At 63.2% G+C, this 895720-nt stretch carries 858 protein-coding genes, 22 tRNA genes, 1 other RNA gene and 5 pseudogenes (2 of these 886 cut by a window edge); 327 read left to right on the top strand and 559 right to left on the bottom strand.

Annotation, left to right across the window (positions count from 1 at the left end):
- From dnaQ to N5B55_RS08875, 5 genes are all read left to right on the top strand, one after another.
- On the top strand, nt 1-626 hold the 3' portion of the coding sequence (dnaQ, locus tag N5B55_RS08895; RefSeq protein ID WP_012762207.1) for a DNA polymerase III subunit epsilon. The gene continues 103 nt to the left of window position 1, outside the view; only the last 626 of its 729 coding nucleotides appear in the window; its start codon lies off the left edge, out of view; its stop codon occupies nt 624-626.
- A gap of 71 nt (nt 627-697) precedes the next feature.
- Nucleotides 698-772: transfer RNA gene (locus N5B55_RS08890), tRNA-Val, on the top strand.
- 672 nt (nt 773-1444) lie between these two features.
- Nucleotides 1445-3367 carry a PrkA family serine protein kinase gene (locus N5B55_RS08885; protein ID WP_065856558.1) on the top strand — a complete coding sequence of 641 codons (1923 nt, stop codon included), beginning with the start codon at nt 1445-1447 and terminating at the stop codon, nt 3365-3367.
- A 57-nt stretch (nt 3368-3424) separates the two neighbouring features.
- Entirely contained in the window at nt 3425-4687 is a 1263-nt protein-coding gene (locus tag N5B55_RS08880) for a YeaH/YhbH family protein (RefSeq protein ID WP_304537934.1), read from the top strand.
- 117 nt (nt 4688-4804) lie between these two features.
- Nucleotides 4805-6313, top strand: a complete 1509-nt coding sequence (locus N5B55_RS08875) for a SpoVR family protein (RefSeq protein WP_116576070.1) — start codon at nt 4805-4807, stop codon at nt 6311-6313.
- 90 nt (nt 6314-6403) lie between these two features.
- On the opposite strand, the gene N5B55_RS08870 is transcribed toward N5B55_RS08875, so the two are convergent.
- The gene (locus N5B55_RS08870; RefSeq protein ID WP_065856552.1) at nt 6404-6682 is read right to left on the bottom strand and encodes a DUF1488 domain-containing protein; all 279 of its coding nucleotides are present in this window, start codon (nt 6680-6682) and stop codon (nt 6404-6406) included.
- A 173-nt stretch (nt 6683-6855) separates the two neighbouring features.
- Nucleotides 6856-7515, bottom strand: coding sequence for a response regulator transcription factor (locus tag N5B55_RS08865; protein ID WP_304537933.1), 660 nt, complete (start codon nt 7513-7515; stop codon nt 6856-6858).
- 248 nt (nt 7516-7763) lie between these two features.
- Here N5B55_RS08865 and N5B55_RS08860 point away from each other — a divergent pair, with 248 nt between their 5' ends.
- The 4 genes from N5B55_RS08860 (at nt 7764) to N5B55_RS08845 (ending at nt 10287) form a co-directional block, all read left to right on the top strand.
- Nucleotides 7764-8432: a DUF2589 domain-containing protein gene (locus N5B55_RS08860; protein ID WP_304537932.1), complete on the top strand. Its 669-nt coding sequence runs from the start codon at nt 7764-7766 to the stop codon at nt 8430-8432.
- Between the two features lie 109 nt (nt 8433-8541).
- Nucleotides 8542-9300: a DUF2589 domain-containing protein gene (locus N5B55_RS08855; RefSeq protein ID WP_304537931.1), complete on the top strand. Its 759-nt coding sequence runs from the start codon at nt 8542-8544 to the stop codon at nt 9298-9300.
- On the top strand, nt 9290-9742 hold the full coding sequence (locus tag N5B55_RS08850) for a lysozyme (RefSeq protein WP_065856544.1): 453 nt from the start codon (nt 9290-9292) through the stop codon (nt 9740-9742). The genes N5B55_RS08855 and N5B55_RS08850 overlap by 11 nt, the downstream gene beginning before the upstream one ends.
- Nucleotides 9743-9777: 35 nt before the next feature.
- Complete coding sequence (locus N5B55_RS08845; protein WP_304537930.1) at nt 9778-10287, top strand: hypothetical protein; 510 nt, start codon at nt 9778-9780, stop codon at nt 10285-10287.
- A 20-nt stretch (nt 10288-10307) separates the two neighbouring features.
- Here the strand turns inward: N5B55_RS08845 and rnhA are convergent, their stop codons facing one another.
- On the bottom strand, nt 10308-10754 hold the full coding sequence (gene rnhA, locus N5B55_RS08840) for a ribonuclease HI (protein ID WP_009240904.1): 447 nt from the start codon (nt 10752-10754) through the stop codon (nt 10308-10310).
- A 39-nt stretch (nt 10755-10793) separates the two neighbouring features.
- Nucleotides 10794-11699, bottom strand: coding sequence for a class I SAM-dependent methyltransferase (locus N5B55_RS08835; RefSeq protein ID WP_178960277.1), 906 nt, complete (start codon nt 11697-11699; stop codon nt 10794-10796).
- On the opposite strand from N5B55_RS08835, the gene gloB reads away from it, so the two are divergent.
- The 8 genes from gloB to N5B55_RS08795 all read left to right on the top strand — a co-directional run bounded on the left by gloB (nt 11698) and on the right by N5B55_RS08795 (nt 22873).
- Complete coding sequence (gene gloB / locus N5B55_RS08830) at nt 11698-12537, top strand: hydroxyacylglutathione hydrolase (protein ID WP_178960276.1); 840 nt, start codon at nt 11698-11700, stop codon at nt 12535-12537. The two genes, N5B55_RS08835 and gloB, sit on opposite strands and share 2 nt — an antisense overlap.
- 138 nt (nt 12538-12675) lie before the next feature.
- The gene (locus N5B55_RS08825; protein ID WP_304537929.1) at nt 12676-14226 is read left to right on the top strand and encodes a transglycosylase SLT domain-containing protein; all 1551 of its coding nucleotides are present in this window, start codon (nt 12676-12678) and stop codon (nt 14224-14226) included.
- Between the two features lie 144 nt (nt 14227-14370).
- Nucleotides 14371-16272, top strand: a complete 1902-nt coding sequence (prpE, locus tag N5B55_RS08820) for a propionate--CoA ligase (RefSeq protein ID WP_304537928.1) — start codon at nt 14371-14373, stop codon at nt 16270-16272.
- Nucleotides 16273-16618: 346 nt separating this feature from the next.
- The gene (gene carA / locus N5B55_RS08815; RefSeq protein ID WP_304537927.1) at nt 16619-17755 is read left to right on the top strand and encodes a glutamine-hydrolyzing carbamoyl-phosphate synthase small subunit; all 1137 of its coding nucleotides are present in this window, start codon (nt 16619-16621) and stop codon (nt 17753-17755) included.
- Nucleotides 17756-17776: 21 nt separating this feature from the next.
- Nucleotides 17777-18451, top strand: a complete 675-nt coding sequence (gene leuE / locus N5B55_RS08810; RefSeq protein WP_206275251.1) for a leucine efflux protein LeuE — start codon at nt 17777-17779, stop codon at nt 18449-18451.
- Between the two features lie 16 nt (nt 18452-18467).
- Nucleotides 18468-21713 carry a carbamoyl-phosphate synthase large subunit gene (gene carB, locus N5B55_RS08805; RefSeq protein ID WP_304537926.1) on the top strand — a complete coding sequence of 1082 codons (3246 nt, stop codon included), beginning with the start codon at nt 18468-18470 and terminating at the stop codon, nt 21711-21713.
- A 195-nt stretch (nt 21714-21908) separates the two neighbouring features.
- The gene (greA, locus tag N5B55_RS08800) at nt 21909-22385 is read left to right on the top strand and encodes a transcription elongation factor GreA (protein WP_009240897.1); all 477 of its coding nucleotides are present in this window, start codon (nt 21909-21911) and stop codon (nt 22383-22385) included.
- A 20-nt stretch (nt 22386-22405) separates the two neighbouring features.
- Nucleotides 22406-22873 (top strand): DUF4149 domain-containing protein, encoded by a 468-nt coding sequence (locus N5B55_RS08795; RefSeq protein ID WP_304537925.1) that lies wholly within the window; start codon nt 22406-22408, stop codon nt 22871-22873.
- A 61-nt stretch (nt 22874-22934) separates the two neighbouring features.
- On the opposite strand, the gene N5B55_RS08790 is transcribed toward N5B55_RS08795, so the two are convergent.
- Nucleotides 22935-23435 carry a YhbY family RNA-binding protein gene (locus N5B55_RS08790; RefSeq protein ID WP_304537924.1) on the bottom strand — a complete coding sequence of 167 codons (501 nt, stop codon included), beginning with the start codon at nt 23433-23435 and terminating at the stop codon, nt 22935-22937.
- A gap of 108 nt (nt 23436-23543) precedes the next feature.
- Here N5B55_RS08790 and N5B55_RS08785 point away from each other — a divergent pair, with 108 nt between their 5' ends.
- The 11 genes from N5B55_RS08785 to phoR all read left to right on the top strand — a co-directional run bounded on the left by N5B55_RS08785 (nt 23544) and on the right by phoR (nt 35627).
- The gene (locus N5B55_RS08785; RefSeq protein WP_009240895.1) at nt 23544-24209 is read left to right on the top strand and encodes an RlmE family RNA methyltransferase; all 666 of its coding nucleotides are present in this window, start codon (nt 23544-23546) and stop codon (nt 24207-24209) included.
- 130 nt (nt 24210-24339) lie between these two features.
- Nucleotides 24340-26226 carry an ATP-dependent zinc metalloprotease FtsH gene (gene ftsH / locus N5B55_RS08780; RefSeq protein ID WP_065856525.1) on the top strand — a complete coding sequence of 629 codons (1887 nt, stop codon included), beginning with the start codon at nt 24340-24342 and terminating at the stop codon, nt 26224-26226.
- A gap of 133 nt (nt 26227-26359) precedes the next feature.
- On the top strand, nt 26360-27235 hold the full coding sequence (folP, locus tag N5B55_RS08775) for a dihydropteroate synthase (RefSeq protein WP_139111015.1): 876 nt from the start codon (nt 26360-26362) through the stop codon (nt 27233-27235).
- 107 nt (nt 27236-27342) lie between these two features.
- Nucleotides 27343-28686 carry a phosphoglucosamine mutase gene (gene glmM / locus N5B55_RS08770; protein ID WP_304537923.1) on the top strand — a complete coding sequence of 448 codons (1344 nt, stop codon included), beginning with the start codon at nt 27343-27345 and terminating at the stop codon, nt 28684-28686.
- A 191-nt stretch (nt 28687-28877) separates the two neighbouring features.
- Nucleotides 28878-29912: a phosphate ABC transporter substrate-binding protein PstS gene (gene pstS, locus N5B55_RS08765; protein WP_065856520.1), complete on the top strand. Its 1035-nt coding sequence runs from the start codon at nt 28878-28880 to the stop codon at nt 29910-29912.
- Between the two features lie 123 nt (nt 29913-30035).
- Nucleotides 30036-31010, top strand: coding sequence for a phosphate ABC transporter permease PstC (gene pstC / locus N5B55_RS08760; protein ID WP_065856518.1), 975 nt, complete (start codon nt 30036-30038; stop codon nt 31008-31010).
- A 38-nt stretch (nt 31011-31048) separates the two neighbouring features.
- Entirely contained in the window at nt 31049-31933 is an 885-nt protein-coding gene (gene pstA / locus N5B55_RS08755; RefSeq protein WP_065856516.1) for a phosphate ABC transporter permease PstA, read from the top strand.
- The gene (pstB, locus tag N5B55_RS08750; protein ID WP_004634243.1) at nt 31930-32721 is read left to right on the top strand and encodes a phosphate ABC transporter ATP-binding protein PstB; all 792 of its coding nucleotides are present in this window, start codon (nt 31930-31932) and stop codon (nt 32719-32721) included. Before pstA ends, pstB begins: the two co-directional genes overlap by 4 nt.
- A gap of 40 nt (nt 32722-32761) precedes the next feature.
- Entirely contained in the window at nt 32762-33475 is a 714-nt protein-coding gene (gene phoU / locus N5B55_RS08745; RefSeq protein ID WP_154206972.1) for a phosphate signaling complex protein PhoU, read from the top strand.
- A gap of 23 nt (nt 33476-33498) precedes the next feature.
- The gene (gene phoB / locus N5B55_RS08740; protein ID WP_004634238.1) at nt 33499-34212 is read left to right on the top strand and encodes a phosphate regulon transcriptional regulator PhoB; all 714 of its coding nucleotides are present in this window, start codon (nt 33499-33501) and stop codon (nt 34210-34212) included.
- Between the two features lie 86 nt (nt 34213-34298).
- Nucleotides 34299-35627 carry a phosphate regulon sensor histidine kinase PhoR gene (phoR, locus tag N5B55_RS08735; protein ID WP_304537922.1) on the top strand — a complete coding sequence of 443 codons (1329 nt, stop codon included), beginning with the start codon at nt 34299-34301 and terminating at the stop codon, nt 35625-35627.
- 78 nt (nt 35628-35705) lie between these two features.
- Here the strand turns inward: phoR and ppk1 are convergent, their stop codons facing one another.
- Nucleotides 35706-37877: a polyphosphate kinase 1 gene (ppk1, locus tag N5B55_RS08730; protein ID WP_065856509.1), complete on the bottom strand. Its 2172-nt coding sequence runs from the start codon at nt 37875-37877 to the stop codon at nt 35706-35708.
- A gap of 169 nt (nt 37878-38046) precedes the next feature.
- On the opposite strand from ppk1, the gene ppx reads away from it, so the two are divergent.
- Nucleotides 38047-39585, top strand: a complete 1539-nt coding sequence (ppx, locus tag N5B55_RS08725; protein ID WP_065856507.1) for an exopolyphosphatase — start codon at nt 38047-38049, stop codon at nt 39583-39585.
- A gap of 80 nt (nt 39586-39665) precedes the next feature.
- On the opposite strand, the gene N5B55_RS08720 is transcribed toward ppx, so the two are convergent.
- The 5 genes from N5B55_RS08720 to N5B55_RS08700 form a co-directional block, all read right to left on the bottom strand.
- Nucleotides 39666-40499, bottom strand: a complete 834-nt coding sequence (locus N5B55_RS08720) for a GNAT family N-acetyltransferase (protein WP_027681170.1) — start codon at nt 40497-40499, stop codon at nt 39666-39668.
- A gap of 128 nt (nt 40500-40627) precedes the next feature.
- Nucleotides 40628-41101, bottom strand: coding sequence for a phosphohistidine phosphatase SixA (gene sixA / locus N5B55_RS08715; protein ID WP_065856661.1), 474 nt, complete (start codon nt 41099-41101; stop codon nt 40628-40630).
- 139 nt (nt 41102-41240) lie between these two features.
- Nucleotides 41241-41317: transfer RNA gene (locus tag N5B55_RS08710), tRNA-Pro, on the bottom strand.
- Nucleotides 41318-41352: 35 nt separating this feature from the next.
- Complete coding sequence (locus N5B55_RS08705) at nt 41353-42174, bottom strand: sulfite exporter TauE/SafE family protein (protein ID WP_304537921.1); 822 nt, start codon at nt 42172-42174, stop codon at nt 41353-41355.
- A gap of 2 nt (nt 42175-42176) precedes the next feature.
- Nucleotides 42177-42542: an ArsR/SmtB family transcription factor gene (locus N5B55_RS08700; RefSeq protein WP_178960267.1), complete on the bottom strand. Its 366-nt coding sequence runs from the start codon at nt 42540-42542 to the stop codon at nt 42177-42179.
- 100 nt (nt 42543-42642) lie between these two features.
- On the opposite strand from N5B55_RS08700, the gene N5B55_RS08695 reads away from it, so the two are divergent.
- Nucleotides 42643-43503 (top strand): MBL fold metallo-hydrolase, encoded by an 861-nt coding sequence (locus tag N5B55_RS08695; protein ID WP_178960266.1) that lies wholly within the window; start codon nt 42643-42645, stop codon nt 43501-43503.
- Between the two features lie 4 nt (nt 43504-43507).
- On the opposite strand, the gene N5B55_RS08690 is transcribed toward N5B55_RS08695, so the two are convergent.
- A complete protein-coding gene (locus tag N5B55_RS08690) occupies nt 43508-44404 on the bottom strand; it encodes a LysR family transcriptional regulator ArgP (protein ID WP_304537920.1) in 897 nt (298 codons plus the stop codon).
- Between the two features lie 74 nt (nt 44405-44478).
- Between N5B55_RS08690 and N5B55_RS08685 the strand changes: the two genes are divergently transcribed.
- Nucleotides 44479-45129 (top strand): LysE/ArgO family amino acid transporter, encoded by a 651-nt coding sequence (locus tag N5B55_RS08685; RefSeq protein WP_304537919.1) that lies wholly within the window; start codon nt 44479-44481, stop codon nt 45127-45129.
- Nucleotides 45130-45149: 20 nt separating this feature from the next.
- Here the strand turns inward: N5B55_RS08685 and N5B55_RS08680 are convergent, their stop codons facing one another.
- Nucleotides 45150-45608, bottom strand: coding sequence for a MerR family transcriptional regulator (locus N5B55_RS08680; protein ID WP_154206968.1), 459 nt, complete (start codon nt 45606-45608; stop codon nt 45150-45152).
- Nucleotides 45609-45699: 91 nt separating this feature from the next.
- On the opposite strand from N5B55_RS08680, the gene N5B55_RS08675 reads away from it, so the two are divergent.
- On the top strand, nt 45700-46935 hold the full coding sequence (locus N5B55_RS08675; protein WP_304537918.1) for an NADH:flavin oxidoreductase/NADH oxidase family protein: 1236 nt from the start codon (nt 45700-45702) through the stop codon (nt 46933-46935).
- An 89-nt stretch (nt 46936-47024) separates the two neighbouring features.
- The gene (locus tag N5B55_RS08670) at nt 47025-47858 is read left to right on the top strand and encodes an aldo/keto reductase (RefSeq protein ID WP_304537917.1); all 834 of its coding nucleotides are present in this window, start codon (nt 47025-47027) and stop codon (nt 47856-47858) included.
- 22 nt (nt 47859-47880) lie between these two features.
- On the opposite strand, the gene N5B55_RS08665 is transcribed toward N5B55_RS08670, so the two are convergent.
- Nucleotides 47881-48300, bottom strand: coding sequence for a hypothetical protein (locus tag N5B55_RS08665; protein WP_304537916.1), 420 nt, complete (start codon nt 48298-48300; stop codon nt 47881-47883).
- Between the two features lie 304 nt (nt 48301-48604).
- Nucleotides 48605-49621: a 1-aminocyclopropane-1-carboxylate deaminase gene (locus N5B55_RS08660; protein ID WP_304537915.1), complete on the bottom strand. Its 1017-nt coding sequence runs from the start codon at nt 49619-49621 to the stop codon at nt 48605-48607.
- A gap of 145 nt (nt 49622-49766) precedes the next feature.
- Here N5B55_RS08660 and N5B55_RS08655 point away from each other — a divergent pair, with 145 nt between their 5' ends.
- On the top strand, nt 49767-50288 hold the full coding sequence (locus tag N5B55_RS08655) for an Lrp/AsnC family transcriptional regulator (RefSeq protein WP_116576083.1): 522 nt from the start codon (nt 49767-49769) through the stop codon (nt 50286-50288).
- Between the two features lie 17 nt (nt 50289-50305).
- On the opposite strand, the gene N5B55_RS08650 is transcribed toward N5B55_RS08655, so the two are convergent.
- Nucleotides 50306-51784, bottom strand: a complete 1479-nt coding sequence (locus N5B55_RS08650; protein WP_304537914.1) for an aminotransferase class V-fold PLP-dependent enzyme — start codon at nt 51782-51784, stop codon at nt 50306-50308.
- Between the two features lie 144 nt (nt 51785-51928).
- Between N5B55_RS08650 and N5B55_RS08645 the strand changes: the two genes are divergently transcribed.
- Nucleotides 51929-52399 (top strand): Lrp/AsnC family transcriptional regulator, encoded by a 471-nt coding sequence (locus tag N5B55_RS08645; RefSeq protein WP_147214506.1) that lies wholly within the window; start codon nt 51929-51931, stop codon nt 52397-52399.
- 55 nt (nt 52400-52454) lie between these two features.
- Here N5B55_RS08645 and N5B55_RS08640 read toward each other — a convergent pair whose 3' ends face one another.
- On the bottom strand, nt 52455-53498 hold the full coding sequence (locus N5B55_RS08640; RefSeq protein ID WP_304537913.1) for an ImpA family type VI secretion system protein: 1044 nt from the start codon (nt 53496-53498) through the stop codon (nt 52455-52457).
- Here N5B55_RS08640 and tssM point away from each other — a divergent pair.
- Both tssM and N5B55_RS08630 read left to right on the top strand, forming a co-directional pair.
- Nucleotides 53424-56210, top strand: coding sequence for a type VI secretion system membrane subunit TssM (tssM, locus tag N5B55_RS08635; protein ID WP_304537912.1), 2787 nt, complete (start codon nt 53424-53426; stop codon nt 56208-56210). The two genes, N5B55_RS08640 and tssM, sit on opposite strands and share 75 nt — an antisense overlap.
- A complete protein-coding gene (locus N5B55_RS08630) occupies nt 56159-57421 on the top strand; it encodes a DotU family type IV/VI secretion system protein (protein ID WP_304537911.1) in 1263 nt (420 codons plus the stop codon). Before tssM ends, N5B55_RS08630 begins: the two co-directional genes overlap by 52 nt.
- Nucleotides 57422-57592: 171 nt before the next feature.
- Here the strand turns inward: N5B55_RS08630 and N5B55_RS08625 are convergent.
- Nucleotides 57593-57669, bottom strand: a tRNA-Arg gene (locus N5B55_RS08625).
- 663 nt (nt 57670-58332) lie between these two features.
- On the opposite strand from N5B55_RS08625, the gene N5B55_RS08620 reads away from it, so the two are divergent.
- The gene (locus tag N5B55_RS08620) at nt 58333-58536 is read left to right on the top strand and encodes a hypothetical protein (RefSeq protein ID WP_012762140.1); all 204 of its coding nucleotides are present in this window, start codon (nt 58333-58335) and stop codon (nt 58534-58536) included.
- Between the two features lie 16 nt (nt 58537-58552).
- Here N5B55_RS08620 and N5B55_RS08615 read toward each other — a convergent pair whose 3' ends face one another.
- Genes N5B55_RS08615 through wrbA form a run of 3 tightly spaced genes read right to left on the bottom strand, consistent with a single transcriptional unit; the run spans nt 58553 to nt 60954 of the window.
- On the bottom strand, nt 58553-59965 hold the full coding sequence (locus N5B55_RS08615; RefSeq protein ID WP_304537910.1) for an FAD-binding oxidoreductase: 1413 nt from the start codon (nt 59963-59965) through the stop codon (nt 58553-58555).
- A 6-nt stretch (nt 59966-59971) separates the two neighbouring features.
- Nucleotides 59972-60364, bottom strand: a complete 393-nt coding sequence (locus N5B55_RS08610) for a DUF2069 domain-containing protein (RefSeq protein WP_304537909.1) — start codon at nt 60362-60364, stop codon at nt 59972-59974.
- A complete protein-coding gene (wrbA, locus tag N5B55_RS08605; RefSeq protein ID WP_304537908.1) occupies nt 60361-60954 on the bottom strand; it encodes an NAD(P)H:quinone oxidoreductase in 594 nt (197 codons plus the stop codon). Before wrbA ends, N5B55_RS08610 begins: the two co-directional genes overlap by 4 nt.
- 68 nt (nt 60955-61022) lie before the next feature.
- Here wrbA and N5B55_RS08600 point away from each other — a divergent pair, with 68 nt between their 5' ends.
- A complete protein-coding gene (locus tag N5B55_RS08600) occupies nt 61023-62354 on the top strand; it encodes a YihY family inner membrane protein (protein WP_304537907.1) in 1332 nt (443 codons plus the stop codon).
- Nucleotides 62355-62358: 4 nt separating this feature from the next.
- On the opposite strand, the gene N5B55_RS08595 is transcribed toward N5B55_RS08600, so the two are convergent.
- The 3 genes from N5B55_RS08595 to N5B55_RS08585 are packed head-to-tail and all read right to left on the bottom strand — an operon-like array spanning nt 62359 to nt 64856.
- Nucleotides 62359-62676: an Mpo1-like protein gene (locus tag N5B55_RS08595; RefSeq protein ID WP_065856465.1), complete on the bottom strand. Its 318-nt coding sequence runs from the start codon at nt 62674-62676 to the stop codon at nt 62359-62361.
- A gap of 21 nt (nt 62677-62697) precedes the next feature.
- On the bottom strand, nt 62698-63522 hold the full coding sequence (locus tag N5B55_RS08590) for an alpha/beta fold hydrolase (RefSeq protein WP_304537906.1): 825 nt from the start codon (nt 63520-63522) through the stop codon (nt 62698-62700).
- Complete coding sequence (locus N5B55_RS08585; protein WP_304537905.1) at nt 63522-64856, bottom strand: O-acetylhomoserine aminocarboxypropyltransferase; 1335 nt, start codon at nt 64854-64856, stop codon at nt 63522-63524. Before N5B55_RS08585 ends, N5B55_RS08590 begins: the two co-directional genes overlap by 1 nt.
- A gap of 239 nt (nt 64857-65095) precedes the next feature.
- Between N5B55_RS08585 and N5B55_RS08580 the strand changes: the two genes are divergently transcribed.
- The 4 genes from N5B55_RS08580 to aroC all read left to right on the top strand — a co-directional run bounded on the left by N5B55_RS08580 (nt 65096) and on the right by aroC (nt 69236).
- A complete protein-coding gene (locus tag N5B55_RS08580) occupies nt 65096-65551 on the top strand; it encodes a CBS domain-containing protein (protein WP_009240853.1) in 456 nt (151 codons plus the stop codon).
- An 82-nt stretch (nt 65552-65633) separates the two neighbouring features.
- Complete coding sequence (locus N5B55_RS08575) at nt 65634-67541, top strand: MFS transporter (RefSeq protein ID WP_304537904.1); 1908 nt, start codon at nt 65634-65636, stop codon at nt 67539-67541.
- A 95-nt stretch (nt 67542-67636) separates the two neighbouring features.
- Nucleotides 67637-68050, top strand: a complete 414-nt coding sequence (locus N5B55_RS08570; RefSeq protein ID WP_154206932.1) for an FKBP-type peptidyl-prolyl cis-trans isomerase — start codon at nt 67637-67639, stop codon at nt 68048-68050.
- An 85-nt stretch (nt 68051-68135) separates the two neighbouring features.
- A complete protein-coding gene (gene aroC / locus N5B55_RS08565) occupies nt 68136-69236 on the top strand; it encodes a chorismate synthase (RefSeq protein WP_304537903.1) in 1101 nt (366 codons plus the stop codon).
- 68 nt (nt 69237-69304) lie between these two features.
- Here aroC and N5B55_RS08560 read toward each other — a convergent pair whose 3' ends face one another.
- Nucleotides 69305-70990, bottom strand: coding sequence for an electron transfer flavoprotein-ubiquinone oxidoreductase (locus tag N5B55_RS08560; protein ID WP_065856454.1), 1686 nt, complete (start codon nt 70988-70990; stop codon nt 69305-69307).
- Between the two features lie 223 nt (nt 70991-71213).
- Between N5B55_RS08560 and N5B55_RS08555 the strand changes: the two genes are divergently transcribed.
- Nucleotides 71214-71999, top strand: coding sequence for an SDR family oxidoreductase (locus N5B55_RS08555; protein WP_012762130.1), 786 nt, complete (start codon nt 71214-71216; stop codon nt 71997-71999).
- Between the two features lie 13 nt (nt 72000-72012).
- On the opposite strand, the gene N5B55_RS08550 is transcribed toward N5B55_RS08555, so the two are convergent.
- Nucleotides 72013-72558 (bottom strand): LuxR C-terminal-related transcriptional regulator, encoded by a 546-nt coding sequence (locus tag N5B55_RS08550; RefSeq protein ID WP_304537902.1) that lies wholly within the window; start codon nt 72556-72558, stop codon nt 72013-72015.
- 152 nt (nt 72559-72710) lie between these two features.
- On the opposite strand from N5B55_RS08550, the gene N5B55_RS08545 reads away from it, so the two are divergent.
- The 15 genes from N5B55_RS08545 (at nt 72711) to N5B55_RS08475 (ending at nt 86902) form a co-directional block, all read left to right on the top strand.
- Nucleotides 72711-73412 carry a CoA transferase subunit A gene (locus N5B55_RS08545; protein WP_304537901.1) on the top strand — a complete coding sequence of 234 codons (702 nt, stop codon included), beginning with the start codon at nt 72711-72713 and terminating at the stop codon, nt 73410-73412.
- A 10-nt stretch (nt 73413-73422) separates the two neighbouring features.
- Nucleotides 73423-74058, top strand: a complete 636-nt coding sequence (locus tag N5B55_RS08540) for a 3-oxoacid CoA-transferase subunit B (RefSeq protein ID WP_304537900.1) — start codon at nt 73423-73425, stop codon at nt 74056-74058.
- 22 nt (nt 74059-74080) lie between these two features.
- A complete protein-coding gene (locus tag N5B55_RS08535; protein WP_065856452.1) occupies nt 74081-74860 on the top strand; it encodes a 3-hydroxybutyrate dehydrogenase in 780 nt (259 codons plus the stop codon).
- A gap of 144 nt (nt 74861-75004) precedes the next feature.
- Nucleotides 75005-75874, top strand: a complete 870-nt coding sequence (locus N5B55_RS08530) for an alpha/beta fold hydrolase (RefSeq protein ID WP_304537899.1) — start codon at nt 75005-75007, stop codon at nt 75872-75874.
- 30 nt (nt 75875-75904) lie between these two features.
- Nucleotides 75905-76273 carry a RidA family protein gene (locus N5B55_RS08525; protein ID WP_065856448.1) on the top strand — a complete coding sequence of 123 codons (369 nt, stop codon included), beginning with the start codon at nt 75905-75907 and terminating at the stop codon, nt 76271-76273.
- A gap of 38 nt (nt 76274-76311) precedes the next feature.
- Nucleotides 76312-78537, top strand: coding sequence for a RelA/SpoT family protein (locus N5B55_RS08520; protein ID WP_178960213.1), 2226 nt, complete (start codon nt 76312-76314; stop codon nt 78535-78537).
- 22 nt (nt 78538-78559) lie between these two features.
- A tRNA-Val gene (locus N5B55_RS08515) sits at nt 78560-78636 on the top strand.
- 373 nt (nt 78637-79009) lie between these two features.
- Nucleotides 79010-80917, top strand: coding sequence for a threonine--tRNA ligase (thrS, locus tag N5B55_RS08510; protein ID WP_154206925.1), 1908 nt, complete (start codon nt 79010-79012; stop codon nt 80915-80917).
- Nucleotides 80918-80959: 42 nt separating this feature from the next.
- Entirely contained in the window at nt 80960-81484 is a 525-nt protein-coding gene (gene infC / locus N5B55_RS08505; protein WP_369812430.1) for a translation initiation factor IF-3, read from the top strand.
- Between the two features lie 167 nt (nt 81485-81651).
- Nucleotides 81652-81849, top strand: coding sequence for a 50S ribosomal protein L35 (rpmI, locus tag N5B55_RS08500; RefSeq protein ID WP_004636003.1), 198 nt, complete (start codon nt 81652-81654; stop codon nt 81847-81849).
- A gap of 28 nt (nt 81850-81877) precedes the next feature.
- On the top strand, nt 81878-82234 hold the full coding sequence (gene rplT / locus N5B55_RS08495) for a 50S ribosomal protein L20 (protein ID WP_012762124.1): 357 nt from the start codon (nt 81878-81880) through the stop codon (nt 82232-82234).
- Nucleotides 82235-82376: 142 nt separating this feature from the next.
- Nucleotides 82377-83411, top strand: a complete 1035-nt coding sequence (gene pheS, locus N5B55_RS08490; RefSeq protein ID WP_065856437.1) for a phenylalanine--tRNA ligase subunit alpha — start codon at nt 82377-82379, stop codon at nt 83409-83411.
- A gap of 63 nt (nt 83412-83474) precedes the next feature.
- Nucleotides 83475-85904, top strand: a complete 2430-nt coding sequence (gene pheT, locus N5B55_RS08485) for a phenylalanine--tRNA ligase subunit beta (protein WP_304537898.1) — start codon at nt 83475-83477, stop codon at nt 85902-85904.
- A 78-nt stretch (nt 85905-85982) separates the two neighbouring features.
- Nucleotides 85983-86399: an integration host factor subunit alpha gene (locus N5B55_RS08480; protein WP_012762121.1), complete on the top strand. Its 417-nt coding sequence runs from the start codon at nt 85983-85985 to the stop codon at nt 86397-86399.
- A 71-nt stretch (nt 86400-86470) separates the two neighbouring features.
- Nucleotides 86471-86902, top strand: a complete 432-nt coding sequence (locus N5B55_RS08475; RefSeq protein ID WP_154206923.1) for a MerR family transcriptional regulator — start codon at nt 86471-86473, stop codon at nt 86900-86902.
- Between the two features lie 85 nt (nt 86903-86987).
- Here the strand turns inward: N5B55_RS08475 and N5B55_RS08470 are convergent.
- Nucleotides 86988-87064: transfer RNA gene (locus N5B55_RS08470), tRNA-Pro, on the bottom strand.
- A gap of 170 nt (nt 87065-87234) precedes the next feature.
- Between N5B55_RS08470 and N5B55_RS08465 the strand changes: the two genes are divergently transcribed.
- Nucleotides 87235-87405 (top strand): hypothetical protein, encoded by a 171-nt coding sequence (locus N5B55_RS08465; RefSeq protein ID WP_304537897.1) that lies wholly within the window; start codon nt 87235-87237, stop codon nt 87403-87405.
- Here N5B55_RS08465 and N5B55_RS08460 read toward each other — a convergent pair whose 3' ends face one another.
- The gene (locus N5B55_RS08460; RefSeq protein ID WP_304537896.1) at nt 87406-88320 is read right to left on the bottom strand and encodes an AraC family transcriptional regulator; all 915 of its coding nucleotides are present in this window, start codon (nt 88318-88320) and stop codon (nt 87406-87408) included.
- 114 nt (nt 88321-88434) lie between these two features.
- Between N5B55_RS08460 and N5B55_RS08455 the strand changes: the two genes are divergently transcribed.
- Nucleotides 88435-88770 (top strand): carboxymuconolactone decarboxylase family protein, encoded by a 336-nt coding sequence (locus N5B55_RS08455; RefSeq protein WP_178960210.1) that lies wholly within the window; start codon nt 88435-88437, stop codon nt 88768-88770.
- A gap of 9 nt (nt 88771-88779) precedes the next feature.
- Here the strand turns inward: N5B55_RS08455 and N5B55_RS08450 are convergent, their stop codons facing one another.
- Nucleotides 88780-89718 carry an aldose epimerase family protein gene (locus N5B55_RS08450; RefSeq protein WP_304539777.1) on the bottom strand — a complete coding sequence of 313 codons (939 nt, stop codon included), beginning with the start codon at nt 89716-89718 and terminating at the stop codon, nt 88780-88782.
- 315 nt (nt 89719-90033) lie between these two features.
- Between N5B55_RS08450 and N5B55_RS08445 the strand changes: the two genes are divergently transcribed.
- From N5B55_RS08445 to hpaI, 11 genes are all read left to right on the top strand, one after another.
- Nucleotides 90034-90411 carry a hypothetical protein gene (locus tag N5B55_RS08445; protein ID WP_009240813.1) on the top strand — a complete coding sequence of 126 codons (378 nt, stop codon included), beginning with the start codon at nt 90034-90036 and terminating at the stop codon, nt 90409-90411.
- Between the two features lie 174 nt (nt 90412-90585).
- Entirely contained in the window at nt 90586-91659 is a 1074-nt protein-coding gene (dinB, locus tag N5B55_RS08440) for a DNA polymerase IV (protein WP_304537895.1), read from the top strand.
- A 191-nt stretch (nt 91660-91850) separates the two neighbouring features.
- Entirely contained in the window at nt 91851-93281 is a 1431-nt protein-coding gene (locus N5B55_RS08435) for an amino acid permease (protein WP_304537894.1), read from the top strand.
- Nucleotides 93282-93812: 531 nt separating this feature from the next.
- Nucleotides 93813-94103 (top strand): DUF1488 family protein, encoded by a 291-nt coding sequence (locus N5B55_RS08430; protein ID WP_009240810.1) that lies wholly within the window; start codon nt 93813-93815, stop codon nt 94101-94103.
- Between the two features lie 189 nt (nt 94104-94292).
- On the top strand, nt 94293-95045 hold the full coding sequence (locus N5B55_RS08425; protein ID WP_154206918.1) for a fumarylacetoacetate hydrolase family protein: 753 nt from the start codon (nt 94293-94295) through the stop codon (nt 95043-95045).
- A complete protein-coding gene (locus N5B55_RS08420) occupies nt 95042-95812 on the top strand; it encodes a fumarylacetoacetate hydrolase family protein (protein WP_304537893.1) in 771 nt (256 codons plus the stop codon). Before N5B55_RS08425 ends, N5B55_RS08420 begins: the two co-directional genes overlap by 4 nt.
- A complete protein-coding gene (hpaE, locus tag N5B55_RS08415; protein WP_304537892.1) occupies nt 95809-97290 on the top strand; it encodes a 5-carboxymethyl-2-hydroxymuconate semialdehyde dehydrogenase in 1482 nt (493 codons plus the stop codon). Before N5B55_RS08420 ends, hpaE begins: the two co-directional genes overlap by 4 nt.
- A gap of 42 nt (nt 97291-97332) precedes the next feature.
- A complete protein-coding gene (hpaD, locus tag N5B55_RS08410) occupies nt 97333-98202 on the top strand; it encodes a 3,4-dihydroxyphenylacetate 2,3-dioxygenase (RefSeq protein ID WP_009240806.1) in 870 nt (289 codons plus the stop codon).
- Between the two features lie 10 nt (nt 98203-98212).
- Nucleotides 98213-98602 carry a 5-carboxymethyl-2-hydroxymuconate Delta-isomerase gene (locus tag N5B55_RS08405; protein WP_009240805.1) on the top strand — a complete coding sequence of 130 codons (390 nt, stop codon included), beginning with the start codon at nt 98213-98215 and terminating at the stop codon, nt 98600-98602.
- A 3-nt stretch (nt 98603-98605) separates the two neighbouring features.
- Nucleotides 98606-99409 (top strand): 2-oxo-hept-4-ene-1,7-dioate hydratase, encoded by an 804-nt coding sequence (gene hpaH, locus N5B55_RS08400; RefSeq protein ID WP_304537891.1) that lies wholly within the window; start codon nt 98606-98608, stop codon nt 99407-99409.
- 29 nt (nt 99410-99438) lie between these two features.
- The gene (gene hpaI / locus N5B55_RS08395) at nt 99439-100245 is read left to right on the top strand and encodes a 4-hydroxy-2-oxoheptanedioate aldolase (protein ID WP_304537890.1); all 807 of its coding nucleotides are present in this window, start codon (nt 99439-99441) and stop codon (nt 100243-100245) included.
- 6 nt (nt 100246-100251) lie between these two features.
- Here the strand turns inward: hpaI and hpaR are convergent, their stop codons facing one another.
- The 6 genes from hpaR to N5B55_RS08365 form a co-directional block, all read right to left on the bottom strand.
- Nucleotides 100252-100716: a homoprotocatechuate degradation operon regulator HpaR gene (hpaR, locus tag N5B55_RS08390; protein WP_009240802.1), complete on the bottom strand. Its 465-nt coding sequence runs from the start codon at nt 100714-100716 to the stop codon at nt 100252-100254.
- Nucleotides 100717-100728: 12 nt separating this feature from the next.
- Nucleotides 100729-101538, bottom strand: a complete 810-nt coding sequence (gene xth / locus N5B55_RS08385; protein WP_012762108.1) for an exodeoxyribonuclease III — start codon at nt 101536-101538, stop codon at nt 100729-100731.
- Between the two features lie 150 nt (nt 101539-101688).
- Complete coding sequence (locus tag N5B55_RS08380) at nt 101689-103803, bottom strand: M3 family metallopeptidase (RefSeq protein ID WP_304537889.1); 2115 nt, start codon at nt 103801-103803, stop codon at nt 101689-101691.
- 93 nt (nt 103804-103896) lie between these two features.
- The gene (gene folD / locus N5B55_RS08375; RefSeq protein WP_304537888.1) at nt 103897-104766 is read right to left on the bottom strand and encodes a bifunctional methylenetetrahydrofolate dehydrogenase/methenyltetrahydrofolate cyclohydrolase FolD; all 870 of its coding nucleotides are present in this window, start codon (nt 104764-104766) and stop codon (nt 103897-103899) included.
- A 95-nt stretch (nt 104767-104861) separates the two neighbouring features.
- Nucleotides 104862-105497, bottom strand: a complete 636-nt coding sequence (locus tag N5B55_RS08370) for a response regulator transcription factor (RefSeq protein ID WP_065856415.1) — start codon at nt 105495-105497, stop codon at nt 104862-104864.
- Between the two features lie 40 nt (nt 105498-105537).
- On the bottom strand, nt 105538-108066 hold the full coding sequence (locus N5B55_RS08365) for a PAS domain S-box protein (RefSeq protein ID WP_065856413.1): 2529 nt from the start codon (nt 108064-108066) through the stop codon (nt 105538-105540).
- 360 nt (nt 108067-108426) lie between these two features.
- Here N5B55_RS08365 and aceE point away from each other — a divergent pair, with 360 nt between their 5' ends.
- The 4 genes from aceE to lpdA (N5B55_RS08345) all read left to right on the top strand — a co-directional run bounded on the left by aceE (nt 108427) and on the right by lpdA (N5B55_RS08345) (nt 115473).
- A complete protein-coding gene (gene aceE, locus N5B55_RS08360; protein WP_012762105.1) occupies nt 108427-111117 on the top strand; it encodes a pyruvate dehydrogenase (acetyl-transferring), homodimeric type in 2691 nt (896 codons plus the stop codon).
- Nucleotides 111118-111269: 152 nt separating this feature from the next.
- Nucleotides 111270-112955, top strand: a complete 1686-nt coding sequence (gene aceF / locus N5B55_RS08355; RefSeq protein ID WP_304537887.1) for a dihydrolipoyllysine-residue acetyltransferase — start codon at nt 111270-111272, stop codon at nt 112953-112955.
- 105 nt (nt 112956-113060) lie between these two features.
- Nucleotides 113061-113633 (top strand): MFS transporter, encoded by a 573-nt coding sequence (locus tag N5B55_RS08350; RefSeq protein WP_027681272.1) that lies wholly within the window; start codon nt 113061-113063, stop codon nt 113631-113633.
- Nucleotides 113634-113691: 58 nt separating this feature from the next.
- Nucleotides 113692-115473: a dihydrolipoyl dehydrogenase gene (gene lpdA, locus N5B55_RS08345; protein WP_304539741.1), complete on the top strand. Its 1782-nt coding sequence runs from the start codon at nt 113692-113694 to the stop codon at nt 115471-115473.
- A gap of 104 nt (nt 115474-115577) precedes the next feature.
- Here lpdA (N5B55_RS08345) and N5B55_RS08340 read toward each other — a convergent pair whose 3' ends face one another.
- Together N5B55_RS08340 and N5B55_RS08335 are read right to left on the bottom strand one after the other, a co-directional pair.
- Nucleotides 115578-116138, bottom strand: coding sequence for a hypothetical protein (locus N5B55_RS08340; RefSeq protein ID WP_065856407.1), 561 nt, complete (start codon nt 116136-116138; stop codon nt 115578-115580).
- Nucleotides 116139-116479: 341 nt separating this feature from the next.
- Nucleotides 116480-117061 (bottom strand): phasin family protein, encoded by a 582-nt coding sequence (locus tag N5B55_RS08335; protein ID WP_004635938.1) that lies wholly within the window; start codon nt 117059-117061, stop codon nt 116480-116482.
- Nucleotides 117062-117418: 357 nt separating this feature from the next.
- Between N5B55_RS08335 and N5B55_RS08330 the strand changes: the two genes are divergently transcribed.
- The 5 genes from N5B55_RS08330 to pbpG all read left to right on the top strand — a co-directional run bounded on the left by N5B55_RS08330 (nt 117419) and on the right by pbpG (nt 122194).
- Complete coding sequence (locus N5B55_RS08330) at nt 117419-118426, top strand: histone deacetylase family protein (RefSeq protein ID WP_304539740.1); 1008 nt, start codon at nt 117419-117421, stop codon at nt 118424-118426.
- Nucleotides 118423-119340 carry a DMT family transporter gene (locus N5B55_RS08325; RefSeq protein WP_178960196.1) on the top strand — a complete coding sequence of 306 codons (918 nt, stop codon included), beginning with the start codon at nt 118423-118425 and terminating at the stop codon, nt 119338-119340. The genes N5B55_RS08330 and N5B55_RS08325 overlap by 4 nt, the downstream gene beginning before the upstream one ends.
- A gap of 58 nt (nt 119341-119398) precedes the next feature.
- Nucleotides 119399-119842, top strand: a complete 444-nt coding sequence (locus N5B55_RS08320) for an acyl-CoA thioesterase (protein WP_304539739.1) — start codon at nt 119399-119401, stop codon at nt 119840-119842.
- Between the two features lie 16 nt (nt 119843-119858).
- Nucleotides 119859-120566, top strand: a complete 708-nt coding sequence (locus N5B55_RS08315) for a nitroreductase (RefSeq protein ID WP_304539738.1) — start codon at nt 119859-119861, stop codon at nt 120564-120566.
- A 437-nt stretch (nt 120567-121003) separates the two neighbouring features.
- Complete coding sequence (gene pbpG / locus N5B55_RS08310) at nt 121004-122194, top strand: D-alanyl-D-alanine endopeptidase (RefSeq protein WP_154206900.1); 1191 nt, start codon at nt 121004-121006, stop codon at nt 122192-122194.
- Nucleotides 122195-122261: 67 nt separating this feature from the next.
- On the opposite strand, the gene N5B55_RS08305 is transcribed toward pbpG, so the two are convergent.
- A complete protein-coding gene (locus N5B55_RS08305; protein ID WP_065856395.1) occupies nt 122262-123059 on the bottom strand; it encodes an IclR family transcriptional regulator in 798 nt (265 codons plus the stop codon).
- A gap of 239 nt (nt 123060-123298) precedes the next feature.
- Between N5B55_RS08305 and N5B55_RS08300 the strand changes: the two genes are divergently transcribed.
- The 5 genes from N5B55_RS08300 (at nt 123299) to N5B55_RS08280 (ending at nt 126314) form a co-directional block, all read left to right on the top strand.
- Nucleotides 123299-124024 carry a (Fe-S)-binding protein gene (locus N5B55_RS08300; RefSeq protein WP_154206899.1) on the top strand — a complete coding sequence of 242 codons (726 nt, stop codon included), beginning with the start codon at nt 123299-123301 and terminating at the stop codon, nt 124022-124024.
- A 36-nt stretch (nt 124025-124060) separates the two neighbouring features.
- Nucleotides 124061-125470, top strand: a complete 1410-nt coding sequence (locus N5B55_RS08295) for a LutB/LldF family L-lactate oxidation iron-sulfur protein (RefSeq protein WP_304539737.1) — start codon at nt 124061-124063, stop codon at nt 125468-125470.
- Nucleotides 125467-125748, top strand: coding sequence for a hypothetical protein (locus tag N5B55_RS08290; RefSeq protein WP_304539736.1), 282 nt, complete (start codon nt 125467-125469; stop codon nt 125746-125748). Before N5B55_RS08295 ends, N5B55_RS08290 begins: the two co-directional genes overlap by 4 nt.
- Before the next feature lie 69 nt (nt 125749-125817).
- The gene (locus N5B55_RS08285) at nt 125818-126132 is read left to right on the top strand and encodes a TM2 domain-containing protein (RefSeq protein WP_009240776.1); all 315 of its coding nucleotides are present in this window, start codon (nt 125818-125820) and stop codon (nt 126130-126132) included.
- 14 nt (nt 126133-126146) lie between these two features.
- Complete coding sequence (locus N5B55_RS08280; RefSeq protein ID WP_173004184.1) at nt 126147-126314, top strand: hypothetical protein; 168 nt, start codon at nt 126147-126149, stop codon at nt 126312-126314.
- Here the strand turns inward: N5B55_RS08280 and N5B55_RS08275 are convergent, their stop codons facing one another.
- From N5B55_RS08275 to N5B55_RS08255, 5 genes are all read right to left on the bottom strand, one after another.
- A complete protein-coding gene (locus N5B55_RS08275) occupies nt 126315-127079 on the bottom strand; it encodes an arginyltransferase (RefSeq protein ID WP_304539735.1) in 765 nt (254 codons plus the stop codon). It abuts the gene before it with no gap.
- The gene (gene aat / locus N5B55_RS08270) at nt 127066-127812 is read right to left on the bottom strand and encodes a leucyl/phenylalanyl-tRNA--protein transferase (protein WP_304539734.1); all 747 of its coding nucleotides are present in this window, start codon (nt 127810-127812) and stop codon (nt 127066-127068) included. The genes N5B55_RS08275 and aat overlap by 14 nt, the downstream gene beginning before the upstream one ends.
- 24 nt (nt 127813-127836) lie before the next feature.
- The gene (locus tag N5B55_RS08265; protein ID WP_009240772.1) at nt 127837-128424 is read right to left on the bottom strand and encodes an NUDIX hydrolase; all 588 of its coding nucleotides are present in this window, start codon (nt 128422-128424) and stop codon (nt 127837-127839) included.
- A 191-nt stretch (nt 128425-128615) separates the two neighbouring features.
- Nucleotides 128616-128692: transfer RNA gene (locus N5B55_RS08260), tRNA-Met, on the bottom strand.
- Nucleotides 128693-128720: 28 nt separating this feature from the next.
- Nucleotides 128721-128797 (bottom strand) — tRNA-Met (locus N5B55_RS08255).
- 226 nt (nt 128798-129023) lie between these two features.
- Here N5B55_RS08255 and N5B55_RS08250 point away from each other — a divergent pair.
- Nucleotides 129024-130058, top strand: coding sequence for a quinone-dependent dihydroorotate dehydrogenase (locus N5B55_RS08250; protein ID WP_178960192.1), 1035 nt, complete (start codon nt 129024-129026; stop codon nt 130056-130058).
- A gap of 25 nt (nt 130059-130083) precedes the next feature.
- Here N5B55_RS08250 and N5B55_RS08245 read toward each other — a convergent pair whose 3' ends face one another.
- Nucleotides 130084-130323 carry a hypothetical protein gene (locus N5B55_RS08245; RefSeq protein WP_009240770.1) on the bottom strand — a complete coding sequence of 80 codons (240 nt, stop codon included), beginning with the start codon at nt 130321-130323 and terminating at the stop codon, nt 130084-130086.
- Nucleotides 130324-130713: 390 nt separating this feature from the next.
- On the opposite strand from N5B55_RS08245, the gene N5B55_RS08240 reads away from it, so the two are divergent.
- Nucleotides 130714-132615, top strand: a complete 1902-nt coding sequence (locus N5B55_RS08240) for a potassium transporter Kup (protein ID WP_065856381.1) — start codon at nt 130714-130716, stop codon at nt 132613-132615.
- 80 nt (nt 132616-132695) lie between these two features.
- Here N5B55_RS08240 and N5B55_RS08235 read toward each other — a convergent pair whose 3' ends face one another.
- Both N5B55_RS08235 and N5B55_RS08230 read right to left on the bottom strand, forming a co-directional pair.
- Nucleotides 132696-133136, bottom strand: coding sequence for a hypothetical protein (locus N5B55_RS08235; protein ID WP_065856379.1), 441 nt, complete (start codon nt 133134-133136; stop codon nt 132696-132698).
- 185 nt (nt 133137-133321) lie between these two features.
- Nucleotides 133322-135655 (bottom strand): Tex family protein, encoded by a 2334-nt coding sequence (locus tag N5B55_RS08230; RefSeq protein WP_304539732.1) that lies wholly within the window; start codon nt 135653-135655, stop codon nt 133322-133324.
- Nucleotides 135656-135765: 110 nt separating this feature from the next.
- Here N5B55_RS08230 and N5B55_RS08225 point away from each other — a divergent pair, with 110 nt between their 5' ends.
- The 3 genes from N5B55_RS08225 to N5B55_RS08215 all read left to right on the top strand — a co-directional run bounded on the left by N5B55_RS08225 (nt 135766) and on the right by N5B55_RS08215 (nt 138994).
- Entirely contained in the window at nt 135766-136530 is a 765-nt protein-coding gene (locus N5B55_RS08225) for a hypothetical protein (protein WP_304539731.1), read from the top strand.
- Nucleotides 136531-136565: 35 nt separating this feature from the next.
- Nucleotides 136566-136769, top strand: coding sequence for a DUF465 domain-containing protein (locus N5B55_RS08220; RefSeq protein ID WP_004627116.1), 204 nt, complete (start codon nt 136566-136568; stop codon nt 136767-136769).
- Between the two features lie 83 nt (nt 136770-136852).
- Complete coding sequence (locus N5B55_RS08215; RefSeq protein WP_304539730.1) at nt 136853-138994, top strand: ATP-dependent DNA helicase; 2142 nt, start codon at nt 136853-136855, stop codon at nt 138992-138994.
- A 68-nt stretch (nt 138995-139062) separates the two neighbouring features.
- Here N5B55_RS08215 and N5B55_RS08210 read toward each other — a convergent pair whose 3' ends face one another.
- On the bottom strand, nt 139063-139920 hold the full coding sequence (locus tag N5B55_RS08210; RefSeq protein ID WP_012762087.1) for an outer membrane protein assembly factor BamD: 858 nt from the start codon (nt 139918-139920) through the stop codon (nt 139063-139065).
- A 15-nt stretch (nt 139921-139935) separates the two neighbouring features.
- On the opposite strand from N5B55_RS08210, the gene N5B55_RS08205 reads away from it, so the two are divergent.
- Both N5B55_RS08205 and pgeF read left to right on the top strand, forming a co-directional pair.
- The gene (locus N5B55_RS08205) at nt 139936-141048 is read left to right on the top strand and encodes an RluA family pseudouridine synthase (protein ID WP_304539729.1); all 1113 of its coding nucleotides are present in this window, start codon (nt 139936-139938) and stop codon (nt 141046-141048) included.
- On the top strand, nt 141032-141841 hold the full coding sequence (pgeF, locus tag N5B55_RS08200) for a peptidoglycan editing factor PgeF (RefSeq protein ID WP_304539728.1): 810 nt from the start codon (nt 141032-141034) through the stop codon (nt 141839-141841). The genes N5B55_RS08205 and pgeF overlap by 17 nt, the downstream gene beginning before the upstream one ends.
- A 4-nt stretch (nt 141842-141845) precedes the next feature.
- Here pgeF and N5B55_RS08195 read toward each other — a convergent pair whose 3' ends face one another.
- Complete coding sequence (locus N5B55_RS08195) at nt 141846-142082, bottom strand: hypothetical protein (RefSeq protein WP_154206886.1); 237 nt, start codon at nt 142080-142082, stop codon at nt 141846-141848.
- 270 nt (nt 142083-142352) lie between these two features.
- Between N5B55_RS08195 and phaC the strand changes: the two genes are divergently transcribed.
- From phaC to N5B55_RS08150, 9 genes are all read left to right on the top strand, one after another.
- On the top strand, nt 142353-144146 hold the full coding sequence (phaC, locus tag N5B55_RS08190) for a class I poly(R)-hydroxyalkanoic acid synthase (RefSeq protein ID WP_304539727.1): 1794 nt from the start codon (nt 142353-142355) through the stop codon (nt 144144-144146).
- A gap of 88 nt (nt 144147-144234) precedes the next feature.
- Nucleotides 144235-145416 (top strand): acetyl-CoA C-acetyltransferase, encoded by a 1182-nt coding sequence (locus N5B55_RS08185; RefSeq protein WP_178960183.1) that lies wholly within the window; start codon nt 144235-144237, stop codon nt 145414-145416.
- Between the two features lie 120 nt (nt 145417-145536).
- The gene (locus N5B55_RS08180) at nt 145537-146277 is read left to right on the top strand and encodes a 3-ketoacyl-ACP reductase (RefSeq protein ID WP_009240759.1); all 741 of its coding nucleotides are present in this window, start codon (nt 145537-145539) and stop codon (nt 146275-146277) included.
- Nucleotides 146278-146681: 404 nt separating this feature from the next.
- Nucleotides 146682-147236 (top strand): polyhydroxyalkanoate synthesis repressor PhaR, encoded by a 555-nt coding sequence (gene phaR, locus N5B55_RS08175; RefSeq protein ID WP_004627096.1) that lies wholly within the window; start codon nt 146682-146684, stop codon nt 147234-147236.
- Nucleotides 147237-147434: 198 nt separating this feature from the next.
- Nucleotides 147435-148415, top strand: coding sequence for a tRNA dihydrouridine synthase (locus tag N5B55_RS08170; RefSeq protein ID WP_304539726.1), 981 nt, complete (start codon nt 147435-147437; stop codon nt 148413-148415).
- 66 nt (nt 148416-148481) lie between these two features.
- Nucleotides 148482-149843, top strand: coding sequence for a 30S ribosomal protein S12 methylthiotransferase RimO (gene rimO, locus N5B55_RS08165; RefSeq protein ID WP_012762080.1), 1362 nt, complete (start codon nt 148482-148484; stop codon nt 149841-149843).
- 87 nt (nt 149844-149930) lie between these two features.
- Nucleotides 149931-151115, top strand: a complete 1185-nt coding sequence (gene bktB, locus N5B55_RS08160; RefSeq protein WP_065856356.1) for a beta-ketothiolase BktB — start codon at nt 149931-149933, stop codon at nt 151113-151115.
- The gene (locus tag N5B55_RS08155) at nt 151090-151833 is read left to right on the top strand and encodes a hypothetical protein (protein ID WP_065856354.1); all 744 of its coding nucleotides are present in this window, start codon (nt 151090-151092) and stop codon (nt 151831-151833) included. Before bktB ends, N5B55_RS08155 begins: the two co-directional genes overlap by 26 nt.
- Nucleotides 151834-151874: 41 nt before the next feature.
- Nucleotides 151875-153086, top strand: coding sequence for a cystathionine beta-lyase (locus N5B55_RS08150; protein ID WP_304539725.1), 1212 nt, complete (start codon nt 151875-151877; stop codon nt 153084-153086).
- A gap of 73 nt (nt 153087-153159) precedes the next feature.
- Here N5B55_RS08150 and N5B55_RS08145 read toward each other — a convergent pair whose 3' ends face one another.
- The 4 genes from N5B55_RS08145 to mfd all read right to left on the bottom strand — a co-directional run bounded on the left by N5B55_RS08145 (nt 153160) and on the right by mfd (nt 159861).
- Nucleotides 153160-154221, bottom strand: coding sequence for a PDDEXK nuclease domain-containing protein (locus N5B55_RS08145; protein WP_304539724.1), 1062 nt, complete (start codon nt 154219-154221; stop codon nt 153160-153162).
- A gap of 6 nt (nt 154222-154227) precedes the next feature.
- Nucleotides 154228-155085, bottom strand: coding sequence for a phosphoserine phosphatase SerB (gene serB / locus N5B55_RS08140; protein WP_065856350.1), 858 nt, complete (start codon nt 155083-155085; stop codon nt 154228-154230).
- Between the two features lie 113 nt (nt 155086-155198).
- Nucleotides 155199-156392 carry an acetylornithine deacetylase gene (gene argE, locus N5B55_RS08135; RefSeq protein WP_304539723.1) on the bottom strand — a complete coding sequence of 398 codons (1194 nt, stop codon included), beginning with the start codon at nt 156390-156392 and terminating at the stop codon, nt 155199-155201.
- 37 nt (nt 156393-156429) lie between these two features.
- A complete protein-coding gene (mfd, locus tag N5B55_RS08130) occupies nt 156430-159861 on the bottom strand; it encodes a transcription-repair coupling factor (RefSeq protein WP_304539722.1) in 3432 nt (1143 codons plus the stop codon).
- A 172-nt stretch (nt 159862-160033) separates the two neighbouring features.
- Between mfd and ispD the strand changes: the two genes are divergently transcribed.
- Nucleotides 160034-160792, top strand: coding sequence for a 2-C-methyl-D-erythritol 4-phosphate cytidylyltransferase (gene ispD, locus N5B55_RS08125; protein ID WP_304539721.1), 759 nt, complete (start codon nt 160034-160036; stop codon nt 160790-160792).
- Nucleotides 160789-161295, top strand: a complete 507-nt coding sequence (ispF, locus tag N5B55_RS08120) for a 2-C-methyl-D-erythritol 2,4-cyclodiphosphate synthase (RefSeq protein ID WP_012762071.1) — start codon at nt 160789-160791, stop codon at nt 161293-161295. The genes ispD and ispF overlap by 4 nt, the downstream gene beginning before the upstream one ends.
- Before the next feature lie 82 nt (nt 161296-161377).
- On the opposite strand, the gene N5B55_RS08115 is transcribed toward ispF, so the two are convergent.
- From N5B55_RS08115 to ompR, 4 genes are all read right to left on the bottom strand, one after another.
- Nucleotides 161378-161899 (bottom strand): carboxymuconolactone decarboxylase family protein, encoded by a 522-nt coding sequence (locus tag N5B55_RS08115; RefSeq protein ID WP_154206875.1) that lies wholly within the window; start codon nt 161897-161899, stop codon nt 161378-161380.
- Nucleotides 161900-161978: 79 nt separating this feature from the next.
- Nucleotides 161979-162527: a peroxiredoxin gene (locus tag N5B55_RS08110; protein ID WP_027681312.1), complete on the bottom strand. Its 549-nt coding sequence runs from the start codon at nt 162525-162527 to the stop codon at nt 161979-161981.
- Nucleotides 162528-162811: 284 nt separating this feature from the next.
- Nucleotides 162812-164173, bottom strand: coding sequence for an ATP-binding protein (locus tag N5B55_RS08105; RefSeq protein WP_304539720.1), 1362 nt, complete (start codon nt 164171-164173; stop codon nt 162812-162814).
- Between the two features lie 33 nt (nt 164174-164206).
- A complete protein-coding gene (gene ompR / locus N5B55_RS08100) occupies nt 164207-164929 on the bottom strand; it encodes an osmolarity response regulator transcription factor OmpR (protein ID WP_004627064.1) in 723 nt (240 codons plus the stop codon).
- 190 nt (nt 164930-165119) lie between these two features.
- On the opposite strand from ompR, the gene N5B55_RS08095 reads away from it, so the two are divergent.
- From N5B55_RS08095 to N5B55_RS08085, 3 genes are all read left to right on the top strand, one after another.
- Nucleotides 165120-165566, top strand: coding sequence for a hypothetical protein (locus N5B55_RS08095; RefSeq protein ID WP_065856337.1), 447 nt, complete (start codon nt 165120-165122; stop codon nt 165564-165566).
- A 69-nt stretch (nt 165567-165635) separates the two neighbouring features.
- Nucleotides 165636-167273: a DUF1800 domain-containing protein gene (locus tag N5B55_RS08090; protein ID WP_304539719.1), complete on the top strand. Its 1638-nt coding sequence runs from the start codon at nt 165636-165638 to the stop codon at nt 167271-167273.
- A 25-nt stretch (nt 167274-167298) separates the two neighbouring features.
- Nucleotides 167299-168483 carry a DUF1501 domain-containing protein gene (locus N5B55_RS08085; RefSeq protein ID WP_304539718.1) on the top strand — a complete coding sequence of 395 codons (1185 nt, stop codon included), beginning with the start codon at nt 167299-167301 and terminating at the stop codon, nt 168481-168483.
- Here the strand turns inward: N5B55_RS08085 and hpnD are convergent, their stop codons facing one another.
- The gene (gene hpnD, locus N5B55_RS08080) at nt 168484-169317 is read right to left on the bottom strand and encodes a presqualene diphosphate synthase HpnD (protein WP_116576591.1); all 834 of its coding nucleotides are present in this window, start codon (nt 169315-169317) and stop codon (nt 168484-168486) included.
- 185 nt (nt 169318-169502) lie between these two features.
- Here hpnD and N5B55_RS08075 point away from each other — a divergent pair, with 185 nt between their 5' ends.
- From N5B55_RS08075 to N5B55_RS08065, 3 genes are all read left to right on the top strand, one after another.
- Nucleotides 169503-170711, top strand: a complete 1209-nt coding sequence (locus N5B55_RS08075; RefSeq protein WP_065856328.1) for an efflux RND transporter periplasmic adaptor subunit — start codon at nt 169503-169505, stop codon at nt 170709-170711.
- Between the two features lie 42 nt (nt 170712-170753).
- Complete coding sequence (locus tag N5B55_RS08070; RefSeq protein WP_065856326.1) at nt 170754-173873, top strand: efflux RND transporter permease subunit; 3120 nt, start codon at nt 170754-170756, stop codon at nt 173871-173873.
- 150 nt (nt 173874-174023) lie between these two features.
- Nucleotides 174024-174110 (top strand) — tRNA-Leu (locus tag N5B55_RS08065).
- A 319-nt stretch (nt 174111-174429) separates the two neighbouring features.
- Here N5B55_RS08065 and N5B55_RS08060 read toward each other — a convergent pair.
- Together N5B55_RS08060 and N5B55_RS08055 are read right to left on the bottom strand one after the other, a co-directional pair.
- A complete protein-coding gene (locus tag N5B55_RS08060; protein WP_154206870.1) occupies nt 174430-174618 on the bottom strand; it encodes a CsbD family protein in 189 nt (62 codons plus the stop codon).
- Nucleotides 174619-174771: 153 nt separating this feature from the next.
- Nucleotides 174772-176091 (bottom strand): MFS transporter, encoded by a 1320-nt coding sequence (locus N5B55_RS08055; protein ID WP_065856322.1) that lies wholly within the window; start codon nt 176089-176091, stop codon nt 174772-174774.
- Nucleotides 176092-176247: 156 nt separating this feature from the next.
- Between N5B55_RS08055 and cyoA the strand changes: the two genes are divergently transcribed.
- From cyoA to N5B55_RS07980, 15 genes are all read left to right on the top strand, one after another.
- On the top strand, nt 176248-177300 hold the full coding sequence (gene cyoA / locus N5B55_RS08050; RefSeq protein WP_304539717.1) for a ubiquinol oxidase subunit II: 1053 nt from the start codon (nt 176248-176250) through the stop codon (nt 177298-177300).
- Nucleotides 177301-177400: 100 nt separating this feature from the next.
- Nucleotides 177401-179404 (top strand): cytochrome o ubiquinol oxidase subunit I, encoded by a 2004-nt coding sequence (cyoB, locus tag N5B55_RS08045; RefSeq protein ID WP_304539716.1) that lies wholly within the window; start codon nt 177401-177403, stop codon nt 179402-179404.
- Nucleotides 179397-180062: a cytochrome o ubiquinol oxidase subunit III gene (gene cyoC, locus N5B55_RS08040; RefSeq protein ID WP_304539715.1), complete on the top strand. Its 666-nt coding sequence runs from the start codon at nt 179397-179399 to the stop codon at nt 180060-180062. The genes cyoB and cyoC overlap by 8 nt, the downstream gene beginning before the upstream one ends.
- Nucleotides 180059-180484 carry a cytochrome o ubiquinol oxidase subunit IV gene (cyoD, locus tag N5B55_RS08035; RefSeq protein WP_304539714.1) on the top strand — a complete coding sequence of 142 codons (426 nt, stop codon included), beginning with the start codon at nt 180059-180061 and terminating at the stop codon, nt 180482-180484. Before cyoC ends, cyoD begins: the two co-directional genes overlap by 4 nt.
- Before the next feature lie 15 nt (nt 180485-180499).
- Complete coding sequence (locus N5B55_RS08030; RefSeq protein WP_304539713.1) at nt 180500-180925, top strand: GNAT family N-acetyltransferase; 426 nt, start codon at nt 180500-180502, stop codon at nt 180923-180925.
- 217 nt (nt 180926-181142) lie between these two features.
- Complete coding sequence (locus N5B55_RS08025) at nt 181143-181337, top strand: hypothetical protein (protein WP_304539712.1); 195 nt, start codon at nt 181143-181145, stop codon at nt 181335-181337.
- Nucleotides 181338-181465: 128 nt separating this feature from the next.
- Nucleotides 181466-183484, top strand: a complete 2019-nt coding sequence (gene mnmC, locus N5B55_RS08020; RefSeq protein WP_304539711.1) for a bifunctional tRNA (5-methylaminomethyl-2-thiouridine)(34)-methyltransferase MnmD/FAD-dependent 5-carboxymethylaminomethyl-2-thiouridine(34) oxidoreductase MnmC — start codon at nt 181466-181468, stop codon at nt 183482-183484.
- A 244-nt stretch (nt 183485-183728) separates the two neighbouring features.
- Complete coding sequence (tig, locus tag N5B55_RS08015; protein ID WP_009238058.1) at nt 183729-185072, top strand: trigger factor; 1344 nt, start codon at nt 183729-183731, stop codon at nt 185070-185072.
- Nucleotides 185073-185113: 41 nt separating this feature from the next.
- A complete protein-coding gene (gene clpP / locus N5B55_RS08010; RefSeq protein WP_004627017.1) occupies nt 185114-185761 on the top strand; it encodes an ATP-dependent Clp endopeptidase proteolytic subunit ClpP in 648 nt (215 codons plus the stop codon).
- Nucleotides 185762-185957: 196 nt separating this feature from the next.
- Nucleotides 185958-187232, top strand: a complete 1275-nt coding sequence (clpX, locus tag N5B55_RS08005; RefSeq protein ID WP_065856307.1) for an ATP-dependent Clp protease ATP-binding subunit ClpX — start codon at nt 185958-185960, stop codon at nt 187230-187232.
- 169 nt (nt 187233-187401) lie between these two features.
- A complete protein-coding gene (lon, locus tag N5B55_RS08000; RefSeq protein ID WP_065856305.1) occupies nt 187402-189816 on the top strand; it encodes an endopeptidase La in 2415 nt (804 codons plus the stop codon).
- Between the two features lie 156 nt (nt 189817-189972).
- Nucleotides 189973-190245, top strand: coding sequence for an HU family DNA-binding protein (locus tag N5B55_RS07995; RefSeq protein WP_009238061.1), 273 nt, complete (start codon nt 189973-189975; stop codon nt 190243-190245).
- Between the two features lie 67 nt (nt 190246-190312).
- Nucleotides 190313-190388: transfer RNA gene (locus tag N5B55_RS07990), tRNA-Val, on the top strand.
- Nucleotides 190389-190432: 44 nt separating this feature from the next.
- A tRNA-Asp gene (locus tag N5B55_RS07985) sits at nt 190433-190509 on the top strand.
- A 157-nt stretch (nt 190510-190666) separates the two neighbouring features.
- A complete protein-coding gene (locus tag N5B55_RS07980) occupies nt 190667-192607 on the top strand; it encodes a SurA N-terminal domain-containing protein (RefSeq protein WP_304539710.1) in 1941 nt (646 codons plus the stop codon).
- 84 nt (nt 192608-192691) lie between these two features.
- Here N5B55_RS07980 and lepB (N5B55_RS07975) read toward each other — a convergent pair whose 3' ends face one another.
- A complete protein-coding gene (gene lepB, locus N5B55_RS07975; protein ID WP_154206860.1) occupies nt 192692-193384 on the bottom strand; it encodes a signal peptidase I in 693 nt (230 codons plus the stop codon).
- Between the two features lie 84 nt (nt 193385-193468).
- On the bottom strand, nt 193469-194077 hold the full coding sequence (locus tag N5B55_RS07970) for an arylesterase (RefSeq protein WP_304539776.1): 609 nt from the start codon (nt 194075-194077) through the stop codon (nt 193469-193471).
- A 73-nt stretch (nt 194078-194150) separates the two neighbouring features.
- Here N5B55_RS07970 and N5B55_RS07965 point away from each other — a divergent pair, with 73 nt between their 5' ends.
- A complete protein-coding gene (locus N5B55_RS07965) occupies nt 194151-194861 on the top strand; it encodes an ABC transporter ATP-binding protein (protein ID WP_012762046.1) in 711 nt (236 codons plus the stop codon).
- 9 nt (nt 194862-194870) lie between these two features.
- On the opposite strand, the gene pgi is transcribed toward N5B55_RS07965, so the two are convergent.
- On the bottom strand, nt 194871-196490 hold the full coding sequence (gene pgi, locus N5B55_RS07960; RefSeq protein ID WP_304539709.1) for a glucose-6-phosphate isomerase: 1620 nt from the start codon (nt 196488-196490) through the stop codon (nt 194871-194873).
- Nucleotides 196491-196561: 71 nt separating this feature from the next.
- Entirely contained in the window at nt 196562-198157 is a 1596-nt protein-coding gene (locus tag N5B55_RS07955) for an NAD(P)H-hydrate dehydratase (protein ID WP_304539708.1), read from the bottom strand.
- 86 nt (nt 198158-198243) lie between these two features.
- Here N5B55_RS07955 and N5B55_RS07950 point away from each other — a divergent pair, with 86 nt between their 5' ends.
- The 3 genes from N5B55_RS07950 to N5B55_RS07940 all read left to right on the top strand — a co-directional run bounded on the left by N5B55_RS07950 (nt 198244) and on the right by N5B55_RS07940 (nt 207746).
- Nucleotides 198244-198813 (top strand): winged helix DNA-binding protein, encoded by a 570-nt coding sequence (locus tag N5B55_RS07950; protein ID WP_154209361.1) that lies wholly within the window; start codon nt 198244-198246, stop codon nt 198811-198813.
- A 148-nt stretch (nt 198814-198961) separates the two neighbouring features.
- Complete coding sequence (purL, locus tag N5B55_RS07945; RefSeq protein ID WP_304539707.1) at nt 198962-203068, top strand: phosphoribosylformylglycinamidine synthase; 4107 nt, start codon at nt 198962-198964, stop codon at nt 203066-203068.
- A 295-nt stretch (nt 203069-203363) separates the two neighbouring features.
- Nucleotides 203364-207746, top strand: coding sequence for an autotransporter-associated beta strand repeat-containing protein (locus tag N5B55_RS07940; RefSeq protein ID WP_304539706.1), 4383 nt, complete (start codon nt 203364-203366; stop codon nt 207744-207746).
- A 77-nt stretch (nt 207747-207823) separates the two neighbouring features.
- Here N5B55_RS07940 and N5B55_RS07935 read toward each other — a convergent pair whose 3' ends face one another.
- Nucleotides 207824-209062 (bottom strand): serine hydrolase domain-containing protein, encoded by a 1239-nt coding sequence (locus N5B55_RS07935; protein ID WP_304539705.1) that lies wholly within the window; start codon nt 209060-209062, stop codon nt 207824-207826.
- A gap of 70 nt (nt 209063-209132) precedes the next feature.
- A complete protein-coding gene (locus N5B55_RS07930) occupies nt 209133-210059 on the bottom strand; it encodes a LysR family transcriptional regulator (protein WP_304539704.1) in 927 nt (308 codons plus the stop codon).
- A 131-nt stretch (nt 210060-210190) separates the two neighbouring features.
- Between N5B55_RS07930 and N5B55_RS07925 the strand changes: the two genes are divergently transcribed.
- The gene (locus tag N5B55_RS07925) at nt 210191-210955 is read left to right on the top strand and encodes an SDR family NAD(P)-dependent oxidoreductase (RefSeq protein ID WP_304539703.1); all 765 of its coding nucleotides are present in this window, start codon (nt 210191-210193) and stop codon (nt 210953-210955) included.
- A 1104-nt stretch (nt 210956-212059) separates the two neighbouring features.
- Here the strand turns inward: N5B55_RS07925 and N5B55_RS07920 are convergent.
- From N5B55_RS07920 to N5B55_RS07895, 6 genes are all read right to left on the bottom strand, one after another.
- On the bottom strand, nt 212060-212896 hold the full coding sequence (locus tag N5B55_RS07920) for an ABC transporter permease (protein ID WP_012762038.1): 837 nt from the start codon (nt 212894-212896) through the stop codon (nt 212060-212062).
- A 15-nt stretch (nt 212897-212911) separates the two neighbouring features.
- Nucleotides 212912-214180, bottom strand: coding sequence for an ABC transporter permease (locus N5B55_RS07915; protein ID WP_304539702.1), 1269 nt, complete (start codon nt 214178-214180; stop codon nt 212912-212914).
- 103 nt (nt 214181-214283) lie between these two features.
- The gene (locus N5B55_RS07910; RefSeq protein WP_304539701.1) at nt 214284-215324 is read right to left on the bottom strand and encodes an ABC transporter substrate-binding protein; all 1041 of its coding nucleotides are present in this window, start codon (nt 215322-215324) and stop codon (nt 214284-214286) included.
- A 71-nt stretch (nt 215325-215395) separates the two neighbouring features.
- On the bottom strand, nt 215396-216484 hold the full coding sequence (locus N5B55_RS07905; protein ID WP_065855118.1) for an ABC transporter ATP-binding protein: 1089 nt from the start codon (nt 216482-216484) through the stop codon (nt 215396-215398).
- Between the two features lie 520 nt (nt 216485-217004).
- Nucleotides 217005-218423: a sensor histidine kinase gene (locus N5B55_RS07900; protein WP_304539700.1), complete on the bottom strand. Its 1419-nt coding sequence runs from the start codon at nt 218421-218423 to the stop codon at nt 217005-217007.
- Nucleotides 218420-219100 (bottom strand): response regulator, encoded by a 681-nt coding sequence (locus N5B55_RS07895; RefSeq protein WP_304539699.1) that lies wholly within the window; start codon nt 219098-219100, stop codon nt 218420-218422. Before N5B55_RS07895 ends, N5B55_RS07900 begins: the two co-directional genes overlap by 4 nt.
- 208 nt (nt 219101-219308) lie before the next feature.
- Here N5B55_RS07895 and N5B55_RS07890 point away from each other — a divergent pair, with 208 nt between their 5' ends.
- Nucleotides 219309-220382, top strand: a complete 1074-nt coding sequence (locus N5B55_RS07890; RefSeq protein WP_304539698.1) for a porin — start codon at nt 219309-219311, stop codon at nt 220380-220382.
- Between the two features lie 71 nt (nt 220383-220453).
- On the opposite strand, the gene N5B55_RS07885 is transcribed toward N5B55_RS07890, so the two are convergent.
- The 9 genes from N5B55_RS07885 to N5B55_RS07845 all read right to left on the bottom strand — a co-directional run bounded on the left by N5B55_RS07885 (nt 220454) and on the right by N5B55_RS07845 (nt 228590).
- A complete protein-coding gene (locus N5B55_RS07885) occupies nt 220454-221554 on the bottom strand; it encodes a J domain-containing protein (protein ID WP_304539697.1) in 1101 nt (366 codons plus the stop codon).
- Nucleotides 221555-221615: 61 nt separating this feature from the next.
- Nucleotides 221616-222410: an ABC transporter ATP-binding protein gene (locus tag N5B55_RS07880; RefSeq protein ID WP_304539696.1), complete on the bottom strand. Its 795-nt coding sequence runs from the start codon at nt 222408-222410 to the stop codon at nt 221616-221618.
- A gap of 1 nt (nt 222411) precedes the next feature.
- Nucleotides 222412-223320 carry an ABC transporter permease gene (locus N5B55_RS07875; protein ID WP_065855104.1) on the bottom strand — a complete coding sequence of 303 codons (909 nt, stop codon included), beginning with the start codon at nt 223318-223320 and terminating at the stop codon, nt 222412-222414.
- Nucleotides 223321-223495: 175 nt separating this feature from the next.
- Nucleotides 223496-224476, bottom strand: a complete 981-nt coding sequence (locus tag N5B55_RS07870) for an ABC transporter substrate-binding protein (RefSeq protein WP_304539695.1) — start codon at nt 224474-224476, stop codon at nt 223496-223498.
- A gap of 290 nt (nt 224477-224766) precedes the next feature.
- Nucleotides 224767-225564 carry a peptidylprolyl isomerase gene (locus N5B55_RS07865; RefSeq protein WP_012762019.1) on the bottom strand — a complete coding sequence of 266 codons (798 nt, stop codon included), beginning with the start codon at nt 225562-225564 and terminating at the stop codon, nt 224767-224769.
- A 42-nt stretch (nt 225565-225606) separates the two neighbouring features.
- The gene (locus N5B55_RS07860; protein ID WP_065855099.1) at nt 225607-225879 is read right to left on the bottom strand and encodes a BolA family protein; all 273 of its coding nucleotides are present in this window, start codon (nt 225877-225879) and stop codon (nt 225607-225609) included.
- Nucleotides 225879-226451 carry a septation protein A gene (locus N5B55_RS07855; RefSeq protein ID WP_065855097.1) on the bottom strand — a complete coding sequence of 191 codons (573 nt, stop codon included), beginning with the start codon at nt 226449-226451 and terminating at the stop codon, nt 225879-225881. Before N5B55_RS07855 ends, N5B55_RS07860 begins: the two co-directional genes overlap by 1 nt.
- A gap of 34 nt (nt 226452-226485) precedes the next feature.
- Nucleotides 226486-226872, bottom strand: coding sequence for a peptide-methionine (R)-S-oxide reductase MsrB (msrB, locus tag N5B55_RS07850; protein ID WP_304539694.1), 387 nt, complete (start codon nt 226870-226872; stop codon nt 226486-226488).
- Between the two features lie 128 nt (nt 226873-227000).
- Entirely contained in the window at nt 227001-228590 is a 1590-nt protein-coding gene (locus tag N5B55_RS07845) for a protein adenylyltransferase SelO (protein WP_304539693.1), read from the bottom strand.
- A 343-nt stretch (nt 228591-228933) separates the two neighbouring features.
- Between N5B55_RS07845 and N5B55_RS07840 the strand changes: the two genes are divergently transcribed.
- The 6 genes from N5B55_RS07840 to N5B55_RS07815 all read left to right on the top strand — a co-directional run bounded on the left by N5B55_RS07840 (nt 228934) and on the right by N5B55_RS07815 (nt 235956).
- Nucleotides 228934-230562, top strand: a complete 1629-nt coding sequence (locus N5B55_RS07840; protein ID WP_304539692.1) for a 3-(methylthio)propionyl-CoA ligase — start codon at nt 228934-228936, stop codon at nt 230560-230562.
- Between the two features lie 223 nt (nt 230563-230785).
- Nucleotides 230786-232042, top strand: coding sequence for a branched-chain amino acid ABC transporter substrate-binding protein (locus tag N5B55_RS07835; RefSeq protein WP_065855089.1), 1257 nt, complete (start codon nt 230786-230788; stop codon nt 232040-232042).
- Nucleotides 232043-232169: 127 nt separating this feature from the next.
- On the top strand, nt 232170-233117 hold the full coding sequence (locus tag N5B55_RS07830) for a branched-chain amino acid ABC transporter permease (protein WP_065855141.1): 948 nt from the start codon (nt 232170-232172) through the stop codon (nt 233115-233117).
- Entirely contained in the window at nt 233118-234452 is a 1335-nt protein-coding gene (locus N5B55_RS07825; RefSeq protein WP_304539691.1) for a branched-chain amino acid ABC transporter permease, read from the top strand.
- Complete coding sequence (locus N5B55_RS07820) at nt 234449-235237, top strand: ABC transporter ATP-binding protein (RefSeq protein ID WP_065855085.1); 789 nt, start codon at nt 234449-234451, stop codon at nt 235235-235237. Before N5B55_RS07825 ends, N5B55_RS07820 begins: the two co-directional genes overlap by 4 nt.
- Nucleotides 235237-235956 carry an ABC transporter ATP-binding protein gene (locus N5B55_RS07815; RefSeq protein ID WP_009238104.1) on the top strand — a complete coding sequence of 240 codons (720 nt, stop codon included), beginning with the start codon at nt 235237-235239 and terminating at the stop codon, nt 235954-235956. The genes N5B55_RS07820 and N5B55_RS07815 overlap by 1 nt, the downstream gene beginning before the upstream one ends.
- A gap of 70 nt (nt 235957-236026) precedes the next feature.
- On the opposite strand, the gene N5B55_RS07810 is transcribed toward N5B55_RS07815, so the two are convergent.
- Both N5B55_RS07810 and N5B55_RS07805 read right to left on the bottom strand, forming a co-directional pair.
- The gene (locus N5B55_RS07810; protein WP_304539690.1) at nt 236027-237550 is read right to left on the bottom strand and encodes an amino acid permease; all 1524 of its coding nucleotides are present in this window, start codon (nt 237548-237550) and stop codon (nt 236027-236029) included.
- A gap of 79 nt (nt 237551-237629) precedes the next feature.
- Nucleotides 237630-239165, bottom strand: a complete 1536-nt coding sequence (locus N5B55_RS07805) for an amino acid permease (RefSeq protein ID WP_304539688.1) — start codon at nt 239163-239165, stop codon at nt 237630-237632.
- A gap of 357 nt (nt 239166-239522) precedes the next feature.
- Between N5B55_RS07805 and N5B55_RS07800 the strand changes: the two genes are divergently transcribed.
- The 12 genes from N5B55_RS07800 (at nt 239523) to N5B55_RS07745 (ending at nt 253274) form a co-directional block, all read left to right on the top strand.
- Entirely contained in the window at nt 239523-241604 is a 2082-nt protein-coding gene (locus tag N5B55_RS07800; RefSeq protein WP_304539687.1) for a 3-hydroxyacyl-CoA dehydrogenase NAD-binding domain-containing protein, read from the top strand.
- 39 nt (nt 241605-241643) lie between these two features.
- On the top strand, nt 241644-242276 hold the full coding sequence (pncA, locus tag N5B55_RS07795; RefSeq protein ID WP_304539686.1) for a bifunctional nicotinamidase/pyrazinamidase: 633 nt from the start codon (nt 241644-241646) through the stop codon (nt 242274-242276).
- Between the two features lie 60 nt (nt 242277-242336).
- Complete coding sequence (locus tag N5B55_RS07790) at nt 242337-243515, top strand: acetyl-CoA C-acyltransferase (RefSeq protein WP_065855074.1); 1179 nt, start codon at nt 242337-242339, stop codon at nt 243513-243515.
- Nucleotides 243516-243718: 203 nt separating this feature from the next.
- Entirely contained in the window at nt 243719-245587 is a 1869-nt protein-coding gene (locus tag N5B55_RS07785) for an acyl-CoA dehydrogenase (protein WP_304539685.1), read from the top strand.
- Between the two features lie 37 nt (nt 245588-245624).
- Nucleotides 245625-246407, top strand: a complete 783-nt coding sequence (locus N5B55_RS07780; RefSeq protein ID WP_065855069.1) for an SDR family oxidoreductase — start codon at nt 245625-245627, stop codon at nt 246405-246407.
- A gap of 32 nt (nt 246408-246439) precedes the next feature.
- Nucleotides 246440-246874: a PaaI family thioesterase gene (locus N5B55_RS07775; protein ID WP_304539684.1), complete on the top strand. Its 435-nt coding sequence runs from the start codon at nt 246440-246442 to the stop codon at nt 246872-246874.
- Between the two features lie 89 nt (nt 246875-246963).
- A complete protein-coding gene (locus N5B55_RS07770; RefSeq protein ID WP_304539683.1) occupies nt 246964-248367 on the top strand; it encodes a serine hydrolase domain-containing protein in 1404 nt (467 codons plus the stop codon).
- Between the two features lie 44 nt (nt 248368-248411).
- The gene (locus N5B55_RS07765) at nt 248412-249422 is read left to right on the top strand and encodes an NADP-dependent oxidoreductase (protein WP_009238113.1); all 1011 of its coding nucleotides are present in this window, start codon (nt 248412-248414) and stop codon (nt 249420-249422) included.
- 97 nt (nt 249423-249519) lie between these two features.
- Complete coding sequence (locus N5B55_RS07760) at nt 249520-250368, top strand: class II aldolase/adducin family protein (RefSeq protein WP_154208568.1); 849 nt, start codon at nt 249520-249522, stop codon at nt 250366-250368.
- Nucleotides 250369-250395: 27 nt separating this feature from the next.
- A complete protein-coding gene (locus tag N5B55_RS07755; RefSeq protein ID WP_304539682.1) occupies nt 250396-251352 on the top strand; it encodes a glutathione S-transferase family protein in 957 nt (318 codons plus the stop codon).
- A 56-nt stretch (nt 251353-251408) separates the two neighbouring features.
- Entirely contained in the window at nt 251409-252311 is a 903-nt protein-coding gene (locus N5B55_RS07750; RefSeq protein WP_304539681.1) for an SDR family oxidoreductase, read from the top strand.
- A gap of 36 nt (nt 252312-252347) precedes the next feature.
- The gene (locus tag N5B55_RS07745; protein WP_304539680.1) at nt 252348-253274 is read left to right on the top strand and encodes an alpha/beta fold hydrolase; all 927 of its coding nucleotides are present in this window, start codon (nt 252348-252350) and stop codon (nt 253272-253274) included.
- 9 nt (nt 253275-253283) lie between these two features.
- On the opposite strand, the gene N5B55_RS07740 is transcribed toward N5B55_RS07745, so the two are convergent.
- Nucleotides 253284-254432 (bottom strand): iron-containing alcohol dehydrogenase, encoded by a 1149-nt coding sequence (locus tag N5B55_RS07740; RefSeq protein ID WP_304539678.1) that lies wholly within the window; start codon nt 254430-254432, stop codon nt 253284-253286.
- A 109-nt stretch (nt 254433-254541) separates the two neighbouring features.
- On the opposite strand from N5B55_RS07740, the gene N5B55_RS07735 reads away from it, so the two are divergent.
- Genes N5B55_RS07735 through N5B55_RS07725 form a run of 3 tightly spaced genes read left to right on the top strand, consistent with a single transcriptional unit; the run spans nt 254542 to nt 256456 of the window.
- Nucleotides 254542-255522: an alpha/beta hydrolase gene (locus tag N5B55_RS07735; protein WP_304539677.1), complete on the top strand. Its 981-nt coding sequence runs from the start codon at nt 254542-254544 to the stop codon at nt 255520-255522.
- 22 nt (nt 255523-255544) lie between these two features.
- Nucleotides 255545-255994, top strand: a complete 450-nt coding sequence (locus N5B55_RS07730) for an acyl-CoA thioesterase (protein ID WP_178960016.1) — start codon at nt 255545-255547, stop codon at nt 255992-255994.
- A 9-nt stretch (nt 255995-256003) separates the two neighbouring features.
- Nucleotides 256004-256456: a GNAT family N-acetyltransferase gene (locus tag N5B55_RS07725; RefSeq protein ID WP_304539676.1), complete on the top strand. Its 453-nt coding sequence runs from the start codon at nt 256004-256006 to the stop codon at nt 256454-256456.
- Here the strand turns inward: N5B55_RS07725 and N5B55_RS07720 are convergent.
- Complete coding sequence (locus N5B55_RS07720; RefSeq protein WP_154208552.1) at nt 256446-257351, bottom strand: LysR family transcriptional regulator; 906 nt, start codon at nt 257349-257351, stop codon at nt 256446-256448. The genes N5B55_RS07725 and N5B55_RS07720 overlap by 11 nt on opposite strands.
- A gap of 100 nt (nt 257352-257451) precedes the next feature.
- Here N5B55_RS07720 and N5B55_RS07715 point away from each other — a divergent pair, with 100 nt between their 5' ends.
- Nucleotides 257452-258354, top strand: coding sequence for a sterol desaturase family protein (locus N5B55_RS07715; protein ID WP_304539675.1), 903 nt, complete (start codon nt 257452-257454; stop codon nt 258352-258354).
- A gap of 11 nt (nt 258355-258365) precedes the next feature.
- On the opposite strand, the gene N5B55_RS07710 is transcribed toward N5B55_RS07715, so the two are convergent.
- The 3 genes from N5B55_RS07710 to ygfZ all read right to left on the bottom strand — a co-directional run bounded on the left by N5B55_RS07710 (nt 258366) and on the right by ygfZ (nt 260654).
- Complete coding sequence (locus tag N5B55_RS07710; protein ID WP_304539674.1) at nt 258366-259181, bottom strand: NRDE family protein; 816 nt, start codon at nt 259179-259181, stop codon at nt 258366-258368.
- Nucleotides 259182-259309: 128 nt separating this feature from the next.
- Nucleotides 259310-259600, bottom strand: a complete 291-nt coding sequence (locus tag N5B55_RS07705) for a DUF4936 family protein (RefSeq protein ID WP_012761993.1) — start codon at nt 259598-259600, stop codon at nt 259310-259312.
- A gap of 13 nt (nt 259601-259613) precedes the next feature.
- A complete protein-coding gene (ygfZ, locus tag N5B55_RS07700; RefSeq protein ID WP_178960011.1) occupies nt 259614-260654 on the bottom strand; it encodes a CAF17-like 4Fe-4S cluster assembly/insertion protein YgfZ in 1041 nt (346 codons plus the stop codon).
- A 132-nt stretch (nt 260655-260786) separates the two neighbouring features.
- Here ygfZ and mltG point away from each other — a divergent pair, with 132 nt between their 5' ends.
- From mltG to N5B55_RS07670, 6 genes are all read left to right on the top strand, one after another.
- The gene (gene mltG / locus N5B55_RS07695; RefSeq protein ID WP_304539673.1) at nt 260787-261785 is read left to right on the top strand and encodes an endolytic transglycosylase MltG; all 999 of its coding nucleotides are present in this window, start codon (nt 260787-260789) and stop codon (nt 261783-261785) included.
- The gene (tmk, locus tag N5B55_RS07690; RefSeq protein ID WP_065855037.1) at nt 261782-262399 is read left to right on the top strand and encodes a dTMP kinase; all 618 of its coding nucleotides are present in this window, start codon (nt 261782-261784) and stop codon (nt 262397-262399) included. The genes mltG and tmk overlap by 4 nt, the downstream gene beginning before the upstream one ends.
- Before the next feature lie 81 nt (nt 262400-262480).
- Nucleotides 262481-263491 (top strand): DNA polymerase III subunit delta', encoded by a 1011-nt coding sequence (locus N5B55_RS07685; RefSeq protein WP_304539672.1) that lies wholly within the window; start codon nt 262481-262483, stop codon nt 263489-263491.
- Nucleotides 263492-263533: 42 nt separating this feature from the next.
- Nucleotides 263534-263953 carry a PilZ domain-containing protein gene (locus N5B55_RS07680; RefSeq protein WP_012761988.1) on the top strand — a complete coding sequence of 140 codons (420 nt, stop codon included), beginning with the start codon at nt 263534-263536 and terminating at the stop codon, nt 263951-263953.
- A gap of 52 nt (nt 263954-264005) precedes the next feature.
- On the top strand, nt 264006-264809 hold the full coding sequence (locus N5B55_RS07675; protein WP_304539671.1) for a TatD family hydrolase: 804 nt from the start codon (nt 264006-264008) through the stop codon (nt 264807-264809).
- Complete coding sequence (locus N5B55_RS07670) at nt 264793-265647, top strand: ankyrin repeat domain-containing protein (RefSeq protein ID WP_304539670.1); 855 nt, start codon at nt 264793-264795, stop codon at nt 265645-265647. The genes N5B55_RS07675 and N5B55_RS07670 overlap by 17 nt, the downstream gene beginning before the upstream one ends.
- A gap of 51 nt (nt 265648-265698) precedes the next feature.
- On the opposite strand, the gene egtB is transcribed toward N5B55_RS07670, so the two are convergent.
- Entirely contained in the window at nt 265699-267003 is a 1305-nt protein-coding gene (egtB, locus tag N5B55_RS07665; protein WP_304539669.1) for an ergothioneine biosynthesis protein EgtB, read from the bottom strand.
- 240 nt (nt 267004-267243) lie between these two features.
- Here egtB and N5B55_RS07660 point away from each other — a divergent pair, with 240 nt between their 5' ends.
- The 6 genes from N5B55_RS07660 to N5B55_RS07635 are packed head-to-tail and all read left to right on the top strand — an operon-like array spanning nt 267244 to nt 272902.
- The gene (locus N5B55_RS07660; RefSeq protein WP_012761984.1) at nt 267244-268314 is read left to right on the top strand and encodes a LacI family DNA-binding transcriptional regulator; all 1071 of its coding nucleotides are present in this window, start codon (nt 267244-267246) and stop codon (nt 268312-268314) included.
- On the top strand, nt 268311-269342 hold the full coding sequence (locus tag N5B55_RS07655) for an ABC transporter substrate-binding protein (RefSeq protein ID WP_154208530.1): 1032 nt from the start codon (nt 268311-268313) through the stop codon (nt 269340-269342). Before N5B55_RS07660 ends, N5B55_RS07655 begins: the two co-directional genes overlap by 4 nt.
- A 2-nt stretch (nt 269343-269344) precedes the next feature.
- Nucleotides 269345-270196 (top strand): ABC transporter permease, encoded by an 852-nt coding sequence (locus tag N5B55_RS07650; RefSeq protein WP_304539668.1) that lies wholly within the window; start codon nt 269345-269347, stop codon nt 270194-270196.
- Complete coding sequence (locus N5B55_RS07645; protein WP_304539667.1) at nt 270193-270990, top strand: ABC transporter permease; 798 nt, start codon at nt 270193-270195, stop codon at nt 270988-270990. The genes N5B55_RS07650 and N5B55_RS07645 overlap by 4 nt, the downstream gene beginning before the upstream one ends.
- Nucleotides 270987-272048, top strand: a complete 1062-nt coding sequence (locus tag N5B55_RS07640; protein ID WP_304539666.1) for an ABC transporter ATP-binding protein — start codon at nt 270987-270989, stop codon at nt 272046-272048. Before N5B55_RS07645 ends, N5B55_RS07640 begins: the two co-directional genes overlap by 4 nt.
- A gap of 5 nt (nt 272049-272053) precedes the next feature.
- A complete protein-coding gene (locus N5B55_RS07635; RefSeq protein ID WP_304539775.1) occupies nt 272054-272902 on the top strand; it encodes a phosphodiesterase in 849 nt (282 codons plus the stop codon).
- 103 nt (nt 272903-273005) lie between these two features.
- Here the strand turns inward: N5B55_RS07635 and N5B55_RS07630 are convergent, their stop codons facing one another.
- A complete protein-coding gene (locus N5B55_RS07630; RefSeq protein WP_304539665.1) occupies nt 273006-273980 on the bottom strand; it encodes an AraC family transcriptional regulator in 975 nt (324 codons plus the stop codon).
- Nucleotides 273981-274098: 118 nt separating this feature from the next.
- On the opposite strand from N5B55_RS07630, the gene N5B55_RS07625 reads away from it, so the two are divergent.
- The 4 genes from N5B55_RS07625 to N5B55_RS07610 all read left to right on the top strand — a co-directional run bounded on the left by N5B55_RS07625 (nt 274099) and on the right by N5B55_RS07610 (nt 276795).
- Entirely contained in the window at nt 274099-275310 is a 1212-nt protein-coding gene (locus tag N5B55_RS07625; protein WP_304539664.1) for an MFS transporter, read from the top strand.
- 435 nt (nt 275311-275745) lie between these two features.
- Nucleotides 275746-276150: an SRPBCC family protein gene (locus tag N5B55_RS07620; protein ID WP_304539663.1), complete on the top strand. Its 405-nt coding sequence runs from the start codon at nt 275746-275748 to the stop codon at nt 276148-276150.
- 80 nt (nt 276151-276230) lie between these two features.
- On the top strand, nt 276231-276578 hold the full coding sequence (locus tag N5B55_RS07615; protein WP_027681460.1) for a hypothetical protein: 348 nt from the start codon (nt 276231-276233) through the stop codon (nt 276576-276578).
- Between the two features lie 7 nt (nt 276579-276585).
- On the top strand, nt 276586-276795 hold the full coding sequence (locus tag N5B55_RS07610) for a DUF1653 domain-containing protein (protein WP_304539662.1): 210 nt from the start codon (nt 276586-276588) through the stop codon (nt 276793-276795).
- 83 nt (nt 276796-276878) lie between these two features.
- On the opposite strand, the gene N5B55_RS07605 is transcribed toward N5B55_RS07610, so the two are convergent.
- The 5 genes from N5B55_RS07605 to bioA form a co-directional block, all read right to left on the bottom strand.
- A complete protein-coding gene (locus N5B55_RS07605) occupies nt 276879-277403 on the bottom strand; it encodes a hypothetical protein (RefSeq protein WP_065855012.1) in 525 nt (174 codons plus the stop codon).
- A 176-nt stretch (nt 277404-277579) separates the two neighbouring features.
- Nucleotides 277580-278098, bottom strand: coding sequence for a hypothetical protein (locus tag N5B55_RS07600; protein WP_304539661.1), 519 nt, complete (start codon nt 278096-278098; stop codon nt 277580-277582).
- 55 nt (nt 278099-278153) lie between these two features.
- A complete protein-coding gene (gene bioD, locus N5B55_RS07595) occupies nt 278154-278843 on the bottom strand; it encodes a dethiobiotin synthase (protein WP_304539660.1) in 690 nt (229 codons plus the stop codon).
- Nucleotide 278844: 1 nt separating this feature from the next.
- A complete protein-coding gene (gene bioF, locus N5B55_RS07590; protein ID WP_304539659.1) occupies nt 278845-280092 on the bottom strand; it encodes an 8-amino-7-oxononanoate synthase in 1248 nt (415 codons plus the stop codon).
- Nucleotides 280079-281485, bottom strand: a complete 1407-nt coding sequence (gene bioA / locus N5B55_RS07585; protein WP_304539658.1) for an adenosylmethionine--8-amino-7-oxononanoate transaminase — start codon at nt 281483-281485, stop codon at nt 280079-280081. The genes bioF and bioA overlap by 14 nt, the downstream gene beginning before the upstream one ends.
- Before the next feature lie 390 nt (nt 281486-281875).
- Here bioA and N5B55_RS07580 point away from each other — a divergent pair, with 390 nt between their 5' ends.
- Complete coding sequence (locus N5B55_RS07580; protein ID WP_173004233.1) at nt 281876-282043, top strand: hypothetical protein; 168 nt, start codon at nt 281876-281878, stop codon at nt 282041-282043.
- Nucleotides 282044-282129: 86 nt separating this feature from the next.
- Here N5B55_RS07580 and N5B55_RS07575 read toward each other — a convergent pair whose 3' ends face one another.
- From N5B55_RS07575 to N5B55_RS07525, 11 genes and pseudogenes are all read right to left on the bottom strand, one after another.
- Entirely contained in the window at nt 282130-282819 is a 690-nt protein-coding gene (locus N5B55_RS07575; protein ID WP_304539657.1) for an OmpA family protein, read from the bottom strand.
- Between the two features lie 40 nt (nt 282820-282859).
- Nucleotides 282860-287599 (bottom strand): annotated as a pseudogene (locus N5B55_RS07570) (beta strand repeat-containing protein); the annotation flags it as partial.
- A 345-nt stretch (nt 287600-287944) separates the two neighbouring features.
- Nucleotides 287945-288412: a DUF4019 domain-containing protein gene (locus tag N5B55_RS07565; protein WP_304539655.1), complete on the bottom strand. Its 468-nt coding sequence runs from the start codon at nt 288410-288412 to the stop codon at nt 287945-287947.
- A gap of 38 nt (nt 288413-288450) precedes the next feature.
- Nucleotides 288451-289131 (bottom strand): response regulator transcription factor, encoded by a 681-nt coding sequence (locus tag N5B55_RS07560; protein WP_304539654.1) that lies wholly within the window; start codon nt 289129-289131, stop codon nt 288451-288453.
- 672 nt (nt 289132-289803) lie between these two features.
- A complete protein-coding gene (locus N5B55_RS07555; RefSeq protein WP_304539653.1) occupies nt 289804-290586 on the bottom strand; it encodes a 1,6-dihydroxycyclohexa-2,4-diene-1-carboxylate dehydrogenase in 783 nt (260 codons plus the stop codon).
- Nucleotides 290583-291611, bottom strand: a complete 1029-nt coding sequence (benC, locus tag N5B55_RS07550) for a benzoate 1,2-dioxygenase electron transfer component BenC (protein WP_304539652.1) — start codon at nt 291609-291611, stop codon at nt 290583-290585. The genes N5B55_RS07555 and benC overlap by 4 nt, the downstream gene beginning before the upstream one ends.
- A 36-nt stretch (nt 291612-291647) precedes the next feature.
- On the bottom strand, nt 291648-292136 hold the full coding sequence (benB, locus tag N5B55_RS07545) for a benzoate 1,2-dioxygenase small subunit (RefSeq protein ID WP_304539651.1): 489 nt from the start codon (nt 292134-292136) through the stop codon (nt 291648-291650).
- The gene (locus N5B55_RS07540; RefSeq protein ID WP_304539650.1) at nt 292133-293491 is read right to left on the bottom strand and encodes a Rieske 2Fe-2S domain-containing protein; all 1359 of its coding nucleotides are present in this window, start codon (nt 293489-293491) and stop codon (nt 292133-292135) included. The genes benB and N5B55_RS07540 overlap by 4 nt, the downstream gene beginning before the upstream one ends.
- Before the next feature lie 28 nt (nt 293492-293519).
- Complete coding sequence (gene catA, locus N5B55_RS07535; protein ID WP_304539649.1) at nt 293520-294455, bottom strand: catechol 1,2-dioxygenase; 936 nt, start codon at nt 294453-294455, stop codon at nt 293520-293522.
- Between the two features lie 43 nt (nt 294456-294498).
- A complete protein-coding gene (gene catC, locus N5B55_RS07530; protein ID WP_304539648.1) occupies nt 294499-294789 on the bottom strand; it encodes a muconolactone Delta-isomerase in 291 nt (96 codons plus the stop codon).
- Between the two features lie 35 nt (nt 294790-294824).
- Nucleotides 294825-295934, bottom strand: coding sequence for a muconate/chloromuconate family cycloisomerase (locus N5B55_RS07525; protein WP_304539647.1), 1110 nt, complete (start codon nt 295932-295934; stop codon nt 294825-294827).
- A 111-nt stretch (nt 295935-296045) separates the two neighbouring features.
- Here N5B55_RS07525 and N5B55_RS07520 point away from each other — a divergent pair, with 111 nt between their 5' ends.
- Both N5B55_RS07520 and N5B55_RS07515 read left to right on the top strand, forming a co-directional pair.
- On the top strand, nt 296046-296957 hold the full coding sequence (locus N5B55_RS07520) for a LysR family transcriptional regulator (RefSeq protein WP_065854978.1): 912 nt from the start codon (nt 296046-296048) through the stop codon (nt 296955-296957).
- A 103-nt stretch (nt 296958-297060) separates the two neighbouring features.
- On the top strand, nt 297061-300096 hold the full coding sequence (locus N5B55_RS07515) for a transglycosylase domain-containing protein (RefSeq protein ID WP_304539646.1): 3036 nt from the start codon (nt 297061-297063) through the stop codon (nt 300094-300096).
- Between the two features lie 271 nt (nt 300097-300367).
- Here N5B55_RS07515 and N5B55_RS07510 read toward each other — a convergent pair whose 3' ends face one another.
- Entirely contained in the window at nt 300368-301921 is a 1554-nt protein-coding gene (locus N5B55_RS07510; RefSeq protein WP_304539645.1) for an MFS transporter, read from the bottom strand.
- Nucleotides 301922-301985: 64 nt separating this feature from the next.
- On the opposite strand from N5B55_RS07510, the gene N5B55_RS07505 reads away from it, so the two are divergent.
- From N5B55_RS07505 to N5B55_RS07450, 12 genes are all read left to right on the top strand, one after another.
- Nucleotides 301986-302951 (top strand): LysR family transcriptional regulator, encoded by a 966-nt coding sequence (locus N5B55_RS07505; protein ID WP_154208433.1) that lies wholly within the window; start codon nt 301986-301988, stop codon nt 302949-302951.
- A 33-nt stretch (nt 302952-302984) separates the two neighbouring features.
- Nucleotides 302985-303464 carry a CreA family protein gene (locus N5B55_RS07500; RefSeq protein ID WP_065854969.1) on the top strand — a complete coding sequence of 160 codons (480 nt, stop codon included), beginning with the start codon at nt 302985-302987 and terminating at the stop codon, nt 303462-303464.
- 183 nt (nt 303465-303647) lie between these two features.
- The gene (locus tag N5B55_RS07495; protein WP_173004231.1) at nt 303648-303824 is read left to right on the top strand and encodes a hypothetical protein; all 177 of its coding nucleotides are present in this window, start codon (nt 303648-303650) and stop codon (nt 303822-303824) included.
- A gap of 369 nt (nt 303825-304193) precedes the next feature.
- Nucleotides 304194-304721 (top strand): (2Fe-2S)-binding protein, encoded by a 528-nt coding sequence (locus N5B55_RS07490; protein ID WP_012761956.1) that lies wholly within the window; start codon nt 304194-304196, stop codon nt 304719-304721.
- A gap of 19 nt (nt 304722-304740) precedes the next feature.
- Nucleotides 304741-307119 carry a xanthine dehydrogenase family protein molybdopterin-binding subunit gene (locus N5B55_RS07485; RefSeq protein ID WP_304539644.1) on the top strand — a complete coding sequence of 793 codons (2379 nt, stop codon included), beginning with the start codon at nt 304741-304743 and terminating at the stop codon, nt 307117-307119.
- Between the two features lie 15 nt (nt 307120-307134).
- A complete protein-coding gene (locus tag N5B55_RS07480) occupies nt 307135-307941 on the top strand; it encodes an FAD binding domain-containing protein (RefSeq protein WP_304539643.1) in 807 nt (268 codons plus the stop codon).
- A gap of 20 nt (nt 307942-307961) precedes the next feature.
- Nucleotides 307962-308858, top strand: coding sequence for an AAA family ATPase (locus tag N5B55_RS07475; RefSeq protein WP_304539642.1), 897 nt, complete (start codon nt 307962-307964; stop codon nt 308856-308858).
- A 3-nt stretch (nt 308859-308861) separates the two neighbouring features.
- Nucleotides 308862-310103, top strand: a complete 1242-nt coding sequence (locus N5B55_RS07470; RefSeq protein WP_304539641.1) for a vWA domain-containing protein — start codon at nt 308862-308864, stop codon at nt 310101-310103.
- Complete coding sequence (locus N5B55_RS07465; protein ID WP_154208419.1) at nt 310094-310768, top strand: SRPBCC family protein; 675 nt, start codon at nt 310094-310096, stop codon at nt 310766-310768. Before N5B55_RS07470 ends, N5B55_RS07465 begins: the two co-directional genes overlap by 10 nt.
- 56 nt (nt 310769-310824) lie before the next feature.
- Nucleotides 310825-311856: an XdhC family protein gene (locus tag N5B55_RS07460; protein WP_178961001.1), complete on the top strand. Its 1032-nt coding sequence runs from the start codon at nt 310825-310827 to the stop codon at nt 311854-311856.
- Nucleotides 311857-312106: 250 nt separating this feature from the next.
- Entirely contained in the window at nt 312107-313210 is a 1104-nt protein-coding gene (locus N5B55_RS07455; protein ID WP_304539640.1) for an SDR family oxidoreductase, read from the top strand.
- A 99-nt stretch (nt 313211-313309) separates the two neighbouring features.
- A complete protein-coding gene (locus N5B55_RS07450; protein ID WP_304539639.1) occupies nt 313310-314032 on the top strand; it encodes an MgtC/SapB family protein in 723 nt (240 codons plus the stop codon).
- Nucleotides 314033-314053: 21 nt separating this feature from the next.
- On the opposite strand, the gene N5B55_RS07445 is transcribed toward N5B55_RS07450, so the two are convergent.
- The 5 genes from N5B55_RS07445 to N5B55_RS07425 all read right to left on the bottom strand — a co-directional run bounded on the left by N5B55_RS07445 (nt 314054) and on the right by N5B55_RS07425 (nt 320131).
- Entirely contained in the window at nt 314054-314521 is a 468-nt protein-coding gene (locus tag N5B55_RS07445) for a hypothetical protein (protein WP_304539638.1), read from the bottom strand.
- 97 nt (nt 314522-314618) lie between these two features.
- Entirely contained in the window at nt 314619-316160 is a 1542-nt protein-coding gene (locus tag N5B55_RS07440) for a methyl-accepting chemotaxis protein (RefSeq protein ID WP_304539637.1), read from the bottom strand.
- Nucleotides 316161-316299: 139 nt separating this feature from the next.
- Nucleotides 316300-317241 (bottom strand): fimbrial protein, encoded by a 942-nt coding sequence (locus tag N5B55_RS07435; RefSeq protein WP_304539636.1) that lies wholly within the window; start codon nt 317239-317241, stop codon nt 316300-316302.
- Nucleotides 317242-317696: 455 nt separating this feature from the next.
- A complete protein-coding gene (locus N5B55_RS07430) occupies nt 317697-318827 on the bottom strand; it encodes a 3-deoxy-7-phosphoheptulonate synthase (RefSeq protein WP_012435495.1) in 1131 nt (376 codons plus the stop codon).
- Nucleotides 318828-318904: 77 nt separating this feature from the next.
- A complete protein-coding gene (locus N5B55_RS07425; protein ID WP_304539635.1) occupies nt 318905-320131 on the bottom strand; it encodes a DUF2252 family protein in 1227 nt (408 codons plus the stop codon).
- Nucleotides 320132-320166: 35 nt separating this feature from the next.
- Between N5B55_RS07425 and N5B55_RS07420 the strand changes: the two genes are divergently transcribed.
- Nucleotides 320167-322038, top strand: coding sequence for a glycoside hydrolase family 15 protein (locus N5B55_RS07420; protein ID WP_304539634.1), 1872 nt, complete (start codon nt 320167-320169; stop codon nt 322036-322038).
- Nucleotides 322039-322068: 30 nt separating this feature from the next.
- Nucleotides 322069-322329, top strand: coding sequence for a DUF1289 domain-containing protein (locus N5B55_RS07415; protein ID WP_004626784.1), 261 nt, complete (start codon nt 322069-322071; stop codon nt 322327-322329).
- A 69-nt stretch (nt 322330-322398) separates the two neighbouring features.
- Here the strand turns inward: N5B55_RS07415 and N5B55_RS07410 are convergent, their stop codons facing one another.
- A complete protein-coding gene (locus tag N5B55_RS07410) occupies nt 322399-323835 on the bottom strand; it encodes an aldehyde dehydrogenase family protein (RefSeq protein ID WP_304539633.1) in 1437 nt (478 codons plus the stop codon).
- A gap of 152 nt (nt 323836-323987) precedes the next feature.
- Here N5B55_RS07410 and N5B55_RS07405 point away from each other — a divergent pair, with 152 nt between their 5' ends.
- A complete protein-coding gene (locus tag N5B55_RS07405) occupies nt 323988-324518 on the top strand; it encodes a hypothetical protein (RefSeq protein WP_065854941.1) in 531 nt (176 codons plus the stop codon).
- A gap of 79 nt (nt 324519-324597) precedes the next feature.
- On the opposite strand, the gene N5B55_RS07400 is transcribed toward N5B55_RS07405, so the two are convergent.
- The 6 genes from N5B55_RS07400 to N5B55_RS07375 form a co-directional block, all read right to left on the bottom strand.
- Entirely contained in the window at nt 324598-326220 is a 1623-nt protein-coding gene (locus tag N5B55_RS07400) for an ABC-F family ATPase (protein ID WP_065855133.1), read from the bottom strand.
- Between the two features lie 111 nt (nt 326221-326331).
- Nucleotides 326332-327258 (bottom strand): muramoyltetrapeptide carboxypeptidase, encoded by a 927-nt coding sequence (gene ldcA / locus N5B55_RS07395; RefSeq protein ID WP_304539632.1) that lies wholly within the window; start codon nt 327256-327258, stop codon nt 326332-326334.
- Nucleotides 327255-327803, bottom strand: a complete 549-nt coding sequence (tadA, locus tag N5B55_RS07390; protein WP_304539631.1) for a tRNA adenosine(34) deaminase TadA — start codon at nt 327801-327803, stop codon at nt 327255-327257. The genes ldcA and tadA overlap by 4 nt, the downstream gene beginning before the upstream one ends.
- Before the next feature lie 19 nt (nt 327804-327822).
- A complete protein-coding gene (gene queD / locus N5B55_RS07385; protein WP_304539630.1) occupies nt 327823-328299 on the bottom strand; it encodes a 6-carboxytetrahydropterin synthase QueD in 477 nt (158 codons plus the stop codon).
- 78 nt (nt 328300-328377) lie between these two features.
- Nucleotides 328378-329016: a 7-carboxy-7-deazaguanine synthase gene (gene queE, locus N5B55_RS07380; RefSeq protein ID WP_024972929.1), complete on the bottom strand. Its 639-nt coding sequence runs from the start codon at nt 329014-329016 to the stop codon at nt 328378-328380.
- A gap of 246 nt (nt 329017-329262) precedes the next feature.
- A complete protein-coding gene (locus tag N5B55_RS07375) occupies nt 329263-330480 on the bottom strand; it encodes an MFS transporter (protein ID WP_304539629.1) in 1218 nt (405 codons plus the stop codon).
- Nucleotides 330481-330629: 149 nt separating this feature from the next.
- Here N5B55_RS07375 and N5B55_RS07370 point away from each other — a divergent pair, with 149 nt between their 5' ends.
- From N5B55_RS07370 to N5B55_RS07355, 4 genes are all read left to right on the top strand, one after another.
- Nucleotides 330630-331574, top strand: coding sequence for a LysR substrate-binding domain-containing protein (locus N5B55_RS07370; protein WP_304539628.1), 945 nt, complete (start codon nt 330630-330632; stop codon nt 331572-331574).
- Between the two features lie 65 nt (nt 331575-331639).
- Entirely contained in the window at nt 331640-332338 is a 699-nt protein-coding gene (locus N5B55_RS07365) for a 2-hydroxychromene-2-carboxylate isomerase (RefSeq protein WP_304539627.1), read from the top strand.
- 3 nt (nt 332339-332341) lie between these two features.
- Nucleotides 332342-333169, top strand: coding sequence for an isocitrate lyase/PEP mutase family protein (locus tag N5B55_RS07360; protein WP_304539626.1), 828 nt, complete (start codon nt 332342-332344; stop codon nt 333167-333169).
- A 77-nt stretch (nt 333170-333246) separates the two neighbouring features.
- A complete protein-coding gene (locus N5B55_RS07355) occupies nt 333247-334410 on the top strand; it encodes an MFS transporter (RefSeq protein ID WP_304539774.1) in 1164 nt (387 codons plus the stop codon).
- On the opposite strand, the gene N5B55_RS07350 is transcribed toward N5B55_RS07355, so the two are convergent.
- Nucleotides 334403-335305, bottom strand: coding sequence for a LysR family transcriptional regulator (locus N5B55_RS07350; RefSeq protein ID WP_304539625.1), 903 nt, complete (start codon nt 335303-335305; stop codon nt 334403-334405). The genes N5B55_RS07355 and N5B55_RS07350 overlap by 8 nt on opposite strands.
- A gap of 109 nt (nt 335306-335414) precedes the next feature.
- Here N5B55_RS07350 and N5B55_RS07345 point away from each other — a divergent pair, with 109 nt between their 5' ends.
- Both N5B55_RS07345 and N5B55_RS07340 read left to right on the top strand, forming a co-directional pair.
- Nucleotides 335415-336296 (top strand): MBL fold metallo-hydrolase, encoded by an 882-nt coding sequence (locus N5B55_RS07345; RefSeq protein ID WP_304539624.1) that lies wholly within the window; start codon nt 335415-335417, stop codon nt 336294-336296.
- A gap of 25 nt (nt 336297-336321) precedes the next feature.
- Complete coding sequence (locus N5B55_RS07340) at nt 336322-337017, top strand: DsbA family protein (RefSeq protein WP_304539623.1); 696 nt, start codon at nt 336322-336324, stop codon at nt 337015-337017.
- Nucleotides 337018-337028: 11 nt separating this feature from the next.
- Here the strand turns inward: N5B55_RS07340 and thpR are convergent, their stop codons facing one another.
- The 3 genes from thpR to pcaH form a co-directional block, all read right to left on the bottom strand.
- A complete protein-coding gene (thpR, locus tag N5B55_RS07335; RefSeq protein WP_304539622.1) occupies nt 337029-337613 on the bottom strand; it encodes an RNA 2',3'-cyclic phosphodiesterase in 585 nt (194 codons plus the stop codon).
- Nucleotides 337614-337758: 145 nt separating this feature from the next.
- On the bottom strand, nt 337759-338454 hold the full coding sequence (gene pcaG, locus N5B55_RS07330) for a protocatechuate 3,4-dioxygenase subunit alpha (RefSeq protein ID WP_304539621.1): 696 nt from the start codon (nt 338452-338454) through the stop codon (nt 337759-337761).
- Nucleotides 338454-339203: a protocatechuate 3,4-dioxygenase subunit beta gene (gene pcaH, locus N5B55_RS07325; RefSeq protein WP_004626742.1), complete on the bottom strand. Its 750-nt coding sequence runs from the start codon at nt 339201-339203 to the stop codon at nt 338454-338456. Before pcaH ends, pcaG begins: the two co-directional genes overlap by 1 nt.
- 93 nt (nt 339204-339296) lie before the next feature.
- Between pcaH and pcaQ the strand changes: the two genes are divergently transcribed.
- Complete coding sequence (gene pcaQ, locus N5B55_RS07320; RefSeq protein ID WP_304539620.1) at nt 339297-340241, top strand: pca operon transcription factor PcaQ; 945 nt, start codon at nt 339297-339299, stop codon at nt 340239-340241.
- A 65-nt stretch (nt 340242-340306) separates the two neighbouring features.
- Here the strand turns inward: pcaQ and N5B55_RS07315 are convergent, their stop codons facing one another.
- The 11 genes from N5B55_RS07315 to N5B55_RS07265 all read right to left on the bottom strand — a co-directional run bounded on the left by N5B55_RS07315 (nt 340307) and on the right by N5B55_RS07265 (nt 351678).
- The gene (locus N5B55_RS07315) at nt 340307-341695 is read right to left on the bottom strand and encodes an L-cystine transporter (RefSeq protein ID WP_154208381.1); all 1389 of its coding nucleotides are present in this window, start codon (nt 341693-341695) and stop codon (nt 340307-340309) included.
- 236 nt (nt 341696-341931) lie between these two features.
- Nucleotides 341932-342987, bottom strand: coding sequence for a porin (locus tag N5B55_RS07310; RefSeq protein WP_178960682.1), 1056 nt, complete (start codon nt 342985-342987; stop codon nt 341932-341934).
- Between the two features lie 55 nt (nt 342988-343042).
- Complete coding sequence (locus N5B55_RS07305) at nt 343043-343378, bottom strand: L-rhamnose mutarotase (RefSeq protein WP_304539619.1); 336 nt, start codon at nt 343376-343378, stop codon at nt 343043-343045.
- Between the two features lie 7 nt (nt 343379-343385).
- Complete coding sequence (locus tag N5B55_RS07300; RefSeq protein ID WP_304539618.1) at nt 343386-344162, bottom strand: SDR family oxidoreductase; 777 nt, start codon at nt 344160-344162, stop codon at nt 343386-343388.
- A 3-nt stretch (nt 344163-344165) separates the two neighbouring features.
- Complete coding sequence (locus tag N5B55_RS07295) at nt 344166-345047, bottom strand: amidohydrolase family protein (protein ID WP_304539773.1); 882 nt, start codon at nt 345045-345047, stop codon at nt 344166-344168.
- Nucleotides 345048-345066: 19 nt separating this feature from the next.
- Nucleotides 345067-346344, bottom strand: coding sequence for an L-fuconate dehydratase (locus N5B55_RS07290; RefSeq protein WP_304539617.1), 1278 nt, complete (start codon nt 346342-346344; stop codon nt 345067-345069).
- Between the two features lie 33 nt (nt 346345-346377).
- A complete protein-coding gene (locus tag N5B55_RS07285) occupies nt 346378-347238 on the bottom strand; it encodes a fumarylacetoacetate hydrolase family protein (protein WP_304539616.1) in 861 nt (286 codons plus the stop codon).
- Nucleotides 347239-347275: 37 nt separating this feature from the next.
- Nucleotides 347276-348025, bottom strand: a complete 750-nt coding sequence (locus N5B55_RS07280) for an SDR family oxidoreductase (protein WP_304539615.1) — start codon at nt 348023-348025, stop codon at nt 347276-347278.
- A gap of 140 nt (nt 348026-348165) precedes the next feature.
- Nucleotides 348166-349113 carry an ABC transporter substrate-binding protein gene (locus N5B55_RS07275; protein ID WP_304539614.1) on the bottom strand — a complete coding sequence of 316 codons (948 nt, stop codon included), beginning with the start codon at nt 349111-349113 and terminating at the stop codon, nt 348166-348168.
- 35 nt (nt 349114-349148) lie between these two features.
- Nucleotides 349149-350180, bottom strand: a complete 1032-nt coding sequence (locus N5B55_RS07270; protein ID WP_027677438.1) for an ABC transporter permease — start codon at nt 350178-350180, stop codon at nt 349149-349151.
- Nucleotides 350173-351678 (bottom strand): sugar ABC transporter ATP-binding protein, encoded by a 1506-nt coding sequence (locus N5B55_RS07265; protein ID WP_369812429.1) that lies wholly within the window; start codon nt 351676-351678, stop codon nt 350173-350175. Before N5B55_RS07265 ends, N5B55_RS07270 begins: the two co-directional genes overlap by 8 nt.
- 297 nt (nt 351679-351975) lie before the next feature.
- Between N5B55_RS07265 and N5B55_RS07260 the strand changes: the two genes are divergently transcribed.
- The 4 genes from N5B55_RS07260 to N5B55_RS07245 all read left to right on the top strand — a co-directional run bounded on the left by N5B55_RS07260 (nt 351976) and on the right by N5B55_RS07245 (nt 356759).
- A complete protein-coding gene (locus N5B55_RS07260) occupies nt 351976-352683 on the top strand; it encodes a FadR/GntR family transcriptional regulator (protein WP_065854900.1) in 708 nt (235 codons plus the stop codon).
- A 410-nt stretch (nt 352684-353093) separates the two neighbouring features.
- Entirely contained in the window at nt 353094-354101 is a 1008-nt protein-coding gene (locus N5B55_RS07255; RefSeq protein WP_304539612.1) for a zinc-binding alcohol dehydrogenase family protein, read from the top strand.
- 4 nt (nt 354102-354105) lie between these two features.
- Entirely contained in the window at nt 354106-355233 is a 1128-nt protein-coding gene (locus N5B55_RS07250) for a mannitol dehydrogenase family protein (RefSeq protein WP_304539611.1), read from the top strand.
- A 14-nt stretch (nt 355234-355247) separates the two neighbouring features.
- Nucleotides 355248-356759: a UxaA family hydrolase gene (locus N5B55_RS07245; RefSeq protein ID WP_304539610.1), complete on the top strand. Its 1512-nt coding sequence runs from the start codon at nt 355248-355250 to the stop codon at nt 356757-356759.
- Between the two features lie 19 nt (nt 356760-356778).
- Here the strand turns inward: N5B55_RS07245 and N5B55_RS07240 are convergent, their stop codons facing one another.
- Complete coding sequence (locus tag N5B55_RS07240; protein WP_304539609.1) at nt 356779-357549, bottom strand: DUF2182 domain-containing protein; 771 nt, start codon at nt 357547-357549, stop codon at nt 356779-356781.
- On the bottom strand, nt 357524-358294 hold the full coding sequence (locus N5B55_RS07235; protein WP_304539608.1) for a DUF899 domain-containing protein: 771 nt from the start codon (nt 358292-358294) through the stop codon (nt 357524-357526). The genes N5B55_RS07240 and N5B55_RS07235 overlap by 26 nt, the downstream gene beginning before the upstream one ends.
- An 87-nt stretch (nt 358295-358381) precedes the next feature.
- Here N5B55_RS07235 and N5B55_RS07230 point away from each other — a divergent pair, with 87 nt between their 5' ends.
- Nucleotides 358382-359602: a helix-turn-helix domain-containing protein gene (locus tag N5B55_RS07230; protein WP_304539607.1), complete on the top strand. Its 1221-nt coding sequence runs from the start codon at nt 358382-358384 to the stop codon at nt 359600-359602.
- A gap of 36 nt (nt 359603-359638) precedes the next feature.
- The gene (locus N5B55_RS07225; RefSeq protein WP_154208888.1) at nt 359639-360283 is read left to right on the top strand and encodes a Vgb family protein; all 645 of its coding nucleotides are present in this window, start codon (nt 359639-359641) and stop codon (nt 360281-360283) included.
- Between the two features lie 89 nt (nt 360284-360372).
- On the opposite strand, the gene N5B55_RS07220 is transcribed toward N5B55_RS07225, so the two are convergent.
- From N5B55_RS07220 to guaB, 4 genes are all read right to left on the bottom strand, one after another.
- Nucleotides 360373-360576 carry a cold-shock protein gene (locus tag N5B55_RS07220; protein WP_027677448.1) on the bottom strand — a complete coding sequence of 68 codons (204 nt, stop codon included), beginning with the start codon at nt 360574-360576 and terminating at the stop codon, nt 360373-360375.
- Nucleotides 360577-360848: 272 nt separating this feature from the next.
- The gene (guaA, locus tag N5B55_RS07215) at nt 360849-362468 is read right to left on the bottom strand and encodes a glutamine-hydrolyzing GMP synthase (protein ID WP_304539606.1); all 1620 of its coding nucleotides are present in this window, start codon (nt 362466-362468) and stop codon (nt 360849-360851) included.
- Nucleotides 362443-363021, bottom strand: coding sequence for a hypothetical protein (locus N5B55_RS07210; RefSeq protein ID WP_065854881.1), 579 nt, complete (start codon nt 363019-363021; stop codon nt 362443-362445). Before N5B55_RS07210 ends, guaA begins: the two co-directional genes overlap by 26 nt.
- Before the next feature lie 123 nt (nt 363022-363144).
- Nucleotides 363145-364608, bottom strand: a complete 1464-nt coding sequence (guaB, locus tag N5B55_RS07205; protein WP_009238214.1) for an IMP dehydrogenase — start codon at nt 364606-364608, stop codon at nt 363145-363147.
- 154 nt (nt 364609-364762) lie between these two features.
- Between guaB and N5B55_RS07200 the strand changes: the two genes are divergently transcribed.
- Together N5B55_RS07200 and N5B55_RS07195 are read left to right on the top strand one after the other, a co-directional pair.
- Nucleotides 364763-365707 (top strand): DMT family transporter, encoded by a 945-nt coding sequence (locus N5B55_RS07200; protein WP_304539605.1) that lies wholly within the window; start codon nt 364763-364765, stop codon nt 365705-365707.
- Nucleotides 365708-365861: 154 nt separating this feature from the next.
- Nucleotides 365862-366401: a DUF4124 domain-containing protein gene (locus tag N5B55_RS07195; RefSeq protein WP_304539604.1), complete on the top strand. Its 540-nt coding sequence runs from the start codon at nt 365862-365864 to the stop codon at nt 366399-366401.
- A 7-nt stretch (nt 366402-366408) separates the two neighbouring features.
- Here the strand turns inward: N5B55_RS07195 and N5B55_RS07190 are convergent, their stop codons facing one another.
- Nucleotides 366409-366774 carry an RnfH family protein gene (locus N5B55_RS07190; protein ID WP_154208876.1) on the bottom strand — a complete coding sequence of 122 codons (366 nt, stop codon included), beginning with the start codon at nt 366772-366774 and terminating at the stop codon, nt 366409-366411.
- Nucleotides 366761-367198, bottom strand: a complete 438-nt coding sequence (locus tag N5B55_RS07185) for a type II toxin-antitoxin system RatA family toxin (RefSeq protein WP_009238217.1) — start codon at nt 367196-367198, stop codon at nt 366761-366763. Before N5B55_RS07185 ends, N5B55_RS07190 begins: the two co-directional genes overlap by 14 nt.
- 125 nt (nt 367199-367323) lie before the next feature.
- Here N5B55_RS07185 and smpB point away from each other — a divergent pair, with 125 nt between their 5' ends.
- Entirely contained in the window at nt 367324-367770 is a 447-nt protein-coding gene (gene smpB / locus N5B55_RS07180) for an SsrA-binding protein SmpB (RefSeq protein ID WP_009238218.1), read from the top strand.
- A 20-nt stretch (nt 367771-367790) separates the two neighbouring features.
- Here the strand turns inward: smpB and N5B55_RS07175 are convergent, their stop codons facing one another.
- The 3 genes from N5B55_RS07175 to ppsA all read right to left on the bottom strand — a co-directional run bounded on the left by N5B55_RS07175 (nt 367791) and on the right by ppsA (nt 371757).
- Nucleotides 367791-368717, bottom strand: coding sequence for an SPFH domain-containing protein (locus N5B55_RS07175; RefSeq protein ID WP_065854868.1), 927 nt, complete (start codon nt 368715-368717; stop codon nt 367791-367793).
- Nucleotides 368718-368766: 49 nt separating this feature from the next.
- Entirely contained in the window at nt 368767-369192 is a 426-nt protein-coding gene (locus N5B55_RS07170) for an NfeD family protein (protein ID WP_304539603.1), read from the bottom strand.
- Between the two features lie 177 nt (nt 369193-369369).
- Nucleotides 369370-371757, bottom strand: coding sequence for a phosphoenolpyruvate synthase (gene ppsA, locus N5B55_RS07165; RefSeq protein ID WP_304539602.1), 2388 nt, complete (start codon nt 371755-371757; stop codon nt 369370-369372).
- Between the two features lie 230 nt (nt 371758-371987).
- Between ppsA and ppsR the strand changes: the two genes are divergently transcribed.
- Nucleotides 371988-372839 carry a posphoenolpyruvate synthetase regulatory kinase/phosphorylase PpsR gene (gene ppsR / locus N5B55_RS07160; RefSeq protein ID WP_027677457.1) on the top strand — a complete coding sequence of 284 codons (852 nt, stop codon included), beginning with the start codon at nt 371988-371990 and terminating at the stop codon, nt 372837-372839.
- 88 nt (nt 372840-372927) lie between these two features.
- On the opposite strand, the gene N5B55_RS07155 is transcribed toward ppsR, so the two are convergent.
- The 19 genes from N5B55_RS07155 to rpsB all read right to left on the bottom strand — a co-directional run bounded on the left by N5B55_RS07155 (nt 372928) and on the right by rpsB (nt 392699).
- On the bottom strand, nt 372928-373824 hold the full coding sequence (locus N5B55_RS07155; RefSeq protein WP_304539601.1) for a metal-dependent hydrolase: 897 nt from the start codon (nt 373822-373824) through the stop codon (nt 372928-372930).
- Between the two features lie 32 nt (nt 373825-373856).
- Nucleotides 373857-375665: an SDR family oxidoreductase gene (locus N5B55_RS07150; RefSeq protein WP_304539600.1), complete on the bottom strand. Its 1809-nt coding sequence runs from the start codon at nt 375663-375665 to the stop codon at nt 373857-373859.
- Between the two features lie 17 nt (nt 375666-375682).
- Entirely contained in the window at nt 375683-376558 is an 876-nt protein-coding gene (locus tag N5B55_RS07145; protein WP_304539599.1) for a M24 family metallopeptidase, read from the bottom strand.
- A gap of 142 nt (nt 376559-376700) precedes the next feature.
- Nucleotides 376701-377483 (bottom strand): TrmH family RNA methyltransferase, encoded by a 783-nt coding sequence (locus N5B55_RS07140; RefSeq protein ID WP_304539598.1) that lies wholly within the window; start codon nt 377481-377483, stop codon nt 376701-376703.
- A gap of 22 nt (nt 377484-377505) precedes the next feature.
- Nucleotides 377506-378204 carry a ribonuclease HII gene (rnhB, locus tag N5B55_RS07135; protein ID WP_009238227.1) on the bottom strand — a complete coding sequence of 233 codons (699 nt, stop codon included), beginning with the start codon at nt 378202-378204 and terminating at the stop codon, nt 377506-377508.
- 4 nt (nt 378205-378208) lie between these two features.
- Complete coding sequence (gene lpxB, locus N5B55_RS07130; protein WP_304539772.1) at nt 378209-379342, bottom strand: lipid-A-disaccharide synthase; 1134 nt, start codon at nt 379340-379342, stop codon at nt 378209-378211.
- A 41-nt stretch (nt 379343-379383) separates the two neighbouring features.
- Entirely contained in the window at nt 379384-380199 is an 816-nt protein-coding gene (gene lpxA, locus N5B55_RS07125) for an acyl-ACP--UDP-N-acetylglucosamine O-acyltransferase (protein ID WP_304539597.1), read from the bottom strand.
- Nucleotides 380196-380699, bottom strand: coding sequence for a 3-hydroxyacyl-ACP dehydratase FabZ (gene fabZ / locus N5B55_RS07120; RefSeq protein ID WP_065854843.1), 504 nt, complete (start codon nt 380697-380699; stop codon nt 380196-380198). The genes lpxA and fabZ overlap by 4 nt, the downstream gene beginning before the upstream one ends.
- A 5-nt stretch (nt 380700-380704) precedes the next feature.
- Nucleotides 380705-381769 carry a UDP-3-O-(3-hydroxymyristoyl)glucosamine N-acyltransferase gene (lpxD, locus tag N5B55_RS07115; protein WP_304539596.1) on the bottom strand — a complete coding sequence of 355 codons (1065 nt, stop codon included), beginning with the start codon at nt 381767-381769 and terminating at the stop codon, nt 380705-380707.
- A gap of 10 nt (nt 381770-381779) precedes the next feature.
- A complete protein-coding gene (locus N5B55_RS07110) occupies nt 381780-382331 on the bottom strand; it encodes an OmpH family outer membrane protein (protein WP_065854839.1) in 552 nt (183 codons plus the stop codon).
- Nucleotides 382331-384628 (bottom strand): outer membrane protein assembly factor BamA, encoded by a 2298-nt coding sequence (gene bamA / locus N5B55_RS07105; protein ID WP_304539595.1) that lies wholly within the window; start codon nt 384626-384628, stop codon nt 382331-382333. The genes N5B55_RS07110 and bamA overlap by 1 nt, the downstream gene beginning before the upstream one ends.
- A gap of 115 nt (nt 384629-384743) precedes the next feature.
- Entirely contained in the window at nt 384744-386132 is a 1389-nt protein-coding gene (gene rseP / locus N5B55_RS07100; protein WP_304539771.1) for an RIP metalloprotease RseP, read from the bottom strand.
- An 86-nt stretch (nt 386133-386218) separates the two neighbouring features.
- Nucleotides 386219-387409: a 1-deoxy-D-xylulose-5-phosphate reductoisomerase gene (ispC, locus tag N5B55_RS07095; protein ID WP_304539594.1), complete on the bottom strand. Its 1191-nt coding sequence runs from the start codon at nt 387407-387409 to the stop codon at nt 386219-386221.
- An 11-nt stretch (nt 387410-387420) separates the two neighbouring features.
- Nucleotides 387421-388239 carry a phosphatidate cytidylyltransferase gene (locus N5B55_RS07090; RefSeq protein WP_304539593.1) on the bottom strand — a complete coding sequence of 273 codons (819 nt, stop codon included), beginning with the start codon at nt 388237-388239 and terminating at the stop codon, nt 387421-387423.
- 3 nt (nt 388240-388242) lie between these two features.
- The gene (gene uppS, locus N5B55_RS07085; protein ID WP_009238236.1) at nt 388243-389019 is read right to left on the bottom strand and encodes a polyprenyl diphosphate synthase; all 777 of its coding nucleotides are present in this window, start codon (nt 389017-389019) and stop codon (nt 388243-388245) included.
- A gap of 52 nt (nt 389020-389071) precedes the next feature.
- Complete coding sequence (frr, locus tag N5B55_RS07080; RefSeq protein ID WP_009238237.1) at nt 389072-389632, bottom strand: ribosome recycling factor; 561 nt, start codon at nt 389630-389632, stop codon at nt 389072-389074.
- A 177-nt stretch (nt 389633-389809) separates the two neighbouring features.
- Nucleotides 389810-390520: a UMP kinase gene (gene pyrH / locus N5B55_RS07075; protein ID WP_009238238.1), complete on the bottom strand. Its 711-nt coding sequence runs from the start codon at nt 390518-390520 to the stop codon at nt 389810-389812.
- Nucleotides 390521-390811: 291 nt separating this feature from the next.
- Nucleotides 390812-391702 (bottom strand): translation elongation factor Ts, encoded by an 891-nt coding sequence (gene tsf / locus N5B55_RS07070; RefSeq protein WP_304539592.1) that lies wholly within the window; start codon nt 391700-391702, stop codon nt 390812-390814.
- Nucleotides 391703-391955: 253 nt separating this feature from the next.
- A complete protein-coding gene (gene rpsB, locus N5B55_RS07065; protein WP_009238240.1) occupies nt 391956-392699 on the bottom strand; it encodes a 30S ribosomal protein S2 in 744 nt (247 codons plus the stop codon).
- A gap of 304 nt (nt 392700-393003) precedes the next feature.
- Between rpsB and map the strand changes: the two genes are divergently transcribed.
- The 3 genes from map (at nt 393004) to N5B55_RS07050 (ending at nt 398513) form a co-directional block, all read left to right on the top strand.
- Nucleotides 393004-393828: a type I methionyl aminopeptidase gene (gene map, locus N5B55_RS07060; RefSeq protein ID WP_009238241.1), complete on the top strand. Its 825-nt coding sequence runs from the start codon at nt 393004-393006 to the stop codon at nt 393826-393828.
- Between the two features lie 118 nt (nt 393829-393946).
- Nucleotides 393947-396535 carry a [protein-PII] uridylyltransferase gene (locus N5B55_RS07055; protein WP_304539591.1) on the top strand — a complete coding sequence of 863 codons (2589 nt, stop codon included), beginning with the start codon at nt 393947-393949 and terminating at the stop codon, nt 396533-396535.
- Complete coding sequence (locus N5B55_RS07050; protein WP_304539590.1) at nt 396519-398513, top strand: pseudouridine synthase; 1995 nt, start codon at nt 396519-396521, stop codon at nt 398511-398513. The genes N5B55_RS07055 and N5B55_RS07050 overlap by 17 nt, the downstream gene beginning before the upstream one ends.
- 73 nt (nt 398514-398586) lie before the next feature.
- Here N5B55_RS07050 and N5B55_RS07045 read toward each other — a convergent pair whose 3' ends face one another.
- From N5B55_RS07045 to N5B55_RS07015, 7 genes are all read right to left on the bottom strand, one after another.
- On the bottom strand, nt 398587-399708 hold the full coding sequence (locus N5B55_RS07045) for an alpha/beta fold hydrolase (protein WP_154207439.1): 1122 nt from the start codon (nt 399706-399708) through the stop codon (nt 398587-398589).
- A gap of 68 nt (nt 399709-399776) precedes the next feature.
- On the bottom strand, nt 399777-400310 hold the full coding sequence (def, locus tag N5B55_RS07040; protein ID WP_012761892.1) for a peptide deformylase: 534 nt from the start codon (nt 400308-400310) through the stop codon (nt 399777-399779).
- Nucleotides 400307-402748, bottom strand: coding sequence for an NAD-dependent DNA ligase LigA (gene ligA / locus N5B55_RS07035; RefSeq protein ID WP_304539589.1), 2442 nt, complete (start codon nt 402746-402748; stop codon nt 400307-400309). Before ligA ends, def begins: the two co-directional genes overlap by 4 nt.
- Nucleotides 402749-402758: 10 nt before the next feature.
- Nucleotides 402759-403973 carry a cell division protein ZipA C-terminal FtsZ-binding domain-containing protein gene (locus N5B55_RS07030; protein WP_304539588.1) on the bottom strand — a complete coding sequence of 405 codons (1215 nt, stop codon included), beginning with the start codon at nt 403971-403973 and terminating at the stop codon, nt 402759-402761.
- Complete coding sequence (gene smc, locus N5B55_RS07025) at nt 403974-407489, bottom strand: chromosome segregation protein SMC (protein ID WP_304539587.1); 3516 nt, start codon at nt 407487-407489, stop codon at nt 403974-403976.
- Nucleotides 407490-407740: 251 nt separating this feature from the next.
- Nucleotides 407741-408787, bottom strand: coding sequence for an alpha/beta fold hydrolase (locus tag N5B55_RS07020; protein ID WP_304539586.1), 1047 nt, complete (start codon nt 408785-408787; stop codon nt 407741-407743).
- 33 nt (nt 408788-408820) lie between these two features.
- Complete coding sequence (locus N5B55_RS07015; RefSeq protein WP_304539585.1) at nt 408821-409741, bottom strand: DMT family transporter; 921 nt, start codon at nt 409739-409741, stop codon at nt 408821-408823.
- Between the two features lie 141 nt (nt 409742-409882).
- Here N5B55_RS07015 and dapC point away from each other — a divergent pair, with 141 nt between their 5' ends.
- From dapC to prmB, 7 genes are read left to right on the top strand one after another with little or no spacing between them, the layout of a single operon-like run.
- On the top strand, nt 409883-411082 hold the full coding sequence (gene dapC, locus N5B55_RS07010; RefSeq protein WP_037043432.1) for a succinyldiaminopimelate transaminase: 1200 nt from the start codon (nt 409883-409885) through the stop codon (nt 411080-411082).
- A 45-nt stretch (nt 411083-411127) separates the two neighbouring features.
- Entirely contained in the window at nt 411128-411955 is an 828-nt protein-coding gene (gene dapD / locus N5B55_RS07005; RefSeq protein ID WP_012761885.1) for a 2,3,4,5-tetrahydropyridine-2,6-dicarboxylate N-succinyltransferase, read from the top strand.
- 60 nt (nt 411956-412015) lie between these two features.
- Nucleotides 412016-412429: a hypothetical protein gene (locus tag N5B55_RS07000; protein ID WP_009238253.1), complete on the top strand. Its 414-nt coding sequence runs from the start codon at nt 412016-412018 to the stop codon at nt 412427-412429.
- Between the two features lie 14 nt (nt 412430-412443).
- Nucleotides 412444-412788 carry an arsenate reductase gene (locus tag N5B55_RS06995; RefSeq protein WP_012761883.1) on the top strand — a complete coding sequence of 115 codons (345 nt, stop codon included), beginning with the start codon at nt 412444-412446 and terminating at the stop codon, nt 412786-412788.
- Nucleotides 412789-412813: 25 nt separating this feature from the next.
- Nucleotides 412814-413965 (top strand): succinyl-diaminopimelate desuccinylase, encoded by a 1152-nt coding sequence (dapE, locus tag N5B55_RS06990; protein ID WP_304539584.1) that lies wholly within the window; start codon nt 412814-412816, stop codon nt 413963-413965.
- A 10-nt stretch (nt 413966-413975) separates the two neighbouring features.
- Entirely contained in the window at nt 413976-414494 is a 519-nt protein-coding gene (locus N5B55_RS06985) for a class IV adenylate cyclase (protein WP_304539583.1), read from the top strand.
- Nucleotides 414495-414501: 7 nt separating this feature from the next.
- Nucleotides 414502-415404, top strand: a complete 903-nt coding sequence (gene prmB, locus N5B55_RS06980) for a 50S ribosomal protein L3 N(5)-glutamine methyltransferase (protein ID WP_012761880.1) — start codon at nt 414502-414504, stop codon at nt 415402-415404.
- 320 nt (nt 415405-415724) lie between these two features.
- Here the strand turns inward: prmB and N5B55_RS06975 are convergent, their stop codons facing one another.
- The 9 genes from N5B55_RS06975 to N5B55_RS06935 form a co-directional block, all read right to left on the bottom strand.
- Nucleotides 415725-416093 (bottom strand): chitin-binding domain-containing protein, encoded by a 369-nt coding sequence (locus N5B55_RS06975; RefSeq protein WP_154207429.1) that lies wholly within the window; start codon nt 416091-416093, stop codon nt 415725-415727.
- A 326-nt stretch (nt 416094-416419) separates the two neighbouring features.
- Nucleotides 416420-417235, bottom strand: a complete 816-nt coding sequence (locus N5B55_RS06970) for a M55 family metallopeptidase (RefSeq protein ID WP_009238259.1) — start codon at nt 417233-417235, stop codon at nt 416420-416422.
- A gap of 8 nt (nt 417236-417243) precedes the next feature.
- A complete protein-coding gene (locus N5B55_RS06965; protein WP_304539582.1) occupies nt 417244-418269 on the bottom strand; it encodes a DmpA family aminopeptidase in 1026 nt (341 codons plus the stop codon).
- Nucleotides 418270-418278: 9 nt separating this feature from the next.
- The gene (gsiD, locus tag N5B55_RS06960) at nt 418279-419178 is read right to left on the bottom strand and encodes a glutathione ABC transporter permease GsiD (RefSeq protein ID WP_304539581.1); all 900 of its coding nucleotides are present in this window, start codon (nt 419176-419178) and stop codon (nt 418279-418281) included.
- A 9-nt stretch (nt 419179-419187) separates the two neighbouring features.
- Nucleotides 419188-420111, bottom strand: coding sequence for a glutathione ABC transporter permease GsiC (gene gsiC / locus N5B55_RS06955; protein WP_178960723.1), 924 nt, complete (start codon nt 420109-420111; stop codon nt 419188-419190).
- 70 nt (nt 420112-420181) lie between these two features.
- Nucleotides 420182-421747, bottom strand: coding sequence for a glutathione ABC transporter substrate-binding protein GsiB (gene gsiB, locus N5B55_RS06950; protein ID WP_304539580.1), 1566 nt, complete (start codon nt 421745-421747; stop codon nt 420182-420184).
- 49 nt (nt 421748-421796) lie between these two features.
- Nucleotides 421797-423644, bottom strand: coding sequence for a dipeptide ABC transporter ATP-binding protein (locus N5B55_RS06945; RefSeq protein WP_369812428.1), 1848 nt, complete (start codon nt 423642-423644; stop codon nt 421797-421799).
- Between the two features lie 75 nt (nt 423645-423719).
- The gene (locus N5B55_RS06940) at nt 423720-424682 is read right to left on the bottom strand and encodes an isoaspartyl peptidase/L-asparaginase family protein (RefSeq protein WP_304539578.1); all 963 of its coding nucleotides are present in this window, start codon (nt 424680-424682) and stop codon (nt 423720-423722) included.
- 17 nt (nt 424683-424699) lie between these two features.
- On the bottom strand, nt 424700-425689 hold the full coding sequence (locus N5B55_RS06935; protein ID WP_304539577.1) for a MurR/RpiR family transcriptional regulator: 990 nt from the start codon (nt 425687-425689) through the stop codon (nt 424700-424702).
- Nucleotides 425690-425929: 240 nt separating this feature from the next.
- Here N5B55_RS06935 and N5B55_RS06930 point away from each other — a divergent pair, with 240 nt between their 5' ends.
- Together N5B55_RS06930 and N5B55_RS06925 are read left to right on the top strand one after the other, a co-directional pair.
- A complete protein-coding gene (locus N5B55_RS06930) occupies nt 425930-427867 on the top strand; it encodes an ATP-binding cassette domain-containing protein (RefSeq protein ID WP_304539576.1) in 1938 nt (645 codons plus the stop codon).
- 31 nt (nt 427868-427898) lie between these two features.
- Entirely contained in the window at nt 427899-429005 is a 1107-nt protein-coding gene (locus tag N5B55_RS06925) for a CaiB/BaiF CoA transferase family protein (protein WP_304539575.1), read from the top strand.
- Here the strand turns inward: N5B55_RS06925 and N5B55_RS06920 are convergent.
- The 4 genes from N5B55_RS06920 to alr all read right to left on the bottom strand — a co-directional run bounded on the left by N5B55_RS06920 (nt 428988) and on the right by alr (nt 432685).
- Complete coding sequence (locus tag N5B55_RS06920) at nt 428988-429515, bottom strand: DUF523 domain-containing protein (RefSeq protein WP_178960729.1); 528 nt, start codon at nt 429513-429515, stop codon at nt 428988-428990. The genes N5B55_RS06925 and N5B55_RS06920 overlap by 18 nt on opposite strands.
- A gap of 16 nt (nt 429516-429531) precedes the next feature.
- The gene (locus tag N5B55_RS06915; protein WP_012761867.1) at nt 429532-430011 is read right to left on the bottom strand and encodes a disulfide bond formation protein B; all 480 of its coding nucleotides are present in this window, start codon (nt 430009-430011) and stop codon (nt 429532-429534) included.
- Between the two features lie 110 nt (nt 430012-430121).
- Nucleotides 430122-431492 (bottom strand): DNA repair protein RadA, encoded by a 1371-nt coding sequence (gene radA / locus N5B55_RS06910; protein ID WP_012761866.1) that lies wholly within the window; start codon nt 431490-431492, stop codon nt 430122-430124.
- A gap of 68 nt (nt 431493-431560) precedes the next feature.
- Nucleotides 431561-432685, bottom strand: coding sequence for an alanine racemase (alr, locus tag N5B55_RS06905; RefSeq protein ID WP_304539574.1), 1125 nt, complete (start codon nt 432683-432685; stop codon nt 431561-431563).
- 644 nt (nt 432686-433329) lie between these two features.
- On the opposite strand from alr, the gene lplT reads away from it, so the two are divergent.
- Complete coding sequence (gene lplT, locus N5B55_RS06900; protein WP_154207467.1) at nt 433330-434646, top strand: lysophospholipid transporter LplT; 1317 nt, start codon at nt 433330-433332, stop codon at nt 434644-434646.
- 31 nt (nt 434647-434677) lie between these two features.
- Here lplT and N5B55_RS06895 read toward each other — a convergent pair whose 3' ends face one another.
- Genes N5B55_RS06895 through tsaB form a run of 3 tightly spaced genes read right to left on the bottom strand, consistent with a single transcriptional unit; the run spans nt 434678 to nt 436733 of the window.
- A complete protein-coding gene (locus N5B55_RS06895; RefSeq protein ID WP_304539573.1) occupies nt 434678-435472 on the bottom strand; it encodes a uracil-DNA glycosylase in 795 nt (264 codons plus the stop codon).
- Nucleotides 435469-435996, bottom strand: a complete 528-nt coding sequence (gene rimI / locus N5B55_RS06890) for a ribosomal protein S18-alanine N-acetyltransferase (RefSeq protein ID WP_304539572.1) — start codon at nt 435994-435996, stop codon at nt 435469-435471. The genes N5B55_RS06895 and rimI overlap by 4 nt, the downstream gene beginning before the upstream one ends.
- Entirely contained in the window at nt 435993-436733 is a 741-nt protein-coding gene (gene tsaB, locus N5B55_RS06885; RefSeq protein ID WP_304539571.1) for a tRNA (adenosine(37)-N6)-threonylcarbamoyltransferase complex dimerization subunit type 1 TsaB, read from the bottom strand. Before tsaB ends, rimI begins: the two co-directional genes overlap by 4 nt.
- A gap of 173 nt (nt 436734-436906) precedes the next feature.
- Here tsaB and N5B55_RS06880 point away from each other — a divergent pair, with 173 nt between their 5' ends.
- Entirely contained in the window at nt 436907-437176 is a 270-nt protein-coding gene (locus tag N5B55_RS06880; protein ID WP_004626591.1) for an acyl-CoA-binding protein, read from the top strand.
- A gap of 44 nt (nt 437177-437220) precedes the next feature.
- Here N5B55_RS06880 and N5B55_RS06875 read toward each other — a convergent pair whose 3' ends face one another.
- The 4 genes from N5B55_RS06875 to N5B55_RS06860 all read right to left on the bottom strand — a co-directional run bounded on the left by N5B55_RS06875 (nt 437221) and on the right by N5B55_RS06860 (nt 441830).
- Nucleotides 437221-438678 (bottom strand): DHA2 family efflux MFS transporter permease subunit, encoded by a 1458-nt coding sequence (locus tag N5B55_RS06875; RefSeq protein WP_304539570.1) that lies wholly within the window; start codon nt 438676-438678, stop codon nt 437221-437223.
- A gap of 90 nt (nt 438679-438768) precedes the next feature.
- Nucleotides 438769-439239: an SRPBCC family protein gene (locus N5B55_RS06870; RefSeq protein WP_009238279.1), complete on the bottom strand. Its 471-nt coding sequence runs from the start codon at nt 439237-439239 to the stop codon at nt 438769-438771.
- Between the two features lie 241 nt (nt 439240-439480).
- Entirely contained in the window at nt 439481-441061 is a 1581-nt protein-coding gene (gene aceB / locus N5B55_RS06865; RefSeq protein WP_304539569.1) for a malate synthase A, read from the bottom strand.
- 70 nt (nt 441062-441131) lie between these two features.
- Complete coding sequence (locus tag N5B55_RS06860) at nt 441132-441830, bottom strand: haloacid dehalogenase type II (protein ID WP_304539568.1); 699 nt, start codon at nt 441828-441830, stop codon at nt 441132-441134.
- 218 nt (nt 441831-442048) lie between these two features.
- Here N5B55_RS06860 and N5B55_RS06855 point away from each other — a divergent pair, with 218 nt between their 5' ends.
- Nucleotides 442049-442978 carry a LysR family transcriptional regulator gene (locus N5B55_RS06855; protein ID WP_004626580.1) on the top strand — a complete coding sequence of 310 codons (930 nt, stop codon included), beginning with the start codon at nt 442049-442051 and terminating at the stop codon, nt 442976-442978.
- Between the two features lie 84 nt (nt 442979-443062).
- A complete protein-coding gene (locus tag N5B55_RS06850) occupies nt 443063-443497 on the top strand; it encodes a universal stress protein (RefSeq protein WP_004626578.1) in 435 nt (144 codons plus the stop codon).
- 167 nt (nt 443498-443664) lie between these two features.
- Here N5B55_RS06850 and aceA read toward each other — a convergent pair whose 3' ends face one another.
- From aceA to N5B55_RS06685, 33 genes and pseudogenes are all read right to left on the bottom strand, one after another.
- Entirely contained in the window at nt 443665-444969 is a 1305-nt protein-coding gene (gene aceA, locus N5B55_RS06845) for an isocitrate lyase (protein WP_004626576.1), read from the bottom strand.
- A 394-nt stretch (nt 444970-445363) separates the two neighbouring features.
- Nucleotides 445364-445627, bottom strand: a complete 264-nt coding sequence (locus tag N5B55_RS06840; RefSeq protein ID WP_004626574.1) for a hypothetical protein — start codon at nt 445625-445627, stop codon at nt 445364-445366.
- A gap of 344 nt (nt 445628-445971) precedes the next feature.
- Nucleotides 445972-446391 carry a gamma-glutamylcyclotransferase family protein gene (locus tag N5B55_RS06835; RefSeq protein ID WP_304539567.1) on the bottom strand — a complete coding sequence of 140 codons (420 nt, stop codon included), beginning with the start codon at nt 446389-446391 and terminating at the stop codon, nt 445972-445974.
- The gene (gene rraA / locus N5B55_RS06830; protein ID WP_009277530.1) at nt 446388-446879 is read right to left on the bottom strand and encodes a ribonuclease E activity regulator RraA; all 492 of its coding nucleotides are present in this window, start codon (nt 446877-446879) and stop codon (nt 446388-446390) included. The genes N5B55_RS06835 and rraA overlap by 4 nt, the downstream gene beginning before the upstream one ends.
- A gap of 65 nt (nt 446880-446944) precedes the next feature.
- A complete protein-coding gene (locus tag N5B55_RS06825) occupies nt 446945-448672 on the bottom strand; it encodes a thiamine pyrophosphate-binding protein (RefSeq protein WP_304539566.1) in 1728 nt (575 codons plus the stop codon).
- 68 nt (nt 448673-448740) lie between these two features.
- Nucleotides 448741-449574 carry a LytR/AlgR family response regulator transcription factor gene (locus N5B55_RS06820; protein ID WP_304539565.1) on the bottom strand — a complete coding sequence of 278 codons (834 nt, stop codon included), beginning with the start codon at nt 449572-449574 and terminating at the stop codon, nt 448741-448743.
- A gap of 3 nt (nt 449575-449577) precedes the next feature.
- On the bottom strand, nt 449578-450840 hold the full coding sequence (locus N5B55_RS06815) for a sensor histidine kinase (RefSeq protein ID WP_304539564.1): 1263 nt from the start codon (nt 450838-450840) through the stop codon (nt 449578-449580).
- The gene (locus N5B55_RS06810) at nt 450840-451151 is read right to left on the bottom strand and encodes a 2TM domain-containing protein (protein WP_304539563.1); all 312 of its coding nucleotides are present in this window, start codon (nt 451149-451151) and stop codon (nt 450840-450842) included. The genes N5B55_RS06815 and N5B55_RS06810 overlap by 1 nt, the downstream gene beginning before the upstream one ends.
- Nucleotides 451152-451279: 128 nt before the next feature.
- On the bottom strand, nt 451280-452239 hold the full coding sequence (locus tag N5B55_RS06805) for a CysB family HTH-type transcriptional regulator (protein WP_009238290.1): 960 nt from the start codon (nt 452237-452239) through the stop codon (nt 451280-451282).
- A gap of 41 nt (nt 452240-452280) precedes the next feature.
- On the bottom strand, nt 452281-453390 hold the full coding sequence (locus tag N5B55_RS06800; protein WP_304539562.1) for a sulfate/molybdate ABC transporter ATP-binding protein: 1110 nt from the start codon (nt 453388-453390) through the stop codon (nt 452281-452283).
- The gene (cysW, locus tag N5B55_RS06795) at nt 453387-454373 is read right to left on the bottom strand and encodes a sulfate ABC transporter permease subunit CysW (protein WP_304539561.1); all 987 of its coding nucleotides are present in this window, start codon (nt 454371-454373) and stop codon (nt 453387-453389) included. Before cysW ends, N5B55_RS06800 begins: the two co-directional genes overlap by 4 nt.
- Before the next feature lies 1 nt (nt 454374).
- Nucleotides 454375-455289: a sulfate ABC transporter permease subunit CysT gene (gene cysT, locus N5B55_RS06790; RefSeq protein WP_304539560.1), complete on the bottom strand. Its 915-nt coding sequence runs from the start codon at nt 455287-455289 to the stop codon at nt 454375-454377.
- 117 nt (nt 455290-455406) lie between these two features.
- Entirely contained in the window at nt 455407-456081 is a 675-nt protein-coding gene (locus N5B55_RS06785; protein WP_304539559.1) for an RBBP9/YdeN family alpha/beta hydrolase, read from the bottom strand.
- Nucleotides 456082-456091: 10 nt separating this feature from the next.
- Entirely contained in the window at nt 456092-456976 is an 885-nt protein-coding gene (locus N5B55_RS06780; RefSeq protein ID WP_154207406.1) for an EAL domain-containing protein, read from the bottom strand.
- Between the two features lie 40 nt (nt 456977-457016).
- The gene (locus tag N5B55_RS06775; RefSeq protein WP_004626558.1) at nt 457017-457232 is read right to left on the bottom strand and encodes a TOBE domain-containing protein; all 216 of its coding nucleotides are present in this window, start codon (nt 457230-457232) and stop codon (nt 457017-457019) included.
- Nucleotides 457233-457302: 70 nt separating this feature from the next.
- The gene (locus N5B55_RS06770) at nt 457303-458142 is read right to left on the bottom strand and encodes an ATP-binding cassette domain-containing protein (RefSeq protein WP_304539558.1); all 840 of its coding nucleotides are present in this window, start codon (nt 458140-458142) and stop codon (nt 457303-457305) included.
- 19 nt (nt 458143-458161) lie between these two features.
- Nucleotides 458162-458980 (bottom strand): aliphatic sulfonate ABC transporter permease SsuC, encoded by an 819-nt coding sequence (gene ssuC, locus N5B55_RS06765; RefSeq protein ID WP_154207405.1) that lies wholly within the window; start codon nt 458978-458980, stop codon nt 458162-458164.
- Between the two features lie 18 nt (nt 458981-458998).
- Nucleotides 458999-460162, bottom strand: coding sequence for an FMNH2-dependent alkanesulfonate monooxygenase (gene ssuD / locus N5B55_RS06760; RefSeq protein ID WP_065857808.1), 1164 nt, complete (start codon nt 460160-460162; stop codon nt 458999-459001).
- Between the two features lie 43 nt (nt 460163-460205).
- Nucleotides 460206-461237: a sulfonate ABC transporter substrate-binding protein gene (locus tag N5B55_RS06755; RefSeq protein WP_065857984.1), complete on the bottom strand. Its 1032-nt coding sequence runs from the start codon at nt 461235-461237 to the stop codon at nt 460206-460208.
- Between the two features lie 5 nt (nt 461238-461242).
- The gene (locus N5B55_RS06750; RefSeq protein ID WP_304539557.1) at nt 461243-462235 is read right to left on the bottom strand and encodes a sulfonate ABC transporter substrate-binding protein; all 993 of its coding nucleotides are present in this window, start codon (nt 462233-462235) and stop codon (nt 461243-461245) included.
- Between the two features lie 117 nt (nt 462236-462352).
- The gene (gene ssuE / locus N5B55_RS06745) at nt 462353-462976 is read right to left on the bottom strand and encodes an NADPH-dependent FMN reductase (RefSeq protein WP_009238301.1); all 624 of its coding nucleotides are present in this window, start codon (nt 462974-462976) and stop codon (nt 462353-462355) included.
- A 38-nt stretch (nt 462977-463014) separates the two neighbouring features.
- Complete coding sequence (locus tag N5B55_RS06740; RefSeq protein ID WP_009238302.1) at nt 463015-464034, bottom strand: sulfate ABC transporter substrate-binding protein; 1020 nt, start codon at nt 464032-464034, stop codon at nt 463015-463017.
- A gap of 183 nt (nt 464035-464217) precedes the next feature.
- Nucleotides 464218-464565: pseudogene (locus N5B55_RS25310) on the bottom strand (hypothetical protein); the annotation flags it as partial.
- Nucleotides 464566-465416: 851 nt separating this feature from the next.
- Complete coding sequence (gene clpB, locus N5B55_RS06730) at nt 465417-468005, bottom strand: ATP-dependent chaperone ClpB (protein ID WP_012761839.1); 2589 nt, start codon at nt 468003-468005, stop codon at nt 465417-465419.
- Nucleotides 468006-468175: 170 nt separating this feature from the next.
- A complete protein-coding gene (locus N5B55_RS06725; protein ID WP_304539555.1) occupies nt 468176-470353 on the bottom strand; it encodes a 3-hydroxybutyrate oligomer hydrolase family protein in 2178 nt (725 codons plus the stop codon).
- 167 nt (nt 470354-470520) lie between these two features.
- Nucleotides 470521-470901 (bottom strand): fluoride efflux transporter CrcB, encoded by a 381-nt coding sequence (gene crcB / locus N5B55_RS06720; RefSeq protein ID WP_009238306.1) that lies wholly within the window; start codon nt 470899-470901, stop codon nt 470521-470523.
- Nucleotides 470902-470916: 15 nt separating this feature from the next.
- Nucleotides 470917-471438 carry a molybdenum cofactor biosynthesis protein MoaE gene (locus N5B55_RS06715; protein ID WP_065857800.1) on the bottom strand — a complete coding sequence of 174 codons (522 nt, stop codon included), beginning with the start codon at nt 471436-471438 and terminating at the stop codon, nt 470917-470919.
- A gap of 16 nt (nt 471439-471454) precedes the next feature.
- Nucleotides 471455-471712, bottom strand: coding sequence for a molybdopterin converting factor subunit 1 (gene moaD, locus N5B55_RS06710; protein WP_009238308.1), 258 nt, complete (start codon nt 471710-471712; stop codon nt 471455-471457).
- A gap of 12 nt (nt 471713-471724) precedes the next feature.
- Nucleotides 471725-472984 carry a molybdopterin molybdotransferase MoeA gene (locus N5B55_RS06705; RefSeq protein WP_304539554.1) on the bottom strand — a complete coding sequence of 420 codons (1260 nt, stop codon included), beginning with the start codon at nt 472982-472984 and terminating at the stop codon, nt 471725-471727.
- Nucleotides 472985-473065: 81 nt separating this feature from the next.
- Nucleotides 473066-473686: a uracil-DNA glycosylase family protein gene (locus N5B55_RS06700; protein WP_304539553.1), complete on the bottom strand. Its 621-nt coding sequence runs from the start codon at nt 473684-473686 to the stop codon at nt 473066-473068.
- A 4-nt stretch (nt 473687-473690) separates the two neighbouring features.
- Nucleotides 473691-475136, bottom strand: a complete 1446-nt coding sequence (gene thrC, locus N5B55_RS06695; RefSeq protein ID WP_009238311.1) for a threonine synthase — start codon at nt 475134-475136, stop codon at nt 473691-473693.
- Between the two features lie 15 nt (nt 475137-475151).
- Nucleotides 475152-476471 (bottom strand): homoserine dehydrogenase, encoded by a 1320-nt coding sequence (locus N5B55_RS06690; protein ID WP_065857794.1) that lies wholly within the window; start codon nt 476469-476471, stop codon nt 475152-475154.
- 100 nt (nt 476472-476571) lie between these two features.
- Nucleotides 476572-478010 (bottom strand): annotated as a pseudogene (locus N5B55_RS06685) (pyridoxal phosphate-dependent aminotransferase).
- A 103-nt stretch (nt 478011-478113) separates the two neighbouring features.
- On the opposite strand from N5B55_RS06685, the gene N5B55_RS06680 reads away from it, so the two are divergent.
- The 9 genes from N5B55_RS06680 to N5B55_RS06640 all read left to right on the top strand — a co-directional run bounded on the left by N5B55_RS06680 (nt 478114) and on the right by N5B55_RS06640 (nt 486371).
- Entirely contained in the window at nt 478114-478494 is a 381-nt protein-coding gene (locus N5B55_RS06680) for an Mth938-like domain-containing protein (RefSeq protein WP_037028697.1), read from the top strand.
- A 4-nt stretch (nt 478495-478498) separates the two neighbouring features.
- Nucleotides 478499-480169, top strand: coding sequence for a glycosyltransferase family 39 protein (locus N5B55_RS06675; protein WP_304539770.1), 1671 nt, complete (start codon nt 478499-478501; stop codon nt 480167-480169).
- A 126-nt stretch (nt 480170-480295) separates the two neighbouring features.
- Nucleotides 480296-480667, top strand: a complete 372-nt coding sequence (locus N5B55_RS06670) for an SMR family transporter (RefSeq protein WP_004626520.1) — start codon at nt 480296-480298, stop codon at nt 480665-480667.
- A gap of 38 nt (nt 480668-480705) precedes the next feature.
- The gene (locus N5B55_RS06665; RefSeq protein WP_304539552.1) at nt 480706-481866 is read left to right on the top strand and encodes a DegT/DnrJ/EryC1/StrS family aminotransferase; all 1161 of its coding nucleotides are present in this window, start codon (nt 480706-480708) and stop codon (nt 481864-481866) included.
- 7 nt (nt 481867-481873) lie between these two features.
- Nucleotides 481874-482869, top strand: a complete 996-nt coding sequence (locus N5B55_RS06660; RefSeq protein ID WP_065857787.1) for a glycosyltransferase — start codon at nt 481874-481876, stop codon at nt 482867-482869.
- The gene (locus N5B55_RS06655) at nt 482866-483807 is read left to right on the top strand and encodes a formyltransferase (protein WP_304539551.1); all 942 of its coding nucleotides are present in this window, start codon (nt 482866-482868) and stop codon (nt 483805-483807) included. Before N5B55_RS06660 ends, N5B55_RS06655 begins: the two co-directional genes overlap by 4 nt.
- Before the next feature lie 16 nt (nt 483808-483823).
- Nucleotides 483824-484882 (top strand): bifunctional UDP-4-keto-pentose/UDP-xylose synthase, encoded by a 1059-nt coding sequence (locus N5B55_RS06650; protein ID WP_304539550.1) that lies wholly within the window; start codon nt 483824-483826, stop codon nt 484880-484882.
- Nucleotides 484883-484915: 33 nt separating this feature from the next.
- On the top strand, nt 484916-485809 hold the full coding sequence (locus tag N5B55_RS06645) for a 4-deoxy-4-formamido-L-arabinose-phosphoundecaprenol deformylase (protein WP_304539549.1): 894 nt from the start codon (nt 484916-484918) through the stop codon (nt 485807-485809).
- Between the two features lie 97 nt (nt 485810-485906).
- On the top strand, nt 485907-486371 hold the full coding sequence (locus tag N5B55_RS06640; RefSeq protein WP_065857779.1) for a peroxiredoxin: 465 nt from the start codon (nt 485907-485909) through the stop codon (nt 486369-486371).
- 68 nt (nt 486372-486439) lie between these two features.
- Here N5B55_RS06640 and N5B55_RS06635 read toward each other — a convergent pair whose 3' ends face one another.
- Nucleotides 486440-486724: a hypothetical protein gene (locus tag N5B55_RS06635; RefSeq protein ID WP_304539548.1), complete on the bottom strand. Its 285-nt coding sequence runs from the start codon at nt 486722-486724 to the stop codon at nt 486440-486442.
- A 113-nt stretch (nt 486725-486837) separates the two neighbouring features.
- On the opposite strand from N5B55_RS06635, the gene N5B55_RS06630 reads away from it, so the two are divergent.
- The 3 genes from N5B55_RS06630 (at nt 486838) to N5B55_RS06620 (ending at nt 490001) form a co-directional block, all read left to right on the top strand.
- Nucleotides 486838-488565, top strand: coding sequence for a PhoH family protein (locus N5B55_RS06630; protein WP_304539547.1), 1728 nt, complete (start codon nt 486838-486840; stop codon nt 488563-488565).
- Nucleotides 488566-488687: 122 nt separating this feature from the next.
- Entirely contained in the window at nt 488688-489113 is a 426-nt protein-coding gene (locus N5B55_RS06625) for a hypothetical protein (RefSeq protein WP_369812427.1), read from the top strand.
- 141 nt (nt 489114-489254) lie between these two features.
- Nucleotides 489255-490001, top strand: a complete 747-nt coding sequence (locus N5B55_RS06620) for a C40 family peptidase (protein ID WP_304539545.1) — start codon at nt 489255-489257, stop codon at nt 489999-490001.
- 87 nt (nt 490002-490088) lie between these two features.
- Here N5B55_RS06620 and N5B55_RS06615 read toward each other — a convergent pair whose 3' ends face one another.
- The 9 genes from N5B55_RS06615 to N5B55_RS06575 all read right to left on the bottom strand — a co-directional run bounded on the left by N5B55_RS06615 (nt 490089) and on the right by N5B55_RS06575 (nt 496924).
- Nucleotides 490089-491099: an inorganic phosphate transporter gene (locus tag N5B55_RS06615; protein ID WP_004626498.1), complete on the bottom strand. Its 1011-nt coding sequence runs from the start codon at nt 491097-491099 to the stop codon at nt 490089-490091.
- Between the two features lie 14 nt (nt 491100-491113).
- Nucleotides 491114-491740, bottom strand: coding sequence for a DUF47 domain-containing protein (locus tag N5B55_RS06610; RefSeq protein WP_027677549.1), 627 nt, complete (start codon nt 491738-491740; stop codon nt 491114-491116).
- Between the two features lie 148 nt (nt 491741-491888).
- Nucleotides 491889-493277, bottom strand: a complete 1389-nt coding sequence (locus N5B55_RS06605; RefSeq protein WP_027677550.1) for a replicative DNA helicase — start codon at nt 493275-493277, stop codon at nt 491889-491891.
- A gap of 142 nt (nt 493278-493419) precedes the next feature.
- A complete protein-coding gene (gene rplI / locus N5B55_RS06600) occupies nt 493420-493872 on the bottom strand; it encodes a 50S ribosomal protein L9 (protein ID WP_024975887.1) in 453 nt (150 codons plus the stop codon).
- Between the two features lie 24 nt (nt 493873-493896).
- Nucleotides 493897-494175 (bottom strand): 30S ribosomal protein S18, encoded by a 279-nt coding sequence (rpsR, locus tag N5B55_RS06595; RefSeq protein ID WP_037022304.1) that lies wholly within the window; start codon nt 494173-494175, stop codon nt 493897-493899.
- 12 nt (nt 494176-494187) lie between these two features.
- Nucleotides 494188-494514, bottom strand: coding sequence for a primosomal replication protein N (gene priB, locus N5B55_RS06590; RefSeq protein WP_065857768.1), 327 nt, complete (start codon nt 494512-494514; stop codon nt 494188-494190).
- 41 nt (nt 494515-494555) lie between these two features.
- Complete coding sequence (rpsF, locus tag N5B55_RS06585; RefSeq protein ID WP_003265889.1) at nt 494556-494924, bottom strand: 30S ribosomal protein S6; 369 nt, start codon at nt 494922-494924, stop codon at nt 494556-494558.
- A gap of 93 nt (nt 494925-495017) precedes the next feature.
- Complete coding sequence (locus N5B55_RS06580) at nt 495018-496010, bottom strand: asparaginase (protein WP_304539544.1); 993 nt, start codon at nt 496008-496010, stop codon at nt 495018-495020.
- Between the two features lie 137 nt (nt 496011-496147).
- Entirely contained in the window at nt 496148-496924 is a 777-nt protein-coding gene (locus tag N5B55_RS06575; protein ID WP_027677555.1) for a ferredoxin--NADP reductase, read from the bottom strand.
- A 253-nt stretch (nt 496925-497177) separates the two neighbouring features.
- On the opposite strand from N5B55_RS06575, the gene lexA reads away from it, so the two are divergent.
- Nucleotides 497178-497828, top strand: a complete 651-nt coding sequence (lexA, locus tag N5B55_RS06570) for a transcriptional repressor LexA (RefSeq protein ID WP_304539543.1) — start codon at nt 497178-497180, stop codon at nt 497826-497828.
- A 117-nt stretch (nt 497829-497945) separates the two neighbouring features.
- Nucleotides 497946-498131: a hypothetical protein gene (locus N5B55_RS06565; protein WP_009238330.1), complete on the top strand. Its 186-nt coding sequence runs from the start codon at nt 497946-497948 to the stop codon at nt 498129-498131.
- 341 nt (nt 498132-498472) lie between these two features.
- On the opposite strand, the gene N5B55_RS06560 is transcribed toward N5B55_RS06565, so the two are convergent.
- Together N5B55_RS06560 and N5B55_RS06555 are read right to left on the bottom strand one after the other, a co-directional pair.
- Nucleotides 498473-498784, bottom strand: a complete 312-nt coding sequence (locus tag N5B55_RS06560; RefSeq protein ID WP_178959974.1) for a cupin domain-containing protein — start codon at nt 498782-498784, stop codon at nt 498473-498475.
- 22 nt (nt 498785-498806) lie between these two features.
- Nucleotides 498807-500537, bottom strand: a complete 1731-nt coding sequence (locus tag N5B55_RS06555) for a dipeptidase (RefSeq protein ID WP_304539542.1) — start codon at nt 500535-500537, stop codon at nt 498807-498809.
- A gap of 132 nt (nt 500538-500669) precedes the next feature.
- On the opposite strand from N5B55_RS06555, the gene N5B55_RS06550 reads away from it, so the two are divergent.
- Nucleotides 500670-501062 (top strand): nuclear transport factor 2 family protein, encoded by a 393-nt coding sequence (locus N5B55_RS06550; protein ID WP_304539541.1) that lies wholly within the window; start codon nt 500670-500672, stop codon nt 501060-501062.
- 55 nt (nt 501063-501117) lie between these two features.
- On the opposite strand, the gene N5B55_RS06545 is transcribed toward N5B55_RS06550, so the two are convergent.
- The 3 genes from N5B55_RS06545 to N5B55_RS06535 all read right to left on the bottom strand — a co-directional run bounded on the left by N5B55_RS06545 (nt 501118) and on the right by N5B55_RS06535 (nt 503469).
- Nucleotides 501118-501193 (bottom strand) — tRNA-His (locus tag N5B55_RS06545).
- An 88-nt stretch (nt 501194-501281) separates the two neighbouring features.
- Nucleotides 501282-502316: a tRNA dihydrouridine(20/20a) synthase DusA gene (gene dusA / locus N5B55_RS06540; protein WP_304539540.1), complete on the bottom strand. Its 1035-nt coding sequence runs from the start codon at nt 502314-502316 to the stop codon at nt 501282-501284.
- Between the two features lie 43 nt (nt 502317-502359).
- Complete coding sequence (locus tag N5B55_RS06535; protein WP_304539539.1) at nt 502360-503469, bottom strand: enoyl-CoA hydratase/isomerase family protein; 1110 nt, start codon at nt 503467-503469, stop codon at nt 502360-502362.
- A 146-nt stretch (nt 503470-503615) separates the two neighbouring features.
- Between N5B55_RS06535 and N5B55_RS06530 the strand changes: the two genes are divergently transcribed.
- A complete protein-coding gene (locus tag N5B55_RS06530; RefSeq protein ID WP_304539538.1) occupies nt 503616-504521 on the top strand; it encodes a sterol desaturase family protein in 906 nt (301 codons plus the stop codon).
- Here the strand turns inward: N5B55_RS06530 and N5B55_RS06525 are convergent.
- Nucleotides 504514-505383 carry a LysR substrate-binding domain-containing protein gene (locus N5B55_RS06525; RefSeq protein WP_304539537.1) on the bottom strand — a complete coding sequence of 290 codons (870 nt, stop codon included), beginning with the start codon at nt 505381-505383 and terminating at the stop codon, nt 504514-504516. The two genes, N5B55_RS06530 and N5B55_RS06525, sit on opposite strands and share 8 nt — an antisense overlap.
- 255 nt (nt 505384-505638) lie before the next feature.
- Here N5B55_RS06525 and N5B55_RS06520 point away from each other — a divergent pair, with 255 nt between their 5' ends.
- Entirely contained in the window at nt 505639-507228 is a 1590-nt protein-coding gene (locus N5B55_RS06520) for a rhodanese-like domain-containing protein (RefSeq protein ID WP_304539536.1), read from the top strand.
- 313 nt (nt 507229-507541) lie between these two features.
- Here N5B55_RS06520 and typA read toward each other — a convergent pair whose 3' ends face one another.
- Nucleotides 507542-509362 carry a translational GTPase TypA gene (gene typA / locus N5B55_RS06515; protein ID WP_027677570.1) on the bottom strand — a complete coding sequence of 607 codons (1821 nt, stop codon included), beginning with the start codon at nt 509360-509362 and terminating at the stop codon, nt 507542-507544.
- A 250-nt stretch (nt 509363-509612) separates the two neighbouring features.
- Between typA and N5B55_RS06510 the strand changes: the two genes are divergently transcribed.
- The 4 genes from N5B55_RS06510 to N5B55_RS06495 all read left to right on the top strand — a co-directional run bounded on the left by N5B55_RS06510 (nt 509613) and on the right by N5B55_RS06495 (nt 514643).
- Nucleotides 509613-510134: a MarR family winged helix-turn-helix transcriptional regulator gene (locus N5B55_RS06510; protein WP_369812423.1), complete on the top strand. Its 522-nt coding sequence runs from the start codon at nt 509613-509615 to the stop codon at nt 510132-510134.
- A gap of 68 nt (nt 510135-510202) precedes the next feature.
- Nucleotides 510203-511732 carry an AdeC/AdeK/OprM family multidrug efflux complex outer membrane factor gene (locus N5B55_RS06505; RefSeq protein WP_304539535.1) on the top strand — a complete coding sequence of 510 codons (1530 nt, stop codon included), beginning with the start codon at nt 510203-510205 and terminating at the stop codon, nt 511730-511732.
- Nucleotides 511733-511793: 61 nt separating this feature from the next.
- The gene (locus N5B55_RS06500; protein ID WP_304539534.1) at nt 511794-513083 is read left to right on the top strand and encodes an HlyD family secretion protein; all 1290 of its coding nucleotides are present in this window, start codon (nt 511794-511796) and stop codon (nt 513081-513083) included.
- A gap of 3 nt (nt 513084-513086) precedes the next feature.
- Nucleotides 513087-514643 carry a DHA2 family efflux MFS transporter permease subunit gene (locus N5B55_RS06495; protein ID WP_304539533.1) on the top strand — a complete coding sequence of 519 codons (1557 nt, stop codon included), beginning with the start codon at nt 513087-513089 and terminating at the stop codon, nt 514641-514643.
- A gap of 64 nt (nt 514644-514707) precedes the next feature.
- Here the strand turns inward: N5B55_RS06495 and truB are convergent, their stop codons facing one another.
- From truB to N5B55_RS06455, 8 genes are all read right to left on the bottom strand, one after another.
- Nucleotides 514708-515664, bottom strand: a complete 957-nt coding sequence (truB, locus tag N5B55_RS06490; protein WP_304539532.1) for a tRNA pseudouridine(55) synthase TruB — start codon at nt 515662-515664, stop codon at nt 514708-514710.
- A 2-nt stretch (nt 515665-515666) separates the two neighbouring features.
- Nucleotides 515667-516038 (bottom strand): 30S ribosome-binding factor RbfA, encoded by a 372-nt coding sequence (gene rbfA / locus N5B55_RS06485; protein ID WP_304539531.1) that lies wholly within the window; start codon nt 516036-516038, stop codon nt 515667-515669.
- Between the two features lie 129 nt (nt 516039-516167).
- Nucleotides 516168-519062, bottom strand: coding sequence for a translation initiation factor IF-2 (infB, locus tag N5B55_RS06480; RefSeq protein ID WP_065857737.1), 2895 nt, complete (start codon nt 519060-519062; stop codon nt 516168-516170).
- Between the two features lie 62 nt (nt 519063-519124).
- Nucleotides 519125-520600, bottom strand: coding sequence for a transcription termination factor NusA (gene nusA / locus N5B55_RS06475; protein ID WP_027677577.1), 1476 nt, complete (start codon nt 520598-520600; stop codon nt 519125-519127).
- Nucleotides 520597-521085, bottom strand: a complete 489-nt coding sequence (rimP, locus tag N5B55_RS06470) for a ribosome maturation factor RimP (RefSeq protein WP_304539530.1) — start codon at nt 521083-521085, stop codon at nt 520597-520599. Before rimP ends, nusA begins: the two co-directional genes overlap by 4 nt.
- Before the next feature lie 207 nt (nt 521086-521292).
- Nucleotides 521293-523089: a pseudouridine synthase gene (locus N5B55_RS06465; protein ID WP_304539768.1), complete on the bottom strand. Its 1797-nt coding sequence runs from the start codon at nt 523087-523089 to the stop codon at nt 521293-521295.
- Nucleotides 523090-523179: 90 nt separating this feature from the next.
- Nucleotides 523180-524025 carry an SMC-Scp complex subunit ScpB gene (gene scpB / locus N5B55_RS06460; protein ID WP_304539529.1) on the bottom strand — a complete coding sequence of 282 codons (846 nt, stop codon included), beginning with the start codon at nt 524023-524025 and terminating at the stop codon, nt 523180-523182.
- 487 nt (nt 524026-524512) lie between these two features.
- Nucleotides 524513-525256, bottom strand: a complete 744-nt coding sequence (locus N5B55_RS06455) for a sulfite exporter TauE/SafE family protein (RefSeq protein WP_178960000.1) — start codon at nt 525254-525256, stop codon at nt 524513-524515.
- A gap of 179 nt (nt 525257-525435) precedes the next feature.
- Between N5B55_RS06455 and fnr the strand changes: the two genes are divergently transcribed.
- Nucleotides 525436-526164: a fumarate/nitrate reduction transcriptional regulator Fnr gene (gene fnr, locus N5B55_RS06450; protein ID WP_081311291.1), complete on the top strand. Its 729-nt coding sequence runs from the start codon at nt 525436-525438 to the stop codon at nt 526162-526164.
- Nucleotides 526165-526185: 21 nt separating this feature from the next.
- Here fnr and N5B55_RS06445 read toward each other — a convergent pair whose 3' ends face one another.
- The 9 genes from N5B55_RS06445 to N5B55_RS06405 form a co-directional block, all read right to left on the bottom strand.
- Nucleotides 526186-526440 (bottom strand): hypothetical protein, encoded by a 255-nt coding sequence (locus N5B55_RS06445; protein ID WP_065857726.1) that lies wholly within the window; start codon nt 526438-526440, stop codon nt 526186-526188.
- Complete coding sequence (locus N5B55_RS06440; RefSeq protein WP_256731046.1) at nt 526437-526664, bottom strand: FixH family protein; 228 nt, start codon at nt 526662-526664, stop codon at nt 526437-526439. The genes N5B55_RS06445 and N5B55_RS06440 overlap by 4 nt, the downstream gene beginning before the upstream one ends.
- A 35-nt stretch (nt 526665-526699) precedes the next feature.
- Entirely contained in the window at nt 526700-528163 is a 1464-nt protein-coding gene (gene ccoG, locus N5B55_RS06435; protein ID WP_178959963.1) for a cytochrome c oxidase accessory protein CcoG, read from the bottom strand.
- Nucleotides 528160-529083, bottom strand: coding sequence for a cytochrome-c oxidase, cbb3-type subunit III (gene ccoP / locus N5B55_RS06430; protein WP_065857719.1), 924 nt, complete (start codon nt 529081-529083; stop codon nt 528160-528162). The genes ccoG and ccoP overlap by 4 nt, the downstream gene beginning before the upstream one ends.
- 12 nt (nt 529084-529095) lie before the next feature.
- Nucleotides 529096-529278, bottom strand: coding sequence for a cbb3-type cytochrome oxidase subunit 3 (locus N5B55_RS06425; protein WP_065857717.1), 183 nt, complete (start codon nt 529276-529278; stop codon nt 529096-529098).
- Nucleotides 529279-529281: 3 nt separating this feature from the next.
- A complete protein-coding gene (ccoO, locus tag N5B55_RS06420; RefSeq protein ID WP_304539528.1) occupies nt 529282-529965 on the bottom strand; it encodes a cytochrome-c oxidase, cbb3-type subunit II in 684 nt (227 codons plus the stop codon).
- 10 nt (nt 529966-529975) lie between these two features.
- Nucleotides 529976-531433: a cytochrome-c oxidase, cbb3-type subunit I gene (gene ccoN, locus N5B55_RS06415; RefSeq protein ID WP_154207376.1), complete on the bottom strand. Its 1458-nt coding sequence runs from the start codon at nt 531431-531433 to the stop codon at nt 529976-529978.
- A 95-nt stretch (nt 531434-531528) separates the two neighbouring features.
- Entirely contained in the window at nt 531529-531708 is a 180-nt protein-coding gene (gene ccoS, locus N5B55_RS06410) for a cbb3-type cytochrome oxidase assembly protein CcoS (protein WP_009238367.1), read from the bottom strand.
- 11 nt (nt 531709-531719) lie between these two features.
- Nucleotides 531720-534263: a heavy metal translocating P-type ATPase gene (locus N5B55_RS06405; RefSeq protein ID WP_304539527.1), complete on the bottom strand. Its 2544-nt coding sequence runs from the start codon at nt 534261-534263 to the stop codon at nt 531720-531722.
- 175 nt (nt 534264-534438) lie between these two features.
- Between N5B55_RS06405 and N5B55_RS06400 the strand changes: the two genes are divergently transcribed.
- Nucleotides 534439-535281, top strand: a complete 843-nt coding sequence (locus N5B55_RS06400) for a 2-phosphosulfolactate phosphatase (protein ID WP_009238369.1) — start codon at nt 534439-534441, stop codon at nt 535279-535281.
- 20 nt (nt 535282-535301) lie between these two features.
- Here N5B55_RS06400 and zapE read toward each other — a convergent pair whose 3' ends face one another.
- From zapE to ugpB, 9 genes are all read right to left on the bottom strand, one after another.
- Nucleotides 535302-536399 carry a cell division protein ZapE gene (gene zapE, locus N5B55_RS06395; RefSeq protein WP_065857710.1) on the bottom strand — a complete coding sequence of 366 codons (1098 nt, stop codon included), beginning with the start codon at nt 536397-536399 and terminating at the stop codon, nt 535302-535304.
- A gap of 101 nt (nt 536400-536500) precedes the next feature.
- Nucleotides 536501-537937: a dihydrolipoyl dehydrogenase gene (gene lpdA / locus N5B55_RS06390; protein WP_304539526.1), complete on the bottom strand. Its 1437-nt coding sequence runs from the start codon at nt 537935-537937 to the stop codon at nt 536501-536503.
- A gap of 67 nt (nt 537938-538004) precedes the next feature.
- Nucleotides 538005-539264, bottom strand: coding sequence for a 2-oxoglutarate dehydrogenase complex dihydrolipoyllysine-residue succinyltransferase (gene odhB / locus N5B55_RS06385; protein ID WP_065857706.1), 1260 nt, complete (start codon nt 539262-539264; stop codon nt 538005-538007).
- Nucleotides 539265-539398: 134 nt separating this feature from the next.
- Entirely contained in the window at nt 539399-542263 is a 2865-nt protein-coding gene (locus N5B55_RS06380) for a 2-oxoglutarate dehydrogenase E1 component (RefSeq protein ID WP_012761793.1), read from the bottom strand.
- A 292-nt stretch (nt 542264-542555) separates the two neighbouring features.
- Entirely contained in the window at nt 542556-543308 is a 753-nt protein-coding gene (ugpQ, locus tag N5B55_RS06375; RefSeq protein ID WP_304539525.1) for a glycerophosphodiester phosphodiesterase, read from the bottom strand.
- Nucleotides 543305-544402, bottom strand: a complete 1098-nt coding sequence (locus N5B55_RS06370; RefSeq protein WP_154207371.1) for a sn-glycerol-3-phosphate import ATP-binding protein UgpC — start codon at nt 544400-544402, stop codon at nt 543305-543307. The genes ugpQ and N5B55_RS06370 overlap by 4 nt, the downstream gene beginning before the upstream one ends.
- A gap of 10 nt (nt 544403-544412) precedes the next feature.
- Nucleotides 544413-545261 (bottom strand): sn-glycerol-3-phosphate ABC transporter permease UgpE, encoded by an 849-nt coding sequence (gene ugpE / locus N5B55_RS06365; RefSeq protein WP_178959957.1) that lies wholly within the window; start codon nt 545259-545261, stop codon nt 544413-544415.
- 18 nt (nt 545262-545279) lie between these two features.
- Nucleotides 545280-546161, bottom strand: a complete 882-nt coding sequence (gene ugpA, locus N5B55_RS06360) for a sn-glycerol-3-phosphate ABC transporter permease UgpA (protein ID WP_065857699.1) — start codon at nt 546159-546161, stop codon at nt 545280-545282.
- Between the two features lie 76 nt (nt 546162-546237).
- Entirely contained in the window at nt 546238-547554 is a 1317-nt protein-coding gene (ugpB, locus tag N5B55_RS06355) for a sn-glycerol-3-phosphate ABC transporter substrate-binding protein UgpB (RefSeq protein ID WP_304539767.1), read from the bottom strand.
- 198 nt (nt 547555-547752) lie between these two features.
- Here ugpB and N5B55_RS06350 point away from each other — a divergent pair, with 198 nt between their 5' ends.
- Nucleotides 547753-548646: an HAD family hydrolase gene (locus N5B55_RS06350; RefSeq protein WP_304539524.1), complete on the top strand. Its 894-nt coding sequence runs from the start codon at nt 547753-547755 to the stop codon at nt 548644-548646.
- 608 nt (nt 548647-549254) lie between these two features.
- On the opposite strand, the gene ntrC is transcribed toward N5B55_RS06350, so the two are convergent.
- The 4 genes from ntrC to N5B55_RS06330 form a co-directional block, all read right to left on the bottom strand.
- Nucleotides 549255-550763: a nitrogen regulation protein NR(I) gene (ntrC, locus tag N5B55_RS06345; RefSeq protein ID WP_065857695.1), complete on the bottom strand. Its 1509-nt coding sequence runs from the start codon at nt 550761-550763 to the stop codon at nt 549255-549257.
- 70 nt (nt 550764-550833) lie between these two features.
- The gene (glnL, locus tag N5B55_RS06340; RefSeq protein ID WP_304539523.1) at nt 550834-552033 is read right to left on the bottom strand and encodes a nitrogen regulation protein NR(II); all 1200 of its coding nucleotides are present in this window, start codon (nt 552031-552033) and stop codon (nt 550834-550836) included.
- 7 nt (nt 552034-552040) lie between these two features.
- Nucleotides 552041-552565 carry a DUF4124 domain-containing protein gene (locus tag N5B55_RS06335; RefSeq protein ID WP_154207366.1) on the bottom strand — a complete coding sequence of 175 codons (525 nt, stop codon included), beginning with the start codon at nt 552563-552565 and terminating at the stop codon, nt 552041-552043.
- A gap of 157 nt (nt 552566-552722) precedes the next feature.
- The gene (locus N5B55_RS06330; protein WP_027677605.1) at nt 552723-554138 is read right to left on the bottom strand and encodes a 3-hydroxylaminophenol mutase; all 1416 of its coding nucleotides are present in this window, start codon (nt 554136-554138) and stop codon (nt 552723-552725) included.
- A 467-nt stretch (nt 554139-554605) separates the two neighbouring features.
- Between N5B55_RS06330 and N5B55_RS06325 the strand changes: the two genes are divergently transcribed.
- Complete coding sequence (locus N5B55_RS06325) at nt 554606-555082, top strand: rhodanese-like domain-containing protein (RefSeq protein ID WP_304539522.1); 477 nt, start codon at nt 554606-554608, stop codon at nt 555080-555082.
- A 12-nt stretch (nt 555083-555094) separates the two neighbouring features.
- Here N5B55_RS06325 and N5B55_RS06320 read toward each other — a convergent pair whose 3' ends face one another.
- The 6 genes from N5B55_RS06320 to hrpA form a co-directional block, all read right to left on the bottom strand.
- Complete coding sequence (locus N5B55_RS06320; protein ID WP_304539521.1) at nt 555095-555913, bottom strand: competence/damage-inducible protein A; 819 nt, start codon at nt 555911-555913, stop codon at nt 555095-555097.
- A 21-nt stretch (nt 555914-555934) separates the two neighbouring features.
- Complete coding sequence (locus N5B55_RS06315; protein ID WP_009238384.1) at nt 555935-556792, bottom strand: EI24 domain-containing protein; 858 nt, start codon at nt 556790-556792, stop codon at nt 555935-555937.
- Nucleotides 556793-556869: 77 nt separating this feature from the next.
- Nucleotides 556870-557844: a sterol desaturase family protein gene (locus N5B55_RS06310; protein WP_304539520.1), complete on the bottom strand. Its 975-nt coding sequence runs from the start codon at nt 557842-557844 to the stop codon at nt 556870-556872.
- 1 nt (nt 557845) lies between these two features.
- The gene (locus N5B55_RS06305; protein ID WP_304539519.1) at nt 557846-558673 is read right to left on the bottom strand and encodes a polysaccharide deacetylase family protein; all 828 of its coding nucleotides are present in this window, start codon (nt 558671-558673) and stop codon (nt 557846-557848) included.
- Nucleotides 558674-558684: 11 nt separating this feature from the next.
- A complete protein-coding gene (locus tag N5B55_RS06300; protein ID WP_065857681.1) occupies nt 558685-559680 on the bottom strand; it encodes a YVTN family beta-propeller repeat protein in 996 nt (331 codons plus the stop codon).
- A gap of 117 nt (nt 559681-559797) precedes the next feature.
- On the bottom strand, nt 559798-563799 hold the full coding sequence (gene hrpA, locus N5B55_RS06295) for an ATP-dependent RNA helicase HrpA (RefSeq protein ID WP_304539518.1): 4002 nt from the start codon (nt 563797-563799) through the stop codon (nt 559798-559800).
- 71 nt (nt 563800-563870) lie between these two features.
- Here hrpA and argA point away from each other — a divergent pair, with 71 nt between their 5' ends.
- Both argA and N5B55_RS06285 read left to right on the top strand, forming a co-directional pair.
- On the top strand, nt 563871-565268 hold the full coding sequence (gene argA, locus N5B55_RS06290) for an amino-acid N-acetyltransferase (RefSeq protein ID WP_304539517.1): 1398 nt from the start codon (nt 563871-563873) through the stop codon (nt 565266-565268).
- A gap of 107 nt (nt 565269-565375) precedes the next feature.
- Nucleotides 565376-565651, top strand: a complete 276-nt coding sequence (locus N5B55_RS06285) for an oxidative damage protection protein (RefSeq protein WP_004626344.1) — start codon at nt 565376-565378, stop codon at nt 565649-565651.
- Between the two features lie 72 nt (nt 565652-565723).
- Here the strand turns inward: N5B55_RS06285 and N5B55_RS06280 are convergent, their stop codons facing one another.
- Complete coding sequence (locus tag N5B55_RS06280; protein WP_304539516.1) at nt 565724-567268, bottom strand: methyl-accepting chemotaxis protein; 1545 nt, start codon at nt 567266-567268, stop codon at nt 565724-565726.
- Nucleotides 567269-567495: 227 nt separating this feature from the next.
- Nucleotides 567496-568182 (bottom strand): ribose-5-phosphate isomerase RpiA, encoded by a 687-nt coding sequence (gene rpiA / locus N5B55_RS06275; protein ID WP_178959946.1) that lies wholly within the window; start codon nt 568180-568182, stop codon nt 567496-567498.
- Nucleotides 568183-568332: 150 nt separating this feature from the next.
- Between rpiA and tal the strand changes: the two genes are divergently transcribed.
- Nucleotides 568333-569292, top strand: a complete 960-nt coding sequence (tal, locus tag N5B55_RS06270) for a transaldolase (RefSeq protein WP_012761783.1) — start codon at nt 568333-568335, stop codon at nt 569290-569292.
- Between the two features lie 12 nt (nt 569293-569304).
- Here the strand turns inward: tal and N5B55_RS06265 are convergent, their stop codons facing one another.
- The 3 genes from N5B55_RS06265 to rnr are packed head-to-tail and all read right to left on the bottom strand — an operon-like array spanning nt 569305 to nt 573458.
- Nucleotides 569305-570054 carry an SIR2 family NAD-dependent protein deacylase gene (locus N5B55_RS06265; protein WP_304539515.1) on the bottom strand — a complete coding sequence of 250 codons (750 nt, stop codon included), beginning with the start codon at nt 570052-570054 and terminating at the stop codon, nt 569305-569307.
- The gene (rlmB, locus tag N5B55_RS06260; RefSeq protein ID WP_012761781.1) at nt 570054-570806 is read right to left on the bottom strand and encodes a 23S rRNA (guanosine(2251)-2'-O)-methyltransferase RlmB; all 753 of its coding nucleotides are present in this window, start codon (nt 570804-570806) and stop codon (nt 570054-570056) included. Before rlmB ends, N5B55_RS06265 begins: the two co-directional genes overlap by 1 nt.
- 57 nt (nt 570807-570863) lie before the next feature.
- A complete protein-coding gene (gene rnr / locus N5B55_RS06255) occupies nt 570864-573458 on the bottom strand; it encodes a ribonuclease R (RefSeq protein WP_304539514.1) in 2595 nt (864 codons plus the stop codon).
- Nucleotides 573459-573528: 70 nt separating this feature from the next.
- On the opposite strand from rnr, the gene N5B55_RS06250 reads away from it, so the two are divergent.
- A tRNA-Leu gene (locus N5B55_RS06250) sits at nt 573529-573613 on the top strand.
- A 374-nt stretch (nt 573614-573987) separates the two neighbouring features.
- On the opposite strand, the gene N5B55_RS06245 is transcribed toward N5B55_RS06250, so the two are convergent.
- The 17 genes from N5B55_RS06245 to ndk all read right to left on the bottom strand — a co-directional run bounded on the left by N5B55_RS06245 (nt 573988) and on the right by ndk (nt 591559).
- The gene (locus tag N5B55_RS06245; RefSeq protein ID WP_065857669.1) at nt 573988-574560 is read right to left on the bottom strand and encodes a phosphoribosyltransferase; all 573 of its coding nucleotides are present in this window, start codon (nt 574558-574560) and stop codon (nt 573988-573990) included.
- A 117-nt stretch (nt 574561-574677) separates the two neighbouring features.
- Nucleotides 574678-576018, bottom strand: coding sequence for an adenylosuccinate synthase (locus tag N5B55_RS06240; RefSeq protein WP_304539513.1), 1341 nt, complete (start codon nt 576016-576018; stop codon nt 574678-574680).
- 95 nt (nt 576019-576113) lie between these two features.
- On the bottom strand, nt 576114-577277 hold the full coding sequence (locus tag N5B55_RS06235) for an ATP phosphoribosyltransferase regulatory subunit (RefSeq protein ID WP_304539512.1): 1164 nt from the start codon (nt 577275-577277) through the stop codon (nt 576114-576116).
- Between the two features lie 59 nt (nt 577278-577336).
- A complete protein-coding gene (locus tag N5B55_RS06230) occupies nt 577337-577537 on the bottom strand; it encodes a DUF2065 domain-containing protein (protein WP_178959942.1) in 201 nt (66 codons plus the stop codon).
- 75 nt (nt 577538-577612) lie between these two features.
- The gene (gene hflC / locus N5B55_RS06225; protein ID WP_012761776.1) at nt 577613-578527 is read right to left on the bottom strand and encodes a protease modulator HflC; all 915 of its coding nucleotides are present in this window, start codon (nt 578525-578527) and stop codon (nt 577613-577615) included.
- Between the two features lie 12 nt (nt 578528-578539).
- Complete coding sequence (gene hflK, locus N5B55_RS06220) at nt 578540-579916, bottom strand: FtsH protease activity modulator HflK (protein ID WP_304539511.1); 1377 nt, start codon at nt 579914-579916, stop codon at nt 578540-578542.
- 55 nt (nt 579917-579971) lie between these two features.
- Entirely contained in the window at nt 579972-581225 is a 1254-nt protein-coding gene (hflX, locus tag N5B55_RS06215) for a GTPase HflX (protein ID WP_065857659.1), read from the bottom strand.
- A 73-nt stretch (nt 581226-581298) separates the two neighbouring features.
- On the bottom strand, nt 581299-581538 hold the full coding sequence (gene hfq / locus N5B55_RS06210) for an RNA chaperone Hfq (RefSeq protein WP_065857657.1): 240 nt from the start codon (nt 581536-581538) through the stop codon (nt 581299-581301).
- 299 nt (nt 581539-581837) lie between these two features.
- Entirely contained in the window at nt 581838-583181 is a 1344-nt protein-coding gene (gene der / locus N5B55_RS06205) for a ribosome biogenesis GTPase Der (RefSeq protein ID WP_065857654.1), read from the bottom strand.
- A gap of 195 nt (nt 583182-583376) precedes the next feature.
- Complete coding sequence (gene bamB, locus N5B55_RS06200) at nt 583377-584555, bottom strand: outer membrane protein assembly factor BamB (protein ID WP_178959939.1); 1179 nt, start codon at nt 584553-584555, stop codon at nt 583377-583379.
- Nucleotides 584556-584604: 49 nt separating this feature from the next.
- Nucleotides 584605-585240, bottom strand: coding sequence for a YfgM family protein (locus N5B55_RS06195; RefSeq protein WP_304539766.1), 636 nt, complete (start codon nt 585238-585240; stop codon nt 584605-584607).
- A 64-nt stretch (nt 585241-585304) separates the two neighbouring features.
- Entirely contained in the window at nt 585305-586627 is a 1323-nt protein-coding gene (gene hisS, locus N5B55_RS06190; protein WP_178959938.1) for a histidine--tRNA ligase, read from the bottom strand.
- 95 nt (nt 586628-586722) lie between these two features.
- Nucleotides 586723-588009 (bottom strand): flavodoxin-dependent (E)-4-hydroxy-3-methylbut-2-enyl-diphosphate synthase, encoded by a 1287-nt coding sequence (gene ispG, locus N5B55_RS06185; RefSeq protein ID WP_304539510.1) that lies wholly within the window; start codon nt 588007-588009, stop codon nt 586723-586725.
- Nucleotides 588010-588058: 49 nt separating this feature from the next.
- A complete protein-coding gene (locus tag N5B55_RS06180) occupies nt 588059-589153 on the bottom strand; it encodes a RodZ domain-containing protein (protein WP_304539509.1) in 1095 nt (364 codons plus the stop codon).
- On the bottom strand, nt 589146-589943 hold the full coding sequence (pilW, locus tag N5B55_RS06175) for a type IV pilus biogenesis/stability protein PilW (protein ID WP_065857646.1): 798 nt from the start codon (nt 589941-589943) through the stop codon (nt 589146-589148). The genes N5B55_RS06180 and pilW overlap by 8 nt, the downstream gene beginning before the upstream one ends.
- Nucleotides 589940-591091, bottom strand: a complete 1152-nt coding sequence (rlmN, locus tag N5B55_RS06170) for a 23S rRNA (adenine(2503)-C(2))-methyltransferase RlmN (RefSeq protein WP_065857644.1) — start codon at nt 591089-591091, stop codon at nt 589940-589942. Before rlmN ends, pilW begins: the two co-directional genes overlap by 4 nt.
- 42 nt (nt 591092-591133) lie before the next feature.
- Nucleotides 591134-591559 (bottom strand): nucleoside-diphosphate kinase, encoded by a 426-nt coding sequence (ndk, locus tag N5B55_RS06165; protein WP_065857642.1) that lies wholly within the window; start codon nt 591557-591559, stop codon nt 591134-591136.
- A gap of 368 nt (nt 591560-591927) precedes the next feature.
- Here ndk and N5B55_RS06160 point away from each other — a divergent pair, with 368 nt between their 5' ends.
- Entirely contained in the window at nt 591928-592629 is a 702-nt protein-coding gene (locus N5B55_RS06160; RefSeq protein ID WP_252692736.1) for a Bax inhibitor-1/YccA family protein, read from the top strand.
- A 99-nt stretch (nt 592630-592728) separates the two neighbouring features.
- Here N5B55_RS06160 and rlmD read toward each other — a convergent pair whose 3' ends face one another.
- Nucleotides 592729-594081, bottom strand: a complete 1353-nt coding sequence (gene rlmD, locus N5B55_RS06155; RefSeq protein ID WP_304539508.1) for a 23S rRNA (uracil(1939)-C(5))-methyltransferase RlmD — start codon at nt 594079-594081, stop codon at nt 592729-592731.
- Nucleotides 594082-594241: 160 nt separating this feature from the next.
- Between rlmD and N5B55_RS06150 the strand changes: the two genes are divergently transcribed.
- Entirely contained in the window at nt 594242-595105 is an 864-nt protein-coding gene (locus tag N5B55_RS06150) for an endonuclease/exonuclease/phosphatase family protein (RefSeq protein WP_304539507.1), read from the top strand.
- Between the two features lie 37 nt (nt 595106-595142).
- Here the strand turns inward: N5B55_RS06150 and rpoS are convergent, their stop codons facing one another.
- Genes rpoS through surE form a run of 4 tightly spaced genes read right to left on the bottom strand, consistent with a single transcriptional unit; the run spans nt 595143 to nt 598832 of the window.
- A complete protein-coding gene (gene rpoS / locus N5B55_RS06145; RefSeq protein WP_304539506.1) occupies nt 595143-596279 on the bottom strand; it encodes an RNA polymerase sigma factor RpoS in 1137 nt (378 codons plus the stop codon).
- A gap of 8 nt (nt 596280-596287) precedes the next feature.
- A complete protein-coding gene (locus tag N5B55_RS06140) occupies nt 596288-597115 on the bottom strand; it encodes a peptidoglycan DD-metalloendopeptidase family protein (protein WP_304539505.1) in 828 nt (275 codons plus the stop codon).
- Nucleotide 597116: 1 nt separating this feature from the next.
- Nucleotides 597117-598061: a protein-L-isoaspartate(D-aspartate) O-methyltransferase gene (locus N5B55_RS06135; RefSeq protein ID WP_154207344.1), complete on the bottom strand. Its 945-nt coding sequence runs from the start codon at nt 598059-598061 to the stop codon at nt 597117-597119.
- Between the two features lie 15 nt (nt 598062-598076).
- Entirely contained in the window at nt 598077-598832 is a 756-nt protein-coding gene (gene surE, locus N5B55_RS06130; protein WP_065857629.1) for a 5'/3'-nucleotidase SurE, read from the bottom strand.
- 211 nt (nt 598833-599043) lie between these two features.
- Between surE and N5B55_RS06125 the strand changes: the two genes are divergently transcribed.
- Entirely contained in the window at nt 599044-600018 is a 975-nt protein-coding gene (locus N5B55_RS06125; protein WP_009238416.1) for an NADPH:quinone oxidoreductase family protein, read from the top strand.
- Between the two features lie 76 nt (nt 600019-600094).
- On the opposite strand, the gene N5B55_RS06120 is transcribed toward N5B55_RS06125, so the two are convergent.
- From N5B55_RS06120 to N5B55_RS06090, 7 genes are all read right to left on the bottom strand, one after another.
- Entirely contained in the window at nt 600095-601201 is a 1107-nt protein-coding gene (locus tag N5B55_RS06120; protein WP_304539504.1) for an alkene reductase, read from the bottom strand.
- A gap of 96 nt (nt 601202-601297) precedes the next feature.
- The gene (locus tag N5B55_RS06115) at nt 601298-601927 is read right to left on the bottom strand and encodes a TetR/AcrR family transcriptional regulator (protein WP_304539503.1); all 630 of its coding nucleotides are present in this window, start codon (nt 601925-601927) and stop codon (nt 601298-601300) included.
- 91 nt (nt 601928-602018) lie between these two features.
- A complete protein-coding gene (locus N5B55_RS06110) occupies nt 602019-602810 on the bottom strand; it encodes an ABC transporter permease (protein WP_304539502.1) in 792 nt (263 codons plus the stop codon).
- Nucleotides 602811-602833: 23 nt separating this feature from the next.
- The gene (locus tag N5B55_RS06105; protein ID WP_065857623.1) at nt 602834-603646 is read right to left on the bottom strand and encodes an ABC transporter ATP-binding protein; all 813 of its coding nucleotides are present in this window, start codon (nt 603644-603646) and stop codon (nt 602834-602836) included.
- 64 nt (nt 603647-603710) lie between these two features.
- A complete protein-coding gene (locus N5B55_RS06100) occupies nt 603711-604760 on the bottom strand; it encodes an ABC transporter substrate-binding protein (RefSeq protein WP_154207341.1) in 1050 nt (349 codons plus the stop codon).
- Nucleotides 604761-604849: 89 nt separating this feature from the next.
- Complete coding sequence (locus N5B55_RS06095; protein WP_304539501.1) at nt 604850-606058, bottom strand: CaiB/BaiF CoA transferase family protein; 1209 nt, start codon at nt 606056-606058, stop codon at nt 604850-604852.
- A 28-nt stretch (nt 606059-606086) separates the two neighbouring features.
- On the bottom strand, nt 606087-607001 hold the full coding sequence (locus tag N5B55_RS06090) for a LysR substrate-binding domain-containing protein (RefSeq protein WP_304539500.1): 915 nt from the start codon (nt 606999-607001) through the stop codon (nt 606087-606089).
- A gap of 217 nt (nt 607002-607218) precedes the next feature.
- On the opposite strand from N5B55_RS06090, the gene N5B55_RS06085 reads away from it, so the two are divergent.
- Nucleotides 607219-608559, top strand: coding sequence for a carbohydrate porin (locus N5B55_RS06085; RefSeq protein WP_304539499.1), 1341 nt, complete (start codon nt 607219-607221; stop codon nt 608557-608559).
- Between the two features lie 14 nt (nt 608560-608573).
- On the opposite strand, the gene recR is transcribed toward N5B55_RS06085, so the two are convergent.
- From recR to N5B55_RS06065, 4 genes are all read right to left on the bottom strand, one after another.
- Nucleotides 608574-609194, bottom strand: a complete 621-nt coding sequence (recR, locus tag N5B55_RS06080; RefSeq protein ID WP_065857966.1) for a recombination mediator RecR — start codon at nt 609192-609194, stop codon at nt 608574-608576.
- On the bottom strand, nt 609194-609493 hold the full coding sequence (locus N5B55_RS06075; RefSeq protein ID WP_009238426.1) for an antibiotic biosynthesis monooxygenase family protein: 300 nt from the start codon (nt 609491-609493) through the stop codon (nt 609194-609196). Before N5B55_RS06075 ends, recR begins: the two co-directional genes overlap by 1 nt.
- Before the next feature lie 23 nt (nt 609494-609516).
- Nucleotides 609517-609864 (bottom strand): YbaB/EbfC family nucleoid-associated protein, encoded by a 348-nt coding sequence (locus tag N5B55_RS06070; RefSeq protein WP_009238427.1) that lies wholly within the window; start codon nt 609862-609864, stop codon nt 609517-609519.
- Between the two features lie 85 nt (nt 609865-609949).
- The gene (locus N5B55_RS06065) at nt 609950-612148 is read right to left on the bottom strand and encodes a DNA polymerase III subunit gamma/tau (RefSeq protein ID WP_304539498.1); all 2199 of its coding nucleotides are present in this window, start codon (nt 612146-612148) and stop codon (nt 609950-609952) included.
- Nucleotides 612149-612274: 126 nt separating this feature from the next.
- Between N5B55_RS06065 and ffs the strand changes: the two genes are divergently transcribed.
- Nucleotides 612275-612373: signal recognition particle sRNA small type (gene ffs / locus N5B55_RS06060), an RNA gene on the top strand.
- A 52-nt stretch (nt 612374-612425) separates the two neighbouring features.
- Here ffs and N5B55_RS06055 read toward each other — a convergent pair.
- Nucleotides 612426-615947, bottom strand: coding sequence for a UvrD-helicase domain-containing protein (locus N5B55_RS06055; RefSeq protein WP_304539497.1), 3522 nt, complete (start codon nt 615945-615947; stop codon nt 612426-612428).
- Nucleotides 615944-618799, bottom strand: coding sequence for a PD-(D/E)XK nuclease family protein (locus tag N5B55_RS06050; protein WP_304539496.1), 2856 nt, complete (start codon nt 618797-618799; stop codon nt 615944-615946). The genes N5B55_RS06055 and N5B55_RS06050 overlap by 4 nt, the downstream gene beginning before the upstream one ends.
- A gap of 216 nt (nt 618800-619015) precedes the next feature.
- Between N5B55_RS06050 and trxA the strand changes: the two genes are divergently transcribed.
- From trxA to N5B55_RS06035, 3 genes are all read left to right on the top strand, one after another.
- Nucleotides 619016-619342 carry a thioredoxin TrxA gene (gene trxA, locus N5B55_RS06045; RefSeq protein WP_004626253.1) on the top strand — a complete coding sequence of 109 codons (327 nt, stop codon included), beginning with the start codon at nt 619016-619018 and terminating at the stop codon, nt 619340-619342.
- Nucleotides 619343-619529: 187 nt separating this feature from the next.
- The gene (gene rho / locus N5B55_RS06040) at nt 619530-620792 is read left to right on the top strand and encodes a transcription termination factor Rho (RefSeq protein ID WP_027677655.1); all 1263 of its coding nucleotides are present in this window, start codon (nt 619530-619532) and stop codon (nt 620790-620792) included.
- Nucleotides 620793-621060: 268 nt separating this feature from the next.
- Nucleotides 621061-622434, top strand: coding sequence for a sigma-54 dependent transcriptional regulator (locus N5B55_RS06035; RefSeq protein ID WP_065857609.1), 1374 nt, complete (start codon nt 621061-621063; stop codon nt 622432-622434).
- Nucleotides 622435-622520: 86 nt separating this feature from the next.
- Here N5B55_RS06035 and N5B55_RS06030 read toward each other — a convergent pair whose 3' ends face one another.
- Entirely contained in the window at nt 622521-623144 is a 624-nt protein-coding gene (locus N5B55_RS06030; protein ID WP_304539495.1) for a hypothetical protein, read from the bottom strand.
- Nucleotides 623145-623520: 376 nt separating this feature from the next.
- Between N5B55_RS06030 and N5B55_RS06025 the strand changes: the two genes are divergently transcribed.
- The 6 genes from N5B55_RS06025 (at nt 623521) to N5B55_RS06000 (ending at nt 629462) form a co-directional block, all read left to right on the top strand.
- Complete coding sequence (locus N5B55_RS06025) at nt 623521-624189, top strand: LuxR C-terminal-related transcriptional regulator (RefSeq protein WP_009238433.1); 669 nt, start codon at nt 623521-623523, stop codon at nt 624187-624189.
- Nucleotides 624190-624250: 61 nt separating this feature from the next.
- Nucleotides 624251-625117 carry a zinc-dependent peptidase gene (locus N5B55_RS06020; RefSeq protein WP_304539494.1) on the top strand — a complete coding sequence of 289 codons (867 nt, stop codon included), beginning with the start codon at nt 624251-624253 and terminating at the stop codon, nt 625115-625117.
- On the top strand, nt 625114-625671 hold the full coding sequence (locus N5B55_RS06015; RefSeq protein ID WP_304539493.1) for a hypothetical protein: 558 nt from the start codon (nt 625114-625116) through the stop codon (nt 625669-625671). Before N5B55_RS06020 ends, N5B55_RS06015 begins: the two co-directional genes overlap by 4 nt.
- Before the next feature lie 203 nt (nt 625672-625874).
- Nucleotides 625875-626135 (top strand): type B 50S ribosomal protein L31, encoded by a 261-nt coding sequence (locus N5B55_RS06010; protein WP_004626237.1) that lies wholly within the window; start codon nt 625875-625877, stop codon nt 626133-626135.
- Between the two features lie 170 nt (nt 626136-626305).
- Nucleotides 626306-628096: an ArnT family glycosyltransferase gene (locus tag N5B55_RS06005; protein WP_154207330.1), complete on the top strand. Its 1791-nt coding sequence runs from the start codon at nt 626306-626308 to the stop codon at nt 628094-628096.
- Between the two features lie 19 nt (nt 628097-628115).
- Nucleotides 628116-629462: an MATE family efflux transporter gene (locus tag N5B55_RS06000; protein WP_304539492.1), complete on the top strand. Its 1347-nt coding sequence runs from the start codon at nt 628116-628118 to the stop codon at nt 629460-629462.
- A gap of 104 nt (nt 629463-629566) precedes the next feature.
- On the opposite strand, the gene N5B55_RS05995 is transcribed toward N5B55_RS06000, so the two are convergent.
- From N5B55_RS05995 to gltX, 4 genes are all read right to left on the bottom strand, one after another.
- Nucleotides 629567-629643 (bottom strand) — tRNA-Asp (locus tag N5B55_RS05995).
- A gap of 63 nt (nt 629644-629706) precedes the next feature.
- Nucleotides 629707-629782 (bottom strand) — tRNA-Glu (locus N5B55_RS05990).
- A gap of 118 nt (nt 629783-629900) precedes the next feature.
- A tRNA-Ala gene (locus N5B55_RS05985) sits at nt 629901-629976 on the bottom strand.
- A gap of 126 nt (nt 629977-630102) precedes the next feature.
- Nucleotides 630103-631500 (bottom strand): glutamate--tRNA ligase, encoded by a 1398-nt coding sequence (gene gltX / locus N5B55_RS05980; RefSeq protein WP_304539491.1) that lies wholly within the window; start codon nt 631498-631500, stop codon nt 630103-630105.
- Nucleotides 631501-631705: 205 nt separating this feature from the next.
- Between gltX and N5B55_RS05975 the strand changes: the two genes are divergently transcribed.
- Complete coding sequence (locus N5B55_RS05975; RefSeq protein WP_012761744.1) at nt 631706-632662, top strand: patatin-like phospholipase family protein; 957 nt, start codon at nt 631706-631708, stop codon at nt 632660-632662.
- Between the two features lie 75 nt (nt 632663-632737).
- Here N5B55_RS05975 and N5B55_RS05970 read toward each other — a convergent pair whose 3' ends face one another.
- The 5 genes from N5B55_RS05970 to N5B55_RS05950 all read right to left on the bottom strand — a co-directional run bounded on the left by N5B55_RS05970 (nt 632738) and on the right by N5B55_RS05950 (nt 639373).
- Complete coding sequence (locus N5B55_RS05970; protein WP_009238440.1) at nt 632738-633385, bottom strand: C40 family peptidase; 648 nt, start codon at nt 633383-633385, stop codon at nt 632738-632740.
- A 241-nt stretch (nt 633386-633626) separates the two neighbouring features.
- Nucleotides 633627-635282, bottom strand: coding sequence for an ABC transporter ATP-binding protein (locus tag N5B55_RS05965; protein ID WP_304539490.1), 1656 nt, complete (start codon nt 635280-635282; stop codon nt 633627-633629).
- Complete coding sequence (locus tag N5B55_RS05960; RefSeq protein WP_304539489.1) at nt 635279-636403, bottom strand: ABC transporter permease; 1125 nt, start codon at nt 636401-636403, stop codon at nt 635279-635281. The genes N5B55_RS05965 and N5B55_RS05960 overlap by 4 nt, the downstream gene beginning before the upstream one ends.
- A 14-nt stretch (nt 636404-636417) precedes the next feature.
- Nucleotides 636418-637470, bottom strand: a complete 1053-nt coding sequence (locus N5B55_RS05955; protein ID WP_116574839.1) for a microcin C ABC transporter permease YejB — start codon at nt 637468-637470, stop codon at nt 636418-636420.
- A gap of 16 nt (nt 637471-637486) precedes the next feature.
- Nucleotides 637487-639373 carry an extracellular solute-binding protein gene (locus tag N5B55_RS05950; RefSeq protein ID WP_304539488.1) on the bottom strand — a complete coding sequence of 629 codons (1887 nt, stop codon included), beginning with the start codon at nt 639371-639373 and terminating at the stop codon, nt 637487-637489.
- A 309-nt stretch (nt 639374-639682) separates the two neighbouring features.
- Between N5B55_RS05950 and fabI the strand changes: the two genes are divergently transcribed.
- The gene (gene fabI, locus N5B55_RS05945) at nt 639683-640477 is read left to right on the top strand and encodes an enoyl-ACP reductase FabI (protein ID WP_154207323.1); all 795 of its coding nucleotides are present in this window, start codon (nt 639683-639685) and stop codon (nt 640475-640477) included.
- A gap of 386 nt (nt 640478-640863) precedes the next feature.
- On the top strand, nt 640864-642030 hold the full coding sequence (locus N5B55_RS05940; RefSeq protein ID WP_304539487.1) for a tyrosine-type recombinase/integrase: 1167 nt from the start codon (nt 640864-640866) through the stop codon (nt 642028-642030).
- Here N5B55_RS05940 and N5B55_RS05935 read toward each other — a convergent pair.
- Complete coding sequence (locus N5B55_RS05935) at nt 642027-642842, bottom strand: hypothetical protein (protein ID WP_304539486.1); 816 nt, start codon at nt 642840-642842, stop codon at nt 642027-642029. The two genes, N5B55_RS05940 and N5B55_RS05935, sit on opposite strands and share 4 nt — an antisense overlap.
- Before the next feature lie 60 nt (nt 642843-642902).
- Between N5B55_RS05935 and N5B55_RS05930 the strand changes: the two genes are divergently transcribed.
- The 3 genes from N5B55_RS05930 (at nt 642903) to N5B55_RS05920 (ending at nt 646810) form a co-directional block, all read left to right on the top strand.
- Nucleotides 642903-643133, top strand: coding sequence for a helix-turn-helix transcriptional regulator (locus tag N5B55_RS05930; RefSeq protein ID WP_304539485.1), 231 nt, complete (start codon nt 642903-642905; stop codon nt 643131-643133).
- Nucleotides 643134-643837: 704 nt separating this feature from the next.
- Nucleotides 643838-644983, top strand: a complete 1146-nt coding sequence (locus N5B55_RS05925) for a hypothetical protein (protein ID WP_304539484.1) — start codon at nt 643838-643840, stop codon at nt 644981-644983.
- Nucleotides 644984-646297: 1314 nt separating this feature from the next.
- The gene (locus tag N5B55_RS05920) at nt 646298-646810 is read left to right on the top strand and encodes a PDC sensor domain-containing protein (protein WP_304539483.1); all 513 of its coding nucleotides are present in this window, start codon (nt 646298-646300) and stop codon (nt 646808-646810) included.
- Nucleotides 646811-646865: 55 nt separating this feature from the next.
- Here the strand turns inward: N5B55_RS05920 and N5B55_RS05915 are convergent, their stop codons facing one another.
- The 4 genes from N5B55_RS05915 to N5B55_RS05900 form a co-directional block, all read right to left on the bottom strand.
- Nucleotides 646866-647684, bottom strand: a complete 819-nt coding sequence (locus N5B55_RS05915; RefSeq protein WP_231879207.1) for an IS3 family transposase — start codon at nt 647682-647684, stop codon at nt 646866-646868.
- On the bottom strand, nt 647663-648025 hold the full coding sequence (locus tag N5B55_RS05910) for a transposase (protein ID WP_004630237.1): 363 nt from the start codon (nt 648023-648025) through the stop codon (nt 647663-647665). Before N5B55_RS05910 ends, N5B55_RS05915 begins: the two co-directional genes overlap by 22 nt.
- A 103-nt stretch (nt 648026-648128) precedes the next feature.
- Nucleotides 648129-648263 carry a Tar ligand binding domain-containing protein gene (locus N5B55_RS05905; RefSeq protein ID WP_304539482.1) on the bottom strand — a complete coding sequence of 45 codons (135 nt, stop codon included), beginning with the start codon at nt 648261-648263 and terminating at the stop codon, nt 648129-648131.
- A gap of 1124 nt (nt 648264-649387) precedes the next feature.
- A complete protein-coding gene (locus tag N5B55_RS05900) occupies nt 649388-650890 on the bottom strand; it encodes a sensor domain-containing diguanylate cyclase (RefSeq protein ID WP_304539481.1) in 1503 nt (500 codons plus the stop codon).
- A gap of 186 nt (nt 650891-651076) precedes the next feature.
- Here N5B55_RS05900 and N5B55_RS05895 point away from each other — a divergent pair, with 186 nt between their 5' ends.
- Together N5B55_RS05895 and N5B55_RS05890 are read left to right on the top strand one after the other, a co-directional pair.
- Nucleotides 651077-652096, top strand: coding sequence for a sensor domain-containing diguanylate cyclase (locus N5B55_RS05895; protein WP_304539480.1), 1020 nt, complete (start codon nt 651077-651079; stop codon nt 652094-652096).
- Nucleotides 652097-652228: 132 nt separating this feature from the next.
- The gene (locus tag N5B55_RS05890) at nt 652229-652507 is read left to right on the top strand and encodes a hypothetical protein (protein WP_304539479.1); all 279 of its coding nucleotides are present in this window, start codon (nt 652229-652231) and stop codon (nt 652505-652507) included.
- 70 nt (nt 652508-652577) lie between these two features.
- Here the strand turns inward: N5B55_RS05890 and N5B55_RS05885 are convergent, their stop codons facing one another.
- The gene (locus N5B55_RS05885) at nt 652578-653957 is read right to left on the bottom strand and encodes a chitinase (protein ID WP_304539765.1); all 1380 of its coding nucleotides are present in this window, start codon (nt 653955-653957) and stop codon (nt 652578-652580) included.
- A gap of 246 nt (nt 653958-654203) precedes the next feature.
- Between N5B55_RS05885 and N5B55_RS05880 the strand changes: the two genes are divergently transcribed.
- From N5B55_RS05880 to N5B55_RS05845, 8 genes are all read left to right on the top strand, one after another.
- Nucleotides 654204-656096: a potassium transporter Kup gene (locus N5B55_RS05880; protein WP_304539478.1), complete on the top strand. Its 1893-nt coding sequence runs from the start codon at nt 654204-654206 to the stop codon at nt 656094-656096.
- A 155-nt stretch (nt 656097-656251) separates the two neighbouring features.
- A complete protein-coding gene (locus N5B55_RS05875) occupies nt 656252-656809 on the top strand; it encodes a lipocalin family protein (protein WP_304539477.1) in 558 nt (185 codons plus the stop codon).
- A gap of 106 nt (nt 656810-656915) precedes the next feature.
- Nucleotides 656916-657386 (top strand): hemerythrin domain-containing protein, encoded by a 471-nt coding sequence (locus tag N5B55_RS05870; RefSeq protein ID WP_304539476.1) that lies wholly within the window; start codon nt 656916-656918, stop codon nt 657384-657386.
- Nucleotides 657387-657475: 89 nt separating this feature from the next.
- On the top strand, nt 657476-657991 hold the full coding sequence (locus N5B55_RS05865) for a low affinity iron permease family protein (RefSeq protein WP_304539475.1): 516 nt from the start codon (nt 657476-657478) through the stop codon (nt 657989-657991).
- Nucleotide 657992: 1 nt separating this feature from the next.
- A complete protein-coding gene (gene rpoN, locus N5B55_RS05860; protein WP_304539474.1) occupies nt 657993-659438 on the top strand; it encodes an RNA polymerase factor sigma-54 in 1446 nt (481 codons plus the stop codon).
- 224 nt (nt 659439-659662) lie between these two features.
- On the top strand, nt 659663-660055 hold the full coding sequence (locus N5B55_RS05855; RefSeq protein WP_304539764.1) for a PRC-barrel domain-containing protein: 393 nt from the start codon (nt 659663-659665) through the stop codon (nt 660053-660055).
- A gap of 119 nt (nt 660056-660174) precedes the next feature.
- Nucleotides 660175-661395: a DUF2252 family protein gene (locus N5B55_RS05850; RefSeq protein ID WP_304539473.1), complete on the top strand. Its 1221-nt coding sequence runs from the start codon at nt 660175-660177 to the stop codon at nt 661393-661395.
- 64 nt (nt 661396-661459) lie between these two features.
- The gene (locus N5B55_RS05845) at nt 661460-662191 is read left to right on the top strand and encodes a PIG-L deacetylase family protein (RefSeq protein WP_304539472.1); all 732 of its coding nucleotides are present in this window, start codon (nt 661460-661462) and stop codon (nt 662189-662191) included.
- On the opposite strand, the gene N5B55_RS05840 is transcribed toward N5B55_RS05845, so the two are convergent.
- The 4 genes from N5B55_RS05840 to N5B55_RS05825 all read right to left on the bottom strand — a co-directional run bounded on the left by N5B55_RS05840 (nt 662135) and on the right by N5B55_RS05825 (nt 665076).
- Nucleotides 662135-662878: a glycosyltransferase gene (locus N5B55_RS05840; RefSeq protein ID WP_304539471.1), complete on the bottom strand. Its 744-nt coding sequence runs from the start codon at nt 662876-662878 to the stop codon at nt 662135-662137. The genes N5B55_RS05845 and N5B55_RS05840 overlap by 57 nt on opposite strands.
- Before the next feature lie 7 nt (nt 662879-662885).
- Entirely contained in the window at nt 662886-663473 is a 588-nt protein-coding gene (locus tag N5B55_RS05835; RefSeq protein WP_304539470.1) for a class I SAM-dependent methyltransferase, read from the bottom strand.
- Complete coding sequence (locus N5B55_RS05830) at nt 663470-664453, bottom strand: acyl-CoA dehydrogenase (RefSeq protein ID WP_304539469.1); 984 nt, start codon at nt 664451-664453, stop codon at nt 663470-663472. Before N5B55_RS05830 ends, N5B55_RS05835 begins: the two co-directional genes overlap by 4 nt.
- Before the next feature lie 74 nt (nt 664454-664527).
- Nucleotides 664528-665076, bottom strand: coding sequence for a hypothetical protein (locus N5B55_RS05825; protein ID WP_304539468.1), 549 nt, complete (start codon nt 665074-665076; stop codon nt 664528-664530).
- Nucleotides 665077-665367: 291 nt separating this feature from the next.
- Between N5B55_RS05825 and N5B55_RS05820 the strand changes: the two genes are divergently transcribed.
- The 5 genes from N5B55_RS05820 (at nt 665368) to N5B55_RS05800 (ending at nt 671982) form a co-directional block, all read left to right on the top strand.
- Nucleotides 665368-665694 (top strand): hypothetical protein, encoded by a 327-nt coding sequence (locus N5B55_RS05820; protein ID WP_304539467.1) that lies wholly within the window; start codon nt 665368-665370, stop codon nt 665692-665694.
- A 216-nt stretch (nt 665695-665910) separates the two neighbouring features.
- Nucleotides 665911-669390, top strand: coding sequence for a response regulator (locus N5B55_RS05815; RefSeq protein WP_304539466.1), 3480 nt, complete (start codon nt 665911-665913; stop codon nt 669388-669390).
- A gap of 9 nt (nt 669391-669399) precedes the next feature.
- Nucleotides 669400-670245, top strand: a complete 846-nt coding sequence (locus N5B55_RS05810) for a CheR family methyltransferase (protein ID WP_304539465.1) — start codon at nt 669400-669402, stop codon at nt 670243-670245.
- Nucleotides 670245-670841 carry a chemotaxis protein CheB gene (locus N5B55_RS05805; RefSeq protein ID WP_304539763.1) on the top strand — a complete coding sequence of 199 codons (597 nt, stop codon included), beginning with the start codon at nt 670245-670247 and terminating at the stop codon, nt 670839-670841. The genes N5B55_RS05810 and N5B55_RS05805 overlap by 1 nt, the downstream gene beginning before the upstream one ends.
- Before the next feature lie 13 nt (nt 670842-670854).
- A complete protein-coding gene (locus N5B55_RS05800) occupies nt 670855-671982 on the top strand; it encodes a hybrid sensor histidine kinase/response regulator (protein ID WP_304539762.1) in 1128 nt (375 codons plus the stop codon).
- Nucleotides 671983-672079: 97 nt separating this feature from the next.
- Here the strand turns inward: N5B55_RS05800 and N5B55_RS05795 are convergent, their stop codons facing one another.
- From N5B55_RS05795 to istA, 3 genes and pseudogenes are all read right to left on the bottom strand, one after another.
- Entirely contained in the window at nt 672080-673561 is a 1482-nt protein-coding gene (locus tag N5B55_RS05795; RefSeq protein ID WP_304539464.1) for a sensor histidine kinase, read from the bottom strand.
- A 379-nt stretch (nt 673562-673940) separates the two neighbouring features.
- Nucleotides 673941-674114 (bottom strand): annotated as a pseudogene (locus tag N5B55_RS05790) (transposase); the annotation flags it as partial.
- Between the two features lie 10 nt (nt 674115-674124).
- Nucleotides 674125-674646: pseudogene (gene istA / locus N5B55_RS05785) on the bottom strand (IS21 family transposase); the annotation flags it as partial.
- A 262-nt stretch (nt 674647-674908) separates the two neighbouring features.
- On the opposite strand from istA, the gene N5B55_RS05780 reads away from it, so the two are divergent.
- Nucleotides 674909-675112, top strand: a complete 204-nt coding sequence (locus tag N5B55_RS05780; RefSeq protein ID WP_304539761.1) for an SAVED domain-containing protein — start codon at nt 674909-674911, stop codon at nt 675110-675112.
- A 60-nt stretch (nt 675113-675172) separates the two neighbouring features.
- Here N5B55_RS05780 and N5B55_RS05775 read toward each other — a convergent pair whose 3' ends face one another.
- Nucleotides 675173-675886, bottom strand: a complete 714-nt coding sequence (locus tag N5B55_RS05775) for a hypothetical protein (protein ID WP_304539463.1) — start codon at nt 675884-675886, stop codon at nt 675173-675175.
- A gap of 64 nt (nt 675887-675950) precedes the next feature.
- Entirely contained in the window at nt 675951-676829 is an 879-nt protein-coding gene (locus N5B55_RS05770; RefSeq protein ID WP_304539462.1) for a hypothetical protein, read from the bottom strand.
- 117 nt (nt 676830-676946) lie between these two features.
- On the opposite strand from N5B55_RS05770, the gene N5B55_RS05765 reads away from it, so the two are divergent.
- The gene (locus tag N5B55_RS05765; RefSeq protein ID WP_304539461.1) at nt 676947-677261 is read left to right on the top strand and encodes a helix-turn-helix transcriptional regulator; all 315 of its coding nucleotides are present in this window, start codon (nt 676947-676949) and stop codon (nt 677259-677261) included.
- Here the strand turns inward: N5B55_RS05765 and N5B55_RS05760 are convergent, their stop codons facing one another.
- The 8 genes from N5B55_RS05760 to cysS form a co-directional block, all read right to left on the bottom strand.
- Complete coding sequence (locus N5B55_RS05760; protein ID WP_304539460.1) at nt 677262-677942, bottom strand: hypothetical protein; 681 nt, start codon at nt 677940-677942, stop codon at nt 677262-677264.
- Nucleotides 677942-678247, bottom strand: a complete 306-nt coding sequence (locus N5B55_RS05755) for a hypothetical protein (protein ID WP_304539459.1) — start codon at nt 678245-678247, stop codon at nt 677942-677944. Before N5B55_RS05755 ends, N5B55_RS05760 begins: the two co-directional genes overlap by 1 nt.
- Before the next feature lie 553 nt (nt 678248-678800).
- Nucleotides 678801-678894, bottom strand: a tRNA-Ser gene (locus N5B55_RS05750).
- A 146-nt stretch (nt 678895-679040) separates the two neighbouring features.
- Nucleotides 679041-680291, bottom strand: a complete 1251-nt coding sequence (locus tag N5B55_RS05745; protein WP_009238446.1) for an aspartate kinase — start codon at nt 680289-680291, stop codon at nt 679041-679043.
- 96 nt (nt 680292-680387) lie between these two features.
- The gene (tilS, locus tag N5B55_RS05740) at nt 680388-681806 is read right to left on the bottom strand and encodes a tRNA lysidine(34) synthetase TilS (RefSeq protein WP_304539458.1); all 1419 of its coding nucleotides are present in this window, start codon (nt 681804-681806) and stop codon (nt 680388-680390) included.
- Nucleotides 681775-682743, bottom strand: a complete 969-nt coding sequence (locus N5B55_RS05735) for an acetyl-CoA carboxylase carboxyltransferase subunit alpha (protein WP_012761739.1) — start codon at nt 682741-682743, stop codon at nt 681775-681777. The genes tilS and N5B55_RS05735 overlap by 32 nt, the downstream gene beginning before the upstream one ends.
- 86 nt (nt 682744-682829) lie before the next feature.
- Complete coding sequence (locus N5B55_RS05730) at nt 682830-683714, bottom strand: DNA-3-methyladenine glycosylase family protein (RefSeq protein WP_041668053.1); 885 nt, start codon at nt 683712-683714, stop codon at nt 682830-682832.
- Nucleotides 683699-685090, bottom strand: coding sequence for a cysteine--tRNA ligase (cysS, locus tag N5B55_RS05725; RefSeq protein ID WP_065857581.1), 1392 nt, complete (start codon nt 685088-685090; stop codon nt 683699-683701). The genes N5B55_RS05730 and cysS overlap by 16 nt, the downstream gene beginning before the upstream one ends.
- A gap of 253 nt (nt 685091-685343) precedes the next feature.
- Here cysS and N5B55_RS05720 point away from each other — a divergent pair, with 253 nt between their 5' ends.
- From N5B55_RS05720 to N5B55_RS05705, 4 genes are read left to right on the top strand one after another with little or no spacing between them, the layout of a single operon-like run.
- Entirely contained in the window at nt 685344-685994 is a 651-nt protein-coding gene (locus N5B55_RS05720; protein WP_009238451.1) for a hypothetical protein, read from the top strand.
- Nucleotides 685995-686046: 52 nt separating this feature from the next.
- Nucleotides 686047-686628: a peptidylprolyl isomerase gene (locus N5B55_RS05715; protein ID WP_304539457.1), complete on the top strand. Its 582-nt coding sequence runs from the start codon at nt 686047-686049 to the stop codon at nt 686626-686628.
- A gap of 30 nt (nt 686629-686658) precedes the next feature.
- Nucleotides 686659-687165: a peptidylprolyl isomerase gene (locus N5B55_RS05710; RefSeq protein ID WP_009238453.1), complete on the top strand. Its 507-nt coding sequence runs from the start codon at nt 686659-686661 to the stop codon at nt 687163-687165.
- Nucleotides 687162-687980: a UDP-2,3-diacylglucosamine diphosphatase gene (locus N5B55_RS05705; protein ID WP_304539456.1), complete on the top strand. Its 819-nt coding sequence runs from the start codon at nt 687162-687164 to the stop codon at nt 687978-687980. The genes N5B55_RS05710 and N5B55_RS05705 overlap by 4 nt, the downstream gene beginning before the upstream one ends.
- Nucleotides 687981-688002: 22 nt before the next feature.
- Here the strand turns inward: N5B55_RS05705 and cysE are convergent, their stop codons facing one another.
- Both cysE and N5B55_RS05695 read right to left on the bottom strand, forming a co-directional pair.
- Complete coding sequence (cysE, locus tag N5B55_RS05700; RefSeq protein WP_009238455.1) at nt 688003-688749, bottom strand: serine O-acetyltransferase; 747 nt, start codon at nt 688747-688749, stop codon at nt 688003-688005.
- Nucleotides 688750-688896: 147 nt separating this feature from the next.
- Entirely contained in the window at nt 688897-689781 is an 885-nt protein-coding gene (locus tag N5B55_RS05695; RefSeq protein WP_304539455.1) for an RNA methyltransferase, read from the bottom strand.
- A 133-nt stretch (nt 689782-689914) separates the two neighbouring features.
- Here N5B55_RS05695 and N5B55_RS05690 point away from each other — a divergent pair, with 133 nt between their 5' ends.
- The 3 genes from N5B55_RS05690 (at nt 689915) to N5B55_RS05680 (ending at nt 692336) form a co-directional block, all read left to right on the top strand.
- Nucleotides 689915-690727 carry an inositol monophosphatase family protein gene (locus N5B55_RS05690; protein WP_178959909.1) on the top strand — a complete coding sequence of 271 codons (813 nt, stop codon included), beginning with the start codon at nt 689915-689917 and terminating at the stop codon, nt 690725-690727.
- A 203-nt stretch (nt 690728-690930) separates the two neighbouring features.
- Nucleotides 690931-691635: a glutamine amidotransferase gene (locus N5B55_RS05685; protein WP_304539454.1), complete on the top strand. Its 705-nt coding sequence runs from the start codon at nt 690931-690933 to the stop codon at nt 691633-691635.
- Nucleotides 691632-692336 (top strand): MOSC domain-containing protein, encoded by a 705-nt coding sequence (locus N5B55_RS05680; protein ID WP_304539453.1) that lies wholly within the window; start codon nt 691632-691634, stop codon nt 692334-692336. Before N5B55_RS05685 ends, N5B55_RS05680 begins: the two co-directional genes overlap by 4 nt.
- Nucleotides 692337-692348: 12 nt before the next feature.
- Here the strand turns inward: N5B55_RS05680 and N5B55_RS05675 are convergent, their stop codons facing one another.
- Both N5B55_RS05675 and N5B55_RS05670 read right to left on the bottom strand, forming a co-directional pair.
- On the bottom strand, nt 692349-694160 hold the full coding sequence (locus N5B55_RS05675) for a methyl-accepting chemotaxis protein (RefSeq protein WP_304539452.1): 1812 nt from the start codon (nt 694158-694160) through the stop codon (nt 692349-692351).
- Between the two features lie 75 nt (nt 694161-694235).
- On the bottom strand, nt 694236-696092 hold the full coding sequence (locus N5B55_RS05670; RefSeq protein WP_304539451.1) for a methyl-accepting chemotaxis protein: 1857 nt from the start codon (nt 696090-696092) through the stop codon (nt 694236-694238).
- A gap of 238 nt (nt 696093-696330) precedes the next feature.
- Between N5B55_RS05670 and N5B55_RS05665 the strand changes: the two genes are divergently transcribed.
- The 3 genes from N5B55_RS05665 (at nt 696331) to N5B55_RS05655 (ending at nt 701052) form a co-directional block, all read left to right on the top strand.
- Entirely contained in the window at nt 696331-697227 is an 897-nt protein-coding gene (locus N5B55_RS05665; protein ID WP_304539450.1) for a LysR family transcriptional regulator, read from the top strand.
- Between the two features lie 97 nt (nt 697228-697324).
- Entirely contained in the window at nt 697325-699970 is a 2646-nt protein-coding gene (gene mutS / locus N5B55_RS05660; protein ID WP_304539449.1) for a DNA mismatch repair protein MutS, read from the top strand.
- A 5-nt stretch (nt 699971-699975) separates the two neighbouring features.
- Nucleotides 699976-701052: a metallophosphoesterase gene (locus N5B55_RS05655; RefSeq protein WP_304539448.1), complete on the top strand. Its 1077-nt coding sequence runs from the start codon at nt 699976-699978 to the stop codon at nt 701050-701052.
- A 47-nt stretch (nt 701053-701099) separates the two neighbouring features.
- On the opposite strand, the gene N5B55_RS05650 is transcribed toward N5B55_RS05655, so the two are convergent.
- On the bottom strand, nt 701100-701627 hold the full coding sequence (locus tag N5B55_RS05650) for an FKBP-type peptidyl-prolyl cis-trans isomerase (RefSeq protein WP_065857537.1): 528 nt from the start codon (nt 701625-701627) through the stop codon (nt 701100-701102).
- A gap of 11 nt (nt 701628-701638) precedes the next feature.
- Between N5B55_RS05650 and N5B55_RS05645 the strand changes: the two genes are divergently transcribed.
- Together N5B55_RS05645 and N5B55_RS05640 are read left to right on the top strand one after the other, a co-directional pair.
- Nucleotides 701639-702868, top strand: a complete 1230-nt coding sequence (locus N5B55_RS05645) for a ribosomal protein uL16 3-hydroxylase (protein ID WP_304539447.1) — start codon at nt 701639-701641, stop codon at nt 702866-702868.
- A gap of 239 nt (nt 702869-703107) precedes the next feature.
- A complete protein-coding gene (locus tag N5B55_RS05640) occupies nt 703108-703356 on the top strand; it encodes a hypothetical protein (RefSeq protein ID WP_081311287.1) in 249 nt (82 codons plus the stop codon).
- A 150-nt stretch (nt 703357-703506) separates the two neighbouring features.
- Here the strand turns inward: N5B55_RS05640 and N5B55_RS05635 are convergent, their stop codons facing one another.
- From N5B55_RS05635 to N5B55_RS05600, 8 genes are all read right to left on the bottom strand, one after another.
- Nucleotides 703507-704292, bottom strand: coding sequence for an MBL fold metallo-hydrolase (locus tag N5B55_RS05635; RefSeq protein WP_178959900.1), 786 nt, complete (start codon nt 704290-704292; stop codon nt 703507-703509).
- 34 nt (nt 704293-704326) lie between these two features.
- Nucleotides 704327-705523: an outer membrane protein assembly factor BamC gene (gene bamC, locus N5B55_RS05630; protein ID WP_065857531.1), complete on the bottom strand. Its 1197-nt coding sequence runs from the start codon at nt 705521-705523 to the stop codon at nt 704327-704329.
- Between the two features lie 61 nt (nt 705524-705584).
- Nucleotides 705585-706469 carry a 4-hydroxy-tetrahydrodipicolinate synthase gene (gene dapA / locus N5B55_RS05625; protein WP_304539446.1) on the bottom strand — a complete coding sequence of 295 codons (885 nt, stop codon included), beginning with the start codon at nt 706467-706469 and terminating at the stop codon, nt 705585-705587.
- Between the two features lie 118 nt (nt 706470-706587).
- Nucleotides 706588-707154: a class I SAM-dependent methyltransferase gene (locus N5B55_RS05620; RefSeq protein ID WP_304539445.1), complete on the bottom strand. Its 567-nt coding sequence runs from the start codon at nt 707152-707154 to the stop codon at nt 706588-706590.
- Between the two features lie 10 nt (nt 707155-707164).
- Nucleotides 707165-708367, bottom strand: coding sequence for a tryptophan--tRNA ligase (locus tag N5B55_RS05615; RefSeq protein WP_304539444.1), 1203 nt, complete (start codon nt 708365-708367; stop codon nt 707165-707167).
- 21 nt (nt 708368-708388) lie between these two features.
- Nucleotides 708389-709054: a site-2 protease family protein gene (locus N5B55_RS05610; protein WP_304539443.1), complete on the bottom strand. Its 666-nt coding sequence runs from the start codon at nt 709052-709054 to the stop codon at nt 708389-708391.
- Between the two features lie 66 nt (nt 709055-709120).
- Nucleotides 709121-709744, bottom strand: coding sequence for an L-threonylcarbamoyladenylate synthase (locus tag N5B55_RS05605; RefSeq protein WP_154207302.1), 624 nt, complete (start codon nt 709742-709744; stop codon nt 709121-709123).
- A gap of 13 nt (nt 709745-709757) precedes the next feature.
- Nucleotides 709758-710618, bottom strand: coding sequence for a 3',5'-nucleoside bisphosphate phosphatase (locus tag N5B55_RS05600; RefSeq protein ID WP_154207301.1), 861 nt, complete (start codon nt 710616-710618; stop codon nt 709758-709760).
- A gap of 150 nt (nt 710619-710768) precedes the next feature.
- Between N5B55_RS05600 and N5B55_RS05595 the strand changes: the two genes are divergently transcribed.
- From N5B55_RS05595 to N5B55_RS05585, 3 genes are read left to right on the top strand one after another with little or no spacing between them, the layout of a single operon-like run.
- A complete protein-coding gene (locus tag N5B55_RS05595) occupies nt 710769-711848 on the top strand; it encodes an NAD(P)/FAD-dependent oxidoreductase (RefSeq protein WP_304539442.1) in 1080 nt (359 codons plus the stop codon).
- A gap of 7 nt (nt 711849-711855) precedes the next feature.
- Nucleotides 711856-712401, top strand: a complete 546-nt coding sequence (locus tag N5B55_RS05590; RefSeq protein ID WP_304539441.1) for a DUF4166 domain-containing protein — start codon at nt 711856-711858, stop codon at nt 712399-712401.
- Entirely contained in the window at nt 712398-712787 is a 390-nt protein-coding gene (locus N5B55_RS05585; RefSeq protein ID WP_304539440.1) for a thiol-disulfide oxidoreductase DCC family protein, read from the top strand. Before N5B55_RS05590 ends, N5B55_RS05585 begins: the two co-directional genes overlap by 4 nt.
- Nucleotides 712788-712795: 8 nt before the next feature.
- On the opposite strand, the gene N5B55_RS05580 is transcribed toward N5B55_RS05585, so the two are convergent.
- Nucleotides 712796-713713 (bottom strand): alpha/beta fold hydrolase, encoded by a 918-nt coding sequence (locus N5B55_RS05580; RefSeq protein ID WP_065857519.1) that lies wholly within the window; start codon nt 713711-713713, stop codon nt 712796-712798.
- 79 nt (nt 713714-713792) lie between these two features.
- Nucleotides 713793-714635: a ferritin-like domain-containing protein gene (locus N5B55_RS05575; RefSeq protein ID WP_304539439.1), complete on the bottom strand. Its 843-nt coding sequence runs from the start codon at nt 714633-714635 to the stop codon at nt 713793-713795.
- Nucleotides 714636-714750: 115 nt separating this feature from the next.
- Here N5B55_RS05575 and N5B55_RS05570 point away from each other — a divergent pair, with 115 nt between their 5' ends.
- From N5B55_RS05570 to N5B55_RS05560, 3 genes are all read left to right on the top strand, one after another.
- On the top strand, nt 714751-715278 hold the full coding sequence (locus N5B55_RS05570) for a gamma carbonic anhydrase family protein (protein WP_009238479.1): 528 nt from the start codon (nt 714751-714753) through the stop codon (nt 715276-715278).
- Nucleotides 715275-716288 carry an Hsp33 family molecular chaperone HslO gene (hslO, locus tag N5B55_RS05565; RefSeq protein ID WP_304539438.1) on the top strand — a complete coding sequence of 338 codons (1014 nt, stop codon included), beginning with the start codon at nt 715275-715277 and terminating at the stop codon, nt 716286-716288. The genes N5B55_RS05570 and hslO overlap by 4 nt, the downstream gene beginning before the upstream one ends.
- Nucleotides 716289-716393: 105 nt before the next feature.
- Nucleotides 716394-716807 (top strand): hypothetical protein, encoded by a 414-nt coding sequence (locus N5B55_RS05560; RefSeq protein WP_178959890.1) that lies wholly within the window; start codon nt 716394-716396, stop codon nt 716805-716807.
- A 57-nt stretch (nt 716808-716864) separates the two neighbouring features.
- On the opposite strand, the gene ftsB is transcribed toward N5B55_RS05560, so the two are convergent.
- The 14 genes from ftsB to N5B55_RS05490 all read right to left on the bottom strand — a co-directional run bounded on the left by ftsB (nt 716865) and on the right by N5B55_RS05490 (nt 732391).
- Nucleotides 716865-717200, bottom strand: a complete 336-nt coding sequence (ftsB, locus tag N5B55_RS05555) for a cell division protein FtsB (RefSeq protein ID WP_154207294.1) — start codon at nt 717198-717200, stop codon at nt 716865-716867.
- 91 nt (nt 717201-717291) lie between these two features.
- Nucleotides 717292-718575, bottom strand: a complete 1284-nt coding sequence (eno, locus tag N5B55_RS05550; protein WP_009238483.1) for a phosphopyruvate hydratase — start codon at nt 718573-718575, stop codon at nt 717292-717294.
- Nucleotides 718576-718629: 54 nt separating this feature from the next.
- The gene (locus tag N5B55_RS05545; protein WP_065857508.1) at nt 718630-718920 is read right to left on the bottom strand and encodes a DUF1330 domain-containing protein; all 291 of its coding nucleotides are present in this window, start codon (nt 718918-718920) and stop codon (nt 718630-718632) included.
- A 91-nt stretch (nt 718921-719011) separates the two neighbouring features.
- Nucleotides 719012-719866: a 3-deoxy-8-phosphooctulonate synthase gene (kdsA, locus tag N5B55_RS05540; RefSeq protein WP_154207293.1), complete on the bottom strand. Its 855-nt coding sequence runs from the start codon at nt 719864-719866 to the stop codon at nt 719012-719014.
- A gap of 23 nt (nt 719867-719889) precedes the next feature.
- The gene (locus N5B55_RS05535; RefSeq protein ID WP_065857504.1) at nt 719890-721554 is read right to left on the bottom strand and encodes a CTP synthase; all 1665 of its coding nucleotides are present in this window, start codon (nt 721552-721554) and stop codon (nt 719890-719892) included.
- Between the two features lie 90 nt (nt 721555-721644).
- Nucleotides 721645-722466: an alpha/beta fold hydrolase gene (locus tag N5B55_RS05530; RefSeq protein WP_178959888.1), complete on the bottom strand. Its 822-nt coding sequence runs from the start codon at nt 722464-722466 to the stop codon at nt 721645-721647.
- 17 nt (nt 722467-722483) lie between these two features.
- Entirely contained in the window at nt 722484-723386 is a 903-nt protein-coding gene (locus N5B55_RS05525) for a hypothetical protein (RefSeq protein WP_012761708.1), read from the bottom strand.
- 87 nt (nt 723387-723473) lie between these two features.
- Complete coding sequence (locus tag N5B55_RS05520; RefSeq protein WP_065857501.1) at nt 723474-724319, bottom strand: transglutaminase family protein; 846 nt, start codon at nt 724317-724319, stop codon at nt 723474-723476.
- Nucleotides 724320-724376: 57 nt separating this feature from the next.
- Complete coding sequence (locus tag N5B55_RS05515; RefSeq protein ID WP_012761706.1) at nt 724377-725327, bottom strand: alpha-E domain-containing protein; 951 nt, start codon at nt 725325-725327, stop codon at nt 724377-724379.
- A 74-nt stretch (nt 725328-725401) separates the two neighbouring features.
- Nucleotides 725402-726886, bottom strand: a complete 1485-nt coding sequence (locus N5B55_RS05510; RefSeq protein ID WP_012761705.1) for a circularly permuted type 2 ATP-grasp protein — start codon at nt 726884-726886, stop codon at nt 725402-725404.
- Between the two features lie 104 nt (nt 726887-726990).
- Entirely contained in the window at nt 726991-729513 is a 2523-nt protein-coding gene (locus N5B55_RS05505) for a DNA internalization-related competence protein ComEC/Rec2 (protein WP_304539437.1), read from the bottom strand.
- A 9-nt stretch (nt 729514-729522) separates the two neighbouring features.
- Nucleotides 729523-730335: a TatD family hydrolase gene (locus tag N5B55_RS05500; RefSeq protein ID WP_304539436.1), complete on the bottom strand. Its 813-nt coding sequence runs from the start codon at nt 730333-730335 to the stop codon at nt 729523-729525.
- Nucleotides 730336-730419: 84 nt separating this feature from the next.
- Nucleotides 730420-731148 (bottom strand): lipoprotein-releasing ABC transporter ATP-binding protein LolD, encoded by a 729-nt coding sequence (gene lolD, locus N5B55_RS05495; protein WP_009238494.1) that lies wholly within the window; start codon nt 731146-731148, stop codon nt 730420-730422.
- Nucleotides 731141-732391 (bottom strand): lipoprotein-releasing ABC transporter permease subunit, encoded by a 1251-nt coding sequence (locus tag N5B55_RS05490; RefSeq protein ID WP_012761702.1) that lies wholly within the window; start codon nt 732389-732391, stop codon nt 731141-731143. The genes lolD and N5B55_RS05490 overlap by 8 nt, the downstream gene beginning before the upstream one ends.
- A 71-nt stretch (nt 732392-732462) precedes the next feature.
- Here N5B55_RS05490 and N5B55_RS05485 point away from each other — a divergent pair, with 71 nt between their 5' ends.
- The 5 genes from N5B55_RS05485 to N5B55_RS05465 all read left to right on the top strand — a co-directional run bounded on the left by N5B55_RS05485 (nt 732463) and on the right by N5B55_RS05465 (nt 736112).
- Complete coding sequence (locus tag N5B55_RS05485; RefSeq protein WP_304539435.1) at nt 732463-733542, top strand: hypothetical protein; 1080 nt, start codon at nt 732463-732465, stop codon at nt 733540-733542.
- A 12-nt stretch (nt 733543-733554) separates the two neighbouring features.
- Nucleotides 733555-735249: a single-stranded-DNA-specific exonuclease RecJ gene (recJ, locus tag N5B55_RS05480; protein ID WP_304539434.1), complete on the top strand. Its 1695-nt coding sequence runs from the start codon at nt 733555-733557 to the stop codon at nt 735247-735249.
- 178 nt (nt 735250-735427) lie between these two features.
- Nucleotides 735428-735757 carry a ferredoxin FdxA gene (fdxA, locus tag N5B55_RS05475; protein ID WP_009238498.1) on the top strand — a complete coding sequence of 110 codons (330 nt, stop codon included), beginning with the start codon at nt 735428-735430 and terminating at the stop codon, nt 735755-735757.
- A 109-nt stretch (nt 735758-735866) separates the two neighbouring features.
- Nucleotides 735867-735942: transfer RNA gene (locus N5B55_RS05470), tRNA-Asn, on the top strand.
- A gap of 79 nt (nt 735943-736021) precedes the next feature.
- A tRNA-Leu gene (locus N5B55_RS05465) sits at nt 736022-736112 on the top strand.
- A gap of 39 nt (nt 736113-736151) precedes the next feature.
- Here the strand turns inward: N5B55_RS05465 and N5B55_RS05460 are convergent.
- On the bottom strand, nt 736152-736886 hold the full coding sequence (locus N5B55_RS05460) for a DUF899 domain-containing protein (protein ID WP_304539433.1): 735 nt from the start codon (nt 736884-736886) through the stop codon (nt 736152-736154).
- A 147-nt stretch (nt 736887-737033) separates the two neighbouring features.
- Nucleotides 737034-738137: a YeiH family protein gene (locus tag N5B55_RS05455; protein WP_304539432.1), complete on the bottom strand. Its 1104-nt coding sequence runs from the start codon at nt 738135-738137 to the stop codon at nt 737034-737036.
- Between the two features lie 91 nt (nt 738138-738228).
- Between N5B55_RS05455 and N5B55_RS05450 the strand changes: the two genes are divergently transcribed.
- The gene (locus tag N5B55_RS05450; RefSeq protein WP_304539431.1) at nt 738229-739155 is read left to right on the top strand and encodes a LysR family transcriptional regulator; all 927 of its coding nucleotides are present in this window, start codon (nt 738229-738231) and stop codon (nt 739153-739155) included.
- 39 nt (nt 739156-739194) lie between these two features.
- Nucleotides 739195-739270 (top strand) — tRNA-Lys (locus tag N5B55_RS05445).
- 146 nt (nt 739271-739416) lie between these two features.
- On the opposite strand, the gene N5B55_RS05440 is transcribed toward N5B55_RS05445, so the two are convergent.
- The 3 genes from N5B55_RS05440 to leuC form a co-directional block, all read right to left on the bottom strand.
- On the bottom strand, nt 739417-740739 hold the full coding sequence (locus N5B55_RS05440) for a 2-hydroxycarboxylate transporter family protein (protein WP_304539430.1): 1323 nt from the start codon (nt 740737-740739) through the stop codon (nt 739417-739419).
- Between the two features lie 97 nt (nt 740740-740836).
- Entirely contained in the window at nt 740837-741499 is a 663-nt protein-coding gene (leuD, locus tag N5B55_RS05435) for a 3-isopropylmalate dehydratase small subunit (RefSeq protein ID WP_304539429.1), read from the bottom strand.
- Nucleotides 741492-742928: a 3-isopropylmalate dehydratase large subunit gene (gene leuC, locus N5B55_RS05430; protein WP_304539428.1), complete on the bottom strand. Its 1437-nt coding sequence runs from the start codon at nt 742926-742928 to the stop codon at nt 741492-741494. Before leuC ends, leuD begins: the two co-directional genes overlap by 8 nt.
- A gap of 130 nt (nt 742929-743058) precedes the next feature.
- Between leuC and N5B55_RS05425 the strand changes: the two genes are divergently transcribed.
- Nucleotides 743059-743973, top strand: a complete 915-nt coding sequence (locus tag N5B55_RS05425) for a LysR family transcriptional regulator (protein WP_178959875.1) — start codon at nt 743059-743061, stop codon at nt 743971-743973.
- Nucleotides 743974-743987: 14 nt separating this feature from the next.
- On the opposite strand, the gene N5B55_RS05420 is transcribed toward N5B55_RS05425, so the two are convergent.
- From N5B55_RS05420 to gudD, 5 genes are all read right to left on the bottom strand, one after another.
- On the bottom strand, nt 743988-744923 hold the full coding sequence (locus N5B55_RS05420) for an aldose 1-epimerase (protein ID WP_304539427.1): 936 nt from the start codon (nt 744921-744923) through the stop codon (nt 743988-743990).
- Nucleotides 744923-746131, bottom strand: coding sequence for a porin (locus N5B55_RS05415; protein ID WP_009277361.1), 1209 nt, complete (start codon nt 746129-746131; stop codon nt 744923-744925). The genes N5B55_RS05420 and N5B55_RS05415 overlap by 1 nt, the downstream gene beginning before the upstream one ends.
- A gap of 93 nt (nt 746132-746224) precedes the next feature.
- Entirely contained in the window at nt 746225-748636 is a 2412-nt protein-coding gene (locus N5B55_RS05410) for a glycoside hydrolase family 31 protein (protein ID WP_304539426.1), read from the bottom strand.
- 10 nt (nt 748637-748646) lie between these two features.
- Entirely contained in the window at nt 748647-749939 is a 1293-nt protein-coding gene (locus N5B55_RS05405; protein WP_065857469.1) for an MFS transporter, read from the bottom strand.
- Nucleotides 749940-750026: 87 nt separating this feature from the next.
- Nucleotides 750027-751397 carry a glucarate dehydratase gene (gudD, locus tag N5B55_RS05400; protein ID WP_304539425.1) on the bottom strand — a complete coding sequence of 457 codons (1371 nt, stop codon included), beginning with the start codon at nt 751395-751397 and terminating at the stop codon, nt 750027-750029.
- An 86-nt stretch (nt 751398-751483) separates the two neighbouring features.
- Here gudD and N5B55_RS05395 point away from each other — a divergent pair, with 86 nt between their 5' ends.
- Nucleotides 751484-752239: a FadR/GntR family transcriptional regulator gene (locus N5B55_RS05395; protein ID WP_009238507.1), complete on the top strand. Its 756-nt coding sequence runs from the start codon at nt 751484-751486 to the stop codon at nt 752237-752239.
- Nucleotides 752240-752545: 306 nt separating this feature from the next.
- Here the strand turns inward: N5B55_RS05395 and N5B55_RS05390 are convergent, their stop codons facing one another.
- From N5B55_RS05390 to N5B55_RS05035, 72 genes are all read right to left on the bottom strand, one after another.
- Nucleotides 752546-752797 carry a GlsB/YeaQ/YmgE family stress response membrane protein gene (locus tag N5B55_RS05390; RefSeq protein WP_012761665.1) on the bottom strand — a complete coding sequence of 84 codons (252 nt, stop codon included), beginning with the start codon at nt 752795-752797 and terminating at the stop codon, nt 752546-752548.
- A 27-nt stretch (nt 752798-752824) separates the two neighbouring features.
- Complete coding sequence (locus N5B55_RS05385) at nt 752825-753532, bottom strand: response regulator transcription factor (protein ID WP_154207277.1); 708 nt, start codon at nt 753530-753532, stop codon at nt 752825-752827.
- Nucleotides 753533-753945: 413 nt separating this feature from the next.
- Complete coding sequence (locus N5B55_RS05380) at nt 753946-756279, bottom strand: CHASE2 domain-containing protein (RefSeq protein ID WP_304539424.1); 2334 nt, start codon at nt 756277-756279, stop codon at nt 753946-753948.
- Entirely contained in the window at nt 756272-757951 is a 1680-nt protein-coding gene (locus N5B55_RS05375) for a FecR domain-containing protein (protein ID WP_304539423.1), read from the bottom strand. The genes N5B55_RS05380 and N5B55_RS05375 overlap by 8 nt, the downstream gene beginning before the upstream one ends.
- On the bottom strand, nt 757935-758648 hold the full coding sequence (locus tag N5B55_RS05370; RefSeq protein WP_304539422.1) for a response regulator transcription factor: 714 nt from the start codon (nt 758646-758648) through the stop codon (nt 757935-757937). Before N5B55_RS05370 ends, N5B55_RS05375 begins: the two co-directional genes overlap by 17 nt.
- 822 nt (nt 758649-759470) lie before the next feature.
- On the bottom strand, nt 759471-760094 hold the full coding sequence (locus tag N5B55_RS05365; protein ID WP_304539421.1) for a hypothetical protein: 624 nt from the start codon (nt 760092-760094) through the stop codon (nt 759471-759473).
- Between the two features lie 38 nt (nt 760095-760132).
- A complete protein-coding gene (locus tag N5B55_RS05360) occupies nt 760133-760417 on the bottom strand; it encodes a hypothetical protein (protein WP_304539420.1) in 285 nt (94 codons plus the stop codon).
- Complete coding sequence (locus N5B55_RS05355) at nt 760414-761061, bottom strand: guanylate kinase (RefSeq protein WP_304539419.1); 648 nt, start codon at nt 761059-761061, stop codon at nt 760414-760416. Before N5B55_RS05355 ends, N5B55_RS05360 begins: the two co-directional genes overlap by 4 nt.
- On the bottom strand, nt 761051-761491 hold the full coding sequence (locus tag N5B55_RS05350; protein ID WP_304539418.1) for a hypothetical protein: 441 nt from the start codon (nt 761489-761491) through the stop codon (nt 761051-761053). Before N5B55_RS05350 ends, N5B55_RS05355 begins: the two co-directional genes overlap by 11 nt.
- On the bottom strand, nt 761488-761685 hold the full coding sequence (locus N5B55_RS05345) for a hypothetical protein (protein ID WP_304539417.1): 198 nt from the start codon (nt 761683-761685) through the stop codon (nt 761488-761490). The genes N5B55_RS05350 and N5B55_RS05345 overlap by 4 nt, the downstream gene beginning before the upstream one ends.
- A gap of 7 nt (nt 761686-761692) precedes the next feature.
- The gene (locus tag N5B55_RS05340) at nt 761693-762094 is read right to left on the bottom strand and encodes a hypothetical protein (protein ID WP_304539416.1); all 402 of its coding nucleotides are present in this window, start codon (nt 762092-762094) and stop codon (nt 761693-761695) included.
- A complete protein-coding gene (locus N5B55_RS05335; RefSeq protein WP_304539415.1) occupies nt 762091-763491 on the bottom strand; it encodes an ATP-dependent DNA ligase in 1401 nt (466 codons plus the stop codon). Before N5B55_RS05335 ends, N5B55_RS05340 begins: the two co-directional genes overlap by 4 nt.
- Nucleotides 763488-763817: a hypothetical protein gene (locus N5B55_RS05330; protein WP_304539414.1), complete on the bottom strand. Its 330-nt coding sequence runs from the start codon at nt 763815-763817 to the stop codon at nt 763488-763490. Before N5B55_RS05330 ends, N5B55_RS05335 begins: the two co-directional genes overlap by 4 nt.
- Nucleotides 763818-763843: 26 nt before the next feature.
- Nucleotides 763844-764446, bottom strand: a complete 603-nt coding sequence (locus N5B55_RS05325) for a hypothetical protein (protein ID WP_304539413.1) — start codon at nt 764444-764446, stop codon at nt 763844-763846.
- A gap of 12 nt (nt 764447-764458) precedes the next feature.
- Entirely contained in the window at nt 764459-764671 is a 213-nt protein-coding gene (locus N5B55_RS05320) for a hypothetical protein (protein ID WP_304539412.1), read from the bottom strand.
- Complete coding sequence (locus N5B55_RS05315) at nt 764668-765147, bottom strand: WGR domain-containing protein (protein ID WP_304539411.1); 480 nt, start codon at nt 765145-765147, stop codon at nt 764668-764670. The genes N5B55_RS05320 and N5B55_RS05315 overlap by 4 nt, the downstream gene beginning before the upstream one ends.
- Before the next feature lie 83 nt (nt 765148-765230).
- Nucleotides 765231-766325 carry a hypothetical protein gene (locus N5B55_RS05310; protein WP_304539410.1) on the bottom strand — a complete coding sequence of 365 codons (1095 nt, stop codon included), beginning with the start codon at nt 766323-766325 and terminating at the stop codon, nt 765231-765233.
- An 81-nt stretch (nt 766326-766406) separates the two neighbouring features.
- On the bottom strand, nt 766407-767840 hold the full coding sequence (locus N5B55_RS05305) for a DnaB-like helicase C-terminal domain-containing protein (RefSeq protein WP_304539409.1): 1434 nt from the start codon (nt 767838-767840) through the stop codon (nt 766407-766409).
- Nucleotides 767840-768280 (bottom strand): RNA chaperone Hfq, encoded by a 441-nt coding sequence (locus tag N5B55_RS05300; protein ID WP_304539408.1) that lies wholly within the window; start codon nt 768278-768280, stop codon nt 767840-767842. The genes N5B55_RS05305 and N5B55_RS05300 overlap by 1 nt, the downstream gene beginning before the upstream one ends.
- Nucleotides 768281-768351: 71 nt before the next feature.
- Nucleotides 768352-769071 (bottom strand): hypothetical protein, encoded by a 720-nt coding sequence (locus N5B55_RS05295; RefSeq protein ID WP_304539407.1) that lies wholly within the window; start codon nt 769069-769071, stop codon nt 768352-768354.
- A 144-nt stretch (nt 769072-769215) separates the two neighbouring features.
- Nucleotides 769216-769443, bottom strand: coding sequence for an Acb2/Tad1 domain-containing protein (locus tag N5B55_RS05290; RefSeq protein ID WP_304539406.1), 228 nt, complete (start codon nt 769441-769443; stop codon nt 769216-769218).
- An 8-nt stretch (nt 769444-769451) separates the two neighbouring features.
- Nucleotides 769452-770234 carry a PhoH family protein gene (locus N5B55_RS05285; protein WP_304539405.1) on the bottom strand — a complete coding sequence of 261 codons (783 nt, stop codon included), beginning with the start codon at nt 770232-770234 and terminating at the stop codon, nt 769452-769454.
- Nucleotides 770235-770307: 73 nt separating this feature from the next.
- Nucleotides 770308-771645, bottom strand: a complete 1338-nt coding sequence (locus N5B55_RS05280) for a metallophosphoesterase (protein ID WP_304539404.1) — start codon at nt 771643-771645, stop codon at nt 770308-770310.
- A gap of 39 nt (nt 771646-771684) precedes the next feature.
- Entirely contained in the window at nt 771685-772218 is a 534-nt protein-coding gene (locus N5B55_RS05275; protein ID WP_304539403.1) for a hypothetical protein, read from the bottom strand.
- Nucleotides 772215-772838, bottom strand: a complete 624-nt coding sequence (locus tag N5B55_RS05270; protein ID WP_304539402.1) for a hypothetical protein — start codon at nt 772836-772838, stop codon at nt 772215-772217. The genes N5B55_RS05275 and N5B55_RS05270 overlap by 4 nt, the downstream gene beginning before the upstream one ends.
- Complete coding sequence (locus N5B55_RS05265; RefSeq protein ID WP_304539401.1) at nt 772838-773146, bottom strand: hypothetical protein; 309 nt, start codon at nt 773144-773146, stop codon at nt 772838-772840. Before N5B55_RS05265 ends, N5B55_RS05270 begins: the two co-directional genes overlap by 1 nt.
- A 12-nt stretch (nt 773147-773158) precedes the next feature.
- Nucleotides 773159-773512 carry a hypothetical protein gene (locus N5B55_RS05260; RefSeq protein ID WP_304539400.1) on the bottom strand — a complete coding sequence of 118 codons (354 nt, stop codon included), beginning with the start codon at nt 773510-773512 and terminating at the stop codon, nt 773159-773161.
- An 88-nt stretch (nt 773513-773600) separates the two neighbouring features.
- Nucleotides 773601-773828 (bottom strand): hypothetical protein, encoded by a 228-nt coding sequence (locus N5B55_RS05255; RefSeq protein ID WP_304539399.1) that lies wholly within the window; start codon nt 773826-773828, stop codon nt 773601-773603.
- Complete coding sequence (locus tag N5B55_RS05250; protein ID WP_304539398.1) at nt 773829-775928, bottom strand: hypothetical protein; 2100 nt, start codon at nt 775926-775928, stop codon at nt 773829-773831.
- A gap of 8 nt (nt 775929-775936) precedes the next feature.
- The gene (locus N5B55_RS05245) at nt 775937-776323 is read right to left on the bottom strand and encodes a hypothetical protein (protein ID WP_304539397.1); all 387 of its coding nucleotides are present in this window, start codon (nt 776321-776323) and stop codon (nt 775937-775939) included.
- Between the two features lie 12 nt (nt 776324-776335).
- Nucleotides 776336-776920 (bottom strand): hypothetical protein, encoded by a 585-nt coding sequence (locus N5B55_RS05240; protein ID WP_304539396.1) that lies wholly within the window; start codon nt 776918-776920, stop codon nt 776336-776338.
- A 3-nt stretch (nt 776921-776923) separates the two neighbouring features.
- A complete protein-coding gene (locus N5B55_RS05235) occupies nt 776924-777424 on the bottom strand; it encodes a capsid cement protein (RefSeq protein WP_304539395.1) in 501 nt (166 codons plus the stop codon).
- Nucleotides 777421-777771 (bottom strand): hypothetical protein, encoded by a 351-nt coding sequence (locus N5B55_RS05230; RefSeq protein ID WP_304539394.1) that lies wholly within the window; start codon nt 777769-777771, stop codon nt 777421-777423. The genes N5B55_RS05235 and N5B55_RS05230 overlap by 4 nt, the downstream gene beginning before the upstream one ends.
- Before the next feature lie 67 nt (nt 777772-777838).
- Nucleotides 777839-779209, bottom strand: coding sequence for a radical SAM/SPASM domain-containing protein (locus N5B55_RS05225; RefSeq protein WP_304539393.1), 1371 nt, complete (start codon nt 779207-779209; stop codon nt 777839-777841).
- Nucleotides 779194-780201 (bottom strand): radical SAM/SPASM domain-containing protein, encoded by a 1008-nt coding sequence (locus N5B55_RS05220; RefSeq protein ID WP_304539392.1) that lies wholly within the window; start codon nt 780199-780201, stop codon nt 779194-779196. Before N5B55_RS05220 ends, N5B55_RS05225 begins: the two co-directional genes overlap by 16 nt.
- The gene (locus N5B55_RS05215) at nt 780201-781076 is read right to left on the bottom strand and encodes a hypothetical protein (protein WP_304539391.1); all 876 of its coding nucleotides are present in this window, start codon (nt 781074-781076) and stop codon (nt 780201-780203) included. Before N5B55_RS05215 ends, N5B55_RS05220 begins: the two co-directional genes overlap by 1 nt.
- A 3-nt stretch (nt 781077-781079) precedes the next feature.
- Entirely contained in the window at nt 781080-782207 is a 1128-nt protein-coding gene (gene pilV, locus N5B55_RS05210; protein WP_304539390.1) for a shufflon system plasmid conjugative transfer pilus tip adhesin PilV, read from the bottom strand.
- A gap of 57 nt (nt 782208-782264) precedes the next feature.
- A complete protein-coding gene (locus N5B55_RS05205; protein WP_304539389.1) occupies nt 782265-782780 on the bottom strand; it encodes a hypothetical protein in 516 nt (171 codons plus the stop codon).
- Nucleotides 782780-783022 carry a hypothetical protein gene (locus N5B55_RS05200; protein WP_304539388.1) on the bottom strand — a complete coding sequence of 81 codons (243 nt, stop codon included), beginning with the start codon at nt 783020-783022 and terminating at the stop codon, nt 782780-782782. The genes N5B55_RS05205 and N5B55_RS05200 overlap by 1 nt, the downstream gene beginning before the upstream one ends.
- Nucleotides 783019-785919 carry a hypothetical protein gene (locus tag N5B55_RS05195; RefSeq protein WP_304539387.1) on the bottom strand — a complete coding sequence of 967 codons (2901 nt, stop codon included), beginning with the start codon at nt 785917-785919 and terminating at the stop codon, nt 783019-783021. Before N5B55_RS05195 ends, N5B55_RS05200 begins: the two co-directional genes overlap by 4 nt.
- Nucleotides 785920-785922: 3 nt before the next feature.
- A complete protein-coding gene (locus tag N5B55_RS05190) occupies nt 785923-787419 on the bottom strand; it encodes a hypothetical protein (protein ID WP_304539386.1) in 1497 nt (498 codons plus the stop codon).
- Nucleotides 787420-787471: 52 nt separating this feature from the next.
- Nucleotides 787472-791803, bottom strand: a complete 4332-nt coding sequence (locus N5B55_RS05185; protein WP_304539385.1) for a host specificity factor TipJ family phage tail protein — start codon at nt 791801-791803, stop codon at nt 787472-787474.
- A complete protein-coding gene (locus N5B55_RS05180; RefSeq protein WP_304539384.1) occupies nt 791787-792182 on the bottom strand; it encodes a C40 family peptidase in 396 nt (131 codons plus the stop codon). The genes N5B55_RS05185 and N5B55_RS05180 overlap by 17 nt, the downstream gene beginning before the upstream one ends.
- Entirely contained in the window at nt 792175-792810 is a 636-nt protein-coding gene (locus N5B55_RS05175) for a hypothetical protein (RefSeq protein WP_304539383.1), read from the bottom strand. The genes N5B55_RS05180 and N5B55_RS05175 overlap by 8 nt, the downstream gene beginning before the upstream one ends.
- Before the next feature lie 52 nt (nt 792811-792862).
- Nucleotides 792863-793222 carry a hypothetical protein gene (locus tag N5B55_RS05170; protein ID WP_304539382.1) on the bottom strand — a complete coding sequence of 120 codons (360 nt, stop codon included), beginning with the start codon at nt 793220-793222 and terminating at the stop codon, nt 792863-792865.
- Entirely contained in the window at nt 793219-797547 is a 4329-nt protein-coding gene (locus N5B55_RS05165; RefSeq protein WP_304539381.1) for a tape measure protein, read from the bottom strand. Before N5B55_RS05165 ends, N5B55_RS05170 begins: the two co-directional genes overlap by 4 nt.
- 28 nt (nt 797548-797575) lie before the next feature.
- Nucleotides 797576-797818, bottom strand: a complete 243-nt coding sequence (locus N5B55_RS05160) for a hypothetical protein (RefSeq protein WP_304539380.1) — start codon at nt 797816-797818, stop codon at nt 797576-797578.
- 92 nt (nt 797819-797910) lie between these two features.
- Nucleotides 797911-798234, bottom strand: a complete 324-nt coding sequence (locus N5B55_RS05155) for a hypothetical protein (RefSeq protein ID WP_304539379.1) — start codon at nt 798232-798234, stop codon at nt 797911-797913.
- A gap of 80 nt (nt 798235-798314) precedes the next feature.
- Nucleotides 798315-799187 carry a hypothetical protein gene (locus tag N5B55_RS05150; protein ID WP_304539378.1) on the bottom strand — a complete coding sequence of 291 codons (873 nt, stop codon included), beginning with the start codon at nt 799185-799187 and terminating at the stop codon, nt 798315-798317.
- An 87-nt stretch (nt 799188-799274) separates the two neighbouring features.
- A complete protein-coding gene (locus N5B55_RS05145) occupies nt 799275-799739 on the bottom strand; it encodes a hypothetical protein (RefSeq protein WP_304539377.1) in 465 nt (154 codons plus the stop codon).
- Entirely contained in the window at nt 799739-800128 is a 390-nt protein-coding gene (locus N5B55_RS05140; protein WP_304539376.1) for a minor capsid protein, read from the bottom strand. The genes N5B55_RS05145 and N5B55_RS05140 overlap by 1 nt, the downstream gene beginning before the upstream one ends.
- A complete protein-coding gene (locus N5B55_RS05135) occupies nt 800125-800478 on the bottom strand; it encodes a hypothetical protein (protein WP_304539375.1) in 354 nt (117 codons plus the stop codon). Before N5B55_RS05135 ends, N5B55_RS05140 begins: the two co-directional genes overlap by 4 nt.
- Nucleotides 800462-801133 (bottom strand): hypothetical protein, encoded by a 672-nt coding sequence (locus N5B55_RS05130; protein WP_304539374.1) that lies wholly within the window; start codon nt 801131-801133, stop codon nt 800462-800464. Before N5B55_RS05130 ends, N5B55_RS05135 begins: the two co-directional genes overlap by 17 nt.
- Complete coding sequence (locus tag N5B55_RS05125; RefSeq protein ID WP_304539373.1) at nt 801133-801978, bottom strand: hypothetical protein; 846 nt, start codon at nt 801976-801978, stop codon at nt 801133-801135. Before N5B55_RS05125 ends, N5B55_RS05130 begins: the two co-directional genes overlap by 1 nt.
- The gene (locus N5B55_RS05120; RefSeq protein ID WP_304539372.1) at nt 801978-802433 is read right to left on the bottom strand and encodes a hypothetical protein; all 456 of its coding nucleotides are present in this window, start codon (nt 802431-802433) and stop codon (nt 801978-801980) included. Before N5B55_RS05120 ends, N5B55_RS05125 begins: the two co-directional genes overlap by 1 nt.
- A 78-nt stretch (nt 802434-802511) precedes the next feature.
- On the bottom strand, nt 802512-803423 hold the full coding sequence (locus tag N5B55_RS05115) for a major capsid protein (RefSeq protein WP_102064968.1): 912 nt from the start codon (nt 803421-803423) through the stop codon (nt 802512-802514).
- A 160-nt stretch (nt 803424-803583) separates the two neighbouring features.
- On the bottom strand, nt 803584-804465 hold the full coding sequence (locus N5B55_RS05110) for a DUF6651 domain-containing protein (RefSeq protein WP_304539371.1): 882 nt from the start codon (nt 804463-804465) through the stop codon (nt 803584-803586).
- A gap of 71 nt (nt 804466-804536) precedes the next feature.
- On the bottom strand, nt 804537-806165 hold the full coding sequence (locus N5B55_RS05105; protein WP_304539370.1) for a hypothetical protein: 1629 nt from the start codon (nt 806163-806165) through the stop codon (nt 804537-804539).
- A gap of 38 nt (nt 806166-806203) precedes the next feature.
- Complete coding sequence (locus N5B55_RS05100) at nt 806204-807472, bottom strand: phage terminase large subunit (RefSeq protein WP_304539369.1); 1269 nt, start codon at nt 807470-807472, stop codon at nt 806204-806206.
- A complete protein-coding gene (locus tag N5B55_RS05095) occupies nt 807472-808119 on the bottom strand; it encodes a hypothetical protein (protein WP_304539368.1) in 648 nt (215 codons plus the stop codon). The genes N5B55_RS05100 and N5B55_RS05095 overlap by 1 nt, the downstream gene beginning before the upstream one ends.
- A 131-nt stretch (nt 808120-808250) precedes the next feature.
- On the bottom strand, nt 808251-808631 hold the full coding sequence (locus N5B55_RS05090) for a hypothetical protein (RefSeq protein WP_304539367.1): 381 nt from the start codon (nt 808629-808631) through the stop codon (nt 808251-808253).
- 70 nt (nt 808632-808701) lie between these two features.
- Nucleotides 808702-809073, bottom strand: coding sequence for a hypothetical protein (locus N5B55_RS05085; protein WP_304539366.1), 372 nt, complete (start codon nt 809071-809073; stop codon nt 808702-808704).
- A 1-nt stretch (nt 809074) separates the two neighbouring features.
- Complete coding sequence (locus tag N5B55_RS05080; RefSeq protein WP_304539365.1) at nt 809075-809986, bottom strand: hypothetical protein; 912 nt, start codon at nt 809984-809986, stop codon at nt 809075-809077.
- A complete protein-coding gene (locus N5B55_RS05075) occupies nt 809973-810401 on the bottom strand; it encodes a hypothetical protein (protein ID WP_304539364.1) in 429 nt (142 codons plus the stop codon). Before N5B55_RS05075 ends, N5B55_RS05080 begins: the two co-directional genes overlap by 14 nt.
- A gap of 1 nt (nt 810402) precedes the next feature.
- Nucleotides 810403-810663 carry a DUF2829 domain-containing protein gene (locus N5B55_RS05070; protein WP_304539363.1) on the bottom strand — a complete coding sequence of 87 codons (261 nt, stop codon included), beginning with the start codon at nt 810661-810663 and terminating at the stop codon, nt 810403-810405.
- Nucleotides 810663-810821 carry a hypothetical protein gene (locus N5B55_RS05065; RefSeq protein WP_304539362.1) on the bottom strand — a complete coding sequence of 53 codons (159 nt, stop codon included), beginning with the start codon at nt 810819-810821 and terminating at the stop codon, nt 810663-810665. Before N5B55_RS05065 ends, N5B55_RS05070 begins: the two co-directional genes overlap by 1 nt.
- Nucleotides 810811-811080, bottom strand: a complete 270-nt coding sequence (locus N5B55_RS05060) for a hypothetical protein (protein WP_304539361.1) — start codon at nt 811078-811080, stop codon at nt 810811-810813. Before N5B55_RS05060 ends, N5B55_RS05065 begins: the two co-directional genes overlap by 11 nt.
- Nucleotides 811081-811194: 114 nt before the next feature.
- Nucleotides 811195-811539, bottom strand: a complete 345-nt coding sequence (locus N5B55_RS05055) for a thioredoxin family protein (protein WP_304539360.1) — start codon at nt 811537-811539, stop codon at nt 811195-811197.
- Nucleotides 811536-812186 carry an ABC transporter gene (locus N5B55_RS05050; RefSeq protein WP_304539359.1) on the bottom strand — a complete coding sequence of 217 codons (651 nt, stop codon included), beginning with the start codon at nt 812184-812186 and terminating at the stop codon, nt 811536-811538. The genes N5B55_RS05055 and N5B55_RS05050 overlap by 4 nt, the downstream gene beginning before the upstream one ends.
- Nucleotides 812187-812322: 136 nt before the next feature.
- The gene (locus N5B55_RS05045) at nt 812323-812970 is read right to left on the bottom strand and encodes a ParB/Srx family N-terminal domain-containing protein (protein WP_304539358.1); all 648 of its coding nucleotides are present in this window, start codon (nt 812968-812970) and stop codon (nt 812323-812325) included.
- The gene (locus tag N5B55_RS05040; protein ID WP_304539357.1) at nt 812967-813140 is read right to left on the bottom strand and encodes a hypothetical protein; all 174 of its coding nucleotides are present in this window, start codon (nt 813138-813140) and stop codon (nt 812967-812969) included. Before N5B55_RS05040 ends, N5B55_RS05045 begins: the two co-directional genes overlap by 4 nt.
- A gap of 1 nt (nt 813141) precedes the next feature.
- A complete protein-coding gene (locus N5B55_RS05035) occupies nt 813142-813783 on the bottom strand; it encodes a ParB/RepB/Spo0J family partition protein (protein WP_304539356.1) in 642 nt (213 codons plus the stop codon).
- A gap of 74 nt (nt 813784-813857) precedes the next feature.
- On the opposite strand from N5B55_RS05035, the gene N5B55_RS05030 reads away from it, so the two are divergent.
- From N5B55_RS05030 to N5B55_RS05015, 4 genes are all read left to right on the top strand, one after another.
- On the top strand, nt 813858-815417 hold the full coding sequence (locus N5B55_RS05030) for a DEAD/DEAH box helicase (protein WP_304539355.1): 1560 nt from the start codon (nt 813858-813860) through the stop codon (nt 815415-815417).
- A gap of 63 nt (nt 815418-815480) precedes the next feature.
- The gene (locus N5B55_RS05025; RefSeq protein WP_304539354.1) at nt 815481-815660 is read left to right on the top strand and encodes a hypothetical protein; all 180 of its coding nucleotides are present in this window, start codon (nt 815481-815483) and stop codon (nt 815658-815660) included.
- A 68-nt stretch (nt 815661-815728) separates the two neighbouring features.
- The gene (locus N5B55_RS05020) at nt 815729-816130 is read left to right on the top strand and encodes a hypothetical protein (protein ID WP_304539353.1); all 402 of its coding nucleotides are present in this window, start codon (nt 815729-815731) and stop codon (nt 816128-816130) included.
- Nucleotides 816131-816215: 85 nt separating this feature from the next.
- Nucleotides 816216-816497 (top strand): hypothetical protein, encoded by a 282-nt coding sequence (locus N5B55_RS05015; RefSeq protein WP_304539352.1) that lies wholly within the window; start codon nt 816216-816218, stop codon nt 816495-816497.
- Nucleotides 816498-816499: 2 nt separating this feature from the next.
- Here N5B55_RS05015 and N5B55_RS05010 read toward each other — a convergent pair whose 3' ends face one another.
- The 8 genes from N5B55_RS05010 to N5B55_RS04975 form a co-directional block, all read right to left on the bottom strand.
- Entirely contained in the window at nt 816500-816943 is a 444-nt protein-coding gene (locus tag N5B55_RS05010) for a hypothetical protein (RefSeq protein ID WP_304539351.1), read from the bottom strand.
- 80 nt (nt 816944-817023) lie between these two features.
- Nucleotides 817024-817224: a hypothetical protein gene (locus N5B55_RS05005; protein ID WP_304539350.1), complete on the bottom strand. Its 201-nt coding sequence runs from the start codon at nt 817222-817224 to the stop codon at nt 817024-817026.
- 283 nt (nt 817225-817507) lie between these two features.
- The gene (locus tag N5B55_RS05000) at nt 817508-818110 is read right to left on the bottom strand and encodes a hypothetical protein (protein WP_304539349.1); all 603 of its coding nucleotides are present in this window, start codon (nt 818108-818110) and stop codon (nt 817508-817510) included.
- Between the two features lie 469 nt (nt 818111-818579).
- A complete protein-coding gene (locus tag N5B55_RS04995; RefSeq protein ID WP_304539348.1) occupies nt 818580-818825 on the bottom strand; it encodes a hypothetical protein in 246 nt (81 codons plus the stop codon).
- A gap of 323 nt (nt 818826-819148) precedes the next feature.
- Entirely contained in the window at nt 819149-819316 is a 168-nt protein-coding gene (locus tag N5B55_RS04990; protein WP_304539347.1) for a hypothetical protein, read from the bottom strand.
- Nucleotide 819317: 1 nt separating this feature from the next.
- Nucleotides 819318-819491: a hypothetical protein gene (locus tag N5B55_RS04985; RefSeq protein WP_304539346.1), complete on the bottom strand. Its 174-nt coding sequence runs from the start codon at nt 819489-819491 to the stop codon at nt 819318-819320.
- 11 nt (nt 819492-819502) lie between these two features.
- Nucleotides 819503-819646, bottom strand: a complete 144-nt coding sequence (locus tag N5B55_RS04980) for a hypothetical protein (protein WP_304539345.1) — start codon at nt 819644-819646, stop codon at nt 819503-819505.
- A 10-nt stretch (nt 819647-819656) separates the two neighbouring features.
- Entirely contained in the window at nt 819657-819782 is a 126-nt protein-coding gene (locus N5B55_RS04975) for a hypothetical protein (protein ID WP_304539344.1), read from the bottom strand.
- 900 nt (nt 819783-820682) lie between these two features.
- On the opposite strand from N5B55_RS04975, the gene N5B55_RS04970 reads away from it, so the two are divergent.
- The gene (locus N5B55_RS04970; RefSeq protein WP_304539343.1) at nt 820683-821285 is read left to right on the top strand and encodes a DUF4145 domain-containing protein; all 603 of its coding nucleotides are present in this window, start codon (nt 820683-820685) and stop codon (nt 821283-821285) included.
- A gap of 286 nt (nt 821286-821571) precedes the next feature.
- On the opposite strand, the gene N5B55_RS04965 is transcribed toward N5B55_RS04970, so the two are convergent.
- The 6 genes from N5B55_RS04965 to N5B55_RS04940 all read right to left on the bottom strand — a co-directional run bounded on the left by N5B55_RS04965 (nt 821572) and on the right by N5B55_RS04940 (nt 823729).
- The gene (locus N5B55_RS04965; RefSeq protein WP_304539342.1) at nt 821572-821934 is read right to left on the bottom strand and encodes a type II toxin-antitoxin system PemK/MazF family toxin; all 363 of its coding nucleotides are present in this window, start codon (nt 821932-821934) and stop codon (nt 821572-821574) included.
- 25 nt (nt 821935-821959) lie between these two features.
- Nucleotides 821960-822211 (bottom strand): AbrB/MazE/SpoVT family DNA-binding domain-containing protein, encoded by a 252-nt coding sequence (locus N5B55_RS04960; RefSeq protein WP_304539341.1) that lies wholly within the window; start codon nt 822209-822211, stop codon nt 821960-821962.
- 254 nt (nt 822212-822465) lie between these two features.
- The gene (locus N5B55_RS04955; RefSeq protein ID WP_304539340.1) at nt 822466-822807 is read right to left on the bottom strand and encodes a hypothetical protein; all 342 of its coding nucleotides are present in this window, start codon (nt 822805-822807) and stop codon (nt 822466-822468) included.
- 24 nt (nt 822808-822831) lie between these two features.
- Nucleotides 822832-823248: a hypothetical protein gene (locus N5B55_RS04950; RefSeq protein WP_304539339.1), complete on the bottom strand. Its 417-nt coding sequence runs from the start codon at nt 823246-823248 to the stop codon at nt 822832-822834.
- Nucleotides 823245-823451: a hypothetical protein gene (locus N5B55_RS04945; protein WP_304539338.1), complete on the bottom strand. Its 207-nt coding sequence runs from the start codon at nt 823449-823451 to the stop codon at nt 823245-823247. The genes N5B55_RS04950 and N5B55_RS04945 overlap by 4 nt, the downstream gene beginning before the upstream one ends.
- 89 nt (nt 823452-823540) lie before the next feature.
- The gene (locus N5B55_RS04940) at nt 823541-823729 is read right to left on the bottom strand and encodes a hypothetical protein (RefSeq protein ID WP_304539337.1); all 189 of its coding nucleotides are present in this window, start codon (nt 823727-823729) and stop codon (nt 823541-823543) included.
- Between the two features lie 43 nt (nt 823730-823772).
- Here N5B55_RS04940 and N5B55_RS04935 point away from each other — a divergent pair, with 43 nt between their 5' ends.
- The gene (locus tag N5B55_RS04935; protein ID WP_304539336.1) at nt 823773-824231 is read left to right on the top strand and encodes a winged helix-turn-helix transcriptional regulator; all 459 of its coding nucleotides are present in this window, start codon (nt 823773-823775) and stop codon (nt 824229-824231) included.
- Nucleotides 824232-824612: 381 nt separating this feature from the next.
- On the opposite strand, the gene N5B55_RS04930 is transcribed toward N5B55_RS04935, so the two are convergent.
- Nucleotides 824613-824942: a hypothetical protein gene (locus N5B55_RS04930; protein WP_304539335.1), complete on the bottom strand. Its 330-nt coding sequence runs from the start codon at nt 824940-824942 to the stop codon at nt 824613-824615.
- A gap of 84 nt (nt 824943-825026) precedes the next feature.
- Entirely contained in the window at nt 825027-825962 is a 936-nt protein-coding gene (locus N5B55_RS04925; RefSeq protein WP_304539334.1) for a hypothetical protein, read from the bottom strand.
- A gap of 336 nt (nt 825963-826298) precedes the next feature.
- On the opposite strand from N5B55_RS04925, the gene N5B55_RS04920 reads away from it, so the two are divergent.
- Nucleotides 826299-826583, top strand: a complete 285-nt coding sequence (locus N5B55_RS04920) for a hypothetical protein (RefSeq protein ID WP_304539333.1) — start codon at nt 826299-826301, stop codon at nt 826581-826583.
- A gap of 46 nt (nt 826584-826629) precedes the next feature.
- Here N5B55_RS04920 and N5B55_RS04915 read toward each other — a convergent pair whose 3' ends face one another.
- The 52 genes from N5B55_RS04915 to N5B55_RS04660 all read right to left on the bottom strand — a co-directional run bounded on the left by N5B55_RS04915 (nt 826630) and on the right by N5B55_RS04660 (nt 864181).
- On the bottom strand, nt 826630-827601 hold the full coding sequence (locus tag N5B55_RS04915; RefSeq protein WP_304539332.1) for a hypothetical protein: 972 nt from the start codon (nt 827599-827601) through the stop codon (nt 826630-826632).
- A gap of 109 nt (nt 827602-827710) precedes the next feature.
- Nucleotides 827711-828175, bottom strand: a complete 465-nt coding sequence (locus tag N5B55_RS04910; protein ID WP_304539331.1) for a hypothetical protein — start codon at nt 828173-828175, stop codon at nt 827711-827713.
- A complete protein-coding gene (locus N5B55_RS04905; RefSeq protein WP_304539330.1) occupies nt 828172-828426 on the bottom strand; it encodes a hypothetical protein in 255 nt (84 codons plus the stop codon). The genes N5B55_RS04910 and N5B55_RS04905 overlap by 4 nt, the downstream gene beginning before the upstream one ends.
- Nucleotide 828427: 1 nt before the next feature.
- On the bottom strand, nt 828428-828829 hold the full coding sequence (locus tag N5B55_RS04900; RefSeq protein ID WP_304539329.1) for a DUF6573 family protein: 402 nt from the start codon (nt 828827-828829) through the stop codon (nt 828428-828430).
- A gap of 73 nt (nt 828830-828902) precedes the next feature.
- On the bottom strand, nt 828903-829532 hold the full coding sequence (locus N5B55_RS04895; protein WP_304539328.1) for a hypothetical protein: 630 nt from the start codon (nt 829530-829532) through the stop codon (nt 828903-828905).
- Nucleotides 829533-830162: 630 nt separating this feature from the next.
- Nucleotides 830163-830444: a hypothetical protein gene (locus N5B55_RS04890; RefSeq protein ID WP_304539327.1), complete on the bottom strand. Its 282-nt coding sequence runs from the start codon at nt 830442-830444 to the stop codon at nt 830163-830165.
- A complete protein-coding gene (locus N5B55_RS04885) occupies nt 830441-831055 on the bottom strand; it encodes a hypothetical protein (protein WP_304539326.1) in 615 nt (204 codons plus the stop codon). Before N5B55_RS04885 ends, N5B55_RS04890 begins: the two co-directional genes overlap by 4 nt.
- A gap of 32 nt (nt 831056-831087) precedes the next feature.
- Complete coding sequence (locus N5B55_RS04880) at nt 831088-831528, bottom strand: hypothetical protein (protein ID WP_304539325.1); 441 nt, start codon at nt 831526-831528, stop codon at nt 831088-831090.
- Complete coding sequence (locus N5B55_RS04875) at nt 831525-831791, bottom strand: hypothetical protein (RefSeq protein ID WP_304539324.1); 267 nt, start codon at nt 831789-831791, stop codon at nt 831525-831527. The genes N5B55_RS04880 and N5B55_RS04875 overlap by 4 nt, the downstream gene beginning before the upstream one ends.
- On the bottom strand, nt 831791-832357 hold the full coding sequence (locus N5B55_RS04870; protein WP_304539323.1) for a hypothetical protein: 567 nt from the start codon (nt 832355-832357) through the stop codon (nt 831791-831793). Before N5B55_RS04870 ends, N5B55_RS04875 begins: the two co-directional genes overlap by 1 nt.
- On the bottom strand, nt 832354-832557 hold the full coding sequence (locus N5B55_RS04865) for a hypothetical protein (protein WP_304539322.1): 204 nt from the start codon (nt 832555-832557) through the stop codon (nt 832354-832356). The genes N5B55_RS04870 and N5B55_RS04865 overlap by 4 nt, the downstream gene beginning before the upstream one ends.
- The gene (locus N5B55_RS04860; protein WP_304539321.1) at nt 832554-833129 is read right to left on the bottom strand and encodes a 3'-5' exonuclease; all 576 of its coding nucleotides are present in this window, start codon (nt 833127-833129) and stop codon (nt 832554-832556) included. The genes N5B55_RS04865 and N5B55_RS04860 overlap by 4 nt, the downstream gene beginning before the upstream one ends.
- A gap of 101 nt (nt 833130-833230) precedes the next feature.
- Entirely contained in the window at nt 833231-834055 is an 825-nt protein-coding gene (locus N5B55_RS04855; RefSeq protein WP_304539320.1) for an SPFH domain-containing protein, read from the bottom strand.
- Nucleotides 834056-834065: 10 nt separating this feature from the next.
- On the bottom strand, nt 834066-834266 hold the full coding sequence (locus N5B55_RS04850; RefSeq protein WP_304539319.1) for a hypothetical protein: 201 nt from the start codon (nt 834264-834266) through the stop codon (nt 834066-834068).
- Nucleotides 834267-834268: 2 nt separating this feature from the next.
- On the bottom strand, nt 834269-834580 hold the full coding sequence (locus tag N5B55_RS04845) for a hypothetical protein (protein ID WP_304539318.1): 312 nt from the start codon (nt 834578-834580) through the stop codon (nt 834269-834271).
- 60 nt (nt 834581-834640) lie between these two features.
- Nucleotides 834641-834976, bottom strand: coding sequence for a hypothetical protein (locus tag N5B55_RS04840; RefSeq protein WP_304539317.1), 336 nt, complete (start codon nt 834974-834976; stop codon nt 834641-834643).
- Entirely contained in the window at nt 834976-835281 is a 306-nt protein-coding gene (locus N5B55_RS04835) for a hypothetical protein (protein WP_304539316.1), read from the bottom strand. Before N5B55_RS04835 ends, N5B55_RS04840 begins: the two co-directional genes overlap by 1 nt.
- Nucleotides 835282-835306: 25 nt before the next feature.
- A complete protein-coding gene (locus N5B55_RS04830) occupies nt 835307-835810 on the bottom strand; it encodes a hypothetical protein (protein ID WP_304539315.1) in 504 nt (167 codons plus the stop codon).
- A 19-nt stretch (nt 835811-835829) separates the two neighbouring features.
- Nucleotides 835830-836003 (bottom strand): hypothetical protein, encoded by a 174-nt coding sequence (locus N5B55_RS04825; RefSeq protein WP_304539314.1) that lies wholly within the window; start codon nt 836001-836003, stop codon nt 835830-835832.
- 4 nt (nt 836004-836007) lie between these two features.
- Entirely contained in the window at nt 836008-836415 is a 408-nt protein-coding gene (locus N5B55_RS04820; RefSeq protein ID WP_304539313.1) for a hypothetical protein, read from the bottom strand.
- Nucleotides 836416-836564: 149 nt separating this feature from the next.
- Complete coding sequence (locus N5B55_RS04815; protein ID WP_304539312.1) at nt 836565-837197, bottom strand: AAA family ATPase; 633 nt, start codon at nt 837195-837197, stop codon at nt 836565-836567.
- Nucleotides 837197-837871: a hypothetical protein gene (locus tag N5B55_RS04810; RefSeq protein ID WP_304539311.1), complete on the bottom strand. Its 675-nt coding sequence runs from the start codon at nt 837869-837871 to the stop codon at nt 837197-837199. The genes N5B55_RS04815 and N5B55_RS04810 overlap by 1 nt, the downstream gene beginning before the upstream one ends.
- 32 nt (nt 837872-837903) lie before the next feature.
- Nucleotides 837904-838170, bottom strand: a complete 267-nt coding sequence (locus tag N5B55_RS04805) for a hypothetical protein (protein WP_304539310.1) — start codon at nt 838168-838170, stop codon at nt 837904-837906.
- Nucleotides 838171-838217: 47 nt separating this feature from the next.
- Complete coding sequence (locus N5B55_RS04800) at nt 838218-839054, bottom strand: FAD-dependent thymidylate synthase (RefSeq protein ID WP_304539309.1); 837 nt, start codon at nt 839052-839054, stop codon at nt 838218-838220.
- Between the two features lie 206 nt (nt 839055-839260).
- Complete coding sequence (locus tag N5B55_RS04795; RefSeq protein ID WP_304539308.1) at nt 839261-839860, bottom strand: hypothetical protein; 600 nt, start codon at nt 839858-839860, stop codon at nt 839261-839263.
- A 102-nt stretch (nt 839861-839962) separates the two neighbouring features.
- Nucleotides 839963-840970 (bottom strand): ribonucleotide-diphosphate reductase subunit beta, encoded by a 1008-nt coding sequence (locus N5B55_RS04790; RefSeq protein ID WP_304539307.1) that lies wholly within the window; start codon nt 840968-840970, stop codon nt 839963-839965.
- Nucleotides 840967-841230: a hypothetical protein gene (locus tag N5B55_RS04785; RefSeq protein ID WP_304539306.1), complete on the bottom strand. Its 264-nt coding sequence runs from the start codon at nt 841228-841230 to the stop codon at nt 840967-840969. The genes N5B55_RS04790 and N5B55_RS04785 overlap by 4 nt, the downstream gene beginning before the upstream one ends.
- A gap of 56 nt (nt 841231-841286) precedes the next feature.
- Nucleotides 841287-843611 (bottom strand): ribonucleoside-diphosphate reductase subunit alpha, encoded by a 2325-nt coding sequence (locus N5B55_RS04780; RefSeq protein ID WP_304539305.1) that lies wholly within the window; start codon nt 843609-843611, stop codon nt 841287-841289.
- A 76-nt stretch (nt 843612-843687) separates the two neighbouring features.
- Nucleotides 843688-844161, bottom strand: coding sequence for a hypothetical protein (locus N5B55_RS04775; RefSeq protein WP_304539304.1), 474 nt, complete (start codon nt 844159-844161; stop codon nt 843688-843690).
- 80 nt (nt 844162-844241) lie between these two features.
- Nucleotides 844242-844820 (bottom strand): hypothetical protein, encoded by a 579-nt coding sequence (locus N5B55_RS04770; RefSeq protein WP_304539303.1) that lies wholly within the window; start codon nt 844818-844820, stop codon nt 844242-844244.
- A 10-nt stretch (nt 844821-844830) separates the two neighbouring features.
- On the bottom strand, nt 844831-845022 hold the full coding sequence (locus tag N5B55_RS04765) for a hypothetical protein (RefSeq protein ID WP_304539302.1): 192 nt from the start codon (nt 845020-845022) through the stop codon (nt 844831-844833).
- Entirely contained in the window at nt 845022-845669 is a 648-nt protein-coding gene (locus N5B55_RS04760; protein WP_304539301.1) for a hypothetical protein, read from the bottom strand. The genes N5B55_RS04765 and N5B55_RS04760 overlap by 1 nt, the downstream gene beginning before the upstream one ends.
- Before the next feature lie 34 nt (nt 845670-845703).
- Nucleotides 845704-847647, bottom strand: coding sequence for an AAA family ATPase (locus tag N5B55_RS04755; RefSeq protein WP_304539300.1), 1944 nt, complete (start codon nt 847645-847647; stop codon nt 845704-845706).
- Nucleotides 847647-848024 carry a hypothetical protein gene (locus N5B55_RS04750; protein WP_304539299.1) on the bottom strand — a complete coding sequence of 126 codons (378 nt, stop codon included), beginning with the start codon at nt 848022-848024 and terminating at the stop codon, nt 847647-847649. The genes N5B55_RS04755 and N5B55_RS04750 overlap by 1 nt, the downstream gene beginning before the upstream one ends.
- 8 nt (nt 848025-848032) lie before the next feature.
- The gene (locus N5B55_RS04745) at nt 848033-849088 is read right to left on the bottom strand and encodes a metallophosphoesterase family protein (RefSeq protein ID WP_304539298.1); all 1056 of its coding nucleotides are present in this window, start codon (nt 849086-849088) and stop codon (nt 848033-848035) included.
- 29 nt (nt 849089-849117) lie between these two features.
- Nucleotides 849118-849498, bottom strand: a complete 381-nt coding sequence (locus tag N5B55_RS04740) for a cell wall hydrolase (protein ID WP_304539297.1) — start codon at nt 849496-849498, stop codon at nt 849118-849120.
- A gap of 38 nt (nt 849499-849536) precedes the next feature.
- Nucleotides 849537-849761, bottom strand: coding sequence for a type II toxin-antitoxin system HicA family toxin (locus N5B55_RS04735; protein WP_304539296.1), 225 nt, complete (start codon nt 849759-849761; stop codon nt 849537-849539).
- 70 nt (nt 849762-849831) lie between these two features.
- Entirely contained in the window at nt 849832-850194 is a 363-nt protein-coding gene (locus N5B55_RS04730; RefSeq protein WP_304539295.1) for a hypothetical protein, read from the bottom strand.
- Entirely contained in the window at nt 850194-850499 is a 306-nt protein-coding gene (locus N5B55_RS04725; protein ID WP_304539294.1) for a hypothetical protein, read from the bottom strand. Before N5B55_RS04725 ends, N5B55_RS04730 begins: the two co-directional genes overlap by 1 nt.
- A complete protein-coding gene (locus tag N5B55_RS04720) occupies nt 850493-850888 on the bottom strand; it encodes an exodeoxyribonuclease X C-terminal domain-containing protein (protein ID WP_304539293.1) in 396 nt (131 codons plus the stop codon). The genes N5B55_RS04725 and N5B55_RS04720 overlap by 7 nt, the downstream gene beginning before the upstream one ends.
- Nucleotides 850885-851238 carry a hypothetical protein gene (locus tag N5B55_RS04715; RefSeq protein WP_304539292.1) on the bottom strand — a complete coding sequence of 118 codons (354 nt, stop codon included), beginning with the start codon at nt 851236-851238 and terminating at the stop codon, nt 850885-850887. Before N5B55_RS04715 ends, N5B55_RS04720 begins: the two co-directional genes overlap by 4 nt.
- A 52-nt stretch (nt 851239-851290) precedes the next feature.
- The gene (locus N5B55_RS04710; RefSeq protein ID WP_304539291.1) at nt 851291-852328 is read right to left on the bottom strand and encodes a hypothetical protein; all 1038 of its coding nucleotides are present in this window, start codon (nt 852326-852328) and stop codon (nt 851291-851293) included.
- 14 nt (nt 852329-852342) lie between these two features.
- Nucleotides 852343-853242: a 5'-3' exonuclease family protein gene (locus N5B55_RS04705; protein WP_304539290.1), complete on the bottom strand. Its 900-nt coding sequence runs from the start codon at nt 853240-853242 to the stop codon at nt 852343-852345.
- A 76-nt stretch (nt 853243-853318) separates the two neighbouring features.
- Nucleotides 853319-854158: a hypothetical protein gene (locus N5B55_RS04700; RefSeq protein WP_304539289.1), complete on the bottom strand. Its 840-nt coding sequence runs from the start codon at nt 854156-854158 to the stop codon at nt 853319-853321.
- A gap of 130 nt (nt 854159-854288) precedes the next feature.
- Entirely contained in the window at nt 854289-855335 is a 1047-nt protein-coding gene (locus N5B55_RS04695; protein WP_304539288.1) for a hypothetical protein, read from the bottom strand.
- An 83-nt stretch (nt 855336-855418) separates the two neighbouring features.
- Nucleotides 855419-858787: a DNA polymerase III subunit alpha gene (gene dnaE / locus N5B55_RS04690; protein WP_304539287.1), complete on the bottom strand. Its 3369-nt coding sequence runs from the start codon at nt 858785-858787 to the stop codon at nt 855419-855421.
- Entirely contained in the window at nt 858784-859056 is a 273-nt protein-coding gene (locus N5B55_RS04685) for a hypothetical protein (protein WP_304539286.1), read from the bottom strand. Before N5B55_RS04685 ends, dnaE begins: the two co-directional genes overlap by 4 nt.
- A 13-nt stretch (nt 859057-859069) precedes the next feature.
- A complete protein-coding gene (locus N5B55_RS04680; protein ID WP_304539285.1) occupies nt 859070-859783 on the bottom strand; it encodes a hypothetical protein in 714 nt (237 codons plus the stop codon).
- Nucleotides 859784-859793: 10 nt separating this feature from the next.
- On the bottom strand, nt 859794-860450 hold the full coding sequence (locus tag N5B55_RS04675; RefSeq protein WP_304539284.1) for a sigma factor: 657 nt from the start codon (nt 860448-860450) through the stop codon (nt 859794-859796).
- A 6-nt stretch (nt 860451-860456) separates the two neighbouring features.
- A complete protein-coding gene (locus tag N5B55_RS04670; RefSeq protein WP_304539283.1) occupies nt 860457-861659 on the bottom strand; it encodes an AAA family ATPase in 1203 nt (400 codons plus the stop codon).
- A gap of 123 nt (nt 861660-861782) precedes the next feature.
- The gene (locus N5B55_RS04665) at nt 861783-863819 is read right to left on the bottom strand and encodes a cobaltochelatase CobT-related protein (RefSeq protein ID WP_304539282.1); all 2037 of its coding nucleotides are present in this window, start codon (nt 863817-863819) and stop codon (nt 861783-861785) included.
- Between the two features lie 152 nt (nt 863820-863971).
- Entirely contained in the window at nt 863972-864181 is a 210-nt protein-coding gene (locus tag N5B55_RS04660; RefSeq protein ID WP_304539281.1) for a hypothetical protein, read from the bottom strand.
- Nucleotides 864182-864474: 293 nt separating this feature from the next.
- Between N5B55_RS04660 and N5B55_RS04655 the strand changes: the two genes are divergently transcribed.
- Entirely contained in the window at nt 864475-864963 is a 489-nt protein-coding gene (locus tag N5B55_RS04655; protein ID WP_304539280.1) for a helix-turn-helix domain-containing protein, read from the top strand.
- Between the two features lie 192 nt (nt 864964-865155).
- Here N5B55_RS04655 and N5B55_RS04650 read toward each other — a convergent pair whose 3' ends face one another.
- A complete protein-coding gene (locus N5B55_RS04650) occupies nt 865156-865803 on the bottom strand; it encodes a helix-turn-helix domain-containing protein (RefSeq protein WP_304539279.1) in 648 nt (215 codons plus the stop codon).
- A gap of 283 nt (nt 865804-866086) precedes the next feature.
- Between N5B55_RS04650 and N5B55_RS04645 the strand changes: the two genes are divergently transcribed.
- Complete coding sequence (locus N5B55_RS04645) at nt 866087-866401, top strand: helix-turn-helix domain-containing protein (protein WP_304539278.1); 315 nt, start codon at nt 866087-866089, stop codon at nt 866399-866401.
- Here N5B55_RS04645 and N5B55_RS04640 read toward each other — a convergent pair.
- The 6 genes from N5B55_RS04640 to uvrC all read right to left on the bottom strand — a co-directional run bounded on the left by N5B55_RS04640 (nt 866381) and on the right by uvrC (nt 870877).
- On the bottom strand, nt 866381-867559 hold the full coding sequence (locus N5B55_RS04640) for a site-specific integrase (protein WP_304539277.1): 1179 nt from the start codon (nt 867557-867559) through the stop codon (nt 866381-866383). The genes N5B55_RS04645 and N5B55_RS04640 overlap by 21 nt on opposite strands.
- 193 nt (nt 867560-867752) lie before the next feature.
- Nucleotides 867753-867826, bottom strand: a tRNA-Cys gene (locus tag N5B55_RS04635).
- Nucleotides 867827-867919: 93 nt separating this feature from the next.
- Nucleotides 867920-867995, bottom strand: a tRNA-Gly gene (locus tag N5B55_RS04630).
- Between the two features lie 54 nt (nt 867996-868049).
- Nucleotides 868050-868125 (bottom strand) — tRNA-Gly (locus N5B55_RS04625).
- A 135-nt stretch (nt 868126-868260) separates the two neighbouring features.
- On the bottom strand, nt 868261-868836 hold the full coding sequence (pgsA, locus tag N5B55_RS04620) for a CDP-diacylglycerol--glycerol-3-phosphate 3-phosphatidyltransferase (RefSeq protein ID WP_304539276.1): 576 nt from the start codon (nt 868834-868836) through the stop codon (nt 868261-868263).
- Nucleotides 868837-868903: 67 nt separating this feature from the next.
- Entirely contained in the window at nt 868904-870877 is a 1974-nt protein-coding gene (uvrC, locus tag N5B55_RS04615; RefSeq protein WP_304539275.1) for an excinuclease ABC subunit UvrC, read from the bottom strand.
- 91 nt (nt 870878-870968) lie between these two features.
- Between uvrC and earP the strand changes: the two genes are divergently transcribed.
- Nucleotides 870969-872162: an elongation factor P maturation arginine rhamnosyltransferase EarP gene (gene earP, locus N5B55_RS04610; RefSeq protein ID WP_304539760.1), complete on the top strand. Its 1194-nt coding sequence runs from the start codon at nt 870969-870971 to the stop codon at nt 872160-872162.
- Between the two features lie 122 nt (nt 872163-872284).
- Complete coding sequence (gene efp, locus N5B55_RS04605; RefSeq protein WP_027677743.1) at nt 872285-872854, top strand: elongation factor P; 570 nt, start codon at nt 872285-872287, stop codon at nt 872852-872854.
- Between the two features lie 76 nt (nt 872855-872930).
- Here the strand turns inward: efp and nagZ are convergent, their stop codons facing one another.
- The 22 genes from nagZ to N5B55_RS04495 form a co-directional block, all read right to left on the bottom strand.
- Nucleotides 872931-873980 carry a beta-N-acetylhexosaminidase gene (gene nagZ, locus N5B55_RS04600; protein WP_065857445.1) on the bottom strand — a complete coding sequence of 350 codons (1050 nt, stop codon included), beginning with the start codon at nt 873978-873980 and terminating at the stop codon, nt 872931-872933.
- Complete coding sequence (acpS, locus tag N5B55_RS04595; RefSeq protein ID WP_009238519.1) at nt 873977-874420, bottom strand: holo-ACP synthase; 444 nt, start codon at nt 874418-874420, stop codon at nt 873977-873979. Before acpS ends, nagZ begins: the two co-directional genes overlap by 4 nt.
- Entirely contained in the window at nt 874417-875208 is a 792-nt protein-coding gene (pdxJ, locus tag N5B55_RS04590) for a pyridoxine 5'-phosphate synthase (protein WP_304539274.1), read from the bottom strand. Before pdxJ ends, acpS begins: the two co-directional genes overlap by 4 nt.
- Entirely contained in the window at nt 875205-876026 is an 822-nt protein-coding gene (gene recO, locus N5B55_RS04585; protein ID WP_065857444.1) for a DNA repair protein RecO, read from the bottom strand. Before recO ends, pdxJ begins: the two co-directional genes overlap by 4 nt.
- A gap of 31 nt (nt 876027-876057) precedes the next feature.
- Nucleotides 876058-876996, bottom strand: a complete 939-nt coding sequence (gene era / locus N5B55_RS04580; RefSeq protein WP_004635627.1) for a GTPase Era — start codon at nt 876994-876996, stop codon at nt 876058-876060.
- A gap of 8 nt (nt 876997-877004) precedes the next feature.
- Nucleotides 877005-877775, bottom strand: coding sequence for a ribonuclease III (gene rnc, locus N5B55_RS04575; protein ID WP_009238523.1), 771 nt, complete (start codon nt 877773-877775; stop codon nt 877005-877007).
- A 1-nt stretch (nt 877776) separates the two neighbouring features.
- Nucleotides 877777-878145 carry a DUF4845 domain-containing protein gene (locus tag N5B55_RS04570; protein WP_065857443.1) on the bottom strand — a complete coding sequence of 123 codons (369 nt, stop codon included), beginning with the start codon at nt 878143-878145 and terminating at the stop codon, nt 877777-877779.
- 62 nt (nt 878146-878207) lie between these two features.
- Nucleotides 878208-879101 carry a signal peptidase I gene (gene lepB / locus N5B55_RS04565; RefSeq protein ID WP_304539273.1) on the bottom strand — a complete coding sequence of 298 codons (894 nt, stop codon included), beginning with the start codon at nt 879099-879101 and terminating at the stop codon, nt 878208-878210.
- Between the two features lie 30 nt (nt 879102-879131).
- Nucleotides 879132-880931, bottom strand: a complete 1800-nt coding sequence (gene lepA, locus N5B55_RS04560) for a translation elongation factor 4 (protein WP_154207269.1) — start codon at nt 880929-880931, stop codon at nt 879132-879134.
- Between the two features lie 217 nt (nt 880932-881148).
- Nucleotides 881149-881424 carry a glutaredoxin family protein gene (locus N5B55_RS04555; protein ID WP_065857441.1) on the bottom strand — a complete coding sequence of 92 codons (276 nt, stop codon included), beginning with the start codon at nt 881422-881424 and terminating at the stop codon, nt 881149-881151.
- The gene (locus N5B55_RS04550; protein ID WP_304539272.1) at nt 881421-882932 is read right to left on the bottom strand and encodes a DegQ family serine endoprotease; all 1512 of its coding nucleotides are present in this window, start codon (nt 882930-882932) and stop codon (nt 881421-881423) included. Before N5B55_RS04550 ends, N5B55_RS04555 begins: the two co-directional genes overlap by 4 nt.
- 82 nt (nt 882933-883014) lie before the next feature.
- A complete protein-coding gene (locus tag N5B55_RS04545) occupies nt 883015-884112 on the bottom strand; it encodes a MucB/RseB C-terminal domain-containing protein (RefSeq protein ID WP_304539271.1) in 1098 nt (365 codons plus the stop codon).
- An 11-nt stretch (nt 884113-884123) separates the two neighbouring features.
- Nucleotides 884124-884756, bottom strand: coding sequence for a sigma-E factor negative regulatory protein (locus N5B55_RS04540; RefSeq protein WP_304539270.1), 633 nt, complete (start codon nt 884754-884756; stop codon nt 884124-884126).
- 107 nt (nt 884757-884863) lie between these two features.
- The gene (gene rpoE / locus N5B55_RS04535; RefSeq protein ID WP_004635646.1) at nt 884864-885463 is read right to left on the bottom strand and encodes an RNA polymerase sigma factor RpoE; all 600 of its coding nucleotides are present in this window, start codon (nt 885461-885463) and stop codon (nt 884864-884866) included.
- A 601-nt stretch (nt 885464-886064) separates the two neighbouring features.
- The gene (gene fabF / locus N5B55_RS04530) at nt 886065-887297 is read right to left on the bottom strand and encodes a beta-ketoacyl-ACP synthase II (RefSeq protein WP_304539269.1); all 1233 of its coding nucleotides are present in this window, start codon (nt 887295-887297) and stop codon (nt 886065-886067) included.
- Between the two features lie 113 nt (nt 887298-887410).
- Nucleotides 887411-887650 (bottom strand): acyl carrier protein, encoded by a 240-nt coding sequence (gene acpP, locus N5B55_RS04525; RefSeq protein ID WP_004635650.1) that lies wholly within the window; start codon nt 887648-887650, stop codon nt 887411-887413.
- A gap of 185 nt (nt 887651-887835) precedes the next feature.
- Nucleotides 887836-888585 (bottom strand): 3-oxoacyl-ACP reductase FabG, encoded by a 750-nt coding sequence (fabG, locus tag N5B55_RS04520; protein WP_304539268.1) that lies wholly within the window; start codon nt 888583-888585, stop codon nt 887836-887838.
- A gap of 14 nt (nt 888586-888599) precedes the next feature.
- Entirely contained in the window at nt 888600-889529 is a 930-nt protein-coding gene (gene fabD, locus N5B55_RS04515) for an ACP S-malonyltransferase (RefSeq protein ID WP_304539267.1), read from the bottom strand.
- A gap of 32 nt (nt 889530-889561) precedes the next feature.
- Nucleotides 889562-890542, bottom strand: a complete 981-nt coding sequence (locus tag N5B55_RS04510; protein WP_304539266.1) for a beta-ketoacyl-ACP synthase III — start codon at nt 890540-890542, stop codon at nt 889562-889564.
- A 37-nt stretch (nt 890543-890579) separates the two neighbouring features.
- On the bottom strand, nt 890580-891641 hold the full coding sequence (plsX, locus tag N5B55_RS04505; protein ID WP_065857427.1) for a phosphate acyltransferase PlsX: 1062 nt from the start codon (nt 891639-891641) through the stop codon (nt 890580-890582).
- A 190-nt stretch (nt 891642-891831) separates the two neighbouring features.
- On the bottom strand, nt 891832-892011 hold the full coding sequence (gene rpmF / locus N5B55_RS04500) for a 50S ribosomal protein L32 (RefSeq protein ID WP_009238536.1): 180 nt from the start codon (nt 892009-892011) through the stop codon (nt 891832-891834).
- A 115-nt stretch (nt 892012-892126) separates the two neighbouring features.
- Complete coding sequence (locus tag N5B55_RS04495) at nt 892127-892663, bottom strand: YceD family protein (protein WP_304539265.1); 537 nt, start codon at nt 892661-892663, stop codon at nt 892127-892129.
- Here N5B55_RS04495 and N5B55_RS04490 point away from each other — a divergent pair.
- From N5B55_RS04490 to N5B55_RS04480, 3 genes are read left to right on the top strand one after another with little or no spacing between them, the layout of a single operon-like run.
- The gene (locus tag N5B55_RS04490; RefSeq protein ID WP_304539264.1) at nt 892652-892861 is read left to right on the top strand and encodes a hypothetical protein; all 210 of its coding nucleotides are present in this window, start codon (nt 892652-892654) and stop codon (nt 892859-892861) included. The genes N5B55_RS04495 and N5B55_RS04490 overlap by 12 nt on opposite strands.
- The gene (locus N5B55_RS04485; protein WP_304539263.1) at nt 892858-893454 is read left to right on the top strand and encodes a Maf-like protein; all 597 of its coding nucleotides are present in this window, start codon (nt 892858-892860) and stop codon (nt 893452-893454) included. Before N5B55_RS04490 ends, N5B55_RS04485 begins: the two co-directional genes overlap by 4 nt.
- Before the next feature lie 3 nt (nt 893455-893457).
- A complete protein-coding gene (locus N5B55_RS04480) occupies nt 893458-894189 on the top strand; it encodes an SAM-dependent methyltransferase (RefSeq protein WP_304539262.1) in 732 nt (243 codons plus the stop codon).
- Nucleotides 894190-894194: 5 nt separating this feature from the next.
- Here N5B55_RS04480 and N5B55_RS04475 read toward each other — a convergent pair whose 3' ends face one another.
- Complete coding sequence (locus N5B55_RS04475) at nt 894195-895307, bottom strand: S49 family peptidase (protein ID WP_304539261.1); 1113 nt, start codon at nt 895305-895307, stop codon at nt 894195-894197.
- Between the two features lie 40 nt (nt 895308-895347).
- Nucleotides 895348-895720, bottom strand: partial view of a Rieske (2Fe-2S) protein gene (locus N5B55_RS04470; protein WP_154207259.1) — the 3' portion only. It continues 29 nt past the right edge of the window; 373 of the gene's 402 nt are visible here — the last part of the coding sequence; its start codon lies off the right edge, out of view; it ends in the stop codon at nt 895348-895350.

The raw sequence follows: 895720 nt of genomic DNA, 5'->3' as shown, positions 1-895720 counted from the left end.
CCGGCCGGAACCTGCACTTCTACATCAACCCAGAGCGGGAGATCGACGCAGGCGCGATGGCCGTGCACGGCATCACCAACGAGTTTGTGGCCGACAAGCCGAAGTTTGCCGAGATCGTCAACGAGATCCGCGACTACGTGCAGGGCGCCGAGGCGATCATTCACAACGCCGCGTTCGACTTGGGCTTCCTGGACATGGAATTCCAGCGCCTGGGCCTGCCGCCCTTCCGCGAGCACCTGTCGGGCCACATTGACACGCTGCGCGAGGCGCGCCAGATGTTCCCTGGCAAGCGCAATTCCCTGGATGCGCTGTGCGACCGTCTGGGCATCAGCAACGCGCACCGTACGCTGCACGGCGCATTGCTCGATGCGGAACTCCTGGCCGAGGTCTACCTGGCCATGACGCGCGGCCAGAACACGCTGGTGATCGACATGCTGGAGTCGGGCGAAGGCGCATCGGCCGAAGCCGTTGCCGTCGACCTGAGCGCGCTGCAATTGCCCGTGCTGCTGGCAACCGAAGCCGAGGCCGAAGCGCATGCCGGCGTGCTCAAGGAGATCGACAAGGCCAGCGGCGGCAAGACCGTCTGGACGCGTGAACCCGTGGAATCTGTCCAGCCGGCTGCCTGATGAAAAATATGTGCGGCCAGGGTATTTACACGGCCGCGCCTTTTCGCCATAATCTCGTTTTCACCGCATTCGGGTGGTTAGCTCAGCGGTAGAGCACTGCCTTCACACGGCAGGGGTCACAGGTTCAATCCCTGTACCACCCACCAAACTGGCGAGAAATCGCCTAAAAGGCCCTCAGGCAAACGCCGAGGGCCTTTTTCTTTGTCCGCGTTCTCCGTACGGGCTTTGCGCTCACCGCATTCTGGCGTCCCATAAGACTTCCCTGTTGGGCAAAAAAGAGACAGCTTCGGTCGATCCGTTTCGGTCGTTTCCGCAGGAGCTGTGGGCGTATTGCCCGGCGATAAAACGCATATCGTCCCGCGCTTTGCACAATGCGTTGTTGCGTCCCGGCCAGAAAAGCTGCCGTTACAAGCGTAGCGCCGCGAGCGCGCACCAAGCGCGATTTCAGCCATATCACAGTTGGCCGCGCACTGAAATGCAGGGATATCCCCCTCCTGGATTCAGCGTGCGTGCGGGAACTCACGCTGACCGGTTACGTACCAACCTGCGAGCGCGCAGGTGATGTCGTGGGTACGCTTTCTGCTGTGCTCGGGGTAGCCGATCGTCGTGGTGCATGTGCTAATGCATCGTTCAAGGTCCGTTTAGCACTTCATGCAGTCGAGCGCTAACGCAATTGCAACGGTTGTGCACCGTTCCAGGTTTTCGACCGTTCTTGTGATCATCGGTGATTCGTCTACAGTGGAATCAGCAACGCACGCAAGAACTAGCCTGGCTCTCGCTTGTTGGTGTGGAGTAGGGAAGAAATCTACGGGGGAGATATGGATATTTTCCGCCACTACGCAACGCGTTTTGAAGCACGCAAAGAGGACGAGTACAGCATCCAGGAGTATCTGGATATCTGCAAAAAAGACTCGACCGCCTACGCGACCGCCGCTGAGCGCATGCTCGCCGCAATCGGGCAGCCCGAACTGGTGGACACTCACCACGATCCGCGGCTGTCGCGGTTGTTCTTCAACAAAGTCATCAAGATCTACCCGGCCTTCCGGGAGTTCTACGGCATGGAAGATACGATCGAGCAGATCGTCTCCTTCTTCAAGCATGCCGCGCAGGGTCTTGAAGAGCGCAAACAGATCCTTTACCTGCTCGGGCCTCCGGGCGGGGGCAAATCCTCGCTTGCCGAGAAGTTAAAGTCGTTGATGGAGCAGATCCCCATCTACGCACTGAAGGGCTCGCCGATTCACGAGTCCCCGCTCGGGCTGTTTTCGCCTGAGGAGGACGGCAAGATTCTGGAGGAGGACTATGGCATCCCGAAGCGCTATCTAAACTCGATTGCCTCGCCGTGGGCGGTGAAACGGCTGCACGAGTTCAATGGCGATATCACGCGCTTCCGCGTGGTCAAGCTGCACCCGTCGGTGCTGTCGCAGATTGCGATCTCCAAGACCGAGCCGGGCGACGAAAACAATCAGGATATTTCGTCGCTGGTCGGCAAGGTCGACATCCGCAAGCTGGAAGACTATCCGCAGGACGATCCGGATGCGTATTCGTATTCGGGCGGGCTGTGCCTGGCCAACCGCGGGCTGCTCGAGTTCGTCGAGATGTTCAAGGCGCCGATCAAGGTCTTGCACCCGCTGCTGACGGCCACACAGGAAGGCAACTACAAGGGCACGGAGGGTTTTGGCGCGATCCCGTTCGATGGCGTCATCCTGGCGCACTCGAACGAGGCGGAGTGGCAAAGCTTCAAGTCCGACCGCAACAACGAGGCCTTCCTGGATCGGATCTACATCGTCAAGGTGCCGTACTGCCTGCGCGTGTCGGACGAGGTAAAGATCTACGACAAGCTGCTGCGCAACAGCTCGCTGGCCGCTGCGCCGTGCGCGCCGAACACGCTGAAGATGATGGCGCAGTTCGCGGTGCTCACCCGCATAAAAGAGCCCGAGAACTCCAACATCTTCTCGAAGATGCGCGTGTACGACGGCGAGAGCCTGAAGGACGTCGACCCGAAAGCGAAGTCGTACCAGGAGTACCGCGACTTTGCCGGCATCGACGAGGGCATGACGGGCTTGTCGACACGCTTTGCGTTCAAGGTGCTCTCCAAGGTGTTCAACTTCGACGGGACAGAGGTGGCGGCCAATCCGGTGCACCTGCTGTACGTGCTCGAGCAGCAGATCGAGCGCGAGCAGTTCCCGCCGGAGACGGAATCCAAGCTGATGTCCTACATCAAGGAATACCTCACGTCGCCGTACGTGGAGTTCATCGGCAAGGAGATCCAAACGTCGTATCTGGAGTCGTATTCGGAGTACGGGCAAAACATCTTCGATCGCTACGTAGTGTTCGCCGACCTCTGGATCCAGGATCAGGAATATCGCGACCCGAACACCGGCGAAATTCTCGATCGCAGCGCGTTGAATGACGAGTTGGAGAAGGTGGAAAAACCCGCGGGCATTTCCAACCCGAAGGACTTCCGCAACGAGATCGTCAATTTCGTGCTGCGTGCGCGGGCCAAGAACGGAGGCAAGAACCCGGTCTGGACCAGCTACGAGAAGTTGCGTGCGGTGATCGAGAAGCGGATGTTCTCGACCACGGAGGATCTGTTGCCGGTCATCTCGTTCAATGCCAAGTCGTCGCATGACGACAAGGAAAAGCACGAGAACTTCGTCAATCGCATGGTGGAGAAGGGCTACACCCAGAAGCAGGTGCGCTTGTTGGTGGAGTGGTACCTGCGTGTGAGGAAGTCGTCTTGAGGAGGTAAGGCGAGAGGGCAAGGACACCCCGGCGAACTTCCAATCGAGGGCAGTTACATGGGCACGATCATTGATCGGCGGGAGAACGGTGGCGGCAAAAGCACCGTCAACAAGCAACGCTTCATCAAGCGTTACCGAGACCAGATCCGCCGTGCGGTGGCCAAGGCCGTGACGGGCCGCAAGATCATGGACATCGAGCAGAGCGGGCAGGTGTCCATTCCCGTCAAGGACATCTCGGAGCCCATGTTCCACCACGGCTCGGGCGGGCGCCGCGAGGGCGTCCACCCGGGCAACAAAGAGTTCATTCGCGGCGACAGCTTCGACCGCCCGCAGCAGGGCAGCGGCGGTACCGGTTCGCAAGCCAGCGACTCGGGCGAGGGCGAGGACGATTTCATCTTCACGCTCTCGCGCGAGGACTTTCTCAACTTCTTCTTCGAAGACATGGCGTTGCCCGATCTTGCCAAGCGCAGCCTGGCCAAGATCGCCGAGGTGCGCAAGGTGCGCGCGGGCTTCTCGCTCGACGGCACGCCGTCCAACCTGTCGATTCTGCGCACGATGCGCAGCTCGCTCGGTCGCCGTATCGCGTTGTCCAGCCCGTATCAGCGCCGCCTGCACGAGCTGGAGCGCGAGTACAACGAAGAACTGGAAAACGACGGGCCCTACAGCGTACGCGCGCAAGAGCTGATGAAGGAGATGCGCCATCTGCGCTCCTGCCTTGATCGCGTGCCGTTCATCGAAAAGCTTGATCTACGCTACAACAATCGCGTGCTGCGCAAGCGGCCGCAGGCGCAGGCGGTGATGTTCTGCGTAATGGACGTATCCGGCTCGATGGACGAATCGCGCAAGGATCTGGCCAAGCGTTTCTTCATGCTGCTGTACCTGTTCCTGAAGCGGAACTACGAGCGCATCGACGTCGTCTTCATCCGCCACCACACCGTGGCCAAGGAGGTGGATGAGGAGGATTTCTTCCACTCGCGCGAGTCGGGTGGCACTGTCGTGTCGAGCGCACTCAAGCTGATGGCGGAAGTGATGCAGGAGCGCTATTCGCCGAGCCAATGGAACATCTATTGTGCGCAGGCTTCGGATGGCGACAACTGGGCGGGCGATTCTGAGCTATGCGCAAAGCTGCTGCGCGAAACGATCCTGCCGCTGACGCAGTATTACGCCTATGTTGAGGTGGTTTCCACGGAGCCCCAGAACCTGTGGGAGGAGTATCTTACGTTGAAGGCGGGGCACGACAACTTCGCGATGCAGCGCATTCTCAAGGCGGACGAAATCTATCCGGTACTGCACGAGTTGTTTCAGAAGCGCGCTGCCTGATCGCCGATCGGGCGGCGCGAGGTTGCTCCAGCTTGGCACTGTCGCCGTGCAGTGGCGGTGTGTGCCATGGCGAGCACACCATCTGTGACCCAGTGTGATGGACCAACGGGAACGAGCATGGCCTACCTCTCTACGGGCTCGGAGTGGACTTTCGAGCTGATCAGGCGCTACGACCAAAGCATCGCCCAGATTGCCGCAGACTTTGGTCTGGACACCTATCCGAACCAGATCGAGATCATTACCGCCGAGCAGATGCTCGATGCCTACGCGTCGTCCGGCTTGCCGCTGGGCTACAACCATTGGTCATACGGCAAGCACTTCCTGGCGTCCGAACGCGGCTACCAGCGCGGCCTCATGGGGTTGGCTTACGAGATCGTCATCAATTCGAACCCCTGCATCGCCTACCTGATGGAGGAGAACACGATGCCGATGCAGGCCCTGACGATCGCGCATGCCTGCTATGGTCACAACTCCTTCTTCAAGGGCAATTACCTGTTCCGCACCTGGACGAACGCCGACGCCATTGTCGATTACCTGCTTTTCGCCAAGAACTACGTGGCCGAATGCGAGCAGCGCTACGGCGAACAGGAGGTGGAACTGCTGCTCGACTCCTGCCACGCATTGCAGAACTACGGGGTCGATCGTTATCGGCGGCCGAAGAAGCTGTCGATCAACGAAGAGCAGGCGCGCCAGGCGGAGCGCGAGAAATACCTGGAAGCGCAGGTCAACGACCTGTGGCGCACGCTGCCGACGCACCGCGCTCGCGCGCTCGCAACGGCGGACGACATACCGGAGCCCGATCCGCAATTCCCGCCGGAACCGGAAGAGAACCTGCTGTACTTCATCGAGAAGAACGCGCCCAAGTTGCAGCCATGGCAACGAGAAATCGTGCGCATCGTGCGCAAGATCGCGCAGTACTTTTATCCGCAGCGGCAGACCAAGGTGATGAACGAAGGCTGGGCGACGTTCTGGCACTACACCATCCTGCACAAGCTGTACGACGAAAAACTCGTCAACGACGCCTTCATGCTCGAGCTGCTGCAGGCCCACACCAACGTGATCTATCAGCCGCCATTCAACAGCCCGTATTACAGCGGACTGAACCCGTACACGCTGGGCTTTCTGATGTTCCAGGACATTCGGCGCATCTGTGAATCGCCGGAAGAGGAAGACTACCGCTGGGCGCCCGAGATTGCCGGCAGCGATTGGCAGAAGACGCTCGACTTCGCCATGCGCAACTTCAAGGACGAGAGCTTCCTCTTGCAATTCCTCTCGCCGCGCGTGATCCGTGAGTTGAAGCTGTTCTCCGTGCTTGATGACGACCGCGATGCCAAGCTGCGCGTCACCGCCATCCACGACGAGGACGGCTATCGCAAGATCCGAGAGTTGTTGGCAGGGCAGTACGACTTGTCGAACATCGAGCCCAACATCCAGGTGACCAACGTCGACGTGGGCGGCGATCGTTCACTGACGCTGCGGCACTTGCAGAGCAGCCGTCGCCCGCTCGCGTCGAACTACGAAGAGATGCTGCGCCACGTCGTGCGCCTGTGGGGCTTTACGTGCCGGCTGGAAGTCGTCTACGAAGACGGGCGCCGCGAGATGAAGCACGAGTGCAGGCCTGACTAGCACCCGTCCGTTTCCACAAGGCCAGCCTTGCGCTGGCTTTCTTCTTTTCCACCGCAGGCGCGGATGTCGGCCATGCTGCTCTCGGGACAGCTACATGCCGAACCGGAAATGGCCGCTGCGCAGCACGATGTTGTGCGAGTCCGTCAGCTTGAACAGCGAGCGCGCCATGTCTTCAATAGTGCCGCGGTGCGATTCCATCGCTTGCAGCAGATCTTCCTGGCGCCACGAGCGGGCGCCGAAATGCTCCTCGAGCGCTTCCGCCGTCACCGCATAGCAGGCCGGGACGCCGTCGACGCTGGCGCTGCAGGTGAGGGTGAGATCCGCAGCGCAATAGCGTGGCGGGCTGGTGTGAAATTCGATGGTTTCCATGGGCGGCCTCCATGAAAAGACGGCGATGCACGGTGCGCCGCCTTCCAACCAGTGTATGGCGTGGTCGCGTGAATGCAATGTCGCCGCTGCGTGTTTTCACCCGGTGGCGAAGCCCTGGCGCGCCACGCCCGAACAGCCCGCCGGATGCCACGGGCATGTGGAGGCGAGCCGCGCTACATTGCGCACATCTGCAGTCGGGCAAGGCTTGCCTTGCAACGTGACAGCCAGAGCGCCGCTTCGGTCCGATTGTTCACGCCAATCTGCCGGAACAGCGCGTACAGATGGTTTTTGATGGTGCCTTCAGCCACGTTGAGCACGCGGCAGATCTGCTTGTTGGATTTGCCCTCTGCAAGCAGTTGCAGCACCTCGTGCTGCCGCGGCGTGAGGCGACGCCAGATTTCGGCCGGGCTCTCTCCAGGGGTGTGGCGCGGATCATCGGGGTAGAGATTGCTGATGGGCGGCAAATAGACCGCGCCCGAGGTAATGCGCTGCAGGGCCTCCAGCAGGACATCGGCCGTGGCCTGCCGGTCGACCACACCGGCGGCGCCGAAGCGCAGCGCGTCGCCCACCACGTGCCGGCCCACCGCTCGCACCGTCAGCAGCACAGGCACTTCAGGCAGCACCGCTTTCAACTCCGATAAACGTTGTCGCGCGTCGTCGTCCTCTGCGCTCCATTCCATCACGACGGCTGTGGGTTCGGCTTGCCTGCAAGCCGGTCCGATTTGCGCGGTGTAGTGCGTATCGATAAACACACCCTGCGCGTCGAGTGCATTCAATACATTGGACACACCTGCCGCAAAAAGCGGCAAGCTATCGATTACCAGAATATTCATCGACCCCTCGTACTTCAGTTAATTGTTTTCGGCGAAACCGATTATTTTGTAGAGCGGGATCGGTCCGGATGCATTGAAACGGAAGTGCAGTGCCGAAAGTCACGGGCTGCCAATCGTCATGTACTGGGCCGCTGTTCCGTGGCCATGACTGGGACTTTCGAGGCATCGAACCCCGCAGGAAAAACTCTTACTTTGGATTCGGGCGCACAAACCTGCGCGTCCGATTAATTCAATGTGAGGAGTTTTAAATGGACAACGGACTTATCGGGTCGGTTATCAATGCGCTGCCGATCGACAAGATGATCTCTGCGCCGCTGCAGGCGATGATCGCGGCGCAAACCTCGGCGGCAAAATCCTATGCCGATTTTCTGCTGCAGGTATGTATTCAGAACGGCAAAGCCGTTGCGGTGCAATTTGATTACGACGAAACCATCGTCGACGAGAAGGGCGTGGCGCAGGGCACTATCCAGAAGACGATGCGTATTCCGCTGCTGTGCGCGGTCGTGCATCCGGTGATTGCCATCGAGGAGGGCACGATCGATTTCGAACTGGAAATTACGCAGTCGGAGAAATCGTCGTCCACCACCGAGGCAGAAGGCTCCTTCCAGGCCAAATTCGGCTGGGGCCCGTTCAGCGTATCGGTGTCGGGCCGCGCCTCGCACAAGTCGGAGCAGACTCGTAGCACGGATACGCGCGCCAAGTACTCCTTCCACACCCAGGTCAAGCGTCAGAGCCCGCCGGAAGCGCTGATGCGCGTGATGGAGTTCTTGACTGACGCGGCAACCAAGCCGGTGGTCATCAAGGGCAAGGAGAACGACGTCAAGCCGCTGCCCGCCACGCCGACCGACGGCACGATGGTCGGCGAAAAGGTGCCGGCCGGCGGCAACGCGCCAGCCCCGGCTCCGGCAAATCCGTAAGCCGCCACGGCGACGGACGCCGGCCGGCCTCCCCACGGCCGGTGTCCTGTTCGGTGCACGCCAGCCGCGCGCCGCCCATTGACCTGATCGATTCGACCGACCCGACACCATGTTCAAACTCTTCAGCCGCCGTGGGCGTGATGATGACCGCGCGTCCTCGGCGCCCGCCACACCGCCGGCGCGGCCCGCCAGCACGTCACCAACGCCACCTGCGTCTTCCGGTCCTGCGCCGTTTCCCGAGGCTGCGTCCGATGCGCCTCCGCCGTCGCCACCCGGTGCGTTGCCGCCTGGCGGTGGCACAGGCGGTGGCAGCAACAGCCACGGCCATCCGGGCTTGAACGGCCTGACGCTAGACGACATTACGCGTGGCATGCAGCACGCCGCCGCGTCCGCCAACCAGATGCTTGCGCAGCAGTACACCGCGCTACTCGATCAGTTTTTCGATGCCGACGAGGCCGGCACGCTGGTGGCGCGGGAGGTCGAACTTGCGCTCGACAGTCAGCACCGGCTGGCGCTGCCGCTGGTGTCGCTTGCGATGCCGCGTGGCCTCGCGCTCGAAGAAATGACGGTGAACATGACCGTGCGCAGCGACATCGCCGAGGCCTTGCCCTTACACGGTGCAGCCGCCGGTGGCGTAGGCCGTTTCTACGTCTCGCTTGCGCCGCACTCCAAGCGTGACACCGGCCGCGACAGCGAGCACATCGACATCGAGATGAAGTTCACCGCGCTGCAGCCGCCGGAAGCCGTGATGCGCGTCATCGACGAATACACGAATCGCCTGGTGCCAAGGCCCGTGCAGCCAAATGCCGCCGCCTCCGATGGCCCCGGCACAACCAGCACGCCGCAGGAGAAGAGCGATGAGCACTGAGCACAACCCGCGCACCACCGGCGAGCGAGGCCTCGCGCTGATCAAGGAATCGGAAGGACTGCGTCTGTCGACGTATCTGGATGCGGTCGGTAAGCCGACCATCGGCTACGGCCATTTGATCCGGCCTGGCGAGACCTTCCACGGGCCGATCTCGCAGCAGCAGGCCGAAGCGCTGCTGCGCAAAGACCTGGCCGACACCGAGCAGGGCATTGCCAAGGCCGTGCGCGTGTCAATTACGCAAGGTCAATTCGACGCACTGGCGTCCTTTGTCTTCAACCTGGGGGCGGGGCGGCTTCGCTCTTCAACGCTGCTGCGCAAGCTCAACGCGGGCGACTACGCCGGCGCGGCCAATCAGTTCCTGCTGTGGGACAAGGCCGGCGGCAAGCCGCTCAAAGGACTGACGAAGCGCCGCCAGGCCGAACGCAAGTTGTTCCTGTCCTGATTCACAACCACGTTATTTCCACCGGAGAAGCTCGCATGCATACCCAACCGATGTCCGTGATCCCCACCACCCGCCCACGCCGCCTATATCGCGTATTGACGTGGCTTGCCGCCGCAGCCATTGCGATCGGCATGTCCTATGCACGCGCGGCCGACATGGCCGCGCCAACCTGCGCCGTCGAAGTGGAGCGCATCCGCAGCGAACTTGCCGGGCAAGAGCTTCCGAAGTTCAACGATCAAGCCGGGCGGTACTTGGCCGACACCCTGAATCAGCTCTACGCCTATGGCACGTTGCCCAACCGCTACGTGCCCGAGCACCAAGCCAACTGGGAGCCAGGTGCAAATCGCCCTGTCATGATGTACAAGCGCAGCATCGGCGGTGACCCTTGGGGGCCGACCGGCCTGCTGCAGGCGGACATCGACGATGGTCTTTCCAAGCGTGGCCCGCTGCGGCTCATCTATGCGCAGGACGGCAAGCCGCAGTACGTCACGACCACCGCCGCGAATGCGCCGCGGATCCCGACGCAGCGCTGCGCGGGCAGGTGAACGGGCGTACGGCCGCCGCGTCAGGCCTTTGCCTGGCGCGCCATTTCGACGCCCTTGTTGGCAAGCGCATCGGCGCGCTCGTTGCCGGGGTGGCCGGCATGGCCCTTGACCCAATGCCAGCTCACCTCATGCCCGGCGACGAGTTCGTCCAGCGTGCGCCAGAGGTCGTCGTTCTTCACGGGCTTCTTGTCGGCTGTCTTCCAGCCGCGCGCCTTCCAGCCGGCCAACCATTCGCTGATGCCTTTTTGAACATACTGCGAATCGGTGTACACCTGCACCCGGCACGGCCGCTTCAGCGCGCGGAATGCTTCGATCACGGCCATCAATTCCATGCGGTTGTTGGTGGTCAGCGCTTCGCCGCCAAAGAGTTCTTTTTCGTGGCTGCCCGAGACGAGCACGGTGCCCCAGCCGCCAAGGCCGGGGTTGCCCTTGCACGCGCCATCGGAATAAACGGTGACTTCCTGCATTGAGAAACGATGGGTGATCAGTGAGTGGAACGGGCGCGCTCAGACGCCCGATTTGCCGTCGCGCGCAGTAGCCGAAGGTGCCTTGGTCGAATGCGAGCCCGAAGGTGTCGCGACCGGCGTGCCGGCCGGCACCAGCGACGGCGATTTACGCGTCTTCCAAGCCGGACCGACCAGGCGCATAGCGCGCACGCGCTTGACAGCCTGCAGCATGTAAACCGCGCCGAAGATCGGCCACCAGCGGTCGCCGGCCTTCTCCATGAAGGCGGTGCGCTGCAGCCATTTGTCCGAGCGATTGGGCGGGCAGTAGCAGCCGAAACGGCCGCGCACGATATCAAATCCGAGCAGCTTCAGCCAGTCCTTCAGGCGCGTGAACGCAATCATCTGGCTCTGCGCAGGCAGAAACGATTCCGTGCCCAAGCGCCGCATGCCCTGGCGCATGCCCCACAGGCTGAGCGGGTTGAAGCCGGTGATGACCAAGCGCCCCTCGGGCATCAGCACGCGCGCCACTTCGCGCAGCACTTCGTGGGGATCGTCGGTAAATTCCAGCACGTGGGGCAGGGCGACGAGATCGATGCTCTGCGAAGCAAAGGGCAGCTCGTCATAGCGGCAGATCACGCGGGGCGTGGCTTGGCGCTGGGGTGTGCTGGCGTCCGGCTCTGCGTCGGCCGGATCGGCGGATTCGGCGGGGTTGCCTTCCATCGGGTCGAGCGTTTCGATGGGGGCTGTCGGATCGATGTCATCGACCACACGGGCGATCAGCGGGATGCGGTTCTCGCGCAGCGCTCCAAAACCGGGGTGGCCCAACTGCAGCGCGTGATAGCCGAACATGTCGGCCACCGTGCGATCGAACTGGGCCTGTTCCCAGCGCAGGACATATTGCCCGGGCGGCGAAGCTAGCCAGTGGTGCCAATCTATAATGCGACGATCGTTAGAGGAGTCGGACATGGTCCAGGGTGGTGTGCCGCGTGGTGTAGCGCTTGAGGTGGAGGCGATCGCTGCGTTTACGGACAATTATATTTGGGCACTACACGATGGCCGCGTGGCTGCTGTCGTCGACCCGGGCGACGCGCAACCGGTGCTGCGCTTCCTGAAGGAGCGCGGGCTCGCGCTCGGTGCCATTGTAATCACACATCATCATGGCGATCACGTCGGCGGGGTGCGCGAACTGCTTGACGCGTATCCGCAGAATCCCGAGGGCGCGCCGCTGCCGGTCATCGGTCCAGCCCACGAATCGATCCCGTGCCGCACGCAAGCTGTGCGCGAAGGCGACGTCGTGACGCTCGCGCAGCCAGCCGCCACATTCAGGGTGATCGATGTACCAGGTCATACCAGCGGTCACGTAGCCTATGTGGGTCAGCTTCAGGGTAATGCCGCATCGGCGAGCCTGTTTTGTGGCGATACACTCTTCGCCACTGGTTGCGGCCGGCTTTTTGAAGGGACGCCTGCGCAGATGCGCGCGTCGCTGGCAAAGCTGGCGGCGTTGGCGCCCGATACGCGTGTCTATTGCGCGCATGAATACACTGCATCCAATGTGCGTTTTGCGCGCGCCGTCGAACCTGGGAACGCCGACTTGGCAGCCTGGGAGGATGAGGTAACGGCGTTGCGGGCCGAGGGCCGCTCGACTGTGCCCACGACCATTGGGCACGAGCGGGCGACCAATCCCTTCATGCGATCGGATGACGCCAATGTGACGCAGGCCGTGGCACGCCATGCGGGTATCGACGGCGATGATCCGGTTGCGATATTTGCCGCGTTGCGTCAGTGGAAGAACGATTTCCGTTGAGAAACCGATGCGCACGGTGATGGTGCGGCCACATGTGATGCATCCAGCAGGCCCACCGCCGGGTGAACGCGGGTTGACGCGGTCGGACGCGTTTCTTACTATCTGGGGCAATTTTTAGCCCTAACCCCTCAGAACTTGATGCGATCCGTGCGACTTCTTGCGGCAACTGTGCTCAGTCTGCTCCTCGCGGCCTGTGCAACGGCCCCCGGGCCGAACGCCGACACGGCCAGCACCAGCGCCTCCACCGCCGCCGGCCAAGCGTCTGCGCCGGTCGTCAATATCGATCAGCAGCCCGTCGCGTCCCTGAAAGGGCCCGCCAAGGATCTCTGGGCGCGCATTCGCCAAGGGTTTTCCATGCCCGACCTGCAAAGCTCGGCCGTGGATGATCGTACCGACTGGTATGCGCAGCGCCCGGATGCCTTCCGCCGCATGGTGGACCGGTCCAACCGCTACCTGTATCACATCGTCGAAGAGCTGGAGCGGCGCAACATGCCCACCGAGCTGGCGCTGCTGCCCTTCGTGGAAAGCGCATTCAACCCGCAGGCCGTGTCGAGCGCCAAGGCCGCCGGAATGTGGCAGTTCATCCCGAGCACCGGCAGAACGTACAACCTCAAGCAAAACGTCTTCCAGGATGAGCGCCGCGATGTGCTGGCCTCGACCGACGCTGCACTGGATTATCTTTCCAAGCTGCACGACCAGTTTGGCGACTGGCAACTCGCGCTGGCCGCCTACAACTGGGGCGAAGGTGCGGTGGCACGCGCGATTTCGCGCAACCAGGCTGCTGGCCTGTCGACCGACTATGTCAACCTGAACATGCCGGCCGAGACGCGCATGTACGTGCCCAAGCTCCAGGCGGTGAAGAACATCATCGCCAACCCGGAGCGCTATGGCGTCACGCTGCCCGACATCCCGAACCACCCGTACTTCGTCACCGTCACCACTTCACGCGATATTGATGTGACGCTGGCCGCCAAGCTGGCGAATCTGCCGATGGACGAGTTCAAGGCACTGAACCCGTCGTTCAACCGGCCGGTGATCCTGGGCGCGTCGAACCCGCAGATTCTCCTGCCCTACGACAACGCGGAAACGTTCCAATACAACCTCAACACCTATCGCGGCGGCCTTTCAAGCTGGACGGCCGTGACGGTCGGCAACCGGGAGCGTGTGGAGGCGTTGGCCGCCCGGCTGAAGGTCGATCCCGACACCATTCGCGAGATCAACCGTATTCCAAAGGGCATGCGTTTGAAGGCGGGCTCCACCGTGGTCGTACCGCGTTCTGATGGCGCCCAGGAAAACGCACCCGACATCAGCCCTGAACTGGCCGAGAACGCCACCATGGCGGTCGAACCCGACATGCCCGACCTCAGAAGGGTGGTCGTGCGTGCGGGCAAGCGTGACACGGTTGCAGGTCTGTCGCGGCGCTATGGCGTGTCCGTTGCCCAGCTTCGTGCGTGGAATCAGCTTCCTGGCGACGCCATCCCGAAGGGCCACAGTGTCGTCCTGATGCTGCCGCAAGCACGCGGAGGCAGCCGTGGCGGGCATGTGCGCGTGATGCGCGTATCGGGCACCACGTCGCGCGCCACGGCGGCAACCACCCGCGTTCCGACTGCGAAGGTGGCTGGCAAGCCGGTGGTCAAGGCCAAACCGGTGGCAACTTCATCCAGTTCGGCCAAGCGCAAGAAGCGCTGAGGCTGGCAAGAGAAACGGCGTCCTGCGGGGCGCCGTTTTGTTTTGGGGCGGCGGTAAGACCTGCGTAAGTTGGCCGCCGCACAGTAGGCGCATCCAGCACATCCAAGATCGAGCCGTCGCTCACGACGGCCAGGAGACAACGTCATGCCCATGTCCGCAGCGTATCGCGCGTTGTATCAGCGTTCCATCGACGACCCCGCAGGCTTCTGGGGCGAGCAGGCCCAGCGTATCGAGTGGCAAACACCGTATTCCGCGGTCCTCGACGATTCGCGCTTGCCATTCGCAAAGTGGTTCGTGGGCGGACGTACCAACCTGTGCCACAACGCCGTCGACCGGCATCTCGCCACGCGCGGTGAGCAAGGGGCGCTGGTGTACGTCTCCACCGAAACCGGCCTGGAGACCAAGTACACGTACCGGGAGCTTCACCGCGAGGTCAACCGCATGGCGGCGAGCCTGCAGGCGCTGGGTGTCAAGCGCGGCGACCGCGTGCTGATTTACCTGCCGATGATCCCCGAAGCCGCGTTTGCCATGCTGGCCTGTGCACGCATCGGCGCGATCCACTCGGTAGTGTTCGGTGGTTTTGCGTCCAACAGTCTAGCCACGCGCATTGATGACGCCACGCCGCGCGTGATCGTCAGTGCGGACGCAGGCTCGCGCGCGGGCAAGGTGGTCGAGTACAAGCCATTGCTCGATGCCGCGATTGACCTTGCGGCGCACAAGCCCGAGCGCGTGCTGCTCGTCAATCGCAAACTCGCGCCCATGCAGCACAACGCGCGCGATGTCGATTACGCAACGCTCGCCGCGCAGCACGCGAACGCCGAGGTGCCGTGCGAATGGATGGAATCGAGCGAGCCCTCGTACATCCTCTACACCTCCGGCACCACCGGCAAACCAAAAGGCGTGCAGCGCGATACCGGCGGCTATGCGGTCGCGCTGGCGGCGTCGATCCCACTCATTTTCGGCGCGGAGCCTGGCGACACGATGTTCACCGCTTCGGACGTGGGCTGGGTCGTGGGCCACAGCTACATCGTCTATGCGCCGCTGCTCGCGGGCCTGACGACGGTCATGTACGAAGGCACGCCAATTCGCCCGGACGGGGCGGTCTGGTGGCGCATCGTCGAGCAATACCGCGTGAACGTGATGTTTACCGCGCCGACCGCCATTCGCGTGCTCAAGAAACAGGATCCTGCACTGCTGCAGCGGCATGACCTGTCGACTCTGCGCCGCCTGTTCCTGGCCGGCGAGCCGCTGGACGAGCCTACCGCAAGCTGGATCGGTGAGGCGCTGCACAAGCCCATCGTTGACAACTACTGGCAGACCGAGACCGGCTGGCCGATGCTTGCCATTCCGCAAGGCGTTGAGCCTTCCGAGCAAAAGCTCGGCTCGCCGGGCTTCCCTGTCTACGGGTACAAGCTCGACATCCTGGATGAGGCCACCGGGCAACCTTGTGCCCCTGGAGAGAAAGGCCTGCTCGCGGTGTCCGCGCCGCTGCCGCCGGGCTGCATGACCACCGTCTGGGGCGACGATGCCCGCTTTCTGAGCACCTACTGGTCTGCGTTCCCGGGGCGGCACATCTATTCGAGCTTCGACTGGGGCGTGCGCGACGAGGAGGGCTACGTGACGATCCTCGGCCGCACCGATGACGTCATCAACGTGGCGGGCCACCGTCTGGGCACCCGCGAGATCGAAGAAAGCCTGTCGTCGCATCCCGCAATCGCCGAGGTGGCTGTGGTGGGCGTGGCCGATCAACTGAAAGGGCAGGTGGCGATGGGGTTTGCCATCGTGCGTGACGCTTCACGCATTGCCGAGTCCGCGGGGCGCCTGGCTCTCGAAGGGGAGTTGATGCGCACGGTGGAGGCGCAACTCGGCGCCGTGGCGCGGCCGTCGCGGGTCTTTTTTGTAGGAGCGCTGCCCAAGACGCGCTCCGGCAAACTGCTGCGCCGCGCGATGCAAGCGGTGGCGGAGGGGCGCGACCCCGGAGACCTGACCACCATCGAAGATCCCACTGCGCTGGCCCAGGTCCAGGCTGCTCTACGAGGCGAGTAAAGGGAGGCAGAGAAGTGACGTTCTCGCCTGCTCCGGGCGGCGCTTGCCGGCTTCGTGAGGCGCGCCAATTCGGCGGCCGCACGCCGTTAAGTCCTTCCATTCATTGAGTTTTTTGCGGCGCCGGGGTATACTCGTCGGGTTTGAGTTCAGAAACCCATCACCCTAGCGCCAACCGCTTCCTACCTCCCGCCTACCGCCCCGTCTGCCTCGCTTCTCGGTGATTTCTGGTGAGTTCTGTCCCAGCTCCGACCCGACGCGCAGACGGTCCGGATTCCGCGCAGCCGGAATACCGTTTTGGCGCCAAGGTGATCAGGTCGGCACAGGGTGAATCCAGCAGGAGCTACCCGTGTTGCCGTCTTTCCCGCCCGCCATTCTCGCGCTTGCAGACGGCACGGTCTTTCGTGGCTATTCCATCGGTGCGGCCGGTCATACGATCGGCGAAGTGGTGTTCAACACCGCTATCACCGGCTATCAGGAAATCCTTACCGATCCGAGCTACTCGCGCCAGATCGTCACGCTCACGTACCCGCATATCGGGAACGTTGGCGTGAACCGTGAGGATGTCGAAGCCACGAAGGTCCATGCCGCCGGTCTCATCATCAAGGATCTCCCGATCCTGGCGTCGAACTTCCGCAAGGAGCACACGCTCTCGCATTACCTCAAGGGCGAAAAGGTTGTCGCCATTGCCGGGATCGATACCCGCAAGCTGACCCGAATCCTGCGTGAGAAGGGCGCCCAGAACGGTTGCATTCTCGCGGGCGAAGACAACGTGCAGAAGGCCATCGACCTCGCGCGTTCGTTCCCGGGCCTGTCGGGCATGGATCTGGCGAAAGTCGTGTCCGTGACGCAGCCGTACGAATGGACCCAGACCGAATGGGCGCTGGGCCACGGCTACGGCATGCAGGATGCCCCGAAGTATCACGTGGTCGCGTACGACTTCGGCGTCAAGTTCAACATCCTGCGCATGCTGGCCGAGCGTGGCTGCCGCGTGACTGTGGTGCCGGCACAAACCAGCGCAGCCGACGTCCTGGCGCATAACCCGGATGGCGTCTTCCTTTCCAATGGCCCCGGCGATCCGGAGCCGTGCGACTACGCTATCGCAGCCGCCAAGGAGTTCCTGGAGCGTCGCCTGCCGACGTTCGGCATCTGCCTGGGTCACCAGATCATGGGCCTGGCCGTCGGCGCCAAGACCCTCAAGATGAAGACTGGCCACCACGGCGCGAATCACCCGGTCAAGGATCTGCAGGACGGCCGCGTCGTCATCACCTCGCAGAACCACGGTTTCGCAGTGGATCCGGAATCGCTGCCGGCCAACGCGCGCGTGACGCACGTCTCGCTGTTCGACGGCACGCTGCAGGGCTTCGAGCTGACCGATCGCCCGGCGTTCTGCTTCCAGGGCCACCCGGAAGCGTCGCCCGGTCCGCACGACATCGCGTATCTGTTTGACCGCTTTACGGCGGCGATGGACGCAGCCAAGCAGTAAAGCAAACGAGATCGCATCGCCATGAACGCCTTCATGCTTGCCCACTTCGGCATCACCGAATTCTGGACCTTCCTGCTCGGCACGATCTTCATCGTGCTGCTGCCGGGGCCGAACTCGATGTATGTGCTGTCGGTGGCGGCTCGCCGCGGTGTGCGCGCGGGCTACCAGGGCGCGTGCGGCGTGTTCTTGGGCGATGCCATCCTGATGGTGTTGTCGGCAGCGGGCGTCGCTTCGCTGTTGAAGGCGAGTCCGGCGCTGTTCTACGTCGTGAAGTACATCGGTGCGGCCTACCTGGCGTGGATCGGCCTGCAGATGCTGCGTGGCGCGGTGCGCAATTGGCGCGTGCGCAAGGCCGGCGAGTCCGTTGCAGAAGACGCGGCGCCGGCCGATGAGTCGCACCCGTTCAAGAAGGCGCTGATCATCAGCCTGCTGAACCCGAAGGCGATCCTGTTCTTCATCTCCTTCTTCATCCAGTTCGTCGATCCGCACTACGCGCTGCCGGTCGTGTCGTTCGTCGTCCTGGGGCTGGTCTGCCAGATCTGCAGCTTCCTGTACCTGACCACCATCATCTTCGTGGGCGCGCGGCTGGCCGCGGCGTTCCGCGCGCGACGACGACTGTCTGCCGGTATGAGCAGCGGCGTCGGCGCCATGTTTATCGGCTTTTCCGCCAAGCTGGCGACGGCCACACTGAATTAATCGAATCGAGCGGGTTATGCCAAAACGTACAGATATCAAAACCATCCTGATCATCGGCGCGGGTCCGATCATCATCGGCCAGGCGTGTGAATTCGATTACTCCGGCGCGCAGGCTTGCAAGGCGCTCCGTGAAGAAGGCTTCAAGGTGGTCCTGGTCAACAGCAACCCGGCCACGATCATGACCGACCCCAACACGGCCGACGTGACCTACATCGAGCCGATCACCTGGGAAGTCGTCGAGCGCATCATCGCCAAGGAGCGCCCCGACGCGATCCTGCCGACGATGGGCGGCCAGACCGCGCTCAACTGTGCGCTGGACCTGCATCGCCACGGCGTGCTGAAGAAGTACAACGTTGAGCTGATCGGCGCATCGCCCGAGGCCATCGACAAGGCGGAAGACCGCCAGAAGTTCAAGGACGCGATGACCAAGATCGGTCTTGGTTCGGCCAAGTCCGGCATCGCACATTCGATGGACGAAGCCGTGGCCGTGCAGTCGCAGATCGCCAAGGAAACCGGCACGAGCGGCTACCCGATCGTGATCCGTCCGTCGTTCACGCTGGGCGGCACGGGCGGCGGCATCGCCTACAACCGTGAAGAATTCGAAGAGATCTGCAAGCGCGGTCTCGACCTCTCGCCGACCAACGAGCTGCTGATCGAAGAGTCGCTGCTCGGCTGGAAGGAATACGAGATGGAAGTCGTGCGCGACAGGGCCGACAACTGCATCATCGTCTGCTCGATCGAAAACCTGGATCCGATGGGCATCCACACCGGTGACTCCATCACTGTGGCGCCGGCACAGACGCTGACCGATAAGGAATACCAGATCCTGCGTAACGCCTCGCTGGCCGTGCTGCGCGAGATCGGCGTGGATACCGGCGGTTCGAACGTGCAGTTCTCGATCAATCCGAAGGATGGCCGGATGATCGTGATCGAGATGAACCCGCGTGTGTCGCGGTCGTCGGCACTGGCCTCGAAGGCCACCGGTTTCCCGATCGCCAAGGTTGCTGCCAAGCTGGCTGTCGGTTACACGCTGGACGAGCTGAAGAACGAGATCACCGGTGGCGCGACGCCGGCGTCGTTCGAGCCGTCGATCGACTACGTGGTCACCAAGGTGCCGCGCTTCGCGTTCGAGAAATTCCCGCAGGCCGACAGCCACCTGACCACGCAGATGAAGTCGGTCGGCGAGGTGATGGCCATGGGCCGGACCTTCCAGGAATCGTTCCAGAAGGCACTGCGCGGCCTGGAAGTCGGCGTGGACGGCCTGGACGAAAAGTCCACCGACCGCGACGAGATCATTGAAGAGATCGGCGAAGCCGGTCCCGATCGGATCTGGTATCTGGGCGACGCATTCCGCCTCGGCCTGTCGATCGACGAGGTTTATGCCGAGACGTCCGTTGATCCGTGGTTCCTGGCGCAGATCGAAGACATCGTCAAGACGGAAGCATTGGTGAAGTCCCGCACCCTGGAAAGCCTGTCGGCTGCCGAGCTGCGTCTGCTCAAGCAGAAGGGTTTCTCCGACCGCCGCCTTGCCAAGCTGACCAAGACGACAGCCAAGGCCGTGCGCGAAAAGCGTATCGCCGAGAACGTGCGTCCGGTCTACAAGCGCGTCGACACCTGCGCCGCTGAATTCGCGACCAACACGGCCTACCTGTACTCGACGTACGAAGCCGAGCATGGCGAGTGCGAAGCCGAGCCGACGGGCAACAAGAAGATCATGGTCCTGGGCGGTGGCCCGAACCGGATCGGCCAAGGTATCGAATTCGACTACTGCTGCGTGCACGCCGCGCTGGCACTGCGCGATGACGGGTACGAGACCATCATGGTCAACTGCAACCCGGAGACCGTCTCGACCGACTACGACACGTCTGACCGCCTGTACTTCGAGCCGGTGACGCTGGAAGACGTGCTGGAAATCGTCGACAAGGAAAAACCGGTTGGCGTGATCGTGCAATACGGCGGCCAGACGCCGCTGAAGCTCGCGCTGGATCTAGAAGCCAACGGGGTGCCCATCATCGGTACGTCGCCGGACATGATCGACGCCGCCGAAGACCGTGAGCGTTTCCAGAAGCTGCTGCACGAGCTGGGCCTGCGCCAGCCGCCCAACCGCACCGCGCGTGCTGAAGATGAAGCGCTCAAGCTGGCCGAAGAAATCGGCTACCCGCTGGTGGTGCGTCCGTCGTATGTGCTGGGCGGCCGCGCGATGGAGATCGTGCATGAGCCGCGCGACCTCGAGCGCTATATGCGCGAGGCTGTGAAGGTGTCGAACGACAGCCCCGTGCTGCTCGACCGCTTCCTGAACGACGCCATCGAATGCGACGTGGATTGCTTGTCCGACGGCACGCGCGTGTTCATCGGCGGCGTGATGGAGCACATCGAGCAGGCTGGCGTGCACTCGGGCGACTCGGCTTGCTCGCTGCCGCCGTATTCGCTGTCGCAGGCGACCGTCGACGAACTCAAGCGCCAGACCGCCGCGATGGCCAAGGCGCTGAACGTGATCGGTCTGATGAACGTGCAGTTCGCCATTCAGCAGAAGGGCGGCGAAGACATCGTCTACGTCCTGGAAGTGAACCCGCGTGCTTCGCGTACGGTGCCGTACGTTTCGAAGGCGACCGGCGTGCCGTTGGCCAAGGTTGCCGCTCGCTGCATGGCGGGTCAGTCGCTGGAGTCGCAAGGCGTCGAGACAGAAGTCGTGCCGGCGTACTACAGCGTCAAGGAAGCAGTGTTCCCGTTCAACAAGTTCCCGGGCGTCGATCCGGTGCTCGGACCGGAAATGCGCTCGACTGGCGAAGTCATGGGCGTCGGCAAGACGTTTGGCGAAGCGCTCTTCAAGAGCCAGCTCGCCGCCGGTTCGCGCCTGCCCGAGAAGGGCACCGTGCTGATGACCGTCAAGGACAGCGACAAGCCGCAAGCCGTGGAAGTCGCCCGCGCGCTGCATACGTTGGGCTACCCGATCGTGGCGACCCGCGGCACGGCTTCTGCCATTGAAGCCGCCGGCATTCCGGTGCGCGTAGTCAACAAGGTGAAGGACGGCCGTCCGCACATTGTCGACATGATCAAGAACAGCGAGATCGCGCTCGTCTTCACGACTGTCGATGAGACGCGTGCCGCAATCGCTGACTCGCGCTCGATCCGGCAGGCAGCGTTGGCGCAGCGCGTCACGTACTACACGACCATCGCCGGTGCGCGCGCCGCGGTGGAAGGTCTGAAGCACATGCAGCACCTGGATGTGTATGACCTGCAGGGCCTGCACGCCACCCTGTAAGCCCATCGCCAGGGCCCGCGGCGCGGCAAAGCGTCGCGGTGAGCCGGCCGGAGAGGAGCAGTTGCCGCCTCCGGACGGTTCGCCTAAACTAGAGCGTCCGTGTCAAAACAACGACAGCCGCCGTCAGGCGGGTGTGCGCTACGCGCCCTCCCGCTTCGCAGCGGCTGATTTTTTTGTGATTCCGAATTACTTACGATGAGCACCATTCCGATTACCAAGCGCGGTGCCGAGATGCTGAAAGAAGAGCTTCACCGTCTGAAGACCAAGGAGCGTCCGGCCGTCGTCAATGCCATCGCCGAGGCACGTGCCCAGGGCGATCTGTCCGAAAACGCCGACTACGATGCTGCCAAGGAGCGCCAAGGCTTCATCGAAGGCCGCATCCAGGAAATCGAGAGCAAGCTGTCCGCTGCGCAGATCATCGATCCGGCTTCGCTGGATGCCGACGGCCGCGTGGTTTTTGGCGCCACCATCGATCTGGAAGATCTCGATTCGGGCAAGCCCGTCACGTATCAGATCGTCGGCGATGATGAGGCTGATCTGGAAACGGGCAAGATTTCGATCAGCTCGCCGATCGCTCGTGCGTTGATCGGCAAGTTCGAAGGCGATGTCGCTACCGTGGTTGCCCCGGGCGGCGAACGCGAGTACGAAGTGCTGGCCGTCAAGTACCTCTAACCTGATTCGGGACAACCACCATGCCGCAGCGCTTCTTCCAGTTGCTTGCCACGGTATGGTGTGGTTCGCTCTGGACCATCGGTTACATCGTCGCGCCGACGCTGTTCGCAATGCTGGGAGATCGCCAGTTGGCCGGCTCCATTGCCGGCCGGTTGTTTCATGCAGAAGCGTGGATCGGCCTGGCGACTGGGTGTTTGCTGCTGGTGGCTGCCACGGCGCTGGTACGCCGCGGTGAGGCCGGATACCGGCGGCTGCGCTGGCTCGTGCTGGCGATGCTGCTGTGTGTGCTGGTGGGCTATTTCGGCTTGCAGCCGTTCATGGCCTCGCTGCGCGAACAGGCCGATGCGCTTGGCGTGGCGGTGGGGGATTCGCCTTATCGCGCACAGTTCGGCTTGTTGCACGGCATATCGAGCGTGTTTTATCTGGTGCAGAGCCTCCTGGGGTTGGCCCTGATCTGGAAGGCGGCCGGCGTTCGGCAAACCGCCTGAGGCCTCAAAAAAAAGACCGGCTGGAAAGCCGGTCGTTTTCTGTGCGGGCTCCCGAGCAGGTTCAGGACAGCGCTTTCTTCTTCTGGCTGGTTTGACGCGGTTTGGCACGCTTGACGTTACCGCCGGCCGTGACTCGTTCGTTACCCAGCACGCTGAGGCGGACCGGTTTAGGGCGACGCGCGCTGTTCGGGTTCGGCTTGCGCACGGTGACCGAGCGCGGACCGGCACCAACTGTCGTCTTGCGAGGCAGCTTGAGGTCTCGCGGCTGGTTTTCCTTCAAGTACGCCGGACCCTCGCGCCAAATCACCAGCAGCTTGCCGATGTGCTGTACCGGGGCAGCCTGCAGGCGGGCGCAGATGGTGTCATAGAGTTCGATGCGGGCTTCGCGATCATCACCGAAGACGCGAATCTTGATCAGCCCGTGGGCCGCCAGCGAGCGGTCGATTTCGGCCAGAACGGCCTTCGTCAGACCCTCCGCACCGATGATGACGACCGGGTTCAACGCGTGCGCTTCTGAGCGCAGTTCCGATCGTTGGGCAGGGGTGAGGATAAGGGCGGGCATAAATGGGGGCGAGATCGCGCAAAGAGACAAACGGCGCGTATTATCCGCCAAAACCAGTCCTGGCCGCCATGTTTGGCGCTACATCCGGGCGAAATTGCAACCAATTCGATGGCAAAGAACAAGTTCAACCAGTCGTGGCTGCACGACCACATCAATGATCCGTACGTGAAGCTGGCGCAGCGCGAAGGCTATCGCGCGCGTGCGGCCTACAAGCTGAAAGAGATCGACGAACAGGACAAGCTCATCAAGCCGGGTCAGGTCATCGTCGACCTTGGCGCCGCGCCGGGAAGCTGGAGCCAGTACGTGCGCAACAAGCTGGCCGCCTCGCCCCGCGCCAAAGACGGCCGGATCGACGGGGCGATCGTCGCCATCGACATCCTGCCGATGGAAGCCATCGCCGATGTCACCTTCATCCAGGGTGACTTCCGCGAGGACGACGTTTTCCGTCAACTCGAAGAAATCGTTCTGGAAGCCACAGGCGGGGGAAAAGTGGACCTTGTTTTGTCCGATATGGCCCCCAATCTCTCTGGCGTGGCGTCGGCAGACGCCGCGCGCATGGAGCACATCGCCGAGCTGGCTGTGGAATTTGCCATGGCGCACCTGAAACCTGAGGGCGCGCTGCTGATCAAATGTTTCCATGGCAGCGGCTATAGTCAGATCGTCGAGATGTTCAAGCGTCATTTCAAGATCGTGGCGCCGCGCAAGCCTAAAGCCTCCCGCGACAAATCGTCCGAAACATTCCTGTTGGGCCGCCAGCTCAAGCATTCCGGCTGACGGACGATACTCAGGAAGGGGCCCGCGCTGGCACGGCGGTCTTTCGGTCTTGCGGGCAATCAACCCGCGGCGGTGTCCGTGCATTACAATGCCAAGCATCCCGTCAAGGCATTTCTAAAGGAGTCTCGCCTTGAATAACAACTGGTTTCAGAAGGCGGCCATCTGGCTGGTGATTGCCTTGGTGCTGTTCACCGTCTTCAAGCAGTTCGACAAGCCCCGCGCCCAAGAAGGTGTGACGTACTCGCAATTCATGGACGATGCAAAGGCCGGCAAGGTCAAGCGCGTCGAGGTCCAGGGCCGTACGTTGTTGGTCACGCCGAACGAGGGCAACAAGTATTCGATCATCTCGCCGGGCGACATCTGGATGGTCGGCGACCTGATGAAGTACGGCGTGCAGGTGACCGGCAAGGCGGAAGAGGAGCAAGGTGTGCTCCTTACCGCGCTTTACTACCTCGGCCCGACGCTGCTGATCATCGTGTTCTGGTTCTACATGATGCGGCAGATGCAGGGCGGCGGGAAAGGCGGTGCCTTCTCGTTCGGCAAGTCCAGGGCACGGTTGATCGATGAGAACAACAACAGCGTCACGTTTGCCGACGTGGCGGGCTGCGATGAATCGAAGGAAGAAGTCGTCGAACTGGTCGACTTCCTGAAAGATCCGCAGAAATTCCAGAAGCTGGGCGGGCGTATCCCACGCGGCGTACTGCTTGTGGGCCCTCCGGGTACGGGTAAGACGCTGCTGGCGCGCGCCATTGCCGGTGAGGCCAAGGTGCCTTTCTTCAGCATCTCCGGTTCGGACTTCGTTGAAATGTTCGTCGGTGTGGGCGCGGCCCGCGTGCGCGACATGTTCGAAAACGCCAAGAAGCAGGCGCCCTGCATCGTCTTTATCGATGAAATCGATGCCGTTGGCCGTCATCGTGGCGCCGGGATGGGTGGCGGCAACGATGAGCGCGAGCAGACCCTGAACCAGATGCTGGTCGAGATGGACGGCTTTGAGGCCAACTCGGGCGTCATCGTGATCGCCGCAACGAACCGTGCAGACGTGCTCGACAAGGCGCTGCTGCGTCCGGGCCGCTTTGATCGTCAGGTTTACGTCGGGCTGCCCGATATCCGTGGCCGCGAGCAGATTCTCAAGGTCCACATGCGCAAGGTGCCGATCGGCAACGACGTCGATGCATCGGTGCTGGCGCGTGGCACGCCGGGCTTCTCGGGCGCCGATCTCGCCAACCTGGTCAACGAAGCTGCGCTGTTTGCTGCACGCCGCAACAAGCGCGTAGTGGACATGCAGGACTTCGAAGACGCGAAGGACAAGATCTACATGGGTCCGGAGCGCAAGTCGGCCGTGATCCGCGAAGAGGAGCGCCGCGCTACGGCGTACCACGAGTCGGGCCATGCGGTGGTGGCCAAGCTGCTGCCGAAGGCTGATCCGGTGCACAAGGTCACGATCATGCCGCGCGGCTGGGCTGGCGGTCTGACCTGGCAGCTGCCGGAGCACGACAAGCACTACGCCTACAAGGACACGATGCTCGAAGAGGTCGCCATCCTGTTTGGTGGCCGCGCCGCGGAAGAGGTGTTCCTGGGTGCGATGAGTACCGGCGCTTCCAACGATTTCGAGCGTGCTACGAAGATGGCCCGCGACATGGTGACGCGCTATGGCATGAGCGATGCACTCGGCACCATGGTTTATGTCGATACGGAGCAGGACGGCTTCTTCGGTCGCATGGCATCGAAGACCGTGTCCGAGGCCACTCAGCAGAAGGTGGATTCGGAGATTCGCCGTATTGTCGACGAGCAGTACGCCTTGGCGAAGGGCTTGCTCGAAGCGAATCGGGACAAGGTCGAAGCCATGACTGCGGCGCTGCTCGAGTGGGAAACCATCGACGCAGACCAAGTCAATGACATTATGGAAGGCAAGCCGCCGCGCCCGCCGCGCTACGGCTCGACCGGTGGCGGAAGCACCCCGCCGGGCGGCGGTACGCCGGCTGGCGTGACCCCGGGCAACGTGCCCGCCACGGCGTAATGACGTCCCATTAGTTTGTCGCCTCCGGGGCGACGCGGAAGAGCCGGTGCAAGTGCACCGGCTTTTTTGTTGGCGCTTTCTGGCGGGCTTAGCGTAGCATTCCGGTCCTGCGCAGCATTTCCGTCCATCTATCTTGTCTGCCTCCACTCCGACCACCACACACTTCCAATGTGGCCGTTTCCGTTACGCGCGGGATCGGCGCCCGCTGGTCATGGGCATTCTGAACGTTACGCCCGACTCGTTTTCCGATGGCGGGCAGCACGCGACGCGTGATGCAGCCTTGCGCCACGCTGAGCAATTGATCGCCGAAGGCGTCGACATGATCGACATCGGCGGCGAATCGAGTCGGCCGGGCGCCGAGCCGCTCGGCCTGCAAGCCGAGTTGGATCGTGTGATGCCCATCGTCGAGGCATTGGGCGATTGCGGCAAACCGCTGTCGATCGATACCTACAAGCCCGAAGTGATGCGCGCCACGCTGGACGCAGGCGCCGACCTGATCAACGATATCTGGGGCTTTCGCCGGCCTGGCGCGATTGAAGCTGTGACCAAGGGCAACGCGGGCCTGTGTGTCATGCACATGCAGCGCGATCCCGAAACGATGCAGGAAGCGCCCAGTTATGCCGATCTGATGGGCGAGGTGGCGGCTTTCCTCCGCGCGCAGACGGAGGCGCTGGTGGCTGCCGGCGTTGCGGCCGAGCGTATCTCATTGGATCCGGGATTTGGCTTTGGCAAGACGCCGGATCACAATCTCACCATGCTCAATCGCCTGGCGGAGTTCGGGCGGATCGGTTTGCCGCTGTTGGCCGGCTTGTCGCGCAAATCTACACTGGGTGCCGTGCTTGGTGGCAAACCGCCTGCCGAACGCCTCACCGTCAGTGTGGCGGCAGCGCTGCTGGCGGTGGAGCGGGGTGCGTTCATCGTGCGCGTGCACGACGTGCGGCCGACCGTGGAAGCGATTCAACTTTGGTGGGCCATGCGTCATGAGCGCGTAAATCCGCCACTGGCCTGACAGCCGTCCCGGCCTCACGCGGCCGGGGGTCAAGCGAATAGAGGATTGCCCGGCGATGGCCGGCGCCTTACAAACAAACAAAGAAACATTCTCCAGGAGAGACTCCCATGTCCAGGAAGTATTTCGGCACCGACGGCATCCGTGGGCGTGTCGGTGAAAGCCCGATCACGCCGGATTTCGTGTTGCGTCTGGGTTATGCCGCCGGCCGCGTGCTGGCCCACGGGGGCGAAGCGCATGGCCACGGCCGTCCCACTGTGCTGATCGGCAAGGACACGCGCCTGTCGGGTTACATGCTGGAAGCCGCGCTGGAAGCAGGCTTTACCGCAGCCGGTGTCGATGTGCTGATGAGCGGACCGCTGCCCACGCCGGGCGTGGCGTATCTGACGCGCGCTTTGCGGCTGTCGGCCGGTGTGGTGATTTCTGCGTCACACAACCCGTACTACGACAACGGCATCAAGTTCTTCTCGGCCACCGGCGACAAACTCCCGGATGAGACGGAACTGCAGATCGAAGCCGAACTGGAAAAGCCGATGGCGTACGCCGCGTCCGATGCGCTGGGCCGCGCCCGCCGGATCGAGGATGCTGCGGGGCGCTACATCGAGTTCTGCAAGAGCACGTTCCCAAGCGATCTGAACCTGTTCGGCATGAAGGTCGTGCTGGACAGCGCGCATGGCGCGGCTTATCACATCGCCCCTCACGTCTTCCATGAACTGGGCGCGGATGTGGTGTCGATCGGTAACCAGCCGAATGGCCGCAACATCAACGACGGCTATGGCGCGACGGCGCCGGGCAAGCTGGTGGAGGCCACGCGCGAGCATGGCGCCGATATTGGCCTGGCCTTCGACGGCGATGCCGACCGCCTGCAAGTGGTGGATCGCAATGGCCGCCTCTACAACGGCGACGAGCTGCTCTATGTGATGGTGCAGGCGCGCCGCGCTGCCGGCCAGGCAGTGCCCGGCGCCGTTGGTACGCTCATGACGAATCTTGCCGTGGAACTGGCGCTCAAGGCGCAGGGCGTGGAGTTCGTCCGTGCCAAGGTGGGCGACCGCTATGTGCTGGAAGAGCTGAAGAAGAATGGTTGGCTGCTGGGCGGGGAGGGCTCGGGCCACTTGCTTTGCCTGGACAAGCACAGCACGGGCGACGGCATCATCTCGGCGCTGCAGGTGCTTGCGGCATTGCGCCGTAGCGGCCAGACGCTCGACCAGATGCTGGACGGCGTGCGCCTATTCCCCCAAAAACTCATCAATGTGCGGGTCGAAAAGGGCTTCGACTGGAAGTCGCACGCGGGTTTGCAGGCAGCGTTGAAGACCAGCGAGGCCGAGCTCGATGGCAAGGGGCGCGTGCTGATTCGTCCTTCGGGGACGGAGCCCGTCGTTCGCGTGATGGTGGAAGCGCAGGATGCCGACATGGCCAATCAACATGCGGAGCGTCTTGCCGCCACGTTGCAGTAAATTGCTGCCAGATCAAGCAAAAACAAAGAAAAGCGGCCTTCGGGCCGCTTTTTTTATGCGCACAAGTCGACTTTCGTGCCTTGCAGGTCAGTTATGAGAAGTTTTCGTGTTGTCACAGAACTGTCATTTGGGCGGCCTAAAGTTCGGGTGTCAAAAATCTGTCATCGCTCAACCGCTCCTCTGGAGAACTCATGAAACTGGTCAAAACCGCACTCGCTGGCGTGGCTGCACTGGCTTTTGCTGGTGCCGCATTTGCTGTCGACATCACCGGCGCTGGCGCAACGTTCCCGGCACCCGTCTACAACAAGTGGGCGGCCGACTACAACAAGGCGACCAACACCAAGGTGAACTACCAAGGTATCGGTTCGTCGGGTGGCATCAAGCAGATCACTGCCAAGACCGTGGACTTCGGCGCATCGGACATGCCGTTGAAGGACGAAGAGCTGGCCAAGGATGGTCTGATCCAGTTCCCGACGGTGATCGGCGGCGTGGTGCCTGTGATCAACCTGCCGGGCGTGAAGCCGGGCGAACTGACGCTGAACGGCCAATTGCTGGGCGACATCTACCTGGGCAAGATCAAGAAGTGGAATGATCCGGCCATCGCCAAGCTGAACCCGAAGGCCAAGCTGCCGGACCAGGACATCCTGGTGGTGCGCCGTGCCGACGGTTCGGGCACCTCGTTCATCTTCACGAACTATCTGTCGAAGGTGAACGCCGAGTGGAAGAGCAAGGTCGGTGAAGGCACGACCGTGAACTGGCCGACCGGTACGGGCGGCAAGGGCAACGAAGGCGTGGCCGCGTTCGTGCAGCGTCTGGGTGGTGCAGTCGGCTACGTTGAGTACGCCTACGCCAAGCAGAACAAGATGACGTACGTGAATCTGCAGAACAAGGCCGGCGCCACCGTGCAACCGACCGCTGAAGCCTTCAAGGCCGCAGCCGCCGGCGCCGAGTGGAGCAAGTCGTACTACCAGATCCTGACGGACGAGCCGGGCAAGGACGCATGGCCGATCGCCGGCGCAACGTTCATCCTGTTGCACAAGACGCAAGCCAAGCCGGAGCAGGGCGCTGAAGTCATGAAGTTCTTCGACTGGGCGTACAAGGGCGGCGACGACGCTGCCAAGAGCCTGGACTACGTGCCGCTGCCGGACGCTGTCAAGAACCAGATCCGCGCAACCTGGAAGTCGAGCGTGAAGGATGCATCGGGCAAGGTTGTCTACAACCAATGATCGTTGCCTGCTGCATAACGGCTCATAAGTAGGTGCAGCACAACGTGCGGGGGGGGGCGGTAAGAGCCGACCCCCCCCCCGCATCATTCCAAAAGCTTCTTTCACGGCTGACCGGTTTCCCTCATGGCCACGCTCTCTGATTCCTCCGGCGCTTCCCGTATGCGCGCACCCAGCCGCCTTGGCGATCTGGTGTTTGGCGGTCTGACCCGCCTTGCCGCAATCGTTACGCTGTTGCTCCTGGGCGGCATCATCATCTCGCTCATCATCAGTTCCTGGCCCACGATCCAGAAATTCGGCCTGTCGTTCCTGTGGAATTCGGAGTGGGATCCGCCCTCCGATATTTATGGCGCGCTGGTGCCCGTCTACGGCACCCTGGTCACATCGTTGATCGCGCTCATCATTGCCGTGCCCGTGAGCTTCGGCATTGCCCTGTTTTTGACTGAGCTGTCGCCGGCCTGGCTGCGCCGACCGCTCGGTACCGCCATCGAGTTGCTCGCCGCAGTGCCGTCCATCGTCTACGGCATGTGGGGCCTGCTCGTGTTTGCGCCGATCTTCGGCGAGTACTTCCAAAAGCCGCTGGCCGCGACCGTCGGCAAGGTTCCTGTCATCGGGGCGCTGTTCCAGGGCGCGCCGATCGGCATCGGCTTGCTGTGCGCGGGCGTGATCCTGGCGATCATGATCATCCCGTACATCTCGGCGGTGATGCGCGACGTGTTCGAAATCACGCCGACGCTGCTCAAGGAGTCGGCTTACGGTGTCGGCTGCACGACGTGGGAAGTCATGTGGAACGTGGTGCTGCCGTACACCAAGGCTGGTGTGATCGGTGGTGTGATGCTGGGCTTGGGCCGTGCGCTGGGCGAGACCATGGCGGTCACGTTCGTGATCGGCAACACCAACCTGCTGTCCGATGCGTCGTTGTTCTCGCCGGGCAACAGCATCACTTCGGCGCTGGCCAATGAATTTGCGGAAGCGGGCCAGGGCCTGCACACCGCGGCGCTCATGGAGCTGGGCTTGATCCTGTTCGTCATCACGTTCATCGTGCTGGCGGCGTCCAAGCTGCTGCTTCTGCGCCTGCAGAAGGGCGAGGGTCAAAAGTGAACCAACGCGATCTGCCTGACGCTATGAGACCCAACACCATGCGCACGTCTTCCATTCCTGCCGTTCGCGCCGACTCTGACAAGATCAAGGCGCGCCTGCAGGCGCGCCGCCGCAACATCAACGGGATTGCGCTGGCACTGTCGCTCGCTGCCATGGCTTTCGGCCTGGTGTGGCTGACCTGGATCCTGTGGACCACGCTTTCGCTGGGCGTGGGTGGCCTGTCGATGTCGCTCTTCACGGAGATGACGCCGGCACCCAATACGCCGGGAGGCGGCCTTGCCAACGCCATCGCGGGTTCATTCCTGCTGGTGGGTATGGCCACGCTGATCGGCACGCCGCTGGGCATCCTGGCCGGTATCTATCTGGCCGAGTATGGCAAGACTTCGCCGCTGGCAAGCGCCACGCGGTTCATCAATGACATCCTGCTGTCGGCACCTTCGATCGTGATCGGCCTGTTCGTGTATGCCGTCGTGGTCGCGCGCGTGCAGCACTTCTCGGGCATTGCCGGTGTGATCGCTCTGGCGTTGCTGCAGATTCCGATTGTGGTGCGTACGACCGAGAACATGCTCAATCTGGTGCCCAACGCAATGCGTGAGGCCGCCATGGCGCTTGGCACGCCCAAGTGGAAGATGATCCTGTCGATTACGTTGAAGGCGTCGTATGCCGGCGTGATTACCGGTGTGCTGCTGGCTGTGGCCCGCATTGCCGGCGAAACGGCGCCGCTGCTCTTCACCGCGCTGAACAACCAGTTCTGGAGCCTGGATCTGAATCAGCCGGTGGCCACGCTGCCGACCGTGATCTTCAAGTTTGCGATGAGCCCATTCCCCGAGTGGCAGCAATTGGCCTGGGCCGGGGTGTTCCTGATTACGCTGGGTGTGCTGGGGTTGAACATCCTCGCGCGTGCCTTGTTCACCAAGAAATGACCATGACCGCTACGTCCCTCGAAGTGCGCACCCAAAGCCCGAAGATCGATGTTCGCGACCTGAACTTCTACTACGGCAAGTTCCACGCGCTGAAGAACATCTCGCTGCAGATTCCCGAAAAGCAGGTGACTGCGTTTATCGGCCCGTCGGGCTGCGGCAAGTCGACGCTGCTGCGTACGTTCAACAAGATGTACGCCCTGTATCCGGAGCAGCGTGCCGAAGGCCAGATCAACATGGACGGCGAAAACCTGCTGACCTCGCGCATGGACATTGCGCTGCTGCGTGCCAAGGTCGGCATGGTGTTCCAGAAGCCGACGCCGTTCCCGATGTCGATCTACGACAACATCGCGTTCGGTGTGAAACTGTTCGAGCGCCTGTCGCGCTCCGAGATGGACGACCGCGTGGAATGGGCACTGACCAAGGCCGCGCTGTGGAACGAAGTGAAGGACAAGCTCAACCAGTCGGGCTACGGCCTGTCGGGCGGTCAGCAGCAGCGTCTGTGTATCGCGCGCGGCATTGCCATCCGCCCGGAAGTGCTGCTGCTGGATGAGCCGTGCTCCGCGCTCGACCCGATTTCCACCGGCAAGATCGAAGAACTGATCGCCGAACTGAAGGACGACTACACGGTCGTCATCGTCACGCATAACATGCAGCAAGCGGCGCGTTGCTCCGACTACACGGCGTACATGTACCTGGGCGAACTGATCGAGTTCGGCGATACCGAAAAGATCTTCATCAAGCCGCAGCGCAAGGAAACGGAAGACTACATCACCGGCCGCTTCGGCTGACCTGCAACAACGCTGAAGCTGAAGCGACAAGGAGAAACCGATGTCTGAAAAGCATCTGTCATCGCAGTTTGACACCGACCTGACCTCCATCAGCACCAAGGTGCTGCAGATGGGCGGCCTGGTGGAAGCGCAGATCGCACGCGCCATGCGTGCGCTGGCCAACTTCGACCCCGCCATGTGCGATCAGGTCCTGGCCGTGGAACTGGAGATCAATGCGCTGGAGATCGAGATCGACGGCGACTGCAACAACATCATTGCGCGCCGCCAGCCGACCGCCCGCGACCTGCGCTTGGTGATGGCGATTTCCAAGACCATCACGAACCTCGAGCGTGCCGGCGATGAAGCAGAGAAGATCGCCAAGCGCACCAAGCGCATCATGCAGGATCCGTCGGCACATGCGCTGAACTACGCCGGTGTGGAGCGCTCGGGCGAGATGGCCGCAACCATCCTGCGCCACGCGCTGGACGCCTTCGCGCGCCTGGACACCGCTGCCGCCGTGTCGATCCTGCAGGAAGACAAGGCCATCGATGAAGAATTCCGTGGCTTCATGCGCGAACTCATCACGTACATGATGGAGAACCCGCGCACGATTTCGGTGGCGCTGGATTTGCTGTTCATTGCCAAGGCCATTGAGCGTATCGGCGATCATGCCAAGAACATCGCCGAATTTATTATCTACATCGTCAAGGGCACCGACGTCCGGCACGCTTCACGCGAGACGCTGGAACGCGAGATCCTGGGCGAGGGCGAATAAAAGGCGGGACTGGAGACGTGAGCATGCCGAGCAGTATTCTCGTCGTAGAAGACGAACCGGCGATCGCCGAGCTGATCGCCGTCAACCTGCAGCACGCAGGGCACTACCCGATCCGCGCGTACAACGCCGAGCAGGCGCTGTCGCTGATGAGCGACGTATTGCCCGACCTCGTTCTGCTCGATTGGATGCTGCCGGGCAAATCGGGGGTGATGTTCGCCAAGGAGCTGCGCGCCAATGAGCGCACGCGCCAGATCCCGATCATCATGCTGACGGCCCGAAGCGAAGAGCAGGACAAGATCATGGGCCTGGACAGCGGTGCGGACGACTACGTCACCAAGCCGTTCTCGCCGAAGGAATTGCTGGCCCGGATCAAGGCCGTGCTGCGCCGCCGCGCGCCCCAGCTGACCGACGACGTGGTGGCGATTAACGGCCTGAAGCTCGACCCGGCCACGCACCGCGTGACGGCCACGAACGTCGAGGCCGAAAACCCGATCAAGCTGGACCTTGGCCCGACGGAGTTCCGCCTGCTGCATTTCCTGATGACGCATCCGGAGCGCGTGCACAGCCGCTCGCAGTTGCTCGATCAGGTGTGGGGCGACCACGTGTTCGTGGAAGAGCGTACGGTGGACGTCCACATCAAACGCCTGCGTGCAGCGCTCGCTCCTGGCGGCTACAGCAACATGATCGAAACCGTGCGCGGCAGCGGGTATCGCCTGGCGCGCAATCCGGGGCAATAACGCATCTGTCAGACGAACGCGCGAGAGAGGTTTTTTTCAATCGCGCGTTCACACGCCCGTCGCGGTCCAGCGCTTAGAATGCCTTCATGAACGTCTTCTGGACCCGCTTTGCCGTCTTTGCCGCCCTCATGGGCATCGTCACGGCATGCTTGTATCTCTTCGTCAATCATGTCGTTGCGCTGGCCGTGCTCAGCGCAATGCTGTTGGCGATGCTCCTCTATTACATCTACCAGATCCAGCGCCTGTGGCGTGTGCTGGACTCGCCGGCCTATGGCGAGATTCCGAGCGCGCTTGGCCTGTGGGGCGAGGTCTACTATCGCCTGCACCGGTTGATGAAGGGCTGGCGCACGCAGGTGTTGCAGGTCGAGCAACAGCACAGCCGCTTCATTCAGGCCATTCAGGCATCGCCCAACGGCGTGCTGATGCTTGATGGTGAAGACCAGATCGAATGGTGCAACGCAGTAGCTGAAGAGCACTTCGGGCTCTCTGCCAAGCGTGACTTGCGCCAACGCATTACCCACCTGATCCGCCGACCGGAGTTCGTGCGCTACCTGGCGCGCGGCGAGTTCGAGGAGCCGCTCACCATGCATGACGTGGGCCCGCACAAGCAAAGCATCGTCTCTGCCCAAATCTTGCCGTACGGCGAAGACCGCAAGCTGCTGGTGTCGCAGGACATCACCAAGCTGGAGAACACCGAAGCGATGCGCCGCGATTTCGTGGCCAACGTCTCGCACGAACTGAAGACGCCGCTGACCGTGCTCTCGGGATTTCTGGAGACGGTGCGCGACATACCGCTGCCGGAAGAAGACAAGCGACGCTATCTGGACATGATGCATACGCAGGCCATGCGGATGCAGCATCTGGTGGAAGACTTGTTGGCGCTGGCCACGCTGGAAGGCAACTCCGAGCCGCCGTCGGTGGCGCCGGTGCCGATGCAGCGCATGATGCTGCAGCTCCAGCACGACATCGAAGCGCTGTCTGCGGGCCGACACACGGTCACCATGACGTGCGACCCGGCCGTGAGTGTGTGCGGCGCCGAGCTTGAGTTGCTGTCCGCATTCAGCAACCTAGCGTCCAACGCCGTTCGCTACACGCCGGATGGCGGCAGTATCCGACTCGATTGGGGTGTACGCGACGGGCACGCTGTCTACTCCGTCACCGACACGGGGATCGGCATTGCGCCCGAGCATATTCCGCGTCTGACCGAGCGTTTCTATCGTGTTGACCGCAGCCGTTCGCGCGATACCGGCGGCACCGGGCTGGGCTTGGCCATTGTGAAGCACGTGCTGTCGCGCCACGGAGGGGAGCTGCAGGTGACGAGCGAGCACGGTAAGGGCAGCACCTTCCGCGCCGTCTTCCCGCCGGACCGCACCGTCGTGCGCAGCGCCACCGTGACGGACGAGCGCGTCGCCTGATCGCGGGATGTGCCGCGGCGCCAATAAAAAACGCACGCTGTCGAGCGTGCGTTTTTTGTTTGCAAGCAAGCCCGAGAATCAGCCTGCGGAGATCTCCACTGGAGCGCGCACCGTCGGTTCCGCGGCTGTTGCCGCTGCCACTGCGGCCGCCGTTTCCGCTGCAGCAGCGGCCTGCGGCGAGAAATGGTTCAGCAGTTCCAACTGGCTCACGCGCACATGCTTGCCGCGCGTCTGGCGCTGCACGTAACGGCCATCCTGCTGCATGACCCACGCCGACGCATTGTCGCGCAGATGCACCTGGAGGCTTTCCTTGATGACGCGCGCCTTGAGCTTGCGATCAAGCACGGGGAAGGCCACTTCCACGCGACGGAAGAGGTTGCGGTCCATCCAGTCGGCGCTGGAAAGATAGACGACTTCCTCGCCGCCGGCGTGGAAGTAGTAGACGCGGTGATGCTCCAGGAAGCGCCCGACGATGGAGCGCACGCTGATGTTTTCCGACAGGCCCGGCACGCCCGGCTTGAGCGCACAGACACCGCGCACAATCAGGTCGACTTTCACGCCCGCGCGCGACGCCTTGTACAACTCGTCGATGATGGTCGGCTCCAGCAGCGCATTCATCTTGCCGATGATGCGCGCACGTTTGCCCGCACGAGCGGCGCGTGCCTCGGCGCGGATGTGCTCGATCAGGTTGTCGTGCATCGTAAATGGCGAGTGCCACAGATGATGCAACTTGACCTGCGCGCCCGTGCCCGTCAGTAGTTGGAACACGTGGTGGACGTCTTCGCAGATCTGCTCGTTGGCCGTCATGAGGCCGAAGTCGGTGTAGAGGCGCGCAGTCTTGGGATGGTAGTTGCCCGTGCCGAGGTGCGCGTAGCGGCGCAGCCTGACCGCCTTGCCTTTGCCGGACACCTCGCGGCGAACCACCAGCAGCATCTTTGCGTGGCACTTGTGGCCAACCACGCCATACACGACGTGCGCGCCGGCCGATTCCAGCTGATCTGCCCAGTTGATGTTCGTCTCTTCGTCAAAGCGCGCGAGCAGTTCGACGACAACGGTCACCTCCTTGCCGTTGCGTGCCGCCTTGATGAGCGCTTCCATCACCGTGGATTCGTTGCCGGTGCGGTAGACCGTCTGCTTGATGGCAACCACGTCGGGGTCACGCGCAGCTTGCTGCAGCAGCTCCAGCACGGGCGTAAAGCTCTCGTACGGATGGTGCAGCAGGATGTCGCCCTGGCGGATGGCGTCGAACACGTTCGAGCTGTTGGCGACCTGTCTGACCGTTGCCGGCACGTGGGGCGGGTATTTCAGCACCGGCTTGTCGACCATGTCAGGCACCTGCAGCAGCCGCACAAGGTTCACCGGTCCCTTGACGCGGTAGCAGTCCGCTTCCGTCAGGCCGAATTCCTGCAGTAGCCGCACCACCAATGCCGGCGACGTGTCGTGCGCGATTTCGAGACGCACCGCATCGCCAAAATGGCGCGTGGACAGCTCGCCCTGCAGCGCTTCGCGCAAGTCCGTGATTTCATCTTCCGACACGAACAGGTCGGAATTGCGCGTCACGCGGAATTGATAGCAGCCGTGAACGTCGATCTGTGGAAACAGTTCATGCACAAAGCCCTGCATGAACGACGACAGCAGCACGAAACCATACTGGTATCCCGAAAGCTCCGGCGGCATCTGCACGAGCCGGGGCAGGGCGCGCGGCGCCTGCACGATCGCCAGCTCAGCCTCACGGCCGAACGCATCCTTGCCCGATAGCTCGATGATGAAGTTGAGGCTCTTGTTGAGCACGCGTGGGAAGGGGTGCGCCGGGTCCAGCGCCATCGGCGTCAGGATGGGCACCAGTTCGCGTTGGAAAAAGCTGCGGCACCAGGCGCGCTGGGCTTCATTCCAGTTGGTCGTCATGTGGAAGAAGACCCCTTCCTTCTCCAGCAGGGGCAGGATCTCGTCCTGCAACATGGCATACTGTTGCGCGACCAGCTGCCGCACCCGCTCAGAGACCACGCCAAATGCCTGCTGCACCGACAGCCCGTCGGGCGTGACCGACGAAGGGTTGTCGCGCATCTGCTCCTTCAATCCGGCAATGCGGATCTCAAAGAACTCATCGAGATTGCTCGACACGATGCAGATGAATTTCAGCCGCTCCATCAGCGGCACACCCGGGTCAGCGGCCTGGGCGAGCACACGGGCGTTGAATTCCAGGATGCCCAGTTCGCGATTGAGCAGATCGCCCGCGGGCAATGTCGACATGTTGTGTTCAGACGGATGACGATCCGGCCACTTTTTCATAGTTGGGTGTCAAATTTGTGACACACTGAATTTGTCACGTTCGGGACACAATAAAGACATATTTTGTTGCGCATTGTTTCGAACGACAATACCCCCGCGCCCCTGATCCTGCTCCTACCCGTTTTCATTCATGAGTCCCACCCCCCGTCTGCTGGCTGCTGTCGACATGGGCTCCAACAGCTTCCGGCTGATGATCGGCCGCGTCGATGAGACCCTCGGTGCCAATGGCGCCAGCAGTACCCAGATCTTCCAGGTCGATGCGCTGCGCGAACCGGTCCGTTTGGCCGCTGGGCTTACGCAAGATAAATACCTAGATCAGCCCGCGCGCCGGCGCGGCGTGGATGCGTTGCGCCGCTTTGGCGATCGCTTGCGTGATTTTGCCCCCGAACATGTGCGTGCCGTGGCTACCAACACCTTGCGCGTGGCCAAGAATGCGCAGGAATTCCTGATCGAGGCGGAAGCCGCGCTCGGGTTTCCCATCGAGGTGATCGCGGGCCGCGAAGAGGCACGGCTGATCTATCTCGGTGCATCGCATGACGCACCGGCGTGCCAGGGCAACCGTCTGGTCGTCGACATCGGCGGCGGATCCACGGAGTTCATCATCGGCAATGGCTACAAGCCCAAGCTGATGGAGTCACTCTATATTGGTTGCGTTTCGCACAGCCGGCATTTCTTTCCAAACGGGAATGTCGATGAATACGCGATGAAGCAGGCTGAGCTGGCTGCACGTCGCGAGATCCAGGTGCTCGTGCAGCAGTACCGCACTGCCGGCTGGACCCAGGCCGTTGGCTCATCCGGTACGGCGCGTGCGCTGGCCGAGCTGATCGAGCTGAACGGCTTCAACGACAAGAGCAACGAACACGGGATCACGCGAGAAGGGCTGGAGCGCCTGAAACGCGCGCTCGTCAAATCCGAGAACACCAATCGTCTGAAGCTCAACGGTCTGAAGTCCGACCGCATTCCGGTGCTGCCGGGCGGGCTGTCGATCATGCTCGGCGTGTTTGCGGAACTCGACGTCGACCGCATGGACGTGACCGATGGCGCCTTGCGCCTGGGCGTGCTGTACGACCTGCTCGGTCGTACGCACCACGAAGACATGCGCACGGTGACGATCGAGCAGTTCATGCGCCGCTACAACGTCGATCGAGCGCAGGCGAGCCGCGTTCGCGATGCGGCGACCGCGCTGCTGTCGCAGTTTCCTGATCCGCCCGATGAGCGCCGAGAAGACAATCTCGCGCTGCTGGGGTGGGCGGCCAACCTGCACGAGATCGGCATGAGCATCTCGCACAGCGGCTACCACAAGCACTCGGCGTACATCGCCAGCCACGCTGACATGCCGGGGTTCTCCAAGACCGACCAGGCACGCCTTGCGACGCTGCTGCTGGGCCATGCCGGCAAGCTCGGCAAGCTCTCGGGCGGCGGCAAGTTCCTGGATTGGCGGATGCTGTTCAGCCTGCGTCTGGCATTTGTGCTGTGCCGCAGGCGCGGAGCGATCCAGTTGCCGGGCTTGCGCGTGCGCCACAGCGAAGGCGAACTCAACGAAGGTGGTTTCGAGGTCGAGCTGCCGAAAAGCTGGATCGAGCAGAACCCGTTGGTCGAATACAGCCTGATGAAGGAAGCCGATGAGTGGCAGCGTATCGGCCGCCGCTACAAGGTGGTGTACGTGTAAGTTGCCTTGCCGCAATCCAAGCAAAACGGCCCGGAGTGACCCGGGCCGTTTTGTTTTGCGTGAAGGTGTTCGGAGCGATATCAGCCGCGCAGGAAGTGACGTGCGTAGCGCGGGTTGATGTCGGACAGACGCAGCAGCGTGAGGAAGTCGGCGACGTTGAAGTCAGGGTCCCAGGCCGGTGCGCCGCAGATGCGTGCGCCCAGGCGCAGATAACCCTTCACGAGCGCAGGCGGCTCGACTTCGAGGTCCTGGTTCAGTTCGTCCACCGGGAGTGCCACGCGCGGGAAGGCGTGGTACTCGATCGGTGCGAGCGAGCCGTCGTCGACGAAGCTGCGATACAGGCTTGCAGCAAAGTGACCACCATCACCCATCGACACGCTTGCGCAGCCCAGCATCGATTCGAAACCGTGGCGTTGCATGTATTCGCCCAGACCGGCCCACAGCGCCATGATGACGCTACCCGAACGGTAGTCGCGGTGCACGCAGGAACGGCCCAGCTCCACCATCTTCGGGCGCAGGTGCGCCAGACGCACAAGGTCGAATTCGGATTCGGAATACAGGCAGCCGATCTGCTTGGCGGCGTCCGGACGCAGCACGCGATAGGTGCCGACCACGCGCAGCGTCTTCTGGTCACGCACGATCAGGTGGTCGCACACGGCGTCGAACATGTCGACGTCCAGTTCGGTGTGGGCCGAGGGCAGGCGGGCGCCCATTTCCTCGGCAAACACCTTGTAGCGCAGGCGCTGTGCTTCGGTTACTTCATCCTGATGGCGCGCCCACGAAACGGCCAGAACAGGCTTGTCACGCGCCGGAACAGCTTCGGGTGAGCGAGGAAGGCCCCTCCGAGCGTTGCCCAGATTCAGGCTCGGCAGTGCGTCGATCAACGGCTGGGTGGGCGTCGGCAGGTCTCGCATTCGTGCATCCCCAAGGGTGAATTTCGGGGCGATTCTAGAGACGCTGCATGACAGATCCGCGACAAAAGCGTGTCAATCGTGACCGTTGCGTGAATTTTGCGTGTCGATACTGTGACCAGGGCGAAGTGTCATGCGAGATCGGGGTTTATCACCGCGCGCAGCACTGTCTGCGCTTCGTCTTCGCGCATACGGCGGCAGAGCCACCACACGCCGGCTTTCTTCACGCTCCAGTCCATCTCCGTGCCCGCAATAAGCAGGCTCGCGAGGCGGCCGAGCCACGGCTGGTGACCGACCAGAAGCAGATTCGTATTCGACGGCCAGTCCAGCGCATCGAGGATCGCGCTGACGTCGGCGCCGGGCGCAAGTGCGGCCAGCGTCTGGAAATGCTCGGTGAGGGCGCGTGCGGTCTGCTGCGTGCGCACCGCGGGGCTGGCAAGTACGAGCGTCCCTTCCGGCAGGCGGGGGCGCAGCCAATCGGCCATTTTCTCGGCCTGCTTGTGGCCGCGCTTGGTAAGTTCTCGCTGCAGATCGGTGTTGCGCTGGATGCGCAAGGATGCTGCCACGTCTTCGGCTTCTGCGTGGCGCCACAGGATGAGGTTCATGGTGAAGATGCGAAGCATTGCGTGATGCGAATGTTGCCTTTATAGCATCGGCAGATGACACCCTGAGCCGCAGCGCATCGCTCCAAAACAAAAACGGCTTACGTAGGAAACGTAAGCCGTTTTGTTTGCTGCTCAATGCTGGTCGGGGCGGCAGGATTTGAACCCGCGGTCTTCCGGTCCCAAACCGGACGCGTTACCAGACTACGCTACGCCCCGAAGACCGCGATTGTACCGGTTTTGCAACAGGCCGGTCAAATTAGTGTTCGGGCGATCATCCCAAGCGCCACGACACCCGCGAACGCGGCAAAACCTTGCTGCAGCGCGGGCCCCGCCAAATGCTGTGCAAAGCGCCGGCCCACCAGCATGCCGGCCAGGGCGCCGGCCGCAAACGGCAGGGCGATATGCCAATCGACATGCCCGCCGATGGCCGAGGCGACCACGCCGCCCGTCGAGACAAGCGCGATCACTGCCAACGAGGTGGCGACGATGGTCTGCATCGGCAGGTCGGTCGCGCGGCGCAACGCGGGCACGATGACAAAGCCGCCTCCCACACCCAGCAAACCGGACAGGAAGCCGGCACGCACGCCGGATGCCGCCAAAGCGCGCGCGCACGGCAACGTCCAGATGAGCCTGGCTGTGGTGGTATCGAGGTGGCAGGGTGGTCCCGTTCGCGCCAACTGCGGCTCGGTTGTCGGGGCTGCGCGCGCTTGCCGGAACATGCGCAGCGCCACGTAGGCCAGCACCACCGCAAACAGCAGCGTGAGCGGCGTGTTCGGTACGCGGTGGGCAACCCAGATGCCAAACGGCGAGACCGCCACGCCGCACAGCGCTATCAGCCCCGCAGCTTTGTAGCGGACCTTGCCCTCGCGCAATCCGAGCATCGCACCGAGCCCCGCAGACAGCCCCACCGCCAGCAATGCAATCGGCGCAGCTTCAGACACCGACAGATGCAACCCAAAAATCAGCAGCGGCACTGCGACAATGGCCCCGCCTGCGCCTGTCAACGCCAGAATGAGCCCGACCACAGAGCCCAGCCCGGTGCTGACGATCCAACCCGCTTCCACAGGCGACATGGTCAGCGTCCCGCCATCTTCTTCAAGACCTTGCCGCAGTAAAGCTCGGAGAGCGTCTGCATGATCTGGATGACCTCGAAGCTGGCGAGCCGGTAGTAGATGTATTTGCCTTCGCGCCGCGTGGTGACCAGCCCTTCGTCGCGCAGCACGCCCAATTGCTGCGACAGGCTGGGCTGATGCAGGCCGACCAGCGCCTCCAGCTCGCCGACATTGCGCTCGCCCTGCGTGAGCTGGCAGAGCAGCAGCAGACGGTCTTCGTGCGCCATGGCCTTGAGCACGGCGCACGCTTGCGATGCAGACGCGCGCAGCATGGAGATGGCCGCATCGGGCAGCGGCACGACGTCGGGACTGGTAGTGGAATGGCTCATCGCGGTGTGATGCAGGGGCTATTCGCGCCTTTTGCGCTATTGGCAGACAGAATGTCAGACGATATTCTATAAAAATATAGATTGTTAGCAAAATCCCGCCATGCACGCCCAGATCGAATCCTTCTTCGACCCCGATACCTGCACCGTGACCTACGTGGTCCACGCGGGCCGCGGCACGCCGTGTGCCGTGATCGATTCAGTGCTCGACTACGATCCGAAATCGGGCCGCACGACGACGCGATCCGCTGACCGCGTTGCGGCCTTCATTGAAGCGCAGGACTTGCGCATCGAATGGCTGCTGGAGACGCACGCGCATGCCGATCACCTCTCGGCCGCACCGTATTTGCGTGGGCGTTTCGGCGGGCGCATTGCCATCGGCGAGCGCATTCGCGTCGTGCAGGGCGTCTTCAAGCCGATCTTCAATCTCGAGCCCGCGTTTCTCCTCGATGGCTCGCAGTTCGATCATCTGTTCGGGCCCGACGAGGTCTTCCATATCGGCGAACTGCAAGCAAAGGCGCTTGCGGTACCGGGCCACACGCCCGCGGATATGGCGTATCAGGTGGGTGATGCGGTGTTCGTGGGTGACACGCTGTTCATGCCGGACGTGGGCACCGCGCGCTGCGATTTTCCGGGCGGGAATGCGGGCACGCTGTACCAGTCGATCCGTCGCCTGCTGGACCTGCCGCCGGACACGCGGCTCTACATGTGCCACGACTATCCGCCCGCCGGCCGCGAAGCCGTTTGCTACACCACGGTGGCCGAGCAGCGCCGCGCCAACATCCACGTGCGCGACGGCGTGACCGAGGCCGAGTTTGTTGAGATGCGCACGAAGCGCGATGCCACGCTCGGCATGCCGACGCTGATGCTGCCTGCCATTCAGGTGAACATTCGCGCGGGCATGTTGCCCCCGGCCGAGCCGAATGGCGTGCAGTACCTCAAGATTCCGCTGAACGCGCTGTAGCGGCTCAAGGTGCAAGCAGCGCGGCGCGGGCTGCCGTCAGCACCTCTCGGCTGAGTTCGTCGAGCAGCGTCGATGCCGCCCGCGCGTGCTGCCAATGCAGCGGCACGTCTAATGGTGTGTCTGGCACCAACTCGACCAGCGAGCCGTCTTCAAGATGCTGCGCAATCAGCGCATGCGGATGCAGCCCCCAACCCATGCCGGCCACGGCCGCAGTCACAAACGCCTGTGACGAAGGCAACAGATGGCGCGGCAATTCCACATGGCGATGGCACAGGCGCCGCGCCCAGGTGGCCTGCAATGCGTCCTTGGTGTTGAACACAAGGCAGGGCGCTTTCGACAGCTCGCCTGCGCCAACCCCGTCTGCGAAATAGTTCTGCACGAATGCCGGGCTGGCCGCGGCCAGATAGCGCATAGCCCCGAGCGGGCGGCTATTGCAGCCCGTGGCCGGCCGCGCGGTGGCGGTAACGGCTGCCAGCACGGCACCGCTGCGCAGCCATTCACTGGTGTGATCCTGGTCATCGACAGCCACCTCCATCAACACCGGGTGTGCCGCTGCAAACGTGGCGATTGCAGGTGCGAGCCACGTCGCCAGGCTGTCCGCATTTACGGCAATGGGCAGCGCAACGCGGGCGGCGCCCTCTGGCGCCAGCGTCGGCAGTGCGCCTTGTAGTTCCTGCTCGAGCAGGCGTACGCGATCGACGTGCTGGCAAAGCCGCCGGCCCGTCTCGGTGGGGCGGCACGGCTGATCACGCACCACGAGCGCGCAGCCAACGCGTTCTTCCAACAGCCGGATACGCTGCGAAATGGCCGAAGGCGTGACATTCAGTGCGCGGGCCGCGCGCTCGAAGCTGCCCTCCCGGATGACGGCAGCCAACGCCGCCAGGGCGGAATAATCCAGCACGTAAATTAGAGAAGCTAAGGTGAATGAAGTAAAGATAGTTTGTCTTCATTCGACGGCCCCGGCAAGCTGCGCGCATGACGACATCTCTTGCGACTTCCTCATCCGTCTTCCTGCACGGCGTGGCGCTGAGCCTTGGTCTGATTGTGGCCATCGGTGCGCAGAACGCTTTTGTGCTGCGTCAGGGGCTGCGCCGTGAACACGTGGGCAGCGTCGTGCTGTTCTGTGCGATGACCGATGCACTGCTGATCCTGGCGGGTGTGCTTGGGATGGCAGAGGCGTTGGGAGAACGGCCCAGCCTTGCGCGCTTTCTCGCGTTGGCCGGCGCCGCATTTCTATTGCTGTATGGCGTCCAGGCGCTGCGGCGGGCGCGGCATTCCTGCCAGTTACGGGCAGCCCCAGGGGGCGGTGGGCTGAGCCGACGCGCGGCGCTGGCGCAGGCGGCGGCATTTACGCTGCTCAATCCGCACGTCTATCTGGATACCGTATTGCTGGTCGGCAGCATTGGCGCTCAGCAGGCCGCGGCATTGCGCGGATGGTTTGTGGCGGGGGCGGGCTCCGCCAGCCTGCTCTGGTTTGTGACGCTGGGGTTTGGTGCGCGTTGGCTCGCGCCGTGGTTTGCGCGGCCCCGCGCGTGGCAAGTGTTGGATGGCGTGATTGGCGTGACAATGCTTGTGCTGTCTGCTTTGCTGTTGCGTCACGCGCTCGGCGGAGTCGGATTCAGCTGATTGCCATTCCCGGACGAGCCCTAGCCACGCTTTCTTGCGGCGCGCGCCGGAGGTTCTGCCGCGGGCTGCTTGAGTGGCCGCAGGTTCATCTTGTCGAAGACGCGGCGGGCGCGGTCGGCGCAGTCTTCGCCGTCGGGCTCGTGATCGACTTCGCGAATGAGCGCAAGCAAGTCGCGCTTGTTTTGCGCCAAGCGCTGCTCGAGCACATCGATTTCCGCGACTTTGCGGCGCAGGGCTTGCAGCAGTTGCTCGCGTGGCCATTCCCCGAGATGCCCCGGCAGCAGGGCGCGAATTTCTTCGAGCGAGAACCCCGCGCTTTGCGCGCGCAGGATGATCTCCAAGCGCGTCACCGACTCGGGCGGGTATTCCCGATACCCATTGGATTGCCGCTCGGCCGGGTGCAGCAGGCCGCTCGCTTCATAGAACCGGATGCGCGAGGCCGCCACGCCGCTCAGGCGGGCCAGTTCGCCGATTTTCATGTGCGTGCTCCGCAGGCTTGACATTCAAGTTGACTTTAAGCTTAGGGTTCAGGTGTCGTCAAACGTCAAATCCCGCTAGCGGATGCCACCCATGAAGCTCTTCACGCCCCTCGTTCTGCCCAACGGCGCGGTGATCGCCAATCGCCTTGCCAAAGCCGCCATGGAAGAGAACATGGCCGATGCCGATCACGCGCCATCCGACGCGCTGCTGCGCCTGTATGAGGCGTGGGCCGCAGGCGGCGCCGGCTTGATCCTGACCGGCAACGTGATGATCGATCACCGGGCCATGACGGGCCCGAATGGCGTCGTGCTGGAAGACGGCACGCATCTGGAGCGCTTCCGCCGCTGGGCGGAGATCGCGCGGGCGCAGGGCGCGCATGCGTGGGTCCAGATCAACCACCCGGGGCGGCAGATGCCGGCCTCGCTCGGGCAGCCGACGCTGGCGCCGTCGGCCGTTCCGCTGGCGCTGGGCGCGCTGTCCAAGCAGTTTCCGGTGCCGCGCGAGATGACCGAGGCCGATATCCGCAATGTCCAGCAGCGCTTCACGCGCAGCGCGCAACTGGCCGAGCAGAGCGGGTTTACCGGTGTGCAGATCCACGCCGCCCATGGTTATCTGCTGAGTCAGTTTCTCTCGCCGATTTCCAACCGGCGGCAGGACGAGTGGGGCGGCCCGATCGAAAACCGTGCGCGCCTGCTGCTCGATATCGTGCGCAGCGTGCGCGCCGCCGTGTCGCCGCAGTTTGTGGTGTCGGTCAAACTGAACTCGGCCGATTTCCAGCGCGGCGGCTTCAGCCCTGACGATGCGAAGCAGGTGGTTGAACTGCTCAACCCGCTGGGCGTCGACCTTGTTGAACTCTCCGGCGGCAGCTACGAAGTGCCCGCCATGCAAGGGCACGCGCGCGACGGCCGTACCCTGGCCCGCGAAGCGTATTTCCTGGAATTCGCACGGGACATCGCCACCGTTGCCCGCATGCCGCTGATGGTCACGGGCGGCATCCGGCGCCGGGCCGTGGCGGAGCAGGTGGTCAACAGCGGTGTCGACATGGTCGGCATTGCGACGGCGCTGTCCATCGATCCAAACCTGCCGCGCGACTGGGCTGGCGGCAAAAACAACGCGCCTGCGCTGCAGCCCATTACGTGGAAGAACAAGGCGCTGGGGGCACTGGCCAACATGGCGGTCGTCAAGTTTCAGCTCAACCGGCTGAGCGAGGGGCGCACGACGGCCCCGCGCGTGTCGCCGCTGCGCGCGCTGATTCAGCAGCAACTGGCCGCAGCGTGCCAGTCGCGGCGCTATCGTCGATGGACGGCGCAACGTCAGGCGCGCTAGCGCATATTTTCTGACCGGACCGGCGCAGCCTTACCGATGCGCCGCGTCTCTTGTAGATTCATGTTTTGCCTCCGATCGGAAAGTACGACATGAAACACGTCACTCTGCCCAACGGCGAACGCGTCCCTGCACTCGGCATGGGCACCTGGAACATGGGCGACGACCGCGCCACCCGCGCCGAAGAAATCGCCACGCTGCGCCTGGGCCTCGACCTGGGTTTGCGGCTGATCGACACGGCCGAGATGTACGGCGAAGGCCTCTCTGAATCGCTGATTGGCGAGGCCATTGCCGGACGGCGCGATGAGGTCTTTCTCGTCAGCAAGGTCTATCCGCACAACGCCAGCCGGGGCGGTATCGCCGCGGCGTGCGAGCGCAGCCTGCGCCGCCTCGGCACCGACCGGCTCGATCTGTACCTGCTGCACTGGCGGGGCGATGTGCCGTTCGAAGAGACGCTGGAAGGCCTGCAGGCCCTGCAGCGCGAGGGCAAGATCCGCCAATACGGCGTCAGCAATCTCGACCTGTCAGACATGGAGGAATGGTTGGACGCGCCCGGCGGCGATCAGACCGCCGTCAACCAACTGCTCTACAACCTTAGCCGGCGCGGCATCGAATGGGATGTGCTGCCCTGGCTGCGTGAGCGCCGCGTGCCGGTGATGGCCTATTCACCCATCGAGCAGGCGCGGCTCGTTCGGTATCCGAAGCTGGTGCGCTTCGCGCAGGCGTGCGGCATGACGCCTGCGCAGGTGGCGCTCGCGTGGCTGCTGGCGAATGACGACATCATCGCGATTCCCAAGACCGGCCACCGCGACCGCTTGCGCGAGAACATCGGCGCGCTGTCACATACGCTCACGGCTGAGCAGTTGGCAACGCTGGACAGCATCTTCCCGCCGCCCAAGGGGCCGCGCGCGCTGGAGATGCTCTGAGCGTGCTAAGCGCGCGAAGCGCTCAGCGCGACTTTGCCAGGTAGCGCGCGTGGTCGACGTAGCCCATCAGGTAGACGCGGGCTTTATCGCGGGTGTCTTTGGTGACGCGGTCGGCTGCCTTGCGCGCGCCGGACGATGACATCGACGCGCTGAGGTGATCGCGGAAGCCGTCGTGCATGGTTCGCAGGTCACCTTCGCAGGCGTCGAGCGCGGAGGCGACCACGTCCTTCGTCTGCGTGGTGCCCGACACGCCGCTGTCTGCCTGACGCTGGACGCACGCCATGTAGTTGGCGCGCAGCACCTGCCAGCCGTTGTCTGCGCTGGCATCTGTGGACGCCGCCGCGGCGGTGGTGGAATCAACGGGCTGCTGCTGCGGGTGCGATGCGCATGCACCGAGCAAGGCCAGCAGGACGAGAGACGGGCAGGTAAGGGCTTTTCTCATGGCATGGACTGTACTGCACAGATCCGCTGCTTGCGCTCTGCGAAGTCGACCGGGATGCACGCCGTAACATTTCGAAACGAAAAAGGGCGCTGACGCAACGCGCTTGGCTTACCCGGCCGCAAGCGCGATTTCAGAAGACCGCCCCTTGGCCCATTTCGCTGTGCCGACACATCGACGGCACTGGTGGCCGATCTTCAATGCGGCACGCGCCGGTCGCAAAGCGCGACGTCCGAGGCCAAGGGCTCGGCAGTCGAGCAAAAGGCCGCAAACGTTGAGCTTCCATCTCGTTGAGTTGAGCCAAATTTCAACCGTTGCGGAAGATGAAGCTGTACGCGTTGAGTGCCGGCACGCCGCCTAAATGTGCGTAAAGCACGCGCGAGCCCGCAGGAAATTCACCGTTGCGGACCATGTCGATCATGCCGTGCATGGATTTCCCCTCGTACACGGGGTCGGTCAGCATGGCTTCCTGGCGCGCGCACAGGCGAATCGCTTCCAGCGTGCCTTCATTGGGCAGGCCGTATTCCGGGCCGCCGTAGCGCGTGTCGAGCACCACGTCTTTTTCCGTGATGTTTCTGCCGAGGTCGACCAGTTCGGCGGTGTGCTGCGCGATGCGGAGGATCTGCGCGCGCGTCTGTTCCGGCTTGGCCGAGGCGTCGATGCCGATCACTTTGTCAGCCCGGCCATCTGCTGCAAAGCCAACGACCATCCCGGCCTGCGTGCTGCCCGTGACCGAGCACACGACAATGTAGTCGAACTTGAAGCCCAGCTTCGCTTCCTGCTGGCGGACTTCTTCAGCAAAGCCGACAAAGCCCAGGCCGCCGAGCGGGTGTTCGGAGCAGCCGGCCGGAATCGGGAACGGCTTGCCACCGCGCTTGCGCACGTCTTCCATGGCCTGTTCCCAACTGGGCCGGATGCCGATGTCGAAGCCCGCAGCATCGAGGCGCACGTCGGCGCCCAGGATGCGCGACATCTCGATATTGCCGACGCGGTCGTATACGGCGTCGGAGTAGTTCACCCAGTTTTCCTGCACTAGCACGCACTTGAGGCCCAGGTGCGCTGCCACCGCAGCCACCTGGCGCGTCTGGTTCGACTGAATGCCGCCAATGGACACCAGTGTGTCGTACCCGCCTTCCAGCGCTTCCGGAATCAGGTATTCCAGCTTGCGCGTCTTGTTGCCGCCGAAGGCCAGGCCGCTGTTGCAGTCTTCGCGCTTGGCAAACAGCTCCACCTTGCCGCCCAGGTGCGCGCTCAATCGTTTCAGCGGCTGGATGGGCGTCGGGCCGAACGTCAGGGGATAACGGGGAAATCGCTGCAGGTTCATGAGGGGGCTCCTTCAGTGCCGCGAATGGCGGGATGTCGGAAACCAATGGTACGCAGAGCGCTACGAAATGAGGTTGCAAAGATCGTCTACTATCCAGAACTTAGCTGATCGTAGATCGGATTAATAATCTCTTTATTTCTTGAAAATGAAAAAGAGCGAAACAAAATTGCAGGAGCGCCCTGACGCGTCGGCGGCTTCTGCGCGCCACGCCTTGGATCGCACTGATCGCGCGATTCTCAGGGCGCTCCAGCGCGATGCGTCTATCTCCAACGTGGCCCTCGCGGCCAAGGTAAACCTCAGCCCGCCGGCCTGCCTGCGCCGCGTGGAACGGCTCAAGGAGCTGGGGCTGATCAAGGGGATTGTTGCGCTGCTCGATCCGCGTGCGCTGGATCTGGGGTCGTTGGTGATGATTGGCGTCGTGCTGGATCGCTCGACGCCGGAATCGTTCACGGCATTTGAGAAAGCGGTGCAGAAGGTGCCCGGTTGCCTTGAATGCCACGTCGTAACCGGCGAGTTCGACTACTTCATGCTCGTGCGCACGAAAGACAACGAAAGCTACAACCGGCTCCACGCCGAGCAGTTGCTGTATCTGCCAGGCGTACGGCAGATCCGGACGTTCATGGTGCTCAAGCAGGTGCTGTCGACGACGGAACTGCCGGTGGCTTGACCGAGGGAGGGGGCTGCTCAGCCCTTGCGTTGATCCTTCAGGCGGTTCCACAGCATGCTGGCCCGGTTGCCGCTTCTGCAATACGCGAGGATCGGCTTGGGCAATGTGTCGACGAGTTGGCCGAAGGCGGCAACCTCTGCATCGCCAATGCGATTCGGCTCGACCGGCAGATAGCGTGCTTCCAGGCCCAGCGCGCGGGCGGCAGCGGCAACGTCTTCAAAGGCGGGCTGGTCGCTGCTCTCGCCATCCGGGCGGTTGCAGATGACCGAGCGGAAACCGGCATTACGGATGGCCCTCAGATCGGCGGGCATGATCTGTCGCGTCGCCGTCAACCCGCTGGATGCCGTGGCGCGGCATTGCTCGATCGCGCGCTGGAAGCACGCAGCGGCAAAATCGACGTCGTGCTCGGTCGCAAAGCGGCCCAGGCTGATCCGCACAGTGCGGCCTGCAGCTTCGGGATCCAGGCCGATCGCCGTCAGGACGTGCGACGGCGTGCCTGCGGCTGAGTTGCAGGCGGACGTTGACGACACGGCAATATCGTCGCCCAGCATCATCGGCATGAAGCCGGGTGCGTTCACCGTCAGGCTCAGGGTGTGGGGAATGCGTCGGGCCACATCGGCGTTGTGCACCACGTCGCCAAGGGCGAGCACCGCTGCCTTCAGCCGCTGGCTCAGCGCAGCAATGCGGGCGGTCTCGTGCTCCAGCTCTTCAGCCGCCAATTCACACGCCACGCCCATACCGACAATCTGATGCGTCGCCAGCGTGCCCGAGCGCAGACCGCGCTCGTGTCCGCCACCGTGAATTTGCGGCGCGAGGCGCGAGGCAATGTCGCGGCGCACATACAGCGCCCCAATACCCTTGGGGCCATACACCTTGTGGGCGGACATCGACAGCATGTCGATCCCGAGCGCGCGCACATCAATGGGCGTCTTGCCGAGTGCCTGTGCGGCGTCGACGTGGAACAGCGCGCCGGCGGCATGCACGATCTGCGCGATCGCCCCAACGTCGGTCAGCGTGCCGAGCTCGTTGTTCACCAGCATGAGCGAGACGAGTCCGGTGTCGGGCGTCATCGCAGCGGCAACAGCCTCCGGCGTAATTTCGCCGTCGCGTGTTGGCGACAGGTACGTCACCGAACATCCGCGCGCCGACAGGTTCGCCATCGTGTCGAGAATGGCCTTGTGTTCGATGCGGCTTGTGATGAGGTGGCGCTTGCCGGGGGCGGCGTCTGCGTAGCCCTTCAGCGCGAGGTTGTTCGATTCGGTGGCGCCTGACGTCCAGATGATCTCGTCGGCATCGGCGCCGATGAGCGCGGCGACTTGCTCGCGCGCTTGCTCGACCTTGTTCCGCGCCGCGCGGCCCGTCGCATGCGAATTAGACGCAGGGTTCCCGAACGCGCCTTCCATGCCAAGGCAGGCGGTCATGGCTGCAATCACACGTGGGTCGGCCGGCGTGGTGGCTGCGTAGTCGAGGTAGTGGAGGGTGTTGCGGTCGCTCATTTTGTTTCTGTGCTGCGGTGGAGGCACGAAAATGATACGGCCGATAGCTGGGAAAAATAATTCAAAGTTTCCTGTGAATTCCTCGATATGGCGGGGAATATTCCCTAAAATTCACTTTCCATAGAAGAAAATTTCTATACCGAAATGGATGCCATTGACCGCGAACTACTGAGGCTGTTGCAGGCCGATGCGACGCTGCCCATCGCAGAGCTAGCGCAGCGCGTGAACCTCTCGCAAACGCCGTGCTGGAAGCGGGTGCAGCGGCTCAAGGACACGGGCGTCATCCGCGCCCAGGTGGCGCTGTGCGACGCGCGCAAGCTGGGCGTTGGCACCACGGTGTTCGTGGCCGTGCGCACCGATCAACACACCGAGAAGTGGGCGCAGCGTTTCACGCAAGTGGTGCGGGATATGCCCGAAGTGGTGGAGGTCTACCGGATGAGCGGCGAGATGGACTATCTGCTGCGCGTTGCGGTGGCCGGCATCGAAGACTACGACCGCGTGTACAAACACCTCATCAAATCCGTGCCGCTGTCGGACGTGAGTTCATCGTTCTCGATGGAGCAGATCAAGTATTCGACCGCGCTGCCGGTGCGGGATGGGGGGCAGGGGGAGTGAGGGCTTGGGTGGCGCGCCAGTCGGATGGTTGTATCGCGGCTGAACGTGGGGCTCCTCAGTGCTCCCGCGCCCAGCGCTCAACAAGCTCTGCCGGAATCGCCTGAAACACTTCATCAAAGCGCTTGCCGGTCAGCCGTTCCGCTTGCTTGAGCAGAAGCGCCACAGGGCTACTCGGCTCGTGCGCCTCAAACCAGATCCGGGCGGCTTGAATGGAGGCGAGGGCGGTATTACGGTCCATGACGGGCTCAGGTGGGTTGCTATCAAGCGGCGTTACTACCGGGCCCTCGATGGTGGTGCCCATCAAGCCTTGTGAGACGGCCGGCGAGCGTTCCGAGACCGGAAGTGCAATCACAGCAGGTGCCGCCGGTGGTGACGCGCCAGTCACCGTATCCAGCAATCGCAACAAGGTGCCCAGGTCAGGATGGTCGTCCGGAAGGTGATGTCGCGCCCAGGAGTCGATCGATGACGCAAAGGTTTGAGCCTCGTCCAGCGCGGACAGTACCTCGTCGTTTTGGTTGCGCAGTTCGTGGAGCTGGTGCTGCACTGCCTCGGGTGCCAACGCATCTGCTGCGCGTGGAGTGCTCAATGATCGCTCGACGTCGCGCACTCGCAGGCGCAACACGCTGTTGGTTGAGATCACTAGATCCCGCACGTCGTGCATCAGCCCCTGCGGGTCGGCCAAGGCGGCCAGCGCGTTAGCACGCACGGCCGGGTCCGGCTCACCGTCCACCACCACTTGCGGGTAGATGGTCTCCGGCCATGCCTCTAGCAATCGAGACAGAATGCACAGCCCGTCCCGAAACCCAATTGCCTGGTCCAACCGGACCCGGCAGCGCACCAGCAATATGAGGATACGAATATCCCGCGTGCGCAGCAGCAGGCGACGGCAGTCTCGCTCCACTTCCGTCCAGTTGATTGCCTCGGGAGGGCTGACAAAATCACCGTACTGAGCATCTTGCTTGGGCGTGACCTTGCTTTGCAGAAGAACGAACTCGGGGTCGTATTCCAGATCGGTCCCGCACGGATGCGCTTCGGAGAAGGGCGTGCGCAGCCGTGGGGCTTTGGCCTGCCCACCGATCGGAAGGCCAAACGCAACCAAGTTCTGCCGCCGTTGAGCGAGCTCTGCCGCACCGAGATGGCTGCGCTGGAGAAACGTCTGGTCGCTGGCGAAGCCGATCGCTTCAACGAAGAATTCGACGCCGGCCGGCGCAAGGTCCTGCTCGGCCTGGTTGAGGAGTTCGATGGCCTGACCGAACCCCTTGCGGACCTCGTCGAGCACATCTTTGCCGATTCGCGCTACGACAACACGCAGAACAAGGCGATGCTCCGTGGCGTGTACTTCACCAGTGCCGCACAGACCGGCGAGTCGGTGGTCGCTGCCAGTGACACGGTGGCCTCGCAAGTCCTGGATGGCAAGACACCGTCTGAAGCGCAGTCAGCGCGTTCCACGGTGGGCTCCGACAGCTACTTCCTGTCGGACCTGTTCAAGCGCGGTATCTTTGCCGAATCACACCTGGTGCGGCCCAATCTGCGTTGGGAATTCCGCTTCCGCTTGATGCGGCTGCTGGCCCATACCGCAGTGCTGGCATTCGTTCTGTGGTTGGTGCTTGGGTTCTATACGAGTTTTGGCTACAACACCAACTACCTCGACGTGGTTCAGGAGAAGGCCAAGGCCCTGACCGTCAAGGTGACTGGCTTCTATAAGAAGCCCGAAGCCGACGGTGTGCCGGACCTGCTGGCCGCGGCGCATGACCTGCCAGAATTCACGAACCTGAACCTGCTGGACCCGTCACTGAGCTGGCGCTACGGGCTGTATGTCGTAGCGCCCGTGCTCGCAGTGTCCACGGCCACCCACGTCAAACTGCAGGACAACCTTTTGGTGCCGTATCTGGTCCGTCGCGTGGAAGCGGTGCTCTCCGCCGCCATCGTCGACAAGGATGCCAAGCTGACCTACGACACCCTGCGCGTCTACCTCATGCTGTACGACAAGGAGCAGTTCCGTGCTCCCGACGTACGGAGTTGGGTGCAAAACGATTGGGCAACGGGTGGCGCGGATGCCTTTGGCGGCCGGATCACTGTGGTCGAGCAGCTCGACAGCCTGCTCGATGGCAGGCGAGCGATCCAATCGCCCTATGCCAAGAATGAGGCGTTGATTCGCTCCGCACGAGACTTCCTGGACGGCAACACCTCCACGGAACGCCTATACGAGCGTGCCAAAGCCGCCATGATGGAAGAGGCCCCGGCCGATTTCACGCTTGTGCGTGCGATCGGCCCGCAGGCCGGTACGGTCTTCTCGCGCGCCAGTGGGGAGCCGTTGGAGCGCGGTATTCCCGGCCTGTTCACTTACGCGGGTTATCACAATCTGTTCAATGCCCGCCTGCCGGAGTTTGTCAACAAGGCCCAGGCGATTGACGTTTGGGTGATGGGGCGTGCAGGCGGCGCTCAAAAAAAAACGCTTGAGAGCGCCGCTGGCAAGCTGACCGGCGACGACCCCGTCACGCGAGAAATCCGCCGCCTGTACCTGACGGAATACGCGCAGAGGTGGACGGAATTCTTGCGCGATATTCGCGCGCTCACCGGCAACAACCTCACCTTCGACCTAGAGGTGCTGCGCAACTTCGCTGCCCCGGACTCGCCGCTCGCGCGTCTAGGGCGTGTCGTCGTCAAGGAAACGACCCTCAGCCAACCGGCAGAACAAGAGGACAAGTCCCTGGCCGACAAGGCGCTCGCCGCTCTGGACAACAAAGCCGACAAAATCACGGGGTTCGCATCCCGCGCCGAAGCTCGCCAAGAGCGTGCGTTGGTCGACAACCGCTTCGCCGCGTTGCGCGAAGTTGTCATGGGGCAGGCCGACGTTGCTGTCCCCAACGCGCAAGCCGCCAACAACAAGCCGCGATTGGATGCCATTGCCGGTATGGTCAACGCGTACTACACCTCGTTGATGGTCGCCAGCAACGCGTTGGAGACTCGCAATTTGCCACCGCCTTCCGAAGCCGGTGCACAGTTGCGCATGGAAGCCGCCAAGCTGCCGGCGCCGCTCAAGGAGGTGCTAGCAGATTTGGTGATCCAGGGCACGCGTGACGTCAACAAGGGAATCGGCGACATCCTGATCGCGCAGATGAACGCAGTCATCGGCGAGAGTTGCCGCAGCGCTATCGACGGCAAGTACCCCTTCACGCCGACATCCAAACAGGACGTGGATACGGAAGACTTTGCGCGTGTTTTCGCCAGCGGCGGTGTGCTGGATGACTTCTTCCACAAAGTCCTGGCGCCACATGTGGACACGACGATTTCGCCATGGCGCTACAAGCTGACCGCGCCGGATGTACCACCGGTTGCCGGCCCCAGTCTTGTTCCGTTCCAACGGGCCAGAGAAATCCGCGAAGTGTTCTTTCGCGACCCTGGTGCCAAGAAGATAGCCTGGAAGGTCGACTTGAAGGTGGTAGAACTGGATCCGGAAATCGTTGAGCTGACGATGGACTTCGATGGCCAGAGCCAGCGCTACGTCCACGGGCCGGTGATTCCGCTCAAGGTGACGTGGCCTGGGCCGCGTGGCGGGCAGGGCGCGGAAATCACGGCCAACCCGCGTGTTCGGCCCGAGACGTCCTCGCTCATCGCCAACGGCCCCTGGGCCATGATGCGCGTGATTGCCAAGGGCAAGCTGGACAACTCGGCGTCGCCCAGCCACTTTGTGGTTGAGTACGATTTCGACGGACGTAAGGCGAAACTCGATGTCAACACCGGCAGTCAGGCCAATCCGTGGACGACCGGGTTGCTGCAGGGCTTTCAGTGTCCGGGGAGGTCGGGTTGATGGATCACCGGTCACAGTCGAAGAACCACATCCTTCGCCTCGCCCAACCGCTGTTCTGGTTGCTGGCTGAGCTGTCGCCAGAGCTGGAGTCGGCGGCGCGGCTCGATACCCTCCGATCGGAGGCCCGCACACGGTTGAGGACCTTCAAGAAGGCCTCCCTGGCAGCCGCACTCAATGCCGACAGCATCGAGGCGGTGCATTACTGCTTCTGCGCCGCCATCGACCAGGCGGGGAGCCAAGTGCGCGGACGTGCGAACAGCCTGCGTGGCGTCTGGCTCCAACATGGGTTGCTCGCGGAGTTCTACTACGAAAACGCCTGCGGTCAACGCTGCCGTGGATGGATCGAAAAACTCCAACAAACACCGAACGCCAGCGCAAACGCGCTGGAAGTGATCGCAGAACTGACCGCGCGCGGCCTTCGTGATGAGCGCGGCTTGCCATTGCCGAAGATCGCACTGCCAGCGCGCCAGCAGCTCGCATCCACGACGACGGACATTCCCCACATCCCTTACGGACGTTGGATACCGGAGTGGGCCGGCCCGGTCAACAAACCTCCACCCGAAGTTGTTCTTCTGCGAGAAGCGCCTCTGGAGCGGTCTTGGCTGCCCATCGTTGTCGTCACCGGGCTCATCGTGACAGGGATCGTGCTCGGCATGACGTTCATGCTCCGCCGCCAGCATCAGGACAATCAAGCGCTGGTTACGAAGGTGGAAGCTCTGTCCGCGCAACTGGCCCAGCAGCGTGAATCGTCGGCGGATCGCATTGCGCGCGCGCTGGCGCCCGAGGCCGGGGAGGCTCCGGTCGGCATCAGCACAAAAGACGATCGAATCTATCTTGCCTTTAATAGCGACGAAGGTTTCGCCTCCGGGCGCGCCGACCTTATGCCGATGCTCGCGCGTCAGCTCGATCGACTTGCCACCGTGCTTGCCGACACGCGCGGTAAGGTCATCGTTCTTGGGCACACCGACGACGCCCCCGGCCCGCGCGATCGCGTGGCATCAAACCTTGCGCTGTCAACCGCACGCGCCACGGCGGTCGCGCGGCATCTGCAAGAGCGCGGGATCGCTTCGGACCGCTTGTCCATCATCGGTCGTGGCGTGAAGGATCCCGTTGGAGATAACCGCACCGCCGCGGGTAGGGCATTGAACCGACGCGTGGAGATCGTTCTTGAAAGCGTGCCAAATTCGGAGCCAACAGGCCTTCGGCGATAGTGGGGCAACGAGGCAAATTTGTGTGGCTAGTGAACGAGAAGCAGTGACGTTGACGGCCAGTCGAGACCGAGCGATACGTGCCAAGGATGAAATCTGGTCACACTATCCCGCGCTCACTTGTTAAACCGTCGCAGTGACGCTCAACGTAAGTACCTGATCCACAAAGGTTTTTGGCCTGCCCAGAGGGATTCGAACCCCCGACCGTCGGCTTAGAAGGCCGATGCTCTATCCAACTGAGCTATGGGCAGATATGCAGAGGTGCAGGCTGCCCAGGCATACCAAAAACGCGCGGCCTCCGGGTGCCTGGGAGGCCGCGATTCTAACAGATGGGATCTTGCGTTGCGCTAATGCTGGGGCGGGATTTCCGGCGGTAGCTCGCCGGGTGGCAATTCGATTGGGGGCGTTTGGGGTTCGGGGTCATGCACTGGGTCATGCGCCGGTTCGTCGGGGGGCGGCATTTCCGGTGGCGGGTGCGGGGGCTGTTCGGGCGGTTGCGGCGGCGTGATGTGGGCGCGCTTGGTCAGATCGGGCGAAGCTGGCATGGGCTGCCTCCGTATGTGAGTCGAATTCCGGGTTTGCCCTGACCTGTTCCGCAAGCGTCGTTCCTGCGCATCATCCGAAAGGACACATACCCAAAATGCGTACCCCCCAATTGGGGGGATTTTTGATACATTTCGTGGCGTCGGGTAGTGCCACACAACAATAACGTTTCATTCGAAATTCCGCGCAATGACGCGGAACGCCGTGCCTACGCACGCCAAACGGGCGTGTCGAAGCCTTTTGGGTTCCGACTAGACGGGAAATCAGGGAGTCTTGTTTGGGCAGCCATGGAGCGATCCATGGGTCTGCTGTGTTTCGCTGTGGCTGCAGGGAGCCGGGCGAGGCGCTAGCCATGGGGCAGGGAGGAAACAATGAGCATGCGTCATCCGCGACGCCCGGCAGGGTCGTCGCGCACCACATACATTCGTAGCGCCCAGAGCGGGCGTATCGGCGATCGTTCCAACGCCAACGAGCATCGTCTGCCGCCCAGCGGCGTACCGCGCATGCTGCTGTGGCTGCTGGCCGCCACGGTCCTCTTCGCGGTGGCGAACTACACGTTCAAGCTATTCGGCTGAGGCAAGCCGGATCGCCCTACAACACCTTCCCCGGATTCATCAGGCCGCGCGGGTCCAGCGCCTGCTTGATCGCGCGCATGGCCGCCATTTCAACGGGGCTCTTGTAGCGCGCGTTGTCGTCGCGCTTGAGCTGGCCGATGCCGTGTTCGGCTGAGATAGAACCGCCGTGCGCATGCACGCTGTCGTGCACGATGCGGTTGATGCCGTCCTGGTTGGCCAGGAAAGCATCGTGCGCATGGCCTTCCGGCGGCGACACGTTGTAGTGCAGGTTGCCATCGCCAAGATGGCCGAACGTGACCATGCGGATGTCGGGGTAGGCCGCGGCCAGGGCGCGGTCGGTCACGTCGATGAAGTCTGCAATGCGCGAGATTGGCACGCCAATATCGTGCTTGATGTTCTTGCCTTCATCGGCCTGCGCCAGCGGAATGTGTTCGCGCAGGCTCCAGAAATCGCGCGACTGGGCCACCGACTCGGCCACTGCCGCATCGTCGATCACGCCGCGCGCGAGCGCGTCTTCCATCAACGATTCGAACAGCGTGCGCGCGTGCTCTTCGCTCTCCAGGTCGGACAATTCCAACAGCACGTATTGCGGATACGCCTGCGTGAACGGCACGCGCAACTGCGGGTAATGCTTGCGCACCAGTTCCAGGCAAAACGCCGACATCAGCTCGAAGCCGGTCAGCAGCGTGCCTGCATGGCCCTGCGCCAGGGATAGAAACGCCAACGCCTGCCGCGGCGATTGCAGCGCCGCCAGCGCCGTCACCTTGGCGCGCGGCTGCGGAAACAGTTTCAGCATCGCCCCGGTGATGATGCCGAGCGTGCCTTCCGCGCCGATCAACAGGTCACGCAGGTCGTAGCCGGTGTTGTCCTTGCGAAGGCCGCGCAGGCCGTTCCACAGTTCGCCGTTGGGCAGCACCGCTTCGACGCCGAGGCACAATTCGCGCGCGTTGCCGTAGCGCAGGACCGCGGTGCCGCCAGCATTGGTCGCAAGATTGCCGCCGATTGTGCAGCTGCCTTCTGCAGCCAGACTCAGCGGGAAGAGGCGGTCGGCATCCGCGGCGGCCTGCTGCACGTTGGCCAGGATGCAGCCGGCATCCACGGTGATGGTGTTGTTGACCGGGTCGACGGCGCGTACGCGCTGCATGCGCTGCAACGAGATCACCACCGCTTCGCCTTTCATGTCGGGCGTGGCGCCGCCGCACAGGCCGGTGTTGCCGCCTTGCGGGACGACCGGCACGCCGTGTTCGCCGCACACGCGCACGAGCGCAGCCACCTCGTCTGCGCTGGCGGGGCGCAACACTGCGCGTGCGCGCCCCGAAAAGCGCTTGCGCCAGTCCGTAAGATAAGGCGCTTGGTCTTCAGGTGCAGTCAGGACATGCGTGGCACCGATCGCATCAACGCAGGCTTGCAGGAAAGCATCGTGAGTCATGGCGGGTCAGGTGCTTTGGCTGGCGCGGGCTTTGGCTGCACGCTTGAACGGGCGCAGATAGAAGATGGTTGCCGTGAAGAACACCACGCTGAGGGCCACCTCGCCCCACGCCAGCGAGCGCGAAAGCCCAACGTCCGATGTTGCCCGCACGATGCCTTCGGTAAAGAACAGCAGGATGAACATCGACGCCCATTGCATCGTGTAGCGGTTCTTGCGCAGCACGCCAGGCAGCGGCCATGCCAGCAGCAGCGCCTTGAGCGCCAGCCACGAGCCGCCCGGGCGCACGGGCGCGAGCCACAGCTCCCAGGCGGCACACAGGACGATCAATGCGATGAGGCTGCCTGCACCCAGCAGAGCCAGTGTTCGGGATTCGGTGACGGCGTTGTCGGTGGAGTTCATGCGGCGAGCTTCAGCGCAGTCTGTGCCAGCCGCCGGCCCATGCCGGTGGCGAGCGTGCGTTCGTGGACGGTCAACGGTGCGGTATCGCCGCGGTGCGCCACGTGCGACGGCCCGTATGGCGTGCCACCCGCCTCGGTGGAGAGCAGTTCGCTGTGCTGATACGGCAGGCCGAGCACGACCATGCCATGGTGCAGCAGTGGCAGCATCATCGAGAGCAGGGTCGTTTCCTGCCCGCCGTGCATGCTGCCCGTGGAGGTGAACACGCAGGCCGGCTTGCCGGCCAGGGCGCCCGCCAGCCATTGCGGCGTGGTGCCATCCAGGAAGTACTTGAGTGGCGCAGCCATGTTGCCAAAGCGCGTGGGGGAGCCCAAAGCCAGGCCCACGCAATCCTCCAGGTCGCTGATTTCCACATACGGTGGGCCGCTGTCGGGCACGTCGGGCTGCGTGGCTTCGCAGACGGTGGAGACGGCAGGCACCGTGCGCACACGCGCCTGAGCGCCGTCGATGCTTTCAATGCCTTGCGCAATGGCTTCTGCCAGAGCGCGCGTGCTGCCGTGACGGCTGTAGTACAGGACCAGGATATCTTTCATAACAAAGCGTTGAGAGCGTCGCGGTATTATAGTTGCGCCCCCCAACCGCGCCTCCCGCCTCATTTTTCATGCTTTTTGACACCCGTGCGCTTCGTCAATGGAATGCCGCAAAGCTGCGTGCGCTGGCGCGTTACGCCTTGCGTCGCGCCGGTGAAGACCGGCTGCCGCAAGTCGCGGGCAGCCTGACGTTCACGACGGTGCTGTCGCTGGTTCCGATCTTGACCGTTGCGTTTGCGTTGTTTACGGCCTTCCCGATGTTCAAGAGCTTCCGGGCGGACATCGAGGGCTACATGTTCAGCAATCTCGTGCCGGGCAGCATCAGCCGGCCGATCCTGACGTATCTCAACCAGTTTTCAAGCAACGCCAAGGGGCTCACGGCAGCAGGCCTGATCGGCCTGGTCGTGACTTCGGTGATGACCATGCTGACCATTGAAAACGCCTTGAACGCCATCTGGCGCGTGCGTCATCGTCGGCCTCTGGCGCAGCGGGTTCTGGTGTTCTGGGCGCTGATGACATTCGCGCCGGTGCTGATTGGGGCGAGCCTGTCAGTCAGTTCGTACCTCGTGTCGATCTCGGCGGGCTATGTGCACAAGCTGCCGTTCGGCCTGGGCGTGATCGTGGGCTTGGTCCCGATTCTGCTCTCGGCGATTGCGTTTGCGATGCTGTACGTCTTCGTGCCGAATACCAACGTGGAACGCCGCGATGCGTTTATTGCTGGTCTGATTGCCGCCGGGGCATTTGAAATCGCCAAGCGCGTCTTTGGTGCTTACGTCGCACATATCCCGACCTACACGGCCGTCTACGGCGCGTTCGCCACGTTGCCGATCTTTCTGACGTGGATTTACGTGAGTTGGCTCGTGACGCTGCTCGGCGCGACGATCGCGTCGACGCTGCCGATCATCCGCCAAGGCTACTGGCGGCGGCGCACATTTCCGGGCAGCGAATTCTTTGATGCGCTTGGGGTGCTGTTGCTGCTGTATCGCGCTCGCGAACAGGCGCCGCGTACCGTGGCCGAGCGTGATATCGGCCGGCGTCTGCAGTTGGAAGCCGATTACCTGGTCGACCTGCTGACGAAGCTTAAAGCGCTGCACCTCATCGGCAAACTGCAGCAGGATCGCGGGGAGGCCCACTGGGCACTGCTATGCGATGCGCACACGACCACCTTGCGTCCGCTCTATGAAAAGCTCGTGCTGAATCTGCCGCGTTTGCCGCGCACCGCGCTGGCTCGCCATTTGGGAGACACGCACGCGCTGGTCAGCCAATTGCAGAATCCGGCGCTCGACGCCACGTTGGAGAGCATTTTCGCGACGGGTGAACGCGGCGTGGTGGCTGCCACGCAGGCCGCTGCGGCACCGGCGCCGGCTTCTGGGATGCCCGCAGCTGCCAACGCCAGCGTCTGACGTCTCAGAACGGGATCTTGCCCGTCCAGATGTCGCGGTACATCACCCAATCACCCATCAAGCTGTAGAAGGGGTGGCGGAAGGTGGCGGGCCGGTTCTTCTCGAACCCGAAGTGTCCGACCCACGCGAACGCGTAACCGCTCACGGCCGCCCCCAGCAACCACCACAGGTTGCCCGTGAACACCAGGAGGATCAGGCACACCAGCGCCACCGTCGAGCCGGCAAAGTGAAGGCGCCGGCAGGTGCGATCCTGGTGCTCGCTCAGGTAGTACGGATAGAACTCGGCGAAGCTGCCGAAGCTATGGCTGTCGGTGGTGGCCATGATGCGTCTCCAGGAGGCGACTTATGCGGCGACTGCGTCTCGTTCACGCGCAAAGGCGATCAGCGCGTCGAGTGTGCCGTCAGGGCATTCTCCCATGATCGCGTGCCCGCCCGGCAGCCCCACGACGCGGCTGCCGGCCAATCCGGCTGCCACGTGACGTCCAGCTTTCGCTGGCGTCATCTGGTCTTTTTCGCCCACGATCACGAGTGATGGGCACTTCACGGACGCCATCGCTTCGGCGCCGCGTGCATAGGCGTTGCAGGCCGCGAAATCCGTGTGAAACACGGGCGCCTCGGTACCGCGCGCCACCCGTTCCATCAGCCGCTGACTGCCGCCATGCATCCAGAAGCCCGGCCCGGGCGACGAGGGCTTGTTGGCGAGGCTCGAATGCGACCACGTATTCACCATTTCAATGGCGCCCGCCGTGTTGTTGAGCGCGGCATCCAGCAACGCATCCGACACCTTCATCGGCCAAGCCGTTGCCACCAGTGCGATGCGGCGTACGCGATCTGCGTACCGTGACGCGCACTCGAGCGCGATCAACGAGCCCATGCTGTGGCCGACCACGATCACCGGCTGCGTGACGCCGGCCGCGTGCACCAGCGCCATTACCCAGTCAGCCATGGCTTCCACGGTTTCAAGCGGTGCCCCGCCGCTGCGGCCGTGCCCCGGCAGGTCCACCACCAGAACACTGAAACCGTGGTGCGCAAACCAGCGCGTCTGCAGGCCCCAGACGGAATGATCGTTCTGCGCGCCATGCACAAATACGACGCACGGCAGTTCTGCGTTGAACGGCTTGCCGCCGGTGTAGGCGTAGGCGCGCTCGCCCTGTACGGTCCATTCCATCAGCGGGCTCCCGTTGCGTTGGCGTCGGCTTTGCCGGGCGCGGCGGACATCGCGCGCTCGGCGGCTTTCAGGCCGCGCTTGAGATCGTCGATCAGGTCGTCTGCGTCTTCCAGCCCGATGGACAGGCGGATCGTGCCTTCGCTGATGCCGGCCGCGGCCAGCGCGTCGGCGTCCATACGGAAGTGCGTCGTCGATGCGGGGTGGATGACCAGCGAGCGCGCATCGCCCACGTTGGCAAGGTGCGAGAACAGGCCGAGCGATTCGATGAATTGCTGGCCGGCACGCCGGTCGCCCCGCAGATCAAAGCTGAACACTGCACCGCAGCCCCGCGGCAGCAGGCGCTTGGCTAGCGCGTGATCGGGGTGCGATTCCAGCTCCGGGTAGGCGACTGACGCCACCATCGGGTGACTTGCCAGGAAGGCGACGATGCGGCGAGCGTTGTCCACATGTCGGGCCATGCGTAGCGGCAGGGTCTCGATGCCTTGCAGCAGTTGCCACGCGGCCATCGGGTTCATGCACGCACCGAAGTCGCGCAGGCCTTCGCGGCGCGCGCGCAGCAGGAACGGTGCGACGGTGCTTTCCTCTGCGAACACCATGTCGTGGAAGCCCGCGTACGGCTCGGTCAGTTCGGGGTGCTTACCGGCGGCCACGTAGTCGAATGTGCCCCCGTCGACAAGCACGCCGCCGATGGTCGTGCCATGCCCGCCCAGGAACTTGGTGGCCGAGTGATAGACGAGATCTGCGCCATGCGCGAACGGCTGCAGCAGCCAAGGGGTGGTGAAGGTCGAGTCGACCAGCAGGGGCACGCCCGCATCATGCGCAATCGATGCAATGGTCGGGATGTCGAGCACATCCAGCCCCGGGTTGCCGAGTGTCTCGCCAAACAGCAGCCGCGTCTTCGGGCGGATGGCTGCGCGCCAGCCATCAATGTCGCCGGGTTTGACGAAGGTTGTCTCGATACCGAAGCGGCGCAGCGTGTAGTACAGCAAGTTGTGCGAGCCGCCATACAGCGCCGAAGACGCGACGATATGCGAGCCGGCGCCCATCAGCGTGACGATGGCCAGATGCAGCGCCGCCTGGCCCGAAGCCGTGGCGATGGCGCCTACGCCGTTTTCCAGCGCCGCCATGCGCTCCTCGAAAACGGCGACGGTCGGGTTGGAGATGCGCGAATAGACGTGGCCCGCGCGTTCCATATTGAACAATGACGCCGCATGTTCGCTGTCGCGGAACACAAAGGACGTGCTCAGGTGAATCGGCGTGGCGCGCGCGCCGGTAGCCGGGTCGGGCGCGGCGCCGGCATGCAGGCTCAGCGTGTCGAAGCGGGCTTTGGACATGGATTCAGGCCCCCGGAGAGGGCGCGGGAACAGGTTTGGACGGGGCATGCTAGCACTGCTCGCTGTTGCAGCGCATTCCGGGCAAACGCCGAGCGGGCGCCGTTTTTGACAGGTTTTTTCTGCGCTGCATGCTTGTCGAAGCGATCGGGTTTGGGCTAGGATCGAAACATAAACATAACCACAACCCGCGCGCGGTCGCTCCCCGGCAGACCGGCACCCCGAACTCTGGGAGACGCAATATGAAAGTCAGCGACATCCTCCACGTGAAGGGCAACACGCTCTACACCGTGGCACCTGAAACCAAGCTCCAGGTGGCCGTGCAGACGATGGCGGAAAAAGACATCGGCTCGCTCGTGGTCATGGAGTACGGCGAACTGGTCGGCATGCTGACCTTCCGGGAAATCATCAAGGTGGTCGCCAAAAACCACGGTTCCGTGGGCGACGGCACCACCATCCGCAAGGTGATGGACGATCATCCCGTCACGTGCACGCCTGAAACCGAAGTCAACGAAGTGCGCCGCATCATGCTGGAGCACCATGTGCGCTACCTGCCGGTGCTCGACAGCCGCACGTTGATGGGCGTGATTTCGTTCTACGACGTCGCCAAAGCGGTGCTCGAAGACCAAAGTTTCGAAAACAAGATGCTCAAGGCGTACATTCGCGACTGGCCGGAAGAAAAGGCCAACGAAGACTGATCTACGCGATCTCTTCACCGCATTCCTGAAACCCGCCCGCCGTTGCGAGCGGGTTTTTTGTTGAACCAACAGCCTCCTGCCGATGAGCCAATCGAGCCAGTTTTCCCTGCTGAAGCAGCGTCGTTTTGCTCCGTTCTTCTGGACCCAGTTCTTGGGCGCAATGAACGACAACGTTTTCAAGGTGGCGTTTTCCTCCTTGGTGACGTACCACGCAGCGTTGTTCGGCAACGCAGACCCGGCGTCCGCGGCGTTCCTGATCTCCGCGATCTTCATTGCGCCGTTTGTGCTGCTGTCGGCCACCAGCGGGCAGATTGCCGATCGCATGGACAAGGCGCGGCTGATCCGTCTGGTCAAGACATTGGAAATCGCCATCATGGCGATCGGCTGTGCGGGTTTTGCGTTGCGTCACGTTGAACTGCTGTATCTGTGCACGTTCCTGATGGGCGTGCATTCGACGTTGTTCGGGCCGGTGAAGTACGCATATCTGCCCCAGCATCTGCAATCGGCTGAACTGGTGGGCGGCAACGGGCTGGTGGAAATGGGCACCTTCGTCGCCATCCTGGTCGGCACCATCGGTGGTGGCGAGCTCGCCAATTACACGCGCAATGGCGAGTTGATCGGCCCGATGTTCACGGGCATCGCCTGCATTGCTATTGCCGTGGCCGGTTGGATAACGGCACGCGGTGTGCCGGTGTCGCCGGCGTCGCAGCCGGACTTGCGCATCAATTGGAACCCGATCTCCGAGACCTGGCGCAACCTGAAGCTTGCGAGCAACCAGCGCGCGGTTTTCCTGAGTCTGCTGGGCATTTCATGGCTGTGGTTCGTGGGCGCGACGTTCCTGACGTCGTTCTTTGCCTTCGCGCGCAACGTGCTTGGCGGCGACCAGAATGTCGTGACGCTGCTGCTGGCCGTGTTTTCTGTCGGCATCGGCTTGGGCTCGGTGCTCTGTGAGAAGCTGTCGGGCCGCACGGTGGAAATCGGCCTGGTGCCGTTTGGCTCCATTGGCATGACGGTGTTCGCGGTGGATCTGTACTTTGCTTCGCATGCCGAGGCACTGGTCGCGCACGACGTGCTAACGGGCATTTCCGGCTTCCTGCAGAACCACCGCCATTGGCGTGTGCTGGCCGACCTGTTCCTGCTGGCAATGTTCGGCGGCTTCTATAGCGTGCCGTTGTATGCCTTGATCCAGAGCCGCTGCGAGCCGACGCACCGCGCGCGCATCATTGCCGCCAACAACATCCTGAACGCGCTGTTCATGATCGCTTCCGCCTTGCTTGCGATGGTGCTCACGCGTGCCGGGTTCACGATCCCGCAGCTGTTCCTGGTCACCGGTATCCTGAACGCCGTGGTGGCGATCTACATCTATACGCTGGTGCCGGAATTCCTGATCCGGTTCGTGATGTGGCTGCTGATCCATACCGTTTACCGCGTGAAGGTGGAGGGCTCGGAGCAGATTCCCGATGAAGGTCCGTGCCTGCTGGTCTGCAACCACGTGAGCTTTGTCGATGCCGTGGTGGTGGGCGCGTTCGTGCGCCGCCCTGTGCGTTTCGTGATGGATCACCGCATCTTCAAGGTGCCCGTGCTGTCGTGGTTCTTCCGCACGGTCAAGGCGATTCCGATCGCGCCGATGCACGAAGACCCGGAGATGCTCAAGCGCGCTTACGACACGATTGCCGCCGCGCTGGCGGAAGGCGAGGTGGTCTGCATCTTCCCCGAAGGCAAGATCACCGCTACGGGCGAGATCAACCCGTTCAAGGACGGCATGCGCCGCATCATCGAGCGCACGCCCGTGCCGGTGGTCCCGATGGCGCTGCGCGGTCTCTGGGGCAGCTTTTTCTCACGCAAGGGCGGGGCGGCGATGTCGCGCCCGTTCCGTCGCGGTTTTCTCAACAAGCTGGAGCTGTGCATCGGCACGCCTGTGCCGGCACATGCCGTGTCGCCGGAAACGATGCAGGCGGCCGTACTGGCGTTGCGCGGCGAGCGGCTCTAGCGCGTGGCAGGCCTACGGACTTCGATACACTGCCGGGCGGCCTGCAATCGGCCTTCATGCATTTTTCCTGACCTCCAACTCTCCCGTTACCAGCCATGAAACACGTTTCCCCGCTGCTGTTTGCTTCATTGCTTGCCCTGGCTGCCGTTAGCGCGCAAGCCGCATCGCCGGCCTCCGAGACGCTGCCCTCCGGTGTGATCGTCCAGACGCTGACGAAGGGCACCGGCCCGTCGCCCAAGGCCAGCGACACGGTCAAGGTGCACTACCGCGGCACGCTCGCAGACGGCAAAGAATTCGACAGCTCCTACAAGCGCGGCCAGCCGATCTCGTTCCCGCTGAATCGCGTGATTCCCTGCTGGACCGAAGGCGTGCAGAAAATGCAGGTGGGTGGTAAGGCGAAGCTGACGTGCCCGGCGGCCAGCGCTTACGGCGAGCGCGGCGTTCCCGGCACCATTCCGCCCAATTCGACGCTGAACTTCGAGGTCGAACTGCTTGGTATCGGCGGCTGAGCAAAGGGCCGATAGATCGGCCTTACAATAGCGTTTTCCTGATGTTTCGCGCCGCGGCAGTCGCGGCGCTTTCCTGAGCACGATCATGTCTGGCAATACCCTGGGCCTGCTGTTTTCCGTCACCACCTTCGGCGAGTCGCATGGCCCGGCCATCGGCGCTGTCATCGACGGCTGCCCGCCCGGCATGACGCTGTCTGCAGAAGACATCCAGCCCGATCTGGATCGGCGCAAGCCCGGCACCTCGCGCCACGTGACGCAGCGCAAGGAGGAGGACCTCGTCGAGATCCTCTCAGGCGTGTACGAAGGGAAAACCACGGGCACGCCGATCTGCCTGCTGATCCGCAATACCGACCAGCGCAGCAAGGATTACAGCAACATCGTCGAGACCTTCCGTCCGGGCCACGCCGATTACACCTACTGGCACAAATATGGCATCCGCGATCCGCGCGGCGGCGGCCGTTCTTCCGCACGCCTGACTGCGCCGACGGTGGCCGCAGGTGCCGTCGCCAAGAAGTGGCTGCGCGAGAAGTTCGGCGTTGAAATCCACGGCTTCATGTCGCAACTGGGCGATATCCAGATCCCGTTCATGGACTGGAATGAGGTGCCGAACAACCCGTTCTTCGCGCCAAATGCTGAGGTCGTTCCCGAACTGGAAACCTACATGGATGCACTGCGCAAAGACGGCGATTCCGTCGGCGCGCGCATTGAGGTGGTGGCCACGGGCGTGCCCGTCGGCTGGGGCGAGCCGCTGTTCGATCGCCTGGATGCCGATATCGCACACGCGATGATGGGGCTGAACGCTGTGAAGGGCGTTGAAATCGGCGCGGGCTTCCACGCGGTCAGCCAGCGCGGTTCCGAGCATGGCGACGAGTTGACGCCGGAAGGCTTCGTCGGCAACAACGCCGGTGGCATCCTGGGTGGGATATCGACGGGGCAGGATATTTCCGTGTCGCTGGCAATCAAGCCGACGTCGAGCATTCGCACGCCGCGCCGTTCGATCGACAAGGCGGGCGATCCGGCTGTGGTCGAGACGTTCGGCCGTCATGACCCCTGCGTTGGCATCCGTGCCACGCCGATCGCCGAGGCGCTGCTGGCGCTCGTGCTGATCGACCACGCGCTGCGCCATCGTGCGCAATGCGGCGACGTGTCGGTCGAGACGCCGGCCATCGCGGCAAAGGCTTCCTGAATCGATTCGCTCAGGCAACAAAAAAGACGGCTTCAAGCCGTCTTTTTTGTTGGGCGACTGCCCGGTACTTACATGCCGACGTAGTTCGGTCCGCCACCGCCTTCGGGCGTGACCCACACGATGTTCTGCGTCGGGTCTTTGATATCGCAGGTCTTGCAGTGCACGCAGTTCTGCGCGTTGATCTGCAGGCGCTCCGTGCCCTCATCGTTCTTGACGAACTCATACACGCCGGCCGGGCAGTAGCGCTGCTCGGGGCCGGCAAACTGCGTCAGGTTGATGCGCGTCGGAACGGTCGGATCTTTCAGCGTCAGGTGGGCCGGCTGATTCTCTTCGTGGTTCGTGTTCGAGATAAACACCGACGACAGGCGATCGAACGTGATCTTGCCGTCCGGCTTCGGATACTCGATCTTCGGGCATTCCGATGCCGGCTTGAGCGACTGGTTGTCCGACTTCGTACCGTGCAGCGTCCAAGGCGGGTTGCTCACGCCAATCTTGGGCAGCAGCCACTGTTCGATGCCGGTCATGATCTTGCCCAGTGTCGGGCTCTTCTTGAACCAGAGCTTGAAGTTGCGCGACTGATCCAGTTCTTCCTTCAGCCAGCTCTGTTCGAAGGCCGCAGGGTATGCGGAAAGCTCATCAGCGGAACGGCCGGCCGTCACAGCTTCGAACACGGCGTCGCCGCAAAGCATGCCGCTCTTGATGGCCGCGTGGCTGCCCTTGATACGCGCCGCGTTCAGGTAGCCAGCATCGCAACCGACCAGCGCACCGCCCGGAAACACGGTTTTCGGCAGCGCCTGCGGCGTGCCGTTGTTGATGGCGCGTGCGCCGTAGCCGATGCGCTTGCCGCCTTCGATGTGCGCGCGGATGGCGGGGTGAGCCTTCCAGCGCTGCATCTCTTCGAACGGGCTCATCCAAGGGTTCTTGTAGTCCAGCCCAATCACGAAGCCAAGCGTGACCTTATTGTCTTCCAGGTGATACAGGAAGCCGCCGCCGAAGGTATCGTCTTCCATCGGCCAGCCGGCGGTGTGGACCACGAGGCCAGGCTTGGCCTTGGCCGGATCGATTTCCCAGAGTTCCTTGATGCCGATGGCGAAGGTCTGCGGATCTTTGCCGGCGCTGAGCTTGAATTTCTCCAGCAACTGGCGGCCCAGATGGCCGCGCGCGCCTTCTGCGAAGATGGTGTACTTCCCGAGCAGCTCCATGCCGAGCTGGAAATTCTCGGTAGGCTCGCCGTCCTTGCCGATGCCCATGTTGCCGGTGGCCACGCCGCGCACGGCCCCCTTGTCGTCATACAGTACTTCGGCTGCAGCAAAGCCCGGGAAAATTTCCACGCCCAGCGCTTCGGCCTGCGTGGCCATCCACTTCACCACGTTCGACAGCGAGATGACGTAGCAGCCGTCGTTGTGGAAATTGCGCGGTACGAGCCAGTCGGGCGTGCGCTTGGAGTCGGTTTCGCTTAGGAAGAGCACGTCGTCGCCGGTGACCGGCTGGTTAAGCGGGGCGCCGTCGGCCTTCCAGTTGGGAAGCAATTCAGTGATCGCGCGCGGGTCCATCACCGCGCCCGACAGAATGTGGGCACCGGGCTCGGAACCTTTTTCCAGCACGACGACGGACACGTCCTTGCCCGTCTCCGCGGCCAGTTGCTTGATGCGAATCGCTGTCGCCAAGCCGGCAGGGCCACCGCCGACGATAACGACGTCATACTCCATGGACTCTCGTGGGCCGTATTGTTCGAGGAGCTGCTGCTGGTTCATAAGTGTCTCTTCGCTGCTTTGGGGACAGTTAGGGGCGTTTGCTTATTGGTATGACGGATTGCTGCATTAGAATTTTCCGCATTGTCCGGGACACGCCCGGATGCGGCAAGGGAAATTTCTGAACGATCGTTCGATTTTTTGCTAAGCTGCGCTCAAATCACATGCCGATATTGCTTCGGAGCAGCCGGGCGCCTGCCAAACCAACACACGGGGAACACGCATCATGGGTCTGTCGATCAATCTGGAAGGCAAAGTCGCGCTGATCACCGGCGCATCGAGCGGCCTGGGCGCACGTTTTGCCCACACGCTGGCCGCCGCGGGTGCAAAGGTCGTCCTGGCCTCCCGCCGTGTAGAGCGCCTGAAGGAGCTGCGCGCCGACATCGAATCCAAGGGCGGCAGCGCCCACGTCGTCCGCCTGGACGTGACGGATCCCGACAGCATCCGCGCCGCTATCGCGCACGCTGAAACCGAGGCCGGCACGATCGACATCCTGGTCAACAATTCGGGAGTCTCGACCACGCAGCGCATGGTGGACGTCACCCCGGACGACTTCGATTTCGTGTTCGATACCAACACGCGTGGCGCGTTCTTCGTAGCGCAGGAAACGGCCAAGCGCATGATTGCGCGCGCAAAGGGTGCGGAGAAAAACGGTTCACCGCTGCCGCAATCGCGCATCGTCAACATTGCATCTGTGGCGGGGCTGAAGGTGCTGTCGCAGATTGGCGTGTATTGCATGAGCAAAGCCGCCGTGGTGCACATGACCAAGGCCATGGCGCTGGAGTGGGGCCGTTACGGCATCAATACGAACGCGATCTGCCCGGGCTACATCGACACCGAAATCAATCATCACCACTGGGAAACCGAACCGGGTCAAAAGCTTGTGCAGATGTTGCCGCGCAAGCGCGTTGGCAAGCCGGAAGACCTCGATGGGCTGATTCTGCTGCTGGCGTCGGATCAGTCGGACTTTATCAACGGCGCGGTCATCAACGCCGACGACGGCATGGTGTAACGCTTCAGCAGCCTTAATGCCCCATAAGCCGCTGCACAAGTTCGAGCGAGGTGTTGGCGGCGTACTTCTTCATCAGTCGCGCGCGGTAGATTTCCACCGTGCGCGGGCTGATTTCCAACTGTTTGCCGATCTGCTTGCTGGTCTTGCCTTCGACCAACTGCGCAGCGATATCGCGTTCGCGCGGCGTGAGCGCCGCCGTGACGGGGCGATGAGCTGAGAGATCTTCGAACGTCCAGATACCTTCGCCCAGCGGTTTCGCACGATCCAGCGCACGGCCGGTGACGTGGCACCAAAACAATTCGCCGTTGGCGCGCTTCATGATGCGCTCGTCGGAATAGCTGCCGCGCGCATTCATGACGGGGATGATGCGTGCGCCGGTGCGTTCGAATTCGTCATGCGTCGGATAGAGCAGTTCGAACGATTGCCCCATCATGGTCGTACGCGAGTGACCGAAGATGCGAGCGGCTTCGTCGTTGACGTCGAGCATCACCCGCTCGCGGGACATCACCATGCCCACAGGGGCAAGCTGGAACGCAGTCTGGTAGTCGAGGGCGGGCATATGTATTCGTACGTATTGCTGCGTCGCGCGACGCTTGCGTATTCTCGCCAGATTGTACCGTTACAATTTTCCGGCGCTGCACCGCACAAACCCCAAGTGTGCGTGCGGTCAAAACCAGCTGGATTCGTTGGACTACCAAGGAAGGAGCACGCATGAACAAAATCTTCGCCAGCGCCAGCGAGGCGCTCGCGGGCGTCGTCAAAGACGGCCAGACCATTGCCGTGGGCGGCTTCGGCCTGTGCGGCATTCCGGAAGCGCTGATTGCCGCGCTGCGCGATTCGGGCGTCAAGAATCTCACGTGCATTTCCAACAATGCCGGCGTCGACGGTTTCGGCCTGGGCTTGCTGCTGGAAACCCGCCAGATCAAAAAGATGATTTCGTCCTACGTGGGCGAAAACAAGGAGTTCGAGCGCCAGTATCTGGCCGGTGAACTCGAGTTGGAATTCACCCCGCAAGGCACGCTGGCCGAAAAGCTGCGCGCCGGCGGCGCCGGCATCCCGGCGTTCTTCACCAAGACCGGTGTCGGCACGCTTGTCGCCGAAGGCAAGGAGCTGCGCGAGTTTGACGGCGAGACGTACGTCATGGAACGCTCGCTGGCGCCCGACGTGGCGCTGGTGAAAGCCCAGGTGGCTGACAAGTCCGGCAACCTGCGTTTCAACCTGACCGCACGCAACTTCAATCCGGCTGCGGCCACGGCGGGCAAGATCTGCATCGTTGAGGTCGAAGAGATCGTCGAGGTGGGCGAGCTTGCACCCGACGACATCCATCTGCCCGGCATCTATGTGCACCGCATCGTGCTCAATGCCACGCCCGAGAAGCGCATCGAAAAGCGCACCATCCGAGCAGCCAACTAAGGAGACCGACATGGCCTGGACCCAAGACCAATTGGCGGCGCGTGCTGCCCAGGAGTTGCAAGACGGTTTCTACGTCAACCTCGGCATCGGCATCCCGACGCTGGTTGCGAACCACACCGGCGACAAGGAAGTCTGGCTGCAAAGCGAAAACGGCATGCTGGGCATCGGTCCGTTCCCCACGGAAGATGAGGTGGACGCCGACCTGATCAACGCGGGCAAGCAAACGGTGACCACGCTGCCCGGAAGCGCCATCTTCGGCAGCGACCAGAGCTTTGCGATGATTCGCGGCGGCAAGATCAACCTGTCGATTCTTGGCGCGATGCAGGTGAGCGAGACGGGCGACCTCGCCAACTGGATGATCCCCGGCAAGATGGTCAAAGGCATGGGCGGCGCGATGGACCTCGTGGCCGGCGTCAAGCGCGTGATCGTGCTGATGGAACACACCGCCAAGAAAAAGGACGGCACCGAAGACCTGAAGATCCTGCCCAAGTGCACGCTGCCGCTGACGGGCGTGGGCGTGGTGGATCGCATCATTACGGACCTCGGCGTGATTGACGTGACCGAGCAGGGCCTGAAGCTGATCGAAACTGCGCCGGGTGTGTCGCGCGAAGAGATCCAGGCTAAGACAGGCGTCAACCTGCTGTAATCGCTGACATCCGGAGACACGCATGCTGCAAGGAAAAACCGCCCTCGTTACGGGCTCGACCAGCGGGATCGGTCTGGGTATCGCCTGCTCGCTGGCCGCGCAGGGCGCCAATATCATCATGAACGGCTTTGGCGATGTGGAAGCACCCAAGGCGCAGATCGCCGCCGCCGGCAAGAATGCCATCCGCATCGGATATCACGGTGCCGACATGAGCAAGCCGGCCGAGATCGAAGCGATGTTCGCCTATGCCGACGCTGAATTTGGTGGCGTCGACATCCTCGTCAACAACGCCGGCATCCAGTACGTGGCGAACGTCGAAGATTTCCCGACCGAACGTTGGGACGCCATTATCGCCATCAATCTCACCTCGGCTTTCCACACGACGCGGCTTGCCGTGCCGGGCATGAAGCGCAAGAACTGGGGCCGCATCATCAACATCGCGTCGGCGCATGGCTTGGTGGCGTCGGCGCAGAAGTCGGCGTACGTGGCGGCCAAGCACGGTATCGTCGGCTTTACCAAATCTGTGGCGCTGGAGACGGCGCAGACGGGTATCACGTCCAACGCGATCTGTCCGGGCTGGGTGCTGACGCCCCTGGTGCAAAAGCAGATCGATGCGCGGGCCGAGAAGGATGGCCTGTCCGCGCTCGAGGCCAAGAAGGATCTGCTGATGGAAAAGCAGCCCTCGGGCGAGTTCGTTACGCCCGATCAACTCGGCGCTCTGGCGGTCTTCCTGTGCAGCGATGCGGCTGAGCAGGTGCGCGGGGTAGCGTGGAACATGGATGGCGGCTGGGTCGCTCAGTAAGCCAATCGGCTCCAGAAAAAGCCTCGCTCCGGCGAGGCTTTTTTATTGGGGATCGGCGCGGAAGTCTGCTGCGCCGCCGCATGCCCGTGGGGCCGCGTACAATCAGGCTTCGCTGTCTCCGTCATTCCCGTGTAGGAGTTGTACATGCCAGTTTCGCCGCGTCTTGCCTTCGTGCAGTGTCTGAGCCCGTCCGGCTTGCACCGGATGGCGTATCACGAGTGGGGCGACGCGCAGAATCCGCGCGTGCTGGTTTGCGTGCATGGCCTCTCGCGCACGGGGCGTGATTTCGACGTGCTGGCACAGGCGCTGTGCAACGACTATCGCGTCATCTGCCCCGATGTGGTGGGCCGGGGGCGCTCTGATTGGCTGGCCGACCCGAAAGGCTATGTGCTGTCTCAGTACGCATCCGACATGGTCACACTGCTCGCGCGGCTGAATGCCGAGTCCGTCGACTGGTTTGGAACCTCGATGGGAGGCCTGATCGGCATCGGCTTGGCAGGCTTGCCGAAATCGCCGATCCGCAAGCTGTTGCTCAACGATGTGGGCCCGCGCGTGACGGAATCGTCGTTGACGCGCATCGGTGCTTATCTCGGACTGAACGTTCGCTTTAAGACGTTCGATGAAGGGCTGGCCTACCTCAAGACGATCAGCGCTTCATTCGGCCCGCACACGCCGGAGCAATGGCGTGAGTTGAACACGGCGATCCTGAAGCCGCAGGGCGGCGAGTGGATCCTGCATTACGATCCGCGCCTGGCCGAGCCGTTCAAGAACACCACGCCCGAAATGATCGCCGCCGGCGAGGACGCACTGTGGAAACTGTTTGAGGCGATTCCCGGTGAAGTGCTGGTGGTGCGCGGCGCCCATTCCGACTTGCTGACGCGCGAGACCGTCGAGGCCATGATGCAACGCGGCCAACACGTGAACACGGTGGAAATTCCCGATGTGGGCCATGCGCCGACCTTCATCCAGCCCGATCAGGTGGCGATCGCCCGCAAGTTCTTCCTCGGTCAATGACCGGTTACTTGACCTTATTCGATTTGCAAGATGAGCACTGAACTGAAGCGTTACAACGTCGAACATCGCTATTCCGACGCAGCCGTCTACAACGGTGTCGTGTACGTGGCAGGCCAAGTGCCGGAGACCACGTTGGACGCCGGCATTGCCGAGCAGACGGCGGAAGTGCTCGCCATCATCGATCGCGTGCTGGCCGCCAATGGCAGCGACAAGACGCGCATCCTGATGTGCCAGATCTTCCTGAAAGACATCAGCGAGATTGGCGAGATGAACGAGGTGTGGGACCAGTGGGTCGCCGCCGATTCCAAGAACTCGCCGCCGCGCGCCACCGTTGAGGCCGCGCTGGCCAATCCGAAGTACCGCATCGAAATCGTCGTGACGGCCGCGCAGAAAAGCTGAGCCCGTCGCGTCACAGCAGGACGCAAGCAGGACGCATCATGGAGAACAAGACCGAACGGCCGGCCGAGGGGTCCGGATCGACGGCAGAGCAGGTCGCTCGGGCGATCGAATACCTTGTGGCGAATGCCGCAGACAGCGTCACGCTGACCGGCGAGCCGCTCGAGTCGCACGCGCGCGGCACGATCGCCATCCTTGAAGGGCTGCGCGTCGATACGCCGTCGTTGCAGGCGGCCGCGCTGTTTCTGTTGCCCACGCTGGCAATGGACAACGAAAAGGCGCTTGAGCCCGCGTTCGGGGCTGAGGTCGTCAAGCTCGTGCACGATGTGCGGCAACTGCTGCGCATTGGCGCCATTGCCGGCCTCGTCAGTCCGACCGATGCCAGCATCACGCGCAAGAACGAAGCCGAGGCGCGCCGCGCGCAAGTCGAGGCGTTGCGCAAGATGTTGCTCGCGTTCGCGCAGGACATTCGCGTGGTGCTGATCCGGCTGGCGTCGCGGTTGCAGTCGCTGCGCTGGCTGGCGCAGACGAAGCGCTCGGCGCCGGAAGGCATGGCGCGCGAGACGCTGGATATCTATGCGCCGCTCGCTAACCGGTTGGGTATCTGGCAACTGAAGTGGGAGCTTGAAGACCTCGGCTTCCGCTTCGAGGATCCCGATACCTACAAGCGCATCGCGCGCCTGCTGGATGAAAAGCGCATCGAGCGCGAGAAGTTCATCGGCCAGGCCATTGAGCAACTCCAAAAGACCTTGCACGACGCCGGCATCCAGGCTGAGGTGAGCGGCCGGCCCAAGCACATCTACAGCATCTGGAAAAAGATGCGCGGCAAGGAACTCGACTTTGCCGATCTGTACGACGTGCGCGCCTTTCGCGTCATCGTCGACGACATTAAAGATTGCTATACGGTGCTCGGCTTCGTGCACCACATGTGGCAGCCGATCCCGAAGGAATTCGACGACTACATCTCGCGTCCGAAGGCCAACGGCTACATGTCTCTGCACACGGTGGTGATCGGCGACGACGGTCGAGCGCTGGAGGTGCAGATCCGCACGCGCGAGATGCACCACTTTGCCGAGTACGGTGTGGCGGCGCACTGGCGCTACAAGGAGGCAGGCAACAAGGGCTACGCCGGCCAGTTCTCCGCCAGCGAGCGCTACGACGAGAAGATCGCCTGGCTGCGCCAACTGCTCGCCTGGAAGGACGATGCCGAGCACACCGTCGCGCACGAGGATTCGCCTTGGGAGCAACTCAAGCACACCGAGCTGGATGACCACATTTACGTGCTGACGCCGCAGGCGCGCGTGATCGCCTTGCCGCAAGGCGCGACGCCGGTCGACTTCGCTTACTACCTGCACAGCGATCTCGGCCACCGTTGCCGCGGCGCGCGTGTAGACGGCACGATGGTGCCTCTGAACACACCGCTCAGGAACGGCCAGACTGTCGAGATCGTCACCGTCAAGCAGGGTGGCCCGTCGCGCGATTGGCTGAACACCGAGCTGCACTATCTCGTCAGCCCGCGAGCACGCACGAAAGTGCGCGCGTGGTTCAACGCGATGGAGCTGGAAGAGACGCTCGCGCAAGGCCGTGCGCTCATCGACAAGACATTGCAGCGCGAAGGAAAGACCGCCGTCAACCTGGAAGAGCTGGCCGCGAAGCTCGGATACAAGACGTCGGAAGATCTTTACGCCGTGGTCGCCAAGGACGAGCTGAGCCTGCGTCGCATCGAGGCTGTTCTGCGCTCGGATGGGGCGCCGCCGCCTGTGCCCATCGACGACGAGGCCGCCATCACCAAGAAGAGCCGCGCCACCAGCGTGGCCCGTGGCGCGAAGAGCGGCGTATTGGTGGTGGGCGTCGATTCGCTCCTCACACAGATGTCGCGCTGCTGCAAACCGGCGCCACCGGACGCCATCGTCGGCTTTGTCACGCGTGGCCGCGGCGTCTCGATCCACCGTCAGAGTTGTGCGACGTTCCAGCAACTGGCGGCCCGCGCGCCGGGGCGCGTGATCCAGACGGAATGGGGCCAACGCAGCGATTCGGTCTATCCAATCGATATCCAGGTCGAGGCGCTGGACCGGCAGGGCTTGTTGCGCGACATCTCGGAAATCCTTTCGCGCGAAAAGATCAATGTGACCGGCGTGCGCACGCTGTCGAGCAAGGGCGTCGCAAAAATGCAGTTCACTGCGGAGGTGTCAGAGGCGACGCAGCTGCAACGCGCGCTGACTTTAATCGAAGAAGTGCAAGGGGTATTGACAGCCCGAAGGAAGTGACGGTATAGTCTTGTTCTTCGGCAGGCTCGTAGCTCAGCTGGTTAGAGCACCACCTTGACATGGTGGGGGTCGTTGGTTCGAGTCCAATCGAGCCTACCAACGCATTTAGCAGGACGCGTCGGGTAGGGTGTCCAAGCCGTCATCCTCGTAATTCCCGGGTTTGTCCCGTACCACTGAACACAAGGCGAAATATGATTCAGGCACTGCGAACTACAACCGCTTCGGAGCGACAGTAGTCAAGGTGCGGTTTTCGCCCTTTGCGGTCTGCCCAAGCGGGAGATAGCGCAAATGAAAACGCGGCCTTGGCCGCGTTTTTTTTCGTCCGCGATTTCGTGTCACGCGTGGCGATCAAGCTGAAAACGCTTCGAAGCATCCAATTCGACAAACTGCCTCGTCGATCCGGCGTGGCGCACGACAGAATGACAGCCTTCGCGCGGACGACAAGCGCGACGGTGACTCCACAGGAGCAAGCATGATCGCAATCACCCTGCCGGACGGTTCCCGGCGCGAGTTTCCCGGCCCGGTCACGGTGGCTGAAGTGGCGCAGAGCATCGGTGCAGGCCTGGCCAAGGCAGCCCTGGCGGGCCGCGTGGACGGTCAGATGGTTGATACGAGCTACACGATCGACCGGGATGCCAAGCTCGCCATCATCACCGACAAGGACGCCGATGGCGTTGACGTGATCCGCCACTCCACGGCCCACTTGCTGGCCTACGCCGTCAAGGAGCTGTATCCGGACGCACAGGTCACCATCGGCCCGGTCATCGAAAACGGCTTCTATTACGACTTCGCCTACAAGCGCCCCTTCACGCCGGAAGACCTCGTCGCCATCGAAAAGAAGATGACGGAGCTCGCCAAGAAGGACGAAAAAGTCACGCGTGAAGTGCTGAGCCGCGACGAAGCCGTCAAGCTGTTCGAGGGCATGGGCGAGAAATACAAGGCTGAAATCATCGCCTCCATTCCGGAGGATCAGGAGATTGGTCTGTATCGCGAGGGCAACTTCGTCGACCTGTGCCGCGGCCCGCACGTGCCCTCCACGGGCAAGCTGAAGGTTTTCAAGCTGATGAAGGTGGCGGGCGCGTATTGGCGCGGCGACCACAATAACGAGATGCTCCAGCGCATCTACGGCACGGCCTGGGCGAAGAAGGAAGACCAGGAAGCCTATCTGCACATGCTGGAAGAGGCTGAGAAGCGCGACCACCGCAAGCTCGGCCGCGAGCTCGACCTGTTCCACATCGACGAGTATTCGCCCGGCACGGTGTTCTGGCATCCGAAGGGTTGGACCCTTTGGCAGGAGATCGAGCAGTACATGCGCCGCGTGTATCGCGAGAACGGCTACCAGGAGGTGAAGGGGCCGCAGATTCTCGACAAGACGCTGTGGGAGAAGACCGGCCACTGGGACAAATACCGCGAGAACATGTTCATCACGGAATCGGAAAAGCGTGAGTACGCGCTCAAGCCGATGAACTGCCCCGGCCACATCCTCATCTACAAGCAGGGCATCAAGAGCTACCGCGATCTGCCGCTCCGCTTTGGCGAATTCGGGGCGTGCCACCGCAACGAGCCTTCGGGTGGCCTGCACGGCATCATGCGCGTGCGCGGCTTCACGCAGGACGATGGCCACATTTTCTGCACGGAAGACATGATCCAGGCCGAGGTGACGGCGTTTACGACGTTGCTGCAGAAGGTCTACAAGGATTTCGGCTTTACTGAGATTCTTTACAAGCTGTCGACGCGTCCGGACAAGCGCATCGGCACCGAAGAAAGCTGGGACCGCGCCGAGGCTGCGTTGGCCGAGGGCTTGCGTGCATCGGGTTGCGAGTTTGAGTACCTGCCGGGTGAGGGGGCGTTCTACGGTCCCAAGATCGAGTATGTGCTTAAAGATGCACTTGGTCGCCAGTGGCAATGCGGCACGATCCAAGTCGACCCGAACCTGCCGGAGCGCCTGGATGCTGAATTTGTCGGCGAAGATGGCGCGCGCCATCGACCGATCATGCTGCACCGGGCCATCGTTGGCAGCCTTGAGCGCTTTATCGGTATCTTGATCGAGCAATATGCCGGAGCGCTGCCCACGTGGCTTTCGCCCGTGCAGGTTGCGGTGCTCAGCATCACCGATTCGCACGCCGAATACGCGCAATCCGTTGTGCAATCCCTGCAAAAACAAGGATTTAGGGCGGTCGTCGATTTGCGGAATGAGAAGATTGGGTATAAAATCCGCGAGCATTCCGTTCAGAAGGTCCCCTACCAGATTGTGGTTGGCGATAAGGAACGGGACGAAAATCAGGTGGCCGTGCGTGCCCGTGGCAACGTCGATCTAGGCTCCATGCCGCTGTCGGCGTTCGTTGAGCGACTGCAGAACGATCTCGCCAACAAGTCATGAGCTGGGCACGGCTTGTTTTTTTGAATCTTTGAGGACATCAACATCGCTACTGACAAATCTTCTCACCGCCTCAACCGCGAGATCACCGCGCCGGAAGTCCGGCTAACCGGGGTTGATAATGAGGCGCTCGGCATCGTCAAACTGTTCGACGCGCTGCGTCTGGCAGAAGAGAAGGACGTCGACCTAGTCGAGATCGCGCCGACTGCAACGCCGCCAGTCTGTCGCCTGATGGACTATGGCAAGTTTAGGTATTCGGAGCAGAAGAAGGCTCACGAGGCCAAGCTGAAGCAGAAGGTCATCCAGGTGAAGGAAGTCAAATTCCGCCCCGGTACCGACGACAACGACTACGGCGTCAAGCTGCGCAACGCAACGCGCTTCCTTGAGGATGGCGACCGGGTAAAGGTTACCTTGCGTTTCCGGGGCCGCGAAATGGCTCACCAGGAACTCGGTATGCGCGTGTTGGAGCGTATCAAGTCTGACCTGGAGGAATTCGGTCAGGTTGAGCAGATGCCGAAGATGGAAGGTCGCCAGGCAGTGATGATGTTGGCGCCCAAGAAGAAAAAGTAATGCAGCGGCGGCCGGGCGATTCCGGTTGCGCTGAGCAGGTTCCAGACGGAAACGTCGGAAGACGCGGCAGGTGTCAAAGCCTGCCGCGATACAACAAGTGAGCCCGGGTCTTGCAAGTGTCGGCGCCAGCCGTCCACCTGGCTTCATGTCAAAAACGGAGTTGTTCCATGCCGAAGATGAAGACGAAGAAAAGCGCTTCCAAGCGCTTTACTGCCCGTCCTGGTGGCACGATCAAACGTGGCCAAGCCTTCAAGCGTCACATCCTGACCAAGAAGACCACCAAGAACAAGCGTCACCTGCGCGGTACCGAGGGCGTCCATGAGACGAACCTGAAGTCCGTTCGCGCAATGATGCCGTACGCCTAACCCTAACTAACTACGAAAGGAGCATTTCATGCCTCGAGTAAAACGTGGGGTCACAGCGCGGGCCCGTCATAAGAAGGTTATCAGCGCAGCCAAGGGTTACCGCGGCCGCCGCAATAACGTCTATCGCATCGCCAAGCAGGCGGTCATGCGTGCTGGTCAGTACGCCTACCGCGATCGGCGCAACAAGAAGCGCGTGTTCCGTGCGCTCTGGATTGCACGTATCAACGCTGGCGCACGCGAGCATGGTCTGACCTACAGCAAGTTCATGAACGGCCTGAAGAAGGCGTCCATCGAGCTGGACCGCAAGGTGCTGTCGGACATGGCCATTCACGACAAGGTGGCTTTTGCTGCCATCGTGAACCAGGTGAAAGCCAACGTCGCCTGAATTGGATTAGCCGGGCAGGTTGCTGGAATTGCCCAGTAAATTTGCCGGCTGATCACCCTGACGGGGCTCTCACCGAGCCCCGTTTTTTATTCCGCGCATTTTCGCGGACCCGAATCCCCAGAATTTTTTCGCTCGCCTTCCCATGTCACTGGATCTGGATCAAGTCGTCGTCGATGCCCAAAACGCGTTTGCCGCTGTGCAGGACAACGCCTCGCTGGAAAACGAGAAGGCCCGCTTTCTCGGTAAGTCCGGCGTGCTGACCGACTTGCTCAAAGGCTTGGGTAAGCTCGATCCGGAAACCCGCAAGTCCGAAGGCGCGCGCATCAACCAAGCCAAGAGCCGCGTTGAAGAAGCGCTCAACGCCCGCCGCCAGGCGCTGGCCGATGCGCTGATGAATGCCCGCCTGGCCGCGGAGGCGATCGACGTGACGCTGCCCGGGCGCGACGTGGCAGAGGGCAGTCTGCACCCTGTGATGAACACCTGGGAGCGCGTCGCCAAGATCTTCGGTTCGATCGGCTTCGATGTCGCTGACGGCCCCGAAATCGAATCCGACTGGATGAACTTCACGGCGCTGAACAACCCGGACAACCATCCGGCCCGCTCGATGCAGGATACGTTCTACATCGACGGTCGAGACAGCGAGGACAAGCTCTTGCTCCTGCGCACGCACACCAGCCCGATGCAGGTGCGCTATGCCCGCATGCATGTGGAGAAGTACAAGCACCTCGACCGCATCCCGCCGATCAAGGTCATCGCCCCGGGCCGCACGTATCGTGTCGACAGCGACGCAACGCACTCGCCGATGTTCCATCAGGTCGAAGGCCTCTGGATTGCAGACAACATCAGCTTTGCCGACCTGAAGGGCGTCTATACCGATTTCCTGCGCAATTTCTTCGAGCGCGACGACATCCAGGTGCGTTTCCGCCCGTCGTATTTCCCGTTCACCGAACCGTCGGCCGAGATCGATATGGCGTTCGGCAACGGTAAATGGCTGGAGATTTCCGGATCCGGCCAAGTGCACCCGACGGTGGTGCGCAACATGGGCCTCGACCCCGAGCGCTACATCGGCTTCGCGTTCGGCTCCGGCCTGGAGCGCCTGACGATGCTGCGCTATGGCATCAATGACCTGCGCCTGTTCTTCGAGGGCGATGTACGTTTTCTGCGCCAGTTCGCGTAAGCGCCGCGCGCTCGCACTGGTACTTCATCGCTCCGTTAATCGAATTCTCTTTCCTGTCGCGCCATGCAATTTCCGGAATCCTGGCTTCGCAGTTTCGTCAATCCGCCGATCACCACGGATGAGCTTTCCCATCGCCTGACGATGGCTGGCCTCGAGGTGGAGGAGGTCGACCCCGTCGCGCCGCCGTTCTCGCAGATCGTCGTCGGCCATGTGGTCGAGGTGAACAAACACCCGGACGCCGATCGCCTCAACGTGTGTAAGGTCGATGCGGGCACGGGCGAATTGCTGCAGATCGTCTGCGGCGCTCCGAACGTGTCGGCAGGCATCAAGGTACCGTGCGCGCTGGTCGGCGCCGAGCTGCCCCCGGGCGAGGACGGCAAGCCGTTCAAGATCAAGATCGGCAAGCTGCGTGGCGTGGAGAGCTACGGCATGCTGTGTTCGGCGCGCGAGCTGAAGCTGTCGGAAGACCACGGCGGTCTGCTGATCCTGCCGGAAGACACGCCGGTGGGCGAAGACATCCGCAAGGTGCTCGATCTGGACGACCAGATCTTCGTCATCAAGCTGACGCCCAACAAGGCCGATTGCCTGTCGATCCATGGGGTGGCGCGTGAAGTGTCCGCGCTGACTGGCGCCCCCATTACCGTGCCGTCGATGGCACCCGTGGCGGTGACGCTGGCCGACACGCTGCCGGTCAAGGTGGAAGCACCGGACCTGTGTGGTCGCTTCTCGGGCCGCATCATCCGCGGTGTGAACGCGCACGCGAAGACGCCGACCTGGATGGTGTCGCGCATCGAGCGAGCGGGCATGCGAAGCGTGTCGGCGCTGGTGGATATCTCGAACTACGTGATGCTGGAGCTGGGCCGCCCGTCGCACGTGTTCGACCTGGACAAGATCCACGGCGGCCTGACGGTGCGCTGGGGCAAGCCTGGCGAACAGCTGAAGCTGCTCAACGGCGACACCATCACGGTCGACGAAAAGGTCGGCGTGATCTCGGACGAGCAGGCCATCGAAAGCCTCGCCGGCATCATGGGCGGCGACAAGACGGCCGTAACGCTCGATACACAGAACATCTATGTTGAAGCCGCATTCTGGTGGCCGGAAGCCATCCAGGGCCGTGCGCGCCGCTACAACTTCTCGACCGATGCGGGCCACCGCTTCGAGCGCGGCGTTGATTACGCGACCACCGTTGAACACATCGAACGCATCAGCGCGCTGATCCTCGAAATCTGTGGCGGCCAGGCTGGACCGATCGATGACCAGATCGTCAATCTGCCCAAGCGCGAGCCTGTGCGCATGCGTGTCGCACGTGCCGCGCGCGTCCTGGGTATTCCGCTGTCGCACGACGTTGTGGCGGACGTGTTCAAGCGCCTCGGCCTCACGTTCAGCGTGGACGGCGATGTGTTCATCGTCGAGCCGCCGTCGTATCGCTTCGATCTTGAAATCGAAGAAGACCTGATTGAAGAAGTCGCCCGCATCTACGGTTTCGAGCGGATTCCCGCCAAGCCCCCCGTGGCCGAGAATGCGATGAGCCCGACTGACGAGGCGCACCGCACGATGCACGACGTGCGTCATGCCGTTGCTGCACGTGATTACCACGAGCTCGTCAACTTCGCCTTTGTCGAGACCGAATGGGAAGCCGACTTTGCCGGCAACACCAACCCGATTCCCTTGCTGAATCCGATTGCCAGCCAGTACTCGGTGATGCGCAGCACGCTCATCGGCGGCTTGCTGGACAAGGTGCGCTACAACCTGAACCGCAAGGCTTCGCGGGTACGCATGTTCGAGGTGGGTCGTGTGTTCCACCTCGATGCGACTGTCGCCGATGGTGGTCTGTCGATCGCCGGGTACGCACAGCCGATGATGGCCGGTGGCATTGCATATGGTCCGGCCAAGGAAGAGCAGTGGGGCGTGCAGACACGCCCTGTTGATTTCTTCGATGTAAAGGGTGACGTCGAATCGCTGCTGTGGCCGTTGCAGGCGCGTTTCGAGCGCGCGGAGCACCCCGCGCTCCACCCGGGCCGCTCCGCACGCGTGGTGCTGAATGGCCGTGCCATCGGCTGGATCGGTGAACTGCATCCGCGTTGGCTGCAGAAATACGACCTGCCGACCGCGCCGGTGGTGTGGGAGCTGGAGCTTGATGCCATCACCGCTGTCGGTCTGCCGAAGTATCGCGAAGTGCCCCGTGTGCCAGCAGTGACGCGCGACATTGCGCTCGTCGTACGTCAGGGTGTGGCGGTGCAAGACCTTGTCGATATCTTCGAAAAGACGGCTGTTGGCACGCCTTGGGAACGCTATCTGCAAGGCGTTGTGCTGTTCGATGAATTCCGTCCGAAGGCCGCCACGGCTGCCATTGGGGCGCAGGAGAAAAGCCTTGCCTTCAGAATTACGTTGCAAGATACTGACAGCACCCTTCAGGACGACATTGTCGAGGCCGCCACACAGCAACTGATTCGAGCGGCCGGCGATGCATTCGGCGCGCGCCTGCGTGCCTGACGTTTCAGACGTCCGCACTGCGCTAGAGACAGCTCGAACGAACCTCCGCATTCGGATCGAATACGCTAAGCGAATCCTATGAACGATCAACACGCGCCTGCGTTGGCGGCATCCTTGGGCGACTCGCTCGGTTCTTCTTCGGCGGCATTGGCCGACGCACGTGATGCGCGCGCTCAGGACGTGCCGACGCTTACCAAGGCCGAGCTTGCCGAGATGCTGTTCGAGCAGGTCGGCTTGAACAAGCGCGAGTCGAAGGACATGGTTGAAGCGTTTTTTGACGTGATTCGCGAGGCGCTCGAGCAGGGTGACAGTGTCAAGCTGTCTGGCTTCGGTAATTTCCAGTTGCGCGACAAGCCGCAGCGCCCGGGCCGAAATCCGAAGACGGGGGAAATCATCCCCATCACTGCGCGCCGCGTCGTGACGTTCCACGCTAGCCAGAAGCTCAAGGCGCTCGTTGAAGAGCGCGTCGAGCCGCTGCCGGTCGACGTCGCGTAATTCTGCTGCGTGAATTCGCTCAGCCGTCTGTTCAGTTCGTCTCTTTCGCCAGCCCTGTAGTCCACCCCTGTATGGCCGCCGACAAACACACGGAGCGGGTCAACCTGCCGCCGATTCCTGCCAAACGCTACTTCACCATTGGCGAGGTAAGCGATCTGTGCGCCGTCAAGCCGCATGTGCTGCGCTATTGGGAGCAGGAGTTCACGCAGCTCAAGCCAGTCAAGCGACGCGGCAACCGACGCTACTACCAGCATCATGAAGTCCTGCTGATCCGGCGCATTCGCGAGCTGCTGTATGAGCAAGGCTTCACGATCAATGGCGCGCGGAATCGGCTGGATGAGTTGCGGCATGGCGTAAGTGCCGCATCGCAGGTTGAAGCCGATGAGGTAGAGACCGAAGTTGCGGCGCCGATGTCAGCCGCTGTGACCGGTTCGGTCGATGTGCAGAACTTGCGGCGCGCGCTGTCCGCCGTGTTGGAAGTACTGCGTACCGACAAGCCGTAGTTGCAGGCAACTAGCGCGTAGACAGCAAGCAAAAAAAAGAAACGAAAAAGCCCGCGTAACGTGATCCGTTACGCGGGCTTTTGTTTGGTCGGGGCGAGAGGATTTGAACCTCCGACCACCTGCACCCCATGCAGGTACGCTACCAGGCTGCGCTACGCCCCGAAGCCTGAAAGTATAACAGAGGCGTGGCGCCGATGACTAGTAGTTCGCTCGCGGTTCGATCGGGCGCGGTGCGGTCGTGTCGCGCATCGCTGTGGCAAAGAAAACCCCGCGCTCGAGTGCGCTGTAGTCCCTGTAATCCGAGCGCCCACATTAGGAGTCGCGTCACGAACGTGCTCGAGAACAAGAAGAACGTGCGGGCCGTTCTTGCCGAACTCGCTGTGAGCCACGTTAAGCCGTTCGTTGATCTCATCGCGGATGATTTTTCCTACCGGAAAGCACTGCGAAGAAGTGCACGCATCGAAAGCTTTAGCGGCAGTGAGTGTGCGGTTTTCTACGGATGACTAATCAATCCACCTTCGATACCGCGCCGGCGTCATCCCCAATTGCTCCTTGAACGCCTTGCCGAACGCCGCCTCCGATTGATAGCCCACACGTGTGCCAATTTCGCCCACGCTGAGCCTTGTATGGACCAACGTTTCGCAGGCCAGCGTCATGCGCACACGCGTGAGGAAATCCCATACCGTCATGTCTGCCCGCGCCTTGAAGTGTCGCGCGTAGGTAGCGCGTGACATGGCCGCCAGATCGGCGAGGGCGTCGATGGTCCACGCACGTTCGGGCGCGCTGAGCATGGCCTGTATGGAGGGGCCGAGGCGCGCGTCCGACAGCAGCGTCAACGTGCCTGGGCTCGCGTTTTCTCGCTGACCATAGGCGCGCAGGGCCATCGTCAGCAAAGCCTGGCTCAGGGAGGTGACGATCGCCAGCGCGCCCGGTGCGCGCGTTTCGGCTTCGTCGCGCATCAGCCCAATGAGTGCTTGCAGCGCCGTAAATGACGCACTATCAGTCAATGACACATGCAACGGATCGGGCAGCGTGCGCACAAGCAGCGTGGTCGAGCCGTGCTCGTGAACGAAGCGGCCGCAAAGCAGATCGACGTCAGCCGCGCCCCGGCCGGTTTGACGAAGCGGCAGCATGCCGTCGTGCGATGTGCGTGGCTTGGCGGTGGGCGCCTCTTTGCTGACCGGGTCGTGAATTGTGTGTGCTTCACCACGCGGAAACAGGATGAAATCGCCCGCGCGCAGCGTGAGCGTGCGGCCGCCGGTGTCGACCCGGCAACAGCCTGACAGCACGAGGTGGAACGGCGCTTGACCATTCGGATCCGGAGCGTGCGGGATCGAGAATCGCCCCTGGAACAGGCAGCGCAAATCGAGGCTGGCCTGCGGCCGGGTGAGCTGAATGAATTGACTGAGCGCGTCCATGAGACGATTTCGACAGAAATTGCGTTGATTGAGTATTCAACGAATCACGCATCAAGACAATACTCTTTCCAAGGGCGCCGACACAGGGTTAGCGCCACACCACCGGAGCACATCATGCTGAACTGGGTCGAGTATCGGAAGGAATTGCTGGGGCGCATTGGCGAGATTGGTCAGATCACGCCGGACACCGTCAAGGGCTACAAGACGCTGTCGGCTGCCACGACGGGTAGCCTTGACGCGAAGACGCGTGAGCTGATCGCGCTGGCCGTGGCGGTGACCACGCGCTGCGACGGCTGTATCACGGTGCACACCGCCGAGGCGCTCAAGCACGGCGCAACACACGAGGAGATTGCCGACGCGCTGAGTGTGGCGATCTCGCTCAATGCCGGGGCAGCCTTGGTGTATTCCGCGCGCGTGATGGATGCGGTGCAGGCCTACGAGAAGGCCTGAGCGCGTAGGCTACCGGGCGATCCGCAGACGGCAGGTGGCTTGCCGCGCCTCGCCGGGTGCGAGCAGGTGCAGGCCTTCGCCATGGTGGATTGCATTCGGCAGGCCCATCCATGGTTCGACGCAGTAGAAGTCCGACGTGGCGTTTTCCGTCCACGTGGTGATGGCGTGCCAGGGCACCGGCGCGCCGTCGACTTCGAAACGAATGCGACGGCCGAGCGGTGCTCCCGGGTGCGGCGGAATGACCAGCGTTGCAGCGCCAGCTGCATCGAGCAGGTGATAGCGGTCTTGCAGCGCCGGGTCGTCGAGCTGGTAGTTCCCGCGGCCGGGCTCGGGTCGGTCGAGACTCCCATCCGGCAGCTGTCGCGACAGCCGCGACGGCGGCATCAAGAGTTCGGTCGCGCCGCGCAACGCATGCGGTAACGCCAGGTAGAAATGATGACCAGCGTAGAACGGCATCGTGGCATGCGCGTCGCCTTCATCCAGATGCTTGACGGAGAAGGTCGCCTCCAGCCCATCGTGAATCAGCCGGTACGTCACGCGAAACTCAAAGGCGAACGGATAGCCTTGACGCGTCTGGGGGCTGTCGCGCAGCAGCAGGACGATGTGCGCGTCGCTTGCGTCTTCCACCTCGAACGGCAAGTCGCGTGCAAAGCCGTGTTGCGGCAGCTCGTGAAGTTGCCCGCGCGCGTCGCGCCAGCGGCCGACTTCGCCGTCGACGAAATGTCGGCCGATAAAGGGGAATAACAGCGGATTGCCGCCACGCACCTTGGCTGGATTTGTCCAATCGGCCGGTTCGGGCCAAAAGAGAATGTCTTCGCCGCGATGGCGCCAGCGCACCAGCCGCCCGCCGGCCTCCGGCGCGAGCAGCAGCATGGAGCCTTCGGCGTGGGGCTCACCAATGCGGATGAGCGTGCGGTCCTGGAAGCTGGCGGTGGGCAGGTCGTACATAGGCAGGGCAAGGTGGCTTGTTGGCATGGGAATCGCGTACTAGATTGTCAATGCGTTTTGCCCGGAGGGAAACCATGTCCGTCAATTGCGTGCTGCCCGCACATACTGTTCCCCCACCCGATGAGCCTTCACCGCCGGGGATCCCACCCGATCTACCATCGCCCGATGAGCCACCGCCGCCAGTCGAGCCACCGGAGTGGTCGCGGCGGTAATCTGCTGTTACCAATCGTCACAGCTTTGCGGCAAGCGGTTCGTAAGATAAGCGCCAGTTCTCGCGCGACTGCGCGTTTCTACAACAACGATACGAGCCCAAACATGTCGATTCTTCCGCGTCTGACCCTGTGCGCTGTACTGGCGGCCTCTCTGGCCGGTTGTGTCGTGGCGCCGACGCAGCCCACGCGAACGGTGGTGGTGCGTGAGCCGGTTCCGGTTCCGGCGCCTGCACCGGTGGACCCGCGCGCGCGCTTTGATCAAGTGCAGGGCCGCCTGGCGGAAGAATTCCATCGTGTCGACGTTCGCCAATCCGAGGGCTACATCGATCCGTACCGCGCAGACGGCCTGCGAGACCGCCTGCGCCGCATTCGCCAGGAAGCCAACGACATGGCCAGCCAGCATCGCGGCGGCTTGTCCGGAGACGAGCAACGCGCGCTGAACGACGAACTCGGCGCGGTGGCGCACGATATCGGACGCTAAGCCGCTTTTTCTTCTGCTCCTCTCATTCGCCGATGTTGCGTCGCAATATCGGCGAAATGCATTGTTGCGCGGCCTTGCATGCGCAGCCGTTGGAAGCTGATACGCTTGCGTTCCTCCTGAACGAGCAAGCCCGACGCCGATGCTGCCTCCCGCAGCCGGTTCTGGCCTTGTGCCGTGCGAAAGATCATCCACTGCGACTGCGACTGTTTTTACGCTGCCATCGAGATGCGCGACGATCCGCGCCTCGTTGGCAAGCCGCTGGCCATCGGTGGGCGGCCTGAGCGCCGCGGCGTGGTCGCAACCTGCAACTACGAAGCGCGCAAGTTCGGCATCCATTCGGCGATGCCCATGGCGCAGGCCGTCAAGCGTTGCCCGGACTTGCTGATCGTGCCGCCGTCCATGGAGAAGTACCGCCAGGTCGCGCGCCAGATCTTCGCCATCTATCACAGCTATACGCCGCTGGTGGAGCCGCTCTCGCTGGACGAAGCGTATCTGGACGTGACCGACAGCCCGTTGCTCGCGGGCAGCGGCACCCGCATCGCTGAAGACATCCGCCGCCGCGTGCGCGAAGAGATCGGCATTACCGTATCGGCCGGCGTTGCACCCAACAAATTCATCGCCAAGATTGCCAGTGACTGGAACAAGCCCGATGGCCTGTTCGTCGTGCGGCCGGAGCAGATCGACGCGTTTGTGGCGGAGTTGCCCGTCGACCGCCTGTTCGGCGTGGGCAAGGTGACGGCGGCCAAGCTGCGTCGCCTCGGCGCGGAGACCTGCGGCGACTTGCGCGCCTGGGGCACCGACCGCTTGCAGCAGCATTTCGGGGTGTTCGGTTTCCGGCTGCATGACCTTTGCCGCGGCATCGATCATCGGCAAGTGCAGCCTTCGCAGATCCGCAAATCAGTCAGCGTGGAAGAAACCTACGCCACCGATCTGCGCACGCTCGATGACTGCCAGCGTGAGCTGAGCGTTCTCGTCGAGCAGCTGGCCGCCCGCGTCGAGCGCGCTCGCGCCGGCAACATGATCCACAAAACCTACGTCAAGCTTCGTTTTGCCGATTTTCGTGGCACGACGGTGGAATGCATCTCGCCGCAGGTGTCCTTGCCGGTGTTCTCCAAATTGCTCGCGCAAGGGTTTGAGCGTCGCGGCATTCCCGTCCGGTTGCTGGGCGTGGGCGTGCGGTTATACGAGTCCGACGCGCATGCGCGCCAGCAACCGCTGTTTGCCGAAGACCCTGCTGCCGCCGATTGAGATTGAACCGCTCGACCCGCCAATCGGGTACGAATTGTCCTATTTTCCTGTCTGCATCATGGCGATAGAAGGGCGGAATGTCGCCTGCGGGTAGAATGCCCGCTTTTTTGCATAATCCGCCGCCGCGCATCACACGTGCGCGACAGTGCATGCCGTCACATTCGGCCGCACGCAGACAGGAGACGCAGTCAATGAGTTTGTTTCGCACCAAAAACGTGGATCACATGATCCGCGCGGGCCACAGCGATACCGGCCTGAAGAAAGTCCTCGGACCCCTCGACCTGACATTGCTTGGTGTCGGCGCCATCATCGGTACCGGTATCTTCGTGCTGACCGGCACCGGCGCGCTGACAGCGGGGCCGGCGCTCACGCTGTCTTTCATCGTCGCGGCGCTGGCCTGCGGTTTTGCCGCGCTGTGTTACGCCGAATTTGCCTCGACCATTCCCGTGTCGGGCTCCATCTATACGTATGCCTACGCCACGATGGGCGAGTTGGTCGCCTGGATCATCGGCTGGGATCTGATGCTCGAATATGGCCTGGCCACATCGGCTGTTTCGGTGGGCTGGTCCGGCTATTTCCAGTCGCTGCTTTCAGGCTTCGGCCTGCATCTCCCGGTGGCGCTCACGGCCGCGCCTGGCGCGATTCCGGGCGTGCAGACTCTGTTCAACCTGCCGGCGCTGGTAATCATGCTGCTCATCACGACGTTGCTGTCGTTTGGCATTCGCGAATCGGCCCGCGCCAACAACATCATGGTGGCCATCAAGGTGACGGTGGTGCTGCTGTTCATCGTCGTGGGTGTGCGCCATGTGCAGCCGGCCAACTGGCAGCCGTTCATGCCGTTCGGCATGGAGGGCGTGTTTGGCGCTGCGGCCATCGTGTTCTTCGCGTTCATCGGCTTCGACGCGGTGACGTCCGCGGCCGAAGAGGTGCGCAATCCCAAGCGCGATTTGCCGATTGGCATCATTGGTTCGCTGGCGGTGTGCACGATCCTCTATGTGGTGGTGGCCGCGATCATGACGGGCATCGTGCCGTTCGCGAAGTTTGCGGGCGTGGATCACCCGGTGTCGCTGGCGCTCCAAGTGGCCGGTGAAAACTGGGTGGCGGGCTTTGTCGATCTGGGCGCCATCATTGGCATGACGACCGTGATCCTGGTGATGGCGTACGGTCAGACGCGCATCATCTTCGCCATGTCGCGCGACGGCCTGCTGCCCAAGCGTCTGTCGCACATTCATCCACGCTACTCGACGCCGTTCCTCAACACCTGGGTGGTGGGGATTGTCTTTGCGCTGATCGCCGCATTTGTTCCGCTCAATGTGCTGGCTGAACTGATCAACATCGGCACGCTCGCCGCCTTCTCGTTGATCGCCGTGGCCGTGCTGGTGCTGCGCCGGACCCGTCCGGACCTGCATCGCGGCTTCCGCTGCCCTGGCGTGCCAGTGGTGCCGCTGCTGGCGATCGGCCTGTGCCTGTTCCTGATGAGCCAACTGCAGGCTGTCACCTGGATCGCATTTGTGGTGTGGGTCTTGATTGGCTTGGTGGTGTACTTCGGCTACGCGCGCCGTCGTTCGCTGCTGCACGGTTTGGAGCCCGGACCGGCACCGGTTTCCGAGACGGTGCACTGATCAAAAACGCGCGCCCATTCCCTGACGACATGGCTGCCACGCAGCCAAACACTGTCGTTCGGGCCGCCGACTGAGCAGAACTGGCCTCAGTCGGCGAGAAACTATTACAACGCCGGTGTATTGCGTTCAATCAGCGCACTTTATAGGGCACGGTTTTCAGCGCTTCCGGCACTGACATCAAGGTGTCGCAATCCGTGTGGTTGCATTAGCGCGCGCACTTAGGCTTCGTATCCGGCACGGGCCTTGCATGTGCCTTTTGCTTTGCTCAGCGGGCACGTGCGCGACCCTGACAAAAAAGCATAGCTTCGACCGCGGGCCTCCCAAGGCCTGATGCCGCCTGGGATGGCGGCTTCAAGCCGCCGCTCGCTGGCTGCTGCGCTGCGAATAGCGCTCGCACGTGCATCGCAAGCTGTGGTTAAAATGATTTGCGCAGCCAGACACAATGTCTGACGAAACCTTGCCGGCCCCCCCGCACGGTTTCCACGCAACAGCGTGTGCGTTGTTGTCCATTGCAATCGGAGGGCTTTGACGATGGAAATCAAGTTCGAAAAGAAAGAGGCGTACGACATCAACAACGAAGGCCTGCTGTTCGACGCACTCGTCGACGGCGAAAAGGTGACTTGCGTGGCAACGCGTGAGGCGCTTTGGGAGGGCCTGGAAGGTGATCAGGTGTTGTCGCTTCAGGCAGCCTTCGAGGCTGGTCAAGAGCGGATCCAGGATGCCGCGCGCGTACTGATTGCTGACGGCGTGCAGCGATCTCACGGATTGGAGGATTTGCCGCAACCGGTCGTGGTCAAGCGCGCGCATATAGCCGTGGTTTGAGTCCGTTCGATTGCTCGCGTAGACATCGGCTTGGCCGATGACTCTGCATGGCGGACACCGTGTCCGCCGCCTGAAGAAAGCCGGTCCCTGTGACCGGCTTTTTTCATGGCGCCGCATTTTCCCGACTTGACAAGACCGCAATCCGACCAGATGATTAACATGTTAATTATGTGAGAGAGAGAACGAGCAATGCGGCGAGCCAGAGTGATATTGCCGGACGGCCGGATACGGGAAACCGTGTTTTCGTCTTCCGTGGAACCCGCAAATTCCTGGCACTGGCTGCCGCCGGTCGAAGGCACGGTCGTCGGGACCTTGCTCAACTACCGCGGAGAACTCGATGCATTGGGTGACGCGCTGTCTGCGCCGCCTTACCAGGCACCGCCCAAGGCGCCCATTCTGTATCTCAAGCCCGCCAACACCCGTATCGGCCATGGTCATGATGTTGTGCTGCCGGCAGATGTCGATGGCGTCTGGGCGGGTGCTTGCCTCGGCGTGGTGATTGGGCGGACTGCCACGCGGGTGCCTGCGCGGCGCGCTGCAGACTTCATCGCCGGCTACACCATCGTCAACGACCTGACCGTGCCACACGCGAATTACTACCGGCCTGCGATCCGCCACAAGTGCCGCGATGGTTTTTGCCCGATGGGGCCATGGATGGTTGACCGCGACGATGTGCCGGACGCCAATGCGCTGGATATTGCCGTGCGCATCAATGGCGAGATCAAGCAACGTACCAACACATCGACGCTGGTGCGGCCTATCGCGCAACTCCTTGCCGACGTGACGGCCTTCATGACGCTCGAAGCGGGCGACGTGCTGCTCGTTGGCATGCCGGAGCATCCGCCGCTGGCGCGGGCAGGGGATTGCATCGATATCGATATCGCCCACATCGGCACGCTCACGACAGCACTGATCCGCCACGCACAGGAGGCCTCGCGATGAAGCACGCGCGTATTGCCTATGACGGCGCGATCCATCAAGCCGCGGCCATGCCCGGCGACGATTCCCACCTGCGACTGGCAGACGGCCGCGTCTTGCATGAAAGCGAGGTCGTCTGGTTGCCGCCGGTGGTGCCGCGCACGGTTTTCGCGTTGGGCCTGAACTACGCCGACCACGCAAAGGAGCTGGCCTTCAAGGCGCCCGAGGAGCCGCTTGCGTTCCTGAAAGGGCCCAATACGCTGATCGGCCACCGCGCCCACACCGTGCGCCCGGCTGGCGTTGCATTCATGCACTACGAATGCGAGCTGGTCGTGGTCATCGGCAAGACCGCGCACGATGTGCCGCGCGAGCACACCTATGAATACGTGGCCGGTTATTCGGTGGCCAACGACTACGCCATCCGCGACTATCTCGAGAACTACTACCGCCCGAACCTGCGGGTGAAAAGCCGCGACACCTGTACGCCCATCGGCCCATGGCTGGTCGACCGAGACGATGTGCCTGAACCGATGAATCTGGCACTGCGGACCACCGTCAACGGCCGTGTCACGCAGGAAGGCAACACGCGCGACATGATCTTCGACGTTCCGACGTTGATCGCGTGGTTCTCCAGCTTCATGACGCTCAGCCCTGGCGACATGATTCTCACCGGCACGCCCGAGGGGTTGGCTGACACGCGACCCGGCGACGAAGTCATCACCGAAATCGAAGGCATCGGCCGGCTGGTAAGCACCATCGTTGCCGAAGAACCGAACAAGGAGCCCGCATGAGCCGCGTCAACATGGACCCAGTCAAGCATTGGATCGACGGCCGCCAGGTCGACAGTGCCGAGCGTTTCGTCACGACCAATCCGGCCACGGGCGAGGCCATTACCGAGGTGGCATCGGGCGGTGAGGCGGAGATCAACGCGGCGGTAGCGGCGGCCAAGGCGGCATTTCCGGCCTGGGCCAACACGCCGGCCAAGCAGCGCGCCAAGCTGATGCGCCGACTCGGCGAGCTGATCGAGCAGAACGTGCCGCACTTGGCCGCGCTGGAGACGATGGACACTGGCCTGCCGATCGCGCAGACGAGCAAGCAGCTCATTCCGCGCGCTTCCGATAACTTCCATTTCTTCGCTGAGGTGTGCACGCAGGTCAATGGCCGCACGTATCCGGTCGATGACCAGATGCTCAACTACACGCTGTATCAGCCGGTGGGCGTTTGCGCGTTGATCTCGCCGTGGAACGTGCCATTCATGACCGCCACCTGGAAGGTCGCTCCGTGCCTGGCGCTGGGTAATACGGCCGTGCTGAAGATGTCGGAGCTGTCGCCGCTGACAGCGGATCAATTGGGCCGCCTGGCCTTGGAAGCCGGCATTCCGCCCGGTGTGCTCAACGTGGTGCAAGGCTATGGCGCCACGGCCGGCGATGCGCTGGTGCGTCATCCGGATGTGCGGGTGGTGTCCTTCACCGGCGGTACGACGACCGGCAAGCGCATCATGGAGCGCGCCGGCCTGAAGAAATTCTCGATGGAGCTGGGCGGCAAATCGCCGGTGCTGGTCTTCGACGATGCGGACCTGGATCGCGCGCTGGATGCGTCGCTGTTCACCATCTTCTCCATCAACGGCGAACGCTGCACGGCCGGCTCGCGCATCTTCGTGCAAGAAAGCGTCTACGACGATTTCGTGCGCAAGTTTGCCGAACGTGCCAAGCGGCTTGTGGTGGGCGACCCGGCGGACGAGAAGACCCATGTCGGCTCGATGATCACGCGCGCGCATTGGGAGAAGGTTACGGGCTACATCCGTCTGGGTGAACAGGAAGGCGCGAAGATTCTGGCCGGCGGCGCGGAGAAGCCCGTTGGCCTGCCCGGCCACCTGCAGAACGGCAACTTCGTGGCGCCCACGGTGCTGGCCAATGTCGACAACCGGATGCGGGTGGCGCAGGAAGAAATCTTTGGCCCCGTGGCTTGCCTCATCCCGTTCAAGGATGAGGCCGATGGCCTGAAACTGGCCAATGACGTGGAATACGGTCTGGCCTCGTACATCTGGACGCAGGATGTGGGCAAGGTGCACCGTGTGGCGCGTGGGATCGAAGCCGGCATGGTCTTCGTCAATAGCCAGAACGTGCGCGACCTGCGGCAGCCTTTCGGCGGTGTCAAAGCGTCCGGTACCGGGCGTGAGGGCGGCGAGTACAGTCTCGAGGTGTTTGCCGAAATCAAAAATGTCTGTATCTCGATGGGCAGCCACCATATCCCGCGCTGGGGCGTTTGACGCGCCGCCGGACGCACCATAACGAGGGCGGAAGGAGACACCATGGGCAAGCTGGCCTTGGCCGCAAAGATCACCCACGTGCCGTCGATGTACCTGTCAGAACTGCCGGGCAAGCACCATGGCTGCCGGGAGGCGGCCATCGAGGGCCACCGCATCATCGGACAGCGTTGCCGCGATCTGGGCGTGGACACCATCGTCGTGTCTGACGTGCACTGGCTCGTCAATGCCGGCTACCACGTCAATTGCAATGCACGCTTCGAAGGCGTCTACACGAGCAACGAGCTGCCGCATTTCATCAAGGACATGCGATATGCGTATCCCGGGAATCCGGGGCTGGGTCGATTGATTGCAGAGACGGCAACGGCGCGCGGCGTGTTCACGCGTGCGCACGAGATCAACAGCCTCGAACTCGAATACGGCACGCTGGTCCCGATGCGGTACATGAACAGCGACCAGCACTTCAAGGTCGTGTCGATTGCCGGGTGGTGCGCGTGGCACCAACTGGAAGAAAGCCGCCGCTTCGGCGCAGCGCTGCTCGAGGCCATCGTGGCCAGCGACAGCACCGTCGCATTTCTCGCCAGCGGATCGCTCTCGCACCGTTTCAACGACAACGGCAGCCCCGAAGAATCCATCCACCAGATCAGCCGCGAGTTTTTCAGGCAAGTCGACCTGCGCGTGGTCGAGCTCTGGAAGCAGGGCGACTGGAAGACCTTCTGCGCGATGCTGCCCGAGTACGCATCGCTGTGCGAGGGCGAGGGGGGCATGCACGACACAGCCATGTTGCTCGGGCTGCTTGGCTGGGATGCCTATGACAGGGGCATCGAAGTCGTCACCGAATATTTCGCCAGTTCCGGCACTGGCCAGATCAACGCGATCTTCCCGCTGCCCGGACGTGAACAAGTTGAAGCCTGAGGAGGTCGCCATGCCGCACGTCATTGTCGAATACACCGACAACCTGGGCGACGACGCCCGCATTCCGGAATTGCTGCAAGCGATGAACGAAACGCTGATGGCGCAGAACGGCGTATTTCCGACTGGCGGTATCCGCTCGCGCGCCATCAAGCTGACCGAGTACCGCGTGGCCGACGGCAAAGAGGACGACGCTTTCGTTCACGTCACGTTCAAAATCGCAGGGGGTCGCACGCCTGAGGTCAAGAAGGCCGCCTGCGACGCGCTGTTCGAGGCGATCAAGGCACATTTTGCGCAGGCCTTTGCGCGCCGTTATCTGGCGCTGTCGATGGAGTTGACCGAGTTCGACGAGGGCGGCAGCTACAAGCACAACAACATCCACGCGCGTTTTCGCAAGGCTTGACGCATGCTCGACACCACGATCATCCAGACCATCGCGCGTCGCCTGCATCAGGCCGAGATCGACCGCAGGCAGATCCGCCAGGTCTCGCTTGACCACCCCGACATCACCATCGAAGACGCCTATGCCATCCAGCGCGAATGGGTTGCGATGAAGCTGGCAGCGGGGCGACGCTTGAAGGGCCACAAGATCGGATTGACATCACGCGCCATGCAGCAGTCTTCACAGATCGACGAGCCCGACTATGGTGCGCTGCTCGATGACATGTTCTTTGCCGAGGGGAGCGAGATCCCCACCAGCCGCTTCATCGTGCCGCGTGTGGAAGTGGAACTCGCCTTCGTGCTTGGCAGGCGCTTGGAGGGGCCGGAGGTGACGCTGTTCGATGTGTACGACGCGGTGGATCACGTGATACCGGCCTTGGAGATCATCGACGCACGCTCACAATCGATTGATCCTGACAGCGGGCGCCCGCGTAAGGTGTTTGACACCATCGCCGACAATGCGGCCAATGCTGGCGTCGTGATGGGCGGCCGTCCCATCCGCATGCGCGATGTGGACCTGCGCTGGGTGAGTGCCATCTTTTCGCGCAACGCCGTCATCGAAGAGACAGGCGTGGCAGCCGGCGTGCTGAACCACCCAGCGAACGGCGTGGTTTGGCTGGCCAACAAGCTGGCGCCGCACGGCGTCGCACTGGAGCCGGGCCAGGTCATCCTTGGCGGTTCATTCACACGGCCCGTGCCCGCGCGGGCCGGTGATACATTCCATTGCGACTACGGTCCGCTTGGCAGCATCGCCTGCCATTTCGTCTAACTGTCTAACGCCCAAAGGATGTCCTGGCCATGCAACTCCCGGTGAACAACTTCAAGCGAGCGTTGGCGGAGCGCCGGCCGCAGATTGGATTGTGGCTCGCAATGGCGCATCCGTACCCGGCAGAGATTGTGGCCGGGGCTGGTTTTGACTGGCTACTGATCGACAACGAGCATGCGCCGAATCAACTGCAATCGACGCTTGCGCAATTGCAGGCGGTTGCGCCGTACGCCTCGCATCCCATCGTGCGGCCGGCCTGGAACGATCCGGTCGAGATCAAGCGCCTGGTAGACATCGGCGCGCAGACGCTGCTTGTGCCGATGGTGCAGAACGCCGACGAGGCGCGTGCCGCCGTCGAAGCGATGCGCTATCCCCCGAACGGTATTCGCGGCGTTGGCAGTGCGTTGGCGCGAGCATCACGCTGGAACCGTGTGGACGATTACCTCCACCAGGCCGATGCGCAGATGTGCACGCTTATCCAGGCTGAAACGGCAGAAAGCCTGGAGCATCTTGACGCGATGCTTGCGGTGGACGGCGTAGACGGCGTCTTCATTGGCCCGGGCGACCTCGCCGCGTCCATGGGGCATCTTGGGGCGCCGGGGCATCCGGAAGTCCGCGAGGCGATCGACGGCGCGATTCAACGCATCGTTGCGTCAGGCAAGGCGGCGGGCATTCTGTCGGCCGATCAGGCGCAGGCGAAGCACTACCTGTCGCTGGGTGCGACGTTCGTTGCGGTGGGCACGGATGTCACGTTGCTGGCGCGCAGCGCAGAGCAACTGGCCAAGGCATTCAAGGGAGACGACGCAGCCAGTCCCCAGCCCCCCACAAGTGTGTATTGACGGGCATTACTCGTCGCCGATGAAGCGGCCCATGGGCGTGTGCGTTTCCATGACCTGGATCGACTCATCAATGGCTGCGTAGAGTGCATCGAGCCGCGCGCGGCCCAACTGTGCTTCGATGCGCGCGTATTCCGCATCCACCTGCGGTTCAACGTCGGCCAGGAACTGGCGGCTTTTGGGTGTGAGCGAAATCACCTGGCGGCGCTGATCCACCGATGACTTCGTACGCACGATCATTTCGGACTGCTCCATTGCCGCCAGCATGCGCGTCAGGCTTGGGCTCAGGATCAGGCATGCATCGGCGAGTTGGTTGGGCTCCATGTCGCCGGTATCGTTGAGCGTACGCAGCACGCGCCATTGCTGCTCGGTGATGCCGCGCTCGCGCAGGATCGGGCGAAAGCGCGCCATGAAGGTCTCACGCGCGCGCAGCAGGAGATGCGGCAGGTTGCGGTGCTTGAAGGCGGAAGCCATGCAGGGCGCTCCTTATGCGCTGCGCAAGGCGGCGACCACGGGCGTGTGGTCCGACGGCTGTTCCCACGTGCGTGGCACCCGATCGATATGGCACGACTCGCACAGCTTGGCCAGTTCGGGCGACAGCATGATGTGGTCGATTCGCAGGCCCGCGTTGCGCTTGAAGCCGAACATGCGGTAGTCCCACCACGAAAACAGCTTGTCTTCCTGCTCGAACATGCGAAAGGCATCGACCAGCCCCGCAGCTTGCATTGCACGAAACGCCGCGCGCTCTTCCGGCGACACCAGATTCTGCCCCTCCCACTTTTTCGGGTCGTGAACGTCGCGATCTTCCGGGGCGATGTTGAAGTCGCCCAGCAGCATCAGCCGCGGGTTTGCTGCCATCTCGCTCGTCAGCCACGCCTGCAGCGCTTCCAGCCAGCGCAGCTTGTAGACAAATTTGTCGGAATCAAGCGCCTGTCCGTTTGGGATATATGCAGAAATCACGCGGACCGGGCCACCGTCCACGTCATATGTGGCGGCCACGATGCGCTGCTGGTCGTCGGTAAAGCCCGGGATGTTCTTCACTACATCGCGGCCTTCGGGCACAGAGGCCTTGCGCGAGAGGATGGCAACGCCGTTGTACGTCTTCTGGCCTGTGAACAACGACGTATAGCCCGCTGCGTCCAGTTCGGCGAGCGGATAGCGGTCATCGGGCAGCTTGAGCTCTTGGAGGCAGAGCAGGTCGATGGGCGTGGCGTCGGCTTCGCGCTCAGCCAGCCACTGCAGCACGTGCGGTAGGCGCACCTTCAAAGAGTTAACGTTCCAGGTTGCGACGCGCATGAGGGCTCGGTCCTTGCAAATGGCGACGGCGCGCACTTTGGCGCCGTTCAGGGGTGCGATATTGTGCCATCAAGTGCTGCGGGCCCGAATGAAAACGCCGCTTCGGCACCAAGCGCGAAGCGGCGTTGTCACGGCTGGCCCAGCAGGCCGTTACGCGGCTTCCGCCACCATGCCGCCATGGCGCAGCAGTGCATCGATGCTGGGAGCGCGGCCGCGGAAGGCCGTGAACGATTCGATGGCCGGGCGGCTGCCGCCCACGGCCAGCACTTCACGGCGATAGCGCGCGCCGGTTTCTGCATCCAGCACCGAGCCGCCCAGCTTGCTGGCCTCCTCGAACGCGGCATAGGCATCTGCCGACAGCACCTCGGCCCACTTGTAGCTGTAGTAGCCCGCCGCATAGCCGCCCGCAAAGATGTGGCTGAACGTGTTCGGCCAGCGCGACAACTCGGCCTGGGGCACCACGTGGAAGCGATTGTTGATCTGGCGCGACAGCTCCAGTACCGACGTCGCGCCCTTCGGGTCGAAGTCCGTGTGCAGGTGCATGTCGAACGTCGAGAACACGATCTGGCGCAGCGTCGCCATGCCGTTCTGGAAGTTCTTCGCGGCCAGCATGCTGTCGTACAGCTTGCGAGGCAGCGGTTCGCCGGAATTCACGTGGCGGGTCATGCGCGAGAGCACTTCCCATTCCCAGCAGAAGTTCTCCATGAACTGCGACGGCAGCTCCACCGCATCCCATTCAACGCCGTTGATGCCCGATACGCCCAGCTCATCCACCTGCGTGAGCATGTGGTGCAGGCCGTGGCCGAACTCGTGGAAGAGCGTGATGACCTCGTCGTGGGTGAACAGCGCGGGCTTGTTGCCGACCGGGCCGGAGAAGTTGCAGGTGAGGTAAGCCACGGGGGTTTGCACACCCGCATCGCCCAGCAGCTTGCGGCCGCGCGCGTCGTCCATCCATGCACCGCCACGCTTGCCTTCGCGCGCATACAGGTCGATGTAGAACTGTGCGAGCAATTCACCCTGGGCAGATTCGACGCGGAAGAAGCGGACGTCCGGGTGCCATACCTCGGCCGCCTCCGGCAGGATCTTCACCGAGAACAGCGTCTGCACGACGTTGAACAAGCCATCCAGCACGGCAGGTTCCGGGAAGTACTGCTTCACCTCCTGCTCGGAAAACGCGTAGCGCGCTTCGCGCAGCTTTTCCGACGCGTAGGCCATGTCCCACGGTTCGAGCTTGTCGATGCCGAGCGTGGTCTTGGCGAACGCCTGCAACTCTTCCCAATCCTTCTCGGCAAACGGACGGGCGCGGTCAGCCAGTTCCCCCAGGAACCGCAGCACCTCTTCGGGCGAGTCGGCCATCTTCGGCACCAGCGACACTTCGCCGAAATTGCGATAGCCCAGCATGTGCGCTTCTTCGGCGCGTAGCGTGAGTTGTTCGGCCATGTTGGCGGTGTTGTCCCACTCGGCCTTGCCGCCGCCGTACTGCGCGCCCAATTCGGACGCACGCGTGACGTTGGCTTCGTACAGCGTGCGGCGCAATGCGCGGTCGTCCGCGTATTGCAGCACCGGGAAATACGACGGGAAGTGCAACGAGAACTTCCAGCCGGTCGCATCAGGATTGTCGCGGCGTGCCGCTTCCTGTGCAGCCTGCTTGGCGTCGTCGGGCAGGCCGGCGAGGCGCGCTTCGTCGTCGATGACGAGTGCGTAGGCGTTGGTCGCATCCAGGACGTGGTCGCTGAAGGCCTTGGTCAGTTGCGCCTGCTGCTCCTGGATGGCCGCAAAGCGCGGCTTCTGGTCTTCGGGCAGCTCCGCGCCGCCCAAGCGGAAACCGCGCAGTTCGTTCTCAAGCAGCTTCTTGCGCGCGGGCGACAGCGTGGCGTATTCCGCGCTATCGGCAATCGCCTTGTACTTCTCGAATAGTTCCAGATCCTGGCCGAGGCCCGACCAGAATTCGGTCACGCGCGGCAGATTGGCGGCATGCGCTTCACGCAGCTCGGGCGTGTCGGCGACGGCGCTCAGGTGGCTGACGATGCCCCAGGCGCGGCCCAGCGGTTCGGTCGCGTCTTCGAGTGCGGTGACGACGGTGTTCCAGCTGACGGGCGTGGCCGGGTCCTTGACCTGCGCCACCGCCGATGCGGCACGCTCGAGCAGCACGTCGACGGCCGGAGTGATGTGTTCCGGGCGGATGTCCGCGAAGCGCGGCAGACCAGAAAAATCGAGCAGCGGATTGTTGGCCGGAGTGGCAACCTTAGGCGAAATGTCGGTCATGGCGGGCTCGGTAGAGAATTTCGGGGACAAAAAAAGCGTCCGATCCAAGAGGTGGGGACGCTTTTTCCGTTTCCAACTGGATCAGGGTGAAGCTTACGCCGCCAGCGCGGCTCCTTCAGCAGCGCGCTCGGCGGCTTCCAGGGTGTTGATCAGCAGCATGGTGATCGTCATCGGGCCGACACCGCCCGGAACAGGCGTGATGTAGCCGGCGACTTCCTTGACGCCGGCAAAGTCGACGTCGCCGCACAGCTTGCCGGCGTCGTCGCGGTTCATGCCCACGTCGATGACGACCGCGCCTGGCTTGACCATGTCGGCGGTGATGATGTTGCGGCGCCCGACGGCGGCCACGATGATGTCGGCCTCACGCGTGTGGGCGGCCAAGTCACGCGTCTTGCTGTTGCAGATCGTGATGGTGGCGCCGGCTTGCAGCAGCAGCATCGCCATCGGCTTGCCCACGATGTTCGACGCGCCGACCACCACAGCATTGGCGCCGCGCACCGGGTAGTTGATCGATTCCAGCATCTTCATGCAGCCGTAAGGCGTGCACGGGCGAAACAGTGGGGCGCCCGTCATCAGTGCGCCGGCATTGGCCACGTGGAAACCGTCCACGTCTTTCTCGGGCGCGATGGCCTCGAGCACCTTGTGGCTGTCGATGTGCCTGGGCAGCGGCAGTTGGACGAGGATGCCGTGGATGCGTGGGTCGCGGTTCAGCGCGTCGATGCGGCCGAGCAGGTCGGCTTCGGACAAGTCAGCCGGGTAGCGGTCGAAGCTGGACAGAAAGCCGTTGTCTTCGCACGCCTTGATCTTGTTGCGCACATACACCTGGCTGGCCGGATCGTCACCGACGAGGATGACGGCGAGGCCGGGCTGGTGCCCGCGCGCGGTCAGGGCCGCTGCGCGTTGTGCGGCCTCGGCGCGGAGTTGTTTGGCAAGCGCGTTGCCGTCAATGAGTTGGGCGGTCATGGCTGGGCGGAGGAGGGAGAGGGCAAACCGCGATTATAAATCGCCGCCTCCCTTCCAGCCGCACCGCTGAGCGCTGGACCGTTCCTGCGGCCGAATCAGGCGTTGCGCGACAGGGCGAGGCGCAGCAAGTCTGCCACCGTATTTACGTTGAGCTTTTCCATGATGTTGGCGCGGTGGGCTTCCACCGTCTTGATGGAAATGCCCAGATCGTCGGCAATCTGCTTGTTCAGACGCCCGGCGACGATGCGCTCCAGCACTTGCTGCTCGCGTGTGGTCAGGCGGCCCAGCAGGTCCTTGGCAGCCTTTTGCTCGCGGGCGACCGAGTCTTCACTGCGGGCCTTGCTCAGCATGCGCTCAACAAGCTCGCGCAGTTCGGATTCGTCGAACGGCTTTTCGATGAAATCGACCGCGCCTTTTTTCATGGTCGACACGGCCAACGGCACGTCGCCGTGGCCCGTGACGAAAACGATCGGCATGCGGCTGTTTTCGGCCACCAGGCGATCCTGCAGCTCGGGGCCGCTCATGCCTTGCATGCGCACGTCGAGGATCAGACAGCCGACGCCTTCGCCACGCTTGTCGTCGACCAGGAATTCTTCGGCGCTGCGGTAGGTGCGGACGGTGTAGCCGTTGCCTTCGAGCAGCCAGGTCAACGAGTCACGCATGGCTTCATCGTCGTCGACGACGAACACGGTTTCGTTGCGCGGCGCAACTGCGGCGGGCGTTGTGCTCATGGAGGAGTCCTCGGTCTACGTTCTATGTTTTAAAAACGGTCTACAGCGGATTCAACGGCAGGATGATTTTAAACGTACAGCCGATGCCATCGGCGTTGTTTTCTACCCAGAGCCTGCCGAGGTGGGATTCTATGATGGAGCGGCAGATGTTCAGCCCCATGCCCATGCCGTCGGATTTGGTACTGAAGAACGGCTCGAATAGCCGCTCCTTGGTGCTGTCGTCCACCCCGGGGCCCTGGTCGATCACCTCGATCAGCACGGAATTTTCCGGATCGTTGATCAGGTTGGCGTGCAGGCGCAGGACGCTGGCAGCGCGCAGGCGCGGGTGGGCGGCCATGGCTTCGGCGGCATTCTTGAGCAAGTTGACGAGCACCTGCTCGATCAGCACCGGATCGACATACAAGGGCGGAAGATCGCCCGGCAAGCGCGTGAGGATGGTGATGCCGCGCCGGGTGGCTTCGAGTTCGGCCAGGCCCACCGCGTCGGCCACGATATCGCGCAGGTCTGACTCCCGCCGCTGCGGCTGGCTGCGCTTCACGAAACCGCGGATGCGCTGGATGATGGTGCCGGCACGCACGGCCTGGGCGGAGGTCTTTTCCAGCACCGGGATCAGCTCTTCCGGCGTGCTGCGCCCGGACTTCAGGCGGCCAACCGCACCCATGCAGTAGTTGTTGATGGCCGCCAGCGGTTGGTTCAGCTCGTGGGCCAGCGACGAGGCCATCTCGCCCATCGTCGTCAGACGGCTGGTGAACTGCAGGCGTTCTTCGTGCTGGCGCGTCATTTCTTCAGCGGCCTTGCGCACGGTGATGTCGGTGGCGATCTGCATCTGCGCGAGGTGGCCGTCGACCCACTGGATGTAGCGGCGGCGCACCTCGAACCATTTCTGCATCGATGGCACGTAGATTTCACGTGCATCTGCGGCGTGCGGCGTCAATTCGGAGGCCGGCAGGCCGGCGTAGGCGTCCACCAGGTCGAGCGCATCGCTGGAAACGTCTTCGGTGTTGACGTCGTTGCCGGAGAGCTGCAGATGGCCGAACGCTTCCCAGCCGAAGAGCTGGCGGTAGTAGCGGTTGGCGAACAGCAGTTCGGCCTTGTCGGTCGAGAGTACCGACACGGCCGCGTCCAGGCTTTCCAGCACCGTGGTGAAGCGGTCGTGCGCAGCGGCGAGGTCTTCGCGGGCGCGCTTCGGTTCGGTGATGTCCGTGATGGAACTCATCCAGCCGGTGTGCCGGCCGCGCGCGTCGATCAGCGGAGAAACGTACATCCGCGCATAGAAGCTCGTGCCGTCGCGGCGCATCATGCGCAATTCCATACCGTTGGCGGGCGCCTTGCCGCGCAGAGTCAGCTCGATGTGCTTCTGCATCTCGCCGATCTCGTTTGGCGGCCAATAGGGGAACGGCGGCATGCGCCCCACCAGCTCGGCTTCGGTCCAGCCGATCATGCGGCAGAACGCGGGGTTCACGTAGGTGATGCGGCCGTTGAGGTCGAGCGAGCGCATGCCGATCACCATGGAGTTTTCCATGGCACGGCGGAATGACGTTTCCGCCAGGAGTGCGCGCTGCGCTTCGGAGCGGCGGCTGGTGTGGCGCCACACGCTCCAAAGGCTCCAGATCACGAAGCAAGAGAGGCCGGCCACCAGCCACATCAGCATGTTGTTGGGCAGGTTGGACGGCGCCGGATACGCCTCCGCCCGCAACGACAGCGAATGCCCCGGGGGATCCAGCAGCACTTCGTAAGACGCGGCGGCCTTGGGCACTGGCCGCAACGACGTGCTGGCCCGGACCACGTTGTTCTTGTCGACCAGCGAGAAGCGGTAGCGGTCGGTCAGCTCGCCGGGCAGCAGCTGCGTGAGGATGCCCGTGACCGAATACATGGCGCCGACCGTGCCGAGGAATTCGTTGTCGCGCACGATCGGAACTTCCATGAGCATGAAGCTCTCGCCGCGCTCGTTCTGAATGGGGCGGGAGTAGACGGCGCGCTGGGTTTCACGCGCGGCATCGTAGGCGGACTGGATTTCAGGTTCGAGCGGATGGTCGCGCGTTTCGCGCACGCGCGCGGTGAATTCGGAAGTCGACGGGAACGCCCAGCGCGGGCGGCGTGTGGCATCCAGCCAATTGATGAAGACCAGTTCAGGGTTCTCACGCAGAAGCTGGCGTGCGGCATCCCGATAGGCGCTCGGGTCGAGTTGCGCAGCACCGATATCGCGCGCCAGGGCGGCCACCTGATCCTGGTTGCTCTGCAGGGACAGGCGAACCTTCTGCTCGGCCCAGGCGGCATCGCGGTAGAGGGCGTCGCGCTGCTGCTGCACCTCCGTGGCGTGCAACTGATACAGGATGAAAATCATCGCGCCGGCAAACAGGACGATCGCCACCAGCGGAATGAACATGAACCAGTTGGTCGTCCACAGGCGGCCCAGGCGCGTCAGCCACAGGCGGCGCGGGACGTTCGGACGCACGGCTTCGTCGGAAGGGAGCTCCGGCGTATTCACGGAAATGGGCGCAGGCGCGGCAGGCGTTGACGGCTCGGATTTGGCGGCCGGTTCCTGCGAAGCGTGGGAGGGGGCAAGCATGATGGGCGGACGAACGCCGGAATTCTGCAGAGGTAAGGGAGTGGACATCTGTGCAACTGCGCAAAACTAAGTGTAACGGCAATCAACTTGCGGGTCGCTTGGGGAAACCGCTTGGTGAGGTGTTCTGGGCGCTCAATTAATGCTGCAGTGCAATGTCAAAAGTGATTTGTTTTGCGTCGCCGCAATATTCCACATTATAAAAAACCATATCGCAATTTGAAAATTCCGCTTGTGCTGCATTTGCGGGTGCCCATAGAATCAGCGCAAAAGTCGGGGTGGTCCTTGCGCGCGTGCAAACGTGCGAGCCGAGGGCGCCTCACAAGAGACGCAACTACCGTTACTGCTACCAAGGAGACCGCCATGTCGGCCGTACCAGAACAAGTCCTGGGTGCCACGAGCGCCAGCGACGCTGATCCCCAGGAAACCAAGGAATGGCTGGAGGCGCTGCAAGGCGTCATCGGCGCGGAGGGCCCGCAGCGTGCGGCATTCCTTCTTGATAAGCAGATCGAGTACGCACGCATCAACGGCGTGACGTCTCCGCTGCACGCAGAAACCCCCTACATCAATACGATCCCGGTCGAGAACCAGGACCGCATTCCTGGCAACCAGGAAATCGAGCACCGCATCCGCTCGTACACGCGCTGGAACGCGATGGCGATGGTGCTGCGCGCGAACAAGGACACCAACGTAGGCGGCCATATCTCGTCGTTCGCCTCGGCGGCCACGCTGTATGACGTCGGCTACAACCACTTCTGGCACGCCCCGTCGGACAAGCACGGCGGCGACATGGTTTTCGTGCAGGGCCACTCGGCGCCGGGCGTGTATTCGCGCGCATTCCTGCTGGGCCGCCTGACCGAGGAGCAACTCGACAACTTCCGCCAGGAAGTGGACGGCAAGGGCATCTCGTCGTACCCGCACCCGTGGCTGATGCCGGATTTCTGGCAGTTCCCGACCGTGTCGATGGGCCTGGGCCCGATCATGGCGATCTACCAGGCGCGCTTCACCAAGTATCTGGCCAGCCGCGGCCTGATCCAGAACTGGGAAAACCGCAAGGTCTGGGCGTTCCTGGGCGACGGCGAAACCGACGAGCCGGAATCGCTGGGCGCGATCGGCATGGCCGGCCGTGAAAAGCTGGACAACCTTGTCTTCGTGATCAACTGCAACCTGCAGCGCCTGGACGGTCCGGTGCGCGGCAACGGCAAGATCATCCAGGAGCTGGAATCGGAATTCCGCGGCGCCGGCTGGAACGTCATCAAGGTCATCTGGGGCAGCCGTTGGGATCAGCTGCTCGCCCGCGATACCAAGGGGCTGCTGATGAGCCGCATGATGGAATGCGTCGACGGCGAGTACCAGACCTTCAAGTCGAAGAGCGGCGCCTATGTGCGCGAGCACTTCTTCAACACCCCGGAACTCAAGGCTATGGTGGCCGATTGGTCCGACGACGACATTTGGGCACTGAACCGCGGCGGCCATGATCCGCACAAGATCTACGCGGCGTTCCAGTCGGCGACCAACCACAAGGGCCAGCCGACCGTCATTCTCGCCAAGACCATCAAGGGCTATGGCATGGGCGAAGCCGGCGAAGCGATGAACATCGCCCACCAGCAGAAGAAGATGCCGGTGGATGCCATCCGCAAGCTGCGTGATCGCTTCAACATTCCGGTTGCCGACGACCAACTCGAGCACGTTCCGTACGTCAAGTTCGAAGAAGGCTCGAAGGAACTGGAATACATGCGCAAGGCGCGCATGGACCTCGGCGGCTACCTGCCGGCCCGTCGCCAGAAGGCCGACGCGCTGCAAATTCCGGCGCTGTCTGCGTTTGACGCGTTGCTCAAGGCCACCGGTGAAGGCCGCGAAGTGTCCACGACGATGGCCTTCGTGCGCATTCTGAACATCCTCCTCAAGGACAAGAACATCGGTAAGCACGTCGTGCCCATCGTGCCGGATGAGTCGCGCACGTTCGGCATGGAAGGCCTGTTCCGCCAGGTTGGTATCTGGAACCAGGAAGGCCAGAAGTACGTGCCGCAGGATCACGACCAGCTGATGTTCTACAAGGAATCGCAGACGGGTCAGGTGCTGCAGGAAGGCATCAACGAAGCTGGCGCCATGTGCGACTGGATCGCGGCCGCAACGTCGTATTCCACGCATGGCGTGGCGATGATCCCGTTCTACATCTACTACTCGATGTTCGGCATCCAGCGTATCGGCGATCTGTGCTGGGCCGCGGGCGACATGCGCTCGCGCGGCTTCCTGCTGGGCGGCACCGCTGGCCGCACCACGCTGAACGGCGAAGGCCTGCAGCACGAAGACGGCCACTCGCACGTGTACCACGCTGCCATCCCGAACTGCATCTCGTATGACCCGACCTTCCAGTACGAACTGGCGGTGGTGGTGCAAGACGGCCTGCGCCGCATGTATGTCGAGCAGGAAGACGTTTATTACTACCTGACGGTGATGAACGAGAACTACGAGCACCCCGAAATGCCGGCGGGTGTCGAGGCCGACATCATCAAGGGGATGTACCAGTTCAAGAAGGGCGTCGAAAACAGCAATGCACCGCGCGTGCAACTGCTGGGTTCGGGCACGATCTTCCGTGAAGTGATTGCCGCTGCCGATCTGCTGAAGAAAGACTGGGGCGTTGAGTCCGACCTGTGGGGCTGCCCGAGCTTTACCGAGCTGGCCCGCGAAGGCAACGCCATCGCACGCTGGAACCTGCTCAACCCGACCGAGCCGCAACGCGAGTCGCACGTCGAGAAGCTGCTCAAGAACGCACGCGGCCCGGTTATCGCATCGACCGACTACGTCCGCACCTTCGCCGAGCAGATCCGCGCCTTCGTGCCGCGTCGCTACGTGGTGCTGGGCACCGACGGCTTCGGCCGTTCGGATACCCGCGAGAAGCTGCGCCACTTCTTCGAGGTGGATCGCTACTGGGTGACGGTCGCGTCGCTCAAGGCGCTCGCCGACGAAGGCGTGCTGCCGCGCGAAAAGGTGGCCGAGGCACTGAAGAAGTACAACCTCGATCCGAACAAGCCCAACCCGATGACCGTATAACGGAGCCGCCGGGCGCGCGGGTTGCGTCCCGGCCGGGCACCGCCCCGACAGACTTCCCGCAACGTGCAATTGCCAGCACGATGCGGTAGCCTGCGGGGCAACGCGTGTCCGCCGCCGGATGCTCTCGCCGCCAGACCTCTGGAGACAGAAGAATGAGTCAAGTCGTAGAAATCAAGGTGCCGGACATCGGCGACTACAAAGACGTCCCGGTGATCGAAGTGCTGGTCAAGGCGGGCGATACCGTCAACGCCGAGGATTCGCTGGTTACGCTGGAATCGGACAAGGCGACCATGGACGTGCCCTCGCCCAAGAGCGGCGTCGTCAAGGAAGTGAAGATCAAAGTGGGTGACACCGTGTCGGAAGGCTCGCTGGTGCTGCTGCTCGAAGAGCAGGGCGCTGCTGCCGCCCCGGCCCCCGCACCTCAAGCTGCGCCCGCACCGGCTCCGGCCGCTGCTGCACCGGCACCCGCACCGGCCGCGCAATCGCCGGCCCCTGCGCCGGCTGCTGCTGGTGGCGGCACGATCGAAGTGAAAGTGCCGGATATTGGCGACTACACCGACGTGCCTGTGATCGAGATCAGCGTGAAGGTGGGCGACAAGGTGGAAGCCGAGCAGTCGCTGATCACGCTCGAGTCCGACAAGGCGACGATGGATGTGCCGTCGCCGGCTGCCGGCACGGTCAAGGACATCCGCGTGAAGGTGGGCGATGCCGTGTCGGAAGGCACGCTGATCGTCGTGCTGGAGGGTGCTGGCGGTGCTGCCGCTGCGCCGGCACCTGCGCAAGCCCCGGTACCGGCACCCACAGCCGCACCGGCTGCCGCTGCACCGAGCCCGGCCCCTGCGGCCGCCCCCGCGGCTGCTCCGGCCGCAGCGCCTGCTACGTACACCGCCGACACCGTCGGTACGGTCGGCAAGGCGGCCCACGCCAGCCCCTCGGTGCGCAAGTACGCGCGTGAGCTGGGCGTCAATGTGAATCTCGTGGGCGGCACGGGCCCGAAGAACCGCATCACGCAGGAAGACGTGCAGCGCTACGTCAAGGGCGTGATGAGCGGCCAAGCCGCGGCGCCGGGCAAGGCTGCCGCCGGTGCACCGGCTGGCGGCGGCGAGCTGAACCTGCTGCCGTGGCCGAAGGTGGACTTCACCAAGTTCGGCCCGGTCGATCCGAAGCCGCTGTCGCGCATCAAGAAGATTTCGGGTGCGAACCTGCACCGCAATTGGGTCATGATCCCGCACGTCACGAACAATGACGAAGCGGACATCACCGAGCTGGAAGCCTTCCGCGTGCAGATGAACAAGGACCACGAAAAGGCCGGCGTGAAATTCACGATGCTGGCGTTCGTGATCAAGGCAGTCGTGGGTGCGCTGAAGAAGTTCCCGACCTTCAACGCGAGCCTGGACGGCGACAACCTGGTCTTCAAGCAGTATTTCCACATCGGCTTTGCGGCTGATACGCCCAACGGGCTGGTGGTGCCGGTGATCCGCGATGCGGACAAGAAGGGGCTGATCGACATCGCCAAGGAAATGGCGGACCTCTCGAAGGCTGCGCGCGAAGGGAAACTCAAGCCGGACCAGATGCAGGGCGGCTGCTTCTCGATCTCGTCGCTGGGCGGTATTGGCGGCACGCATTTCACGCCGATCATCAACGCACCGGAAGTGGCCATCCTCGGCCTGTCGCGCGGTTATCAGAAGCCGGTGTGGGATGGCAAGCAGTTCGTGCCGCGCCTGACGCTGCCGCTGTCGCTGTCGTACGATCACCGCGTGATCGACGGCGCCGAGGCTGCGCGCTTCAACGCGTATCTGGCCAGCGTGCTGGCGGACTTCCGCCGCGTCAGCCTGTAAGCCCACGCGGGCGCGGCACGCATTTGGCTTCGGGCCTGTGCGTGCCGGCCCGGTTGGGTTTGCAGCGGTCGGCGGACTGGTCAGTGGACTGATGGCGAGGACGACATGACGACGTGCGTGGTGGTCAAGAAAGACGGCGAAGTGGCGATTGCGGCCGATTCGCTGGTGACGTTCGGCGATACGCGCCTGGCGCGCGGTTACGAGCAGAACCAGAAGATCTTCCAGGTGGGCGATTCGCTGATCGCGCTGGCGGGCACGACGGCCCACTTTCCGGTCATGCGGAGCCTGCTGGCGGGGCTGGCCGATGAATGCCGCCTCGGCACGCGCGATGACGTCTTCCGGACCTTTCTGAAGGTGCACGAAAAGCTCAAAGACGAGTATTTCGTCAACACCAAGGAAGACGACGATGACCCTTACGAGTCGTCGCAGATCACCTGCCTGATCGCCAACGCCACCGGCATCTACGGCGTCTATTCGTATCGCGAGGTGTTTTCGTTCGATCGCTTCTGGGGCATCGGCTCCGGGCGCAATTTTGCGCTGGGGGCCATGTCGGCGGTGTACGACATGCCGGGCAAGTCGGCGGCGGACGTTGCCCAGGTGGGCGTATCCGCAGGCGTGGAGTTCGACAAGAGTTCGGGCGGCCCGATCGAAGTGCACACAGTCCGTCTGCAGGATTGAAAAGCGTCAGCGGGCCCGGGCGATGCCGGGTGCCGACGACAAGAACAAGGAGTCAGGAATGAGCGTGGTGGAAATCAAGGTGCCGGACATCGGCGACTACAAGGACGTGGACGTCATTGAAGTGATGGTGAAGGCGGGCGATGCCGTCACCGTCGATCAGGCGCTGATCACGCTGGAAACCGACAAGGCCACCATGGACGTGCCGTCGGATGTGGCTGGCAAGATCGTCGAAGTCAAGATCAAGGTGGGTGATAAGGTCAGCCAAGGCACGGTGATTGCCACGGCGGAAGCGGGCGCGGCGGCGGCTCCGGCGCCTGCGCAAGCACCGGCTCCGGCCGCAACGCCCGCTGCTGCGCCGGCCGCATCGGCCCCCGCACCGCAAGCGAGCAAGCATGCCGGCGGCGCTGATATCGAATGCGAGATGCTCGTCCTTGGCTCGGGCCCCGGCGGTTATTCGGCCGCCTTCCGCAGCGCGGATCTCGGCATGAGCACTGTGCTGGTGGAGCGCTTCTCCACGCTGGGCGGCGTTTGCCTGAACGTGGGCTGTATCCCGTCAAAGGCGCTGCTGCACACCGCGGCTGTCATGGAGGAAGTCAAGGCCATGGCCGCACACGGCATTGTCTACAGCGAACCCACGGTTGATATCAACCAGCTGCGCAAGCACAAGGAGTCCGTGATCGGCAAGCTGACCGGCGGGCTGGCCGGCATGGCCAAGGCACGCAAGGTGCAGGTCGTGCGTGGCGTCGGTGCGTTCCTGGACCCGAACCACCTCGAAGTGCAGCTGACGGACGGCGACGGCAAGGCAACGACGGGCGAGAAGAAAGTCATCCGTTTTGCCAAGGCGATCATCGCTGCAGGCAGCGAAGCCGTGAAGCTGCCGTTCATTCCGGAAGATCCGCGCATCGTCGATTCGACCGGCGCGCTGGAACTGCGCGAAGTGCCGGCCAAGATGCTGGTCATCGGCGGCGGCATCATCGGGCTGGAAATGGCCACGGTGTATAGCACGCTCGGCGCCCGGATCGACGTGGTGGAAATGCTCGACGGCCTGATGCAGGGCGCTGACCGCGACCTCGTCAAGGTGTGGGACAAGATGAACAAGGGCCGCTTCGACAAGGTCATGCTCAAGACCAAGACGGTCGGGGTGGAAGCCAAGCCGGACGGTATCTACGTCAAGTTCGAGGGCGAAGCCGCACCAGCGGAGCCGCAACGCTATGACATGGTGCTGGTGGCAGTGGGCCGCGCGCCGAATGGCAAGCGCATCGGCGCAGAAAAGGCCGGCGTGGCCGTGACGGACCGTGGCTTCATCGACGTGGACAAGCAGCAGCGCACGAATGTGCCGCACATTTTCGCGATCGGCGACATCGTCGGGCAGCCGATGCTGGCACACAAGGCCGTGCACGAAGGCCATGTGGCGGCGGAAGCCGCGCACGGCGAGAAGGCATACTTCGACGCCAAGCAGATTCCGTCGGTCGCCTATACCGATCCAGAAGTGGCTTGGGCAGGGCTGACCGAAGAGCAATGCAAGGCGCAGGGCATCAAGTACGGCAAGGGCGTGTTCCCTTGGGCGGCTTCGGGCCGGGCCATTGCCAACGGCCGGGATGAGGGTTTCACCAAGCTGATCTTCGACGAGGAAACCCACCGCATCATCGGGGGCGGCATTGTTGGCACGCACGCGGGTGACCTCATCGGCGAGGTTTGCCTGGCCATCGAGATGGGCGCGGACGCCGTGGATATCGGCAAGACCATCCACCCGCACCCGACGCTGGGTGAGTCGGTGGGCATGGCTGCTGAAATCTACGAAGGCGTTTGCACGGACGTGCCGCCCGCTCGCAAGCGTTGAACTGCAATTAACTGCCAGATTGCGGGGGGCACTTCAAAATTTGGCTGGCAAAAAAAGGGCCGCACGGTTGAGCGGCCCTTTTCTTTGGAGTGGCGCGCGGGGAGTCAGTGCCGAGGCTGGGCTCGGCGCCGATACCGGCGAAGCAGGCGCACCGCCGCGGTCAGCCGGCGCCACATCTGTTGTATCAGTCCGTGTCTCCGCATGCGCCAGATGGCGATTCGAACCCGAACGGCTTGCCAGGTCGGCGTTGCTTGCAGGGCGGCAATCATGCGCTGCTTCCATGCCAGGAAGGCCAACTCCAAGCGGGCGTACCAGGCGATTGTGTGCAGCTGAGGGCGCACAGCGGAATAAATGCGCACGCCGAGGCCGGTACTGACAATTTTCGCTGCAACGAGAACGAACGTCCCTGCGATGACATGGCCTCGCGCCAGCACGTAGACGGCGGCGAGCTTGAAGGGCAGCAAGGCCAACATCGGCAGGGCGAAAGCGCAGAGCGCCTCGATGGGTTCCAACTGGGCCAACTTCCGCTCCGCTGCGCCGACCCACGGGTGCGCTGCCAAACGGGCGGTTGCCCGCTGCATGGCCTTCCAGATCCACTCTTCTAACAGCAGGATAAGCGCCGCCCCGACGATCAGACTGCGCTTGGCCAGAGATTCGCGAGACATTGGGATGGAAAAAAGAAACGGTGGGCCGCAATACAGAATGGAGCGCCGCCCGCTTGCAAAGTTCGCAATTTGAAGGCGCGGCACGTTTCGGGCGCACACAAAAAAACCCGGCCGAAGCCGGGCTAAAGGTACCCACTGATCACCACTGAGGACAGGTTTCGGTAGCGGGACCGAGGAGACAATCTGACGGACACGGTGGAATGGACCGCGGGGCGTGCGTTTCGGTTCCGCGCAAATGCGCGCAAACGACCTGTTTGGAGGAGTGGCTCGACGGCCAAAACAAAACGGGCCTCCCGAAAGAGGCCCGCTTCAACAACCAGAAAACTGAAGCAGCTTAGCGCTTAGGCAGCGGTCGTCGTCGACTTCTTGCCGGTGGCAGCGCGCGCTTGAGCCGAAGCCTGAGCGGTTGCCTTGCTGGCGGCATTGGCAGCAGCGTGGAAGTTGCTTTCAGCCAGTTCCACAGCTTGCTTGGTGGCCTTCTGCACCGAATCGTAGGCGTTGTTGGCGGCCGACAGAGCCGATTTCACCAGGGCAACTGCCGATTCCGAACCAGCCGGAGCGTTCTTCGACACGTTGTCGACCAGCGCTTGCAGCTTGCGGCTGTTTTCAGCGATTTGCACTTCAGCAGCCTTGCTGAATTCGGTTTGCGTGTCCGAAGCGATTTCGTACAGGTGGCGGCTGTAAGCGAGAACCTTTTCAGCCAGCGGCTGCACAGCGGCGGTTTGCACCGACAGCAGCTCTTGTGCGTCCTTGGCGGTCAGCGCTTTCTTGGCGTGTTCGACGTTCTCGGCCAGGGTCGCCTTGACGACTTGCAGGTTCAGTTCGACCAGCTTTTCGACGCCTTCAAAAGCCTTGTTGGTCAGACCGAAGAACGTTTCCAGGTTGGCCTTGTGCGCCGCAGCGATCTGTTCCTGAGTCAGCATGTTGTCTCTCCAAATACAAAGGTGGGTCGGGGAATCAAAATGAAAATTTAGATCGCCCAGATGTACAAAGCATGACGGTCAGCGTCGGGCCTTCCAGGCGACATCGCGATGAATTCGGGATGGTGCATCGCAACAATTTCATTGTTGTTGAATGGCAAATCAGTGTCAAGCGTTCTTTGTGCATCGCACAAAAATCAGAATTCCCTGATTTTTCGTGCACAGGAATTGCGTGATCAACCGTTTGGCGTAATTTTTTGTGGCAGAAAAATGCGCGCTCTTGGTGCGCGAGGGGTGCCGTCGACCACTTTCGGCCGTAATTCCGTCTCAAAAAAACACACGAGTGCAGCCTAGGTTAGGATGCGCCCGGGTGCCATTTTCGTTGCGTTGCGATTTGTTATTCACATGCGGGCGTTTTACACCGACCATTTTGTCTTGCCATTGCCGCCGGGGCATCGTTTCCCAATGCGCAAGTACAGCGACCTGCGGGCGCGGGTCCTGGCAGACGTCCCGGGGCTGTCAATGCACGAGGCGCCGCGGGCAGATGATGACGCGTTGCTGCTGGCGCACACGACTGAATATGTTGATGCGGTCACCGCCGGTCGGCTTGATCCGGCGCGCCAGCGCGAAATCGGCTTTCCTTGGTCACCGGAAATGGTGGAGCGCAGCCGTCGTTCGGCCGGCGCCACGATGGCCGCATGTGATGCAGCGCTGGCCGATGGCATTGCCGTCAATCTTGCGGGCGGCACGCACCATGCCTATGCAGATAAGGGCGGCGGTTTTTGTGTATTCAACGACGCAGCCATCGCTTCCCGCTGGATCCAGCGGCAAGCCGGCAGGACGCCGGGGGATTTTCCGGTCGCAATCGTCGATCTAGACGTACATCAGGGCAATGGCACGGCGTCCATCCTGCGCGATGACGCCACGGTTTTCACCTTGTCGCTGCACGGCGAAAAAAACTATCCGTTCCGCAAGGAGGCGTCAGACCTGGATGTCGGTCTGCATGATGGCTGCGGCGACGAAGACTATTTGCAAGCGCTGACCGGCGCACTCGACATCCTGGCCGGGCGCTTCAAGCCGCAGTTGATCATCTATCTGGCAGGTGCGGATCCGCACGAGGGCGATCGGCTCGGCCGGCTCAAACTGACGCTGCAGGGCTTGGCCCGGCGCGATCAGGAAGTCTTCGATTTCGCGTATCAACGGCGCATACCGGTTGCCGTTACCATGGCGGGCGGCTACGGCAACAATATCGACGATACCGTGGCCGTCCACGCGCAGACCATCGCCCTGGCTGCCCGCCACGCACAGCGCTGGGCGGCACGCGACGAGGGCGCTGGCGCATCGACCTCTCTTCCGCTTTCCGCATGACCCAAGTGTCTTCCGTCGCGCCCGGCTCCGCGCGCGACTCCCTGTTTGTCGTTGCCATGCCGTGGCTGTTCGTGCTGATCTGGAGCACGGGCTTTATCGTGGCCAAGTACGGAATGCCGTACGCGGAGCCGATCACGTTCCTGTTCTTGCGGTTCGTGGGCGTGCTGGTGTGCCTGCTGCCCCTGGTCTGGGTTGCGCGCGTACCGTTGCCGCGCCGCGCCGGCACGGGCGACACCGACTGGGCGGCCGTCGGCCACATCGCGGTGGCCGGTTTGTTGATGCAATGGGGCTATCTGGCGGGCGTCTGGGCAGCGGTCAAGCTCGGCATGCCGGCTGGGATGACCGCGCTGATCGTCGGCATGCAGCCGATTCTGACTGCGCTGTATGTATCAATGCGCGGCGAGCGTGTGTCGAATCGCCAATGGTTGGGGTTGCTTTGCGGCATCGCCGGCGTGGGGCTGGTGGTGGCGAACAAGCTGCACCTGGCAGGCGTCGGCGTGACGACGCTTGCGCTGTGCGTGGGTGCGTTGCTGTCGATCACCGTCGGCACGCTATATCAAAAACGCCATTGCCCGGTGTTCGACCTGCGGATGGGTGCGTGTATCCAGTTCGGGGCGTCGGCGCTACTGTGTCTCCCGTTCATGTTCCTGTTTGAAACGCGCGAGGTGCATTGGACGCTGCCGATGATCGGCTCGCTGGTGTGGTCGGTGCTGGCACTGTCGATCGGCGCGATCTCGCTGCTGTTTGTGCTGATCCGCAAGGGCGCGGCCACCAAGGTGACGTCGCTTCTGTATCTCACGCCGCCCACGACCGCCGTGATGGCCTGGGCGCTGTTCGGTGAACGCTTTCCACCGCTGGCAGCGCTCGGCATGGTCATCGCCGCGTGCGGTGTGGCGCTCGTCATCCGCAAGTGACCGGGTTGGAGCGGCTGGCGTATCCTGATCACTTTCCACTGCGACCCGCTTGCCGCCTATGAGCACGCCCCGTCAGACGCGCGACGACTACCGCCACTTCCACACCATCACCACGCGCTGGATGGACAACGACGTCTACGGCCACGTCAACAACGTCGTCTATTACAGCTACTTCGACACCGTGGTGAACGCCTATTTGATCGAGCAGGGCGTGCTGAACCCCGAGCACAGCGACACCATCGGCCTCGTCATCGAGACGCAATGCAACTATTTCGCGCCATTGTCGTTTCCGGACCCCGTGGTGGCAGGACTGCGTGTTGCGCGCCTGGGCAACACAAGCGTGCGTTATGAGGTGGGTCTGTTCCGCGGCGACACGGAAGAAGCGGCCGCGCAGGGCCATTTCGTGCACGTCTACGTCGACCGCGAAACGCGCCGGCCGGTGCCGCTGCCCGATGCGTTGCGCGCCGTGCTGGAGCCGCTGGCGTCCAATATCACCGTTTGAATTTGTACGCATTGCCATGACCGACCGACGCCCCACCTCCGCAGAAGTCGAGCTCGTCGATCAGGCAATCACTTCGCGCCGTTCCGTACGCGCGTTCCTGCCGACGCCGGTCGCTCGTGAAGACATCGAAGCGATTCTGGATGTCGCACGCCGTGCGCCGTCAGGCAGCAACACGCAGCCGTGGAAAGTCTATGTGCTGACGGGTGAATCGAAAGCACGCTTGTCCGAATCGGTGTTGGCGGCGTACGACCACCCGGAGGCGGACACGGTGCATCGCGAGGAGTATCCGTACTACCCCCGCACATGGATCGATCCGTACCAGAGCCGCCGCCGCAAGGTCGGCTGGGATCTTTACGGCCTGCTGGGCATCGGCCGCACCGACAAGGAGCGCATGCACGCACAGCATGCGCGCAACTTCCGATTCTTCGATGCGCCGGTCGGCATCATCTTCACAATCGACCGCGTGATGGAGCAGGGCAGCTGGCTTGATTACGGCATGTTTTTGGAAGCGGTGATGGTGGCAGCGCGTGCTCGCGGCATCGATACGTGTCCACAGGCCGCTTTCACGCAGTTCCATCGGATCATCGCCGAGCATCTGCGGCTGACCGATGACGAAATGCTCGTCTGCGGCATGTCGATGGGTTATGCGAATCGTGCTGCCATCGAAAATACGCTCGTCACCGAGCGCGCACCTGTCTCCGAGTTCACTCGCTTCCTGGATTGATGTCGTCATCGTGCCGGAGCCCGCGCGCTACGGCGCACATATTCGTGCAAAGCGAGAAATGGCGGCGAAAAGTCATCGAATTATGTCAACAGATACTGCGCATCCGTCGTTAGACTTCCATCTGTGACTCGGCGTATGACGCGCACGTGTTGTTAGGAACTGTTGGCTTCGGTTGTAAACCGTGATTGTCGGCAAGCGCCACGGAACTCACGGGAACTTCCGGAATCCGTTGATGATTCCTCCCTGAGCGTTATGTGCGCTTTGCGCAACTTTCTTCGCCATTGCAGTTCTGCGTGAGCAGACAATTGCGTCGAATTGATGACCGAATGATAAGGCTCCACAGGTCAAACTTTAAGGCCGTGAGCTAAGTCCTTCATCTTGCTAAGAATTTTGTTTTTGCCTACACTTGCGCCATCTCACGCGCGGGTGATCGAACCATGTCACGGTCTGTTTCCTCATTTTTTCGACGTCTCGGCTTTGTTTCGCTGATGACGGTCGCGCTCGCTGCTGCCTCAGTCGCTACAGTGGCCAACGCTGCCACGGCCGATAAAAAACCCGCCGCCAGCAAGAAAGCCAAATCCAAAGGCAAGACCGTTGCTAATCGCAAGGCCAGCGCCAATGTCGCGGCTGCGAATGGTGATGAAGTCGTCTCCAGCAAAGTCCGCAAGGTCGTCACAGTGAAGGGCAAGCGCCGCGTGATCATGGTTGAGCGCGGTGCTCGTCCGGTGCGCGCCGCGTTTGTGCCGGCATCGCCGACGCTGGGTGAAGCGATGGGCCTGCGTGCGACGCCCGATGCGTTGGCGCTGCGTTCCTCCGTCGCCCTGGTAATGGACCAGAACAACGGCGAAGTGCTGTTCCAGAAGAATTCGTCGGCCGTGCTGCCGATCGCCTCGATCACCAAGCTGATGACTGCACTGGTCGTGACCGATGCCCATCAGCCGATGGACGAGCTGCTTGAAATTACCGATGAAGATCGCGACTACGAGCGCAACACGGGCTCGCGCCTGCGTTTCGGCACGATGCTTACCCGCGAAGACCTGCTGCTGCTGGCGCTGATGTCGTCGGAAAACCGTGCGGCTTCTGCACTCGGCCGCAACTATCCGGGCGGTCGTCCGGCATTCGTTGCCGCCATGAACCGCAAGGCACGCGAGCTGGGCATGAACGATACGCACTATGTCGATTCGAACGGCCTGTCGAGCAGCAATGTGTCGAGCGCGCAGGATCTTGCCAAGATCGTGATGGCGGCCTACAAGGTACCGCTCATTCGGCAATTCACGACCACTCCTGAACATACGGTCAGCGCCAACGGGCGCACGCTCCACTACGTCAACACCAACCGTCTGGTGCGCGGCGGAGAGTGGGATATCGGCCTTCAAAAGACCGGCTTCATCAACGAGGCAGGCCGCTGCCTGGTGATGCAGGCCAACGTGCATGGCCGCAACGTCGTGATGGTGTTCCTGGATTCGGCCGGCAACCTCACGCGTTTTGCAGACGCCACGCGCGTACGCAATTGGCTGGAGCGCAATCCGCACATCGAGCCGGCCACGCAGGCGGCAGCGCCGTTGCGGAATGTGCCGGTGTCCACGCAGCCGGCAACCGTGCTGGCGTCGGACCAGCACGGCGCTTGAGCCGGGGCATCGCCCAACAAAAAAGCGCGTCATCGAACGCGCTTTTTTGTTGGTCAACGCCAGCGGCTTACTCTGCGCGCACCGTATCGTCGTCGTGCGTGTAGCCCATCCCTTTGGAGATTTGCAGCGCAGTGTCTTTGAGGTTGTCGAGCCAGCTGTCCTGCAACCGGTCTGCCGGTGCCGATAGCGACAAGCCCGCGACCAGACGCCGCGAATCATCATAGATGCCGGCAGCGATACAGCGCACGCCGAGTTCCAGTTCTTCGTTGTCACGCGCGTAGCCGTTGGTGCGCACCCAGTTGAGTTCGCGTTCAAGCTTGGGCAAATCCGTGATGGAGGTGCGGGTGTGGCCAGACAAGCCCGTGCGAGTCGCATAGGCGCGCACACGGCCCAGTTCGTCAGCAGCCAGGAACAGCTTGCCAACCGAAGTCAGATGCAGCGGCGCGCGGCCACCAATGGCGCGCACGACTTGCATACCGGAGCGCTCGGAATAGGCGCGCTCGATGTAGACGATCTCGTCGCCCTGACGCACCGAGAGGTTGACGGTCTGGCCCGTCAGGCGGTGCAGGGCGCGCATCGGCGCCAGCGCCGCTTCTCGTACCGACAGGCGCGCCTTGACGAGGTTGCCCAGTTCCAGCAAACGCATGCCGAGACGGTAGCTGCCCGGGTCGGAGCGATCGACGAAGCGGCAAGCCACCATGTCGTTCAGGATGCGATGCGCGGTGGACGGGTGCAGGCCGGTGCTGGCCGACAGCGCCTTCAGGCTGACCGGATCGGCGTGATCGGCAAGCGCGTCTAGCAGCATCATCATGCGTTCGATGACCTGGATAGACGTCTTGCCGGGGTCCTTGTCTGCTTCTGCCATGGGTGCAGTGGGTTGCGGATGCGATGCAAAATTCTATCCCACGATGTGAAAATGCGCACCCTCCCGAAGCATGATTCCGGGTATTTTCGAGGGCTTTCTCGGTCGGCCAGCGACTGTGCTTGGCGCCACCTCGTGAAGCGCACTCACCACCGGCATGAAGAAGTTCTGTGCCCGTAGACCCGTGCCACGCGCGGTGTCAGGCGCATAATGGCGGCTCCCGCAGAACACACGAGACTCCCATGCGCGTAGGTTTGTTCGTCACTTGCCTCATTGATCTGATGCGGCCCGAGATCGGGTTTTCGGTGCTCAAGCTGCTGGAAAAGGCCGGTTACGACGTCGTGGTGCCCCCCGCGCAGACCTGCTGCGGGCAGCCCGCCTACAACTCTGGGGATCGCCCCCTGGCCCGTGACTTGGCCGAGAAAACGCTCAAGGAATTCGAGCAGTTCGACTACGTTGTCATTCCGTCCGGGTCGTGCGGCGGCATGATCCGCAAGGGCTACGCCGATTTGTTTCGCGATGATCCGGAGCTGGCGGGTCGATATGAGCGCCTTGCGCCGCGTGTGTACGAACTGACCGATTTTCTCGTCAACGTGGCACGCATCGAAGCGCTCGACTCGGAGTTTCACGGCCACGTGACGTACCACGATTCGTGCTCTGGTCTGCGCGAGCTTGGCGTGAAAGCGCAGCCGCGCGAGTTGCTCCGCAAACTTCCGGGCGTGCAACTGACCGAGATGCCTGCATGCGAGGCTTGCTGCGGTTTCGGCGGCACGTTCTCGATCAAGTACGGCGATATCTCCACCGCGATTGCGGATGAGAAATGCGCCAACATCAAGGCCAGCGGCGCCGATGCGGTGGTGCTCGGCGACGTGGGCTGCATGCTCAACATCGAAGGCCGGCTGCGCCGTACGGGTGACACGCACACGCGCGTGCTGCACATCGCGCAAGTCCTCGCCGGCGACGCGTAAATCGCAACGCCACGAACACGACGGAGACGCAATCGCATGCAAGTCCGCAGCATGGAATTCAAGGCGCGCGCGGGGCAGAAGCTCGCCGACAAGCGCCTGCAGCAGAACCTCACGAAGCTTTCGACAAAGTTTGTCACCGCACGCGCGGCGGCCATCCAGGACATCGATTTTCCGGCCACGCGTGAAGCGCTGAAGGAGCGCCGCAACCGCGCGCTGGAAAACCTCGACATGTGGCTTGCCACGTTCGAGGCGGAAGCGACGCGCCGTGGTGCCAAGGTGCTGTTTGCCGAAACCACGGCCGATGCCGCGCGCCTGGTCGCCGAGATCGCCCGCAAGCACGACGTCAAGAAGGTCATCAAGAGCAAGTCGATGGTGACCGAAGAAATGCGCCTCAATCAGGTGCTCGGCGAGATGGGGGTGCAGAGCATCGAGACCGATCTGGGCGAGTACATCCTGCAGATCAACGACAGCGAGCCGCCGTCGCACATCATTGCGCCGGTGGTGCACAAGGATAAGGAGGAGATCGCCGATCTCTTCGCAAAGACGCACAACAAGCCGCGGCTGTCCGATATTCCGGAGATGACGCGCGAGGCGCGGGAAGTGCTGCGGCCGGAGTTCCTGTCCGCCGACATGGGGGTCACGGGCGGCAACTTCATCATTGCCGAGACGGGCTCCGTGGCGATCGTCACCAATGAGGGCAACGAGGGCATGTGCACGATCATGCCGCGCGTGCACGTTGCCGTGACGGGCATCGAGAAGGTGCTGCCGACGCTGGAGGATCTGGCGACCGTCATGCGCTTGCTGCCGCGCTCCGCCACGGGGCAGGCGATCTCGAATTATTTCTCGCTCCTCACAGGCCCGCGCGCGCCCGGCGAGAAGGACGGCCCGGAGCATATGTACTTCGTCATCGTCGACGGCGGCCGCAGCGGCCTGATCGGCGGCGAATTCCAGGAGATGCTTCGCTGCATTCGATGCGGCGCCTGCATGAACCATTGCCCGGTCTATCAGAAGATCGGCGGCCACGCGTACGGCTGGGTGTATCCGGGCCCGATGGGCAGCGTGCTGACGCCGAGCTACGTTGGGCTGTCGAACGCGCTGGACCTGCCGCAAGCGGCGACGCTGTGCGGTGAATGCAATCGCGTGTGTCCTGCGTCGATCCCGTTGTCGGACCTGCTGCGTACGCTGCGCGAAAAACAGATGGAGCGCGAACTTCGCCCGCAGGCGGAACGCTTTGGCTTGCGCGTGTGGGGCTTCATGGCAAAGCGACCGGCGTTGTACTCCGCCAGCACCTGGATGGCAGCGCGCATGCTGCGCTGGATGGGCGGTGACAAGAAGCTGATCCACTCGCTGCCGGTCGGCAAGGGGTGGACCGACACACGCGACATGCCGGCCCCCGCAGGCAAAACATTCCGTGAGCTGTACCGTGAAAAGAAGGCCCGAGCATGACCTCCGCTGATTCTCTCCAAACGCTGCGCGACGCGCTCGATCGACACGCAAAGTCGGCCGATTTGCCGCACCTGCTCAAGCAGTGGCGCGACGATGCCGTTCTCGCGCCGTTGGCGGTCTTGCCTCCGGCGTACGATCAGGTGCGGCGTTCTTTGCTGCAGCGGCTGGATATGGCGGTGTCGTTTGGCGAGGAAAGCTGCTCTTTCTCGCCGTCGTCGTTGCTGGCCGAAATGCGGTTGTGGACGGACAAGGCCGAGGCCAAGTTCGCCCGCATGTAATTGGGAGGCGGCATGGAACGCGGGATGCGTGCTAGTGTCTGAGAGCCTATTCCCGAGTCATCCAATGCCATGAACCAGACCGCCCGCGAAATCATGCTGTACGACGCCCAGAAGAAGAGTTCTGGCGTGGCTTATCTGTGGTGGTTTTTGCTGGGCTTCCTTGGGGCGCATCGCTTCTACCTGAAGCGGCCAGGCAGCGGCATCGCGCAGGCCATCGCCAACATTGGCGGCACATGGCTCGCATTTCGTGACATGGGCAACACTGCAGGTTGGGTGCTAGCGGTTATCGGCGGACTGTGGGTGCTGGTGGACGTGTTCCTGATTCCCGGAATGGTCCGGGCCAATAACACGGCGCTAGCCGAGCAGCTTTCGACCACGCCCTGAAAGGAATCGACCTCATGAACAAAACCACTTGGTGGAAGCGCGCCGCACTCTGGACGGCTGGTTTGGTTTGCGCCGCCGGCGCGTTGGCAGGCTGCACGACTTCGCGCGATCAATACCGCGAGAGTTCCAACATCAGTGCTTACGGCGTCGTCGATGTCGGGGTCGAGCGCACGTCGCGCTGATCATTCCGTGGACAGCGGCACCACGTCTTCAAATCGCCGCCACTCGCCGTTGACGAGCAGTTCCAGCGGCTGGAAGTGCGCCTTATAGGCCATCTTTCGGCTCTGTTCGATCCAGTAGCCGAGATAGACGTAGGGAAGATCCAGCGCCTGCGCCTGGGCGATCTGCCAAAGAACGTTGTACGTCCCGTAACTCGCCTTTTGCTCGATCGGATCGTAGAACGTGTAGACGGACGACAGCCCGTCTTCGAGCACGTCGATCATGCTGACCATGCGCAGCTTGCCCGCCGATGGCGATTCGGGCGGCTCGCGAAACTCCACCAAACGCGAATTTACGCGGCTCTGCAGCAGGAACTGCTCGTATTGATCGCGGCTGTCGTGATCCATGCCGCCGCCCGCATGGCGGACCGACTGATACAGCAGGTAGAGCTGATAGTGCTCTTCGACATAGGTAAGCGGTGCAACCAGAGCCTCAAGGGCTTGATGCCGCTCGGCGGCGCGGCGCTGTGCCCGCGACGGCGCGTATTGATCGACGACGACGCGGCATGGCGTGCATGCATGGCAGTCGTCGCAATGAGGGCGGTAGGTGAAGATGCCGCTGCGCCGGAAGCCGGCGCGCACAAGCTTCGAATAGACATCGGCATTGATCAGATGCGCCGGCGTAGCGACCTGCGAGCGCGCCAAGCGGCCATCCAGATAGCTGCACGCGTAGGGCGCGGTTGCATAGAACTGCAATGCTGAGAGGGGAAGTTCCTTAAGCTTGCTCATTGCGCACGGTCCACCGGCGGAGCACCGATTTGTCGAAGTGCCAAGGCACGATGGCCGGCGCGTTGGCCGCTTCCCGCACATGTGCAAGAAACGCCGCGCGCGGCACTGGGGCGCCGCCCAGCGACGCAAGATGCTCGGTCTCCTGCTGGCAGTCTATCATCGCGACGCCCTGACCGCCGAGGAAGGCGCAGAGCGCCGCCAGCGCGATTTTGGAAGCGTCGGTGCGATGCGCAAACATCGACTCGCCATAGAACATGCGGCCGAGCGCCACGCCGTACAAGCCGCCCACGCGTTGCCCCGCGTACCAGGTCTCAACGCTGTGTGCATAGCCGCGGCGGTGCAGGGATGTGTACGCCTGAATAACGTCTTCGGTGATCCACGTGCCGTGCTGGCCGGGGCGGGCTGTGGTGGCACACGCCACCATCGTTTCTCGGAATCCGTGGTCGATGCGGATTTCCCAGGCGGGGTCGTCAAGCACGCGGCGCAGCGTTTTGCGAAATGTCGTCGATACGCGAAAGTCTTCGGGGCGAAGCACCATGCGCGGGTCGGTGCTCCACCACAGCACCGGCTGGCCCTGGGCGTACCACGGGAAAATACCTTGCCGATACGCAATCAGCAGCCGTTGCGGCGATAGCTCGGCGCTTGCGGCCAGCAGCCCAGGCGCTTCAGACTCCGGCCCCAGCGCACGATCGACCGGCGGGAAGGGATCATGCGGATCCAGCCAGGCGATCATGATGCAGACAACGTGGGGTGGGCGTTACGGCGTCGTGGCCGGCGTGTCTATCGCGGCGGAGCGCATCGGCTTGTAGATGTCGAGCGTATGGAGGCGAAAGCTGCCGTCGGCAAGCTTGCCAGCCGCGCGGTCTGCGAAGAAACAGCGCAGCGTGTGGATCACAGTCGGGAAGGCGAGATCATCCCAAGGTATGTCGGCCTCATTGAAGAGTGCGACTTCCAGGCTTTCTTCGCCCGGCGCGAAATCCAGATCGTTCAACTTGGCCAGATAGAACAGATGCACCTGATGCACGTGCGGCACGTTGAGCACCGAATACAGTTCGCCGATTTCAACATTGGCGCCGGCTTCTTCCACGGTTTCCCGGTTGGCGGCCTGGGCGGTCGTCTCCCCGATTTCCATGAAGCCGGCGGGCAGGGTCCAGAAGCCGTAGCGCGGCTCAATCGCGCGCTTGCAGAGGAGGACCTGGTCGTTCCAAACGGGCACGGTGCCGACCACGTTGCGCGGATTCACATAGTGAATCGTATTGCAGTGGTCGCAAACGTCGCGCAGTCGGTTGTCGCCGGCAGGAATGCGCGAGACGACTGACTGGCCGCAGTTGGAACAGAATTTCATGGGGAATCGTCGCGGGTGGAATGCCTCAGTGTATCACCGCGGCGATACGGTCCCGCGTGGCTCCGGCGGGGCACACGTATCGACTGAGTTGCACGCAAAGCGACGGGTGGAAACGTAGAAAAGCAAAAAGCCCGCTGTGTGCGGGCTTCATGATTCGGCTCAGGTCTTGGAGCGAGCCGTTCTACTTTGGCTGGTTGCGGGGGCAGGATTTGAACCTGCGACCTTCGGGTTATGAGCCCGACGAGCTGCCAGACTGCTCCACCCCGCGTCCGTAGAAACGCATTCGACTTTCTGGCTGGTTGCGGGGGCAGGATTTGAACCTGCGACCTTCGGGTTATGAGCCCGACGAGCTGCCAGACTGCTCCACCCCGCGTCCGTCGAATAAAAGAGTATAGCGAGACTTGTGCGGCGACGCAACACCTTTCTCGAGTGGCATGCATGTTGACGGTGCGTGCTGTCCCTCTAGCGAGCTCGCGAATCCCCGCGCAGACTCATGATTGGACACGTCGTGCGCCGCTACGTTCGAAAGCGGCTCACACGATGCATCGCTGCGTGCCGTTTACAATGCCGCCTTTCGCGTTCTACTCTTGATTCCGATCGTGCTCAACGCCCTGTACCCGCTTGCCCGCCCGCTGCTGTTTTCGATGGACCCAGAAGACGCACATCACTTCACGCTGAATCAGCTCAAGCGAGCCCACGCGATGGGGCTTTCGGGCTGTATCGGTGGGCGGGTAGCAGCGCAACCGCGCACGGTGATGGGCGTGAAGTTTCCCAATCCGGTTGGGCTGGCTGCCGGCTTGGACAAGGACGGTGCGTATATCGATGCCCTCGGCGCCCTCGGCTTCGGCTTCATTGAGGTCGGCACGGTCACACCGCGTGCGCAGCCGGGCAATCCGCGCCCGCGCATGTTCCGCTTGCCGGCGGCCAATGCGCTGATCAACCGCATGGGTTTCAACAACGGCGGTGTCGATGCGTTCATCAACAATGTGAAGGCATCGAAGTGGAGGGAGGGGGGCGGCGTGCTGGGACTTAACATCGGCAAGAACGCCGACACGCCCATCGAGCGTGCTGTCGACGATTACCTGCATTGCCTGGAGCGCGTGTATCCGCATGCAAGCTATGTGACGGTCAACATTTCGTCGCCGAACACGAAGAACCTGCGTCAACTGCAAGGCGCGAGCGAACTGGACAGTCTGCTTGGGACGCTACGCGGGGCACAGCAGCGCCTGGCAGATCAACACAAGCGCTACGTGCCGGTGGCACTCAAGATCGCGCCAGACCTGGACGATGACCAGATTGCCAACGTTGCCGACGCGCTCCTGCGCCATAAGATGGACGGCGTGATTGCGACCAACACGACGATCAGCCGTGAGGCGGTCGTCGGTCTGGCGCATGCGGAAGAGGCGGGTGGCTTGTCGGGCCAGCCGGTGCGGGAGGGCTCGACGCGGGTGATTCGCGCCTTGCATGGTTTGCTGGGCGATGCGGTGCCCATCATTGGCGTGGGCGGCATCCTGGCCGGCGGGCACGCGCGCGAGAAGATCGACGCGGGCGCGCAACTGGTACAGCTTTATACGGGATTGATCTATCGCGGCCCGGCCCTGATTGCCGAATGCGCGCGCGCGTTGGCGCGTTAGAACAAGTGCGGCAGGTGCGCCGCGCCTAGCGGCGGAGCAGGAAGATGACGAACGCGCTGGCGGCCACCACTGCGGCTGCCAGGTCATATGGGCCCGCGTAATCGGCCCAAACCGCCGGGTCGAGGTTTTGCAGGAAGGCCGATTGCGCCCACGGCAGGATCATGCGCGGGATCGCAAACAACAGGGCGGCCACGACCAGCAACACGATCAGTGCGGTCAGCGAGGGCTTGGAGCGGCCCAAGATGCGGAGGGATGAATGGGGCAAAGCTGTCCCCGGTTGGAAGCGTCGAGCAGCTGGGTACGAGTCGCTCAACAAAGTTTGCAATCAAGGTTTGCCCGGCATTTTCCTACAAAGTTCTGTCGGCCGCTGTCCTACTTTCGGCTATGTGCAGCAGAGCATGCATTGCCTGTGGCATGTGCGCCGACTGAGGCGATCGGGAGCCGAAAATATGGCTTCTGCGCCATTTTTTATGCCTTGGCAAGCTTCTTTCGGCCCTGCAAAACGCTTTGGCGCAGTGGCAGTGCACCGTGATGCACTGCGGCAACGAATGGCCGTTTGAGGGGTTGGCGTGACGAAGCCGGGGAGTACAATCCGCCCTCATTGTGCAATGCACGATTTTTTGAGCGGCCACCCCTCTGGCCGATTTCCAAGTTCATGAGTCAAGCTCTAACAGCAACCGGGTCGCCCCAGACCAACGTGAACCTGCGCGCCATGGTGATCGGCGCCGTCGGTGTAGTGTTCGGAGACATCGGCACCAGCCCGCTGTATTCGCTCAAGGAATGCTTCAGCCCCGATCACGGCATTCCGTTCTCCAGTGCCGCGGTGCTCGGCATCATTTCCATGCTGTTCTGGGCGATGGTGATTGTGGTGTCGCTCAAGTACGTGCTGTTCGTCATGCGCGCAGACAACAACGGCGAGGGCGGCATCCTCGCGCTCATGGCACTGTCGCTGCGTACGGCCAATACCGATTCGAAGCGCATGTCGCTGCTGATGATGCTCGGCGTCTTCGGCGCGTGCATGTTTTACGGCGACGCGGTCATCACGCCGGCCATCTCTGTGCTCTCTGCCATGGAGGGCCTCGAGATCGCCGCGCCAGCGCTGTCGCCGTTTGTGCTCCCGATCACGATCGTGATCCTGGTCGCGCTGTTCCTGATCCAGCGCAGCGGCACGTCGGTGGTCGGCAAGTTGTTTGGCCCCGTGATGCTGCTGTGGTTTGCCGCGCTGGCAGCGCTGGGCATGATGAATCTGGTGAAGGCACCGCAAATTATGGTGGCCGTCAACCCGATGTATGCGATCTCGTTCCTGCACGACCACGCGCTGCAAGCGTTCATCGTGCTGGGTTCGGTGTTCCTCGTGTTGACCGGCGCCGAAGCGCTGTACGCCGACATGGGCCATTTTGGCGCGCGTCCCATCCGCTGGGCGTGGTTTTTTATCGTGGCGCCGAGCCTGCTGCTCAACTATTTCGGCCAGGGCGCGATGCTGCTGACCGACCCGAGCACCATCGAAAATCCGTTCTACCGTTCGATGCCGGAAGCGCTGCAACTGCCCATGGTGGTGCTGGCTGCGGCGGCTACCGTCATCGCCTCGCAGGCGGTGATTTCGGGCGCTTTTTCGCTGACGAGTCAGGCGATTCAACTGGGCTTTGTGCCCCGCATGCGCATTCGCTACACGTCGGAAGCAGAAATTGGCCAGATCTACGTGCCGATGGTCAACTGGATGCTCCTGATCCTGGTGGTGAGCGTGGTGCTGGCGTTCAAGAAGTCGGACAACCTGGCCGCTGCTTACGGCATTGCCGTGACGACCACGATGGTCATTACCACGGTGCTCGCGGCGGTGGTGATGCGCTCGGTCTGGCGTTGGCACCCGGCGCTGGTCACGCTCGTGAGCGCGTGCTTTCTGGTGGTCGACATGGCGTTCTTCGCGGCCAACCTCTTGAAGATCCGCGATGGCGGCTGGTTCCCGTTGACGCTGGGTGGCGCCGTGTTCTTCCTGCTGATGACCTGGTACAAGGGCAAAAAGCTGGTCCGCGCGCGCAGCCTGGAGGATGGCATCCCGCTTGAGCCATTCCTGGCAGGTCTGCTGGCGCATCCGCCGCATCGCGTGGAAGGTACTGCCGTGTTCCTGACCGGCAATACCGAATTCGTTCCGGTGTCCCTCCTGCATAACCTGAAACACAATCGCGTACTGCACGAGCGCGTGATCTTCATCAGCTTCGTCACGCGGGATATCCCGTACGTGGACGATAAGCACCGCGTGTCTGTGCGGGATCTGGGCAGTGGCATCTACATCGTCAAGGCGGAATACGGCTTCAAGGAAACGCCGGACGTGTACCGTGTGCTCGAACTCGGTCAGCCGCAGATCGGCTCGCGCTGTGAGCTGATGGATACGTCGTTCTTCATTGCGCGCGAGTCGGTGGTTCCCTCCAAGCTGCCGGGCATGTCTATGTGGCGCGAGCGGCTGTTTGCTTGGATGCATCAGAACGGCGCCAAGCCATCGGACTTCTTCCACATCCCCGCGAACCGCGTGGTGGAACTGGGCACCAAGGTCGAGATCTGATCGACCTGACTGCTGCATGACAAAACGGCCCGTGCGAGAGAGACGCACGGGCCGTTTTGTTTGCCGGGGCAGGGCCCCAATTACATCTTCGCAGCAGCGTGATTGCGTTCGCGGACTTCGTCGTTGCGGGCGTGCACGTCGTGGTTGCGGTCCTTGACGTCGTGTCGCAGGTCTTTGCGGTCGTGGTGAAGGTCGCGGCGCTCGGCGTTGACTTCGTGCTGCTCTTCGGCGCGCTTCTTGTTCCAGTATTCGGCGCCCTTGACGTTGCCATTGGCCAGGTCACGGTCTTCGCGACGTTGATCGGCGTTGCGTGCGGCGCGGTCGGCGTTCAGTGCGGCCTTGTCGGCGCCGATGTCCGCGCGATCACGGCGGATATCGCGGTTGTCGTGACGGATGTCACGGTTGTCCTGGCGGATCTGCTGATTGTCTTGCTGAACTTGCTGGACTGGCGTCGTCTGCGCGAAAGCGGCGGTACCGGCAATAGCAAGCAGGGCGGCAATCAGGGTGTGGCTCGTCTTCATGGCGTTTCTCCTCGTGGGTCCCAGGCGGTGTGCCTGTGTCTCCTTAACGGGCCGAAAAGACGGGTCGACGACGCACGAGTGTTAGCAAACATCCATGCGCGTAAGGACTTGTAACGGCCGCGCACGGCCATGAAAAAACCCGCCGGGTCGGAAAACTGGGCGGGTTCCGCTCAACAGAATGCGCACTAGCGCTTGAGCTTGGCGAACGCTTCTGCCATGGCGCCGGACGGTTCCGGCGCACGACGTTGCTGACCGCCGTGGCGACCGCCGCCGGTGCTCGGGCGATCACCGCCGCCGGTGCGTGCGGCCGTCTGACCGGGCTCATCCGATAGGCGCATCGTCAAGCCGATGCGGTTGCGCTTCACGTCAACCTCCATCACCTTGACCTTGACGATCTGGCCGGGCTTGACCACCTCATGCGGGTCGCGCACGAACTTGGTCGACAGCGCCGACACGTGTACCAGGCCGTCCTGATGCACGCCGATGTCGATGAAGGCGCCAAACGCCGCCACGTTCGTCACCACGCCTTCGAGCACCATGCCGGGCTGCAGGTCCTTGATGTCTTCCACGCCGTCCTGGAACGTCGCCGTCTTGAACTCGGGGCGCGGGTCGCGGCCGGGCTTCTCCAGTTCAGACAGGATGTCGACCACGGTGGGCAGGCCGAACTTCTCGTCGGTGAAGTCACGGGCGGCCAGGCCACGCAGTGCCTCGCGGTTGCCGAGTACGTCGCCGATGCCCTTCTTGATGCTGTCCAGAATGCGCTTGACGACCGGATACGCTTCCGGGTGCACCGAGGAGCGGTCGAGCGGATTGTCGCCGTCATTGATGCGCAGGAAGCCGGCGGCCTGCTCGAAGGTCTTGTCGCCCAGGCGCGGCACTTTCTTGAGCGCATCGCGGTTGGGGAACGCGCCGTTGGCATCGCGGTACTCGACGATGTTTTTGGCGAGGATCGAATTCAGGCCGGATACACGCGCCAGCAGAGGGGCAGAGGCCGTGTTCACATCCACGCCGACCGCGTTCACGCAATCCTCGACGATGGCGTCCAGCGCGCGGGCCAGCTCGCGCTGGTTCACGTCATGCTGATACTGGCCGACGCCGATCGACTTCGGGTCGATCTTCACGAGTTCCGCCAGCGGGTCCTGCAGGCGTCGTGCGATCGACACCGCCCCTCGCAGCGACACGTCCAGTTCCGGGAATTCCTTGGCGGCCAATTCCGATGCCGAATACACCGACGCGCCAGCTTCGCTCACCACGATCTTGGTCAGCTTCAGCTCCGGCGCGTTGCGCATCAGGTCTTGCACTAATTTGTCGGTCTCACGGCTTGCCGTGCCGTTGCCGATGGAGACCAATGCCACCCCATGCTGTTTCGCCAGCCGCGCGAGCGTGGCCAGCGAGCCGTTCCAGTCGCGGCGCGGCTCATGCGGATAAATGGTGGCCGTCTCCAGCAGCTTGCCGGTGTGGTCGACCACGGCCACCTTGCAACCGGTGCGGATGCCGGGGTCGATGCCCATTACGGCCTTCGGCCCAGCCGGTGCCGCCAGCAGCAGATCGTGCAGATTGCGGCCAAAGATTTTGATGGCTTCGGCCTCGGCAGACTCACGCAGTTGCGTGAGCAGTTCGGTTTCGATATGCGGTTGCACCTTGACGCGCCAGCACCAGCGGCACACGTCCGACAGCCACTTGTCAGCCGCGCGGCCCTTGTTTTCGATGCCGACATGGCGCGCGATCATGATCTCGCACGGGTGCGGGCTCAGGGCATCCTGTTCTTCGCCCAATCCGAGTTTGACAAACAGCACGCCGGCGTTGCGGCCCCGGAACAGGGCCAGCGCGCGGTGCGAGGGCACGTTGCGGATCGGCTCGCTGTACGCGTAGTAATCGCGGAATTTTTCTTCTTCGGCAGTTTCCTTGCCTTCCACCACGGTCGACGACACCTGGCCTTGGTTCCAGAGGTGGTCGCGCACCTTGCCAAGCAGCTCCGCCGTCTCGCCAAACTGCTCGGAGAGGATGTCGCGCGCGCCGTCCAGCGCTGCCTTCACGTCCGGCACACCGCCATCGGCGGTCGGGTTGCCGTTGACGAACTTGGCGGCTTCGGTTTGCGGATCAAGCGTGGGGTCGGCCAGCAGCGCCTGGGCGAGCGGCTCCAGGCCGCATTCGCGGGCAATCTGGGCGCGCGTGCGGCGCTTGGGCTTGTAGGGCAGGTAGAGGTCTTCCAGCACCTGCTTGGTCTCGGCCGCCTCGATGGCGGTGCGCAGGGCGTCCGTCAGCTTGCCTTGCTCTTCAATGGAGGCGAGGATGGCCGCGCGGCGGTCTTCCAGTTCGCGCAGGTACAGCAGGCGCTCTTCCAGGTTGCGCAGTTGCGTGTCGTCCAGGTTGTCAGTCACTTCCTTGCGGTACCGCGCGATGAACGGCACGGTGGCACCTTCGTCCAGGAGTTGGACGGCGGCGGCAACCTGCTGCGGCCGGACCGCCAATTCAATGGCGATGCGGGAGACGATCTTCTGCAACACGGAATCAGTCATTGCTTCCAGAGAGTGCGATGGAAAGCCGCGCATTTTGCCACAACGCCAACCCTGTTCCTGAGCGGAAATCCGTGGCCGCGCGGCGTTTGCCGCACAGGCGCGGTGATAAAATGCGCGCTATGCCTACGCTCCCGTCTTCTGCCCGTCGCCGCGCCGCCGCGCGCATCGCTACCCGCCTGGTTCTGCCGGTGTCCGTGCTCAGCGTCGCGCTGCTTGCCGCGCCCGCATGGAGTCAGTCGCAGCCGGCCTCTGTGCCAGCCGCTGCAGCGCCCGCCACTTCCCCCGATTTCGGCGCTGAGCACGATCGCATCAACAGCGCGAAATCCTGGGCCGAATATCGGTACGCCGAGGCGGAGCGCGCTTGCTACGACAAGTTCCTCGTTACGCGCTGCATCGACAAGGCCAAGGATGTGCGCCGCACAGAACTCCACACCATCCGCGAGCGCGAGCTTGCGCTGGACGAGGCCGAACGTGCCGACCGCGCTGCCCGACGCGACCAGGAGCGCGCCATCCGTGATGCGCAGTACAACGCCGAACGCCCGCAGCGCGAAGCCGCCGAGCAGAAGAATCGCTCTGAGTTTGAGAATAAGCAGGAGCAGCAGCGCCTGAATGAGGCGCAGCGCCAGGCCGAAGCGCCGCAGCGTGCGGCCAACGCGCAGGCCGCAACCAAGAAGCAGGCAGATTACGACGCCAGGCTGAAAGCCGCGCAGGAGCAGGGCGCAGCCAATGCCGCCAAGCGTGCGGAAAGCGCCAAGCAATTCCAGGAAAAGCAGCAAGACGCGGCCAAGCGCCAGAAGGAATTGGACGAGCGCCGCGAACAAACCAAGCGCCGCAACCAGCAAAACCAGAACAACACCAGTCCGCTGGGGTTCTAAACTTCAGCCAAGGCCGGGTTTCCGGGAGGAAAGCGATGGACAGCGATCTGAATACGATCTCGCGTCGCATCATTGAATTGCAGATCGAGCACCGCGATCTGGATTTCCTGATCGACCGGCTGGCGACGACCGCCAATCACGACGAGTTGCAGTTGCGCCGCCTCAAGAAACGCCGCCTGAAACTCAAGGACACCATCACCCTGCTACAGTTGCAGCTTGAGCCGGACGTGCCGGCTTAGCGCCTACCCACAGTTGGTTCGATTTCATCCTGAGAGGCCGCAATCACGTGCGGCCTCCGTCATTTGATCCCACGGATTCCGCGTTGACTTCGCTTTCCCCGCTGGCCGAGCCGTCGGCTGACTCCGACACCGCTGCCGGCGACGTTTCGGCTCCCGCCGCTTCTCTACCTGCCGATGCGCATCATGCCGAGCTGGCGACGCTGTTCGCCGACGACGGCACGCTGGCCAAAGGTATCGAGGGGTACCGGCCCCGCAGCGCGCAGCTGACGATGGCGCAGGCCGTTGCGAACGCCATCGAAGCCGCCGATTCGATCATCGTCGAGGCCGGCACGGGCACGGGCAAAACCTACGCTTACCTTGTTCCCGCGATGCTGTGGGGCGGCAAGGTGATCGTCTCCACTGGGACGAAGAACCTGCAGGATCAGCTTTTCCTGCGTGACATCCCGACGGTGCGCAAGGCGCTGAATGCACCGGTGTCGGTGGCGCTGCTCAAGGGGCGCGCCAACTACGTCTGCCATTACCACGTCGAGCGCACGTCACAGAACGGGCGTCTTTCTTCGCGCCAGGACGCCGCATGGCTGCGCCAGATCAACCTGTTTCTGAAGACGACGAAAACGGGAGACAAGGCCGAACTTGCCAGCGTCCCCGAGAACGCGCCGGTGTGGAACTTGGTGACTTCCACGCGCGACAACTGCCTCGGTTCGGACTGCGCCTACTACAAAGACTGCTTTGTCATGCGCGCCCGCAAGGAGGCGCAGCAGGCCGACGTGGTCGTGGTGAACCATCACCTGTTCTTCGCGGACGTGATGTTGAAGGACACCGGCATGGCGGAGCTGCTGCCTGCTGCCAACACGATCATCTTCGACGAAGCGCACCAGCTGCCAGAAACGGCCACGTTGTTCTTTGGCGAGACCATCTCGACGAACCAGATTCTCGAACTCGCGCGCGACAGCGTGGCCGAAGGCCTTTCGCACGCCCGCGACGCGGTGGATTGGGTCGCGATTGCCGCACCGCTTGAGCGTGCCGCACGTGATTTGCGCCTCGTCTTCCGGCAAGACGGCTCACGCCTGTCGATCAAGCAGATCGACAACGACGCGGCGCTCGCCAAGCCGTTCTACGAGGTACTGCCGAAGCTCGAGCAGGCGCTCTCCGACTTTACCGGCGCGCTGGAGGCCCAGGCGGAACGCGCGGAGACCATCGAGCAATGCCATCGCCGGGCCGTGGCGCTGTGCGAGAAGCTTGAGGCGTGGGTCGATCCCAAGCCGCCAAAGGCGCCAAAGAAGGAAGGTGACGACGAGGGCAAGGAGGGCGAAAGCGCGGCGCCTGTCGACGAACGCGTGCGCTGGGTCGAGGTATTCGCCAACTCCGTGCAATTGCATCTGACGCCATTGTCGATCGCGCCGATTTTTTCGCGCCAGCGTGCCGGCCAGCCGCGCGCGTGGGTTTTCACCTCGGCTACGCTGTCGGTGCGCGGGAACTTCACGCACTATGCCGCGCAGTTGGGCCTGGATCGTGATCGATCGATGACGCTCGACAGCCCGTTCGACTATGCATCGCAAGGCTTGCTCTATGTGCCGCGCGACTTGCCGCAGCCGAGCGACCCGCGCTTTACCGATGCGGTACTCGACGCAACCTTGCCGCTGATCGAAGCGGCGGGCGGCAAGACCTTCCTGCTATGCACGACGCTGCGTGCCGTGAATCGCGCCGCCGAACGACTGACGGACGAATTCGCGCAACGCGGCTGGGATTTCCCGCTGCTCGTGCAAGGACAGGCCAGCCGGACGGAACTGCTAGACCGTTTCCGCGCGCTCGGCAATGCCGTGCTGATCGGAAGCCAGAGTTTCTGGGAAGGGGTGGACGTACGCGGCGAGGCGCTCTCGCTGGTCGTCATCGACAAGTTGCCGTTTGCCCCACCCGATGACCCAGTGCTCAGTGCCCGCATGGAGGCGTTGGAGAAAAAGGGGCTGAGCCCGTTTGCCGTCCACCAGTTGCCGCATGCGGTCATTACCCTCAAGCAGGGCGCAGGGCGGTTGATTCGGTCCGAGACTGATCGGGGTGTGCTGATGATCTGCGACCCGCGGCTGGTCGAGAAAAACTACGGTCGCCAGATCTGGCAGAGCCTGCCGCCGTTCAAGCGTACGCGCGAAGCCGAGACAGCGGCCGAATTCCTGCGGTCCCTGCGGCCGGATCCCGACGTTCCGCAGCCGACCGAAGCGGATGACTAATATCCGCACGAACAAACAAAAAGCCCGGCCAATCGACCGGGCTTTTTTCTGTGCTGCTCAAGCGCTGCTTACCACCATTGGTACCAGGGCTTGTCTTTCTTGCGCTGACCGTAGGCGAGGAAATCGCTCTTCGGGTAATTCTGCTTGATGATGCGTTCGGTGTCGTCCCGCATGTCTTTCATGCCCAGCGCTTCGTACGACTTCATCATGATGTACAGCGCTTCTTCCACTGCCGGGGCGCGGTCGTAATCCTTGATGGCGTCCTGCGCGCGGTTGACGGCAGCCAGGTAGGCGCCGCGGCGATAGTAGTAGCGTGCGGCGCCCACTTCATGCTCGGCCATCGCGTTGACGATGTATTGCATGCGCTGGGTGGCGTCCGGCGTGTACTTGCTGTTCGGGAAACGCGTGATCAGCGTCTTGAAGGCGTCGTAGGCGGCACGTGCGGCCTTCGGGTCGCGCTCGCTCAAGTCCTGGTTCGAGAAGCGGCCGAGCCAGCCCAGGTTGTCGTTGAAGTTGATCAGGCCCTTGAGGTAATAGGCGTAATCGACGCTGGGGTGATTCGGGTGCAGCTGGATGAAGCGATCCACCGCGGCCAGCGCGGCAGCCGTCTCGCCATCCTTATAGTTGGCGTAGGCGGTTTCGATCTGGGCTTGCTGGGCGTACGGGCCGAACGGATAGCGGCTTTCGAGCTTTTCGTAGTACTTGACCGCCTTGGCGTAGTCGCCGCCGTCGAGCGAGTCCTTCGCTTCCGAATATAATTTGTTGGCTGACCAGCCAGCCGTTTCGTCTTGCTGTTCCGGCAGGATGCCGCAGGCCGAGATAGCCAGGCATGCAACGCCTGCCACCAACACTGCTCCGATTTGCGCGCGGATTCGATTGCCGACTCGACTAACAATACGCGCCTGCTTTACGCTCGTGACCGACATGGGCACCTTTTCTGAATGAAAAATCGCATCAAGCATTATAGCCCAAGCCCTGTGTCAGACGACGCACTGGCTGACGTTTCCCTCACTGCGGCGGAGACGGAAGACGCCCTCGATGATGAGGCGCTCGATTTGCCTGCCGCCGGTGCGGCCCAGGCAGCCGAGCCGATCATCGTAGAGATTCCTGAAGCCATGCACGGCGAGCGCCTGGACAAGGCGCTTGCCAAGCTGCTGCCCGACTATTCGCGTAGTCGCCTTCAACAATGGATTGATGCCGGCGCGGTTCGCCTGCATGGAGAGGTGGTGCGCCCGCGTGCGGCCATCTCCGGCGGCGACCGCATCGAAGTCGTGCCGCAACGCGCGGCGGACGAAAACGCTTTCGTTGCCGAGCCCATCGATCTTGATGTGGTGTACGAAGACGACACGCTGCTCGTCATCAACAAGCCAGCCGGGCTGGTGGTGCATCCGGCTGCGGGCAACTGGAGCGGCACGGTGCTCAATGGCTTGCTGCACCGCTATCCGGACGCCGTGGAGCTGCCGCGCGCCGGCATCGTCCACCGCCTCGACAAGGACACTTCCGGCCTGATGGTGGTCGCTCGTACGTTGCCAGCGCAAACCGATCTCGTGCGGCAATTGCAGGCACGTACCGTCAAGCGGACTTATCTCGCGCTGGTGTGGGGCGAGACACCGGAAGAGGCCACGATCGACGCGCCGATCGGCCGCGACCCGCGCGACCGCACGCGCATGGCCATCATTGAGACGGCGAGCGGCAAGCCGGCGCGCACGCATTTCAAGACGCTTGACGTGGTGGACCTCGGGCGCGCACAGGTGTCGCTGGTGCGCTGCCAGCTTGAGACCGGCCGCACCCACCAGATCCGGGTGCACTTTGAATCGGAGGGGCATCCGTTGCTTGGTGATCCGGTCTACACGCGTAACTTCCGACGTGGTCAGCCGCAGACGATCAAGGCGCCGCTGCCTGTGCCTTTTGCGCGGCAGGCGTTGCACGCGGTTCGCCTGGGGCTCGTGCATCCCGCCTCGGGCAAAGCGGTGCATTGGGAAGCCAGCGTGCCTGATGACTTTGCCGATCTGCTGGAAGCCCTCGACCTGGATCCCGATGCCGACATCAACTGACTGGATCGTCCCGGACTGGCCAGCGCATCCGCATGTGAAAGCGCTGGCCACGACCCGCTTCGGTGGCATCAGCACCGGGCCCTACGGATTGGCTGGCGGCTTGCCCGGCGGTCTGAACCTTGGCCAGCATGTCGGTGATGCCCCAGAGGCGGTCGAACAAAACCGCCGCATCCTGCGTGCAGCACTACCTGCCGAGCCGACGTGGATGGATCAGGTGCACGGCACCGGCGTGGCGGATCTGGATCAACTTGTCGGCACGTCTGCGCCTGTGGTTGCCGATGCGGCGGTGGCGTCTTGGCGGGATCGCGTCTGCGTGGTCATGACGGCCGATTGCCTACCTGTCTTGCTGAGCGATGCTCGCGGCGTAACCGTGGGTGCAGCGCACGCGGGCTGGCGGGGTCTGTGCGGAGGCGTGATCGAACGCACGCTCGACGCCATGATGCAGCGCTTGCGTGCCAGCGGCCAGGAAGCCGATCCGACGTGGCTGGCATGGCTGGGCCCGGCCATCGGGCCATCGTGCTTTGAAGTCGGTGCAGAAGTTCGCCAAGCCTTTATTGACGCCGCGGAGCCCGGTGAATTGCCGGCCACCGAAGCGGCATTTGTGAGGGGCGCATCTGCCGGCAAGTTCTTCGCCGATCTGTATGCGTTGGCCCGACTGCGGCTGGCACGCGCCGGCTGTACCGACGTGTACGGCGGCGGCCTGTGCACGATGACTGACGCCGAGCGCTTCTATTCGTACCGCCGGGAGCGCACCACGGGCCGCATGGCTACGCTGATCTGGCGCGCAGAGTGAGCGTTCAGGCGGCGCCGTCGCCGGTGTCGTTGCTCAGTGTGGGACTGGTGTCTGTCTTGCCTTGAGCGGCTTCCTGGGCTTTCCGTCGCCGTCGGCGTGCCGGTGTGCCGACAATCCACAAAAACAGCCATAGCGGCGCCACGCCGTAGAAGACGAAGGTGCCGATGCCGGCAATCCAAGATTGCTCAGTCAAGGACATCATCAACACGACGTAGAGCCAGGCGATGGCGACGATATACATGGGAGAAAGCGGTGCCCGGCGTTTGCGCAATGTGGCAGTCTCGCATGAAATTGCGCAAATTGGACCAGAGCCCCGGCGCCGCACTTAGCCATTTGGTCGGTGCCGCTTTTGTTCAGCGCGTCATAAACCGCGCTGGGCGGGCGTTTCCAGGCGATCGTCAGGTAACTCCGATTGACAGCCTTGAAACGGCAAGGCAACAATGCCCCGCAATACTACGAGTTGCGCCGCCGTTCCAACCGGAGCGACGCACATCGTCGGATCGAGGGCACTATGGCATCGCGTCAATCGACATCATCCAAAGCATCTAGCGCCCACACCCAAGCTCCCTGGCAGGGCTTGTCGGACCCTACGCAGTGGGCTGAGCAATTCAAGCAATGGCAAGCCTTCGCGGGTGGCCTCGCGCAACCCGGTACTGCGGCGCCCGGCCTTGGCCAATTCAACGGTGCAGCGACGGGCGAAGGCGCGGCTCCTTTCGCGCTGATCCCGCACGAGCGGCTGGCGGAAATCCAGCAGAAATATCTCGAAGAGTGGCTCCAGATCTGGCGTCACATGAGCACCGGCGAAAGCGCCGAGGCCGTGGCGCCGTCGGATCGCCGTTTCTCGAACGATGCGTGGCGCAAGAGCCCGCTCTACGGCTACGCGGCTGCGTTCTACGTGCTCAACGCCCGCACGTTGATGGAAATGGCTGACGCCGTGCAGGCTGACGCCAAGACCCGCGAGCGCGTGCGTTTTGCCGTGTCGCAATGGACGGCCGCCATGTCGCCGTCCAACTTCCTGGCAACCAACCCTGAAGCACAGAAGCAGTTGATTGAGTCGCGTGGTGAATCGCTGCGCACCGGCATCCTGAACATGCTGCAGGACATGGAGCGCGGAAAGATCTCGCAGACCGACGAGACCGCGTTCGAGATCGGCCGCAACGTCGCCAACAGCGAAGGCGCCGTCGTCTTCGAAAACGACTACTTTCAGCTCATCCAGTACAAGCCGCTGACGACCAAGGTGCATGCGCGCCCGCTGCTGCTGGTGCCGCCTTGCATCAACAAGTACTACATCCTCGATCTGCAGCCGGCCAATTCGCTCGTGCGCTACGCGGTAGAGCAGGGCAATACGGTGTTCCTGGTGTCGTGGCGCAATCCAGACGCGAGCATGGCGTCCCGCACGTGGGACGACTACATCGAAGGCGGCGCGATCGAGGCCATTCGTGTCGCGCGCGAGATCTCAGCGCAGGACCAGATCAATGTGCTGGGCTTTTGCGTGGGCGGAACGATCCTGTCGACTGCGCTGGCGGTGCTTGCTGAACGCGGCGAGCACCCTGCGGCAAGCCTGACCCTGCTGACGACGCTGCTGGACTTTACGGACACCGGCATTCTCGACGTCTTCGTCGATCAAGCCCAGGTGGAAATGCGGGAGAAGACGATTGGCCCCAATGCGCCGACCGGCCCGGGCCTGCTGCGTGGCGTGGAACTGGCAAACACGTTCTCGTTCCTGCGCCCGAACGATCTCGTCTGGAACTACGTTGTCGAAAACTATCTGAAAGGCAAGACGCCCGCGCCGTTCGACCTGCTGTATTGGAATGGCGATTCGACCAATTTGCCGGGTCCATGGTACTGCTGGTACCTGCGCCATACGTATCTGCAGAATGACCTCAAGACGCCGGGCAAGCTGAAGGTGAACGGCACGCCGGTGGATCTCGGCAAGATTGATGCGCCGGTCTACATCTACGGTTCGCGTGAAGACCACATCGTCCCTTGGAAGTCGGCCTATGGCTCGGTGCCGCTGCTCAAGGGCAAGCGGCGCTTCGTGTTGGGTGCCTCCGGCCATATCGCAGGCGTGATCAACCCGCCTGCGGCCAACAAGCGTTCGCACTGGATCAATGCCAAGCTGCCTGAGTCCGCCGATGCGTGGTTCGAGGGTGCGAAGGAGCATCCGGGCAGCTGGTGGCCGGATTGGTCAACTTGGCTCGCGTCACATGCCGGTGCGCAGAAAGCTGCACCCAAGGGTTATGGCAATGCGAACTACCCGGCCATCGAGCCGGCACCTGGCCGCTACGTCAAACAGAAAGCGTAAGATCGCGCGCATGAACCCCCGTTGCCGTCGCGGCTTCGGCCGCTGACGGTGTCCAACGACCCCTCTTTCGACAGTGGAAGGTAAGCAAATGACCGATGTTGTGATCGTATCGGCGGTACGCACCGCCGTGGGCAAGTTTGGTGGCTCGCTGGCGAAGATTGCTGCGCCTGAGCTGGGCGCGGCTGTCATCCGCGAAGCGCTGGCGCGTGCCAAGGTGGCGCCGGACCAGGTGAGCGAAGTCATCATGGGCCAGGTGCTGACGGCAGGTTCGGGGCAGAACCCGGCGCGCCAGGCCGTCATCAAGGCTGGGCTGCCGAACATGGTGCCGGGCCTGACTATCAACAAGGTGTGCGGCTCCGGCCTGAAGGCCGTGATGCTGGCCGCCAACGCCATCATCGCGGGCGATGCCGAGATCGTCGTGGCTGGCGGCCAGGAAAACATGTCCGCCGCGCCGCACGTCCTGCCGGGCTCGCGCGACGGTTTTCGCATGGGCGATGCCAAGCTCATCGACTCGATGATTGTGGATGGGCTGTGGGACGTCTACAACCAGTACCACATGGGCATCACGGCCGAGAACGTTGCCAAGGAATACGGCATCACGCGTGAAGCGCAGGACGAGTTTGCCGTGGCGTCGCAGAACAAGGCGGAAGCCGCGCAGAAGTCGGGCCGGTTCAATGACGAGATCGTTCCGATTCTGATCCCGCAGCGCAAGGGCGATCCGATTGCCTTTGCGCAGGATGAGTTCGTTCGCCATGGCGCCACGCTCGAGTCGATGGCTGGCCTGAAACCCGCCTTTGACAAGGCCGGCACAGTGACGGCGGCCAACGCCTCTGGCCTGAACGATGGCGCCGCCGCTGTCGTGGTGATGTCGGCCGCCAAGGCCAAGGAGCTGGGCTTGGCACCGCTGGCAACGATCCGTGCATACGCCAGCGCAGGCCTGGACCCGAAGGTCATGGGCATGGGGCCGGTGCCGGCCTCCAAACGCTGCCTGTCGCGCGCCGGCTGGTCGGTGGGCGACCTTGACCTGATGGAGATCAACGAGGCGTTTGCGGCCCAGGCACTGGCAGTGCATCAACAGATGGGCTGGGATACGTCCAAGATCAACGTCAATGGTGGTGCGATTGCGATCGGTCACCCGATCGGCGCGTCGGGCTGCCGCATCCTGGTCACGCTGCTGCACGAAATGCAGAAGCGCGATGCGAAGAAGGGCCTGGCCTCGCTGTGTATCGGCGGCGGCATGGGCGTGGCGCTGGCAGTTGAGCGTCCGTAATTTTTGCAGTGAGGTTGGCGTGACGCGGAACGAATGCCGCACACGCCAATCGGAGACACCTGAGCATCTGCCGCCCGGCAAGACGCAGGGCGGTTCTAACAACAAGGACTAGGAGTGGACATGACCAAACGCATCGCATACGTCACCGGTGGCATGGGCGGTATCGGAACGGCGATTTGCCAGCGCTTGGCGCGCGACGGCTTCACCGTTGTCGCAGGCTGCGGCCCGAACTCGCCGCGCAAGGCGAAATGGCTGGAACAACAGAAGGCGCTTGGTTTCGATTTCGTGCCGTCCGAAGGCAACGTCGGTGACTGGGAGTCGACCAAGGCTGCGTTCGACAAGGTGAAGGCCGAAGTCGGCGAGGTGGACGTCCTGATCAACAACGCCGGCATCACGCGCGACGTGGTCTTCCGCAAGATGACCCGCGCCGACTGGGATGCGGTGATCGACACCAACCTGACGTCGCTGTTCAACGTGACGAAGCAGGTCATCGACGGCATGGCGGATCGCGGCTGGGGCCGAATCATCAACATCTCGTCGGTGAATGGCCAGAAGGGCCAGTTTGGCCAGACCAACTACTCCACCGCCAAGGCCGGCCTGCACGGCTTCACGATGGCGCTGGCGCAGGAAGTCGCGACCAAGGGCGTGACGGTCAACACGGTGTCGCCGGGCTATATCGCGACCGACATGGTGAAGGCCATTCGTCAGGATGTGCTCGACAAGATCGTCAGCACGATTCCCGTCAAGCGCTTGGGCGAACCGACCGAGATTGCCTCGATCTGCGCATGGCTGGCATCTGAAGAATCCGGCTTCTCCACCGGGGCGGACTTCTCTCTCAACGGCGGCCTGCACATGGGCTGACGCCCCACGTCCATGCTGCGGCGATGCTGCAGCATGGGCGCAGCATTTTTTCCCCTGAATGGCGTGCATGCTGCGATGCTCGATTGCATTGCAGCAGGCACCTTGCATTTGCCGCGGACGGCGGTTCGAGTGCGTGAGCCGCATCAAAATGCTGCGGGTTTTTACCGGGGAAGGTCGCCTTTTCTTTGCAGGGCGATCCGCATAGAATCCAACCACGGAGGCGCTCCGCAGGGAGACACGGGGCGTCCGATCATAACCGGATGCATCTGCGCTGCTGTTGAATGCAGCATTCACGCGCAGATCGGAACAGCCGGGCAACCGCGTATTTTGCTGCATCGCTTGGTGCGGTCATTTCGCACTGCATCGGCTGCACCGCAGCAGCATCGCCAACACGGAAAGGCACGATGGCCACCAGCAAGAAGGGCACCGAACGGCTGATCAAGAAATATCCCAACCGCCGACTCTACGATACCCAGACCAGCACGTACATCACACTGGCAGACGTCAAGCAGCTCGTCATGGAGACCGAAGAGTTTCGCGTCGTCGATGCGAAATCCGGTGAGGACCTGACTCGCAGTATCCTGCTGCAGATCATTCTGGAAGAGGAAACAGGCGGTGTGCCGATGTTCTCCGGCGCGATGCTCGCGCAGATCATCCGTTTCTATGGAAACGCCATGCAGGGCATGATGGGCACGTACCTGGAAAAGAACATCCAGGCGTTTGTCGACATCCAGAGCAAGCTGGCCGAGAACTCGAAGGACCTGTACAGCGGCAACACGTTCAACCCCGACATGTGGTCGCAGTTCATGAACATGCAGGGGCCGATGATGCAAGGCATGATGAGCAACTACATCGAGCAGAGCAAAAACCTGTTCGTGCAGATGCAGGAGCAGATGCAGAGCCAGGCCAAGAACATGTTCGGGACGTTCCCGTTCAACCAGCCGCCCGAGAAGAAGTAAGTTCGGCGGGCTGGCAAAAAAAGGCGAATCGCGGGGCGGTTCGCCTTTTTTGTTGGGCGCACGCCGGAGAGGGCGGCAAGGTAAAATGTGGGTCCTTCAGGTGAGGTGTACGCCTCTCCGACGATCACGATCCCTCCCCGGTTTCCCCATGTTTGATGTCCGTCCCTGGCCAGCGTGCCGGCTGTCTTCCGTTTTGCCATGAGTCGGCTTTTTCTTGCCCCGATGGAGGGCGTTGCCGATTACGTCATGCGTGACGTGCTGACCCAAGCGGGCGGCTACGACGGATGCGTCTCGGAGTTCGTCCGCGTGACGGGCTCGTTGCTTCCCGCGCGAACGTACGAACGTGAGACGCCCGAGATTCGCAACGGTGGCTATACCGCCAGCGGCACGCCGATGACCATCCAGCTCCTCGGCAGCGATCCGGAATGGCTGGCCCGCAATGCGGCATACGCGGCAACCCTCACGCCGCATGGCATCGACCTCAACTTCGGCTGCCCCGCCAAGGTCGTGAACCGCCACGGCGGCGGTGCCATGCTGCTCGCCACGCCCGAAGTGCTGTACGACATCGTGCATGCCGTGCGGGCCGCAGTGCCGGCCAATATTTCGGTGACGGCCAAGATGCGGCTCGGTGTTTCCGATACGTCCCGCGCGATTGACTGTGCGACGGCGCTGGCGGAAGGCGGCGCCGAATCGCTCGTCGTGCATGCCCGCACGCGCGATCACGGCTACCGTCCGCCGGCCCACTGGGACTGGATCGCACGCATCGCCGACGCTGTGAGCATTCCCGTCACCGCCAACGGCGAAGTCTGGACCGTGGCCGACTGGGAGCGCTGCCGCGCCGTCAGCGGCTGTAGTGACGTGATGATCGGCCGTGGCGCCGTGTCCGACCCGTTCCTGGCCCAGCGCATCCGCGGCCAGATGGACGAGGCGCCGTCCGCGGCGGAGTGGCCGATCGTGCTCGGCTATCTCGCCGATTACCTGAAGAAGCTGCATGCGCGCATCTCACCCAAGCACGAACATGGCCGCGTCAAACTGTGGCTGAGCTATCTGAAGCGGACGTGGCCGCAGGCCGCAGAGCTGCACGATGCCATTCGCAGGCTGCAGGACGCGCTGGAAATCGAGCGCGTGATTGAACAGATGCAGCTTCGGCTTGGCCGCCCAGGCGCGGCGAACGGTTAAAATACGCAACCGCGCAGCACACCCCACGTGCGCAGCGCAAATCCTCTCCCACATCAGGTTGTTCCCATGTCCGACGTCAGTACCCAGAGCCCCAAGGTGGGGTTCGTCAGTCTCGGTTGTCCCAAGGCCTTGGTCGATTCCGAGCAGATCATCACCCAACTGCGTGCGGAGGGGTATGAGATTTCCGGCACGTACGGCGGGGCGGACCTGGTGGTCGTGAACACCTGCGGTTTCATCGACGAGGCCGTGCAGGAAAGCCTGGATGCGATTGGCGAGGCGCTGGCCGAGAACGGCAAGGTGATCGTGACCGGCTGCCTGGGTGCCAAAAAGGACGCTGCCGGCCAGGACATCATCACCAGCGTGCACCCGAAGGTGCTGGCTGTGACCGGGCCGCATGCGCTGGGCGAGGTGATGGAGGCAGTGCACACGCACCTACCCAAGCCGCACGACCCGTTCATTGACCTTGTGCCGCCACAGGGCATCAAGCTGACGCCCAAGCACTACGCGTATCTGAAGATTTCCGAGGGCTGCAACCACCGTTGCAGCTTCTGCATCATCCCGTCGATGCGCGGCGATCTTGTCTCGCGCCCGGTGGCAGAAGTGATGCTGGAGGCCGAAAACCTGCTGAAGGCCGGCGTGAAGGAGCTGCTTGTCATCTCGCAGGACACCAGCGCTTATGGGGTAGACGTCAAATTCCGCATGGGCTTCTGGAACGGTCGCCCGCTGAAGACGCGCATGACCGAGCTGGTGGGTGCGCTGGGTGAACTGGCGGCGCAGTACGGCGCCTGGGTACGCCTGCACTATGTCTACCCGTATCCGAGCGTGGATGAGGTGATGCCGCTGATGGCCGAGGGCAAGGTCCTTCCGTATCTGGACGTGCCGCTGCAACACGCCCACCCCGACGTGCTCAAGCGCATGAAGCGGCCGGCCAACGCCGAAAAAACGTTGGACCGCATCCGCGCCTGGCGCGAGGTGTGCCCGGAGCTGACCATCCGCAGCACGTTCATTGCCGGATTCCCGGGCGAGACGGAAGAGGAGTTCCAAACGCTGCTCGACTTCATTGCCGAGGCCGAGCTGGACCGCGTGGGCTGCTTCGCCTATTCCCCGGTGGAGGGCGCCACCGCCAACGACCTGCCGGGCGCATTGCCCGACGAGGTGCGGGAGGAGCGCCGCGCGCGCTTCATGGAAGTCGCCGAGCGCGTGTCCGCCCGCCGCTTGCAGCGCAAGGTCGGCAAGTCGCTGCGCGTGCTGGTGGATGAGGTCAATCAGGACGGTGGCATCGGCCGTTCGTCGGCGGATGCCCCGGAGATTGACGGCCTCGTCTATATCGCGCCGCCGTCGAAGCCTTACAAGCGCTATAAGGCGGGCGATTTCGTGTCGGTCAAGATTACCGGCGCGGACGGCCACGACCTGTGGGGCGAGGTCTGACCCACTTAGGTAGTCGTACCTAAATTTTGCGAACGGTCGTGCGTTTATACTGGCCGCCATCCAATTTCGATGGCTCAGGAGACAGCAATGGCACGTGAAGTGGTGGTGGTCAGCGGCGTTCGTACCGCAATCGGGACGTTTGGCGGCAGCCTGAAGGATGTGGCGCCGTGCGAACTGGGCGCGCTCGTTGTGCGCGAGGCGCTGGCCCGCGCCGGTGTGAAGGGCGAGGAAGTCGGCCACGTGGTGTTTGGCCACGTGATCAACACCGAGCCGCGCGACATGTATCTCTCGCGCGTGGCCGCCGTCAACGGCGGGGTGTCGGCTGAAACGCCTGCATTCAACGTCAACCGGCTATGCGGCTCGGGCCTGCAGGCCGTGGTGAGCGCCGCGCAAACCGTGCTGTTGGGCGACGCCGATGTCGCCATCGCTGGCGGTGCAGAAAGCATGAGCCGCGCGCCGTACCTCGCGCCTGCCGCCCGTTGGGGTTCGCGCATGGGCGACGCCAAGATGGTCGACATGATGCTCGGCGCGCTGCACGACCCGTTCCACACGATCCACATGGGCGTGACCGCGGAAAACGTCGCCCGTGAATTCGGCATTAGCCGCGAGCAGCAAGACCAGACCGCGCTGGAATCGCATCAGCGCGCATCGCGCGCCATCCAGGCCGGCTACTTCAAGGACCAGATCGTTCCTGTGACCATCAAGTCGCGCAAGGGCGATATCCAGTTCGATACCGATGAGCACGTCCGTCACGACGCGACCATCGAGGACATGACCAAGCTCAAGCCGGTCTTCGCGAAAGAAAACGGTACGGTTACAGCGGGCAACGCTTCAGGTCTCAACGATGCAGGCGCGGCGCTGGTGTTGATGGAGCGCTCGGTGGCCGAGAAGCGCGGGCTCAAGCCTCTGGCCCGGCTGGTCTCGTATGGCCATGCTGGCGTGGACCCGAAGATCATGGGCATCGGCCCGGTGCCGGCCACGCGCAAGGCGCTGGAGCGCGCGGGCCTGTCGGTCAAGGATCTGGATGTGATCGAAGCCAACGAGGCATTTGCTGCCCAGGCTTGCGCGGTGACGAAGGAACTCGGCCTGGATCCGGCCAAGGTCAATCCGAACGGTTCCGGCATCTCGCTCGGCCACCCGATCGGCGCAACGGGTGCCCTGATCACGGTCAAGGCGCTGCACGAACTGCAGCGCATCGGTGGTCGCTACGCGCTGGTGACCATGTGTATTGGTGGAGGACAGGGCATTGCGGCGGTGTTCGAACGCATCTGAACGCATTTTCTCGATCGAGCGTCTGAGTTGGCCAACCGGCGCGCTGTTTGCGCTGGTACTGGCCGCAGGCGTGGCGCCGGTGTCTGCGCAGACACCGGCTGCCAACAATGGCTACGACGTGTCGACCGGCAGCACGAACGTGCAGCCCGGCGACTTGGGCCTGAACCGCGCCATTGCCGATGGCGACAAGCGCCGCGCCCAGGCGATGAAGGGCGACAACGGATTCTCTGCCCAGACCACGCCGCTCCATGTGCTGCAACCGCAGCCCGACTACGCGAAATATCCCGTCTATACCGGCGTGATCGGCGACATGCCGATCCGCATGCGTCTTGGCCGCAAGGCCGGTGAGATCGACAGCGTCCACGGCGAATACGTTGTGGGCAACGCGGCGGGCGTGCGCCTGGTGACCGGTGAATATGAAAACGGCGGCTTTCTCATGGAGGAGTCCGATGACGGCACGCACGTCACCGGCACGTGGGAGGGCGCCATCGACGGCCACGGCATTGTGCGCGGCACCTGGACGGACGTCTCCCACGATGGTCATACGCTGCCGTTCGTGTTGCGGCCCGTCGCCGTGGTCGTGATTCCGCCGTACGATGCGGCTGCCAACAGCAATGCGGCCACGCCGGCCACACCGATGACGCCGCTGGTTCCTGCCGGGCCGGGTCAGATCGCACCGCCGGCCGGCAATCCAACACGATCCAGCGCGCACTGGTAAGCCACCCGAAATCGCTCATACGCCATCAAACAGGAAACCACGTGAACGACGACACCAAGCTCCCGCCGATGTTTCCCGCGACCCAGGCGGTACACCCGGAATTGCAGATCCCGCCGGGCTTTGCAGCGTTCTCGCATGCCACGCATCGTGCGTCGACCGTGGTGTTCAAGAATCTTGCCGATATGCGCGCCTTCGGCAGCGGCAGCGTGGTGCACTGGCGCTATGGCCTGCATGCCACGCCAACTTCCGACACGCTGTGCCAGGCCCTTGCGCAGATCGAGGGCGGTTCGCACACGCTGCTGCTGCCTTCCGGGCTGGCGGCGATTTCGCTGGTGTACTTCACGCTTATCAAATCCGGCGACGACGTGCTGATTCCAGACAACGCCTATGGCCCGAACCGTGACCACGGCGAATGGATGGCGCGCCAGTTCGGCATTACCGTGCGCTATTACGATCCGATGATCGGCGCCGGCATTGCCGACCTGATCCGTCACAACACCAAACTCGTGTGGCTCGAAGCGCCGGGTTCGGTGACGATGGAGGTGCCCGATTGCACGGCCATCGCCGAGGTGGCGCGCAAGGCCGGCGCCATTACGGCAATCGACAACACGTGGAGTGGAGGCGTGTATTACCAGCCTTTCGAGCACGGTATCGACATCTCCGTGCAAGCGCTGACCAAGTACCAATCGGGCGGCAGCGACGTGCTCATGGGTGCCGCCATCACGAATGACGAAGCGCTGCACCACAAGCTGCTGGCCACGCGGATGCGCATGGGCTGGGGCGTTTCGGCGGACGATTGCTATTTCGTGCTACGTGGCCTGCCGAGCCTTCCGACGCGTCTGGCTGCCCACGACGCGCACGCCCGCGAAGTGGCCGAATGGCTGGCGGATCGGCCGGAAGTCGTGCGCGTTCTGCACCCGGCGCTGCCGGATTGTCCGGGCCATGAAAACTGGAAACGCGACTTTACCGGCGCGAGCGGGTTGTTCTCGATCGTGCTGCACGAGCGGTATTCGCTGGCGCAGATCGATGCCTTTATCGAAGGCCTGCGTTACTTTGCGATCGGTTTTTCCTGGGGCGGGGCGCACAGCCTGGCGCTGCCGTACAACATCCCGTCGATGCGCACAGCGACCGCCTGGCCGCCGGCTGATTGGGAGAACGCGGGCGGTTTCGTGCGGCTGTATATCGGGCTGGAAGATCCGCGTGATTTGATTGCGGATTTGAAGCAGGCGATGGAAACGCACCTGGCGGCTTGACCGTTCAGGCTTCAGAAGGCGGTGTGACGGGGCGTGCGAGCTGATCGAAGCGCCCCGTTTTCAATGGTCGTGGCTACAGCGTTTCAAGCAGGCGCGCAATGGCTTCAGGCGATGGCAATTGACCTTGCAGCTCCTTCGGCAAGCTCTTGGTGATGGCGTAGGTCGCCACACCAATCGGTTTCCTTGCGTCGCGCAGTGCGTATTCGACGATGGTGCGCTTCTTTTCCTTGCACAGAATGATGCCGATGGATGGATTTTCGTCGTCCTGTCGGACCTGTTCGTCGAGCGCGGCCAGGTAGAACTGCATCTTGCCGACGAACTCGGGCTCGAATTTGCCGATTTTCAGTTCGATGGCGACTAGCGAACGCAAACGGCGGTGGAATAGAAGCAGATCGATGAAATACTCGTCGCCCTCGACTTCAAGCCGGTATTGGCTGCCCAGGAAGGCGAACATGCCGCCCATAGCGCGCAGGAAATCTTCGATGCGGGTGATGAGTGAGCGCTCCAGCTCCCGTTCGCTGTGCTGGGCGCCGAGTTCGAGAAAATCGAAGGCGTATTCATCTCTGACCGCCAACTTGGCTTGCGCGCGGAGGGCCGGCGTCAGTGCTTGGTCGAAATTGGTCTGGCCGAGGAGCGACTTTTCGTAGCTCTGGTTATCGATTTGATGTGCCAGAACGTTCTTCGACCAGCCGAATTTGCGGGTCATGCGCAAGTAGAACTCGCGTTCTTGAGCGTCTTTGCAGCGCTCAAGAATGAGCAGGTTATGACTCCAGCCAATGTCTCGCACCAGCGGTGCGAGTTTTGCGGCGTTGCAGTAGGTCTCGAAGAAGCCCTTCATCCGCCACAGGTTCGATGCGGAAAAGCCGCCCGTGCCGGGGAAGCTCGCCTGCAGGTCTGTGGCGAGCTGCTGCACGACCGCTTTACCCCAACCCTCGGTTTGCTGCCGCGCCACGATCAGTTGGCCGATGTCCCAATACAGGCCCACCAGTTCTTTGTTGACCGCCCGTAGGGCAGCATATTGCGCAGCCTGGATGCGCGCCCTGATCTCGGTGAGCAGGGCTGCGTAATCCTGCGCATCTACCGTTTCTCGCACCACCGGTGCGAGTTTTCTGTGGGCAGGCGGGCGTGTCGCCATCGCGGCTTATTGCTGCGGAAACAGATTCAACAACCCATCCAGGCCGACAACGTTGAACGCCACGTCGGCCTGTGCCTGCACGATGGGCTTGGCGCGGAACGCGACCGACAGGCCCGCCACGCCCATCATCTTCAGATCGTTCGAGCCGTCGCCCATGGCAATCGCGTTGTGCGGCGACACGCCCAGTTCCTGGCAGAAGGCCTTGAGCGTCTGCGCCTTCACATCCGCGTTGACGATCTCGCCGAGCACGCGGCCGGTCAGCTTGCCGTCGACAATCTCCAGTGTATTGGCGCGCGTGCGGTCCAGGCCCAAACGCTCCTGCAGGCGCGAGGTGAAGAATTCGAAGCCGCCCGACACCAGCAGCGTGCGAATGCCCAGTGCCTGCACGGCCTTGAGCATCTTTTCCGCGCCAAGGGAGAGCTGCAGGCGCTCCGCGTAGACCCGCTCCAGCACGCTTGCATCCAGGCCCTTGAGCAGTTCGACGCGACGGGTCAGGCTCTCGTTGAAATCCTTGATCTCGCCCCGCATCGACGCTTCGGTGATGGCCGCCACTTGCGGCTTCAGCCCGCAGAAATCTGCGATTTCGTCGATGCACTCGATCGTGATCAGCGTGGAATCCATGTCCATCGCCAGCACGCGGAAATCACCAAACGTCCATTCGTCGGGAATCCATGCGTAGTCCATCTTCAGGTGGGCGCAGATGGCATCAAGCTGGACGCGTAATTCGCTGGGCAGTTCGTGCACCCATTCGATGGCCGCGACGTTGGGGGCACGCATCTCGTAGGTGGCGCTGCCGAACAGGCTGCGGACGGATTCAATGTCGCCGGTGGACAGCGGCGACGGGCTTTGCAGAATGACGGGCATGGAGTGATGGGAGCGGGGGAGCGAGCAGTTCGGCGCCGGGGAAGCGCAACATTGTAGCGAACGCCCCGGAGAGAATGCGCCCCACCAAAAGGTGAGGCGTTGCTGTGTAGGCGTTAGGCGGACGCGGTTTCGACCATCAGGCTGCGCGCCACCTTGGCGAGAAAGCGGTCGCAGGCGTCGAGCTGGGCGAGCTCGACGTATTCGTTGGCCTTGTGCGCCTGTTCGATGTTGCCCGGGCCGCACAGTACGGCCGGAATGCCGGCGCGCTGGAACAGGCCGGCTTCCGTGCCGTAGGCGACCTTGCGCTTGTCGTTATCTTCGGTCAGCACACGCACCAGCTGTGTGATGGCGGCTTGCTCCGATGCGTCCAGCGAAGGCGCAGCGGCAATCTCGTCGAGTTCGATGTGGGCGTCAGGATGCTCCCGCTGCATGGCGGGCTCGATGGTTTCGCGCGCATAGCGCTCGACGCGCGCGCGGATGGCCGGCGCATCCACGCCTGGCAGGTTGCGGAATTCAAACACCAGCTCGCACAGCGCGGGGATCGTATTCAGCGCAATGCCGCCGTGGATGAGGCCCGTCGATGCCGTGGTGAACGGCACGTCAAACGCCTCATCGAACGGGCCCTTGGCGCGGAATTCATCGGCCAAGTCACGCACGAAACAGATGATGCGCGCGGCGTATTCGATGGCATTGACGCCCTGCGGCGTGAGCGACGAATGCGCGGCGCGGCCATGCACCCGGCAGCGGTAGGCGTTGATGCCCTTGTGCGCGACGATCGGGCGCATGGAGGTGGGCTCGCCCACAATGCACCCGGCGGGCTTGATGCCGCGGGCGATCAGATCTTCGATCATGCGCGGCGCGCCTACGCAGCCGACTTCCTCGTCGTATGACAGCGCAAGGTGCACAGGCTCGCGCAGCCTGGCCTGCAGCAGGGACGGCACCAGCGCCAGCGACGCGGCAATGAACCCTTTCATATCGCACGTGCCGCGCCCGTATAGCTTGCCGTCGCGCACTTCCGGCGCAAACGGGTTGCTGTCCCATTTCTGGCCATCCACCGGCACCACATCGGTATGGCCCGACAGCACGATGCCGCCGTGCACGCTGCCGTCCGCTGCCGGAATCGTGGCGAACAGGTTGGCCTTGTTGGCATCGTCGTTATGCGACAGATGCGATTCGAGACCGACGCCGCGCAGGTAGTCGCGCACGGTTTCGATCAGCGCCAGGTTGGAGCCGCGGCTGGTGGTGTCGAAACTGACGAGCTTGGTTGTCCAGTCGAGGGTGGAGAACGGGGTGACGGCGGTGCTCATGATGGTGTCCTTGTTCTGATCGGCGGATGCTACCGGATCACGCCAATTGCCGCATGGCATGACGGATGGTCTGCGTCAGCGCGGCGAATTCGGCCGGAATGTTTTCGATGCGCAGGCGATCCTGCCCCGCCAGCTTGATCTGCCGGTTCTTCTGCACGAGATCGATGATCTTGATGGCGTCGACAGGCGGGTTCGGGATGAACTGCAGCGTGACGGCGTTCGCGCCGGTGTCGATCTTGCGGATGCCCAGCGGCGCGGCGGCAATGCGTAGCCGGTGCGTTTCGATGAGCGATTGCGCCTGCGGCGGCAGCTTGCCGAAACGGTCGATCAGCTCCTCCTGGATATTGTCGATCGTCTCGCTGCTTTCGCAGTTGGCCAGACGCTTGTACAGCGACAGGCGTTCCTGCACGTCGCCGCAATAGTCTTGCGGCAGCAGGGCCGGCGTGCCAAGGTTGATCTCGGTCGTGGCCGCGAGCGGCGCCATCAGGTCGGGTTCCTTGCCGGCCTTGAGCGACTTCACCGCCTGGTTGAGCATGTCGGTGTAGAGCTGGAAGCCGATCTCCGAAATCTCGCCCGATTGCTTGTCGCCCAGCACCTCGCCGGCGCCGCGTATTTCCAGATCGTGCATCGCCAGGTAGAAGCCCGCACCGAGTTCTTCCATCTGCTGAATGGCTTCAAGGCGGCGCTGTGCCTGCTTGGTGAGGCCGTCGACGTCGTGCACGAGCAGGTACGCATACGCCTGGTGGTGCGAGCGCCCGACGCGACCGCGCAACTGGTGCAACTGCGCCAGGCCGAATTTGTCGGCGCGGTGGATCAGGATCGTGTTGGCGGTCGGCACGTCGATACCGGTCTCGATGATCGTCGTGCACAGCAGGATATTGGCGCGCTGCGCCACGAAATCGCGCATCACGCGCTCCAGCTCGCGCTCGTGCATCTGGCCGTGGGCGACCACCACGCGCGCTTCCGGGATCAGCTCCTCGAGCTTGGCGCGCTTGTTCTCGATGGTCTCGACCTCGTTATGCAGGAAGTAGACCTGCCCGCCGCGTTTCAACTCGCGCAGGATGGCCTCGCGCAGCACGCCGTCTTCCTCGCGGCGCAGGAACGTCTTGATGGCCAGCCGCTTTTGCGGCGCGGTGGCGATCACCGAGAAATCGCGCAGGCCTTCCAGCGCCATGCCCAGCGTGCGTGGGATCGGCGTGGCGGTGAGCGTAAGAACGTCCACCTCGGCGCGCAGCGTCTTGAGCGCTTCTTTCTGGCGCACTCCAAAGCGGTGTTCCTCGTCGATGATGACGAGCCCCAGGCGGTCGAACTTCACGTCCGGCGAGAGCAGCTTGTGCGTGCCGATCACGATGTCGATGGTGCCGGCGTTGATGGCCTCGATCGCGGTGTCGATTTCCTTCTTGTTCTTGAAACGCGAAATCTCGGCAATGCGCACCGGCCAATCTGCAAAGCGGTCGACCAGCGTCTGGTAATGCTGTTCGGCCAGCAGCGTGGTCGGGGCCAGGATGGCCACCTGTTTGCCGCCCATCACCGCAACAAATGCGGCACGCAGCGCGACTTCCGTCTTGCCGAAACCGACGTCGCCGCAGACGAGGCGATCCATCGGCTTGCCCGACGTCATGTCGGCGATTACTGCCGCAATGGCGGCGGCTTGGTCTGGCGTTTCGTCAAAGCCGAAGCTCTCGGCAAACGTGGCGTAGTCCTCGGGCGTGAGCGGGAACGCGAACCCCTGGCGCAATGCGCGCCGCGCGTACAGGTTCAGAAGCTCGGCGGCCGTATCGCGAATCTGCTGCGCCGCCTTGCGCTTGGCCTTTTCCCATTGGCCGGAGCCGAGCGAATGCAGCGGTGCGGTTTCCGGGTCGGCGCCGGAGTAGCGCGAGATCACGTGCAACTGATGCACCGGCACGTAGAGCTTGCTGCCCTTGTCGTAGTCGAGGTGCAGGAACTCTTCCTCGCCATTGCCCATGTCGATCGACACGAGGCCCTGGTAGCGGCCGATGCCGTGTTCGCTGTGCACCACCGGGTCGCCGATCTTCAACTCGGCCAGATCGCGCACCATCGAATCGACGGCGGTGGCCTGTTCCTGCTTGCGGCGACCTGCGCGACGCACGGTTTGCGCGTACAGCTCAGTCTCGGTGATGAGCGCGACGCGTTCGTCGCCGAGGATGAAACCCTGGTAAAGCGGAGCCACGCCGAGCACGAACTTGGCATCGCCGCTCATCAGGTCGGCGAAGTCCGCGACGCCTTCGGGGTGCAGGCCGCTGGCGGCCAGCATTTGCGCAAGCGTTTCGCGACGGCCTGCGGATTCGGCGCAGATCATCACGCGGCAATTGCTGCGCATCAGGAAAGACTCGAGATTGACCAGCGGGTCTTCTGCGCGGCGGTTGACGGCAACGTTCGGCAACGGCAGCGAAAGCGGTGCATCGCCGGGCTCTGCGCGCAACACCAGACGCGCGTGCGGCTTGGCAGCGACGAAGAACGCCTCTTCGTCCAGATACAGCGCCGACGGCTGCAGCAGCGGCCGCTCGCGGTCGTGTCGCATGAAGTTGTAGCGCTGCGTGGTGTCGGCCCAGAAGCGTCGCACCGCGCCTTCGATGTCGCCGACGAAGGCAAGGTGTGTGGCGCCCGGCAGGTAGTCGAACAGCGTCGCGGTCTCTTCAAAGAACAGCGGCAGGTAATACTCGATGCCGGCGCTCGGCACGCCGTTGCCGATGTCCTTGTAGATTGGCGAGCGCGTCGGGTCACCTTCGAACACCTCGCGCCAGCGACCGCGGAAGGCGGTGCGCGACGCCTCGTCCATCGGAAACTCGCGGCCCGGCAGCAGGCGGACTTCGTTCACCGGGTAGAGGCTGCGCTGCGTGTCCGGGTCGAACGAACGGATGGTCTCAATTTCGTCGCCAAACAGGTCAAGCCGGTATGGCAGCGGCGAGCCCATCGGGAACAAGTCGATCAGGCCGCCGCGCACGGAATATTCGCCCGGGCGCATCACGGCGCTGACGTGCTCGTAGCCGGCCAGGGTAAATTGCGCTTTCAGCGCAGCCTCGTCCAGCTTTTCGCCCTTCTTGAAGAAGAACGTGTAGGCAGCCAGGAACGATGGCGGCGCCACGCGTTGCAGCGCCGTGGAAGCCGGTACGAGCAGGATGTCGCACGCACCGTTCTGCAGGTCATGCAGCGTCGCCAGCCGTTCGGAGATCAGATCCTGGTGCGGCGAGAAATTGTCGTACGGCAGCGTTTCCCAGTCCGGCAGCAGCTTCACGCGTGCCTGCGGGGCAAACCAGCGTAGCTCCTCCGCCAGGCGCTGGGCATCGACGGCATTGGCGCAGACCACCGCCAGCATCGGCACGGTGGCGCGATGCTGCTCGAGGTAACGCGCCAGCAGCAGGGCATCTGCCGCACCCTGCAGGCCACTGAAGACGAAGCGCGAGCCCGGTTTGACGGCGGGCAGGGCGGAGAGCGAAAAATCGGACATGAGGCGTGAGGTTGTGTAGGGCACGACTGCAAGACAAAGCACGACACCCCGCCGGCATGTGCAGGCGGGGTGTCGTGACGCAGACCGCTATTATAAAATCCGCGCCAGCCGCGCGCTTGGGCGAGGCAAAACCCACGCAAACGCTGCGCCCACGTTCACTTTCCCGCCTGTCATGTCGATTTCCCACCCTGGCCGACGCCGTTTTGCGCTGATTCCCTCGGCCGGCACCGGCTCGCGCGCCGGCGGCGATCTGCCCAAGCAATACCAGGTAATTGCCGGGTGGCCGATGCTGTGGCACACGGCACAGGCATTCCTGGCCAGCCCCGAAATCGACTCTGTGCTGGTGGTGACGACACCCGGCGCACAGCCGCTCGTGCAACGCTTTCCCGACGCGGGTTTTAACGCAGCGAGGCTGGTGGAGGTCGATTGCGGTGGCGATTCGCGCCATGCATCCGTTACGCACGGGTTGGCGGCATTGCGCGGCCTCGGCGCACACGATGACGACTGGGTGCTCGTGCATGACGCGGCGCGCCCGGGCCTGACGCCGGGACTGATCGCGCGTTTGGTCGCGGCGGTGGAGGCCGAAGGCACGCAAGCTGCGGGGGGCATCCTTGCGCTGCCCGTGGCCGACACGCTCAAACGCGCCGATGCAGCCCAGCACATCGACGCGACCGTGCCGCGCGACGGCCTGTGGCAAGCGCAGACGCCGCAGATGTTTCCACTCGGGCTGCTGGAGCGCGCCTTGCGGGAAGCGCTGCTGCAACATCGCATCGTCACCGATGAAGCCAGCGCGATTGAAGCTGCCGGTCACCCGCCGCTGCTTGTGCCGGGGGCATTGCGCAACTTCAAAGTGACGTATCCCGATGATTTCGCGCTCGCCGAGGCCATCCTCGCGCAGAGCGCACCACCCGACGAGGCATCGCAAGCATGAACTGGATGGACATCCGCATTGGCCAAGGTTACGACGTGCACGCGCTGGTGGAGGGCCGCAAGCTGATTCTCGGCGGCGTGGAGATTCCGCACACCCGTGGCCTGCTCGGTCACTCCGATGCAGACGCGCTGCTGCACGCGATTACCGACGCGCTGTTCGGCGCCGCCGGGCTGGGCGACATCGGCCGGCATTTTCCCGACACAGATCCGGCGTTTGCCGGCGCCGACAGCCGCATGCTGCTGCGCGAAGCCGTGCGCCGCGTGCACAAGGCCGGCTACGCGGTCGGTAATGTCGACGCGACCGTCATCGCGCAGAAGCCGAAGCTCGCGCCGCACGTGCCGGGCATGGTGGCGAACCTTGCCGAAGACTTGGGCATTGCGCCCGAGCGTTGCAACGTCAAGGCCAAGACGAATGAGAAGCTCGGCTTCGAAGGCAAGGAGGAAGGCATCGTTGCGCAGGCGGTGGTGTTGATCTATCGCGCAGAAGCCGCCGAGCAGGACTGAGTTCGCGTCGCCATCACGGCAAGGCAAACGGCAGCGACGGAGCAGTCCGGGCTGCCGTTTTTTGTTTGTGCCATCGACGCGACTATTCGGCCGCGATGACCTGCGCCACCGCGTTGATCACAGCCGCGATACGACCCACATCGCGCAATTGCTGCGCGCTCATGCCCTGATGATTCTTCAGCAAGTCGTAGTGCGATTTGATGCAGAAATGGCATTTGCCGATGATGGACGCGGCGAGGGCGTACATCTCGAACCGGCGCTTGTCGACGCCGCCATTGTTGGCGTAGGCGTTCATGCGCAACTCCGCTTTCTGCTGCGCGAGGTCGGAATCGTCGGCCATCTCGACGTACGGATACCAGACGTTATTCATGCCCATGAGGGCGGCGGCGGTCAGCGCGCCGTTCACCTCCTCGGGCGATAGGACCCCGGCATTGCGGATGGCATCGGTCAGCACTTTGCACTTCGTGGCAAAGGCGGCCGCCAACGCGACGCCCACGGCGTCATTGCCCTCCAGCGACGACCGCGCGATCGTGCCGTCCAGGTTCAGGCGGATGTCTTTGGCGTAGTCGGGAATCCGGCCTTTGAGCGTCTGCAAAAATTCCATTGTTGTCTCCCATCAGCGCGCACTGAAAAGAAAGCCCGCGCAGGGGCGGGCTTCAGCTTTGGAGTGTGCTGCGTGGCCGTTAGAGCGTCGAGCCGCCGACTGCGCGGTTGCAAGGGCACAGTTCGTCCGTCTGCAGGCCGTCGAGAATGCGCAGCACTTCGTCCGGATTACGGCCCACGTTCAGGTTGTTGACCGACACGTGCTGGATGACATTGTCCGGGTCGACGATGAAGGTGGCGCGCAACGCAACGCCAGCCTCATGCTCGCGTACGCCAAGCTGGTCGACCAAGGCACCCGTCGAGTCTGCAAACGACCACTGGTTGAGCTTGTTCAGGTCTTTGTGCTCGCGGCGCCATGCGAGCTTGACAAATTCATTGTCGGTCGAGCCACCAAGCACGATCGTGTCGCGGTCGGCAAAGTCGTCGTTCAGTTTGGCGAAGGCGACGATTTCGGTCGGGCAGACAAAGGTGAAGTCCTTCGGATAGAAGAAGATGACTTTCCATTTGCCCGGGAACGAGGTTTCGGTGATGTCTTCGAACGCCGACTCGCCGTTCTCTTCGTGATTGTTGAACCCGGGCTTGACGCCGACGACCTTGAACGGTTCGAGCTTGTCACCAATGGTCTTCATGAGCTTCTCCTGGAGTTGTGTGGCAACGGGTACGGAACCCAGACGGGGACTTGCAGACACACGCTCACCGGCCGTCCGGGTTCGACGCGGTAAACGGACGGAGACGAAGAACGCGCAGGCGCACAGCCTGGCGGCTGGAGTATTGGCGATGATTTCAAAACCGGCCAATTGAAATTCTCAACGCGAGCCATAGCGCTGCCTGCCGCCACACGTTATCGGCGGCGCATGACAGTGTTGGGAAGCAGGGGGTGTGCCCGGAAGTAGGTGCCGCGCGGTGTGCCGAATCAGGCACGCGCGTAACAGGCGCTGACGAGCAGCCCCGTTTCGGGCGGTGTGCGGTTCTCAAGCACGAGGCGGCCGCCGCTGCGCTGCAGGATGCGATTGACGATCGACATGCCCAGCCCGGCGCCCTTGGCTTCGCTGCGTGCCGATTCAAGGCGGTAGAACGGCCGGGTGAGTAAGGCAAGCTGATCCGTCGGCACACCCGCGCCCCGATCTGCCACGCACAACACAACCTCGTTGCCTTGCAGGAATGTGCTGACGGTAATCTCGGCGCGGTTCGTGCCCGGCGTCTTGCCGTAGCGCCGTGCGTTTTCGATCAGGTTGTCGAGAATGCGCTGCGTTTCCATGCGGTTGCAGCGGGCGATGGCCTCGGGCGCGAGTTTGAGCGTGAGGTCGATGTCGTCGTGTGCGGAGTAGACGGGCGCCGTGTCGCGCACGAGTTCGGTCAGGTCGACGTCTTCGAGCATCTCGCCGCTGGGGCGCGCGTAGTCGAGGAACTGGCCGATGATCGCGTCCATCTGCTCGATGTCGGCCACCATCAGTTCGCGCGTCTGTTCGTCGACGGGGCTCATCTCGGTTTCCAGGCGCAGACGTGTGAGCGGCGTGCGCAGGTCATGCGAGATGCCGGCCAGCATGACGGCGCGGTCGGCCTCAAGCTGCTTGAGGTCGCGCACCATCTGGTTGAAGCTGTGATTTGCCTGCGCCACTTCGGTGCCGCCGCCTTCGGGCAATGCCTTCGGGTCCTCTCCGGCGCTGATGGCGCGCGCCGTGTCGGCCAAGCGCTTGAGCGGCTGGTTCACGCGTGACGTAATGAACGCCGCGCCCAGCACCGACAACACCAGCGCCGCCATCGACCACCACAGCCATTGCAAACCAGGCACGTGTTCGAAACGGTCCGGACTGATGGCGACCCAGTAGTCGTCGCCCTCGATCTGGAAGCTGACCCACACGCCCGGGATGTCGTTGACGGCCGTGGCGATCACCGCGTCGGCACCGAGCCGGTTGCGGATTTCCTTTTGGACAAGCTGCGTCAGGTACGGGTTGGTGTGCGGCTCGCGATATTCGTCTTCCTTCTCGCGCGGGTAGACCTTGATGCCCTCGTTCTGCACGAGATCGAGCAGCAGGAAGCGGCGTCGTGACGGATCGGAATACAGCAGCGCCGCGCGCGTGAGCTTGACCACGCTGACGACCTGCATGGCGATCTGCTGGGCGCGCGGCTCGCGTTCGAAAATACGGAAGCTCTGGAACCATACGCCCAGAGAGATCGCGATCAGCAATGCGATCAGCATGAAGGTTCGCCAGAACAGCGAGCCAAACACACTGATCAGCAGACGCCGTAACGCGGCCGGACGCGGGATGCGCAAGTCGGATGCGGAAGAGAAAGGTTGCTCGGGCGCTTACTTGGCGCCGTCGGGAATGAACACGTAGCCCAGGCCCCACACGGTCTGGATGAAGCGCGGGTTGCTGGCGTCCGGTTCGATCAGCTTGCGCAGGCGCGAAATCTGCACATCAAGGCTGCGGTCGAACACTTCGTATTCGCGGCCGCGCGCCATTTCCATCAGCTTTTCGCGCGATAGGGGTTGGCGCGGATGGCGTGCAAACACCTTGAGCACGGAGAATTCACCCGTCGTGAGGGTGATCTCTTCGTCGTTTTTCTTGAGCGTGCGCGTGGCCAGGTTGAGGACGAAATCGCCAAAGGCGAACGTTTCCGGCGTCTCGGACGGCGCACCCGGGATTTCGGCGGGGCCGCGGCGGCGCAGCACGGCGTGGATGCGCGCGATCAGTTCGCGGGGGTTGAAAGGCTTGGGAAGGTAATCGTCCGCGCCCATTTCAAGGCCGACAATGCGGTCGACGTCTTCGCCCTTGGCGGTAAGCATGATGATGGGCGTTTGATCATTTGCGCCGCGCAGGCGACGGCAGATCGACAAGCCGTCTTCACCCGGCATCATCAGGTCAAGCACGAGCAGGTCGAAGCGCTCGCGCAGCCAGAGTTTGTTCATGGCCGTGGCGTTTTCCGCCACCAGCACGGTGAAGCCCTGTTCCCCCAGGTAACGGCGCAGCAGGTCGCGCAGGCGGGGGTCGTCGTCGACGACGAGAATCTTTTGACCGGAATTTTCCATGGCGCTAATGGTAACGACAAAAACATGGGCCCAATCGACAACAGGAGGCGGTAATAGCCCAATTGAAACAGACGGTTACATTATTTACCGAGTCACGCGAACAGTCTGTAGGACGCGCAGCTACACTGCCTTGGCAGTTCCTCGCAACGGTTTGGGGTCTGTTGCCCCCCGTGGAGGGGACTGGCGTGCAATGCGGTTGCCTGTTATCGATTGTCGCGCAATGATGCATGGCGCATCGGTTTCCAGCAACAAAGACGTGGCTTCTCAACTCCCTTTTTCGAATCGCTCGGTGATGTTTCGGCGGCGCGCGGCGCTGTTGACCTGTGTTCTTGCCCTCTGTGCGGCCGGCTCGCAGGCGCACGCGCGCAGTGAACGCGGTGGCTTTGGCGGATTCGGCGGTTTTTTCGGCGGCGGTCATACGATGCAGGCCGGAGCGCAGGAAAAAAGGGGCGGGCAGGGTCCGGCGCGCGGCCATGGCGGCGAAGAACACAGTCGCCGTGCCGCCGCGATGGAAAACCGTCGTGGAGAGAATGCCGATCGAGGGTCTGCGCAACGCAAGCTGTCTCCCGAGGAACGCAAGCAATTGCGTCAGAACATCTATGACGTCACGCGGGATATCTACCATCGTGGCGGCTAGGTAGGGGCCGAGGAACGGCGCACGAGTCGCTGCCCCGGTAAAGCAGTAGGATCGTTTCGGGGGACCGACATGCGAATCCATAGCACCACGATCTTCTTGGCGCTGGCCGCCGCCGGCGCGCTTTCACTGCAGACCGCCTACGCGGCAACGCAGACCAAGCCGCATCGACACACTGCGCAAGCCAAGGCGCCGGCCGCCGACGAGCAACGCCTCGACCGCGACGATGCGCGCTATTTCCTCACCCGCGTCGGCTTTGCTCCATCCGAAAGCGAACTCGACGCCTACGCCGGACTCACGCACCGCGAAGCCGTCGACCGGGTGCTCGCCCAGACGGGCACCGTTGCCACGCAACCGCCCCCGGCGTGGGTGAACGAGCCGATCGTCCCCTACAACAAGCTGCCCGACGAGGATGCCCGCAAGGCGGCGCGCCAGAAAAATGCTGCGCACGAGCTGGAATTGCGGGCCTGGTGGATGGGCGAGATGATCAAGACGCCGTCGCCGCTGACAGAGCGCATGACGCTGTTCTGGCACAACCATTTCGTTTCCAGTTCGCAGAAGGTGCCGTTCGCGCAATTGATGTATCGGCAAAACGTGCTGCTGCGCCAGAACGCGGTGGGCAACTTCGGCACGATGCTGCACGCGATCGGCAAGGACCCGGCGATGCTGATTTACCTGGACGGCGCCGAGAGCCGCAAGGGCAAGCCGAACGAGAACTTCGCGCGCGAGGTGATGGAGCTGTTCACGCTGGGTGAAGGCCATTACACCGAACAGGACATCAAGGAAGCCGCGCGCACCTACACAGGCTGGAGCATCGACCGCGAACACGATTTCACCTACATCTGGCGTCCGCAGATTCACGACACGGGCGTGAAGACGGTGTTTGGCCAGAGCGGCGATTACGACGGCGACCAGATGCTTGACATCCTGCTGTCTCGCCCCGAGACGGCCAACTTCATCGTTACCAAGCTTTGGCGCGAGTTCACTTCGCCTGACGTAGATGCGGCACAGGCGCAGCGCGTGGCCGATGCGTTCCGGGCAAGCGGCTACGACATCAAGGTGGCGTTGCGCGAGCTCTTCCTCACCCCGGCGTTCTGGGCGCCGCAATCGCGCGCAACGCTCGTGAAGTCCCCGGTGGAAATGATCGTCGGCACGCTCAAGCAGTTCAATGTGCAGTACACCGACCCGACGCCGTTTGCCATCAAGTCGGCGCAGCTTGGGCAGAACCTGCTGGCCCCGCCCAATGTGAAGGGCTGGCCGGGCGGCGATGCGTGGATCAACGCGACGACGTTGCTGGGACGCAAGCAGTTCCTCGACCAACTCTTCCGCTCGACGGAAATGAAGGCGCCGGCAGCCCAGCAGCAGGCCCAGCAACAGAGCCAACAACAGAAGCCCGGCATGATGATGGCCGCCATGCGCGAAGACCTGAAGCAGGGCGGCGCCGTGCAGGGTCTGGGGCAGGCGCTCAAGGGCATGGGCCAGGAGGGCCGCTTCAAGCTGGCGCAGTCGCAGACGATGGTGTCGTTCAACTCGGCCAAATGGCTGGCGCAGTTTGGCGCGGATGGCGATGATCCGCCGCAACTGGCCCCACGCATTTCGATCCAGCGCGCCGTCTTGCCCATCGAGCCGACCGCGCCGATTCCCGTCAAGCTGGCCGGTACGGCGTACCTGCGCACGCTGATGATGGACCCGGCTTACCAATTGAAGTAGCGCCATCGCTGCAGGAGCACACATCATGGAACGTCGCGATTTTCTGAAGGCAGGCGCCATGCTCGGCATGGGTGCCGCGGTCCCGGGGATTGTCTTTGCGCAAGGGCAAGACAAGCGCAAGGGCTACGGCAATCTGCTCATCCTCATCGAACTGAAGGGCGGCAACGACGGGCTGAACACCGTGGTGCCGTACACAAGCGCGCAGTATTACGCGCTGCGCCCGCGCATCGCCATCAAGCGGGAGCAGGTGCTGCAGCTGGATGACCGCTACGGGCTGCATCCGTCTTTGCAGGCGATGATGCCGCTGTGGCAGGCGGGGGAATTGTCGGTGGTGCAGGGGTTGTCGTATCCGCAGCCGAATCTCTCGCACTTTCGCTCGATCGAGATCTGGGACACGGCCTCGCGCTCCGACCAGTACCTGCGCGAGGGCTGGTTGACGCGTGCGTTTGCCGCGCGGCCCGTGCCGCCATCGTTCGGCGCCGATGGCGTGATCATCGGCACTGCTGATCTTGGCCCGCTCGACGGCGGCGCACGTGCCGTGGCGCTGGCCAATCCCGATGCGTTTCTCAACGAAGCCAAACTGGCGATGCCTTCGCATGCCATGGGCAACGCCACGCTGGCGCACGTGCTGAAGGTCGAGTCGGACATTGTCAAAGCCGCCGACGGTCTGCGTCCGAAGTCCGGCAAGTTCGCGTTCCAGACGCATTTTCCGGACGGCGGGTTCGGTAACTCGATCAAGGCGGCGATGCAGGTGGTGGCAGCACCGGGCCGTGGCGGTGCGGACGTTGCCGTGGTGTGCCTGTCGCTCGGCAGCTTTGATACCCATACCAATCAGCAAGGCACGCAGGCGAACCTGTTGCGGCAGTTGGGCGAAGGCATCGCTTCACTCAAGAGCGCGTTGACGGAGTTGGGCCGCTGGAACGACACGCTGATCGTCACGTATTCGGAGTTTGGCCGCCGCCCCCGCGAAAACCTGAACAACGGTACGGATCATGGCACGGCTGCCGCCCATTTCGTGGCCGGTGGCCGCGTCAAGGGTGGGCTGGCCGGGCAGGGCCCGGTGCTGGAACGGCTGGACGGCGGCGGCAATCTCGACCCGTCGGTCGATTTCCGCTCGCTTTACGCCACGGTGCTGGAGCGCTGGTGGGGGATGGATTCGCAGCCCGTGTTGGCTGGGCGGTTTGCGCCACTGGACCTCATCAAGGCCTGATCAAGCGCGGATCTGTGTCTTCCAGGCCAGCCAGAGCTTGCGCAGCGGCGTCAGGTCCGTACGCTGCGTGAGCACCTGGAAGCCGTCGGCTTCCACCTCGTCGAGCAGCCGCATGGCCAGCACGCCGCGAATCAGCGCTGAACGCTGCGCGCGGCGGTCTTCTGCCGGCAGCGCGGCAAGTGCTTCCTTGTAGGTCGCGCGGGCACGCTCGGCCTGAAATGCCATCAACGGCTTGAAGCCCTCTGCATACCGGCGATTGAACAGATCGGCGGCGGGTACGTTGAACCGCTGCAGTTCGTCGACGGGGATGTAGACGCGGTTATGGCGCACGTCTTCGCCCAGGTTTCGTATGAAATGGACAAGCTGTTCGGTTAGCGCCATCAGCCGCGCGAACTCCAGCGTGCGTGCATGCGTCTGTCCGGCGATGCGAGCCGTCAGCCGGCCTGCCACGCCCGCCACCTGATCGCCGTGACGGCGCAGGTTGGGCCAGTCCAGGTAGCGGTTCTGCATGGCGTCTGCCTCGACGCCGGCCAATAATTCGCCCAGATGCACGGCGCCGATATCGTAGCGGGCCAGATGCGGCTGCAATGCCTTCGCCGCGGGGTGCTCAGGGCGGCCCTCGAACAGCCGCGCCAGTTCCTGCCGCCACCACTGCAGCTTCGATTGAACGACCGCCGGATCGCTCGCGTCGCGTACGGCGTCTTCCAGTTCGCGGCGTACGGCTTCCAGCGCGATGGTCGCGCGGCGGCGTTCGGGCGCCAGAAACAATACGCTGTAGTACACGTCGCTGCCGGGCGGTGCCGCTTTGTCGGCGCAGTAATCGTCGGGGGTCACGGGAAGGCCGTTCTGGTGAGGTTTGAAGCAGGGCGGCCATTCTACAGCGCGTTGCGGTGCAGCATGCCGTAAAGCCTTGCCTGGGCACCTGCCGAGAAAAGTCAATCAGACGCGGCCGTGTCGTTGACCCTGCGCATTGCCGTGGGTATATTACTGACCGGTCAGTTATTTACTGAGAGCGTGTCATGCCAGCGTTGCGTTTGCCGTACCCGCATTCCGACTTCACCGGTTTCTCCGACACGCGGTCTCGGCCGCGCAGGCGTTCATTGCCGACAGCGGCATCGGCGGCTTTGCTGACCGGCGCGGCGCTACTGGCCGGCTGCAGCAAGGAGCCACCCAAGGCGCCCGAGGTGCGCCCGGTGCGGACCATGACGGTGACCAGCGAGCAGGGCGCCGGCACCGCGGAATTCTCCGGCGACGTACGCCCGCGCATCGAATCGCGCCTGGGCTTCCGCGTACCGGGCAAGATCGTCGCCCGGCTCGTGGACGTTGGCGCCACCGTCAAGAAAGGCCAGGTGCTTGCACGGCTGGACCCGACCGATCTGGCGCTTGCCCAGCAATCGGCCCAGGCGCAGTTGTCGGCGGCCAAGACCGATCGCGATCTGGCCGCGGCTGATCTGAAGCGCTACTCCGAACTGTTCGCCAAGGGCTTCATCAGCGCCGCGGAACAGCAGCGCCATCAAGCCAACTATGACGCCGCGCAAGCCCGCTACGAGCAAGCCGGCGCCGGCTACCGCAACCAGGTGAATCAAGCCGGTTATGCCACGCTTGAAGCCGACGCCGATGGCGTAGTGACCGGGGTCGACGCCGAAGTCGGGCAGGTGGTGTCCGCGGGTCAACCGGTCGTGCGTGTGGCCCAGACGGCCGAGAAGGAAGTCGTGGTCGGCATTCCCGAGGATCAGGTGGACACGCTGCGCAAATCACCCGAGGTGAGCGTGAAGCTGTGGGCCGATCAGTCGCGCAGCATTCCGGCCAAGGTGCGCGAGATTGCGCCGGCAGCCGACCCGGTCACACGCACGTACACCGTCAAGATTTCGGTACCGAATCCACCGCCGGAACTCAAGCTTGGCATGACCGCAGCGGCCACCTTTGTGCGGCCCGGCGGCGGTGGCGATAGCGGCGGCATGGGCGTGCGGGTGCCGATGAGCGCGCTGCTCCAGGATCAAGGCAAAAACGTGGTCTGGCTGTACGACGCCGCATCGCAAACGGTGAAGCCCGTGCCGGTGACGGTGGGCGCGCCACGCGACAACGTGCTGCTGGTGACGAGCGGGCTGCAACCCGGCCAGACCATCGTGACCGCCGGCGTGCACCTGCTCAAGGCCGGCCAGAAGGTGATGCCGATGGCGCCGGCCGATCAGCCGTCGGCGCAGTCCGCCATCACGCCGCGCCGGTAAGCCGCATCCGGCTCCCGCCCCAACACGCCAACCTTCGCGCGTATGGAACATTCCCGTTTCAACCTGTCACGCTGGGCGCTTGAACATCAGCCGCTCACGCGCTTCTTGCTGGTGGCGCTGTTGCTCGGCGGCATCTTTGCGTATTCCAAGCTGGGGCAGGACGAAGATCCGCCCTTCACCTTCCGCGCGATGGTCGTGCAGGCCTTCTGGCCCGGCGCCACGGCCGAGCAGATGTCGCGCCAGGTAACCGACAAGATCGAGAAGGCGCTGCAGGAGGTGCCATACGCTTGGAAGATCCGCAGCTACTCCAAGCCGGGCGAAACGCTCGTCACCTTCCAACTGGCCGACACGTCGCCCGCCAAGGAAACGCAGCAGCTTTGGTACACCGTGCGCAAGAAAGTGGGCGATATCGCGCCTACGTTGCCGCAAGGCGTGCGCGGGCCGTACTTCAATGATGATTTCGGCGACGTGTATGGCTCGATCTATGCGCTGTCCGCCGATGGCTTCACTTATCGCCAGCTCAACGACTACGCCGATGCGATCCGCCAGCAGCTGCTGCGCGTGCCCAACGTCGCCAAGGTCGAACTGCTGGGCGATCAGGACGAAAAGATCTACATCGAGTTCCAGCAGGCCAAGCTGTCGCAGATGGGTCTGGACATCAACAGCATCGCCACGCAGATCAGCCAGCAGAACAACATCGGCCCCAGCGGTGTGCTGGTCACGCCGACCGACAACGTGCAGATTCGCCTGTCGGGCCAGTTTTCGGACATCCGCGATCTGGAGAACTTGACGCTGCGCGGCCCCGGCGGCACCACGAATATCCGCCTCGGAGACATCGCCACCGTCAAGCACGGCTACGTAGACCCGCCGCACGCCAAGATGCGCTTCAACGGCAAGGAGGTGATCGGCCTGGGTATCTCGATGACCAAGGGCGGTGACATCATTCAGCTCGGCAAGGACTTGCGCGCCACGGTCGACAAGATCCGCGCAAAGCTGCCGATGGGCATCGAGATGCAGCAGGTGCAGAACCAGCCGAAATCGGTGCAGAGTTCGGTGGGCGAGTTCGTGCACGTGCTGATCGAGGCGGTGGTGATCGTGCTGGGCGTGAGTTTCCTCTCGCTCGGGTTGCATACCAAGCCGAAGCTGCGCATTGACGTTTGGCCGGGCTTGGTGGTGGGCCTGACGATCCCGCTGGTGCTGGCGGTGACGTTCCTGTTCATGAACATCTTCGACATCGGGCTGCACAAGATTTCGCTTGGTGCGCTGATCATTGCGCTGGGCCTGCTGGTGGACGACGCGATCATCGCGGTCGAAATGATGGTGCGCAAGCTGGAAGAGGGCTTCTCCAAGATGGAGGCGGCCACCTTCGCGTACACGTCGACCGCCATGCCGATGCTGACCGGCACGCTCATCACCGCCACGGGTTTCCTGCCGGTGGGGCTGGCGCGTTCGACGGTGGGTGAATACACGTTCGGCATCTTTGCGGTGACGGCACTGGCGCTGGTGCTTTCGTGGTTTGCGGCGGTGGTGTTTGTGCCGTACCTCGGTTTCCTGCTGCTGCGGACGAAATCGCATGTGGAGGGCGGCGGGCACCACGAGCTGTTCGACACGCCGTTCTACAACCGCTTTCGCGGCTGGGTGAACTGGTGCGTGGAGTACCGCAAGACGGTGATCGTCATCACGCTGGTGGCCTTCGGGCTGGGCGTGTTCGGCTTCAAGTATGTCGAGAAGCAGTTCTTCCCCGACTCCAGCCGCCCGGAACTGATGGTCGAGCTGTGGTTGCCGGAAGGCTCCAGCTTCAACCAGACCGAAACCGAAGCCAAACGCTTTGAAGCCCTGATGCGCAAGGAGCAGAACGTTGACAGCGTGACGCTGTTCATCGGCTCGGGTGCGCCACGCTTCTACCTGCCGCTGGACCAGATTCTTCCGCAGACAAACGTGGCGCAGGCCATCGTGATGCCCACTTCGCTGGAGGCGCGCGAGGGTGTGCGGCAACACGTCATTGGGCTGCTGAAGTCGCAATTCCCGCATCTGCGCGGCCGCGTGAAACTGCTGCCGAACGGGCCGCCGGTGCCGTATCCGGTGCAGTTCCGCGTGATGGGCCCGGACATTGGCGGGGTGCGCAAGATTGCCGATCAGGTCAAGGCCATCATGAGCGCCAATCCGAACACCGTGGGCGTGAACGACAACTGGAACGAGAACGTCAAGGTGCTGCGCCTGGACATCGACCAGGACAAGGCGCGTGCGCTGGGTGTGTCGACCGGTTCCATCTCGCAGGTCACGCAGACGGTGATGTCCGGCGCGCCCATCGCCCAATACCGCGACGGCGACAAGCTGCTCGACATCGTGATGCGGCCGCAGGAGGACGAGCGCAACACGCTCGACGCACTGCAGCGCGTGCAAGTCCCGACCAGCAGTGGTCGCACGGTGCCGCTGACGCAGGTGGCGCGAGTTGGTTTTGCGTGGGAACCCGGCGTGATCTGGCGCGAGAACCGCGACTACGGCATCACCGTGCAATCCGACGTGGTGGACGGCGTGCAGGGCCCGACCGTCACGGCGCAGATCAATCCGTTGCTTGATAAGATTCGCGCGGACCTGCCGCCGGACTATCAGATCAAGATTGCCGGCGCAGAAGAGGAAAGTGCTAACGCGGGTGCGTCCATCGCTGCACAAATGCCGCTGTGCATTTTCATCATCTTCACGCTGCTGATGCTCCAGCTGCACAGCTTCTCGCGCTCGGTGATGGTGTTCCTGACCGGCCCGCTGGGGCTGATTGGCGCGGCAGCCACGTTGCTGCTGCTGCGCGCGCCGATGGGCTTTGTTGCGCAACTCGGTATTACGGCGCTGATCGGGATGATCATCCGGAATTCGGTCATTCTGGTGGACCAGATCGAGCAGGATGTGGCGGCCGGCGTGCCGACGTGGAATGCCATCGTCGAAGCGGCCGTGCGTCGTTTCCGGCCGATCATCCTGACCGCGGCGGCGGCGGTGCTGGCAATGATTCCGCTGTCGCGCAGCGTGTTCTGGGGCCCGATGGCCGCCGCCATCATGGGTGGCCTGATCATCGCCACGGTGTTGACGCTGCTGTTCCTGCCGGCGTTGTATGCGGCGTGGTTCCGCGTCAAGCGGCCCGATGCGCAAGCGGCCGCCCCGGCGGTCTGACGTTTGCGCGCAGGCAGCGGGTGCAAGGGAGGGGACTCGAACCCGTACACCTAGTCAAATCGGGTAGGGGATGGAAACCCCCCAACGACTGCGATATAATCGCGGGCTTCCTTTCCGGCGCCTCCGCTCAGGGGCGCCGCGATCCATCCGGCGAGGGTGGCGAAATTGGTAGACGCACCAGGTTTAGGTCCTGACGCCAGCAATGGTGTAGGGGTTCGAGTCCCCTCCCTCGCACCAAAACTCCCTTGAAGATCCACGACTTGGATTTTCAAATCATTGAAAATTCAGCCGTTTTGCTGCATTGGGCTTTTTCGCACGGTTTGACCGCGTTCGATCTTTGAGGGCGCCGGCGGCCTAGCAGACGTCGACCGTTCTCCGGCGGTCCACACTGTCATCCGGGTGCCACCTTGCTGAAGGCCTCCGGTCGTCCGAAGCCGATGCGCGCTCGGCCCCTCTTCTGCAGACGTATGAACAAACAAAAAAGGCGACCACCCGGTCCCCTTTTTTGTCGGCTGTCCACATGAGCGCTAGCGGGCCGCGCCCATGTGGACGCCATTCAGCGGGACTTCTTTGCAATGTCCTTCGCTGCTTCCTTGACGTCGCCCGCATTCTTGCGAGCTTGACCGCCGGCCTGCTGCAGGTCGCCCTTCAGCTCGCGGGCAGGGTTGTCCGTTGCTTTGCCTACTACCTCGTTGACCTTGCCTTTCACTTTCTCGACAGTACCTTTCACTTGATCCTTGTTCATGGTCTGCTCCTTTGAAAATGCGCTCTTGCGCACTGCGAGTGTGTAGCAGGTGGCGTGCCTGAGCGTGGCTGCGGCGTGCTGGCAACTGCGGTGCGGCACCGAACGCCGGCCGTATGCACACGTATGCCCGGGCTCACGTGCCCGGCATCCACGTTATGCGTCGGGGGTTCCGAGCGCTTGATTGATTCTCAGCGCCACCAGCGTCCCGACCACACCGGACAGCAGATACAGGCTTACCGCTCCAAGCCCGAACAAGGACGACAAACCTAGCGCCACGAGTGGTGCAAATGCTGCACCGAACAACCAGCCGAAATCGGTCGTCAGGGCCGCACCCGTATAGCGGAATCGGCTCTCGAAGTTGGATGTCACCACCCCGGCCGCCTGACCGTAGGACAACCCCAGCAGGCCGAAGCCGACCAGAATGAAGGTGTCCTGCCCTGCAACCCCGCCATCGAGCAGCCACGGCGCGGCCAGGCTGAACAGGCCGATCAGCACGGCCATTGCCGCCAACGTGGTGCGTCTGCCGAAACGGTCTGCAATCAGGCCGGAAACCAGTGTCCCCACAAAGGCGATCGCAGCGCCGATGATCTGGACGGTCAGCACGGCAGGCACGCTTTGCGTTTTGCGCAGCGATACCCATGACAGTGGGAAGACAGTGACCAGGTGGAACAGCGCATAGCTGGCCAGCGCGGCAAAGGCCCCCAGGAAGATGTTGAACCCTTGCGCGTTCACCATCTGCAGGGTGCTGATGGGTTCCAGCTGTTCTTCCTCAAGCAGTTGCGTGTATTCGTGCGTCACCACCAGCCGCAGACGTGCAAATAGCGCCACCACGTTGATGGCGAAGGCGACGTAGAACGGATAACGCCAGCCCCAATCGATGAATTCCTGAAACGTCAGGCTGGTGTAGAGGAACAGGAACAGCGCCCCGGCGATGATGAACCCGGTCGGGGCGCCCAACTGCCCGACCATGGCATACCAGCCGCGCTTGTTTTCAGGGGAGTTCAGCGCCAGCAAAGAGGGCAGGCCATCCCACGAGCCGCCAAACGCAATGCCCTGCATGAAGCGGAAGAGCGCCAGCAAATAGATGGCCGAATGGCCGATCGTTGCGTACGACGGCAAGAACGCAATGCCCACTGTGGCCGTGCCGAGCAGGAAGAGCGACGCCGTCAGTTTGGTACTGCGTCCCCATCGGCGCTGGATGCGCATGAACAGGGCTGTGCCGAACGGGCGCCCGATAAAGGCGAACGAGAAGACCGTGAAGCTGAACAGCAGACCGGCCAATTCACTCGCAAACGGAAAATAGACCGAAGGGAACACCAGCACCGACGCGATGCCGTAGACGAAAAAGTCGAAGTACTCCGACGCGCGCCCGATCACGACGCCTATGGCAATCTCTGCCGGAGCAACTTCATGGTGTCCTGGGGCGGGCGGTGCAGTGGGCGACGCGCGATGCTGGTGGGTCAGACTTGCCATCGTTGAGTCTCCATCGGGATTCGGGGGAGGGGTGTCGTACGGCGATCAAAAAGTCCGTCATCACAAGACCAGAATAGCGCCTAAACTGCAACGACAAGTCGAAAGATCGTTGGGCCATCCCAGCGCGACGTTAATCAAACGCCACTTCCGAGACCCATGCCACGCTTCAATGCAGTAGTGACACCCCTTGGAATTACGGGAAGGTCGCTTTGGCGAGGTGCAGCAATTGCCTTGTTGGTGACCCTTACAGGTTGTAGCCACGCGGTGCTGTTGTCGCCGGCTGGCGACATGGCGGTGCGACAGCGGGATCTGATCATCATTGCGACATGTCTGATGTTGCTGATCATCGTCCCGGTGATCGTGCTCACGCTGTTGTTTGCATGGCGGTATCGGGAGAGCGCTGAAAACGCGCACTACAACCCCGATTGGGATCATTCCACCGTGCTGGAGCTGGCCATCTGGGCTGCGCCGCTCCTGATCATCATTACGCTGGGCGCCATCACCTGGGTGAGCACCCATCAACTCGATCCATATCGGCCGCTGACGCGGCTGGATCAGGATCGCCCGATACCCGCCGAGACCAAGCCGCTTACCGTGGAGGTGGTGGCAATGGACTGGAAGTGGCTGTTTGTCTATCCCGAGCAGGGCATCGCCACCGTCAACGAACTGGCCGCCCCGGTCGACCGGCCCATTGCGTTCAAGATCACGGCGACCTCGGTCATGAACGCGTTCTTCGTGCCTTCTCTTGCGGGCATGGTCTATGCGATGCCGGGCATGGAAACCACGCTTCATGCGGTGATCAACCGGCCCGGCGTCTATGACGGGTTCTCTTCCAACTACAGCGGCGAAGGCTTCTCGCACATGCGGTTCAAATTCCACGGGCTGCCGAACGACGAGTTCGACCGGTGGGTCCAGCAGGTCAAGGCCTCTGGCACGTCGCTGTCGAAAGACACCTACCTGAAGCTCGCCAAGCCGAGCGAGAGCGAACCCGTGCAGCGCTACGCCAGCGTGGCGCCAGACCTTTATGACCGCATCCTGAACCGCTGTGTGGACGGCCAGGCATGCCTGGCCAACACCATGGCGAGCAACCGCAACGTGAAGCGCTTCGACCCGACGGCGGAAATCTGTACCGCCAGCAACACGGTCGATGTCATGCCCATGTTTGCGGCGGATGCGGCCATCAACGACGGTCGAAGGTTGTTGCGGTAGGCCGAGACTTACCCTCGGCTTTTCGCTCTTTTCGCCCCGTTGATGTTTTTCGCCAACATTGATCGGCCAGAATTGGTCAATACAGGCACAGGTGACATCCATGCCCGAGCGTTCTGAACTCGCCAACATGATTTTTGGCCGCCTGACGTGGGAGGCCATTCCGTATCACGAGCCGATCCTGCTCGCCACGTTCGCGGTCGTCGCGCTGGGCGGTCTCGTGCTGGTCGGTGCGCTGACGTATTTCCGCGTCTGGGGTTACCTCTGGCGTGAATGGTTCACCAGCATCGACCACAAGAAGATCGGCATCATGTATGTCGTGCTGGGCATCGTGATGCTGCTGCGCGGCTTTGCGGATGCCGTCATGATGCGAATACAACAAGCGGTGGCCTTTGGTGACAACCTGGGCTACCTGCCGCCGCACCACTACGACCAGATCTTCACCGCGCACGGCGTGATCATGATCTTCTTTGTCGCCATGCCGCTGGTGACGGGGCTCATGAACTTTGTCATGCCGCTGCAGATCGGTGCCCGCGACGTGGCGTTCCCCTTCCTCAACAACTTCAGCTTCTGGATGACCACAGGCGGCGCCGTCCTGGTGATGATGTCGCTGTTCGTGGGCGAATTCGCACGCACCGGCTGGCTGGCCTATCCACCCCTGTCGGGCATCGTTGCCAGCCCCGATGTGGGCGTCGATTACTACATATGGGCGCTACAGATAGCGGGCGTCGGGACCGTGCTATCGGGCATCAACCTGCTGGTCACCATCGTCAAGATGCGCGCGCCCGGCATGACGTTGATGCGCATGCCGATCTTCACCTGGACGGCGCTGTGCACCAACACGCTGATCGTTGCAGCGTTTCCGGTGCTGACGGCCGCCGTGACGCTGCTTGCGCTGGACCGCTACCTGGGCACCCATTTCTTTACCGTCGAGCAGGGCGGCAGCGCGATGATGTATGTGAACCTGATCTGGATCTGGGGGCACCCCGAGGTCTACATCCTGGTGCTGCCCGCGTTCGGCATCTTCTCCGAAGTAGTGGCCACGTTCTCCCGCAAGCGCCTGTTCGGCTACGCGTCGATGGTGTACGCCACGGTCGTCATCACCGTGCTGTCTTACCTGGTCTGGCTCCATCATTTCTTCACCATGGGGTCAGGCGCCAGCGTCAACTCGTTCTTCGGGATCACGACGATGATTATCTCCATCCCGACAGGCGCCAAGATCTTCAATTGGCTGTTCACGATGTATCACGGAAAGATCCGTTTCGAGCCGCCGATGTTGTGGACGGTCGGGTTCATGGTGACGTTCGTCATTGGCGGGATGACCGGTGTGCTGCTGGCGGTGCCGCCGGCCGATTTCTCGTTGCACAACAGCCTCTTCCTGATTGCACACTTCCACAACGTGATCATTGGCGGGGTGCTGTTCGGTCTCATGGCCGGCATTACGTACTGGTTTCCCAAGGCCTTTGGATACCGCCTGGTGTCGTCGTGGGGCAAGGCCTCGTTCTGGTTCTGGTTTGTCGGTTTCTACATCGCGTTCATGCCGTTGTACTGGCTGGGCATGCTTGGGGTCACCCGCCGGATGAACCATTTCCAGGATCCGTCCTTGCAGATCTGGTTCCAGATTGCCGCATTGGGCGCCTTGCTGATCGCCGTCGGCATTGCCTGCTTCCTGATCCAGCTGGTGGTCAGCTTCCTGCGTCGAGAGGAACTCCGCGACACGACCGGCGACCCATGGAATGGCCGGACGTTGGAGTGGTCGACTTCCTCTCCGCCTCCGCAATACAACTTCGCAATGACGCCGCTCGTACATGACGCCGACGCCTGGTGGCAGATGAAGCAGTACGGTTACCGGCGTCCGCAGGAGGGCTTCAAGCCGATCCACATGCCAAAGGGCACCGCCGCCGGCATCGTGCTGGCGGGGCTCTCCACGTTGTGCGGTTTTGCGCTGATCTGGCATATCTGGTGGCTGGCCATCGCGTCGTTCGCGGCCACGATCATCTCGGCGATCATCCACACCTTCAATTACAAGCGCGACTACTACATTCCGGCGGAAGAGGTGATCCGGACCGAAGCATCGCGCACCCAACTGATGGCAGGCCATGGCTGAAACGACCGCATCCCTGCATGTGACCGCCCCCAGCGGTACCACCACGGTGGATGACATACCGCCGGGAGGCTACCAGTTCCACGTCACCGAAGAACCGCACGTGCCAAACGGCACGTTGCTCGGGTTCTGGCTGTACCTGATGAGCGACTGCCTGATATTTGCTTGCCTGTTTGCCGCCTATGGCGTACTGGGCCGCGAATACGCGGGCGGGCCTACCGGGGCGGAGCTCTTCGAGTTGCCGCTGGTGGCGCTGAACACGTCTTTCCTGCTCCTGTCGTCCATTACATACGGCTTTGCAATGCTGCAGATGCAGCAGCGCAAGGTGTCGGCCATGCAGATCTGGCTGGCCATCACGTGGGTCTTCGGTGCCGCGTTCCTTGCGGTCGAGCTTTACGAATTCGCTCACCTGATCCACGAGGGTGCGGGGCCGACGCGCAGTGCATTCCTGACTTCGTTCTTCTCGCTGGTCGGCACGCACGGGCTGCACGTGACGTTTGGCTTGATCTGGCTCATCGTGCTGATGGTGCAAGTGTCCAAGCACGGGCTGATCACGGCCAACAAGCGTCGGCTGATGTGCCTGTCGATGTTCTGGCACTTTCTGGACGTTGTCTGGATCGGCGTCTTTACCTTCGTCTACCTGATGGGAACGCTGCCATGAGCGCGCAAGATCAAACGATGAACGGCCACGGTCATGGCCACGAGGGCCATCACCACGAAGAAGAGATCGGGCCGCACGCCACACTGGGCGGTTACCTGACGGGCTTCGTTCTGTCTGTCTTCCTGACGGCGATTCCGTTCTGGCTGGTAATGGCGAACGTCTTCGACAAATCGTCAACCACCGCCGTGACAATCCTGCTCATCGGTGCGGTGCAGATCGTGGTGCACATGATTTTTTTCCTGCACATGAACGCCAAATCCGAAGGCGGCTGGAACATGCTGTCGCTGATGTTCACGTTGGTGTTGGTTGTCATCACGCTCAGTGGTTCGCTTTGGGTGATGTACCACCTGAATACAAACATGATGCCGCACATGCGGCCCGCGCAGACGACGCCTACCGTCCTGCCTGCCCGGACGCAATAGACGCATTGGACCTGCATGCGCGCTCCAGAGATTATCGTTACCGACGACGCGGATGATGAATGGATTCAGATCATCGGGAACGGCCTGAACCAGTTCAACGATATGCACGTCGGCTATGGCGACCGGCGACCGCTTGCGGTGCTCGTCCGAGATCCCCACAGCGGCGATGTCGTGGGCGGCGCGAGTGGTCGCACGTCGCTCGGCTTGCTGTTCCTCGATCTGTTCCATCTGCCCCAGGCATTGCGCGGCATGGGCATCGGAACCGAGGTGTTGCGCAGGTTTGAGGAAGAAGGGCGCCGCAGGGGATGTCGCGCTGCGGTGGTCTATACGATCAGCTTTCAGGCGCCGGAGTTTTACGAACGAAACGGCTGGGTACGGTTTGGAGAGGTCCCGTGCGATCCGCCCGGCACGAGCCGCGTTTTCCTGAGCAAGACGTTGTGAGTTGAGTCTCCAAGGTTTGACCTTGTCCTGCTCCGCGGCTTTGAGGTACTCCAGGAAGCGGCTAGTGACGGGCACCGCATCGCCCGTAGGTGGCAATGACAGCGTGGGCCTCCTTCGGCGTATGGAACACCGCCTCCTACGCGAAACGCGCGGTGGCATACCCGCCGCACGTTCCCTACGATGACAGGGCAAGGCATGCATAACGGGGAAGCGCGCCATGTCGATCTTTGACGAGAACGAGCACCGCGAGGCCTTCTGGGAGGCCGTGCGCCAAGCGATCGAGGCGCGCGAGCAGGCCGAGGAAGCGCGTCGCTCAGGGCGGTGGACCGGGCTGGCGATCGGCCTGTCGGTGGCCGCGCTCGCGGTTGCTCTGATGGCGTGGCGCCACAGGTCTCCAGGCGATGTCGGTTAAGGCCGTCTTGCTGCGCCACACCGATTCCTGGCACTCCTTTCCAAATTTCCTCGGCAGCCCGACTGCTTCAGGTCAAGGCACGCGGGAGGGGCAGCGTTACAATTCTGCGCTTCCTCCCAGGGTGTTTCATGCCACGCGGCCTCGTTCTCGCCACGCCTCAGCTCACGTCGGACGGCACGCCGTTCTCCGCGCAATACGACGACGTCTATCACAGCTCTCAAGGCGGTCTGGCGCAGGCGCATCATGTCTTCTTGGGCGGCAATGACTTACCCTCGGCGTGGCAGGGCAAGCGAAGCTTCACCATTGTCGAAACAGGTTTCGGCCAAGGTCTGAATTTCCTTGCCACGTGGGCCGCGTGGCGCGACGATCCGCGGCGTTGCGCGCGACTCGATTTCGTTTCGATCGAGAAGCACCCATTCGATCGCGCCGGCTTGTCGATCGTGCATCCACAAGGCGGCCCGCTGGCGCCGCTCGCCGAGATGCTCCGTCAATCGTGGCCCGTGCCCATGCCGGGTGTGCATCGCCTGGCCCTCGATGGCGGCCGCGTCACCCTGACGCTGCTGTTTGGTGACGCGATGGAGACGCTGCCCCAACTGTCGTGCGCTGCCGACGCGTTTTATCTCGACGGCTTCTCTCCCGCAAAAAACCCGGATTTGTGGCAGCCGCGCGTGTTCAAGCAGCTTGCGCGGGTAGCGCGCGCCGGCGCGACATTGGCCACGTACACCGCCGCTGGATTTGTGCGGCGCGGCTTGCAGGAAGCTGGTTTCGAGGTGCGCAAGGCGCCCGGTTTCGGCTCCAAACGCGACATGACCGTCGCGCAATTTCCAACCCACTGGCGCACGCGGCGCGGACCGGCTGAAGCGCCGGTCTGGAGCCAACATCACGCCATCGTGCTCGGCGCCGGGCTTGCCGGCTGCGCCGTTGCAGAACGGCTCGCATCGCGCGGCTGGCACATCACGCTCATCGATGAAAACGAGGGCCCCGCGCGTGGCACGTCTGCGCATCGTGCAGCGGCCATGCATCCCCATGTGTCCATCGACGACAGCGTGCTGTCGCGGCTATCGCGCGCAGGCAATCTCCTTGCGCGCCGCCACTGGGACGCGCTGGATCGCGCCGGCTTCGCCACAGGTTTCCAACGCACCGGTGTCCTGCAACTCGCTGAACACGCCGGCGACGCCATCGAGCAGCAACGCATCGTGCAAGCGCTCGGCTATCCAACCGATTACATCGACTGGCTCAATGTGGAGGAGGCCGCCGAACGCATCGGAGCCAGCGTTCCGCAGGGAGGGTGGTGGTTTGCGCAAGCCGGCTGGGTCGCACCGCCGGACATTTGCCGTGCCAATCTCGCCGCTGCCGGGGCCGCTGTCGATGCACGTTGGAACACGCGTGTCGAATCGCTGCGCCAAGACGGCGATCAATGGGCGGCGCTGGACGCGCACGGAGATGTGATTGCCAGGGCGCCGGTCATCGTTCTCGCCAACAGTCTCGGTGCGGCACGTCTGGCGCCGTTGACATCCGCGTCGCTCAAGCCAGTGCGCGGTCAACTCACCGACGTGCCCGTCACTGCATTGCAAGCGGGCGCCGCGTGGCCAAAGGCCGTTGTTTGCGGCGAGGGGTACCTCTTGCCCGCCGAGCAGGGCGCACAGTCAGTGCGCATAGGTTCCTCATTCCAACCGGGCGCATCCGATCTGACGGAGCGCGTCGCCGATCACGTCGCCAATCTCCGGCGGCTGACCGCGTTGCAACCGGGCCAAGCCGGCGCGCTGGCAAAGCTCGACCCTGCCCAGCTACGAGGCTATGTCGGGGTGCGGTGCGTCTCGGCCAATCGGTTGCCGTTGATCGGTCCGCTGGCGGATGAGGCCGCCGCTGCGGTACCCGGTTTTCGCTTGCGCGGGCCGCATGCGCAATTGCCTCGCCTTGCCGGGCTGTATGCCGCACTTGCGTATGGTTCGCGCGGCCTCACATGGTCGGTACTGGGCGCGGAGTTGCTGGCGGCACAGATTGACGGTGGCCCGCTCCCCCTGGAATCCGACCTGGTGGCAGCGCTCGACCCTGGCCGCTTTGTCCTGCGTGCGTTGCAACACGGAGGCCTCCAAGGACAGGGCGCCGCACGCACGGAAAGCAAGGCTGCGGAACCGCTGGATTGACGCGCCGATTGAAGGGTTTTCCAAGCGTTCCGACCCAAAAAATCAGGGCCGCCGAACGTTCCATGCCATAATATGCGTTTTGCGTTTGCCAGCCTGAACGCGCCCGACGTGCCGTGCATTGTGCATTGAAGCGGCCCTCGCGCCGCATTCCTGCAAGCCCGGCAAGACCAAGAACTTTGAACCACGGCTGCTGCTGGCGCTGCGCCGTTCGACGCAACCATCTTCTGAATCTGGAATTACGACCATGTCGACTATCGAAAACCTCGGCAAGCTTGATCGCAAAGTGACCCTGGCTGTCCCGAAGGCCGAAGTGGAGCAAGAGAAGCAAAGCCGTCTGGCGCGTCTGTCCAAGACCGTCAAGATGTCCGGCTTCCGCCCGGGCAAGGTCCCGATGAAGATGGTCGAGAAGCAATACGGCCAACAAGTCGAATTCGAAGTCCGCTACGACAAGGCGGCCCGTCAGTTCTTCGACATCACCAACGAGCAGGGCGTGAAGGTCGCCGGCCAACCGCGCTTCGAGCTGAAGACCGAAGGCGTGGCCGATGACCAAGTCGCGTTCGACGCCACTTTCGAGGTGTACCCGGAAGTGAAGCTTGGCGATCTGGCCGGTGCGGAACTGACCCGCACCAAGACCGAAATCACCGATGCCGAAATCGACAAGACCCTCGACATCCTGCGCAAGCAACGCGTGCATTACCACCCGCGCGGCGAAGCCGGCGAGCACGGTGACGGCGGTGCTGCAGTGGCCCAAGACGGCGACCGCGTGACGGTTGATTTCGTCGGCACGATCGACGGCGTGGAATTCGCCGGCGGTAAGGCTGAAGGTTTCAGCTTCGTGCTGGGCGAAGGCCGCATGCTGCCTGAGTTCGAGCAAGCCACGCTGGGCCTGAAGCAAGGCGAATCGAAAAAATTCCCGCTGGCGTTCCCCGAGGATTACCACGGCAAGGACGTCGCCGGTAAGACGGCTGAGTTCACTGTCACGCTCAAGCAAGTTGAGTGGGCGCACCTGCCGGAAGTCAATGAAGCCTTCGCGCAATCGCTGGGCATCGCCGACGGCAACCTCGACAAGATGCGCGCCGACATCCGCGAAAACCTCGAGCGTGAGGTCAAGCGCCGCACGCACGCGTTGCTCAAGGATCAAGTCATGGAAGCGCTGCTGAAGGTGGCAGAGCTGGACGTGCCGAAGTCGCTGGTCGAGCAAGACCAGGAGCGTCTGGTCGAAATGGCGCGCCGCGACCTAGAATCGCGCGGCATGCCGAACGCCAAGAACATGCCGATCCCGGCGGAGATGTTCACGCAGCAAGCCGAGCGCCGTGTGAAGCTGGGCCTGGTGCTGGCCGAAGTCGTGAAGGCCAACGGCCTGGAAGCCAAGCCGGAGCAGATCAAGGCTGAGATCGAAGAGTTCGCCAAGAGCTACGAAGATCCGAAGGAAGTCATCCGCTGGTACTACGGTGACCAACAGCGCCTGGCTGAGATGGAAGCCTACGTGCTCGAAAACAACGTGGTAAATTTTGTGTGCGACAAGGCCAAGGTGACTGACAAGGTCGTGTCGTTCGAAGAGCTGACCGCCACGCCGGCGCAAGGCTGATTCGATCGATAAAGTTTCCGAAATAAGCACCGGAGAACCGCATGATCCGCAATGAACTGATCGACCAACTTGCCCGTACCCAAGCTTCCGCGCTCGAAACGCAGGGGCTCGGTCTGGTGCCGATGGTGGTCGAGCAGTCGGGCCGCGGCGAACGCGCCTACGATATCTACTCGCGCCTGCTCAAGGAGCGAGTGATCTTCATGGTGGGCGAGGTCAACGACCAGACTGCCAACCTCGTGGTGGCACAGCTGCTGTTCCTGGAAAGTGAGAATCCGGACAAGGACATCTCGCTGTACATCAATTCGCCGGGCGGTTCTGTATCGTCCGGTCTGGCAATGTACGACACGATGCAGTTCATCAAGCCGGACGTGTCCACGCTTTGTATGGGTATGGCAGCCAGTATGGGCGCGTTCCTGCTGGCAGCCGGCGCGAAGGGCAAGCGTCTGGCGCTTCCGAACTCGCGCATCATGATTCACCAGCCGCTGGGCGGCGCGCGGGGCCAGGCTTCCGACATCGAGATCCAGGCGCGTGAGATTCTGTACCTGCGCGAGCGCCTTAACACGGTGCTCTCGGAAGTGACCGGTCAGCCTGTCGATAAGATCGCCCGCGACACGGATCGTGATAACTTCATGAGCAGCGAACAGGCTAAGGAATACGGCCTGATCGACCAGGTCATCGCAAAGCGCTGAAGTGTCGAGGTAATGTGCCGATGTATGTATAGACGGCGTAACCGGTGCGTTTTACGGCACACCGGCTAACCGCACGAAACATGTCAAGCGGTGTCAAAAACGAGGCCTCGCGCCTCGTTTTTGCTTGGAACAACACCTGCGGATCGTCGCCAGATAATTTGGCGTATGATGCTGCCAAGAACTACTGGTAATCGTTATGGCGGACAAGAAAGGCTCGACTGGCGAAAAGCTGCTGTACTGCTCGTTTTGCGGCAAGAGCCAGCATGAGGTCAAAAAACTGATTGCCGGCCCCTCGGTCTTCATCTGCGATGAATGTATCGACCTGTGCAATGAAATCATCCGGGACGAAGCTGCCATCTCTGAAAAAGAAGGTGGTCTGGCGGTCAAGTCCGACCTGCCCACGCCGCATGAAATTCGCCAAAGCCTCGACCAGTACGTCATCGGGCAGGAGCAGGCGAAGAAGATCCTGGCGGTCGCGGTTTACAACCATTACAAGCGCTTGAAGCACCTCGGCAAGAAGGACGATGTCGAGCTGTCCAAGAGCAACATTCTGCTCATCGGGCCGACTGGCTCGGGCAAGACCCTGCTGGCTCAAACGCTGGCGCGTCTCTTGAACGTGCCGTTCGTCATTGCCGACGCCACCACGCTGACCGAAGCGGGCTACGTGGGCGAGGACGTCGAGAACATCATCCAGAAGCTGCTGCAGAACTGCAATTACGAGGTGGATAAGGCCCAGCGTGGCATTGTCTACATCGACGAAATTGACAAGATTTCACGCAAGTCAGACAACCCTTCCATCACCCGGGACGTTTCCGGTGAAGGCGTCCAGCAGGCGCTGCTTAAACTGGTCGAAGGGACGATGGCATCGGTGCCCCCGCAAGGTGGTCGCAAGCATCCGAACCAGGATTTCCTGCAGGTGGATACCACCAATATTTTGTTCATCTGTGGTGGCGCGTTCGATGGTCTGGAAAAGATCATCATGCAGCGCTCGGACAAGACCGGAATCGGTTTTGGCGCAGAGGTACAGAGCAAGGAAGAGCGCGACGTCAGCGAAGTGCTGCCGCAAGTGGAGCCGGAAGATCTTATCAAGTTCGGTCTGATTCCCGAGTTGATCGGCCGTCTGCCCGTGGTGGCGACGCTGGCCAAACTCGATGAGACAGCCTTGATGGAAATCCTGGTCGAGCCCAAGAACGCAATCGTCAAGCAGTACCAGAAGCTGCTGGCAATGGAAGGGGTGGAGCTGGAAATTCGTCCTAGCGCGCTGACGGCAATCGCCCGCAAGGCGATCAAGCGGAAGACGGGGGCCCGGGGTCTGCGTTCCATTGTCGAGCACGCTTTGATGGATGTGATGTATGACCTCCCCAACCACAAGGGCGTGCAAAAGGTGGTGATTGATGAAAGCACGATCTCCGACGAAGGCAAACCCTTGCTGATTTACGAAGAGCAACCCAAGGTTGCAGGTTCCAACTGACGCGAATGCCCGGCCGGGATGCGCCGTATGCGTCCCATGCAGGAAGCCGTTCGCTTGCGAGCGGCTTTTTTGCTTCGGGAAACCGGGTCGGCATGCGACTTGCAGCAGCGGTCTTGTAAAACCGTCGCTGTGCCCAATTTAGCCCTTACATGACTTTCTGGGGAAAATAATGTCCGGAACCCAACTTTTACCCGCTGAGCAGATTCGCCTGCCGCTGTTGCCGCTGCGTGACGTGGTGGTGTTTCCGCACATGGTGATTCCGCTGTTCGTGGGGCGCCCCAAATCCATCAAGGCGCTAGAAGCCGCGATGGAAGCGGGCAAGAGCATCATGCTCGTTGCGCAAAAGACGGCCGCCAAGGACGAGCCGACCGACAAGGATCTGTACGAGGTCGGCTGTATCGCCAACATTCTGCAGATGCTGAAGCTGCCGGACGGCACTGTGAAGGTGCTTGTCGAGGGCACGCAGCGCGCTAACATCCTGTCCGTCACCGACGACGAATCGCACTTCTTCTGCGAAGCGGTGCCCGTCGGCCCGGAACCGACTGAATCGGCTGAGACCGAGGCGCTGCGTCGCGCCATCGTGTCGCAGTTCGACCAGTACGTGAAGCTGAACAAGAAGATCCCGCCTGAGATTCTGACTTCGCTGTCGGGTATCGACGAACCGGGTCGATTGGCTGACACCATCGCCGCACATCTGCCGATCAAGCTCGAGCAGAAGCAGAAGATTCTCGAGATGTTCAACGTGACCGAACGTCTGGAGAGCCTGCTGTCGCAGCTGGAAGGCGAGATCGACATCCTGCAGGTGGAAAAGCGTATCCGTGGCCGCGTGAAGCGCCAGATGGAGAAGAGCCAGCGCGAGTACTACCTGAACGAACAGGTCAAGGCCATCCAGAAGGAACTGGGCGAAGGCGAGGAAGGTGCCGACCTCGAAGAGCTGGACAAGAAGATCAAGGCCGCTCGCATGCCGAAGGAGGCCAAGAAGAAGGCCGAGTCGGAGTTCAAGAAGCTCAAGCTGATGTCGCCGATGTCCGCCGAGGCAACGGTCGTGCGCAACTATATCGACACGTTGGTCGGTCTGCCGTGGCGCAAGAAGAGCAAGGTCAACAACGACCTGTCGAACGCCGAGCAGGTGCTGGATCAAGACCACTACGGTCTGGAAAAGGTCAAGGAACGTATCCTTGAGTATCTCGCCGTGCAACAGCGCGTCGACAAGCTCAAGGCACCGATCTTGTGCCTCGTGGGGCCGCCGGGTGTTGGCAAGACCTCGCTTGGGCAGTCGGTGGCGCGTGCAACGAACCGCAAGTTCGTGCGCATGGCGCTGGGTGGCGTGCGTGACGAGGCCGAGATCCGCGGGCACCGCCGTACGTACATCGGTTCGATGCCGGGCAAGATCCTGCAGAGCCTGACGAAGGTCGGCGTGCGCAACCCGCTGTTCCTGCTCGACGAGATCGACAAGATGGGTGCGGATTTCCGCGGCGACCCGTCGTCTGCATTGCTCGAAGTGCTGGACCCGGAACAGAACCACACGTTCCAGGACCACTACATCGAAGTGGACTTCGACCTGTCGGATGTGATGTTCGTGGCGACGTCGAACTCGCTGAACATTCCGGCGCCGCTGCTGGACCGGATGGAAGTGATTCGCCTGTCGGGTTACACGGAAGACGAAAAGGTCAACATCGCCCGTCGCTACTTGCTGCCCAAGCAGATCAAGAACAATGGTCTGAAGGAGGGCGAGATCGAGGTGACCGAAGCCGCGCTGCGCGACATCATCCGCTACTACACGCGGGAAGCCGGTGTTCGTTCGCTGGAACGCGAGGTGTCGAAGATCTGCCGCAAGGTCGTCAAGCAACTGCTGCTGAAGAAAGAAGCCAATACGTCCGTGAAGGTGGATTCGGACAACCTGGACAAATTCCTTGGCGTGCGTCGTTTCGACTTTGGTCTGGCCGGCAAGGAAGACCAGGTCGGCCAGGTGACCGGTTTGGCATGGACCGAAGTGGGCGGCGATCTGCTGACCATCGAAGCCGCGCTGATGCCGGGCAAGGGCAACATCACCCGCACGGGTTCGCTGGGCGACGTGATGAAGGAGTCCGTCGAGGCTGCGCGCTCGGTGGTGCGTTCGCGGTCGGCTCGGCTGGGTATCAAGGATGAGATGTTCGAGAAGCGTGACATCCACATCCACGTACCCGAAGGTGCGACACCCAAGGATGGCCCGTCGGCAGGTATTGCAATGACGACGGCGCTGGTGTCGGTGCTGACCGGTATTCCGGTGCGCGCAGACGTGGCAATGACCGGCGAAATTACCCTGCGCGGCGAAGTGTTGCCGATCGGCGGCTTGAAGGAAAAGCTGCTGGCCGCTCACCGCGGTGGCATCAAGCTCGCGCTGATTCCGGAAGAGAACGTCAAGGACTTGGCTGACATTCCGGACAACGTGAAGAACAGCATCGAGATTCAGCCGGTCCGCTGGATCGACAAGGTGCTTGAACTCGCGCTGGTGCGTAAGCCGGAGCCGCTGCCGGAAGAAGAAGCCAAGCCTGCGCCCGCCAAGGGCGAAGACGGCAAGTCGCAGGAAATGGTGCATCACTGACACCGTAGCCTGCCAAGGTTGAGGAAGGGCCCGACGTGTTCGGGCCCTTTTTCTTTACGTAGGCTGCGATGTGTGGGACAGAGTTCTTCGCCTTGACACGTCGATTGGCGGCCACTTTAATGAATCCACACTAGCGGTGTTCGGGGAGGTGGCACGATGAATAAAACAGATCTCATCGACCATGTGGCAGCGCAAACTGATATGTCGAAAGCCGCAGCGGGGCGCGCCATCGACGCGCTGATCGACGGTATCAAAGATGCATTGTGCGACGGTGGCTCGGTCACGCTGGTCGGCTTTGGCACGTTCCTGGTCGGCAAGCGATCTTCGCGTAATGGACGCAATCCGCGCACGGGTGCGGCCATCACGATCGAAGGCGGTAAAGTTGCTAAATTCAAACCTGGCAAAGCGCTGAAAGATGCGCTAAACTAGCGGGCTTTGGTGCTCGTGGGTGACAACACGGGCGCCGGACAGTCCGGCTTACGCCGGCGGTACGAACGGGTGCTTAGCTCAGTTGGTAGAGCAGCGCCCTTACAAGGCGCGGGTCGGGAGTTCGAGCCTCTCAGCACCCACCATCGTTCGTATTGCCGCTCCAGCGTCGGAAGGTCCGACCCAATCTGGAGCGGTAGTTCAGTCGGTTAGAATACCGGCCTGTCACGCCGGGGGTCGCGGGTTCGAGTCCCGTCCGCTCCGCCAGAATCCTGTACAAAGGCCCGATTCGTTCGGGCCTTTGTCTTTTCAGCGGCGAATGCTTGCAGGTCATGCCTGTGCGCCATGCCGCGATTGTCCGGAATGTCGGCGGCACCTGATAGAATCGCCGGATTTTCCATCTTCCATTCACCTCCGGTCCAGCATGCTTGATTTCGTACGTACGCATCGGCGCTTGATGTTTCTGGTGCTGCTGATTCTGGTGTTCCCGTCGTTCGTGTTCTTTGGCGTGCAGAGCTATTCGAGCTTCATGGACAGCTCGCATGACGCCGCCAAGGTCGACGGCAAGGTCATCTCCACCAACGAAGTCGACGCGCGCGTGCGCGAGCAGACCGAGCGTCTGCGCCAGATGCTTGGCGCGCAATATGATCCGCGCCAGTTCGAGGGGCCGCAGATGCGTCGCGACGTGCTTGACGGGATTATTCAGCAACGCGTGCTGGCCAATGAGGTCACGCGTGCAAACCTGACCATCTCGAACGAGAAGATTCGCGACACCATCCTCCAAATTCCGGCCGTGGCAGCGCTGCGCAAACCGGATGGCTCGTTCGATCAGGAAGCCTACGTGCGACTGCTTGCAGCGCAGAACATGACGCCCGAGCAGTTGGAAGGCAATCTGCGCTTCGAGTTGTCGCAGCAACAGATTCCGCAATCCATCGTGTCGTCGGCGTTTGTGCCGAAGTCGCTGGTGGAGCGCCTGATCCAGGTACGCGATCAGCAACGTGAAGTTCAGGCACTGCTGTTCAAGCCGGCCGACTACGCTGCAAAGGTCAATGTGGACGACAAGGCCATCCAAGCCTACTACGACGCGCACCAGCAGGAATTCTCTGTGCCTGAGCAAGTCAAGGCCGAGTATGTCGTGTTCTCGGGCGAAGACATGATGAAGCAGATTCCGGTCACGCCCGAGCAGATCAAGGAGTACTACGATCAGAACGCTGCGCGCTTCAAGACACAGGAAGAACGTCGCGCCGCTCACATCCTGATCAAGCTGCCGGACAGCGCCAAGCCTGCTGACAAGGAAGCCGCCAAGAAGAAGGCCGAAGAAGTTCTGGCCGAGGTGCGTAAAAACCCGGCGAGCTTCGCCGAGCTGGCCAAGAAGTACTCGGGCGATCCGGGTTCAGCCGCGCAGGGTGGCGAGCTGGGCTTCCTCGGCAAGGGCGCGACCGTGCCGCCGTTCGAGAACGCGCTGTTTGCGCTCAAGCAGCCTGGCGACATCAGTGACGTGGTCCAAAGCGATTTTGGTTTCCACATCATCAAGCTGGAAGAAGTGAAGGGTGGCGGCGTGCAGCCCTTGGAAGCCGTGAAGCCTGAGCTTGAACGCGAACTGCGTACGCAACTTGCCAACAAGAGGTATTCGGAGCTGGCGGATGCGTTTTCGAACACCGTGGAAGACCAGTCAGACAGCCTGAAGCCGGTGGCCGACAAACTTAAGCTCCAGATCCAGACGGCCGACAACGTGACCCGCACGCCGAGCCCGGCGCAGTCCGGCAGCCCCATCGGCAACGACAAGGTGCTCAAGGCGCTGTTTGCGGACGACGTGATCAAGAACCACCGCAATACGGCTGCCATCCAGGTGGGTCCGACCACGCTGGTTGCAGCCCGTGCAGCGGAATATCGTCCGGCAACGGTCAAGAAGCTGGCCGACGTGCGCGAGCAGGTCAAGGCCAAGGTGATCGCCGAGCAAGCCACTGCGCTGGCCAAGAAGGCTGGCGAAGAGAAGCTGGCTGCTGTGAAGCAAAACAACAGCGCCGAGGGCTTCAGCGCCGCACAGACGCTCTCGCGCCAGCAAGCACAAGGCACGTCGCCTGCGGCGCTGACGGCTATTCTGCGTGCGGATGCGACTAAGCTGCCGGTCACTATCGGCGTCGACCTCGGTGCCCAGGGCTACGCGCTGTATCGCATCAACAAGGTGCTGCCGCCAGCCAATGTGGACGAGACGCGCCGTGCTGCCGATGCACAGCAACTGGCTCAGGCAGCGGGTCAGACCGAGTTCAACGCCTACTATGAAGCACTGAAGGCGCGCTCGAAGGTGAAGATCAACAGCAGCGCGGTCGACAGCAGCAAGCCAGCCAATACGGCAGAGGACTGATACGGCGTGCAGAGCCGTTAGTCTGACGAAAAAGCCCCCTCAATAACGAGGGGGCTTTTTCTTTGCGTACTTTTGGGCGTTGCGCTAGTCCAGCGGCTTGCCCATGCGTGCGAGGCGCGGCATGTACAAGTGGTCCGGATCGAACGATAGGGCCACGTGGGAAGCGCGGGCGATCAGATTCTTGCGCGGTACGAGGCCGAAGTAGCGGGAGTCGCGGCTGTTGTCGCGGTTGTCCCCCAGCATGAGGTAGTGGTCTTGGGGGACGGCGATGGGGCCGAAGCTGCGCATCGCTCGCACTTCGGGCAAGACCATCATGGTGTGTTCGCGGCCGGGCAGCGCTTCGGACCAGAGTTCGTGCGGCAGCGTCGCCGTCGTTTGCGGCAACGCTCCGGGAGCGACATCCGGCAATGGGGTATAGGCAACGCGCTGGTGATTGATGTAGAGCGCTTCGCCGCGCATTTCAACAACGTCGCCAGGTAGACCGATCAGCCGCTTGACGAGCTTCGTGCCATCTTCCGGCGAGGAGAACACCACGACATCACCTCGCCGCGGCTCGCTGCCACGCTTGAGCCAGACCGTAGTGGCCGGTACGCGCACACCGTAGGCCAGCCGGTTCATCAAGATGTAGTCGCCCTCGATAAGGGTGGGGTTCATTGAGCCGCTGGGCACGACCGCCCAGTCGGCAATGCAGGCGCGGAACGCAAAGAGCAACGACATGCCGACCAGGAAACGTTTGTTGTCGCGCGCTGCACGCAGCCCGTTTGCCAGAAGCTTCATTGTGTCGGCCTGCATGAGAGGTAGCCGCGCACTCGACCGGGGAACCCAACGCGCCTAGCGGCGCAAGCCGGTTCAGCAGAATCGTCACCTTCCGACCCGGGTTTTGAGAAGCGGTTCCAGCTTCGGCCAGACGTTATCGAGCATCGTCGGCTGCGCTGCGGCAATGGGGTGGATGCGATCTTCCTGGAACCAGTCGGGCCGCTGTGCAACCCCTTCGAGCAGGAATGGCACCAGTGGCAGCTTGTACTGCTGCGCCAGCTTGCCGAACATGGCGAAGAAGCGCTCGCTGTAATCCGGGCCGTAGTTGGGCGGGATGCGCATGCCAACCAGCAGTACCCTCGCGCCGGCTGCTCGCGACGCTTCGATCATTGCTTTCATGTTGGCCTCGCTGGAGGCGAGCGAAAGGCCCCGTAGGGCATCGTTGCCGCCCAGTTCGAGAATCACGATGGAGGGCTTTTCGCGTGCCAGTACGGCGGGCAGGCGTGAGAGGCCCCCGGCCGTGGTGTCGCCGCTGATGCTTGCATTGGCGACGCTATAATCGGGCTGCCGTTCTTTGAGGCGCTTGTCGAGCAACGCCACCCATCCTGTGCCTTGTGCCAGGCCGTATCCCGCCGACAGGCTGTCACCGAGCACCACCACGCGATGCGATACAGGCGCGCCTTGTGCTGCAGCCGTCTGTGCGAGTGGCAGCATGCCGAACACTGCGCAGCCAAGCGCCGCGGCGATTAACTTCACGCTGCGCCTTCTACTACCTACCAGTCCAATCATGTCGTCTTCCGCTACCTGGGTGATTGAAGTCGATTCGCTGCACAAGACTGTGCGCGATGCCACCGGTGAGTTGCCTATTCTGAGCGATGTTGCCTTCCGTGTGGAAAGGGGCGAGACATTGGCGATTGTCGGCGCGTCGGGCTCGGGAAAATCGACGCTGCTTGGGTTGCTTGCAGGCCTGGACCTGCCGACATCGGGCTCCGTCAAGCTGCTGGGCAACGACCTGTTCAAGCTGGACGAGGATGGCCGCGCAGCGGTGCGTGGCAGCCACGTCGGTTTTGTCTTTCAGTCGTTCCAGTTGCTGCCTCATCTGACGGCCCTTGAGAACGTGATGCTGCCCTTGGAGTTGCAGGGCGACGTGAGCACCGCCGATATGCGCCGGCGCGCCACGGTCCTGCTGGAGCGTGTCGGCCTCGGAGCACGGCTGTCGCACTATCCGAAGACGCTGTCCGGCGGCGAGCAGCAGCGCGTAGCCCTGGCGCGCGCGTTCGTGACCGAGCCCGACATTCTCTTTGCCGATGAGCCGACCGGCAGTCTCGACACCGCCACGGGCGAGGCCGTGATCGCGCTGATGTTTGAACTCAACCGCAGTGCCGGCTCCACGCTGGTGCTGGTGACGCACGACCGCTCCGTGGCTGCGCGATGCAGCCGTATTCTCACCATTGAAGCTGGGCATCTCGTCGGCGACGAGATCGTCACCGAACTCTGAACGTTTGCGTCAGAGCGCGACTTTGGCGCGACGGATCAACGCCGCCGTCGACGCGTCATGCGCCACGGACGCCGGAGCCCCTTCCAGCTCTGCCTGAATCGGCTTGGCGAGTTTCTTGCCAAGCTCCACGCCCCACTGATCGAACGAGTTGATGTTCCACACCGCACCCTGCACGAAGGTGCGGTGCTCGGCGCAGGCGATGAGTGCGCCCAGTGACGCAGCGTCCAGCCTTTCCATCAGGATGGTCGTGCTCGGGCGATTACCTTCGAACACCATGTGCGGTACCAGCGCTTCGTCGGTGACGCCGCCCGCGCGGACTTCATCGGCGGTGCGCCCCAGCAGCAGCGCCTCGCCTTGCGCAAAGCAGTTCGCGAGCAGTTTGGCGTGGTGGCCGGGCAGGGTTCGCACCGGCTCGAGCGTGGTGATGAAATCCACGGGCACGATCTGCGAGCCCTGGTGGATCAGCTGAAAATACGCATGCTGCCCGTTGGTGCCGGCCGTGCCCCAGACGATGGGGCCGGTGTCGGTATCGATGGCCGCGCCGTTGCGTTGGACAGATTTGCCGTTGCTCTCCATCTCCAACTGTTGCATGAAGTCGGTTAGCAGCTCCAGCGGCGCGCAGTAGGGCACGGTACAGGCACTCGCCGCGTCGAAGAAGCCGCGATACCAGACCGACAGCATCCCGAGAATGAGCGGCAAGTTTTCACGCGGCGCGGCCGTGGCGAAGTGGCGGTCCATGGCGCGCGCGCCATCAAGCATCGCTTCGAATTGCTGCGGCCCGATTGCCAGCACGATCGACAGGCCCACCGCCGACCACAGCGAGAACCGCCCGCCCACCCAATCCCAGAACGTGAACATGTTGTCCGGGTCGATGCCGAACTGGACGACCGCCTCACGGTTGGTGGAGACGGCGACGAAGTGGTGCCTGAGCTGGTCTTCAGCTACGCCATGCTCGACAAACCAACGGCGCATGCTGTGCGCGTTCGCCATTGTTTCGAGCGTGGTGAACGTCTTCGAACAGACAATCGCGAGCGTGGTATCGGGGTTGAGATGGTCGAGCGTTTCGGCCAAATCCGTACCGTCGACGTTGGAGACGAAATGCACGCGCACCTGTGGCACGGCAAGGTGGTCCAGCGCGCGGCACACCATGCGCGGGCCGAGGTCCGAACCGCCGATGCCAATGTTCACCACGTCGGTGATGCGCTTCCCGGAATGGCCCGACCACGCGCCGCTATGCACGCGGTTGGCGAAGTCGTGCATCTGCGCCCGCACGCGCAGCACTTCGGGCATGACGGGCTCGCCATCGGCGCGATAGTCGTCTTCCAATTGTCCGCGCACGGCCACGTGGAGGACGGAGCGGTGCTCGGTGTTGTTGATGCGGTCGCCACGCAGCATGGCATCGCGCAGCGCAAGCACGCCGGCCTCGTCCGCAAGTTGCAGTAGCAGCGCCAGGGTCTCGGGGGTGATGCGGTTTTTTGAGTAATCGACCGTCAGGCCAGCCGCATCCAGCGTGAACGCGCGTACCCGTTCTTCGGCATCCGGCGCGGCGAACCAGTCCCGCATATGTGCTGCGCGGATCGATTCTGCATGTTGCGTCAGGGACTGCCAGGCGGGTAGGGCTGTGGGCATACGGCGTGATGTGACGTGAGGTTGGTGCGGGAAAACGAATAGGCAGTATAACGGCGCTGTATGACGTGTTTCTATCGGCGAACGTCCGACGCCAGCAAGGCGTTGAGAGCGCCCCGCGCCGGCGCGCATAGCTCGCTTGCGTGCAGGCCGATGGGACCGACGCCCGCGTGGACGAGGTCGTCGGCGGCTCGCCCGTGCAGCCATACAGCCGCCAGTGCGGCTTCGCGCGCACCCATGCCTTGCGCAAGCAATGCGCCGATCATGCCGGTCAGCACATCGCCGGTTCCCCCGGTTGCGAGCCCGCCGTTGCCGGTTGGATTGACAGCCGGCGTGGTGCCCGGCGCCGCGATGATGGTGCCCGAGCCTTTGAGCACGACCACCGCGCTTGTCCGATTGACAAGCGCTTGAGCGGCGGCAAGTCGGTCCTGCTGGACGGCGGGCGCATCGGTGTGCAGCAGTCGCGCGGCTTCCAGCGGATGCGGCGTCAGCACCAACGGCACACCGCTTCCGGCCAACTGTGTGAGCCGTGCGAGCAGCGCCGGCGTTTTCGCAAGGAGGTTCAGTGCATCGGCGTCGAACACGGCGGGCGTGTGCGCTGCCAGCATGCGGTCCAGCAGATGCTCGAGCGCGGCTTCCGATTCTTTGCCGGTGCCCATGCCGGGGCCCACGGCCAGCGCCTGCATGCCACCCAGATCAAGGGTGCCCCAACTGTGCAGCATCAATTCAGGTTGCGCGGGGTCAACACGCGGAGCATCGGACGCAAGCGAGACGACGTGCACCTTGCCCGCGCCAAGATGGAGCGCGCCGCGCGCTGACAGCAGCGGCGCTCCGACCATACCGGCCGCGCCGCCCACGATTGCCGCACTGCCGTAGGTGCCTTTGTGCCCGTTATGCCGCCGGCGCGGCACGTGCGGGAGCCAGCGTGACGGCGTGTTGACGAAGGCGTCCGCTTCAATCACGCCGTCATAAGCCGGTTGCGCGGCTTGCAGATCGGCCAGCGCAATGTCGCCGGAGGCATCGCGGCCATCCCCCGTTAACAAGCCCGGCTTGACCGCCAGGAAGGTGATGGTGGCGCGCGCCTGGATAACGGGGGACTCAGCGGCGGGCGGTTGACCCGTATCGCCGTTCAGCCCGGAGGGAATGTCCAGTGCGTACACCGGCAAGCCGCTGGCATTGATGGTGTCGACCAGTGCGGCATGCAACCCCCTCAGCGGCCGGGCGAGTCCAATACCAAAGAGACCGTCGACGATGACGGAGGCAGCCGCCGGCACCGAAGCGGCCGTGTGCAGGGGTTCAATGGGAACATTCGCGGCACACGCCTCCGTCCAGGCGCGGCGCGCGTCATCAGGCAGCTTGGCCGGGTCTGCGGCAAGCCATACCGTGACGGCGCGCCCGGACAGATGCAGCACCGTCGCCGCAACCAGCGCATCGCCGCCGTTGTTGCCAGGGCCGGCAACAAGCAGCACGTGCCCATGGGGCGCACGCGTCTGCAGCCAGTCGGCGGCGGCTTCGCCGGCCCGGGCCATCAGGGTGAACGGTTCGAGGGTCCGGTACGCAGCCGCTTCCAGCGCGCGAATGCCGGCCGTGCCGAAGAGCAGGTCGGCGCCGGTGTGAGCGGCCAAGGCTCCGTCGATCAGGATTTCGCGCCAGGCGGGGTGTGAGGACATGGCAACTACGCTTTCTGCTGTACAGACATGACGATCTATTCTCTTACAATAGCCCGCGTTCCCGGTCCTTTCCCAGCCCCGTTGCAATGTCCAAATCGCCGACCACCCCGAAAGCTGATCTGCCGCAATCCGCAGTCAATGAGGACGCAGGGAAGGGCGGGCCGATCGTATCTTCGTCGCACCTGGTGTCGGCGCGCAGCCCCGAGCTGTCGGAGTTCGAGTTTGCGCTCAACACCGCCTACAACGCCTACAACCGCTGGTGCGTGCGCTGCATGGCCGCTGCCGGCGTGCGGGACCTGACCTTCCTCGATGTGCTGGTGGTGCACCACGTCAACCACCGCGGGCGGGCCAAGCGCTTGGCCGACATCTGCTTCGTACTCAACGTGGAAGACACCCATCTCGTGACGTATTCCCTCAAGAAACTGCAGGGGATGGAGCTGGTGGAAGGCACGCGCAACGGCAAGGAAGTCACCTACACCACCACCGAAGCAGGCGAAAAGGCCTGCGCCCGCTACCGCGAGATCCGCGAGCAGTGCCTGACCAGCAATATTTCGCCCAGCGGCGAGGAAAATGCCGAGATTGGCGAGCTGGCGCGCCTGCTGCGCGTGCTGACGGGCCTGTACGAGCAGGCTGCGCGGTCCGCCACGTCGCTGTAAAACGGCCGTTTTCGACGATTTCCGGTCGAGGCAGGCGCTTTTCAGGCCGATTTGAGGGTCGGTAACAAGGGCCGGGCAAGGTACAATAGCGGTTTTCCCGCGCACGCCGGGAAGTCCCTCCTTCCAGCTACTGCCTGCCTTGCCCACCATGGCGCATTTCTCGTGCTTTCCCGGCGCTCTCGCGCTGTCCGCCTTCCGCCAGCAACGCCTGCTTTCCACCCTCAAGCGCATCGATCCGGACATCGATGGCGTCAGTGCCCAATACCTGCATTTCGTGGCCGCCGACACGCCGCTGTCGGCCGATGAATCCGACCGTGTGCAAGCGCTGCTGACGTACGGTTCGCCCGCTCCGGCCGATGTCGAGGGCGACCGCTTTGTGGTCATCCCGCGCTTTGGCACGATCTCGCCGTGGGCCAGCAAGGCGACGGAAATCGCGCGCCACTGCGCACTGCCGCAAATCCACCGCATCGAGCGCGGCGTGGAATTCACTGTCACGTGCAAGAAGGGCCTCATCCGCAGCCTGACCGGCGCTGCCAAGCACCTGGACGACGCCACTCGCGCCGCCGTTGCCGAGCACCTGCACGACCGCATGACAGAAACGGTCATCGACTCGCGCGAAGCCGGCTACGGCCTGTTCGACGTGTTGCCCGCCAAGGCATTGCGCTTTGTCGATATCGCCGGTGGCCAGGAGGCTGGTCGTCGTGCCTTGGAAGCCGCCAACGTCGAAATGGGCCTCGCCCTGTCTGACGATGAAATCGACTACCTCGTCGACGCCTACCGCAAGCTCGAACGCAACCCGACCGACGTCGAGCTGATGATGTTCGCGCAGGCCAACAGCGAGCACTGCCGGCACAAGATCTTCAACGCAGACTGGACCATCGACGGCGAAACGCAGGACAAGTCGCTCTTCGCGATGATCCGCAACACGCATCAGTTGGCCCCGCAGGGCACGATCGTCGCGTATTCGGACAACGCCGCCGTGATGGAAGGCGGCATGGCCGAGCGCTGGTTCCCGCACGCGGGCACGGAAGGCGAGACGGGCGTGCCGCAATACGGCCGCCGCGAAGCCCTCACGCACACGCTGATGAAGGTGGAGACGCACAACCACCCCACGGCCATTTCGCCGTTCCCGGGTGCGTCGACCGGCGCCGGCGGTGAAATCCGCGACGAAGGCGCGACCGGTCGCGGCGCCAAGCCCAAGGCCGGCCTGACGGGCTTTACCGTGTCGAACCTGCTGCTGCCCGAGGCCGTGCAATCGTGGGAAAACGCGCGCGATACTGCCCAGCCGGTGGCGCACCGCAATCCGGATGAAGCCGCACCGGGCCCGGTCGGCAAGCCGGACCGCATTGCCTCGCCGCTGCAGATCATGATCGAAGGCCCGATCGGCGGCGCTGCGTTCAACAACGAATTTGGCCGTCCCAACCTTGGCGGGTACTTCCGCGTCTACGAGCAGAACGTCGGCGGCACCGTGCGCGGGTATCACAAACCGATCATGATCGCGGGCGGTATCGGCAACATCGATGCCGGTCACACGCACAAGCACGGCCTGCCGGCCGGCACGCTGCTGATCCAACTCGGCGGCCCGGGCATGCGCATCGGCATGGGCGGCGGCGCAGCCAGTTCGATGGCCACCGGTACCAACACCGCTGACCTGGATTTCGATTCCGTTCAGCGCGGCAACCCCGAAATGCAGCGCCGCGCGCAGGAAGTCATCAACGCGTGCTGGGCGTTGGGCGAAGACAACCCGATCCTGTCGATCCACGACGTCGGCGCGGGCGGCATCTCCAACGCCTTCCCCGAACTCGTCGATGGCGCAAACAAGGGCGCGCGCTTCGACCTGCGTCAGGTGCATCTGGAAGAGTCCGGCCTGAGCCCGGCCGAAATCTGGTGTAACGAATCGCAAGAGCGCTACACGCTGGCGATTGCCCCCGGCGATTTCCCGCGTTTCCAGGCCATGTGCGAGCGCGAGCGCGCTCCGTTCTCTGTGGTCGGCTTCGCCACGGACGAACAGCAACTGCAAGTGGTCGACAGCGACACCGCAGCCGACCTGCCCGAACACTTCCCGGTCAACATGCCGATGGACGTGCTGCTCGGCAAGCCGCCGCGCATGCATCGTGACGTGCGCCGCGTCGCGCAGGAACTGCCGGAAGTCGATGTCACTGGGCTGGACCTGGAAGTCGTCGCGCGCGACGTGCTGCGTCATCCGACGGTGGCCAGCAAGTCGTTCCTCATTACCATTGGGGACCGCACCGTTGGAGGCTTGAACACGCGCGACCAGATGGTCGGCCCTTGGCAGGTGCCGGTGGCCGACGTGGCCGTCACCACGCTGGACTACAAGGGCTACGCCGGTGAGGCGATGACGATGGGCGAGCGCACGCCGCTGGCCGTCATCAACGCACCGGCTTCGGGCCGCATGGCTATCGGCGAGTCCATCACCAACATCGCCGCCGCCCCGATCGACTCCCTCACGCAACTGAAGCTGTCGGCCAACTGGATGGCCGCCTGCGGCGTGAATGGTGAAGACGCCCGCCTGTACGACACCGTCAAGGCGGTCGGCATGGAGCTGTGCCCGGCACTGGGTATCAGCATTCCGGTGGGCAAGGATTCGCTGTCGATGCGCACCAAGTGGGAAGACGAAGGCACGGCGAAGGAAGTGGTCGCGCCGGTGTCGCTCATCGTCTCGGCGTTTGCGCCGGTGACGGACGTGCGCAAGACGCTCACGCCGCAGCTCAAGCAAGTCGAATCGGCCAACGCGCCGGCCGACAGCGCGCTGATCCTGATCGACCTGGGCCGCGGCAAGAACCGCATGGGCGGCAGCATCCTGGCGCAGGTCACGGAGCAGATCGGCAACAGCGTGCCGGACGTAGATGACGCCGAAGACATCAAGCGCTTCTTCGCCGCCATCCAGCAGCTGAACGCAAGCGGTTCGCTGCTGGCGTATCACGACCGATCCGACGGCGGCCTGTGGGCGACCGTCTGCGAAATGGCCTTCGCCGGCCACTGCGGCGTGTCGATCAACGTCGACATGCTCACGCTCGACGGCGCGCATGAATCCGACTACGGCGACGCCAAGAACTGGGCGCAGCAAGTCTCCGGCCGCCGCGCCGACCTGACGCTGCGCGCGCTGTTTGCCGAAGAACTCGGTGCCGTCATCCAGGTGCCGCTGGCCCAGCGGGACGCGGTGTTCGCGGTGCTGCGCGAGCACGGCCTGGCCGGTTGCAGCCACGTGATCGGCGCGCCCAACGCCAACGATCACATCGAAATCTGGCGCGACGCCAAGAAGGTCTTCAGCGCGTCGCGCATCGAACTGCAACGCACCTGGACCGACGTCTCCTGGCGCATCGCCAGCCTGCGCGACAACCCCGAGTGCACGCAGAGCGAATACGACCGCATCCTCGACGCAGAAGACCCGGGCATCTCGCCCAAGCTCACGTTCGACATTGCGGAAGATGTGGCCGCGCCGTTCATTGCCACGGGCGCCCGCCCGCGCATGGCGATCCTGCGCGAGCAGGGGGTGAACTCGCAGATCGAAATGGCCTATGCGATGGACAAGGCCGGCTTCGACACCTACGACGTCCACATGAGCGACCTGCTGGCCGGCCGCACCAACCTCGCCAGCTTCAAGGGCTTCGTTGCCTGCGGCGGTTTCAGCTACGGCGACGTGCTGGGCGCGGGCGAAGGCTGGGCGAAGACGATCCTCTTCAACAGCATGCTGGCCGAGCAGTTCGCGGCTTTCTTCAACCGCACCGATTCGATCGCGCTGGGCGTGTGCAACGGCTGCCAGATGATGGCGAACCTCGCCCCGATCATCCCGGGCGCCGGTGCATGGCCGAAGTTCACGCGCAACCAGTCGGAGCAGTACGAAGGGCGTCTGGTGACCGTGCAAGTCGAAGCATCGCCGTCGATCGTCTACGCGGGCATGGAAGGTAGCCGCATTCCCATCGTCGTTGCGCACGGCGAAGGCTATGCCGACTTCTCGCAGCAAGGCGACATCGACAAGGTGGCCGTTGGCCTGCGCTACGTCGACAACCGCGGCGAAGTCACGCAGACGTATCCGCTGAACCCGAACGGCTCGCCGCAGGGCATTGCCTCGGTGACGACGCACGACGGCCGCTTCACTGCGCTGATGCCGCACCCGGAACGCGTGTTCCGCGCCGTGCAGATGAGCTGGCATCCGAAGGAATGGGAAGCCCTCGGCGACGGCAGCAGCCCGTGGATGCGGATGTTCCGCAACGCGCGGAAGTGGATGGCGTAAGCAGTCCGCTCAGCAGCAAAACGAAGAACGCGCCGGGGCGACTCGGCGCGTTTTTTTTTCGCCCTCCGTTGGGACGACGAGGCTGGACATCAACCCTTACCGGCAGCCCGGGCAATATTTCCTAGGCAAATGTTATATTTCGCGCGCATGCGCCCCGGCCGATGAGCCGAAAATGCAGTCCCGCAGCCGGCGCGCCAGAGAACGACAAGACAAAAAAACGGGTCACTCGCGCCACGGGTCCAACCTCTCCATGATCAGCGCCCGACCCATGGGTCTATGCGACGAGGGGATCAACATGAACCGGGTCTATCGGCTGGTCTGGAGCCGCACCTTGCGTGCTCCGCAAGTGGTATCGGAACTGACAAAGGCGTCGCACGGGGGCGTTGACGCCAACAGCGACACGACGCATGCGCGTCGGCGCGCATCCATCATTTCGATCGGCGTATCACTCGGTCTGGCCGGCGCGGCACTCCCGAGCTGGGCCGCGACCTGCTCGTCGAGCACGATCGCAACCTGCAGCGCCGCTGGCGGCAACGGCATCCCGAACCGCAGCGGCAATGGCGGCAGCGGCAATGGCGGGGGCGGTGGTTCTTCGACGCTGGGCGGAGGCTCGGCCACCGTTCAGGTCCCGGGCGGGCCGACTTCCGGCGGAACGGGCGGTACCGGTGCCACGAACGACAGCGGGCAGGGCGGCGCGGGCGGCTCGCCGGCAGTCGTGCTCGCTGGCGATGCCGTGGTCAATGCAAACGCGCAGGGCGGGTCTGGCCAAGCGTTCGACGGATTCAATTTTGCAGGCGGCGCGGGTGGCGGCGGTGCAGGTGTGTATTCCACGGGCACCAGCGTCACAGTGAACGGCGGGGTGACCGTGCAGGGCGGCGCCGGCGGAAATGGCGGGGCCGGCACATCGGGGCCGGCCTCCAACGGCGGTGGCGGCGGCGGTGGCGGCGCAGCGTTCGTCATGGTGACGCCGGCAGCCGACGTGTCCAACCAGGGCACGCTGATCGGCGGCAACGGCGGCAACGGCGGCAACGGAGGTACTGCCGGGAACCCGGGCGGCGGCGGTGGTGGCGGCGACGGGTTGCTGACCTTGGGCTCCGGTACCCAGGTGACCAACATTGGGTCGATCGTGGGCGGTGTAGGCGGTGCCAGTGGTGGCGGCAGCAGCACGGCCGGTGCCAGCGGCGCCGGCGTCAATCTGGCTGCCGGGTTCAACATGCTTTCCAACTTCGGCACGATCACTGGTGGGGCTGGCAACGGCGGTGCCGCGGGCGCGGGTGTCATTGCCAACGGCGCCGTCATCGTCAATAGCGGCACGATCAGCGGCGGGTTGTTCAGCGACGGCGTAACGCGGGCCGCAGCCATCCAGTTCAACGGGACGAACAACACGCTGCAACTGCTGACGGGTACCAACATCATCGGCAACCTCGACGTGGCGGCGGGCGCAGCCGCCAAGATCACGGCCGGCAGTGCAGGGCTCTCGCTGTCCAACAACGTCACGCTGGGCGACGCGACGTCGCGTGTCACGCTCGACTCGACCACGACGAACCTTGTGGTGTCAGGCGTCATATCGGGTGCAGGCAGTGTGGGCGTTACCGGCAGTCGAACGATCACGCTGACAGGCGACAACACCTACACCGGCGCGACCACCATCACCACGGGCACGCTGCAAATCGGCAACGGCGGCACCACCGGTTCGGTGGCCGGCAACATCGTCAACAACGGCACACTGGCTTTCAATCGCAGCGACACGGTGACGTATGCCGGCACCATCAGCGGCGTCGGCAATCTGGTGCAGGCCGGGGCCGGCACGTTGACCATCTCGGGCACGGCGGGCTATGCCGGCAGCACGACCATCAATGCGGGCACGCTCGCGCTGTCCGGCGCGGGCAGCATTGCAGCCTCCAGCGGCGTGGTGAACAACGGCACGTTCGATATTTCGGGGACGACCTCGGGCGCCACCATCAATGCACTAACCGGCTCGGGCACCGTCGCCCTGGGTGGCCGGACGCTGACGCTTGCCAATGCTGCTGGCACGTTCAGCGGCATGATCGGCGGCACAGGCGGGCTCACGGTCGCGGGTGGCACGCAAACGCTGTCGGGTGCCAACGGCTTTACCGGCGCGACGTCGATCAGTGGCGGCACGCTCGCATTGTCCGGCGCGGGCAGCATCGCTGCCTCCAGCGGCGTGGCGAACAACGGCACGTTGGATATCTCGGGCACGACCTCGGGCGCCACCATCAACGCACTGACCGGTTCGGGCACCGTCGCCCTCGGCAGCCGGACGCTGACGCTCGCCAATGCAGCCGGCACGTTCAGCGGCACGATGGGTGGGACGGGCGGCCTCACGGTCAGCGGTGGCGCGCAAACGCTGTCGGGGATCGATGGATTTGCCGGTGCGACGACCATTAACGCGGGCACGCTCGCGCTGTCCGGCGCGGGCAGCATTGCAGCCTCCAGCGGCGTGGTGAACAACGGCACGTTCGATATTTCCGGGACGACCTCGGGCGCCACCATCAATGCACTAACCGGCTCGGGCACCGTCGCCCTCGGCGGCAGGACGCTCAAGCTCGCCAACGCAGCCGGCAACTTCAGCGGCGTGATCGGCGGCACAGGCGGGCTCACGGTCGCGGGTGGCACGCAAACGCTGTCGGGTGCCAACGGCTTTACCGGCGCGACGTCGATCAGTGGCGGCACGCTCGCATTGTCCGGCGCGGGCAGCATCGCTGCCTCCAGCGGCGTGGCGAACAACGGCACGTTCGATATTTCTGGCACGACTTCGGGCGCCACCATCAACGCACTGGCGGGCTCGGGCACCGTCGCCCTCGGTGGCAGGACGCTCACGCTCGCCAACGCAGCCGGCAACTTCAGCGGCGCGATTGGCGGTACGGGCGGCCTCACGCTGAATGGCGGCACCCAAACGCTGTCCGGCGTCAACACCTACACCGGGCCAACGACGATCAACGGCGGGACGCTCGCGTTGTCGGGGGCGGGTCGCCTGGCGTCCGCCACGTCCGTCTCGCTTGCCGGCGCGGGCGCAGCGCTGGATCTGTCCGCGGGTGGCAACCAGACGGTGACGCATCTCTCCGGCGTGGCAGGCAGCCGCGTGGTGCTGGGCGCGAGCGCGCTCACGCTGGCTGACGATTCGTCCCAAACCTTCAGCGGCAGCCTCAGCGGCAGCGGCGCGTTGATCAAACAGGGCACGGGCACGCTCACGCTCAACGGTGTCAGCAGCGGCTTCGCGGGGTCGACCACGGTGGCAGGCGGCACGCTGGCCGTCGGCGATGCGGCAAACGCCAGTGCCGTGCTTGGCGGCAATGTCCTGGTGAACGCGTTGGGCACACTGCGCGGCCACGGCTCGATCTCGGGCGACGTGAGCAGCAGCGGGGTGGTCGCGCCGGGCGGCTCCATCGGCACGCTGTCCGTTGGGGGCAATTACACGCAAGCGTCGGGCGGGACGCTCGCCATCGAGGTCAGCCCGACGGACGCCTCCCAACTGCGTGTGGGCGGTGCCGCGGCGCTCGGCGGGTCGCTTGCCATCGTGTTCGATCCGGGCACCTATACCGCGCGCCGCTACACCGTGCTGAGCGCGGCCAACGGCGTGACGGGCCGCTTCGCTAACGTCAGCACCGCCACGGGCGGCGCCAGCCTCGGCACGCTGCAGACCTCGGTGGACTACGCAGCGAATGCCGTCGACCTGCTACTCGCTGAAGCAACGACGCCCGGTGCACCCGGCGGCGGGACCGTGGTCGCTCCGACAAAGACCTCCATCTACACGGCGCTTGGCACGACGGCGCTGCTGCAGGCGCAAAGCGCCAACGCCGCGCTGCTCGACCGGTTGTCCGGGCCGCAAGACGCGCTGGGCGGCTCCAACAACGTCTGGGCTACGGCCAGCGGCTCCAGTACGAAGGTCGGCGGCACGGGCAATGCGCCGGGCTTCCTCACGCACGCGTACGGATTCCTGGCCGGTGCGGAGGGCCGCATGGGTGCAGCCACTGTGGGCGCGGCGGGCGGCTACACGCACACCACGCTCGGCGAAGACACGACCGGCGCATCGGGCGCTATCGACACATTGCGCGTGGCCCTTTACGGCGCGCAGCCGATGGGCGCCGTCAACCTGTCGGCCACGGTCGGCTACGGGCTCGACTTCTTCTCGCAGAAGCGGTCGTTCGGCAGCGTGGGCACTGCCGAGGGCGACCATCTCGCGCACGAATTCACGGCCGCCACGCAAGTCAGCTTGCCTCTGGAGATGGGCGGCCTCCGCCTCGCGCCGCACCTGGGCCTGCGGTATGCCTACGTGCGCGGCAGCGGCTTCGGAGAGGACGGCGCCAACGGCCAGAACCTGCAAGTCGGCCCGGACAGCGCGCGCAGCCTCCAGCCGTATGTGGGCGTCACGCTCGACAAGGCCTTCGGGGACGTGCGGCCCGTCAACGTGCAACTTCGCTTGGGCTATGCGCACGAGCTGATGAACGCCGGCCGCGTTGTCCAGGTGCAGAGTCAGGACGGCACCGTGTTCGCGGCCCCGGGCACCGATCTGCCGCGTTCCTTCCTGACGACGGGGGCCAGCGTCACGCTTCAGGCGGCCAAGGCGACCACGGTGTCCTTGGGCGTCGATGCCACCATCAACACGAGCCACGTGTCTGCGCAGTCTGCGTATGTGCGGGTCAACCATCGGTTTTAACGGAAGCCGCGTGCTGAAAGAAGAAACGCGCCGACGTGATCTCGGCGCGTTTTTTTTCACCGGCACCTGCGGAGCGTCTAGCGGCCAAACTTCTCGACAACGCCGCGCCACAACGCATCACGCTCAGCGCCCAGGTGCGCGCCGCTTGCATCGCCCGACGCGTCCTGGCCCACCGCAAGATGGACCATGGTGAGCCTGGATTGCGGGTCCACGTAGATCGCCTGTCCATGGATGCCGAGCAGCACGAACCGCCGCGCTTGTCCCGGCAAAAGCCACACCTGGAAGCCGTAACCGTAGTAGCGGCTGCCGTGATACGTCATCTGCCCCGGGCGAAACGCGTCGGGCTGGCGCGATGCGTCGGTCATGTCGAGCAGGAAGTCGCGCGGCACGACTTGCCGGCCTTGCACCATGCCATCGTTGGCCAGCATGGACCCGAGGCGCGCGTAGTCGCGCGCCGTCGCATTGAAACCGCCTTGTGCAAACGCCGATCCGTCGGATTGACGCACGAGGTAGGTCGCCTTGGCTTCGGCCCCCATCGGCTTCCATAGCTTGTTGTCAACGAAGTCGCACAGGCTGCGGTGCGTCGCCGCTTGCAGCACGAGCGCCAACACTTCGGTTTGTGCGCCCGCGTAGTTGAAACGCGTGCCCGGCGCGTCGGCGCGCTCGTTGACCTGGGCCGCTGCCGCGAGCACGCCTTGCTCCGCTGCCGTCTTGAGGAAGCGTGCCCGGTCGTCGGTCGGGGTGTAGTCCTCGACATACTTGGCACCGGAGGCCATGCGCAGCAGATCGACGATGCGCGTTCCACCGTACAGCGTGCCTGCAAGCTCGGGCACGTATTGATCCACACGGTCGTCCAGCGAGCGCAGGCTTCCATCCTCCAGCGCCTTGCCGATCGCCAGTGCAACCAGCGTCTTGGCCATCGAGTTGGAGAGCATCCGCATGTCGCGCGTGCGGTCGTAGCCGTAATGCTCAGCCAGGATGACGCCGTCCTGAACGATCAGCACAGCGGTCACGCGCTGATGCTCCATGTAGTCGGCCAGCGTGTAGTCATGGTTGCGGAAGCGATACCGGACATCCGCCTCTTTTTCTGCAATCTTGAGCGGCACCGGTTGGTCGGCCGGCGCCAGTTCGCAAGACGGCGAGATGCGGTCCATGCCGCTGAAGGCCCCCACGATGTACGGCGCCTCGTGGATGCGGGCCGCGCTTGGCGCAAGCGGATAGCCTTGCGCCTTGCCGAGTCGATCTTCATCGGGAGAGGCGATGGCGACGCTGCAAGCGAGCAGCGCGCATATCGAACAGGATTGGCGAGCGTTCATTGGCTGGGGCGGCGATGAGATTGGTGGCAGGGGCACGCCGTGAGACTACACCGGCCGCATGGCGGAGCGCCTACGCATTCGTGCCCAGCGGTTCCAGATACGGCTCCAGCAACTCGCTCATCCAGTTCATGAAGACCTGCACCCGAACCGGCAGGTTTCGCCGGTTCGGATAGACCAGCGAGACCGGCATCGGCGGCGGCCGGAAGTCGGGCATGACGTCGACGAGCGTACCGTCCGCAATCGCCGACGACAGCCCCGCGTACACCGGCGCCTGGATCATTCCCAGCCCCGCGCGGCACGCTGCGTCGTAGCTCTCGGCCGAGCTGACGGTCACCGCGCCTTTCATCGGCCGGAAGGCGGAGCGGCCGTCCACCGTGTATTCCCACCCCGGCGACTTCGTGCCCAACGTCTGCACGTAATGGACGATGCGATGGTGGTCGAGGTCTTCGAGCGTTTTCGGCATGCCATAGCGCGCGATGTAGGCCGGGCTGGCGCAGTTGACCTGATGCAACTGGCCGAGCGGGCGGGCGATGAGGCTGCTGTCGGTGAGCGTGCCGATGCGCAGTACGCAGTCGAAGCCCTCGCGCACCGGGTCCACGCGGCGGTCGGTGCTGGAGAGTTCGATTTCCAGCTCGGGATGCGCATCGAGCAGCGCGGGCAGGCCGGGGATGACGATGCGGCGTGCGACCCCGACGGGCATGTCAACGCGCAACCGGCCACGCAGGGCCTGCGGGCTCTGGCGGAACATCGTCTGCAGTTCGTCCATATCGGCCAGCAGGTCCTGGCAGCGCTCGTAAAAGGTCTGGCCGTCCTGCGTGAGCTGCACCTTACGGGTGGTCCGGTGGAGCAGCCGCGTGCCGAGCATCGTCTCCAACTGCTGCACTGCCACCGAGGCAGCCGGCTTGGGAATGCTCAGCGCTTCTGCCGCACGCGTGAAGCTGGCAAGTTCAGCCACGCGCACAAAGATCTGCATGGCTTCGAGTCGGTTCGTGGACATGGCGGGTACGTTGATTGTTATCTGTGAGCAAACACAGCGATAGGATAGGCGAGATTTATTCTTTGATTGTCGCCCAATACCATGCTCTCACGGTGTTCGACACCCATCTCAGATTCAACCGGAGAGCAAACATGACCCAGACCCACACCCCCATCGCGATCATCACCGGCGGCAGCCGCGGCCTTGGCAAGAACATGGTGCAGAAGCTGGCCCAGCGCGGCACAGACGTGATCTTTACGTATCGCACGAACCGGGCGGAAGCCGACGCCCTTGTCGCTGAACTGACTGCCCAGGGCCGCCGTGCCGCAGCCCTGCAGCTGGACGCAGGCAAGATCGCCACGTTCCCGGCCTTTGCCGAGGCCGTGCGCGGCGTGCTGTCGCAATGGAAGGTTGAGCGCTTCGATTACCTCGTCAACAACGCCGGCGTGGGCGTGCACGCCACGGTGGCCGAAACCACTGAAGCCCAGTTCGACGAACTGATGAATGTGCATTTCAAAGGCGTGTTCTTCCTCACGCAGATCCTGCTGCCGCTCATGGCTGACGGTGGGCGCATCGTCAATATCTCGTCGGGGCTGGCACGCTTTGCGCTGCCGGGCTATGGCGCGTATGCGGCAATGAAGGGCGCGGTGGAGGTGCTGACGCGCTATCTGGCGAAGGAGCTGGGGCCGCGCGGCATTGCCGTGAATGTGGTGGCGCCGGGCGCCATCGAGACTGACTTTGGCGGCGGTGCCGTGCGCGACAACGCGAGCCTCAACGCGATGGTCGCGTCCAATACGGCGCTGGGGCGCGCTGGTGTGCCGGACGATATCGGTGGTGTGGTGGCGGCGTTGTTGTCGCCGGATAACCGCTGGATCAACGCCCAACGCATTGAGGCATCGGGCGGGATGTTCCTGTAAGCGGCGCGCCTGCCCGCGCATGGGGTTCTGAACGCCAACTGTGGAGTTCTGAACTCCATTCGTCGAGCTCTGAGCTCCATTCGTCGAGCTCTGAGCTCCATTCGTCGAGCTCTGAGCTCCATTCGTCGAGCTCTGAGCTCCATGCGTCGAGCTCTGAGCTCCATGCGTCGAGCTCTGAGCTCCATGCGTCGAGCTCTGAGCTCCATGCGTCGAGCTCTGAGCTCCATGCGTCGAGCTCTGAGCTCCATTCGTCGAGCTCTGAGCTCCATTCGTCGAGCTCTGAGCTCCATGCGCCGAGCTCTGAGCTCCATGCGTCGAGCTCTGAGCTCCATGCGTCGAGCTCTGAGCTCCATGCGTCGAGCTCTGAGCTCCATTCGCCGAGCTCTGAACTCCATTCGCCGAGCTCTGAGCTCCATTCGCCGAGTCCCGATCTCCATGCGTCGAGTTTTGAGCTCGGCGCGCCGCGCAAAATGCTCCGCGTGTTGAGTTCGGAATTGGGAATTTGGGGCTTGATGCTTGACGCGGCGGTTCATCGCCTGTTTCACCCCCTGCCGGGGGCGACTCACTTTCTTTGTCTTGCCAAAGAAAGTAAGCAAAGAAAGGCGCGCCCGAGATGGCGACCCCCTCCTTGGATTTTTGTAACCGGGCGGAGACGGGGAAAACTCGCTGCGCTCAGACAGTTCCCCGTCTTTTTTCCGCCCGCTTACAAAAATCCAAGGCGCCATCAAGGGCAGGAACGTCAAAGGCCACACCGTCGGTGTGCTGGCCTGGGTGGCACTCGTTTGTTGCTGGTGTTGCTCGCTTTGCTTCGCGTTGTGTTGGTGGTTCCTGCTGCGCTGGTGATCGACGGTTTGGCCTTTGACGTTTCTGCCCTATGCGGCGCCTTGAATTTCTGTTGCAAGGAGGAAAAAGAGGGGAGGCCTGTCTGAGCGCAGCGAGTTTGCCTCCCCTCCCTCCTTTCGACATAAATTCAAGGAGTCTTTCGCCGCATCGGGCGCCCCTTTCTTTGCTTACTTTCTTTGGCAAGACAAAGAAAGTGAGTCAGCCCCGGCAGGGGATGAAACAAGAGATGCACCACAAGAAACGACCCAAACCCAACAACCCTTACGCCACCGCCTTAGCCGCAGCCCGCCCCCGCAGCCACTCAAACGTCAGCAGCAGGCAAGTAGAAAACACAATCAAGATCGTCGCCAGCGCCGCAATGGTCGGCGAGATGTTCTCGCGAATGCCGGTAAACATCTGGCGCGGCAGCGTCACCTGATCCGCCCCCGCCAGGAAGAGCGTCACCACCACTTCGTCAAACGACGTGGCAAACGCAAACAGCGCGCCGGAAATCACGCCCGGTGCGATGACGGGCAGGGTGATGCGGAAGAACGTCATGACCGGGTTGGCACCCAGCGACAGGCTGGCCCGCACCAGGTTGTGATTGAAACCTTGCAGCGTCGCCAGTACCGTCGTCACCACAAACGGCACGCCCAGCGCCGCATGCGCGAGGATCAGGCCGATATACGTGTTCGCCAGCCCCAGCGGCGCAAAGAACAGGTACATGCCGACGCCCACAACCACCACCGGAACGATCATCGGTGACACCAGCACCGCCATCAGCAGGCCCTTGCCGCGGAAGTCGGCCTTGTTCAGCCCGATGGCGGCGAGCGTGCCGAGCACCGTTGCCACGATGGTGGCGGCGGGCGCGACGATGAAGCTGTTCTTGGCGGCCATGCGCCATTCGTCCGACGTGACGAGGTTCTGATACCAGCGCAGCGAATAGCTCGGTATCGGGTACGAGAGGAACGTGCTCGACGAGAACGACAGCGGCACGATCACCAGCACCGGCAGCACGAGGTACAGCAGCGTCAGCACGGCCAGGCCGCGCAGCGCGAAGTACCAGATGCGTTCAATGAGCGAGGTGTGCGGGGCGAACATCGGTTTGGCGAGTTTCATGGTCGATGTTCTCCGTTAGCCGACGCGGACCTTGGGCCGCGTGAAGCGTCCATACACGGCGTACAGCACCAGCGTTGCCAGCAACAGCAGCGCACCCAGCGCGCACGCCATGCCCCAGTTGATCGTGACGTTGGTGAAGTACGCCACGTAGTAGCTGACCATCTGATCGTTCGGCCCGCCGAGCAGCGCGGGCGTGATGTAGTAGCCCAGTGCCAGGATGAACACCAGCAGCGCTCCGGCGCCGATGCCCGGATACGTCTGCGGTACATACACGCGCCAGAAAGCGGCAAATGGATGGCTGCCCAGCGACACGGCTGCGCGCTGGTACGTGGGCGGGATCGACTTCATCACGCTGTACAGCGGCAGGATCATGAACGGCAGCAGGATGTGCGTCATCGAGATGTACACGCCCACGCGGTTGAACAGCAGCGCCAGCGGCTCCTTGATGATGCCGAGGTCGATCAGCCCGTGGTTGATCAGGCCTTCGGTCTGCAGCAGCACGATCCACGCCGCCACCCGCACCAGGATGGACGTCCAGAACGGGATCAGCACCATCACCATGACGAGGTTGGCGCGGCGCTCTGGCAGCGAGGCAATCCAGTACGACAGCGGATAGCCCAGCAGCAATGCGAACAACGTCACCATCGCGCTGATGACAAAGGTGCGCACGAACACCGTTACGTAAATTTGCTCGTCGGCGTCGGTCGCTTCGATATGGCCGAAGGCGTCTTGGCGGTGGTCGAGCGCGGCCAGCAGGTAGAACGGCGACGTGCGGCTGCTGTTCTTGGCGATGGCCTGCCAGTACGTGACTTCGCCCCAGCGCTCGTCGACTTCGAGCAGCTTGGCGCGGGTCTGGCCGGGCGTCAGCGCCAGTGGCTTGCCTTGGTCATCCGCCAGCGGCATGGCGCGCGCCGTCTTGGCAACGAGCGAGCGGAAGCCCGGGATTTCAGTGTTGAGGCGGCGGGCCAGAGCACCCATCGCTTCGCCTTCGCTCACGGTCGTGAGGTCGGCGGCGAGCGCTGCGTAGGCGGCATCGGCCGGCGGGCTCTTGCGGTCCCAGCCCTTCAGGGCGACGACGGTTTTTGGCAGCGCGTCGGCCACCTCGGGGTTCTGCACGGCGCGCGTGAGCAGGGCGCCGATCGGCACGACAAAGATCAGCAGCAGGAAGATGGCGAGCGGCGCCACCAGCGCCAGAGCCATGGCACGCCTGCGCGCCTCAGCGCTCTTCAGTTCGCGTTTGAGTTTGGCCGTCGATTCCGGAACCGATTCAGCCGCGATCGTCATGGTGTTCAATGCTGCCTCGCCATTGCTACGGGAATACGTCCGGCGGATGCCTTGCCAAACCTGCAGGGCATCCGCGCGGTCACTGCGTTACACCGCTATGCGGTTACTTCGACGCCCACGAGGCGAAGCGCTGTTCCAGCTCGTCGCCGTGGTCGGTCCAGAACTGCAGGTTCTGCAGCACCGCGTTCTTGCTGTTCTCGGGCGAGTTCGGCATGTTGGCCTGCGTCTTGGTATCGAGCGCTTTGATTGCCGCAACGTTGGCCGGGCCGTACGCGATGTGCTTGGCGTATTCCTGCTGCGGTTTCTGCGACAGCGTGTACGCGATGTACTGCTCGGCCAGGGCCTTGTTGGGCGAGCCCTTCGGGATGGCCCAGTAGTCGAGGTCGTAGATGCTGCCGTTCCACACCACCTTGAGGTTCTTGCCTTCGCGCTGCGCGGCATCGATGCGGCCGTTGAAGGCGGTCGACATCACCACGTCACCCGCCACCAGGAACTGCGGCGGCTGGGCGCCGGCTTCCCACCACTGGATGTACGGCTTGATCTGATCGAGCTTCTTGAACGCGCGGTTCTGGCCATCCTTGGTGGCCAGCACCTTGTAGACATCCTTGACGGGCACGCCGTCGGCCATCAGCGCGAATTCCAGGTTGTAGCGCGCGCCCTTGCGCATGCCGCGCTTGCCCGGGAAGGTCTTCACGTCCCAGAAATCGGCCCAGCCCTTGGGGGCGGTCTTGAGCTTGTCGGCGTTGTAGGCCAGTGCGGTGGACCACACGAAGAAGCCCACGCCGCAGGTCTGCGGCGCTTCCGGGATCAGGTCGGTCTTCTTGGCGATCTTGCTCCAGTCCAGCTTCTCGAACAGGCCTTCGTCACAACCGCGGCCGATGTCGCCCGATTCCACTTCCACCACGTCCCAGTTGACGTGCTTGGCTTCCACCATGGCCTTGATCTTGGCCTGCTCGCCGTTGTACTCGACCACGGTGACCTTGTTACCGGTCTGCGCCTCGAACGGCTTGTTGAAGGCGGCCTTCTGCGCGTCACCATTGGCGCCGCCGAAGTTCACAACGGTGATTTCCGCAGCGTGCGCGCCGAATGCGATGGCGAATGCGCCGGCAAGCACGGACAGACGCGTCTTTGTGATGTGTTTCATTCCTGGCTCCTCTTATTGGCGTGTGGGTACAACGTGTGGTCGAGGCATGCGGGCAGGGCTGCCCGCGTGCGTCATGCAAAAACGCGCAGATGTTCAGGCGCGAACTCAAGCTGGATCGGTGCGCCGGGTGCGAAGCCTTCGAGCGCGCGCGTGCCCAGCGGCACCTTCACAAAACATTCGGGTTGGTCGGGCAGGGCGCAGCGCATGCGCACGTGGTCGCCAAAGTAGACGAGGCCGCGCGTCTGGCCCACCAGCGCATTGCCGGCGGCGGAGGCGCCTTCGGCCAGGCGCATGCGCTCCGGGCGGATACAGCCGGTGGCCGTGGCGCCGACATTGGCACCTGCGACGTTGCGGCCAACCACGCGGGCGCCGTCGTTGAGCTGCAGTTCGCAGTAATCGCCGTCGACCCGGATGACTGTGCCGCGCAGCGTGTTGCTGTCGCCGATGAAGTTGGCGACAAACTCGTTGCAGGGGCGTTCGTAGAGGCTGTCCACCGTGTCGAGCTGCTGCACGATGCCCTTGTCGAACACGGCCACGCGGTCGGACATGGTGAGCGCCTCGCCCTGGTCATGCGTCACGTAGACGAAGGTCACGCCGAGCTTTTCGTGCAGCGATTTCAACTCGTACTGCATGTGTTCACGCAGTTGCTTGTCGAGCGCGCCGAGCGGCTCGTCCATCAGCACGAGCTTGGGCTCGAACACCAGCGCGCGTGCCAGTGCAATGCGCTGCTGCTGACCGCCGGAGAGCTGGGCGGGGTAGCGCTTGGCAAAGCCTTCCATGCGAACCATCTGCAGGGCCTTGTGCACGCGCTCGGCACGTTCGGCGGCGGGCAGCTTGCGTACGGTCAGCGGGTACTCGACGTTCTGCGCCACCGTCATGTGCGGAAACAGCGCGTAGTTCTGGAACACCATGCCGATGTTGCGCTTGTGCGGCGGCACGTTGTTGAGCAGCGCGCCTTCGAGGCGGATCTCGCCGCCGGTCGGGAATTCGAACCCGGCCAGCATCATCAGGCACGTGGTCTTGCCCGAGCCCGAGGGGCCGAGCAGGGTGAGGAACTCGCCCTGGTAGATGTCCAGGTCCAGATGCTTGACCACGAGGGTTTCGCCGTCATACGTCTTGCGTACACCGCGAAAGCTGACGATCACGTCGTCGGTCTTCATTGCTGCTTCCTCCATACCATGTCGGTCATCGGGCTGAGCGCTGTCGGCTGCAGGCGGCACATTTGCTGGCTGACGCTCATGCTGCCTGTCGTGCCGTCCCCGATCTGTTCGGGTCGGCCAACATGCCGTGTTGTGACGAATTGTTGATGGACTATAGCGGCTCATTGTTCTGCCAAGTGGACCCAATCCCGGTTATTTGATGGAGCCATTCACCGCCGCCGCGCAGGCACATCCCATGGGCGTGCGGGCCCTCGGCACCACAATAGGGAAAACCCCGAATGCCTTGCCCGAGCAAGCTCGGCGGTCGATCGTATGGTGGTGCCGATGCGTCTGAGTTTAGGTCGTCTGCCAGCCCACGTGCGGCGGGCATAACAGAGCATGGATGGAACCAATTCGGCCGGAACTGCGGCCGGCTCGGGCTGCGTGAAAATGGTGCGCCGCATCGTCACGCAAACGGTGCACGCCGTGGGCCAACCGTGCGGACACCACGAACTCCATGTTGTCGCGCAGCAACCGCTGTTCAGGCCGGATGCTCTTCAGGCAGCGCAAGCGCGAGATAGACACTCACGGTCAACCCTCCGCCCGGTGTGTCCGACAGCGCCACCGTGCCGCCATGCAGGCGGGCAATCTCTCGGACGATCGCCAGGCCGAGGCCGCTGCCATCGTGGCCTTCCGATGCGGCGCCACGATAGAAACGGCCGAAGACCGCGTCGCGCTCGGACACGGCAATGCCCGGGCCGTCGTCTTCCACTTGCAGCACGGCCTGCTCGCCCAGCATCGGCATTGCTTGCCGCCTGACCCGTAGCGTGACGCGGGCCCCCTTGCCGGCATACAGGATGGCGTTGTCGAGCAGGTTGCCGACCAGTTCCTGCAGCCACTGGGGCTCGCCGGCCACCGTCACCGGCGCGCCTTCAAAGCCGAGGTCGACGCTGGATTTGCGCGCAACGGGCGCCAGTTCCAGCGCCACATCGCCAGCCAGTGTGTCCAGGCGCAGCGGCTGGAGCTGCGGCGCGTAGCCGCTGTCGGTCTCCAGGCGCGAGAGCGACAGCAGTTGCTGCACGCCGCGCGCGGCCTGGCGTACGGTACCGTGCAGCGGTTCAAGGTGGCGTCGGATGCGTTCGCCATCGGGCTCGCGCAGGGCGAGTTCGGACTGCGCCTGAATCACGGCCAGCGGCGTCTTCAATTGATGTGCGGCATCGGCAAAGAAGCGTTTGCGGGCATGCACCAAGCGCAGCAGGCGGGCCACATACTGATTGATAGCCTCGACCAGTGGGGCCACTTCTGCAGGCAGGCCCTGCTGCGGCAGCGGGGCAAGCTCATCGGTGCCGCGACCGGCCACGGTTTCGCTCAACTGCCGCAGCGGTCGAAGGCCGCGCCGCACGCCCCACCAGACGATGCAGACGGCCAGTACCACGAGCAGCACTTCCTGCTGCAATGAGCCCGCCAGGATTTCATGGGCCAGCGCCTCGCGCGGCTCCAGCGTTTCTCCTACCAGCAGCCAGATGACATGCGTTTCGGCCGACAGCGCATCGCGCACCGGCAGCAGCTGCGCGGCAATCCGCACCTGCCTGCCGCGAAAGAGCGTGTCGTAGAAGACGGTGCGATATGCCATGGGGTGCCGACCGCTCGGCATGGGTAGATCGTCGTAGCCAGTGAGTGTGCCGCCGCCGGTATCGACAATCCGGTAGAAGATGCTGCTGCCCGTTTCCGACTCCAGAATTTCCAGCGCGAGGTAGGGCAGGTCGATGGCGAATTGCTTGTTACGCACTCGCACGCCTTCGCGCATGGCTTTGAGCGACGCTTGGAGCGTGCGGTCGAACGCAGCGTGGGCGGCCGTCATGGCGCGCGTGTAAGTCAGCCACGCATCGAGCGCGAGCAGCCCCAGCAGCGGCAGCAGCAGCCAGAACGAAAGCTGCCGGCGCAGGCTCAACGGGCTCATGAGGCCGCGCCTTCCGTGGCTTCCAGCAGATACCCGAGCCCGCGCAGCATGACGATGGCCACGCCGCTGCCGTCGAGCTTCTTGCGCAGACGGTGCACGTAGATCTCGATGGCGTCAGCGTTGACGGATTCGTTGATGCTGAAGATCTTTTCCGAGATGGCGGCTTTGTTGACGGCGCGGCCATCGCGCAGCATCAGCACTTCCAGTACGGCACGCTCGCGGCCAGTGAGGGCGAGCAGTTCGCCATGGAGCGTGAAGGCGCCGCTGATGCTGTCGTAGTGCAGCGGGCCGCATTGCAACTGCGTGCTTTCGTGGCCGTGGCTGCGTCGGATGAGTGCCCGTGCGCGGGCTTCGACTTCGGTCAGATCGAACGGTTTCGTAAGGTAATCGTCAGCACCGAGGTTCAGCCCGCGCACGCGTTCCTCCACGGCGCCGTGTGCAGTCAGGATCATCACCGGCAGCGGGTTCTTGCGCACGCGCAGACGGCGCAGCACTTCCAGCCCGTCCATGCGCGGCAGGCCAATGTCGAGAATGGCCAGCGCGTAGTCCTGCGTGGTGAGCAGCAAGTCCGCTGCGTGGCCGTCATGCGCGCAATCGACCGTGAAGCCGGCCTGGCCGAGGGCTTCTTCCAGCGTGCTGGCGAGCTTCAGGTTGTCTTCCACCAACAGGATGCGCATATCGGTCCGTCTCTTAAACAGCCGCAGAGGAATACAGACATCGCCGCATGTTTTGAAGCTAGGGAAACCCCCAAGAACGTCGCGAAACACCCTGGCAATTTCCCGCCAATCGAAAGTGAACTGAAAGTGCGTCCCTCATACGATCCGTCCCGCTCAAAGCCCCTGTGAATTGGGCGCTTGCGCAAGGACAACGAATAAGGGAGACCTGATGAACAAGACTTCGATGGCGCTGGCCGTGGTGGCGCTCGCCACCGCGACGACCGCTGGCACGGCCGCCGCACAATCCTCCAACGTGACCCTGTACGGGATCATGGATTCGGGCATCGAGTATGTGAACCACGCTGGCCCGAACGGCGGCAGCGCCACGCGCCTAGTCTCGGGCGGCAAGAACACGTCGCGCTGGGGTATGCGCGGCACCGAAGATCTGGGGGGCGGCCTGAAAGCCGTGTTCAATCTGGAAAGCGGTATCGCCATCGATACCGGCAAGCTCGATACCGACAACACGCTGTTCGACCGCCGCGCCGTGGTCGGTTTGGCAGGCGGCTTCGGGCAGGTGGTGGCCGGTCGCACGTTCACGACCACGTACGACTTCATGCTGCCGTACGACCCGATGGGCTATGCGCCGAACTACTCGTGGGCGACGTCGTCCACGGCCACAGGCGACCGCAAGGACGGCCTGTTCTCGCGCGCATCCAACGCTGTGCGCTATGACGGTTCCTTTGGTGGCCTGAAGCTGGGCGCGACCGTGGGCTTTGGCGAGGCCGCCGGCAATTTCAAGAGCAACTCCAAGTACGACCTGGGCATCGGGTACACCGTGGGCGGCTTCTCTGCGGCGGTCACGTGGGATCGCCAAAACGGCGCAGGCACAAGCACCACGCCGGCAGATACGACCAATTACATCCAGGGCATTCACGCCGGCGCCAGCTACGACTTGGGCGCGTTGAAACTGTTTGCGGGCTATCGCAACTACAAGCGTGCCTTCACCACGGCTGCCGCCAGCCTGCGCAGCGATATGTACTGGGCGGGCGCCAGCTACGACCTGACGCCGGCCTTCACGCTGTACGGCGCGGTGTACAAGCAGAACATCAAGGACGGTACAGGGGCCGATCCGATCCTGTTCTCGGTGCGCGGCCAGTACACGCTGTCCAAGCGGACCACGGCGTACCTGTCTGCCGGTTATGCCAAGGCCAAAAACGGCCAGAACGTGAGCCTGTCGCGCGACGTGGTGGGGTATGGCAACAACCAGGTCGGTGTGACGGCGGGCCTGCAACACCGTTTCTGATCGGCCGATCGCAGTCAAAAACACGGGCACCTTCGGGTGCCCGTTTTGTTGGATCGACGCGCGGCTGGCCGTCAGTCGAGCGTCGCGCGGGATTTCAGCATGCGCCGCACGTCGCGGAAATCGTCGAAGGCGGCAAGGTCCTGCTCGAAGTTGCGCACCTGTTCGTGCAGCGCTGCGATGTCGAGGTCGAGTTTTTGCAACACGGCCTCTGGCGGCAGCGCTTCGAACCGCTGATAGCCGTACGTGTATCGGAACGTGGTCTCGACGCGATGGATTTGCCGGTCAAGCTCGCGCACCTGGTCTTTCAGGATCTGGTTGTAGTGCGCCAATCGCGCTTCGCTGATGCGGTTGATCGAATGCTGGTCGATGTGCTCAAGCTCCAGCTGCAATTCCAGTAGTTGCAGCAGGTTGTTCTTGTCGTAGGCCTCGTTGACGCGCTGCATGAGCCGCGTCTTGCGCTCTCGCTCCTGCGGATCGGTTTCGCGGTCCGGGTGCAGGGCGCTGGCGAGCTTGCGATAGACCTCGCGGATGGACAGGCTCATCTGCGCCTGTTCGTCTTCCTCCCGCGCTTCTGCGGCAAGTTGCTTCGGAGATTTCGTGCGCGCGGCCCGGCGGGCTTCACGCTTGCTTGCGGCGGCGGCCTTTTTCTCGGCGCGTTGCTCGATGTGCGCGCGGGCGCGCTGCAGCAGCGCTTCCTCCGAATGCACGTCCGCGTCGTCGCCGAGGTCGACACCGAGCGCCGCTTCCAGCCTCGACTTCATCTCCGCGGCCTGCAGCGCGGCTTCCCGGTCGAAGTCTGTGCCGCTGTACTTGCTGTAAAGCGTCTTGAGGCTCGGGTCTTCGTCAATCAGATCGTGCGCGAGATCGACGATGAGCGCGGATATCTTGCGGCGCTCGGCTTTAGTAAAGGCGTCGTGCTCGTAGACCTGATCGAGGCTGCGGACGAGGCGGATCTGCAATGCGATGCGGCTGCGCTCCAGCGGCAAGAACTCGCCGGCATATCGGCCCTGGAACTGAACGGTAGCCGTCTCCCAATCTGCGAGCCGCTTGCGCCGATTCCCGATCTGCTTGATCAGCGCGTTGAACGCTCGCTGACCTTTTGACAGCGTTGGCGAGTTGTCCGCGTGTTGGTTGGGCGCGATGCTGATGGCAGGGCGGCGGGCCTTGGTCATGGAGCGGAAATGTCGCGGGCTCCGCTAAGGGAGCCCGTCGATGTGATGTTGATGCGATGGTTCAGCCCAGCAACAGCGCGTCGTCGTCCACCTTGGCGCCGCGCGTTTCCTCGAACTTCTGCAGCAGGTGCGGCACGTCCAGGCCACGGCGCTCCTCGCCTTGCACGTCGAGGATCACGTTACCCTGGTGCAGCATTACCGTGCGGTCGCCGTAGTCGAGCGCCTGGCGCATGGAGTGCGTCACCATCATTGTCGTCAGCTTGCTCTCAGACACGATCTTGGCGGTCAGCTCAAGCACGAAGGCGGCCGTTTTCGGGTCGAGCGCGGCGGTGTGCTCATCGAGCAGCAGGATGCGCGACGGCTGCAGCGAGGCCATCAGCAGGCTCACGGCCTGGCGTTGGCCGCCCGAAAGCAGACCGATGCGATCGGTCAGGCGATTTTCCAGGCCGAGGTCCAGCCGGCGCAGTTGCTCGCGGAAGATCTCGCGCCACTTGCGGTTGGTGGCGAACGAGAAACCACGACGCTGCCCGCGGCACATGGCCAGCGACATGTTCTCTTCGATGGTCAAGTTTTCGCAGGTGCCGGCCATCGGGTCCTGGAACACTCGGGCGACCTTGTCAGCGCGTTGCCACGCGGTCTTTCGCGTGACGTCTTCACCGTCGATGGTGATGCTGCCGGAGTCGACCAGCTGGTCGCCGCTGATGGAGTTCAGGAACGTCGACTTGCCGGCGCCGTTCGAGCCGATCACGGCCACGAACTGGCCCGCCGGAATGTCCAGCGACAGGCCGCGCAGCGCGCGCGTCTCAATCGGCGTGGCCGGGTTGAAGGTGAGGGTGAGTCCTTGTGCGCTCAGCATGTCAGTTCCCCTTGGTAGTGGTCTTGGCGAACTTGCCGAACACCTTGCGGCGCACACCAGGAAGCACGAGCGCGATCACCACCAGCGCGGCGGTCACCATGTTCAGGTCCTGTGCTTGCAGGCCGATGAAATCGCTATTGAGCGCCAGGGCGATGAAGAAACGATACAGGATCGCGCCCACCACCACGGCCAGCGTGGTCAGCACCAGGCGGCGTGCCGGCAGCACGGTCTCGCCGATGATGACGGCAGCCAGGCCGATGACGATCGTGCCGATACCCATCGACACGTCGGCGCCGCCCTGCGTTTGCGCGTAGAGCGCACCAGCAAGCGCCACCAGGGCGTTGGACAGCGCCATGCCGGCCAACGTGGCAGCGCCGGTGGCGACACCCTGTGCGCGCGCCATGCGCGGGTTGGCACCCGTGGCACGCAGCGACAGGCCGATCTGCGTCGAGAAGAACCAATCCACCAGCAGCTTGACGACCACCACGACCACACCCAGCAGCACGGGTCGGAACACGTAGTCGGGCATCCACTCGGGCTGCAGCAGCGAGAACACCGTCGGCTCGGAGATGAGCGGCACGTTCGGCTTGCCCATGATGCGCAGGTTGACCGAGTACAGCGCGATCATCATCAGGATGCTGGCGAGCAGATCCATGATTTTCAGGCGCACATTGAGCCAGCCCGTGATGAAGCCGGCAACGGCACCGGCCAGCGTGCCGCCCAGCGTCGACATGAACGGATCGTGTCCGCTGGCGATGAGCGTGGCCGCCACGGCGCCGCCCATCGGGAAGCTGCCGTCGACAGTGAGGTCAGGGAAGTTGAGGATGCGGAAGGAGATCAGCACCCCGAGCGCCACGAGGCTGAAGATCAGACCGATCTCCAGGGCGCCGAGCAATGAAAACAGTGACATGACGGAATAGGGCGCGGCGATTGGGCACCGGCCGGTGTGCAATGAACGGGGACGCTTTCGGGTAGGAGCGTAAGCGCCCGGCCATGATGCGGCGGATAGCCGCGCTGGGGCTCGGGCAGGCAGACCCGCGCCGGGCCGGCTCCATCGGGCGGAGGCCGACCCGGCGCCTTGCGTGTTACTTGATGACTTCCTTGGCGTCCTTCAGCAGGTCCGCCGACAAGGTCGCGCCTTGCTTCTTGGCCGCGCCTTCGTTCACGAACAGCTCCAAATCGGTGCTGCCGGCCGATGCAATCGCGCCCGGCTTCTCACCCTTCAGGATGCGGGCGACGACCTTGCCGGTCTGCTGGCCCAGCTTGTAGTAGTTGATGCCCAGCGCAGCGATGGCGCCGCGCTTGACGCTGTCGGTATCGCCGGCCACCAGCGGGATCTTCGCTTCGTTGGCCACCTTCACCAGCGACTCGTACGCCGACACCACGTTGTTGTCGGTGTTCGTGTAGATCACGTCGACCTTGCCGATCAGGTTCTTGGCGGCTGGCGCGATGTCCACGGTACGCGGTGCAGCCGATTCGATCAGCGTCATGCCTTGCGCCGACAGCAGCTTCTTCAGCTCGGTGACGACCACGACCGAGTTGGCTTCGCCAGGGTTGTAGACCATGCCCACACGCTTGGCATTTGGCACCACACGCTTGATGAGGGCGATTTGCTTGTCCAGCGGCAGCTTGTCGGACACGCCGGTCACGTTGGTGCCGGTCGGCTCCCAGCTCTTGACCAGTTGCGCGGCCACCGGATCCGTCACGCCCGAATAGACGACGGGGATCGACTTGGTGGCAGCCACAACCGCCTGCGCGGACGGGGTGGCGATGGCGATGATGGCGTCCGGCTTGTCGCCGATGAACTTGCGGGCGATCTGCGCGGCGGTGGCCGTGCTGCCTTGTGCGCTCTGGTACTCCCACTTCAGGTTCTTGCCTGCGTCAAAGCCTTCGGCCTTGAGCTGTTCCTTGGCGCCGTCGCGGATGGCGTCGAGCGCCGGGTGCTCAACGATGGCCAGCACTTCGACCGACTTGGTGGCCTGGGCCAGCGCCGGTGCGGCTTGCAGCAGTGCCATCGGAATGGCAGCAAGCGCGGCAATGCGGAAGGCGTGCTTGAACGTGGACATAAGGATCTCCTGTTTCCTTTTGGGTGGTTTCGCTCTGGCGGCGGGCGGGATATGCCCGTGCCGGCGTGGTTGGTTTTGTAAGACTGTCTTGATTCTTGAGTGCACCGAAGCAGTGCAGTGCCGGCGCACGTGGGCGCACATTATCGGCCAAATCGCAATGCTTTTCAGCAAACACTTCAAAAGAAAACCTGGGGGCAGGGGGGGGATTCCGGTTGCGTGCGATGCAACCCGGCCATCAAATCAAAAAGGGGCACGTGGCCCCTTTTTTCACTGCCCCAACGGGCGGCTGCTTACTGGATCTTCGCTTTTTCGCGCAGCTCTTTCAGCATCGCCTGGAACTTGCTGCGTTGCCAGTTCTGATCGCCCATCATCATCTCGAGCAGTTGCGGCTTGACGTCCTCGTACGACGGGATCTTTGCGTCGCGCGTGTCGTCCAGACGGATCACGTGCCAGCCGAATTGCGTCTTGACCGGCGTCTGCGTGATCTGGCCCTTCTTCAGCCCGGTGAGCGCGGCCGAGAATTCCGGCACGTAAGTGCCCGGGTTCGCCCAGTCCAGATCGCCGCCGTTGGCGCCCGATCCCTTGTCCTTCGATTGCGCCTTGGCGATGTCTTCAAACTTGGCGCCGGCCTTCAGCTTGGCGATGATCGCCTTGGCGTCGGCTTCCTTGTCCACCAGGATGTGGTGGGCGTGGTATTCCTTGCCGTTGCCGAACTGCGCCTTGATCTTGTCGTACTGCTTGTGCAGTTCGTCTTCGGTGGCGGGGCTGTTCTTGACGTAGTCCTCGAACTCGGCGGCCACGAGCACGTTCAGGCGCGCAGAAGCGAGTTGCTCTTGAACGTCGTCGCGCTCCAGCAGGCCCCGCTTGGCGGCGTCCTGCTCGATCAGTTCACGGTCGACCAGCATGTCGCGGGCCTTGGCACGCAGCTCGGGCGATTCGGGCTGGCCCGACTTCTTGATCAGCGCGTCCACCTTTGCGCTCGGGATGGCTTTACCGTTGACCACCGCGGCGTTTTGCGCCATCGCGGGAGCAACGGTCGCAGCAAGGGCAGCAGCCAGCAGGCTGGCAGTGAGGCTGGAAATCTTCATGGGATTGCGTTCGAGGGAAGGACGAGTGAGCGTGGAATGCGCTTACGTGTTTTCTTCGGGAGTGACCGCGCGGATCGCCAGGGCATGGATTGCCGCTGGCCACAGCGTGTGCAGCGCATCATACACCATGCGATGACGCGCCAAACGGTTCTTGCCGGCAAAGGCCGCGCTGACGATTTCGACGTTGTAGTGTCCGCCGCCGGACGCTGCACCGGCGTGTCCGGCGTGCTTCGCGCTGTCGTCTTCAACGACCAGGTGGGCGGGCTGGAAGGCCTCACGCAGGAGGCGTTCGATTTCTCGCGGATCTGCGGCCATCAGCGGTCGTCTCCGATGTGGGCGTCGTTGGCTGCGTTGGCGGGACGCTCCTGCATGTGCCGCGCCAGCCAGACACTCTGCGCGAGGATGAATACCACCATCAGGCCCATCGAGCCGAACAGCTTGAAGTTGACCCACACGTCAGTGTCGAAGTTGTAGGCCACGTAAAGGTTCAGGCAGCCCATGACCAGGAAGAACAGCGCCCAGACCAGGTTCAGGCGGCCCCACATCGGCTCGGGCAGCGAGACCTGCTGCTCCATCATGGCGCGGATGAGGTTCTTGCGAACGAACACCACGCTGCCCAGCAGCACCACGCCAAACATCCAGTACAGGACCGTCGGCTTCCACTTGATGAAAGTCTCGTTGTGGAAAATGAGTGTGGCGCCGCCAAACACACCAATGATGAGCAGCGACAGCCACTGCATGGCGTCGACCTTGCGGTGCTTGAACCACACCCAGGCGATCTGCAGCACGGTGGCGACCATCGCGACGGTGGTCGCCACATAAATACCGGCCACCTTGAAGGCAGCAAAGAACAGGATGACCGGGAACAGATCGAACAGGAATTTCATGCGGGAACGCGCTTAGGTGGGCAGGTGCGGTAGATCAATCGCCGAATTTTAGCGCAGCCGAGTTGATGCAATACCGCAGGCCGGTGGGCGCAGGGCCATCTTCGAACACATGGCCCAGGTGCGCGCCGCAGTTCTTGCACTGCACTTCGATGCGCAGCATACCGTGGGAGCGGTCGGTTTTTTCGGCGATCACCTCGCCGTTGATGGGCTGGAAATAGCTCGGCCAGCCGCAGCCCGCATCGAACTTGGTCGACGATTCAAACAGCGGCGTGCCGCAGCACACGCAGTTGTAGACGCCACGCTCCCAGTGGTCCCAGTACTTGCCGGTGAAGGGGCGTTCGGTGGCCGCTTCGCGGGTGACGCGGTATTCGATGTCGGAGAGTTGGTCGCGCCATTCGGCGTCGGATTTCGTGACGGTCATGGTGATGAGACTCCTTGTTGGATTCGGCCACCGCGAGGTGAGAGCGATTGGCCGGCTGATGTTGTTTGTCGTGCTGCTGCGGCAATCCTGACAGGCGCGGATTAGAGCACGGTGTCAGTTTCGACGCATCACGACGAGCAGCTCACTTCCAATGACGATGCCCAGTCGGGCGCCGGCTGGGCGTAGTGCTCGAAGCCGGGGTGGTCGTCAAACGGGCGGGCCAGCACGGCGCGCAGGTTTTCGACTTCGGAGAAATCCTTTTCCTTGGCGCGGCGGATTGCAATTTCAGCCAGGTGGTTGCGCAGCACGTATTTGGGGTTGACGCGCTGCATGGCGGCGGCGCGCTCGTCGTCGGATTGCGTTTCGGCTTGCAAGCGCTGGCGATAAGCGGCAAGCCACGCGTCTGCGGCGGCGCGATCGAAGAAGAAATCGCGGACGGTGCGCGCTTCTGCCGCGGCGGGCGTGTCGTCGCGGCGTACTTCGGCGAGGTGGCGGAAAAACAGCGTGTAGTCGGTGCGCTGGTTGTGCAGCAGCTTGAAGAGGTCGCCGAACAGCGTTTCGTCTGTGTCCTGCGCGGTGGAAAGGCCAAGCTTGGCGCGATAACGTGCGTAGAACGCTGCGCCGTAGACGTCGCGGTAGGTCAGCAACACGTTTTGTGCGGCATCGATGGCGGGTTGCGCCTGCGCTTCGTCGCTCAAGTTGACGAAAACGTCCGGATCCTCGCCGAACAGCGGCAGTAATGCCTGCGCGAGGCAGAACAGGTTCCAGTAGCCGATCTGGGGCTGCTGGGCGTAGGCGTACCGGCCGCCGCTGTCGGAGTGGTTGCAGATGTGGTTGGCGTCAAAACCGTCCAGGAAGCCGAATGGGCCGTAATCAAGCGTGAGGCCGAGGATCGACATGTTGTCGGTGTTCATCACGCCGTGGCAGAAGCCAACGGCTTGCCAGTCGGCCATCAATTCAGCGGTGCGGCGGGCAATTTCGCGCAGCAGGGCGAGATACGGTTGCGACTCGCTGCGGCAGGCGGGGTAGAAGCGGTCGACGACGTAATCGGCAAGTGCGCGGAGTTGGGGCAGTTGTTCACTGGCGGCAAAGTGCTCGAAATGGCCGAAGCGCACGAACGACGGTGCAAGGCGTGTGACAACTGCTGCGGTTTCGATTTCTTCACGGCGCACGGGTGCGTCAGCGCCGGTCACGCACAGGGCTCGGGTGGTCGGAATGCCGAGCCCTGCCATGGCTTCCGAGCACAAAAATTCGCGGATGGACGACCGGAGCACCGCGCGTCCGTCGCCCATGCGCGAATACGGCGTACGGCCGGCACCTTTGAGCTGGACTTCGCACGGGCCATCGGCGGTCTGGAATTCCGCCAGCAGCAGCGCACGGCCATCGCCCAACTGGCCCGCCCACACGCCGAACTGGTGGCCCGAATAGACGGTTGCGAGCGGATCGCTCCAGGCCGCGACGGCGTTACCGGTAAAGACCGCCAGCCCGGCCGGGGTGTCAAGCTCTGCGCGCGAGATGCCGAGCGACGCGGCGGCGTCTGGCGAAAAGCCAACCAGATAAGGTGTGCCGATTGCGCCGGAAGGCATGGGCATCGGCGGCAGACGTGTCAAAAATCGTTCGCCCAGTGCTGAGAAACCGGGGGCTGCGGCGGGGCGGCCAGGCCAGTCGAACGTGTTCGCAAGGGAATCGTCAGGCAAGGCGACGGGGGAGGCAGTCATAGGATGGGGCGGCAGGGCAGGCAGCCGATAGCACAGGAACCGGCGCAAAAACAGTGCCGAACCCTGAAATGGTGTGCGCTCTGCAGCGCAGCAAAATGTGTTCTGCGTAGGGGAAAACGCCATGTTGAGACGCAGCAACGCTATCGCGTATTGTACTTGCGAGTAAAGAAAGCTGCAGCCTGCGAACCCTTGCACCACAACGATTCGCACGGTTTTTCAGATGGCCGGGTAAACATGGGGGCCGATGTGGCAGCGCACAACAATATCCCGTTGACGTGCTTGGCGATCACGGGAACAATCGGCCAAAAAATAGAACGGTTGTTCAGTTTTTTTAGGAGACACCATGGCCCTGATGGGACAAATGATGAGCGCTCCGTTGCTCATCTCGACCATCATCGAACATGCAGCGCGCAATTCCGGTTCGACTGAAGTCGTGTCGCGCCGTGTCGAGGGCGATATCCATCGCACCACGTACCGGCAAGTGCGAGACCGTTCCAAGCAACTGGCAAATGCGCTGGCCGCACTCGGTGTGCAGCCCGGCGAGCGTGTGGGCACGCTGGCCTGGAACGGCTATCGCCACCTTGAAATCTATTACGGCGTGTCCGGCTCGGGCTCGGTGTGCCACACCATCAACCCGCGCCTGTTTCCGGACCAGATCGCCTACATCGTCAATCACGCTGACGATCCGTACGTCTTTTTCGACCTGACGTTTGTGCCACTCATTGAGGGCATCGCACCGCATTGCCCGAACGTGAAGGGCTGGGTTGCGATGACCGATCGCGCGCACATGCCGACCTCCAGCGTGCCGATGCTCTGTTATGAGGAGCTGCTGGACGCGCAGACCGCCGATTACACCTGGCCGCAATTCGACGAGAACACCGCTTCCAGCCTGTGCTACACGTCCGGCACCACGGGCAACCCCAAGGGCGCGCTGTATTCGCATCGCTCCACGGTGCTGCACTCGTATGCGTCGGCCATGCCGGACGCGCTCGGGTGCTCGGCGCAGGACGTGATCCTGCCGGTGGTGCCGATGTTCCACGTCAACGCGTGGGGGCTGCCGTATTCGGTGCCGCTGGTGGGCGCCAAGCTCGTCTTCCCCGGGCCGAAACTGGACGGTGCTTCGCTGTTCGAATTGTTCGAGCAGGAAAAGGTGACATTCTCGGCCGGCGTGCCGACGGTATGGCTCGGCCTGCTGCAACACGTGCAGGCCAACAAGCTGAAGTTCTCGACGTTCCGCCGCACGGTCATCGGTGGTTCTGCAGCGCCCCCGGCCATGATCCGCACGCTCAACGAGCTGGACGTGGAAGTCATCCACGCGTGGGGCATGACGGAAATGTCCCCGCTCGGCACCACGTGCAAGCTGATGGGCAAGCATGCCGACCTGCCGGACGAGGCCAAGCAGCACGTGCTGGAGCGCCAAGGCCGCGCCATCTACGGTGTCGAGATGAAGATCGTCGATGCCGAAGGCCACGAATTGCCATGGGACGGCAAGGCTTTCGGCGACCTCTACGTGCGCGGGCCCTGGACCATCCAGAGCTATTACCGCAACGAGGTATCGCCGCTGGTCGATGGCTGGTTCCCGACGGGCGACGTCGCCAACATCGATGCCGATGGCTACATGCAGATCACCGATCGCAGCAAGGACGTGATCAAGTCTGGCGGTGAGTGGATATCGTCCATCGATGTGGAAAACGTGGCGGCGGCGCACCCCGGCGTGCATATGGCCGCGTGCATCGCATGCCATCACCCGAAGTGGGATGAGCGTCCGCTGCTGGTCGTGATGAAAAAGCCGGGTGTCGAACTCACGCGCGAAGAGATGCTCAAGTTCTTCGAGGGCAAGGTTGCCAAGTGGTGGATTCCGGACGACGTGGTGTTCGTCACCGAAATTCCGCTCACGGCCACCGGCAAGATGCAGAAGCTGAAACTGCGCGAGCAGTTCAAGGACTATCAGTTCCCAGCTGTACAGGCTTAGCGATACATAGAAACAGAAACCGCCGCCCGTACACGGGGCATCCCGGCACGAGGACGGCGGACGTAAGACAACCGGATCAGGGCCGGCCGCTGCGCATCGATGATTCGATGCCGCGGAATGAAGCCCGGGCGCGTTGCAACCTGGAGACGCAAGCAGCCGCAGGCCCTTCAGAGGCACGCGGAGAGTGACTCGCCGGCGGCTCCACCACATGAAGGAGACACGCATGACGAAGTTCCGTCCGTTGGTTGTGGCTGTTGCATGTGTTGCGGCAATCGGTGGGGCAGTCCTGCCCACCGCAGCGTCCGCCGCCGAAACCGTGAAGATCGCCTGGATTGATCCGTTGTCCGGCCTGATGGGCGCGCTGGGGCAGAACCAGTTGCGCAGCTGGCAGTACATCGCCGATCTCGCCACACAAAAGAACTGGGCCGGCGACGGCACGAAGTTCGAGGTGGTGGGCTTTGACAACAAGCTCTCGCCGCAGGAAAGCCTGACCGCGCTCAAGCAGGTGGCCGACCAGGGTATCCATTACATCGTGCAGGGCAATGGCTCGAGTGTCGGCATGGCGCTGGAAGACGCCGTGGCCAAGTACAACGAGCGAAATCCGGGTAAGGAGATCGTCTACCTGAACTATGCCGCGGTGGACCCGGACATGACGAACAGCAAGTGCAACTACTGGCACTTCCGTCTGGACGCCAACTCCGACATGAAGATGGAAGCGCTGACCAGCTTCCTGGCGAAGGATCCGAAGGTCAAGAAGGTCTACCTGATCAACCAGAACTATTCGTTCGGGCATCAGGTCGCGCGCGCCGCCAAGGAATATCTGAAGCGCAAGCGTCCGGACATCGAGATCGTGGGTGAAGACCTGCACCCGCTGGCGCAGGTGAAGGACTTCTCACCGTACGTATCGAAGATCAAGTCGTCGGGTGCCGACACCGTTATCACCGGCAACTGGGGCAGCGACCTGGCACTGCTGATCAAGGCCGGCAAGGATGCAGGCCTGAATGCGAACTTCTATACGTACTACGCCTCGACCACCGGTGTGCCGACAGCGATGGGCTCCGCAGGCGCGGACCACGTGAAATACGTGGGCTACTGGAACGTCAACAACGACGGCTATAAGGGCGCGGATATCGTCGAGGGTTACAAGAAGAAGTACAACGACGATTACTACCTCATGGCGTCATACACAGGCATTGCCATGCTGGCGAAGGCCATCAAGCAGACCAAGTCCGCCGAGCCTGCCAAGGTTGCCAAGGCCTTCGAAGGCATGAAGGTCGACAGCCTGAACGGCACCTTCGAGATGCGCGCGTCCGACCACCAGGGCCAGCAGCCGCTCTACATCGCCACCTGGGAAAAGACGAACGGCAAGAGCGTCAAGTTCGACCAGGAAAACACCGGCTACGGGTGGAAGACCGACGCAGTGCTCGACCAGTACGTCGCGTCCCAGCCGACCTCCTGCCAGATGAAGCGTCCTCAGTAAGGCCGCGGGTGGTGTGCCGAAGGGCCGCCCGATGCTATCGTGCGGCGATGTTTTAAACGGGGTCCATGGGCCAGCGCTTTATTGCGTGCGGCCCATGCTCCGCCGAATCTGCTGGAAGGGCTGCAGCGTGGAATTTCTAGTCATCAATCTCCTGAACGGCATCAGCTACGGGCTGTTGCTGTTCATGTTGTCTTCGGGCCTGACGCTGATCTTCAGCATGATGGGCGTCCTCAATTTTGCGCATGCCAGCTTCTACATGCTGGGCGCGTATTTCGCCTATGTCGTCAGCGGCTATCTGGGCTTCTGGGCCGCGCTGATCGTGGCGCCGCTCCTGGTTGGGGCGCTGGGCGCGGTGGTGGAACGTTTTGGCCTGCGCACGGTGCACCGCTATGGCCACGTCGCCGAACTGCTGTTCACCTTCGGGCTGGCTTATCTGATTGAAGAGGGCGTGAAGCTCGTGTGGGGCCTGCCCGCCGTGCCGTACCGCGTGCCGGACGCGCTGGATGGCCCGTTGTTCACGCTGTTCACCTCGTCGTTTCCCAAGTACCGCGCCTTCATGATGCTGGTGTCATTGCTGATGCTGGTCGGGATTTTCCTGCTGCTGACGCGCACGCGCATCGGGCTCGTCATTCAAGCGGCGCTCACGCATCCGGATATGGTGGAAGCGCTGGGTCACAACGTTCCGCGCGTGTTCATGCTGGTGTTCGGCGGCGGCTGTGCGCTGGCCGGATTGGCGGGTGTGATCGGCGGCAATGCCTTTGTTACCGAGCCATCGATGGCGGCCGCGGTCGGCTCCATCGTGTTCGTGGTGGCGGTGGTGGGCGGCATGGGCTCTCTGGTGGGCGCATTCATTGCGTCGCTGCTCATCGGCTGCATTCAGACCTTTGCCGTGACACTCGATATTTCCGTGTCCAGCGTGCTGGGGAAAATTGGCGTCACGCTCAACCCCGACGTGCCGCTCATCTCGGTCTGGAACCTGACGATTGCGCAAGTCGCACCGGTGCTGCCGTATCTGCTGCTGGTGCTGATGCTGATCTTCCGCCCGCGTGGGCTGATGGGTACGCGGGAGAGCTAAATGGAACGCACCATGCACCAACAAGCGCAACAACAAGCCGCGCTGCCGGCCAACGATCGTGCGCGGACGATGAAGTTCAAGCCGGTCAATCTTGCCCGCTGGCTGCTCTGGGGCTCGACTGCACTCGTGATGATCGTGCTGCCGCTCATCTGGCCGCAGGGTTTTGCCATCACGCTGCTCTCGCAGATGGGCATCATGATCATCTTCGCCCTGTCGTACAACATGCTGCTGGGCCAGTCCGGCATGCTGTCGTTTGGACACGCCGTGTACTCCGGTCTTGGCGCTTTCATGGCCGTGCATCTGCTCAACAAGATCGGCGCCATGCAGGCACTGGGCATGGGCGGGCCGCTCGCCGTCGCACTCTTGCCCATTGCGGGTGGCCTGGGCGGCGCGCTGTTCGGCGTAATTTTCGGCTACGTCACCACAAAAAAATCCGGCACGACGTTCGCCATGATCACGCTGGGTATCGGCGAGATGGTGTTCGCCAGCGCGCTGATGTTCCCGGACTTCTTTGGCGGCGAGGGCGGTGTGTCGACCAACCGCAGCATCGGCGACGCGCTGCTGGGCGTAACGTTCGGGCCGGCGCGGCAGGTGTATTACCTGATCGCCGCGTGGTGCCTGATTTCGATGGCGCTGATGTACGCATGGACGCAGACGCCGCTGGGCCGCATCGCCAATGCGGTGCGCGACAATCCCGAGCGCGTGGAGTTCATCGGCTACAACACGCAGCGCGTGCGCTTCCTGGTGGTGATTCTGTCAGCGTTTTTCGCGGGCATCGCGGGTGCGCTGTCGTGCATCAATTTCGAGATCGTGACGGCCGAGAACGTGTCGGCGGTGCGCTCAGGCTCGGTGCTGCTGGCGGCGTTCATTGGCGGCATGGGCAGCTTCTTCGGGCCGATCATCGGCGCGGTGCTCACGGTGTTCTTCACCGTTGCGCTCTCGGGTATCACCAAGGCGTGGCTGCTGTACCTCGGGCTGTTCTTTGTGTTGATGGTCATGTACGCGCCGGGCGGAATCGCCAGTCTTCTGGTCATGCATCTGCCAATCCTGCGGCGCGGCAAGCTCAAGACGCTGCTGCCGGCCTATGGCGTGGCGGTCGTGCCGGCGGTCATCCTGCTGGTTGCATTGATTTCCACCGTGGAAATGATCTACGCCGTGCAGGACGATGCCTCCGGTGGTGTCGCGAAGCTGTTCGGCCTGACCGTCGAACCGACTACCTTGAAGCCGTGGATTGCCGCCGCCGTGCTGTGGCTGGTGGGCGCCTTCGGCCTGCGTGCCGCAGCGGGCAAGCTGCGCACCGCTTGGGACAACGCATTGCAGGAGCCGCAACCATGAGCCAACCGACATCTGGGCCGACCGCAGCGCTCGAGTTGCGCGATGTTCGCAAGCGCTTTGGCGCCACTGAAATCATTCGGGGGGTCAACCTCACCATCGGCAAGGGCGAGCGCCATGCGCTCATCGGACCGAACGGCGCCGGCAAGTCGACCACGTTCAACCTGATCTCGGGCCGTTTTCCGGCCACCTCGGGAAGCGTGCGCCTGAATGGGGAAGAGATCAGCGGGCTGGCGCCGTTCGAGATCAACCGCAAGGGCTTGTCGCGCAGCTTCCAGATCACGAACATCTTCCATCGCCTGTCGGTGTTCGAGAACCTGCGCTGCGCGGTGCTCTGGTCGCTTGGCTACAAGTATTCGTTCTGGCACAAGCTGGCAGAGCTGCGCGACGCACGCGAGCGCGCTGAGGAAGTACTCGAGCAGATCGGCATGACGCATCGGCGTGAGGCCGCTGCAGGCCTGCTGACCTACGCCGAGCAACGGGCGCTGGAAATCGGCATCACCATCGCGGGCGGTGCCGACGTGATCCTGCTGGATGAACCTACGGCCGGCATGAGCCGCTCCGAATCCGACCATGCGGTCGAGCTTATCCGCAAGGTCACGGTGGGCAAGACGCTGGTGATGGTCGAGCACGACATGAGCGTGGTGTTTGGCCTCGCCGACCGCATCTCGGTGCTCGTCTACGGCGAAGTGATCGCCACCGACACACCCGAAGCCATTCGCAACAACCGGCGCGTGAAGGAAGCCTACCTGGGCACCACGCTGGACGAACCTGCAGGAGCGCATTGATGGCAACAAATACTCCGATGTTGGAGGTGCGCGACCTGCACGCGTACTACGGCAAGAGCCACATCCTGCACGGCGTCGACATGCACGTAGGCGAGGGCGAGATCGTTGCGCTGCTCGGGCGCAATGGGGTGGGGCGTTCCACCTTGGCCAAGTCGATCATGGGCATGGTCCGGCACGAAGGAGAAATCCTGCTGCGCGGTAAGAACGTCAGCGGCCTGCGAACCTTTGAAGTGGCGCACAAGGGCATCGGCTATGTGCCCGAGAACCGAGACATTTTTCCTACGCTGACCGTGCGGCAGAACCTGCTGCTTGGCGAGAAACGCAACCCCGGTCAACCCAAACCGCGCTGGCAGGTGGAAGACATGTACCAGATGTTCCCGCGCTTGAAGGAGCGCGAGAACACCGCGGCAGGTGTGCTGTCAGGCGGCGAGCAGCAGATGCTGACGCTGTGCCGCACGCTGATGGGTGATCCCGACTTCATCATCATCGATGAGCCGACCGAGGGCCTTGCGCCGCTGGTCGTGACGCTCGTGGGCGAATACCTTAAGACGCTCAAGGAGCGGGGCATCTCCGTGCTGCTGGTGGAACAGAAGCTGGCCATTGCCCTGGATATTTCACAACGCGTGTATGTGATGGGGCACGGGCAGATTGTGTTTGAGGGAACGCCCCAGCAGTTGAAGGCCGATGCCAAAGTCCGGCAGGAGTGGCTGGAGGTGTAAAGGCCGGACGTTCAACCACACTGAAAAGATGGCCCGCACGGATAACAGTGCGGGCCTTTTTTTGTTTTGCCTAGTTGGCAACCACGCCCGTCGCAGTGACGTTGGAAGGTTCGGGTTGTTGAAGATGCGCCGGGCTGAACTGCATCTCGGTGTACTTCACGAATCGCGTCTTGAATTTCCAGCGGTAAGCCAGCCAGATCGCCACGAACAGGATCACGCCGCAATACGTTGCGATGAAGGCGCCGAAGTTGTCCACCGGTGCAAACAGTGCCTTGGTGTTCTGCCCAAGGATGATCACCGCGCATAGGATCGCCACCATGATCGGCCCGAATGGGAAGAACGGCGACCGATACGCCAGTTGCTCCACGGAGTGGCCCTGGCTTGTGAATCCCTTGCGGAATCGGTAGTGCGCCAGCGCAATGCCGAACCAGGCGATGAAGCACGTTACCGCAGACGTATTCAGCAGCCACAGGTAGACCACCTGATCGCCAAACAAAGAGCTGAAGAAGCACAACGCGCCAACTGCGGACGTGGCGAGCAGCGCGCGATGCGGCACGCCATTGGCAGACACCTTGGCAAACCAGCGCGGCGCTTGGCCTTCGAGCGCCAAATCGTACAGAATCCGCGTCGACACATAGAGGCTCGACGTGCCGGACGACAGCAGCGCGGTCAGCACCACCGCATTCATCATCCCGGCCGCAAACGCGAGGCCCGCGTGCTGGAACACCAGCGCAAACGGGCTGACGCCGACGTCCGTCGCTTCATTGCGCAGCAGGTTCGGGTCGGTGTATGGCAGCAGCACGCCGATGATCAGGATCGCCAGCACATAAAACAGCAAAATGCGCCAGAACGTCTGGCGGATGGCGCGGGGAATCGTGCGCGAAGGGTTCTCCGCCTCGCCGGCGGCCACGCCGATGGTTTCGACACCCTGGAACGAAAACCCGGCAATCATCGCCACACCCACCATGGCAGGCACCCCGCCCACGAACGGCGCATCACCCACGGCGAAGTTCTGCCAACCCGACTGTGGGCCGCCGTGCATGATGCCGAAGATCATCGCGAGGCCGATCAGCAGGAACACGACGATCGTCACTACCTTGATCATCGAGAACCAGTATTCCGCCTCGCCAAAGCCACGCACGGAGAAAGCATTGAGGCCAAACATCAGCAGCAGGAATGCGGCGCTCCAGACCATGCCCGAGACACCCGGGAACCAGTACTTCATCACGAGTTGCGCGGCGGCCAGTTCCACGGCCACGGACACGGCCAGCGCAAACCAGTAATTCCATCCGAGCGCAAAGCCGAAGCCTTCTTCGACATACAGGCGGCTGTAAGTCACGAACGAGCCCGAGACCGGCAGATGTACCGCCAGCTCGCCAAGACTCGTCATCAGGCAATAGACCATCACGCCGATCAGCGTGTAGGTCAGCAGTGCGCCGCCGGGGCCCGCCTGGGCAATGGACGCGCCGGACGCGACGAACAGCCCCGTGCCGATGGCGCCGCCCAGGGCGATCATCATCAGGTGGCGCGAGCGTAGGCCTCGGCGCAGTTCGGATTGGGCTTCGAGCCTGGTGGGGGTGATGGGTGTATGCATAGCCGGTAGCGCCGAAGCGGGCGCCCCAATGAAAGCGCCGGCCGGATGCTGTGCAAACGGCTGGCGGAGCGGGGAATGATTACTGGGTACTGTTTGCCACGGTCGGCAATTCGGGGCCCGGGTCTTGGCCGGCCAGCGAATCGCGCAGCACTGGCGGGCGAGGGAAGTGCATGTCCTGGTAACGGACAATGCCGCCGCCACGCACCAGCCGGTAACCGATCCAGATCAGAAAGAAGACGGGGATGCCGATGTACGTGGCGATCACCGCCGGCCAATCTACGGTGCCGCTGGTGAACGCCTGGTAGTTCTGGCCAAGCGTGATGACCAGGCACAACCCGAACGCGAACAACGGGCCATATGGGAAGAACCTGGAGCGGTACGGCAACTGCGCCGGATCGTGCCCCTGCGCCACGAGTCCCTTGCGGAAGCGATAGTGGCTCACGGCAATCCCAAGCCACGCCACGAACCCGGTCATGCCGGATGTGTTCAGCAGCCACAGGTAGACCGTCTTGTCGCCAAACAGCGAACTCAGGAAACACAGCGCGCCGACGGCGGTCGTGGCCAGCAGCGCGTTGCGCGGCACACCGTTGCGCGTGAGTTGAGCAAAGATGCGCGGTGCACGGCCCTCAGTGGCCAGGTTGTAGAGCATGCGCGTGGATGCATACATACCCGAGTTGCCCGCCGACAGCACCGCGGTCAGGATCACCGCATTCATCAGCCCGGCTGCAAAGGCCAGGCCGGCATGCTTGAACACCAGCGTGAACGGGCTCACGCCAATGTTGGTGACTTCCGTCGACAACAGATTCGGATCGGTGTACGGCACCAGCACGCCGATGATGAAGATCGCCAGCACGTAGAACAGCAGGATCCGCCAGAACACTTGTTTGACCGCACGCGGAATGGTGCGCGCCGGGTCGGCCGATTCGCCGGCCGCCACGCCAATCAGCTCCGTCCCCTGGAACGAGAACCCGGCGATCATCGCCACTCCGATCATCGCCGGCAACCCGCCCACGAACGGCGCATCGCCGATCGTCAGATTCTGCAGGCCCGATTGCGGACCGCCCTTCATGATCCCGAAGATCATCGCCAGGCCAATGCCGATAAAGAAGATGACCGTGACCACCTTGATGAGCGCGAACCAGTATTCCGCCTCGCCAAAGCCGCGCACCGAGATGGCGTTGAGCAGGAACATGATGGCGAGAAACACAGCGCTCCACAGCACGCCGGGCACATCGGGAAACCAGTAATGCATGACGAGCTGCGCGGCCGCCAGCTCAACGGCAATCGTCACGGCCCAGTTGTACCAATAGTTCCAGCCAAGCGCGAAGCCGAAGCCTTCGTCCACGTACAGCGCGCCGTAGGTGGCAAACGACCCGGAAACCGGCATGTAGGCGGCAAGCTCGCCCAGGCTGGTCATCAGAAAGTAGACCATCGCCCCGATCAGGATGTAGGCGGCGAGGGCGCCTCCGGGGCCGGCCTGCGAGACCGACGCGCCCGAGGCCACGAAAAGCCCGGTGCCGATCGACCCGCCGATGGCGATCATGGTGAGATGGCGCGCGCGCAAGGTGCGGCGCAAGCCCGGCGTCTCTGAGGACGGGGTAGCGTGTTCTGACATGGATACAGAGTGGTCGATTTTGCTCGGATCGCGAATCAAATCGACAAAATGTGACGAGACGTCCCCGCGCCTGATGGGCACCGGCGAACGAAATGCGCGACTCTATCAAAACCGTCACGCAGCGGGCAAAAAATCCATGCTGCGGCACATGCGTTTGAACCCGCCGGGCGCCGCTGCATCGCCCGCCAGACGGCGCCGCGCAGCGCAAAAATAAAAATTGAACGACCGTGCTATTTTGTGTATTCTGTGTCGAGTCGCGGCCTTACCGCGCGTTAAAAAAACGAGAGTAGAGAGACAGTTCAACCGCGAGGCACGGTGGGCTCATTTGCCGGCCCTCGCATCACCAAAGGAACCAGCATGACTGCGGAGTACAAGGTCCAGGACGGCGTTGCCGTCATTACGCTCAGCAACCCGCCTGTCAACGGCCTTGGCCACTCCACGCGCCTAGGCATCGTTGAGGGCATGGTGAAAGCGGGCGACGACGCCAACGTCAAGGCCATCGTCATCACCGGTGCAGGCAAGGCCTTCTCGGGCGGCGCCGATATCCGCGAATTCAATACGCCCAAGGCGACGCAAGAGCCGACGCTGCATGCCGTGATCAAGGCAGTCGAGTCGAGCAGCAAGCCGGTCGTGGCGGCCATCCATTCGGTGGCGATGGGCGGCGGGCTGGAACTGGCGATGGGCTGCCATTTCCGCGTGGCCGCACCGGGCGCGCAGATCGCGCTGCCGGAAGTGAAGCTGGGCATCCTGCCGGGCGCTGGCGGCACGCAACGTCTGCCGCGCGCCATCGGCCTGGAACCGGCGCTGAACATGATTGTCTCCGGCAATGCCATTCCGTCGGAAAAGCTGGCCAAGAGCGGCCTGTTCGACCAGATGATCGAAGGTGACCTGATGGCCGGTGCCATCGATTTCGCACTGAAGGCCGCGGCCGAGGGCAAGCTGCCGAAGCTGCGCGATCGCAAGGTCGAGCACGACAATCCGCAAGGTTTCCTGCAATTCGCGCGCAACACCGTCGCGGCCGTCGCCAAGAACTTCCCGGCGCCGGGCAAGTGCGTTGACGCCGTGCAGGCCGCGGTGGAAAAGCGTTTTGACGACGGCATCAAGTTCGAACGCGACCTGTTCATCGAACTGGTGAATACGCCGGAATCGCGCGCACTGCGCCACGCCTTCTTTGGTGAGCGCGCTGCGAGCAAGATCCCCGATGTGCCGGAAGACACCCCGGTGCGCAAGGTGGAGAAGGTCGCCGTGATCGGCGCCGGCACGATGGGCGGCGGTATCTCGATGAACTTCCTGAACGCTGGCATTCCGGTGACGATCCTGGAAACCAAGCAGGAAGCGCTGGACCGCGGCGTCGCCACCATCCGCAAGAACTACGAGAACAGCGCCAAGAAAGGCAAGCTCACGCAAGAGAAGGTCGAGCAGCGCATGGCCCTGCTGACCCCGACGCTGTCTTATGACGACATCAAGGATGCCGACCTCGTCATCGAGGCCGTCTTTGAAGAAATGGGCGTCAAGGAAGTCGTGTTCAAGAAGCTGGACGAAGTCGTCAAGCAGGGCGCGATCCTGGCGTCGAACACCTCCACGCTGGACGTCGACAAGATCGCCAGCTTCACCAAGCGCCCGCAAGACGTGGTCGGCATGCACTTCTTCAGCCCGGCCAACGTGATGAAGCTGCTGGAAGTCGTGCGTGGCAAGGAGACCGCCAAGGACGTGCTGGCCACCGTCATGAAGCTGGCCAAGGCCATCAAGAAGACGGCGGTCGTGTCCGGCGTGTGTGACGGCTTCATCGGCAACCGCATGATCGAGCAATACAGCCGCCAGGCCGGCTACCTGCTCGACGAGGGCGCGCTGCCGGAGCAGGTCGACAAGGCCATCGAAAAATTTGGCTTTGCCATGGGCCCGTTCCGCATGGGCGACCTGGCCGGCAACGACATCGGCTGGGCCATCCGCAAGCGCCGCGCCGTGGACAAGCCGGACATCGTCTACTCGAAGACCGCTGATCTGCTGTGCGAAATGGGCCGCTTCGGTCAGAAGACCGGCGGCGGCTGGTACGACTACAAGGCGGGCGACCGCAAGCCGTATCCGAACCAGCAGGTCAACGACATGATCGTCCAGCACTCGAAGGATCTGGGCATCACGCGCCGCAAGATTTCGGACGAGGAAATCGTCGAGCGCCTGGTGTTCGCGCTGGTCAACGAAGGCGCGAAGATCCTGGATGAGGGCATTGCCTCCAAGGCTTCCGACATCGACATGGTCTACCTGACCGGCTACGGCTTCCCGCTGTTCCGCGGTGGCCCGATGCTCTACGCGGACACCGTCGGCCTGTACAACGTCGCACAAGCCATGCACCGCTACAGCAAGGGCTACCACGGTGAAGCGTGGAAGGTCGCCCCGCTGCTGCAGAAACTGGCCGATGAAGGCAAGGGCTTTAACGGCTGAATGAGCGGCGAATCAATCGACTGACGCGACTGAACCACCATGCAACTTGCGCCCACCGACTGCCTGCTGATCATCGACGTGCAGAACGATTTTCTGCCCGGTGGTGCGCTGGCCGTGCAGGACGGCGACCAGGTCATCCCGGTCGTCAACCGTCTCGCCAAGGCGTTCGGACGCGTGGTGCTGACGCAGGATTGGCATCCGCGAGAGCATGTGTCTTTCGCGGCCAACCATCCCGGCAAGGAACCATTCGGCACGATCGATTTGCCGTATGGCGCTCAAGTGCTGTGGCCGGTGCACTGCGTTCAGCACAGCAGCGGCGCGGCGCTGGCCGATGGGCTGGACGTGCCGCATGCCCAGTTGATCGTCCGCAAGGGCTATCACCCACACATCGACAGCTACTCCGCATTCTTTGAAGCGGATCGCAAGACGCCAACCGGCCTGCTGGGATACCTGCGCGAGCTTGCGGTCAAGCGCGTGTTCTGCGTTGGCCTTGCCACGGATTTCTGCGTGGCATGGTCGGCGCTGGATGCGCGTGCTGCGGGGCTGGAGGTCGCTGTCATCGAGGATGCGTGCCGCGCGATCGACCTCAACGGTTCGCTTGCGCAGGCGTGGCAGCGGATGACGGATGCAGGCATCGCACGGTTGCAGTCGCCAGACGTTTTGAACGGATAACAGAGATACCGGGCCGCTGCCGATGCAGTGCGCCCGCCACCAGATACGAGGAGCAACACCATGACCGAAGCAGTCATCGTTTCCACCGCACGTACCGGTCTGGCCAAAAGCTGGAAGGGCGCCTTCAACATGACGCACGGCGCTACGCTGGGCGGCCACGCGGTTCAGCACGCCATCGAGCGCGCCAAGATCGAACCGGGCGAAGTGGAAGACATCCTGATGGGCTGTGCGAACCCGGAAGGTGCAACGGGCGCCAACATCGCCCGCCAGATCGCCCTGCGTGCCGGTTGCCCCGTAACCGTGCCGGGCGCCACCGTCAACCGCTTCTGCTCGTCGGGCCTGCAGACCATCGCCATGGCCGCGCAGCGTGTGATTGCCGATGAAGGCGACATCTTCGTGGCGGGCGGCGTGGAATCCATCTCTTGCGTGCAACAGGAGATGAACCGCCACATGATGACCGAAGGCTGGCTCAACAAGCACAAGCCGGAAATCTACTGGAACATGCTCCAGACCGCCGAGAACGTCGCCAAGCGCTACAACATCGCCAAGGAGCGCATGGACGAGTACGGCGTGCAAAGCCAGCAGCGCGCCGCCGCTGCTGCTGCTGCCGGAAAGTTCAACGACGAGATCGTCCCGATGACGACGGTGATGGGCGTGGCCGATGCCAAGACCGGCCAGCTCATGACCCGCGAAGTCACGATCTCCGCCGATGAAGGGATCCGCCCCGACACGACGCTTGAAGGCGTGGCAAAAATTCGCTCCGCAGTGCCGGGCGGCGTCATCACCGCAGGCAATGCCAGCCAGTTCTCCGATGGCGCATCCGCAGCCGTTGTGATGAACGGCAAGGTGGCCGCTGCCAAAGGCCTGCAGCCGCTGGGTGTGTTCCGCGGCTTTGCCGTGGCCGGCTGCGAGCCGGACGAAATGGGCATCGGCCCCGTCTTCGCCGTACCCAAGCTGTTGAAGAAGGCGGGTCTCAAGGTCGAAGACATCGGCTTGTGGGAACTCAACGAAGCGTTCGCCGTGCAAGTGCTGTACTGCGCTGACAAGCTGGGCATTCCGATGGACCGCCTGAACGTCAACGGCGGCGCCATCGCCGTGGGCCATCCGTACGGCGTGTCGGGCGCACGCCTGGTGGGCCACGCGTTGATCGAAGGCAAGCGCCGCGGCGTCAAGTACGTGGTCGTGACCATGTGCATTGGCGGCGGCCAAGGCGCAGCCGGCCTGTTCGAGGTGCTCTAAACAGACGGGCTCCCGCTCAAAACGGGAGCCTGTTTTGTTTCTGCCAAAGCTGGCTTGATCGCCATCTCGGGCGCGCCTTTCTTTGCTTACTTTCTTTGGCAAGACAAAGAAAGTGAGTCGGGCCCGGCAGGGCACGAAACAAGGGGTTGACCCAAAGCCCTCGCCCGGGCAGGGCACGAAACACAGGATGCACCACCAACATCATGTCCTCGAAACTGCTATCCCGCCGCGACCTCAGCTTCCTGCTCTACGAATGGCTCAACGTCGAATCGCTCACGCGCATTCCCCGTTACGCTGATCACTCCCGCGAAACCTTCGACGCCGCACTGGACACGTGCGAGCGCATCGCAACAGACCTGTTCGCCCCGCATAACAAGAAGAACGACCAGGAAGAACCGCACTTCGACGGCAAGAAGGTCCACATCATTCCCGAGGTAAAGGCAGCGCTGGATGCCTTCAACAAGGCCGGTCTCATGGCCGCCGGGCAGGACTTTGAACGCGGCGGTATGCAACTGCCCACCGTGGTCGAGAAGGCCGGCTTCGGCTTCTTCAAGGCTGCCAACGTCGGCACCAGTTCGTATCCATTCCTCACTATCGGCAACGCGAATCTGCTGCTCGCGCACGGCACGCCCGCGCAGATCGAAACGTTCGTGCAGCCCGAGATGGAAGGCCGCTTCTACGGGACGATGTGCCTGTCGGAGCCGCAGGCTGGCTCATCGCTCTCGGACATCGTCACGCGGGCCGAGTACGAGGGCGAATCGCCGCTCGGCGCGCAGTACCGTTTAACCGGCAACAAGATGTGGATCTCCGCCGGTGAACACGAGCTGTCGGAAAACATCGTCCACCTTGTGCTGGCGAAGATCCCCGGCCCGGACGGCAAGCTGATTCCCGGCGTGAAGGGTATCTCGCTGTTCATCGTGCCGAAGTTCCTCGTCAACGCCGATGGCTCGCTCGGCGAGCGCAATGACGTGGTGCTCGCCGGCTTGAACCACAAGATGGGCTATCGCGGCACGACCAACTGCCTGTTGAACTTTGGCGAAGGCACGCAGTTCCGCCCGAAGGGTGCAGACGGCCAGCCGCGCGCAGGGGCGATCGGTTATCTCGTCGGGGAGCCGCACAAGGGCCTCGCGTGCATGTTCCACATGATGAACGAGGCGCGCATCGGCGTCGGCATGGGCGCAACGATGCTTGGCTACACGGGTTATCTGCATGCGGTGGACTACGCGCGCAATCGCCCGCAGGGGCGTCCGGTCGGGCCGTCGGGCAAGGATGCAGCATCTCCGCAGATCCGTATCGTCGATCACGCCGACGTGCGTCGCATGCTGCTGGCGCAGAAGGCGTATGTGGAAGGCGCGCTCGGCCTGAACCTGTATTGCGCCAAGCTCGTCGATGAAGAACGCGGGGAAACCGACGCGACCAAACGCGCCAAGCTCGGTCTGCTGCTCGACATCCTCACGCCGATTGCGAAGAGCTGGCCGTCGCAGTGGTGCCTGGAGGCCAACAGCCTGGCGATCCAGGTGCACGGCGGGTACGGCTACACGCGCGAATACAACGTCGAGCAGTTTTACCGCGACAACCGCCTGAACCCGATTCACGAAGGCACGCACGGCATCCAGGGCCTGGACCTGCTGGGCCGCAAGGTCGTGATGCAGGACGGCGCTGCTTTCGCCGCGCTCGGTGAGCGCGTGCAGGCCACCGTGGGCCGCGCGCTGGAAACCGACGATGAAACGCTGGTCGGCTACGGCCGTGCGCTTGGTATGGCGACGCAGAAATTGGCCAAGGTCACGCAGACGCTGTGGGCCGCCGGCGACCCGCGCGTGACGCTGGCAAATGCCTCCGTCTATCTGGAAGCGTTCGGCCACGTGGTCGTGGCCTGGATCTGGCTGGAACAGGCGCTGGCCGCCGCCAAGGCATTGCCGAACGCCCAAGGCGAAGACGCCGATTTCTACCGCGGCAAGCTGCAGGCCGCGCGCTACTTCTTCCAGTGGGAACTGCCGAAGATCGACCCGCAGATCGTCCTGCTGGGCTCGCTCGACACGACCACACTGGACATGCAGGACGCCTGGTTCTGACGGTAACGCACAACGACAACGAGATACAGGAGACACCATGGGTACGCTTAAGCATCTGTTTGATCTTTCCGGCAAGACGGCGCTCATCACGGGCGGCTCCCGCGGCCTCGGCCTGCAGATTGCCGAAGCGTTGGGCGAGCAGGGCGCGCGCATCGTGCTGTCTGCCCGCAAGGCCGATGAGCTGAAGGAAGCGCAGGCGCACCTGAAGTCGCTCGGCATCGAGGCTGACTGGATCGCAGCAGACGGCGCCATCGAAGCCGACATTCAGCGCCTGGCCGACGAGGCGCTGGCCAAGCTCGGGCATGTCGACATCCTGGTCAACAACGCGGGCGCAACGTGGGGCGCGCCGGCGGAAGACCACCCTGTTGAAGCCTGGGACAAGGTGATGAATCTGAACATCCGCGGACTGTTCCTGCTCACGCAGCAGATCGGCAAGCGTTCGATGATTCCGCGCAAATACGGAAAGATCGTCAATGTGGCGTCGATTGCGGGCCTGAAGGGCAATCCGCCCGGCTCGCTGGATACGATTGCCTACAACACCAGCAAGGGAGCAGTGGTCAACTTCACGCGCGCGCTGGCGGGCGAGTGGGGCGAACACAACATCACCGTCAACGCGATTGCCCCGGGCTTCTTCCCGTCGAAGATGACGCGCGGCTCGCTGGAAAAGCTCGGGGTCGACAAGCTGGCCGAACGCTCGCCGCTGCATCGCATTGGCGACGACGAAGACCTCAAGGGCGTGGCCGCGCTGTTTGCGTCGGATGCGTCCAAGCACATCACCGGCCAGATCCTCGCCGTCGACGGCGGCGTGAGCGTGGTCTAATTTCGGCTGCTTCTCACTTTTTCTGACGCAGCATGCCCGCAGACAACAACGGTTTTCCGATCGACATCCCTTTCCTGAAGCTTCTCGGCATGCGCTGCCTGAAGGTGGCCGATGGTGAGGGCGTGGTCGAACTCGCCCTCGAAGCGCAGCACATGAACAGCTGGGAAATGGCCCACGGCGGCGTGACCATGACGATGCTCGACGTCGCCATGGCCATGGCCGGGCGCTCGGCCGACGTGCATGGCCGCGGCGTGGTGACGATCGAGATGAAGACGGCGTTCATGCAGCCCGGACGCGGCACGCTCAAGGCCAGCGCGCATTGTGTGCATCAGTCCACCACCATGGCGTTTTGCGAAGGCGAAGTGCGTGACGCAGATGACAAGCTGGTCGCACGCGGCTCGGGCACGTTCAAGTTCGTCAAGCGCATGCCACCGCCGCGCACACCCGAACCCGGTGCGGACGGCTGACGAGTCAACCCCGCAGTTGCAGTACCAACGTACCTAGTTGCACACCGGACTACGTCCGGCACGCAAGAAGAGCAACCACGGAGACAACCATGCAACAAGCTGCGCGGCGGACGGCGTCCGCCCTTGCCATCACTTTGCTTTACTGCACGGGACTGACTATGACTCTGGAAGGATGCGCCGCCAACTCCGCGCCGCCTGATACGCCAGCCGCCAATGCTCCGACCGCAGTGCAGCCGCCCCCGGCGCCCAACCCACCGATGCTGAAACCGCTGACGGCTGACGAATCCGACCCGAACAAGATGGGCTGGATGCAGGGCTTCCCGCCGCCGCCCGACCGCATCATCCGCTTTGATCTGGCGGGCAACATGTTCCCGCGCACGCGCTACGGTTACAGCCACGTGCGCGAGTTCGTGCCGACGCGCGTGGTGTGGCACGGCGACGGCCCGGTCAGCAAGCTGCCGCGTGCGGAGCGTGACATCAGCGGGGTGCTGTTTACGGATCCGAACGGCACGCGCCGCACGTTTGCCGAAGCGCTCAAGCTGACCTACACCGACGGCATCCTCGTCATGCACAAGGGCAAGGTGATCTACGAGCGCTACTTTGGTGCGCTCGATGCGCATACGCCGCACATTGCCATGTCGGTCACGAAATCGTTTGTCGGCACCTTGGCCGCCATGCTGGTGGCTGACGGCAAGCTCGATCCGGCCGCGCCCGTCACGCAGTACGTGCCGGAGCTGAAGGACACCGCTTACGGCGACGCCACCGTGCGCCAGGTGATGGACATGACCGTGGGCGTGCGCTATTCCGAAAACTACGCCGACCCGAACGCCGATGTCTGGGCCTACGCCCGCGCTGGCGGCATGCTGCCGCGGCCGGCGGGCTACAAGGGCCCGGACAATTTCTACGATTACCTGACGACGCTGCGCAAGGAAGGCGAGCACGACGCGGAGTTCTCGTACAAGACCGTCAACGCTGAAACACTGGCGTGGATCGTGCGCCGTGCGTCGAACAAATCGCTGGCGTCGCTGCTGTCCGAGCGCATCTGGCAACCGATGGGCGCACAGGACGATGCGTACTTCTCGGTCGACAGCATCGGTACGGAATCAGGCGGCGGTGGCCTGAACACCACGCTGCGCGATCTGGCCCGCTTTGGCGAGATGATCCGCAACGACGGCCGCTTCAACGGCAAGCAGATCCTGCCCAAAAGCGTGATCGACGACATTCGCCGCGGCGGCGATCCGGCCAAGTTTGCCAAGGCAGGCTACACGACGCTGCCCGGCTATTCGTATCGCAATATGTGGTGGGTTTCGAGCAATGACCACCATACGTTCGAAGCGCGCGGCATCCATGGCCAGCGCATCTATATTGATCCGGTGGCCCAAATGACGATCGTGCGCTATGCCTCGCACCCGGTCGCCGCCAATGCTGCCAATGATCCGGTCACGCATCGCGCATATGCGGCGCTGGCCGAGTACTTCATGCAACACAAGTAACAACCTGACCCAACACCGATATCCGATATTCAGGAGCGTTTTTCATGTCGAAGACCTATCAGCGCATCGTTCTGGCTTCGCGCCCGCAAGGGGCCGTGACGCCCGACAATTTCCGCCTGGAGACGGTGGAGCTTCCCGAGCTGCAGGACGGCCAGGTGCTGGTGCGCAACCATTTCCTGTCGCTCGATCCGTACATGCGCGGCCGCATGAACGACAGCAAGTCCTATGCGCAGCCGCAGCCGCTGGATGAGGTGATGATCGGCGGCACGGTGGGCGTGGTGGAAGCGTCCAAGAACCCGTCGTTTGCCGTGGGCGATGCCGTTGTCGGCATGTTCGGCTGGCAAGAAGTGGGCGTGTCGGACGGCCGCGGCATTCAGAAGGTTGATACGCGGCACATTCCGCTGTCGGCGTATCTCGGTTCGGTCGGTATGCCGGGCGTGACGGCGTGGTATGGCCTGAACAAGATCATGCATCCCAAGCCCGGCCAGACCGTGGCAGTGAGCGCCGCTTCGGGCGCCGTGGGTAGCGTGGTCGGCCAGCTTGCCAAGCTCAAGGGCTGCCGCGTGGTGGGCTTTGCCGGCGGCAAGGACAAGTGCGATTACGTGGTCAACGAACTGGGCTTTGACGCCTGCATCGACTACAAGGCCGCCAGTGACGCAAAAGAGCTGTACAAGATGCTCAAGGAAGCGACGCCCGACGGCATCGATTCGTACTTTGAGAACGTCGGTGGCGCGATTCTGGATGCGGTGCTCTCGCGCATGAACGCGTTCGGCCGCATTGCCATGTGCGGCATGATCGCCGGCTACGACGGTCAGCCGCTGCCGCTGCAGAACCCGCAGTTGATCCTGGTGTCGCGCCTGACCATCGAGGGCTTCATCGTCTCTGAACACATGGACGTGTGGCCGGAAGCACTGCGCGAGCTGGGCGGCTTCGTGGCCCAGGGCAAGCTGAAGTTCCGCGAGAGCGTGGCACAGGGCTTGGCTAGCGCACCGGAAGCGTTCATGGGCCTGCTGAAGGGGAAGAACTTCGGCAAGCAACTCGTCAAGCTGGTTTGAGGTGAGCCGTATGCGGACTGTCAATCGCTTGACAGTCCCCCGGGCGAGGGCCGCCACAGAATGGCCCCACCCACAACGAACGCGTGAAGGAGACACCATGAACGCACCTGAAACCACGCAAGCCAAGCGGCCCGATAGCATGGCCGCCAGTCTCAGCCCCGAGGCTGCCGCGCGCTATCGCAATCTGCCGCGCCCGCCGCAGTTTGCCACCGTTGAAGAAGAGCGCCTGCACCGCAAACAGCGCTTGGCTGCGGCGTTCCGCTTGTTCTCCAAATTCGGTTTCGACGAAGGGGTGGCCGGACACATCACGGCGCGTGACCCGGAACACCAGGACAGCTTCTGGGTGAACCCGTTCGGTGTGCATTTCAGCCAGGTGACAGTATCGAACCTGATCCGCTGCGATCACCACGGCAACGTGGTGGAAGGGGATTACCCGGTCAACGCCGCAGCGTTTGCGATTCACTCGCGCGTGCACCAGGCGCGTCCCGACGCGGTGGCCGCTGCGCACTCGCACAGCACGTACGGCCGGGCGTGGTCGACGCTCGGCCGCAAACTCGACCCGCTTACGCAAGACGTGTGCGCCTTTTATGGCGACCATGCCGTGTATGACGATTTCGGCGGCGTAGTGGTCGAGCTGGACGAAGGCCAGCGCATAGCAGAAGCGCTGGGCGACAACAAGGCCGCCATCCTGCAGAACCACGGCCTGCTGACGGTCGGCAAGACAGTCGATGAAGCGGCGTGGTGGTTCATCACGATGGAGCGCTCGTGCCAGGTGCAGTTGCTGGCCGAAGCCGCTGCCGCACGCACGGGCGAAGCACCGCGCACGATTTCCGATGCTGCTGCCCGTCAGGCGTATTCGATCGTCGGATCGGCGCAGGCGGGTTGGTTCCAGTTCCAGCCGCTGTACGCGCGCATCGTCAAAGAACAACCCGATCTGCTCGACTGATCGGCATCGCAAATTTCTGGAGCCCGCATGACGGACCTGATCCTGCATCACTACGCCACCTCGCCGTTTTCCGAGAAGGTGCGTTTGATCCTCGGTTACAAAGACCAGCCGTGGAAGTCCGTCACGGTGCCGTCCATCTTGCCGAAGCCCGATGTGATGCCGCTCACCGGCGGCTACAGGCGCACGCCGTTCCTGCAGATCGGTGCCGACATCTACTGCGATACGGCGCTGATGGCGCACGTGATCGAGTCGATCCATCCGCTGCCAAGACTCGTGCCGTCCGAGCACGCAGCCGCTGTGTTTGCGATGGCACAGTGGGCCGATACGACGCTGTTCTGGGCGACGGCGACATTCGTGATGCAACCGGCGGGCTTCCAGAGCCTGTTCGGCGATGTGCCCGAAGCCTTCGTCAAAGCCTTTGTGGAAGATCGCAAGGCCATGCGCGTGGGCGGCACTGGCTTGCGCACACCGCCGCCGGAAGCCACTTCCACGCTGAATGTCTTCCTGGCGCAGCTCCAACGGCAGTTGGCCACGGGCGAACGTATCTTCCTGTTTGGCGAGCAGCCCACCGTAGCTGACTTCTCCGTCTACCACTGCCTGTGGTTCATCCGCCGTGCGACGGCAGTGGCCGGCATTCTCGACGCGCATCCGGAAGTGGTGGCGTGGATGCATCGCGTAGCGGCCTTCGGCCACTCGCAGGCGCAATCCATGACACCGGCCGAGGCGCTGGACATCGCCAAAGCCGCCACGCCCCGTGCCTTGACTGAAACGAACGCCGCCTTCGACAACACCTACGGCCTGCCCAAAGGCACGCGCGTGACGGTGGCGGCGGTCGACTACGGCGTCGATCCTGTCGAAGGGGACCTCGTCGTCTCCACGCGCGACAGCGTCGGCGTGCTGCGCGAAGATGCGCGCGTCGGCCAGGTGGTGGTGCATTTTCCGCGCGTGGGATACGCCGTTCGCAAGGTCGAGGCGGCAGGCTGACACGGCTTTGCCATCTCGATCGCCTTTTCTACTACAACGACATCAGTGAGACACGTATGAAGCAATTCGCAGGCGGTGTGGCCGTCATCACGGGCGGTGCGTCGGGTTTCGGCAAGGAGTTCGCCAAGATCGGCGCGGGGTTGGGCATGAAGCTGGTGCTGGCCGATATCCAGCAGGATGCGCTGGATGCCGCCGTGGCTGAATTCTCGGCGCAAGGCGTGGAAGTGATTGGCCTGCGCGTCGACGTGTCGAAGGTGGAGGAAGTGCAGGCGCTGGCTGATGCCGCCATCAAGACGTTCGGCAAGGTCAACCTGCTGTTCAACAACGCCGGCGTGGGCGCTGGCGGCCTGGTCTGGGAAAACTCCGAGCGCGACTGGGATTGGGTGCTCGGCGTGAACCTGCACGGCGTCATCCACGGTGTGCGAATCTTCACGCCGCTGATGCTCGAAGCCGCGAAGAAGGATCCGTCGTACGAGGGGCATATCGTCAATACGGCGTCGATGGCGGGGCTGCTGAACGCGCCGGCCATGGGCATCTACAACGTGTCCAAGCACGCGGTGGTGGCGTTGTCAGAATCGCTGTACCAGGACTTGAGCCTGGTTACCGAACAGATTCATTGCTCGGTGCTGTGCCCGTACTTCGTGCCGACCGGCATCACGCAGTCTGACCGCAACCGCCCGCAGGATTTGGCGAACACGGCACCGCCCACCAAGTCGCAGCTCGTTTCGCGCGCCATGTCGGAAAAGGCGGTCAGCTCCGGCAAGGTCACCGCCGAGCAGGTCGGCCAGATGACGTTCGATGCGATCCGCAACGCGGGCTTCTACATCTATTCGCATCCGCACGCGCTGGCACCTGTGCAGCATCGCTTTGAAGACATCATCTCGCAGCGCAATCCGTCCGATCCGTTTGAAGGCAAGCCAGACGTGCGTGCGCGTCTGGTCGATGCGCTGCGCGGGTAACCCCACCTCCACGACTGCCATAACGCCGAGATCGCCATGAACACCGCCACCGCTGCCGCCATCACGGAATCGCAATTCGCCGACCTGCCCAACGGCACGCGGCTGCATTACGCCAGCGCCGGCAAGCCCGGTGCGCCGTTAATGCTGTTCGTTCACGGCTTTCCGGAGTTCTGGTACGAGTGGGAAGCGCAGCTTGCTGCGTTTGGCGACACGCACTTCGCCGTTGCGCCCGACATGCGCGGCTACAACCTCTCGAGCAAGCCGGCCGCAGTGGATGCGTATCGCCCGAAACTGCTGGTGCAGGACCTTGAGCAGTTCATTGCCGCTCTGGGCTACGAGCGTGCCATCGTGGTGGCGCACGACTGGGGCGGGGCGATCTGCTGGAACCTCGCCATGCAGCATCCGGAGTTGGTCGAGCGGCTGGTAATCGTCAATTCGCCGCACCCGTGGGTGTTTGCGAATGCGCTGCTGAGCGATCCCGCGCAGCAGGCTTCATCAGCGTATATGAATTGGCTACGCCAGCCGGGCTCGGAGCAGGCGCTGGCCGCCAACGAGTTCGAAAAGCTCGAGGGCTTCTTCAGCGGTATGGGCCAGCCCGTGGCTGAATGGTTCACGCCCGAGGTGCGGGCGCGCTATCACGCCGCCTGGAGTCAGCCGGGCGAAGGCGGGTCACATGGCCTGACCGGCGGCGTCAACTATTACCGCGCCTCGCCGTTGCACCCGCCCACCGAGGGCACGGCGCCGTTGCGCATCGACCAGATGCCGCCCGAGGCCTTTGTCGTGAAGGTGCCCACGCTGGTGATCTGGGGCGAGATGGATATGGCGCTGCCGAAAAACCTGCTGAACGGGCTGGAGCGATTCATTCCGGACATGCGCCTGGAGCGCATTCCCGACGGCACGCACTGGGTCGTTCACGAACAACCGGAGCGCGTTACTGCGCTGATCCGGTCGTTCGTTTCCTGAAGGCCCGGATTACATCGACTCCGCCAGCATGCGGCGGTAGTCGTCCGCTGTGGCGATGCGCGGATTGGTTTTGTGGCAATGGTCGAGCAGGGCGCCTTCCACGACATGTTCCAGCGCGTCGTCCGGCACGCCCATCTGGCGCAGGCCGGTCGGCAGGCCCAGGCGCGCCGTCAGATCATGCACGGCCTGGGCGAGGTCAGCGCCCGCCGGCAGGTTCATCACGCGGCGCATGCGGGCATAGCGGTTGTCGCGCACCACCGTCTCGGCTGTCTCGTTGAAGCGCAGCACCGCCGGCAGCACCACCGCATTCAGCGTGCCGTGATGCAGCCCCGTCTTGCCGCCGACCTTCACGCCGCCCAGCGGGTGCGACAACGAATGCACGCACCCCAAGCCCTTCTGGAACGCCATCGCGCCTTGCATTGACGCGCTCATCATGTTCAGCCGCGCATCGCGGTCAGTACCATCGCGTGTGGCTCGTTCGATGTTGGCCCATGCGCGCTCCAAACCATCCAGGGCGATGCCGTCCGCAGGCGGGTTGAACGCCGGCGCCAGGAAGGTCTCGATGCAATGCGCGATCGCGTCCATACCGGTGGCGGCCGTCAGCGCGGCCGGCAGGCCCAGCGTCAGCTCTGCGTCGCAGATGGCCGACTTGGGCAGCAGGTGCCACGAGTGAAAGCCAAGCTTGCGGCCGTCTTCCAGGATGATGATCGCGCCGCGCGCCACTTCGCTCCCCGTTCCGGCCGTGGTTGGAATCGCAATCAGCGGCGCCGCCGCTTCCGTGATCTTCGTGCTGCCGCCCTCGATGGTTGCGTAGGTGGTGAGCGGTCCCGGGTGTGTGGCCGCAATCGCAATGCCTTTGGCCAGGTCGATCGACGAGCCGCCGCCAATGGCGATCAGCCCGTCGCAGCCGGCGTCTTTGTACTGCGCCGTGGCCTTCAGCACCATCGCCTCGGTCGGGTTGGAGGGCGTCTCATCGAACACCGTGACGGGCAAGCCGCCCGTGGCGTCAATCGCACGCTGCGCAAGTCCGGCGGCTGCCACGCCTTTGTCGGTCACGATCATCGGCCGACGGATGCCGACGCGTGCGCATTCGCTTTTCAGTTCGTTGACGGTGCCGAAGCCGAGATGAACGTGCGTGAGATAGAAGATGAGGGCCATGCTGTCTCCGGAGGGTGTTGGTCTGCATCGCCCGTCTTGTCGTGCGGGCGTGGTTCAATGGATACTCCGATAATAGCCAAATTAGAACGATCGTTCAGTTCCCGCCCTCATGCAGCACCCGTCTCTCGACCCGCACGTCGCCCAGTTACTCGATCTGGTTGCGCGTGCCAAGCGTCCCCCGCTGAATGCCCTTGACCCAGCCGACGCGAAGATCGCTTACGAAAAAAGCAGCCCCATTGTCGACATCCCGGCCATCCCGCTGGATGCCGTGCACGACCTGGCGGTAACGGCGCGCGATGGCCATGCCATTCCCATCCGCACATATGCGGCGCGTGAGGCCAGCTGGGCCGATCCGCTGCCGTTGCTGGTGTATTTCCATGGTGGCGGTTTTACCGTGGGCAGCATCAAGACGCACGACCAGCTTTGCCGGTCGCTGGCGGCCAAATCGGGGGCGATGGTGCTGTCGGTCGACTACCGGCTTGGGCCCGACTGGAAGTTTCCAACCGCGGCGAACGATGCATTCGACGTGCTGCAGTGGGTGTTCGATGAAGCCGCCACCATCGGCGCCGACCCGGCCCGCATCGCCTTTGGCGGCGACAGCGCGGGCGGCACGCTGGCCGCCATCAGCGCCATCGAGGCACGCAATCGCGGTCTGGCGCCGGTGCTGCAACTGCTGATCTACCCAGGCACGACCGCGCGTGAATCCACGCCGTCGCACCGTGAGTTTGCCGAAGGCTACCTGCTGACGCACGAGATGATCCGATGGTTCTTCTCGCAATACCTGCGCAGCGATGCAGACCGTGATGACTGGCGTTTCGCCCCGCTCGATGCAGGGGGTCACGGCGCGGACGTGACCGGCGTATGCCCCGCGTGGATTGCGGTGGCCGGCTTCGACCCGATCCGCGATGCCGGCATCGGCTACGCCAACAAGCTGCGCGCAGCCGAGGTGCCAGTCGAGCTGAAACTGTACGAAGGCATGATCCACGACTTCTTCAAGATCGGGCGCTTCGTGCCGGCCGTCGAAGACGCACACCGCGACGCCGCCAACGCGCTACGCCGCGCCTTCGGCACCGAGACCGAATCCCCCTGACGAAAGCACACAAGGAGACCACATGGCGATCGAGGATTTCCGCCACAGCACGCCCCTGCGCGTACGCTGGGCCGAAGTGGATGCGCAGGGCATCGTCTTCAACGGCCACTACCTGCTGTACGCCGATGTGTGCATCACCGAATACTGGCGGAGCATCGGCGTGCGGTATCCGGTGGATGTGGTCGACACCTTTGGCGTGGATTTCTACGTGGTCAAATCCACGCTCGAATACCACGCCTCCGCGCGCTTTGACGACGAGCTGGACCTGCGCTGCCGTGTGGCGCGCCTCGGCCGCTCCAGCATGCGCTTTATCATCGAGATGTATCGCGCAGACGAACACCTCGTCACCGGCGAAGTCATCTACGTGTGCGCCCGTCCAGCCACATCCATCGCCACGCAGACCTCCGCGCCGATTCCCGACACGCTGCGCGAGCGCATCCTCAATTTTGAAGTTCTGAAGCCTGAAGTGTGAGAACGAAGCATGACTGCCCCTGAATCTGTCCGCCCGCTTGCCGGTGTTGTAGTCGCCCGCTGGGACGCCGTGCGCGAAGAAGCGCGCGCCATCCGCTACGACGTGTTTGTCATCGAGCAAGGCGTGCCCGTTGAACTGGAGTGGGACGAGTGGGACGACCAGTGCTGGCACGCGCTGGCGCACGATACGGCGGGTCGCGCCGTCGCCACGGGCCGCCTGCTGCCCGACGGCCATATCGGCCGGATGGCGGTGCGCAAGGAGGCGCGAGGCACGGGCGTTGGCGCACGCGTGCTGGAAGCCTTGATCGACAAGGCGCAGTCGCTGGGCTACCGCGAGCTGATCCTCAATGCGCAAACCCACGCCATGCCGTTCTATGCACGCGCTGGCTTTGCGGCCGAGGGCGAGGAGTTTGAAGAGGCTGGCATTCCGCACCGGACCATGCGACGCGTGCTTACACGTTGATGTCCTGGGCGGCCCGCACAATCGCTGCGATGGCCGCCTGCGCTGCCGGCGACGCAGTTCTGCCGTGCAGCCGCACAATCCCCGTGGTCGATGGCGGCGAAAGCCAACCCTTCACCGCCAGCCGCAGCAGCGTGCCGCTTTCCAGCTCCTCCCTCACGGCGGCGTCCGTGGCACCGAGCACGGTGTCCGTCGTGAGCGCAACCGTCTTCAATACGCCGTAGTTGTCGCACTCCAGCGCGATACTGGCCTCCTGACCTGCCGGCAGCCCTAGCAGCATCGCCAGCTCAACCTTGGACGGGCTCAGCAGCTTGGGCACGGCAATGCCGTATTCCCAGACTTCACGCAGCGTGTGCGTGCGCCCCGCAAGCGGGTGGCCGGCCCGGACGTAAAGGTGAGGGGGCTGGCCTCCGATCAGTTGGATATCCAGCGCAGCGTCTTTCGGCATGTCGCGCACGTCGGCGGCGAAGAACTCGATGTTCTCGCTGCGCAGGCTCTCCAATAGTTGCACCCAATTGCCGACCTCCATGCGCAGTGCGACTTGCGGATGCTGCTGCCGCAGTTCCTGCAGCGCGGGAGGCATCAGCGTGGCCGTCAGCAGGGGGCCGACACCGAAGGCCGTGTCGCCGAGCTGGCTGTCGCGATACAGATCAACGTCGCGTTGCAGGCAGCGCGCTTCGAACAGCAGGCGCCGCGCACGTTCAATGACGAATTCGCCGGCGGGAGTGGGGCGCACGTCGCCGGTTTCGCGATCAAACAGGCGGATGCCGAGATCGTCTTCGATCGCCTGGATGCTGCGGCTGAACGCCGGTTGGCTCAAATGCACCGCTTGGGCCGCCCGCGCAAAGTGCAGCGTGTCGGCGAGGGCAACCACGTGACTGAGGCGTCGCAAATCCATGTTGTTGCGTGCTATGCATTGAACGAATGTTCATTATGCATTGGACGCATTGAGGTGGCACTCCTAGGCTTGTTTGCACAACAAAAGCGAGGAGACACCAATGAGTTCGCACATGGAGCACGCGCTGATCGTCGCCTGCATCCTCGGATTTGCCGCGATGGAGTTCGTGACACGGCGCTACCAAGCCAACGTGCGCGGCCGCGCGACGGCCAACGATGCCTGGCTGGAAGTGCTGATGTTCATCAGCCTCGTTGCCGTGACGCAGCCGATCGCGCTGCTGGGCAGCAATGCACTGTGTAACTGGCTCATTCCGGCGCAGCACAACGCGTGGGCGGATCTGCCCTGGTGGGCGATGACGGGGTTGTTGCTGATCGGCGACGACCTCACGCAATACCTCTGGCACCGCGCTTCACACACGCCGCTGCTGTGGCCGTTGCACCGCGCGCATCACAGCGCGTCATACATGAGCGTGCGCGTCACGTACCGCAACAACTTCTTCTACTACCTGATGATGCCCGGGCTGTGGATTGGCGGCGTGGCTGTCTACCTGGGCTTTGGGCCGGTCTATGCGCCGTACTTGGTCGTCAAGCTGACTGTCATTGTTGGCGCGCATTGCGCCTGGCCCTGGGATGCGCCGCTGTATCGCATTCGCGCGCTGCGTCCGCTGATGTGGGTGATCGAGCGGACGATTTCCACGCCGGCCACACACTGGGCGCATCACGCGTTGACCAACGCCGACGGCATCGGCCATTACAAAGGCAATTTCGGCAACCTGCTGTTCTTCTGGGATGTGCTGTTCGGCACGGCGCACATCACGCGCAAATATCCCGCGCAAATCGGTTTACAGGACGACGTGCTGTTCGGTGCGGAGCCGTGGACCGCGCAGATGTTCTATCCGCTGGTGCAGTCCAAGCGCGAACATTCGGCATTGCGGCCGGGCGGCGCCGCCGTCACCGAAATGGAAATGAATCAGGCCGCGAGCGCCAAGCAGGAAGCAGCCTGAGTCGGCAGCGCCTAGGTATCGGCGTGCGTGACCGTATCGAGCACGCCGAGATAGCGCGTTTCGCCGATCTGGCCCTGGGCGTCAAAGCGGCGCTCGGTCACGTCAAAGCACCCGTCGTGGCGGATGCGCAGGATGGTGCTGGCGCGCGTGCCGTAGCGCGGCGAGCGGATGAAGGCTGCAGAAAGCAGCTTCTCCCACTCCGGCGCCACGCCTGTAGCGGGCAGGGCACCAGTCGGCGCTTCACGGGTTTCCGACAGCAGATCGAGATAGCGAGCCACGTCAAGCGCGTTGCCGTGCCGCCCCGTATCTGCGGCCAGCGCTTCGGCAAAGGCGGCCATGCGATGCCGCACCTTGAACCACGGCGTATCGAGCAATGCGTTGGACAGCCCGTAGAGCCCGGGCGCGAGCTTGCGCGGCGCTTCGGCGCGGTTGCTCGTCCACCAGAGTTCGTCGCGCGTGGCGGTCAGCAGGTTGTAGCCGTTGTAGGCGCGGTCGCGTGGGGCGAGGCTATCGAGATAGGCGGGCACCGACATGTCGTCCGCCATCAGGAAATTCGAGACGAGTTCTCCGCGCGAGCGTGCATCGGGCCGGCGCTCGGACGGCGCGCGGTAATTCGTCAGCGCGGCAAAACGGCCGTCGCGGGTCATGCCCATCCACGTGCCAGGGTGACCGACCACCTGGGCCATGTCACGCCCGGCCAGCACGTTGGGCGCGTCGCTCCACCACGCCAGGGGCGCGGCCGGGCGGTCATAGAATTCGTCCCGGTTGGCGGCCACCACCAGCGCGTAGGCGGGGTGAGCGTGCCAGGCCGTGAGAATCAAACACATGAGCACTTCCTTTGAACATGCCGCGCAACGAACGGCCAATGGTCAATGTGACGACCTGTGTCGCGCAGGCTTCGGCCAAGCATAGCAGCCTGCCGGATTTTTGCGATGACGATTGCGGCAGGGCGTCGTCAGCTGTTTTCCAGATCGACAAACAGCTCTGCGTGGCGTTCACCCGCGACGAATTCGCGCGGGCCGCCTGCTTCCCACAGCGCCGCCAGCGTGGCGGCAAATGCGGGCGGCACGTCGTCATAGGACTCCATCCACGTGGCCTGGCCGTCGCGTGTTTCGGGCCGTCGCATCAACGCGCCGGCCACACCGGTCGCTTCTTCCACGGTATCGAGCCAACGCTGCCAGCGCGGCAGCGCTGCAGCAGCGTCATGCTCGGCGATGCGGAAGTAGACAAACAGGTGGTCGGCCATGATCGGGGCGGTGTCAGGCGTTTTCTGAAACGGGAATGACGTACGGCAGTTCTTGCAACGTCAGCACCGGGCCGTCCGGCGTGGCCAGGTGGATGACGGTGTCGAGGGCGTCCAGCTTCAACTCGACGAGCAGGTCGGTCCCGCCGTCGGGCGCCATGGCTGCGTTGACCACCATGCCGCACGGTTGGTTCGGATCGGCTGCGCTGTAGACCTCGGCACCGGCCGACGTGGGGGCATTCACATGCGCGCGCTGCATGCGCCGCTTGAGCGTGCCGCGATACTGACTGCGCGCCACGACTTCCTGCCCCGGGTAGCAACCCTTGCGGAAATCGACGCCGCCCAGCAATTCGAGGTTGACCATCTGCGGAACGAACTGTTCCTGCGTGGGCAGGGTGATGTGCGGCACACCTGCCTGCAGGCCCAACCAATCCCACACCTCGGTACCGACCAGCGACAGGCGCGACGACAGCGTCTTCCAGGCGTGCTGAAAGTGCTCGGCATGCACCATCCATTGATAGCGGGGGCGTCCGCCGGCATCCGGCAGACGGACGACGGCGCCAAATTGCTGCCCCACCGTGGCGGGCTGCTGGGCCACCGCGTTGACGGTATCCGGTTCAGGCAACACCGCACCGGCCTCGCGCAGCGCGTCCGCTGCTTCGGGCCCGGCGACGCCGATGGCGATGAATTCATCCATCGGGCGCAGCTTGGCCTTGGCGCGCAGCACAAACATCGACAAGCGCTTGGTCAGCGCCGGAGCGATCGCCTTGTCTGTCTGAAGCACGATCGTATCGGCCTGACGCCACACCAGCAGCGTGGCCAGCAGCCGACCCTTGGGCGAACAATAACCCGCCAGGCGCGCCTGGTTCAGGCCGAGGCCGGTCACGGCGTTGGTCAGCTGGTTGTGGAGAAACTCGGCGGCATCGGCGCCTTCAACGGCAATGCGGGCCAGATCGGTCGGCGCGCACAGCACGCTGCCGCGCGTGGCGGAATCAAATTGCACGTCGAGCGGCGGAAAGCTCAGCGTATCGACAAAATCGTGGAAGACATCGTTCATGGTGCGGGGCTGCCTGAGATTGACCCGGTATTATATTGGGCTGTCTGAAGGGCAGTTTGTGCCCTGTCTATCCATTTCAAGAGTGCGGAAATCGCCGGTGTCAGCCGGCTCCGCACGTAGATTCGCAACAGAATGCTCTCTTTTCTCAAACGCTTGGTCCTGCTGGCGACCGTGATCGTGCTGGCGGCAGCAGGCGGCGTGGTGTGGTGGGCCCAGCAACCCGTGAGCCTGGCGGCGTCACCGCTGGAGGTGGTGATCAAACCGAACTCGAGCGTGGTCTCCGTCGGCAAGCAGCTTGCCAATGCCGGCGTGGGCGTGCAGCCGCAGTTGTTTTCGCTGGTGGCGCGCGCCACGGGCAACGCCAAAAGCCTGAAAGCCGGCGGCTACGCGTTGGAGACCGGCGCGACGCCCATGTCCATCCTCGACAAGATGGCGCGCGGCGACGTTACGCATTACGTCGTCACCGTCATCGAGGGATGGTCGATGCGGCAGATGCGGGCGGTGGTCGATGCGGAGCCTGCCCTCAAGCACGACACGGCCGGCCTGTCGGATGCAGACCTGATGCGCAAGATCGGCGCGCCCGAAGCCAACCCGGAAGGCCTATTCTTTCCCGACACCTACCTCTTTGCGCGCGGCAGCAGCGATGTGGAGCTGTATCGCCACGCCTACCAGGCGATGCAGAAGCGCCTGAACGACGCCTGGGCGAAGCGCTCGGTGGATCTGCCCTACAAGACGCCGTACGAAGCGCTGACCATGGCCTCGATCATCGAGAAGGAAACCGGCCAGAAGCTGGAGCGGCCGATGATTGCCGCCGTGTTCGTCAACCGCCTGCGCAAGAACATGCTGCTGCAGACCGACCCGACGGTCATCTACGGCCTGGGTGCCGGCTTTGACGGCAATTTGCGCAAGCGGGATCTGCAAACGGACACGCCGTACAACACCTACACGCGCACCGGTCTGCCACCCACGCCCATCGCGCTGCCGGGCATGGCGTCGCTGCAGGCGGCGTTGAACCCGGCGTCGTCCGACGCGCTGTATTTCGTGGCGCGCGGCGACGGCAGCAGCCAGTTTTCGACCAACCTGACGGACCATAACCGGGCCGTCAACAAATATCAGCGCGGCCAACCATGACCGGCAAGTTCATCACATTCGAAGGGATCGACGGGGCAGGCAAGAGCACGCACCTGGCGTGGTTCGCGCAGCAACTGCAGGCGAAGCTCGCGCCTCTGGGCAAAAAGGTCGTGGTCACCCGGGAGCCGGGCGGCACACCGCTGGGCGAGCGCCTGCGCGAAGTGCTGCTGCACGAGCGCATGCATCTGGAAACCGAAGCGCTGCTGATGTTTGCCGGCCGCCGCGAGCACATTGCCGAAGTGATTCAGCCGGCCCTGGACGCAGGCGATTGGGTCATCTCCGACCGCTTCACCGATGCCACGTTCGCCTATCAGGGCGGGGGCAGGGGCTTGGCAATCGACCGGCTGGAAGTGCTTGAGCGCTGGGTGCAGCAGGGCCTTCAGCCGACCAAGACCATCCTGTTCGACCTGGCCCCCGAGATTGCCGCCGCACGCCTGGCCGATGCCCGCACGCCTGACAAGTTCGAAGCCGAGTCCGCCCAGTTCTTTCTGCGCACGCGTGCCGAATACCTGCGCCGCGCAGCCGCCGAGCCGGATCGATTTGTCGTACTCAACGCCAACCGCGAGCGCGCCGATATCCAGAAAGACTTAGAGAATGTGCTTGCAACACTCTGATTTTACGGGCAATTTCGTAGACAGAAATAATGGTTTCACGGCAAGTTTCTGCATCAACAATCTGACGCAACCCATTGATTCATGATGCTTTATCCCTGGCAATCCGCTGACTGGTCCCGTCTCCAAGCGATGCGGGCCAAGTTGCCGCACGCGATTCTGCTCAACGGCCAGGGCGGCACCGGCAAGCGCGATTTCGCCATGCATTTCGCGCAAAGCCTGTTGTGCGATACGCCTGCGCCCGACGGCCAGCCCTGCGGCACGTGCGCGGCCTGCAACTGGTTTGCGCAGGGCAACCACCCGGATTTCCACCTCGTGCGCCCTGAAGCGATGGAAGACGCGCCCGAGACGGAGAAAGACGCCGACGGCAAGAAAAAGGCGCCGAGCAAGATCATCCGCATGGAGCAGGTCCGCAATCTGATCGAAGGGGTGGGGGTCGGCACGCACCGGGCCGGGTTGCGCGTGGTGGTGCTGTATCCGCTCGACGCGTTGCAGACCGAAGGCGCCAACGCACTGCTCAAGACGCTGGAAGAGCCGCCGCAGAACACCGTCTTCCTGTTGGTGACGGATCGCATCGACCGCATCCTGCCGACCATCCTGTCGCGCTGCAGGCAGTTTCCGCTGCAGCCGCCTCAGCCCGAGGCCGCGCGCCAGTGGCTGGAGGAGCAGGGCGTGCCCCACGCGCAGAACCTGCTGGCGGAGTTCGGCAATGCGCCGTTGGCCGCGCTGGCCGCCGCCGAGTCCGAAGACCGGCCGCTATTGCAATTCCTGCTCGAACAGCTCGGCCAGGGCGCAAAGCTCGACGCGCTGGCCACGGCAGATCATTTACAGAAATTGTCGGTGCCTGCCGTTCTCAGTACCATGCACCGGTGGGTCTTTGACCTGATGGCGGCGCGACTTGCCGGACGTCCGCGTTATTTCCCGGCGCAACGCGATGCGTTGCAACGTTGTGCGAATAGCATCCCGCTGGATCGCCTGGAACGTTTTGCGCGTGCCTTGCCGGAGCGGCGCCGCACCGAGCAGCATCCGCTTGCCGCGCGACTTGTCATCGAAAGCCTGTTGATGGATTACCGGCAGCTGTTTCCCGCTGCCTGAATCCGAACCTGCACCTGAACGTTTGCACTGAGTGGACACCCTGTGAGCACTGCACCTCTTCGTACGCCCGGCACTCCCGTCACCCCTGGCACTCCTGCGGCCGCCGGCACGGCCACGGGCGCACCGACCCGCCCGGGCATCGTTTCGCTGGCCATCAAGGATGAAGCCGGCCTGCATGCGGCGTATATGCCGTTCCTGAAGAACGGCGGCATCTTTGTGCCGACGCAGCGCCCTTACCGGATCGGGGAGGAAGTCTTCCTCGTGCTCTCGCTGCTGGACCGCCCGCAGAAGTATCAGGTGGCCGGCAAGGTGGCCTGGATCACGCCGGTAGGCACGCCGGCCAAAACGCCGGGCATTGGCGTGCACCTGGGCGAAGATGAGCAGTGCCGCGTGCTGCGCCGTGTGATCGAAGAAGTGCTGGGCAAGCAGATCAACTCGCAACGCCCCACCCAAACCCTCTGATTTTTACCTGATACGGCGCACAAAGTTTGCGCCGTAACTTTCTGATTATTCGATGTTTGTCGATTCCCACTGCCACATCAATTTCCCCGACTTGCGCGCGCGCCTGCCTGAGCTGCTGACGCGGATGCGCGAGAACCGCGTCACGCACGCACTGTGCATTTCCGTCACGCTGGAAGACTTCCCGAGCGTGCTCGAGATCGCCGAGCAGCAGCCGAACGTGTACGCCACCGTGGGCGTGCATCCCGACGCTGAGGCGGACGTTGAAGAAGGCCGGACCATTGAAGAACCCACGCTCGAGCGCCTGCTGACGCTGGCCGATCATCCGCGAGTGGTCGGCATCGGTGAAACCGGGCTCGACTACTACCGCCTGGGCGACCGTACCGTGGCCGACATGGAGTGGCAGCGCGATCGCTTTCGCACACACATTCGCGCGTCGAAGCAGACCGGCAAGCCGCTGGTGATCCACACGCGCTCGTCGGCTGACGACACGCTGGCGATCATGCGCGAGGAAGGCGCCGAGGCTGCGGGCGGCGTCATGCACTGCTTTACAGAGACCTGGGATGTGGCCAAGGCCGCGCTGGACCTCGGTTTCTATATCTCGTTCTCGGGCATCGTGACGTTCAAGAATGCCGTGGACCTGCAGGAAACCGCCAAGAAGGTACCGCTGGACCGCATGCTGATCGAGACCGACTCACCGTACCTGGCGCCGGTGCCGTTCCGCGGCAAGACCAACGAGCCGGCGTACGTGCGCCACGTGGGCGAATTTCTGGCAACGCTGCGCGGCGAACCGCTGGACCGGATTGCCGGCGTTACCACCGAGAATTTTTTCAATCTATTCAATGCGATACCCCGATAACTTGAAGCCAGCACTGAACAAAATCGCACTGACTGGTGCGTTGACCATGGCGCTGTCGAGTGTCGCGCTCGCCACGCCGCAGGACGATCTGCGCAACGCCGTCGAATACAACCGCCCGGCGCTGGTGCAGAAATATGTCGCGCAGGGCGTGGACCCCAACCTAAAGACCCGCGACGGCACGCCGCTGCTGGTGGATGCGCTCAAGGAGAAGAACATCGAGGTGGCCGAGGCGCTCATTCGCGCCAAGAACATCGATTTCGAGCGCACCAATGCCGCAGGCGAAAACGCGCTGATGATGGCCGCCTACCAGGGCCTGCTGCCCATGGTGAAGCTCATGGTGGAAACGTACGAGGTGGAGGTCAACAAGACCGGCTGGACCGCGCTGCATTACGCCGCCACCAATGGCTATGACGACATCGTCAAATACCTGCTCGACCACGCTGCCTATATCGACGCGGAAAGCCCCAACGCGACCACGCCGCTGATGATGGCGGCCATGGGCGGGCACATCACGACCGTCAAGCTGCTGCTGGACGAGGGCGCCGACATGAATCTGCGCAATCAGCAGAAGATGGACGTGATCGATTTCGCCAAGCGGTATCACCAGGATGAGATTGCTGCGGGGCTGGAATCGCGCCGGCGCAAGTTGGCGGAGCAGTCCGGCAAGCCTGCTTCGGCGCCGGCGCCTGCAGCCGCAGTCTCGCCGCCTGTGAAGGCCGCAGCGTCGGATGTGCCGACGCCGATGCCGGCCGCCAAACGCGACGCCGGGGCGCCTAGCCCGGCCGGTCGAGATACGATCGGCACGCCCACCAACATGCTGTTTGACAGCAACCGCTGAAGGCGGCCCGAACGGCCCGGCAATTCATCGCGGTGCCGGACGTGATGCGCGTCACGCCCGCCGCGCCAACCGCACTCCGGTGAACTGCCACCGTTGGTGCGGATAGAAGAAGTTGCGATACGTCGCCCGCAGATGCCCCTCGGGCGACACGCACGATCCGCCGCGCAGCACCATCTGGCTGCACATGAACTTGCCGTTGTATTCGCCCACGGCCCCTTCAGCCGGCTCAAAGCCCGGGTACGGGCCATAAGGGCTGGCGGTCCATTCCCACACATCACCGAACAGTTGGCGCAGGCCGCCGGCCTCGGCGATGCCATGGTCGGGCAACGGACGTAGCGCGCCCCGCCCGGCGAAGTTTCCTTGCACGGGCTGGCCTTCTGCGGCGTGCTCCCATTCGGCTTCCGTCGGAAGGCGAGCGCCGGCCCAGCGGGCGTAGGCATCGGCCTCGTAAAAGCTGATGTGGGTGACCGGCGCATCCAGATCGACCGGCTGCAGGCCGTGCAGCGACATCTGCTGCCAACCCTCGGCCTCGTCCATGCCCGCCCGCCAGTAGAGCGGGGCGTCAATGCGCTCCCGCTGAACCCATGCCCAGCCGTCGGACAGCCACAGCGTTGGCTGCCGATAACCACCATCCTGCATAAAGGCGAGCCATTCACGGTTGGTGACCGGGTGCGTGGCCAATGCGTAGGGCTCCAGCCAGACCGTGTGGCGTGGCCCCTCGCAGTCGAACATGAAATCGGCATCGGTTGCTGTATCGGTTTTGCCGATCTGCACGGCGCCGCCCTGGAAGCTGACCCAGCCAGGTTGCGCGGGCGCCGCATGCACGCGTGGTTGGAGCGTTTCGGCATACGCTGGACAGAGCGGATTCTGCGCGAACAGGTGGAGAAGATCGGTCAGCAGCAACTCCTGATGCTGCTGCTCGTGGTGCAGGCCGAGCGTCACCAGGCGGGCAAGGTCATCGGATACACCGTCGGCCAGTAGGCGCTGCATGGCTGCATCGACATGGCCGCGATAGGCGCGCACCTCGTCGAGCGTGGGGCGTGTGAGCATGCCCCGGCGCGGGCGCGGATGCCGCGCACCCACCGTTTCGTAGTACGAATTGAAGAGGTAGCGGTAGCGTGCATCCGGCGAGCGATAGTCCGGCACGTTGGGGCCAAGGATGAACTCCTCGAAGAACCACGTCGTATGGGCGAGATGCCATTTGGCGGGGCTGGCATCGTCCATGGACTGAACGGTGGCATCGGCGTCGGATAGCGGCGCGGCCAGGGACAGGGACTGTGCCCGGACCCCGCCGTAGTGTTGCATCAAGGCGGGCAGGCCGGTGGTCGGCACATCGAATACGGGCGATACACGCATGGTGTCTCCAAAGCAGGCAGCGAGAACAGCACAGCAGCAACTGGGCCATGCCGCTGCGCACGCATTGGCGCACGTCGCTTGCCCATGTTCGTAAGAAGCATATGCGAGCTTTGTAACTTTGCCATGCACGGCACTGGCGATGCTGCGTTGCGACGATGCCTGCAGCGCAACATAGGTTGTCATGAAACAGTCACTCCGCCCACCTAGGATGTAAACGTTTACAAATCGAAGGGGCGCACAGTGGGCAGCAGCATCAAGGATGTCGCGACGCATGCCGGCATTTCGATTGCCACGGTGTCGCGGGCGGTCAACACGCCGGAGCGGGTGAGTGCGTCGACGCTGGCCCGTGTGCAGGCGGCCATGGATGCGCTGCACTATCGCCCCAATGCGCTGGGCCGTCAGTTGCGCGCCGAACGCACAGGCTTGCTGGGAGTGGTGCTGCCGTCGCTGGCCAACCCCGTCTTTGCCGAATGCATGCAGGGCATCGAGGAAGCGGCGTCCATCACAGGCCAGCGCGTCATGCTCATGACGACGGCCTACGACCGCGAGCGTGAAGCCCGCGCCATCGAGACCATGCTTGAGCAACGCGTCGACGGTCTGATCCTGACCGTGGGCGATGCCGCTGCCAACCCGCACCTCGATCGCCTGGACGCCGAGCACGTGCCCTACGTGCTGGTCTACAACGATACGGTCGGCCAGGCGCGCATTCCCGCCCGCTGCTGCGTGACCGTCGACAACCGCGCCGCCGCACGCGACGCCATTCGCGCGTTGCTCGCGCAGGGCCACCGCCAGATCCGCATGCTGACGGGCACGCTGGCAGCGTCTGACCGTGCGGCCTTGCGCCACGACGGCTACCGCGAAGCGCTGGAAGCGGCCGGCATTGCGCCGCAGCCGCCCGTCGAAATTGATTTCAACGCCGATGCCATGCTGCCGGCCGAACTGGCCCGCCTGCTGGCGCCGCCGCGTCCGACCGCCATTTTCTGCAGCAACGACCGTCTTGCGCTGCTCACCATCCGCTCGCTGCGCGAGATGGGCCTGCGCGTGCCCGAAGACGTCAGCGTGGTCGGCTTCGATGGCCTGGCGATGGGGCAGTGGCTTTCGCCGACGCTGGCCACCGTGGCGCAGCCGCACCGCCGGATCGGCACCGACGCGGCCACGGCGCTGGCCCGCCGCATCGCCGGCGAGGTGGTGCCCTCGATTACGTTGCCGCACCGCCTGCTGGCGGGCGGCACGCTGGCGCGTGCGCCAGCGGAAGCGTCTCTCTCCGTTGTTTCTTCCCTCACGTCTGATACGCAAGGAGCGTCTCGATGAAACGTCTCGTTCAATGGCTGCGCGCGTGCGGCCTCGTGGCTGCCGGCGCATTCGCCGTGGCTGCGCCGGTGCAGGCACAGCCGGCCGGCCAGCAAGTCGCCATCTGCTACAACTGCCCGCCCGAATGGGCCGACTGGGCCAGCCAGATCAAGGCCATCAAGGACAAGACCGGCATTACCGTGCCGTTCGACAACAAGAACTCCGGCCAGGCCATCGCGCAGATGCTGGCCGAGAAATCGCACCCCGTGGCTGACGTGGCCTACCTGGGCATCACGTCCGCGTATCAGGCCAAGGAAAAGGGCCTGGTCGCCAACTACAAGCCCAAGCACTGGGAAGACATTCCGGCCGGCATGAAAGACCCGGACGGCGCGTTCTTCTCCATCCACTCCGGCACGCTGGGCTTCTTCGTCAACAAGGACGCACTGGAAGGCAAGCCCGTGCCGCGTTCCTGGAAAGATCTGCTCAAGCCCGAATACAAGGGCATGGTCGGCTACCTCGACCCGAGCAGCGCCTTCGTCGGCTACGTGGGCGCCGTGGCGGTCAACCAGGCCCTGGGCGGCACGCTTGACGACTTCAGCCCCGCCGTCGAATGGTTCAAGCAGTTGAAGAAGAACGCGCCGATCGTGCCGAAGCAAACCGCTTACGCGCGCGTGGTGGCCGGCGAAATCCCCATCCTGCTCGACTACGACTTCAACGCCTACCGCGCCAAGTACAAGGACCACGCGAACGTGGAATTCGTGATTCCGCAGGAAGGCACGATTGCCGTGCCGTACGTGATGAGCCTGACGGCTGGTGCTCCGCACGCCGAGAACGCCAAGAAGGTGCTGGATTTCGTGTTGTCGGACGAAGGCCAGACGCTGTGGGCCAACGCCTACCTGCGCCCGGTGCGCGCCAGCGCGATGAGCAAGGAGGCTGCCTCGCGCTTCCTGCCGGCCAGCGAATACGCCCGCGCCAAGACGGTCGACTTCAACAAGATGGCCGCCGGCCAGCAGGCGTTTGGCACGCGCTACCTGAACGAGGTCCGCTGAGCATGAGCACCGTCACCCGATCCACCTTGCCCGACGATGCGGTGTTGCCCGCTCGGTGGCGGGTGGCGTTGCTGGCACCGGCCGTCGCGCTGTTCTGCGCGTTCTGGCTGCTGCCGATGGCCGCGTTGCTGCGTGTGAGCGGCAGCGAAGGGTTGGTCGCCACGTACACGGCTGCACTCACCACGTCGCGCTATCTGGGCAGCCTGTTCTCGACGGTGGTGCTGTCCGCGGCAGTCACGCTGGCGACCCTTGTCCTCTCGACCATCGCCGGGCTGTTTCTAGTGCGTCGCAACGTGCCGGGCAAGCGGATGATTACCGCCATGCTGACGTTTCCGCTGGCGTTTCCCGGCGTGGTGGTCGGCTTCATGGTGATCCTGCTGGCGGGGCGCCAGGGCCTTTTGGGCGACGTCACGCACAAGTTCATCGGTGAGAAATGGGTGTTCGCCTATTCCATCGGCGGGTTGTTTCTCGGCTACCTGTATTTCTCGATTCCGCGCGTGGTGCTGACGGTGATGGCGGCGGCGGAAAAGCTCGATCGCTCACTGGAAGAAGCGGCGCGCTCGCTGGGCGCATCGTCGTGGCAGGTCACGCGCGATGTGCTGGTGCCGGGGCTGGCGCCCGCGCTGATCGCCTCGGGGGCGATCTGTTTTGCCACGTCGATGGGCGCATTCGGCACCGCCTTCACGCTCGCCACCGATATCGACGTCTTGCCGATGACGATCTATACCGAGTTCACGCTCAACGCGGGGATTGCGATGGCGGCGGCGCTGTCGGTGGTGCTGGGCGTGGTGACGTGGCTGGTGCTGGCGATTGCCCGCACCGCGAGTGGTAGCCCAAGTGGGGCCGCAGCATGAAACGCGTGCTTTCTCTTTCACAGTGGCTCATCACGCTGCTGCTGTGCCTGTTCCTGATCGTGCCGGTCGTGTTGTCGATGGCCGTGGGCCTGACGCGCAACTACATCCGCGGCTTCAAGAGCGGATGGACCCTGGATTGGGTCGCCCAAGTGTGGGACATGTATCACGCGTCGATCTGGATGTCGCTGCTGGTGGCGCTGTGCACGCTGGTGATCGTGCTCGCAGCCGGCGTGCCGGCGGGCTATGTGCTGGCGCGGCGTCAGAGCCGGGCGAGCCGCCTCATCGAGGAATTCCTGACGCTGCCCGTGGCGCTGCCGGGCCTGGCGACGGCGTTGGGGTTGATCGTGGCGTACGGCGGCTTTGGCGGCTTTCGCGAGAGCCTGTGGTTCATCGTCGTCGGGCACGTGGTGTTCACCCTGCCGTTCATGGTGCGCTCGGTTGCCGCCGTGGCGGCAGGCCAGAACCTGAAGACGCTGGAAGAGGGCGCCGCCAGCCTGGGCGCGTCGTTCTGGCAGCGTTTTCGCACGATTGTGCTGCCCAACGTGCAGCCCGGCATCCTGGCCGGCGCGCTGACGGTGGTGACGCTCTCGGTGGGCGAATTCAACCTCACATGGATGCTGCACACGCCCGAAACCAAAACCCTGCCGGTCGGCCTGGCCGATACCTATGCGTCGATGCGCCTGGAGATTGCCAGCGCCTACACGCTGATCTTCTTCGTCATGATCGTGCCCCTGCTGGTGCTGATGCAGCGCTTTGGCGGCCTGCGGGTGAACAACGGAAAGGCTTTCCGATGAGTACCGAACCTCTACATCTCGCGCCCGTGCCGATCCGGCTGCGTGGCTGCGGAAAACACTTCGGCGGCCAGCGCGTGCTGGAGTCGATGGACCTCGACATCGCCGCCGGCGAGACCGTCGTGCTGCTCGGCCCCTCGGGCTGCGGCAAGACCACCACGCTGCGCATCGTCGCGGGCCTGGAAGCGCCGGATGCAGGCGGCACCGTGCACTTTGGCGACGAAGACGTCACCGCGCGCCCGATCGAGCGCCGCCGCGTCGGCATGGTGTTTCAGAGCTACGCGCTGTTCCCGAACCTGAGCGTGCGCGGCAACGTCGAATACGGCCTGCGCATCCAGCGCCGGCAGAACGGTTTTTCCGACACGCAGATCAACGCCCGGGCTAACACGCTGCTGGAGATGATGCACCTCACGCCGTATGCGGATCGCGGTGTGGCCCAGCTTTCGGGCGGGCAGCGCCAACGCGTGGCCCTGGCGCGCGCGCTGGCGCCCGAGCCGCGCGTGCTGCTGCTCGACGAACCGCTCACGGCGCTCGACGCCAAGCTGCGTGAATCCGTGCGCGCCGAGATCGACCGCCTGCTGCGCGGTCTGGGCATCACGACGATCTACGTGACGCACGATCAGGAAGAGGCGATGGCGCTGGCCGATCGCATCGTCGTCATGGAAGCCGGCCGCATTGCGCAGATCGGCACGCCGCGCGAGATCTACTTCCAGCCGGCCAACCGGCACGTGGCGGACTTCATCGGCATCATGAACCGGCTTGACGGCGCGCGCGAGGATGGCGCATTCGTCTGCGCGGGAGGTCGCGTACCCGTGCCGGCCGGCGACGGCAATGCAATCTTCTTCCGCCCCGAAGATGCCGTGCTGGCCGACCCGGCCCAGGCGGCGCTGAAGGGCACGGTCGAGTCGGCGGTGTTTCTCGGCTTCCGCACCCGCGTGCGCGTGGTGGGCGTGTCAGCCACGCCGCTGTTTATTGATGTGCCCGGCCGCCAGCACTTTGCGCCGGGCCATGCGGTCGGCTTCGATATTCCGGCAGACCGCCTCCTGACCTTGCAAGCCTGATGCCGATGCATTTCCTGCAACTGACTGACCTTCATATCAAGCGCCCGGGGCGACTGGCATATCGGCGCGTGGATTCGGCGGCGTATTTGGGACGCTGCGTGGCGCACATCCTGGCGCAGCCGGTGAAACCGGACGCCATCGTCCTGACCGGCGACTTGGTCGACGCTGGCGCGCCCGAGGAATATGCGCACCTGCGCGCGGTGCTGGCGCCGCTCGATGCGGCTGGCATCCGCATGCTACCGGCGCTTGGCAACCATGATGGCCGTGAAGCCGCTCGCGAAGCCTTTGCCGATTGGCTCGCGTCCATTCCGGCCGATGCGCAAGACACGCACGCTTTCCAGTACTGGACCGACATTGGCGACGTTCGCCTGATCGTGATCGACACGCTGGACACCGGCCATCCGGGCGGCCGACTGGGCGTGCACCGCCTGGATTGGCTGGCCGAAGCGCTGGCACGCGAAACGCAGCGCCCGACCGTCATTGCGATGCATCACCCGCCGTTTGCTACGGGCATCGGCCACATGGACGTGCAGTCGCTCGCCTTAGAAGACATCCCGGCTTTCGCGCAGATCGTGCGTGCCGCCGGTAACGTCGAGCGCATCATCTGCGGCCATCTGCATCGCTCCATTGACGTGCGGTTTGCCGGGACGGTGGCGTCGACTTGCCCGTCACCGGCGCACCAGGTGGCGCTGGATCTGGACCCCGACGGCGAGCCCGGCTTCGTCATGGAGCCGCCCGCCTACAAGGTGCACGCGTGGGTGCCGGGGCAGGGCCTGGTGAGCCATCTCGCGTACGTAGGCGAGTTCGACGGCCCGCACCCGTTCTTTGAGGCGGATGGCCGGTTGATCGACTAGGCCGCTTCGGCTGCGGCGGCCGTGCGCGCGACCAGCGGATCGATCTCGCTTTCAGCCGACGCAATCGACGCGCGCAGCACAGATCTATCGCCAGCGCTGAACATCACGCGTCAAGTTCGGCGCCTTCCGCACGCATGGCACCCGGCGGACGCCCGACCACGCGCTTGAATGCGCGGCTGAACGCGGCGAGCGACCCGTAGCCGAGCCGGTATGCGACGGCTTCGATCGTCTCGCGGTCGCGCGTGATCCATTGCGCGGCGAGCCGCATCCGCAGCTCGGTCAGATAGCGCACGGGCGTCATTCCGGTGGCAGCCAGGAAGCGCTCGGCAAACACCGAACGCGAGACGCCGGCTTGCGCTGCCAGCTCCGCGACGCTCCAGTTGCGGCCCGGGTCACGATGCAGCGCGACGATCGCGCGACCGAGTTTCGGCTCGCGCAGGGCCTGCACCCAGCCCGTGGCGTCGCCGCAGCCGCATTCCACCCAGCCGCGCACGATGAAGGCGGCCACCACGTCCGCCAGCCGCGCGAGGATGCCGGCAAAACCTGCGCGCTCGGAGCACGATTCGCGCTCCATCGCGTCGAGCATCGGGCGGATTTCCGGATAGCGCGCGAGCAGGGTGCCGACATGCATGAACTCCGGCATTGTGCCCACCAGGGGCTGCATGCCGCCCAGATCCAGCTCCATGCAGGCGCTGAAAATGAGCGCATCGCCCGGTGCCGCCTCCGTACCGGCACCCACCGACGCCACCGTGTCGCAGATCTTCGCGGCTTCAAAACCGGCGATCTCGCGGCATGGCGCATCCGGATCGGACAACAGCGCATGCGGCGTTCCCTGCGGCAGCAACACCGCATCGCCCGCTTCGAGCCGCATCGTCGCCCCCGACGCGTCGCGCAGCAACACCGGCCCGCGACCAACGAAGTGAAACTGCGCACGCCCCGGCGCCTTGCCAAAGCTCAGCCCGAAGGGCCGCGCCACATGGATACGGCGGTACTGGACGCCGCTCAGCCGCATGCCAAGCAACAGCTCGCTGACAAGGTCGTGCACGTCGGGCAGGGCAGATGACAGAGAAGAGGGCATCTCAGATCCGGACGATTGATCAACAAGACCGGATTGTATGCCATAGACCGTCCGGCTATCAGACCCTACCATGCGACCTTATCGGTAGTTTCCCTGATGCTTTTCTACGGACTGACGCATGAATCCCGCAACCTCCACAGCCGCCTCAGTCGAGGCGCCGCGTGAACCCGCCTGGGGCGCTGTCTTCGCGATGGCGCTGGGGGTGTTCGGGCTCGTCACGGCCGAATTCCTGCCAGCAAGCCTGCTGACGCCCATGGCGGAAAGCCTTGGCGTAACAGAAGGCGTGGCAGGACAGGCCGTCACGGCCACTGCAACCGTTGCCCTGGTCACCAGCTTGCTGACCGCCGCCGTCACGCGCGCCATCGACCGGCGGCGCGTGCTGCTCGCATTCTCGGTGCTGCTCGTGGCATCCAATCTTGCCGTGGCGTTTGCAACCGACCTCACGACGATCCTGATCGGCCGTGTGGTGCTTGGTATTGCGCTGGGCGGCTTCTGGACCATGGCCACCGCCACCGCAATGCGACTCGTGCCACCGGCGTTGGTGCCGCGGGCGCTGTCGATCATCTTCAGCGGCGTGGCCGTCGCCACGATTGCCGCCGCGCCGCTGGGCAGCTATTTCGGCCACCTGATCGGCTGGCGCAATGTGTTCCTTGCTGCGGCCGCGCTCGGGGTGCTGGCGTTCGTATCGCAAGTCGCCACGCTGCCATCGATGGCGCCAAGCGGCACGACGCGCCTGCGCACGCTGATCGACGTGCTGCGCCGCCCGAGCGTCGGCATCGGGATGTTCGCGACGATCCTCGTGTTCACCGGCCACTTTGCGTTCTTCACGTACCTGCGGCCGTTCCTGGAGCAGGTGGCGGGCGTTGGCGTGAACGGGCTGTCGGCGATCCTGCTGGGCTACGGCATTGCCAACTTCGTCGGTACATCGTTGGCCGGCCGCGTACTGGAACACCGGCTGCGCCCAATGTTGATCGCAATGCCCGCGCTGATGGTTGTGCTTGGCATCGCACTTGTGGCGCTGGGCCGCGCACCGGTCATCGACGCAGTGCTGATCGCACTGTGGGGCATGGCGTTTGGCGGCGTGCCGGTGGCCTGGTCGACATGGGTGACACGCACCGTGCCCGACGAAGCCGAAAGCGCGGGCGGCCTGATTGTCGCTGCCGTGCAGCTCGCGATTGCGACCGGTGCAGCAGCCGGCGGCGTGGTGTTCGACGCGAACGGCGCGGCCGGTGTGTTCATCGGCGCCGCCGTGGTGCTGGCGATTGCCGTCGCGACCATCGTCACGGGCGTGCCGAAACGCGTCGAGGTGGTGCCGGCGATGGCAGAGTGAATTGCCGAATGCGCGCCGCTGGGTTGATCGGGTGATGGGCACCGCTACCTCAGCGTGCGCCTCTATATTTCTCATAATTTGCATTATGTTAAATAAAGGATCAACCATCCGCCGTTCCCGGTCCAACGCACCCCGCTAAACCTTCTTCAAAAACTCCTGCTTGCGCAGACAGCACACGCCATCGGCCTTGCCGTCGACCGGATGGTCGCCCGCCACCTGCTGAATGTGTTCTTGATCTTGGTGCCCGCCTTGAGCGGGCCCGACCATTCTGAATCTTCAGGTCCTTCACCGGCGTTGCCCGGTGGCCCGGGTTCGACAGTTGCCGACTGTTACCGCGTGCCTGTACCTTGCAGCCCGATCCGCCGCAATCTATGCCGAGGCAGCGCTGCCATGCACCGTTGCCCGCCCACACATCGAAAAGAATCGGAGCCGCTTATGTGGATTCATGAAGAGAGCATTGAAACGACCGCTTCCCCCGCCCGCATCTGGGAACTGTTCGCCAACGTTGAGAAATGGAGCGACTGGAATGCGGGCATCGAGCGCATCGAGCTTCACGGGCCGTTTGCCGACGGCACGCAGTTCACCATGCAGCCGCCGGGGCAAGATGCGTTTGTCAGCACGCTGGTCAACGTGCGTCCCCATGAAGGCTTTGTCGACGAGACGGTCGTCGATGGCACGCGCGTTCTGGTCGATCATCAGCTCGTCAGCCTGCCCTCCGGCGGCACGAAGATCGTCTATCGCACCGAAATCACGGGGCCGGATGCCGCCACGTTCGGGCCCATGGTCACTTCAGATTTTCCTGACGTGCTGGCCGCACTGAAACGGTTGGCGGAGCGCTGATCGGGTCAGGCGAAGTGTCAGGCGTGCTGTGCCGTTCGGTATGATCCAACCTCCAATCATTTGAAATCAGGAAGAACATCATGGGCGAAGCCAAACGACGCGGCTCACAGGCCGACCGCATTTCTCAGGCGCACGCCCGGCTGGAGGCGCTGCGCCCTGAAAAATTGGTCTGCGGCGCCTGCCAGACCGCCTTTACCGAATTCGAAGGGATGGAGCCGCGCGACATGCCCGGCATCCACGCCATCTTCGGCGGCGAATGCCCGAACTGCGGCGAGAGCGTAATTTCGTTCAATGGCGAGCCAGAGGCCGTGGCTGCCGCCATGCTGGCGTACCAGGACGCCATGGAAGACGCCAAGCTCGGCGCGCAGACGCAGGAGGGCAAGCACGTGCCCTACGTCGACGAAGAAGACAAGCCAACGCAACACTGAACCCGCCATGCAAGACTCGTCAACGCGCCGCTACCGCCACTACAAGGGCGGCGAATACGAATGGCTGTGCGAGGCCACGTACGAACCCGATCCCGCCATCAAGATGACGGTCTATCGCGCCGCCAACGGCACGATCTGGACACGCCCATCGACGATGTTCCATGAGATGGTCGAGGTCGACGGCCGGCAGGTGCGACGCTTTGCGCTGATCGACTGAATATCGGCGGAAACTATCTCGTTGCGAGCGGGCCTGCGGGCTCATTTGACGTATTGGCGTGAGCTACGTGATGGTCACTTTCGTCAACCCGCCGCGGCCCGTTTCTGACGCTTGGACCAGGCGTGCTCGCCAGGCGCCCGGTCGCGGAGTTCGAAGGTGATGTGCACGCGGCGCGAGACCTGCAGGTAGACGCCGCACGTCAGCGTCAGTGCCACGGCAACGGCCACGCCGTCGATGAAGGTGGAGCGCGCTCCTGGAATGCCGCCCGCCATGAGCATCAGGCCAATCAGCGGCGGCAGCAGCGCCATGTGCACGAGCATGGCCGGGCGGAATGCGCTGTCGTGCGTGGTGGCCAGCACCAGCACCGTCACGCTGGAAATCAGATACAGCAGCGTGGTCAGGTTGATCGCCCCACTCCCCGGCGCGTTGGCATCGAACAGATCGGCGCCGGCCAGTTGCAGCGCATCCATCGTCAGCCCCTGCCAGAACACCCACGTTGGCCCTGCGATGGCAATAGCCAGTACCCACGGCAGCCATCCGGCAATGCCATACAGCGGATGTTGACCCGCTGCGATCGGGTCGATGTCGACCCAGCGATGCGTCAGCATGATGCACCCCCAACAATGCGCGCCCGTTCTGATGACGGTTGCTCTCGGCAAGCGCCGGCGGCGTCTGCCTCCCCTGCTCTCTAGCTTAGGTCGCCCCACAACACGTGCAATGCAGGAGGAACCCTGAGCGCACAATCGGATTGCGCTGCCTCAACTGTCGGCCACCTGTTGGCCAACTATCGGCGGAACAGTCGCGGGCGGTCCGGATCGTAAAGCGGGTCGGGCGTGATCTGTGTAAGTTGCAGGACGCCCGCGGGGTCGAAGTAGAAATGCATCAGCGACGGCCAGACGTCGTCCGCCTTGAAGCGGTACGACCAGACCAGCCGTTCCATGCGCGGGAAATACGCAGTTTCGACCGGCTGGCCGAAATGTCGCAGCACGTCGTCCCGCGTCCAGACGCCGATCTTGGCCTGGGCAAATTCGAGGCTGCTCAGCACCTGCTTGAAGGCGACCACCTTGCCGCTGGCGTCAAAGTCCGCCGCGTAGGTGAACTGCCCGTACGGTTTGGTCGGATAGAGCCAACGGGTGCCGCCATCGAGCGGGTAGGTTTCGCGCGGCGGGCCGAACTGCGCCTGAACAGCGGGCCCGTCCGCGCCAACCAGTCGCTGTCCCTTGCTGACGGGGGACTCCAATGCCGCACATCCCGCCGTCGCCGCCACCACAATCGCTACTGTCAGCCAACGCATTGCGCGCATGACAACCGCCCTCGCCAAACTAAGTCAAGGCGGTAGTTTACCGCTGCACTCCAGTTCAACGCGCAAGCAGCGGTGCGATATCGATGTGGGCTGCTGCGCGCCGCGCATCGGCGTGCGGCAACCGCGGGATCGTGCCCAGATGCGGTGCGTTGATCCAGCGGCACAGCGTCGCAACGTTGTCGTCAAGCCCAGCCATGGACGCGTCGACCACGTTGCCGACCCAGCCGGCCAGGTGCAGGCCACGTGCGGCAATCGCTTCAGCGGTGAGCGCGGCATGGTTCAAGCAGCCCAGGCGCAGCCCGACAACCAGGACCACCGGCAAGCCCAATGCCACGGCCATCTCGGTCGTGTCGAAGTCGTCCGACAGCGGCACGCGGAAACCTCCAACGCCCTCCACCACAACGGCATCCGCCAATGATCTTGCGTGTGCGAACGCATCGAGAATCGGTGGCAGCGTGATCGTCACGCCTTCGCGCGCCGCAGCCAGATGCGGAGACATCGGCGCGTCGAGCAACCATGGACAAACGGTGTCGAGCGGCAGATCGACTGACGCGGCGGCACGCAGTTGCTCAACATCTTCGTTGGTGCGCGTGGGCGCGCCCGCCAGCCTGCCTGCGGCGATCGGCTTGAGGCCCGCGGCACGGTAGCCGGCGTCGGAGAGCTTGGTCAGCAGGGCGGCGCTGACGAACGTCTTGCCGATTTCCGTGTCCGTGCCGGTGACAAAGCAATCGAAACGTGCGGACATGTCAGGCTGCCTTGGCTGGCTGCAGGGATTGGCCGGCCGCTTCCAGCGCCTGCGCCAGGCGCTCGATGTCGGCATCGGTATGTGCCGCTGACAGCGTGATGCGCAAGCGGGCCGTTCCTGCCGGCACCGTCGGTGGACGAATCGCAGCGATGCGGATGCCTTCGCGTTCGAGCGCGGCGGCCAGCGCCAATGCGGGTGCGTTCTCGCCGATCACGATCGGTTGGATGGCCGTTTGCGATGGCATCCATTGCCAGCCGAAGCGCGCAGCCAGGCGCTGGGCATGCGCACTCCACACGGCGATGTGGCGATCGAGGCGGGCGCAGCGTTCATCCCCCTCCTCGCTTGCGATCAGGTCCAATGCTGCTTCCACCGCACACGCAATGCCCGGCGGCGCGGCGGTTGTGAAGATGTACGTGCGTGCGCGCTGGACCAGCCAGTCGATCACAAGTCGATGCGCCACGATGGCGGCGCCCGATCCGCCCGCAGCCTTGCCGAACGTGCCGACATAGATGAGGCGCTGTGAGCGCAGCCCGAAGTGCGACAGCACACCTGCGCCGTTCTCGCCGAGCACGCCCAGGCCGTGCGCGTCGTCCACGATCAGCCAGGCATCGTAGCGTTCGGCCAGCGCAAGCAGTTCGGGCAGCGGCGCAATGTCGCCATCCATGCTGAACACACCATCCGTGACGATCAGCTTGTTGCGGCTGGTGCTGGCGGCCAGAAGCGCCTCCAGCGCGGCAACGTCGACGTGCGGATAGACCTTGACGGGCGCCCGCGACAGTCGCGCTCCGTCGATGAGCGAGGCGTGGTTCAGCGCATCGGAAAAAATCGTGCATTCGTCGGCCGGGCGGATGCCGCCAGCCTGCGCCATGGCGCTCACCACGGCCAGATTGGCCATGTAGCCGGTGCAGAAGAACAGCGCATCTGCCTCGGGAATGTGTTCGGCTTGCACTGCAGCCATCCGTGCTTCCAGCCGCGCGTGCGCGATCGAATGGCCGCTGACCAGATGCGACGCACCGCTGCCGAAGCCATATTGCTGTGTGCCGCGCGTCATCGCCTCGGCCAAGGCGGGATGGGCTGCCAGGCCGAGATAGTCGTTGCCGCAAAAGCCCAGAATGTCGCGCGGCGCTTCACCGGGCACGCTGATGCGCTGGCTGCGGTCGGTCGGGCTGTACGCGGTGCGGCGCACACGGCGCAGGTGCGCGGCGTCGATGGCGTCGAGGCCCGCCTGCAGGTCGTCAAGCAATCGCATAAGTGTGTCCTTCTGTTTCGCCCGTCGCTTGGGCCAGCGTGTCTTCAAGCGTCTGCAGCGTGCGTTCGACCAGCGTGTCGGCCTCTTCGTCGCTCAGCACATAAGGCGGCAGCAGATACACAGTGTGGCCGATCGGGCGCAGCAGCAGCCCATGCGTGCGCGCCGTCAGCGCAAAGCGTTCGGCAAAGCGGGCACCGGCCACGTCGGGGTGCACGTCGAACGCCGTGATCATTCCCGTCTGCCGCAGATGGGCAAAACGCGCATCGTGCGACAGCGGCGCCAGGCCCTGGGCGATGCGCGCCGCGGTCACGCGATTGCGCGCAAAGACGTCTTCTTCAGCAAACAGATCGAGCGTGGCCAGCGCCGCACGGCAGGCCAGCGGATTGCCCGTATACGAATGCGAATGGAGGAAGCTGCGCACCGGCGCATCGTCGTTGAAGGCGTCGTAGATGGCATCGCGCGACAGCACGATCGACAGCGGCAGATAACCGCCGCTGATGCCCTTCGACAGGCACAGCAGATCCGGCCACACGCCAGCCTGCTCGCACGCGAAGAATGTACCGGTGCGGCCGCAGCCGACGGCAATTTCATCGGCAATCCAATGCACGCCAAACTCATCGCACAGTGCGCGCACGCCGCGCAGATAGCTCACGTCGTGCATGGCCATGCCGGCGGCGCACTGCACCAGCGGCTCGATGATGACGGCGGCGATCGTGCCGGCGTGGGTGCTCAGGCAATCGCGCAGTGCCGCCAGCGCGCGTTCTGCCACGTCGGCGGCAGTTTCGCCCGGGCCGGCCAGACGCGCGTCCGGCGATGGCACCCGGTGAGATTGCAGAATCAGCGGGTCATACGCATCGCGGAAGATCGCCACATCGGTCACACCCAGTGCGCCAAGCGTTTCACCGTGATAGCCGTGTTCCAGGCAGACAAATCGGCTGCGTGCGCCCTGCCCTGCATTGCGATGCGCGTGAAAGCTCATCTTGAGCGCGATTTCCACGGCAGAAGCGCCGTCGGAGCCGAAGAAGCTGTGGCCCAGCACGCCGCCCGTCAGCTCGATCAGGCGCTCGGCCAACTCCACTGCCGGGCGGTGCGTTGCACCCGCCAGCATGACGTGCTCCAGTGAATCGAGCTGCGTCTTCAGCGCCGCGTTGATGTGCGGATTCGCATGCCCGAAGAGATTGACCCACCAGGAGCTGGTGCCGTCCAGGTAGCGATTGCCGTCAAAGTCGATCAGCCACGGCCCCTGGCCGCGGGCAATCGGCAGCGGCGGCATGGCATCGAGCCGTGCATTTTGGGTGCACGGATGCCACACGGCCGCGCGGCTGCGCGCCTGCCACGCCGTGTTGGCGCTGGGCGCGCCGTCGACCGGCACCGGAATTGGGGGATACGCCATACAAGGCCTCCTCGAAACACAAGCAGAAGCGGGGGATTCGGCGGCGTATGGTAGAGGGCATGTGGATCAAACAACAAGTGCGCACGATGGAGGAAATTGCGCCCACATAGAAGAACAAAGAAGGAAGAAGCGCACTTCTTCGCTCGATTTTCCACCTCCTGCGCGGAACGTGTCGCTAAAAAAACTTTTCCGCCGGAGAAAAATGAGTAGTAGAGGGCACATCGAACGCGCCCCGCCGCGTGGACAGTCGCAGTGTCACCGGCCGGCGCCGGATTATTCACCTTGAGTGATATTGAGAATGGACCAGAGGTTCGCTTTGCCTCATTGCCCTACCCTAGGGATAACCCTATACTCGGGAAAACCCTAGATAACACACTGAGAGAAAACACCATGGTCCAGCAAGCCTATTTCACCCCCAAGTTCGCCGGCGACATCGAGGTTCAGGCCAGCAACCGTACGTCGCTGCTGCGCGCAGTCATCAATTTTTTCCGCAACGGTTGGGATGACAACCTCGCCTACGCCGAAGTGGTCGGCAAGTCCGGTTCGTACCTCGGCTGACCGCCGCCGCCGAATGTTCGGCTATCCCGCGAAGGCATAGAAAAACGGCGCATCGGCGCCGTTTTTGTTTTGGCTGACACCATCGGTCAAGACCGGCTCAGACGAATCTCGACGCGGCGATTCATTGCCCGCCCCGCAGCCGTAGCGTTCGAGGCGGCGGGGTTGTCCTTGCCGAAGCCGCGTACCGTCAGGTCGTCGCACTGCAGACCTTGACTCCGCAGGTAGCCGGCCACGCTATCCGCGCGTTGCTGGGACAGCGCAAGGTTATATGCCGCCGATGCGCGCGAATCCGTGTAGCCGCTGATATCGCCATGCCTGAACACAATGCCGCGGCTATCTCCGACGAGTTGATCCAGCTTGCGCTTGGCGGCAGCGGTGAGCGTTGCCTTGCCGGTATCGAAGTTGGCGTCACCGCTCAGATCCAGTTTGACGACTGCGGCTGGCACCGGGGCGGGCGCCGGCTTCGTTTTCGGAGGCAGGGCCGTTACGGGCTTGGCAGGTGCCGGCCCGCATTGGAAGGTCAAGGTACGAACGTCCGTGCTGCGGCCGAAAGGCGTTACTGGTTCGATCGGGCGTACAACTTGGTCGGCGCAGATCTCCTTGGCCTTGTCAGTGCAGACGCCTTGCCCCTGGAGCAGGCCGTGGCATTCGACGCGATACGTCGCCACACCGTCTTGCGGGTTGATCTGATAAGCATTGAAGGTGGGACCTGACGCGCTTGAGCAGGCGGCCAGCGGCACGGCAAACGCCAGTGCCCAGAGAGCGGATTTCATCATGATGGGTAGGTGGTAGGGCGTTCTGGGTTGGGCGAGCGGCTTACCACTGCATCGAAGCGCCCATGCCGAACGTTGTGCCATTGCCGGGGCTCGTGCTGACACCTGCGCGAACCTTGATGTTCTCGGTCATGCGTGCCGTGCCGCCGATGGCCACAGCCTGATAGCCGTGATAGAAGCCCGCGCCGATGCCGAGCGACAGGGTCTTGTCCTTGTCGACGTCGGGGATCATCGTGAGCGCAGTTGCCGCCGCAACCCCGGCATAGGCGGTGCGCGCGACGTTGTTCACGCTTTGCTGCAAGCCATTGAGCTGCTGCGTCATGTTGGCGTTCGACTGGCCGATCGCGGAGTTGAGCTGGCTGACGTTGACCGCATCCGTGCCTTGCGTGCCGGCGGCAACGTTGGTGATCTGTCGCTCGCCGCCAGCCGCACCAACGCTGACCACGTTTGCACGCCCGCCGTCGCTGGAGTTGTTGCCCAGCGCGACCGAGTTGCTGCCCGTGCTCACCGCACCGCTGCCGGCTGCGGTGCTATTCGCTCCGGTGGCCAGAGGTGCCGTGTACGTGACGGGGTTGCCGGTGATCCAGGTGTTGGCAGCCGCCTGCAGGCCCGCCGACACAGTGACCGCAGGCCCGTTCCCGGCGCCCACGTTGTTGCCGAGCGAGCTGCCGCCGCCATTGCTTCCGTTGCCGAATGTTGGCGATGTCACCGCGCCGGTCGACGAGTTGTAGCTCGACCCGCCGCCGAGGTTGGTGGCCACCGTCGCCCCCAGGCTGTTGACCTTGTCGCTCAATGCGGTGATGGCCACATCGGCTGCATTAAGTTGCGAGCCGTTGATCGCGTCCGTGCTGCTTGCGCTGATGCGGCCAGCGGCCACATTCGTGATGGTGCGCTCTGCGCCCGGCGTACCCACGCTGACGGTACTGACCGGCGCGCCGCCGGCAAACGTGTAGAGCGTGCCGTTGATGGCGGCGGAAGGCGTGGCGATCGTCGATGTCGTCACGCTGCTAGCACCCAAGGCGATGTCGCCGGCATGATTGGCGACGGCGTTGGGACCGATCGCCACGCTGTCCAGGCCCAACGCCTGGCTGTCCGGCGCCGTGCTGTTGGCGTGGAAGTACTTGATGCCCGTGCTGTTGATCGCGTCCAGCGCCGCGCCCACGTTATTGACCGTGGACGTTGTGCCGTTGGCGTTGCTGACGGTATACGTCGGCCCCGTCACCGCGCCGGTAGACGGGTTGACGGAGGCGCCACCGCCCAGGCCTGCCACCGCGCCACTGAGCTGCCCCACATTCACGGCATCGGTTTGCGCCACGCCGGGAGCCACGTTGTGCAGCGTCACCGGACCGGCAGTCGCCCCAACTAGCGTCAGATCTTGCGAGGGCTTACCGCCATTCGGCGTGGTGGGCGACGACGGCGTGCTGTATTGAACGGGCCCCACGCCGCCGTTTGTCACGGAATTGACGAGATTGCTGACCGTCTGGTTCGTTGCGTAGAGCTGGGATCCGTTGACGGCGTCCGTGCTGGTGGCGGACACCTGCCCCTTGGCCACGTTCGAAATTGCGGTATTGGCCGCGTTGATGCCCGTGATGGTCAAGCTGGGGCCGGCGCCACCGTTGGTCGTCACACCCGTCGACGTGATGCTCGTACCGCTGGCTGCCGGGCCCACCGTCACACTGCCCGCCACGTTGACGTTGTTCGCCAGATTGAAGCTGATGTTGTTGCTCGTCGTCGACTTGCTCACGACGATGTTGCCATCACCGCTGTTCAGATCGACGGTATTGCCCGTTGCGCTGTTGGTGCCGACGTTGGTGGCGTTCATGCCCTGGGCACTGACGTTCCAACCGGCACCGGCTGCAGCCTTGACGCCATTCAGTTGGCTGACATTGACCGCATCGGTCGGAGCAGTGCCGGCGGCCACGTTGGTGACGACCGTGTTGGCCGCGTTGATGCCCGTGGCAATGAGGCTCGGGCCGCTGCCGCCATTGGTGGTGACGCCGCTCGACGTGATCATTGTGCCGCTGGCGGCAGGACCCACCGCTAAACTGCCAGCCACATTCACGTTGTTCGCCAGGTTGAAGCTGACGTTGTTGCTTGTAGTCGACTTGCTCACGACAACGTTGCCGTCCGTGTTGTTCAGATCGACCGTTGCGCCCGTCGGGCTTGCCGGCGACACCGTCGTCCCATGTGCGCCCTGCGCGCTGATGCCCCACCCCGCGCTCGCCGACTGCACGGCCGCATTGAGCTGATTCACATCGACAGCATCGGTGCCGTTTATACCGGGCGCAATATTGGTGATGGCGTGGCCGCCGCCGTTGATGCCGGTGTTCGTTACGCTCGGTCCACCGCTGATGGTCAAGCCACTGTTGTTCAGCACGCTGTTGCCCGTCGTCACGCTGGTGAACGTGGGCGTCATGCTGGTGGCGAGTGTGATGTTTGCGCCGTTCTGCGTGATGGCGACGTTGTTGCCTGCAGTGAACGTCGCCGTGCTGCCCGGAGCAATGTTGGTTAGCGTCGTGCCGCTGGCCGTGCCGGTGCCTGTTTGCGCCGTCGTCACGTTCCAGCCCTTGTTGGCCACTGCGCTGACCGCATTGAGCTGATTCATATCCACCGCGTCGGTGCCATTGACGCCCGGGGCAATGTTCGTAATCGCCAGGCCTCCGCCGCTGACGCCGCTCGTCGTCAAGGACGGGCCAGCGCCACCGTTTGTGCTCACGCCGGTCGCGGTGACGGTCGTGCCGCTGGCCGCTGGACCAACAGTCACGCTATTGGCGACCTTCACCGTCGGTGCCAGATTGAAGCTGACGTTATTGCTCGCCGCCGTCTTGCTCACCACGATGTTGCCGTCGGTGTTGTTCAGGTCAACGTTGGTGCCCGTTGCGCTGTTCGGTCCGACGTTGGTGGTGTTGGCGCCTTGCGCACTGACGTTCCAGCCGGCACGGGCGATGGCATTGACGGCGCTGAGCTGACTGACATTGACGGCATCAGTCGACGCCGTACCCGCGGCCACATTAGTGATCGCTGTATTGCCTGCGTTGATGCCAGTGCTGGTGACGCTCAGGCCGCCGGTGATGACAAGGCCGCTGTTGTTCAACGTCGTGTTACGGGTGGTCACGCTCGTGAAGGTCGGCGTCATGCTGGTCGCGAGCGTGATATTCGTGCCGCTCTGCGTGATGGCGACGTTGTTGCCCGCAGTGAAAGTTGCCGTACCGCCCGGCGCGACGTTGCTCAGCGCCGTGCCGCTGGCCGTGCCGGTTCCCGTCTGCGCAGTTGTCACATTCCAACCTTTGTTGGCAACAGTGTTGACCGCGGCGATGGCCTGGTTGGCGGCGTACAGCTCCGAGCCGTTAACGGCATCCGTGCTGGTGGCGCTGACGCGGCCCGCGGCCACATTGGTGATCGTGCGCTCTGCGCCAGGCGTACCCATGCTGACCGTGCTGGTGGGGCTTGTGCCCGCTACGGCATAGGCGGTGCCTGCCACGGTCACGCTGGACGTCCCCACGGCAGAAGCCGTGGTGGAGCCTGCGCCCAGGGCCACATCCTTCGTAAAGTTGGCAACGGCGCCGTTGCCCAGGGCGACGCTGCTCGCCCCTACCGAGGATGCCGCTGTGCCGACAGCCAACGCCCCTGCGCCCGCACCCGAGGATCCCGCACCGATCGCAATCGCACTGCTGCCCGTTGCCGAAGCACCCGCCAAGCCGGCCGTGGTGGATCCCGCCGTGCCGGAACCGATGGCAATGGCGCTTGCTCCGCTGGCAACAGCGCCCGCGCCGCCTTTACCGGCCGCGGCAGAACCACCAGCGCCCCCATCGCCCAAGGCAATCGAACCGGAGCCCGTGGCCGCGGCACCCGCGCCGCCCGTTGCGCCTGCCACCGACCCGCCTGCACCACCGGCACCAATGGCGATGACGCCCACGCCAGTCTTTGCCTGGGCACCGGCGCCTCCGGCTGCAACGCCCGTGGCCCCCGCAGACCCCACGGCAATCGCACCGGCCGTTGCCGCCGAAGAACCGCCGCCCACGGCAAACGATGCATCGCCCGTGGCGCTGGAGCCCACGATACCGTTGCCGCCCAACGCCACCGAGCCAATGCCGGATGACGTGGCCGAGTAACCCAGCGCGACTGAACCAGTATTGGTCGCAGCAGAAGACTGACCGATTGCGGTCGACTCGTTGCCGGTGGCCTTCACGCCTGCGGCGTTCGCATGACCGCCGATCCCGATCGCATCCACGCCGGTCGCCACCGCCTGATCTCCGATGGCGACCTGCGAGCCCGTACCGTTGGCATTGGACGTGGCGCCGATAGCGATCGGCGATGTGCCACCCGTCGGATTGGTGCTCAGCGCTTGGGCGCCCTGGCCGATGGCGATTGCTCCATTCTGGAAGGGCGTGCCCGCCGTGCCCGCCCTTGCGCTGCCGATGGCAATGGCACCCGCACTGGTGGGGCCGCCGGTGGCCGTCGCGCCGCTGCCGATGGCCACCGCTGCAGAACCGGAGGCGTTGGCGGCGTTCGCGCCAGAGCCGCTGCCGATCGCGACCGACGTTCCGGCTGCCGTACCAAACGCGCCATTCGTGTACTGCGCATGGGCGTGGTCCTGCATGACCACGCCGAGGAAGGCCGCAAGCGCCAGCGCAATGGCGGACTTCCGATGCAGAACGGGCGTGATCGCCCGCAGGGTGCGATGACCGATGGCCTGGCCCTCTGCGCTGCCGCGCTTGCCGCGCCCGCAGCAGCTCTCCGCCACGACCACTGTCAGGTTCCTGACAGGGTTGTATTTGGTTCTATAGATCCGATTCACTTCACTTCCCCAAAACGCATGACTCAAAGCGACGCAGCTTGCAAAAATGTGCGTCTTTTTCTTTTTTGAATGCGCCGTGTCCACAATGGATGAATCTCCGATTGCACGGAGTTGGAATGGACAGCATTCGTTGAGCCAATGTAGCGACGGATGTGAAATGCAATGCAAAACATTCACAAACGACTGTCATGCAGTGTCAAATCACTGCATCAGAGAACACATGGCGGCATTCTTCGGATTTGCGCAAATAGACAGTGACAGAAACGGTGGCGCAGCAAAGCCCAGCAGGCTGCGCTGGCGGTCAGAACCGGGCTCGTCGAACGAGGCTCCTCAGCGAACCGGAGCGCGCTGCGCAGAAATAGCGGGCAATAGCGAGAAAATCGCGGGCTGCGTGGGAATGCCGTCTGCACGCTGCCGCTGCGCATCCCCAACAAAATGCCAATGTCCATCCTCTTCCAATCGGAAGCTGATGACTTGATACATTACGCCGCCACTTTTTAAATGAACGGCATAATCGACGTTGGCATAGAGGCCATCCGGAATGTCATGGTTGTTTTGATACTGGATGCGCGCAATGGACGCCCAACCGTGATCCGACACATCGCCGTCATGCTTGTGGGTCGCCTGCATCTGGCGAACGAATGTTGGCTTGTCGGCGGCCGACCGGATCATCGGCGCAGCCGCGTCCCACACGGCGCCGTACTGCGCCATTTCAAACTGTGCGACCGTGCGGTCCGCCAGTTGCAGGATTTCGTCTGCAGACGCTCCAGGCGCGGCGTGCGCCTGGGCAGCGGCCAATACGGTGGTCGCGCACAACAAGGCATGTCTGGCGCGCATCATGCACTCTCCAGCCGGTATCCGGCGCCATACACCGAGATCAGCTTCACGCCGTTGCCAGGGTTCAGTCCCAACTTCAGCCGGATCTGAGAGATGTGCGTGTCGAGCGTGCGGGATTCCCCCGCGTAAGATTCGCCCCAAATGGCACTCACCAGATAATCGCGCGTCAGCAGCTTCCCCTTGCGCGAGAAAAGTTTGTATGCGAGTTCGTATTCCTTGCTGGTGAGCTTGATTTCCTGGTCTCGGACATAGGCAACGCGGCGCGTGCCGTCGAACCTGAACGCTCCAAGCTCCAGCGTGCTTTCCGCTTCTTCCCTATACAGCCGCCGCAGAATGGCTTCGATACGGGCCTCCAGCACAGCAGCGCCGACCGGCTTGATGATGTAGTCATCCGCACCCTGGCGCAGAGCCGCCACGATTTCCGACTCAAAGGCCGCGCTGGTGATGAACGCGACCGGCGTACTGTCTTCTTTCTTTTGTCGCAGCCAGACCAGTATCTCCATTCCGGACATTCTTGGAACATGCCAGTCCAGAACCAAGAGATCGTAGGAATCGCGCTGCAAATTCTTGAACAGTTGCATGCCATCCCGAAATGACACGCACGAGTGTCCCAGGCGATCAATCACGGATTCGACAAGTGACAGAAAGCCTGGATCGTCTTCCAACACAGCGATCCGCATTGCTACTTCCCCGTTGACTTATATTGTTCTATCTATTTTTCTTGTAATCGATATTGCCGATTACTGCGGCCCGCCGTCTTAATTTTTAAGAAGCTTGCTCGTTGAGACAGCGTGACAGGGCTAGAAATAGCATGCGCGATGTGCGCGAATTCCAAACAATTGCAAAATCACCAGGCGTTCGTCTCACCTGTAATCAAGCGGTCGTTTGAAGTGGTCCGAGCTGTAGGCGTTTTGGGGGAGGCCCCAAGTACGCATATGCAGAATTGGTCACTTACGAAAGAGTTCCGGCTTGATGTCATGCGGCTTCGCAGTAGTACCCGCACAACAGCGCAGACCTCGGACAAGGAATATCAGTGGGCTTCATTCACCGGATTAGCAGACCAATCAATCGCCATGTAATTTGCGTGAGGATATGCCGGATTTGCCTGTTTTATCCATGTTGGGATAAGCAGCGTGCTGAACGATAAACGATCAATGGCAATCCATTTGACAATGCCTTGCTTTCTTTACGATTGGGATATCTAACCTAGAAAACTCGAACGGCTGCCCCCCTTTTAGCTGTTCGATTCCCCGTCGCGTGAATGCCCGTTCATGCCACGTTGTGCAGCGCCAAGCGGTGTTCCCGCTTGGCGTTTTTTTTGTCAGTGTGGACCTTGCAGAGTCCGGTGGCGCTCAGCCCTGATCGCCACCACCCACCGGCAACACCGTCCCGGTGATGTACGAGGCCTCGTCCGAAGCCAGGAACAGGATCGCCCTGACCTGCTCGTCGATCGTGCCGTAGCGGTGCATCAGGCTGCTGGCGATCGTCTGGTCAACGATGCCCTGATACCAGACGGCCTCCTGCTCCGACATGGGCGCCGTGTTGCGCGGAATCTTCCGCGGGGGCGCTTCGGTGCCACCCGTGGCGACGGCGTTGACACGAATGTTGTCCTGCGCGTGCTCCAGCGCTAGGCTCGCCGTGAGCGCATTCACTCCCCCCTTGGCGGCCGAGTACGGGATCCGATAGATGCCGCGCGTGGCGATAGAAGACACGTTGACAATCACCCCTTGCCGTCGCTCCACCATGTGTGGCAGCACCGCGCGGCAACACCAGAGCGTGGGAAACAGTGAGCGGCGGATCTCCGCCTCGATCTGAGCTTCTTCATAGTGCTGGTACGGCTTCGCCCAGATCGTGCCGCCGACATTGTTGATCAGCACGTCGATCCGGCCGAACGCATCGAGCGCGGCCTGCACGGCATGTTGAGCGCCGGCGTACGTTTCGAGATCCGCCGTGGTGGCATGCGCCCGACCACCCGCTGCAGCAATTCCGGCTTGCACCTCGTAAATCAGTTCGGCCCGATCCACCAGCAGCACCTGCGCGCCCTCTTCGGCCGCAGCCAGTGCCACACCGCGCCCGATACCTTGCGCCGCGCCCGTCACGACGACGGCCTTGCCTGAGAATCGTTGCATGCTCATGCCGCCTTTGCCTCGGGTACGGCATTGGGCGTGAACTTCTCGTAGTAGAAGCTGCGGGGCTTTACGCCTTCGTCATCAAAGTACTTGCGCACGGCATCGACCATCGGCGGCGGCCCGCACAGATAGACGTCGACGTCGCCATCGTTCAGCGCATCGGCCGGCACGTGCTGCGTTACCCAGCCCGTGCGCGGATGATTCGACGCGGCGTCGGCGACGACCGTGGCGTAGCTGAAGTTCGGCAGCCGCGCCGCATAGGCGTCGATCGCCTCGACCTGCACGAGGTCCAGGTCTCGGGTCACGCCATAGATGAGATGCACGTTCTGTTGCGAGTTGGTGCGCGCCAGCACTTCCAGCATCGACAGGAACGGCGCAAGCCCCGTACCGCCGGCAAGGAACAACAGCGGCCGCTGCACCTCGCGCAAATAGAAACTGCCCAACGGCCCGTGCAGATCGAGCTTGTCGCCAGGCTGTGCGGCTTCAAGCCAGCGGCTCATCACGCCACCGGGAATCTTCTTGATCAGGAAGCTGATCTTCGATTCTCCGGGCGCCGATGAGAACGAATACGAGCGGTGCTGCCCGCTGCCGGGCACGGCGATGTTGACGTACTGGCCCGGAAGAAACACTGGCGCAGTGGCGTCGACGTCCAGTTCAAGCACAACCGCGGCATCGTTGTGCAGTTCGACCTTGGACACCGTTGTCCCGAAGCGGCTCTGACCGGTCTTGCAACTCGTCGAGGTGGTCGGCACCGCGATCACGCAATCGCTCTGCGGCACCATCTGGCACGTCAGGACGAGGCCGGTGTTCTTCTCGTCTTCGGTCAGCGCGTCGTCGATGTAATCGTCACCGAGGTCGTAGCGGCCGCTCTCCGCGCGGCACTTGCAGGTGCCGCACACACCATCGGAGCAATCCATCGGCAGATTGATCTTGGCGCGGAAGGCGGCATCGAGCACCTTCTCGCCCGCTTTGCAATCGATGAAGCGGGTCACGCCGTCTTCGAAGTTCAATGCGACTGTGAAACTGGACATGGGATATCTCCGCTGCCTTGGATGCGTAAGTGCAGATCAGACGTGATAGACGTCGAGCACCTGCCGGATGTAGTCGTTCTTCAGGACGATCTTCTTGGATGCGATCAGGAAGCCCTCGCCCGCGCGGCGCAGGGTGACGAACATCGTCCCGAAGAACTGGTCGGTGGTTTTGTACCGGTGGCTGAGCGTGTGAAAGTTGTAGCGCACGTCGACTTCATCGCCGCGTTCGGCCAGGACTTCCACGTTGGTGACCGTGTGGCTGGTTCTCGGTTCCGGGGTGGAAGCGCCGCTGCGCTCGGTCTTGATGCGGAAGACCCGATCCTCCAGCCCGCAGCGATTGGCGTAGTACATCAACGAGATCTCGCTGTGCGGATCCTCGGTCAACTGGTCGTCGTCATCCCAGGCGGGCATCCAGTAAGTGACGTCTTCGGCGTAGCACTCGAGCCACGCGTCCCACTGCCGGTCGTCCAGCAGTCGCGCCTCGAGGTACAGGGCGGCGCAGATGTTCTGGTAATCCGCGTTCATGCCAACACCCCGTCGCATTCCTGTTTGAGTGCCTCGCGCATGACGCGCACCCAGTATTCGTGCTGACAGACGAACAGGCCTTCGTCTTCACTGCGCTCGCCCGAGATGAGTGGCTTCAATCCCATCCTGGCTGCGTTCTCGTCGGGACCGCGGACCCACAGCGGCGCCCCGCGCGACAGGTCGTTCCACAGGGCAGTGGTGCCGGCGTAGCCGTTCTGGCAGGCGCGGAATTCCTCCAGGTCATCGGCGGTGCCCATGCCGGTGACGTTGAAGAAATCCTCGTACTGGCGGATGCGCGTTGCGCGGTCCGTTGCGCTTTCGCCCTTCGGCGCGAAACAGAAGATCGAGACCTCGGTCTTGTCGACACTGATCGGCCGTACCACGCGAATCTGCGTGCTGAACTGATCCATCAGGAAGACGTTGGGATACAGGCACAGGTTGCGCGTCTGGTTGACGATGAAATCGGTCTGGGTTTCACCCACGCGCGCCTTGATTTCGTCACGGTGCGCATAGACGGGCCGCACTTCCGGGTTCATCGTCTTCGTCCACAGCAGGATGTGACCGTGCTCGAAGCCATAGACGCCCGCCACCGACTTGCTCCAGCTGTTCGCGTCGACTGCCTGGGTGCCGCCTTCCTTGCGCCGCCCCATCGTTGCCGCGTAGTTCCAGTGCACGGTGCTGACGTGGTAGCCGTCGCAGCCGTTTTCCATCTGCATCTTCCAGTTGCCGTCATAGACGTAGGAAGAATTGCCGCGCAGTACTTCCAGGCCATCGGGCGCCTGGTCGACGATCTGGTCGATGATCACGCGCGCTTCGCCAAGGTAGGCCTCGAGCGTCTGCACATCGGCGTTGAGGCTGCCAAACAGGAAGCCGCGATAGCTCTCGAACCGCGCAATCTTCTTGAGATCGTGCGAGCCGTGCGTGTTGAATCGCACGGGGTACTCGGTGGTCTTTTCGTCCTTTACCTTGAGCAGCTTGCCGGTGTTGGAGAACGTCCAGCCGTGGAACGGGCACGTGAAGCTGCCCTTGTTGCCATGCTTGCGGCGACACAGCATCGCCCCTTTGTGCGCGCAGGCATTGATGACCGCGTGCAGCTCGCCGGTCTTGTCGCGCGTGATGACGATCGGCTGGCGGCCGATCCACGTGGTGTAGTAGTCGTTGTTGTTTGGAATCTGGCTTTCGTGCGCGAGATACACCCAGTTGTTCTCGAAGATGTGCTTCATCTCCAGCTCGAACAGATCCGGGTTGGTGAAGATGTCGCGGCGGCAGCGAAAAATTCCGGCCGCTTCGTCATCCACCACGGCGGTTGACAGCAGTTGGTCCAGTTCGCTGGCTTTGTCGATCAAGGCGGACATGGTCGTCTCCACGTTGGGGCGCTCTGCCTCAAGCCTCGGCCGAAGCACGCAGGCGATTCACGCGCTGGTTGTCCTTGCCCTGAACCAGCGGCGTGAGCACCAAGTTGAATTCGATGTCCTTGTACGCATCGGCTTTGAGGCCTAGCGCGGCGCCTCCGGTCTTCTCCACCACGTGGGGAATCAGTTCTTCGCGCGTGGCATACGCGAAGTCGTCCCAGATCAGCGGATCGCCCTCGATGTTGAATTGCGTCGTCAGCTTGCGGTGGCCGTCGCTCGTGACGAAGAAGTGCACATGCGCCGGCCGGTTGCCGTGGCGGGCCAGTCCGTTCAGCAGTTGCTGCGTGGCACCTTGCGGCGGGCAGCCGTAGCCCACCGGCATGAGGGTGCGGAATTCATATTGGCCATCGGCGCCGGTCCTGACCGCGCCCCGCAGGTTGAACGGGCTCTGCGCACCGGTCGGATCGAAATGCGAATAGAAGCCGTTCGAGTTTGCGTGCCAGCACTCGACCACGGCACCGGCCACGGGCTTGCCCTCCGGCCCTGTCACCGTGCCGTGAATGACCAGCGGGCCTGCGGCCGGGTCCGGATCGATGTCGATCCGAGACACGCTATCGCGCACCGTTGCGCCCGCCACGTACAGCGGGCCTTCGATCGTGCGCGGCGTGCCGCCATTGAGACCAAGCGCTTCGTCGGCCGCGTCCATGCGGATATCGAGATACTTTTCCAGGCCCACGCCGGCCGCCAGCAATGCCGCCTCGCCGTCCTGGCCGAGTTTGTTCAGGTAGTTGATGCCTGCCCAGACTTCATCCGGCGTGATATCAAGATCGTCGATGGCCTTGAACAGGTCAGCCAGCAATCGGTGCGTGATCTGCTTCAGGCGGGCGTTGCCGTCCTTGCCGTCCAGGTTGGTGGCGGCCTTCAGCAGGTCCTGCACTTCTTTTGTTTGGAATACGCGCGCGTTCATGATGGGTGTCTCCTCGTGGTTTTCTGGGGGGATGTGGAATGTCTCAAGCATCGTCGCTATGAACTGACGAGGGGTGACGGCACATCGGTGTCACCGAAATCTCCATGTATGGAAAAAGCGGCAGCGCCGTCAGGATGTCGTGCAGCTCGGCATTGCTCTGCACATCGAAGACGCTGACGTTCGCGTACTCGCCGACCAGGCGCCAGATGTGGCGCCACTTGCCGCTGCGCTGCAGATCCTGCGAATAGGCCTTCTCGCGCGCCTTGATCTCGTTGGCGACATCGGCGGGCATGTCGGCCGGCAGGCGAACATCCATGCGGATGTGGAACAGCATCGTGGTCTCCTTGGTGGATCTGGGTCTGGTTGTTCTTATTGGCGGCGCAGGCGGGCCAGCTTGTCTCGATCGATATCGATGCCCAGGCCGGGGCCGGTCGGCACCTGCAACATGAAGTCGCGGTACAGCAGCGGCTCGGTCAGCAACTCTTGCGTAAGCAACAAGGGGCCGAACAGTTCAGTGCCGAACTGCAGCTCGCCAAAGGTGGAAAACACATGAGCCGATGCGGCCGTGCCGACCGCGCCCTCCAGCATCGTTCCGCCGTACAGGCCGATGCCCGCCAGCTGCGCGATGGCTGCCACCTGCATGGCCGGCACGAGGCCGCCGGATTGCGCGATCTTCACGGCGAAGACGTCGGCACTGGCAGAGCACGCCAGCTCAAATGCATCGAGCGGACCGTGCAGGGCTTCGTCGGCCATCATCGGCACCGCGAACTGGCGGGCCAGACGCTCCAGCGCGGCGCGGTTCTCCGCGCGCACCGGTTGCTCGATCAGGTCAACGCCGCCGGCTTGCAACGCCGCAATGCCGTTGGCAGCATCCAGCTCGCTCCACGCCTGGTTCACGTCCACGCGCACGCTGACGGCGTCGCCGAGGGCGCGTTTGATGGCCAGCACGTGGGCAACATCGTCGGCCACCGGGCGCAGACCGATCTTCAGCTTGAAGATGCGATGGCGGCGCTCGGCGAGCATCGCCTCTGCCTCGGCAATGTCTTTCTTCGTGTCGCCACTGGCGAGCGTCCAGGCCACCGGCAGCGCATCGCGCAGGCGGCCGCCCAGCAGCTCCGACAGCGGCACGCCCAGCCGGTGAGCCTGCGCATCCAGCAGCGCCGTTTCCAGCGCGCACTTGGCAAAGCGGTTGCCCTGAATGGTCTTGCGCACGCGTGCCATGGCAGCCGCCACATTGCGCGCCTCCATGCCGATCAGCAGCGGCGCAATATGCGTGTCGATGTTGACTTTGATGCTTTCGGGGCTCTCTTCGCCGTAGTTGAGGCCGCCAATCGTGGTGGCCTCGCCCCAGCCTTCGATGCCGTCTTCGCAGCGCACATGCACGAGGACGAGCGTTTGCGTGTGCATGGTGGCGACGGACAGCTTGTGCGGACGGATGGTGGGCACATCCACTAGAATGGCCTCGATCGAGCGAATCATGTTTTCCAGGTATCAGAGGAACAGCTATCAACGTGGAAACCAGATTACGCAGCGCAATTTATTGCGTCCAACACCGATTTAGTATCAGTTTCATACCTAACAGGTATAAAAATGGAGCTGCGCCATCTTCGCTATTTCGTTGCCGTTGCTGAAGAGTTGAACTTCACGCGTGCGGCTGAACGGTTGCACATCGCGCAGCCGCCGCTCTCCCGGCAGATCCAGCAACTGGAAGAGGAAGTCGGCGTGCTGCTGTTCGAGCGCGGCAGCCGCCCGCTCAAGCTGACCGAAGCCGGCCGCTTTTTTCACGCCCATGCACGGCAATTGCTCGCGCAGACGGCGGAACTTGCGTCGATGACGCAACGCGTCGGTCAGATCGAGCGGCGCATGTCGGTTGGTTTCGTGGCGTCGACCCTGTATGGGATGTTGCCCAAGGTCATCCGGCGCTTTCGGGCGGAATACCCGATGGTCGATCTGACCATGCACGAGATGACCACGATGGATCAGATCCAGGCGCTCAAGGACGGCCGCATCGACGTCGGCTTCGGTCGCATCCGTTATGAAGACCCGAACGTGCGGCGCATCCTCCTGCGTGATGAGCGACTGATCGTCGCGCTGCCGTCAGGCCATGCGCTGCTCGACGGCAGGCCGGCCGCATCGCTGCGCGATCTTGTCGGCGACACGCTCATCATCTATCCACGCGCACCGCGCCCAAGCTATGCGGACCAGGTGCTCGCCCTCTTCCACGATCGCGCGCTGGAACCCAGCAAGATCTACGAGGCACGGGAATTGCAAATTGCCTTGGGTCTGGTGGCCGCCGGCGAAGGTGTATCGGTGGTGCCGCGCAGTGTGGCGGGCCTGCGGCGCGAAGATGTCTGCTACATGGAACTCGACGATCCGCAATTGGTCTCGCCGATCATCTTCAGCACGCGGCTGCTCGACGAGTCTGAAGACATCCGTGCCATGCTGGCGCTGACGTATCAGTTGTACGACGAGCAGCAGATCCCGTATTACGCACCCTCGTAAGGCTTGCAACGGCGGCCCCAAAGTTACACGCCGCTGGACACGACGGCCGCATGGGCTAGATTGAAGCAAGGCGCCCGTTCGCCTGCGATTGGAGCGCAAGCGAGTGAAAAGAATAGGCCGCCCCATCATCATCAAGTTGGCCGTCGTCGTGGCGCTGGTGCTGGCGGCGGCCGCCTTGCTTGTCGCGCACGAATTCCGCACCTCCGCCTGGCAAGCGCGCTATTTCGCGCATCTGGCGCAATCGCAAACCTTTCCCGTCAAGCCTGGCCCGAACGATTCGGCCCGCTACCCAAACTCCGGCCCCTACGACGAGCGGCTCGGCTATCACGACCTCCCCACGTTTCTGGACCGCCTGCGCTCGCGCGGCTACATCGTCGCGCAGCAAGCCGTGCCATCCAAAGAGATGGTCGCGCGAATGGACAGCGGCATGAACCCGCCTTATCGCGAGAAAGACCAGGCCGGCCTGGAATTGCTCGACGACGATGGCCGCCCGATCTACCGCGTGCGGCACCCCGAACGCGTGTATGACAGTTTTGCGTCGGTTCCGCCGCTGCTGGCCAACTCGCTGCTCGCGATTGAAAACCGCACGCTGCTGCAGACCGAATACCCGAAGCGCAATCCGGCCGTGGAGTGGTCGCGCCTCGCGCGTGCGGTGTGGGACCGCGCTCTGCATGTCGTCAACCCGGCGCATGAATCGCCCGGTGGCAGCACCCTTGCCACGCAAATCGAAAAGTATCGCCACTCGCCGGAAGGCCGCACCGAATCGCCCAGCGAAAAGCTGCGGCAAATGTTCTCCGCATCCGCCCGCGCTTACCTGAACGGGGAAGACACAACGGCCGCCCGCCATCAGCTCGTGGTCGATTACCTGAACACCGTGCCACTGGGCGCGCGCGCCGGCTTTGGCGAGATCCAGGGCATTGGCGATGCGCTGTGGGTCTGGTACGGGCGCGACTTCGCCCAGGTGAATGCGCTGCTCGCGGCCAAGTCTGTCGCGCCGCTGGCAGACCGTGCGCTGGCCTACAAGGAGGCGTTGAGCCTGCTCGTCTCGCAGCGGCGGCCGTCGTATTACCTTGAGAACCTCGATGAGCTGGAGACGTTGACCAACGCCTACCTGCGCGTGCTCGCTGCCTCCGGCGTGATCCCGCCAGCGCTGCGCGATGCGGCGATTGCGCAATCGCTCAAACAGCAGGCGCTGAACACACGCGTGCCACCCCCGCCGCTGGAGCACAAAGGCACGAATGCCGTACGCGTGAATCTGGCGAGCATGCTCGGCATCTCGCGCATGTACGCGCTCGACCGGCTCGACCTGACCGCCAGCAGCACGCTCGATGCGCCGTTGCAGCGCGATGTTTCCGCCGAACTGCGCAAGCTGCGCGACCCGGCCCACGCCAAGGCCGCCGGCCTCGTCGGCGACATGATGCTCGAACGTGGGGACCCGCGCGGCGTGACGTACAGCTTCACGCTCTACGAACGCGCGCCGGGCGGCAACCGTGTGCTGGTGCAAGCCGATACGTTCGACAAGCCGTTCGACATCAACGAAGGCGTCAAGCTGGATCTGGGATCTACGGCAAAGCTGCGTACGCTGGTGACGTATCTCCAGATCGTGGCCGCGCTGCACAAGCGCTACGCCGATCAACCCGTGGCGGCGCTGCGCAAGGTCAATATTCCCGTGCAGAATCCGATCGAGCGCTGGGCTGTCGACTACCTTGCCCGCACGCAAGACCGGTCGCTCTCAGCGATGCTGGATGCATCGATGGAGCGCAAGTATTCCGGAAACGCCGGCGAGTGGTTTGCCACCGGCGGCGGCATGCAGAGTTTCGAGAACTTCGAGAAATGGGAAGGCACGCAGAACTTCACGGTGCGGGAGGGGCTCAAGCACTCCGTCAACCTCGTCTTCGTGCGGATCATGCGCGACATCTCGCGCTACTTTCAGCATCAGCTGCCCAATGCCGGCGCCGAGGCGCTGACCAACCCGGATTCTCCGCAGCGGCAGATTTACCTGCGGCGCTTTGCCGATCGCGAGGGCAAGCTGTTCATGGGCCGGTTCTATGCCAAATACAAAGGCAAGACCGACCAGGAGCGCGAAGCCATCCTGGTGCAAAGCACGCGGGCCACACCGGTGCGGCTGGCCACGATCTACCGCAGCATCGACCCGGAGGCCGGCCCCGGCAAACTCGCCGCATTCATCCGCAGCTACCTGCCCGGGGCAAAGCTGGATGAGGCGGAACTCACCAACTTGTATGAGAAGTACTCCGTCCAGCGCTTCGACCTCGCCGATCGCGGCTACATCGCCAAGCTGCATCCGCTGGAGTTGTGGCTGGTGGCGTTTCTGCGCACCCATCCGCAAGCCACCCTCGCGCAGGTGAACGAGGCCAGCGCGGATGAGCGCTTGTCGGTCTACAAATGGCTGCTGCAATCGCACCGCAAGGCCGCGCAAGACAAGCGCATCAAGCAGATGCTCGAGATCGAAGCGTTCCAGCAGATTCACGCGATGTGGAAGCGGCTGGGGTATCCGTTCGAATCGCTGGTGCCGTCCTACGGAACCGCCATCGGCGCATCGGCAGATCGCCCGGCTTCGCTGGCAGAGCTGATGGGCATTCTCGAAAACGACGGCATCCGCCTGCCCAGCGTACGCATCGACCGCCTGCGCTTTGCCGCCGACACCCCTTACGAAGTCATGCTCTGCCGTGACCCCAACGCCGGAGAACGCGTGCTGCCGCCCGAGATTCCGCCCTTGGTCAAATCCGCGCTGGCCGGCGTCGTCGAAGGCGGCACCGCCAAGCGCATCTCCGGCACGTTCGTCCAGAAGGACGGCAAACCCATCGCCATCGGCGGCAAAACCGGCACCGGAGACAACCGCTTCAAAACCTTCAGCCGTGGCGGCGGCCTCATCTCCGAACGGGTCGTGAGCCGCTCCGGCGCCTTCGTCTTTTACCTGGGAGACCGCTACTTCGGCACCGTCGTCGCCTACGTAGCCGGCGCTGATGCCGCCAAGTACAAATTCACCAGCGCACTGACGGTGCAAGTGCTCAAGGTCCTGGCCCCTACGCTGATGAATCACCTGGACCTGCAAGACGAGGCGCCAGCCTTCAACTGCAAGATGCCGCAGGCCACGGCGCCGGAACAGAAGCTGGATTGAGCCAAGCCTGCACAACAGACGGCGACAACGCAGGCCGTCAGACGGTGTGGCCGTACCTTGCCCTAGATGGCGCCTTGAATTTCTGTTGCAGGGAGGAAAAAGGAAGGAGCCCTGTCTGAGCGTAGCGAGTTTGCCTCCTTCCCATCACTGCGACATAAATTCAAGGGGAAGTCGCCATCTCGGGCGCGCCTTTCTTTGCTTACCTTTCTTTGGCAAGACAAAGAAGTAAGTCGTCCCCGCCAGGGGACGAAAACCACATCAACCATAACGCCTACCGCAACGACCGCTGCAACCAAATCCCCCCCGCACACCCCAACGCCACCACCGCGCCCCAGGCAAACAAATCCCCCACCGCCAGCAACGTCGCCTGCCGATCAATCTCCGCCGAAATCCGAATCAACTCAGAACCCTGCAACGCATGCGGCCACTGCCAGGCCGGCGTCAGCGCGCTCACATGCCCGACGAGGTCAGTCCGGTGCTGCGCCTGCCCGCGCTGCAGCAACAACGTCGCGCCCATCGTCCCAAGCGCCTGCGCCCAGGCCCGCATGATTCCCTTGAACTGGTAGGCATGGCCGAAATCCTTGGCCGGCAGATCCACGTAAGTCAGCCCCGCCACCTGGATCACCACGAACATCCCCACCATGCCTTCGATCATGAACCCCGGCGCCACCGCGGCCACCGACGCGCCCGGCATGGCCACATGCGACATCCACAGCAGCGCAGTCGCCATCAGCACAAAACCGACGGAGATCAGCACGCGCTTGGTCGGCAGCACATTGGTCAACTGAAAGTTCAGGATGCCCAGCGCCACCGTCACCAAGCCGCCCAGGCTCATGAGCTGCGCGGTGGTCTCATAGCGGAAACCCAATCCGTTCTGCAGCAGGCCCGACGAAAGAAAGCCCCAGGCGCTCGCAAACATGTAATAGATGGCGTAGAACACCATGCCCATCAGGAAGCGCCGCTGTAGCGTGGCCCGCAAGTCCACCCACGGCAGCGGATGGCCCGTCTGCCGAATGCCAACCCAGAGGATGAGCGCCACCACCGCAATGATTGGCACCACCTGCGCGGGCGAGCCGTCGGGGTGGACAAAGCGCGCCTGCTGGAAGCCGTGCAGCGCAATCAGCGCCGCCAGCCCAAACGCGATGGCCGAAGGCCAGTCGAGCGAGGCGAAATCGCCCTTGCGCTCGTGCATCTTCGGATGCGGATAGAACGCCGCCACCAGCCCGCACACGACCACCGCCACCAACAACTGCGCGACGAAGATGGCGCGCCAGCCGAATTGCTCCGTCAGCGCCGCCGACAGCATCGGCGACACGCAACTCAGACCGAAGATGCCGTAGATCATGCCCTTCATCATCGTCCGGCGTTCGTGCGCGGGGCTGTGCTGCACAAAGATGCGCGAAGTCGACAGCATCGGGCCGCCGCCAAACCCCTGCACTGCCCGCCCGACGATCAGCATCGTGCCGCCCTCGGCCGCGGCGCACATCAGCGTGCCCGCAATAAACACCAGCAGCGACAGCAGCGTGTGCCTGCGGTACGTCATGTGATCAGCCAGCCGGCCCATCACCAGAATCGACAGACTGGCCGCTGCCGCATACGCCGTTACAGCCCAGAGATAGACATCCTGGGACGCCAGCACCCCGCCTTCGATATGCGGCCCCGCAATCGAAAACATCAGGTTCGACATGTAGTCCACGCCCGTTGCCAGGCCAATCACCATCCCGACCATGCGCAGTTCCATCCGGCTGCCCACGGACGATCCGGCGGCCGGGGCGTGCGGTGGGGGCAGCGGGGAAACCGTGTGGTCTGTGCTTGGCGTGTTCATGCAGGGATGGTAATTTGCCTTGAAACCGGCGGAAATCGCCTGCCAACAAATTCATTGTTCAATTATGCGAACGACGGACTGGAACGACTGGGACACTTTCTGCACCGTGGCCACGCTGGGCAGCTTCACGCGCGCGGCCGATCGGCTGGGGTTGCCCAAGTCTTCGGTCAGCACAGCGGTGTCGCGGCTGGAGGGGAAGATGGGCGTACGCCTGTTCGAGCGCAGCACGCGGCGCCTGCGCCTGACCGATGCCGGTGAAGCCCTTCTGCGCGATGCCGGCCCATTGTTCCAGCGGCTGCGCGAAGTTTCGGAAGACGCCGCAGCGACCTTTCAGTCACCCGCCGGCACCTTGCGCATTGCCATGCCGTACGAGTTCGCCGCCAAGCAGCTCGCCGAGGTGGTGCTGGAAGTCATGCGCGAACACACCGGCTTGCGTATCGAAGTGGATGTCGCGCCACGTCAGATCGATCCGCTTGCACAGGGCTACGACATCATGTTGACCGTACCGCGCGGCCCATTGCCCGACTCCGGCCTCGTGGCCCAGCGTGTCTTCGATCTGCGCCGCGCGGTGGTCGTCGCCCCGCAACTGCTGGAGCGCCTTGGGCCGCTGACGCACCCGGACCAACTCGCCGACTGGCCCTGCCTCGGCACCTCCAACGAAGCCGAATGGCAGTTCCGCACGCCCGGCGGCGAGACAATCAACCTGCCGCTGGACTTTCGCATGCGCACCTCCAACAGCGAATTGCGGATGCAGGCCGCGATTGCCGGCCTGGGGGTCGCGCGCATCACCTCCGTGTTTGCCACCGAGCTGATCGCTTCAGGCGCGCTGCAGGAGGTGCTGACCGATTTTCAATCCCCGCCAATGCGCGTGTATGCCGTCTTCCCGGGCCGCCGCCTCATGCCCGCCAAGGTCAAGGTCTTCATGGACGCCCTGCACCGCCGCATAGAGCATTCCCGCCAACACACCGACATGCGACCCACCTTTGTAGACGAGGCAGCTGCGCCCTGGCCGCCCGAGTCGCTGCTCTGATTCTCAATCTTTCCTCTTCATCTACGACAAGCCATGCGCCCGTTCACCAGATTTCCCGTCTTGATTGCCGCGCTCGCGCTGAGTGCCGTTGGCTGCTCCCGCGCCGAAGACATCGGCAGCGTCAGCACCAATTTCCGTATCACAGGCTCCGACAAGATCGTCATCGAAGCCTTTGATGACCCGCTCGTGCAAGGCGTGACCTGCTATGTCTCGCGAGCGCGCACGGGCGGCATCAAGGGCTCGCTGGGGGTGGCCGAAGACGTGAGCGAAGCCGCCGTGGCCTGCCGCCAGGTCGGCGACATCAGCTTTGTTAAGCCCCTGCCCCAGCAGGACGACATGTTCACGCAGCGCCTGTCGCTCGTTTTCAAGACGCTGCACGTGGTGCGCACGGTGGACCGCAAACGCAATGTGCTGGTCTATCTGACGTATTCGGACAAGGTCATATCGGGCAGCCCGAAGAACAGCGTGACGGCCGTGCCGATCCCGGCCAGCCAACCAATTCCCGTGAAGTGACGCGCCAATCCAGCCGGTAGAGCGATGGCCGCACCACATTGGTGCGGCGCAACACGCGCGTGGTGGCTGAGCAACGGTCGGTCGCGCAGAAAGGGTGCATAGGTAAGCCTACGTATGGTGCATTGCATCATCTGGTGTATAGTCAGGGTATTCCCTAACCGGGATTTCCCTAAGAGGCCAATCATGCAAAACACGAACGACCTGAAGCTGACCGATCAACTCGAACGCGAACTGATCGAGCGCGAAATGTCCGAAGGTATCTACTACTATCGCCGTCCGAGCGGCCAATCGTTCTCGTTCGCCCAGTTCTTCTCGGCAATCGCGAACCTGTTCGGCACGCACCGCACCGTCAAGGCCTAACCCGCCACGCTGTTGTCGATGGGCGTGTGCCCAAGCTAGCTGTATGTAGCAATCGCAGTTTCAGTAGCACCGTGCGCCGGCCGTGTGTCATCACACCCGCCGCCACACCCGCCAGGTCATGACCGCCTGGTGCCAATCGAGGGCCGGATTCCGGCCCTTTGTCATTTCTGCGGCATTTGTTTGGTTTGTTTGCATGCCGCAGCATCATGTTGACGCCTCCGACAGTGTTACCGCGCTCCGGTTGTCTTCTCCTTTGCCTGTGCTTTACTGAGTAAAGCCGCGACCACCGATATCGAGACCAGCGCACGTCTTCGCAGCAATGAAGGCGCGCAGCATGGCACCCGGCGCCCATCCCCCAAGGAGACTCCCATGGCGATCAGCCTCAAGCTGTCGGTCAACGGTGCGCCTGTCACCGTCAGTGTCGAACCCCATACCCTGCTAGTTCAATTGCTGCGCGAGCACCTGCGCCTGACCGGCACGCACGTCGGCTGCGATACGGCGCAATGCGGTGCCTGCACCGTGCATATGAACGGGCGCGCGGTGAAGTCCTGCAACATCCTGGCCGTACAGGCTGACGGCGCCGAGGTGACAACTATTGAAGGCCTGTCGAAAGATGGTGCACTGCACCCGATGCAGGAAGCCTTTCGCCAATGCCACGGCCTGCAATGCGGCTTCTGTACCCCGGGCATGGTGATGGCGGCTACGGCCCTGGTTGCGCAGCATCCGCATCCAGATGAACACACGGTGCGCGAGCAGCTCGACGGCAATCTTTGCCGCTGCACGGGTTATCACAACATCGTGCGTGCTGTGATGCACGGTGCCGAAGCCATGGCCGCAGCCGAAGGCGACGATGCCTCGCTTCAGAGCCTGGCCGCGGCACGGGCTCACGCCGCCTGACCCCAGCGAGGAGACCACCATGAACGCTCCCGCAGAACCCAACAACCACCTGATTGGCGCGTCCGTCAAACGTAAGGAAGACTTCCGCTTCCTGACGGGCGCCGGGCAATACACGGACGATGTCGTGCAGGCGCACCAGTCTTACGCAGTGTTCTTGCGCTCGCCGTATGCGCATGCCCGTATCAAACACATCAACACGGATGCCGCACGCAACCATCCGGGCGTGCTGGCCGTGCTGACGGGCGACGACCTGGCAGCCGACAAGGTGAACGGCCTGCCGTGCGGCTGGCTCATCCATAGCATTGACGGCACGCCGATGAAGGAGCCGCCCCACCCCGTGCTCGCGCAAGGTAAGGTGCGCCATGTGGGTGATCAGGTCGCGCTGGTGGTGGCTGAATCGGTGAAGATCGCCAAAGATGCGGTCGAGATGATCGACGTCGAGTACGACGAACTGCCCGCCGTGGTCGACACTGCCACCGCAGATACCGCAGGCACCGCCGTCCACGACGACGTGCCGAACAACACCTGCTACACCTGGGGCCACGGCGACAAGGCCGCCACTGACGCGGCGTTTGCCAAGGCCGCGCACGTGACGCACCTCGGTATCGTCAACAATCGGCTGATCCCGAATGCGATTGAGCCACGCGCCGTCAACGCCAGCTATTCGCGCCAGGACGACAGCTACACGCTCTACGTCGCCAACCAGAACCCGCACGTGGAACGCCTGTTGATGTCGGCGTTCGTGCTGGGCCTGACCGAAGCCAAGGTGCGCGTGATTGCGCCGGATGTGGGCGGCGGGTTCGGCTCGAAGATCTTCCTGTACCCGGAAGACGTGGCGCTCACGTGGGCATCGAAAAAAGTTGGCCGACCGATCAAGTGGACGGCCGAGCGCTCCGAATCCTTCCTGACCGACGCGCATGGCCGCGACCACGTCACGCATGCCGAACTGGCGCTCGATGCGCAGGGCAATTTCCTCGCCATGCGCGTGCATACGACGGCCAACATGGGCGCGTATCTGTCGACGTTTGCCAGCAGCGTGCCGACCATCCTGTATGCGACGTTGCTCGCCGGCCAGTACAAAACGCCGGCCATTTATGCCGAAGTGAAAGCGGTGTTCACGAACACCGCGCCCGTCGATGCGTATCGCGGTGCCGGCCGGCCCGAGGCGACGTATGTGGTCGAGCGCCTCGTTGAAACCGCCGCGCGCGAACTGCAGATCGACCCGGCTGAGCTGCGCCGCCGCAACTTCATCCGCACGTTCCCGTATGCCACGCCGGTGGGCCTGACGTATGACACGGGCGACTACGAGCCGTGCCTCGACCGCGCCATCGAACTGGCCGACGTGAAGGGTTTTGCCGCCCGACGCGACGCTTCGCGCGCCAAGGGCCGGCTGCGCGGCTTGGGCTATTCCTGCTACATCGAAGCGTGCGGACTGGCGCCGTCGAACATCGCGGGGGCGCTGGGCGCGCGGGCCGGCCTGTTTGAAGCCGGCGAAATTCGCGTGCACCCGACGGGCTCCGTCACGGTCTTCACCGGCTCGCACAGCCACGGCCAGGGGCACGAGACGACGTTCGCGCAAGTGGTGGCCGATCGTCTGGGCGTGCCCATCGACAACATCGAGATCGTGCACGGCGACACCGGGCGCATCCCGTTCGGCATGGGCACATACGGCTCGCGCTCGATTGCCGTGGGCGGCTCGGCCATCATGAAGGCGCTCGACAAGATCGAGGCCAAGGCCAAGAAGATCGCCGCGCATTTGCTGGAAGCCTCGGCGGAGGACATCGAGTTCAAGGACGGCGTCTTCCGCGTGGCCGGCACGGATCGCACCAAGACGTTCGGCGAAGTCGCGCTTACGGCGTACGTACCGCACAACTATCCACTCGACAAGCTCGAACCTGGGCTGGACGAAAACGCCTTCTACGATCCGACCAACTTCACCTACCCGGCCGGCGCGTACATCTGCGAAGTGGAAGTCGACCCTGATACCGGCGAGGTGCACATCGACCGTTTCGTTGCGGTGGATGACTTCGGCAACATCATCAACCCGATGATCGTCGAGGGCCAGGTGCACGGCGGGCTCGGCCAGGGCATCGGCCAGGCGCTGCTCGAGGCGTGCGTGTACGACGAAAATGGCCAGCTGCTGACGGGCTCGTACATGGACTACGCCATGCCGCGCGCCAACGACCTGCCCAGCTTCACGGTCGAAACCGCCAAGGGCACGCCGTGCACGCACAACCCGCTGGGCGTCAAAGGCTGCGGTGAGGCCGGCGCGATCGGCTCCCCGCCGGCACTGATCAACGCCATCGTCGACGCACTTGCGCCGCTGGGCGTGAAAGACATCCAGATGCCGGCGACACCGCATCGTGTCTGGCAAACCATTCAAGCGGCCAAGGCCTAGGCAGAGGAGCGAACCATGTACGACTTCGAGTACCAGAAAGCCACCGACGCCCAGACCGCCGTGACCGCCCTGAAGACGCACGCCGACGCCAATTACCTCGGCGGCGGCCAGAGCCTGCTGGCTGCGATGAAACTGCGGTTGGCGCAGCCGTCGACGCTGGTGGATGTCACGCGCATTCCGGGCATGTCCGGTATTCGCACGCAGCCCGGCGTGATTACGGTGGGCGCGGCCACACGCCATGCCGATGTGGCGGACAGCGCCGACATCGCCCGCATGCTGCCCGCGCTCGGGGAACTGGCCGGCGGTATCGGCGACCGCCAGGTGCGCGCGATGGGCACGCTCGGCGGCTCGCTCGCCAACAACGACCCGGCGGCGTGCTACCCGGCCGCCGTGCTCGGGCTGAACGCCACCGTCGTCACCGAACGGCGCAACATCGCGGCGGACGACTTTTTCCTCGGCATGTATGAAACCGCGCTGGCTGCGGACGAACTCATCACCGAGGTGCAGTTTCCCGTGCCGGACCAGGCGGCGTACGTGAAATTCCGCAACCCCGCGTCGCGTTTCGCGCTGGTGGGCGTGTTCATCAGCCGCAAGGGCAACAACGTGCGTGTGGCGGTGACGGGCGCCGCGCCGTGCGTGTTCCGGTGCACGCCGTTGGAGCAGGCGCTTGCAGCCAGCTTTACATCGGAAGCCGCACGCAAGGTGGTGGTGCCCGCCGACGATCTGGTGGGCGATCTGCATGCCTCGCCGGAATACCGGGCGCACCTCATTCCGGTATTGACGGCGCGCGCGGTCGAACAGGCGTTGGCGCACCACCATTGAGCGCACGCCCAAGGAACGGCATGCCGGTCGATTCCATCGACGACTGCATCGCGCAACTGCAAGGCCAGGGCTATTTCGCCAGCCGCGAGTTGGCCACGGCCTTGTTCCTCGCGTTGCGCATGCAGCGGCCGCTGTTTCTGGAAGGCGAGCCCGGCGTGGGCAAGACCGAGCTGGCGAAGGCGGCGGCGGGGCTGCTCGGCACGTCCCTGCTGCGCCTGCAGTGTTACGAGGGGCTTGACACCGCCAGCGCGCTCTACGAATGGGACTACCCGCGCCAGATCATGGCACTGCGCCTGGCCGAGGCCGCCGGCGAAAAACCCCGCGCCGATACGCTCTACCGCGACGAATTCCTCCTCAAGCGCCCCCTACTGCAGGCGTTGCTGCCCGACCCACTCCATGCCGAGACACCACGCGTGCTGCTGATCGACGAGATCGACCGCGCCGACGAACCGTTCGAGGCGTTTTTACTGGAGCTGCTGTCCGACTTCCAGGTGTCGATTCCCGAATTCGGCACGGTGCGCGCGCAGGTGATTCCGCTGGTCATCATGACGTCCAACCGCACACGCGAGGTGCATGACGCGCTCAAGCGGCGCTGCCTGTATCAATGGATCGGTTACCCGGATAAGGCACGAGAGCTGCAGATCGTGGCGCAGCGCGCGCCCGAGACGGCTACCCGCCTGCAGCAGCGCGCGGTCGATTTCGTGCACCGCCTGCGCGGCATCGACCTGTTCAAGGCGCCGGGCATTGCCGAGGCCATCGACTGGTGCCGCGCATTGGCGGCGTTGAACGTGACCGAGCTTGATCCGCAGTCCGTGCAGGACACCCTGGGCGTACTGCTCAAGTACCAGGACGACCTGGCCCGCGTGGACACGCCGACCATCGAGCAATTGCTGGCAGCTCCCGCGCTGCCGGAGTAAGGCATGCAAGCGAACCTGCCGACACAGTGTCCGATGCTGGCGCGCAACGTGACGCATTTCGTGCGGCTGCTGCGCAACGCCGGCATGCCGCTGGCGCCCTCCCGCGCGGTGGACGCCATTGAAGCCCTGAGCCATATCGACATCGGCCGGCGCGACGACGTAAAAGCCGCGCTGTCCGCCCTGCTCGTCTCGCACCCCGACGAACACACGCTGTTCGACGCGGCCTTCAACGTGTTCTGGCGGGATCCGGATTGGGAAGGCAAGCTGCGCGCCCTGCTGCTGCCCAAGGTGCGTGGCGGCATTCCGGCGGCACGCAGCAACCGCCTGGCCGATGCCTTGCGCGCGCGGCCTTCGACACATCTGCCCCCGGGCCCCACGCCCGATGGCGAACGCCATGACATCGTGGCGCCGCTCGCCTTTTCCGCCAACGAGGCCTTGCGCACGCGTGACTTCGACACGCTCAATGCGGCTGAATGGCGCACGCTGCAACACATGATCCGCCGGCGACGCGTGCATCTGGCGCAGGAGCGCACGCGCCGGCTCAAAGCAGCCTCGCGCGGGCGCCATCCGGACCTGCGCGCCACCGCCCGCCAGGCCGTGCGCGCCGGCGGCGAGTGGACCGGCTGGAAATACCGCCAGCCCGTCGACCGGACACCGCCGCTGGTGCTGCTGCTCGACATCTCCGGCTCGATGAGCCGCTATTCGCGCGCCGTGCTGTATTACTGCCACGCGCTGGTGCAGTCGCGCGAGCGCATCCAGGCCTTCCTGTTCGGCACGCGGCTGACGAACGTCTCGCGGCAACTGCGCGAGCGCGATCCGGATGTCGCCGTGCAGGCCATCGCGCAGCTGGTGCCCGACTGGTCGGGCGGCACGCGCATCGGTGCGGCGCTGGCGGAGTTCAATCGCCAATGGGCGCGCCGCACGCTGTCCGGGCGTGCCACCGTCCTGCTCGTGACGGATGGGCTCGACCACGAGCACATCGACGTGCTCGACACCGAAATGGCGCGTCTGGCGCGCTTCGCCCATCGCATCGTCTGGCTCAACCCGCTATTGCGCTTTGCCGGATTTGAGCCGCGGGCACGTGGCGTCCGGGCCATCCTGCCGCATGTCGACGTGATGGTGCCGGCGCACCATTTCGACAGCCTCGCTGCGCTGGAGCACGAACTGGCGCATGCTCGCCGCACGCGCCCGCCGCGTCCCCCCGGTCCCACCACCCCCGCCCCCTCGACCACCCCATGGAACTGACCCAGACCCATCTCCTGCCCGTGCCCCTGCAGACCGCCTGGGATGCGTTGAACGACCCAGCCGTGCTGCAACGCTGCATTCCCGGCTGCGAGAGCATCACCGCTGCCGAGGCAGGCGCGAACCCCGCCTACGACATTGCCATGACCGCCGCCGTCGGGCCCGTCAAGGCGCGTTTCAAGGGGCGCATGGAACTGGCCGACGTGGCGCCGCCGCGCAGCTACACGCTGCATTTCGACGGCCAGGGCGGCGCGGCCGGCTTCGGCAAGGGCAGCGCCCAGGTGCAGCTCACGCCCGAAGGCCCCACGGTCACGCGGCTCTCTTACACCGCAACGGCGCAGGTGGGCGGCAAGCTTGCGCAAATCGGCTCACGCCTTGTGGACGGCGCCGCGCGCAAACTGGCCGACGAGTTCTTCCAGCGCTTTGCCGCAGAATTCGGCCCCGCGGAGACGGTTGGAATCGACGGACATGCCACACCGGTAGACGGCATGCCGGCCACACAGGCAATTCCGGACTTGGCCGCTGGCCAGTTGCAGGCCCACGGCGCACCGCCCGGCCGCGCACCCGACGTCAGCCCCGCGCTGCAGCCGCGCAATCCATGGCCGTGGATCATCGTCGCGCTGGTGGCCGTGGCAGCCGCCTACCTGTTTTTGCACCACGGGGCATAATTGGTTGATTCCCCGCAACACATCACTGAAGCGCGCGAAAGCGCAGCGAACGCATCATGGATAGCGTCGATCTTGAAGTCTTGAAAACCAGCGTGCGCTGGTTGGAACAGGGGCGGCGCGTGCTGCTCGTCACGGTGGTCAAAACGTGGGGCTCGTCGCCGCGGCCCGAAGGGGCGATGCTCGCGCTGCGCGATGACGGCGTCGTCATCGGCTCGGTCTCTGGCGGCTGTATTGAAGACGACCTCATCGACCGCGTGCGCCGAGAAGGCCTGCATTACACCAAGCCCGAAGCCGTCAAGTACGGCATCAGCGCTGAAGAAGCGCATCGCTTTGGGCTGCCCTGCGGTGGCACGCTGCAACTCGTGCTGGAGCCGCTGAACGCTTCCAGCGGAATCGACGCCCTGCTGCGCGCCGTGGAAGCCGGCCAGCTCGTCGCCCGCACGCTCGACATGGCGACCGGTGCGTCAACGCTGCAGCACGCCACCGTCACCGACGGCCTCCAGTTCGACGAAACGCGCCTCGTGACGATTCACGGACCGCGCTACCGGATGCTCGTCATCGGAGCGGGACAGCTGTCGCGCTACCTGTGCCAGATCGCCGTGGGCCTGGATTACCAGATCACCGTCTGCGACCCGCGCGAGGAATACAGCGAGGAATGGTCGATCCCGGGCGTAGCCATGGTCCGCACCATGCCTGACGATACGGTGATGGCCATGAAGCTCGACGAGCGTTGCGCCGTCATCGCGCTCACCCACGACCCCAAGCTCGACGACCTCGCACTCATGGAAGCGCTCAAGACGCCCGCCTTCTACGTCGGCGCGCTCGGCAGCCGCCGCAACAACGCCAACCGCCGCGAGCGCCTCAAGGAATTCGACCTGAGCGATGCCGAGCTGGCGCGCCTGCATGGGCCGGTCGGCATCTACATCGGCAGCCGCACGCCGCCGGAAATCGCCATCTCGATCCTGGCCGAAGTCACGGCTGCCAAGAACGGCGTGTCGCTGCCGACCATCCTGCAGGTCGAAGGCGCCAAGGCGGCGCGCGAGATTGCCGCCAACGCCGCGTCAAGCTGCGCTGTGCCGCAGAGCTGAGTCAACCCTCTGATCGAATGGGATGCCGAAAGGCGCCTGAAAGGTTACATTCTTATATATCGCCGATTGGGCGTAAGTTTGCCGCATCGCATTGTGCGAACCCAGCGGGCCACGAACTTCGTTTCGTGTTCGCGGCATCATTTGGCACGACTTACCTGCCCCTTGCCCCGTACCGGTGCGGCAGCAGCCGTGTTGTTTGCAAACGGGACGGTCCCCCGTTTTGCCCCCCAAGAAAATCTAGTTTTCTCGCATGAGTATTTTGCTGACCGGTGCCACCGGTTTCGTGGGCGGTGCCATTGCCGCCAATCTGGCAGCCAAAGGTTTGCTGGCTGACACGCGCTTCGCCGTGCGCGGCGACACGCCCGCAGACGGGTTGGCGCGGCTGCGCAGCAACCTGCGGCGTTTCGAATTCGCACCGGGCACGCTGAACGCCATTACCGAATCGCAAATCGTGCCGTTCGACCTGCGCGAGGCCGGCGCGGCCAAGCTGGGCGATCCGGAAGTCATCATCAACTGCGCGGCGCTGGCAACGTTCTCGAACCATCCGTCGCTGTGGGAAACCAACGTTGAGGGCGTGCTGGCGCTGGGCCGGCTGGCGGCGCAAGGCAAGCGCCTGAAGCGGTTCATGCAGATCGGCACGGCCATGTCGTGCGGCCAACTGGCCAATCGCCATGTCAGCGAAAGCTGGAGTGTGCCCGCGCTGCAACAGCACGCGGTGCCGTACACGTATTCCAAGGGCATGGCCGAACTGAAGCTGCGCGAAGCGGTGCCCGAGTTGCCGTTGGTAGTGGTGCGGCCGTCCATCGTGGTGGGGCACAGCACGCTGGGGTGCGAGCCGTCGGGCAGCATTTTCTGGATGCTGCGCATGGTGGCGATGCTCGAAACGTTCAGTTGCCGGCTGTCAGACCGCGTCGACATCCTGCCCGTGGACGATTGCGCCGAAGGCATCGTGCAACTGGCGACCAAGCCGACGCTGGCGCACGACCTGTACCACATCAGCGCTGGCGACGCGAACTCCGAGCGCATCGAAACGCTGTATCCGCGCTTCAAGCGTTGCAAGACGCCGGAAGAAGACGCCCAGGCGCTGGCCGGCTACGTGTACCAGGAAAAAATCGCCGAGAAAGCATTGGCGCGTAAATTCCTGAGCTTGACGGGCGATGGCAACGTGCGATTGGTCGCGCGCTGCATCCACCTGTATGCCAAGTTCGCCAGCATGAGCTACGTGTTCGACAACACGCGGCTGGTGCAGGAGACCGGCTTCCAGCCGCGCTCCCTGCTCGCTTATCTCGACCGCTGCCTCGAGACGTCGGCCGCCGTGCCGATCCCCGAGCAGATGCGGTGGGACTATAAGTAGCCGTCCGGCCTCCACGGCCCGCACGGCGTGTCATGGCGCCGTGCTATAACCATCGGCGCCCTTCACCAAGACTCCGGTCACCACAACAAGGAGCCGCCGATGACGCTGCAAGCCCTCGCCCATCTCAATATCGCCACGCTGGTGGATTCATTCCTCAGCCTTGCCTCGGCCTTTGCGCTCGGGTCGCTGATCGGCTTCGAACGGCAGGTCAGACAGCGGACTGCGGGGCTGCGCACCAATGCCCTGGTGGCGGTGGCGGCATCGGCGTTCGTCGACATGGCGGCGCAGATCGGCACCGCATCGGACACCACCCGCGTGATCGCCTATGTGGTGTCGGGCGTCGGCTTTCTGGGGGCCGGCACCATCATGAAGGAAGGGCTGAACGTGCGCGGCCTGAACACTGCGGCCACATTGTGGGGCTCGGCGGCGGTGGGCGCGGCGGCAGGTTCCGACCTGATCGGCCAGGCCATTCTGATCACGATGTTCGTGCTGGCGTCGAACATCCTGCTGCGGCCCGTGGTGGACCGCATCAACCGCACCCCGCTGGACAACCAGGCCAGTGAAGTCACGTACACCATGTGCGTCATTTCCACCAGCGAGCGCCAGAAAGAGGCACTTGCCGATCTGGAACGCCTGCTTGAAGAAGCGAGCTACCCGATCAGCGATCTGTCGGTCGAACCGTTTGGCGACGACCACGTGGAAATTGAAGCCATGCTGATGTCGACCGCCGTGAACGCATCCGAGCTGGACCGCATCGTGGCGTCGCTGCAATCGCAGCCGCACGTGGCGCAGGCGTTCTGGAATCCGAGTACGACCGAATAAGCGGTCAACCCAACGCGCCGGTCAAAGATCCTGGCTCGCCGCCAGCGCGAAGATCTTCGCCCAGCGTTTCGCTTCCCGGCGGTTGCGCATCGGGATCAGCCAATCGGCCTGCGCCTGATGCTTCAGGCGTAGCACCAGCGTCCAGGCGCCCTCGCGCTCGACCGCGTCGGCGCCGACAATATCGGCAAAGAGAAAACGGGCGCCCTGCCCGTGCAACTGCAGCGTCCCGCGCTTTTGTTCGGCATCGACCGCGACCTGCCCCCAGCTTGCACTGATCGACACGATTCGCTGGCCTTTCACGTTCACGCCATGAACGGCGCGGTAACGCCGGATGAAAGTAACGACTGCGCCGGCCAGCAGCGCCACAGCGAGCAGCACCGCCGCGCCGCCCGCCACCGCGCCGTATGCCGCGGCAACGCCGGCATACAGCCGGAGCGCGCCGTAGATCAGCAGACCAACCAACGCGAACGCGGCAATGATGAACGGCATGAGGCGACTCCTTGAATGAACCCGTCGGTTATATCAGCCGAAATGGCGTTCAAGGCAAGTCGTCTTCAGGATGCCCCGTGCGTCGACGGGGCCAATATCAAGCGAGGCGGAATGCGGCGATGGCGGCGTTCAGGGCCTGGGCCTGTTCTTCCAGCGATTCAGCCGCGGCTGCGGCCTGCTCCACCAGCGCCGCGTTTTGCTGCGTGGCTTCATCCATGAGCGTGACGGCCTTGTTGACCTGCTCGATGCCCGAGCTTTGCTCGTTCGAGGCGGCGGCAATTTCGCCCATGATGTCGGTCACGCGGCGAATGGACGACACGATGTCTTCCATCGTGCTGCCGGCGCGTTCGGCCAGCGCGCTGCCGGTCTCCACCTTGGAGAGCGACGCCTCGATCATTTCCTTGATTTCCTTCGCGGCTGCGGCGCTACGCTGCGCAAGGTTGCGCACCTCGCCGGCCACCACGGCAAAGCCGCGGCCCTGCTCGCCGGCACGGGCGGCTTCCACGGCGGCGTTGAGCGCGAGGATGTTGGTCTGGAAGGCAATCCCGTCGATCACGCCAATGATTTCCGACACCGTGCGCGACGACGCGCTGATCTCGCGCATGGTCGCCACCACGTCGGTCACCACGGCACCGCCCTGGCTGGCGACTTCGGATGCGCTGTCGGCCAGCTGGCTGGCCTGGCGCGCGTTGTCGGCGTTCTGGCGCACGATGGAGGTCATTTCCTCCATGCTGGAAGCGGTTTCTTCCAGCGAGCTGGCCTGCTCTTCCGTGCGTTGCGACAGGTCGGCATTGCCGGCGGCAATCTGTTTGGTGGCTGCGCCGATCGACTCCGAGCCCGTGCGCACCCGGCGCACGGTATCGGTCAACGCGGTCTGCATGCGGGCCAGGCCTTCGAGCAGGCGGCCCATTTCGTCATGACGGGCGATGCGCACACGTTCAGTCAAGTCGCCCGCGGCAATGCGGTCGAACTGCGCCAGCGCGGCGTTCAGCGGCCCGACGATTGCATGCAGCAGCGACCACGCGCACCAAAGCGCCACGACCAGCGCGACGATGATGGCGGCAACCACGATCAGGCGGAAGCGCGCATAGGCGTCGCGCGATGCGTCGTAGTTGGCCTGGGAGAATGCGAGTTGTTTCTTGCCCAGCGCCAGGCTGGAATCGTTGGAATCACGGAAGGCCTTTGACACTTCCTTATCCATGATCTTGTCCGCTGTGGCCCGATCACCGGCGCGCAGCGCCTTGATGATGTCGCGCAGCGTGGCGGAAGCCGCTTCACGCTTGGTGGCGACCTCCTTGGCCAGGCGCTCTTCTTCGTCGTCGCGGGGCAGCGCCAGGTACTTCTTCCAGGCCTCGTCCGAGCGGGCAATCAGTTCTTCCGTGCGGTCAAGCAACTGCATCGCCCCCTTGTCTTCCGGGTACAGCATGGCCTTGTCCAGCGCGGTGCGGGCACGCGTGAGGCTTAGATCGGATTCGCCCAGGGCGAGTGCGGACGGAAACTGGTTGGTGAACGTCTGCTCGTGCGCGCGGTTGGCATCACGCAGGCCGAGCAGGCCAGCCGCGCCAATCAGCAGGGCAAGCAGAAACAGAATCGAAACCGAAAGCACCAGGCGGGTGCGGATGGTCAGGCGAGCGGACATGGGCGCGGCAAGAGTGGTGTGCGCGGCTCTTCACGCGGCGCGACAATCGCGCCGGGCGGCCGGCTACCTGAGCACTATCGGCCGCGCCTTCTTTAACTTAAGGACGAAGTGGCGAATAAATCACTAATGCCCGCTACCGTCATTGATAGTCCAGTACCACCGACACCGCGCCTTTGACCGTACCTGGAGTGATCCCGGCTTCGGTCTGGACATACGAGGCCTGCATCGGGATCGCGTATGAGCCGCCGGTTGCCTTGTTGTAATCGTCAACCTTGATGGACGTGCCGAATTGGGCGGCAACGCCGTCACGGTCGGTAACGCGAATCTTCACGCCTTTGACGGTAGAGTCGGCACTGAGCGGCAACACGCCCTGTGAATCCGCCACCCCGCCCATGGGCTCGAGTGTGTATCCCACTCGGTTGTATCCCTTCGGGCAGTTGTCGATCTTGATCTGAAACGCTTTAAAACCAGCCGTCGAACCATTTCCTCGGAATTGCCCGACCACAGTCGGTGGTAACTGTACGGCCTGACTGGGCACCGAACACGTTCCTTCGATTTTGGTCAGACTGGAATCGCCAATACTGAAATAGTTAACGAGGGTATCGTTGCCTCCGATCGTCTTCGTAAAAAACCAGACGTGAATCAGCTGAGTTGCTTTGCTGGTAACGATATCGTCCCATGCATCTCGGACCAATTGCACTTCGACCGGTGTCGAAAAGATTGTTTCGTTAGGAGGGTCCAATTTCTTCTGCGGCTTTCCATTGACGATTACCTGCATACTCAGTCCTGCCAACCGCGTCTCCCCTGTCGTTCCAGTCGTATTCTCAGTGCCTGACGAGTTCAGCAGCCTGAACGTGGTCAGTCTGCATTGGACATCGCCGCAAAGCTGCATAGGCGTATAAGTACGTCGAGCCACCACCGTTCCCTTCGCCAGTCCGGATGGGAGCGCGTAGGCGCCGGAAAACACGATGAAATTCCCGCCAGCCTCCGCACTGCCTGACAGCATGGTCCAACCCACTATGACGAGCCCCCCGGCTCTCAGCGTTTTTATGCAGCGCTGAATCAATCCTTTCACAATCATCGATCTCCAAAGCCTCATTTCAGTTTTTATCCACTGGGTTTTCGGCGCAAATACGCGCTGCGCAATCAAAATGCGCTGGTCTTTGCTACGCGCTGCCGGGTGAAATTCTCAGTGTTGAGAAATGTCACGGATATAGGAGCGCTCCTAAAAACCGAAAAATCCACCCAGGCGCGGGCGGGTTTGAAGAGCGGAAGATGAGCACCGGCAGGCCACGTGCGCGTGCAACGTGCACGCTGTGCGGGACATGCGGTCTGGAAAGAGGAAAGCTGGAAAAAGGGGCGGTGGTGTCACTTCACGGGCAACACCGAGAGGCATGAGGGCAGGACGCCGACGCACAATGCCGGACCAAGCCCATGCAAATGTGCAGCGGCTGGCCATCATTGAAATGGCACTGAAAAGCCGAGCTACATCAGGGATAGGGAAAAGGCGACAAGCCTGAACCTGCCGCCGTCACATCACCCGTCGTACGAATACGCGCGCCGATGCCGCACCGCCTCGGCGAGTATGTCGAGTACGGGCTCCGTCTGGGTCCAGCTCAGGCACGCATCGGTGATCGACACGCCGTACTTGAGCGGCACACCCGGTTTCAGGTCTTGGCGGCCCGCCTCGAGATTGCTTTCGACCATCACGCCGACGATCCGGCGCTCGCCCTGCGAGAGTTGCCGCGCCAGATCTTGCGCAACGTCGATCTGACGTTCATGCGACTTGTTTGAGTTCGCGTGCGAGCAGTCCACCATGACCTGTTCGCGCAACTTTGCCGCGCGCAGCGCCGCGCAGGCCGCCTCGATGTGCTCGCTGCCGTAGTTCGGCCCGCCCTTGCCGCCGCGCAGGATCACGTGCGCGTCGTCGTTGCCGCGTGTCTCGAAGATCGCGGCCATGCCCATCTTCGTCATCCCCATGAACGCATGGCTGGCGCGCGCCGCGATGATCGCGTCCGAGGCAACCTGCACGCCGCCGTCCGTGCCGTTCTTGAAACCGATGGGGCAGCTCAAGCCTGAGGCGAGCTGCCGATGGCTCTGGCTTTCTGTCGTACGCGCGCCGATCGCGCCCCATGCGATAAGGTCGGCAATGTATTGCGGGCTCAGCAGGTCGAGAAATTCGGTCGCGGCGGGCAGCCCGAGCGCGTTGACGTCGAGCAGCAGTTGCCGCGCAGCCCGCAGCCCTTCATTGATGCGGAAGCTGCCGTCCAGGCGCGGGTCGTTGATGTATCCCTTCCAACCGACCGTCGTGCGCGGCTTCTCGAAGTAGACGCGCATCACGATCAGCAGGTCGTCCTTCAGTGCATCGGCGGCAGCCTTGAGGCGGCGCGCGTAATCGAGCGCCTGATCGTGATCGTGGATCGAGCACGGGCCGACGATCAGCAGCAGCCGATCGTCACGGCCGTGCAGGATGTTGCTGATGGCACGGCGGGTATCTTCAACGAGCGTCTGCGTATCGGCCGGCACGGGCAGCTCGTCCAGCAGCAGCGCCGGAGAAATCAGCGGACGCACCGCACCGATGCGGGTGTCGTCGATACGCGTCGTGTCTTGCGTGCCGTCGGCAACGCCCACCTCGCGATCATGCGATGGGTTGTCGAGGTTTTTCATTGCAGTCTCAGAGGGTTTCAAATAGGACTCGCGGGCCTGAAGTCAATGGCCCGCTATCCCGCACTTACGGCACGCACTTAAGCGGCCCTGTCACCACGCGCCTGCCGGTAGTCCTCAGCAAACTCGGCCCATTGCTTCAACGACACCTTGCGGCCATGCGCCGCCAGCTTGAGCGCCGATTTGCGCCACGCCGTGCCGGCCGCGTAGTCCTGCACCTTCTCCACGAGATCCGTCCCATGGCGGCCACAGCCGCGCAGATGGCACCAGGCCGCCACGTGAGCCATGGTCTGCAGCGCATCGTCCAGATTGGCGACCACGTTCTTGCCCGAGCCGAGCGCGACGCGGTCGGCCGTCGGCTGCAGGCTCTTGACGACGTACGACTTCGGCTTTTCGCCCTTGGCGCCGTAGACGACGCCGCGCAGCAGCGCGGGCGAAATGGCCTGCGAAACGCGCTGGATATCGACAACGCGCCCTGCCTCGCTATGCCACGGGGCCACGCTGCAGGCGCTGCCCAGGACGCCGGCCCATACGCTCGGAATCGACAGCTTGATGTCGATCAGGCGCAGGGTGGCGGGGTCGTTTTCGGGGCGAGCCAGCACGGAATAACGCTCAAGCCCCAGGCTGCCCGTACCGGCAATCCGCCGGGCTACGTCGACGGCAACGAAACGCTGGCCGTTGCCCTGCTGTCCGTACGCCTCGAGAATGTGCCGCGCGCGGCGGGCCTCGTCCTTGCTGGCACGCAATGTGCGGCGGCCGTCAATGCGCAGCGAGATGCGGTTGCCGACGCGCTCCGTGCGCTGCGCGAGGTAGGCCGCGCGGTTGCGTTTGCGCAAGGCACGCAGCAGATCGCGCACGATGCCCGTGGCGGTTGCCCGCTCCACCCAGCGGGGCTTGCCTTCCACCAGCGCGGCCGCATACGTGTCGAGGAAGCGCCGGCACAGGTTATGAGCGTCTTCATCGGCCAGCTTCCAGCCGAATGACGCCACCTGCAGGCTCGACAGCACGCGCACGAGGTCGACCGTGAACGGCGCCGCCAGCGCTTCGTCAAAGTCGTTCATGTCGAAGTAGACGAGGCCGTTGTCGCCCTTGAAGCTGCCGAAGTTTTCAAGGTGCAGGTCGCCGCAGACCAGCGTGCGGGGCGCGTCGTGCAGCAAGGCGGCATCGGCCAGAGACGCGGCGTACAGGTTGTTGGTGCCGCGAAAAAATGAAAACGGGTCGGCGGCAATGGCATCCAGTTTTCGGGTAAGCCTTTCGGGATCACGCCCGGCGTTGTATTCAAGCAGGATGCGGGTGCTGTCATGCATGGTCAGGCCTCGTTGAAGTCTTGGAGTGGAGTGCAATGCGCTCAAGAATCGAAGATTACGCGTTGATTGGCGATTGTGAAACCGCGGCACTGGTTTCGCGTGACGGCTCCATCGATTGGCTCTGCTGGCCACGGTTCGATTCCGGCGCCTGTTTTGCCGCGCTGCTCGGCACGTCGGACCACGGCCGATGGCGCATCGCACCGCAAGGCGAGGTCCGCGCCACGCGCCGGCGCTACCTGCCTGGCACGCTCGTGCTGGAGACCGTCTTCGAAACCGACACCGGTTCCGCCAGCGTGACTGACCTGATGACGGCCCGTCTGCCCGGCACCGCCGACGCACGGGACGACACCTCCGACCTCATCCGCATCGTGCGCGGGCTCTCCGGCACCGTCGATATGCGCATGGACCTAACCCTGCGGTTCGATTACGGCGCGTCTGTACCGTGGGTCAGCCGCGTGGCCGAAGTCACGGGCGCCCCGGCTGACGGCCCCTGCGACATGCCCGATTGCGTGCTGCGGGCCGTGGCCGGGCCCAACATGACGACACTGCGCACCGCCGCCCCGATCCGGGGCGAAAACCTTTCCACCGTGGCCGATTTCACGGTAAGCGAAGGCGAAGCGGTCCCGTTTGTACTCACGCATTCGCCGTCGCACCTGCCGTTACCGGCATCGATCGACGCGCTGGAAGCCCAGGTAGACATCGAGGCGCGCTGGCGCGCATGGGGAGGCCGCTGCCACGGCGCAGGCGAATGGACCGAAGCCGTAGAGCGCTCCCTGATCACGCTCAAGGCGCTCACGTACCACCGCACCGGCGGTGTCGTGGCCGCGCCCACAACGTCGTTGCCGGAACAGCTTGGAGGCGTGCGTAACTGGGATTACCGCTACTGCTGGCTGCGCGACGCCACCCTCACGCTGCTCGCGCTGATGAACGCCGGCTTCTACGATGAGGCGCGCAGCTGGCGCCAATGGCTGGAACGCGCGATTGCCGGCAGCCCGGCGCAGGTGCAGATCATGTACGGCATTGCCGGGGAGCGCCGCCTGGGCGAATGGACCGTCCCCTGGCTGCCCGGCTACGAGGGCGCCCAGCCCGTGCGCGTGGGCAATGCGGCCGCGCAGCAACTGCAGCTCGATGTGTATGGCGAGCTGATGGACGCCCTCTTCATCGCTCGCAAAGGTGGCCTCGACGGCGACGATGCCTCGTGGCGCCTGCAGGTCGCGCTGATGACGCATCTGGAAAGCATCTGGCAAACGCCGGACCAGGGCATCTGGGAAGTCCGCGGCCCCTCGCGCCATTTCACGCACTCCAAGGTCATGGCGTGGGTGGCGTTCGACCGCGCCGTCAAAACCATCGAGCAATTCAACGTTGATGGCCCGGTAGAGCGCTGGCGCGTCGTGCGCGACCGCATCCACGCAGAGGTCTGCGCCCACGGCTACAACGCCGCGCGTGGCTGCTTCGTGCAGAGCTACGGCAGCGACGAACTGGATGCCGCGCTTCTCATGCTGCCGCTGGTGGGTTTTCTGCCGGCATCCGACCCGCGCATCCAAGGCACGGTCAAGGCCATCGAAGAAGACCTGCTCGTCGATGGCCTCGTGCGCCGCTACCGCACCGAAGCGGCGACCGACGGCCTGCCCGAGGGCGAAGGCGTATTCCTTGCCTGCAGCTTCTGGTACGTCGACAACCTCGTCATGCAGGGCCGCCATGCCGAAGCGCGCGCGCTCTTTACCAAGCTGCTGGCGCTGCGCAATGACGTGGGCCTGCTGGCTGAAGAATACGACCCACGCCTGCGTCGGCTCGTTGGCAACTTCCCGCAAGCGTTTTCGCATATCGCGCTGGTCAATTCCGCGCTGGCGCTATCCAAGGCGGCCGATCATGTCAGCCAGCGCACGGGGGAACCGCCATGCAGCTGACGTCGGGCCGAAGCCGGTAAAATACCGGCCATGACCGAATCGACCGCTTTCAGCCCCATGCCAGACGACGCAACCAGTGCTTCCGACAGCACTCTGTTGGGCCGCCCAGACAGCCCCTGCATCGGCATCTGCTCGACGCTCTTCGACGAGGTTTGCCAGGGCTGCGGGCGCACGCAGTTGGAGGTCAGCAACTGGGTCTTCATGACCGACGAAGAGCGCAACGCGGTCTGGACGCGCATCCTGGCCGAAGGCACCGCCCAGGGCTACAACGCTGACGGCAGCCGCAAGTAGGCGGAGGGTGTCAAACGCAAAAAACCCGGCCGAGGCCGGGTTTTTCATTGGTGCTGCACGTGGGGCAGATCAGGCTGTCTTGGCGGGATTGAGTTGCAGCGCCTTGTACTCGAGGAACTCTTCCAGGCCGTACTTGCCGTTTTCCCGCCCGTTGCCGGATTGCTTGTAGCCGCCAAACGGTGCCTGCATGTTGAACGGCCCGCCGTTGATATTGACCTGGCCCGTGCGGATGCGCCGCGCCACCTGAATCGCCCGGGCCTCGTCGCCCGACCACACACCGCCGCCCAGGCCGTAGATGCTGTCGTTGGCAATCCGGACGGCCTCTTCCTCGTCGTCGTAGCAGATGACGGTCAGCACAGGGCCGAAGATTTCTTCGCGCGCGACGGTGTCGGTGGTCTTGACGTTGCCCAGCACCGTCGGCTTGACGAAGTAACCGGTGGTCAGGCCTTCGGGCGTGTCGGCGCCGCCGGTAATGAGTTCGGCGCCCTCCTCCAGCCCCTTGCGGATGTAGCCCAGCACGCGGTCGCGCTGCACGGCAGAGATGAGCGGCCCCAGGCGCGTGCTTTCCTGCGCCGGATCGCCCGGCACGTACGCAGCGGCAAACTGTGCGGCCAGCGCCTTCACCTCTTCATACTTGGCGCGCGGCACCAGCATGCGCGTGTGCGCCGAGCACGTCTGCCCCGAGTTCAGGAAACACGCCGACAGCGTGCCCTTGACCGCCGATGCCAGGTCCGCGTCATCCAGGATCACCGAGGCCGACTTGCCGCCCAGCTCCAGCGCCACCCGCTTGACCGACTGCGATGCGAGTTCCGCCACGCGCTTGCCCGCACGCGTGGAGCCCGTGAACGACACCATGTCGACCTCCGGGTCGCTTGCCAGCACCTCGCCCACCACCGGGCCATAGCCGGTAACAAGGTTGAACACGCCCGGCGGCAGGCCGGCTTCTTCAATGACTTCCGCCAGCACAAACGCGTTGAGCGGTGCCACTTCCGACGGCTTGAGCACCACCGTGCAGCCGGCCGCCAGCGCGGGCGCAACCTTCAGCGTGATCTGGTTGAGCGGGTAGTTCCACGGCGTGATGGCGCCCACCACACCCACGGGCTCGCGCACCACCAGCGAGTTGCCAACGTGCTCTTCAAATTCAAACGTGCTGAGCAGCTTGGCGAAATTGCTCCAGCTGTAGACGGGGCCGCCCACCTGGATGGCACGCGCCAACTTGATCGGCATGCCGACTTCACCGGCAATCAGCTGCGCCAGTTCTTCGCTGCGGGCATGCAGGCCGTCGGCAATCTTCTGAATGTATTCGGCGCGCTTGGCCACGGGCGTGGCAGCCCAGTCATCAAATGCGGCGCGCGCGGCGGCCACGGCGGCTTCAGCGTCTGCCGCGCTGCCTTCGGGGATGGTCCCCATCACGGCTTCCGTGGCCGAATGAATCACTTCAATGACGCCCTTGCCCTGCGGCGCCACCCACTTGCCATTGATGAAAAGCTTGTCGCGTTGCTGCATCGTCGGTCGTCTCGCTCTGGTGGATGCGCGATGTGCGCGTTGTGCTATCCGGGTTGCGACTGAGGCCCACGTCGCCCCCGGGCGGTTATGATCGGTCTATTGTAGAGCCACCAGAGCGCACACTGCAGACGCGCCGGCCGAGGGAGACGACCATGACCACCCGCATCTATCAGAAGACCGAAAAAGGTCAGGACGAGATCCGAACGCGCGCGAACCACCTCGACCAGCGTCACCGCGCGGTGCTCCTGATGGTGAATGGCGAGAAAACCTGCGACGACATCCTCGTGCAGCTTCAGCCGCTCGGTATGACCCAAGCGGTATTCGACGAGCTGGAGGGCGGCGGCTATATCCGCCCGCACGCGGCCGGGGCGACTACGGCGAAGGCTGAGCCCGCATCTGCGACCACCACGACGGAGGCGGCTCCCGCACAGGCAACCACGTCAAAAGAGCCCGCAGCCGAGGGCTATCAACGCCTCTATCGGTTCTATACCGAAACCATCAGCCGGTATCTCGGCCTGCGCGGCTATCTGCTGGAGATGAAGGTGGAGAAAGCCGGCAATGTGGCGGAACTCGTCGCCCTGCGCGACACGCTCAAGGCCGCGCTCAGCAAAACACGCGGCGAGCCCGAGACCAGCAACGTGATCGCCCAGCTCGATCTGCTGATCGACGAAGCAACAGGCTAAGCCCGCACGGTCGGACAGCAAAAAAGGCGGCACAGTTGGCCGCCTTTTTTGCTGTGCCCTCGTCGAGGACACACCACGTTCAGACTTCGACGCCCTGGCTCTGCAGGTATTCGTCGTAAGTACCCAGGTAGTCGGTCAGGGTGCCGTCCGGGCGCACTTCGATCACACGCGTGGCCAGGGCGCTGATCAACTCGCGATCATGCGACACGAAGATCAGCGTGCCTTCGAACTTGTCGAGCGCAATCTGCAGCGACTCGATGGACTCCATGTCCATGTGGTTGGTCGGCTCGTCCAGCGCCAGCACGTTGTGGCGGCCGAGCATGAGCTTGCCCCAGATCATGCGGCCCTTCTCGCCACCCGAGAGCACCTTCACACTCTTCTTGATGTCGTCGGCCGAGAACAGCAGGCGGCCCATGGTGCCGCGCAGCGATTGGTCGTCATCGCCGGGCTGCGTCCACTGGCTCATCCAGTCCATCAGGTCGCGGTCTTCGGGGAATTCTTCGTACGTGTCCTGCGGCATGTAGCCGACATTGGCGTTCTCGGCCCACTTAACGGAGCCGCCGTCGACCTCGATGCCGCGCTGCACGCCGGTCTTCACAGCGCCGTTCAGCAGGCAACGCAGCAGCGTGGTCTTGCCCGCGCCGTTCTCGCCGATGATGGCGATGCGCTCGCCCGCCCGCACGGCCATCGTCAGGCCATCGAAGATCTTGCGATCGTAAGTCTTGCGCGCGTTCTCGGTTTCCACTGCCAGGTTGTGCAGCTTCTTCTCCATCTCGAAGCGGACAAACGGGTTCTGGCGCGACGACGGCTTGATGTCTTCCACCTTGATCTTGTCGATCATCTTCAGGCGCGACGTAGCCTGGCGCGCCTTGGACTTGTTGGCCGAGAAGCGACGCACGAAGTCCTGCAGGTCGGAGATGCGCTCCTTGGCCCGGGCGTTGGCCGCCTGCAGGCGTTCGCGCGCCTGCAGGGAGGCTTGCATGTAGTCGTCGTAGTTGCCCGGGTAGACCTTGAGCGTGCCGTAGTCCATGTCGGCCATGTGCGTGCAGACCGAGTTCAGAAAGTGGCGATCGTGGGAGATGATGATCATGGTGGAATTGCGCTCATTGAGCACCGATTCCAGCCAGCGGATCGTGTTGATGTCGAGGTTGTTGGTCGGCTCATCGAGCAGCAGCACATCCGGGTTCGAGAACAGCGCCTGCGCCAGCAGCACGCGCAGCTTCCAGCCGGGGGCGACATTGCTCATCGTGCCGTTGTGCTGGTCGGTCGGAATGCCCACGCCCATCAGGAGTTCGCCAGCACGCGCTTCGGCGGTGTAGCCGTCGTATTCGGCGTACTTGGCCTCCAGGTCGGCGGCCTTCATGTAATCGTCGTCGGTGGCTTCCGGGTTTGCGTAGATGGCATCGCGCTCTTGCGCGGCAGCCCACATTTCGGTGTGGCCCATCATCACGACGTCCAGCACGCGCATGTCTTCGTAGGCGAACTGGTCCTGACGCAGCTTGCCCAGGCGCACGCCCGGTTCCAGGATCACGTTGCCCGAGCTCGGCTCCAGATCGCCGCCCAGGATCTTCATGAAGGTCGACTTGCCGCAACCGTTGGCGCCGATCAGGCCATAGCGATTGCCCTCGCCAAACTTGACCGAGATGTTCTCGAACAAGGGCTTGGGCCCGAACTGCATGGTGATGTTGGCGGTGGAAAGCACGTGGAAACCTTGATTTGGAAAGCGGTGATCTGGCGCGGCAAGCACTTGGCCGGTCGCCATTTGGAGAACCCGAGATTTTACCACCCGGACGTGACCCGGATGGCCGGTGGCTTATGCCTTCAGTGTCGGATACCCCGACAAGTGCAGCGTAAAGCCCGTGGCGTCAACATCCAGCTCGGCCTGCGCGCCAATCGGCAGTGTCGCCTTGGTTGGGCAATGGCCGAACGGCAAGCCCGTGACGACCGGAATCGACAGGTGTTCGGCAAGGTAGTCGCGCATGGCGTCGAAACCATAGCCCGCGTCGTACGGCGTGGTGCGATAGCCGGAAAAATCGCCCAGCACCAGCGCCTGCTGCGCATCGAGCACGCCGGCCTGCTGCAATTGCAGCAGCATGCGCTCAACGCGATACGGATGTTCGTTGATGTCTTCAACGAAGAGGATGCCGTCGCGAATGTCCGGCAGATACGGCGTGCCGATCAAGCTGCACAGCATGGCCAGATTGCCGCCCCACAGGGTGCCCGCATAGCGGCCGGGCCGCGCGCAGCCGCTGGGTTGCGGCACATCTGCACGCAGCGCGTAGGTCGGGCTGCGCAAAATGCCCCAGAAATGCTCGACCATGAACGGGTCGACCGTCTCCAGCCCGAAGTCCGAACACACGTGCGGGCCGGCAAACGTCACGCCACCCGTGGCCGCTAGGTACGCCAGCGAAAACACGGTGAAATCGCTGTGGCCGACGATGATGGCGTTGGTGGCCTGCGCGCGGCGGCCGATGTCGATGAAGTCGATGCGGTCCAGCAAGCGCGTCAGGCCATACCCGCCGCGAATGGCCATGGCGATTTCCTGGCCGCTGCCCGTGCCGATCTGATTGAGGTCAGCCAGACGCGCCAGTTCGCCGCCGGCAAAACGCTGATGCTGCCGGCCCAGGCACTCGCGGTTGACGATCGTGCAGCCCTGCGCTTCCAACGCCGCCACGCCGCGCTCCGCGATGGCCGGATCGTTCGGGTAACCGGAAGGCGCAATCAGGCGGACAGTGGTCATGTGGCGGTTTCGTCAGGTTCGGTGGACGCCAGGCGTGCGGCCTTCTGGGTGGCGCGGCGCTCGGCGAAGAAGGCGCGCAGCATGTCGCCGCATTCCTGCGCGAGCACGCTGCCGGCGATGGCGGTCTGGTGATTCAGCCGCGTCTCGGCAAACAGGTCGAGAATGCTGCCCGCGGCGCCCGTCTTGGGGTCCGGCGCGCCGTAGACGACGCGCGCCACGCGGGCATGCAGCATGGCGCCGGCGCACATCACGCACGGCTCCAGGGTCACGAAGACTTCACAGTCTGGCAGGCGGTAGTTGCCGAGCTTCTCGGCGGCCTGGCGCAGCGCGCGCATCTCGGCATGCGCGGATGGGTCGTGCGTGCCAATCGGGGCGTTGTAGCCCACCCCGACGATTTCGTTGCCGCGCACGACCACGGCACCCACCGGCACTTCGCCTTGCCCCCACGCGAACTTGGCCTGCACGAGCGCCTGCTGCATCCAGTAGCCGTCGCGCTCATGGGCGGACATGTCGGCAGGCGGGGTGAGGACGTGCGGTGTGGTCATGCGATCCGGCGCTGTCGCATCAATCCTGTTCGTGCGGGCGCGCGAGCTTCACGTCGGCCCAGCAATTCGGGGTTTCGTACAGCACGAGCTTGGACAGGCGCAGATGGTGCCCGAACGTGTTGCGAAACACTGGCTCGAGAATGTCGAACGCGACCTGCGCGAGGTTCTCGACGGTGGGGACGTCGTTGAGCACAACGGTCTTGTGACCGCCTTCCATGTCGTTCAGGAATTCAACCAGCTTGGTATCGCCGCGATAGACGAGGAACGCGTGGTCCCAAAGGTCGACAAGATGCTTGTTGGCGAGCTGCTTGACGTCGCCAAAGTCGAGGATCATGCCGTCGTCGGGAGCCTTGTCGTTGTGCAGGACTTCGCCGGTGAGCGTGAGTTCGAGCTGATAGCGGTGCCCATGGAGGTTGCGGCACTGGCCGGCATGGCCCGGGATGCGGTGGCCGGCGTCAAATTCGAGCCGGCGCGTAATGGAAACGGTCTTGGTCATGGAGCAAGGTGGCGGCAGCGGGCGCCGCGAAACGGCTGGGACCGGCAGGAAACCGGGGACAAACTGCTGCGGCCCGCCTTAGCGGATGCCCAGCATCTTATGGGTTTGCAGCGACAGGCGCCAGCGCGGCCGGCGCTGGCACAGCTCGACGGCTGCCGCCGTATTCTGCCGGGCAAGCGGGCCGTCCATGGCCTGCAGGAAGAAATGTTGGAAATCGAGCCGTTCGTATGCGTCGAGGTCCTGCCCATCTTGCGGAATCACCACCTTCAGCTCGTCGCCGCGCGTGACGACCAGTTCGGAACCCATCTTGGGGCTCACGCACACCCAGTCGATGCCTTCCGGCACGGCGATGGTGCCGTTGGTCTCGATGGCGATTTCGAAGCCGCGTGCGTGCAGCGCGTCGATCAGCGGCTTGTCGAGCTGCAGCAGCGGCTCGCCGCCGGTGCAGATGACGAGCGGCTTGCCGCCCGTGGCGCTGGCCGGCCATTCGGCGGCAACGGTGTCGGCGAGTGCGTCGGCGGTGGTGTATTTGCCGCCTTGCGTGCCGTCCGTGCCGACGAAGTCGGTGTCACAGAACTGGCAGACGGCGGTGGCGCGATCGGCTTCGCGCCCACTCCAGAGATTGCAGCCGGCAAAGCGGCAGAAGACGGCTGCGCGGCCGGTGTTGGCACCCTCGCCTTGCAGCGTGTAGAAAATTTCCTTGACGGCGTAAGTCATGTCTGAACGGTGGCATTCACAGGAGAACGACGCAGAAGCGACGTAATTCCCGCGCAAACCGTACCAGTGCCCACTAGTGATTAACCCGATATTGTTTCACAAATCGGGCTCACGCGTCGCCCTATCGGCAGAAGGACGCCAGCGTCACAAAGGAAAACGCGCCTTCCGGCGTCAGCCACGCCGCAAAGATCAGGGCGGCGCCGGCCGCTGCCAGCGCCCAAGCCATCCATGTTTTGAACTGTGCGTTCACGCGGGTTGCGCCACCGGCGTACGCACGAGTTGGCGATCGTCGATCGGCCAGTGCAGCAGCGCGGCCACCACACCGAGCGCCATGGCGCCAAACCAGATCGCGTCGTAGGAATGCAGGTGGTCGTACACCACGCCGCCCAGCCACACCCCCAGGAACGCGCCGATCTGGTGACCAAGAAATACGAAGCCGAACAGCGTGCCGATGTAGCGCACCCCAAACACCTGCGACAGCAGCCCGTTCGTCAGCGGCACCGTCCCCAGCCACAGCAGGCCCATCACGATGGCAAACGCATACAGCGTTGCTGGCGACAGCGGGAGCAGGATGAATAGCGCAATCGCCGCCGTGCGAATCAGGTATAGCAACGACAGCAGATATTTGCGCCGGAACAGCCCGCCCAGCGCGCCGCAGTAATACGTGCCGACGATGTTGGCGGCGGCAATGAGCGCCAGCGCCACCATGCCGTGGCGGCCGGTGAGCCCCTTGTCGAGCAGATACGCCGGCATGTGCGCGCCGATAAAGGCGAGCTGGAATCCGCACGTCAGGAACCCGAGATTCAGCAGCCAGAAACCCCGGTGGGCAAAGGCCTCGCGGATGGCCGAACCCATGCTTTGCTGCGCCTGCTGCGCGGCGGCAGCCGATGTTCTCTCGCGCAGCGGCGCGGCCAGCGGCAAGAAGATCGCCATGACCCCCGCCATGACCACCAGCGCCGTCACCCAGCCGACCGTACCCAGCAGGCCCTGCGCCGTCGGCACCATCACGAACTGGCCGACACCGCCCACCGCGCCCGCTACGCCCAGCGCCCAGCTGCGCCGCCCGGGCGGCGTCAATCGGCTGATCGCGCCATACACCACGCCGAACGACGTGCCTGACAGCCCGAGCCCGATCAGTCCGCCCGCCGACAGCGTAAAGCCCAGGGGCGTGCCTGCATGTGCCATCAGCATCAGCCCAAGCGCATAGACCACGATGCCGGCAACGACCACCTTGGCCGCGCCGTAACGGTCGGCCAGCATGCCCGCGAATGGCTGTGCCGCGCCCCAGATGAGGTTTTGCAACGCGATCGCCAGGCCAAAGGTTTCGCGCGTCCAGCCGTGACCCATCGTGACGGGCACGAGGAAAAGGCCTTGCACGTGGCGGATGCCCAACGCCAAGCCGATCACCGCGCCGCCAGCCAGGACCGGCAACCACGGCGATTGCGTGAGAGATTTCGATGCCATGAGCGTTTTTTCTCCGGTGCGACTGACATTCCGGCTTCGCAAGCGTGCCGAAGGCGCGTTGGGCTGGAATGTCGTCTGATGGCTTATTAAACTTCGCCATAACCGGGTTCTCAATTGATCTTTGAGAACTCCTTGCATGAGGAAAACGCATGTCGACTCCCCTGGTTCGGTTGGCCTCCCTGGACTTGTTGCGCGGTTTCGTGGCGGTGGGCCGGCGCATGAGCATCACGCTCGCGGCCGATGATCTGTGTCTGACGCAGTCCGCCGTGAGCCGCCAGGTGTCGGCGCTCGAAGAGGCGCTGGGCGTGAAACTGCTGGTGCGCGGGCACCGCTCGATCGCGTTCACGCCCGAGGGAGAACGCCTGTTCCGCAGCGCTGACAGTGCCGTGCAGCAGTTGCAGGACGCCATCGGGGCCATCCGCGTGGCGGCCGAACGTCGGCCGGTCACGATCACGGCCAGCATCGGTGTCACCGGCCTGTGGCTGCTGCCGCGCCTGGCGCGCTTCCAGCTGCAGTACCCCGACATCGACGTGCGCGTGGCGACCAACAACCGCCTCGTCGACCTGAAGAACGAAGGGATTGAGCTTGCCATCCGGTATTGCCCACCCGGCGATGCGCCACCCGGTGCCATCCGGCTGTTTGGGGAAACCGTGGCGCCGGTTGCGCATCCGTCGCTCGGGCAGCGCTCGCTGGATTCCGCCGAGGCGCTCGCCGGCCTGACGCTGCTCGACTTTGACGACCGCGACCTGCGCCGCCCCTGGCTCCAATGGACCGACTGGCTGGCCGCCGCCGGATGGAGCCATGCCAAGCCGCGCACCGTGCTGCGCTTCAACCAGCACGACCAGATCATCCATGCGGCGGTGGCCGGCCAGGGCATCGCGCTGGGCCGTCTGGAGTTGATCGCGCCGCTGCTGGCCGACGGCCGCCTGGTCACCGTACCGACCATCGCCCCCGGTGTGCGCAACACGCATGCGTACTGGTTGATCCAATCGGAGCCGAACCCGCGACGCGACGTGCGCGATGTGGCTGCCTGGATCTGCGCTGAAGCGGCAACGCAGGCCACGCATGCATCCGGCGCATCCGAACTTGCATGAAAGGCGTTTGAACGCGTACCGCGCCCCACGTGTAATGCCGCCAACGACATCATGTTGGAGGCCGCATGGACACCCTCGCCCGCCCGCACACCGCACCCCGGCACGCCGCTTACAACGCCACATGGGAGCCGCTCGTCCCCGCGCCCACCGTCGAGTTCTGGTTCGACTTCGCGAGCAATTACAGCTACCTGAGCGTGATGCGCATCGAGGCGGCCGCAGTGCAACTTGGTGTGCAAGTCGCATGGAAACCCTTCCTGCTGGGGCCGATTTTTCAGTCACTCGGCTGGGCCAGTTCGCCGTTTGTGCTGCAACGGGCCAAAGGGCATTACGTCTGGCAGGACATGGCGCGCGAATGCGCCAAACACGACTTGCCCTGGACGCAGCCGAGCACGTTTCCGCGCGCCTCCGTCCTGCCGTTGCGGGTGTCGCTGCTCGGCGCAGACACCCCGTGGGTCGGCGCCTTTTGCCAGCGCATCATGCTGCGCAATTTCGCCCAGGACCGCGACATTCACACGCCCGAGGCCGTGGCCGAAGAGCTGACCGCGCTCGGTCTGCCTGCGGCCGCGATCCTTGCGCAGGTGCAGTCCGACGCCAGCAAGCCCCGCCTGCGCGAGCAGACGCACGCCGCGCAGATTCGTGGCATCTTTGGCGCTCCAACGTTCTTTGTCGGCGACGCGATGCTCTGGGGCAATGACCGCCTCGACGATGCACTCGCCTGTGCCGCAGCAATGCAGTCCACCCCTCGTCCACTTCAGACCGGATAGCCCATGCCGACCCAGATCGAAAAAGCCCGCGCCTTCCGCGCGCTGCATGAACGCAGCGGCACCTTCGTGATCCCGAACCCGTGGGACCCTGGCTCGGCCCGGCTGCTCGCATCGCTGGGCTTCGAAGCATTGACCAGCACCAGCGCCGGCTTTGCGTTCTCGCGCGGGCTGCCTGACTATGGCGTCGGCCGCGACACCATCCTCGCGCATGTGGCTGACTTGGCGGCCGCCACGGATGTGCCCATGGCTGCCGATCTGGAAAACGGCTTTGGCGATGCGCCGGAAACCGTGGCAGAGACCATCCGCCTGGCAGGCGCCACCGGCATCGTCGGCGGCTCGATTGAAGACGCGACGGGGCGCGCAGATGCGCCCATCTATTCGCTGGAGGCTTCGGTCGACCGCGTGCGCGCTGCGGTGGAGGCTGCGCGCGCGTTGCCGTTTCCGTTCACGCTCACCGCGCGCGCCGAAAACCACCTGCACGGTCGCAACGACCTGGCCGACACGATCCGCCGCCTGCAGGCCTTCCAGGACGCCGGCGCCGACGTGCTGTACGCCCCCGGCCTGAAAACACGCGACGAGATCGCCACCGTGCTGCGCGAGATCGACCGCCCGCTCAACGTGCTGATGGGTTTTGCCGACGGCAACTTGAGCGTGGCCGAGTTGACCGAATTGGGCGTCAAGCGCATCAGCGTAGGCGCGACGCTGGCACGCGTAGCCATGGGTGCATTCATGCGGGCGGCGGAAGAACTGCGCACCGCCGGGACGTTCAACTTTGCGCGCGATGCCGCCAGTGGAGCCAAGCTCAACGGGCTGTTTGCGCCGTTCGCCTGAGGCTTGCCGCCGGGCGATCGCAGCCGATCTTGGCATCCCCTCCAACCGACACCCAGCCGCCCGGCGGCCTGCGCCAGATGCCCGCCGGCATCTGGGTGCTCGGTTGCGTCAGCCTGCTGATGGACATCGCCTCCGAGATGATCCACAGCCTGCTGCCGTTGTTCATGGTGTCGGCGCTGGGCGCAAGCGCCCTGTCGGTCGGGGTGATCGAGGGCCTGGGAGAATCGACTGCACTCATCGTCAAGATATTCTCCGGCACGCTCAGCGACTACCTTGGCAAGCGCAAGGGCCTGGCGGTGTTCGGCTATGCGCTGGGCGCGCTGTCCAAACCGCTGTTCGCCATCGCGCCCACGGTTGGCATTGTGCTGACGGCGCGCCTGCTGGACCGCGTCGGCAAGGGCATCCGCGGGGCACCGCGTGATGCGCTGGTCGCCGACATTGCCCCGTCCGCGTTGCGCGGCGCGGCCTTCGGGCTGCGGCAGTCGCTCGATACCGTGGGTGCATTTCTGGGGCCGCTTCTGGCGGTGGGTCTGATGCTGCTGTGGGCGGATGATTTTCGCGCCGTGTTCTGGGTGGCCGTGGTGCCAGGGCTGCTCTCTGTTGCGCTGCTGATGTTCGGCCTGCGCGAGCCCGAAACCCACAACGGTGCCCGCCGCACCAACCCGATCCGCCGCGACAATCTGCAGCGGCTGAACAGCGCGTACTGGTGGGTGGTGATGATCGGCGCGGTCTTCACGCTCGCGCGGTTTTCCGAAGCGTTCCTGGTGCTGCGGGCACAGCAAGGCGGCATTCCTCTGGCGCTGGTGCCGCTGGTCATGGTGGCGATGAACATCGTCTATGCGCTGGCGGCGTATCCGTTCGGCACGCTCTCTGACCGCATGAGCCACACGAAGCTGCTCGCGCTTGGGCTGGTGGTATTGATTGCCGCCGATGTGGTGCTCGGCCTGTCCGCTCACTGGAGCGTGGTCGTCGCAGGCGTGGCGCTGTGGGGCGTGCATATGGGCATTACGCAGGGCTTGCTCGCAACCATGGTCGCTGATACCGCACCGGCCGATTTGCGCGGCACGGCGTACGGCATGTTCAACCTGGTGAGCGGACTGGCCATGCTAGCGGCCAGCGTTCTTGCAGGGCTGCTGTGGGACAAGCTTGGCGCAGCCGCAACATTCCACGCGGGTGCGGTGTTTTGCGTGCTGGCATTGGGCTTATTGGCAATGCGAGGAAAGTCTTCCGGGATCACGTGACGTTCGGCTGCGCCCTGAACCAGTCCACCAGAAAATCCAGCATCGCCCGCAGCGCCGCCGGCATCTGCCTGCGCGAGCTGTACACGCCGTGAATGCCCAGCGCCTGCGGCACGTGGTCCGGCAACAAACGCACGAGTTGCCCGCTGGCGATCAGCGGCGCGGCAGCAAACACGGGCTGCAACGCAACGCCCGCGCCCTCTCGCGCCGCCGCCAGCAGCACCATCGATTCATTCGCACTCAGATTGCCGCCCACCGGCACGTCCGACGGCGCGCCCGTCTTCGCCTCGGTGAACTTCCACAGGCTTTTGCCGAAGTACGTATACGTAAGGCAGTTGTGAACGGCCAGGTCTTGCACGCGGCGCGGCGTACCGTGCGCGGCCAGGTAAGACGGTGCCGCCACCACGACGGATTCGCACATGCCCAGCGGCCGCGCAATCAGGTTCGGATCAAGGTCGTTGGTGATGCGCACGGCCAGGTCGATGCGTTCTTCCACGAGGTTGATGGTGCGGTTGTCGACCACCAGATCGACGGCCGTTTGCGGATAGCGCCGCAGGTAGGCCGTCACCGCCGCGCTCAACGTCTGCTGCGCCAGGGACTGCGCGCAGGCAATGCGCAGGAGCCCGCGCGGCGTATCGGCTTCTGGGCCATCCGCCACGGCCATCTGTGAAGCGATTTCCAGCATCTGGCGGCAGCGTGCAAGCGTGGCCTCGCCGGCGGGTGTCAGGCCGATGCGGCGCGTCGTTCGATGCAGCAGCCGCGCGCCGGACCACGCCTCCATCTGCGCCAGATAGCGCGTGACCATCGCGCGCGACATGTCGAGCGCTTCGGCGGCGGCGCTCAGGCTGCCGCGCTCGACAATCGCCACAAACACTTCGGCCGACGTGATGCGATCCATATTTGATCGAATGGAGAAACAAATATGCGCATCTTAGGTGGTTTTTTGATCGAATCAAGCAACCTACAGTGGCGACATTGCACGCATTTCATCCGACTGGAGAACCCCGATGTCCCTGCTCCGCACGTTGCTTGCCGCCGGCCTTGTCAGCGCCGGTCCTGTTGCCCACGCTGCCGCGCCGGCGCCATTGCATCTTGAGGTTTACAACCCCGGTGCCAAGGGCATCTTCCCGGTGTCGTCGGAAATCATCAGCGGTGCGCACGAAGCCATCCTGATTGACGCGCAATTCCAGCGCAGCGATGCGGAAGCCCTCGTGCAGAAACTCAAGGCCAGCGGCAAGACGCTCACCACCGTCTACATCAGCCAGAGCGATCCGGACTATTACTTCGGGCTCGATGTCATCCGTGCGGCATTCCCGCGAGCGAAGATCGTCGCCACCCCGCAGACCGTTGCGGCCATCAAGGCATCGATGGACGGCAAGCTCGCCTACTGGGGCCCGATCCTGAAGGACAACGCGCCCAAGACGCTCGTGCTGCCCGACGTGCTGAACGCCGACCACCTCACGCTGGAAGGCCGCACCATCGAGATCAAGGGACTGAACGGCCCGGACGCGGCACGCACGTATCTGTGGATCCCTTCGATCAAGACCGTGGCCGGCGGCGTGGTCGTCAACAGCGGCGACCACGTTTGGGTGGCCGACACGCAGACGCGCGAATCGCGCCTGGGCTGGTTGCAGACGCTGGACAACATCACAGCGCTCAAGCCGACGACCGTAGTGCCCGGTCACTTCACGGGTGCAATGCCAAAGGGGCTGGACGCGGTACGCTTTACGGCGGACTACCTGAAGACCTTCGAACTGCAAGCTGCAAAGGCCGACAGCTCGGCGGAGCTGATCAAGGCGATGAAGGCGGCGTATCCGACGCTGGGTGGAGATGCATCGCTGGAACTGAGCGCGAAGGTCATCAAGGGCGAAATGAAGTGGCCGCAGTAAGCTGGTCTGCCACCGAGGAAACAACATGACGACGTTGCATTACATCTACGACCCGCTGTGCGGCTGGTGCTACGGTGCCGCACCGCTGGTGGAGGCCGCGCGCACGGTGTCGGGCCTCACGATTGCCTTCCACGGCGGCGGCATGCTTGCCGGCCCGAATCGCCGTACGGTCACGCCCCAATGGCGCGACTATGTGATGCCGCACGACCACCGCATTGCCGAGTTGACCGGCCAGCCATTCGGCGAGCCCTACTTTAAAGGTCTGTTGCGCGACACCACGGCAGTGATGGATTCGGAGCCGCCCATTACGGCGGTCCTTGCGGCGGAGGCGCTCGGCGGCTGCGGGCTCGACATGATCCATCGCGTTCAACGCGCGCATTACGAAGAAGGCCGGCGCATTGCCGATGCGGCGGTACTGCGCGAGCTCGCAGCAGAGATCGGCCTATCCCCCGAAGCATTCGACGCGGAATACGCGCGACAGACCGGCGCGCTCACGCAGCAGCACATCGCGCAGAGCCGGCAATGGCTCGACCGTGTTGGCGGACAGGGTTTTCCGACGTTTGCGCTGGAAGATGCGGATGGCCAACTGGGCATCATCGACATCGGCCCGTGGCTTGGCAAGCCGGAATCCTGGGTGCAGGCGCTGACACAGCACATCGGCACGCTTGCCCCTGCGAGCGAAGCCGATGGCCCCGTCTGCGGCCCGGACGGCTGTGCGTAACGACGTGGCGCTCAGCCTTTGAGCGCCCAGCGGCCGAGTTCGTCGTAGCGCGTCTTGCCGAGCCAGCTATGGATGAAAGCGAACTCGCGTACGGTCCAAGTGATGGGCTCGACTGCCTTCGCCGCAAAGCCTCCGCGGTCATACAACAGTGTAATGTGCGGCTTGAACGGCCCGCGCTGCACCGGCACTGCAGCATGCTCGAGCGCCTCGCCGAGCGCGGCCTGAAACGCCATCAGGCCGCCCACGCCCTCATCGCCCAGCAACACAAACGGCCGATGATCGCGCCGGCCATGCAGGCTTACCACCTGGTTGAACGTGGCGTCGAACGCGGGCATGGCCAGGCTGTCTGCCGCTGCACGCACACGCGCCACGACATCCTCAGGCGGCAGATGAACGAAATCGCCCAGATGATGCAGCGTGACATGCAGGCGCTCTGTACGCAGCGCCTTGCCCTTGAAACCCACGACGGGCCGCAATTGCTGGATCAGCCGCGCGATGCGCTCGGCGGTATCCACGTCAGGCTTGATCGCCAGAAACAGGCGATGCGCGGGCAATTGCGGGGTGGCTTCGAATCCGGGAAGGGTGAGCTGGGTCACGGCAGGGTCGTCAAACGCCGGGCTGGCGATCCACCCATTATCGACGCCCGCATGACGTCACGCTGAAAGTCTCGATGGCGGCGAAAAAAACAACGCCCGACGGGGCGAACCTGCCGGGCGTGGCCTCTCGGATGTGATGCCGCGATCAGATATCGAAGAACACTGTCTCCGCGCCGCCATCCGGCGTGTCTTGCAAGCGTACGTCGAAGGTGTAGACCACCTCGCCGTTACGCTCGCTGCGCTGTGCAATCAGCGTCTTGCGGCGCACTTCCCACTCGATGCCATTCAGCACCGGGTCCGTGCCGTTGGCTGCGGCCTCATCGCTGAAGTACACGCGCGTATGCAGGCCGAGGTTGATGCCGCGCGCAAACAGGATCATGCAGATGTGCGGTGCCTGCGTGGTACCGCTGCGGCCGGCCACGGCGCCCGGCTTGATGGTATCGAAACGATAGACGCCCGTATCGAAATCCGCCCCGGCGCGGCCCCAGCCACGGAATGCCGGGTCGACAGGTTTATCTTGTCGATCGGCCGGATGGGCGTATTTGCCGTCGGCATTGGCTTGCCAGATCTCGATCAGCACATCGCGCACGAGCGAGCCCGAGCCATCGTAGACGCGGCCTTCCAGCGCGATGCGTTCGCCGCGTGTGGCGGGCGTCGTCAGGACGCTGCCGAATTCCTTGTTGTAGATGTCGAAGCCGGCCTGGCGCGGTGCAAGGCCAATGTGCACGTAGGGGCCGCCCGTCTGCGAAGCGGTCTCGTTGAAATGCGCGAACGGCGGCGTTGTCGTCATGGCCGTTGCCTGCGCACGTTCGATCGATTCACGCAGTGTGGTCGTGGTCATCACTTGGCTCCTTGCAGGGCGGGCACGGCGTTTTCGAAATGCGTGGCACGGCGGCCGCGCAGCGTGATGTCGAAGCGGTAGCAGCGGCTGTCAAGCGGCACGTGGTTGGCCGTGTCGTGCAGCGCGATCAGACCGCGCACCTGCTCTTCGCTCGGGATGGTCTTGATGATCGGGCACTGCGCGATCATCGGGTCGCCCTCGAAGTACATCTGCGTGATCAGGCGCTGGGCCCAGCCATCGCCCGAGAGCGAGTAATGGATGTGCGACGGGCGCCAGTCGTTGATGCGGTTGCGCCACGGATACGGGCCCGGCTTGATGGTGCGATAGACGTAGTAACCGTTGGCATCCGTCAGCATGCGGCCGCAGCCGCCAAAGTTCGGGTCGATCGGCGCGATGTACTGGTCTTTCTTGTGGCGGTAGCGGCCGCCGGCGTTGGCCTGCCACACCTCCACCAGCGCGTTCGGCACGGGGCGGCCGAACTCGTCGCGCACGTAGCCGTGAACGATGATGCGCTCGCCGATCGGCAAGCCTTCCTTGGCGTAGTTGAGGATCAGATCGTTGTCGAGCGCGCCCAGGTCGTCGGCATGGAACACCGGAGCGGTGGTCTCGGACAGCGTATTCAGAGTGGAGATGAGCGCGTTGCGCGGCGAGCGCAGCACGCTGGTCTTGTAGCCGGGAGTGAGTGCGGGCGGGTGCTGCGCGGTGTCGCGCTGGGCGAATTCGCCGGTGCCGGAAAGCGGCAGGGTCATGGGGCGTCTCCTTATGAAATCGTCCAGAGACTGTATCGCCGACAAAAAGTGAAGTAAATTGACTTCTTATCGGAAAATCGATAACTCCACGTTATGGAAAGTACCTTCTCAGTGGACTTGCCGTCCCGCATCCGCTTTCGCCATCTGAGCTGCTTTGTCGCCATCGCGCAGGAGCGCAATCTCCGGCGCGCCGCCGAACGTTTGCATCTGAGCCAGCCGGCGGTATCGAAAACGCTGGGCGAACTGGAAGCGCTTGCCGGTGTGCAACTCGTGGAACGCGGCCGGCAAGGCGCACGGCTCACCGCGGCCGGCGAGCAATTCCTTCGGCATGCAGTGGGCGTGACGCAGGCGCTGGAATCGGCCACCGCCGCGCTGATGGGATCGACGGACGCTTCCGCGCCGGTCGTGCATGTGGGCGCCCTGCCGACGGTGGCCAGCAGCCTCCTGCCGCAGGCGATTGCCCGCCTGCACACACAGCGCCCGCATGCCGGCGTGCGGCTGCGCACCGGCACCAATGTCGAGCTGCTGACCGCGCTCAAGGCCGGCGAACTCGATTTCATCGTCGGGCGCATGGCCGAGCCCGACCGCATGCAGGGGCTGTCGTTCGAGTTGCTGTATGCAGAGCCGCTGGCGCTGGTCGTGCGGCCCGGGCATCCGCTGCTGACGCTGCCGGGCGCGTCGGCCTCGCTGCAGGCGGTGCTGGATTACCCGCTGGTGATCGCCACGCCGGGCACGGTGCCGCGCCATCACACCGAAGCGCTGTTCCAGACGCACGGGCTGCGCTTGCCGGCGGGCGTGACGGAAACGCTTTCGGTGTCCGTCGCACGGTTGCTGGCGTGCCGATCCGATGCGGTGTGGATCACCCCCGAGCGCGCAGCGGGCGACGACATGGCGCACGGTCAACTTGCCCGTCTGAACATTGCCACGTCGGGCACCAAGGAACCCGTCGGCCTGCTGCGCAGAAGCGCCGCCACGCCCAGCGAACTGGCCAGCGCGTTCATGGAACTGCTAACCGAGCTGGCGCAGACGCCCGACTGAGCCGCCCTGCGCTCAAAAAAAAAATGCCGACCCCATGGCCGGCATTTTTTATTTCGACGCGCAGATCAGCGGTGTGCCATCTCCACGTCATCGGCAGCATCGAAGACACTGCGATCGGTCTGCCCGAGCAACTGGCTGGTGATCGTCCCGGCGGTCATCGAGCCGTTGACGTTGAGCGCGGTACGGCCCATGTCGATCAGCGGTTCGATGGAGATCAGCAGTGCCACGAGCGTCACCGGCAAGCCCATCGCCGGCAGCACGATCAACGCTGCAAACGTGGCGCCGCCGCCCACACCCGCCACGCCCACCGAGCTGAGCGTGACCACCGCCACGAGCGTTGCAATCCATACAGGATCGAACGGGTTGATGCCCACGGTGGGCGCCACCATCACTGCCAGCATGGCGGGATACAGGCCCGCGCAGCCGTTCTGGCCAATGGTCGTGCCAAACGATGCGGCGAAACTGGCAATCGATTCCGGCACACCAATGCGCCGCGTCTGCGCCTCGATGCTCAGCGGAATGGTCGCGGCACTGGACCGGCTCGTGAACGCGAACGACAGCGCCGGCCAGACCTTGCGGAAGAAGCGGAGCGGATTGATGCCATTAAGCGTGAGCAGCACAGCATGCACGCCGAACATGATGGCCAGGCCCAGGTAAGACGCCACGACGAACCCCCCGAGCTTGATGATGTCCTGCACGTTGGACACGGCCACCACGTTCGTCATGAGCGCCAGCACGCCGTAAGGGGTCAGGCGAATGACGAGCCGCACAAGCTTCATCACCCAGGCCTGCGCGGTGTCGATGGCGGTCAGCACGCGCTCGCCTTTTACCGCATCATCCTTCAGCAGGTTCAACGCAGCCACGCCCAGGAACGCCGCGAAGATCACCACGCCGATGATGGACGTCGGCTTGGCGCCGGTCAGCTCGGCAAAGGGGTTCTTCGGAATGAAGGACTGCACCAGCTGCGGCACCGACAGGTCGGCCACCTTGCCGACATAGTTGTCCTGGATGGCGGTCAGCCGGGCGGTTTCCTGCGCGCCCTGCACCAGTCCTTGCGCCGTCAGCCCAAACAGGTGCGTGACGAACACGCCGACCAGCGCTGAAATGAGCGTTGTGAGCAGCAACGTGCCGATCGTCAGCACGCTGATCTTGCCGAGCGACGCCGTGCTGTTGAGCTTGGCCACCGAGTTCAGCACTGACACCAGCACGAGCGGCATGACGATCATCTGCAGCAACTGAATGTAGCCGCCGCCAACGATGCTGAACCACGAGATCGACTGCTTGAGCGTCGCGCTGTCGTCACCATAGATCAGGTGCAGCGCCAGTCCGAACAGGATGCCCAGCACCATGCCCAGCAGCACACGCTTGGCCAGACTCCAGCTCGCGTTCACACGGCCGAGGGCGATCAGGATGACGACGAACGTCGCGATATTGAGTAAGAGCGGAAGGTTCATGTTGCTTGGGTGCCGCACGCAGCGATCGAAAATCGAGCGGGCATCTTACGCCAGTTGCACAAAGGTTGCCGAGGCACGAAGCGCATCGCAAGTGCGGCTCGATCTGCAGCAGATCCGCTCGCAACGGCCATTCCCGCCGTCCACACATGCACTCCAAAAAAGAAAAAAACCCGCACTTGTGCGGGCTGACAAGGAGCCGAGCGATCAGGAGGTCACGCTCAGTCAGAAGCCAGACGTCAGAACGAGTGAACGATACCCGTATAGGCGCCCAGCTGGTTCTTGCCCGGGGCCGGGTTGTTGTTGGTCGCTTCCACCGAGAAGTTGGCGGTGGCGCTGTTCTGCACGGTGCCCACGCTCGCGTACAGCATCGTGCGCTTGGACAGGTTGTAGTTCGCGCCGGCCATGAACAGGTTGGCGTTGCCGCCGCCGTGGTTCACGTTCACGCGATAGGCCGCGCCGATGAGCGTCAACGCAGGCGTGACTTCGTAATTGATGCCCAGCCAATAATGGTTGGCCTTGGTCGGGGCGCCCGCTGCGGCATCCGGGGCCGACAGGTTTTCATACACCGCAAACAGCTTCGCCTTGCCGATCGTGTACGTACCGCCGAAGGTCGCTTCCTTCGAGAAGTTGAAGATGTCGCTGAACTTGCCATTGCCGTCGCGGATTACGTCGTAAATCGCGCGCACTTCCAGCGGACCGGCGGAGTAGACGGCGGATACGCCATCGCGCCGGCTGTTCGTGAAGGAGCCCGGCTGCTCGCCCAGCCCGGTCTGCAGACCGATCTGGAAGCCGCCCCAGGTCGGGCTTTGATATTCGACGATGTTGTTGGCACCCGGCCAGTTGCGCCCGCGCACGAGCGTGGCCGAGCCGATGAACTGCTGGCCGGTCGGGTCGAGGAACCAGACGTCGTTGCTGATGAAGAGGTTCTTGCCGGCCGTCAACGTGCCCCAGGTCGGGCTGGACAGGCCGACGTACGAACGGCGGTTGAAGAGCGCATCGCCGTTGGTTTTGCCCTGTGCTGCGCCAAAGCCGGACTCGAGCCGGAAGACCGCCTGCAGACCACCGCCGAGATCCTCCTTGCCCATGAACCCGAACATGCTGGTCCCCCACTGGTTGTCGGCGGCGCGCCAGAGGCTGCCGCCCGGCGCGGTCGCGGTGGGGGCGACGTTGTTCTGATAGTCGATGCCGCTGGCGACGCGGCCGTACAGCGTGACGCTGGTTTGTGCATGCGCGGCGCCAGCCGCCGCGCATATGACTGCCGCACACAGCGGCAAGGTTGCTCGTTTTTTCATTGTCATCTCCTCTCTGGTGTCATGCCGGCCACGGCCGGAATTGCTGCTACTGCGGTTACTGCTGCAAATCGAAGATCCGGCGCATCGGTGTCCACTTCTGCCCTGCGGGGGTCCACGGCGTCGGAGCCTGGAACTGCCACATCAGCGCTTCCCATTCGCGGATCTTCGGGTCCGTTTCGATGGCAAGCGCCATGCGCTCGGCGTTGTAGATGGCATCGTCGGTTTCCATGAGCATCACCATGCGGGTGCCCAGGCGATAGATCTCCATGCCGGTCACGCCGTGCTCGCGCAGGTGCCGCGCGACCTCCGGCCAGATGCGTTGATGGTGGGCTTCATACGTGGCGATGAGCGCCGCGTCGTCTTTCAGATCCAGTGCAAGGCAGTAGCGCATGGCAGCCTCACGTCAGGGCGCGGTCGAGGTGCGTGTAGCCACCGTCGACAAACAGCCACTGGCCCGTCGTGTGCGAGGCGTGCGCGGAGAGCAGGAAGACCGTGGTGCTCGCAATCTCGTCGGCGGTGGTCATGCGTTGGCCGAGCGGAATCTTCGATGTAATCGCCGCGAGCTTGGCATCGGGGTTGTCGAACGTGGCGATCCAGCGTTCATACAGCGGCGTCAGGACCTCGGCCGGAATGACCGCGTTGACGCGCACGCCGTCCGCCGCCAGCGACGCCGCCCATTCGCGCGTGAGCGACAGTTGGGCACCCTTCGCGGCGGTGTACCCGCTCGTATTGCCCTGCCCCGTCAGCGCCGTTTTCGATGAGATATTGACGATGGCGCCTCGGCTCGCCTTCAGGTGCGGCAGGCACAGATGTGCCATCACGTAGTAATGGATAAGGTTCCTTTCCAGCGACCGCACAAAGGCGTCGCGGCCCGCGTCCAGGCCCACGCTGTCGTTGATGCCAGCGTTGTTGACGAGTCCATCGATACGCCCGAACGCGCGCACGGTGTCATCCACCATGCCGCGGCAGTCGACCTCATCTTCCAGGTCGAACTGGAAGAAGCGCGCCTTCGGCTGGCGACGCATCAGTTCAGCCTCAAACGCAGGCGCCATCGGGCTCTTGCCGCAGATGACGGGAATGGCCCCCTCTTCCGCCAGTTGCAGCGAGATGGCTGCGCCAATGCCGGCCGCCCCGCCCGTGACGATGATGACTTTGTCTTGCAGTTGCAAATCCATGGTTCAAGCCTTGAGTTGCAGGTTGTAGCAGCGGGTGGCGTTGCCGCCCCAGAGGTCAGTCCGTTCCGTGGCGCTGAGCCGCTCTTCGGCCCAGACGCGCAGCACGTCGGCCACCGTGCCGTACGAGGCCGCCAATTGGCAGACGGGCCAATCCGAGCCGAACATCACGCGGCTCGGGCCGAACACGTCGAGAGCCACGTCCAGGCACTGGCGTGCGTGCTGCACGTCGCGCGCCGTCACGCCCGTTCGCCAGTCGGCTTCGGTCAGCAAGCCGGAAAGCTTGCACGCGACATGCGGCATGTCCTTGAGCGGCGCAAGCGCGGCCCGCCAACGCGCCAGGGCTTGCGCGTCACGCTCGAACGCTTCCAGCGGGGGCTTGCCAAGGTGATCGAGCACCAGCCAGTGGTGATCGTGCCGGCCGCAGAATTCCACGGCGGGTTCCAGTTGGTGGCCAAACACCAGCACGTCGTACGTGTAGCCCCAAAGCTGCAGCAGCGCGACGCCGCGCTCGAATGCGGGCTCCGTCAAAAATGCCGCGACGTCCGGTTCGTCCTGCACGGTGTGCCGGTAGCCGACCAGCTTGTGCTGACCGCTCCTGGCTTCGAGGCGGGCCTCAAGATCGGTGCCATGCAAATCTTCCCAGCCGACCACGCCGACAATCCAGTCGTGCGCAGCAGCAAGGTCGAGCAGGAAATCCGTCTCCTCCCGCACACCGCGCGCCTGCACGGCAATCGCGGCATCCAGGCGTTGCGCCCGAAGCTCTGGCAGCAGGTCGTCAGGCAGGCGGTCTTCGGCAAGGGCCTCCATGCCGGGGCCAATCCACGAATACGCTTCGGGGCGATAGCGCCAGAAGTGCTGGTGCGCGTCTATTCGCAGCGGGGGCAGCGCAGGGTCCGTCATCGCATCAACCCCGGAAGCGGTATTGCTCAAGCGATGCCGGTTTCATCGTGATGGAGAAACCGGGAGCCTGCGGCGGCAGATAGGCGGCATTGCGCACCACGCACGGATCGACAAAGTGCTCGTGCAGATGGTCGACGTACTCGACCACGCGGCCTTCACGCGTGCCCGATACGCAGATGTAGTCGATCATCGACAGATGCTGCACGTACTCGCACAGGCCCACGCCGCCCGCATGCGGGCATACCGGCAAGCCGTACTTGGCGGCCAGCAGCAGCACGGCCAGGATCTCGTTCACGCCACCCAGCCGGCACGCATCGATCTGCACAACGTCAATTGCGCCGCGCATGATGAACTGTTTGAAGAGAATGCGGTTCTGGCACATCTCGCCAGTCGCCACCTTGACGGGCGCAATCGCTTCGCGCACCTTGCGATGGCCTTCCACGTCGTCCGGGCTGGTCGGCTCTTCAATGAACCAGGGCTTGGCGAAACCAAGTTCGCGCACCCAGTCGATGGCCTCCTTGACTTCCCAGACCTGGTTGGCGTCGATCATCAATTCGCGGTCCGGCCCGAGCACTTCGCGGGCGATGGAAACGCGGCGAATGTCGTCCTTCAGATTACGCCCCACCTTGAGCTTGATATGGCGGAAACCGCTGTCGACGGCCTCGCGGCAGAGGCGGCGCAGCTTGTCGTCGTCGTAGCCGAGCCAGCCGGCGGAGGTGGTGTAGCACGGGTAGCCTTCCTGCTCCAGCGTGCGGATGCGCGCGGCCTTGCCGGGCGCCTGCTTGCGCAGCAGCTCCAGCGCTTCTTCGGGCGTGATGCCGTCGGTGATGTAGCGGAAGTCGATGCAGCGCACGAACTCTTCGGGCGTGAGATCGGCCACCAGCCGCCAGAGCGGCTTGCCCTCGGCCTTGGCCCACAGATCCCACGCCGCATTGACGACGGCGCCCGTCGCCAGATGAATGGCACCCTTGTCCGGGCCGATCCAGCGCAACTGGCTGTCGGACGTGACATGCCGCCAAAAGCGGCCCATGTCCTCACGAATCCAGTCGAGGTCCAGCCCTTCCACCAGATGACGCATCGCCGCGATGGCGGCGCAGCACACCTCGTTGCCGCGACCGATCGTGAAGGTCAGGCCATGGCCCTCCAGGCCCGGCTGGTCAGTCTCCAGGATCACGTAGGCCGCGGAGTAATCCGGGTCCGGGTTCATCGCGTCGGAGCCGTCGAGATGCTGCGAAGTCGGAAAGCGCACGTCCAGCACGCGCAGGGATCGGATGATGGTCATGGGTATCGGTTCGGGATTGCGAATTGCGAGACGTCAGCCTTGTGCGTCCACCGTCCGCTGGCGCTGCTCGCCCAGACCCTCGATGCCCAGCCGCATGGTCTGGCCGGCACGCAGATAGACCGGCGGTTTCTGCCCCAACCCCACGCCCGGCGGTGTGCCGGTGGAAATCACGTCGCCCGGCTGCAGGCTCATGAAGCGGCTCAGGTAGCTTACGAGATGCGCCACGCCAAACACCATGGTCGACGTCGATCCGTTCTGGTAGCGATGCCCATCCACCTCCAGCCACAGATGCAGCGCCTGCGGGTTGGGCACCTCGTCTGCGGTGACGAGCCACGGGCCGATGGGACCGAACGTGTCGCAACCCTTGCCCTTGTCCCATGTGCCGCCGCGCTCGAGCTGGTACTCGCGCTCCGACACATCGTTGATGACACAGTAGCCCGCCACATGCGCGAGCGCATCGGCCTCGCTGATGTACCGGCCGCCCTTGCCGATCACGACGCCAAGCTCGACCTCCCAATCGGTCTTGACCGAGCCGCGCGGGATTTGCACATCGTCGTCCGGGCCGCAGATGGCGCTGGTCCATTTGCCGAAGACGACCGGCTCGGCTGGCACCTCGGCACCGGTTTCGGCGGCGTGGTCGGAGTAGTTCAGGCCGATGCAGATGAACTTGCCGACGTTGCCCACGCAGGCGCCAAGGCGCAGACCCGCTTGCGGCGTGCCATCGACGATGGGCAGGCGGCTGATGTCGAGCGTGCGCAGGTGAGCGAGGCTCTCGGGCAGCAGCGCCGCGCCGCCAATGTCGTCAATCACGGCCGACAGGTCGCGCACTTGCCCTTGCGCATCGAGCAGGCCGGGCTTTTCCTGGCCCTTGAGGCCGTAGCGGAGGAGTTTCATCGTGTTGTCTTCGTGAACTGCAATCAATCAAACCGAATCAGTTGGACCAGCCGCCGTCGATCACGCAGCAGGTGCCAGTCGTGAAGCGGGACTCATCCGACGCGAGGTAGGTCGCCAGCGCGGCAATCTCGTCTGCCGTGCCGACGCGCCCCATGGGCTGGCGCGCAACGAACGCTGCGCGGATGGTGTCGATCGGCACGTTCTGTTCCTTTGCCTGCGCGGCAATGCGCTGCTCGAGCGACGGAGACTCCACTGTGCCCGGGCAGATGGCGTTGCAGCGGATGCCGCGCGCCACAAAATCGGCGGCAATGGCCTTGGTCATGCCGATGACGGCCGCCTTGGTGGTGCCATATACGAAGCGGTTCGGCACACCCTTCACGCTGGAACCGGCGGAGGCCATGTTGATGATCGAGGCGCCGCCGTTGTCGAGCATCTTCGGCAGCAGCGCACGTGTAAGCCGGTACATCGATGTCACGTTGAGCTGCCAAGAGAAGGCCCAGTCGTCTTCCGAGCATTCGAGGATGCTGCCGTGGTGCACGAAGCCCGCGCAGTTGAACAGCGCATCGAAGGCGGCTTCTTCGCGTGCCAGGAGGGCAACGGCAGTGGCGTCCGTCACGTCCAGGCGCAAGGTGCGGACGCCGGCGGTCTCTGCCAGCGTATTCAGCGCTTCTGCATTGATGTCGGTGGCGAGCACCTGGGCGCCCTCTCTTGCAAACATCATCGCGCTGGCCCGGCCAATACCCTGCCCGGCCGCCGTCACGAGGATGCGTTTTCCTTGGAGTCTCATTGCGTCTGCGTTCCGGCGCGGGCCACGTTGATGTTGGCCCGTTCCGGCAATGGAGTGAAATGCACTGCGCCGCTCAGGAAAGGATGCAGCCGGCATGGCGGTGAACGACACGCCGCCATGCCCGTTGTTGCGATGCCTGGTCAGTACAGGACGTTCTTGGCCTCAGGCGAATCCAGGTTCTGCTTGTTGACCATCATCACGCCGGTGTCGACCTGCTTCTGCACGGGCTTCTTCTCGATCACGCTGACCACCGTCTCGATGCCCTTGTGCCCCATCTGGTACGAGCTTTGGACAGCGATGGCACGGATCGTGCCGTCGCGCACGAAGCCCTGCAGATCCTGGTTGCCGTCAAAGCCGATGGCCGCCACCTTGCCGCTCTTGCCGGACTGCTGCAGTGCGCGGCCCATCCCGACGGCCGTCGGCTCGTTCGCACCGAAGATGCCCTTCAGGTCAGGATTGGCAGCCAGCACGTCCGTCGTCTGGTTCAGCGCCGTGGCCATCTGCGATTGCGAATAGAACGGCCCGACCACCTGCAGCTTCGAATGCGCTTCGATGTATTTCTTGAAGCCGCCCACGCGGCCAATTTCCGACCCCGCGCCCGGCACGTACGACATGATCGCGATCTTGCCGGTCTGGCCGACGGCATCGATCATGGCCTTCGCACACAACTCACCCGCTTTCGCGTTATCCGTCGACAGGAACGACTGGTAGTACTGCTTGCCCGAATCGGACACCATCGAGTCGATCAGCACCACCGGGATGTGCGCTTCCCAAGCTTTCTTCATTGCCGGTACCAGCGCATCCGGGTCCGACGGCGCGAGCACGATGCCCGCCACATGCCGGTTGACGGCGTTCTCGACCATGTTCACTTCATCGGCAATGGCCGATTCCGCTGCGGGGCCCTGGAAGGTCATCGTGTAACCCTTCGCGTTGCCCATGGCGGCCGTCGCGCCTTTCTGAACGTTCTGCCAGTAGTTGGAATTTGCCGATTTCACGATCACGGCAATTTCACCGCCCGCCGCCTGCGCATAGGCAGAGAACAATGCGCACGTTGCTGCAACCACCGCCAGCACGGAAAGCTTCTTCATGTCTCACTCCTTGGTTTTGGTTTGAACTTCTCGACTCACAACTTGCGGTTTCTGAGCTGATCGATCCAGACGGTGCCGAGGATGACCACGCCGATGATGATCTGCTGGATAAAACTCGATACGCCGTTCATGTTGAGCCCGTTGCGCAACACGCCGATCACGAACGCGCCGATGGCCGTGCCCGAGACCGTTCCCACACCGCCCATCAGCGACGTCCCGCCGATCACGGCACTGGCAATCGCATCAAGCTCGTACATCACGCCTTCGTTCGGCTGCGCAGTCACCAGGCGCGACATCAGCACGCACCCGGTCATGCCGGCCAGCAGGCCCGAGAGCACATACGTGAACAGCTTCACGCCCTGCACGTTCACGCCGGACAAGCGCGCCGCCTCGGCGTTCGAGCCGACGGCGTAGATGTGGCGGCCCAATGACGTGCGTGAGAGCAGCACCGACACGGCGACGAACAGCGCAAGCATGATCACCACCGGGTAAGGAATGCCCGGAAAGACCGTGTCCGGAAAGCCGTCTGCGCCGATGTGCGAGATGCGGAACAGCGCACCGTTGCCGAGTTCGCCAAAGGCGTCGCCCAGGCCCGAGACCGGACGGGCGCCCGTGATCTGCAGGGCCAGGCCGCGCGCGACCAGCATCATGCCCAGCGTGGCAATGAACGGAGGCAGACCCATCCGCGTGATGCAGATACCGTTGACCCATCCGCACACGGCGCCGACGGCCACGCCGGCCAGCATGGCAAGCGGCACCGGCACGCCCATCTTCACGAGCAAGGCGGCCACCACGCCCGAGAGCGCCAGCACCGAACCCACCGAGAGGTCGATGCCGCCGGTGATGATCACGCACGTGGCGGCCACACCCAGGTAGGCAATCGACGTGACCTGCAGTGCGACGGTCATGAAATTGCCGACCGAAAAGAAGGCCGCGCTGGTGGCAGAAAACGCAATCACGAGCGCCACGAGGCTGCCCAGCGCTGCAAACTTCTGGATCAAGTCGCGGTGGTGTTGCTTGCGCTGCGTCTTCACGGGCTGCGGCTGATCTGATGTCATTTCAAGCATGGGTTCGTCCTGATGCGTAATGCAGAATTTCTTCCTGGTTGGTCTTCCGTGTGTCCAGGACTGCGGTGATGCGGCCTTCATGAAAGACGGCAATTCGATCGGTCATGCCCAGCAGTTCCGGCAACTCCGAACTGATCAGCACGACACCGACACCGTCCGCGGCAAGTTGGTCCATCAGCCCATAGATCGCGTACTTGGCGCCCACGTCGATGCCGCGCGTCGGCTCATCGAAGAACAGGATGCGCGAACCGCGATACAGCCATTTGCCGATCACGATCTTCTGCTGATTGCCGCCGGAGAGATTGCGCACGGTCTGTCCGACCGACGGCGTGCGGATGTTCAGCTCGCGCACGTAGCGCTGCGCTACGGCCGTCTCTTCGGAAAAGCGCAGAAAGCCGTGCGAAGAAATCGCCCGCACATTGGCCAGGGTGATGTTGACGGCCACCGGCATCGAGAGCGCCAGACCGTCCTTCTTTCTGTCTTCCGACAGGTAGGCAATGCCCTGCCGGATCGCCTCGCGCGGGGAGCGGATGGTGACCGGCTGATCGCCCATATGGCCCAGCATGATCGACCCGGAATCGAGCCGTTCCGCACCAAAAATGGCCCGCGCCACCTCCGTGCGGCCTGCGCCCATCAAGCCGGCAAAACCGAGAATCTCGCCCTTGCGCAGCTCGAACGACACCGGCCCGAAGACGCCCGCGCGGCTCAGCGAATTGACACGCAGCAACACCTCGTCGGTCGGCACCGATTTGCGTGCGGGAAACACATCGTCGAGCGAACGGCCGACCATCCGCGCGACGATCTCGTTGATGCTGGTGGAAGCGAAGTCGCTGGTGGAGATATGGCGGCCGTCACGCAGCACCGTCACCCGATCAACGATCTCGGCCATCTCGTCGAGCCGATGCGAGATGTACAGGATCGCCACGCCGTCGGCGCGCAGCTCCTTGATGATGCGAAACAGCTGGACGGTTTCGGATTCCGTGAGCGAAGACGTGGGCTCGTCCATGATCAGCACACGCGCGTTGAGCGACAGCGCCTTGGCGATCTCCACCATCTGTTGCTGCGCGATCGACAGGGCACTGACCAGCGTGGTCGGCTCGACAGCCAGACCGATCCGCTGCAGATAGCTGCGTGCGTTCGTGTTGAGCTTGCGGTAATCGATGAACGGACCGCGCTTGGGCTCCCGCGCCAGGAAGATGTTTTCCGCCACCGACAGGTGCGGCACGAGGTTCAGTTCCTGATGGATGATCGCAATGCCCGCCGCCTGCGCCTCGGAGGTCGATGTGAAGCGCACGGCCTCGCTGCGGTAAGTGATGGCACCATCGTCCGCCGTGTATTGGCCGCTGATGATCTTCATCAAGGTGGACTTGCCGGCGCCGTTTTCGCCGCAGACGGCATGGACCTCGCCCACGCGCAGATCCAGATCCACGCCATCCAGCGCAACGACGCCGGGAAAGCGTTTGCCGATGCGCTGCAAACGTAGAATCTCTTGCGGCATCGACGCTCTGGAGCTGCTTACGTGCGCGGGCACGGCATCAGCACTGCTCATCGTGGTCTCCGTTGTGTTGCGAGGCTCTGATCTTCCGCTCGACATACTGGTAAGTCCAGTTTGGAACGTCTCAACCAGGCCAGGCATTTTTTGGTCAAGCCAATATCACTTATAACGTACCTGCCTGACCACTAGTGCAAACCCTGAACTGCTGCCGACACCAGTGTAGACAACGCCTCGCGGTGCGCATGCTAGACTCGGACCACCCTTGAACGCAGTCACGTCAGCGCCCAAAATCACACAGCAATGAAGCAGACTGAGCCAAAGCGGCTTTACCAATCTGTGGCCGCGCAGATCCTCGCGTTGATCCAGCAGGAAAAACTCGGGCCCGGCACACGCCTGCCGCCGGAGCGCGAACTGGCGCAGACGCTGGGCGTATCGCGGCCGTCACTGCGGGAGGCGCTGATCGCCCTGGAAATTGGCGGCCAGGTTGAGATCCGCATGGGTTCGGGCGTCTACGTACAAGACACCAGCGCGGTCAGCGAGAGCGCGGCCATTCCGTCGCTGGGCGAAAGCCCTTCCGAGTTGATGCAAGCCCGCGCGGTGCTTGAAGGCGACGTGATCACGCTGGCCACGGGCCGTCTCACAGCGGCCACGCTCGACAAGCTCCAGCGCACCATCGACCGCATGAAGAAACTTGCATCGAGCGGAAAGTCGCCCACCGATGCCGACCGCCAGTTCCACATGCTGATTGCCGAGACCGCCGGCAATTCGGTCCTGAGCCGCTTTGTGGCGGAGCTGTTCGACAGCCGCCATGACCCGCTCGCCATGGCGATCCGCGATCATGCCGAGGGCGAATCCAGCTGGCATGCGGCCGTGCATGAGCACGAAGAGATTCTCAAGGCGCTGCAGGCCGGCGACCCCATCGCGGCGCAAACCGCTATGCGGGCGCACTTGCGGGCCTCGGAAGAACGCTGGATCGCGGGCGCCATTCAGCAAGACGCCCCGCAGTAAGTCCCCTCCCCATGCGCGGCCCGCCTGTGGCTGCGCCACCCTGCCTGGGCGCACTACGCCACTCTGCCTGCCTGCCAAAGCGGTCTGACCAAATATCTAACCGCCGCGCCTTGACCCCTTGAAAACAAGGGATTTCCGGCATCAGGGTTTCCCCCCTCCAGGAATTTCACGCGAGATGTTAAATTGGCCTGACCAATAGGTGAGGCCTGTTTGGCATGACCAGTTGCCGGAGACGTGCACCGTTTCCCTCAACTTGGCGCAGTGCGCGCACGCAATCGGCCCTCACCTCATCCCACCCAAGGAGACCGGAAGGTGACCCATCGTTTGCCACTGCCACACGCCCATACACCACCGCGTCAACGGCTTCACCGCGCGGAGACTGGCGGTGCTATTTCGGCCGGAGCCGCATCATGCTGACCGTCGTCTGCGAAACACCCGGCACGCTGCTGGCCCTGGACAGGCCGGTTCCCAGCCCCGCCGAGGGCGAAGTGCTGCTGCGCGTCAAACGCGTGGGCGTGTGCGGTACCGACCTGCACATCTTCACAGGCAATCAGCCTTACCTGAGCTACCCGCGCGTGATGGGGCATGAGCTGTCGGGCATCGTCGACCAGGCGCCGGCCGGCAGTGCGCTGAGCAAGGGCGACGTGGTGTACGTGATGCCGTACCTGTCCTGCGGACACTGCGTCGCATGCCGCCAGGGCCGGACAAACTGCTGCGTCAATATCCAGGTGCTGGGTGTGCATCGCGACGGGGCATTCACCGAATACCTGAGCGTGCCGCAAGCCTTCGTGCACAAGGCGGACGGCGTCAGCCTGGATCAGGCCGCGATGGTGGAATTTCTCGCCATTGGCGCGCACGCCGTGCGTCGGGCGCAGGTGCACCCCGGGCAGCGCGTGCTGGTCGTCGGCGCCGGTCCGATCGGCATGGCTGCCATGATCTTTGCCAAGCTGCGGGGGGCGACGGTTACGGCGCTGGACTCCCGCGCGGATCGTCTTGCCTTTGCGATCGAGCAACTTGGTGTGGACGCCAGCGTGGCACTGGGCGATACCGATGAAGCGCAACTCGCCGCGCTCACCCGCAATGAGTTCTTTGACGTCGTGTTCGATGCGACGGGCAATCCGGAGGCCATGGAGCGTGGCCTGCGCTTTGTGGCGCATGCCGGCACGTATGTGCTGATCTCGGTGGTGGCAGCCAACATCGCGTTCTCCGATCCGGAATTCCACAAACGCGAAACCACATTGCTCGCCAGTCGCAATGCCACCACGGAAGATTTCGAGACCGTGCTCGACGCCATGCGCGCCGGCCAAATTCCGGCCGCGCTCAACACGCATCGCATGGCGCTGGCGGACGTGCCCGAGCACTTCAAGACACTGCTCGACCCTGCCGCTGGCGTAGTGAAAGCCATCGTGGAGTGCTGAGCGCATGACGGCGCCGATCCTCCAGTTCGGCACGAGCCGCTTTCTGCAGGCGCACGTCGACTTGTTCGTATCGGAAGCGCTCGATGCGGGACAAGCGCTGGGCGGCATCACGGTCGTGCAATCCACATCCAACCCGGCCAGTGCCGCGCGCGTGGCGGCGCTTGCCGGTGGCGCCGGTTATCCGGTGCGCATTCGCGGCTTGCGAGACGGCGCACCCGTTGACCAGACTGTCACCTGCCGCGCCGTGCAGCGCGCCCTGCAGGCCGACGCCGACTGGCATCACTTGCGCGAGCTCATGGCAACACAGGTGCAGGTGGTGGTGTCGAACACGGCGGACCGGGGCTATCAGCTCGACCCGCGCGACGACGCGAGCTTGCTGCAAGAGCCCTCGCGCGTGCCGCGCAGCTTCCCGGCCAAGCTGGTCGTGCTGCTACACGGCCGCTGGTTGCGCCAGCCGCTGGCCCCACTCTCGCTGTTTCCGTGCGAACTGATCGAGCGCAATGGCGACACGCTGTGCGCAACGGTCTGCGCGCTGGCGCAGCAATGGATGCTGCCTGCGACGTTCGTCGACTGGCTGCGCACACATTGCGTGTGGGCCAACTCGCTCGTAGACCGCATCGTCTCCGAGGCATTGCACCCCGTGGGCGCCGTGGCTGAACCGTACGCGCTGTGGGCCGTCGAGCGTCGCCGGGGACTGGTGCTGCCCTGCACGCACCCGGCCATCGTACTGACGGGCGAACTCGATCATCACGAGCGCCTCAAGCTCTTTCTGCTCAACGCGGGCCACACCTTCCTGGCGGAGCGGTGGCGCGAAGATGCGCACCCCGCTGACCTGACTGTCGCGCAGGCCATGGAAGACCCACACCTGCGGCCGGAGCTGGAAGCCCTGTGGCGCGACGAGATCGTTCCCGTATTCGCGGCGCTGGACAAGCGCGACGCAGCGGAGGCCTATCTCGTCTTGCTGCGCGAGCGCTTGCTGAACCCCTACCTCGCCCATCGCCTGGCCGACATCGCGCAGAACCACGCGCAGAAGAAGCAGCGGCGCCTGGCGCCTATCGTGGCGTTGACGCGGCAGTTGGGCTTGCAACTCGCCCAGCCGCGCCTGAACGCCGCGCTGGCCAATCCGAATTGAACATGCAAGGCATCATGTCCGACGCTCCCCTCATCCTGCTTGCCCCTGACGACGACGTGGCCGTCGCCCGTGTAGCGCTCGCGCCCGGCGCAGCGCTCAACGCTGCATTGACCATCCGCGATCCCATTCCCGCCGGTCACAAGGTTGCATTGCGCGACATCGCCGTGGGCCAGCCGGTGCACAAATATGGGCAAGTCATCGGCGTAGCCACGGCGCCAATCCGTGCGGGTGAGCACGTGCACGTCCACAACATCGGCATGGCGCACGCGTCTGCCCAGCATGCTGTTGCCCACGCGTACCGCGCCACCGTCCCCGTCGACACACCCGCCACATTCGAGGGCTACGTGCGGGCGGATGGCCGCGTCGGCACGCGCAATTTCATTGGCGTCATCTCCAGCGTGAACTGCTCGGCCACCGTGTGCCGGCATATCGTGCAGGCGGCCCAGACGGAGGCGGCTGCCTTTCGCAACGTGGATGGCGTGGTCGCCATCACGCACGGCAGCGGCTGCGGCATGGCCGGCAACGGCGAAGGCCTGGCGCTGCTGCAGCGCACGCTACGCGGCTACGCCGATCACCCGAACTTTGCCGGCGTGCTGATCGTTGGTCTCGGTTGCGAAGTCAACCAGATTGCGCCGCTCGTGCAGATGCTCGGGGCGCGCGCACCGGGGCTGTTCTCATCGCTGACGATCCAAGAGGAAGGTGGCACGCGCGAGGCGATTGCCGCCGGCTTGTCCATGCTGCGCGACATGCTGCCGATCGCGAACGAGGCACAACGCAGCACTGTGCCGGCGAGCCATCTCACGGTGGGCCTGCAATGCGGCGGATCGGACGGCTACTCCGGCATCAGCGCCAACCCTGCGCTGGGCGCCGCGGTGGATCTGCTGGTGCGGCACGGCGGCACCGCGGTGCTGTCCGAAACGCCCGAGATCTATGGTGCAGAACATCTACTGACCGCGCGCGCCGCAACCCCTGCCGTGGCGGACGCGTTGATGGCCCGGCTGGCCTGGTGGGAGCATTACACGCGTACGCTCGGCGCGGACATGAACAACAACCCTTCGCCCGGCAACAAGGCCGGCGGCGTCACGACCATCCTGGAAAAATCCCTCGGCGCGGTCGCCAAGGGCGGCAGCAGCGGGCTGATGGCCGTGTATGAATATGCCGAGCCGGTCCAGACACATGGCCTTGTGTTCATGGACACGCCCGGCTACGACCCCGTGTCTGCCACGGGCCAGGTCGCAGGCGGCGCCAACCTGATCTGCTTCACAACGGGCCGCGGGTCCACCTATGGCTGCAAGCCGGTGCCCTCCTTGAAGCTTGCGACCAACAGCACGCTCTATCGGCACATGGAACTCGACATGGACTATGACTGCGGCGGTATCGTCGATGGCCACCTCAGCATCGCGCAAGCCGGCGAGGCGCTGTTCCAGCTGATGCTGGCCACGGCCTCCGGCACGCGCACCAAGAGCGAACTCAATGGTCTGGGCGACAACGAGTTCGTCCCGTGGCAGCTTGGCGCGGTGATGTAAGGCGTGTACTCGGCACGCCTCAGGGCAACGTGGCACGCAACATCAAGAGCAATCCTGCCCCGACGGCAGCAGCGCCAATCCAGCGGGCAACGCGCTGCCCCGCAGGCGCCAAGCGCTCGAGCGTAATCGCCGCTGATACAGCCGCCATTGCACGCACGTCCATCACGCCGGTCACCAGCAGGATGGCCGTCAGGCCGGCGCACGAAGCCGCACAGCGCACGCCAAGGTCCAAGCCAAATCGCCATGCACGCCCAGGCGTCTGCGCTAGGCGGCACCATGCAAGCTTGCGCAACTTCCATGCACTGAACTGCAGTGCGCCCGCCGCAAGAACCACCGCGCCTCTGGCAAGCGGCGCCACGCGTGCCACTACAGGCCATGTCATTTCGAACTGTGCCAACGCCGCGCCCAGCGCAAAGACCATCACGCCGATCAGCGTCCATACCGCGAAGTATCCCGCGCCTGCCAACGCCGTCTGCGTATCAACGTTCGGTTTGCCTGCCAGGTGCAGCGCACCGCGATACTGCCGCAGCGTCGGCAGCAATGACGGCAGCATCATCGCGGCCATCATCACCGTCCACATGCCAATGAAGGACGCAGCAAAGCCCCACCATGTCTGACCGCACATCGGCATCCAGGCCATCGGCATCTCGCTCATGGCCGGCATGGCGTTGCACCATGCCACCGTCGCTGTCGTGCTGGTGATGAACAGCAATGCCGAGACGGCCAGAAAGCCGCGCTCGGACACAGCATGCTCGCGCGGCAGCTCAACGCTGCTGAGCGTATTCGTCATGGCGACGCCACCAGACACCGGTTTCGTTGCGGCCCAGCGGCGCGCGGTCCAGCCACTGGTATGCGCCCCACAAGCCGTCGAGCCCGCGCGCGTAGGTCGAATACGTGTGATACACGACGCCATCTTCCAGCACGAACGCGCTCATGCCGGGCCGGTCGCGCACGTAGGTGGGCGCATCGGTGCCGCACATGCTGGCGAACTGCTGCACGGGTTCGGGCAACTCGGATGCATCCATCACGTGGCTGCCGCGCACGTAGTTGTAGTCGGCGCTGCCGGCGCGCTGCTGGTCTTCCGTGATCGAGACGTTGAAGTCGTAGTTGAAATCGCTGCCCACCGACGACGCCCACGAGAAGCTCCAGCCCATCCGCTCCCGGTACTCCAGCAACTTGGCCAACGGCCCACGCGACACCGCCATCAACGTGACGTCGTGGTTCGCCAGATGCGTGACGAAGCCATCGAAGCCGTCGGCAATCATCGAGCACGAGGGGCAGCCCGCCTTGTAGTCGGGCCCAAACATGAAGTGGTAGACCAGCAGTTGCGAACGTCCGCCAAACAGATCGCCCAGCGTCGCGCTGCCGTTCTCGGTTTCGAAGCGATAGCTTTTGTCGATGCGAACCCACGGCAGTGCCTGCCGGCGGCGCGCGAGTTCATCGCTTCGGCGCGTGAGTTCCTTCTCGGCCTTGAGCAGTTCAATGCGCTCTGCCAGCCAGGTTGCGCGGGTTGCTGTCGGGTGTGTTGCACTCATGCTTGCCTCCGTTTTTGGGTGAGTGGTCGTGTGCTAGATTAGGCGCCGACCTCAAACGGCGGGAGTGACAAGTGTGGCGGGATTCGAATGGATTCATTGATCACGGCTGCAGCCCGCGCACTCGCCGCCGGTAACCCATTCGGAGCGCTGAACCGTGTCGCCTTGCGTGACGACGCGCCAGCACTCGCACTGCGCGGCATCGCCATGGCCCAGCTCGGTGACCTGGCACGCGCCAAGCTCCTGCTGCGCCGCGCCGCCCGCGCATTCGGCGCACGCGAGGCCGTGGCACGCGCACGCTGCATCGTCGCGGAAGCCGAAGTCGCTCTCGCCTCGCGCGATCTGGGCTGGCCCGCCAAAACCCTCGACACGGCATGCGCCACGCTCGAGGCGCACGGCGATCACGTCAACGCCGCACACGCGCGGTATCTCAGCATCCGCCGCCTGTTGCTGATGGGCCGCCTGGACGACGCCGAAGCCGCGCTCGCCGCGCTAAGCCCGGCGCGTCTTCCTGCGGTCTTGCGGGCGGCACATGCGCTCGTCGTCGCCGGCATTGCCATCCGACGTTTGCAGACCGGGGCCGCACGCGCAGCCTTGAACGACGCCGATATCGCGGCGCGCCAGGCCGGCATCCCGACGCTCACGGCCGAAGTGGAACGTGCCGCCCAGGCCTTGAGCGCACCGGCTGCGCGGCTCATCTCGCGAGGCGAAGAACGCGTGCTGCGCCTTGATGATGTCGAAGCCCTGTTTGCGTCGGACGCGCTCGTGGTGGACGCATGCCGGCTCGCCATTCGGCAGACCGATGCCGTCGTCCCACTTGCGACGCGGCCCGTGCTCTTCACGCTGGCGCGGGCATTGGCCGAAGCGTGGCCTGAAGACGTGCCCCGAGACGCCCTCATCGCGCACGCATTCCGCACCCGGCATCCCGACGACTCGCACCGTGTGCGCCTCCGCGTGGAGATCGGTCGTTTGCGCACGGCCCTTGGTACGTTGGGCACGGTCAAGGCGACCAAGCGAGGATTTGCACTGCAACCCCACGCTGCGCCAAGCGTCGTCGTGCTCGCGCAGCCCGTCGACGAGCAATACGCCGCCGTGCTGGCGTGCCTGGCCGATGGGGAATCGTGGTCCAGCTCCGCGTTGGCATTGGCGCTCGGCGCCAGCCAGCGCACCGTACAGCGCGCGCTCGACGCGTTGGCGGCCGCCGGCAAGGTGCAGTCCTTCGGACGCGGGCGCGCGCGCCGGTGGGTGACGCCGCCGTTACCCGGATTCGCGACCACCTTGTTACTCCCTGCCCCGCTGCCAAGTGACTAGGATGAAGACTGCGTAACCGAATCCAGCGAGCCCCACATGAAACGATCCACCGCCGAAGTCTTGCGCGAATATGGCCCCTTTCCTGGCGTCGAGAACGTCGGCGGCGTGACCTACGATGGTCGACACGTCTGGTTTGCTGCCGGCGGGCAGTTGAAGGCGCTCGACCCCGACAGCGGCGAGGCACTGCGCTCGATTGACGTACCCGCCCATGCCGGTACCGCGTTCGACGGACGGCACCTGTTCCAGATCGCCGAAGACCGCATCCAGAAGATTGATCCGCAAACGGGCACCGTGCTCGCCACGATTCCCGCACCCGGCGCAGGCGGGGACTCAGGTCTAGCCTGGGCCGAGGGCACGCTTTGGGTTGGTCACTACCGGGAGCGCAAGATCCGTCAGATCGATCCGGACACCGGCAAGGTCTTACGCACCATCGAATCGAACCGCTTCGTGACGGGCGTCACGTGGGTCGACGGAGAACTCTGGCACGGCACTTGGGAAGGCGATACGAGCGAGCTGCGGCACATCGATCCGCAAACAGGTGAAGTGCTGGAACAGCTTGACATGCCGGCCGGCATGAACGTGTCGGGGCTGGAGTCGGATGGCGCCGATCAGTTCTTTTGCGGCGGAGGCGGCACCGGAAAGATCCGCGCGGTACGGCGCCCCCGCAAGCAGGCGGCATAGGCGCACTGCAGGGCTCTCGGTGGCGCTTGCGCGTACCCGCGAAAAAAAACCCCGCGATGCGGGGTTTTTCTTGGCAGATGAACGACCGATCAGATCGCTTCGATCTTCGTGGCAGCCGGGCCCTTCTGGCCAACGCCTGCAACGTAGCGAACCTTCTGGCCCTCTTGGAGGGACTTGAACCCGCTGCCCTGAACTTCAGAGAAGTGAGCGAAGAGATCGTTGCCGCCTGCGTCCGGGGTGATGAAGCCGAAGCCCTTGGAGTCGTTGAACCACTTTACTGTGCCGGTTTCCATGTTGGATATCCTAAAAAGTTCTGAATGAGCCTGTGCTCACCAGGCACGACATCAAGGAAGAAACATGGAGCAAAGGAAGTACGGCGTGGCGTGACGACCCAGAACATCGGAGTAACTGCTTGAAGATCCTGCGGGGATTGGTTCTACAGGTGTTCCGCGGATGTGTCAACAAGTATTGCTCAGTGCGCCGCTTTCGGCCCTCTTTGCGCAGACACGCAACCGGAAAAAAAAGCCCGCGTCATGCGGGCTTCTTTCCATTTGGGGAGCAAAGCTCACTCCCACTCAATCGTCGCGGGCGGCTTGCCCGACACGTCATACACGACGCGGCTCAAACCACGCACCTCGTTGATGATGCGGTTCGACACGCGGCCCAGCAGCGTGTACGGCAGATGCGCCCAATGTGCGGTCATGAAATCGGTGGTCTGCACTGCGCGCAGCGCCGTCACGTAGTCGTACGTGCGGCCATCGCCCATCACGCCGACGGACTTGATCGGCAGGAACACCGCAAACGCCTGACTGGTCAGGTCGTACCAGCTCTTGCCCACATCGCCTTCGCCGCACAGGCCAGCGGCAGCGTCCTGCGCCGTGGCCCTGGTACCGCGCAGCTCTTCGATGAAGATGGCGTCGGCACGGCGCAGCAGGTCTGCATATTCACGCTTGACCTCGCCCAGAATGCGCACACCCAGACCCGGCCCCGGGAACGGATGGCGATACACCATCTCGTGCGGCAGGCCCAGCGCCACACCCAGCTCGCGCACTTCATCCTTGAACAGGTCGCGCAGTGGCTCGAGCAACTTCAGGCCCAGCGTTTCCGGCAGACCGCCCACGTTGTGGTGGCTCTTGATCGTCGTTGCCTTCTTGGTCTTGGTGCCGCCCGATTCCACCACGTCCGGGTAGATCGTGCCCTGCGCCAGCCACTTGGCGTTGCTGAGCTTCTTGGCTTCGGCCTGGAACACTTCAACGAACTCGCGGCCGATGATCTTGCGCTTGGCTTCCGGGTCCGTCACACCAGCCAGGTGGCCAAGGAACTGCTCGGACGCGTCCACGTGCACGACCTTGGCGTGCAGGCGGCCCGCAAACATGTCCATGACCATCTTGCCTTCGTCCAGGCGCAGCAGGCCGTGGTCGACGAACACGCAGGTCAGCTGGTCACCAATCGCCCGGTGAATGAGCGCCGCCGCCACCGACGAATCGACGCCGCCGGACAGGCCGAGGATCACCTCTTCATCGCCGACCTGCTCGCGGATGCGCTTGACAGCTTCCTCGATGTGGTCGCGCATGATCCAGTCCGGCTTGGCACCGGCGATCTCCAGCACGAAGCGCTCGAGCATCGCGCGGCCCTGCACGGTGTGCGTGACTTCCGGGTGGAACTGCACGGCGTAGTAGCCGCGCGCCTCGTCGGCCATGCCGGCAATCGGGCAGCTCGGCGTGGAGGCCAGCAGCTTGAAGCCGGGCGGCAGCTCGGCAACTTTGTCGCCGTGGCTCATCCACACCTTGAGCATGCCGTGGCCTTCCGGCGTGGCGAAGTCCTGGATGTCCTTGAGCAGGCGGGTGTGGCCATGGGCGCGCACTTCGGCGTAACCGAATTCGCGGTGGTCGCTCCACTCCACCTTGCCGCCGAGCTGCACGGCCATGGTCTGCATGCCGTAGCAGATGCCGAGCACGGGCACGCCCAAATCCCACACGGCCTGCGGGGCGCGCAGTTGATGATCTTCGTACGTGCTGGCGTGGCTGCCGGACAGGATGATCGCCTTGGGCGCGAAGTCGCGCACGAAGGCGTCGGACACGTCGTTCGGATGGATTTCGCAATAGACGTGTGCTTCACGCACCCGTCGCGCAATCAGTTGCGTGACCTGCGAGCCGAAATCAAGGATGAGGACTTTGTCGTGCATGTTGTGGAGGAATGGAATCGGCAATCGTGTCGACTTCAGTGCCGGGGCCGTAGCCCGGAGGCGGCATGTAGCCAGGTTCTTTGCGCTGCGCCTTTTCTGCGCGTTCGCGTTCGCGCGCAGCCGCGGCGTCTTCGCGGGCCTTCTGTGCGCGCACGCGCTCGTTGGTGCGCACGCGGCGCGAGGCGGGAATCTGCACGGCGGAAAACGCCGCCAGCACCGCGGCAAACGTGGGCAGCCAGATGCGGCCGGCGCCGTCCACCGGCAGGTGGAAGAACAGCAGCCAGGCAATCACCAGCACGGCAACAGCCAGGTTCACATGACCGACCACCTGCGCGACGGCGGTGGTCAATTGCCCGTTGACGGTGGCGTGCCACAGCAGCCAGGCCACGCCAATCAGCGTGACGCCGAGCAGTTGGCCGTACATCGCCGGCTCCGGCTGCGGCAATTGCAGCGCGCCGAAGATGGACGTCAGGGGTGAAGCCAGCAGGACGAGACCGACGCACAGTGCGACAGCCGCATCCAGAAACAGAACGAGTCGCAAAAGCGCTTTCATCATCGTCTCCAGTTGCGGGCGGCCGCCCGTGCTTCGGCCACCGGTTGATTCAGCCGGGGCACCCGCGCGCCCCGGCGGCAGTACTGCTTGCCTTCTATCTTGTTTGCGAAGATCGACAAGCGATCAGTCGCGGTGATAGTTCGGCGCTTCCTTCGTGATCTGCACGTCGTGCACGTGCGATTCGTTCATACCTGCGGCGGTGATCTCGACAAACTGGGCCTTCTCGTGCCATTCGGCAATCGAGGCGCACCCGCAGTAGCCCATCGACGAGCGAACGCCGCCCGTGAGTTGATGCACGATCGGCAACGCGGAGCCCTTGTAAGGCACGCGGCCCTCGATACCTTCGGGCACCAGCTTGTCGACGTTGGCGGTGTTGTCTTCCTGGAAGTAACGGTCGGCAGCGCCGTCCTTCATCGCGCCCACCGAGCCCATGCCGCGGTAGCTCTTGTACGAGCGCCCCTGGAACAGGAACACCTCACCCGGCGATTCGTCCGTGCCGGCAAACATGCCGCCCATCATCACGGTGTGTGCGCCCGCAGCCAGTGCCTTGGCCACATCGCCCGAGTAGCGGATACCGCCGTCAGCGATGAGCGGCACGCCGGTGCCCTTCAGCGCCTCGGCCACATTCGACACGGCAAAGATCTGCGGCACGCCCACGCCGGCGACGATCCGCGTCGTGCAGATCGAACCCGGGCCAATGCCGACCTTGACGCCATCCGCGCCGTGGTCGACCAGCGCCCGGGCGGCGTCGCCCGTGGCGATGTTGCCGCCAATCACCTGCACCTGCGGGTAGTTGTCCTTGATCCAGCGCACGCGGTTCAGCACGCCCTGGCTGTGGCCATGCGCGGTATCGACGACGATGACGTCCACGCCGGCCTTGACCAGCAAATCGATACGCAGATCGTTATCCGGGCCCACGCCCACCGCCGCACCCACGCGCAGCGAACCGCGTTCGTCCTTCGACGCCAGCGGATATTCGGTGGCCTTCTGGATGTCCTTGACGGTGATCAGGCCGCGCAGCTCGAAAGCCTCGCCCACCACCAGCACACGCTCGAGGCGGTGCTTGTTCATCAGACGCTTGGCCTCTTCCAGCGAAGCGCCTTCCTTGACGGTGACGAGCTTCTCGCTCGGCGTCATCTTGGCGCGCACCGGGGCGTCCAGTTCTTCTTCGAAACGCAGATCGCGGTTGGTGATGATGCCCACCACCTTCTTGCCTTCCAGCACCGGGAAACCCGAGATGCCGTGCTGGGCCGACAGCGCCATCACGTCGCGGATCTTCATGTCCGGACCGATGGTGATCGGGTCGCGCAGCACGCCCGATTCAAAGCGCTTGACCTTGGCGACTTCGCGCGCTTGTTCTTCCGGCTTCAGGTTCTTGTGGACGATACCGATGCCACCTTGCTGCGCCATGGCGATGGCGAGCCGCGCTTCCGTAACCGTATCCATGGCGGCGGAGACGAGCGGAATGGCGAGTTCGATCGAACGGGTGAGCTTGGTGCGAAGGGACGTATCGCGGGGCAGGACGGCCGAGTAGGCCGGGACGAGCAGCACATCATCGAACGTGAGTGCTTTCTGGACAAGACGCATAGCAATTTCCTCTAGGCGCAAAATCGGATTATACGGGAATTCGCCCCACGGTTGTAGAGACCCGTGCTATGCTCGATAAATTTTTCTTCGCGCACGCATCTCCAGCGCCCTGCGCCGCCAGCGGCCGCGCAGAATCAGCCTCGCGAGTGTTCGAATGGGAATCGGCGTATTGTGCGCCCTGCTGGCCGGGGCGATGTGGGGCATGGTCTTTATTGCGCCCCGCGCGCTGCCCGCCTTTTCACCGTGGGAACTGACCCTCGGCCGCTACCTCGCCTACGGCGTCATCGCCGCCATTGCCGCCGGCCCGATCCTTCCTCGCATTGCCCGCAAGATGACCCGCGCCGATTGCCTGGCGCTCGCCCGCCAATCCGGCAGCGGCAATCTTGTCTATTACGTACTTCTGGCTTTTGCCGTGCAACTGGCTGGAGTCGCGCCCACCTCGCTGATCATCGGCATCCTGCCCATCACCGTGACGGTGCTGGGGCGGCGCGACCACGGCGCCGTGCCGCTTTCCCTGCTGATCTGGCCGCTGCTCGTGGTGGCTGCCGGCATCGTCTGCATCAACGTCGACCTGTTTGGCCATCAGGCCACTGCCGCGGCGGCCAATGTCTGGCCGATCTGGCAGCGCATTGCCGGCATCGCCTGCGCGGCCGGCGCGCTCTGCAGCTGGACGTGGTACGCCGTGGACAACGCCCGCTATCTGCAGCGCAACCCGCATTTCTCCAGCAACGAATGGTCAGCCCTGTACGGCATTTCGAGCGGCATGCTGTCGGCCGCGCTCGCGACAGCCGCGCTGCTCACGGTCGGCACAGGCTGGATGCATACCGGCGGACGTATCTGGGGCACGTTCTGGGCGGTCAACGCTGCCGTGGCGCTCGGCGCGTCGCTGATCGGCAACAACCTGTGGAACATCGCCTCGCGGCGCTTGCCCCTCACGCTGTCGGGCCAGATGATCGTATTCGAGACGCTGTTTGCGCTGGCATATGGCTTTGTGTACGACGGCCGCTGGCCCCGCCCGCTCGAGATCGCCGCCATCGCCTTGCTGATCCTGGGCGTCGGCTGGTCGGTGCGCTTGCACGCCAACGACAAGTCTGCATAAACTGGGCGCCTTGCCGGGGGGCGAGTCGACAGGCCGAGCCAGGCCGTCGGCGTAGATTGGCGAGTGGCGCTCACGCCACCGGGCTCCCGTGCGCGTCGAGGGGCCGTCGTCGGGTCGGCCAGCGCGCCGTCGGCAGTCCACGAACGAGAACTTCATGAAACGACTGCACGTCCTGTTGCCTGCCACCTCCGCCCTGATCGCCCTTGCCTGCCCGATTGCCGAGGCGCAATGGGCCTGGCAATGGCGCGACGACAAGGGCCATATGGTCTACAGCGACGCCGCACCGCCGCCGTCGGTACCGCCCAGCCGCATCATCCGCAACCCGAACAGCCGTACGGCCACGGCCTACGAAGCGCTTTCCGCGCCGGCTTCGGGCGTCAAGGCAGCGGACCCAGGCGCGACTGCCAAACCCGGCCAGCCAGCCTCTGGCGTCGCGGCCTCCAACCCCGACGAAGAGCTGCGCAAGCGCCTGGCCGACCGCGCCAAGAAGGAACAGGACGAAGCCAGGCAGGCAGAGGCGGCGCAGCGCAAACAAGCCGAATGCGCACGTCTGCGCAACGAAACCACGTATATGCAGGATGGCCGCCGCGTCGGTTCGGTGCAACCGGACGGTTCGATCGCGTATTTAGATGACAATCAGCGTGCCGCCGCCGTGCAGCGCAATCAGGCAGCCCTGAGCGCCAACTGCAGCTGACGGATCGTTATTCGAGGACGTCGTCTTTTGGCGGCGCCTCGTTGCGCAGCCACTTCAGGCCTTCGCGCGTGCCGGTGGCCCGCACTTTCTGCACACGCCGCCGGCGAGCCGTTTTTGGATCGGCGATCAACGGGCCCAGGATTTCCACCCGATCACGCGCATGCAATGCGGCATCCGGCGTCTTGCGCTTGCCGTAAACGCCCAGCCTGCAGGTATCGATGGTCAGGTCCAAGCCGTGGAGCAAGCCCGACGCGCGCACTGCGTCGGCCACCGTCGCCTGCGCCGGCACTTGCACGTTGACGAGCCGCGGCGGCGTGACCGTCGCCAAGCAGACCATCACGTCGATCACGGTGTTGGAATCAGGACTCGCCATACACGGCCTCGGCGCGCTTGACGAATGAGTCGACGAAGGTGTTTGCAATCATGCTGAACACCGGGCCAATGAGTTTTTCCAGAATCACGCTGGAAAATTCGTAATGCAGATGGAAGTTGATCTTGCAGGCATCCGCGCGCAGCGGCGTGAAGATCCAGAAACCGGTGAACGACTTGAAAGGCCCGTCAGCGAACGTCATATCAATGCGGGTGGGGCGCGTTTGCACGTTGCGCGTGCGAAAGAACTGATGGATGCCCTTGAAGGCAATATCGACACGCGCGTCGAGTGACGTTTCCGTCTGCTCGTAGATTTCCACGCCGCCGCACCACGGCAGAAAGTTCGGATAGTCCTTGACGTCGGTGACCAGGTCGAACATCTGTTCGGCCGAATAGCCAATCAACACGGTTTTTTCAACGTCTGCCATGCGTCATCCGAAAGCTTTGCGCGCCGCGCCCCGGTTGGGATTGCGGCGGATTTGTTAAACTCGCCATTTTATCGCAGCGCATGGAGGGTTCATCACCCCGATGCGCGCACCGCATATTCCAACGTATGACCATTGCCGACAACAAGAAGGCCTTTTTCGATTACTTCATCGAAGAGCGCTACGAGGCAGGCATGGCTCTCGAGGGCTGGGAGGTGAAAGCCATCCGAGCCAACCGTGCGCAGATCAAGGAAGGTTACGTCGTCATCCGTAACGCCGAACTGTTCCTGATCGGGGCCCATATCAGCCCGCTGCAATCGGCCTCCACGCATGTCCATCCGGACCCCGTGCGCACCCGCAAACTGCTGCTGCACGCCGAAGAGATCAAGAAGCTCATCGGCAAGGTGGAGCAGCGCGGCTACACGCTCGTGCCGCTCAACCTGCACTACACGCGCGGCCGCGTGAAATGCGAAATCGGCCTCGCCAAGGGCAAGAAGCTCTTCGACAAGCGCGAAACGGAGAAAGACCGCGACTGGCAGCGCGAAAAAGCGCGCCTCATGCGCGAGAAGGCCTGAGCCGTCTCGCTTCCCGACTTTTACGCGCCCGGCCGCTGCTGCTTCACAATCGTCAACGCTGACGCAATCATCGTGCTCAGGTCGCCCATGTTGCCCGGCACGATGAGCGTGTTGCCCTGCTTCGCCAGGTTGCCGAACGCGCTCACATACTCTTCCGCCACTTTCAGGTTGACCGCATCGATGCCCCCTTCGGTGCGAATGGCGTGACCGATCTTCTGGATCGCCTGGGCGTTGGCTTCAGCCACCGCCAGGATCGCCGCCGCTTCACCCTGTGCCCTGTTGATGGCGGCCTGCTTTTCCCCTTCTGATTTCTGGATGGCGGCCTCCCGCGCACCGGATGCCAGGTTGATCTGCTCCTGGCGCTTGCCTTCAGATGCGGCGATCAGCGCACGCTTCTCACGCTCGGCCGTAATCTGCGCCTGCATGGCGTGGAGGATTTCCTTCGGCGGTGTCAGATCCTTGATCTCGTAGCGCAGCACCTTCACCCCCCAGTTCGATGCCGCCTCATCCAGCGCGTTGACCACGCTGTGGTTGATGAAGTCGCGCTCTTCAAACGTCTTGTCCAGCTCCAGCTTGCCGACGACCGAGCGCAGCGTCGTCTGCGCGAGCTGGGTGATGGCGATCACGAAGTTACTGGATCCATACGAAGCCCGCATCGGGTCGGTCACCTGGAAGTAGAGGATGCCGTCCACCTGCAGCTGCGTGTTGTCCTTGGTGATACAGATCTGGCTCGGCACGTCGAGCGGAATTTCCTTGAGCACGTGCTTGTAGGCAACGCGATCGACAAAAGGCAGCACGATATTCAGCCCCGGCGAGAGCGTCGCGTGATACTTGCCCAGCCGCTCCAGAATCCAGGCGTGCTGTTGCGGCACGATCTTGATGCCTTGTGCGATAAGCACGATGGCAGCAAACAGGACGATGAGGGCGAGAGTCCCCAGCTCGAACATAAAACCTCCGTGGTTGAGCTTGTTGGTTGTTTTGGCTACGAGTTGCGTGCTATTTCGGCGTGACGACGAGCACGTTGCCGCGCACTTCAACGATCCGGAATTCACCGACGGTAGCCGGCGCATTTGGCGCCAATTCGACGTCCCATGCCGCGCCGCGATATTGCACGCGTGCACGCCGCTCGGGTGACCAGGCATCGACACGCAACGTCTCGCCGATATCCAGATTGACGTTGCGGTTGCGGGCGGCATTTTCGCGCGTGACGCGCCCGTAGCGCGTACGCCGCAGCCCGACGATGCCGAATACCGCCACGATGGCGGCAACGATCGCCTGCGCAGGGAATGCGAGGCCGATCAGCGCGGCAAGGCCGCCGGCGACCAATCCGATTGCCACCATCAGCAGATAGAAGGTCCCCGTCATCAGCTCGCCGATGACGAGCAGCACGGCCAGCGAAAACCAGACGGTCTGAGCCGACATACTCCGTCCCCCTGAATCCCATGAAAAAACCCCCGCGACGCTGTTCGTCTACGGGGGCATGTCGCTCCGCCCCCGTCAGCGTCGGACGCCAGCGGGCACTTTGCGTTCTTGTTGGCGCGCACCCGTCATGATACGCGCCTCGTCTTACGACATTCGATGTAACGCTCTAGTTCAAGCTCACGCCGAACCGAGCTTCTGCCATGTGTCGACCACTGAATCCGGGTTCAGCGAGATCGACGAGATGCCTTCCTTCGCCAGCCACTCGGCAAAATCCGGATGATCGGACGGGCCCTGACCGCAGATGCCGACGTATTTGTTCATCGACAGCGCCGTGGAGATGGCGCGCTGCAGCATGAACTTGACCGCCGGATCGCGCTCGTCGAAGTCCTTGGCCAGCAGCTCCATGCCGGAGTCGCGGTCCAGGCCGAGCGTGAGCTGCGTCAGGTCGTTCGAACCGATCGAGAAACCGTCGAAGTACTGCAGGAACTGTTCAGCCAGGATCGCGTTGGACGGCACCTCGCACATCATGATCAGGCGCAGGCCGTTCTCGCCGCGCTTCAGGCCGTACTTGGCCAGCAGCTCGACAACCTTCTCAGCCTGGCCGAGCGTACGCACGAACGGCACCATCACTTCGACGTTGGTCAGTCCCATCTCGTCGCGCACGCGCTTCATGGCACGGCACTCCATCTCGAAGGCTTCTGCAAAGTCTTCGGCGATGTAGCGCGAGGCGCCGCGGAAGCCCAGCATCGGGTTTTCTTCGTCCGGCTCGTAGCGCGAACCGCCAATCAGCTTCTTGTACTCGTTGGACTTGAAGTCAGACAGGCGCACGATCACGGGCTTCGGATAGAAGGCCGCTGCGATGGTGGCAATGCCCTCGGCCAGCTTGTCGACGTAGAACGCACGCGGGCTGGCATGGCCACGGGCCACGCTTTCCACGGCCTTCTTCAGGTCGCTGTCGACTTGCGGATAGTCGAGGATGGCCTTCGGGTGAACGCCGATGTTGTTGTTGATGATGAATTCCAGACGGGCCAGGCCCACGCCACCGTTCGGAATCTGACAGAAATCGAACGCGAGCTGCGGGTTGCCGACGTTCATCATGATCTTGGTGCTGATCGTCGGCATTTCGCCGCGCTGGACTTCCGTGATTTCGGTTTCCAGCAGGCCGTCGTAGATCTTGCCTTCGTCGCCTTCGGCGCACGAAACCGTCACGAGCGTGCCGTCCTTCAGCAGGTCGGTCGCATCGCCGCAGCCGACCACCGCCGGCACACCCAGCTCACGCGCAATGATGGCCGCGTGGCAGGTCCGGCCACCACGGTTGGTGACGATGGCCGAGGCGCGTTTCATCACCGGTTCCCAGTTCGGGTCGGTCATGTCGGCAACCAGCACGTCGCCCGGCTGCACGCGTTCCATTTCAGCCGGATCGTTGATCACGCGCACCGGGCCCGTGCCGATCTTCTGGCCGATGGCGCGGCCGGTGGTTAGCACCGGCGCCGAGCCCTTCAGGCGGAATCGTTGCTCGACCTTGCCGTGTGCCTGGCTCTTCACCGTCTCCGGGCGAGCCTGGAGGATGTAGATCTTGCCGTCCTTGCCGTCCTTGCCCCACTCGATGTCCATTGGGCGACCGTAGTGCTTCTCGATGATGACGGCGTACTTCGCCAGCTCCGCCACGTCAGCATCGTTGATGGAGTAGCGGTTGCGGAGTTCGCCCGGGACGTCGACCGTCTTCACGCGGCCTTGTTCGCCCGGCGCGGTGAATTCCATCTTGATCAGCTTGGAACCGATCGAGCGGCGGATGATCGGGTACTTGCCGGCGGCCAGCGTCGGCTTGAAGACGTAAAACTCGTCAGGGTTCACGGCCCCCTGCACCACCGTTTCGCCCAAGCCGTAGCTGGAGGTGATGAAAACGACATCCTGGAAGCCCGATTCGGTGTCGATCGTGAACATCACGCCCGAGGCGCCGCAGTCCGAGCGCACCATGCGCTGGATGCCCGCCGACAGGGCGACCACGTCATGCGCGAAACCCTTGTGTACGCGATAGGAGATCGCGCGGTCGTTGTACAGCGACGCAAACACGTGCTTGATCTTATCGAGCACGTCGTCGATGCCGAGCACGTTGAGATAGCTCTCTTGCTGGCCGGCAAACGAAGCGTCCGGCAGGTCTTCCGCCGTGGCCGACGAGCGCACCGCGAACGATGCCTCGGCGCCTTCGCGGGCCGCGACGCGAGCGTACGACTCGCGAATCTCTTGCTCCAGACGCGGCTGGAACGGCGCGGTGGCGACCCATTCGCGGATCTCCTTGCCGGCGACAGCCAGCGCCTTAACGTCGTCGACGTCGAGGCTGGCCAGACGCTGCGAGATGCGTTCGGTCAGGTTGTTGTGTGCAAGGAAATCGCGGAACGCCAGCGCCGTGGTGGCAAAACCGCCCGGAACGCGCACGCCGGCGCCATCCAGCTGGGAGATCATCTCGCCCAGCGATGCGTTTTTACCGCCAACGACCTCGACATCGGCCATCCGCAATTGCTCGAACGGCAGCACATAGGCGCCGTCTTGCGACAGGTTAGTCATACAAGCCCCTAAACTAAGTGAAAAACCGGTCGGATGCGCACGGAGCGTTCTTCTTGTCGTCTGGCCGTACGAATCGCTTGGCTAAACCTTCCGGAAGCCATGCCAGGATTGCCGCTGCGGCAGCGCCTGGCAGGCGATTGGCCCGAATTGCTTAGCTAAACGATCGCCGCTATTCTACCGTGCCGCAGCACGATTTCCTGCCGGCGTGCTGGAAAAACCCCTCGTTTTCAATGACCGACCTCGCCTCCGCATCCCCCAACCGGACACCGTTCCGGACCGTTTTCATCGTGTCGGATGGCACCGGGATCACCGCAGAAACCTTCAGCCACTCGATCCTGGCGCAGTTTGAGATGAAATTCCGCCAGGTGCGGATCCCGTTTGTCGACACGATCGACAAGGCGCATGTTGCAGTCGCAAAGATCAACGAAGCATTTCATGCCGAAGGGGTGAGGCCGATCGTCTTCACCACGTTGGTGGATGCCGAGGCAAACGAGATCGTCCATCGGGCCAAGGCCACCATCCTGGACATGTTCCAGACCTTCATCGAGCCGCTCGAGAAGGAACTGAACCTGAAGTCCACCCACGCCATCGGCCGCTTTCACCAGAACGCCGACACCGAGGCGTATAAAAACCGGATCGAAGCGATCAATTTTTCACTTGCCCACGATGACGGCCAGTCACACAAGAACCTGGCCGAGGCGGATGTGATTTTGGTGGGGGTGTCGCGCAGCGGCAAGACGCCGACCAGCCTGTATCTGGCGATGCAATACGGCGTGAAGTCGGCCAATTACCCGCTCATCCCGGACGATTTCGAGCGCGGCAAGCTGCCGTCGGTGCTGTATGACTACAAGAGCAAGATTTTTGGGCTCTCGATCGACCCGCAACGCCTGTCGGAAATCCGCAATGAACGTCGGCCCGGTAGCAAATATGCCGCGCTGGAGAATTGCCGCTACGAGATCAACGAAGCCGAAGCGATGATGCGGCGCGAGGGCATCAAGTGGCTGTCGTCCACGCACAAGTCGATCGAGGAAATTGCCACGACGATCCTGCAGGACATCAAGATGGATCACAACAACTACTGAGCGTGGCATCGCCCCGCAAACACAACGGCCGGCATTGCACCGGCCGTTTTGTTTTTCTGCCTTGTTTTTCTGCCGGCCGCCCAGCCAGTCAGGCGCGGTCACGCACCCAGTTGCCGCCGTGCGCCGCGGCCTGCGCTGCCGGCGACGTTTCGAGGTAGGCCAGCGCCTGCTCGGTCGAGCCTTCATGATGCGGCGTATAGCTGGGCCGGAAATAGCGCAGGGCGGCGCCCAGCATTTTCCAGAACGATGGCAGGCAGTTACGCCGCGAGCCATGCCACCAGCCGCGGACAAAGCCCGGAAACCTGCCCGCGCCCGGATCGCGCTTGTGCATGAAGCGGAAGCCGGTGACCAAGAAGTACAGCAGCAACAGGATCGTGGTCAGCATATGGAAGCAGCGTTCGAGATACGTGCCGCCCATGTGCCGGAAGATGTCGAACGCGACCGTGCGGTGCTCGACTTCCTCCGCGCCATGCCAGCGCAACAAGTCCAGCATGACGGGATCGGCGTGGGCGGCGTCCAGCCCCTTTGCGTTGAGCACCCAATTGCCCAGATAGCCGAAAAAGTGCTCGAGTGCGGCGATGATGCCGAGTTGCTGTCGCAGCCAGAAACGCGTGTGACCGATCTTCAGCCCCAGCGGCTGTTCGCCGAGCACCTTGGAGAACAGCCAGTCGAGCCGCTTGGTGAAAGGCTGGGTATCGATGCCGTGGTCTTTGTAGTAATGCGTCAGCACGCCGCCATGCGAGCGCGAATGGACCGCCTCCTGACGCAGGAAGCCCTCGGCATCGGCGCGCAGCTTCGCGTCGGTAATCAGCGGCAGCGCCTTGTTGTAAACGCGGCAGAACCACAACTCGCCGGCTGGAAACAACAGATTCAGGATGTTGATGATGTGCGTGCTGGACGGATCGCCGGGAATCCACTGGATAGGCGTGTCCTTCCAGTCGAAACGGACGTGGCGGGCCTTGATGAAGTAATCGGGCGCGGTCATGGTGGACTCCGGATGTTCTTGTTTGTGCGGGCTCAATGCCCGGCCATGCTCACGCGCGCGATCAGCCTGCCGAGCCATTGCGCATAGCGCGAAATGAAGCGTGACGAATGCGCCTCGATGCCGATCGTGACCACAGGCTTGTTGTGTTGGATCGCGCCAAACATCGCTTTCGCGACGGTCTCGGGCTTGAGGCCACGCAGTTGGTAGAGCTTGGTCGCGCGGGCGCGCAGTTGCGCCTGCTGTGCCTCGGTCGTGCCGCTGTAGACCGTGGAGGCCATGATTCCGGTCTCTGCAAAACCGGGGCAGATGGCCGACACGCCAATACCCTGTCCGGCCAGCTCGCCGCGCATGCATTCGGAGAGCATCAGCACCGCGGCTTTTGTCGTCGCATAGGCAGCAAGATCGCGCGATGGTGCAAAGGCCGCTGCCGATGCGATGTTCAGGATGTGCCCACCCTGCCCGCGCGCCACCATCTGCTTGGCGAACAGCCGGGCGCCATGGATCACGCCCCACACGTTCACGTGCAGGATGCGTTGCCAATCGCGCTCGGACGTGTCGACAATGCCGCCCGCCATGCCAATGCCGGCGTTATTGACGACGATGTCGGCGCCACCCAGTTCCTTGCCGACCCAATCGACCAGGGCTTCCATCTGCTCGGCGTTGCCGACGTCGACGGTACGCGCCCACGCCTTGCCGCCGGTAAGGCGGATGAGTGTGGCGGTACGCTGTGCGTCTTCGGCACGAATGTCGACGGCGACAATCGCTGCGCCTTGCTCCGCGAATTCCAGCGCCGCGCAACGACCGATGCCGCTGCCAGCGCCCGTGATGACGGCCAGCTTGCCCGAGAGCGGTTTGCGCTCGCCATGCTGACGCGCGCGTTGCAGTACTTCGGATTCCGGCTTGCCCTCGGCATGCTCGATCAGCTCGCAAGCCATTTCCGCCATGCGTGCGGCATGCGTGACCGGCAACCAATGCCGTGCCACCACTTCGCGGCGCCAATACTGCGGCACCCAGCGCGAAAGGTCTTCTGACAATGCTGGGCTGACGTACTTATCCAGCGTTGGCACGATCACCTGCACCGGCGCATGCGCGACCCGCTTGCGCGGCGTGAACAGACTGCGGATGAAGTTGGCGCGATACAGCGAGACACCACGCACGCCATCAGCCGTCTGGGTCGGACGCGGCACGATGGCGGTCTTTTCCACACGACGCAGCACACGCGGCCACGCGCGCCCAAGCCACAGGCGCCAACTCAGCTCCCGCACGATCGGCAAATGAAACAGCAGCACGTACCACGAGCGCACGAGCTGCCCCAACATCTTGCCCAGCGACGACGGCGTCGGCCGCAGCAGCCGCGCGCGCATCCAGTGCCCGACGTGATCCAGGCACGGCCCCGAGCACGACGTGTATGACGCAATGCGCCCGCTCAGGCGCGCCTCCGTCACGAATTCCCACGACTGGATCGAACCCCAATCGTGCGCGATCAAGTGCACGGGCTTGCCGGGGCTTAGCGCATCGATCACGGCGATGAAGTCGTCGGTCAACCGCGCGAAGGTGTAATTGCGCATCCCGTTGGGCGAACTGGAGCGGCCTGCGCCCCGCACGTCGTAGGCAACGACGTAGTAGTCGCGCGCGAGCAGCGGTGCCATCTCGTGCCAGACCTCGCTGTTGTCTGGATAGCCGTGCACCAGCACGACGGTCGGATGCCCCGGGTTGCCCCAGGTCTTGACGGCGAGCGAGACGCTGCCGGACTGCACCGTGCGCTCCGAATAGTCGTCGGGCGAAACCGCTGCGGGCGATTCGAACAACGCCAGGGGGGCCTCTTCAAGAAGCGTTTTCATCTGGGCCTCCGCGTGCGTCAGGCAGCGCGCTGCTGCGCGAGTTGACGCTGCTGCCAGCGACGCACGTGCGGCAGATCGTCGTCGAGCCAGTAGGCGTCGTCTTCGGTAATGACGAGCAACTCCTCGAACTTTGCTCCGACGCCGTGGAAGCCCAGGTGCGGTTCGACGGCCCACAAGCCCGGCACCGGCGCGTGTTCGGATCGACGATCGATCGACCACAGCGGCGACCAGCCTTCCTGCTTGCCGCTTCGCACCTGGTCGAGGACCAGGCTGCGCGTGGCATTCAGCCCGAAGCGCGCAACGAAACGCGGCTTCGATGGGCTGTCGAGCTTGGCCACGCGATGCGCCAGCACTTTGAACGGATACGCCTTGTGGCGCGGCTCCACGCCTTGCTTGATGCAGAGTTGGTCCACCGCACGGGCCACATCCGCCATCGACCGACGCTCGCGGATCAAACGCACGATCAACTCGCGATGCGCCATCAGGTCATCCTGCAGTTGTTCGAGGATGGCGTTTTCGCCGAGACACGTGGCATAGCCGACATCGGCGATCACCCCGTTGCGCACGGGCGCCACGTCGAGGATGACCGGCATGTTCTCTTCCAGCCGCCGCGACGACGGAAAGAACGCCAGGTTGAAGCCGGCCATATGCGTCAGCCCCGAAAAACCCTGGAACGCGGTGCGATCGCCAAACCAGGCGAACGGCTTGTGCAGCCAGTCATGGACGCCACGATCGCCAAGCCACTCGGTGAGCAGCTTGGCCGCGTCCTTCTCGGTCATGCCGGGGCGCAGCGTGCCGCCGACGGCCTCGACGCACGCGTAAGCAAGCTGCTGAATTTCGCGAAACTGGACGAGTTCGTCGACAAGGACGCGCGCCAGGGTGGGGTTCGGCATGCCGGTCTCCTTGAGTCTGGGTATCGAGGGCGCTCAATGGCGCCGCGCCCAATGTTCCATTACTCAATGTCAAAGTCAATGCGTGACTTTTCTGGCGTTTGAAAACGCTGTATGACCGGTAATCGACAGAAAAAAGAGAGATTTAGCGCGCGCGGCGTTGTCGCACGGCCTCAAACAGGCAGATCGCTGCCGCGGCAGCCACATTGAGCGACTCCATGCCGCCCGGCTGGGGAATCGTCACGGGCGTCGTCACGGCGGAAAGCCATTCTTCTGACACGCCCGCGCCTTCGTTTCCGAACACCCAGCCGACGGGCGCATTGAGCGGCACATCGAAGACAGCCTGCTTGGCGTGGGAAGACGTTGCCAGCAGCGGCACCTGCAGGCGCGAATGCACGCTCTCGAACGTGCAGTGCTCAACGATGTTCAGGTGGAAATGCGCACCCATGGCGGCGCGCAGTGTCTTGGCCGACCACGCGAACGCGCAGCCCGGCGTCATGAACACATCGCGCACGCCGGCTGCGGCCGCGCACCGCAGGATGGAACCGACGTTGCCGGCATCCTGAATGCCGTCCAGGATCACGCAGTCTGCATCAATGGTCTGCGGCAACTTGCCTTCCGGCGTCTCGACCAAGGCCATCAGATCGACGCCATTGACGACGGTGGTGAGTTGCCCAAACAGGTTGTCGGCCAGCAGGATGACGGTGTCCGGATCGACGCGATCGAGCACCGCGGCCACTTCCGGGTGCCGGATATGGCGCTCCGACACCAGGCATTGCGCCGGCATGTGGCCCGCATCCAGATACGCCACGACGAGATGCACGCCATCGAGCACGGATTGCCCCGCGCGTCGACGATGCTGCGTCGAGCCCGAAAGCGCCTTGAGATGCTTGAACACCGCGTTGTCGCGGGAAGTGATGTGCTTCACGAATGGGCCCAGCAGAAAAAGGTCAGTCGTCCCAGGCGCTGACTGCAGCGGTGGTTTCGATGCTGATCGCACTCATCCCATCCAGTGCACGGCGCACGGGCGCGAACGAGCGGCGATGATGCGGCGTCACGCCATGCAGGTCGATGGCGGCCAGATGCTGCGGTGTGCCATAGCCGGCATGGACGTCAAAACCGTAGAGCGGAAACTCGACATGCAGCGCGGCCAACTGCCGATCGCGCGTGACCTTCGCCAGGATGGACGCCGCTGAAATGGCGGGCACCAGCGCATCGCCCTTGACGACGGCCTCCACCGCAAACGCCACCTGCGGGCAACGATTGCCGTCCACCTGCACGAGATCGGGCAGCGTGCCCAGTGCGGCCACGCCATGCACCGCACGCTGCATGGCCAGCATCGTTGCATGCAGGATGTTGATGCGATCGATTTCCTCGACGGTGGCTTCGGCCACGTGCCAGGCGAGAGCCTTTTCGACGATCTCGTCGTAGAGCGCTTCCCGCTTCTTGGCGGTCAGGATTTTGGAGTCGGCCAAGCCCTTGATCGGCTTGCGCGGATTGAGCACGACCGCTGCAGCCGTCACCGGCCCGGCCAAGGGTCCGCGTCCAGCCTCGTCGACGCCGCACAGGATGCGACGTGCACGCTTGGCTGCCGGCTCTTGCGAGAGCAGCAAGCCAAGCTGATCGGGATTGGGTTTGCGGGAAGCCATGGACTCAAAGCTTACCGCGACTGCGCAGCAGATCGACGACGACTTTCGCGCCGATCTCCGCCATGTTCTGCTTGAGCGTCAGGTGCATCTGCGTGAAATGTTCGCGCAGGAACGTGGCGTTGCCATGGTCGCTCAGTTGCAGCAGCGTCTCACGAGCAAGTGCCTCGGGCGTCGCGTCATCCTGCAGCAACTCCGGCACGACAAAGCGGCCGGACAGAATGTTCGGCAACCCAACATAGGGCAGATAGCCTTTGCGCTTCATGATCTGCGCGGTCAACCAGGGCACCTTATAGGTGATGACCATCGGCTTCTTGTACAACGCCGCTTCCAGCGTGGCCGTACCGCTGGCCAGCAGAATCACGTCAGCCGCTTCCATGGCGGCGTGCGACTGACCATCAACAACCCACAGATGCAGGCCGGGATGCTCCGCGCGCATGGCATCGATGCGCTCGCGCAGTGTCGCATTGGCCGCCGGCAGCACAAAAGCCAGATCCGGCTCGACCGCCTGCATGCGCGACATTGCGGCAAACAGCGTCGGCCCCAGATGCTTCACTTCGGAACTGCGGCTACCCGGCAGCACCGCAACGACCTTGCGCCCCAACGGCAGCCCCAAGCGGGTCCGAGCGCCCTCAACGTCCGGCACCAGCGGAATCTCGTCCGCAAGCGGATGCCCGACGTACGTGGCCGGAATGCCGGCCTTGGCGTAAATCTCCGGCTCGAACGGGAACAGGCAGAGGATATGGTCGACGGCGCGGGCGATCGTCTTGATACGGCCAGCTCGCCACGCCCAGATCGACGGACTCACGAAATGCACCACCGGCACACCCGCCTGCCGCATGGCGATCTCGACGTTGAAATTGAAGTCCGGCGCATCGACGCCGATAAAGGCCAGCGGCGGTTTAGCCAGCAGGTCCTGCTTGAGCTCCTTGCGGATCGTGAGAATCTCACGCAACTGGCCAAGCACTTCCACGTAGCCGTTGACCGACAGCTTGTGCATCGGCCAGTTCGACTGGAAACCCTGCTCCGCCATGCGTGCCCCGCCGATGCCGTTGTAGGCGATGTCGGCAGGCAGGTGTGCGTGCAATCCCTTCAGCAGCAGCGAGGCCAGCAAATCGCCGGAAGCCTCGCCGGCCACCATGCCGATGCGGCGCACCGGCGTGGCGTTCTGTGGCTGGTCGCTCAACGCACGATGCCGCGCTTGGTGGCGGCAATGAAATCAGCAAATGCGGTCAATACCTCGCGGGTCGGGGCGTCATCCGCCTGAGCGATCTGCGCGGCGATTTCCGCCTTGGCCTGATCAAAGCTCAGATCGCTCTTGTAGAGCAGCTTGTACGCCTGGCGCAGACCGGTGATCTGCTCGGCCGTAAAGCCGCGGCGACGAAGGCCCTCCACGTTGATGCCGTGCGGCGCAGCCTTGTTGCCGCCCTTGTCGCTTGCGGCGATCACGAACGGCGGCAGATCCTGCACCAGTGCCGATGCGCCACCCAGCATGGCATGCGCGCCGATGCGCACGAACTGATGCACGCCCGACATGCCGCCGAGGATCGCCCAGTCACCGACTTCCACGTGGCCCGCGATCTGCGCATTGCTCGAGAACACCGTGTGGTTACCCACGCGGCAATCGTGCGCGATGTGCACGTAGGCCATGATCCAGTTGTCATCGCCGATCGACGTGATACCGGCATCCTGCGCCGTGCCAGTATGGATCGTGGTGAATTCGCGGATGGTATTGCGCTCGCCGACGATCAGTTGCGTCGGCTCATCGCGATACTTCATATCCTGCGGACGGCCGCCCACCGATGCAAAGTGGCCAATGCTGTTGTCTCGGCCCAGCGTCGTGTAGCCCTCGACCACCGTATGGTGGCCGACACGCGTGCCTGCACCCATCCGCACGTTCGGGCCCACGACCGTGAACGCACCGATCTCGACGCTCGAATCCAGTTCGGCCTTCGGATCGATCTGCGCGGTCGGGTGGATCTTCTGTGCTTGCGTCATGCCTCGCCCTTGGACTTGTCTTCGCGCACGGCACACATGATTTCGGCTTCCACAGCGATTTCGCCGTCAACCTTTCCGTACACCTTGAACTTCCACATACCGCTCTTCGAGCGCAGCAACTCGGCCGTCATCACAAGCTGATCGCCCGGCGTCACCTGGCGCTTGAAACGCGCACCATCGATGCTCACGAACAGGTACAACTGGTTTTCCTTGCGCTCGTGATCGGCCTCACCAAAGGTTAGCAGCGCAGCAGTTTGCGCCAGCGCCTCGAGCATCAACACGCCCGGCATCACAGGGTGACCGGGGAAGTGGCCGTTGAAGAACGGCTCGTTGAACGTCACGTTCTTGATGGCCGTAATCGACTTGCGCGGCTCCAGCGAAATCACGCGATCAACCAGCAGCATCGGGTAGCGATGCGGCAGCAGGTCGAGAATCTTCTTGATGTTGAAATCGCTGACAAGGCTGGGGGCCGCGCTCGTCGCATTCGTTGCTTCGGTCATGATTGTTACTTCAGGTCTTTGACCCGCTGTTCGAGTTGTTGCAACCGTTCGCGCATGCGCGTCAGGCCTCGGACGATGGCCGCGTTACGCTCCCAGTCGCCGTGCGGCATGAACGGGAAAACGCTGGTGAAGTGGCCACCGGGCTTGGTAATGGATTTGGTAATCGAAGTGCCGCCTGAGACGGTCACACGATCAGCAATGGTCAGGTGGCCGGCAAAATTGGCCGCGCCGCCGATAATGCAGTAGCGCCCGATCTTCGTACTGCCAGAAATGGCAGCGCAGCCGGCGATCACGGTATAGGCGCCCACATGCACGTTATGCGCGATCTGCACCTGGTTATCGATCTTGCAGCCTTGCTCGACCACCGTATCGGCCATCGCGCCGCGGTCGATGGCGGTGTTCGCACCGATCTCTACGTCGTCGCCAATCACTGCTCGGCCGACCTGCGGAATCTTCACCCATTCGCCGCCTTGCGGACCGAAGTCCGGGGCAAAGCCGAAACCATCCGCGCCGATCACGACCCCGCTATGCAGAATGCAGCGCGCACCAATCTCGCAGCCGTGGTAGATCGAAACGTTCGCGTAGATCAGCGAATCATCGCCAATGCGGGCACCGGCGCCAACGAAACTGTTGCCAGCAATGCGAACGCGCTCGCCGAGGACCGCGCCAGCTTCGATGGTGACGTTCGGGCCGATAGAGCATGACGCCGGCACCGTGGCGCCCTCTTCCACGCTGGCAGTCGGGTGGATGCCCGGCACGACGGGGCGCGCCGCCAGCGCAACAAAGCGCTGAGCAACGCGAGCAAACGCCGCATACGGATTGGCCGCGATCAGCCAGTTGCGGCCATCGGCGTGGCCTTGGCTTTCGAGGGTTTCCAGGTCACGGGGCGACACGATGATCGCCCCGGCACCGGAACTCACAGCCTGATTGAGGTACAGCGGATTGGAGAGAAAAGCGAGCTGATCGGCGCCCGCTTGATCCAGCGGCGCGATCGACTTGACGATCAGGCCTGCGTCACCCTGGACGGTCGCGCCGAGCGACGCAGCAAGTTCACCAAGCGAAAACGACATGCGAACAACCTCATTTGGCCGATTGCGAATTCAGCGCCTTGAGCACTTCGTCCGTGATGTCGATGCGCGGGTTCACGTACACGGCTTCTTGCACGATCAGATCGTACTTGCGCTGCTCGGCAATCGAGCGGATCACGCGGTTGGCGCGCTCGAGCACCTGGGCCAGCTCTTCGTTGCGGCGCTGGTTCAGGTCCTCACGGAATTCGCGCTGCTTGCGTTGGAAGTCGCGGTCGAGGTCCGACAATTCACGCTGACGGCGGGTGCGATCGGAATCGGCCAAGACAGCAGAGTCCTTGTCGAGCTTGTCCGACATGCTTTTGAGCTTTGCGGCCATGTCCTGCAGCTCGCGGTCGCGCTTGGCGAACTCGGTTTCCAGCTTGGCCTGAGCGGCCTTGGCAGGTTGCGAGTCGCGCAGGATGCGCTCGGAATTGACGGCAGCGATGCGCGCTTCCTGCGCCGTGGCCGGCAGCGCAAAGCTTGCGGCGGCAAGTGCGGCGAAAGCAGCCGACACGCCCATGCGGGACAACGTGATGCGCGTGGATTTCATGATGAATGCAGTCATTAGAATGCAGTCCCGATCTGGAACTGGAAGCGTTGCGTTTGATCTTCGGTCTTGCGCTTGATCGGGAAGCCCATGCTGATCTTGAGCGGACCGATCGGCGACAGCCACGACAGACCGAAACCGGTCGAGTAACGCATGTCGCCCAGCTTGTACGGCTGACCTTCGGCGAACACGTTACCGTAGTCAAAGAACGTAAACAGGCGAACTGTGCGGTCCACGCCCGAACCCGGCAGCGGGAAAATGAATTCCACGTTGCCGACGAACTTGCTGGCGCCGCCGATAGCCACGCCATTGGCGTCGCGCGGGCCCAGCGTGCTGGTTTCGTAACCGCGCACCGAGCCGATACCGCCTGCGTAGTAGTTCTTGAAGACCGGGAAGTCCTTGCCGCCGTAACCGTGGCCGTAACCGATTTCGTTGTTGAACGCCATCGTGAACGACTTCGACAGCGGGTAGAAATACTGGTGCTGGTAATACGCGCGGAAGTACTGCAGATCGCCGCCCGGGATGCCGAACTCCAGGTTGGCCTGCTGGTAGCGGCCACGCGTCGGCACCAAGGCGCTATCACGCTGATCCTTCGACCAGCCGATGGTGATCGGGAAGTTGTTGGTGATACGGCCGTTCTTCGCGACGTAATTCTGATAGGCCAGCGGCGTGTTGGACGTCACATCGATGGTCGTGCGCTCGTAGCCGATGCCGAAGAAGACAGTATCGGTTTCCGAGAACGGCACCCCGAACTTGACGTTGCCGCCCTGTTGCACGACGCGGTAGTCCTGGTCACCCGTGTAGTACAGCGGGCGGTACGTGCGGTAGTACAGTTCGGTCGAACGGCTGATGCCATCCACCGTGAAGTACGGATCGAACTGCGTCACCGCAATGGTGCGGTTCGACTTGGACGTGTTCACATCCAGGCCGAGGCTCGTGCCGGAGCCGAACACGTTGTCCTGGCGGATGCCGGCCGACAGCACAAGCTTGTCGGTCGACGAAAAGCCCACGCCAAGGTTGATCTGGCCGGTCGGCTTCTCGGTCACGTTGACGTTCACATCGACCTGGTCGGTCGTACCCGGCACGTCTTCCGTCGTGATGTTCGCATCGGTGAAGTAACCCGTGCGGTTCACGCGGTTCTGCGACAGTTGCAGCTTTTCGCCATCGAACCACGACGCTTCCATCTGGCGCATTTCGCGGCGCACGACTTCATCGCGGGTCTTACTGTTGCCGACTACGTTCACACGACGCACATACACGCGGCGGCCCGGATCCACGACCAGCGTCAGCGCTACCGTACGATCCGTCTGGTTGATCTGCGGCTGCGGGTTGATGGTCGCGAAAGCGTAGCCATACGTGCCGAGCAGATCGGTGATCGACTTCGTGGTCGACGACAGTTTGGCCGACGAGAAGACATCGCCCTGCTTGAGCTTGATGAGCTTCTCCATCTCGGCCTGCTTGCCGAGCAACTCGCCGGTCAGCTTGATGTCCGACACCTTGTACTGCTCACCCTCGTGGATGTTCAGCGTCAGGTAGATGTCCTTCTTGTCCGGCGTGATCGACACCTGGGTCGACTCGATTGCGAATTCCAGGTAGCCGCGATCGAGATAGAACGAGCGCAGCGCTTCCAGGTCGGCCGTGAGTTTCTGCTTCGAGTACAGATCGTTCTTGGTGTACCACGACAGCCAGTTTGGCGTGGACAGTTGCATCTCGTCGCGCAGGTCGCCTTCCTTGAAGGCCTTGTTGCCAACGATATTGATCTGGCGAATCTTGGCGGTCGGACCTTCGTCCACCGTGAACGTGATCGACACACGGTTGGCATCGACCGGCGTAACGGTGGTCGTCACCTCAGCCGCGTAGTAACCACGCGAAACATACTGGCGCTTGATTTCCTGCTCGGCGCGGTCGATGAGGGACTTGTCGTAGTAACGTGCCTCAGCCACGCCAACGCCACGCAGCGTACGACGCAGCGCCTCCTTGTCGAACTCCTTGAAGCCGATGAACTCAAGCTGCGAGATCGCCGGGCGCTCTTCCACGCGCACCACCAGCACACTGCCTTCGGAGCGGATCTGAACGTCCTTGAAGAAGCCGGTGTTATAAAGCGCGCGAATCGATTCGGCGCCCTTCTCGTCGGTGAAGGTCTCACCCACCTTCACGGGCAGATAGCCGAACACGGTGCCCGGCTCGACGCGCTGCACCCCCTCCACGCGAATGTCCTTGACGACGAACGGCTCCACTGCATGAGCCTGACCGGCAGTGACGGTCAGCACGGAAGCCGCCAGCACGCTGAGCGGGAAGCGATGTTGTCTGATCAATCTAATCCCCTAGTTGGATTCAATCGGAATCCACTTCTGAGTGTTTTCAAAACCCTGAGTTGCCCGCTCACGCCGGTGGCAACGATACGGCTTACTGACCCAATTTGAATACGGTCTAGCCACGAGTCAGAAACAACCGACTCAAATCGTTGTACAGGGCGAGCGAAGTGAGAAGCAGGATGCAGGCGACGCCGATCTTCTGAAGGACTGCTTGCCAGGATTCCGGCACGGGTCGGCCAGTCAAAAATTCCACGCAATAATACAGCAAATGCCCCCCATCCAATACCGGAACGGGCAATAAGTTGAGCACGCCGAGACTAACGCTGATCAACGCGAGAAAGCTCACAAACGTCTGCCAGCCAAGGCTTGCCGCCTTGCCCGCAAAGTCCGCCACCGTGATCGGCCCGCTCAGATTCTGCAGCGATGCCTGACCGACAATCATCTTGCCCAGCACCTGCAGCGACAGCACCGAAGTCCGCCATACCTCGCCTACGGCATGGCCCAGTGCGGCGACCGGCTCGTCCCGGATCATCGCCGTTTCCACCTTCTGGTTGAGCTGCGCACCAAGCTTGCCGATCTTCGGGCCGGTCGGGTTTTTGGGGTCGGTGTCAGCATCGGGGCGCACAGGCAACGTCATGGGCTGATCGTTGCGCAGAATATCGATCGAGGCGTTCTGCTCCGGCATGGCCCGGATCTGGCGGATGAGGTCCATGGCCTGATCGGCGGGCTGGCCCGCGAAGCGAACGATTTGGTCTCCGGCTCTCAACCCCGCACGGGCTGCGGCACTCGAGGGCAACACATCGACGATGGTGACCGGGCCGCCGAGCAGACGCAAACCGATCTGGTCAATCACATCGGCCTGCGGCGTACGGGCCGCGCTGGGCAAGCCATGCAGGCGGACGGTGCGTTCGGCACCATCGGCGCCGCGCACCCGCACAAGCGCGTCGCGCCCCGCGATGCCGGCCGAGTACAAGCGCATGCGGACCTCGCTCCAACTGCGCACAGAGGCCGGCGTCTCGCCGTCCGTGCCGATAGCGATCACCCGGTCCCGGGCGCGCAAGTCGGCCTGAGCGGCGATGCTGCCCGGCGGCGGAGCGCCGAGGATAGGCAACGGCTCGATTGCGCCGACCCATGCCAGCACTGCGTAAAGCGCAATCGCCAGAAGGAAATTGGCGACCGGGCCAGCCGCCACGATGGCGAATCGCTTGTAGACCGGCTGGTGATCGAAGGTGCGTGGGAGGTCTTCGGGAAGGATGGGCGGGTCTTTCTCGGGGTCTCGCGATCCCTCGCCGAGCATCTTGACGTAGCCGCCCAGTGGAATGGCGCAGATCGTCCATTCGGTGTGGTCAGGGCCACGACCGACGCGGCGGAACAGCACTTTGCCAAAGCCAACGGAAAACCGGAGCACTTTCACGCCGCACAGTCGCGCGACGCTGTAGTGGCCCAGTTCGTGGATGACGATCAGTACCGCGATCGCAAAGACAAACGCTAAAACGGTCTGCAAAACCTTCTCCGGATGCACTGAAGGGCACGCGCGAGGCTGGCCCGCGCGAAGCCGCTATGTTACCCGCTTGCTCTGACGGCGCGCTTTCATGCAGCCGGCAGCTGCGCGCGTACGGTCGAGATATAGCGCTCGGCCTGCTGACGCGCCTGGGCGTCGGCAGCAAAAACGGTGTCAAGCGAATCAGCCGGCACGACCGACGTGCGGGCGAGCGTGTCAGCCACGACGGCAGCAATCTCGGTGAACCGGATGCGGCGCTGCAAAAATGCCTCGACAGCCACCTCGTTGGCCGCGTTCAGTGCAGCAGGTGCCGTACCACCGGCACGCAGTGCCTCGAACGCCAAGGCCAGGCACGGGAATCGGCGCAGGTCCGGCGCCTCGAAAGTCAGTGCGCCCGTGGTGACGAGATCGAGCAGCGCAACGCCGGCCTCGATGCGCTCGGGATATGCCAGGCCGTAGGCGATCGGCGTGCGCATATCCGGGTTGCCGAGCTGCGCCAGCACGGAGCCATCGTCGTAGCCGACCATCGAATGGATGACGCTCTGCGGGTGGATCAGGACTTCGAGATGCTCGACCGGGACGCCGAACAGCCAGTGCGCCTCGATCACCTCCAGCCCCTTGTTCATCATGGTGGCGGAATCGACCGAGATCTTGCGCCCCATCACCCAGTTCGGATGCGCGCACGCCTGATCTGGCGTGACATCCGCAAGAGACTCCACAGGGCGCGTGCGGAACGGGCCGCCCGATGCCGTCAGCACGATGCGTGACACGCCGCGCCCGAACTGCGGAACTTGCTGCGGCAGGCATTGGAAGATGGCGTTGTGCTCGCTGTCGATTGGAAGCACGGTGGCGCCATGCTGACGCACGGCGTCCATGAAGAGCGCGCCGGACATGACCAGCGCCTCCTTGTTGGCCAGCAGCACGCGCTTGCCGGCGCGCACAGCAGCGAGCGTCGGGCGCAACCCTGCTGCGCCGACGATGGCCGCCATCACGGCATCGCAGTCGGGGTGGCCCGCAGCTTCTTCCAATGCCTCGCGGCCGAAACGGATCTCGATGCCGGCGGCCTCTGCGCCGAGCTGGTCACGCAATGCATCCGCCGCGACCGCCGAACCAAGCACCGCCATCTTCGGGCGAAACTCGCGGCAGAGCAGTGCGAGCTTGTCGGCCTGCGCGTTGGCGGTCAACGCAAAAACGCTGTACTTGTCGGGATGACGGCGCACCACGTCGAGCGTGCTGTCGCCAATGGAGCCGGTGGCGCCAAGAACGGTCAAACGCATCATGTTCGGACGCCTCAGGAAATCAGCAGCGCAGCCAGCGGAAACACCGGCAGCAGCGCGTCGATACGATCGAGCACGCCGCCGTGGCCGGGCAACAGGCGGCTGCTGTCTTTCATGCCGACCTGACGCTTGAGCAGGGATTCAAACAAATCGCCGCCGACGCTTGCAACCACCAGCAGGATGGTCAGCACCAGGGCCAGGACGGCGCCGCGCTGATCAAACTGGTGCGAAAACCACGTCGGCGCAAACCAGTGCGTGATGCCGGCCACGGTGGCGATCACGGCAACCAGCACGGCGCCGCCGATCGCACCTTCCCACGACTTACCAGGGCTGATGGTCGGTGCAAGCTTGCGGCGGCCAATGGCCTTGCCGACAAAATACGCGCCCACATCGGCCGCCCACACGAGCAACGCGACCGACAGCAGAAAGGCGACGCCGTGCGTGCGCAATTCAATGGCGCCATGCACAAACGCCGGCAACATCACCAAGCCAAGCAGCGCGAAAACGATTCTGCGGGTGCCATGCAACTCGCGCACGCCACCTGCCAGCAGCGCCCAGGCGATCACCCAGGCGATGACTGCGCCATGGAACAGCGGGCGCACATCACCACGAACGGGTATGTCGTGCCAGGCGATCGTCAGCATGACGACTACGACGGCATAGAGAATGGGGCCCCACCAGCCGGGCAGGCGCACGAGACGCCCCCACTCCCACGCCGCGAGGGCTGCAAATACCGTCACCAGTCCGGCCAGGCCGGCGGGCGGCGCGAAAAACAAAATGGGCAGGATGACAATCAGCAGGCAGACAGCGGTAATGACGCGAGTCAGCAGCATGTGTCAGGCTCCGGCGGACAGCGCGGGGGGAACATCGGGGTCGAGCTGCGCGCTGGTGCGTCCAAAGCGGCGCTCGCGGTTGCGATACCACGCAAAAGCGCGATCGAGCTCTGCGGCATCGAAATCCGGCCAGTAGCGATCGGTGAAGTACAGCTCGGAATAGGCAAGCTGCCACAGCAGAAAGTTACTGATGCGCTGCTCGCCACCGGTGCGGATGAACAGGTCCGGCTCCGGCGCATAGGACAGCGCCATGTACGGCGCCAGCATCTCTTCTGTGATGGCGTCGGGTGCAATGCCGGGCTGCGCTGCCAACAACGCGCGCATAGCCTGCAGGATGTCCCAGCGCCCACCGTAGTTGGCGAGAATCGTGACGGTCAGCCCGGGGTTGGCGGCTGTCTTGGCTTCAGCTTCTCGAATCAAGAGCTGGATACGCGGGCTAAATGCCGACAGATCGCCCACCACGCGCAGGCGGATGCCGTTGTCATGAAGCTTGCTCACTTCGCGACGCAGCGCCGTCATGAACAGCTTCATGAGGAAGGTGACTTCCTCTGCCGGGCGACGCCAGTTTTCGGAGCTGAAAGCAAACAGCGTCAAGTAGCCGACGCCACGGCGCGCAGCCGCTTCAACGGTTGCACGTACGGCATCGAGGCCGCGGCTATGCCCGGCCACGCGAGGCAGGTGCCGTTCGGTGGCCCAGCGGCCGTTACCGTCCATGATGACGGCAACGTGGCGCGGCGTGTCGGCGGTGTCTGGCACCGCCAGTGTGGAACTGATATGCATGAATCGGGCTTCCCACCGCCTGCACCCAATGCGCCGGCGACGGGAGACGGCCTTACACCGTCATGATTTCCTTGTCTTTCTCGGCGACCAGCTTGTCGATCTCGGCGACGAACTTGTCGGTCAGCTTCTGGATGTCGTCACCACCGCGGCGCTCGTCGTCTTCCGAGATCGCCTTGTCCTTCACCAGTTTCTTGAGCTGTTCATTGGCATCGCGACGCAGGTTGCGCACGGCGACCTTGGCATCCTCGCCCTCGCCCTTCACGACCTTGGTCAGCTCCTTTCGGCGCTCTTCGGTCAGGGCGGGGGTCGGCACGCGAATGATGTCGCCCATCGTGGCGGGGTTCAGGCCGAGGTCCGCTTCACGGATGGCCTTCTCGACGGCTTGCACCATCTTCTTTTCCCACGGTTGCACGCCAATCGTGCGTGCGTCCACCAGCGTCACGTTGGCAACCTGGCTGATCGGCACCATCGAGCCGTAGTAGTCAACTTGCACGTGATCGAGCAGACCGGTGTGGGCACGGCCAGTACGGATCTTGGCCAGATCCGTCTTCAGAGCCTCGATCGACTTCTGCATCTTCTGCTCGGCATTCTTCTTGACATCGGCGACGCTCATACTTCCTCCGAACGATAACGGCGGTCTGCCGAACATGCACCCCGGAACACGGCACAGGGCACCGGCAAGACCAAAAAGACAATAGGCGATTTTACATGGAAGCCGCTCGCCAACGCCATTTACGCAGGGTCAGCGAACGGTAAAAAAAGGCGCCTGCTATGCGGCTTTCCGACGGCTTCAGACGTGCACCAGCGTGCCTTCGTCTTCACCCAGGATCACGCGCTTGAGCGCGCCCGGCTTCTGGATCGAGAACACCTTGATCGGCAGCTTCTGGTCGCGGCACAGCGCGAAAGCGGTCGCGTCCATCACCTGCAGGTTGCGCGAAATGGCTTCGTCAAAAGTAATCGTGGTGTAGCGCGTGGCGCTCGGGTCCTTCTTCGGATCGGCAGTGTAGACCCCATCGACCTTGGTGGCCTTGAGCACAATCTCTGCGCCGATTTCCGAGCCGCGCAGCGCCGCCGCGGTGTCGGTCGTGAAGAACGGGTTGCCGGTGCCTGCGGCGAAGATCACGATCTTGCCTTCTTCCAACTGGCGGATGGCACGCGGGCGGATGTACGGTTCGACCACTTGGTCCAGGCGCAGCGCCGATTGAACGCGGCCTTCGAGGTTGGCATGACGCATGGCGTCCTGCAGGGCCAGCGCGTTCATCATGGTGGCCAGCATGCCCATGTAGTCGGCCGTGGCGCGGTCCATGCCGGCGGCGCCGCCCGCGACACCGCGGAAGATGTTGCCGCCGCCGATCACCACTGCCACCTGCACGCCCAGCTTCACGATTTCAGCGATGTCGTTGACCATCCCTTCGATGGTGCTGCGGTTGATGCCGAAGGCATCGTCGCCCATCAGGGCTTCGCCGGAAAGTTTGAGTAGAACGCGCTTGTAGGCAGGCATGGAGATCCTCGTGACGATTCCTGGTACGGGAAACAGGAAAGGGGAAATGACGCTGCGGATATGACGACGACGTGCAAAGCGGGGACTTCGCACATCCCGCAACCTTCTTGCGCGGAAGCCGTCGGAAAAATCACCAACGATGCCCGCGCAAGCAGGCTGCACCTGCAAACAGGGCACCTTTCGGTGCCCTGTCTGTTTGGCATTATACGGCTGCGCCAATGGTGGAAACGAACCCTACCGGCCTGCGCCGGAAGGCGGCTCGCCGCGCCGCTGGAGACAGCCGCTGCAGCATTACGCCTGTTGCTTGGCGGCGGCCACTTGGGCGGCCACTTCAGCGGCAAAGTCGTCTTGCTTCTTCTCGATGCCCTCGCCCACCACGTACAGGGTGAAAGCCTTCACGGTCGTGTTGGCGGCCTTGAGCATTTGCTCAACGGTCTGCTTGTCGTTCTTCACGAACGGCTGGTTCAGCAGCGAGACTTCCTTCAGATACTTCTGCACGCTGCCTTCGACCATCTTGGCAACGATTTCAGCCGGCTTGCCCGATTCTGCAGCCTTCTGCTCGGCAACGCTGCGCTCCTTGGCGACCAGCTCGGCAGGCACGTCGTCAGCCGACAGCGACACGGGCTTCATCGCGGCAGCCTGCATTGCTGCGTCCTTGGCCGCCACTTCGTTGCCTTCGAATGCCACCATCACGCCGATGCGGGTGCCGTGCAGGTACGAAGTCAGCTGAGTGCCTTCGAAACGCTGGAAGCGACGGATCGTCATGTTCTCGCCGATCTTGCCGATCAGGCCCACGCGTACGTCTTCCACCGTCGGGCCAAAGCCGTCTTGCGACAGCGGCAGGCCGCCGACAGCCGCAACGTCAGCCGGGTTGTTCTTGGCAATCAGTGCTGCGACCGAGTTGGCGAAGGCCAGGAACGAATCGTTCTTCGAGACGAAGTCGGTTTCGCAGTTGATCTCGACCAGCGCGCCGGTCTTGCCTTCCACAGCAGCGGCCACCACGCCTTCAGCGGTGATGCGCGAGGCGGCCTTGCCGGCCTTGTTGCCCAGCTTCACGCGCAGGATCTCTTCGGCCTTTTCCAGGTTGCCTTCGGCTTCGGTCAGGGCCTTCTTGCACTCCATCATCGGCGCGTCGGTCTTCGCGCGCAGTTCTGCAACCATGCTTGCGGTAATTGCCGCCATTCTCATGCTCCTTGTTTCAGATCGTCGTCCGGTCGCGCGCGGATCAGTCTTCGCCTCGCGCCGGCCTGTCGTCCGGTTTCCATCCGGCCGCCCCACGAGATACGACGCGCGTGGGGCATCCGCATGACAAATTTCAAAAAAAAGGGGCGTTTGTTACGCGCCCCTGTCTGGCCATCAACCCTGATGGGCTCCATCAGGTGCGGCCTGGCACGCGTCCCGCGCAATCAAGCCGCGGGCGCCCGCCTTCTTGTATTTAGCCTTCTTGGACTTCGACGAAGTCGTCGCCGCCGCGAGCGGCTTCAACCACTTCCTGGACCGCATTCGCACGGCCTTCCAGGATCGCGTCGGCCACGCCGCGCACGTACAGTGCAACAGCCTTGCTCGAGTCGTCGTTACCCGGGATGACGTAGTCGATGCCTTCCGGCGAGTGGTTCGTGTCAACCACGCCGATCACCGGAATACCCAGCTTGGCAGCTTCGGTCACGGCAATCTTGTGGTAACCAACGTCCACCACGAAGATGGCGTCCGGAATGCCGCCCATGTCCTTGATGCCGCCAATGGACTTCACCAGCTTGTCCATTTCGCGTTCGAACATCAGCGCTTCCTTCTTGCTCATGGTTTCGGTCGCGCCGGCTTCCTTGGCGACTTCCATGTCCTTCAGGCGCTTGATCGAGGTCTTGACCGTCTTGAAGTTGGTCAGCATGCCGCCGAGCCAGCGGCTGTCGACGAACGGCATGCCTGCGCGAGCCGCTTCTTCAGCCAGGATCTCGCGCGATTGACGCTTCGTACCAACGAACAGAATGGTGCCCCGGTTGGCTGCCAGTTGGCGCACGTACTTCAGTGCGTCCTGGTACATCGGCAGCGTCTTTTCCAGGTTGATGATGTGAATCTTGTTGCGATGGCCAAAGATGTAAGGGGCCATCTTGGGGTTCCAGAAGCGGGTCTGGTGGCCAAAGTGGACACCGGCTTCCAGCATTTCGCGCATGGTTACGGACATGAAATTCTCCAGTCGGGTTAGGTCTAAAGCCGCCTCAGACATTCTTCGCATGCGATACGAAAAACACCCGCGGTGAAGCGGCTCGCGATTTCAAGCGCCACCGGCCACACGACCGGCAACTGCTTAGCCAGCGATTATAGCGGCAAAAACCCAATCAACTCAAGACCTTCCGAGTATCCGCGACAAACCGAGCAAGACTGGCGCCCGCCGCCCGAAAACCCCGGCCGGGGCGCTTTGGTGCGATAATTCGTCCTTTAGCCACGACGCGGCGCTCCAGGCGCCTGCGTGCAGAAAGAGTCACAGCATGGCCGTTACCATTCACACCGCCGAAGACATTGCGCAGATGCGCGTGGCCTGCCGGCTTGCGTCCGAAGTTCTCGACTACATCACGCCGTTCGTCGTACCCGGCGTGACGACAGGCAAGCTGGACCAGCTGTGCCACGCCTACATGCGTGACGTGCAAGGCACCGTGCCGGCACCGCTGAACTATGCGCCCCCAGGCTATCCGCCCTTCCCGGCATCGATCTGCACATCGGTCAACGATGTGATCTGCCACGGCATTCCCGGCGACAAGGTGCTTAAGAATGGGGATATCGTCAATCTCGACATCACGGTCATCACCAAGGAAGGCTACTACGGCGATACCAGCCGCACGTTCGTTGTTGGCGAGGGCTCGATCCTCGCCAAGCGCCTGACCCAGGTGACGTTCGAATGCATGTGGAAGGGCATTGCTGCAGTGCGTCCGGGCGCCCGCCTCGGTGATATCGGCCACGTGATCCAGCAGCATGCCGAAGCCGCGGGCTACAGCGTGGTGCGTGAATATTGCGGCCACGGCATCGGCAAGAAATTCCACGAAGATCCGCAAATCCTGCACTACGGCCGGCCCGGTACCGGGATGGAATTGAAAGCCGGCATGATCTTCACGATCGAACCGATGATCAACGCGGGCAAGCGCGACATCCGCACGATGCCCGACCAATGGACGGTCAAGACGCGTGACCGCAGCCTGTCGGCGCAGTGGGAACATACGCTTCTGGTGACGGAAACCGGCCATGAAGTGCTGACGGTGTCGGCATTGACGCCACCGGCACCCGAATTCGTACACGAAGGCGCTCCGGCCACGGCCTGATCCTCGCGGGCGAGCTGCGACCTCAGCGGCGGTAACGTCCCGCTGATCTCGCCCCGCACCGGCTCAACTCCTGCAGCGACCGGCTCATTCCGGTCGCTGTTTCATTCACGCTCTGCTCATGCCCTCCGCTGCCGCCGTCCCTGCCGAAGAAACTCATCCGCGCGACGCCCTGAAAGCTGAGCGCGCGCGCCTGTTCGCGCAGTTCGACCAGCACGCCAACGTTCAGCAACTTGTGACCAAGCTGGCGCGCGCGGTGGACCGTTCGCTCGTGTGTCTTTGGCAGGAAGAGCAGATGCCCACCACCTGCGCGCTGATTGCCGTGGGCGGCTACGGGCGCGGCGAGCTGTTTCCGCATTCCGATGTGGACATCCTCCTCTTGCTGCCAGGCACCGCAGACAAGGCCTTGGAGGCCCGGCTGGAGGCCTTCATCGGCCGCTGCTGGGACATGGGGTTGGACATCGGCTCCTCGGTGCGCACGGTCGACGAGTGCATCAAGGAAGCCGCACAAGACGTAACAGTACGCACGTCGCTGCTGGAAGCGCGTCTGCTGACGGGCGACGAAGGGTTATACCGCACGTTCGAGACGCACTATCAAGGCCATCTGGACGCCGCAGACTTCTTCCAGTCGAAACTGCTGGAAATGCGCCAGCGGCACGCCAAGTACCAGGACACGCCCTACTCGCTCGAACCTAACTGCAAGGAAAGCCCCGGCGGCCTGCGCGACCTGCAGGTCATTCTGTGGATGACGCGCGCGGCTGGGTTCGGCTCCAGCTGGAACGAGCTGCTCGCCAATGGCCTGCTGACGCGCCGTGAAGCGCAGGAGCTGGCCAGCAACGAGCGCTTGCTCAAAACCGTCCGCGCGCGTCTGCACCTGCTGGCCGGGCGCCGGCAGGACGTATTGGTGTTCGATCTGCAGACGCAACTGGCCGAATCGTTCGGATACCGCCCGACCACCGCCAAGCGCGCGAGCGAACAGCTCATGCGCCGCTATTACTGGGTGGCCAAGGCGGTCACGCAGCTCAATACCGTGGTGCTGCAGAACATCGAGGCGCGGCTGTTCCCGAGCGAGCTGGGTATCACGCGGCGGATCAACGATCGCTTTGTCGAACGGCAAGGCATGCTCGAGATTGCCGACGCCGATCTCTACCAGCGCGAGCCGACGGCCATCCTGGAAACGTTCCTGCTTTACGAGCAGACGCGCGGCATCAAGGGATTGGCAGCCAGCACGATGCGCGCGCTCTACAACGCGCGGACGTTGATGGACGCCAAATGGCGCAAGGATCCGGCCAATCGCGCGCTGTTCCTGTCGATCCTGCAACAGCCGCAGGGCATCACGCACGCGCTGCGCCTGATGAACCAGACCAGCGTGCTCGGCCGCTACCTGGTCAACTTCCGCCGCATCGTCGGGCAGATGCAGCACGACCTGTTCCACGTCTACACGGTCGATCAGCACATCCTGATGGTGGTGCGCAATATCCGCCGTTTCGCCATCGTCGAGCACACGCACGAGTTTCCGTTCTGCAGCCAGTTGATGGCGAACTTCGACAAGCCGTGGGTGCTGACCGTGGCCGCGCTGTTCCATGACATTGCGAAAGGCCGCGGCGGTGATCACTCCGTGCTCGGCATGTCCGACGCACGGCGCTTCTGCAAGGAACACGGCATCGCCAAGGAAGACGCAGACTTGATCGTCTGGCTTGTCGAACATCACCTGACGATGAGCCAGGTCGCGCAGAAGCAGGACCTCGGCGATCCCGAAGTCATCCGCCATTTTGCCGATCTGGTCGGCACCGAGCGTCGGCTGACCGCGCTGTATCTGCTGACCGTTGCCGACATCCGCGGCACCAGCCCCAAGGTGTGGAACGCCTGGAAGGGCAAGCTGCTGGAAGACCTGTACCGCATGACGCTGCGCGTGCTCGGCGGCGCCACCACGGACCCGCACGCCGTGCTCGAAGGGCGCAAGGAAGAAGCGCGCGCCCTGCTGCGCCTGGCCGCGCTGGACGACACTGCACACGAGGCACTGTGGAAACAGCTCGACGTGGGCGTGTTCCTGCGCCACGACGCGCGCGACATCGCCTGGTTCACGCGGCATTTCTACAACCGTGTCGACACGACGATCCCGATCGTGCGAGCACGCATTTCACCAGCGGGCGTCGGCCTGCAGGTGGCGGTGTACTCGCCGGATCGGCCCGATCTTTTTGCGCGCATCTGCGGCTACTTCGAGCGCAAGAGCCTGACGATTCTGGACGCCAAGATTCACACCACGAAACACGGCTACGCACTCGACACCTTCCAGGTAGCCGACCCCAGCAGCGGCCTGGTAGAGCCCGGCCATTACCGCGACATCATCACGCTGGTCGAGCACGAGCTGGCTGAGCAGATCTCACGCGAAACCGCGCTGCCCGAGCCGCCGCGAGGGCGCATCTCGCGCCAGTCACGCAGCTTCCCGATCAAGCCGCGCGTCGACCTGCGGGCGGACGAGCGCGGCCAGTATTACCTGCTGTCCATTTCTGCAACAGACCGCACCGGTCTGCTCTACGCCATTGCCCGCGTGCTCGCACACCGTCGCGTGTCGGTACACACCGCGCGCATCAACACGCTCGGCGAGCGCGTGGAAGATATTTTCCTGGTCGACGGCACCCGCCTGACCCAGGACAACAAACTGCAGCTCGAACTTGAAAGCGAGCTGCTCGATGCGCTCGCCATCTGAGCGCCAGCCTTACCGGTCTAGATTCATGACTACCGATTCCGATGATTTCCCGGGCGACGACGACAAGCGCCGCGCCAGCGACCCGACGCAGCGTGCCACCCGCCCGGGCAAGCGCACCACGCTCGGCGTGCGCCGCGATGACGAAGGCAATTCCGTGCGTTCGACCGGCAAGCCGCTGCGCTCGTCCGACCTGAACCGCGAGCGCCAGCCGCTGCGCCCATCGCAACGCCGCGCCAAGCCGGAAGAACGCGCAGGTAAGCCGCCCCGCCCCGCACGTCCTGCCCGACGCGACGACGATGGCCAGACGCGCGATGCCAAGCCGCGCCGCATGCAAGGCGATCGCCCGCCGCGACGCTTTGATGACGAGCGTCCGCCGCGTCGGTTCAATGACGAGCAACGACCGCCCCGCCGCTCCGACGATGAGCGCACGCCGCGTCCCTTCGAAGATCGCCCACCCCGCCGGTTCGACGACGAACGTCCTCCGCGACGTTTCGACAACGACCAACGGCCGCCCCGTCGCTCTGATGATGAGCGCCCGCCCCGTCGTTTCGAAGATCGCCCACCCCGCCGGTTCGACGATGAGCGTCCCCCGCGTCGCTTTGACAACGACCGCCCACCGAGGCGCTTTGACGATGAACGACCGCCTCGCCGGTTTAACGACGATCAACGCCCGCCCCGTCGTTTCGATGACGAACGCCCGCGCCGCTACGGCGATGATCAACGCGCGCCGCGTCGCGATGGCGACCAACGTCCTCCGCGACGCTTTGATGATGAGCGCCCACCGCGCCGGTTTAGTGACGAACAGCGTCCGCCGCGTCGTTTCGACGATGAGCAACGCCCGCCGCGCCGGTTCGAGGATCGCCCACCACGCAAGTTCGGCGACGATCAACGCGCACCGCGTCGTGATGGCGACCAGCATCCCCCGCGACGCTTTGACGACGAACGTCCGCCTCGCCGGTACGGCGACGACCAACGCCCGCCGCGTCGATTCGACGACGAGCAACGGCCACCGCGCCGCTATGGCAACGACCGTGCTCCGCGTCGTTTCGATGACGACCGTCCGCCACGCCGCTTTGACAACGACCGTCCGCCACGCCGCTTTGAAGACCGTTCGGCCCGTCCGCAACGGCCCGAGCGCGAGCGTGAGGAGCGTGCCCCGCGTCATGCCGAGGAGCAGGCACCACGCCAGGCCGCGCAAACCGAATCCAGCGGGCTGGTCCGTCTGTCCAAACGCATGTCCGAACTGGGTCTGTGCTCTCGCCGCGAGGCCGACGAATGGATTCCGCGTGGCTGGGTGCTGGTGGATGGCGAGCCGGTCACCGAACTGGGGTCGCGCGTCAAGCCGGATGCGATCATCGAAATCCACCAGTCGGCGCGATCCGAGCAAGGCGAGCGCGTCACCGTGCTGATGCACAAGCCGGTCGGCTACGTTTCGGGCCAGGCGGAAGACGGCTATCAGCCGGCCGTTTCGCTATTCGTGCCGGAAAACCAGTGGGAAGGCGATCCTACGCGCAAGCGCTTCGCGCCGTGGCAGCGTCGGGCACTGGCGCCGGCCGGTCGGCTGGATATCGACTCCACCGGGTTGCTGGTGTTGACGCAGGACGGCCGAGTGGCACGCCACCTGATCGGCGAGGATTCGACGGTGGAGAAAGAATACCTGGTGCGCGTGGTGTGGCATTCACCGGACGGCGTTGTCGAGCACGACATCTCCAAGGTATTCCCGGAAGAGCTGATGGAGAAGCTGCGCTTTGGCCTGTCGCTCGACGGCGAAGCACTCAAGCCTGCAAAGGTGAGCTGGCAAAACGAAGAGCAGTTGCGCTTTGTTCTGCGCGAAGGCAAGAAACGCCAAATCCGCCGCATGTGCGAACAGGTGGGACTGGAAGTGGTCGGCCTGAAGCGCATCCGCATGGGCAGCATCGTGCTGGGCGATCTGCCGGTCGGCCAGTGGCGATTCCTGGGGCCGTTCGAGAAGTTCTGAGGCAGCCTCAGGCCCAAACAAAAAACCGGTCAGCGCACCCTGCGTTGACCGGTTTTTTTATGCTCTGCCTACATTACAGATGCGGAGCCTGGCAGGCTGCCCCCGAGGTGTTGGCCGACGCAGGCATGCCGAACACGGCCTGTGCGCCACAACGCGAACCGAACATCTTCGCCTGCTCGTGGCCTACGCCAACCACTTCGTGCGCCTGATGGTTGACGCGCTTGCGCCCCGCGAGGTAGCGCTCGTAGCGCCAGTAGTTGCGTGCGCGATCCAGGCGCGTCGGGCCTTCGGCCTCGGCACCGCACAACTTGTCGAGTACGCGGTGATTCGGGTCGTTGTCGTGCGTGCCGACCAGGTAAGTCACGTGGCGCTGTGCGTATCGGTTGAACAATTGGCGACCGGTCTTGCCGGCGGCATACGGCACCATGTCGACCATGCCGTATTTGTAGTGATCGTAGTCCGGGCAGACGCTGGTGCTGTAGCGCGCAAAGCCCTTGCCGCGCGGTCGCTCCGGCGTGAAATACAGATACGACGACGGGTTGGCGATCACGTAGCGCAAATCGATGCCGCGCTTGCGGATGACTTCATCCACGTTGTTGAGCACGGCGTAGCGTTGCACGACCTGGCCGCCGCCCGAATGGCCTGCCACCGTCACGCGCTTGACGTTGGGCGCGCGCGCCGGGTCGGTTACGTAGCCGATCAGATCATCGAGCACCTTGAGCGAACTCAGGTCCGTGTACGGTGCATTGGTGGCGTTGAAGCCGCCAATCCAGCCGTCCACCGACCACACCGGCATGCCGTCGAAGCCTTTGCCTTCGTCAGGCGTACCGGGAAAGTTCGGGGCAATCAGAAGGACCTCGTCGGGATTGCGGCCGCTGGCCTGGAGCAGCTCGGCGCCAGCGGCGTAGTAATCGTTTCCGTTGCGCTGCAGGCCGTGCTGCACGAACACGACTTCGCGGATGCTGCCGAGGTTGCCATCAAGCGGATGGTTGGCGTAGACCGGAAAATCGTAGCCAGCGGCATCGGCACCAAGATGCACGCGTTGCCACACCGGCCCTTGGGGATTTTGGGCAACCGGTGCGGCTCCGGTCGTTTCCGGCGTCTGCGGTCCTGCGCATGCGGCCAGCCCCAGCATCGCTGTCATGGCGACCCCGAGCGCCATCCGGCGCCAGCCCCTCAAACCATCGCGCTTCATATCGTCTCCGTGGTGGATGAAACATGCGTCCACCCGCCCCCGCAGGTGCGACGCTCACGCTGTCTCGATCAGTCGTCGTGATTGGCGGGCAATTCCGGGAACAGCACTTCGGTAAAGCCGAAGCGGGTGAAATCCTTCACGCGCATGGGATACAGCACGCCCTGCAGGTGATCGCATTCGTGCTGGACGACGCGGGCGTGGAAGCCCTCGGCAATTCTGTCGATGGCATGGCCATGCTGGTCGAAGCCGGTATAGCGCAGGCGCGTGTAGCGCGGCACCACACCGCGGAGGCCGGGTACCGAGAGGCAGCCTTCCCAGCCTTCTTCCATGTCGTTCGACAGCGGTTCGATGGTCGGGTTGATCAACACCGTCTTGGGCACGGCCGGCGCATCCGGATACCGGTCGTTGCGATCGAACCCGAAAATGACGACTTGCAGATCCACGCCGATTTGCGGAGCTGCCAGGCCGGCGCCGCGCGCCGCATCCATGGTGTCGAACATGTCTTCGATCAGGGCAGTCAGTTCGGGCGTGTGGAAACGCTCGACCGGCTTCGCCACGCGCAGCAGCCGGCTATCGCCCATCTTGAGGATATTTCGGATCATGACTGGTCTCCCGCCGGATTTTTCAACAGCGCGAGCATACCCGCTTCGTCCAGAACCTTCACGTTCAATTCTTCGGCTTTGGCGAGCTTGCTGCCGGCGTCTTCTCCGGCGACAACGAAGTCGGTTTTCTTCGACACCGATCCAGACACCTTGGCGCCCGCCGCTTCCAGCATGGCCTTGGCTTCATCACGCGTGAGGTGGGGCAACGTGCCGGTCAACACGACCGTCTTGCCGGCCAGCAGGCCTTCTTCGGCGGCCTCTGTGGGCATGGCGGCAAGCAGCTCACCGCGCAGTGCGTCCAGCTTCGCCAGTTGCTCGCGATGGTCGTGCGAAGCCAGCCATTCGAGCAGCGACGCAGCCACATCGGCGGGCAGGCCTGCCAACTGTTCGGGTTCCACCCTCGCCAGCTGCGCAAGCGTCGGTGCTGCCACGGCCAATTGCTTGGCACGCGTGGCCGTGAGCTTGGGCACGCCCAGCGTGGCGTAGAGCTCGGCCGGCTCCAGCTTCTCGCGCAGCTTCGCATTCGGCGCGTGCTCGCCTTGCGGCGCGACACCGGCTTCAAGCAGCGCATCCAGCGCCTGCTGATTCTTCGGCTCGGCAAAAAAATCGGCGATCGCCTCGGCTACCGTGGCGCCCACGTCCGGTAGCGCCAGCAACAGCGGCGCCGGTGCACGCCGGATCATCGCCAGGCTGCCGAGCCAGTCCGCGAGCGTCTTCGCGGTCGATTCGCCCACGTGGCGAATGCCCAGCGCAAACAGGAAGCGCGCCAGCGGCGGCGTCTTGCTGGCCTGGATGCCCTCCAGCAGATTCTCGGCCCACTTCGTGGCGATCTTGCCGGCGGAAACCGTCTCGGGCGTCACGCCATCACGCTCATCCGCGCGGCGCTTCATCTCAAGGAAATCTTCAAGCTTGAGTTTGTACAGATCGGCGATGCCATGCACGTAGTCCAGCTCGACCAGGTTGTCGATGTAACGCTCGCCCAAGCCTTCGATGTCCATCATGCGGCGGCCGGCAAAGTGGCGGATGGCCTCTTTACGCTGCGCCGAGCAGAACAGGCCACCTGAGCAACGTGCCACCGCCTCGCCCGCTTCACGCACGACGTGCGAGCCGCATACCGGGCACGTCTTCGGCAGTTCGAACGGCGGGTACTTCGGCTGCTGCTGCGGATTGAACAGATCACTGCCCGGCACCTCATCCATCGGGCGGCGATCGAACACAACGCTCACCACCTCGGGGATCACATCACCGGCGCGCCGGACGATCACGGTATCGCCAACGCGCACGTCCTTGCGGCGGACTTCGTCTTCGTTGTGCAGCGTCGCGTTGGTGACGGTCACGCCGCCAACAAACACCGGCACCAGCCGCGCCACGGGCGTGATAGCGCCCGTACGCCCGACCTGCACGCCAATGGATTCGACGGTCGTCAACGCTTCCTGCGCCGGATATTTGTGCGCGACGGCCCAGCGCGGCTCACGCGTGCGAAAGCCGAGTTCGCGCTGCAACGCGAGCGAGTTCACCTTGTAGACCACGCCGTCGATATCGAACGGCAAGCTGTCGCGCTTGGCGCCGATGGCGTCATGGAACTGAACCAGCCCGTCTCCGCCCTTCACCGCAGCGCGTTCAGCGCTGACCGGAAAACCAAACCCCTGCAGCGCGTCGAGCATGCCGGAATGCGTCTCGGGCATGCCTTTCCAGCCAACCACCTCGCCCAGCCCATAGGCGAAGAACGACAGCGGGCGCTCGGCAGCCATCCTGGGATCGAGTTGGCGTACGGCACCGGCCGCGGTGTTGCGCGGGTTGACGAAGGTCTTGTCGCCACGCTCACGCTGGCGGGCGTTGAGCTTTTCGAAGTCGTCGCGGCGCATGTAGACCTCGCCGCGCACTTCCAGCACGGGGGGCACATGGCCGTCAACATGCGACAGCCCAAGCGGAATCTGCCGGATCGTGCGGATGTTTTGCGTGACGTCTTCGCCCGTGGTGCCATCGCCGCGTGTGGCGGCCTGCACGAGATAACCGCGCTCGTAGCGCAGGCTGATCGCCAGGCCATCAAACTTCAGTTCGGCGGCATATTCGACCGGCGGATCGGTGTCATCGAGGCCCAGTTCGCGGCGCACGCTGGCATCGAACGCACGTGCGCCGTTGGCCGTGGTGTCGGTCTCGGTACGGATCGACAGCATCGGAATGACATGCCTGACCGGCGCAAACTCGGGCAGAACAGCGCCTCCGACGCGCAGCGTGGGCGAGTCGGCCGTCTTCAGTTCGGGATGTTCGGCCTCCAGCGCTTCCAGCTCTCGATAGAGCCGGTCGTATTCAGCGTCGGGCACGCTGGGCTGGTCGAGCACGTAGTACTCGTGGGCATAGCGGTTCAGCTCGGCACGCAGCCAAGCCGCCCGCGCCTCGGGCGTGGTACCGGACGCGGGTTCTGCAATCTTGCGCATCGTGGGCCCGTCAGTGGCTGAACAAGCGCACCGCGGTGCTCGAACCGGCCGGGATACCGCGCGCTTCAAGCTTGTCGTACAGCACCCGCAGATGCTTCTGGATGGCGACGAACGACTGCTCCGTCAGCGGACGCAGGTTGTCGTCCACCACCTGCGCACCCATGCGCTGCGATAGCGTGTAGGCGTATTCGCACACGAGCTTGAACGGCTTGCTTGCTTCTTCCGCCACCGGCACATCGAGCAGCAGCGTGATCTGGCGGCCGGCCTTGACCGTCAGGTCATCGCGCAGGAAATTGGTGTCGCCAAACTGCAGCGTGAATAGCGCGCGCTGTACGCCATCGGCACCGGCGTGGAAGCGCGTGAAACGCGTGCCGTCGCGCGAGAGCACGAGGCCGTCTTGCGTGGCGACCGTCTGCACATAGGCGGCCGACCACGGCGCACCGTCGGAAATCACGCTCACGCCCAGTTGCACATCGCACTCGGCGGCAAACGCGTCGAGTTCGCGGGCGTTGGAAATCGTCTCGTTCATGTCCGGCAGTTCCGGCACGGCGTCTGCCGCTTCCGACAGCGGATCGATCGCGTTGATGAACTCCGAGAACTCCAACGCATTCAGCGGGCCAGTGCGGTTGGCCAATTGCACGGCCACTTGCACGTCAAGATAGCGTTGACCGGCGCGGATGGCTTCCCACGCATTGGCGGCAGGGTTCAAACCTTCCACGTGGACCTGCTTGGTGCCTGCGCGGCGCAGCTTGGCGAGCGCCGGCAGCAGGCGGTCGCCCGACACTTCGCGTTCCGGATGCAGCGGCACGATGCAATCGATCAGCGGATCGATCACGCCATTGGCGGGCTCCAGCGAACCCGGCACGGGCTCGGCCGCCGCTTCCGCTTCGGCGGCCTCGAGCGCAGCATCGTCGCTTGACGGCGTAAGTTCGGCTGCGATCACGCCGGCTTCGGTTTCGGCGCTGCCCGTGGCGGGCGTGTGCGTCTTCGCCGAGAAACCGGGCTCAAGACGCGGTTCGACGCGGCCCGTCTCGTCGCGCTCTCCGCCCAGGGCGGGTTCGGCGCGCTCGGTCCAGCCTTCGCCGCGGGGCGTCTCGTCGACGGCCGGGTTATATACCTCGGGCCGGCGCGCCTTGCGGATTTGCCACTGGTTGTAGACAACAATCACGAGCACAAACACCACGCCTGCGCCCAGCAGGGCCATCACCAGGTTGTTGTCCTGCATTTACGCCGCCTCCGCCATGGTCAGCGCGGCATCCATGTCCACCGCCACGATCCGGGACACACCTTGTTCCTGCATGGTCACACCGATGAGCTGTTGCGCCATTTCCATCGCAATCTTGTTGTGAGAAATAAAAACGAATTGGGTCTTGTCAGACATGCGCTTGACCATGTTGGCGTAGCGCTCGGTGTTGGCGTCGTCCAGCGGGGCATCCACCTCGTCGAGCAAGCAGAACGGGGCCGGATTCAGCTGGAACATCGCAAACACCAGCGCAATCGCAGTCAGTGCCTTTTCACCGCCCGACAGCAAGTGAATGGTCGAATTCTTCTTGCCCGGCGGCTGCGCCATCACCTGCACGCCTGCATCGAGAATTTCTTCGCCGGTCATCATCAGCTTGGCCTGGCCGCCGCCGAACAGCGTCGGGAACAGCTCGCCAAAGTGATAGTTGACCTGATCGAACGTGCCTTGCAACAGCGCGCGCGTTTCCTGGTCGATCTTGCGGATGGCGTCTTCCAGCGTGGTGATGGCGTCGGTCAAATCGGCCGATTGTGCATCCAGGAAGCCCTTTCGCTCGCGCGCTGCCGCCAGTTCGTCGAGCGCAGCCATGTTGACGGGGCCCAGCGCGTTGATGGCGTTGTTGATGCGAGTGACTTCACCTTGCAGGTACGACGGTTTCAGATCGCCGGTCAGACGTTCGGCTAGCGCTGCTTCGTCCACATTGGCAGCGGTGAGCTGCTCGGTGAACTGCTCCTGGTTCAGGCGCGCGGCCTGTTCCTTCAATTGCAACTCGGTAATGCGATCGCGCAGCGGTTGCTGGGCGCGCTCTGCAGTCAGGCGTTGCTCGTCATGCGCGCGCAGTTGTGCAGTCAGCGCATCCAGTTCCATGCGTGCCAGCCCGAGCTTTTCTTCCTTCTCGGCACGGCGCTCCAGCGCTTCCTGCAGCCCGGTATGCGCGGTCTGCTCGTTGATGGTTTCCAGCTCGGCGCGCGCGTTTTCCAGCGTCAGCACGATCTGCTGCGCCTGGTCGCTCGCCACCTGGATGTTGCGCTTCAGTTCGGCAATGCGGTTCTGCAGATTGCGCTCGGCAAAGTGCGCCTCCTGTGCGCCGCGCTCCTGATCGCGCAAGGCGTTGCGCGCATCGCTCAGGCGAACTTCCAGCGCTTCGAACGCCTGCTGGCTGTCTTCAAAGCGCGCCTGCATGTCGGCGAGCGCCGCATCGTGCTGTTCGAACGTCGCTTCGGATTCGGCACGGATGGCACGCTGCTCTTCGATCTGCGCGCGAATCTCGTCCAACTCGCTGTCGATCTGGCCGCTGCGCGCGTTGTAGCGCTCCATCGCCTGCGACAGCTTGAGCACATCCATCTGCAGCACGTGCACGCGACGCGTGGCCTGCTCGGCGCGGGCCCGCACCTGCGTGAGGTTCTGGCTGGCCTGGCTGTACGCCGCTTCGGCGCGCACGGCGGCACTCTTGGCTTCGTCGGCCAACAGCATCTGCGCACGCACCTGTTTGTGCAGGTTTTCGATCTCCTGCGCACGCGCCAGCATGCCGGCCTGCTCGGAATCGGGCGCGTACAACTGCACCGACGACCGGCCAATCAAGTGCCCGGCCTGGACCACAAACGTGCCGCCTTCCGGCAACGTCTGCCGCGCGGCGAGCGCAGCCTGCATGTCGTCGGCGATATAGACGTCGGCCAGCCAGTCTTGCAGCACGGCGCGCATGCCGGGCTCCGTCACCTGCACCAGCGACATCAGCGGACGCAACCCCGCCGGCGCCTCGACCGGACGCGCTGCGGGAGGGGGCGCATAGAAGGCGAGCTTGGCGGGCGGCGCGTCGGCCGCAAACGCCTTGATCCAATCGAGGTTGGAGACTTCGAGCGCGCCAAGCTTTTCACGCAGCACCGCTTCGAGTGCGGGCTCCCAGCCCTGCTCGATCTGCAGCTTCTTCCAGAAGCGCGGCAGTTCGCTCAGCTCATGCTTGGCCAGCCACGGCTGGACCTTGCCGTCGGTCTGCACGTTCTCCTGCAGCTGCTTGAGCGCGGCGAGGCGCGCTTCCAGGCTAGCGATGGCGGCGGCTTCCGATTGCACGCGGTCCTGCGCGGCGCGGCGTGCCTCGTCGAGCTGCGGCACTTGTGTCTCGGCGTCTTCCAGCGCGGCTTGCGCTTCAGCCAGCACCTCTTCTTGCTCGGCCAGTTCGGCACGCAGAGTTTCGAGCTGCACGTCGTCCGGCTTGTCGAGGCCGGATGACTCTTGCGTCAGACGTTCGCGGCGCTGTTCGAGCTGCAGCAGGGCCTGATCGGCATTGCGCTGGTGTGCGGCTTCGAGCTTGAGGGCCTGTTCCGATTGCAGGATCGCGGCGCGTTGATCGTTCAGCGCGGTCTGTGCATCGCGCCACTGCGCTTCCATGGCGGGGAGTTCGTCGGCTTTGCGCGCGACGTCCTCGGCGGCCTGCGCAGCACGCTCCTCGGCCATGGCCAACTCTTCCTCGGCGGCGGCGAGGTCTTCCTGCGCCTGCTCGCCCTGCGTATGCCACTGTTCCTGCTGCGCGGTCAGCGTGGCGATCTGCTGCTGGATGCGATTGCGCGATTCCACCACGTAGCGAATTTCGGCTTCGAGGCGGCTGACCTCCGAATTGGCTTCGTACAGCGCGCCCTGCGCGGCGTGCATCGCGTCGGACGACGCGTAATGCGCCACGCGCATCGTTTCGAGTTCGGCCTCGATATGGCGCAACTGCGCGGTCTGCGCTTCCAGGTCGATCTGCGCCTGTTCGATTGCGCGCTGATGGCGTTCCTGCTCAGCTTGCGCTTCACGCTTGCGGAGCAGCCAGAGCAGGTGCTGCTTCTCTTCGCCTTCTGCCTGCAGCGTCTGGAAGCGCTGCGCAACTTCCGCCTGGCCCTCGAGCTTTTCGAGATTGGTGCCGAGTTCGCGCAGGATGTCTTCCACGCGCGTCAGGTTTTCACGCGTGTCGGAGAGGCGGTTTTCAGTTTCGCGGCGGCGTTCCTTGTACTTCGACACGCCCGCGGCTTCTTCCAGGAAGATGCGCATGTCATCGGGCTTGGCCTCGATGATGCGCGAGATCATCCCCTGCCCGATGATGGCGTAGGCGCGCGGCCCGAGGCCCGTGCCGAGAAAGATGTCCTGGATGTCGCGGCGGCGTACTGCCTGGTTGTTGATGAAGTACGACGAGGTGCCGTCGCGGCTGAGCACGCGCTTGACCGCCACTTCGGCGTATTGGCTCCACTGGCCGGCGGCGCGGCCTTCCGCGTTGTCGAATACGAGTTCGACGCTGGCGCGGCCAGCCGGCTTGCGCTGGGTCGAGCCGTTGAAGATGACGTCCTGCATCGATTCGCCACGAAGTTCCGCGGCGCGTGACTCACCGAGCACCCAGCGCACGGCGTCGATGATGTTGGATTTACCGCAACCGTTCGGGCCGACGATGCCGACAAGCTGGCCCGGAACGTGAAAATTGGTCGGATCGACGAAAGACTTGAAGCCTGCGAGCTTGATCGAAGAGAGGCGCACGTTGTGTTCGTCTCGAAGGGATCAGAAAAGGGGGATAAAGCGGGCGCCCCAGGAGCGCGCCTTTACCGTCACACCCACGCCGTTCGGCGCGGACTGACAAGGCACGCCCAAGGGGCGCGGATGGCGCCATCATACCATTCGCTCCCCGGCCTCCCGCCAATCAAATCGCTACAAAAATGGACGAAATTTGCAGCACGGAAGGCTCAATTGCTGCGGATTTGTAAGCAGTTTCACGTTCATGACAAACGGCGTCAGTCCGGGCGACGGGTGCGCGACGGCCCGGGCGCGGCGAGCCAGTCGAGCAGCGCATTGTGCAGCGCATCAGGATCCTGGATTTGTGGCGCATGGCCCGCGTCCGGAAATTCCACCAGCGTCGCGCGCGGAATGGCCTTGGCAGCTGCGCGGCCGAGTTCGGGGTAATGCCCCAGCTGCGCCCGTGCTTCGGGGGGCGCCGCGTCCTTGCCGATGGCCGTGGTGTCTTTCTGGCCGATGAGCAGCAGCGTCGGCGGGCGCAACTGGCCGAACTCATAGACGACGGGCTGCGTGTAGATCATGTCGTACAGCAGTGCGGAATTCCACGCCACCAGATCGCGCCCCGGGCCGCGGTACATGCCGGCCAGCATCTGGACCCACGGCTCGTATTGCGTACGCCATTGCCCGGCGTAGTAGGTCGACTGCTCATAGGCGCGGATGCGCTCGGCGGTGGTTTGCTTCTCACGCGCGAACCATTGGTCCACTGTCATGGGCGGCACACCCTTGGTCTTCCAGTCTTCCAGGCCGATCGGGTTGATCATCACCAGCCGCGACACTGCGTTCGGATACATCAAGGCGTAGCGCGTCGCCAGCATGCCGCCCGTCGAATGGCCGATCATGATGGCGTGCTCGATCCCGAGCGACGCCAGCAGCGCATGCGTATTGCTCGCCAGTTGCTGGAACGTGAACTGATATGCGTGCGGCTTGCTGGATTTGCAGAAGCCGATCTGATCCGGGGCGATCACGCGGTAGCCGGCACCCGTCAGCGCGGCGATCGTGCCTTCCCAGGTGGCCGCGCAGAAGTTCTTGCCGTGCAGCAGCACCGCCACCTGGCCGTTCGGCTGCCTGGGTGCGACGTCGAGGTACGCCATCTCTAGTGCATTGCCCTGCGACTCGAACTTGAAAAGCTTGACCGGAGCGGGATATTCGAAGCCCTCCAGGCGCGGGCCATACACGGGGCCGGTCTCTGCCGGAGCGGCGTACGCGGCGGTGGAAGCAATCGACAACGCAACCGTCAACGCAGCAAGAATCGAGCGAAGCAACATCGGCAACTCCTTGGATTGCGAAACGCTGGCAGCCTACTTGCGCCGGGACAGCCCCGACAGCGCGCCTGCCAGGATGATGCACGCGCCGCCCGCCATTTCCTGAGGGGACAGGCGTTCCGCCGTCAGCAGCGCGGACGACACGGCCGCGACCACGATTTCGAAGAGCATCAGCAGCGCCGCACGATTGGCCGGCAAGCGCTGCAGGCCGCGCTGCACCATCGCATTGCCGCCGACCAGTACGCAGGCCATGCCCACCAGCAGCAGCCACGTATTGCCTTGCGAAAAAGCCGCGGGCACCGTGCGCACGCCATCGAGCATCAACGCAGCTGGAAAGCCCACCAGCGCGCAGCCTGCGAAAACGACCACAGTGCGCATTTCCGGGCGCATGGTCGGATGGCGCTGCCCCGCCAAGCGTGAGAGCACGTTGTTGCAAGCAAAAGCGAGCCCTGCAATCAGCCCCGCCCATTCCGCCGCTGAACCGGGCCACGGCGTGCCGGCCTCACCCGACCACAGCATCATCATCGCGCCCGACAGCGCCAGCGCGAGCAGCACACCGCCGCGCCAGCCCAGGCGCTCGTGCAGCCACAGGCGCGCCAGCAGGGCGGTCCATACCGGGGTCAGATAGAACAGGAGCAGTACCCGCATGACCGTGCCGTGCACCGTGCCCCAGACGAAACCGGCGTTGGTGATGCCCGCCGCGAGCCCGAGCGCGGGAATCAGCCACGACCATTGAAACGTCCGAAAGTGACGACGCAGCACTATGGCGGCCAGCACGGCTGCGGCTGCGCCCGTCATTGACGAAGCCAGCATGCTGCCGAGCCCCCAGCCGGCCAGCAGGCGGTACGGGTACCAGGAAATGCCCCAGACGGAGGCGCCCAGGAGGATAAACAGTGCAGCCGCCCATTGCGGCTGGTGGTGAGCGGAAGCGTCCGCCGATGAGGCTATCGATGTCATCTAAGCAATAAAAAAACGGCGGAAATCCGCCGCGGCCAGCATTGTCTTGGGGCGGCCAGCACACGTTGGCCGTATAATTTCGGGCTTCCCGGCAAGCGCCAAGCTTGTCCGCTGACCAGCCCAACACCGCCGCCCAACACCGTGAATCCGCGCCTGTCCGCCCTGCAGCCGTATCCGTTCGAGAAACTGAAAGCACTCGTCAAGGACGTGACGCCCAGCGCCGCCCATACGCCCATCAGCTTTGGCATCGGCGAGCCCAAGCACCCGACGCCGGCCCTGGTGAAAGACGCGCTGACGGCGGCGCTCGGCGGGCTGGCGAATTATCCCACGACGCTTGGCTCCGATGCACTGCGACAGTGCATCGCTGCATGGCTGGAGCGCCGCTACGGCTTGCCGAAGGTCGACCCAGCCACTGAAGTCATCCCCGTCAACGGCTCGCGCGAGGCGCTGTTCTCGTTCGCCCAGACCGTGATTGACGGCAGCAAGCCCGGTGCCCGTGTGCTGTGCCCGAACCCGTTCTACCAGATCTACGAAGGCTCGGCGCTGCTGGCCGGTGCCACGCCCCTGTTCGCCAACAGCGACCCGGCGCGCAACTACGCACCCGATTTCGCCGCGATCACGCCCGAAGAATGGCGCAACGTGCAGCTCGTCTTCGTATGCAGCCCCGGCAACCCGACCGGCGCCGTGCTCACCCTCGAAGACTGGAAGCAACTCTTCGCCTTGTCGGACGAATACGGCTTCATCATCGCGTCGGACGAGTGCTACTCCGAAATCTATTTCGACGAGGCCAACCCGCCGCTGGGCGCGCTGCAGGCCGCGCACAAGCTGGGCCGAGGCTTTGACCGCCTGGTGATGTTCTCCAGCCTGTCCAAGCGCTCCAACGTGCCGGGCATGCGTTCCGGCTTCGTGGCCGGCGACGCCAAGCTGCTCAAGGCCTATCTGCTGTATCGCACGTATCACGGCAGCGCGATGAGCCCGTCGGTGCAGTCCGCTAGCATCGCTGCGTGGAATGACGAGACCCACGTGCGCGACAACCGGGCGCAATACGTCAAAAAGTTCCAACAGGTCACGCCGATGCTGGCCGAGGTGCTGGACGTGGCCCTGCCCGACGCCGCCTTCTACCTGTGGGCCAACGTCAAGCGCACGGGCCTGTCGGACACTGAATTCGCACGCCAGCTGCTGGCCGCCAAGAACGTCGCCGTCCTGCCGGGCAGCTACCTCGCCCGCGAGGCGCACGGCACGAACCCGGGCCAGGACTACGTGCGCATCGCGCTGGTGGCCGGCGTGGACGAATGCCTGGAAGGCGCGCGCCGGATTGTCGAGTTCTGCCAGCAACGCTGATCCGTAATTTTCTCTTCTGTTTCCTCTCCGAGAGCCAACAAGACCATGACGCAACAACTGCAATCCCTGATCGACCAAGCGTGGGAAGACCGCGCCAACCTGTCGCCCAAGTCCGCTCCGGCCGATATCCGCGAAGCCGTCGCCAACGTGATCGGGCAACTTGATCGTGGCGCGCTGCGTGTGGCCGAGAAGAAGGACGGCGAGTGGATCGTCAATCAGTGGATCAAGAAGGCCGTGCTGCTGTCGTTCCGCCTGGAAGATAACGCACCGATGGCTGCCGGCGGCTTCACGCAGTTCTACGACAAGGTGCCGAGCAAGTTCGCCGACTACACGGCAGAAGACTTCGCCGCGGGCGGCTTCCGCGTGGTGCCGCCCGCGGTGGCGCGCCGTGGCTCGTTCATCGCCAAGAACGCCGTGCTGATGCCGTCGTACGTGAACATCGGCGCTTACGTTGACGAAGGCACGATGGTCGACACCTGGGCCACCGTCGGTTCGTGCGCACAGATCGGCAAGAACGTCCACCTGTCGGGCGGTGTGGGCATCGGCGGCGTGCTGGAGCCGCTGCAGGCCAACCCGGTCATCATCGAAGACAACTGCTTCATCGGTGCCCGCTCGGAAGTCGTGGAAGGCGTGATCGTTGAAGAAAACTCGGTGATCTCGATGGGCGTGTACCTGGGCCAGTCGACCAAGATCTACGACCGCGAAACCGGTGAAGTCAGCTACGGCCGCATCCCGGCGGGCTCGGTGGTGGTGGCGGGCAACCTGCCGTCGAAGGACGGCTCGCACAGCCTGTACTGCGCCGTGATCGTCAAGAAGGTCGACGCGAAGACGCGCGCCAAGGTTGGCCTGAACGAGCTGCTGCGCGGCGATTAAGCACCGGCGCAAGGCATGCCTGCTAGTCTTGCGGGCATGCCAACCACCTCAAACGCAGCCATGTCCGAACGCAATGCCGCCGGCACCCGCTTCGGCAAGCTGCGCCAACGCATCATGGGTCTTGATCCAAACACCATCGGTACTGTCTTGTCTTTGCTGCCCACTATCCTGGAGCAGGCAAACAAGACCATCGACAAGTTCAAGAACCGCAAGAAAACCGGCACCGAACCGTCCCGCGCAGAAGGCGCCGCGCCCGACCCGAATACACGGATTGCCGAGCTGGAAGCGGCGATCCTGCAGCAGGCTGAATCGGTCAAGCTGCTGGCCGAACAGCACGCCATCACCATCGACGCGTTGCGCGATGAAGCCGCGCGGCTGGAGCGCCGCCTCAGGCGCATGACTTGGCTGGCGTCCATCGGTTTTGCAGTGGCCGTTGCCGCCCTCTCCTTCGCCCTGCAAGCCTTTCGACATTGATTGCGAATCCCACCATGACGACCCTGCATGGCATCCCCAATTGCGACACCGTGAAGAAGGCCCGCACGTGGCTCGAATCGAACGGCGTCGCCTACACCTTTCACGATTTCAAGAAGCAAGGCGTGAGCGCCGACATGCTGGCCGGCTGGCTCAAGCATGTGCCGCTCGCCACGCTGCTCAACCGCAAGGGCACCACGTGGCGCGCCCTGTCTGACGCCGACAAGGCCCGCGCTGAAGACGAGGCTGGCGCCATCGCGCTGATGCAGGCCAACCCGTCGTTGATCAAGCGGCCGGTGCTGGTGCACGGCAAGAGCGTCAACGTCGGTTTTTCGGCGGACCAGTACGCCGCCCTCTTCTAACAATAACGACAACATCGTCACCGTCATGCAGCCCACGCTTGCCCTCACTGAAGACCTGATCCGCCGCCGCTCCGTCACGCCCGAAGACAAGGGCTGCCAGGACGTGCTGATCGAACGCCTGACCGCCGCCGGGTTCCAATGCGAAACCGTGATCAGCGGCCCGGACCACTTTCGGGTGACCAACCTGTGGGCCATCAAGCGCGGCCGCGCCGGCACCGACGGCAAGCTGCTCGTGTTCGCTGGCCACACTGATGTGGTGCCCACCGGCCCGGTTGAGCAATGGCACTCCGATCCGTTCGAACCGACGCACCGTGACGGCAAGCTCTACGCGCGCGGCGCGGCAGACATGAAGACGTCGATTGCCGGCTTCGTGGTGGCCTCGGAAGAATTTGTTGCCAAGCACCCGGACCACGCCGGCTCGATCGGCTTTCTGATCACCAGCGACGAAGAAGGCCCGGCGCACGACGGCACCGTCAAGGTATGCGACCTGCTCCGCGCACGCGGCGAGCGCCTCGATTACTGCGTGGTCGGTGAGCCGACTTCGGTGTCGACCCTCGGCGACATGGTCAAGAACGGGCGACGCGGTTCGCTGTCGGGCAAGCTCACAGTGAATGGTGTGCAGGGCCACATCGCGTATCCGCATCTGGCCAAGAACCCGATCCACCTGGCCGCACCGGCGCTGGCTGAGCTGGCCGCCGCAAACTGGGACGACGGCAATGCCTACTTCCCGCCGACCACGTGGCAGATGTCGAATATCCACGGCGGCACGGGCGCGACGAACATCATTCCCGGCCACGTGACGATCGACTTCAACTTCCGCTTCTCGACCGCCAGCACGCCGGACGGCCTGAAGGCGCGCGTGCACGGCATTCTCGATGCGCACGGCCTCGACTACACTCTTGACTGGACGCTGGGCGGCGAGCCCTTTTTGACCGAGCGCGGCGACCTGTCCGATGCCCTCGCCTCCGCCATCCAGGCCGAGTGCGGCGTGACCACCGAGCTGTCAACCACGGGCGGTACCTCGGACGGCCGCTTCATCGCCAAGATCTGCCCGCAGGTGATCGAGTTCGGCCCGCCGAACGCGAGCATCCACAAGATCGACGAACACGTCGAAGTGGCATTCATCGAGCCGCTGAAAAACGTGTATCGCCGCGTCTTGGAAACGTTGATCGCCTGAGGTTCCCCAGATGGCGCGCAACGTCGAGATCAAGGCGCATGTGCGCGACGTGGCTGCACTCATTGAGCGCGCGGCCGCCATCGCGGATTCCGGCCCCGAGCGCATCGAGCAGGACGACACGTTCTTTGCCTGTGCGAATGGGCGCCTGAAGCTGCGGCAGTTCTCGACCGGGCGCGGCGAGCTGATCCATTACTTCCGCGCCAACAGCGCCGGCCCGCGTGTGTCGGACTACCACATCGTTCCGACCAGCGCGCCCGACGCCCTGCGCGCCACGCTGGCCGCCGCCATCGGCACCGCCGGCCGCGTCATCAAGTTTCGCCACCTTTATCTCGCGGGCCAGACGCGCATTCATGTGGATGCGGTGAAAGACCTTGGCGATTTCGTTGAACTTGAAGTCGTGCTGCGCGAAGACCAATCCGAAGACGATGGCGTGGCCATCGCGCACGCCCTGATGCAATCCCTCGGCATTGCCGAATCCGACCTGCTTGACGTCGCTTACGTCGATTTGCTGGCCGCACAACAACATTGAGCCGAAGATGACCACGCCCACCCTGCCCACCTCCCACCCGTTCACGACCGTTCGCGACCTGCTGCGCTACGCCGTGTCGCGCTTCACCGCCGCCGGGCTTGTCTTCGGCCACGGCAGCGAGAACGCCTACGACGAAGCCGCTTACCTGATCCTGCACACGCTGCATCTGCCGATCGATACGCTGGAGCCGTTCCTGGACGCACGCCTGCTGCCCGAAGAAGTGGCTGCCGTGCTGAAGGTGATCGAGCGCCGCGCTGTCGACCGCGTGCCCGCCGCGTACATCACGCACGAGGCATTCATGCACGGCATGCGCTTCTACGTGGACGAACGCGTGATCGTGCCGCGCAGCTTCATCGGCGAATTGCTGGAAGACGGTCTGGAACCGTGGATCGACCAGGAAGACGGTCCGACCGATGTGCTGGAGCTGTGTACCGGCTCGGGCTGCCTGTCGATCCTGGCGGCGCTGCAATGGCCCAACTCGACCATCGACGCAGTGGACCTGTCGCCGGATGCACTGGTGGTGGCCAATCGCAATGTCGACGAATACCACCTGCAAGATCGCATCCGCCTGCACGAAGGCGACCTGTATGCGCCGCTGCCACCGGGCGTGCATTACGACGTGATCCTGACGAACCCGCCGTACGTGAACGAGGCATCGATGCAGGCATTGCCGCCTGAGTACCGTGCCGAGCCGCACATGGCGCTGGCAGGAGGCAACGACGGCATGGACATCGTCCGCCGCATCCTGGCCGATGCACCACGCCACCTGAAGCCGCACGGCGTGCTGGTGGTGGAAATCGGTAACGAGCGTGAAAACGTTGAGGCGGCGTTCCCGGATCTCGACCTGGTCTGGCTGCCGACCAGCGCAGGTGAAGACCAGGTGTTCCTGGTTACGCGCGAGGCGCTTTAAGCGAATGGGGTTCCGAACCGCACGCGTGGGGTTCGGAACTCGGCAGGTCGGCGTTCGGAACGCCGTGGTCCGGGTTGCGAACGCCGCGTTTCCGGTTACAAACGCCGCGATTGACGTTCAGAACGCCATGTGTGGGGTTCGGAACGCCTGGTCTCCGGGTTCCGAACCCCACATCTCTGGTTCTGGACTCGAAGATTGCCGTTCAGAACCGCATGCGCCGGGCTTTGAACCGCGCATTTGACGTTCGGCACCCGACGCGCCGAGTGCAACACTCCGGCGAGGCTGCAACGGCCGTCACAGCGGAAACAACCGAAACAGCGTCAGGACTTGATCTCGTCACAGGCGTCTTTCACAACGCAAATGGAAAAGCGCTGATCGAACACCTGGCCGCTTGGGCAGTGGTCGAAGACGGCGTGCGACTGTGCGTCGCAGGTGGCGTAGGCGGTGGTGCAGTTGGTGCGCACGGGTTGCTTGGGACCACGGTTGGTGCCGTCGTCGAGCATGAAGCGGCCCGATGGCGCGGGGCATTTGAATTCTGCGGCGGCCTTGGCGAGCGCGGCGGCCGCCTTTTCGGCTTTGGACGTCTGCGGCGTGGGCGGGTTGGCTGGTGATGGACGGCGGTCGCAGGCCGATACCGTTACCACTGCTAGCGCACACAGCAACGTGGTGAGGGTGAGTGCGCGGGTCATGGGGGGCTCCTTCGGGGTTGGACGTCCTGAAGTTTACGCTGCGATGTGCGTTTTTGGTCCATCCCTGTTTCGTCCCCTGGCGGGGCCGACCTACTTTCTTTGTCTTGCCAACCAAAGGTAGGCAAAGAAAGGCGCGCCCGAGATGGCGAAAGATTCCTTGAATTTCCGTAACCGGGCGGAGAAGGACCGAAACTCGCTTCGCTCAGACAGTTCCCCGTCTTTTTTCCGCCCGCTTACAGAAATTCAAGGCGCCATCAAGGGCAGGAACGTCAACGGCCAAACCGTCTGAGCGCGAGCGTTGGCGCTGTGATGTGCTGAGCTGGCGCTCAGCGGAGCATCGCTGACATGGCGGAGAGGCTGTTGAGCATGCGTACGGCATGTTCTACGGAGTCGGCGGCGAAGCGCAGCATCGTGCCGTCGACGCGCTCCAGGGCGGGCCATTGGCAGAACAGATCGGCCAATGCGGGCGTTTGTGTTTGCAGGCGGCAGACGATCGGTGCCTGGAGGCGCAGCGGCATGCTGAAATGGCCGCGCCGTACCGTGGCTTTCACCGCTGCGTAGATGGCTTCGCACGACTGCTCGGGCGAGAGCGATGTGCCGGCGTTCTGTCCTTCCGCCTGTTTGGTCTCGACGAACGTGGTGTGCGGCAACAGCGGTTTGGTTTCCTTGATAAATACATCGTCGCCGCTGGCAACGGCCACCGGCACGCCGCGCTCCCCGGCCAGGGCGCCGTAGAGGCCGGCCTCGCCCAATTCCTGCTCGTTGAACCAGACGCGCGCGAAGGCAAAGCTGTTGATGGTGTGTGCCAGCACGCCGCGGCTGCCGGCGCGCGCGTGGTAGCCGATCATGCAGACGGCGTCGCAGCCGTCCACGCCGGCCATCATGCTGAGGTAGCGCGGCTTGCCGAGGACGAAGCGTGCGCGGCGGTCGATGGAATCGGGGATGAGGTTGCGGAAACCTCCGTGCGAATCGTTGACGAGCACGTCCGTGGCGCCGCCGTCGAAGGCACCGCGCACGGCGGCATCGGCTTCGGCGGTCATCCAGCGGCGGGCGCGTTCGTATTCGCCGTTGCCGGCGCGCGTCTGCTCGGGGTGGAACACGTTGGCCACGCCTTCGATGTCGGCGGAAATCAGGATTCGCATGAGTCAGGTCAGAGCAATTCGGTCAGTGCGCGGCGGGTGTTGCCGTCGCGGCCGGTGACGGCTGTTGCGCGGAACAGCGCGTGTACGATGGCTTGTTCGACGCTGTCGGCGGCGGCCTGGAACAGCGGGTCGAGATGCGATTCGTGTGTCATGGAGACGGCTGGCATGGCGCGCGCGCCCTCGTGCGGCACGGTGTAGGCAGTGGAGAACGCCAGTGCGATATCGCCGCTGCCATGGCCGAAGACGGAGCCGGTGCGTGCCAGGCCGGCGCCCGCGCGCAAGGCGAGGCGGCGCAACTGGCGTGCATCGAGCGGCGCGTCGGTGGCGAGCAGCATGATGATCGAGCCCTTCTCCGGCTCCGGTGTGGCCGCGGCGAGCGCGCTCGCCAATTCCGCACCGACGTTGCGCCCGCCAAGTGTCAGGTTTTTGGTCACGCCAAAGTTGGACAGCACGAGCGCGCCGACAGTACGTTGTGCGCCGTCGGCGAGTGTCACCACGCGCGATGCAGAACCGATGCCGCCCTTCACGCCGAACGACGACATCCCGCGCCCTGCCCCCACCGCGCCTTGCTCGAACGCTTGGGCTGCCGCAGCGTAGGCCGCGTCGTAGTGCACGTCCTGCACGGCAAACGCCTGCAGGTCGTTCAGGTAGCCGTCATTGCATTCGAAGACGAGCGGATTGACGGTCGACCACGTGCGGCCGATCTGCGGGTTGGCGGCAACCGCCTGGCGGATCTGCGCTTGCGCCACAGTGCCCACGGCAAACGTGTTGGTCAGCGCAATCGGCGTTTCCAGCACGCCCAGCTCGTCCACCTGCACGAGGCCGATGCTCTTGCCGAAACCGTTGAGCACCACGCTGGCGGCGGGCACCTTGTCGAGGAACGGGTCGCCGGCATGCGGGCGTACCACGGTCACGCCGGTCTGGATGTCGCCGCCGGCAATCGTGGCGTGGCCGACGGTCACGCCTGCCACGTCGGAGATGCTGTCGCGTGCGCCGGCCGGCAGTGCGCCGATGTGCGGAAGGCTCAGTGGCATGCGAAGAACTCAGCGGCGGTCGATCTTCGGATCCAGCGCGTCGCGCAGGCCATCGCCCAGCAGGTTGAACGCCAGCACGGTCAGGAAGATGGCCAAGCTTGGGAAAATCGCCACGTGCGGCGCCGTCACCATGTCGGCGCGCGCCTCGTTGAGCATCGCGCCCCACTCAGGGGTGGGCGGCTGGGCGCCGAGGCCCAGGAACGAGAGGCTGGCTGCGGTGATGATCGAGGTGCCGATCCGCATCGAGAAGTACACGACGATGGACGAAATCGTGCCCGGCAGGATGTGCCGCATGATGATCGTCCAGTCGGACGCGCCGATGCTGCGCGCGGCTTCCACATACGTCAGGTGCTTGAGCATGAGCGTGTTGCCGCGCACCAGCCGCGCAAACGCCGGAATGCTGAACACCGCCACGGCAAAGATCACGTTGATCATGCCGTTGCCCAGGATGGCCACGATGCCGATGGCCAGCAGAATGCCGGGAAAGGCGAACAGCACGTCGGAGATGCGCATGACGATGCGGTCCCACCAGCCTTCGTAGTAGCCGGCCAGCAGGCCGAGCATGGTGCCCACGATGGCGCCGATGATGACCGACACGAAGCCCGCTTCCAGCGAGATGCGCGTACCCATCAGGATGCGGCTGAAGATGTCACGGCCCAGCGAATCGACGCCAAACCAATGCTGCGCCGACGGGCCCGCGTTGAGCGCGTCGTAGTCGAAAAAGTTTTCTGGATCGAACGGCACGATGTGCGGCGCGAGGATGGCGATCACCGCCAGCGCGATCACGAACACACCGGCGCCCATCGCCAGATGCTGCTTGCGGAACTTGCGCCAGAACTCCGTCCACGGGGTACGGACGGGCTCGGTCGAAGCTTGTGCGGCGATGGCCGGATTGGATGCCTGCGTCATGATGGGCCCTTACTTCTTGTAGCGGATGGTCGGGTTGATCACGGTGTACAGCATGTCCACCACCAGGTTGATCAGGATGAACTCCAGCGAGAACAGCAGCACCTCGGCCTGGATGACCGGGTAGTCGCGCATTTCCACCGCATCCACGAGCAGGCGCCCGAGGCCCGGCCAGTTGAACACCTTCTCGACAACAATCGAGCCGCCCAGGAGAAAACCGAACTGCAGGCCCATCATCGTGACCACCGGGATCATCGCGTTGCGCAGGCAATGCTTGATGACCACCACCGTCTCGCGCACGCCCTTGGCACGGGCGGTGCGCACGAAGTCTTCCTGCAGCACTTCCACGAACGAGGCACGTGTAAAACGCGCCATCACGGCCGCCACAGCCGCGCCTAGCGTGAGCGACGGCAGGATGTAGTGCTTCCAGCTATCCGCCCCGATGGACGGCAGCCAGCCGAGCTGCACCGAGAACACTTCCATCAGCAGCATGCCGAGTGCGAATGCGGGAAACGAGATGCCCGACACGGCGAGCGTCATGCCCAGACGGTCCGGCCACTTGTTGCGCCACACGGCGGAGGTGATACCGATCACCATGCCGAAGATCACCGCCCACACCATGCTGGTAATCGTCAGGTTGAGCGTTGGCCAGAAGCGCTCGCCAATCTCTTCGCTCACCGGGCGCTTGGTGCGGATGGAGTTGCCGAATTCACCGCGTGCGGCGTTGGCGAAGAAGCGCACGAACTGCTCGTGCATCGGCTTGTCCAGGCCCAGGTCCTTGCGTACGAGATCGACCGTCGTCTCGTCCGCTTCGGGGCCGGCGGCCAAACGCGCCGGGTCGCCGGGCAACAGATGCACGAACAGGAACACCAGCACTGCCACGATCAGCAGTGTCGGGATCACGCCCAGCACACGTTTAATGAAGTAGTTCAGCATGGCAAATCCACCGCAGGCGGCAATTCAATGGCCCGCGCAAAGATTGCGCGGGCCGGTACGGCAATGAGGCTTATTGCTTGATGTCGATGTCTTCAAAGCTGAACGAGCCGTCCGGAGCCACATAGGCACCCGACAGACGCTTCGAGCGCGCGTAGACGATCTTTTCCGTCACCAGGAAGGCCCACGGTGCGTCTTCCCAGATGCGCTTTTGCGCGTCGGTGTAAAGCTTGGACTTCTCTGCGCGATCGGTCGTGCGCAGCGCCCCGGCGATGTCGGCATCGACCTGCTCGTTCTTGTAGTACGCCGTGTTGAACGACTTGGGCGGCATGGCTTCGGACGCCAGCAGCGGACGCAGCGCCCAATCCGATTCACCCGTCGACGACGACCAGCCTGCGTAGTACATGCGCACGCCGGCGTCTTCCGGCTTCGGCACGCTTTCCACGCGCTCGACGCGCTGGCCGGCTTCCAGCGCCAGCACCGACGTCTTGATGCCGACCTGCGCCAGTTGCTGCTGCACGAACTGAATGATCTTCTGCGCCGTCGTGTGGTTGTAGGCCGACCACAGTTGCGTCTCGAAGCCGTTCGGGTAGCCCGCTTCCTTCAGCAGTTCTTTCGCCTTGGCCGGGTTGTACGGCCACGGGCCCAGCTTGACGGCGTAGTCAACGCCCGGCGGCACCACTCCTTCAGACGGCACGGCGTAACCCGCAAACGCCACCTTGGTCAGCGCGTCCTTGTTGATGGCGTAGTTGATGGCCTGGCGCACCTTGGGGTTGTCGAACGGCTTCACGTTAGTGTTCAAGCTGACATAGCGCTGGATGATCGACGGCGCTGCAATCAGGTCAACCTTGGGGCTGCTCTTGAGCACCGCGGCCTGCTCGAACGGAATCGTGAACGCAAAATCCGCTTCGCCCGTCTGCATGACGGTTGCGCGCGTGTTGTTGTCCACCACGGGCTTCCATGTGATGGTGTCGACCTTCGGCAGGCCATGCTTCCAGTAGCCGTCGAATTTCTTGCCCTTCAGGTAGTCGGTCTGCTTCCATTCGACAAACTCGAACGGGCCGGTGCCGACCGGGTGGAAGGCAATGTCCTTGCCGTACTTCTTGAGTGCCGTGGGCGAGATCATGGCCGCCGACGGGTGCGCCAGCACGTTGATGAACGGCGAGAACGGCTCCTTGAGCGTCACGCGCGCGGTGTACGGATCGACCACTTCGGTCTTCGCCACGCGGTTGAACAACACGAAACGCTTGAGCTTGTTGGCCGGGTCCGTCACGCGGTCGAGGTTGGCCTTGACGGCGTTGGCATCAAACGTGGTGCCGTCGTGGAATTTCACGCCCTTGTGCAGCTTGAACGTATAGACCAGGCCGTCCTTGCTGACTTCGTAGCTGTCGCACAGTACGTTGACCAGCTTCATGTCCTTGTCGAAGCCAAACAGGCCCTGATAGAACGACTTGGCGGCGCTGAACGACAGCGTGTCGTTGGCGTCGTACGGGTCCATCGTGGTGAAGGTCGAGTAGACCGCCATCACGGCGTCCTTGGCGGCAAAGGCCGGCATGGTGAATGCCGCCAGGGCCAGGCCGCTGGCAACCATGGCTGCGCGCGGGCCGAATGCGACTCGGTGGGCAAAGCGATTGAACATTTCCTTCCTCCTCATCAAAGATGACGTCTCACTGCGTTCTGTATTGCGATTAATACGCGCCGCCAATTGAGTGGCGGGCAACAAAGTGGTCTGGCGCCACTTGCACCAACGGCTGCACCACCGGCAGATCGCCAACGGCGCGGATGGGGCTTGGGATTTCGTGCGTGGAAAGTTCACGCTTCAAATGGCGGCGCGCCGGGTCCGCAATCGGCACGGCCGACATCAGCTTCTTCGTATACGGGTGCTGCGGATTTTCGAAGATCGCGCGGCGCGGGCCGATCTCGACGATCTGGCCGAGATACATCACCGCCACGCGATGGCTGATGCGCTCCACCACCGCCATGTCATGCGAGATGAACAGGAACGCAACGCCAAACTCCTTCTGCAGATCGAGCATCAGGTTGACGATCTGCGCCTGGATCGACACGTCGAGCGCCGAGACCGACTCATCGGCAATCACCACCTTGGGATTCAGCGCGAGGGCGCGAGCAATGCAGATGCGCTGGCGCTGCCCGCCGGAAAACTCGTGCGGATAGCGCGACGCATGCGCGGCCTGCAGGCCCACCTTGTCGAGCAGCCATTCCACACGTTGCTGCGCCTCTTTGCCGGAAGCCACCTTGTGCACCAGCAGCGGCTCCATGATGGAGTAGCCGACCGGCACGCGCGGGTCCAGCGAGGCGAATGGGTCCTGGAAGATGAACTGGATGTTTCGGCGAAGCGTCTGGAGCGCGGGCCCCTTCAACTCGCCGATGTTCTGGCCGGCAAATTCGATGCTGCCGCTCTGGCTGTCCACCAGACGCAAGAGCGACCGTCCCGTCGTCGACTTGCCGCAGCCCGATTCGCCGACCAGCGCCAGCGTCTCACCAGGGTAGAGATCAAAACTGACCTGCTCCACCGCATGCACCCGGCGCGTGACGCGGCCGAAGATGCCCGTGGGCACGTCAAAGCGCGTGACGAGATCACGCACACGCAAAATGGGTTGCACATCGTGCGACGCTGCCGGCTGCGGTGTCGTATCGACCGCGGCGGCCGTGCCGTCCACACGCAACAGCGGAAAGCGGGCCGGGCCATCGGTACCCTGCATCGAGCCCAGGCGCGGCACCGCCGACAGCAGCGCGCGCGTGTACGGATGTGCCGGCTGCGCAAACACCGTGGCCGACGGGCCCTCTTCCACGCGATCGCCCCTGTACATCACGAGCACGCGGTCGGCCACTTCCGCCACCACACCCATGTCATGCGTGATGAACACCACGGCCATGTGCAGTTCCTGCTGCAGCGCGCGGATCAGTTGCAGGATTTCCGCCTGGATGGTCACGTCCAGCGCGGTGGTCGGCTCATCCGCAATCAGCAGCGACGGTTTGCATGACAGCGCCATTGCGATCATCACGCGCTGGCGCATGCCGCCCGACAGTTGGTGCGGATAGCGCCCCAGCACATTGCGCGCTTCCGGAATGCGCACAAGCTCCAGCATGCGCAGCGCTTCGGCCTTGGCCTCGCTGGCGGGCTTGCCCTGGTGCAGGCGGATCGATTCGGCAATCTGCTCGCCCACGGTGAAGACCGGGTTGAGCGAGGTCATCGGCTCCTGGAAGATCATCGCGATGTCGGCACCGCGCACGCCGCGCATGGCCGCCGGGCTGGCCTTCGCCAAGTCCAGCACCTCGCCGTTGCGGCGGCGCAGATGGATTTGGCCGCCAATGATCTTGCCGCCGCCATGTTCCACCAGCCGCATCAGCGCGAGCGACGTCACCGACTTGCCCGAACCCGATTCGCCGACCACGGCCAGCGTCTCGCCCCGGTCGACGTGGAACGACAGGTTGCGCACCGCGTCGACCACGCGCTCGGACGTGGCAAAGCGCACGCTCAGGTCTTGCACCTGCACAACACGCTGGTCGGGCATGGCAATGACGCTGTTGGAGCCGGGCTGTTTGGTTGCTGTCACGACAAATCTCCTGCTGTCCTGCTTGGCGGCTTCTTACCGATAGATCGACACCACGGGCGCTTGCGCGCCGCGTGCGAACCCGCGGTACATCCCTTCGGTGTTGAACGGCAACGCGACGTTGCCTTGCGCGTCCACGGCGATCAGCCCGCCGCGGCCGCTGATGGCCATCAGCTTGCGCATGACCACGTCGTTGCTCGCATCGGCCAGCGACTTGCCGGCGTACTCCATCTGCGCGGCAATGTCGTAGGCAGCCACGGCGCGGATAAACATTTCGCCCGTGCCCGTGCACGACACGGCCGCCACGGTGTTCGCAAAGCAGCCGGCGCCGACGATGGGCGTGTCGCCCACGCGGCCGACCTTCTTGTTGGTGACGCCGCCCGTGGAGGTCGCCGCAGCGAGGCGCCCCTGCGCGTCGCATGCCACGGCGCCCACGGTGCCGAACTTGTTGTCCGGGTCGATGGGTGCAGCTTCCTTCGCAATGAGCGATGCGGCATCGTGATCGAGCAGCGCCATGCCGTCTTGCTGGCGAGCGCGCTGCCATTGGGCGTAGCGCGCTTCGGTGTAGTAGTAGTCCGGCTCGACAAACTCCAGGCCCTGCGCTTGCGCGAAAGCCTCGGCGCCGTCGGAGGTGAACAGCACGTGTTCGCTGCGCTCCATCACCGCGCGGGCCGCAAGAATCGGGTTGCGCAGGCGCTTGACACAGGTGACTGCGCCGGCAGCCAGCGTGGCGCCATCCATGATCGACGCATCGAGTTCATACGTGCCGGCGCTGGTGAGCACCGCGCCCTTGCCCGCGTTGAACAGCGGGCACTCTTCGAGCAGGCGCACGGCTTCGGTCACAGCATCTACAGCGCTGCCGCCGTCCACAAGGATGCGTTGTCCAGCGGCCAGGATGTCATGCAGCGCCTGCTGGTAAGCGGCTTCCTTGTCGGCACTCATGGCCGTGCGGGTGATGGTGCCGGCGCCACCGTGGATGGCGAGGATGGGCGTAGTCATGCGTGGCTCGATGGCAATCAGTTTTCAGCGGTGCGTTTGCGTCCGCGTCGGGTCGTCTTGGGTGTGCCGGAAGCGTTCGCGGCGTCGTTGGCGCGCGGCGCCGGGGCGGTATGCAGCCACGGCAGCACGAATTCAGTCAGGCGCTCAGCAGATTCGAGCGAATGCGCCGAGCGATGCGCCACTGCGCCGCACAGCGCTTCGAACAGCGCCACGGCAGCCGTGTCCGACGTGGCCGAGAACTGCCGCTCCGGCCGTGCATACAACGCAATGTCGGCCAGCGGCGCGAGCGGCGACGTCGGGCTGTCGGTCAGCGCCAGCAGCTGGCAGCCTTGCTCGCCGGCCCGTTTGGCCAGCGTGATGGTGTCTGCCGCATAGCGCGGGAATGCGATGGCGATCAGCAAGTCCCTCGGCCCGATCTTGCGCAGTTGGCGCGCTGCATCGGAGGCGCCGCCCGGCTGCGAAACGGCGATCACCGTGTCGCAGTAAAGATCGAGCCCATGGCGCAGCAGCCCCGCCAGATAGCCGCTGGCGCCAAAGCCCATCACATAGATGCGCTGTGCGCCGAGGATGGCATCGACCGCGCGTTCGCACGCAGCGGCGTCGAGCATGCGGCGCGTGGCGTCAAGGTTGGCGATGTCTTCGTTGAGCGAGGCGGCAAAGATTTCCGCGCTGGAGGCCGGGCGTGCCAGCTCGTGACGCAGTTTTTCGACCGGCGCGAGCGTCGCTTCGAAGCCGCGCAGCAGCCCCGCTCGGAACTGCGGATAGCCGTCAAAGCCCAGCGCCAGCGCAAAGCGGTTGGCCGTGGCAATCGACATGTCCACCGCGGCGGCAAATTCGTCGATGCGCATGGTGGCGGCGCGGAACGGGTTGGCCAGCACGTATTCCGCCATGCGCTGGTGCGCCGGCGTGAGCGTGGCCAGGGCCGCTCCGATGCGCTCGGAGACCGTCGCATCGGCCGCGAATGCGCCCTTCGACACATCCGTGCGCTTGCTGGTGGATTTCGCCATGTTCATGGGCCGTGAAAATTTTGTGTAAATGTATTTTCACGAGCCGACCGTGTAAAGAAAAAAACTTTCATGAAGACCTATGGTTTTCCCTAGGTCCAATGCCACCGCACAGATTGCGGGCGAGCGCTGCCTCGGCACGGTGCAATGCACCAGTCCAAACGCACCTGGGGCGCCGGGATCGTGCGACGCAGCACGCTACAATCGCACCCTTCTCCGATTTGCCTTCAAGCGCAGTTTTTCGTGATCCGATTCGACGACCTCGTCCTCCAGCGCGGCACCAAGGTGCTGTTCGACCACGCCACCGCCACACTCAACCCCGGTGAACGGGTCGGCCTTGTCGGCGTGAACGGCAGCGGCAAATCCACGCTGTTTTCAATGCTGCGCGGCGAGTTGCACGCCGACGGCGGCGAAGTCGCCATCCCGCCCACCTGGCAGGTCGCCCACGTGGCGCAGGAAACGCCGGCAGTCGACCGCAGCGCGCTCGACTACACGCTCGATGGCGACACCCGCCTGCGCGACATCGAACGCCGGCTCGCCGCAGCAGAAGCCGCGCACGACGGCCATGCGCAGGCCGAAGCCCACACGGCCTTTGCCGATGCCGACGGCTACACCGCACCGGCGCGTGCGCAGGCGCTGCTGCTCGGTCTCGGTTTCACGATGGCGCAGACCACGCAACCTGTGGCGAGCTTCTCCGGCGGCTGGCGCATGCGTCTGAATCTGGCCCAGGCGCTGATGTGTCCATCCGACCTGCTGCTGCTCGACGAGCCCACCAACCACCTGGACTTGGACGCCGTGGTCTGGCTGGAAGACTGGCTGTCGCGCTACGCCGGCACGCTGGTGATGATTTCGCACGACCGCGAATTCCTCGACGGCGTCTGCAACGTCACGCTGCATATCGAGAACCAGAAGCTCAAACGTTACGGCGGCAACTACACGCAGTTTGAGACGCAACGCCTGCAGCAGATGGCGCTGCAGGAAGCGTCGTACGCGCGCCAGCAAAAGCAGATCGCGCACCTGGAATCGTTCATCACGCGCTTCAAGGCGAAGGCCAGCAAGGCCAAGCAGGCGCAGAGCCGCGTCAAGGCGCTGGAGCGCATGGAGCGCCTTGCGCCCGTGCATGCGGCGGCGGGTTTCTCGTTCGAATTCCGCGAGCCCGAGGCGGCACCCAACCCGATGCTCACGTTTGAAGGCGTCGATTGCGGCTATCCCGGCCCGAGCGCTGATGAACCCATCACCATCCTCAAGCACCTGACGTTCTCCATCCAGACCGGCCAGCGCATCGGCCTGCTGGGGGCCAACGGCCAGGGCAAATCGACGCTGGTAAAAACACTGGCCGAGACGCTGGCACCGCTGTCCGGCACGATCCGGCGCGGCAAGGGCCTGCAGATCGGCTACTTCGCCCAGCACCAGTTGGAAACGCTGGACGATCACGCCTCCCCGCTGCTGCATCTGGCGCGGCTGGCACCCGACGTGCGCGAGCAGGAACTGCGCGACTTTCTCGGCAGCTTCAACTTCCGCGGCGACATGGCGACCTCGCCCATCGAGCCGTTCTCGGGCGGCGAGAAGGCGCGCCTGGCGCTCGCCCTGATCGTCTGGCAGCGCCCCAACCTGCTGCTGCTCGACGAGCCGACCAACCACCTGGATCTCGACACGCGCGAAGCGCTGACGATGGCGCTCGCCCAGTTCGACGGCACGCTGATCCTCGTCTCGCACGATCGGCATCTGCTGCGCGCCACGACCGACCAGTTCCTGCTTGTCGGCCAGGGCACCGTCGCCCCGTTCGACGGCGATCTGGACGACTACCGCGACTGGCTGCTCAAGCAAGCCGCGGCCAAGCGCGCAGCCGCCAGCGCCCAGGCTGCTCCGGCCGATGCGGATGGCGCGCCGACCACCAACCGCCGCGACCAGAAGCGCGAGGAAGCCGCCGAACGTCAACGCCTGAATGCGCTGCGCAAGCCGCTGCAAAAGAACGTCGACGCGATTGAAAAACGCATGGCGCCGCTGCAAAAAGAAAAGGCAGAACTCGAAGCCTTCCTCGCCGACGGCGCCGCGTACGAAGACGCGAACAAGACGCGCATGATGGAAAGCCTGCGCCGCCAGGCCGAGCTGAACGCCGAACTCGACGAGCTGGAAGAACGCTGGCTCGAGCTGCACGAACAACTCGAACAAATCAATTGAGGCTGGCGCGTCCGGCCAAGGAGACCTGTTGATGACATCGCCGTCGCCGGACACCGCCACGCACCAGCCACTGACCGGCGTGCGCGTGCTCGACCTCACGCGCCTGCTGCCCGGCCCGGCCGCCACGCGCCACCTGGCCGACCTCGGCGCAGAAGTCATCAAGATCGAAGACCCCGGCCCCGGCGACTACGCGCGCGACATGATGCGCACCTCCGCTGACCGCGCGGCCGAACGCCCGAGCCTGTTCTTCCGCTCGCTCAATCGCGGCAAGACCGAAATGCGGCTCGACCTCAAGCGCGCAGAAGACCGCGAAGCTCTCATCGAACTCGTACGCCACGCCGATGTGCTGATCGAAAGCTTCCGCCCTGGCGTCATGGCGCGCCTCAGGGTCGGCTGGGACACCCTCCGTGCGGCCAACCCGGCGCTCGTCATGTGTTCCATCAGCGGCTACGGCCAGGACGGACCGCTCGCGCAAGCTGCAGGCCACGACATCAACTACGTCGGCTATGCGGGCATGCTCGATCAGCTCGCCAGCGCAGACGGCACACCCATCGTCCCCAACGTGCAGATCGGCGACCTGCTGGGCGGCGCGCTCACGGCGGTGGTCGGCATCCTGGCCGCTCTGGTCGACGCGCGGGCTACCGGCCGCGGCCGCTACGTCGATGTATCGATGACCGACTCGGTGTTCGCGCACAACCTGATGGCGTTCTTTGCCGTTGGCACGCGCGGCAAGGCCAGCCCCGCGGGCACCGATCTGCTCAATGGCGGCGTGCCGTGCTACGGCATCTACCGCACGGCGGACGATCGCTTCATGGCCGTCGGCGCCCTTGAATTGAAGTTCTGGCAGGTGATGTGCGACGTGATCGGCAAGCCCGCGTGGAAAGACAGCCACTGGTCACTCGGCCAGCGCGTGGGCGGCGAAGAGGCACGCGCCATTCGCGACGAACTGGCTGCGCTGTTCCGGACCGCCACGCAAGCTGAATGGACCGCGCGTTTTGCCGATGCCGATTGCTGTGTCACGCCCGTGCTGCGCATGGAAGAAGCGCTGCAACATCCGCTCTTTGTCGAGCGCAACAGCGTCGTGAAGGAGAACGGCGAGCCCGTGCAGCTCGCCTTGCCGCTACGGTTTGCCGATTGACGAACCGGCGCGATCCTGCGCATCGAGCGCATCGAGCAGCCGCCCGGCTTCTTCCAGCTGGTGCTGGCTGAATACGCGGATGCCGTGTTGGCGCAGCAGCGCCGCCGTCACGCCCTCGCCTTCTTGCAGCTGGCTGGAAAATGTCCCGTCGTAGAGAAACGCAGAACCGCAAGACGGGCTGCGCTCGGTCAGCACGGCGACTTGCACGCCGGCCGCCTGCGCAGCTTCCAGTGCACGCTGTGCGCCTTGGAGAAACGCTTCGGTGACATCGTGGCCGTGGTGTTCAACGACACGGGCCGCGCCCCGCAGCACCGCCGCGCCACCACCTTCGCCGTGAATTTCCGCGGGCAAACGCGGCACCGGCAAACCGCCGGCCATCTCGGGGCACATCGGCACGATGCGCCCTTCCATCTGCCAGCGCGCCAGGATGCCGCCCTCGGTGGCGACCGTGCCGCCGTCATAGCGCACCGGCTGGCCCAGCAGGCAGGCACTCACCAGCACGCGCTGCATGATTTGCGGCTCCGGCTTAGCGGCGCTCGCGGCGGATCATCCCCACCACCAGCGTCAGCGAAAGAATCAGCAGCCAGATCAGCGACCACACCGGCACCGACAGGCCCAGCACCGGCGGCATCGGCCCGACGCAGAGGCCATCGGCTTCGAACACCTGCGGCAACCATTTGGCAGTCGGCAGCGCGTTGACCCAGTTCTCGATCGGGTCAATGCCGCACGTTGCCTTGGGATTCAGCAGCAGCGATACGTGGTACCCCGCGACACACAGGCCGGCCAGCCCCGACAGCATGCCCAGCCCGTGCCACAGCAGCCGCGTGGCCGACGACAGCGCCGCCAGCAGCGAGAACACGCCGATGCCCAGGAACGCAAACCGCTGCAGGATGCACAGCGGGCATGGCTGCAGCCCCTCAACGTGCTGCAGGTACAGCGCATAGCCGACCACCCCGAAGGAGATCACGGCAATCAGCAGGAAAAAGGCGCGCGAGTTGGCTTGCATGGCGGCGTCAGTTCAGAGGAGTCATGGAGAAAAGTTTGCGGATTATCGCACCGCAACGGCACATGCATTTTCAAAGGGCACCCGCGATACCGTTGCGAAATGTTGAACGATCAAGCCTCCAGCGACCGCACCCGGTCGATCGCCTGTTCAATGCGCTCGACGGCAATGACCTCCAGCCCGTCGATCGCCTGCTTGGGGGCGTTGGATTTCGGGATCACGGCAATCGAAAAGCCCAGCTTGGCAGCTTCCTTCAACCGCTCTTGGCCACGCGGCGTCGGGCGGATTTCCCCGGCCAGGCCGATCTCGCCGAACACGACCAGCCCGCGCGGCAGCGCCTTGTTGCGCATCGACGAATGGATCGCCAGCAGCACCGCCAAGTCCGCCGCGGGCTCGGTAATCTTCACGCCGCCCACCGCGTTGAGAAACACGTCCTGGTCAAAGCACGCAATGCCGGCATGACGGTGCAGCACCGCCAGCAACATCGCCAGCCGGTTCTGTTCCAGCCCCACCGCCAAGCGGCGCGGATTCGGCACGTTGGCCGTATCCACCAGCGCCTGGATTTCCACCAGCAGCGGCCGCGTGCCTTCCTGCGTCACCAGCACGCACGAACCCGGCACCACCTGCTCGTGTTGCGAGAGGAACAGCGCCGATGGATTCGCCACGCCACGCAGGCCCCGCTCCGTCATCGCAAACACGCCCAGCTCGTTGACCGCGCCAAAGCGGTTCTTGAACGCACGCACGAGCCGGTAGGCGGAATGCGTATCGCCCTCGAAATACAGCACCGTATCGACAATGTGTTCGAGCACACGCGGGCCCGCCAGCGCGCCTTCCTTGGTCACATGGCCGACCAGAATAGTGGTCACATCCAGCCGCTTGGCGATGCGCGTCAGCTGCGCCGCGCATTCGCGCACCTGGGCCACCGAGCCCGGCGCCGAAGTCAGCGCCTCGGAGTACAGCGTCTGGATCGAATCGATGACGACGACTTCCGGCTTTTCCGCCTCGATGGTCCCCTGGATGCGCTCAAGCTGGATTTCTGCCAGCAGCGCGAGGTTCGGGCTTTCGATGCCCAGGCGACGCGCACGCAGCGCAATCTGCGAGCCGGACTCTTCGCCGCTCACGTACAACACCCGTCGGTCGGCTGACAGGTTGGACAGCGCTTGCAGCAACAGCGTCGATTTGCCGATCCCCGGGTCGCCGCCGATCAGCACCACACCGCCGCTGACCAGGCCACCGCCCAATACGCGGTCAAATTCGTCGATGCCGCTGGAGAAGCGCGGCACATCCACCGCGTCGATGTCCGACAGCTTGCGCACCGTCGCGCTTGAAGCCAGCGACTGGAAGCGCGCGCCAGCGCCCGACGTCGGCTGCGCGACGGTTTCGACCAGCGTATTCCATTGCTGGCAATTCGGGCACTGCCCCGCCCACTTCGGTGCCGTGCCGCCACATTCGGTGCACGTATAGACCGTCTTGCTCTTGGCCAAACAACCCCCTGCTTACGGCGCCGCGCATGGGCGGCCGCCGCTTGATCTTTGTATTGACGATGCTGCGCTCAGGCAGCCTTGCCCAGGGCGCCGGCGTCCGCAGTGCTGACGGGCTCGACCGACACCGGTACGCGGGGCGCCAGGGCGCACATCAGCTCATACCCGACCGTGCCCGAAGCGTGTGCAACGTCGTCGATCGGCAGGCCCTCGCCCCACAGGGTGACGGGCGTGCCGACACGCGCCTCGGGCACCCCGGCCAGGTCAACGGTAATCATGTCCATCGACACGCGGCCCACGATGTGCGTGCGCACGCCGTCCACCAGCACCGGCGTGTGGTTGCCGTCCCAACCTGGCGCATGGCGCGGGTAGCCGTCGGCATAACCGCACGCGACGATGCCGATGCGCATCGGGTGCTCTACGGTAAAGCGCGAGCCGTAACCGATCGTCGCCCCGGGCTGCAGATCCTGAATGGCGATCAGCTCGCTCTTGAGCGTCATGGCGGGCATCAGCCCCGTGCCGTCGATGTCCGCCGCCACGCCCGTCGGTGATGCGCCGTACATGATCACGCCGGGGCGCACCCAGTCGCGATGTGCTTTCGGATGCCACAGCGTTGCCGCGGAGTTGCACAGCGACGCCTCGCCGGGCAAACCCTGCGTGGCCTGTTCAAACGCGACAAGTTGATGCTCGATGCCGCGCGGGCCGTCGGCATCCGAAAAATGCGTCATGTGAACGATCGTGCCGACGCCCGAAATGGCGCGGGCGCGCTCCCACGCGGCGCGGTAGGCAGCTGGCGCGAAGCCGAGGCGGCTCATGCCCGTATTGATCTTGAGCTGCACGCTGATGGGCCCTTTCGGGCGGGCCAGTTCGAGCATGCGAAGCTGCTCTTCGCAGTGGACGGTGGTGGTCAGGCGGTACTGCTCGACAATGGCCAGGTCTTCCGGCTTGAAAAAACCTTCCAGCAACAGAACCGGCCCCTGCCAACCGAGCTGTCGCAGTCGGACGGCCTCGTCCAGATCGAGCAGGCCGAAACCGTCGGTCTGGCGCAGGCCTTCATACACGCGTTCGATGCCGTGACCGTACGCGTTGGCTTTGACGACAGCCCACACGCGCGAGTTGGGCGCATGACGGCGGGCAACCTCGAGATTATTGGCAAGTGCTGGGCCGTGGATGACGGCCTGGATGGGTCTTGGCATGACGGCAAACCTGCAAAACGTGAATGCGATGGCGCGCTCGTGGCGCGGCGTCGGTGCTGCAATGCAACAGGCAAATAGGCTGTGAGCGGGCCGTGCGCCCGGCCTCACGCGATGAGCGTTCTATTTGACCACAGGACGCCAACTGGTTCGCGGCTGTCATCGGCGCGCCAAAAAGAAAGTGCGCGGCCGTCACCGGAAGCGCACAAGTTTCATGATATAAAGCCGTTCAATTCAGGCATGGGAAAACCGTCGTGATGCGCTGTGAGCATAAGGAAAGTTGGGCACCCGCCACTTCTTTTTGCGCGATGCGGTCACATCCGGTCTGACCATGCGAACAGGCGAGACCAAAACACACTCCGGGCGGAACGCATGGCCCGAACGCCTGTCAGTGAAGATTCCCGCGGTTGCCCGGCGATGCATGTCTCACAGCAGTGCATGGGCCCCGTCCAAGGGAACCACAACCAGGGGAGCCCGCGCGGGCACAGGCTTCGATGCCACCACCGCGCACCTGTGCGCTGCACGGCCGGTCAGCCGTCGCAACGCCTGGCCGGCACCCCCGGGGGGCACTTCCGAATGTCGGCATGCTGCCGGCAGGTCGTGAAGAGGAAGATGGCACCGCGGTCTACGGGGACGAATTCGAAGGTATGAAGAAGGGTTTTTACACCATCATGGCGGCGCAGTTTTTCTCGTCGCTCGCCGACAATGCGCTGCTCATTGCCGCCATCGCCCTTCTGACAGAGATGCATGCGCCGCAGTGGATGACCCCGCTGCTCAAGCTGTTCTTCGTACTCTCTTACGTTTTGCTTGCCGCGTTCGTTGGCGCGTTTGCCGATTCCCGGCCCAAGGGCAAGGTGATGCTCATTACCAATGCCATCAAGCTGGTCGGTTGTGGCGTGATGCTCACCGGTCTGCATCCGCTGCTCGCCTATGGCGTGGTTGGCTTTGGTGCGGCCGCGTATTCTCCGGCCAAGTACGGCATTCTCACCGAACTTCTTCCCCCTGAAAAACTCGTCGCCGCCAATGGGTGGATCGAAGGCCTGACCGTCGGCTCGATCATCCTGGGCACGGTGCTGGGTGGTGCGCTGATCTCCAACCACGTGTCGGCCTGGCTGCTTTCTTTCGACATTCCCGGGCTCGAGCGCATCGACACGCCGGCTGAAGCGGCGATGCTGGTGATCATGGTGATCTACCTGATCGCGGCGTTGTTCAACACGCGCATTCCCGATACCGGCGCGCGCTATCCGCAACAGGAAAAAAACCCAGTACGTCTTATTTCGGAGTTTGCCGACTGCTTCAACGCACTGTGGCATGACAAGCTGGGCCAGATCTCCCTAGCGGTGACGACGCTGTTCTGGGGCGCGGGCGCCACGCTGCAATTCATCGTGCTGAAGTGGGCCGAGCAATCGTTGGAACTGAACCTCTCGCAGGGCGCCATTCTGCAAGCCGTGGTGGCCGTGGGCGTGGCCGCCGGCGCCATGGCCGCTGCCGTGAAAATTCCGCTGCGACGCTCGCTCGACGTGCTGCCGGTGGGCGTGGCAATGGGCGCAGTTGTGATGCTGATGGCGTTCTACACCAAGCACACGATCCCGGAAGTCACATTCCACATCGGCAACATGAAGCTGCCGCTGTACATGATGATCGCCTACCTGTTCCTGATGATCGTGGGCGCCATGTCGGGCTTTTTCGTGGTGCCGATGAACGCGCTGCTGCAGCACCGCGGGCATGTGCTGCTCTCGGCCGGGCACTCGATTGCGGTGCAGAACTTCAACGAGAACGTCTCCGTGCTGCTGATGCTGTGCCTGTACGCGCTGCTCATCAAGCTCAACGTGTCGGTAAGCGTCGTGATCGTGTCGTTCGGCATCTTCGTCTGCCTGACGATGGCGCTAGTCATGCGCCGGCATCGCCGAAACGAAAAGATGTTTCACACCGCCGCCCTCATCGGCGAAGACAAGCACCACTGACGCAGTGCCCGCCCCACTGGCGGGCAGCTGACTACTGGCCGCCGCGCTCCGCGTAAATCTTGCGTGCGAGGCAGAGGTCTTCCCATGCGCGCGCCTTGTCGGTCAGCGTGCGCAAGAGGTACGCCGGGTGGTACGTCACCACCACGGGCACACCCTCCACTTCATGCACCTTGCCGCGCAGCTTGCCGACAGGCGTTTGCGTCTGCAGCAGGTTTTGCGCTGCAATGCGACCCAGCACGACGATGATGCGCGGCTTGACCAGCGCAATCTGACGCTTGAGATACGGATCGCACATCGCGGCTTCGTCCGGCTCCGGATCCCGGTTGCCGGGTGGGCGGCACTTGAGCACGTTGGCGATGAACACGCCCTTCTCGCGCGACAGGCCGATCGATCGCAGCATGCTGTCGAGCAACTTGCCGGCCTGGCCGACGAACGGCTCGCCCTGCTTGTCTTCCTGCTCGCCAGGGGCCTCACCGATCAACATCCATTCCGCTTCGCGATCGCCCACGCCGAAGACTGTATTTGTGCGACGCTCGCACAACTTGCACGAGGTGCAGTTGGAAACGGCGGCTTCGAGCTGCGCCCAATCGAAGGCGGCGATGCGCTCCGCGCGCGGGGCGGCCATGTCCGAGGGCGCATCCGTGACAGCCCGCTCGAATTGCGCAGCCGCAGCCACCAATGCGGGGGCTTCAGCTTCCACGGTAACCGGCTCGGCGACAGCCACTTCGATAGTCTCAACCGCTTGCAAGACAGTCGGCGCAGCCCCACGCAAGGTCCATTCGGTCGAAACGCCCAGCGCTTCGAGCATTCGGGATCGACGATTCATGCTGTCTCCACCCCGCTCGCCTCGCACACCATGCGCATGACGAGCGCATCTTCGCGCGTGTTGTTTTCGGCCGGGTAATAGCGCTTGCGCCGGCCGATCTCTGCAAACCCGCTGCGGTGATACAGCGCGACCGCCCCGGCATTGGATGGGCGGACTTCCAGCAGCAGGCTGCCGAAACCATGCGCCAGTGTCAGCGCCCGCGCCAGACGCAGCAGCCAATGCCCCAGCCCCTGGCGCTGCCATGCCGGCGCCACGGTCACGTTGAGCAGGTGCATCTCATCGACCACCGGCATGAGGATCAGATAGCCCGCGATTTCGTTACCGCCATCGCGCAGGACAATGGCGAGGTGGCCGGATTTGAGCGAATCCTCAAAGTTGCCGCGCGACCAGGGAAAGTTGAACGCCGCCTGCTCCACCGCCGCAACGCCAGCCAGATCGAGTGCCGTCATGCGCTCTGCGCGCCAGCCCGCAGGCAGCGGCGTCTGCGTGATGACGCGGGCCAGTGCGTTGTCGATCAGGCTCATGACTGCGCACCTGCGGCGGCCACTTTGGCCTGTTGCACGGCCTGCCGCTCTTCAATGGTGAGCGCGACCTTGTCACGCACATAGAGCGGCGCCGCATCTTCAGGCCGCACCGTATGGCCAGCAGCCAAAAGGCGCAGACCCAAGTCGATGATCTCGCGGGCGTGCGGCGCGACTTCCGGCAACATGGCGGCGGCGCCTGCCGCAATGCGCAACTGATCGCCGAATACTGCAGCAGCATTGCCCGCCAGCCAGTAAGGCTGCGCCGGCGCGGCAACACTCTGCGGCCCACTCACCTGAATGGCGGAAAGTGCCTGCCAGCCGGCGGCATCCTGCGCCGCGTCAACGGGAACGAAGCTGGCCCAGTAGCACTCGTCCATGCGCGCATCGAGAGCGACGGTCACGGCCGTGCCGGCCGGCAGCGTTGCGCGCGTCTGCTCGGCGCAGGCAACAAGCGAGTTGACCGGCACGACAGGCAGATCAGCACCGAACGCCAAACCTTGCGCCACGCCGCACGCCGTGCGCAGGCCGGTGAACGAACCCGGACCAGCACCAAAGGCGATCGCCGCGCAATCGGCCAGGGCGATACCGGCCTCGGCCAGCAATTCGGCAGCCGCCGGCAGCACGCGGCTACTGGAGCGCGGGCCGGTATGTTCGTGGCGGAACAACGTGCGCGTGCCGTCACCAAGGGCGACGGAGCAGAACTCGGTGGAGGTATCGAAAGCAAGAATCCAGGGCATGGCGGCATTGTACCGGCTGGTGTGGCGCCTGAATGCGCAAACCCGTGGCTGCGCCTCGAGAAACCGGGCCAAACATCGTGTAGAAAACCGAAGCCGTCCTCGAATTCAAACGGCCCGACCGCCCAACCCCGGCGCTATCATCGTCAGACCATTGTTTTCAGCCGGGAATCATCATGAGCGACCTGCAAGCCCGTTTCGACCAAGCCCAAATCGACGTCAAGGGCCTCTCCGAGCGCCCCGCCAACATGACGCTGCTGCGCCTGTACGCGCTGTACAAGCAAGGCGCCGAAGGCGACGCGCATGGCGACAAGCCGGGCTTTACCGACATCGTCGGGCGCTACAAGTTTGAGGCGTGGGAAGGCCTGAAAGGCACGTCGCAGGACGAAGCCAAGCAAAAGTACATCGACCTCGTCGAAGAACTGAAGAGCGGCGCGACGACCTGATCGTTAAATCTCCACACGAAGAACCGGGCCCGGCGCCCGGTTTTTTATTGCGCCGCAGGAATGACGGACGGCAGCGCCCGGCGACGCATGCGCCACGCGGCCAGCACGGCCAGCGCGCACAACGTGCCGAGAAAGACGAACGTCTCGTCGAAGGCCAGGATGCGCGCGCCGGGGTCGACCGCGGCGCCATGCACAGTTTCGATACCGCGCGTGGCGAGCCGCCATTGCAGAAAGATGCCCGTCGCCGACACGCCGATCGCCCCGCCCAATTGGCGCAGGAAGTTGACGGCGCTGGAGCCTTGGGGGATCAACGTGAAATCAACACCGCGCATGGCGCCAAGGCTCAGCGATGGCAGCACGAAACCGAGCCCAACCCGCCCGATGACGGCGATGGCGATCAGCAGCAGATAGCTCGTTGCCCGGGTGTTGGTGGCCATCAGGAAAAACGACAGCGCCAGGGCGGCCAGCCCGAACGACACAAGCCGGAAGGGCTCGACGCGATTGGTCAGGCGCCCAGCCAGCATGATCGTCGCGGCCAGCACGAGGCCAGCCGGCAGCAGCACCAGCCCGGCGCGCGACGGCGCATAGGCCAGCGCCACCTGCATATACACGGGCACCAGGTACGTCGAGCCATACAGCCCTGCCCCGTAGATGAAGGCTACGACCGCCCCCATCGCAAACTGCCGGTAGCTGAACAGCCGCAGATTCAGCAACGGCGACTCCACCCGCCGCTGCCAGAACACGAAGCCCGCCAGGCACACGGCCGACACGAGCATCAGCACAACGCCGTGCGTCACATCGCCGTGCAGCGCGACCAGCCCGTTGAGCAGCGTGACGGTCGCACCACCGATCAGCAGCAGGCCACGCCAATCGAGCGGTTTGGGCTCGCCCGCCATCGACGAATTGATGGCCATGAAGCGCCGCGCCATCGCCCAGCCGATCAGCGTGAACGGCATCACCACGAAAAAGATCGAGCGCCAGCCGAACAGCTCCACCAGGAAACCGCCCACGCTCGGACCCACGGCCGGCGCCAGCACCACGCCAAAGCCGAACAGGCCGAACGCCTTGCCCTGCTCCCGCTCGGGAAACACGCGCAGGATCAGGATGTTGGGCAGCGGCTGCATGATGCCGGCCGCAACCCCTTCCACGACCCGCATGGCGATCATCACTTCGTAATTGGGCGACAGGCCGCCCGCGAGCCCGCCGACGCCCAGCTGCAGCAACGCGCCGATAAACGTACGACGCAGCCCGAAACGCAACAGCAGCCACGGTGTGAGCAACATCGACAGCGTCATCGCCACCATGAAGCTGGCCGACACCCACTGCGCGCGTTCCTGCCCAAGCACGAAGTGCCGGCTCAGATCGGGAATCGCCACGTTGACGATGGTGGCCGAGATGACGGACGACACCGCGCCCACCATCAGCGTGAAGAGCACGAGCCACTTGAAGCGCTCGCCGTAACGTGCGCGCAGCGCCTCCAGGGTGGGCGTGAATGTCGTCATGGTCTCGTTGTCGTGATGTGTGAGACGACCAGGGTGCAAGCAGAGCAAACCCGGCGGGCGCCTCCTCCAGCGCCCGCCGGGCTGGACACGTCAGCCGAGGCGGCCGGTGGCGGCGATCTCCCGGATGCGGCGTACGGTGTCGATGTCGGATTCGCGGTAGGCGGATTTGACGATCTCGGCGTAGCGCGTGTCGCCGGTTTCGTCGGCATTGGGCAGCGTCGTGTCGTAGACGAAGCGGATGAACGCGGCGTTGGCCTCGTTGCTCTCGATTGTCATCGTCAGCGACCCGCCGGCGTGTTCGCCGGTGGCTGCGGTGGTGTAGGTCACGCGCTTGTGCGGCTCGAGCGTCACGCGATCCTGGATGCGCGCCTTGCCGAAGACGAGTTCGCGCTCGACCCAGCCGTCACCTTCAGCGGTGATGATGCATGCGTCCAGGCTTTCGACAAATTCGGTTTGCTCGCGCACGCGCAGCACCAGGCCTTGCCAGATCTGGTTCAGGGTGAGCGTGTCGATGAGGGGGTTCAGTGGATCGTTGACTTCCACCAGGTGTTCAAAGCGCAAAGCGGCCTCCGCAAGATTTCGTGACATTATCGCGCGGCTTCGCCTGCCTTCGCCAAATGAAAAAACGCCGGCGGGTTGCCCCAGCCGGCGTTTCCGTTGCGCGCTTTAAGCGTCGCTTAAAAATCGTTCACGGTCCGCAGCGAGCGACCCGAGGTTGGCGCGAGAAGCGCAGCCGTACATGAGTACGGCGAGCATCGCAGAGCCAAAAACGGGGCGCGCAGTAGGACCGTGAGCGATTTTTTTAGATTTCTTCGTACAGCGGCAGTGTCAGGAATTCGGCAAAGTCTTCCGACGTCGACATCTGTTCGAAGATTTCTGCAGCGCGGTCAAAGTGGCCCACCGCGCCCGTCTCCTTCACCTTGGCCAATTCTTCCGGGATCAGCTTGCGCACCAGTTCAGCCGTGACCTTGGTGCCGTCTTCCAGCTTGCCCTTCGGCGAGCGGATCCACTGCCACACCTGGGAGCGGGAGATTTCCGCCGTGGCGGCATCTTCCATCAGGTTGTGGATAGGCACGCAACCGTTGCCGGCCAGCCAGGCACCCAGGTAGTGGATGCCGACGTTGATGTTCATGCGCAGGCCACCTTCGGTGATCGGCGTTTCCGGCTGGAAGTCCAGCAGGTCCGCAGCCTTCACTTCCACGTCCGGGCGTTGCTTCTCGAACTGGTTCGGCTTCTCGCCCAGCACTGCCACGAATTCCTTCATGGCCGGCTCGACCAGGCCCGGGTGCGCCACCCAGCCGCCGTCGTAGCCGTCGGTCGCGTCGCGCTTCTTGTCGTTGATGATGCCGGCCATGGCGATGGCGTTCTTCTCCGGATCGTTCTTGATCGGGATCAGCGCGCTCATGCCGCCGATTGCGGGTGCACCGCGCTTGTGGCAGGTCTTGAGCAGCAGCAGCGCGTAGGCACGCATGAACGGCGACGTCATCGTCACCTTGGCGCGGTCGGCCAGGCAGAAGTTCTTGTCGACCTTGAACTTCTTGATGCACGAGAAGATGTAATCCCAGCGGCCGGCGTTCAAACCGGCGCTGTGCTCGCGCAGTTCGTACAGGATTTCTTCCATCTCGAACGCGGCGAGGATGGTTTCGATCAGCACGGTGGCCTTGATCGTGCCTTGCGGCAGGCCGATCTCGTTCTGTGCCATCACGAAGATGTCGTTCCACAGACGTGCTTCCAGATGGCTTTCCATCTTCGGCAGGTAGAAGAACGGGCCGGCGCCGCGCGCGATCTGCTCCTTGGCGTTGTGGAACAGGAACAGCGCAAAGTCGAAGATGCCGCCGGACACGCGCTCGCCGTCGATCAGCACATGCTTCTCGTCCAGGTGCCAGCCGCGCGGACGCACCTGCAGCGTGGCGATCTTGTCGTTGAGCTTGTAGGTCTTGCCGTTCTGCTCCAGCGTCAGCGTGCGGCGAATGGCAGCCTTCAGGTTGACCTGGCCCTGGATCTGGTTGTGCCAGCTCGGCGAATTCGAATCTTCGAAGTCGGTCATGTAGCTGTCCGCGCCCGAGTTGAACGCGTTGATGACCATCTTGGCATCGACCGGGCCGGTGATTTCCACGCGGCGGCAATGCAGTGCCGGCGGGATCGGAGCAACCTTCCAGTCGCCCTCACGCACGGCTTTCGTCTCCGGCAGGAAATCCGGGCGCTCGCCGGCATCCAGGCGCTTGGCGCGCTCGACACGGGCAGCCAGCAGCTCTTTACGACGCGGCTGGAAGGCACGGTGCAGCTTGGCGACCAGCGCCAGTGCGTCGGGGGTCAGAATGTCTTCGTAGGCCGGCAGAATCTCGGCCTTGATCTCCATGCCTTGGGGCAGCGTGAGCGCCATGGTTGTTCTCCAGAGGTTGATGTGAGGGTTGAACGGGTTCGGTCCTATACCTTGGCCGATTTGGTATGTCTTACGTCAGTTGCCTTGCCTGCACGAACTGCAGCAGATCGCGCATGTCGTGGCCAGCCGCGGTGGGCGCCACGTCGAGTGCCTCGGGCGGATGCCCCAGGCGGTTGATCCAGAACGTGATGAAGCCGTACCACGTCGCGCCGCAGGCATCCCAGCCATTGGACGAGACAAACAGAATCTGTTCCGCCGGCACACCAAAGGCTTGTGGCGCCAGCGCATAGGCCTGCGGCGCGGTCTTGTAGAGCTTGACCGCGTCGACCGACAGCACGTGATCGAACAGCCCGGACATACCGGCACTCTTCACGGCAATGTCGAGCATCTGCGGGTTGCCGTTGGAGAGGATGCCCAGCGGCAGCCCCATCTCGCGCAGGCGGCGCAGCGCAGGCACATTCTCGGGAAACGCCGACAGACACGCATATTCGCGCATCAGCGTGGCTTCGTCGTGGGCGGATAGCTCTACGCCCAGGCGCGCCGCCGCATAGCGCAGTGCATCGACGGTGATGTCCCAGAACGGCTTGTAGTGTTCGCCCGAAGGGCCGGCCAGCGAACGGATGCGCGTGTAGTCGATCTGCTTGTCGCGCCACAGGATCGACAGTGCTTCGCCCTTGCCGGCAAACAGTTGCTCGGCGCGCGCGGCCACGGAATACACGTCGAACAACGTGCCATAGGCATCAAACACCACTGCGCGAATCGAACGCATCAGAAGCTCCACGGACCCGAAGGCCACGCGCTCGCACGTTCCATTACGCAGAACGCCTTGCCGACCTTCGCAACGAGGGCCATTGTAGAAAAGCTGACGCACCGCACAAAGACGGCATTGGTCACTTGATCTTTAACTTTTACCGGTGGAATGACGAGTGATAACCTTTATATTCGTCACAATCCCGCAGACCCCGGTGGGCACGGTATACATCAGGCATGGATCATTTCAAGCAGCTCGAAACCTTTGTCGCCGTCGCCACGCGCGGCAGCTTATCCGCCGCCGCCGCCGCTGAGGGCGTGGCGCCTGCCATCATCGGGCGCCGCATCGACGCGCTGGAAGAACGCCTCGGTGTCAAACTCCTCGTCCGCACCACGCGGCGCATCACGCTGACGTTCGAGGGCTCGGCGTTCCTCGAGGATTGCCAACGCATTCTCAATGACCTGCACAACGCCGAGGCCAGCGTCTCGGCCGGTGGCGTGAAAGCCAGCGGGCACCTGCGCGTGACGGCCCCCGCCGGCTTTGGCCGCCGCCATGTCGCGCCGATGGTGCCGGATTTCATCGAGACACATCCGGATGTCTCGATGACGCTGGACTTGGGCGACCGCGTCGTCGACCTCGTCAACGAAGGCTTCGATTGCGCGATCCGCCTGGGCGACCTGCCCGATTCGAGCCTCGTGTCGATCCGCCTGTGGGAAAACCGCCGGGTGGTGGTGGCTGCGCCGTCGTACCTGGAGCGCCGGGGCGTTCCAACGCAGGTGGAGCAGCTTTCGACGCACAACTGCCTGGCCTTTGGCGCCAGTGCCAACGTGCAGCGCGGCTGGGTCTTCCAGCAAGGCGGCAAGGCCGTCACTGTCAAGGTGTCGGGCACGATGGAATGCACCGACGGCGCCGTGCTGCGCGAGTGGTGCCTGCAAGGCTATGGCCTGGCGTGGCGCTCGTGGTGGGAGGTCGGCCACGACATTGCCACGGGCAAGCTGGTCACGGTGCTCGATGCCTTTGAAGCGCCGCCGATTGGCATCCATGCGGTGTTTCCGCAGCGCAAGCACCTGCCGCTGCGCGTGCGTCTGTTCATCGATTTCCTCAAGAACACGTATGGCAACCCGGCCTACTGGCGCCGGGCGGACGCCTTGATCGGGATGGATTAGCAATCACCCCGAGTGGGTGAAACGCCGCATGCGGCCTACAATCAAGACAAGAACGTCTTCCCGCATCCCACCTCAGGAGGCCGCATGTTCCAGCACATCCTCATCCCCACCGATGGTTCCGAGCTGTCGCGCAAGGCGGTGGCGGGCGCGCTCGACTTTGCCAAGACGCTGGGCGCGCGCTTGACGGCCTACACCTGCCTTGAGGAATACCCGTACACGCCATTTTCCGAGATCGTCGTGGAGACACCGCAGGCGTTCAAAGAGCGGGTCGAAGCGCAGGCCCGCGTGGTGCTCAAGGACGTGGAGGACGCCGCCGTCAGCGCCGGTATCCGCTGCGACACCGACATGAGCTGCTTCGCCGTCCCGTACATGGGCATCATCGACGCGGCCGAGCGCCATGGCTGCGACGTCATCTTCATGGCCTCGCACGGCCGGCGCGGGTTGGCCGGGCTGCTGCTCGGCAGCGAAACGCAGAAGGTGCTCACGCATACCGAGATTCCGGTGATCGTCTATCGCTGAAGCCTGCGGCGCTCCCGCTACGCAAGCCGCCCCGCCCCGGGCGGCTTCTCTTTTTCGGTCGGCCAAGACGAAAAAAAACCGCGCCGTTGAGGGAGCGCGGTTCGAGAGGCCGGCGTGTGGTCAGCACGGCCGGCCCGGATACCTGGGTGCCGGATGCGTCGGCGGCCTCAGGCAACCTTCTTGGCTTGCGCCGTTTCTTCGAAGAATTGTTCGTCTTCGGTCGAGCCCTTGAGCGCCGTGGTCGACGCCTCGCGCTCGATGGTCTGCGTCACGGCATCGAAGTAGCCCGTGCCGACTTCGCGCTGGTGCTTCACCGCGGTGAAGCCCTTTTCCGCCGCCTTGAATTCAGCCTCTTGCAGCTCGACGAATGCGCTCATCTGGTTGCGGGCATAGCCGTACGCCAGGTTGAACATCGAGTAGTTCAGGGCATGGAAACCGGCCAGCGTGATGAACTGGAACTTGTAGCCCATGGCGCCGAGTTCCTTCTGGAACCGGGCGATGGTCACGTCGTCCAGGTTCTTCTTCCAGTTGAACGACGGCGAACAGTTGTAGGCCAGCATCTTGCCCGGGAACTTGGCGTGAATGGCTTCCGCAAACTTCTTGGCGTATTCAAGATCCGGCTTGCCGGTTTCGCACCACACGAGGTCAGCCACTTCCGCGTAGGCCAGGCCCCGCGAGATGGCCTGCTGCAGACCCGGCTTGGTGCGGTAGAAGCCTTCGACGGTGCGCTCGCCGGTGCAGAACGGCTTGTCGTTCTCGTCCACATCGGTGGTCAGCAGGTCAGCGGCTTCTGCGTCGGTGCGGGCGATCAGCACGGTCGGCACGCCCATCACGTCGGCAGCCAGACGCGCGGCCACGAGCTTGCTCACGGCTTCGCGGGTCGGCACCAGCACCTTGCCGCCCATGTGGCCGCACTTCTTCACGGCGGCCAACTGGTCCTCAAAGTGCACGCCGGCCGCACCGGCCTCGATCATGGCCTTCATCAGTTCGAACGCGTTCAGCACGCCGCCGAAACCGGCTTCTGCATCGGCCACGATCGGGGCGAAGAAGTCGATGTCGTCCTTGCCTTCCGACCATTGGATCTGGTCAGCGCGCTGGAACGTGTTGTTGATCTTCTTGACGACCTTGGGCACCGAGTCCACCGAATACAGCGACTGGTCCGGATACATCTCGCCGTTGCTGTTGGCATCACCCGCGACCTGCCAGCCCGACAGATAGATCGCCTTCAATCCGGCCTTGACCTGCTGCATGGCCTGGTTGCCCGTCAGTGCGCCCAGGGCGTTGACGAAGGGTTCGTTGTTGATCAGGTTCCACAGCTTTTCGGCACCACGCTTGGCCAGCGTATGTTCGATCTGCAGCGAACCACGCAGGCGCACGACATCTTCGGCGGTGTAACCGCGCTTGATGCCCTTCCAACGCGGATTGGTATCCCATTCCTTCTGCAGCTTTTGCACTTCGAGTTCGCGTGACATCGCACTCTCCTGTTTGATCGCATCCATCAAATAAAAACCGGTATCTCACTCTGCGCCTTGAGCCGCTGGCGCCTTCTTGGGGCGCTGCTGGTTGGCTCAAGTCATATGTCTTATATAAGAGTGTAGAAAGGGCGGGTGCAGCGCAACAAGGAGAACATGTGTGCAGGCGGAAGTTTTTATCTATTGTTTTTCAAGTACTTACCAACAATATTTCATGATGCGGAAAGATTTTTTCTATCATGAAAGGCAGGGATGGTGCCGCGCGGTGCGAATTTTTGCGGACCAAAACCCCTTTCCGCATTATGAAAAATCGTGGAGATCTCTCCATCACATCGCGGTGCCACAAAAAACGCCGCAGATGCGGCGTTCAGGATGGCGATGATCGCGTGTGCGCTCAGGACGGGCGCTCTAAGTCCGCCAACACATCCCATTGCAGAAGATCCGGCGCCTTGCCCCGCAGGGCCGCTGTTACGAACAGATAAATCGCATCGATGAAACCGGCCCGAAACTCGCGCGGCAGTGCATGCGTGATGCCGTCGATTTTCGAGCGTAGGCGCATGGCCACAAAGGGCCGGCCGGCACGCGCATCAACGTGCGTACGGCAAAGAAAATCCTTGGCTGCCAGGGCGCCAGATTGGTAGTGCCGTAGCGCGTTCAACGTGCACCTCCATAAAGCGGATGCCAGGGGATGCAAGACGGTGGGGAGGGATAAGACGCGGGGCGATGCCCGCTTGATGCGATAGACATGACGTCTCCTAGATGAAGAGGCCAGCCGTTCGCTGCTAAACGAGGGTGGCGGGCCTGACGACGGCGTTAGCAGACCGGCCATCTAGAAACCGGCAGACCCGAAGGTCTCACCGCCCGGCCCGCCATGAAGCATAGGCGTGCACAAGCACCGGACATTGTCCGTCTAGATGGCACATCTGGTGGGCTGCTAAACCCGGCTGCTCGAATAAACAGCGCGCGAATTATATCGTGCGCCCCTCCCCCTCCAAATCGGAATCAGCCTCGAGACAAGCGATGCGCCACCCAATCCCCGCCCGTGATGACGGGCCGCCCGGCAATGTGCTGCGGACTGACCGGATAGACAATGCAGTCGACCGGTTCGCTGCCCAGCATGACGGCGTGGTTCTCGCGCAGGAACAGCGCGTCCCCACCGGGGTAGACCTCTTCGATCTCGTCCAGCACCGGAACGAGCGCCGCATCGATGCGATATACATCGCCACGTACGGCGGTGCCGGTCGGGTCCAGCACGAGGCCGGGGTACGCACCAAAGTCGTACAGACGGCCGTGCAACGTGGCGGTACCGAGCAGCTCCGGTTCGGGAATGCCGCGCCTGGCCGCGGCAACGCGCAAATCATTCGCCTCACCGGCCCGCAGCGTGCCGTAGACGAATACGTGGATGGCATTGGCGCGGGTCATTCGAGCATGTCCTGCGAAACGAGCACGCCGTCTTCGTCGGCATAGATCCACTCGCCAGACTGGATGTACGCGCCCGGCATCTGCACGCCGACTTCGCGCTGCCCGGCGTTCTTCTTGATGCTCTTGCGCGGGTGCACGGCCAGGGCGTGGATGCCGACGTTGCATTCGGCCAGCTCGCGCGTATCGCGCACGCAACCGTTGAGCAGAATGCCTTCCCAACCGTTCTCTTCTGCCAGCTTGCCCAGGTTGCCGCCCACCAGGGCGCAGCGCAAAGAGCCGCCGCCATCGATCACCAGCACGCGGCCCGCGCCCTGTTCTTCCAGCGCGGCGCGTACCAGGCCGTTGTCTTCAAACACCTTGAGCGTGGAAGCCGGGCCGGCAAATGCAGCGCGCTTGCCAAAGCTGCGGAACACCGGCGCGAGCACACGCAGGCTGCCGTACACCAGCTTGTCTTCGTGCATGTCGCACAAATCAGTCACGGGAATCATCGTCATGGCAATGGAGGGTTTGGGATTGGCGTTGGCGAAATAAGAAACAAGAAACGAAGGCGGAATCAACTGCGCGACTGTGCACGCAACGAGTCGATCGTCGCACGCGGGCTGATGATGTTCGGATCGGTCTGCACCTCGATGACGGAGGCAACGCTTGCCGCGAGCGCCGCCTCCACCGCCGACTGGAAACCTTCGAGCGAGCGCACCGTGTGCCCTTCAGCGCCGTAGGCCCGCGCTAATGCGGCGAAGTCCGGGTTGCGAAGGTCGGTGCCGCTCACGTGCTCGGGATACTCGCGTTCCTGGTGCATGCGGATGGTGCCGTACATGCCGTTGTTGACCACGATAAAGATGACCGGCGCGTTGTACTGCATCGCGGTCGCCAGTTCCTGGCCGTTCATCAGGAAGCAGCCATCGCCGGCCATGCAGATGACGGGTGTGTCGGGGCAGATGATTTTGGCCGCCACTGCGGCGGGTGCGCCATAGCCCATCGCACCGCTGCTCGGCGCCAATTGCGTACGCGAGCCTGCCGCCAGCGCACCGTATTGATAGAAGCGATGCAGCCACGTGGCGTAATTGCCTGCGCCGTTGGTCAGGATGCTGTTCTGCGGGAGGCGCTCGCGCAGCCATTGCATGGCGCGGGCCATGTCGATGCCCTTGCCTCCAAACGGCGGCGGCGCGATGTTGGCGCGGTAATCGGCATTGGCGGCCTCTGTCCAGGCGGACCAGCGCGGCGGCGCATCCGGCGATACGCCGTCCAGTGCTTCGGCAATCGCGGGCATCGACGCGTGAATCATCAGGTCCGCCTGGTAGACGCGGCCCAACTCCTCCGCGCCGGCATGCACATGCACCAGCGTCTGCTTCGGGCGCGGCACGTCGAAGAGCGTGTAGCCCGAGGTCGTCATTTCGCCCAGGCGTGTGCCGATAGCGAGCACCAAGTCGGCGTCTTTCACGCGCGTCGCGAGCTTCGGGTTGATGGCGATACCGACATCACCGGCGTAATTCGGGTGGCGGTTGTCGAACAGGTCTTGCCGACGGAACACGCAGCCCGCGGGCAGATTCCAGCGCTCGGCAAAGGCCTGCATGCGGGCGGCGGCTTGCGGCGTCCAGCCGGAACCGCCCAGCAGCAGCATCGGACGCTCGGCGTCCTGCAGCAGCGTCTTCAGTTGGGCAAGATCACGCGGGCCGGGCCAGGCCATCACGCGAGCTTTCGTTGCAAACTCCGGCGGCACATCCTGCACGGTCGCAACGTCGGTCAGCATGTCTTCGGGCAACGCCAGCACCACGGGGCCGGGACGCCCGGCGGTGGCAGTCTGGAAGGCGCGTGCGATGTATTCGGGGATGCGTTCGACGCTATCGATCTGCGCGACCCACTTGGCCATCTGGCCGAACATGCGGCGGTAGTCGATTTCCTGAAACGCTTCGCGGTCGACGAAATCGCGGCCGACCTGCCCGATGAACAGGATCAGCGGCGTGGAGTCTTGAAATGCAGTGTGTACGCCGATGCTGGCGTTGGTGGCGCCCGGCCCGCGCGTGCAAAAGACGATGCCGGGGCGCCCGGTGAGCTTGCCGTACGCATCCGCCATGTTGGCCGCGCCGCCCTCTTGCCGGCAGACGATGAAGCGGGCGCGGTCGCGGCGCTGGTAGAAGCCTTCGAGCACCGACAGGTAGCTCTCGCCGGGCACGCCGAAGGCCATGTCGACGCCGTGGGCCAGCAGTGCATCCACAAGGATCTGGCCGCCGTGGCGGGGCTCAACGACAAGGCTGGCAGGGCGTGCGGCTGGTGTCTCCATGGCGGGTGCTCGCGCTCTCGATCCGTTGACGACACAATGGATCATAGCGGAACGCGCCGCCGCGGCGACTACATCTGGCGGAACAAATGTGCGTATTGCCGCGCGACGGGCAGCGTCTCGGTGCGTCCGCGGATTTTCAGCCCCAGGCGGCCCAGCGACAGATGCACCGCGCTCGACACATGCGCCACGTTGACCACCGTACCGCGGTGCACCTGCCAGAAGTGCTCGGGGTCGAGCTGGGTCAGCAGTTCGCGCAGGCTGGTGCGGATGAGCGATTCGCCGCTGCCCGCCACCACGTTGACGTACTTGTCGGTCGCTTCCAGATAGATCACGTCATCCACGGGGATGAAGCGCACCTCCTGCCCGACCAGCGCCTTGATAAAGCGCAGATACCCACCCTGCGGCGTGGCACGCGTTTGGGCAGCGCCCTGCAGGCCGGCAAGGCGCTCGACGAGTTCCGCCAGCGTCTGCGCGGGGTTCGTGGCAAGGGCGTCGGCGTTGCCGCTCGGGCGCGTGCCGAGCCGGTCCTTCAGCCGCTTGACGGTCTCAGCCAGGCGCTCGGTCTGCACGGGCTTGAGCACGTAGTCGACCGCGGCCTGCTCGAAGGCATCGAGCGCGAACTGGTCATACGCGGTGACGAACACCACCAGCGGACGCACATCCCGCTGCGATAGCTCGCGCGCCACATCAATGCCCGACAACCCCGGCATGCGGATATCGAGAAAGACCACATCGGGCCCCTGCCCGTCGGCCGCGTCGTCAATCACGTCGAGAGCGGACTGACCGTCGTGCACGGCCGGCAGCAACGTGGCCTCGGGCCATAGCGCCGCCAGTTCAGCGACGAGGTTTTCAGCCAGTGCGGGTTCGTCGTCGGCGATGAGCACGCGTGGGGAAGCAGGCATCGGTCAGGCTCCGGCGGACGCGCGCGAAGAAAGCGCGCCGGTGGCGTTAGCGGTTGAGCGGGAGAAGCGGCAACGCCATTCCGGCGCGTCGGGCTGGGACGGCGCGCGTGCGGTTTCGTGCGCCAACGGCAGCTCGACAATGATCGTCACGCCGTGCGGAACGGTCTCTGTGATCGTCAGGCGTGCATCGCCATCAAACAAGCGCGACAGGCGTTCACGCACGTGCGTAAGGCCCAGCCCCGATCCCTTGGTGCCATCGTTGCCGAAGCCGACACCCGTATCGCGCACTTCCAGCACGAGCCGCTCGCCCTCGCTGCCGGCCGCCAGGCGCGCAGACAGGGCGATCTCGCCGCCCTCGCGTGCGGGCTCGATACCGTGCACCACGGCGTTTTCCACCAGCGGCTGAATCAGCATCGGCGGGATGACGATGTTGGCGATGGCGTCGTCCAGCGCCAAGGAGAAACGCAGGCGATTGCCGAAGCGCAGCGCCTGGATGTCGAGATACGCGCGCAGCAGCGCAAATTCCTGCGCTAGCGTGCACTGCTCGGCACGTGCGTGCGAAAGCGAGCTGCGCAGAAAGCCGATCAAATGCTGCAGCAGACGCCGCGCGCCGGCCGGGTCGCGCGCGATCAGCACATCGACGTGCGCCAGCGAGTTGAAAAGGAAGTGCGGTTCGATCTGCGCCTGCAGCGCCATCAGTTGCGCACGCACCATCTGCTTCTCGGCCTCTTCGCGCTCCAGCGCATCGAGCGCAGCCTGACGCTGCAACGCAGCCAGCTTGCCGCGCGACCAGTAGTAATACGTTGCCCCGAGCGCGGCGAGCATGGCGATGATGAAGCTCATGCGCAGGCTGTCGGCGCGCCAGGGTTCCGCGTTGGGGTTGTTCAGGCACAGGATCGTCCGCGCGATCCACTGCCCCAGCGGCACGCCGATCAGCACTGCGCCCACGACGATCCACGGAAACATCTTCTTGTTGGGCGGGCCGTCTCCCCACAGCACGTGGCGCGGGATGCCGATCAGCGAGAACATCGACAGCCCGATTGCCTGGCTGAAGATGAAGTCTTTCCAGAACGTCTCTTCCGGCCGGATGCCGAACGCAAGCACCGCCGCAATCAGCGTATTGATGACGATGATGACGGCGTAGCGGATCACCCAGCGCCGGACCAGGCGCAGGCAATCGGCAAGCGAAGGGAACGACACATTGGCGAACATGCGGGCGATCTTACCGGACGGTTCTCCGGCGTTGAAGCGTGGGGTTTCCCGCATCACCGGCGGCCGGCCTGGTCGCGCAAACGGGCGAGTTCCTGGTCGACCATGCGCTGGTAACCGTTGCCCTGGCTCCAGGCCAGGCTCAGGCCGTGCGCGGCCAGGCCCAACCCCCAGCCCAGCAGCGGCCACACAAACCAGAATTGCCCGCGTGACAGCGCAATCGCCGCCAGCCCGGCGTTCACGGCCAGAAACGCCAGCAGATGAATGCGGAACCCCAGGCGCGCGCCAGCGCGGTGTCGAGCGCGGCGCAGCAGCGCCTCGTCGGAATCAGCGGATGGGGAAGTCGGGGTGTAAGGCATGGCGGACATGGCGGTCTCTGATGGAGCCGAAGATGTCCGCAGTATAGAAACGGCGCCTGGGCAGGCGCCATCCGGATGCGACGAATGGTGCGATTGGACGGATGAACGGCGCGCAGCCGGCCCCGAGGGCGGGAGGATTACGCCGCCAGCACCTCTCGCACCGACTGCGACACCACCGTCGAAGCCACGGCCTCCGCTACCGTTTCGCGCGACAGATGCGGCGCAAACATCCCGATGAAGTCGTGCGCATAGCCACGCAGGTACGCGCCACGGCGCACCGCCACACGCGTGGTATTCGGCTCGAACAGATGGTCCGCGCCGATGCAGACAAGGTTGTCGTCCTTGCGTCCGTCATACGCCATCGACGCGATGATGCCCACGCCCACGTCCAGCGCCACGTAGGTCTTGATCACGTCGGCGTCCATGGCGGTCAGCACGATCTCGGGGTGCAGGCCGGCACTGGCAAATGCCGCGTCGATGTTGCGTCGGCCCGTAAAACCGGCGTCGTACGTGATGAGTGGGTATTGCGCCACGTCTTCCAACGTCGGGAGCGGGTTCTTGGTCAGCGGATGGTCCGGGCTGACCACCAGCACGTGGCGCCAGCGGTACGCCTCGAACGACGTCAGCCCCGGCTCGTTGGCCACCGCCTCGGTGGCGATACCGATATCGGCCTGCCCCGTCAGCAGCAGTTCGACGATGTGCGAGGGCGATGCTTCCTGCAGCGCCAGCGTGACGTGCGGATATTCCTTGCGGAACGACTGCACCACCTTGGGCAGCGCATAGCGTGCTTGCGTGTGCGTCGTCGCCACGGTCAGGCGGCCCGATTGTCGGCCGGAGAATTCCTCGCCGGCCTGGCGCAGGTTTTCGGCTTCGAGCAGCAGGCGCTCGACAATGCGGACGATCTCCCGGCCCGGTTCGGTCAAGCCCGTCAGGCGCTTGCCGTAGCGCTCGAAAATCTCCACGCCAAGTTCATCCTCCAGCTCGCGAATCTGGCGCGACACGCCGGGCTGCGACGTGTACAGCGCGTTGGCGACTTCAGTCAGGTTGAACTGGCGGCGCACCGCCTCACGGATGGAACGCAGTTGCTGGAAGTTCATGGCTCGTGTCCTCTCGTATTGGTTGTCGTCGGAGCGTCGTGTTACACGGCGGCTTGCGCGACGGGCCGTGCGTTGCCTTGCGCGAACACGCGGATCGCGCGCGGGCGCACCACCAGCGTTTCGCCTTCACGGAAGCCCTCGGCGCGGAAGCGCTCGATGGGCAGGGAGACTTCGATGATGTCGTCGGTGTCTTCGCGCTCCAGCTCAAGCTGCGCGATGGCGCCCAGCGTGAGCGCGCGGCGCAGCGTTACGGGAATGCCCTCGGCGCCCGGCGCATAGCGCTCCAGGTCGATCTCGTGCGGGCGCACGAAGGCCACCGCCTGATCTGCGCGGGACGAATCCACCCCGCCTGACGGCACGGCGATGGCCGAATCGCCCACGTGCAGCACGCTGCCGCCCTCGCTTTCCTCCAGGCGCCCGTGGAACAGGTTCACGTTGCCGAGGAAGCCATAGACGAACGGCGTGGCCGGCGTGTTGTAGACCGCGGCGGGGCTGCCGACCTGCTCCACCTGGCCGCGGTTCATCAGCACCACGTTGTCGGCCACTTCCAGCGCCTCTTCCTGGTCGTGCGTGACGAACAGGCTCGTGACATGCAGATCGTCGTGCAGGCGGCGCAGCCAGCGTCGCAGTTCCTTGCGCACCTTGGCATCGAGCGCGCCGAACGGCTCGTCAAGCAGCAGCACGCGCGGCTCCACCGCCAACGCACGCGCCAAGGCGATCCGCTGGCGCTGTCCGCCCGAGAGCTGCGGCGGGTAGCGATCGGCCAGCCAATCCAGCTGCACGAGTTCCAGCAGTTCCTTCACCTTCGCGCGGATCTGCGCTTCACTCGGCCGCTGCGCGCGCGGTTTCACACGCAGGCCAAAGGCCACGTTCTCGAACACCGTCATGTGCTTGAACAGCGCGTAATGCTGGAACACGAAGCCGACCTGGCGCTCGCGCACATGCTGGTCCGATGCGTCTTCGCCGTTGAGGTGAATCGTGCCCGAATCGGCATGCTCCAGGCCCGCGATGATGCGGAGCAGCGTGGTCTTGCCGCAGCCCGACGGCCCCAGCAGCGCGGTGAGCTCGCCCTGCTTGAAGTCGAGCGAGACATCGTTGAGGGCAACGAAATTGCCGAAGCGCTTGGTGATGTGTTGAACCTGGATGCTCATGCTGCGCTCCCTTCGAGCGGAGATTGCACGGAGATGTGCGAATTCGGATTCGACGATGACGAGGACGCTGCGACGCGTGCGCCGGGGCCTTCGCCCACGCCGGCATCTGCGTCAGCCAGCTCGCGGCGGCTGCGCCATTCGACCAGCGTCTTCAGCGCCAGCGTCACGAGCGCCAGCAACGTCAGCAACGACGCCACGGCAAACGCGGCCGCGAAGTTGTATTCGTTGTAGAGAATTTCCACGTGCAGCGGCATCGTGTTGGTCAGCCCGCGAATGTGGCCCGACACCACCGACACCGCGCCAAACTCGCCCATCGCCCGCGCGTTGCAGAGGATCACGCCGTACAGCAAGCCCCACTTGATGTTCGGCAGCGTCACGCGAAAGAACGTCTGCCAGCCCGAAGCGCCGAGCACGATGGCCGCCTCTTCCTCTTCGCTGCCCTGTGCCTGCATGAGCGGAATCAGCTCGCGGGCCACAAACGGAAACGTAACGAACACGGTGGCCAACACAATGCCCGGCACGGCAAAGATGACCTTGAAATCGTGGTCCGACAGATACGGCCCGAACCAGCCCTGCGCGCCGAACAGCAGCACATAAATCAGGCCGGCAATGACGGGCGATACCGAAAACGGCAAGTCGATCAACGTGAGCAGCAGGTTCTTGCCGCGAAATTCGAACTTGGCGATCGCCCATGCCGCTGCCACGCCAAATACCACGTTCAGCGGCACGGCAATCGCTGCGGTGGTCAACGTCAGGTAGATGGCCGAAAGCGCATCGGGCTCCACCAGCGCTTCGAGATAGACGTCGACGCCCTTCTTGAACGCCTCGACAAACACGCTCGCCAGCGGCACGAACAAGAACAATGCCAGGAACACGAACGAAACGAGGATCAGCGTGACCCGCACCCAGGCGGATTCAGCCGTCGCGCCACGGCGGCCCACAGCGGGCACCTGACCAAGTTGACGGGAAACAGTACCGGCCATGTCAGGCTCCAGCTGCCGCGTGGGCGGTGGAAGGTTCAGGGGCGCGTTCGATGGTGTCGTTGCGATCGCCGCGGCGGCGCGTCCAGGCTTGCAGCAGGTTGATCACCAGCAGCAGCGTGAACGAGATGCCGAGCATGACGACGGCAATGGCCGTGGCGCCCGCGTAGTCGAACTGCTCAAGCTTCGAATAGATCATGAGCGGCGTGATCTCGGAGACCATCGGCATGTTGCCTGCGATGAAGATGACCGAGCCGTACTCGCCCGTGGCACGCGCAAACGCCAGCGCGAAACCGGTCAGCAATGCAGGCAGCAAGGTCGGCAGGATCACGCGAATGAAGGTCTGCCAGCGCGTGGCACCCAGGCTGGCAGCCGCCTCTTCCAGTTCGGTCTCCAGATCTTCGAGCACCGGCTGCACCGTGCGCACGACAAACGGCAAGCCGATGAACGTGAGCGCCACCACGATGCCCAGCGGTGTGAACGCGACCTTCAGCCCCAGCGGTTCCAGCCGCGAGCCAATCCAGCCATTCGGTGCATACAACGCGGTCAGCGCAATGCCGGCCACCGCAGTCGGCAGCGCAAACGGCAGATCCACCAGCGCATCGATCAACCGCTTGCCCGGAAAGCGATAGCGCACCAGCACCCACGCCACGATCAGCCCGAACACGAGGTTGATCACCGCGGCGATCAGCGATGCGCCAAAGGTCAGCTTGTACGACGCTACCACGCGCGGCGCGGTGACGGTCGTCCAGAACGCATCCCACGTCATGGTGAACGTCTTGAGGACGGTTGCCGACAGCGGGATCAGGACGATCAGCGCGAGGTATAGGAGCGAGAACCCCAGCGCCAGCCCGAACCCCGGGAGCACGTTGGCGGGCTTACGCCGCTTGGGGAGAGAAAACGCGGAAGACAGGCTCATCAGCGCACCGATAAAAATGGCCGCAGCGCACAACACTGCGGCCGATCTGCAGATGAACCGATTGTGGCGGACTGTTCTTATGACGAAAACGAATATTTGCGCATGTGCATCATCGTTTTAGATATAAGGGGTGCTCGGTAGGACATCCCATTGCGCTTGCCAGTCGGCGCCGTCGCGGGTGGTGTCCTGTGCACTTGCTCTGCCGATCAGGCGATCGAGCATTGCCAAGCCGTCGTTCCATTCGCCGAGATTGGAATCTGCGTTGATATGGCCGGCCTCGCCAGCGTCAATGAACTCGGTGCCCCACCGCGCGGCCCAGTCGATGGCGCTGCCTTGCGGCATCCAGGGGTCGTTTCGACTGGCGATAAGGGTGGCTGGGAACGGCAGCGTGCGGCCCGGGAGCAGATCCCGTACGCCAAATTTGTCCGGATCGGCCGGCGCGACGAGCAACACCGCCGCCACGGCTTCCTTGGTCTGCACCGCCCAATGCAACGATGCCAGGCAGCCAAAGCTGTGCGCGACCAGAATCACAGGGCGCTTGCTGCGCGTGGGCGGACGCTCAGCAAGCGCCGCTCGCACCGCTTCGCCTACACGGGCGGACCAGCGCGGCAAGTCGGGCGTTGACCAATCGGCCTGCTCCACCCGGCGCCAGGCCGGGAAGCGCTGCTCCCACCGTGTCTGCCAGTGACCCGGGCCACTGCCATGCAAACCGGGAACGGTCAGGATGACGGCGTCTGCCGGCCATTGCCAGACAGGTGCGTCCGATGTGGTTGCGGGTGCGCTGCGTGCCATGAGGTCGTGCTCACTGCGTCAGAGAAAGGCCGGTGGCGCTTTGCTGCTGTTGCACCAGCGGGGCCTGCGCCATCGGCACCACCTGTGGCGTGGGCGCAGGTTCCGGCTCCGATTCCGCGCCGGGCAGGATGCTGCCCTGCACATACGTGATACCCGCTGCGCGTGCCAGTTCCAGGTCGCTTGGGCGCTCGCAACGCCGCAAGGCCAGCGTCACGCCCAGCTCACGTGCGGAATCGGCCAGCGACACCACGTTTCGTGTACGCCAGTCGCGCCGTGCATCGAGCTTCAGATAGGCGGGCCGGGCATGCACGAGCAGCGCGCCGGCTTCCGCCGGGTCCGATGCCTGCACCGCCACGGCAAAACCGTTGCGCCGGTAGTTGTCGACCACAAAGAGCAGCAGCCCCAGATCGTCATTGGCTGTGGACGGCACCTGGATGACGAATTGCTCCGGGTGCAGCCCCAGCGCCGTCACCGCACGGTGGAATGCCTTGCCGTGATCGGCCGCCACCGCTGCCAGCAACCGGCCATGCACATTGACGACCAGTCGCCCCGCATCGGTGCGCGAAAAATAGTTGAGCGTATGCACCAGCCGGCACAGGCGGTCCAGTTCGACCAGCGTGCTGTCATCCGACGCCAGCGAAAACACCTTCCACGGGTTCAGGCCCAGATCGCCGTCGCGCGTCCAGGTGCGCATCAGGGCTTCGTGGCCCGCAGGGGTCAAGGCGCCATCGGCGGCAAGCTGCCAGACCGGTTCAAACAGGCTGGTGAGCGCGCAGTGGAAGAACTGACCCTGCACGCGGCCCGTGGCATCACGCCACAAGTGGCGATCTGGCGCGGGCGCGTTCGGCAGCGTGCCGAGAAATTGTGCGACTGCTGTGGTGTGCATCAGGCTCATGGGTGAGGCTCCTTGTTGGGTCGCCGTCTCCTCCCCGTCCTTACAGTTTGGCGATCGAGACTTCAGTCGCCTTCACCAGCGCAACCACTTCACTGCCGATTTTCAGGCCGAGGCTGTCGACCGAGCGCGTGGTGATGACCGAGGTGACGATGCCGGCCGGGGTCTCCACGTCGATCTCCGAGAGCACGTCGCCCCGGATGATCTCTTTGATCTGCCCGCGAAACTGGTTGCGTACGTTAATCGCTTGGATGCTCATGATGTTCCTTCTTAGATGACAACGGCACTACGTGCCAATGAATGTTTTCAGGAGAAAGGTTTGCAGCGCCTTACACGGCCCAGCGCACCGCGGTGGCGGACACGTCAAAGGGTGATTGCCACGCCGTGTGCGAATGCACATCGGTCACTTCGCTCGGATCGCTCTTGCGTTGCATCACGCGGTTGAGGATGGCTTCTTCCAGCCGCGCAAACGCGGGCGAACCCCGATGGCGCGGACGCGGCAGATCGACGCGCTCATCCAGCGCAATGCGGCCGTCTTCGATCAGCACCACACGGTCGGCCAGTGCCACCGCTTCGGCCACATCGTGCGTGACGAGCACGGCGGTAAAGCCCAGGCGTTGCCACAGGCCTTCAATGAGGTTCTGCATATCGATGCGGGTAAGCGCGTCAAGTGCACCCAACGGTTCGTCCAGTAGCAGCAGGCGCGGTCGATGCACCAGCGCACGCGCCAATGCCACGCGCTGGCGCTGCCCGCCCGACAGGCGTGCCGGCCATTCTCCCGCCCGCTCGGCCAGACCGACTTGCGCGAGCACTTCAGCGGCCTGGGCGCGCTGCGTTTTCGGCAATCCGAGCGCGACGTTGTCGAGCACCTTCTTCCACGGCAGCAGGCGGGCATCCTGGAACATCACGCGGGCATCGTCGTGCAGGCCGCCTTCGGCGTCGCCATCGCGACGCAGGTGGCCATCGTCAATGCCTTCCAACCCGGCAATCAGCCGCAGCAGCGTGCTCTTGCCGCATCCGCTTCGGCCGACGATGACAACAAACTCACCCGGCGTGATGTCCAGATCGATGCCATGCAGCACTTCACGATCGCCGTAGCGTTTGACGACCTGTTCGATATGCAGCGCGGTGCCGGCCAGCGCGGCGTGTTCAGTGGCATTGCTTTGCATGCGTCTCTCCAATTCAGCCTCAGGCCGCCGCTTGATAACCGGGGTGCCAGCGCAGCCAGTAACGTTCCAGCCCGCGCGACAACCAATCCGCAAGCTTGCCAAGCAGCGCATACAGCAGGATGCCGAGCAGCACCACATCGGTCTGCAGGAACTCACGCGCATTCATCGTCATGTAGCCGATGCCGGCCTGCGCAGACACCGTTTCCGCCACGATCAGCGTCACCCACATCAGGCCGAGCGAGAAACGCACGCCCACCAGGATCTGCGGCAGCGCACCGGGCAGGATCACCTCGCGATACAACTGCGCACGCGACAGGCCGTAGCTGCGGGCCATCTCCACCAGGGCCGGATCAACCGAGCGGATGCCGTGATACGTGTTCAGATAGATCGGGAAGAACACGCCCAGCGATACCAGGAACAGCTTGGCCGATTCATCGATGCCGAACCACAGGATCACCAGCGGAATCAACGCCAGGACCGGGATGTTGCGGACCATCTGCAGCGTGGTGTCGAGCAGCGTCTCGGCGGTGCGGAAGGTGCCGGTCAGCAAGCCCAGCACCAATCCCAGCGAACCGCCGATCGCAAATCCGAGCAGTGCGCGCCAGGTACTCACGGCGACATGCGTCCACAGTTCACCCGAGCGCGCCAGCGCCACGGCGGATTTCGCCACGTCCAGCGGTGCCGGCAGGATGCGGTTCGACAGCCAGCCCCATTGGGCCGAGGCCTGCCACAGCACGAGCAGCACGAACGGCACGATCCACGGCGCCAGTCGTTGTCGCGCGGTACGCAGAAGGGCCTTCGCCTTCGGGTTGGATTTGGTTTTCGACGCGGATGCCATTGCCCTGCTCCTCCTGGCTCAGCTTGCCGCCACGCGCGGCACGATGCCGGTGGCAATCACTTCGCCAAACGGGCCGTTCAGCACATTGCCCGGCAGCTTGTCGCGCACCGAGCGCGGCAGCAGCGGGAACACCAGTTCGGCAAACCGATAGGCCTCTTCCAGATGCGGATAGCCGGACAGCACGAACGTATCGATCCCCAGATCGGCGTACTCCTTCATGCGCGCGGCCACGGTTTGCGGATCGCCCACCAGCGCCGTGCCGGCACCACCGCGCACCAGCCCCACGCCGGCCCACAGGTTCGGGCTGATCTCCAGATCGGCACGCGTGCGCTTGACGCCGTTGGCATGCAGCGCGGCCATGCGTTGCTGACCGGCCGAATCCATTTTGCGGAAAGCCTCTTGCGCGCGCGCAACGGTGTCGTCGTCAAGCTTGCTGATGAGCTTGTCTGCAGCCGCCCAGGCTTCGTCTTCCGTCTCGCGCACGATCACGTGCAGGCGAATACCAAAGCGCACGGTGCGGCCATGCTTGGCAGCGCGCGCCCGCACGTCGGCCAGCTTCTCGGCCACCGCGGCAGGCGGTTCGCCCCAGGTCAGATACGTGTCGACCTGCTCGGCTGCCAGTTCGTGCGCCGCTTCCGACGACCCGCCGAAATACACGGGCGGATGCGGCCGCTGCACGGGCGGATACAGCACCTTCGCGCCCTTCACGCTGAGGTGCTTGCCGGTGTAATCCAGCGCGGCGCCTTCGTGGCTTGCCGCAAGCGTTTCGCGCCAGATGCGGATGAACTCTTCCGAGGCTTCGTAGCGTTGTGCGTGATCCAGGAACAGGCCATCGCCAGCCAGCTCTGCAGGATCGCCACCCGTGACGAGGTTCACCAGCAAGCGGCCATTCGACAGACGGTCGTACGTGGCGGCCATGCGGGCAGCCAGCGTGGGCGCCATCAGCCCCGGACGAACTGCCACCAGGAAGCGCAGGCGCTTCGTGACTGGAATCAGGCTCGCGGCCACGATCCACGGGTCTTCGCACGAGCGGCCGGTGGGAATCAGCACGCCCTCGTAGCCGAGCGTATCGGCGGCCACGGCCACCTGCTGCAGATAAGTTTGATCGACCTGGCGCGCGCCCTCGGCGGTGCCGAGATAGCGACTGTCGCCGTGCGTCGGGATGAACCAGAAAACTTGCATGACAGCTCCTTGGACTGTGTTGTTCTCAGATCAACGCAACAACTCAAGCGCGGGCAATGGCCAGCTGCGCGGGGGTCGGGTGCCAGACCAGTTCGATCGGCTTGACCGGGCGCGGAATCAGCCCCAGCCCGTGAAAGGCATCGGCCACGCGCTGCTGCTCGGCAATCGCTTCAGGCGTCACCGGCCGCACCGGCGAAGGCGGCCGGCGCGACAGGAACAGATGCACCGTCGCCAGCGACAGCCCCGAAAAATCTGCAATGCGCTGCGCGGCTTCCTTGCGGTTCTCCTGCACGAGGCGATCGGCGCGCGACAGCTCTGCAAAGATGGCGGCAATGGTGTCACCGTGCTTTTCCGTAAAGGCCGTCGGCGCGAAGTAGAACGAGTTGTTGGACGACAGCGTGCGCCCGGTGGCCAGCACGCGCGGCTTGATCGCCAGTTCGGTGGCGGCGTAGTACGGATCCCAGATGCCCCAGGCGTCGACGCTGCCGCGCTCGAAGGCGGCGCGGGCATCGGCTGGCGTGAGGTACACGGGCTGGATGTCGGCAAAGCTCAGCCCGCCCTTCTGCAGGCCGCGCACGATCAGGAAATGCGCGCTCGAACCCTTCTGCAGCGCCACGCGCTTGCCCTTCAGGTCGGCCAGCGTCTTGAGGGTCGAATCCTGCTGCACGAGGATGGCGGAGCTGTCCGGCTTGGGCGGCTCCACGCCCACGTAGCGCAGGTCCTTGCCGGCAGCCTGCGCGAACACCGGCGGCGTATCGCCCGTGATGGCGAGGTCGAGACTGCCCGCAGACAACGCTTCAAGCTGCTGCGGCCCGGCCGGAAACTCCAGCCAACTGATCTTGGTGCCCGGAAAGCGCTGCTCCAGCGCCCGGTTCTCTTTCACGATGACGAGGTTGACTGCGCTCTTCTGAAAACCGATGCGCAGTTGCGCGGGCGGCGTCACCTTCGGCAAAGCTGCAGCCGCCGGAGCGGCGGTAGCGGCATTGGCGGCATGCGCAACCGGCCCAAGCGTGGCCAGCGATGCGCCGGCAACGGTAGCGCTGAGCAGGCGGCGGCGTTGGAAATCGATGGTCATGGCAATCAGCGCGCTGCCTGTTGCGTCGTGGGCTGCCACGCAGAGTCGGCCACCTTCACGGGGCGCGGGATCAGCTTGAGCGCGTGGAACGTATCGGCAATGCGCTGCTGGTCGGCCAACGCCTCGGCGCCCACGGGCTGGATGCCATACGAAATGCGCGACACCGAACGCGCCACCACGGCGGGTTCCAGGCCGAGCTGCGGGCCGAGAATGGTCGTGACTTCCTTCGGGTTGGCCGCTGCCCAGGTGTCGGTCTTCTTCAGTTCATCGAGCACGATGTTCAGCACATCGGGCCGCGCGCCCGCATAGCCCTTCGACGCCAGGAAGTACTGCGAGTTGTTGACCACGCCCGTGCCGTCGGCCAGCACGCGCGCGCCCAGTTGCTGTTCGGCCGCGGCAAAGAACGGATCCCAGATCACCCAGGCGTCGATGGCACCGCGCTCGAAGGCGGCACGCGCATCGGCGGGAGTCAGGTATACGGGCTGGATATCGCTGTAGGGCACATTGGCCTTTTCCAGAAGCTTCACCAGCAGGTAATGCACGTTCGAGCCCTTGTTGAAGGCAACGCGCTTGCCCTTGAGATCGGCCACGCTCTTGAGCGGCGAAGTCTTCGGCACGATGATCGCCTCGCCGGCCGGCGCGGGCGGCTGGTTGCCGACATAGACGAGGTGCGCCCCGGCAGCCAGCGCGAAGATCGTCGGTGCTTCACCCGTGGTGCCGAAATCGATGGCGCCCACGTTCAGGCCTTCCAGCAGCTGCGGGCCGGCCGGAAACTCGGTCCACTTCACTTCGATGCCCTGGGCGGCCAGACGCTTTTCCAACGTGCCGCGCGCCTTGAGCACCGTCAGCGTGCCGTACTTCTGATAGCCGATGCGCAGTTGCTTGGCAGCGGTCGGAGGCGGGGCATCGCTGTTGGCAAATGCGGCGGGCACGCCAAGCGTTGCAAGCAGCGTGGCGGCAATGGTCAGAGTCCTGCGCAGGGGCGAGTGGGTTTTCATGGCAAGTTCGATCGATGCAGGGTGTATGGGCGACACGATTCGCGCGCAGCGGCTGCGCGGCGTGACAACAACGGAAAAATCCAGCGAGCGTGTGTCTACGGCGGCGCGTTCAGCGCATCACGCCAGACATCGCATTCGTTCTTCGTCGGCGGCCTGGAACGTGGCACGCACCGCGGTGCGGCTTGAAACGATGACCTGCGCCACGGCCGGGTGCCGTGCCAGCGCCAGTGCCTGGTGCACGCGCTCCACGCCGTCATCCAGGCGCTGCTGCAGCGATGGGTCGACGGTCACGCCGTCATCGGTCACAACGATCTGCGAGTCGACAGCAAAGATGCCGGGCAGGATCGAGCGCGCCGCCAGCGCCGTCAGTACGGGGCGCAGCGCGTAGTCGATTGCCAGCGTGTGGGCGAGGCTGCCGCCAGTGGCAATCGGCAGCACGACCTTGTCGCGCAGACCGCTCTGCGGCAGCAGATCGAGAAACGTCTTGAGCAGCCCGCTGTAGGCCGCCTTGTAGACCGGCGTGGCAAGAATCACCACGCCCGCCGCTTCCACCCGCGCCACCGCATCGGCGATAGCGGGGTCGGACACCTGCGCGCCCAGGAGCGCGTCGGCTGGCAGGCTGCGCAGGTCCAGGTGGTCCGCCTGCTCGCCGGCGCGCTCGAGCTGCGCACGCACGTGGCCCAGCAGGCGCGCAGATCGCGATTGCGCCGAAGGGCTGCCGGAAATCGTCAGGATTTGCATGATGCGGATCACCCGATGTCGTTACGTCGCTTGGGGCCTTACTTGCCCGGTTGATAGAGCTGGTCAAACTGCCCACCGTCGGCAAAGTGCGTCTTCTGCGCCTTCTGCCAGCCGCCGAACGTGTCGTCGATGGTCACAAGCTTCACCTTCGGGAATTCGCTCTCGTGCTTCTTGGCCACGGCCGGATCGGTCGGGCGATAGAAGTTCTTCGCACCGATCTCCTGCCCTTGCGGCGTGTACAGGAACTTGAGATACGCCTCCGCGGCCTTGCGCGTGCCCTTCTTGTCGGCCACCTTGTCCACCACCGCCACCGGCGGCTCGGCCAGGATGGAAATCGACGGCACCACCACGTCAAACTTGTCCTTGCCTTCCACGCGCGCAGCCAGCAGCGCTTCGTCTTCCCACGCGATCAGCACATCGCCGATACCGCGCTCGGTAAAGGTGGTGGTCGCACCGCGCGCGCCCGAATCGAGCACCGGCACGTTCTTGTAGAGCTTCTGCACAAAGTCCTTGGCGGTGGCATCCGAACCGCCCGGCTGCTTCAGCGCATAGGCCCAGGCGGCCAGGTAATTCCAGCGTGCCCCGCCGGAGGTCTTCGGGTTGGGCGTGATGACGGCGATGCCCGGCTTGATCAGGTCATTCCAGTCCTTGATGCCCTTCGGGTTGCCCTTGCGCACCAGGAACACGATGGTCGACGTGTACGGCGAGGCGTTGTGCGGCAGGCGCTTCTGCCAGTCCTTGCCGGTCAAGCCCTTCTCGGCGATCGCGTCGATGTCGTAGCCCAGCGCCAGTGTGACCACATCGGCATCCAGCCCGTCGATCACGGAGCGCGCCTGCTTGCCCGAACCGCCATGCGAAGCGCGCAGGGTGATGTCCTCACCCGTTTCGGCCTTCCACTTCTTGGCGAATTCGGTGTTGATTTCCTTGTACAACTCGCGCGTCGGGTCGTACGACACATTCAACAGTGTCGTCGCCGCATGCGCACCCACGGTTCCCCCCGCCACGATGGCAGCCGCTGTAGCACGTACAAGCGTGTTGAAAACAAACTTGCGAATCATCTTGCAGGCTCCGTTTCTGATCTCTGATGGATTTGGAATAGGAGCAAGACTACCGAGCGGGTCTTGTACGGGGAACGAATGGTTTCAGGGAATGTTCATCGTTTTTTGCATAAAGGCGGGGTTGGGGCTGCGCGGATGCGGGGCAAAGGGCTTTGTGCGGGGGGCTGGCGCGGCGATTGAGGGTCAAACGCTCGGTGTTGGATGTCGGAGACCCGCGCTTGGGCTTTGGACTGCGGGACTTCGGGGGTTTTGGGTGGAGGTTGAGTCTTGGAGGGTGACGTTCGAGCCTTGGAGGGTGGAGTTTGAGTCTTGGAGGGTGACGTTCGAGCCTTGGAGGGTGGAGTTCGAGTCTTGGAGGGTGGCGTTCGAGCCTTGGAGGGTGGCGTTCGAGCCTTGGAGGGTGGCGTTCGAGCCTTGGAGGGTGGCGTTCGAGCCTTGGAGGGTGGCGTTCGAGTTTTGGAGGGTGGAATTCGAGCCTTGGAGGGTGGAATTCGAGCCTTGGAGGGTGGAATTCGAGCCTTGGAGGGTGGAATTCGAGCCTTGGAGGGTGGAATTCGAGCCTTGGAGGGTGGAATTCGAGCCTTGGAGGGTGGCGCTCGGGTGTTGGAGGGTGGAGTTCGGGTCTTGGAGGGTGGAGGTTTAGGGGTTTCGGGCGGGGCCTGGGTTTTGGGGTCACGGGGGCAGTGTTAGGGGCTGTCAGGATTTCCGTGTTCGGGGCGGTTTTTTTGTTGGTGGTGCATCTCTTGTTTCATCCCCTGCCGGGGCTGACTCACTTTCTTTGTCTTGCCAAAGAAAGTAAGCAAAGAAAGGCGCGCCCGAGATGGCGACCCACCCCTTGAATTTCTGTTGCAGAGAGGGGAAGGGAAAAACTCGCTTCGCTCAGACAGTTTCCCTTCCGTTTTCCTCTCTGCAACAGAAATTCAAGGCGCCATCTAGGGCAAGGTACGGCCACACCATCGGAGCACAACCGCAGTAGTGGGATGAGCGGCAAGACGCGAGGCAAAGCAGTAAGAACACGTTGAGATAGCGGACAAAGCGAAGCAATACACCGCAAGAAACGAAACTCCGACAGGACACGCAAACCACCGGTTTGGTCCTTGACGTTCCTGCCCTTGATGGCGCCTTCAATTTTCGTAAGCGGGCGGAAAAAAGGCGGGGAACTGTTTGAGCGCAGCGAGTTTTCCCGTTCTCCGCCCGGTTACACAAATTCAAGGAAGGGGTCGCCATCTCGGGCGCGCCTTTCTTTGCTTACTTTCTTTGGCAAGACAAAGAAAGTGAGTCAGCCCCGGCAGGGGATGAAACAAGGGATGCACCAAAAACAAAGAACAAAAAAAAACCGCTCTGGCGAAGCCAGAGCGGTTTTTCGAAGCGCTAACGTAGCGTCAGTGCACAACCCTCTCAAACGAAAACTGCCCATCCCGATAATCCACCGGCACCACATCCTTGGGCGCGAACCTGCCCTCCAGGATCATCCGTGCCACCGGATTCTCGATCTGCTGCTGGATGGCCCGCTTCAAAGGCCGTGCCCCAAACACCGGGTCGTAACCGGCAGAGGCCAGCTTGGCCACCGCCTCGTCGCTGATCTCCAGCGCGAGGTCCATCTGCGCCAGGCGTGCAGACAGACGCTTGAGCTGGATCCGCGCGATCGATTCGATGTTGCGTTGGTCCAGTGCGTGGAACACCACCACCTCGTCGATCCGGTTCAGGAACTCCGGGCGGAAATGCGTCTTCACTTCCTGCCACACGGCACCCTTGATCACGTCCGCCGGTTCGGTCGCCATCTGCTGGATGAGCTGCGAGCCGAGGTTCGACGTCATCACGATCACCGTGTTCTTGAAGTCGACCGTGCGGCCCTGGCCGTCGGTCAGGCGACCATCGTCCAGCACTTGCAGCAGCACGTTGAAGACGTCCGGGTGCGCCTTCTCTACTTCATCGAGCAGCACCACGCTGTACGGCTTGCGGCGCACGGCTTCGGTCAGGTAACCGCCCTCCTCGTAGCCGACATAGCCCGGCGGCGCGCCGATCAGGCGGCTCACGGAATGCTTCTCCATGAATTCGCTCATGTCGATGCGGATGAGGTGCTCTTCCGAATCGAACAGGAAGCCGGCCAGCGCCTTGCACAGCTCGGTCTTGCCGACGCCCGTCGGGCCCAGGAACAGGAACGAGCCATAGGGCTTGTTCTCGTCCGCGATACCGGCGCGTGAGCGGCGGATGGCATCCGACACCAGACGCACGGCTTCGTCCTGGCCGACCACGCGTTCGTGCAGGCGGTCTTCCATCTTCAGCAGCTTCTCGCGCTCGCCGGTCATCATCTTCGCCACGGGGATGCCCGTGGCGCGGCTGACGACTTCGGCAATCTCTTCCGCGCCCACCTGCGTGCGCAGCAGCTTGTTCGGCTGCTTCTGGCCGGCCGACTCGGCGGCGGTGGCGGCCTTCAGCTTGCCTTCCAGCTCGGGCAGCTTGCCGTATTGCAGTTCGGCCACTTTCTCGAGCTTGCCTTCGCGCTGCAGCTTGGTGATCTCCAGCTTGATCTTGTCGATCTCTTCCTTGAGCGCAGCCGCACCTTGCGCGGCGCCCTTCTCGGCCTTCCAGATTTCATCCAGATCGGCGTATTCCTTCTGCAGACGCTCGATTTCCTGCTCGATCAGCTCCAGGCGCTTCTGCGATGCCTCGTCGGTTTCCTTCTTGACGGCTTCGCGCTCGATCTTGAGCTGGATCAGGCGGCGGTCGAGCTTGTCCATCGCCTCGGGCTTCGAGTCGATTTCCATCTTGATGCGCGCCGCAGCCTCGTCGATCAGGTCGATGGCCTTGTCCGGCAGGAAGCGATCGGTGATGTAGCGGTGGCTGAGTTCAGCCGCGGCCACGATCGCCGGGTCGGTAATCTCCACACCGTGGTGCAGTTCGTACTTCTCCTGCAAGCCACGCAGGATGGCGATGGTTGCCTCCACGGTCGGCTCGCCCACGAGCACCTTCTGGAAGCGGCGCTCCAGCGCGGCGTCCTTCTCGATGTACTTGCGGTATTCATCCAGCGTGGTCGCGCCGATGCAATGCAGCTCCCCGCGCGCAAGCGCCGGCTTGAGCATGTTGCCGGCATCCATCGCGCCTTCGGCCTTGCCCGCGCCCACCATCGTGTGGATTTCGTCGATGAAGAGAATGGTCCGGCCTTCTTCCTTGGCGATGTCGTTGAGCACCGCCTTCAGGCGCTCCTCAAACTCGCCGCGATACTTGGCACCGGCCAGCAGACCCGCCATGTCGAGCACCAGCACACGCTTGTTCTTCAAGCTTTCAGGCACCTCTTCGTTGACGATGCGCTGCGCCAGCCCTTCGACGATGGCCGTCTTGCCGACGCCCGGCTCGCCGATCAGCACCGGGTTGTTCTTGGTGCGGCGTTGCAGGATCTGGATGGCTCGACGGATTTCATCATCGCGGCCAATGACGGGGTCGAGCTTGCCGATCCGGGCCATCTCGGTGAGGTCGATGGTGTACTTCTTGAGCGCTTCACGCTGGCTCTCGGCTTCGGCGCTGCCGACGGTCTGGCCGCCGCGTACAGCGTCGATCGCGGCTTCGAGCGGCTTGCGCGACAGGCCGTGCTCGCGCGCAATGCGGCCAGCCTCGCCCTTGTCGTCGGCCACGGCCAGCAGGAACAGCTCGCTGGCGATGAACTGATCGCCGCGCTTGATGCCCTCTTTCTCAGTCGCCTGCAGCAGGCTGCCGAGGTCTCGCCCCACCTGCACCTGTTCGCCACCCTGCACCTGCGGCAGGTGCTTGATGGCGCGGTCCAGCGCCGTGTCCAGGGCGCCGGTATTGACGCCCGCACGGGCCAGCAGGTTCTTGGTGGCCCCATCCGGCTGGCGCAGCATGGCCAGCAGCAGGTGGACCGGTTCGATGTACGGATTGTCGTTGCCCAGCGCCAGGCTCTGCGCGTCGGCCAGCGCTTCCTGGAAGCGGGTGGTCAATTTGTCCAAACGCATTAAAAACCCCTTGCGGAAAATGTTTCACTGCTCCGAAAGATAGGGAGCTTCGGTGGCATTTCAAGCGTGGAAACGCCGGTTTTGATGCAGATTTGCGCCAAAACAAACGGCGGCGCGCCTACTGGCTACGCCGCCGTCCCAAGTGAGCCGAAGCCGTCCTGGCTATCGCATCAGTTGGGCACCGATACCGTCGCCACGCCGCCCGACACGCTCACCGAGATGCGGTCGCCCGCCGCCGGTGTGCTGGTGAAGTTCGGCACGTTGGCCGCGTTGATGGCCGGTGCAGCACCGGGCGTGCCACCGCGCGGAGTCGTGCGCACCACCTGCGAAGGCGGCAGCGGCGTGCCGTTCTTCAGGTTCGCGTACATGGCGTCCAGCGCGCGCTGCTCATACAGCACCAGCGGCACGAACAACGTGTCGTAGCCGGGCACCAGGTCGATGAAGCCGTCGAAATGCTGCGCGTTCATCACCTCGATGTACGACAGCTTGCTCGAGCCACCCTCCACCTTGGCATTCAACCCCAGATACGGCCGCGAACCATGGTTGACCGGCAGCAGCGCGTCGTTGCGGCCCTGCACGATCAGCGCCGGCTTGCCCTGCAGGTTGCCGGTACGCAGCGTCTGCCGGATGCCGGCCTGCAGCGATTGCGAAGCCGCATCGGCGCCCGTCAGCAGGTTGCGCAGGCACAGCGCGCCATCGAGGTTGGCGGCTTGCGTGCCGGTGGAGTCGACCGACTGGTTGCTCCGCGTCGGGCCACCTTGGGCGTTGTTGTTGACGAGCTGCACGCCGGAAGTGGGCGGAATGCCGTTGCCAACCGCCGCCATCTGCGCGAGCGCCGTGGCGCTCACGGCCGTCGGATGGAACGACGCGTCGGTTGCCGCGAAGCTCAATCCGCACAGGTTGTCGGTCACGCTGGCGCGCGAGAGTGCGTTGCCAAAGGTGGTCGCCACCGATGGGTCGATCTCGTAGAACGACATCGAGGCATGCACGAGATCCGACTCTGGCTCCCAGCCGTAGGTGCGCATCTTCTGCAGGGCTTCGTCGGCCTGCGCAGCCGCCGTGGTGGACGTCAGCAACCCGGCCGCCTTGAGCGCGGCGCAGCGGTTGGCCTGCGCGCCTGCCGGGAACGTCGTGAGGCTTCCAAAGAATGCCTGTGCCGGCGCAGTGGCAACGCTCGCAGACGATGCCGCGCACAGCCGGAACACATTGGCGTAGCTCACGTAGTCGAACAGCGGCTTGCCGGTCGTCGGCAGCGTCGTGCCGCCGCGCACCACCTGCACGCCGGTGTTGGGCGGCAGGTTCAGGCCGGGCTCGCCTACGGCCACCCCGTCGATCCACCCACCGGTGTCCTGCTCGGCCGCCGCAATGGCCGCGCCGCCGCCGTTGGAGATGCTCGACGCAATGACGATGGTGTTGTCCGGACGGACCGGCAGTGCGCTGCCGACCAGCGCACCGCTCGTCCCAGCGATCTTGTCGTTGATCGCCCAGAACGCGAACTGCACGGCCTGTAGCGTGAACAGGCCCCAATCCTTCTCTGGGTTGCGCTGCGAATGCGCATGCTTGAACGCCAGCCGGTTCGGCGTGGCCGCGTTGAAGGCAGCCAACTGGCTGCTGGTGAGCGGCGCGGCAAAGTGCGCGTTAGACCCGGCGGCGCTGCGCGTGGTGCGTGTGCCGTCCTGCAGGGCGACGGTGTCCGTAGCCAGGTCGTGCGGGCCGGCGCCGGTGCCCTTGTCGGTATAAGCAACGGCGCACTTGCGCTTCAGGCCCCATTCGCCAGTGGAAATCGCGCCATAAATGCCGCGCGAGCCCGACGAGGTGGCAGTGATGATGCAGGGGTTGTTGACGTCGAAACTGTCCGGAATCTGCACGAGCAGCACGACGTTCTGCTGCCCTGTGCCGTCGTCGGAGTAAGTCACGTATTCGGTGCCGGGGATCATGCCGGAGCCCTGCGTGACGTTGCCGCTGGCATCGACGTTCGGGCCATAGAGCGTGCCGTAGCCGCCCTTGGCCGCCGTGTCGACCAGCGCACGGTAATTGGCGTAGATCGCCAGGCGGCGCAGCTCGGCTGCGGTGGGCGCCGTGGGGTTGGCGATGGTCGGCGCGGTGGCCGAAGCCAGGCCGCTTGCGCCCAGGCCAGCGGTCAGCAGGTCGTCGGATACGCCGTCGTACCGGTTGATGGACACCTTGCCGGCAAAGGCCGGCTTGGTATTGCCCGGCACGTTGTTGCCATCATTGCTGCCGCCGCAGGCGCTTAGCACGCCGCAGCCGGCCAGCAGCACGGCACCGGCGGCGATCAGGTTGCTTGGTGAGACGTGCCGTCGCAGGCGCGCCGTTCGGGTTGGTTTCATTGCGTCTCCTTCTCGTTATGGTTGGAACAACACAAAGCAACCCGCGGCGGCCTTCGATACTGCACGTCCCTAGTGGACGTCCGGACGTCCCTAAGCCACCGCAGGCACTACCAGTATGTGAACCCAACTTCTCATTCGCAACTCAATTGGCGCGACCGCCCTTGCGATCAACTGAACGTGCGCACCGTCCAGAGTCCCAGCATGGTGAGGAACAGCGAGCCGCCCAGATGCGCCACGATGTGCAGCGCGCCCATCAGGTGGTCGCCGGCCAGGATGTTGGCGACCACCTCGCTGGAAAACGTCGAGAACGTCGTCAGCCCGCCCAGAAAACCGGTGATGACCAGCAAACGCCATTCCGGCGGCAGCCCCGCGTGCGTATCGAAAAATCCGACCGCGATGCCGATCAGATAGCCACCCACAAGATTGGCTGCCAGCGTGCCGTACGGCAAGGCCGGATTGATGGCGTTCAACAAGACGGCGAGCGCCCAGCGCAACCAGGCTCCCAGCGCAGCACCCACCCCAACTGCCAGAAAGCCCATTCCGCTCATGCGGTCGCGTCCTTGTTATTCGTAGTCGTTGGGTTGCGCCGATACGCCGGGCTGATCGGCCGTGCTTGTCGCGGCGTTGTTGGAAGCAATGCCCCAGCGGGCAAGCGCCTTGTCGTCCGTAACGCGTGCATCGACCCAGCGCGCGCCCTGGGGCGTCTGTTCCTTCTTCCAGAACGGCGCCTCGCTCTTGAGGTAATCCATGATGAATTCGCACGCGGCAAAGGACTCGCCGCGGTGCTTGGACGCCACCGCCACCAGCACGATCTGATCTTGCGGCTTGAGCTTGCCAACGCGGTGGATGACGAGTGCGTCGATCAGCTCCCAGCGCTGCATGGCCGCGCTCACGATGCCGGCGAGCGCCTTTTCGGTCATGCCGGGATAGTGCTCCAGCTCCATCTCGGACACACCGGTGCCGTCGTTGATGTCGCGCACGGTGCCGATGAAGCTGGCCACCGCGCCAATGTTCGGACGGCCGGCGCGGAGCGCTGCAATCTCGGCGCCGAGGTCGAAGTCGGCTTCCTGAACGCGGACGGACATGGTCGGTCTCCCCCGCTCAGCCGCCAGTCACGGGCGGGAAGAAGGCCACTTCGCAGCCGTCGTGCACGGCGGTATCGGCCGGCACGATCTGGTGGTCCACCGCCATGCGCAGCGCACGACCTTCGGCCAGGGTTTCGCCCCAGACCGGACCGCGCTGCGCCAGCCAGCGACGCACATCGCCCACGGTGCGCACGGCCTCCGGCACCACAACCTGCTCCTGCGAGGTTCCGAGTTGTTCACGCACGCTGGCAAAGAAACGAAGCTCGATCTGCATGGCCATCGCTCCTTACACCAGGCCTGCAAACGGCAGGAAGCTGACAACATCGCCCGGCGCAATCGGCTGGTTTGGCGGGTTGTCGATCAGGCCATCGCCCCACACGGTGGAGGTCAGCACGCCCGAGCTTTGATTGGGGAACAGCTCCAGCCCGCCGCCCGCGTTGATGCGCGCGCGCAGAAACTCGTTGCGGCGATCGCCCTTGGGCAATGCAAAATCGGCGCGCATCGGGATGCGCTTGGGGGCCACGTCTTGCACGCCCTGCAGGCGCAGGATGAACGGCCGCACGAACAGCAGGAAGGTGACGAAGCTCGACACCGGGTTGCCCGGCAGGCCAATGAAAAACGCGGTCGGACCACCCACCATGCCTTCGGGCCGGCGCACTTCGCCAAAGGCCAGCGGCTTGCCCGGCTTGATGGCGATCTGCCAGAGATTCAGGCGCCCTTCGGCTTCCACCGCCGGCTTGATGTGGTCTTCCTCCCCCACCGACACGCCACCGGACGTGATGATGAGGTCGTGCGCCTCAGCCGCTTCGCGCAGCGTGTCGCGCGTGGCTTGCAGCGTGTCGGGCACGATGCCGAAATCGGTGATGTCGCAACCGAGGTTTTCCAGCAGCGCGCGCAGCGTGAAGCGGTTGGAGTTGTAGATGGCGCCGGGCTTGAGCGGCTCGCCGGGCTTGGCAAGTTCGTCGCCGGTAAAGAACACGGCCACGCGCGGGCGGCGCACGACGTGCAGGTTGGCGCAGCCGACCGAAGCCGCCAGGCCAAGTTGCTGCGGGCCAAGACGCGTGCCGCGCGGCAGGATCTCGGCGCCGTCGGCAATGTCCTCGCCGGCGCGGCGGATCCACTCGCCCGATTCAGGTACGTGGTCGATGACGACGGTGCCCGAGTCCGGGTCAGCCTTGCATTGCTCCTGCATGACGACCGCATCGGCGCCAGGCGGAATCAGCGCGCCGGTAAAGATGCGCGCCGCCTCGCCCGCATTCAGCGGCTGGCCGACATGACCAGCGGGAATGCGCTGCGCCACCTTCAGGCGCGTGCCCGGCGCGGTGATGTCGGCGGCGCGTACAGCGTATCCGTCCATTTGCGTGTTGTCGGCCGGCGGCACGTTCAAGCTGCTGCGCACGGCCTGCGCGAGAACGCGCCCGTTGGCGTGCAACGTCGACACGGTTTCGGTCTCGTGCAAGGCGCGCACTGCGGCAAGCAGTTGCGACAGCGCCGCATCGAGCGTCAGCAAGGACGGTTTGACGGCGGGAGCATCGTTGGCGGACATGCTGGAATGGGAAAGCGGAATCGAACGGGAGATTTCGATTGTATCGGTTCCAGGCCGATGCCATGCATCAGCCCAGGCGTATCAAGCGAATGCGTCGGCCAGCGCGGCCCGCAGCGCGGGCACGATGTGCGCGTCAAACCACGGGTTGTGTTTGAACCAGGCCAGATTGCGCGGGCTCGGATGCGGCAGCGGAAACAACACGCGGCCGTCAGCGTCATGCGCAGGCCCGTTGCGCACGACGTCGGTCAAGGTCCAGTCGCGCGGCACGTCCAGGTAGTTGCGCTGGGCATACGTGCCCACCAGCAGCGCGAGCCTCACCTCGGGCATCGCCGTCAGCAGCGGCCGGTGCCATCTGGGTGCGCATTCCGGGCGGGGGGGCAAGTCGCCATTCGCACTGGTGCCCGGGAAGCAAAAACCCATCGGCACCACGGCGATGCGCCTGTCGGCATAGAAATCGTCGTATGAGATCTGCAGCCACTGGCGCAGGCGGTCCCCAGAACGGTCGTTCCAGGGGATACCGGTTTCGTGGACGATGCGGCCGGGCGCCTGTCCGATGATCAGGACACGGGCGCGGCGGTCCGCCACGACCACCGGGCGAGGCTCGTGCGCCAATGCGCCCTTGCACACGCGGCAGGCGCGGATATCGTGCAGGCAGCGCGCAAACGATGCTCCGGCCACGTCATCCGGCACTGCTGCTTCCATCGCTTCAGAGACCGGTGTGCTGGGCGATGTAGCCCTTGATGCGGTCAACGTCGGCCGGCATGACTTCAAAGCGCTGCGGCAGCGACTCGATATCGGCGTAACCAGCCGGCCGCTCCGGCTCCCGATCCAGCGCTTCGCGAATGGTGTCGCCGAACTTGGCCGGCAACGCCGTTTCCAGCACCACCATCGGCACGCCCGGCGTCAGGTTCTCGCGCGCCACCTTCACGCCATCGGCGGTGTGGGTGTCGATCATCGTGCCGTAGGTGGCAAACACATCGCGGATCGTATCGACGCGGTCGTCGTGCGAGCTGCGGCCCGAGACAAAGCCGAACTCGGCGATGCGGTCGAACTCCGGCTTGCCGGTCATCGAGAAGCCGCCCTTTTCGTCCACGTCGCGGAAGAGCTGGGCGAGGCGCGCCGGATCACGATCCAGCAGGTCGAACACGAAGCGCTCGAAGTTCGACGCCTTGCTGATGTCCATGCTGGGGCTGGACGTGTGATACGTCTGGGCGGCCGAACGCACGCGGTACGTGCCGGTACGGAAGAACTCGTCGAGCACGTCGTTCTCGTTGGTGGCCACGACCAGCTTGTCGATTGGCAAACCCATCATGCGCGCGATGTGGCCGGCGCAGACATTGCCGAAGTTGCCCGACGGCACGCAGAACGACACCTTGTCGCCGATCTTCGGGGCCGCCAGCAGGTAGCCCTTGAAGTAGTAGACGACCTGGGCAACAACGCGCGCCCAATTGATTGAATTGACCGTGCCGATCTTCTGGCGCGCCTTGTAGTCTAGATCGTTCGACACCGCCTTGACGATATCCTGCGCGTCGTCGAACACGCCTTCGATGGCGATGTTGAAGATGTTCTTGTCTTGCAGGCTGAACATCTGCGCAGTCTGGAACGCGCTCATCTTGCGGTGCGGGCTCAGCATGAACACGCGCACGCCGCGCTTGCCGCGCATCGCGTATTCGGCTGCGCTGCCCGTGTCACCGGAAGTCGCACCCAGGATGTTCAACTCGGCGTGTTCACGGTCGAGCGCGTATTCGAACAGGTTGCCCAGCAGCTGCATCGCCATGTCCTTGAAGGCCAGCGTCGGGCCATTCGAAAGACACAGCAGCGAGAGCGACGTGCCGCCCTCTTCGCCCAGCTTGTGCAGCGGCGTGATGTCGGCGGTATTGTCGCCAGCGCGCGCGTTGCAGTAGACGTCGGGTGTATAGGTGCGGCGGGTCAGCGCACGCAGGTCGTCCTCGGGAATGTCGGTGGCGAACTTGCGCAGGATTTCAAACGCGAGGTCGGCGTACGGCAGGTCGCGCCAGCGGGTCAGTTCGTCAACGCTGACCTGCGGGTATTGCTCCGGCAGGTACAGGCCGCCGTCCGGCGCGAGGCCGCCCAACAAGATGCGGGAAAAACTTTGCGGCTCTGCGTGGCCGCGGGTCGATCGGTATTGCATGCTCGTGTCCTGCACTTAGTTCAGTTCTTCCATGCGGATGCGCGTGACCTTCGACAGCACGGTCGGCAACGCTTCGATGGCGGCGATGGCGGCGTTCACGCGTTTTTCCACCGTCACATGCGACAGCATGATGATGTCGGTCTGCGGCTCGCCTTCGCGGGATTCCTTCTGCAGCATCGCGTCGATCGAGATGCCGCCTTCGGCCAGGATGCGCGTGATGTCGGCCAGCACGCCGGTCTCGTCGGCCACGCGCATGCGCAGGTAGTAGCTCGAACGCACTTCGTCGATCGGCAGCACGGGAGTATCGGACAGCGCATCCGGCTGGAACGCCAGATGCGGCACGCGATGTTCCGGGTCGGCCGTGTGCAGGCGCGTCACGTCCACCAGATCGGCGACGACAGCCGAAGCGGTCGGCTCGGCGCCGGCGCCCTTGCCGTAGTACAGCGTCGGGCCCACAGCATCGCCGTTGACGACCACGGCGTTCATCGCGCCTTCGACATTGGCGATCAGGCGCTTGGCCGGCACCAGTGTCGGATGCACGCGCAGCTCGATGCCCGCCTCGGCGCGGCGCGTGATGCCCAGCAGCTTGATGCGGTATCCCAGTTCTTCCGCATAGCGGATGTCGACGGCTTCCAGTTTGGTGATGCCTTCCACGTATGCGCGGTCGAACTGCACCGGCACGCCAAACGCGATGGCGCTCATGAGTGTGAGCTTGTGCGCGGCGTCAAAGCCCTCGATGTCGAAGGTCGGATCGGCCTCGGCGTAGCCCAGGCGCTGGGCTTCCTTCAACACGGTGTCGAAATCCAGGCCCTTGTCACGCATCTCGGACAGGATGAAGTTCGTGGTGCCGTTGATGATGCCCGCGATCCACTCGATGCGGTTGGCCGTCAGCCCTTCGCGCAGCGCCTTGATGATGGGGATGCCACCGGCCACGGCGGCTTCGAATGCCACCATCACGCCCTTGTCCTGCGCGGCCTTGAAGATCTCGTTGCCATGCACGGCCAGCAGCGCCTTGTTGGCGGTGACAACGTGCTTGCCGTTGGCGATGGCACGCAGCACCAGCTCGCGCGTCAGGTCATAGCCGCCGATCAGTTCCACCACGATATCGATCTCGGGCGAATCCACAATCGCAAACGGGTCGTTCACCACCGGCACGGTCGCACCGGCTTCCTGCACGATGGCACGAGCCTTGTCGAGATTGCGCACGGCAATCATGGCGACTTCAATGCCGCGACCCGCGCGACGGCGGATTTCTTCCTGGTTCCGTTGCAGAACCTTGAGGGTACCGCCACCGACGGTACCGAGCCCGAGCAGGCCGATCTTGATGGGATTCATGAGACGTGTCGTAGAAAAACGAAAAAGCGGAGAAGCAGAAAACACACAGGGCAGACGCCTCGGTCTGCCCCGCAGTGACTGGTCTGGCGGAAGACCGATCCTATGCGGCCCGGATGCCAGTACCGTGACGCTGACGGTACCGCTCCAGGAAGCGCGCAATTCGGCCGATCGCTTCACGAAGGTCGTCTTCGTGCGGCAGGAAGACGATGCGGAAGTGGTCTGGCGAGTGCCAGTTGAAGCCCGTGCCCTGCACCAGCAGCACGCGCTCTTCTTCCAGCAGCTGGCGGATGAAGGTCTGATCGTCTTCGATCGGGTACACGGCCGGGTCCAGACGCGGGAACATGTACAGCGCAGCCTTGGGCTTCACGCAGGTCACGCCGGGGATCGCCGTGATCAGTTCGTGCGCAAGGTCGCGCTGACGGCGCATGCGGCCGCCCGGCGCCACCAGGTCTTTGATGCTCTGGTAACCGCCCAGCGCAGTCTGGATCGCCCATTGGCCCGGCACGTTGGCGCACAGGCGCATCGACGACAGCATGTTCAGGCCTTCGATGTAATCCTTGGCCGGGCGCTTGTCGCCGGACACGACCATCCAGCCCGCGCGATAACCGCACGAGCGGTAGCTCTTCGACAGGCTGTTGAACGTCACCGTCAACACGTCCTCCGACAGCGAGCCGATCGCGGTGTGCTTGTTGTCGTCGAACAGAACCTTGTCGTACACCTCATCGGCGAAGATCACCAGGCCGTGCTCGCGCGCAATGGCAACGATGCCGAGCAGCAGTTCGTCCGAATACAGCGCGCCGGTCGGGTTGTTCGGGTTGATGACGACGATGCCCTTGGTATTGGGCGTGATCTTGGCGCGAATATCGTCCAGATCCGGCATCCAGCCGTTGGCTTCGTCGCAGGTGTAGTGCACCGGCGTGCCGCCCGACAGGCTGGTCACGGCGGTCCACAGCGGATAGTCGGGAGCCGGCAGCAGCAACTCGTCGCCGGCGTCAAGGAGCGCGTTGGTGGCCAGCGAAATCAGCTCGGACGCGCCGTTGCCCAGATAGATGTCGTCCAGCGTGACGTTCTTGATGCCCTGTTCCTGCGTGTAGTGCATCACCGCCTTGCGCGCCGCGAAGATGCCTTTGGAATCCGAATAGCCGGCCGAATTCGGCAGGTTACGGATCATGTCCAGCTGGATCTCTTCCGGGGCATCGAAACCGAATGGGGCGAGGTTGCCGATATTCAGCTTGATGATCTTGTGGCCGTCTTCTTCCATCTGCTTGGCCTTTTCGAGCACGGGGCCGCGAATGTCATAGCAGACGTTATTGAGCTTGGCGGATTTCTGGATCGTTTTCACGGGCAAGGCGGCGATGGGCGACGTTGAACGGGCTTGAACTACGGGCATTCTGTGGCACAGCACAGCGGCGACGGTAACGCCACACGCAGCGGCAGGCTCCGCTGCGCTTGTTCCTTGCCGGGCATCGCTTATGGCGCGGCGGGCGAAGGAGAGAAAAAGATATAATTTAGCCCATTATGACAGACTTAGGCGGGCATTTTTGCAACGCAGCGAAGCCTGCTCAAACGTCTGAAAACCTAGCGCCGTTGGCAGCGTGCCGCCGCATGCGCCGCAGTGGTCGCGCCCGATGGGATTCCCGCCTTGAAGCTCCATTCCTCCGATTCGTCCACCATTCTCAATACCGTTACCGGCTATGGCGACGGCTATATCGAAATCAACAAGGTGCGTTACGAGCACTCCGTGCTGGTGATGCCCGAAGGCGCGGTGGTGCCGTGGGACCTTGCGCGTTTTGAAGACCTGACGCCCGAACATTTCGCCCGCCTGCTCGAGCTGGGCGCCGAAGTGGTGATCTTCGGAACGGGCAACAAGCTGCGTTTCCCGCACCCGCGCCTGACGGTGCCGCTTACCGAGAAGCGCATCGGCGTAGACGCGATGGACCTGCAGGCCGCCGGCCGCACGTACAACATCCTGATGCTGGAAGGCCGCAAGGTGGCCGCCGCCCTGCTGATCGAGCGTGCCTGACCGCATGCCGATCGACCGCTCTGCTCAAGCGCCCACCCTACCCTGGCGCAATGCCTCCGTGTGGCTGCTGGCTGCTGCGTTGCTCGCCATCTGGCTCGGTACGCTGGGCTATCGGCACCTGATTCCCACCGACGAAGGCCGCTACGCCGAAATTGCGCGCGAGATGTTCGTCTCCGGCGACTGGGTGACCATCCGCTACAACGCCCTGAAGTATTTCGAGAAGCCGCCACTGCAGATGTGGGGCACTGCACTTGCCTACACGCTGTTCGGCATCGGCGACTGGCAGGCGCGGCTGTTCACCGCGCTTTCCGGCATCGTCGGCATTGTTTTCACGATGCTGGCGGCGGCGCGCTGGTGGGGCAAGCGGACAGCCGTCATCAGCGGCCTGGTGCTGGTGAGCGCGCCTCTGTGGAATGTAGGGTCGCACTTTAATTCGCTGGACATGGGCGTGGCCGGTTGCATGACGATGGCGTTGGGCTCGCTGCTGCTCGCGCAGCATCCGGGTGCCACACGCGCGCAACAACGCGGCTGGATGTGGGCGTGCTGGGCATCGATGGCGCTCGCAGTCCTGAGCAAGGGCCTGATCGGCGTGGTGCTGCCCGGCTTTGTGCTGGTGGTCTACACGTTGATCGCGCGCGACTGGGCGCTCTGGAAGCGCCTGCATCTCGTGACCGGACTGATCATCTTCTTTACCGTAGGGGCACCGTGGTTCGTGCTGATCTCGATGCGCAACCCGGAGTTCGCGTGGTTCTTTTTTGTACACGAGCATTTCCAGCGCTTTACGTCGACCGTGCACAATCGAAATGCGCCGCTTTGGTATTTCGTGCCACTTCTGGTGGCCGGCTTCCTGCCGTGGCTCGCCCAGTTGCCCGGCGCCGCTCGTCTGGCCTTCGCCCGCGGTGAAACCGCCACCAATGGCTTTCGCCCCACGCTCATGCTCGGCCTGTGGGCCATCCTGATCTTCGCGTTTTTCAGCATTTCGGACTCGAAGCTGCCGGGATATATCTTCCCGATCGTCCCGGCGCTGGCGATGCTGGCCGCCCTGATGCTGGAACGCACCAGCGAGCGCGCGTGGCGTTGGCAGCTCAAGGGCCTCCTGGCGCTGGCACTGCTCGGCCTTGCGGCCAGCGGTTACGTGGCGAGAATGTCGTCCGGCATGTACCCGAACGCCGTGTTTTCCCGATTTGCGATCTTCCTGGCCGTAGCGTTCGTGGCGGGAGCAGGATTCACGTGGCTCGCACTCCGCTTGGCGAACCGACGCTTTGAGAGCGTGGCCGCGCTCGCATGCGCATGGTTCCTGACGTTTACGGCGGCGATGCTCGGCCACGAAGCATTCGGGGTCTCCATGTCGGGTATCGATCTCGTGCCTGCCGTCAGAGCCTGGCTCAAGCCCGACGTTCCGTTCTATGCGGTAGAGCGTCTGGACCATACAATGCCGTTTTACTTGGGCAGGCCCACCATCATGGTGCAGGAACCGGATGAACTGGCTTTTGGCGTGGAGCAGGAGCCGACCAAGTGGGTGCCGACCACAGACGCGTTCGTGTCCCACTGGAAGGCCGGCGGCCAGGCCATCGCGATGATGGGACCGGGAACCTATGATCGGCTCACGGCCCAAGGCGTACCGATGATCGTGATCGCCCGGGATGCCCGCCGCGTCATCGTCCGGCGCAACTAGGTTTTACCGCCACGGATTCTCGAAAGGGGCGCGCGAGCGGAATTGTCGTAACATGCGCCCCGGCGGCGAGGTTGAAAACGTTCATACGGGGAAACCGCCGCAGTCTGCAAAACACCAAAAGAACACATGAATCTGGTCACTTTCGGGCTGATCCTGACGGGCGTCATGCTCAATGCCTGCGCCCAGCTGCTGCTCAAGGCGGGCGTCAACAACATCGGCCGCTTTGCGTTTTCGGCTGACAACATCCTGCCGATCGGCATCAAGCTTGCAACGCAGTGGCCCATTATTGGCGGCCTGTCGTGCTACGTCATCTCGGTGGTGGTGTGGATTCTCGGCTTGTCGCGCGTGGATGTGACCATCGCGTATCCGATGCTCTCGCTGGGCTATGTCGTCAACGCCTTCCTGGCGTGGTATCTGTTTGGCGAAGTGCTGTCGGTGCAGCGCCTGATCGGCATCGCGATCATTCTCGTCGGCGTACTCGTGCTGGCCCGCTCGTGAGCCGATCTGCCCACCCAGCACCCAACCTCATTCAAGTCATGACGCAAACCACCGCCACTGCCGAACTTCCGTTCCTGCCTTTCGTGCGCCCAACCATTGACGAGGCGACCATCGCCGCCGTGGCCGATGTGCTGCGCTCAGGCTGGATCACCTCGGGCCCGAAGGTCGCCGCGTTCGAAGCCGCGCTGTCGGAGTACTTCGGCGGCCGCATCGTCCGCACCTTCGCCAACGGTACGGCCACGATGGAAGTTGCGCTGCGCATCGCAGGCGTTGGCCCCGGCGATGAGGTCATTACCACGCCGATCTCGTGGGTCGCCACGTCCAACGTCGTGCTGACGGTCGGCGCCAAGCCGGTCTTCGTCGACATCGACCCGGTGACGCGCAACATCGACCTGGACAAGGTCGAGGCCGCCATCACGCCGCGCACCAAGGCCATCATTCCGGTCTATCTGTCGGGGCTGCCCGTCGACATGGATCGCCTGTATGACATCGCCCGCCGCCACAAGCTGCGCGTGGTGGAAGACGCCGCACAGGCCATCGGATCGCGCTGGGGCGACAAGCGCATCGGCGAGATCGGCGATCTCGTCAGCTTCAGCTTCCAGGCCAACAAAAACATCACCACCATCGAAGGCGGCGCACTCGTCCTGAACACGCCTGAAGAAGCCGTGCTGGCCGAAAAATATCGCCTGCAAGGCGTCGTGCGCACCGGCTTTGACGGCATGGAAGTCGATCTGGTGGGCGGCAAGTTCAACCTGACCGACGTGAATGCGGTGATCGGCCTGGGGCAGTTCGCACAGCTGGAAGCCGTGACTGCGCGCCGCGCAGCGCTGGCCCGCCGCTACTTTGACGGCATGCGCGCCGCAGACATCGAGTCGTTCGGCGTCGAGTTGCCGGTGGAGAACTTCACGAATACGAACTGGCACATGTTCCAGATCGTGCTGCCGCTGGACCGACTGAAGGTCGATCGCGCCGGGTTCATGGCTGGCCTGAAGGCGCTGGGCATCGGCGCGGGCGTGCACTATCCGCCGATCCACCTGTTCAAGCTCTATCGTGAACTCGGCTGGAAGCCGGGCATGTTCCCGGTGGCCGAGCGCATTGGCCGTGCCATCGTTACGCTGCCGATGTTTGCCGGCATGGAAGATTCCGATGTGGATCGCGTGGTCAGCGCGGTCCGCCAACTTTGCGCCCAGTACCAATAATCCAATAATGAAGACACCCGCTCTCTCGGTCGTCATTCCTGTTTACAACGAAGAAGACGGGCTCGCCGCGCTGTTTGCGCGTCTGTATCCCGCACTCGACGCGCTCGGCATCTCGTATGAGGTCGTGTTCGTCAACGACGGCAGCCGCGACCGCTCCGCCGCCATGCTGGCCGAACAGTTCCGCGCGCGTCCGGACAGCACGCGCGTCGTCCTGTTCAACGGCAATTACGGCCAGCACATGGCGATCCTGGCCGGCTTCGAACACGCGCGCGGCGAACGCGTCGTCACGCTCGATGCCGACCTTCAGAACCCGCCGGAAGAAATCGGCCGCCTGGTCGAAAAGCTCGACGAAGGCTATGACTACGTCGGCACCATCCGGCGCGTGCGCCAGGACAGCTGGTTCCGTCGCACCGCATCGCGGGCGATGAATTCGCTGCGCGAGCGCATCACGCACATCAAGATGACCGACCAGGGCTGCATGCTGCGCGCCTACAGCCGGACCATCGTCGACACCATCAACCGCTGCCGCGAAGTCAACACCTTCATCCCGGCGCTCGCGTACACCTTCAGCAAGAATCCCACCGAAATCGAAGTCGACCACGAAGAGCGTTTCGCCGGCGAGTCGAAGTACTCGCTGTACAAGCTCGTGCGCCTGAATTTCGACCTCGTGACGGGCTTTTCGGTGGTACCGCTGCAATGGTTCTCGGCGATCGGGATGCTGTTGTCGTTTGCCTCCGCCGTGCTTTTCATCCTGCTGGTGGTGCGTCGCTTCATCCTGGGCGCGGAAGTCCAGGGCGTGTTCACGCTGTTCGCCATCACGTTCTTCCTGATGGGCGTGCTGCTGTTCGGCATTGGCCTGCTGGGCGAATACATCGGCCGCATCTATCAGCAGGTGCGCGAGCGCCCCCGCTATCTGGTGCAAGGGGTGCTGGAAGAAACGTCGCCACTGCATGAAGCCGGCGCCGCCGATCTGAAGACGGGCGCGCAACGAGGTGTTGCATGAGTCCTGACACCAAACGGCGCGCCGTCGTTTTCGCGTATCACAACGTCGGTGTACGGTGCCTGCGTGTGCTGGCCGCGCGCGGCATTCAGGTCGAACTCGTTGTCACACATGAGGACAACGCAGCAGAGAACATCTGGTTCGGCAGCGTGCGCGCCACAGCACAGGAATTGGGTATCCCTTACATCACCCCCGACAACGCAAGCGGCGAAGACCTGTACGCACGCATCGCGGCCATCGCGCCGGACTTCATTTTTTCGTTCTATTACCGCCACATGATCCCGATGCGGCTGCTGAGCCTCGCCAAATTCGGCGCGTTCAACATGCACGGTTCGCTACTGCCGAAGTACCGCGGCCGAGTGCCCATCAACTGGGCGGTGCTGCACGGCGAGACCGAAACCGGCGCCACGCTGCACGAAATGGTCGAAAAGCCGGACGCCGGTTACATCGTCGACCAAACCATCGTGCCGATCCTGCCGGACGACACCTCCCACGAAGTGTTCGAAAAAGCCACCGTGGCGGCGGAGCAAACGCTGTGGCGCGCGCTTCCCGCGATGATTGCCGGGCAAATACCGCAGCACCCGAACGTGCTCGCCAATGGCAGCTATTTCGGCGGGCGCAAGCCCGAAGACGGGCGCATCGACTGGTCCAAACCTGCCCAGCAGGTCTATAACCTGATCCGTGCCGTGGCACCGCCCTATCCCGGTGCCTTTACCGACGCCGGCGGCGAGCGCTACGTTGTCGCGCGGGCCCGTCTGGCGCATCAAACCTTTACGAATTTGCAGCTGGGCCTGCACGTCGTGGATAATGCGATGTTCGGCGTGTGCGGCGATGGGGGAGCCATCGCCATTCACGAGCTCTGGCGCGTCGAGCCCCAAGCTGCCGGCGGAACGTCTGTCGTGACCGCGCAGCAGCTCGCCAGCCAGCTCGCCCTACCCTGATCTTGAGTTTGCCTTCATGAAAAAAGTACTGATCCTCGGCGTCAACGGCTTCATCGGCCACCACCTGTCCAAGCGCATCCTGGAGACCACCGACTGGGAGGTCTACGGCATGGACATGCACACCGAGCGTCTGGGCGACCTGGTCAACCACTCGCGCATGCATTTCTTCGAGGGTGACATCACCATCAACAAGGAGTGGGTCGAGTATCACGTGAAGAAGTGCGACGTGATCCTGCCGCTGGTGGCCATCGCCACGCCGTCGACCTACGTAAAAGACCCGCTGCGCGTGTTCGAGCTGGACTTTGAAGCCAACCTGCCGATCGTTCGCTCGGCCGCCAAGTACGGCAAGCACCTGGTCTTCCCGTCGACTTCCGAGGTCTACGGCATGTGCAGCGATTCGGAATTCGATCCGGAAGCCTCGCCGCTGATCTACGGCCCGATCAACAAGCCGCGCTGGATCTATGCCTGCTCCAAGCAGTTGATGGATCGCGTGATCTGGGGCTACGGCATGGAAGGCCTGAACTTCACGCTGTTCCGTCCGTTCAACTGGATCGGGCCGGGCCTCGACTCGATCTACACCCCGAAGGAAGGTTCGTCGCGCGTTGTGACGCAGTTCCTCGGCCATATCGTGCGCGGCGAGAACATCAAGCTCGTTGACGGCGGCAGCCAGAAGCGCGCCTTCACGTATATCGACGACGGCATCGACGCGCTGGTGCGCATCATCGCCAACAAGGATGGCGTGGCCTCGGGCAAGATCTATAACATTGGCAACCCATCGAACAACTACTCGGTGCGCGAGCTGGCCAACATGATGCTGGAGCAAGCCGCCCAGATCGACGAGTACAAGGACACCGCCAAGCAGGTCCAACTCGTGGAAACGACCTCCGGCGCCTACTACGGCAACGGCTACCAGGACGTGCAAAACCGCGTGCCGAAGATCGCCAACACCATGGAAGACCTCGGCTGGAAGCCGACCACCGTGATGAAGGACGCGCTGGCGAACATCTTCGAAGCGTATCGCACGCACGTGGCTGAAGCTCGCAGCCTGGTCGAAGACGGCAACGGCAACAAGTAAAGCCGCACTCAGTCGCACCTTCCGCGCAGGTTCATGGCCCTCATCGTCCTCAAGATTGACGTCGACACCCTGCGCGGCACCCGCGAAGGCGTGCCCAACCTCGCGCGCATGCTGCGCGAGCACGAGGCCGGCGCAACCTTCCTTTTCAGCCTCGGCCCGGATCACACCGGCTGGGCGCTGCGCCGGGCCTTCCGCCCCGGCTTCCTGAAAAAGGTTTCCCGTACGTCGGTGGTCGAGCATTATGGCCTTCGCACGCTGATGTACGGCGTGCTGCTGCCCGGCCCCGATATCGGCCGCAAAGCCGCTGCCGAAATGCGCGCCATTGCCGAGGCGGGTTTTGAGACCGGCATCCACACGTGGGATCACGTGCTCTGGCAAGACAACGTGCGCCAGCGCGATGCCGGCTGGACCGCCCGGCAGATGACAGCCGCCCACGCGCGTTTCATCCAGGTATTCGGCAAGCCACCCGTGACGCACGGCGCCGCGGGCTGGCAGATGAACGACCACGCGTTCCGCCAGATCGACAATTGGGGCATGGCGTATGCCTCCGACGGGCGGGGCACGCATCCGTACATCCCGAGCGTCGACGGCAACGCCCTGAACCATGTGCAATTGCCGACCACGCTGCCCACGCTGGACGAACTCATTGGGGTGGGAGACATCACCCTCGACAACGTCGCCAGGCACATCCTGAAGATGACCGAGTCCGACCGTGACCAGGTATTTACCTTGCATGCGGAACTTGAAGGGCAGAAACTCGCCCCGATCTTCCGCGAGTTGCTGCGAGGCTGGCGCGCGCAGGGCCATCGGCTGGGGTCGATGGGCGATTACTACGCAACGCTGGATCGCAGTACGCTCCCCGTGCAGCCCGTCACGTGGGGCGAAGTTGCGGGCCGCAGCGGCAGCCTGATCGTCCAACCGGGCTGATTCTTCCGATCTACGGTTTGGCAGCGGGCGCGGTATCTTCGGCTTTGCCCGTCCATTTGCTTCCCGTCTCTCTTCTCGCGGTTTTCCGGAACACACCATGCCCGTCACGATCGACAAGCCTCTTCCCGATTTCTCCGCACCGGCAACCAGCGGCATCACCTTCTCACCGGCATCGCAGCGCGGCAAGATTGTCGTGCTGTATTTCTATCCGAAGGACAACACGCCCGGCTGCACCACCGAGGCGATGAATTTCCGCGACCAATACGACGCCTTTGAAGCCGCCGGCGCCGTGGTGTTCGGCATTTCGCGCGACAGCTTGAAATCGCACGAAAACTTCAAAGCGAAACTCGAAATGCCGTTCGAGCTGATTTCCGACACCGACGAAGCTGTCTGCAACATCTTTGACACGATCAAGATGAAGAAGATGTACGGCAAGGACGTGCGCGGCATCGAGCGCAGCACATTCCTGATCGATAGCAAGGGCGTGTTGCGCAAGGAATGGCGTGGCGTGAAGGTCCCCAACCATGTGGACGATGTTCTCGCGGCGGTGCGCGCGCTGTGACTCCAAGTAGCGCCAGCTCTTGGGGAAGCGCCGCCCAGCCCATCCGGGCCGTAGCTTCCCGGTCGGTTTCACGTCATCCGCGGTGACCAGTTTGCACCGCACCACACGTCACATGTGACCGATTGCAAATCACAAACGCTTCCGATACAGTCGGAACCGATGAGTACGAAATCCGGATGCCATTCCGATAGCCCACGACGGTACCGGCGGCCAAGTTGGCCTGATACCGCTTCTGCGTTTTTCCCGGCAAACAGGCCGGGCAGGACGTCCGAATCGTGCAGCTTGTCGTGGCGTTCACCTAGGCCGCCCCACCTCTCGCAGGTCATGGCGGCTTTTTTGTGGCCGTCGTCCATGCATCAAACCTTGCGACGCGTCCATCCGTTTCCCTACGCTTTCCGCCAGCACCGTCTCGCCATGTGCGCGGGCGGTGTTTCGTCGTTGTTCCACCCAGAGAGGTAATCGAAGCATGCCGCTGCCGACCATGCCCACCCAGCCAGCCCAATTGCTTGACCCGGCTGAATTCAAGCCTTTCGGCAAAGCCGGAAAGCCAAAGGCGGGTCAGGAACCTCGAAAACCGGTGCCAGCGCTCGAGCGCGAGGCGTTGTCAGAAACCGGCCGTGCGCAACCCAAACGCAGCGCAACCAGCACGGCACGCGCCCGTTCGGGCGAAGCATCCCCCATGGCGAAAGACAGTTCGCGCGAACATGCGGGCATTCTCGCCAAGGCCGTCGACACAGTCAGCTCGACGGGCAAATCGACCGAAACCGCTGCCCGCCGCCGCACCCGCCGCGATGAGGGCCCCACCAAGCTCTTCGTGCTCGACACCAACGTGCTGATGCACGATCCGACCTCCCTCTTCCGTTTTGAAGAACACGACGTCTATCTGCCGATGATGACGTTGGAAGAGCTGGACAACCACAAGAAGGGCATGAGCGAAGTCGCACGCAATGCCCGCACGGTGAGCCGCACGCTCGACCAGCTCGTGGCGGGGACCGATGGGGCCATGGACGACGGTCTGCCGCTTGCCAAGCTCGGTAATCGCGATGCGCAGGGGCGCCTGTTCTTTCAGACGCGCCTGAACGACATCAAGCTGCCCGATGGCCTGCCGCAGGGCAAGGCGGACAACCAGATCCTTGGCGTGGTGGCCGCATTGCAGCAGCAGCGTCCGGACCGCTCAGTCGTGCTGGTGTCGAAAGACATCAACATGCGGATCAAGGCACGCGCCCTCGGCCTGCCCGCGGAGGATTATTTCAACGATCGGGTGCTGGAAGACACCGACCTGCTCTACAGCGGCATCATGGCCTTGCCCGCCGACTTCTGGCAAAAGCACGGCAAGAACATCGAGAGCTGGCAGGACCCCAAGACGGGCACGACGTTCTACCGCCTGTCCGGCCCGCTCGTGCCGTCGTTTTTGGTCAACCAGTTCGTCTTCCTGGAGCCGAATGACGGCAGCCTGCCGCTGTATGCGCAAGTCAAGGAGCTGAACGGCAAAACTGCGGTGCTGCAGACGCTCAAGGACTACACGCACCAGAAGAACAACGTCTGGGGCGTGACCGCGCGCAACCGCGAGCAGAACTTCGCGCTGAACTTGCTGATGCATCCCGAGGTGGACTTCGTTTCGCTGCTCGGCCAGGCCGGCACGGGCAAGACGCTGCTGGCACTGGCTGCGGGCCTGGAGCAAGTTCTGGATCAGAAGCTTTATAACGAGATCATCATCACGCGCGCCACGGTGCCCGTGGGTGAAGACATCGGCTTTCTGCCCGGCACGGAAGAAGAAAAGATGCAGCCCTGGATGGGCGCCTTCGATGACAACCTCGAAGTGCTGCAGAAATCCGACGACAATGCCGGCGAATGGGGCCGCGCGGCCACGCAGGAGCTGATCCGCTCTCGCATCAAGGTCAAGAGCATGAACTTCATGCGGGGCCGCACCTTCGTCAACAAATTCCTGATCATCGACGAAGCGCAAAACCTGACGCCCAAGCAGATGAAGACGCTCGTCACGCGCGCGGGCCCGGGCACCAAGATCGTCTGCCTGGGGAACATCGCGCAGATCGACACGCCGTATTTGACTGAAGGCTCGTCGGGCCTGACCTATGTGGTGGATCGCTTCAAGGGTTGGAGCCACAGCGGGCACATCACGCTCGCGCGCGGCGAACGCTCGCGGCTGGCAGATCACGCATCCGACGTGCTGTAAAAATCACGCGGCGACACAGCTGTCTGCCGCAAACCGTTGTGCCATCAGGCCACGCGATTGCGTGGCCTTTTTTTTGCTGCACGTCTCGCACCTCTCTTTTTCTACCCTGATGGAGGCCAATGATGCCCATGCAGCAAAACCTGCAGCCCCGATCGCGCTTGACCCTGAAGTCGGCCGCGCTGGCCATGACGCTGACCGCCGGCGCATCCATTGCGCTCGCCGCCGACCTCACGCCAAAGACCGCCGGCCAGATCAGCTACATCTGCGGCGGCGTTGCACAGGACGAACAGCAAGCGCTGAACAGTGAGGCGCACAACTACAACCTCTCTCTGCTGTTCACCCAAGGCGCGCGCGGCGAGTATCTCGCCGACGTTGACGTCCAGCTCACGCGACACGGCAAGGAGGTCGCAAGCTTTCGCGCCGACGGCCCCCGCTGTCTGATCAAGGCACCCCCTGCCAGCTATAACGTCATCGCCACGTACCAGGGCGCCACCAAGCGGGCGACGGTGCAGACCGGCAGCACGCGCAACGTCCAGCTGCGCTGGTAAAACTGCCCGCTAAACGCGACGCCATCTGGGCAAAATCCGCAGACCCGCGCCCTGCTTGGCGTTGCGCCTCGCCAACACGAAATTTGGCATTCCGACGCGGCGCGCATAGCATGCTTGCTATCCGGACTCTCCCGATGGCGCATGCTGACGCGGCACAGCTTTTCCCCCACCAATACCCGACTGGCAGGTGCTGCCCTGCTGGCGCTGGTGTGCCTGCTGTCTGCCTGTTCGTCCACGCCTACCCGCTCCACCGCCTCGCGCGACGCGGGCCTGCGCACACGTGGCGCACCAATTCAGGATCCGAGCGCCGGTCTGCAGGAAATCTCGATCGAAGCCATGGCGCTGGTGGGCACGCCCTACCGCTACGGCGGCAATACGCCCGACAGCGGCTTCGATTGCAGCGGACTGGTGCGCTACGTCGTGCAGCGCGCCGCTGCCGTGAACCTGCCGCGCACCGCCGCCGAAATGGGTCGCCGCGGCACGTCATTGGACCGCCGCGACGTTGCATCGGGCGACCTCGTCTTCTTCAACACGACGGGCCAGCCGAATTCGCACGTGGGCATCTACGTTGGCCAGAACCGGTTTGTTCATGCACCAGCGACCGGCGGCACAGTGCGACTGGAAGACATGACCAAGACGTACTGGGCCAGCCGCTATGTGGGCGCACGACGCGTCGTGGCCGTGAGCAACCTGCCCGATTCACCAGCGCCGACCGCACCGATGACGCCGGCACCGGCCAGCCCCGCTCGCCCGATCGATGATGATCCGCTCGGTACCCTTGCCCGCGCGCGCGATGCTCAAGCCGATAGCCTGATGTCGACGCGCGGGCCCGCCACTGCAACGACTCCCGCAGAAGACGACCCCATCGCTCGCTTCGCCACGCAATAGCTCACGCCGCGCTCGCGCGAACGCAAAACGCAAAACGCCCACCGATTTGGTGGGCGTTTCGCTTTTTGGCGTCGATCTGCCGCCGGCTTACAGCACGTGGCGGCCAATCCACCAGGCGATTGCGGCCATGAACGCCGATGCGGGAATCGTCAACACCCACGCCCAGACGATGTTGCCTGCCACGCCCCAACGTACGGCGGAAGCTTTTTGCGCCGCCCCCACACCGACGATGGCGCCCGTAATGGTATGCGTCGTCGACACCGGCACACCCAACGCTGAGGCGAAGAACAGCGTCATGGCTCCGCCAGTTTCTGCGCAAAAACCGCCCACCGGCTTGAGCTTGGTGATCTTCTGACCCATCGTGCGCACAATTCTCCAGCCGCCCAACAGCGTACCCAAACCGATCGCCACATAGCAGCAGACGATGACCCAGATCGGCGGTTCAGTTGCAGTGGCCGATGCGTAGCCCCCCGCAATCAGCAGCATCCAGATGATGCCGATGGTCTTCTGCGCATCGTTGCCGCCGTGGCCCAGGCTGTACAGCGAGGCCGAAAGCAACTGCAAACGCCGGAACCATCGATCGACCTTGGATGGCGGCGTTCGGAAGAAGAGCCAGGACACCGCCACCATCAACAGCGACCCGAGAATAAAGCCCAGCAACGGCGAAATCAGGATAAACGCCACAGTCTTCAGCAAACCGCTTGCCACCAGCGATCCCGTGCCGGACTTGGCCACAGCCGCACCCACCAAGCCACCGATCAGCGCATGCGACGAGCTTGACGGAATGCCGTAGTACCACGTGATGATGTTCCACGCGATCGCGCCGACCAACGCCCCAAAGATGACGTAATGATCAACGATGGACGGATCGATCGTGTCGCGGCCCACCGTGGTTGCCACCTTGAGGTGGAAGATGAAAATGGCGATCACGTTGCAGGCCGCGGCCATCGCCACCGCCTGCTGCGGCTTGAGCACGCCGGTCGACACCACCGTCGCAATCGAGTTGGCCGCATCGTGAAAGCCATTCATGAAGTCGAATACGATGGCCAGCGCCACCAGCAGGACGACCACCCAGAGACTGATCTGAAGCGTATGCATGAGGCGTCGTCTCGTCAGGCGTTTTCGAGCACGATGCCTTCGATGATGTTGGCCACATCCTCGCAACGGTCGGTAACGCTCTCCAGTTGCTCGTAGATCGCCTTGAGCTTGATCAGCAGCTTGATGTCGTTCTCAGTGCGGAACAGCTTGGCCATGGCGGCGCGCATCACGCGATCGGCTTCCGACTCGAGGCGGTCGATTTCCTGGGCGATGGTCAGAATCTGACGACCGTTGTTCATGTCGCTGAGCAGCGCGACCGCCTTGCGGACTTCCTCGCAGCACGCCACACAGATCGTCGCGAGCTGGCGCGATTCGTCCGTCAGGTTGGTCACGTCGTACAACGAGATGGTGAGCGAAACGTCTTCCATCAAGTCGAGGATGTCGTCCATCGTCGTGATCAGCTTGTGGATTTCGTCGCGGTCGAGCGGAGTGATGAAGGTCTTGTGCAGCAGTTCGATCGTGTCATGCGTGATGCGATCGGCCTTCTTTTCGAAGTTCTGCACATTGCGTGCATGCATTTCGGCATTGGGCAAGTCATTGACCAGTTCCGTGAGTGCGTGGGCCGCCTTGACGGCGCACTCGGCGTGCTGGTTGAAGTACTCAAAAAACTTGCCTTCGGTGGGCATGAAGCGGCCGAACATGATGATCCTTGGGAACGGGAAAAGCGGAAGTCGTAAAAACAACGCCGGACGGGATCACCGCCGGCGCTGTCATTAAAACGAAATATTTTACCGGAACCGGCCCCGCGACATGCGTGGCACGTTGTGGCAGATCGACACGAATTACACGTTACGTATCGTTGTCAAAGAAGGCATTGCCCCCGGTGAAATTATCGAACTTCGTGTATTCACCCAGGAACGTGAGACGAACGGTACCAATCGGGCCGTTACGCTGCTTACCGATGATGATTTCGGCCGTCCCCTTGTCTGGAGAATCGGGGTTGTAGACTTGGTCCCGATAGATGAAAAGGATCACGTCGGCATCCTGTTCGATAGCACCGGATTCACGCAAATCCGACATCACCGGACGCTTGTTCGGACGCTGTTCCAGGCTTCGGTTCAACTGCGACAGCGCAATCACGGGGCAGTTGAGTTCCTTCGCCAAGCCCTTCAGCGAGCGTGAAATTTCGGAAATCTCAGTGGCGCGGTTTTCACCGCCGCCCGATCCCGACATCAGCTGCAGGTAATCGATGACGATCAGGCCGAGCTGCCCGCACTGCCGTGCGAGCCGGCGTGACCGCGCACGCAATTCCATCGGGTTCAGCGCGGGCGTCTCATCGATGAACAGCTGCGCGTCGTTCATCTTCTGGATGGCATGCGTCAGGCGCGGCCAATCCTCGTCAAGCAGGCGTCCGGTACGTAGTCGGTGCTGATCCAGTCGCCCCACCGAACCCAGCATACGCATGGCGAGCTGTGTGCCGGCCATTTCCATCGAAAACACGGCCACCGGCAGGCCTTGCTCCACGGCAACGTGCTCGCCGATATTCAGCGAGAACGCCGTCTTACCCATCGAGGGGCGACCGGCAACGATGATCAGATCGCCGCCCTGCATACCGCTGGTCATGCGGTCGAGATCAACGAAGCCGGTCGGCACGCCGGTAATGTCGCTCTGGTTGTCGCGGTGATACAGCTCGTCGATGCGCTCGACCACCTGGGTCAGCAGCGGCTGGATCTCCAGAAAGCCCTTCTGCCCACGGGAGCCCTCTTCGGCAATCGCAAAAACCTTGGACTCGGCCTCGTCCAGCAGCTGGCGCACATCGCGGCCCTGCGGGTTGAAGGCGCCAGCGGAGATTTCATCTGCAATCGTCACCAGTTGACGCAATACGCCGCGGTCACGGACGATTTCCGCATAACGGCGGATATTGGCCGCGCTCGGCGTGTTCTGCGCCAGGGCGTTCAGGTAGGCCAGGCCGCCCACCTCTTCCGCCTTGCCGGCAGCCTGCAGCTGCTCGTACACCGTGATCACGTCGGCCGGCTTGGCCTGCGAGATCAGCTTGCCAATGTTATGGAAGATCAGCCGGTGGTCGTAGCGGTAGAAATCGTGCTCGTTGATGAAATCCGCAATGCGATCCCAAGCGGCGTTATCCAGCAGCAGCCCGCCGAGGACCGACTGTTCGGCCTCGATGGAATGCGGGGGCACCTTGAGGGAATCGAGCTGGGGATCGGAGGGCGCGTTCATGGCGGGATTATAACGGCGCTGCTCGGTCTTCAATCTGAACCCCTGACACAAAGGACAACAAAAAAAGGCAGAGACTTTCGTCCCTGCCTTCTTGACTCGCGTCGATCGGTGACCCGGGCGCCGCGAGGTACTGCGTGCGTGCTTAGACCGACTCGCCCTGCACGGACACGTTCACGTCAACTGCGACGTCGGTGTGCAGCGACACGACGACCGCGTGGTCGCCCACGGTCTTCAGCGGGCCGTTCGGCAGACGCACTTGCGCCTTCTCGACCTTGAAGCCCTGTGCAACCAGTGCGTCAGCGATGTCGTGGTTGGTGACGGAGCCGAACAGACGGCCATCCACACCAGCCTTTTGAGACAGTTGCAGCGTCAGACCGTTCAGCTTTTCGCCTTCGGCTTGCGCAGCTGCCAGCTTTTCAGCAGCCAGCTTTTCCAGCTCTGCGCGGCGCGCTTCGAATTCCTTGATGGCGGAATCGGTAGCACGGCGGGCTTGCTTGTTCGGGATCAGGAAGTTACGAGCGTAACCGTCCTTTACACGCACCACGTCGCCCAGGTTACCCAGGTTGACGACCTTCTCGAGCAGAATAATTTGCATTGTCAGTTCTCCTTATCCCGCTGATTAGTGCTTGTGCTGATCGGTGTACGGCATCAGCGCGAGGAAACGTGCGCGCTTGATGGCCGTGTCCAGCTGACGCTGATAGATCGCGCGCGTGCCCGTCAGGCGCGCCGGGGTGATCTTGCCGTTCTCGCCGATGAAGTCCTTGAGCGTATCCAGATCCTTGTAGTCGATCTGCTCAACGCCGGCCACGGTGAAGCGGCAGAACTTCTTGCGCTTGAACAACGGGTTTTGCTGTTGGAAGCGCTTCTTGTTCTTCGCGTCGCGCTGCTTCTTGTTCATGAATGCCATGATTCAATCCTTTACGAATACGTTACATCCGGAGATGTGAAAGACCAGTGCCTTACTGCTGCGGTGCTTGCGAGCCAGGAATCCGACGCAATCCAGGACGGTGCCCGGAGCGATGCGATCCAGAACGGAAGCCATCTTGCCGGCCGCCAGTGCTTCTATCGAGAACTCGATCTGCCGCACTGTCTGCGCCTCGACCGCTTGCCCGCTGTATGCCAGTAGACAGTTGACGATCGGTACGCCGGCTGGGGTGTATCGCATCACCTCGCGCTCGACCAGAGTGGCGACGAGCTGCAGGCGGTTGATGGCGTTGTCCCCGAGGGTTTCGTTCATGCTGGTGATGCGCAATCAGGCCTGCGCAGCACCGCGCGGCATCAGGCGGCCTGTTCGGTCTGAGCGGCGGCCTTCTTGGCCTCTTCGCGTGCGACTTCCTTCATCATCGGCGACGGCGCCGTTTCAGCCTTCTTGGTCTGAACGATGAGGTGACGCAGCACGGCGTCGTTGAACTTGAACGCGTGCTCGAGTTCGGCCAGGGTTTCCTTGCCGCACTCGATGTTCAGGCACACATAGTGGGCCTTCGCGAGCTTCTGGATCATGTAGGCCAGTTGACGACGGCCCCAGTCCTCGACGCGGTGCACTTGGCCGCCTTGCGAGGTGACCGTGCTCTTGTAGCGCTCGATCATCGCGGGCACTTGCTCGCTCTGGTCCGGATGGACGATGAATACGATTTCGTAATGACGCATTGACGCTCCTTGTGGATTAAGCCGCCCGGGCGTCACACTCCGGTGCAGCAAGGTTGGTTAGCCTGCCATTATACGCAGGCTTTGGCGATTTTTTCAATATCGATCAATGACTTGCTGCAGGGAGGCAACTTCTGCCTGGGCGCGACCCGATGACAGAAGCAACGTAAGCAGCACACGGGCCTTATACGGATTGAGCGAGCCGCTTGCCGCCCAGCGTTCCGCACCCGGCTGCGCGGGCACCACGCCGGCACCGGTGCGCGTGGAGCGCAGCACGAACACGCCCTGCTGACTCGCGCGGTTCAGCGCCGCTTCAAGATTGGCGTGGATGGAGCCGGCGCCCGTTGCGGCAATCACCAGCCCCTTCACCCCGGCAGCAACCAACGCATCGACGACACGCGCATCCGGCTGCGCATAGCTCGACAGCACTTCAACCCACGGCCATTGGCCCGCTGGCGGCATCGGCAAGACATCTTCCGCAGCCACACGTTGCGCTGCCCGCTGGAACTGCACCTGAGCGTCGAGCACGAAACCGACCGGCCCTGCATCCGGCGAAATAAACGCCTCGACCGCGTAAGTGTGGCCTTTCTGCACATCGCGGGCGGCATGCACGCGCTGGTTCAGGGCTACCAGAACGCCCCGCCCGCGCGCAGACGGACTGGCCGCCAGCCGCACCGCATTCAGCAGATTCAACGGACCATCCGCCGACAGCGACGTCGACGGCCGCATCGCCGCCGTCAGGACAATCGGCGTATCGGTCTGCTGCGTGAGGTGCAGCAGCATCGCGGTTTCTTCCAGCGTGTCGGTGCCGTGCGTGATGACCACGCCATCCACGCGCTCCACGTCGATCCAGTGGCGAATACGCGCCACCAGCTCTTCCCATACGTCGAATGTCAGGTCCTTGCTGTCGATCTGGGCGACCTGTTCGGCGCGCACGTTGGCGAGGCGCTCCAGACCAAGCTTGCTGGCCGCGAGCAGTTGATCGATGGGGACGGCGCCAGCGCGATAGCGCGCGGCGGAGCCAGCGTCGTCGGCAGAGCCGGCGATTGTGCCGCCGGTGGCGAGGATGGCGATGGTAGGCAAGGACATCGTTGCAGACATGCGTGGTGGGCAAGGCGCGCATTGTAGCCGCCCGCCGCGCCTTTGCCGACGCGGGATTGCCCGGGGCGCGGGCAAAAACAAAACGCCGGCACACAGGCCGGCGCTTGCAGCAGAAGCCGTACCGATTATTTCTCGACGAAGGCCCGCTCGATCACGTAGTCGCCCGCTTCGCCCATACGCGGCGAGATCTTGAAACCGCGGGCGTCGAGCAGCTTGCAGGTGTCTTCCAGCATGGCCGGGCTGCCGCAGATCATGGCGCGGTCGACTGCTGGGTCCATCGGGGGCAGACCGATATCGGCAGACAGCTTGCCGCTGTCGACGAGGTCCGTCAGGCGGCCCATGTTGCGGAACGGCTCGCGCGTAACGGTGGGGTAGTAGATCAGCTTCTCGCGCACCTGATCACCGAAGAACTCGTTGTTGGGCAGCTCGCTGGTAATAAAGTCCGCATAGGCCAATTCGCTTACCTGGCGCACACCATGCAGCAGCACGACCTTCTCGAAGCGCTCGTAGGTATCGGGGTCCTGGATGATGCTCATGAACGGCGCGAGGCCCGTGCCGGTGCCGAACAGGTACAAGTTCTTGCCGGGCAGCAGGTCATCCAGCACGAGCGTGCCGACGGGCTTCTTGCTCACCAGCAGCTTGTCGCCCACCTTCAGATGCTGCAGTCGCGACGTCAGCGGACCGTTTTGCACCTTGATGCTGAAGAACTCAAGGTGCTCTTCGTAGTTCGGGCTCGCGATGCTATAGGCGCGCATCAGCGGCTTGCCTTCAACCTCCAGCCCGATCATGACGAAGTGGCCGTTATGGAAGCGCAGCGCCTGGTCGCGCGTGGTCTTGAAGCTGAACAGCGAGTCATTCCAGTGATGGACGCTCAGAACGGTCTCTTGATTGAAGGCGGACATGGTGACATTCGGGCCAACCCAATGAAGCTCAATCGGGCTATGTGGCGATGCAAAAATCGGTCAAGGTCTTGATTTTATGCGATTCGCCGCGGCTGCGCCTGCATGGATTGCGCATAAGCTTCTAACCAGTAGCGTAGGTTTTGACGCCGGTCAGAAGGACTGGGCGCCCGCGCAACACGTCACAACAAAATCGCTTGCGCTTCCTGCGTCACTGTATAAAATCACAGCACCTGTTCAAATATACAGTACGCCGATGGCCACCCTCACCCCCCGCCAGCAGCAGATTTATCACCTGATCCGCCAGACGATCCAGCGCACGGGCTTTCCGCCGACGCGCGCCGAGATTGCCGCGGAGTTTGGCTTCTCATCGCCCAATGCGGCCGAGGAACACCTCCGCGCGTTGGCACGCAAGGGCGTGATCGAACTGACCCCGGGCGCTTCGCGTGGCATTCGGCTGCGGGCGGCGGGCGACACGGCGCAGCATCAGTTCTCGCTTCCGTCGATGGGATTGATGCAATTGACGCTGCCGCTGGTGGGCCGCGTGGCCGCCGGCAGTCCGATTCTGGCTGCCGAGCACATTGATCGCCAGTATCAAGTGGATCCGTCGCTGTTCTCTGCGCAGCCCGATTTTCTGCTGAAGGTTCGCGGCATGAGCATGCGCGACGCCGGCATCCTGGATGGCGACCTCCTGGCCGTGCAGCGTGCCGCCGAAGCCACCAACGGCAAGATCGTCGTGGCCCGACTTGGCGATGACGTCACGGTCAAGCGCTTCCAGCGCAAGGGCCGCCATGTCGAACTGATTGCCGAGAATCCCGATTTCGAACCGATCCACGTTGATCTGGATCGTGATGAGTTTCACCTGGAGGGCTTGGCCGTCGGTCTGATCCGGCCTGCAGCTCCGTAAATCTTCGGCGCATCTCCGCGCCAAATCTTCGCTGTTTGATCCAACCTAGGTGAGCCATTGGCTTGCCAGGGCGGAGTCTTGCCACTCGCTTTTTCACCCGAACTCACGAGGTCTGCCATGCGACTCGGATCGATGTCTTCCCACCGCCGCCCGGTACAGCCGGTGCCCTTCCGCCAAACCCAGGGCGTGCGCATCTACCAGGGGGAGCAGCGCCGTACGATGGTCGGCAGCATGGCCGCCATCTGCCGCATGCTGGACGCGATCCCGGTGGCCTCGCGTACCGCTGGCGCCGAAAGCTGCTGAGGAAAAGAAAGACGCGCAAGGGCCGCAAACCGCGTCGGGGCGCCCGATCAGGGCATACCCCAATGCTGCCGCCGCAACTGATTTCATACACTTGCGGTGCCCTGAGGACAGGGCTTTCTTCAACTGATTTTCGGCCCGCCATTTGAGCGGGCTGTTTTTTCTGTCCGGAAGTAGCTGCAGCGACACATTCAACAGTGTTTCGCTAGCAAAACGGACGTTTACCCCGATGTTGTTTGGCGTACGTGACAGTAGTATTGCCAATGCCCTCAGGGGCAATGAGATCGCTGAATTCGAAGCCCGCAGATTGCGGGCTTTTTTTTCGCTGCAGCCGGCTGGAGCGGCTAAACGCTCCCCGCTTTCTCGACGACGAGAATCCTTGCCTCGCCGCGCGGGTGCGCCACATGTTCGCAGCCGACCCCGGCGAAGAAGATGTCGCCGGGCTCCAGCATCGCAATTTTCTCTTCACCGGCTTCGCGGTAATGCATGTCGACCGTGCCGTCGAGCACCACGAACACCTCCTCGCCGTCGTTGACGTGCCAGCGGTATGGCTGGTCTGTCCAGTGCAGGCGCGTGGTGATGCCGCCCATATTGGCAATATCAAGCGCGCCCCAGGCACGCCCGGCAGTGAACGATTTGGCGCGGATGATGTTCATGGCGATCGTGGGTCGGTGTGGGTTATTGCATCGACTGCAGATTGCCAATGCGCACAAGCATCTCGGTGAACATCTGCATATCGAGGTCGAGGTCCGGCACTTCCTTGTACTCGTTGGCGTTGTGCGCGGTGTACTTCTTGCCAGGCATCGCAGGGCCGAAATTAATGGCGTTTGGCATCAGCTTAGCCGTCGTGCTGCCGGCCGTCGGAACGGGCTTGGCATCGAGGCCCGTGGTGTCACCAAAAATGTTGAGCAGCGTCGACAGCCACGCGCCCTTCGGATCACGCGCCATCCAGTTGCCCTGATCGTGGTTGATCTCAAGGGCGACATGGTTGGCGTTGGCCCATGCGTTGATCTTGCCGGCGATCTCGCCGCGCAGCGCGTCGGGCGTTTTTCCGCGTGGCATGCGCACGTTGGCGGTCACTTCAACACGGCCATTCTTATCGCCGATCACCGTTGGAGAAATGGTGAGCGGGCCCATGAAGTCGTCCTTGTAGGCGACGCCCATGGTGTTGCCGAGGTAATCGGTGGCGTAAAGGTCGCTGAGGTAGCGCACGGCATGGGCGTAGGCATTGTCCGCCAGGCCGAGATCAGCTGCGCGCAGGAACAACGCCAGGCGCGGCAGCGGGTTGACGCCCTCTTCCGGACGCGAGCCGTGTGCAGACGTGCCGGTGACCTTCACGACGATGCTGTCAGCCGTGCGTGCGATGTCGATCGAGAACTTGCCCTGCGCAGCCAGGCTGTTCACAAACGCATCGCGCTTGGGTTCGAGCGCGGCGGCGGCCACGCCCAGATCTCCGCCCTTGAGCGTAGCCGTGGCCGTTTGTGGGATGGAGCTGGCCGACGCTGCGCCCGTCATCGAAACGATGGCCGTATGCGAAGTATCGGCAGCCTGCCCGGGGAAAAACACCTTGAGCGCACCCGAACCTTTCTCGGCAACCACGGCGGGATACTTGCTGTCGAGCACGATGTTGTACGCGGGCAATTGCGTGTGCTCACGGTAATACTTCATGCCGTCGCCACCGGTTTCTTCGGTGGTTTCGATCATCAGGCGGATTGTGCGGGCGAGCGGCACGCCGCTGTCCTTGACCGTTTTCATGGCGTACATCGCAGCGGCAATCGAGCCCTTGTCGTCAATCGTGCCGCGGCCGTACAGCAGATTGCCGACACGCGTGACCTTAAACGGATCGAGCTTGGTGCCGTCGCCGAGCACCCATTCTTCCGCCTTTGCGGGCACGACGTCGGCGTGGGTCAAGATGCCGAATTCGTCTGAGCCGGTGCCGGGCAGCGTGACTTCAAAGACGCGGTTATCGACGTTACGGTATTTCAGACCGAAGTCGCGCGCCATGCCTTCGACCAGCTTGCCAAACGCGACGATGGCGGGGTTCTCGTACTGGGGGATCTTGTCGTCGCGCACCGTCGGCAGCGCGACCATCTTCTCGATCGAGGCGATCACGGCCTGCTGGTTGTGCAGGCGGTTGTACAGGCCCAGCAGGCGCCCGATGTTGACGAGGTCATCGCCGGCGAGCGGGGCTTTCTTCTGATAAGCGGCGACACTGCCTGCAACTTGCGGATCGGCCTTCGCGGCTGCCACGAGAAAGCTGTTCAAGTCAGCCGATGCCTTGGATTGTTCGGCGGCGAGCAGCGCGTCGAGTTGCGGTTTCTGAAGCGTGGCGGCAAAGGCGCCGGCGCCGCAAGCCAGCGACAGTGCGATCGTTAGCGAAGACAGGCCAATACGGGCAGTGCGTTGCATCGAAGTGGATTCCGGGAAAGGCGAAGGCGCCATCATAGGGGCGAAGTGCAAGCTACGCATTGTGCAGCGCGAAAAACGTTAAACCCCGCCAGCTGCGCGGTATGCTTGGAGCTTTCCCAGGAGGCTTGCCGCATGGAACCGTCTCTGGACACCGCCCCCGGTCTACTGAACGTGCTGGACGAACTGCGCCGGCGCGAACCCATTTTTCATCGCCCGGAATTCGGCACGCGCCGCGAAGACTTCGAGCGTATGACCACGGAAGATTTCTGGGAAACGGGTGCCTCGGGTCAGCGCTACAGCCGTAGCTATGTGCTCGGTGTTCTCGATGCGCGCCACGGCCACATCGGCGAGGATTTTTGGCAAACGCGGGATTTCCGCTGCCAGGAGATTGCGCCGGATAACTACTTGCTGACCTACACTCTGGTGCAGACGAACCGGACGACGCGCCGGGCGACGTTGTGGCGACGGACGCCGGATGGCTGGAAGATTGTGTACCACCAAGGCACGGTGGTCGCAGACGCATAGACATTGCGCACAGACGCAAAAAAGCCCGCAAAAGCGGGCTTTTTTACTGAAACTTTGGGGTGACTGATGGGATTCGAACCCACGACAACCAGAATCACAATCTGGGACTCTACCAACTGAGCTACAGCCACCGTCGTACGAACAGCAAAACTGACAGCTGCTCGGCGAAAAACGAAATTATACAAACATTCTTCCGGCGTGCCTAGGGGGTCGTGCGATTTATGCTGCGACCGCCTCGTCGGCTGACCCCTCGCCGCGCCGCAGATGAGCCCGCGCCTCATCAAACAACGCATGCGCGTCTGCCAACGTCTTGACGCGGCCAAGTGCCTTGGAATCCGACAGCACACGCCGCCAGCCGCGCGCACCTGCTACGCCGCGATACAGCCCCAGCATGTGCCGCACCGCTGCCCCCGCATAGCCGCCGCGCTCTACCCAACGGCCGACGTAGGCGATCATCGCCTCTTCCACCGCGGCGCGCGTGGGGGCCTCCGTGCCTGCGCCGTAGTAGCGCGCATCGAATGCGGCCATCAGATGCGGATGGTGATACGCCTCGCGGCCGATCATGACGCCATCAACGTGTGCAAGATGCGCGTCGATCTGCTCCAGCGTCTGCACCCCGCCATTGAGCAGGATTTCCAGATGCGGGAAATCCCGCTTGAGCTGATAGACGACTTCGTACCGCAGCGGCGGAATCTCGCGGTTTTCCTTCGGGCTCAGGCCTTTGAGGATGGCGTTGCGCGCGTGGACGATGAATGTCCCGCAGCCGGCCTCGGCGATGGTGCCGACGAAATCCCGCACGAAATCATAGGTCTCGATGGCGTCGATGCCGATGCGGTGCTTGACCGTGACCGGAATCGACACCGCGTCGCGCATCGCCTTGACGCCCTGCGCGACGAGCTTCGGTTCGGCCATCAGGCACGCGCCGAACGCGCCTCGCTGCACGCGCTCCGACGGGCAACCGCAGTTGAGGTTGATTTCCTTGTAGCCCCATTGCTGGCCGAGGCGCGCAGCCTGGGCCAGGTCGTCAGGTTCGCTGCCCCCAAGCTGCAACGCCACGGGGTGCTCGACTTCGTCGAAATCGAGGTGACGCGGCACGTCGCCGTGCAACAGCGCGCCGGTGGTCACCATTTCCGTGTAGAGCCACGTGTGGCGCGAGATCTGGCGATGGAAGAACCGGCAATGTCGGTCAGTCCAATCCATCATGGGCGCCACCGACAAGCGGCGGGGGTTCGGCGTGGGGCGTTCAGCGGTCACAGCAAGTCAACGATTCAAAATCCAGGCGCGCAGTTTACCGGTTCTAGTCCGACAGCCCCAGCAGCGGATGCTGCTCACGGCGCCACGGCGAGACAAAGAAGGCGGCCACTTCGTCGTCACGCACGGCGTCGATGCTGGCGTGCTTCCACTTGGGCGTGTGGTCCTTGTCGACCGCGAGTGCGCGAATGCCTTCGATACCGTCGCCTTCGGCAAACACGTGCGTCATCATGTCGAGTTCGCGGCGCAGCTCATCGGCCAGCGTGGTATGGCGGCCCCGGCGGATCAGCTCCAGCGTCACCGCCATCATCAACGGCGAGCGCTTGGCCATGTGCGCGGCGGTCTGCGCGGCCCATTCGGCATCCGTGCTGCCGGCCAGATCCGCGAAGATGCCTTGCACGCTGCTCTGGCTGAAGCAGGCATCGATGGCCTCGCGGTGCGGGGCGATGATCGCCTTGGCATCATCCGGCGCCGATGCGGCTTCGGTAAAGCAGGCGGTAATCTGGTCGGCGCTGCCCCAGGTGCCGTCGCGCAGGAGCTGAACGATGGCCGCCAGCGCCTGCGTGGTGACGTGGCAATCGGCAAGGCCGACCGACAGCGCGTCAGCCGCTTCGATCATCTGCCCGGTCACCCCCAGGTATTCGCCCACATGGCCCGGCACGCGAGCCAGGAACCAGCCGCCGCCAACGTCCGGGAACAGGCCGATGTTGGTTTCGGGCATGGCCATCTTCGTGCGCTCGGTCACCACGCGCAGCGACGCGCCTTGCGAGATGCCCATGCCACCACCCATGACGACGCCGTCCATCAGCGCGATGTAGGGCTTGGCATAGCTGAAGATGAGGTGGTTGAGGCGGTATTCCTCGGTGAAGAAGGTGATGAGTTGCGGGTCGCCGGCCGTGGCCGCGCGGTGGAAGAAACGGATGTCGCCGCCGGCACACAGGGCCTTGCCGCCTTCACCACGCAGGATGACGGCGTGGACTTCCGGATCGTGCTGCCACGCCAGCAGCGCATGCGACATCGCGCGGATCATCTCCAGCGACAGCGCGTTCAGCGCCTGCGGCCGGTTCAGCGTCAGCCAGCCGATGCCGCCGCGTACTTCGGCGATCACGTTGGGTTGGACTTCAGCCTGAGGCGCGATGGAAACGGTGGATTGCATGTCTCGGATGTTGTTGTGGGAATAACGGCTCGCACTGTACACGACAGCGTATTGAAGCGAGGAATGGCTCTAGCCTGCCCCCTTTCGCAGCGCGGGTGTTGGGCGTATACCTGCCGGTTGGAGACGACACACATCACAACAATCCAATGACCCCTGCCAACGCCGCCCCGGGCGCGTCGAGTTTCGACCCCGGCCTGATCCTGCTGGCCTTTGCGCCGGTTTTCCTCCTGACCATCGGCGCCGAGGCATGGTACTGGCGCAAGCGCGACCCGTCCGTCTACAGCTTCAAAGACACCGTTTCAAACGCCTGCCTCGCGCTCATGCACCAGGCGTCGGATGCATTATTCCTGTGGCTGATGATCAAGACGGTGTACGCATGGACGTACAGCCACGGCCTGCGCGCGGTGCCCGAGACGTGGTGGTCATTCGTCCTGCTCCTGCTGTTGCAGGACTTTCTGTATTACTTCTTCCACCGCGCCAGCCATCGCGTGCGCTGGATGTGGGCCTCGCACGTGACGCACCACTCGTCGGAAGGCATGAACTTTTCGACGGCGTTCCGCCAGAGCCTGACCTATCCGGTTTCCGGCATGTGGCTGTTCTGGATTCCGCTTGCATGGATCGGCTTTACGCCGGACTGGGTGATCCTTGCCGTGGGCCTGAACCTGGCATTCCAGTTCTTTGTGCATACGCGGCTGGGGGCGCTGGATTCGCGCTACGCCGGATTCTGGCGCTGGCTGGGCCAGTACGTGAATACGCCGTCGGTGCATCGCGTGCACCACGCCAAGAACCCGCAGTACATCGACCGCAACTACGCCGGCGTGCTGACCATTTGGGATCGCATGTTCGGCAGTTTCGTGCCGGAGGAGGACGCCCCCGTTTTCGGCATCACGCGGCAGGTTCACACGCACAACCCGATCACCCTTACCTTCCACGAATGGCGCGACATGTGGGCTGATGTGTTCCGCGATCGGGACATTCGCTATCTGTGGAAACCGCCCGAGTGGCGCAGCCCGCGCGCGGCGGTCACGGCCGAGGCGATGCCGCTCACATGAAGGGCGGCCCGAACCGGGTGGCGATGCGATCGGTGGAATCGAACAGATCGCGCAGGACGGGGCTGGTGCACGTCGGCTGCACGTACAGGTAAAACGCCACCTCCGGCAGGCGCGGCAGGCCATCGGCTTCAGTCAGCACACGCATGTTGGCATCGAGCAACTCGGTCGTGCGCGCCGTCACGCCAAGCCCCGCGCTGATCGCAGCCTTGATGCCCGTCAGCGTGGGCGACAGGTAACTCGTGCGCCACGGAATGTGGTGCGCGTCCAGGCATTCGATCGACAACTGGCGGAACAGACTCAACTCGTCGGCCATGACCAGTGGCACTGGCGCGGCGGGATTGAAGATGAAATCTTCCGCGCAGATCCAAACCATCGGCGACGTGCGCAGCTTGATGCCGGGAAACGCATCGTCATAGCGGGTGGAGATCGCCAGATCGAGCGTTTTATCGCGCAACGCGTCCATCAGGAACGGGCTGCGGCCAACGTTGATTTCCATCTGCAATTCCGGCGACAGCTTAGACAAGCGCCGCAGCAGATTGGGCAGGATCGAATCGGCCACATCGTGCGGTGAACCGATGCGGATTTTCTCGATCAGGCCACCGGTCTGGATCACCTGCACGGCCTGGTCGTTCAGCGCCAGGATCTTGTGCGCATAGGCGACGAGCCGCACGCCGTCGGGCGTCATCGTCTTGTGGCGGCCGCGTTTTTCGAACAGCGCGCAGCCCATTTCCTCCTCCAGCCGCTGCATTTGCTGCGTAACCGCCGCCTGCGTGCGTCCCACTCGCGCCGCTGCCGCGGCAAATGTTTCGTACTGTGCGATCGCCACGAAGGTGCGCAGCAGATCGATGTCCAGATTTCGCATCCTGATCCCGATACTTCAGATTTTCTAATCGATTTCCGCTAAAAATTAAATTGTGCGGCCCAATTCTGGCCGATAACCTGCCCGATACACAAATAACACTGAACAAACACTACGTTCGGGCAGACACCGAGCCGCAGGGAAATCGCAGTCCGACACTGAATCGGTTTCAGGCGCAACCCGCATCGCGTTGCCTGCAATTTGCGCTGCTTGCGCGGAGGGGCGTCGCTAACCCCTTTTGATTCGTTTCCCATCGAGATGACATCGTTCGTTACCGCCCAGACCCTGAAAGCGTGGCTGCACGACGGCGCAGAGATCGCGCTGTTCGACGTGCGCGAGCACGGCCAGTACGGCGAAGCCCACCTCTTCTACGCCGTCCCGCTGCCGTACAGCAGACTTGAGATCGACGCCCCGCGCCTTGCGCCACGCGGCGCGGTTCGCATGGTCGTTTATGACGACGACGATGGCGTTGCCGATCGCGCGGCCGATCGCCTGAACGCCATCGGCTACACCAACGTGCACGTACTGCAAGGCGGCGCACAAGCCTGGGCGCAGGCAGGCTTTACGCTGTTTGCCGGCGTTAACGTGCCGTCCAAAACTTTCGGAGAACTCGTGGAGAGGGCGTACCACACGCCGCGCGTCACCGCACGCGAACTAGCGGCCATGCGCGAACGAGGCGACAACGTCGTCGTCGTCGACGGCCGCCCCGTCAGCGAATATCTGAAGATGACGATCCCGTCGTCGATCTGCTGCCCGAACGGCGAACTGGGGCTGCGCATCCGCGAGCTTGTCCCCGATGCAAGCACGCCGATTGTCGTCAACTGCGCGGGCCGCACGCGCAGCATCATCGGTGCGCAGACGCTGATCAACCTCGGCATCCCGAACCCCGTGATGGCGCTGGAGAACGGCACGCAAGGCTGGTATCTGGAAGACCTTCCACTGGAACACGGCAGCACGCGACGCTATCCCGATGTCGTCGCGCCCGCTACCGTCAAGGACATGCGCGAGGCCAGCCAGCAACTTGCCGTGCGCTTTGCCGTGCCCGACGTGGATGCGGCAACGCTCGCGCGCTGGGTTGCACAAGACGAACACAGCCTCTTCCTGTGCGATGTCCGCACACCTGAGGAATTCGCCTCTGGCAGCCTACAAGGCGCCCAGCATGCGCCGGGCGGCCAGTTGATCCAGGCAACTGATCAGTACGTCGGCGTGCGCAACGCGCGCGTCGTGCTGTTCGATGCCGACGGCGTCCGCGCGCCCATCGTTGCCAGCTGGCTGCGGCAACTCGGTCACGATGCCTATGTGCTGCGCGACGGCCTAGACAGCCATGCGAGCCTGCCGGTGACCCCAACAGCGTCGCCGCAACCGTTGCCCGAGTTCAGCGCACAAGCACTCGCCACTGCGCTCGCGGCCGGCACCGCACATGTGATCGACCTGCGCCCCAGCATGAGCTTTCGCCGCGCCCACGTGCCCGGTGCCACATGGGCCATTCGTCCACGCTTGCCAGCCCTGGCCCCGGACCGCGATACCGTGCTGATCGCCGACGACCCGCGCATCGCGGCACTCGCAGCGGCAGATTGGAGCGCCAGTGCACCTCAGGCAGCATCGCGACTAAACTTGCTCGCGGGCGGCATTGCCGCGTGGACTGCTGCCGGCTACGCCACCGAAGGTTCCGAGAACGTCCCGCCCGACACCGCTTGCATCGACTATCTCTTCTTCGTGCATGATCGGCATGACGGCAATAAAGCTGCGGCAAAGCAATATCTGGCCTGGGAAACCGGCCTGCTCGCCCAGCTCGACGCGCAGGAACTTGGCGCTTTTCGCGTGGGCGCCGCTGCCGCGCAGCCGTGACGCCCCACCCCTGAGACCCACGCACCATGCCGCCGCCGAACGCTTCGTCGATGCGCTGACGCCGTTCGGCATCGGGCGGGTATGAAAGCCTGGCAACGGTCAGCAATGTGGCGGGCACGCCTACTAGCGCGGATTGGTCTGCAGCTTGCCCCGCCCGATCGTGCGCCTGCACATTGGATTGGAATATGCGCAAGAGCCGATCGAAGATCCGGCACGAGCCTTCACGCGCATTCGGGCATAACGCCAGCGTTATCGCCGAGCAAAAAAAAACGCCCCGGAATCTCGGGGCGTTTTTCTGGCAGATCGATGTCGATCAGACCGCCTCTTCGCGCGATGCGCGCTTGCGCTCGTGCTCCTTCAGGTGACGCTTGCGCAGGCGGATGCTCTTCGGCGTGACTTCCACCAGCTCGTCGTCGGCGATGAATTCCACCGCGTATTCCAGCGACATCTGAATCGGCGGGACCAGGCGCACGGCTTCGTCGGTACCCGACGCACGCACGTTGGTCAGCTGCTTGCCCTTGATCGGGTTGACGACCAGATCGTTGTCGCGGCTGTGAATGCCAATGATCATGCCTTCGTACAGCGCGTCGCCCGGCGACACGAACATGCGGCCGCGGTCCTGCAGCTTCCACAGTGCGTAGGCCACGGCAGCGCCGTCGTCCTGCGAGATCAGCACACCGTTGTGGCGCTCGCCCAGGTCGCCTTCCTTGACCGGCGAATAATCGTCGAAAATGTGGCTGATCAGCCCGGTGCCGCGCGTCAGCGTCAGGAATTCACCCTGGAAGCCGATCAGGCCGCGGGCCGGAATGCGGTATTCCAGACGCGTGCGGCCCTTGCCGTCCGACGCCATGTCGAGCAGTTCGCCCTTGCGGCGGCCAAGTTCTTCCATCACGCCGCCCTGGTGGCTGTCTTCCACGTCCACGGTCAGGCGCTCGAACGGCTCGCACTTCACGCCGTCGATTTCCTTGAACACCACGCGCGGGCGCGACACGGCCAGCTCATAGCCTTCACGACGCATGTTTTCCACCAGAATCGTCAGGTGCAGTTCGCCACGGCCCGACACTTCGAAAACCGTGTCGTCGCCGGTGTCCTTCACGCGCAGTGCCACGTTCGACTTCAGCTCACGGTCCAGACGGTCGCGCAGCTGGCGGCTCGTCACGAACTTGCCTTCGCGGCCCGCCAGCGGCGAGGTGTTGACGCAGAAGTTCATCGTCAGCGTCGGCTCGTCCACCTTCAGCATGGGCAGCGCGTCCTGGGCGTCCGGCGCACACACCGTGCAGCCGATACCCAGCTCTTCAATACCGTTGATCAGCACGATGTCGCCGGCTTCCGCTTCCTGCACCAGCTCGCGCTCCAGACCGCGGAACTTCAGCACTTGGTTGATGCGGCCCTTGATCGGCGCGCCTTCCGGGCCGAACTTGACCACCACGTCCTGCAGCGGACGCACGCGGCCACGCGTGATGCGGCCCACACCGATCTTGCCGACGTAGCTCGAGTAGTCCAGCGAGATGATCTGCAGCTGGAGGGGGCCGTTCGGGTCGTCGTCACGCTGCGGCACCTTTTCGAGAATGGTCTCGAACAGCGGCTTCATGTCGCCGCTGCGCACATCGTCGGTCAAGCCGGCGTAGCCGTTCAGGCCCGAGGCGTACACGATCGGAAAGTCGAGCTGCTCGTCAGTGGCGCCCAGCTTGTCGAACAGTTCGAAGGTCTCGTTGATCACCCAGTCCGGACGTGCGCCCGGACGGTCCACCTTGTTGACCACGACGATCGGCTTCAGGCCCAGGGCCAACGCCTTACGCGTCACAAAGCGCGTCTGCGGCATCGGACCTTCTTGGGCATCCACCAGCAGCAGCACGCCGTCGACCATCGACAGCACACGCTCCACCTCACCGCCGAAGTCCGCGTGCCCCGGCGTGTCGACGATGTTGATGTGCGTGCCGTTGTATTCGACCGCGCAGTTCTTGGCCAGGATCGTGATGCCGCGCTCTTTTTCAATGTCGTTCGAATCCATCACGCGCTCGGCGATCTGCTCGTTCTCGCGGAACGTGCCGGCTTGGCGGAGGAGCTGGTCGACCAGGGTGGTTTTGCCGTGGTCAACGTGGGCGATGATGGCGATGTTGCGAAGCGCGCGCATGGAATGTGAACTCGAAAAGACGTGACACGAGCCCGGGACAGCGCCCAAATTCAGCTCGCGGAATAACCTGACATTCTAGCATGCTGCGATGCGCAAGAGATGACACTCCCTGACTAAACCAGGAAGCAATGCCGCACGAGCGCTTTCCAGGTCACTCATTATTTCTGAAACTGGAATCACACATTCAGTACCTTGCCGTTTGCTGCGCCAATTCGTATATTTGTCCGGACAATGATTGTGCATACATAAGATGTCCGAACAGACAAGACCCGCCACCGAAGTTGCCGCAGCCGGAACGCTCTTCCGGGTGGAGGACTACCGCATGTGCGAAAGCGTTGGCTACCTCGTGGGGCGCACCAAAACCGCCCTGTCCATGGCCATCGAGCAGGAAGTTGCCGCGATGGACGTCACGCACTCGCAGGCCAGTTGCCTGGTACTCCTTGCCAACGGCCGTTGTCAGACAGCCACCGATCTCGGCCGCGAACTGAATACAGACATCGGTTCGCTGACCCGCATGCTCAGTCGCATGGAAAAGCGCGGCCTGATCGAGCGTGTGCGCAGCGAGTCCGACCGCCGCGTCGTGCATCTGGAAGTGACCGAAGCCGGCCGCGACTTGGCTGACCGCATGCCAGCCATCTACACCCACGTGCTGAACCGTTTTTTTGCCGGCTTTACACCCAGTGACGTCGATACGCTGCGCGAGCTTCTCAAGCGCATTCTCAGCAACGGCGCCGCTACGGACGTTCATCGCGCGCGCCCTGCCGGTCACTGACGCGCGCTCACCGATATTGCACCGGCCGCACCGAACGCCCTCCTCGATCGCTTGATACAACAAATAACATGAACGCCTTGAACTCCGCCCCTCAGGCACTTTCGCCCCAAAGCCGCGCAGGCAGCACGCGCGCGCAATGGCCGGCGCGCCTGGGCATGGCGCTTTCCGCCGCGACGCTGGCCGTGCTGGCCGGTTGCGCCAACCTCGGCAATTCGCACAGCACGCAGACACTGACAACGCCCGGGCAACTGGCGAGCACGCAATCGTTGCCCTCGCAAGGCGGCCAATGGCCGTCACTGAACTGGGTCGACCAGTTCAACGATCCGCAACTGCGTGCGCTGGTAGACGAGGCGATCAAGGACAACCCGAACCTGCAGGTCGCATTTGCTCGCGTGCGTGCTTCGCGTGCGATGGCCGATGTGGTGCGCGGGAATCTGTATCCGAGCGTCGGTCTCGATGCCGACATGACACGCCAGCGCCTGTCGGAATACGACATGTTTGAAGGTACGCCACTGGCCGGCCGCTGGTTCACGGAATCGAAGATCCAACTTGGCGTGAGCTATGACCTCGATTTTTGGGGCAAGAATCGCTCCGCGCTGGAAGCCGCCTTGTCCGACGACAAGGCCATGGAAGCGGAAAGCCAGGCTTCGCGATTGATGCTGTCGACCACGGTGGCACGCACCTACGCCAAGCTGGCCGCGCTTTATGCGCAGCGCGACGTGGCCGAACGTGCGATCGTGCAACGCAAGGATCTGACCAGCCTTGCCGGCCAACGCCTGCGTGCCGGCCTGGATACGCAAGTCGAAACCACGCAAGCGCGCGCCAACGTGGCCGCCGCGCAAACGGAACTTGAGCAGGTCGACGAGCAGATCACGCTGGCACGCAACCAGCTCGCCGCGCTGCTGGGCAAGGGCCCGGACCGCGGTTTGGCGATTGCACGCCCGACGCTGCTTGCACAAGCCACGCCCAAGCTGCCGAACAACCTCACCATCGATTTGATCGGCCGCCGCCCGGACCTCGTGGCCGCGCGCTGGCGCGTGGAAGCCGCGTCGAAGGACATCGACGTGGCCAAGGCGCAGTTCTTGCCGGACATCAGCCTGACTGCATTCCTGGGGCTGGCTTCGATTGCGCCGGAAAACCTGCTGCTGGGCGCATCGCGTCAGCTCGGTATCGGCCCGGCGCTCAAGCTGCCGATCTTCCAGGGAGGCAAGCTGCGCGCCAATCTGCGCGGCAAGTACGCCAACTATGACGCTGCTGTCGCCAGCTACAACCAGACGCTAACGGAAGCGCTGCACGACACCGCTGACCAGATCACCGCGTTGCATAGCATCGATGCTCAGATCGCGATCCAACGTACTGCCCTGAGCGAGGCCGAGCGCGCATACAGCTTGGCCCGCACGCGCTATAGCGCTGGCCTCGGCACCCAACTGGTCGTGCTGAACGCCGAAACAACCGTGCTGCAACAACGCAAGCTCGCGACCGACCTGCAGGCGCGCCGCCTGGACGCGCAAATGGCTCTCATCAAAGCCCTCGGCGGCGGTTACACGGCCGAAGCGCTCCCAGGGGCCAAGCCCGAGGCCGCTGCATCGCAGGGCTGATCTGCACCGAATTGAACTGAACTGAACCGACCGTTCCAACGCATTCTTCCGAGCCAACATCATGAGTGACAACAAGCCCCAAGCCGCACCGTCCGCTGCTCCCGCACCCGCAGCCCCCGCGGCAACGCCCCCCGGCAACGGCAATGCCAACGGAAAGCGCAAACGCATGCTGACAACGCTGGCCGCCGCACTGGTGGTTGCCGGCGTCGGCTACGGACTCTACTGGGGCCTGTACGGCCGCTGGTTCGAGTCCACCGACGACGCATACGTGCAAGGCAACGTGGTCCAGGTGACGCCGCAGGTGGCGGGCACCGTGATCGCCATTCGCGCCGATGACACGCAGCTTGTGACCTCCGGCCAGCCCGTGATCGAACTGGACCGTGCCGATGCTCGCGTCGCACTCGAGCAGGCCGAAGCCGCGCTAGCGCAGACGGTGCGCCAGGTACGCACGCTCTATTCGAACACCAGCGCCTACACCGCCACGCTCGCCATGCGTGAGAGCGATCTCGCCAAGGCCAAGGATGATTTGGCGCGCCGCAAGCAGATCGCCGGTACGGGCGCCGTGTCGCAGGAAGAAATCTCGCACGCACAAACCGCTGTGCAGGCTGCGCAGTCCGCACTGGAAGCCGCCAAGGAACAACTGCAGGGCAACCGCGTGCTGACCGAGCAGACCACGCTGGAGCGGCACCCGAACGTGTTGCAAGCCGCAGCGAAGGTCCGCGAGGCGTATCTCGCCTATGCGCGTACGAGCCTGCCCGCCTCTGTCACGGGCTATGTGGCCAAGCGTTCGGTGCAGGTCGGCCAGCGCGTCGCACCCGGCACGCCGCTGATGGCCATCGTGCCGCTGGACCAGCTCTGGGTGGACGCCAACTTCAAGGAAGTGCAGGTGCGCCACATGCGCTTGGGCCAACCCGTTGAACTGGTGGCTGACGTGTATGGCAGCAGCGTGACGTACCACGGCAAGGTGGTCGGCTTCTCGGCGGGGACGGGCTCGGCGTTTTCGCTCCTGCCGGCACAGAACGCCACCGGCAACTGGATCAAGGTGGTGCAACGCCTGCCGGTCCGCGTGTCGCTCGATCCGAAGGAGTTGAAGGACCATCCGCTGCGCGTGGGTCTGTCGATGGAAGCCAAGGTCGACATCCATGACGAAGGCGGCCAGAGCCTGGCGACCGCACCGGTTGCATCGCCGTTGCAAACCACCGTCTACGATCAGGCCGGCAAGGACGCCGATCAGGTCATCGCGAGCATCATCAGCGCCAACGCAGGTCGCGGCGGTGCAACGTCGCCGGCCGCTTCCAACGTGCCGGCCGTATCGGCTCCGCGCACTTCGCAACCCGCACCCAAGGTCTGACGCATGGCTACCGCCGCGCCCAAGCCGCTACCGCCACTGACCGGCGCCAAACTGGCGATCGGCACAGTTGCGCTGTCGCTGGCTACCTTCATGAACGTGCTGGATTCGTCCATCGCCAACGTGTCGATCCCGGCAATTTCGGGCGACCTCGGCGTGGCCCCGAACCAGGGCACGTGGGTCATCACCTCGTTTGCGGTGGCCAATGCCATCTCGGTGCCGCTTACGGGGTGGCTGACGCAGCGTTTTGGGCAGGTGCGCCTGTTCGTTACGTCCATCATCCTGTTCGTGCTGGCATCGTGGGCGTGCGGTCTGGCGCCCAACATGGGCACGTTGATCACCGCCCGGATCATCCAGGGCGCAGTCGCCGGCCCGATGATCCCGCTGTCGCAATCGCTGCTGCTGTCAACCTATCCGCCAGCCAAGAGTTCGATGGCGCTTGCGCTATGGGGTATGACGACGCTCGTTGCGCCGGTGATGGGGCCGATTCTGGGTGGCTGGATCTCGGACAACATGACCTGGCCGTGGATTTTCTACATCAACATCCCGGTGGGCATTCTGGCGGCGTATGCAACGTGGGTCATCTACAAGGACCGTGAATCGCAAACACGTTCACTGCCGATCGACAAGATCGGGCTGGCGTTGCTCGTCATCTGGGTGGGCTCCCTGCAACTGATGCTGGACCGCGGCAAAGAACTCGACTGGTTCAACTCGACTGAGATCATTGTGCTGACCGTCGTCGCCGTCGTGGGCTTTGCCTTCTTCCTGATCTGGGAGTTGACCGAAGACCACCCGGTAGTGGACCTGACGCTGTTCAAGGGCCGCAACTTCAGCGCCGGGGTGGTCGCCATCTCGGTGGCGTACGGGCTGTTCTTCGGCAACCTGGTGATCCTGCCGCTGTGGCTGCAGACCATCGTCGGCTACACCGCCACCGACGCTGGCCTGATTATGGCGCCGGTGGGCATCTTCGCCATCATCCTGTCGCCCGTCATCGGCAAGAACCTGCCGAAGATGGACGCGCGCTGGGTGGCCACAACGGCGTTTGTGACGTTCGCGCTGGTGTTCTGGATGCGCTCCCACTTCACGACTCAGATCGATACGTGGACACTGCTGATCCCAACGCTCATTCAGGGCGCCGCGATGGCGATGTTCTTCATTCCGCTCACGTCGATCATCCTGTCGGGTCTGGCGCCCGAGCGCATTCCGGCGGCATCGGGCCTGTCGAACTTCGTGCGGATCATGTTTGGCGGTATCGGTGCATCGATCTCGACCACGATCTGGGACAACCGCTCTGCCCTGCACCACGCCCAGCTGGTCGAGCATGCGAACGCGTACAACCCCGCCTACACGTCGTCGATCAACCAGTACACGCAGCTTGGCATGCCCAACTTGCAGGCCAACGGCGCGATCGAACGTGTGATCTCGCAGCAAGCCGCCATGTTGGGTGCCAACGATATCTTCTGGATTTCGGCGGTGCTGTTTATCGTGCTGATCGTCTTCATCTGGCTGACCAAACCGGCTAAGTCGGCGGGCGGTGCGGAAGCGGCAGCCGGGGCGCACTGAGCGGACATCCCGCAAACAGAAAGCCACGCAGCAACGCGTGGCTTTTTTGTTGCGCTCGATCGGCTTACAAATGCACGAGCCGCTCCGGCCGCAGGACGCCGCCTTGCCAAGCAGCCACCCCGAGCAGCGACGCTTTGGCATCCGACGTTATCGCGTCGCGCACGCCGTAGACGCGCACCTGATCTGCGTTCGGTAGGGGCAGTCGCAATGGCAAGCGCTGACCATGCAGGAAGCGACGGCTCTCCTCCGCATCCAGCTCCACGCGCGGCAGTGTCTGCAGCAGCGCATCGACCGGCGCCAGCAATTCGGTGCGCGCATCTTCAGCGGCAGCATCCAATGCGTCGAGCGTCACTGCACCATTCAGTGTCAGGTTGCCCACCTGCGTGCGACGCAGCGCAACCAGGTGCCCACCGCAGCCGAGCGCCTCCCCAATGTCCTCACCCAATGTGCGAATGTACGTTCCCTTGCTGCATGACACGCGCAAGGTGATCGTCGGCTCGATCGACGCAAGATCCGCCGCCAGCAAGTCAATCGCGTGAATCGTGACGCGACGTGCAGCGCGCTCCACGGTCTGACCCGCTCGCGCGTACTCGTAGAGGGGCTTGCCGTCCCTTTTCAGCGCAGAGTGCATCGGCGGCACCTGGTCGATCTCGCCGACAAAGCGCGCGATGGCCGCCTGGAGTTGCTCCGACGTGATCGATACCGGCCGCTCGCTCAGCACCTCGCCTTCCGCGTCTGCGGTACTCGTTTTGATACCAAGACGCACGACCGTTTCGTACGTCTTGTCCGCATCAAGCAAATCCTGCGAAAACTTGGTCGCCTCACCAAAGCACAGCGGCAGCAAGCCGGTAGCCAGCGGATCCAGCGTGCCGGTGTGCCCGGCCTTCTTCGCCCACAGCAGGCGCTTGGCGCGGATCAGCGCATCGTTGCTTGACCAGCCGATCGGCTTGTCCAGCAGCAGCACACCGTGCACATCACGACGCGGCGGCTTCTGTGGCCTGGGCGCATGTTGCTCGGCCATCTTCAGTCGTCTTTGGCGCGCGTGGCGTTGGCCTCATCGATCAGTCGCGACATCTCGATACCGTGCTCGACCGAACCGTCAAAGTGGAAATGCAATGTCGGCACCGTGTGGATGTGCAGACGCTTGAACAGCAGCGAATGCAGGTAGCCCGCCTTCTCGTTCAGAATGGCGCCGGCAACTTCCGGCTCTGCGCCCAGCACCGTGAAGTAGATCTTGGCGTGCGCATAGTCAGGCGTGAGCGTGACGGATTGCAGTGTCACCAGGCCCATCGCCGGGTTCTTGATTTCGCGCTGGATCAGTTCGGCCAGATCACGCTGGATCTGATCGGCGATGCGCACGTTGCGGCCAGCGGCCGATCCCGATTTCTTCGGCATAGTGTTCTTCCTCACATGGGCGCCGGCAGCACGCGCTAGCGCGCCCAGAAAAGACAAAACGGTGGCGCGGGACGCGCCCGGGCCACCGTCGCAAAGTCGAGCCGGACACCGCAGCGTCCGGCCAACGTATTACAGCGTACGCGCCACCTCGGTGATCTCGTAGATCTCGAGTTGGTCGCCTTCCTGAACGTCGTTGAAGTTCTTGATCGACAGGCCGCATTCGAAGCCTTGCTTCACTTCCTTCACATCGTCCTTGAAGCGCTTGAGCGAATCGAGTTCGCCCGAGAAGATGACCACGTTCGCACGCAGCACCCGCACCAGCGAATTGCGCTTGACGAAGCCGTCCAGCACCATACAGCCGGCCACCGCGCCAACCTTCGGCACGTGGAAGACCTGACGCACCTCGACCAGGCCCGTCGTCTCTTCGCGCTTTTCCGGCGACAGCATGCCCGACATCGCCGCCTTCACCTCATCCACAGCGTCATAGATGATGTTGTAGTAGCGAATATCGATGCCCTGATGCTCGGCCAGCTTGCGCGCGCCCGCATCGGCCCGCGTATTGAAGCCAATGATGACGGCCTTCGACGCGGTTGCCAGGTTGACGTCCGACTCGGTGATACCGCCCACTGCGGCGTGCACGACCTGTACACGCACTTCGTCGGTCGACAGCTTCTGCAGCGAGTGAACCAGCGCTTCCTGCGAACCCTGTACGTCCGCCTTGATGATCAGCGGCAGCGACTTTACGTCGCCTTCGCTCATCTGTTCCAGCATGTTTTCCAGCTTGGCAGCCTGTTGGCGCGCCAGCTTCACATCGCGGAACTTGCCTTGGCGGAATAGCGCGATTTCGCGAGCCTTGCGCTCGTCCGGGAGCACCAGCACTTCTTCGCCCGCTCCCGGCACTTCCGACAGACCCTGGATTTCCACCGGGATCGACGGGCCAGCTTCCTTGGCCGGCTTTCCGTTTTCGTCCAGCATGGCTCGCACGCGGCCATAGGCCGTGCCCGCGAGCACCACGTCGCCGCGCTTGAGCGTACCGCTCTGCACCAGCACCGTAGCGATCGGGCCCTTGCCCTTGTCCAACTGCGCTTCCACCACCAAGCCCTTGGCCGGCGCGTTGACCGGCGCCTTCAGTTCGAGCACTTCGGCCTGCAGCAGCACGTTTTCCAGCAGGCTGTCGATACCTTCGCCAGTCTTGGCGGACACCGGCACGAACGGTACATCGCCGCCGTACTCTTCCGGAATCACGCTTTCAGCCACAAGTTCCTGCTTGACGCGGTCGGGGTTGGCTTCGGGCTTATCGACCTTGGTGATCGCCACCACGATGGGCACCTCGGCCGCCTTCGCGTGGGCGATGGCTTCCTTCGTTTGCGGCATGACGCCGTCGTCGGCTGCCACCACCAGAATCACGATGTCGGTTGCCTTGGCACCGCGCGCACGCATGGCCGTGAAGGCCTCGTGACCGGGGGTGTCCAGGAACGTAATGACGCCGCGATCGGTTTCGACGTGATACGCGCCGATGTGCTGCGTGATGCCACCAGCCTCGCCCGCCGCAACCTTGGCGCGACGAATGTAGTCCAGCAGCGAGGTCTTGCCGTGGTCGACGTGACCCATGACGGTCACAACCGGCGGACGGGTTTCGGCTTCGGCGTTGGTTTGCTCCTGCACGTCCCCAACCAGCATCGCTTCCGGATCGTCCAGCTTGGCCGCGACGGCCTGGTGGCCCATTTCCTCGACCACGATCATCGCGGTCTCTTGGTCCAGCACCTGGTTGATCGTGACCATCTGGCCGAGCTTCATCATCTGCTTGATGACTTCAGCGGCCTTGACCGACATCTTGTGCGCCAGATCGGCCACAGAGATGGTTTCCGGCACATGGACTTCACGCACCACCGGCTCGGTCGGTGCCTGGAAGGCATTGCGGTTGTCGTCGCCATGGCGGTTGCGGCCGCCCTTGGAGCCCGAACGCCAGCCGTCGGCGCCACCGCCGGTGTCACCGCGCGTCTTCAGACCACCACGCTTGCCGGTACGGTTGTCGTCTTGCCAACCGGACTTGCCACGACCGCCCTTCTTGTCGCCCGACGGCGAGCTCGGCGCAGCAGCGGCAGGTGCCGGGGCAGCCGGCTTCTTGGCAGCCGCAGCCGGGCGTGCTTCACCAGCCGGTTTGACGGGCTTGTGCAGGGTGCCCGATTGCTCGGCCTTCTTGACCTCTTCCGCTTTGCGCTCAGCGGGCGTCTTCAGTACGCGAGCCGGGGCGCTCATCATCTCGCGGATAGCGCGGGCTTCGGCCTCCGCAGCTTCGCGACGCTTGCGCGCAGCGTCTTCCTCGGCCTTGATCTTGTCCGCAGCAACGCGCGCTTCGTCAGCAGCCTTCTGCGCGGCCTCGCGCTCGCTTGCCAGACGCGCGGCGTCTTCCTCGGCCTTGCGGCGCGGGACTTCGTCCGACGCCTCAGCGGCGGCGCGGGCCGCAACGGCTTCCTCTTCCGCCTTCTTGGCGGCGAGTTCAGCCTGACGCTTTTGCTCGGCTTCGGCGGCCTCCTGGCGTGCGCGGCGCTCGGCTTCCTCGCGCTCCATCGCTTCCTGGCGTGCCTTCAGCTCGGCTTCCTGACGGGCCAGCAACTCGGCCTGACGGCGCTGTTCTTCCTCGCGACGCGCAACTTCCTCGGCGTCGACCACCGGTGCAGCCTCTGCCGCTTCCGATTCGGTCTGTGCCGCGCTCGGCTCGTCACGCTTGACCAGCACGCGCTTTTTCTTGACTTCCACTTGCACGGTGCGCGTCTTGCCGGTGGCATCCGCTTGGCGGATTTCGCTCGTTTCGCGCTTGGTGATCGTGATCTTCTTGCGCGCGCCATCCTCGGCGCTACCGTGTGCTCGCTTGAGATAATCGAGCAGACGGGTCTTGTCCGATTCGGTGATGACGTCTTCCGGCGTCGCCTTTTGCACGCCCGCGGCCTGCAACTGTTCCAGCAGCGCAGATGCGCTACGGTTCAATTCGCCAGCGAGTTGGGCAACTGTTGTGCTTGCCATTCAAACCCTTTCGATGCTTGGTTTCAGTGAGGATTGCGATAAACGATCAACGCTTATACGACTCACGAAAACCAGTGTTCACGCGCCTTCATGATCAGCGCCTTGGCTTGTTCTTCGTCGACGCCGGTCATCTCGACCAATTCGTCTACGGCCAGCTCGGCCAAGTCGTCACGCGTCTGGATGTTCCCCTCGGCCAGCTTGCCGATCAGCTCCGGGGTCAGCCCCTCGAGGTCGCGCAGGTCTTGCGATACCTTCTCGACCTTTTCTTCCTTCGCCAGCTCCATCGTCAACAGCACGTCGCGAGCGCGATTACGCAGCTCGTTGACGGTGTCTTCGTCGAACGCTTCGATTTCCAGCATTTCCTGCAGCGGCACGTAGGCCACTTCTTCGAGCGAGCTGAAGCCCTCTTCGATCAGGATGTCGGCAACCTCTTCGTCTACGTCCAGCTTCGCCATGAACAACTGACGAACGACGGAGCTTTCTTCCGCCTGCTTCTGCGCAGATTCGGCCGGCGTCATGATGTTGATCTGCCAGCCGGTCAATTCCGACGCCAGCCGGACGTTCTGCCCGCTACGGCCGATCGCCACAGCGAGGTTTTCCTCGTCCACGACCACGTCCATGCTGTGCTTCTCCTCGTCCACGACGATGGATTGCACTTGCGCCGGCGCCAGCGCACCGATCACAAATTGCGCAGGGTCTTCCGACCACAGCACGATGTCCACGGCTTCGCCGCCGACCTCGTTACGTACGGCGGTCACACGGGTACCACGCACGCCTACGCAGGTTCCAATCGGATCGATACGCTTGTCATGTGCAACGACCGCGATTTTCGCACGCACGCCCGGATCGCGCGCGGCGGCTTTGATCTCCAGGAGGCCCTGTTCCATTTCCGGCACTTCGTTTTCGAAGAGCTTGATCAGGAACTCGGGGCACGTGCGGGACAGCTCGATCTGCGGGCCGCGTGCGGTGCGGTCGACATTCAGGATGTAGGCGCGGACACGGTCGCCCGTGCGCAGATTTTCCTTCGGGATCATCTGGTCGCGGGCCAACAACGCCTCGACTCGGCCGGTCTCGACGATCAGGCCCTTCTTGTCGGCGCGCTTGATCGTGCCGGTCATGACCTTTTCGCCACGATCCAGGTAGTCGTTCAGGATCTGCTCGCGCTCGGCATCGCGGATACGCTGCAGGATCACCTGCTTGGCAGCCTGCGCGCCGATACGGCCGAACTCGACCGATTCGATCTGCTCTTCGACGAAATCGTCGACGTCGAGGTCAGGATTCTGCTCTTTGGCTTCGAACAGCAGAATCTGCTTGTCCGGCTCCTGCAGGCCTGCATCGTCGGGAACGACGAGCCAGCGACGGAAGGTTTCGTGTTCGCCCGACTCACGGTCGATCGCCACGCGCACATCCACGTCTTCCTCAAAGCGCTTCTTGGTCGCCGAAGCCAGTGCAGCTTCCAGCGCCCCGAACACCACATCCTTGTCGACGTTTTTTTCGCGCGCAAGCGCATCGACGAGCAACAGAACTTCGCGGCTCATTGCTTGTTCCCTTTGTTTCGATTTCCTTTGAAGTCCAGCACGGGCACCAGCCGGGCGCGGTCGAGTTCCGACAGCGTAAATTCCAGCAGCGCGGGGCCTTCCTGGCCCTCAAACTCAAGGCCGATTCGTTCCTGGCCTGGCTCGCCCGTCGGAGCCTGAATGATTCCCGTGAAATTCTTCTGTCCGCCCACGGGCAAGCGCAGCGTCACCTTGGCCTCAAGGCCGGCGAAGCGCGTGAAGTCGGCCAACGAGCGCAGCGGGCGGTCGAGTCCCGGCGACGATACTTCCAGCCGTTCGTAGTTGAGATTTTCAACTTCGAACACACGCGTGAGCTGATGGCTCACTTTTTCGCAATCTTCAATGACGATGCCGTTCTCTGCCTGATCGATATACACGCGCAGCAGCCCGGCGGGCGCGCGCTCCACTTCCACCAGCTCATACCCCATGGCGGCGAGGGTTTTCTCAATCAGATCAGTCAGATGCACGTTTTTCCTGAAGAATTTCCCGGTATGGTCAACCTGCCGAAGCAAAAAAAAATGGGCGCAACGCCCATATCATTCGCCCATCTTCTACAGGATGACTTTTGATTAGACTTACATTGTAATACGTCTCGAGGCAAAAGGCAAAAATTGCCCCGAAGCCGCCACAAAATGGGGCGTTGCGCTCCATGCCGCACACAACGCCCGCCATTTTTACCGCTTGCCGCCTCGCTTGCCACCACCGCGCGGCGCCTTATTGCCGTTCGGCATTCCACCGCCACCCTTCGCGGCCCGCTTGTTACCACGCCCACGGTTGCCGTCACGCATCCCACCGCCGCCAGCGCCTCCACGGCCTTTGGCGCCTTCGCCCATGCGCGTTCGCGCTGTCAGCGTGGTCGGGCCACCCACATTGATGTAACCCATGGACGTTTGCATTGGATCCGGCTGACGCGGGCTGGCGGGACGGCGCTGCGCAGGTTGCGCCCGATTACCGTTCTCGATGCCCATACCGCGCGACTGGAAATTTGCCTCTCCCGCGAAACCGGAAGACATCGGCCCCATCAGGACAGGCGCCGGGCCACGACGACGATTGCCTTGGCGATCTTGTCCACCGCCAGAACTGGCCGTCGGCACCTTCATGCCCAGCGTGCTCATGAGCGTGCGCACATCCTCGGCCGACACTTCCTGCCAGCGCCCGCGCTTGAGACCGCGTGGCAGTACGAAGCTGCCATAGCGCGTACGAATCAGACGCGACACGGTCAGATTGACCGCCTCGAACATGCGCCGCACCTCGCGGTTCCGCCCCTCCGTGAGGGCAACGTGGTACCAGTGGTTGACGCCCTCCCCACCGCCATCGACGCAGCGCAGGAAGTTTGCCTCTCCATCCTGAAGCGAGATGCCGTGCAACAGCTTCTGACGGTCGGTTTCGGCCAGCTCGCCCAGCGTACGCACCGCATATTCGCGCTCAACGCCATAGCGCGGGTGCATGAACCGGTTGGCGATGTCACCGGAGGTCGTGAAAATGAGCAGACCCTCGGTATTGAAGTCGAGGCGGCCGACGGCGACCCACTTGCCGGTCTTCATGCGCGGCAATGCGTCAAACACGGTCGGACGGCCTTCTGGATCGGACTGGCTGACAATTTCACCGGCCGGCTTGTGATACAGCAGCACACGCGGCGGCTTGTTCGGAAGCTTGCGCTGGATCAGCTTGCCGTTCACGCGGACCTGATCGGTCGCGAGAATGCGTTGGCCGATGTGGGCCGGCAAACCGTTCACGGAGACGCGGCCTTGCAGGATCAGGTCTTCCATGTCCCGGCGCGAGCCAAGCCCGGCATCCGCCAGGATCTTGTGCAGCTTGGGAGCGTCGTCGTCGGAGGTCAGCTCGCGGGCCTTGGGGGCCTGCGATGCACCTCCGGTGTCAGCTTCCGAGTCATACGCGCCAGAAATCACATATTGGAAGACGTCTTCGGAGCCCTTGCCGCCCTTCAGCCCCTTGCCCCCGCGATTTTGGCTCTGACCGCCGCCGGCCTTGCCTTGCGGTTTGCCGTTGCGGTTCTGCTGCTTGCCACGACCGCCGGCATTCTTGCCGCCGACACCTTCCGTGCGTTCGCCCCGTTCGGCGCGTTCCGCCGGCTGGCCTTCGCCTTGGCGGCGACGGTTCTTGCCGAATCGGCCGCGCGGGCCACGGCGCTCGCCCTGGCTTTCTGCCGGCGCCTGTTCGGCCGGTGAAGCACCTTCTGCCGCGCCCTCTGCGGCAACTACGGCCGCCTCACCAGCTACTTCTTTCGGCTTGCGAGCCCGTGGCGCGCGGCTCTTGCGCGGCTGCGCGGGCTGGCCGGCGTCCGCACCACCCCCATCAGCGGCTTCACCCTCAGGGCGACCATCCTGCTGCTGGCGGCGCGAAGCCACGAGGTTGCGCAAGCCGCGTCGCAATCCCTTGCGACGAGGCGCGGCCTCAGTCCCACCACCGCCGTCTTGTCGCGGCGGCTGAGCGTCGGCATCGGCCGGCATACGTGTATCCATGGAATCTGGCTGGGTGCTCACAACGTCTTTCAAATCTAGGGGTTCAGACCATGTGCCGAGTGGGCGGCGGGCATGGCATTACGGATGTTCATTGGCGGGAGCCGCGGGCGGCTCGACCGGTGTTTTGTAATCGTCTTCGGATGCAGCGCCGGTCGCACTCACCGCTTGCGACTCCGCTTCCAGCGCTGGCTCGTCACCCGCCGCGACCTCCGCAGGCTGCTCTGGCGCTTCAGCGGCTACCTCAGCGGGAGCCTCGGCAACCGGCAATCCGTCCGATTCCTGCACCGAAGCCTCTGTGGTTTCAGCGCCTTCCGGCGCGTCGTTGACCATTGCCGTCAGCTCTTCCACCGCAATTGCGCCGCCTTCGAACTCGATGGCGCCCTGCTCCAGCAGGCTCGCCTGCGCCTGGGCGCGGGCATCTTCAAGCGGCGGCAGTTCGTCCAACGAGCGCAAGCCAAGGTCGTCGAGAAACTGCTTGGTCGTTGCATACAGCGCCGGGCGGCCCGGCACATCACGATGACCGATGACCTCAATCCATCCGCGGTCTTCAATCTGCTTGATGACCTGCGTGTTGACCGTCACGCCGCGGATGTCTTCAATATCGCCGCGGGTCACGGGTTGACGATAAGCGATGATCGCCAGTGTTTCCATCACGGCGCGCGAGTACTTGGGCGGCTTCTCCGGATGCAGGCGATCGAGATACACGCGCATTTCGGGGCGGCTCTGCAGGCGCCAGCCGGAGGCCAGGGCAACCAGTTCGACACCGCGATTCAACCAGTCCTGGCGCAGCTCTTCGAGCAGAACGCGGATGGTGTCCGCTGAAACATCTTCGTCGAACAGCTTGCGCAAGTCATTGACTCGCAACGGGTCCTGCGCGCAGATCAGCGCTGTCTCGAGGACGATCTTCGCCTCTTGGGTATTCATCGGGTTGAGCGGCTCGTCATTGCTCGCGCGCGGCCAGTCGCCGTCACGCTTGAGGTTTGTCGTCCCACCGCGAAGCACGCGGCATTTCTGAATGCTGTTGCCCACCCGGGCCTGGCGCGCGAAGGCCAATTGATTCGATTGGACCCTGCACCGAAACGCAGTGGCTGTGCCCGCAAAATAGGGCCGGAGGAGCGAGTTGATCCGGTGCCGGTCAGGCACCACAAGGGCAATTTCTTCCGCCGCCATGGGGACGGATACTGCGCCGGACGACTACCAACGAAGAATGGCAGCCCGCCCGAATCGACTGTCCAGGGTGACTCTACCGCTGGATGGCATCGCTAGGCGCCGCGCTTGGGATTGTTGATTTGCGCGGGTGGCGAATCGAATTGTGTTCGATTGTAGGGCAATTCCCCGCGACGCCGCAACCGGGAAGACGTCTTAGCCCTCCATCCCGGGCAGGATGGCGATTTTCGCGTGCTTTAAACGCCTACAGCACCAGACAGAAGCCATGTGCGTTGAGCATCTCCGGCAGCCAGATTGCGTGAACCAGGCCCCAGATCCCGAATACGGCGATAGCGATGCCCGCAGCGCCCCGCGCCCACCGCTGTCGCGACAGGCCGCGCAGCCATCCCGCCAGACCGGACATCATCAACAGATTGGGCAACGTGCCAGCACCAAAGGCGAGCATGACGACAGCCCCGGAGGCGCCGTTGCCTGCCAACAACGCCACGGCCAGTGCGCCGTAGACCATTCCGCACGGGACCAGCCCCCAGGCCAACCCCGTGAGGTAGCGGCGCAGCAGCGGGGGCTGGCGTTGCAGCCTGCCGCCCAGCGCGGCAGCAGCCCGGGACAGTCCGCCCGTGACACGGCCCAGCTGCCGCTCGAGCCATACGCTGCGCCACACGTCTGCAGCGGAACGCACGAGCAGCAGGACCCCGTAGGCAAGTAGCAAAGCGCTGGCAAAGGCAAACAGGCCGCGTTGGATCGGTAGCCACTGCTGGCGCCATATGGTCGCGCCCATCGCCCCCATGATTGCGCCGAGCAACGCATACGTGGTCAGGCGCCCCGCATGCATGACGACCTGTTCGAACCACAGCCGGCGACGCGACACAATTCGCACCGACACGGTCCCCCGCTCCGCCGCCAATGCGATACCGCTGCACATCGCCAGACAATGGACACCGCCGAGCAGTGCAATCAGAAAAACACTCAGAAGCGCCGCGGCACTCATCTTTTTAACGCTCTTTTGATATGGGCCAAGGTTTTCGTTTTGCTGTGGCGAACTTAGCCTAATTGACGCGTTTTGCCGCATCGGAAGTGTCCGATGACGACAACGTCGCCGTTATAATAAGTCGAGCTGCACCACAAGAATTACTCATTCCACTCTCTCGAAATCCAGTCGCCCCGCCCGTGCTCACTCGAATCGCGCTTACCGACCAAGCCTCGCGTTGTTCCACCTGCGTACTCGGACAAATCTGTCTGCCGGTGGGAATGAACTCGGACGACGTGCGCAAGATGGACGATTTGGTCAGCGAGCGCATCCGCATTAAGAAGGGGCAATCCCTCTATGCTTTGGGCGAGCCGCTTGAGGCGGTTTATGGCATTCGCTTCGGCACGCTGAAAACCCATTTGACGCTTGAAGACGGTCGCCACCAGATCACCGGATTCCACCTGCCAGGTGAAATTGTGGGGCTCGACGGCATTGGCGATATGCGCCACGTGTCGGACGCGACCGCGCTGGAAGATACCGAAGTCTGTGTGGTGCGTTACGACGAATTGCAACAGCTGTCGCGCCGGCTGCCATCGCTGCAGCATCAGTTCCTGCGCATCATGAGCAAGGAGATCTCGCAGGATCATCTGATGCTGCTCACGCTCGGCTCCATGCGTGCAGAAGAGCGTCTCGCGGCTTTCCTGCTCAATCTTTCCAAGCGCTCGGCCCAGCGCGGATATTCGTCGACCGAGTTCGTGCTGCGCATGAGCCGTGAAGAACTCGGCAGCTATCTGGGTCTCAAGCTCGAAACGGTCAGCCGCCTGTTCTCCCGTTTTGCCGAAGCGGGCCTCATTCAGATCCGTCAACGCCACGTCAAGCTGATCGACCTGGCCGGCCTGCGCCAGGTGATGAGCGGCCAGGCCGCCTAAGTTACCGTCCATGGCGCCTGCTCACACGAGCGGGTGTTCGTGCGCTTCCAGTTTGCCAATACCCGGCGATACATAGAGCGTCAGCGCACTCGACAACCCGCACAGCAACCAGAACACAAAGAACGACACGGTGTAGACCGCTTGGGCCGACACCGTGATCTGCTCGCCAAAGAAACGCAGGTCGGCAGGATCGACCACCGCAAAGACGATCAGCTCGGCCAGCGCGGCCGACAGAAAGGCCGGCCACAGAATCCACATCAGTAGTCGACGCTTCATCGGGCCCCCGCTGGCATGACATGCGCAGGCGCGGCAGCCGGCTTTTCGACGACCAAACCGCGCCGCACAACGTTGTCGTGAATGGCAGCATCCGGATGCGAAGTCGCGAGCCAGATGGTCACGCCACAGCCGATCATGGCGGCGAACGGTCCCGCCATCAGAAGCCACGGCCAGGGCTCGCGCCACCAGGGCCGTGCGGGTGCTGAAGTTTGCGTTGCGTGCATCGTTGCCTCCTGTTGGAGATGCCGCGAGTACCGCGCTAGCGCGGCACGATGAAGCTCGACGGCTCGCGCAGCACGAGGCTGCCACTGCCGTGATCTGCCTGAATGACGAATTGGATCTTGTGCGAACCGGGCGTCGCGTCGTCGGCGGGTCGACGCACGCGCACCGGCACCAGACGGTTGGCCGCAGGCGGCAACTCCAACGTGGTCGATTCGCCCCGGCCGCCCTCCACGTCCAGTTGAGGCATGCCTTCTGCGGTGATGGTCACGCGCATGGGCTGCTCGGATGCGTTCATGAGTTGCAGACGATAAACATTCTCGATCTTGCCGCCATCCACTTCGCGTGCGAGTGCCCCGCGATCGCGAATCACATCCACCTTGAGAGGCTGCCGAATCATCAGAGCGCCAATGAACCCAACAATGAGCACCAGCATGATTGCGCTGTAGACCAACACGCGTGGGCGCAGCAGATGCCGGCGCGCTTCTTTTGGGCTGAGCCGGTCATGCATGGCCCGCTCTGATGTATAGCGAATGAGGCCGCGCGGGTAACGCATCTTGTCCATGACCTGATCGCAGGCGTCGATGCATGCCCCACAGCCGATGCATTCGTACTGCAACCCCTGGCGGATGTCGATACCGGTCGGGCACACCTGTACACAGATACTGCAGTCGACGCACGAGCCCAGGCCCTGCGCTTGGAAGTCGGCATTGCGGGAGCGGCTGCCCCTCGGTTCGCCGCGCTGCGTGTCGTATGTGACGACGTAGGTATCGGGGTCGACCATCACGCTTTGGAAACGCGCGTACGGGCACATGTAGCGACACACCTGCTCGCGCATGAAGCCTGCGTTGCCCCATGTGGCAAAAGCGTAGAACAGCATCCAGAACGTTTGCCATGGCCCGAGGGAAAGCGTCCACGTCTCCATACCGAGATCGCGGATCGGCGTGAAGAAGCCGACGAAGGTGAATCCCGTCCATAGCGCAATGAGAATCCAGGCCGAATGCTTTGCAGCCTTGAGGCGGAATTTGCGTAGGCTCCAACGCTCACCGTCGAGGCGGATGCGGGCAAAGCGGTCACCTTCGACATGCCGCTCGATCCACATGAAGATTTCGGTGTAAACCGTCTGCGGACAGGCATAACCGCAAAAGAGCCGCCCCGCCACCGCAGTGAACAGGAACAGCCCCAACGCCGACAGCACCAGCAGTACCGTCAGATAAATCACGTCTTGCGGCCAAAGCACGAGGCCGAACAGATAGAACTTGCGTGCGCCCAGATCAAAGAGCACGGCTTGGCGACCATTCCACTGTAACCACGGCAAGCCATAGAAGATGGCTTGCGTCGCCAGCACCAGCCAGACGCGCCAACGCGCAAACGCACCGGTCACGGCGCGCGGATAGATCTTGCGCCGGACTTCATAGAGCATCTGCTCGGTCGGCGCGTCGTCGACACCCGCCACTACGGTGGCGGGTGTCATCGGGCGCCAGGCAGGTTCTTTGTCGCTCATTGCGCGTGGCTCGTGTTGCTATTGGACAGGCCCCAGACATAGGCCGCCAGCATGCGAATCTTCTCCGGAGAGAGCAGGTTCTCGTGTGCCGGCATCGTGTTGTCACGACCCTTGAGGATGGTCTCGACGATGGTCGCTTCCGAACTGCCATATAGCCAGACGCGGTCGGTCAGGTTGGGCGCGCCCAGCGCCTGATTGCCCTTGCCGGTTGCCATGTGGCAAGCCGCACAGACCGACTTGAACGTCGGTTCGCCGCGCGCTGCCTTGATCGGGTCATACGACAGTCCCGACAGCGAGCGCACGTAGTTCGCCACATTGACTGCCTGATTGCCATCCACGACCGCCGCCAGGGACGGCATGACGCCGTGACGCCCCTTGGTAATGGTGGTCAGGATCGTCTCGGGGTCTCCGCCGTACAGCCAGTCGCCGTCAGTCAGATTCGGAAAGCCCTTCGAGCCGCCGGCATCCGAGCCATGGCACTGCGCACAGTTGTTGAGGAAAAGGCGCTGCCCAATCTCATGGGCCTGCGGGTCGGCGGCGATCTGCTTGATGTCCATGCTGGCATAACGCTCATAGAGCGGTCGGACCTGCGCATCGGCGGCCGCACGCTGCGAGGCCAACTCGCCGCGCGTGGAGAAACCGAGCACACCGCCATATGCACCCAAGCCCGGATACAGGATCAGGTACCCCAATGCAAAGACGCACGACAGCAGGAACATCCACATCCACCAGCGCGGCAGCGGATTATTCAGTTCGCGCAAATCGCCATCCCATACGTGGCCGGTGTCTTCCCCGGCGCTGCGCCCCGGTGCCACTTGGATGCGCCGCTGGGAGAACAGCAGCCAGATGCACCACACGATGCCGACCAGGGCAATCGCCGCGATGTAATACCCCCAGAACTCCGAAATGAAGTCGCTCATGATTCTGTGTCCTTATTGATGCGGGCGCGATGCGTCTGCATGCGCACCGGCGACTTCGGCCTCATCGGGCAGCAGGAACGGCAGCATGGCCGATTCAGCGTTCGCCGCGCGGCGATGCGCCGAGAATGCCCACCAGGAAATGCAGACGAACAGCACGAGGAAGACGGCAGTCGCAATTGCACTGAGCATGGCCATGGCTTACTCCTTGGCAGCAACGGTTGCAGGTGCAGCAGCCTGTGCGGCAGCCACGTCCCGTATGTTGCGCAGTTCCACGCCAAGCCCCTGCAGATAGGCGACCACGGCGTCCTCCTCCGTCTTGCCGACCAGTTGCTCGCGCGCCCCGGCAATCTGCGCATCCGTGTACGGCACACCGAGCTGGCGCAGGACGTGCATCTTCTTCTCGATGTCGCTGTTGTCGAGCGGCGTTTTTGACAGCCATGCATACGACGGCATGTTCGACTCGGGCACCACCTCACGCGGGTCGCGCAGGTGGATCCGATGCCAGTCGTCCGAGTAGCGCTGCCCCACGCGCGCCAAGTCCGGACCCGTGCGCTTGGAACCCCACAGGAACGGATGGTCGAAGACAGATTCGCCCGCCAGCGAATAGTGGCCGTAACGCTCGGTTTCGGCGCGCAGCGTGCGCACCTGCTGAGAGTGGCAGCCAACGCAGCCTTCGCGGATGTAGATGTCGCGCCCCGCAAGCCGCAGCGGCGAATACGGTGCGATGCCCTTGACCGGCTCAGTGGTCGAATGCTGGAAGAACAGCGGCACGATCTGGACCAGCCCGGCAATGCTGACCACCACCAGCGTCAGCACGATCAGGAAGCCGATGTTCTTTTCGAGCGTCTCGTGCGAGAAAAAACGATTGGATTGGTTGCTCATGTTCGTCTCCTCACTGTGCCGCGACCAACGGGGCCTGGGCTGATTGAGGAATCGGCGCGTCGATTGGCTTGCTGCCCTGGATGGTCTTAAAGACGTTGAACGCCATCAGCAACATGCCGCCCAGGAAGCACAGGCCGCCCAGCAACCGAATCAGGTAGAAGGGGTACGTTGCCTTGACGGCCTCGACAAAGCTGTAGGTCAGCGTGCCGTCGGCCTCGGTGGCACGCCACATCAGGCCTTGCATCACGCCAGCAACCCACATGGCGGCGATGTAGAGCACCACGCCGATGGTGGCTACCCAGAAGTGCACCTCGATCAGGCGCGTGCTGTACATCTTCTGTTGACCGAACAGGCGCGGAATCATGTAGTACATCGAGCCGATGGTGATCATCGCCACCCAGCCCAGGGCGCCGGAGTGCACGTGGCCAATCGTCCAATCGGTGTAGTGCGACAGCGCGTTGACGGTCTTGATGGACATCATCGAGCCCTCGAACGTCGCCATGCCGTAGAAGGACAGCGCCACCACGAGGAACTTCAGGATCGGATCCGTGCGCAGCTTGTGCCAGGCACCCGAGAGCGTCATGATCCCGTTGATCATGCCGCCCCACGAAGGCGCCAGCAGAATCAGCGAGAACACCATGCCGAGCGACTGTGCCCAGTCCGGCAGCGCGGTGTATTGCAAGTGGTGCGGGCCCGCCCACATGTAGGTGAAGTTCAGCGCCCAGAAGTGCACGATCGACAGGCGGTACGAATAGATCGGTCGCTCAGCCTGCTTGGGCACGAAGTAATACATCATGCCCAGGAAGCTGGTGGTCAGGAAGAAGCCCACCGCGTTGTGGCCGTACCACCATTGCACCATCGCATCCTGCACGCCTGCATATGCCGAGTACGACTTCCAGAGCGACACCGGCAGCTCAGCGTTGTTGACGATATGCAGCAGCGCGATGGTGATGATGTAAGCGCCGAAGAACCAGTTGGCCACGTAGATGTGCCGGGTCTTGCGCTTGATGATGGTGCCGAAAAACACGATCGCATAAACCACCCACACCACGGTGATCAGAATGTCGATCGGCCATTCCAGCTCAGCGTATTCCTTCGAGCTCGTGTACCCGAGCGGCAAGGTGATGGCAGCCGCCACAATCACGGCCTGCCACCCCCAGAATGTGAATGCGGCCAGCGTGTCGGAAAGCAGGCGCACCTGGCAGGTGCGCTGCACGATGTAATACGACGTCGCAAACAGCGCACTGCCGCCAAACGCAAAGATGACGGCATTTGTGTGCAGAGGACGCAGCCGGCCGTAGGTCAACCACGGCACCCCAAAATTCAATTGCGGCCAGATCAACTGGGCCGCGATCAGCGCACCGACCGCCATACCGACAATGCCCCAGACGATCGTCATGATCGAGAACTGGCGGACAACGCGGTAGTTGAAGGTCTGGGTGGGCTGCAACGCGCTGGACGATTGCATGCTTGCTCCCCAAGATAGTTGGTGTGATGTGGTCATGTTAAGAACCAGGCCGCTGGAGAGCCTTGACGTGCATCAAGGCAACCCAGGCAACGTGGTCAGGCAGTTCCGTCCCGCGACACTGCGTCGCGCGTGGGCGTATCGGGGTCCAACAGAATCGATTCGGCCGGCGCTTTAAGATCGTCGTACTGCCCAGAGCCGACGGCCCACCAAAGGGCGCCTACGATCGCCACCACGAGCATCAGCGACAGTGGAATCAGCAGGAACAGCGTTTCCATGGCCCCTCCTTTTAAGTCGCGCGCGAAAGACGCCATGCGTTGAGCGCCACGAGCAGCGATGACACCGACATGCCGATGCCCGCCGCCAGCGGGGACAGCCACCCGAGCGTGGCCAGCGGAATGCTGATCGCGTTGTAAGCGAACGCCCAGCCCAGGTTTTGGCGCACAACACGCAATGCGCGGCGACCGATCGACACGGCTTCGCTGATGGCTAGCAGCCGCGGCTCTGTGAGAATGGCGTCCGCGCCGGCCTGCGCCAATGGCGCACCGGATCCGATGGCGATGGAAACCTGCGCCTGCGCAAGCAATGGGGCGTCGTTGATGCCATCTCCGACGGCCAGCACATGCGCACCGTTTGCCTGCAACTTGTGCACGTAGGCACGTTTATCTTCGGGACTGGCGCCGCCCACGGCGTGATCGATACCGAGTCGGTTGGCCCACCAGTGAACGGTCTCCGGCGCATCGCCGGAAACAAGATGCAAGCGCAGGCCTTGCCCACGCAACGCGCTCAAGCAGACAGGCGCATCGCCACGCGGCGTATCGGCCAGCGTGAAGCGGGCAAGCGGCTCGCCATTGCGGCCCAGCCAGACGCAAGTGCACGCGGCCGCCGGCGGCACCTCCTCCATTGGCGTTTCCGTGCCGTAACGGATGGAGGTGATCGCGTGATTTGCGTATTGCGTCGCCGCGAACGACAGCGTGCCCAACCGCATCACATGACGATCGGCCAAGGCATACACGCCCTGCCCCGGCACGTTCGTCACCGGCCCCAACGTGGGCAACGGCATTGCATCTGAAGTGGCGCCACGCAACGACTGGGCGATCGGATGGTTCTCGGCCTGCTCCATTGCGCAAGCCAGTGCGAGGCAATTCTCTGCATCCAGATCGGAGAAGGTCTCGATGCTCAACAAGCGCAAACGCCCTTCGGTGAGCGTACCGGTCTTGTCGAGCAGCACATCCGTAGCGGCCGCCAGGCTCTCGATAGCGTGACCGCGCGTAACCAGCACACCACGCCTGGCCAGCGCACCGCTGGCAGCAGCCAGCGCAGACGGCGTGGCCAGCGACAACGCACATGGGCAGCTCACCACCAGCACCGCCACGGTGACGGCAAACATCCGTGTCGGGTCGATCCACCACCACGCGATCGCCGTCAGCAGCGCCCAGCCGAGCAACACTGCAACAAAGCGCCCGGCCACACGGTCGGCGAGCTCAGCCATGCGGGGCTTGTCCGTCAAGGCACGCTCAAGCAGTTCGACGATGGCGGCAAGGCGCGTTTGGGCGCCCACGCGGTTCACACGCACGCGAATGGCGCTGACAACGTTGTAACTGCCTGCCAGCACGGTCGCGCCCACGTCGCGCGGACGCGGCACGCTTTCACCGGAGAGAAGCGATTCGTCGATCTCGGTGGTGCCGTGTTCGATGATGCCGTCTGCAGGGAGGACTTCACCGGCGCGCACCTCCACGCAATCGCCCGGCTGCAAGGTCGCGACGGGGATGGTTTCCAGCGCACCGCTTTCGGCATCGATGCGCCGGCAGGTGGCCGGCAGCTGACGTACCAACGCCTCGGCGCCCGACGCTGCGCTTTGCCGCGCGCGCAGTTCCAGATAACGCGCCGCCAGCAGGAAAGCGACGAACATCGTCACCGAATCGAAATACGTTTCGCCATGACCGCGCACGGTGGCGACCACGCTGGCAATGAATGCCGCGCCAATGCCCAGCGCCACGGGCACGTCCATGCCGACGTGCGCATGCCGTACCTGCCGCCACGCGTTGATGAAAATGGGCCGCGCAGAGATCAACACCACCGGCGCCGTCAGCAACAGGCTCGCCCACTGCATCAGGCGCGTCTGGCTCACGGGGATGTCGCTGCCGTGCAGGTACACCGGCCATGCGTACATCATCACCTGCATCATGCCGAGCATGGCCAGCCCCAAGCGGATCAGCAGGCTGCGGCGTTCGCGCGCCTCGGCAGTGCGGCGGGCGGATGGCTGGTCCGGCCACGCTTCATATCCGACGTCGGCAATGGCTGCAAATACGGCGGACAGCCTCAGCGCGCCAGCATCGCCGACGATGCGCGCGCGTTCCGTGGCGTAATTGACGGTGGCTTCACGCATGCCCGGCACCCGCGAGAGTGCGCGCTCGATCAGCCACACACAGGCGGCGCAACGCATGCCGCTGATGGCAAGCGAAAGCTCTTCCGAGCCATCCGCACGCGGGCGTACAAAGCGCTCTCGCATCACAGGCAGATCGTAGGTCGCCCAAACCGCTTCAGCTTCGGTGCGGCGGTCGCCTTCGATGGGCTTGGCGAAGGCGATCGGGCCGTCATAGATGTGGCCCATGCCCGAGGCGTGCAGCGTTTGCGCGACAGCCTGGCAGCCGGCACAGCAAAATTCCCGGGACTTGCCGCCGATATCCGCGTGGAGTGCGATGGCACCGTCAAGCGGCGATGCGCAGTGATAGCAGGTCATGCGCGACGCGGCTGTCCCGCTCGAACCAATAGGCGAGCCTGTTCCGGCAACCGGTGCGGCTGGATGGGTGGGGGCGAATGTCGTCGTCATTATGAGGACGATGCTAGCCAGCCTTCCCCGGCCGGCCCTTGACGCGCATCAAGCGCCTGGCAATCAGAATGAGGTGGAAATGCGACCCTCAGCGCACCCGCCGCAGCCACCCCTCCCATAAAAAAATAAGCCGCCTATAGTGGATAGCTGCACCAGGCAAACAGGAGGGCGCGACATGGCAACCGAATTCAGCCTGTACAACATCCACTGCGAATGGGGCGAGCACGGCGCGTCCGCGCTGGCGCCGCATTGCGACGCCGTCATCGTGGTGGACGTGTTGTCCTTCTGCACCTGTGTGGATGTGGCCGTGGCGCGCGGGGCACGTATCTATCCGTATCCATGGCGCGACGCCAGCGCTGAAACCTTCGCGCGCCGCGCGGGGGCGATGCTGGCGGGCTACAACCGCAGTCAAGCGGGCTACACGCTCTCGCCGACGTCGCTGCGGGAACTGCCGGTCGGCAGCAGCCTGGTCCTACCCTCGCCTAATGGGGCGACGCTCGCACTCGCCACTGGATCAACGCCGACGTTTGCCGGCTGCCTGCGCAACGCGCGCGCCGTGGCGGAAGCTGCTTCCCGGCTGGGCCGACGTGTGGCCGTGGTGGCATCAGGGGAACGCTGGGCCGACGGCACCTTGCGCCCAGCGCTGGAAGACTGGCTGGCCGCCGGTGCGATCGTGCATCACCTGTCGGAAACGGTGGCTGGGTTCCTGCCGCAGGCGCTGTCGCCGGAAGCGCTCGCGGCTCGCGCGGTCTACCGTGAGGCGTCGCAGACCGGCATGATGAAAGCGTGGTTGCTCGATTCTGTATCGGGCCGCGAGCTGTGCGAACGCGGCTTTACAGAAGACGTGACCATGGCCTCGCAAACGGATGTAAGCAACGTCGCGCCCATGCTAGTGGAAGGTGCGTTCCGCAACGTCAATCGCAAGACCGAGCGCCTGCCGCAAGACTTCTTTGGGGCAAGCCTGCGGCCTTCGCAGGCCCCGCCCTCACACCGCAACGCGCCGCCAACGTCACACTAGGCTGTCGCTACCGGAAGCAATCACGTCAACGACGTGTCCACCTCGCGGCGAGGTGCTTCGAGGTATTCGCGTGACTGCATCTCGACGATGCGCGACACGGTGCGCTGGAATTCGTTGGCCATTTGGCCTTCGGTGTACAGCTCGTCTGCCGGCACCTCGGCCGACATCAGCAGCTTGACCTTGTGGTCGTAGAACACGTCGATCAGCCACGTGAAGCGCCGCGCCTCGGATGCCATGCGCGGCGTCATCTTGGGCACATCGGCCAGGATGACGGTGTGAAAGCGCGAGGCGATTTCCAGGTAGTCGTTCTGTGAGCGCGGCCCCCCGCATAGCGTGGCGAAGTCGAACCACACCACACCGCCGGCCTTGCGCGCTGCCCGAATCTCACGGTGCTCGATGCGCAGCACCGGCGACTCGTCCGGCACCCCGGCCACCGCCGTAAATGCATCCCGCAACGCCGAGTTGGCCTTCGCGCCCAGCGGCGTGTAATACGCCTGCACCTGCTCCATCGCCCGCTTGCGGTAATCGACACCCGCGTCGACGTTGAGGATGTCGAGCTTCTCCTGCAGCAGCGCGATGGCCGGCAGCACGCGGTCGCGATGCAAGCCGTCCGGATACAGCAAGTCGGGCCGATAGTTGGACGTCATCACGAACTGCACGCCGTTGGCAAACAACTGATCGAGCAAGCGGTGCAGGATCATCGCGTCGGCTACGTCGCTGACGTGGAATTCGTCAAAGCAGATCAGGCGGTAGCGCTTGGCAATGCGTCGGGCCAACTCGTCCAGCGGATCAGCGCGGCCACGCAATTCTTCCAGCTGGCGATGCACTTCGCGCATGAATTCGTGAAAGTGCAGACGCGTTTTGCGCACCAATGGCACGCAGCTATAGAACGCATCCATCAGGAACGACTTGCCGCGCCCCACCCCGCCCCACATGTAGACGCCACGCGGCAAATCGGGGCGCACGAGCATCTTGCGCAGCGCATTCGAACGACGGGCCTTGTAGGCGACCCACTCGTCGTAGCACCGCTGCAGGCGGTCGACAGCGCGTTGCTGCGCTTCGTCCGGCTGGTAGCCGCGCGCCTTCAGTTCCTGTAGGTAGGTTTCCTGGACGTTCATCTGCTTGATGTGCTTGGGGCACCGTTTGCGGGCCCAAATGGACCGATGCCCGGCAATCTTGTGGATTCACCGGGCATCGTGCTTGCCTTGCGGCTTGCGATTTACATATTGAGCTGACGCTTGTCGACGGCCAGCGCAGCTTCGCGCATCACTTCCGACATCGACGGGTGCGGGTGGCAGATACGGCCGATGTCTTCGGCTGCAGCCTTGAACTCCATCGCCACCACGGCTTCGGCAACCAGGTCCGAGGCGTTGGCTGCGACGATGTGCACGCCCAGGATTTCATCGGTCTTCGCATCGGCGATGACCTTCACGAAACCGTCGGATGCGCCCATGCCCAGCGCACGGCCGTTGGCCAGGAACGGGAACTGGCCGGCCTTGGTCTCGCGGCCTTCGGCCTTGAGCTGCTGCTCGGTCTTGCCCACCCACGCAATTTCCGGGTACGTGTAGATGACCCACGGAATGCAGTTGTAGTCGATGTGCGGCTTCTGGCCGACGATGCGCTCGGCCACGGCCACGCCTTCATCTTCTGCCTTGTGCGCCAGCATCGGGCCGCGCACCACGTCGCCGATCGCCCACAGGTTCGGCAGCTTGGTCGCGCAGTGCTCGTCCACCTCGATAAAGCCACGCTGATCCGCCGCCAGGCCGATCGCTTCCAGGCCCAGGTTGTCGGTGTTGGGCACGCGGCCGATCGACACGATCAGCTTGTCGCACTCCAGCACTTGCGCAGCGCCGGCAGCGTCGGTGTAGTTGACCTTCACGCCCTTGGCCGACGATTCGATCTCGCCAACCTTCACGCCGACGTTGATCTTCAGGCCCTGCTTGGTCAGCAGCTTGTTGGCTTCCTTGGCAACCGATTCGTCCGCCGCACCCAGGAAGCTCGGCAGCGCTTCGAGAATCGTCACTTCGGCACCCAGGCGGCGCCACACCGAGCCCAGTTCCAGGCCGATCACGCCAGCGCCGATCACGCCCAGCTTCTTCGGCACTTCGGCAAACTTCAGTGCGCCTTCATTGTCGGCAATGGTTACGTTGTCGACCTTCATGCCCGGCAGATGGCGTGCCTTCGAGCCCGTGGCGATGATCACGTGCTTGGCGGTCACGACTTCCGTGCCGGCCTTGCCTGCGATCTCGACCTGATAGCCGGCGTCGGTCTTGCCGACGAACTTGCCGTGGCCTTTGAGCAGCGTCACCTTGTTCTTGCGGAACAGGAACTCGATGCCCTTCGTCATCTTGCCGACGATGTCGTCCTTGCGCTTGAGCATCTTGGCCACGTCGACCTTGACGCCATCCACCGTGATGCCGTGGTCGGCCAGGTGGTGGTTCACGTTCTCGAACTCTTCCGACGAGGCGAGCAGCGCCTTCGAAGGAATGCAGCCGACGTTCAGGCAGGTGCCACCCAGGCGCGGCTCGCCCTTCGGATCATCGTAGGGGTTGTCTTCGCAGCAGGCCACGTTCAGGCCCAGCTGACCCGCGCGGATGGCGGCGATATAACCGCCGGGGCCGGCGCCGATCACCAGCACGTCAAATTCTTTGCTCATGGAGAAATCCTCGATTCGGACGCCGCCGCACAGCGCGGGCGGCGTCTCGTGTCATCAACGCGGTCGATTAGAGATCCAGCAGCAGGCGGGCCGGGTCTTCCAGCGCTTCCTTCATCGCCACCAGGCCCAGAACGGCTTCGCGGCCGTCGATGATGCGGTGGTCGTAGGACATGGCCAGGTAGTTCATCGGGCGAACCACGACCTGGCCGTTCTCCACCACGGCGCGATCCTTGGTGGCGTGCACGCCCAGGATGGCCGATTGCGGCGGGTTGATGATCGGGGTCGACAGCATCGAGCCGAACGTGCCGCCGTTCGAGATCGAGAACGTACCGCCGGTCAGGTCGTCGAGCGTCAGCTTGCCGTCCTTGGCCTTCTGGCCGAATTCAGCAATCTTCTTCTCGATGTCGGCCAGGCTCATCTGGTCGGCATTGCGCAGGATGGGCACCACCAGGCCGCGCGGCGAGCCAACAGCGATACCGATGTCGAAGTAGCCGTGGTAGACGATGTCGTTGCCGTCAACCGATGCGTTGATGATCGGGTACTTCTTCAGCGCGTGGACAGCCGCCTTCACGAAGAACGACATGAAGCCCAGCTTCACGCCGTGAGTCTTCTCGAACTGGTCCTTGAACTTGGCGCGCAAGTCCATCACCGGCTTCATGTTGACTTCGTTGAAGGTGGTGAGGATGGCGTTGGTCGATTGCGACTGCACCAGACGCTCGGCGATCCGGGCACGCAGGCGGCTCATCGGCACGCGCTCTTCCGGACGGTCGCCAAGGGCGGCGAAGTCCACCGGGGCAGCCACTTGCTGCAGCGCCGGACGAGCAGCTTGCGGAGCGGCAGCAGCAGCCGGCTTGGCACCACCAGCTACAGCACCCAGCACGTCGCCCTTGGTGATGCGGCCATCGCGGCCCGTGCCGGCCACTTGGCCAGCCGACAGGTTGTTCTCGGCCATCAGCTTGGCAGCCGACGGCATTGCCACGCCACCCGCTGCAGCGGCGGCCGGAGCGGCAGCAGCCGGTGCCGGTGCCGGAGCAGCAGCCGCGGGGGCCGGTGCAGCAGCTGCCGGAGCCGCGGCGCCTGCCTTCCCTTCGGTGTCAATCTTGGCCAGCAGCTGTTCCGACGTCACGGTTGCGCCGTCTGCCACCAGCACTTCAGCCAGCACGCCAGCCGACGGGGCCGGTACTTCCAGCACGACCTTGTCGGTCTCGACTTCAATGAGGATTTCGTCCTGGGCCACGGCTTCGCCCGGCTTCTTCTTCCAGGAGATCAGCGTGCCCTCTTCAACGGACTCGGAAAACTGCGGGACCTTGACTTCAACGATAGCCATTTCGGTGCTTCCTTGGATTCATGTGCACGAGCCCCTCTCGTTCGGGAGCCGCGCTAATTCGATATATGGTGGAATTCGGTAGCGGAGATGCGTCAAGGCGACAGCCGAAGCTGCCGCCTTGGAGCGAATGTCGCTTACTTGTTCAGCACGAAGCCTTTGAGCTTGCTAAACGCGGCATCGATCAGTGCCTTCTGCTGCTCGTTGTGCTTGGCGTAGTAGCCCACGGCCGGCGATGCCGATGCCGGGCGGCCTGCGTAGCCCAGCTTCTGGCCCTCGGTCATGTTCTCGAGGATGTAGTGCTGCACGAAGAACCAGGCGCCCTGGTTCTGCGGCTCGTCCTGGCACCACACCACTTCAGCGAGGTTCGGATACTTTTTGAGCTCGGCTGCGAACGCCTTGTGCGGGAACGGATAGAGCTGTTCCACACGGATGATCGCCGTGTCGGTCAGGCCACGTTCCTTACGAGCGTTGACCAAGTCGTAGTAGACCTTGCCCGAGCAGGCCACGACGCGCTTGACCTTGGCGGCGTTCAGATCTTCGGCCGTATCGGCAATCACGGTCTCGAAATGACCCTTGGCCAGATCCGACAACGGCGACACGGCATCCTTGCTGCGCAGCAGCGACTTGGGCGTCAGGATGATCAGCGGCTTGCGGAACATCCGGATCATCTGGCGACGCAGCAGGTGGAAGATCTGCGCCGGCGTGGTCGGCTGCACCACTTGCATGTTGTGGTCCGCGCAGAGCTGCAGGTACCGCTCCAGGCGTGCCGAGCTGTGCTCCGGACCTTGGCCTTCGTAGCCGTGCGGCAACATCAGCGTCAAGCCAGACGCGCGGCCCCACTTCACTTCGCCCGACGAGATGAACTGGTCGATCACCACCTGTGCGCCGTTGGCGAAGTCGCCGAACTGGGCTTCCCAGATCACCAGGGTGTTCGGCTCAGCCGACGAATAGCCGTACTCGAAGCCCATCACGGCTTCTTCCGACAGCACCGAGTCGATCACGGTAAACGGAGCCTGGCTTTCCGACACGTTCTGCAGCGGGATGTAGCTGCCGGCGTCCCAACGTTCGCGGTTCTGATCGTGCAGCACGGCGTGGCGGTGCGTGAACGTACCGCGGCCTGCGTCCTGGCCGGTGATACGAACCGGGTAGCCAGATGCCACCAGCGATGCGAAGGCCAGGTGCTCGCCCATGCCCCAGTCCAGCGGCACTTCGCCCTTGCCCATCTTGGCGCGGTTGTTGACGACGTTCTCAACCAGCGGATGCAGCTTGAAGTGATCGGGGATGACGGTGATGCGCTCGGCCAGACGCTTCAATTCGGCCATCGGCACCGCCGTGTCGGCAGAATCCGTCCACTTGCGGTTCAGGAACGGCAGCCAATCCACCGCGAACTTGTTCTTGAAGTTGGACAGCACCGGATCGACCGTGTGCTTGCCCGCATCCATGGCGGCACGGAATTCCTGCACCAGGGCGTCCGGCTCTTCGGGCTTCAGCGTCTTCTGCGTGACCAGCTTGTCGGCGTAGAGCTTGCGCGTGCCGGGGTGCGTGCCGATCTTCTTGTACATCAGCGGCTGCGTCATCGCAGGCGTGTCTTGCTCGTTGTGGCCGAGCTTACGGAAGCAGATGATGTCGACCGCGATGTCCTTCTGGAACTCGGTACGGAAATCCACGGCCAGTTGCATGGCCAGCACGACGGCTTCGGGATCGTCACCGTTCACGTGCAGGACCGGCGCTTCGATCATCTTGACCACGTCGGTACAGTACAGCGTCGAGCGCGAGTCGCGCGGGTCCGACGTCGTGAAGCCGATCTGGTTGTTGATGACGATGTGGATCGTGCCACCCGTGCCGTAACCACGCGTTTGCGCGAGGTTCAGCGTTTCCATCACGACGCCCTGGCCTGCGAAAGCCGCATCGCCGTGGACTTGCACAGCCAGCACCTGCGCGCCGTGCTTGTCGCCGCGACGCTCCTGACGTGCCTTGACCGAGCCTTCCACGACCGGGTTGACGATTTCCAGGTGCGACGGGTTGAACGCCAGCGACAGGTGGACGGGGCCACCCGGGGTCGTCACGTCGCTCGAGAAGCCCTTGTGGTACTTCACGTCGCCGGCCGGCAGATCGTCCACGTGCTTGCCTTCGAATTCGGCGAACAGGTCAGCCGGCATCTTGCCCAGCGTGTTGACCAGCACGTTCAGACGGCCCCGGTGGGCCATGCCGATCACGATTTCCTGCACACCCTTGGCGCCGGAATGCTGGATCAGTTCGTCCATCGCCGCGATGAAGCTTTCGCCGCCTTCCAGCGAGAAACGCTTCTGACCGACGTACTTCGTATGCAGGAAGCGCTCGAGACCTTCAGCGGCCGTCAGGCGTTCCAGGATGTGCTTTTTCTTTTCAGCCGAGAACGTCGGCTTGGAACGAATGGTTTCCAGACGTTCCTGCCACCAGCGCTTTTGCGCCTGGTCGCTGATGTACATGAACTCAGCGCCGATCGAGCCGCAGTACGTTTCGCGCAGGTTGTTGACCAGCTCGCGCAGGCTCATCGATTCCTTGCCGAAATACGTGTTGCTGGCGTTGAAAACGATGTCCTGATCGGCTTCGGTGAAACCGTAGAAAGCCGGGTCCAGATCCGGAACCGGGGGGCGCTCCTGACGCTTGAGCGGATCGAGATCGGCCCAACGCAGGCCCACGTTGCGGTAGGCAGCCACCAGCTGCGTCGCCGCCACGCGCTTGCGACCCATATCAGAATCGGCAGACGCGACGATCGTGCGGATCGGGCCATGCTTGGCGCGCTCGGCGAACGAGGTGACGATGGGGGCGTGGGGGATATCCCGGGCGTTGGAACCGTCGACGGCGGGGACGTTCTGCAGCGCATCGAAGTACGCGCGCAGTGCCTCGCTAACGGACGTGGGATCTTGAAGATACGCTTCGTACTGATCTTCAACGTAGGCGGCGTTACCGCCGGACAGGTACGAAGTGTCCAGGTACTGCTTATACAGCTCTGTCATGGGGCGCTCACTTTTCTCCGGGTCTGCCGGAGTTCAGCGGGTTCATCAACCTTCCGCGACACGGCTTGACCGGTTAGCGGATCGCAAACTAAATCGCCTGAAATCACCTGGTCGGACCGGATCGCGCATGGCAGAGAGGAGGTACCGAGACAGCTTTTACAGACAAGTTGTGCGGGAAGGACCTAAGTCTTCACGGAGGGGAAGCATAGCATGTTTATAAGCAATATTCCGATTCTTTGACGTGACAAACGACGCTTGTCATTGCCACGTCAAAGCCATGCTTCCATCACATTCATGCGGGCGAGATACGGTCCACCCAATCGGTGATCAAGCCGTCCAGTCCCGCGCTCCAGAGCCACTGCGCACGATCCGGGTCGTTGACGGTATAGCAGCAGACGCGAAAGCCTGCGGCGTGTGCCTCGTCAATGATTTCCGGCGTCAGTTCTCGGTGGTTGGCGTCGAGCGCAACACAATCCAATGCGCGCAGGCGATCGAGCCAATCGGCAGGCAGCTTGTCGAGCAGCCACGCGCGAGGCAACTCCGGCACCGCCTCGCGCGCGGCAGCCAGCGCATCTTCGGAAAACGACGACAGCAGCGGCGGCACGGCGGCGCCGGCCCACAGTGTGCGGGCATCCAGCGCAACCGCCGCGCCGGTGCGCCACTCTGCGCCCGGCACCGGCTTGATCTCGATATTGGCAAGGAAGTTGTTGGCGCGAAGGTAGCGCGCGATGGCTGCCAGCGTGGGCACCGGCTCGCCGGCGTAGGCGGGGCTGTGCCAACTGCCTGCATCCAGCTGCGCGATCTGACCGAGCGTGAGCGCATCAAGACGGCCCGCGCCGTTCGTGGTGCGATCCAGCGTGGCGTCGTGCAACAGGACCGACGCGCCGTCGCCTGAGAGCTTCACATCGAACTCGAACATGCGATAGCCGAACGACGCCCCATGGCGGAAGGCTGCCAGCGTGTTTTCCGGCGCCAGCTTGCCCGCGCCGCGGTGCGCAATAGCACGCGGATACGGCCAGGCCGGCAATGCGCGCGCGCCGGTCATGCCAGCGCCTCGATGCGGCGCGTGGTTTGCGGGTCGAACCAGTGCAGGTGCTCGGCCGACGCGGTGATGGGCAGTTTCTCCCCGGCTTTTACGCTGGCATGCGGCTCCAGGCGGACCACGACCGGATGACCCGCCAGCGTGCCATATGCAAACGCGTCGGCTCCAAGGGCTTCGACGACGCGCACGTCGATCAAGGCGATGGCCTGGTCAGCCGAGCACGGCTCGATGTGTTCTGGGCGCAGCCCCATCAACGCGTGTTCGGGCAGGTGAAGACCCATCGGCAGGTGGCCGAGGGTGGCGGGCGCGTCGCCCTCCTTCGCACCATCCACGCGGATCTGCGTGCCGCCGCCAGCGTTGCGCGACACGGGCACGAGGTTCATCGGCGGCGAGCCGATGAAACCGGCCACGAACGTGCTGGCCGGACGCGAGTACACCTCAAGCGGTGTGCCGATCTGCTCGACCCGGCCGCCGTTGAGGACCATCATGCGATCGGCCAGCGTCATGGCTTCGACCTGATCATGCGTGACGTACAGGCTCGTCGTGCGCAGACGGCGATGCAGATCTTTCAGCTCCAGACGCATCTGCACGCGCAGCTTGGCATCCAGGTTGGAGAGCGGTTCGTCGAACAAAAACACAGCCGGTTCACGCACGATCGCCCGACCCATGGCCACACGCTGGCGTTGCCCGCCCGAGAGCTGACGCGGCTTGCGATCCAGCAGCTTGCCCAGCTCGAGAATGCCCGCAGCCTGTTCCACACGCGCTTGAATATCGCTCTTGGGCAAGCCGCGAATCTTTAAGCCATAAGCCATGTTGTCGAACACGCTCATGTGCGGATACAGCGCGTAGTTCTGGAACACCATCGCGATGTCGCGCTCGGCCGGCTCCAACTCGTTGACGACACGGTCGCCGATCCAAACTTCGCCGCCGGTGATGGGCTCGAGGCCCGCCACCATGCGCAGCAGCGTGGACTTGCCGCAGCCCGAGGGGCCGACGATGACGATGAACTCCCCGTCGCCGATTTCCATGTCGATGCCGTGCACGACCTGGAGGTTGGCGTAGTGCTTCTGAACGTTGCGTAGCGAAAGTTTTGCCATCTTGCGTCTTTTACTTTTCGGTTTCGACGAGGCCCTTCACGAACCACCGCTGCATCCCGATCACGATTGCCGCGGGCGGCAACATGGCCAGCATCACGGTGGCCATCAGCAGGTTCCAGTCGGTGGCGGAATCGCCGGAGCGGGAGATCATTTGCGTCACGCCCAGCACAATGGGCGTCATGTTCTTTTCCGTCGTGATCAGGAGCGGCCAGAGATACTGGTTCCAGCCGTAGATGAACTGGATCACGAACAATGCCGCGATGCTGGTGCGCGAGAGCGGCAGCACCACGTCCCAAAAGAACTTGAGCGGGCCCGCGCCATCGATGCGAGCGGCTTCCGCAAGTTCATCGGGAATAGTCAAAAAGAACTGCCGAAACAGGAACGTGGCCGTGGCCGACGCAATGATCGGAATCGTCAGGCCAGCGTAGCTGTTCAGCATGCCAAGGTCCGACACCACCTTGTACGTGGGCAGGATCCGAACTTCCACCGGCAGCATCAGCGTGACGAAGATGAGCCAGAAGAACGTCTTGCGCAGCGGGAACTTGAAATAGACGATCGCAAACGCCGAGATGATGGAGATGGCGATCTTCCCGAGCGAGATGCCCAGTGCCATGATCAGGCTGTTCATGAGCATGGTGCCGACCGGCGTTGCCGAGTTGCCCATACCCGACGTGAGCACCGTGCGGTAGTTTTCGATGAGGTGCGGACCGGGGATCAGCGACATGGGCGCCTGCAGCACGTCTTCGGCCGTCAACGACGACGCGACAAATACGACGTACACAGGAAACGCCACGACGATCACACCGAGAATCAGCACGACGTGGGTGAGGAAGTCTAGGAACGGACGGCGTTCAATCATGATGCGGTTGCCCTCCTTTCAGTATTGGACTTTGCGTTCGACATAACGGAACTGAACGATCGTCAGCACGATGACCAAGCCCATGAGGATCACCGACTGCGCTGCGGATCCACCGATGTCGAGGCCGCGCACGCCGTCTTGATAAACCTTGAACACCAGCGTCTCCGTCGCCTTGAACGGGCCGCCCTGCGTGACCGAATCGATGATGGCGAAGGTGTCGAAGAACGCATACACAACGTTCACCACCATTAGGAAGAACGTAGTGGGCGACAGCAGCGGAAAAACGATCGACCAGAAGCGCTTCCACGGCCCGGCACCGTCAATGGCGGCCGCTTCGATCAGCGACTTCGGAATGCTTTGCAGCCCTGCCAGGAAGAAGAGGAAGTTGTAGCTGATCTGCTTCCACGCCGCGATGATGACCACCAGCGTCAGCGCCTGACCGCCGTTGAGCACGAAGTTCCAGTCCACGCCCATCTTGCGGATCACGAACGAGACGATGCCCAGTGATGGGTTGAACAGGAAGCTCCACAGCACGCCCGCGACGGCCGGCGCAATCGCGTACGGCCAGATCAGCAAGGTCTTATAGAACGTGGCGCCACGCAGCGCGCGATCGGCAAAATACGCCAGCGCCAGCGAGGTGCCAAGACCAACCAGCGCAACGCCAATGGCGAATACCGCCGTGGTCTGGAACGAACCGAGATAGGTCGGATCAGCAAAGAGATCACGAAAGTTCTCCAGCCCCACGAATTCGAGGTTGATGCCGAAGGCATCCTGGCGCAGCAGCGACTGGTAAAGCGCCTGCCCGGCCGGCCAGAAGAAGAACACCAGAGTGATGACGATCTGCGGGGCCACCAGCACATACGGCAGCCAGCGCGACCGAAAAACGACGCGTTTTTCCATGCGACATTCCAAAAACGCACCGCCGGCCGGTGCGAGCGCACGAGGCCGGCGGTTTAGACGAGCGCCGAATCGGCGCTTATTCCTTGACGGTCTTCTCGAAGCGGACGAGCAGCTCGTTACCGCGTGACACTGCAGTGTCCAGCGCCTCCTTCGGCGCCTTCTTGCCGGCCCAGACGGATTCCAGCTCTTCGTCGATCACCTGACGGATCTGCGGGAAGTTGCCCAGACGGATCCCGCGCGACTTGTCGGTCGTCTTGACGATCATCTGCTTCACGGCCACGTCGGCGCCGGGGTTCTTCTCATAAAAGCCGGACTTCTTGGTCAGCTCATACGCTTCCAGGGTCACGGGCAGATAGCCCGTCGACTGGTGCCAGTCAGCCTGCACCTCGGGACGCGACAGGAACGAGAAGAACTTCGCCACGCCCTTGTACTCCTCAGCCTTGTGGCCGCCCATCACCCACAGCGAAGCGCCGCCGATGATCGTGTTCTGCGGCGCGCCCGCCACGCCTGCTTCGTACGGCAGCGGCGCGGGGCTGAAACTGAACTTGGCGTTCTTGCGGATGTTCGCCAGCGCGGCCGACGAACCCGTGTGCATGGCGCACTCCCCCGCGATGAACTTCGCCTTCGGCTCGTCCTTGCGGCCGGCGTAGGTGAAGTAACCCTTCTTCTGCATGTCGAGCAGGTTCTCGATGTGCTTGATCTGCACCGGGCCGTTGAAGTTCAGGCGAGCCTTGGCACCGCCAAAACCGTTGTTCTCGGTCGCGAACGACACGTTGTGCCATGCCGAGAAGCTCTCCAGATGCACCCACGATTGCCAGTCGGTCGTGTAACCGCAAGGCACGCCCGCCGCCTTCAGCTTGGCCGCGTCGACAGCCACTTCCTGCCACGTTGCGGGCGGCTTGTTCGGGTCAAGGCCGGCCTTCTTGAAGGCGTCCTTGTTGTAATACATGATCGTCGTCGAGCTGTTGAACGGGAAAGACAGCATCTCGCCCTTGTTCGACGTGTAGTAACCCGCTACGGCCGGCACATAGGCCTTCGGATCAAACTTCTCGCCGGCATCCTTCATGACCTTCGCTACCGGCACGATGGCGCCCTTGGCGTTCATCATCGTTGCGGTACCGACTTCGAAGACTTGCAGGATGGCCGGTGCATTGCCGGCGCGGAAGGCCGCAATGCCGGCGGCCAGCGATTCATCGTATTGGCCCTTGTAGACCGGCACGATCTTGTAGTCGGACTGGCTGGCGTTGAACTTGGTGGCGATCTCATTCACCTTGTCGTTCAAGGCGCCTTCCATCGAATGCCACCACTGGATTTCCGTCACTGCGTACGCGCCCTGCGCAAACGTACACGCGGCCAGTACTGCCGCCGCCCCCGCAATCTTCTTGATCGACATCATTTCTCCTTGTTTCGACCCGGCGGGCTCCCTCGCTCCGCCCACGGCGCGCCGACTGTATATGCACGGTCGGTCATTTTTATGACAGCGGGATGTTACTTGGCTTTCTGTCACAAAGAAATCGGGAAATCCCTCCAAGGTTTGGCTTGCAACGGCCGTTAGAATGGATTGAAGACACTCCTTTATTGCGCCCGCAGCATGCTTGCCCCGCCCGCCACTCCTGCCGCTCCGGACTCGCCTGAAACCACGCCGGTCATCGCCGAACGACGCGTTCCGCTGCCCCTCCATCAGCTCCCGGATGACGCACTGCGCAATATCACGGGCGTCTTCACCGACGTCGACGGCACGCTTACCACGCGCGGCAAGCTGCCCGCGCTGACCTATTCGGCGCTGGAGCGGCTGCATCGTGCCGGCATCAAAGTCGTGCCGGTCACGGGCCGGTCGATTGCGTGGTGCGAAGTCATTGCGCGGCTGTGGCCCGTTGATGCCGTGATCGGAGAAAACGGCGCCTTTGCCATGCGCGTCGATTCGCGCGGGCATCTCGCTGTGGATTTTGTGGATGACGCGCAAACCCGCGCGCGCAACCTTGAGCGCATCCGCGAAATCGGTGCGGAGATCAGGCGTGCGGTGCCGGGTTCAGCCCTCGCAACAGACCAGGCATGGCACGCTGCGGATCTCGCTGTCGATCACGCCGAACAAGTCCCGCCACTGCCGCAGCACGCCGTGCAGCACATCGTCGACATCATGCGCACGCACGGGATGCATGCCACCGTCAGCTCGATTCACGTCAACGGCTGGTTCGGCAAGCACGACAAGCTCAGCGCCAGCGTTTCGCTGGCGCGCCGCGCATTCGGCCTTGACCTGCATGCCGAGCGCGACCGTTGGGTGTTCGTGGGCGACTCCGCCAACGATGCAGCAATGTTCGAGTTCTTCCCGCTCTCCGTGGGTGTGGCCAACGTGCTGGACGTGATGGATACGTTACCCATGCCACCCGCTTACCTCACAGAAGCCGAGGGCGGCGGCGGCTTTGCTGAAGTCGCCGAGCGCATCCTGCAAACACGCTCCCTGGCCCTGCCCGCACCGCGCAGCTGATACAGCAGCTTCACAGCACGACAAAGCCCATCGCTCCCGCGCCGCACGCCGCACGTCGCTTGCGCCGAAATTGGGCGTTGCACCGCCTTGCATCATGTGACCGCCTCATAACGGTGCATGCGGCACCAACGCCTTTTCACGCAACCGACAGGAGCCCCCTCCATGCAAACAGAAAAACTGCGCCAGCGTCTTGAACATGCGAAAGCACCATCGCGGAACTGGCCCGGACCTGTGCCTCGCACAAGGATGTACCCAATTCGCTAAAGCAAACGATCCAGCAGCTGGACGACCAAGCGCGCGAATGCCACGCGCGTCTGGAAGGCGCTGAAGATCAGCAGACCTTTGTCGAGGCCATCGACAAGCTCGAGGCGTATTCCGATCGCGCGAAGATGGCCTGCCAGAACGCTTCTGGCAAGGTGGACCACGCGGTGGCATCTGCCATGATGCGCGCCCACGAAGAGCTGTCCCAGCTCAAGCACAAGTTGCATTAAGCGCGACAAGCGTTCGCGGCACACAAAAAAAAGGGGCGGACTCCCGTATCGGAAATCCGCCCAATCCCAATCGCCAAGCTCGACGATATTCAGTGGACTGGCCTTGCTGACCGTGCGTCAGTCGAAGCCCAGCTCCTGCAATTTGCGCGTGATGGTGTTGCGACCAATACCCAGCCGAGTTGCGGCCTCGACACGACGGCCGCGCGTGACACCAAGCGCAGCCTCGAGGATCGCCTTCTCAAAGCGACGCGTGAGGGCGTCCATGACGTCGGGCTGCCCCGCTTCCAGCATGGCCTTCGCCTCGCCCGCAAGCGCCCGCTCCCAACCAGCCGCAATTGACGCGCCCACGGACGTGTTGGAGAACAGCGTGTCGACCGACGGCGGAGCACCATAAGGTTCCCCACCAAGAGACGGTTCGCCAATGACTGCCGGGCGCGAAGTGGTCTCGCCCATGGTGGGCAGCATCTGCGCGTTGCCACGCACCAGGTCGGCCGGCAAATCCTTGGTTTCGATCGTCTGCGCCGGCGCCATCACGGTCAGCCAGTTGCAGAGGTTTTCCAGTTGCCGCACGTTGCCGGGGAACGGCAGCGTCGCGATGTGCGCCAGCGCATCGTCCGACATGCGCTTGGGCTCGACGCCCAGCTCCTTGGCACTCTTCTGCAGGAAATGGCGCGCCAACAACGTGATGTCTTCCGGACGCTCGCGCAGTGCCGGCAAGCGCAGACGGATTACGTTCAGGCGGTGGAACAAGTCTTCGCGGAACAGGCCGTCCTTGACGCGTGTTTCAAGATTCTGGTGCGTGGCCGCGATGACGCGCACGTTGGCCTTGAGCGGGTTGTGACCGCCCACGCGATAGAAGTGTCCGTCCGACAGAACGCGCAGCAATCGCGTCTGCAGATCGAACGGCATATCGCCGATTTCATCGAGGAAGAGCGTGCCGCCCTCGGCTTGCTCGAAGCGCCCGCGACGCATGGTCTGCGCGCCGGTAAATGCGCCACGCTCGTGGCCGAACAGCTCGGATTCGAGCAGGTCTTTTGGAATCGCCGCCGTATTCAGCGCGATAAACGGGCCGCTGGCGCGTGGGCTGTGCTTATGCAGCGCCCGAGCCACCAGTTCCTTACCCGTGCCGGATTCGCCGGTGATCAGCACCGTCACGTTGGACTGCGACAGCCGCCCGATCGCGCGGAACACGTCCTGCATGGCCGGCGCCTGTCCGAGGATCTCCGGCGCATCGCTCAGGCGATCATCGATCTCCTCTTCGCGCAGGCTCTCTTCCAGCGCACGGCGGATCAGTTCGACTGCGCGATCCACGTCAAACGGCTTGGCGAGATATTCGAACGCGCCGCCCTGGAACGCCGCCACGGCACTGTCGAGATCGGAATACGCAGTCATGATGATGACCGGCAGCCCCGGGTGCTTGGCCTTGATGGCCTGCAGCAGATCCAAGCCCGAGCCACCGGGCATGCGGACGTCGGAGATCAGGACCTGCGGCGTTTCTTCGTCGAGCGCGTTGAGCGCGTCGCGCACGTTGGTAAAGCTGCGCGAGAGCAGGCTTTCGCGTGCCAGCGCCTTCTCTAGGACCCAGCGGATGGATTGATCGTCGTCGACTATCCAGATTGGCTTCATGTGTTGGTTCGTCTGCTTGACTTCGTCTCGCCTGGGCCGTCTCGCGCTGCGTTGTTGAAGCAGTGACGCTTCAGTGCAACGGTACGAGAATGCGGAAATCCGTCTGACCTGGCCTGCTCTCGCATTCGATCAGGCCGTCATGCTGCTGCACGAACGTCTGCGCGAGTGTCAGGCCCAGCCCACTTCCCCCCTCCCTTCCTGACACCAGCGGGAAGAAGATTCGCTCGCGGATGTCGTCCGGGATACCAGGACCGTTGTCCACTACATGCAAGTCCAATGCCAGCTTGTAAAGACGCTTTGCAATCGTAACTTTGCGCGCAACGCGCGTGCGCAGAATGATTTCGCCATCGCCCTGCGCAATCCGAGCGCCAAGCGCATGCGCCGCGTTGTGCACGATGTTGAGCACAGCCTGAATCAGCTGCTCCTTGTCACCGCGAAACTCCGGCAGGCTCGCGTCGTAGTCGCGCACGATCTCGAGGCCCTGCGGAAACTCCGCCAGCACCACGGAGCGCACGCGCTCCAGTACCTCGTGGATGTTCACATCGCCGACGATATGTGGATGCCGGTGCGGCTCAAGCAGGCGGTCAACCAGCGTCTGCAGCCGATCGGACTCCTTGATGATGACCTGCGTGTACTCGCGCAGGGAGCGCTCGGGCAGTTCGAACTCCAGCAACTGTGCGGCGCCGCGAATGCCGCCCAACGGATTCTTGATCTCGTGTGCCAGATTGCGGATCAGCTCTTTGTTGGCGGAGGTCAGGTCCAGCAGGCGCTCTTCGCGCTCGCTGCGGATCTTCTGCTCGTTGGGCAGCAGCTCAAGCAGCACTGACGCAGGCGCAAAGTCGAGTGCGCCCACGACAGCGTGCGCGTGCAGCGGTTCGTGGCCCAAACGGTCGAGCGAGACGTCGCGCCGCTTGGCATCGAATTGGCGGGCTGCCACGGTGGCAATCATCTCGGCCAGTTCGGACGGGTCAACAAACAGCTCGTACAGCGACATCTCCACCAACTGCCGGCGTGACACGGCCAGCGCGGCTTCAGCGGCGGGATTGGCGTAGAAGATTGTCAGCGCAGGATGGCGGACGAAGAGGATGGGATTGGGCGCCGCGTCGAGCCCAGGGAACAATGGCGGCGCACCATGTGAAAACGGAATGGGTGGCGGCCCGTCGATGGGGTCGCCTCCGGCCGCCTCACGCGCGGCGGACGCTGACGGCGCAGATGGCGTCGTCTGTTCCTGTTCATCGCGGCGTGCCGCTTTGCGGATCAGTCGACGCATGGCTCACCTACTCCTTGAGATTGCCCAGCTCCCGGCGGATGGAATCGACATTGGCTTGGCTGCGTTCGATGTCGCCCTTCAACTGCGCGGTGCGGTCCAGATACTTCTGATAGTTACGTTCGTTGCCCTGGCGCTCGGGCTGACCGTTGTTGTATTCGGCCTTCAACGCCTGGAGCTTGCGCTCCTCGTCTGCCAGCTCGGCCTCCAGCACCTGGCGGCGTTCGCCGTCCCGCGCCTTCTGCGTGGCGTTGTCCACGCGGGGGAAGCCACCGCCCGCATTGTTTTGCGCCGGTGCCGGTGCCGCTCCAGCACTGCGCGGGCTACGCGTGCCAGGCACGGTCACCACATCGGGCAGTGTCAGCTTCTTGCAGCCTTTCACGTTGCCGCTGTTGCGATACTCCGGCACGCCATTCGGGCCGGTGCACAGATAGACATCATCAGCGTACGCGGGTGCCTGCACGGACAGCGTGGCAAACACCGCCGCGGCGGCGGCAACCAGTCCGGATGCGATGCGTGGGGAAGGACGGAACATGAATGGAACCTGGCGGATACGTCGATCGGGCGCCGGAGTCCGGCGGACGCTCATTCTAGCCACAAAACTCCGCTTCACAAAAAGGAAGGGCGACCTGCGCCGCCCCCCTCTCACAACCGTCTCTTCGCCCCGACACATTGCCCGGGGCGCTCGCAGATTACAGCGAGTAGTACATCTCGAACTCGAGCGGGTGCGTCGTCATGCGGAAGCGCGTGACTTCTTCCATCTTCAGTTCAATGTAGGCATCCAGCATTGCATTGGAGAACACACCACCGCGGGTCAGGAATTCGCGGTCCTTGTCCAGGTACTCGAGGGCCTGATCCAGGCTGGAGCACACGGTCGGGATCTTTGCGTCTTCTTCCGGCGGCAGGTCGTACAGGTTCTTGTCGGCTGCTTCGCCCGGGTGGATCTTGTTCTGCACGCCATCCAGACCCGCCATCAGCAGTGCCGAGAAGCCCAGGTACGGGTTCATCAGCGGATCCGGGAAGCGGGTTTCGATACGGCGGCCCTTCGGGTTCGCAACGTACGGAATACGGATCGAAGCCGAGCGGTTACGTGCCGAGTAAGCCAGCTTGACCGGAGCTTCGAAGCCCGGCACCAGGCGCTTGTACGAGTTCGTACCCGGGTTGGTCAGGGCGTTCAACGCGCGGGCGTGCTTGATGATGCCGCCGATGTAGTACAGCGCGAACTCCGACAGACCAGCGTAGCCGTTGCCTGCGAACAGGTTCTGGCCGTCCTTCCACACCGACTGGTGAACGTGCATGCCCGAACCGTTGTCGCCGACGACCGGCTTCGGCATGAACGTGGCGGTCTTGCCGTACGTGTGCGCGACGTTCTGGATCACGTACTTTTGCAGCTGCGTCCAGTCGGCGCGTTGCACCAGCGTGCTGAACTTCGTGCCGATTTCGTTCTGGCCTTGGCCTGCCACTTCGTGGTGGTGCACTTCGACCGGAATGCCCAGCGATTCCAGGATCAGGCACATTTCCGAGCGCATGTCTTGGAACGTGTCGATCGGGGCGACCGGGAAGTAGCCGCCCTTCTTGCCCGGACGGTGGCCCGAGTTGCCGTGTTCGAAGTCCTTGCCCGACGACCACGGAGCTTCTTCGGAATGGATCTTCACGAAGCAACCCTGCATGTCGATGTTCCAGGTCACGCCGTCGAAGATGAAGAATTCGGGTTCCGGACCAAAGTAGGCGGTGTCGCCCAAGCCGGTGCTCTTCAGGTAGGCTTCAGCGCGCTTGGCGATCGAGCGCGGGTCGCGGTCGTAGCCCTTGCCGTCCGACGGCTCGACCACGTCGCAGGTCAGAACCAGGGTCGGCTCTTCGTAGAACGGGTCGATGTGCGCGGTGTTTGCATCCGGCACCAGCAGCATGTCCGACGCTTCGATGCCTTTCCAGCCGGCGATCGACGAGCCGTCGAATGCGTGGCCGCTTTCGAACTTGTCTTCGTCGAAGTGCGAAACGGGGACCGAGACGTGCTGCTCCTTACCCTTGGTATCGGTGAAGCGGAAATCGACGAACTTGACGTCGTTTTCCTTCACGAGCTTCATCACGTCTGCAATGCTTTGGGACATGCCATTCTCCTGGTAGCGCAATAACGCAAAGTATTGTGAGCCGGTTGTGTGACGGATCGCTGCGCAATCGGCGGCGACTCGCCCTCACTCCGAAACATCTTCTTTCCAGCAAGACCGTCCGCCACTAACGGACGCCCCCGAAAAAGACCGCGGGAATCTTAGCAGAAACTATGCCAATTCCCGCTTGATAAGGCGCAGGCGCTCCCGCAAACAGTGCAGGGCTGCCCCAGTCCATGCCTGACACGGTGCGCGCGCCTTGCATGCCGGTCGCTTCGGGAGGCGGTGATTGGGCCTCAAGGGCGGAGCAGCTGTCCTAGCAGCATAGTCAACGCACCAAACGCGTGCAAAATACTTGGCCGCGCACTGATTCAGTGCCTCAAAGGTACGGGCGCACCAATACGGGGATTTTCGCCCGCGCGATGTGATGGCGGCACTAAAATGACTGTTTCCCCTTTCTCTCGACCACCATGACCGCTACCACGCTCACCCGTGAGTCCCTGCTGGAAGCCGCCGCCGCCCGCCGCGAGTCTGACCGATTGCCGTACTTCGGCGCGCTGTCGCCACAGGAGGCTGCTGCGCTGCTCGCCGCCGACCCGCAAGCGCGCCTGGTGGACGTGCGGACGCGTGCGGAACTCGACTGGGTGGGCACGCCCGACATCTCGCCCGGCCAGTTCGTGCATGTGGAATGGAATCAGTATCCCGGCGGCGTGCGCAACGCCAACTTCCTGAGCGCCCTGGAAGCTGCCGTTCCGAAGGACGTCCCGGTGCTGTTCCTGTGCCGCAGCGCGGCGCGCTCCAAGCACGCAGCCGCTGCGGCTGCGCAGGCTGGCTATACGGCGGCGATGGATGTGCTGGAAGGTTTCGAGGGCGCCAAAGACAGCGAAGGCCATCGTAAGACCGTCGAAGGTTGGTGCTTCCGCGGTCTGCCCTGGCACGGCGCCTAACGAAATACGACGTCAGGAATTGGCGGGGACTCCAGCTTCGAAAATTTCTCCGCCTAGCGCCAACGCGCCCTCCCGCAGCATCACATAGGCGCGCGCCACGGCTTCCGGTGCGCCTTTTACACCAAGGTCGATGTGCGAGCGGGCATAGCGCTCCCCACGCGCCGCATCGCCTACGCTGGGCAGGCTGAAGACCTTCACGCCATCGAACTCTGCTTCGATGCGCTCCATCAGCGGTGTGAGCCGCGACTCCGGCAAGCCGAACACCAGGAACGAGCGTTCCTCGCGCGGTGCGCGGTGGAATTGATCGGCGTAATAGGTGTCGAGCACCCACTCCATCATCGGCCAGGCCATCACCGGAAAACCCGGAACGAAATGGTGATGCCCGACCGAGAAACCAGGGATGCGGTTATAGCTGTTCGGGATGATGCGCGCGCCCTGCGGAAACTCACCCATCTTGAAGCGGTGCTGGTTTTCGGGCGTGGAGACATCAGCCTTGACCGGGTCACCGTTGGCCGACTCAATGATGCGCAGCGTGATTTGCTCGCGCGCTTCCGGATGCAGCTCCAACGGCACGCCCAGCGCAGCAGCGGCGCACTGGCGCGTGTGGTCATCGGGGGTGGCGCCAATGCCGCCAGTGCAGAACACCACGTCGTCGCTGGCGAACGTACGCTTGAGTACGCTCGTAATGCGCGCGGGCTGGTCGCCGACGTACTCGGCCCACTCCAATGTCAGGCCGCGCTCGCCAAGCACTTCGATCAGCTTGCGCAGGTGTTTGTCTTCGCGGCGGCCAGAGAGAATCTCGTCGCCGATGATGATCATGCCGAAAGCCATGTCAGTTCCGATGGTTTCTGATTATTCGCGAGGCAGTTCAATGGTCGTAACTTCTATCACGCTGGCCTCGACCATGCGCGCAGGCGGCGCTTCGGCGCGCAGACGCGTCAGCGCACGCAAGCAGAAATGGCCGAACCACAGCGCCGAGAAGATAAATATCAGCACATACAGCCAGATGACGGCGATGGCGATGATCGGAAACAGCACAATCGTCACCACCGACGATACCCACAGCAGCGTCGGCGCCGAGCCCAGCATGCCAACAGCCACGCCAATGCCAAGGAGCGGCAGCCGATAGCGCTGCATGATCGCGCGGCGCTCTTCTGCCGTAGCGTGGTCAGCCAGCGCGTCGTACGTCATCAAGCGGTACGTGAGCCAGCCCCACAGCAGCGGCGGGATCAGCGCAAAAAACGGAGGAATCAGCCACAACGGCAGCGTGACGATGGCCACGAGAATGACCACCAGCGTGCACAGCAGCGCATGCGTCAGGCTGCCCAGCAACGAGCCGCCCTTGCGACGTTCGAGCTGCGGATAGCTCCGATCAAGAAAACGCATGACCACCGGCACCGACGCAACGCTGACCAGCACAAGAATCGACACAACGATCACCGGTACGAGCAAGGTGATGACGAGCAGCGGCGCGATGGCCGACCACAGCCCTGCCATGCCGATAGCGTTCAGGCCGCTCTTGATCCAGCCCATGAAGGCCCAGCCTTCCACGGCGTTGCGAGCCATGCCGTTCATGGCATCCCAGCCAAAATACAGCACGCCGCCCCAAACAACGACAGCCACGACAAACGGCATGACAGTCAGGAACAGCATGCGCGGATGCAGTTGCGAAAGCAGCGCGCGGCCAAATGAGCGAATCAGGTCGTTCATGCAGAAGTCGGAAAATCCGGGAGCGGACAGCCTAGCACAGCGCGCAGAAATTACGCAGGCGCCGCCCCGCGAAGGCCTTAGGCGCGACCGAACAGGCGCTTAACGCCGAGCCACTGCTGACGCAGCACGCCGCGCCCGTAGTCGCGCGAGTGCCCGTGGGGCGCGGGAAGCTGATCGCGGATACCGGTGGCGTGGTACTCCGGCGAGAAGATGGCGGTGCCGAACAGCATGTCCCACCATGGGAACAGCACGCCAAAATTGCAGCCGCCCAGCACACCAGGCTTGCCGGGCACCTCGTGCCCCAGCCCGATGGCGTGATGCAGCCGATGAAAGCGCGGCGAGATCAGCAGCCGGTCGCCAAGCCAGCCGAAATGCAGCCGCACGTTGGCGTGTTGCAGGCTCTGCAGCAACTGTGAGATAGCAACCAGCAGCACGTACTGCGAGGGCTCCACTCCAATCACCAGCGCTGCGATTGCAAACACCGCGCCGCGCAGCACATCGTCGAGGATGTGGTTACGGTCATCCGACCACAGCGTCATCTGTTGCTGACTGTGATGCAGCGAATGCAAGTTCCACCACCAGTGAAACTTGTGTGACAGGCGGTGATACCAGTAGTCGAGCAGGTCGAACAACACTAGATAGACCAGAAAGCTGACGGCGGCGACGGACGTAACGCCCGGCCACCAGTCCTCCACGTTCAGATGCGCCCAGCCCCAGAAGCGGAGCTTGCCGTCGAGGTCGTCAATCAGCGGCTGCAGCGTGAAGAACAGCAGCAGCGGGAAGAAACCCAGGCGGTGAAAAAGCGTGTAGAAGATGTCGGCGCGCACGGCCTTGCGATCTTGCAGCGGCTCCACCGGGCGCCAACGCTCGAGCGGACGGAAAATCAGCAGCAGGACCGCGATCTGCACGAGGCCCATGAGCAGCCATTCGGTGCCGGGGTAGGCATCTTCGACGTAACCACCCAGGCCGACGGCATAGGTGATCGGCATCACGACGTGCTGAAACAGTACGTCCTGCGCTTGGGTGAAGGTGTCGGCGATCCAGTCGAACATGTCAGCGTGCCGCCGATGCGGCATGAGCAGCAAACCAGGCCTTGTATTGCGGATGATCACGCAGCGTGGCAAAGCAGAAACCCTTGTGCTCCAGACCTGTGATCAGCGGTTCGAGGTCAGCGGGCGCCCACGGATCCTTGCGCGACCAGATGCCCAGATGCGCCATGGTGATGTCGCCATCGCGCAGGTTGGACAGTGCCTTCTGCAGCAAGGCGTCGTTCGGATAACGGTCTGACGGCAACTCGTCGCCCAGAAAACCGGCGGGCGCCCAAGCCACATGCGCAAACCCGCATTGCTTGGCCCAGGCCTCGGTCGTCGCCGACAGGTGACCTCCCGGCGCCCGCCACAGCGGGTCCATCGGCTGACCGGTCATGGTCTTGAACCGCTCGGCGCTGCGTTTGAGCTCCGCGCAGAATTCAGGCTCGCCCCACACGACATTGCGGCTGCCCTGCTCGCCAAACTGCGGCCGGAAGCGGACCTTACCCGCACCCGCCTCGCCCTTGTAGTAGACGTGATCGAAGGTGTGCGTACCGAAGGCGTGGCCGTCGGCAGCAAGCGATTTCCAATACGGTGCCCAACCGTCATCCAGCGTGCTGTCGCCGTGGATGGTCTTTTCGTTGGCGAGGAAGAACGTGGCGTGGATGCGATGGCGGCGCAGCGTGTCGGCAATCAACTCCGCTTGGCTCATGCTGCCGGTATCGAACGTCAGGTAGACGGTGCCTTTGCACGCGCCGGCATTCACCCCACCGGGGGCCGCCGTAGCCAACGCACACAGCCCCAGCGCCACCGTGGCGGCGGCCTTGCGCAACATCGACAGGCCGGATTTCATCGTCGTAGAACTCAGATCAGCGGAGCGCGCGAGCGGAAGTAAATGCCGTGCGGCGAGCGCCCGACCTTGATCTCTTCCACAACCTTGCGGCTGGCAACATCGACGATCGCCACGCGCTTGGCCCAGCGGCAAGTCACCCAAAGCTGCTTGCCGTCGGCGGTCAACTCCATGTCGTCTGGGCCGGGCGGCAGACCGGTGATGTCGCCCACCTTGGTCAGCGTTTGCTGATCGATGATGCTGATCGTGCCCGACACGCGGTTCGACAGGAACAAGTGGCGCTTGTCGCCCAGCGCGCGGAAGTTATGCGCGCCCTTGCCGGTCGGAATGCGCTTGACGCTGGTGCGGTTGTGCCAGTCGATCACTTCGACGTAATCGGCGCCGGTCATGCCGACCAGCAGGTATTTCTGATCGGTCGTCACCCACACGCCGGCCGGCGCAGAACCAATGGTCATGCGCCACATCACGTTCTGCGTGGGCAGGTCGATGGCCATCACCTCGTTGGAATCCTGCACGGTCACGAACGCGATTTTGCTGTCGGCGGTAAAGGCAATGTGGCTGGGCGTCTTCGCCGCTGGAATCTGTTTGGCGATGGTCAGCGCATGGCCGTCCCAGCGGTAAATGTCAATGCGATCCAGACGGTTGCCGGTGGTCAGAAACCACTTCTGGTCCGGCGAGAAGCCAATCTGATACGGATCGTCGATGCGCGGCACGCGCTGCTGAATCTTGCCGGTTACGGGGTCGAGGAACACGAGGTCGTTGCCCACTGCGTTCGCGACGATCAACGACTTTTCGTCGGGCGTGGCGATCAGGTGATGCGGCTCCTTGCCGATTGGGAACGTCTCCAGCACCTTGCGGGTGTCCTTGTCGATCAAAGAGACGCTTGCGTCGCCCGAATTGAGTACGGTGACGACTTCGGCACGCGCCGCATGCGCTGCCATGAGCGCAGCGGCCGACAGGACCAGTGTGGAAAACCAACGGGAGGCAAACGAGACGCGCAAGGCAGACATAACGAGAAGATTCAGCAACTTAGCCACTCATTTTAACGCTGGCGTTTAGGCCATCGCTGACACAAATCAAAAAAAGAAAACGGGAACTTTCTCAGCACCCGACAACGCATCGCTCAGCTATCGCTGCATCGATTCCCACACCTTCTGCAGCCGCTTGACCGACATCGGCACCGGCGTGCGCAATTCCTGTGCAAACAGGGCGATGCGCAACTCCTCAAGCATCCAGCGGAACTCCTCCATGCGCGGGTCATTGCCGCCCTGCCCTTGCACGCGCAGCGCTTTTTCCGCGCGTTGATATTGCTGGATAAGCGGCGCCATCTCTTGCATGCGCTGCGTGTCGCGCGCCGGGTCCGCCTTGAGCTTGTCGATGCGCAGGGCGATGCCCTTCAGGTAGCGGGGGAAGTGCGTCAACTGCGCATACGGCGTCGCCTCGATGAAGCGCTTGTGCATCAACGTCTTGAGCTGTGCGTCGATATCGGCGGTGGCCGCGGCAAACGGCTTGGCGATCTGCAGCTTGCGCGGCAGTTGCGCGTATTCGGCCAGGATGGCGCCGACCAGCCGCGCAATCTCCTGTGCCAGCAACGTCAGGCGCGCGCGGCTTTCGTCCTTGCGCGCGCCAAAACTGGCGTCATCGGTCGGCAGCGGGTCTTGCAGGCAAGCGCGCTCCAACGTGGCATCCAGAATCTGGTCGCGCAGATCATCCTGCGTACCGAGGTTCATGAACTGGATGGCCATCTGCGACAGGCCTGGGATGTTCTTTTCCAGGTATTTCAACGGTTCGCGCAGCTGGATCGCAAACAGCCGCCGCAAGCCCAGACGATGGATGCGTGCAGCTTCCGCCGGATCATCGAAGACTTCCACATCGCAGTGGTCACCGGCATCGACAAGTGCCGGGTAGCCGAACAGCGTCTGGTTGCCCTTGCGGACTTCCAGCAGTTCCGGCAGCTCGCCGAAGTTCCAGGTCGTCAGGCCCGAGTACAGCGCGGCGTTGGCCGGCGCTTCCGATTTGCCGCTCTTACCTGTCTTTCCTGGCTTGGCGCCGTCGTTCTGGGCACCGGCCACGGCAGCATCCTGTGCCGCGATCGACTGGAACGTCTGCTGCGCGCGGCCGCCGAGTTCTGCCCGCAACTGGGCCAGATTGCGCCCCATGTCTAGCTGGCGACCGTGCTCGTCGATCACCTTGAAGTTCATGAAATGATGCGCGGGCAGCGTCTCGAGCTTGAAGTCGGCGCGCTTGAGCGCGATGCCGGTCTGCTCGCGCACGTCGGCAATCAAGCGGTCGAGCAGGTCGCCATCGCCCAACCGCACGCGCGACACGAAACCGGCGGCGTAGTCTGGCAACGGCACGCAATGGCGGCGCAGCTTCTGCGGCAGACTCTTCAGCAGCAGATGCACCTTCTCCTTGAGCATGCCCGGCACCAGCCATTCGGTGCGCTGCGCGGGCACCTGGTTGAGCGCATACAGCGGCACGGTGAGCGTCACGCCATCGCGCGGGCTGCCGGGCTCGAAGTGATACGTCAGGCCCATGTCGATGCCGGCAATCGGCAGCACCTTCGGGAACAGATCGGTCGTGATGCCGGCCGCCTCATGCCGCATGAGGTCATCGCGATTCAGGTACAGCAGCTTCTGACCGCTCTTGCCGCCCGCGCTGGCGGCTTCGGCATACCAGCGCTCGAACGACACGGTGTTGTAGATGTCCGCCGGAATCTGGCTATCATAGAACGCGTAGATCAGTTCGTCTTCCACCAGCACGTCTTGTCGGCGTGACTTGTGTTCGAGGTTTTCGATCTCACGCACCAGGCGCTGGTTGTGCGTGAAGAACGGCAGGCGCGTTTCGAACTCGCCATCGACCAGCGCACGGCGGATGAACATCTCGCGCGCCTCCTTCGGCTGCATCGGCCCGAAGTGCACACGGCGCTGTTGATAGATCGGCAGCCCGTACAGCGTGCCCCGCTCGAAGGCCATCACCTGGCCGGCCTTCTTTTCCCAATGCGGATCGCTCCACGACACCTTCAACAGATGCGCGCCGACCTTTTCCACCCATTCCGGCTCGATGCGCGCCAGCGTGCGGCCGAACAGGCGGCTGGTCTCGACCAACTCGCCTGCCACGACCCACTTGCCGGCCTTGCGCGCGATGACCGAACCCGGCCACAGGAAGAACTTGATGCCGCGCGCGCCGAGGTATTCGCGGCCTTTTCCGTCTGCCTCCTCGATGCGCACTCCGATGTTGCCGAGCAAGCCCGTCAGCAACGCCAGGTGTAACTGCTCATACGTCGGATCGGATTCGTTGAGCTTCCAACCCTGCTCCGCCACCGTGGTATGCAACTGCGAATGCACGTCGCGCCATTCGCGCAACCGCACATGCGACAGGAAGTGCGAGCGGCACTGGTCCTGCAATTGTTTGTTCGATTTCTTGTGCGCGATGGCCTCTTCAAACCACTTCCACAGCTTCACCCAGCCGAGGAACTCGGATTTTTCATCAGCAAACTGCCGGTGCGCCTGATCGGCCTGCTGTTGCAGTTCCTGCGGGCGCTCGCGCGGGTCTTGCACCGACAAGGCACTCGCGATGATCAGCATCTCGCGCAGGCATTGGTGATCGCGGCCAGCCAGGATCATCCGCGCCACGCGCGGGTCCAGCGGCAGACGGGCAACCTGCTTGCCCAGCGGAGTCAACGCATTTTCATCGTCGACCGCCCCGAGTTCCTGCAGCAGCTGATAGCCGTCGGCAATGGCACGGCCCAGCGGCGGCTCGATGAAGGGGAACTGCTCGACATCCGTCAACCGCAGCGCCTTCATGCGCAGGATGACCGCCGCCAGCGACGAACGCAGGATTTCCGGATCGGTAAAACGCGGCCGCGCAATGAAATCCGCCTCGTCATACAGGCGAATGCAGACGCCGTCGGCGACCCGGCCGCAACGACCGGCGCGCTGGTTGGCCGCAGCCTGCGATACCGGCTCGATCTGCAGTTGCTCGACCTTGTTGCGATACGAATAACGCTTCACGCGCGCCACCCCCGTATCGACCACGTAGCGAATGCCGGGCACCGTCAGCGAGGTCTCGGCCACGTTGGTCGCCAGCACGATGCGCCGCGCGTTGGACGGCCGGAACACACGTTCCTGCTCCTGCACAGACAGGCGCGCAAACAACGGCAGGATTTCGGTATGCGCCGGATGGTGCTTGCGCAGCGCCTCGGCCGCCTCGCGAATCTCGCGCTCGCCCGGCAGGAAGATGAGCACGTCGCCAGGGCCTTCGCGGGCGAGTTCGTCCACCGCATCGACGAGCGCATCGTAAAGATCGCGCTCCTTGTCCTTCTCGTCGCGCTGGATCGGGCGGTAGCGCACCTCGACCGGATACAACCGGCCGCTGACTTCAATGACGGGCGCCGGCCCCTTCGGGCCAGCAAAGTGCTCGGCAAACCGCTGCGCGTCGATGGTCGCCGAGGTGATGATCACCTTCAGGTCGGGCCGGCGCGGCAAAAGCTGCTTGAGATAGCCGATCAGGAAGTCAATGTTGAGGCTGCGTTCGTGCGCCTCGTCGATGATGATCGTGTCGTAAGCGCGCAGCAGCGGATCGTTCTGCGTCTCGGCCAGCAAGATGCCGTCGGTCATGAGCTTGACCGACGCCCCCGCCGACAGCGTGTCGTTAAAGCGAACCTGGAAGCCCACGTGCTCGCCCACCGGCGTGCCGATTTCCTGGGCGATGCGCTTGGCCGTAGACGTCGCTGCGATCCGGCGCGGCTGCGTATGGCCGATCAGCCCGGTACCGCCCGCGCCAATGCCTCGCCCGATCGATAAGCAGATCTTCGGCAACTGGGTGGTTTTGCCCGAGCCGGTCTCGCCTGAGACGATCACCACTTGATTGGCGGCGATGGCCTCAGCGATTTCGTCGCGTCGGGCCGACACGGGCAGCGCTTCGGGAAACGTGATCGGCGGGACACGGTTGGCACGCGCGCGGCGTGCCTCCAGCGCTGCGGCGAGTTCTTCCGGCGTGGGCTTTTGGCGGCGCTGCGGACGCGCATTGCCGCCGGGCTTGCGCTCGGCGGGCGGCATGTCTTTCGGCGATTTCTGGGAGGGCGCCGCCGGGCGTGGCCGGGGCGGCTGGGCGTGGGAATCTGACATCGGGCGGGATTATAATCCGCGCATCTTTCCTATGCCGGCCCGCGCCCCGTGCCGCTTTTCCTCCTCCGCCCGTGACCGCTCGTTCTCCCGTCCCCGCCTCCGGTGTTTCGCTGGCGGCGCACACGCCCGCCCCCGTCGACGTCGCCCCGATTCCGCCCACGCCCGAACAGCAGCAGTTCGTGGACTGGCTGCGCGAGGTGGCGCCTTACATTCACGCCTTCCGCGACAAGACGTTCGTGATCGGCTTTGGCGGTGAACTGGTCAAGGCCGACATGCTGAGCGCGCTGGTCAACGACGTCGCTTTGCTGCATGCCATGGGCATGCGCATCGTGCTGGTGCATGGTTCGCGCCCGCAGGTGGAAGAACAGCTCGCCCTGCGCAGTGTGCAAACTCAGTTCGTCGACGGCGTACGCGTGACGGACGCCGCCGCACTGGAATCCGCCAAGGAAGCCTCGGGCGAACTGCGCCTGGATATCGAAGCCGCCTTCAGCCAGGGCCTGCCGAATACACCGATGGCCGGCGCGCGCATGTCGGTCGTGTCCGGCAACTTCGTGACGGCGCGGCCAGTGGGCATCGTCAATGGCGTGGATTTCCAGCACACGGGGCTGGTGCGCAAGATCGATGCGGAGTCGATCCAGCATTCCCTGTCCAATCGCAAGATCGTGCTGCTCTCGCCGCTGGGCTTTTCGCCAACGGGCCAGGCGTTCAACCTGTCGATGGAAGACGTAGCTGCCAACACCGCCACGGCGCTCAAGGCCGACAAGCTCATCTTCATCACCGAGCTGCCGGGGATCATGGACCGCGTAGGCAAGCTGCAGCAGGACCTGTCGATGGAAACGGCCATCGAGCGCCTGCGCGACGGCAGCCTGTCGCACGACACCGCCTATTACCTGCAGCACATCGTCAAGGCGATGCGCGGCGGCGTGCGCCGCGCGCACGTCATCCCGTTCGCGCTGGACGGCAGCATCCTGCTGGAGCTGTTCCTGCACGATGGTGTGGGCACCATGGTGTCGCACACTGACCTGGAATACCTGCGCGAAGCCACCCTGGACGACGTGGGCGGCATCGTCTCGCTCATCGAGCCCCTCGAGGCGGACGGCACATTGGTGCCGCGCGAACGCCGGCTGCTGGAGCGCGACATCGCCAACTTTTCGGTCATCGAGCACGACGGCATCATCTTTGGCTGCGTTGCACTGTATCCGTACCCCAAGGATGGCATGGCCGAAATGGCCTGCCTGATCGTCTCCCCGGACAGCCAGGGCACCGGCGACGGCGAACGTCTGCTCAAGCACACCGAAGTGCGCGCCCGTGCGCTGGGCCTCAAGCGCCTCTTCGTTCTCACTACGCGCACGGAGCATTGGTTCCTCAAGCGCGGCTTTGTGCGTGCCAGCGTGGACGATCTGCCGGAAGACCGCCGCAAGCTTTACAACTGGCAGCGCCGCTCGATGGTGCTGATGAAGAAGCTCTAAACCCTTGGCGCGCGTCGTGGAATCCAAGCCCGGCGGCGCGCGGCCTTTACAATAGCGGCACCTGCGTCGCGCTCGAGCGGCGCTTCCGCCACACAAGAGGAATCCCCATGGCCCGCATGGTCCACTGCGTCAAGCTCAACAAGGAAGCCGAAGGCCTCGACTTCCCGCCCCTGCCCGGCGAACTGGGTAAGAAACTCTGGCAAAGCGTCTCGAAAGAAGCCTGGGCCGGCTGGCTCAAGCATCAGACCATGCTGATCAACGAAAACCGCCTGAACATGGCCGATTCGCGCGCACGCCAGTACCTGCTCAAGCAGACCGAGAAGTACTTCTTTGGCGATGGTGCAGACGAGGCCGCCGGCTACGTGCCGCCGCCCTCGGCCTGATCTGCCGTTACCCATAAAAAAGCCGTTCAGCGCAAAACTGAACGGCTTTTTGTTTCTAGGCGCTTACGCCGGCTACCCGGCTATAGCAGCCCCTTCCAGCTTGAAGATGGCAACGGCGCGGCGCAGAGCCTCCGCCTGATCGGCCATCGCCTGTGCGGCGGCAGAGGCCTCTTCCACCAGCGCGGCGTTCTGTTGCGTCACTTCCTCGATCTGGCCCACGGCGATGTTCACCTGCTCGATGCCACTGGTCTGCTCGGCTGAAGCGGACGAAATCTCTGTCACGATCTGCGTCACGCGGTGCACCGAGGTCACGATGTCATCAATGATGCCCCCGGCTTCTTGTACCAGCTTGGCTCCCGCTTCTACACGCTCCGTCGACTGGCCAATCAAACCCTTGATTTCCTTGGCTGCCGCAGCACTGCGTTGGGCCAACGTGCGCACTTCGCCCGCCACTACGGCAAAGCCCCGACCTTGCTCGCCCGCGCGCGCAGCTTCCACTGCGGCATTCAACGCAAGGATGTTCGTCTGAAAGGCAATGCTGTCGATCACGCCGATGATTTCGCCGACTTTGGTCGAGCTCTCCGAAATACCCTGCATGGTTTGCACCACGTCGTTCATCACTTGACCACCGCGCGCGGCAGTGTCGGAAGCATGTCCGGCCAACGTGGATGCCTGTACGGCGCTTTCGAAATTGCGGCGAACGGTGGAAGTCAATTCGCCCATGTTGGCCGCGGTCTCTTCCAGGGAGGCCGCCTGCTCTTCCGTGCGCGACGAAAGGTTCAAGTTGCCTGATGCGATCTGCGAACTGGCGGAAGCCACGCCTTCGGCATTGCGGCGCACTTCACTCACTACCGCGGCCAGGCTGCGCTGCATATCCTTGAGCGCCGAGAGCAATTGGCCGATTTCATCGGTGCCGCGTGCCTCAAACGGCTTTGCCAGATCACCATGCGAGACGGCGCTGGCCACATCCACCGCGCGCGACAATGGCCGCGTAATCGATCGGCTGAAAAGAAACGCACCGCATAACCCCAACCCAAACGCCGCCAGCATCATCACCACGCTGACCACCAGCGCAACATGCGCGGCCTCGGCCGTCTTGGCTGACACGACCTTGCTCTCCGCCGCAATCTCCCGGGCGGCCTCATCAAGCAGACGTGCCGGTTCGCGGTCTACACCTGCCACGACTTTGTCCCCCACCGTTGGATCAAACGATGCGGCCACAAACATGTCATGCCCCTTGCGATAGCCCTTCCCCATTTCCGTGTGCGCGGCAGCGAACTGGGTAATCAGGTCTCGGCTTTTGCCAGCCGGCAGCGACGCCTGTAGCGCCTTCGCCTGCTCGGCCACCGTCTGCTCGCCTCGAAGGAAGGCACCCCAATACTTGTCCAGCTTGTTGGGATCTTCACCACGCAGCAGCGTGTCTTTCCACTCCTGCACCTGCGTCTTGAAGGTAACGAGCATGTTCGTCACCGCACGCTCGTCGGCCATGCGCGCCTGCACGGTGGTGTTGTATTCGACGATGGAATGATTGAGCGATGCGATACCGTAGATCGCCCCGGCAAACATCAGCAGCAACGCCGCTGCAAATGCCAGGGGAAGTTTGATCGAGAGTTTCATGATGTTTTGGGTAAGACGACATCCAACTACGAGGGGCTGTGCTTCTGCCACGTGTCCGTCTTATCGGCCGACTCACGTCTCACTTAAGGCTCATTTCAATCAGATAGCGAATGCAAACGTGCGCGTATGCGGCATATTTGCGCAGCACCGTTGCAAAGTGCCTTAACAGGCATAAAAAAAGCTGCCCATTTGCATGAGCAGCTTTTCCATAACAGCGGACTAGGCGGTCAAAAGTCGCGCCGCTGCACGCCGGCTTCCGTGCCCAGCAGCAGCACATTTGCACCGCGCTTGGCAAACAGGCCGACCGTCACTACGCCCGGAATATCGTTGACGATCGCTTCGAGACCCTTCGGGTCCGCAATGCGCAGGCCGGTCACGTCGAGAATCACGTTGCCGTTATCGGTCTTGTAGATCTGGCCCTCCTTGGTCATGCGCAGGCGCGGCTGACCGCCCAGCGCAGCCAGTTGGCGGGCCACGGCGGCGCGCGCCATCGGCACCACTTCCACCGGCAACGGGAAAGCACCCATCGTCTCAACGAGCTTGCTGCCGTCAGCGATGCAAACGAACACGTTGGCCACCGAGGCAACAATCTTTTCACGCGTGAGCGCACCGCCGCCGCCCTTGATCATGGCGCCGGAAGCGTCGATCTCGTCGGCGCCATCCACGTACACGGGAATAGTATCGACCTCATTCAGATCGAGCACCGTGAAGCCGTGGCCCTGCAGGCGGCGAGTCGACGCCTCCGAGCTGGACACCGCGCCGGCGAACCGCGCCTTGTGCGGCGCCATCGCGTCGATGAACAGGTTGGCCGTCGAGCCGGTGCCGACACCCAGCACGGCGCCCTCGGGCACGTTGGCCAATACGTAGTCTGCGGCGGCCTGTGCCACCAACGCCTTCAGTTCATCCTGCGTCATCGCAAAAACTCGGTCGGGATCGGGAAACCTGTTAGTGTACCGGATCAATGCGATGGCCCTCGGCCGGCTGGCGGAGCCAAACCTGCGGAGTACAATCGATTCATCCCTCCATCTCCGGCGCAACGCTGGAACGTACTTCGGACTCGCTTCATGACTCAGCTCGATCAACTCAAGCAGTTCACCACCGTAGTCGCCGACACGGGCGATTTCCAGGCCATGCGGGCCTACGCGCCGCACGATGCGACGACCAATCCGTCGCTGATCCTCAAGGCCGTGCAGAAAGCCGAATACCGCCCGCTGCTGGAGCAAGCCGTGCGTGACGCCCGCAGCGATAGCGTGGAAGACATCATCGATGCCGTGCTCGTGGCATTCGGCTGCGAGATCCTGTCGATCATCCCGGGCCGCGTGTCGACAGAAGTCGATGCACGGCTGTCGTTCGACACCGAGGCGACGGTCGCCAAGGCCAAACATCTGATTGCGTTGTACGAAGCGCGGGGCGTGGCGCGCGAGCGCGTGCTAATCAAGATTGCGTCGACCTGGGAAGGCATCCGCGCGGCGGATCAGCTTCGTGCAGAAGGCATCCGCTGCAACATGACGCTGCTGTTCTCGCTGGCTCAAGCGGTGGCGTGCGCGGAAGCAGGCGTGCAGCTCATCTCACCCTTCGTCGGCCGCATCTACGATTGGTACAAAAAGGATGCCGGCGCCAACTGGGACCCGGTCGCGCAAGGCGGCGCGAACGATCCCGGCGTGCAGTCCGTCCTGCGCATCTACAACTACTACAAGAAGTTCGACTACCCGACCGAAGTGATGGGCGCGAGCTTCCGCAACATCTCGCAGATCGTCGAACTGGCCGGCTGCGACCTCTTGACCATCAGTCCCGATCTGCTCGCTCAGTTGCAGCAGTCCGACGCGCCCGTCGAACGCAAGCTTTCTCCTGACAACGCCAATGCGGCCAACATCGTGCGTCTGCCGGCTGACGAGAAGTCGTTCCGCTGGCACATGAATGCCGATGCCATGGCTACCGAAAAGCTGGCCGAAGGCATCCGCCTGTTTGCAGCGGACGCGGTCAAATTGGAGGCATTGATTGAGCCGCTGCGCGTGGCGGCGTAAAAAGCGCTGGCCTTATCCCAGCATGGCGGGCAGGCACACGCCCGCCGGCTGATGAATCACCAGGTCGGCGGTTGCATCCAGCGCACTCGGCTCTGGATTCACAACGATCACCTTGGCGCCGTGGTCCTTTGCCAACCCCGGCAGCCCGGCCGCCGGATACACCATGCCGGACGTGCCAACAACGAGGCATACGTCACACGTGTTGGCTGCCTCTTCAGCACGGTAGTTCGCGACCAGCGGCAGTTGCTCGCCAAACCACACCACGCCCGGGCGCAGCATCGCGCCACACGTCGCACAACGCGGCGGCCTGCCCGGCTCGGCGGTGCCGATATCGCATTTGCCACAGCCACCCAACCACTTGTTGGCAAACAGGTTGCCGTGCAGTTCGATCACGCCTTCGCTGCCGGCGCGCTGGTGCAAGCCATCGACGTTCTGCGTGACGAGCGTCACCGTCTTGCGCCTGGCCAGCGCTGCAATCGCAAGATGGGCTGGATTCGGCTGCGCCTGCAGCACGCGCTCGCGGCGCTCCTGATACCAGTCCCAGACCATGCGCGGGTGCTTGCGATACGCGGCCTCGGTGGCCATGTCTTCCGGGTTGAACCGTGACCACAGGCCGGTCAGTGCATCACGAAACGTCGGCACACCCGATTCGGCCGAGACGCCCGCGCCCGTGAGCACCATGATGTGCTGGGCCGCCTCGATCCAGGCGTGGGCCTGGGCCAGTGCAGCCGCATCGAACGCGGCCGAAGGTTCGATACTCATTACTTCTTGGCAGGTGCCGCCGCGCGTTGGCGTACCGCTTCAAACAGGCACACGCCACTGGCCACCGACACGTTCAGGCTTTCCACGCTACCGGCCATCGGAATGCTGACCAGTGCGTCGCAGGTCTCACGCGTGAGCCGGCGCATGCCTTCGCCTTCGGCACCCATCACAATGGCGATGGGACCCTTGAAGTCTGCCTGATAGAGATCCTGCTCGGCTTCGTCCGCCGTGCCGATCACCCATACGCCGCGCTCCTGCAACTCGCGCAGCGTACGCGCCAGGTTGGTCACGGTGATGTATGGGACGGTTTCGGCAGCGCCACTGGCCACCTTGGCGACCGTCGTGTTGATCCCGACGCTACGGTCCTTCGGCGCAATCACGGCGTGCGCGCCAGCCGCATCGGCCACGCGCAGGCAAGCACCTAGGTTATGCGGATCGGTCACACCGTCGAGCACCAGCAGCAGCGGCGTGCCTTCGATGCCGTCGAGCAGTTCATCAAGATTGAGCGCCAGCGACAGCGACTCTGCCTTGGCAACCACGCCCTGGTGGCGATCAGTGCCGGCAATGCCGCGCAGCCGGTCAGCGTCGGCGGGGATGAGGCGCACGCCCGCTGCTTCCGCCGCTTTCAGGAAATCCTGCATGCGGCGGTCGCGGCGGTTGGCCTCGAAGTAGATTTCGTCGATCGACTTGGCGCCGTGGCGCAGTCGGGCGGTAACGGCATGAAAGCCGATGAGGAGCTTGGATTTAGACATGGCGCGATTGTACCTGTCTGCCCTCACTCCTCGGCCGCTTTGACCGCTCTAACTGCTTTAACGGCCCTTGGTCTTGCGCGGGGGCTTGCCCGCTGCCTTGCGCGGGGCAGCGGTCTTGGCGCTGCCCTTGGGCTTTGTGCTGCGCGTCGCCTGCTTCTTGCGAGCCGGCTTGGCGTGAGCATGCCCCGGAGGCAGCGCACGGCCGCCCGGCTCGAACACCGGCTGCTCTTCAATGACGCGATCCAGCGTCTCGTCGAACGACTCCTCCGGTTTGGCCGTACCGCCCAGCAATGCTGCCAATTGACGGGGTTTCTTGCGGCCCACCGGCGGCGCCGGCGTTGCCACGGCAGACTGCCGCGCAGCCGAAGCTTCTGGTGTGCCGGTCACCTTGGCTGGGCGCAGTGCCTTGGTCGAGGGCTCCTGGATCAGGCGGAAGTCCATCTTCCGGGCATCCAGATCGACGCGCAGCAACTGCACACGCACGCGGTCGGTCAACCGATAGCGGATGCCCGTGCGCTCCCCGCGCAGCTCATTGCGGGCTTCGTCGTATTGGAAGTAATCGCTGCCCAGCTCGGTCACGTGCACCAGACCTTCCACATACAGCTCGTCGAGCTGCACAAAGATGCCGAACGAGGTGACGGCGCTGACGGTGCCCGAGAACTCGTTGCCGAGCTTGTCGCGCATGAAGTAGCACTTGAGCCACGCCTCGACGTCGCGCGAGGCCTCGTCGGCGCGGCGCTCGTTGGCCGAGCAATGCACGCCGAGCTCATGCCAGATCGCTTCAACCTTGGCCTTGTTGTCGACCGCTGCCGGCACGCCTTTCTCGGCTTCAGCTTGCAAGCGACGCGCCTTTGGCGAGAGCGCACTGTTCAGTTGCACGCCTGGTGCCAGCACCGGCACATAACGCGTGCGATGCAGGATCGCCTTGATGGAGCGATGCACCAGCAAATCGGGGTAGCGGCGGATCGGGCTCGTGAAGTGCGCATACGCTGGATACGCCAGCCCAAAGTGGCCGATGTTGTCCGGGCTGTAGACCGCCTGCTGCATCGAGCGCAGCAGCATGGTCTGCAGCATCGGGGCATCAGGGCGTGCTGCCACCTTTTCCATCAGTTCGGCGTAATCAGCCGCCTGCGGCTTGTCGCCGCCGCCCAGCGTCAAGCCGCTCGTTTTCAGGAACGCACGCAGCGCCTGCAGCTTTTCTTCGGTCGGGCCAGCGTGGACGCGGTACAGCGCCGGATGCTTGTACTTCTCCAGCATCTCTGCCGCGCAGACGTTGGCTGTCAGCATGCACTCTTCGATCAGCCGGTGTGCGTCGTTGCGGGTGCGTGGCAGGATCTGCTCGATCTTGCCCTGCGCGTTGCAGACGATGTACGTCTCGGTGGTGTCGAAGTCGATCGCGCCACGCTCGCGGCGCGCCTTGAGCAGCGTCTGATACAGCTCGTATAGGTCCTGCAGATGCGGCACCAGCGGCGCGCGCTTGGCAGCCTCCGGGCCCTTCACATTGGACAGGATCGCCCAGACCTCGTTGTAGGTCAGACGTGCCTTCGAGTGCATCACCGCCGGGTAAAACTGATAGGCCTTGATCTCGCCCTTGGCAGTAATCACCGCATCGCAGACCATGCACAGGCGGTCCACTTCGGGGTTCAGAGAGCACAAACCGTTGGAAAGCTTCTCAGGCAGCATCGGGATCACCCGGCGCGGAAAATAGACCGAGGTCGCGCGATCAATGGCGTCGGCATCCAGCGGATGCCCAGGCCGCACGTAATGCGACACGTCGGCAATTGCCACGATCAGGCGCCAACCCTTGGTGCGGCCGATCTTGACGGGCTCGGCATAGACGGCGTCATCGAAATCGCGCGCGTCTTCACCGTCGATGGTGACCAACGGTACGTCGCGCAAGTCGATGCGCCCCGCCAAATCGGCATCGCGAACGACGTCGGGCAGCGCCTCAGCTTCTCGCTGTGTCGGCTCGGAAAACTCGTGCGGCACGCCGTACTTGCGCACGGCGATTTCGATCTCCATGCCGGGGTCGTCAATCTCGCCCAGCACTTCCACCACGCGGCCAATCGGTTGCACGTAGCGGTCCGGATATTCCAGGATCTCCACGCTCACCACTTGGCCGACCTTGGCCTTGCCCTGCCCCTTCGGTGCGATCAGGATGTCGCGGCCAAGGCGCTTGTCTTCCGGCGCCACGACCAGCGTGCCGCCTTCCGACAGCAACCGGCCGATGACGCGCTTGTTGGCCCGCTGCAGGATCTCGACGATCTGCCCTTCGGAGCGCCCGCGGCGGTCGTAGCCAACGGCGCGCACCAGGGCGCGATCGCCATGCATGGCCTTCTGCATCTCGCGCTCGGGCAGAAAGATATCGGGCTCACCGTCATCGCGGACGAAAAAGCCGAAGCCATCGCGATGGCCGATGACGCGACCTTCGATGAAATTAGGCTGGTGCGCCAGTTCGTAGCGCCCTTTGCGGTTGAGTTCGATCTGACCATCCCGCTCCATGGCGGTCAAACGCTTGATAAAGCCGTCATGCTCCTTGCGCGTGACCGACAGCGCCTTGGCAATGTCGGTGGCTGACAGCGGAGACCCCGAAGTGCGCAGCACACCGAGGATTTCCTCGCGGCTCGGGATCGGATAAGTCGGTTGATTCAATTTTTTCTTCTAGAGTGTTGACAGGATCGCTGGATCCCGTAATAATTACAGCTTCGGTACACGCACACCTGCCCAGGTGGCGGAATTGGTAGACGCACTAGTTTCAGGTACTAGCGGGTAACTCCGTGGAGGTTCGAGTCCTCTCCTGGGCACCAGAGTTCAGGAACGGCGCAACGCAAGTTGCGCCGTTTTTCTTTTCCGCGACCGGATTATCGTTTTTCAGTAGCTGACGCGACATTCCGCGAAGGACGACGTGCATTGTGTCTTGGCTATCACGCCAGGGCGGAGCCGGATCACCGACCTCACCTGCCCCAGACGCTGGGTGGGCTCGAAGCGCGACGCATCCACAGAGAGACGCATCACGCTTCGATCAACCGCGCTGCTCGTATTGGACATATGCTGCAAAGCCAATCCGTACGCGGGTTTCGGGCTCACGTTGCAGCCCGTGTCATCAGGTTACCGAAGTGGCACGCACGACGCAAGCCGCACACGCCACTCCATTCGCGCCTCGACGCAATCGACCAACGCCTCAGGCCGCCGACGCTTCGCCGTTACCGGCCGAACGCGCCTTCCCGCGCTTGATCCACGCGGCCAAGTTGTGGGGGCGGAGCGTGTCGTACTCCTCGAACGGTTGATGGATCCACGGATTGGTTGCGAGAAACTGCACAGCGTAATCCGGTTTGATCTTCGAGCATGCCTTGTGCCATAGCACAGCTGTACGCACGTCGGTCACAGCCGGATAACGCTCCTTCAGATGACGCCCCACACGCTCCAGCGTGACACCCGAATCCACCAGATCGTCCACAAGCAACACACGGCCCGACAGCTCGCCACGCGTCATCGTGATGTATTGGGCGATGTCGAGATCGCCCTGCTGCGTGCCAGCAGCTTCGCGATAGCTGCTGGTCGCCAGAATAGCCAACGGCAGGTCGTAGATGCGCGACAGCTGATCGCCAACGCGCAATCCGCCCCGCGCCAGGCACAGAATCTTGTCGAACTTCCAGCCCGACTCATGCACGATAAGCGCCAGGCGCTCGATCAGGCCGTGGTAGTCATCCCAGGACACCCATAGATGCGAGTCGTCGTTGATCGGCTGGTTCATGCTGTACCTCTTTGTATCGTGAATGCGGCGTGAGTTGCCGCTATCGTGTTCTATGGAAAGCAGGCGCTCCATGCAAATTCGCCCGGCAAATCACCGGGCGAATCGGGGCGCAGCGCGTCAGTCCTTGTAGGGATGACGCAGCAGGATGGTCTCGTCGCGGTCGGGGCCGGTCGAGATCATGGCGATCGGAATACCCGCCACTTCTTCGACGCGCTTCAGGTAAGCCTGCGCGGTTTCGGGCAGCGCATCCCATTCCTTCAGGCCGAAGGTCGAGGTGTTCCAGCCCGGAAATTCTTCGTAGATCGGCTGGCAACGCGCCACAGCATCGGAGCCACGCGGCAGGATGTCGATTTGCTTGCCGTCGAGCGTGTAGCCCACGCAAAGCTTGAGCGTTTCCAGGCCATCCAGCACATCGAGCTTGGTCATGCACAGGCCCGACACGCCGTTGATCTGGATCGCGCGACGCAGGGCGGCGGCATCCAACCAGCCCGTGCGGCGCGGGCGGCCCGTGACCGAGCCGAATTCCTTGCCGACATTGGCCAGACGCACGCCGATCGGGTCTTGGCGCGCGGGATTGTCCGCGTCATACAGCTCGCTCGGGAACGGCCCCGAACCCACGCGCGTGCAATACGCCTTGGTGATGCCAAGGATGTAATGCAGTTGGCCCGGGCCGACGCCAGCGCCCGCAGCGGCATTGCCCGCCACACAGTTGCTCGACGTCACGAACGGGTAGGTACCATGGTCGATATCGAGCAGCGTGCCTTGCGCGCCTTCGAACATCAGGTTCTTGCCGGCAGCGTTGGCGGCAAACAGCTCGGCCGACACGTCCGTGACCATCGGGGCGAGGCGGTCTGCATACGACAGCATTTCGTCGAGCGTCTGCTGGAAATCCAGCGCCGGGTGATTCAGGTACTGCGACAGGACGAAATTGTGGAAATCCAGGTTTTCGCGCAGACGCTCGGCAAAGTAAGCCGGGTCGAACAGATCCTGTACGCGCAGCGCGCGGCGGGCCACCTTGTCTTCATATGCCGGGCCAATACCGCGGCCTGTGGTGCCGATCTTGGCGGCGCCGCGCTTGGCTTCGCGCGCCTTGTCAATGGCCACGTGGTAAGGCAGGATCAGGTTGGTCGCTTCCGAAATGCGCAAGCGGTTCTGCACTTGCACGCCGGCCGTTTCCAACTCGTCGATTTCCTTGAACAGGGCCTCAGGCGACAGCACGACACCGTTGCCGATATAGCACGCGACGCCGTCGCGCATGATGCCCGACGGGATCAGACGCAGAATCGTCTTCTTACCGCCGATGATGAGGGTATGGCCTGCGTTATGTCCGCCCTGGAAACGAACCACGCCTTGTGCATGATCGGTCAGCCAATCGACGATTTTCCCTTTACCTTCGTCACCCCACTGGGTGCCGATGACGACGACATTGCGTCCTTGGCTCACTGCTGGTGCGGACATGTTGAATTTGCAGATGGGTTAAAAACGTATTCTACCCTTGTTGCCAGGGGCTTCCCTGAAATTACCGGGTATTTACACAACGTTATGCAACAACTTCAGATCGAAGCGTTGCGGGGCTTGACGATCCAACGACCGCCCTCTTCGACGAGTTGCCGGTCGTAGGCGAACTCCTCCAGATCTTCCGGGTGGCCTGGCAGGGACTGGATAACAATCTCGCCGGCAGCCCGCAACGCGGCAATGGCCTCGCGCAGCTTGGCATCGCCCGACCATGGCGCATGGATGGCGGCAGCGCGCGCCTCAACTGGCGAGATACCGGCGACTTCGCGCAGGTCCAGTGAAAAGCCTGTCGCCGGCCGGGCGCGGCCAAACGCCTCCCCGACCTTGTCATACCGGCCGCCGCGCGCCACGGCATTCGGCACACCGGCTACATAGGCAGCAAACATCACACCGCTGTGGTAGTGGTAGCCACGCAGATCGGCCAGATCGATGTTTACGGCCGCACCGCGGGCACGCTCGGCCAGCGTAGCCAAGTCGTCCAGGGCGCGGCCGATCGCGGGCAACGCCGGCAACCGCTTGCGCGCGAGATCGAGCACTTCGGCGCCGCCATACAGCGCTGGCAGCAGATTGATGGCGTCGCGCTGAGCCGCCGGAAGCTCCGCCGTGACGGCACGCAGAGCCGGTACGTCCTTAGCGGCCAGTGCAGTGAAAAGCTCGTCTTGAATGCGCGCGGCTATCGGCGACTGCTCCAGCAACGCCGCTACCACGCCAACGTGACAGAGATCCAGGCGCACATCCGCCAAACCCGCCGCCGACAAGGCGGCAAGCATCAATTCCTGAATTTCGAGATCGGCTTCAAGGCCGGCATGGCCATAGATTTCGGCGCCGATCTGCAGCGGCTCTCGCGTGACGTGGAATCCACTCGGACGGGTATGCAGTACCGAACCGGCGTAGCACAGGCGCGTCACGCCGGCGCGGTTCAGCAAGTGAGCATCGATCCGGGCGACTTGCGGTGTGATGTCGGCGCGCAGGCCGATGGTGCGACCGGAGAGTTGATCGACCAGCTTGAACGTCTTTAGATCGAGATCATGCCCCGTGCCGGAAAGCAGCGACTCGATGTATTCCAGCATCGGGGGCATGACGAGTTCGTAGCCGTAGGTGCGGAACAGGTCGAGCATGCAGCGGCGCAACTCTTCGATCTTGCGCGCCTCTGAAGGCAGCACATCAGCAATGGATTCAGGCAGCAGCCAATTGGTCGGCATGACGGTCTCGCTCGGGAGTCTTGGTACGGCGGAAATTAGGTAAAAACGCACGAAGTGCGCTAGCGATGCAACAACCGCAGGAGGATCAGCCCGATCGCCATCGACACCAGGCCGATCACGCGAAGCTTTTCGTCGGGCAGATCGGTCAGCGTCTGGAATGCGCGTCGCCAGGCGTGCGGCGCCACGAACGGCAGGATGCCCTCGAATACGAGCACCAGCGCGCACGCTGCGAGCAGAACGTCGGGGAGTGACTCTTCCATGGATGCGGTTGGCGAACGAACAAAACCCCGGCAAGCCGGGGTCTGTCCGCCTCAAATGATCAGCGACGCATTGTACTAGCGATGGCGCCCGGTCTGGGCAGCCGGTGCCGCCGCGGAGTTGCCGCCGTTCGGGCTGCGCATGTATTTGAAGAAATCGTTGTTCGGCTGCAGCACCAGCACGTCCTTCCGATCTCGGAACGATGCGCGGTACGCTTCCATGGAGCGCCAGAATGCAGCGAACTGCGGATCGCGGCCGAACGCTTCGGCATAAATGTCAGCGGCGCGGGCATCGCCCTCACCCTTGATCTTCTGCGCATCGCGGTAGGCATCAGCCAGAACAACTTCGCGCTGACGATCAGCATCGGCGCGGATTTTTTCGCCCTCTGCGGCCCCGGTCGAACGCAGCTCGTTGGCCACGCGCTTCCGTTCGGCCTCCATGCGGCGGTACACCGATTCCGTCACGCTGGCCAGCAGATCGACACGCTTCAGACGCACGTCGATGATGTCTACACCGACAGACTTGCCATACTCCTGCACGCCTTTGAGGATGCTCTGCATCACAGCTTCACGGTCCGTCGACACCACATCGGACACCGTGCGGCGCGCAAACTCATCGCGGGCGATCGAGTTGATCTTCTGCGTCATGCTGTCCTGCGCGAGGCGATTATCGCCCTTGAAGCTCACGTAAAACAGCCGCGGATCCGACACGCGCCACTTCACGAACCAGTCGACCAGCAGGTTCTTCTTCTCCGCCGTGATGAAACGATCGGCGCCAGCCACATCGATGGTCTGCAGTCGCTTATCCATGAACACCACATTCTGCAGAGGTGGCGGGAGCTTGAAGTGCAGCCCGGGCTCCTTGATAACCTGCTTGATTTCACCAAAGGCGAACACCACGGCGTACTGCCGCTGATCCACCACGAACACCACCGACGAGAACACCGCCAGGGCAATGACCAGCGCCACGAAGGCAGAAATCAGACGATTCATAATGCCCTCCTGTTAGCGCGAATCGCGGTCACGGTTGCGCAGTGCTTCGCGCGAGCGCGAGTCTGCGTCATTGGCCGGTGACGGATTGGAGGGGGTCGGCACGCCCTGGGCAGACCCGCTGTCCTGCGCAGAAGCACCCGGCGCGGGAGCCGGGCGCGATGTGTCGCACTGCGTTTGCGCGATCAGCTTGTCCAGCGGCAAATACAAGAGGCTGCCATTGCTCTGGTCGACCAAGACTTTCGTCGAATTGGCGTAAATGTCTTGCATGGTTTCCAGATAAATGCGATCGCGCGTGACCTGCGGCGCCTTTGCGTACTCGTGCTGCACCGAGGCAAAGCGGGCCGCATCACCTTCCGCACGAGCGATGACGCGTGCCTTGTAGCCTTGCGCCTCTTCACCCAGACGGGCTGCCGTACCCTTGGCACGCGGCACCACGTCATTGGCGTAAGCCTGACCTTCGGAGATGGCTCGCTCGCGATCCTGGCCTGCCTTGGTCACATCATCGAACGCGGCCTGCACCTGCTCGGGCGGCTGGACGCTCTGCACGTTGACGCTGAGGATTCGGATGCCGGTCTTATAAGCCGACAGAATGCGTTGGATCGATTCGGCCAGGTTGCGGCCAACGGCATCGCGTCCTTCGTACAGAACCGCATCCATCTTGTTGCGGCCGACGATTTCGCGCACCGACGTCTCGGCCGCCTGCGTCACCAGTTCTTCATCGCCGCCGCGGTCCGTACGGTTGTAGAACAGGTAATCGACCGGGTTGGCAATGTTGTACTGAACCGAGAAGCGCACGTCGACGATGTTCTCGTCCTGCGTGAGCATCGAGGAGTCTTTCAGGTTCGTGTCCTTGATCTGGGTGGTACGACCGATTTCAAGCGTACGCACACCCGACAGGTTCACGATCTCGTGCGATTCGATCGGATACGGCAGGCGCCAGTTGATACCCGGCGTTGCCAAATACTTGAAACGACCGAACTGCAGGATCACGCCAGTCTGGCCTTCCTGAACGATGAAGAAACCGCTGGCCAGCCACAGGCCCACGAGCACTGCCAGCAGGACGCCGACACCCAAGCCAGAGCCACCGCGGCCGCTACCCGGACGCAGCGGCGTGGGGCCGTCGTTTCCGTTACCGCTATCTTTGCGTCCAAACAGGTTGTTCAGACGGCGATTGAAGTCGCGCCACAACTCGTCAAGGTCGGGCGGGCCATCCTGGGGCGGCTTGCTTTGGCGCTTCGGCTCGTCTTTGTCTTCGCGCTCGGCGTTGTTGTCATCGCCGCGACCCCAGCGCGGATCGTTCAGCGAAAGCAGCACACGCAGGCGGTGCCACAAACCTCGCGCCGGGCGCGGCGAGGCCATGGAAGAAGACTGGGTCGAAATCTCGGGCATGAGCGGTCGGGCTTGTCCTGATTGTCTGACTATGGAGAAGTAGCGGGCCATTCTATCAGCCCTCTTCGTCACCTTTGGCGGAAGAACCGCTGCTCGGCAAGCTTTGCGACAGTTCGTCACGGTGCTCCGGCAGCAGATCCCGGCGAGTATCGAAGCGCGGATCGAAATCGCCGCCATGCGACGCGGGGTGCTCACGCAGCCGGATTGCGGTCTCGACCAGCGCCTCGCGCAAGAGATCAAGCCCGGTGCCCTCGATGGCAGAGACGAACACGCGCCGCACGGCACCCGTTTCGTCGCGCTCGATGCGCGGACCGGCAGCACGCAGCTCCTCCGCCGCGTCGATCTTGTTCATCACCAAAATTTGCGGGATGCCGCTGGCGTCGATTTCATCCAGCACGCGATCGACCTGCTCCATCTGCTCGTGCTTGACGGTGCTGGCGGCGTCCACCACGTGCAGCAGCACGTCGGCGTGCACGGTTTCTTCCAACGTGGCGCGGAAGGCGGCCACCAGCTGCGTCGGCAAATCACGGATAAAACCCACCGTATCCGACAGGACCACATTGCCCAGCCCCTCGAGGTACAGCCGGCGGGAGGTGGTGTCCAGCGTGGCGAACAATTGGTTGGCAGCGTACGCGCGTGCCTTGGTCAGCGCGTTGAAGAGCGTCGATTTACCGGCATTGGTATAGCCGACCAGGGAGACAGAAAATGCGTCGTTGCGGCTGCGCGAACGGCGCTGCGTGTCATGCTGACGTTGGAGTTTGTCCAATTCGGACGACAGACGCTTGGCACGCTCATCCAGCATCCGGCGGTCCAGTTCGAGCTGACGCTCGCCCGGGCCGCCGCGCAAGCCGACACCGCCCTTCTGACGCTCCAAGTGGCTCCATGCACGGACCAGACGGGCCGCCTGGTACCGCACGCGTGCTAGCTCCACCTGCACCTTGCCGACGTGGCTCTGCGCGCGCTGGCTGAAGATGTCGAGGATGAGGCCGGTCCGGTCCACCACGTGGCGCCCGAAAAAGCGTTCGAGGTTACGCTGCTGAGCGGGGCTGAGCGCGTGGTTGAAGATGACGATCTCCGCGTCTTCCTCATCTGCGGCGATCTTCACCTCTTCGGCCTTGCCAGCCCCGATGAACAACGCAGCGTCGGGCCTGGAACGCTTGCCCGTGACCGCGCGCACCGGTTCAGAACCGGCCGTGGAGGCCAGCAGCGCCAGTTCGCTCAAACTTTCCTGAAAATCGTGTTTGCCGAAATCGACGGCGACCAAAATAGCGCGCGTCGGCTCCGAGCTGGAGGTGGGATGGGATGCCAAACGGGGAAATAAGGAAGGGAGAAACGGGGTGGGTGCGTCCCGCCGCGCAGAGGGCGGCGGGAGCGAGGCAGAATCAGGCGTCAGGCGTTTCGTCCACGCGGAAATTCACGGCACGGGCCGGCACCACGGTGGAGATCGCATGCTTGTACACCATCTGCGTCACGGTGTTACGCAGGAGCACGACGTATTGGTCGAACGACTCGATGTTGCCTTGCAGCTTGATACCGTTGACGAGGTAGATCGACACCGGCACATGCTCCTTACGCAGCGCATTCAGAAACGGGTCTTGTAGCAATTGCCCTTTGTTGCTCATGGCACACTCCAGATTTATAGGTTTAGTGATGGGTTATGGGGCTCGGAAGCCCGGGTTCAAGCAGTCGACGCAAAAAAAGTTCGTCAAAAGAGTCAGCCAGACGCGTCCAAATGACGCCAATGGCGCCTGGATTTGCAGACACCAAGCGCCATGTCTCGAGAATTTAGCCTTAGAAATCAGGGAAAGCAAACGGAAAACCGATGACCCCGCCATATGAAATGGCTCGGCCTTTTTGGTCATCCTCCGTTCGACTGCCCCGCGTCACACGCTCCCGCTGTCGAGCACCGCCCGCGCGGTGCTCAGTCGTTGGATTGGGCGTACGGATTTTTGTTCGTACGAAATTCGATCCGCAGCGGTGTGCCTTTCAGTTGGAAGGCTTCGCGGAAGCGCCCCTCCAAGTAGCGGCGATAGGTTTCGGGAATATTCGACAGCGCATTGCCGTGAACCACCACGATTGGCGGGTTGGAACCGCCCTGGTGCGCGTAGCGCAGCTTGGGGCGCGAAACACCTGCGCGTCGCGGCTGCTGGTACTCGACCGCCTCCATCAACACGCGCGTGAGCTTTGGCGTGGGCAGCTTGACCATGGCGGCAGCATAAGCGGCGTCCACGGACTTCATCAGCGCGCCAATGCCAGTGCGCTCCTTGGCGGAAATGTAATGCACGTTGGCGAACGACAGGAACTGAAGCTTGCGCTCCATATCGTGCTTGATACGATCGCGGGCATGCCCGGTCAGGCCATCCCACTTGTTCACACCGATCACCAGCGCGCGGCCGGATTCGACGATGAAGCCGGCGATATGCGCGTCCTGATCGGAAATATCCTGCTGCGCATCGAGGATCAGCACGACCACGTTGGCATCTGCAATGGATTGCAGCGTCTTCACCACCGAGAACTTCTCAATGGCCTCGAACACCTTGCCACGCTTGCGCAAGCCCGCCGTATCGATAAGCGTGTAAGGTTTGCCGTTACGCTCGAAGTCCACGTAGATGGCATCGCGCGTGGTGCCCGGCATATCGAAGGCGATCACGCGCTCTTCGCCGATCAGCGCATTCACAAGCGTCGACTTGCCTACGTTCGGACGGCCAACGATGGCGATGCGAGTGCCATGGTCGTGCGCGTCAGCTGCCTCGGCAAGCTCCGGACGCTCCGCAAATGCGAGGTCAAGCGCCTCCGCCACAAGGTCATTGACTCCATCGCCATGCGCGGCCGAGATGGCAGCCGGATCGCCCAGGCCCAGTTCATAGAAATCGCTGGCGACAGCCGTGTAGCGCATGCCCTCGGCCTTGTTGACGGCCAGAAGGATGCGACGCCCGGTTTTGCGCAGGTAGTCGGCAATCACCCGATCTTGTGGCGCCAACCCGAGTCGGCCGTCGACGATGAAAATCACGACATCGGCCTCGACCACAGCTTGGCGCGTCTGCTTGGCCATTTCTGCAACGATGCCATCCTTGGCCACGGGTTCGAAGCCGCCGGTATCGATGGCGATGAACGGACGGTCGCCGACCCGGCCTTCGCCGTAGTGGCGATCGCGCGTCAGGCCCGGAATATCCGCAACCAACGCGTCACGCGAGCGCGTCAGACGGTTGAAGAGGGTCGATTTGCCGACATTCGGCCGCCCTACAAGGGCAATGACTGGTTTCATGCTTGTGTGCCGCACGCGAATAGCGCCACGGCAAATTCTGATTGTTGCAACTGCGGTTGGCATCTGCACGGCTGAATGCCTGGTGACACAGATGCAAGACGCCCGCGGAATACGCGGGCGCAAGTTCAAGGCGGCGCTGCCGCCCCGATGTGATGCGTGTGCCGCCGCAGCCCCTTCGGACCAAGGCGGCCAATGTTACTTTGGCAGATAGCCGTAGACGCCGCCACCGCGGGTCTGCACGACCAGCGTCTGGCCCACCACCACGGGCGCCGCGCCAATGGCGCTGCTGTCGGTCTTTACGCGGGCCACGAACTTGCCGTCGTCGCGCGACAGGAAATGTAGCCAGCCTTCGGAATCGCCCACAATGACCGCGCGACCGAAGGCCAGCGGCGTGCCGAGGTCGCGCCAAAGAAGGGCGTCGTTCTTCCAAAGATCGGCGCCGTTCTGTGCGTTAAAACCGTAGACCACCGACTTTTCGTCAGCGGCGAACAGTCCATCATCCTCTTGCGTCACACCGCTCGGCGACGAGAAATCTCGTCCCCAGCGCGGTGCGCCAGTGCTCGTATCGAAACACGCCACCCGCCCTTGGAAGCTGGCTGCGCAGACTTGTGAACCGCTGATCGACGGCGCTCCAGTCACGTCGTTCAGACGCTCGATCTCCGATACACCGCGCGGATACGACACAGCGGCTTCCCAGCGCAGCGCGCCATTGCTGGCCGAAACCGCACCCAGCTTGCCACCCGCAAAACCGAGGATGACGTTATCGCCGGCAAAAACCATCGGCAGGCTGCTGCGCAGGTTCAGCGCCGAGGGCGAACGCTGGTAGATCCACTTGCGCTCGCCGTTGCTGGGGTCCAGCCCCAGGACGCGACCGTCCGTCGTACGAACAATCACCAGCCCCTGACCCACCAGCGGCGCGGTCAGAACTTCACCGTTGACAGCGACCTTCCACTTTTGCGCGCCCTTTTCGTCGAACGCAATGACTGCGCCCTTCTCACCTGCCACTGCCGTCAGCGTGCCATCGCTGCCCGGGCCGGAGGTCAAGTCCACATCGGCCTTGCCTTGCCACACCGTGCGTCCGGTGGCGCCATCCAGGGCGGTCACGGTTCCGCCGGCGGCCGACACGTAGACGTTGTTGCCCGCCACGGCCGGCTGCATCACGTAGCGGCCACTCTTCCCGACGCTCACGCTCCAGACCTGGCGCACGGCCAACACTTGCTGAACTTCCTTCAGCTTGGCCGGCTCATGCTTTGTCTTGCTGCTGAACAGCGAGCAACCGCCAAGGACAGCCGTCGCCGTCAGTGCCAGCACTGCCACGCGTGCTGCCTGGGCAACACCGCGCGTGACACCACCCTGCTCAAGTGCGTGAATCATGAAATCGGGATCCTTTTTGTTATGCGTTGAATTGCTCGGGTTACGCCAATCAGGCACCGCCCAGCGCATCCAGCTTGAACTGCACGATCTGGCGAGCCGAAGCATCAGCCGGACCGAACTTTTCCAACGCCAGCTTGTAAGCAGCGCGGGCATCTTCGTTCTTGTTCTGCGCGGCAAGAAGGTCACCGCGGCGATCGGCGTACAGCGCGGCGAAAGCCGGCGAAATATCACCGGAGACTAGCGCGATGCCCTGATCGTAGGCTTTCTCGTCGAGCAGGAGCCCCGCCAGGCGCAGCTTGGCCAGCGCCTTGTACTCATCGTCGCGTGCATGACCAACTGCCCATTGCAGTTGCGCTTTTGCACCCGCTGCATCGTTGGCTTCGTACAGCGCCTTCGCGGTCGCCAACGCGGTCATCTGCGCATATGCCGTGCCGCCGAACTTGTCTTCCATATCCGTGGCGGCACGCTTGATCTTCTCAGCGTCTTTGCCATCAACGGCCTTCTGTACCTGCTCATACAGCACGGACGCTTCGCCCGCTTGCTTACGCTCCCAATTCTTCCAGCCGAACCAGCCTGCCACGGCCAGCAGCACCACAATGGCGATCCACGTGATTACGTTGCCGTTATCACGCCACCAGTGCTTGAGACTCTCTATCTGTTCCTGTTCTTCGAGATCGTAGGCCATGCTTTGCAGAGCTTGAATATTAGAGGTGAATCGCGGTCGTTCGCTGGCGAATGCACTGCCGCGGTTAGTCGTTGTTGGCCACCATGGCATCGATCAGGCGGTCGACCAGCTGGTCCGACGGCACGGTCTGCTGGGCATCCGCGGCCGGATCACCACGCAGCGGCTTGATCTGCGCAACACCTTGGGTGACTTCATCGTCGCCAATGATAACCGCATAGGAGGCGCCACTTGCGTCAGCGCGCTTGAACTGCGACTTGAAGCTACCGTTGCGCCCTTCCGGCGAGGCGTGAAGAATGACGTCGAGGCCGGCGTCGCGCAGTCGCTCTGCGGCGATCAGCGCCTGCACCTGCGCCTCATCACCCTGATGGACGATGTAGACGTCGCAGCCCTGCGCTTCTGGCTCAAGCTTTTCTTCGCGCAGCAGCTCGATGATGCGCTCGACGCCCATCGCCCAGCCGCATGCGGGGGCCGGCTTACCGCCGATCTGCTCGATCAGCGGGTCGTAGCGGCCGCCGCCGGCCACGGTGCCTTGCGCGCCCAGCTTGTCGGTCGTCCACTCAAAGACGGTGAGGTTGTAGTAATCCAAGCCGCGCACCAGACGCGGGTTGATGGTGAACGGAATGTTGTTCGCCTTCAGCAACTTCTGCACGCCTTCGAAGTGCGCACGCGATTCGTCGCCCAGGTAGTCGATCAGCTTGGGCGCGCCTGCCGCCATGTCCTGCAGCGCCGGGTTCTTGGTGTCGAGCACGCGCAGCGGATTGCTGTACAGGCGGCGCTTGCCGTCCTCATCCAGAATGTCCTGGAAGCCTTCCAGATATTTGATGAGATCGGCGCGGTGTGCAGCGCGCTCATCCGCCTGACCGAGCGAGTTCAACTCCAGCTTTAGGCCGACCAGGCCGAGGTCGTCCCACAGCCGCTGGCACATCAGGATGACTTCTGCGTCGATATCGGGGCCAGCAAAGCCTAGCGCTTCCACGCCCACCTGATGGAACTGGCGATAGCGTCCACGCTGCGGACGCTCGTGGCGGAACATCGGGCCGGTGTACCACAGGCGCTTCGGACCGTCGTACAGCAGGTTGTGCTCGATCACTGCGCGCACGGCGGCAGCGGTGCCTTCCGGGCGCATGGTCAGCTGCTCGCCGTTCAACGCATCGGTAAAGGTGTACATCTCTTTCTCGACGATGTCCGTCACCTCGCCAATGCCACGCACAAACAATTGCGTCTGCTCTACGATCGGCGTGCGAATCTGCTGGTAGCCATAGGCGCGGAGCATGCTGCGTACGGCGTTGTCAAAGTGCTCCCACAGCGGGGCGTCACTGGGCAACAGGTCGTTCATGCCTTTGACGCCGGCGATCTTCTGCACGCGTTGTTTTTGTGTATCGCTCATGATGTCACTTGAAGACCGGCCTCTCGCATTTAGCTGCATGCGGGGCCGGCCGGTCGTTTCCTACTTCGGCTCCGGGTTCGAAGCCTGATGCCGTTTCAGACAATCGCCGGAGCCTGTGGGCCGTAATGCGTCCGCACGTATTCGTCGACGATCGTCTGGAATTCCTCTGTAATGCGTTCGCCGCGCAGCGTTTTTACTTTCACCCCGTCAACGAATACCGGCGCCGCAGGCGATTCGCCCGTGCCCGGGAGCGAGATGCCGATGTTGGCGTGCTTGCTCTCGCCTGGCCCGTTGACGATGCAGCCCATCACGGCCACATTCATCTCCTCAACTCCTGGGTACTGCGTCTTCCACTTCGGCATCTGCTCGCGCAAATACGACTGGATGCGCGCCGCCAGTTCCTGGAACACCGTGCTGGTCGTGCGCCCGCAACCCGGGCATGCAATGACCATTGGTGTGAAGTTGCGCAGGCCCATGGTCTGCAGAATCTCTTGCGCGACGATGACTTCCTTCTCGCGCGGCGCACCCGGCTCGGGCGTAAGAGAGATGCGGATGGTGTCGCCGATGCCTTCCTGCAGGAGCACCGACAAGGCCGCCGTGGAAGCGACAATGCCCTTGCTTCCCATACCGGCCTCGGTCAGACCCAGGTGCAACGCGTAGTTACAGCGACGCGCAAGTTCGCGATACACCGCAATCAGATCCTGTACCGCCGAGACTTTGCACGACAGGATGATCTGCCTGCCCGGCAAGCCCAGCTCTTCCGCCTTCTGTGCGGACTGAATCGCCGAGGTGATCAACGCCTCGACCATCACCGCGCGGGCATCCCATGGCGTTGCGCGTTGCGCGTTCTCGTCCATGATCCGTGCAAGCAAATCTTGGTCGAGGCTGCCCCAGTTCACCCCGATACGCACAGGCTTGTCGTAGCGGCAGGCGATCTCGATCATCTGCGCAAACTGCGTGTCGCGCTTTGCGCCTTGCCCGACGTTGCCAGGGTTGATCCGGTACTTGGACAGCGCCTGCGCGCACTCTGGATAGTCCTGCAGCAGCTTGTGGCCGTTGTAGTGAAAATCGCCGACCAGCGGTACATCCACGCCCATGCGGTCGAGCTGCTCGCGAATAGCCGGCACCGCGGCAGCGGCGGCAGGCGTATCCACTGTGATACGCACCAACTCAGAGCCCGCACGCGCCAGCTCCTTCACCTGGATTGCCGTGCCGATGGCGTCCGACGTGTCGGTATTCGTCATCGATTGCACACAGACCGGCGCGGCGCCGCCGACGTGCACGACGCGATCACCCCAGCGGATTTCCGCGGCGCGCGAGTTCCGGCGCGGCAGCGGACCCACCAAGGCTGGAACGCAATCGAGAGGCGTGGAAATTTCCATGGTCAGACGAGGCGCGCCACCTGCGGCAACGCGCCATTTACAAAACGGTTCAGGGCAACGTAGCCCGCGCCACGCGATTGCGGGCGTATTTTTGAAGATCGACGGATGCACCGCCCACGGCCAGCGACTCAACGGCTTCCGCATTCCCGAAGACAACCTTGAACGGCGGCGTGCCGGTCAAATCGCGCGCGTCGCCTTCCTTGGAGATGCCGCTGGCGAGCGTCTTGCCGGTCTTATCCTTGATTTCATACCAAGAGGAACCAGAGAAGCGCACGGAGACCGTGCCGCCGCCAACCGCAGGTTCAGCCGGTTTGGCCGTTTCCGTAGGCTGTGCAGTCACTCGAGCATCGACGTTGACCACAGCAGCCTTAGCGCCTGCAGCGGCTGCAGCGGCTGCAGTGGGCGCCGGGACTGCACCGTTATCCGAACGCGGCAGTGTTGGCGGCTGCGCAAGCGGCGCAGTTACCACGCCCGAGGCAGGGGCGGCCGGGGCGACAGGCGTCAACGGTGTCGGCATCGAAGCGGCCGGTGTTTCAGCCGCAGCCTGGTCCGGAGCCGGAGCCGCTTGCGCGGGCGGAGTTTGCTCGGCAGTCGCTTCCTTGCCGGCGGATTCGGTGTTCTGCGTAGCAGCCGTTTGCGTGGCAAACCACTGCTTCAGACGATCCATACCAGCCAGCGCTCCACCCGCCACAACCACCGCAACGAGCACGCCAATCAGCCAGCGGCTACCGCCACCACGACGCTTCGCAAAGCTCGGCTTGTCGGAAAACGATTCACCCAGCCCGCCTTCGGGTCGCAAACCGATGTTGGTGACCGGCGCACGGGCATTCAAACGCGCAAGCTGGTCATCGACATCCACTTGCAGAGCACGCGCATAGGCACGGATAAGCCCTTTGGTAAAGGTCATGTCGGGCAATGCACTGACATCTGCCGACTCCACCGCCGACAACTTACCCGGCGCCACCTTCAGACGCCCTGCCAGATCGTCGACCGTCAGCCGCTGCCGCTCTCGGCCGGCACGCAGGCGTTCAGCGATCTCGCGCAGCGCATCGTCGCGGTCCGGCGAAGTGGAGGCAGGCGGATTCGAGGCAGGCGCCGCGCCGTGAGAAAAGCCGGCTGCGCTTGCCACGTCGCGGTCAGTCATCCCAGGCTCCTCGTTCGAATGCCGCCTCTTCGGGCGCATTGGGGAAGCGACGCTGCAATTGCGCGCTCCATGCGTTCTGCTGCGAAGCGTCGCCAAGGCGGCGCGCGATCCGAGCGCCCAGCCACAGGCTTTCCGCCGTCGGATTGCCACGGCCATTCACACGTTCGATAAACGGCATGGCACGCGAATATTCGCGGCGTTTGTAGTACAGCTGCGCCAATGTCAGGTTGGTCAGCGGATTGTTTGCGTCGATGTAAGTGGCGCGTGTCAGGCTCTTCTCGGCGCCATCCAGATCACCTTGACGCATCTGGCACACACCCAGATTCGTCCATGGTTTCGCGGGGCTACCGGCCGCCGGCGCCTCAATGGCTTGGCGCAGCATCGCCATGCCTTGATCCGGCTTGCCGCCTTGCGAGCACAGGAACCAGCCGTAGTTGTTCAGCAGGTCTCCATCTTGCGGCGTTGCCGCCAGAGCGCTGCGAAAACTCTCATCCGCCTGCTCGCGTTGGCCCAGATTCATGTAAGCCAGCGCGCGAATGTGATAGGCGTTCGGGACGCTCGGATCGATCGCGATGGCATTCTTGATTTCCTCAAGCGCTGTCGCGTTCTGTCCGGCTTCCAAGTATTGCGTCGCAAGCTGTAATCGGATCGCAGCCCGACGGCCGGTGTCGGCCTTTTGATCGGGGGCGGTCGCGACTTCTCGTGTCTGTGTCTGGACCGACGGCGACAATGCGCACCCGGCGGCTGCCAGCGTGAATACCAGACTGACAGCAGTCGACCAACGCTTCATGCGGTACCCATGCGGTGAGTGGAGTCGGCCCCGATCACCGGGATCTCGACGATCTTGCCGAACTTCCCGCGCTCGGCCAGGCGTGTGCGATCTTTGACCTCGCCAGCGAGCTGACCGCAAGCGGCATCGATGTCATCGCCCCGCGTCTTGCGGATGGTGGTGACAATGCCAGCATCCAACAGCACCTGCGAGAAGCGGCGGATCTGCTCATTGTTCGAGCGCTTCAACCCCGACTCCGGGAAAGGGTTGAAGGGGATCAGGTTGAACTTGCACGGCACGTCGGCCACGACGCGCAGCAGTTCACGGGCATGCTCGACGGTGTCGTTGACACCATCCAGCATGCAGTATTCAAAGGTGATGAAATCGCGCGGCGCGAACTCGAGATAGCGGCGGCAAGCAGCCATCAGTTCGGCCAGCGGGTACTTCTTGTTGAGCGGCACGAGCACGTCCCGCAGCGCATCATTGGATGCATGCAGCGACACGGCAAGTGCCACAGGCACATCGCGCGCAAGACGGTCCATCATCGGCACGACGCCGGAGGTGGATACCGTTACGCGACGGCGTGAAAGGCCATACGCGTTGTCGTCCAGCATCAGCGCCAGAGCGGGCACCACGGCGTCGTAATTCAGCAGCGGCTCGCCCATGCCCATCATGACCACATTGGTGATGACGCGGTCGTCTTTCGGACCACGGCCGAGCTGTTTGCGCATTGCGAATTCCGCCATCCACAGCTGACCGATGATCTCGCCAGTGCTCAGATTGCGCGAGAAACCCTGCTTGCCGGTCGAACAGAACCGGCAGTTGACGGCACACCCCGCCTGAGACGATACGCACAACGTGCCGCGCGTCTCTTCGGGGATGTAGACCGTCTCCACGGCATTGCCCTGCCCCACGTCGACCAGCCACTTGCGCGTGCCATCCGACGAAAGGTGATCGGTAATGACCGCCGGCGCCTGGATGTTGGCGCGGGTCGCAAGCTTTTCGCGCAGCGACTTGGCGAGATCGGTCATCTCGCCAAAATCGGACGCGCCCGACTGATGAATCCAGCGCTGCAACTGCTTGGCGCGAAACGACTTCTCACCCAGGCTCTCGCAGTACGCGAGAAGGCCCTGTGCGTCGAAATCGAGGAGATTCACCACATCGCTCATGACTTGCAACCCGAAACCACAATCCCAGTCTAGTGTTGACGCTTAGCGGCTGTAAATGTTCAGGCCCGGGAAGAAGAACGCAATTTCCACGGCAGCCGTTTCAGCTGCGTCCGAACCGTGCACGGCGTTGGCGTCGATGCTGTCAGCGAAGTCGGCGCGGATGGTGCCCTTCTCTGCCTTCTTCGGATCGGTTGCGCCCATCAGGTCACGGTTCTTGGCGATTGCGTTTTCGCCTTCCAGCGCCTGCACCATCACCGGGCCCGAGATCATGAAGTCCACCAGGTCCTTGAAGAACGGGCGCTCCTTGTGCACAGCGTAGAACTGTTCGGCTTCAGCGCGCGACAGGTGGATCATCTTGGCTGCGACGATCTTCAGGCCGGCACCTTCGAAGCGGGCGTAGATCTGGCCGATGACATTCTTGGCCACGGCATCCGGTTTGATAATCGACAAAGTGCGTTCGAGCGCCATCAAAAACTCCAAAAAATGAAGGTGTTACGTGAAAGATAAACGTTAGATTCTAACACGGGAGGGAACCGGATTGGATGTCAAGCGGTGCAACCGATGGTGACGCGCGGTGGCCGCGGGGGGAGGCGGCACAGTCACTTCCCGCAGCGCACGCCGCCAGCCCGATGAACACGGCTTAGTATCCCCTTATGGAGAGCACGAAAAGTCACGTCCAAAGGGCATTTTCCGTCCCGATTGCCCTCCCGCCGCCGGAACCGCGTGGCATGCTGACTCTCCAAGTAAGGACGAGGTGGCTTGCAAAAGCCCGCCTCGGATGCCACATTCGCTGTGTCGTCGCATTGTCTGCAATGTCATTCACCCAAGGAGTTCGCATGGACAACCAACTCAACACGTACGGTTTTGGCGCTTCCGGCACCGCCGGCGCGTTGGCCGTCCGCAATCGCGTGCTGCGCAATACCTATTGGCTGCTCGCGCTTTCCATGATCCCCACCATCCTCGGTGCCTGGATCGGCGTCGCCACCGGCTTCAACCTGATGGGACGCAACCCGCTGATGGGTTTCGTCATCTTCATGGCAGTGGCTTTTGGTTTCTTCTACGCCATTGAGCGCTTCAAGAACAGCGGCGTCGGCGTGGCATTGCTGCTTGGCTTCACCTTCTTCATGGGGCTGATGCTGTCCCGGTTGATCGGCATGATTCTGGGCTTCTCGAATGGCGCGTCACTCATCATGACGGCGTTCGGAGGAACAGCGATCATCTTCGGCGTGATGGCGACGGTCGCCACGGTCAGCAAGCGCGATTTCTCGGGCCTGGGTAAGTGGCTGTTCATGGGCGTGCTGGTGCTGATCGTTGGCTCGGTGGCCAACATCTGGCTGCAACTGCCCGCGATGATGCTGACGATCTCGGTACTGGCTATCGCGATCTTCTCGGCGTACATCCTGTTCGACGTGCAGCGCATCGTGAACGGCGGCGAGACCAACTACGTGACGGCTACCCTGGCCATCTACCTGGACGTCTACAACATTTTTACGAACCTGCTGGCCATCCTGGGGATCTTCGGCGGGAATCGCAACTGAGCGAACCTTACCCCGCAGTGCGCTAGCAATAGCGTGGTGCAAAAAAAACCGGCGCCTCATGCGCCGGTTTTTTTTGCACGCAGATTGCGTGATGCGTACTTAGTCACGCTCGAATACCGCCATCGATTCCACGTGCGAGGTGTGCGGAAACATATTGACCACCCCTGCGCCCGCCAGCCTGTATCCGGCCTCATGCACGAGCAAACCCGCATCGCGCGCCAGCGTTGCAGGGTTGCATGACACGTAGACGATACGCTTAGGCAGCAAATCAGCGGCCTCACCGCCACGTTGAGACAACTCAGCCAGTGCCTTGGACACAGCCAACGCACCTTCGCGCGGCGGATCGATCAGCCAACGATCGAACTTGCCCAGAGCGGCAATATCATCGGCCGACACTTCGAAGAGATTGCGGCAAGCGAACGTCGTTTTCGCGTCCAAACCGTTGTGCTGGGCGTTGGCGAGCGCCCGGGTTGTCAGCGCCTCGCTGCCTTCGATGCCCATGACTTCGCGCGCCCGCGTCGCCATTGGCAGCGTGAAGTTGCCGATACCGCAGAACAGGTCAAGGAGCCGATCGCTGGGCCGGGCATCGAGCAACTTCAGCGCCCGCGACATCAGCACCCGGTTGATCTGGTGATTGACCTGCGTGAAATCCGTCGGTTTGAACGGCATCGTGATGCCAAACTCCGGCAGCGTGTACGTCAGTGTACGGTCGAGGGGATAGAACGGATAGACGGTGTCCGGCCCCTTGGGTTGCAGCCAGAACTGAACGTTGTGCTGATCGGCAAAAGTGCGCAGCTCGGCCTCATCCTCGGCGGTGATGGGCTCCAGATTGCGCAAAACCAGCGCGGTCACGTCCTGCCCGACCGCCAGCTCGATCTGCGGCATACGTTGCACGATCGACAGGCGCCCCACCAACTCGCGCAACGGCACCAGCAGCGCGGATACGTGCGGCGGCAGCACCTCGCACGACGTCATGTCGGCCACGTAGCTGCTCTTGCGCTCGTGGAAGCCCACCAGCACACCACCTTTGGCCGCAACATGGCGCACGGTCAAGCGGGCGCGATAGCGGTAGCCCCAGTCGGGGCCGGCAATCGGTCGGAACACGACGTCCGGACGCAGCTTGGCCAGATGCCACAGGTCGTCTTCCAGCACGCGCTGCTTGATCGCGACCTGTGCGCGCGAATCCAGATGCTGCATCGAGCAGCCACCGCACACGCCAAAGAACTTGCAATGCGGCGTCACGCGCGAGGCGGACTGGCGCAAAATGTCCACCACGCTCGCCTGCTCGTACGACGACTTCACGCGATGACTGCGATACATGACGCGCTCACCCGGCAATGCGCCTTCGACGAAGACCACCTTGCCCGGCGTACCATCTTCATTGGTCAAGCGGCCGATGCCGCGCGCTTCGCCGTCGAGGGAGACGATGTCCAAAGGGCCGGCCACGGGCATCTCCGGTTTACGGCGGCCACGTGGTTTGGCGGGCGGCGCGTCCGTAGCGGCGATTGCTGAATCAGGAGAGGAAGGCGTGACGTTAGGTGCAGCTTGAGACACGAGCGAGCCTGGGCAAAATGAGGACAAGGGCGGCATTGTAAGACACCGGAGGACCAGCATGGGCACCGTCATCCTGACGTGGAATATCCAGTGGGGCCGCGGCGCCGACGGGCAAGTCAGCCTCGAGCGCCAACTCGCGCACGCACGTGCCATGTCCGAATTCGACGTGTTGTGCCTGCAGGAAGTCACCTCCGGCTTAAGCGACCTGCCAGGCCGACCAGGCATCGATCAATGGAGCGAACTCGCCGACGCGCTTGGCTCCGACTACACCGTGATCGGCGGGTTCGCGCTGGAGCGGCACAACGGCACACATGTGCAGCGCTTTGGCAACGCGATCGCCACACGTCTGCCCGTGCATTACGTCCGGCGCCACGCGCTGCCGTGCCCGCCCGATGCCACGCCATACATGCCGCGCATGGCCATTGAGGCGATCGTCCAAGCGCCGTTTGGCGCGCTGCGCGTCGTCACAACGCATCTGGAGTATTACTCGGAGCCTCAACGTCTGGCGCAAATCGATGCGCTGCGCGCGATCCACACAGAAGGTTGCGCACGCGCGCTTCAACCATCGGTGCTTGGCTCAGAGCCAGAAACAGGCCCATTTCGCCCGCTTGCGCAGACCACGGCAACCATCATTTGCGGTGATTTCAATTGCAGGCCGGATTCCACACCGAAGCGCTTGGCCACCGTGCCGTTCACTCGGGAAGCCGCTTTGCATGATGCGTGGGAGATCGCGCACGGCACCACGCCGCAGCCACCGACCTTTGGTGTGCACGACCGCGCGGGCTGGACAGAATCCGCCTACGCGTGCGATTTCATGCTGATCAGCGATCCATTGAAGCCGCGCGTGCTGCGGATGGAAGTCAACAGCACCACGCAAGCATCGGATCACCAACCGATGCTGCTGGAGCTTCGGAACGACTGAATGGAACTGGAGGAGAAAGAAGAGAGGCAGCGGCGCCTTACAGCACCGCGTCCTTACGCACGCCCTGCGAAGCGAAATGGCGCTTGAGCTTGACCAGCGCTTCCTGCTGAATCTGACGAACACGTTCGCGCGTCAGGCCCATCTCGGCGGCCAGCTCTTCCAGAGTCGCAGGCTCGATGTAATTGAGGCCGAAGCGGCGCTCCACCACATAGCGGTGCTTGTCGGACAAGCGCGCAAGCCACGACTTCATCAGCAGTGAAAGCTCGCGATGTGCCACCTCCTGATCCGGCGAGGCACCATGCTCGTCCGATAGGAAATCGAGCAGGCTCGTACCCGGATCAAGATCGAACGGTGTGTCGAGCGAAGTCGTGTGCTCGTTGAGCGAGAGCACGTCCTGCACTTCTTCCGTGGTCTTGCCGAGCAGGTGGGCGATGTCTTCGAGGCTTGCGTCGCGGCCGTCCACACCACTCTTTTCGAGATGGCGCTTAGCGCGCAACACTTGATTGAGCTCACGAATCACATGCACCGGCAGACGGACCGTACGCGCCTGATTCATGATCGCGCGTTCGATGCTCTGGCGGATCCACCACGTTGCATACGTCGAGAAACGGAACCCGCGTTCCGGATCGAATTTTTCGATCGCGTGCATCAGACCCAGGTTGCCCTCTTCGATCAAATCAAGGAGCGGCACACCGCGGTTCAGATAGCCCTTCGCGATGCTTACGACCAAGCGCAGGTTGCGCTCGATCATGACCTGGCGCGCGGCAAATTCGCCCGCCTTGGCCAGCGTCGAAAAATGCAGCTCCTCCGCTGGGGTCAGGAGCGGCTTGATGCTGATGCGATTGAGGTAGTGCTGAACCGTGTCGGCGGCCAGTTCGGCCTGCAGCACCTTGCGGAAATCTTCCTCGGGTGCGGCCTCCTCGGCCTCTTCACCCTCTTCCTCTTCTTCATCCGGCTCGTCGGCACTGTCCGACGTATCGTTGAGATCAGCAGAATCGGAGGCAGGTAGATCGTCGACCAGCGCGTCGACGACTTCGATCTCTTCAGCAGGAGGCTGTGCCGCGCCGCGCGCACGCCGCCCCGCGCGCCCATTCGGGGTGCTCTGGCCCTCTACAGCAGCGTCGATGTTGTCATCGGCGGGGGTGACGGGCGTGGCAGCTTTCTGGCGCGGCATGCATACCTCTATTGAGGCGGCAAGTAGCGCATCGGATCGACCGGCTTACCGTTACGGCGCACTTCAAAATGAAGCTTCACGCGATCCGCATCGGTACTGCCCATTTCGGCGATCTTCTGCCCTTTCTTGACCGTGGATTGCTCGGTGACCAGAACCTTGTCGTTGTTGCCGTAGGCGGTCAGGAACGTGTCGTTGTGTTTGATGATGACAAGATTCCCGTACCCACGCAAGGGTCCAACGTGGATCACTTTTCCGTCGTCGGCAGCGACCACCGCATCACCACGTTTGCCACCAATGTCGATGCCCTTGTTGCTCTTGTCATCGAAACGGTTGATGAGCGAGCCGCGTGCCGGCCAAGCCAGGGAAATTGCGCTGTCGCTTGCCCCGGCAGGAGCGGTGGACGCCGCTGCGGACGGCGCGGTGGCTGGCGTGGAGTCGACCGGCTGCGTAGTTGTGTTAGGCGGGCGAACCGGCGTGACGATGGCCCCGCTGCTGCTGACATCGGCGTTCGGCGGAACAACGCGTAGCAGCTGATCGACTTCGATCTGGTTCGGGTTGGCGATGTTGTTCCAGGCCACAAGGTCTCGCGGCGCCTGGCCGTTGCGCAGGGCGATGCTGTACAAGGTATCGCCACGCTTGACGCGATAGTAGCCGGGGGGCGGCGGCTCTTGCGATACGGTCCCAGCGCTGCCGGCACGCGAGGTGCGGTCGAGAACGGGGGCCTGATTGCCGGAGGATGCGCAAGCCGCCAATAGTGCGGCCGACACCATCGCCACGGCGAGCCGGCCTGCGCGTGCGGGGCTTGGACGGTTCATGGAGCTCCGGGAAGTGAACATGCTAAACAGTTCCTGATTTTAACGGGACAAAGAAAACGCCTTCAAGCGCGGTACTGTGAAACTGAAAGCGGCTGCGGCGCTCGATGAGAACGAGCTGCTGCGCGGGGCCACTGTTGCGGTCGGTGGCCACTGGGGCAACCAGCCGGCCGCCGACAGTAAGCTGGTCGAGCAGCGCCTGCGGCACCTCCAGCCCCGCCGCCGCCAGGATGATGGCGTCGAACGGCGCGGCCTTCGGCAGCCCCAGCATGCCGTCGCCATAGTGCAGACGGATGTTTGGCACGCGGAGTGGCCGCAAGTTCGCTTTGGCTTTTTCGTGCAGCGGACGAACGCGCTCGATGGAGTACACCTCGTCGGCGAGTTGCGCCAGAACGGCTGCCTGGTAGCCGCAGCCAGTGCCGATTTCCAGCACACGTGCCAGCGGCATGCCGGTGCGGCCCGACCGTCCACTTAACAACAACTCGATCATCCGCCCGACCACTGACGGCTTCGAGATCGTTTGCTGATGGCCGATCGGCAGTGCGGAATCCTCATACGCCTGCGACGCCAGGCCAGCATCGACAAACAGATGGCGCGGCACGGTGCCGATCGCTGCCAGCACGCGCTTGTCACTCACGCCGCCGGCTTGCACCCGGCCAACCAATGCCTGACGCGCGCGGTCCGACGCCATGCCGCCCGCCGCCGCATGCGCTGCCGCTGTGCGTGCCTGCACAGCGCTCGCAGCGACGGCGCCGACCGCGGCGTCGACCCCCGCCACACGTTGCGGCGCGGGTGCGGGGGCGGAAGCGGGCGACGCGCGCTCCACGGATGCCGCGCGCACCGGCGTGGGGCGCGAGACTGCGCTTACCCCGGACGAGATTCGCGTTTTACGCTGGGGCTCCGCCGGCTTACGCTCGACCACTGCATCGAGCGTCAACGGGAAGCGCCGGTCGCGCGGGCGTTCAGACATGAGCCACCGGGCCGATCATGGTGTCTGCCAGCGGCGCACCGTGCGCAGTTGGGCCGTATCGGTCAGATCGAGCTGCAGCGGCGTCAGCGAGACGAAGCCGTGCGCAACGGCGTGGAAATCGGTGCCCTCGCTGGCGTCTTTTGCATCGCCGGCGGCACCGACCCAGAAGATCGGCTCACCGCGCGGATTGGCCTGACGGATCACCGGCTGCGACTGATGCCGCTTGCCCAGACGCGTCGCACGCCAACCAGCCAGCTCGGCGTACGGCAGATTCGGGATGTTGACGTTCAGCAGGACCGGCCCGTCCAGCGGATCGGACAGATAGCGCTCGACCACCTCGCGGGCAATGCGCTCGGCGGCGTCGAGGTGCGTCCAGCCCTTGTCGGCCTGCGAAAACGCAATCGACGGAATACCGAACAGGTAACCTTCGATGGCGGCGGCGACCGTGCCGGAATACAGCACGTCTTCACCCATGTTCTGGCCCTGGTTGATACCGGAGACGACCAAGTCGGGCTTCTCTTCGATCATGCCGGTGAGCGCGATGTGAACGCAATCCGTCGGCGTGCCGTTGACGAAGCGAAAACCCTTCTGGGCACCTTCCGTCGCTTCGAACACCGAAAGCGGACGCTGCAGCGTCAGCGAGTTGGACGCGCCGCTGTGGTTCTGTTCTGGTGCGACCACCGTCACGCGGCCGAGGGGGCTCAGCGCGCGATGCAGCGCTGCAAGCCCAGGGGCGAGGTATCCGTCGTCGTTGGCAATGAGAATATGCATGGCGCGGATTGTAACCGAGCAACGTCCGCGAATCGTGCTTGGGCACACGTTCTACACGCATACAAAATATGCATCGACAGGCCGCGCGATTCATCGTGGCCGGCCAAATCGAACGACCGTGCTTTTATTCGGTTACACTGCCACGCGAGATCGCGTGCAATGCATGCGAGATGGCGAACAATCCAACGCAAGACTGTTGAGGAGACACATGATGAAAGCCGTCGTCTGCAAGACCTGGGGCCCGCCCGAATCGCTGGTGATCGAAACATTGCCGGATCTCTCGCCCGGCGCCGGCGAAGTCGTGATCGACGTCAAGGCCGCGGGAGTGAATTTTCCTGACGTGCTGATCATCCAGAACAAGTACCAGTTCAAGCCGGAGCTGCCGTTCACGCCCGGTTCGGAAGTCGCGGGCGTGGTCAACGCGGTCGGCGAAGGCGTGTCGCACCTGAAGGCCGGTGACCACGTGATTGCCTTTCTTGGCCAGGGCGCCTTTGCTTCGCAGGTCAAGGCATCGGCCAAGGTCGTCATGCCGATGCCACCGGGCATGGCTTTCGATACCGCCGCCGCATTTACGCTCACGTACGGCACATCGCACCACGCAGTGGTCGATCGCGGGCAATTGAAGGCTGGCGAAACGATGCTGGTGCTCGGCGCGGCGGGCGGCGTCGGGCTGGCGGCTATCGAGATCGGCAAGGCGATCGGCGCGCGCGTGATCGCGGCTGCATCGAGCGACGAAAAACTGGCAGTCTGCAAGGACCACGGCGCGGATGCGCTGATCAACTATTCGACCGAAGACCTGCGCGAGCGCATCAAGGAACTGACCGACGGCAAAGGCCCGGACGTGATCTACGACCCGGTTGGAGGCATTTACGCGGAGCCGGCATTCCGCTCGATCGCCTGGCGTGGCCGCTACCTCGTAGTCGGCTTTGCCAACGGTGAGATCCCGAAGATGCCGCTGAACCTGGCGTTGCTGAAAGGCGCATCGCTGGTGGGTGTGTTCTGGGGGGAATTTGCCCGCCGCGAGCCCAAGGCGAATCTGGCGAACATGATGCAGATGCTCGGCTGGATGCAGGAAGGCAAGATCCGGCCGCACATCTCGGCGCGCTATCCATTGGAACAGACGACACAGGCGCTGCTGGACATGGCAGCGCGCAAGGTGACGGGCAAGGTCGTCATCCAGCCCTAAAAACATCAGCGCTGAACGAAAAAAAACCGCGCAGGGTAATCGCCTGCGCGGCTTTTTTCTTCGGCACAACCGGTGATCAGGCCGCTTCTTCCAGCGTCGGATAGTCGGTGTAGCCCTTTTCCCGGCCGCCGTAGAACGTTGCACGATCCGGCTTGTTAAGCGATGCGCCGGCACGGAAGCGCGCCACCAGATCAGGATTGGCGATGAACGGGCGACCGAACGCAACGGCATCGGCCAGACCGGAGGCGATCATCTGTTCGCCCTCTTCCGCCGTATATTGGCCGCACACAATAAGCGTGCCCTTGAATGCGTCGCGCAGTTGGCGGCGGAAATCGTTGCTCAGTTCGGGGCCGCCTGCCCAGTCGGGTTCGGCGATGTGCAAGTAAGCGATGCCGCGCTTGGTCAGCTCGCGAGCGAGGTACAGCGCGCTCTCTTCTGTTTGCTCGTCGGCAATGTCGTGCGCCACGAAGTGCGGCGACAGGCGGATGCCGACGCGGTCTGCGCCAATCTCGGCGATGGCGGTGTCGACCACTTCAAGGATCAGGCGGGCGCGGTTTTCCAGCGAGCCGCCATATTGGTCGGTGCGCTGGTTGCTGTTGGTCGACAGGAATTGGTGCAGCAGGTAACCGTTGGCGGCATGGAATTCAACGAAATCGAAACCGGCGCGGCGCGCACGGAGCACCGCCTGGCGGTATTGCGCGATCACACCGGGGATTTCTTCCGTGGCGAGAGCGCGTGGCTCGCTGGTCGGCACATTGGCGGGCGTGCCGTCGGGTTGCACAACAAAGCTCTGCGCGCCCTTGGCGACGATGGCAGACGGCGCGACGGGAGCCTGGCCGTTTTCTTGCAGCAGCGTGTTGGAAATACGGCCCACGTGCCACAGCTGTTGCGAGATGCGGCCGCCCTTGGCGTGCACAGCATCCACTACCGCCTTCCAGCCGGCTTCCTGTTCGTCGGTGTACATGCCCGGTGTCCACGCGTAGCCCTGGCCTTGGCGGGAAATTTGCGTGGCCTCTGTAACGATGAGGCCGGCCGTTGCACGCTGCGCGTAATACGTCACGTTCAGTTCGGTCGGCACGTCACCCGGCTGACCGGCGCGCGAGCGCGTAAGCGGCGCCATCACGACACGATTGGCGAGGGTCGTACGGCCGGTCTGAACCGGGGACAGCAGTTGTTGAGTCATATCAGCTCCTGAAGGACACTATTCGACCGGTCATCTAGTACCGGAATCAAAGAAAAAGCGAGGAACGTGCCTCGCTGGCAATGGTTTGCACCGGAATCAATGTTTGCGCGTGGCCAGCAGGATTTCCGTTTGCGCCACACAACTCTTGAACGGAGCGACGGTGCGGTGCGCCTTGGCCAGCAGCGCACCTCCCATCCACATGGCGTACAGACCCTCGGCGAGTTGGCGCGCGTCCTGCACAGGCGCCAACGAGCCGTCGGCGACACCGGCCTCGATTGCGGTGGCGATGCGCTCGACCATGCGCGTCATCCCAGTCGACAAGACCTTGCGCATTGGTTCCGACAAGTCCGACACCTCACCCGAAAGCTTGACGGCGAGGCACGTGACTTCGCACGCGCTGCGCTCATGCAGATCGATCCAGGCCGTGAAGTAGCGCAGCAGCCGCTCGCGGGCGGTGAGGCGCGAGTCGTTGAAGAGGCTGACAACGCCCGCATCGTAGTCCTGGAAATAGCGCTCCAGCATGGCAACGCCAAAGTCTTCCTTGGACCCAAAGTAGTAATAGAACGAGCCCTTAGGCACCTGCGCACGGCCCAGGATTTCCGCCAACCCCACGGCCGAAAAACCGCGCCCGAGGATCAACTCGGCACCGGCTTCCAGGATGCGATCGCGGGTGTCGTGCCGGGCTTCAGCGCCTTCAGCGGTGACGGGTTCGGGGTGCTTGCTCATGATGGGTTCCATTGTAGTAGACCGACCGTCTAGTTGCATGACCCTGCTCTGGGCAGGGTCGATGTGACGTTCGCATTGTCGGCTCGCCCGCTCAGAGCTTTTCGGTCTCGCCGCTCTTCGGTTGCCAGCGCATCAGGCGTTTTTCCATCAAGCCGACGAGCCGGTCCAGCACGAGCGCAAATACCGTCAGCACGACGATGCCCGCAAAGACAGTGTTGATGTCGAACGTCCCTTCGGCCTGGAGGATCAAGTAACCGACACCGCGCGCTGAGCCGAGGTATTCGCCCACCACCGCCCCCACGAACGCCAGGCCCACCGACGTGTGCAGCGATGAGAACACCCAGCTCGTCGCGCTCGGCAGGTAGACAAACCGCAGCAATTGTCGCTGCGATGCGCCCAGCATGCGCGCATTGGCCAGCACGACCGGACTCACCTCCTTCACGCCCTGGTAGACGTTGAAGAAGACGATGAAGAACACCAGCGTCACCGCCAGGGCGACCTTTGACCAGATTCCCAACCCGAACCACACGCCGAAGATCGGCGCCAGGATCACGCGCGGCATCGAGTTGGCCGCCTTGATGTACGGGTCAAGCACCGCCGAGGCCGCCGGGCTCAGCGCCAGCCACAGGCCTGCGCCCAGGCCGGTGGCCGTGCCGATGGCAAATGCCAGCACGGTCTCGGCCAGCGTCACGGCAAGGTGTTGGTAGATATCGCCCTCAGTGACGAACCATGCCCAGATGCGCTGGGCAACGATGAGCGGTTCTCCGAAGAAGAACGCAACTTCCTGCGAGCGCGTGGCGAAGTGCCACACGCCCAACGTGACGACCAGCAGGCCAAGCTGCCAGGTGCGCAGCGCGAATGGAGAAAGCGGACGGTTAGCCATGGATGCAATCGATCAGATTCAGGTCAAGCCACGCGCCGGTGCTGCGCATAGCCCTTGAGCACTTCTTCACGCAGTACATCCCAAATGCGCGAATGGAGGTCGACAAAGCCGGCCTGATCACGAATCTCGGCCACGTCGCGCGGGCGCGGCAGGTCGATCTTGAATTCGCCGATCGGGTGAGTGCCGGGGCCGGCGGCCAGAACGACCACGCGGTCGCTCATGGCAATGGCTTCGTCCAGATCGTGGGTGATGAACAGCACCGCCTTACGCTTTGCGGCCCAGAGATCGAGCACCTCGTTCTCCATCAGCTGGCGCGTCTGGATGTCGAGCGCTGAGAACGGCTCGTCCATGAGGATGATGTCTGGGTCGAGCACCAGCGTTTGCGCCAGGCTCACCCGTTTGCGCATGCCGCCGGAAAGCTGATGCGGATAGCGGTCTTCAAAGCCCGCCAGCCCGACGCGCGCGAGCCACGACATGGCAAGGTCACGCGCCTCCTTGTCGGGCATGCCTCGAAACTCCAGCCCGGCCATCACGTTGTCGAGCGCGCTACGCCACGGCATAAGGGCCTCGGCCTGGAACATGTAGCCGGCCCGACGATTGATGCCGAGCAGCGGCTCGCCAAACACCCGCACCTGCCCGGAAGACGGCTGCAGCAGGCCCGCCGCCAGATTCAGCAACGTAGATTTGCCGCAGCCGGTCGGGCCCACCACGGAAACGAACTCGCCGGCCTGTACTTCCAGCGAGGTGTTTTGCACAGCGGTGTAGCGCTGGCCCGGCGTATCGGGCGAGATGAACGTGCAGGTGATCTGATCGAACGAAAGCGCGGGATGTGGCATGGTCTGCGGTCCAAAAGCAATGCGCCCGGGCGGAACCGGGCGCGTTGCTGAAAGCCTGTGGAAACTACTTGTACTTGGCGTTGGCCTTCTGCACGAAGGCATTGGTGAAGGTCTGGTCGAGCTTGATCTGCTTGCCCTTCACTTCCGCATCAAATTCCGACAGCGTGCGCAATGCCGTGGCAGGGCCGTCGGCCGGCATCGTCCCATCCGGAGAGATGGCCTCCCGCACCTTTTCCCACGCCGCCAGATACAGCGCACGATCGCCCAACAGATAGGCTTCCGGCACCGTCTTGACGATGTCGGAGGGGCCCGCCTTCTGCAACCACTTGAGCGCGCGCACCATGGCGTTGGTCATGGCCTGCGTCGTGTTCGGATTCTTCTGGATGAACGCGGTGGAGGCATACAGGCAGCCGGCCGGCATGTTGCCGCCAAATACTGCCTTCGTATCGGCCAGCGTGCGAGTGTCCGATACCACGCGGACTTCATTCTTCTGCGTCAACATCGACATCACGGGATCCAGGTTCGCCAGGGCGTCGATCTGACCAGCACGCACGGCGGCAATCGCTCCGCTGCTCGGGCCCACGCCAATGATCGACACTTCGTTCGGCTTGATGCCGGCGCGCGCCAAAACGTAGTTGACCATGATGTTGGTCGACGAACCGGGAGCCGTCACGCCGATCTTCTTGCCTTTCAAATCGGCGATCGACTTGTAGTTGGGCATCGTCTTGTTGTTGACCGCCAGCACAATTTGCGGGGCACGCCCTTGGAGCAAGAACTCCTGGTACATCTGGCCCTTGGCCTGCAGCACCAGGGTGTGCTCGTACGCGCCGCTCACCACGTCGGCGCTGCCGCCGACCACGGCCTGCAGCGCTTTTGCGCCGCCGGCAAAGTCGACGATTTCAACGTCCAGGCCTTCGTCCTTGAAGTAGCCCAGGCGCTCGGCAATTGTCAGCGGCAGGTAATAGAACAGGGCCTTGCCTCCCACCGCGATGGTGACCTTGCTCTTTTCAGGTTTGCCCTGCGCCAGAACAGCGGGGCTGGCAGTCAGCAGGCTCGTCGCGCACAGTGCTGCGCCTATCCATTTTGCCCAGCGCCCCATGACTCGTGTCCCCATGCCTGTCTCCTGTTCTTTGGCTTTCACTGCCTTGGCGGCGATATTACCGCAACGATTTCCAACACGACATGCGGGATCGTCCTAGCTCTTTAGCGCTTGGCTTCGGCCACGATGCCTTGCGAAACCAGCGCGTCGATCTGCGCATCGGTCAGGCCGTGGCCGCGCAGAACGTCCCGCGTGTGCTGGCCAAGGCGCGGCGCGCTCGCCTGCACGGCGCCGGGTGTGGCGGAAAGCTTGGGCACCACGCCCGGCATCTCGACCTCGATGCCCGACTGCGCGCGCACGGTTTCGATCACGCCGCGCGCGCGGTAGTGCGGGTCGGCGGCGATGTCGGCGATGGTGTAGATCGGGCCGCTGGGCACTTCGGCCGCATGCAGCGCGGTCAGAACATCAGCGATGGGTAGCGTGCTCGTCCAGGCATTGATAGCTGCGTCGATTTCCTCTGCCCGTGCCGCGCGGCCGTCGTTGCGGGCCAGGCCAGGATCGTCCGCCAGATCTTGCCGGCCCATGTGTTGCATCAGGCGGCGGAAGATGTTGTCGCCGTTGGCGGCAATCAGAACGTATTCGCCACCGGCGCAGCGGTAGGCATTCGACGGTGCGATGCCCGGCAGCGCCCCGCCCGCCGGCTGGCGGATTGCGCCGAACACCGAATACTCTGGCAGCAGGCTCTCCGTCAGGTTGAACACGGATTCATACAACGCCACGTCGATCACCTGCCCCTTGCCGCCGCGCGCATCGCGTTCGTACAGCGCCAGTAGCACGCCCAACGCGCCATGCAAACCGGCGATGGTGTCGCCGAGCGACAGCCCGGCCCGGGCAGGCGGGCGCCCCGGCTCACCGGTCAAATAGCGCAGGCCGGCCATGGCTTCGGCAATGGCCGCAAAGCCGGGCTCATCGCGTTTGGGCCCCGTCTGGCCATAGCCTGACACGCGCAACATGATGAGCTTCGGATTCACCGCCGAAAGCGCCTCGTACGAGAGCCCCCACTTTTCCATCGTGCCGGGCCGGAAGTTTTCGATCAGGACATCGGCTTCGGCCGCCAGCTTGCGTACGACTTCCTGCCCTTGCGGCACCCGCAGGTCGACACAGACCGACTGTTTGTTGCGCGACTGCGCCTCCCACCAGACTGATGTGCCCTCGTGCAGCATCCGCCATTTGCGCAGCGGGTCGCCCTGCCCCGGCGGCTCGATCTTGATGACCTGTGCGCCAAAGTCGGCGAGCGTCTTCGCTGCAAACGGCCCGGCAATCAGTTGCCCGAGTTCGAGCACGCGGATGTCCTGCAAAACCTGTGTCGGCATGGTCGTATGGAGTGGGAGAGCGTTGAATTCAGAGTACGGCGGAGTTGCCAAGCAGATGCGTCATCAACAGGCGAGCGGAGCTGGTCAGCGCATCGGGGTCACGCACGCCCACCAGCAGCCGGCGATGCGCCCATTCGTCTTGGAGCGCCACGAGCGCCAGACCGGCGCCCGGCAGGCTCGATACATGGCTTTGTGCGGCGATGCGCGGCAACACGCCCACGCCCAGGCCGGAGGCCACCATCCGGCAGACGGCTTCAAAGCTGCGCACCTGGATGCGCAGGCGCAACGGCTTGCCCAGACGCAAGCTCTCGTCGACCAGTTGCGCGGCGAGCGACGTGCCCGGCGGCAGGCTGACGAAATCGAAGTCCAAGGCGTCGACGAAATGAACCTGCTTGCGCGCGGCCAACGGATGCCCGCGGGGCGTGACCATGGCGAGATCGTCCTCGCGGTAGTCGAACGATTGCAGCCCTTCACACGGCGTACCGGCCGCGAAGATCCCAAGGTCTGCCCGGTTCTCGCGCAGCGCGGCAACGATATCGCCGCTGTCCTGCTCTTCCAGCGCGATGCGGATCGCCGGATTGGCCAGCATGAAGGCGGCCAGGTCGTCAGCCAGGAATTGTGTGATCGACGAGGTATTGGCCCACACGCGCACCAGCCCGCGCGTGCCGGCGGCGAAGTCGGACAGCGCACCGGCCATACGTTCAACGTCCTGCAAGATGCCCACGGCGTGACGGAAGCACGCCTGACCTGCCTCAGTCAGTTCCACGCCGGCGGCATGGCGATACAGCAACGGTGCGCCCACGGCGGCTTCCAGATCGGAAATCCGCTTGCTTGCAGCGGCCACAGCCAAATGTGATTGCCGCGCTCCGGCAGAGATGCTGCCCAGCCGAGCCACCGCCACGAAGAGGCCAAGGGTGACGAGATCGAAGCGGGCGAGATTCATGATGCGGATAATTCGGCGGAGTTGGGGAAACGCGACAGGTTAATGCGAATCGTTACAATTTTCATCGGCAAGTCATGACCTGGCGCTTAGGATGGCGCGGTTTTTTGCCTCATCCCGCCTGCACCAGCCAGGATTCTAGCGGTTGCCCTCTTTGTCGTAATTCATGCCCTCGCTGCCTCTTCACGTGATCCCCCGCCGTCCAATCTCAATCTCTCTGATGGGCGCCGCAAAACAAGCGATGGCCGCCTTCATGCTCGCATTGAGTCTGCAAAGCGCTGCGCTGGCGGCTGGCGCGGAAACGCCCGCCGCGGACATCCCTGAGCCGGAGCGATGGAACGTGCATGGACAGTTCACCAACGTGACGCAATGGCATCCGTCGTTCCGCTCGCCGTACAGCGGCACCAATAGCCTCACGCCTGACAACAACACCAAGGAGACGGTCGACGTCACGCTCTACCTCGGCCTGCGCCTGTGGAAGGGTGCCGAGCTGTACGCGAACCCGGAAATCGACCAAGGTTTTGGACTTAGCAATACGGTCGGTCTGGCCGGCTTTTCAAGCGGAGAGGCCTACAAGATCGGCAACAATGCTCCCTACCGCAAGCTGCCGCGCTTGTTCCTACGGCAGGTCATCAATCTCGGCGGCGAGCAACAAGCAGTAGAGTCAGCCCCCAACCAGCTTGCCGGCAGCCGCTCGGCGGACAACCTCACCATCACCGTCGGCAAGTTCTCGGTGGTAGACATATTCGACACGAACACGTACGCGCACGACCCGCGCGGCGATTTCCTGAACTGGGCGGTGATCGATGCCGGCGCATTCGACTATGCAGCGGACGCCTGGGGCTACACGCATGGTCTGGCGGTGGAATGGACGCAATCGTGGTGGTCGCTGCGCGGCGGACTCTTCGCGCTTTCGGTGGTACCCAACAGTGTCACGATCGACACCACGTGGAAGCAGTACCAGTGGGTGGGCGAATTTGAAGCGCGCCACGATTGGTTCGGCCGCCCGGGCAAGATCAAGCTGCTTGCCTTTGCAACACGTGGCCGCATGGGTGGCTATGGCGATGCGGTCAGCCTCGCCCAACAGACGGGCGACACGCCGGACACGGGCCTCGTGCGGCGCCTCGCCTGGCGCCCCGGCGTTGCCTTGAACCTGGAGCAGGAAATCACCTCCGACCTGGGCGTCTTTGCGCGGGCCAGCATGAACGACGGCAGCAAGGAAACATACGAGTTCACCGATATCAACCAGTCAGTGTCGGCCGGGTTCTCGCTTAAGGGCAATCGTTGGGGGCGCCCGAACGACACGTTCGGTGCCGCCGTGGTGGTGAACGGCCTGTCGCGCGCGGCACGCCAATATTTCGCGGCCGGCGGCATGGGCGTATTGATTGGTGATGGCGCGCTCAACTACGGCACCGAACGCATCGCCGAGCTGTACTACAACTGGGCAGCCATCAAGCACCTCACGCTCGGACTGAACTACCAGTATGTCGTCCATCCCGCGTACAACCGGGATCGCGGCCCGGTATCGATCGTCGGGGCACGCGTCCACGCCGAATTCTAAGCAACTGCGGAAGATCAGAGTTGGCGCCGGTCCAGTACGGCGCGAGCGATGGTACCCGCGTCCACGTATTCCAGCTCCCCGCCTACCGGCACGCCACGCGCAAGACGCGTCGCCTTGATGCCGCGCGCCTTCAACATCTCGCCAATGTAATGGGCCGTCGCCTCACCTTCGCTGGTGAAGTTGGTTGCGAGAATGACCTCGGTGCACGGTCCGCCCAACGCAGGATCGGTCGCACGGGCCAGCAAGCGTTCAAGGTGAATCTCTTTGGGGCCGATGTTGTCCAGCGGCGAGAGCCGCCCCATCAGCACGAAGTATTGGCCGCGATAGGTCAGCGTCTGCTCGATCATCATCTGATCAGCCGGCGTTTCCACCACGCACAGGACCGAAGCGTCACGGCGCGTGTCAAGGCAGGTCTCGCAAACATCCTGCTCGGTAAAGGTATTGCAGCGGCTGCAGTGCTGGATCGATTCCGTCGCCTCCGACAGTGCCCGCGCCAGTTGCGCGGCGCCTTCGCGGTCATGCTGCATGAGGTGATACGCCATCCGCTGGGCAGACTTGGGGCCGACGCCCGGCAGCACGCGCAAGGCGTCAACCAGCATCTGCAGCGCCGACGGCGTACCCGGGGCGTTACGCATCATGCATGCTCCAGAATCGTCGTATGGTGCAGCACTTCGGGCATCGGATCATAAAAGTGATGCAACAACGCGCGCCAGCGCTGGTATTCGGGCGATTGCCGAAAGCCGATGGTGTGATCTTCCAGCGTCCGCCACTGCACCAGCAGCAGATAATCGCTCGCCTTTTCCATGCACCGTGACAGCGACAGCGAAACGAAGCCACGCATCGCACCAATGATGTGGCGAGCCTCGCCGAAGGCGGCCTCGAAGGCAGCTTCCTGGCCGGGCCTGACGTGCAGCAGCGCGGATTCCAGCACCATGGCGCGATCCAGATGAGCGTCGCTTAGAACGGCAGCTTGAAGCCAGGCGGCAACATGCTCGCCATACCGCCCAGGCCGGAAGTGAGCGAGCCCATCTTCTCTTGCGTGGTGGCCTCGGCCTTGCGCACGGCATCGTTGAACGCTGCGGCGATCAGGTCTTCAAGCAGATCCTTGTCTTCGCCTTCGGCCAGCAGGCTCGGGTCGATCGACACACGCTTCACGTCGTTCTTGCAGGTCATCACCACTTTCACGAGGCCCGCGCCGGACACGCCTTCCACCTCGATCAGGGCGAGCTGCTCCTGCGCCTTCTTCATGTTCTCCTGCATCTGCTGGGCCTGCTTCATCAGCCCGGCGATCTGGCCTTTCATCATGGTCGTTGCTCCTTGAAATGGGTCATGCAAGGCGCGCCACTCAGATGCGCGCGCCGGTGTTCAATGTTCAGTCTTGGAATGCGGTTCAGTGCGCGTGCGGTTGGATCGACCCAGGCACGACCTGCGCGGCAAAGTCCCGAACCAGCGCCTGCACAAAGGGGTTGGTGGCGATGGCATCTTCGGCATTGCGCTGGCGCTCGGCGCGCTGCTCGGCGTCGACGGCCGCCGCGGTGGCGCGTGCAGGTCCGATATCGCACGCCACACGAACGGGCGTGCCGAAGTGTTCCGTCAGTGCGGCTTCCAGACGCTCGACGACGCTCGCATCAGTCAGCGGAGGCAACGGTACACGCAATCGTATCGTGGCACCTTCCACAGCCGCCAACTCGCTCTGGTAAGCCAGCTGCTGAGCCAGACCGCGGATCGGCAGGCTCGCTGCCAGCGCCGGCCAATTGCCGTCGAACGTGGCAAGACTGCTGGTGCTCAGATCAGGCGGCGTAGCAGCGGCTACCGGCTCGGGGGCAATCGTCTTGACCGGCACGGGTGCGGCTGCGGGGGCCTCGATCGGTGCTGAACCTGTTGCCGGTTCAGGCGCACCGGGACGCACGCCCGAAGCGGCATCCCAGCCGGCAAAGGCGGCGTCCATCTCCTCAAGTGACGGCGAAGCAAACTCGCCCGGCATTTCGTCCCAGGGTGGCGGGCCGTCATCGGCGGGCACTGCGACTGCAGCCGGTTGTTCACGGCGCTGCGGCGGTGACACCACGGCAGCAGTCGCCGCAGCCGTATTCGGACGTGGGCCTGCTGCAATGGGAGCAGCGGGACGAGCGACGGGAGCGGCAACCGGTGTAGCGGCGGGCGCAGAGGCGCCACCACGGCCACGGCTTGACGCCTGACGCGCAGCGGCCAACGCTTCCATTGCCGGCGAGCGACGTGCGGGGGCCGCAGCCTGCGTATCTGAAACCGCCGCAACGGGCGCGGGCGCTGGCGGAGTCGCCTGATCAGTCGCTCGCGGCGCCTCGACCACCGGCTCCGGACGCACGGCCACCGGCGCAACCCGAGCAACCGGCGCCGCCACAGGCGCCGTCGCCGTAACCGCCGGACGCGTCGATGCGGCTGGCGATGCAGCCAGCGGCATCGCGCGCTTGCCGCCGCCACCGCCCGAAGGCGGCGCGGCGTCCCCACCGGAATGTCCCGGCTGGAACGCCAACATACGCAGCACTGTCATCGTGAAGCCCGCGTATTCATCCGGTGCAAGCGCCAGTTCGTTGCGGCCCAGATTGGCAAACTGATAGAACAGCTGCACCGACTGCGCGTCGAATCGCTCGGCAAGCCGGCGTACGTCGTCGGCCTCGGGCCAGTCGTCCTGCACAGCAGCGGGCACAACCTGCGCCAGCGCAATCTTCTGCAGCAGCGAAGCCAGATCCTGCAGCGCGCCCGAGAAGCTCAGACTACGCCCGGCCATCTCGTCGGCAATCTCGACAAGCGCGGCGCCATTCTCGTCGGCCAGCGCATCGAGCAGACGCACGAGGAAGCTTTGATCAATCGCGCCGAGCATGCCGCGGACGGCTGCTTCGCTGACCTCGCCGGCGCTATACGCGATGGCCTGGTCAGTCAGCGACAGTGCATCGCGCATCGAGCCCTGCGCCGCGGCCGCGAGCAGACGCAGCGCGTTCGGCTCGTGAGCGATGCCCTCTTCGCCAAGGATGCGATCGAGGTGGGACACGATGTGCCCCGGCGGCATCTGCTTGAGGTTGAACTGCAGGCAGCGCGACAGCACCGTCACCGGAATTTTCTGCGGATCGGTGGTCGCCAGAATGAACTTGACGTGCTCGGGCGGCTCTTCCAGCGTCTTCAGCATCGCGTTGAAGGCGTGGTTGGTCAGCATGTGCACTTCGTCGATCATGTAGACCTTGAAGCGGCCGCTTGTGGGTGCGTAGATCGCGCGGTCCAGCAGTTGCGCCATCTCGTCGACGCCGCGGTTGGAGGCGGCATCCATCTCGATGTAATCGACAAAGCGCCCGGCATCGATCTCGGTACAGGCGCGGCACACGCCGCACGGCTGTGCGGTAATGCCGCCCCGCCCATCCGCGCCGACGCAATTGAGCGATTTGGCCAGGATGCGCGACAGCGTCGTCTTGCCGACACCGCGCGTGCCTGTGAACAGGTATGCGTGGTGCAGGCGCTGCTGTTCGAGCGCATGCGTGAGCGCTTTCACCACGTGTTCCTGACCGACCAGCGTGGTGAAATCGCGAGGGCGCCACTTGCGGGCGAGCACTTGATAACTCATGCGGCGGATTGTAGCAAAGCGAGGTGGATTTCCGACGCGGTTTCGGAGGGGTCAACCGCCATGCGCGCCGAGCGAATTGCAAGGATATTCAGGTGGGGACGTGGGAGTCGGTTACAATGGCGGTCGGACGGGCCTCCTCGCATGGTGGCGCGGTCAACCTGGTCAGGTCGGGAACGAAGCAGCCACAGCCGTTTTCCGCCAGTGCCGAGGGTCAGGCTCGTCCCCCTTCTCTTCTCTCTTCCGCATCACCCTTCCCCTCTTGTCTATGCTGCCCGCGTCAGAACAGCGCGCCCTGGCTGTCGTCGTGTGACGCCTGCACCGGCCTGGGCAATGCATCCAGATCGAACCATTCCCCCTGCGCAGTCGCCACGCCCGCGCGCACGGTGCGCCCCGGATACATCGGCGTGACGGCGGCCACATAGCCGCGCAGCTGATCGGCATAGGCGGCACGTTCGCCCGGCAGCAAGCGCAGCTTGTAGTCGACCACGAGGACCTCGTTGCCACGTTCGATCAGGCGATCGATGCGCAACAGCGCACCGTCGCGACCGAAAAGTTCGATCTCGTTATGAGCGGCGTCGAAGCGCGCAGGGTCGAAGACATGCGCCAGCGCCTCGGCAGAGAGCATCCGGCGCACAGCGTCAGCGGCGCGTGTGGCATCGGCTTGCGTGACGCCGGTCGCGCCGAACCATCGCGCGATCGTCTCGGCGTCGGGCGCTTGTTTCGGCAAGCCGCGGCGTGTCAGGCGCTCGAGCACTGCATGCAGCAATTCGCCCTGAGCGACGGCGCCTTGGTCGAAGACGATATCGGCAGCGCCTTCGGCAGGCGCGCCGGCCGCCCCCACACGCACCGTTACAGTCAGCGGCGCGCGAAAATCGTGATACGAGACAACCTCGTGCCCCGCTGCACTCGAGACCGAGTCGGCTACGTCATCCAGCATTGCAGCGGGTGACGCCACTCCTGCCGAGGCCAGCAGTGTGTACCAGCTGGCCGTGCCGTCCACCTCGGGCGCATCGCCTTCATCCAGAGATTGGGCTGCCGTGGCATCGCGCTTGTTCGCCACGCCGGAAACGATCAGTGCTTGCCGCGCACGCGTCATCGCCACGTAGAGCAGGTTCCAGTTTTCGCGCTCGGCAAGCGCATTTTCTTGCTTGAAGAGAAGCTCGCGCGCGAGGCCACGCTCGGACGTCTTGCCAAACGCCGAAAAATGCGCGGGTGCCGGCGCGCCGGGTGGCCAGTCGATCAGGATCCCAGCCGTATCGACGCGCGCGTCGCTGTGGTGGCTGTCGAGCAGCACGACGAACGGCGCTTCCAGCCCCTTGGAGGCATGCACGGTCAGTATCTGCACGGCATCAAGACCCTCGCTGGCGACTTCGGCATCAATAGTATCCGGCGCCTCTGTGTCGCCCTGCACGCCTTCGTCGGGGCTTTCGTCCTCGTCGCCCTGGCGGATGGCGCGCAGCTCCGCCATGAACTTCGGCAGGCTCGGATACCGGCCACCGTCCAGATCGAGCGCGAGCTTCAAGAACGCATCCAGGTTGGCGAGCACCTGATCGCGGTTCGCGGCCGGTGCGCGCTCGGCATAGCGGCGCTTGAGTTCGCCGGTGTAGACGATGTAATCGAGCAGATCGTGCACGGGCAGCGTGGGGGCCACCGCCAGCCAGCGCGACAGCATGCGATGCGCGTAGCGCAAGGTGTCCGACCCATCCGCGTGGCCGGCCAGCGCGGTCAGGCGCTCCCACCATGTCAATGCGGCCGCGCCCTCGCCAAACTGCGCCAGTGCGATGAGGTGCTCGTCCGAGGCGGCGAAAACGGGGCTGCGCAGCACATGCGCAAGCGACAAATCCGCCTGCGGCGTCATCAGGAAATCGAGCAGCGCGCATAGATCAAGCGCTTCAAGCGTAGCCAGCAGGCCGCCGCGGCGCGGGCTCAGATACGGCACGCCGGCATCGCGCAGCGCACGTTCGTAATCGGCGAGATAGCGTTTGCGGCGGACAAGCAGTTGGAAATCGCTCCACCGCACGGCGCGCTCGACGCCGCCTTCGCGAATGCGCTCATTGGCGTGCAATGCGCGCAGGCAAGCCGCCACTTGGCGGCCCTCGGCATAGCGCTGCGAATCGCCGGCTTCTTCGCGCGGTTCGGTGAGGGTATCGCGAGGCGCGGCTTCGTCAGCCTGCTCGGCTTCGGACACCGGCACCAGCGGCAACAGCAGCGCCTGCCCCGTGGGTGCGTCCACGGCGGTGCTTTGCTCGGCGTAGATCGGATAGTCGCCGCGCGCCCGCGCTTGCAGGAACACGGCATTGACCCACTCCAGCACGGCCGGCGCGTTGCGACGCGTGCGATTGGTACGCAGCACGGTCGCATTGAATTCTGCAACCAGCATTTCGCGCGCAGCGTCGAACAGCCGGGCATCGGCGCGCCGGAACCGGTAGATCGATTGCTTCGGATCGCCCACGAGGAACACGCTTGGCTGCGTGCCGGTGCCGGCATAACCGGCCAGCCAGCCCTGCAGGATGCGCCACTGCATCGGATTCGTATCCTGAAACTCATCGAGCAGCAGATGCTTGTAGCGCGCGTCGAGCCGCACCTGCAGGTAAGCGGCCGTATCGTCTTGCTGCATCAAGCGCGCCGCTTCCCATTCGAGATCGGTGAAATCCATCGCGCGCGCCTGGCGCTTGTACGCCTGATAGCGGTCGATGAGTGCATCGCCCAGCGCAAACAATGCAGCGTTGACGGCGCGCACGCGGGCCTCCTGGCGACGCGCCTGAAACGCCGTCAGAGTTTCGCAAAGCGTGGTGTGCAAGGTCACCAGCGTTTGCGCGTGCTCGTCGCCGATGGCTTTGATGAGCGCCTTGGTCGGCTTGCAGGCGCGTGCTTTGCCGGCCTGCGTGTGGAACGCGGCGAACAGCGCCTCAAACGCTTGCGCGCGAGCAGCCTCGTCCGACACATCCATGCCGCGCGCAGCAGTGACCGCCGATTCGATGGCCACCGCGCGCTTGCCTTCGGCAGCACCGCCCTGCCCAAGCCAGCCGGACACGCGCAGCATATCGGCCAGCGATGCCGCATCCTGCAGCGCTTCGATCAGAGGATCGACGGTCGCATCGTCGCCGAGCAGTTCGTCCAGGGCATCCAGCGGACGACCGCCCGCCTGCGTCTTGTAGGCCCACCAATCGCTGCGCTGATGGAACATGGCGTCGAGCAGGCGACCGGCCTGGAAATCGCCGACCAAATCGGCAAGCGCTTCATACGCGGCGCGCAAGTCAGCGTGATCTTCGGCGAGCAAGCCGCGCCAGAAAGGCGCCCAGGCTTCGCGCCGCAGCCGCCCGGCATCTTCACGCAGCGAGGCGCCCTGCTGGACGCCAGACGACAGCGGCGCGCCGCGCAGCAACGACCCAAACCAGCCATGGAACGTATCAATCGCCATGCGCGATGGCGATTCCAGCACGCGCGCATACAGCCCACGCGCCGTTTCAATCAGCGCCGGCGCATCGCGCTCGTCCACCGTACGCGCGATCAGCTCGCGAACGACACCTTCATCGTCGGCGCCGGCCAGTTGGGCGAGGATGTCGAGCAAGCGCTGGCGCATCTCTTCGGCAGCCTTGCGCGTAAACGTGATGGCGAGAATGTCCGACGGCGCGGCACCGGCCAGCAGCAAACGCAACATGCGCGTGACCAGCAGCCACGTCTTGCCGCTGCCCGCGCACGCTTCCACCACGACGGAGCGCTGCGGGTCGCACGCAGCGCGCGAGAAGGCCTCGGGCGAGACGGCAGCACCGTCGCGTTCGTAAGCGTGATCGCTCATGCCGCGCCCTCCGGCTCGCGCGGTGCGCCTTCGGTCCAATACCCCTTGCGGCATAGGCCACGCGCCGCGCAGTAGCGGCACGCCGATTCATCACCGAACGCCGGCAGGGGCGCACCGGCAGCGAGGGCCGTCATGTCCTTTTGCATCTGCTCGATCAACCAATCGACGACTTGCGTGAAATCGGGCAATGCAACGTCGCGCTTGTCGCCGCGGGCCTCGCCGTCGAGCGAAACCCACCCGCCCGAATCTGCACGCGCATCGAGGACGCCGTAAAACGGAAGCTGGCAATCCTCAAACGGCGTCTTGGCGCGACGCACCAGCGCCATTTGCGACTGCGTCTTGTAATCGAGCACCGCCACGCCGTGTTCGTCGTGCACATCAATGCGGTCGATCCGGCCGCGTAAGCGCAGCGCGCGCTCGTCGGGCAATGTGATGGACGTATCGACATCGACTTCACCTGCCTCAAAGCGCCAGCCATCCGCTTCGCGAGCGGCCTGCCACGCCAGGTACGACGGCATCACACCGAGCCAGCGCCGATAGAAGCGCAACGCGTTGCCGTCCTCGGCCAACAGCGGGCCGAACTGTTCGTCGGTAATGGTCTGCAGCAGACTCAGACGATCGGCCGGATCGTGCATCGGCGTTTCCAGCAACTGGCGGTGAAAACGATGCAGGATCGCGTGCAGGATCTCGCCGATGTCGCGTTTCTCCAGTTCATCGGAAACTTCTTCCAGCTCGCCCAGCCGCAGCATGCGACCGACGAAGAACTGGTATGGACAGCGCCGCAGACTGTTGTATGCGGCCGCGCTCAGCGTGGACGGCACCAGCGTCGGCGCTGCGGGCGCGGGCATGTCGGTGGGCTGGCTCGTGGTCTGCAAACTGGGCAACGTGACTGACGTATCGATACGCACGCCGCTCACCGCCAAACGCCGTTGCAAGCGTTCAAGCCAGCCGGAAAGGCGATGCGGCTCGCCACGTCCGCCGTGGCGTTGCCAGGTCAACACCACCTCGGGCTGATTGAGGAGCACCTCGGCCAAGTCACGAGCCTGCTGCGCAAAGCGCTGTGCGCGGTCGGGCAAACCGAGTTCGCGCCGCACGTCGTTAGAAAAGAACAGCCATTCGGGCTGCGCAGACGGCAATTGCGCATCGTCACAACCCACCACCACCACGCCATCAAAACGCCGCATGCGCGCGCCATTCAGCGGCAGGATGACAACACGCCGGTCCGCTGGCGGTGAAGGCTCACTGAAGACCGCAGATTCGAGCAGCATCGAGAGCAACGCGCGCCATTCCGTCAGGGAGAAACGCGCGCCCGCATCGGTGCTGCCATGTATGGACGTACGCAGCCGGTCAATCCAGTCCAGCAGTTGGCGGCCCGCATCGTCGTTCTGCAACCCAGCGCGCATATGCAGACGATCGAGCGTGCCTGCCAACAGCGCTACCCACGCGTCGAGCGTGGCGCTGCCGGCCCGGCGCCACAGCGCCGCTTCGTCGGCCAGCACGCCCAGACGATCGGCAAGGCGGCTGACCTTTGCTTCGCCCTCGGCATCACTCGCAGGGCGATCGGTAACCAGCCGGCGCAATCGCCCCCATCCACCTGAAACGTTATGCCGGCGCACCCGGCGCTCCAGTTCTGCTACCCAGGCAGGCGTGGCCGTGCCGGCATCGGCATCGGCATCGGCATCGCGCAAACAGAACGGGCTCTTGATGAGATCGAGCAACGCCGCGGTATCGCCGTCGCCCTGCACCACGTCGACCCAGCGCATAAGTGCCGCAGCGGCGCGCGTCGTGGAAAGCTTCCAGCCGGTCTCATCGCGCACCGGCACGTTCACGCGCGCCAGCAACGCGCGAACGCGCCGCGCGACGATGCGATCCTGTGCCACCAGCGCCAACGAGCGGCGCCCGGCATTCAGCCAATCGACCAGCGTATGCGCGGCGAAGGCTGCCTCGTCTTCAAAACGTGCAGCGCCTGCAATGCGCAGGATTGGCGCGGGCAATTGCGCGGCGGCAGCATCGTCCGCCGCCTGGGCGGGCGTGGCGCATTCGGGCCAGGCGTGCAGCAGCAGATTGCGGAAATCCGCGTGTGTGGAAGGCGCCGCGGACGTGCCGCTTTCAGGCGCATTCCAGTCGTAGCCGATGCTCAACACCGGCACCCGCTCGGCGGCGCGCTGCAGGAAATCCAGATCGACCGCCTCGGGATCCGTCGGGCTCATCCACACGATCGGTCCGTCCAGTTCGTCGAGCAGGCGCCGCATGGCCCGCAATCGCATCGGAATCGGGTCCGCCGCGCCGGAAAGCAACCGCCAGAACGTCAACACAATGCGCGATTCGGTACCGAGAAAGCGTTCGGACAATTGCGCGTAGGTGCGCTCCAACGCCTCGGCCAACGCCGACTCCAGCTCGTCAGCCCGCCCATCTGCGCCGCTGTGGGCGGCATCGAGGGTCAGCCAGCGTTGCGACAACTCATCCGACACCGTCACAAGCACCTGCGCCACGCCCCACAGAGCGGCATCGTCTTGCGCGCCGAGCGCTTCACGCAGCCATGCCTGCGTCTTGAGCGCCTGCTGCACCGCGAGCAGTCGCGACAGCGGCGTGCGCGTGGCGGACACACCCGCTTCGGGCGGCAGATCGAGCAGCCAATGCCCGAGCGTCAGAATGCGGGGGAGCAAACGCGGCGTGCCGGCCGCTTGTGCACTCGCATGCAGAGCACCGCGCACGCCGGGAATCTGCGCGGCTGTCGGCACAACGATCGTGGCGCTACCCGAAGATTGCGCATGCGCATCCACAAAATGCCACGCAGCGTCGGCGGCATGGGAAAGGAATGCTGGGCCAGGCGCGAAGGCAAGCGTCTGCATGCGTGGAATATGGCGACTTATCGGGAAGCGAAGACCCGCGGCTATCGGCGCGATAGCCACAATCAACGGTCGAATCGGTTGAAAACGGAGGCCTCGGTACTATATCAGCAGCATCCGCGCCGACAGTGCTCCCAATACACGCCGGTTCGTGTAATCGTGTAATGTATGGGTTCGGCGCACGTCGCCAGCTTTTACGAAATAACAGAGGTTCCCGCCATGAGCGAACAGATCAAGTATGTGAGCGACGCGTCCTTCGAGGCAGACGTGCTCAAGTCCGACAAACCCGTGCTGGTCGACTTCTGGGCCGAATGGTGCGGTCCGTGCAAGATGATCGCCCCGATCCTGGACGAAGTTTCCAAGGACTACGGCGAGAAGGTGCAGATCGCCAAGATCAACGTCGATGAGAACCAGGGCGTGCCGGCCAAGTTCGGTATTCGCGGCATCCCAACGCTGATTCTGTTCAAGAACGGCGCCGTGGCTGCCCAGAAGGTGGGCGCACTGTCCAAGTCGCAACTGACCGCATTCCTGGACAGCCACCTGTAAGCCATTTCCGGCTGCGGGCAACCTTTCGCGTTGCCCCCCACACACGCTGGCGCACTTCCGCCTGGAAGCTCGCCAGCGTTGTGCTAAGATGGCACCCAATCTGTTTCTCCGAGCGTTCGCTCGACCTTTCCCCCCTCCCCCGTTTCTCGTTTCGCCGCCCGTTCGGGCCTTCCCTCATCTTTCGTCTATGCATCTGACAGAACTGAAATCCTTGCACGTGTCCCAATTGCTGGAAATGGCGGGGCAGCTGGAGATCGATAACGCGCAGCGCATGCGCAAACAGGAATTGATGTTTGCCATCCTGAAAAAGAAGGCGAAACAGGGCGAAACGATTTTCGGTGACGGCACCCTTGAAGTGCTGCCCGATGGTTTCGGTTTTCTGCGCTCGCCCGAGACTTCGTATCTGGCCAGCACCGACGACATCTACATCAGCCCGTCGCAGATCCGCCGGTTCAATCTGCACACCGGTGACACCATCGAAGGTGAAGTCCGCACACCCAAGGACGGCGAGCGCTACTTCGCGCTGGTGAAGGTCGACAAGGTCAACGCGCAGCCTCCTGAGGCGGTCAAGAACCGCATCATGTTCGAGAACCTGACGCCGCTGCATCCGAACAAGCCGCTCACGCTCGAACGCGACATCAAGGCCGAAGAGAACATCACCGGCCGCATCATCGACATGATTGCCCCGATCGGCCGCGGCCAGCGCGCGCTGCTGGTGGCAAGCCCGAAGTCAGGCAAGACCGTGATGCTGCAGCACATTGCGCACGCCATCGCGACCAACCATCCGGAAGCCGAGCTGTTCGTGCTGCTGATCGACGAGCGTCCGGAAGAAGTGACCGAAATGCAGCGCACCGTGCGCGGCGAAGTGGTGGCATCGACGTTCGATGAGCCCGCCGTGCGTCACGTGCAAGTGGCCGAAATGGTCATCGAAAAGGCCAAGCGCCTGGTCGAGCTGAAGAAGGATGTCGTGATCGTGCTGGACTCGATCACGCGCTTGGCACGCGCTTACAACACTGTCGTGCCGACCTCGGGCAAGGTGCTGACCGGCGGTGTCGATGCGAACGCCCTGCAGCGGCCGAAGCGTTTCTTCGGTGCAGCACGTAACCTGGAAGAAGGCGGTTCGCTCACGATCATCGGCACGGCGCTGATCGAAACTGGCAGCCGCATGGACGACGTGATCTACGAAGAATTCAAGGGCACCGGCAACATGGAAGTGCACCTGGAACGCCGTCTGGCCGAAAAGCGCGTCTACCCCGCCATCAACCTGAACAAGTCGGGCACGCGCCGTGAAGAACTGCTGATCAAGCCGGACATTCTGCAGAAGGTGTGGATTCTGCGTAAGTTCATCCACGACATGGATGAAGTCGAGGCAATGGAATTCCTGCTCGACAAATTGAAGACAACAAAGAACAACGCCGAATTCTTCGACATGATGCGACGCGGCGGCTAAGTCTCCTGGCCGCATGGCGAAAAGCGCACCCTTTGTGGTGCGCTTTTTTATTGCCCCGTCAAGCGGTTGTTTTTCCCAGCGGATTTTCTCGTCAAAGTTGTGAAATTCGCTAGTTCATTTGCATTACGGGCGCGGTGCGCAAGCGTTTGCCACCATCGTCCTTAAACGTCATCGCAAAAGAGAAACCCGGCAACCATACTGCAAGCCTGCCCTGGCCGAGCCGCCTCGGCAAAGAAGGACCCACACCAAAAATCGAACGGGGGAAACCATGCGAGAAGAGTCGCTGGAATGTACTGCTGCGTGCCGAACCGTCGTAGTGGCGTCACGTGCGGGGATGGGGGAGATCGACGAAACGATTTTGGGTGCCGACTGGCACGTGCGACGGGTAACGTCGATGCGTGAGCTGGGCTGTGCCATTCGTGACGGCGTTCCCAAGGCGGGGCTGGTCGATTTCGGCAGCGCGTTCTCGGCTGCGGAGTTGGATTTGCTCGAGCGGTGCATGCAGGTGCCGCATGTGGGCTGGGTGGCGGCGTTGCCACCGGCCATGCTGCATCAGGAACGCGTACGCCAGCTCGTGCGCGATTACTGCGTCGATTACGTGCAGATGCCGCTGCGCACGGACGAGACTGCGTATTCTCTGCGTCACGCCTGGGGCATGGCGTCGCTTGCACAGGAAGCCGCGCCGACGCCCAAGGCGAATCATGCGCGCATGCTCGGTGAGTGCCCCGCCATGCACGCACTGTTTCGCGCTATCCGCAAGGTCGCCCAAAATAGCGCGCCGGCCTTCATCGCGGGGGAGTCGGGCACCGGCAAGGAGCTGACCGCACAGGCCATTCATGAGGCGTCATCTCGCGCAGGCGGTCCGTTCATCGCCATCAATTGCGGGGCAATTCCGCCGCACCTGATCCAGTCTGAATTGTTCGGCTACGAAAAAGGCGCCTTTACCGGCGCGCATCAGCGTCATATCGGTTGGGTCGAGCATGCAAACGGAGGCACGCTGTTCCTCGATGAAATCGGCGACCTGCCGCTCGAGAGCCAGGTCAGCCTGCTGCGCTTCCTGCAGCAAGGCACGATTACGCGGCTTGGCGGGCACCAGGCGATTCCGCTGGACATCCGCATCATCTCGGCAACGCATGTGGATCTGGAAGCGGCCCAACACCACGGCGGATTCCGGACCGATCTGTTCCATCGACTGTGCGTGCTCACCCTGTCGGTGCCGCCCCTTCGAGAGCGCGGCAGCGACATCGTACTGCTGGCCGAACATATCCTGGCTCAGCACGCGAGCGAAGCCTCGCACCGCATCCGAGGCTTCACGCCCTGCGCGTTGCACGCCATGATGCATTACCCTTGGCCGGGCAACGTTCGCGAACTGATCAATCGCGTGCGTCGCGCACTGGTGATGACCGACAACCGCAAGATCTCCGCCGCCGATCTGCACCTCGAAGGCTATGCGTCCGTGTCGGGCCAGACGCTGGAGGAAGCCCGCGAAGGCGCCGAGTCGGATGCCATCCGCACGGCCATCGCCCGTAACGGGTTCCACATGGGCATGACGGCGCGCGAACTGGCGGTGTCTCGCGTCACGCTGTATCGGCTGATGCAAAAGCACGGAATTCGGGCGGAACATCCGCTGCATACGGCTTAGGCTCCCTCGGCGGCTCTACCTCCCGGCGAGCGTAGCGCGAGGCTACGCCCGCTGGCCCATCCACGCCTTGGTTCAATAGGCTCGATTTAAGAGCGAGCGCTGAATGAAAGGGCGGTGCCAGCGCGGCACACGCCGTGATGTTGGCTTGCATTCGGCCCCCACTCGAGGATCGCGGGTGAGAAAAGAGTGTCCGCCGGGGGACGGAGCACGAAACCGTTGAAAAGCTGCAGCGAGAGTTCGCTGTACGTTGCTAAGGCGCCACATTTCAGTGCGCGCTGCAAGGCGCGACGCGTGAGGCGGTACCACCCAACATTGTCGCGGCGACGGGAATCCGGCACGGCAGCAGGCATACATCGGGGCACACCCCACTTCCGGGGGGATTGCGCAAGCCTCAGCGCCGTTGGATTGTTAAGCCACGCATGCGACGTACTCAGTTCGCCGTCCGTGAGCGCGGACACAACAGAACCAGTGGATGGATCGAATGCGAGGGTGGGAATAAGACCGAAGGCGAGTCGCGCCGGCAACGTATCGGCGAGAACACTTCGAAGGGCGATCAGCGGCGTGATTGCACGCCGAACGATGAAATCGCCGTCTACTCCGAGCGCCGGCCTCATGACGCGCATGGCCATGCGATTCGCGACCACTCCGGTCTTCTCGACCGTCCACCCAAGCGGCAAACGTCGAGCACAGCGCTGCGCGATTGTCGGCATGGCTCGCTCCTCCCCACGGGTTTAGAGCGACATCCATGCCAGGACGGCTAATGCCTTGTTTTAACGGGATATTTTCTACGCGGAGACGCAAGCAACCCGACATCGCAAGCGATTTTGTGTCGCGATTGAAACAGCTGGCGCCATAAAAATGCCGCTGTGATGGGTACAGGCTCTCCGGTAGCCGAATTGCGCGCCCTGGCAAACGCTGCGCTACAGTAGCCAGGACTCGGCAACGATGGTCCCGAGGCATGGCTGGCGCGGCTGTCATTTTTGACTTCCGCCACTAAAATGATTCGGAACGGGGGTCTGCTCCGGCCTGTATCTCGCCTGGGGCGACAAGGATGTTCGCAAGATCGGTAACAGGTCGAGAACAACGATGAACACTGTTTTGATCGAAGCCCATCCGTTGGTGCGTACAGGCATTGCGCACCTGCTACGGACGCTCAAGGGCGTCACTGGCGTCACTGTCGTCGAGCCAGACGAAGGGATGTTCGACGCCATCGAAACCAATGCCGACGCGGGCCTTCTTGTCATCGGCCTGCCGCTGCCACATCTCGATGAGCTGTCAGCCATCGGCGAGATCATGCACAGGCCGCACGCGCGCCACGTGGTCGTGCTCGCTGAATCCGAATCGCCCGACATCATCCGCACGCTCATGCAGATGGGCTTGTCCGGCTACACGCTTAAACATTCACCCGGCGAAGTCATCGCGGCCTCTCTTGAACTTGTGCTGGTAGGTGGCCAATACATTCCTGCCAGCGCCCTGCTGCCGGAGTCGCGCCTGGATGGCGCGCCCAATCCGGCGCTGGCAGGCGATCCGCAGACCGATCCCAAGCTGCTTGGCATTACGCCGCGGCAGTACGAGATCCTGGTGTTGCTGTCGCGCGGTCATCCGGTCAAGACCATCAGCCGAATGTTGAATATCTCCGAAGCAACAGCAAAGGCGCATATCAGCACGCTGTATCGGCGCCTGAAGGTCCGCAGCCGCACTGAGGCGGTGTACGTCGCCAATCAGCGCGGCGCGCGCCTGCTCTCGGTCGCCTGACTCCATCCAAAGCGAGAGCGCACGTCCCAAAATCGCACGCGACGGCCGATATACTGGCCGCATGCTTTCGTCCGTTTTCCGCTGGTTCTCAGGCCGCGCACGTACGCGGCGGCTGGCGCGTTACGCCATCTCCGACGCGCTGTGGTCACACGCACTCGGTTGCCTGCCCTTTCTGCTCGACTGGTCCGACGCCGACCTCGCACGCCTGCGTGAAACGGCCACGCTCTTCATCGCCGAAAAGGAATTCACCACAGCGCACGATTTGCCGCTCACCGACGACATGGTGGTCAGCATTGCCGTGCAGGCCAGTGTGCCGATCCTGGAGCTTGGCATCTCGTGGTACAGCGGATGGCACGGCGTGGTGATCTACCCCGGCGAGTTTGTCATCCGCAAGGAAGTCATGGACGAAGACGGCGTCGTGCACAACGTGCGCGAAGAAGCCGCCGGCGAGGCATGGGAGCACGGCCCCGTCATTCTCTCGTGGCAGGACATCGAACTCGGAAGCGCACTGGCCCAGCCCGGCGCGCAGCCGTACAACGTGGTCGTGCATGAGTTCGCGCACAAGCTCGACATGCTCAACGGCGAGTCGGACGGCATCCCGGCGTTTTCATCACGCCTGCATGCCAACGTTGATCGCGAGCAATGGGCCGATGACCTCTATGCCAAGTACGACGTGTTCGTCAATCGTTGCGAGCAGATTCCGGAGCGCCGTTGGGGCGACGACCCGATCCTATCGGTGCTCGACCCTTATGGCGCCCAGCATCCGGCCGAGTTCTTTGCGGTGGCTTCGGAAGTGTTTTTCGTTGAACCGGTGGCCTTGCTTGAGGCGCTGCCATCGTTGTATGCGCTCTTGCAGGCGTTTTACCTGCAGGATCCGGCACGGCGCGTGCTGGACTCCGAGCAACGCCAGGAGGGATCCCTGCCATGAAGATTCGCCAAGCGCTTCGCACAACGCTGCTCGGTTGCTGCCTCGCTGCCGGCCCAGCGTTGGCACAACCCACCGCGCCCGTGGTCCTCAGCATCACCGCGCAATTCGATGGGCAATCCGAAACCAAACGCGTCACGCTTGCGACGGAGACAACCACGACGGGGCAGCACGTCGCCTTGCTCGAACGTACGCATACGTACGACGTGGGCGGTTCGATGCCGCGCAAAGAATGGGAGACGCGCTTCGCCGCCGGCCTGCCCGACGACACGATCCCGCAGGGCTGCGACACCACCACGTGCAAATTCCTACGTCACCGCTGGGCCAAGACTGGCCTCGACGTCACTCTGCGGCCGATGGTCGCTTCGGGCGAATTTCAGACGCTGTCCATCGGTGTAACGCTGCATCGGTTCCAGCCGTCGCCCGACGCCGAAGCCCCCGCCCGCGTCGACACCTGGACGGGCAATGTCGACACCTCGTTGCGTGTCGGCGACACCAAGACCATGGATTTGGACGGCCACGGCGTGCTCACAATCGAGCGTCTCGGCCAACCTTGACCAAAATAGGCTCTTTCTGTCACTTTTCGAGGTGCCGACGCCACGGATTTTGCGGCAAGCGCGTTGCTCAAGCCTTTGTTTCTCTGGCATAATTCTCGTTTCTCCACCCGGCAAGTGATTCGAAGGTTGGTCGCACGGTGGCTCCTACCCTGTGAGCGCCGGAAGCGCGCCGCGAATTGGCTACCTCTACCCCAGGGCCCATCATGAAAGAAGGCATTCACCCGAATTACCGCGAAGTCGTGTTCCAGGACATGTCCAGCGACTTCAAGTTCATCACCCGCTCGACCATCCAGACCAAGGAAATGATCACGCTGGACGGCAAGGAATACCCGCTGGCCAAGATCGAAGTCTCGTCCGAATCGCACCCGTTCTACACGGGCCAGCAAAAGGTTCTGGACACGGCCGGCCGCGTGGAAAAGTTCCGCAACAAGTTCGGCAGCAAGATCGGCAAGGCTGCCAAGTAATACCGGCGCCGGAGACGGCTCACCAGATGACCCGTCTCACTGGTCAGAAAAAGGCAGCTCCGGCTGCCTTTTTTGTTTCTCGGTACATGCTTAGGCCGTTGATTCGGCCGCTCTTTACGATTCGCACGTTCCAGTGCAACCCCGACTGGGCTCGCCCGGTCCGACACCCGATGAACACCACCCGCGTCTCGCGCATCCGCCTGACTGCCGCTGCCACCCGAGAGTTGCCGCGCTGGCTGCTGCTTGCCATCTGCGTGATCTACGGCCTGTCGGGCCTGTTCTCGCGCGACCCGTGGAAGAACGAAGACGCCGCGGGCTTCGGCGCGATGTGGACGCTGGCCACCGGCAATGCGCAGGACTGGTTGATGCCAAACATTGTGGGGCGTCCTGTCGCGCAGTCGGGCCCGCTGGTGTTCTGGATCGGCGGCGCGTTCATTCGCCTCTTCGGACAATGGCTCGGCCCGGCGGATGCCTCGCGCTTGGCCACCGCTCTCTTCTTCTTCGTTACCAGCGCGTGCATTTGGTATGGCGCTTATCTGCTGGGCCGCCGCGCGGAGGTTCAACCGTTTGAGTTTGTCTTCGGGGGCCAGCCCAACACGCGCGACTACGGCCGTACGCTGGCGGACGGCGCACTGTTGATCTTTCTGGCCTGCGTGGGCCTGGCGCAGCGCGGCCATGAAACAACACCGCTGGTCGGGGCCCTGTGTTTCGTGGCGGTCGCCGTGTATGGCTTGATCCGAGCGCTGGACAAGCCGGTGCAGGGCTGCCTCATCTACGGCATCGGTATCGGTTGCCTGTCTCTGGCGGGCGGCCCCATCCTGCCATTGGTAATTACGCTGGCCGTATTGATCGCGGCGCATGCCACACGCGTTTTACCGCTGCGCCCGCTGATGACGGTGGCGCTGCCGGTGTCGCTCGTACTCGGCTGGTCATGGCCGGCGATGGCGTATCTGCTGGCAAATAATCCGACGGATGCCGTGACCTACATTCGCGAATGGGCACGCTTCGATCGCCACCAATACGCGGGCCCGACCGCCCATTCGCTTGGCTTTGTCGCTCGCAACCTGCCGCTGTTTGCCTGGCCGGTCTGGCCGCTGGCTGCCTGGGCCTGGAAGAGCTGGGGCGGCATGCGTACCGCTCCGCATATCACATTGCCATTGGCGGTATTCCTGCCGCAGTTTGTGCTGCTGCTCATGCAGCCTCAGCCGGGCGACGACGGCTTCCTGCTGCTGATTCCGCCGATGGCCGTGATGGCCACGTTCGCACTGCCAACGCTCAAGCGTGGCGTGATCAGCGCAATCGACTGGTTTGCTCTGCTGGCCTTCACCATCTTGGGTGGCACGCTATGGCTGCTGTGGATCGCCAAGATGACGGGTTTTCCGCCTCAGCTTGCGCGCAACGTGTACCGCATCGTGCCGGGCTACCGGCCGGAGTTCAGCTGGACCGCATTGGTCTGCGCGCTGCTCGTGACCGCGGCGTGGGTGCTCATCGTGGTCTGGCGCACATCGCGCGCACCCAAGGCCATCTGGCGCGCCGTGGTGATCTCGGCCGCCGGCACCACGCTCATGTGGGTGCTGATGATGACGCTGTGGCTGCCCACCATCAACTACGCCAAGACGTACCGTGATGTTGCGCAGTCGGCCGCCCTTGCGCTGCCGCGCACCTACACGTGCGTGCAGCCGATCCGCATGGGCGACGCGCAGCTTGCCTCGTTTGCGTACTTTGGTCACATCCGCTTTGGCAGCGCCGAGGACAACTGCGACATCCTGCTACGCCACGATCCGTACGACTACGGCGCGCCGACGAGCGTCTCGAACTATGAATGGCGCCTGCTCTGGGAGGGCCGCCGCCCGGCCGACCGCGACGAACATTTCCGGATGTACCGCCTGACCGAGGCCGCCGCGGCAACGCATCCGCCGCCCACACCAGCCACCACACGCCGACGCAAGCTGCGTCAATAACGCTTCAGGTAGCACCCATATGTTCGTCGCCGACGTCCGCCGCATTGCCGCACTGGCTTGGCCGGTACTGATCGGCCAGTTGGCTGTCATTGCCTTCGGCGTGCTGGATACGGCGATGGCGGGCCGGGCATCGGCGGCAGACCTCGCTGCCATCGGGCTCGGCGGGTCGATCTACGTGACGGTGTACATCAGTCTGATGGGTGTGCTGCAAGCGCTCTCGCCCACCGCCGGACAACTGTATGGCGCTAAAAGGCACAACGAGATCGGCGAAGAAGTGCGCCAGGCGGTTTGGCTTGGGCTGGTGCTTGCAGCGATCGGCATGCTGATCCTGTGGTTCCCTGCGCCGCTCCTGCGACTGGCGGATGCGACACCGGAACTCACCGAGAAAGCCACCGCCTACCTGCGGTATGAAGCGCTCGCGTTACCTGCAGCGCTCGGCTTCCGGATCTACTCGGCGCTGAACAATGCGCTATCGCGCCCTGTGATGGTCACGGTGCTGCAGCTTGCCGGCCTTGCCATCAAGTTTCCGCTGAACGCACTGTTCCTGTATGGCGGCATCGGCATCCCGGCGATGGGGGGCCCAGGATGCGCACTCGCCTCGATGATCATCAGCTGGCTATGGTTTGTGGCCGCGGCCGCCATCCTGATGCGCAATCCAGCGTACAAGCCGTTTGCGATTTTCACGCAGTACTCGCCACCCAATCGCGCGCGGCTGTGGGCGCTGGTACGCCTGGGTGTGCCGATGGGCTTCACCTACCTGATCGAGATCACGTCGTTCACGTTGATGGCGATCTTCATCGCACGCCTTGGCACGGTGGTCCTGGCGGGGCATCAGATTGCCGCCAACCTTGGGGCGGTGGCCTACATGGTGCCGCTATCCTTGTCGATCGCGACGTCGACGCTGGCTGCGCAGTCGATCGGCGCGCGCGATCGCGTTGCGGCCCGACGCATCTCGCTGAACGGCATCAAATTGGCGGTGATGTGCGCGATCATCGTTTGCGCGACCGTGCTGTTCTTGCGGCACGAGCTCGTCAACCTCTACACGCACGATGCTGCTGTCCTGGCGATTGCAGTGCCCCTGCTGCCTTTCATCGCCTTCTATCAGATGTTCGATGCGCTGCAGGTCATGACCGCATTCATCCTGCGCGCATACAAAATTGCGCTCATCCCGACCGTCATCTACGCCTTATCGCTGTGGGGCGTGGGTCTGGGCGGCGGCTATGTGCTCGGATTTGGACTACTGGGGGAGTTTGCGACGCCACTGCGTGGCGCAGCCGGCTTCTGGGCGGCCAATGCGCTCAGTTTGATGGTGGCCGGCGCGTTGCTGGTCAGCTATTTCAATCGAGTTAGCCGTACGCCCGATTAAAGAAAGCCATTCGCCGCCGCTTTAAAACGACGTCAATCTGGAATGACTAGAACTGAATAGAAAGCGCAAAAGAAAAAACCCGCTGCAAGCAGCGGGTTTTGATTTGGCGGAGCGGACGGGACTCGAACCCGCGACCCCCGGCGTGACAGGCCGGTATTCTAACCGACTGAACTACCGCTCCGTGTCGGTCGCAACATCAGCTAGAGACTGATCTTGCTATGAGCTTCTGGTTAAGCTCTTGTTTTGGCGTCCCCTAGGGGATTCGAACCCCTGTACTCACCGTGAAAGGGTGATGTCCTAGGCCTCTAGACGAAGGGGACAGAAACTGTTTTGCAACGCTTTCTGTCTTACGCTGCGAAGTCCGCTACTATAACGGACTTCTTTGCGTTTTGGAAGCCTCTTTTCAAAATTTATTTTTGAATCGAATCTTCCGGCATTTGGTGGAGCTAAGCGGGATCGAACCGCTGACCTCTTGCATGCCATGCAAGCGCTCTCCCAGCTGAGCTATAGCCCCAAGGTACTGCTTTTTACTGCTTGCTTCTTACTGCATTTCGCTTCGTGTTGCAGCGAAAACAAGAGTATAGGGGAAGTGTTTAGCGCTTGGCAATACCCTTACGCAAAAATTTTTGAGCCGGATTCATCACGCGCCCAGTCGCCGCAGAACGACGTCGCGGCCGAACAGTTCCAGCACGGCATCAATCGACGGCGTTTGCAGTTGGCCCGCCACCAGCAGGCGTACTGGCATTGCCAGCTTCGGCATCTTCCAGCCCTGTGCCGCCAACACTTCCTTGAAGGCAGCGCCAATGGCCTCGCGCTTCCACTCCGGCAGCGCGCCGAGCTTCTCTACCAGCACGGCAATGCCAGGGCGTACGTCGTCAGTGAGATGCTGCGCAGCCAATTCCGGCTCGACCGCGATATCCGTGCGATAGAACAGCAGCGCGGTCTGCGCGACTTCACGGAGCGTGTTGGCGCGATCCTTCACGAGCGCAATCACGTCAGCCAGCACAGGGCCGCCATCGACCTTGCCACCCAGCTCTTCAATAAACGGCTTCACGAGATCAGCCAGGCGCACGTTATCGGCCTGCTTGATGTAGTGGTTGTTCAGCCAGGCGAGCTTTTCGGGGTTGTATTGGGCCGGCGACTTGCCGAGGTGCTCGAGGTCGAACCATTCGATGAACTGTTCGCGCGAGAAGATCTCAGCATCACCGTGCGCCCAGCCGAGGCGGGCGAGGTAGTTGACGATGGCTTCGGGCAAATAGCCCGCATCACGGTAGCCGGTGACGGCCATGGCACCGTGGCGCTTGCTCATCTTCTCGCCCTGCTCGTTGAGCACGGTCGGCAAGTGAGCGTAGACCGGCGGCGTACCACCAAGCGCGCGCAGGATGTTGATCTGGCGGGGGGTGTTGTTGACGTGGTCATCGCCGCGGATCACGTGGGTGATCTGCATATCCATGTCGTCGACGACCACGCAGAAATTGTACGTAGGCGTACCGTCGGGGCGCGCGATCACGAGGTCGTCGAGTTCATCGTTGGAGATTTCGATACGGCCCTTCACTGCGTCGTCCCACACGACGCTTCCACCGATGGGGTTCTTGAAACGGATCACTGGTTGCACGCCGGCTGGGGGCGTGGGCAAAACCTTGCCAGGCATCGGGCGCCAGGTGCCGTCGTAGCGGGGCTTCTCGCCACGCTCGCGTTGCGCTTCGCGCAGGGCGTCGAGCTCTTCGGTGCTCATGTAGCAGGGGTAGGCGAGTTCCTGCTGCACCATCTGCGCGACCACGGCGCGGTACCGGTCCATCCGCTGCATCTGGTAGAACGGACCTTCGTCGATGTCCATGTCGAGCCAATCCATCGCTTCCAGTATCACGTCGACGGCTTCCTGGCTGGAGCGCTCCACGTCGGTGTCTTCGATGCGCAGAATGAAATCTCCCTTCATCTTGCGCGCGAAGGCCCACGGATAGAGTGCCGAGCGGATGTTGCCGAGATGGATGAAGCCCGTGGGGCTGGGAGCGAAACGAGTGCGGACGCGCTGTGTCATAGGAATGGCCGAACGAAGAAGGCCGCGTGGTCGGACCCTGAGTACGGATCCTGAGCGGCCTCTATCAAAACCGAAATTATAGCAACCGAGCTGCGCCTGTCTGGCCGACCCGTCGCCGAACTTTGGCACAATGGCGGCCGGCCGCAGTGCGCTCCGTTACGACTGAACACAACTACGCGGCATATCAAACCGCCCCAACCTCCTCATGCAACGCCGCCTCTTCCTGGGTGCCGCCGGCGCCTCGATACTCTCCGCCTGCACCGTGACGGGCTTTTCGCCCGGCAAAACTGAAACACCCGTCACCCCCGCCACGGCTGTACTACCGCCGACGGCCCTGCCCGCCTCACAGCCCCTGCGGATCGGGCTGGCGCTGGGGGGCGGTGCCGCGCGCGGTTTTGCGCACATCGGCGTCATCAAGATGCTGGAAGCCCAGGGCATTCAGATTGACTTCATCACCGGCACGAGCGCGGGCAGCGTGGTGGCGGCGATCTACGCATCGGGTATGTCGGGGCTGGAGATGAACCGCATGGCCCTCAAGATGGACGAGGCCATGATCGCCGACTGGGCGCTGCCCTTCGGAACGCGCTTCGGCGGCTGGCTCAAGGGCGAGGCGCTGGAGAAATACATCAACCGGCTGGTCAAGCAGAAGACGATCGAGCAGATGCGCATCCCACTCGGCATCGTTGCGACGGACTTGGCGAGCGGCAAGCCGATCCTGTTCCGGCGCGGCAATACCGGTCAGGCGGTGCGTGCGTCCTGCAGTATCCCAGGCGTGTTCCAGCCGGTAACGATCAGTGGCCGCCAATATGTGGACGGCGGCTTGGTGGCGCCAGTGCCGGTTACCTACGTCAAGCAGATGGGCGCGACGTTCGTGATTGCCGTGAACATCTCGGCAGACCCTGCCAACCAGGCTGTGTCAGGACAGGCGAGCATGCTGCTGCAGACGACAGCCATCATGGGTCAGAGCATCAGCAAGACGGAGCTGGCCCAGGCCGATGTGGTCATCACGCCGTCGCTGCCGTTTGTGAAGGGCAGCGACTTTACCGCGCGCAACGAGGCGATTCTCGCGGGCGAGCAGGCTGCCCAGGCCGCCATGCCGTTGCTGCGCGAGAAGCTGCATCTGACGCAGACCGTCGTCGGCACCCCCTTGCCACCGCACTGACACGCCGCCAGCAGGCAACAAAAAAGACCGCCGCGGCGGTCTTTTTTCTATCGCGTGATAGCAAATCGGAGCGAATCAACCGCCGTACATTGCCAGCGGTTTGCCAGCGGCGTTCGGGTCGACGCGCTTGAGCTGTTCGACAAAGTTATCGGCGCCGTCCTTGATTGCGGTACCGGAATTGCCCTCGATGCGGCGGGCGCCGTTGTAGCGCGTCACCCAGTACGAGGCGGTCATGTCGTCCACGCGAATCTTGCTGCCCGTGGACGGTGCGTGCACGAACTTGTTGTCGCCGATATAGATGCCGACGTGCGAGAACGTGTGGCGCATGGTGTTGAAGAACACCAAGTCGCCAGGACGCAGTTCAGCCGTGTCGACGCTGGTGCCGACGCGGCTCATTTCCACGGCGCGGCGCGGCAGCAGGAAACCGAAGGTGTCATTGAAGACGTAGCGGACGAAACCGCTGCAATCGAGGCCCGATTCCGGCGTATTGCCCCCGAAACGGTAACGCAGGCCGATCATGCCCAGTGCGTTCATGACCACGTCGCCGGTCTTGCTCATTACGTTGGAAATGAGGCCGGACTTGGCTTCGGGCTTGACGTCGGCGCGGACTTCCGTGTCCTTGAAGACCGTATCAGCATGCACCGCATTCGACACGAGCACGCCGCAACCGATCACAACACCTACCGCCAGGCGCGCCATGGAATGAAGTACGAAATGCTGCATTGGCTCTCCCTCGGAAACTTGTAATGATGCGGCCGACATACGCCGTCGCAAATGAGAACAGTCCGAATCTTGTTAAAACAATCTCGCAGGATGATAAAAGTGACACTTTGACTTGTCAAAGGTCGTTACAAATTCCTCGGAATCCACATGCAAATCAGGTACTTAGACATGACTTTAGATGCGCATTCTTACAAAAACCGCGCATCCAAACTGCACTGACCTGGGGCAAGAGCAGTGGAAATTACGGGTTATCCCGAGCGGGGATGAGCGAGGCTGCCGCCATCAGCTTGCAAGTGTAGGGGTGCGAAGGCGACGCCAACACCGCCTCAGTGTCGCCCTCTTCCACCACTTTTCCATCCTTCATCACCACCACGCGATGTGACATCGCGCGAATAACGGCAAGGTCGTGGCTGATGAATAGATACGACAGGTTGTACTTTTTCTGAAGGGCTGAGAGCAGCGAAAGCACCTGCTGCTGGATCGACACGTCAAGCGCCGATGTCGGCTCATCAAGCACCAGCAACTGCGGCTTGAGGATCAGCACCCGCGCAATGGCAACGCGCTGGCGCTGCCCACCCGAGAATTCATGCGGATAGCGGCCCAGCGCCGTGCGGTCCAGCCCGACCTCGCGCAGCGCCTCGATCACGCGGTGACGGCGCTCGGTGGCGTTGACGTGCGGCTGGTGCAGCGCCAGGCCCTCGCCAACGATCTCTTCGATCGTCATGCGAGGCGACAGCGAGCCATACGGGTCTTGAAACACGACCTGCATGCGCGCGCGCACCGCCCGGCGCTCATCGCGCGAAATGCGCAGCAGCGAGTTGCCAAGGAAGCGCAGGTCGCCGCTCTTTGCGGTTTGCAGACCCAGCAGCGTCTGCGCGAGCGTGGTCTTGCCAGAGCCGGATTCGCCCACGATGCCGAGCGTCTCGCCTTCGCGCAGTTTCAGCGACACGGCATCGACTGCGGTGAACGGGTCTGTCCTGAACCAGCCGGCAAATCCAGGGCGATGGCGTTCGTAGGTGACCGTCAGCTTGTCGGCTTCGAGCAGCACCGGTGCAAGAGGCACCAGCGGCAGCACGTCGCGCTGCGGGCGGCTCTCAAGCAAGCGCACCGTGTACGGGTGCTGAGGCGCGGCAAATACGTCGGCCGTGTTGCCGGTCTCGACCAGGACGCCCCGCTCCATCACGCCAACGCGCTCAGCAAAGGCGCGCACCATGTTCAGATCGTGCGTGATGAGCATGATCGCCATGCCGAACTCGGCTTGCAGCTCGCGCAGCAATTGCAGGATCTGCATGCGCACCGTCACGTCCAGCGCGGTGGTCGGCTCGTCGGCCAGCAACAGTTTGGGCGAACATGCCAGCGCCATGGCGATCATTGCGCGCTGCCGCTGACCGCCCGACAGTTGGTGCGGGAAGGCATCAAACCGGCGCGGCGCCTCCGCAATACCGGTGCGCTCCAACAGCGCAATCGCACGTGCCTTGGCGGCGCGCTTGTCTAGGCCCTCGTGCAATTCCAGCGTTTCGACGATCTGGTTGCCGATCATGTACAGCGGGTTGAGCGCCGTCATCGGCTCCTGGAACACCATGGCGACATCGGCGCCACGCAATCCGCGCATCTCGCGCTCGCTGGCGGCCAGCAGATCGCGGCCTTCGAGCAGAATGCGACCGCTGTATTGCGCGTCGGCGAGCAATCGCATGATCGATAGCGCGGTCACCGACTTGCCCGAGCCCGATTCGCCCACCAGCGCGAAACGCTCGCCAGCAAGCAAGTCGAACGAGACATGCTTGACGGCTTCCGTCACCTCGCCATGCTCGGATTCGAAATGCACGCACAGGTCATCCAGGCGCAGCAGCGGGCCGTCGTACTTCGGTGCGGAGGAGCGCAGATCGACGCGGGTCATTTCACCCCCGCCGGTTTCTGGCGCGTGCGAAGTTGCGCGAATGACAAGCGCGTGTCGAAGGCATCGCGCAGCGCGTCGCCCATGAAGGTCAGCAACACGAGGGTCAGCACAAGCACCACGAACGTCGATAGCGAGATCCACCACGCATCCAGGTTGGCCTTGCCCTGGGCAAGCAACTCACCGAGGCTCGGGGTGGATGGCGGTACGCCGAGACCCAGGAAATCCAGGCTCGTGAGCGCGAGAATGGCCGCACTCATCCGAAACGGCAGGAAGGTGATCACGGGCGTCAGGCTGTTGGGCATGATGTGGCGCCACATGATCTGCCAGCTGGACAGGCCCATCGCCCGCGCGGCCTTCACATAGTCCAGCGAGCGGTTGCGGAAGAATTCGGCGCGCACGTAATCCGACAGGCTCATCCATCCGAACAGCGACAGCAGGATGATCAGCAGCCCCAGGCTGGGCGTGAAGATCGACGCGAAGATGATCAGCAGATACAGCTCCGGCATCGAACTCCAGATTTCAATCAGCCGCTGCGACACCATATCGAAGCGCCCGCCGAAGAAGCCCATCAGCGCGCCGGTCAGCGTGCCGACCACGACGCCGAGCACCGTGAGTGCCAGCCCAAACAGTACCGACACGCGGAACCCATACAGCAGCCGCGCAAACACATCGCGGCCACGGTCATCGGTACCGAGCCAGTTGTCAGCGGACAGCGGCGCCGGGTTGGGCTCCTTCGAGAAATAGTTCAGCGTCTCGTACGAGTACGGATTGGGCGGGTAGATTGCAAAGCTTCCCGGCTCCTTGAACTTGTCCCGGATGAATGGATCGAGGTAATCCGTCGGGGTCGGAAAATCCCCGCCGAAGGTCGTCTCGGGGTATGCCTTCACGATCGGGAAATACCAGTTGCCGTGATACTTGACCACCAGCGGCCGGTCATTGGAAATGCATTCGGCGCCCAGACTCAGAACGAACAGCACCACGAAGATGATCAGGCTCCAATAGCCCAGCCGATGCTGCTTGAAGCGACGCCACGCGCGCTTGAGCGGCGACGGCGAATGGCGCACCGGATGCGCCGCCGCTATGTTGGATACCTGGGTGGAAGTGCGGGAATACTGCGTCATGGTTGCTGGCCCACCTATCGCCCAACCGAGCCAAAATGGATACGCGGATCGACCAGCACGTAGCACACGTCGGAAATCAACCGCGCAGCCAGCCCAATCAGCGTGAACAGGTAAAGCGTGCCGAGCACGACCGGATAATCGCGTCGCATCACGGCCTCATACGAGAGCAGCCCCATGCCGTCGAGCGAGAACAGTTGCTCGATCAGCAGCGAACCCGTAAAGAACGCACCAATGAATGCCGACGGGAAGCCCGTCACCAGCGGCAGTAACGCGTTGCGGAAGATGTGCTTCCACAGCACGCGCCGCTCCGACAGGCCCTTGCTACGCGCGGTCAGCACGTACTGCTTGCGGATTTCCTCCAGGAACGCGTTCTTCGTCAGCATGGTGATGACGGCAAAACTGCCCACCACCGACGCCATGACGGGCAGCGTGATGTGCCAAAGGTAATCCGTGATCTTGCCGAGCAGGCCAAGCTGATCCCAGTTGTCGGACGTGATGCCGCGGATCGGGAACCACTGGAAGAATGTGCCCCCACCAAACAGCACCAGCAGCAACACCCCCAGCACAAAGCCCGGGATGGCGTAACCGACCAGCACGATGATGCTGGTCACAAGATCGAACCGGCTGCCTGCGCGCACCGCCTTCGCAATGCCGAGCGGCACGGCTATGAGATATGTGAGAAAGAATGTCCACAAGCCGATCGAAATCGATACCGGCAATTTCGACTTGATGAGATCCCACACGCTGCGGTGCTGGAAATAGCTTTCACCCAGGTCGAAGCGTGCAAAACGGCCAAGCATCAGGAAGTAACGTTCGACGGGGCTTTTGTCGAAACCATACAAGGCGCGGATTTCCTTGATCTTCTCGGCGTCGACGCCCCGACGCCCGCGATAGTCGAAGGCGCCGCCACCGCTGGCCTCGCCGCCACCGCCCCGCCCCTTCATCTCCATCATCATCTGTTCGACCGGACCACCGGGCACGAACTGGATCACGACAAACGTGAGCGTAACAACGCCGATCAGCGTCGGGATCAGGAGCAGCAACCGTTTGATCAGGTACGCGAACATGGTGTCACCGATGCGGTCATTTAGCAGCCGATTGGGGGGATTCCGGCATCCGCCACCAGGCCGTCAGCACCCAGGCCTCGGCCGAGTAGTAATACGGCAAACGATCCGGGTACATCAGGTTCTTGTTGTAGGCCACGCGGTGCAAAGCCGAATACCAGTGCGGAATCACATAGCAGCCTTGCATCAACACGCGGTCGAGCGCCCGCGAGGCGGTGATCAGCTCGTCGCGGTTGTCAGCGCGCAGCACATCGTCGATCAATGCGTCCACGGCAGGTGATTTCAGGCCGATCACATTGTCCGAGCCTGCCTCGTCAGCCGCCGCAGAGCCGAAGCGGTCCTTTAGCTCATTGCCCGGGCTTTGCGAATCGGGAAAGCGCAGCGAGATCATGTCGAAATCGAACTCTTCCAACCGCTTCTGGTAAAGCGCGAAATCGGTCATGCGCTGGTTGACCTGGATGCCCAGCTTCTCGAGGTTGCGCGCATACGCCGCCATGACGCGGCTCATGGCGCCCCCGTCATCGAGCATCTCGAAGACGAACGGCTCACCCTTGCTGTTGCGCAGCGCGCCGTCCGTGTACGTCCAGCCGGCCTGGGCCAGCAGGCGACGCGCCTGCCGCAGGTTGTCCCGCAGCGAGCTGGGGGGATCCGTCGAAGGCGGGGCGGACAGCACGCCAAACACTTCGGGGTCGAGCTTGCCGCGCAGCGGCTCCAGCAACGTCAGCTCACCCTTGCTGGGCGTGCCCGTCAGCGAATCCGACGCGGCCAGCTCGCTATTGGCGAAGTAGCTGTCGAGCCGGCGATATGCACCGTAGAAGAGCTGTCGATTGAGCCATTCGAAATCGAGCGCCAACGCCAGGGCCTTGCGCACGCGAAGGTCCTGGAACAGAGGCCGCCGCAGATTCATCACAAAGCCCTGCATGCCGGCACCGTTGCGATGCGGGAATTCGCTCTTGATCAGCTCGCCGCTGCGGAACTTCACGCCGACGTAGCTCTTGGCCCAGTTCTTGGCGCGGTACTCCACCATGGCGTCGTACTCGCCGGCCTTGAAGGCTTCCAGGCGGGCAGTTTCGTCCTTGTAGAGCTTGTACTGGATACGCTCGAAGTTGAATGACCCCCGGCGAACATTCAAGTCGCGTCCCCAATAGTCGGGATTGCGCCGAAAGGTGATGCCGCGCGACGGATCAAAGCGCTCGACCACATACGGCCCGCTGGCAACGGGATCCTGGAAGGTGAGTTTGTCGAATGCGACATCCTTGCCGCCATCCGGGTCGTCGGGTTTGCCGCGGCCCTTGCCCCACTTGGGCGAGAACACCGGCAGCCCGCCGACGATGAGCGGCAGCTCCTTGTTCTTGCGCTTGAAGTCATACCGGATGGTGCTGGCGTCCACCACGGTCACCTTGGCCACATCCGCGGTCATGCTGCGATAGGCCGGGCTCGCGCCCTTGCCCATCAGCATGTCATACGAGTATTTGACGTCCGATGCGCGCACGCGATCGCCATTGGAAAAGCGCGCGCGCGGGTTGATATGGAACGTGACCGAAAGTTCGTCAGGTGCGACCGCCACGTCGTCCGCAAGCAGGCCATAGCCACTGGCGGTTTCATCCCAGCTTGTGATGAGCAGGCTTTCGAAGACCAACTGATTCAGCCCCGGCGCCGACGTCCCCTTGATCGTGAACGGATTGAACTTGTCGAAGCTCGTGCGGCGGTCTGGATTGCCGAGCAGCAGCATGCCGCCGATGGGCGCCTTCGGGTTCAGATAGCCGAAGTTGGAGAAACCGGCGGGATACTTGAGGTCGCCATATTCGGCGTAGCCGTGTGCCGCCCACACGGGAGTCGCGCAGATCGCCCCCAGCAGGCTGAACAGCGCCATGAATCGCTTGTGTGTCGCAACGCGCACGCTCATTGCGCCCCTTGCCCCCAAAGTCCTTGCATGCGTTGATCCGATTGATCGCTGTCTGAAAAACTGTTTTCGATGATTCTAACGCCCCCAGGTGGCAATTCAGCCAATTCAGGGCCGGGGATCGTCCCGCATTGACAAGGCCGGCAGGGATTGTGCGGCACCGCGCAAATGGGCAGGCGCCCCGCGCTTTCCGGTATGATCGCGCCCACCTAATTGCCTCGTGCCCCGGATGCCGCCGCTGCGCAGCCGCAGTGACGAGTGACCACAGCAACATACGGGCGCGACGTTGCCCCACATTTGTACGGAGAAACCATGGGATTCCTCGCTGGCAAGCGCATTCTGATTACCGGCCTTCTGTCCAACCGCTCGATTGCCTACGGCATCGCCAATGCCTGCAAGCGCGAAGGCGCGGAACTGGCGTTCACCTACGTCGGCGAACGCTTCAAGGACCGCATCACTGAATTCGCCACCGAGTTCGACAGCAAGCTGGTGTTCGACTGCGATGTCAGCAGCGATGAGCAGATCGCCAAAGTGTTCGAAGACCTCGGCCAGCACTGGGGCCACTTCGACGGCCTGGTCCACTCGATCGGCTTTGCACCGCGCGAAGCGATCGCCGGCAACTTCATCGATGGCCTGTCGCGCGAGTCGTTCCGCATCGCGCACGACATCTCGGCGTACAGCTTCCCGGCGCTGGCAAAGGCCGCACTGCCGATGCTGTCCCCCAATGCTTCGCTGCTCGCCCTGACGTACCTGGGTGCTGAGCGCATCGTCCCGAACTACAACACGATGGGCTTGGCCAAGGCGTCGTTGGAAGCCGGCGTGCGCTACCTGGCCGGCGCGCTGGGGCCGAAGGGCATTCGTGCCAACGGTATTTCGGCTGGCCCGATCAAGACGCTCGCCGCCTCTGGTATCAAGGATTTCGGCAAGCTGCTGAAGTACATGGAAGACGTCGCCCCGCTGCGCCGTAACGTCACGATCGAAGAAGTCGGCAATGTGGCTGCGTTCCTGCTGTCGGACCTTGCCAGCGGCGTGACCGGCGAGATCACCTACGTCGACTGCGGCTTCAACGTGACCGCAGGCGTGCCGGAGAGCGTCGGTCAAGGCTGATGCATTGATGATGCGCGCGCCATCTTCAGATGGAGCGCGCATGTCAGTCTGCGAGACCCACAAAGCAGCAGACAAAGAAAAAGCCCGCATGGCGCAAACCATGCGGGCTTTTTGACGTGCAGTGCAATGCGAGCCGTCACGTCAGCTCGACTCGCATCCGCCTGTTATGTGCGCTTCCCGCGAGAAGCGCCAAACTGGCGGAGACGGAGTCCGCCGGCTTGGCGATCAAAAAAATCCCAAGAAATCCAACAACCCCTTGTAGACATTAGGAACTGCGGCGCTCCTACTTCATTGACGTTCAGCAGCATGCGGTACAATCCGAGCATGATTTGATAGTCGATTTGCGAGTCAAAACCATGCCCAGAGCCATCAACCGACTGAACCCAATGAAAGTCGCCAAGACCACCAAACCCGGCTTGTACGCCGACGGCGGCGGTCTCTATCTCCAGATCACCAAAGCGGGCGTCAAGTCCTGGCTGTTTCGCTACATGTTGGACGGCAAAGCGCGCGGCATGGGACTCGGGCCGCTCCATACGATCAGCTTAGCGGAAGCACGAACCCGCGCCCTGGACTGCCGCCGCCTTCTGCTGGATGGCGTCGATCCGATCGACACGCGCAACGCCGCACGTACCGCCAAGAAAGTGGCCGCCGCGAACGACAAGACTTTTGAGCAGTGCGCCACTCTATATATAGAGGCACATCGAGCGGGCTGGAAGAACGAGAAGCACGCGGACCAATGGACAAACACGCTGAAGACCTACGCGTATCCGGTCTTTGATTCGCTGCCGGTATCGGCCATTGATACGGCGCGGATCATGAACGTGCTTGAACCCATCTGGACCACTAAGACTGAAACCGCATCTCGGCTTCGCGGCCGCATCGAATCAGTGCTGGACTGGGCCACGGTCCGGGGCTATCGCGCCGGAGACAACCCGGCACGACTCAAAGGCCACTTGGACACGCTGCTGCCCAAACGCTCGCGCGTCCAGAAGGTCAAGCACCATCCCGCGCTGCCCTACACTGAACTGGCCGAATTCGTGAAGACTCTGCGAATCGAAGAAGGTGTCGCCGCCCGCGCGCTGGAATTCCTGATCTTGACCGCCACCCGGACCAACGAAGTCATCGGCGCGACGTGGGATGAGTTCGATCTCGACGGCGCACTTTGGGTCATTCCCGCCGGCCGCATGAAGATGGGCAAAGAGCACCGAGTGCCGCTATCGCCACGCGCCGTCGAGATCATCAAGGCCCAACAAGAACTACAGGAGAACAAGTTCGTTTTCCCGGGCATCCGCTATGGCAAACCGCTATCGAACATGGCGATGTTGCAGTTGCTTAAACGGATGGGCCGCCCAGACATCACAGCCCATGGCTTCCGGTCGACGTTCCGCGACTGGGCTGGCGAGACTACTCACTACCCACGCGAGGTCTGCGAAGCCGCGCTCGCCCATGGCATCAAAGACAAGGCCGAAGCCGCATATGCGCGCGGTGATCTGTTCCAGAAGCGGGCAGCGCTGATGCAGGACTGGGCCGAGTACGCCGATGGAATCGATTAGTCAGCAACGCTATCTGACTGGCCATCAAGGCTCCCTTCATCATCCAAACCAGCATCTGCTAACTTGAAGCCTCGCTTTTTTGCTTCCCCAATGTACTTTCTGATGGTCGCATCGGTAATAGCATGCTTGGTTATATTCTCGATCTTACGCTGTACATTTGAGACAATCCCTCGAACCTGCCCTTTGTCTTTCCCCTGCGCCGCGAGCAAGTACAGACCACCGATTACTTGGATCAGATTTTCGCGCAGGTCTTGTCTGATGCCTTCTTTTTGTTGCCCCTCAAACCCAACACCGACAGCGCGGGCAAAACTCTCATAGCCCGAGTAATTAATTGAAAGCTCGGCAAGACCATTAATTGGCCATCCATCATCCACGCGCACACGAACACCGCCAGCAATCTTTGTCGCCTCAATTCGATTCAAAGCGAACTGCGCCAACATAATCTTGGCGTGGCAATTCCAGGTCTCCTTCCAAAGCTCGGTGGTGCGCACGGTATCAGCGGCGATACCTGGACGAGAACATAAGACTTTCTCCGTAATAGCGTCCAGTACATCGGATACCGGATAAGCATCCCGCCGCTCGACCCTAAGGTGGGTCACAACATCTTCTCGCGGCTTCGCCAACCGCTCTAGCTCTTCCCGTCTTCTAACCTCGGCCCTCCGCACCTCCTCGATGTCCGCCGGAGGCAAGGGTGCCACCAACACCGTCCCGTTCTTCTTTTCCATTCTGCTGACTCCATTGACGTCCGATACGAGGCGGAAAGTTTCTGTTTGCAAACCGAAACTTTGCGTACGGCCGGAATTGCCGTCCATAAAGTTCGTCACGTGCTTCCGCTGAAGCGCATCGCACGTAACTGGAGGTAATCGATCGATATGTCTAAACCCAACCAACCCCAATCTACGGAACAAGCGCCCGCCGACCCGATATGGCGTCGCCGCACTGTTCTCGCGCAGGTGGGCGTCAGCAACTCGACGCTGCACGCGTGGATCAAGGCGGGCCGCTTCCCGCCGCCCCTCGAACTGGGTCCTCGAGCACGCGGTTGGCGTCGTTCGGTCGTAGAGGCGTTCTTGAGCAGCCGCACGACCACTACCGATAACCATTGAGTCGGACACGAAGGATGACCACCCGTCACCGTACGCGCTGATTTTACCTGCCGAGGGCGAGGAGCAGATTTCCGGCCTCGCCCCTGCCGGAACCTGAAGCAAGGAAAGTGCACCACGGCACGTATCGGATGTGAACTTTCCTGGCTTGCACTTCAGCGCTACGAAGCGCGGAAAGCTGACCATAGGACAGCCGCCCCGCAGGCCATCGATCTTGCGGGAAGCCGCGGAAAAACCAGGGCTCCCGCCGAAAGAACGATCCCCACCGCGCTGAAGTGATCGGGCGAGGAAAGTTTGCCAGTTTCGAGCCTGCACAACACAAGAGATGCACCTGCACATCACAGGAGCCCTCTAAAAAAACAGGGATTCTTGCAAAAAGCGCCCCCCCTGGCGGCGCGACTGTAATAACCCCCTCTCGGATGAAGGAAATTACAAGGAGTTGGGGAAATGAATAGAGATCAAGAAGCCGTTCAGTAACCGAAGACAAACCAATTAACCATTCTGTTAAGGCGCACACCAATGTAACCGACAACTGTCCATTCCCCCATGACCCCGTACCGCCGATCACGGACGACTGGCAACGCTCGCAGATCACGCAGTAAAGATACGAGCCCGCCTCTCGTTCTATTATCCGACCTTCCTTAGGAATAACGCTGCCCCTTTTCTTAACCTGACATGATCTGATTATGAAGACTACGAAACCTGCAGTGCCTGAAAAACTCAAACCGAAGAGAAACTACCCCTTGGAGCATGTCGTTGATATTGGCATCGATGACCTTCGCATCGTGCTCAAGAAGGAACACTTCGATGCCGTGCGCCAAGAGAATATGGTGGCGCAGTTCAGCAAACTGGTGGAGCGTCTCAACGCGAAACCCAAATCTGCAAAAGGTAAGGCTTTCACCAACCGCCTCGCCGTAACCGTGGCAGGTGAATTTGTCCTGATTGAATGCCAGCCCGGCCGCGTAGATAATCCGTACGCGTTCGCTTGCGATTTCAACCCGAACCGCTTCCTCAAAAAGAAAGGCGCCGTCGAAAAGCTTCTAAGCTTCTTCAAGTTCCTGTTCGGTCACGACGCATCCGCCCTGTTGTCGCAGGCCCTCATTTCCCGCCTGGACGTCAACGTCGACTTTTCCATTAATATCCTGGAAGGCACGCTCGTTCACGTAAAAGGTAAGCGTGGCGGTTCAAATGTCATGCGCAACATTGACGGCGATGGCGTGCTGGGTTCACTCTATATTGGCGTTCCTGATTCCAATCGTCAGGTCGTCGTGTACGACAAGGCCGCTAAAATCCTAAAGGATAATCTCGCCCCCCACGCCGGGAAGATGCTGGCCGCGCTGACCTCGCCGGGCAAATGGAATCTGGTCGTCAAGAAACTTGAAAACGAGGTTCCCAAGCCGCTGTGGCGCATGGAAGTGCGCTGCCGCCCGAAGCCCGCACTGCCGGTTGCTCAGCTTCTGCAACTGGCCGATTGCTTTGATGACGTCAAGCTCATGCACCTTCCGCCCGATCGCGCCCCTTTCAATTCGTCGTTGGGCCGCACGTTCATCGGCTTGGCGGCGTACGAGGGCATCCCAGCCGCGCTGCAGCGCCTTGACGAAAGGACCGACCGCCGGAAGTTCAAGCGCGCCGTCGACAGCCTACCGCAGGTCGAGTGGTGGAACGCGGGGCTGCTGCGCGACTGCATCCAGCGGGAATTGGACCTGCTGGCGCCGTTGTTTCGTGCCCCCGAGATCAAGCTGCCCGAAATCAAGCCGACAGCCCAACCCGTCCCGCCAGCGCGCGCCATCTTTTCCCGCACTGGCCCCGCCGCCAAGGCTGCGCAGCCAACCCGCAGCGCCGACATTGGCTAGCCGCACGGTTGACCGACATCATCTACATCGCATGCGGCACCCGGCGGGGCATCGGTGGCCCCGTTGACGGCTCGGGCCGAATCTGGCCGCGTCGTCGACCAATTTCAAGTACGCGGGTGTCACCGGCCACTGCTGCTGTTCCTGGCCAAAGTTCCTGCATGCTCACCTTTCTGCGGCGGGTCGCTGCTTGTGCCGCCCGCCGCTTCTTTCTCGTGCAAGCGCACCAGCCTGACACGCAGCGCACCTCTATATTTCTTGGACCGCCGCCTTGGCCGTCCGTATGCCTATACCGACGCGACCGAGAACTGCTCCTCATTGCCGACGGCAAAGTCGTGGCGTACCTCGACAACAGCCGGCTCCGTTGACCATCGAGACTGGACTGGTCCTTCGGGCTGAACGGCGTCATCTGGTCGCCAGACGGCAGGTGTTTGGTGTTCAGCGCGGGCGCCGTCGGTGTCGCCTAAAGACTGCGAGCCTCGACGCCGCCCCCCACGGTCCGTCGGCAGGTGAAGACCTCGATAACCTTTCCGGCGTACTCATGTGCATCGACCAGAACTTCCGCGTCTCCGCGGGCTAAGGGAGACGCGTTTAAGGCGTCGCTGCAACCTCGGCTGGTCCGCCGTCGGCTTCGGCTCGGCCGATCATTGTCCATAGCGCCCCAGCGAAAAGCCTGCCTGCGCGCGAAAGCCAGGTCTCGCGGTGAACTGTTCGAGCCAACCGTCGGAAAGCCGCGCCCGCATAGCAGGTTTGTCAACGGCAAGGGCTCACCGTCGGCGCTGCTGAACTCGTCCGGCTCCGCCTTGGTGGTCAACCCGTGGGGGTTGTCGCGCACGACGGCCATGGGTAACTCACGCAGAGAGTCTCCCGTCATTATGTGCGCCTAGCGCCGTGGTTGACCGGCGGAGAGCGCGCCGTCGAAGTCAGTCAACACGTTATCCTCGTCGAACGACACGTTAAGCTCTATGGCGGTCAGTTCGTGGTGCAATTAAAACTCTCACCGTAAGCTCGTCCGGCATCCCATTCAGTTCGTGCCCAATTCCGCGCGGGTTCAGGATGCGCCCGTCTGGATCGAGAAGAAAGAATCGTACGGAAGGTGTTCGTGCAAGCCTCCGTTGTCAATCTAACAACCCTCGTTCAGGGGATATGACGTCAGCGCAGGCTCCGGGAGAATTTGTTAAGGGAGTGGCACGCCAGATGCTCCACCCCAGTATTTGCCCAATAGTTCAAAGCAGAAAGCGCGACTAAAGGTCAGCGCTTCGCTATTCAGAGCCAGACGGGGGATGCCGATATCCCCATAAGCGCTTGAGAAGAAGAATGAGACCGACCCTCAAATTCCAGGCAGCGGCTATCACTACTTTGCTTGTGGTTTGCATGCTGGCGGTATTCGCGATTTCACAGCGAGGTCGCTTTCGCGCTGACCTAGAGGCGCTTGTAGTCGCGCACCAGAAAGCACTCGTTCACGAAGCCAGCTCGGATTTACGAGAGCGGCTTGATGAGTATCTCGGAATTGTGCAACGCACAGCCGCTCACACGGCGTCCGTGTCATTTGAATCGGCCGAGCAAGAAGCCACGTACTTCGCATCCGTTCGTCCAATGTCTGCATTGTTTGACGGCGTCTTCCTGGTGAACTCTGAAGGACGCGTGACCGCCGTCTCACCCTCCATCCCGGGCGTCGTCGGCTTGGATGTTCATGACCGCGATTATTTTAAACAGGTCATGATCGTCGGCCAGCCTACGATATCTGAGCCTCTGCACAACCGGGTAGGCGGTGCGCCAAACGTGGTTATGGCCGCGCCCATTTCCGACGCGGTGTTGGCGCGCAGCTAAATTTGACCCACGGTTGGAGTGACCCCTTGGGGCTGGACAGGGCGGCAGTTAGAAACTAAGCCGCCTGCAGGGTGAGTTGGGACTCGAACTGGTTGGGCGAAACGTAGCCGAGCGCCGAGTGCATTCGCTTGGCATTGTAGGTGTCTTCAATGAACCTGGGCAGACGCGCAGCGACATCATCGAATGTCCGGTAACCGGCCAGGTACACTTCCTCGACTTTTAACGTCTTCATAAAGCTCTCGGCCTGGGCGTTGTGGTAAGGGTTACCCGGCGCACTCATTGAGCCGATCAGACCATATTCACGCAGCGCAGCCCGGTACCTCGCGCTTGCATATTGCGAGCCCTGATCGGTGTGGTGAATGCAGCTTCCTGGCGTTGGACGCCTGTTTCGCAATGCGGCGAACAACGCGGCCAAGGTCAGGTCGGTGTCGATGCGACGAGAGATCGCGTAGCCCACGACTTTGCGGCTACACGCATCCAGAATGGCCGCGAGGTACACAAAGCCTGCGGCGACTTTGATGAACGTAATATCCCCCACCCAGACCAGATCCGGCTTGGAGGGAATGACATTGCGATACAGGTTTGGAAACGCCGCAAGATCTCCACTCTCGGTACCTGCACGCGCATATCGGCGTCGCGGCCTGACACTTAGATCGTGCTGCCGCATGATCCGAGCGACCCGTTTGTGGTTGACGTGATGTCCGCGTGCGCATAGCTCCCGGACAACACGTCGATAACCATACCCGGGAAACTCATCTTGAATCTCGCCAATGAGTTCCACCAAGCGGCCATCACTGAGCTCGACAGCTTTGGCCGTGGAGCGATAGTAGTATGTACTGCGAGGCAGCGCGATCACGTTGCACCCCTGGCGGATGGAGCAACGAAGGGGCCGCTCACGATCGATGAGTTCTCGTTGCTGCTGACGAGCAGCAGGCGCGACGTTTTTTTTAGCAGGTCGACTTCCATGGTGAGCTGTCCCACCTTGCGTTCCAGTGCAGCGATCTTGACCTCGTATTCTGCGATCGTTGACGCTGCGACTTCTTCACTGTCAAGCTCACCGCGATCAAACTGGTTCAGCCACATCTGAATGAGGTTGGCTGAAATTCGATAGGTTCGCTGCGCCTCACGACGGCCAATGCGGCCGTCACGAATGTCGTGACATAGCTGCAACTTGAATTGCGGACTATGCCGCCGGTACGACCCGTTTGTTGACATCTAGCTGATCCTTGTAGGGGCCCAGCAAGCGTATCACTCCCTAACTGCCGCCCTGTCCAGCCCCAAGGGGTCACTCCACAGGTGGGTCAATTCTGCTCGCGCGTTAACAGGAATACGTCTCCTTCAACGCATCGTTCGAGCGCTGGTTGGCATACAACCCGAACGTGCCGACGGCCATCAGTGCGAGGGTCAGGACCATCAGTACAACGGCGAGCTTTGTCTTAATTGTCAGAGTCATGGCATTTGAAAGCGAGTGGATGCCATGTCGCTAACGTCCCGATTCAAAGACGCTGAAGTCGAAGACAGTCCGAATTGCAAACGCAATCGTTTGTATTGCGATGTCGCTGGAAAGCGATGAAGTGTTATGGCCTTTCACGCCTACTTCGAAACCTTGAGCACCACAAAGGTGCGCGGGTTGCCTTCGACCGCAGTGCTCCTCGGGACGGACGGAGTTCGAAGCCTGCCTACGGACTGCCAATTGGAAATGGGTTATGGGCTCCGGGTCATCATGCAGACCCTATGAGAGTGCTCGGTTGTTTTTCGCCCTGCCCGAGCAGCATCTGTTGTTCTTGTCAGACGATGGGCGACACGTTACGCCGACATCGTTAAAACAAAAAAAAGCCTCGCACAAATGGCGAGGCATAACTGGTTAGAGGGGGAGCCCTCTGAGCATCACGCTATGGGGTCATGACGCGTTACGATCATGCCAGCGTGCCACGGGAGGAGGCAAGCGATATGCGGCGCCACCACAACGCCAACGCCCTCTCATTGCGCGTCTGCGTTTGGGTGCGCTCTATGGCGAGTTACTTAAACGCCGCATATCTGTCGCGAAGGGTCAGGACTGCGCCTTTCCAGCCCGCACACGCCTGCGAGGCTATGGCGGGTCGGTCCGTGCAGGGAGAGTTACGAGCCCACGCCGAGATGCGAGCGTTGTTGTTTGATACCAAAAAAAGAGCCGCTGATTGTCGCTCCTGCACTGAAATGAACGTACTGGTGGGGGCCTCACCCCGCGCTGTAGAGCCTGTCAAACGCCGCCAATTTAGCGGCCGAGGCGCTTCGAAATCCGCCCTCGGTGGCTTCTGCAGCAAGGGACTTGATTGTGCAAATAGAGAAGGCCCACGCCCCGTCTGCAAGCTTCACGGTCACACGGAAGTTGCCAACGTATAGAAGCGAGCTTCCGTCCCTGCGGCGTTTCCAGGCGCGCCCCAGCCAAAGAGCGCGTTTGTCGTCACGAGAACCGGTGGATGGAGGCACGTCGTGCTGCAACCCACGTTGAAGATCGACCAAGCCTCGTCCCCTTCGCGGCAATATGCCGAATACGGAAGAGTGAAAAACCGGCCGCAGAGGATCGACTCGCATCCACTACACCGCATACAAACTGGGGCGCGCAGCGGCGGGCACGACCAAGTTTCGTCCTCCGCGCTTCGCCTCGTACAAACGCTTATCTGCGGCAGCGAGGATGGTTTCCGGGGGTACATAGTCGGCAAGATGCGGATCATACTCGGCCGCGCCGACTGAAACTGTGACGAAGCCGATTCGGCTCGCTGCGTGTGGCAGCGTCAGACTTTCCACCCGCTGCCGAATCGTCTGGGCTACCTCGATGGCGCCGGCGAGGTCCGTGTACGGCAAGATGACACAAAACTCCTCGCCCCCGTAGCGTCCGGCAAAGTCTCCCGGCCGACGTAATGACTGCAGGATGCAACGACCGATCTCTGTCAACACTCGATCGCCCTGCTGATGCCCGTAATGGTCGTTGTATTGCTTGAATTCGTCCACATCCAGCATGAGCAGCGAAAGCGGTTTTTCTTGCCGATACGTTCGCCGCCACTCCACCGACAGCACCTCGTCGAGCGCGCGCCGCGTGCCGACCCCGGTCAGCGCATCGGAAGTCACGAGCGCCTTCAATTCGTCCTCGGCCGCCTGCCGTCGGGAAAACTCACGTGACAGTTTCCACGCCATCACAGGAAAACATAACGCGAGTACAACGATGACAGGTGCTAGCAGCCATACACGTGCATGCCAGGATGCTAAGGTATCTTGTGTGGCCAGGCCGACGACCACGATCAGCGGGTAGGGACCAACACGCCGATAGGTGTAGAAGCGCTCCAGGCCGTCAATTGATGAGCCAGCCAGGTAGCTCCCAGATTCGCCACTGGTCCACGTCTTAAAGGTGGCAACATGCTTGAGGGGCTGACCGACAAAGCCGTCAATGTAGGGATATCGGGCGATCCCGGTGCCATCCGCGCGGAGCAGAGCAATTGAGCCGTGCGGACCCACCTCGAGGCCTTCGAAAAGGCGCGCAAAATACTTCAAGCGCAGCGTACCGGCCACGATGCCGGCAAATTTTCCGTCTCGGTCCGACAATCGGTGGCTAAGCGCAATCGAGGGTTCCACGCCCGCACTGCGCGGCGTGAAAGGTACGCTGATATAGAGCCCCGCATCGCTCTTGGCCTGCGCCTGGAAAAAATCCCGGTCGGACACATTGAAGGCGCGAGGCGGATAACCTTTCGAATCCAATACGCTTTTACCCGTGGCGTCGGTGACCAGAATGGATCCGAGATCAGACGCCGTGGTCGAACGGTCAAAAAGCACGAGCTGACGGATCTCCGGCGCCGAATTCATCACATCGGGGCGCTGCACACCTTCTATCGCTGCCTGCATCGACAAGTCGTAGAGCTCAATATTGCGAGCGATGTCTCGGGTAAGTGCGAGAGAGATGCTGCTGCCAAGCTCTTGGGCTCGGCGCTGGGCATCGTTACGCATCTCCGCCAGCGCATAAATTGCGACTGCGCATACGGCGACCGACAGCAGTAGGGCTGGTGCCCACAAGAGGGCTGGCGAGTAGGCGCTGCGAGGTCGATTCATGAGGTCTCCGGTGGCGGATCGCCATGCCGGGTTTAACGGCTGATCGACGCAAGCCCTTGAGAACTTTGGAGTCCGGCCTCGAAGATGCTCTTCTCAGGGGACGCCCCTGATGGACATGCGCGCCCTCTCCCGCTATGAACAGCGAGGAGCGCCCGGAGCGATTTAACCCAGCCACCTGATCCGCCTATGAAACCGATTGACGCCGCTGAACTGAACGATCCCGCAATGTTGCTTCAGGTCGTGCAAACACAATCCGAAATCGCAAAACTTGGAACCGATCTCGGTGCCATCATGGGCGTGGTGACAGAGCGCGCCCAACATTTGACCAGCGCGAGCGGCGCCGTGATTGAACTCGCCGAAGGCGAGGAGATGGTCTACCGAGCCACGTCCGGGTTAGTAGAGGCGCTGTTGGGCCTGCGCCTCGCCCGAAAAGGAAGTCTGCCGGGATCGTGCGTGGAAACCGACGATATCTTGAGGTGTGACGATTCCGAGGCGGACCCCCGCGTGGATCGTCAAGCTTGCCGCCGGGTAGGGTTACGCTCCATGGTGGTGGTGCCTTTGCGGCATATCGATACGACGGTGGGCGTGCTCAAACTCGTTTCGCCGACGGTGGCCGCTTTTACGGAACGCGACGTCGCGGTGGTGTCACTGATGTCCGAACTCATCGCGGCGGCTATGTTCCATGCCGCACAGGCGGGCCGCGACGAACTCTATCTGCGAGCCACCCATGACGCTTTGACCGACCTACCGAATCGCGCCCTGTTTTACGACCGCCTGAGGCAGTTGATCGCTTTGGAGCGCCGGCAGGCCGGCAAGCTCGGCGTGCTCAACATCGATATTGACAACCTCAAGCAACTCAATGATCGCTATGGCCACCGCGCGGGCGATGCTGCCATCCGCGAGACAGCTCGCCGCATGAGCGAAAACGCGCGCCAGTCCGATACGGTGGCCAGACTCGGCGGAGACGAGTTTGGCGTCATCCTCGCGGGGATTACTCAAGAGGGCGACGCCCAGGTGCAGTCGGCGCGGCTGCGCCAAGCAGTTCAGCGACCCTACGTATTCGAGGGCACTCCACTCCCTTTGGAAGTCAGTATCGGCGCGGCGGTCATGCCGGTGCATGGCATTGAGGTGGGGGAGTTGCTGGATAACGCTGATCGGGCAATGTATGCGGACAAGAAGGCACGCAAAGGCGACGCGCGGCACTGAGTGATGCGCGCAGGCGCCGGCAGCTCAAAAAAAGAAGGCGATCCCGTGGGATCGCCCAATCGAGCGGAGAGAGCCCTTCTGCTCACTGATAGTATCGTCCCGGAAGGCGGTTCCTTTAGGAGGGAACAATCCATGAAAAAATTCGTTGCTTCCATTCTTCTTATTCTGATGTCCGGCTGCGCAACATCGCACCAATGGTACAAAGATGGCGTTTCCCCGGAGGTGACAGCACACGACCAGGCTGAGTGCGCTTATCAGGCCAAAGCCGCGACCGTTGGCATCAACAGCGCCCGAGGCACGGAGGAAACGCAACGCATGGGAAGTGCTGTCGGCGATGGGATTGTCATCGCGGAGAAACGCGTCGAGTTGACCAACGACTGCATGAAGCTCAAAGGCTACTCCCCTCGGTAGCCGCACGGGCGAGCGCCAGGCATGGCAACGCTGACGGACCGCGCATGCGGCGCGTCAGCGTTTTACACGGTCAAGACTTGATCCACACCCCGCCCGCAGTTGGCACGTCCCCTCGCGTCCACCACTTCGCACAATACTTGGCGCCCTGGTAAAGCACACATTGCCCGCCTTGGTAGGCCACGGACGACATCCACTCCTGGACGACGCCTCCTAGGGCTTTCCAAACCGATGCCTGCCCGGGGATGTCTCCCTGCGTCCACCATTGGGCCCTGTATGTCCCGCCCTGGTAAGTGACCGTCATGCCGGCGGTGTAAATCTGCGTGGATGACCAAGCGGACCCGGGTGTGACGGATCCACCGGAGCTGCCACCCTCGCCGCCCGCATAGCTTGGGTCGCGTGCAACGCCGCTGCCCCAATGCCCACTCAGACCGGTAAAAACGGCGCTGAAGTCGTGCGGCTGTTGCGTAACGCCGGAGCATGTCGGAGCGGTATACGCGCCGTTGTTCGGACACGGCTGATCTCGGCTAATCGACCACATCCCGACCATGCCATAGCCGTTTGTATGAGCGGCATTGGCTACCGTCTGCGCATTGGCGAGCGTGAAAGTTTCCCCTTGCACATCGTTCATGCCAATCATCGGCGTGAGCCCTACGAGCTGCCACAATTGCCCGTCGGTCTTTGGCTGGCCCGCCGCCTTGAACGCCGCATCCAATTGCGAGTACAACGACTGTGCAGCGCTGATTGCTGCGGCACCCATATCGACGTTGGCTGTGCCGTAGTCCATGGTCATCAGGTTGACGACGTCAAAGACGACCTTGTTCTGGATCGCAGTGTTCAGGATGTTGACGCCCTCTGATGTGAGGCCGTAAGGCATGGCCGGCAAGGTCAACGTCACGTGCAAAGCCTTGCCACGCGCGGCAAAATCCGACTGCAGTTGGGCCACTGCCTGGAAATTCCGCATGAGCGCAGCCGTGTCCTGCTGCGATGCCCCTTCAATATCAAAGTCAATACGACTGAGGGTATAGGTATCCAGGACCGTTTGATAAGCCGTTTTGAGCGCAGAGACAGAGTTGCATGCCTGCATCAGCGGTGTGCCATTTGCACCCCCGAAGGAGACTGCCACTTCACCGCCTTTCGCTCGAAAATTGGAAATGCCGGCCCGGACCGCTCTGACGAGGTCGCTGCTTGGGTCGGCCACCGGCTGCACCCCTCCCCAAGAGGGACTGCAGCCGCCACCCGCGACCACAAAGGCGAGATTGAACTGCTGGATGCCCTGACGTACGCCGATTTGATCGATGCTAGGCGTGGGATAAATCGTAACGTCGACGTAAGGGGCGAAGCTGGTGGCCGCACCCGCCGCCGTGACCGCCCCTCCCAGCCACGCCACAGCGAAAATCCTACCGACGATCCGCGATGACACCCTAAATTTACTTTTCATGCTTTTCCTCATCTTGCAAAAACAGGAATAAAAGCGCCCTCGCCCGCCGTAGTGATTGCCGCGCATGCGGGCGCGACTCGCCGGCTAAAGCCTAGTGATGAAACGCGCCAGACGCTGTGAGCGAAAGTTTCTACAGTCTTGCGGTTTGCGCATCGACGAATACGTTGGACGCCGACCATGTTGTCTCTCGTGTAGGCCGCGTATCGGGCCCCGGTCCGTTTGTTGCGACGGTGGGGCATCGCATTCGGCGTTGCGTCCATGAAAATTCCGTCACACACGAAGCTCCCCGATATCTCCGCTTGGCGGTTGCTGGTTCCCGCCATTGGCGTGGTCTTCGGGGACATCGGCACCAGCCCCCTGTATGCCCTGAAGGAATGCTTCAACCCCGAGCATGGGGTGCCGTTTTCCGACCAGACCGTCTTCGGCATCATGTCGATGCTTTTCTGGGCGATGACGCTGGTGGTGTCTGTCAAATACGTATTGTTCGTCATGCGGGCCGACAACAACGGCGAGGGCGGCATCCTAGCGCTCACGGCGCTGGCCATGCGCGCAAGCAGCGGCAGCGCGCGGTTCACACGCACGTTGATGCTGCTCGGCCTGCTGGGCGCCGCCATGTTCTATGGGGATGCCGTCATTACACCGGCCATTTCCGTGCTCTCCGCCATTGAAGGCATGGAGATCATGGCGCCCGCGCTGCAGACATGGGTGCTCCCGCTGTCGCTGATCGTGCTGATCGCCTTGTTCCTGATTCAGAGGCAGGGCACCCATGTGGTCGGGCGCCTGTTCGGGCCGATCATGGTGATCTGGTTTGTGCTGCTGGGCCTAATCGGGCTGGCCTCGGTGGTGAAGTCGCCACAGATTCTGGTGGCGCTGAGCCCCTTGTACGCCATCGAATTCGGATTCCGTCATACGGTGCTGGCATTTATCGTGTTCGGCTCGGTGTTTCTGGCGCTGACCGGCGCCGAGGCGCTGTATGCCGACATGGGCCACTTTGGCGCCCGCCCCATCCGCTATGCGTGGTTCTACATTGCCATGCCGTGCCTGCTGCTGAATTACTTTGGCCAGGGTGCCTTGCTGCTGCGCGAGCCGAGCGCCGTGCAAAACCCGTTCTTCCTGTTGATGCCGAGCTGGGCGGTTGGCCCGATGGTGCTGCTCGCTACGGCGGCCACCGTCATTGCGTCGCAGGCTGTCATCTCTGGCGCGTTTTCGATGACGGCGCAGGCTGTGCACCTGGGCTATGCGCCGCGCATGAAGATTCTCTACACGTCGGATGTGGAGATCGGCCAGATCTACGTGCCGGTCGTCAATTACGTGCTGCTGGTTCTGGTGGTGGCGGTGGTGCTGGCTTTCGGCAAGTCCGACAACCTGGCCGCGGCCTACGGTATTGCGGTGACGACCACCATGGTCCTGACTAGCTGTCTTGTCATGGTCGTCATGCGCCACGCATGGAAATGGAGCCTTCCTGCGGTGATTGGCATCGGTTCCGTTTTCTTGTCGGTCGACCTCTCTTTCCTGTGTGCGAACCTGCTGAAGATCGCCGCTGGGGGGTGGTTCCCGCTGTTGCTCGGTGGCTTGATCTTCTTCCTGATGATGACGTGGCACACCGGCACGCAACTCGTGCGAGCCAGGCATGTCGACGCGGCTGTACCACTAGAACCACTCGTCGCCTCGCTGGAGCGATCCCCTCCTTTCAGGGCTCCAAGTTTCGCCGTTTTCCTCAGCCCGTCTCCGCATTGCGCGCCGTCTGCGCTGCTCCATAACCTGAAGCACAATCGGGTGCTCCATGAAGCGACCGTGGTTCTGCATGTGGAAACGCTTCCCGTCCCCTATGTGGACGAGGACGAACGCATTGAGACGAAAAAGGTGGGAATCGGTGTACATGCAGCCACCATCAGATTCGGATTTCGCGAGCATCCTCGCCTGGATGCGATCAGTCGCCGCATTGCAGGGCTGATCGGCAAAGCTTACGGCGACTTGGATATTTCGTATTTCTGCACGCGCGCGGTGGTCACGTCTGCTGCCCGCTCCTCGATGGCTCGGTGGCGCGCCGGACTATATGCGTGGCTGCGCCATAACAGTGCCCGTCCCGCGGTTTTCTATGAATTGCCCGCCAACCGCGTAGTCGAACTGGGACAACGGGTGGAAATTTGACGGGGGCATCGTTTGCAAAGCTCGTTGACGATGTTCCCTTGCGGTAAATTCTCTGGCAGGGAGTCGCCCGTGGACAGTACAACTTCTGTCTTGGAGGGGCCTCCTTCTCGCTCGGCGCAATGAGGCGCCTCCGCTCACTGGGAATTGGAAAAATCATGACCTCTCGCAAGCACGGCGTCATCGTTGCCGGCGTGGCGGCACTTACCACCGCCAGCCTCTTGACCTTATTGCGCGCCTCCCGCGTGGGCAATCCCCAGGTGCCCGAACCCGCCCTACCCGTGGACCTCAACCGGTACGTTGGCTTGTGGTACGAACTGGCTCGCTACGACAACGGTTTCGAGCGCGGTCTGGATAACGTGACGGCCGAGTATCGAGTGCGATCGGACGGGCTGCTGGAGGTGATCAATCAAGGGTGGCGGCACGGCCGTCGCCGTCGCCGTATTTCGCACGGCAAAGCGCGCGTGGTCGCTGAGCAGAACAACAAGCTAAAAGTGTCTTTTTTTGGACCGTTCTATGTGGGCGATTATTGGATCCTCGATCGCGCCGATGACTACGAATGGGCCATCGTAGGCGAGCCCTCCGGCCGATACCTGTGGTTGCTGACACGTAGTCCGGATGTGGCAGGCGGCACGCGTGCACGTCTGATCCGCCGGGCGCAAGCCTTGGGGTACGACACGAGCCTGCTTCGGTTCACGGCTCACCACCTGTCTTAGGTCGCGCGGCTCGCCATATACCCGAACACCCGCCAGCGTTCGCTGGCGCGTCTTTTCAGGCACGCTACGTGCTGAGGGGTGCACGCCCATCACTCGGGAGCGACCCATGAACAAGACTGATATCCCCAAAGAGCAGAAGTCCGTTCTTTCCTTGCTGCTCGACGACCACCGCGAGGTCAAGAGGCTTTTCAAGGCATTTGAGAAGGCCGAGCCGTCCGAAAAAGGCGCCCTCGTCTCGCAAGCGTGCGCCATGCTCACCGCGCACACCAAGCTCGAAGAAACGATCTTCTATCCCTTCGTTCGCGACCAGGCGCCCGAGAAATTCGGTGACCTGCTGGACGAAGCCTTGGTCGAACACGCCAGCGCAAAGAGCCTGATCGCTGAATTGTCCGCAATGAAGCCGGGGGACGCCCTGTACGACGCCAAATTCACTGTCTTGGGCGAATACGTGAATCACCACGTCGAAGAGGAGGAGAGCGAGCTGTTCCCCAAGATCATCAAGCAACACGTCGATCTCAGCACGATCGAGGAGCAGGTAAAAGACGCCCATGCGAGCCTCGCAAAGGAGGCGGCCTGAGACGAGGATAGCGCCTGCAGGGCGGCCTGAAAAGACGATCCGCCCGCCTCGGGCTGCCGATTCTCAACGCCGCCTGTGGGAGCAAAGCCATGAAAACACCTGAGCCGGGTCCACGTAGTGGCAAGCTCGACACGGTGCCCGACACCGATACGACGACTTATGCCCGCAGTGGTCGCATCACGCGTCTGTTTGACGCATTCGCCTCGGCGGTGACCCGATGGGCGGGCTCTCCCTATGCCTTTGGCGGCGCGGTCCTTGCCATCCTGCTATGGACCGTGACAGGCCCCTTGTTTGACTATTCCGACCGCTGGCAGCTTGTCATTAACACCGGCACCACGATTGTCACGTTCCTGATGGTCTTCGTGATCCAGCAGTCCCAGAACAAGGACAGCATTGCGCTCCACCTCAAATTGAACGAACTGCTGGCGTCGCACCGCAGTGCCGACAACCGGCTGATCGGCATCGAGGAGGCGACCGAGGACGACCTCCGGCGGCTGGCAGCGGCTTACTTGCGCATCGCGCAACTGGCCGAGGCCGAGGCCGGCCCCGCTGGCGTTCAGGACAGCGCAACAGATCCGACACATCCTCCTCACACCGAGCCTTGATATGGATGCCTCTTTACAACTGCAAGCACGGCAGACGATGGCGCTGACCCCGCGCTTGCAACATTCATTGAAGCTGTTGCAACTGACGGCGGCCGAGTTCCGTCAAGAATGGGAAGCGGCCCTGGCAAGCAATCCTTTTCTGGAAGCAGTGGAGGAGTCGGACGCAGGCGGCGATGCCACTCAGAGCAATGCGGGGGAAGTGTCCGCCTCTGAACACGTGCCCACACTCGACGCTGACCGAGAGGAGGCCCCATTGCCCGAGCCGGGATGGCAGCCAGAGATCAGCCGGGCCAGCGCGCCTTCGGACGACACTATGCGGGAAGTCGTGGGGTCTGATTCCATGCGCGAACGGTTGTGGCGAGACTTGTGTACCTATCCGCTCTCGCCCCGCGACACATTGATTGCGCACGCTCTCGTCGAGGCGCTGGACGCGGACGGGTATCTGCGTCAGAGCTTTAGTGAGATTGCCCCCCTCATTCCCGTCGATCCGCCCCCGGAGCCGAAGGAAATTGAGATCGTGCTCAAACTGGTGCAGAGCCTCGGACCCACCGGAATTGCGGCCCGTTCCGTTCAGGAATGTCTGCTTTTGCAACTGCGGGAAATGAAGGGCGAGCGCGCCCAGAGCCCCACACTTGAGCTCGCGCGCCGCATTGTAGAACGCTATCTGGATGAGGTCGCCGCGCAGGACATGCCGGTCCTCGCACGCAAACTTCGTTGTGACCGCAACGAAGTCGGTGCTGCCCTGGCGTTGCTACGCACACTCAACCCGCGTCCGGGGAACGACTCGTCGCACGCCCAACCGTTGTATGTCGTGCCGGACGTGACCGTCGTCAAACACCGCAAGCGTTGGGTGGTCCGACTGAATCGTGACTGCATGCCACGCGCCCGGCTCAATCAGCTCTACGTCGATCTGCTCGGCCGCGCGCGGGGCAACAACAGCGCAGGTATCGCACAGCAGCTCGAGCAAGCGAGATGGTTGCTGAGAAACAGCGAGCAGCGCTTCGAGACCATCAAGAAAGTTGCCGAGGCCATCGTTGAACGCCAGCGGCACTTCTTCGAGTATGGCGAAGTGGCGCTGTCTCCCATGGGACTGCGCGACATTGCCGAGGCAGTCGGTGTTCACGAGTCGACCGTGTCGCGCGCGACCCTGGGAAAGTACATGGCAACGCCGCGAGGCGTATTCGAATTCAAACACTTTTTCACCCGGTCCCTTGCCACGGGAACCGGCGGCCAGTGCTCTACCGCAGCCACGCGCGCCATGTTGCAGGAGTTGATTGCCAAGGAGGACCCGAGGGCCCCGCTCTCCGACGTCGCCTTGCAACGGCACCTGCGCGCCCAAGGGGTGAAAGTAGCTCGGCGCACATTGACCAAGTACCGAAGCGCGTTGCAAATTCCGCCTGCCGAGATGCGACGCGCCCGTGTCGCGCTCGCTGTCGAGACGGCGTAGTCGGTGGCTTCAGGCGCGCCGCCTGGGTTAGAACGTTTGGTTCAGAGGGATTGGGCGTAGGACAACCGGAGGCAGCAGTATCGGAGGATGGCGGATGGCCGCGTAGCCAGCTTGCAGTCATCCTCCACTCATCGATCTAGCCGTAGAGGAGTTTGAATATGGACCACGCGACTTCTTCGTTGATTTCGGGCACCGCCGCTGCCTCCCGTGTCGCCAACGCACGCATGCGGATTATCGGACGGGCGGATCATCTTTCGAGCGGGCCGGGGCCGGAGCTGATGGCCGCCGATACGCTGACCGGCGACCGCGTGGTCAATGGCAAAGGCGAAGACCTGGGCACCATCACCAATATCATGCTGGATGTGCAGCGCGGTCGCATCGCGTACGCTGTCCTGTCGGTGGGCGGGTTCCTCGGCATTGGCGATAAGCTCTTTGCGATTCCGTGGGGCGCGATGTCACTCGATATCGAGCGCAAATGCTTCGTGCTGGAAGCGGAAAAAGAGCGCTTCGACGCGGCCTTCGGTTTCGACAAAGATCATTGGCCTGCAATGGGCGACACCACATGGGCATCGGCAGTCCATACACGTTTTCAGACGCGTCCTTACTGGGATGAGTAATAAACGCGCAGATTGGGAAAGCTTGGGAATCCCCGCCTGCACAGGCGGGTTTTTTTTGACCTCAAGTCCTCAAGAGGGAAAATGAGGCAGCACCTGATTTCTTTTCGACCTCACAGAACATGCCCACCGTCTTCCGAGCCCCGACCGCTGTAAGACCGAAAGATCGCGGCCCCATCTTGAACCGGCTGCGTCAGTCCAAGATGACGCGCTCCACGCATGCCTATGTTCGTGGCAGTACGACCCAGTTTTATGCGTGGCTGGCGCAAGTGCAACCCTCCACATTTCCGGAAGGGCCGACAATATGGATCTGCGGAGATTGCCATGTTGGCAACCTTGGCCCGATCGGTGACCTTACTGGGCAGACCAGCATCCAAGTTCGCGATCTCGATCAAGCCGTGCTTGGAAATCCCGCTCACGATCTGATCCGCCTTGGCCTGTCGCTGGCCACCGCAGCGCGGGGGTCCGATCTTCCCGGCATTGTCACCGCACAGATGGTCGAAGCCTTGATGGCCGGGTATCTTCGCGGTATCGATCCCGATGCTGCCCTGCGCCTGCCCAAGCGCCCCGCGCCGGTGCATACTGCGATGAAAGCGGCAACGGCGCGGACTTGGGAGCAGCTCGCTGCCGAGCGGTTGGACGGATCGTCGCCTAACATCCCGCGCGGGCGCCACTTTTGGTCGCTGTCCTCGGATGAACGACGGGAACTGAAAAAACTCATTGGTGCACACGAAGCCATTGCGCTGGTGGCCCGTTTGTACGAGGTGCCCGGACAAACGCGCGCGCGCTTGATCGACGCGGCCTATTGGGTCAAGGGCTGCAGCTCGCTTGGACAGCGTCGGTATGCGCTCTTGGTTGAGATCGAATCGTCGGAACGCGACGGGGCTCAGCTCTACCGACTCCTTGACCTGAAGGAAGCGGGGCCGCCTGCAGCGCCGTCCTCCGACCGCTCCGCCATGCCTCGCCACAATGGCGAGCGCGTCGTCACTGCGGCGCAGCACCTCTCACCCGCCTTGGGTGAGCGCATGGCGTGGACGCGCATGTTGGGAGGCAGTTTCTTCCTGCGGGAGTTGATGCCGCAAGATCTCAAGCTCTCCATCGACCGTCTGACGCAAAGCGAGGCAGGCAGGTTGGCGAGCTATCTGGGCAATGTTTTGGGCATCGCCCACGGCAGACAAATGGATCGGGATACCGCCTCGGCTTGGCACCGAGAACTCAAATCGCGCCACGGTCGTTCAATCGACGCCCCATTTTGGCTCTGGTCCTCGATTGTCGATCTGATTGGATTGCATGAGCGCCAATATCTCGAGCATTGCAGGAATTGGGGCCGCCAGGAGGCCTGATACTCTGCCTGTGCCTGGTCCGCGCGGGGGCACTCGCACGCGCCGGCTGGACCCTCGCCCTGGCATGAGCAGCGCCACTATGCATTTACAAACTGAACTGCACGAGCGTGTCGCCCGCTTGAACGACGCGATGGTGGTGTCTCCGCACTTGGATGACGCGGTGTTTTCCTGCGCAACGTTTCTCAGCGCATGTGCGAAGGGGGCCAGCGTAACGGTGCTGGCAGGCGTTCCGGAGAAAGAGGATTGCACCCCGTGGGACAGAAAGAGCGGTTTCTCGAAGTCGTCTGAGGCTGTACACAGGCGCCGTTGGGAGGACTGCGCGGCACACCGGATTCTGGGAGCGCGCGCGTTTCATCTGGACTTTCTGGATGGGCAATACGGAGCGCTGCCGCCCATGACGCGCGTTGTGCGTGCACTTGGCGATTTTCTGCAGGACAACACCCGGCCGATGTCCGCGGTCTGCATCCCGCTGGGGTTGCTGCACCGCGACCACGAATATGTCCACGAGGCCTGCCTTCAAGTCAGGCGCGCCCTGCCGGATCGACTGTGGCTTGCATACGAAGACGTGCCATACCGCTGCATCCCTGGCATTCTTCAACACCGCTTAGGCCGGCTCGAGGCGCGGGGTATCTCGGCCACTCCGGTGTTTCCGCCGCTGGGCTGCCGGCGTCGCAAACGCGAAGCGGTGCATGCTTACACAAGCCAGCTCCTCGCGTTTCGAGACGAAGATATGGCGGATTTAACCCGCCCGGAGCGATATTGGTATCTCGCCGACGGCTTCCGAGGCGAGGTCTAAAGGCGTAGCCTCGTCGCCGACAGGGCCTCCCGGCAGCGCTGCGCACAACTTACGCAGGTAGCCGCCAAAGCCCCCTTGCACTCGGTTAATAAGCCGACCGCTGGTCCATACCCGGGGTCGCGCGCTCCAAGCGATGGCCACGCCCGCGCGCTCAAGCGCTTCAACAAAAGTCCGGTCCTCATCTGTTGGAAGCGGGGGAAATCCCCCCATTTCCGCGTAGACCTTCGCGTCGATGCCAAAGTTGGCACCGTGGATGTGCCGATGGCCGTCCTCATCAGAGTACAACGCCGAATAGCAATCCTGCACGGCGCGCAGAGCCGTGTCCCACCGGTCTATGCAAACAGTGCCGCACACCACACTGGCCCGCAGCGCGACTTGCTCGTACAGCCAAGCCGCATCGACCGTGGTGTCCGCGTCCGTGAACGCCAACCATCGGGCGCCCCGCTCCAGCAGGTACAAGGCGGCACAGTGCCGCGCAATGCCGACGTTGCGAGCGCGGATCGGCAATGCCGTGACCGGAAATTGACTCACGACGTCGGCAGAACCGTCTGTACAGTGGTCGAGCGCTACGACGACCTCCACCGTCTCGCCCGTCGTTGCTATGCGCGCGGCTGCGGCTAGCACGCTGCTCAAGCACGCCGGCAGGGTGACTTCTTCATTGTGGGCGGGAATGACGACTCCGATCATGCGTGCCTCACACAACGCCATCGAGGGTGGTCCACACATCCAACAGGAACTCTGGCTCGTGGTGGCAAACCGCGTGCGTACACGGTGCAGTGGCTTGCAGCGCGTCGGCAAGCCGCCGATGTGTCGTGTGGGAGTCCAATCGGCGCTCGGTAAAGTCGGGGCGCCAGTGCACCGCGACGAGCGCCCCCCCTCGTCGCAGCGACGCGGCAAAGCAGCGGGCGGTGTGCGTCCAATCGGTGTCGTCAAAGTAATAACCTAGTTCGCTCACCACGATCAGATCGAACGTGGCGCGCGGCCAGTCGTTTGGTATCGTCCAATGTTCGACCCGTGCATGAGGAAAGTCCCGCAGGCGTGCTCGCGCTGTTGCCACGGCGGTCGGCTGGCTGTCGCAGGCGATCAGCTCATCGCAGCGTAAAGCGAGTTCCGCGCTCAATTCGCCAATGCTGCAGCCCGGCTCAAATACGCGCTGGAAGCGGGGGTGAGGCAAAGATGCCACCACGATCGCACGCTTGCGTTGCTCATACCACCGCGCTCGCAGCTGCCACGGGTCATCGCTGTGCAGATACAGCGCTTCGAAATACGTCTGATCCGTCATAGGCTCACCCCCGCATCTGGATGAATACGGGCAAGCGTACCGGCCCTCGCCCAATCGCGCTCCGCGTGGCTTTGGCGGACAAAGACTGGCAAATCCGCAAACAACTCTGCCAAGGGCGATTGGACGGTGAGCGCTCGCGGGCCGAGCGCGCGCGAGACACACGCTTGGACACGCTCGACGGTATGTTCGACCGCGCATCGCAGGCGCAGGGCTGCGAGTTCAGCGTGCGAGCGCGGATGCTCGTCGATCCAGACCGCCGTCTCGCGCGTCAAAGCACGAGCAGCGGCAAGCGCCGAATCCACGACGCCTAGATGCGTATCGAGATTCGTCGACGGCCGCGCGGTTGCCGCCGCGGCGAGACCGGCCCGCAGCCCAAAACATCCGCCGAGCCAGCACGCGGCGATACCCGCTGCGCCGTGCCAAAAGCCAGGGCGCTCCAAATAGAAGTTGGCGTCCCCAATCTGAAATCCCGCAGCGTTGCAAAAGGTGAGCGTCGCGGTGGCTGTACGGTGCATCCCTGCAAAACGCCAGGCTGGCTCGCCGAGTTGAACGCCGTTGTCGTGCAGCGGGACCCATGCAAGGATCCGCTGACCGTCCGGGGTGCGGGCGGTCACAAGTGCCGAGGAAACTAGCGCGGCGCCTGAGCACCATTCCTTCGATCCGTTGAGACGCAAGTCCCGGCTTCCGAGCCCCTGCGGGGTGGCAATCAGCTGATGTGCCGCGCTCTCTGCCGCCCACACGCCCAACAGTTCATCGTCGTCAGCACCGAACGCTCGGAGCTTGCAACTGCTCTCAGCCAGAATAGCCACAGCGTCCGCGTGAGACTCGAACAGTTTCGCTATCGAGAGGTCCGTCGCCGCGAGCTGCGCGAATATCGACCAGCGTCGCACCGTCTGCCCGTGGCCGGGCAGCGGCAAGTGGGCGCCCCACGTTCGGACCCACTCGGCCAAGGTGGTTTTCACCGCAGGATCGGGGAGCATGCACTTGCTAAAAAGTTGGCGTTAAGTCGCCGCAGCAAATGCTATTCCCAGGAGCAATCGCGCCCCCATTTGCGTCAGCTTCTCGCGCGCGGGCGTACGAAGGGGGGAGGCCGGGGACGAACGCACCCCCGTGGTCGTTCGGCCAGCCGAGTCGCTCTCCCCTGCTCGATCTCCCCTGCAAGCCACTGGAGGGCGGGGCCAGTTAATTTGGTGAAGAGCCCGCCAAAGTCACGCTCGTACAGGCGAAGCAACGCCGTGAGATCGGCCATCTCCTGATACGGAGGGAACTGCCCCTGCGCGCTTTGACCATGCACATCGGCACCGCCGATGCTCGGTATGGTGGTCCAAATAAACCGCGGCAGCATGCGACTGATACGATAGCCATATTCTTTTGCCACCAAGGCATCGTGACGAACGGTGAAGTCAATCACTTCCTGCGTGGCGACGCCGTTGGCTTCATAGGCGGCCCGTATCCAGCAGTGATAGGAATCTAGCTGACTGAGGGAGCGCGCACGACGTCTGTTGGCTCGCGAAGGTTGCAGCGCTATACGCTGGCCACCATCGCACTCGATGACAGCGCTGCCCGACACGGCGACGTACGGCTGCTGGGTCACCAGCGACAAGAGCCGGGCGCCAAGGATTGCGTAGTCGCCGCATCGGCGGACCGGCCCTAACGGAAGCCCCCGCCCGGGAAGCGGCCTGGTTCATCGTGACATCGACCGCGGCGTCGATCAGCCACTGCACCGTGGGAGGTATCGGTGCGGGCATCAGGGGTGCGTCGGCGGTCATTGGGTTTTCCGAACAAACGGCTGGCTCAATAAACGGCACGACTGGCGCTGCATTGAGAGGATTAAGGAAAGCGCGGGCAAAGAACCTTACGGTTTCCTTAGGAAAACATTCGCCCAGGAGGCGTGATGAAATTCGAAGAACACCGCAAAGCGATCATCATCGCCCTGCTCATCCTGCTCCTGGCCCTTCTTGGCGCAGGGTTGTGGTACGAGCAACAGATCGCGACCCGTAACAACATTTTTCTGGCGTGTCATGCTCGCGCTGCGGACGCGGCAGATGCAGCGCGTCAGCTGGACCCCCGCGTAGGAGAAAAACCTCGAGCGCGTGAGGCACTCACAGCCTACAACGAGATTCGCTGCATGCGCGAGCACGGCTATCACCTGCGGATTGCAGAGCCTTCCTGCCGTCCTGAGCTGCGCCCGCAGTGCTTCACCGTCTTGTCTGGCCGCTAAATCGACGGTCAAATTTCCCCCCCCCAGTCGTCCCAGCGGTGGCGACACACCAACGTACATTCCGGACCTTTCGTTGAAAATTTTGCCTACATAACCAGTTTGACAGGCGCCCTCCGCCTAATAAGTACAAGCCGTCGGACATTGGCCCCAAATTTGCTTAAGGGCGCCCCCAGTGGTGTTCTTCAAGCCCTCCTTGCCCCTTTTTTTTCTTTCTTCATGACAGTCCACCAGCCCATTGACAGCAAACGTTTCAGTTCGATACTGCGGCGCAACGTTGTTCTCCCCCTAGGGGTTGGCCTTCTCAGCGTTGGGGTGTTCATTGCATTGCTGCTGTACCTGCTCGACGCCATGAATTGGGTGGAACACACCGAGCGCGTCATTGCTGGCGGTAACGAGCTGGCCAAGTTGACCTCTCAACGTGAGGGTGGGCTGCAGCGATATTTGCTGAGCGGCGAAGACCGCTTTCTTGAGCCGTACACTCTGAGCAGCTCGACGCTGGCTACACAAGCCGCAGCTCTGAAAAAGCTGGTGGCCGACAATCCCGCCCAGGTGGAGCGAATCAACAAGATCATCGCGCTTCAGGAAAGTTGGACCGGTGTGGCGGAGTCGCTGATCGCTTTGCGCGCTTCACACTCAGACGCGCGCGACCTGCCTAAACTCGAGAGGGGGCGGCAGATTTCCGAGACTACGCAGCGCGAACTCCTGACGTTCCTGGACACCGAATATCGTCTTCGCAAGGAGCGCTCGGATGCTGCCCATGCCTTGACCACGGTCACGATCACCGCGTTTCCGATCTGCATGTTGGTACTGACCGGCGCGTTGGCGTGGTTTGGCCGACGCGAGCTTTCCTCGCTCTCGGGTTCGTACGAAGCCGCCCTCGCCCAGCAGGCTGAGCAGGCGCGCGCGCTCACGGAGCAAGCATGGAAGCGTGATCGACAAATCGAATTGGCCTCTGAAGTTGTCGGGCGCTACACCCATGCGGAGCTCTCTAACACCGTATTGGCGTTTCTCTCCCGCCACGTCGACGTGGTCGTTGGTGCGCTGTATGTCCTGGACGACGGGGACAAGCTAACGGTGGCAGGCACCTACGGGTTGGCGCATGACGCACCATGGAAAAGCAACGGGTTCACCCGGGGCGAGGGGATTCCTGGTCGAGCCATCCTCGAAGGACAGACACTCAAATTGGCGCCCCTGCCCGATCACTACCTGAGGGTGACATCGGCGCTGGGTCGCGGCCAGCCGGCCGAGATTCTCGCGATTCCGACACAAACCGAAGGCAAACGCAATGGCGTGCTGGAGTTGGGATTCATGACGCCGGTCGATCAACGCGTTCAGACCTTCCTGGAGGAGATCGCCACCAGCGTGGGCGGGTTTATCAAGGGCGGGCAATATCGCGAACGGTTGCAGCAGGCGTTGGAACAGGCGCAGCGCTTGAACGAAGAATTGCAGGTTCAGCAGGAGGAGCTGCGCGTCTCGAACGAAGAACTCGAAGAGCGCACCCAGGCCCTGATGGAATCCCAGTCTCGACTGGAGATTCAGCAGACAGAACTTGAACAAGCAAATGCTCGACTTGAGCACCATACCGAAAGGTTGGAGTCGCAGCGCCAGGATTTGGTCGAGGCCCACCGCCGCCTCGAAGAGAACGCCCGCACGCTGGAGCGCGCAAGCCAGTACAAGTCCCAGTTCCTTGCAAACATGTCGCACGAGTTGCGCACGCCGCTTAACAGCGCACTCATTCTGGCCAAACTGCTGCAGGACAATCGAGAAGGCAATCTGTCGGAGGACGAGATCCGTTATGCGTCGACCATCCACGCTGCGAACACGGATTTGCTGAATCTGATCAACGATATTCTCGACCTGGCGAAGATTGAAGCAGGTCAGGTGACGCTGGTGCCTGAGCCCGTCGAGTTAAGCGCATTGACCGAAGAAGTCCATCGGATTTTTGCGCCGGTCGCCGAGCACCGCAAATTGGCTTTCAGCATCGAAACAGCCCCGGACGTGCCCTCCGTCATTGAAACGGATGGCTCGCGCTTGCAACAGGTCTTACGCAACTTGCTGTCGAACGCATTCAAGTTCACAGAGCAAGGCAGCGTTGTCCTGCGCGTGGCGCCGGTTGGCCCAGGCAAGATCGCCTTTGAGGTGTGCGATACCGGCATTGGCATCGCGCCGGAAAAGCAGGACCTGATCTTCGAAGCATTTCAACAAGCCGATGCGACCACGAACCGCCGGTTTGGCGGCACGGGCCTTGGCCTGTCCATTTCGCGGGAACTGGCCCACCTGCTTCAGGGGCAGCTCAGCGTACAAAGCGAAACGGGTAGAGGGACAACGTTCACGCTGCAGATCCCCGTCCGATATGAGCGTGTAAACAGCGAGTTGGCGGCTCTGTCACAGGTGGCGGACGACACGAATGTGCCGGTGGCGCCCCGGACAGCTGCGCAGGCGCCCTCGCGTGCGGTAGCAACTGAGCATGCGCGCACGATTGAACCCCTTGAAGATGACAGGAACGGGCGCACGCGGGGTAAGAGGTTGATTCTGGTCGTGGAGGACGATCTCAGCTTTGCCCGCATCCTGTACGACCTTGCACACGAACTCGATTTCGATTGCATCCATGCCACCTCAGCGCAACAAGGCCTTGCGTTGGCCCGTGAACATCAGCCCTGCGGGATTTTGCTCGACGTCGCGCTTCCGGACCATTCCGGCCTGACATTGCTGGACTGGCTCAAACACGATGCAGTAACCCGACACATACCCGCCCACATGGTTTCGGTCGCCGATCATTCGGAGGCAGCGCTGCATCTGGGTGCCGTGGGATACACGCTTAAGCCGAGCGCGCGGGATGCTCTCGCTCAGGCCATCACCATGCTGGAGACTCGCGTGAGCGCCGCACCACAGCGCGTACTGGTCGTCGAGGACGACGAGCGCTTGCGGCAAAGTATTCGTGATTTGCTGGCGCCATTGGGCGCGGAGATCACCACCGTCAATGGCGTGCAATCAGCCCTGGGGGCATTGGAAGCGACCCATTACGACTGTGTGGTGATGGACCTGCTGCTGTCCGACGGGACCGGGCACGAGCTCTTGGAGCAAATGGCTTCGGCAGACCACTATCCGATGCCCCCGGTCATTGTTTATACGGGCCGCCAATTGAGTCCTGTGGACGAGCAACGACTTCGTCGTTATTCCAAATCCATCATCGTCAAGGGCGCGCGCTCGCCGGAGCGCCTCCTCGATGAAGTGACGTTGTTTCTGCATAGCGTCGATGCAGCATTGCCGGCGACCCATCAACGCATGCTTCGCTCCGTATGGCAGCGCGACAACGTGATGGACGGGCGAACCATCCTGCTCGCCGAAGACGACGCGCGGAACATATTTGCGTTGACAAAAATTCTTGAGCCGCTCGGCGCTACCGTAGAGATCGCCAGAAATGGTCGCGAAGCCGTCCAGCGCTTTCAGCAACTAGGTAACATCGATTTGGTTCTGATGGACATCATGATGCCCGAGATGGACGGCCTGGAAGCGATGCAACAGCTGCGCGCCTTAAGTAATGGCGCACAGATACCGATCATTGCGCTCACGGCGAAGGCGATGAGTTCGGATCGGGAAGCCTGTCTGCAAGCAGGTGCAAACGACTATGTGGCCAAACCGATCGACGTTGATCGTCTGCTATCCCTGTGCCGGGTCTGGCTCTCCCGCCGGTGACAGTCCATCATGCACGCAATTGATCTACCCGCCGATGTCGTCGACGACAATTTCGCGCTTGAGCTGGAGCTCTTGCTTGAGGCCATCTATCACAAATATCAGCACGACTTCCGGCACTATTCGCGAGCATCCCTGAGGCGTCGGCTCAAGCAAGCGCTCCAAGACTTGGGCGTTGAAAACCTCTCGCTGCTCCAAAGCAAAGTGCTTCGCGATCCATCCCAGTTCAATGCATTGTTCAAATACTTGACCGTGCAGGTCAGCGAGATGTTCCGGGACCCGAGCTACTATCGCGCGTTGCGTGAGGAGGTCGTTCCGGTATTGCGGACCTATCCGTCGTTGAAGGTGTGGGTTCCGGGATGCAGCACCGGCGAAGAGCTGTGGTCCCTTGCCATCCTCTTTGCCGAAGAGGGCTTGAGCGACCGCACGCTCTTCTACGCAACCGACATTAACGCCGAGGCATTAGCCACCGCTCGCGCGGGCATCTACGATGTCGAGCGCTTGAACGGATACAGTGCTCAATATCTGGCTGCCGGAGGAAAACACTCGCTCTCGCATTATTTTCACGTGGCATATGGAGCGGCGAAATTCGATGCCACCCTGATCGGGCAATCCATGTTTGCTGACCATAGCCTGGCAACCGACGGTGTCTTCTCGGAAGTTCATATGGTCTCATGCAGGAACGTGCTGATTTATTTCGATCGCCCGCTTCAGGACCGGGCAATCGGTCTGTTCAAAGACTCGCTTGTCTGGCACGGATTCTTGGGGCTCGGAAGCAAAGAGAGTCTCCAGTTCAACCTCCACGCCGACGCCTTCGAGACCATCAACTCCAAGGATCGCTTGTACAGAAGACGATGATGAGAGCGGAGTCGCGTTGCCCTGTCAGCGCTGTCGTGGTGGGGGCTTCAGCGGGAGGCGTTGAAGCGCTTGGATATCTGTTGGCGGGACTGCCTGCAGGCTTCATACCGGCTTTGATCGCAGTGCAGCACCTTGCTCCGACGTTCCCCAGCTTGCTGCCAGGTTTGTTTGCCCAACGGTGCGACCTTCCCGTCGCCGAGGCGGAAGACAAGATGCCAGTGGAAAGTGGACGCGTGTATATCGCCCCTGCCGACTACCATCTGCTCGTGGAGCGCGATAGCGCGGATAGTCGGTCGGTGCACTTCGCAATGTCGATCGATCCACCAGTTCGCTTCTCAAGGCCGTCCATCGACGTGCTGTTCGAGTCGGCGGCCTACGCCTACGGAAAGCGTCTCCTCGGCATCGTACTGACGGGAGCGAACGATGACGGCGCACAGGGTCTTCTTGCTATCCGTGCTGCAGGCGGAAGCACGTGGGTACAAGAGCCGGCGACCGCAGAGGCCCCGACGATGCCGCACGCCGCAATCTCCATTGGAGCGGCCGCTACGGTCCTGACCCTGGACCAGATGAGCGCGTGTTTAGCACATTTTTGCTGACCTTATGAACCCTATGCAAGGCCCTATAAAAATACTCATCGTCGACGACATCGAGAGCAACCGCACCGCATTGGAGGCGTTGCTGCGTCGCCCAGAGGTCGAAATTGTGCACGCGGAGTCGGGTCGATCTGCGCTGGAGGCGCTGCTTGAGCATGATTTCGGCTTGGCAATTCTTGATGTCAATATGCCGGAAATGGACGGGTTCGAGCTGGCCGAGCTTATGCGAGGTAGCGCCCGGACGAGTCATATCCCGGTTCTGTTCCTCACGGCCGCTGGACACGACGCACACCGAAACTTTCAGGGGTATCAGGTCGGCGCGGTGGACTTTCTCTACAAGCCGATTGACCCGGCCATCCTCTCGGCCAAGGTCGACGTGTTTGTCCAGTTGGCCCAGCACAAGAGGCAGTTGGCCGAACAAGTCGAACGCATGCGCGAGCTGCTGCAAGCCAACGAAATGCTGATGGCAGTCTTGGCTCACGATTTAAGGACACCGCTGTCTGCAATCAACATGTCAGCGGTCTATATTGAGCGTTTTCCGTCGAACGAACAGAAGGTTTGCGAAGCGGCAGATCGTATTCTGCGCAGCGGTAAGCGCATGGCACGCATGGTCGACCAATTGCTCCACATGGCCCGTATTCATGGCGGCCAGATTCAGCTGGAATTGCGACAGGCCGATGCTTTGGAGGTGTGCAACGCGATCGCTGACGAGGTCCAAGGACACGCGCGAGAGCAACGCATAAAGGTGCAGACGCGGGGAGATACACGTGCGACATTCGATAGCGGGCTGATGTCTCAGGTCCTGTCGAATCTCGTCGGCAATGCCATCAAGCACGGCGACCCTTCAGAGCCGGTGAGCGTCGTCGTGGACGGATCGCACGCCGCGCATATCGAGATTCTGGTGCACAACGAAGGCGTCATTCCGGAGGAGTTGCTGCCGCATGTGTTCGACGCGTATCGCTCGGGACATGCCACTGAGCGCTCCGAAGGGCTGGGCCTCGGTTTGTATATCACCCGAAGGTTAGTGGGTCTTCATGGCGGGGACATCAACGTTGAATCGTCGGAACGCCTAGGCACTCGCTTTACCATCCGCCTGCCTCGATCAACCCCGGCTCGGCGCGAAAGCGCAAAGCACTTGGCGTAGAGAATGCTTGTGGCTGCGCAGTGGAGCGCGGCATGTTTCCGACACCGGGACGCACGTGTACCGAGCGTCGAGGAAGGTTGTAAACGTCGGGCGCAAACTATTGCTTAACGAAGCATAAGGGGAACGTCAGAATGAAAATGGCGCCGTGTCCTTCGCCCGCACTTTCCGCAGTTAATGTGCCTCCGTGCAGGAGGGCGAGTTTGCGAGCAATCGCGAGACCGAGCCCAAGCCCCCCATGCTCAGTGCCACGAGATGCATTCAACTGCGCAAAAGGGAGAAAAATCGCTTCCAATGACTCATGCGGAATGCCTTTCCCGTTGTCTGCAACGACAACCCGAATGTTCTCGGCCTCACGTTCTAGACGAACTTCAACATGCCCGCCAGGAGGGGTGAATCGCAAAGCATTGCTGAGCAGATTGGCGAGAACTTGACGAATGCGATCCGCGTCCCCTGAAATCCACCCCCCATCGGCTGGACAGAAACGCAGTTCGACTTGCCTGCTCTCGGCCATAGGCCGCCAACTTTGCACCTCCGCATCGACCAGCAGCTCGATCTGCAGAGGCGCCCTTTCCACAAAAAGTTTGTCGCTCGTGACGCGGTTTATATCGAGGAGGTCATTCACTAGGCGCGTTTGTGCTTCGATCCCCCGCTCCAGCATCTCGATACATTTTTTTACCCCCGCCGGATCCCCTACCCTGCTTTTTAGAACCTCGACCCAGGCTTTAGTGGCATTCAAGGGTGTGCGAAGTTCATGCGAGACCGTGGCAATCAGCATATCTTTGAGCGAACTCTCGGACTGGGCAAGTTCTCGCCGGGCGCGCTCCTCTTCCAGGAGTTGGTCGCGTTCTCGTTCGACGCTTTTTTGATGAGAAATATCGATGGTGATGCCATCGAATTGCAGCGGTTCCCCGCCCGCACTGTAGCGCGTCTTCCCCTTCGCACGTATCCAACGTACCTCCCCCTGGGGTGAAACCGTCCGATATTCGATGTCGTAGAGCTGCGCATCATAGACCGCTGCCTCTACCGCTGCTCGAGTGCGTTCGCGGTCGTCTGGATGCAAACGGGCATAAAAAAGGTCGAAATCGACGGTGGCGTCAGCTGGCAGCCAGAAATGCTCCTTGCACTTGCGGTTCCAATAGATCGCATGGAGCGGCATGGGACAATAGAATGTGCCAATTTCAGCCGCGTCCACCGCCAACTGAAGAAGAATCGCTTCAGTCTCCAGCAAAGAAATGCTTGGCGGCACGTCGGTAAGCAATGTGACGGGGCTGAGTCTAAGAAGACGCTCTGAGGAAGCCCCCTCCTGCCGAAGACGAAGCAACTCCACCCGCCAATCTGTGCCCGAGAAGGCGGCGCTTTGTGGCATGCCCGAGGCCACTACTTCGTCGACCACGGTCTGTAGCCTGTCGCTTTGATGGCGATCCAACGCATCGCTCCATGCGAGCGCCAGCGGCATGTTTGTAGGCTCCGGCTTTAGGAAGGCGCGGGCTGCCGCATTGGCGAACACAATGCGGTGGGCATCGTCAAGTACGATATAGGAGTGACGGAAGCTCTCTAAAAACTCATACGGTTCGGGCATGCGCGGAGAGTGGGAGGCCCACGTAGGAGACGGTCCGGTCCCATTATAGGACGCACGCGGCTGAAAACTACGTGAAAAAAGGCCACTACCGCAGCGTGCTGCGGCAAGAATCCTGCGGCAGCCTCATTCTTTAACGTACGTTAATATACAGAATCCGAGGACGTCGTAGTTTCCAAGACGTCGGCGCCGCTCTAGGAGCCCGGCAGAGACGCCGCTCGGGCCGAGGCGGTATCTACCGTTCCCCAGCGTGGGCTTTGTGCGCGGAAAACGTTGCAATCGCTTCTATTTCGCTGTCCAGTCATAGGCTGCGCCATCTTGCGCATCGCCCTTCGGATCGTCGCGCCGTGCGCCGGACGCGAAGGCCGTCAACTGGGAGACGGGATACGCCGCAGGCATTCATGGCGACAATCTTGTCGCCGAAGCCGTTGAAGCGCCGTTCGTGCTTGGGAATGAGTAGCGGCTCGAAGCTGCCGTCAGGGTCGCGCGGAACCTCGACGCGGAGCGGGCCGCCCTCGGACAGGACCGTCTTGATGCTCGAGCCATTGCGCTCACTGATGATGGTGGCCGAAGTACACGAACGCTTCGCGCAGGCACTCGCACAACGTCGTGGCGTCCTCGCCGGCGGTGAAGCGCACGAAACTCGCGCGGCTGTATCCCAGCGTCGCCACCAGCGCCAGCAGTGGTGCGCGACCACGGCGGATGACGGTGAAGTCGGCCTGCATCTGCTTGCCCGGAGGGGTCTCGAAGCGCACCACCGGCTCGGCTGCCACACGCTTATGCGGTGCCAGGAATGCCTTGAGCTGGCTGACGCCGCCTTCGTAGCCGGCCTCCTGCAGTTCCCGCAGTAGCACCGTCGCCGGAATCCAGTGCGGCCGCGCGGCCGCCACACGTTCGAGCAGATAGCCCTTGAATGGGTCGAGCTTCGTCGGGCGTGGCTCGCGCTGCTTGTAACGGCCGGCCTGCGCATCGCGCAGATAGCGCCGCACCGTGTTGCGCGATAGGCCCGTTTGCCACGCTATCTCCCGTACCGCCGTCCCCCGTCTTGCCAATACCTTGATTTCCACTGCTTGCTCCTGAGTCAGCATCGGCGGCAAAAGCCGCCATCCTCTCTCAGGTGGGTCAGGTTTACTTCGGCGGGTGGGTCAGTTTTACATCGGCGCTAACAGGGAGACGTTGATCGAGTCCGAGGGCGATATAGCCATCGCTGTATGCCTCGCACACGATGTCGTTCCCGCATTCAAGGCACACCGCGCGTCTTCGCTACCGCAGATTAACTCGTTGTTGGTTGCCCGCCCGAATTGTGGTGCCAGTGCACGTTCCGTCGTTTGTGGTTAGCACGCGTTCGATCTGGCAAAAGCGCCAGCCCTGCAGATCAAGCGAAGTCACGTCGGGAATAAGCTGTCACGGCATCTTTTTATCGCGGCCCCGAACGCGCTTACATTCTTCTTGGGGCACCGACAGACCGGGCTCGGCAACGCTACGCTGTATGAGTACGACTTCGAGGGAATAAATGGTGGCAGGTACAAGCCGCCCCTGTCGTTGCCTCTCTGACAGCGGATAAGATCGGCCGGCATCTTCCGTGCCGGCCGCGTCCGTAAATGGGAACCTCAATCAGTTGAAGCTTTTTGCCCGTTGCGCGCCCGTCTGCGCCGTCTCCACAGCGAAAGAGTTGTTCGGATAGACGGCGACTAGCCAGCCCTGCGCGTCATCCTTGTATCCGAGGTACTGACCGCCCATGTTAGCCATCGGGTCCAGTCGAGGGATGTGATACGCATCAATGAACGTCTGCGCGAACTCCTTGAAGGGCATCGAGCCGAAGACTTTAGAGACAAGATACGGACTGAACTGGAAACGGAGCAGTCGACCACTTTTGAAAATGAACCACGCCTGGTCTAACGTGCCGCAACGGATACCGAAAGCACTGTCCCCCTCATAGCTCATGATGTCATCCGTGATCTTGCAGTGCTCATTTGGCGGGAGCTCGTTCACGAGCACGGCGACTGCGCTACGCGCTTGCGTCATCGAGTCGCCGATGCGGACGCCCTTGACGCGCGGGCCACGGCCTTGCCCAGCTTCGGGCTTTTCGGCTTGAGCGGACTTTTCTGGGTCCTGACGGTCCTCCCCCGCTTCTGGGGATTCCTTTCGCACGGATGCGCTAGATGCGGGCACGGGTTCAGCAGCGGGTACGCTCGCTGTCGCGGGGGCTGAGGCGGCCTTAGTTTCCTGCTGCGATGAATGCGGCGAGCACGCAGCCAGCGCAGTGAGCAGCGCTAGAACGAGCGGGTTACTGACACGACGAATTGCGGAGTATTGGAAGCATTGCATGGTGGCTGTTTCCTCGTTTGATCGTAGGGACGGACGTTGCCCCAGGGTGGTTTGTTGGGTGGTATTAGTTGCTTGGCTCGGCGGCGATGACGGTGACGCGCAGTGCATCGCCCAACCGCTCGTCGTTCTGCACCGCGAGCACTTGAGCCGCGCCGCGAGCGGTGACCGCGTGAACCGCGTATGTCGTGTCGGCGATTTCGTGCAGCCGTAGTGAGCGACCACCGATCAGCAGGATCAGCACGCCGGCGGCGGCCGCGAGCTGCGCAGTGCCGATGCTCGCGATGGCTTGGTCCACGGCTCGGCTAGCCCGATCCGAGCGAGCGGCGCCCGTTGCTTGCCCGACACCAACAGATGCTTGACCTGTTCCGGTGAATGAGGCGCTCAAGTCGAGAAAATCCGTTCCGATAGGGGCTCGGCAGGGATGGCTGGCATCCCCTTGCGTACACACCGCGGTATACGCATCCAAGACGTGCCGAAGAAGGGACGCATGAGGTGCCGCCGGTACGAAAATGACACCATCCACGTAGCCGGCCATAGCCGATGCTGCATTCCTTGCCATCGCCCCCGATGCTGCCGGCTGCGCGAGCACCGCGAATACCAGTGCCCCCGCCGACGACGCGCGACGGCCCATGGCTTCCATATCCCGCAGCACCCCCGCATCGTTTGTGTTGGCAAGCATGACCACAAGCGCAGCGCCACCAAACTCCCGAGCGTCGGGGTCGGAGGACGCGTTCTCCGCTGTTGCTCCGATTGCAAGGAACGTTTCGCTCTCTTTGGCTTCATGTGCGCGGAAGACATGCAGCAATCGAATTCCAGTAGCCCCCACACCGACCACGCATACAGCGGTGCGGCCAGCAACTTGCTCCAGCGTTCCGGTGCCGGCCAAAGGCAGCAAACTAACCCGGTTCGCGACATCGATTTTGCAGAGTTCGTGGTTCTTCATGGTGTTTCCTCCCCGCGCCCCCGCCGCAGAGTGGCGGGATGCAGTGTAGCGTAAACAAGTCATTGTGACGTGTATACAAAGTGGTGAATTAGTCGTCAGAAAGGCATGCTTTGCGGCATGAAACCCAGAGCCGCCAAAGACAAGCGCAATCCCATTTCCACCGCCATTGGCAAGCGGGTGAAGGTGTGTCGTGTTGAGGCGGAGTTCACGCAGGAACAGCTCGCTCACGAAGCCCTGATTGACCGTTCCTACGTCAGCGCGATCGAGCGCGGCGTTGCCAATCCGTCGGTCGAGACGCTGGCTAACCTGTGCTATTGCATGGGCATCACGTTGTCGCGGTTGTTCGAGCCGCTGACAATTGCCCTTAAACCCACGGGAGAGCGCCGCTCAAATATCCACGTGCCAGTGAGCGAGCGCAAAACGCGGGGGTAGCTACGGCGGCTTCTTGGCTCGGGTCAGGGCCGTTGCGGTGGGGCGGAATGACAGCGCCCCCACGAGTTCGATGGTGTGCCGCCCATGCGCCGCCACATACTGTGCGTGTGCGCTACGCTTGCCGGTTCCCTTGCCTGGTGCCCTGTAGGTCAGGCGAGCATTGTATGTCGCCAGCGACGGTTCGGCGGCGGCGGAATCTAGCGCCAGCAGCGTGGGGGGCGTGAATGCCCTTCCGCTCTGCTGCCCTTCGATGCCGACCACGAGCACCGCGTGCAGTTGCGAACGACGCAATTCCCGCCAACTCACGACCACCGGCCAGCCGCGCAAGATTTCCTGCTCGCAGAACTGGAAGACTTGGGTATGCGCCCCCTCGAAGAGCACCGGCCGCAGGCCCCAATTCAACTCCCAGATTACGATCGCCAGTTCATCCAAAGTAATGCCGTCGAGGTAGTAAGGCTGGGCCCGCTTCCAGAACATGGCCTCCGCCCAGTTCCGAGATTGCGACATATACAAGGGGCGCGTCAGAAGCCCCAGCATCGCCAAAGCCATTGCAGCGGCGTGCAGGGCGCAGCCACCGTCCCAGGAGCCCTGAAACGAAAACGCTGGGGTACTGCTGCCGCTCAGGGTCAAGCGCTGACCAGCGGCGAGCGCAGGATGGAGTTTTTGCACGGTGCGCTCCATCAGTACTCCGTTGGCAGCAGCAGCGTTGTCACGCGCCGATCAGCTTCAGTAATAATCCACAACCGTTCGCACCGAGACCCCAGCTCGTATGCGGAGAAAATGCGGGCGCGCACTAGAACTGCTTCGATATTGGATTGCGCATCTTCTGCACAGACCGTGCCCCAATCACCCTGTCGATGGCGATGCAGCAATGCGGATGCATTGATGCCGGTGCGGTCGAGCAAATCTAGGGCGCCGGGCGTGGCGACGACGTGCCCGAGGGCAAACAGCGGCACAGACGACGGGACAGCGGCAGACTCACTCATGACAACGCTCCAAAAAGGCCAGGCGAGTTTGTGCCTCCGAAGGAGTTCGGATCGGCGAACGGCAAGCCTGGGGGAAAATCGGGAAGAAGACGCGGCGAACGCCACAGGAAGCTGCGGGAGGACGGTCAGGTCACGCCAGTAAGGATGACGATAGAATCACCTAAAAATCTCGCACACTTAGGCAAAATAAGCCATTAAAACACATGCAAATAGCATATTTGTGCCCAGATTAACATGAAATCGGTCCGAGAAACCAGCACCCGAGGGGATCGGGCAACTTGAAATTCACTGTTTTGGTGCAAATTTGATTGACGGCCGGACTGCCCCACAGAGGGGCGGCCGCATGCCCTGCCGGAAAGCTGCTAGGAGGGGCAGAAACTGCCCACGAGCCGCTTGAAAGAAAAGGATGGGGTTAGCGGGTAGAGACGGGAAGTGCGCTCAAAACGTCCCCGAGGGCGCCCCGCAAGGAAGATATGCTTTGATAGCCGATTTGATAGTCGGAAAAAACAAAACCCCGTAGAGCCGCGACTCTACGGGGTTTTCCCGCCATTTCTGGCGGAGACGGAGGGATTCGAACCCTCGATCCAGGTTTTGGCCCGGATGCTCCCTTAGCAGGGGAGTGCCTTCGACCTCTCGGCCACGTCTCCCAAACTCGCGTCGCACGAAGGAGCCCGTGCAACGAAGCGCGTATTCTAGCCACTTCACCCCACCCGGTCAACGACAACTGCATGACACGCGGCGAGAATCTGGGGCTCTCGGGGTCGCCACCCCGGCCATCCGGCCGATCAGCCGATTACGCCTGGTCCAGCTCGAACGCCTTGTGGAGTGCGCGCACGGCCAGCTCCATGTACTTCTCATCGATCAGCACCGAGATCTTGATTTCCGAGGTGGAGATCATCTGGATGTTGATCCCCTCTTCCGACAACGTGCGGAACATCTTGCTGGCGATGCCTACGTGCGAGCGCATGCCCACGCCCACCACCGACACCTTCGACACCTTCGGATCGCCCGACACGCTGGCCGCGCCGATATGCGCCTTCACGCTATCGTTCAGGATCGCCAGGGCGCGCTGGTATTCGCCTCGCGGCACGGTGAAGGTGAAGTCCGTCTTCCCTTCCACCGACTGGTTCTGGATGATCATGTCGACGTCGATGTTGGCGTCGGCAACCGGGCCCAGGATCTGATAGGCGATGCCGGGCTTGTCCGGGACACCGATCACGGTGATCTTGGCTTCGTCGCGGGCAAAGGCGATGCCGGAAATGGCGGCGGCTTCCATGTTCGAATCTTCCTCAAAAGTAATCAGCGTGCCCGAGTTCATCTCAACGTCGAGCGGCATCAGCGGGTCGGTCAGCGACGACAGCACGCGGGTCTTCACGCGGTACTTGCCGGCAAACTCCACCGAGCGAATCTGCAGCACCTTCGAGCCAAGGCTGGCCATTTCCAGCATCTCTTCGAAGGTGATCTTGTCCAGGCGACGCGCGTCGTCCACCACGCGCGGATCGGTCGTATAAACGCCATCCACGTCGGTGTAGATCAGGCACTCCTCGGCTTCGAGCGCAGCGGCAACCGCCACGGCCGAGGTATCCGAACCACCACGGCCCAGCGTCGTGATATGGCCTTCGCTGTCGATGCCCTGGAACCCCGTGATGACGACAACGCGTCCGGCATCGAGATCAGCGCGCACGCGCTCGTCATCGATCGACTGGATGCGCGCCTTGGTGTAGGCGGAATCGGTCTTCACCGGGACTTGCCAGCCGGTGTAGCTGCGGGCATCGATACCTTCTGCATGCAGAGCAATGGCCAGCAGGCCGACGCTCACCTGCTCGCCGGTCGAGGCAATCATGTCGAGTTCACGCGGGTCGGGTTGGGCCGAAATCTCTTTGGCCATACCCAGCAGGCGGTTGGTTTCACCGGACATGGCCGATGGAACGACCACGATCTGGTGACCTGCACGGTGCCACTTGGCAACGCGCTTGGCGACATTCTTGATGCGTTCAACCGAACCCATCGAGGTGCCACCGTACTTGTGAACGATGAGAGCCATCTTGGAAAGATCAGGAGGAGCCGAAGCGGTGCAAAAGCTTTTGAAAATACAGCAATTTGCGCCGATCGGCAAGCAATTCGCCGGCGACGATGTGTGTCAGGAGGCACCTTCCGCGCTCGCTGACCATGTGATCCGCCAGCCAGCGCCGTCGTGCGTGACCACTTGATTCATTCCCAGACCCGCCGCAAACACGAGCGTTTCGCCCGCATAGAGCAGCGGCAACCGCTGGCGCTCCCAGGCCGGAATGCCAGCCTCCTGGTAAGCCTGCTTGAGCGCGCGAGACGGTGCGCCGGCGCGCAACACAATGCGTTCGCCGCCACGGCGGGGTGCCAGCGACAGCGGCGCTTGCAACGCTTGCGCCGCCACGCCATCTCTGTCCACGGGCGCAAAAAGCAGCGTCCCGCCCCATGCGGCGACATTCACGCGTTGCTCGACTCGATGCGCTGGTTCGAACTGGGTTGACCGAATGGCGACCGCGATCGGCTCCGATGCGTCGTTGGCACCAGCTTCGATCCGCACAACGCCGCGGTAACGCCTAACCTGCCCCGCAGGCAATTCGACGCACAGCGCGCCATCGCTTCGCGCGTCAACCAGTTGCGTACGCAGGTCTTCAAGCCGACGCGTTGACAGCGCGCGCATTCCCGCATCGGCCAACCAGGTACGCAGCACCGCACGCTGGCGTGGCACGGACAGCGCCATCAGCGCCGCCGCGTCCAAGCCATCCGCAGAGGCGATCTGCCTCAAATCGGCTCGCGCAATCTCTTCGATTAACGCGGCGGCATCCGCCAAGTGCGCGGCGCTGCGGGACAGCGCTTCGCGATACGCCGGGAAATGATCCGCCATGCCCGTCAGCAGCGGACGCAACGCGTTCCGCGCGTAGCGCGCATCGGCGTTGGACGGGTCGTCGATCCAACTGAGTGCGTGGGTGTGTGCGTACAGCTCAATTTCGCTACGCGGTGCGTCGATCCATGGACGCAACACTGTCACAGCGCCCACCCGAGCCATCGGCATGGCGGCCAGGCCATCGAGACCGGCGCCGCGCATCAATTGCAGCAGCACCGTTTCAGCTTGGTCATCCTGATGGTGCGCCGTCAGCAGGATGGAGGCGCCCGTCTCTACGCAGAGCGCGTGGAGCGCCGCATACCTCGCTTCGCGCGCAGCCTCCTCTACGCCCTGCCCCGCATCGGTCGCGACATGGACGCGACGCGCATGGAACGCAACGCCAGCCGACTCCGCCATGCCCCGGCAGGCACATTCCCAGACATCGGCATCGGGCTGCAGGCCGTGATGGATATGCAGCGCAACGAGCTGCACGCGTGCGCCCGCAGCCCGCCACGCCGCACACGCGTGCAGCAGCGCCGCAGAATCCCGCCCGCCTGACAGGGCAATCGCCACTATCGGCGTCTCGGCCCCGCCAGAAGCAACAAAGGCCGCACACGCGGCAACGCGTTGTGCGACCTTGTTGACGAGATCAGCCGACGAATCAGCGACCGTCGGTTTCCTTGAACTTGCCATAAGCCATCAGGCGTTCGTGACGGCGCGCCTGGAGTTCCGACGTCTTCATGCCCTGGAACTGGCGCAGCGATTCCGCCAGCGCGCGCTTGAGCATCGTTGCCATGCCCTTCGGATCACGGTGAGCGCCGCCCAGCGGCTCGTTGACGATCTTGTCGATCAGGCCAAGTGCCTTCAGGCGATGCGCGGTCAGGCCCAATGCCTCGGCGGCTTCCGGCGCCTTCTCTGCGGTCTTCCACAGGATCGACGCGCAGCCTTCCGGCGAGATCACGGCGTAGGTGGCGAACTGCAGCATGATCACGGAATCGCCCATGGCAATGGCCAGCGCGCCGCCCGAACCGCCTTCACCGATGATGGTGGCAATCAGGGGCACCTTCAAACCGGCCATCACAAACAGGTTGTGACCGATGGCTTCGGATTGTCCGCGCTCTTCCGCGTCAATGCCCGGGAACGCGCCCGGTGTATCGACAAACGTGAAGATCGGCAGACCGAACTTGTCTGCCAGCTCCATCAGGCGCTTGGCCTTGCGGTAGCCCTCGGGCTTGGACATACCGAAGTTGCGCAGCGCGCGCTCCTTCGTGTCGCGGCCCTTCTGGTGACCGATCACCATGCAGGGCTGACCGTTGAAGCGCGCCAAGCCGCCTACGATCGACAGGTCGTCCGCGAAGGTACGGTCGCCGTGCAATTCGTGGAAGTCGGTAAAGATTTCGCGGACGTAATCGAGCGTGTACGGACGCTGCGGGTGCCGGGCGATCTGCGCGACCTGCCATGGCGTCAGGTTGGCGTACAGATCTTTGGTGAGCTGCTGGCTCTTGGAAGCCAGGCGGGAAATTTCTTCAGAAATGTCGACAGCGGAATCGTCTTGTACGAAGCGAAGTTCTTCGATCTTCGCCTCAAGTTCTGCGATCGGCTGCTCGAACTCCAGGAAGGTTGTTTTCATGGATCTTCTGAAAGGCTCTTGAAGGCGCGCATTCTACCGGAATTTGACCGCCCGGCGACGCGCTCCGTTTCATCGAAATGAACAGATCAATAGGTGGTCGCCGTGTCTAGGCTGCGCCACATATACCAAGTGGCCACGGTGCGCCACGGTTCCCAGTTGGCGGCCACTTCGCGCGCTTCGCTGCGAGTGACGGGTTCGCCACTGAAATAATTTTGTGAAATCGCGTTGATGAGCCCGATGTCGTCCAGCGGCAGCACATTCGGGCGCATCAGATTGAACATGAGGAACATTTCTGCCGTCCATCGGCCGATGCCGCGGATCTGCGTCAGCTCGGCAATCACATCCTCATCTTCCATTTCCGCCCACTTAGCGACATGCACGGTGCCGTTGCGGAAGTGATCGGCAAGGTCAAGGATGTACTCGGCCTTGCGCTTGGACAAACCGCAACCCGCCAGCCTCTCTTGACCGGCGCGCAGGAACTGGGCGGGCACCAGCTTGGGGCACACAGCCACGACGCGCTCCCACACCGATTGCGCAGCCTTGACCGAAATCTGCTGACCCACAATCGAGCGTGCGAGGGTGACGAACGGGTCGCCACGCGAAGCCAAGTGAGCCGGCCCGTAGGTCGGGATGATCTTGCGCAGGATGCGGTCGCGCTTCATCAAGTCTGCGCAAGCCTCTTGCCAGTACTCCGGCGGGCCCGAGAGCACCACTTCCGCCGGCACGGGCAGCGCCTCGCTGGTGGGAAGCGTTTCCGGCAGCGGCACCTTGCTCGCAGGCACGCGTTTAGCCGGAGCCTTGGCAACCTTTACCGGCACGCCCTTGGCGGCAACCGTCTTGCTCGCTACGCCGTCTACTTTCTTCGCCACCCCTTTCTTGGCAGCCGGGGCCTTCACCGCCGGCGCTTTCTTGGCGACGGTGCTGCGCACTACGTTGGCTTTCTTGGCCACCGCGTTCATGCGCGTCTCCATTCGGTCACCCCACCCGGTTTGTCTTCCAGAACAATCCCTGCAGCGAGCAGATCGGCACGGATCGCATCGGCACGGGCGAAATCGCGTGCGGCTTTGGCGGCGCGGCGCTCTTCGATACGCGCTTCCACTTCGGCGGCGTCCAAGCCATCGGGCGACACACCGCCCTGCAGGAACGCATGCGGATCGCGGCCCAGCAGGCCCAGCACTCCCGCCAGCGCGGCCAGTTGACTAGCCAGCTCGGGCGAGCGCGTCTTGTTCACTTCGCTCGCCAGCTCAAACAGCACCGACACGGCAACCGGCGTATTGAAGTCGTCGTTCATCGCTTCCAGGAAGCGCTTGCCATGCGACTCGTTCCAGTCAGGCTTGGCGCCCGCTGCGGCTGGCACGTCCTTGAGCGCCGTGTACAAACGCGTAAGCGCATGGCGCGCGTCGTCGAGATGCGCGTCGCTGTAATTCAGGTCGCTGCGATAGTGCGAGCGAAGGATGAAGAAACGCACGACCTCTGCGTCGTACACCTTCAGCACATCGCGGATGGTAAAGAAGTTGCCGAGCGATTTCGACATCTTCTCGTCGTTCACGCGGACGAAGCCGTTGTGCATCCACGTGTTGACGAACGTCTTGCCGGTCGCGCCTTCGGACTGGGCGATTTCGTTTTCATGGTGTGGGAACTGCAAGTCTGCGCCACCGCCGTGCAGATCGAAATGTTCGCCCAGCAGTTCGCAACTCATCGCCGAGCACTCGATATGCCAGCCTGGACGCCCCTCGCCCCACGGCGAAGCCCAGCGCGATTCTGCAGGTTCCTCGGCCTTGGCGGATTTCCACAGCACGAAGTCGAGCGGGTCCTGCTTGGCATCATTGGCCGCCACGCGCTCGCCGGCGCGCAGGTCTTCGAGCGACTTGCCGGACAGCTTGCCGTAACCGGGGAATTTGCGCACCGCGTAGTTCACGTCGCCGTCGGTCGCCTGATAGGCGAGGCCGTTCGCCTGCAGCTTGCCGATCATGCCCAGCATCTGCGGCACGTATTCGGTGGCGCGGGGTTCGTGATCGGGGCGCTGCACGCCAAGCGCATCGGCGTCTTCGTGCATGGCAGCGATAAAGCGGCCCGTCAGCGCACTCATCGTCTCGCCGTTCTCGACCGCACGCTTGATGATCTTGTCATCGATGTCGGTGATGTTGCGCACGTAGGTGACGTCGTAACCTGCCGCGCGCAGCCAACGCTGCACCATGTCGAACACCACCATGACCCGCGCATGCCCGACGTGACAGTAGTCGTACACCGTCATCCCGCACACGTACATGCGCACGCGGCCTGGCTCGATGGGGACGAACGTCTGTTTCTCACGCGCGAGCGTGTTGTAGATCTTGAGTGATTCCATGAAGCGGTGTCGGGAGACTCAGCGCGCCGCGCATGCGAGGTACAACGTTGCGGGCGGACCAAATTGGAGGCAATCGGCGCCGGCGAGGCGCCTGAAAAACTAGCGGCATATCTTACCGGAACTGCGCCGACGGGGCGGCCTGCCTGTGTGCCCGGCATGCTCCCCGTCAAGAACCTTTCCTGGCGCGCACGGCCGCTGCTGCGCACAAAGACGGTTTGTTAGAATGCGGCGGAGTATAACGGAACCGATTCTCATGAACAGACTGCTGCGTCAGACCGCTGCAACCCTGGCTAGCCTGCTTGCGATGTCCGCGGCACCGGCCTTCGCCCAGACCGCCGGCTTTGCCTTGCCGGCCGACTTGATGCCCAGCACGCAGCAGGCGCCGCAGGTCGCGCGCCAGAAACGCATCGACGATGCGTTGGCCAAGAAGCAATACACCGAGGCACTGGCCGAGCTGGACAAGGACGTCGCTTCTCAGCCGCGTAACGCGCAGGCACGCTTTCAGCGCGGCGTGGCACTTGCCGGCCTGGGCCGCGCTGACGATGCCATCGTCGCCTTCAGCCAGATGACGCAGGACTTCCCGGAACTGCCCGAACCCTATATCAACCTGGCCGCGTTGTACGCCGAGCGCGGTGAACTGCTTCGCGCCCGCGACAGCCTCCTCATGGCGAACCGGGTGGCGCCTGAAAATGCATTGGCGCAATCCAACCTTGGCGATGTCTACGTTCGCCTGGCCGCACAGTCGTACCAAAGTGCGCTCAAACTGAACCCCAAGAATGCTGCCGCGCGCGCACGTCTGGATGCCCTGCCCGATCTGCCGGGCGTGCACCCGGCTTCCAAACCCGCCTCGACCACGCTGCCCGCAGCCAGCGGCGTGAGCGCCAAGCCGGCAAAGCGTCAATAAGAAGACGCGGCCCGATCCTGCTTTCCCACCCACAAGCTTTCTCTTCCTGACCATGCTCCGTATTCGCTCCCTCTTTGCCGGGCTCTTGTGTGCACTGGCCGTAACCGCCACCGCAGCCACGGCAGCCACCGCGTCCGCGCCGCGCGTCCAATTCAAGACCTCGATGGGTAACTTCACCGTGGAGGTGTACCCGGACAAGGCACCGAAGACGGTCGCCAACTTCCTGCAATACGTGAAAGACGGCTTCTACAAGGGCACGATCTTTCACCGGGTGATGGACGGCTTCATGATCCAAGGCGGCGGCTTCACGCCTGACATGAAGCAGAAGGACACCCGCCCGCCGGTCGAAATCGAATCGAAGAACGGCCTGAAGAACGACAAGTACACGATCGCCATGGCACGCACCATGGACCCGAACTCGGCGACGGCGCAGTTCTATGTGAACGTGGTCGACAACAACATGCTGAACTACCCTGGTCAGGACGGTTACGGCTATACCGTCTTCGGCAAGGTCGTCGAGGGCACCGATACCATCGACAAGATCAAGGCGGTGGAAACCACCACCAAATTCCCGCACCAGAATGTGCCTGTGAAGCCGATCGTGATTGAATCGGCCACCGTTGTCTCCAAGTAACGCATTTTTGCCCCACCCAAGGAATTCACCATGACCCAAGTCAAGCTGCACACGAACCACGGCGACATCACCCTGGCCCTGGACGCTGAGAAGGCACCCAAGTCGGTTGCCAATTTCGTCGCCTATGTGAAGGATGGCCACTACAACGGCACGGTGTTCCACCGCGTCATCAAGGGCTTCATGATTCAGGGCGGCGGCTTCGAGCCAGGGGAGAAGATGAACCAGAAGCCCACCAAGGCACCGATCGACAACGAAGCCAACAACGGCCTGAAGAACGAACGCGGCGCGATTGCCATGGCGCGTACCAACGATCCGCACTCGGCCACCGCGCAATTCTTCATCAACACGGTCGACAACGACTTCCTGAACCACACGTCGCCGACGCCGCAAGGCTGGGGCTACGCCGTGTTCGGCAAGGTGACCGAAGGCATGGATGTGGTCGACAAGATCCGCTCGGTGCGCACGGGCAACCGCGGCTTCCACCAAGACGTGCCGTTGGAAGACGTGATCATCGAAAGCGCTGAAGTGATCGAATGATCGACGCAGCGCACGCCTCACTGGCCTCCGCGCTGAAAGCACCGGTCCGGGTTTCCGGGCCGGTGTTTTTTATTTCGGATCTGCACCTGACGGCCAGCATGCCGGCCACCGCCGCCGCGTTCGAGCGCTTCCTGCGCACGCGCGCCCGCGAAGCCCGCACGCTCGTCATCCTGGGTGACTTCTTCGAATACTGGGTCGGCGATGAGGAATTGGCTGATCCGTTCCACCGGCAGATCGCCAACCTGCTCGCTGAGGTTGCAGCGGCCGGCACGCGCGTGCTGTTTATGCACGGCAATCGCGATTTCCTGCTCGGCAAGCGTTTCTTGGATGCCGTGCACGCCACGCTGCTGCCCGATCCCACTGTGCTCGAAGCGGACGATGGCAAGCGCATCGTGCTTACGCACGGCGACGCCCTCTGCACGCGCGACACGGCCTACATGCGCTTTCGGCACTGGACGCGCAAGCGCTGGGTGCAGCGGATATTCCTCACGATGCCGCTGCGGTGGCGGCTGAAAATCGCGCAGAAGATGCGCACAGAAAGCGAAGCCGGCCGCGCCATGTCCGCCAATGTTGCGGGCGAGCCCCGCGCCGCGGCGATGATGGGCGACGTCGCACAGGAAGCGGTGGACGCGCTGCTCGAGGCATCAAATACCAGCACGCTGATCCACGGCCACACCCATCGCCCGCAACTGCATCACGAGGCGAGCGGTGAACGCTGGGTTCTTTCCGACTGGGATTTCGATCAGGCACAGCCGCGCGGCAGCTTCCTCAAGTTGCAGGACGGCGCGCTGACGGTCGAGCAAGTGACGGCATAAGCTGTCGTCACCCACCCTTTTCCTACTTGAGCATCCGCTTCAGCTCGCTCGCATCGAACGGATCGTTCGGCGAGTTTTCCAGGTGCGCGCCGAGGCGATCGAGCGCAGAAAGAATCGACTCGATGCGCTCTTGCTGAAGCTCGCTGTGGTCGATCAGCCGTTTGAGCGCCAGCGATACCGGATCGTCCGCGTCGGGCGTGATGCCATACGCGGAAAACTCCTGCTTGAGCGCAGACTGGGCCTCGGTCGCGGCATCGCGCTCGATGATGCGCGCCGGTATGCCAACCGCCGTTGCGCCCGGCGGCACCGGTTTGAGCACGACCGCGTTGGACCCGACACGCGCCCCATCCCCGATGACAAAGCCTCCCAGCACCTTGGCGCCCGCGCTCACCACCACGCCCTTGCCGAGCGTCGGATGCCGCTTGGCGCCCTTGTAGAGCGACGTGCCGCCCAGCGTGACGCCCTGGTAGATCGTGCAGTCGTCACCGATTTCGGCCGTCTCGCCAATCACGACGCCCATGCCGTGGTCGATGAACACGCGCCGGCCGACCGTCGCGCCGGGGTGGATCTCGATGCCGGTAAGGAAACGGCCGAGGTGCGAGAACCACCGACCCAGCCACCGGAAGCCGCCGTGCCAACACGCATGCGCGACCCGATGGACGATGATGGCGTGCAGACCCGGGTAGCAGGTCAGCACTTCCCAGCGGCTGCGCGCGGCCGGGTCTCGCTCCATGATGGCGCCGATATCTTCGCGAATGCGTGTGAACATCTTGAGGTGTGTGAATCGTTATATCTATATGCGCAATGCGCTGAGGGCAGTGTAAGGCATTGCCTCACCGCGCTGCGGCAAGGGTTTTAACCAGACATGCAGGGGATGCCGCCCAGTCGGATCAACAACGGGCGGCTCTCAGGGCGATCAGCGACAGTCGTCGGCAGCGCCGGTGGGCGGCGCGGCAGCTTCGGCGCGGCGGCCAAGCATGCGCTTGGCAATCCCGCGCAGGATGTTGACCTCTTCGGCCTCCAACTGCGTGCGGGCAAATAGACGCCGCAGGCGCGGCATCAGCTTTTTCGGCTGGGCGGGGTCCAGAAAACCGATCTCGACCAGGCCCTGCTCCAGATGTTCGAACATCCCGTCGATCTGCTCGGCGGTGGCCGGCTCGCCGACAAAGCCGACGCCATCCATGCGCGTGTCGCCCGTGCCGGTGCCGGCCAGCAGCGCCATGCGCACTTCGTACGCAATCAACTGCACTGCCTGCGACAGATTCAACGAGGCATACGCCGGATTGACCGGAATGTGCGTGACCACATGGCAGCGCTCGACCACCTCATTAGGCAACCCGAATCGCTCGTTGCCGAAGACGAAGGCGACGGTGGTGTCCGGCGCGGCCAGCAACGCGGCCACTTCTTCCGCTGCATCACGCGGGCCGATGCGGCGCGGCCCGAATTCGCGCGGACGGGCTGTCAGCGCGATGGTGAGCGAGGCACCGGCAAGCGCCTCGCCAATGTCGTCGACCACGCGGGCGCCAGCCAGCACATCATCGGCGCCGCTTGCCATGGCAACGGCATCGGCGTGGCTTTGGGCGTCAGCCTCGCGCGGGCGCACGAGCACGAAGCTGCCGGGCTCGCCAAACCCCATCGTCTTGAGCGCACGTGCTGCGGAGCCGACATTGCCGGGATGGCTTGTCTCGACCAATACGAAACGGCACCGCACAGCACACTGGCGCAGCGTATCCGGGTCGGCAGGGGTGGTGTTCGGTGTGCTGATTGGCGCAATTCGCGGGGCGCCGGATGCGGGGTTCATATACAATACGGCCACTCTTTTGACGGCGGGCAGGATCGCAAGATTGGCCCGCCGCTCGTTCTTCTACAATTCGTTGTGTTGTTTCGCCTGCGGCCGCTTCCGAAAATCGGCGCGTCAGGCGCGGAGATCCCACATGCATCCGATGCTCAATATCGCCGTCCGGGCTGCTCGCAAGGCCGGCACCGTCATCAACCGCGCGTCCTTCGACGTCGATAGCCTGCGCACCGAGCGCAAACAACACAACGATTTCGTCACCGAAGTCGATCGCGCAGCTGAAGCAGCGATCATCGAAGTCATCAAGACTGCCTACCCCGATCATGCGATTCTAGCGGAAGAGTCCGGCCAATCCTGGGCCGACGGCGAAACCGCCAGCGAAAACGTCTGGGTGATCGACCCGCTCGACGGCACCACCAACTTCATCCACGGCTTTCCGCAATATGGCGTCTCGATCGCGCTGATGCAGCGTGGCGTCGTCACGCAGGCCGTGGTGTACGACCCGACGCGCGACGAACTCTTCACCGCCTCCAAGGGCGCCGGCGCATTCCTGAACAACCGCCGCATCCGCGTCACGCGCCGCGACAAGCTGGCTGACTGCCTGATCGGCACAGGCTTCCCCTACCGCGACCTGGAAGGCCTGTACGACTACACCCGCCTGTTTGCGACCATGACCGAAAACTGCGCCGGCCTGCGTCGCCCCGGCGCCGCCGCGCTTGACCTCGCCTACGTCGCCTGCGGCCGCCTCGACGGTTTCTTCGAGCAAGGCCTGAGCAAGTGGGACATGGCCGCCGGCTCGCTGCTCGTGACGGAATCGGGCGGTCTGGTTGGCAACTACACCGGCGAATCGGGCTATCTCGACCAGGGTGAAATCCTGGCCGGCAACCCGAAGGCCTTCGTGCAGATGATCAAGATCACCTCGCCGTTCTCGCGGTCGAAGGCTGACGCTTGATAATTTCAAGCTTGCAGCGAAAAGCCCTCGCCTAGTTCGAGGGCTTTTTTATTTGTGGCACACAGCAGCAAGCCGCAACTCAGAAACGCAGTTCGCGCAATTGAACTCACGACGCCTCGCGACAATACCCCGCAAACCGCACGGGTTTTGCGCGCCGAGCCCCTCATTCACAATGAGTCCCACCCTCAACGCCATCGCCTGCCATGAAGACCGCCCTCGCCCTGCGCCACGTTCCATTCGAGCACCTTGGCATCCTGCAGCCGCTGCTGGAAGCGCGCGGCTACACGGTGCGGACCGTTGACGCGGGCGTGCAGCCGGTGCCGACCGGCGACATGGCGGATGCCGATCTATTGATCGTGCTCGGGGGGCCCATCGGCGCGTATGACGATGCGACGTATCCGTTCGTACGCGATGAAGCGACCGCCATCGCGCGGCGACTGGCCGCACGCAAGCCGTTGCTCGGCATTTGTCTTGGCGCGCAGTTGATGGCGCGGGCATTAGGGGCGGCGGTCAAGCCGATGGGCGTGAAGGAGATCGGCTTTGCACCCATCACGCTCACCACCGAAGGTGCCGCCTCACCGCTCGCGCCCCTGGCCGACGGCACGCCAGTGCTGCACTGGCATGGCGATCGATATGACCTGCCGCCCGGCGCAAGACGGCTGGCGTTCACGGAAGGTTGTGCAGAACAGGCTTTCGCCATCGGCAACCACGCTCTCGCGCTGCAATTTCATCTGGAGGCCAATCTGGAGGAACTGGAAGCCTGGCTGATCGGGCATGCTGCAGAACTCGGCGCAGCGGGTATCGACCCGCGCACGTTGCGTGCACAGGCGCCTGCGGTAGCGCAACGCCTGACGCCACGAGCACGCGAGGTCTTCGCTGCCTGGCTGGACCGCGTGGAGGCCGCATGAGGCTGCCCGGCCCCATCCGCATTGATTCCCTCCTCGCCGGACGCGTGGTCGACTACACGCGCCCAGGCTCACGCAGCGCCATCAACAAGCGGCCCGTGCGCGACGCAGTGGAGGTCGGTATCAACGGCATCGTGGGCGATGAGCAAGGTGATCTGCGTGTGCACGGCGGCCCTGACAAGGCGATTCATCACTACCCATTCGACCACTACGCGGCCTGGCAAGCGGATATTGGCGCGCAACCCGTGCTTGCCCAGCCCGGCGCGTTTGGTGAGAACGTGAGCACCGCCGGCATCACCGAAGCGGACATCTGCGTGGGCGACCGTCTGCGCGCGGGCAGTGTGATGCTGGAAGTGTCGCAACTGCGCCAGCCGTGCTGGAAGCTCAACGACCGCTTCAACACGCGCGACATGGCGCGCCGCGTGCAACACACGGGCCGCACGGGCTGGTATTACCGGGTTCTGGAAGGCGGCACGCTGCGCGCCGGCGACACGCTGGAATGGCTCGAGCGCCCGTGGCCGCAATGGCCGCTGTCGCGCGTGCTCGATGTGCTTTACTGCAACATGCTCGACCGTGCGGCGCTGACCGACATGCTGAGGCTGCCCCTCACGCCGTCGTGGCGCAAGCTGGTGGAAGGCCGCCTCGCGCGTGGTGAGGTGGAAAGCTGGGCCAAACGCATCGATGGCCCAGCGCTCGACGCTTGAGTTCTCAACCGATCAGAACGTTTCCCAATCGGCGTCGGAGCCTCCGCCGGCCACAGCCAACGGTTGCTTGCGTGAGGGAGCGGCAGCCGAAGCGACCGCGAGCGCGGCGACGGGCGCCGCCGGCTGAGTTGCCGTCTTCGCTTCATGCTTGCGCAGCGCGACACGTGCGGGCTTGGCTGCGCTGACCGGCTTGGCAGGAGCCTTGGCCGCAGGCTTGGCAACCTTCTCCGGCTTCTGCACGGCTACAGCGGCGGTCTCGGCACCATCCAGCCGGAACTGCGACACCACCTGCGTGAGGTTCTGCGCCTGTTCTTCCAGCGACTGCGCGGCAGCGGCCGCCTGTTCGACCAGCGCGGCGTTCTGCTGCGTCACCTGCTCCATTTCCGTCACGGCCTGGCCGATCTGCAGGATGCCCTGCGTCTGCTCGGCCGAGGCGGAAGCAATGTCTTCAACGATATTGGCGACGCGGCGCACGGCTTCCACCGTCTCGGAGATGGTCTCGCCGGCTTGCGCCACCTGCGAGTGCCCCGCTTGCACGCGCGACACCGAATCATCAATCAGCGTCTTGATTTCCTTGGCGGCCGCAGCACTGCGTTGAGCCAGCGCGCGCACCTCGGCGGCCACCACGGCAAAACCGCGGCCCTGCTCGCCGGCGCGGGCGGCTTCCACTGCCGCATTCAGGGCGAGGATGTTGGTCTGGAAGGCAATGCCGTCAATCACGCCAATGATGTCGGCCATCTTGCGGGAGCCGGCGCTGATGTCGTCCATCGTGGCTACCACGCCGCGCACCACCTCGCCGCCACGCGAAGCCAGGTCTGCGGCATTCGACGCCAGCGCGCTGGCCTGGCGGGCGTTCTCGGAGTTGTTGGTGACGGTGGAGGTCATCTGCTCCATGCTGGCAGCCGTCTTCTCGAGCGAGGCCGATTGCTGCTCGGTACGCGAAGACAGATCGAGGTTGCCGCTGGCGATTTCGTGCGCGCCGGTGTTGACCGAGTCCGAGCTGTTGCGCACCTGGCGCACGGTGTTCACCAGGCTCTCACGCATGCGGCCCACGGCAGCCAGCAGGCGACCGAGTTCATTGCGGCCACCCGTTTTGACGTGCACGGCCAAATCGCCCTCGGCCACGCGGCTGAGCACGGCGACGGCTTCGTTCAGCGGGGTGATCACGAAGGCCTTGAGACCGTAAAACACCGCCACGATCAACGCGAGTGCCATGGCAATGCCGAGCGCCACGAACTTCAGGATCGTTTCGTAACGCGCACGGCCATCGTCTGCCTCGTCCTTGGCCAGCTTCTTGACGAGCTGCTGGAAGTTTTCGATCTGCACCGACCACGCGGCGCCGGTATCCGTCACGTCCTTGTAGTTGAGCTGCGCATACGCAGCGGCGTCGCCGGTCCGCAACGCCGCCAGAGCGCGCTGCACGGCTTCGATGTGCGTCTGCGCGGCCTGGACGATTGCCTGGCGCAGCGACTCGTCGACACCTTCGATACGTGGCGCATTCTTGAATGCTTCCACCTGCTCGATTGCCTTCTTCAGGCCTTTCTCCGAACTGGCAAGCGCTGCCGTCTTGGCAGCCTCGTCCATGTTTTCACGCAGGACGCTGTATAAGCGTGACATGCCGGTGCGTGCGCGCTGCATGTCCTTGTACGCGTCGTTCAGCAGCATGCTGCGATCGGAAATCGCGTGCACGCGCTCGGTCGCGGCGTTGGTGATACGCAGCGCCAGCACACCCACCGCAGCTCCGACCACAATCATCAGTGCAAAGGTGATCAGAATCGCCAGCAGGCCAGCGCGCACGCTGGTGTTCTTCAAAACGCGGTCCATCTTGTCTCCGGGGTCCCCGCAGGCAAGCACATGCTTGCGGTGTGCGGGGTCAACGAGGTGAAGGTCAATCGTGGGTCAAAACGTTTCCCAGTCGGCGTCGCCTCCAGCGGCGACCAGAGGCTTCGCCTTGGTCAGGCTCGCGGGGATCGCTGCCGGTGCAGCCGGCTTCTTTTCGGTTCGCTCGACCGGCTTGGCAGCAGCCTTTCGCAGCACAGGCGGCTTGCGCGACGTCAGCTTGGGCCTGGCGGCTTCGGTGCTCGGCTTGGCGGCTTCGCGGCGCGGCGCTTCTTCCTTGGGCGCCGCCGGAGCAGCAACTGCGACGGGCTTGACCGGCGCAACCACCGGTTCAACCCTGGCCACCATGGCGGGGGCACGCAGCGCGTGCGCATCCAAGCGGAATTGCGCCACCACCTGGGTCAGGCTCACCGCCTGCTCTTCCAGGGATTGCGCTGCGGCAGCCGCTTGCTCCACCAACGCGGCGTTCTGCTGCGTGGCGTCGTCAAGCTGCGTGACGGCGTGGCTCACTTCCTCAATGCCCGAACGCTGTTCCTGGCTGGCGGACGAGATCTCGCCAACGATGTCGGTCACGCGCTTCACGCTCGCCACAATCTCGCGCATGGTCGTGCCCGCTTCTTCCACCAGCGCGCTGCCTGCATCCACGTTGACGACGGAATCGTCGATCAGCGCCTTGATCTCCTTGGCGGCAGCGGCGCTGCGCTGCGCAAGGCTGCGCACCTCACCGGCCACCACGGCAAAACCACGGCCCTGTTCCCCAGCACGGGCGGCTTCCACTGCCGCATTCAGCGCAAGGATGTTCGTCTGGAACGCAATGCCGTCGATCACGCCGATGATGTCGACGATCTTGCGGGACGACGCGTTGATGGAGCCCATGGTTTCCACCACGCGCGTCACCACATCGCCGCCGCGCACGGCCACATCCGAGGCGGACGCGGCCAGTTGGTTGGCCTGCTGCGCGTTGTCGGCGTTCTGCTGCACGGTCGACATCAGCTGCTCCATGGCCGAAGCCGTTTCTTCGAGCGAGCTGGCCTGCTGTTCGGTGCGCGACGAGAGGTCGAGGTTGCCGCTGGCGATCTCGCGCGTGGCGGTGCCAATGGTTTCCGACGCGCCCTTGATGCGGCCGATGGTGTCCACCAGCGCGCCGCGCATGCGGCTCATCGCGTAGAGCAGGCTGTCGTTGTCGTCAGCACGGGTGGCGATCTCCACCGTCAGGTCGCCGCCGGCAATGCGGTTGGCAACGTCAGCCGCGTAGGCGGGGTCGCCGCCCAGCGTGCGCTGCAGGCTGCGGTTCGCAACGCTGCCCAGCAGCACCAGCAAGCCGCCCACCAGCAGAAGCAGGCCGCCGGTCTGGTAAAGCGACGTCATGAATGCAGCGTTGATGTCGTCCATGTAGACGCCGGTCGAGAAAACCCAGTCCCACGGCTCATAGCGCATCGCGAATGCCGTCTTGGGCACCGGATCCGTGCCGCCGACTTTCGGCCACACATAGCTGGTGAATCCGCCCTTCGGATCTTTGGCGGCAGTGGTCAAGCCCGCGTAGACCGCATTGCCTTGCGCATCCTTGAAGCCGGATTGGTCTTTGCCGATGAACTCCGGCTTGATCGGGTGCATCACCACCACGTTGTTGGAACTGGTGATGGTGAAGTAGCCGTCCTTGTCGTAGCGCAGGGCCTTGAAACGGTCGATCGCCTGCTTTTGCGCGGCGTCTTTGCTCAACGTGCCGTTCTTGGTCAGGTCGTCGTACTGCTTGACCAGGTTCATGGCCATGGTCGTCACGCTGACGAGGTTGTTCTTGCGCTCCTCCACGCGGATCTCGCGCGCCTGATACGCGTTGAATACCGAGATCAACGTCAGCGCGACAAGGCTGATGACCAGCGGCAGCCAAAGCTTTTGGCGAAAGCTGAGCTTGCTCATTCCAGAGTCTCCGGAAGCGGAATCGCAAGGCGCCATTTGCGCAAATGCGTTCCCACTATGGTTTTAGGGGTCCGAATGGTCTATCGGCAGGCCGGCCGCCAACCTTGAGGGGGCGACCCCGGGCAATGGCCCGCATCGCTGCCTTTGCGCCCGTCCACCGCGCCCCGCGCCGCACGCGATCTTTGCAGAGGAAGCCATATTGGGCAGAATTCTGTTGATCTGGAATGGATAATCGACGATGAAAACCACGCTCGAAGAACTGCTTGCCTTCCGCACCGTCGTCGATACGGGCTCCGTCACCGCAGCGGCTGAGCAGCTGGGCCAGACGGTATCTGGCGTGAGCCGCGCACTGCGCCGTCTGGAAGAGAAGCTGGACACCACCCTGCTCTCTCGCACCACGCGGCGGCTGTCGCTGACCGACGAGGGCACGTCATTTCTTGCGCATGCGCGCAACATCCTCGCCGCCGTCGACGAGGCCGAGGAGCTGATCGCCCTGCGCCGCCAGCAGCCTGCCGGCCGCCTGCGCGTCAATGCGGCCATGCCGTTCATGCTGCATGTGGTGGCGCCCCTGGTGCCCGACTTCCGCGCACGGTATCCGCAGATCGACCTGGAGCTGAACACCAACGACCTGATCATCGATCTGCTGGAAGAGGACACCGACGTGGCAATCCGCATCGGCACACTGCGCGATTCCACCCTGCGGGCACGCCTGCTTGGCACGCGGCGGCTTCGCGTCCTCGCGAGCCCCGCGTATCTGAAAGCGCACGGCCGCCCGCGCAATGTCGATGACCTGCTAACGCACGCCCTGCTCGGCTTCGTTCAACCGGAATCGCTGAACCTGTGGCCCCTGCGCGGCCCGCACGGCGACCGCCTGCGCATCGAACCCACGCTCAAAGCCTCCAGCGGTGAAACCCTGCGCCAGCTTGCACTGCAAGGCACCGGCATCGTCTGTCTGGCGGATTTCATGACCGTGGAAGACCGGCGCTCAGGCGACCTTGTGCAGGTCCTGCCGGACGCCACGGTGGAGGTGCTGCAACCGATTCACGCGGTGTACTACCACAACACCCAGTTGGCTTCGCGGATCGCCTGCTTTCTCGACTTTCTCGAAGCCCGGCTCGCAGACGATGAGCGGTGAATCCGCATCGCGGGTGTGCAACAATTGCGCGATTCCACACCTTCCGCGCGCGGCCTGATCGGATCACATCGGGCGGCGCGCTGCGCTTTGAGCACTCATGGCTGAACACTCCGCTCCGGTTCTGGAGATCGACCCGAAATACGGCCCGTTCGACAAGCACACGCCGATGATGCAGCAATATTTGAGGCTGAAATCGGGGCATCCGGACACGCTTGTCTTCTACCGCATGGGCGACTTTTACGAGCTCTTCTTTGAAGACGCCGAAAAAGCCTCGCGGCTGCTCGATATCACGCTCACCGCACGCGGCAGTTCCAACGGGCATCCGATCCGCATGGCGGGTATCCCGTTCCACGCTGCCGAGCAATACCTTGCCAAGCTGGTTAAGCTGGGCGAATCCGTTGCCATCTGCGAGCAAATCGGAGACCCGGCCACAACCAAGGGGCCGGTCGAACGCAAGGTCGTGCGCGTCGTCACGCCCGGCACCTTGACGGACGCCGCGCTGCTTTCCGACAAGATCAACAACCATCTGCTGGCCATCGCGCACGTGCCTGGCAAACGCGGCGCGGCGCCGCTGATGGGCCTGGCGTGGCTCAACCTCGTCGGCGGCGAATTGCGCGTGATGGAATGCAGCCCCGACCAGCTCGACCGCGAACTCGAACGCATCCGCCCCGCCGAAGTGCTGGCCGACGATGCAACGCTCAACACCCTCCAGGTGGATGTTGCCCGCACGCGCCTGCCGGATTGGCACTTCGACGTGGAAGCCGGCACCCGCCGCCTGCGCGAACAACTCGGCGTGGCGAGCCTCGTCGCCTTTGGCGCGGAAACGCTGACGGCCGCATTGGCCGCTGCCGGTGCGCTGCTGAACTACGCAGCGGCCACGCAAGGCCAATCCCTGCGCCACGTGATCGGCCTCACCGTCGAGCATGAAAGCGAATTCATCGGTCTGGACACCGCCACGCGCCGCAACCTGGAGCTGACCGAAACGCTTCGTGGGCAGGAATCGCCGACGCTGTTTTCGCTGCTCGACACCTGCGCGACCAGCATGGGCAGCCGCCTGCTGCGCCACTGGCTGCATCATCCGCTGCGGGATCGCGCTGTGCCGCAAGCACGGCAGCAAGCGATTGAAGTGCTGCTCGGCAGCGATTGGCAAACGTTGCGTGCGACGCTGCGCACACTGTCGGACGTGGAGCGCATTACGGGGCGACTGGCGCTGCTGTCGGCGCGCCCGCGGGATCTGTCGTCGTTGCGCGACACACTGGCGCGTCTGCCGGAGATTCGCGAAGAACTGCCGCAGAGTGACGCGGCTCCGCTGCTGACCGAGCTGTACGCCGCACTGAGCTTGCCCGAAGACGCCCACGCCCTGCTGCAGCGCGCCGTGATGGCCGAGCCGGCAGCCATGGTGCGCGACGGCGGCGTCATCGCCCGCGGCTACGATGCCGACCTGGATGAGCTGCGCGACATCTCCGAAAACTGCGGCCAGTTCCTCGTCGATCTGGAAGCCCGAGAGCGCGAGCGCACCGGCATTGCCAATCTGCGCGTGGAGTACAACCGCGTGCATGGCTTCTACATCGAAGTCACCAACGGCCAGGCCGCCAAGGTGCCCGACGATTACCGCCGCCGCCAGACGCTGAAGAACGCCGAGCGCTACATCACGCCCGAACTGAAGGCGTTCGAAGACAAAGCGTTGTCCGCGCAGGACCGTGCTCTGTCGCGCGAGAAAGTCCTCTACGAAGAGTTGCTGCAGAAACTGCTGCCGCATCTGGCCGAGTTCAAACGCATCGCCGCCGCCCTCGCACAGGCCGATGTGCTCGCGACGCTGGCTGAGCGTGCGCATGCGCTGTCTTGGTCGCGCCCAACGCTGACCGATGCACCGGGCATTGAGCTGACGCGCGCACGCCATCCCGTGGTCGAACAGCAAGTCGAACAGTTCGTCGCCAACGACTGCATGCTGCAGGACACCCGCAAACTGCTCCTGATCACGGGGCCGAACATGGGTGGTAAATCGACCTTCATGCGGCAAACCGCACTGGTCGTGCTACTCGCCTACGTGGGTGCATTTGTGCCGGCGGAAGCCGCGGTCATCGGACCGATCGACCGCATCTTCACGCGCATTGGCGCGGCGGACGATCTGGCGGGCGGGCGTTCGACCTTCATGGTCGAAATGACCGAAGCCGCTGCCATCCTGCACCGCGCGACGCCCAACAGCCTCGTGCTGATGGACGAAATCGGGCGAGGCACGAGCACATTCGACGGCTTGGCGCTCGCCTGGGCAATTGCGCGTCACTTGCTCTCGCACAACCGCAGCCACACGCTGTTCGCAACGCACTATTTCGAACTGACGCAACTGCCGCAGGAGTTCGCTCAGGCTGCGAACGTGCACCTCTCCGCAGTCGAACATGGTGACGGCATTGTTTTCCTGCATGCCGTGCAGGAAGGGCCGGCGAGCCAAAGCTACGGCCTGCAGGTCGCGCAGCTGGCGGGCGTGCCGCAGCCGGTCATTCGCGCCGCGCGCAAGCGGCTCGCGTGGCTGGAGCAGCATTCGGCCGACACCGGTGCCACGCCTCAGTTGGACCTCTTCGCCCTCGCCGCCGATACGCCCATCGACGACGAAGACGACGACGCCGAAGCACCCGACAGCGCACTGACGGAGGCACTCGCCGGCATCGATCCCGATGACATGACGCCGCGTGAAGCGCTCGATGCGCTGTACCGGCTCAAGGCGCTGGCGACTCCGTCCGCTTGATCCCGATGACACGGCTCGGCGCAACTTCCCGCAGGCTTCAATGCATCGCCTTGGCGTTGGCGACGCTGCTGCCGATGGCTGCTGCGGCGGCGCCCAAAGGGGCGAAGTCTGCAAATGACGCGCCGTCCACCCTCACTTTCTCGGTCATCGGCAACGTGCCCGAACGCGCCGAAGATGTCGCCTCGGTGCGCGCACTGCTGGACACCATCGACGCCGAGCATCCGGCCTTCGTCGTCCACCTGGGCAACCTCAAGGGGCGTGATGAATCATGCTCCGACACGCTGCTCGAAGCGCGCCATGACCTGCTCGACAGCCTGATCGCCCCCGTGATCTACATCCCGGGCGACCACGACTGGAGCGACTGCCAGCGCCCCGCAGCCGGGAGCTTCGATCCGGTGGAACGCCTGTTGCGACTGCGCGAGCTGTTCTACCCCGACGACAACACCCTTGGCCAGCGCACCATGACGGTCATGCGCCAGTCCGATCAGGCCAAGTTCCGCAGCTACCGCGAAAACACGCGCTGGACGATGAGCGACGTTCTGTTCGTCACCCTCAACGTGCCCGGCGACAACAATAACTACAAGACCGCGGGCGGGCGCAACGGCGAATACGAAGACCGCCTTGAAGCCAATCGCCAGTGGCTCGCCCGGGCTTTTGCCGTCGCGCGTCAGCGCAAGATGGCCGGCGTGGTCGTCATGATGCAAGCCGATCCGCTCTTCGAAGACGGCTGGGAGCGACGTCGAGCACCCAACCTGTTGGACGGTTTGCTGCGCCGCCGCTCGCATGACGGCTATCTGGTGCTCAAGCGCCAGTTGCGAGCGCTCACGCGCGACTACGACGGTGCCGTTCTGCTCATCCACGGTGCCAGCCAGACCTTCATGCTCGACCGCCCGCTCAAGGACGAGGACGGCCGCCCAGACCCGCACGTCATGCGCGCGCGCAGCTATGGTTCGCCGGTGCTCGACCGCTGGCTGGAGGTGTCGGTCACCCCGGGCCGGACGCCGCTCTTCCATATCCGCAGCCGCCGCATCGACAACACACCCGTCCCGGCGCCGGAAATCACGCCTGCTCCGGCGCAATAAAAAACGGGAGCCGAAGCTCCCGTTCTCGTATCTCGATAAACCGCCGATCAGTGCAGCGTGTGCGGCTTGTCGTCGTCTTCGTCTTCGTCCACCACTTCGAGGCCCGTTTCGCCGTGCACGTGGCCGTGCTCGATTTCTTCAGCCGTGGCCTCACGCACTTCAGTCACCTTCAACTCGAAGCGCAGGGCCATGCCTGCCAGCGGGTGATTGCCATCCAGCACAACCTTATCCTCCGCCACGTCGGTGACGGTGTAGACGATGGCGTCTTCCTCGTCGCCGTCTTCGGGCACGCCCTCAAACTGCATGCCGACTTCGAGCGGCTCGGGGAAGCGGTCACGCGGCTCGATCTTGATCAGTTCTTGATCGTAGTCACCGAAAGCGTCGTCCGGCTCGAGCTGCAGCTTGGTCTCGTAGCCTTGCTCCTGGCCGTCTAGCGCTTCCTCGATCTTGGGGAACGTGCCATCATAGCCGCCGTGCAAATACACCATCGGCTCATCGGATTCCTCGATGACGTTGCCCTGCGCGTCGGACAGTTTGTATGCCACCGACACCACCGTATTCTTCGCGATTTTCAATTGCGCACTCCATGAACGAAGTCCCATTATACGCTGCCGATGGCGGCGTCCAACCCGCTCTTCCAGCGGGGCATCCGGCGCAACTCCTGGGCGGTCTGTCACCGCGCGATTTCATGCGTACGCACTGGCAGAAAAAGCCGCTGCTGATCCGTCAGGCACTCTCACCTGAGGAGATGCGTGCGCTGCACTTTCCGCTATCGCCCGAACGTGTACTTGCCTTGGCTGCACGCCCCGATGTCGAGTCCCGCCTGATTGCGCAATCGCGCGGGCGCTGGTCGTTCAACCACGGCCCCTTCGACGAACGCCCGCTGCCTTCACGCAAGACACGCAACTGGTCGGTGCTCGTGCAAGGCGCGAATCTCGTCGAGCCGGCAGTCGAGGCGCTGATGCAGCGTTTCCGATTCATTCCGGATGCGAGGCTCGACGACGTGATGATCAGCTTCGCGACCGACGGCGGCGGCGTCGGCCCGCACTTCGATTCGTATGATGTGTTCCTGCTGCAGGCGCACGGCAAACGCCGTTGGCGCATCTCCGCGCAGGACGATCTCACGCTCGTGCCCGATCTGCCGCTGAAGATCCTCGCCAATTTCCAGCCCGAAGAGGAGTTCGTGCTCGAACCCGGCGACATGCTCTATCTGCCCCCGCACTACGCGCACGACGGCGTGGCCGAGGGTGAGTGCATGACGTACTCGATCGGTTTCCGCTCACCGTCGTACCGAGAATTGGCGGGCCACTTTCTGGGCTTCCTGTCGCAAACGCTGGAAGACGATCCCAACTTTGAAGGCCGCTACGCAGACCCGGACCAAAAGCCGACCGAACACCCCGGCGAACTGCCCGCCGCCATGGTCAAGGCCCTTGCGCAGAAGCTCAACGCGTTGCGCTGGACACCTGATCTCGTTGGTGAATTCCTCGGCGCGTACCTGTCCGAGCCGAAGGATCACGTCGACTTCATCACGCAGCCTCGCTTGCCGCTCGCACGCTTCACGGCCCGGGCGCGCAAGGAAGGCATCGTCCTCGATGCGCGAACGCAGGCGCTGTATGACGCGCAACGCTTCTGGATCAACGGCGACACGTTCGAGCCCTCGGGAACGTTGCTTGCGTGGCTTTCCGCGTTGGCTGACGCGCGTCGTGCAAGCGCAGCGTCGGTGGATGCGGCGGCTGGCATGCCGGATCTAATGGACACGCTCCACGCATGGTACGAAGAAGGCTGGCTCAGGCTGGCTGGACCCGCGCAGCGATGATTTCGTGTTGAAACAGATCGTTACAAAAGCGTTTGAATCGAACGTGCGTCGGGCCCGACTCCGCTACACAGGGTAGGTAAAGGTCGCTATAATCCGACGCTAGCTTGCAAGCCGAGCAGCCCTCGTGTGGCTTGGCTGCCAGCATAGAAGAAGGTGTAGTACCTGAGCGATAATTACCGGTAATTATTCATCGCCCTTTCTGTTGTTCGCTTTCCATATTCAGTTTAAGGATCGAAAAAATGAAAAAGTCTCTCCTGATCGCCTCGCTGATGGCTGCTGTGGCTCTGGCTGCTTGCGGTAAGAAGGAAGAAGCTGCTGCTCCGGCTGCTGCTCCGGAAGCCTCGGCTCCCGCCGCTGCTGCTCCGGCACCGGCTGCTTCGGACGCTGCTGCAGCTCCGGCCGCCCCGGCTGCCTCGGACGCCGCCGCCTCGGCTCCGGCTGCTTCGGCTCCGGCTGCTGACGCTTCGGCTCCGGCTGCTAAGCAATAATCGCGTTTCTCGCGAGACAAAAAGCCGACCTTCGGGTCGGCTTTTTTCATGGGTGCAATCTAGGTCTCAATACAGCCGCAACGCCGCGCCCTTCCGCCATACAAAGTTGTTTCTGAATCTTACAAGCCGCTTCGGACGGACCTGACGCCCTCAAACGGTGCGCCAAAGTAGGCCCTCTTCCTGATCCGCGATCGGCACGTCTTCAACGCGAGCCCCCAGCGGCACGGCAATCGCTTCGGCAGCCAACAACGGCGTGTTGTTCTGCTTGGACAGATGCGCAGCTACGACCGTATGCAAGGCGTCGTGGCGCACGCGCGTGAGGATCGCAGCGGCAATGTCATTGGCCAAGTGACCGAAATCCCCGCCGATACGACGCTTCAATGACCACGGATACGCTGAGTTCGCCAGCATTTCCCGGTCGTGATTGCATTCGAGCACGAGCGCATGCACGCCCGTCAGATGGGCACAGAGATAATCCGTCGACATGCCGGCATCGGTCAGCACGCCCAAGCGTCGCCCACCATCGTTGAAGACGAACTGCAGCGGCTCGCGCGCGTCATGCGGCACGGTGTAAGGCAAGATGTGCAGATCGCCGACACAGAACGCGTCGTCGGCGCGGCAGAAACGCAAAGCTGCACGGTCGGCGCCGCGCAGGTTTTCGGTCGCGCGATACGTGCCGTGGCTGGTCCAGACGGGAATATTGAATTTGGCGGCGACCGCATAGGCGCTGCCAACATGATCGCTATGCTCGTGCGTTACGAGGATCGCGCTGAGGGATTCCGGCGTGCAGCCCAGCCGTTCGAGCCGCCGCACGGTCTCGCGGATACCGAATCCGCAATCCAGCAGAATGCGCGTGCACGTCGTCCCACTCGCGGATTCGACGAGCAGCGCATTCCCTTCACTGCCGCTGCCAAGGCTGGCGAATCTCAGTGTCATCGCCCACCCAGGCAGCCGTACTGCATGATGCCGCTTACCGCAATTGCTCGTCGAGCAGCGACAGGATGCGCTTGCCGATGTCTCCGGTCTGCGCGGAGCCATCGTCGTTCTGCACCAGCACCGTCGACGACGAGCCGGCATCCTTCACCACCACGCGGTAACGCTTGGCACGCTTGAGGTCTTCGATCTTCGTGCCGGAGAACAGGCGCGAGAAGAAGCCCGGTGCATTCGCTTCGGCACGCGTGTCAGCGTAGCGGACGAAGTACACGCCTTGCGACCGGTCGCGATCATCCACGGTAAAGTTCACGCGATCCAGCGCCAGGCCCACGGTACGCCAGGCGCGATCAAAAGGTTCCGGCACCTGCAGAGCCGGCTGGCCATTCGATTGCGTCAGCAGTGACGGGCCGGTACGCGGGGCCGGCTCGGCCTTGGCGCCGTCTTGCACCGGGTGCACAGCCTGCGTTTGTGCGAGCTTCTGCTGTGCGGCTTCCTTGCTGGCGCCCAGACGCTGCATCAGGCGCGAGAGGAATTCCGCTTCCAGTTCCGGATCGGCCGGGCGCGGCGTCCACACCGTCTGGTCCTTGGACGAACCCACCAGTTGTTCCTGCGCGCCGCGGTGCGAAATATAGACCTCGACCGAGCCATTCGGCCCCTTCTCGATGCGAGTGCGGAACTTGTCGCGCTCCGACGTCGAGTACAGGCCATCGAACACCTTGCCGACGGTGCGGCGGATGATGTCCTGCGGAATCTTCGCGCGGTTCTCGGCCCAGTCAGTTTCCATGATGCCGGTCTCGGGCGAGTCGATCACCAGCAGGAAACCGAGTTCTTGCCAGAACGTGCGCAATTGCGGCCACAGGGCGTCCGGCGTGGTCTTCACAACCAGCCAGCGCTGATTGCCATCGCGCTCGATGCGCATGTCGGACACGGCGGGCAGCACGTTCTCGGTGCCCGAGCCTGGCGTCGTGACCTTCGGCGCAGTCGACGTGTAGGCCGACAGCGTGGTCGTGCCCGTGTCGGGTGCGGCATAGCGGCGATCGGCCTGGATGCCGGTCAGGTCGGGCGGGACTTCGAGCGTCGGACCCTTCTTGGCCTGTGATTTGTAATCGATGCGGTCCGGCTGCATCACCTCATTGACGGTATCGCAACCGGAAATCAGGGCAACCGACAACGCGGCCAGCAACAGTTGAGCGGACGTCGCCATAGCCCCGCGACGGGTTTGGTGCAGTTTCATTGACTTGCGATCCTTCAGATGAGAACGATGGCTTAAGGGCCTGAGAAGCGCCTTGAAACAATCAGGAGAGCAGCCCGGCATCCTTCAGGGATGCGCGCACAACCTCGTGATACTGGGGGGCCAGCGGCGTCAACGGCAGGCGGATGCCGCCTTCCATCTTGCCCATGGCCTGGAGAGCCCACTTGACGGGAATCGGGTTCGATTCGACGAACAGATTCTTGTGCACCGACAGCAGTTGCATGTGGATGCGACGAGCCGTTTCCACGTCGCCGCGCATGGCCGCTGCGCACAGTTCGTGCATGGCACGCGGCGCAACGTTGGCCGTCACGGAGATATTGCCGTGCCCACCCAGCAGCATCAGCGCGATGGCGGTCGGGTCATCCCCGCTGTAAATCTTGAACGAGCCCGGCGCGCCCTTGATGAGTTGCGCAGCGCGGTCAATGTTGCCGGTCGCTTCCTTCACGCCGATGATGCCCGGCACTTCAGCCAGACGCAGCATCGTCTCGACCGTCATATCGGCCACCGTGCGGCCCGGCACGTTGTACAGAATGACCGGCAGATCCACCGACGCGGCCACCTTGCGGAAGTGCAGATACATCCCTTCCTGCGTCGGCTTGTTGTAGTACGGCACGACCTGAAGCGAAGCGTCGGCGCCCACTTGCTTGGCATACGCCGTGAGCTCGATCGCCTCGGTGGTGGAGTTGCCGCCCGTGCCGGCGATGATGGGAACGCGCTTGTTGGCCTGCTCGACCGCCACCCTGATCAGTTCACGGTGCTCTTCCACCGACACGGTGGGCGATTCGCCGCTCGTGCCGACGATCACGATGCCGTCGGTGCCTTCGGCGATGTGCCAGTCGATGAGCTTGCGCAGGGACGGGAAATCAAGGCTGCCGTCCTCGTGCATGGGCGTGACGATGGCGACGAGACTGCCGGAAATCTGGATCATGGTTTCGAAAGCAGACAAAAGCGTGAACGTAAACAGTCGGATTGTACCGGATCGTCAGAACGGATTCGCTACATCTGAGACCCGCCAAGAGACGGGTAAGCCGCCGTCCTCAGCAACTTCAAAGTGCGTAGCGCGGCGCCACCGCTCCGGCAGGCTCGCGAACCGCGCAAACCCGCTGCACGTAAGCCTCCCGGGGCGATGCGAGAAAACCGTCTTCGTAGCCGATCACCCGCAACTGGCCTCGCACCGCGTCAAGCAATTCACCCGGCGCCAGAAGGAATGCCGGGTTCGACGGTTTGCCGACGGTTTCGTTTCCGACGGCAAAGGTTTCGTAGATCAGCCGACCTCCCGGCGCAACTGCCGCCAGCAAGCGCGGCCAAAGCGGCCGGTGCAGGTAATTTGTGACGACGACGGCATCGAAAGTGGCCCGGGCGGGCAACGGCCACGGGTTCCCTTCGATGTCGGCGATGATGGTTTGGGCAACGCTCGCGAGGCCCGAAAGCGCCGCCGCGTCACGGTCGATGCCCGTCACGCGGAAACCACGCGTGGCCAACCAGCGCACGTGGCGGCCGCTGCCGCACGCTACGTCCAGCACGCAGGCGCCCGCCGGCAGTTCAGCCGCCCAGCGCAGCACCCAGGGCGACGGCGCAGCAAGCGTATGCGGGTCCGATGCGGCAGCAGACATCGACGGCCTATCAGCTGTACGTCAGGCCCATCGCCTCGCGCACCTCGCGCATGGTCTCTTGCGTGACCTTCCGGGCGTTGTCGCAGCCGTCGGCGATGATGGCGCGCAGGAGAGACGGATCGTCCATGTATTTCTGAGCGCGCTCGAGCATCGGCTGTTGCTCGCGCAGAATGCCCTCGATCACGGGCTGCTTGCACTCCAGGCAGCCAATGCCAGCGCTGCGGCAGCCCTTCTGCACCCATTCCTTCGTGTCGGCGTCGGAGTAGACCTGGTGCAGTTGCCAGACTGGGCACTTGTCCGGGTCGCCCGGATCGGTGCGGCGCACGCGGGCCGGGTCGGTCGGCATGGTGCGAACCTTTTTCTCGACGGTTTCCTTGTCCTCGCGCATACGGATCGTGTTGCCGTACGACTTGGACATCTTCTGGCCATCAAGACCGGGCATGCGCGATGCCTCGGTCAGCAGCACCTGCGGCTCGGGCAGGATGATCTTGCGGGAACCTTCCAGGTAGCCGAACAGGCGTTCGCGGTCGCCCATCGAGAGGCTCTGCGATTCGGCCAGCAGTGCGCGCGCCTGCTCCAGGGCTTCGTCTTCACCACGCTCCTGGTAAGCCGTGCGCAGTTCCAGATACAGCTTGGCGCGCTTGCCGCCCAGTTTCTTTGCCGCCTCCAGCGCCTTCTCTTCGAAGCCGGGTTCGCGGCCGTACAGGTAGTTGAAGCGGCGGGCAACTTCGCGGGTCATCTCGACGTGCGGCACCTGGTCTTCGCCCACCGGCACGAAGCCGGCGCGGTAAATCAGGATGTCAGCGGCCTGCAGCAGAGGGTAGCCGAGGAAGCCGTAGGTGGAGAGGTCCTTCTCCTTCAGCTTTTCGATCTGGTCCTTGTAGGTCGGCACACGTTCGAGCCAGCCGAGCGGCGTGCCCATCGAGAGCAGCAGAAACAGCTCGGCGTGCTCGGGCACACGGCTCTGGATGAACAGCGTGGCCTGTGTCGGATCGACGCCGGCTGCGAGCCAGTCGATCAGCATTTCCCACACCGATTCCTCGATCACCTCGGGCGACTCGTAGTGCGTGGTCAGCGCATGCCAGTCGGCGACGAAGAAGAAGCACGGATACTCGGCCTGCAGCCGGACCCAGTTTTTCAGAACGCCGTGGTAATGCCCCAGGTGCAGTGCACCGGTCGGACGCATGCCAGAGAGAACGCGGTCAGGAAACATGTGGGAAATAGAGTTGAAGACTCAAGAAAACAGCATCTGCAGTGGGCTCAGAATCCACTGCAGCAGTTGAAAGAGCAGCGCCATGATGGGGCGCATCCAGACATTGGTGATGACGTTGGAAATGATCAACGCCATCACGATGAAGAAGCCGAATGGTTCGATGCGCGACAGGCCGAGCGCCATCCGGGGCGGCAGGAGTGCGGCCAGCACTCGCCCGCCATCGAGCGGCGGCAGCGGAAACATGTTGAACGCCGCCATCACCATGTTGACCAGAATGCCGGCGCGCGCCATGCCGATCAGGAACGGCTCGTTCACGCCGCCCACCGCAAACACAACTGCCAGCACGCCCCAGAAAATCGCCTGGACAAAATTGGTGGCGGGCCCGGCCAGCGCCACCCACATGCCATGCCAGCGCGGATCACGCAGACGGCCAAAGCGCACTGGCACGGGCTTGGCATAGCCGAACACGAACGCACCCTTGGTGGCGAAATACAGCAGCAACGGCATCGCAATCGTGCCAATGGGATCGATGTGCCGCAGCGGATTGATGCTGATGCGGCCCATGACATAGGCCGTATCGTCGCCGAAATGCTTGGCGACATAGCCATGCGCCGCCTCATGCAGCGTGATGGCAAACAGCACGGGAATCGCGTAAACCGCGATATTCTGGATCAGTGTGGGGTCCATAGGCCGGCTATTGTAGCAAGCGCGCGCCTCGGCACGGCGCCACCGAAGCGCGTGTCTAGGGCCCGCCTACAGGCCCACGCGGGCGGGATCGCCCCGGCCCTGGCGCACAAGTTCGGGCTCGCCGCTCGTCAGGTCGATGACAGTAGTCGGCTCTGCCGGGGCCGGGCCGCCGTCAATGACAAGTTCGAGTTGCTTTTCAAGCCGATCCCGAATGGTCTCGGCCTCGTTGAGCGGTTCGTCATCGCCGGGCAGTTGCAGCGTCGCGGAGAGCAGCGGCTCACCCAGCTCGGCCATCAGCGCCAGGGGAATCGCGTGTTCCGGTACGCGCAGGCCGATGGTTTTGCGCGACGGATGCGAGAGCCGGCGCGGCACTTCCTTGGTCGCCTCCAGCAGGAAAACGAAGGGCCCTGGCGTCGCCGCCTTCAGCACACGGTATTGCTTGTTGTCGACGCGCGCAAACGTGGCGAGTTCGGAAAGGTCTCGGCACATCAGCGTGAGGTGGTGCTTTTCGTCAATGCCGCGCACGCGGCGCAGGCGCTCGACGGCGGATTTGTCGTCCAGATGGCAGGCGAGCGCGTAGCAGGAATCCGTGGGCAGTGCGACCAGGCCACCGCTGCGGATGATCTCCACGGCCTGGCGGATCAAGCGCCCTTGCGGCGTGGTCGGATGGATCTGGAAGAACTGGGACATGGCAGCCGCGCGGTCAGGACATCCACCGGCTCCACACCGGCGTCAGGTTATCGGGCAGCGGCGGCAGCGTGCCGAGTTCGACGCGGCCCTCGCCCGGGCCATGGAAGTCTGAACCGCGCGACGCCAGCAGGCCGTAGCGGCGGGCTACGTCGGCGTACAGCGCGTACTGGTCGGGGGTATGGCTGCCGGTGACGACTTCGACCCCCTCGCCGCCCAGCGCCTTGAATTCATCAAACAGCGCACCGTGCTCGACCAGCGACAACGTGTAGCGCCCCGGATGCGCCATCACCGCGACGCCGCCCGCGCCCTTGATCCAGTCGATCGCATCAGCCAGGCGCGCCCAGCGATGCGGCACGTAGCCCGGCTTGCCATCGCCCAGATAGCGGTCAAACACCTCGTGGATGTCGCGGCAGTGGCCCTGCTCGACGAGGAAGCGCGCGAAATGGGTGCGCGAAACCATGTCCGGATTGCCCGCGTGACGCAGCGCACCTTCGTAAGCGCCTTCGATGCCGAGCTTGGCCAATGCGGCGCTGATGTCTTCGGCGCGCGCACAGCGGCCGGAGCGCGTGCGTTCCAGCCCCTGCACCAGATCGGCGTTCTCCGGATCGATGCCGAGGCCGACGATGTGCAGCGTGCGTCCAGCCCACGTCACTGAAATCTCGACGCCCGCGAGATAGTCCATGCCCAAGGCTGTCGCCGCTTCGCGTGCAGCGGCCTGCCCACCCAGTTCGTCGTGGTCGGTCAAGGCCCAGAGCGTCACACCGTGGGCTGCAGCGCGCGCTGCCACTTCGTGCGGCGCGAGCATGCCGTCCGACACCGTGGAATGGCAGTGGAGATCGGCATTTCGGGCGGAGGCGGCAGAGATATTCGGCATTCCGTCATTTTACTGCTGCGGCGCGCAACAAGGGACCCTGCCTCGCCACGGGTTGGCTCCCGGAAGACCCGACTGCCCGTGGCGGTGTTCGCGGCGCGCCGCGTGCTGCACGCTATAGTGGCCGCATTGTTTCGTCCCCTTCGCTTTGCCATGACTTCCGCAACCACACTCGTCGCCAATTCCCCCCAGCCCGTGGAGCAAAGTATCGACGTGCTCGTGGTGGGCGCCGGGCCAGTCGGCCTGTTCGCGGCGTTCCAGGCAGGCGTGCTCGGCTTGTCTTGCGTGCTGGTGGATGCCTTGGACCGCCCGGGCGGCCAATGCACGGAGCTGTACCCGGAAAAGCCGATCTATGACATCCCGGCGCTGGTCTCGTGCACGGCGCAGGAACTCGTCGACCGGCTGATGGCCCAGTGCGCGCCGTTCAACTACCCCATCCTGTGTGGTCGCAGGGCCGAAACCGTGGAAACACTGGAAAGCGAGCACGGCCGGCGCTTTCGGGTCACCACCAGCGCCGGCGACGTCTTCGACTGCGCCGCCGTACTCATTACGGCAGGCAACGGTGCGTTCACCCCACAACGTGTGGCTTTGCCTGAAGCGGCCGCTCTGGAAGGTCGCCATCTGCACTATGCCGTGCGCGACACCGCGCGCTTTGCGGGCAAGCGCGTCGTCATCGCCGGCGGCGGGGATTCCGCGCTCGACTGGGCGCTCGCGCTGCGCAAAGTCGCCGCACGCGTGACACTGGTGCATCGGCGAGAGGGCTTCCGTGCAGCCGATGCGAGCGTCGCTGAAATGCGCGCCGCCGTCGCCGCCGGCGAAATGGATTTCGTGCTCGGCATGCTTTCGCGCCTGGACAGCACGCCCGACGGCACGCTCACCGGCGCAGCCATCCGCGGGCGCGACGGCGAAACCGTTCTGCCCTGCGACGAACTGATCGCCCTGTATGGTCTGGTTTCCGAGCCGGGCCCGATTGTCAACTGGGGCGTGGAGATGCGCGCGGGCCGCATCACGGTGGAAACAACGGCGTACGAAACATCGCGCCCTGGCGTGTTTGCAGCGGGCGATATCGCGCTGTATCCAAACAAGCAGAAACTGATTCTGTCGGGCTTTCATGAAGTGGCGATGGCGCTGCGGCGCGCCTATCGGTATGCGAATCCGGACAAGACCCTGGTGCATACGCATTCGAGCAACGACGCCGGGCTGCAGACGAAACTGCATGTAACGGCGGAATGAGTCCCACATGCGCGCACCGTCGCTCTACGAAACTGTGCTTGGCGCGCGATATGCGGAACTGGCGCCGGCCGTGCAGACCTTCCACCGCCTGACCGGCGCGGTGACGCTGCACGGCGAAGTCGAAACGGAACCGCCAGCCACGCACCTCGCACGCGTGCTTGCATGGTGCATTCGCACGCCGCGGACACCGACGCGCGGCCCGATCCGAATCACGCTCGACACTGCCGGCACGGAAGAAATCTGGACGCGCCAATTTCCCCGCCACACGATGCGCTCGACCTTGTCGCTGCACCGGGGGTACCTCACAGAGCGGCTCGGCGCGGTGCGCCTGTTCTTTGCGCTGGAGACACATTACGGCATGTTGCGGATGCGCCTGCAAGGTTTGCGCTTTCTCGGCATCCCTTGCCCTGCCTGGCTGCGGCCCGCCGTGTTGGCCGAGGAATCCGGCGACGGTGACCGCTTCCACTTCAACGTGCGCGCCAGCGTGCCGTTGCTTGGCGTGGTTGCGGCGTATCGAGGTTATCTCGACCTGAGGACGATGGAGCGCGAATGATCGTCGTCTACGATGCGCACTGCCTGCTGTGCAGCGGCTCCATCCAGTTTCTGCTGCGGCATGACCGGCAAGGCTTGCTGCGCTACGCGTCCATGCAGGGGCAAACCGGGCGGCAGCTGCTCGCGCAGGCCGGCGTAAATCCGGATGACGTGGATACCGTGCTCTTCGTGCGAGACGACCGTGCGTGGCGTGAAAGCGCCGCCATCCTGCGCATCCTGCATGCGCTTGGCTGGCCGTGGCGCTTGGCGTGGATCGGCTGGTTGATCCCTGCAACGCTGCGCGACGCGTTGTATCGCCGCGTTGCGCGCAATCGCTATCGGTGGTTTGGGCGGTCGGATACCTGCATCCTGCCGCCGCCCGGCGCGGCGCAGCGGTTTCTTGATTGACCTGCCGCTTAGCGCTGCAAGCAGAACTCTTCGATCAGCGCGGCCACCTGCTCCGGCTGATCGTGATGCAGCATGTGGCCCGCATCCGCAATCAGCACCTCCCGGAAATCTGGAAACGCCGCAAAGCGGGTTTTGAATTCAGCCAGCGGCACGTCGCCTGCAATGGCTTTTAATGTGGGCGAATCGACTGCCTCGACGTGCAGCACGGGGGCGGTAACACGGCGCCAGATTTCCATTACCTCATCCAGCCGATAAAGCTGGGGATTGATGATCTTGTGCGCGGGGTCACCGAGTATCTCCCAGCGGCCGTCGGCGTTTCGGCTCGACCAGTGCTGCGCCAGGAATGCTGCCTTGTCGGCGGGCAGGCGTGGGTTGGTCTTCTGCAGGCGCGCGGCGACGTCCTCGACGGTCGCGTAGGTGTTCAGGCGCGGCTTGTCCTTCAGCTCGTCGAGCCATCGCGCGTAGCGGCGCGGCGCCTGCGATGCCTTTGACGCCGACATGCCAAAGCCCTCCAGATCCACCACGCGCCGCACGCGTTCGGGCCGGATGCCTGCGTACAGGCACACCACGTTGGCGCCCAGGCTGTGACCGACCAGCGTCACCTGCCCTTCCGGCTGGTAGTGATCGATGATCGCTTCGAGGTCGGCCACGTAATCGGCAAACCAGTAGCTCTCCACGCCGGGGGCATCGGTCGGCCGGGCGGTCTGGCCGTAGCCGCGCCAATCCGGCGCCACGATATGCCAGCGCTCGCGCAGCGCATCGACCAGAAACTGGAACGATGCTGACACATCCATCCACCCGTGAAACAGGAACAGGATGGGCGCACCGGGCTCGCCCCATTCACGGATGTGGTAGCGCAGTCCGCGCACGGGCAGGTAGGTCGAGCGGGAGGCCTGGCGGGCGGCCGGCTGCGTGGTGGAGTCCATGGTTTCCGTCAGCGAATAGAAATCGAACGATCGTTCTTTTTCCAGCGATTATAGCGGCGAGTGGACAACCCCGTAGCGCTCAGAACGAGGCTTCCAGCGCGGCGATTTCGTCGTCGTCGAAACCGGCCTGCCGGCGCGCTTCCAGGTTGAATGGCCCGCGCAATCGCGGCGCCCCGTATTGCTCAGCCAGTTTGCGATAGGTCGGCACGGGGTCCAGGCCGGCGCGCTCGCAGAGCCAGCGGTACCAGCGGTTGCCCACCGCAACGTGGCCGATTTCGTCGCGCAGGATGATGTCGAGAATGCCCGCCGCCGCCATATCGCCGGCCTGGGCCAGCTTGGCCCGAATCGGCGGCGAGGCGTCGAGTCCACGCGCCTCCAGCGTGCGCGGCACCAGCGCCATGCGCGCGAGCGGATCGGCGGCGGTTTTCTCCGTCATCTGCCACAAGCCGTCGTGGGCGGGATGATCACCGTAGCGGCAATCTAGCGTGGCCAGATGCGCGGAAAGCAGCGAAAAGTGCGTCGCTTCCTCCGCCGCCACGCGCGTCCAGTCCTGGTAGAACGCCGCGGGCATTCCGGCAAAACGCCACACGGCATCGAGCGCAAGATTGATGGCGTTGAATTCAATGTGCGCCAGCGCGTGCAGCAGAGCGCCGCGGCCACGTGGCGTATCGATCGCACGGCGGCGTGGAACTTCGGCAGGCGGGACAAGCACGGGCGCGGCTGGGCGGCCGGGGACGCCGCCTTCCGGTGCCACCATGGCGTCATCAATGCCCCAGTTCGCGTCATCGGCACACTTGGCGCGCTCGCTCAAACGCAGCGTGGCGTCCACCTTGCTGACCGGATCAGTGAGACACAGCGCGGCCAAGGCGGCATGGCGTAGCGTGGCAGTGGGCATGTTGGAGCAGGGCTGCGAAGCGGTCATCAGCGTACAATTTGGACTTTCCGCCATTTTAATTCGACGCATCGGCCTGCCTCGCCCGGCAAGCTTGAAGACGCGCCCTTTTTCCTCATCTACGCAGATCCTGGAGACCGATCGCATGGCCCTCTACCAACTCGGCGACGTTGCCCCGAACATTGACGCAAACGCCTATGTGGCCCCGGAAGCGACCGTTATCGGCCGCGTGGAGTTGAAAGCACGTGCAAGCGTGTGGCCCGGCGCCGTCATCCGCGGCGACAACGAGCCGATCACCGTGGGCGAGGCCAGCAACGTGCAGGAAGGCTCGGTACTGCACACCGACCCGGGCTGCCCGCTGAACATCGGCGACCGCGTAACGATCGGCCACCAGGCCATGCTGCACGGCTGCACCATCGGCGAGGGCTCGCTGATCGGCATCCAGGCGGTGGTGCTCAATCGCGCGGTGATCGGCAAGAACTGCCTGGTGGGTGCTGGAGCGATTGTCACGGAGGGCAAGGTCTTCGAAGACGGCACACTCATTCTGGGTGCCCCCGCGAAGGCTGTTCGCAAACTGACGGAAGACGACATTGCTAAGATGCACCTGAACACCGAAACGTATGCGGTGCGCCAGGCGATGTACAAGCAGCAACTGAAACGGATCGATGGATGACTGACGAGCTGAAGAAATTTGTATTCGACGCCGCGCCCGTGCGCGGTGAACTGGTGCGCCTGGAAGGGACATGGCAGGAGGTGCTGAACCGCCGCCGCTACCCTGCCCCGGTCAGCACGCTGCTGGGCGAGATGATGGCCGCCGCCGCGCTGCTGTCAGCCAACCTCAAGTTCAACGGCGCGCTCGTCATGCAACTGCACGGTGATGGTCCGGTGCACATGCTCGTCGTGGAGTGCAACTCCGATCTGTCGATGCGTGCGACGGCCAAGATTGCAGAAGGCGCCGAGATTGCGGACGACGCCACGCTGGCCGCCATGGTCAACGTGCACGGCAACGGACGCTTCGCCATCACGCTCGATCCGCAAGACAAGCTGCCCGGCCAACAGCCGTATCAAGGCATCGTACCGCTGTCGGATGAGCACGGGCCGCTTGCCACCATCACCGAAGTGCTCGAGCACTACATGCAAAGCTCCGAGCAGCTTGACACGCGCCTGTGGCTTGCCGCCAACAACAAGGTCGCGTCGGGCATGCTGTTGCAACGCCTGCCTTCCTACGGCGGGGCAATGGAAGGCCGCAGCGGCCATGCGCCCGCGCAGGTCGGTGAGACCGGCCAGCCGCTGCACAAGGACGTACAGGAGCAAGACCTCGACACGTGGGAACGTGTTTGCCAGCTCGGCAAGACGCTGCGCCGCGACGAACTGCTCGAGCAGCCGATCGACACGCTCATCAAGCGCCTGTACTGGGAAGAAATGGAAGCGGCCGGCATTCGCATGTTCGAGCCGCACACCCCGCGCTTCCGCTGCTCATGCTCGCGCCTGCGTGTGGGTTCCATGCTGCGTACGCTCGGTCAACCCGAGGTCGACAGCATTCTGGAAGAGCGAGGCAAAGTGGAAATCGACTGCGAATTCTGCGGCCAGCACTACAGTTTCGACGCCGTGGATTGTGCACAGCTCTTCGCACAGGAGACCGTCGCGCAGGGCATACAGGGCGCATCTGACCAGCGCCACTGAACAAGGCGACATAGTATGAAGTACGGGTGGCGCGCGGCACTTATCGGGGCCGCCCACGCTCTAAGTCGGCAGTTTCCTCATCTGCCGCCTGCTGCGGAACGCATCATGTCTGAGTCCACTTCCTCGTCATTGCGATCGTTGAGTCTCACTCGCGCTGCTGCGCTGGCATTGCCGATTGGCGTGGCGCTGCTGGCGTCGGCCTGCGTTGCCGTACCGCGTGGTCCGGGCGGCACGCCCTACACTGCCCGGCTGTCGGACGATTCGCAGGCTGCGGCGCCGGCAACGCTGTCGGCAGAAGAGCGCAAGAAGCTGGATGCGCTGAATGCCAAGGCGCTGCGCGAATCGGATCAAGCGATCCAGCGTGATGCGCAAGCGCGCGCTTACGCGGCCGCGCCGTACTACGCGCCGTATCCGTATTACGGAGGCTATTCGGTGTATTACGGCAGCGGATGGCGCCACCGCGGCGGGTGGGGCGTCAGTTACGGCGCACCCGTTTGGGGCTATCCGTATTACTGGTAGATCCCGGCCCTTGGCTTCAGGACGAGCGCGTCGGCAGGACGCGTTCGCGTAGCGGACTCAATGATGCGGCTGCTGCCCCGCCGGAGGCGGCGGAGGCGGTGGAGTTTCGCTGGTTTTCGGCGCCGGGGCGACGAACTGCACGAAGCCCTCGTCGTCCTTTACCATCCCCAGCTCATAGCGCGCGCGCTCTTCAATGGCGCCCGTGCCTTCCTTCAAATCCTTCACTTCGCCTTCTAGCTTGGTGTTGCGCAGCTTCAGTTCAGCGTTGCGCTGATTCTGGGCCGTCACCTGCTTTTGCATGTCCCACACGCGCAGCCAGCCGCCCTTTCCCAGCCAAAGCGGGTACTGGATAGCAAGGAGCAACAGCAGCAGGAACAGCGTAATCAGGCGCATAAGGACAAGCGTTGGCGGTACTCGGGCTCCAAATACCATGCGACCGCCAGAGCGGCGGTCGCACAGTCATGCGGAGCAAAACTGCGAGGGATTATCGCAGGTTATAGAACGCCGACTTGCCCGGATAGCTGGCGATATCACCGAGGTCTTCTTCGATACGCAGCAGCTGGTTGTACTTGGCCATGCGGTCCGACCGCGACAGCGAGCCCGTCTTGATCTGGCCGGCGTTCGTGCCAACGGCGATGTCGGCAATCGTGCTGTCTTCGGTTTCGCCCGAGCGGTGCGAGATCACGGCGGTGTAACCGGCGCGCTTGGCCATCTCGATGGCTGCGAACGTCTCGGTCAGCGTACCGATCTGGTTGATCTTGATCAGGATCGAGTTGGCGATGCCCTTCTCGATGCCTTCCTTCAGGATCTTGGTATTCGTGACGAACAGATCGTCGCCCACCAGCTGCACCTTCTTACCGAGCTTCTCGGTCAGTGCCTTCCAACCGGCCCAGTCGCTCTCGTGCATGCCGTCTTCGATCGACACGATCGGGAACTTGTCAGCCAGGTTCGCCAGATAGTTGGCGAAGTCTTCTGACGACAGTTGCAGGCCCTCGCCTTCGAGGTGGTATTTGCCGTCCTTGTAGAACTCGGACGCGGCGCAATCCAGCGCCAGCAGCACGTCTTCACCGGCCTTGTAGCCAGCTTGCTCGATCGCCGACAGGATGGTGTTCAGGCACTCTTCGTTGCTGGCGAAGTTCGGTGCGAAGCCGCCTTCGTCGCCCACGGCCGTGCTCATGCCCTTGTCAGCCAGAATCTTCTTCAGCGCGTGGAAGATCTCGGCGCCGCAGCGCAGGGCTTCACGGAAGCTCGACTGGCCGACCGGCATCACCATGAATTCCTGGATGTCCAAGCTGTTGTTGGCGTGCGCGCCGCCGTTGACGATGTTCATCATTGGCACCGGCATCTGCATGGCGCCCGAACCGCCAAAGTAGCGGTACAGCGGCAGGCCGGCTTCTTCAGCGGCAGCCTTGGCAACCGCCATCGACACCGCCAGCATGGCATTCGCGCCCAGGCGGCTCTTGTTCTCGGTACCGTCCAGGTCGATCAGGGTGCGGTCCAGGAACGCCTGTTCCGACGCGTCCAGGCCCATGATGGCCTCGGAGATTTCGGTGTTGATGTGCTCGACGGCCTTGAGCACACCCTTGCCCAGATAGCGCGACTTGTCGCCGTCACGCAGTTCGATGGCTTCGCGCGAGCCCGTCGAGGCGCCAGACGGCACCGCTGCACGGCCCATCACGCCCGATTCCAGCAGCACGTCGCATTCGACGGTGGGGTTGCCGCGCGAGTCCAACACTTCGCGACCGATGATATCTACGATGGCACTCATGAAAATCCCTCTTGGTGTCTTAAAGCAGGTAACGCTACGCGATCGACAGGCAGCTCAAACGCCTTCGACCACGATCATGTTCATGTTGGCAGCCTTGGCGCGGGCATTGCGCGCAGCGAGATATTCCTCGCTGTCATAGAACGCCTTGGCGGCGTCGTAGCTCGGGAACTTGAGCACGACGATGCGAGTGGGGTTCCACTCGCCTTCCAGTTGCTCCGTCTTGCCGCCGCGCACCAGCGGCTCGGCGCCATGCGCTTGCATGGCCTTGGTCGACAGCGTCTTGTATTGCTCGTATTGCACGGGGTCTGTCACGTCCACGTACGCAAGGATGTAGCCAGCGGCCATGTGTCTCTCTCCGGAAGCCAAAACGAAAGCTGAACCGATCTGAACCGAAAACGACAGCGGCGGCTGGTGAAGCCGCCGATGGTCAGAAGAATCAGTCGAACTGATTTTCCAGGAAACCGCTGCGCTTGGTGAGCGCATCCAGTTCTTTCAGTACTGACAGCAAGTCTTTCATGCGGCGCAGCGGCACGGCATTCGGGCCATCTGATTTCGCGCATGCGGGATCGGGGTGCGTCTCCATGAAGACACCCGCCACGCCAGTCGCGACGGCTGCCCGGGCCAGCACCGGCACGAACTCGCGCTGACCGCCCGAACTGGTGCCCTGGCCGCCCGGCAATTGCACCGAATGCGTCGCGTCGAAGACGACCGGCGCGCCCGTCTCGCGCATGATCGCCAGCGAGCGCATGTCCGACACGAGGTTGTTGTAACCGAACGAGGCGCCGCGCTCGCAGGCCATGAAGTTGTCTTCCGGCAGGCCGGCATCGCGGGCCGCGTGACGCGCCTTGTCGATGACGTTCTTCATGTCATGCGGCGCAAGGAACTGACCCTTCTTGATATTGACCGGCTTGCCGCTCTGCGCACACGCGCGGATGAAATCGGTCTGGCGGCACAGGAACGCCGGCGTCTGCAGCACGTCGACGACCTCGGCCACCGGTTTGATCTCGTCGATCTCGTGGATGTCGGTCAGCACCGGCACACCCACTTGGCGACGGACTTCCGCCAGGATGCGCAGGCCTTCTTCCATGCCCAAGCCGCGGAACGAAGCGTCGGACGAACGATTCGCCTTGTCGAACGACGACTTGTAGATGAACGGAATGCCGAGCGCGCCGGTGATTTCCTTGAGCGTGCCGGCGGTGTCGATCGCCATCTGCTCGGATTCGATCACACAGGTGCCGGCAATCAGGAAGAACGGTTGGTCGAGGCCGACTTCGAAATCGCAGAGTTTCATCGTATGTCCCGTGCGCCAGCGCGTTAGGCGACAGCGCGTTGCGCGGTCTGGTTGCGATGCGCCAGCGCGGCTTCCACGTAGGCCTTGAACAGCGGGTGGCCGTCACGCGGCGTCGAGGTGAATTCCGGGTGGAACTGCACGCCGACGAACCACGGGTGCATCGACGCTGGCAGTTCCATCATTTCCGGCAGGTTTTCCGACGGCGTACGCGCCGAAATGATCATGCCGGCCTTTTCCAGCTGCGGCACGTAGTGGTTGTTCACCTCGTAGCGATGGCGATGGCGCTCGTTGACTTCCGCACCGTAGATCGCCGCGGCCTTGGTCCCCGGCTGAACCGGCACGCGCTGCGAGCCCAGGCGCATGGTGCCGCCCATATCTGAGTCGGCGGAGCGCTTTTCGACGCGGCCATCGCGATCCAGCCACTCGGTGATGAGCGCGACCACCGGGTGCTCGGTCTCATCGTTGAATTCGGTACTGTTGGCGTCTTTCATGCCGGCCAGATGGCGGGCGAATTCGATCACGGCCAACTGCATCCCCAGGCAGATGCCCAGGTAGGGCACGCCCTTCTCGCGGGCGTACTGAATTGCGCGGATCTTGCCTTCCGTACCGCGCTTGCCAAAGCCGCCCGGCACCAGAACCGCGTCGAGCGTGTCCAGAACCTGCGTATGGCCCGACTCCAGCTCTTCGGAATCGATGTACTCGATATTGACGCGCGTCGACGTATGCAGGCCGGCGTGGCGCAGCGCCTCGATCAGCGACTTGTACGACTCGGTCAGGTCGACATACTTGCCGACCATGCCGATGGTGATCTCGTGCTGGGGGTTTTCCAGCGTATGCACCATGCGCGCCCAGACGGACAGATCCGCCGGCGGTGCTTCGATGCGCAGTTCTTCGCAGATGATGCGATCCAGCCCCTGCTCGTTGAGCATCTGCGGAATCTTGTAGATGGTGTCGACATCCCACACCGAGATCACGGCGTCCTGGGGCATGTTGGCGAAGAGCGAAATCTTCGCGCGCTCGTCGTCGGGAATCGGGCGGTCGGCGCGGCACAGCAACGCGGTCGGCTGCACACCGATTTCACGCAGCTTCTGCACCGAGTGCTGGGTCGGCTTGGTCTTCAGCTCGCCGGCGCTGGCAATGAACGGCACCAGGGTCAGGTGGGCGAACGCAACTTGGTTGCGGCCCAGGCGCAGGCTCATCTGGCGTGCGGCTTCCAGGAACGGAAGCGATTCGATATCGCCCACCGTACCGCCGATTTCCACGATCGCCACGTCGGCCTTGCCGTCGTGCGATGCCGCGGCACCGCGCTCGATGAACGCCTGGATTTCGTTGGTGATATGCGGAATGACTTGCACCGTCTTGCCGAGATACTCGCCGCGACGCTCCTTACGGATCACGGATTCGTAAATCTGGCCTGTGGTGAAGTTGTTCGCCTTGCGCATCTTGGCCGAGACGAAACGCTCGTAATGGCCAAGATCGAGGTCGGTTTCTGCGCCGTCCTCGGTCACAAACACTTCGCCGTGCTGGAACGGGCTCATGGTGCCCGGGTCGACGTTGATGTAAGGATCGAGTTTGAGGAGGGTGACTTTGAGGCCGCGCGACTCGAGAATGGCCGCGAGCGAGGCGGCGGCGATGCCCTTGCCGAGTGAGGACACTACGCCACCGGTAACGAATACGAACTTGGTCATGACCTAGCTTGCCGGGGAAAGCCGGATTATAGCAAAGGTCCCCCTCCGTTCCGTGACAGAACGGTGGAATTTGCCCGAGCGCAGTCTCGTCTATGCGGCGTGCCGCATGGCGCCTGCGTTGGCGCGCATTTCGTCGATCAACTCGCGGATCAACGCGGCCGTTTCGAGCGGCTTTTCCATCGGATAAAGATGGCTGCCCTCAATCCAGCGCAGTCTACCGCCGACGATGCGCCGAGTGGCGCCCAGTCCGACCTGGCGAATCTCGCGCGATCGTGTGCCTGCCACAAAGCTGACCGGGAATGCCGTGCCGCCCGCGACCTTGCGCCCCATGTTGGTCGGCAACGTGCGGTAGATCTGGTATTCGATTTCGCGCGAGAAGCGCAGTGTGCGCTCTCGATCACGCCCAGTGGGCTCGGTGCCATGCTCGACATAGTCGCGCAGCACGTCTTCGTCCCACCGGTCGAATTTGCGTTTGGCCTTGAAGTGGCTCCAGACGGCGTCGAGATCGGGCCATAGATGGCGCCGGTTCTTTGTCGCCGCGGCAGGTGATTGGCTCTCGTCGATGTCGAGCCACTGCGCCACGCGCAGCAGCTTGGCGCGCCATCCCGCGATGATCGGCGAATCGAGCATCACGACGCCCCGCACCCGCTCGGGCCGGCGCAGCGCCGCCATCAGGCTCAGGAAGCCGCCCAAGGAATGGCCGACCAGCCAGACCGGCTCAGCCTGCGCGTCGATTTCCGCAAGCAGTTCTTTCACCAGCCCGGGCCAGGACCGCGTGACCGGAAAACGTGGATCGTGCCCAAAGCGCTCCACTGCACGAATGTCAAATTCGTCACCGAGCACGCCAAGCATCTTGCGATACGTCCCGACCGGAAAGCCGTTGGCATGCGAAAAGAGCATCACGTCGCGCATCTCGGATCCTGTGCCGTTCAGCGCGACTTCTGCGACCCGCCGGCCACGCGCTGGATCGTGGACACCTGCTCCAACGCCGGGCCGGGGGCGCGCTCCGGTGTGGCCGGGGCTTCGGCGGCGGGCGGCGCAATGCGGACGGGTCCCACCTCTGCTGAAGGGTGCCCCTCGCGGCGCAACGGGTGCGCCGGCGAAGTGCCGGTTTCCCAATCCGGATCCTCGATTTCAGCAAACACCTGGCGCAGACGCTTGCCCCACGTGCCGCGGATCATCGCGAAATAGGGGTTGTCTTCGTCGATGGCGACAAAGCGCGTCACCTGCAGGGAGTCCGCCTCGTAGACCAGCAAATCCAACGGCAAACCCACGGAAATATTCGACTTCAGCGTCGAATCCATCGAGATCAGCGCGCACTTCGCGGCTTCGTCCAGCGGTAGCCCCGGGCTGACCACGCGGTCGATGATGGGCTTGCCGTACTTGGCCTCGCCGATCTGGAAGTAGCAGTTCTCGGGCGTGGCTTCAATGAAGTTGCCCGCTGCATAGACGTTGAACAGGCGCGACCGCTCTTCGCCAATCTGCCCACCGAAGATAATGCTGACGTTGAAGTCGATCTTGGCCTTGGCCAGCGCCGCGGCGTCGCGGTCATACACGTCGCGCACGGCCTCGCCGACGATCGTGGCGGCTTCGAACATGTCCCGCGCAGTCCACAGCGAGCGCGGCTTGCCGCGTGCTTCGGTCAACACCTGGCGCACGGCCTGGCTGATTGCCAGATTCCCAGCCGTCAGCAACACCATGACGCGATCGCCTTCGCGTTCGAAGACGGTCATCTTGCGGAACGTGGAAATGGCATCCACGCCCGCGTTCGTGCGGGAGTCGGACAGGAATACAAGGCCTGCGTCCAGGCGCATGGCGACGCAATAGGTCATGGGCGAAACGGCAAACGGAAACGAAAACGGTGGGTTGCAGGCATTCTAGCGCGCCGGTCGGAACCCATCCGCGCTTGGAAGAGGTGCTCAATTCACGTCAACAGCCTCGAGTGGCAGCGGCTCGATGGAAATACGGACGTCGAGCGTCTCGGCACCTCCGCCCTGCCGCACGCCGCGAACCGGGGCAGCGGATTGGTAATCGCGCCCGACCGCCAAGCGGATGTGGCGCGTATCAGTGAAGCACTGGTGGGTGACGTCGATGCTGCACCACGTGTGGGATTCGGCATCGAGACAAACGTCCGCCCAGGCGTGGCTGGCGAGGTCTTCTTCGCCCACCGCGTGGAAATAGCCGCTGACATAGCGCGCCGGCACGCCCAGCGCGCGGCAGCAGGCGACCATCACCTGCGCCTGGTCCTGGCATACGCCGGTGCCAAGGCCAAATGCTTCCGCAGCGGCCGTGCCGACGTGGGTGGTGTTCGGCTTGTAGCGCACGCGCTTGGCGATGGCTTGCGCCAGGCGCAGCGCCGACGCGGCGTCGCCAGGCGCCAGCGCGTGCTCGCGCGCAAAGCTGATCATCTCTGGCGGCGCGGAAGTCAGCGGCGTTGTGCTCAGAAAATACAGCGGCGACACGCGATAGCGCCCTTGCCCTGGCGCGTCGACAAAGCATTGGCTGCCGGGGGAACCCGCGGGAAACGCCTCGACGACGCCGCGCGCATCGATGGTGACGTCTTCCGTACGCGTGCCGAGGGTGAAGTGATGGACGACGTTGCCGAAACCGTCGGTGGCCCGCGTGAGATTGCCGGGCGCATGGATTTGCCAGCTATCCACCTGTTGCAGCTCGCCGCTGCGAGGCGTCAGCCGCAACTCGTGCACGCTGTGGCGTAGCGGCTCGGCATAACGGTAGACCGTCGTATGTCGAATTTGGTATTTCACGATGACACGGGCGCCACCCGAAAGCGGCGCCCCGATGTATGCACAATGCCCTGCACGTCAGGCCACCTCAAGCGGCACCAGGAAATCCTGGCTGATGCCGTTGCCCAGGTCGCCGATCCGCTCCAGGAAGTTGGTCAGCCAAGCATGCAAGCCAACCGAAAAGATATCTTCGATGCGGGCGTACCGCAGGTCGGCGTGCAGTTTACCAGCGCGCCGCTCCGTCTCCGCCGATTGGCTATTGCGCACGGTCGAAAGAATGCTGACCACCTCGTCCATGCTGGCGAGCAGAGAGCGCGGCATATCGCTGCGCAGAATCAGCAACTCAGCCACGCGCGTCGGCGTGATGACATTGCGATAGATCTTGCGATACACCTCGAAGCCCGACACAGAACGCAGCGTGGCGGCCCAGTGATAGAAGTCGCCCTGCTCGGCGGCCGCTTCATCGCGCGTGGGCGTCGACTGAAACTTCACATCGAGCAGCCGGGCCGTGTTATCGGCACGCTCCAGGAAGGTCCCCAGCCGCATGAAGTGGAATGCGTCATCGGTAAGCATGGTGCCGACCTGCACGCCGCGCGACAGATGCGAGCGAAACTTCACCCATTCAAAGAATTGCGATGGATCGTCGCGCAGCATGCCTTCAGCAATCAGGCGCTGCACATCCAGCCACGTGGTGTTGATGGTTTCCCACACCTCCGTTGTGAGGGAGCCGCGCACGGCTCGGGCGTTCTCGCGCGCGCCGCGCAGGCAGCTCATGATCGACGACGGGTTGGTCATGTCGCGCACCATGAAATCAATTACGTCGTCGCGCGAAAGCAATCCGTAGCGGTCGGCAAAAACCCGCGTGAGTTCGGAAATATCAAGCATCGCCCACCAGCCCTGCTCCGCCACTTCCGCAGATTGCGGCATCAGGGAGGTCTGGTAATTCACGTCGAGCATGCGAGCGGTGTTCTCGGCGCGTTCGGTGTAGCGCGCCATCCAGAAAAGGTGGTCTGCGGTGCGGCTGAGCATGGCGTTCCCTTCTACGTATTCGATATGCGGTGGATCGATTGAGCGATTGGCAGGTTGCGTCGGCGCGCGTGCGTTCAGCGCTCCAGCACCCACGTGTCTTTCGTTCCCCCGCCCTGCGATGAGTTGACCACCAGCGAACCGGCCCGCAACGCCACACGCGTGAGGCCGCCCGGCACCATGCGCACGTCCTTGCCGGAGAGCACGAACGGCCGAAGATCGATATGGCGCGGCGCGATACCGGCTTCCACATACGTGGGGCAAGTCGACAGCGCCAAGGTGGGCTGGGCGATGTACTGATCGGGGCGCGCCTTCACCACCTCACGGAAAGCGGCAATCTCTTCCTGCGTGGCAGCCGGACCGACCAGCATGCCGTAGCCGCCTGCCCCGTGCGTCTCCTTGACCACCAGTTCGCCCATGTGGTCCAGGACGTATTGCAAGTCATCCGGCCGGCGGCACATGTACGTCGGCACGTTATTCAGGATCGGCTCCTCGCCCAGGTAGAAGCGGATCATGTCCGGCACATACGGGTAGATCGACTTGTCGTCTGCCACGCCGGTGCCGATGGCATTGCAGATCGTCACGTTGCCCGCGCGATAGACCGACAGCAGCCCCGCCGCGCCGAGCGAAGAATCCGGCCGGAAGACGAGCGGATCGAGGAAGTCATCGTCCACACGGCGGTAAATCACATCGATGCGCTGCGGGCCCTGCGTCGTGCGCATGTAGAGATGATCGTCCTGCACGAAGAGGTCGTGCCCCTCCACGAGTTCAACGCCCATCTGCTGAGCGAGGAACGCATGTTCGAAATACGCGGAGTTGTACATGCCGGGCGTGAGCACCACCACGGTCGGGTCGGCAATGTTCTGGGGCGAGACGCTGCGCAGCATGTCGAGCAGCATGTCGGGGTAATGCGCGACCGGCGCCACACGATTGCGTGCGAACAACTCCGGAAACAACCGCATCATCATCTTGCGGTTTTCCAGCATGTACGACACACCGGAAGGCACGCGCAGGTTGTCTTCCAGCACGTAGAACTCGCCCTCGCCGGCGCGCACGATGTCGATGCCGGCCACGTGCGCGTAGATGTCGCGCGGCACGTTGACGCCCAGCATGTCCGGGCGGTATTGCGCGTTGTTGTAGATCTGGTCGGGCGGGATGACGCCCGCGCGCAGGATGTTCTGCTCGTGGTAGATGTCGTGCAGGAAGCGGTTCAGCGCATCAACGCGCTGCCGCAGGCCGCGCTCGAGCGTGGCCCACTCGCTTGCGGGAAAGATGCGCGGAATGATGTCGAACGGGATCGTGCGTTCGGTGCCGCTGTTCGATTCGTCCTTGTCGCCGTACACGGCAAACGTGATACCGACGCGGCGGAAAATCAGGTCTGCCTCGGCGCGCTTGTTCTGCAGGGTCGTGGCGGATTGCGCGCCCAGCCATTCGGCGAAACGTCCGTAGTGGCTGCGAACCTCGCCCTGCTGGACGAGCGCTGCCGGGGCCGGTTCGGCGGCATGGGGGCTGCGGTCCCCGTCATGCCATTTGAGCATTTCATCGTAGAACCGGACTGCCATGCTTTTCTCCCCTGACGGCGCCGCGCGATGTACGCGGCACGTGGTTTTTATAGCACAGCGGTTTTGCCCCCCACAATGGGGCCAACCCGTTATGCCACCAAGTTTCACGGCGGGGCATCGAAGGCGCCGGCGGCCGTTGCCAGGGGGTCCACTTCGCGTGCGGAAGACCAGTAGCGCGGCCGCATGGCACGCGCGGTCTGGATGTCCAGCACATCGCCGTCGGTCTGAATGACGACGGCACCGGTCTTGTCCGTGCGCAAACCGTCGATGTCGCGCGCTACGTAGCGCTGCCAAACCTGCGGATGCGGATGTCCGTACCGATTGCGGTAGCCGACCTGGAAAACCGCCACTTGCGGAGAAACCGCGTCCAAGAACGCGCCGCTCGAGCTTGTCTTGCTGCCGTGATGGGGCACAAGCAAGATGTCTGCCATCAGTCGCCCAGGCGTTTCTGCGGCCATCAGCGCGCTTTCCTGAGCGGCTTCGATATCGCCGGTCAGCAAGGCGGCGTGGCGGCCATTGGCGATACGCAGCACACAACTGCGGGCGTTGCTGGACACGCGCTCGCTTTCAGGCGGCAAACGCCGCGGGTGCAGCACCTCAAAGACAACGCCGTCCCACGTCCATGCTTGCCCAGCCAAACAATCGGCAAAACCGATGTTGTTGGCATCGGTCGTGCCGCGCAGGGCGTGCCCCGGAGGCAAAGACGCCAACATGGTGCGCACCGGCACCGCGCCGATCACCGTTTCGGTGCCACCGGCGTGGTCGTTGTCTTCGTGGCTGACGACAAGCGTGTCGAGCGCTTCCACGCCATGTGCTCGCAGATAGGGAGCGATGACGCGGGCGGCGGCGTCCGCATGGTCTCCGTAGCGCGGGCCGGTGTCGAACAGCAGGCGATGGTTGGCCGTTTCGACCAAGGCCGCAGCGCCCTGGCCGATGTCGAACGCCACGAGCCGAAATTCGCCGGGCGATGGCAGTGGCTCGCGCGTCAGGACCAACGGCAAGAGGAGCAAGGCACCCTGCGCACGCCACGCCCATGCACGCAGGCCACCCGGCATCAGCAAGAGTGCCACCGCAACCATCGACAGCAACACTGCCCAGATGGGCCCAGCCGGCGCAACCCACACAGACCAGCGCGGCGTCGCCAGCCATTCAAGCCAAACGACCAGCCACCGGAAGCTCGCTTCGGCCAACGCCAGCACTGGCTGCGCCAGCGGGTCCGGGAGGGCCGCGCCGATCAGCGCCAGCGGTGTCGTCACGAAACTCACCGCTGGAATCGCCAGCCCATTCGCCGCAGCAGAGACGACCGACGTCTGCTGGAACAGCTGCAAGGTGAAAGGCAACAGCCCGAATGTGACCGCGAACTGAATCCGCGTACCGCCGGCGAGCGCACGGCGCGTGGTTCCAAACCAGCCGTCTGCGTTTTCACTGCGATGGCCATCGAGCGCCATCTGCGCCGCGATGAAGATGATCGCCACCGCGCCGAACGACAGCCAGAACCCCGCCGACATGACCGCCCACGGGTCCACCACCGCCACCGCGGCCGCCGCCCAGCACAGCGAGAGGCTGGCCGGCACATTCCGATCGGTAAGCCGGGCGATGGCTACGGTGGAGAGCATCAGCAGCGTGCGCTGCGCCGGCACGCCCATCCCGGCGAGCAGGCAGTAGACGAACGCCGCCAGCATGGCCGCGATGGCGCCTGCGCGCGGGGCCGGCATGCGCAGCGGCAATGGCGTCCGCACCCAGCGGGCCAGCCAGAACGAGCGACGCCACAGCGCCATCCACAACGCTGCAAACAGCCCGGCGATCATCGTGATGTGCAGCCCTGAAATGCTGACGAGGTGGCTGATGCCGGTGCGGCGGAACATGTCCCAGTCGTCGGGGGCGATGCCGCTCTGGTCGCCCATCACCAGGGCGACAATGACAGCCGCGTAGCGCCCATCGGGCAAGGCATCGAGGATGCGGTGCCGCACGCTGGCGCGCCAGCGCTCCACGCCGATTCCGAAACCGGTGCCCGCCTCATCCAGTGCAATGTTCTGCGCACGCTTGCCTGTACGCACATAGCCGACGGCCCGGATGTTGTCGGCCAGCATCGCGTATTCGCCGTCAAAGCCGCCGGGGTTGATCAGGCTGTGCGGACGCTTCAGCCGCAGCGTCAATTGCCAGCGTTGGCCGGGCTGCAGATCAGGGATGCCGACGCGTCGGTCCGGCCTTGCATCTTCCTCGCCCGCGTTGCCCCACGTGCGTGTGCCATACCAGGACAGGCGCACGCGGGCCGGCACGGCATCACCCGCATTGCTGGATTCGATGTGGAAGAGAAAGCGGGTGGCGTCATCACTGATCTGCGGCAACTCGGCCACCACGCCCGTCGCGACGATGTCCTTGCCTTCCCACGCAGGGCCGAGCGCCACGGCCATGCGCTGCTGCGCGCGCCAATCGCTCCAGCCAAAGCCTGCCGCAACGGCGGCGGCGACCAGCAACACGTGAAACAGCGTTAGCCGACGCCGCGAGACCGCCGCCAGCAATAGACAGAGCACCAGCACGCCAAGCGGCAGCCACACCGGCGCCAGCGTCGCCTGCATCTGCAATGCCACGCAGCCGGCGACAAAGCCGATCAACCGCAGACGCATGTGCGAGCGTCAGGCTGTCAAGAGCGCTGCCAGACGAGGAATGGCGTCGATACTGTTGCGGCGAGCCTGCTCGGCCAGCGCTTCGATCGAGATATCGCGCAGTTGCGCCATCGCGCCGGCAATGCGCGCGACTTCCGAGGGCGCATTGCGCACACCACCCTGTTCGCCGAACTGGTCGTCGGCGAGCCAGGCGGGCGCGAGGTCGGGTGCGTCGGTTTCGAGCACGATCGACTCGATCGGCATGTCCTGCGCCAGCCGACGCACACGATTGGCGCGCGAAAAGGTAAAGACGCCGCCAAACCCAAGCTTGAAGCCGGAATCGACAAAGCGATGCGCCTGTTCGGGGCTGCCGTTGAACGCATGCGCAATGCCGCGTACGCCCGCTTTGCCGGCGGCGCTGCACACCTGATCCTGCGACTTGCGCACGTGCATCAGGACGGGCAGGTCGAATTCGCGTGCAATACGCAACTGCGCACGGAACACGGCGGTCTGACGCTCAACGTCGTAGTCGGGGATGAAGAAATCGAGGCCGATCTCGCCGATGGCCACGAAGCGCGGGTCGTCCATGGACGCGGCGACCTGGCGGCGCAGTTCGAGCAGGTCATTGTCGCTGGCCTGCGCAGCGTAGATCGGATGGATGCCCAGCGCATAACTGCACCCGGCATGCCGATGGGCCAACGCGCGCACCGTATCGAAGTTCCAGCGCGCGACTGCCGGCACGACGATGTGATCGACGCCCGCCGCGCGCGACTGCGCGACGACCGCATCACGGTCGGCATCAAAGTCGCTTGCGTCGAGGTGGCAATGGGTGTCGATCCACATGGTCAGTTCTGCGTTGGGAAAAGCGGCAACCTACCGGAAAGCGCGGACTTCTGGAATCCGCCTTTTCCGATCATGCTGCCGGGCTTAGCGCTCCTGGTGCAGATGGCCGTCGCGCAGGCGGAAGATGCGGTCGCAACGGCCGGCCAGCTCGATATCGTGCGTGACGATGACAAAGCTCGTGCCCAGCGTGCGCGTGAGTTCCAGCATCAGGTCAAACACTTCACCGGCGGTGTGATCGTCGAGATTTCCGGTCGGCTCGTCAGCCAGCACGCAAGCTGGAGACCCGACCAGCGCGCGCGCAATTGCGACGCGCTGGCGCTCGCCGCCGGACAGCTCGCCCGGACGGTGAGCCGTGCGTGGGCCCAGACCCACGCGTTCGAGCATCGCCTGTGCGGTGTGGCGCGCTTGCGCTTCTTCCACGCCCCGGATGCGCAGCGGCATCGCGACGTTGTCCAGCGCCGTGAATTCCGGCAGCAAATGGTGGAACTGATAGACGAAGCCGAGCGCCTGGTTGCGCAGCGTATTGCGCTCGCGCTCCTTCATGGCCGTGAACGGCTTGCCGAGCAGCGAGACGCGACCCGACGTCGGCTCATCCAGCCCACCCAGCACATGCAGCAGCGTACTTTTGCCCGAGCCCGACGCGCCGACGATGGCCACCTTCTCGCCCACGCCAATGCGGATGTCCACACCCTTGAGCACATCGACGTTCAGGCCGCCCTGGCGGAAAGACTTGGACAGCCCTTCGGCTTGCACCACCACACCCTGCGGCGCCGCGGCCGGCGCTTCCATGGAAGTCATGACGGCCTCACTCATAGCGCAGTGCCTCCGCCGGATTCACGCGTGAGGCGTGCCAGCTCGGATACAGCGTCGCCACCGACGCGAGGATGAAAGAGATGATGCCAATGGTCGCAATGTCGTTCACGCGGGGGTCCGAGGGCAGTTCGCTGATGAAATAGATGTCACGCGGCAGGAATTGCACGTGGAAGAGACGCTCGATGAACGGCACGATCACGTCGATGTTGTAAGCGATGAGCGTGCCGAAACCGACCCCCAGCAATGTACCGATAAACCCGATCGCCACACCCTGCACGATGAAAATCTTCATGATCGACGCCGGTTGTGCGCCCATGGTGCGCAGGATGGCGATGTCGGCCTGCTTGTCCGTCACCGTCATCACCAGTGTGGATACCAGGTTGAACGCCGCCACGGCGATGATCAGCGTGAGGATGATGAACATCATCTTCTTCTCGGTCTTCACGGCGGCAAACCAGTTGCGGTTCTGGCGCGACCAGTCGCGGATGTACAGCTCGCCGGACAACGTGCGCGACAGGGCTTCGGCCACCTGCGGGGCGCGGTCCATGTCGACCAGCTTCAGGCGCACGCCGGTCGGGCCATCGAGGCGGAACAGGCGTTCAGCGTCGTCCATGTTGACCAGCGCCAGCGAGCTGTCGAACTCGTAGTGGCCCGATTCGAAGATGCCCGTCACGGTGAACTGCTTCAGCCGCGGCAGCACGCCCGCCGGCGTGATGGTGCCCTGCGGCGCCACCAGCGTGACCTTGTCCCCTTGATGCACGCCCAGGCCGTTGGCCAGCTGGCTCCCCAGGGCGATGCCGAATTCGCCGGGTTTCAGATCGTCGATCGTGCCTGATTTGAAATCCTTGGCAATGTCCGACACCTTCGGCTCGTCCGCCGGCGACACCCCGCGCAGCAGCACACCGCGCACCGCCTCGTCCCGCGTGATCATGGCCTGCGCGCCCACGTAGGGCGCCGCGCCGATGACTTCCTTGTTCTGCATCGCCTCATTGGCGGTACGCTGCCAATCCGGCAGACTGTTCGGCGCCATCACCTCGATATGCGCCAGCACCGAGAGCATGCGGTCCCGCACTTCCTTCTGGAAGCCGTTCATGACCGAGAGCACGATGATCAGCGCCGCCACCCCCAGCGCAATGCCGAGCATGGAGATGAGCGAAATGAAAGAGATGAAGCTGTTGCGGCTGGCGCGCTTGCTTGCGCGTGTATACCGCCAGCCGATCTGCCATTCGTATGGAAGTTTCAAAGGGGGTTCCCCGTGGGTGTGATTTGTCCGGCTCACTGGCCGACGAGCCGGAAGTTTACAATCTCGGAGCCATGATTCCTGAACTCACCCTGATTGTCCCGTTTTGCGCGCCCGCCGCCGAGGTGGCCGACGACGCTTACCGTCAATTGACCTTGCCGGGCCTGGAAAGGTTGCTCGCGCGTGCGCGCGAGGCCGAGCGGGAGCGGCACGACGACGCCTACCTGCCCACGCTGCCGCACGAGCGCTGGCTGGCCAAGCACGCCGGGCTGCCCATTTCACCGCTGCCGTCCGCGCCCTACATGCGCCTGGCAGACGGCGGCGCCGCCGACACGCGCACCTGGGCCTGCCTGCAGCCGGTCCACATCCACGCCGCCCGGGACCACCTGGTGATGCTAGACCCAGCCCAGCTCCGCCTCGAGGCCGCTGACGCCGACACCCTGCGCGCCGCCATCGCCCCCCTGGTCGACGAGATGGGGATCACGCTCGATGCCACGCACGCCGCGCGCTGGTACGTCGCCGATTCGCCCTTTGGCGACCTCATTGCCGCCGCGCCGCAGCGCGCCACCGGCCACAACATCGACATCTGGATGCACAAGGGCGAGCAGGAGCGCGCCTGGCGCAAGTTCCAGAACGAGATCCAAATGACGTGGTACGACCACCCCGTCAACCAGGCACGCGAAGCCCGTGGCCTGCTGCCGGTCAATTCGGTCTGGCTATTCGGCCAAGGCGCGCTGGTTGATGCCCGCCCGATTGCCGAGCGCATGATCGGCGCTGATGCGTTCTTCGCGGGCCTGTGCCACGCCGGCCACGCCACCGAGCTGTGCGCCGAAACGCTGTCCGCCGTGCCGTTCGACGACACAAGCGCCGCCGCGCTGCTGGGCGACGCCGGCAAGCCGTATCTTTCCGCCGACTGGTACGACTGGATCGAAACCTTGCGCGCCTACGATCGCGACTGGTTTACCCCGGCCGCCGATGCGCTGGCCGGCGGCCGCATCGACGCCGTCTCGCTCGTGCTGACCGGTGACTCGCATTACGCCCACTACCGCGTCACCCGCCGTGAACTCGCCATTGGCCCGTTCGGCTGGCTGCGCCGCTTCAGTCGTCCGCGCACCTTGCGTGATGCGCTCTCCCCGCTTTCGATGGCCGCTTGAGCCTGATCCCGCATGACCCGCATCGCTGTCCGTTCGCATTCTGCTGACGCCGCCACCACGCTGGCCGGCCACGGCATCCACCCTGTCCTTGCACGCATCCTCGCCGCCCGGGGCGTCGCCCGGCCCGACGAACTGTCGACCGAGCTGACCGACCTCCTGCCCCCGGCGCAACTCAAGGGCATTGACGACGCTGCGCGCTACCTCGCCGATGCCATCGCCGCCAAGAAGCGGCTGCTGATCATCGCCGACTACGACTGCGACGGCGCCACCGCCTGTGCCGTGGGCATGCGCGGCCTACGCATGCTGGGCGCGCAGGTCAGCTACATCGTCCCGAACCGCTTCGAGTACGGCTACGGCCTGTCGCCCGAAATCGTCGCACTGGCCGCGCGCGAGAAGCCGGACGTGCTGGTCACCGTCGACAACGGCATCGCAGATGTGGCGGGCGTGGCGGCCGCCAACGCGCTGGGTATCGACGTGGTCGTGACGGACCACCACATGCCCGGGGCGCAGTTGCCCGAGGCGCGCGTGATCGTCAATCCGAACCAGCCGGGCTGCGGCTTCCCGAGCAAGAACCTGGCGGGCGTGGGCGTGATGTTCTACGTGCTGCTGGCGCTGCGGGCGGAATTGCGCAAGCGCGGTGTGTTCACGCCGCAGGATCAGCCTCGCCTGGATGCGTTGCTCGACCTGGTGGCACTCGGCACCGTGGCCGACGTGGTGAAGCTCGACGCCAACAACCGCCTGCTGGTCGCGCAGGGCCTCAAGCGCATGCGCGCCGGCCGGATGTGCCCGGGCATCGCCGCGTTGTTCCGCGTGGCTGGCCGCGAGGCACGTCGCGCGTCGACGTTCGATCTGGGCTTCGGCCTCGGCCCGCGCCTGAATGCCGCCGGGCGCTTGGCCGATATGTCGCTCGGCATCGAATGCCTGCTCACCGACGACTACGACCGCGCCATGTCCATCGCCGCCGAACTTGACGGCATGAACCGCGAGCGCCGCGAGATCGAAGCCGGCATGCAGCAGGAGGCCCTGGCCATCCTCGACAGCATGAACACCATCGATGGCGCCGGCCGCCACACCATCGCGGTCTACAACGAGACATGGCACCAGGGCGTGATCGGCATCGTCGCGTCGCGCATCAAGGACAAGTTTCACCGCCCCGTCTTCACCTTCGCGCCCGGCGACGACGGCGTCATCAAGGGCTCGGGCCGATCCATACCGGGCTTCCATCTGCGCGATGCGCTGGACGCCGTTCACAAGCGCAGCCCGGGGCTGATCGTCAAGTTCGGCGGCCACGCCATGGCGGCGGGGCTCACGCTGCGCGAAGACGGCTTCGAGACATTCGTCGCCAGCTTCGAGGCCGTCGGCCGCGAATGGCTGACCGAGGCCCTGCTCTCGCGCGTGCTCGAAACCGATGGCGAAGCCGACCCGGAATGCTTCACGCCGCAGTTCGTCGAGCTGCTCGAAACCCAGGTCTGGGGTCAGGGCTTTCCGGCGCCGAGCTTCTGCGGCGAGTTCGACGTGCTGTCGCAGGCCGTTCTGAAGGAAAAGCACCTCAAGCTCAAGCTGGGCCGGGGCAAGCAGCATTTCGACGCGATCTGGTTCAACCACGCCGAGCCGCTCGGCGCGTCCGCCTATGTGGCCTACCGGCTCGACAACAACACGTTCAATGGCGTCACGCGGGTGCAGATGGTGATCGAGCATGCGCAATAGCGGCGTGGCTAAACCTTGCGCCTGCGCATAAACACATGCCAAAACTGTCTGACCGCGCACGGATGTCACGGCGGTCGGGCACGGCCGGTGCGTTACAATGCGGGATTGCCGGCATGGGAACGCACAAGCATCCGTGACCGCGCGCCCCACGAATTCCTAGCATCAACTTCCAAGCGAAATGACTCACGTCGTTACCGAAAGCTGTGTCCGCTGCAAGTACACCGACTGCGTGGACGTCTGCCCCGTCGACTGCTTCCGCGAAGGCCCGAACTTCCTGACCATTGATCCGGATGAGTGCATCGACTGCGCCGTCTGCGTGGCCGAGTGCCCGGTCAACGCTATCTACGCCGAAGAAGACGTGCCTGCCGATCAGCAGAAATGGATCGCCATCAATGCAGAGCTGGCGCAAGCCGGCTGGCCGTCCATCACCAAGACCAAGCAACCCTTGCCCGACGCCGACGACTGGAAGGACGTGAAGGACAAGGAACAGTATCTCGACCGCGGCTGAACTCGCTCAAGCCAACTGCCCGCACACTTTTTGTAGAGCATCACGAAAAAAGGTGTTGACGGGTAGATCGAAAACTAGCTAGAATTCATTTCTTCGCTGTTGCAGCGATTCCCCGATAGCTCAGTCGGTAGAGCGCCGGACTGTTAATCCGTAGGTCCCTGGTTCGAGCCCAGGTCGGGGAGCCAAAATAACAAAACGCCTCGCTTCGTGCGGGGCGTTTTCATTTGTGGCATCGGTGCGTGTATTGTTTGCACCGATCGTCATGCCCGGATGGTGAAATTGGTAGACACCGCGGACTTAAAATCCGCTGCGCCCTAATCGGCGCGTGCCGGTTCGATCCCGGCTCCGGGCACCAATCCCCTCGTCGCTTCCTCCCCTCCTCCGCACCAGCGTGTTACGTCGCGCAACAGCCCTGCGCCTTCGGCGCGTCTTCGTATTCATCGTGACGGCGCACCCATGACATCGGGCCGTTTTCATTGCGACCAAGCGGCGCGCGGTCAAGCAGCAGCAGCGTGCCAACCATGTCCTCCAAGCCGCGCGCATACGTCGAGTACGTGTGGAAGACATTGCGCGCCTCGTCTTGATAAAAGGCGCTCATTCCAGGCAGTTCGTCGTGGGCGTCTTCGCGTGGCGTAGCCGTGTAGTTGTAGTCGATCGACCCGCTTGCGAGTTCGTCCTGCGAGAAACTCACGCGATAGTCGTGATTGAACGTCGAGCCGAACGACGACACCCACGGGAATCGCCAGCCCATGCGCTTCTTGTAGGTGGCGATCTTGTCCATCGGCGCGCGGGACACCGCGACGAACGTCACGTCGTGGTGGTTCAAATGCGGCAGCATTCCGCCAATATGGTCGGACAGGAAGGAGCACCCCGGACAGCCCGCATCCCAGTCTGGGCCGAGCATGAAGTGATAGACCATCAGTTGGCTGCGGCCGTCGAACAGGTCGAGCAGCGTCTTCTTGCCCTCCGGCGACTCGAACACGTATGCCGCATCGACCTTGACCCACGGCAGCGCTTGGCGCTCGGCGTTGATGGCGTCGCGCAGATGGATGGCCTCTTTCTCGCGCGCCAGCAACGCTCGGCGTTGGATAAGCCATTCGTCTCTTGAAACGACGGGATGCGCTTGCATGATTGCCCCTTGTCTAAGACTCAGGACTTCATACTAGGCGGCCGCACTCGAATGAAAAGCCGCGGCGCGCACGTCGCCAAGCGGATGCAACTTGAGCGCCATGAAAGAGAACCAGCCGTCTCTGCACACGCAACTTCAGGTGTAGGATCAGCCCATCAGCAACCGCACGCCCACATTGATGAGCGCGCCGCCGCCCACCAGACCTACCCACAGCACAGCGGCACACAGCAGCGGTCGCACGCCGGACGTCAGCAGCATCGGCACATGCGTTTGCGTGCCGATGGCAAACATCGCGCAGGCCAGCATGGCGGTGTCGATGGCGTCGATGGGGGCATGCCATGCAGCGGGGATCGCACCAGCGGAATTCAGCAGTGTCACGGCGAGTAAGCCCACCGCAAACCAGGGCATCGCCTTCCAGGCATGGCCGGCGGCCTTGCGAAGTGCGCTCTCGGAAGACGCCGAAGCGGAAGCCGGCGCTTCAGCAGGCGTCGTGCACGCCAGCACCACCAGCAGCGGAGCCAGCGCCAGCACGCGCACCATCTTGCTGACCACGGCCGCGTTGGTGGCGTCGTCGCCCAACGGACGCGCAGCGGCAATCACCTGCGCGACCTCGTGGATCGTCGAACCGATGTAGACGCCAAAGTGCTCAGGCGTGACGGCCGCACCAGCATGCGCAACCAGCGCGTACAGCCACGGATACAGAAAGATGCCGACCGTGCCGAACAGGACCACGCTGGCGATCGCTACGGCCGTCTCACGCGGTGACGCCTTCACCGCCGGCGCGACGGCCAGCACGGCCGCGGCCCCGCACACCGCACTGCCCGCCGCCACCAGCACGGCTTGCGAGCGCGTGAGGCGAAACCAGCGCGTGCCGATCCACGTACCGGCCAGCATCGTCGCGGCCAACACCACCAGGGGAATCACCACGCCTGACGTACCCAGATCCTGGATCTGCGCCAGCGTCAGCCGAGCGCCGTAGAGAATCACGCCGGCCCGCAGCAGCGTATGTCGCGCAAACTGGATCGCGCCTGGCGTCAGCCAGCGCTGGTGACCAGGGACATGAGCCACGGCCATGCCGAGCAGGATGGCGAGCGTTAATGCGCTCAGGCCCAGATGCTCCGCCCACGGCATGGCACCGAGCGCTACGGCCACGCCCGCGCAGCCGAACAACACCGTCACGCTGGCAAGCGTCCGCCCATCGAACCCCGCCGCCATGCTCGAGGGTGCCAGCTGTTTCTGCGCAGTCGTCATCACATCCGCCTTCCCATTCGGTATGCGCATAACGATATGCGGACCGTGATAACATGTAAAACAGGTAATTTTCGTAATTCCAACCACTTTTATGGATAACAAAGCGCCTCGCGTCACATTGCGGCAGTGGGCCGTCTTCGCCGCCATCGCGCAAAGTGAGACGACCACCGCTGCCGGCGAATTCCTCGGCCTGTCGCAATCCGCTGTGAGCGCGGCGCTGGCCGAACTGGAATCCACGCTCGGGCATCCGCTGTTTGACCGGCATGCGCGGCGCCTGCATCTGAATGCGCTGGGCCGGCAACTTCTGCCGCAAGCACAGGCGCTGCTCGATCACGCCGATGCGCTGGAAAACGCGACCGCCCAGCCGAACGTGCGCCTGAAGCTGGCCGCCAGCAGCACGATCGGCAACTATGTGCTGCCAGCCCTGCTGGCGGGCTTCCGGCACGAGATCGCGCCGGACAGCCAGCTCGACGTGCTGATCGGCAACACGCAGGACGTGGTCGATGCCGTGCAGCGTTTCGAGGTCGACATCGGCTTGATTGAAGGCACGTGCCGCGGCGAAGCATTGGAAATCGAAACGTGGATCGACGACGAGATGGTGATCGTTGCCGCGCCGGGGCATCCGCTCACGCAAGGAACGGGACCCGTCTCGCATGCGGCGCTGCGCGAAGCGGGCTGGCTGATGCGTGAACCCGGCTCCGGCACGCGCGAACTGGTCGACAGCCGCATCGCTTCGGTGGTCGGGCCGCTGCACGTCGCGCTCGAACTCGGACACTCCGAGGCCATCCAGCGGACCGTGGCGGCCGGCTACGGGATCAGCTGCCTGTCGCGCCACGTGGTGGCCGACGCGCTGCGTGACGGCCGCCTAGTGGAAGTCGACAGCGGCCTCCCGCGCATTGCCCGGCCGCTGCTGATCGTGCGCCATCGCGACAAGCACCCCACGCACGGGCTCACGCAATTCATCGACGTGCTACGCAGTCACAGCGTCGATTCGAAAAAAATTTGCGCAGGGGACTAGCGCGATCCAAAAAAGGTTGATATAGTCTCGTTTCTTCGCGGGGCGTTAGCTCAGTTGGTAGAGCAGCGGACTCTTAATCCGTAGGTCGAGTGTTCGAGTCACTCACGCCCCACCAGAATATGGAAGGCCCGACAGACAACTGTCGGGCCTTTTTCATTTCTGCGATCTGCGATGCGCTCTCGCCTCGGTGCACGGAAATCAAAACGGCCGACGCTCTGCGCGCCGGCCGGTCGTTCCTCAGACTTACCGTCGCCCGCTTGCTCAGTGCAGCAGCTTGAGCAGGATCGTCGCGACCACCACCATTGCGGCACCGCCAATGCGCGTCGAAATCTGCGCGAAGGGCATCAGACCCATGCGATTCGACGCGGAGAGAATCGCCACGTCGCCCGTGCCGCCCAACCCGCTATGACACGCTGTCACGATGCCGGACTCCACCGGATACATCCCCAGCCACTTGCCGACGAAGAAGCCTGACGCCACCAGCGCCAGCACCGTGGCCGCGCAGATCGCGAAATAGCCTGGCGTGAACGCCGCTACCAGTTCCTTCCACGAGACGAACAACGCGCCAAGCCCGACGAGGATTGCAAAGGTCAGGTTGGTCGAGACGAACTTGTACATCTGGTAAGCGCCCAGCTCCATGTTCTTCGGAAGCACCTTCGATAGCTTCAGTAGCGCAGCACTGATGATCATCAGGATCGGACCGGGAATCCCCGTGAAGCGCGACAGCAGTGCGCCGAAGATGAAGAATGCGCAGCTGATCAGCAAGCCCGCGCCCATGAGGCTCAGATTGAGCGGCGCTTCGGTGTGGTCATTAGCCAGCAGATCGGCGTCGCTGCCCGATCTGACGAGATCGCCATGGCCGGTCAGGTGCGGTCGCCTGTCACCCAGCGACTTGAGCACGCCACTCGACAGGATGGCGATCACGTTACCCAGCAGCGCCGCCGGCACCAGCATCGCAATCAGCTCTGCCTGCGGCCGGCCGAGAATCTCGGAATACCCGATCGACAGCGGCAAAATGCCCTCGCCAATGCCGCCCCCGACGATCGGGATGACGATGAAGAAGAACGTGTGCTTGGGGTCATAGCCGAAGAACAGCCCGACCGTTACGCCCACCACGATGGCCGCCATCGTGCCGATCAAGAGCGGAATGAACATCCGCATGAAGCCTTGCACCAGCACGCGATGGCTCATCCCCAGGATGCTGCCCGCCACCAAGCAGGCGATGTACAGGTACTGCAGATTGGCCGTCTTCATGGTGGTGGTGAGCGCCTTCTGCATCTCGGGGTCGATCACCTTGTAGCCGACCAGCGCCGACGGCACGAACAGGCACAGGATTGCCGCGCCACCAATATGCTTGAGCACCGGCAACCGCGTGCCGATTTCGCCCAGCAGGAAACCGAGCAGCATCAGCACGGCCAAACCGCCGATCATGTCGTCGGGCAACTTCTTGTTGAGCGCCGCGAGCAGCGTGATGGCGGCAATTGCAGCGTACACGGGAAGAGGCAACGGCCCGATCCTGTAGCCGCTGAGCGTGCGCCAAAGGCCCGCGCGCGTGTTCTCCTGCGCCCGAATGGATGCTTCCATGATGTCTCCTGAGCTGCCGCGCGGCGCGCCTCGTCTTCAAGCGAGGTGAATAAGCACCGGCGTCGCTGGGTGGGGTTCGAAAACGTATTTGGAAAGTTCAGAGGCCGCTGCCCGGCGCCATCGCCGCCAGACGTGCACGAGTGGTGGCGGCGATGTCTTGCAGCCACGGGCGCGTCTTCCAATGCGCTTGCTGGAAGGCGTCGATGTCGTTCCACCGCGCCAGCGTCGCGCCGATCATGTCGAGCCCCCGCAGAAACATGTGGCGGTGACGCTCCGACAAGGCGAACGATGCCTCCACGCTGTGGCTGCGCACGGTCATCGATTCCACGTCGATGGCGATGTGGCTCGTCGCCGGGTCCGACACATCGGCAAGGATCCGTTCCACAGTCGCCTCGTCCAGCATCACCAGCAGCAGGCGGTTGTTCATGGCGTTGCTGTAGAAAATCTCGCCAAAGCTCGGCGCGATGACGGCGCGGATGCCGAATTGCTGCAGCCCCCACACCGCATGCTCGCGGCTGGAACCACACCCGAAGTTGCTGCCTCCGACGAGGATGGACGCGCCCTGATACGCCGGCTGATTGAGCACGCAATCGCTGCGCAACTGATGATCGGCGTCGTAGCGCAGGTCGTAGAGCAGGCCCTTGTCCAGCCCCGATTTATCGATGCCGCGCAAGAACTGCTTGGGCATGATCTGATCGGTGTCGAGGTTGGGCGTGGGCAGCGGTGCCGCTGTGCCGTCGATACGTTTGGTATCAGACATGGGCTGCCTCCGCTTGCGCCGGTCGCGATTGCAGTTGGCGGACGTCGGTGATGCGGCCGGTGATGGCAGCGGCCGCCGCCATGGCCGGGCTCATCAGGTGCGTGATGCCGCCTCGCCCCTGGCGCCCTTCAAAGTTGCGATTCGTGGTCGAAGCGCAGCGTTCACCGGGGGCGAGAACGTCGTCGTTCATGGCAAGGCACATCGAGCAGCCGGGCTGACGCCATTCGAAGCCACTGGCGATCAGGATGTCGGCAATGCCTTCCTGTTCTGCCTGCACACGCACGGCACCGGAACCCGGCACGACCATGGCGCGCACGCCCTGCGCCACCTTGCGCCCCTTGACGATGCCGGCCACGGCGCGCAGGTCTTCAATCCGGGCGTTCGTGCACGAGCCGATGAACACCCGCTGCACCGGCACGCCTTCGATGGCTGCACCGGCCTGCAGGCCCGTGTAGCGCAATGCCTGGGCCGAAGCCGTGCGCGCGGCCACATCCTTGCCCGCCTTCGGCAGCGGAATCTTCCCGGTGATGGGAATCGCCTGATCGGGGCTGGTGCCCCATGTCACGTACGGTGCAACTTCGCTTGCATCAAAGGCGTGCTCGACGTCGAAAAGTGCATCCGCATCGCTGAACAGCTGGCGCCAATCCGCCAGCGCGGCGCTTGCATGCGTGTGCGCCACATCGCGCGCATGTTCGAGCACGTAGCGCGTCGCCTTGGCATCCGGCGCGATCAGGGCGCCGCGTGCACCGGCCTCGACAGCCATGTTGCACAGGGTCATGCGCGCCTCCATCGAAAGCGCGGCAATGGCACTGCCCGTGAACTCGACTACATAGCCGCGGGCGCCCTGCGCGCCGATCCGGCTGATGATGTGCAGGATCAGGTCTTTTGCCGTGGTGCCGACGGGCAACTCACCTTCTACGCGGATGCGCATGTCCTGCGCCAGCCGGTAAACGAGCGTCTGCGTGGCCAGCACGTGTTCCACCTCCGACGTGCCGATGCCAAAACCGAGCGCGCCGAACGCGCCATAGGTCGTTGTGTGGCTGTCTCCGCAAAGCACCACCATGCCCGGACGGATCATGCCCAACTCGGGCGCAATCACATGCTCAATGCCCTGCAGCGCATCGTTGGTGTCGAACAGGACGATGCCGTGCTGGCGACAGTTCTTCGCCAGATTGGACGCCTGCAGCGCCGACGCCGGGTCCTGGATGACCCGCACGCGCACCGGGTGCGTGGGGATGATGTGGTCAACCACGGCCATGTGCTGGCCCGGCACGGCCACCGTGCGGCCCGCTTCCGCCAAGCCGGCGAAGGCCTGCGGGCTGGTGTACTCGTTCATGATGTGCAGGTCTGCGTAGAGCAGTACGTTCTGCGCATCGAGCTGGGCAACGGTGTGCGATTCGACCAGCTTCTGATACAGCGTCTTCGCCATGCTTCCTCCCATTCGCGTGGCCGGCCGCTTCAGTAAAGGCGACCGGACCACTGGCGAGACGAAGTTTAGCCATGCATGGTGGTTTTATAATTGGCTCATAAATTTATCTATTCTTCATTTGAATTGAATAATGGATCGCGTATCGGATCTGGAGTTTTTCACCCAGCTGGTCAAGCAGGGTTCGCTGGCAGCGCTGGCGCGCGAGCTTGGCGTGACGCCGCCCGCCATCACCGCCCGCCTCGCGCAGTTGGAAAAACGCCTTGGCGTGAGGCTGCTGAACCGCACGACGCGGCGGCTGAGCGTCACCCACGAAGGTGAAATCTATCTGGCCACCGGTGCACGCTTGCTCGAAGAGCTGCAGGAGCTGGAACAGGTCGTCTCCAGCAGCCGGGGCACGCCCAAGGGTCTGCTGCGCATCAACGCCACGTTCGGCTTCGGGCGGCGGCATGTGGCGCCCGCCATTGTGGAATTCGTGCGACGGTACCCAGAGGTGGAGGTTCAGCTTGAACTGACCGACCGCTCCGTCAACCTGACCGACAAGGCGTTCGACATCGGTATCTGGTTTGGCACGGTGCCGGATTCCCGCATGGTCGCGCGCAAGATCGTGAGCAATCAGCGCATGCTGTGCGCCTCGCCTGATTATCTGAAGCGCGCAGGCATGCCGCAGGTGCCGCGCGATCTGCAATCGCATCAGTGCATCGTGCTGCGCGAGAGCGACGCGGCCTACGGCACGTGGTACCTCACGCGCGGCAGCCGACAGGAAACTATCAAGGTGCGCGGCGTGCTCAGCACGAACGATGGCGAAACCGGCGTGTTGTGGGCGCTGGCTGGATACGGCATCTTGATGCGATCGGAATGGGACATCCACGAGCACGTGCGCGCCGGCCGGCTGGTGCCGGTCCTGGCGGACTGGGCGCTGCCCGTCGCGGACATCTTTGCGGTGTATCCGGAACGCGCCAATCTATCGGCCAAGGTCAGCGCGTTTATCGACTTCCTGACGGAGTGGTTCGGCAAGGAAGCCGCGTGGGTCGAGGCGCGCCGCTAGCGCAGCGTCGCATTTCAGGCCCTTGTTTCGATGCGCAGTTGCATGCGCATCAGCAGCGTCTCGCCCGGGGCCAACGTGCGCAGGCCCGTGCCTTCCCATCCTTGGGCCGCCAGGTTGATGGCGTCGGCCACATGTGAAATGGGCTCCAGGCAGAAATACGGCTGCGCGTCCGGTGCGTGCAGGATGAAGTGGTCGAGCGGGTCATCGGCGCTCAGCGTGAGCTCGCCGCCCGCGCGGGACACCACCGCACGTTGCTGCCATTCGCTGTAGTAGACGCTGAGCGCGGCATCGGGCAATGCACGGGCGTGACGAAAATCTTCCCGCGGCGTGATCGGCTCGCGGCGGACGGCAACTTCACCGGCGTCGGTCGGCCACATCGTCGCAGCATCGAACTGCACGCGCGTATCGGCCGTGCGTGCGAAGTATGGATGGAAGCCGCCACCGGCCGGCATACTGCTGTCGCCATCGTTGCGCAGGGTCATGACGGCATCCAGGCCGGATTCAGTCAGCACCAGCGTTTGCGTTGCGGTGAACGGCCAGGGCCAGTTGTCTGCCTCGGGCACATAGCGCAAGCCGAATTCGATCGAAGACGCAGTGACCTGTTTCACCACCCAGGCACGCGCGTGCGCCAATCCGTGCATGGCATGCGCCTGGCCCGGGTGCGGCGCGAGACGGATCTCACGGCCGCCCCATTGGAAGCGACCATCGCGTATGCGATTGGAAAACGGCAGCAGCGGATAGCACCCGGCCTTGGGCCATGCCAGTCCCTCAAAGCCATCGCGCAGGCAATCGGGCGACATCGGTGCGAGCCAATCGACCCGCCGGTCGCCCGCGCCGGCCGAACCCAGCGAGGCAATGCGTCCACCTGCCGCCGGGGCGACGTCCATCGTCAACGCGCCGGCCCGCAGCGTGTGCACCGGGCCAGGCGCAAGCCATGTCTTGCTGTGCATCAGAACGAATGCCGAATGCCGACCATGCCCACGAACTGGCTGCGTCCGTTCGACGGCGTGCCGTTCTGCGAGTCGCCCACCGACGCCACCGCATCCACAATGGACGTGCTCGTCCCCGAAGCGCGCAGCGTCTGGCCGTTGGCGCGCTGATACGCCTGGATCGCATAGAACGCGGTGCGCTTGGACAGCGAATACAGCTGCTCCATCGAGAACTGGTTGTACTTGGCCGGCGAGCTGATCCCGTTGCGTGCCTTCTCAGCCGTGTAGCTGTAGCCGAAGGCGAGCCGCAATGCGGGCGTCAGATCGTACGTGGCAATCGCGCCCACCGTATTGAACGTGGCCGATTGCGTGAACAGCGACAGCGCGCCCGGCTTGTACTGAACATTCGAGTAGTTCAGGCCAACCATCAACTTGCCGAACGTATAACGCGCGGCCGTGGCGATGAGCTGCGCGGAGTCTGCCGTGGCATAGCCGGCGTTGACCGGCGAGTTGTTGGCGAACGTCCCGACGTTGCTGAAGTTGCCGGCCGTCGTGCCAGTCGACACGTTCTTCAGGCGCGTATAGCCGACGCCCCACGAGAAGGCCTGGAAGTCGTAACGCAGCCCGGTGCTCACGCTGCTGCCATTCGAAATGCTGCCGGCCTGCTCGCCAAAGCCGTATTGCACGCCCGCTTGCAGACCGCCCAGCACCGGCGTGGTGTAGGTGACGGAGTTGTTGAAGCGCAGCGTGGTATCCAATGCATCGACATCGCCCGGGTGCGCGCCAGTCGCACCCGTGAGCACGTTGGTCGGGCCCAGCGATGCCACGTACTGGAAGTACGGCGTGTACGCACGGCCCAGCGTGACCTGGCCATAGTTGGTGTTGCTCAGGCCGACGTAGGCCTGGCGGTTAAAGATGACGCCGGCTTGGGATTGTTGCCCCGTCGCGGCGTTGAGACCGCTCTCCAGCCGGAACAGCGCCGTGTTGCCGCCGCCCAGGTCTTCCGTGCCGTACAGGCCAAACTTGCTGGCCAGCAAGGCGCCCGAGTTGATGTAAGTGTTGGAATGGCCGCCCTGGTTGCTCGAATAGGCAAAGGCGTTATCGACCACGCCATACAGCGTGACCGACGTTTGTGCTGCAGCCTGCATCGAAGCGCCTGCGCAGAGCAGCGCAACCGATGCGTAGACCGGGCGGATCGAAACGGCACGTTTGGCTCGTGTGGTTTTCATCGTTGTGATCTCGGAAATCTCCTACACCAAGGGAACACTGCGCATTACCGTGCCTCTGCGGACCCGATCGTGATGCGCAGCGGAAATGCGGCACTAGGCCGGCAATTGCAACGTCAGGCGGCGCCAGCCACCCGCAACAACGGTTTCCAGCACGCGGGCATGCGGCGTCTGTACTGGCCGCGCATCGCCGGCGGGCAAGTGAATCTCCACCGTGTCGGCCGGCGCCGGCATCTTGCCTTCGCGCGAGACGTGCAGCGTGATGGATTGCGCGTCTGACACCGCACGCACGCTCCAGCGGCCCTGCTCGCCGTTGCGCCACGCTTCGGTTTCGCCATCGTCTTCAACACTGCCGCCAGAGGTCTCGCCAACACCCTGCATGGGCACGACAAGGAAGCCGCGTTGATCGGCGCGCCGATCGAAATGCTGCTCCGCCACGTTCAGCGCGATCACGCCGCCTTCGCGAATCAGCATGACGGGTTGGTCCCACGGCGAAGGCAGCGTGATGGTCTGTCCGCCCTCGAACGCCTCGCCGCTCCAGTACGACACCCAGCGCGCGCCGGTCGGCAGGTAGACAGTGCGATGGGTCTGCCCTTCGTCCACCGTCGGCGCCACGAGCAGCGACGCGCCGAGCATCATGTCATCGCACTCGGCGTAGCAGCGGCGGTCGTTCGGGAACTCGGCAAACGTCGGCCGCAGTACCGGCTCATAGGCCTGCGTGGATTGCCACAACAGTTCATACAGATACGGAATCAGCCGGTAGCGCAGCTTGATCAGCGAGGCGATTTGCGAGGTGACCTGCGGATACATCCATGGTTCGTTGACGGTCTTGTCATCGTTCCACGAGTGGATGGAGAAGCGCGGCATGAACACGCCAAACGCCACCCAGCGCACCAGCAATTCCGGCGAAGGCGCCGGGCCCGCAAACCCGCCGATATCGTGGCCGATGTTCGAGACGCCCGACAGCGCTAGCCCCAGGCCCATCTTCAGGTTGTAGCGCAGCGTTTCCCACGAGGTGTAGTTGTCTCCGGACCACGTCTGCACATAGCGCTGCATGCCGACACCACCGGAGCGCGACACCAGGAACGGCCGACGCTGCGGCGCAAATTCGAGCTGCGCTTCGCGCGAGGCGCGCATCATCAGCATGGTGTGCAGCACCTTGGCTTCACGGATGGGCGCCTTCTTGCCAAACCCGTGCGCGAACGCGTCGGGGGTCCAGACTTCGAACTCGTTGTTGTCGTTCCAGGTCGACGCCATGCCGTACTCGAGCAGCGCGCTCTTGACGTTGGCTTTCCACCAACCCAGCGTTTTCGTGTTGGTGAAGTCGAGATACGCGCCAACCTCGTCCCAGAATTGCACCCAGGCCGGCTCGCCGCTTGCGTCGCAAATCAGCAGGCCGGCTTCCCGGGCTTCTTCGAACTTCGGGTGATCGCGAAGCAGGCACGGCTTGATGTTCGGGCACAGGCGAATGCCCGCGTCCAGATAGCTCTGGACGAAGCCGCGCACATCGGGGAACTTGTCGGTGTTCCAGTTGAAGACGTAGCGCTTCGGCCCGATCGACGTATAGCCCGACGACAGATGGAACGAGTCGCACAGAATGTCGTGCTCACGGCATCCCTTGATGAACTCGGCCATCTGTTCCTGCGCGTTGGGCGCGTCGGTATACGTCATGGTCGAGCCGGAATAACCGAGGCCCCACTTCGGCATCCACGCGGGGCGGCCGGTCATCCACGTAAAGCGGCGCGTGGCGTCGAGCGGCGTGTCGGGCGAGGCGATGAAGTAGTAGTCGAGATCGCCATGCGGCGCGACAAAGTACCGATAGTGACCGTGGTAGTTGTCCAGCTCGCGGCCCATGTCGAAGCTGCAATCTGACAGCGTGTCGTAGAACAACCCGAAGCCGGTGCGGTTTTCCGGTTGCCACGTCACGTAGAACGGGATGTGCTTGTACAGCGGATCCGTCGTGCGCGCGCTGTAGCCCATCGCATCGATGTTGCGCATCTCGTAGCGCTGGTGCGCACGATTCATGTCGCCGGCGCGCTCGCCGAGGCCGAAGTACATTTCGCCGGGTTCGCGGCGCACGTAGTGGTAGACCTGCTCATCCCAGTAGCCGAAGTTGTAGGCCTGCGTGGGGCGATCGTTCAGCACGGTCTGCCACTCGCCGGCTCCGCGGACCTGCCATGTGCAAAAACCACCTGCGAGCGCAACGCTCAGACGAACCTTGTTGGTTTCCACGCGCAGCGTGTCGGCATCGTTCCGCAGCTGGAATGCCGGGAGCGCGAAGCCGGCCAGGTCCCGGCGGTCGCGCCCTTCGAGCGGCGTGTCGTCACCGCCCGGTGCAATCGACCACGTGGCCGGGCCGCGCAGGTCGCCCTGCGGAAGCACCAGCACGCGAATGATGTCTTCTTCGAGCACGAAGAGTTCAATCGCAGCGCCCGTGCTGCTGGCCAGGCGCAGCCGGTTGCCTTCGTGCGCCTGGAGTTCGAATCGGGGGGGATGCAACATGGACATCGGTTTCAACTCAGTTTGAAGCAGAGAGACTCATCTGACGCGCGGCGCGCTCTTCCTGCGATTGCCCGCGAATCAGCACGATCAGCAGCACCGCGCCGATCAGATCGAACGCGCCCAGCATGCCGAACAACGGGCCATAGCCAACCTTGTCGGCCAGTGCACCCACCAGCAGCGAGAAGCCCAGACCGCCGATCCACGCCGCCATGCCGGCAAAGCCGCTGGCGGTGCCGACCTCTTCCGGGTCGAACACGTCCGCAGACAGCGTATTGACCAGGCCGGAAATCATCTGGTGCGCAAAGCCGCCCACGCAGAACAGCGCAATGGCCGTATAGGGAGACGCCACGAGCCCGACGCACGCCGGACCAATCATCATGAACGCACCCAGCACAACGCCGCAAACGCGCGACCACACCAGCGGAATACGGAAGCGCTTGATCAGGAACGGCGACAGGTAACCGCCGGCCAGGCCGCCCAGGTCAGCCGCCAGGAATGGCAGCCACGCGAACATGGCGATGGCTTTCAGATCGAGGTGACGCTCGTTGACGAAGTAAAGCGGAATCCAAAAGCTGAACGTCTGCCAGGCCGGTTCGGCAAAAAAGCGCGCCAGCGCAATCGCCCAGAAACGGCGGGACGTCACGACGTCCTTGACCGGGCGCTTGCCGCGCTCTGCGCTCACCGGGCGGAGCTGCCCGCCGATGATCTTTTCGCGCTCGGCATCGGACAGCGCGGCATGGTCTTTTGGGGAACGGTAGAAGGCAAACCACAGCGCGGCCCACAGGAAGCCGATGGCGCCGGTCACCACAAACGCCGACTGCCAGCCGTAACGCAGATGCAGGAAGACCACCAGCGGGGGCGCCAACATCGCACCCAGCGAGGTGCCCGAATTGAACCAGCCGACGGCGACGGATTTTTCCTTGTCCGGAAACCATTCGGCCACGGCCTTCATGCCGGACGGAATGGCCGCGGCTTCGGTCAGCCCCATCAAGGCGCGGAAACCCGCCAACGACAGCCAGCCGGTGGCGCCCGCATGCAGCACGCCAGCAAACGACCACAACACACCAAACAGTGCAAAGCCGATACGCAAACCGACCAGATCAACGATAAAGCCGCAGACGGGCTGCATGATCGTGTAGCCGACCTGAAAGGCCGCGACCACGTAGGAATACTGCTGGGTGCTCATCCCCAGCTCGCTCTTGAGGGTGGGCGCCAGCACGCCCAGCGAGTTACGCGCCAGATAGTTGACGATCGTGCCCAGGCACACCAGCACGATGATCCACCAGCGCAAGCCCTTGATGGTCTTCACGGTGTTGTCTCCGATATTTTTTTATTGGTTACCGATGTACGAGGCGGCGTGCTACAACGGGCGCCGCCTCGATTTCCGCCATAGCGGTCAACGCACCATGCAGGGGCGCTTGTTGTCGAACTGCCAGTTGGGAATCAGTTGGCGCATGGCGATCGCATCGTCGCGTGCGCCCAGGCCGTGCTGCTCGTACAGCGCGTGAGCCTTCTCCAGTTGCGCCATGTCGAGCGTGATACCGAGGCCCGGTGCTGCCGGCACATCGATCTCGCCACCCACGATCTGGAACGGCTCGCGCGTCAGGCGCTGGCCGTCTTGCCAGATCCAGTGCGTGTCGATGGCGGTGATGTTGCCCGGTGCGGCTGCTGCTACGTGCGTGAACATCGCCAGCGAAATGTCGAAGTGGTTGTTGGAGTGCGAACCCCAGGTCAGGCCCCAGTCGTCGCACATCTGCGCCACGCGCACCGAGCCTTGCATCGTCCAGAAGTGCGGATCGGCCAGCGGAATATCGACCGAGTGCAACTGGATAGCGTGTCCCATCTGGCGCCAGTCGGTGGCGATCATGTTGGTGGCCGTCGGCAGGCCGGTGGCGCGGCGGAATTCGGCCATCACCTCACGGCCCGAGTAACCGCCTTCTGCACCGCAAGGGTCTTCGGCGTAGGCGAGCACGTCGCGCTTGTCGCGGCAGAGCCGAATGGCCTCGGCCAGTGACCACGCCCCGTTCGGGTCCAGCGTGACGCGCGCCTCGGGAAAGGCCTCGGCCAGTGCCGTCGTGACAACCATTTCGTCATCGCCGCTCAGCACGCCACCCTTGAGCTTGAAATCCTTGAAGCCGTAGCGCGCATGGGCGGCCTTGGCGAGGCGCACGACGGCCTCCGGCGTGAGCGCTTCTTCGTGACGCACGCGGGTCCAGTCGTCCGTGGCATCGCTGCCGTCTGCGTAGTCGAGGTCGGTGCGCTTGCGATCGCCCACGAAGAACAGGTAGCCGAGCACCGGCACCTTGGCGCGCTGTTGCCCCTGCCCCAGCAGGGCCGCCACGGGCACGCCCAGATGCTGGCCGAGCAAGTCCAGCAGCGCGCTTTCCAGCGCTGTCACCGCATGCACGGTGGTGCGCAGATCGAAAGTCTGCAACCCCCGGCCAGCGGCATCACGATCGGCAAATTGACGGCGCACGCTGTTCAGAACGTTGTTGTACGCGCCGATCGGTTGTCCGACAACCAGCGGCGTCGCGTCCTCAATGGTCTTGCGGATGGACTCGCCGCCGGGCACCTCACCCACGCCAGTGTGACCTGCGGAATCCTCCAGGATGACGATATTGCGGGTGAAGAACGGGCCATGCGCGCCGCTCAGATTCAGCAACATGCTGTCGCGGCCCGCCACGGGAATGACCTGGAGGCGTGTGACGCGGGGCGTATTGACTGCGCGTTCGGAGGCTGGGTGATTGATTGTCATCACGTGTGTCATCAGTCGTCGTACAACATGGACGCGACTATAATTGACACATTCTTGTCGAACCACCCCTGGTAAACCCGCCCCTTTCCGGAGACCGCATGCCCACCGTCAGCTCGCCCGCAACGCTCGTGCGCCGCACCCAAAGCTTGGCGGACGTGGTGGTGGACCACGTCAAAGGGCGCATTGCCAGTGAATCTCTGCGGATTGGGGACAAGCTCCCCACGGAATCCGCGTTGATGGAAGCGCTGGGCGTGAGCCGCACGGTGGTACGCGAGGCGATTTCGCGCTTGCAAGCCAAGGGGCTGATCGAAACGCGTCACGGCATCGGCAGCTTTGTGCTGCCGCCACGCATCGACAACAGCATCCCGCTGGGCGATGCGTCGACGATGCACGAGATCTTGAGCATGCTGGAACTGCGCGTCGCCATTGAGACGGAATGCGCAGGCTTGGCCGCACAGCGCATCTCCGCGGCCGAGATCGAGGCGCTGCGTCTGGCGCTCGAAGCTATCGAGCAGGACCAGGCGGAGGGCAACGACAGCGCCACCTCCGACCTCCAATTTCATCTGAGCATTGCTCGCGCCACCGGCAACGAACATTTCGTGGGCGCCCTCGCCCAGCTCGGCAAGACGCTCATTCCCCGCACGCGGATGGGGCTGGCGCAGGTCGGCTACCTAAACGCGCCCGAACTGCGCGCCACGGTCAACCGCGAGCACCACAGCGTTTTCGAAGCCATTGCGCGGAAAGATCCCGAAGCCGCTCGCGCCGCCATGCGCATGCACCTGTCAAACAGCCGCGAGCGTCTGCGCCGGGCGCACGAAGCGGCTGGCACTCAAACGACCGCAACAGGCAGCTGAGCGGGCCAATACGGCGGCAGGTTGTACGACGTCTTATCAGGCGTTCGGCACCGACCACAATCTCCGGTCTTAGCGCTGTTGATAAAGATTTGCATTCGCCCGCTCTCAGCCACGTAACCTGAGCTTGCACCGACCCCTCGTGGGTGCGCTCCGGCCGCGGAAGAGAGAGCCGCGGTCTTCTTGGCCCTGATGCTGCTGTCCCGAGTGTCAGGGCGTTTCTTTTGGTGGTGGGCGGTCGAATCCCCTCCACTGCTTTACCCACAAAAAAGCCCCGACTTGCGGGGCTCTAACTTTGAGACGACCGGCTCAGCGTTCGCGCGCCAGCACGTGATAGCCGGCCAGCAGGATGGCGGCGCCTGCGATCGTGCCGGCAAACCCCGCCAGTTGGCCTGGCTCATACCAATGCAGCAACTGACCGAAAAAGGCCGCGGCCAGCGCACCGGCAATGCCGACCATGATGGTGAGGACGAAGCCGCTTGCACCGCTGCGCGGCGTCACCCATCGGGCCACAAGCCCGGCCAGAAAGCCGATGAGGATGGTGATACAGAGCAATTGCATGGCAGCGGCTCCGGCGGGTCAAGGCTGTCAGTGCGTTGCTTCGGCGTCGATCACGCGCTCCAGACAGAAGCCCTGTCCATAGATCGCGCGCAGGCGCAGGCCGTTCTCCGTACCCAGCAGCAACTTCTTGCGCAGGCGTGACACGTGCGTATCGAGCGTGCGTGAATACGGGCTCAGCTCTCGGCCCCAGAGCGCCAGTTCAATGTCGGAGCGTGAAAGAACGCGCCCAGCATTCGCAAAGAGCAACAGCGCCAATTCAAACTCACGCGCATGTACCGACACTGACGTATCACGCAGGCGGATGGAACGGTTCTGCCGATCCAGCGTATAGGGGCCCAGGCGAATCTCCGACGCCCGCACGGCGCGGCTCACGGCAAAGCGCCGAATCAACGCATCGAGCCGCGCCAGCAATTCCGGCGGCCGGATATCACCTTGAAAGCAGAGGTCTGCGCCGTGGTTGAGCGCATCGGCGGTTTCGGTGTCGGCCTGCCCGTCGGCGAGGTAGACAATTGCCATGCCCGGCCCCACGCGTTCGCGAACCGTACGCACCAGCGACAAGCCTGGCATGTCATGGGCATGTGCCCCGACCATCAGCAGGTTGATGCCGTGCAGGTCGATGGCTTCAAAAACCTGGCGAGAAAGAAACAGCGGCACACATTCAAAGCGCGTGGGCCGCAGCGCCGAGTGGATCGCCTGCTGGCGGGCGAGGTGCGTGTCGATCAGACCGATTTTCATGGCTCGGTGTCGTAGTGGACTGCGTGCGGCGCGGTCAAGCGGCGGTGTGACGATGGTGCCGTGCATTGCTATCGTCTCCACCGCCGCCGGACCACACGGCTACATGCCGACCAGCCAGCCAGAAGCCACTCCCCTGCGGCGGGTTCCCGTGACCGCGCAGGGCGTGATGCAGTTGCGCGCGAATGCATTCGTAATCGCATTCGCTCAAAACATCGGTTGCAGTCTGGCTCAACATACGCGGCGCCTCGGGCGTGTCTGTGCTCGGTTTGTTCCAAGGTGCCGCCGTCTCTCGACCGGTGTGTCACCGGTGCATGCTGCGCGGGTCGGCCAATGAACTGTAGGGCCGCCGCTGTGCCGAAATGCAAATGATTGAAAAGGGAATGTGGCGAAGGCCACACGAGACCTCGCTGGCCTCAGGCGTCGTGACGAAGCGTTCCGCGCGGCAGCCACAGCGTGAAAGTGGACCCCAGCCCCGGCGCGCTCTGCACAGTTATGCGCCCACCATGTCGATCCACCACCGTCTTCACGAACACGAGGCCCAACCCGCTGCCGGAGGGCGCATTGGCCGCCTCCTCATGCAAGCGATGGAACGGCTGGAACAGCCGCGGCTGATCGGCCAGGGCAATGCCGGCACCCTGATCCGCCACGGCCACCGAGAACACTGCGTCGTCCTGCTCCACCGTCACCGTCACCACAGAACCGGCGGCGCTGAACTTGATGGCGTTGTTGAGCAGGTTCACCAACGCACGCACCAGCAAGCGCGGCTCACCGTGGACAGGCGCTTCGATGTCGGCCACCACGCGCACTTCCACCCGATGACGATTCGCCAGCGGCCAGACCTCGTCAGCGGCATCGAGCACAAGGCCCACCAGATCCACATCCACCAGCTTGAGCGTTTGCGATTCAGCGCGGGCCAGGTCGATGAAGGCGTCGGCCAGCTCCAGCGTGCGCGACGACAGTTGCTCGATGCGTGAGAGCAGCGCCTCGCGATCCAACGCGCGCGAGGCATCGCGCTGCAGTTCGATCAGGGCGAGGATCGCGCTCTGCGGTGAACGCATGTCGTGCGAGATGAAGCGCAGCGCTTCTTCGCGATGGCGCTCGGCCTGTCGCACCGGGGTGATGTCGGCAAAACTGACGATGATGTCGACGGGGCGGCCGGCTTGGTCACGCAACGCGGCGGCGTGCATCAACATCGACCGGCCATCGTGCGTCTGCAGCTCGACAGGTTCGAGTCCGGTGGGATCGGCCAGCCAGCGCGCCCAGTAGTGCACACCAGCGGAAGGGTCGGGAAACGCGCGCGCCAGCAGCGTCGGCAGGTCGCGCAACGCAGCCGCGCGGTTCTGACCTGGCGTCTGCTGCTGGCGGGCCAGGTCGGCGCTGCGGCCGTTGGCGAGGCGGATCGCGCCATCGTGCGTGCAGATGACGGTGGCATCGGGCAGGCTCTCGAGCGCATCGGCCAGGAAGCGACGCAGCGCCCGCAACTTATCCGTAAGCGAGGCCACGGCATCCATGTGCGCGCCCAACGTGCGGCCGGGGCGTGCCAGCGGCGCGGTCTCAGCCAAGAGGCCGGGCTCACGCGCCAGACGCTGCATCTCGTCGCGCAGAAACCGCAGCGCGGCTTCCTGCTGGCGCCAGCTCCACAGCGGGTACAACACCAGCGGGCCAACCAGCGCGGCGAACGGCGGCAACCAGCGATTGTCGAACACCAGCGCGCCGATCGCGCTCGACAGGAGTACGGCAGCACCCGCCAGCGCCACGGCAAGCGCCATGCGCGGGGTAAGCCAACGCACCGCAAATGCGGTCATCAGCAAGGGAAGCAGAGTCATCCCCCAAAACACGCTGGGCGACACCGGCAGGATGGCGCTGCCCTCGAGCACGGTCTGGGTGGCATTGGCAAGCACTTCCACGCCGCTCATCGTGCGCGACGGTGGCGTCGCAAAAATATCGGACACCCCCGATGCCGTGGCGCCGATCAGCACCAGCTTGCCGGCCAGCGCATCGGGCGCCACGTGGCCGTTGAGCACGTCCAGGGCAGGCACGTGCCGATACGTTCCCGCCTGTCCGGCAAAGTTCAGGCGGATATGCCCACGCCGCGTCCAGCCGGTCGCATCGCTCTCCACATCGGACAGCACCGGCATGGAGACGGGCGAGCGCTGCGCCTGCCGCGCAAGCTGCACGGCCAGGTGGTCCAGCATATGGGCGCTCGGCCCTTCCGTCAGATACATACCGCGCACCACGCTGTCTGGGTCGGGCGCCGCATTGATATGTGCGACGGCAGCGTTGATACCAAGGAACGGATAGTGGTACACGCGCCCCTGTTCCGTGCGCTCGGGTAGCGCGGGCAGGATGACGTGTCCGGCTTGCCGGATGGCCTCGATCAATGCGCGGTCGCCTTCAGGGTGCGCAAGATCGGGTTCGATCAGCAGAATATCGACGCCGATGGCACGCGGTTGCGCCTGCCCCACCCGCGCAATCAGATCGGCCAAGCGACTACGCGGCCAGGGCCAGCGTCCCACCGCATCCAGGCTCTGGTCATCAATGGCAACGACCACGATGTCGTCGCGCAGTGCATGTCCGTGCAGCGTGACAACCGTGTCGTACAGCGCTGCATCGAGTCGCGCGACCACGCTCCAGCGCACCGCGCCCAACGTCAGCAGCGCAGCCAGCGCCACCAGGACACCCCACTCCACCAGCGCCCGCAGCCCGAGGCTGCGCACGGCTGATTTGGCGGGTCCGGATTCAGTCATTGAGAAGGAGATTGCCGTCGCCGCTCTGCACCGGGCTGCGCATGGAGTCGCCGACGAAGGTGCCGACGTCAATGCGCTGCGGCTTGGCGTAGACCACCGACGCCGCATCGCCCAACTCGATGCCGGTGCGGATGTAGTACACGCCCGAGGGCGGCCGCGGAATGGTGGCTTCGTTGCCTTCGCTGACGATGTCGACGATGGGCTTGGCGAAGGCTGCGTCGCCCGCCAGTTGCACCCGCGTACGCGCGCCCGATGCGGCAAGCTCAGGCGACAGCGCAGACCAATGGGCATGCAGCTTGCCGTCGTCTCCGGCGTCCACTGCGGCAGTCGGCACGGCATCGAGAGGAATGTCGAGCACGCGGAAACGCAGGGCATCGCTCCACGGGCCGGTTTTGCCGTCCACAGCCACCGAGCGCACGCGCCACCACCATGTGCCGGCCGCCAACGGCCTGACCAGACGTACGTCCTTGCCATGCTGCTGAATGACCGGCGAGGCGAAGGTCACGGCATCGCTGACTTCCATGTCATAGCTGCCGGCGTCGGACACCATCGCCCACGCGAATGCCAAGTCGCCGCTGCGATAGGTCCGGTCGCTGGCGGGCTGGATCATGTATGGCGCTTCGGGGTGGAGGCGCACGGTGAATGGCCGCGTGGCCGATTCACTGGTCAGTCCAAGCGCGTCGACGCTCTGCACGACGAGCGTGTAGTCGCCGTCCTCATCGCCGCAGAGCGTTGCCGCCGGGGTCTTGCTTGATTGATAGGCACTGAGTTCGGTCAGCGCCGCATCTCGCGCCACGGCAGCGCGATATCCGACCGCACCCTTCACCGGCTGCCACGTCGCGCGCAGGCACGGCGTCTGCACAAGTTCGGGAATGGCGCCGAGCTTGGGCGGGGCCGGCAGCGCGGCACGCTTGAGGTGTCCCGCCGATGCCGCCACGCCAAAGCCCGCCTTGACCGCTTGCTTCTGACGACCGGCGCTTGTGGCGACCTCACCTTCCAGCACAGAGCTCGTCGAACCCGCTTCGCTGGTCTGCACGCGGAAGCGCGTACCGCGCACACCGGTCACCAGCGCCGGCGTGGAAATTTCGTAGCGGCCCACACCGCCCTTCTTGGGCGAGACGTTGGATTCGGCTTCGCCCCGCTTGACGTGCACACGCACATCGATCAGCCCGGCGCGCGCAAACGCCCGGACCCTTGACAGCGCCACATGGCTCCCCGGAGGGACCGTCACCCGCGTGCCGTCATTAAAAGCCAGCGTTACGGCGCCTTTGTCGCCGGTGTCGATCTGCGACTCTTCCGCGAGCTGCATGCCCGCTTGCAGGGGCTTGCCGCCGGTGGTTGCGTCACGTGCAAACACGACCTGCGCCGTTGCTGGCACGACCGGAATGCGATCGAACGGAATCCGGAGGAGCGAGCCCGGCTGAAGCCGATACGGATCAGCGACATGGTTGCGCTGCTGCAGGAGGCGCCAGCCGTCGACGCTGTTCATGTAACGCGCTGCGAGGCTGATCAGCGTGTCGCCCTGCTGCACGCGGTAGACGAAATCGGTGCCATCGGCGCCGGAAGGCTGGGCGACCGCCGCCTGCCACACGCCGCCAAAAAGAACGAACGCGCCGACAAACGCGGCGCGCCCAATCAAATCATTCCAGTTTGCTTCAGCTTGCTTCGCCATCTTCCTGCGTGGTTTCCAGCCGATAGCCATGCGAATACACCGAGACCAGCCGCACGCCATTCTTCTGATTGAGATCGAGTTTGAGCCGCAGCTTGGAGATATGGGTGGCCAGCGTGCGCGAATCCGGGCCGATGCTGCGACCCCAGACTGCCTGCTCGATCAGCTCGCGCGGCACCAGCTTGCCGACATTGCGGAACAGGTACAGCCCCAGATCAAACTCGCGCGGCGATAGCTCGACCTGCGAGCCGTTCAGTGTCAACACGCGACCGACCGGGTCCACAGCGTACGGACCGACGCGAATGCGTTCAAGCGATTCACCGGTGCGCGGCGCAGCACGGCGCAGCAGCGCACCGACGCGCGCCACCAGCTCGGCGCGGCGCACCGGCTTGACCACATAATCGTCAGCGCCGGCAGCGAGCCCACGCACCACGTCGTCTTCAAGCGAGCGGTTTGTCAGAAACAGCACCGGCAGCGCCGGGCCGACCGTCTGCCGCACCCAGCTCACCAACTGGATACCGCTGATGTCCGGCAACTGCCAATCAAGCAGCAGCAGGTCGAATGTGCGATCCCGCAGCGCCTTGACGAAGGCATCCCCGTTAGCAAAACACTCGCATTCGTACCCCGACGAAACCAGGATTTCGCGGATCAAATCAGATTGCGCCTGGTTGTCTTCTACCGAGGCAATTCGTATCGCCATCTGGACTGCCCTTTCCCCGTGACGGGTCCGGCCCCATTGTTATCACCGGCCGTCGCTTCATGGAATGCCGGTTCGAACCCGTTCTCGTTGTGATCGGGCCCCAGCCGGAACATCGTTGTTGCACCATCAGCCGCGTCCGGCATGGTCCGGACCGCCCCCAAGCTCAAATTCAAAGCCGCCGGCACAGCTTCTACACCGACTTGAGCCCAGGCCATCCTAGAAGGCTACCCCCGCGACATTGCAAACAATTGTGAAAAGCCCCGCGCTTTGGCGGCAGTTTGTGCCGTTCTATCATTTTTTGTTGCAACAGAACAGGGTGTACCCAGCGTCGGGGGTAGTAGGTACGCGGTCGCTCCTGCGGTGATCGGGCGGATAGAGCGAAGGGTCTCAGGGCGCCCCTTTCAAGGGCAAAGCAAAGCGGCTTAAGCTTACTCCCCTGGGTGAGCCGGCTGGAATAGCAAGCACGAATGCATGGGGATGATCCAGCCGAAGGAGTAAGCCGTACCGCACCGAAAAAGAGCAGCCTTGGCGGGCTGCTCTTTTTTTTCGCAAAGATATCCACCACTGTTGCTTGCCGTGCGTCAGCACCGCGCTGACGCCGTAGCGATTCGGCAGCCGTATGCGTGGAAAAACAAAAAGCCCCGAACCGGTCGGGGCTTTTTTCTTGCACTCTGGAGGCGGAGGCCGGAATCGAACCGGCGTACACGGCTTTGCAGGCCGCTGCAAAGCCTTATAAATCAAGGACTTGCAAGGGGCCGCACCTTTGCTTGGCACCCGAAGAAGAATCCCCTCATTCGTTGTGCCTGCCCCACACCCGAAATTCTAGGCAAACATCGCCTGGCGTTCCAGCTCCAAATCGACCGGAATCGCGCTCTTGAATGCCGCGCATAGCTCGGACCATTCCCGGTCGAATAGGTCGGCAATTTCGAGCGACAGTCCGAACAGCGGCTGCTGCCGGCCGTTGATCGTCTGCCAGAACACGTAGCGGGAAAAAAGCGCCCTCGGTTGCAGGTCGAGGATCTTTTTCGCCTTCTCGCTCAACCGACCGCGCATGGCTGCCGCCTGCTCGCGCGTGAGCGTGATGACGGCCTCAATGTCCAGACCCGTCTCGAGGCCGAACAGAACCGCTGCCGGTCGCGGTGCGTCCATCAGCTCCAGGCGCTGCCGAAACTCCCCGAGCGTCGAGCGCTTCATCGGGGGCCGATAGGCTGCCACCGGCACGTCCTCAATCTCCCCGCGCTGCACGGCGGCGGACAGTTCTTCAATCAGGGTTTCGATGATGCGCGTTGCTTCCGCTGCCTGGCCATCAAAAGCGAGGCGGGTCTGGAACGCGAGAATGGATGCCGGGTGAATTTGATCGACCGGCTTGCCCCAGAGCGGGGACTTGGCGAGCGGCGACGAGCCGAAGAGAGCAGCGATGCTGCCAATGTCTTTGAGCGCCTGCATTGTGATCCTCCAACAGGCGCTCAAAGATACCATCGAACTTAGTCTTGGTGGGGCGGTTGTGTATTGGCGATGTGCGCGAGCACCGCGTCTTTGAGCCGGTCAAGCTCATCCATGCGAGCCTGGCTTTGGACGGCCAGCTCGTCATGCTTCGCTTTCAGCGCTCGCAGATGCGCGCCATGCACTTGCTCACGCATCGCACAGACCGTGACAAGAATGGCGACCATCAGAAAGCCCAGAGCGAAGCCCTGGCCAAAGCCCAGCTGCGTGAGACAGTAGCCCAGCGCGGCAAACAGCACCAGAAGCAGGAGGCGGCCCTGAGTCATGCGGCCGCCTTCAGTTGCGAAGCCAGGCGCTCAAGGATCGTGCGCACGGCCGCGTCCTGGTTGTCAGCGTCGAAGGTCGGCAGCAGCAGGTCAATGTCCTTCGTGAAGATGGCCTTTGCCCACGTCTGCTCGGTCGTCATCATCTCCTCGAGGCGCCGCGCGTAGGTCTTGGTCACACGGGCAGCCTCCTTCGGGTCGCCGGCGATCATCTTCTCGGCAATGTCGATGCCCGCGCGCTTGAGGAAGCGTTCAGCAATGACGCCGGCGGGATTGTCGACGTAGACGGCCAGATGCTGCCAGCGGTGCAGGTCCGCGTAGGCGCTGATCTGCTTCATGCCTTCGGGCTCGCACACCAGGACGACGGGACTGCCGTCAGCGGTGGCGCGCTCGACGGCCTTCACCGATGCTCCATAGAAGTTGCCGCCAAACTCGACGCATTCGATGAAGGCGCCCTGCTCCCGCATCCGCCGGAACTGGCTCTCGTCGACGAAGTGGTAGTGCTTGCCGTCCACCTCGCCCTCACGCATCGGGCGGGTCGTGGTGGAGACGATGTTGACGAACCCCTCAGCCTTGAGCAGGCCCTCGAGGGTCGACTTGCCGCCGCAGCTTGGGCCGGTCAGCGTGACGATGGTCTTATTCCGCATGGAGTTCCTCCTCAACGAATCGGTAGTAGCTGAAATTGATGGTGTAGCCGCCGTCCTCGCTTGTCGTGACGCTGTTCTGTGCGCCGATGTAGTCGTTCAGAATCCAGCCTTCCTTCTGGCAACGATCGTGCAGCATCTGCCGCAGCTCCTCTTTGCAGTAGCTGCGCTTCTCTCTGGGCAAGACGAGGCGGCCAGGCATGGTCTGCTTGATCAGCCCCACGTTTTCGCGGCCGCGCAGCACGAACTCCACCGGCACATACGAGAGCCCCGTCACGGCCATCGCAAAATCTGCGGGCGTCATTTCGATCGCGAGGAAGCGCTGGCCAGAGTTGCTGTCCTTCAGCTCCAGCTTGATCACGTCCTCACCATTGCTGCGGCTCGGGCGGGAGATACAGAGCGCGCCCTTCAACGCCTTCGGCTCGGTGCTCATGCAGCCTCCTCTGCCGCCGGCTCCTGGGTCGCCAGCTTGCGCGTCACGACTTCAAGGAGCGCGATCATCGTGAAGATCGGCACCTCCTGGCCCTTGTTGTCCAGCACCTGCACAAGGCCACCCCGGTTTGTTGGGAGCACCTGATGCGTCCAGGGCATCGTGGCGCGAGCCTTCTTGAACTGCTCTTCGTCCATACCTTCCTCAGAATGTGGCTACCGTGTCGCCTGACTCGCGCAGGCTCACAGTGATGGGCCGGTCGGGCCCGGTTTCTTGGGTGGCGAACACCAGCCGGCGCATGTCCGCCAGATGGGCCTGCACCGCCTTCATTGCCTCGCTGCCAGCGGCGTGCTCCTTCTTCAGTTGCGTGGGTCGAATGCCGGCGTCCCAAGCGGAGTCCACCAACGCCTGAAAGGTGTGTTCCGGCATGGCGAATGCGGGCTCCGACACTTCGCCAGGCTCGATGGTTTTGACCATCGGGCTGGCGATAGGCATCACCACCGCCATACGTCCGCCGTGCAAGTCCACCGCCAACCGGACCTGCACGGTGCCGGTGGCGAGGTCGAAGTTCACGGCAGCGCGCGAGGCTTCGATCAGGGCTGTCATGCAGCCGCCTTCAGGGTCTGGCCGAGCTTGGCTGCCGCGAAGATCGCCTCGATGCGAGCAAGGTCGTCGGCAACAGTCTTGTCCTTGCGGAACGTCGCCTCCGTCATGCGGGGCAGGAACAGCGAATGCAGGTCGTTGCTCGCCGACGGCAGCACGAGGTCGTTGGCGCGCACCTCGACGATCTGCTCGAGCCACTCTTCCGGGTTGGCGTCGATGTGGTCGCGCATGCTTTCGTTCTTCACCGCCACATCCACGCGGAGCTGGCCACAGCGCGTCTCGCACGTCAGCGACCCGGCGCGGCCTTCGTTCTTGGTGCCGGCGCGGCCGGGGACGATCGCCTTGATCTTCAGATCCATGTCCGCCTCCAGCTTGAGCTTGATCTGCTCCTTGCTGGTGCCGTCCTTCCAGGTAGCATCGGGCGACTTGAGCACCGTGCCTTCCTTGCCCTGCGCCATCAGCTCGCCGCTGTGCTGATAGGCGTCGTTGAGCGAGTGAACGACCCGCGTGGGAATGCCGCGAATGGCCGAGTTCGGGTTCACATCGTTGCTCACCAGCTGGCGCAGCAGGTCAGTGAAGCGCGCCTTATACGGCACGTCATACTTGCCTTTGGGGACCACTGCCTCGAGGGGAATCTGGTCCCAGGCAAAGAACACCGGACGCTCCGTGCCTTCGAACGCGCCGCCATCAAGCACCCGGTTCATGACGCCGTTGGACAGCGCGCGGGCCAGCGGCTTACCGTCGCGGAACACCACAATTTCGCCGTGCGTCTGGGTGCCAGGCTTGAGCATGCGGCGCACCGTGTCGGCCAGCTCCACGAACGACTCGATCGGGAACTGCGAACCCTGGCGGCTCGAGATTGCCACCTGGCCGCCGTGCTCGTGGTTCACGTTCGCGAACATCGCGTCGGCCTTCTCTTGGGAGATGGCGCCCTTTGCCCAGTCCCATTTGTCGAACTTGGCATCCTTCGGCAGCGAGCAGCGCATGTAGGGGAAGTCGGGGATCGTGCCGCTCTTCGCCTTGTTCACCGTCTCGGCCGAGAAGCCGGCACGCAGGTCTTTGGCCACGATGCGCCAGAACAACTCTGCCGACTCTTCGGTGAGCGCCATCATTTCGCCGCGCACGGCTTCGATCGCGGCGTTGCCGGTGAGCTTGCGCGCAGCCATGTCGGTGAGGATTTCCCACGTGCCCGCATCGAATTGATGGAAGCGCGGCAGGCCGGTGAGCGTAATCTCGGGCCGCTTGGCCATGCCGTATGTCACGGTCGGGTCGAGCGCTGCCTTCAGGACGCGCACGAAGTCAGCGTCCTCGATGTTGGCCTTCACCAGCGCCAGCTTTTCGTTCTTGCTCGACGTGCTGGCGATCTGCTCGATCAGCTTGAAAATGTCGCACGAGTTCATGCCGCCACCTGCTCTGCCTGACCGGTCACGATGCCGCGAATCGCCTCAATGTTCAGGTCAACGTCGCCCAGCGCCTTGTCCACCAAGTCCTGCACCATCTTCTTGATGGTGTCGGCGTCGCCGCCCTGGTTGACGACCAGCGTGGTGGCCAGATTCACGGCGCCCACGATCAGCGCGACGGTGGTGGCAGCGGGCAGCAGCTGCGCGGACAGCGCCTTCGTGACGGCTTCGTTCACCAGTTCGCCGGCTTTCGGCATGTGCTCCTCGAGCTTGGTTTGGAAGGCGAGGATTTGGGCTGCGGTCGGTTTGGCGGCTTCGTTCAACATATGAGATTCTCCAGTGAGTGATGGGGTTAAGCTGCGGCGCGTTGTGCTGCCATCCGTCGGGCGAACTCGACCATGCTCTCGCCTGGGTTCGGGCTCATCGACGGCAAGCTCACGACTTGCTTGGGCTGTTCCGGCACAGATGCGGGTGCCGGTGTCCGCTTGTTCAGTTCTGCGATGCCCGCGTTGATCGCTGCGGCGTAGCCGTCGGCCATCGTCGGGAAGATGCTCGACTCGGCGGGGCGCTTGAGCGCGGGGCGCGGGGCGGGCTTGAGGCTCGACTCGCTGACCTTCGAGAGCGAAGGCGTGACCTGACCGGCCTGCTCGTCAGCAAACGCTCGCAGCTTGTCGCGGTTCACGAAATAGATCGCCTTACCTGCCAGCTCTTCCTCCGAGCGCATCGACAGGGCGGGACAGGTCTTGTGCCCGATGGCGGTGGAGCAGCCGGCATACATGCTGTCCAGCCCACCGTGCTGACGTGCCTCGATCTTGGCCAGGCACGAGCAGTAAGCCGGTCGGTGCTGCACCACATCGCAGCCGCGCAGGTAGAAGGCGTTGCTCGGGCTGGCAGATGCCGACGGCGGATAGAACGAGTCGTCCACGAAGTTGAACGACGATTGTTTGGTGGCCATTGCGCTCACTCCTTACCAAGAGCCCCAACCGGGGCGGGCTTCTTCGTGTTGTCGGATGCGGACGTGCTCGCGCAACATGGCGCCGAACAGCCCGCGCTTGCATTCGAGTTCTGCCTTCTGCTGGCGCACAGCGACGACGCTCAGAAGGACTTGGCAGCGCAGGTCATGCGCGATGGCCTGCCGCGTGTTGGGGTGGAGCCGCTCAAGCTCGACGATCTGGCTCACCAGCTGCCCCATGCGTCGCCGCGATCAATGGGTGCGGCCGGCGGCCCTTCCTCGATCACGTCGTCGATTTCGACGGGCACGATGGCTTCGCCGAGCCGCAGCGCCTGGCGAAGGTTTTCCGCGACAACGACGCCGTAGTGCTCCTTAACTGCTTGGTAGGTTTGGCCGTGCGTAAACTCACCCACGAGGTTATGCAGTCCAAAGTTGGCGCTGGTCGGGGCGTATTCGCCCTGCCCTGGCTTGCCCTTCTTCTTCTCCTCGACGATCTTGTGTGCGGCGGCCTGGCACCTGCGGATGTCGCTGAAGGTTTCGGTCTTCACCTCACCACCACCGCCGACCATCACGCCGTTCTTGCCCCAGCGCTTCACCAGCACAAAGCTCTTGGCCTCGACGTTGTGGAGCTGGATCACTTCGTAGAACTTGGTGCCGCCACTGTGCGACAGCAACTTACAGTCAATGATGATTTTTTCTGCCATGCGCACCTCTTTTGCTGCTTGTTCGTTCGATGTTTCTATTCTGCGCATCAGACGCAGGGCTTAGTAGTCAATCGTGACTGGAATTAAGCGGCAAATTTGAGCTTGTGCTGGATCATCAGCTTGGTCGCCGACGTGGGCGTGATGACCTCCGCGCGCCAGAACGCCTGGCGCACCACCTCCGCCGGCACTTCGTTCGGATCTTTGTCGGGCGGCAGAATCCCCACCCGCGCCACGAAGCCGAACTTGCGCAGCATGAGTGCCGCCTTGATGGCGTCCGCGATGGCTCGCTGCTCGCCGTCCCACAGGAACGTCACCTGCTCGAGGCCCTTCGCCTTCAGTTCCAGCAGCCGCGCCACCTGGCTGTTCTCGTCGCCCTCCGACAGGTGCTTGCCGAAGCTGCCGATGGGCACCACGTCGCGTAGCGCCATGTCGCCGTCGAGCGCGATCTTTGTTGCCGCCACATCGAAGACGCCCTCACCGATCACGACGCGCTTGGCGCCGATCGCGTTCTGGCCGTTGTAGAGCACACTGCCCGTCGACGCGAACCCTGGCGGGAACAGGTATTTCTTATCGGCCGTGCCGGTAATGTCGCGTCCCTGAAAGCTCACCAGGTCGCCTCGCAGGTCGAAGATCGGAATGATGATCCGGTTCGCATAGTCCTGAACGCGGCGCTTGCCCTCCGCATCCACGTAGCGGAACACGCCGCGCTGGGAGAATCGCAGGTTGAAATACTTGGCGATCGTGCCGTTGATGTTGCGGTTGTCCAGATAGCGCAGGTTGCGCCCCTTGACCGGCAACGCAATGGATTCGGGCAGGATCAGTTCGGTGTGCATGTTGACGGCCACTGCGACGGTGCGCGGCGGCCGCCAGCCCTGCTCTTTCGCTGCCTGCTTAATGTGGTCGATCACCTGCCGCGCCGACAGAGTGCTGTGGGTGGCCTTGATGAAGCTCCACTTGTTGAACTTGGCCTCGCAATCGCCATGAAAGCAATTGCCCAGCCCTGTCTCCGCATTCAGGTAGACCTTGTAGTTGGAGTTGCCGCAGACTGGGCACTCCTTTACGTTGAGCTGGAGGCCGCGAGCGCCGCGCGTGACGAGATACTTGATGCCCTCTTGGTCGAGCCAGGCTTCAATGTCCAGCGTATCTAGCGCCTCTTGCAGTTCTTCGTTTGCGGCCATTTTTCGATCACTTCGATTCAATACACGTGATGCTACGCATCGCACGCAGGGGACAGATCGCCCCCTGCTTTCTTCCCTGCGCTACTCGATTCGCAAGATGGACTCGATGAACTTCATCTTGGCCAAGTCCTGCTTGATGAAGATCGTGAAGCCGGACTCCTGGTTACGCGACGCAGCGAAATACAGCCGCGCCTCGCCCTTTGCCCGCTCCTCTTCGGTGACGTTGATGGAGATCATCAGGTCGACCGTGCGGACCTTGTTGAAGTCTTCCGCGACGTGCTCGGCCTTCGCGACGGTGGACTTGTAGCCCTCGCGGTTGGTCTGCGTGGCAGTCAGCATCGCCACGTTGAACTCGAACGCGATGGCACGCAGGTCCACATACACCGACTTGGAGTTCTCGATCGGATCGTTGAAGCGGAAGTTGGGCGCCATAATGTCCGCGTAGTCGACCACCACCATGTCGAACACGATGCCCTGCGCCTTATAGCGCTCCAGCAGTGCGCGCAGCATGTTGGGCGTGAACGTGCCCGATGGATACTCGCGCAGCAGCAGCTTGCCCGCCCGCTTCTGCAAGGACTCGATCTTCGTCCGAATGTCGTGGATGTTCTTGCCGAGTTCCTTGATCAGGTTGTCGGAGATCGACGCATCCAAACGCTCGGCGATGATCCGCGCGGCCACTTCGAGCGTGACGTAAAGCACGTTCTTGCCGGCCAACGAGGCGTTCTTGGCGAAGTTGATCAGCGCGGTCGTCTTACCGGCCTTCGCCCCACCCATCAGCGTGGTCAGCTCCTTCTTGCCCCAACCCTTGTGGTAGAGGATCTCGTCCATCTTCGCGACGCCGGTCGTAACGCCGGTGGGCGGCATCTTGCCCGCCGCCTTGTCGAGACGCTCGTCCGTCCGCTCGTCGATCTTGGTGTAGAAGTCATACTCCTCGCCGTCCTCGCTGATCCCAACATCGACCGCCGACTTGACCAGCTTCTCGATCTTGCTGAACTCCTTGCGTTCGAGCAGGCTCACCGACTCGAGAATGGCCTGGCCGACCGCCTGGTGACGCACCCACTCGGACAGCTTGTCCTCGACGTATTCACGATCAGCGAGCGATGCGTCCTTCATCTGCCGCAGCTGGGCCACGCACTCGGCGACTTCCGCCTGGCGGAGCATCTTCGAGTCCCGCGCATCCTTGAGCAGCATCCCAAATGTGGGCAGCGTGGGAAGCTGGCCATACTTGCTCAGGTAGCGCAGGGCAAGGTTCACAAGCCCCGCCTGGCCGATGTTCTCGAAATACTCGGGCTTGAGCAGGTGGGCGGCACGGCGCATGAACTCGCCGTCGCGGATGGCAAGCGTTGCGATCCGCGTCTGGAACTCCTCGTCGAACTCGAACTTGGAGACCTCCTGCGCTTCTGCACCGGCGGTCGGTTCGGGGGCGACTGTGGCGGCGCCACCCGTATAGGCTTTGCCGACCATTTCAGTCACCGATTCATCCGGCGTGAGCGGAATATCGGCTACAGCGCTCATCAGGCGTTGCCCTCGTCAGCGCCTGCGGCGGTTGTCTCGGTGTCCTTGTTGGGACGGGGCGTCAGCGGCTTGAAGCGGCTGATATCGTGCTTGAACACCACCCACGTGCCGTCATTCGTCTCCAGCGAGACGGTGAACTTGTCGGAGGTCTTGACGCGGCCGACGATCGACTCGCCGTCGCTGGCCATCAGCACGCTGATCGAGGCACCCGACGTTTCGAGCGCCTTCAGAAAGGCTTCGTGCCCCTTCGCTGCGTTCGCCGGCTTGCTGCGGGGCTGGAAGCCGCTACGAGCGGGACGCTCGGCGCGGTCGACGTTACGACGGACGGACAGGGTGCCGGGGCGGCGTGTGAAGCTGCCGAACGACTCTCCCTCGCTACGGGCCATGCGGGCGCCTTCCGCGAGTTGAGCCATGCGTTCTGCTTCGGTGGTGGACAACATGCAATCTCTCCTGATTGGACAATGACGCTTCTTTGCGTCGACGCGCTGATTATAGTCAGCGTTGACTTATATTATTGAGCGAGAGACAGGGCTTCTTCGACCTGTTCCCGCGTGAAGTGCGTCAGGGCCGCCTCGATGCGCAGCACACCGTATATATAGAGCGCAGCATGCAGCGAGTATTTTGGGTGGGCGCGCGTCTTGATCTGACCGACGATGAACTGCTCGTAGGCGAGCTGGTCCGCATGCCCGAAGAAATTCGACGCCAGGTAGCGCTCGTCCTTGCACAGTTGGAGGCTGTTCTGGCACTCCTCCTCCCAGGCGAGCATGCAGTCGGCCAGCATCTCCTCGTTGGCAGCCAGGTGTGCCGGTCGCGGGACGTGGTGCCAGTTGTGCTCGATCTTCCAGTTCATCGCGAAGCGCAGGAAGAAGTCGTAGCGCATGCCGAGACTGTCGACCACCTGCCGCAGCCGCCACAGCGCTTGCTTCTCCTTCGCGTTCATGAAGTCGCCCTTGACGCCTTTGAACGGCAGGATGGCCGAGCCCATGCCGCGATCGCGGGTCTTGGTGATGAAGTCTCGGTAGGCTTGCACATACATGGCGTAGAACAGGTAGGTCGCCTTTGTGGGGTGCATCCGCCGGTAGTCGAACCAGCGTTTCGTGTGCAGCTCCGGCTCCTTCTTGAGCAGCTTTGCCGCGATGTTCTGAATCGCCAGCACCTCGCAGTGCAGGAAACTCAGGTCATGCCCGTAGAACTCGCCGAACCATTCCGCGAGCTTGGGTTCTTGGGTCATCCTCTCCGCTCCGTAAAACTGAAAATTTGCATGTTGATTGTTGTTTTGTTGTTCTTGTATTTGACGGGAACGCGCGGGATACCCAAGACCCCGCGCTGTGGAACCCAAGTATGAGCAGCGGGAGAGAACCCTCCCCCGCTCACCTCACGCGAAGGTTGTCGGCTGCGTGATGCCCCGGATGAGCCACATGAAGCCCGTCTGGACCTCCGTCGCGCCGATGGCGATTGCCCGCTGGTCCAGGCCCTGCATCTCCCGCAGCTTCTTGATCGCGTCGCCCACCTGCGCCCCAAGCGCCTTGATGGTGTTCATCTGGTCGATCTCTTCTTGCGACAGTTCGCGGTAGCCGGCGATCTTGCGGTGTTGGTTGTCCATGTCAGTCCTTATGCTGCGAGCGGCAGCGGTTCGTTGGCGGGTTTCGGGGCGTCGTAGGCCGAGACGATCTCCTGCACCAGGCCCGAGCGCACAATGTCGCGGCTGGAGAACCGGACGTGCTTCACGGCGGGGATGAAGGCGAGGCGAGCGACCGCATCTTCCAGCCCACTCTCCCCGCGAATGTCCTTCTGCGCCAGATCGCCGTTGACGATCACCTTGGTGTCTTCGCCAATCCGGGTCAGGAACATCTTCATCTGCGTGGGCGTGGTGTTCTGGGCCTCATCCAGGATCACGATGGCGTTCTTGAACGTGCGGCCGCGCATGTAAGCGAGCGGCGCCGCCTCGATACGACCGGCGCGGATCAGGTATTCGACGTGGGACTTGCCCAGGCGCTCATTGAGCACGTCCTTGAATGGCTGGAGGAAGGGATCGAACTTGTCGTCGATCTCCCCAGGCAGGAAGCCCAGGTTTTCGCCCGCTTCCACTGCCGGCCGGGTGATGACGATCTTGTCGATGCGGCCCTCTTTCAGCGCGGCGGCCGCGAGGGCTGCTGCCAGCCAGGTTTTACCGGTGCCAGCGGGACCGGTCGCGAAGGTGAGCTGGAAGTGGGAAATGGCGTTGATGTAGCGGCGCTGTGCGTCTGTCTGCGGTTCGATCGGACGGGTGTCGATCCGCTCCTTCTGCTGGTGCATCGCTTCGTAGGCTTCTGCCTGGCGATGCAGTCCCTCGTTCGTGTCTTGAGCGCGCCGTGCGGAGCGCTTCTTCTGCTGCGACTGGTGTTTGCGGGCCATGAGGGGCTTCCCGTCCTGTTGGGTTGGAAAGCCCCATTGTAAGTCAATGCTGACTATCTAACTATATGAAATGTCAGCGCATGACGAGGATCGGCTCCTTGACCGACGCATGTGCCTCGGACGGTGCCCGGTAATACCACTTCCCACCCGAGACGGCGAAGTCGGTCACGGCCACGTAGTCGATCGCCGTGCTGTGCTTCTCTGCGTCGATGTTCACCAGGGCGAAGCCGTTGTGCCAGCGCTCCCCTTCGCAATAGGAGGCCGAGCGCACGTGGCCTGCGCCGAGCTGGTGCCATTCATAGGGGCCGTAGATCGGGCTGAACTCGCTCCACACCTGGTGCCGGTGATGGTGACCGTTGACACCCGGCAGCCCCATGTTGCGCGCGTGCGGGAAGTGGTGGCAGAGGAACGTGTCGAAGTAGACCTTGTAGTTGTTGGCCAGCTCCTTCTCGAAGTCCCGCTTCGTCCACGCCGCCAGGTCGGCCTTGGCGATGTAGTTGATTTCGAACTGCTCCAGGCCCAGCAGCTTGCCCACGGTGAAGCCGTGCAGGTCGGACAGGACTGCTCGCAGCGCAGGCGTTGCGTCAGCCAGCTGGCGCAGCAGGCGGGCCTCGTGGTTGCCCTCGATGAAGTCGATCTGAGCTTCGGGGCATGCCTCGCGCAGCGGCCGCAGGATGTGCTCGTGGGCGAAGCGGATGCGGCCCACCACGTCCCACTCGCGCGGATCGACGCCGTATTTGCCGAATTCAGGCAGGTCGAAAATGTCACCCACCAGCGCGATCACGTCCGGCTGGGCGCGGCGTGCCGTGTCGATCAGCACGCGCAGGTAGAACGGATCAATCTCAATGTCGTGGAGATCCGAGCACACCAGGATGGTCTTGAAACGATTGGGGTTCTCGCGCACGTAGCGGTCAGCCCAGTCCTGGCGCTCGATGTTCATGCGCCGGTAGTGGTCGACGCTTGCGTGCTTGGCGATGCTGCGCTCCAGGCCGTGCTGCTGGCGGGAGAGCTTGATGCCGCTCTGGCGCTTGAACTCTTCAAAGGTGCCGAAGAAGCGGTTCCAGGTCGATTCAGAGATGGCGCTGTGGTTGCGGAAGTAGTTGCGCGTGACCACCCGCTCTGGGTCGATCTCCGCGACGCGGCGCAGTTCTGCCACACACTCGTCCGGCCCCCAGTGCTCCATGAACTTCGAGGCATCCTCCGACATTGGATTGTCGTTGACGGGTGCCCGCATGATGACCTTCGGCGCCTTGGGGTCGTCACGCGAGAGCGTGCGCAGGAAGCCGGCCTTGTTGCGAACGGTCTTGACGCTGATGCCAAGCTCGTTTGCCACGTCATACATCGTCGGGAAGTTTGCCAGGTCGTTGTAGACGCTGATGAAGCGGCTCAGGTCGGCCTTCGTGTCCGTCATGGTTCGGGTGGTTGGTTGGGGGTAAACGAAAAAGCAGGCTTATTCAGCCTGCTCGTTGAGCTTTTTCTGCACCGCGTCGACCAATGCGTCATGCCGCGCTGCCAGCTCGTGATAGAGCCGCACTACCTCGAGGTCGTTGTCGACGAACTCGGCAACCGCAAGGTCGGCAGGGGCTTCGCTTTCTCCATCGCTGACTGCGGCGGCATCCACAGCGACCCCTTCGCGGGCGGCGTTGAGCAGGCGCACAGTGCCGACAGTGAAAGGCAGAGCAGCATCGCCCGCAGGCAGCGAGCACTGAATGGGTTCTTCATGGGTGTCTTTCCTCTTCACAGGTTTGGCCAGCTGCTTCGCGACGGCCTTCTGGACGACCGTGGCTGTCTTTGCGCCGGTCTCGATCTTCTGTTCGAGCGCGTGATTGGCGGCGCCCGAGTCGACCACCGCCTGTGCGCTCTCTTTCTTGTCCTCGCGCAGCTGCGTGGCCTCTTTGGCCTGCTCGAACTCGCCCTTGGTGTAGTAGCCGGCCAGGCCACCAATCAGCAGACCGGCCACGAGCGCCAGAATCAGGTTCTTCATCGGCTGTCCTTGTTGTCGAGGAACAGATACCGCTGGCGGCGCACGTGCAGGATGTTGCGCACGTAGCCGCGATTGATATCGAAGAAGCTCTGGCCGTAACCCTGCACGGCGGTGCGTGCGCGGAAGCTGTGCTGCTCGACGTGGCCAAACCACCGACTCGCGTCACAGCCAGGCGTGTAGCGGCAGACCTGACGGTCCTTGTTCACGCCGCCCAGCCCGCCGTTGTAGGCGCTGAACATGAACGCGAGACGGTCCATCTCGGTCGCCGCCGGCCCTACGGCCTGGTAAAGGTTGCGGTCGTAGATCACCAGGGCACGCAGCTGCATGGTGGGGTCGAAGCGCTGCTCCCACTTCCAGCCAGCCAGCGACTTGTCCCAGGTCTTTGCCGCCTCGAAATTGTTGAACTTCGGCGTCACCGTGAGCTGGCCAAGACCGAAGCCGTATTCGCGGCTCGTCTTCAGCTCCGCTCGCGGGTTCCAGCACTTCGCCGAGGCCAGGCTGACGCACGTCTCCTGCTCGACCTGAGCGGCCAGCGTCGAAGGCGCAGGCATCGCCGGCCAGAAAGCCAGCACCTGCGCCGTCAGCAGCGGCAGATAGACGTTGGCCAGGTTGGGCAGCATCAGCCGCGCACCCACCAGATCATGCCGGCCACCAGCACCGACATGAACAGGGACACGGCCAGCACCACAACGGCGGAAGCCATCGGGTCACGGCGTGCGGAAACAATGAGGTCGCCCAGCTCGACGTAGTGCATCACCACCTGGCGCAGCCAGTGGGCGACGCCCACGATGACCAGCATGGCGCTGATGGAATACAGCAGGGTCTTGAACACCGGCATGTCGGTGGCCAGCATGTAGCTGGCGGGACCGAGCAGCAGGAGCAGACGGAAGTCGAAGAACGACTTGAACCACAGGCGGAGCATTTGCATAGTCAGTCCTGATTAGATGCCGAATGCGTGCTTGGCGTAGCCGGCGATCATGGCGAGCACCCCTGCCCCGCCGACCACCCACAGGATGCGAACGGTCTTGGTGATGCCGTCCAGGGTTGCGATGTATTTGATCTGGGTCTTGTCCAGCTCCGACACCTTGTTTTCGGAGTCACGCTGGCGACTTTCGATCTTGTCCAGGCGGGCCGCCGTGGACAGGTGACGCTCTTCAAGGACCGCCAAGCGAGTAATCGCCTCGGCGATCTTTGCCATCGACGCGCGCATTTCCCGCACGTCACTTCGGACTTCATCCATCTGCTGCTCGAGAGCGGCGCGATTGGTCATGATGATGGTGCCTTCGGGTTCCATGTCCTTATCCTTCGTCGCTCTCTCGCAAAGGGCCAGAGGCGCATTCTATGGGGAAACTTCGCCTAATTCAAGTCAGCACTGACTATATCTAGAAGAAAACGGCCATCATGCGGTAGGCAGCGAACGCGACGGTGGCCTTGGTCTTTTGCCACGTCAGCCGTGCGCCACTCACACCCAGGGTTGCCGCCGTCTTGCCAGCGCGGAAAACCGAGCGGAATGCGGCGCGTGCGCCGCGCAGGCGCACTACCGCGTTCGGTGTCGGAGCGATGGAGACGGGAGTCAGCCGTTGCTGACCCCCACGCAGGACGATGCCCACTTAGATCGCCTTCAGCTTCACGTAGAGGTTCACGTTCGCCGGCATGCCTGCGGTCGGACGGAAGCGGCGGCGGGTGCCGACTGCATCCGGGCCCAGACCTGCACTCCACGAAGCGCCATCCCAGTATTCGAAGGTGCCGCTGGCGCTGCCGGTGCTCTGTTGCGAGAGCACGTTGGTGTCCGTGTCTTCCCGGAAGAAGTCAATCTGGAGGTTCGGCACGCCACCCAGCACAGCGGTCTGCGCAAAGCCGATGATGTTGTTCGTGGTGTCCGAATCGTTCAGGCTCCATTCCATGCCGGTGGGCAGGTAGTCGCCAGAATCGTAGGTCACGCACAGGCCCGTGATGCGAGCCGGCACGCAGGTGAAGCCGACCGTGCGGAACTCGAAGGCGAACTGGATCTGAGCCGCACCCGCAAAGCCGCCCAGGTTCAGGCTCGAGTCCAACAGCGTCCAGCCACCACTGTTGTCAGCGATGCCCGACGTGCGCGCATAGACGCGGTAAGGCTCGGCAGACACACCGTATTGCGGGCTCCCCACGAGGCCCACGTCGCGCACATAGAGTCGGTCGTATTTCAGGGCGTTGGGCGTGCTGATCGCGGGCGTAATCAGTCGATGACCGGTCGTCGGGGCGAACAGCCAGTCGGCGCCCATCGGAAAGGCGTAGACCTGGTTGTTGCTGATGTATTGCGAGGTCCGCACCATGTAGCACATGCCCGCCTCCACCCAGCAGGTCCAGCTGGAGCTTTGGTCGGCCATCGTGAGAGGCACGCCGCTGTCGGCCGCGTTCTGGTCGAGGAACTGCGTGTTGGAGCCCCACACCATATCGAACGCGCCACCGTCGGTTCGATACTGGGTCAGGTATTTCCGATAGCCGGCGTTGGTCAGCACGACCAGGCGGTCCAGCGTCTCGGTGACCTCGATCGCGTCCAGCGAGGTCGACGTGGCGTAAGTGTTGGCGCTACCAGGCGGCACTTCGACCATCTGGTCCGACACCCACACGGCGTTGCCCTGAGTGATGTTTGACTCCAGCGCCCGATAGACGCTGGTGGTCGTGACGAAATACAGGCACTGCGCGCCCGCGCCAGGGCCGTGATTCAGGACAGCGATGCGCCCGTTGTTGTTCTGCTTGAGCGTGCCGGCAAGGGTCTGCGTGCCCGTGACGATAACGTCCGTGCCAGCAGTCAACGTCGCCTTCCCCGAGGTCAGCGTCAGAGCGGCGCGCATGTTGTATTTGTAGACCTTGCCTGCATTCAGCACATAGCAGTAATGGGTCTGCCAGTTGTCTCGTGCCTTGACTGCGCAGCCGGCGGCAGCGGTGTTCGTCACCGTCGCAGCGTCGGCCAGCCAGTAGACTGCGCGTGCGTTGTCCACAGTCGTGGCGGCGGCGATGGTCGTGCCGTTGAACAGGAACAGCTCAGGACGGACGCCCTTGACGATGAACAGACCGCCATTGGTTGCCGTCGCGTTGGTGGTTGTGATGGCGAAGCGCAGCTCTTCGATCACGTAGGGCGTGCCAGCTGGCAGTGTCGGCGCGGCGCCAGTCAGGGTCAGGCTGCCGTCGTTCGCAATCGAGGCGATTTCATACCAGGTAGTGATTGCGTTGGGATCAGTCGAGCCAAAGCCGATGCGGGCGCCGGTGGCCACGCGCTCTGTCAGGAAGCCGGTGCCCGTGCCCGTGACGCCGGTGCCGGACACTGCGACGGTGCCAGCCGTGTGAAGGTCTCGCTGCACACGGAAGCCGCGCACGGTGTGAGCGGTCGTGGCCGGGAAGGTGGCCGTGATGTAGCCTTTCCAGCTGAACTGACCACTCGCGCGGCTGAATTCATAAAGCACGATCCGACGAGTGGCCGCAGCGGCGCCGCCTTCGACGAGGAACACCCAGTCGATCGTCGAGGAAATCTGGATCGCGTGCGGGAAGATCGTCGAGATGCTCACCGACTGCTCCATCGGACGCGCCACGGCAATCGGCGTCGGGCCGACGAAGTTGTCTTCGGGATTCGGGCCGGAGTTCTGGCGAAACAGCGACGTGCCCGATACCTTGGCGGGGTCGTAGTCCGTCGAGAAGGCCGCCGACAGGTCGTTTTCTACTGCGAGACGCATGGGGTTCCTTAATATCCGCGCGTGTAGGCGATCAGGTCAAACTTGCCGGCGGCGGTGTTGTAGACCAGGCCGATGTAGTCGACCTTGCCGGCGGCGGTAGAGAGCGTGACGCCCGGAATGTCTGAGCCGAAGCGGACGGTCGCGTCGAACGCGATGGAATGCCCGCCCGTCGTGTCCTGCACCAGGCGAAGCAGGCACTTTTTGCGCGTGCCTGTCATCGAGATGGTGCAGTCCCCCGCCAGGGTGAGCACGGCAATGTCCCCTTGCGACCAGTCGATGTTGACCGAGGACGCATAGGGGACCGTGAACTCCTTGAGCGCGTCCAGCGCATCGTCAGCCTGAAGCTGCTCGATGCCGCCAGACGAGTTCAGGACGAGGGGCTTCTTAGTGGCCATACCGCCCTTCCGTTACGCCAGCAGAATCGGCGGCTGGCTTTGGAAGTTGACCGCCGTGCCACTCACAGCAAAGCCGATGCGCTGCACAACCTGGCCGGCTGCCGTCGGCGCCGTGTTCGTGCCCTTGCCTGCCGTGACCGAGAGGAACACCGGGCCGGCGACCTGACCAGAGACGTTGCTGTTGGTGCCTTCGAAGTAGACCGTGGCAGCAGCGCCCGAGGCGTAGGCAGCTGTCACATAGCCGTGCGCTTCCTTGCCAACGGCAGAGGCGTCAGCCTTGCGGACCTTGGCCGTGCCCGCGTTGTCCCAGATGTTCACGTAGTCGCCGGCAGACAGGGCTTCCGACGCCACGATGACGGCCGTGTCAGCGCCAAGGCCGTTTGGCAGCACCGTTGCGTCCAGTCGCCCACTCGCGTCCAGCTTAACCAGGCGGTTCGGCGCCGAGGTCACGGTCGCGCCCGTCACGGTGTCGTGCAGCGTGCCGTCCGTCCCCAGGGCGACGATCTTGCCGGCATCCGTTGCGCCCGAAGAAATGTCGACCGAGGCTTCTTCTTGCAGTTGGCCGCCACTGTTGCGGATGTATTTCTTGCCAGCCATCAATTACTCCTGAGTCAGAAAAATGGGGAAATGCGGTGCGAGGAAGATGCGAGTTGGCGCGAGCGCCACGCCGACCACCAGGGAGAAGACGGCCTCGGGTGCCGTGGGCGGCTCCTGAGTCATGCGTCCGTCCTTGCCGAGGTAGACGGGTTGATCCGGCGTCCAAGACCAGCTGGGCTCCTCGAATTCCCCGAAGGTCTGGACGGTGCCGGCCGCTCCAGCCTCAACCGCGCCGACCGTCATGCCGGCGAGCCGCAGCGCGTGAGCGGGGTTGTCGTTGCTGGCCAGTTCGAGCTGTCGGGACGTAGTGACCGCAGTCAGAACGTGGCCCGAAAGCGCGACAGAGGCCGGATAGGTGATCTGGATGGTGTTGCTGGGCGGACCGGGTGGCCCAGGCGGACCCGGAGGGCCTTGCTCGCCGACCGTGACCACCTCAAAGACGGTCCCATCGACGACAACGGTCTCCTTCTCTTCGACCTGGACGATCTGGACTTCCACGCTCATTGCGTCACTCCAGGGCTCGCGAATACCTTGCCTTCAAGCAGGCGCAGCTCCGTGCCGTCCGGCGCGATCAGCTTGAGGTCGTAGACCGCCTGAGTCCACGTGATTGCGCCGGTCGCGGTCGAATCCACCAGCAGGTCAATCGCACCGCTGGCGCCGCGCAGCGTGATGCGCCCGTTCTCCGTGGACAGATCCAATAGCACCTCGGCCGCGTTGGCGGCCGATCGAATCTGCATGCGGGCAGTGAAGCCGGCCAGGTTGATGGGCTTGCCGCGCGTGTCTCGATACTGGAGCCGCTTCTTGAACGTGGCTCGCTGCTCGATGGTGAAATTTTGCTTCGCGGCAGGCATTGGGCGTCCTTTGAAAGATGCCCAATACTAGCCGCTTTGCCCTTCTAATTCAAGTCAGCGCTGACTATTACTCGACAGCCAAACGAATGACCTTTTTGGCCGGCTTCGCCTTATAGGAGAGGTCGATCACCGGCACAGAGGTCACACCGTCCTTGCGGATGCGTTGGCCACGAATCTCTTGCAGCACCATGCCCTGCGTCACCGCGTAGAGCGCAGCCGCGAACAGTCCCAGGTTATAGGCGAACGAGTTGTCGCAGGACTTGGCGAACATGTCGCCCTCGAGGAACAAGCACGAGCCACCGCACAGGTGCAGAACCGGGCAGGTCGAGCATCCTTCCCGCTCGCTCCAGTGCCAGCCAGTCGTGAAGCGCACCTTGTCCAGAGCGTCAATGCTGCCCAGGCCGTGCTTGGTTTCTGCGGCCGTGTTCTGGCAGGTCAGCACGTTGCCCTTCAGATCCACCGACAAGCTGTCAGGCCGGTCGACGCCGCACTTCTGCCCAACGGCTCGCGAAGGCTTGCTCGATGCGATGGTGTTCGTAAAGCCGGTCAGCTTCTTGCGCACGATGGGAACCAGCACCGACTGGCCCAGCGCGGCTTCGCCAAACACGGTGTGAGTCACGCGGATCATGTCGTCATCGTTGGCGACAGACAGACTCGCACCGCCGTCGTCATACGCGCCCAAGAACTCTTCTGTCTGGATCGGCACCAGCATCGGGTCGACACCCAAGCGGGCGGCAACGAACTTGCGCACCGCGTCCAGCGACATGTTGTTGGTCGTGAGCACGCAGTTGAAGCTCATGCGGCCCTGCGGCGCAAGGCGGTCAAACAGCAGCTTCAGACCGGCGGCGGACTCTGGGTCGTCGAACGGGTCCGGCCCACGGTTGACCGCATGCGCAGGGCCGTCGTGGGAGATGCCGATTGCAAAGCCCATCCGGTCGAGCCAATCCACCTTCTCGGCGTCGATCAGGCTGCCGTTGCTGATCATGTTGAAGGTCGCAGCCGGCCAGCGCTCGCGCACAGCCTCGGCCAGCGGCTTGAGTGTCTTCCAGTAGACGAACGGCTCGCCGCCCCAGAACTCGAAGCGCACGCCCGTGCCGTCGCCGAGATCGAGCGCAGACTCCAGACGCGCCATGAAGTCAGGCACGTCTTTCGGGTTCCCGTGCTGCTCGTGCGGTTGGCTGGCCTGGTTGCAGTAGGTGCAGCTGAAGTTGCACTTCATGCCAAGCTGGATCTTCACCTGGCGAGCTTGAGCGACCTTCCCCGGCGCGTTGCTCGGAGACGTGCGATGCGCATCCGCCCACTGCTGCTCACGGTAGGCCAGGTTCAGGTGCTCCATCGACACCGGCGTGCCGTCAGCCCAGGTCAGCGAGGATGTGTGCGGGTTGTAGTTGAGGATGTGCTGCTGGCCGTCATGGGCCAGCATTACGAGAGCGAACATGCGCGTTCCTGTTGGTCGATGTGGCTCAAAATCTCGTGCTTGATCTTGGAGAGCCGACAGTCAACGTCGTGGGTGTTGGAGAGGTGGCAGCTGCCACGGCAGTAGGTGCGAATCGGGCACGTCATGCACTCTTCCGTGCGCACGAAGCGATTGGCCTGCTCGATGGCCCGCATCTCGTCCGGCGTAGTGAAGCGCATGGTGCGGAACACGTTGCCGGTCTTGAGACTGCTCTTGACGCTGTGATGGCAGATATAGCGGTCCCCGGTCAGCGTGACGGAGATGTGGTCGTCAGAGTAGCAGCGCGCCGGCACGGGGCCGACATGATCGGGGCGGAACTTCGCGCGCCATTCCTGGAGGTGTCCCTCCCAAACAGCGTGCGCGTAGCGGTCGCCAGCGGCGCGCAGGTCCGCCAGCGCCCAGAGGTGCCGCTCATGAACGTCCAGATCGGCGTGCGTCATCCAGAAGCGGCGGTCGGCGCCGTCGGTGGCGCGCACCCAATACATGACCGGCCAGAAGAAGCGGCCGTGGCGCTGCTCAAGGGCCGCAATCTCGTCAAACCAGCGCCAGGCGGTCAGCGTCTCGTGCGTGAACAGGTAGGCAAGCGACGAGCGTTGCAGCTTCGCCGCCATCTCCCAGTTCGGTTGGCCATACTCCTGATGCTGACTGAGAATCACCGTCGCGTCCCACTCATTCAGGGCGTCGACATGCTCCTGCTGGAGGAGCGTGCCGTTGGTCGCGAACTTGATGAACCGGATGGGCACGCCCTTGGCACGCAATCCTTCGTGGATGGCCTTGATCTGGTTCCAGTAGAGAATGGGTTCGCCACCCCAGTAGGCAATGTCCGTGATGCCCTTCTTCAGCATCAGCGGGGCGATGCGCTCGATGAAGGGCGCCGGATCGTATTTCTTCCGATCGGCGTCCTTTGCCTCGGGCGTCTGAAGGCAGTAGTCGCACTTCAGGTTGCAGGCATAGCCCAGGAAAATGTTGAGCATCAGGCGACCTTGACCACCACCTCGGCGATACCCGAGTAGTTGCGGAAACCCGCCTTTACCCGCACCTCGTCGCCCTTCGTCAGGTCGGTCATACGCAGCTTGAACTTCGCCACGCCGCCCTGCGTCTGGACGCGCTGCCAGTTCAAGTAGCCGCCGGTCGACTCCAGATAGACCTCAGCGTCGCCGCCGGCCTCGGGATTGCCGTCGCAGTCCGTCAGCGTCACCGTGAGGTCGTCTGCGCGGTCGGCGCGGATGGATTCCGGCGCATCGAGACGCAGCGACGGCAGGAACTTGCGCGCGCTGCCAGCCACAACGTCCTCGATCGTGGCCCGCTCGTCGAACGTCAGATTCGTGATCACGCCGAGCGGGCCGACACATACGGACTTGCAGCAGGCGGCGATGCTGTCGCTCTTGAACGGCACAAAGACCTGCATCACGGAGCGCTGGCCGCGCAACTTGGTCAAGCGGGGCGCATCCGCCTTGGACTTGTAGCTCTCGATGTGCCGGTTGACGGGCAGCTGCGGCACGCCGCGTGCATTCGCATAGAAGACCCAGGTGGCGTAGTCAACCCATTCGCCCGCACCAAGATCGTCCTTGGACAGACCGACCTCGCCTACGCACTCGAAGGTCAAGCCAGCCAGGTCGTCGCGCAGGTGCTCTCCCAGCACGACCTTGCCGCCAGCGCGCACGCTTGGATCGGCGCTCTTCACCAGAATGGCATTCACGCGGCTTTCATCCGCGTCCACCGGCAGGTGCTTCTCGGTCTCGTCACGCAGCGTCAGCATGCGCAGAGTCACGCCGCCCTCGCGCTCCAGCACGATGGGCAGCCAGCTTTCCGGCAGGCCGGGGTATTGTCGATTGTGTCGGTTGATCATGTCTTAGCCACAGGAGCACTGGCAGTTGCAGTTGCAGTTCGTGTCACGCTGGAACCAGATATCGTTGCCGCTCCACCAGGCGTTGTAGAGCGCACCGGGCTTCGGGCCTTTGTCGCCCCAGCTGCCATCGCCGACGTTTTGAATGCCAACGCCGTGCGTGTGGCCCAGACGGGCGAAGATTTGCGACAGATCCACGCCGTCGCCGGTCTGGAAGTTCGTCTGGCCGCCAGCCCACCCGTTCGAGCGGATGACGTTGTTCACCAGGAACGCCTTGCCGTTGTAGACGCGAACCCAGGTGGTGTCCTCCATGTAGATGCCGCCACCGAAGGATTCGCTATACCAGCCGGTCGTGCCTTGGCTGCGGAACCAGTTGTTCGCGTAGGTCGTGCTGGAAAGCACGGCAGGCACCGACAAGTTGCCCGTCATGGTGTCGCCCGTCTTGGCAACCTTCTGATTGGCGGTGTTGCTGGCCACCGTGTCGAGCTGCTGCTTTGTGACGGCATGCAGCGCGGACGTGCCGTCACCGGCCAGCGTCAGCGGGCCGGTCATGGTGTCGCCACCCTTGTTCAGCTTCGACGCTGGGTCGAAGTTGCCTGCGTGCCAGAGCGCGGCGCCGTTGGAGATGTTCCAGGCGCTGATGGGGTTGGCGCCGGCGCCGCAGGCGAACAGGGCTGGGCCGCTGGTCGAGGCAAGCTGAAGCAGCGCCCCGCCCTTGGTCGAATCGACGCGGTTCCAGTTTGTGCCGTCCCAGGAGACGTTGTAGGCCAGGAACACACCGCCTCGGCCGCCCATGATGCCGAACTGGAGCGACTCCATCAGCAGCGAGTCAGCCACGTTTTTCAGAGTGGCGCGGTTGTTCGTGAGCGACAGGACGCCAGCGAGCAGCGGGTTGTCCTTCCACACCGGCACCCGGTTCAGGTCGGCGATCAAGACCCAGTTGGGAGACAGGTCTTGCAGCTGATACAGCATGCCCTGATCGCTGCGGTAGCACAGCATCCCCACCAGCAGGTTCGTGATGGGGAACGACTCACCCGCGCTACAGGAGAGCGCGGTCTTGTCGTTGTCCAGGATTTCCGGCAAGGACTGTTGCAGCGTGTGCGAATCTGGAATGTCGAGATACTTCTGCGTCATGTCCTTGCTTTACTATAGTCAGTATTGACTGCCATTCTAGCACGTGGTGCGCGGCGCTTAGAAGCCCAGCGCTGTCCACGACACCGTGCCGGCCACCTTGTTGCCGCTCACCGGGTCTTTGAGCCACACCGTAAAGCCTGACTCATCAACCTCGAACGAAGGAATGGCGAAGACTGTGCCGCCCTTCATCGTGAAGCTCATCTCAGGCGGCTTGTGGAAGCTGCGCGCAAAGGTCACGCGGGCGCCAGTGACAGGGTTGTCGATGGACACCTGACCACGGTCAGTAATATCCGGCACGTCCACGGTCAGATCGAGCTTGCTCATGGCGATCCGGTCAACGCCTTCCGTCTTCATGACCGTGCGGAACAGGGCGAACCGGTAATCGTAGTCGCCCACGATGAACGGCCGGAACGGCGTATAGGTAGGCGCGTGGCCGTTGAGCATCATGTCGCGGAAGTCATCGACCGTCACGTCCTTGCTGGAGACGATCAGGTCCGACATGACGATCGAGCCGCCGGCAACATAGCCGGTCTCGACGTAACCAGGGTCAACGTATTGGCGAGTGCCTGCCATCAGTAGCTCCGTTGGATATCGCGATTCAGAGGATCAGGCGTAACCCGGTTTCCCTCTGGCTTGGCCACCAGCTCCGTCTGCTGGGCGTTACTCGAGCCGCTCTTGGCCACGCGCGTCCAGAGCCGGCGGCAGTCGGTCTCCGGGGTTTCGACTTCGACCCCGTTCACGACGCGCACCAAGCGCACGATCGTCACCAGGGGCACGTCAATGAGAAACGGGTTCACTTCAGTGTCGAGGCTCATGCTTTCACCTGTTTGAGCAGATACCAGACATTCGAGCGGATCGCTCCACCCGGATTAACGGACACAGGCTTATTGGGCAGCGGATCGTCCAGCATGATGGTCGAACTCCAGCTGATATAGCCTTCCTTGTAGCAGGTGTCCGCGATGTAGTTGCGCAGCTCATCCCCTGCCGGCCCGTTGTCGCAGTAGTTGAGCGCCAGCACGTCAAAGCGGTGCGAGCGGCGCAGCGCCCGCAGCTGCTCCTTGATCGCGTCGTTGTAGGCGACGGACTCGGGATCGGCGATCTTTGCGTAGGCGCCGGTCGCCCAGTCGTAGTCCACCAGGAAGGACTCGAACATCACGTAGGAGCACGACTTGATGATGGCGTCGAGGATCGTGAAGCCACGGTTCGAGCAGAACGCCTTCGAGGGCCACAGCGCTTTCAGCCGGTTGATCATGTCCGCGAACGCGCTCTGGAATGCCTGCGACGGATACACGTCAACCGTGTCCACCGTGTCCATGAACAGGCCGTCGCAGTTCAGGCCCTTGCGCGTGTAGATGATGTGCAGGGTCTGGCCCGCAACCAGCGCCGGCTGCGCGCCCGAGTCCACGCCAGCGTTCGGGTCCATGATGAAGGCACCCGTATCCTTGTCGTAGCTGTAGTCCACGTTTGCCGTGTAAACGAAGCCCGAGTCGTTGGAGACCAGAAGTCGCTCCGCGTCGTCGATCGGCCAGTGGTCGGTGCGGAAAACGAACACGGACTTGCCGTCGCTTGCTGTCACGTGCGCGGCGATCGCGTGGCTCTCCGAATACTCGATCGGCGCATCCATCACGGTCGGCAGATACTGGGTCTTGAGCTTGTCGAACCAGCGCGGCGCGAGCGGGTTGATGAAGCTGGAGTCCCAGATGCCGTTCTGGTCGGGGTAGGAATCGTCCATTGCGAAGTCCTGGCCCCATCGAACGTCGGCCTCAGCCCACTGCGAACAGCCCTTGTTGCGCGGCGTGTATTTCGGGCAGTCGCTGTTCTGACAGGCGGCCATTGCGTCGCGCTGCCAGTAGTTCGCGCTGGTGTAGCCGGCCTTGCACGCCTTGCCCGTGCTCTGGTCGACGCCGCCCAGGCGGTAGTCGTTGCTGCATACCGGGCTGCACCGGCCAGTGCCAGTGAAGTATTTCGGGTTGCCGACCGAGCACGCCTTGACGCCCTCGACCCGCTGGCGGTCGTGGTTGCACTCGCTCGCCTCGCCGAACAGGTTGCCGCCCTTGCAGAAGTAGGAGGCATAGCCGCCAGTGCCCTGCCCGTCATCAATGGCGGGGCGCACGGGGCTCTCCGCGTCATAAATGTCGGTCAGCTCCGCGTGCTCTTCACCGAAGGTCACATAGCCGAGCACCTTGATGCCCTGAGCCTGCCATGCGGCGACCTGCTTGCGCGAGACCGCCGACGGCTCGATCACCAGCAGGTCATACTTGTTGAGCACGTCATCCTTGCCAGCACTGTAGTAGACGCAGTAGGTCGGGAAGCGCGTGTATTGGCGGGCAGCAACAACGCCGTCGTTGGTGCGCGGCAGCGTCATGTCGACCTTGGTCTTGTCCACCGCATCCCACGTGATGAGCCCGTTTTGCAGCCGAACGCCAGGCGCCGGATACGGCGGGACGTGGCTGAACTTGAAGGTCATCGGCAGGATTTCGTTGACGGTGGCGAAGCTCGTCTGGGCATCGAACGAAACCTTGGTGAACACGAACGGCTTGGCCGAGGTGTTCTTCGACTTGATCGTGATCGTCTTGCTGCCGGCGGGCAGGTTGCCGACCGTCACATCCTGCGCGAAACCACCGCCGATATCGTCGTTGCAGTCCAGCGTCGCGTAGACGGTGGTGCCGATCAGCACGTCCGCCTGACCCCACCCCGAGTCCTTCAGCAGGGTGATGCGGAAGGAGGTCTGGTCGAGCTTGAACGTGGCGGTCTTGCCGCTGCCGTTCGAGAAGGCCCGCCAGGCACCGTCAAGGGTGTCCTGGTCCTTGCTCCAGCCGGAGCTGAACGTCAGGTTGTTGGTGTCGACGGTGTAGTCCGTCGTGAGCACCATCTGAGTGTCGCCGGCCGGGTCCGGGTAGCGCGCAGTGAGCCCAACCTGAATGGTGGCATCGTCCGGCTGCGTCGTGCCGTCCACCGCGTAGCTCAGGGTGTAGCGCTGCCCAGGCGCCATGCGCCCGACCGGGATGCTTGCGGGGAACGCGCTGCCGTCGCGCGCGACCAGCGATGGTGGAATCGACAGACTCACGTCCATCACGGCCAGGTTGCCCAGATTGTGAAGCGTGAGCGCGCCGTCATTGAGGCGTGTCGCGACGCCCGCGTGCCAGCCTGCGATGATGTTCGGCTTGAGCTGATACTTGCGGCACTTGGCTGCCGACACGACCACAAAGCCATCGGCCGCATTGTTGGCATACAGCTCGAGACGGTGGGGGCCGTCTGCCAGGCCATCCACCACCAGGAAGTCCCGGTATTGGGCGCCGTTCACGTCCGCGTAGTTGTCGGCGTTGCAGTCGATGGTGTCGACCGCCGTCGTCAGGCCAGCGATGGTCGAGGGCTTGGCGCCGTCGATGTAGATCTGGCCCTTGCCCCAGCCCGAGTTCAGCTCCACCCGCAGGATCAGGCTGATGCCGGTGAAGTCGAGGATCAGCTTGCCCTTGGTGGCAAAGACACGCGGCTCGCGGTTTTCCTTAGCGATCGTCATGTCGCCGTCGTCCACACTCCACGCGCCGTAAATCTTGGTGCTCGACCCCGGCATCGTGAAGGTGTCCTGACGGACGAATGCTGTCGACGGGTAATAGTCGTCCCGCAGGTTCACCTCATCGGTGCCCGCGTGATAGCCGCCAGGGTAGACCTGGAGGAAGTCGAGAGCGGTCGGAAACGGAGGACGTGCCACGCTTTACACCCCTGTGACGACGAGCTTCACCACGGCCGTGGTGATAGCGTTGGTCGACATGTTGTAGAACTTGAAGCGAATGCCGTTGGTGTCGGCCATCTTGTCGATGGTGAAAGGACGGGCGTCGCGGTGCGCGCCTTCGATCGTCGTGGTCGCGTAGACCACCGTCTCGCCGCCCTTGCTGTCGACCTCCACCAGCTCGATGCGGTAGTCATCGGCGGTGCCGGTCGTGACGCCGACGAATTGGAAGATCAGGGTGCGCTTGGTGAATGCCTCGAGCAGCGGACCCAGATCGACGGCGTGGATGCCGCCGGCCGCCACGTTGGGCACGTTGTAGGGGAAGGTGTCCACCCCAGTGCCTGCGCCCACCACAGCCTTGCCATTGGCGAACATCAGCGTGCCCTGCTTGTCGCCCACGAACGGGTTGATGCCCTGGTCGATCATGCCGTCGATGTGCAGCGTGTCGATGCCGGTGCCGTATTCCAGCGCGTTGACGATCGGGTGGCCGTTGCCGGACGGCAGCTTTGCTTTGGTGACGGCGATGCGCACGTGGGAATGCTTGACGTTGGCCACCTTGAGCGCAGTGCCGCCGGTGTTCGTCGCCTGGAGCAGGCCAATATCCAGCCCCTCCACCGAGCTGTCGGCCGAGTCGTCACCGATCTTGAGCAGGTAGCCCGACGCACACGGCGCGCTCACCCGCGAGTCGTCGTTTGTCGCCACGATCTTGCCGATGCGCAGATTGTTCGAGCTGTCGATGGCGCCGCCCAGGGTGCTCACCGACTCCAAGCGAACGTTGTGAATGTCGATGCCCTGCGCGCCGGCGATGCGAAAGCCCACCAGCGGCTCCTTGAGCAGCACGTCGCGAATGAGCACGTTCGAGGCTGTGCGCAAGTCCAGCGCCGTGGCGCCGCCGTCGAGCGTCAGCGTATCGACCTCAAAGGCGCTGCCCTTGAAGCGCGCGGCCGTCTGCGGGCCAAGCACGCCATCCGAGAGGCTGCCGGTGTTCCAGACGCGAACCTCGCCGATGCGCATGTCCGAAGCGACGTTGTTCTCGCCGAACTCCACCCCGCCCCGCCCGTTCGCATTGAGCAGGAGGCGGCGGCAGTGACTGCGCGCCTGGAATACGACGGCTGGCGAAAACTGGTCAGCCATGTTGTTCCAGAGCACGCCGTCGCAGACCAGAATCACGCCAGGCTTGACGACCAGCTGGGTGCGCAGTTGCCAGCGCGCGGCGCTCACGTAGACGACCGCGCCGTAGCGGCTCAGGCCCGCCCAGTTCTTGCCATTGAGCGCGAATTGGCTGGCTGCGTCGATGGTCTGCTGGATGGCCGGCGTCGCGTCGGTCGAGCTGTAACCAGTCTCGTCCATGTGGTGCGCGCCGTTCGCCTCCACGTTGAACACCGTCATCTTGGTGTCCCGCAGGAAGAGGAAGTTGTTGTCCAGCTCGGCAAATGTCAGGTCAATGCCTTTGGTCTGCCGAAGGGTAAGACTCGCAGTCATGTGGGTTCACCGTGAATGTTGGCGCTATTGTAAGTCAATATTGACTATGGCTCTAGGCGCCGATAGTCAGCCGTGTGAAGAGCGAGGTGCTCACCGCTGTGTTGTGGGCCTCGCCAATGTCCTGACGCCCAAACATGCCGACGTAGAACTTGCGCCCGACCGGGGTCTGCGCCAGGCACACGAACACGCGGTCGCCCGAGTTCACCTCGTAGCGGATGGTCATGGCGCTGCCGTCGCGGCTATCTACCAGGCTGAAGGTCTTTTCCACGCCGTCCCAGCTGACGGTCAGCTTTTCGCCGGTCTGGTCGTTCCACACCGAAGCCAGCGTCTGCGTCGAGGCGTCTTCCATGTTCAACCAGAAGGACGTGTTCCAGCTGGAACCGAACATGACTGGATAGGTGGCGTGGAAGTCGCCGAGATAGACGCCACGGTGGTAGCGGCCGTGCGTGTAGACCGTTGGGCCGGCAGTTTCGAGCGGCTGCTTGCCGCGCACCGAGTTCAAACCAAAGTCGAAGCTCCAGCCGTCCAGCTCGTCATCCTGAAGCTGGCCAACCGAGGTGGAGATTTGGGTCTCCATCTTCACCTTGGTCAGGTCGCCGCGCTTGAGCCAGGACACCTGCGCGTCGTCAGACGACCAGGGGAACGTCGAGCGCAGCCAGGTGAGGTCCGAATACTGCACGGCGTCGAACCGGGTGTAGAGGCTGTTGAGCGCGCGGAAGCGGTCCTGCGGGTCGACGCGGAAGATGTATTCGCCATCGTTCGCGTCCGGGTTCATCAGCAGATTCGGACCTTCCACGCGGGTGTTGATCTTCACCCCAGGGAAGCCGGCTGCGGACTCGTCGGTTTCCATGACCACGTTGCGGTTCGGCAGACTCGCCACCTGGGTCGTGCTAAAAGTGGCCACGTCCGAGTAGATGCCAGGCGCACCAATGGCCTTGATCCAGAACATGCGATCGCCAGGGGCGCCTGCCGGCACGGTGAAGTTCGTCGCCGTGACCTGTGCCACCAGCTGCGACGTTTCCCACGCCGCGCCCTCGCGCAGCTCGTAGCCAACAATGTCGGTCTCGGGGTTCGCAGTCCAGCGGAATTCGATGCGGTTCAGGTTCTGCACGCAATCGAACTGGCGCACGGCGATCGGCGCGTCCAGCACGAGCTTGTAGACCGTGACGTGCTTGGACAGGCGGCCGCCAGTGTCGATGGCACGAATCAGGTAGTAGTAGGTGCCGGCATGATCCTGGTTGTGCGTGATCATGGTGCCGGTGTGGCCAGTCGTGATGACCTCGGCGCCTTCCCAGTTCTCGCCCAGTCGCACCTCGTAGCCTGCCAGGTCCACGTCTTTGTTCGCGTCCCAGGTCAGCAGAAGGTCGCTGGTGCGCTTCGTGACCTTGAAGTTCGTCACGTCCGTGGGCGGCGCGAGCTTGCCCAGCACCTTGTATTCGTAGACAGGAGCGGTCGAGTCCGGGGCGACCGCGCCCACCACATCCGTTGCCACGACCTTGAAGCGCAGCACCTGCCCTTCGTCGGCCACCACCGTGCAGCGGTCGGCAGCCATCGCATCCACCAGGGCGAACGCGCCGCCGTTGGTCGACACGTAGACGCGGGAGTTGCGGTAGGTTTCCTGGCCGGAGCTGAAGTAGACCGTCACGCGGCTGCGCAGCGTCGAGCCGAGCGCGAACAGCTCTTCGGACACGTCGTCGATGGACACGTGGCGCACGCCCGCCTCGATCGACGAGTAGTTCGGCGTCGGGTAGACGTTGCCGGACAGGTCGTAGACGCTGGGGTTGTATTCGATCGCCACAATGTCGCGGCGATACTCACCCGAGCCGGAGATGGACTTCACGCGGAACGGCTTGCGGACCTTGCCCACCTCGCCGAACATCCAGTTCGCATACGCCTCGGGTGCGTCCCAGAACGGCGATTGCAGGACGAGCGTGCTGGTCGGGTCGATGGTATTGACCACCACGTCCCGCTCCTCGATCACATCCGTGTCCCAGAGGGTGTATTCCTGGCCAGCCGCGATGCCGGTGGCGTCAGCGACCACAACGCCCCAGCTGCCGCCGGCGTCGAAGACCGAGAGCACTTCGAGGTCACGACCGCCCACCGTCAGGCGCTTGACCTTGTTGTAGCCGTCGTAGCCCGCCAGCACGATCGACGAACCCCACACCGCGACCACCGAGCCGGCAGCGCGCTGGAGCTTGTCGAACAGCACCAGCAGCTTGTATTGCTTGCCAAGCTGCATGGTCACGTCGCGATCCAGCTGGATGGTCGACGCGGACGAGCCCGGAGCCAGGCGGCCGCCGAAGCCCCATTGGGGCATGTCGTGCTGGACCAGAATCACGTCGCCCACCGTGCAGGCCAGCGCGTCCAGAGGGGCGCCGAACTCGACGGTCTGGAGCACATAGCGGTTCAGGTTCAGCTGGAGCAGCGCCTCCTGATAAGCGCGCTCGGGCGTGACGATGCCAGGCAGCGTGATCGCGGCACTCTTGGCGGGGCGGCCGGCAGCGATCGCGGCAGGATCGGCGACGCGGATGGTCCGCTGCTTGTAGCCATCGTTACGGTCGAAGAACGTCACCTCGACCTCGTTGGCACGGTCGGACAGACCCAGCCATGTCTCCTTGAAGGTGCCGTCCAGGATGTTGCCGACCGAGAACATCATGACGGGATCGGTCGGGCACTCGATGGCAACGGTGTAGCGCGTGCCCACCGACACCATCTGCGCGCGGCCGGCGCGCATGACGTATTGCAGCGCGTCCCACAGGTTGAGGGACGTGTCGATGACGCCGTTGAACTCGAGACCGTTGTCCTCGCAGAACTTGCCCCAGCGCTTGAACTGCTGGAAGTCCAGGCGCGCTTCCGGCATGCCGGCGCCGTAGCGCGTGTTGGTGAGCATGTCCCAGACGATCCAGGCAGGGTTCGAGCCCGCCTTCCACTCCCACTGCTGGAACTGGCTGTTCCAGTATTTGTGGATGATGCCGTGGTTGATGTAGGTGACTTTCGGCAGGCTGCTGAGTTGGTCGGTCAGGCGCACCTGAATGCCGACCAGCGCAGTGTGCTTGTAGCCGATGCTGGCGTAGACGATTTCGTTAATGTCCGTCAGCTGCACATCGTCCTGGATGTAAGCGCTCGTGCTGCGCGGCGTGGTGCGTCGCGTGCGGACCTCGTAGCGGCCGCGCGGCAGCGCGCCAGACGAGAACGACACCCGCTTGGCGTAGTTCACGTTCTCGACCACGTGGCCGGTGCTGCCGTATGCAGGCCGGGTCTCGACGTAGCCCACCCGCGTGCCCATCGAGTAGATGAAGCCGTCGCCGCCCACGCTGTAGCCGGATGCGAGACTCAGCGACTGCGTTTCGCCGATCACCTGGCCATACTGATAGACGTAGTAGTGGTAGACCGGGAAGTAGGAGCCCGTGAACGAGCCGCGCATGTTGCGCCAGGTCGGATCGCCGACCATCCGATACTGGGTCTCGATATCGACCGCCACTGCGTAGCTGTCGCCCGACTTCGTGTCCACGCCGGTCAGACCGTTCGGGAACACGTAGTCCATGCGGATCTCGTCCACGACAGCCTCGGTCGTGAACGGCACGCTCCAGTCGGTCGACAGACGCTGGCCGCGCGAGCGTGGCACGATCGTGTTGGTGAACCAGGGAATCACGTCCTGGTTCGGCCAGCCGCCGCGCACTTCGACGCCGACCTCCTTGTAGTCGCTGACCGGCGTGTCGTTGATTTCAATGTCGGTGATGCCGGCGACTGGCCCTTCCCCTGCATTGATCAGGATCTTGGCGTATTGGGTCTGCCCGTCGTTCACCATCGACAGGCCGATCAGGTTCCCGCCCATGCGGAACTGGCCGTAGCAGACGGGGACAGGCACGCCCTCGGCGGACACGTTCTTCGCCCCGTCCACGCCATAGGAAGCGCTGGACATGAGGTCGCCGCGACCGACCGCGCTTGAGCCCGCCGCATTAACCGGAAGCAACGAATTGACCAGCAGCGTGCCAGCGATCATGACGCCAGCCTGCGCTGCAACCCCAGCCATCGAGCCGTAGGCAGCACCAACGGCGCCGCCGGTGTAGATCGAGGCGATCACCACAGCGATCATGGCCACGATGCGCAGCACGCTCTTGCCGCCGCCACCGCCGCCCTGCGGGATCGGGCAGACCACCAGGTTGTCATCCGGCCCGAGGTAAGTGACCGGGTAGTCCTTCTCCTCAACGATGCGCCCGTTGATCGAAACAACGACCGGGTTCTCGACGACGGAGACGACCGGGAAATACTGTGCGAGCGTCTTCTCAGCGCTCCAAACCAGGGTCTCGCGCACGAACTCGCGGGGATTCAGCGGATTCGTGATGCGAATGACAGGGATGAGGGTCTCAGGCGTGGCCGACATACTCGAAGAAACCGATGATGTGGCGCTTCCAGGTGTCGAGCCGTTCAATGACGACGCCACCGGTGCGCTCCCAGGTGTGGATCATTCGCATGTCGTCCAGGCAGTAGCCGACATGAGAGGCGTGGCGCCCAACGCGAATCAGCGCGACCGCACCAGCCTTCGGGGCGGGCACTTCGCGCCAGAGTTGTGCCTCGCACGCCATCATTGCGGCGATCACGGCGAGGTCGGTCGGGCTTCGGTAATCAGGGATGGGCTGGCCGGCGCGGCGATACAGCTCTGCGACCAGGCCATAGCAGTCGAACGTGTCCGGTCCCCGTCCGCCATAGACGAACGGGACGCCGATCAGATCAAGGTATTCCGGCGTCTTTGCATCAGCCATAGCGGACGCCGTTCTGGTTGATGCCAGGGAAGCCGCCGAAGTTGATGACGTTGCCATGCGCCGCACAGCCGTTCTGGCCGTAGAGCGTCAGGTCGCAGGTGGGTGCAGCGCCGGTGTAGCCGCAGGTGTTGGCGTCCTTGTAACGCCACTGGCAGAAGTCACGGGTCTGGCGACGGCGCGGGAACACGACTGCCATCAGGCTGTCGGCGCCAAGCACGAAGCTCACTTCGTAGTTGGAGCACTGGGCGCCAACCACCTCGAAATACTCGACCACCTCGGGCGGCTGATCCAGCGCGCCGGCGTTGACCACGAACAGTGTCACGCCGAAGCCGATGCCGCCGCCGTAGCTCTGCAAGCGCCCCTGGATCGCCTTGCTGTAGTCCTTGATCGTCAGGTTGACGGTCGGCTGCTGGCCCGACTCCGCCTTCAGCTCAACCTCGAAGGCGGTGGGCTCGTAGACCTGGCCATTGAACGTGATCGCCTCGGTGTTGCGGACGATGTGCAGGGTCTCGATCTGAGCGCCAGTCACCGGGTCCGCTACCGCGATATCCAGGCACACCAAGAACGGCGTGTCCGAAGACAGCTTGTTCTTTTCAAGGACGGTGGCGATCGAAAGGGATTTGCTCATGGGTCGGCATCATACTATGAAAAGTCATTGCTGACTATTGTATGAGTGCCGACTATGCCTGCTCAAGAGTGAACGTCACGTCCCAGAGTTGCGTGATCCCCATGCCGGTGTATTTGAAGGAGATTTTCTCCTTGAAGCGCACCTGAAACACGACGCCCGTCACCGGGTCAGTCCAGTCGAAAATCACCGAACCGCCGCGCACCAAGTCGTAGAAGTCCTCCAGCGCCTTGCGTTGGTCGGTGGTAATGGAGGTGCAGCCGGACTTGAAGGTGCGTCGTGGCTTGCGCGTGTGCTTGGGGCGGGAAACCACATACCCGCCCTCCATGTTGGTGCGCAGAGCCGGGTCTTCCAGCTCCATCTCGTAATACTTCGAGTCCTGCTTCGGGTCAGACGGAAATACCGGGTTGGTCACGCCAGCGCTCCTTTCATGCCGTCACGGAAGCTGCCAGGCTGGTTCACCGCCGTGAGCACCACGTCGAGAATCAGCTGTCGGCCGTCAAAGCGGGGTTCGCCCTGCTTGGCGGCAACTTGCGTGCCGGATTGGTTGATCACATTCACCTGCACATTGCCGACGCCGCCACCACCGCCCGTCATGGTCACGGGGATGGTGCGCCCGTCCGGCAGCGGCACGTAGGCTTCATTCATGCGGCCCTCGCCGAAGACCGCGAGCTGCGGGCTGTTGGCAATGCCGCCGTTCGAATACATCTTGAGCGGCAAGCTGCCCTGCGAGGACATGATCCCACCGTCGGCGAAGAACGAAGCGGCGCCTTCGGCGGCCGACGACGCGGCGAGCTGGGTCAGCGCCTCGGTGGCTGCCTGAGCCGCGAAGACGAACTCAATGAGCGTCGAGGACGCCATTTCTTCGGTGCTGGCCGAAATACCTGTTTGCAGCGCGTTTGTGAGCAGGCCCTCGGTCGCCTTGGCCACGCCCGTGTCGGTCATGGTCTGCATCGCCATCTTGGCGGTGTCGGTCGCGGCCGCAGACGACAGCAGGCTCTGCGTCATCTTCGTTGCGGCTTCCGACGCAGCTCCGCTCACCGCGTCAGCGGCGCCGCCCTGCTTCTGCGGCATCAGACCCGGCAGGCCGTTCTTCAGCGCGTTGCCAAGCATGCCCATCATGCTGTTGATCTGCTGGCCGAACGTGTTCTGGATCTGCATCTTGAGCACGTCGGTCAGCATGGACTCGAGCATGCTCTTCCACTCGAACTTGCCGGTCTTGACGAAGTTCATGATGGCGTCGATCACGCCATTGGACCAGTTCGCCGTCGCCTTATTCATCTGCTGCGTCACGTCCGTCCACTCCTCGGACAGGCGTTGCAGCTCTGTCTTGCGGGTCTGGGCGAAGTTCAGCGTGGCGGCCGTCAGGCGGGTCTCGCGCGCGGCGTTGAGCGCGTCCAGCTCGGCGATGCGCTGGATCTCATCCGTGACGTTCGCCTCAATCGCGCGCTTGCGGATCGCATAGTCGTTCTCGATACGCTCCTTCTCCAGCGCGAACTCAGCCGCCTGGCGCTCGGACACGACAGAGATCGACTTGATCTTGGCGTCGCGCAGCTCCTTCTCTGCGTCGGCCGCGTAGTTGCGGCTGTCGGCAAGCGCCTGGTTGGCCAGCGCGCGCTGCTTCGTCAGCCGATACTCCTCGAACTCCTTGGTGCCGGCCTTGAGCTTCTCCTCGACCTGCGCGAAGTGCTTCATCAGCGACTGCATGCCGCTGGTTTCCTTCGCCATGCCGCGCGTCATGTAGTTCGTCGTGGCTGCGTCCAGCTCCGCGAGCGTGGCCGCCTCGCGCTGACGAGCGTCAGCGAGCGCCTTGGACATTTCCGCGACCTGACCTTGTTGCGCTTCCAGGTCGGCCATCTTCAGGATGGTCTTCTTGTCCTGCTCGTCCATCGTCTTGAGCGACGCGATGAACTCGTCAGCAGTGCCCTTGCCTTTCTTGAGCCAGTCGGACAGCTCTTCGATGTATTTCTGGCGGGCCGCCGACGAGCCGCCGAACTTGTTGGTGCTCGTGACCTTGCCGTCGGCATCGCGGTTGGCGGTGTCGAACTTGCCCGAGGCCACTTCGCCGAGCACCTTGAACATTGCCGACGACTTGAACTGCTCATAGCCGCGCGTTTCGTTGATCAGGGCCTCGAGCTTGACCTTGGCCGCCTCCAGCTGGGCCTGCTCCTGCTCAAGGGCGCGCACGAGCGGGTTCTCGTGCTCCATCTTGTGCGTGCCCTTGTTCTTGTTGTCGATCGTGACGGCCGCATCCTTCAGGTGCGCCAGACGCTGCGCCTGCGTGGTCGTCAGGTTCGTGATTTCCTCGGTCAGCTGCTTCTGGCGCTTCTCGAGGCCGTCCTTCTCGATCTTCTCCTGATCGCTCAGAGCCCGCTGGCCCTCGGCGGCCACCAGCTGTTGCAGCTTTGCCGTGGTGTCAGCGCGCCACTTCGTTGCGAACTCCAGGTTCTTGGCTTCCGTCTCGCCCAGCAGGTCTTGCTGCGCCTTCAGATACTTCTCGCCGGCGAGCTTCTGCTTGGCCGAGTTCTGGCCAGCCTGCTGCACGTCGGAGTCATAGGCTTCCTTGAGAGCCGCCCACTTGCTCGTCAGAGACCGGTTGAACTCCTCCTTCTGACGCTCCTGCGAACGGCGATAGGCGTCTGCCTGGTCGTTGCCGTTGGCGTCCAGGATGTTCTTCAGCTGCTGCGTGTGGGTGCCGATCGCCTGCTTGAGCTGCTCCTCGACCTGGCGCAGCTGGGCATCGTCCTTGGCCGTCCACTGACGCACGCCGATCACCCCTTCCGGCCCCATGATCTGCTCGCCGCCGTTGGCTTTGTCAGCCTTCATGCGAGCGACCGTATCCTTCAGGTTGGCGATCTCCTTCTCGGTTTCCTTGCGCTGGTCCTCAGACGCAATGCCGCGCTCTGCATCCCGCGCACGCTTGGCTGCCTCCATCGCCTTCTCGGCCGCGCTCTTGTAGTTCAGCCAGGCGTAGATGCCCGCCGTGACTGCGACCGTCACCAGACCGACCCAGCCACCAAGGGCAGTCCACAGCATCTGGCCGCCGGCGATCACCGCGTTCAGCGACTTCTGGGCGAGCGTCATCTCCTTGACGGCTGCGGAGGCCATCTCGGTCTCACGCTTGGCGGCAAGCAGTGCGGCATTCTCTGCGAGCAGAGCCTGCTGGTTCGTCGTGAGTGCGGCGCCTTGCGCCTTCGTCAGGACGATGTTCTTCTCGATTTCGATGTTCTTGGCCTTGAGCGCCTCGATCGAGCTGCGCTGGGCCTGCGCCTCGGCCGCAATGATCGCCTCGGAGCCGCCCAGCTTGTCCGCCTGGGCGGTCATGGCGCGTGCCTCGGCTGCGGTGCCCGCCTTCTTCGCGCGCAGCAGACGCTCGGCTTCCAGCTCGGCGGCGATGCGCTTCATCCGATATTCGGACTCCATCGCCTCCATTTCGCGCAGCGTGCCGGCCAGCTCGGCGATGCGCGCGGCGTTTGCCTGGCGCTCCTGCTCCATGCGAGCGACGGCAGCGTTGGCGGCGGCAGCGTTCTTCTCGCGCTCCAGGGCGATGGCGCGGCCGTTCAGGGCCATTTCCTGCCCCAGTTGCTCGGCCTTGGCTGCCATCGTGGCGCGGATTTGCGCCTGCTCGACCTCCCACGCCAGTGTCTTCGCAGCCACATTGGCCTTGTAGGAAGCCATCAGGCCACCCATCTGCGCCTTCATCGCCTCGATACCGGCCATGACACGGCCGCCGGCGAAGTAGTAAAGCATCAGCTCGCCGGCGGTCTTGATCTCGCCCCAATACTCCGTCACGGTCTCCTTGAGGCTGACCAGTGCGGTGGTGGCAGAGGCGAGCGCCGAGCCCACCGTCATCGCCAGATCGTTCATGGCGCGGCTGCCGAAGGCGTCGACGAGCTTGCTCAGTTCGTCCTTGGCCGTGTCGAACATGCCGTGCTTGCCGATCACGTCCTTGAAGAGCGTCCAGCGTGTCTCGAGCTTGGCGACGAGACCCGTCCAGGTCTTCATCATCTCGTCGGAGGCGCCCTGGTTTTGGAGCCGCATGACGGTGAACATGCGGTCCAGCGCGTCCTTGGACTCGAGGGTGCCCTTCTTCACAGCCGCCGCCAGCTGGCTCATGGTCATGTTCAGACCGGTGGCCATTGCCTGCATCGCGTTCGGCAATGCTTCGCCGACCTGCTGACGCAGTTCTTCCATCGAGACGACGCCCTTACCGACCATCTGCTGAATACCGATGGCGGCGCGCTTGAGCTGTTCAGACGTGCCCCCGAACTTCGCGAGACCGTCGATCAGGGACTTGACGCTACCGTTCGCGGGGTCGATGCCCACCGAGCGGAACTTCACGAACACGTCAGTGATGGCCGACACGGACGCCGGGGCATTCTGGGCGATGTTGAAGATCGACTTGAAGTCGTCCTCGGCCTTCTTGCTGCTGCCGGTCAGGCCGGTCAGCATGGTCTTCATGCGCTCCATCTCCGCGTTCGTCTTGATGATCGCGGACGGGATGGCGCCGAAAATGTCCTGAATGTCCCGGAACGCGAAGCGCATCAGGGACACGGTGAAAATGGTGTCGTGGAACTTGCGGCCCAGGCTCGTGAAGTGGTTCTCGAGCGTCTGGGCCGACGTGGCGGTCTGTTCCAAGGACTTCTTCATGTCGTCGACGATGGCGGTCGCCCGCGTCGTCTTGATCGAGAAGTCCTTGTCATCCAACGTCATTACGACGCGAATATCACCGCCAGTCATTGCTTGTCCTCAGTGTTTCGTCTTGGTCTCAGCCGGCGGTCAACTGCCCCGCCGCCATTGCTCGCAGCTCCTCGAAACCTGCCTCGTCGCGTTCGCTCGACATGGGGTCGTCGCGCAACACGGTGCCGATTTCCAGAATCAGCTGCTGGCGGTATTCGGTGAAGCCTTCGCCGCTCTGTGCGCTGCCCGCGACCGACAGCGCTCGCATGTCGCGCTCGGCCATCAGGCGGTTGATGTTGTTGCTCATCAGCCAGAACCGACGGATCGGCATGGCCAGGACTGCTTGGTCACTCAGGGAGTAGAAGTGGCAGACCCGACAAAACAGGAACCCAAAGTCGAGTTCCTGTTCGGACCTGCCCTCGCTCAGTTTCCCGAGCCGGCCTCCCGCTCTTCCACAATGTCGGCGGGGTCTTCGCCGCGCACGAATGCGGTGACGGCGCGCAGCTGCTCCAGGCTCAGTTGCAGCAGGGTCTGCTCGTCGATGGTGGGCACCGAGCGCTTGATCAGCTTCACGGTGGCCTGAATTTGCTTGGCGATGCTCTTCTCACCCTCGAGGCGCTCGGCCGTCAGGGTCGTCTCGATGAAGTCCTCCACCGACATGGGCTTGACGGGGTATGCCTTGCCGCCGATGTTCAGTTCGCGCTCGTCGTTGCCGGACAGCTTGTCGAGATTGAGGATCTTGGCCATTTCGGTTGTTCCTTGAGGCAGCCCCCGCTCGCGGCGGGGGCTTGGTCAGTTCAGGTTGTTTGAATAGTCAGTCGTGACTATCAGATGCCGACGCCGAAAAGGCGGCCGGTGAACGGGTCCGGATAGCCGGTGAAGTCCACGTTGTAGACGCGCTCGTCTTCCAGCTTGTAGGCGAAGTTCAGCGCACCTGCCGTGTTGGCCAGCGGGATCACGAAGTCTTCCGAGCGGTCGCTGTCCGGCTTGCCGATCGGGTGGAAGCGCAGCTCCTTGGCGCCAGCCAGCAGGTCGGTGCCGATGCCCGAGGACACGTTCACGCTCTTGCTGGTCGGCTCCACGCCGCCGGTCAGGGTTGCGCCCGACAGCGTGACCTTGGCGCCAGCGGTGCCTGCGCCCAGGGTGAAGCTGTTGCCGTCGACGCCCTTCTGGCCGGTTTCGCCATAGATCATGCGCGAGCCGTAGGTGACGGTCACGATGGCGTTGTTGGCCGAATAGGTCGCAGCCGACACGCGCGCATCGGTCGATGCGTTCAGTGCGGCGGCCAGGGCGGTTGCGGTTGCGCTGGCGGTTGCGCCCAGCGTGACTTCAAACGGACCCGTTGCTTGGGCCTTGAAGACGAACTCGGCGCCGTTGATCACCACGGTGTCGTTGGCGCTCGGGTTGGTCGCGATCTGCACCGTGCCGGTGGCAACTGCGCCGCCGACGGTTTGCAGCACGGCACCCGGCATCACTGCCACCATGTTCTCGATGGTCGTTTCGGCCATCGGCACCTTGGCCGTGCATTCGCGGCCCATGATGTATTCGTTGATCGCGGTCTTGCCGAACTGGTCGACGTTGACCTTGTGGGTGTCGGTCTTGACGGTCACATCCACGCCGCCCTTGGTGTAACCCAAGTCGTAGCCGCCAAAGATCGCCTTGCAAACACCCAGCTTCACGTTCTTGGTGTTACTTGCCATGCGAGAAAACTCCTTTGCAAAGAGGTCTGATAATAGTCAGTGCTGACTATTCGTGCGCGACTATATCACGGACGACTGCCAGTGTCACTACAGGTAACTGCGCGCCTCGAGGATGAGCCGGTCCACCATGTCTTTCGTGCGCTCGACTGCCGCGCGCTCGAGGAATTTGCCGCCCACCATTTCCGACTGGCCATCCTGCTTGGCTTGCGATCGCTTGCCCAGCTGAAGCGGCCCATACGGCGTCAGGTGCTCATGCATTTCCCAGGCGTAGTCACCAACGGTGCGCCCATTCTCCGCAGGCGTGGCCATGTCGATGTAGACCGCCACGGACTTGCGCGCAAAGCGCCCTCGCTCGTCTCGTCCGCCGCCCTCCACCTGCACCTTGATGGCCTGCTCGAGGTTGCCTTCGTCGACCGGCGCAAACTTGCGCGCCAGGTCACGCACGCCCTCGGCTTCCGTCACCATCTGCTTGAAGACGCCGCGCACGGCCCGCTCGCCCGCCTGCTCCAGCACCATACGCAGGCGCTCAACGCCGCTCACCTCGATGCCCATTACGCATTCTCCAGGCAGAAGCAGCACTCGAACTCGACGTTGAACTCCAGCAGGTTGCCCTTGGAGAGCGGGAAGATCACCGGCAGCGTCTTCGGTCGCATGTATTTGATCCACATGTTGCCCAGCTGCACCTCACTCAGGGTGAGCGCCTTCGTGGCGGCGTTGATGAGGTCTTCACCTTCCTGGTCATGGCGAGCGCGCGCAATCACCTGAAAGGGCACCTTGTTGAAGTAGCCGGGGATTTCGTGGTTGATCGGCGTGCCGGCGAGCTTGTTACGCAGCAGGATCGCCTTGGTTGCCTCCGCCGGCAACATGTTCACGAACAGGGTCTTGGCGGGTGTGCCCACGCCCTCAGACTCCAGTCGGTCGATCAGCGGCATCAGGTTCATTCGTCTTGGCTCCAGATATGGGCGTCGACCTCGTAATGGTCCAGGTCGCCGCGCACGTTGAAACGCGGGTGCATGCCCGAGATTTTCAGGACCGCGCCGGCCACCTCGACGATATCGTTGATGGCAGCCTTGGTCGTGGTGGCGAAGAGCAGCTTTGCATCGGCCGCCGCTTCCTGAGCGTTGCCGCGCGAGGCAGAACTGTCCGCGCGCACGGAGGTCTGCTGCTGCCGCTGATTCAGAAACACCACGGAACAGCGCTCACGCACCTTGCGCCCCGGCAGTGGCCGTCCATACACATCGCTCTTGCTGCTCGCCAGGGTGACGATGCAGGTCTTATTGGGCCGAAACATAGGGCTCTGCCTTTGCTTTGGTATTGGGGTGGAATGCCTGCGCCCGCACGCTCTCCAGGCTCGGGTAGCCCTCGGCGCCCGAGACGGACACGACCATGCCGGCGAACTTGTGCTCGGGGTCCGGGTGAGTGATGCGCAGCAGATCAGCCGCGTGTGCCGCTGCGTCGAGGTCCGCCTGCACGGCAAAGTCGCGCACCACCACGCGGGCCAGCTTTGCCGCCTCCCACTGCCGACCGCTCGTGTCCCGCACCGTCCAGGTCTTCGTGGTCAAGCGCTTTTGCAGCAGCAGACCCATCCCGCCGCCGGCGTCCTTGAGCATCGACGACATGTCCTGACCGCCCAGACGCATGTCGCGCAGGGCCTGGGACACGTTCTGGTTGACCAGCCCCCGCAGTTGCGCGAGCGCTTCACGCTTGCGCACCGTCAGAGCATGCACAGCGTCGCCTTGCCCGTATGCAGCGATGTGCGCTTGTAGCTCGGTGCCGGCGGTCCCCAGAAAGCTCTCTGCCGCCCGCTGCGCGGCCCCCTGCACGTCTGCCACCAGCTTCGGTGTGACGGTGGCGCCTGGCGCCATCGCGTTCAGGTAGAGCCCGCGCAGCGCGAACAGGAACAGCTCGTATTGGCCAGCGACCTTGGTCGCGATCTGGTCATACATCAGCCGCCCCGCCCAATACGCTTGCCGAACGTGACGAAGTAGCTGAGGTAGCCGAGCGCGCGCTTGCACACCGGCAGCTCCAGCGGCTTGGCCGATCGGAACATCTGCTTGGACTCGCCGATGGATTCCAGCACCAGGCCCGCGCGCCGACCTTCCGCGATTGGGTCGCGTGCCAGGATGGCGTCAGCTTCGACGACCTGAGCCTTGCGCAGCGCCGCCTTGAAGCGCTCTGGCAGCGCGGCGAACTGTGTCGGGTTCAGCAGCTCCAGGTTGCCGTCGAACATGAACATGCCGTTCGTCGCCGCATACTTGGAGAAGAACGTGCCTTCGGGCACGTAGTTGAGGCTGTCCTGCCCAAAGTTGATGTTGGACATGAGCAGCGTGAAGCTCAGTTGGTTGATGTGGGCTCGCGCCTCCACCAGCGCCTGCGCCTTGTCGCGCTCATCAGCCGACTCCCACGCGGGGATGTTCGGCACGTCCATCGAGGTGAGCTGTGCCTGCGCCAGCGTCTGATAGGTGTTGACGCCCACCATGAGCGTCTCTGCCGCCTCGATGGCGAACAGCATGCCCACCATCACCGTGTTGCCGCCAACCGTGCAGAACAGCTCCACGTTGCGCACGGCGCGGGCCTGGCCAACCGGCAGCACATTCAGCTCTGCCGGCACGGTAATGACCGCCTCGTCGGTGCCCGCCACGAAGGAATCCAGCGGCGTGCGCGGCACCAGCTCGACGCCGGCATGGTCGACCACCCGGTAGTCCACCGTGGTCACGTCGAGCTGATTCCCGCTGCGGTCTTGCAGCGGGATCACGACCTCGACGGGGGTTCCGGCGAGAAAGGCGTCCATTACTCAGCAGCCTTCGGTGCGCCGGCGGCCTTCAGGATCGCGTCGATCAAGCCACGGATGGAATTGCCCTTGACGTTCAGTGTGTCGCCGATTGCGCGCAGACCGGCAATGCCATCCTTGTCGGCGATCGCAGCCAGCTCTTCCTCGGTGTAGGTCTTTGCGGTCTCTGCGTTGCCGGTGGCCAGCGGCTCGCCAGCGGGCGCAGCGCCTTCAGACTGAGCGGCGGCGGCTTCAGCGGCGCCGTTCACGTCCTGGGCCGGGGTGTCTGCTTCGTCGATCAGTCGCTGCGCGATGTTCGCCGGCGTGCCGTCTTCCCATTCGGCGCCGAACACGGCGGACAGACGAATGGCGTCGATGGGCAGCACATCGTCGGTCGACAAGCCTTCCTTGAAGAAGATCACACCCATCTGGCCGGTGTAGGTCTCGAAGCCGGGTTGTGTCAGTCGAACTTTCATTGATACTCCTGATGTGAAAAAGGGGCGGGCCTCTCGGCTCGCCCCTCATGATAGTCAATATTGACTATGCTGTGTGCGTCAGATGTTGGTCACACCCTTCAGACGCGCGATGCTCCGCGTGGACTTCAGGGCCAGGCCCGTATACCACTTCAGACGGATGCGGGTTGCGTCCTTGTTCTGCACCGTGCCGATGTTCTCGACCACGATACCGGCGTCGCTGCCACCGTAGATGCCGTGCAGGCCATCCAGCTCGTTCAGACGCAGAGCGTAGACCGAGGTCGTGGCGTTGGCCGAACCCTGGGCTTCGTCAGCGGCCAGGAATTCGTTCATGATCACCGGGATGCCGTTGTGGGTCAGCATCGGGCGGCCGAAGTTTTCCAGCTGCTGCATCACAGCGTCCGTGCCGTAGGTCGCGCGCAGCAGGCCACGGAATGCGCGGATCGTGCCACGACGCATCACGATCACGTCAGCGCCGTTCGGCACTGCGTCGCACAGCTCGTCCAGCATCGAGAGCGTCAGGGCGCCGCCGTTTGCGCCGGCGACGACTTGCTGCGAGTTCGGAGCAGCGGCAGCCAGCTGGGGCAGACCGTCGAACTCCTTCGGGTTGGCAGTGGCGTTGCCCTTGGCCAGCGTGCGATGGAATTCGCGAGCGACGGCCTTGGCCTTCTTCGCGATCTGGATCGCCATCTGGTCGTTGGTGTCGCCCATCGTGGATTGCAGGAACTTGTCCACGTCCACGTCGCCAGCCAGGATACGCAGCTTGGCCACGACTTCGGTGAACGTTGCAGCGCTTTCGTTCACCGGATCGTTCGGGTCGAGCCAGTCAGCACCGCCCAGCGTGTCTTCGCGGTTGTAGACGTAGGCTTTGCCGTTGACACGCTCGAACGGCAGGATGGCGAACAGGTCATCGCGGTCGATGATCTGGTCAATCACGCCGGCGACGAGCTGGTTGTTACTCAGCGTCTCGGCTTCTTGTCGCAACAGAGGCATATTGCTTCTTTTCCTTAAAGGCTAACAGTCAGTGTTGACTATCGTTGATTGAAAACCTTCGGGGTCTAAGTCGCTCTAGTCACCGAGTGAGACCGGACGATATCACTGATCCAATGCATAGTCAATACTGACTATGCATAAGACCCCAAAGGCTTCCGCTTCAGCCGATCACTTTCAGCCCCTTCAGGCCGGCAGCGATCTTCGAAACGCCGTCGGTCGGCGCATCCTTCTGGGAGTTCGCCTGCTTGCCGACCTTGCCCGATTCCGAGTTGGCGCCAGGCTTGATCTTGCTCTTGAGCAGCGCGTCCTTTTCCGGGTCAGCTTCCACAATCTTGCGCAGCGCCTCGTCGAAGTTCACGGGGTTGCCCATGCTGTCGACGATCGCGGTGCGGCCCGATGCGCCCTTGGGCTTGTCGTAGCCAACGACCTTACCGTCCACCAGCTCGAAGTGGTCGCCGTAGACGACGCGCGCCTTCGCCGGCGTCAGCACCAGTTCGGAGTTGATGAACTGCGACTGGCCGAACAGGCTGCCGATCGACAGCTCGTTGATGGCGCCCTCGCGCTGGGACAGGACGTTTTGCAGCTGGGCGATCTGCTCCTTCAGGGAGGCCGTCTCGCTGGCGTGGGCTTCGGCCATGCGCTGCTTCAGGCGCTCGTAGTCGCCCTTCGCTTCCAGGGCCTTCTCTTCTGCCTGAGCGCGCTCGGCGAGCATGGCGCGCACGGCTTCGGGGTCGATGCCGTCGAACTTCTTCAGACGCTCCTGGGCCGCTGCGAGGTCAGCCTGCGTCTTCTGCAAGGCTTCCTTCTTCTGCATCACCTCCTTCAGGAGCTTTGCTTCCTCGTCGCTCGGCTTCTTGCCGCCATCGCCGCCAGCCTTGCCAGCTGCTTCATCGGCGGCCTTCTTGGCGGCTGCTTCTTCGGCGGCCTTCTTGGCTGCTTCATCAGCGCCTGCGCCACCAGCAGCGCCTGCACCCGGATCACCGCCCTCGCCAGCTTGTTCGCGGAAGCGCTGTGCCTGGAGTTTCAGAAAAAGGTGTTTCATACGTTGTTTGCCTTTCGACCGGTCTCTGGGTCGTGTGAAAAGGCCGGCAGTCGCTTGCCGGCGGGTTGGGATTACTGCTCAGTGGATTTCGTCACCTGCCCCTGGCGGTTGTCGCCTGGCTGCTTGGGTGCCGCGTCCTTCTTCGGCGGCGTGGAGGCGGGGTTGCCGCTGCCGCCTTCAGTGGTCTGCACGGGGTCCGCCGGCCACTGCTTGAGTTGCTTCTCCATTTCGGCGCGCAGATCCTTGGCCAGCTGCGGGAACAGCTTGTCCAGCACTGCGCGCATCTGTTGCTGCTGGATTGCGTCCGGCGCACCGATGAGCGACAGGCGTGCCGCAATGTCGAACTCGTCGTAGAGGCCGCGCGTGTCGAAGTCGTCCGGGTAGGAGACCAGCTCGTCAGTGACGCGGCCCTCTTCCCCGTTCCAGAGCGCGACCAGGCGGACCATCTTGTTCTCGACCACCTCCAGGCTGTCTGCCTTGGCTGCCAACAGAGCATTCACTCGCTCGAAGTCGTATGCCTTGGCCACCCCGGAGCTGTTGTCGATACCAAGCGAGTTGTCCGACTTGGTGCGCTCGCCAGCCAGGCCGACCGTGTGGTAGATCTCGTTGATGATCTTGTGGATCGCTGCGAGGATCAGCTCGGCCTGCTTCGGGTCAGGGGAAAGGTAGAACGGCTGTGCGCCGCCCTCGCCGTCGTAGAGGAACACCCGCTTGGTGCCCATCTCCAACAGCTTCGTGTAGTTGTCCTCGCCTGGCAGCATGTTCTGCGCCGGCATGGCCAACTGCGAAAAGGTCTGGTCCTGGATGATGGCGTCCAGGTTGCTCAGGTAGTTGGCAACCGCGCGGTCCAGGTAGGCAATGTCGTCGATCATCGCCGGCGAGCAATACGGCTCGTCGCTGATGATGTTGTCGGCCAGGATGACTGGCACCTCGCCGAGGTTGTGCGCGCCCGAGTCGACCAGCACGACCTTCTTGCGCCGACCGGTGCCCTGTTCTTCGTAGAGCTTCCAGTCGGTCTTGGTCCAAAGGCGATAGCGCTCGACTTCCGCGCCCGAAGACTCGAAGGGGTCTTCGTCGTCGCGCTTGCACTCCTTGATGAGAATCCAGTTCAGGTTGCCCTGGCTGTCAAAGGAATAGTCCAGCAACTGCTCGGGGCCGACCGAGTAGGCGTAGGTCTGCACGCCGGCGGCGCGCTCTTCGGCCTTGCTGATCACGACCGCGCTGGCAGTGGTGTCCACCACGATGCCGATGCGCCCGCCGATCGACGCCTTTTTGGAGTTCTGCCGCATGAACTCCTCGATCGACATGCCGTTGCGCGTCGAGCGTTTCCAGAAGTCCTTCACGCACTGCGGCGCATCGTCTTCGTTGCGGGTGATGTTCTGCTTGAACAGGTATTTGTCCACCAGGTCCACCACCTCGCGGGTGTGATTGAACCGGTAGCAGCGGCGCAGGCGATCGTTGTATTCCTTATCGCCTTCCTTGATGTAGCGGAAGATGTTCGTGTCGAACCACTCGCGGCCACCCGAATACGTCTCCTCCAGGAATTCCCAGTGGAGCAGCATTTCGTCGTATTCGGGATGCCGGCGGCTCACCAACCGGCGCAGGCGCTTCTGGTCGTCTCCTTGCGGAGCGACCGGCGTCGAGTTTGTGGCTTCGACCGGATCGAAGGTTCCGATAGTGCCAGGTGGGAGCGTATTCATGGCGGCTTATGATAGTCAGTATTGACTGTATTGACAAGTTAAACGGAGAGCCCACCAACCTCGATGCGACGCACCGGAAATTCCAGGTCGATGCAGTAACCGGCCGCGTCAGCCGAGTGTTCCGTGCCGGCAGACTTGTCCACGTCGCGCGAGCCAGGCTTGTAGATGGTCTGCTCCAGGCTCTTGATGAAGTGCTTGCAGCTCTCGTCGATGCGCAGGCGCACGGTGTTGTCCGCCGAGCGCAGCATGCGGTTCACGGCGTTCACCCGGTCGGCGACCAGCGGGTGCTTGCGGCGGTATTTGATGCGGCGGAAGCCCTTCTCGCGCAGAATGTCCAGGTCGGTCTCGCCACGGGCGTGCTGGCGCTGTCCGCCGGCCGGGTCGGGATAGATGACGATCTGGTTCTGGTGGCGCCAATACTTCGCGTCGATCGCCTCGCAGATTTCTTCCGTGTTGGAGCCGAACTGCACGATCTCGTCCACCGCCCACAGCTCGCCATTGGGCTGCGGCTGGAAAATCACCGTCGACATGGGGTCGATGTTGAAGTCCATGCCGATCCAGATCGGCAGCTTCGGGTTGAACGGATACTTGCCGACGTGCGCGGCCCGATCGAACGGGTAGTAGACCCGCCCGCTCATGGTCTCGAAAGACGCCTCGAACTCCTGCTTGAACGACTTCTCGTCCATGTCGCGGCGTGCGGCTTCCAATTCGCTCACCGGGATGAACGGCGAGGTGATGGTCGGGAACTGCCAGCTCATCCACTCGTTGACCCGCGTGCGGCCGCGCGCATCCACGTAGGTCGCCCCGCGCTGTCCGAGCTGATAGACGGTGTGCAGGTAGTTGTATGCCTTGGGCGTGCCGATGAAGATGGCGTGCCCGCCGGTGTCGGCCAGCGTCGGGCGCAGCACCTGGGTCCACGTCTCCTCGTTCATGTCCTGGAACTCGTCCAGCACGAGGAAGTGGATACCCACGCCGCGCAACGAGTCAGGCTTGTCGGCGCCCTTCAGCTCGATGCGGGTCTGATTCACCAGGGTGATGGTGAGCGTGGTCTCGTTGACCTTGCGAATCCACGCCTTTGGGATGGCGTCCAGCAGGTCGATCCACATGATCTGCTTGGCCATCCGGTAGGTCGGCGCCACATACCAAATCTTGCGCTTCTTCACCTGCGCCATCTTGATGATGAGCACGCGCGAGAGCGCCGTCTTGCCCCAGCGGCGGCCCGCCACCACAACCCGGAAGCGATGCTTCGAACTGTAGACCTCCATCTGCTTCTTGTGGAGCGAGAGGGACTTGGCCGGTGCCGCCATCAGTCGCCCTCCTGAACGATATCGTCCTCGCCCGTGCTCACGGCCGGCGCACTCTCGTCGGCCATCTCCACCTCGGTGTCGATATCGTCCTCATCGCGCGAACGCAGTGCCTCGACCTGCTCGGCCGTCAGCTCGGAGATCACCAGCTCCGGCAGGCCGTTTTCGTCCACCGCGTCGTCGCGGTCCAGGCCCAGCACGGCGTAACGCTCTTCCCGCGCCTTCTTCAGCACGGTCATGGCGTTGTCCAGCGCCTTCAGGTTGTTCATCGCCGTGGAGAACGGCCGCGCGTCATTCTTCGCCTGGAGGATCTCGTTCCAGGTGAGCTTGGCCAGCGCCGTGGCCATCTTGTAGTGCTCCTCCTTGGTCTCCTTGATCCGCGCAGCCAGCACGGTGGAGTCGGAAATGGCGGCCTTGGCCACCTCTTCTGCGACGCGGCGCTTGTTCGCCTCGCTTTTGGAGCCCTTGGTGATGCCTGTCTTGGCGAAGTGGTTGGAGAAGACGGAGCGGTTCTTGCCGAAGCGCGCAGCCAGGTCGTCGAGCGTGACTTCGCCGGACTCCCACAGAGCTTCCGCCTCCGCCCACTGCTTCGGGGTGAGGCGCGCATACTTGCTCTTCGGTGCGGTGGTGGTCTTTGTTGCCTTGCTCACTGCTGTTTGCCTGGTTGGGTTCTGCGGTTAAAAAAAAAGGGCGCGAAAGGTAGGCGCCCTGTTGGAGATAACCGGAGTTGTGGCGCCACTGTATCGGCCCCGGTCGTCTATGTCAAGTCAGTGCTGACTATTCATTCAGTCGAAAGCACGTGATCGAGGGCACAAGCGATCGCGAATGCGTCAGATTCGAACGAGGGAGTGCGCAGAAGCTCGCCATTGCGCTCGAACACGCAGAACCAGCTCCCCGCGTCATCGGCGAGCACCTGGGGCGTTACACCGCGCTCTTCCAGCAGCTCGGTGGCCAGGTCGTCCCGCTCGCAGTAAGCGGGGCCGACGCTCCAGTTGTCGTGCAGGCACGGCGCGTCCCGGTCCCACAGCTTCACGAGCCCGTCCTGGATCTCGACCTTGAATCCCAGGCGCCGTGAGATTTCCGCATCCGCTCGGGTTCCAGGAATGAAGTTGGGCCCAACTTGGGTCGGCGCCGCGCTCCCGTCAATATCTTTAATACTCATTACTTCTTTGTTTTGTATTTCTATCTTTTACGGGAACGCACGGAATGCCCAAGCCGGCCCCAAGTTGGGTTCACGGCTCGAGGAACTCAGCGGGAGCGTCAACAAACTCCTCCTGCGCGAGCGCGGAAAGAGATTGCTCGACCTGATCCTGCTCTTCCGACACAGCGACAGCAGCGGCCCCAATGACGCCCGTCGGTCGCACGTGCATGCTGCCGGCCGAGGTGATGAGCAGGAGAACCCGCTGGCGGCCTCGCCGCTTCTCCCGCCCGCCCTTCTCGATCAACCCGTGCTTGATGAGGGCGCGGATGGAAAACTGGATCGACGATTTGGTGGTCTCGTAGTTCAGGCGCTCCAGGACTTGATCCAGGTCGGCCGGCGACCCGTCGGGGTTGCCCGCGCCGATTACGCGCATCAGTTCGATCTGTTTGACGGTCAGGTGCATGTCAGCTGATCTTGGAAAGGTCGAGCGGCGCGTCTACGGGCTGGTTGTCGAACGCCAACAGGGGCAGTCGAGGGGGCAGCTCGCGTGGGCCGCTTTGGAGGTCGTAATCAGGGTTCTCGTAAGTGCCGTAGAGCGGGCTGGCGAACACGAGCTGCTGGAGCTGCTTGAGCAGGCGGCCCACCTCCATCGAGGCGATCCGCTCGCGGGCATCAAAGCGCTGGTTGCCGGACTTCTCGCGGCTCGAGTTGGCGTAGTAGAACGCGCGCATCTCAGCCAGGCACTTGTCGCGCACGGCCGGCGACATGGCGTCCAGCTCCTCCATGACGCCCACGTAGTCCGACGGCACACAGTCGAACCAGCGCCGGAAGAACGCCAGGCCCGCCCCATACTTGGCCGCCTTGCGAGGCTTGGTGAAGCGGATGCCCGCCTTGGCCGCGAACGGGTTGAATTTGCTCATAGACGACTGGAACTCGATCACCCGCTTGCCCGACATGCGCATCATGAGGTTCTGCATGCGGTAGGAAATGCCGGCTCCACGGAACATGGTGTCCAGCACCAGGCGCGAGTTGCAGCAGGCGAACTCGTTCATCCAGTTCGCGCGGTGCTGGTTGATCATGCGGCTGTCCTTGCCGCCGACGTTGGGGCGCAGGTGGACGAACGCCTCGTTGCGGCCGGCAGACAGCATCGTGGTGATGGACATGACGCCCACGCCGATCGTCTGCCCGTGCATCACGCAGCGGAAGAAGCGCGGCCCGATCGGCAGGCTCTCCGCCTTGTAATGCAACTCGTGCAGGAGATCCCAGTCCGCCTTGGTGCCGGCCTCGACGTAAATGTCCGGCAGCAGCGACAGCATGTGCCGCTTGGGCGTCGGGTGTCGCTCAATGAGCACGTCCTGGTTGTCAACGACGACCATGCGCAATCTCCCGCTTCTGGGGCTCCGGCTCCTCGGCGGGCGTGAGCAGCACCGACTCGAATCGCTCGAACAGGTAGTCCTGCAAGTAGCAGAAGGTCTCGCGCCCGCCCCGGTCGGTCTCTTGCCCAACCCGATCGAGCACGTCAAAGGCGACGTGGGCCAGCTCATGCACGAGCGTGCGCGGCTTGCCGTCGAACACGCCCACCAGGTGCATGGGCTCACCGGTTTCCAGGTGGGCGTAGGTCGAGGTGAGGCCCAGAGCGCCCCAGATGGCCTCTTGCAGCTCCTCTCCGCAGTCCCCGAGGTAGCGCGCGGCGGCCTCGTAGTCTGCGCGGGAGGTGGTCACGCAGACCCGCCCGCTGAACAGAGGCACGTCGACCGTGACCAGGCGCGGCCACTTTTTGCGGCTTGCCATGTCAGGCTCCCAGGATCTGCCAGTCTTCGGCGAGGATATCGGTCTGCGAGGCGAGCCAGGGCACGAACTTGTTGTCGGCCGTCTTCATGCCGATCCAGGGCAGCTTCTCGCAGCCCAGCGCATGCACGGCACCCTGGCCGGCGTGCGGGTTGTAGTCGTAGGCAGCGACCAGCGCGAGCCACATTCCCTTGCCGTTCCAGCCCGCGCGGCACACGCGCTGGCCCCGCTTGAGGGCCTCAACTGCGGTTCCGAAATTCAGCATCACTTCCCCTTCACGAGCGGCGGCAGCGTCGTGCCCGAGTCACGAAGCGGCGTCTTGGTTTTCGAAATGTCCAGCTGCTTGCCGTTGGCCTTGTTCAGCTTGTCGGCGATGGTCTTCACCGGGTTGACCGGCGTCTTGGGATTGGGGTTAGCGGCCATGACGCTTCTCCATGAATCGTTTGTAGAACCAGATGGCGAACGCGATGCCGGCCATGCCGCCGGCGGCGCTCGTAAAGAACGCTGCGAGGCTCCCGGTCGAGGCATAGCGAGCGAACGTGAAGTTGCCGACGCTGATGCCGAAGGAAGTCACCACGGACGCGAGATAGCGGCCCTGGTTGACGTTCCGCGACTGAAGGCCCATCAGGAACACCGAGAAAAAGGTGGCGCCGGCAAGCGCCACCAGTTCCAGCCAGCTCATGCGCGCGCAGCTCCGCTTGGCCAGTCGTCGTCATCGCGCCGCTTGCGGTGGCCGGAAGCCCAGGCGCCGAGCACGATGGCAATGAAGAACGGGAAGACGAGCGCGAGCGGCATGTCAGAACTCCAGGTTGGTTTGGGCCAGGCCCAGGGAGCGGAAGTGCTTCTCGAGTTCGGACTGCGAGCGGTCGCCGCTGAAGCGGCCCAGCACGGCGCCGTTCTCGAGGGTCAGCACAGTGGGCACGGCGCGCACGCCGTGTTCGGCCGCCAGCGCCTTGTCTTCGCCGGCGTCGACGATGGCCAGGGTGAAGCCCCAGGCGTCAGCCAGCTGTTCGAGCTTGGGCTTGAGCAGCTTGCAGGGGCCGCACCAGGACGCGGTGAAGGCCACGACGATCGGGCCTTGTTTTGCTGGCTCGAGCACGTCCTGCTCAAACGTCGCAGCGGTGGTCTTGAGAATGGTCATTCCTTGAATCCTTCGGGCACCCGGACGATCTCGATCTTTTCCCGGTAGCGCTTTTCGATGTAGAGGTTGGGCGCCAGGTCGGCCCGCAGGTCGGTGTGGGTCGTGGCGACGATGAGCGTGGCGCCGCGCTGGCGGGCCACCTTTTGCAGGTTGAAGGCGATGACCTTGGCGGTGATCCGATCGACCACGGCCAGGAACTCGTCTGCGACCCACACGCCGGCGCCGCTCTCGATGAGCTTGGCCAGGCGGAAGCGGTAGCGCTGACCGTCAGACAGCTCCGACGGCTTGCGGATGAACAGGTAGGCGTCGTTCAGACCGGCGATCGAGAGCAGGCCCAGCGCTTCCTGGGTGCTGGCGCCGATCTGGTCGATGAGCGGCTTGTCCAGCAGCTCGACAGCATCAATGTCGGCGACCTTCAGGCCCTCTGTCTCCATCTGCGCCTTCAGCTCACGCAGCACGGTGGACTTGCCGGAGCCGGACTGGCCGGTCACGTAGCAAACGTCCCCCTGGTTGACTTCAATGGGCTGGTTGTCGAACACGACGAACTCTTTGTCGTCGAGCCCGAGCCCGAAGCCCTCCGCGACTTCGAGGACGCGCTCAGTGCGCTCCACGCTCGAGGTAAAGCGCTTGTTGACGGTGTAGATCATCCGATCATGAACTTGTCAAGGTTGAACATCAGCCAGGCGCCGCCAATCACGATGAGCAGCAGCAGCGTGAAGAGCCCGCCCAGTGCGATCAAGAGAAAGGTCGTCATGGCTTTTTAGTAGTCAGTGCTGACTGGTATCAGGCGGCCAGCTTCTTCAGCTGGGCGATGAATGCGTCGGCGCCGGTCAGTCCGGTCTCCGCCTCGGCCGTGGCCATGAAGCGAGCCACCACACGCTCGTCCTTGCCCTGGATCGCGGTAAAGCCCAGCGCCTTGGCGATCTTCACCTCACGCACGTCCGTGGCTTCGATCTCGCGCTTGGTCTCGGCAACCTGCTCGGCGATCTCGGCCTCGAGGTCTTCCACGAAGGCGTCGTCGTTCATCTCGCCAAGGTCAGCCGACAGGAACTCCAGCTCCTTGTCGTCAAAGATGCCGGAGAGGTCGATGTTCAGGCCCGCCAGCTCGGCTTGCAGCATGTCGGCATCAATGTCGGAGAGCGCCACCCGGTTGTCGGACAGGCGAGCCGCGCGCACCTCCTCTTCCGTCAGGTCGTCGCGCACCCAGACCGGAACCTGCGACAGGCCCAGCTCGATGGCAGCCAGGCGCCGGCCGTGGCCATTGATGATCACGCCGTCGCGATCCACCACGATCGGCTGCGTCCATTTGAAGCGACGGATCGACTCAGCGATCTTGGCCACCTGCGCGGCGTCGTGCTTCTTGACGTTGTTCTTGTAGGGAACCAGCCGCGCAATGTCCCAGAGCTGGATGTTGGGCTTGACTTCGGTCATGCAGCTTCCTTTCGCTTCATGAAGGGTTGGATGAAGTCCTGAATGGTCAGGTAGTCCTCATCGTCGAACTCGTAGTTGGAGCCGTCCACGCAGCTGTCGCACTGCTGCGGGTCAAACTCGCGGTTCGCGCACGTCTGGCACTCGGGAAATGGGTGGTCGCAGCGGGCCAACTCACGCTCCCCGTGTGCAGAGGTGGACCAGCGCGTTGCCGGCATTCGTGAGGCTGTCCTCCTCGGTGAAGCGCTGCGCCTTCATGATCGCCTCGATCACGTCCGTCACGCGGCCCACGTCCTCGACCGGCACCTTGAATCGCATGATCTGGTGGGTCTGCACCTTCTTCTCGGCGGGCAGGGTCGGCGCGGGCTCGTCGTCGTCGGGTAGATCTAGCTCGTCCAGCGCAATACTCACAGACGAGAAGATCGACGCGAAGTCGGCGTCGGTATAGGGCATGAACTTCGACAGCTCGTCTGGGCTCCCCAGACCATCCAGCAGCTCGGCCAAGCGCAGCGCGTCGTCCGCGCCGTAGCGACCGTTGTCCACCAGGCTGATTTCCTTCGCGCGCTGGTCGGAGATACGCCCCAGATTCATGATCGGAACGGAGGTGAGCTTCTTGCGGATCGCAGCGTCGCGTCGGTGGGCACCGCCCAGAATCTCCATCGTGCCGTCGGGGAGTTCGCGCACGATGATCGGCTTGAACATGCCGAGGCGCTCGACGGATTCGTCCAGCTTGGCCTCGTTGTCCGGCGACACGACGTTGGTGTTCCACGGGTTGTGGCGCAACAGCTTCGGGTCCACCGTGGGGAATTGCGACATTGTGGGTATCCCTGTTTAGGAATAGTCAATATTGACTTATACTTTACTCCTCCAAAGATAGGATGGCAAGGCCAATGAGTGAAGTCGTAACCATCGCCAGCAACGCGGTCATCGCCAAGCTGCACAAGCCCTCGCGCTCGGTTGCCCTGGAGGTGCAGCGCGTGCTCTCCTACCGCGTCGACGGCGCAGAGAACACTATGGCGTTCAAGTCGGGCGGCTGGGATGGCCGTTCGTCCTTCTACGACTTCCGCAAGAGCACCTTCCCCGCCGGCTTCACGCAGTTCGTGGCCGCCGCGCTGCGCCGCAAGGGCTTCACGGTGAACACGGTGCGTCGTCCGCTGCCGGAGCCGCTCGGGCCGGAAAACCCCAAGGTTGACGACTTCCCCGACGATCCGCGCTACGACTATCAGCCGGATACGATCGCGCGGCTGCTGCGCCACGGGCAGATCATCGCTCGCCTTGCCACTGGCGCCGGCAAGTCCAAGGTCGCCAAGCTGGCCATCGCCCGCATCGGCCGCCCCACCCTGTTCCTGACCACCCGCTCGATCCTCATGTATCAGATGAAGGACGCCATCGAGCGCGACATGGGCATCTCGGTGTCGGTGCTCGGTGACGGTCAGTTCGGTCACACGATCGTCGACGCGCACGGTAACGAGCGCCAAGCGGTCAAGAAGGTCTGCGTGGGCATGGTTCAGACCTTGGTTGCGCGTCTCGCGCTGCCCGACCCGGACGATGACGTGGACAAGCAGAATGCGCAGGCCCGCCGCCGGCAGCAGACGATCGACCTGCTCTCCAAGTTCGAGCTGGTGATCGGTGAAGAGGCGCACGAGGCGGGCGGCAACAGCTACTACGAGATCCTCCAGCACTGCAAAAACGCCCACTACCGCCTGGCGCTGACCGCGACGCCCTTCATGAAGGACGACGAGGAATCGAACATGCGCCTGATGGCCGCGTTCGGCCCGATCGGCATCAAGGTGAGCGAGCAGATGCTCATCGAGCGCGGCATCCTGGCCAAGCCCTACTTCAAGATCGTCCAGCTCACGCAGCAGCCGCCGAAGCTCTATCGCGGCACCGCCTGGCAGGCGGCCTACCGACTGGGCATCGTCGACGGGGCCGAGCGTAACGCCTCGATCGTCTATGAGGCCGTGCGCGGCGCGAAGCTGGGCATGTCGGTCATGATCCTCGTGCAGCAGACCAAGCATGGGGAGAAACTGGTAGCCACGCTCAAGGCCGCCGGCGTGCGTGCCGCGTTCATTCGGGGCGAGAACGACCAGAAGGAGCGCAAGGCCGCACTCGCACGCTTGGCCAAGGGCGACCTCGACGTGCTGATCGGCACGACCATCCTCGACGTGGGCGTGGACGTGCCGGCGGTGGGCATGGTTATCCTCGCCGGCGGCGGCAAGGCGGAAGTGTCGCTGCGCCAGCGTATTGGTCGTGGTCTGCGTGCGAAGAAGGTTGGCCCCAACATCTGCCTGGTGGTCGACTACGAGGACGCCTACAACGGCCACCTGAAGGCGCACGCGCAGCAGCGCCGCGCCATCATCGAGGGCACGCCTGGTTTCGCTGAGAACATCCTGGCCGCCGGCGCAGACTTCGATTTCGAGGGTCTGGGCCTGCTGAAGAAGGCCGCCTGAGCCTTATAGAGCAGCCGCGTGGGCGTGCGTATGATGTAAGTTCCGACTTACCTTCGAGGCCCCATGACCCACGCCCTGCTCCTGAACCTCGCCATTCTGGCGGCGACCGTCATCCTGACCTTCGTGACCCACAACCCGCTCTGCCTGGCCGGTCTGCTGGCGCTGCGCGACATGCCCTACGGGCTTCTGGTGCAGCCCGAGCCGCCGCCCGAAGAGTCGCCCCGCATCGGATTCACCGCGTAGCAACAGCCCGCTTCGGCGGGCTTTCTTTTGGGCGCTATACTGGATATCCATACAGTATTGGTGCAGCCATGAAAGTGCATGTGACGCCGCTCAAGATCAAGGGCGTGATGAAGCAGAAGTGGATGCGGGCGATGGGAAACGCACGCGGCATCTTCTCCCTGACCGACAAACGCGACAACATCAACCAACGGACCACACGGGTGGCCGAACTTAGCCAGGTCGAGGACGCCGAGGGTAAGCAGTGGGTGCTTTTCGACGCCCAGCTGGTGTGGGCACGAGACTCAATGATGCTGCTGTCCGGCTATGAACGGCGGGTGGAAGGCATCGACACGCTTGCCGACTACGCGCAGACGTGGGTGGTGCGCTTTCCTACGCCAGGTGAGATGGGTCTGCCTGCGCCAGGGCACGCCGAAGCGAGCCCACCGACCGAGGAACAGATCGAGAACGCGCTCGTTGAGGCCGGCGTTTGAGAGGCGGCCAGGGGACGCAACTTCTCAAGCACTATAATTCTCAAGCAAACGCACATGTGTGCATAAAACTTGAGGAAAATGCTCGATGGCAGAAGAGAAGAACGAGAACCCGCGTCACACCGTCGTGGTGAACAAGGAAGCGGCAACGCGGATCGGGGAAATCGCAAAACAGTTCAAGATCAGCCAAGGCGCGGTCATGGAAGTGCTGGCGCTCAACGCCAACGTCGAGGACTTCCGCACGCACTTCGAGGCACGCCGCCAGGCCAAGGAATCGAGTCGCGGCAAACAGGCCAAGCTGCTGGAGCAGTTCAAGAGCCTCTCCCCTGAGCAGCTCGCCTATCTGGAAAAGCTGGCCAAGCCCGCCTGAGCCTACAGACGCGCCTGGATGAACGGCCGGAACTGCACGATGTGCGGCACGACCTGCTTGATGCAGGGAATGTAGAAGGAACCCGGCCCACCGCCAGGCGCATACATGCCTCGGCAGTTCGCTCCAATCTCGATGGTCTGCGTATCCCCTCGCCCAGGCGTGCGCACGGCGCGCAGGCTCACGGTCACGCGGTCCACGGGCCCGTAGGTCTCGATAAGGGTGTCGGTGGAGAGCTGCACCTTGGTCGCGGAGCGCTCCGACACGTAGACGCGCGTCAGTGCCCACGCCTTGTCGCACTGGGCCTTCCCCACGCACGTGATGACGGCTTCCTCACGCTGCTTGGCCATCATCGCTTCGGCTTTCAGATAATCGGGGTCTTGCGCTGGCGGGACGCTCCCACACCCTGTCAGTAGCGCCACCAGATTCAACCCCGTCCAAGTCCTCATGCCCATATTGTTCCCCGTTCTTATAGGCCGCGCAGCGGCCGGCGCGGGGATTGTATAAGGATTGGGCTATCGGACATACCCTACTTTTTTCGAATCTCGTATCGCTTGCCTCCTTCCTCGATGGCGGAGTGCAAAATCCCTCGAATCTCGTCCAGCTCCAGCCATTCGCTGTCGACGATTGCACGGTCGGTGCCCAGTTTCGCTTCGATGCGATTGCGCTCGCTGAACACGGCGATGGCCAGCATCTCGAGCTGGCTCTTGGTTATTTCGACTGCCATCACTTCCCCTCCTGATCTGTGGGCTGCCGACTGTAGGCGTCGGCACTGGCGTAGGCAACCTGTCACATGCCGGCTGTGGCGCAGGTAAGACGCCCTGTATAAGGAAGGTCACTTTTCCCGCCCCTGGCTCTATAAGGAAGCGCATTTCGGGGACCGGAACGAGGAAGGCTGGGTATAGGCGGGCGCGCAGGAGTTCTAGGACATCGGTCTCGGTCTGACCGGTCGCTGAACCCCTGTTCAATCGCTGACTGTCGCGCTTGTCAACAGTCAGCGTTGACTGTTGCGATTATGCAAACATTGCTTGCACTTGCTTTGCTGCGAGCGTGTCAGCAAAGCTCATAACGTCGTTTTTGCGACCCTTCGCAACAGCGCAGATATTCAGATAGTTAAGCATCATGCGCGTGCTGCTAGATTGCGTGCTTGCAGTCGATTCGCTGCAATTGTGATAACGCTTGATCGCGCGCACTTGCTCAAGTTCATCAAATTCGATTGCGTTGCAGATGGACATGCGCGTGTGCTTTGTATTCAAGTCTTGCAATTCGCAAAGGTTTTGAATAATCGAATTGCTGTATTTGTCGAAAGACGCACGCGAGTTCAGCGCAAGTGCGAACAGCGCTTTGCGAATCTTTTGCAGCGCATAGACTGCGACAAAATCAGCATTCGACTTGTCTGCAATCTCAAACTTGCGTGCGAGCGCTTGAAAGTCAATCTCTAGTGCTTTGCATTTTTCGATCATTGCAAGCGCGCTAGACCCTTCAAAGAACTTGCGTTCTGCGGTCAGGTTGTCGGCTTGGTTAGCGTTCGGCGCTGCGTCAATGCGCGATTGCAGGGCCTTCACAATGTTTGCTTGAATCGTTTCTGCCTTAACTGCGCGCTTTGCGTTCGTCATGATGTTTACCTTTCGTGTGTGTTTGTTTGTGTGTTGTTGCACTCGCAACAGAGACAATTCTACAGACACCATCGGGACATGCAAGCGCTTTTTTAAGCAAAATGTTTTTTAAGCAACAGCGTTGTATCGGCGAGGATCATGGCGTTTCGCTTGTAGGGAGGGGTGGGGTGTGCTACTCGCGTGCAGGCAGGCGCACACAGGCGGCACGCAGGCATCCCCCTACGTCTGGCCAAGGAGACGGGCAGGCAACCGCCTGACTTTCCCCAATCTGGCTTGCCCGCCGTATCCCTCGGACGCTCCAATCAGCTTGCCCGCCGTATGCGCTGACCCAGGCACTGCACACCGGCAGCACGCTGGCGAGCCCAAGGCGCGTCTCCAAGGCGCCCGCCACACGCATGGCAGCCCTGCACTGCCTTGCTGCGCGCACTCAAGGCGCAGCAAACAGGCGACAGACATACCAGGCCCGCGCTCAGTAGAGGTCGGTGGCGGTCAGCTTGCCATTGGTGCGAATCGTGCGGCGCAGTTGCTCGATCTCCGCACGCTCCTGCATGTCTTCCAGGTAAGCGGCCAGCGTGCGGTCACTCATGCCCTGATACATGCGATTGGGCAGCGGCTCACGCTCCTGATCGTCTTGCAGGTCCGGTGCGTCGTCAGCGTCGTAGGCTGCGCGCTCGATGGTCGGTTCGATGGCTTTGGCTTTGGGGAATCGGTGCATTGCTGTCCTCTCAATGTCGTTGTTAGAAAATCAGTCAGTGCTGACTACATGTGCAGTATGCGCAACCCGCGTTGGAGTGCGTCAGCGGCATCATGGGAACGTGGTTGGAACGTGTGCAGGGGCGCTATCTGTCCCTGCGTGCTGCGCTAGAAAGGTCCACCCGTGGCACTCGCCCTTGGCGAGCCCGAGGCAGCTCCGTGGTGTGATTCGCACCCGCGCGTTGGGCTCTGGGTGGGCATCTCCTTGGCCTGGCCTGCGCATGGCCGTGGCCGCGTGCTGGTAGACCCAGGCGGCCTGGTGTGGCCGCTTAGAGTCAGCATTGACTACCTATTCAAGGCACGCAGACGGGCCGGCATGCGGCGCAGCCACATCCGCGTCAGCTTGTCCTGCACCCACAGCGCGCCGTCCACCGTCTTGGCGATGCCCCAGGCCACCGCAGCGATGGCACAGCCGGCGAGCAGGTAGGCCAGCAGCGTGATAGTCATTTCCATGTCAGTTCTCCTCTTCCAGCGGCAGAATGTCTTCGGCTGCCACGTCGATGCAGCCCAGGATGGCGGCGGTCCAGGACGGATAGTCCGGCACCAGCGGCCCGTCGTGCCGAATCAGGTCGCCCTCCTCGCGGAAGCCATGCGCTTTCATGCGCTCGATCAGTTGTTCCATTGCCATTGCGGCTCTCCTCACACCAGGCGCGGCGCCCGGTCAAACAAGATGAAGTAAGCGTCCTCGAAGGCGACGCCTTGATTGCGCAGGTGTCGCACGCCGGCCCATTGCCCCATGCGACGCAGTTTGTTGCGATACATCTGAACGGTCTGCACGCTCATCACCGGCTCCTCACATGTAGACGTTGATGATCTCGTCGCGTCGCATGATGGCTTCAACCTCGCTCATGCACGTCTCGATCACGCGACCCTTGTAAAGAACGTTGCAGCCCTCGTGCGTAATACCGAACCGATCCATTTGCTTGCTCCCGCGTCGTGTTGTTTCGATAGACGCAGTTTCACAAGCCATACCAGGCGTTGTGGTGGGAACCGGCATGTGTCCTCCCGCTCGTTTGTAGGGAAGCACTCAGCTTCACAAACGGGACCAGGAGTGAGGGTGGGAAGCTGTTTTTCTCCTAGGAAGAAGGCCACGCGGCCTGCGAACTTATAGGGCATGCTTATAGGGACGGCCTTGGGTTCTTATAGGGCTCGGCCATGCTCTTATAGGGCAGCGGCCTTGGGCTCTGGCTGGACTCGCCTGTCTGGCTTCGCACCCGTATGCCGCACGCCGCGAGCATTGGTCCTTGGTCTCTACAATGAACAGACACAAAGGGGTTTTGTTTTTGACTGCCCTCCGATGAGGAACCCTAGTGGAAGAATAAGCCCCCCTACCCCCCACAGCCTTTTGCAGCCTGGTAGTGAGAGGTAGGGAAGCCATTCCACCGTAGGGCCACACCGGAGGCATCTCCGCGTATGACAACCCGACAGGCAAGAACAAGCCCCCAGGAAAAGAAGCGACTCCCTGCACTCAAGCGCCGAAAACGTCTTACTGCTTGCAGGCAACCATTTGAGCGCAACTATAGTCAGTGGTGACTGTTGTTGTCAATCGGCAATGTGTAAGGTTTCCTGGCGCGCGTTGGCTTTTCGTCAGCGTATTACTTTCCCGCCCCACCAGTCGTTCCCACACCAGTCACCTCCCTCCCCACACACTCCCCAACCACCTCTACGCCTTCCGCGCGTTCCCCTCTGTCTTCTATTCCTACGCACACCGGCCTGTCTGCTGTCGTATCCTTCACGTCGTTTCTGTTCATCCCTTCCAATCGTTATGGCCGCCTTTGACCTCGAGCGTTGTCCTCATTGCCGGATTGCTGTGCCTCACATGACTGTGGTCTACAAGAACGAGAACGGGCCTGCCGACGATCGGCTGGTCTACGTGCTTGAGTGCAAGTCCTGCAAGTTGCCGACGACGATCCTGACCGACCGGTGGCTGAACATCGTCGCTGTCTGGCCTGAGCTGCGGTCCACTTACTCTTCGGACATTCCTGCGCGTGCGCGTGCGCGGCTGAAGGATGCTCGTGACACGTTGGCCAATCCTTCTCCGAGCATTGTCTCTTCAGCGGCTGCGGTCGACTTCATGCTCAAGGCCAAGGGGCTGAAGGACGGTTCGTTGTTCACGCGGATCGAGCAGGCTGCCGAGCAGCACATGATTACCGACGACATGAAAGCCTGGGCGCACGAGATTCGTGACAGCTCCAACTTTGAGCGTCACGCTGATGAGACGGCGGAAGAGCCGACCAAGGAGGAAGCCCAGCGCTGCCTGAAGTTCGCCGAGGCGATTGCTGAACTGTGGTTCGAGTTGCCTGCCCGTGTGGCGCGTGGTCGTCTGGTGGGGAAGGCGGAGCCGGCCAAGCCTGACCTTGCCGACTTCGAGGCCGAGAGGTTGCGTGAGAAGGCCGCGCAGTCTCTAAAACAGATTCGATAAAACGCGCTGTAATCGCTTCAGCGCTTTAGACGTGTCAGACGGTCAACCGACCGATTGGAACGCAGCAGCGCGCGTTCTCGTGGGTCGCTGCGTGCGTCTCTGCGGTCACTCTGCGCGCTGTTGCTTTTCACGCCCTCGGGGTGCGAGTTGCAGCAGGGTTCTATAAGAGTGCCGCAAGGCTCGGCCAAGGCACTTTTCTCTTTAGAATCAATGGCTTAGGCCGTGATAAGGTAGCAGCCAAAGAAAAAGCGCCTTTTCAGGCGCTTTAGCGGTCGATTTTGCTGGGTCAGGTGATGCCTTGCAGGGCCTTCAAGCGCTCTCGAATGGCCTCTAGTTCTGCCATCGTTGCGCCCTGATTTTTGAACTCTGCGTTGCGTGCTACCCAGTCCAATGCCCGCACTTGGTCGGGCAGTGCAAACGTCGGTTGGGGCATGTTCGCAATGGGCACTTGGAGCTGTGCTCGTGCGCTGCCTGCCGGCGCCGCTTTCGTGGTGCAGGGCACGGCGATGATGCGCCCTGAAACTCGGTTGAACGCCCCTGGCGAGACCACGACCACCGGGCGGCGCCCGTTCTGCTCATGGCCAAGCGTTGGGTCCAGAGGAATCCACCACACTTCCCCTTCCTTCGGATATCGCTGTGTTGTTTGCATTATTCACCGGACAAAAAGCCGGCGGTCAATCATCCGAGCCAAATTCGGAACCTACCGGCTTGCCCCAATCGACCAGGGGCTCCAGCTTGGCTCCAGCTTCCAGTTCGGCTACCAATCCTGCGAGAGAAAACGTGGGCTTCCTTTCCAGGATCAGCAGGCCGTCTCGGATGTCGGCACTCAGCACGGATTCCTCCGCAATGTGTGCCGCGTCCGCCAGCGCGGTTGGGATTCGAAGGGCGAGGCTGTTGCCCCACCGCTTCACGGTCAAGTCGATCATTACCTTTCTCCTAATCTCCCCTATCGCGCCGCCAAAACGTCGGCGTGAAAGGTGCGCGTCAGGCACGCCAGACGCACGTCCATTTATTAATCAATACCTTATTCAATCATCAAGGAGCGGTAGATACAGTGTAGACACACGCGGCAGGCGTGTCTACATCGTAGATACATTTTCGCAACAGGCAAAAAAAAGCCAGGGAGGGTGCCCTGGCGTTTGGAGGATTGGAGACAATCAGCTTTACGCCCTGATTATAGTCAGTGCTGACTTGCGTGCGCCCCCAAATCGGTGAAGACGGCCATCACTGCGATATCCGGCAGGCCGCCCTGCTGTTGCTGCACCGGTTGCTGTGCGGCCATCACGGTGGCAGCCGACAGCGTGTCGATGATGGCCGGCAGTGCGTCGGCGGCTTGCTTCGCGGCGTGGGAGCGCATGCTGCCTTCGACGGCCTCGATGGACGCGCAGATGCTGCCGATCTTGTCGGACATGCCGGTCAGCCCGAGCGCTCCGGTGGCCTGGGCCATGCGGCGCAGTTCACGCACGTTGGCTTGAAGGGCGTTCAGGTTGTCGATGAAGTCGGCGACGTGTTGGGTCTGCATGGGTGTTCTCCTGGTGGTTGGAATTCAGTTGGTGGCGGCTGTCGGCGTGACCTCACGGGCCCAGCCCCACAGTCCGTCAAGTGAGCGCTGTTTGACCTTGATATCGAAGGACTCGTAGAAGTCGGTCAGGATCTCGTCCACCACGCCGTCCTTGTCGCTGCGCGTGCTCATGACGAAGGCGAGCCGCTCCAGCGCTTCTTTGCGCAGACCGTTGGCCGTCGCAGAGGCGAGGACTGCCGCGATGGGCGTGTCGTAGGGGAAGTGCCACTCCATGCCGCCCAGCGCGTCGAGGTGGGAATCAGCCTCCTCGACGCTCACGCCAAGCTGGGTCACAGCATTGGCCAGATCGCCACTGTCCCAGCTTTCAAGGACACCGCGTGCGGCCTTCAGGAGGGTATGCAGCACTTCCACAGTGCTGGCTTGTTGGGTTGTTGTGCTCACAGGCAAAGCTCCGTTGCGTAGCGGTCAGCTTCGACCCAGGCCGCGTCCTCGCTGTCGGAGGTGTCGCCATCCTGGAAGTCGTCGCACTCTTTGCGCACCCAGCGAAACTGCCCTGACCACCAACCCGGACCCCAGACCTTCTCCATATCCTCGACGGAGAAGCCCTTTTGTTGCAGTTCGGACTTGCGCTGTTCGGTAATCATCTTGGGCTCGCTGCGCTGTCTGCGCGTTGTTTCGATATGTGTATTGTGCTGACCCGCCCCAGGCGATAGCGGTAGGCCGGCACGTGCCCTTACAGATCGCCAAAGCCGTCTTTCGAGTGCTTCGGCTTCCTGCGAAAGTCGTTCTTGCGGTCACGCTGGCGCACGACCGGCGGGATCGGTGTGCGGGGCTTCTTGGGCTTGATGCCGCCACCCTTTCGCATGTCCTGCTGCATCCGCACGATGGCGGTGGCCAGTTCCCTGAGTGCTGCTCTGTTCATGTGCCTTTATCAATGAAAGTCAGGGTGCTATCTTTGGGAAACCATGTCCCAAGTGCCACCCGTCAACCTCGAAAACTGCTCCATTGCCGCCACCCTGAAACTGGTGGGCGAGAAATGGACCTTGCTCGTCCTGCGCGACGTGTTCTCGGGCGTGCGCCGCTTCGACGAATTCCAGGCGCGGCTGCACTGCTCGACGGCCGTGCTCTCCGATCGCCTCAAGGCATTGGTGAACGCCGGCCTGCTGCGCCGTGTGCCCTACCAGGAGCCTGGCGACCGCGAGCGGTTTGAATACCGGCCCACCCGCGCCGCTGTGGATCTCCTGCCCGTGCTGATTGGGCTCATGCAGTGGGGCGATACACACCTGACCGAGACCGGGACCGGCCCTGCCGAAGTGCGCAGCACCGTGACCGGCCTGAAGGTGCGCGCCGCACTGGTCGACGAGGACGGCAACCTGACGGCACCCGGCGACATGGCTATCCGCCCTGTTTCGCGCACCGACTAGACGGCCATCGCCGCGCTTTCGCGTGTCAATGCGAAGCAAAAATGATCGCAGCGAGCAGCAGGGTGTTCAGCGGGGACTTAGCGCACCAACGCAAGCGCCCATTGGCAAGAACCGTATTTCCAAGGGCACGCAGTATAGTCATTGCTGACTGTGTTTAGCAAGCAAAAATGCGTCGCTCATTGGCCACAAGCGAGAACGCGCAGGCCAGCGCTTTTCGTGCTCGCACGTAGTCGAGCATCAAGCGCGATTCGTTCGTGTCACACCAACCTTTCTCAAGGGCGGGAGTCCCGCGCGGCCAAGGCGTCGCGGCGCACAAAAAGAAGGAGCAGGACGGGGCGTCAGCTCCTTGAAAACACACACACTGCGAGGTTGAAAGTTTTCCTACCAGGAGGCGCCAACCCCTGCGCCGGTTGTCTTGGGCCGATCTTCCACAAGGGTGAGCAACGTCGGGCTTACCTTCCACGTCATGCGCGTGGACCCGTCGGGGTTCAGCTCCCTGCCAACGACCGTCTTGGTGTTGATCTTGTCGATCATGATGGTGTGACGCGCGCCGGTCCTACTGTGCGTGAAAGCGGCCTTGCCGCCGATGCGCAGCTTCGAGCCTGCCTGCATCTGTTCCATCGCCTGCCGCTGGCGAATCAGGCCAACGATGTGCGAGTTCATGGCGCGCAGCGTGTCGGTTGATAGCGAATTGAGCTTGGAAAAGTCCACGATGATCTCCGGTGTCGATGCGTAAGCCGCCTGGCAAACCAAGCGGCTTGCGTATCGGGGAGGGCTTGCCCCTCCCCTCGCCCATTACAGGCCCAGTTCTGCCTTCGCCTTCGCCAAGATCAGCGAATCGGGATTGGCGACCATGCGGCCCTTCTCCTTCTTCGTGACCTTGAGCGCCGGCAGCAGCATGAACATCTGGTTCGCCTGGCTCGCGGCGGTGCCCGCGCTATACGGCTTGGCCAGCAGGTTCGATTGGAGGTTGCCCTTCACGCCCGACGTGATTTCGCCATCCTCGATCAGCACCTTGAAGGTCCGCAGCATCACCTCGTTGAGCTTGCCCCCGCTCTTGAGCCAACCGAAGAGCATCGTGGCCTTCTCGGCGACCTTCTTGGCGAGGCCGTCCACTTCGGCCAGCACTTCTTCCTGGCGCAGCTTGAGCGCTTCTTCGTCCAGCGAGGCGTCGCCGATCTCCAGCAGCAAGAACTCCGACGCGCGCTCGCCCAGCTTGGCCACCACCTTCTGCGACTTGGTGAGCGGCGGGCCGTGACGGACCTTTTCCTTCTTCGGCGTGGTGCTCGTGTCGGCAGCGGCCGTCGCGTCGGTCTTGGGCTTGTCGGCTTCGCTGGCTGCCGCGTCCGCTGCCTCACCCGCTTCGGCGTAGGCTGCCTGCGTGGCTTCCTGGATCTCGATGCCGATCAGCGCGGCTTCCAGATCCTCTTCGGGGACGGTGGTCGGGTCCACGACCGGAGCGGCGTCGCTCGCTTCGACTTCCGGCGCTTGCTCGGCGGTCGCAACAGCGGCCTCGATTTCGCTTTCAGTGATGGCGGGCGTGCCGTCGTCGCCCTCCACGATCTCGTCGGCCGCTTCGACCGGGGCAGCCGGCTCTCCGGACACTTCCGCGAGCAGTGAATTGAGGACCGCGTTCTCGTCGATGATCGCGCCGTCCACCACTGCGCCCAGGTTTTCGCCCATTGCCATGTTCAGTTGGGCGGTCGTGGTCTTGCTGTTGCGCTTTGCCATTATGTTCACCTTTCATGTGTGTCTGTCTCTGCGTTATTGCGTCGACAGTTTCAACTTTAAGAACCGGCTTATGGAGTCTCAATCGAGTTTGCTGGAGACCTTTTTCACCGTATCGCTGCGCTGTTTCTGCGTTGCGTCAGTCGATGAGTGAATATTAGAGACGCACGCCAGGAGATAGCCGTAGGGCGGCTGGAGACGTGGTTGGGATGGCGATACTGAACGACTAGATCAGACTGCGTGCGCGCGAATAGCACACCCCGCCAGGAAGGGGTGAAAGGCGGCTGGATAATCGGCTGATTATCAGATAGGCTTCCTGCGGCTTTTTACGGAGGAAGCATGCTTTACCACTATGAGTTTTTCGAGCGAAACCCAGATGGCGACCCGATGGCACTTAGCTGGGCGACAACCAATGAGCCTTTGCAGGGTATTGAAGCCGGCAAGGACTACATTTTGTCGCAGGACGTTCCACGGGGCGGCGCCACCGAAAAGGTGGTCACGCTATACCGCGTCGAGGACGCGGTGTTCGGGGCGGGGTTGTCTGGCCAAAATAGCTTCCAACTCACCCGCGTCTACCTGAGACGCCTGCGCGAACTTACCCCCTTCGCAACGCCGAACAAGTAACAAGCCTTGATTGAGCCGCGCGACTGCCACGCGGCTCACTTCCGACTTACTGATCTGGCTCCGCTGCCGTATCCCGCGCCTGGGTGAAGACGTTCAGCTTGACGAACCGGGTCAGCTCCAAGGCGCGCTTCTCCAGCGCCTTTGGGTTCACGAAGCGCACGCCGTTGTTCTTGTGCCAGGCCATGAAGGCGCCCAGCACCACGTTGCGGATCTGCTTCTGGCTCGTGCCGTTGCCCCACCCGTCCTTCTTCCGCGCATCGAGCCACGCGCCCAGGCCCTCGATGGCGTCGTAGCCGGCCTCGTCCTTCACGCCGCCCCGCTCCGAGAACGTCATCCAGAACACCAAGGCAGCGTCGCCATACTTGCGCATGGTCACGAGGAAGATCGACGTGACTGGGTTGATGAAGGTGGCGCGGCTCACCCCGAGGCTGTCGAGCGCCTTGAGTTCCTCCTGCCAATACTCGATGCGCTGGTCCTTCTCCTTGAGGTGCTTGGGCGAAATGGCGGCCAGCGCGGCGCTGAATCGCATCTCCTTGCAGTAGGACGACGTGAACTCCATGCCGAGCCGCCGGCATGCGCCGAACACCTTGTCCGTGGGCGTCTCGACCGCCGTGGCATTGTCGTAGGCCCAATACAGCCGGCGGGCCTGCTCCATATCGGCCACCACATGCACCGTCACCAGGAGGGTGTCAGGCACTGGGATGCGCCCCTCCTGCCACAGCAGGTCGCGGCTGTGGCCATTGAGCTTGACCAACGAGCCGTCTGGCAGCCTGGCGGCCTGCACTTCCCGGTGTGGGCTCAGGAATTGGCGCATGTGGGGCTCGATCCTGGCCGCGTGCCTGGCCGTGTCGCGCTGCACGTCGATGCAGGGAACGGCGGCCCACTCGCTCGGGCGCATGAGGATGATTTCGAGGTCGGCGGGCAGCCGCTTGCTGCTGAGTTTGGTGCCGCCGGTAGGTAGATCGTCGTGATTGACGATGGCGATTGTTGGACGCGGAAGCGCCGCTGTAACGGTCATGATTGGCCTCGCAAAATGAACGCAGGCACATCGCTGCGGACGCATCCAATTATTGCGACGCGGGCGTTAAAAAGCCGGCACTTGGCCGGCTCTTGTAAGCGCGCTCTGACTACCAGGCGCCGATGCCGTCATCATCGTCCGGCACGCTGGACATGGGCGCGTCTTTGTCGGGCGGCGGGGGCGGTGCGAGGTCGTTGTCCACCTCCACAAACTCGGACTCGCCGGTCTGTCCATCTTCAACCCGATGGCTGGCCGTCCAGCGCTCGAGGAACTCCTCATAGGCGGCCACAGCGGCGGTCTCGTTGGGGAACGTCTTGCCATCCTCCACCGGGTCCGGCCGGCGGCTGCCGTCGCTGCCGTAATTGCTCACCGACAGGCGCATGACCGGGTAGTAGTCAGGCAGCGTGTTGTGCGGGTTGATTACCTTCCCTTCCCACGTCACGGTGGCGCGCACCTGGCCATTGTCGTATTGGCGAACCAACACGTATTCAGGATCGTTGGTCAGCTTCGCCCAATCCCCTGGGGAAATGGGGCTACCCTCCTTGTCGAAGTAGCCAATCATCGTTCTGCTCATGCTGCTTGCTCCTCTTCCTTCTTACTGAAACGGTGGATCGCGATCACGCGCAGTTCGGCGCGATAAAAGCCCAGCGGCAGAGAGGCGATCCACGCCTCGATCTGCTCCTGCGTGGCCGTCTGCGCCGCCTTCAGGACCGGCATCAGGATCTTGTCCAGTCGGTCGAAGATCGGCCCCCATGCCGAGCGCTTGGTCTTGAGCATCTGCTGGTGCAGATCGGCGACTTCCTTGAGTTCTTCCGGTGTCAGCATGTCAGTCCTCGTCCGGCAGCATGATGGTGATGACGCCCTCGCCGTTGTCGCCTGGGCCAACCACAGCCTTGAGCTTCATGCGCACCGGGTCGGTCTGGTGGGACTGGTCGCGCGGGATCACCAGGACATAGAACATCAGGGTGTCCGTGACCTGCGCGGTGATGATCGCGTGGTGGAGCATGAACAGCACGTCATGCAGGCGGCCGGTGGTGCTCTGGCCCTGGCCAGGCTTGCGCGCCATGTCCTCTGCCGTCCACAAGACCGCCGCGCCGTAGGCAGCCTCCGTGATGGCGACCGGGAACACGAACCCCAGATTCTTGGCTTCCGCCGTCACGTCGATAAGCACGCCGTCGGCGATGGCTTGCGCTCGGGTGTAGCGGTAGATCGGTTGCGTTTCTTCCATGTGTGGCACCTCGCTGTTTGCTTGTCGTGCGTTGATTGTCTGAACCCGTCGAAGGGGTGTGGGTGGGAACCGCTCAGAAGCCGAACTTGGCGCGGCGCTTGTTCAGCTGAATGCGGCGGTTCCAGGTGCGGTAGTCGCACACCGGATCGTTGAAGATCAGCGTGCCGCTGCTCGGCCTGACCATGAAGTTGCCCAGGTGCAGGTCCAAGCCGCAGTGCTCTCCCACGTTGTCGAGGAACGCCGAGAGGCGCAGCAGCGTGTCGCGGATGGACTCCGGCAGCGTCTTGTCTTTGGCGTGAAGGTCGAGCGCCTCCTGCGCGGCGCGGGCGCGGTGCCAGCTGTTCCTTACGCTGCCGCCGACCTGCGACACCAACTGACGCGCCAGCTTTCTCTGCTCGCTGCCGGCTTCGAGCTTGGCCAGCTTCTCGACCTCGTAGAGGTAGATGGAGTAGCCGCCGCTGTGCTCGCCCATCCACCCATAGTTGTGGACGGTCTTGGCGAAGTGCTCGCCGTCTGGTCGCACCACCCAGTCGGTAGCCAGCATGTAGGCCGCTTCATCCACCGTGAGTTTGAGGATGGTGTCCCCGTTGTCGAATGCAGCGCCGAACATGCCGCGCCCGATGAGCGGCTTGTTCCGCAGCGGCGTGTCTTTGCGCAGTTGGCGGACAGTCGGATCGTTCAGATGCAGAATGCGGAATCCCATAAGGCCCCTTTCTTGTGTGTTTCGATGCATCAATTCTGATGCGCAGACGCTGGATATTATAGTCAGCATTGACTTATCTCCACCGCGTGAAAAGTGCCACTAAGTTGAGTGCACGTCAGTGCTTGCGCGCTCTGATCTGGCTGCGCTAGAGCGCGTGCTGACGGGTCTCCACCGCTATCGCAGCGGTCAACGTGTGCAAAAGAAAAAGCCCCTCAACCGTTGGGCAGAGGGGCTGAACATGGGTGATTGCTCACACATGAAAGGTGGAGCGATTTTACACGCTCTAACTCCGCGAGTTGTTCTTGGGCGTCCATACCTCGCTGACAACGAGGCCGATCAGGGCAAGGGCTCCACACATCGTCAGAAAACTGATGCGTCCAAACGGCGTGTCGAAATAGAGCGTGACGTTGAACACAAGGCCCCAGAAAAATCCCAGGAGCGATACCACCCACGTCAGCAAGTAAAGGCTCCACAGTGGCCGCGCACGAAACTGCGTCAAGAAGCTCTGGCGTTCGCTCGTCCTTCGCAGCAGGCGCCAAACGCCCACGAGAACGACGCCCGTCAACGCAATGCCAAAGAAAAGGCCCATCTCGCCCCCACTGATGCCCCAGCTTGGATGTGGACCGGATTCTAGCTGAGGCTTGTGGGCGGCGTAACTCCGCGTGACCCGTCCGCAGAAAGCGGTTCGCTCAGGTCGATGGCGTTGTCCTCAAACGGGATGGCGCCGCCCATGTAGATGCTCGCGCCAAAGATTTGCATCAGCTCCCAAAGGGACAGCCGCAGCGTGGCTCCGGCCTTGATTGCGGGCGGGCGATATGCGCCTGGCAGATTTGACCCCATGTGATTGTTGTAGATGCCGGCGCCGTAGGCAGTCAGTCGGACGGTCGCACGATCGTTCAGGTTGAGCTTCATACAGACTCCTTCTTGCCAACCAGCAAGGCGCGCTTGGTTATCTCCAACTCGTCCGCGATCTGCATGAGGTGTTCGGCGTTGAAAGTCTGCGCGCCACCGGTCGGACGTGCATGGTCGGCGAGGAAGCGTAGCGCCCGCGCGGCAGTATTCATGCAGCCGTTCCACCCTTCTTCCAACCAGGCCGCCGGCCATCCAGCGGGAGCTGTGGCTTCAGACACGTCGTCTGCGGCCACAATCTGAAAGCCGTGCTTCCCCAGGGTGCAGTTCAGCGCCTCACACAGGACGTCATAAGCACGTGGGTCAGCTTCTGGAGCACCGCACTTCTGGAACTCCGCGTCGATCAGATCCACCACGTTGCCCGCGCCAAGTCGCACAGCGGCAGCAGACAGCAGGCTGCGCGCCAGACCTCCGATACCGTGCGGCACCAGCGCGCCTTCGTCGTTCAGGCAGATCAACGCTTCGATGCTGCGGATCAGGTTCGACGTGTCGCCCCTGAAGTTGTCCACCAGCTCGGCCGCCGCCTCTGCCCGCTTGTCGACACGGCCGCTGCCGCACTTACCGGGCTCACACTCGCAGTAGCTGCTGCGGCACTCTTTCGTCGAATTGTCCATCGGTTGTCCCTCGCAGAAATGGGTTCGCTTTGCTAGAAGTTGGGCTTTGCGTCCTGCACCAGCAGGGTCACGCCATGCTTGTCCGTTTCGTCGTCCATTACCTCCGTGACGGTGCCGAAGTAGCGATGACCGGCATCGGCCTCGCCAGTGCTTACGTCCACCGATACGGACATGCCCTCAATGAAGGAGCGCATGGCGTCCGTCATCGTTGGTCCCTGGGCAATCAGCGCCTCCAGCTCTGCGACACGCTTCTTCAAGCCAGTCACGTAGTTGCCATAGCCGTCCGTCACGCGACCGCACTTCTCGTTGCCGCAGATGAAGTCCATCGTTTCCCACAGGACGCCCATCAGATGAACGTCCTTGCGGCGCAGGTTCTGCTTGGAGAACTGATGCGCCAGCTCGGCCGGCGCGCTGATGACGGCCTGCACCTGGATGCGGCCATCGGAGCCGCAGTGTGGACATTGGTAGCTCATGCTTTCTTCTCCTCGAGCGCTCTGCGCGATCTGTCGACGCGATCCAGGATGGGTGGCATCTGGGTGTCAATGGTCTTGAACAGCGAGCGCAGACCTGCCTCGTGCGGCTTCAGGCAGCTCTCGCCCAAGTCCTTGTAGAACCACTTGAGGAACGAATCCGTGCCGTAAGCCGTCAGGGCGGCCAGGGCGCGCATCTCCGCGTCGCTCAGTGTCATCGTTGCCTGCGCCTCGATGCGGATGGGCAGTTCCTTGATCGTCGCCATTACGCCACCGCCTTCTCTGCGTCCAACTCCTTCCGCAACTCGGCGACGAACACCGGCCACAGCTCCCTCCAGAACCAAACGGGGCCCGGCTTCTCGCGCATCGTCGCGTAGTGCCAGGGCTCGCTGCATGTCATTTGGGCGATTTCGTGGCTGTTCAGCGCCTCGTGGACGAACTGATCGGTCGTGGTGCAGTGGGGCAAATCCTTGATGGCTTCAAAGATCGCCCGCGCCTGTTCCTTGTCGAACTCCTTCGTCTTGCGCAGACCCTCGATGACGGCCTTTTTCAAGGCGGCCACGGTCGCCTCATGGTCGTATTCCTCGTGCTCGTTCGGGAGCACCTTGTCCATGAAGTAGTGGTAGTTGGTGTTGATGAGGAACTGGCGGAAGTCGACGCCGCAGGCGCTCCAACTGTTCGAGTAATTGCCGAACGACGAGTGGATGAGGATCTCGCCGCCAAAGCGCCCCGGTTGCTCGTCCGCCCACCTGCGCACGCAGAACGTGGCCCACTCTCCACCCTTGCGAATGTCGTAGGTCTCCATCGTCGATTTGGTGACAGTGGCTGTCATTTGCGCTCCGCGATTTGATGGTCAATGGCCGCGCGCACCTGGGCGTCTTGGCTGCGCTTGCGGTAGAGCCTGGCGTCCTTCAGGACAATGACGGTCTGGATCGTCACCGATTCGTAGCCCATGCCATCAGGCCCTTCGACCTGAATGGAAGCGGTGGCGAGCAGGTGCTCCAATCGCGCTGCGTCGTCGATCGTGGTCATGCGGCCGCCTTCAACAGCTTCCCCTGCACGTCCGCCGGCAGTTGGTAGAAGCCGCGCTCCAGGCCCGCGAAGAAGCACTGCATCATCCGATCCACGTCGTATTCGGCGGCGTGGGCAGCGGCAGGGTCGTAGTCGATGCCCAGGGCGAAGCACAGCTCCATCAGCTTGGGGAACTTGCCATCGGGGCACGCCCAGCGCGCGTTCTCCATCGTGCAGAAGGGCTCAATCTCGGGCAGACCAATGCCGACGCGCAGCAGTTCGCCGCCCACGAACGGGCCATCGAACCCCATGTTGTGCGCCACCACCAGGTCCGAGCGCTGCATGCGCGCAAACACTTCGGGCGCCACGTCTTCCCATTTGGGGCAGCCCACAAGCTCTTCGTAGGCGATGCCGTGAACCGCCTGGCTGCCGGCGGAGATGGACCGCTCCGGGTCGATGCGCTGCACGAACTTGTCCACGAGCTTGCGGCTGTGGAAGTCATACTCGAGGAGCGCAATTTCGATGATGCGGTGGCCGTCCGCTTGTTCCAGTCCGGTCGTTTCGGTGTCGAGGCCGGTGATGATGAGGCTCACTTGAGCATTCTCCTTTCCTAACGTCTTACTCTTGACCGATAGTCATTGCTGACTACCGGTCAATGATAAAAGGTCAGATCAGGGCTTACAGCGGGAGCGTGCTACTTCCCGACATTCAGCAGCGTGTTCCCTGCACTGCCAACGATCATCGTGCAGCCGGCGCGTTGGGCGCATGCCAGCAGAGCCTCGTTGTATTCGTGCTGGAGGTAGTCCTTCGTCAGTGTCTGGTTCAAGGCTGCGTTGGCTGCGGCCTTACCACTGGCGCGGGTCTTTTCGATCTCGGCATCCTTCTTGGCGATCTCGATCTGCTTCTCCTTCGCCTCGAGTTGCTTCTGCGCCGACACGGCCTGACGGATGGCGTCCTCGATCGTCGGGTCGGTCATGATGGTGCGCACCACCACCCGCGTGACTTCGAACGTGCCGCGCACAGTCGGGTCTTTGTCCAGTTCAGCCTGCACGGAAGCGCGCACGGCGTCTTCCAGCTTTTGGCGGTTCTGGTGCAGCGTCAGACTGTCCAGCTTGGAGACCTCATCGGAGAGCTGGCCTTTGGCGATGTTCTGGACAAGGAAGTAGCCAGGTCGGGCGAAGTTCTCGCCCTTCATCACTGCCGACTGGCCCGAGTGGGTGCTGACGAACTCGGCGATCTTGGACGGGTTGGTCTTGTAGTAGACGGTGGCGTCCAGGTCTTTCAGCGTCAGGTTGTCACGAGCGCGCGGCTGGAGGTTCTCCAGCTCGATGCTGGTCTCCTTCACCGTGTATTCGTCCACGTGCGACAGGATCGCCACGTAGATGCCCTCGTGGACTTCCTGCGGGTCCACCTTGCCGAAGCTGGTGCGCACGCCCACGTTGCCGGTGTTGATCGTGCCCCCGCAGCCGGTGAGCGCCAGGCTGAACAGCATCGCCAGGCCAATGAAGAGTTTCTTCATGCGTTTGTCCTTACATAATGTGGTCGACCGAAATGAGGAACGCCATTGCGAGCACGGTCAGACACGCAGAGGCGGCGGTGAGGAAGGTCCGACGAATGATTCGCCGGATGCGCGCTTTGTCTTTGAAGAACGGAGTGCAGGTGGCGAGCCACAGCACCCCGTAGATCAATGCCATCAACAACAGCGCGAGGAAGACGGCACGCAGGATCATGGTCAGGCGGCGGCCGGTTCACCGTCGTTGGCTGCGCCCTGCTCGGCTGCCGGCTCTTGCTGGCCCTCGCCCTTCGGCTTGCGCTGCGGCAGCAGGTTGCGGATGGCTTCCTGGTTGCCGATCAGCCAGTCGGCCAGCGATTCCGGTTTGAAGATCACTTCGCCGGCGATCATTTCGTCCTTCAGCGTTTCCGACACGAGCTTGGCCAGGTTGGCGCGGCGGTCCAGCTCACGCTGGTGCTGCTTCGCGGCGTTCTTGTCCGTGAACAGTTGGCCGTCGGTCGTTTCGTAGGATGCGATGCGCTTGACTTTCATGGTGCTCTCTCTGTGTTAAGTCAGTATTGACTTTTTGATGATGACAACAAAAAACAGGGGTTAGTGCTCGACGAAATCGAATTCCATCCGGTTAGCGTCCTCCAATTTCACCCAGAACCGGTGCTGCTTCTTTCCAATCTTGGCGCTGAAGGTCACGCTGTCGAAGCCCTTCATGCCCTGGCGAATGTAGTAGCGCCTGACGAACAGCGTGGTGCCCGCCGGCAGCGCCACTGGCGCGCTCAGATTCGGGTCGTAGCAGCCATATTTATCGCGCGGCTCTTTGAGCTTCAGCGCCTTGAACAGGGCCGTGTTGCGATACTCCGCAAACAGGCTGAAAGTCCAGTCGGCGGCCAGGATCAGCTCAGAGCCCAGCGGCGGGATAAAGAGCCTGGCCATCACGCCACCTGCGTGCAGCCGTAGTTCTGGCCGCGCTTGACGAACGTGAATTTGCCCGCGATCTGGCCGCCGGCCATCTGCGGAATCCACTTGTTCATGTCTGTCAGGAAGACGTTCACCGTGCGCCCGTCACGACGGGCAAACGTGAACCCCACCGAGCTGCGGCCGCGACCACACGATTGATAGGTCAGCAAGTCCTCAAACTCGTAGTTCGGGATCATCGAGGCGGCCCCGTAACCCGCGTAGTCCAGCTGGTTGCCGTCCTTGTCGAACGGAATCTCGTAACTGCCAACAGTCTTTGCCACTTCTATCTCCTTCAGATGTTTGCCATCACCACGTTCCCCAGTCGCCTTGACCGTCTCGCGCCTTGACGGCGGCCATGTCTTCTTGCAACGCCAACTGGCGCTCCTCTTCCGAGCGGTTGATCACCATGTTGTCCGGCGCGAAGGAGCCCACAAAGCAGGGGTAATAGTCGTCGTGGTTGTGGGTGCCAACCGTAATGACCACCCGCCCCGTCACGCAATCTTTGAACTGGACGACCTCACCGCTCGCCCCGTCCATGTCGTCGGACCAAGTGCCGCGCACTCGGACAGGCGGGAACCTGTTGGTGACTTTCGCTGCCGGCGAGCGGAAGACTCGTTCCAAAGACGACCGGTAGCCGTCGCTCGGATCTTCCGCCGCTGTGTAAGCTCGTCCGTCCAGAACGAACGTGAAGTGCGTGGCTGCGTCGTCGGCGCCAGGGTGTCGAACCTGGCTCTCCTGGACGCCCGAAAGCTCGAACTCCTTGCCAACGAACCAGTCCAGCGTTACGGCCTCTTCCTTTGTCGATGCCACAGCAGCGCCTCCCGCTTGCTCAATGCACCTTGACGGTCACGTCATCCGGCACGTGATACGCCTGGCCGCACTGGTCGCATACGTGGTCACGACCGCGCGGGTCTGCGAGCCAGCCCTCCTGCTCCGCTTCACAGTGCGGGCAGATGATCGAGCGCACGGCGACAGTCATCGCTTCAACGGCTTTGGGTTTCATGCTTTCACAGCTCCTGATAGCCCTTGTTTTGGACCGACGCACACAGCTCCGCGAACGCATTCTTGGCCCCGCGCGTGTGGTCCCATTCCTTGACAACGTGTCCGCAGGCGAGCCCATTCACCCGCTTGCTGACCGTCAACTTGGTCGTCCCCACCGGCCACTCGACGGCAAGGATCTCGTTACCCTTCACGAACACCCGCTTCATCAGTGGCTTCGTGTCGCTGCATTCCTGCTGGGCCGCCGTGATCAGGTCAATGAAGTCCTTGCCAAGCAGCCCGCTGACGGCCATGAACAGCGTGTCCACGCCCGTTGAAAACTGGTCGGGGGTCATCTTTCCAAGCTGCACTGCCGAGAACAGCCACTCCAGCGTCTCAAACGTCTTGCGGTCGAGTTCTTCTTGGACGGTCGGCATATGAAAGTCAGTGTTGACTTTTGTTGCAGGCACTGAATCACCCCTTCTTTCTGACACGCGCAACGCTGCGCACAAACAGAATCTTATAGAAGCTCGATAGGGGACACAAGTAACTACTGACTATATGTCACTGGTCCCCTATCGGCTCTTCACATCAACCGATAGCCTTCGGCCACCTCCCGCGCGATCTGCTCTTGAGCGCGCTTCTCCGCGCGCCCGATTGCGAACTCGACCGCCCCGACGCGCTCCACCAGATCGGTCATCGACCGGGGCAGGTAGAAGTGCAGTGGCTTCACCCGCTCATCGACCGACAGGCCCAGGACGATGGCGCTCAGGTGCTCGATGTAGGCCGCGTTGAGAGCTGCCTTGCCCTCAGCAGCCACCAGCGGGATGCCTGGCTGCACCACGATCAGCACGCCAAAGCGCTTGTTGGTCACGTCGATGCACTGCTGGACGTAGCCGGCAAAGCGCTCTTGATCGTCCTGCGCAACTCGGTCGCCAATGGCGTCGGCCATCGTGTAGGCGATCATGTCGAGCGGCGTTCGGTCGGTAATGGCTCTCTCTCCCGCGTGCTTGGCGTAGATGGCGTCCACCCGCTTCAGGATTTCGCCCTGCACTTCCAGGCGCGTCTTGAAGTCATGGGTGCGCGCCGGATCGAAGCCAAGCTCCTTGCAGATTCCGCTGACCGGCGTTTCGAGGAAAAGCACGTCCTCGTGCTTCTCCGCGACCGCCCGCGCCAGCGTCGTCTTGCCGGTGCGGTGTGCGCCGCACAGACCGATCATCAGGCCGCCACCGTTTCCGGGTTGCCCACCTGGATCAGACCACCACCCGGCAAGACCTTGCCCTCCAGGATGGCGCGCTCGCCTGCCAGGTCGCGGTTCACGGCGTCGTGGTGGTTGAACTTGTCGGGGTAGCGCTTGCGCAGCTTGGCGATGTTCTTCTCGCGCTCCACTTCTTCGTCCGTGCCGGCAGCGTCGTGGCCAACTGCCTGATACCAGGACACGTCGCCACCGATCTCCTCGCCCCAGTTCACCGGGTCGAACTCGCCGGTCTCCAGCTGCTTCAGGATGACCTCCAGCGCTTCGCCGCCTTCGGTGAAGATGCCCACAGCCGCGTGCAGCAGGCGCACGTTCACGTTCGACAGCTTGGCGCCCGCCAGCGCCGGCGGCAGCGCGTCACCGACGAAGAGCGCCTTGTCGTTGGGATCGGCCAGGTTGCCTTCGTTGGTGTGCGTGCCCAGGAAGTCCAGGACTTGCAGCTGCGAGGACAGGTTCTTGAGCATCGCGTCCTTGTCGATCGCCTGGCCGTAGAAGATGGCGCGCTTGACCAGATCCATCATCTGCGCGTTGGCAATGGCCAGCGACAGCGCTGCGTGCAGGCTGACCGTGCCGAAGTTGATGGATGCCGGCACGCTCTCGGTGAGAACGGCCTGCCGTTGGTATTCTTTGAAGTTCATGTGGTGGTTTTCCTTTCGGTTGTGAATGAGGTTCAGTCCGCTGCGGCCAAGCCAAAGCCCAGACCAACGCCGCCCGCCGCGTCCGACACGACGAGGTTCTTCAGGCGCTCGGCGACGGCATGCGCGCGAGAGGCTTCCGTCATGGCCGCGTTGCGACGGGCTTCGGCCTCGATACGGTCTTGGTCAGCACGCTCGGCCTGGGCAAGGCTCTCCTGGCCGACCAGCTCCAGGTCCGTGATGGTCTGGTTGAAGGCAGCCAGAACGGAATCGACGGACTTCTTGCCAAACGCTTTCAGCATTTCCTACTCCTTGAATAGTCAGGGTTTACTACGTTAAGCGGCCAGAATCAGGCCAGCAAGGTGGATTCAATCAACTCGCGGTGTTGGCGCCAGCCCTTGAAGTTCTTCGAGGACTGACCGGCCAGCGGCAGCGGGTAGGCTTGGTGCTCGGTGGGCGACGCATGCAGCGGGCGAGCGCCGACCAGGCGGTCAAACAGCTCCAGATCCTTCTCGATCGAGGGATTGGCGCCGTCGTGGGTCAGATAGGACACGCGGGCGCAGCGGGCCGTCGACAGCTTGGCCAGCAGCTCAGGGCTGTCACGATGGACATAGCGCTCCTCGTTGCTCACATACGGCAAGTGCCAGTTACGGGCGTCGCCACGATCGCGCTTGACGCGGTTCGGCTCGGAGCAGTCCATCGCAATGCGCATCGTGCCGGCCAGCGCCTGAATCTCGGGTTGGGCATCCGGGTGGTCGCGCAGTTCGAAGAAGTTCTCCCACTCCGTCGCCGTCACAACCACGTGGATGTGCTGGAACGGCTCGAGGATGCGGTTGACGACCTGCTTGTGAATGCCGAGATCCATCAGGACTTCGGCACGATTGGCCGCATCGACGGCAGCGCGCACCCAGTTGGCCGCCGCCGTCGTGGCCGTTTCGTTGCTGACCTGCTCCTTCGCCTGCATGCCAGGCTGGTTCTTGCCCCAATGGATCGGCATGGCGGGCTTCGTGCGCACCTGCTCGATCATCTTGGCGACCGGGATGGCGCGGCTGCTGCTGGCGTTGCGGCTGAACACCCGGTGCGTCATGAACTCGGCGTGGATGAAGCGCGGATACTCCAGCTGGAGCGTGGTGAGGCGCTTGCCGTGCGCGGCGATGCTGTCCTCGATGACTTTGGCGTGAATCATGTGATCTCCCTTTCGAAATGGCGTCAGTGACCGGCTTCGATACCGGCTGGTCTACGACCGCGCACCCTGTTACCGTGCCGTCGCGCTGCCCCGACCCTGCTTTACCTGCGCAGGAACGTGTGTGACCTCTCCACACTGCACTGACAGAGAAAACGGCTGGTGCCCAACCGGCTTTTCTGTCAGGGAGGGCTCTCGCCCTCCTGCCATCAGCGGCGACCGCTGCTGAAACTGCTGCTCCGGCTCATCGACGAGTAGGACGATGTGCTCGGGCGACTCCACGAGGAACTGGAGCTGCTGGAGCTGGAGCTGCTGGACTTGCTCGCGTAGCTCGGGCTGTAGCTGACCGTGGGTGCAGCGGCCGGCTTGTTGGCGTAGGTCGGCGCATACGACGGCTTGGCCGGCGCGGGCGCTGCGGCTGCCGGTGCAGGCGTGGCCTTCGGCGCGACAGCGGCAGCTTTGGGCGCTTCCGTCACGTGGTAGTGGTTCGTCACGTTGGTCACGCGGCGCTCAGTGTGGCCACCGTCGTAGCTGCCGCCGCGATTGCCGGACGAACCCAGCATGTAGCCCAGCGCGCCACCCATCAGCATGTCGCCGATGCCACCGCCGCTCTGTGCGGGCGTGGTGTTGTTGATGATCACGGGCTGGCCAGCGGCGGCGACCGGAGCCTGACCGGCCGGCGCTGCCTGCTGGATGACCTGGGGTTGCGGAATCTGCGCCACGCGCTCATCGCGGCCGCAGGCAGAGACGGTCAGCGCGAGCACGATGGCGGCGCTGAGAATGGCGATTCGAGTCTTGGACTTGTTCATGGATTCTCCTGTTGAGCCCCGGTCAACTTCGACCGGGGACGTGCATCACTTTCGACAATCTAATTATAGTCAGTCATGACTTATATTAGAGCGGGAACAAGATCATTCCCATTCAAGAGCGCCGCCGACGGCGTAGTCCGTCACCTTGCTCTCGAAGAAGTTCTTCTTGCGTCCATTCACGCGAGAAATGTCCTGGAACCACGGCACCGGATTCTTCACGCCCGGATACAGCGGCTCGAAGCCCAACTGCGCGCAGCATTCGTTGGCCCGCCACTGCACGAACCCTTCGATAATCGGGTCCGTCAGGCCGAGAATCCCGCCGCCGATCAGGTGCTTGCCCCAGGTCGTCTCCAGATCGACGGCGCTGCGCAGCAGGGTGCGCGCATCCTCGTAGAAGCTGGCGTCGAAGACTTCCGGGTTCTCGACTTGCAGGGTCTGGAACATGTGCTTGAACAGTTCCAGGTGGGTGCCCTCTTCGTCGCGCTGGATGTAGGCGATCATGTCGGCCGAGCCGAGCATCTTCCCGTTCTTGGCCAGCGTGTAGAAGATCAGGAAGCCCGCGAAGAAGTAGATGCCCTCGAGAGCCACGTTCGTGACCGTGGCCAGCGCGAAGGTGCGCGGGCTGTAGTCCTGATCCAGGATCGCGTTCTGGCGCAGCACGTGCTCGTTCTTGGCCGCGAGCACACCGTCGCGCTCAAAGCGCATGTAGACCTCCATCGGGTCAGCGCAAATCGCTTCTGCGAGCGTCGAGTAGGCTTCGACGTGCAGCGCTTCTTCCCACGCCTGGCGCACGAGGCACATCTTCACTTCCGGCGACGTGACGTGCTTGGCGATGTTCTCGGTGATGTTGTGGAGCTGGAACCCGTCCAGGTTGGACAGGAACGCGAGCGCGCCGTCATACGCTTCCTTCTCGCGCGGCGTCAGCACGCCCTGCTTGTATTGCTTCACGTCACGGGACAGGTCCACGTCCTTCGTGAACCACGTGTTGTTCTCCATGACCTGAAGGATGTCCCGCGCCCAGGCGTGCTTGAGCGGGGAGATTGCCATCAGCTTGTCGGACGGGCCTTCGATGAGGCGGCGGCTGTTCACTCGTTCTGCGGTGGTTGTCATGCGGATTCCTGCGGTTGAGGTTGAGGATTGAATTCGCCCAGGGCGCCGCGAGCGGCACGTCCATGATCGAACCCAGCCTGGGCGTAGAAAGCCAGTGCGTTGAGCATTCGCTCGACGACCGGCAGAGGCAGCGCGACCTTCGGGATAGGCACGCGCGACTCGATGACTGGTGGCGCCGGCGGCGTCTCGACGTGCTCGTCCGCGATCGGGCGCTCTACTGGCGCGACGCGGCGATTGGGAAAGGCAAGGACGTTGCTCACGGTGAGTCTCCAAAGACGGGGCTTGCGCCCCGTCTGTTGTCAATGCTGACTGTTGATTACTGGCAGCTTTCGCAGTCCGGGTTGTCGATGGAGCACAGGTTCACTTCTGCCTCCATTGCATCCGCCACTGCGCTCGCTGCCGCCTTCTTGGCCGACTTCGCGCGCTGCTTGGCCAGGTCGGAAGACTGGCTGCGCAGGTAGTAGGTCGTCTTGCACCCCAGGCGCCAGGCCAACTGATACAGCTCCGACAGCTGGCGGCCCTTCGTGCCCTCCTTCGCGAACAGGTTCAGCGACTGCGCCTGGTCGATCCACTTCTGACGCAGCGCGGCCGCTTTCACAAGCCACGTCTGGTCAATGTCGTAGGACTCCATGCACAGCTCAGGCCGCCCATACTTGAGGCACGGGTCGATCACCTTGAACGAGCCGGACAGGTTGCCCTCCTCGTATTCGCGCTGGAACACCGGCTCGATGGTCGGCGTCGTGCCCACGATGTTGGAGATGGTCGCGGTCGGGGCGATGGCCATGCAGTTGCTGTTGCGCATGCCGTGCTTGGCGATCAGCGCTGCCAGGCGGTCCCAGTCCAGGGTCGACTCAGCCTCGCCATGCAGCAGCGTGCCGATCTTGCGTGCCGTGTCGATCGGCAGGATGCCCTGATCCCACAGGCTGCCCTTGAACGACTCGTAGGCGCCGCGCTCGTGTGCCAGTTGCACCGATGCGCTGATGGCCAAATAGGACACCATTTCCATCATGCGGTCAGCCTTGAGCAGGTGCTGGGTCGACTCCCAGGCGACGCCCTGCGCGACCAGCCACTCCGCGTAGCCCATCAGGCCCAGACCCACCGGACGGTGGCGCAGGTTGGAATTGCGGGCGCGCTCGGACGGGTAGAAGTTAATGTCGATCACGTTGTCCAGCATCCGCATGGCGACCGTGACGGTGTTCTGGAGCTTGTCCACGTTCAGGCCGCTCGGGTGCGAGGCGTCGACATGGCGCGCCAGGTTAATCGAGCCCAGATTGCACACCGCCGTTTCGTCGTCCGACGTGTTCAGCGTGATTTCCGTGCAGAGGTTCGAGTTGTGGATCACCCCAACGTGCTGCTGCGGGTTGCGGCGGTTGCACTCGTCCTTGAACGTGATCCAGGGGTGGCCAGTCTCGAACAGGAAGCCGAGCATCTTCTTCCAGACCTCGATCGCCGGTTCCTGGAAGCGATACTTGCCCTGTGCCTCCAGCGTCTCGTAGCGCACCTTGAAGGCGTCGCCAAACAGGTCGTGCAGTTCCGGGTATTCGGCCGGCGAGAAGAAGCTCCACATGCCACCCTGCTCGACGCGCTCCATGAGCAGGTCAGGAATCCAGTTGGCGGGGAAAATGTCGTGCGCGCGGCGGCGGTCGTCGCCGGAGTTCTTCTTCAGCTCCAAGAAGGCATACAGGTCCGGGTGCCAGCTCTCCAGGTAGGCTGCAAAGGCGCCGTTGCGCTTGCCGCCCTGGTTCACAGCCACGGCCGTGTCGTTCCAGACCTTGATGTAGGGAACGATGCCGCTCGACTTGCCGTTGGTGCTGCGGATCGGGTCGCCCTCGCTGCGCACGCGGGTCCAGTCGGTGCCAATGCCGCCGGCGAACTTCGAGAGCAGCGCGCACTCCTGGATCGTGCCGTAGATCGAGGCGAACGGATGCTCTTCGGGCGCGGCCGCGATCTGGTCGGCCACCGTGTTCAGGTAGCACGAGGACAGCTGCGAGTGGAGCGTGCCCGAGTTGAACAGCGTGGGCGTCGAGGACATGAAGTCGAACGAGGACAGCACCTCGTAGAACTGGCACGCCCAGAACGTGCGCATTTCCTGCTTCTCGGCCAGCGCGAGACCCATCGCCACGCGCATAAAGAAGTGCTGCGGCAGCTCGATGATCGGGGCAACCGCCACACCGGCCTGCTCCTGGCGGCGGATCAGGTAGCGGTCCACAACGGTTTGGAGACCCAGGTAGGTGAACTGGAGGTCGCGCTCGGGGCGGATCATCAGGTTCAGGGTCGTCAGGTCAAAGGAGCCGTCCATCAGCTCGGGGTTGACCCGCTTCTCGGCAACCGCCTGGGCCAGGTAGTCGTGCAGCGTCGGGTAATTGATGCCGCCCGTCACGTCCTTATACAGACGGGACAGAAGGAAGCGCGCGGCCACGAAGGTCGCGTCCTGCTCGTTGACGGAGATGCGGCCGGCGGCAGCCTTCACCTGTGCGTCGAAAATGTCCGACGTGGACATGCCGTCGAAAATCAGGAGCTTTGTTTCCCGCTTGAGCGCGGCCACGTCCACCTTCAGTCCGCGCGTGGCGAATTCCGTCAGGCGGTCGATCTTCGTGGCGTCAAACGGCTCGCTGCTGCCGTCTCGCTTGATTACTTGCATTGCGTTCCTTGCAAAGTGGGTGGGTGAAAATGGGGGATGGAGTGTAAGTCAGTTTTGACTGTCGCTCTATATGAAGCTACCAGGCTTCGTCCTGTGCGGTTTTGGGGGTGTCCTTACTCGCGACATGGACTCGGTAATCCTGCATCATGGCTTGGACCTGCCGCTTTTCTTTGACCCACGTGTCGTATGGATCATGAGGCAGCGGCTCTTCCAATCGGGGCTCTTTCGTGGGCGTCGGCGCTACGATCCACGTTTCGGGGTAAGCGGGCATGAACGGTTCCGGCATGCCGGGAATATCCTCGACGCAGCGAGCCGCGCCACAGCGGGCGCTGACTCGCGTAATGAGCATCAGGTCGGACGCCCTGTGGTGCTTCTCGACATTCCATTTGGCATGCGGGCAGTGCGAGCACTCATCTGCCGTGTCCTGGCGGATGGCGACTTTGGCCCTTTCAAGCTCGCGCTGCTCTCGCGCAGAGCGCTCTCCGAAGAAATGGAAGTCATCCGTGAAGGTGTATTCCTTGACACGCTCAAGGAGGCGCGACTTCGCCATGACTGCTTACCCTTTCGTTGCATTGCTGACCGGTTAATTATTGTCAGTGCTGACTTATCTTAACCGGTCAGGAAAACCGCTTACGCGGCTTTCAGCCCGCGCATGAGCGCAGTGGCTTGGCGGAACTGGTCCGTGAGAATGCCGGCGTGGACGGCGGCCACCGCATCGGCCAAGTGCTCGTTCGCCGCGATCGGCAGCAACTTGCCCTTCTCCTTGCGCATGAGCCAGGGCGCGGCCGGATACGTCTGCATCGCCCACTCGATCATTTCGTCCTTCGTGGCGGTTTTCACGCCGAAGCCGGCCATCTTCACTTCGGAGGGCGTCACCTGGATCATCGGCACGGGACACGCAGCGAGCACGCCGATGCACACCCCATAGGACGCCATAGCGCGCGCCGACTGCGACCCGACCGGGACTTCAGCCACCGCAATCTGGAAGCCCTTCGCGTGCTCGATCAGCGCGTCGTGCAGGATGCGGCCACGCTCCAGGTCGAGGGAGTTCTGGCGCACGGCCTTCTTCTTCTTTTTGTCCTGCTCGGGCTCGGTTTTCACCAGCACCAGATCGTCCACGTCAACCGACATGTCCGTCAGGTCCAGCGTCATCTTGGCAATGCCGAAGTTGGACAGCGAGGGGTCGAGCCCCAACAGTTTGAGTTTCATCTTGTGGTTCCTACGAGTGACTTACTGCGTTCATCAGTGCGGCGAATCCGAGCACGATCGCCGTGCAGAGGGTCGAGAACAGCAGGCCGCCTTTACAGTCCAGCGAAATGAGCAGGCCGCCGATCCAGATGCAGGCGACACAGCCGCTCAACAGCTTTTGCCACGTGGGCGCGCCGCGCCACCAGTTCTTGATTGCGTTCATCACCAGCTCCCAAAGCCTTGTTCGGCGTAGGTTTCCGCCTTCGACTTGATTTCTTCCGCGCGCTCCTGCGCCTTCGCCTCCTCGCGGGCCGCCTCGATGCGCTCGAACACCTCGCCCAGCGTGTCCGTGAGGTAGCGGTTGAAGCCGCCGAACGTCGCCTTCGCGTCGCTCTCCGCCATCTCCATTTCTTCGAAGTCGGCCACGCCGACCGGCTTGAAGACGATCAGGGCCTTGCCGCGCTTGCCGATGTAGCCACGCACCGGGGTGAATTCCTCACCGCCAATGAACGGCTTGATCTTGTATTCGCTGCCGTTGCGCACGGTCAGCTTCATCGGCTCCGGCAACTCGAAGGCTCTCGGGCTCTCGGCGAACGCCTCCTCGTAGCGAGAAACGGCGTCCTTCTCCAGGGCCGTGACAAGCTCCGGCCCGCCTTGCTTGTGGTCAGACATGTGCTCCTCTTGAGTGGTGTGCCTGGCTCCGCCGCGCTTGATCCGCATGTAGGCGTCGTGCCCACCGGCGGCACTGGCTTCGGCGCTGTTGTAGCCAGGCGTGTTGAGAAAATCCTTCATCGCTTCGGCGAACGTGCTCTTGCCCGCTCGCCTGGCGCTCGGAAACGTCACCATCGGCTTGATGACAGGGCTGTTCATCAGTTCACCGATGAGGTCCAGCGGCGTCCCAGACTTAGACTGCGCCACGCTCGGTTGCCCCTGTAACGGTCGTGATGCCTCCGTTCAGCTCGGCGACGATCACGTTGTCGATCCAGTCCGAGAGCGAGTTGTGGCTGATCACGAGCACGGTGCCCCGCTCACGCGCCTTGCGCTCCATGACCGTCATCAGGCGCTCCAGGCCGGCTTCATCGAGCGCGTGGTCCACTTCGTCGGCCACGAACAGGTTGATCGGCTTGGACGCGCGGCTGGCCACCATGTCTTGCAGCGCCATCGCCGTCGCCAGACGGACCTTGCGCTTCTGACCGCCCGACTGGCCGGCGAAGCTCTTGCCGCCCTTGTCGTTGGTGACTTCGATGTTGAACTTCTCCTTGAGGTCGCCCTTCGCCGTCTTGGCCAGCGTGTTCCAGGTGGCGTGCAGCACGCCGTCGGACAGGACGCCCAGGTAGTCGGCAGTCTGGTCGTTCAGGAACGGCGTCACCGTGTCCAGGATGTGCGCACGCACGCCGGCGGGGCCGAACACCTGCACCACCGAGTCGGCGATCGCCTTCGCCTTCTCTGCCTGGACCAACTCCTCCTCTTCCTTCTTCAGCAGGTTCTCGTAGTGCTGGCGGGCGTCACGCCGATCCGAGACGATCTTGTCCCAGGGGTTCGGCGCGGTCAGGTGAGCCTTCGCCGCGTCACGAATGCGCTGGCGCTCGGCTTCTTTGCTCTCGATACCGCGCGCCGTCGAGTCGATCGCGCCCAGGACGGTTGTCAGATCGCGTCGCTTCGCAGCCAGTGCGCTCGGGTCGGTCATCGACCGCTTGAACGCTTCGGCTTCGTCTGCGCGCTGTTTCGCGGCCTCCTGCAAGGCGCGCACTTCGGCCGCCACCGGCAGCAGTTCGCGCTTGATTTCCTCGATGCTCTTGGCGCGCGCCTGCTTGGCCGTCTCCAGATCGTGCTCGCAATACGGCTTGCCGCACTCGCCGCACGGCTTGCCCACTTGCGACTCAATGTCCGCCAGCGCTGCGGTGGCCTGATCCAGGCGCCGCTTCCCCGCCGTGAACTCGGCGCTCTTGCGCGTGAGCGCCGTCTGCGCGGTCGTGGCCGCTGCGTTCAGGGCGATGAGCTGATCCTGCTCGGCCTTGAGCGCCGCCAAGCTCTTGTCGACTTCGGCGATCCCCGCCTCTACGTCTGCGCGGGGCGCATGGCCATCGAGCAGCGCCTTGAGCCGCTCAAGTTCCGCCTCGATCGGCTTGACCTTCTCCAGCTCCGCGCGTGCGCGGTCCTTGCGTTCGTTCTCGAAGACGGTCTTGGAGCTTTCGGCGTTCGCCAGCTCGGTCTCGCAGTTGGCCAGATGCGCCTTGCGGGCGCTCACTGCCGAACTGGCGATCTTGAAAAGGTTGTCTGCGGCTGTCGCACGAGCACGAGCTTCCGTGTAGGCGTCAGACAGCACCTCCACGCCGGCAGCCTCCTCGATCAGGAGCTTCAACTGCTTGTCGGTCATGCCAGGCAGGTCCGGCATCTTCTCCTGCCCCGCGTAGACGGCCGCGCAGAACACGTCCAGCGAGCAGCCCATGATGGTGTTCACCACCTCCTGCGTCTCTTTGTCCGTGCCCTTCGAGAGGTCCACGCCAGTGGTCAGGTTCTTGACGATCAGGGCGTTCTTGATCGCCTTGTCCTTGCGCCCACGTGTGATTTCGTAGGTGTCGGCGCCGTCCTCGATCACGACCGTCACGCGGCAGTCCTTGCCGGCCGTCTCGTTGATCACGGCATCGCCCGTCACGTCGCGCGCCGTTACGCCGTAGAGCGCCCAACACAGCGCGTCGACAATGGACGACTTGCCGGCGCCATTGCTCGATGCCGACGGGTCGTCGTTGTTCACGCCCTGGATCAGCAGCAGGCCGCGATTGTCCAGCTCCAGCTTGGCTTCCCCGACGGTGAGGAAGTTGCGAATGTGCAGTGTCTTGAAGTCCATTAAAAGCTCCCGAATTCTTGGTCGCGCACGTTGATAAGCACGCGCTCGTGGACAAACTTTGTCGCGGCTGCGCGGGCCTGCTCGATCAGCAGATCCTTGATCGCTTTGCCTACATCCATCCCGCCAAACGCTTCCTTGATGTGGCGCTCGATGACCTCATCCATGCGCTTCACAAAGACCGGATCACGCAGGGCGATCTTTGCGCGCTTGTCCACCATCTCCTTGATGGTTTCGCTGATCGCCTGCTTGATTTCGGCGCCGTTCAGGCCCTCCTTCGTCAGCGCGGCGCGCACCGCATTGCGGATCTCCTCGCGGATCTTTTCCTCCGCGAGCTTGCGATTGGCCCGAGCGAAACGCTCCTGCTCGATCGGGCTCATCTCCGCGCTCACGACACGCTCCGCACGGTGGTGAGCACGTCCTGACACGCCTTTGCGACGGCGGCCGCGTCGGGGAGCGAACTGGCAGCGATGTAGTCCTGCACGCTCTGGTCCAGCGTCACGCCGGAGCGGATCACTGCGCCGCTACGGGTCGGTGCGGTGGCGTCCTTCTGCACGTTCAGCACCACGCCCTGTGCGCCGCTGTCGATCAGGTAAGCACGCAGCGACTCCACTTCCGCAACGTTGGCGGTGCGAATGGTCGCCTTCACGTAGTTGCCGTCCACCAGCATGGGAATGTCGGCAGGGTCGGTCGTGCTGTCGATCTCCACGAACTCGGGGGCGTGCGACTTCATCCAGCGCACGCGGTCCTCGTAGACGATCAGGAAACCGGACTTCTTGCCCACATCGCTCCACGTCTGCGGCGTCAGGCTGCCGACGCTGTAGACGCCACCCTCGAACTCCTTGTGGTGGTGGTAGTGCCCAGCGAAGACGCGGCGAAAGCCCAGCTTGGCCAGGTATTCGGCGCTCAGACCGTGGTCAGGCAGACCGGGGATCACGCCGTCGACCGGCGCGTGCAGGATCAGGTCACAGCCAGCGCGGTCAGCGGGGTCAATGTCCTCGATCTGCTTCTTCAAACCTTCGATGGAGGGGTTCCAGGGGATCATGGCCACGTGGTCGGTCGCGGCGAGGCCCGCCTCCCAGCTGTTGATCACCTTGCACCCCACCCCTTCCAGCGCAGTGATGGCGCTCGACACGCGCAGCGCTTCCTTGCCCTCGAGGTCGTGGTTGCCGGCCAGGATGACGATGTTGATGCCGCTCTTGATGATTTCGCCGTAGCAGTCCAGCGTCGGGTTCAGGACGCTCGGCGCGATCGAGCCGCGCACATGGAACAGGTCGCCGGCGTGGGCGATGTAGTTGCCGCCGGCTTTGCGCACTTCCTCTGCGCAGCGCTTGGTCTCGTCCAGCGTTTGCTGGAGCCGGCTGTTCACGCCGGACGGCAGAACGGTCGAGAACGCGGACCAGGGATGGTGATGCGTGTCGCTGATGATGCCGTATGGCTTCATGGGTTATCTCCGATGGTAAATGCTGACTATCAGACGTGCCGATAGAAAACGTGGTTGCCGTATGCGAACGTGCGCGGCATCTTCTTGCTCCAGGCCGGCGAAACCGACTTGGCGTGGTAGTGGGTGGCGCCGCGCGTGAAGTCTGCGAGGCGGCCCTTGAGCGCCAGCGTGGCGATCACGCGGGCCTTGCGCCAGGCTTGCTGGTCACGCGGCATCGCGGCGTGCTCAATCACCCAGCCGTCCTTGCGGCGTGTGACGAGCCGATTGGTCCAGGAAAACTGCTTCTTGGCCATCACCACCTCGCAGACCTTGCTGCTGTCATGCGCGGCGCGGTTCATCGTCGTCAGAGCGATCGCCATCTGTCCGGCGGTCGGCTCCCCTCGCCCCTCGTGGTAAATGTTGAGGGCCATGCAGAGCAAAGCGGCTGTGAGCACCATATGTTTGCCCCTCAAGCCGGAACAACGTCGAAGCCCACCGTGCGCCGCAGCTGGTGCAGCCAGTTCTGCACGGCGCGGTGGTCTGATGGCGAGCCTGGGACCGTCACGACCATCTTGCCGGTCGGGTCTGCGAGGCGTAAGTGCCGGTTGTTCGACTTTTCGACCCAGCCCTGCTTGACCAACAGGCGGCAAACCTTGTCGATTACGCGGTCCCTGGAGTAGCGCTTTGTTGCCATGTTCTGTGCTCCCTTGAATATAAGTCACTATTGACTGTTCTGACATTGTAAGCGAACAAGTCAGGAGTGACTATCTCAACGACATGGCAGAAGCGATTCGCGTCGCGCTTGCCGACGGATTGATGCGAAAACGGGACAGTGGCAGGCCGCGCTGGCGCGTGTCACCGAAGTGGCCAAAGCTGTGCGGGTCCGTGAAGAAGTCGTCCACCAGCGTGATCCAGAAATTGCGCTTTTTGCCATCGCGTGTGACCACGCCGATGTAGGAGATGCCGCGTGTTTTGGCTTCTTCCAGCGTGCGCACGTCGATGCACCAGGCGGTGCGGCGGTGAAACACTTCGCCTGGTCGGCGGTGGGCCAGATACAGCGCCTTGCCCGACGGCAGGTAGTGCCAGTTGCCATAGAAGCGGCCGTTCACCGTGTGGGGATACCGCATCACCACCCTCCCCAGCCAAGCTCTTGTTCGCGGACCTGCTGGATGCGTCGCTCGTTTGCCCGCTCCTGCTCGCGCTGGCGCTTCTGCTCGCGGCGCCTTGCCTTGCCAGTGCGAGCCGTAGATTCGCACTCCACCTTGTCGACGCGGCGCGGTGCGAGCTTCTCGCCTGGCCACTCTTCATCGAACACCACGAGACCCAGGCCCATGTCTTCATAGTCGATGTGACCCACGTCGGCGACGCGCTGACGGCTGGAGATGGCGTCCCAGCGGCGACGCTCGCGGCTGTAGTCGTTGCGCATCACCATGCACCCCACTCGTGAGCGTAGGCCATGTCTCGAGCCTGGGCAGCCTCGATCGCCGCCTGGGCTGCCAGAGCGGCACGCTCCTCTTCCTCACGAGTGCGTGCCGCCTCCTGAGCGGCGGCCTGGGCCTTGAGCCTGTCAGCGATTTGCGGCGGGGGATTGTCCGACCAGATGCGTTGCCTGTTGCTACCCCGGCGCCCCTTCATGTTGCGGAGCGCGTTGTCGATCTGGTCGTTGGCCTCTTGGTCGAAAAAGCACTGCGCCTTTTCCTCCGCAGTCTTGTCGCGCAACCAGGCCAGATAGGTGGGCTCGACTTGCAGGACGTTCCTGATGGTCGAGCCCTTGTGTTTGCCAAAGTGCAGAACGTCGTCGAGGGTATTGCCGTCACTCATTCCAATCTCCGCATGTAAATCACGGTGGTCTTCTTGGTGGGCGTCGCGATGTGCGGCCCATGAATCTTCTGCAAGAGGTGGAACAGGCGTTCGGGGCTGCGACCGTCGCTGGAGACTTCCAGCTCGGTGTGATTCTTGTCGCCGTGAATGGCGCACATTTCGCCGAGCTTACCGACTTCGACGCCTGTGACTACGGCCCTTCCGAAGACCAGTCGCTCCTTCTCGTTGAGCAGGAAAACCTCCTCGCCCACCGAGAGGTTCTTGGCGTAGAAGCCGCCAATGCGAAACGTGTTGAATTCCCCTTCTGTTCCCACCACTGGCGGGATAAAACCAACTACTCGCGTGCCCATTGAGCCCTCCCTAGAATCGTGCTCTGATTGTAGGGAGGGGCTGCTTAGGGCTTTACGCGGCTACCTTCAAACCAGGCAGCGGGGGCAGCTTCGCCATCAGCGCTGCGTGCTGACCCGTCTCGTCAATGTGCTTGGCGAGCGCTTTGACGTGATACTTCTTGCCGTCGTCCCAGGTGGCATACGGCTTCGAATACGGCACGGCCCCCTTCTCGATCAGGAATTCCAGCAGCGAGAACGTCATGTCGAAGTGGGCCACGCCGGCGTCATCGAACGTCATGCGCAGGTTGGCTTCCTTGAACGGCTTGGTGAACTTGGACTTCGTGACCTGTGCCGTGATGTTCTGGCCAGCGAACTCCTTCTCGCCGCCCTTCTGCTCCATGATCTTCTGGCGGCCCAGCGCGATACGAGCGGAGGCGTAATACTCCATCGCCTTGCCGCCAGGGGTGGTGCGCGGGTCGCCGTAGACCACACCCGGCTTCAGGCGAATCTGGTTCAGGTAGAGGAACGTGGCGTTGTGCTCCTCTGCGTGCTGGGCCATCGCCTTGAGCGTGGTCGACGTGACACGCGCCAGCGCGGTCGTGTCGTTCATGGTGTATTCGTCAATCTCCTTCTCAGCCTGGCTCTTGGGCAGCGCAGCCGCAATGGAGTCGAACACGAACAGGATCGGCGCTTCGTCAGGGATCGCACCGCTCTTGCGGATTGCCTGGATCGCCTTCGCCGCCAGCACGTTGCCTTCTTCCCACGTGCGCGGCTTGCCATAGATCCAGTGCGGGCGACGGTCGTTCAGGCCAAAGCCGGCAGTGGCCAGGTCGACGCTGAAGGAGCGCTCCCAGTCGATGAAGCCGGCGACGCCGCCCAGCTCCTGCGCGCGAGCCATCCACTTGGTCGCGAGCGCGGTCTTACCGGTGGACGACTCGCCGAACATTTCGACCATCCGGCCATACGGCAGGCCGCCGTCGTAGCGGCCGGAGATCGCGTAGTTCAGCTCGGGCGAGCCAGTGTCAATCCACTGCGTGACGGCTTGGTTGTCGGCATTCGAGCCGATCGCCTTGTCCAGGTCATCGCACAGGTCTGCGAGGGTCTTGCTCATGGTGTGTTCCTTGATTACTTGAAGATGGATGTGAACAGCGGCACGTTCTTGAGGATCGAGCTGAAGGCAAGCTCTTCGCAGAGCGCCTGGAAGGCTTCGTCGTCGACCTTGCCGATTTCGACGCGCATGTCCTCTTTCGCCGGCTTCTGGACCTTGAGGAGCTGCATCAGCTTGAGGTTGCGGGCAAAGATCGCGCGGCCTTCGGGCGACGCCAGGTTCTTGTGCGCCACATACTTCAGCGTGAACTCGCCGGAATCGACGCGGCGCCAGAACTCGCGCACGGTGCCGAATTGCGCCAGGAACTCCGGTGCGCCCTTCTCGCCGATCTTGCCCACGCCACTGATCACGTCAGACGTATCGCCCTGCAAGCACTTGCCTTCGAGGAAGGCGTAGGGCGTCTTGTAGCCAGTCTTGTCGAACAGGTTGGCGAGGCTGACCTTCTTGTCGTCGTTGCGCATGTCACGCCAGGTGACGTTGCGGCGGACCAATTGAATCCAGTCCTCGTCGCCTGTGATCAGGACGACTTCGTTCTCGGGGTTCTTGGTCAGCTCCGCGACGAAGTAGCCCGCCATGTCGTCAGCTTCATGCTGGAGCGCCGTTACCTGACGGATGCCCAGATGCTTGAGGGCGCGAGCGATGTAGGGGCGCTGCTCGGCATACGCTTCCTTCATGGCGACCTTTTTCGGGTCGTTGTCGCGGTTGGACTTGTAGAGCGGGTGCAGCTTGAAGCGCCACTCGGCCCGACCGTCCCAGAGAACCATCGGCGTGTGCTTTGGATATTCGCGGCGCAGTTCGCGCATCGTGCGGACGAAACCGAAAACCGCCTGGGTCTGCATGCCGCCAGCAGTCAGCTTGGTGCTGCTGTGGCAGGCGTAACCGATCGAGTTGGCGTCGATCAAAAGGGTCTTGCTCATGAAAACTGCTCTCCTGAGACGAAAAAAGGGCCAGCACCCGAAAGTGCCGGCCCTTGCGGGCCAGTCCGAAAACCGATCAGGTTCCGGTTTCCAGTTCGCCCAGGATGTCGTCCAGCTCATCGTCGAGCTTGACCGAATCGGCAGACGGCTTGCTTGCCTGCGCGCGTTCACGCTCTTCGAGGGCGGTCAGTGCCGCGTCGTCATCGTCGTAGCTCAGGGCTGCCGGAGCAGTCTTGGGCTTGTCGGCGCTGGTCGGCGGAGGCAGCAGGCCCGCAACCGAGTTGATGGCTGCCAGGGCGCGACGTTGCTGCTCTTCGCTTTCCTGCGCCACATACTCGTCGAGGTTGTGCAGCTTGGACAGAACGCCCTTCGGCAGCGGGTAGGTCTTCGGCGAGACTTGCACGCTGTATTTGGTGTTCAGGCCCTTGCCGTCACGGTTGATGGTGATGATCTGCGGCTCGTCCGGGTCGAACAGCTTGCCGCCCCAGTCCTCGATCAGGTCGACGATCTGGCCGAAGACCGACTTGCGGACTTCGAGAATCGCCGGCTCGTTCGGGGAGTCGCCATCGAGCGCCAGCACGTTGAACAGGAAGCTCTGGCCAGCGTTGGCTTCCTTGAGCAGCTCCACCGTCTCGTCGTCGGCGGTCATGCGCATGGCCTTGTTCAGCCCTTCGCAGATCGCACACGGCTTGCCGTAGGTCTTGTCCGAGCACGGGTAGACCGCCTGGATCTCCTTCGCGGCGTTCTTGATGTAGTGCTGGCCGAACTCGTGGAACCACACGTGCTCTTCGCCCTTGCGCCAACCCGGCAGCAGAACGTAGCGGCTCGAACCCGGAGTCGGCTTGAGGGTCTTCTCCTTCGTCTTGAGCGCTGCCTTCTTCTGCTTCATCAGGCTCATCAGTTTGTTTGCATCCATCGCTTTTCCTTGTTTCGTTTCGTGTTGAAAGGTGCCTTTTAGAGTTGGGCAGTCGCTTGCAAAATTGGCGACTGCTTACCTCGTTTCAGCTAGTAAATTATAGTCAGCGTTGACTTATATTTGACTCGGGTTAAGCGGCGGCTCGCGAAGCTGCCGCGAAGGCGCGCGCACGCAGTTCGTCACGCTCCTGCTGCTGCGCCATGACGCGCGCTTGGCCCTTGAACTCGTCACGGCGATCCGCACACAACTGGATCACCATGCTGGCGCGATCGCGCAGCGAATCGACCATCGCACGGTTCACGTTGGCGATCGACTCGGCTTCGATCACGCGAGTCTTGCCCTGGAGGTAGCGCGGGTCCAAACGAACGGCGTTCTCGACTGCTTTTTCCGTGACTTTCTCACCCGTCGCCGTAAGCAGCTTGCGGTGCTCGTCAAACAGTTTTGCTTCGAGCACTTCAAAGCGAACTTTGAGGCGAGCATGCTGCGCTTCAGCACGCGCGGCCTGAGCACCGTAAAACGCACGCAAACCGCTTTGCTGGATCATGCACTCGTCGAGGTTGGTGTCCGTGACGGTGGTGGTCCGCCGGAAGTCGTCCACGTCGACGTAGAAGTCCAGCGCCGGGGCTTTGGCCTTCGGCGCCGGCATGCCGTCGTCCTCCTCGTTGACGGGCGCGGCGGGGCTCGCGGGGCCGCCGATGTTGGGCATCGTCTTGGTGCCGTCTGCATGCACCACCACGCGACGCGGGGTCGGCTCCGGCTCCGCAGCGGGCTCAGGGGCCGGCTCGCTGGCAGCGGCGGCAATCTCCTCAGCGACAGCGGTGCCCGATGCGACAGCCGCTTCAAGTTCGGCGGCAGCTTCGGCCTCACGGGCGCGGTCCAGTTGCGCCTCGAGGGCGGCCAGCTGCGCATCCATGTCGTCCTCTTCCACGACCGGCGTCTGGGTGACGGCGGGCTCGGGCTCGGGCTGCCCACCCGCTTCCAGCGCCGCGAGCGCCTCGAGTTCGTCGGCATCAGCGGCGGGCTCGGGCGCGGGCTCGGCCTCCGGTTCGGGCGCGGCCACGCGGGCCGGCGCAGGCGTCGGCGCCGGCGCTTCGGCCGGCACGCCGGTGGCTTCCTCGAGTTCGGCCATCAGTGCAGCCAGTTCGTCGTCAGAGACGGGGATTTCCTTTTGCGACATGGCGATCTCCTTTCGGTATGTCGTTCAACAGACTCAGCTTACGGTCTGCAATTAGGGGTTGATAGTCAATACTTACTGCTTCGTCAGGACAAACACTCGGCAACTTTTGCGAACACGGCCTCGAGCACGGCCATCTTGGACGGGTCGAACACCAACTGCTGCGGATTCAGGCCACACACGATGCTGGCGTCAAGCGTCTTGTCGTAGATCACCTTGCCGGCCAGGTCGCCAGTGCCGCCCTTGATGCCAGGGATGAAGTGCTTGATGGCGGCCGAGCCCAGGGCCACGATCACGGGCGGCTTGATCAGTTCAATCTCGCGCTTGAGGAAGCCCGAGCAGTTGTTGATCTGGGCGTTGGAGAGGAACTTGTCGTCCTTCTTCGCCTTCACGAGCGAGGTGTAGTAGCCCTCCGCCGGCGCCAGGCCATTCGCCTTCAATGCCTCCTTGATGAAGGTGGCGCTATCGCCCTCCAGCATCTTGTCGGCCTTCTCTTCCTGCCAGCTCGGACAGTCCGTGACCACCATGAACTTCACGGTGTTCTTGGCGCGCACCGTCGGGTGGTTCTGGCCCGCCAGAGAGCAGGCGTCGCACTTCTTGTATTCCTGCACCAGGCTGATGACCTTTGCCCGCAGGAACTTCTCGGTCAGGTCGGTCTGCCGGTCGGCTTTCACGCTGTCGATGATCAGCCCAGGCATCAGCTCCGTCTGGTCGCGGCGCCGCTCCATCGCACGTGCAGGCTTGGCGCCAGGCTGGATCTCCACCAGCGCGCCCACCTTGTCGAGCGCGTCGCGGACCTTGCTGTTCACCTTCGAGCCCTTCGCTTCGGTCACGGCAAGGAAGTGGTCCATGTCCCGGAACGCCCCGCCCTCTGCATTGCGCAGCTCCACAATGCGGCGCGCGGTGTTCTCGGAGATACCCTTGACGCTGGAGAACGGCGCCAGCAGGTGCTTGTCGTCAGGGATGGTGAAGCGGTGCGTGGACTTGTTGATCGACGGCGGCAGGATCTCGATCCCATACTCGCGGGCATCGTTCACCAGGCCAGGCAGCTTCTCCTCTTTGACGATCGACATGCAGGCGGCGAAGTATTCGGCCGGATAGCGCACGCGCACCCACATCGTCCAGTAGGACACGATCGAATACTCCACCGCGTGCGAACGGTTGAAGCCGTAGCCTGCGAAGGCTTCGATCTTATCGAACAGCGGCCCCGACTTGACCTCATCCATGCCGTTGGTCGCCTTACAGCCGTCGACCCACTTCTGGCGCATCTCCGCCATCTTGTCCTTGTCCTTCTTGCCCATCGCCTTACGCAGGTGGTCTGCTTCGGCGCGGGTGAAGCCGGCAAGGTCGACCGCCAGTTGCATGACCTGCTCCTGGTAGACGATCACGCCGTAGGTGTCCTTGAGTGCGGGCTCCATCGCCGGATGCTCATAGAACGGCAGCTTGCAGCCCTGCTTGATCTGGATGAAGTCGTCCATCAGGCCCGAGTCCATCGGACCAGGACGATAAAGCGCAGTCGCGGCGGTAATGTCCTCGAACGTCAGGTCGCCACCCATCGCCAGATTGCGCAGCAGGCCCTTCATGCCGCCCGACTCAAACTGGAACACCCCGGTCGTATCGCCGCGAGCGAAGGCGGCCATAATGTCCGGCTCCTCCAGCGGCAGCGCCAGGTAGTCGATGGCCTTGCCGTGACGCTCCTTGATGTAGCTCTTGGCAATCTCGAGCACGTCCAGCGTGGACAGGCCCAAGATATCCATCTTGACCAGGCCCCAGTCCTCGACGACCCGCTTGTCCCAGTTCACCACAGGGGACTCGCCGCGCGTCTCCACGACCGCGCGCTCTACCAGCGGCTCGCCTGCGACGATGACGCCGGCGGCGTGCTGACCGAACGAGCGCATGGCGCCTTCCAGCTTGAGGGCGTGGCCCCAGATTTCAGGGTTCTCGTCGCGGAACTTCTCCAGCTCGGGCACTGCTTTGGCGGCGTCCGTGAGAGTGAACGACTGACCGTGCTCTTTGGGCACGAGCTTGGTCGCCATCAGTTCGAGCCCGCTCAGGCCATACACGCGGCCCGTGTCGCGCAGCGCCGACGCAGAGGCGAGCGTCGAGTAGTTGGAGATGCCCGCCACTCGATCGGCGCCGTAGCGCTTGGTGAGGTATTCGATCACCTCGTGCCGGCGTGTCGACATGAAGTCGAGGTCGGCGTCAGGCAAGTCCAGACGTTCGGGGTTGATGAAGCGCTCGAACAGGAGGTTGAAGCGAATCGGGTCCACGTCGGTGATGCCGATCAGGTAGGCGACCAGCGAGCCGCCCACCGAACCGCGTCCAGGCCCGACGATGATGCCGTTCTGCTTGGCCCAGTTCACCAAGTCCTCGACCAGCAGGAAGTAGCCAGCGAAGCCCATCTTCTTGAGCACGGCCAGCTCGAAGTTCAGCCGCTCCTTGTAGGCGGGGATGAGCGACGGGTCAGGCTTGTAGCCGAGCACCGGCTGCGAGAAGCGGCGCTTCCAGCCCTCGATGCACTTGCGGCCCAGCTCCATGAACTCGTTGGCCGCCATCGCGGGCAGGCAGACGGGCTGCTTGGCGAACTCGTAGCCGCTCTTCGTGGCCACTTTCTCGACGTTCTTCAACCCCGCCAGCCACAGTCCTGGCAGGTTGACGCCGTTGAACTTCACCACGCGGGCGTGCGCGCCCTTGATCCGGTCTACAAGGTGATTGGGCGCCTGGAAGTGGAAATCCTTGACGAACTGGACCGGCCGATACGGCACATCCATCTTCGTGTTGGACGTGACAGCGCCGAGCACGTCAAGGCTCGAGGCGTCCTCCTCCTCGCGGTAGCACGTGGGGTATGTGACCAGCGTGTCGGCAGCCAGCGCCTCCGCCGCCTGGAGCGCCTTCGCATTGAGGGTGTCGAACAGCGGCGTGTTGATGGGCACCAACTCCACGAACACATTGTCGCGTCCATGTGCGTCGATCAGCCTCGACAGCCGGTCCTGGGCCTGCGGATGGTGAAAGAGCCCGAACATGTCGCCGGTGGCGATGGTCACGCCCTCCAGCGCGCACACATCGTCCAAGCCCACTCGCGACACATAGTAGAAATACTCGGGCGAATTGGCTTTGGAGAGCAGCTTGATCAGTCCCTTGATGCCGCGTTCGTCCTGCGCGTAGACCTTGAGCGTGTAGCCAAGATTCGGCACTTCGGCGATGCCGCTCGACTTGGGCGGCTTGCGGTAGGTGGGATCATCGACCACGCGCACGCGGCAGCCGATGATGGGCTTGATCCCAGCCTTCTTCGCGCGGTTGGTGAAGTCCACCATTGCGTGCAGGCTCATCGTGTCGGTGAGCGCGACGGACTGGTAGCCCAGCTCCTTCGCCTTCTCAACGAGGTGGCTGACTTGCAGCAGCGACTCGCCCACCGAAAAGTCGGAACGCACCGAGAGCGCGTGTCCAAGATTCATCGTTTCTCCTTGATTGCCGAGCTGGCGACAACCCGATACAGCGCATCAGGCTCGATCGTCATGCCAACACGGTTGATTGCGAAGTCCGCGAGAAAGCCGCCTCGCAGGCATTCAATGGGACCGTTGTATGGGCGCAGCGCGGTGATAATGTCGCGGCGCGGCTTCCACCAGACTTCGATTACGTCGCCTGCCTCCAGATCGCGACCGCGCTTGGTCGTTGGCTCGATCTTCGAGACGTAGTAGTCGAGGGAATTGGCGTCAATGTGCATAGCGTCTATTCTTTCAAGCAGACGCAGGGATCAGCGTCAGGGCGCCGTCTTTCTCGACGGCAATGTTGAAGCGCAGCAGGATCGGCACCGCCATGCTCACGTGCGAACTCGCTGTGCCTTCAGACCAGCTCAGGCGCTGCATGAGGGCCGCGCGCAGCGCGCTTCTGCTCGCGCCACCAGCGATCAGACAGTCGCAGACAACGCGCATGAACTCTGGCTTTGACTGCGCGAACGTATTGCGACCGGCCTGAAGGTCTTTTCGCATCGCGTCGATCAAGCCGGCACGACAGAAGCGCTCCGCGTGCTCGCGGGCCTTGACGGGCAGCCCGCGCAGGATCTCCTCGTCGGTCGCCGTCACCTCCAGCGCGACCTTCTCCACTTTGGTCTTGCGCTCGACCGGTGCGGGCAGGACAGGTTTGGCCGGCTGCATGGCGGGCACAACCTCGTCCTCGTCGTCGGGCGTGGCCTGCGCCGCTTCCAGCTTCGGCTCTTGAGCCTGCGCCACCGGCTGCTTGGCCAGGCGGCGTCGTGCGTTTTCGTGGCGACGCAGCAGGTCTTCCACGTTGATGGTCTGGCGGATGGCTTCCAGGGTCTTGACCGAAGCGCTGGAGCACTCACCAAAGCTCGCGCAGGCGCGGCACACGATGGAGTCGTGGCTGAACACGCTGGCGGCTGCGAAACATGCCGGAGCGCCTGCTGGGGCGGTCACGTCGGCGAACAGTTGCATTCCTCTTCTCTCAAAGCGAATCAATCACGTCCTGCACTTCGCGGCGGGCGTTCATGATGGTTTTGGCGGGCAGACCAGTGGCGGTGCCGATCATCTTGCTCACGAAGTCCAGGGTCAGACCGGCATGCGAACGCCTGGACAGGCCCATGCCACGTGCGACTTCGGCATGCGCGCGGTGGCGCGCAATCTCGGCCAGAAGCTCGGGCGGCGGATTCACCAGCCACTCCACGATCAGTTGCGCCACCGGCGACAGGCGTTCGGTCATGCGCACGGCCCGCGCCTGACGCTGCTTCGCTTCCAACACCTCATCCGGCGTCATGGCGTCGCTGCTGATGGTCTCCTCGACCGGCGTTGCGTTCTCGCCCCGCCCTGCGTTGATCTCCTCGATCGAGTAGGTGGCATTCTCGATGCGCTCCAACTCGACGCGCTCGGCGATGCGGTTCATGTGGTTGTAGGCGGCGCGGCCAAAGTAGGTGCAGAACTCGAACCCCTGATTGGGATCGAAGCTCGCGTGCGCCACGACCAGCGACTGACGGACTTCACCCACCACATCCTCGAAGTCCATCGCTGCGCCGATCGCCTGGAGCCGGCGGTAGCAGTTGCGTGCCACCTTATGCACCAGCCCCAGGTTGCCCTGGTAGCACTCAAGAACGTCCGTGCTATACATGCTGGATCAGCCAAAGATGCGTTGCGCAAGACCGTCCACCACCTCGCGGTCCACCTTCGACAGCTTGTTGATGAAGGACAGCTGGATGCCCTGGCGGAACGAGCCGCGCTTGACGCCGATCTTTGCCGAGTAGATCAGCGTGCGAGGCGAAATCACGTCGCTGATCTTGGCGCCGTCGTATGCCTCACGCACCAGCGCCGCGAAGTCCACCATCTTGTCGGCGTCTTCCTTCACCAGCCCGACGCGCTTCTGAAGGATGAGGCTCTCGAACTGTTTCTTCATGTATTGCTTGTGGACGACCATGCCGAAGCGGTCGTAGTTGGCGCTGTTCTGGAGCGACGTGCCCTGATAGAGGCCCGTTTCGTCGCCGCTGCCGTTGGTGTTGCCGGTCGCGACGAAGCGGAAGTTCGGATGCGGCTCGATCACGCGATTGGCGGCGTCGGCTTCCTTGATCACCAGCGCCTTGCCCTCGAGCACTGCCTGGTAGACCGACAGCACGCTCGGCAGCGCGAAGTCGTATTCGTCGGCCGCGTAGACCCAGCCATTCTTCATGGCGAGCGGCAGCGGTCCCAGCTCGAACTCGGTCTGGCCGTTCTTGACGACCCACTGACCGACGATGTGGCTTTCTTCGGTGTTCACCGTGTGCTGGACGCGGATCATGGCGCGGTTGGTGCGCGCGCAGATTTGCTCATACAGCTCCGACTTGCCCGAGCCCTTGTGGCCCCAGACGTAGCAGGGGATATTCAGCTCCAGCGCCAAGATGACGTTCTTGAGTTCGTCCACGTCATACACGTAGTCGTCGGACTTCGTGGGCACCATGTCCGGGTCAGCCGACGTGGCGACCACGCTGATGGGGATCGGCTCTTTCTTGCTCGACAGGGCGGCAGCCACCTTGCCCAAGCCGAACACTTCGTGGAACGGCTGCTTCACGATCTGGCCCTTCGGCATGAGCGAGGCAACGTTCGGAGCGGCAGCGACGGCTGCGGCTGTGCCGGCCATCTCCAGCGGTGCGGCTGCGACTGCGGTCGTGTCCTTGCGCTTCTCAGCGATGGCGCGCTTGGCGGCTTCCGAGAGCAGCGGCGCTTCCGGGTAGGCTTGCTGGTAACGCTCGATGGTCCAGTCTTCGTGGTCCTTGCGCAGGTGAATCTGGATCGAGTGGACTTGCGCGTTGCAGATTTCGCAGGTGATCTTTTCCGAGTTCTCGCTCATGGTTATCTCCAACAGAGTGTGTTTGCTAGTTGATGCAGCAATGCGCTGCGACATGTGTAAATTTAAAGATGCGATGCAGGGGATAGTCAGTCAGTTCTGACTATCCCAATCACGTAGCCTGAATCAGCCCAAAAGCAGGTGGCGCAGCTCCTTCATGACGCGCTGCGGCAGCTCGCTCACGTCATTGAGGACCATGCTGCGGCTGTAGAAGCGCTCCACTTCGGTGGACATGATGCCGATGCCGACCACCTTGACGCCCGACCCCTCGACCTTCTTCACGGTCTCCTTGAGGTGCTTCTGGAGCGCGCGGGGGTTGCTGGAGTAGCAGCTGGGCGCGCCGTCGGAGAGCACCATCATGACCTTGCCGGCCTCGCGGCGAGACAGCAGCCGGCGGGCCGCGATCTCCACGCATTCCCCGTCGACGTTGTTGCGCAGAATGTTCGAGTTCGGCAGCCAGGCGAAGCGGCTCTTGGTCTCGGTCGCCGTCATGCGCTCGTTGAAGCCTTTGATGATCGGCATGTAGAGCGCCTCGACCCGCGTGAAGCCCTTGCCGATCTTGTCGCTCTCCTCTTCCAGCTTGACGTGGCTGATCGGACATTCGCCAGTGGTGAAGCAGATCACCTCGCTCTTGATGCCAATGCGGTCCAGCACCGAAGCGAGCGCGTAGGCGGCTTGCGCAGCCGTGTGGACCTTCGCGCCAGACATGGAGCCCGAAGCGTCTACCACCAGCTCCACCGCCACGTCTTTGCTCGTCGTCTCTGTCTTGCGTCGGAACACGCGGCCGTCGCCCACCGCCAGACGCGACAGGTTGGCCGCGTGCAGCCGGCCAGAGCGGCGTCCGTTCTCCCACGTGGACAGGGACCGCGCAGCGATGGCGCGCTCCAGGTCTTTCTGAAGCGGCGCGACCATGTGATCGACCTTATCCTGGAGCCGAGACAGCATGCTCGCGTCGTATTCGCGGCCAACGCGCAGCGGCTCCACCACGTCGAAGTCCTTCGTGTAGATCAGGTAGTCCGAGTGCTTCGCGGCGTCGGTTGCGGCGTTGGAGATGAGCGCGGACACGGCGTCGTCGAAGCCATTCTTGGTCTCTTTGTCGATGGCATCCATGAGCGCGGAGGTGGAGCCGGTGGTCGTTTCGCCGTCAGCAGTCTCCTTGCTGTCGTCGTCGCTGTCGTCCTCCTCTTCTCCGCCGCCCTCGCCTTCCTCCTCGCCTTCGTCGCCTTCGCCCTCGCCGGCTGCGGAGTCTTCGGCTTCGCCCTCGCCCTCTTCGCCTTCGCCGCTGCCAGAGCCTTCGCCCTCGTCTTCCGACTCTTCGCCTTCACCTTCGCCTTCGGAACCCTTGCTCTTGCCTTCGCCAGCGCTGCCTTCGCCGCTGTCGGCTTCGCCCTCGTCCTCGCTTTCATCTTCCTCGCCGGCGGCACCGCCGGTGCGCGACTTGGACTTCGAGCCCTTCTTCTCAATGCCGCCTTTGCTGCGCGACTTGGACGACTTCTTGGACTCCTCTTCGCCGCCAGCGCCGCCGCCGGAGCCGTCGCTGAGAGCCTTCAGGAACTCTTGCGCGAGGCTGATCGCTTCTTCGGTCGAGGCGCAGTCCTCAATCTTCGGCGCCAGGTGCGCGACCTTGCTGAGGACCGGATCAACCGCAGCCTTATGCTTGTCGATGAACTCGCGGAAGATTTGCTGGCCCGCCATTGCGCGAATCAGGGGAGCCATCAGCGACGCCACGACACCGTTTGCATCGCCCTTCTTGGCGCACTCTTGCATGCGCGGCGTGATGTATTTGGAGAGGAAGAAGTGGGCGGTGTTGGACAGGTTGCTGGCCGAGCCCTGGAACTTCTGCGCCATCAGCTTTTCGATGCGCGCGTCCTCGATGATGTTCATGATGCCGTGCAGGCGCTCGTTCTTGATCTTCTTGAGCGCCTTGAAGTCGCTGAACAGGATGTGCGCGACTTCGTGGTCAAGGAAGCCCTGAATGGCGTTGACCAGTTCGTCGGTCGCGTTGTCCGGCATGTAGGGCAGATTGACCAGCTCGGGCTCGCCGTCGGGGCCAGGCTGAACATAAGCACTGACTCCTCGTTGCGTGACTTGGATGCCCTTGCCAGACAGCATCTGTGTGACTTTGACAACAGCTTCACGGAGAATATGGATTCGGTCGTTCATGTGCGGCCCCTTGATTTGTAATAGTCAACGTTGACTTACATTTCGAATCTTACGTGAGACGTTCAGGGCGTGCAACTAGGGACTCGCACGTTCCCAACGGCAACAAAAAAGGCGAGCAGATGCTCGCCTTCTTTCGCTGGTCTTTTGCCACCTCAGCCGAGCATCGCTGCTTGGCCTGCCGAAGTGTTCAGGAGCGTCACGACCCCCACCTTCGGATGCGACACCTTGCAGAGAAACGCAGAGCCCATATCCAGCTCTTCCATCACCTCGCCCTCTGCAACGAGATCGGCATACACATCCAGGCCGATCTGCTGTGCGAATGCCTTCCCCACTTCAATCTTCTCGGTATTTGCGAAACACATGGAACACTACACTCCTGGTTTGGTTGGTTGCTGAACGATCAGCACGTGTCAGATTATAGTCAATATTAACTTACTATGCATCGACCCGGTGAGAGAGGCACACGGGCGAGCCATTGACTACAGCGGCGCCTGCAATACAATCGAGTCAAGCGGGTTCAATCAACACTGACTTGAACCCAACTCTTGACAAACGCCTTTTGTAAAGTCACTTCTTATTTGACGGTCTCTATAATGTGACCGTCTACCCGCATCGGGCGTCTGATGCAGTCTAAGAACGAGAAGGAGGGAAGCCTATGAACGAAACGACCAACACCAAACGTCGCGGACCCCGCGCAACCAACGTCCTGCCGCCGGCACCGAAGCGTGGTGAAATCCCGAAGGTGGCTGACTACGTGAGCCACATGCTTGCTCTGAGCGGCAAGACGCAAAAGGAACTCGCGGACGAGTTGGGCTTTTCCACTCCGAACATGGTGTCCATGATCAAGAATGGCCGAGCCAAAGTGCCCATCCAGAAGACGGGCCAGATGGCGAAGGCACTGAACGTGGACCCGATTTACTTCCTTCAGCTCGTGCTGCGTGAATACCAGCCAGAGACTTGGGATGCAATCGAGGACGTGTTTGCCAACCAGCCGATCCTGACGGCCAACGAAGTCGAGATTATTGAGACGCTGCGCGCGGCGAAGCTGCCCAATCCGAAGCTGGCTACGGCTGGCGACAAGAAGCGCTTCCAGGAATTTATGTCGGGCTTTGGCACCGACAACGCGCTCACGAAGAGCAAGTGAGATAGACCCACAGTCAGACACGGAACTTCCCCCTGATTCACAACTAGGCGCCTTCGGGCGCCTTTCTTTTTGATCTAGATCAACGACAACTTGGAGTTCATCGCGATCCATAAACTCAACCACGAGTTTATGTATTTGCTGCGAATGTTACGGAAAGTTTCACAAACCTAACTACCCCTACATTGGGGGGATTTAACAAGATTTATAACTCAATTTCGCGCGCTTTAAGACGCCGAAAATACGCCCTTTCTCGGCCGTTACGTGGTCAGAAAAGCCACCGCAAAGCGACAGCCAAACCTTAGCGTTTGCTTTCAGTCGGAAAGCTCCCTGTAAGGCTGAGGCTGTTCGAACCGCTGAGGCGATACGCTCCTCAAGCAACTGCGCGTCCTCCTCAACCATCAGTTGAAAGAAGGACACCACGTCGTCCGGGTAGCGTTCATCCACGCCTAGCAGGCGTCTGGCAGTCACGCTGTAGCTGATCCGGCCCGCCAGCACGTTCATCTCCCAGGCACCTACGTCGACCATCTCCAGCGCCGTGCGCAGCAGCCGCTCGCTCTCGACGATGCGCTCCAGATATCGGCTGCGCTCAATGGACAGCCCTATCCCCGGCTTCTCGTGCCGCGCATCACAATCTTCCTCAACCTGCTCGCCGTAACGAAGCCAGATCCAGTTCACATTGAAATAGGCCGCCAGGCGCTTCAGGTAGGCATAACCTATGTCTCCACCCTTGAGCCATTTATGCACAGCTTGAGGCGTGCAACCACACGCATCGGCAATCACAGCGAGCGTGGCCCCTTCTTTGGCGCTCATCAGCGCCTTTAGTCGCTCCCTAAAACTCATCGACTCCCTTCCCAAATAGCAACGTCACGGGCCTATTTGTCAAATCGTTATCCCGATTATTTAAGTAACGGCCTCATTGATTAACAGCGAGGCCGCAGATTTTAGACTTATGCGTTTGCTAAGGAAGATTTTTACACCTCAGCCTTACAAAAGGCAGACAGATTGTGAACAAAGAAGAGGGGTATGTGGCGCACAGACAACAGTCAACGCTTACTTTACTCGCATCAAGTCCTGGGGTAGGATGCGCCAATAGTAAGTAATGACTGTTTCTAGGTTGATGACCGTGAGGACTTTGGACATTGAGGAGTGCGCCGCCTTCCTGAAGGTGGACCGGACCACAGCATTGAAGCTCGCCGGCAGCGGCGATCTGCCTGGCGCCCGCATTGGGCGCGCATGGGTGTTCCTGGAAGACGACCTGATTGGCTACCTGCGTCTGCGCGTGAAGCAGCAGCAAGCCGAGCGCCGCAATGAGACGATCGTGGATGAAGGGCTCGCCGCATCTGCACGCCGCAATGGCACGCTGGTGAGCCCTCTCCTGGCCAAGCGCGCCGAGAAGAAGAAGCGCGAGCTGCCCGAGCTACCAGAGCTTGCTGGCTAGGTCGCTGCCGCGCAGGTTGGCGTAGCGCTTGAGCATGCGCAGATCCTTGTGGCCCGTAATCGAGGCGATCTGCACGTCCGTGAGCGTGGTGCGCTCATAGAGGCGAGAGGTCGCCTCATGACGCAGATCGTGGAAGTGCAGATCGGGGCTTCCGGCGTGCTGGAAGATCCGCGAGAACTGCTTGGAGAGCTTGGCCGTCGTGGCGCGCAGGCTCTTCTTCTCTCCATCCCACCACGGGAACAGCCGCCCGCCGGCCATGTCCCACCCATCCATCTCTGCGTCGCCAGACTCCACCAGCGCCTTGTAGCGCCGGATGCAGTCGAGCGCGACCGATGACAGCGGCACCTGGCGCTTGTCGCCGTTCTTGGTCTTGTCCAGGAACACAGTGCGCATCCCTTCATTGATCTGGTCCAGCGTGAGCGTGTATATCTCGCGCATGCGCATGGCCGTCTCCAGAGCCAGCTCGAACAGCAGGATGAGCGCCGGTCGGTAGTTCAACTCCAGCGGCCGCTCCTTGTCCTCGGGCTTCGCGCGGTCGATCAGCACGGCGCGGATGGCATCCTCTTCGTCCTTGCCGTGCAGGCGGCGATCGCGCTCGTTCTCGTGGTCTGCCTCGTCGGCCCTGCCCGACACTTCGAGCGCTCGCATGTCCGCGTCCGTGTAGTTGGCGTAGCGCTTGGGCAGCATGCGGATCGGGTTCACCGTCAGCTCGACGATGCCTCTGTTCGAGGCCCAATCAAAGCATCTTCCAAGCGCGCCGACGTGGTGGCGAATCGTAGAAGGCGCGAGCGTGAGTTCCCTTTTCATGCCGGCGATCCAGCTTTCGACCCAAGCATAGTTGACTGCTTTAAGGCGAGTCACACCAACGCGCGCATAGAGGACATTCAAGCAGGTCACGTCCGATTCAGGCACGTGCTGCGTTTTCAAGTATTCGCGGATCACGTCACCGACGAAGGGAAACTTGCTCTCCGGCTCGCGGTATTCGAGCAGCCCTTCTGGAATGATCCCCTTATCAAGGAGCGCCTCGAGCTTGCGCACGTAGGCATCGCCCTCTTCTTCCTTGTCCTTTTCGAATCGCAGGACCAGAGGCTTGGGGAACAGCGCCTTGCGCTTGATGATGTATTCCCACTTGCCGTTTCTTTCTCGCTTTGTCGCCATGATTTCCCCCACGAGGACACACTCGCGTCCTCACACATCGTTCGCGTCTACACACAACACGACTATTTTAGGGGGTTCCGGTCACCCGGAGTCGGGTGACGTAGGCCACTTTAGGCGACTCTAGGCGACTTTTGCGCCTCTGCGCTGAGGGGGCCGAAAATGAAAAAAGCCCTGATAAATCAGGGCTTTAGAATGGAGGCGGAGGCCGGAATCGAACCGGCGTAGACGGCTTTGCAGGCCGCTGCATAACCACTTTGCTACCCCGCCAGGGGTTCTGCACCGCATTGTAGCAATTCGTGAAGAACCGCGTGTTTTGCCGTGCCGATAAAGAAAAAGGGAAGCAAGGCTTCCCTTCGGGATTGGAGCGGGAAACGAGGCTCGAACTCGCGACCTCAACCTTGGCAAGGTTGCGCTCTACCAACTGAGCTATTCCCGCGTAACCGGTTATGCCGCCATGCCTACACATCAACACGGCCACATATTTCAAAACTGGAGCGGGAAACGAGGCTCGAACTCGCGACCTCAACCTTGGCAAGGTTGCGCTCTACCAACTGAGCTATTCCCGCATTTTGGCTACCAGCACTGCCGTACAACCTTTGTGCTGCTAGACCGTTTGCGTCACATCACTGCAACGCGAGAACGAGATTATGGCAAAAAAGAGTCGCCCTCGTCAACACTTTTGCGCAAGAGTTTTTAAAGGCTCATTTTGCGCGCTCGCGAATCTGCGGCCAGGCGAGCTTCATGTAGTACGCCATCGACCACAGCGTGAGCACCGCCGCCACGTAAATCAGCCACGTACCCCACACCTGCGCATCGATCATGCCGAACAGGCGGCCCTCGAACAGCAGCAGCGGAATCGCGATCATTTGGAAGGTCGTCTTCAGCTTGCCGAGGAAGTTGACGGCCACGCTCTTCGACGCGCCAATCTGCGCCATCCACTCACGCAGGGCGGAGATGGTGATCTCGCGGCCAATGATGACGAGCGCGACGACGTCGGAAACACGGCCCAATGACAGCAGCACCAGCAGCGCGGCGGCGACCATCAGCTTGTCGGCGACCGGATCGAGGAAGGCGCCGAAGGAGGAGGTTTGGTTCCAGCGGCGGGCGAGGAAACCGTCGAACCAATCGGTGAGGCTTGCAACGATGAAAAACACCGCGGCCGTCAGATTTTTGGCGGGCAGTGCCATCCAAGTGTCCGGCACGTAGAACACGCCCACCACCAGCGGGATCATGGCCACACGCAACCAGGTCAGGAGGATCGGGAAGTTGAAAGGCATGGCAAATCGAGAGGACAACCGCCGCGCGAGCTGAAACCAACGCGGCACGATGGGGCATTGTCGCCGATCAATGCAGCTGACGGTAGATTTCTTCGGCCAGGGTCTGCGAGATGCCCTCCACCGTGGCGAGTTCATCGACGCTCGCGGCGATCACGCCGCGCAATCCGCCGAAGCGCGCGAGCAACCGCTGCCGGCGCTTGGCGCCGATGCCTTCGATCTCTTCCAGCCGCGACGTGTTGCGCGCCTTGGCCCGCTTGGCGCGCATCCCTGTGATGGCAAAGCGGTGCGCCTCATCGCGAATCTGCGCCACAAGCATCAGCGCAGCGCTGCCCTGACCCAGCTCCAGTGACGGACGGCCATCGGCGAAAACCAGCGTTTCGAGGCCGACTTTGCGACCTTCGCCCTTGGCCACACCGACGAGCAATCCAATATCGAGCCCCAGCTCCTCAAAGACCTGTCGCGCAACTTCCACCTGCCCCTTGCCACCGTCGATCAGCACGATGGTCGGCATGTTCGGGGTGTCTTCGCCAGCCTGCTCGACGATCTTCTGGTAGCGGCGCGTGAGGACTTGCCGCATGGCCGCGTAATCGTCGCCGGGGGTGATGTCCTGGATGTTGTAGCGGCGGTATTCGCTGTTTTGCATGGCGTGGCTGTGAAAGACCACGCACGAGGCCTGCGTGGCTTCGCCGGCGGTGTGACTGATGTCGAAGCACTCGACGCGCAGCGCGGCAAGGTCTTCCAGGTCGATACCGATGGTCTCGGCCAGTGCGCGCGTGCGGGCCTGCTGGCTGCCTTGCTCGGAAAGCCGACGCATCAGCGAGAGTTCGGCGCCCTTCTCCGCCATCTCGAGCCACGCGCGACGCCCACCCTGGGGCTGACGCACGACCGAGATGCGACGCCCGGCCTGCTCGGCCAACGCATCGATCAGCTCGGTCGCGAGAATCGGATGACTGACCACCAGCACCGGCGGCACGAACTGATCGAGATAGTGCTGCGCAACGAAGGCTTCGAGGATGTCGCTGGCCATGCGTTCGGCATCGCGCGATGTTTCTGCAGCCGACACGCTATCGGCTTCGACATCCACACCGACAATGGCGGCGCCCTCTTCCACGTGCGTGGGAAAGTAAGCTTTGTCACCGAGATGACGCCCGCCGCGCACCATCGCCAGGTTCACGCAGGCGTGGCCGCCCTTGATGGCAACAGCCAGGATATCGATGTCACTGGCGTGGCCGACCTCTTCCACCGACTGCTGCTTGAGCACCGTCGACAACGCGCCGATCTGGTCCCGCACGATGGCAGCCTGCTCGAACGCCAGCGATTCGGCGTAGCGCTGCATCTTGTCCTGCAGCGTCTGCATCACCTCGTCTTGCCGGCCCTGCAGGAAACTGGCCGCGTTGGCGACATCGCGTGCGTAGTCCTCTGCGCTGATGGCCTGGACGCATGGGCCGCTGCAACGATGGATCTGGTGCAGCAGGCACGGCCGCGTGCGGTTGTTGAAGACCGTGTCTTCGCACGTACGGAGCCGGAACACCTTCTGCAGGATCTGCATGCTCTCGCGCACGGCATGCGCACTCGGGAATGGGCCGAAGTATTGATGCCTGCGGTCGGTTGCGCCACGGTAATACGCCATGCGCGGATACGCGTGCTGCGTGAGCTTTAGATATGGATACGACTTGTCGTCGCGAAACAGAATGTTATAGCGCGGCGCCAGGGCCTTGATGAGATTATTCTCGAGCAGCAGCGCTTCTGCTTCGCTGCGCACGACCGTGGTGTCGATGCGCGCGATCTTCGCCACCATCATCGCGATGCGCGGCGAGAGCAGCGTCTTGTTGAAGTAGCTCGACACGCGCTTCTTGAGGTCGCGTGCCTTGCCCACGTAGAGCACATTGCCCTGCACATCAAAATAGCGATACACGCCCGGCAGGTTCGGCAAGCGCGCGATATGCGCTTTCGCGTCGAATTCAGGCACGTTTGCGGGCGCGTTGGCCTCGACGCTCTCGGGCGTCTCAGGGGACTGGGGTTGCTTGGGGTCGGACGACATGGCGTTCGCTGAATCTGAGGCCGTCAGTGTAGAACAAGCTGCCGACTACAATGTCGGCCCATCCTCTTTGCTGCCCGCCCCACCGTCCTGCATGCGCACCATCACATCCTGGGATCTCTTCTGCCGCGTCGTCGACAACTACGGCGATATTGGCGTCTGCTGGCGCCTGGCTCGCCAGCTTGCACAGGAGCACGGCCACACGGTCCGCCTGTGGGTAGACGATCTCCGCTCGTTCGAGAAAATCTGCCCTGCTGTCGACGCAAAGGCCGATGCCCAGCGCGTCTCGGGCGTGGATATTCGCCACTGGGCTGACGACGCGCAGGTCGCCAACCTACTCGCAGCGGACGCTCACCCGACGCTGCACGACGTGGTGATCGGCGCCTTCGCGTGCGCCGTCCCGGAGCCCATGCTGACGCTCATGGCCGAGCGGGCATCCCAGGGATCGGCGCCCGTGTGGATCAATCTGGAATACCTCAGCGCAGAAAATTGGGTGGCAGAACACCACGCGATGCAATCCCCACACGTACGGCTGCCGCTCATCAAGCACTTCTTCTTTCCCGGTTTTGCCCGCAATACCGGCGGCTTACTGCGGGAAGCGCACCTTGGCGCACAACGCAAGACGTTCGAGGCAAGCCCGGCTGCCCATCAGGCTCTGTGGCACCGCCTCGGCGTCGACGATCTGATGCGCGATAACCCCGACGCCCTGCGCGTGAGCCTGTTCGCCTACGCCAACCCGGCGCTGCCGACGCTCGTCGCCCAATGGGAAGCATCGTTCCAGCCGGTGGTCTGCCTGGTCCCCGAAGGATTGGCGGCACAGCAGATCGCCGGCCTCTTTGGCGACGCCGGTGGCGCCCGCACAGGCGCCCGGTGGAAGCGCGGCAACGTCAGCGTGGCCGTTGTGCCGTTTGTGCCGCAGGAGCATTACGACGCGCTGCTCTGGGCGTGCGACATCAATTTCGTACGAGGGGAAGACTCGTTTGTGCGCGCCCAATGGGCACTAAAGCCCTTTGTCTGGCACATCTACCCCCAAAGCGACGACGTGCACCTTACGAAGCTGGACGCCTTTCTGGCCCGCTATACCCCGGCGCTGGAAGCGGCCGACGCTAGCGCGCTGGTTGCCTTCTGGCACGCCTGGAATGGTGCGCCGGCGTCACTCGACTGGAACCAGTTTTCGGCTACGGTGCCTCGCCTGCGCGCACGAGCGGTCACGTGGGAGCAAAGCTTGATGCAACTGGGCGATCTCGCCGCGAATTTGGTGGCATTTTGCGAAAAACAGGTAAAATAGCGGGCTCATCTGTATGCGACCCCCGGCTCTGACCTGGTTCGCGCGGCCCGGAGGGTATCGCGCGGTGCTTCGTTGCTTGGCGCGCATCGAACCCTCTTACTCTCAGGAAATGTGAAATGGCTTTGAAAATCGCGCAAGAACTCCGCGCTGGCAACGTGTTCATGATCGGCAACGACGCAATGGTCGTGCTCAAGACCGAGTACAGCCGTTCGGGCCGTTCGGGCGCCGTCGTCAAGATGAAGTACAAGAACCTGCTGACGGGCGCAGGCGGCGAGTCGGTGTTCAACGCCGACGACAAGATGGACCAAGTCATCCTGGAGAAGAAGGAAGCCGAGTACTCCTACTTCGACGGCTCGATGTACGTGTTCATGGACCCGGTCACGTACGAACAGTACAACGTTGAGCCCGCCGCCATGGGCAGCGCGCTGAACTACCTGCAAGACGGCATGAAGGTCGAAGTGACGTTCTACAACGAGAACGCCATCTCGGTGGAACTGCCGACCACGGTTGTCCGCGAAATTGTCTACACCGAGCCGGCCGTCAAGGGCGACACGTCATCGGGTAAGGTGCTGAAGGCAGCTCGCATCAACGACAACGAAGAATTCGTGATCATGGTGCCGCTGTTCTGCAACATCGGCGAGAAGATCGAAATCGATACGCGTACCGACGAGTACCGTAGCCGCGCCAAGTAAGCTGGCGTCTCGGCAAGAAGAAAGGCTCCCTCGGGAGCCTTTTCTTTTTTCCAGCAGTCTTCTTGGGGTTCCGACGTTACTTGATGAGCTTCGCCTCGCGCAATGTGCGCAGCGCCTGCTTGTAAGCCGATTGTTGCTGCAGCTTTGCCCAGTCCTTTACGGCGCGACCACCAAACAGCCGACGCACGCGCCGCTGCGACGCCTTGCCCATCGGCACATCAAGCTCGCCGAGCAGTTGGTCGGCTTTATCCGGCGCATTGCAGATCAAGACCATGTCGCAGCCCGCCGTGAGCGCTGCTCGCGCACCGTCAACGACCGTGCCTGCAACGCTCGCGCCTTCCATGCTCAGGTCATCGCTGAAAATCACGCCGTCAAAGTTGAAATGCGCGCGCAGCATGTCCTGCAGCCAGAAGCGAGAGAAGCCGGCCGGGTTCGGATCGACCGCTGAATAAATCACGTGGGCCGGCATCACGGATTGCAGGCCGATGCCCATCCAGCCGTAAGGCTGCGCGTCGTCGGCGAGGATGGCCTCCAGCGGACGCTCGTCCACCGGCACGGCGACGTGCGAATCCGCTTGGACGTAGCCGTGACCGGGGAAATGCTTGCCACAGTTGGACATGCCGGCCAGGCGCAGGCCCAGCGTCAAGTGGTTGGCTAGCATCGTGACCACGCGAGGGTCGCGATGGAACGCGCGATCGCCGATCACGCTGCTGCTGCCGTAGTCGAGATCGAGCACGGGCGTGAAGCTGAGGTCGATATCGCACGCGCGCAGTTCTGCGGCCAGTACGTAGCCGCAGGCGGTGGCAGCGCGCGTGGCGGCTAGCACATCGGTGTCCCAGAGCTTGCCCAGCGCGCCCATGGCGGGCAGATGCGTGAAACCGTCGGTCTTGGCGCGCTGCACGCGACCGCCTTCGTGGTCGATGCAAATCAGCACGTCGCTCCGAATCGCGCGAATGGCCTGCGTGAGCGCCGTCAACTGCGCGCGCGATTCAAAGTTGCGCGCAAACAGGATCACGCCGCCCGTCAACGGATGGGCAATGCGCCGAACATCGTCGGGGCCGAGTTCCAGGCCGGCGACATCCAGAACGATCGGGCCGGGGTGCTTCTGCTTCTTGGTTGGAGTCATGCGGAGGATTTCGTTTGCAACTCGGCGACGGCGAATGCGACTGCATAGTCGCGCTCGTCCGTCACACTGATCTGGATATGAAGGCCGTGCTGCGCAATCCAGTCGGCCAGTTCGCCGCTATAGCGCACCACCGGTTGGCCGGAGGGCAGATTGAGCGTCTGTACCGCACGCCATGTCATCGGCCACCGCATGCCCAGGCCGATGGCCTTGGACACGGCTTCCTTGGCGGCAAAGCGGGTGGCAAGAAACGCAAGGCCCCGCCGCTCCGAGCGAGCCTTGCGGGCATGGTAGACACGCAGCTCATCGGGGCCCAGCACCTTTTCGGCGAAACGGCCGTTGGTCCGCTGCATCACGCCTTCAACGCGCTCGATCTGGATGATGTCGGTGCCGATGCCATAAATCGCGCCAGACACCGAGGCGGATGCAGCCTGTTCGTTCATACCGGCATGCCCGGATGTGCGGCCGCCGGCGTGGTGGAAGACAGCCGTGCCGCAACCATGATCGCTTTCATCTCGCGCACCGCGTTCTGCCAGCCGGCAAATACCGCATGCGCAACGACGGCGTGGCCGATATTCAGTTCATGAATGCCCGCGATGGCCGCGATTGGCTGCACGTTCGTGTAGTGGAGGCCGTGACCTGCGTTCACGCGCACGCCCCAGCGGATGCCCTCTTCCACCGCGGTTTCGATGCGGACGAGTTCGGCGCGCAACTCGGCATCGTCGGTCGCTTCGGCGTAGCGGCCCGTGTGCAATTCAATGACCGGGGCGCCCGCAGCGGCGGCGGCCTCGATCTGCGCCGCATCCGGATCGATGAACAGCGAGACGCGGATGCCTGCGTCGGCCAGTTGCTTGCAGGCGGCTTGCACCTTAGCGAAACCGCCCACCACGTCCAAGCCACCTTCAGTGGTCACTTCCTGACGACGCTCGGGCACGAGGCAGACGTCTTGCGGGCCGATATCGCACGCGATGTCGAGCATCTCCTGCGTGACGGCGCACTCCAGGTTCATGCGCGTGCGCAGCTGCGGCCGCAGAGCGCGCACATCGGCGTCCTTGATGTGGCGGCGATCTTCTCGCAGGTGCAGGGTGATGAGATCGGCGCCGGCTTCTTCAGCCAGGAGCGCTGCGGCGACCGGATCCGGATAAGTGGTGCCGCGCGCGTTGCGCAGCGTGGCGACGTGGTCGATGTTGATGCCCAGGTCGATGATTCCCGGCGAGGCATGAAAGATCATAGTTTCTGCAAGTCGATCAGGATCTGGCGCGTCGAAAGCGGCGTGCCATGCAAATGATAATGCAGCAGGAAACGCATCAGGCTGCGGCTTTGCTGCGCGGTCGTCGGGCGTGAACCGTAATCGTCCCGCTCCATGTCTATCAGCGTCTGGCCGCGCAAGATGGGCCAGGACGATGGATCGCTCGGCAGCGTGCGCCGGATGCCTCGCTCAGGGTGATAGACGTATTCGGCATCGGCCTGCACGGGTTCGCCGTCGATACAGCGATCAAGCTGGGCAGCAAAACCGGTCTCACGGAGAAGCACACGTTCGAACGCGCGCAGCGTAAAGGCCGCAGGTTCGCCATGGGCGAGCTTATTGAGCGTTTCAACGTAATGCGCGAAGAGCACCGGGTGGCCGTCTTCGCGGGCGACAAACTTGACGAGCAGTTCGTTCAGATAGAACCCGGACAGCAGTCCCTCCCCGCCCAGCGGCAGCATGCCGCCGACCCACTCGGCACGGGTCAGCGTGCGCACATCGCCGCGGCCGCTCCAGGACAGCGACAGCGGCTGGAAGGTCTGCAGCACCGCACGCAGCGCCGAATGCGGCCGCTTGGCCCCCTTGGCGACCAGCGCCATGCGCCCGTAATCCGGCGTGAAGACATCGATGATGAGGCTGGTTTCCCGATACGGGTAACTGTGCAGCACAAACGCTGGCTGCGCAGCAACACGCGTCTCGGAGCGCCCGGCAGGAAAGCTCTTGCGCGGCGCGGCGCCGGCAACGCCTTCTTCGGCCAGCCATTCCGCGGCTTCGTCCGGAATCGGATCGGATCGTCCCGCCATCGAGCGTGTGTAGAGTGGCCCGGCTCAGTGGTTATTCGTAGCCGTAAGCACGCAGGCCGGCTTCGTTGTCGGCCCAGCCGCTCTTGACCTTGATCCAGACCTCCAGATACACCTTGCCGTCGAACAGTTTTTCCATGTCCATGCGGGCTTCGGTGGAGATCTGCTTGAGCTTGGCGCCCTTAGCACCAATGATCATCGCCTTGTGTGCGTCCCGGTCGACCAGGATGGTCACGAACACGCGGCGCAGGCGGCCTTCGGTTTCGAATTTGTCGACGATGACGGTGCTGGAATACGGCAACTCGTCGCCAGTCCAACGGAAGACCTTCTCGCGAACGATTTCGGCGGCCAGGAAGCGCTCGCTGCGATCGGTCAGCGCTTCGGGGTCGTACATCGGCTCGCCTTCCGGCAGGTACGGGCGCACGATGCCGAGCAGGCGGTCGATGTCGTCGCGGTTCTTGGCCGACATCGGCACAATTTCTGCAAACGGAAACACCTGCGCCATATCCTGCAGGAACACGGCGACCATCTCGGCGCGCGTGTACGCATCGAGCCGGTCGACCTTGTTGACGATCAGAATCACGGGCGTCTCGCGCGGCAGCAGCGAAAGCACCTTTTCGTCGTCCGGGCCGTAGCGGCCGGCTTCGACCACGAACAACACGGCGTCCACCGACGTGAGCGTGGACGTGACGGCGCGGTTCAGCGAACGATTCAGCGCGGTGGCGTGACGTGTCTGGAAGCCCGGCGTATCGACGAAGACGAACTGCGCGTCATCGGTCGTCTGAATGCCCGTGATGCGGTGGCGCGTGGTCTGCGCCTTGCGCGAAGTGATGCTGACCTTCTGGCCCACCAGGGCGTTCATCAGCGTGGATTTGCCAACGTTCGGTCGCCCGACAATGGCGACCATGCCGCAGCGGAACCCCTCCGGCACGCCGGATTCTGGCTGCGGAGGCTGCAATGGGGTGTCGCTCATTTACCTGATTATTCCTTCAACCTGAGAGACAACTGCGGATCGGGCGGCGTAGCCTGCTTGCGCGTCTTGCCGGTGCGCTCGGCGCGGCTGCGCTTGACGAGTTGCGGCACCAGGCGATGCGCTTCTTCCAGGGCCAGCTTGGCCGCCGATTGTTCGGCCGCGCGCCGCGATGCCCCGCTGCCGGAGACGCGAATCTCGAGCTTCGGGATCGAGCACTCGACCTCGAACTGCTGATTATGCGCCGCGCCGTGGGTGGCAACCACCGTGTACAGCGGCAACGCAATCTTGTGACCTTGGAGGTACTCCTGTAACAGCGTCTTGGCATCCTTGCCCAGCGTGCGGGGGTCGACCTGTTCAAGGATCGGGATATAGAGCTTGCGGATCAGCGTCCGAGCCGCATCGAAGCCGCCGTCGAGAAACACCGCCCCGAAAATCGCTTCGAGCGCGTCAGCCAGGATGGAAGGCCGGCGAAAACCACCGCTCTTCAACTCCCCTTCGCCCAGACGCAGGGCATCGGGCAACTGCAACATCTGCGCGATCTCATACAGCGCCTGTTGCTTGACCAAATTGGCCCGCACGCGCGAGAGATCGCCCTCATCCAGCTTGCCGAACATGCCGTAAAGCATGTCGGCGACGGCGCAATTCAGAATCGAATCACCAAGAAATTCCAGGCGCTCATTGTGCATCGCGCTGTGGCTGCGATGGGTGAGCGCCTGCTGCAGCAACTCCGGTTTGCTGAAGCGGTAGCCAAGACGTTGCTGTAGTGCATCCAGACTCATGTCAACGCTGGGTCCCCGAATAGGTGATCACCAGACCGATGGGGCCATACAACGGGACCTCGCGCTTGTACGAGAAACGCACCGCCTGAATGGAGCCGCCGCCGTCCAGCACTTCCAGATCTTCACCTTTGATCGACGTGATGTCGTCGATCGCAGCCTGCTTATCAAACGCGCTGGCCACCTCTTCGCGCGTGCTTGCACGCTCACGCGCCTGCTTCACAGCACGCGTGATGGCTTGGTATTCCATCAGGCTCGGCACAGACCGAATGGCTGGCAGCACAAACGTAATCAGCACGATGATGCCGATCAGGATGCCAAACATGGTAATCCCGCGCGACGGGCGTTTCAGACCGGCCTGACGAATCCGCATTGCATTTCCCCCGTTTTGCAATTGCCGAGTTTTAGTAAGATATCTTTGCGTCACTTATTGGATCAGTGGAAAGCACCGATCCGCTTCAGATCACCCAGATTCATCCAGATGAAGAATGCCTTCCCGACGATGTTCTTGTCCGGCACGAAGCCCCAGTAACGAGAATCCGCGCTGTTGTCGCGATTATCGCCCATCATGAAATAGTGACCTGCAGGTACCTTGCAGGTAAAGCCGGTCTGATTGTATGTGCAGTTTTCGCGGAACGGAAAATCGTCCGGGCCCGAAACATAAGCCGGGCGGTCGGCGTCGTTCAGGATGTTGTGCGTGACGTTGCCCAGCGCCTCCTGGTACTGCTTCGAATACGTCAGGCGTTCACCATCAAGGTAGTCTGACTGCGGCGCGTAGGTGGCCGGCTGGCCGTTCACCGTCAAGCGCTTGTTGTCGTACTTCACCACGTCGCCGGGCACGCCGATCACGCGCTTGATGTAATCCATCGACTCGTCTTTCGGGTAGCGGAAGACCATCACGTCGCCGCGTTGTGGCTCGTTTAGCTCCACGATCTTCTTGTTCACGATCGGCAAGCGAACGCCATACGTGTACTTGTTGACGAGGATGAAGTCGCCGATCTGCAGCGTCGGAATCATCGAGCCCGACGGAATCTTGAACGGTTCAATCACGAACGAGCGCAAGAGGAACACCGCGGCAATCACTGGGAAGAAGCTGGCGGTGTACTCCAGCCACCAAGGCTGGCGCAGCTTGTCTTCGGCCAGTTGCAAACGGGCTGCACCGATGTCACCTCCACCGCCATATTGCGCCTGCACCCGCGCGCGCGCATCAAATTCAGCCAGCGCCGCGGCTGCGGCCGCCTGGCGCTGGCGCTGGAACACGAGCTTGTCAGCCACCCAAGCAATGCCGGTGAGTACGACGAGAACAAACAGAATCAGGGCGAAGTTCATGGAGGAGAGATCGTCCGAGCGAGGTCTGAATTATTTTTCTTCGACGCGCAGGATGGCCAGGAAAGCCTCTTGCGGAATTTCAACGGTACCAACCTGCTTCATGCGCTTCTTGCCCTCTTTCTGCTTCTCGAGGAGCTTCTTCTTGCGCGAAATATCACCGCCGTAGCACTTGGCCAGCACGTTCTTGCGCAGCGCCTTGACGTTTTCGCGGGCGATCACATTGGCGCCAATGGCCGCCTGAATCGCAACGTCATACATCTGGCGCGGAATGATCTCGCGCATCTTGGCAGCCACTTCACGACCGCGGTATGTGCTGTTCGAACGGTGGACGATGATGGACAAGGCATCGACCTTGTCGCCGTTGATTAGGATGTCGACCTTGACCACGTCCGACACGCGGTATTCCTTGAACTCGTAATCCATTGACGCATAACCGCGCGAAACGGATTTCAACCGATCGAAGAAGTCCAGCACGATCTCGCCCATCGGGATTTCGTAGGTCAACTGGACTTGGCGACCGTGGTAGCTCATGTTGATCTGCGAGCCACGCTTCTGCTCGCACAGCGTGATCACAGCGCCCACGTAGTCCTGCGGCATGTACAGATTAACCGTGACGATCGGCTCGAGAATCGCCTCGATCTTGCTCGGGTCCGCCGGCATCTTGGCCGGGTTTTCCACCTGCACCATCGTGCCATCGCGCAGTTGCACCTGATAAACCACCGTCGGCGCGGTGGTGATCAGGTCCATGTCGAACTCGCGCTCCAGGCGCTCCTGCACGATCTCCATGTGCAGCAAGCCGAGGAAGCCGCAGCGGAAGCCAAAGCCCAGTGCCTGCGACACTTCGGGCTCGTACTGGAGCGACGCGTCGTTAAGCTTGAGTTTTTCCAGCGATTCGCGCAGCGCTTCGTACTGGTTTGCTTCCACCGGATACAAGCCCGCAAACACCTGCGGCTTGACTTCCTTGAAGCCCGGCAGCGGGGCGTCCGCCTTGCGCGGCGCCACGTGGGTAATCGTGTCGCCCACCTTGGCAGCCTTCAGTTCCTTGATGCCCGCGATGACGAAGCCCACCTGCCCGGCCGACAGCGATTCACGCGGCATCGACTTCGGCGAAAATACGCCGACCTGCTCCACCAAATGCTGCGCACCGGTTGCCATCAGCAGGACTTTGTCCTTCGCGCGCAGCGTGCCGTTCACCACGCGCACCAGCATCACCACGCCGACGTAGTTGTCGAACCACGAGTCGATGATCAGCGCCTGCAGCGGCGCAGCCGGATCGCCCTTCGGCGCGGGCACTTTGGCGATCAGCGCTTCGAGCACGTCCGCCACGCCCACGCCGGTCTTGGCGGAGCAGCGCGTCGCGTCGGTCGCGTCAATGCCGATCACGTCCTCGATTTCCTGGATCGCATTGTCGGGATCGGCCGCGGGCAAGTCGATTTTGTTGAGCACCGGCACCACTTCCACGCCCAGCTCGATGGCGGTGTAACAGTTGGCGACGGTTTGGGCTTCCACACCCTGAGAGGCGTCAACTACCAGCAGAGCGCCCTCGCACGCGGACAGCGAGCGGCTGACCTCGTAGCTGAAGTCAACGTGTCCGGGGGTATCGATCAGGTTGAGGTTATAGACCTTACCGTCCTGAGCCTTATAAGACAGGGCGGCAGTCTGCGCCTTGATGGTGATGCCGCGCTCCTTCTCGATATCCATCGAGTCCAGCACTTGGGCTTCCATTTCGCGGTCGGAAAGCCCGCCACACAGCTGGATGATGCGGTCGGCCAGCGTCGATTTGCCGTGGTCGATGTGGGCGATGATCGAAAAATTGCGGATATTGTCCATCGAATGCGTCGAAAAGCGCCCATCCCGGGCGCGTCTGCCGGGAGCGCGAGCGGCTTCCGGCATGGCCGGCGCGCATAGGGTGCGTCGGCGGGAGGTATTGGGTTCAAAGCCGAGGTTGCAGCACAAGCATCGTGCAATGCAAAAATCGGCGCTAACAGGCGATTTTACCGGATTTTATTGGGCTTCCCGCGCCTCTTTTTGCGGCAGCGGCGTTACCTCAGCTATGCGCAGTTTGTGCAGCGAGCCATGCCTGCACAGCTTGCACATCGAGAAAGTGGTGGCACAGCTCGCGCGCATCTTCCGGCGGCGTTTCCGGCGCGCCAGTCATCAGAACAGGCACCAATTCATTAAACCGCGTCTCGAGCGCCGGGTCGCTGTCGACGTCAACTTCGTGCAGCACAAAAGAAAAACCGCGCTGGAGTGGCTCCAGCGCGTTTTTCATGTCATCGCACAGATGGCAATACGTGCGTCCGTAGAGTGTGAGTTCGATCACTGGCCACTACCTGACCGGGCCGCGCTCGGACGCAGTGTCACCACCTGGGTGGCGTCGCCGCGACGCACAAACACGGCAACCATGCGGTTCTTGTCGAGCTTGGCGACCACCTCGTTGAACTGCTTGGCGTTGGTGATGTCCGTATCGCCCACGCGCAGGATCAGATCGCCCGGGCGAATGCCTACACGCGCCGCCGGCCCTTCTGACACCTGCACCTCGACGCCACTCTTGGTCTTGAACTCTCGACGCGCGCCGTCAGACAAGTCAGCCACCACCAGCCCCAGTGCGTTCGGCTTGCCCGGGCCCTGCTGGCTGTTATCGGGCTGGGCGCCCTTGGTGCGCTGGGCAACCTTCGTGTCGGCCTGCAACTCGGCGACCATCACGGTCAGATCGCGCGTCGCGCCCTTGCGCCACACCTGCACGGTAGCGCGCGTGCCCGGCTTCGTCTCGCCGACTTGGCGCTGCAGGTCGCCCGCCTTCTCGATATCGCGGCCGTTGTACTTCAAAACGATGTCACCAGCCTCGATGCCGGCCTTGTCCGCAGGCCCACCCGACTCGACATTGCCGACATAGGCGCCGCGCGCACGGCCCAGACCCAGCGACTCTGCTGCGTCCTTCGGCACGTTGTCGATTGCCACGCCGATGCGGCCCCGCGTCACGCGGCCCGTTGCCTTCAACTGCTCAGCCACGCGCATCGCCTCGTCGATCGGGATCGAGAACGAGATGCCCATGTAGCCCCCGCTCTGGCTGTAGATCTGGTTGTTGATGCCGATCACCTCACCACGCAGGTTGATCAGCGGGCCGCCCGAGTTGCCTGGGTTGACAGCCACATCGGATTGGATGAACGGCAGGTAGTCGCCGGTATCGCGTCCCTTGGCCGAAACAATGCCCGCCGTCACCGTATTGTCGAGGCCAAACGGAGACCCAATCGCAAGCACCCACTCGCCAACGCGCACCTTGTCGGAATCGCCGAGCTTGAGGCTGGGCAACCCCGTCGCCTCCACCTTGACGAGCGCTACATCGGTGCGTTTGTCCAGGCCGATCAGCTTGGCTTTGTACTCGCGTTTGTCGATCAGCGTGACGTAGATGGTTTCCGCGCCTTCCACCACATGCGCGTTGGTCAGGATGTAGCCGTCACCCGAGATGATGAAGCCGGAACCGACGCCACGGCTCTGCTCCTCTTCCTGTTGGGGCGGCGCGTTGCGACGTTTCTGGCCCTGCCCGGGCATGCCAGGCATCGGCACACCAAAGAAGCGGCGGAAGAACTCGGCCATGTCATCATCGTTCGGACCACCCTGCTGCATACGGACCTTTTCGGTCGTGCGGATGTTGACGACAGCGGGGCTGACTTTCTCGACCAGATCGGCAAAATCGGGAAGGCCATACGTGCCCGTAGCCACGCTACCCGTGGCGTTCTGGGCGTGGGCGGGCGTCAGCGCGCTCCCGACCGCCACGGCGGCGGCAACGCACAGTAGACGCAAAGCGTGAACGGATCGAGCGGTACGCATGAAGGCTCCCCGGGGCAAAAACAGATAGAAATATGGGATCGCAGCGGCCGCGCCGCGCGTCCACGGCAGACGCCGGCTGCGGCTACTGTGGCGCGCCGACAGGCTTGTTGGTCGCGTTGGCGGACACCGGCTTGTAGTCGACTGCTGCGCCAAACTGCTTGATGGTAGCAAACGGAACTTCGCCTACCACGGTCAGCCAGAAATCGGCAACACGTCGCACCATTACATGCGTGGCCCCTTGCGAGATAAAGCCCTCGCGACGCGTGCGTTTATCCGACACCGGCTCAATGAAGAGCGACAGCCCTGCGAGCCCGTCACTGAACACGACCTGCTGGACCTCGAACCCAGAAGCGTTCTTGCCGGCCGGCGCAACGTCGCCCAGCGGACGGCGAACCTCACGGATTTTCTGGAAGCCCTTGACGGGGTTGCCGATCGTCCAGCCTTGCTCGGCCAGGTTGGTCGGCTGCGTCACGATCTCGTACTGATTCCAGCCGTTCAGGTTCTTGAACGCAGCTACGATCTTCTGCTTTTCCGACGGCACACCCAATTCCACTTGCGAGAACGCGACCTGCTCAAGCACCTTGCCGTCTTCACCGATGGTCTGGGCACGCATGAGCAAACCACTGTTGCGCTCCGCCCAGATACGGTAGGCATAGCGGTAGCCGTCCTTCGGATCGAGCTGGAAGACTTCGCAATCCATGCCCGCGACGCGCTCCGTCGGTAGATGGCGCATGTCGTATTGATCGAGCACATCGCCATTGGTGGTGGCGAGCAGCGCGGGGAAGCTGTCCTTGTGCTCCTGCTTCTCCGTCACAACGAGTTTGACGTCGTAAATCAGGTTCCGGACGACGTCATTCTGGCGCAGCATTTCGCGCTGCTTGCCGTCCAGCGCTTCGACGCGCTCGTACTCATTATTGAAGAGATCGGAGTAATGCTGGATGCGGGTGGAGTGCATGCCGGTGCCACGCTGATACGTCAGCGTGCCGACATAGTTCTGCTTGAGCGCCGCGCGATGGATTTTGGCGAGCCAGGAGGCGGCCTCCTTGCGCGGCATGGGATCGGGCTGCGGCTGAGCAGCAGTCGCCAGCGCCGAAACACACAGAAGAAGAAAAACCGACCGACGAACGGCCTGCAGCTTGCGGGCGCCTGCCCCGGCAACGGGGTGCCACACCTTCGACATGGATGCCCGCATTATTCCTGATTGGAGTCCTGGGTGTTCGCCACCCCGTTGGCCACTGCACGCAGATAAGGAACCACCATACCGTTGGTCGCCGACTGGCGGTGAGCGCTCAAGTATTCGTCCAGACGGGCATCACGGATCATTGGCGTATCGTCGGTTGCCGCCACGGTCAGCGCCTGCGCGCCGCCGCCCTGCGTCGCTTTGGCGACCAACGCTGGAGAGCCGTCGGCACCATCGGCAGGACCGCGCAACTGCGGCACGACAACCCAGCTAACGGCCGCCACCGCCGCCGCCACCGCGGTCGTCGGCATGATGCGGCGGACCCAAGCGGGGCTGACCAGGAAGCGGTGCCTCTGCTGGGCTTTCGCGCGCTGTGCCACAGCCGGCACCAGCAGATGCGGCTCAGCGTCGAGCTTGGCCGAGAACCGGCTGACGAAATCTTCTGAGGAAAGCGTGTTCAGAAGATCTTCCGACCGGAGCACGTCTCCGATCAGTTGATATTCGCGCCAATGCGCAGCGCCCTCACCATCCTTGGCGAGCTCGACCGCAGACGACACCTCGTGCGCCGCGACTTCGCCGTCCATCAAAGCAGAGATGCGCTGCGCGAACTCCGCTTCTGCTGTTTGCAATTGAGCCTGACCCATTTCCCGACCCCAAAAACTCCAACGTCCAATCAACGATCCGAGAGAAGACTTCCCGAGGTTTCACCGTTTGCAGCCGCATGCGGCCGCCGGCTTGTCATATCGGCTGGCTACCACCGTTTGCCCTCCACTGTTCCCAGCAGGGGGCGCAATTTCTCGGCAATCGCCTCGCGCGCCCGGAAAATGCGGGACCGGACCGTGCCGATCGGGCATTCCATTGCCTCAGCGATTTCCTCATAGCTCAGACCCTCGATCTCCCGCAGTGTGATTGCAGTACGCAATTCTTCGGGCAGCGCTTCCATTGCACGGTTGACCGTTTCGGCCACCTGCTTGGTGTGCAGCATGGAGTCCGGCGTATTGATATCCCTTAGTAGCTCACCGTCGGCAAAAGTTTCAGCCTCTTCGGTGTCGATGTCGCTGGACGATTCAGGGCGCCGACCCTGCGTCGCTAGGTAATTCTTCGCCGTGTTGACGGCGATGCGATACAGCCACGTATAGAACGCGGATTCCCCCCGGAACTGGGGCAACGCACGGTAGGCCTTGATAAAGGCATCCTGTGCCACATCCTCGACTTCGGCCGGGTCACGGATCAGGCGGGAGACGAGCCGAATGATCTTCCGGTGATACTTGACCACCAGCAGTTCAAACGCTCGCTTATCGCCTTGCTGGACGCGCTCGACGAGGATCTGGTCGGCTTCGCGTTCGCTCACGGATTCTTCACCTGCAGTGTATCGCCTTGAATTTATGTGACTCGGAAACGTTGTATTTTACCTACGACACACCGGACACCTGGGAAACCAGCCGCGGGGGCCCCAGGCGCAACAGACTTCGCATACGACGTAGCGTCCTGGCGGAAAACCAGGGCGGCATCAGCACAATAATCTGTGGACACCACCCGCGTCGCGCGACCCCAAGGACCAAGACGCGCTCACCAAGTGGCCATGACCATAGCAGAGGCGCATTTTGGACCGCTTTTGACGCTTTCAATCGGACCTGCCACACGGCTTGCCCCGGCTCTCCGTCCTCTTTGAGACGAGCGCGCCACATCAGTTCCATTGCGAGCGGTGAACGGTTCACCATCAAGGGAACGCAGGCAGCCATCGTCGACCCGGTGATGACGCCCCAGGTAAACCAAGGCAATGCGGCGCCCCATGCCTTGATCGCCCACAACACCACCGCGCAGACAAGAACAGCCATGCCGAATCGGCTGATCGCGCATAACCGCCGATACGGCGCTGGAAAGAGAAGGAGCTGAATAACCAAGGCAAAAAAGGAAGCGGCACGCGCCCTGGGGCGAAGTGCCGCTCTGCCTTACGGGCGCTTGAACACCAGCGTACCGTTCGTCCCGCCGAAGCCGAAGTTGTTCTTCACGGCCACGTCGATCTTCATGTCCCGCGCGGTGTTCGCGCAGTAATCCAGATCGCACTCGGGGTCTTGGTTGAAAATGTTGATGGTCGGCGGCGATACCTGATTATGCAGCGCGAGCACCGTAAACACCGACTCCAAACCGCCCGCGCCACCCAGCAAGTGACCGGTCATAGACTTTGTGGAGTTCACGACGATCTTGGCCGCGTGATCGCCAAAAGCCGCCTTGATGGCTTCGGATTCGTTCTTGTCGCCGAGCGGCGTGGACGTGCCGTGCGCATTCAGGTAATGCACCTGATCTGCGTTCATGCCGGCATCGCGCAGTGCGTTCAGCATGCAGCGGCGAGGGCCGTCCATGTTCGGTGCCGTCATATGGAAAGCGTCACCGCTCATGCCGAAGCCGGCAACTTCTGCGTAAATCGTGGCGCCGCGAGCCTTTGCCGACTCGTATTCTTCCAGCACCATCACCCCCGCACCTTCGCCAAGGACGAAGCCGTCGCGGTCCTTGTCCCAGGGACGGGAGGCCGTAGCCGGATCATCGTTGCGCGTCGACAGCGCACGGGCGGCAGCAAAGCCACCAATGCCCAGCGGCGAAACGGTCGATTCGGCACCGCCGGCCACCATTGCGTCGGCATCGCCCGCCTGGATGAGGCGCACGGCCAGCCCAATGCTATGCAGACCGGTCGTGCAAGCCGTGACGGCCGCCAGATTCGGCCCCTTCAGGCCAAACATGATGCTCAGATGGCCGGAAATCATGTTGATGATCGAACCCGGCACGAAGAACGGGGAAATACGGCGAGGACCGCGATCGACGTAGGTCTGGTGCGTATCTTCGATCATCGGCAGGCCGCCGATACCGGAACCGACCAGCACGCCGATGCGCTCCGCATTGGCTTCGGTCACTTCCAGCCCGCTGTCCTTGAGCGCCTGCACGCCGGCAGCAATGCCGTAATGGATGAACGTATCCATGTTGCGGGCTTCCTTCGCCGGGATGTATTCCTCGGCGTTGAAACCCTTCACCTCACCGGCGAAATGGACGGCCAGGTTCGACGGATCGAATTTGGTGATGGTGGCGATCCCGGACTTGCCGGCGACCAGATTGGCCCACCCCTCGGCGACCGAGTTCCCTACCGGAGAGACCAGCCCCAGGCCGGTTACGACTACGCGACGACGGCTCACTATGCTTTCCTGCAACTCTGTATCAGCGACAAAGGCCACAGAAAACGCGCCACCCGGTCAAACCGGACAACCGCCCTTTCTGTGGCCCGCGATGTCAAGAGATCGATTGACGCTTACGCCTTGACGTGGGCGGTCGCGTAATCGATGGCTTGCTGCACCGTGGTGATCTTCTCGGCTTCTTCGTCCGGGATTTCCATACCGAACTCATCTTCCAGAGCCATCACCAGCTCAACCGTATCGAGCGAATCCGCGCCCAGATCGTTCACGAACGACGATTCGTTCTTGATGTCTGCTTCGGCCACGCCGAGTTGCTCAGCAACGATCTTCTTAACGCGTGCGTCGATGTTGTCCATTTAACCCTCCAGGGAAGTATTCGACAAAAAGTGCGCGCATTCTAGCAGGTTTGCGCGACGAAAAACCGCGCCGGAAACCATGCAAAAAATGCGCCAAACATGAAGCTAAAAGCCAGTTAAATCGGCGATCGCACAGGATTTGCACATGCGCAAGACTCTGCACTCTCACCGCCGGGACGGCTTCCTTATCCCATGTACATGCCGCCGTTGACGTGCAGCGTCGAGCCTGTAATGTAGCCTGCCGCCGGTGACGCAAGGAAGGCAACCGCGCTGGCGATATCCTCGGGGGCGCCGAGGCGGCCCAACGGAATCTGCGCCTTCAGCGCGGTATGTTGCTCTTCGGACAGGACCTTCGTCATGTCAGTGTCGATAAAGCCCGGCGCGATACAGTTCACGGTGATGTTACGACTGCCGATCTCACGAGCCAGTGCGCGGGCCATGCCCTCGACGCCGGCCTTGGCTGCGGCGTAGTTTGCCTGACCCGGGTTGCCAGCGGAACCCACGACCGACGTGATGTTGATGATGCGGCCACCACGCGCCTTCATCATGGGACGCAGCACGGCGCGGGACAGGCGGAACACGGCGGAGAGGTTCGTATCAATGACCGACATCCATTCCTCGTCCTTCATCCGCATCGCGAGGTTGTCCTGCGTGATGCCGGCATTGTTGACGAGAATGTTCAGGCCACCGTGCGTCTTGATGGTTTCGTCGATGACGGCTTCGCAACGCGCAGCGTCATTCACGTTGAGCACCACGCCCGTACCTTTCACACCGGCTTCGGCAAAGTAAGCCGTGATGGCTTGTGCGCCGGCTTCAGACGTGGCCGTACCCACCACCGTTGCGCCCTGACGGGCCAGTTCCAACGCGATGGCACGACCGATGCCGCGCGAGGCGCCGGTAACGAACGCAACCTGGTTGTTCAATGCTTGGGTCATACGAATCCCGTTGATTATTTGAGTTGGCCCAGCACAGCTTCCAGCGACGCCGGATCAAAGATCGCGTCCCCGACGATCTCGCCATCGATACGCTTGACCAGGCCGGCCAGCACCTTGCCCGGGCCGCATTCGACCACGCGGGTGATACCCTCACCCTTCATCTTCTGGACGGTCTCGACCCAGCGCACCGGCGATGCTGCCTGGCGCACCAGCGCGTCCTTGATGGCAGCCGGGTCACTCACCACGGCCACATCCACATTGTTGATGACGGGGATCACCGGGGCATTGACCGTCACGTTGGCGAGATACTCGCGAAGGCGATCCGACGCTGGCTTGAGCAGCGACGAGTGGAACGGTGCCGACACCGGCAGCGGCAGCGCACGCTTAGCGCCCTTGGCCTTAGCGATTTCGCAAGCCTTCTCGACGGCCGCCTTGGCGCCGGCGATCACGACTTGGGCAGGGGCATTGAAGTTGACCGCTTCGACCACGCCCGCAACGGAAGCTTCGGCGCATGCGGCCCGCACGTCGTCGTCCGACAGGCCGAGGATGGCAGCCATCCCGCCCTCGCCCACTGGCACGGCTTCCTGCATCGCCTTGGCGCGGAAGCGCACCACCGGCACGGCGTCTTTGAACGCGATGGCGCCTGCGGCGACCAGCGCCGAATACTCGCCCAGGCTATGCCCCGCCACGACGGTCGGCGTCGGGCCGCCAGCAGCTTGCCATGCGCGATAGACGGCAACAGCGGCCGTCAGCATGACGGGCTGCGTGTTGGTGGTCAGATTCAGCTCTTCAGCCGGGCCTTCGGCAATCAGCTTGCCGATGTCCTGGCCCAGCGCGTCGGACGCCTCTGCTAGCGTGGCCGCCACGGCCGGATGATCGGCAAACGCGTTGAGCATGCCGACCGATTGCGAACCCTGGCCAGGGAAGACGAAAGCGAATGTCATGGCTCGTATTGTTCGTTCTGGAAATTCGTCGATCAGAAGCGCAGCAGCGCGGCGCCCCAGGTAAAGCCGCCGCCCACGCCTTCGAGCATCACGTGCTGGCCGCGCTGGATGCGGCCATCGCGCACAGCAACGTCGAGCGCCAGCGGAATCGAGGCCGCAGACGTGTTGCCATGCTCATCGACGGTCACGATCAGGCGCTCGTTCGAGAGGCCCAGCTTCTTGGTCGTGCCCTGCATGATGCGGATATTGGCCTGATGCGGAATGAGCCAGTCGACTTGCGAAGCATCGAGTTCGGCAGCGGCCAATGCTTCGCGGGCAACCTTGTCGAGCACAGTCACGGCCAGCTTGAAAACGGCCTGGCCATCCATGTACAGGAAGGCGCTGCCTTGGATTGCGCCTGCCGCCACGTTGCCCGGCACGCACAGGATGTTGGCGTGGCTGCCATCAGCATGCAGCGCGGTCGACAGGATGCCGGGCTCGTCAGAAGCTTGCAGCACCACAGCCCCCGCGCCGTCGCCAAACAGTACGCACGTGGTGCGATCACTGAAATCGATGATGCGTGAGAAGACCTCCGAGCCAACTACCAGCACGTTGCGGTAAGCACCCGAGCGGATGAATTTGTCGGCGGTCGCAAGTGCGTAGACAAAGCCGGAACACACGGCCTGTACGTCGAACGCAGCGCACCCATTGGTGATGCCGAGCTTTTGCTGCACCAGGCACGCCGTGCTCGGGAACACAAAATCCGGCGTGGACGTCGCCACCAGGATCAGGTCGAGCTCGGATCGATTGATACCAGCGGCTTCGATCGCACGTTCAGCGGCCTTCACGGCGAGGTCGCTGCACGCAACATCAGGTTCAGCGAAATGACGCGCTCGGATCCCGCTGCGCGAGACGATCCATTCGTCGCTCGTCTCGATACCCTTTTCGGCCAGCTGGGCCGCCAGTTCGTCATTGGTGACCCGCTTGGGCGGCAGGTAGCTGCCCGTACCGATGATCCTTGCGAAACGTGTCATGTGCGGTGGGGTGAAATCTGACTCGGGGGCGACGCGATCAAGCAGCGTCGGCGGCCGGAGCGGAAGTGGAGACCGGCGCAGCGCCCGCTGCGTCATGGTGCGATTCGAACGCCTGCGCAATGCGGGCGATCACGCCGTTGGCCGCGGCGTCGTAGGCACGCTTGATGGCCCATTCGAACGCGTAGGCGTCGGCCGAGCCGTGGCTCTTGATGACCAGACCACGCAGACCGAGCAGCGCGGCGCCATTGTAGCGCCGATGATCGACGCGCCGTTTGAAACGCGTCAGCACCGGCAGCGCCACGACAGCAAGCAACTTGGTGAACCACGAGCGGCTGAACTCCTGGCGCAGCATCTCACCGATCATCTTGGCCAAGCCTTCGGTACTTTTGAGCGCCACGTTGCCGACAAACCCATCGCAAACAACGATGTCGGTCGTGCCCTTGAAGATGTCGTTGCCTTCAACGTTGCCGAAGAAGTTGAGATCGGAGGCGCGCAGCAGCTCACCCGCCTGCTTGACGACCTCGTTACCCTTGATGACTTCCTCGCCGATGTTCAGCAGGCCGACCGTCGGGCGAGGCTTCTGCTCAACCACCGACACCATCGCCGAGGCCATCTGCGCGAATTGCAGCAGGTGCTCGGGCTCGCAGTCGGCGTTGGCGCCAAGATCCAGCACGGTGGTGCCGGCGCCCTTCTCGTTCGGGATGGCCGTGGCGATCGCCGGGCGGTCAATCCCGTCCAACGTCTTGAGAACGTAGCGGGACACGGCCATCAACGCGCCGGTGTTGCCGGCGGAGACGCACGCTTGAGCGGCGCCGTCCTTGAGCTGATTGATGGCCACGCGCATTGAAGAATCTTTCTTCTTGCGCAGCGCGACCTCGACCGGATCGTCCATCGACACCACCTCGGAGGCGGGGACGACGTGGACGCGCGGGTTCGCGGTGGCGTGGAGTCGCTTGAGCTGCGCCGCGATGGCATCGGGCTGCCCGACGAGCAGCATTTCGACGTCTTCGTGTGCGGCGAGAAAATGGATCGCTGCAGGGATTGTCACGCCAACGCCGTGATCGCCACCCATGCAGTCGATGGCAAGCTTGATGGTCATGCGAGTCTGAGTTGCGGTTTCACGTGCGGCTCCGGCCGTTGGCGCGCGTATGGTACACAAACCCGTACACGCATTGCCGAATTTCGCTCAACAAAAAAGCGGCAAATTGGCTTGCCGCTTTTTCGCTTGCATCATGAACCTGTGCGTTCAGACCAACCCAACACGCTTGCCAGAAAACTGGCAAATCGCATCAGTCGTTCTTGGTCTTCACGACCTTGCGGCCACGATAGTAGCCGTTCGGGCTCACGTGGTGACGCAGGTGCACTTCGCCGGTGGTCGGCTCGACAGCGATCGGGGCCGCCGTCAGGAAATCGTGCGAACGATGCATGCCGCGCTTGGACGGCGACTTCTTGTTTTGTTGAACAGCCATGACTGACTCCTAAGCAATTTGATCGATTTTATCACATCACACGGAGCCGGAGCGTAGCCATTCCGGTAGGCGTGTGAAACGTACTTCCATCAGCGCGCGCAATACCCGCGCACGCCTAATGTTTGGTCTTCAGGTTGGCCAGCACCGCGAACGGCGACGGCTTCTTTTCGGCTTCAGCCTCTTCCGGCAACACCTCATCCGGACAGACGGCATGACGCGGCGACACCGGCAACGCCAGCAACAGCTCATCCTCGATCTGCGTGATCAGATCAAAGTGTCGCGAGCCGACGATCACGTCAGCCTCGTCGTCGTCCAGCGGAGCGGCGTCTGCCTCGGCTTCCGAACGCATGACTTCCAGGCGCGTGCGCACCGGGAGCGGTTGCTCGTACGCTTTGAGGCATCGCTGGCATTGCAGCCAAACTGCACCCTCCACTTCCAGATCCACGAAGAGACGCTGGCGCGGCAACTGGCCCGCGGTAGCCTCCTCGCGCACCAGACCCTGCAAGTGCCAACTGAACTGCGTGCTGGCGTCAGCGGGGGCATCGGCGGCTTGCTCGGCCAGCAGGCGAGGCATCTCGGTCAGAGAGACCGTACCGCTTGCTGGCTCACCCGCGCGAATGAACGCGAAAAGATCGAATGTATGAAAATCCACGAATCGAACCTGTCGAACGCGTTGCTGTTGGTGCGCAAACCGGATCAACCTCCTGCAGCACCGCATGACACCTTGCGCCTGGGCGCCCGGTTTGCGACACTGCGCGGCCAATCCGCGAAACGCGGGATTATAGCGGGCAGAAACCTCTGGCGTCAAAAGGTTTTGCTCAAAATCCACTGCATCTTCAAGCACTTATGACTTCTGCATCGCGTCCGCCGCTCATTCTGGCCTCCAGCTCACCATATCGGAGGGAATTGCTCGAACGCCTGCGCCTGCCGTTTGAGATCGTGGTGCCGAACATTGATGAGACGCCCGCCCCGGAAGAGTCACCGGACCAGACCGCCCTGCGCCTGGCCCGGCAGAAGGCAGAGAAGGTGGCGGCAGACTATCCGGGCGCGCTGGTCATCGGCTCCGACCAGGTCGCGACGCTTGATGGCAGGCAGGTCGGCAAACCGGGGGACCACGCCCGCGCACTGGCGCAGCTGCACTGGATGCGTGGACGCACCGTCACATTCCATTCAGCGTTGTGCCTGTACGACGGCCGGACCGGGCACCACCAGAGCGAGGACATCCGCACGCTGGCGACCTTCCGCGATCTTTCCGATGAGGAGTTGGACGCCTACTTGCATTTAGAACACCCGTACGACGTTGCCGGGAGCGCCAAATCGGAAGGCCTCGGCATCGCCCTGCTCGAGCGCGTCGAGTCGTCGGACCCGACCGCGCTGGTCGGTCTGCCGCTGATCGCCCTGACCAGCATGCTGCGCAACGTCCACTACCCGCTCTTCGCCTGAACCATGGCCGGTACGCTTTACCTCATTCCGAATACGCTGGGCTCGCGCGATGCGGCCGACCCGCTGCCTGACGTGATTCCGGCCGGCGTGCAACAGATCACCGCGCAGCTCGACTATTTCGTCGCCGAACACGCCAAGACGGCGCGTGCGCTGCTCAAGAAGCTGGCCGAGACGACGCCGCTGGCACGCCCGCTGCAGGAAATCACCATTCGCGAACTGAACGTCAAAACGCCGGAATCGGAGCTGGAAGCGCTGCTGGCGCCGGTGGTTGCCGGGCAGGACGCGGGGCTGATGTCGGAAGCCGGTGTGCCGGCGGTTGCCGATCCGGGCGCGAATCTCGTGCGTCTCGCGCACCGACGCGGCGTGCGCGTAAAACCGCTGGTGGGGCCAAGTTCGATTCTGCTGGCGGTGATGGCGTCCGGCCTGAACGGCCAGAGCTTTGCATTCAACGGCTATCTGCCGGTCGATGCGGCCGAGCGCAAGACCAAGCTTCGCGCGCTCGAACAGCTTTCACGCTCAGCCGCCCAAACACAGGTGTTCATTGAAACGCCCTACCGCAATGGCGCGTTGCTCGAGGCCATCCAGGGCGGCTGCGCGCCGAGTACGCTGCTGTCGATTGCAGTGGATCTGACTCTGCCCAGCGAGCAGGTTGTTACGCTGCCCGTGAGCGACTGGCGCGCCGACCGCATGAACCTGCACAAGCGGCCGGCGATTTTCTCGCTGCTGGCGCGATAGCGCGCTTATTCCTTCATCAAGAGCTTGAGCTGGCCCGTCGCGGCCAGCGCTTTCACCGCGCCAGCGCCCATTGCCGTGCCGAGCTTGCGTGCCACGCGCGAGGCGAAGTTTTCCTTGACGGTGTAGTCGACCACGTCCGGCGCCTTGATGACGCTGCGCGCGACAAAATCTGCACTGCCGATCGCGTCAGCCAGCCCAAGATCGACAGCCTTGGCGCCCGTCCAGAACAGGCCGGTGAATAGCGTCGGATCATCCTTCAGACGGTTGCCGCGCCCCTGCTTCACCACGTCGATGAACTGCTGGTGCACCTGGTCCAGCATCTCCTGCGCGTATTGCTTCTGCTGCGGCGACACGGGGGAAAACGGATCGAGCATTCCCTTGTTCGAGCCGGCTGTAAGCAGACGGCGCTCCACACCCACCTTGTCCATCAGGCCCGTGAATCCGAAACCGTCCATGAGCACGCCGATCGAACCTACGATGCTGGCCTTGTCGACGTAGATTTTGTCGGCAGCGGCAGCCACGTAATACCCGCCTGACGCGCACATTTCCTCCACCACCACGTACAACGGAATCTTCTTGTACTTGGCCCGCAGCCGGCGCATTTCATCGTTGATCATGCCCGCCTGCACCGGCGAGCCGCCCGGCGAATTGATCTTCAGGATCACACCGACTGTGTTGTCGTCTGCAAACGCCGCCTGCAATGAGGCGTTGATGTTCTCCGCGCTGGCGTTCGTGTTGGCCGCAATTTCCCCGTCGAGCGTGACAACGGCTGTATGGCGGCCCGTGCTGACGGTTTCGCCTTCCAGGCTGGCGAACGCATAGATGAGGATCCCAATCAGGCCGAGCGTCACGAAGCGGAAAAAGATCCGCCAGCGACGCGCGGCCCGTTGCTCGCGGACAGTTGCCATCAGGACTTTTTCGAGCACTTCCCGCTCCCAGCCGCCGGCCTGCGCGGACGCTGCCGGCGCAGATGCCGATGTCGCCTTGCCTGCTGCCGGGTTGCGCAATTCGGCTTCGAGCGGATGATCCGCATGCTGGGTGACCTCCAGCGCTTCTGGTTTGCCTGCACCCTCGTTGGGGGTGTCTTCGGGCCCTTTCGGCGGAATCGAGTCGGTCATAAACAAAAAAGAAAAGCGGTCGAGAAGAAGAACTGCGCTGCTACGCAGAAGGCGTTGGTTCCGGCGCGGACACTGGCGCCCGGAATAGCGCATCCGGCTGCCACCAGACTGCGCCGTCGCGTTCAGCGACCTCTAGCTTGGACAAATGTGAGCCCCGGCATGGGCCCCCGACGCACCGCCCAGTATCCGGTTCGTAAATGGCGCCATGCGTTGCGCACATCAAATACAGGCCGGAGCTTTCGAAAAACTGGCCTTCCTGCCAGTCCATTTCCATCGGCACGTGTGCGCACTGGTTCAGATAACCATGGGCCTCCCCGGCGTAGCGGACGACGAACGCGCTGACGAGCCGCCCTCGCACCTCCACCTGAAACCGGACACCTAAGCCGCCATCTTCCAACGCTGCGCTTTCACAT

The sequence above is a fragment of the Ralstonia pickettii genome, assembly GCF_030582395.1.
In the GTDB taxonomy this organism is placed as follows: Bacteria; Pseudomonadota; Gammaproteobacteria; order Burkholderiales; family Burkholderiaceae; genus Ralstonia; species Ralstonia pickettii_D.
Note: the sequence above shows the minus strand (reverse complement) of the source record. Positions and strands in the feature narration are given on the sequence as shown.

What these genes read in the sequence shown, in the direction of transcription:
- N5B55_RS08885 (WP_065856558.1), top strand. Translation starts at nt 1,445, where the DNA reads ATGGATATTTTCCGCCACTACGCAACGCGTTTTGAAGCACGCAAAGAG.
- N5B55_RS08880 (WP_304537934.1), top strand. Translation starts at nt 3,425, where the DNA reads ATGGGCACGATCATTGATCGGCGGGAGAACGGTGGCGGCAAAAGCACC.
- N5B55_RS08875 (WP_116576070.1), top strand. Translation starts at nt 4,805, where the DNA reads ATGGCCTACCTCTCTACGGGCTCGGAGTGGACTTTCGAGCTGATCAGG.
- N5B55_RS08870 (WP_065856552.1), bottom strand. Translation starts at nt 6,682, where the DNA reads ATGGAAACCATCGAATTTCACACCAGCCCGCCACGCTATTGCGCTGCG.
- N5B55_RS08865 (WP_304537933.1), bottom strand. Translation starts at nt 7,515, where the DNA reads ATGAATATTCTGGTAATCGATAGCTTGCCGCTTTTTGCGGCAGGTGTG.
- N5B55_RS08860 (WP_304537932.1), top strand. Translation starts at nt 7,764, where the DNA reads ATGGACAACGGACTTATCGGGTCGGTTATCAATGCGCTGCCGATCGAC.
- N5B55_RS08855 (WP_304537931.1), top strand. Translation starts at nt 8,542, where the DNA reads ATGTTCAAACTCTTCAGCCGCCGTGGGCGTGATGATGACCGCGCGTCC.
- N5B55_RS08850 (WP_065856544.1), top strand. Translation starts at nt 9,290, where the DNA reads ATGAGCACTGAGCACAACCCGCGCACCACCGGCGAGCGAGGCCTCGCG.
- N5B55_RS08845 (WP_304537930.1), top strand. Translation starts at nt 9,778, where the DNA reads ATGCATACCCAACCGATGTCCGTGATCCCCACCACCCGCCCACGCCGC.
- rnhA (WP_009240904.1), bottom strand. Translation starts at nt 10,754, where the DNA reads ATGCAGGAAGTCACCGTTTATTCCGATGGCGCGTGCAAGGGCAACCCC.
- gloB (WP_178960276.1), top strand. Translation starts at nt 11,698, where the DNA reads ATGGTCCAGGGTGGTGTGCCGCGTGGTGTAGCGCTTGAGGTGGAGGCG.
- N5B55_RS08835 (WP_178960277.1), bottom strand. Translation starts at nt 11,699, where the DNA reads ATGTCCGACTCCTCTAACGATCGTCGCATTATAGATTGGCACCACTGG.
- N5B55_RS08825 (WP_304537929.1), top strand. Translation starts at nt 12,676, where the DNA reads ATGCGATCCGTGCGACTTCTTGCGGCAACTGTGCTCAGTCTGCTCCTC.
- prpE (WP_304537928.1), top strand. Translation starts at nt 14,371, where the DNA reads ATGCCCATGTCCGCAGCGTATCGCGCGTTGTATCAGCGTTCCATCGAC.
- leuE (WP_206275251.1), top strand. Translation starts at nt 17,777, where the DNA reads ATGAACGCCTTCATGCTTGCCCACTTCGGCATCACCGAATTCTGGACC.
- carB (WP_304537926.1), top strand. Translation starts at nt 18,468, where the DNA reads ATGCCAAAACGTACAGATATCAAAACCATCCTGATCATCGGCGCGGGT.
- greA (WP_009240897.1), top strand. Translation starts at nt 21,909, where the DNA reads ATGAGCACCATTCCGATTACCAAGCGCGGTGCCGAGATGCTGAAAGAA.
- N5B55_RS08795 (WP_304537925.1), top strand. Translation starts at nt 22,406, where the DNA reads ATGCCGCAGCGCTTCTTCCAGTTGCTTGCCACGGTATGGTGTGGTTCG.
- N5B55_RS08790 (WP_304537924.1), bottom strand. Translation starts at nt 23,435, where the DNA reads ATGCCCGCCCTTATCCTCACCCCTGCCCAACGATCGGAACTGCGCTCA.
- N5B55_RS08785 (WP_009240895.1), top strand. Translation starts at nt 23,544, where the DNA reads ATGGCAAAGAACAAGTTCAACCAGTCGTGGCTGCACGACCACATCAAT.
- glmM (WP_304537923.1), top strand. Translation starts at nt 27,343, where the DNA reads ATGTCCAGGAAGTATTTCGGCACCGACGGCATCCGTGGGCGTGTCGGT.
- pstS (WP_065856520.1), top strand. Translation starts at nt 28,878, where the DNA reads ATGAAACTGGTCAAAACCGCACTCGCTGGCGTGGCTGCACTGGCTTTT.
- pstC (WP_065856518.1), top strand. Translation starts at nt 30,036, where the DNA reads ATGGCCACGCTCTCTGATTCCTCCGGCGCTTCCCGTATGCGCGCACCC.
- pstA (WP_065856516.1), top strand. Translation starts at nt 31,049, where the DNA reads ATGCGCACGTCTTCCATTCCTGCCGTTCGCGCCGACTCTGACAAGATC.
- pstB (WP_004634243.1), top strand. Translation starts at nt 31,930, where the DNA reads ATGACCATGACCGCTACGTCCCTCGAAGTGCGCACCCAAAGCCCGAAG.
- phoU (WP_154206972.1), top strand. Translation starts at nt 32,762, where the DNA reads ATGTCTGAAAAGCATCTGTCATCGCAGTTTGACACCGACCTGACCTCC.
- phoB (WP_004634238.1), top strand. Translation starts at nt 33,499, where the DNA reads ATGCCGAGCAGTATTCTCGTCGTAGAAGACGAACCGGCGATCGCCGAG.
- phoR (WP_304537922.1), top strand. Translation starts at nt 34,299, where the DNA reads ATGAACGTCTTCTGGACCCGCTTTGCCGTCTTTGCCGCCCTCATGGGC.
- ppk1 (WP_065856509.1), bottom strand. Translation starts at nt 37,877, where the DNA reads ATGTCGACATTGCCCGCGGGCGATCTGCTCAATCGCGAACTGGGCATC.
- ppx (WP_065856507.1), top strand. Translation starts at nt 38,047, where the DNA reads ATGAGTCCCACCCCCCGTCTGCTGGCTGCTGTCGACATGGGCTCCAAC.
- N5B55_RS08720 (WP_027681170.1), bottom strand. Translation starts at nt 40,499, where the DNA reads ATGCGAGACCTGCCGACGCCCACCCAGCCGTTGATCGACGCACTGCCG.
- sixA (WP_065856661.1), bottom strand. Translation starts at nt 41,101, where the DNA reads ATGAACCTCATCCTGTGGCGCCACGCAGAAGCCGAAGACGTGGCAGCA.
- N5B55_RS08705 (WP_304537921.1), bottom strand. Translation starts at nt 42,174, where the DNA reads ATGTCGCCTGTGGAAGCGGGTTGGATCGTCAGCACCGGGCTGGGCTCT.
- N5B55_RS08700 (WP_178960267.1), bottom strand. Translation starts at nt 42,542, where the DNA reads ATGAGCCATTCCACTACCAGTCCCGACGTCGTGCCGCTGCCCGATGCG.
- N5B55_RS08695 (WP_178960266.1), top strand. Translation starts at nt 42,643, where the DNA reads ATGCACGCCCAGATCGAATCCTTCTTCGACCCCGATACCTGCACCGTG.
- N5B55_RS08685 (WP_304537919.1), top strand. Translation starts at nt 44,479, where the DNA reads ATGACGACATCTCTTGCGACTTCCTCATCCGTCTTCCTGCACGGCGTG.
- N5B55_RS08680 (WP_154206968.1), bottom strand. Translation starts at nt 45,608, where the DNA reads ATGAAAATCGGCGAACTGGCCCGCCTGAGCGGCGTGGCGGCCTCGCGC.
- N5B55_RS08675 (WP_304537918.1), top strand. Translation starts at nt 45,700, where the DNA reads ATGAAGCTCTTCACGCCCCTCGTTCTGCCCAACGGCGCGGTGATCGCC.
- N5B55_RS08670 (WP_304537917.1), top strand. Translation starts at nt 47,025, where the DNA reads ATGAAACACGTCACTCTGCCCAACGGCGAACGCGTCCCTGCACTCGGC.
- N5B55_RS08665 (WP_304537916.1), bottom strand. Translation starts at nt 48,300, where the DNA reads ATGAGAAAAGCCCTTACCTGCCCGTCTCTCGTCCTGCTGGCCTTGCTC.
- N5B55_RS08660 (WP_304537915.1), bottom strand. Translation starts at nt 49,621, where the DNA reads ATGAACCTGCAGCGATTTCCCCGTTATCCCCTGACGTTCGGCCCGACG.
- N5B55_RS08655 (WP_116576083.1), top strand. Translation starts at nt 49,767, where the DNA reads ATGAAAAAGAGCGAAACAAAATTGCAGGAGCGCCCTGACGCGTCGGCG.
- N5B55_RS08650 (WP_304537914.1), bottom strand. Translation starts at nt 51,784, where the DNA reads ATGAGCGACCGCAACACCCTCCACTACCTCGACTACGCAGCCACCACG.
- N5B55_RS08645 (WP_147214506.1), top strand. Translation starts at nt 51,929, where the DNA reads ATGGATGCCATTGACCGCGAACTACTGAGGCTGTTGCAGGCCGATGCG.
- tssM (WP_304537912.1), top strand. Translation starts at nt 53,424, where the DNA reads ATGCGCTTCGGAGAAGGGCGTGCGCAGCCGTGGGGCTTTGGCCTGCCC.
- N5B55_RS08620 (WP_012762140.1), top strand. Translation starts at nt 58,333, where the DNA reads ATGAGCATGCGTCATCCGCGACGCCCGGCAGGGTCGTCGCGCACCACA.
- N5B55_RS08615 (WP_304537910.1), bottom strand. Translation starts at nt 59,965, where the DNA reads ATGACTCACGATGCTTTCCTGCAAGCCTGCGTTGATGCGATCGGTGCC.
- N5B55_RS08610 (WP_304537909.1), bottom strand. Translation starts at nt 60,364, where the DNA reads ATGAACTCCACCGACAACGCCGTCACCGAATCCCGAACACTGGCTCTG.
- wrbA (WP_304537908.1), bottom strand. Translation starts at nt 60,954, where the DNA reads ATGAAAGATATCCTGGTCCTGTACTACAGCCGTCACGGCAGCACGCGC.
- N5B55_RS08600 (WP_304537907.1), top strand. Translation starts at nt 61,023, where the DNA reads ATGCTTTTTGACACCCGTGCGCTTCGTCAATGGAATGCCGCAAAGCTG.
- N5B55_RS08595 (WP_065856465.1), bottom strand. Translation starts at nt 62,676, where the DNA reads ATGGCCACCACCGACAGCCATAGCTTCGGCAGCTTCGCCGAGTTCTAT.
- N5B55_RS08590 (WP_304537906.1), bottom strand. Translation starts at nt 63,522, where the DNA reads ATGGAATGGACCGTACAGGGCGAGCGCGCCTACGCCTACACCGGCGGC.
- N5B55_RS08585 (WP_304537905.1), bottom strand. Translation starts at nt 64,856, where the DNA reads ATGTCCAAAGCCCGCTTCGACACGCTGAGCCTGCATGCCGGCGCCGCG.
- N5B55_RS08580 (WP_009240853.1), top strand. Translation starts at nt 65,096, where the DNA reads ATGAAAGTCAGCGACATCCTCCACGTGAAGGGCAACACGCTCTACACC.
- N5B55_RS08575 (WP_304537904.1), top strand. Translation starts at nt 65,634, where the DNA reads ATGAGCCAATCGAGCCAGTTTTCCCTGCTGAAGCAGCGTCGTTTTGCT.
- N5B55_RS08570 (WP_154206932.1), top strand. Translation starts at nt 67,637, where the DNA reads ATGAAACACGTTTCCCCGCTGCTGTTTGCTTCATTGCTTGCCCTGGCT.
- aroC (WP_304537903.1), top strand. Translation starts at nt 68,136, where the DNA reads ATGTCTGGCAATACCCTGGGCCTGCTGTTTTCCGTCACCACCTTCGGC.
- N5B55_RS08560 (WP_065856454.1), bottom strand. Translation starts at nt 70,990, where the DNA reads ATGAACCAGCAGCAGCTCCTCGAACAATACGGCCCACGAGAGTCCATG.
- N5B55_RS08555 (WP_012762130.1), top strand. Translation starts at nt 71,214, where the DNA reads ATGGGTCTGTCGATCAATCTGGAAGGCAAAGTCGCGCTGATCACCGGC.
- N5B55_RS08550 (WP_304537902.1), bottom strand. Translation starts at nt 72,558, where the DNA reads ATGCCCGCCCTCGACTACCAGACTGCGTTCCAGCTTGCCCCTGTGGGC.
- N5B55_RS08545 (WP_304537901.1), top strand. Translation starts at nt 72,711, where the DNA reads ATGAACAAAATCTTCGCCAGCGCCAGCGAGGCGCTCGCGGGCGTCGTC.
- N5B55_RS08540 (WP_304537900.1), top strand. Translation starts at nt 73,423, where the DNA reads ATGGCCTGGACCCAAGACCAATTGGCGGCGCGTGCTGCCCAGGAGTTG.
- N5B55_RS08535 (WP_065856452.1), top strand. Translation starts at nt 74,081, where the DNA reads ATGCTGCAAGGAAAAACCGCCCTCGTTACGGGCTCGACCAGCGGGATC.
- N5B55_RS08530 (WP_304537899.1), top strand. Translation starts at nt 75,005, where the DNA reads ATGCCAGTTTCGCCGCGTCTTGCCTTCGTGCAGTGTCTGAGCCCGTCC.
- N5B55_RS08525 (WP_065856448.1), top strand. Translation starts at nt 75,905, where the DNA reads ATGAGCACTGAACTGAAGCGTTACAACGTCGAACATCGCTATTCCGAC.
- N5B55_RS08520 (WP_178960213.1), top strand. Translation starts at nt 76,312, where the DNA reads ATGGAGAACAAGACCGAACGGCCGGCCGAGGGGTCCGGATCGACGGCA.
- thrS (WP_154206925.1), top strand. Translation starts at nt 79,010, where the DNA reads ATGATCGCAATCACCCTGCCGGACGGTTCCCGGCGCGAGTTTCCCGGC.
- rpmI (WP_004636003.1), top strand. Translation starts at nt 81,652, where the DNA reads ATGCCGAAGATGAAGACGAAGAAAAGCGCTTCCAAGCGCTTTACTGCC.
- rplT (WP_012762124.1), top strand. Translation starts at nt 81,878, where the DNA reads ATGCCTCGAGTAAAACGTGGGGTCACAGCGCGGGCCCGTCATAAGAAG.
- pheS (WP_065856437.1), top strand. Translation starts at nt 82,377, where the DNA reads ATGTCACTGGATCTGGATCAAGTCGTCGTCGATGCCCAAAACGCGTTT.
- pheT (WP_304537898.1), top strand. Translation starts at nt 83,475, where the DNA reads ATGCAATTTCCGGAATCCTGGCTTCGCAGTTTCGTCAATCCGCCGATC.
- N5B55_RS08480 (WP_012762121.1), top strand. Translation starts at nt 85,983, where the DNA reads ATGAACGATCAACACGCGCCTGCGTTGGCGGCATCCTTGGGCGACTCG.
- N5B55_RS08475 (WP_154206923.1), top strand. Translation starts at nt 86,471, where the DNA reads ATGGCCGCCGACAAACACACGGAGCGGGTCAACCTGCCGCCGATTCCT.
- N5B55_RS08460 (WP_304537896.1), bottom strand. Translation starts at nt 88,320, where the DNA reads ATGGACGCGCTCAGTCAATTCATTCAGCTCACCCGGCCGCAGGCCAGC.
- N5B55_RS08455 (WP_178960210.1), top strand. Translation starts at nt 88,435, where the DNA reads ATGCTGAACTGGGTCGAGTATCGGAAGGAATTGCTGGGGCGCATTGGC.
- N5B55_RS08450 (WP_304539777.1), bottom strand. Translation starts at nt 89,718, where the DNA reads ATGTACGACCTGCCCACCGCCAGCTTCCAGGACCGCACGCTCATCCGC.
- N5B55_RS08445 (WP_009240813.1), top strand. Translation starts at nt 90,034, where the DNA reads ATGTCGATTCTTCCGCGTCTGACCCTGTGCGCTGTACTGGCGGCCTCT.
- N5B55_RS08435 (WP_304537894.1), top strand. Translation starts at nt 91,851, where the DNA reads ATGAGTTTGTTTCGCACCAAAAACGTGGATCACATGATCCGCGCGGGC.
- N5B55_RS08430 (WP_009240810.1), top strand. Translation starts at nt 93,813, where the DNA reads ATGGAAATCAAGTTCGAAAAGAAAGAGGCGTACGACATCAACAACGAA.
- N5B55_RS08425 (WP_154206918.1), top strand. Translation starts at nt 94,293, where the DNA reads ATGCGGCGAGCCAGAGTGATATTGCCGGACGGCCGGATACGGGAAACC.
- N5B55_RS08420 (WP_304537893.1), top strand. Translation starts at nt 95,042, where the DNA reads ATGAAGCACGCGCGTATTGCCTATGACGGCGCGATCCATCAAGCCGCG.
- hpaE (WP_304537892.1), top strand. Translation starts at nt 95,809, where the DNA reads ATGAGCCGCGTCAACATGGACCCAGTCAAGCATTGGATCGACGGCCGC.
- hpaD (WP_009240806.1), top strand. Translation starts at nt 97,333, where the DNA reads ATGGGCAAGCTGGCCTTGGCCGCAAAGATCACCCACGTGCCGTCGATG.
- N5B55_RS08405 (WP_009240805.1), top strand. Translation starts at nt 98,213, where the DNA reads ATGCCGCACGTCATTGTCGAATACACCGACAACCTGGGCGACGACGCC.
- hpaH (WP_304537891.1), top strand. Translation starts at nt 98,606, where the DNA reads ATGCTCGACACCACGATCATCCAGACCATCGCGCGTCGCCTGCATCAG.
- hpaI (WP_304537890.1), top strand. Translation starts at nt 99,439, where the DNA reads ATGCAACTCCCGGTGAACAACTTCAAGCGAGCGTTGGCGGAGCGCCGG.
- hpaR (WP_009240802.1), bottom strand. Translation starts at nt 100,716, where the DNA reads ATGGCTTCCGCCTTCAAGCACCGCAACCTGCCGCATCTCCTGCTGCGC.
- xth (WP_012762108.1), bottom strand. Translation starts at nt 101,538, where the DNA reads ATGCGCGTCGCAACCTGGAACGTTAACTCTTTGAAGGTGCGCCTACCG.
- N5B55_RS08380 (WP_304537889.1), bottom strand. Translation starts at nt 103,803, where the DNA reads ATGACCGACATTTCGCCTAAGGTTGCCACTCCGGCCAACAATCCGCTG.
- folD (WP_304537888.1), bottom strand. Translation starts at nt 104,766, where the DNA reads ATGACCGCCCAACTCATTGACGGCAACGCGCTTGCCAAACAACTCCGC.
- N5B55_RS08370 (WP_065856415.1), bottom strand. Translation starts at nt 105,497, where the DNA reads ATGAGCACAACGCCCGCCGCAGTTGCGCCGCGCAACGAAACCGTGTTC.
- N5B55_RS08365 (WP_065856413.1), bottom strand. Translation starts at nt 108,066, where the DNA reads ATGCTTGCCCCCTCCCACGCTTCGCAGGAACCGGCCGCCAAATCCGAG.
- aceE (WP_012762105.1), top strand. Translation starts at nt 108,427, where the DNA reads ATGTCGGCCGTACCAGAACAAGTCCTGGGTGCCACGAGCGCCAGCGAC.
- aceF (WP_304537887.1), top strand. Translation starts at nt 111,270, where the DNA reads ATGAGTCAAGTCGTAGAAATCAAGGTGCCGGACATCGGCGACTACAAA.
- N5B55_RS08350 (WP_027681272.1), top strand. Translation starts at nt 113,061, where the DNA reads ATGACGACGTGCGTGGTGGTCAAGAAAGACGGCGAAGTGGCGATTGCG.
- lpdA (WP_304539741.1), top strand. Translation starts at nt 113,692, where the DNA reads ATGAGCGTGGTGGAAATCAAGGTGCCGGACATCGGCGACTACAAGGAC.
- N5B55_RS08340 (WP_065856407.1), bottom strand. Translation starts at nt 116,138, where the DNA reads ATGTCTCGCGAATCTCTGGCCAAGCGCAGTCTGATCGTCGGGGCGGCG.
- N5B55_RS08335 (WP_004635938.1), bottom strand. Translation starts at nt 117,061, where the DNA reads ATGCTGACTCAGGAACAGATCGCTGCGGCGCACAAGGCCAACCTGGAA.
- N5B55_RS08330 (WP_304539740.1), top strand. Translation starts at nt 117,419, where the DNA reads ATGCGCCCGGGTGCCATTTTCGTTGCGTTGCGATTTGTTATTCACATG.
- N5B55_RS08325 (WP_178960196.1), top strand. Translation starts at nt 118,423, where the DNA reads ATGACCCAAGTGTCTTCCGTCGCGCCCGGCTCCGCGCGCGACTCCCTG.
- N5B55_RS08320 (WP_304539739.1), top strand. Translation starts at nt 119,399, where the DNA reads ATGAGCACGCCCCGTCAGACGCGCGACGACTACCGCCACTTCCACACC.
- N5B55_RS08315 (WP_304539738.1), top strand. Translation starts at nt 119,859, where the DNA reads ATGACCGACCGACGCCCCACCTCCGCAGAAGTCGAGCTCGTCGATCAG.
- pbpG (WP_154206900.1), top strand. Translation starts at nt 121,004, where the DNA reads ATGTCACGGTCTGTTTCCTCATTTTTTCGACGTCTCGGCTTTGTTTCG.
- N5B55_RS08305 (WP_065856395.1), bottom strand. Translation starts at nt 123,059, where the DNA reads ATGGCAGAAGCAGACAAGGACCCCGGCAAGACGTCTATCCAGGTCATC.
- N5B55_RS08300 (WP_154206899.1), top strand. Translation starts at nt 123,299, where the DNA reads ATGCGCGTAGGTTTGTTCGTCACTTGCCTCATTGATCTGATGCGGCCC.
- N5B55_RS08295 (WP_304539737.1), top strand. Translation starts at nt 124,061, where the DNA reads ATGCAAGTCCGCAGCATGGAATTCAAGGCGCGCGCGGGGCAGAAGCTC.
- N5B55_RS08290 (WP_304539736.1), top strand. Translation starts at nt 125,467, where the DNA reads ATGACCTCCGCTGATTCTCTCCAAACGCTGCGCGACGCGCTCGATCGA.
- N5B55_RS08285 (WP_009240776.1), top strand. Translation starts at nt 125,818, where the DNA reads ATGAACCAGACCGCCCGCGAAATCATGCTGTACGACGCCCAGAAGAAG.
- N5B55_RS08280 (WP_173004184.1), top strand. Translation starts at nt 126,147, where the DNA reads ATGAACAAAACCACTTGGTGGAAGCGCGCCGCACTCTGGACGGCTGGT.
- N5B55_RS08275 (WP_304539735.1), bottom strand. Translation starts at nt 127,079, where the DNA reads ATGAGCAAGCTTAAGGAACTTCCCCTCTCAGCATTGCAGTTCTATGCA.
- aat (WP_304539734.1), bottom strand. Translation starts at nt 127,812, where the DNA reads ATGATCGCCTGGCTGGATCCGCATGATCCCTTCCCGCCGGTCGATCGT.
- N5B55_RS08265 (WP_009240772.1), bottom strand. Translation starts at nt 128,424, where the DNA reads ATGAAATTCTGTTCCAACTGCGGCCAGTCAGTCGTCTCGCGCATTCCT.
- N5B55_RS08240 (WP_065856381.1), top strand. Translation starts at nt 130,714, where the DNA reads ATGAGTCAAGCTCTAACAGCAACCGGGTCGCCCCAGACCAACGTGAAC.
- N5B55_RS08235 (WP_065856379.1), bottom strand. Translation starts at nt 133,136, where the DNA reads ATGAAGACGAGCCACACCCTGATTGCCGCCCTGCTTGCTATTGCCGGT.
- N5B55_RS08230 (WP_304539732.1), bottom strand. Translation starts at nt 135,655, where the DNA reads ATGACTGATTCCGTGTTGCAGAAGATCGTCTCCCGCATCGCCATTGAA.
- N5B55_RS08225 (WP_304539731.1), top strand. Translation starts at nt 135,766, where the DNA reads ATGCGCGCTATGCCTACGCTCCCGTCTTCTGCCCGTCGCCGCGCCGCC.
- N5B55_RS08220 (WP_004627116.1), top strand. Translation starts at nt 136,566, where the DNA reads ATGGACAGCGATCTGAATACGATCTCGCGTCGCATCATTGAATTGCAG.
- N5B55_RS08210 (WP_012762087.1), bottom strand. Translation starts at nt 139,920, where the DNA reads ATGTCGGTCACGAGCGTAAAGCAGGCGCGTATTGTTAGTCGAGTCGGC.
- N5B55_RS08205 (WP_304539729.1), top strand. Translation starts at nt 139,936, where the DNA reads ATGAAAAATCGCATCAAGCATTATAGCCCAAGCCCTGTGTCAGACGAC.
- pgeF (WP_304539728.1), top strand. Translation starts at nt 141,032, where the DNA reads ATGCCGACATCAACTGACTGGATCGTCCCGGACTGGCCAGCGCATCCG.
- N5B55_RS08195 (WP_154206886.1), bottom strand. Translation starts at nt 142,082, where the DNA reads ATGTATATCGTCGCCATCGCCTGGCTCTACGTCGTGTTGATGATGTCC.
- phaC (WP_304539727.1), top strand. Translation starts at nt 142,353, where the DNA reads ATGGCATCGCGTCAATCGACATCATCCAAAGCATCTAGCGCCCACACC.
- N5B55_RS08185 (WP_178960183.1), top strand. Translation starts at nt 144,235, where the DNA reads ATGACCGATGTTGTGATCGTATCGGCGGTACGCACCGCCGTGGGCAAG.
- N5B55_RS08180 (WP_009240759.1), top strand. Translation starts at nt 145,537, where the DNA reads ATGACCAAACGCATCGCATACGTCACCGGTGGCATGGGCGGTATCGGA.
- phaR (WP_004627096.1), top strand. Translation starts at nt 146,682, where the DNA reads ATGGCCACCAGCAAGAAGGGCACCGAACGGCTGATCAAGAAATATCCC.
- N5B55_RS08170 (WP_304539726.1), top strand. Translation starts at nt 147,435, where the DNA reads ATGAGTCGGCTTTTTCTTGCCCCGATGGAGGGCGTTGCCGATTACGTC.
- rimO (WP_012762080.1), top strand. Translation starts at nt 148,482, where the DNA reads ATGTCCGACGTCAGTACCCAGAGCCCCAAGGTGGGGTTCGTCAGTCTC.
- bktB (WP_065856356.1), top strand. Translation starts at nt 149,931, where the DNA reads ATGGCACGTGAAGTGGTGGTGGTCAGCGGCGTTCGTACCGCAATCGGG.
- N5B55_RS08145 (WP_304539724.1), bottom strand. Translation starts at nt 154,221, where the DNA reads ATGGCGACACGCCCGCCTGCCCACAGAAAACTCGCACCGGTGGTGCGA.
- serB (WP_065856350.1), bottom strand. Translation starts at nt 155,085, where the DNA reads ATGCCCGTCATTCTGCAAAGCCCGTCGCCGCTGTCCACCGGCGACATT.
- argE (WP_304539723.1), bottom strand. Translation starts at nt 156,392, where the DNA reads ATGAGCACCGCCGTCACCCCGTTCTCCACCCTCGACTGGACAACCAAG.
- mfd (WP_304539722.1), bottom strand. Translation starts at nt 159,861, where the DNA reads ATGTCCGATTTTTCGCTCTCCGCCCTGCCCGCCGTCAAACCGGGCTCG.
- ispD (WP_304539721.1), top strand. Translation starts at nt 160,034, where the DNA reads ATGTCGATTTCCCACCCTGGCCGACGCCGTTTTGCGCTGATTCCCTCG.
- ispF (WP_012762071.1), top strand. Translation starts at nt 160,789, where the DNA reads ATGAACTGGATGGACATCCGCATTGGCCAAGGTTACGACGTGCACGCG.
- N5B55_RS08115 (WP_154206875.1), bottom strand. Translation starts at nt 161,899, where the DNA reads ATGGAATTTTTGCAGACGCTCAAAGGCCGGATTCCCGACTACGCCAAA.
- N5B55_RS08110 (WP_027681312.1), bottom strand. Translation starts at nt 162,527, where the DNA reads ATGAAGACCATTGGTGACAAGCTCGAACCGTTCAAGGTCGTCGGCGTC.
- ompR (WP_004627064.1), bottom strand. Translation starts at nt 164,929, where the DNA reads ATGGAAAATTCCGGTCAAAAGATTCTCGTCGTCGACGACGACCCCCGC.
- N5B55_RS08095 (WP_065856337.1), top strand. Translation starts at nt 165,120, where the DNA reads ATGCGGTTGCCTGTTATCGATTGTCGCGCAATGATGCATGGCGCATCG.
- N5B55_RS08090 (WP_304539719.1), top strand. Translation starts at nt 165,636, where the DNA reads ATGCGAATCCATAGCACCACGATCTTCTTGGCGCTGGCCGCCGCCGGC.
- N5B55_RS08085 (WP_304539718.1), top strand. Translation starts at nt 167,299, where the DNA reads ATGGAACGTCGCGATTTTCTGAAGGCAGGCGCCATGCTCGGCATGGGT.
- N5B55_RS08075 (WP_065856328.1), top strand. Translation starts at nt 169,503, where the DNA reads ATGCCAGCGTTGCGTTTGCCGTACCCGCATTCCGACTTCACCGGTTTC.
- N5B55_RS08070 (WP_065856326.1), top strand. Translation starts at nt 170,754, where the DNA reads ATGGAACATTCCCGTTTCAACCTGTCACGCTGGGCGCTTGAACATCAG.
- N5B55_RS08060 (WP_154206870.1), bottom strand. Translation starts at nt 174,618, where the DNA reads ATGAACAAGGATCAAGTGAAAGGTACTGTCGAGAAAGTGAAAGGCAAG.
- N5B55_RS08055 (WP_065856322.1), bottom strand. Translation starts at nt 176,091, where the DNA reads ATGGCAAGTCTGACCCACCAGCATCGCGCGTCGCCCACTGCACCGCCC.
- cyoA (WP_304539717.1), top strand. Translation starts at nt 176,248, where the DNA reads ATGCCACGCTTCAATGCAGTAGTGACACCCCTTGGAATTACGGGAAGG.
- cyoB (WP_304539716.1), top strand. Translation starts at nt 177,401, where the DNA reads ATGCCCGAGCGTTCTGAACTCGCCAACATGATTTTTGGCCGCCTGACG.
- cyoC (WP_304539715.1), top strand. Translation starts at nt 179,397, where the DNA reads ATGGCTGAAACGACCGCATCCCTGCATGTGACCGCCCCCAGCGGTACC.
- cyoD (WP_304539714.1), top strand. Translation starts at nt 180,059, where the DNA reads ATGAGCGCGCAAGATCAAACGATGAACGGCCACGGTCATGGCCACGAG.
- N5B55_RS08030 (WP_304539713.1), top strand. Translation starts at nt 180,500, where the DNA reads ATGCGCGCTCCAGAGATTATCGTTACCGACGACGCGGATGATGAATGG.
- N5B55_RS08025 (WP_304539712.1), top strand. Translation starts at nt 181,143, where the DNA reads ATGTCGATCTTTGACGAGAACGAGCACCGCGAGGCCTTCTGGGAGGCC.
- mnmC (WP_304539711.1), top strand. Translation starts at nt 181,466, where the DNA reads ATGCCACGCGGCCTCGTTCTCGCCACGCCTCAGCTCACGTCGGACGGC.
- tig (WP_009238058.1), top strand. Translation starts at nt 183,729, where the DNA reads ATGTCGACTATCGAAAACCTCGGCAAGCTTGATCGCAAAGTGACCCTG.
- clpP (WP_004627017.1), top strand. Translation starts at nt 185,114, where the DNA reads ATGATCCGCAATGAACTGATCGACCAACTTGCCCGTACCCAAGCTTCC.
- clpX (WP_065856307.1), top strand. Translation starts at nt 185,958, where the DNA reads ATGGCGGACAAGAAAGGCTCGACTGGCGAAAAGCTGCTGTACTGCTCG.
- lon (WP_065856305.1), top strand. Translation starts at nt 187,402, where the DNA reads ATGTCCGGAACCCAACTTTTACCCGCTGAGCAGATTCGCCTGCCGCTG.
- N5B55_RS07995 (WP_009238061.1), top strand. Translation starts at nt 189,973, where the DNA reads ATGAATAAAACAGATCTCATCGACCATGTGGCAGCGCAAACTGATATG.
- N5B55_RS07980 (WP_304539710.1), top strand. Translation starts at nt 190,667, where the DNA reads ATGCTTGATTTCGTACGTACGCATCGGCGCTTGATGTTTCTGGTGCTG.
- lepB (WP_154206860.1), bottom strand. Translation starts at nt 193,384, where the DNA reads ATGAAGCTTCTGGCAAACGGGCTGCGTGCAGCGCGCGACAACAAACGT.
- N5B55_RS07970 (WP_304539776.1), bottom strand. Translation starts at nt 194,077, where the DNA reads ATGCTGCCACTCGCACAGACGGCTGCAGCACAAGGCGCGCCTGTATCG.
- N5B55_RS07965 (WP_012762046.1), top strand. Translation starts at nt 194,151, where the DNA reads ATGTCGTCTTCCGCTACCTGGGTGATTGAAGTCGATTCGCTGCACAAG.
- pgi (WP_304539709.1), bottom strand. Translation starts at nt 196,490, where the DNA reads ATGCCCACAGCCCTACCCGCCTGGCAGTCCCTGACGCAACATGCAGAA.
- N5B55_RS07955 (WP_304539708.1), bottom strand. Translation starts at nt 198,157, where the DNA reads ATGTCCTCACACCCCGCCTGGCGCGAAATCCTGATCGACGGAGCCTTG.
- N5B55_RS07950 (WP_154209361.1), top strand. Translation starts at nt 198,244, where the DNA reads ATGTCCAAATCGCCGACCACCCCGAAAGCTGATCTGCCGCAATCCGCA.
- purL (WP_304539707.1), top strand. Translation starts at nt 198,962, where the DNA reads ATGGCGCATTTCTCGTGCTTTCCCGGCGCTCTCGCGCTGTCCGCCTTC.
- N5B55_RS07940 (WP_304539706.1), top strand. Translation starts at nt 203,364, where the DNA reads ATGAACCGGGTCTATCGGCTGGTCTGGAGCCGCACCTTGCGTGCTCCG.
- N5B55_RS07935 (WP_304539705.1), bottom strand. Translation starts at nt 209,062, where the DNA reads ATGAACGCTCGCCAATCCTGTTCGATATGCGCGCTGCTCGCTTGCAGC.
- N5B55_RS07930 (WP_304539704.1), bottom strand. Translation starts at nt 210,059, where the DNA reads ATGTCCACGAACCGACTCGAAGCCATGCAGATCTTTGTGCGCGTGGCT.
- N5B55_RS07925 (WP_304539703.1), top strand. Translation starts at nt 210,191, where the DNA reads ATGACCCAGACCCACACCCCCATCGCGATCATCACCGGCGGCAGCCGC.
- N5B55_RS07920 (WP_012762038.1), bottom strand. Translation starts at nt 212,896, where the DNA reads ATGAAACTCGCCAAACCGATGTTCGCCCCGCACACCTCGCTCATTGAA.
- N5B55_RS07915 (WP_304539702.1), bottom strand. Translation starts at nt 214,180, where the DNA reads ATGACGATCGCGGCTGAATCGGTTCCGGAATCGACGGCCAAACTCAAA.
- N5B55_RS07910 (WP_304539701.1), bottom strand. Translation starts at nt 215,324, where the DNA reads ATGAAACACATCACAAAGACGCGTCTGTCCGTGCTTGCCGGCGCATTC.
- N5B55_RS07905 (WP_065855118.1), bottom strand. Translation starts at nt 216,484, where the DNA reads ATGAAGACCGACGACGTGATCGTCAGCTTTCGCGGTGTACGCAAGACG.
- N5B55_RS07900 (WP_304539700.1), bottom strand. Translation starts at nt 218,423, where the DNA reads ATGAGCCCGTTGAGCCTGCGCCGGCAGCTTTCGTTCTGGCTGCTGCTG.
- N5B55_RS07895 (WP_304539699.1), bottom strand. Translation starts at nt 219,100, where the DNA reads ATGCGCATCCTGTTGGTGGAAGACAACCTGAAGCTCGCCAGCACGCTG.
- N5B55_RS07890 (WP_304539698.1), top strand. Translation starts at nt 219,309, where the DNA reads ATGAACAAGACTTCGATGGCGCTGGCCGTGGTGGCGCTCGCCACCGCG.
- N5B55_RS07885 (WP_304539697.1), bottom strand. Translation starts at nt 221,554, where the DNA reads ATGACCAAGGCCCGCCGCCCTGCCATCAGCATCGCGCCCAACCAACAC.
- N5B55_RS07880 (WP_304539696.1), bottom strand. Translation starts at nt 222,410, where the DNA reads ATGCTGAGCGCACAAGGACTCACCCTCACCTTCAACCCGGCCACGCCG.
- N5B55_RS07875 (WP_065855104.1), bottom strand. Translation starts at nt 223,320, where the DNA reads ATGTCACTGTTTTCATTGCTCGGCGCCCTGGAGATCGGTCTGATCTTC.
- N5B55_RS07870 (WP_304539695.1), bottom strand. Translation starts at nt 224,476, where the DNA reads ATGTCCACGTTCAAGCACGCCTTCCGCATTGCCGCGCTTGCTGCCATT.
- N5B55_RS07865 (WP_012762019.1), bottom strand. Translation starts at nt 225,564, where the DNA reads ATGAAGATTTCCAGCCTCACTGCCAGCCTGCTGGCTGCTGCCCTTGCT.
- N5B55_RS07860 (WP_065855099.1), bottom strand. Translation starts at nt 225,879, where the DNA reads ATGGCCGCAGATCCGCGAGAAATCGAACGCCTCCTGCGTGAGGCCTTC.
- N5B55_RS07855 (WP_065855097.1), bottom strand. Translation starts at nt 226,451, where the DNA reads ATGAAATTCCTGTTCGATCTGTTCCCGGTCATCCTGTTCTTTGCTGCC.
- msrB (WP_304539694.1), bottom strand. Translation starts at nt 226,872, where the DNA reads ATGACCGTCACGAAATCCGACGCCGAATGGCGCGACCAACTCTCCGAC.
- N5B55_RS07845 (WP_304539693.1), bottom strand. Translation starts at nt 228,590, where the DNA reads ATGACTGCCTCCCCCGTCGCCTTGCCTGACGATTCCCTTGCGAACACG.
- N5B55_RS07840 (WP_304539692.1), top strand. Translation starts at nt 228,934, where the DNA reads ATGGCCCTGATGGGACAAATGATGAGCGCTCCGTTGCTCATCTCGACC.
- N5B55_RS07835 (WP_065855089.1), top strand. Translation starts at nt 230,786, where the DNA reads ATGACGAAGTTCCGTCCGTTGGTTGTGGCTGTTGCATGTGTTGCGGCA.
- N5B55_RS07825 (WP_304539691.1), top strand. Translation starts at nt 233,118, where the DNA reads ATGGAACGCACCATGCACCAACAAGCGCAACAACAAGCCGCGCTGCCG.
- N5B55_RS07820 (WP_065855085.1), top strand. Translation starts at nt 234,449, where the DNA reads ATGAGCCAACCGACATCTGGGCCGACCGCAGCGCTCGAGTTGCGCGAT.
- N5B55_RS07815 (WP_009238104.1), top strand. Translation starts at nt 235,237, where the DNA reads ATGGCAACAAATACTCCGATGTTGGAGGTGCGCGACCTGCACGCGTAC.
- N5B55_RS07810 (WP_304539690.1), bottom strand. Translation starts at nt 237,550, where the DNA reads ATGCATACACCCATCACCCCCACCAGGCTCGAAGCCCAATCCGAACTG.
- N5B55_RS07805 (WP_304539688.1), bottom strand. Translation starts at nt 239,165, where the DNA reads ATGTCAGAACACGCTACCCCGTCCTCAGAGACGCCGGGCTTGCGCCGC.
- N5B55_RS07800 (WP_304539687.1), top strand. Translation starts at nt 239,523, where the DNA reads ATGACTGCGGAGTACAAGGTCCAGGACGGCGTTGCCGTCATTACGCTC.
- pncA (WP_304539686.1), top strand. Translation starts at nt 241,644, where the DNA reads ATGCAACTTGCGCCCACCGACTGCCTGCTGATCATCGACGTGCAGAAC.
- N5B55_RS07790 (WP_065855074.1), top strand. Translation starts at nt 242,337, where the DNA reads ATGACCGAAGCAGTCATCGTTTCCACCGCACGTACCGGTCTGGCCAAA.
- N5B55_RS07785 (WP_304539685.1), top strand. Translation starts at nt 243,719, where the DNA reads ATGTCCTCGAAACTGCTATCCCGCCGCGACCTCAGCTTCCTGCTCTAC.
- N5B55_RS07780 (WP_065855069.1), top strand. Translation starts at nt 245,625, where the DNA reads ATGGGTACGCTTAAGCATCTGTTTGATCTTTCCGGCAAGACGGCGCTC.
- N5B55_RS07775 (WP_304539684.1), top strand. Translation starts at nt 246,440, where the DNA reads ATGCCCGCAGACAACAACGGTTTTCCGATCGACATCCCTTTCCTGAAG.
- N5B55_RS07770 (WP_304539683.1), top strand. Translation starts at nt 246,964, where the DNA reads ATGCAACAAGCTGCGCGGCGGACGGCGTCCGCCCTTGCCATCACTTTG.
- N5B55_RS07765 (WP_009238113.1), top strand. Translation starts at nt 248,412, where the DNA reads ATGTCGAAGACCTATCAGCGCATCGTTCTGGCTTCGCGCCCGCAAGGG.
- N5B55_RS07760 (WP_154208568.1), top strand. Translation starts at nt 249,520, where the DNA reads ATGAACGCACCTGAAACCACGCAAGCCAAGCGGCCCGATAGCATGGCC.
- N5B55_RS07755 (WP_304539682.1), top strand. Translation starts at nt 250,396, where the DNA reads ATGACGGACCTGATCCTGCATCACTACGCCACCTCGCCGTTTTCCGAG.
- N5B55_RS07750 (WP_304539681.1), top strand. Translation starts at nt 251,409, where the DNA reads ATGAAGCAATTCGCAGGCGGTGTGGCCGTCATCACGGGCGGTGCGTCG.
- N5B55_RS07745 (WP_304539680.1), top strand. Translation starts at nt 252,348, where the DNA reads ATGAACACCGCCACCGCTGCCGCCATCACGGAATCGCAATTCGCCGAC.
- N5B55_RS07740 (WP_304539678.1), bottom strand. Translation starts at nt 254,432, where the DNA reads ATGGCCCTCATCTTCTATCTCACGCACGTTCATCTCGGCTTCGGCACC.
- N5B55_RS07735 (WP_304539677.1), top strand. Translation starts at nt 254,542, where the DNA reads ATGCAGCACCCGTCTCTCGACCCGCACGTCGCCCAGTTACTCGATCTG.
- N5B55_RS07730 (WP_178960016.1), top strand. Translation starts at nt 255,545, where the DNA reads ATGGCGATCGAGGATTTCCGCCACAGCACGCCCCTGCGCGTACGCTGG.
- N5B55_RS07725 (WP_304539676.1), top strand. Translation starts at nt 256,004, where the DNA reads ATGACTGCCCCTGAATCTGTCCGCCCGCTTGCCGGTGTTGTAGTCGCC.
- N5B55_RS07720 (WP_154208552.1), bottom strand. Translation starts at nt 257,351, where the DNA reads ATGGATTTGCGACGCCTCAGTCACGTGGTTGCCCTCGCCGACACGCTG.
- N5B55_RS07715 (WP_304539675.1), top strand. Translation starts at nt 257,452, where the DNA reads ATGAGTTCGCACATGGAGCACGCGCTGATCGTCGCCTGCATCCTCGGA.
- N5B55_RS07710 (WP_304539674.1), bottom strand. Translation starts at nt 259,181, where the DNA reads ATGTGTTTGATTCTCACGGCCTGGCACGCTCACCCCGCCTACGCGCTG.
- N5B55_RS07705 (WP_012761993.1), bottom strand. Translation starts at nt 259,600, where the DNA reads ATGGCCGACCACCTGTTTGTCTACTTCCGCATCGCCGAGCATGACGCT.
- ygfZ (WP_178960011.1), bottom strand. Translation starts at nt 260,654, where the DNA reads ATGAACGATGTCTTCCACGATTTTGTCGATACGCTGAGCTTTCCGCCG.
- mltG (WP_304539673.1), top strand. Translation starts at nt 260,787, where the DNA reads ATGCTCTCTTTTCTCAAACGCTTGGTCCTGCTGGCGACCGTGATCGTG.
- tmk (WP_065855037.1), top strand. Translation starts at nt 261,782, where the DNA reads ATGACCGGCAAGTTCATCACATTCGAAGGGATCGACGGGGCAGGCAAG.
- N5B55_RS07685 (WP_304539672.1), top strand. Translation starts at nt 262,481, where the DNA reads ATGATGCTTTATCCCTGGCAATCCGCTGACTGGTCCCGTCTCCAAGCG.
- N5B55_RS07675 (WP_304539671.1), top strand. Translation starts at nt 264,006, where the DNA reads ATGTTTGTCGATTCCCACTGCCACATCAATTTCCCCGACTTGCGCGCG.
- N5B55_RS07670 (WP_304539670.1), top strand. Translation starts at nt 264,793, where the DNA reads ATGCGATACCCCGATAACTTGAAGCCAGCACTGAACAAAATCGCACTG.
- egtB (WP_304539669.1), bottom strand. Translation starts at nt 267,003, where the DNA reads ATGCGTGTATCGCCCGTATTCGATGTGCCGACCACCGGCCTGCCCGCC.
- N5B55_RS07655 (WP_154208530.1), top strand. Translation starts at nt 268,311, where the DNA reads ATGAAACGTCTCGTTCAATGGCTGCGCGCGTGCGGCCTCGTGGCTGCC.
- N5B55_RS07650 (WP_304539668.1), top strand. Translation starts at nt 269,345, where the DNA reads ATGAGCACCGTCACCCGATCCACCTTGCCCGACGATGCGGTGTTGCCC.
- N5B55_RS07645 (WP_304539667.1), top strand. Translation starts at nt 270,193, where the DNA reads ATGAAACGCGTGCTTTCTCTTTCACAGTGGCTCATCACGCTGCTGCTG.
- N5B55_RS07640 (WP_304539666.1), top strand. Translation starts at nt 270,987, where the DNA reads ATGAGTACCGAACCTCTACATCTCGCGCCCGTGCCGATCCGGCTGCGT.
- N5B55_RS07635 (WP_304539775.1), top strand. Translation starts at nt 272,054, where the DNA reads ATGCATTTCCTGCAACTGACTGACCTTCATATCAAGCGCCCGGGGCGA.
- N5B55_RS07630 (WP_304539665.1), bottom strand. Translation starts at nt 273,980, where the DNA reads ATGCCCTCTTCTCTGTCATCTGCCCTGCCCGACGTGCACGACCTTGTC.
- N5B55_RS07625 (WP_304539664.1), top strand. Translation starts at nt 274,099, where the DNA reads ATGAATCCCGCAACCTCCACAGCCGCCTCAGTCGAGGCGCCGCGTGAA.
- N5B55_RS07620 (WP_304539663.1), top strand. Translation starts at nt 275,746, where the DNA reads ATGTGGATTCATGAAGAGAGCATTGAAACGACCGCTTCCCCCGCCCGC.
- N5B55_RS07615 (WP_027681460.1), top strand. Translation starts at nt 276,231, where the DNA reads ATGGGCGAAGCCAAACGACGCGGCTCACAGGCCGACCGCATTTCTCAG.
- N5B55_RS07610 (WP_304539662.1), top strand. Translation starts at nt 276,586, where the DNA reads ATGCAAGACTCGTCAACGCGCCGCTACCGCCACTACAAGGGCGGCGAA.
- N5B55_RS07605 (WP_065855012.1), bottom strand. Translation starts at nt 277,403, where the DNA reads ATGCTGACGCATCGCTGGGTCGACATCGACCCGATCGCAGCGGGTCAA.
- N5B55_RS07600 (WP_304539661.1), bottom strand. Translation starts at nt 278,098, where the DNA reads ATGCGCGCAATGCGTTGGCTGACAGTAGCGATTGTGGTGGCGGCGACG.
- bioD (WP_304539660.1), bottom strand. Translation starts at nt 278,843, where the DNA reads ATGTCCGCACGTTTCGATTGCTTTGTCACCGGCACGGACACGGAAATC.
- bioF (WP_304539659.1), bottom strand. Translation starts at nt 280,092, where the DNA reads ATGCGATTGCTTGACGACCTGCAGGCGGGCCTCGACGCCATCGACGCC.
- bioA (WP_304539658.1), bottom strand. Translation starts at nt 281,485, where the DNA reads ATGGCGTATCCCCCAATTCCGGTGCCGGTCGACGGCGCGCCCAGCGCC.
- N5B55_RS07580 (WP_173004233.1), top strand. Translation starts at nt 281,876, where the DNA reads ATGGTCCAGCAAGCCTATTTCACCCCCAAGTTCGCCGGCGACATCGAG.
- N5B55_RS07575 (WP_304539657.1), bottom strand. Translation starts at nt 282,819, where the DNA reads ATGATGAAATCCGCTCTCTGGGCACTGGCGTTTGCCGTGCCGCTGGCC.
- N5B55_RS07560 (WP_304539654.1), bottom strand. Translation starts at nt 289,131, where the DNA reads ATGCGGATCGCTGTGTTGGAAGACGATCCAGGCTTTCTGTCACTTGTC.
- N5B55_RS07555 (WP_304539653.1), bottom strand. Translation starts at nt 290,586, where the DNA reads ATGAGCATGCAACGATTCTCAGGCAAGGCCGTCGTCGTGACGGGCGCG.
- benC (WP_304539652.1), bottom strand. Translation starts at nt 291,611, where the DNA reads ATGTCCAGTTTCACAGTCGCATTGAACTTCGAAGACGGCGTGACCCGC.
- benB (WP_304539651.1), bottom strand. Translation starts at nt 292,136, where the DNA reads ATGAACGCGGATTACCAGAACATCTGCGCCGCCCTGTACCTCGAGGCG.
- N5B55_RS07540 (WP_304539650.1), bottom strand. Translation starts at nt 293,491, where the DNA reads ATGTCCGCCTTGATCGACAAAGCCAGCGAACTGGACCAACTGCTGTCA.
- catA (WP_304539649.1), bottom strand. Translation starts at nt 294,455, where the DNA reads ATGAACGCGCGCGTATTCCAAACAAAAGAAGTGCAGGACCTGCTGAAG.
- catC (WP_304539648.1), bottom strand. Translation starts at nt 294,789, where the DNA reads ATGCTGTTCCACATCCGCATGGATGTTCGCCTGCCGGCCGACATGCCC.
- N5B55_RS07525 (WP_304539647.1), bottom strand. Translation starts at nt 295,934, where the DNA reads ATGATTCGCTCGATCGAGGCCATTCTAGTGGATGTGCCCACCATCCGT.
- N5B55_RS07520 (WP_065854978.1), top strand. Translation starts at nt 296,046, where the DNA reads ATGGAGCTGCGCCATCTTCGCTATTTCGTTGCCGTTGCTGAAGAGTTG.
- N5B55_RS07510 (WP_304539645.1), bottom strand. Translation starts at nt 301,921, where the DNA reads ATGAACACGCCAAGCACAGACCACACGGTTTCCCCGCTGCCCCCACCG.
- N5B55_RS07505 (WP_154208433.1), top strand. Translation starts at nt 301,986, where the DNA reads ATGCGAACGACGGACTGGAACGACTGGGACACTTTCTGCACCGTGGCC.
- N5B55_RS07500 (WP_065854969.1), top strand. Translation starts at nt 302,985, where the DNA reads ATGCGCCCGTTCACCAGATTTCCCGTCTTGATTGCCGCGCTCGCGCTG.
- N5B55_RS07495 (WP_173004231.1), top strand. Translation starts at nt 303,648, where the DNA reads ATGCAAAACACGAACGACCTGAAGCTGACCGATCAACTCGAACGCGAA.
- N5B55_RS07490 (WP_012761956.1), top strand. Translation starts at nt 304,194, where the DNA reads ATGGCGATCAGCCTCAAGCTGTCGGTCAACGGTGCGCCTGTCACCGTC.
- N5B55_RS07485 (WP_304539644.1), top strand. Translation starts at nt 304,741, where the DNA reads ATGAACGCTCCCGCAGAACCCAACAACCACCTGATTGGCGCGTCCGTC.
- N5B55_RS07480 (WP_304539643.1), top strand. Translation starts at nt 307,135, where the DNA reads ATGTACGACTTCGAGTACCAGAAAGCCACCGACGCCCAGACCGCCGTG.
- N5B55_RS07475 (WP_304539642.1), top strand. Translation starts at nt 307,962, where the DNA reads ATGCCGGTCGATTCCATCGACGACTGCATCGCGCAACTGCAAGGCCAG.
- N5B55_RS07470 (WP_304539641.1), top strand. Translation starts at nt 308,862, where the DNA reads ATGCAAGCGAACCTGCCGACACAGTGTCCGATGCTGGCGCGCAACGTG.
- N5B55_RS07465 (WP_154208419.1), top strand. Translation starts at nt 310,094, where the DNA reads ATGGAACTGACCCAGACCCATCTCCTGCCCGTGCCCCTGCAGACCGCC.
- N5B55_RS07460 (WP_178961001.1), top strand. Translation starts at nt 310,825, where the DNA reads ATGGATAGCGTCGATCTTGAAGTCTTGAAAACCAGCGTGCGCTGGTTG.
- N5B55_RS07455 (WP_304539640.1), top strand. Translation starts at nt 312,107, where the DNA reads ATGAGTATTTTGCTGACCGGTGCCACCGGTTTCGTGGGCGGTGCCATT.
- N5B55_RS07450 (WP_304539639.1), top strand. Translation starts at nt 313,310, where the DNA reads ATGACGCTGCAAGCCCTCGCCCATCTCAATATCGCCACGCTGGTGGAT.
- N5B55_RS07445 (WP_304539638.1), bottom strand. Translation starts at nt 314,521, where the DNA reads ATGCCGTTCATCATTGCCGCGTTCGCGTTGGTTGGTCTGCTGATCTAC.
- N5B55_RS07440 (WP_304539637.1), bottom strand. Translation starts at nt 316,160, where the DNA reads ATGTCCGCTCGCCTGACCATCCGCACCCGCCTGGTGCTTTCGGTTTCG.
- N5B55_RS07435 (WP_304539636.1), bottom strand. Translation starts at nt 317,241, where the DNA reads ATGATTGTGAAAGGATTGATTCAGCGCTGCATAAAAACGCTGAGAGCC.
- N5B55_RS07430 (WP_012435495.1), bottom strand. Translation starts at nt 318,827, where the DNA reads ATGAAAAACCTCGACAACCCATCGCATGATCGCGAGGTGGGCGTTGCC.
- N5B55_RS07425 (WP_304539635.1), bottom strand. Translation starts at nt 320,131, where the DNA reads ATGCATGACAGCACCCGCATCCTGCTTGAATACAACGCCGGGCGTGAT.
- N5B55_RS07420 (WP_304539634.1), top strand. Translation starts at nt 320,167, where the DNA reads ATGCGCTCAAGAATCGAAGATTACGCGTTGATTGGCGATTGTGAAACC.
- N5B55_RS07415 (WP_004626784.1), top strand. Translation starts at nt 322,069, where the DNA reads ATGACCGAATCGACCGCTTTCAGCCCCATGCCAGACGACGCAACCAGT.
- N5B55_RS07410 (WP_304539633.1), bottom strand. Translation starts at nt 323,835, where the DNA reads ATGCAGCAACGCGACAAGCTTTTCATCAATGGCAAGTGGGTGGCGCCG.
- N5B55_RS07405 (WP_065854941.1), top strand. Translation starts at nt 323,988, where the DNA reads ATGACCACCCGCATCTATCAGAAGACCGAAAAAGGTCAGGACGAGATC.
- ldcA (WP_304539632.1), bottom strand. Translation starts at nt 327,258, where the DNA reads ATGACCACTGTCCGCCTGATTGCGCCTTCCGGTTACCCGAACGATCCG.
- tadA (WP_304539631.1), bottom strand. Translation starts at nt 327,803, where the DNA reads ATGACCACACCGCACGTCCTCACCCCGCCTGCCGACATGTCCGCCCAT.
- queD (WP_304539630.1), bottom strand. Translation starts at nt 328,299, where the DNA reads ATGACCAAGACCGTTTCCATTACGCGCCGGCTCGAATTTGACGCCGGC.
- queE (WP_024972929.1), bottom strand. Translation starts at nt 329,016, where the DNA reads ATGACTTACGCCGTCAAGGAAATTTTCTACACGCTGCAAGGCGAGGGT.
- N5B55_RS07375 (WP_304539629.1), bottom strand. Translation starts at nt 330,480, where the DNA reads ATGGCATCGAAATCTCTCACGCAATCGCCGTGGTTGCCGGTCCTGGCT.
- N5B55_RS07370 (WP_304539628.1), top strand. Translation starts at nt 330,630, where the DNA reads ATGTCGACTCCCCTGGTTCGGTTGGCCTCCCTGGACTTGTTGCGCGGT.
- N5B55_RS07365 (WP_304539627.1), top strand. Translation starts at nt 331,640, where the DNA reads ATGGACACCCTCGCCCGCCCGCACACCGCACCCCGGCACGCCGCTTAC.
- N5B55_RS07360 (WP_304539626.1), top strand. Translation starts at nt 332,342, where the DNA reads ATGCCGACCCAGATCGAAAAAGCCCGCGCCTTCCGCGCGCTGCATGAA.
- N5B55_RS07355 (WP_304539774.1), top strand. Translation starts at nt 333,247, where the DNA reads ATGCCCGCCGGCATCTGGGTGCTCGGTTGCGTCAGCCTGCTGATGGAC.
- N5B55_RS07350 (WP_304539625.1), bottom strand. Translation starts at nt 335,305, where the DNA reads ATGGATCGCATCACGTCGGCCGAAGTGTTTGTGGCGATTGTCGAGCGC.
- N5B55_RS07345 (WP_304539624.1), top strand. Translation starts at nt 335,415, where the DNA reads ATGTCCCTGCTCCGCACGTTGCTTGCCGCCGGCCTTGTCAGCGCCGGT.
- N5B55_RS07340 (WP_304539623.1), top strand. Translation starts at nt 336,322, where the DNA reads ATGACGACGTTGCATTACATCTACGACCCGCTGTGCGGCTGGTGCTAC.
- pcaG (WP_304539621.1), bottom strand. Translation starts at nt 338,454, where the DNA reads ATGACCACGACCACACTGCGTGAATCGATCGAACGTGCGCAGGCAACG.
- pcaH (WP_004626742.1), bottom strand. Translation starts at nt 339,203, where the DNA reads ATGACCCTGCCGCTTTCCGGCACCGGCGAATTCGCCCAGCGCGACACC.
- pcaQ (WP_304539620.1), top strand. Translation starts at nt 339,297, where the DNA reads ATGGAAAGTACCTTCTCAGTGGACTTGCCGTCCCGCATCCGCTTTCGC.
- N5B55_RS07315 (WP_154208381.1), bottom strand. Translation starts at nt 341,695, where the DNA reads ATGAACCTTCCGCTCTTACTCAATATCGCGACGTTCGTCGTCATCCTG.
- N5B55_RS07310 (WP_178960682.1), bottom strand. Translation starts at nt 342,987, where the DNA reads ATGAAAAAACGAGCAACCTTGCCGCTGTGTGCGGCAGTCATATGCGCG.
- N5B55_RS07305 (WP_304539619.1), bottom strand. Translation starts at nt 343,378, where the DNA reads ATGCGCTACTGCCTTGCACTGGATCTGAAAGACGACGCGGCGCTCATC.
- N5B55_RS07300 (WP_304539618.1), bottom strand. Translation starts at nt 344,162, where the DNA reads ATGGATTTGCAACTGCAAGACAAAGTCATCATCGTCACGGGCGGGGCG.
- N5B55_RS07290 (WP_304539617.1), bottom strand. Translation starts at nt 346,344, where the DNA reads ATGACCATCATCCGATCCCTGCGCGTGCTGGACGTGCGCTTTCCGACT.
- N5B55_RS07285 (WP_304539616.1), bottom strand. Translation starts at nt 347,238, where the DNA reads ATGAAACTCCTCCGCTACGGCCTCAAGGGCCAGGAAAAGCCCGGCCTG.
- N5B55_RS07280 (WP_304539615.1), bottom strand. Translation starts at nt 348,025, where the DNA reads ATGAGACTCCAAGGAAAACGCATCCTCGTGACGGCGGCCGGGCAGGGT.
- N5B55_RS07275 (WP_304539614.1), bottom strand. Translation starts at nt 349,113, where the DNA reads ATGAAGAAGCTTTCCGTGCTGGCGGTGGTTGCAGCAACGTGCGCATTG.
- N5B55_RS07270 (WP_027677438.1), bottom strand. Translation starts at nt 350,180, where the DNA reads ATGCTTGAAATGACATCAGATCAGCCGCAGCCCGTGAAGACGCAGCGC.
- N5B55_RS07265 (WP_369812429.1), bottom strand. Translation starts at nt 351,678, where the DNA reads ATGCCGCAAGAGATTCTACGTTTGCAGCGCATCGGCAAACGCTTTCCC.
- N5B55_RS07260 (WP_065854900.1), top strand. Translation starts at nt 351,976, where the DNA reads ATGAAGCAGACTGAGCCAAAGCGGCTTTACCAATCTGTGGCCGCGCAG.
- N5B55_RS07255 (WP_304539612.1), top strand. Translation starts at nt 353,094, where the DNA reads ATGCTGACCGTCGTCTGCGAAACACCCGGCACGCTGCTGGCCCTGGAC.
- N5B55_RS07250 (WP_304539611.1), top strand. Translation starts at nt 354,106, where the DNA reads ATGACGGCGCCGATCCTCCAGTTCGGCACGAGCCGCTTTCTGCAGGCG.
- N5B55_RS07245 (WP_304539610.1), top strand. Translation starts at nt 355,248, where the DNA reads ATGTCCGACGCTCCCCTCATCCTGCTTGCCCCTGACGACGACGTGGCC.
- N5B55_RS07240 (WP_304539609.1), bottom strand. Translation starts at nt 357,549, where the DNA reads ATGACGAATACGCTCAGCAGCGTTGAGCTGCCGCGCGAGCATGCTGTG.
- N5B55_RS07235 (WP_304539608.1), bottom strand. Translation starts at nt 358,294, where the DNA reads ATGAGTGCAACACACCCGACAGCAACCCGCGCAACCTGGCTGGCAGAG.
- N5B55_RS07230 (WP_304539607.1), top strand. Translation starts at nt 358,382, where the DNA reads ATGGATTCATTGATCACGGCTGCAGCCCGCGCACTCGCCGCCGGTAAC.
- N5B55_RS07225 (WP_154208888.1), top strand. Translation starts at nt 359,639, where the DNA reads ATGAAACGATCCACCGCCGAAGTCTTGCGCGAATATGGCCCCTTTCCT.
- N5B55_RS07220 (WP_027677448.1), bottom strand. Translation starts at nt 360,576, where the DNA reads ATGGAAACCGGCACAGTAAAGTGGTTCAACGACTCCAAGGGCTTCGGC.
- guaA (WP_304539606.1), bottom strand. Translation starts at nt 362,468, where the DNA reads ATGCACGACAAAGTCCTCATCCTTGATTTCGGCTCGCAGGTCACGCAA.
- N5B55_RS07210 (WP_065854881.1), bottom strand. Translation starts at nt 363,021, where the DNA reads ATGAAAGCGCTTTTGCGACTCGTTCTGTTTCTGGATGCGGCTGTCGCA.
- guaB (WP_009238214.1), bottom strand. Translation starts at nt 364,608, where the DNA reads ATGCGTCTTGTCCAGAAAGCACTCACGTTCGATGATGTGCTGCTCGTC.
- N5B55_RS07200 (WP_304539605.1), top strand. Translation starts at nt 364,763, where the DNA reads ATGGGAATCGGCGTATTGTGCGCCCTGCTGGCCGGGGCGATGTGGGGC.
- N5B55_RS07195 (WP_304539604.1), top strand. Translation starts at nt 365,862, where the DNA reads ATGAAACGACTGCACGTCCTGTTGCCTGCCACCTCCGCCCTGATCGCC.
- N5B55_RS07190 (WP_154208876.1), bottom strand. Translation starts at nt 366,774, where the DNA reads ATGGCGAGTCCTGATTCCAACACCGTGATCGACGTGATGGTCTGCTTG.
- N5B55_RS07185 (WP_009238217.1), bottom strand. Translation starts at nt 367,198, where the DNA reads ATGGCAGACGTTGAAAAAACCGTGTTGATTGGCTATTCGGCCGAACAG.
- smpB (WP_009238218.1), top strand. Translation starts at nt 367,324, where the DNA reads ATGACCATTGCCGACAACAAGAAGGCCTTTTTCGATTACTTCATCGAA.
- N5B55_RS07175 (WP_065854868.1), bottom strand. Translation starts at nt 368,717, where the DNA reads ATGTTCGAGCTGGGGACTCTCGCCCTCATCGTCCTGTTTGCTGCCATC.
- N5B55_RS07170 (WP_304539603.1), bottom strand. Translation starts at nt 369,192, where the DNA reads ATGTCGGCTCAGACCGTCTGGTTTTCGCTGGCCGTGCTGCTCGTCATC.
- ppsA (WP_304539602.1), bottom strand. Translation starts at nt 371,757, where the DNA reads ATGACTAACCTGTCGCAAGACGGCGCCTATGTGCTGCCGTTCGAGCAA.
- ppsR (WP_027677457.1), top strand. Translation starts at nt 371,988, where the DNA reads ATGACCGACCTCGCCTCCGCATCCCCCAACCGGACACCGTTCCGGACC.
- N5B55_RS07155 (WP_304539601.1), bottom strand. Translation starts at nt 373,824, where the DNA reads ATGACCGCGCCCGATTACTTCATCAAGGCCCGCCACGTCCGTTTCGAC.
- N5B55_RS07150 (WP_304539600.1), bottom strand. Translation starts at nt 375,665, where the DNA reads ATGAAAACGCTTCTTGAAGAGGCCCCCCTGGCGTTGTTCGAATCGCCC.
- N5B55_RS07145 (WP_304539599.1), bottom strand. Translation starts at nt 376,558, where the DNA reads ATGCCGAACCCCACCCTGGCGCGCGTCCTTGTCGACGAACTCGTCCAG.
- rnhB (WP_009238227.1), bottom strand. Translation starts at nt 378,204, where the DNA reads ATGGCTTCCCGCAAACCCAATCCCGATCAGCTTGGCTTGCTGCTCTCG.
- lpxB (WP_304539772.1), bottom strand. Translation starts at nt 379,342, where the DNA reads ATGGTGGCCGGCGAGGCTTCCGGCGATTTGCTGGCCTCGCTGCTGCTG.
- lpxA (WP_304539597.1), bottom strand. Translation starts at nt 380,199, where the DNA reads ATGACGCAAGCACAGAAGATCCACCCGACCGCGCAGATCGATCCGAAG.
- fabZ (WP_065854843.1), bottom strand. Translation starts at nt 380,699, where the DNA reads ATGACCGAAGCAACGAATGCGACGAGCGCGGCCCCCAGCCTTGTCAGC.
- lpxD (WP_304539596.1), bottom strand. Translation starts at nt 381,769, where the DNA reads ATGTCGTTTTCGCTTGGTGAACTTGCTGCGTCGCTCGGCGCGACCGTC.
- N5B55_RS07110 (WP_065854839.1), bottom strand. Translation starts at nt 382,331, where the DNA reads ATGACTGCATTCATCATGAAATCCACGCGCATCACGTTGTCCCGCATG.
- ispC (WP_304539594.1), bottom strand. Translation starts at nt 387,409, where the DNA reads ATGATGCGTTTGACCGTTCTTGGCGCCACCGGCTCCATTGGCGACAGC.
- N5B55_RS07090 (WP_304539593.1), bottom strand. Translation starts at nt 388,239, where the DNA reads ATGCTGCTGACTCGCGTCATTACCGCTGTCTGCCTGCTGATTGTCATC.
- uppS (WP_009238236.1), bottom strand. Translation starts at nt 389,019, where the DNA reads ATGCATATCAGTTCCACACTGGCGGTGCCAGACACCGCCGACACGCCG.
- frr (WP_009238237.1), bottom strand. Translation starts at nt 389,632, where the DNA reads ATGAGCGTCGCCGATGTCAAGAAGAATGCCGAGCAGAAGATGCAGAAG.
- pyrH (WP_009238238.1), bottom strand. Translation starts at nt 390,520, where the DNA reads ATGCCTGCCTACAAGCGCGTTCTACTCAAACTTTCCGGCGAAGCCCTG.
- tsf (WP_304539592.1), bottom strand. Translation starts at nt 391,702, where the DNA reads ATGGCGGCAATTACCGCAAGCATGGTTGCAGAACTGCGCGCGAAGACC.
- rpsB (WP_009238240.1), bottom strand. Translation starts at nt 392,699, where the DNA reads ATGTCCGTAACCATGCGCGAAATGCTGGAAGCCGGTGTCCACTTTGGC.
- map (WP_009238241.1), top strand. Translation starts at nt 393,004, where the DNA reads ATGGCCGTTACCATTCACACCGCCGAAGACATTGCGCAGATGCGCGTG.
- N5B55_RS07055 (WP_304539591.1), top strand. Translation starts at nt 393,947, where the DNA reads ATGCCCTCCGCTGCCGCCGTCCCTGCCGAAGAAACTCATCCGCGCGAC.
- N5B55_RS07050 (WP_304539590.1), top strand. Translation starts at nt 396,519, where the DNA reads ATGCGCTCGCCATCTGAGCGCCAGCCTTACCGGTCTAGATTCATGACT.
- N5B55_RS07045 (WP_154207439.1), bottom strand. Translation starts at nt 399,708, where the DNA reads ATGAAGCGCGATGGTTTGAGGGGCTGGCGCCGGATGGCGCTCGGGGTC.
- def (WP_012761892.1), bottom strand. Translation starts at nt 400,310, where the DNA reads ATGATCCGAAATATCCTCAAGATGGGCGATAGCCGGCTGCTGCGCGTG.
- ligA (WP_304539589.1), bottom strand. Translation starts at nt 402,748, where the DNA reads ATGCGCAAGATTGCAGAACCCGCGTCCGGTACCACGCCCGAGGCGCGG.
- N5B55_RS07030 (WP_304539588.1), bottom strand. Translation starts at nt 403,973, where the DNA reads ATGCAGGACAACAACCTGGTGATGGCCCTGCTGGGCGCAGGCGTGGTG.
- N5B55_RS07020 (WP_304539586.1), bottom strand. Translation starts at nt 408,787, where the DNA reads ATGTTGCTTCGCTCGATTCTTGCTGCGTTGACGGTTGCGTTGTCGATT.
- N5B55_RS07015 (WP_304539585.1), bottom strand. Translation starts at nt 409,741, where the DNA reads ATGACATCGATAGCCTCATCGGCGGACGCTTCCGCTCACCACCAGCCG.
- dapD (WP_012761885.1), top strand. Translation starts at nt 411,128, where the DNA reads ATGACGCAACAACTGCAATCCCTGATCGACCAAGCGTGGGAAGACCGC.
- N5B55_RS07000 (WP_009238253.1), top strand. Translation starts at nt 412,016, where the DNA reads ATGTCCGAACGCAATGCCGCCGGCACCCGCTTCGGCAAGCTGCGCCAA.
- N5B55_RS06995 (WP_012761883.1), top strand. Translation starts at nt 412,444, where the DNA reads ATGACGACCCTGCATGGCATCCCCAATTGCGACACCGTGAAGAAGGCC.
- dapE (WP_304539584.1), top strand. Translation starts at nt 412,814, where the DNA reads ATGCAGCCCACGCTTGCCCTCACTGAAGACCTGATCCGCCGCCGCTCC.
- N5B55_RS06985 (WP_304539583.1), top strand. Translation starts at nt 413,976, where the DNA reads ATGGCGCGCAACGTCGAGATCAAGGCGCATGTGCGCGACGTGGCTGCA.
- prmB (WP_012761880.1), top strand. Translation starts at nt 414,502, where the DNA reads ATGACCACGCCCACCCTGCCCACCTCCCACCCGTTCACGACCGTTCGC.
- N5B55_RS06975 (WP_154207429.1), bottom strand. Translation starts at nt 416,093, where the DNA reads ATGACCCGCGCACTCACCCTCACCACGTTGCTGTGTGCGCTAGCAGTG.
- N5B55_RS06970 (WP_009238259.1), bottom strand. Translation starts at nt 417,235, where the DNA reads ATGCGAATCCTGATTTCCGCCGACATCGAAGGCGTGGCCAACGTGTTC.
- N5B55_RS06965 (WP_304539582.1), bottom strand. Translation starts at nt 418,269, where the DNA reads ATGCCACTGAGCCTTCCGCACATCGGCGCACTGCCGGCCGGCGCACGC.
- gsiD (WP_304539581.1), bottom strand. Translation starts at nt 419,178, where the DNA reads ATGACGCAGGCATCCAATCCGGCCATCGCCGCACAAGCTTCGACCGAG.
- gsiC (WP_178960723.1), bottom strand. Translation starts at nt 420,111, where the DNA reads ATGCTGAACTACTTCATTAAACGTGTGCTGGGCGTGATCCCGACACTG.
- gsiB (WP_304539580.1), bottom strand. Translation starts at nt 421,747, where the DNA reads ATGTTCAATCGCTTTGCCCACCGAGTCGCATTCGGCCCGCGCGCAGCC.
- N5B55_RS06945 (WP_369812428.1), bottom strand. Translation starts at nt 423,644, where the DNA reads ATGCCCGACCAGCGTGTTGTGCAGGTGCAAGACCTGAGCGTGCGCTTT.
- N5B55_RS06940 (WP_304539578.1), bottom strand. Translation starts at nt 424,682, where the DNA reads ATGACTACGCCCATCCTCGCCATCCACGGTGGCGCCGGCACCATCACC.
- N5B55_RS06935 (WP_304539577.1), bottom strand. Translation starts at nt 425,689, where the DNA reads ATGGCGAAATCCACCAGCAAGCGCACGGATGTGTCGAAGGGCGCATTC.
- N5B55_RS06925 (WP_304539575.1), top strand. Translation starts at nt 427,899, where the DNA reads ATGACATCGCCGTCGCCGGACACCGCCACGCACCAGCCACTGACCGGC.
- N5B55_RS06920 (WP_178960729.1), bottom strand. Translation starts at nt 429,515, where the DNA reads ATGCAGCGCGTGCTGGTGAGTGCCTGCCTGCTGGGCCAGCCGGTGCGC.
- N5B55_RS06915 (WP_012761867.1), bottom strand. Translation starts at nt 430,011, where the DNA reads ATGCAAGCCAACTCGCGCGCCTTTTTCCTGCTGATTGCCGTGATCTCC.
- alr (WP_304539574.1), bottom strand. Translation starts at nt 432,685, where the DNA reads ATGCCAAGACCCATCCAGGCCGTCATCCACGGCCCAGCACTTGCCAAT.
- lplT (WP_154207467.1), top strand. Translation starts at nt 433,330, where the DNA reads ATGAAGAAGGGTTTTTACACCATCATGGCGGCGCAGTTTTTCTCGTCG.
- N5B55_RS06895 (WP_304539573.1), bottom strand. Translation starts at nt 435,472, where the DNA reads ATGAATCGTCGATCCCGAATGCTCGAAGCGCTGGGCGTTTCGACCGAA.
- rimI (WP_304539572.1), bottom strand. Translation starts at nt 435,996, where the DNA reads ATGAGCCTGATCGACAACGCACTGGCCCGCGTCATCACGCAGACGCCG.
- tsaB (WP_304539571.1), bottom strand. Translation starts at nt 436,733, where the DNA reads ATGCCCTGGATTCTTGCTTTCGATACCTCCACCGAGTTCTGCTCCGTC.
- N5B55_RS06880 (WP_004626591.1), top strand. Translation starts at nt 436,907, where the DNA reads ATGAGCGACCTGCAAGCCCGTTTCGACCAAGCCCAAATCGACGTCAAG.
- N5B55_RS06875 (WP_304539570.1), bottom strand. Translation starts at nt 438,678, where the DNA reads ATGACGACATTCACGCCCACCCTGGAGGCGCTGCGCGCACGTTACGGC.
- aceB (WP_304539569.1), bottom strand. Translation starts at nt 441,061, where the DNA reads ATGGCGCTCACGCTGCCCCAAGGCATGGAGATCAAGGCCGAGATTCTG.
- N5B55_RS06860 (WP_304539568.1), bottom strand. Translation starts at nt 441,830, where the DNA reads ATGCGTTCGATTCGCGCAGTGGTGTTTGATGCCTATGGCACGTTGTTC.
- N5B55_RS06855 (WP_004626580.1), top strand. Translation starts at nt 442,049, where the DNA reads ATGGATCATTTCAAGCAGCTCGAAACCTTTGTCGCCGTCGCCACGCGC.
- N5B55_RS06850 (WP_004626578.1), top strand. Translation starts at nt 443,063, where the DNA reads ATGTTCCAGCACATCCTCATCCCCACCGATGGTTCCGAGCTGTCGCGC.
- aceA (WP_004626576.1), bottom strand. Translation starts at nt 444,969, where the DNA reads ATGTCACGCGAACTCGAAGTGCAAAAGCTGCAGAAGGAATGGGATACC.
- N5B55_RS06835 (WP_304539567.1), bottom strand. Translation starts at nt 446,391, where the DNA reads ATGACCCGCGCCAATGCCATCCACGTATTCGTCTACGGCACGCTGCGG.
- rraA (WP_009277530.1), bottom strand. Translation starts at nt 446,879, where the DNA reads ATGATTCCCGTGACTGATTTGTGCGACATGCACGAAGACAAGCTGGTG.
- N5B55_RS06825 (WP_304539566.1), bottom strand. Translation starts at nt 448,672, where the DNA reads ATGGAGACACCAGCCGCACGCCCTGCCAGCCTTGTCGTTGAGCCCCGC.
- N5B55_RS06820 (WP_304539565.1), bottom strand. Translation starts at nt 449,574, where the DNA reads ATGCCTGCTTCCCCACGCGTGCTCATCGCCGACGACGAACCCGCACTG.
- N5B55_RS06815 (WP_304539564.1), bottom strand. Translation starts at nt 450,840, where the DNA reads ATGCGGGAAACCCCACGCTTCAACGCCGGAGAACCGTCCGGTAAGATC.
- N5B55_RS06810 (WP_304539563.1), bottom strand. Translation starts at nt 451,151, where the DNA reads ATGTCCGCCATGCCTTACACCCCGACTTCCCCATCCGCTGATTCCGAC.
- N5B55_RS06805 (WP_009238290.1), bottom strand. Translation starts at nt 452,239, where the DNA reads ATGAACTTCCAGCAACTGCGTTCCATCCGTGAGGCGGTGCGCCGCCAG.
- N5B55_RS06800 (WP_304539562.1), bottom strand. Translation starts at nt 453,390, where the DNA reads ATGAGCATCCAGGTTCAACACATCACCAAGCGCTTCGGCAATTTCGTT.
- cysW (WP_304539561.1), bottom strand. Translation starts at nt 454,373, where the DNA reads ATGGCCGGTACTGTTTCCCGTCAACTTGGTCAGGTGCCCGCTGTGGGC.
- cysT (WP_304539560.1), bottom strand. Translation starts at nt 455,289, where the DNA reads ATGAGCCTGTCTTCCGCGTTTTCTCTCCCCAAGCGGCGTAAGCCCGCC.
- N5B55_RS06785 (WP_304539559.1), bottom strand. Translation starts at nt 456,081, where the DNA reads ATGGCACGCAGCGCACCCGCAACCACATCGGACGCACCTGTCTGGCAA.
- N5B55_RS06780 (WP_154207406.1), bottom strand. Translation starts at nt 456,976, where the DNA reads ATGAGCCTGATGCACACCACAGCAGTCGCACAATTTCTCGGCACGCTG.
- N5B55_RS06775 (WP_004626558.1), bottom strand. Translation starts at nt 457,232, where the DNA reads ATGAGCATCCAAGCGATTAACGTACGCAACCAGTTTCGCGGGCAGATC.
- N5B55_RS06770 (WP_304539558.1), bottom strand. Translation starts at nt 458,142, where the DNA reads ATGCAAAGCAATGCCACTGAACACGCCGCGCTGGCCGGCACCGCGCTG.
- ssuC (WP_154207405.1), bottom strand. Translation starts at nt 458,980, where the DNA reads ATGGCATCCGCGTCGAAAACCAAATCCAACCCGAAGGCGAAGGCCCTT.
- ssuD (WP_065857808.1), bottom strand. Translation starts at nt 460,162, where the DNA reads ATGCAAGTTTTCTGGTTCATCCCGACGCACGGCGACAGTCGCTATCTC.
- N5B55_RS06755 (WP_065857984.1), bottom strand. Translation starts at nt 461,237, where the DNA reads ATGACCATCGATTTCCAACGCCGCCGCCTGCTCAGCGCTACCGTTGCC.
- N5B55_RS06750 (WP_304539557.1), bottom strand. Translation starts at nt 462,235, where the DNA reads ATGAAAACCCACTCGCCCCTGCGCAGGACTCTGACCATTGCCGCCACG.
- ssuE (WP_009238301.1), bottom strand. Translation starts at nt 462,976, where the DNA reads ATGCAAATCCTGACGATTTCCGGCAGCCCTTCGGCGCAATCGCGATCT.
- N5B55_RS06740 (WP_009238302.1), bottom strand. Translation starts at nt 464,034, where the DNA reads ATGATTCGCAAGTTTGTTTTCAACACGCTTGTACGTGCTACAGCGGCT.
- clpB (WP_012761839.1), bottom strand. Translation starts at nt 468,005, where the DNA reads ATGCGTTTGGACAAATTGACCACCCGCTTCCAGGAAGCGCTGGCCGAC.
- N5B55_RS06725 (WP_304539555.1), bottom strand. Translation starts at nt 470,353, where the DNA reads ATGAAACCAACCCGAACGGCGCGCCTGCGACGGCACGTCTCACCAAGC.
- crcB (WP_009238306.1), bottom strand. Translation starts at nt 470,901, where the DNA reads ATGAGCGGAATGGGCTTTCTGGCAGTTGGGGTGGGTGCTGCGCTGGGA.
- N5B55_RS06715 (WP_065857800.1), bottom strand. Translation starts at nt 471,438, where the DNA reads ATGTCCGTCCGCGTTCAGGAAGCCGACTTCGACCTCGGCGCCGAGATT.
- moaD (WP_009238308.1), bottom strand. Translation starts at nt 471,712, where the DNA reads ATGCAGATCGAGCTTCGTTTCTTTGCCAGCGTGCGTGAACAACTCGGA.
- N5B55_RS06705 (WP_304539554.1), bottom strand. Translation starts at nt 472,984, where the DNA reads ATGTCCGCCAACGATGCTCCCGCCGTCAAACCGTCCTTGCTGACGCTC.
- N5B55_RS06700 (WP_304539553.1), bottom strand. Translation starts at nt 473,686, where the DNA reads ATGGAAGCAGCAGTGCCGGATGACGTGGCCGGAGCATCGTTTGCGCGC.
- thrC (WP_009238311.1), bottom strand. Translation starts at nt 475,136, where the DNA reads ATGCAATACCGATCGACCCGCGGCCACGCAGAGCCGCAAAGTTTTTCC.
- N5B55_RS06690 (WP_065857794.1), bottom strand. Translation starts at nt 476,471, where the DNA reads ATGAATCCCATCAAGATCGGCCTGCTCGGGCTCGGTACCGTCGGTGGC.
- N5B55_RS06675 (WP_304539770.1), top strand. Translation starts at nt 478,499, where the DNA reads ATGCCGATCGACCGCTCTGCTCAAGCGCCCACCCTACCCTGGCGCAAT.
- N5B55_RS06670 (WP_004626520.1), top strand. Translation starts at nt 480,296, where the DNA reads ATGAATCTGGTCACTTTCGGGCTGATCCTGACGGGCGTCATGCTCAAT.
- N5B55_RS06665 (WP_304539552.1), top strand. Translation starts at nt 480,706, where the DNA reads ATGACGCAAACCACCGCCACTGCCGAACTTCCGTTCCTGCCTTTCGTG.
- N5B55_RS06660 (WP_065857787.1), top strand. Translation starts at nt 481,874, where the DNA reads ATGAAGACACCCGCTCTCTCGGTCGTCATTCCTGTTTACAACGAAGAA.
- N5B55_RS06655 (WP_304539551.1), top strand. Translation starts at nt 482,866, where the DNA reads ATGAGTCCTGACACCAAACGGCGCGCCGTCGTTTTCGCGTATCACAAC.
- N5B55_RS06650 (WP_304539550.1), top strand. Translation starts at nt 483,824, where the DNA reads ATGAAAAAAGTACTGATCCTCGGCGTCAACGGCTTCATCGGCCACCAC.
- N5B55_RS06645 (WP_304539549.1), top strand. Translation starts at nt 484,916, where the DNA reads ATGGCCCTCATCGTCCTCAAGATTGACGTCGACACCCTGCGCGGCACC.
- N5B55_RS06640 (WP_065857779.1), top strand. Translation starts at nt 485,907, where the DNA reads ATGCCCGTCACGATCGACAAGCCTCTTCCCGATTTCTCCGCACCGGCA.
- N5B55_RS06635 (WP_304539548.1), bottom strand. Translation starts at nt 486,724, where the DNA reads ATGGACGACGGCCACAAAAAAGCCGCCATGACCTGCGAGAGGTGGGGC.
- N5B55_RS06630 (WP_304539547.1), top strand. Translation starts at nt 486,838, where the DNA reads ATGCCGCTGCCGACCATGCCCACCCAGCCAGCCCAATTGCTTGACCCG.
- N5B55_RS06625 (WP_369812427.1), top strand. Translation starts at nt 488,688, where the DNA reads ATGCCCATGCAGCAAAACCTGCAGCCCCGATCGCGCTTGACCCTGAAG.
- N5B55_RS06620 (WP_304539545.1), top strand. Translation starts at nt 489,255, where the DNA reads ATGCTGACGCGGCACAGCTTTTCCCCCACCAATACCCGACTGGCAGGT.
- N5B55_RS06615 (WP_004626498.1), bottom strand. Translation starts at nt 491,099, where the DNA reads ATGCATACGCTTCAGATCAGTCTCTGGGTGGTCGTCCTGCTGGTGGCG.
- N5B55_RS06610 (WP_027677549.1), bottom strand. Translation starts at nt 491,740, where the DNA reads ATGTTCGGCCGCTTCATGCCCACCGAAGGCAAGTTTTTTGAGTACTTC.
- N5B55_RS06605 (WP_027677550.1), bottom strand. Translation starts at nt 493,277, where the DNA reads ATGAACGCGCCCTCCGATCCCCAGCTCGATTCCCTCAAGGTGCCCCCG.
- rplI (WP_024975887.1), bottom strand. Translation starts at nt 493,872, where the DNA reads ATGCAAATTATTCTGCTCGAGAAGGTCGTCAACCTGGGTAACCTGGGC.
- rpsR (WP_037022304.1), bottom strand. Translation starts at nt 494,175, where the DNA reads ATGAACAAGAAGCAGCGCGACGCGAAGAACAAGAAGCGCTTCCAACAG.
- priB (WP_065857768.1), bottom strand. Translation starts at nt 494,514, where the DNA reads ATGAACGAAACCCTCGGGGACAACGCCATCAACCGCCTGCAGCTCGTC.
- rpsF (WP_003265889.1), bottom strand. Translation starts at nt 494,924, where the DNA reads ATGCGTCATTACGAAATCGTATTCATCGTCCATCCGGACCAGAGCGAG.
- N5B55_RS06580 (WP_304539544.1), bottom strand. Translation starts at nt 496,010, where the DNA reads ATGTCCTTGCCTACCATCGCCATCCTCGCCACCGGCGGCACAATCGCC.
- N5B55_RS06575 (WP_027677555.1), bottom strand. Translation starts at nt 496,924, where the DNA reads ATGTCCGCCTTCAATCAAGAGACCGTTCTGAGCGTCCATCACTGGAAT.
- lexA (WP_304539543.1), top strand. Translation starts at nt 497,178, where the DNA reads ATGGCCACCCTCACCCCCCGCCAGCAGCAGATTTATCACCTGATCCGC.
- N5B55_RS06565 (WP_009238330.1), top strand. Translation starts at nt 497,946, where the DNA reads ATGCGACTCGGATCGATGTCTTCCCACCGCCGCCCGGTACAGCCGGTG.
- N5B55_RS06560 (WP_178959974.1), bottom strand. Translation starts at nt 498,784, where the DNA reads ATGAACATCATCCGCGCCAAATCGTTCACTGCCGGGCGTGCCTGGGGC.
- N5B55_RS06555 (WP_304539542.1), bottom strand. Translation starts at nt 500,537, where the DNA reads ATGCAACGCACTGCCCGTATTGGCCTGTCTTCGCTAACGATCGCACTG.
- N5B55_RS06550 (WP_304539541.1), top strand. Translation starts at nt 500,670, where the DNA reads ATGGAACCGTCTCTGGACACCGCCCCCGGTCTACTGAACGTGCTGGAC.
- N5B55_RS06535 (WP_304539539.1), bottom strand. Translation starts at nt 503,469, where the DNA reads ATGCAATCCACCGTTTCCATCGCGCCTCAGGCTGAAGTCCAACCCAAC.
- N5B55_RS06530 (WP_304539538.1), top strand. Translation starts at nt 503,616, where the DNA reads ATGACCCCTGCCAACGCCGCCCCGGGCGCGTCGAGTTTCGACCCCGGC.
- N5B55_RS06525 (WP_304539537.1), bottom strand. Translation starts at nt 505,383, where the DNA reads ATGCGAAATCTGGACATCGATCTGCTGCGCACCTTCGTGGCGATCGCA.
- N5B55_RS06520 (WP_304539536.1), top strand. Translation starts at nt 505,639, where the DNA reads ATGACATCGTTCGTTACCGCCCAGACCCTGAAAGCGTGGCTGCACGAC.
- typA (WP_027677570.1), bottom strand. Translation starts at nt 509,362, where the DNA reads ATGCGCGCGCTTCGCAACATCGCCATCATCGCCCACGTTGACCACGGC.
- N5B55_RS06510 (WP_369812423.1), top strand. Translation starts at nt 509,613, where the DNA reads ATGTCCGAACAGACAAGACCCGCCACCGAAGTTGCCGCAGCCGGAACG.
- N5B55_RS06505 (WP_304539535.1), top strand. Translation starts at nt 510,203, where the DNA reads ATGAACGCCTTGAACTCCGCCCCTCAGGCACTTTCGCCCCAAAGCCGC.
- N5B55_RS06500 (WP_304539534.1), top strand. Translation starts at nt 511,794, where the DNA reads ATGAGTGACAACAAGCCCCAAGCCGCACCGTCCGCTGCTCCCGCACCC.
- N5B55_RS06495 (WP_304539533.1), top strand. Translation starts at nt 513,087, where the DNA reads ATGGCTACCGCCGCGCCCAAGCCGCTACCGCCACTGACCGGCGCCAAA.
- truB (WP_304539532.1), bottom strand. Translation starts at nt 515,664, where the DNA reads ATGGCCGAGCAACATGCGCCCAGGCCACAGAAGCCGCCGCGTCGTGAT.
- rbfA (WP_304539531.1), bottom strand. Translation starts at nt 516,038, where the DNA reads ATGCCGAAGAAATCGGGATCGGCCGCTGGCCGCAACGTGCGCATCGCC.
- infB (WP_065857737.1), bottom strand. Translation starts at nt 519,062, where the DNA reads ATGGCAAGCACAACAGTTGCCCAACTCGCTGGCGAATTGAACCGTAGC.
- nusA (WP_027677577.1), bottom strand. Translation starts at nt 520,600, where the DNA reads ATGAGCCGCGAAGTTCTGTTGCTCGTCGATGCGCTTGCGCGCGAAAAA.
- N5B55_RS06465 (WP_304539768.1), bottom strand. Translation starts at nt 523,089, where the DNA reads ATGCCGGCCGATGCCGACGCTCAGCCGCCGCGACAAGACGGCGGTGGT.
- scpB (WP_304539529.1), bottom strand. Translation starts at nt 524,025, where the DNA reads ATGAATACCCAAGAGGCGAAGATCGTCCTCGAGACAGCGCTGATCTGC.
- N5B55_RS06455 (WP_178960000.1), bottom strand. Translation starts at nt 525,256, where the DNA reads ATGAGTGCCGCGGCGCTTCTGAGTGTTTTTCTGATTGCACTGCTCGGC.
- N5B55_RS06445 (WP_065857726.1), bottom strand. Translation starts at nt 526,440, where the DNA reads ATGAAGCGTCGACTACTGATGTGGATTCTGTGGCCGGCCTTTCTGTCG.
- N5B55_RS06440 (WP_256731046.1), bottom strand. Translation starts at nt 526,664, where the DNA reads ATGCACGCAACGCAAACTTCAGCACCCGCACGGCCCTGGTGGCGCGAG.
- ccoG (WP_178959963.1), bottom strand. Translation starts at nt 528,163, where the DNA reads ATGAGCGACAAAGAACCTGCCTGGCGCCCGATGACACCCGCCACCGTA.
- ccoP (WP_065857719.1), bottom strand. Translation starts at nt 529,083, where the DNA reads ATGAGCGACTTCATTTCGGAGTTCTGGGGGTATTACATCGCGGCGATT.
- N5B55_RS06425 (WP_065857717.1), bottom strand. Translation starts at nt 529,278, where the DNA reads ATGGCCATGCTCAGTGCAATTGCGACTGCCGTCTTCCTCGTGCTGTTC.
- ccoO (WP_304539528.1), bottom strand. Translation starts at nt 529,965, where the DNA reads ATGAGCAACCAATCCAATCGTTTTTTCTCGCACGAGACGCTCGAAAAG.
- ccoN (WP_154207376.1), bottom strand. Translation starts at nt 531,433, where the DNA reads ATGCAATCGTCCAGCGCGTTGCAGCCCACCCAGACCTTCAACTACCGC.
- ccoS (WP_009238367.1), bottom strand. Translation starts at nt 531,708, where the DNA reads ATGGAAACGCTGTTCCTGCTGATTCCACTGTCGCTGATGCTCGTGGTG.
- N5B55_RS06405 (WP_304539527.1), bottom strand. Translation starts at nt 534,263, where the DNA reads ATGACGACGACATTCGCCCCCACCCATCCAGCCGCACCGGTTGCCGGA.
- N5B55_RS06400 (WP_009238369.1), top strand. Translation starts at nt 534,439, where the DNA reads ATGGCAACCGAATTCAGCCTGTACAACATCCACTGCGAATGGGGCGAG.
- zapE (WP_065857710.1), bottom strand. Translation starts at nt 536,399, where the DNA reads ATGAACGTCCAGGAAACCTACCTACAGGAACTGAAGGCGCGCGGCTAC.
- lpdA (WP_304539526.1), bottom strand. Translation starts at nt 537,937, where the DNA reads ATGAGCAAAGAATTTGACGTGCTGGTGATCGGCGCCGGCCCCGGCGGT.
- odhB (WP_065857706.1), bottom strand. Translation starts at nt 539,264, where the DNA reads ATGGCTATCGTTGAAGTCAAGGTCCCGCAGTTTTCCGAGTCCGTTGAA.
- N5B55_RS06380 (WP_012761793.1), bottom strand. Translation starts at nt 542,263, where the DNA reads ATGACAGAGCTGTATAAGCAGTACCTGGACACTTCGTACCTGTCCGGC.
- ugpQ (WP_304539525.1), bottom strand. Translation starts at nt 543,308, where the DNA reads ATGACCGGCGCGCGCGCATTGCCGGCCTGGCCGTATCCGCGTGCTATT.
- N5B55_RS06370 (WP_154207371.1), bottom strand. Translation starts at nt 544,402, where the DNA reads ATGGCAAAACTTTCGCTACGCAACGTTCAGAAGCACTACGCCAACCTC.
- ugpE (WP_178959957.1), bottom strand. Translation starts at nt 545,261, where the DNA reads ATGATTGAACGCCGTCCGTTCCTAGACTTCCTCACCCACGTCGTGCTG.
- ugpA (WP_065857699.1), bottom strand. Translation starts at nt 546,161, where the DNA reads ATGGAAAAACGCGTCGTTTTTCGGTCGCGCTGGCTGCCGTATGTGCTG.
- ugpB (WP_304539767.1), bottom strand. Translation starts at nt 547,554, where the DNA reads ATGTCGATCAAGAAGATTGCGGGGGCGGCGGCAGTACTGGCCGCGTGT.
- N5B55_RS06350 (WP_304539524.1), top strand. Translation starts at nt 547,753, where the DNA reads ATGCTTGCCCCGCCCGCCACTCCTGCCGCTCCGGACTCGCCTGAAACC.
- ntrC (WP_065857695.1), bottom strand. Translation starts at nt 550,763, where the DNA reads ATGAAGCCAATCTGGATAGTCGACGACGATCAATCCATCCGCTGGGTC.
- glnL (WP_304539523.1), bottom strand. Translation starts at nt 552,033, where the DNA reads ATGCGTCGACTGATCCGCAAAGCGGCACGCCGCGATGAACAGGAACAG.
- N5B55_RS06335 (WP_154207366.1), bottom strand. Translation starts at nt 552,565, where the DNA reads ATGTTCCGTCCTTCCCCACGCATCGCATCCGGACTGGTTGCCGCCGCC.
- N5B55_RS06330 (WP_027677605.1), bottom strand. Translation starts at nt 554,138, where the DNA reads ATGTCCCAAAGCATTGCAGACGTGATGAAGCTCGTGAAGGAAAACGAC.
- N5B55_RS06325 (WP_304539522.1), top strand. Translation starts at nt 554,606, where the DNA reads ATGACCGCTACCACGCTCACCCGTGAGTCCCTGCTGGAAGCCGCCGCC.
- N5B55_RS06320 (WP_304539521.1), bottom strand. Translation starts at nt 555,913, where the DNA reads ATGGCTTTCGGCATGATCATCATCGGCGACGAGATTCTCTCTGGCCGC.
- N5B55_RS06315 (WP_009238384.1), bottom strand. Translation starts at nt 556,792, where the DNA reads ATGAACGACCTGATTCGCTCATTTGGCCGCGCGCTGCTTTCGCAACTG.
- N5B55_RS06310 (WP_304539520.1), bottom strand. Translation starts at nt 557,844, where the DNA reads ATGTTCGACTGGATCGCCGACACCTTCACCCAAGCGCAGGACGTACTG.
- N5B55_RS06305 (WP_304539519.1), bottom strand. Translation starts at nt 558,673, where the DNA reads ATGAAATCCGGCCTGTCGATGTTGCGCAAGGCCGCCGCCACGGTGGCG.
- N5B55_RS06300 (WP_065857681.1), bottom strand. Translation starts at nt 559,680, where the DNA reads ATGTCTGCCTTGCGCGTCTCGTTTGCCTCCCGTTGGTTTTCCACACTG.
- hrpA (WP_304539518.1), bottom strand. Translation starts at nt 563,799, where the DNA reads ATGTCAGATTCCCACGCCCAGCCGCCCCGGCCACGCCCGGCGGCGCCC.
- N5B55_RS06285 (WP_004626344.1), top strand. Translation starts at nt 565,376, where the DNA reads ATGGCCCGCATGGTCCACTGCGTCAAGCTCAACAAGGAAGCCGAAGGC.
- N5B55_RS06280 (WP_304539516.1), bottom strand. Translation starts at nt 567,268, where the DNA reads ATGAAACTCTCGATCAAACTTCCCCTGGCATTTGCAGCGGCGTTGCTG.
- rpiA (WP_178959946.1), bottom strand. Translation starts at nt 568,182, where the DNA reads ATGACGCAGGATGAACTGAAGGCGTTGGTGGCACAGGCCGCCGCAGAC.
- tal (WP_012761783.1), top strand. Translation starts at nt 568,333, where the DNA reads ATGACTCAGCTCGATCAACTCAAGCAGTTCACCACCGTAGTCGCCGAC.
- N5B55_RS06265 (WP_304539515.1), bottom strand. Translation starts at nt 570,054, where the DNA reads ATGAGTATCGAACCTTCGGCCGCGTTCGATGCGGCTGCACTGGCCCAG.
- rlmB (WP_012761781.1), bottom strand. Translation starts at nt 570,806, where the DNA reads ATGTCTAAATCCAAGCTCCTCATCGGCTTTCATGCCGTTACCGCCCGA.
- N5B55_RS06245 (WP_065857669.1), bottom strand. Translation starts at nt 574,560, where the DNA reads ATGAACCAGCCGATCAACGACGACTCGCATCTATGGGTGTCCTGGGAT.
- N5B55_RS06240 (WP_304539513.1), bottom strand. Translation starts at nt 576,018, where the DNA reads ATGTCCGCACCAGCAGTGAGCCAAGGACGCAATGTCGTCGTCATCGGC.
- N5B55_RS06235 (WP_304539512.1), bottom strand. Translation starts at nt 577,277, where the DNA reads ATGCCGACCAATTGGCTGCTGCCTGAATCCATTGCTGATGTGCTGCCT.
- N5B55_RS06230 (WP_178959942.1), bottom strand. Translation starts at nt 577,537, where the DNA reads ATGGAAGAGTCACTCCCCGACGTTCTGCTCGCAGCGTGCGCGCTGGTG.
- hflC (WP_012761776.1), bottom strand. Translation starts at nt 578,527, where the DNA reads ATGAATCGTCTGATTTCTGCCTTCGTGGCGCTGGTCATTGCCCTGGCG.
- hflK (WP_304539511.1), bottom strand. Translation starts at nt 579,916, where the DNA reads ATGCCCGAGATTTCGACCCAGTCTTCTTCCATGGCCTCGCCGCGCCCG.
- hfq (WP_065857657.1), bottom strand. Translation starts at nt 581,538, where the DNA reads ATGAGCAACAAAGGGCAATTGCTACAAGACCCGTTTCTGAATGCGCTG.
- der (WP_065857654.1), bottom strand. Translation starts at nt 583,181, where the DNA reads ATGAAACCAGTCATTGCCCTTGTAGGGCGGCCGAATGTCGGCAAATCG.
- bamB (WP_178959939.1), bottom strand. Translation starts at nt 584,555, where the DNA reads ATGATTCACGCACTTGAGCAGGGTGGTGTCACGCGCGGTGTTGCCCAG.
- N5B55_RS06195 (WP_304539766.1), bottom strand. Translation starts at nt 585,240, where the DNA reads ATGGCCTACGATCTCGAAGAACAGGAACAGATAGAGAGTCTCAAGCAC.
- hisS (WP_178959938.1), bottom strand. Translation starts at nt 586,627, where the DNA reads ATGAGCGATACACAAAAACAACGCGTGCAGAAGATCGCCGGCGTCAAA.
- ispG (WP_304539510.1), bottom strand. Translation starts at nt 588,009, where the DNA reads ATGGAAATTTCCACGCCTCTCGATTGCGTTCCAGCCTTGGTGGGTCCG.
- N5B55_RS06180 (WP_304539509.1), bottom strand. Translation starts at nt 589,153, where the DNA reads ATGACTGACCGCGACGTGGCAAGCGCAGCCGGCTTTTCTCACGGCGCG.
- pilW (WP_065857646.1), bottom strand. Translation starts at nt 589,943, where the DNA reads ATGAAGCGTTGGTCGACTGCTGTCAGTCTGGTATTCACGCTGGCAGCC.
- rlmN (WP_065857644.1), bottom strand. Translation starts at nt 591,091, where the DNA reads ATGAGCGATGTGGTGAATCTCCTCGATTTCGACGCACAGGGCCTTCTC.
- ndk (WP_065857642.1), bottom strand. Translation starts at nt 591,559, where the DNA reads ATGGCGCTCGAACGCACTTTGTCGATTATCAAACCGGATGCCGTGGCC.
- N5B55_RS06160 (WP_252692736.1), top strand. Translation starts at nt 591,928, where the DNA reads ATGGACAACCAACTCAACACGTACGGTTTTGGCGCTTCCGGCACCGCC.
- rlmD (WP_304539508.1), bottom strand. Translation starts at nt 594,081, where the DNA reads ATGCCCGTGGCCGGCCCTTTGGACATCGTCTCCCTCGACGGCGAAGCG.
- N5B55_RS06150 (WP_304539507.1), top strand. Translation starts at nt 594,242, where the DNA reads ATGGGCACCGTCATCCTGACGTGGAATATCCAGTGGGGCCGCGGCGCC.
- rpoS (WP_304539506.1), bottom strand. Translation starts at nt 596,279, where the DNA reads ATGCCGCGCCAGAAAGCTGCCACGCCCGTCACCCCCGCCGATGACAAC.
- N5B55_RS06140 (WP_304539505.1), bottom strand. Translation starts at nt 597,115, where the DNA reads ATGTTCACTTCCCGGAGCTCCATGAACCGTCCAAGCCCCGCACGCGCA.
- N5B55_RS06135 (WP_154207344.1), bottom strand. Translation starts at nt 598,061, where the DNA reads ATGTCTGAACGCCCGCGCGACCGGCGCTTCCCGTTGACGCTCGATGCA.
- surE (WP_065857629.1), bottom strand. Translation starts at nt 598,832, where the DNA reads ATGCATATTCTCATTGCCAACGACGACGGATACCTCGCCCCTGGGCTT.
- N5B55_RS06125 (WP_009238416.1), top strand. Translation starts at nt 599,044, where the DNA reads ATGAAAGCCGTCGTCTGCAAGACCTGGGGCCCGCCCGAATCGCTGGTG.
- N5B55_RS06120 (WP_304539504.1), bottom strand. Translation starts at nt 601,201, where the DNA reads ATGACTCAACAACTGCTGTCCCCGGTTCAGACCGGCCGTACGACCCTC.
- N5B55_RS06115 (WP_304539503.1), bottom strand. Translation starts at nt 601,927, where the DNA reads ATGAGCAAGCACCCCGAACCCGTCACCGCTGAAGGCGCTGAAGCCCGG.
- N5B55_RS06110 (WP_304539502.1), bottom strand. Translation starts at nt 602,810, where the DNA reads ATGGCTAACCGTCCGCTTTCTCCATTCGCGCTGCGCACCTGGCAGCTT.
- N5B55_RS06105 (WP_065857623.1), bottom strand. Translation starts at nt 603,646, where the DNA reads ATGCCACATCCCGCGCTTTCGTTCGATCAGATCACCTGCACGTTCATC.
- N5B55_RS06100 (WP_154207341.1), bottom strand. Translation starts at nt 604,760, where the DNA reads ATGGGGACACGAGTCATGGGGCGCTGGGCAAAATGGATAGGCGCAGCA.
- N5B55_RS06095 (WP_304539501.1), bottom strand. Translation starts at nt 606,058, where the DNA reads ATGCCGACACAGGTTTTGCAGGACATCCGCGTGCTCGAACTCGGGCAA.
- N5B55_RS06090 (WP_304539500.1), bottom strand. Translation starts at nt 607,001, where the DNA reads ATGAATCTCGCCCGCTTCGATCTCGTCACCCTTGGCCTCTTCGTGGCG.
- N5B55_RS06085 (WP_304539499.1), top strand. Translation starts at nt 607,219, where the DNA reads ATGGGCGCCGCAAAACAAGCGATGGCCGCCTTCATGCTCGCATTGAGT.
- recR (WP_065857966.1), bottom strand. Translation starts at nt 609,194, where the DNA reads ATGCGTAACGCCCCGGGTACGCCGTCGGCGCTGCAGATGCTGGTTGAC.
- N5B55_RS06075 (WP_009238426.1), bottom strand. Translation starts at nt 609,493, where the DNA reads ATGGTGCTGGAATCCGCGCTGCTGCACGTCAGGCCCGGCCAGGAAGCT.
- N5B55_RS06070 (WP_009238427.1), bottom strand. Translation starts at nt 609,864, where the DNA reads ATGATGAAAGGCCAGATCGCCGGGCTGATGAAGCAGGCCCAGCAGATG.
- N5B55_RS06065 (WP_304539498.1), bottom strand. Translation starts at nt 612,148, where the DNA reads ATGAGTTATCAAGTGCTCGCCCGCAAGTGGCGCCCTCGCGATTTCACC.
- N5B55_RS06055 (WP_304539497.1), bottom strand. Translation starts at nt 615,947, where the DNA reads ATGAGCGATCACGCTTACGAACGCGACGGTGCTGCCGTCTCGCCCGAG.
- N5B55_RS06050 (WP_304539496.1), bottom strand. Translation starts at nt 618,799, where the DNA reads ATGCAGACGCTTGCCTTCGCGCCTGGCCCAGCATTCCTTTCCCATGCC.
- trxA (WP_004626253.1), top strand. Translation starts at nt 619,016, where the DNA reads ATGAGCGAACAGATCAAGTATGTGAGCGACGCGTCCTTCGAGGCAGAC.
- rho (WP_027677655.1), top strand. Translation starts at nt 619,530, where the DNA reads ATGCATCTGACAGAACTGAAATCCTTGCACGTGTCCCAATTGCTGGAA.
- N5B55_RS06035 (WP_065857609.1), top strand. Translation starts at nt 621,061, where the DNA reads ATGCGAGAAGAGTCGCTGGAATGTACTGCTGCGTGCCGAACCGTCGTA.
- N5B55_RS06030 (WP_304539495.1), bottom strand. Translation starts at nt 623,144, where the DNA reads ATGCCGACAATCGCGCAGCGCTGTGCTCGACGTTTGCCGCTTGGGTGG.
- N5B55_RS06025 (WP_009238433.1), top strand. Translation starts at nt 623,521, where the DNA reads ATGAACACTGTTTTGATCGAAGCCCATCCGTTGGTGCGTACAGGCATT.
- N5B55_RS06020 (WP_304539494.1), top strand. Translation starts at nt 624,251, where the DNA reads ATGCTTTCGTCCGTTTTCCGCTGGTTCTCAGGCCGCGCACGTACGCGG.
- N5B55_RS06015 (WP_304539493.1), top strand. Translation starts at nt 625,114, where the DNA reads ATGAAGATTCGCCAAGCGCTTCGCACAACGCTGCTCGGTTGCTGCCTC.
- N5B55_RS06010 (WP_004626237.1), top strand. Translation starts at nt 625,875, where the DNA reads ATGAAAGAAGGCATTCACCCGAATTACCGCGAAGTCGTGTTCCAGGAC.
- N5B55_RS06005 (WP_154207330.1), top strand. Translation starts at nt 626,306, where the DNA reads ATGAACACCACCCGCGTCTCGCGCATCCGCCTGACTGCCGCTGCCACC.
- N5B55_RS06000 (WP_304539492.1), top strand. Translation starts at nt 628,116, where the DNA reads ATGTTCGTCGCCGACGTCCGCCGCATTGCCGCACTGGCTTGGCCGGTA.
- gltX (WP_304539491.1), bottom strand. Translation starts at nt 631,500, where the DNA reads ATGACACAGCGCGTCCGCACTCGTTTCGCTCCCAGCCCCACGGGCTTC.
- N5B55_RS05975 (WP_012761744.1), top strand. Translation starts at nt 631,706, where the DNA reads ATGCAACGCCGCCTCTTCCTGGGTGCCGCCGGCGCCTCGATACTCTCC.
- N5B55_RS05970 (WP_009238440.1), bottom strand. Translation starts at nt 633,385, where the DNA reads ATGCAGCATTTCGTACTTCATTCCATGGCGCGCCTGGCGGTAGGTGTT.
- N5B55_RS05965 (WP_304539490.1), bottom strand. Translation starts at nt 635,282, where the DNA reads ATGACCCGCGTCGATCTGCGCTCCTCCGCACCGAAGTACGACGGCCCG.
- N5B55_RS05960 (WP_304539489.1), bottom strand. Translation starts at nt 636,403, where the DNA reads ATGACGCAGTATTCCCGCACTTCCACCCAGGTATCCAACATAGCGGCG.
- N5B55_RS05955 (WP_116574839.1), bottom strand. Translation starts at nt 637,470, where the DNA reads ATGTTCGCGTACCTGATCAAACGGTTGCTGCTCCTGATCCCGACGCTG.
- N5B55_RS05950 (WP_304539488.1), bottom strand. Translation starts at nt 639,373, where the DNA reads ATGAGCGTGCGCGTTGCGACACACAAGCGATTCATGGCGCTGTTCAGC.
- fabI (WP_154207323.1), top strand. Translation starts at nt 639,683, where the DNA reads ATGGGATTCCTCGCTGGCAAGCGCATTCTGATTACCGGCCTTCTGTCC.
- N5B55_RS05940 (WP_304539487.1), top strand. Translation starts at nt 640,864, where the DNA reads ATGAAAGTCGCCAAGACCACCAAACCCGGCTTGTACGCCGACGGCGGC.
- N5B55_RS05935 (WP_304539486.1), bottom strand. Translation starts at nt 642,842, where the DNA reads ATGGACGGCAATTCCGGCCGTACGCAAAGTTTCGGTTTGCAAACAGAA.
- N5B55_RS05930 (WP_304539485.1), top strand. Translation starts at nt 642,903, where the DNA reads ATGTCTAAACCCAACCAACCCCAATCTACGGAACAAGCGCCCGCCGAC.
- N5B55_RS05920 (WP_304539483.1), top strand. Translation starts at nt 646,298, where the DNA reads ATGAGACCGACCCTCAAATTCCAGGCAGCGGCTATCACTACTTTGCTT.
- N5B55_RS05910 (WP_004630237.1), bottom strand. Translation starts at nt 648,025, where the DNA reads ATGTCAACAAACGGGTCGTACCGGCGGCATAGTCCGCAATTCAAGTTG.
- N5B55_RS05905 (WP_304539482.1), bottom strand. Translation starts at nt 648,263, where the DNA reads ATGACTCTGACAATTAAGACAAAGCTCGCCGTTGTACTGATGGTCCTG.
- N5B55_RS05900 (WP_304539481.1), bottom strand. Translation starts at nt 650,890, where the DNA reads ATGAATCGACCTCGCAGCGCCTACTCGCCAGCCCTCTTGTGGGCACCA.
- N5B55_RS05895 (WP_304539480.1), top strand. Translation starts at nt 651,077, where the DNA reads ATGAAACCGATTGACGCCGCTGAACTGAACGATCCCGCAATGTTGCTT.
- N5B55_RS05890 (WP_304539479.1), top strand. Translation starts at nt 652,229, where the DNA reads ATGAAAAAATTCGTTGCTTCCATTCTTCTTATTCTGATGTCCGGCTGC.
- N5B55_RS05885 (WP_304539765.1), bottom strand. Translation starts at nt 653,957, where the DNA reads ATGAGGAAAAGCATGAAAAGTAAATTTAGGGTGTCATCGCGGATCGTC.
- N5B55_RS05880 (WP_304539478.1), top strand. Translation starts at nt 654,204, where the DNA reads ATGAAAATTCCGTCACACACGAAGCTCCCCGATATCTCCGCTTGGCGG.
- N5B55_RS05875 (WP_304539477.1), top strand. Translation starts at nt 656,252, where the DNA reads ATGACCTCTCGCAAGCACGGCGTCATCGTTGCCGGCGTGGCGGCACTT.
- N5B55_RS05870 (WP_304539476.1), top strand. Translation starts at nt 656,916, where the DNA reads ATGAACAAGACTGATATCCCCAAAGAGCAGAAGTCCGTTCTTTCCTTG.
- N5B55_RS05865 (WP_304539475.1), top strand. Translation starts at nt 657,476, where the DNA reads ATGAAAACACCTGAGCCGGGTCCACGTAGTGGCAAGCTCGACACGGTG.
- rpoN (WP_304539474.1), top strand. Translation starts at nt 657,993, where the DNA reads ATGGATGCCTCTTTACAACTGCAAGCACGGCAGACGATGGCGCTGACC.
- N5B55_RS05855 (WP_304539764.1), top strand. Translation starts at nt 659,663, where the DNA reads ATGCGGATTATCGGACGGGCGGATCATCTTTCGAGCGGGCCGGGGCCG.
- N5B55_RS05850 (WP_304539473.1), top strand. Translation starts at nt 660,175, where the DNA reads ATGCCCACCGTCTTCCGAGCCCCGACCGCTGTAAGACCGAAAGATCGC.
- N5B55_RS05845 (WP_304539472.1), top strand. Translation starts at nt 661,460, where the DNA reads ATGAGCAGCGCCACTATGCATTTACAAACTGAACTGCACGAGCGTGTC.
- N5B55_RS05840 (WP_304539471.1), bottom strand. Translation starts at nt 662,878, where the DNA reads ATGATCGGAGTCGTCATTCCCGCCCACAATGAAGAAGTCACCCTGCCG.
- N5B55_RS05835 (WP_304539470.1), bottom strand. Translation starts at nt 663,473, where the DNA reads ATGACGGATCAGACGTATTTCGAAGCGCTGTATCTGCACAGCGATGAC.
- N5B55_RS05830 (WP_304539469.1), bottom strand. Translation starts at nt 664,453, where the DNA reads ATGCTCCCCGATCCTGCGGTGAAAACCACCTTGGCCGAGTGGGTCCGA.
- N5B55_RS05820 (WP_304539467.1), top strand. Translation starts at nt 665,368, where the DNA reads ATGAAATTCGAAGAACACCGCAAAGCGATCATCATCGCCCTGCTCATC.
- N5B55_RS05815 (WP_304539466.1), top strand. Translation starts at nt 665,911, where the DNA reads ATGACAGTCCACCAGCCCATTGACAGCAAACGTTTCAGTTCGATACTG.
- N5B55_RS05810 (WP_304539465.1), top strand. Translation starts at nt 669,400, where the DNA reads ATGCACGCAATTGATCTACCCGCCGATGTCGTCGACGACAATTTCGCG.
- N5B55_RS05805 (WP_304539763.1), top strand. Translation starts at nt 670,245, where the DNA reads ATGAGAGCGGAGTCGCGTTGCCCTGTCAGCGCTGTCGTGGTGGGGGCT.
- N5B55_RS05800 (WP_304539762.1), top strand. Translation starts at nt 670,855, where the DNA reads ATGCAAGGCCCTATAAAAATACTCATCGTCGACGACATCGAGAGCAAC.
- N5B55_RS05795 (WP_304539464.1), bottom strand. Translation starts at nt 673,561, where the DNA reads ATGCCCGAACCGTATGAGTTTTTAGAGAGCTTCCGTCACTCCTATATC.
- N5B55_RS05775 (WP_304539463.1), bottom strand. Translation starts at nt 675,886, where the DNA reads ATGCAATGCTTCCAATACTCCGCAATTCGTCGTGTCAGTAACCCGCTC.
- N5B55_RS05770 (WP_304539462.1), bottom strand. Translation starts at nt 676,829, where the DNA reads ATGAAGAACCACGAACTCTGCAAAATCGATGTCGCGAACCGGGTTAGT.
- N5B55_RS05765 (WP_304539461.1), top strand. Translation starts at nt 676,947, where the DNA reads ATGAAACCCAGAGCCGCCAAAGACAAGCGCAATCCCATTTCCACCGCC.
- N5B55_RS05760 (WP_304539460.1), bottom strand. Translation starts at nt 677,942, where the DNA reads ATGGAGCGCACCGTGCAAAAACTCCATCCTGCGCTCGCCGCTGGTCAG.
- N5B55_RS05755 (WP_304539459.1), bottom strand. Translation starts at nt 678,247, where the DNA reads ATGAGTGAGTCTGCCGCTGTCCCGTCGTCTGTGCCGCTGTTTGCCCTC.
- N5B55_RS05745 (WP_009238446.1), bottom strand. Translation starts at nt 680,291, where the DNA reads ATGGCTCTCATCGTTCACAAGTACGGTGGCACCTCGATGGGTTCGGTT.
- tilS (WP_304539458.1), bottom strand. Translation starts at nt 681,806, where the DNA reads ATGGCAAGTTCAAGGAAACCGACGGTCGCTGATTCGTCGGCTGATCTC.
- N5B55_RS05735 (WP_012761739.1), bottom strand. Translation starts at nt 682,743, where the DNA reads ATGAAAACAACCTTCCTGGAGTTCGAGCAGCCGATCGCAGAACTTGAG.
- N5B55_RS05730 (WP_041668053.1), bottom strand. Translation starts at nt 683,714, where the DNA reads ATGGAGACGCGCATGAACGCGGTGGCCAAGAAAGCCAACGTAGTGCGC.
- cysS (WP_065857581.1), bottom strand. Translation starts at nt 685,090, where the DNA reads ATGGAATCACTCAAGATCTACAACACGCTCGCGCGTGAGAAACAGACG.
- N5B55_RS05720 (WP_009238451.1), top strand. Translation starts at nt 685,344, where the DNA reads ATGAACAGACTGCTGCGTCAGACCGCTGCAACCCTGGCTAGCCTGCTT.
- N5B55_RS05715 (WP_304539457.1), top strand. Translation starts at nt 686,047, where the DNA reads ATGCTCCGTATTCGCTCCCTCTTTGCCGGGCTCTTGTGTGCACTGGCC.
- N5B55_RS05710 (WP_009238453.1), top strand. Translation starts at nt 686,659, where the DNA reads ATGACCCAAGTCAAGCTGCACACGAACCACGGCGACATCACCCTGGCC.
- N5B55_RS05705 (WP_304539456.1), top strand. Translation starts at nt 687,162, where the DNA reads ATGATCGACGCAGCGCACGCCTCACTGGCCTCCGCGCTGAAAGCACCG.
- cysE (WP_009238455.1), bottom strand. Translation starts at nt 688,749, where the DNA reads ATGTTCACACGCATTCGCGAAGATATCGGCGCCATCATGGAGCGAGAC.
- N5B55_RS05695 (WP_304539455.1), bottom strand. Translation starts at nt 689,781, where the DNA reads ATGAACCCCGCATCCGGCGCCCCGCGAATTGCGCCAATCAGCACACCG.
- N5B55_RS05690 (WP_178959909.1), top strand. Translation starts at nt 689,915, where the DNA reads ATGCATCCGATGCTCAATATCGCCGTCCGGGCTGCTCGCAAGGCCGGC.
- N5B55_RS05685 (WP_304539454.1), top strand. Translation starts at nt 690,931, where the DNA reads ATGAAGACCGCCCTCGCCCTGCGCCACGTTCCATTCGAGCACCTTGGC.
- N5B55_RS05680 (WP_304539453.1), top strand. Translation starts at nt 691,632, where the DNA reads ATGAGGCTGCCCGGCCCCATCCGCATTGATTCCCTCCTCGCCGGACGC.
- N5B55_RS05675 (WP_304539452.1), bottom strand. Translation starts at nt 694,160, where the DNA reads ATGGACCGCGTTTTGAAGAACACCAGCGTGCGCGCTGGCCTGCTGGCG.
- N5B55_RS05670 (WP_304539451.1), bottom strand. Translation starts at nt 696,092, where the DNA reads ATGAGCAAGCTCAGCTTTCGCCAAAAGCTTTGGCTGCCGCTGGTCATC.
- N5B55_RS05665 (WP_304539450.1), top strand. Translation starts at nt 696,331, where the DNA reads ATGAAAACCACGCTCGAAGAACTGCTTGCCTTCCGCACCGTCGTCGAT.
- mutS (WP_304539449.1), top strand. Translation starts at nt 697,325, where the DNA reads ATGGCTGAACACTCCGCTCCGGTTCTGGAGATCGACCCGAAATACGGC.
- N5B55_RS05655 (WP_304539448.1), top strand. Translation starts at nt 699,976, where the DNA reads ATGACACGGCTCGGCGCAACTTCCCGCAGGCTTCAATGCATCGCCTTG.
- N5B55_RS05645 (WP_304539447.1), top strand. Translation starts at nt 701,639, where the DNA reads ATGAACGAAGTCCCATTATACGCTGCCGATGGCGGCGTCCAACCCGCT.
- N5B55_RS05640 (WP_081311287.1), top strand. Translation starts at nt 703,108, where the DNA reads ATGAAAAAGTCTCTCCTGATCGCCTCGCTGATGGCTGCTGTGGCTCTG.
- N5B55_RS05635 (WP_178959900.1), bottom strand. Translation starts at nt 704,292, where the DNA reads ATGACACTGAGATTCGCCAGCCTTGGCAGCGGCAGTGAAGGGAATGCG.
- bamC (WP_065857531.1), bottom strand. Translation starts at nt 705,523, where the DNA reads ATGAAACTGCACCAAACCCGTCGCGGGGCTATGGCGACGTCCGCTCAA.
- dapA (WP_304539446.1), bottom strand. Translation starts at nt 706,469, where the DNA reads ATGATCCAGATTTCCGGCAGTCTCGTCGCCATCGTCACGCCCATGCAC.
- N5B55_RS05620 (WP_304539445.1), bottom strand. Translation starts at nt 707,154, where the DNA reads ATGTCTGCTGCCGCATCGGACCCGCATACGCTTGCTGCGCCGTCGCCC.
- N5B55_RS05615 (WP_304539444.1), bottom strand. Translation starts at nt 708,367, where the DNA reads ATGTTTCCTGACCGCGTTCTCTCTGGCATGCGTCCGACCGGTGCACTG.
- N5B55_RS05610 (WP_304539443.1), bottom strand. Translation starts at nt 709,054, where the DNA reads ATGGACCCCACACTGATCCAGAATATCGCGGTTTACGCGATTCCCGTG.
- N5B55_RS05605 (WP_154207302.1), bottom strand. Translation starts at nt 709,744, where the DNA reads ATGTCCCAGTTCTTCCAGATCCATCCGACCACGCCGCAAGGGCGCTTG.
- N5B55_RS05600 (WP_154207301.1), bottom strand. Translation starts at nt 710,618, where the DNA reads ATGCCGAATATCTCTGCCGCCTCCGCCCGAAATGCCGATCTCCACTGC.
- N5B55_RS05595 (WP_304539442.1), top strand. Translation starts at nt 710,769, where the DNA reads ATGACTTCCGCAACCACACTCGTCGCCAATTCCCCCCAGCCCGTGGAG.
- N5B55_RS05590 (WP_304539441.1), top strand. Translation starts at nt 711,856, where the DNA reads ATGCGCGCACCGTCGCTCTACGAAACTGTGCTTGGCGCGCGATATGCG.
- N5B55_RS05585 (WP_304539440.1), top strand. Translation starts at nt 712,398, where the DNA reads ATGATCGTCGTCTACGATGCGCACTGCCTGCTGTGCAGCGGCTCCATC.
- N5B55_RS05580 (WP_065857519.1), bottom strand. Translation starts at nt 713,713, where the DNA reads ATGGACTCCACCACGCAGCCGGCCGCCCGCCAGGCCTCCCGCTCGACC.
- N5B55_RS05575 (WP_304539439.1), bottom strand. Translation starts at nt 714,635, where the DNA reads ATGACCGCTTCGCAGCCCTGCTCCAACATGCCCACTGCCACGCTACGC.
- N5B55_RS05570 (WP_009238479.1), top strand. Translation starts at nt 714,751, where the DNA reads ATGGCCCTCTACCAACTCGGCGACGTTGCCCCGAACATTGACGCAAAC.
- hslO (WP_304539438.1), top strand. Translation starts at nt 715,275, where the DNA reads ATGACTGACGAGCTGAAGAAATTTGTATTCGACGCCGCGCCCGTGCGC.
- N5B55_RS05560 (WP_178959890.1), top strand. Translation starts at nt 716,394, where the DNA reads ATGTCTGAGTCCACTTCCTCGTCATTGCGATCGTTGAGTCTCACTCGC.
- ftsB (WP_154207294.1), bottom strand. Translation starts at nt 717,200, where the DNA reads ATGCGCCTGATTACGCTGTTCCTGCTGCTGTTGCTCCTTGCTATCCAG.
- eno (WP_009238483.1), bottom strand. Translation starts at nt 718,575, where the DNA reads ATGAGTGCCATCGTAGATATCATCGGTCGCGAAGTGTTGGACTCGCGC.
- N5B55_RS05545 (WP_065857508.1), bottom strand. Translation starts at nt 718,920, where the DNA reads ATGGCCGCTGGCTACATCCTTGCGTACGTGGACGTGACAGACCCCGTG.
- kdsA (WP_154207293.1), bottom strand. Translation starts at nt 719,866, where the DNA reads ATGAAACTCTGCGATTTCGAAGTCGGCCTCGACCAACCGTTCTTCCTG.
- N5B55_RS05535 (WP_065857504.1), bottom strand. Translation starts at nt 721,554, where the DNA reads ATGACCAAGTTCGTATTCGTTACCGGTGGCGTAGTGTCCTCACTCGGC.
- N5B55_RS05530 (WP_178959888.1), bottom strand. Translation starts at nt 722,466, where the DNA reads ATGCGCGACGTGATGCTCTTTTCGCATGCCAACGGCTTTCCGGTCGGG.
- N5B55_RS05525 (WP_012761708.1), bottom strand. Translation starts at nt 723,386, where the DNA reads ATGACCTATTGCGTCGCCATGCGCCTGGACGCAGGCCTTGTATTCCTG.
- N5B55_RS05515 (WP_012761706.1), bottom strand. Translation starts at nt 725,327, where the DNA reads ATGCTCAGCCGCACCGCAGACCACCTTTTCTGGATGGCGCGCTACACC.
- N5B55_RS05510 (WP_012761705.1), bottom strand. Translation starts at nt 726,886, where the DNA reads ATGGCAGTCCGGTTCTACGATGAAATGCTCAAATGGCATGACGGGGAC.
- N5B55_RS05505 (WP_304539437.1), bottom strand. Translation starts at nt 729,513, where the DNA reads ATGCGTCTGCGGTTGATCGGCTTTGTCGCCGGCTGCGTGGCATTGCAG.
- N5B55_RS05500 (WP_304539436.1), bottom strand. Translation starts at nt 730,335, where the DNA reads ATGTGGATCGACACCCATTGCCACCTCGACGCAAGCGACTTTGATGCC.
- lolD (WP_009238494.1), bottom strand. Translation starts at nt 731,148, where the DNA reads ATGAGTGAGGCCGTCATGACTTCCATGGAAGCGCCGGCCGCGGCGCCG.
- N5B55_RS05485 (WP_304539435.1), top strand. Translation starts at nt 732,463, where the DNA reads ATGATTCCTGAACTCACCCTGATTGTCCCGTTTTGCGCGCCCGCCGCC.
- recJ (WP_304539434.1), top strand. Translation starts at nt 733,555, where the DNA reads ATGACCCGCATCGCTGTCCGTTCGCATTCTGCTGACGCCGCCACCACG.
- fdxA (WP_009238498.1), top strand. Translation starts at nt 735,428, where the DNA reads ATGACTCACGTCGTTACCGAAAGCTGTGTCCGCTGCAAGTACACCGAC.
- N5B55_RS05460 (WP_304539433.1), bottom strand. Translation starts at nt 736,886, where the DNA reads ATGCAAGCGCATCCCGTCGTTTCAAGAGACGAATGGCTTATCCAACGC.
- N5B55_RS05455 (WP_304539432.1), bottom strand. Translation starts at nt 738,137, where the DNA reads ATGACGACTGCGCAGAAACAGCTGGCACCCTCGAGCATGGCGGCGGGG.
- N5B55_RS05450 (WP_304539431.1), top strand. Translation starts at nt 738,229, where the DNA reads ATGGATAACAAAGCGCCTCGCGTCACATTGCGGCAGTGGGCCGTCTTC.
- N5B55_RS05440 (WP_304539430.1), bottom strand. Translation starts at nt 740,739, where the DNA reads ATGGAAGCATCCATTCGGGCGCAGGAGAACACGCGCGCGGGCCTTTGG.
- leuD (WP_304539429.1), bottom strand. Translation starts at nt 741,499, where the DNA reads ATGTCTGATACCAAACGTATCGACGGCACAGCGGCACCGCTGCCCACG.
- leuC (WP_304539428.1), bottom strand. Translation starts at nt 742,928, where the DNA reads ATGGCGAAGACGCTGTATCAGAAGCTGGTCGAATCGCACACCGTTGCC.
- N5B55_RS05425 (WP_178959875.1), top strand. Translation starts at nt 743,059, where the DNA reads ATGGATCGCGTATCGGATCTGGAGTTTTTCACCCAGCTGGTCAAGCAG.
- N5B55_RS05420 (WP_304539427.1), bottom strand. Translation starts at nt 744,923, where the DNA reads ATGCACAGCAAGACATGGCTTGCGCCTGGCCCGGTGCACACGCTGCGG.
- N5B55_RS05415 (WP_009277361.1), bottom strand. Translation starts at nt 746,131, where the DNA reads ATGAAAACCACACGAGCCAAACGTGCCGTTTCGATCCGCCCGGTCTAC.
- N5B55_RS05410 (WP_304539426.1), bottom strand. Translation starts at nt 748,636, where the DNA reads ATGTCCATGTTGCATCCCCCCCGATTCGAACTCCAGGCGCACGAAGGC.
- gudD (WP_304539425.1), bottom strand. Translation starts at nt 751,397, where the DNA reads ATGACACACGTGATGACAATCAATCACCCAGCCTCCGAACGCGCAGTC.
- N5B55_RS05395 (WP_009238507.1), top strand. Translation starts at nt 751,484, where the DNA reads ATGCCCACCGTCAGCTCGCCCGCAACGCTCGTGCGCCGCACCCAAAGC.
- N5B55_RS05390 (WP_012761665.1), bottom strand. Translation starts at nt 752,797, where the DNA reads ATGCAATTGCTCTGTATCACCATCCTCATCGGCTTTCTGGCCGGGCTT.
- N5B55_RS05385 (WP_154207277.1), bottom strand. Translation starts at nt 753,532, where the DNA reads ATGAAAATCGGTCTGATCGACACGCACCTCGCCCGCCAGCAGGCGATC.
- N5B55_RS05380 (WP_304539424.1), bottom strand. Translation starts at nt 756,279, where the DNA reads ATGACTGAATCCGGACCCGCCAAATCAGCCGTGCGCAGCCTCGGGCTG.
- N5B55_RS05375 (WP_304539423.1), bottom strand. Translation starts at nt 757,951, where the DNA reads ATGGCGAAGCAAGCTGAAGCAAACTGGAATGATTTGATTGGGCGCGCC.
- N5B55_RS05370 (WP_304539422.1), bottom strand. Translation starts at nt 758,648, where the DNA reads ATGGCGATACGAATTGCCTCGGTAGAAGACAACCAGGCGCAATCTGAT.
- N5B55_RS05365 (WP_304539421.1), bottom strand. Translation starts at nt 760,094, where the DNA reads ATGCAGGCGCTCAAAGACATTGGCAGCATCGCTGCTCTCTTCGGCTCG.
- N5B55_RS05360 (WP_304539420.1), bottom strand. Translation starts at nt 760,417, where the DNA reads ATGACTCAGGGCCGCCTCCTGCTTCTGGTGCTGTTTGCCGCGCTGGGC.
- N5B55_RS05355 (WP_304539419.1), bottom strand. Translation starts at nt 761,061, where the DNA reads ATGCGGAATAAGACCATCGTCACGCTGACCGGCCCAAGCTGCGGCGGC.
- N5B55_RS05350 (WP_304539418.1), bottom strand. Translation starts at nt 761,491, where the DNA reads ATGAGCACCGAGCCGAAGGCGTTGAAGGGCGCGCTCTGTATCTCCCGC.
- N5B55_RS05345 (WP_304539417.1), bottom strand. Translation starts at nt 761,685, where the DNA reads ATGGACGAAGAGCAGTTCAAGAAGGCTCGCGCCACGATGCCCTGGACG.
- N5B55_RS05340 (WP_304539416.1), bottom strand. Translation starts at nt 762,094, where the DNA reads ATGACAGCCCTGATCGAAGCCTCGCGCGCTGCCGTGAACTTCGACCTC.
- N5B55_RS05335 (WP_304539415.1), bottom strand. Translation starts at nt 763,491, where the DNA reads ATGAACTCGTGCGACATTTTCAAGCTGATCGAGCAGATCGCCAGCACG.
- N5B55_RS05330 (WP_304539414.1), bottom strand. Translation starts at nt 763,817, where the DNA reads ATGTTGAACGAAGCCGCCAAACCGACCGCAGCCCAAATCCTCGCCTTC.
- N5B55_RS05325 (WP_304539413.1), bottom strand. Translation starts at nt 764,446, where the DNA reads ATGGCCACCAAACAATCGTCGTTCAACTTCGTGGACGACTCGTTCTAT.
- N5B55_RS05315 (WP_304539411.1), bottom strand. Translation starts at nt 765,147, where the DNA reads ATGGCAGAAAAAATCATCATTGACTGTAAGTTGCTGTCGCACAGTGGC.
- N5B55_RS05310 (WP_304539410.1), bottom strand. Translation starts at nt 766,325, where the DNA reads ATGGCCGCAAACGAAGAACTGCAAGAGGCGCTAGATACGCTGGACATT.
- N5B55_RS05305 (WP_304539409.1), bottom strand. Translation starts at nt 767,840, where the DNA reads ATGAGCGCTGTAGCCGATATTCCGCTCACGCCGGATGAATCGGTGACT.
- N5B55_RS05300 (WP_304539408.1), bottom strand. Translation starts at nt 768,280, where the DNA reads ATGTTGTCCACCACCGAAGCAGAACGCATGGCTCAACTCGCGGAAGGC.
- N5B55_RS05295 (WP_304539407.1), bottom strand. Translation starts at nt 769,071, where the DNA reads ATGACCCAAGAACCCAAGCTCGCGGAATGGTTCGGCGAGTTCTACGGG.
- N5B55_RS05290 (WP_304539406.1), bottom strand. Translation starts at nt 769,443, where the DNA reads ATGGACAACCAACACCGCAAGATCGCCGGCTACCGCGAACTGTCGCAA.
- N5B55_RS05285 (WP_304539405.1), bottom strand. Translation starts at nt 770,234, where the DNA reads ATGGCCCGCAAACACCAGTCGCAGCAGAAGAAGCGCTCCGCACGGCGC.
- N5B55_RS05280 (WP_304539404.1), bottom strand. Translation starts at nt 771,645, where the DNA reads ATGACGGACACGAAGGCCGACCTGAGCCGCTTCATCAGCGTCTACAAC.
- N5B55_RS05275 (WP_304539403.1), bottom strand. Translation starts at nt 772,218, where the DNA reads ATGAAGAACCTGATTCTGGCGCTCGTGGCCGGTCTGCTGATTGGTGGC.
- N5B55_RS05270 (WP_304539402.1), bottom strand. Translation starts at nt 772,838, where the DNA reads ATGCTGCCCAACCTGGCCAACGTCTATCTGCCGCTGCTGACGGCGCAG.
- N5B55_RS05265 (WP_304539401.1), bottom strand. Translation starts at nt 773,146, where the DNA reads ATGCAAATGCTCCGCCTGTGGTTCAAGTCGTTCTTCGACTTCCGTCTG.
- N5B55_RS05260 (WP_304539400.1), bottom strand. Translation starts at nt 773,512, where the DNA reads ATGGAACCCGAAGGCACCATCATCATGACCAATCGCGCCGCTCTCGAG.
- N5B55_RS05250 (WP_304539398.1), bottom strand. Translation starts at nt 775,928, where the DNA reads ATGCGTCTCGCAGTAGAAAACGACCTGTCGGCGGCCTTCTCGACGGAC.
- N5B55_RS05245 (WP_304539397.1), bottom strand. Translation starts at nt 776,323, where the DNA reads ATGGCCACTAAGAAGCCCCTCGTCCTGAACTCGTCTGGCGGCATCGAG.
- N5B55_RS05240 (WP_304539396.1), bottom strand. Translation starts at nt 776,920, where the DNA reads ATGGCTGGCAAGAAATACATCCGCAACAGTGGCGGCCAACTGCAAGAA.
- N5B55_RS05235 (WP_304539395.1), bottom strand. Translation starts at nt 777,424, where the DNA reads ATGAGCGTGGAAGTCCAGATCGTCCAGGTCGAAGAGAAGGAGACCGTT.
- N5B55_RS05230 (WP_304539394.1), bottom strand. Translation starts at nt 777,771, where the DNA reads ATGCCTGCCGCGAAGCAAAATTTCACCATCGAGCAGCGAGCCACGTTC.
- N5B55_RS05225 (WP_304539393.1), bottom strand. Translation starts at nt 779,209, where the DNA reads ATGTTCGCTCTCGTAATGCTGGCCCATGACGGCCAGCAGCACATCCTC.
- N5B55_RS05220 (WP_304539392.1), bottom strand. Translation starts at nt 780,201, where the DNA reads ATGCTCAACATTTTCCTGGGCTATGCCTGCAACCTGAAGTGCGACTAC.
- N5B55_RS05215 (WP_304539391.1), bottom strand. Translation starts at nt 781,076, where the DNA reads ATGATCAACCGACACAATCGACAATACCCCGGCCTGCCGGAAAGCTGG.
- pilV (WP_304539390.1), bottom strand. Translation starts at nt 782,207, where the DNA reads ATGACGCAGAAGTATCTCGACATTCCAGATTCGCACACGCTGCAACAG.
- N5B55_RS05205 (WP_304539389.1), bottom strand. Translation starts at nt 782,780, where the DNA reads ATGGCAGGCACTCGCCAATACGTTGACCCTGGTTACGTCGAGACCGGC.
- N5B55_RS05200 (WP_304539388.1), bottom strand. Translation starts at nt 783,022, where the DNA reads ATGAGCCTCGACACTGAAGTGAACCCGTTTCTCATTGACGTGCCCCTG.
- N5B55_RS05190 (WP_304539386.1), bottom strand. Translation starts at nt 787,419, where the DNA reads ATGACTGCGAGTCTTACCCTTCGGCAGACCAAAGGCATTGACCTGACA.
- N5B55_RS05185 (WP_304539385.1), bottom strand. Translation starts at nt 791,803, where the DNA reads ATGTCGGCCACGCCTGAGACCCTCATCCCTGTCATTCGCATCACGAAT.
- N5B55_RS05180 (WP_304539384.1), bottom strand. Translation starts at nt 792,182, where the DNA reads ATGGCTGATGCAAAGACGCCGGAATACCTTGATCTGATCGGCGTCCCG.
- N5B55_RS05175 (WP_304539383.1), bottom strand. Translation starts at nt 792,810, where the DNA reads ATGAGCAAATCCCTTTCGATCGCCACCGTCCTTGAAAAGAACAAGCTG.
- N5B55_RS05165 (WP_304539381.1), bottom strand. Translation starts at nt 797,547, where the DNA reads ATGACTGGCGGTGATATTCGCGTCGTAATGACGTTGGATGACAAGGAC.
- N5B55_RS05160 (WP_304539380.1), bottom strand. Translation starts at nt 797,818, where the DNA reads ATGCCGATCCGTCGGTTCTGGCTGATGAGCAACAACATCAACCGCCTG.
- N5B55_RS05155 (WP_304539379.1), bottom strand. Translation starts at nt 798,234, where the DNA reads ATGGCCAAGATCCTCAATCTCGACAAGCTGTCCGGCAACGACGAGCGC.
- N5B55_RS05150 (WP_304539378.1), bottom strand. Translation starts at nt 799,187, where the DNA reads ATGGCAAGTAACACCAAGAACGTGAAGCTGGGTGTTTGCAAGGCGATC.
- N5B55_RS05145 (WP_304539377.1), bottom strand. Translation starts at nt 799,739, where the DNA reads ATGGGCATCGAGGTGAGCGGCGTTGAGCGCCTGCGTATGGTGCTGGAG.
- N5B55_RS05140 (WP_304539376.1), bottom strand. Translation starts at nt 800,128, where the DNA reads ATGAACCTGATGCCGCTGATCGACCGACTGGAGTCTGAGGGCGTGGGC.
- N5B55_RS05135 (WP_304539375.1), bottom strand. Translation starts at nt 800,478, where the DNA reads ATGTTTCGGCCCAATAAGACCTGCATCGTCACCCTGGCGAGCAGCAAG.
- N5B55_RS05130 (WP_304539374.1), bottom strand. Translation starts at nt 801,133, where the DNA reads ATGTATGACCAGATCGCGACCAAGGTCGCTGGCCAATACGAGCTGTTC.
- N5B55_RS05125 (WP_304539373.1), bottom strand. Translation starts at nt 801,978, where the DNA reads ATGGACGCCTTTCTCGCCGGAACCCCCGTCGAGGTCGTGATCCCGCTG.
- N5B55_RS05120 (WP_304539372.1), bottom strand. Translation starts at nt 802,433, where the DNA reads ATGAAAGTTCGACTGACACAACCCGGCTTCGAGACCTACACCGGCCAG.
- N5B55_RS05115 (WP_102064968.1), bottom strand. Translation starts at nt 803,423, where the DNA reads ATGCCTCTGTTGCGACAAGAAGCCGAGACGCTGAGTAACAACCAGCTC.
- N5B55_RS05110 (WP_304539371.1), bottom strand. Translation starts at nt 804,465, where the DNA reads ATGAAACACCTTTTTCTGAAACTCCAGGCACAGCGCTTCCGCGAACAA.
- N5B55_RS05105 (WP_304539370.1), bottom strand. Translation starts at nt 806,165, where the DNA reads ATGAATACGCTCCCACCTGGCACTATCGGAACCTTCGATCCGGTCGAA.
- N5B55_RS05100 (WP_304539369.1), bottom strand. Translation starts at nt 807,472, where the DNA reads ATGGCGGCACCGGCCAAGTCCCTCTCGCTCCACAAGAAGCAGATGGAG.
- N5B55_RS05090 (WP_304539367.1), bottom strand. Translation starts at nt 808,631, where the DNA reads ATGAGTATTAAAGATATTGACGGGAGCGCGGCGCCGACCCAAGTTGGG.
- N5B55_RS05085 (WP_304539366.1), bottom strand. Translation starts at nt 809,073, where the DNA reads ATGCACCTGACCGTCAAACAGATCGAACTGATGCGCGTAATCGGCGCG.
- N5B55_RS05080 (WP_304539365.1), bottom strand. Translation starts at nt 809,986, where the DNA reads ATGGTCGTCGTTGACAACCAGGACGTGCTCATTGAGCGACACCCGACG.
- N5B55_RS05075 (WP_304539364.1), bottom strand. Translation starts at nt 810,401, where the DNA reads ATGGCAAGCCGCAAAAAGTGGCCGCGCCTGGTCACGGTCGACGTGCCT.
- N5B55_RS05070 (WP_304539363.1), bottom strand. Translation starts at nt 810,663, where the DNA reads ATGCTGAATTTCGGAACCGCAGTTGAGGCCCTCAAGCGGGGCCAGCGC.
- N5B55_RS05065 (WP_304539362.1), bottom strand. Translation starts at nt 810,821, where the DNA reads ATGGCCGCTAACCCCAATCCCAAGACGCCGGTCAACCCGGTGAAGACC.
- N5B55_RS05060 (WP_304539361.1), bottom strand. Translation starts at nt 811,080, where the DNA reads ATGAGCTGGCTGGAACTGGTGGCGCTTGCCGGCGCCACCTTTTTCTCG.
- N5B55_RS05055 (WP_304539360.1), bottom strand. Translation starts at nt 811,539, where the DNA reads ATGACCATTCTCAAGACCACCGCTGCGACGTTTGAGCAGGACGTGCTC.
- N5B55_RS05050 (WP_304539359.1), bottom strand. Translation starts at nt 812,186, where the DNA reads ATGATCTACACCGTCAACAAGCGCTTTACCTCGAGCGTGGAGCGCACT.
- N5B55_RS05045 (WP_304539358.1), bottom strand. Translation starts at nt 812,970, where the DNA reads ATGACCGAAGTCAAGCCCAACATCCAGCTCTGGGACATTGCGCGGCTG.
- N5B55_RS05035 (WP_304539356.1), bottom strand. Translation starts at nt 813,783, where the DNA reads ATGTCGCAATTCCCCACGGTGGACCCGAAGCTGTTGCGCCACAACCCG.
- N5B55_RS05030 (WP_304539355.1), top strand. Translation starts at nt 813,858, where the DNA reads ATGAGTGAAGTCGTAACCATCGCCAGCAACGCGGTCATCGCCAAGCTG.
- N5B55_RS05025 (WP_304539354.1), top strand. Translation starts at nt 815,481, where the DNA reads ATGACCCACGCCCTGCTCCTGAACCTCGCCATTCTGGCGGCGACCGTC.
- N5B55_RS05020 (WP_304539353.1), top strand. Translation starts at nt 815,729, where the DNA reads ATGAAAGTGCATGTGACGCCGCTCAAGATCAAGGGCGTGATGAAGCAG.
- N5B55_RS05015 (WP_304539352.1), top strand. Translation starts at nt 816,216, where the DNA reads ATGGCAGAAGAGAAGAACGAGAACCCGCGTCACACCGTCGTGGTGAAC.
- N5B55_RS05010 (WP_304539351.1), bottom strand. Translation starts at nt 816,943, where the DNA reads ATGAGGACTTGGACGGGGTTGAATCTGGTGGCGCTACTGACAGGGTGT.
- N5B55_RS05000 (WP_304539349.1), bottom strand. Translation starts at nt 818,110, where the DNA reads ATGACGAACGCAAAGCGCGCAGTTAAGGCAGAAACGATTCAAGCAAAC.
- N5B55_RS04995 (WP_304539348.1), bottom strand. Translation starts at nt 818,825, where the DNA reads ATGCACCGATTCCCCAAAGCCAAAGCCATCGAACCGACCATCGAGCGC.
- N5B55_RS04990 (WP_304539347.1), bottom strand. Translation starts at nt 819,316, where the DNA reads ATGGAAATGACTATCACGCTGCTGGCCTACCTGCTCGCCGGCTGTGCC.
- N5B55_RS04985 (WP_304539346.1), bottom strand. Translation starts at nt 819,491, where the DNA reads ATGGCAATGGAACAACTGATCGAGCGCATGAAAGCGCATGGCTTCCGC.
- N5B55_RS04980 (WP_304539345.1), bottom strand. Translation starts at nt 819,646, where the DNA reads ATGAGCGTGCAGACCGTTCAGATGTATCGCAACAAACTGCGTCGCATG.
- N5B55_RS04975 (WP_304539344.1), bottom strand. Translation starts at nt 819,782, where the DNA reads ATGGATCGGTTCGGTATTACGCACGAGGGCTGCAACGTTCTTTACAAG.
- N5B55_RS04970 (WP_304539343.1), top strand. Translation starts at nt 820,683, where the DNA reads ATGACTGTGGTCTACAAGAACGAGAACGGGCCTGCCGACGATCGGCTG.
- N5B55_RS04965 (WP_304539342.1), bottom strand. Translation starts at nt 821,934, where the DNA reads ATGCAAACAACACAGCGATATCCGAAGGAAGGGGAAGTGTGGTGGATT.
- N5B55_RS04960 (WP_304539341.1), bottom strand. Translation starts at nt 822,211, where the DNA reads ATGATCGACTTGACCGTGAAGCGGTGGGGCAACAGCCTCGCCCTTCGA.
- N5B55_RS04955 (WP_304539340.1), bottom strand. Translation starts at nt 822,807, where the DNA reads ATGCAGACCCAACACGTCGCCGACTTCATCGACAACCTGAACGCCCTT.
- N5B55_RS04945 (WP_304539338.1), bottom strand. Translation starts at nt 823,451, where the DNA reads ATGATTACCGAACAGCGCAAGTCCGAACTGCAACAAAAGGGCTTCTCC.
- N5B55_RS04940 (WP_304539337.1), bottom strand. Translation starts at nt 823,729, where the DNA reads ATGAACAGAGCAGCACTCAGGGAACTGGCCACCGCCATCGTGCGGATG.
- N5B55_RS04935 (WP_304539336.1), top strand. Translation starts at nt 823,773, where the DNA reads ATGTCCCAAGTGCCACCCGTCAACCTCGAAAACTGCTCCATTGCCGCC.
- N5B55_RS04925 (WP_304539334.1), bottom strand. Translation starts at nt 825,962, where the DNA reads ATGGCAAAGCGCAACAGCAAGACCACGACCGCCCAACTGAACATGGCA.
- N5B55_RS04920 (WP_304539333.1), top strand. Translation starts at nt 826,299, where the DNA reads ATGCTTTACCACTATGAGTTTTTCGAGCGAAACCCAGATGGCGACCCG.
- N5B55_RS04915 (WP_304539332.1), bottom strand. Translation starts at nt 827,601, where the DNA reads ATGACCGTTACAGCGGCGCTTCCGCGTCCAACAATCGCCATCGTCAAT.
- N5B55_RS04910 (WP_304539331.1), bottom strand. Translation starts at nt 828,175, where the DNA reads ATGAGCAGAACGATGATTGGCTACTTCGACAAGGAGGGTAGCCCCATT.
- N5B55_RS04905 (WP_304539330.1), bottom strand. Translation starts at nt 828,426, where the DNA reads ATGCTGACACCGGAAGAACTCAAGGAAGTCGCCGATCTGCACCAGCAG.
- N5B55_RS04900 (WP_304539329.1), bottom strand. Translation starts at nt 828,829, where the DNA reads ATGGAAGAAACGCAACCGATCTACCGCTACACCCGAGCGCAAGCCATC.
- N5B55_RS04895 (WP_304539328.1), bottom strand. Translation starts at nt 829,532, where the DNA reads ATGGGATTCCGCATTCTGCATCTGAACGATCCGACTGTCCGCCAACTG.
- N5B55_RS04890 (WP_304539327.1), bottom strand. Translation starts at nt 830,444, where the DNA reads ATGAAGCTCAACCTGAACGATCGTGCGACCGTCCGACTGACTGCCTAC.
- N5B55_RS04885 (WP_304539326.1), bottom strand. Translation starts at nt 831,055, where the DNA reads ATGGACAATTCGACGAAAGAGTGCCGCAGCAGCTACTGCGAGTGTGAG.
- N5B55_RS04880 (WP_304539325.1), bottom strand. Translation starts at nt 831,528, where the DNA reads ATGAGCTACCAATGTCCACACTGCGGCTCCGATGGCCGCATCCAGGTG.
- N5B55_RS04875 (WP_304539324.1), bottom strand. Translation starts at nt 831,791, where the DNA reads ATGGCGACGATCAAGGAACTGCCCATCCGCATCGAGGCGCAGGCAACG.
- N5B55_RS04870 (WP_304539323.1), bottom strand. Translation starts at nt 832,357, where the DNA reads ATGACAGCCACTGTCACCAAATCGACGATGGAGACCTACGACATTCGC.
- N5B55_RS04865 (WP_304539322.1), bottom strand. Translation starts at nt 832,557, where the DNA reads ATGACCACGATCGACGACGCAGCGCGATTGGAGCACCTGCTCGCCACC.
- N5B55_RS04855 (WP_304539320.1), bottom strand. Translation starts at nt 834,055, where the DNA reads ATGAAGAAACTCTTCATTGGCCTGGCGATGCTGTTCAGCCTGGCGCTC.
- N5B55_RS04850 (WP_304539319.1), bottom strand. Translation starts at nt 834,266, where the DNA reads ATGATCCTGCGTGCCGTCTTCCTCGCGCTGTTGTTGATGGCATTGATC.
- N5B55_RS04845 (WP_304539318.1), bottom strand. Translation starts at nt 834,580, where the DNA reads ATGAAAGTCAAGCGCATCGCATCCTACGAAACGACCGACGGCCAACTG.
- N5B55_RS04840 (WP_304539317.1), bottom strand. Translation starts at nt 834,976, where the DNA reads ATGGCCAGGCTCTTTATCCCGCCGCTGGGCTCTGAGCTGATCCTGGCC.
- N5B55_RS04825 (WP_304539314.1), bottom strand. Translation starts at nt 836,003, where the DNA reads ATGAAACCCAAAGCCGTTGAAGCGATGACTGTCGCCGTGCGCTCGATC.
- N5B55_RS04820 (WP_304539313.1), bottom strand. Translation starts at nt 836,415, where the DNA reads ATGCCGACCGTCCAAGAAGAACTCGACCGCAAGACGTTTGAGACGCTG.
- N5B55_RS04815 (WP_304539312.1), bottom strand. Translation starts at nt 837,197, where the DNA reads ATGATCGGTCTGTGCGGCGCACACCGCACCGGCAAGACGACGCTGGCG.
- N5B55_RS04810 (WP_304539311.1), bottom strand. Translation starts at nt 837,871, where the DNA reads ATGAACTTCAAAGAATACCAACGGCAGGCCGTTCTCACCGAGAGCGTG.
- N5B55_RS04805 (WP_304539310.1), bottom strand. Translation starts at nt 838,170, where the DNA reads ATGCTGAAAGCGTTTGGCAAGAAGTCCGTCGATTCCGTTCTGGCTGCC.
- N5B55_RS04800 (WP_304539309.1), bottom strand. Translation starts at nt 839,054, where the DNA reads ATGATTCACGCCAAAGTCATCGAGGACAGCATCGCCGCGCACGGCAAG.
- N5B55_RS04795 (WP_304539308.1), bottom strand. Translation starts at nt 839,860, where the DNA reads ATGAACAAGTCCAAGACTCGAATCGCCATTCTCAGCGCCGCCATCGTG.
- N5B55_RS04790 (WP_304539307.1), bottom strand. Translation starts at nt 840,970, where the DNA reads ATGACAACCACCGCAGAACGAGTGAACAGCCGCCGCCTCATCGAAGGC.
- N5B55_RS04780 (WP_304539305.1), bottom strand. Translation starts at nt 843,611, where the DNA reads ATGCAAGTAATCAAGCGAGACGGCAGCAGCGAGCCGTTTGACGCCACG.
- N5B55_RS04775 (WP_304539304.1), bottom strand. Translation starts at nt 844,161, where the DNA reads ATGGCGAAGTCGCGCCTCCTTGAGCGTGTCAAGGAATACACCTTCACG.
- N5B55_RS04770 (WP_304539303.1), bottom strand. Translation starts at nt 844,820, where the DNA reads ATGAAACTCAAACTGTTGGGGCTCGACCCCTCGCTGTCCAACTTCGGC.
- N5B55_RS04765 (WP_304539302.1), bottom strand. Translation starts at nt 845,022, where the DNA reads ATGAACGCAATCAAGAACTGGTGGCGCGGCGCGCCCACGTGGCAAAAG.
- N5B55_RS04760 (WP_304539301.1), bottom strand. Translation starts at nt 845,669, where the DNA reads ATGAACAGCCCTGTCATCAAGCCGATGGTGACGTTTCCGAGCGCCAGG.
- N5B55_RS04755 (WP_304539300.1), bottom strand. Translation starts at nt 847,647, where the DNA reads ATGGACTTCAAGACACTGCACATTCGCAACTTCCTCACCGTCGGGGAA.
- N5B55_RS04750 (WP_304539299.1), bottom strand. Translation starts at nt 848,024, where the DNA reads ATGAGCCCGATCGAGCAGGAGCGTTTCGCTCGGGCCAATCGCAAGCTC.
- N5B55_RS04745 (WP_304539298.1), bottom strand. Translation starts at nt 849,088, where the DNA reads ATGAAGCCATACGGCATCATCAGCGACACGCATCACCATCCCTGGTCC.
- N5B55_RS04740 (WP_304539297.1), bottom strand. Translation starts at nt 849,498, where the DNA reads ATGGCCCTCAACATTTACCACGAGGGGCGAGGGGAGCCGACCGCCGGA.
- N5B55_RS04735 (WP_304539296.1), bottom strand. Translation starts at nt 849,761, where the DNA reads ATGGCAACAAAGCGCTACTCCAGGGACCGCGTAATCGACAAGGTTTGC.
- N5B55_RS04730 (WP_304539295.1), bottom strand. Translation starts at nt 850,194, where the DNA reads ATGCGGTATCCCCACACGGTGAACGGCCGCTTCTATGGCAACTGGCAC.
- N5B55_RS04725 (WP_304539294.1), bottom strand. Translation starts at nt 850,499, where the DNA reads ATGGTGATGCGCAACGACTACAGCCGCGAGCGTCGCCGCTGGGACGCC.
- N5B55_RS04720 (WP_304539293.1), bottom strand. Translation starts at nt 850,888, where the DNA reads ATGAGTGACGGCAATACCCTCGACGACGTTCTGCACTTTGGCAAACAC.
- N5B55_RS04715 (WP_304539292.1), bottom strand. Translation starts at nt 851,238, where the DNA reads ATGGGCACGCGAGTAGTTGGTTTTATCCCGCCAGTGGTGGGAACAGAA.
- N5B55_RS04710 (WP_304539291.1), bottom strand. Translation starts at nt 852,328, where the DNA reads ATGAGCAAGACCCTCGCAGACCTGTGCGATGACCTGGACAAGGCGATC.
- N5B55_RS04705 (WP_304539290.1), bottom strand. Translation starts at nt 853,242, where the DNA reads ATGAGCAAGACCCTTTTGATCGACGCCAACTCGATCGGTTACGCCTGC.
- N5B55_RS04700 (WP_304539289.1), bottom strand. Translation starts at nt 854,158, where the DNA reads ATGGATGCAAACAAACTGATGAGCCTGATGAAGCAGAAGAAGGCAGCG.
- N5B55_RS04695 (WP_304539288.1), bottom strand. Translation starts at nt 855,335, where the DNA reads ATGTCGCAAAAGGAAATCCCCGTCTCTGACGACGAACTGGCTGCACTG.
- dnaE (WP_304539287.1), bottom strand. Translation starts at nt 858,787, where the DNA reads ATGAATCTTGGACACGCGCTCTCGGTGCGTTCCGACTTTTCGGTGGGC.
- N5B55_RS04685 (WP_304539286.1), bottom strand. Translation starts at nt 859,056, where the DNA reads ATGCACATTGACGCCAATTCCCTCGACTACTACGTCTCGAAGATCGAG.
- N5B55_RS04680 (WP_304539285.1), bottom strand. Translation starts at nt 859,783, where the DNA reads ATGCAACTGTTCGCCGACGTGACCGCCCCAGCAGGCGCTCCGGCATGT.
- N5B55_RS04675 (WP_304539284.1), bottom strand. Translation starts at nt 860,450, where the DNA reads ATGTATAGCACGGACGTTCTTGAGTGCTACCAGGGCAACCTGGGGCTG.
- N5B55_RS04670 (WP_304539283.1), bottom strand. Translation starts at nt 861,659, where the DNA reads ATGAGCGAGAACTCGGAAAAGATCACCTGCGAAATCTGCAACGCGCAA.
- N5B55_RS04665 (WP_304539282.1), bottom strand. Translation starts at nt 863,819, where the DNA reads ATGAACGACCGAATCCATATTCTCCGTGAAGCTGTTGTCAAAGTCACA.
- N5B55_RS04660 (WP_304539281.1), bottom strand. Translation starts at nt 864,181, where the DNA reads ATGTGTTTCGCAAATACCGAGAAGATTGAAGTGGGGAAGGCATTCGCA.
- N5B55_RS04655 (WP_304539280.1), top strand. Translation starts at nt 864,475, where the DNA reads ATGAACGAAACGACCAACACCAAACGTCGCGGACCCCGCGCAACCAAC.
- N5B55_RS04650 (WP_304539279.1), bottom strand. Translation starts at nt 865,803, where the DNA reads ATGAGTTTTAGGGAGCGACTAAAGGCGCTGATGAGCGCCAAAGAAGGG.
- N5B55_RS04640 (WP_304539277.1), bottom strand. Translation starts at nt 867,559, where the DNA reads ATGGCGACAAAGCGAGAAAGAAACGGCAAGTGGGAATACATCATCAAG.
- pgsA (WP_304539276.1), bottom strand. Translation starts at nt 868,836, where the DNA reads ATGCCTTTCAACTTCCCGATCCTCCTGACCTGGTTGCGTGTGGCCATG.
- uvrC (WP_304539275.1), bottom strand. Translation starts at nt 870,877, where the DNA reads ATGTCGTCCGACCCCAAGCAACCCCAGTCCCCTGAGACGCCCGAGAGC.
- earP (WP_304539760.1), top strand. Translation starts at nt 870,969, where the DNA reads ATGCGCACCATCACATCCTGGGATCTCTTCTGCCGCGTCGTCGACAAC.
- nagZ (WP_065857445.1), bottom strand. Translation starts at nt 873,980, where the DNA reads ATGACTCCAACCAAGAAGCAGAAGCACCCCGGCCCGATCGTTCTGGAT.
- acpS (WP_009238519.1), bottom strand. Translation starts at nt 874,420, where the DNA reads ATGAACGAACAGGCTGCATCCGCCTCGGTGTCTGGCGCGATTTATGGC.
- pdxJ (WP_304539274.1), bottom strand. Translation starts at nt 875,208, where the DNA reads ATGATCTTTCATGCCTCGCCGGGAATCATCGACCTGGGCATCAACATC.
- recO (WP_065857444.1), bottom strand. Translation starts at nt 876,026, where the DNA reads ATGGCGGGACGATCCGATCCGATTCCGGACGAAGCCGCGGAATGGCTG.
- era (WP_004635627.1), bottom strand. Translation starts at nt 876,996, where the DNA reads ATGAGCGACACCCCATTGCAGCCTCCGCAGCCAGAATCCGGCGTGCCG.
- rnc (WP_009238523.1), bottom strand. Translation starts at nt 877,775, where the DNA reads ATGAGTCTGGATGCACTACAGCAACGTCTTGGCTACCGCTTCAGCAAA.
- N5B55_RS04570 (WP_065857443.1), bottom strand. Translation starts at nt 878,145, where the DNA reads ATGCGGATTCGTCAGGCCGGTCTGAAACGCCCGTCGCGCGGGATTACC.
- lepB (WP_304539273.1), bottom strand. Translation starts at nt 879,101, where the DNA reads ATGAACTTCGCCCTGATTCTGTTTGTTCTCGTCGTACTCACCGGCATT.
- lepA (WP_154207269.1), bottom strand. Translation starts at nt 880,931, where the DNA reads ATGGACAATATCCGCAATTTTTCGATCATCGCCCACATCGACCACGGC.
- N5B55_RS04550 (WP_304539272.1), bottom strand. Translation starts at nt 882,932, where the DNA reads ATGCGTACCGCTCGATCCGTTCACGCTTTGCGTCTACTGTGCGTTGCC.
- N5B55_RS04545 (WP_304539271.1), bottom strand. Translation starts at nt 884,112, where the DNA reads ATGTCGAAGGTGTGGCACCCCGTTGCCGGGGCAGGCGCCCGCAAGCTG.
- N5B55_RS04540 (WP_304539270.1), bottom strand. Translation starts at nt 884,756, where the DNA reads ATGGGTCAGGCTCAATTGCAAACAGCAGAAGCGGAGTTCGCGCAGCGC.
- acpP (WP_004635650.1), bottom strand. Translation starts at nt 887,650, where the DNA reads ATGGACAACATCGACGCACGCGTTAAGAAGATCGTTGCTGAGCAACTC.
- fabG (WP_304539268.1), bottom strand. Translation starts at nt 888,585, where the DNA reads ATGACCCAAGCATTGAACAACCAGGTTGCGTTCGTTACCGGCGCCTCG.
- fabD (WP_304539267.1), bottom strand. Translation starts at nt 889,529, where the DNA reads ATGACATTCGCTTTCGTCTTCCCTGGCCAGGGTTCGCAATCGGTCGGC.
- N5B55_RS04510 (WP_304539266.1), bottom strand. Translation starts at nt 890,542, where the DNA reads ATGACACGTTTCGCAAGGATCATCGGTACGGGCAGCTACCTGCCGCCC.
- plsX (WP_065857427.1), bottom strand. Translation starts at nt 891,641, where the DNA reads ATGACCATCAAGCTTGCCATCGACTGCATGGGTGGCGATCACGGCGTT.
- rpmF (WP_009238536.1), bottom strand. Translation starts at nt 892,011, where the DNA reads ATGGCTGTTCAACAAAACAAGAAGTCGCCGTCCAAGCGCGGCATGCAT.
- N5B55_RS04490 (WP_304539264.1), top strand. Translation starts at nt 892,652, where the DNA reads ATGAAAATCCACGAATCGAACCTGTCGAACGCGTTGCTGTTGGTGCGC.
- N5B55_RS04485 (WP_304539263.1), top strand. Translation starts at nt 892,858, where the DNA reads ATGACTTCTGCATCGCGTCCGCCGCTCATTCTGGCCTCCAGCTCACCA.
- N5B55_RS04480 (WP_304539262.1), top strand. Translation starts at nt 893,458, where the DNA reads ATGGCCGGTACGCTTTACCTCATTCCGAATACGCTGGGCTCGCGCGAT.
- N5B55_RS04475 (WP_304539261.1), bottom strand. Translation starts at nt 895,307, where the DNA reads ATGACCGACTCGATTCCGCCGAAAGGGCCCGAAGACACCCCCAACGAG.